The following is an 822,768-nucleotide window of genomic DNA, read 5'->3' as shown; positions in this document are numbered from 1 at the left end:
GCGCGCGGTACGCTCGACGAAGTGATAGCGCTGGTCCGCAACCGGCGCGGCTAAACCGCCTGAATATAGGCGCGCATTGCCTCGGCTTCGGATTCGATGCGCTCGATGCGGTACTTCACCAGATCGCCGATCGAGATGAAGCCGACGCATTGGCCGCGATCGATTACCGGCAAGTGACGGACGCGGCGCCTGGTCATCAGCGCCAGTGCGCCGAGCACCGATTCGTCGGGCGTGACGGTGATCGCCGGCGCCGTCATCACGTCGCGCACCTTGCGGTCAAGCGCCGCGGCGCCTTCCCGCTCGAGGCTGTAGATCACGTCGCGTTCGGAAAAGATTCCGGCCACGCCGTCGCCATCGATAACGGGTACGGCGCCGATGCGCCGGCTGGCAAGCAGCGCGACGGCTTCCGCCACGATGCTGTCCCCCGCGATCGACACCACGGCATGTCCTTTTCCCCCCAGGATTGCGGCGATGGTCATCGCAAGTCTCCGCTTTCGGGTTCAGGCGATTGTTTCTCCCATGATTCGCGTCCAATTGCAAAATCATGAGCACGCCGCGGGAAGATCTCGATGACCCGAAATATGCCGACTTCGCCTGGGGACGCTATCGGCGCATCCTCAAATGGATGGCGCTGGTGTCGCTGCTAACCGCGGGCATCGCCGAGCTGGCGCTCTACTGGTCGCTGGGATCGCTCAACTTCGTCACCATCAGCGCGACGTTCCTCGGCGTATTCCTGACGATGATGCTCGCCGCCGCGCTGATGGGGCTGATGTTCCTGAGCTCGGGCAGCGGGCACGACGCGCGAGTCCAAGACCGGCTGAAGGGCGAAATCGACATCGATTAGTTTGCGATCCGGGCGAGGCGATAGCGTAGCGTTGCCACACCATTGGCAGGCACCTTGACGGCCCAGAGCGGCCGGCCATTCTTGCGGCCGAGCCGGACCGATGGCTTTTCGAGCCGGTAGTGGGTGTCGTCGAAGGCGAGCTGGCCTTCGAAGCGAATCGGCCAGGGATGCGCGTTCGAAATCGTCAGCGAATGACTGCCGTCTCCGGACACGATGGCGCTTTGCGAAAGCCCCTCGGCCTCGCCCAGGATGACATCGACATCCTCGCCCACCGCCTTGTCGCCGGTGCTGCCTTCCCCCGACAATCCCAATGTCTCGCCCAGGGGTTCGAACACCGCGACCTTGCCGGCAGGAAGCGGCACGCCAAGGCCGTCCTCCTTCTTGTTGCGGAAGCGCAGGCCCCGTTCGATGGCGAACGAACTGGGGTCGCTGGCATCAATCCAGCTCGAATAGACGATCGCCGTCTTCACGTCCGGCTTGAGGTACATCGCGACTTGCTTCTGCGCATTCGATGCGACGGTCGTCGGGATCGGCATGCGATAGAGCTTGAGGTCGCCGAGATCCTCGCCGACCACAGTGACCGGTGCCGCCGCCGCCCGCTTGAGCGATGCGCGCATACCAGTGACGACGATGTCCGCTGATTCGTACATCGCCGCAGGCGCCGGCGGCGGCGCCAGATTAGAGAAATCCTGGGGTAATGGGCGGAAGAAGCATTTCAGCACCAGCGACTGGTTCGGAGTGAACTGATAGCGGCGCTGGTCTTCGCGGTTCACCTTGCCCGCCACGACTGCCATGTCGGCATCGGCGAAGCTGGTAGGATCGCTGTTGGCAAGCGTCACCCAGGCGGTCAGGTCGGCGCGGTTGCCGCCTTGGTGCAGATTGACGACATAGTTGGACTGCCAGTCGAAACCCCAGGCGAGGTAGGACAGGTTGATCGTCACCGTCGCCGCGGCGGGCGAATCGGTCTCGATCGACAGCGTCGGACGCGGCGCCAGGCCGGCAGGCACGCCTTCATAGACAGGCTGTTCAAGCAGGGGGCCGCAATTGATCGCTTCGAAACCGCCCTGCGTCTGGAGGATCGCGGCGCCGTCTTCGCCCGAACGGATCACCGCGCGTTCTTCGCGGACGACACCGGTGTTGCGATCGGTACGGCGCAGAACCACCGGCCGGCCCCAAGAGCGCGCGAACAGGCTGCGTGGCGAAAGCAGGTCGGCGTCGAGATTCTTCTCGCGCACGCCGGCGGGAAGGCCGGTAACGATTGCACTTTCGGGAAGCAGCCCGCCCGCAACTCCCTCGAAGCGGATCACAGCGCGGCCTGCAGGAATCGTCACCGTTCGCCGCTCGGTGACCAGCGCATAGCCTTGGAGCCAGCCGAGATTCATCGCTGAATCCGGGCCGCGATCCTCGGCTCGATAGATGGTGACTGCAACGCCTTCGGGCGCGACCGAAGTCACCATCGGTTGCGCGGCGACGGGTGCGGCCGCGAGCAGGATCAACCAGGCGAGGCTCCGCCAGCGCATCCTACGGGTCAGTAGCGCGTGTCGAAATCGACGGTGAGATTGGTCTCGCCATTGGCGGGGACGCTCACCAGCCACACGCGCTCGTCCTGCGAGCGCTGGGTGCCCTTGATACTCTCGTTGGGAACGCGGCTGTCGTGCCACCACCAATGATCGAGCCCGCCCTGCACCACTTCGACCATCACCGGCGTGGGCCGCGCATTGGTGACGCGGTAGCGCATGGTCGTCCGCCAATACGTGACGGCGCGATCGACCGTGACTTCGCTGGTCTGGCCGTTGCGATCGGTGATCCGATACCGCTCGCTGCGTGCCCATTCGTTGCTGTCGATCTGCGCCCGCTTCTCGACCGTGGGCTGGATTTTCACGTCGAAGGCCTCGCCGGTCTTGAGCGCGAGATCGGAACCCATCGGCGTGTGCGGGATGTTGTTTTCGCCGATGAACTGCGGCTGCCCGCGCGCATCGCGCATATAGACGCGCACCGTGCCGGCGGGCAGCGCATCGCCTAGGCCGCCGGCGCGCGACGAGGAGAAGCGCAGCACCGTATCGACACTCGCCGCCTCGTTGAGGCTGCTCAGCCAATCGTTGCGGAAATAATAGGCCTTGGCCGCGGGGGCGCCACTGACGTCGAGGAAGCTGACCTGCTTCTGCTGGGCGTTGGCGAGCGTGGTCCGTCCGGCAATCGGATAGACATAATAGTCGCCGAGCCGCTCGCGATTGGCGCTTTCGGTGCCGGGCCGATTGCCCGAGGGATTGCGCGGCTGGAATCGCGGGCTGCTGTTCACCTGCCCGCCCGGGGCGCCGGCGACGAGCAGGGTGCGGGCATTGGGGAAGCTCGTTCCGCTGGTGTTGTTGAGCGTGATCCAGCCCTGGACGTCGATCTTGCCCGCCGCTTCGTCGAACAAGGTGACGTAATCCGCCTTCCAGCCGAACCCGTTCGAAAGATAGCTGAGCGTCGCCGGCCGCGCGCCGCCGCGCGTCGCGTCAAGCGTCACCGACAGAGTCGGCCGTGCGCGCAGATTGGGGGGAAGTTTGGCGAAGACGACGCGGGCGTTCATTCCGCTGAGCACTTCGATACGGTCGCCAACGCGGACGATCGTACCGCCGTTGTTGGCGAGGACCTGCGCGGTCTCGCGCGTTTCCGCACCGGTGGCCGGATTGGTGCGGACGAGCGACACGCTCTGCCCGACTGCCTTGTCCATCAGCTTTTGCGGCGAGAGCAGATCATAGTCGAAATTCTGCTCGACGATCCCTGCATCCTCGGCAGAGAGCGTGACGGTCTCGGGCCGGATCCGCGCCGAGACGTCGGCGAATTCCTGGCGGTTGCGCCCGGTGGACAGAGTCAGCGTCCGCTTGTCCTGCACCAGCGCCAGGTCGTTATTGTAGATCGTCACCGAGACGTCGCCCTGGGCATTGGGCTCGTCGGGTGCGGTCTGGGCGTGCGCGGCGAGCGGCAATGCCGCCACGATAAGAGCCGTCAAACGCAAAGCATCCTCCCCCGGACCGTTCCGAAGGAGGATGCTAGCAGTTCGGTTGCGAAGGGCTAGCCCTCCGTGATCAATCGGCGATTACGCAGCCGGTGGAACCTCGGCGTCGTCGCTCTTCACGCGGCGGCGGCGGGGCTTCTTTGGTGCTTCCTCGGCATCGTTGGCGGCAGTCGCCTCGGTGCCGAACGCCGGCGGCAGGATTGCGGCGTCGATGCCCTGCGGCGCATCGGCTTCGGCGCTTTCCTCGCGCCGGGGACGGCCGCGGCCACGCGCCGGACGCGGCGCACGCTCTTCGATCGCTTCGCGCTGTTCGTTGAACAGTTCGGGAGCAGGCGCTTCCGGCGTTTCGGCCTGGTGTCCGTTGGCATAGCCATTGGCGCCGTTCGCATTGGGACGGCGATCGCGGCGACCCTCACGGGCTTCGCGCGGCTCGCGATCCTGGCGCGGTTCGCGCTCGGGGCGCGCTTCACGATCCGGGCGAGCTTCGCGATCCTGACGCGGCTCACGGTCCGGACGGGCTTCGCGATCCTGGCGGGGCTCGCGATCGTCGCGGTCGCGACGGGCTTCCTGGCGAGGCTCGCGGTCCTGGCGCGGTTCCCGCTCGTAGCGCGGCTCGCGCTGCTGGGGACGATCGTCGCGCTGGTCGCGCTGGTCGTCGCTGCGATTACCCTCGGCCTCGAATTCGAAATCCTCGTCGTCGCCGTCGATATCGTTGCTCGGGCGCGGCTGCGGACGCTGGTTCGGGTTCGCCTCCTCGAAGCGCGAGCGGGTCTCGCTCAGCACCCGGAAATAGTGGTCCGCGAACTGGAGATAATATTCGGCGTTGACCCGATCGCCCTGCATCTGCGCATCGCGAGCAAGGTTCTTGTACTTTTCGAGAAGCTGAGCCGCATTGCCGCGGGCGCGATTGTCGATGCGGTTGCCATTGCCCTGGTTGGGGCTGCCGCCCTGACGCTGTTGCTGACCGCCACGACCGCGACGGCGGCCGTTGTTAGCCTGACGATTGTTCATCAAGGTCTGTATGTCCTGTCTACTAAAGCCGTCCGTCGATCCATCGGGGTCCCGGATGCACGTTACACTTGCGGACAGCGCCGATACGGCGCTTCCGCCCGCCATGGCCGCCGGACTGCAGCGGCACACATGACCATGGAGTAGGCCTTAGCCCTATGTTTCAACAACTTGGTTGAAAGTGCCTCGCCCCGGCGCTGTCTTAGCCCGTGGTGCACTAATCTCCAAGAGGAAATATGGGACGCAGGGGTGCCGGTTTCAAGTAAGTAGTATCACGCGGGGACGGCCGCCGAGATCGCTGTGGACGGCGGGCAAAAGGCCGTGCTGGAGCGCCAGCGCGGACACCGCCTTGGCCTGCGTCCAGCCGATCTCGAGGACCGCGGCGCCGCCGGGCGCAAGCAGATCGGTGAGCGCCGGGAGGATACGGCGATAGTCGTCGAGGCCGTCGGGCCCGGCGAACAGCGCCGAGGCAGGTTCGTGCTCGCGCACCTCGGCCGGAAGCTGCTCATGCGTGCCGATATAGGGCGGGTTGGCGAGGATCAGGTCGAACGGCTCGGCGAGTCCGTCGGTCCAGTCGCCGAGGCGGAACTCGGCGCGGTGGGCCATGCCCAGACGCTCGGCATTGGCGCGGGCATAGCCGAGCGCCGCTTCCGAAGCGTCGATGCCAAGCCCGGTCGCCTGCGGCCATTGGTCGAGCGCGGCGAGCAGCAAGGTGCCGGGGCCGGTGCCGAGATCGAGAATTCGCGCGGGGGCGCGTTCGTCGAAATGCTCGATCGCGGCTTCGATCAGCGTCTCGCTGTCGGGGCGCGGGATCAGCGCGCCAGGGCCGACCTGCAGCTCGATCGTCCAGAAGGCGCGGGTGCCGGTGATATAGGCGATCGGCTCGTGGGCCAGGCGGCGGTTCAGGAAGAGCCCGAAGGCTTCGGGGGTGGGATCGTCCAGGTGTTTGAGGAGCAAGTCCTGGCACGAGATGCCGAGCGCGTGGGCCATGAGGAGCTCGGCGTCGAGCCGGGAGGTGTCGGTGACGGGCGCGAGGAGCTGCGTCGCCTCGACGAGCGCCTGCCGTATCAAAGCCCCTCCCCTTCAGGGGAAGGGTTGGGGTGGGGCAGTGCCCCAAGCGGCAGTCTGGGTGAGACGGACAGGCCCCACCCCCAACCCCTCTCCTGAAGGGAAGGGGCTTTATGAGTCCTACCCATCCAGCTGCGCCAGACGATCCGCCTCGTCCTGCGCGATCAGCGCGCCGACCAGTTCGCCCATCTCGCCTTCGAGGATCTCGGGCAGGCGGTGTAGCGTCAGGTTGATGCGGTGATCGGTCACCCGGCCCTGCGGGAAATTGTATGTGCGGATGCGCTCGGAGCGGTCGCCCGAGCCGACCATCGATTTGCGCGCGCCGGCGCGCTCGGCGTGGAGGCGTTCGCGCTCCTGCTCGTACAGGCGGGTGCGGAGCACCTTCATCGCCTTGGCCTTGTTCTTGTGCTGCGACTTCTCGTCCTGCTGGATCACCACGAGGCCCGTGGGGATGTGGACGATGCGCACCGCCGAATCGGTGGTGTTGACCGACTGGCCGCCGGGGCCCGACGAGCGATAGATGTCGATGCGAAGATCCTTGTCGTCGATCTTGATGTCGACTTCCTCGGCCTCGGGCAGCACCGCGACGGTGGCGGCGGAGGTATGGATGCGGCCCTGCGTCTCGGTGGCGGGGACGCGCTGGACGCGGTGGACGCCACTCTCGAACTTCAGCTTGGCGAACACGCCCTTGCCTTCGAGCGAGGCGATCGCTTCCTTGAACCCGCCCGAATCCGACGCGGAGGAGGAGATCAGCTCGACCTTCCACCCCTGCCCCTCGGCATATTTCTGGTACATGCGGAACAGGTCGCCGGCGAATAGCGCGGCCTCGTCGCCGCCGGTGCCGGCGCGGATCTCGAGCATCGCGGCGCGCTCGTCGGCGGCGTCGCGCGGGAGCAGCGCAAGCGCGAGCTTGCGGTCGGCGGCTTCGAGCGCCTCGCCGTTTGCGTGGAGTTCCTCGGACGCCATCTGCCGGATCTCGTCATCGGCATCCTGAGTCATATGCTGGAGCGACTGTGCCTCCGCGCGCAGCCGGCGCACTTCGCCCGCGGCCTGCGCGACGGGCTCGAGCTCGGCATATTCCTTCGAGACCTGGACGAAGCGGTCGCCCTGCAAGTCGCCGGTCGCCATAAGCGCCTGCAACTCGTCGCGCCGCGCCTCGATCGCGGCAATGCGGTCGGCGGGGATCGAGGTCACAGCGTATCGACAATCTTACCTGAGGGAAGCGCCCAGAAAACGGCCCCGGCCGGCTTCTGCGGCATGCGCTCGTTCAGTGGCAGCGGCGCCTCGCCGTCCTCCAGGTAGTGGTCTTCGAATACGAATTCCCAAAGCGTCTGCGCAGTCAGGTGCGCGAGCAGCTTTGCCTGATCTCCACTATAAAGTGCCTTGAGAGTCACTTGTTCGGTCGCGAGCTCGTCATCACCGATGATAACGGCATATCTGGCCCCGGCTTCAGATGCCTTAGCCATGCGTTTCTTCATGTTGCCGCGGAACGCCATGTCGGTCGAAATGCCCTTTCGCCGCAGTTCGGCAAGGATACGCTGGGCCGCAACGGCAGCGTTCTCGCCCATCGGGATTACGACTGCATCCACCGGACGGCTCTCCGGCTCCTCAATCAGCATCGCCAGACGCTCGACGCCCGCCGCCCAGCCCACGCCCGGCGTCTCGGGCCCGCCAAGCGAACCGATCAGTCCGTCATAGCGGCCACCCGCGAGGACGGTGCCCTGCGCGCCGAGGCGGTCGGTGACGAATTCGAACGCGGTGTGACGGTAGTAATCGAGGCCACGGACGAGGCGGCTGTTACGGGTCCACTGAACGCCCGCCGCATCAAGGCCATCGGTGACCGCCTTGAAGAAGGCCGCAGCTTCCTCGGTCAGATAGGCGTCGATGTCGGGCGCGCTGTCGGCGATCGGGCGGTCGCGCGGGTCCTTCGAATCGAGGATGCGCATCGGGTTCTTTTCGAGGCGGACCTGGCTGTCCTCCGACAACGCGTCGCGGTGCGCTTCGAAATGCGCGACCAAAGCAGTGCGCCACGCGTCGCGCGTCTCGGCGTCGCCCAAAGTGTTGAGCTGGAGCGTCACGCCTTCGGCTATGCCGAGCTCGTGGAGCAGCTGGTCGGCGAGGACGAGCAGTTCGACATCCGCCGCGGGCTCGGCCGCGCCGATGATCTCGGCATCGATCTGGTGGAACTGGCGGAAGCGGCCCTTTTGCGGGCGCTCGTAGCGGAACACCGGGCCCGCAGTGGCAAGCTTGAGCGGCGCATACTGCTGCCAGCCCTCGGTGATATATGCCCGCGCTATGCCGGCAGTGAACTCCGGCCGCAGCGTGATCGAATCGCCGCCGCGGTCCTCGAAGGTGTACATCTCCTTCGAGACGACGTCGCTGGTCTCGCCCATCGAGCGTGCGAACACGCCGGTGGCCTCGAAAATCGGGATCTCGAGCCGCTGGAAGCAATATAGGCGGCGCACCCGATCGAACGTGTCGAGCACCTGCGCGAAACGCCGCTGCTCGTCGCCGAAGATGTCCTGGGTGCCCCGGATGCGCTTTGGGGTTTCGATACGTGCCATTTGGCGCGGTTTCTAAGGCGTTCACGAAATTTGCGCCACTCCCTTTAAACGCGTCGCCGCGATCCCATATTCCGATGCAAGTTCAACAACATGGAAGGAGGTGATCGAATGTCTCATTGTCCCACGCCGTCTGCGGCGCGCACTCAGGCTTCGGTTCGCTCCATCGGGGCTGCCGCCTGAGGCATTGAAACATGGTCGCTCGCCGCAGCGGCCGGCAATGGAAAAAGGCCGTCCCGAAAGGGGCGGCCTTTCGTGCATCCGGACCCTATCGTGTATCTGGCATGTGTCTGACACATCCTGATACATTTCTTCCCTAGTCGCCGCGCAACCAGCTGCCCTATGGGCGGGTTTCGGAACTGAACTGCGCTGCACAACAGGCGCTACGAGCGGGTCTGCGATTTGAATCTGAAGCTTTCGAACATCTCCGGATCGGCCACGGCACTCGCGGCCGCCCTTCTTCTCGCCTCCTGTGGCAGCGGCAACAACAGCGCCCAGAAGAAAGGCGTGGCGGGCCCGGCGCAAGTCGGCTTCGTCGTGGTGCAGCCGACCAGCGTGCCGGTGACCGTCGAGCTTTCGGGCCGCGTCACGGCGTTTCAGATGTCCGAGGTTCGCCCCCAGGTCGCTGGCATCGTCAAGCGCCGCTTCTTCACCGAAGGCTCGATCGTCCGCGCCGGGCAGACGCTCTACCAGATCGATCCCAGCCTCTATCAGGCACAGGCATCCGAGGCGCAGGCCAATCTGGAGAGCGCGCGCGCTACCGCCGAGGCCGCGCGGATTCGCGCCGACCGCTATCGCCCGCTTGCCAAGATGGAAGCGGTGAGCCAGCAGGACTATACCGACGCCGCGGCGCAGGCGCGTCAGGCGACTGCCGCCGTGGCACAGAACAATGCGCAGCTGCGCACCGCGCAGATCAATTTGCGCTTCACCCGCGTCCCCGCCCCGATCACCGGCCGGATCGGGCGCTCACTGGTCACCGAAGGCGCGCTGGTCACCACCAACCAGGCCGACCCGCTGGCAGTGATCCAGCGACTCGACCCGATCTTCGTCGATATCCAGCAATCGAGCGCCGAGATGCTCGCGCTGCGCAAGTCGCTGGCACAAGGCGGGCTCGCGCCGGCCAGCGCGACGGTGCGGCTCAAGCTGGAGGACGGCAGCGATTACGGCCAGACCGGGACGGTCGAATTCTCCGAAGTGATGGTCAATGCGAACACGGGAACGGTGACGTTGCGCGCGCGCTTCCCCAATGCCCAGGGCATCTTGCTGCCCGGCATGTTCGCCCGCGCTTCGTTCGCGCAGGCGATCGATACCCGGGCGTTCCTGGTGCCCCAGGCCGGGCTGTCGCGCGATCCGCGCGGCAACGCCACGGTCTATGTCGTCGGGCCGGGCAACCGCGCCGTGGCGCGGACCGTGATCGCGGAGCGGACGATCGGCGCGAACTGGGTGGTGACCCAGGGGCTTGCCGCGGGCGACAAGGTGATCGTCCAGGGCACCGCCAATCTGCGTCCCGACGCCGAGATCCGTCCGGTTCCCGTCACGACCCCGCAGCGCATCGAAGCGCCCAAGGCGGGCGCGAGTGCCGCCGCCAAGAAGAGCGGCTGACCGCGCATGTCACGGATTTTCATCGATCGCCCGATCTTCGCCTGGGTGATCGCGATCATCGTCATGCTGATGGGCGTCGGCGCGATCATGTCGCTGCCTATCGCGCAATATCCCGACGTCGCGCCGCCGCAAGTCAATGTCCGCGCCTCCTATCCCGGCGCTTCGGCCGAGACGGTGCAGAATTCGGTCACCCAGGTGATCGAGCAGCAGCTGACCGGGATCGACGGACTGATCTATTTCAGCTCGTCCTCCACCTCGCGCGGACAGGTCAATATCTCGGCGACGTTCGAGAAGGGCACCGATCCGGACATCGCGCAGGTCCAAGTCCAGAACCAGGTCCAGCAGGCGCTGTCCCGCCTGCCCCAGCAGGTCCAGCAGCAGGGTTTGCGCGTCACCAAGTCCAACCCCGACTTCCTGATGATCGTCGGCGTCTATGACGAGACCGACAAGCGCACCAACCAGGACGTGTCGGACTGGATGGCCTCCAACATGCAGGACCAGCTCGCGCGGATTCCCGGCGTGGGCGAAACCAATGTGTTCGGCGCGCCCTATGCGATGCGGATCTGGCTGAACCCCGATCGGCTGGCCAGCTATGCGCTGATGCCCAGCGACGTGATCACTGCCATCACCAACCAGAATACCGAAGTGGCGGCCGGGGAGATCGGCGGCCAACCCCAGCCGAGCACGCAGATGCTCAATGCCACCGTCACTGCCCAGTCGCGGCTGCAGACCCCGGCACAGTTCGAGCAAATCATCCTCAAGACCGAGACCAGCGGCGCCAATGTGCTGCTCAAGGACGTCGCACGCGTCGAGCTCGGCGCCGAGAGCTACAACGCGGTCAGCCGCGTCAACGGCCATCCGGGCGCAGGCATCGCGATCAGCCTGGCCCCCGCCGCCGACGCGCTCGAGACCGCCGAGCTGGTCAAGGCCAAGGTCGAGGAGATCGCACGCGGTTTCCCGGCGGGCTTCAAATTCGCCTATGCCAACGACACGACGGCCTTCATCAAGCTTTCGATCGAGGAAGTGGTGAAGACGCTGGTCGAGGCGATCATCCTCGTCGTGATCGTGATGTTCATCTTCCTCCAGAACTGGCGGGCGACGCTGATCCCGTTCATCGCGGTGCCGGTGGTGCTGCTCGGCACCTTCGCAGTGTTCTATGCGCTCGGCTTCTCGATCAACACGCTGACGCTGTTCGGGCTGGTGCTCGCGATCGGCATGCTCGTCGACGACGCGATCGTCGTAGTCGAGAATGTCGAGCGGCTGATGGAGGAGGACCCCGACCTCTCGCCGCGCGACGCGACGATCCAGTCGATGGAGCAGATCCAGTTCGCGCTGGTCGGCATCGGGCTGGTGCTTTCCGCGGTGTTCCTGCCCATGGCGTTCTTCGGCGGATCGACCGGCGTGATCTACCGCCAATTCTCAGTGACGATCGTGTCGGCGATGGTACTGTCGGTGCTGGTGGCGCTGATCCTCACGCCTGCGCTCACTGCGACCCTGCTCAAGAAGAAGAGCGAGCATGGCAATGGCTTTATCGAGCGGCGCTTCCCCAGGGTCGGCAATTTCTTCGCCCGCGCCCGTGACGGCTTCAACCGCAATTTCGACCGCGGCGTCGAGCGCTATGTGCGCACCGTCGGCACCGTGGTCGACCGCAAATGGCTGTTCCTGCTGCTCTATGCCGCGGTGTGCCTGTTGCTGGTGCTGATGTTCACGCGCCTGCCCACCGGCTTCCTGCCGACCGAGGACCAGGGCGCGGCATCGGTGCAATTTCGCCTGCCCGCCGGCGCGACGCAGAGCCGCACGCAGGAAGTGCAGCAGGCCGTCGAGCGCTATTTCATGGGCCAGGAAGGCGCGAACACCGCAACGATGTTCACTGTCACCGGTGGCGGCGGCGGTGGTGGCGCGAGCGGCCAGAATACCGGACAGGGCTTCATCAACCTCGCCGACTGGTCGAAGCGCAAGGGCACCGAGAACGGCGCTGAGGCGATCGTCCAGCGCGCGTCGGGGGCGTTCCGCAACTTCCGCGATGCCCAGGTCTTCGCGCTGGTGCCGCCGTCGATCCGTGGTCTCGGCCAGTCGAGCGGCTTCACCGTGCAGCTGCAGAATTCCAGCGGCATGTCGCGCGAGCAATTCCTCGCCGCGCGCGACAGGCTGCTCGCCGCCGCGAACAGCGATCCCGCGCTCGCCCAGGTGCGCCTGTCCGACCTGCCCGACGTGGCGACGCTCAAGGTCGATATCGACCAGCAGAAACTCGCCGCGCTCGGCATCGGCCAGGGCGACGTCAATTCGACGCTGTCCACGGCCTGGGGCGGGCGTTACGTCAACGACTTCATCGATCGCGGACGCGTGAAGCGCGTCTATGTTCAGGGCGACGCGCAATATCGCGCCTCGCCCGGCAATATCGACGAATGGTTCGTCCGCACCCGCAGCGGCGAGATGGCACCCTTCTCTTCGTTCGCGCAGACCAGCTGGGCCACCGCGCCGACGACGATGTCGCGCTTCCAGGGCATTCCTTCGTTCGAGATCCAGGGCCAGGCCGCGCCGGGGCAGAGCTCGGGCGATGCGATGCGCCGGATCGAGGAGCTCGCCTCGCAGATCCCGGGCACCAGCGTCGCATGGTCGGGGCTGTCGTTCCAGGAGCGGCTGTCGTCGGGGCAGGCGCCTTATCTGTACGCTGTGTCGCTGCTCGTCGTGTTCCTGTGCCTTGCGGCCTTGTACGAGAGCTGGTCGATCCCGGTGGCCGTGCTGCTGGTGATCCCGCTGGGGCTTGTCGGCGCGGTGTTTGCCGTGACGCTGCGCGGGTTGCAGAACGACGTCTATCTCCAGATCGGCCTGCTCACGACGATGGGCCTAGCCGCCAAGAACGCCATCCTGATGATCGAGTTCGCCGAGCGTGCCGAGAAGGAAGGCAAGCGCGTGATCGACGCGGCGCTGGAAGCGGCCCGCATCAGACTGCGTCCGATCCTGATGACCAGCCTCGCCTTCATTTTCGGCGTGCTGCCGCTCGCGATCTCGACCGGCGCCGGGGCAAACAGCCGCATCGCGATCGGCACCGCGGTGATCGGCGGGATGCTGACCGCGACGATCCTGGCGATCTTCTACATCCCGTTGTTCTTCGTCCTTGTCCGCCGCGGCGTGCGCGACGGGCTCAAGGCATTGCGCGAACGCGGCAAGAAGCCGGAGGCGGCGGCATGAAGCGCGCGGTTCTGTTTCTCGCGGCGACTGCCCTCGCCAGCTGCTCAATGGAGCCCAAATACGTCCAGCCGGCGGCGCCGGTGCCGCCAAGCTGGCCGGTCGGCGACGCCTATCTGGCGAGCAGCGAGGCGACATTGCCCGCGGTGACCTATCGCGACATCTTCCGCGATCCGCGGCTGCAGGCGCTGGTCGCCCGGGCGCTGACCGAGAATCGCGACCTGCGCCTCGCCGCGGCGAACATCCGCGCCGCGCGCGAGCAATATCGCATCCAGCGCGCCGACCGCTTTCCCGAAGTCACTGCCGGCGCGGGCGCGACCGTGCTGGGCGGCGAGCGCAGCAGCGGCAGCACCGCGAGCGGCGCTTCGGGCGCGCGCACCAGTTTCACTGCCGACGTGGGAATCACCGGCTTCGAGCTCGACTTGTTCGGACGCGTCGCTTCGCTCACCCGCGCCGAGCAGAACCGTTATTTCGCTACCGAAGCGGGCGCACGCGCGACTTATCTGACGCTGGTCGGCGACATCGCGGACGCGTGGCTGCGCTATGCCGCCGACGCCAGCCTACTCAAGATTGCGCAGGATACTGCGGGCAATGCCGAGAACAGCGTACGGCTGACCCGCGCGCGGCTCGAGGGCGGGATCGCGCCGCGCACCGACCTGCGTCAGGCCGAGCAGGTACTCGAAGCCGCACGCGCCGACCTTGCCGAGCAGCGCACCGCGCTGGCGCAGGACATCAACGCGATGCAATTGCTTGTCGGCGCGCCGATCGGCTCGAACCTGCTCCCCACGTCGCTGGACGAGGCGGCGCCGATGATCGCCGAGCTGCCCGCCGGGATCGATTCGAGCGTGCTGTTGCGCCGCCCCGACGTGGTGCAGGCCGAATACACGCTCCGCGCCGCCAACGCCCAGATCGGCGCCGCCCGCGCTGCGCTGTTCCCCCGCATTTCGCTGACCGGGCTGCTCGGGCTCGCCAGCAATGCGCTGACCGGACTGTTCAGCGGCGGCGGGTTCACCTGGTCGGCGGGGGCGGATGCGAGCTATTCGATCTTCAACGCCGGCGCGGGCCGCGCCAATGTGCGGCTGAGCGAGGCGCAGCAGGAAGCCGCAGTCGCCACCTATGAGCGTGCGATCCAATCGGCATTCCGCGAAGTCGCCGATGCGCTGGCGCGGCGCGGCACGATTACCGAGCAGTTGCGCGCGACGCAGGCACAGGCCGATGCCGCGGCAGACACGTTTCAGCTTGCCGAGGCACGCTATCGCGGCGGGATCGACACGTTCCTGTCGAGCCTCGACGCGCAGCGCTCGCTCTATTCGGCGCGGCGTACTTTGGTGAACACACGGCTGGTGCAGGCGAGCAATCTGGTGACCCTTTATCGCACGCTTGGCGGCGATTCGCTGCTGCGAGCGACGCCGCAAGGCCCCGAGGCGACTACTCCTCAGCCCTGACCGTCGGCAGGCTCAGATGGACGGCGCGACGGCCAGGTCCTGGGCACGCCGCAGCGCACCAGATAATCGGCATAGGGCGGCAGGCGCTGCGGCAATTGCGACAGGCCGACACGCATCTCGGCCATGCCGGCAATTGCCGCCGCGGCGGGCACGGCCGCGGCGAGGGAGTCGATGGCGACCGGCAGCACGCCCAACCCGAGCAGCGCCGCAAGCCAGATCTCCTCGAGCAGGCTGTCCTCGTCGTGATGGATCAGCCGGCCGCGGCGCTCGAACTGCTGGAGTGTGGCGGCAAGGCTTTCGGGGGCGGTGATCACCACGCCCGCGCGGAGGTAATGGAGCGCCTGGAAATCGCGCATCCGGATCGTCTCTTCGCGCGCACGCCGATTATATTCGGCGATCTCGACAGGGTGGCAGTCGCGCCCCGGCAGCAACTCGATCGCGCGGGCGATGCCGCTTTGCGCGAGGTGCAGGTTGGGCCAGTGCAACGGATCGAGCGCGACCGCGGCGTCGCCGACTGCCAGGACGTTGCCGACCCAGGGTTGGCTGCGCCGCCCCGGACGGATCGCGATTGCGGGCGCTCCGCTATCGGGCGCGCCGGCTGAGGAATGGATACGGCCCAGCAGGGTCTTGCCCGGCAGCGGGGTGACGAACTGCCAGCCATTCGCGGCGCCGCCGATAATCGTGTCGTTGGGATCCGCGGCGCTGGGCGGGGATTCGCCGAGCTGCACGCGATCGAACGGCAGCGCGTCGCGCCAGTCCTCGAACCCGTCGGCGACGGCAGCGGCCAACGCAGCAGATGGCCCTGAGGCATCGAGATAGAGATCGGCCTCGACCCGCCGGCCATCGGTGAGAAGCAATGCCGCCACGCCGCCCTCCGCGCGCCGCTCGATGCCGCCGAATGCACCCGCAACCCGAGCGACGCGCAGCTGATCGGCCAGTGCCGCAAGCACCGCACGATAGCGCGCCGGATCGAGCCGCAGCGCATAGTCGAACGTTGCCAGCGGCGTGCCGGGTTGGGGATGGGCGAATCTGCCCGCCTCGGCGAGTACGCCGGCGGCGGCATAGCAGTGCCAGGCTTCCGCCCGACCCTCGCGGCGTGCGCGTGCCCAGAGCTGATGAAAGGCGATGGGCCCGGCGGCCGCGCCGTGATCGCCATGGACATGATACCAGGTCGCGGCGCCCGCCGGCCAGTTCTCGAAGCGCAGACCGAGCCGCGGCACGGCGGCGCCCGCGCGGATCAGCGCCGGTTCGTCGAGGCCGATACTGGCGTGGAAGCGGTGGATCGTGCTGGTGCTGCCGGGCAACAGGTCGGCGAGCGCAGCGGAATCGGGCGGTGTCTCGATAACCGTGACTGCGATTCCGGGCAACGCGCGCGCGAATGCCGCCGCGGCGGACAGGCCGGTGATGCCGCCGCCCAGTATCGCGACGCTGCGGATCGCGCGATCGCTCACGCCGACAGCCCGAGCGCAGCGCGGTGGCCCGGAAGCGTCGCCACTTCACGGGCGATCTGCCCGCGCAGCCGATCGAGCGCCTGCCCCAGTTCGCCTGGATTGGCGGCATCGACGCGCTGGTCCCACGCTTGCGGGATGATCCCCTGCCCGATCATCACCGCGATCCAGCTCGGCTCGAAGAACAGCCCGCGGCTATAGCGCTGGATGCGCCCGGCACGGCGGAACAGTTCGATCTTCTCGGCAAGGCTGTCCGGAATCGGCATGTGGCGAACATAGCGCCAGAACTCCGAATCATCGCGCGTGCTGGCGTGATAATGGAGGATCAGGAAGTCGCGGATTCGGTCATATTCATAATCGATCTGCGTGTTGAACGCGTCGCGATCGGCATCCTCGATCGGCCCGATCGGGAACAGGTCTAGCAGCTGGGTGATCGCCGCCTGCGCCAGATAGATGCTGGTCGATTCGAGCGGTTCGAGAAAGCCCGAGGCAAGCCCGATCGCGACGACATTGTGCGACCAGCTGCGCTTGCGGCGACCGGCGCGGAACCGCAGCATGCGCGGCTCGGCGAGCGGCTCGCCATCGACTGCAGCGAGGATCGCATCCGAGGCGGCATCGTCGGAGAGATGCGCGCTCGAATAGACATAGCCGTTGCCGACGCGGTGCTGGAGGGGGATCCGCCAGCGCCAGCCAGCGGCCATCGCCGTGGCGCGGGTGACTGGCTCGATTTCGCCCCGCGGCGAGGCGCAGGGCAGCGCCGTCGCGCGATCGCATGGCAGCCAATGCGACCAGTCTTCCCATTCCTCGCCGAGCGCGTCGCCGAGCAACAGGCTGCGAAAGCCCGAGCAATCGACGAACAAATCGCCTTCCACCCGTGCGCCGCTTTCCAGCACCACCGCGGCGACGTCGCCGCTTTCGCCATCGCGATCTACCGTGACGATCCGGCCTTCGGTGCGCGTCACGCCGCGCTTTTCGGCAAAGCCGCGCAGGAACGGTCCGAACTTCGTCGCATCGAATTGATAGGCATAGCCATAGGTCGAGAGCAGCGTGGTCGGGTCCGCGGCGGGCACTGCGAAGCGCTGCTGCACCGCCATCACATTGGCAACCGAATATTCGGCGATCTCGCCGCCCCGCCCCTGCGCATGCATCCGCAGCCACCAGTGCAGGAAAGGCACGCCGTTCAGCGGCTGGCCGAACACGCCGAAGGGGTGGAGATAGACGTCACCCGGCTTGCCGAAATCGCGGAACTCGATGCCGAGCTTGTAGGTGGCGTGCGTGGCCGCCATGAACTCGGCCTCGTCGAGCCCGAGCGTCTGGATGAAAGCGCGCAGATGCGGCAGCGTCGCCTCGCCCACCCCGACGATGCCGATCTCGGCGGATTCGATCAGCTCGACACTGGCCGCGTGCGGCAGCAGCTTGGCGATCGCCGACGCGACCATCCAGCCTGCGGTGCCCCCACCGACGACGACGACATTTTTGCGTGGTTGAGTCACCTCGCCCCCTCTCCGGGCGCGGGTGTAGGCGATTATCGGGTCAGCTTGCCAGTGCAGAGACGAACGCGCGTGCCCGTTCGCCGACTTCGGCCGCGATGAGACCCACCCTGTACAGCGCCGATCCCAGCCCGAAGCCGTCGGCGCCGGCTTCGCGCCACGGCGTCATGGTGTCGGGCGCGACACCGCCTACGGGCAGCAGGCGCAGGTCCTTGGGAAGCACCGCGCGCATCGCCTTGAGTATCTCCGGGCTCGATCCCTCGGCCGGGAAAAGCTTGAGCGCCGTGGCACCGGCCTCGAGCGCGGCAAAGGCCTCGGTTGGCGTGACGACGCCGGGGAGCGAGACCAGGCCGGCTTGGGCGCTGGCCGCGATCACGCGGATGTTGGCGTTGGGCGAGATGATCATCGTGCCGCCGGCCCCGGCGACTTGCCGGACCTGGTCTTCGGTGAGCACGGTGCCCGCGCCGATCACCGCCCTGCCCTCGAAGCGGCGGGCCAGCCGGGCGATGCTGTCGAGAGGCTCGGGCGAGTTCAGCGGCACTTCGATCAGCGTGAAGCCAGCGTCGACCAGCGCGTCGCCGATCCCCTCGACTTCGTCGGGCTTCACCCCGCGCAGGATGGCGATAAGCGGGCAGCGCGCAAAGGCGGCATCGAAGGCGGCGATATGGCTCATTGTCTCACAATCTCGTTGATGCCAGCGACGAACGCAGCATGGCTGTCGATCAGGTGCGCGGCGCGGCCATGGGCCTCGATCGCCGCGGAATAAAGCCCGCCGAGCACCGGATCGGCGAGGATATGGACGGTGTCGTGCCCCGAAGTCGCAAGGCGTGCGGCGACATCGGTGCCGATGAGCAGTCCGCTGGCATAAGACGCGGCATCTGCGTCGGCGCGCGCCCCAAGCATCTTCGCGGCGCGGATGCCGAACAGCGACGCGGCGAGATCCTGGCGCTTGCCGTCCTCGACGCCTTCGAGGAACGCGGCGCCGAGCGTCACCTCGCCCGCAAGCTGCGTGGCGAGCAGTCCGTGCTTGCGCAGCAGTGCAAACAGCTCACCGGTCATCGCCGTGACGAAGTCGGCGACCTTGCCGCCCTCCATCTCCACCCATTTGCAATGGGTGCCGGGCTGGGCGAGCAGCGCGTCCCTTGGCACCAGCCCCGCCGCGACGGCGCCGAGCAGTTGGACTTCCTCGCCGCGCATCACGTCGGGACGCCCACCGACCAACGTCGAGATGCCGGGCACGATAGCCGTGCGGTCGTCGATCCACAACAGGCCTGCCGCGAGTTCGGCGACCCCGGCGGGCGCGGCGACATAGGGCGCCGGCCGCCAGCCAATGTTCGAGCCGACCATGCCCGCTAGCAGCATCGGCAACTCGCCGAAGCGGCCGCGGATCGCAACTGCCTCCGCGTCGAAGTCCTCGACCGAAGTCACACCCCGATCGTCGCGCTCGGTCTGCACGACCGCGCCGCCGTCGATCAGGAACACGCGCCGGTTGGTCGTGCCCCAATCGACGGCGAGGAAGCGGCTGCCGAAACTCACCACCAGGTCGCGTACAATGCGATGAGGATGAGGATCACGCCGACGCCGGCGATGTTGAACGCCCCCGTGGTGCGGAAGGTCACGCCTTCCATCGTCACTCGGTTGGCATCGCCGCGGCCACGCACCAGCAGCGAGACGGCCATTGCGAGGAACAGGCTCACCACGAACACGAACATCATGCGGTTCATGAACGGGAAGAGATAGGCGTTCAGCGCGTCCGGCAGGAAGTCCGACGGGATTCCGATCTTGAGGATGTAGGAGAGCAGCACCGACGTGAGCGCGGCGACGATCGCACCGGCTTCGGTCGCGGGCTTCCAGAACAGGCCAAGCAGGAAGATCACCGTGATGCCAGGCGTGAAGAAGCCCGAGAATTCCTGGATGAACTGGAAGGCCTGGTCCGACTGGCCAATCAGCGGCTTGGCGGCGATGATCGCGATCACCACCGCAATCGCGGCAACGATGCGGCCGACGAGGACTAGATGCTTCTCCTGCCCCTCGACTACGGCGACGCCGTCCTCGCCGCGGGTCTTCATGCCGCGAGCCTTGGCGTATAGATCGAGCGTGAAGATGGTGGCGATCGAATTGATCTTCGAAGCCGTCGAGGCGATGATTGCCGCGATCAATGCCGCGAAGACGAGGCCGAGCAGGCCCGGGGGCAACAGCCGCATCATTGTCGGATAGGCTTCATCGGGCTTGGCGAGATCTGGCGCCAGCACCACCGCGGCGATGCCCGGCAGCACGATGATCACCGGCATGATCAGCTTTAGGAACGCGGCGAACACCACGCCCTTCTGCGCTTCGCCCAGGTTCTTGGCGGCAAGCGCGCGCTGGATGATGTACTGGTTGAAGCCCCAATAGGACAGGTTGGCGATCCACATGCCGCCGACCAGCACCGCGATGCCGGGCAGATCCTTGTAGAAGGGATTGTCCTGCTCGAGGATCATGTCGAAGTGGCTCGGCGCGCGCTCGGTGAGCACGTTGAAGCCGGCGAGCACGCCTGCACCGCCGCCGATCTGGTCGAGCGTGAGGTACGAAACCACAAGGCCGCCGAGCACGAGCAGCGTCACTTGGACGATGTCGGTGAGCGCCACTGCCTTGAGCCCGCCATAGAGCTGATAAAGCAAGGCGAAGCCGCCGAGGCCGATGAGCGCCGCGGTCTGATCGACGCCCGCCACCTTGTTGACTGCGATCGAACCCAGCCAGATGATCGAAGTAAGGTTCACGAATACATAAAGCGCGAGCCAGAACACCGCCATCAGCACCGGGAGCACACGGCCGAACCGCTGCTCGAGGAACTGCGGCATCGTGTAAATCTCGTTCTTCAGGAAGATCGGCAGGAAGTATTTGCCGACGATCAGCAGCGTCAGCGCCGCCATCCATTCATAGGAAGCGATCGCGAGGCCGATCGCATAGCCCGAACCGGCCATGCCGACGATTTGTTCTGCAGAAATATTTGCGGCGATCAGCGACGCGCCGATCGCCCACCAGGGCAGCGACTTGGATGCGAGGAAATAATCCGACGTATCCTTGGCATGGCCCGCCTTTTCCCGGCTAACCCATTGGGCAAGGCCGAAAATTCCGATCGCATAGGCGATCACGACGAACAGATCGATGTTCGAGAGACTCGTCATTGCTTCCTCCCTGCCCCGGGCGCCGGCGGCTGATGCCGCGCTCTTGTGCCCGCCTGTGACGCCGGATCCGGCGTGGTTGGTTCATTTATCGTATTTATTGGACTTGTCCAGCGCCACCACTCCGCTAACGTGGATCAAACAATGGCGTGGAGAGGGTCCTGACATCGTTGTCGGGGCGGATCAAGAGGCGACGGGGGATGGCAAACTATCCGGCTCTAGGAACGGAGGACGCGCGGCCGCAGCTGGGGCGCAACCTCACCTATGGCATGCTCGACAGCCTAGGGCGCGCGATCGTCACCGGGCGCTACGAGCGCGAGGCTTTCCCGACCGAAGCGGAGCTCGCCAAACAGCATGGCGTCAGCCGATCGGTGACGCGCGAAGCGGTTAAGATGCTCACGGCCAAAGGGTTGCTCAGCGCCCGTCCGCGCCAGGGCACCGTGGTCCAGCCGGCGACCAACTGGAACTTGTTCGACACCGACGTGCTGCGCTGGCTGCTCGAGCGGCAATTCTCGGTCGAACTGCTCCGCCAGTTCAACCAGCTGCGCGTTGCGATCGAGCCGGAGGCGGCGGCGCTGGCCGCACGCGTCGGCACGCCCGAGGACCTGGCGCGCATCTCCAGCGGCCTCGAACGGATGGAAGCCGCCGAACAGGGCCTCGAGGACACGCTCGAAGCCGATATCGCCTTCCACGTCGCGATCCTGCGCGCGTCGGGCAATCCCTTCTATGCCCAGTTCCGCGATGTAGTGAGCACTGCGCTGCAGACCTCGATCCGCTTCACCAACCGCCTCAAGGGCCGCACCGCCAACGTCGCCGACCATGCCGCCGTGCGCGACGCGATCGCGGCACACGATGCCGATGCCGCACGGACTGCGATGCGCGCATTGATCGGCGATGTGCTCGAACTGATCGACGATGTCGAAGCGAGCGAGGCGAAGGGCTGAGGCTGCGGTTTCCCGATCGAACATGCCGCGTTAGACGCCGGCGGTGGGGGCCAGCATGACCGATTTCGAATTCATCTTTGCACTGTTCGGACTGTTGCTGGGCCTGTCGCTCGCCGAAGTGCTGGGCGGGGTTGCGCGCGCGATCGAGGCGCGATTGCAGCCGGCCTCGGCGATCCGCATCGGCTGGCTGACACCGCTGATGGCGGCGTTCGTGATGCTCGATCTACTGTCGTTCTGGCAGGCTGCGTGGATCGTGCGCGACGTCATCGGCGTGTCGGGCCGATCGCTGATGGCGGTAACCGGGTTTGCCAGCGCCTATTACATCGCGGCGCGGCTCGCCTTCCCGCGCGAGATCGGCGACCATGCCGACCTCGACACGCATTTCTTCCAGGTTCGCCGCATCGTCATTGGCATCCTGTTCGTGCTGCTGCTGTGTCAGTTCGCCTGGTATGCGAGCATTCCGGCGCTCGCGGGGCATCTCGTCCAGCCGCTGCCCCTGACGCTGACCGCGATCCTCGTGATGCTGATGACAGGCGCGATAGTCGCACACGGCGAAACCTGGTGCCGGCTGGTGATGCTCGCGCTCGTCGGGCGCTATGTCGTCGTCTACCTTCTCTGATCCGTCCGCGCGTTAGCAATGTGCCCGACGCGCCAGGCCCGAGACGCCATTCGGCGCCGCTAGCTAAGCAACAGAAATAGCGCGGAAATAATCCGGAAACAGTGCCGGCACCGCTGCGTCTAGGGGATTATATCTAGGTTAACCCCCTCGGCACCCCTCGTCTCCTCCTATGATGGCATTGATGATCGGCGTGGCGAACCCGCGGAAGCGAGGGGCGTGTTCGCGGGCGCTCGCCTCGGCGGGGGCCGCGCCGGAGCTATAGGTACGGAGCCAATGATGTCTTTGCAGAACATCCCAATTTCGCGGAAACTTGCCGGCGCTTTCGGTGCGCTAATCGTGATCTTTGCCGGTGTCGGCACGCTGATCTTCCTCAACCTGACCGCGATGGCCTCGGCCGGGGACGACAAGGAACGGTCGCTGCGCGCGCTCGAGCAGACCCAGACGATGCTCACTCAGGTGCTCGAGCAGCAGAACGCCGCACGCGCCTTCGCGATCCTCGGCAAGGACGAATTCGCCAAGACCTATGACGAGAGCGGCGAGAAGTTCTTCGCGACGGTCAAGACCTTCAAGGAATTCTCGACGCTGGAGGAGCAGCATAAGCGCGCCGACCAGCTCGTCGTCAATGTCCAGGAACTCCGCGGCAAGCTTGACAACATCATCAAGCTGGCGCGCAACCCCGCGACCCGCGCCCAGGCGGGCGAACTCTCGGGCGTGAAGATGCTCGGTGAGATCCGTCCGCTGATCAAGGAAATCAGCAAGTTCCAGGAAGAGCGCGTCGAAGCGCGGATCATCGCCGAGGACGAGGCCGTCGCGTCGTCGAAATGGGCGATCTGGATCGGCGGCGCCTTTGCAGTCGGTCTTTCGATCCTGCTCGGCTGGCTGCTCTCGCGCGGCATCGCGGCACCCGTTGCCCAGATGACCGGCGTGATGAACACCCTCGCCAGCGGCAACAACACCGTCGAAGTGCCCGGCACCGATCGCGGCGACGAGATCGGCGCGATGGCCAAGGCCGTGCTCGTGTTCCGCGAAGCCGCGGTCGAGAAGGCGAAGACCGACGCCGCCAAGAAGATCTCGGATGCCGAGCAGCAGCGCGTTGTCACGACGCTCGAAGTGAATTTGAGCAAGCTGGCGCAGGGCGACCTGACCAGCGAGATCAACGACGCCTTCTCGCCGGAATATGAATCGGTGAAGGTTAACTTCAACGCCGCCGTGCACGAGCTCCGCACCCTGATCGGCACCGTGATGGAAAGCGCGCTGACCATCCGCACCGGTTCGGGCGAAATCGCCCAGGCATCGGAAGACCTCGCCCGCCGCACCGAAGCCAATGCAGCCAGCCTGGAGGAAACTTCGGCAGCGGTGACGCAGATGGACGGCCGCCTCAAGGCGACGGCGGCTTCGGCCGGCCGCACCGTCGAGCGCGCCGATGGCGCCATCGCCACGGTCTCCGGTGGTCGTGCGATCGCCGACGACGCCGTGCAGGCCATGAGCCGCGTCGCCGACGGCGCCAAGGGCATCGACAGCGTCATCGAGGGCCTCGACAAGATCGCGTTCCAGACCCGGGTTCTCGCGATGAACGCCGCGGTCGAAGCCGGTCGCGCGGGTGAAGCCGGCCGCGGTTTCGCGGTCGTCGCCGACCTCGTCTCGGCGCTCGCCATGCGCTCGGAAGAGGAAGCGGCCCGCGCCCGCGACCAGCTGACAGCCACCCAGACCGACATCGTCTCGGCCGTGGAAATGGTCCAGAAGGTCGACAGCGCGCTTGCCGACATCTCGGGCGACGTGGGCGAAGTCCATGCGCTGCTCGGCCAGATGGCCAGCGACAACCAGGCCCAGTCGACTGCGATCACCGAAATCTCGGTGGCGATCGGCACGATGGACCAGTCGACCCAGCAGAACGCCGCGATGGTCGAGCAGACCTCGGCTGCCGCACGCAACCTCAGCGGCGAAGTCGCCGCGCTGAGCGAGCAGGCGTCGAAGTTCAACGTCGGCACCGGCGGCCGTCCGGTCACGCGCACGAGCGCCCCGGCCAAGACCGCAAAGGCACCAGCCAAGAGCAATGGCTATGTCTCGCCGGTCAAGGCGCTGCCGGTCGCCGCAATGGCGAGCGGCGGGGACGACTGGGCTTCGTTCTAAGCTTCTCGTCCGGACGAAACAGGGGCGCCGCGGCATCACCGCGGCGCCCCTTTTCTTCGTCTAAGATCCCCCGCTTCGCGAGGGAGGATGTTGGGCTCACTTCATCTTGATCGTCTCGATTACGCCGTCGGGGCGGTACTCGATCGGCTGGATCGCGACGCGGCGGCTGCCCTGATAGGGGCCGTTGCCCACCTGCCCTTCCCAGCGGTGATAGGCGATGTACCAATTGCCGTCGGCGGGATCCTGGAAGAAGCTGTGGTGCCCCGGCCCGCGATAGCGCTTGTCGCCGACGAGCAGCGGGCCGCCATAGCGCCACGGGCCGGTCGGCGAGAGCGCGACGGCGTAGTGGACCTGATAGCTCGCATCGTCCCACTTCCCCGCCGAGTAGGACAGGTAATAGATGCCCTTGCGAAAGTGCATGAACGCGCCCTCGGTGAAGTTGGGGGGGGTATCAACTTTAACTTCCTGATCGAGGCTGACCATGTCCGGCTTGAGCTTCCACACCCGGAGCGTCGCGCCGGCGCTGCCGCCGGCATAGAGGTATGGGGTCTTCGTCTTGGGATCGACGAACACCGCCGGGTCGATCGCCTCGAAGCCGTTGCCGCCGGTGACCAGCGGCTTGCCGCTGTCGGTGCAGGGGCCGGCCGGGCCCTTGCAGGTGGCGACGCCGATGCGGCTGGGCGTCGGGTTCTGCGGGCCGACCGAGTAATAGAAATACCAGCCGCCATTGGCCTGGATCATGTCCGGCGCCCAGAGGAAGTGCCTGGGCGCGCGGTCGTCATCGGCCCAGGCGATGTCCTTCAGGCGGATGAGGGTCTCGCTTTTGCTCCATTTGAGCTTGTCGGGCGAGGACCAGGCCGACAGCCCGTCGCCACCCGTCGGGTAGATCCAGTAGCGGCCGTCGGCGGCTTCGATATCGGGGTCGGCGCCGGCAAGGACCGACTTGACCTCCTGCGCGGACGCTGCCGGCGGGAGACCCGCCAGCAGCGCCGCGATCAATGCCGCCCTCTTCACTTGCCCGAAGCGGGCACCACGCCCTTCGGTGCGGCAGCCAGCCGCTTGATCAGATCGACTTCGGCCTGGCGATAGGGCTTGCCGTCGAAATAGAGGATGTCGTGGAACCAGATCGTCGGCTCCTCGAACGTATAGGGCTTCTTCCAGCTGTCCCACGGGAAACGGGTCTGCATCTTCCCGTCGACAAAGCCCCAGTTATACATCGCGATGTTGAGCTTCTTGGCGATCGGCAGCGTGTTGTCGAAGGTCGAGCCGTTGCCGCGCGCCATATACTCGGTGCACCAGACCGGGCGGCCATAGCTCAGCATCTGCTTCGCACGCTTTTCGAAGGTCTCTGCCCAGCTGTAGTCGTGGAAGCTCAGGATATCCGACTCGCGGATCTGGATCTTCTCGACTGCATCGACTCGGTTCAAATCGTCCCAATGATCGCCGATCCACACGCCCGAAGTGAGCGGCTGGACCGGGTTGGCGGCGCGGGCTGCGTCGAAGAAGCGCGGCAGCAGCAGCGCGACATATTTGTTCTTGTCCGGAGTCGGCTTGTAGTTGCCGCCGCCGCCATTGTTGGGCTCATTCCAGATATCCCAGCCGACGATGCGATCGTCCTTGGCGAAGGTCGCCACGACGTCCTTCACATAGGCTTCGAGCTTGCCATATTGCGACGCGTCCTTGAGGCGATCCGCGCCCGGCGACTGCACCGAACCCGAATTGTGCACGCCCGGAATCGGCGGGTGCTGCGGGCCCGCGACCGGGTTGGGATCCCAGCAGCTGTCGAAGAAGATCCACAGCGTCTTGATGTTATGCTTGGCCGCGATCGTCATGAACTCGTCCATGCGGCGCTTGAGCCCGGGGGCGTCGGTTTCCCAGAGCAGGTGATGCAGGTTCACCCGCATCACGTTCATGCCCATCGCCGAAGCCCAGCCGAGCTCCAGGTCGATGCGCTTGGGATCCCAGGTCTCGGCCTGGAACATCTCGAGCTGATTGATCGCCGTGGCCGGCGTGTAGTTGGCGCCGACCTGCCAGGGCTGGTTGGCGTGCCAGCTATTGGCCTGCGCCTTGGTCCACTGGTCACGCGCGTTTGCGGGAGCGGCGCTTGCCACGAGGGCGAGCGCGGTTGCCGAGAGAAGGAACGTACGACGGATCATCTGGTCTCTCCCTGCGATCAGCGCTTGGCGGCGGTTGCGCCGCTGCTCAGCTTGTAGGTCATGACATTGCGATAGGTCTGGCCGGGCTCGAGCCGCGCCTCGGGGAAGCCCTTCTGGTTGACTGCGTCCGGGAAGATCTGCGGCTCCATCACGATCGCGTCGCCCTGGCGATAGAAGCGCTTGGACTTGCCCGCGAACTTGCCGTCCATGAAGTTGCCCGAATAGAATTGCAGGCCCGGCTGGTTCGACCAGATCTCGAAGCTGCGGCCCGATTTCGGATCGCTCACGCGCGCCATCAGCTGGGTGCGGTTGATCACCTTGCGGCCGATCACCCAATTATGATCGTAGCCGCGGCCATAGACGATCTGCTGATCGCGGGTATCGCGGACGCGGTCGCCGATCGCGCGCGGCGTGCGGAAGTCGAACACCGTGCCGGCGACGGGGCGGAACTGGCCGGTCGGGATCAGCGTCTCGTTGACCGGAGTGATCGACTGCGCCGGGATCGTGACGACATGGTCCATCGCGCTGCCCGAGCCTTCGCCGCCCAGGTTCCAATAGGCGTGGTTCGAGATGTTGACGATCGTCGCCTTGTCGGTGGTCGCCTTGTACTCGATCGTCAGGTTGTTGGCTTCGTCGAGCGAATAGGTCGCATCGACGGTCAGCGTGCCGGGATAGCCCTGATCGCCATCGGGGCTGACATAGCGCAGCGTCACCGAGGCAGTCGGCCCGTTCTTCACCGACACGACGTTCCACAGCACCTTGTCGAAGCCGGCCGTGCCGCCATGCAGCGAATTGACGCCGTCGTTGAGCGGCGTCTGGTAGCTGCGGCCGTCGAGCGTGAAGCGGCCGCCATCGATGCGATTGGCGAAGCGGCCCACGGTCGAGCCGATGAAGTTGGGGTATTTGAGATAGCCGTCCATGTCGTCATGGCCGAGCGCGATATCGGCCTTCTTGCCGGCACGATCGGGCAGGACGAGCGACTGGATCGACGCGCCATAGGCGATGATGTTCGCCGAGACGCCGCGATTGTTGGCGAGCAGCACCGATTCGACCGAGCGGCCGTCGGCAAGTTTGCCGAAGGTGCCGCGCTTGGCGGTGGCGGCATCGGCAGCGGGGGCGGCGATCGCCATGGCGGCGATCACTCCCAGGGCTGTCATCGTCTTCATTGTTCTCTCCTCCCAAGGCTTGTTATTATAAATCGATCAGTGGCTGTCGCGCGGAAGCCCCCGTGTCTGGGCAATGCGCTGATATTTGACGGCGACCTCAAGCACCGCACCGGTATCGAACTGGCCGACGAGGTTGCGGTGGATTTCCTGCCAGGGCGTCTGCGCCTCGGGCACGTAATCGATCGCCAGCGCTTCGCGGCGGCGCGCAATCTCCGCCGGATCGACCAGCATGTCGGCAGTGCGGTTCTTCAGGTCGATGCGGATGCGGTCGCCGGTCTGGACCAGTGCGAGCCCGCCGCCGACTGCGGCTTCGGGCGCCGCGTTGAGGATCGAAGGCGACCCGCTGGTGCCCGACTGGCGGCCATCGCCCAGGCACGGCAGCGCGTGGACCCCCGCCTGGATCAGCGCCGTGGGCGGACGCATGTTCACCACCTCAGCGCCGCCGGGATAGCCGACCGGCCCCGCGCCGCGCATGATCAGGATCGAATTGGTATCGATGCCGACCGAGGGATCGTCGATGCGGTGATGATAATCCTCGGGCCCGTCGAACACGACGGCGACGCCTTCGAACGCCTCGGGATCGTCGGGATTGCTGAGGTAGCGGCCGCGGAACTCGTCCGAGATCACGCTGAGCTTCATCACGGCGTTGTCGAACAGATTGCCCGACAGCACGCTGAGGCCCGCGGCGGACTTCATCGGCGCGTCGAGCGGGAAGATCACCTTGGTATCCTCGCACTCGGCAGTGGCGACATTGTCCGCCACGCTCTTGCCGTTGACGGTGAGCGCGCTGCCGTCGATCAGCCCGGCGCGGAGCAACTGGCCCATCACCACCGGCACGCCGCCGGCGCGGTAGAAATCCTCGCCGAGATATTCGCCCGCCGGCTGGAGATTGACGATCAGCGGAATGTCCGCGCCATGCTCTTCCCAATCGGACAGGCTCAGCTCGACACCGATATGGCGGGCGATCGCGTTCAAGTGGATCGGTGCATTGGTCGATCCGCCGATCGCCGAATTGACGCGGATCGCATTCATGAAGGCAGTTCGGGTCAGCACGTCGCTGGGCTTGCGATCGGCATGGACCATCTCGACGATCTGGAGACCGGTGCGATAGGCATTTTCCTGCCGGTCGCGATACGGCGCCGGAATCGCCGCCGAGCCGGGCAGCGACATGCCGAGTGCCTCGCACAGCGAGTTCATCGTCGTAGCGGTGCCCATCGTGTTGCAGAAGCCGGTCGACGGCGCCGAGGACGCGACGAGCTTGATGAAGCCCTGATAGTCGATCTCGCCGGCGGCAAGCATCTCGCGTGCCTTCCACACGATCGTGCCCGATCCGGTGCGCTCGCCCTTGAACCAGCCATTGAGCATCGGGCCGACCGACAGCGCGATCGACGGGATGTTCACCGTCGCGGCGGCCATCAGGCAGGCCGGCGTGGTCTTGTCGCAGCCGATGGTGAACACGACGCCATCCATCGGATAGCCGTGCACCGCCTCGACCAGGCTGAGATATTGCAGGTTGCGATCGAGCCCCGCGGTCGGGCGCTTGCCGGTTTCCTGTATCGGGTGCGTGCCGAATTCGAGCGCGATGCCGCCGGCGTCGCGAATCCCCTCGCGAACGCGCTTGGCGAGCTCGAGGTGGTGGCGATTGCACGGGGAAAGATCGCTGCCGGTCTGGGCGATGCCGATGATCGGCCGACCCGACTGGATCTCTTCCAGGCTGATTCCGAAATTGAGATAACGCTCGACATAGAGCGCAGTCATGTCGGGATTGGCGGGGTTGTCGAACCAGGCGCGCGACCTGAGGGGCGGCCGTCCGCCGTTCGAACCATTTTCCGCGTCGCTCATTCACCTCTCCGGTGGGTAATTGGCTTATATGCCGCCGCCGTTTGCGGACGCCGACATCGTCGTGCGGGGCTTGATACCGGCAGTGCGTGGCAATAGGAAGAGCATATATATCTTATAAAAGGAAGCGTGAGGATGGCGGAGAGCGGAACCCGGGCGATTCGGCTGGGACTGGTGGGGATCGGCAAGATCGCGCGCGACCAGCACCTGCCCGCCCTGGCGGCGGACGATCGCTTCGACCTGGTGGCAACTGCCAGCCGTCACGCCACCGTGGACGACGTTAAGGGCTATCATGACATCGGCACGATGATCGATGGTGGCCACAAGCTCGACGCAGTCTCGCTCTGCACGCCACCCGACGGCCGCTACGAACAGGCCGTGATCGCGATCGATGCCGGGCTCCACGTGATGCTCGAAAAGCCGCCGGCCACCACGCTCACCGAGATCGCGGCGCTGGCCGATCGCGCAAAGGCCAAGGGCGTCGTCCTGTACACCACCTGGCATTCGCGCGAAGCCGCCGGCGTCGAGCCCGCCAAGGCCTGGCTGCAGGGCAAGCGCATCGAGGCAGTGCGAATCACCTGGAAGGAAGACATCCGCCGCTGGCATCCCGGGCAGGAATGGATTCTGGCCGCGGGCGGTTTTGGCGTGTTCGATCCCGGCATCAACGCCCTGTCGATCGCGACCAAGCTGCTGCCCGAGCCGATGCTGCTCGACAAGGCATGGATGGAAGTACCCGAAGGCCGCGCGTCGCCGCTCGCTGCAGAACTTGAGATGCGCAGCGGCAATGCCCGCGTCGATGTAGTGTTCGACTTCCTCCAGACCGGTCCGCAGACCTGGGACATCGAGATCGACACCGATGCCGGCACGCTGCGCCTCGGCATGGGCGGCAGCATCCTGCAGTTGCCCGGCGAAGCGGAGCAGAAGGCGCCCGACCGCGAATATCCGCGGCTCTATGCGCGCTTCGCCGAGCTGGTCGCGGCCGGCGAAAGCGATGTCGACATCCGCCCGCTGCAGATCGTCGCCGACGCCTTCATGCTCGCCGAGCGACGCGTGACGGCGCCCTTCGCCTTCTAACTGCGCAACGGGCCGGTCCCACAAGATCGGGCCGGCCCGCATTGCCCCTCACACTGCGAGATGCGGCCCCGCCTTCTCCCATAGTATGTCCGAACTGTGTCTTTGGCATCACGCTCCCGCGGTTTTCGCGCGCGCCGTCTTATTGATATGATTAATCACTTGTCAGTTTCTGGAAGCGGTTGCATAGCCCCGGCTTGAAGAGAGAGGCTCGTCAAGAGCCCTCGCAAATTCGCCAAGGGGAGGTTCGCGATGCGCCTGAAGTCCGTGATTCTAGCTTCGACTTCGTTTCTCATTCTGGCGGGAGCCGCTCCCGCCTTTGCCCAGACCGATTCCACGCCTACCGCACAGGATCCCGCCGCAGTCGCAGCCGATGTGACCGAGCAGGAAGCGACGAGCGAGGACGCAATCGTCGTCACCGGCCTTCGCCGCAGCCTCGAATCCGCCCAGCGGATCAAGCGCGAGTCCGATGGTATCGTCGACGCGATCGTCGCCGAGGATATCGGCAAGCTGCCCGACACCTTCGCCTCCTCGGCGCTCGCGCGCGTCTCGGGCGTCCAGGTCAATCGCGGCGGCGGCGAATCGGCCGGCGTCACGGTCCGTGGCCTGCCCGACATCAGCACCACCTATAACGGCCGCGAAATCTTCACCGCCGAAGGCCGCTTCGTCCAGATCCAGGATTTCCCGGCGGGCACCGTCGCGGCGCTCGAAGTCTACAAGTCCGGCACTGCAAACCTGATCGAAGGCGGCATCGGCGGCCAGGTCAATGTGCGCGGGCGCAAGCCGTTCGACTTTGACGGCTTCGAACTGTCGGGCTCGCTCAACGGCGTGAACTGGGAGCAGTCGGGCAAGCTGTCGTGGAACGGCAATTTGCTGGTCAGCGACCGCTGGGAAACCGGCATCGGCGAGATGGGCCTGCTGGTGAACGGCTCCTATGTCGGCATCAACTTCCTCGATTCGACGCGCGAGCAATCGCTGGTGATCGGCACCACCAACCCCGGCAATGCGCCCGGCACCACCGGCGGCGTCCGCTTCCCCGACGCGCAGGGCATGTTCCTGGGCTATGGCGACCGCTTCCGTCCGTCGGCCAACGCCGCCTTCCAGTGGAAGCCGTCGCCCGAGCTCGAAATCTATGTCGATGGCCTGTTCCAGGGCTATCGCGGCAAGGATACCAATCGCTGGCTGTTCGTGCCGATCTTCGGCGGCCTGACGCTGACCAATCTGACCACCCGCGCCGATGATCCGACGATCGCCCAGAGCGCCACCGTCACCGGCGCCGCGGCGCCCGACGGCTATTGGGGCGCGGCCAAGGGCAAGACCGACACCTACCAGTTCGGCGGCGGCGCCATCTGGAAGCGCGGCGGCCTGCAGGTCTCGGGCGACATTGCCTATACCGACAGCAAATACACGTTCGACCTCGTCAACATCGACTATGCGTTCGCCAGCTCGCCGGTGCGCAACGTCTCGTTCGACGCAGCGGAGGACGGCGGCGCATCGTTCGATTTCGTCAACTTCGACGCGACCAACGCGGCCAATTTCCTCAGCCGCGGCCTCTACCAGCAATATCTGGAGGTCACCGGCAAGGACACGCAGGCGCGGGCCGACGTTTCCTACGACTTCGACGGCGGCTTCCTCCGCCGCGTTCAGGTCGGTGCGCGCTACAATGAGCGCGAGGCCGGCCGCGACTTCGGCGATTCCTACGTCAACAATCTCGGCGCGCAGATTCCGATCACCCAACTGCCGGTGAGCTTCTCGACCGGGCTTCCCGGCTTCAAGAACAGCCACGCCCAGCCCGTCCGCACCTACACCTTCATCCCGCAGGAAAGCATCCGCGAGAACCTGCCGGCGCTGCGGCAGTTCTTCGGCCAGCCCGCCGGCCTGCCGGCCTACAACCCGACCGAGAACTTCGGCGGGACCGAAAAGGCACTCGCGCTCTACGCGCAGGCCAAATACGGCTTCGACGTCGGCAACGTCACGATCGACGGCCTGGTCGGCTTCCGCGCGGTCCGCACAAAGACCGAACTCAGCGGCTTCGTACGCCAGCCCGACGGCAGCTTCGTGCCGACCACGGAAGAGAATGACTATTGGGACTACCTTCCCAATGTCAGCGCGCGCGTGGCCGTGAGCCCCGAAGTGCAGCTTCGCCTCGCCTACACCGAAACGCGCACCCGCCCCGGCTTCTTCTCGCTTCGTCCGGCGCTGTCGATCGGCCAGGCCCAGAACAACCAGAGCCCGATCACGCTTATCGACGGCACCACGACGACCAACTATCGCGGCGCCAGCGGCGGCAACCCCGACCTGGCACCGCTGACCTCGCAGAATTACGACGCCAGCCTGGAATGGTATTTCTCGCGCAGTGGCTCGCTGACCGCAGCGATCTTCCGGCGCGATGCGAAGGGCTTCATCTTCAACGACCTGCGCAACGTACCCGACCCGGTCTATAATGCGCTGTCGATCAATCAGCCGCTGAATTCGGGCAACACCCGCTTCCAGGGTGCGGAAGTCTCGTTCACCACCTTCCTCGACATCGACGGCCTGCCCGAATGGGCCAAGGGCTTCGGCGTCCAGGCGAACGGCACCTATATCGACTCGAAGGGCGATCTCTCGCCGCGCTTCAACACGCTGCTCGACAACGAGCGGGTGCCGTTCAACGGCGTGTCGAAGTGGACGTACAATCTGGTGGCGCTGTACGAGAAGCCGTTCTTCTCGGCGCGTCTCGCCTATAACTACCGCTCGAGCTTCGTCGTGAACTACACCGAAGAGGCGCTGGACGTCGGCCCGAGCTTCGTGACGCCCGGCCAGAACGATCCGCGCATCCGCGGGATCACCGAGCGCGGCCGTGGGCAGCTCGACTTCTCGACCACGGTCACGCCGATCCCGAACGTCACCCTGGCGTTCGATGTCGTCAACCTGCTCGGCAATCCGCTCCAGCGCTATCGGCAGTTCAACGACGCAGGCGACATCTTCGAACGCCAGACCATCTATCTCGAGCGCACCTACTCGCTCGGCGTGCGCTTCCGCTTCTGACGGTAGCCACGAGGCAGATTGGAGGCCGGTGGACGCAAGTCCGCCGGCCTTCTTCTTTTCCGGCGCGGCTTTGCTATTACCTCTCCCAAAAGAGGGGATCCGAATGGCGCTGCGCACTGCATTGCTTTTGCTGGCCGCAACCGGAGGCGTGCTCCAGGTCGGCACTGCCGTCGCCCAGACTTCAGTCGAGGCGAGCCCGCGCGCAGCGATCGACGCGGCGACGAAGCTGGCGCGCTGGCAGCTCGCGCGGATGCACGACACCAGCCTGATCTCGCGCGCCGGCGGCGAGACGCGCAACCCCCGCGCCTGGGAACAGGCCGCATTCTGGGTCGGCATGACCGTGCTCGCCGACCACGGCGCACCGGCGGACATCGGCAAGGAGATCCACGCCAGGGGCCGCGCCAATCAGTGGCAACCCGGCCGCCTGCCCTTCTTCGCCGACGATCACGCGATCACCCAGAGCTATCTATGGGCGGCGAAGCACGGCGCGGGCGCGGCGCCGCTGCAATCGGTGCGCCGCGTCTTCGACAATGTCGTGAACAATGCCCCGCGCGTCACGCTCGCCTTCGTCGTCCCCGAAAAGGGGGGCTATGGCGCCACCGAATGCCTGGTGCGCTGGTGCTGGTGCGACGCACTGTTCATGGCGCCCCCGGCAATGCTCGAGCTCGCCAACCAGACCGGCGACCGGCGCTACCGCGACTATGCGCTGCGTGAGATCTGGGCGACGACCAACTTCCTCTACGACCCCGCCGAACGCCTGTTCTACCGCGACAGCCGCTTCTTCGATCGCCGCGACGCCAAAGGGCGCAAGATGTTCTGGAGCCGCGGCAATGGCTGGGTCGTCGCCGGGCTCGCGCTGATGATCCCCAAGCTGCCCAAGGGCGATCCCGAGCGGCGGAAGCTGGAAGCATTGTTCGTCGAGATGGCGGGCAAGGTGAAGGCAACCCAGAAGCCTGATGGCTATTGGGCGCCTTCGCTGCTGGCCCCGGAGGAGTCGCCGCCGGAATCGAGTGGTACGGGCTTCTTCACCTATGGCCTGGCCTGGGGTGTGAAGGCGGGGCTGTTGCCGCGCGCCGAGTACGAGCCCACGGTGCGCAAGGGCTGGTCGGCACTGGCCCGTTCGATCCAGCCCGACGGGCGGCTCGGCTATGTCCAGCAGGTCAGCGACCGGCCCGAGCAGGTGCTCGCCACCGACACGCAATATTATGGCGTCGGCGCCTTCCTGCTCGCGGCGAGCGCCGTCGCGGACCTGAAGCTCGACTGATGCTGCGGCTGCTGGCGCCGCTCGCGCTGATCTGGGCGGCGCCGGCAGCGGCGCAGAAGATCGAGGCAATCGACCGGGTCTGGGCCGGGCACGACGTGGCGTTCGCGCTGGTGGCGACCAGGAGCCATATCCATGTCGGCTATTACGATGCCGCGCGGCAGCTCAGCGTCGCAAGCCGTGCGCGCGGGTCTTCGTGGTGGACCTATACGCGGCTGCCCAGCTGGGTCGGCTGGGACAGCCATAACCGCATCGCGATGGCAGTGGATGCTGAGGGCCAGCTGCATGTCGCCGCGAACATGCACAACGACCCATTGGTCTATTTCCGTACGCGCCTGCCGGGCGACGTGCGCACGCTGGCGCGCGTCCAGATGATGGTCGATGCCGCCGCCGAGCGTAGCATGACCTATCCCGAGTTTCTCAAGGACGCGGGCGGGCGGCTGATCTTCAAATATCGCGACGGTGGCAGCGGGCGGGGCCGCGAGATCTACAATGTCGCGGACGGCGAAGGCTGGAAGCGGCTGATCGACGCCCCGCTGGTCGAAGGCGAAGGCAAGCGCAGTGCCTATTTCGTCGGGCCGGTGCTCGGCCCTGACGGCTGGTTTCACTTGAGCTGGGTGTGGCGCGATACGCCCGACGCGGCGACCAATCACGACCTTTCCTATGCGCGCAGTCCCGACCTGGTGCATTGGCAACGCGCGGACGACACGCCCCTGCCCTTGCCGATCCGGCTGGATGCCGCCGACATCGTCGATCCGGTGCCCGTGCGCGGCGGCATGATCAACAACAACACGCCGCTTGGGTTCGACGCGCTGGGGCGGCCGGTCATCGCGTTCCACAAGTTCGATGCGGCGGGGAATACGCAGGTCTTCGTCGCCCGGCGCCAGGAACGGCGCTGGCGCGTCACGCAGGCAAGCGACTGGAAGGGGTTCCGCTGGGCGTTCGGCGGGATGGGCTCGCTCGACTTCCGGCTGCGCGTCGCGGCGCCGATCGTGGCGGGCTCGACGCTGATCGTACCGGTGATCCGCGACGGCAAGGCGATCGACCTGTTGCTGGATGGCGAGACGCTGGCGCGGATCGGCGAACGGCCGCGGGTGACGCTTGCCGATCGGCTGGCGGCGCGGATCGGGGTGCCTGCGGGGATGCAACTCAATACGGTAGAGGACGCGTCAGGCGCGGCGATCGCCTGGGCGACCTTGCCCGCCAATCGAGACCTGCCGCGCGAGGATGTGCCGGAGCCCCAGGTGTTGCGGCTGGTATTGCCGAACTAGCCTATCCCGTTCGTGCTGAGCGAAAGGAGGTGGGTCGGCACCTATTCCATCAGAGTCAGCAATCCACCTTCCGCTCGGTCGGCGTGTGGGGCTGGACGCAGGGATGCGTCGGATAGGCTTCGAGATCGAGCTCGGTCGCCTGACGCACCACTTCGACCCGATCGCCCGCGTCCTTCATCTCGTAAAGCTTGCCCAGCGCCAGCGTGAACGGGCGGTGGAGCACCATCATCAGCCGTCCGTCGAATGCGCGAAACAACATGCCATGGCCGCTGTCGCGCCGGACCAGCGGGTCGAGCTGCTCCCACGGGCCTTCGAGGCGTCCCGACGTCGAACGCGCGATCGACTGGACATAGCCGCGCTCGCCATAGCTCGACCACAGCATCGTCAGCGTGCCGTTTGCGGTGCGGTAGAATTCGGGGCCGTCGGTTACCCAGACGGTATCGCCATCGGGCTGGCGCTGGCCCTTGGCCCAGGGCGCTTCGTTGGCGCGAAACAGCACGCGCGGCTTGCCCGCAGCGGAGAGATCGTCGTTGAGCGGGATCGCCTCGATCGTACCGATCGTCGTCTGCAGCCACTCATGCGCATAGACGAGCCAGGGCTTGCCCTGCGCGTCGATATGCAGCGTGCCGTCGAGCGTCATCAGCGCCTTGTCGACGATCGGCTCGCCGTTCCGCACCACGCGGTACGGCCCGTCGACCTTGTCCGCCACCGCGAGGATCGTACCGCGACGATAGGGCTTGCGCTTGCCCTCCGCAGGCAGCGTTGCGGCTTCGTCGTGGAAGGTGGTGAAGAGATACCATCTCCCCTTCCACTGGTGCACTTCGGGCGCCCAGGCGCCGCCTTTGGCCCAGGTTCCTTCGGGCAGCGCGAAGACGACGCGCGGGCGGCTCCAGTGCTTCAGGTCCTTGCTGGTATAGACCATCGTGCCGAGCCGGCGGTCGCCGGTCATCGCGGTCTCGTTGCGCGTGAACAGATAATAGGTCTTCGATGCCTTGTCGGCGACGATGAACGGATCGTGGAGCTGCATCTGCGGAAGCAGCAGCGGCGCCGGATCGGCCTTGGGCTGCGCAGCCACCGGCGTCGCGAAAAGCACGGCAAGCGCCGCGAACAGGGCCTTGATCCGCATCATCCGCGCTCCGCCGCGATCGCCTCGAGCGACTTGCCTTCGTTGCGCGGTGCCCAGACCAGCCCGACCAGTCCGCTCACCACCAGGAAGCCGGTAAGGATCCAGGCGAGCGTGGTGTAGTCATAGGAAGCGAGCCACGGCACGAAGAAGCTCCAGATGCCCAGCCCGATGCGCACGATCGCGAAGGTGAGTCCCTGCGCCGTAGAACGGATTGCCGTCGGGAAGAGTTCGGCCGACCACAATTGGAAGAAGCTCTGCGCGCCGAAGCCGCCGGCGACCCCCATGATCACGACATGGAGGATGTAGATTTCCAGCGTGAAGCCAAAGATCGCGAGCAGCGCCATGCCGATCACATGCATGCCTGCCGAAATGCCGAACAGCAGCCGCTGGTTTACCCTGTCCGACAGCGTCATGAAGATCGCCAGGATCGAGACCATGCCGATCAGGAAATAGCTCGCCGGGACGATCGTCGCGACCCATTCGGGAAGATTGTGCTCCTTGACCAGATACGGCGTGAAGAAGCCGTTGAAGCCCGCCCACAGGTTCCAGAAGCCGTACATCGAAGCGAGAAACACGATCGCGCCAAGGTAGCGCGGGCTGAACAGCTCGCGCCAATTCTGCTTGGGCACACCGCCGCTCGAAACCTGGCTTTCCTCCCAACGCTGCGACTCGCGCATCCGCGAGCGCAGGAAGGTCAGTCCGAGCGCCAGCACCGCCAGATGCGCGAAGATCCAGCGCACCCCGGTGATGCCCCAGGGCTGGAGGAAATAGGCCGCGACCAGCACTGCGACCGGCCCGAGATACCAGAGCAACTGCGCCACCCCCGAATGCGCCCCGCGCTTGTCGTCGGGCGCCTGCTCGGCGATCAGCGACCAGGAGGCGGGGATGTCGGCACCCACGGCGAGCCCGACCAGTACGAAGCCCAGCACGATCATCCACGGCGCCGAGGCGAAGACCAGGAAGAGCATGCCGAACGCGTAGAACAGCATGTCGTACTGGTAGATCTTCTTGCGCCCGAACTTGTCGCACAGGATGCCGCCGATCAGCGCGCCGACGCCCGCCGAGATCGCGTTGGCGCTGAACGCGCCGATCAGCCCGATAAAGCTGTCCGACAGGCCGTAGATCTCCCGCCACAGCGCCAGCGCCACCGATCCCGCAACGATCGAGCCCGCATCGATATAATTGGCGAGACCCGCGAGGATGGTGTCGCGCCACTTATGATCCTGGGTGTCGCTCAACTTCTGTCCCCCTAGACGTCCAGCCCGAGCCGGTAGATGCGATTGGCGTTGCGTGCCCATAGGCCACGACGCTCGGTTTGCGTGAAATCGGCGGTGATCTCCGCATAGGCATCGAGATGCTGCGCGAAGCTGCCGAAAAGCTTGTCGGTTGGAAAGTCGCTGGCGAACATCGCACGATCGGCGCCGAACAGCTCGATCGCTTCGAGGATATATCCGCGCGCCTGATCCAGGCTCCACGGGCGGTGGGTGAAGCCCATGCCCGAGAGCTTGGTCGCGACATTGGGGAGCGCAGCCAGCGCGGCCATGCCGGCACGCCACTGCTCCCATTCGCCGGGGACGGCCATGCCCGCATGATTGATAATGATTTGCGTTTCGGGGTGCCGGGCGATCAGCCTGGCGAGCCCGGCGAACTGCCCGGGATAGGCCTGGAGATCGAAGCTCAGGCCGTATTTGCCGAGCAGTCCGAAACCCCTCGCCCAGGCATCGTCCAGCGTGACGTCGCGCGGCGAATAGGTGCGGCGCGGATCGGCGTGCCAGTTGACGATATGGCGGATACCGCGGACGTTCGGGTGCGCAGCATGCGCTTCCAGCAGCGCCTCGGCATCGGGATCGTCGAGCGGGGCGAAGGCGATGATCGCATTGGGCATGCCGCGACTGTCTGCCATGCCCTGGAGCCATTGGGTCTCGGCGAGCGCCGCGGCGCCGTCCGCGCCGGCATCGACATGGACGATCCCGCGGACATCCCAGCCCTCGGCATCTGCGAGGTAATCGTCGAGCAGATAGGTTCTAGCGATCGGCTCGACGCTGCCGTTCGGACCGTCATCGGCGAAGGGGGGCGTCAGCCATGGATAGGCGATGCGATCGAGATCCCAGAGATGCACATGGGCATCGATAAAGGGCAGATCGCGCGCCACTTTCCTCTTCTCCTATCAAGCCCCTCCCCTTCAGTGGAGGGGTCGGGGGTGGGGCGTGGCCGTCTCACCTAGACCGGTGTGCCCATTGATAGGCCCACCCCAACCCCTCCCCTGAAGGGGAGGGGCTTAGTTTCATCAGTACGTCGTGCGCCCGCCCGAGGTGTCGAAGGTCGACGCCGTGGTGAAGCTGCATTCCTCGCTCGCCATGAACAGGATCATCGCGGCGCTTTCCTCGGCCTCGCCCAGCCGGCCCATCGGGATCTTCGAGCGCATGTAATCGACCTGGCTCGGCGGAAGCTGTTCGAGGATCGGGCTCTCGAACGTCGCCGGGGTCAGCGCATTGGCGATGATGCCCTTGCCCGCCAGTTCCTTGCCGAGCGACTTGGTGAGCCCGATCACACCCGCCTTCGACGCCGAATAGGCAGAGGCGTTGGGGTTGCCTTCCTTGCCCGCCACCGACGCGACGTTGACGATCCGGCCATAGCCGTTCGCCAGCATGTGCGGGATCACTTCACGGCAGCAATAGAACAGCCCGTTGAGGTTGATGTCGATCACGCGCTGCCAGCTGTCGATCGGGAATTCGTGGACGGGCACGGTCGCGCCGGTGATCCCGGCCGAATTGACCAGCACGTCGATCCGCCCGAGCGCGGCGGCACTGTCCTTCGCGGCCTGCGCGACTGCCGCCGGATCGGAGACGTCGAGCGCGACGATGTGCTTCGCACCGATCTCGTCCGCCACGGTAGCCAGCGCCTCGGCGTTCAGATCCCACAAAGCGACCTGGCCGCCCTCGGCGATGAAGCGGCGCGCCACTGCGATGCCAAGGCCCCCGGTGCCACCGGTAATGACCGCGGTGCGGCCCTCATAACGTCCGGCGTAGACGCTCACCCGAGCACCTCGTCACCAAGGTGGCGCCATTCGACGACGGCCTGCTGTTGCTCGCCGAGCTTGGCGATGCCCAGCCGCATCGTGTCGCCCGCCTTGAGGAAGATCGACTCGGGCTTCTTGCCCTCGCCCACTCCCGGCGGAGTGCCGGTGATCAGCAGATCGCCCGGATAGAGCGTCATATACTGGCTGACATAGGCAATGATCTGCTGGACAGTGAAGATCATCGTCCGGGTGTTGCCGGTCTGCATCCGGTCACCGTTGACATCGAGGAACATGTCGAGGTCCTGCGGGTCGCCGACTTCGTCGGGCGTGACCAGCCACGGGCCGACCGGGCAGAAGGTGTCGTGGCCCTTGCCCTTGCTCCACTGGCTGCCGCGCTGCTTCTGGTTGAAGCGCTCGGAAACGTCGTTGGCGACGGTGTAGCCGGCGACGTACGAAAGCGCATCGGCCTCTTCGACGTAACGCGCGGTCTTGCCGATCACCACGCCGAGTTCGACTTCCCAGTCGCTGTGCGTCGAGTCCTTCGGGATCATGACTTCGTCGTTCGGGCCGGTCAGGCTCGACAGCGCCTTCATGAACATTACCGGCTCGGTCGGGATCGGCAGGTTCGATTCGATCGCGTGATCCTCATAATTGAGGCCGATCGCGACGATCTTGCCGATGCCCTTGATCGGCACGCCGTAGCGCGGCGTACCCTCGACCGCCGGCAGGCTCGCGGCATCGATGTTGGCGAGCCCGGCGATCGCATCGACCGTGAGGTCGGCGAGCGTGCCCGAGAGATCGCGGAGCGTTCCGTCATTGTCGACAAGGCCGGGCTTTTCCTGTCCCCGGAGTCCGTAGCGGCAGAGTTTCATGTGGCGGCTTCTCTTGCTTTAGTGCGTGTAGGGGCGGTGCATCGGCAGGTCGCGATTGAGTTCGACCCCGAAGCCGGGCTTGTCGAGCGCGCTCACGTGCAGGCGCCCGTTCTGGGGCACCGGCTCGCCGATCAATTGCGGGTGGAACATCGGCACGACCTCGGTCGGCCCGGGATGCATCATCAGGAACTCGGCGAACGGGCTGTTATGCCGGGTGATGACGAAGTGATAGCTGTACACGCTCGAGCCGTGCGGGATCATCATCACGCCCTTGCTGTCGGCATAGTTGGCGATCTTGATCAGCTCGGTGACGCCGCCGCACCAGCCCACATCGGGCTGGATGATGTCGCAGCATTCCATGTCCATCAGCATGCGGAAGCCCCAGCGGGTCGCCTCATGCTCGCCGGTGGTCACCAGCAGCCCCTTGGGGGCGTTCTTCTTGAGCGCGGCATAGGCCCAGTAATCGTCGGGGCTGAGCGCCTCCTCGATCCATTTGAGCCCGCACTCGTCATAGGCGCGATGCGCAAGCCGCGTGGCGTAATCAAGGTCGAGGCTCATCCAGCAATCGAGCATCAGCCAGAAATCGTCGCCGACCTTCGAACGCATGTCAGCCAATTCGGCGATGTTCTTGTGCAGGCCCTCAAGTCCCTCTGCAGGCCCATGATGCAGCGGCAGCTTGCCGCCGATGAAGCCGAGTTCCTTGGCGACATCCGGCCGGGCACCGGTGGCGTAGAATTGCAGTTCGTCGCGCACTGCGCCGCCCAGCATCTGGTACACCGGCTCGCCGCGCAGCTTGCCGAGCAGGTCCCACAGCGCGAGATCGACGCCCGAAATGGCGTTCACCACCAGCCCCTTGCGGCCGTAATATTGGGTCGAGAAATACATCTGATCCCAGATCTTCTCGACTTCGCGCGGGTCGCGGCCTTCCAGGAAGCGCGCCAGGTGCTTTTCGACGATGAACGCGGCGGGCTCGCCGCCGGTGGTCACGGCGAAGCCGATCGTGCCGTCCTCTGCCTCGATCTCGACGATCAGCGTGCCGAGCACGTTGATGCCGAAGCTCTGCCGCGACTGGCGATATTCGGGATAGCGCGCCATCGGCGTGGCGATGTGATTGTCGATCCAGTGGCCTTCGCCCTGATCGTGATAATCGGCACCGCCGCCGCGGACGGTGAAGGCACGGACGTACTTGATCTTCGAAAGGCCGGCTGCCGCCACGTCGTCTGACCCCTTTTGCGGCACCCGTACCACATCTGGGCACAGAGCCTGAGCATGTGAAAAATCGCGAGCAACGCATACCATCATGTGATACGTCGCACCGCGATGCCTGACTGAATGGGTGTGGCGATAGCCGAAATGCTTCGCCGCCTCGCACCCCTCCTGATGCTTTACTTTCTCACTTTATGGGATAGGATGTTACGAGATGAGACGCGACACGTCAAACGCTGAATCGGAACCCGCCGAGAAGAAGGCGGGCCCCAAGGTACAGGGCAGCCAGACGCTGATCCGCGGGCTCGACATGCTCGACAAGGTGATCGACGGCCCGATCAAGCTCGCCGAGCTTTCGGCGCGGATGAGCCTGACGCGCTCGACCACGCACCGCCTCGCCAACGCTCTGATCGACCGCGGCTTCCTCACCTATCTGCCGCGCGACGGCTATCAGCTCGGCCCCAAGCTGATCCAGCTGGGCTTCCTCGCCCAGAGCCAGGCCGACATCGTCCAGATCGCGCGCCCGCGCATGGAGGAACTCGCCGCCGCGTCCGAGGACACCGTGCATCTCGGCCGGATGGACGGCGACCTCGCCCTCTATCTCGACAAGATCCCCGGCCGCCGCCGCGTCGAGATCTCGAGCCGGATCGGCGACCGCCAGCCGCTCACCTCGACCGGGCTGGGCAAGGCACTGCTCGTCGACGGCAGCGAAGCCGAATGGACACGATTGTTCGACGCCGATCAGGCGCATGGCGCGCCGCGCGCCAACCGCGAGACGTGGTTCGATCGGATGCGCGGCTATGCCGATGCCGGCCACGCCTATGACCTCGAAGAGAATGAGGACCAGATCCGCTGCGTCGCCGCCCCGGTGCGCGACGTCTCCGGCAAGATCGTCGCGGCGATCAGCGTGTCGAGCGCCGCGCAATATATGGACGACGAGCGGATGGAGACGCTGAGCGCCGAAGTCCGCGAAACCGCGCAGAAGATCAGCACCGATCTGGGCTGGAGCCCGGACGTGCGCCCCCCGCGCCGCGCGCGCAGATAGTTTAGTACCTTTAGGAGAGACCAGGTGAAGTTGTTGCAGGGCAAGACCGTGCTCGTCACGGGCGCATCGACGGGCATCGGCCGCGCCGCCGCAGTGGGCGCGGCCAAGGCCGGCGCCGACGTCGTCATCAACTATCACAGCCGCGACGACGAGGCTGCCGCCTGCGTCGCGGAGATCGAGGCCGCCGGCCAGCGCGGGCTCGCAGTCAAGGGCGACGTCGCCGCCGCCGAGACTGCGACCGAATTCGTGGCGAAGGCCGTCGAGGCGTTCGGCAAGGTCGACGTGATGGTCTCCAATGCCGGCATCTGCCCGTTCCACTCCTTCCTCGACATGCCGGTCGAGACCGTCCAGCGCACCGTGCAGGTCAATCTGCTCGGCGGCTATTTCATGTGCCAGGCCGCAGCCAACCAGATGGTCAAGCAGGGGCACGGCGGCGCGCTGGTCGCAGTCTCCTCGATCTCGGCGCTCGTCGGTGGCGAATATCAGACGCACTATACGCCGACCAAGGCGGGCCTCCATTCGCTGATGCAGTCGACGGCGATTGCGCTCGGCAAGCACAAGATCCGCTGCAATTCGGTGCTGCCTGGCACGATTCTGACCGAGATCAACAAGGACGATCTCGCCGACCAGGAGAAGCGCAAGTACATGGAAGCCCGCATCCCGCTCGGCCGCCTTGGCCAGGCCGAGGATCTCGCCGGCCCGATCGTGTTCCTCGCCTCGGACATGGCTGCCTATGTCACCGGCGCGGCGCTGCTGGTCGACGGTGGCGCCTTCGTGAACCTGCAATGAGGGCGCTGCTCGGCGCCGTTGCCGGCCTGCTCGCGCTGGCGGCGCCGGCTTCGGCCGATCCGCGCATCCTGATCGCGAGCGATTCGACTGCGGCAAACTATGGCGCCGAGAAGTATCCGCAGCTCGGCTGGGGGATGATGCTCAAATGCGGGCTCGCGCCCGATGTCGAGGTGGTCAACCGCGCAGTCGGCGGACGCAGCACGCGCACCTTCATTTCCGAGGGGAAGTGGGACGCGCTGATCGCCGAGTCCAGGCCCGGCGACACCGTGCTCATCCAGTTCGGCCATAACGACGCGAGCGTGTCGCGCCCCGAGCGCTATGCCCCCGCCGCGACGCTCTACCGCGACAATCTGATCCGGATGATCTGGGAGGCGCGCGGCCGCGGGCTGGTGCCGGTGCTGGTCACGCCCCCGGCCCGCCGCTCGTTCGACGGCGCGCGCGCCAAGGCGGATTTCGCCGCCTATTCGCAGGTGATGCGCGAACTGGTGGTGACCACCAACACGCCGCTGATCGATCTCGAGGCACGCTCGCTCGACTTGGTCAGCCGCGCCGGCGAGGCAGGTTCGAAGCAGTATTTCCTGCACTATACGCCCGCGGACAAGCTCGCCGCCTTCCCCCAAGGCATCGCCGACGACACGCATTTCAGCGAGCTCGGCGCACGCGAGATGGCAAATCTGGTCGCGCAAGAGATCAAGGGACTGAAGATCCCGATTGCAGAGAAAGTCCTTACTGACCGCCCGGACCTGACCCGCATCAAACCGCTGGGTTCCGCCGCCTGTCACTGAGGGCAAGTGCCAAGCTGACACCTTACGACGTCCGGCTCGTCGTCCGTGAATTGACACCGGTAGCAATTAGGGGTGGTATCGCCCGCGACGACCTGCGTCCGGAGTGTGACAGAAACCCCACATTGATCGGACAAATGCAAAACAGGGGATTGGCGAGACGTTTTCGTTACGTCATATATATTGGGAAATAAGAACAAGAAATGAGATCGACCAGTGCACCAAGCGCGGCGGTCAAAGACAGGACCTGAGGAGGGGATGAGCATGAAGATACAATCGACTTCGCGTGCCCGGAGTGTCGGGATTTCGAGCACGGCACTGGCTATGGCGCTGGCATGGACACCGGTAGCAATGGCGCAGGAAGCGCCCGCCGCGGACCCCAGCGCGCAGGAGACGCCCGAGAGCACCGAAGGCGACATCGTCGTCCAGGGCTTCCGCGCCTCGCTCGCCACCGCACTCAACCAGAAGCGCGAAGAGACTGCCGCGATCGACTCGATCGTCGCCGAAGACATCGGCAAGTTCCCCGATTCCAATCTCGCCGAATCGATGCAGCGCGTCCCCGGCGTGGCATTGTCGCGCGGTGACGGCGGCGAAGGCCGCAACATCTCGGTCCGCGGCCTCGGCGCCGGCTTCACCCGCGTGCGCATAAACGGCATGGAAGGCACGTCGCAGACCGGATCGTCGGACATTTACGGCGCCGGCAACTCGGGCCGAAGCTTCGACTTCAATGCCTTCCCCACCGAAATCTTTTCGTCGCTCGCGGTGCGCAAGACGCCTTCGGCCGATGTCGAGGAAGGATCGCTCGGCGCCACCGTCGACCTCAAGGCGCCGCATCCGCTCGATTACGACAAGGACTTCGTGCTGAGCGCCACTGCCCGCGGCGTCTACAACGAGGTCAGCAAGAAGCTCGATCCCCGCGCCTCGGCCATCATCTCGAAGCAGTTCGCCGACGGCACGTTCGGCGTGCTGCTCTCCGGCGCCTATCAGAAGCGTCACCTGCGCGAAGCCGGCTATTCGGCAGTCGACATCCTGTCCTCGACCCTGGGCGGCAACCAGCTCGGCACCGGCGCCGCTGCGCAGCCCTTTTGCACCCCGATCGGCTACACCCCGGTCAGCCCCTCGCCCGTGACCTATGCCGGCCGTGGTGCATCCGCGACGATGTGCAGCACCGGCAATCCGCGCACCGGCACGATCGCTGCGTACAACACGATCATGGCGCTGCGCAGTAACTTCAGCCCCGCCGCGGCCGCCACGCCGGGCAGCGGCGCGTTCTTCCCGCGCATCCCGCGCTATGTGAATTCGGAGCAGGATACCGAACGCTTTGGCGGCACCGCGACCATCCAGTGGAAGCCGACCGAGAACACCGACATCTCGATCGACGGCCTCTATTCGCGCCTCAACGTCGAGCGCCGCGACAATTACATTGCGCTGCTGTCGTTCGCCCGCAACATCAACAACAATGGCCAGCCGATGGTGTCGGTGCGCGACGTCGAATTCGATCAGAACGGCTCGCTGGTCTATGGCCTGTTCGACGGCGTCGACATCCGCTCGGAAGGCCTGGTCGATACCTTCGTCTCGACCTTCAAGCAGGCCAATTTCAACTTCCGTCACCGCTTCTCCGACAGCTTCGAAATCTCCGGCCTGGCCGGCATCTCGAATTCGCTATGGGACGGCAAGGAGCGCCTGCAGACCTTCATCGACGCGATCGATGCCGATGGCGTGACCATCGACTTCCGCGATGGCGGTTACAATCCGACGATCGGCTTCGGCATCGACGTCGCGAACCCCGCCAACTTCGCCTATGCGCCCAGCCCCGATGGCGGCGTGACGTTCCTCGGCGGCTTCAGCACGCAGGGCAAGCCGTCGCGCAACGAGACCAAGAACAAGACCTTCGAACTCAACACCAAATGGGACGTGACGCCGGGCTTCACGGTCAAGGTTGGCGGCCAGTTCCGCGAGAGCGACTACAGCGCGCGCGGCGCTACGCAATATACCGGCCAGAACGTGACCCGCGCGCTGCCGGCCGGCACCAGCCTGACCAGCATCACGCGCCAGATCACCGGCGTCGACGACATCTTCGGCACCGGCGCCCCAGCGAGCTGGGTCGCGATCGATCCGGACAAATGGCGTCAGACGTTCAACTTCCCGAACGGCTTCGACTTCTGCATCGACGCCTCGTGCGGCGTCGGCACGTCGCGGATCCGCGAGCGGATCAAGAGCGGCTATCTGATGGTAAACTTCGACACCTCGGAAACCTTGCCCTTCACGCTGCGCGGCGACGCGGGCGTGCGCTACGTCAAGACGGACATGCGCGCCGTCGGCTTCCTGACCCGTGCGCTGGCCAGCAGCCCGACTGGCGTCACCGCCACGGCCAACGTCGTCGATCGGGACTATGAGGACTTCCTGCCGTCGGTGAACGTGGTCGGTGAGATCACCCCCGACCTGCTGGTCCGTGCGTCGATGGCACGCGTCATCTCCCGGCCCGAGCTGGGCGTGATGATCCCGGGTTCGCCCTCGATCACCGCGACGACGCGCAATGCCAGCACCAACAACCCGTTCCTGAACCCGATCCGCGCCAATACGCTCGATCTGGCGCTGGAATGGTATTTCAAGCCCGGCTCGCTGCTTTCGGTCGCCTATTTCTACAAGGACATCGAAACCTACATCCAGAATGCGACCGAGAATATTCCGTTCAACCAGCTGGGCCTGCCCGATGCGTTGCTGGCCGGCACCAACACGATTCCGACCGACATTTTCACGGTGCGCCGTCCGCTGAACACTCCCGGCGGCCCGCTCAAGGGCTTCGAAGTCAATGCCCAGGTGCAGTTCGACTTCCTGCCGGGCTTCCTCTCGCACTTCGGCGCACTGGGTAGCTACACGCGGGTGACCTCGAAGATCGACTACATCACCGGCACCGGCACGATCTTCACCTCGGACCTGATCGACTTGTCGAAGAACTCGGCAAGCGGCACGCTCTATTACGAGGATGATCGTTTCAGCATCCGTGGCACGGCCAGCTATCGCGACCGCTACACCCGCGCGATCATCGCGGCGAACGGCAGCGACATCCGTGCGAACCAGCCGAACACCTTCGTCGATGCCTCGGCCTCGTACAAGCTGACGGACAACTTCAAGCTGATCCTCGAAGCCCAGAACATTACCGACGCACGTAACACGCTGTATATCGACAGCGTGCGTCAGGACACGCTGTTCCAGACGCGTATCGGCCGCACCTTCACCTTCGGCCTCAACGCACAGTTCTGAAGCCTTGCCTCCCTGTGGGCCGCCCTCGCGGCGGCCCGCTTCTTCGGGAATGGGCTGAGCGGGCCGCGATCCTCGGATTGCGGCCCGTTTTCGCGTCCGGGGTACGCTACGACACAATCCCGAAATGTAAATCATCGTGCCATTTGTTGGGACGATATTGACTCCCGCTCGCGCCCGGCGCAGCTTCGCCGCAAAATAATCGGGGAGAGGTTCATGCTGACGGCACTCATCATCGCATCGGCGATTCCGGCGCAGGCGGCACCGATCGTCGCGGGGCGGCAAGTCGAGCGGCTCGATCGTGCCCTTGTCGCGGTGCCCGCGGCCGGCGGTGGCAACCATGTCTCGTGGCGGCTGCTCGCGACCGACGCGAAGCGCGCACGCTTCACGCTGTATCGCGACGGCAAGGCGATTGCGCGGATCGGCGGCAGGCAGGCGACGAGCTATCTCGACCGCGCCGGTACGGCGACGTCGCGCTACGCCCTCGCCGCGCGTGGCGCCGGGACGACGGCCTGGGCGAGCGGCTATCTGCCCATCCCGCTCGACAAGCCCGCCGACGGTCGCACCTCCGATGGCGAAACCTACAGCTACACCGCGAACGACGCCTCGGTCGGCGATCTCGACGGCGACGGTCGCTATGAGCTGATCGTCAAATGGTATCCCTCGATCGCCAAGGACAATGCGTTCTCAGGCTATACTGGCGCGACGCTGATCGACGCCTACACGCTCGAAGGCAAGAAGCTGTGGCGGATCAATCTCGGCCCCAACATCCGCTCGGGCGCGCATTATACGCAGTTCATGGTCTATGACCTCGATGGCGACGGCAAGGCCGAGATCGCGATGAAGACCGCTGACGGCAGCGTCGACGGCACCAACCGGATGATCGGTGATCCGCACGGCAGCTGGACCAGCCGCGAGGGCGAAGTGGACATAGACGACCGCACCGGCGCCAAGGTGCTACCCGACGGGAAGAAGGTCTCCGAACTCAAGGGCCGAGTCCTCATGGGCCCCGAATATCTGACCGTGTTCGATGGCGCGACCGGCCGCGCACTCGCCAGCGCGCCCTATGCTCCGGCGCGAGACCCGAGCGGCGACAATCCGAGCTACGAGCAGATGAAGGCGACCTGGGGCGACGGCTATGGCAATCGCTCCGAACGCTATCTCGCCGGCGTCGCCTATCTCGACGGGCGAAGGCCCAGCCTGGTCTTCGGCCGCGGCTATTATGCCCGCTCGACGGTCGCCGCCTGGGATTATCGGGGCGGCAAGCTCAGCATGCGCTGGCTGTTCGACAGCGCGGCGCCGGGCAACGAGAAGTTCGGTGGCCAGGGCAACCATCAGCTCTCGGTTGCCGATGTCGATGGCGATGGCCGCGACGAAGTATTCTACGGATCGATGGTGATCGACGACAATGGCAAGGGTTTGTGGTCGTCCGGCCTGGGCCATGGCGACGCGATGCACTTGTCCGATCTCGACCCCACGCATCGCGGGCTCGAGAAGTTCGGGGTGCACGAGAATATGCGGATGAGCGGCAATCGCGGCGCCGCGATGCTCGACGCGCGCACCGGCGCGATCCTGTGGTCGACCCCGGCCGACAAGGATACCGGGCGCGGCATCGCAATCGACATCGATCCGCGCCATCCCGGCGCCGAGGCCTGGGCAAGCAATTCGCGCGAGCTCTATGACGTGAAGGGCAACGTCATCCCCGGCGGACATCCGCGCGCGGCGAACTTCGCGATCTGGTGGGACGGCGATCGGCTGCGCGAGCTGCTCGACGGCAAGAAGATCACCAAATGGGACTGGACCACCGGCACCGAGAAACTGCTGCTCGATCCGCCGGGCGTAGTCTCGAACAATGGCACCAAGGCGAACCCGGCGCTCTCCGCCGACATTCTCGGCGACTGGCGCGAGGAGCTGGTGGTCCCGAGCGCCGACGGCACCGAGCTGCGCATCTACACGACGCCCATCCCCACCGGCGAACGCATCGTGACGCTGATGCACGATCCGGTCTATCGTCTCGGCGTGGCATGGCAGAACACCGCATACAACCAGCCCCCGCACACCTCGTACTTCCTCGGAGCGAAGTGAGGCGATGCTGCTGGCTGCGATGCTGATGGCGACGGCGGGACCGGTGCTGCGCTTCGATCTCGAGCCACCCAAGCGCGCCACCGGGCGCGTCGCGGTGGCGGCGGACAAACCGTACGAGCAAGGCGGCTTCGGCTATGAACCCGAGCGCCACGGCAAGGAATTCCTGTTCTCCGCCGCGGTTCCCGAGGGCAATTACAAGGTGACCGTCGGGCTCGGCGGGCGCGTGACGGTCAAGGCCGAATCGCGCCGGCTGATGCTGCGCGACATCACCACCAGGCCCGGCCAGTACGTCACCGCAAGCTTCATCGTGAACGTCCGCAATGCCCAGCTCGCCCCGCCGCCGGCCAATGCGCCGGGCGGCAGCCAAGTGAAGCTCAAGAGCCGCGAGGCGGGCAGCTATACCTGGGACGACAAGTTGACGCTCGAGTTCCTCGGCGATCCGCGGGTGGCCTCGATCGACATCGAGCCGGTCGAAGTGCCGACGGTGTTCCTCGCCGGCGATTCGACCGTGACCGACCAGCGCTCGGAGCCCGCGGCAAGCTGGGGGCAGATGCTGCCGGCTTTGTTCGGCCCCGACGTGGCGATCGCCAACCATGCGGAATCGGGCGAAACGCTCAAGTCGTTCGTCACCGAGCTTCGCTTCGACAAATTGCTCTCGCAGGTGAAGCCGGGCGACTGGCTGCTGATCCAGTTCGGGCATAACGACCAGAAGGCGAACTGGCCGCAGACCTATGCCGATCCGACGGTCACCTACCCCGCCTGGCTGCGCACCTATATCGCCGAGGCGCGGCGTCGCGGCGCGCATCCGGTGCTGGTGACCTCGCCCGAGCGCCGCAACTATGACGGCGGCAAGGTCAAGCGGACGCTCGCCGAATATGGCGAAGCCATGCGCAAGGTTGCGCGCGAGGACAAGGTGCCGCTGCTCGATCTGCAGGAGCGCACGGTCGCCTTGTACGAGGCGCTGGGCGAGGACGCGGCCTCGAAGCTGTTCAACGACGGCGGCAAGGACCGGACGCACCACAACAATCCCGGCGCATGGTTCCTCGCCCGCGCCGTGGCAGCGGACATCGCGGCGCAGGTGCCGGAGCTGGCGAAGCATCTGAAGCCCGCGGCGCGCAGCTTCGATGCGGCGAGCCCCGACCTTACCGAAGGCGCCATCGCCGCCAGCCTCGCCGAGAGCAACGTCCGGCCCGCCGGCAACTGATGCGCACCGGCGCGACCTTCGACGTTCGCGATTTCGGCGCGAAGGGCGACGGTGTCGCGCTCGACAGCCCTGCGATCAACGCCGCGATCCTCGCCGCCGAGGCTGCGGGCGGCGGCATGGTGATCCTGCCGCCCGGCGACTATCTCAGTTTCTCGCTACGACTGAAGAGCCGCGTCACGCTGGTGATCGATAAAGGCGCGACGCTGATCGCCGCCGAGAAGGGCCTGCTCGGCGCCTATGATCCGCCCGAGCCGCGCGGTCCGCAGTTGTACCAGGATTTCGGCCACAGCCATTGGCACAACAGCCTGATCTGGGCCGAGCATGCCGAGGATATCGCGATCATCGGCAAGGGCCGGATCCTCGGGCTCGGTCTCACCCGCAACGGCCCGGGCACGCCATGGAGCAAGCAGGCGGGCGAGCGACCGCTGTCGATGGCGGCCATGCCCGCCGCCGATATCGGCAAGCTCGAACGCTCGCGCGAAGCGATGCAGGGCCTGGGCAACAAGGCGATCGCGCTGGCACATTGCAAGCGCGTCCGGCTCGACGGCTTCAGCATCTTCAAGGGCGGGCATTTCGCGCTGCTCGCCAGCGAAGTCGACGGGCTCGACATCACCGACCTGAGCATCGACACCAACCGCGACGGGCTCGACCTCGATTGCGTACGCAACGCGCGGGTCGAGCGCTGCCGCGTCAACACGCCCAACGACGACGCGATCGTGCTCAAGACGTCGCTCGGCCTCGGCAAACGCTCCAACTGCGAGGACATCGCGATCCGCGACTGCACCGTCAGCGGCTTCGATCTCGGCACCATGCTCGACGGCACCCGCCAGCGCACGCAGGAGCTCTCCCCCGACCGCGACCGCGTCACTGGACGTATCAAGATCGGCACCGAGAGTAACGGCGACTTCCGCCGCATCCGCATCGCCAATTGCCGCTTCGAGCGCAGCCGCGGGCTCGCGCTCGAGACCGTCGACGGCGGAGCGATCGAGGGCGTGCTCGCCGAGAACATCACGATGGACGATGTCACCACCGCGCCGCTCTTTCTCCGCCTCGGCGCGCGGCTGCGCGGGCCCGAGGGCACCCGGCCCGGGGCGATGCGCAATGTCGAGATACGCGGACTAACCGCCACCGGCATCGACCCGCGCTTCGCCGCGATCCTCGCCGGCCTGCCCGAGCACCCGATCGAGTGCGTCCAGCTGCGCGACATCGACCTCGCCTTCCGCGGCGGGCTGTCCGAGCCGGTCGCAACTCCACCCGAACTCGCCGATGCCTATCCCGAACCGAGCATGTTCGGATCAACGCCGGCCTGGGGCTTCTGGGCGCGGCACGTGATCGGGCTCGACGTGCAGAAGCTGCGGCTGCGACGCGAACGGGACGATCGTCGCCCACCGGTGCTGCTCGACGACGCTGCCGCGCGCGCCGCGGATGCGCAATATTGGCCCGAGTCCGTTTGACGCCGCGCCGCGGTTCGACTATCCAAATGTTGTATTACAATCCCACATAATGGGTTCCAGGAGAGGGCATGACCAGCACCCACGCATTCAGGATGCAGCTGAAGCCCGGCGTCGTCGACGAATACAAGGCGCGCCACGACGCGATCTGGCCCGAGCTAGCCGAGCTGCTCCATGACAGTGGCGTCCGTGACTATTCGATCTTCCTCGACGAGGAGACGCTGTCGCTGTTCGCGGTGCTCAAGCTTACCGAAGACAACACGCGTGAGGCGCTTCCGGGACATCCGGTAATGCAGAAATGGTGGGATCACATGGCGCCGCTGATGGAAGTCGAACCCGGCAACAAGCCGAAGGAATGGGCCCTCAAGCCGGTGTTCCACCTCGCATGATCCGCGCAGCCCTCCTCGCCGCTTCGGCGCTGATCGCCGTTCCCGCCGCTGCGCAGGAAGCCCGCCAGACCGCCAACTTCAACGCACCGGTCAAGAGCTTCGGCCGGGTCTCCTACGACGCGCGCTCGCTGATGATCGACGGCAAGCGCCTCGTCGTCTGGTCGAGCGAGATGCACGCCTTCCGCCTGCCCTCGCCCGATCTGTGGCGTGACATACTCCAGAAAATGAAGGCGAGCGGGTTCAACACCGTCGCGCTGTATTTCGACTGGGGCTTCCACAGTCCGAAAAAGGGCGTCTACGATTTCAGCGGCATTCGCGACATCGACCGCCTGCTGACGATGGCCGAGGAAGAAGGCCTGTGGGTGATGACCCGCGCCGGCCCATACGTAAACGCCGAGCTGACCCGTGGCGGCTTCCCCGGCTGGCTGGTCAACCAGCGCGGCCGCGCCCGCACCGACGATCCCGAATATCTTGCCGCCTCGGACGAATGGCTGACCAGGATCAACGCGATCATCGTCAAGCATCAGATCAACGGCGACGGCAAGGGCAATCGCGGCAACGTGATCCTGCACCAGATCGAGAACGAGCTGGCGCTGACCACCCCGGCACAGCGCCGCTACATGGATCATTTGTTCGCCAAGGCGCTGGCGGACGGTATCAACGTGCCGATTTTCCACAACGACCAGGGGCGCAACGGCTATTGGGTGCCGGAGGATAGCAAGGTCGAGAAGACCGTCCCCGGTCCCAACCATATGTACGCGTTCGACGGCTATCCCGGCGGCACCTGCACGGTGAACGGCCAGCCCACCCGCGGGTCAGCAGCGCCCGACTGGGGTTATTACGGCCCCGGCGGCGCCAGGGGCGGTGCCTCGGCATCGCCCAACACGCCGGGCTTCCTTGCCGAGTTCGGCGGCGGCTGGTTCGACTATTGGGGATCGAACGGCGGATACGAGTGCAATGCGGTCCAGCGCGGCAAGCGCTTCCAGCGGGTGTTCTACGGCACCAACCTCGCCAACGGTATCCAGATCCAGAGCTTCTATATGGGCTTTGGCGGCACGAGCTGGGGCTGGCTGCCGGCACCGGTGGTGTTCACCAGCTATGATTACGGCTCGGCGCTGTCCGAGACGCGCGAGGTGCGCCCCAAGGCCGAGGAGTTGAAGCAGCTCGGCGGACTGATCGCCGCGGTGCCCGATCTTGCCGGCATGATCCCGGCGGGCAGACCCGAAATCTCGTCGGACCGCATCCAAGTCTATCACAACAAGTCGCCCGAGACCGACGCGCGCTTCCTGCTCGTCACGCACAAGCCCTCGAACGGCCAGACCAGCGACCGCTTCACCGTCACTGCCGACCTGCCCGACGGCCACTATACGCTGCCGCTCGAGCTCGACGGCTTCGACGCCAAGTGGCTGGTCGCCGGTGTGAACCTGGGTGGCCAGCGCCTCGTCTATTCGACGTCCGAGCTGCAAACGATCCTGAAGCAGGATAATCGCGACGTCGCACTGATCTACGGCCGCACCGGCGAGGCCGGCGAGACCGTGCTGCGCTACGCCAGCGAGCCCAAGGTCACCGTGCTCGAAGGCGGCGCGACTTCGACCTTCGACACCAAGGGCGACCTCAAGCTGCGCTACGCGCATCGCGGGCTTACCCGCGTGCGGATCAGCGGTGGCGGCCGCCCCGATTTGCTGCTGCTGATCGGCGACGAGGCTGAAGGGGCAAAGTTCTGGCGCACCGGTGACGTGCTCGTCCGCGGCCCTGCGCTGGTACGCAGCGCCAAGACCGCCAAGGGCGTGCTCGCCCTCACCGGCGACACAAGCGAAGCCACTCCGCTCGAGATCTGGGCACCGGCAGACGCTCGCAGCGCGACGTGGAACGGCCTCAAGGTTGCGACGACGCGCACCCATTCGGGCAGCGTCACCGCCACCGCACCCTTGGCGGCACCGGTCGGCTTCCCCCTCCCCGTGCTCACCGACTGGCGCGTCGCGGGCGGCTCGCCCGAGGCCGATCCCGATTTCAACGACCGCGACTGGGCCAGGATCGACAACCGCGCCTATGCCAGCATCACTGCGCGCGCCGATGGCCAGCCTAACATGCTGATGGACGCCTATGGCTTCCACGAAGGCGATATCTGGTATCGTGGGCGCTTTTCCGGCTCGGCCGATGCGCAGCGGCTCAAGCTGCACTACGGCGCCGGCGGCTCGGGGATGGTCCAGGTGTTCCTCGACGGCAAGCTGATTGGGCAGGACGAGATTCCCGCCGGGCTGCCGCGCCCTATTACTACGGGCGCGCCAAGCTTCACGCTGCCCGACACGGCGCGCGCGCCCGGCGAGCATGTGCTGTCGGTGATGGTGCGCAACAACGGGCATAATTGGGACTTGGACGCCGACGACTTCCACAAGGAAGCGCGCGGGCTGGTCTCGGCATCGATCGAGCCCGTCGCGGGCCCGAGCTTCGCGATCCCGATCGCGTGGAAGATCAACGGCCGTAGCGAGGATCTGTTCGATCCGGTGCGCGGCGTGCCCAACAATGGCGGGCTCGATGGCGAGCGGCGCGGCTGGACTCTGCCGGGGTTCAACGATCGCGGCTGGAAGATGGCTTCGCTTCCCGCCGCGCAGGCGAGCGAAGGCACGAGCTGGTATCGCACCGGCTTCGACCTCGCCGTGCCCAAGGGCCAGGATGCGACGATCGGGCTCGCCTTCGGCGACACGACCACGCCGCGCTCGAAGGTGGCCTATCGCGTGCTGATCTTCGTCAATGGCTGGAACATGGGGCAGTTCATCGCGCATGTCGGCCCGCAGCGCGTGTTCCCGATCCCCGAGGGCGTGCTCAACCATCGCGGCCGCAACAGCATCGCACTCGCGGTGACCAGCGACGGCGCGCCGGGCAATGCGCTCGAGGCGGTCAAGCTGGTGACGCTGCGCAATGTGAAGGGCGGCATTCCCGTGCGGATGGTCGCCGCCCCCGCAACGCCGGCAGAGCTCAAGTGAAGGCAACGCGCCGCCAGGCAATCGCAGGCGGTGCGGCGCTTGCGCTCGCGCCGCTCCCCGCGCGAGCGGCGAAGGGCGCGCGGCCCTGGCCCTATCTGATCGGCGCAGACATCTCCTGGGTGCCCGAGGACGAGTTCGCCGGCGCGACCTATTATCTCGACGGGGTGAAGAAGGACCCGCTCGCGATCTTCCGCGAGGCCGGGTTCAACGCGCTCAAGCTGCGGCTGTTCGTCGATCCGGCCAAGGGCTATTCGAAGGGCAAGCCGGGCGGCCCGTGGTGCAGCCTCGAACAGATCACCGACTTTTCGCTGCGGATCAAACGCGCCGGGTTCCACCTTTCGACGACGCTGCACTATTCGGACACCTGGGCCGATCCGCAGCACCAGAACAAGCCCGCCGCCTGGGCCGACCTGCCCTTCGCAAAGCTGGTCGACACCGTCCACCGCTACACCGCCGATACCTGGGCCGCGCTCAAAAAGGCCGGCGCCGCACCCGACCTCGCGATCCTTGGCAACGAGACGACCTTCGGGATGCTGTGGCCCGAGGGCCGCGTGCCGCTGACCATCCCGACCGGCAACCCGCAGACCGACGACGTCCATATGAAGGTGACCGGCGCGGGCGGGTATGATCGGTTCGCGGCGCTGCTCAAGGCCGGCGTGTCGGCGACGCGCGCGACCCTGCCCGGCGTTCCGCTGGCGATCCACAACCATCTCGGCCGGCACTGGCCGATCGTCCGCCACTGGACCGACAGTCTGATCGAGCGCGGCGTGGATTTCGATGCTTTGGGCTTCTCCTGCTACCAGCAGCAGGCCGAGGGCGATTGGGAACGTACCTTCGCCGAATTCGCCAGGCGCTATCCCGACAAGGGCTTCTTCGCGATCGAATATTCGTCGCGGAAACGCTATCTCAACGATCTCGTCCACGCGCGCGCCAATGGCTGGGGCAGCTATATCTGGGAGCCGACCCGGCACCAGGAAGCGATCTTCCTGAAAGGTGGCGTCAGCGCCGGCGAGGGACCCAAGCCCAATCTACTCTCGCAGGGCATCAACAGCGCCGAAGCGCCGGGTGCCGCGCCCGCGCCGCCAGCGCCGCGCAAGCCCCGCGATCACGGCGGCCGCTACGACGCCGATCCGACTTTCATTCGCCTCTACCAAAAGATGGCGAAGGACTATGGAGTCACCCAGTGACTCGCACCTCTACCCATACCAGGAGACTCTAATTGGCCGCCCTCACGCACGACGTTCCGCGCAGCGAGATCACGTCGAAAATCGATCTGCTCATGGACAATCTCGTCAACATCAAGGACGAGACCGGCGAATTCCTCCTCCATCTGGAAGACGGTCGCATCATCGACACCAAGGGCTGGGCCGGCTGGGAATGGACCCACGGCGTCGGCCTGTTCGGCATGTGGCGCTATTACGAGCAGACCGGCGACGACAAGGCGTTGGCGATCATCAAGCAGTGGTTCGAGGATCGCTTCGAGGAAGGCACGCCGACCAAGAACATCAATACCGTCGCACCGTTCATCACGCTCGCTTACCTGTACGAGCAGGAGCCCGACCCGCGCTACATCCCGTATCTCGACACCTGGTGCGAATGGCTGATGGCCAAGGACGGCCTGCCCAAGACCGAGGAAGGCGGCTTCCAGCACATCGTCTATAACGACGAGAATCCCGGCGAGATGTGGGACGACACACTGATGATGTCGGTGCTGCCGCTCGCCAAGATCGGCTTGCTGCTGGGTCGCCCGCAATACGTGGAAGAGGCCAAGCGCCAGTTCCTCGTCCACATCAAGTATCTCTTCGACAAGAAGACGGGCCTGTGGTTCCACGGCTGGGACTTCAACGGCCGGCACAATTTCGCCGAGGCGCTCTGGGCGCGCGGCAATTGCTGGGTGACGATCGCGATCCCAGAGATCATCGAGATCCTCGATCTGCCCGAAGGCGACGCGTTCCGCACCTTCCTGATCGATACGCTCGCCGCGCAGGTGAAGACGCTCGCCGAGACGCAGGATCCCGAGACCGGGCTGTGGCACACGCTGATCGTCGATCCGACCAGCTATCTCGAGGCCTCGGCCACCGCGGGCTTCGCGTACGGCATCCTCAAGGGCGTGCGGAAGGGCTATCTGCCGCGCGAATACGAGCAGGTCGGGATCAAGGCAGTGAAGGGCGTGCTCGCCAATATCGACGCGACCGGCGAGCTCCAGCAGGTCAGCTTCGGCACGGCGATGGGCGACACCCAGCAATTCTACAAGGACATCCGCCTGACCTCGATGCCCTATGGCCAGAGCCTCGCGATCTGCGCGCTCGGCGAGTTCCTGCGGACCTATATCTGATGTTCCGCCGCGACGTGCTGGCAGCGGGGGCGATGCTCCCGCTGCTTGCCGCCGCGCCTGCCCCGGCGCAGGGCGTACGGCGCAAGGCAGTGCGCGTCGCGGCGCCGTTCGACATGCCGGCGATCGAAATTCCCGATTTCGGCGCCGTGCGCGGCTTTCCGATCACCGAATATGGCGCGAAGCCCGACGACCAGCGGGCGAACCGGCGCGCCGTCGCCGATGCGATCGCCGCGGCCTATGCCGCGGGCGGCGGGCGGGTCGTGATCCCCGCGGGGATCTGGGCGTCGGGGCCGATCCACCTGCGCAGCAATATCGAGCTGCATCTGGAGAAAGGCGCTACGCTCGCCTTCTCGCCCGATCCTGGCGACTACCTCCCCGCGGTGCCGACGAGCTGGGAGGGCATCGAGTGCCTGAACTATTCGCCGCTGATCTACGCCTATGATTGCGAGAATGTCGCGATCACCGGCCAGGGCATCTTGCTCGCCCGGCTCGACACCTGGGCAATCTGGTATGCGCGGCCCAAGCCGCACATGGATGCGCTGGTCGAACTCTACCAGATGGCGCGCAAGGGCGTGCCCGTCGCCAGACGTGACATGACCCGAGCCGAGGCTAATCTCCGCCCGCACTTCATCCAGTTCAATCGCTGCCGGCATGTGCTGATCGAAGGCGTGCAGATTCAGAACAGCCCGTTCTGGACGATCCATCCCCATCTGTGCCGCGACGTCGTCATCCGCGGCGTGCGCATCGAAGCGCATGGCCACAACAACGATGGCGTCGATCCGGAGATGAGCCAGAACGTGCTGATCGAGGATTGCGTGTTCGACCAGGGCGACGACGCGATCTCGGTCAAGTCAGGCCGCGACCATGACGGCTGGCGGCTGCACACGCCTGCGCGCAACATCGTGATGCGCAACTGCCGTGTAAAGAACGGCCACCAGCTGATGGCGATCGGCAGCGAGCTATCGGGCGGGATAGAGAATGTCTTCGTCGACAATTGCCATTTCGACCATCAGGGCTCGAACGCGAAGAGCACGATCCAGAACATATTGTTCGTCAAGACCAACGAGCGGCGCGGCGGATTCGTGCGCAACATCCATCTGTCCAACGTCAGCGCGACCGAAGTCGCGGGCGGGGTGCTGAGCGTCGACACCGACGTGCTCTACCAATGGCGCACGCTGACTCCGACCTATGACCGCCGGCTCACCCCGATCGAAGGCATCCATGTCAGCGACGTGCGCGTCGAGCGCGCGAAGTTTGTCAGCGAGATCAAGGGGCAGGCCGAGCTGCCGGTACGCGACGTCACCCTCCGCCGGGTCCGCGTAGCGCAGGCCAGCGGCACGCCGGTGCACAGCGAGCACGCCATCGGCGTACGGGTCGAGGAATAGATGCCGGCTGCCACGCCCACAAATCCTTCCCCGCCAGGGGGCGGTAGCATGCGCAGCATGACGGAGGGGGCGGAAGCACGTCGGTCGATCATCAGCTGCATCGCCATCCTCCCCCTCCGACGCATTCGGCGCCACCCCCTCGCAGGGCAGGATAAGGGGATTGCATCATTCCTGCTGGCGCTCACCCTCCTTCTTGCCACCCCCACGCACGCCCAGCTCGCCGACTGGATCGACACGCGGCCTGACGCGCCCGGCCTGAACCTCGCCGGCGCTACTGTGATCACCGCAGCCAGCGACGCCGATGTCGTCACGCTTGCCGCCGACCACCTCCGCCGCGACCTGGCCACCGTCACCGGCAAGACCGCGGGCGGCGATCCGATCTGGGCCGGCACGATCGGCAGGAACCCCGCGATCGACGGCCTCATCGCCACCGGCAAGCTCGACGCCAAGCGCCTCGCCGGCGCATGGGAAAGCTTCGTCATCGCCACTGTCGAGCGCCCTGCCCCCGGCGTGCGCCGCGCGCTGGTCATCGCGGGCAGCGACCGCCGCGGCACTGCGTACGGCATCTACGAACTCTCGCGCGCGATCGGCGTATCGCCCTGGCATTGGTGGGCCGACGTCACGCCGCTCCGCCAGGCCAGGCTCAGCGTGCGTCCGGGCACGCGCCGCTTCGGACCGCCTTCGGTCAAATATCGCGGCATCTTCATCAACGACGAGGATTGGGGCCTCACGCCCTGGTCGGCGACTGTCTTCGAGCCCGGCACACGCGGTATGGGGGCCAAGACCTATGCCAAGGTGTTCGAACTGCTGTTGCGGCTCAAGGCCAACACCTTGTGGCCCGCGATGCACAAGATCAGCCCGGCCTTCAACGCCAACCCCGAGAATGCCAAGCTCGCCGACCGCTACGGCATCGTGATGGGCTCGTCGCATGCCGAACCGATGCTGCGCAACAATGTTGGCGAATGGACCGCCGATGCGCACGACTATGATTACGGCAAGAACCCCGACGGCGTCCGCGCCTATTGGGACGAGCGCACTCGCACCAACGGGAAGTACGACAGCATCTGGACGCTTGGCATGCGCGGCATCCACGACAGCGGGATGCAGGGCGCCGACGACATGGCGACGCGCCGGAAATTCCTGGAGAGCATCATTGCCGACCAGCGCGCGATGCTCGCCCGGCATGTTTCCCGCCAAGTCGAGCGCGTGCCGCAGGTGTTCACGCCGTACAAGGAAGTGCTCGACGTCTATCGCGCAGGGCTGGAGATTCCCGACGACGTGACGCTGATGTGGCCCGACGACAATTTCGGCTATATCCGCCGCTTCCCGACGCCCGCGGAACGCAAGCGTCCCGGCGGATCGGGCATCTACTACCACCTTTCCTATCTCGGTGCGCCGCTCTCGTATTTGTGGCTATCGACCACGCCCACGGCGCTGATCGCCGAGGAAATGGGGCGCGCCTGGGACCTCGGCGCGCGCGCAATGTGGATCGTCAATGTCGGCGATATCAAGCCGGCCGAGCGGGAGACCGATTACTTCCTGTCGCTCGCCTGGGACGCGCCGGGCACCCGCGCGCTCGGCGTCGAGGCCTGGACGCGGCGCTGGGTCGCCGAGAATATCGACGCTGCGCAGGCCAACGAGATCGCCGCCGTCCTCGCCGAGCATCACCGGCTCAATTTCATCCGCCGGCCCGAACATCTGCAATGGCATCTGCCCGGGCAGAAGGCGCGGATGAGCCCCTATTCGGTCGCCGAGGCCGATGCCCGGCTGGTGGCTTTCGATCGCAACGTCGCCAGCGTCCGCAGGATTGCCGGGCAGATCCCCGAAGCCCGCCGTGACGCCTTTTTCGAGTTGCTCGGCTATCCGGTCGAAGCCGCTGCCGAAGCCAATCGCCGCTTTTTTGCCGCCGAGGCGCATGACCGGCTCCGCGACGCCGACTTGCCCCGCGCCCTCGCCCGCGGCACGGAAGCACGCGCGGCGGATGCGCGAATCGCCGGGCTGACCGGCACCTATGACGCACTCGCCGCCGGCAAATGGCGGGGCTTCATCGCCGTCGAACCCGCGGACGGCCAGTGGAAGAGCTATCGCCTCACGCCGCCGGTGCTGCCCGCGCCGTCGTCCGCCGGACCGCCGCCGGCGGTGCTCGCCGAGCCTGCGGCATCACGCGACATCACTCTCGATCTCCGCAGGTTCACCGGAAGCTGGCGTTCGGTCGCCGGGTTGGGCCGCAACGGGCCGGTCCTCGGATCACGCACCGACCGCGCAGTCGCAGGCACGGCCGCGCTCTCCCTTCCGACCGGCCGCTGGCGCGCGATCGTCGATCTGATCCCGACCTATGCCGATGGCGACGGCGCGCCGCTGCAGCTGGTGCTGCGCATCGACGGCAAGGTGTATCCGCTCAACATCACGCGCGAAACAGGCAATCCCGCCTGGGCGCAGGCAGTGCTGGACAACCGCATCTCGGTGGAACTGCCCGAAGCGGTCACCGCGGGCACGCATCGGATCGAGTTGGGCGCGGAAACCGGCGGCATCCTGGTCGAAGCGATTCGCTTCGTGCCCTACTGAGCGCCCGCCGCTAGCGGCGTGGGTCCTTGTCGGCATCGCGCAGATCGCGGTCCATCGCGACACCATCGAACGGCACGACGATGACCTTGCTGCCATGGCCGTTGCTGCCGGTCTGCGATTCCTTGGGCGTATCGACCACCGCGAAGGTCAGCGCGCGGACATGGCCGTTTTCGATCAGCACCCCGGGACGTTCGAGCTTGTTCCAGTGGTTCACCACGCCATTGGTGTAGCGGATGAAATCGGCGCCGGGTTCATAGGCCAGGCCCTGAACGCGCCACCCGGTCACGCCGTCGCGCGAAATCAGGTGATAGGCGCGGCGCTCGCGCCAATGGTTGACCAGAACATGATACCAGCCCCCGCTGAACCAGATCACCGGATCCTCATAGGCGCGCATGTCGCGCTGCGGCAGCCCCGGCAGCCCGCGATAGATGCTGTCGCCCATCACCTTGTAGGGGCCGAGGATGTCATTGGTACTGACGAGGATCTGGCCCGAGCGCTGGATGATGGCGAACCCGCCGCCCGGCCGCGCGATCAGGCTGACGTTGGATGCCTTCCAGGGCTTGGCCGGCGCAGTATTGGGCAGATCGCCAGGAGTCTTGACCGACGTGAACGCGCTCTGGTCGACGATGATGCTGCCGAGCTTGCGCCAAGGTCCGTCGATCGAAGACGAGACGAACACGTCGCCGCTACGGGTCTCGCTGGTCACCACGGCGTAGCGACCGTCAGGCAGGCGCAGCGCCGTGATGTTGTGCCCCTTGCCCGCTTCGTCGCCGGGCCAGGTCAGGCCCATGTCGCGATAGGGACCGAAAGGCGATTCGCTGATCGCCCAGACCGCTTCGGAGAGGCCCCACGCCTTGTGACCGAGTGCCTGATTCCAGCGGCTCGCGAACATGCGGTACTTGCCGTCCGGTCCTTTGAGGACCTGCCCGTCCCAATAGTTCCACCGGGCCATCGTGGCGTCTTCGAGCCCATTGCGAATATCGCGCGGCCCGACTTCGGCCGCGCCCCAAGCGATGCGCGACAGCTCCTTGGCCGGTGCTGGCCTGAAATAGGCGATGAAGGGCTTGGGCCCGAGCACCGGCACGGCCTCCGCCTCAACCGCTTGCGAGCGCGCGCCCGGCGGCGGTGTTACGACTGCCGCCAGGACCGCCACCGCAGCCCCGGCAAGCAGGCGCAGCGTCATCGCGTCACCATTGTCGCGATCCCTGCCTTGAGCCCCGGTGCGGTCGCGCGGATTCGCACGGTCCCCGGCCCGGTTCCCCGCAGCATCGCCAGCGCGTGCCCGCCGAACACCGGCCGCTCGGCTGCCGCGAACGGCGTATGCTCGGTCGGCGAGCCATTGTCATAGGCGACGAGCTTGCCCGGCCCCTCGACCGCGATGCGCACGCGGTTCGCCGCGCTCGGCACGACTACCCCCTTGGCATCGACCACTTCGACTCGGACGAACCCGACGCTGTCGAAGTCGCTGCCCATCGTCGGGGCCTCGGCGATCAGCCGGATCGCGGCAGGCGCGCCGGCGGTGCGCAGTTCGTCGGTCGCGACGGTCTTGCCCGCGGCATCGCGCGCCACCGCGCGGAGCGTGCCGGGCGCGAAGCCGACGTCCCAGCGGCGCGCGCTGTCGTCGGCGGGGCGCGGCTTGCTGCCCAGCGACCGTCCGTTGAGGAAGAGTTCGACGCTGGCGGCGTTGCTGTAGACCTCGACCGCTTCCGGGTGCGGCGCGCGATTCTCCGGCGACCAGTCGATCAGCGCGCCGGGGCCGCGGGGTTGCGGCATCGCCACGCCGACCATCGTCGGCAGCTCGCTGGTGTCGATCACCTCGGTGACGCGCCGCGCGATCTTGACCACCGGCTTCTCGGCCCACCAGCCCGCGCGCTCCCAGCCGATCGGCTTTACGAAATCGCTGCGGTCAGTGAGGCCCGACGGGTTGCCGATCACCGGCCAGCCGGCGCGATCGGCCTCGCCGAGATAATCGACCCCGGTCCACAGGAACATGCCGGCATAGGCCGGATTATCGCGCACCACGAGCCAGCTGCCGCGGTTCTTGCTGTTCTCCGTGCCGATGATTTTCCGAGACGGCTTGTCGGCATGCGCCTTGGCCAGCTCGTTCTCGCGATAATTCTGGCCGACCACGTCGAGCATGTCGGCGAGGCCGTTCTCATAATCCTTGGTCGTGTTCGGGCGGAACAGCGCCATCGTCACCGGGCGCGTCGGATCCTCGGCGTGGAAGATCTTCATCTGCCGCTCGACGATCGACTTGGCGACCAGCGGATAGGGCGTGTCGTGGATTTCGTTGCCGATCGACCAGATCACGACGCTGGGATGATTGCGGTCGCGCTTGACGAAATCGCGCGCGTCGAGCGACGACCAGTCGGTGAAGAACAGGTGATAGTCGTTGGGGTTCTTGGCGACCGTCCACATGTCGAACGCCTCGTTCATCACGATCAGCCCGAGCCGATCGCACAGATCGAGGAATTCGGGCGAGAAGGGATGATGCGCAGTGCGGACCGCGTTGACGCCGAGCGCCATCAGCCCGCGCAGCCGCCGCTCGTACATCGCCAGCGGCACCGCCATGCCGAACGCGCCGCCATCGGCGTGGATCGCGACGCCCTTCAGCTTGAAGTTGCGGCCGTTGAGCCAGAAGCCGGTCGCGGCCTCGAAGCGCGCGTCGCGGATGCCGAAGCGCTCGGTCTGCCGATCCAGCACCTTACCGTCCGCGCCGGTGAGCGTGACTTGGGCAGTGTAGAGCGCCGGGTCGGTCGTGTCCCACAGCCGCGGATTGGCGACGCGGAGCTTGGCCTCGAGCGCGTCGGTCCAATTGGCGTCGAGCCCGCCGCGCCTGCTTTCGCCCTGCGCTACGACTCGCCCGCCGGGATCGCGGATCGCGACCGAAAGCGTGGCGTTGACTGCCTTGTCGCCCATGTTGCGGATGCTGGCGTTGACGGTCACGTCCGCGCCTTCGCGGGTTACCTTGGCGGGGCGCACCGCGATGCCCGACTGGTCGAAATGCACGTCGCCGCTGATTGCGAGGCGCGCGTGGCGATAGATGCCGCCGCCGGCATACCAGCGCGAGGCCGGCTGGGCCGAGGTGTCGGCGCGGACCGCGAGGACATTGTCGCCCTCCACCTTGAGGAACGGCGTCAGCTCGTAGCGGACGCTCGAATAGCCATTGGGACGGTGGCCGACATGATGGCCGTTGATCCACACCCCGGCGCGATCCATCACCCCGTCAAGCTCGACGAACACCCGTCGGCCGCGGGCGCTTTCGGGCAACGCGAAATGTTTCCGATACCAGGCCACGCCGGTGGGCAGCCAGCCGCCCGATCCGGTCGCGCGCGCCTTTTCGTCGAACGGGCCGGCGATCGACCAGTCGTGCGGGACATCGACCCGCTTCCAGCCGCTGTCGTCGAATGCGGGCGCCATGGCGTCGACCTTGTCGCCGACCGACAGCCGCCAGTCCTGGTCGATCGACAAGCGCTCGGTCGGCTGGGCAAAGGCAGGCGCGGCAAGGCAGAGCGCCAGCGCCAGGCCGGCGCGAAGGGTGCCCTTCACTTCACCGGCGCCTTGGCGAGCTCGACGGCGTAGATGTGGTTCGCGCCTTCGAAGTTGGCGCGGAACACGATCCATTTGCCGTCGGGGGTGAAGGTCATGTTGGGCTCGAGCCGGTAGTCGTGCTTGCGCATATCGACCAATTTCTCGGAGTCTAGCGTGCCGGGAGCGATGAGGTTCTCGGCACCCGGCGCGTGGATGCCGGCGACGTCCGGGATCGCCTTGGGCGTGAACAGGTACAGATACTTCCCGTCGGGCGCGTGCGCGACCATCTCGCTGTCGCCGCCGTCGCCGGAGAACAGCTTATGGTCGGGCGACTGGTTGAAATGCACCGACCATTCGTTGCGCTCGACATTGTACCAGCGGCGCTTGCCGGTCTCGAGGTCGTAGCCCGCCAGCCAGAACACTTCGCCGCGCGGGGTCTGGAGATCATACCAGATCGTCTTGCCGTCGGGCGAGAAGAACTCATGGCCCGCGATTTCCATGTTCATCGTGCGATTGTGGATCGGCTTCTTGCCGGTGCCGTCGGCGCGGATCGTCCAGATCCGGTCGACCTTGTGCCACGGCCCTTCGTGGCAATACATGATCTGCTGCGGGTCGGTCGGCGAGAACTGGATATGGTTGAGCCAGTCGGTCGAGGCGGTGACGACCTTCCGCGCCCCGGTCTTCACGTCGATCGTGAAGATCTCCATCGGCACCTTGGCCTCGAGCCGGTCGTTGAGCCGGACCTCCTTGGCATCGGCATAGGTCATCGGGCGGCCATCCGGCCAGTTGGCGGCATATTGCGCCTGGCCGAACTTGTTGTTGTCGCCGGGCTTGGCGCCGGGTTGGAGCGGCTTGTCGGTCTCCGCCCATTGGCCGAGCAGCAAGGTCTCGTCGGCGTTGATCGAGCCGATGAACCCCTCCTTGATCTCGGCGATCTTCCGGGTCTTGCCCGAGTCGATATCGGCGGCGTGGATCGTCCAGGGTTTCCCCTCGCCCGCGCGGGTCTGATAATATGCCGTGCGGGTCTTGCGGCCGGTGAACAGCAGGATCAGCCCCTTCCCTTTGACCAAAGGCGTGACTTCCCAGCTCTTGAGGTCGATCACCGATATCCCGCCGGGGACGGAGATCACCATCTTGTCGCCCTGGGGCGTGTAGCTGTTCTGGTGGAAATAGAGGCTGGCGCTGTCGGCCTCGCGGCTGATCCGGATGACCTTGTGCCCGGTCAGCGTGTCGACCCATTGCGCCGCAGGGTCGGCCATCGCGGCCGGCGCCAGCAGCAGCGCGCCCAGCGCAAATGCCTGGCTAATCGTGCGTCCCAGCCGCATCCTCTTCTCTCCCGCCGACTTGATGTCGTTCCACATATCATGATAGCGGTTCAGAATATGGAGTAAAGAACGGGTGTCGGCACGGTGTCGAATTCCCGGCGGCTGTACCCCAGAGAGGAAACCCCGCATGGCGAGCAGCGCCTCCGCGCCCACCGCATCCGCGCACCGTCAGCCGCGCTGGTACAATTATTGGGGCTGGGGCTCCGGCGACATGCTCGGCGCAGGCGCACAGGCGGTCATCACCGGCTGGCTGCTCTACTTCTTCACCACCTTCTGCAATCTGTCTGCCGCCGAAGCCGGGCTGATCCTGGGCCTGCCGCGGCTGCTGGAGGCGATCACCTGCCCGCTGATCGGCTACGTGTCGGACAATCTGCGCCACACCTGGATCGGCCGGCGCATCGGGCGGCGGAAAATCTTCCTCATCGCCACGATCCCGCTGCTGCCCAGCTTCGCGCTGATCTTCATCGCCGGGCACAGCTTCACCTACTACCTGCTGACCTTCATCTTCTTCGAGTTCGTCTACACGATGTTCCTCATCCCGTGGGAGACGCTCGCCGCGGAGATGACCAACGACTATCGCAAGAAGGCGAAGTTCGCCGGCGCGCGGATGATCGTCGCGCAGAGCTCCGCGATCCTCGCTTCCTATCTGCCGACGCTGATCATCGGCAGCCTCGGCGGCAAGGATTCGCCCAGCACCTTCCTGATCATGGCCGCGATCTTCGGCGCGATCTTCAGCCTGGTCGTCACCCTGGTAGTGATCTTCACCTGGGAGCGCCCCTATACCGACGCCGAGAAGCAGGTGCAGTCGGCCCCGCTCGACCTCAAGACTGCGCTGCTGATCCCGGTCGTGATGTTCCGCGACCTGTTCTCGACGCTGCGCATCCGCGCGTTCCGCCAGCATCTGTCGATCTATCTCGGCGGCTATATCTCGCAGGACATCTTCAACACCGCCTTCCCGATCTTCGTCGTCACGGTGATGATGGGCGCGACGCTGATCATCTCGCAGCTGCTGACGATCATGTATGTGGCGCAGCTCATCTCGGTGATGATCGCGATCAACATCGTCATCCGCACCGGGCCGGTGATCGCCTATCGCATCGCGATCAGCTTCTTCGGCACCGGGCTGCTGCTGTTCCTGGCTTTCTATTACCTGCGGCCTGCCGGCTTCGTCGCGGACCTGGGCGCGCTCGACGGAAACATGCTCTCGGCGCTCAACCCGGCCTCGGCGACGTTCAGTCCGGTGCTGATCTTCTGGCTGTTCGTGCCGATCCTGCTCGCCGGGCTCGGGCGCGGCACGCTCAACTTCGTGCCCTGGTCGATCTACAACTACCTGCCCGACGTCGACGAGGCAGTCACGGGCCAGCGCCGCGAGGGCATCTTCGCCGGAGTCATGACGCTGGTGCGCAAGCTCGCGCAATCCGCCGCAATCATCTGCACCGGCTTCATCATCGACCTTGGCGGCTATGTCTCGCCCAAGGCCGGACCCGGCGAAGCCATGCAGCAGACCCCGGAGGCGATCGCCACGATCACCTGGCTGCTCATCCTCGGGCCGATCCTGGTCATGCTCGCCGGCCTGCTCGCCTCGTGGCGCTTCCGGCTCAATGCGCGGACGCATGGCGTGCTGATGGCCGAGATCGACCATCTTCGCGCCGGGGGCACCGAGCCCACCTCGCCGGAAGCACGTGCGGTCGTCGAGGATCTGTCCGGCTGGAAATATGCGCAGCTCTGGGGGAGGAACACCCTCGCCGCGGTGCGCCGCTGATGCTGTTCGCTGCGCTGGCGCTGCTCGCCCCCGACCCCGTCGCTTCGGTCCCGCTGTTCCGCGATCCGGTACATGACGGCGCCGCCGATGCCTCGACCGTCCATGACGCCAGGACGGGCGAATGGGTGATGTTCTACACCAATCGCCGCGCCGACCTGAAGCTCGCCGACCCCAAGGACGTCAGCTGGGTGCACGGCACCACGATCGGCGTGGCTCGATCGAAGGACGGCGCGAAGTGGCGCTATTCGGGCACCGCGGCGATTCCAGCGAGCTGCACCGGCGCAACCTTGTGGGCGCCCGAAGTCCAGCGCTTCGGTGATACCTGGCACATGTGGATCACCGTCGTGCCCGGCGTGTTCCAGGACTGGAACGCACCGCGCTTCCTCGTCCACCTCACCAGCGGCGACCTCAAAAGCTGGAAGTGCGGCGAGCGCGTCGACCTCGGCTCGGACCGCGTGATCGACGCGAGCGTGCTGGCACTGCCGCAGGGCGGCTACCGCATGTGGTTCAATGACGAGCGCGCGAACAAAGCGATCAAGTACGCCGACAGCGCCGATCTCAAGACCTGGACTGTGCGCGGCGCTGTCACCGACACCCCCGGCGAAGGCCCCAAGGCGTTTCGCTGGCGCGGGCGCTGGTGGCTGGTCAGCGACGCGTGGAAGGGGCTGTTGGTACAGCATTCGCCCGACGGCGAGCAGTGGACCGCGCAGCCCGGCTATCTCGGTGGCGAGCCGGGCACCCGCCCGACCGACCGCGCCAAGGTCCAGCATCCCGACGTCATCGTTTCCGGCGACCGCGCTTATCTGGTCTACTTCGTCCACCAGTCGGGCGAACCCGAAGCCGCCAAGGATCCCGATTGGAGCCGACGCACCGTGCTCCAGATCGCTGAGCTTGAGGAAAAGAACGGGGTGATTTCGATCGATCGCACCAAGCCGGTGACGATGCGGCTGGGCAAATAAGGGGAAGAAGCATGGATCGGCGCGCGTTTCTGGCAACCACGGCGCTGGCGTCCGCGCTTCCCGCGCTCCCCGCCCGCGCCAAGGCGGTGGACAGCTATAACGGCAATGACCTGCCGATGCCCGCGCCGCGCGACGGCCTCGATCCGCGCCCGACCCCGGAGGAACCCGGCCGCCTGCTGCTCGACCAGGGCTGGCGCTTCCATCTCGGCGACGTGCCGATGCCCGAGATCAAGGGCCATCAGGCGAGCTACGAGAATGCCAAGGCCGGTGCCTCGCACGGCGCCGCGGGACTAACCTTCGACGACAGCGACTGGCGCGAAGTTACCCTGCCGCACGATTGGGCGATCGAGGCGCCGGTCGATCGCGGCGCCAACATCGCCCAGGGCTATCGCCGCCGCGGCGTGGGCTGGTATCGCCGCACGATCCGGCTCGATCCGGCGCTTAAGGGCAAGTTCCTAGAGATCGACTTCGGCGCGATCGCCACGCACGCGACGATCTGGATCAACGGCACGATCGTCGACCGCAACTGGAGCGGGTATAACGGCATCCATGTCGACCTGACCCCCTATGCGCGCTTCGGCGACGAATTGAACACGATCGCGATCCGCGTCGATGCCGAGCCGATGGAAGGCTGGTGGTACGAAGGCGCCGGCATCTATCGCCATATCTGGCTGGCGGTGCGCGAGCCGGTGCATATCGTCACCGACGGCGTGCATTGCGACCCGCGGCGCACCGCAGACGGCAGCTGGAGCGTCCCGGTCGAAGTCACGCTCGGCAATGTCGCCACCGCCGACCGGGCGGTCACCGTTCGCGCGCGACTGTTGCGCGCAAACGGTCAGGAGATCGCAGTCGGATCGGACGAAGTATCGGTGCGCCCGTTGGTCGCCGCAACGGCGAACATCGCGCTGCCGGTGGCGGACCCTGAGCTATGGTCACCCGACAGCCCGACGCTCTATCCGCTGCTGGTGACCGTGCATGCGGGCGACAAGCAGGTCGACGAGCGCCGCATCAATATCGGGTTCCGCACCTTCGCCTTCGACAGCAAGACCGGCTTCCACCTCAACGGCCAGCCGCTCAAGATCAAGGGCACCTGCAACCACCAGGACCATGCGGGCGTGGGCACCGCGATTCCCGACGCATTGTGGGACTGGCGCATTCGCCGGCTGAAGGCGCTCGGATCGAACGCGATCCGCATGTCGCACAATGCCCCGCCAACCGAGTTGCTCGACGCCTGCGACCGCCACGGCCTGCTGGTGATGAACGAGAACCGCCAGTTCAATCCGAGCCCCGACTATATGGAGCAGCTCGAATGGCTGGTCCGCCGCGACCGCAACCGGCCCTCGGTGTTCATGTGGTCGGTGTTCAACGAGGAGCCGATGCAGGGCAGCTCGCAGGGCTATGAGATGGTCCGGCGCATGGCCGCGGTGGTCAAGGCGCTCGACGACAGCCGCCCGGTGACCGCGGCGATGAACGACGGGATGTTCACGCCGCTCAACGTCAGCCACGCAGTCGACGTGGTCGGGTTCAACTACCAGATCCCGCAATACGACAAATATCACGCCGCGTTCCCGGACAAGCCGCTGACCAGCTCGGAGGACACCAGCGCCTTTGCGACCCGTGGCGAATGGGCGAGCGACAAGGCCCGCAACGTCATGACCAGCTATGACGACGAAGGCGCGCCCTGGGGCGCCACCCACAGCGCCGCCTGGAAGGCGATCGCCGAGCGCCCGTTCCTCGCCGGCGGGTTCGTCTGGACCGGTTTCGACTATCATGGCGAGCCGACGCCGTTCGAATGGCCGTCCACGTCGAGCTTCTTCGGGATCATGGACATTTGCGGCTTTCCCAAGCTCGCCTTCCTCCAGCACCGCGCACAATGGATCGACGACGAACCCGTGCTCGCGCTCCAGCCGCATTGGAGCTGGCCGGGCAAGGAAGGGCAGCCGATCCGCGTGGTGGCGCTGACCAATGCCGAGCGCGTCGTACTGCGCCTGAACGGCAAGCCAGTCGGCGAGGCGACGGTGGATCGGCTCAAGCAGCCCGAATTCCAGGTCCCCTATGCGCCTGGCAAGCTCGAGGCGATCGGCTATCGTGGCGGACGCGAAGTCTCGCATGCGGTGATCGAGACCGTCGGCGCGCCGGTCGCGCTGCGCCTGACTCCCGATCGTCGGGTGATGGCGGGCGACGGCGAGGACGCCCAGCCGGTTACGGTGGACGCTATCGATTCGCGCGGGCGGCACGTACCGCTGGTGAACCTGCCTGCGAGTTTCACGATAGAGGGCGGTGAAATCATCGGTCTCGGCAACGGCAACCCCAACGACCATGACCCGGAAAAGGGCAACACCAGGAAACTGTTCAACGGCCTCGCCCAGGTGATCGTCCGCGCCGATGCCGGGCGGGGCAGGCTCACGCTTCGCGCCACCGCGGCCGGGCTCAAGCCCGCGACGCTGACGATCGACCGGATTGCCGCCAAGCCGCGCGCGCAGGTCGCCAGTACCCGGCCCGAGATGCTGCTGAGCTTCTGGGCCCGCGCCCCGTTCACCACCACCCGGCCCGATCCCCTAGCCAAGATCGGCACCGACGACCGCTACGCCACTGCACGTGGCCGCTCGGGCAGGCTCGAAGGACCTTCGCAGGACGGCCGCTGGAACGGCTATCAGATGGACTTCACCCCGCCGGCTCGGGTCCGCCAGCGCGGCGGCGTGCTGACCTTTACCGAGCTGGCCGGCACCGCCGAGATCTGGATCGATGGCAGCAAGATCGCCGAAAAGCGCGATCCCGCCCCCGCGCGGCTCGATGTCACGCTGCCCGCCGGCCAGGGCGAACGCAATCTGGTGGTGCTGGTCGAGACCGAGCCCGGCAAGGCCTCCGGCTTCGGCAAGATGGTTGTTGTGCGCGAGACGGTTGACCGATAGCCGCGGGTTGTGGCAGTCGCGCAGCCGGCTCGCGGGTATAGTACAATGGTAGTACAGCAGCCTTCCAAGCTGAATACACGGGTTCGATTCCCGTTACCCGCTCCAAGCCCCTCCGGCCGCCGAACCCATGATTCCTTGTGGCGCTACGCCCTAAAGGGATACGCGCGGGGTTCGATTCCCGTTACCCGCTCCAGCCCTTCTCAGACCGTCAAACCCATGATTCCTTGTGGCACCACGCCCTGAGGGGCTACGCGCGGGGTTCGATTCCGTTACCCGCGCCGAGCAGCCAAGCGAATGACCACCGACACCAACCCGCTCGCACTATATGTGCATTGGCCGTTCTGCGTGTCCAAATGTCCCTATTGCGACTTCAACAGCCATATCCGTGAGAGCGTAGACCAGGACGCCTGGCGCAGCGCGATGCTCGCCGATCTCGCACAGGAGGCGGCGCAGCTGCCGGGGCGCAAGCTCGGCTCGATCTTCTTCGGCGGCGGCACGCCCTCGCTGATGCCGCCCGAGACGGTCGCGGCAGTGATCGCCGCGGCGGAGCGGCATTGGGGCTTCGAACCGGGCATCGAGATCACGCTGGAGGCTAATCCCTCCTCGGTCGAAGCCGCGCGGTTCGCCGATCTTGCCGCGGCGGGGGTGAACCGGGTCTCCTTGGGGTTGCAGGCGCTGGACGACGAGGCGCTGCGCTTCCTCGGCCGCGCGCACGGCGTCAGCGAAGGCCTCGCCGCGCTGGAGACCGCGCAATCGGTGTTCGAACGGGTGAGCTTCGACCTGATCTATGCCCGCCCGGAGCAGGATCTCGCCGCGTGGGAAGCCGAGTTGAACCGCGCGATCGGCTTCGGGACCGAGCATCTCTCGCTCTACCAGCTCACCATCGAACCCGGCACGCGCTTCGCGACTCTGTTCGAGAAGGGCCAGCTCGCCGCCTATGATCCCGACGCCGCCGCCGACCTGTTCGAGGCGACCCGCACCATCACCGCGGCGTCCGGCCTGCCCGCCTATGAAATCTCCAACCACGCCCGGCCGGGCTCGGAGAGCCGGCACAACCTGATCTATTGGCGCTATGGCGACTATGCCGGCATCGGCCCGGGCGCCCATGGCCGGCGTGGCGGCTACGCGACGATGCGGCACAAGAAGCCCGAGAACTGGCTCGGCGCGGTGGCACGCAACGGCCATGGCACGCAGATCGAGGATGCGCTGACACCGCAGGAGCGCGCGGTCGAGGCGCTGGTGATGGGGCTGCGGCTGCCCGAGGGCGTCGATGTCGCGCGCGTCGCCGCGCTGGCCGGCGGCGAAGCGCCGCTCGACCAGCATGCGCTGGCGCGGATGCAGGAGCAGGGACTGGTAACCCTGGCGAGCGACCGGCTGTCCGTCACCGAAGCGGGCATGCCGGTGCTGGAGGCGATCCTGCGCGAACTGGTGATCGCCTGATCCCGTCCCTCACCCCGGCTTCCGCCGGGGTGAGGAATAGCCGTCAATTGCCGTTAAAATTCGGCGGCGCAGGCGAAACCGTGGCGGTGGTCCCCCCGCGAATTTCCTGCACCTCCAGCGCGCGCTCAGCTACGCCGTCACGGCCCAGGCGGAACGCGCCGTCGAGACCGGCAAAGCCTTCGCGCTCGGTCAACCGCGCCGCGGGGAATTCGTCGCCCGGCCGCCAATCGCGCGCGATCCGCACCGTCAGCAGCACCGCGTCATAGCCCAGCGTCGACATTCGATACGGCGCCGCGCCGAAGCGCGCCCGGTATTTGCTGGCATATTGGCGATAGTAATTGTCCGGCACACTGGCGAACCACGCGCCGCCGAGCGCCGCCTTGCCGCCGATCGCCGAATCGGTGTTCCACAATTCGGTGCCGAGCAGCCTCGCGGTCTTGCCGGTGGCCGAGCGGCGGATCAGCGGCGCCGCGGTCACCGCGCCATCGGTGCTGCCCGCGATCAGGATCGCCTGGAACGGCGAGCGGCTGATCTTGGCGACCGCGCTCGCCATCGAGCCCGGCCGGCCGTCATAGGTCTCGAGCGCGAGGACCCGGCCGCCGGCGTCCTCCACCGTGCGCAGCAGCGCCGTCGATGCGCGCTCGCCGTAGAGACCGGTCGGGATCAGCCCGGCAAAGTCCTTGATCCCCGAACGCGTGGCATAATTGACCACACGCTCGATCGACTGCGCGGGCACGTAGCCGAGGATATAGGTGCCGTTGCCGGCGACGCTGGCATCGTTGGAGAAGCTGAGCACCGGCACGCGCGCGCGCCGGGCGATTGGCGCCACGTCGCGCGCCTCTTCGGCGAGCAGCGGGCCGAGGATCAGCCGGTTGCCGTCGGCGATCGCCTGTTGCGCGGCCGCCGCCGCACCGCCGGCCGCACCGGTATCATAGGTGGTGATCCGCATCGCATCGCTGCGGGTATCGAGCACCGCAAGCTGCGTCGCGTTCTGGAGCGAGCGGCCTACCCCGGCATTGGGACCGCTGAGCGGCACGAGCAGCGCGATGCGATGACGCTCGACGTCCTGGGGCAGTCCCGGCTGGATCGGGCGCGGCGCCACGGGCACCGGCCGGGTGACCGGCGCGGGGCGCTCGGCCTCCGGAACGATTCGCGGCCCGCTGGCGCAGGCGGCGAGGAACAATGCCGCGCCGACGGCGGCGGCGCGCAGCATGTTCCAAAGGCCCGGTTGCACAGTTGCTCTGGCGTCTGCCATGACTCTCCCCGATGGATGATCTCGTTCTTGCCCCCGGCCTCTACATCGTCGCGACGCCGATCGGCAATCTCGGCGACCTCAGTCCGCGTGCGGCTCAAATACTGATGAAGGCCGATGTGGTTGCGGTCGAAGACTCGCGTGTGACAGCCGGACTGTTTCGCCACCTCGGCACCAAGGGCAGGATGCTGCCCTATCACGATCACAATGCCGATGCGGTGCGCCCCGGGCTGATCGCGCGGATGGCGAGCGAGGCAGTGGCGCTGGTTTCCGACGCGGGCACGCCGCTGATCTCCGATCCCGGCTTCAAGCTGGTGCGCGACGCGCGCGCCGCCGGCCACATCGTCACGACGATCCCGGGCCCGTGCGCCGCGATCGCCGCGCTCACGCTGGCGGGATTGCCGACCGACCGCTTCCTGTTCCTCGGCTTCCTGCCGTCCAAGCAGCAGGCGCGGGCCGAGGCGATTGCGGAGATCGCCGCGATTCGCGCGACTTTGGTGCTCTACGAATCGGGGCCTCGGCTCTCCGGCTGCCTCGCCGCATTGGCCGAAGAGCTCGGCGACCGCGAAGCGGCAGTCGCGCGCGAGATCACCAAGCGGTTCGAGGAATGCGTGACGGGGACGCTGAGCGAACTGGCGGCGCGCTATGCCGATGCGCCCCCCAAAGGTGAGATGGTCGTGGTGGTCGCGCCGCCGGGCGAAGCGGCGCCTGCAAGCGAAGCGGATGCCGATGCGGCGCTGGCCGAAGCGCTTACTCGATTGCCCCCCGCAAAGGCGGCGGGCGAAGTCGCCAAGAAGCTCGGGCTGGACCGCAAGGCCCTGTATGCCCGTGCCATGGCACTCAAGGCTTAGGCGAACTCTTGCAGACGCGCGGGATTGGAATCGAGCAGGAAGCTCTCATCCGATCCGGTCAGTTCCGAAAGACGGCGGACATAGGTTTCGGCAAGCAATCGCCTTCGCGCTTTCGCGTTCGCAGTAATCGCGTGCCGTGCAGCCACGATCTCCTGGATGGCGCGACGCCGATAATAGCTTTCGTTGGATTCCATAACCTTCGGCACCCCCCGGTGACGACTTGCGACCCGGCTTCTAGTGAGTCGGAATGGTGAAGATTAATCAAAGTTATCAACAGGCGCCAACCCCTGGCAGGGTTTCATGAAGATGAAGCGGCCTCACCACGCGACAAACGCCCGAAAAGCCGCGGAAAATCGCGGCCGAGAAGGCGAGCGCCGCGCCGCCTGGTGGCTGTGGCTGCGCGGCTGGCGAATCCTTGACCGGCGCGTGCGCACCCCCGCCGGCGAAGTCGACATCGTCGTGCGCAAGGGCAATCTGGTCGCGTTCGTCGAAGTGAAGACCCGCGCCACCAATGCCGAACTCGACTTCGCGATCGACGAACGCCGCCTGCGCCGGGTGGCCGCCGCGGCGGAATATCTGATGCCGCGCTATGCCGGTCCCGGCGACGATATCCGTGTCGACGTGATCCTCATTGCCCCCCGCACCCTACCTCGCCATATCGAGAACGCCTGGATGGGGTGACTTAGTCGAATAGGTCACCTATAGCGGGCGAAGGAGGCCGAATGTCGCTTGTTGTTGCCGTGCAGATGGACCCGCTCGATGCGATCAACATCGCCGGCGATTCGACGTTCGCGCTTATGCTTTCCGCCCAGCAGCGCGGGCATCGGCTGTTCCACTATGCGGCCGAGGATCTGAACTATTCGGACGGCCGCGTCTGGGCCAGGGCGCATCCGGTCAGCGTCCAGCGTGTCGCGGGCGATCATTTCCGCTTCGACGATCCGGTCAGCCTCGATCTGGGCGAGGAAACCGATGTCGTGCTGATGCGGCAGGATCCGCCGTTCGATCTCGGCTATATCACCGCGACGCACCTGCTCGAGCGGATCGCCGACCGGACGTTGGTGGTCAACGACCCCGCCAGCGTCCGCAACGCGCCCGAGAAGGTGTTCGTGCTCGATTATGCGCAGTTCATGCCGCCTACTTTGGTCACCCGCAGCCTCGACGAGGCGCGCGCATTCCTGGCCAGGCATGGCGAGATCGTCGTCAAACCGCTCCACGGCAATGGCGGCAAGGCGATCTTCAAGGTGGGCAGCGACGGCGCCAACCTCTCGGCGCTGATCGAAGTGTTCAACACCGCCTATCGCGAGCCGCACATGGTGCAGGCATTCCTCCCTTCGGTCGCGGCGGGCGACAAGCGCATCGTGCTGGTCGATGGCGAGGTCGCCGGCGCGATCAATCGCATCCCGGGCGAAGGCGAGATTCGATCGAACCTCGCAGTCGGCGGCTCGGCGGCGAAGACCGAGCTGACCGAACGCGAGCAGGAAATCTGCGCCGTGCTCGGGCCCGAACTCAAGAAGCGCGGACTGCTGTTCGTCGGCATCGACGTGATCGGGGGCGAATGGCTGACCGAGATCAACGTCACTTCCCCCACTGGCATCGTCGCAATCGACAAGTTCAACGGCAGCGATACCGGCGCGCTGATCTGGCAGGCGATCGAGCGCCGCGTCGCCGAGCGCGCGGCCTGATCCGATGATCGACTGGCTCGACTGGGGGTATTTCGGCATTTTCCTGCTGATGGTGCTGGAGAATGTCATTCCTCCGGTCCCGTCCGAAGTGATCATGAGCGTCGGCGGCATCGCCGCGGGCCAGGGCAAGATGGATTTCGTCGCGCTCGTCGCCGTCGGCACGCTCGGCTGCACGGTCGGCAACCTGTTCTGGTGGGAGATCGGCCGGCGCTATGGCTATGAGCGGCTCAAGCCCGCAGTCGAGCGCTGGGGCCGCTGGCTGACGATGGATTGGGAGGATGTCGAGAAGCTGCGGCGCTTCTTCGATCGGTGGGGCGGCGCGACGGTGTTCGTGTTCCGCTTCATGCCGCTCGGGCGCACCGTGATCTCGATCCCCGCGGGGCTGCTGCACATGCCGTTCTGGCGCTTCGTCGCCTACACCACTGCGGGAAGTCTGGTGTGGAACACGCTTCTCGTCGGCATCGGCTATTGGCTGGGTGCCAGCTTCGAGACGGTCGATCACTGGATCGCGCCGATGGTCACCGGAGTCGTGGTGCTGGCGCTCGCGGTCTATTTGTGGCGCGTTCTGACCTGGAAGCCGCGCGCGCAGCGCTAGGCGAGCGCGCGAAGCCGATCGAGTTCGATCGCGATCCGGCCTGCCATCGCCTCGATCAGCGGCAGCGAGTCCGCCAGCGAAATGTGGCGCTCGGTCGGATCGATCGCGCAGAGCGTGCCGAAGAAGCTGCCATCGGCCAGCAGGATCGGCACCGAGATATAGCTCTCGAACCCGTACATCGCCGGTGTGTGGTGCGTGCGCCATTCGGCATGCGCGCCGACATGGTCGATATAGACCGATCGTGCGCTCTGGCGGATTTCGTCGCAGATCGTCGTCTTGATCTGAAGTTCGTCGCCTGGCTTCATCCCGAATTCGATGCGATCGAGCACCTGGCAGGCGATCCAGCGCTCGCTGGTCACGCGCGCGACCGCCGCGAAGCCCATGCCGGTGAGCGCGCAGACTTCCTCCAGCATCTTCTCGACGTCGGGAATGTGCTGCACGGCCGCAATATCGGTATCGTAGCTGTAAGTCATTGAACCCCCACGCGCTCTTTTATCGCGACGCGGGGCCTGTGTCACGCCCGCGGGTGGGCGTTGCGATACACGTCCAGCAAGTGCGCGGCATCGACCGCGGTGTAGATCTGAGTCGAGCTGAGGCTGGCATGGCCGAGCAATTCCTGCAGCGCGCGCAGATCGGCGCCGCGGCCGAGCAGATGGGTGGCAAAGCTGTGCCGCAGCGCGTGCGGCGTGGTTCGTTCGGACAGGCCCAGCGTCGTACGTGCCGAGCGCACTGCCTTGCGGATCGCCCCCGGCGGCAGCGGCCCGCCTTTGGCTCCGCGAAACAAGGGCACGTCGCGCGCCACGCCATAGGGGCAGATCTTTGCATAGGCTTCGATCGCCTCGCGCACTTCGGGAAGCAGCGGGACCAGCCGCGTCTTGGCACGCTTGCCGGTGACGCTCATCGTCGCGCCGAGCGGCAGCACCGCGCCGGTCAGGCCGACAGCCTCGCCGATGCGCAGCCCCGCGCCATAGAGTAGCAGCAGTACCGCCCAGTCGCGCGCGCCGATCCACGGCTCGCTCGCTTCTTCCGACACGGTTTCGGCCAGCGCCACGGCTTCGTGCGGCGCGATCGGCCGCGGCACGCCGCGCTTGACCCGCGGCCCGCGCAGCCGCGGCATTTCGGCAGCGTCGCCCACCGTGAATTTTAGGAAGCCGCGCACTGCAGAAAGCTCGCGCGCGGCCGAAGCGTTCGACAGCCCGTCATTGCGGCGATGCGCCAGAAAGGCGCGGAGATCGGCGGCAGTGATGCCTGCCAGCGCTTCGCGGGTAACTTCGCCGCCCCAATGCGACCGGAGGAACGCGACCAGCCGGACCGCGGTCGCCTCATAGGCACGCACGGTGTGCGCCGAACGCCGCCGGTCGCGGGCGAGGTGCCGGCCGTAAAGGAGCGGGAGTGCGGGTTCGGTCACCGGGACACAATGCCCCCTGGACTCCCCTCCCTGCAAGGGAGGGGTTGGGGGTGGGTGCGAGCGCAGCGAGCCCAGCGATACGCCTCGACAAAAGAAAAGGCTGGGCATCGAGCCCGACCTTTTCCAAACCCACCCTTGATCCCCTCCCGTTCAGGGAGGGGAACAGATCACCCGATCTTCTGCCCGGTCTTCGCCCAGTCGGCGAGGAAGCCTTCGATGCCCTTGTCGGTCAGCGGGTGCTTGACCAGCTGGCGGATCACCGAGGGCGGTGCCGTCATCACGTCGGCGCCGATGCGCGCGGCTTCGAGCACATGGATCGGATGACGCACGCTGGCGACGAGGATCTCGGTCGAGAAATCGTAATTGTCGTAGATCAGGCGGATGTCGCTGATCAGCGCCATGCCGTCGAAGCCGTTATCATCGTGGCGGCCGACGAACGGCGAGACGAAGGTCGCACCGGCCTTGGCGGCGAGCAGCGCCTGGTTCGCCGAGAAGCACAGGGTGACGTTGACCATCGTGCCGTCGTCGGTCAGCGCCTTGCAGGTCTTGAGGCCGTCGATCGTCAGCGGCACCTTGACCGCGATGTTGTCGGCAATCTTCCGGACGATCTCGGCCTCGCGCATCATGCCTTCGTAATCGAGCGCGACGACTTCGGCCGACACCGGCTTGCCGGGGACGATCTCGCAGATCTCGGCGACGACTTCGAGGAAGTCGCGGCCCGCCTTGTGAATCAGCGACGGATTGGTGGTGACGCCGTCGAGCAGCCCAGTATCGGCGAGGTCGCGGATGTCGGCGGTGTCGGCGGTGTCGGCGAAGAATTTCATGGCTGTCCCCAGGCGAATCAGTAGCGCACCAGCATCAGCCGTGCGCGCGTCGCCTTAAGCTTGTTGACCGTGACGCGATAGGTCCCCGGGCGCAGCTTGTACCGGACGATCTTCCGGATTGTCGTGCATTCGGGCCCATGCCCGTGCGCCACCGATTCGAGTGCCTTGCCGCGTGCCGGCGCGAGATCGATCCAGCCCGGCTCGCTGAGCGCGATGCCATAGGTGCCCGCCTTGCGGATGCGCACGGTCGTGGAGAGCGCGCCATCGCGCCCGGCATGGAGCGTGACCGCGCCACCGGTATCGAGTGCCCCTGCCGTACGCGTCCATCCGGCCAGCGGCGCAGGAAGGCGCACGTCGTAAGTTCGGCATTGTGGAACGGCTATCGTGAGTGCGAGCGCAGTCAGCAGCATGGCACTTCCCCCTTTTTACACCGGACGACCGGCAAAATGAGTTTAGGCAGGCCCGAGCTGCGTAGCAACCGCCGGCCCGGACAAGACGATTTCGTGACAATATTGCTATACTATTGCTACAGGCGGCGCCGTACCGGACCGGCTTTTCTTCCGAGGATATCGAACGTGCCGCGCCTTCCCCTTCTTGCTGCGATCCTGCTGCTCGCGCCGTGTGCCGCGCACGCGCAGGTCGAGGATGCGCAGCTCTGGCTTCAGACCAACGCCAACGTGGCGATCTCCGACGATACGCGAGTCACGCTGGAAGGCATTGCGCGCTTCAGCGATCGCCAGGACGGCCTCTTCCATACCGAGATCGGCGGGATCGTCAGCCACAAGCTGTCGAAGCATGTCGAGATCGGCCTGGGCTATCGCCATGTCGCCGGCCATGGCGGCAACACTGCCGACGACGAGAATCGCCTGCGCCAGCATATCGTGCTGTCCTATGGCCGCTTTACGTCGCGCTTCCGCATCGACGAGCGCTTCCATCCCGACGGCAACGAGGTCGGCATCCGCCTGCGCCCGCTCCTCCGCTACAACCAGCCGGTCGGCAAGGATATGTCGCTGTTCGTCAGCCATGAGAGCTTCTTCATGGCGAACACTACCAATTGGGGTCAGCGCGCGGGCTATGACCGGATGCGCAACATCGTCGGCGTGACCCTGCCGATCGCCAAGGGCGTGTCGAGCGATGTCGGCTATCTCAACCAGTATCGCTTCCCGCGGAACGGCAGCCGCGCGCAGATGGATCACGCGCTGTCGGTACAGCTCTCGCTGAACCTCTAGCTGTTCCCGGGCGAAGGCCGGGGAACACTACACGCAAAATGCTCGCCCAAGGCCAGCCAGGCTTTTCAGGCGAGTCCGAAGCAACGATATGAGCGGCATGTCGCGCGCTCGCATCCTCGTCCTCCATCCGGCACTCGGCCCGCTCGACTATCGCGTGCCGCAGGGCATGACGGTCGAACCCGGGTCGATCGTCGTCGTGCCGATCGGCCCGCGCCAGTTCGCCGGCGTGGTCTGGGAGCCCGAACGGCTGCCGACCGAGGAGATCGGCGACAATCGCCTGCGCAACATCCTCGCAGTCGCCGATACGCCACCGATTCCCGAGCCGGTACGCCGCCTCGTCGAATGGACCGCGGACTATTATCTAAGCCCGCCCTCGGCGGTGCTGGCGATGGCGGTGCGCACTTCGGCGGCGTTCGAGGCGGCGCCGACGATCACCGAATATCGCGCGACCGGCGTCGTTCCCGACCGGCTCACCCCGCAGCGCGCGCAGGCGCTCGGGCGGATCGGCGAGCGGCAGGGACTGGTGCGCGAACTCGCGACGATCGCCGATGTCTCGGAAGGCGTGATCCGGGGGTTGTGCAAGGTCGGCGCGATCGAAGGCGTGACGGTCGATACCGACAGTCCCTATCCGCTGCCCGACCCCAATTTCGCGCCGCCCGATCTCAGTACCGAGCAGGCCGATGTGGCGAGCATCCTGCGACAGTCGGTAACCGCGGAAAGCTTCCAGCCCTTCCTGCTCGACGGGGTCACTGGGTCGGGCAAGACCGAAGTCTATTTCGAGGCGGTCGCCGCGGCGCTCGCGTCAGGCAAGCAGACGCTCGTGCTGCTCCCCGAGATCGCGCTCACCGAACCCTTCCTTACCCGCTTCGCCCAGCGCTTCGGCTGCGAGCCGGTGGCATGGCATTCGGGGCTGCGCACCTCACAGCGCCGCCGAGCATGGCGGGCGATCTCGCGCGGCGAGGCCAAGGTCGTCGTCGGCGCGCGCTCGGCACTGTTCCTGCCTTATCCCCAGCTCGGGCTGATCGTCGTCGACGAAGCGCACGAGACCAGCTTCAAGCAGGAAGAGGGCGTCCATTATCACGCCCGTGACGTCGCGGTGATGCGCGGGCGCTTCGAGGAATGCACCGTAGTCCTCGCCTCCGCCACGCCGGCGATCGAGACACGCCACCAGGTCGAGCTCGGCCGCTACGAGGAGCTCAAGCTGCCCGGCCGTTACGGCCTTGCCGAGCTCCCCGACATCGAGGCGATCGACCTGATCAAGGAGCCGCCCGACCGCGGCCGCTGGCTGAGCCCGCGACTGATCCTGGCGATCGACGCGGCGCTGGAGCGCGGCGAACAGTCGCTGCTGTTCCTCAACCGCCGCGGCTATGCGCCGCTGACGTTGTGCCGGCACTGCGGCCACCGCTTCCAATGCCCGAATTGCACCGCGTGGATGGTCGAGCACCGGCTGATCCGCCGCCTCACCTGCCATCATTGCGGGCACACCGTTCCGACGCCCGAGATCTGCCCGGAGTGCGAGGAAGCCGACAGCCTCGTCGCCTGCGGCCCCGGGGTCGAGCGGATCGCCGATGAAGTGTCCGTGCTCTGGCCCGACGCGCGCACGGCGATCGTCACGTCCGACACCCTGTGGTCGCCCGCCAAGGCGGCAGAGTTCGTCCACCGGATGGAGCATAAGGAGATCGACATCGTCGTCGGCACCCAGCTGGTCACCAAGGGCTATCATTTTCCCAACCTCACTGTGGTCGGCGTCGTCGATGCCGATCTCGGGCTCGACGGCGGCGACCTTCGCGCGTCCGAGCGCACCTTCCAGCAGATCATGCAGGTCTCGGGGCGCGCCGGTCGCGGCGAGAAGCCAGGCAATGTCTTCATCCAGACCCATTCGCCCGACGCGCGGGTGATGCAGGCGCTCGTCTCGGGCGACAGCGCCGCCTTCTACGCCGCCGAGACCGAGGCGCGGCGCGACGCCGGTGCCCCGCCTTACGGCCGCTACGCCGCGATCATCGTGTCGAGCGAGGACAAGGCGGCCGCCGAGGAAACCGCGCGGATGATCGGCCGCACCGCGCCGCGCCGTGACGAAATGCACGTCTATGGCCCGGCCCCCGCGCCGCTGGCGATGCTGCGCGGCCGCCACCGATTCCGCCTGCTCGTCCATGCCCGCCGCGCCTTCGACGTGCAGGACATGATCCGCGACTGGCTGGGCGCGCTCGAATGGAGCGGCAAGGTGCGCGTCGCAGTCGACGTCGATCCCTATAGTTTCGTCTAGTCCCGTCGATTCGACCCTGTTCGCGGCACCCGCGGCGAATTAGCTTCGTGGCGACGCGGGGGGTGCCGATGATTCGCAGATTGGTGTTGCCGTTGCTTCTGCTCGTCCCGGGCGTTGCGCAGGCCGACTGGTACGAGGCGAGCAGCCGGCACTTCGTCGTCTATTCGGACCAGCGGCCCGAGCGGCTGGAGCAATTCGCGACCGAGCTCGAACGGTTCGATCACGCAGTGCGGCGCTATGGCCGGTGGAAGGACGAACCGATCGCCGCGCCGAACCGCGTCACTGTCTATGTCGTCGATGACCGCGACGCCGTGGTCGATCTGATCGGCGACAAGTTCGTAGGCGGGTTCTACAAGCCGCGCGCCGGCGGTTCGATGGCGGTGGTGCCGCGCCGCATCGGCTCGGGCGCGAAGGCGGATCTCGACGCGCAGAGCATCCTCTTCCACGAATATGCCCATCATTTGATGTGGAGCATCGCGCCGCACGCCGTGCATCCGTCCTGGTTCATCGAAGGCTTTGCCGAAGTGTTCGCGACCGCCGACTTCGAGAAGGACGGCGCGGTGCGGATCGGCGCGCCGCCGCAATATCGCGCGCGCACGCTGATGTCGGGAAACAACCTGCCGATCGACAAGATGCTGATCGCCGACACGCTCAAGCTCGACCGCGAGCAGCGCAGCGCGCTCTATGGCCGCGGATGGCTGCTCACGCATTATACGATGATCGCGAACCAGCGGCGCGGCCAGCTCACCGACTATCTGACGGCGATGAATCAGGGCAAGAAGTCGCTCGAGGCCGCGCAGGTGTTCGGCGACCTGCGCGCGTTCGACGCCGAGCTTGAACGCTACAAGCGCGGCAAGCTCATCGGCTATCGGATCGCCGCAGCGGAAGCCGGCCAGATCAAGGTCACCCTGCGCAAGCTCACGCCGGGCGAAGCGGCGACGATGGATGTCCGCATCCGCTCCAAGAACGGCGTGAACGCCAGGACCGCGCCGGGCGTCTATGAGGATGCGCGCAAGGCGGCGGCACCGTTCCCCAGTGATCCCGGCGCGCAGATCGTCCTTGCCGAAGCCGCCTATGACGCGCGCGACCTGCCCGGGGCCGAAGCCGCTGCGGACCGCGCGATCGCTGCCGATCCCAGGGCCGTCGATGCCTGGCTCTACAAAGCGATGGTGAAGCTGCAACTCGCCCGCAAGGCGGGGGACAAGAGCAAGGAGACGCAGGCGGCGATCCGCAGGATCATCGCGCAGGGCAACCGGCTCGAACCCGACGACCCCAAGCTGCTGATCCTGTACTTCCGCAGCTTCGTCGATCTGGGCGCTGCGCCGAGCGAAAATGCCAAGCAGGGCCTTGCCCGCGCGTTCGAGCTCGCGCCCCAGGATCTCGCCCTTCGCTTCAACGCAGCGCAAATGTACCTGCGCGACGGCAACAAGACGGAAGCACGCGCGATGCTCGCGCCGCTCGCCTACAGCCCGCATGGCCACGGCTATGCCCGGCGCGCGACCGCGCTGATCGCGATGATCGACAAGGGCGATGCCAAACAGGCGATCGAAGCGATCGACAGCCCGCCCGCCGGCGACGCCGACAACGGAGACGAGGACGCACCCGCCGCCAAGGGAGCGCCGATGTGAAATCCCGCGCCGCGCCTGCTTGAACCGCCGGCGCTTTTGCCCGAAAGCTCGGTGCGAATAAGGGATTTGGGTGGCTAATGGTCCGGCGCTTGCTGATGATGGTCGTGCTGGCACTGGCGGGGATCGCGCCTGCGCGCGCCGACGACATCTCCGCCTCCGGCCGCGGCGTCGTGCGGATCGTCACCATCGCAGTGGTGGACGATGAAGTCGTCGGCTTCGGCCATGGCAGCGGCTTCGCGGTTGCGCCGAACCGGATCGTTACCAACGCACATGTCGTCGAGCTTGCCGATCGCTATCCGGGCAATGTCGTCATCGGCATCGTGCCGTCGGAAGGGGACAAGTCGTTCCAGGGCAAGCTCGTCGCGATCGACCAGCAGCGCGATCTTGCGCTGATCGAATTCAGCGGCGTCCGGCTTGCGCCGCTTACGCTGTTCACCGGCCTGCCGAGCGATGGCGAAAGCCTGATCGCGCTCGGCTATCCGGGCAATGTCGATCTCGCCACGGCGCGGTCGGCGGCGGACTTCATCCGGCCGCAGTCGCCGGTCCGCTCGCAGGGTGGGTTCGCCGGCGATCGCACGCTCCAGGGCACCAACGTGCTGCTCCACACCGCCAGCATCGCGCGCGGCAATTCCGGCGGGCCGCTGCTCGATCGCTGCGGACGCGTGCTCGGCGTCAATTCGGCGATCACCCGCGGCGACGAAGGCGATTCGACCTTCGCATTCGCCATTGCGGGGAGCGAGCTTGCCGCCTTCCTTCAGGGCGCAAAGCAGCCCTTCGCCTCGGTCGGCGTGCCGTGCACCAGCGTCGAGGAGCAGATGGCGCAGGAGCGCAACGCCGACGAGAAGGCGCGGCTCGATGCCGATGCGCGCGCGCGCACCGACGCAGCGAAGAACGCGACCGAGCGCGAGGATGCGATTGCCCAGGCGCGCTCGCGCAACGTGGTCGCGCGCGAGAATTACATGGCGGGCGCCGCGGTGCTCCTCGTCCTCGGTGCGCTCGCGCTCGGCGGGGCCGGCATGCTGTTCTCGCGTGACCGGCGGCGCGAGGCGATCTGGCTGGCGGCAGGCGGCGGCGTGCTGATGCTGGGCGCGGTCGCGCTGTTCCTCAGCCGGCCCGATTTCGACGAATCCAAGATCCTGTCGGTGCCCAAGGCGAGTGCGGGTCCGGCCGTTCCGGGCCAGTCGGCGACCGGGCGGATGGTGTGCACACTCGTCCCCGAACGCAGCCGGGTGACCGTCACCGCCATCGACAAGGTCGATCTCGATATCGGTGCCGACGGCTGCATCAACGGCCGTACCCAATATGCCGAATCAGGTGCCCGCTGGCAGCGCATCCTGGTCCCCGAACAGGAACAGTCGGTCTCGGTGCTCGACTATGATCCGGCGAGCCGCACCTACACCAACACGCGCTATCTGCTCTCCTCCGCGCAGATGACCAAGGCGCGCGCGCTGCGTTCGGGCGTGCCGCTCAAGACCTGCTCGGCTGATCAGGCGGCGCGCGCCAGCCTCGCCACGCAGCAACAGGCGCTGCGCGCCGCCCTGCCGCCGGTGTACAACGAGAAGCTGGTCTATAGCTGCAGTCCCGCTGCCTCGGGACCGCCGGCAGCCGCGCCGCAATAGCTCAGCCGCGATCCACGCACGCCGCGAAGCAGCCGCGCCGGGCATAATGGATGTGCAGGAAGGCGACGGCCGGATCGCCGAACATCGTGCCGATCATCGGTTCCAGCGCGGATCCCTCCACGACATCGGCATTTGTCATCATCGCGTAACGATCGAACGCTCTGACCGACAATAGTCGAGTCGCGAGTTGCTCCGGTATCTCGTCAATATAGAGCGCTGGCGTCTCGGCACCTTCGCGCACGAAAATCGCGTGACGCGCGCGATACGGGCCCGGATCGGGCAGATGCTCGTGATTGAGCAACAGCAGCGTCTCGCCCGGCGCGGCGTCCTCCAGCGTCACCCGGCACGGAAAGCCGGAATCGTCGTCCGCGGTCATCCGCACGACCTGCTCGGCGGCGAGCGCCTGTTCCGACAGGCCATAGAATTGCCGGAACGGCGCGGGATCGATCCCGGCGATGACATAGCTCATTCGCTCACCCCTTCCCGCTTGCGCAGCACCCGCTTGCGGTCGATGCCATAGGCGTAGCCGCCCATGCTGCCGTCGGCGCGCTGGGCACGATGGCACGGGATCAGCACCGCGACATGGTTCGCGCCGCACGCCGTCCCCGCCGCACGCACGGCGCGCGGATTGCCGGCTTGGGTGGCGAGTTGGGCATAGCTGCGCGTCTCGCCAGGCGGGACTGCGCGCAACGCCTGCCACACCGCTTCCTGGAAAGCCGTGCCCTGCACATCGAGCGGCAGGTCCAGATCGCGCCCCGGGGTCTCGACTTCGCGCACGACCTGCGCGGCAAGCTCTGCCAGCGCCGCGCCGCCCTGCGCAATCTCCGCCGCGGGGAAGCGCCGGGCGAGGTGGAGGGCATCCTCGTCGAAGGCGACCCGGCACAGCCCCTTGTCGGTCGCCGCGATCAGCAACGGCCCCAGGCTGGTCTCCGCAACCGTCCAGCGGATCGTCACGCCCGCGCCGCCGCGCTTCCACGCGCTGGGCGTCATGCCGAGCCGGGCATTGGCGGTTTCGTAGAAGCGGCTGGGCGCGGCATAGCCCGCCTCGTAGATCGCGTCGGTCACGCGCTCCTCCTGCGTCAGTGCGGCGGCGGCGCGGCGGGCGCGGAGACCGCGGGCATAGGTTGCGGGAGTCACGCCGGTCGCGCGCTTGAACAGCCGCTGGAAATGATGCGGCGCATAGCCGACATGCGCGGCGAGTTGCTCGAGTCCGATCGGCTCCTCGGCGGCCTCGATCAACGCGGCGGCCTGCGCCACTGCGATCCGGTCGCGCCCCACTTCATCGGGCTTGCAGCGCAGGCACGCCCGGAACCCCGCGGCGCGCGCCGCATCGGCATCGGCATAGAACCGCACATTCTCGCGCTTGGGGCGCCGCGCCGGGCAGGTCGGCTTGCAATATATCCGCGTGGTGGTCACCGCGACGATGAAACGCCCGTCATAAGCGCGGTCGCGCGCGTCGAAGGCGGCCCAGGCGATATCGTCGCTGATGGTCTGCGGATTGCTCATGCAACCGATATAGCCGCACACGATCTGCGCCACATCCCGCGGCTTGCGCTCAAAGCGAAACCGCGCCACCGTTAGCGCTAACAGCGCCGGATACGGGCGCAGAGGAGGGGCGCATGGGCTTCTGGCAACGTACCCGCGCGCTGCGCTGGTGGATCATCGCGATCGTGATGCTGGGCACGATCATCAATTATCTCGTCCGCCAGACATTGGGCGTGGTCGTCGCGACCCCCGAATTCCAGGCCGACGTGCCGATGACCAAGGAGCAGTACAGCTGGGTCACCGGGGTGTTCCAGGCGTTCATCATGCTCCAGCCAGTGGTCGGCTACATCCTCGATCGCATCGGGCTGCGCACCGGCATGGCGGTGTTCGCCACTGCCTGGGGGCTGCTCACCTTCGCGCATGGCTGGGTGACGAGCTGGCAGGGGCTGGCGGTGCTGCGCGGCGCATTGGGCTTTGCCGAGGGCACGTCGCACACCGCCGGGCTCAAGGTCGTTTCCGAATGGTTTCCAGCGCGCGAGCGCGGGCTTGCCGGCGGCATCTATAATCTCGGCGCCTCGGCCGGCATCGCGCTGGCCGGCCCGATCGTCGCGATCGCCATCGTCTGGTGGAACTGGCGCGCCGCCTTCTACGTCGCCGGCGCGCTGGCCCTGCTGTGGGTCGTGTTGTGGCTGCGCTATTATCGCACGCCCGAGGCGCATCGCACCGTCTCTGCCGAGGAACTCGCGCTGATCCGCTCGGGGCAGGAAGCGCATGTCCAGGCGACCGGGGCCAAGCCCGCCGTGCTGTCGCTGCTTGGCCGGCGCAATTTCTGGGGCATCGCCCTTCCCCGCTTCCTCGCCGATCCGACCTGGGCCACCCTCACTTTCTGGCTGCCGCTCTACCTTAGCGAAGTCCGCGGCTTCGATTTGCGCGAACTGGCGATCGCGGTGGTGCTGCCTTTCGTCGCCGCCGATATCGGCTGCCTGTTCGGGCCGGCGCTGGTGCTCTGGCTCGAACGCCGTGGCATCGCGCTGATCGATGCGCGCCGCTGGACCTTCACGCTCGGCGCGTTGATGATGACCAGCATGATCTTCGTCGGCGGAGTCACCAGCCCGTATATGGCAGTGGCGTTGCTCAGCATCGGCGCCTTCGCGCACCAGACGCTGTCGGTCACCTGCATCACCATGGCGAGCGATCTGTTCCCCAAGAACGAAGTTGGCACCGTGGCGGGGATGGCGGGGACGATGGCCAATCTGGGCGTGCTGATCTTCACGCTGCTGATCGGCGCGCTGGTCGTGCGGATCGGCTATGACCCGTTCTTCATTGCGCTGGGCATTTTCGACCTGATCGCCGCGGCCTTGCTGTGGACGCTGGTGCGCAAGCCCGGCGAGGATCCGGGACGCGACAGCGGCTGGATCCCGATTCTGTTGGGCGCGATCCTCTCCGCCGGGCTCACCTTGTTCTATGCGAGCGGGGTAGCGCCGGTGCCGTGCGCCGCCTTCACCAGCTTCAGCGCCTGCGACGTGCCGATCGCGATGCGCGGGATCTGGGGCTTCGGGCTGGCGCTCGCGCTGCTCGGCATCGTCATCGAAATCCGCGCCCGGAGGAACCGGCCCCAATGATTCGCAATCCGATTCTTCCCGGCTTCAATCCCGATCCGTCGATCTGCCGCGTCGGCGACGATTACTATATCGCCACTTCGACCTTCGAATGGTTTCCCGGCGTCCAGATCCACCATTCGCGCGACCTGGCGAACTGGCGGCTGGTCGGCCGCCCGCTCGTCCGTGCCGCCCAACTCGACATGCGCGGCGATCCCGACAGCTGTGGCGTCTGGGCGCCCGACATCAGCCATGACGGAGAGCGCTTCTGGCTGATCTACACCGATGTGAAGCGCTATGGCCGCACCACCATCGGCGGCGCATCGGGCGCGAGCCTGCGCGACTTCCACAACTACCTCGTCACTTGCGACACGATCGATGGCGACTGGTCCGATCCCATCCATCTCAATTCCAGCGGGTTCGATCCGGGACTGTTCCACGACGAGGATGGCCGCAAATATCTGGTAAACCAGCTCTGGGACCACCGCCCCGGCCACAACCGCTTCGCCGGGATCGTCCTCCAGGAATATTCGCATGACGAACGTCGGCTGATCGGCGAGCGAACCAACATCTTCCCCGGCACGGCGCTCGGCCTCACCGAGGCGCCGCATCTCTACAAGCGCGGCGACTGGTACTATCTGATCGTCGCGGAGGGCGGCACCGGCTGGAACCACGCCGTGACGATGGCGCGGTCTCGCGACCTTCGCGGCCCATACGAGCTGCATCCCGACACCTACATCCTCAGCAGCCGCACCCGCCCCGATGCACCGCTCCAGCGCGCCGGCCATGCCGATCTGGTCGAGACCGCCGACGGCCGCACCTACATGGCCTATCTCTGCGGCCGTCCGCTCGCCAATCGCGGGCGCTGCGTGCTGGGCCGCGAGACTGCACTCCAGCCGATGGTCTGGGGCGACGACGATTGGCTCTATACGCAGGATCGCACCGGCATGCCGGTGATCGAGGCGCCTGGGCTCGCCATGCCTGCCTCACCGGCCCGCGAAACCGAAGCGCGTTACGATTTCGACGGCCCTGAACTCCCGCTCGACCTGCAATGGCTGCGCACGCCCGCGCCCGACCAAATCTACACCCTGACTGCCCGCCCCGGCCATCTCCGGCTCCATGGCCGCGAGACGATCGGCAGCCTGTTCACCCAGGCGCTGGTCGCGCGCCGCCAGCAGGATTTCTGCTATTCCGCATCCTGCGCGATGGAGTTTGCGCCCGAGCATTTCCAACAGGCCGCGGGGCTCGTCGCTTATTATAATGGCAGCAAGTTCCATTACCTCCATGTCAGCCATGACGACGAAGTCGGGCGGCACATCCGGGTTATGTCCGCGCTGCCCGACGCACCCCAGGCCGACGCCTTCACCGCGCCGATCGCGATCCCAGAGGGGCGGATCGAATTGCGCATCGAAGTCGATTTCGAACGCCTGCGCTTTGCCTTCCGGATCGGCGATGGCGGCTGGACCTGGCTGGCCGAGCAGTTCGACGCGAGCATCCTGTCCGACGAGGCGACCCAGCCGGGCCAGCCCAACTTCACCGGCGCGTTCGTGGGGATGGCGTGTCAGGACATGGCGGGCACGGGCCGCGCGGCGGACTTCGACTGGTTCGACTATCGCGAGCGGGCATATCGCGAAAACCCGGCGCAGGATTAGATCGGGCGCGGCCGAGCGATGGCCGTTTACCCGCCGGCGGAGGGCGTCAGGCTGCGGCCAGACAAACCGCTTGAAATGCAGGATTTCGCCTGCTGATCGCGCTCGGGCACTTGGCCCTAGCTATTTGACAGCGTCGATCCCGGCAGGAACCCAAACTCGCGTTGGGCGGAACCTTGCGATTTCCGCATCGCCGCGCCGCCGCTGAAACATCGCGACAGTGTGACCCTGGTGTGACCTCAGGTCCCCAAAAATGCGTGCCTTCAAGCCCCACCCCTTCAGGGGAGGGGGTTGGGGTGGGGCCTATCCGTCTCACCGAGACTGAAGCTTGAGGCACTGCCCCACAACGCACACCCACGCTCGCCTACTCGTCGAGAAACTGCCGGATCGCGTCGACGAGCTTCTGCTTGCGGAGATGGCGTGGCGGCGGTGCGGGCGGTGGCGGCGCCTTGGCAGCCGCGGGCCGCGCCTGGGGCAGGCGCTTGCGGAGTTCGGCTTCGAGGTTGGCGAGAACGCTCGCATGCCCTTCGAACGCGCGCGCCATCTTGGATTGGGGCAGCGGCACGAGGAACTCGCAGCCGTGCCGGCGCCCTTCGCTCCACACCACTTGCGCCTCGCGCGAGCCCGCGCCCGACAGGCCGATCGCAATCAGCGTGCCCGCGGGAAACGCCTCGTCCGAGACGAACAGGAAGCCGGTGCGCGAGAAATTGTCGACCAGCACTTCGAACGGATGGCCATCGGCGCCGCGCAGGGTACTTTCACGCGCGACATGGAAGCGCACCGCGCCCCGCGGATCGACTTCTCCCAGAACTTCCAGACGCGCGACGAGCACAGCCCAATTCCTCGGCAAAAATGGGAGCGTCCGGGCTACGCCCCGATTGGTTAAGCAATCCTTTCGATTTGCAGTGAAGCGCGCGGCAACCAGAACAGTATTGGCGCCACATTGACTTAGGGCAGCTTTGCTACCATATAGCGCCGCAGCGAGGCATCATGCAGCGTGATCGGACGAAGGCCCTGATGGGCGTCGCCCCGGCTCTGCCTCGGTTATACCACGGCTTCCCTAGTCACGCGGGTCGTCAATTTTTTGACCCCGCCTCCGTGCGCCCATTTTCCGTGCGCGCCCGCTGGCCGTATTCGTAAGGTCCATAATGCAATTCAAAGAACTCGGTCTCTCGCAGACCGTTCTCACCGCGCTCGCCACCAAGGGTTACACCGAGGCGACGCCGATCCAGGCACAGTCGATCCCGTCGCTGCTCGAAGGTCGCGACCTGCTCGGCATTGCCCAGACCGGCACCGGCAAGACCGCGGCTTTCATGCTTCCCTCGATCGACCGGCTGATCGCTTCAGGCAAGCGCGCCCAGCCGCGCGGTTGCCGCATGCTCGTCCTCGCGCCGACGCGTGAACTCGCCAGCCAGATCGCCGACAATGCCCGCCATTATGCCAAGGGCACGCCGCTCAGCGTCGCCACGATCTTCGGCGGCACGTCGATTCACAAGAACAAGACCGATCTCGCCCGCGGCGTCGATATCGTCGTCGCCACCCCGGGCCGTCTCGTCGACCTGATGGATCAGCACTATGCGATCCTGCTCGGCATCGAGATCCTCGTGCTCGACGAAGCCGACCAGATGATGGATCTGGGCTTCATCCACGCATTGAAGCGGATCGTCCGTGATCTTCCGACCAAGCGCCAAACCCTGTTCTTCTCGGCGACGATGCCCAAGACGATCCGCGAGCTCGCCGGCCAGTTCATCAAGAACCCCGTCGAAGTGAAGGTCACGCCCGAGGCGACCACCGCCGAGCGCGTCGAGCAGCAGGTCACTTTCGTCGCGCAGGCCGAGAAGCAGGCGCTGCTGACGCTGGCGCTGCGCGATCCGAGCATCGATCGTGCGCTGGTGTTCACCCGCACCAAGCACGGCGCCGACCGCGTCGTCCGCCTGCTCGGCGGCAACGGCGTCGCGTCGAATGCGATTCACGGCAACAAGAGCCAGCCGCAGCGCGAGCGCGCGCTGGGCGAGTTCCGCAGCGGCAAGGTCAAGATCCTCGTCGCAACCGACATCGCTGCACGCGGCATCGATGTCTCGGGCGTCAGCCATGTGTTCAACTTCGAGCTGCCGAACGTGCCGGACCAGTATGTCCACCGCATCGGCCGCACCGCGCGCGCCGGCGCGACGGGTCTCGCCATCAGCTATTGCGCCGATGACGAGCGTCCGTACCTCAAGGACATCGAGAAGCTGACGCGCCAGAAGCTGACGATCGTGCCTTTGCCGGCCGACTTCATCAACGAATCGAACAAGATCAAGTCGACGCGCTCGCCGATGCCGGTGGGCCGCGACGAGCAGAACGGCCGCAATGGCCGCGCGATGCAGCAGGGCGGCCGCTCCGGTGGCGGCCAGCGTCCCGGCCAGGGCCAGGGCCAGGGCCAGCGCCGCGAGGGTCAGCCCTTCGGCGATCGCCGTCCGGCGCAAGCCGGTGGCGAGCGTTCAGGCGAGCAGCGCCGCAACGACGCCCCCCGCGGCGATCGGCCCGCCGGCGACGCCCCCCGCAACTATGCGCGTCCCAAGGGCAAGTTCCACGCCCGTCCGGCGCGCCCGGCCAATGCCGGCGGCGGTCGCGGGCGGTAAGCCTAGCTGAAGCGAATATGGAAGGGCGGCGACACCATCGAGTGTCACCGCCCTTTCTCGTTGGGGGTCCGTAATCGGGCTGAGCTTGTCGAAGCCGGGCTCTCCGCGAGCCCAACGCCCGCGGATAGCCGCCCTTCGACAGGCTCAGGGCGAAAGGGTCGGCCTTACCCGCGCCGGCGCTTCGCCCGCTCCGCTGCATCCTCGCGGCCAGCGATCAGCCGCGTCGCACGTTCAGCGCCCTCGCGGCCTTCGTTCGCGCCGGCCTGCGCTGCGTCCTGATAGAAGCTGATGGCCCGCTCATAGGCGCCGCGTTGCTCGGAACAGAGGCCGAGGTTGAACAGCAGCGACGGATGCTCGGCCGCCTCTCCTTGCATCGCGCTCCAGCCGGCGCACGCGCCCATGGCGTCGCGCTTGGTCAGCTTGACGAGCGCCTTGAAACGGTTCGCCAGATCCTTAGGGAGCCCCTTGGTGCTCTCGCGCACACGTATCTTATAAGTATCCATATGCGGGACGAGGTCGCCGCGCAGCGATCCGGCGATGTCGCGGATCGCGGTCTCGATCACGTCCTCCGCCGTGCGGCCCGCATTACCGCCGGGGCACCAGGTAACTTCCTCGCGGAACGGCTTGGGCTCGGAGTAAACAATGCGGCCGTCGCTATTGCGGACGATGCGGATGTCGGCCTTCACGTCGATGATTCGCCGCTTGCAGCTGATCTCGCGCGATTCCTCCTCGATGCACTTGCCCTTGTCGTTCTTGGAGACGCACTTCTTCTCCTTCTTTTTGAAGGTAGTTTCGTCGACGCCGGAGGATACGTTTCCCGAGATCGAGCCCTCGGCGGTTTCGCGCCCGGTGCGCCCCGCGAGCAATTCGAACTGGCTGCCAGTGAGCGCCCGCTCGATCGCGATCTGCAGCGCCGCGCCGTCGCTCCCACCAAAGCGCTCGACCGCGACCGATTCGAGAAAACTCGCCTCGCGATTGTTCGCCGGGAACTCGCCGGTGATCTCCAGCACTTCGCCCTGGGCGACTCCCGCCCAGGCCAGCGCCGAAGCCGCGAGCAGCAGCCTTTTCCTGTTCATATTCCCCCCATTGCCGATAGACCCTGCCGCATAGAGCACCGCTGCTTACGTGCTTGTCCAGAGGAGTCGGGTTGCATCCCCGTGACACCGATGCTAACCGCGCCGCGACCCATCGGGGCGCCCTCCCGGCGTGCCCCTTTTTTGCATGGGGCCAATTCCTAACCCTCCAAGAGGAACAGTCACGCGTGGAGAATTCCGGCGGTATCCAGGCCAGTCTAAGCGGACGCTATGCAACCGCCCTGTTCGAGCTTGCGCGTGATTCGAAGGCTCTGCCCCAAGTCGAGGCGAGCCTCGCCACGGTGCGGCAGGCGCTCGACGAGTCGGCTGATTTCAAGGCGCTGACCAACAGCCCGCTGATCGCCCGCGGCCCCGCCGCCAAGGCGATCGCAGCGACGGCCGGCGTGCTCAAGCTCGACTCGACCACCACCAATTTCCTCGGCGTGGTCGCGCAGAACCGGCGCCTGAGCCAGCTCCCCGCGATCATCCGCGCTTTCGGCCAGCTGGCCGCCGCGCATCGCGGCGAAGCAACCGCCGAAGTGACTTCGGCGCACCCGCTCGACGCCGAACAGGTCGACGCGCTCAAGGCGCAGCTGCGCACCCGGCTCGGCCGCGACGTCAATGTCGACCTTTCGGTCGATCCCTCGCTCCTTGGCGGGCTGGTCGTGAAGATCGGCAGCCAGATGATCGATTCGTCGATCAAGACCCGACTGAACTCCCTCGCGCAGGCGATGAAAGGCTGAACATGGATATCCGCGCCGCAGAAATCTCGAAGGTCATCAAGGACCAGATCGCCAGCTTCGGCACCGACGCGCAGGTCTCCGAGACCGGCCAGGTGCTCAGCGTCGGTGACGGCATCGCGCGCATCCACGGGCTGGACAATGTCCAGGCCGGCGAGATGGTCGAGTTCGCCAACGGCATCCAGGGCATGGCGCTCAACCTCGAGGCCGACAATGTCGGCGTCGTGATCTTCGGCTCGGACGCCGAGATCAAGGAAGGCGACATCGTCAAGCGCACCGGTACGATCGTCGACGTGCCGATCGGCAAGGGCCTGCTCGGCCGCGTCGTCGATGGCCTCGGCAATCCGATCGACGGCAAGGGCCCGATCGTCGCCGACCAGCGCAGCCGCGTCGAAGTCAAGGCACCGGGCATCATCCCGCGTCAGTCGGTCAGCGAGCCGATGCAGACCGGGCTCAAGGCGATCGACGCACTCGTTCCCGTCGGCCGCGGCCAGCGCGAGCTGATCATCGGCGATCGCCAGACCGGCAAGTCGGCCGTCGCGATCGACGCCTTCATCAACCAGAAGGGCGTCAACGCCGGCGACGACGAGAGCAAGAAGCTGTACTGCGTCTATGTCGCGGTCGGCCAGAAGCGCTCGACCGTCGCGCAGCTGGTCAAGACGCTCGAAGAGAATGGCGCGATGGAATATTCGATCGTCGTCGCCGCGACCGCTTCGGAGCCCGCCCCGCTGCAGTTCCTCGCGCCCTATACCGGCACCGCGATGGGCGAATATTTCCGCGACAACGGCATGCACGCGCTGATCGTGTTCGACGATCTTTCGAAGCAGGCCGTTGCGTACCGCCAGATGTCGCTGCTGCTGCGCCGCCCGCCGGGCCGCGAAGCCTATCCCGGCGACGTGTTCTATCTTCATAGCCGCCTGCTCGAGCGTGCGGCGAAGATGTCGGACGCCAATGGCGGCGGCTCGCTGACCGCGCTGCCGATCATCGAGACGCAGGCGGGCGACGTTTCGGCGTACATCCCGACCAACGTGATCTCGATCACCGACGGCCAGATCTTCCTCGAGACCGACCTGTTCTTCGCGGGCATCCGCCCGGCGATCAACGTCGGCCTGTCGGTGAGCCGCGTCGGCTCGGCCGCACAGACCAAGGCGATGAAGAAGGTGTCGGGCTCGATCAAGCTCGAGCTCGCCCAATATCGCGAAATGGCGGCGTTCGCGCAGTTCGGCTCGGACCTCGACGCCTCTACCCAGAAGCTGCTCAACCGCGGCGCACGCCTGACCGAGCTGCTCAAGCAGCCGCAGTTCTCGCCGCTGCCGTTCGAAGAGCAGACCGTGTCGATCTTCGCGGGCACGCAGGGCTTCCTCGACGGCATCGCCGCGCAGGACGTGGTCCGCTATGAGGCGGCGATGCTCTCCGAGCTGCGCTCGAAGCACGCCGGCATCCTCACCGCGATCCGCGACAGCAAGGATCTCAAGGACGACGTCCGCGACCAGCTCAAGACCGCGCTGACCGAGTTCGGCAAGACCTTCGCCTGATGCAGCGCGCGCTTCGCCTTCTGGCCGGTGCCGGTCTGGCGGCGCTGCTTCCCCTGGAAGCGGCGGCCCAGGACGCGACTGGCCTGAACGGGACTTGGACGGTCGATCTGACCGCCAAGCCCGGCGACGCGCCCTATACCAAGCCGATGGTCCTGACGCTGGCGACGGATGGTTCGGTCACCGGATCCTTCTACGACAGCAAGATCGAAGCGGGCCGCTGGAAGACGGCGCGAGGGCGCACCTGCGTCAGCTTTCGCACCACCGACGGCACCGGCCCCTATCACACGGCCGCATGTCTCGCCGGCGACCATGTCGAAGGTCAGACCTGGGCGGAACACCGCAAGTTCCTGTTCAACTGGAACGCGGCTCGAGCGAATTGATGGATAGAAATGGCTAGTCTCAAGGCACTCAAGGTCCGGATCAACTCGGTCAAGTCGACCCAGAAGATCACCAAGGCGATGAAAATGGTCGCCGCTGCCAAGCTGCGCCGCGCGCAGGAGGCGGCGGAAGCTGGGCGTCCCTATGCCCAGCGCCTCGAGAGCGTGGTCGCCAGCCTCGCCTCGAAGGTGACGGTGAGCGAATCGTCGCCCAAGCTCCTCGCCGGCACCGGCAAGGACCAGGTCCATCTGTTCGTCGTCGCGACGTCGGACAAGGGCCTGGCCGGCGCATTCAACACCAACATCGCCCGCTTGGCCCGCCGTCGCGCGCAGGAGCTGATCGCGCAGGGTAAGACGGTCAAGTTCTACACCATCGGCCGCAAGGGCCGCGCGGTGCTCAACCGGCTGTTCCCGAAGGACTTCATCCATTCGATCGAGCCGGGCGACCTGGGCAAGCTCAAGTTTGCCGATACCCGCGGCTATGCCGACGATCTTATCGCGCGCTACGAAGCGGGTGAGTTCGATGTCGCGCATCTCTTCTATTCCAACTTCAAGTCGGTGTTGACGCAGGAGCCGACCGAGCAGCAGATCATCCCGGTCGCGCCGTCCTCGGTTCCCGAGGGTACCGTGCCCAGCACCGCCGCCCCTGCCGCCGTGATCTACGAGCCCGACGAGGAAGCGATCCTCGCCGATCTGCTCCCGCGCAACGTCGCGATCCAGCTCTATCGCGCGATGCGCGAGAACGCTGCGTCCGAGCAGGGCAGCAAGATGACGGCGATGGACAATGCGACGCGCAACGCCGGCGACCTGATCAAGCGGCTTTCGATCCAGTACAACCGCGCCCGCCAGGCCGCGATCACCACCGAGCTGGTCGAGATCATCTCGGGCGCCGAAGCCCTGTAATGCGCAACGGCGCAGTCCTCCTTTTCGCTGCGCTGGCGCTCGCCGGCTGTGGCGGCGCGCCTTCGCAGGATGGCGTAGCGCTGCAGAAGCAGGAGCAGGCGCGCGCGGCGGACCTCGCCAAGGTCAATGGCTGGCAGCGTGCCTTCCAGCCTGATGTGGCAGTGAGCGCCGCAAACCAGTTCGGCTTCCACGCGCCGGTCTATGGCCCGACGAAGCAGGGCTTCGCCAGCATCGGCACTCCGGTGATGGTTTCGGACAGCGCGGCGAAGCAGCCCAACGCAGTCGGTTTCGCAGCCACCGGCAAGGCGGCCGACCGCATCGACGCGTTCACGTTCGATCTGGCGCTCACCGACGCGAACAGCGCCGGGCTGGCGCGCACGCGCTTCGCCGATATCGTCCGCGACTTCCTGTTCCAGTCGAAGATCGACGCCAAGCCGATCCACGACAAGATCGCCAAGGGCGAGGCCGGCAAGGGCCAGCTCGACGGGATCGACTACGCAATCGAGAAGGCGGCCGACCGCCTCACCGTGACTTTCCACCGCACCGGGGCTAGTGCCCCCGCCAACAGCTAGACCGCCAAGGAAACGACAATGGCCACCGCCGCTGAAATCACCCGTCCGGGTACTACGAACAATGTCGGCCGCATCTCGCAGGTCATCGGCGCCGTCGTCGACGTGTCGTTCGATGGCGGCGTGCTGCCGGCGATCCTTTCGGCACTCGAGACCGACAATAACGGCCAGCGCCTCGTCCTCGAGGTCGCCCAGCATCTCGGCGAGAACACCGTCCGTACCATCGCGATGGACGCGACCGAGGGCCTGACCCGCGGCCAGCAGGTCACCGACACCGGTTCGCAGATCCGCGTCCCCGTCGGCCCCAAGACGCTCGGCCGCATCCTCAACGTCATCGGCGAGCCGATCGACGAGCGTGGCCCGGTTAATGCCGAGATCACGTCGCCGATCCACGCCGAGGCTCCCCTCTTCGTCGACCAGTCGACCGAGAGCAGCATCCTCGTCACCGGCATCAAGGTCATCGACTTGCTCGCGCCCTATGCCAAGGGCGGCAAGATTGGCCTGTTCGGCGGCGCCGGCGTGGGCAAGACCGTGCTCATCCAGGAGCTGATCAACAACATCGCCAAGGGCCATGGCGGCACTTCGGTGTTCGCGGGCGTCGGCGAACGTACCCGCGAGGGCAACGATCTCTATCACGAGTTCCTCGACGCCGGCGTCATCGCCAAGGACGCCGACGGCAACGCCATTTCCGAAGGCTCGAAGGTCGCGCTCGTTTACGGCCAGATGAACGAGCCGCCGGGCGCCCGTGCCCGCGTCGCGCTCTCGGGCCTGACGATCGCCGAATATTTCCGCGACGTCGAAGGCCAGGACGTGCTGTTCTTCGTCGACAACATCTTCCGCTTCACCCAGGCGGGCGCCGAAGTGTCGGCACTGCTCGGCCGTATTCCTTCGGCCGTGGGCTATCAGCCGACCCTGTCGACCGACATGGGCGCGCTGCAGGAGCGCATCACCTCGACCAACAAGGGCTCGATCACCTCGGTGCAGGCCGTGTACGTTCCCGCCGACGATCTTACCGATCCGGCACCGGCAACCTCGTTCGCCCATCTGGACGCAACCACGGTTCTCAACCGCGCGATCTCGGAGCTGGGCATTTACCCGGCCGTCGATCCGCTCGATTCGACCAGCCGCGTGCTCGAGCCGCGCGTCGTCGGCCAGGAGCATTACGAGACCGCCCGCGCCGTCCAGGCGATCCTGCAGAAGTACAAGTCGCTGCAGGACATCATCGCGATCCTCGGCATGGACGAGCTTTCGGAAGAAGATAAGCTGACCGTGTCGCGCGCGCGCAAGATCCAGCGCTTCCTCAGCCAGCCGTTCCACGTCGCCGAAGTGTTCACCGGCATCCCGGGTGCGTTCGTGCAGATTGAGGACACCATCAAGTCGTTCAAGGCAGTGGTGAACGGCGAGTACGACCACCTGCCCGAGAGCGCCTTCTACATGGTCGGTGGCATCGACGACGCCATTGCCAAGGCCCAGAAGCTGGCCGCTGAGGCGTGAGCTTCATCGGCGTGATACTGGTGTTGGCCCAGGTTGCGGCAGCTTCTGCTCCCCAACCTGCCGCACCTGTGTCGGCGCCGATCGATTCCGCGATCAAGCTGTGTGAGGATAGTTCGCGCTCTTCGAAGTTCATGATGCCGGCTGGACCACAGCTCTACATGAACATTTATCGCGAAGCCGGAGACATCAAGCCGTTCGAGCAGGTCCCCGCTCTTGTAACGCGCTTTGCGGGATCACAGCCGGCAGGGCGCGGCAGCTTGCCCAGCAGCTATGTATCGTTCCCGCTTGCTGACGGTGGCGCCCTTTGGGCAGTGATCTACCAAACGCAAGGTTGCGATCTGATGGCGACCGGGCTTGGCGATCCTGTGCCGGTCGTGAACAAGATCGAGCAAGTGCTTGCGGAGAAGAGCTACACGGTGCTGCGCTCGGTCGACGCGTCGGCACAGCGCCCGCTTGCGCAGAAGCTGCTCCTCAAGCGCGATCCGCAGCCTGACAGCCCGGCTTATGGAACGCGGGTCAAGATCGAAGCTCTGGCATCTTCAGCGGCAGATCGTGACGGCGTTCAGCTATCGGTGAGCTTCCTGTCTGGCGACATCCAAGTTCCGCAGGCAACCGCGACCACTCCCAAAACTCCCAAGCCATAGGCGATCCATGCTGCACTTCGAACTCGTCACTCCCGAAAAGCTCGTCCGCTCCGAGGACGTGCATATGGTCGTCGTCCCCGGCACCGAGGGTGATTTCGGCGTGCTCGAAGGCCATGCGCCGCTGATGTCGACGATCCGCGACGGCAATCTCGAAATCTACAAGACCGGCGCCATGGCGCCCGAGACGATCCGCATCGAAGGCGGTTTCGCCGAGGTCAACGAGCGCGGCCTGACCGTGCTCGCCGAAAAGGCCGAGTAACTATTCCAGCGTGCGGTGGAAGGTCCACCGCACTGCCTTGCTGCCGTCGAGCATCGAGATCTCCGCCAGCAACTTCTCGCCTTCGCGCCGATAACGTACGCGCTGCGGATAATCGTGGCTGCGCTCCTCGAAGGTCACCGATCGCGCCGCGGGATCGAACGTCGCCATGCGGAAATCGCCGGGCGCCTGGTTCGCCGGCTCGGCATGGAAGACCATTCCCAATTCATCGACCGTGATCGTCATGGTCTCGTTGGTCCGGACGGTGCCGCCGGTCCGGCTGATGTTCTTGCCGTGCATCACGCCCTTGTCCATCGGCGCCCAGCTGTCGCAGATGACGGTTCCGTTCTTCGGCTCGGTGCACCAATGCCCGGCCAGCCAGCCTAGATCGGGCTGCCGCGCGTCGAGCGTCAGGGAAGCGAGCAGCAGCAGCATGGCAGGGCATCCTCCGGCGAAGCGCCGAGCGTCCCACAGCGGCGGCGGCGATGCAATCCGCGCGCGCCGCCGCGTGCCCGGATTGGTTAGGCAATTCTAAAGCCTTGCTCGCTAAGCCTGCCCAATCGCGGGGATTATGGGTTAACCGATGAGCGCTTTCGGACGACGCAACGGAATGGGTGGCGGCACAGCGGGCGGACGGCCTGCGTTCGGCGTCGCACGCCCGATGCAGGGCCCCGGGCCCGCGCCGCGGCCTTCGGATCCGATGCCGATGGGCGGCGAGCAGTTTCCGCCGCTGAACAGCGTTCCCCTCCCGGGTGCAGCCACGCCCGATCCGATGGAGGAGCGCGATCCGTCCGCGGGCAGCCTTGCCAACAGCGACGCGATGCAGCGGCTTGCCGATCGCCAGGCATCGTCCGGCGATGCCGGCAATTCGCGCGTCGAGGGCTTCGAGGCCTCGATCCACCGCATCAAGGAACAGGTGCTTCCGCGCCTGCTCGAACGAGTCGATCCCGAGGCCGCGGCGACGTTGTCCAAGGACGAGCTCGCCGAGGAATTCCGCCCGATCATCGGCGAAGTGCTCGCCGAGCTGAAGCTCACGCTCAACCGCCGCGAACAGTTCGCCCTCGAAAAGGTGCTCGTCGACGAGCTGCTCGGTCTCGGGCCGCTCGAGGAATTGCTCTCCGATCCGGCCATCTCGGATATCATGGTCAACGGCCCCGAGCAGACCTACATCGAGCGCAAGGGCAAACTCGAGCTCGCCAACATCCAGTTCCGCGACGAGGAGCATCTGTTCCAGATCGCCCAGCGCATCTGCAACTCGGTCGGCCGCCGCGTCGATCAGACCACGCCGCTTGCCGACGCCCGCCTCAAGGACGGTAGCCGCGTCAACGTGATCGTGCCGCCGCTCTCCTTGCGCGGCACCGCGATCTCGATTCGTAAATTCTCGGCCAAGCCGATCACGCTCGACATGATGGCGAACGGCGGATCGATGTCGCAGAAAATGGCGACGATGCTCAAGATCGCCGGGGCCAGCCGCTTCAACGTGGTCATCTCCGGCGGCACCGGCTCGGGCAAGACGACGATGCTCAACGCCCTGTCGAAGATGATCGACCCGGGCGAGCGCGTGCTCACCATCGAGGACGCCGCCGAGCTTCGTCTGCAGCAGCCGCACTGGCTGCCGCTCGAAACGCGTCCGCCCAACCTCGAGGGTCAGGGCGAGATCACCATCCGCGATCTGGTCAAGAACGCGCTGCGTATGCGCCCCGATCGCATCATCCTCGGCGAAATTCGTGGATCCGAGTGCTTCGACATGCTCTCGGCGATGAACACCGGTCACGATGGCTCGATGTGCACCCTTCACTCCAACTCTCCGCGCGAGGCGCTCGCCCGTATGGAGAACATGGTGATGATGTCGGACATCAAGGTGCCCAAGGAAGCGATCTCGCGCCAGATCGCCGACTCGGTGGATCTGATCATCCAGGTCAAGCGCCTCCGCGACGGTTCGCGCCGCGTGACCAACGTCACCGAAGTGATCGGCATGGAAGGCCCCGTCATCGTGACGCAGGAGCTGTTCAAGTTCGAGTATCTGGACGAGAGCGCCGACGGCAAGATCATCGGCGAATACCGTTCGATGGGCCTGCGCCCCTATACGCTCGACAAGGCGAAGCAATATGGCTTCGATCAGGCGATGCTCGAGGCTTGTCTCTAAGACCGATGTCCCCATGGGCGTTTCGGCACTAAGGCTGGCTCATGCTCGCTTTGCTCGCTCCGGTCGTCGCGCTCGCCCAGCTCCAGCCGAGCACCACGCTCGCCCCGGACACCGAGGCGCGCTGGATCGAATTCCAGCTCACCCCGTACAATCAACTGCGCTTTCCAATCACGCTCGACGGCCATGCCGCATGGGCGATCCTCGACACCGGGCTCAGCGACACGATCGTCACCAGCAGCTTCGCGCGGACCGCGGGGCTGAAGCCGGCACACCGCCAGCGCGCGGTCGCAATCGGCGGCGGCGTCGAAGTCGCCTGGGCCAATGCCGCGTCAATCGCGTTCGGCGGCCTGACGCGTAGTTCGGGCCGCGTCGGCATCGCCGATCCGGCGGGGGGCATCCGTTTCGGCGCCGACATGCTGGTCGGCGCGGACATATTGTCCTGCTGCGCGCTCGACATCGACTATGACGCGCGCCGCTTCCGTATCCTGCCGAGCGGTCGCATGCCCTTCCTCGGCGACACCGCTCCGCTCCGCCGCAGGAGCCCGAACGGCGTCTACCAGTCCGAAGTCACCGTGGCGGGCAAGTTGCTCCGTCCGGTCATCGTGGATACCGGCGACGGCGGGTCGCTGACGCTCAGCCATACCGCCTGGGCATCGACCGGCTATCGCGGCGCGCGGATCACGACGACGCTCGGCTGGGGCATGGGCGGCCCGGTGGTCACCGACACGCTGGTCGTCCCCTCGCTCGCGATCGCCGACATGGCGCCGCGCGAAGCCGAACTGCGTATCGAGGGAGACGGCGGCTTCTCTGCCTCGGTCGGCGCGGCGGGCCGGCTCGGCTCGGGCCTGCTGCAGCGTTATCGCGTGCTGCTCGATCCCCGCGCCGGCCGGATGATCCTCCAGCCCGGAAATACCATCGCGGCGCGCGTCCCGCGCTCGACGAGCGGCCTGCTGGTCGAAGTCTCCGGCACGGCCCTGCGCGTCGTCCATGTCATGCGCGGCTCGCCGGCGGCAGGCGGCGGCTGGAAGCCCGGCGACCAGATCTGCGCCGCCGACGGCATCGCCGTGGCGGACGATATCCGGGACGGGACTTTGGAATGGACGATCGGCACGCCCGGACGCACGGTGAATATCGGCCTGTGCGACGGCACCAGCCGCAGCCTGACGCTGGCGGACTTCTACTGAAGCTCCGACCCGTTTGCGCTGCGCTTGGCGAAGCATCCGCGCAGTAAACGCCCTTCGACAGGCTCGGGGCGAACGAAGTGCAAGGCTAGCTGGTCGAGGCGAGGGCTGTCGCATCAGGGCGTGTGCGAACGCAAAGGTCACACCAGGGTCACACTGTCGCGCATGTTTTAGCGGCGGCGTAGCCATGCGGAAAATCTCAAGGTTCAACCCAATGCGAGTTTGCGTTCGGTCCGGGATCGACGCCGTCAAAGAGCTAAGGACGAAGTGCCCCGAGCATCGACGCAGCATCGAATCCAATCGACTACAGACCCTAACGCACGTTGATCGCCACGCTCGCCAGGGCCAGCGCGGCGAGCATCGCCAGCATCTGGAGCAGCGTCCATGGCATGAAGCCTACGCGGTCCATGTCGCGGCGCCGCTTGCGCCGGTGCTCGCCGAAACCGCTGACCACCGCAATCGCGACGGCAACCGCGGCCCCGCCCCAATATTGTTGTTGCATGGTTCCAAAAAACTCCCACATGGCCTGTGCCCATCTAGGCAAGGATTCGTCATGCGCCAGACCCTGACCGTGTTCGCTCTTCTCACGACGGCGGTCGCTGTCGCCAGCGTCGCGGCGGGAGAGCCCAAGACCCAGCGAAACACGATCAAGGACGCGGTGGCCGCGACGACTCGCGCACCTGCCAACGTCGTGCGCGACAAATATCGCCATCCGCTCGAGACGCTGAGCTTCTTCGGCGTAAAGCCGGGCCATACCGTGGTCGAGATCTGGCCCGGCGGCGGCTGGTACACCGAGATCCTTGCGCCGCTGACCGCCGGCAAGGGCACGCTCTATGCCGCCGCGCCTTGGCCGAACGGCCTGAAGGGCGTGCAGGGCCTTCAGGCCAAGGACGCCGCCACCTATGGCAAGGTGAAGCTTGCCGCTTTCCCGTGGAGCGAAGGCCAGCCCAAGGTCGCGGACGGCACCGCCGACGTCGTCCTCACCTTCCGCAACGTCCATAACTGGCGGATGGGCAACAAGCAGGAGGGCGATTATTCGCCCAAGGCATTCGCGCAGATGTTCGCGATGCTCAAGCCCGGTGGCGTGCTCGGCATCGAGGACCATCGCCTCCCCGAAAGCGCCAGCGCCGAGCGCGAGAAGAACAGTGGCTATATCAAGGTCTCGACCGTGCGCCGCCTGGCCGAACAGGCCGGCTTCAAGTTCGTCGCCGCATCCGAAGCCAATGCCAACCCGAAGGACACCACCGAGTGGACCGACGGCGTCTGGACGCTGCCGCCGACCTATGCCCTGAAGGACGTGGATCGGGCCAAGTATGCAGCGATCGGTGAGAGCGACCGAATGACGCTAAAGTTCAGGAAGCCCTGATTTTTTTCGTTTCGGTTACGGAATAGTCCACGCTCCGTTAACCCTTCGCCGATACCAGTTGGGTCCGTGCCACGCAGGATCCGCTCCTTGTTGTCCGTCCTTCGCGACGAGGTCGACACTTTCGCCAGCACGAGCGAGGAAATTGCCGCGCGCACCAGCCTCCTCGCGCTCAACGCCGCGATCGAGGCCGCCCGTTCGGGCGAGGCCGGCCGCGGCTTCTCGGTGGTCGCGCAAGAAGTGAAGGCGCTCGCCCAGCAGGCACGCCACGCCAGTCTGGAATTCCGCTCCGAAGTCCGCGAGCGCCTCGCAATGGGCGCCGGGATCGCCGACGAAATGGTCGGCGAGATTGAGGGCACCCGGCTGGTCGAGCTTGCGCAGGCGCTGATCCAGAACGTCACACGCCACCTTTACGGCCGCAGCGTCGACCTCCGGGTAATGGCGTCCGATGCCGAAGTAATTGCCGCAACGCTTGATCCGACCCCCGAGAAGATCGCGGCCGCGCAGGCGCGGCTCGCGGTGTTCACGCGCACCTCGCCTTATTATCTCAATGCCTTCGTCGCCGATCGCGACGGCCGCATCATCATCTGCTCGGACCCCAATGCGCGCGTCCGCCAAACCAATGTCGCCAACGCATCGCAATATCTGAAGGCGATGGGCAGCAGCCATCCCGATCAATGGTACACCGACGCAGTCTGGCAGAACCCGTGGTCGGATCACCGCGCGGTGCTCGTCTTCGTCACCGGCATCCGCGAACGCGGCGCCGAGGGCCGGCCCGCGGGCGTCTTCTATGTCGAGTTCGACTGGGAAGAGCGCATTCCGGCAATCATCTCCGACCGTTCGCTGTTCGGCGAGAAGGAATGGGGCCGCACCCGCATTTCGATCGTCGACGAGGCCGCGCGCATCGTCGCCGATTCCTCGGGCACTCGCTTCGGCGAGACCATCCCGCTGCCGGCAAAGGCCGTGCGCGGCGCCGAGGCGCGTGCCGACACCACGATCGCCTTCGCCACCGCGGGCAGCTATCACGGCTTCGACGGATTGGGCCTGCGCTGCGTCATCGAGCAGAAGATGATCAGCATCGAAGAGATCCAGGCCTCGCTGGGTGGACTGGGAACGCGCAAGCTCGCCTGACTCCCCTCCCTGAAGGAGGGGTTCGAGGAGCCCGACGAGCGAATCGACACAAAGAAAAGGCCGGGCATCGAGCCCGACCTCTTCTTACCCATCCCTGCATTGGAGGTAGGGGGATCTAGCCCGGCCTACTTCGCCAGTTTCTCGATCTTGTCCTGCAGCCGGGCCAGTTCGGCCTTGAGCGCGGAAACATCGTCGCCGCCCTCGGCAGGCTTCGCCGCCGTCGGGGCTGCCGCCCCGGGGACGCCCGCCGCACCCGGCTTGAACGCTTCGGCCGCTGCTTCGAACATCGCCATGTTGCGCTTGGCGATCTCGGCGAAGGGTGAATTGGCGAATGCGCCCTCGACCGCCGACTTGAACTGTTCCTGGTTGCGTCGGAAGCTGTCCATCGACGCTTCCAGATAGCCCGGCACCATCGCCTGCATCGAATCGCCGTACAGCGAGATCAGCTGGCGCAGGAAATTGACCGGCAGCATCGACGTGCCGCGCGATTCCTCTTCCATGATGATCTGGGTGAGGACGTTGTGCGTGATGTCCTCGTCGGTCTTGGCATCGACCACCTTGAAGTCCCGCCCCTCGCGCGTCATCGCTGCGAGATGGTCGAGCGTGATATAGGACGAGGTTTCGGTGTTGTAGAGTCGGCGGTTCGCGTATTTCTTGATGATAACCGGACCCGAGCCCGCAGCAGCTTTCTTCATGGACACCCCCGCGCGTGAATGACGCACACCTAACATCCTTTGCCGCATCGCAACAAGGGCCTCGGCCACTACCCTTGTTTCTGGCGCTGCTGCGCAGCGAAACTGCAGCATCGCCCGAACGACGCGCCGCAGCACTTGCCGGGCTGCGCGCCTATCAGGATGCGCCCCGCCCCGCGCCGCAGCCGCCGATGCCGGCGATTGCCCGGGCCGGCCGCGCGACGCTGCGCGACTATGGCGGAGACGGCGCGCCGGTGGTGTTCGTGCCGTCGCTGATCAATCCGCCGGTGGTGCTCGACCTCGACGCGGAGAATTCGCTGCTCCGCTGGCTTTCTCGGCGGGGCGTGCGGCCGCTGCTCGTCGACTGGGGAACCCCGACGCCCGACGATCGCGCGCAGGACGTCACCACGCATGTCGAGCAGCTGCTCCTGCCGCTGCTCGCCGCGCTCGATCGCCCGCCAATACTGGTCGGCTATTGCCTGGGCGGCACGATGGCGATCGCTGCGGCCGTCGCAGCCAAGGCTGCAGGGCTGGTCACCATCGCCGCGCCCTGGCGTTTCGCCGGCTATGGCGATGCGCTGGATCCGATCTCGGCGCTGTGGGACGAGGCGCATGCCACTTGCGAGCAGCTCGGCCTGGTGCCGATGGAAGTGCTGCAATCGGGCTTCTGGCAGCTCGATCCCAAACGCACGGTCGCCAAGTTCGAGCGCTTCGCGCGGCTCGAGCTCGCCAGCGCCGAGGCGCGCGCCTTCGTCACGCTCGAGGACTGGGCGAATGGCGGCGCGCCGCTCCCGTTTGCCGCGGGCCGCGAATTGTTCGACGACTTCTTCGTCGCCGACCTGCCCGGGAACGGCCGCTGGCGGATCGCGGGTGCGCCCGTCGATGCGGAAGCGCTCGGCATCCCGGCTCTGTCCTTCGTGTCGACCACCGATCGCATCGTCCCCGCCGCCAGCGCCGCGCGCCTCGGCGACGTGCGCGAGCTGGCAATGGGCCATGTCGGGATGATCGTCGGCGGACGCGCCCGCGCCGCGCTGTGGCAGCCGCTTGCGGACTGGCTAACCGCCCTCCCCGCCCCTAGATAACCCGCAAACATCAAGACACCCGCAGGAGCATCCCGACCATGACCGACATCGTCATCACTGCCGCCAAGCGCACGCCCGTGGGCAGCTTCCTCGGCGCCTTCGCCGCGACCCCGGCGCATGAGCTGGGCCGTATCGCGATCGAGGCTGCGCTGGAACAGGCCGGCGTGAAGGGCGAGGAGGTTAGCGAAGTGATCCTCGGCCAGGTGCTCACTGCGGCGCAGGGCCAGAACCCGGCACGCCAGGCATCGATGGCGGCAGGCGTACCCAAGGAAGTCCCCGCCTGGGGCGTCCAGCAAGTCTGCGGCTCGGGGCTTCGTGCGGTTGCCCTAGCCTATCAGGCGATCAAGACCGGTGACGCGACGATCGTCGTCGCGGGCGGGCAGGAATCGATGTCGATGTCCACCCACGCCCAGTCGCTGCGCCCTGGCACCAAGATGGGCGATCTCAGCCTGGTCGACACGATGATCAAGGACGGGCTGACCGACGTGTTCAACGGCTATCACATGGGCATCACTGCCGAGAACCTCGCCGAGCAATATCAGGTCACGCGCGGCGAGCAGGACGCGTTCGCGGTCGCCAGCCAGAACAAGGCGGAAGCCGCGCGCGCGGGGGGCAAGTTCAAGGACGAGATCGCGCCGGTGACGATCAAGGGCCGTAAGGGCGACACGGTCGTCGCCGACGACGAATATATCCGCGCCGGCGCGACAATCGACGGCGTCTCGGGCCTGCGCCCGGCGTTCAAGAAGGACGGCACGGTTACCGCCGCCAACGCATCGGGCCTCAACGACGGCGCCGCAGCGCTGGTGATGATGAGCCGCGAGGAAGCCGAGAAGCGCGGCGCCCCGATCCTGGCGACGATCCGGAGCTGGGCAAGCGCCGGCGTCGATCCCTCGATCATGGGCATCGGCCCGGTCCCGGCATCGAAGAAGGCATTGGAGAAGGCCGGCTGGACGATCGCCGATCTCGACCTGATCGAAGCCAATGAGGCGTTCGCCGCACAGGCGCTGTCGGTCGGCAAGGAGCTGGGCTGGGACGCAGACAAGGTCAACGTCAATGGCGGCGCGATCGCGATCGGCCACCCGATCGGCGCCTCGGGCGCCCGCGTTCTCACTACGCTTATCTATGAGATGCAGAAGCGCGACGCCAAGAAAGGCCTTGCCACGCTATGCATCGGCGGCGGCATGGGAATCGCGATGTGCATCGAGCGATAATTCATTCCGCGTTAAGCTTGGCGTGTATTGCGCGCCTGATACAGTAGTTAAATATTACTCAGACGGCGGGTTTTCGGAAATTTCCGGTAACTCGCCGTCGCATTTTTGCAACACTGCCGACATGAAATCGTGCACTGCAATATTATGTAACTTGCCCCGCATGGCGTCAGGCGGTGAGTAGCGAGCCATCGGGCATTTCGCCTGAAGGGGCTCTATACCATGAAGCTATCGCAACTGCTGGGAGCGTCAGCCCTCGCCAGCGCCACTTTCCTCATTCCGCAGGTCGCCTTCGCGCAGGCCAGCCAGCCCGCAGAGGCGGGGCAGGTCGACAATACCGCGACCGCCGAAGAGGAAACCACGATCGTCGTCACCGGTTCGCGCATCCGTCGCCCGAACGATGACTCGCCCGTTCCCGTCACCACGGTGACCGCAGAAGAAATCTTCGAGACCGGCCGCGTCTCAGTGGGCGACGTGCTCAACGACCTGCCGCAGCTCCGCACCTCGATGGGCTCGCAGAACTCGACCTCGGGTCTCGGTACCCGCGGCGTCAACTTCCTCGATCTTCGCGGCCTGGGCCGTGCGCGCACCCTCGCGCTGATCAACGGCCGTCGCCAGACCTCGGCCGACATCATCAACAACGGCAACGCGATCGACATCAACACGCTGCCGACCGACCTGATCGAGCGCGTCGACATCGTGACCGGCGGTAACTCGTCGATCTACGGTTCGGACGCGATCGCGGGCGTCGTGAACTTCATCCTGAAGGACAGCTACGACGGCGTTCAGATCCGCGCGCAGAGCGGCATCAGCACCTATGGCGACGCCGGCAACCAGTATGTCTCGCTCGTCGCGGGCAAGAACTTCGCCGAAGGCCGCGGCAACATCGCGATCAACGCCGAATTCGCCCACCAGGACGATTACTATGCGTCGGGCCGTCCGAACCTGCGCCAGAACGATGCCTTCGTCATTGTCGATACCGACACCGGCGCGTCGTTCGACAGCGTTCCCGATCGCCTCTATTATCGCGACATCCGCAGCGCGACGATCGGCCTCGGCGGCCAGGTCGGCATCCGTTATGCCAACACCCCGACCGCACCGTGCGGCGTCGACGCAGTCGGCTCGTCCTACACCTGCGGCTTCCTGTTCCAGCCGGGCGGCACTCTCACGCCCCAGCAGGGCCTGCGCATCGGCCTGGGCCCGAACGGCAACTATGTCGGCGGCAACGGCACCAGCAGCCGCGAAGGCAAGCTGACCGCGCTGTCGCCCGACCTGAAGCGCTATGTCTTCAACGCGCTCGGCCACTTCGAAGTCTCGCCGGCTTTCCAGCCGTACTTCGAAGCCAAGTACGTCCGCACCGAGGCTTTCGGCACGCAGAGCGGCCCGTTCTTCTCGCAGGGCCAGACGCTGGGTGACGGCGTAGCCATCGCCGGCTTCAACGATCGCTCCTACGCCTCGGCCACCGGCGGCGCAGCGGGTGGCGTGGTCAACCGCGAAGGCATCCGCCTCGACAACCCGTTCCTGTCGGCCGCAGCACGCGCGACGATCACGGGTCAGCTCACCGCGGCGATCAACTCGGGCGTCAACCCGAACACCGGCACCGCCTACGGCACCACCGCGGCAGGCCTCGCCAACCAGGCGACCTCGCTCGCGCAGATCGCTGCCGGCACCTATCGCTTCTCGCTGCGTCGCAACTGGGTCGATCTCGGCACCCGCGACGAACAGATGAAGCGTGAGCTGTATCGTGGCGTGCTCGGCATCAAGGGCGATCTCGGCTCGGACTGGAGCTACGACGTCTCGGCGAACTACAGCGAGCACAAAGAGTCGAGCGTGATCACCGGCAACGTCAACACCCAGCGCTACCTGCTGGCACTTGACACGACGACCAACGGCGCTGGCCAGATCGTCTGCCGTTCGCAGGTCACTCCGGCCTATGCCGGCGACGACGTTGCAGGCAACGCCGCACAGCTTGCTGCCGACGTCGCAGCCTGCGTTCCGCTCAACCCGTTCGGTCAGGGCTCGGTCAGCCAGGCAGCGCTCAACTACCTGGTCACCCCGACCACGGCAGTCGGCAAGTCGACCCAGTTCGTTGCCAGCGGCTTCGTGTCGGGCAACCTGCCGATCACCCTTCCGGGCGGCGCCATCGGCGTTTCGGTCGGCGCCGAGTATCGCAAGGAGACGCTCTCCTACGATCTCGACGATCTGACCCAGGCCGGTTACGCCTTCTACAACGCGATCCCGAGCTTCACGTCGCCGGCGTTCGAAGTGAAGGAAGTGTTCGGCGAAATCTCGCTGCCGCTGATCAAGGACGTCACGCTCCTCCAGGAACTGACGATCAACGGTTCGGGCCGTATCGCCGACTATCAGGGCGGCGCGGGCACTGTGTACGCGTTCAGCGGCGGCGCCACGTGGCGTCCCGTCCGCGACCTGCTGCTGCGTGGGTCGTACTCGAAGTCGGTGCGCGCACCGTATCTGGGCGATCTCTATTCGGTTCCCGGGCAGAACTTCACGCCCGCTCCGTCGGATCCCTGCTCGACGCGCAACATCAACACGGGTTCGGCAACGCGCGAAGCCAATTGCGCAGCTGCAGGCCGTCCCGCCGGCTATGACTATGTCTACACGGCATCGCTCGAGATCCTCAGCGGCGGCAACCCGAACCTGAAGTCGGAAACCTCCAAGTCGATCACCCTCGGCGGCGTGTTCCAGCCGAGCTTCGTGCCCGGTCTGGCGATCTCGGTCGACTATTACGACATCACCGTGGACGACGTGATCACGTCGCCTGCAGTGCAGTCGGCCCTCAACGCCTGCTACGACGCGCCGGATCTGAACAACCAGTTCTGCGCATTGTTCGAGCGTGCGGGTGCCGCTGGCGGCCCCCGTGGCGAGCAGCCCTTCCGCATTCTGGAAGGTTCGTATCAGGACTCGCCGCAGAACTACGCACAGTTCAAGGCGCGCGGTATCGATACGCAGATCGGCTACAATCGTGACTTCGGTTGGGGCAAGCTGAGCATGAAGGGCGTGTGGACTCACGTCATTCAGCGCGACAACTTCACCGATCCGGCACGTCCGACCTTCAAGAACGTCCTGGCTCAGGAGCTTGGCGATCCGGAGGACAACTTCAACATCGGCACCGATCTGCAGCTCGGACCGCTCACGCTGGGCCACACCTTCCGCTATATCGGTCGGATGTATCTCAACACCTTCGAGGACTATAACAGCGTGAACGGCCAGCCGGCCCAGAACGTCGATTATGCTACTCTTCCGATGTACCCGTCGACCACGTATCACGACGTGCGCTTCGACCTGGAAGTGAACGACTCGTTCAACTTCTACGGCGGCGTGACCAATGTCGGCGACACCAAGCCGCAATACGGTCTCACCGGCATCGGCGCGGGTTCGGGCATCTATGACAACCGTGGCCGCTTCTTCTACGCGGGCGTCACCGCGAAGTTCTGATAGCGACACGACCAACTAAGAAAGGGCCGGGGTTCATTCCCCGGCCCTTTTTCTTTGCGCGCGATCCGGGCTAGACCGGCATCATGGTGCACAATCCCGTCGAACAAGCCCTCGCGCTCGCCGCGCGCGGCCAGGCCGCACAGGCGCTCGCCTGCCTGATCGAAGGCGGCGATGCCGGCGACGTCCATGCGTTGATGCAGCATGCCGTGTGGCGCCTCACCGGCGCCGTGGTCCCGCGCGACCTCGACGCCGCCCGCGTCCTGCTCCGCCGCGCAGTCGCGATCGGGCATGTCGACGGCGCGCTGATGGAGATTGCACTCGCCGCAAACGGCAATGGCAACGCCCGCACGCCCGATTGGCAGACCGCCCGCGCGCTGCTCGACATCGCCGCGGCAGGCGATCCGATCGCCGAGGCCCAACGCGCGCTGCTCCAGCGCATGCAGCTGACCGCCGACGGCGCGCCCCCGGCGCTGCCGCAACCGCAGGTGCTGAACGAAGCGCCGCGCATCGTACGCTATCCCGCTTTGTTCACGCCTGACGAGTGCGCGCATGTCGCCACGGTTGCCGCGGAATTGCTCGAGCCGGCCTCGGTGCTGGATCCGCGCACCGGCCGTGCGATGCCCCATCCGATCCGCACGTCCGACGACGGTGCGATCGGCCCGACGCGGGAAGACTTGGTGGTGCGCGCGCTCAACCTAAGGATCGCCGCGGCCAGCGGCACGCGCGTCGAGCAGGGCGAGCCACTGACGGTGTTGCGCTATGCGCCGGGCCAGCAATATCGCCGCCATCTCGACACCATCGCCGGCGCTGCGAACCAGCGAATCCGGACCGTGCTGATCTATCTCAACCAGGGATTCGGCGGTGGTGAGACGGTCTTCCCCGAGTTCGGCCTGACGATCCGGCCCCAGGGCGGAGACGCGATACTCTTCGACACCCTGCTGCCGGACGGAACGCCCGACACCAGGGCGCTCCACGCGGGCCAGCCGGTGACGGCCGGAGTCAAATGGCTGGCGACGCGGTGGATTCGCGCGCGCGACGTCGATCCGTGGACGCTTCGCGCCGACTAGAACCAGCGCCGATCGAACCGCGCGCCGAGCCCGGTCAGTAATTCATATTGCGACAATCCGCTAAGCGCCGCCGTCTCCGGCAGCGCATAATCGAGCGACACCCAATCGCCTTCGCCCAGATCTGGCGCGGCATCGACGCAAATCGCGGTCAGGTCCATCGACACCCGCCCAATCACCGGCAATTTCACGCCGCCGGATCGCGCGCGGCCCTTGCCTGAGAAGCAGCGGAGATAGCCGTCGGCATAGCCCAGGTTGAGCACCGCCACTTGCGTATCCTCCGCCGCGGTAAAGGTGGCGTTGTAGCCGACGATCTCGCCCGCGCGCACGCCCCGCCGCTGGAGGATCTGCGCCTCTGGCGTCACCACCTGGCGGATGCCGTCATGCGCGGCACGCTGGCGGCCGCCATAGAGCGCAATTCCTGGGCGGGTCAGATCGAAGGCATAGTCCGCGCCGAGGGCGATGCCTGCCGAATTTGCGAGACTCATCCGCTTTGCCGAGGTTTTTCCGGCGAGCGCAGCGAACGCGGTGCGTTGGCGGTCATTGAGCGGCACATCCTCGTCCGCGCAGGCGAGATGGCTCATCAGCGTTTCGATCTCGAGCCCGTCGAGCAGCCCTGCCGAAATATCCTCAGGCGACACGCCTAGCCGGTTCATGCCAGTATCGACCATCACGTCGCATACGCCGCCGCCGCTCGCTTGCCAGCGCCGCACCTGTTCGGGAGTGTCGAGCACCGGCCGCGAATTCGCAGGCCGGTCGGCCATGTCCTCCGGCCGGACGCCGTGGAGCACCGACACCGATACGCCGAGATCGGCGAGCGCCCGCGCCTCGCTCCAATGCGCGACGAAGAAGTCGCGGCACCCCGCCTCGGCCAGCCGGCGCACCACTTCGCGCGCGCCCAGCCCATAGCCGTCGGCCTTGACCGCAGCGCCGCATGCCGCGCCGTGGCTCAAGCTTCGCAGCAGCCGCCAGTTATCGACCAGTGCGGCGCCATCGAGCTTCAGTCTCAGGGGAGAATGCGTCATCCCGACGCGGTTAGCGTCTGGCCTTGCGCAGCGCCACTGTCTCCTGCAGCCCCCAGGCAGTCACGGCCAGCGCCATCGCCACCACGGCAAAGGTGTACCATAGCCCGGCATAGGGATCGCCGGTCCGCGCGACGATATACTGGCTGATCAGCGGCAGGAATCCGCCGAAATAGCCCGTGCCGATATGATAGGGGATCGACATCGAGCTGTAGCGGATGCGCGACGGGAACATCTCCGAGAGCAGCGCCGCCACCGGGCCATAGGTCGCGCCCGACAATGCCATCAGCCCGAGGATCGCGACCACGATGATGGCGATGTTGCCAGCGGGAGGCACACTTGGCGCGAGATCATATCCCGCCGTCGCCAGCGCCGCGTCTAGCCCCGCCGGGCGCGTATCGGCGACCGGCAGGCCCCCGACCGATACCGTGACCGCGGGCGCCTTGACCGTCGTATAGGCGACGCCTTTTTTCGAGAAATGGTCGAGCAGCTTGCCGCATTCGTCGGCCTGGTTGGCCGAGAACGGATCATAGCCGCATTGCGGACCCGACACGACCACCGGGGCGTGGCGCGCCGCCTCCGCAAGCCCGGGATTGGCCGCGCTGCCGATCACCCAGAATAGCGGGAAAAGCAGCACGAGGGTCAGTGCATAGCCGGCGACGATCGGGATCTTCCGCCCGATCCGGTCGGACAGATGGCCGAAGAACAGGAAGAAGCCCATGCCGATGATCGCCGAGCCGCCCGTGATCAGTTGCGCCGCAGTCGGGTCCAGCCGCATCGGGCCGGCGAGGAACGACAACACCGAGAACATCGACGTGTACCAGATCACCGTCAGCCCCGCCGAGATGCCGAACAAGGCAACGAACAGCCTTTTGCCGTTGCCGGGATAGGTAAAGCTCTCGACGAACGGGTTGGCCGCAGTCTCGCCCGCTTCCTTCATCGCCTTGAACACCGGGCTCTCGGAAAGCTTCAGCCGCATCCACAGCGAGATGGCGAGCAACAGGATCGAGAACAGGAACGGCACCCGCCAGCCCCAGCTGTCCCACACGTCCGCCAGCGCGAATTTGGAGATCAGCACCACCGCCAAGCTGAGAATGAACCCGCCGACCACGCTCGCCTGGATGAAGCTGGTGTGGAAGCCCGAGCGTCCGGCGGGCGAATGTTCGGCAACATAGATCGCCGCGCCGCCATATTCGCCGCCCAGCGCCAGCCCCTGCGCGATGCGCAGCAGGATGATCACCACCGGCGCGGCCATGCCGATTGCGGCATAGCTCGGCACCAGCCCTACGCCCGCGGTCGCCACGCCCATCAGCGTGATCGTGACGAGGAACGTGTATTTGCGCCCGAGCTTGTCCCCGAGATAGCCGAACAGCACTGCGCCGAGTGGCCGGAACCCGAACCCCACGGCGAACCCCGCCCAGGCGAGCAGGGTCTGGAGCACTTCATTGCCCGCCGGGAAGAAAGTCCGTCCGATGATCCCCGAAGCGGCGAGCGTCCCGTAGATGAAGAAGTCGTACCATTCAAACACGGTGCCCAGCGACGATGCGCTGATCACCAGCCGCATCTCCTTGGCGCTCGGTTCGGCGGGCGCGTCCTGCGCTACGCTGGCCATGTTCGTCCTCTCCCCTGACTCCACAGCGGTGTAGCGCGCCTGCGCTTCGCGGCAAGCGCCGCGCCGAGGCGTCTAGCTGCCGGAGGCCAGTTTGCGCAGCTTGGCGCGGATCACGCGACCCGCCACGCCCGCGGCAATGCCGCGCAACAAGGGTCCCGACAGCCGCCGCGCCACGGGCAACCCCACTGCGGCCGCCATCGTCCAGAGGCTCGTCCAGGGTGGGATCGCCACCGCCCAGGCGGTCCAGCCGCCGATCGTGAGATAGTCGACACCGCGCATCGGCAGGTCGCTCGCAGCGGTCAGCTGCCGGCCGCCATTCCGCCCGAGAAGCTGCGTCCCCTGCGCCAGCAGCGTGCTCGCAGCCTCGGCATCCCCCGCCGCCGTGCCGAACCCCGGCGGGATCGACAACACCACATCCCCATTGGGCTGCAGCAGCATGCGCAGCCACACGATGCTGCCGTCGCCGCGCCGCACCTCCTGGTCGATCGCCAACCCGCCCTTGGTCCAGAATTCGGCCAGCTCACCCAGCGCGGCCCATTCGTCGCGTATCGCCCGCACGTCGAAGAGATAGGCGGTGCGCGCCGTCAACGCCTGCCATTCGGCTGCGGCGATGGCGGTCCAGCCCATGCCGCCTAGCGCCCCAGCAGCGCGCCGCTGGCCTTTCCGGCAAGCTTGCCCATCGCGTCGATCATCCAGCTCCAATATTTGAACGAGAGCTCCACGGCGCCGCCGTGCATGCCGTGCAGCGTCGCCTTGTCGGGGCCGTCCACGCCGATCTGGAAGCGATTGACCACGTCGCCGTCGATCTGGATCACCGTCTGCATCAGGATGATCTCGGTGCCGATGTCCCAGCCCTTGCGGATCGCGACCAGCGCGTCGGGCGAGAAGATGCTCTCGGTGCAGCCGCGGTGGATCGTCTCCTGCTTGCTGTCGCGAACGATCTCCTTGAACTGGTCCGAATTGCGCCGGATGCGGTGGAAGATCGAGCGGTCCTCCACCCGGAAGCGCTTGCGCGCCTGCCGCGCGTCGTAGAGCTCGTCGGGAGTCAGTTCTGCCCGCAGCGACGAATATCGCTCGGACTGCGCGTCGGCGAGCGAGTCCACGCGCAGCTGCATCTCGGCCATCCATGTCGCGATCTCGCGCAGATGGTCGAAGATCAGGACGGAGACCTCGTCGGGCGAATCCTTGAGAAATTCGCCGTCATGGCCCGCCGGCCTGGGCTCGCGCTTGGTATCGGCGATCGGCCGGTCGGGCGCTCCGGCAGGCTGGGGAAACGGCTCGCGCCCCCAGTCGAAGTCCTTCGAAATCTTGTTCGCCCAGCCTGGCAGCGGCCGACCGGTCTGGCCGAAATCGAACGATTTGCGGCACAGAAAATCCCAATAGCCCTGCGCCACTTCGATCAGCGCATGCGGCGCGCTGGGCATCTTCTGCCCGGACATCCCATTCTTCTCGATCGTGTTGATCTCGAGCGACAGCAGACCCTTGGCGAGTTCTGCGAAGTCCGCCACCGCCTCAATCCGTCAGCGATTTGGCGAGGTCGGCGACCGCCTTCAAATTGTCGGCGACGATCTGGCGGCTGAGCTTCACTTGCTCGGCGTGGATTTCCATCACCTTGGGATTGTCGATCGCCGCGGTGGAGAAGAAGTTCTGGACGTCCCCCTGCTCCAGCCGGATGGTGGTGGTCGCGCCTTCGGCAGTCGCGCCGGTTTCGGGCTGAAGAACCCAGTTGCCGTCGGCGTCCTGCGCAATGGTCATCGCGGTGACGACGGTCTGAATCCGCAACGTCAGCAGCTCGTTCAGCGCCTTGCCGACCGAAGCGAGCGCAGTGTTTACATTGGTCTGAATTCCGCTGGCCATATCATCCTCCCCCCAAGGACTTGCCGGCTGCGAAGCGCACGATACGACTCGCTGCACGGTGAAGATCGAATACTTCACCGTCGCGAAGGAATTGTCGAGCCGGTGTCGGATCCGGCGGGACCGGCGCCTAGTCGGCGATTGCTTCCAGCGCTTCGCTGGCTTCCATCCACGCCGCCTCGGCGGTGTCGATCTTGTCGCTCAGCTCGGCACGGCGCTTCATCAGCTCGGTCATGGTCAGCCGGGTCAGTGCCGCGTCCGCCGCCGACGGATCGAACATCGCCAGCTCCACCGCCGCGCGCTGCCCGGTCAGCTTTGCCAGCTCGGCCTCGGCGGCCTTGGCGACCTTGCGCAGCTCGGTGCCCTTCTCGCGCGCTTCGGCGGCGAGGCGGCGCGCTTCCTTCTTGTCGGCCTTGGAGAGCTTGGGGCCCTGCCCCTCCTTGCTCAGCACGAACGCGATATAATCGTCTAGCGACCCGTCGAATTCCTTCGCGGTGCCCTGATCGACCAGCACCAGCCGGTCGGCGGTCATCTCGAGCATGTGGCGATCGTGGCTGACCAGCACCACGGTGCCAGTATAATTGTTGAGCGCCTGGATCAGCGCCTCGCGCGCATCGACGTCGAGATGGTTGGTCGGCTCGTCGAGGATCAGCATGTGCGGCGCATCGCGGGTGATCAGCGCCAGCGCCAGCCGCGCGCGCTCGCCGCCCGAAAGCTTGCCGACTTCGGTGGTGGCCTTCTGTCCCGAAAAGCCGAACCGCCCGAGCTGGCCGCGCACGGCGCCCTGCGTCGCGCCCTTCATCAGGCTGGTCATGTGCTGGAGCGGCGTCTCCTCGCGGTCGAGTTCCTCGACCTGATACTGAGTGAAATAGCCCACCCGCATCTTGCCGCTGGCGTTCATCGCGCCTTCCATCGGCGTCAGCTGCGCCGCGAGCAGCCGCGCCAGCGTGGTCTTGCCGTTGCCGTTGCGGCCGAGCAGCGCGACGCGATCGTCCGGATCGATGCGCAGGTTGAGCCGCTTGAGGATCGGCGTCTCGCCATAGCCGACCGTCGCCAGATCGAGCGTGATCAGCGGCGGGCGCAGCTCGTCGGGATTGGGGAAGTCGAAAGTCAGCGTCGGATCGTCGAGCAGCTCCGCGATCGGCTGCATCTTGGCCAGTGCCTTTTGCCGGCTCTGCGCCTGCTTGGCAGTGGAAGCGCGCGCGGAATTCTTGGCGATATATTCCTGCAGATGCTCGCGCTGGGCCTGCTGCTTGGCGCGTGCCGAAGCGATCTGCGCCTGGCGCTCCGCGCGCTGGCGCTCGAACGCGTCATAGCCGCCCGGATAGAGCGTCAGCTTGCCGCGATCGAGATGCAGGATGTGATCGACGACATTGTTGAGGAAGTCGCGCTCGTGGCTGACCAGCAGGATCGTTGCCGGATAGCTCTTCAGGAAGTCCTCGAGCCACAGCACCGCTTCGAGATCCAAATGGTTCGAAGGCTCGTCGAGCAGCAGCATGTCGGGCTGCGAGAACAGCAGCGCGGCGAGCGCCACGCGCATCTTCCACCCGCCCGAGAAGCTGTCGAGCGGCTGGTGCTGCATCTCTTCGTCGAAGCCTAGCCCGACAAGGATCTGCGCGGCGCGGCTCGGCGCGGTGTATGCGTCGATCGCCATCAGCCGCTCATAGACTTCGCCCAACCGGTCCGGATCCTGGCTGGTCTCGCTCTCGGCGAGCAGCGTCGCGCGCTCGACATCGGCTTCGAGCACCGTCTCGAACGGCGTCGCATCGCCGTGAGGCGCTTCCTGCGCGATATAGCCGAGCTTGGCGCCGCGCGGCATCTCGACATTGCCGGTATCGGGCTCGAGCTGGCTGGCGATCACCTTGACCAGCGTCGACTTGCCCGCACCGTTGCGGCCGATCAGCCCGATGCGGCCCTTGGGCGGCAGCTTGGCCGTGGCGGCGTCGATGATCGTGCGCCCGCCGAGGCGCACCGTGATGTCGGTCAGGTTGAGCATGATGCGTGCGCCCGTAGCACTCGCAGCTCCTATCCCCAACCCCCGGCCAACCCCTTATTCCGCAACGCAACAATTCATCCGGCGATTCGGCCGAAATGCTGTAGCATCGCGACGCGGCCGCTCGCCGCGGGAGACCGCTCCAATGCGCATGCTGATGCCCTTGCTCGCCCTGCTCACCCTGACGCTTCCGGCCAAAGCCCAGGTCCCGGCCTATCCCGCAACATTCCAGACGCAGGAGATCGCGGTCAACGGCACCACGCTCCACGTCCGCAGCGGCGGCAAGGGCCCCGCGGTGCTGCTGCTCCACGGCTATGGCGAGACCGGCGACATGTGGGCGCCGCTCGCCGCCGCGCTGATGCACGATCACCGTGTCATCATCCCCGATCTCCGCGGCATGGGGCTCTCCGTCGTCGCCCCGGGCGGCTATGACAAGAAGAACCAGGCGGCCGACATGATCGCGCTGCTCGATATGCTCAAGGTGACGCAGGCCGACGTCGTCGCGCACGATATCGGCAACATGGTCGCCTATGCGCTCACCGTGCAGAACCAGAAGCGCGTGACCAGGCTGGTGCTGATTGACGCGCCCGTACCGGGCATCGGCCCGTGGGAGGAGATCCTCAAGAACCCGCTGCTCTGGCATTTCCGCTTCGGCGGCCCGGACATGGAGCGCCTCGTCGCGGGGCGCGAGCGCATCTATCTCGATCGCTTCTGGAACGAGTTCTCCGCCGATCCGAAGCATTTCGACGAAGCCTCGCGCGCCCATTATGCTGCGCTCTATGCCCGCCCCGGCAACATGCATGCCGGCTTCGCCCAGTTCGCCGCGTTCGATCAGGACGCCACCGACAATCGCGGCTTCCTCGCCGCGCAGGGCAAGCTGACGATGCCCGTCCTCGCGTTGGGCGGCGAGAAGAGCTTCGCCGGGACGATGGCAGTGGTGATGCGCGCCGCCGCGACCAACGTCACCGAAGGCGTCGTTCCCGCGTCCGGCCACTGGATCATGGAGGAAAATCCCGACGCCACCGTGAAGCTCGTCACCGATTTCCTGGCCGCCAAGTAATGCGCACGCTGCTCGCGCTCGCCGGCCTGCTTGCCGTCGCGCCTGCGCCAAGCGAGATTCGCCTCACCCCCGCCGAGGTCGCCGCTTTGCCCCAGATCGGCGCGGTCGCCGGCACTTCGGGCCTCGCGGGAGTCGAAACCCGCGTGCTCAGCGGCGATCCGACCAAGCCGGGCCTGTTCGCGATCGAGATCAAGGTCCCGCCCAACACCCGCATCGCCGCGCACAGCCATAAGGACGAACGCACCGCGACGGTCATCTCGGGCATGTGGCATTTCGGCTATGGCCCGAAGGCCGACGACAGCCTGCGCAAGCCCCTGCCCCCCGGCAGCTTCTACACCGAGCCCGCCGGCGTCGCGCATTTCGCGCGCACCGGCGCCGAAGGCGCGCATGTCTACATTACCGGTTACGGCCCGACTGACACCGTTTATGCCGAGCCGGCGGGGATTACGAATTAGCGAACGCATCGTACGCCAAAGGTCCTTGGCACCCCGTTTCGTCACCCCGGCCTTGCCGGGGTCCACCATGCCGCACGGGAAACGCGCTCGCCTCCTGCCCTTCCCCAGCCTCCGGTTGCCCCCGGCACAAGGCCGGGGCGACGCTTGGGGACGATGCCACTACCTAATGGTGCCTCGATCCCGGCAGCAACTGGACGACGGGCGAGTATGCGACGAGATCTAGGGCGCGCGCCGTCGCTGCGCGGGGCAGCGGTGGCGCCCCTTTCAATGTAGGATTTGATGTGGGACGCTTATGCTGGCTCTTTGAAACCGGTAAATAGCGCAGCACGAACGTCGCAATTTCGTTACACGATCGCGCAACGAAATTGCCGAATCACCGTGAAAGGTGTGAAATTAGGCGCCGCAAATCCTACACGCCTCGAGTCGTGCTCCTGCGAAAGCACGATCTCAATCCAGATTCGGCCGCAGATACCGGGTCGCCAAATCGAGCGGGATGCCCCGCCGCGTCGCATATTCCTCAAGCTGGTCCTGACCGATCCGCGCTACGCCGAAATATTCGGCCTGGGGGTGGCCGAAGTAGAAGCCCGAGACCGCCGCGGTGGGAAGCATCGCGAAACTCTCGGTCAGGCTGATGCCCGTCCGCTTGTGCGCGTCGAGCATCTTGAAGAGGATCGGCTTGAGGCTGTGCTCGGGACACGCGGGATAGCCCGGCGCCGGGCGGATGCCGCGATACTGCTCCTTGATCAGCGCCTCGTTGGTCAACTGCTCACCCTCGGCATAGCCCCAGAGCGAAGTTCGCACGAACAGGTGCAGCCGCTCGGCAAATGCCTCGGCAAAACGGTCGGCGAGCGCCTTGAGCAATATGTCCGAATAATCGTCGATTGCGTTCTTGAAGCGCGCCAGATGCGGCTCGATGCCGTGGATGCCCACTGCGAAGCCGCCGATCCAGTCGCCGTCATGATCGATGAAGTCGGCAAGGCACATGTTCGCCCTGCCCTCGCGCTTGGCGATCTGCTGGCGCAGCATCGGCAACGTGTAGTGCACTTCGTCCTCGACATGGACGATGATGTCGTCGCCCTGCCGCCGGCACGGCCATAGCCCCGCCACGCCGCGCGCAGTCAGCCACTTCTCGGCGATGATCTTGTCGAGCATCGCCTGCGCATCGGCGAACAGCGACGTCGCGCTCTCGCCGACCACCTTGTCCTCTAGGATCGCGGGATAATTGCCCGCCAGCTCCCAGGCGCGGAAGAACGGCGTCCAGTCGATATACTTCCGCAGATCCTCGAGGTCCCAGTCGAGGAACTCGTGGACGCCCGGCATCCGCGGCTTGCCCGGCTTAAGCTTCATGTCCGCTTCGAAGGCGTTGTCTCGCGCCTTGTCGATCGGCACCAACTCGCTCTGCCCCCGGCCAGCGCGCGCGACGCGCACCGCCTCATATTCGGCGGCGATCTTGGCGACATAATCGTCGCGGATCGTCTCGGAGACCAGAGTTGTGGCGACTCCCACCGCGCGCGACGCGTCGAGCACATGCACCACGGGACCCTTATACGCCGGCTCTATGCGCAGCGCAGTATGCACGCGGCTCGTCGTCGCGCCGCCGATCAGCAGCGGCATGGTCATCCCGGTGCGCTGCATTTCCTCGGCAACGGTGACCATCTCGTCGAGGCTTGGGGTGATCAGCCCGCTCAGCCCGATCATGTCGGCGTCGTTCTCGTTCGCCGCTTCGAGAATCCTGGTCCACGGCACCATCACGCCCAGATCGACCACTTCGAAGCCGTTACACTGCAGGACGACGCCGACGATGTTCTTGCCGATATCGTGGACGTCACCCTTGACCGTGGCCATGATGATCTTGCCCTTGCCCTTGGCGCCGGGCTCCTTGGCGGCCTCGATATAGGGCAGCAGGTGCGCCACGGCCTTCTTCATCACGCGTGCCGACTTGACCACCTGCGGCAGGAACATCTTGCCCGATCCGAACAGGTCGCCGACCACGTTCATCCCGTCCATCAACGGGCCTTCGATCACTTCGATCGGCCGAGCGAACGCCAGGCGGCATTCCTCGGTATCCTCGACGACGAACGCATCGATGCCCTTGACCAGCGCATGCTCCAGCCGCTTGGAGACTTCCCAGCCGCGCCACTCGGCCGCCTGCTTCTCGGCGACCGCATCGGTGCCGCGATATTTCTCGGCGAGGGCGACCAGCCGGTCGCCGGCTTCGGGATCCTTGTTGAGGACGACGTCCTCGACTGCGGTGCGCAGCTCGGGGTCGATCTGGTCGTAGACGTCGAGCTGGCCGGCGTTGACGATCGCCATGTCCATGCCCGCGGGAATGGCATAATAGAGGAACACGGAGTGCATTGCTTTACGCACGACTTCGTTGCCGCGGAAGCTGAACGACAGGTTCGATAGCCCGCCCGAGATATGGCAGTGCGGGCAGCGCGCCTTGATCTCGCGGCACGCCTCGATGAAATCGACGCCGTAGTTATTATGCTCCTCGATCCCCGTCGCCACGGCGAACACATTGGGATCGAAGATGATGTCCTCGGGCGGGAAACCGATCCCGACGAGCAGGTCATAGGCACGCGAGCAGATCTCGACCTTGCGCTCCTTGGTATCGGCCTGGCCGACCTCGTCGAACGCCATCACCACCACTGCGGCGCCATAGGCCATGCACTTGCGCGCATGTTCGAGGAATTGGTCGACGCCTTCCTTCATGCTGATCGAATTGACGATCGGCTTGCCCGAGACGCATTTCAGCCCCGCCTCGATCACGTCCCATTTCGAGCTGTCGACCATCACCGGGATTCGCGCGATGTCGGGCTCGGCCTGGATCAGTTTGAGGAAGGTGGTCATCGCCTCGTGCGCGTCGAGCAGACCCTCGTCCATGTTGACGTCGAGCACCTGCGCGCCGGCCTCGACCTGCTGCAGCGCCACTTCCACCGCGGCGGCATAGTCCCCCGCCATGACCAGCTTCTTGAAGCGGGCCGAGCCGGTAACGTTGGTGCGCTCGCCGATATTGACGAAGCTGGTGGAGGAGGCGGTGGTGTTCACAAGCAATCCGTTCGTTTCGAACTTGGTCTAAAAAATCCCCGTTCGTTTCGAGCGAAGTCGAGAAACGGCGATCGTGTATTGACCCAGGTTTCTCGACTTCGCTCGAAACGAACGGTCGTGATATTCTCGCGTCAGGCCGCCATCGTGAACGGCTCGAGTCCTGCCAGCCGCGTCCGCACTTCGGGCACCGGAATCGGCCGCGACGGCAGATCCTTCACGGCGTCCGCGATCGCCTTGATATGCGCAGGCGTCGAGCCGCAGCACCCGCCGAGCACATTGACCTGCCCTGCATCGGCCCATTCCTTGACGAGCCCGGCGGTCGTCGCCGGTGCCTCGTCATACGCGCCGAGCTCGTTGGGCAGACCGGCGTTCGGATAGACCATGATCAGCGTGTCGCACAGCGCAGACAGCGTCTTCACATGCGGCCGCAGCTGCTCCGCGCCGAACGAGCAATTAAGCCCGATCGTCAGCGGCTTGGCGTGGCGCACCGCGTGCCAGAACGCCTCGACAGTGTGCCCCGAGAGGTTGCGTCCCGAAAGATCGGTCAGCGTCATCGACATCATGATCGGCAAGTCGCGGCCGAGATCGTTGGCCGCCTCAATCGCCGCCATGATCCCGGCCTTGGCGTTCAAGGTATCGAACACCGTCTCGATCAGGATGAAGTCCACTCCGCCCTCGACCAGCGCGTCGATCTGCTCCCGATACACATCCTTGAGATGGTCGAAGTCGATTTCGCGATAGCCCGGGTCGTTGACGTCGGGCGACAGCGACAGCGTCTTGTTCGTCGGCCCGAGCGCGCCGGCGACGAAGCGCGGACGGCCGTCCCTGGCCTCGAACTCGTCAGCGATAGTCCGCGCCAGCTTGGCGCTCTCGACATTGATCTCGCGAACCAGATGCTCGGCGCCGTAATCGGCTTGGCTGATCCGGTTGGCCGAGAAGGTGTTGGTCTCCGCGATATCCGCCCCCGCCTCGAAATAGGCGCGGTGGATCGAGGCAGGCACCTCGGGCATCGTCAGCGCGAGGATGTCGTTATTACCCTTCTGGTCGTGGCTCAGGCCCAGATTGCCGGCATAGGCCGCCTCGTCGAGCTTCCAGTTCTGGATCTCGGTGCCGAAGGCGCCGTCGGTGATCAGGATGCGCTTGGCGGCTTCGGCCATCAGTTTCTCGCGTGGTGTCATCATAACTTCCCTTCGTCACCCCGGCCTCGTGCCGGGGTCCACGGTGCGGGAGCGCGACAGCGGCGCGGCTCCTGCTTCAACTTCACCACCGTCGCCAGGCGGCCCGGTGGACCCCGGCACAAGGCCGGAGTGACGTTCTGTGCGTCACGCCGCGACCAGCTCCGCGCCCACCTTCGGCCGCAGCCCGAGCAGATGGCAGATCGCGTAGCTCAGCTCGGCGCGGTTGAGCGTGTAGAAGTGGAACTGCCGCACATCGCCGGCATAGAGTTTCCGGCACAGCTCGGCGGCGAGCGTTGCCGCCACCAGCTGCCGCGCCGCGGGATGGTCGTCCAATCCCTCAAACAATTTGCCCATCCACACCGGCACGTCGGTGCCGCACATCGCCGACATCCGCTGGACGCTGGCGAAGTTCATCACCGGCATGATCCCCGGCACGATCTCGGCGGTGATCCCGGCCTTGGCGGCATCGTCGCGGAAGCGGAAGAACGTCTCGGGCTCGAAGAAGAACTGCGTGATCGCGCGAGTCGCACCGGCATCGATCTTGGCCTTGAGATTGTCGATATCCGCGGTCGCGTCGGCTGAATCCGGGTGGCACTCCGGATAGGCGGCGACGGAGATTTCGAACGGATGAAGCCGAGTCAGCCCCGCGACCAGCGCCGCGGCATTTTCATAGCCGCCGGGATGCGAGACGAACTTCTCGCCCGCGCGCGGCGGATCGCCGCGAAGTGCCACGATATGCCGCACGCCCGCCGCCCAATATTCCTCGGCGACCTGGTCGATCTCCTCACGGGTCGCCTCGACGCAAGTGAGATGCGCCGCCGCCGGAATCGCCGTCTCGCGCGCGATCCGCGCCACGGTGTTGTGCGTCCGCTCGCGCGTCGTCCCGCCCGCGCCATAGGTCACGCTGACGAAGCGCGGTCCCAGCGGCGACAGCGTCTGGATCGACTCCCAGAGCGTCTCTTCCATCTTCTCGCTCTTGGGCGGGAAGAATTCGAAGCTCACTTCGATGTCGCCCGCCACGTCGGCAAACAGCGGCGCTGCCAGCGGATCCACGATGCTCATGCCGCCTTCACTTCCTTCGATATCGTGCCGGTCTTGCGACCCAGCCATAATTTTACGGTCAGTTCGCCACCCTTGAGTGTCTCGACCTGCGCCGGGGCGAGCCCGGCATTGGCGAACCAGCCGAGGATCTGCTCGTCCGAGAAGCCCAGCCGGGTATGCGCGTCGCGCGAGCGCAGTTCCTCGCGGTCGTGCGGCGCGAAATCGACGATAAGCAGCCGCCCACCATCGCTCAGCACCCGTGCGGCCTCGCCGATCGCCGCGCCCGGCTGCTGCGCGAAGTGGAGCACATGATGCAATATAGCCGCATCCGCCCCGCCATCTGCCAACGGCAGCGCATAAAGATCGGCCTGGCGCAGCTCGGCATTGGCCAGCCCGCGCTCGGACAATTTGGCGCGCGCCAGCCGCAGCATCTCGGACGAACGATCGATCCCCAGCGCCTGCCCCGCAAGCGGCGCGAATAATTCGAGCATCCGCCCGGTGCCCGTACCGATATCGATCAGCGACCCCAGTTTTGCGTCACCCAGCGCACGCGCCATCGCCGCTTCGACTTCGCTTTCGGCGACGTGGAGCGAGCGGATCGCGTCCCATTCGCGTGCATTCGCCTCGAACCAGTCCGCCGCGGCGCTCGCCCGGTCGGCGCGCACCGCCGCCAGCCGCGCCTCGTCAGCGACGGTCCAGTGATCGGCCTCGCTCCAGCTGTCCAGCGCATCGAGGATCGGGCGGACCTTGGCGTGGGCGCCCAGCGCGACGAATACCCAGCTTCCTTCCTTGCGGCGCTCGACCAGCCCGGCATCGCACAGGATCTTGACGTGCCGGCTGACCCGCGGCTGGCTCTGCCCGAGCACTTGCGCGAGCTCGCCCACCGAAAGCTCCATCGTGCGCAGCAGCGCGACGATGCGCAGCCGCGTGGAGTCTGCGAGGGCGCGGAAGATGGCGAGAGCCTGGACCATGTCTTATAGATATAAAGATATCTTTATATCAGGTCAACGAAGATGCGCGGTTGCGCGCTCCCTCGCCGCTGGCTAGCCCTGCCGGGGTCTAAACAAGAGGTTCGACCGATGCGCAAGACTCTCCTCCTCGCTCCCATCGCGCTGCTCGCGCTATCCGCGTGCGGCGGCGCCAAGAACGAGGCTGCCGAAGCAAACGAGACGATCACCGGCGACAGCAACACGATGGGCGAGGCCGTCAGCGATGTGAACGCCGCCAATGTCGCCACCGAAGATGCCTTCGCCGAAGCCGAGAACAGCTATGCGGGCAGCAACGTCGCAGATGCCGGCAACGAGATCGAAGAGTGAGGGAGGGCCTGCCGCTGCTGCTGATCGCATTGGCGCTCGCCGGCTGCGGCGGGCCCGACGACACAAGCCCGTCGCGCGACGAGGCACGCCAGCTCGACGAGGCTGCCGCCGCCACCGACATCAATGCCACCCTTGCCGATAACGGAACCCAGCCATGACTACGCTCCGCGAACTCGGCGCTTCCGGCCTCATGACGCCGCCGCTGGTGCTGGGTGGCAATGTCTTCGGCTGGACCGCGGACAAGACGGCGAGCTTCCGCATCCTCGATCGCTTCGTCGATGCCGGCGGCACGATGATCGACACCGCCGACGTCTATTCGGCGTGGATCCCCGGCCATACAGGCGGCGAATCCGAAGCGATCATTGGCGAATGGCTGCGCAGCTCTGGCAATCGCGACAAGGTGCTCATCGCCACCAAGGTCGGCATGCTTGACGGCGAAGGCGGGTCGAAGCTTGCCCCGGCCCGCATCGCCGCCGCAGCCGAAGCGTCGCTCCAGCGGCTCGGCATCGACACGATCGACTTGTATTTCGCCCATCAGGACGATGAGGACGTGCCGCAGGCCGAGGTGCTCGCCGCGTTCGACAGCCTGATCAAGGCGGGCAAGGTCCGCACGCTCGGCGCCTCGAACTTTCACGCCATCCGGCTCAAGTCCGCGCTCGACCTCGCCACCCGCGAGGGCCTGCCGCACTATCGTGTGCTCCAGCCCGAATATAATCTCGTCAGCCGCCACAAGTTCGAAGGCGAGCTCGAGGATCTGTGCGTCACGCACAATATCGGCGTGGTGCCCTATTACGGCCTCGCCTCGGGCTTCCTCACCGGTAAATATCGCAGCGAAGCCGACCTCGGCAAAAGCGTCCGCGGCGGCCGGATGGGCGAGTTGCTGGCCGGCAAGGGCGCCGCGGTGCTCGAAGCGATGGACGATGTCGCGGCGGAGACCGGCGCGAGCCTCGCCCAGATCGCGCTCGCCTGGCTTGCCGCGCAGGACGGCGTCGTCGTACCGATCGCCAGCGCCACTTCGATCGAGCAGCTCGACGAACTCGTCGGTGCGTGGAACGTCGCGCTCAGCAAGGACCAACTCGACCGTCTAACCGCCGCGGGCGTCTAGCTGCCCGAAACGATCCGCGGCCTATAGTGCCGCATCTCGGCGATCTCGGGAATGAACGCCCGGATCGCAGCGAGGAACGGCGGGAAATGCGGGCCGCGGCGAAAGCCCTGCATATGCGCCGCCCCACTTGTCCATTCGATGCGCAGGATCAGGCTGTTCGGTTCGTCGTCGCATTGCGTTAGATCATAGGCTAGGCATTCGGGCGCCATGTCCAGATGAACACGCGCCTGCTCATAGGCAGCGATCAGCGCAGCCGGTTCGTGCTCCACAAGAACATAGCGGATATATTCGATCGTCATTACCGTCCCCCGACGACATCGGTGGATGTCGCACGTCGCCGAATTGCGGGCAGCGCGCGGCATATTCAACGCACCAGTTGGTGCGTGCGGAGGGCGGATGAAGCGATTAAAGGCCAGCTATGGCTGCCCGGTCGAGCTGGCGCTCGATTTCGTTGGCGGCAAATGGAAGACGGTGATCCTTGCCCGGCTCAAGGAGGAGCCGCATCGCTACGCCGACCTGCGGACACGCATCGACGGGATCTCGGACAAGGTGCTCACTGAACGCCTTAGGGATCTCGAACGTCTCGAACTCGTCGAAAAGCGAAGCGCGCCCGACGCATCCACCGTTTATCACCTGACCGATCTTGGAGAGAGCCTGCGGCCGGTGCTGGACGCGCTCTATCGCTGGGGTCATGGCGTCGCGGAAGCGCTACCCGCCACAATCCGGCAGGCCTGACGCCGAAGGAACACTGCGCGCGCTGCCGCATTCTCCCCGGCATGCCCCGCACGCGCCCTCTCGCATGACCATCAACCGCTGGCCCACCCGCTTGTGGCTCGTCCGCCACGGGCAGAGCGCCGGCAATGTCGCGCGCGACCTTGCCCATGCCTCGGGCGAGCACCGCATCGCGATCGACATCCGCGACGTCGACGTGCCGCTGTCCGAGCTGGGCGAGCGCCAGGCCGAAGCGCTTGGCCGCTGGTTCGGCCGCGGCGAGGGCAATGGCCGGCCCGAAGTCATCCTTACCAGCCCCTATGTCCGTGCCCGCGAGACCGCGCGCATCTTTCGCGACGCGGGCGGCGCCGATCCCGACGAGAATGTCTGCGCCGACGAGCGGCTGCGCGAAAAGGAATTCGGGATCCTTGACGGGCTTACCAGTGCGGGCATTCAGGCAGTGCTTCCGGAACAGGCCGAGTTTCGCCGCCTGCTCGGCAAATTCTATCATCGACCGCCCGGCGGCGAGAGCTGGTGCGACGTGATTTTCCGCCTGCGATCGCTGATGGACACCGTCTCGCTCCACTATGCCGGCCGCGACGTGATGATCGTCGCGCACCAAGTCGTCGTGCTGTGCCTGCGCTACATCATCGAGAACCTGTCCGAGGCCGAAATCCTGGCGATCGACAAGAGCGGCGATGTCGCCAATTGTTCGATCACCGAATATGCGCACGACCCCGGCGCCGGGAAGGACGGCGGGCTCGTCCTCGTCCGCTACAACGTCACTGCGCCGGTCGACGAGGATCCCGCCGCCGAGACCACTTCCGCGCCCGACGCGATGGTCGCGGCACGCGGATGACACCGCTCGACGCTACGTGGCTCGCCGAGCATCCGCTTCCCGAGCCGGCCGCCGATACCGACAAGAACACGCGTGGGCATGTGCTCGTCGCGGGTGGATCGCAGACCGTGCCCGGCGCGATCCGCCTGACCGGCGAGGCCGCGTTGCGAGCGGGCGCGGGCAAGCTCCAGCTCGCCACAGTCGAGCGCGTCGTTCTGCATCTCGGCGTGCTGATGCCCGAGGCGGCGATCTTCCCGCTCCCGGCAAATGCCGCGGGGGAACTCGACAACGATGCTGGTGAAGCGCTTTGCCGCTATCTCGGCCCCTGCGACACGCTCGTGCTGGGCCCTGGCATGGGCCCCGATGCCGCCGCGGAGGCGATCCTCCGGACGGTGGTTGCCGAGCCCCGCGCGTCGCTGTCGCTGGTGCTCGACGCCGCGATGATCGGCGCCGCGACCGACCTCGCCGCCGAGATCCACGCGCATGACGGCCGCATCGTCCTCACCCCGCATCCCGGCGAGATGATCCGGCTGATGGGATGCGACGCAGCGCGGATCGACTCCGATCCCGCCGGCCTCGCCCAGGAAGCCGCGCGGCGCTTCAATGCCACCGTCCTGCTCAAGGGGCCCGAGACCTGGATCGCCTGTCCGCGCGAAGGATTGCTACGCTATCCCGGCGGCGGCCCCGGCCTCGCCACCGGCGGTTCGGGAGACGTTCTCGCCGGGGTCATCGGCGGGCTGATGGCGCGCGGTGCAGCACCCCGCCTGGCCGCGGCCTGGGGGGTCTGGCTCCATGGCGAAGCGGGCCGCCGGCTCGCCGAGCGAGTCGGCCCACTCGGATTCCTGGCGCGCGAGCTGCCGGGCGAGATCCCCCGGCTGCTCGCGACTATCCGCTAGAAGCAGTTGGCCGCTAGAAGTAGCCGGCCGCTAGAAGTGGCTGGCCGCTAGAGGTAGCTGGTCACAGCGGGCGCGTTCCACCACGCATTGTTGCGGCCGTCGCTGTAGTGGACCGGCGCCGCAGCGAGTTCCGCGTCGGTGGCGTCGTCGAGCGATCCCAGCTGGATCGAGACGAAAGCGCCGCCGATCTCGGGGACGTCGCCCTGGCTGAACGGCGCGCAGCCGCAATTGCTGCAGAAGCGATGGCTCCCCTGCTTCGTCCCGAACGCATAATCGCTCAGCATTTCCCCGCCGCTCAGGAGGCGGAACGCATCTGGCTTCACCTGCGCCCCCCAGTTGCGCCGCTTGGTGCAGATCGAGCAATTGCACTTGCCGGTGCTCGCGGCGAGATCGATCTCAGCCTCGAAGCGGACCGCGCCGCAATGGCAGCTGCCATGATAGGTCTTCTTCATCTGATTCCTCCTTGGTTGCAGGAATCGACTTACTGCCATGCCGCTGCCAGCATGGTGTCAGCAGCATGGCAGTAGAAGACGTGGAATGCGCAAGGCCGACCGACTTTTCCAAATTGTCCAGATCCTGCGCCGCACGTCGCGGCCGGTGACCGCCGACGCAATCGCAAGCGAATTGGAGACCTCGAAGCGTTCGGTGTATCGCGATATCGCCGCGTTAATGGCGCAACGCGTGCCAATCCGCGGCGAAGCGGGCATGGGATATGTCCTCGATGGCGGGTTCGACCTGCCGCCGCTGATGCTCACGGCCGACGAGATCGACGCGGTCGCGCTCGGCGCACAATGGGTCGCCGGGCATGGCGATCCCGCGCTCGCCCGCGCCGCACGCGACGTGCTCGCCAAGGTCGCGGCGGTGCTCCCAGAGGAGATGCGCGGCTTCCTGGAAGACCCGTCGGCGCGTACGCCGCCCGCCTGGGATTCGGCCGAAGACAAGGTCGATGCCGCGCAGTTGCGCCATGCCATCCGCGCCGCCCGCAAGCTTGCCCTCCGCTATGTCGATCCCACCGGCGCGCAGACCGAGCGGATCGTCTGGCCGCTGGTGATCGGCTATCTCGAAGCGGTGCGCGTACTCATCGGCTGGTGCGAACTGCGTAAGGGTTTCCGCACCTTCCGGCTCGATCGCATCGAGCACGTCGTGTTTCTGGACGAACCGATCCCTTCGGATCCCGGCCGCTTGCGCCGGAAATGGCGCGCGACGCTCGGCGTGCCCAAGCCGCTCTGAACCACCGGCCGCGCGATTCGGCACAGCTTCCGGCAATGGCTGGCCAGGACATTGATACCGGTATCATAATTGTCATATCATTGATTTTGCTCATTTAAATTAACCACCCTAGCGGTTGCGATCAGAGCATGTTGCCGCTACCATCATGCTACCGGTGTCTATCACGATTCCGGTAGAGACGGCCGCAAAGGCCGCGCGAAGAGGAGAGGCAGACGCCTCCGGGCCCACGCAGCGACGAAATATCGTCCGCGTGCTCCAGGGTATTGCGGCTACGCCGCCCTCCTCCTCGCTGACATGACGGCACGCCGCAGGGACAGCGGCAACGGGAGGGGAATGATGATCAAGAAGACTGCAACCGCGACGATCCTGCGCAACGGCGCGTCCTTTGCGGCGCTCGCACTGGCAGCGACGTGGAGCTGCGCCGCCGTGGCCCAGGGCGCGGAACCCGCGGAAGAGGCCCAGCCCGCCGCCGTGCAGGACGAAGGCGATGGCGTGCAGGAGGGCGAGATCGTCGTCACCGGCTACCGCGCGGCACTGCGCAGCGCGATCCGCGAGAAGCGCGACGCCGCCGTTCAGATCGACGCGATCAATGCCGAGGACATTGCCGACTTCCCTGATACCAATCTGGCCGAATCGCTCCAGCGCCTGCCCGGCGTGTCGATCGACCGCGACAATGGCGAAGGCCGTACGATCACCGTCCGCGGCCTGGGCGGCGACTTCAACCGCACGCGCCTCAACGGCCTCGAAGCGCTGTCTACCGCGGGCGCCAACGATGCGGGCACCAGCCCAAATCGCAGCCGCGCGTTCGACTACAACACCTTCGCGTCCGAGCTGTTCAGCTCGTTGAAGGTGCAGAAGACGCCGTCCGCCGAAACCGACGAGGGCTCACTCGGCGCGACGATCGACCTGCAGACTGGCCGCCCCTTCGACTATGCTGGACCAACCCTCGCCGTCTCGGCCGAGGGCAGCTACCAGCAGAACAGCAAGAAGTGGAATCCGCGCTTCGCCGGGCTCGCCTCGACGCGGTTCTTCGACGGCACGATGGGCCTGCTGGTCTCGGGCGCGTACAGCAAGACCAAGAACGAGCTCGACCAGTATCGCCGCGCGCCGGGCCAGTCGGACTATCTCTATCGCAACTCGGACTTCCTCGGCGCCGAGAACCCCCAGCGCGCCGGCTTCGCCGCGCCGATCGGCACCAGCTTCGGCGCAGTGGTGACCAACCCCGAAGCGATCGCCGCACTCACCGGATCGGATGCAGCCGCCTATGCCAAGCTCTATCCGGGCGCGCCGTTCAATACGCCGGGCCGCCTCGACGATTCGCTGGTCCGCATCCCCGCGCTCGCCGCAGTCGAGCAGCAGGATGTCCAGAACGAGCGCATCGGCGTCACCGCGTCCTATCAGTGGCAGATCAGCGACCGTACGCTGCTGAGCCTGGACGGCGCCTATTCGCGCTTCTGGAACCAGAGCACCTACAACCAGGTCTCCTCAGTGGGCCTCAACCGCAACAACACCAACGCCGCATACAACACCGCGACCAACTCGATCACGCCAGTCGCCGCGCGTGCGCTGTACCCCGGCCTGTGCGTGCCGAACGCGGGCACTGATCTGGTGCCGGCGCAGGATTGCGGCCAGCAACTCTATGGCTCGACCCCAGCCTTCGCGACGGCGTTCAACGCCAGCGGCGTGCGCGGCCCGTCGATCCTCGGCGCCGCGGCGGTGTCGCCTACCGGCACGACGCCGGCCAACGCCAACATCTTCAGCGTCAATCCGTTCAACCTCGATCCGTACGACTATTACAACAATCCCAATTCGGTTGGGTACATCCCGAGCACCAACCGCCTCGCGTTCCGCGGCGCGCTGATCGGCCGCCCCGCGGTCGAAGTGCTCGACGCCAACGTCACCAACGGGCTCGCCGACTATCTGGTGATGCGCAACGTCGATTTCCGCTCGGCCGCCGACCAATCGACCTACACCACCAAGTTCAAGCAGGGCTCGATCGACCTGCAGCATCAGTTCTCGGACGTGTTCAAGGCGCAGATCATCGCCGGCGCATCCGAATCGACCAACTACACCCAAGGCCTGCTGGTCGAGTTCAACCGCATGGATTCGCAAGGGTCGTTCATTTACGACGAGCGCGAAGGCGGCGCGATGCCCAAGATCGATTTCGGCTTCGACGCGGCCAATCCGGCGAACTGGGAAGTCGTGAAGGGCTTCTCGGGCATTCGCCACTACCAGCGCTTCGTCAAGAACACCTACAAGCAGGCCAAGATCGATTTCGACTGGCAGGCGAACGAGGAGTTCAACCTCGGTTTCGGCGCGAACATTCGCAAATACGCCTTCGAAACCTCGTTCTACGAGCGCAACAACGACCTGCTCAATCCGACGTTGCGCGAAGCCGGCGCCACCACAGCCAGCGTCAGCCGCACGATCAATTTCGGTCAGGGGCTGAACGTCCCCGACGGCACGATGACCAGCTTCATCGTGCCGAGCATCCAGGCATTCGACAATCTGTTCGACTTCACCTGCGAGTGCGTCAACAAATGGGGCGACTGGCGCCTCACCAACAAGCGCAACGGCGGCCGCGAGAATTTCGGCGTCGAGGAAACCGATACCGGCTTCTACTTCCAGGCCGACTGGAACAGCCAGTTGTTCGGGCGTCCGTTCCGCGGCAACGCCGGCACGCGCATCGCGATCACCGACGTGACCTCGAACGGCGCCACCACCGCCGGCCGGCCGATCGTCGGCACCAACAAATACACCGATTACCTGCCGTCGGTGAACGTAGTCTACGAGCCGGTCGAGAACCTGCTCGTCCGCCTTTCGGCGTCGAAGGTGATGGCGCGTCCGCTGCTCGGCAATCTCTCGCCGACGCTTACCGCAATTTCGATCCCCTCGGCCGCCGGCGCGCAATCGGGTGGCACGCTGACGATCGGCAATCCCAAGCTAAAGCCGTTCCGCTCGACCAATTTCGACGCCAGCATCGAATGGTATTTCGCGCCGGGCGGCCTGCTGTCGGTCGCGGCGTTCCAGAAGGATATTTCGAGCTTCCCGCAGACGATCTTCTTCACTGCGCCGCTCAGCAACTTCGCCGACGCGGAGACGATCGCGGCGATCGTCGCACAGTTCGCCGCGGGATCGCCCCAGGCCGAATACATCCTCGCCAATCGCGACTTCCAGGCGCGCCAGTTCGCCGACGCGCCGGGCGGCTGGCTGCGCGGCATCGAAGCCAGCTTCCAGATGGACTTCACCTTTCTGCCGGGATTCCTCAAGAATTTCGGCGCGCAGCTGAACTACACGCACATCGATTCTGAGCTGAACTACATCCTCGATCCGGGCTCGGCGACGGCGCCGCGGACCACCGGCAAGGGGCCGTTCCTCGGGGTATCGCCAGACGCCGTCAACGCCACGCTCTATTATGAGAGCAAGGCATTCCGCGCACGCGTATCGGTGGCGCAGCGCAAGGGCTACAGCACTTCCTATCCGATCGCGGCGGGATCGTGCAGCCCGGGCATCATCCCGAACCCGACGCCGCTCACTCCGGGTCAGGTCAATGCGAACAACGTCCCCGGCGGCTATTGCACCGGTCCGCTGATCAACGACTTCGTCTACAGCCGCTCGACGACCAACGTCGACGCCTCGATGAGCTTCAACTTCACCAGCTGGGCCTCGCTCACGCTGGAGGGGCTGAACCTCACCAACCAGACCAGCGACCGTTATGCCTATGAAGGGCAGAACGCCGTGACCCAATATGCCAGCTCGGGACGTATCTTCCGCGCCGGCGTCCGCTTCCGCTTCTGACGCGGAGGCGCGCGATCCATCCACCTGTCCCTTCCGCCGGCCTGGGCGACTCTCGACTCGATCGACGGTCGCTCCTCGCCGGCGGGTTTGTGCTCGGGGGACTGACGCTCGGCGGGACCGGCTGGGCACAGGAGTCGCCTTATGGCCCTGCCCCGCTTTCGGGCGGGCAGCTCGACCCCAGGGGTGACGATAGCGGCCGGATCGTCCCCGCCCCGCCCAAAGGCTATTGGCCGTATTCGGGTGTGAGTGGCCCGGGCCGCAAGCCCGATGCGGCGAGCGCGCGCGGCGGCTGGCTCTCGGGGCTGCCCGATGTGCGCTATCAGGGGCCGGGCACGCCGCGCTATCCGATCGCGCCGTGGGGCGACGCTGCCAGCGGCAGCGCCGTGAAGGCCGGGCTGCTACCCCCGATCCGCCCCCTTCACGACGTCCATATCCGCGACACGATCGTCTGCCTGGGCGGCGACGGCAATTACTACATGACCGGTTCGACCGGCGACAATATCTGGGCAGTCAATGACGGCGTCGAGCTGTGGCGCTCGAAGGACCTGACGGACTGGAGCTATCTCGGGCTGGTGTGGAGCATCGAGCGCGACGGCGTGTGGGAACGCAACTGGCGGATGCGCAAGGGCGTGCCGTTCCGCGCGCTGTGGGCGCCCGAGATCCACTATCTGCGCGGCACCTACTGGATCGTCCACTCGATGAGCCGCGCCGGCGTCGGGATCCTCAGGAGTACCAGCGGCAAGCCTGAGGGCCCCTATGTCCACGCCTTCTCGCCCGACAGGCCCTTGCGCGGCGGGATCGACGCGACGCTGTTCGGCGACGATGACGGCTCGGTGTGGTTCACACTCGGCTCGGCCGACGAGATCGTCCGGCTGAACGACGACATGACCGGTTTCGCCGGCCCCTGGCAGAAGATGGTCGCGCCCGAAGCCGACTATGATTTCGACCCCGCGCACCACCGCAAGGAATGTGCTGCCAAGGGCTACAGGCATTTCGGCTATGAGGGCGCGACGATGTTCAAGCGCAACGGCGTCTATTATCTCGGCGTCGTCGACCGCTATGAGGACCGCTATTCCTTCGCCATGTGGATGTCAGACAAGCCGACCGGTCCGTGGCGCAACCGCCATGAGGGCCCACCGTGCTGCGGCGGCGGGAATTTCCTGCGCGATCATCTGGGCCGCTGGTGGGTCACTTTCTTCGGCAATGACGAAGCGAGCCCGTGGCGCGAGAAGCCCGGGCTGGTCCGCATCGACTTCGCCCCCGACGGCCGCGTGATCGTGCACCGCGACCAGCCCTTCGCAACAACCTGAAAGAGGACGAGATGGACATCAGCAGGCGGGAAGCGTTCGCGGCGGCGCTGGCGGGAAGCGCAGCGGCACTGGTCCGCCCCGACGAAGCCGTCGCCAAAGCCGCGCCCGACTGGAAACGCGGTTTCGACAACCAGCGGGTCGCCGATCTCGGCAACGGCCAGTTCCTCAATCCGCTGATCTCCGGCGACCGCGCCGATCCCGCCGTCCTCAAGGACGGCGCGGACTATTACATGACTTTTTCGAGCTTTGATTCCTATCCGGGGCTGACGATCTGGCACTCGCGCGACCTGATCAACTGGCAGCCGCGCAAGGCCGCGCTCAGCAAGAATATCGGCTCGGTCTGGGCGGTCAGCCTCGAGAAGCACAATGGCCGCTACTTTCTCTACATCCCTGTCAAGGCGAAGCCCAACTCGATCTTCGTGATCTGGGCCCATCATATCGACGGGCCGTGGAGCGACCCGATCGACTTGAAGCTCCCCAACCATATCGATCCCTGCCACGCGGTCGGCGAGGACGGGTCGCGCTGGCTGTTCCTCTCGGGCGGCGACCGCATCCGCCTTTCCGCCGACGGCCTGTCGACGGTGGGCGAGGTCGAGCATGTCTATGATCCATGGCGCTACCCCGCTGACTGGGAAGTCGAAAGCTTCTCGCCCGAAGGCCCCAAGATCCACCGCCATGGCGACTGGTTCTACATGATCACCGCCGTGGGCGGCACCGCGGGCCCACCCACCGGCCATATGGTCATCGCCGCGCGCTCCCGTTCGATCCACGGCCCGTGGGAGCAACATCCGCGCAACCCGCTGGTCCGCACGGTGAGCGCCGCGGAGAAATGGTGGTCGCGCGGCCATGCCTCGCTGGTCGAGGCGCCCGACGGCAGCTGGTGGTCGGTCTATCACGGCTTCGAAAACGGATATTGGACGCTCGGGCGGCAGACGCTGCTCGATCCGATCGAGTGGACCAGGGACGGCTGGTTCCGGATGAAGGGCGGCGACCTGTCGCAGCCTATCCGCAAACCCAAGGGCGGCACCGCCCTGCCGCATGGCCAGCCGCTGTCGGACGATTTCAGCAAGCCGCTGCTGCTTGGCAGCAAGTGGAATATCTTCAAGCCCACGCCCGACGAAAACCGCCGCCAGCGCATCGAAGACAGCGCGCTGGTGCTCAAGGCCTCGGGCACCGCGCCCAGCGATTCGTCGCCGCTCCTGCTGATCGCCGGCGACCAGGCCTATCAGTTCGAATGCGATATCGAGATCGCGCCGGGCGGCAATGCCGGGTTGCTGCTCTTCTATGACGAAAAGCTCTATTGCGGCCTCGGCTTCGACGAGAAGCGCTTCATCACGCATCAATATGGCATCGCGCGCGGCAGGCCGGCCAATCCCCATGGCCGCCACCTGCGGATGCGGCTGGTCAACAACCGCCACATCGTGTCCTTCCACATCTCGACCGACAAGGGCGCGACCTGGTCGCGCTTCGATCGGGGCATGGAAGTGTCAGGCTACCACCATAATGTCCGCGGCGGTTTCCTGATGCTGCGCCCCGGCCTCTATTCGGCCGGCGAAGGCGAGACCCGCTTCCGCAACTTCCGCTTCCGGGCGCTGTGATGCGCGCCCTCCTCCCCGCGCTGCTGATCGCCGCGCCGGCGATGGCGCAGGAAGCCCCGCGCCCGATCGCCGCTTCCAAGATCGTCCTCGTCGGCGATTCGACCACCGCGGTCATCGGCGGCTGGGGCCCGAGCTTCTGCGCCTATCACGTCACCTCCTTTGCCGCCTGCGTGAACCTCGCGCGGGGCGGGCGCAGTTCGGGCAGCTATCGAACCGAAGGGTCGTGGGACCTCGCGCTCGCCGAGATGCGCGCGCAGGGCTATAAGAAGATTTGGGTGCTCATCCAGTTCGGCCACAACGACCAGCCCGGCAAGCCCGGCCGCTCGACCGACCTCGCCACCGAATTCCCCGCCAACCTTGCCCGCTATGTCGATGAGACGCGCTCCGCCGGGGCGACACCGGTGCTGCTGACGCCGCTTACCCGCCGCAGCTTCAAGGACGGCAAGCTCCAGAACGACCTCGAACCCTGGGCCGCCGCGATCCGCAAAGTCGCCGCGGAGAAGCAAGTGCCGCTGCTTGATCTCAATGCCGACAGTGCCGCCGCGGTGCAGGCAATGGGCGAGGCCGCCGCCGATCGCTTCGCCCAGCTTCCGCCCGGGTCGGCGCCGATCGGCCCGGCACCCGCAAGCGCGACCGAAGTCGAGGTCAAGCCGATGGCCACGCCGAAGCTTTCATTCGATCGCACCCATCTCGGCGTCGAAGGGGCCAACTACTTTGCCGCGATGGTCACCCGCGAACTGGCCGAAGCGATTCCGGAAATGCGTCCGCTGCTGGTGCGCTGACAGCGCGAAACGACTGGAATTGTCCCCCACCCATACCCATATCGGCGCTACGGGCGCGCGAAGCCGCCGTCCGCCTTCCCTTTTCGCGCGCAGCAGAGTAAAGGCACCGCCACTTTTGCTGGCGTTCACCTGAGAGGCATATTTTTGGCCAAAGAAGAACTTCTGGAAATGCGCGGTCAGGTCGTTGAGCTTTTGCCCAACGCCATGTTCCGCGTTCGGCTTGAGAATGATCACGAGATCCTCGGCCACACCGCCGGCAAGATGCGCAAGAATCGCATCCGTGTGCTGGTCGGCGACGAAGTCCTCGTCGAACTCACGCCCTACGACCTGACCAAGGGCCGTATTACCTACCGCTTCAAGTGAGCGTCGGGCCGATGCGGCTCGTTCTCGCTTCCACTTCACCGCGCCGCCGCGACTTGCTCGCGCGGATCGGAGTCGTGCCCGACCGAATCGTCGGTCCCGATATTGATGAAGAACCGCGCCCCGGCGAGTTGCCACGCCCGTACGCGCTGCGGCTGGCCGAGGAAAAGGCGCGCGCGGTGGCCCGTGCCGAGGACGAGATCGTCCTGGCCGGCGACACCACCATCGGCGTCGGCCGCCGCATCCTCAACAAGCCCGAGGACGATGCCGATCATCGCCGCATGCTCGGGCTGCTCTCAGGCCGCCGCCACCATTGCTTGTCCGCGGTCTGCGTGATCGGGCTCGACGGCAAGGCGCGGACGCGTGTCACAGACACGATCGTCACCTTCAAGCGGCTGAGCGACGCCGAGATCGACTGGTACATCGCCAGCGGCGAAGGACGCGGCAAGGCCGGCGGCTATGCCATCCAGGGCCGGGCAGAGGCATTCGTGCGCTTCCTGTCGGGTAGCCATTCGGGCGTCGTCGGGCTGCCGGTATTCGATGCGCGCGCGCTGCTTGAGGGCGCAGGCTATCCGTTGCTTCAGCCGAACGAAGAACGCCCGCTTGGCTGAGTGGCTCTATGAGGCAGGGATCGGCGAGAACCGCGCCGCCCTGGTCTCGCGCGGCACCATCTGGAAAGCGCGCATCGAACTCGAAGCCATGGGCGCGCGCCACGGCGCAGTGCTCAACGCGCGGCTGGTCGACAAGAGCACCGGCAAGGTCGCGTATGACGGCGGCGAGGCGCTGTGCGATCCGTTGCCGCCGGGAATCACCCAGGGCGCCACGCTGCGGGTCAGGATCGTCCGCGAGGCGATTCCCGAGCCCGGCCGCGCAAAGCTGCCCAAGGCAGTGCCTGCGGGCGCCGACGCAGTGCCCGACGCCGGTCCGGACCTGCTTGCCCGGATCACCGCGAGCGGCGTGCCGGTGCGGATGCTGCGCGCGCATGAAAGCGACCTGCTCGAAGAAGCGGGCTGGTCCGAAGTTCTCGAAGAAGCGGTGCATGGCGATATCGGCTTTCCCGGCGGGATGCTGCGGCTGTCGCCGACGCCGGCAATGAACCTGTTCGACGTCGATGGCGCCGGCCCGCTCGAACCGCTTGCCGTCGCGGCGGCGCACGCGGTGGCGCGCGCAATCGAGCGGCACGGCATCGCCGGATCGATCGGCATCGACTTTCCGACGCTGGCGAACAGGGCCGCGCGCCAGGCAGTGGCCGAGGCGATCGACGCGGCGCTTCCCCAGCCATTCGAGCGGACCAGCGTAAACGGCTTCGGCTTCCTCCAGATCGTGCGGCGGCGCACGCGGGCGTCGCTGCCCGAACTGCTCCGCGCCGATCCGGTGGGCGCACAGGCGCGCGCCGAGCTTCGCCGCATCGAACGGCTTCCCCCGCCGCCACCGGCTACCCATATGGTGGACAGGCGAATCGCCAACCGGCTGGCACAGCGGCCCGACTGGACCGCCGAACTGGCGCGGCGAATCGGCGGCGCGACGGCGTTCGTCGGCCCCAAGGAGTAGACATTGGCCAAGCGAGACGGCTGCCCGATCTGCGGCAAACCGACCACCGAAGAGTTCAAGCCCTTCTGCAGCCGCGGCTGCAAGGACCGCGACCTGCTGCAATGGCTGGGCGAGGGCTATCGCGTTCCCGGCGAGCCTGTCGATCCGGGACAACAAAGCGGGCTAGACAGCGCGCGGGACCCCGACTAAGAGGCCCGCTCCCGGCCACGCCGGGTATGCCCGGGTAGCTCAGTTGGTAGAGCATGCGACTGAAAATCGCAGTGTCGGCGGTTCGACCCCGTCCCCGGGCACCACTTCCCAATTCTTGAAATTTGACCCGTCCCCCAAGCCTATTTCACCGGCCGCTTGTCGAGCTTGCGCGCCAGGGTGCGCCGATGCATCCCGAGCCTGCGTGCGGTCTCGGAGATGTTGAAGCCGGTGGCGGCGAGCGTCTCGTTGATCATTTCCCACTCGTGCGTCTTGATCGAGGTGGGGCGGGCAGTGACCGGCGTGTCGGGATCGCCGTCATTCTTGCCGAATGCGGCCTCGATGTCGTCGGTGTTCGACGGCTTGACCAGATAGTGCGCGGCGCCGAGCTTGATCGCTTCCACAGCGGTGCCGATGCTCGCATAGCCGGTGAGCACGACGATCAGCGTGCTGGGATCATGCGCGTGGATGCGGGCGACGCAGGGCAGGCCCGATGCGGTGCCGAGCTTGAGATCGACCACGGCGCGATCGGGAGTCTCGGCCGCGAGCAGCACCTCGAGCTCGGCGGGGGATGCGGCGACGCGCACCCGGTATCCGCGCCGCTCGAACGAACGCTGGAGCGTGCGTGCGAAGGTCTCGTCGTCCTCGACGAGGATCAGGCTGGGGCCGTCCATCTCAGCGTCTCTCCTCGGGCAGGGCCAGCGGCAGCACGATGCGCACCTCCGCGCCCGCCATCGCGCGGTTTCGCGCCTCTAGCCGGCCGCCGAGGCGCCGCGCGACGTTGGTCGCGAGGAACAGCCCTACGCCGTGCCCGGCACCCTTGGTAGACTGGTACAGCTTGCCGACCTTAGCCAGGGCGTCGGGGCTGAAGCCCTCCCCCCAGTCGCTCACGGCAATGGCGAGCATGCCGGCCTCGATCCGCGCGGCCAGCCGCACGCCCACTGGAGAGGCCTCGGCGGCATTGTCGAGCAGGTTCCACACCGCCTGGCGCAGCGCGTCGTCGATTGCGATGACAGCCTCGCCGGCGCCGCCGGGGGCATAGTCCAGCGGGACGTGCGGGTGCGTCGCCTGCCACGCTTCGGCGACGGCATCCATGAAAGGCCCCGCCGCGCGGCTCTCCATCGCCTCGCCGCGCGGCTGGCCGGCGGAGTGGAGGATGTCGGAGACGATCGCCTTGCAGCGCTGGACCTCGGACTGCATTTCCTGAACTTCGGCGGCAAGCTCGGGGTTCGCAGCGATGTCCGGCATGCGCCGCCAATCGGCGAGGATCACCGACAGCGTGCCGAGCGGGGTGCCCAGCTCGTGCGCCGCGCCCGATGCGAAAAGGCCCATGCGGACGATGCCGTCCTCTTCGGCGGCATGCTGGCGCAGATCTGCGAGATGCGCGTCACGCGAGCGCAAGTTGCGCGTGATCCGGGTGATGAACAGTACGAGCAGCCCGGCGACCATGAAGAAAGCGATCCAGTGGCCGATCGCGAACAGATCGGTGCTGTCGTCGGCCAGCCGGTGCGGCAGCGCCAGCGGCACATGGCGGATGCTGAGCAATGCGTAGCTGCCGGCCGTCGCGCCGACGAGGATCGCGGCACGGGCCGGCGGCAACAGGATCGCGCCGAGGACGACCTGCAGCAGGTAGAGCGAAATGAACGGGTTGGTCGCACCGCCGCTGAAATAGAGCTGGAGAGTGAGCGCGCCCATGTCGAGCAGCAGCGCGAGCATCACTTCGGCACGGCGCACCCGGTGCCGCGGCAGCGCGAGCGTGGCGAGCAAATTGGCCGCGGCGAGGGCCAGCGCGACGGTGAGCATCTCCAGCACGGGCAACCGCACGCCCAGCCCGAAATGGACGAACAGGATCGCCAGCGTCTGCCCGGCGACGGCGATCCAGCGCAACTGGATGAGCTGGCGCATATTGTCCGCGGCCGCGGTCTCGGCCGAGGGGCCGTAGAAGGCGCCGGCGCGGCGGCGTGTTAGCGCGAGCAGCGGGGCGTCCATCACTCGGCCTCGCGCATGCGCAGCAGGAGGACCGCCCCGCCCAGGCACAAGGCTGCGAGCCCGAACCAGGTGAGCGCATAGACCAGATGGCTGTTGCGGAAGGCGACCACGGTAAGGCCGCCTATCGGATAGCCGCCGGGATTGGGCGCGGCGTCGACATCGATGAAATAGGGCGCGACGGGGCCGATTCCGCGGGCGCGGGCGATCGCCGCCACGTCGCGCGAATACCAGCGGCCCTGCGCGGGATCGTTCGCGCGCAGCAACTGGCCGCCCGGCTCGCTGACGCGCAGCAGCCCGGTGACGGTCACCGGGCCCTTGGGCTGTGCCCGGCTTGCCGGATCGCGGCGCTCGGAAGGCACGAAGCCGCGATTGACCAGCACGATGCCCTGCGCTGTGCGTAGCGGCGTCAGTACCCAGAAACCGGCGCCGCGCTCGGTCAGCGCCTGGACCAGCGTCTCGCGGTCGGGGAGGAACTTCCCGGTCGCGACTACCCGGCGATATTCATGGGCGTGCGGGTCTGCTTCGAGCCCCGCCAGCGATACCGGAGCGGCATGGACCCGCCCCTCGACGCGCGCGATCAGGTCGAGCTTCCAGGCGCGCCGCTCGACTTGCCAGACGCCCAGCGCCGCGAATCCCGCCGCGGCGAGCAGCGCCAGCGCGACGAACAGCGCGCGCTTGACGCGGCGGCTCAGGACCCGGCACCCATCTCCGCCGTCATCGGCATCATGTTGGTGTTGAGATGGTACATGATCCACAGCGACCCCGCGATTACGATCAGGACGACAACCGCGGTGAAGGCGTAAGCCATCAGCGTCCAGCCGCCTTCCGACTGCGTGTTGACATGGAGGAAGCAGACGGTGTGGACGATGATCTGCACCACGGCGAACGCGACGATCAGGATCGCAGTGGTCTGCGCATCCTGCAGCACCCCGGTCATCACCAGCCAGAACGGCACCGCGGTGAGCACGACCGAGAGCAGGAACCCGATCAGATAGCCGCGCCGCGAGAGGTGGCCGTGCGCCTGGGCGTGGCCATGGGCGTCGGGGGTTTGGGTGGCGTCGTTCATCGCAGGACCCCGAGCAGGTAGACGAAGGTGAAGACGCCGATCCAGACGACGTCGAGGAAGTGCCAGAACATGCTCAGGCACATCAGCCGGCGCTGGTTTTCCGGATGCAGCCCGCGCTGCGACAGCTGGACCAGCATGACGCCGAGCCAGAGAATGCCGAAGGTGACGTGCAGCCCGTGCGTCGCGACCAGGGTGAAGAAGGCCGAGAGAAACGCGCTGGTCTGCGGCGTCGCGCCTTCGTGGATCAGCTCGGTGAACTCGAACAGCTCGATCCCGACAAAGCCGATGCCGAGCAGCCCGGTCAGCGCCAGCCAGAGCTGGGTGCCGCGCAGATTGCCTTCCTGCATCGCGATCATCGCGAAGCCATAGGTGATCGAGGAGACCAGCAGCAGGCCGGTGTTCACCGCGACCAGCGGCAGCTCGAATATCTCACGCGGGCTCGGGCCGCCGGCATAGCTGGTGCTCAGCACGCCATAGGTGGCGAACAAGGTCGCGAAGATGAGCGCGTCGCTCATCAGGTAGATCCAGAAGCCGAGCATCGTGCTGCCGCCGGCTTCGTGGTGATGCGTGTCATCGACGTCGTAGAAAGACACGTCGGTCACGCGGGCATCGGTCGCTGCGTTCGCGGCCATGGTCAAGCTCCCGTCGCGAGCAGCTTGGTGCGCGCGTCCTCGCTCTGCGCCACTTCATCCGCCGGGATGAAATAGTCGCGGTTGTAGTTGAAAGTGTGAACGATGCTGACCACGAACAGCCCCAGCGTGGCGGCGATCGCCAGCCACCACATGTACCAGATCATCGCGAAGCCCAGCGCCGCAGCGAGCACCGACAGGATCACGCCGGTGCCGGTGTTGCGCGGCATGTGGATCGCCTTGAAGCCGGTCGTCGGCCGTACCGCGCCGCGGTCCTTCATGTCGTACCATGCGTCGAGATCGTGGACCTGCGGCGTGAACGCGAAATTATACTGCGGCGGTGGTGACGAGGTCGCCCATTCGAGCGTGCGGCCGTTCCAGGGATCGCCGGTGGTATCGCGCAGCTTCTCGCGATTCTTGATGCTCACTCCGATCTGGATGACGAAGGCGAGGATGCCGATCGCGATGATCCCCACGCCGATCGCGGCGATGATGAACAGCGGCTGCGTCGTGGGGTCCTCGATATGCTGGAGGCGGCGGGTGACGCCCATCAGCCCGGCGACGTACATCGGCGTCCAGGCGACCCAATAGCCGATCACCCAGCCCCAGAAGTGGATCCTGCCCCAGAAGGGATCGAGCCGGAAGCCGAACGCCTTGGGGAACCAATATTCGATCGCCGCGAACAGCCCGAACACCACGCCGCCGATGATGACGTTGTGGAAGTGCGCCACCAGGAACAGCGAATTGTGGAGCACGAAGTCGGCGGGCGGCACTGCGAGCAGCACGCCGGTCATGCCGCCGACCGTGAAGGTCAGCATGAAGGCGATGACCCACTGCATCGGCAGCTCGAAGCGGATCTGGCCGCGATACATCGTGAACAGCCAGTTGAAGATCTTCGCGCCGGTGGGGATCGAGATGACCATCGTGGCGATGCCAAAGAAGCTGTTCACCGATGCGCCCGAGCCCATGGTGAAGAAGTGGTGGAGCCACACCAGCCACGACAGGATGGTGATGACCACGGTGGCGTAGACCATCGACGAATAGCCGAACAGGCGCTTGCCGGTGAAGGTCGAAGTGATCTCGGAATAGATGCCGAACGCCGGCAGGACGAGGACATACACCTCCGGGTGCCCCCAGATCCACACCAGGTTCCAGTACATCATCGGGTTGCCGCCGAGATCGTTGGTGAAGAAGTTGGTGCCGATATAGCGATCGAGCATCAGCATCGCGAACGCCGCGGTGAGCACCGGGAAGATCGCGACGACCAGGATGTTGCTGCAGAACGCGGTCCACACGAAGATCGGCATCTTCATCATCGTCATGCCGGGCGCGCGCATCTTGATCACCGTCGCGATCATGTTGATGCCCGACAAAGTCGTGCCGATGCCGGCTATCTGCAGCGCCCATAGATAATAATCGGGACCGGTGCCCGGGCTGTTCTGCAGATTGGCGACCGGCACGTAATTGAGCCAGCCGGCAGTGGAGAACTCGCCGACGAACAGCGAGATCATCACCAGCACCGCGCCCGCCGCGGTCAGCCAGAAGCTGAGATTGTTGAGGAAGGGAAACGCCACGTCGCGCGCACCGATCTGGAGCGGCATCACATAGTTGACGATGCCGACGACCAGCGGGATCGCCACGAAGAAGATCATGATCGTCCCGTGCGCGGAGAAGACCTGGTCATAGTGATGCGGCGGAAGATACCCTTCGCTGCCGCCGAAGGCGATCGCTTGCTGGAGGCGCATCATCACCGCGTCGGCGAAGCCGCGCAGCAGCATGATGACGCCCAGGATCACGTACATGATCCCGATCTTCTTGTGATCGATGCTGGTGAACCACTCGGTCCACAGCCAGCCCCACAGCTTGAACTTGGTCACTACCGCGACGACGCCGAGCCCACCCAGGATGACGACGGCGAAGGTGACGAGCAGGATCGGCTCGTGGATCGGGAAGGATTCGAAGGTTAGGCGGCCGAAGATCGCCCGGCTGAGACTTTCGTCGAACATGATGGCTCCGGCCGTTCAGGCTGCGCCGGCGCGGGCGAGGCCCGGCGTGGCAGGGATAAGGTTCAGCGACGTGTTCCGGTTGGCAGGCGCTTCCTTCTCTTCGGGCGAGGTGCGATTGGGGCCGTTCCCCTTTTCCTCGCCTTCCTTGAAGATCGCGCCTTCCGGCTTTTGCCCATGCGGGGGCGGGTTGTTGCGGCCCGAAGGCATGCCGGCGCCGGCGCGCGGATCGTGCGGATGCGTGCCGCCCGCCTTGCGGTCATGGCGCATCACGTCGCTCATGCACGGCGTACCGGGGCGAACGCAACGGTTATAGACGCGGTCGAACAGCTGCGCCTCGACGCCCGAGAAATACATCGCCGGCACCTTGTCGGTCGGCTTTTCGAGCTCGAGGAAGCGCGTGGCGTCGAGCGCCGGGCCGCTGGCCTTCACGCGCGCGACCCATCCGTCGAACCCGCCCTGATCGACGCCGTACAGCTTGAAGCGCATGTTCGAGAAACCCGCGCCGCTATAGTTGGCGGACATGCCCTCGAACGTGCCGGGGCGATTGAGCACCGCGTGCAGCGTGCTGCGCATGCCGGGCATGGTGTAGATCATGCCGGCCAGCGTCGGCGCGTAAAAGGTGTTCATCATGTTGGTAGAAGTGAGTTCGAAGCGCACCGGGCGATCGACCGGGAGCGCGAGCTCGTTGACCGTCGCGACGCCCTGTTCGGGATAGATGAACAGCCACTTCCAGTCGAGCGAGACGACCTGGACGACGAGCGGCTTGATCTTGGGATCGACCGGCTTGTTCGCCGACACGCGATTGATCGGGCGGAACGGGTCGAGCAGATGCGTGCTCCACCAGGTGAGCGCGCCCAGGCAGATGATGATCAGCAGCGGCGCCGACCAGATGACCAGTTCGAGCCCCGTCGAGTGATCGAAGTTCGGGTCGTAGGTCGCGTCCTTGTTGCCCTTGCGATAATGCCAGGCGAACACGACGATCAGCGCCATCACGGGCACGATGATGAGCAGCATCAGCGCCGTGGAGATATAGATGATGTCGCGCTGCTGGACCGCGATGTCGCCGGCCGGATCGAGCACGGCACCGCTGCACGCGGACAGCAATGCCGCCAGGGGCAGCATCGTCAGGAAGCGGCGTACGTTGGGCACAAGTTTGTCTTCGCGCATGGACCTCCGCCTATCCCGGCGCCTACCCGCACCGACATTGGACATTTTGTCCTATCCCCGCCGTGCGCTTTTCTGGTGCAACGCACGTTCAAACGCAATAACATCAAATCAGGCCGCCGGAGCGAAAAGAATGAGTGCACCGATTGCCGCGTCGACCTCGACGCCGCTCGAACGCGATGCTCGACTCGTGAATGCCCGCGATCACAAGATCGCGCCGGGCGAAATCGCGATCGGCGTCATCGTCGGGCGGACGAGCGAATTCTTCGACTTCTTCGTCTACGCCATCGCATCGGTGCTGGTGTTCCCGTCGCTGATCTTCCCCTTCGTCGACCCGCTGACCGGCACGCTCTATTCGTTCGCGCTGTTCTCGCTGGCGTTCATCGCCCGCCCGCTCGGCTCGGCGATCTTCATGTGGATCGATCGGCATCACGGACGCGGCGTGAAGCTCACCATCGCGCTGTTCCTGCTCGGCGGATCGACGATGGCGATGGCCTTCCTGCCCGGCTACGACCAGATCGGCATCGCCGCCGCGTGGATGCTCGCGGCGCTGCGCATCGGCCAGGGCATCGCCCTGGGCGGCGCCTGGGACGGGCTGCCGTCGCTGCTCTCGCTCAACGCGCCCAAGGACCAGCGCGGCTGGTACGCGATGATCCCGCAGCTGGGTGCGCCGCTCGGCCTGATCGTCGCCGCCGGACTGTTCGCCTTCTTCCTCTCGACGCTGTCGACCGAGGATTTCCTGTCCTGGGGCTGGCGCTATCCGTTCTTCGTCGCCTTCGCGATCAACGTCGTGGCGCTGTTCGCGCGGCTGCGCCTCGTCGCGACGCCCGAGTTCGAGCATCTGTTCGAAAGCCGCGAGCTCCAGCCGGCGCCGTTCTGGGAGACCGTGCGGCTGGAGGGCCGGACGATCGTGCTCGGCTCGTTCGCGCCGCTCGCCAGCTTCGCGCTGTTCCACCTGGTCACCGTCTTCCCGCTGTCGTGGGTCACGCTGTACAGCGGCGAGCCGGCGGAGCGGTTCCTAATCATCGAGATCATCGGCGCCGTCGTCTGCGTGCTGGCGATGATCGCTTCGGGCGTGATCGCGGACCGAGTCGGCCGACGCGCGGTCCTCGGCGTCTCGGCGGTGCTGATCGCCGCCTATAGCGGGTTCGCGCCGCAGCTGCTGGGTGCCGGCGGCTTTGGCGAGACCGTGTACATGATGGCCGGCTTCGTCCTGCTCGGCCTGGCGTTCGGCCAGTCCTCGGGCGCCGTCAACGCCAGCTTCTCGAGCCAGCGCCGATATACCGGCGCGGCGACCACCGCCAATCTCTCCTGGCTGATCGGCGCCGGCTTCGCCCCCCTTGTCGCGCTGGCGCTGGCGAGCAGCTTCGGGCTGTGGTCGGTCGGTGCCTATCTGCTATCGGGTGCGATCTGCACGCTGGCGGCGCTCGGCATCAACAAGGAATGGGCACGCCGCAACGAGGAATCGAGCGACGCCGTCGCCGCTGCCGCCGCCCAGGGCTGAAGCCCCCCGACAAACGAAAAGGGGACCGCGCCTTGGTTGGCGCGGTCCCCTTTTCTTTATCACGCTCTCCCGCCGGGAGAGGGAGGATCATGCGGTTTCGAACGTCGTCGTCTCGGGCTTGGGCAGGCCTGACGCCTTATACTCGGCGGTCAGCTCTTCCTTGCGCGCGCGGAGCTGGTCGCCCAGCGCGTCCATGTCGAGCCCGGCCTTGCGCGCCTGCGAGAACATGCCCTCCATGCGCATCTCCTCTTCCTCGACATGGTGCTCGATCTGCTCGGACAGCACCTTGACCTTGGCGTCGTAATATTCGTCGTCGGGGCTGCCCGCCTCGATCTCGGCAATCAGCACCTTGGCGCTGTCATGCTCGACATAGGCTTCCTTGAGCAGGTCCTCTTCGATCTTCCCCTCGCAGGCTGGATAGAAGATCTCTTCCTCGATCTTGGCATGGACGGTCAGTTCCAGGCAGATCTGCGTCGCGAGCTTGCGCTTGGTAGCGGCGTTGCGCGCCGCTTCGAACTTCTCGAACAAGTCCTCGACCACGCGGTGATCGGCCTTGAGCAATGCGACGGCGTCTTGCTTGGTATCGGTAGCCATGCGGTGTCTCCCTCTTCACGAGGTTCAACCGTGCGCGGTGCTGTTCGTTCCGCGTGCCCGCACGATGGCGCTCACGATTATTCCACCGAGAATCAGTGCCATACCCGCATAGTGATGCGCGTGAAGCTGCTCGCCCAGCGTGAGCGCGGCGAGCAGCGCGCCGAACAGCGGCATCAGCGTGATCGCCTGCCCCGCGCTTGCCGGGCCGAGCGTCGCGACGGCGGCGTTGAACAGCGCATAGGCGACCACCGACGGCAGCAGCGCGACGTAGAGGATCGCGGCGAACACGCCCGGCGACCAGGTCATCGCTGTGATCTCCCGCCATTCGGTCGCGGCGAGCGGCAGCATCGCAATCACGCCGATGGTGAAAGTGACTGCGAGGAAGCTCTGGGCATGGAGCTTGGGACGCAGCCGCAGCAGCGAGGTGTAGAACGCCCAAGCGACCACCGCCGTGAGGATCAGCGCATCGCCGCGATTGAATGCGATTTCGGAGAGCGCGCCGAGCCGCCCCTGGAAAACGATCACCACCACGCCGAGCGTCGAGAGCGCGACGCCGAACACCGCGCCGATCCCCGCCCGGATGCGGAAGATCGCGAAGTCGACGAGCAGCACCAGCGCGGGGATCGCGGCCTGGAGCAGCATGCCGTTGCTCGCCGTGGTGTAGCGCAGCCCCGAATAGAGGAAGGCGTTGAACGCGGCGACGCCGAGCAGGCCGAGCAGCAGGATCATCGGCCAGTTGCGGGCGATGACCGGGCGGTCCTCGGCAAGATAACGCGCGGCGAAGGGCAGGATCACCAGCAGCGCCCCGCTCCAGCGCAGCAGCGCAAGCAGGAAGGGTGGGATATCATCGCGCACCGCACGGCCGACGATCGAATTGCCCGCCCAGAGCAGCATCACCAGCGCGAGCATGCAATAAGCGGCGGTCTGGGGGCGCAGGCGGATCATGATCCGCCCTCTACGGGCCGCGGGTTCGAATGGCGAGCCGCCTCGCGCGGTGATAGAGCCGCGCTTCGCCAGAGGGGGCCCCAGTGCAGATTGCAGTCCTGACGTTCGACGGGTTCAACGAGCTGGATTCGTTCGTTGCCGCCGCGATCCTCAATCGGATGAAGGCCAGGGGCTGGGCCGCGCACATCACCTCGCCATCCGAGCAGGTGACCTCGATGAACGGCGTGACCGTCCACCGCCAGCGCCCGATCGAATTCGCGCGCGAGGCCGATGCAGTGATCATCGGCAGCGGCATCCGTACCCGCGAGATCACAGCCGATGGCGCGCTGCTCGCCCGCATCGCGCTCGATCCGTCGCGCCAGCTGATCGGCGCACAATGCTCCGGAACGCTGTTGCTCGCCAAGCTCGGGCTGGTCGGCGACCTGCCCGCCTGCACCGACCTGACGACCAAGCCCTGGGTGATCGAGGCGGGGGTGACAGTGCTCGACACCCCCTTCGTGGCGCACGGCAATGTCGCGACGGCGGGCGGATGCCTCGCGTCGCAATATCTGGCGGCATGGGTTCTCGCGCGGCTGGCCGGGATCGACGCGGCCGAAGCGGCGATGCGCTATGTCGCGCCGGTCGGCGAGAAGGACGCCTATGTCGCCCGCGCGCTTGCGGCGGTGACGCCGTTCCTGCCCGACGCGACGCCCTTGGCGGCCTGAGCTCAGCGCTCCGGCAGGATCGCGCCGACATGCGCCTCGCCGCGCGCCGCGGCGAGCGCCGCTTGGCGATGGCGCTCGGCATAGCGTTCACGCTGTTCGTCGTTCCGCTCGGCGTGGCAGGCCGGGCAGGCACTTCCCTCGACGAACAGCGGCGAGCGCTGGTCCTCCTCGCTCACCGGCCGGCGGCAGGCGCGGCACAGGCCATGGCTGCCCTGCTCCAGCCCGTGGCCGACCGAGACGCGCTCGTCGAACACGAAGCATTCGCCTTCCCACCGGCTGTCGGTGGGCGCGACCTGCTCCAGATAAGCGAGGATGCCGCCCTTGAGGTGATAGACCGAGTCGAGCCCCTCGGCCTTGAGCAGCGCCGTCGCCTTTTCGCAACGGATGCCGCCGGTGCAGAACATCGCGATCCGGGGCTTCGCCCCCTCGCCTTCCCATTCGTGGCGATGCGCGCGCACCCATTCGGGAAACTCGCGGAAACTCTGCGTCCTGGGATCAATCGCGCCGGAAAAGCTGCCGATCGCGACTTCATAGTCGTTGCGCGTGTCGATCAGGATCGTGCCCGGCGCATCGATCAACGCGTTCCAGTCCTGTGGCGCGACATATTCGCCGGCGTCGGTTGGATCGATACCGGGCTCGCCCATCGTCACGATCTCGCGCTTGATGCGCACCTTCATGCGGTGAAACGGCATCGTCGCCGCGCGCGATTCCTTGACGTCCAGGTCGCCGCAGCCCGGCAGGCCGCGGATATGCGTGAGCACGGCCCCGATCGCCGCGTCGGTCCCGGCGATCGTTCCGTTGATCCCCTCGGGCGCGAGCAGCAGCGTGCCCTTCACGCCCTGCGCGCAGCACAATTGCGCAAGCGGCGCCCTTATCGCTTCGCAATCGTCGAAACGGGTGAATTGATAGAGCGCGGCGACGCGGAAAGTGGCAGATTCGGACACCGCGCGCTCCTAGCAGAGCGGCGGCGCCGCGTCATGCCGCCATGCGCAGCTGGTCCTTCGAGAGCAGCGCGAGCAGCGAGATCCGGTTGAAGAACCACATCTTCTCGATGCGCAGGCCGCTATATTTCTGGATCGTGTTGGTGAAGGTGTAGGGCGTGTACCAGACATTGTGATCGGGGTGGACGACCTCGACGAAGGTCTCGCTGTCGCCGAGATAGTCGAAATGCCGCGCACGGCACTGGAACGCGTCGGGCACCGAGATCAGGAATGCGCCGGCATCGATGTTCTCCAGTTCGGCGAGGAAGTCCGAGACATTGGCGACATGCTCCATCACTTCGGGGACGAGCACCAGGTCATAGCTTTCGGTGACGTCGCTCAGGCTGGAGAACAGCCGCCCCTTCACATGCGGCGCGAGCTGGTCGAGCGCCTCGGTATGCGGATCGACGCCGTCGAGCTGCGCGCAGACCGGCTCGAGCGCGAGGTGGAGCGAGGTGTTGATATCGGTGATCGGCCAGTCCGCGCAGCCGATATGGAGCACGCGCTTGCCCTCGCAGAAATTGCGCAGCACCGAGCCGCGGCCCAGCCCGACGAGTTCGCTGCTGACCTGCACGCGCTGGACGAAATAGGGCGCATTGCCCGCTTCGACCGGCGAGACGCCGGGGACCGCTTCCACCGGCGGCGGCGCAACGATGCGCGGCTTGGGCGGCGTCAGTTCGGCCGGCTCGCTAACGTCCAGCGTGTGGATCTCGTCATAGGCGCGCCGAGTCGAGCCCCAGAGCTGGTCGGCATAGACCGGATCGCTGCCGTCATATTCCAGGCCGGTGAAGTGCCGCGGGATGAAATAATGGCTCGGATAGACGCGCAGCTTCGAATAGCCGTATTTCCGATAGCTGTCGGTCAGCCGCTGCGGGCCGACGGTCTTCCACGCCTTGGCATGGGTGACGCTGGGCTCGGCATGGATGTCGTGGATGATCTGCTCGACCAGCGGATTGCCGGCCTCGCAGCCGAAATAGCCCGCGGCGATCAGCCCGGGCCGGGCGATTTCGTTTTCCCAGCAGGCGAACGCCTCGCAATCGAGCAGATGATCGTCGAGCGGGCGCAGCGCGATGCTGTCTGCGTCGACGACCACGCCGCCCTTGGCATGGAGGATCTCCCAGCGCATCATGTCGGCGACGCCGTTGAGCTCGCGCTCGTACATCGCGGTCATGTGATCGCGGTTGAACCAGTCCTGGCTCGCGAAATCGTCATTGCCCCATAGCAGGAATTCCCAGTCGGGATTGAGTGCGCGCCACGTATCCATGCAGTTGGTCGGGCATTTGCTTTCGTCGCCAACCCAGATGAAGTGCATCAGCTTCGGGATCATGCTCGGTTCCTTACGGTGCTGTCACGAAGCTAGGGCGGTTTGGTTAACAGTTTGTTTGCCTTGTTCGCCGATGTTCCGGCAGCGTCACCAACAGCCCGGAACCGATCGATGCGCCGCACTTTGCCGCCCAAGCCCGTCATCGCCGCGGTGCTGATCGTCCGCGACGAGGCACGCTGCATCCTGCGCTGCCTCGAAAGCCTCCGCCCGCACGTCGACCGCATGCTGGTGCTCGATACCGGCTCGACCGACGGCACGCCGATGCTCGCGGGCGGCTGCGGCGCCGAGGTCCATCATCTGCCCTGGCCGGACGATTTCTCGATCGCGCGCAACCACGCGCTCGATCTCGCCGACGCAGACTGGAACCTGATGCTCGACGCCGACGAGTGGATCGTCTCGGGCGGCGAACAATTGCGCCGCTGGTGCCGCCAGCCGCGGCTCGGCAAGATCTGCGTCCATAGCGACATGGACGGCGCCGCGACGCCCGACGCCGAGCGCCGCAACTGGCTGACCCGGCTGCTGCCGCGCGGCGTCCGCTTCGAAGGCCGCGTCCACGAACAGGCGATATCGCCGCTGCCGCGCGCGCGCATCGAGCTCCATGTCGGGCATGACGGCTATCTGCCCGATCAGCTGGACCGCAAGCGCGGCCGCAACACCCCGCTGCTGCTCCGCGATCTCGCCGAGCGGCCGGGCGATCCGTACATCCTCTACCAGCTCGGCAAGGATGCCGAAATGCGCGGCGATCTGGCCGCGGCATGCACGCACCACGCGGCGGCGCTTCGCGACACGCCCGCCGGCGCCAATTGGCGGCATTCGCTGGTGGTCCATCAGCTCCATTGCCTGAGCAAGCACGGCGACACCGATGCCGCGCTGGCGCTCGCCGACGCGGAGATGGCGAACTATCCGGATTCGCCGGACCTGTTCTTCGTGCTCGGCAATCTGCTGCTCGATCGCGCCCTGACCGATCCGGCGCAGGCGATCGACCAATGGCTGCCGCTCGCGATCGGATCGTGGGAGCGGTGCCTGGAGATCGGCGAGCGGCCCGATCTCGAAGGCAGCATGCAAGGCTGCGGCAGCCACCTCGCCCGCCACAATCTCGACGCCGCACGCACCCAGCTACGCCTGCTCGACATGCAACAGGAACTGGCGCGGCTGGTGGCTTGATTCACTGGGCTGCTGCTTTCGCAGGAGCACGAGACAAAGAAAACCCCGCCCGGATCGCTCCGAACGGGGTTCAATTCACACAGTCACGCGCAGGCTCACCCCACGCCGTGTCCCGCCAGCGCCGCCAGCAGCAGCAAGGCGACGATGTTGGTGATCTTGATCATCGGATTGACCGCCGGTCCGGCAGTGTCCTTGTACGGATCGCCGACGGTGTCGCCGGTCACCGCGGCCTTGTGGGCCTCGGATCCCTTGCCGCCGTAATTGCCGTCCTCGATATACTTCTTGGCATTGTCCCAGGCGCCGCCGCCCGACGTCATCGAGATCGCGACGAACAGGCCCGAGACGATCACGCCGAGCAGCATCGCGCCGAGCGCCGCAAAGCCCTCATGCTGGCCCGCCACTGCCGTGATGATGAAATACACGGCGATCGGGCTGAGCACCGGCAGCAGCGACGGGATGATCATTTCCTTGATCGCCGCCCGCGTGACGATATCCACGGTACGGGCATAGTTGGGACGGCTGGTCCCCTCCATGATGCCCGGATTGTCGCGGAACTGCGCCCGCACGTCCTCGACCACCGATCCCGCTGCGCGGCCCACGGCGGTCATGCCGAACGCACCGAACAGATAGGGCAGCAACGCGCCGAGCAGCAGCCCGACGATGACGTACGGATTGCTCAGCGAGAAATCGACGTCGACGTTGGGGAAGAACTCGTGAAGGTCGGTGGTGTACGCCCCGAACAATACGAGCGCCGCGAGCGCAGCCGAGCCGATGGCATAGCCCTTGGTCACGGCCTTGGTGGTGTTTCCCACCGCGTCGAGCGCGTCGGTCTTGTGCCGCACTTCGTCCTCGAGCCCCGCCATCTCGGCGATGCCGCCGGCATTGTCGGTCACCGGCCCATAAGCGTCGAGCGCGACGACCATTCCGGCCAGCGCGAGCAGCGACGTCGCCGCGAACGCCACGCCGATCACTCCGGCGATCTGGTACGACGCGATCACTGCGACCACGATCACCAGCGTCGGCAGCGCCGTCGATTCGAGGCTGATCGCCAGCCCCTGGATCACGTTGGTGCCGTGGCCGGTCACCGATGCCTTGGCGATCGACTTGACCGGGCGATACTGGGTGCCGGTGTAATATTCGGTGATCCACACCAGCAGGCCGGTCACCGCCAGGCCGATCATCATGCAGATGACCAGATCCCAGCCGGTGAAGCTCGGACCGTCGGCAAGGCCGGTATTGACCTGGTCGGCAGTGCCGGTCGACGCTTCGAGGAACGCCGCGGGATCGGGCATGCCGCCGATCACCGTGTCGAGACCGCCCAGCGTGTAATGCGTCACGCCGATGATCGCCGGGATCGACAGGATCACGGTGACCCAGAAACCCTTGTAGAGCGCGCCCATGATCGACTGGCTCTTGCCCAGCCGGACGAAATAGGTGCCGATGATCGACGTGATGATGCACACCCCGCCGACGATCAGTGGCAGCGTCATCAGCGCCAGCAGCTGTTCGGGCACCAGCCCGCGCATCAGCAGCGCGATCGTCACCATGGTGATGCCGATCGTGACGACATAGGTCTCGAACAGATCGGCGGCCATGCCCGCGCAGTCGCCGACATTATCGCCGACATTGTCCGCGATGACGGCAGGGTTGCGGGGATCGTCCTCGGGAATTCCGGCTTCGACCTTCCCCACCAGATCGGCGCCGACGTCAGCCGCCTTGGTGAAGATGCCGCCGCCCAGACGCGCGAAGATCGAAATCAGCGAAGCGCCGAAGGCGAGACCCGTCAGCGTCTCGATCACTGCGCGCGAATTGGGCGCGAGATCGGCGACGTCGACCAGATAGGCGAAGATCCCCGCGATCGAGAGCAGTCCCAGCCCCGCCACCAGCATGCCGGTGATCGCGCCGGAACGGAACGCCAGCGTCAGCCCGGCCTGGAGCGAATGCCGCGCAGCCTCTGCCGTGCGGACATTGGCGCGCACCGAGATGTTCATCCCGATGAACCCGGCAAGCCCCGAAAGCACCGCGCCGATGACGAAGCCCAGGGTCGGCAGCGCCCCGAGCGTGAAGAACATCACGACGGCGACGATCACGCCGACGATCGCGATGGTGAGATATTGCCGGCCGAGATAGGCCTTCGCCCCTTCCTGGATGGCGGCGGCGATGTCCTGCATCTTCTCGTTGCCGGGCGAGGCGCGGAGCACCTGCTGGCTCGTCAGAAAGCCATAGGCCACCGCCAGCAAACCGCAGGCGATGGCGAGATAAACAATCGTCATCAGGCGAAGTCCTTCCCCTAGAACTGGATCCCGCGCCGGTCTTGTGCCGGTCATTGCGGAAGCGGGAAGGTATCGGGCGGTCTTGGCGGGCGCAACCCGCCTCAGCGGTGCTCGTAGCCGAGGCGTTCGGGGGGCGATTTTCCGTCGAGAAGAAGCGAATGCTCGGCCTTCTGCACCATCGTGCCGATCCGCGTCGCCGGCACCGGGAGCGCCGCGTGCTCGGGCGCCGAGAATAGCAGCTCGTAATCGTCGCCCCAGCGCGCCGCCGCCAGCCGGTCGGTCACGCCCTGCGCAAACGGTATCGCGTCGAACTCTATCGCCGCCGTGCACCCGCTGGCCTCGGCCATGCGGCGCGCGTCGAGCAGCAGCCCGTCGGACACGTCCATCATCGCATGGACATGGCCGCCCAGCACCAGCCCTTCGGCAAGCCGCGGCCGTGGCCGCAGATAGGCAGCGCCGTCGCCCGCCTCGAACCCGAGCAGCGCCGCGCCGATCGTCCCGGTGACGTAGAGCGCATCCCCTGCCTGCGCCCCGGTCCGCGCCGGCACCGGGCGCGTGGTCGCACGCCCGATCGCGGTGCAGCCGAAGGTGGCGGGGCCGCTATGCGAAATGGTGTCGCCGCCGAGCAGAGGGACGTCGTAGGTTTCGAGGACTTCGCGGAGCCCTTCGACGAAACGCTCGGCGCCCTCGACCAGCGTCGCGCCTATCAGCACCCCGATCGGTTCGGCGGCCTTGGCAGCAAGATCGGAAAGGTTCACCGCGACGAGCTTCCACGCGATATCGGCGGGATCGGTCCCGGCGCGATAGTGCACGCCTTCCGCGATCGCATCGTGCGTGAACACCAGCACCTCGCCGCCGATCTCGATCACCGCCGCATCATCGCGGAGATCCTGCGCACCGCGATGCAACGGCAGCCCACGCAAGGCAGCGATGAAAGCGGCCTCGTCCATCTAGATCCTCCCGGGAACGGGGAGGATCGAATTCAACCCCGGACTTCCTTCGCCACTGCGTCGAGGATGCCGTTGACGAACCCCTTCTCGCGCCGGTCGTAGAACGCGTCGGTCACGTCGAGATACTCGCTGATCACCGCGCCCACCGGCACATCGTTGCGCGCCAGCAGCTCGTACGTCCCGGCGCGCAAAATCTGCCGCATCGGCTTGTCCAACCGGTCGAGGGACCAGTCGGCGGCCAGCTTCGCCGCGATCAGCCGATCGACTTCCTCGCGCCGCGCATCGACGCCCTTCACGATATCGTCGAAGAAAGTGACGTCGGCGTCGGCATATTCGACATCCTCGATCGTCGCGCCGAGCCGGTGCTGGTGGAATTCGGTGAGCAACACGGTGAGCTTGGTGCCCTCCATCTCCTGCTGGTAAAGCGCCTGCACGGCGGCAAGCCGCGCGGCGGCGCGGGCCTTGGATCGGGTCTTGGCTTTGGGACTGGGCATAATTCTCTTCACTACACCGTTCATGCTGCGCTTGTCGAAGCGCGCGAAAGGCGAACGGGTTCAGGGTTTCAAACGGATCGCGACCGATTTCGCGTGCGCGGGCAAGCCTTCTGCATTGGCGAGCGCAACTGCGGCGGGTCCGATAGCAGCCAGCCCGGCTTCGTCCAAGGCCAGGAAGCTCGTCCGCTTCATGAAATCGAGCACCGACAGTCCCGATGCGAAGCGCGCCCGCCGCCCGGTCGGCAGCACATGGTTCGGCCCGGCGACATAATCGCCCACCGCCTCGGGCGTGTGCCGGCCGAGGAACACCGATCCGGCATGGCGGACGATATCGAACAGCGCTTCGGCGTCGTCGCAGGCGAGCTCGAGATGCTCGGGCGCCAGCCGGTCGCACAGCGGGATCGCCTCGACCAGGCTCGGCACGAGGATGATCGCGCCGTTCGCGTCCCAGCTCGCCCGCGCGGTCGCCGCCGTCGAAAGCGTCTCGATCTGCGCGTCTACGGCTTCGGCCACGCGATCGGCGAAAACCGCATCGTCGGTGAACAGGATCGACTGGCTGGTCGGGTCATGCTCGGCCTGGCTGAGCAGGTCGGCGGCGATCCATTCGGGATCGTTCCTGCCGTCGGCAACAACCACGATTTCGCTTGGCCCCGCGACCATGTCGATCCCGACCACGCCGTAGAGCTGGCGCTTGGCCTCGGCCACCCAGGCGTTGCCCGGGCCAGTGACGACATCGACCGGGGCGATCTTTTCGGTGCCATAGGCGAGCGCGGCCACCGCCTGGGCCCCGCCGACACGCCACAATTCGTCCACCCCGGCGATATGCGCCGCGGCCAGCACCAGCGGATTGACCTCGCCGTTCGGTGTCGGCGTCACCATCACCAGCCGCCGCACGCCCGCCGCCTTGGCCGGAATCGCGTTCATCAGCACCGAGCTGGGATACGCCGCGCGCCCGCCGGGGACATAGACCCCGGCAGAATCCACGGCCCGCCAGCGCGCGCCGAGCCGGACGCCGGCGCTGTCGATCCCGTCGCTGTCCTCCGGCTTCTGCCTGGCGTGATAGACGGCGATCCGTTCGGCGGCGAGTTCGAGCGCGCCGCGCAGTTCGGGAGTCAGCCCCTCCCATGCCGCAAGGCACTCGGCGCGGTCGATCTTCCAGCCGCTCTGGTCGAGATCATGCTTGTCGAACAGCCGGGTCAGGTCCTTGAGCGCGGCATCGCCTTCGTCGCGCACCCGCTTGATGATGTGCGTGACGTTGCGCGCCACATCCTCGTCCGCCTCGCGCCGCGCGTTGACCAGCGTGGTGAACTTCGCGGGGAAGTCGGAAGTAGAGGCGTCGAGCCGGATCACGCCACAGCCTTCCGAAACCCGTCGACCAGCGGCACCACTTCGGTCGCACGCATCTTGAACGCGGCGCGATTGACGACGAGGCGGCTGGTGACCTGCGCGATCACCTCGACTTCGACCAGCCCGTTCTCCTTGAGCGTCTTGCCCGAGGAGACGAGATCGACGATCCGCGGCGCCAGCCCCAGCACCGGCGCCAGCTCCATCGCGCCGTTCAGCTTGACGCACTCCGCCTGCACCCCGCGCGCCTCGAAATGGGCGCGCGTGATGTGCGGATATTTGGTCGCGATACGGACATGGCTCCAGCCGCGCGGATCGTCCTTCGCGGCCAGATCGGCAGGCTCCGCCACCGAAATCCGGCAATGACCGATGCCGAGGTCCACCGGCGCGTAGAGTTCCGAATAATCGAACTCCGCCAGCACGTCCGATCCGACGATCCCGAGCTGCGCCGCGCCATGCGCGACGAAGGTCGCCACGTCGAACGCTCGAACCCGGATCAGGTCGATCGCGAGGCTGTTGGTCTTGAAGCGCAGCGCCCGGCTGTTCGGATCCGAAAAGGCGGGTTCCGGCACGATGCCGACTGCCGCGAGCAGCGGCAGCGCCTCGTCGAGGATCCGGCCCTTTGGCACGGCAAGGATGAGCGGTTCTTGCATGAGTGGCCGGGGCTTTACTTGGGGGGTGCCCCGGGCGCAACACGCGCGGCATGGCCGACGAACAGACCAACCGCGCCGCGTTCCGCAAGCAGGAGCAGTATTGCATCACGATGGATGCGCCGATCACCGCGCGCATCTGCGCCGGGCTTGCCGAAAGCCTCGATCGCGAGACGCGCACCGGCGCCCGTGCGCTGGACTGGCCGGGCGATCCGACTGCCGACGCGCTGCCGCTGCGCACCGTGGGCGGGCTCCATGCGCTGGACCTGTCGGGCAAGGATACCGAACTCTCGCGACTGTTCGCCGGCGCAGTCACTGACCCCGCTGAGGTCATCCACATCCTCCGCGCCAGCTTCGCCGCGCACGACGATGCGCTCTGCCCGTGGCTCGACGGTCCGCCGCAAACCAACGAACCGGGCCGATCGGCGGGGCTGATGGTCGGGATGATCGAGATCGTCCGCCGCTTCGGCCAGCCGATCGAGCTGCTCGAGATCGGATCGAGCGCCGGGCTCAATTTGCTGATGGACCGCTATCGCTTCGATCTCGGCGGCACGCTGGCCGGCCCCGCCGATTCGCCGGTCACGATCCGTCCCGAGTGGCGCGGCAGCCCACCGCCGGCATTGCCGGTCGGCTTCGCGTCCACCCGCGGCGTCGATGTGCAGCCGATCGACGCCACCGATCCCGCCGCGGCGGAGCGGCTGCGCGCCTATGTCTGGGCCGACAATCCCGAACGGCTCGGCCGCCTCACCGCCGGGATCGAGATGCAGCGCGCCGCGCCGGTGCAACTGGAAGATGGCGACGCCGCGGACTGGCTCGACGCCCGCCTCGCCGAGCCGCAGGCCGACGGCGTCACGCGCGTGCTGATGCATTCGGTGGTCTGGCAATATCTCGGCGCCGAGCGCCAGGCCCGGATCACCGCGGCGATGGAAGCGGCGGGCGCGAAGGCGACGCGCGCGCGGCCGCTCGGCTGGGTCCGCTTCGAGCCCGATCGCGGACTGAACCCGCGCCAGGAAATCTGGGTGCGCAGCTGGCCCGGCGGCGGCGACTTCGTGAAGCTGGCCCATTCACAGGCACACGGCGCATGGGTGGAGATGTTCTGATGCACACGACCATCTATCGCGACACGCTGATCACGCCGGCGCCCGATTGCCCGGTGTCCCAAGGCACGATCCCCGAAAAGCCCGGCACGATCGCCACGGTCCAGCATGCCCTGCTCGCCAAGCCTTACGCGATGACCAGCGACGACCTGCTCCACGAAACGCACCGCGCCCGCGGCGGCGACAAGAACCGCGAGGAATTCTTCGCCAAGCCGCAGGCGTGCCTGCGCGCCTCACCTTTGGTCAAGCAGTTCGGCTGGAGTGTGCATCACAATAGCGAAGGCCGCATCGCGCTGCTCGATCCGCAGGGTGCGGACTATCGCCGGCTGCTCGACGATCCGGCGGTCAAGAAGACCGCGGGCATGCGCAGCAAGCGCTAGGCGTTCTGGCTGGCGAGCCAGTCGCGCATTGCCGCGGTAACCGCCTCGGGCCTTTCCCAGGGCACGAAATGCCCGCCATCCTCGATGCGAACGATGCTCAGGTCGGGCACGAACGCCTCCAGCTCCAGCTGCGCCGGCAGCAGCGCCTTGTCCTGCATGCCCCAGATCACCAGCGTCGGCTGGGTCACCGGCGGGAACGGCGCGTCGAGCCAGACCGGGCGTGGGGTATCGTCGTCGGGAACGATGATCGCCGAGGCGCGATACCAGTTGAGCATCGCCGTCATCGCGCCGGGCTGGCCCCATTCGTCCATATACGCGGCCTTGTCCTTGCCCGCGATCCCGCCGACCACATGCTGCGCGAAGGTCGAGGCAAAGAAGCGCTCCAGCCCCGCCCCGACCAGTCCCTGGTCGATCCCGGTGTCGCGAAAGCGCGAGATATACTGGCTCGCCTTGCGCTGCGCCGGATCGTCGAACAGCGAGCGCTGAAAGACATAGGGATGCGGCGCATTGACGATGATCAGCCGCGCGATCCGCTGCGGGTTCTGCAGCGCCGCCATCCACGCGATCGCCCCGCCCCAGTCATGCCCGGCCAGCGTAAAGCGATCTATCCCGAGATGATCGGCCAGCGCGAGCAGGTCGCCGACGGGCTTGTCGGGCGTGTAGTTCGCCACCCCCTCGGGCTTGGACGACCGCGCGAAGCCGCGCTGGTCCGCCGCGACGACATAATAGTCCTTCGCCAGCTCGGGGATCTGATGTCGCCACGTCCGGTGCGATTCGGGAAAGCCATGGAGCAGGAAGATCGGCGGATTGGCCGGATCGCCCGCGATGGCTACGTCGAGTTCGACCCCGGTGGGCAGGGATATGCGCTGGAGTTCTGTCACGTTCCCCTCCCGCTCGCGGGAGGGGTTAGGGGGAGGGGTTACTCCCATCCGCCGCGCGGCCCAAACTTCATGCCCTCCCCCGACCCCTCCCGCAAGCGGGAGGGGAGCGCTTACGGATAGCTCACCGTCTTCGGCACCGCCGGAATCGGGATCCACTCCTTGTCGTCCCCCGGCACCTTGGGGAAGTTCCCCGCCGTCCAGTCTTGCTTGGCCTGGTTGATCCGGTCGCGGCTCGACGAGACGAAGTTCCACCAGACATGGCGCGGCGTCTTGAACGCCTCCCCGCCGCACAACATCACCTGCGCGCCGCGCTCCGAGCGCAAGGTCGCGGCGACGCCCGGACGCAGGACATAGAGCGTCATCGGCAGCAGCGGCAGCCCGTCCAGGCTCGCCTCGCCCATCGACACATAGAGCGCTCGCTCGTCCGCGCTCGGGTCGATCGGGATCGACCCGCCCGGCGTAAGCGCGATGTCGGCATAGATGGTCTGGGCATAGGTCGTGGTCGGCGCGGTCGCCCCCCAGAGATCGCCCATCACCACCCGCGCAGTCGCGCCCTTGCCTTCGATCACCGGCAAGTCGGCCGCCGTGACATGCTCGAAGGCGGGATCGATCTCCTCGTCGCGCTCGGGCAGCGCCAGCCAGGTCTGGATCCCCGACAGCTCGGGCCCGATCGTGCGCTCGGCCGAGGGCGAGCGCTCCGAATGGACGATGCCGTGCCCCGCCGTCATCAGATTGACTGCGCCGGGCTCGATCGTCGCGAAGGTGCCGAGGGAATCGCGGTGATCGAGCGACCCCGCATAGAGGTAGGTCACCGTGGCGAGGTTGATGTGCGGGTGCGGGCGCACGTCGATCCCGGTGCCGACTTCGAGCCGCGCTGGCCCCATCTGGTCGAAGAAGATGAATGGCCCCACCATCGTCCGCGGCCGCGACGGCAAGGTCCGGTGCACCTTGAACCCGCCCAGATCGTGAGTGACGGGATCGATCGTCATCGTAATCAGGTCTTCGCGCATGCTGTCCCTCCGGCTGAGGGCGAAACATAGCCGGGCACGGCGTTGCCGGACAGCCATCGATCAGAAAGGCACGGTTTCCGATCAGTCGGCATCGAGCTCGGGATAGTGGCGGAAGATGCCCTGGGTATTGAAGCCGATCCGCCGGTCGCTCGCGCAATAATCGTGGATACCGGGAAGCTGGGCGACGCGGTCGCGGATCGCGATCAGCCTGGGATAGTCGCCTTCGATCGCCTTCATCCGCTTGGGAAACATGTAGTGCAGCCCCTCGATCAGCTGGAAGATCGAGGTGTCGCCATAGCTCCAGCGATCCCCCGCCAGCCAGTCGCCCGCGACCGAACGCTCGAACCAGCTCAGGAACTTGGGCATCCGCTCGTCGCGAAATTCCTTGGCGAACCGCGCCGCCTCGGCCTGCTGGTCCTCGTAATAAAGCCCGATGCCTACCGGGTGATGCACCTGGTGCACTTCGGCGATGAAATCGGCGATCGTAAGCTGGACCTCGTGGAGCCAGCGCCGCGTCGCCTCGTCCGCCGGCGCGATGCCGTGGCGGTCGCCAAGATAGAGCAGGATGTTGGCGACCTGCGCGATCACTTGGCTGCCAGTATCGAGATAGGGCGGCGCGAACGGCGGGCGGTCGGTTCGCGCCTTCATGTCGGCGATCAGCGCCTCGCTGCCGCGCTCACGCGCGACGTCGACATAGGCGATGTCGCCCGCCTCCATCGCCAGCCTGACGAACTCGCCCCGCCCCTGGATTTCGGCCCAGTACCAGAGCTTGTACGTCGTCATGCCTGTTCTCCCGGTGCGCGTGCTTTGATCGCCAGCGCGTGGATGCGGCCGGTGAGCAGATCGGCAAGCGCGTTATTGACCAATCGCTGTCGCTGAACGCGCGAGGCGCCGACAAAGGCCTCGCTCTCGATCACTACGGTCCAATGCGATTCGCCGGTGCCGTCGTCGCCGAGATGGCCGCTGTGGTGGTGGCTGTCGTTGATCACGTCGAGCTGCGTCGGGGCGAGCGCGGCGATGAGACGGGCGGCGATGATGTCGGCGAGTCCGCCGCTGGAAGGGTCGGTCATCGCGCCTATATAGGCCGTTTGCTCAAGGGAGGTAGCGTGGCTGACGCACAGCCGAAAAAGGATCGACCCAATGCCCGTTTCCACGGTCGCGTGGAGGCGCCGGGACGGCTGTGCGCCGAGCCGGGCTGTTCGGAGGCAGGCGAATTCCGTGCGCCGCCGCTCCAGGGAACCGGGCGCCCGGGCGACGGACCGCCGCCGTTCCGCTGGCTGTGTCTCGATCACGTCCGCGCGTTCAATTCGGGGTATAATTTCTTCAAGGGGATGAGCCCCGACGAGATCCACGATGCGCAGAGCCCGCTGGCCGGCTGGGAGCGCGAAACGCGCGCGTTCAACACCACCGGCGGCGCCGACCGGCCGCCGCGCTGGGCCGATTTCTCCGATCCGCTCGACGCGATCAGCGCACGCTTCCGGGACAAGATGAAGGACCGGGCTGAACGCAAGGACGGCAAGCCGCTATCGGGCAAGGACCGCGAGGCGATGCGCACGCTCGCGTTGGAGATCGATACCGACCGTACCGGGCTGCGGCAGCGCTATTCGGAGCTGGTGCGGCGGTATCACCCCGACCGCAACGGCGGCGACCGCGGGCACGAGGCCAAGCTGCAGGAAGTCATCGCCGCCTATCAGCACCTCAGGAGTTCGCCCGCCTTTGCCTGACCCTTGCTCCGGCGATGGCCGTTTTCCCGGTAGCTGAGGAGCGTCTGGCCGCGGCCTGCCAACCGCCTGAAAAGTAGGATTTTCCCTGCTGGAAATCGACGTTCGGGCACTTGCCGCTCGCTCTTTGACAGCGTCGATGCCGGCCGGAACACAAACTCGCGTTGGGCTGAACTTTTGACATCTTCCGCATGGCCATCCGTCGCTGGAACAGGCGCGACAGTGTGAGCCTGGCGTGACCCTTGCCTTCGAGTCGCCCTACCTATGTCGGACGGTTGCGACGACATTGTTTCCGGGCTGGTTGACTTCGCGAATCCATCGACGAGATTGGCCGCAGCAATCGGGGGTGGGCGTATGCGTTCTTCGTTCGTGCGGGTTCTGGCGATCGCGGCAAGCTTGCTGGCGGCTCCAGCCTACGCCCAAGTTGCCCACACCAAGGACTGGCCCCAGATTCTGGGCGGCGCCGGCCAGCGTGAGACTGCCGAGGCGCTGGCGCTCGGGCCGCAGCTCGAGCGTGGACGCCCGCCCAAATGGCTCCTTGCCGATCGCCGCAGGCTCGCCCGCGCGCTCGAGACGCTCCAGCCCCAGCGCGCCGGACTGATCGACGCCTATGTCGTCTCGGTCGCGCTCGACAGCGATCCGGTGTTCGGCCGCGAGGCGCGCGAAACCGCCAGGGTGCTGTCGCGCCGCTACGATGCCGCAGGCCGCACGCTCCTGCTCGCCCGCCACGGCGACGCGCCCGCCGGCAGCCTCGAATCGCTGACTCTCGGCCTTGCCCGCGTCGCCGAGCTGATGGACAGGCAGCAGGACGTGCTGGTGCTCTACGCGACCAGCCACGGCGCCCAGATCGGCATCGCCTATCATGACGGCGACGAAGGCTATGGCATCCTGCCGCCCGCGCGCCTCGCCGCGATCCTCGACGAGCTCGGCATCCGCAACCGCCTACTCATCCTCTCGGCCTGTTATTCGGGCGTGTTCGTACCCGCACTGTCGAACGACACCACGGCGCTGTTCACCGCCGCCTCGTCGGACCGGACTTCGTTCGGTTGCCGCGCGGAGAATGACTGGACCTTCTTCGGCGACGCGCTGATTAACCACGCGCTGCGCAAACCCCAGCCGCTGGGCGATGCGCTGATCGAGGCGCGCGAGCTGATCAGCGGCTGGGAAATGTCGAACCGCCTGCCCTCGTCCAATCCGCAAGCGACGGTCGGTGAAGGCGTCGAGGCGTGGCTGGCCCCGCTGGAGGCGCGCATGCCCAGGACCACGACGCCGCGCGTGGGCGCCCCGGCGACCGACGCGCTCAAGCCGTGAGGCGGAACCACGGCTGCGCGCGATTGTTGCGCTGCCGATGAACGAAACCTCCGAGAACCGCGCCGCGCGCTACCCGTTGCTCAGCCAGCCCCACGTCATCCTGCAGGGCACCGTCGATCACGACATGTATGTCCGGTTCCGCGAGCAGCTCGCCGCGGCGCCGGGCGACGGCCCGCTCGTCGTCGCGATCTCCACGCTGGGCGGCGACCCCGAAGTCGCCCGGCTGATGGGCGACGAGCTCCGCCTGCTGCGCGACTATACCGGCCGCGAGACGCTCTTCCTCGGCAAGGTCGCGGTCTATTCGGCGGGCGCCACCTTCATGGCGAGCTTCCCGACCGACAAGCGCTTCCTCACCCGCGGCACCCGGATCATGGTCCACGAACGCATCCTCACCAAGACCGTCGAGCTGGCCGGCCCGCTCAAGAGCGTCGTCGCGGGGCTCAAGGCCAATCTCCACGAGATCGAGGAATCGGTCCGCATCGAGGAGGAAGGCTTCCGCGCCCTCGTCGCCGGATCGGATATCGCGTTCGAGGAAGTGCAGAAGCGCGCGCCTTCGAACTGGTATATCGAGGCCGAGGAGGCGCGCGACCTCGGCCTCGTGCTGGATGTGATCTGACGGACTGTCGGTGCGGCTTACGCCGTCGCGCCGCCATCGATATCGATCGTCGTGCCGGTGATGAACGACGATTCGTCGCTCGCCAGGAACGATGCCAGCGCCGCGACTTCTTCCGCACGGCCATAGCGTCCCAGCGGAATGTTCGGCAGCATGATCTTGGCCATGTCGCCATCGGCCGGGTTCATGTCGGTATCGATCGGCCCGGGCTGGATCACATTGACCAGGATGCCGCGCGGCGCGAGATCGCGCGCCCACCCGCGCGCCAGGCCCTGCACCGCCGCCTTGCTGGCGCCGTAGCTGGCCATCCCGGGTATCATCGACACATCGCCCGACACGCTGCCGACGATCACGACCCGACCGCCATCGGCGAAATGCGGCACCGCCGCCACCGTGCCTGCGGCCACGCCATCGACATTGACCGCGAACACCCGGCGGAAATCCTCATAGCCGCCCTGATCGACAGGGGTGCCACCAAAGACCCCGGCATTGTGGACAAGGATGTCGATCCCGCCCAGCGTCTCGGCCGCCTGGTTCACCGCGGCAGTCACCGCGGCGGCGTCGCCGGCATCGGCCTGTATCGCGAGGCCCTTTACGCCTTCACCTTCGATCGCCTTCACCGTCACGGCAGCGGCGTCGTGATTGCCGGCATAGGTGATGACGACATCGGCGCCATCCTTGGCCAGCCGCTTGGCGATCGCTGCGCCGATCCCGCGCGATCCGCCGGTCACCAGCGCGCGCTTGCCTGCGAGTTTCTTCGACATTTCACAAATCTCCGGTCCCCAGCCGGTCGCTTCGCCGGCTGCCGGGACGGACACTGATCTGGATATCGAAAAAGATAGTTCAAGATTTCCGAACTATGGAAACGAAGAAATATTCCTATATCAGCCCCATGGATCGCTTGGTGCACCCGGACCTCAAGGACGTCAGCCTCGCCGCAGCGCTGCACGCGCTCGCCGATCCGGTGCGGCTCGACATCATCGCCCGGCTCGTCGAATGTCCGTGCCTCAACGCCAGCACCGCCTGCGCGGGCGGCACCCCAAAGAGCACCATCTCCAATCACTTGAACGTGCTCCGCGCCGCAGGCCTGGTCATTACCACGATCGAAGGGCGCGAGCGGATCAATCGCCTGCGCTGCGCCGATTTCGATGCGCGCTTTCCAGGCCTTCTCAAGTCGGTGCTCGCCAACAAAGCCTGAGCTTTGCGGGCCCTACGGGGTTGCGCTGCGAGTGCGAAAGGCATAGCCCGCGCATCAAACACCGTGTCGCTAAGGACTCTCAGGAATGGCCGATTTCCGCCTGCCCAAGAACAGCCGCATCACCAAGGGCAAGGACCACAAGGCCGATGCGTCCGCCACGCGGGTCAAGAAGTTCAAGATCTACCGCTACGATCCGGACTCGGGCGAGAACCCGCGCTACGACAATTTTGAAGTCGATCTCGACGAATGCGGCCCGATGGTCCTCGACGCGCTCATCAAGATCAAGTCCGAGCAGGACAGCTCGCTGACCTTCCGCCGCTCGTGCCGCGAAGGCATTTGCGGGTCGTGCTCGATGAATATGGACGGGCGCAACGGCCTCGCCTGCACTACCGCGATCGAGGACATCAAGGGCGATATCCGGATCACTCCGCTGCCGCACATGGATGTGATCAAGGACCTCGTCCCCGATTTCACCCACTTCTATGCGCAGTACAGCTCGATCAAGCCGTGGCTGCAGACCGTATCGACCACGCCTTCGGGCAAGGAGCGCCTCCAGTCGCCGCAGGATCGCGAGAAGCTCGACGGTCTCTACGAGTGCATCCTGTGCGCGTGCTGCTCGACCAGCTGCCCGAGCTATTGGTGGAACAGCGACAAGTTCTTGGGGCCAGCGATCCTGCTCCAGGCCTATCGCTGGCTCGCCGACAGCCGCGACGAGATGACCGGCGAGCGGCTCGACCAGCTCGAGGATCCGTTCCGCCTGTATCGCTGCCACACGATCATGAACTGCGCGAACGTTTGCCCCAAGGGCCTCAACCCGGCCAAGGCGATTGCCGAGATCAAGAAGATGGAAGCCGAGCGCGCACTTTGAGCGAATTCGTCGAGCAGCATTTCCGCTACGACGACGACCCTGACCTGCCCGGCTGGAAACGCTGGCAGATCCTCGACCAGGGGCGGTTCAACAGCTTCATCGGCGCATTGTCGGTCAAGCTCGACGGCAAGGTCGCGCGGGTGCGGACGACCTTTCGCCACGAACATTCGAACCTGCGCGATCATATCCATGGCGGCGCTCTCGCCGGCTTCATCGACATGGCATTGTTCGCCGCCGGACGCAGCTTCGGCGTGCTCAGCGGCCCGGCTTCCACGCTCGACATGTCGATCCAGTTCATCACCGGTGGCGCCATCGGCGTGCCCACCGAAGCGCATGTCGAATTGCTCCGCGAGACCGGGCGGCTCCTCTTCCTGCGCGGTGTAGTGGTGCAGGACGAGGTGATGGTCGCCAGCTTTCTCGGCACGATCCGGAAGCCCTCGCAAAAGTGAGCAAGGTTCTCGCCCGCTACAACGCGCTGGTCGCTGTCGGCGAACTCCGCGCCGATGCCGAACAGGCCGCCGCAGCCGAACGGCTGGACCGCCTCGCGCAGGAACTCGAAGCCGTCCCCCGGAAAGGCAGCATCCTGTGGCGCGCGCTTGGCCGCGCGCCCGAGCCGCCGCGCGGCGTCTATATGTGGGGCGGTGTCGGCCGCGGCAAATCGATGCTGATGGACCTGCTGTTCGACACCGTCGATATTCGCAGGAAGCGCCGCGTCCACTTTCACGAGTTCATGCTGGAGGTGCACGAGCGCCTCAACGCCGAGCGCCAGAAGGACACCCAGGACCCGGTGGTCGCGGTCGCCAATGCGCTCGCCGAGGACATCCGCCTGCTCGCCTTCGACGAGATGGTGGTCAACAACCCTGCCGACGCGATGATCCTCTCGCGGCTGTTCACCGAGATGATGGGCCACGGCCTCACCGTCGTCGCCACATCGAATCGCGCGCCTAGCGAACTCTACAAGGACGGGCTCAACCGCCAGCTCTTTCTGCCCTTCATCGCGCTGATTGAAGCCAGGATGGACGTCCGCACGCTCAACGGCCCGGTCGATTACCGTCTCGATCGGCTCGGCAGCATGGACACCTGGCTCGTCCCCAACGGTCCCGAAGCCACCGCGCAGCTCTCCGCTGCCTTCTTCCGACTCACCGACTATCCCGTCGAGGATGCCGCGCGCGTCCCGGCATGCGATCTGTCCGTCCAGGGCGGCCGCGAGATCCATGTCCCCAAATGCCTCAAAGGCGTCGCGGTCTTCTCGTTCAAGCGGCTATGCGGCGAGGCGCGCGGCGCCCCCGACTATCTCGCCATCGCCCACCGCTTCCACACCATCATCCTGGTCGGCATCCCGCGCCTCGGCCCCGAAAACCGCAACGAGGCCGCACGCTTCGTCACTTTGGTCGACGCACTCTATGAAAACCGGGTCAAACTGCTCGCCGCGGCGGACGCCAGGCCCGACGATCTCTACATCGCCGGCGACGGTGCCTTCGAGTTCGAACGCACTGCCTCGCGCCTTCACGAAATGGCTTCCGACGAATATCTGGCCGAAGGGCATGGCGAGCACTGACCCGGCCCCTGAGCTTGTCGAAAGGCCGTTCTTCTCTCTAACATCCGCGGAAGAAAAGAACGGCGCTTCGACGGCGGGGAGAGACGGGTACATGATCGCAAGGTTTCTGGCTGCCCTCGCGCTGCTCTTCGCCCCCGCCGCCTTCGCCCAGCCCGTCCTCACCGGCGCCGACATGCGCCCGTCGCAGAGCCTCGACGGCGCCTGGCACTGGTCGGTCGATCCCTATCGGGACGGCAAGGCCGGCTTCCACGGCGGCATGCCCGGCGAGTCCAGCCGGCGCTGGAGCGATGTCGTCCAGGCCGACGCGATGGAGAAGAACCCGCGCGCGCTCTACGAATTCGACATGCAGCGCTCGGCCATAGTGCACTTGCCCGGCAGCTGGATCGGTCACGCCGCCGAGATGCGCTATTACCAAGGCCTCGTCTGGTATCAGCGCACGTTCGAGGCGACCAGGCCCGCCCCCGGCACCCGTACCTTCCTGCGCTTCGCCGCCGCCGACTACACTGCCGACGTCTATCTCAACGGCAAGTCGGTCGGCACCCACAGCGGCGGCTTCACTCCCTTCGCTTTCGACGTGACCGCGCTGCTCCGCGACGGCAGCAACCAGATCACGGTCGGCGTCGATTCCGCCCGCACCGACGACGACGTTCCCCCGCCGGTCACCGATTGGGAGACCTATGGCGGCATCACCCGCTCGGTTACCCTGATCACCGTCCCCGAGACCTTTGTCGATGACGCATGGGTCCGCCTCGGCCGCGACGGCCGCATCCATGCCGATGTCCGCCTTGATGGCCGGCAGGCGCCGAACCGCGCGCTCACTGTCCGCATTCCCGCGCTCGGCCTCGCGCTGTCGGGCATCACCGGGGCCGATGGCCGCTGGACCGGCAGCGCCCCCGCGCCCAGCGCCCTCAAGCGCTGGTCGCCCGAAGCGCCGACGCTCTACGATGTCCGGGTTGAAGCTGGCACCGATGTGCTGCACGACCGTATCGGCTTCCGCACGATCGAAGCCCGCGGCACCAAGATCCTGCTCAACGGCAAGCCGATCTTCCTGCGCGGCATCTCGATGCACGAGGAGGAACTCGGCAGGGACCCGGTCCGCGCGATCACTCCCGCCGCCGCCCGCGCATTGCTTACCGAGATCAGGCAGGGCCTCAACGGCAACTTCGTCCGCCTCGCGCATTACCCGCACAGCGAAGTGATGACGCGCATGGCCGACGAACTCGGGCTGCTCGTGTGGAGCGAGGTCCCGGTGTACTGGCGCGTCAACTGGGACAATCCGCAAACACTTGCCGCGGCCCGCGCGCAGCTCCGCGAGAACATCCTGCGCGATCGCAACCGCGCCTCGATCGCCTTGTGGAGCGTCGCCAACGAAACCCCGGTCGGCGATGCGCGCAACGCATTCCTCCGCACCTTGATCGCCGATGTCCGCGCACTCGACGACAGTCGCCTCGTCACCGCCGCCTTGCTCAGCAAGCGCGAAGGCAAGGTGATGTCGATAGACGACCCGCTCGTCGCCGATCTCGATGTCATGGCAATCAACACCTATAACGGCTGGTATTCGCAGGATCCGCTCGCCGACATCCCCGGCTTCGAATGGCGCTCGCCCGCGGACAAGCCGCTGATCTTCTCCGAATTCGGCGCCGATGCGCAGGCCGGCTATCACGACGCGGCAGCCGACCCGCACAAGTTCAGCGAAGAATTCCAGGCCGAATATTATCGCCGGACGCTGGCAATGGCAGCCAAGGTCCCCTTCCTCGCCGGGCTGAGCCCGTGGCTGCTCAAGGACTTCCGCTCGCCCCGCCGCCAGCACCCGGTCTTCCAGCAGGGCTGGAACCGCAAGGGACTGATCTCGGAAACCGGAACCCGCAAGCAGGCGTTCTATGTGCTCGCGGACGAATATCGTCGCCGCGCAGGGTCTACACGCTGACCCGGGCCGAGCCGTGCCCAGGCTTTATTGCACTTGCGAATGAGTTGCAAAGATATTCCCTTTGCGAAGCGCGTCGCGGGTTGCGGCGCCTCTATTATGGGCCTAAGCCGCCCCCGTTTTCGCAGGCGCGCTGCCGCGTCGGCAGGTGCTTGACCAAGGCAAGGAGATTCCATGGCCCGCAAGAAGATCGCGCTGATCGGCGCCGGTAACATCGGCGGTACGCTCGCGCACCTCGCAGCACTCAAGGGCCTGGGCGACATCGTCCTGTTCGACGTCGTTGAAGGCGTTCCCCAGGGCAAGGCACTCGATCTGTCGCAGTGCGGCCCGGTCGAGGGCTTCGACGCCAAGATCACCGGCACCAACGACTATGCCGATATCGCCGGCGCCGACGTGATCATCGTCACCGCCGGTGTCGCGCGCAAGCCCGGCATGAGCCGTGACGACCTGCTCGGCATCAACCTCAAGGTGATGAAGGCTGTCGGCGAAGGCATCGCCGCCAACGCCCCCGACGCCTTCGTGATCTGCATCACCAACCCGCTCGACGCGATGGTCTGGGCGCTGCGCGAATTCTCGGGCCTGCCGCACCAGAAGGTCGTCGGCATGGCCGGCGTGCTCGACTCGGCACGCTTCAGCCACTTCCTCGCCGAGGAATTCCAGGTCTCGGTCAAGGACGTCACCAGCTTCGTGCTCGGCGGCCATGGCGACACGATGGTCCCGGTGATCGAATATTCGACCGTCAGCGGCATCCCCGTTCCCGACCTGATCGAGATGGGCTTCTCGACCAAGGAGCGCATCGACGCGATCGTCCAGCGCACCCGTTCGGGCGGCGGCGAAATCGTCGGCCTGCTCAAGACCGGCTCGGCCTTCTACGCGCCGGCCACCAGCGGCATCGCGATGGCGGAGAGCTATCTCTACGACCAGAAGCGCGTCCTCCCCGCCGCGGCGCACCTCACCGGCCAGTACGGCATCGACGACCTCTATGTCGGCGTGCCCGTGATCATCGGTGCCGGCGGCGTCGAGAAGATCGTCGAGATCAAGCTCACCGACGAAGCCAAGGCCAACCTCACCGTCTCGGTCGACGCGGTCAAGGAACTGCTCGTCGCCTGCAAGGGCATCGATAGCTCGCTGAACTGAGGCGATGAGCGACGCGTTTCTCTTGCTGCTGGACGATTGGCACGTGAATGCCAAGCCGGTCTGCGGCGACGACAATGCGTCGCAGATCGCCTGGCTCGAGAGCAACGCCACCCCGGAGCTGAACTACTACGCGGTGCTGGAGTGGAATTGGGATCACGGCATCAAGGTGCTCCAATGGCTGCTCGAGCAACCGGAAACTTCCGCGTCAGCCGCAGCATATCAGCTCACGACGTTCGTAGGAGCGGGCGCGGCAGGCGAGCGGGGAGTCGAGGTAGAGATGATGCGGGACGTAGCCGCAAAGTTGCGGACGGGTTTTTATCGCGACGGATGGGGACTCCCGCCGTCCTATGAGATTCCGGCGGCGCAATATCGGGAAGGCGTTCGACGACTTCCAGAATCCGGCCCTTGGGATTTGCCCGGGAGCGCGCTCGGGCCGTTCGCGAGCGGCTATCCGGAGCGCCCGGATGTGATGTTCGATGGTGACGGCAGGATACGCCTGACGATGGAAGCCTGGAAAGCCCGGCATCCGGACAGGTTTCGGTGAAGCGGCGTGATTAAACGTACAGAAATTGATGGGATAGACGGATAATGAGCATCCTCGTCGACAAGAACACCAAGGTCATCACCCAGGGCATGACCGGTGAGACCGGCAGCTTCCACACCAAGGCGGCGCTGGAATACGGCACGCAGATGGTCGGCGGCGTCACGCCCGGCAAGGGCGGCACCGAGCATCTCGGACTCCCTGTCTACAACACTGTCGCCGAGGCCAAGTCGAAGACCGGCGCCGATGCGTCGGTGATCTACGTCCCGCCACCCTTCGCGGCCGATTCGATCCTTGAGGCGATCGACGCCGAGATCCCGCTGATCGTCACGATCACCGAAGGCATCCCGGTGCTCGACATGGTCAAGGTCAAGCGCGCGCTGTCGGGCTCCAAGTCGCGCCTCATCGGCCCGAACTGCCCCGGCGTGCTGACGCCCGGCGAATGCAAGATCGGCATCATGCCCGGCAGCATCTTCTCCAAGGGTTCGGTCGGCGTCGTGTCGCGCTCGGGCACGCTCACCTATGAGGCGGTGTTCCAGACCACCAACGCGGGTCTCGGCCAGACCACTGCGGTCGGCATCGGCGGCGATCCGGTCAACGGCACCAACTTCATCGATGTGCTCGAACTGTTCCTCGCCGACGAGGCGACCAAGTCGATCATCATGATCGGCGAGATCGGCGGCGACGCCGAGGAGCAGGCAGCCCAGTTCCTGATCGACGAGGCCAAGCGCGGCCGCAAGAAGCCGATGGCCGGCTTCATCGCTGGCCGCACCGCGCCTCCGGGCCGCCGCATGGGCCATGCCGGCGCGATCGTGTCGGGCGGCAAGGGCGATGCCGAGAGCAAGATCGCGGCGATGGAAGCCGCCGGCATCCGCGTCGCAGCCAGCCCGTCCGAGCTCGGCTCGACGCTGGTCGAGCGTCTCAAGGGGTAAATTGCACCGCCCACCCGCCTATATTGGTGTGAGCGCTACCACGGAACGGAATTGATCATGGGCTATGAGGGCCTCGACTTCGACGACATCGCCGGCGGCGTAAGCCCCGCCTTCGTCGAGACAATGTACCGCCGCTACAAGGCCGACCCGAACTCGATCGAGCCGGGCTGGCGCCAGTGGTTCGAGGGCCTCGACAACACCGCGCAGGGCCCGAGCTGGGCGAACCCGCGCTGGCCGCTCAGCGAGACCGACGCGCTCACCGCCGGTCTCGATCCGACCCAGATGGAGCCTGCGCCCAAGCCCGCCAAGGGCGGCGCCCCCAAGCCCGCGCCGGCGCCGGCCGCCTCGGAAGCCGACATCGCCAAGGCCGCGGGTGATTCTATCCGCGCGATGCTGCTGATCCGCACCTATCGCGTGCGCGGCCATCTCGCCGCCAATCTCGATCCGCTCGGCCTCGCCCGGCACGAGCTGCCCGCCGATCTGACGCCCGAATATCACGGCTTCACCGGCGCCGATCTCGATCGCCCGATCTATCTCGGCGGCACGATGGGCCTCGAAAAGGCGACCGTGCGCGAGCTCGTCGACATCCTGCGCGCCAATTACTGCGGCAATGTCGGCCTCGAATACATGCACATTGCCGATGTCGAGGAGCGCCGCTTCCTCCAGGACCGGATGGAGGGCAAGGACAAGGAAATCCAGTTCACGCCCGACGGCAAGAAGGCGATCCTCTCCAAGGTGATCGAAGCCGAGGAGTGGGAGAAGTTCCTCGGCCGCAAATATGTCGGCACCAAGCGTTTCGGCCTCGACGGCGGCGAAGCGATGATCCCGGCGCTCGAAGCGGTGATCAAGTATGGCGGCGCCACCGGCATCCGCGAGATCGTCTACGGCATGGCGCATCGCGGCCGCCTCAACGTACTCGCTAATGTGATGGCCAAGCCGTTCCGCGTGATCTTCCACGAATTCGGCGGCGGATCGGCCAATCCCGAGGACGTCGGCGGCTCGGGCGACGTGAAATATCACCTCGGCACCAGCACCGATCGCGAATTCGACGGCATCAGCGTCCATATGTCGCTGGTCGCCAACCCCTCGCACCTCGAAGCGGTCGACCCCGTCGTCCTCGGCAAGTCGCGCGCGCTCCAGACGCTGCGCGGCGATCTCGCCGAGCATGAGCAGGTGCTTCCGGTCCTGATTCATGGCGACGCCGCGATGGCGGGCCAGGGCATCGTCTGGGAGTGTCTCGGCTTCTCGGGCATCCGCGGCTACAACACTGGCGGCTGCATCCACTTCGTCATCAACAACCAGATCGGCTTCACGACGAGCCCGCAATTCGCGCGCTCCTCGCCCTATCCCTCGGACGTCGCCAAGGGCGTCCAGGCGCCGATCCTCCACGTTAACGGCGACGACCCCGAGGCGGTGACCTTCGCCTGCAAGGTTGCGATCGAGTTCCGCCAGAAGTTCAAGCGCGACGTCGTGATCGACATGTGGTGCTATCGCCGCTTCGGCCATAACGAGGGCGACGAGCCTAGCTTCACCCAGCCGCTGATGTACAAGGCGATCCGCCAGCATCCGCCGGTGAGCCAGGTCTATGCCAAGCGCCTCGCTGCCGAGGGCGTGGTCGATCAGGGCTTCGTCGAAGAGAAGATCAACCAGTTCACCACCCTGCTCGAAGGCGAGTTCGAAGCGGGCAAGTCGTATCTGCCCAACAAGGCGGACTGGTTCGCCGGCCGCTGGTCGGGTCTCGGCGCCCCCGCCGACGCCGAGAGCGCACGCCGCAGCGTCGATACCGGCATCGAACGCAAGCTGTTCGACAGTCTCGGCCGTACGCTGACCGAGGTTCCCCAGGGCACCGAGATCCACAAGACGCTGGCCCGCGTGCTCGATGCCAAGCGCGGCATGTTCAAGGCAGGCGAGAATTTCGACTGGGCAACCGGCGAGGCGCTCGCGTTCGGCTCGCTCCTCTCGGAAGGCTTCGGCGTCCGGCTGTCGGGCCAGGATTCGGGCCGCGGCACTTTCAGCCAGCGCCACGCCGTCTGGGTCGATCAGACGGACGAGCACAAATACGTGCCGCTTCAGACGATCCCGCACGGCAATTTCGAAGTGCTCGACAGCCCGCTCTCGGAGTACGGCGTGCTCGGCTTCGAGTACGGCTATGCCTCGGCCGATCCCAAGGCGCTGGTGCTGTGGGAGGCGCAGTTCGGCGACTTCGTCAACGGCGCGCAGATCATGATCGACCAGTTCATCACGTCGGGCGAGGCCAAGTGGCTGCGCGCCAATGGCCTGGTGATGCTGCTGCCGCACGGCTATGAAGGCCAGGGCCCCGAGCACAGTTCGGCTCGCCCCGAGCGCTTCCTCCAGGCGTGCGCGCAGGACAATATCCAGGTCGCCAACGTCACCACGCCGGCAAACTACTTCCACATGCTTCGCCGTCAGATGCACCGGAATTTCCGCAAGCCGCTGATCGTGATGACGCCCAAGTCGCTGCTGCGCCACAAGCTGGCGGTGTCGAAGACCGAGGATTTCCTCGGCGACACGCACTTCATGCGCATCCTGTCCGATCCCTCGGCTCCGGCCGACACGGACGTGAAGCGCCTCGTGCTGTGCACCGGCAAGGTCGCCTATGACCTGATGGAGGCGCGCGACGCCGCGGGCGACAAGAACACTGCGATCGTCCGCATCGAGCAGCTTTATCCGTTCCCGAGCGAACCGCTCACGGCGCGGCTCAAGAAGCTGACGAATGTCGAGGAAGTGATCTGGGCGCAGGAAGAGCCGAAGAACAATGGCTACTGGTTCTTCGTCGAGCCCTTTATCGAGCAGTGCCTGGTCGATGCCGGCGTCAGGCCGCAGCGTCCGCGCTATGCCGGCCGCGCGGCCGCCGCATCGCCCGCGACGGGTCTGATGAAGCGCCACCAGATGGAACAGGCCGCGCTCGTCGCCGACGCGCTCGGCCATAATGTCCGCGAAGAGATTCGCCGGACCCGCAAGTCCTAACGAGGTAGAGAAGATGGCAGACGTTAAGGTCCCGGTCCTCGGCGAGTCGATCACCGAAGCAACCCTCGGCGAGTGGCTCAAGAACCCGGGCGATCCGGTCAAGCTCGACGAGCCGATCGCCAGCCTCGAGACCGACAAGGTCTCGGTCGAAGTCCCCTCGCCCGTCGCGGGCGTGATGGGCGACCAGCTGGTCAAGGTCGGCGACAATGTCGCGGTCGGCGCAGTGATCGCCACTGTGGGCGAAGGCGGCGGCGCTGCTGCCGCGGCACCCGCCTCGGCGCCTGCCGCGCCCGCGCCCGTTGCGACCGGCGAGCAGACCGGCCCGGGCGAACAGCCCCGCGAGCGCAACCCGGACGCAGCCGCTGCGCTGTCGCCATCGGTCCGCCGCGCGGTTCTCGAAACCGGCGTCGATCCCTCGACCGTGCAGGGCACCGGCAAGGACGGCCGCCTGACCAAGGACGACGTCGTCGCCGCCGCCGCGAACAAGCCTGCTGCCGCGCCTGCCGCAACTCCGGCCCCTGCCGCCGCACCCGCGAGCTCGGGCGGCCGCAAGGAAGAGCGCGTCCGCATGACGCGCCTGCGCCAGACCGTCGCCAAGCGCCTCAAGGAAGCGCAGAACACCGCGGCGCTGCTGACGACGTTCAACGATGTCGACATGACCGAAGTCATCGCCGCGCGTACCAAGTACAAGGACCTCTTCGAGAAGAAGCACGGCGTTCGCCTCGGCTTCATGGGCTTCTTCGTGAAGGCTGCCGTCCAGGCGCTGCGCGACATCCCCTCGGTCAACGCATCGATCGAAGGCGACGAGATCGTCTATCACGACTATGCCGATATCTCGGTCGCGGTCTCCGCGCCGCAGGGCCTCGTCGTTCCGGTTATCCGCGACGCGCAGGACCTGTCGGTCGCCGGCATCGAGAAGACGATCGGCGACTTCGGCAAGCGCGCCAAGGACGGTACGCTCAAGATGGAAGACATGAAGGGCGGCACCTTCACCATCTCCAATGGCGGCGTGTTCGGTTCGCTGATGTCGACTCCGATCATCAATCCGCCGCAGTCGGCGGTGCTCGGCCTCCACCGCATCGAGGACCGCCCGGTCATCCGCGACGGCCAGGTCGTCGTCCGCCCGATGATGTATCTGGCGCTGTCTTACGATCACCGCCTGATCGACGGCCGTGAGGCCGTGACCTTCCTCGTCGCGCTCAAGAACGCGATCGAGGATCCGACCCGGCTGCTGATCGACCTGTAAGCTTGGCCCCGCGCACCTGTTCCCCGGCGAAGGCCTGGGGCCAGTTGCACCGGGATTTGTAACGACGCGAGACGCTCACCAAATCCGTCTCGAAACTGGGCCCCGGCCTTCGCCGGGGAACAAGGAAGAGAAGAAAATGGCTGAATACGACTTCGATGTCCTCGTGATCGGCTCCGGCCCCGGCGGTTACGTCGCCGCGATCCGCGCTGCGCAGCTGGGCCTGCGCACCGGCTGCGTCGAGAGCCGCGAGACTTTGGGCGGCACCTGCCTCAATGTCGGCTGCATCCCGTCCAAGGCGCTGCTCAACGCGTCGGAAAAGTTCTATGAGGCCGCTTCGGGGGCGCTCGCCAAGCATGGCGTCAAGCTGGGCAGCGTCGAGCTCGATCTGCCTGCGATGATGGCGGACAAGGCCAAGGCCGTCACCGGGCTCACCGGGGGCATCGAATTCCTGTTCAAGAAGAACAAGATCGAATGGGTGAAGGGCCTCGGCACCTTCGTCGACGCGCACACGGTGCAGGTCGGCGACCGCAAGGTCACCGCCAAGAACATCGTCATCGCCACCGGCTCGTCGGTCACGCCGCTTCCCGGCGTCGAGATCGACCAGAAGGTCGTCGTCGACTCGACCGGCGCGATCGCGCTCGACAAGGTCCCCGAGCACATGGTCGTGATCGGCGGCGGCGTGATCGGGCTCGAGCTCGGCTCGGTGTGGCAGCGCCTCGGCGCGAAGGTCACCGTGGTCGAATTCCTCGACCAGTTGCTTCCGGGCATGGACGGCGAGGTCCGCAAGGAAGCCGCCAAGATCTTCAAGAAGCAGGGCATGGAGATCAAGCTTTCGACCAAGGTCACCGGCGTCGCGGTCAACGGCGGCAAGGCGACCGTGACGGTCGAGCCCGCCGCGGGTGGCGCTGCCGAGACGATCGAGGCCGATGCCGTGCTCGTTTCGATCGGCCGCCGTCCCAACACCGACGGCCTCGGCCTCGACAAGATCGGCCTCGCCACCAATCAGCGCGGCCAGATCGAGACCGACCACAGCTTCCGCACCAAGGTCGACGGCGTCTGGGCGATCGGCGACGTCATCCCCGGCCCGATGCTCGCGCACAAGGCCGAGGACGAAGGCATCGCCGTCGCCGAGAACATCGCCGGCCTCACCGGCATCGTGAACCATGATGTGATCCCTTCGGTGGTCTACACCCACCCCGAAATCGCCGGCGTCGGCCTCACCGAAGAGCAGGCTCGCGAGAAGGGCGAGGTCAAGGTCGGCAAGTTCCCGATGGCGGGCAACAGCCGCGCCAAGGCGATTGACGACACCACCGGCTGGGTGAAGGTCATCGCCGACGCCAAGACCGATCGCGTGCTCGGCGCGTGGATCATCACCGCGCCCGCCGGAACGATGATCGCGCAAGTCGCCCAGGCGATGGAATTCGGCGCGACGTCTGAGGACATAGCCTACACCTGCCACGCCCACCCGACCCATTCGGAGGCGATCAAGGAAGCGGCGATGGGCGTGCTCGGCAAGCCGATCCACATCTGATGCGCCGGGCCGGCGACGCGATTGGCGGAGCTAATCGCGAGCGCACCAGGCCCGGCCGGCCGGCGGCGCGGCTTTGCCGCGTCGTCATCGGCCTGTTTCTTCTCCTGCCGCCGCTATCGGCGGTCGCCCAGGACGCGACCGTCGCCGTCCCGGCCGGCGACCCGGAGATGGCCGCCGCGACCATCAAGGCACGCGCCGGCCTCCCCGTCTTTTTCGGCCATGCCACATCGCCCGGGCCCGACGAGGGCGGGTTCATGATCAAATATGATCTGCTCCCCGGCCCGGCTTCCGAATTCATCTGGGCCGAGATCGTCTCGCACAAGGGTGGCACCAGCGTCGCACGGCTGCTCAACGTCCCCGGCGCGCCCGGCTTTGTCCGCGGGCAGGAAGTCAGCGTCCGTGACGGCGAGGTAGCCGACTGGGCCTATTGGCACGCCGGCGTCCTGATCGGTGGCGCGACGATGCGCGTGCTGATTGCGCGAATGCCCGCGCCTGAGGCCGAGGTGATGCGCGACCGGTTCGGCTGGTAGCAGCCACCGTTCGTCCCCCCTCGCGAATCTTTCCCACTGCCCTGGGCATTTAACCTGCATCAACTTGCAGGAGAGATATCATGTCGAGAGACAACCACCGCGTGATGCCGCACCCCGATGGCTGGCAGGTCAAGCGCGACCACGGCCAACGCGCCAGCCACGTCACCACCACCAAGGCCGAAGCCGGAGGCTACGCCCGGCCGATCAGCCAGCATCAGTACACTGAGCTGACCATCCACGGGCTCGACGGCCGGATGCAACGCTCGGACAGCCATCCCAAGCGCTGAGGATCAGGGGGCTGCCTCTGCCGGTATGGACCGCCCCGCGCCCGTCAGCCGCGCGATCGCCACGGTCAGCGCCGCCGCGATCAGCGCGGCTAGCCATAGCGCGTCCCAGCCCCAGCGCAGCTGGCTCGCCGCGCCCGAGGCCACGCCGGCGAGGAACCCCAGCCACAACGCCAGATACGGCACCCAGCTCCAGCGGTCGCGGTCGCCCATCAGCGCTCCGGCGAGCTTCTGGCCGATCCGCACCAGCGATCCGGTCATATAGGTCAGCCCGATCGTCACTTCGCCGTCGCGGTTGAACACGCCATTCTCGGCGCCCATCGCCGCTGCGAGCAGCACGAGCACCAGCGGGCCGGGCATCACCGTGGCGACGATCGCCGCCAGGGTCAGCAATAGTGTCACTGCACCCATCACCGCCACCTTGTGGCGATGCCCGGCCGCACGCACGAGCACGCTCGACACGATCACCCCGCCGACAAAGCTCAGGATCAGCCCGGCCGCGACCGCTGCCTCGCCGCCGATCCCCTGGCCCAGCCCGACGCCCAGCCGCGTGGTGTTGCCGCTCATGAACGATGCGAAGAACCCGCCCAGGCTGGTGAAGGCGAAGGCATCCACGAAACCCGCCAGCGCCGCCAGGCAGACGGCGACGGCGATCAACGGCGATTCAGTCCGGTGCATCGCGCCCTAATGCCGCAGCACAGCCCCTGCCGCCACCCTGCGTTTGACCTCCTCGCGACAACAGGAGACAAAGCCGCCATGCAAGCCCAGGTCGCCGCGCAGATCGGCCCTATCCTTCCCGTGCTCGACTTGTTCGGCATCGCCGTGTTCGCCGCCACCGGCGCGCTCTCCGCCACCCGCCGCGCCCAGACCTTCGTCACCGCAGCCTTTTTTGCGCTGATCACCGGGGTCGGCGGCGGCACCATCCGCGACCTGCTGATCGGCGCGCCCGTGTTCTGGGTTCATGACGCGCAGGTTGCCGCGATGATCCTCGGCGTCGCGGTGCTGATCTGGCTGACTCCCCAGCGCTGGTGGAGCGACAAGACTTTCGACTGGCTCGATGCGCTCGGCCTAGCCGCCTATGCCGCGTTCGGCGCCGCCAAGGCGCTCGGCTACGGTATCCCGCCGATCCCCGCCGCGCTGATGGGGGTGATGACCGCGTGCGTAGGCGGCATCATCCGCGACGTGCTGGTAGGCGAACCCTCGATCCTGATGCGCCCCGAGCTCTACGTCACTGCCGCCGCGCTCGCCTCGTCAGTCTATGTCGGACTAAGCCTCGCCGGCCTCACCCCACTCGCCGCCGGCCTGATAGCCGCCACGGCAGGCTTTGCGCTCCGGGCTGCGGCGATCGTCTGGAAGCTGCATTTGCCGGCGTATCGGGGACGACGCTGAACATGTGGGAATATGATGACCGGCACTTTCGTAGCGGCGACCTTCATGAGGAACCCGCCATCGCGAGGTTCGTGTCGGGGCTTGTCTCCGGCGGCCCCGGCAGGATCGACATCCACCGCAGCGTGATCTCCCGCTACCCGCTGGAAGCGCTACCGCTGATCGAGTGGAACTTGTCCGAAGACGTGCCGGCGCTCTTCGAGACGTTAAAAAGCGGCGGCGCGACCAACGGCTTTTTTCTCGACTATCCCGATCACGCTGCGACCGGACTATTCCACGCGTGCGACTTGACGCCCGAAGTCGCCGCGCTGGTTCGCGATGAAGATTTGTTCGGGTCGGCGATTGTCTTTGTCGACGACCTGATCCTTTCAGCGGTAGCGGCCTGGTACACCGACATCACGGTGCTCTGCATGCGTCAGCCGCTGTTCGATGCGTATTTGACGGAATACCCGCTCTACCTCGATCTTGAGGGTGATCCCGCCGAGCTGCCGGCCAGTAGCTTTGAAGCGGCGCTGGCAGCCGCGACGAAGCGCCTTGCCGACTGGTCGAGCTTCATGCCACCCGGCGCAGGCGTCAGCCCCGCACCACCCCCACATCGCTGAACCTGCGCGGCTCGACTGGCGGCACTACCGGATCGTTGAGCTGGCATTGCCAGAAGCCGACATCGATCCACTGGCCGTGCTTGAACCCGACCTCGCGGTACACACCGGCGCGGCGATAGCCCACTGCCTCGTGCAGCTTGATCAGCCGGTCGTTAGGCAGGGTGATCGCGCCGATCGCATGGACGAAGCCCTGCGCCCGCAGCGTATCGACCAGCGCAGCATAGAGCAGCCGTCCGGCGCCCTGCCCGCTCGACGCGTCGGTCATGTAGATCGATGTCTCGCAGACATATTTATACGCCGGCCGGTCGCGGAACTTGCTGGCAAAGGCATAACCGATCACGCCGCCATCGGTGGTGTCGCCATTGGTGACTACCATCCAAGGATAGAGCCCGTCGCTCGCCGCCATCCGCGTGCGCATCGCCCGCGCGTCGGGCGGATCGATCTCGAACGAGGCGGTGCCGGTGAGCACGTGCGGCGCATAGATCGCCGCGACCGACGCCGCATCGGCCGGCTCGGCTGCACGGATCCCGATCACAGGCCGATCCTCGCGATCAGCAGGTCGAGCAGGCTCTTGTCCTCGGCGCGCACCATTGCCGGCGCCAGCCCCATGCATTCGAGGCAGCGCGCCTGCACCGATCCGCCCAGTGCCAGCCGCCGCGCATCGCCCAGCGCCTGGCCGAGCAGCGCGCGCCGCTCCAGCGCTATCCGTCCGTAGAGATCGACGCCCGCTGGCTGGTCCGCCCACTCGTCTTCCTCGTCCTCGCCATTGCCCATCACCGACGCGGCGAATGCCATCCACGCGCTCGGCGCCTTTTCCAGATACACCGTATGGACGTTCGCCGGGTCGAGCTTCGCCCGCTTCGCCGCCTCGGCCACTGCATCGTCGATCCCGCCGAAGCGATCGACCAGCTTCAGCTGATGCGCCACGCCGCCGATCCACACCCGGCCCTGGCCGATCTCGTCGACGCGCTGCGGCGTCAGCTTGCGCGACTGGGCGACAAGGTTGATGAAACGGCCATAGCCGGCTTCGATCGCTGCCTGCAGGATCCGGTCGGTCACCGGGTTGATCCCGCCCATGATGTCGGGCTGGCCGCTGAGCGGCGTCGTCTGCACGCCGTCGGTGGTCACGCCGATCTTGGCGAGGCTGTTCTCGAACGACGGCAGCACCCCGAAGATGCCGATCGATCCGGTGATCGTGCTCGGCTCGGCGAAGATCGTATCGCCCGCAGTTGCCACCCAATAGCCGCCGCTCGCCGCGAGGCTGCCCATCGAGACCACCACCGGCAGCCCCTGCGCCTTGGCCTGGAGCACTGCCTGGCGGATCTGCTCGGACGCCATCGCCGAGCCCCCCGGCGAGTCGATCCGCACCACCAGCGCCTTCAGTTTCTTCTCGGCCAGGCCCTTGAGCAGCAGCGCACTCACCGTGTCGCCCGCGGCGGTCCCCGGCCCGGCCTTGCCGTCGACGATCTCGCCCGCGACGGAGATCACGCCGATTGCGTCGCCGCCGGTCGGCGCCGGGTTGGCGGCGATCCAGTCGCCGAGCTCGATCGCCTTGAAGTTGCCCGCCGGCTTGCCGCCCGGCGCCCCGACGATCTCCGCCACGCGCTTGCCGAACGCCAGCCGGTCGCCGACCTTGTCGACCAGCCCGTACGCGAGGTTCGACGCCGCGATGTCGCCCTTCGCGCCGATCACGACTTCGTCGGGCTTGGCCAGATACTCGGCGATCCGCGCCTTTGGCCGCGCCTTGGCCACGCCTTCGCGCCACTGGCTGAAGATCGCGCCGTACAGCGCCTCGTTTGCGGCGCGCGCCTCGGGCGACATGTCGGTGCGGATATATGGCTCGACCGCCGACTTGAACTTGCCGACCTTGTAGACGTGCGCATTGACGCCGAGCTTGTCCATCAGCCCTTTGTAATAGAGCTGGGTGCCGCCCGGCCCCGCGATCAGCGTGCCGCCCAGCGGATTGATCCAGATCTCGCTGGCATTGGCCGCCAGCGCATAGCCGTCATCGGTATAGCCGGTGGCGTAGGCGAGGACCTTCTTGCCGCTGCCCCGCACCTTGCCGACGGCCTCGGCGACTTCCGTGACCGCGGCGGGATAGCCGCCCATGAACCGGTCGAGATCGAGCACTACCGCCTTGACCCGGTCGTCGGTCCGCGCCGTCTCCAGCGCGCGCAGCACGTCGCGCAGGCGATGCTGCTTGGTCGCGGCGCCGCTGCCGAAGCTGGCGAACGGATCGCTCTCCTCGGGCTGCTCGACCAGCGCCCCGTCCAGCGCCACGACCAACGCGCCATCATGTACCGCCGCCTTGTTGGGCTTGTACGAAAGCGCCGCAAACAGCCCCGCGAAAAACAGCAGCATCAGGACGAGGACAAGGAAGTCCTTGATCCCGACCAAAATTTTCCACGCGCCCCGAACCAGTCTCACCAGTGCCGCTCCCTCGATTGCCCTTCCCTGCTACCGGATGGCGCAAGGCGAGTAAACGGCCTGTGTGTTATTCACGCAATACAGATGGCAGATCAGCGCGCCACCAGCCTGGTATAGAGATGCCAGGTCGCATAGCCGAGTACCGGCAGTACCACCGCCAGCCCGACGAAGAACGGGATCGAGCCGAGTACCAGCAGCACGCCGACGGTGACGCCCCAGCGCAGCATCACGCCCTTGTTCGCCGCGACCGCCAGTCGCGAAATGTGGATCGCGGTGCGCGCATCGACGTCCTTGTCGACCAGCATCGGCATCGCCACCACGCTCACCGTCAGCACCGTGGCGGAAAAGAGCACGCCCGCCAGATTGCCGAGAACGATCAATGCCCAGCCCTCCCGCGTAGTGAACAGCTGCGTCGCAAAGGCGGCCACGCTGTCCGGCGGCGTCCCGATCAGCGCGCCATACAGCCCCGCCGCGACGCCCAGCCAGGCGAGGAAGATCACCAGCAACAGCCCGGCAACGCCGGTCAGCGCATCGAACGAAGGGCGCCGCACCACATCGAAGAAATGCGACCAGTCCGACGGCAGCCCCTGCTCGCGCCGGCGCGCCAGCTCATAGAAGCCGCTCGCCGCCACCGGGCCGAGCAATCCGATTCCCGCCGCGACCGGGAAGAACAGCGGAATGAGCGACCCCTGCAACGCCATCACCGCGGCGAGGATACCCACTGCAGGATAGATGATCCCGACGAACAGCAAGTCGCCGCGATGTTCGAGAAAATCGGCCCAGCCCTGGCGAAGGGCCTCGCGCAGGTCGGCCGAGTCGATAGTGCGAACTTCATATGTCTCCGCCGGGCGCTCAACAGCTTCGATACGAGCGACAGTCATGACGCGCTCCTCCGATGCCCCCCGGCACGCACCGATACTACGCCTGTTCGGGACGGTAAGCGAATCGATTACAGCCGCCCGCCCCATGGCGGGCTATCCGAGGGGCGCACGTCACGGAGGCCCGTCATGGTCGATCCCGCCCGCTCTCCCGGCGCCGACAATCCGATCGGCCCGCCCTCGCCCCAGCTCGCCACCCAGGCGCAGCTCGCGATCAGCGCCAACCGGCTGCCCGGCGGCGGCGTCGATGTGCAGGGCCTAGCTGCCAGCGTCGAACGCGTCCGGCAGGACACGCCGCAAACCGCCGGCTGGGTCGAGGCCGAGATCGACCGCAGCCTCACTCCGGTCGAACGCGGCGAGCTGGCCCGTGCGCTCGAAGGGGACACCAGTGCAGGTGCCACCCCGCCGACGCCGGCCAATGATGCCGCCCCCGATCCGGTCCAGCTCGGGCTAGATCTCACCCAGCTCGCGCTCGACATAACCGGCATCATCGAGCCGACGCCGATCTCCGACGGCAGCAACACGGTCATTTCCGCGGGGCGTGCGATCGGCTCGCTCTTTTCGGGCAATTGGGGCGATGCGGGCGGGCATGCGCTCAACGGCGTGCTCTCCGCCGCCGGCATCATTCCCTATCTCGGCGACGCGGCCAAGGCGGGCAAGGTCGGCAAATGGGCCCAGACCGTCAGCGACTCCGTCGCCGCAGTCGTCGCCAATCCGGCGTTGCGCGGCGCGCTCGAACCGGCGCTACGCCAGGTCAAGAACGCCGTCGACGCCATCCCGCAGGGCGCGATCGATGCGCTTCCCGGCAGCGCCCGCGACGCGATCAACCGCATGAAGAGCCAGCTCGACGAGTTCTTCGGCGCGGGCACCAGGCAGGCCGACGAAGGCATTTATACCGGCACCGTCCGCGGCCAGAGCGTCGAGTTGCGCGGCATCGACTCGGTCCCGGTCAATTATGTGAAGCGCGACCGAGTCGAATATGCCGCGCTCCGCAACAGCTTCGATTCGAGCGTGCGTGGCAATTTCCTCCGCGATCTCGCCGGCGATCCGGCCAAGGTCGATGCGCTGCGCCGCGCCGGGCTCGATCAGGCCGCGATCGATCGCATCGCCACGGGCCGCGTGCCCCAGGGCTGGCAGGTCCATCACAAGCTGCCGCTAGACGATGGCGGCACCAACAGCTTCGACAATCTCGTGCTGATCAGGAACGATCCGCATCATATCGCGCTCACCAACGCCCAGCGCACGCTGGTCGGCGATCTGGGCGTAGGGCAGAGCCGACAGGTGGACTTCCCGATCGCCCGCGGCTTCGTCTATCCTCCCGCACCATGATCGATTGCGCGGGACACTGAAGCCGATGGCCGGAGAAAATGGCATGGACGCAGTGATAGTGGCGGCGCGCGACGCGCAGGTAGCAGTCGGCGAGACAGTGCAGCCGGGTGCCGATGATGGCCGCCTCGCGGTGCTGCGCGGCGCGCTCCAGCGCAAATTCGGCGCGACGCTGCCCGACGACTATGCCGCCCTGCTGCGCCGCTCGGACGGCGTCGATTTCGACGGCCTCGTCCTGTACGGCAGCGCGCAGAGCGAGGCGTCTCCCGGCCCGGGCGGCTTCTGGCAGGGTCTGATCGCAGCGAACAAATTGTGGCGCCAGGGCCCCGGCCACGAAGCATATCTGGTGCTCGGCGAGACCGATATCGATCTGTTCACGGTATCGCTCGACGGCACCAACCCGGTGCTCCGCGACAAGGTTTCGAGCGACGTCAACGAGACCTTCCCCAGCGTCGGCGCCGCGATCGAACGGCTGCTCTCGACCCGCGCCTGACTCCACTCGTTCCTCCTGCAAAGGCAGGAGTCGACGGCCGAGGACATTGCCTGCGACTGCTTTCGTAGGAGCACCGCACCGTTGGACGGACGGACGAAAGATTCCGGCGCAAGCCCGTTGACGAACGCCATCGGCCTACGCATATCCCCAGAGCGTTAGCACTCACGCTGTTTGAGTGCTAAACCCGTTCAACCCAAGTAGAGGATCGCAGCGCAATGAGCTTTCGTCCGTTGCATGACCGCGTGCTCGTCCGTCGTGTCGAAGCCGAACAGAAGACCGCCGGCGGGATCATCATCCCTGACACCGCCCAGGAAAAGCCGCAGGAAGGCGAAGTCGTCTCCGTCGGTTCGGGCACCCGCGCCGATGACGGCAAGGTGACTCCGCTCGACGTCAAGGCCGGCGACCGCATCCTGTTCGGCAAATGGTCGGGCACCGAAGTCAAGGTCAATGGTGAGGATCTCCTCATCATGAAGGAATCCGACATCCTCGGCATTCTCGGCTGAAGCCCGCCGGGTCCCATGCGGGACTCGCGCGATGGCATTAGTCAACTTCGTCAACTTCACCATATTCTGAAAGGGTAGCCAACATGGCAGCCAAGGACGTAAAATTCGGCCGCGACGCGCGTGAGCGCATCCTCCGCGGCGTCGATATCCTCGCCGATGCAGTCAAGGTCACGCTGGGGCCGAAGGGCCGCAACGTCGTGATCGACAAGTCGTTCGGCGCACCGCGCATCACCAAGGACGGCGTTACCGTCGCCAAGGAAATCGAACTCAAGGATAAGTTCGAGAACATGGGCGCGCAGATGGTCCGCGAAGTCGCTTCGAAGACCAACGACATCGCCGGTGACGGCACCACCACCGCCACCGTGCTCGCCCAGGCGATCGTCCGCGAGGGCATGAAGTCGGTCGCCGCCGGCATGAACCCGATGGATCTCAAGCGCGGCATCGATCTCGCCGTGATCAAGGTCGTCGAGGACGTGAAGTCGCGCTCGAAGCCGGTTGCCGGCACTGCCGAGATCGCACAGGTCGGCATCATCTCGGCCAATGGCGACACCGTCGTCGGCGAGAAGATCGCCGAGGCGATGGAGAAGGTCGGCAAGGAAGGCGTAATCACCGTCGAGGAAGCCAAGGGTCTCGATTTCGAGCTCGACGTTGTCGAGGGCATGCAGTTCGACCGCGGCTATCTCTCGCCGTACTTCATCACCAACCCCGAGAAGATGACCGTCGAGCTTCAGGATCCCTACATCCTGATCCACGAGAAGAAGCTGTCGAACCTGCAGGCGATGCTCCCGATCCTGGAAGCCGTCGTCCAGTCGGGCCGTCCGCTGCTCATCATCGCCGAGGACATCGAGGGCGAGGCTCTGGCCACGCTCGTCGTCAACAAGCTGCGCGGCGGCCTCAAGGTTGCAGCGGTCAAGGCGCCGGGCTTCGGCGATCGCCGCAAGGCGATGCTCGAGGACATCGCCGTCCTCACCAAGGGCGAAGTCATCTCGGAAGACCTCGGCATCAAGCTCGAGACCGTTACCCTCGGCATGCTCGGCACCGCCAAGCGCGTCACGATCGACAAGGACAACACCACCGTCATCGACGGCGCGGGTGAAGCCGATTCGATCAAGGGCCGCACCGACGCGATCCGCCAGCAGATCGAGAACACCACCAGCGATTACGACCGTGAGAAGCTCCAGGAGCGTCTCGCCAAGCTCGCCGGCGGCGTTGCCGTGATCAAGGTCGGCGGTGCTTCGGAAGTCGAAGTCAAGGAGCGCAAGGACCGCGTCGACGACGCGCTGCACGCAACCCGCGCAGCCGTCGAAGAGGGCATCGTTCCTGGTGGCGGCACCGCGCTTCTCTACGCGACCAAGGCTCTCGACGGCCTCAAGGGCGCGAACGAGGACCAGACCCGCGGCGTCGATATCGTCCGCAAGTCGCTGACCGCGCTGGTTCGCCAGATCGCAGCGAATGCCGGCCATGACGGCGCGGTCGTTTCGGGCAAGTTGCTCGACCAGACCGACACGTCGTACGGCTTCAACGCCTCGACCGACGTGTACGAGAACCTGGTCGCGGCCGGCGTGATCGACCCGACCAAGGTCGTCCGCACCGCGCTCCAGAACGCAGCCTCGGTCGCCGGCCTGCTCATCACCACCGAAGCGGCGGTGAGCGAGCTTCCGGAAGACAAGCCGGCAATGCCCATGGGCGGCGGCGGCATGGGCGGCATGGGCGGCATGGACTTCTGATCGCGAACGGCCTGGACCAGCGCCGCTGGTCCAGGACTCGTTCCGATCCGGACGGCAGGTCGCCAGCGAAGCTTGCGAGCCCGTCCGACGTCCAGCACGGGCTTTGTCCGTGCACGGCCAGATCGAACTATGCGAAGGGCCGGGGAAACCCGGCCCTTCTGCTTTGCGAGACGATCGACATCGCGAAGTGTGTTGGCCCCTTAAGCCGACAAAGCGCTTCCCTTGCCGCCAAAAGCGCGACAGATTGTCGGTTTCCAACTTCGCGTCGAGCCTACCGGCGCCGCTTCGGGGAAGCCTTGAATGACCGAACTGACTCGCCGCGATGCGCTGGCCGCAGGCGCGTTCGCGACTCTCGCCACATCGTTGCCGGCATGGGCGCAGAGCGCTGCCCAGACTGCCGGGGGCGCCGCGTGGGACCTGACCGAAATCTATCCCGACGATGCCGCCTGGGACGCCGCCCGCAAAAGCGCGCTCGCCGCGCTCCCCGGAATCGCCAAATATAAGGGCCGGCTAAGCGAGAGCGCGCAGGTGCTCGCAGAAGCGCTCGCGCTGCAGTCCGATATCGGCAAGACGATCGGCCGGGTCTACACCTATGTCAGCCTGAAGGGCGACGAGGACGTCCGCATCGCCGCCTATCAGGAGAAGCAGGCGCAGGCGATCGACCTGTACACCGCGTTCGGCGAAGCCACGGCGTGGTTCGCGCCCGAGATTCTCGCCGTCGGCAAGCCCAGGATCGACGGCTTTATCGCCGCCAATCCGGCGCTCAGGACGCGCTTCGATTTCTACCTCGCCAACATTGTCCGCCAAGCCGAGCACACGCTGTCGCCCGAAGGCGAGGCGCTCCTCGCCAGCGCAGGCTCGCCGCTCCAGGCGCCCGGCGAGATTGCGGGCCAGCTGCGCTCGTCGGATATTCCGTGGCCGACGATCAAGCTTTCGGACGGCAAGGAAGTCCGTCTCGACAGCCAAGGCTACACGCTCAACCGCGACGCCCCCAACCGCGCCGACCGCAAGGCGGTATTCGATGCCTTCTGGACCGCACACGGCAAGTTCCAGAACTCGTTCGGCGCGACCTACAACGCCAAGGTCAAGGGCGACATCTTCAACGCCAAGGCGCGGAAATACCCGACCTCGCTCGCCGCCGCGCTGTCCGGCAACAACGTCCCCGAGGCGGTGTACCGCACGCTGGTCGCCGAGACGAACAAGGGCCTGCCCCAGCTCCACCGCTATTTCGAGCTGCGCCGGCGTATGCTCAAGCTGCCCGACATCGCCTATTACGACATCTATCCGCCGCTGGTGTCGCTCGATCGGCCCTTCAACCTCGATCAGATGCGCACGCTGACGCTCGAGGCAGTCAAGCCGCTAGGCACAGATTATCAGGCGCGCATCGCCAAGGCGACTGCGGCCAAGTGGATGGATCCATGGCCGCGCCCCGGCAAGCGTCCCGGCGCGTACATGAACCCCGGCGCGTACGAAGTGCATCCCTATCTGCTGCTCAACCTCAGCGAGAAGTACGATGGGCTGAGCACCTATGCGCATGAATGGGGTCACGCGCTCCACTCGCTGCTCGCCAACGCCGCGCAGCCCTTCGAAAAGGCAGACTATCCGATCTTCCTCGCCGAGATTGCATCGACGCTCAACGAACAGCTGCTCGTCGCGCACATGCTCAAGAACGCCAAGGGCAAGGAGGAAAAGCTCTTCTATCTTGGCCAGCAGATGGAGAACTTCCGCGGCACCTTCTTCCGCCAGACGATGTTCGCAGAGTTCGAGCTGAAGGCACATGATCTCGCCAAGGCTGGCGAAGGCCTGTCGGGCCGCAAGTTCACCGAAGTCTATTTCGACTTGCTGAAGCGCTACCACGGCCCCGCAATGGGCTTCGACCCCGCCTACGCCAACGAGTGGGCGTTCATCCCGCATTTCTACAACAGCTTCTATGTCTACCAATACGCCACGTGCATCGCCGCCGCGACCTACTTCGCGCAGGCGATCCTGAAGGGCGGCGTCAGGGAGCGGGACAATTACCTGTCGGTTCTCAAGGCCGGTGGCTCGGACTATCCGGTCGATATCCTCAAGCGCGCCGCGCTCGATATGGCCTCGCCCGCGCCGTACCAGGCGCTGGTCGCGAGCTTCAAGGACACGCTCGACCAGGCCGAGGCGCTGCTCGGCTGATCAACCCTTCTTCATCGCCTCGATGATCTTCTTGACGTCCTGGCTGCGCCCGCGCGGGAGCACCAGGATGTCGTCGCCCGCCGCGACGACGATCAGGTCGTGCACCCCCACCAGCGCGATGCGCTTGCCCGGCTCGCTGCGCACCAGGCAGTTTTCCGCGTCGATCGCAACCACGTCGCCCCGGCACACATTGCCGTGGATGTCGCATTCGCTGATCGCGTGGAGCGCATCCCAGCTGCCGACGTCGCTCCAGCCCATCGCGACCGGAACGACCGCCACCCGCGGCGCCTTCTCCATTACCGTATAGTCGATCGAGTCAGCGGGCGATGCGGCGAATTCCTCGGCATCGGGGAAGATCCGCAAGCCCTCGCGCCGCGCCTTCTCCATGGACAGCTGCGCCGCCACCAGCATCTCCGGCGCGTAGACGCTCAGCGCCCCCAGATACATGTCGGCGCGGAACAGGAAGATGCCGCCGTTCCAGGCATGGTCGCCCGAAGCGAGCATCGCCTCCGCCTTGTCGCGCGGCGGCTTCTCCACGAATTTCTCGACGCGATGCACGCCCTCGGCCAGCTTCTCGCCCACCTTGATCCAGCCATAGCCGGTCTCGGGTGCGTCGGGCGTGATGCCAAATGTCGCAAGCCACCCTTCCTGCACCAGCGGCAGCGCGGCCTGGATCGCGACGTGGAAGGCATCGACATCGGCGATGACATGGTCGGACGGCATCACCAGGATCGGGTCGCTGCCGCCCCCCGCCGCGATCGCCGCCAATGCAATCGCAGGCGCAGTATTGCGCCCCATCGGCTCGAGGATCAGCGCCTGCACGTGCGATTCCACATCGGCGAGTTGCTGCTCGACCTGATCGGCGTGGAATGCATTGGCGACGACGATCGGCTTGGCGAAGCGCGCCCCGGCGGTGCGCCGTGCAGTCAGCTGCAGCATCGTCTCCTCGGCGGTCAGCGCCAGCAGCTGCTTGGGCTGTTCGGGGCGCGACAACGGCCAAAGCCGGGTCCCCGATCCTCCCGAGAGGATGACGGGAATAATCGGCTTTGCGTCCGGCATGTTGGATGGCTCCCTGAATAGGTTGCAGATATAGGTATTTGCCCCGCGAGGTTAAACGGTGTGACGCCGAAACGGTTTCCGGCATGCGCGGGTTTATTGCCCAGGCAAACCGGATGTCGGATTTGTTTACACTTAACCGATAATGCTGGGTCACCATGATCCGCCTGTTCAAGCATTACGTGCCGAATGCCGTGCTGCTGCTCGGCCTGCTGGACATCGTCCTGCTGGTGGCAGCAGGCGAGCTCGGCTGGCTCCTGCGCGCGCACCAGGTCGGCATGGGCCCGACTCCGATGGCGGACCGCATTCCCCAGCTGCTCAGCTATGCCGCCTTCATCGAAGTCGCGATGATCGCCGTGGGCGTCTATGGCGCCGACGCTCTGCAGTCGTTGCGCTATGCCATGGCCCGGCTGATCGTCGCGGTCTCGCTCGGCGTGATCGGGCTGAGCGTCCTCTATTTCCTGATCCCCGAGATCAGCTTCTGGCGCTCCAATCTGCTCTACGCGATGGGCGTCTCGGTCGCGCTGCTGATCTTCCTGCGCATCCTGCTCGGCAAGGCACTGGGCAGCCAGGCGTTCAAGCGGCGCATCGTCGTGCTTGGCGCGGGCCCTCGCGCGGCACGCCTCAAGACGCTTTCCAAGGCGCCCGGGGCCGGGTTCGCAGTGGTCGGCTATGTCTCGATGAACGAAGCCAATCGCGTGATCCCCGAAGCGATCGCGCGCGACGCCATCTACAATCTCGCCGACCATGTCGTGCTGCTTAACGCCAGCGAAGTCGTGCTCGCGCTCGAGGAACGCCGCAACGCGCTGCCGCTCAAGGACCTGCTGCGCGTCAAGACCACCGGCGTCCATGTCAACGAAATCTCCACCTTCCTCGAGCGCGAGACAGGCCGCGTCGATCTCGACAGCGTCAATCCGAGCTGGCTGATCTTCTCCGACGGCTTCTCGTCGGGACGCATGATCTCAAGCGCCTTCAAGCGCGTGTTCGATATTGCGGCGAGCCTGATATTGCTCGTCCTGACGCTGCCGCTCGTGCTGGCCACTGCGGCGGCGATCAAGCTGGAAAGCAAGGGCCCGGCCTTTTATCGCCAGCGTCGCGTCGGCCTCTATGGCGTCGGGTTCGACGTCATCAAGCTGCGCTCGATGCGCCTTGACGCCGAAGTCGGCGGCAAGGCGGTCTGGGCCGAGCTCGATGATCCGCGGATCACGCGCATCGGCCGGATCATCCGCAAGCTGCGCATCGACGAGCTGCCGCAATGCTGGAGCGTCCTGAAGGGCGAAATGAGCTTCGTCGGCCCGCGCCCCGAGCGCCCGCAATTCGTCGAGGATCTCGAACAGAAGCTGCCTTATTATGCCGAACGCCACATGGTGAAACCTGGCATCACCGGCTGGGCGCAGATCAACTACCCCTATGGCGCATCGATCGAGGATTCGCGCCAGAAGCTCGAATACGACTTGTTCTACGCCAAGAACTACTCGCCGTTCCTCGACTTGCTGATCCTGCTCCAGACGATCCGTGTCGTGCTGTTCCCCGAAGGCGCGCGTTGATGACGCAAACGCTGGTCCTGTGGAGCCACGCGCTTGCCGCGTTGCTGTTCGGCGGCCTCACCTTCTGGACGATACGGGCTACTGCAATCGGCCTGCCGCGCCGGCCGCTGGCGCTGGCGCTGGGCCTGACCGCGCTCTGGGCATTGGCAGTCGCGGGGATCGGCGGCGGCGAGATGGTGACGCGGGTGTTCGAGACGCTGCGCAACCTCGCCTGGCTGGGGTTCATGGTCACGCTGCACCGGCGCGACGCCAATGATCGCCCGCCGCTCGCGCTGGGCACGGTCTATGGCGTAGTCGCGCTCGTCAGCCTCGCCGCGCTGGTCCTTCACATCACCGCGAGCGTTGGCGCTCCCGACGCCGCCGAGCCGATCGAGAGCGCAGTGCTGCTGCTCCGCATGCTCGCCGCAGTTGCCGCATTGGTGCTGATGCAGGCACTCCATTCGGCGCTCAATCCCGCCGCGGGAGGCGGCCTGCGCTGGATCGTGACGGCGCTGGCGGGGCTGTGGATCGCCGAGTTCGCGCTGTATTGCACCGAATATCTCGGCGCCCAGCCGCATTTGCCCTCGATTGCAGCGCGCGGCGTGGCGATGATCGCGGTCGCGCTCGCCATGGTGACCGCACTCCAGCGCAAGGGCGAACTCAACGTCCAGGTCTCGCGAGCAGTGGCCTACCAGTCGTTGTCGTTGGTCGCGATCGGCGCCTATTTCGCGTTGCTCGCGCTCGCCACCAGCGCGATCGCCACGATCGGCGGCGACAATGCGCGCGTATTCCAGACCGCGTTCGTCCTCGGATCGACCGCGGCGATCCTCACGCTCGTCTCGAACGGATGGCTGCGCGCCTGGGCCAAGGTCAAGCTGGCCAAGCATTTCTTCCGCCACCGCTATGATTATCGTGCCGAGTGGATGCGGTTCACCGAAACGCTGGGCGCGCCCGACGGCGCCACGCCGCTCGACGAACGCATCGTCAAGGCAATAGCCGACCTGACCGAATCGCCCGCGGGCCTGTTGCTGGTGCCCGACGGCGCCGGTCTCGAAGCCGGCGCCAGTTGGAACTGGGACCGTAGCCGGCTGCCGATCGCCAGCGAATCCCTGCTTGCCGAGCATCTTGCCGCCACTGGCCGGATCATCGAGCTGGATGGCGTGCGGAAAGATTCCGGCTGCGCCGATGCCGCGCCGGTGCCCCGATGGATGCTCGACACCGCCGATGCCTGGGTGCTCGTGCCGTTGCCGCATATGGGCAGTCTCGCCGGTGCGATCCTGCTCGCCCGCCCGTTGCTGGACCGCGCGCTCGACTGGGAGGATTTCGACCTGCTCAAGGTCGCCGGCCGCCAAGTCGCGAGCTATCTTGCTGAGGCGCGCGCACAGGAAGCGCTCGCCGAAGCCCAGCGCTTCGACGAGTTCAACCGTCGCTTCGCGTTCATCCTTCACGACATCAAGAACCTGGTCAGCCAGCTGACGCTCACCGCGCGCAATGCCGAGCGCCATGCCGACAAGCCAGAGTTTCGTGCCGATATGATCGCCACGCTCCAGGATTCGGCTGAGCGGATGAACGCGTTGCTCGCGCGCCTGTCGCAGCATCATCGCGGGCGCAGCGAGGCGCCCCAGGCACTCGAGGTCCGGCATGTCATCCAGCGTGTGACCACCGCCCGAACGCGCCAGCATGCGATCAGCATAACCGGTGCGTCCAATGCGATCGCGCACGCCGATCCGGCCGGGCTAGAACAGTTGCTCGGCCATCTCGTCCAGAACGCGATCGATGCCAGCGCAACCGATGCGCCGATCGCGATCGCGATCGGCGCCGACGGGCTTCAGGTGACGATTGACGTAGTCGATCAGGGCTGCGGCATGTCGCCGGCGTTCGTTCGCGAGAAACTGTTCAAGCCCTTCGTCTCGTCCAAGCCGGGCGGCTTCGGCATCGGCGCGTTCGAAGCACGCGAGCTCGCCGCGGCGATGGACGGGCGTATCGAATTAACCTCGCGCGAGGGTCAGGGCACGCGCTTCCGCGTGATTCTCAAGGCCGCGCACGCCGCCGACTTGCGCCGGGAGCGCGCCGCATGACCGATATGAAGAAGCTGCTGATCGTCGAAGACGATGCCGGGCTGCAGCGCCAGTTGCGCTGGGCCTATGAGGGGTATGAGATCCATACCGCGGCCAATCGCGACGAGGCGATCGCCGTCATCCGCGCCGAGGAGCCGCAGGTCGTTACGCTCGATCTCGGCCTGCCGCCCGATCCCGACGGCACGACCGAAGGCTTCGCGACGCTGGAGACGATCCTCCAGCTCCGCCCCGACACCAAGGTGATCGTCGCCTCGGGCCACGGCGCGCACGAATCGATGCTCAGGGCGATCGCGCTTGGCGCATGGGATTTCTACCAGAAGCCAATCGACATCGACGCGCTGGGTCTGATCGTCGCGCGCGCATTCCACGTCCATGCGCTCGAAGCCGAGAACCGTCGCCTCGCCGACCGCGCCGAAGCGGGCGCGGTGCTTGGCGGGATGATCACCGGCGCGCCTGAAATGCTCAAGGTTACCCGCACGATCGAGCGGGTCGCCGGTGCCGACGTATCGGTGATGCTGCTGGGCGCAAGCGGCACGGGCAAGGAACTGCTCGCCCGCGGCGTTCATGAATCGAGCCCGCGCAAGAAGGGCGCGTTCGTCGCAATCAATTGCGCGGCGATCCCCGAGACGCTGCTCGAAAGCGAGTTGTTCGGACACGAAAAGGGCGCGTTCACCGGTGCGGTCAAGACCACCGAGGGCAAGATCGAGCTCGCCCAGGGCGGCACGCTGTTCCTCGACGAAATCGGCGACGTCCCGCTACCCCTCCAGGTCAAATTGCTCCGCTTTCTCCAGGAGCGCATGATCGAGCGGATCGGCAGCCGCAAGCCGATCGCCGTGGACACCCGCGTGGTCTGCGCGACGCATCAGGATCTCGACGCGATGGTCGCCGAAGGGCGTTTCCGCGAGGACCTCTATTACCGTCTCGCCGAGATCGTGATCCGCATCCCTTCGCTCGCAGAACGTCCGGGCGACGCGGGGCTGCTCGCGCGCCATTTCCTCACCAAATACGCTGCGACGATGCAGACCGGGGCGAAGAGCTTCGCTCCCGATGCGCTCGCCGCAATCGACGCATGGAGCTGGCCGGGCAATGTCCGCGAGCTGGAGAACCGCGTGAAGCGCGCTGCGATCATGGCCGAAGGCAAGATGGTCACTGCCGCTGATCTCGACCTTGCGGACAAGGCCGATCCCATTCCGATCAATCTCAAGGCCGCACGCGAATTGGCCGATCGCAAGGCGATCCGCCACGCGCTCGCCCGCGCCGAGGGCAATATCTCGGGCACCGCCCGGTTGCTCGGGATCAGCCGCCCCACCCTCTATGATCTGATGAAGGCCTATGACCTCCAGCCGTAAGCGCTCCCGCACCGTCCGGCGCAAGCCAGGGCTCCGTCGCCTGATCGTGATCGGCGCCGCGATCGGCGCGTTCGCGCTGGTGCTTGCGGCATGGTTCACGCTCGCGCCGGCCCGGCTCGATCCCGCCGCTGCACAGCAGGGGGTCGAGCGTAGCGGCAAGCTGCTCGACGCGGGCAACGCCAGTGCCGCAAGCGAACAGGCGCTTGCCGCGGTTCGCGCCGATCCCGGCAATGCCCAGGCGCACCTGACACTATCGCGAGCTATGCTCGCGCTCGACGACGGCGTCGGGGCGGAAGCCGAGCTGAAGCGTGCTGTCGATGCCGGTTACAAGACGAAGCAGGTCGCCCACCTGCGCGCCCATGCGCTACTGCTCCAGGGCCAGGAAGAAAAGGCGATCGCCGAGGCCGGCAAGGCCGATCCGCAATCGCGAGTCTATGCCTCTCGCGTCCGCGCCCGCGCGCTGGCGGCGCTCGGCAAGCTGCCCGATGCCTTTGCGGCGATCGACCAGGCCGTACGCGCCGCGCCGCGCGACGCCGCGGCGTGGACCGATCTCGCCCGGCTGAAGCTCACCGCCGGCGACGTGCGCGGCGCGATCCAGGCTTCCGAACAGGCGGTCAAGCTCGACGCCGGCAACACCGATGCGCTGGTGCTGCGCGGCGAGATGGTCCGCAGCCAGTTCGGGCTGATCGCCGCGCTTCCCTGGTTCGAGGCAGCGCTCAAGCGCGATCCGAACGATCATGAGGCGCTGATCGAATATGCCGCGACGCTGGGCGATGCCGGCCGCACGCGCGACTCGCTGGCGGCGACGCGGCGTGCACTGGCTGCGCGGCCCGGGAGCGCCCAGGCATTGTATCTGCAGGCGGTGATCGCCGCGCGTGCCGGCAACGGCGATCTGGCGCGCGGACTGATCGAGCGCGCGGGCGGCGGCATCCGCTCGGTCCCCGCAGGGCTGCTGCTCGGCGGCGCGCTCGACATCGAAGCGGCCGACTACGAACAGGCAATGGAGAAACTGAAGCCGCTCGTCGCCAATCAGCCGATGAACATCACGGCCCGGCGGCTGCTCGCAGTCGCATTGCTGCGCACCGATAGCGCGCGCAACGCGATCGACCTGTTGCGTCCGGTGATCGCGCGCAGCGATGCGGATAGCTATTCGCTGACGCTGGCCGCACGCGGCTTCGAGCGGATCGGCGATCGCACCGCCGCGGCGCAGCTGCTCGATCGCGCCGCCTGGCCGACGCGCGGCGATGCCGGCGTTTTCGCCGCCGACGACAGCACCGGCGTTCTCGCGGCCGACGCGGCGCAGCGTCCCGGCGACCCCACTGCGCTGATCCCGCTGATCCGCGCGCTGATCGGTCAGGGCGACAAGGCGGGGGCGCTCGCAAAGGCGCAGGACGTCGCCACGCGCAATCCCGGCGTGCCTGCGGCGCACTTGCTCGTCGGCGACACGCTGATGCTGATGAACCGCCCCGCGGACGCCGCAGACGCCTATCGTCGCGCCGCCGCCATGCGTTTCGACGAATCCGCTATGCTGCGACTGGTCGAAGCACTTGAATATGCCAACCACCGCCCCGACGCCGCCAATGTGCTTGCGCTGTTCCTGTCGCAGAACCCGGTGAACGCCACAGCGCTGCGCGTTTCGGGCCGCTGGCAGCTCGCGGCCGGCGACTATGAGGCGGCCATCGATACACTCGAATTGCTGCGCGGGCGCATCGGCGACGGTGACGCCGCGCTCAATGCGGATCTCGCTCTGGCATATTCGGGCGCGGAGGAATTCGAGGCGGCGGAGGATTTTGGCGAGGCTGCCTATGCGCTCGCGCCGGCCAACCCCGTCGTCGCCGACGCCTATGGCTGGGCGCTTTACCGCAATGGCGATGCGCAGGCCGCAGTGGAGTTATTGCAAAAGGCCGTGGTGCTTGCGCCGCGCCATGCCGGGCTGCGCTGGCATTTGGCCCAGGTTTATGCCGATCTGAACCGCAAGCCCGAGGCACGGGCCCAGGCGCAGGCGGCGCTAGCCGATCCTGCCTTTACCGAACGCGCCGCTGCTACAGCGATGGCGGCGCAGTCCTGATCCTATCTGGCTGCTGCAAAGACGGATAGCGGCAGCCGCGTTTCTTCCCCAAAATGAAAGAGGCCGCCGGATCCCATCAGGGACCCGGCGACCTCCGACATGGTCAGCGGTCGGAGCGTTCCAACCCGGGAGACCATGCGGGCCGCTTCGTGAAGGCTGGTGGGCGTTGACTGGAGGAGAATACCTCCCGCACACCCAACGGACGGAGGACTTCCGCCCGCGCCTTCATCTCAGCGGCGCGTCTCCCGAACGAACTGAACCGACCCCATTGCTGAACCATGAGACATCGGATCACCTCCTTTCGCTAGTTGAAGAACGAGCGTGACTTGCGGCCACGAGCGAAACTTGAATCATCGCGAGTCGCAGAACAAGTCTTGTTTTACATAAAAGATGGTGCGATTCTCAAAGGTCTGTGGTTCGCCGCATGCGCGTCGCAAAACCGACTCAGCCGCGGCAATCCTCCACTACGCGCTGAACCTCCGACCAGGCCGGGATCACCAGCGGCGGTGTACCTGCGCTTTCGACGATGAATCGGCCTCGGCTGTAGCCGATCGCATCGAGCAGGGTGTCGGTTGCAGGCAGCGCCGCCTCCTGCGGCCCAGTCGTCGGCAGGGTTCGTGCGGTACTGGTGGTTCGGATCGTCATGTTTCGCCCGCCGAGCGCGCCCGCACGCTCCAGCGAGATGCGCCGCTGCGGGGCATCGCAGCGGATTCGGAAGAGGAAATCCGGACCGGCGCTGCCGAACGTCGCGCTGCTGATTCCTGACCGGGACGGGGTATAGCGCCAGGTGCCGGAAGTGAGCGGCCAGTCGCGCCAGTCGGCGCTGGCCGGGGGTGGGGGTGGCCGGGTCGACGGGGGCGGAGCCACAGGTATCGGCGCGGGCGGCGCAGGGCGCGGCTCGGGCTGGCTGGGAGCGACGCAGCCGGCGAGCAACAAAGCGCCCACGGACACGCTGGCGAACACGGAGGAACGGCGCATGGGCGCCTTATGGGCGAAGTCCCCCGCCGTCTCAACCGCGGATCGCCGCATCAGGCGACCGACCGGTGGCGCGCCAGGATGCGCTCCACATGGGTGTAGAGCACCTGCTCCTCGCGCTCGATGCGCTGCGCCAGCCCGGCGAGCAGCGCCTCGGTCTCGGTGCGGAAGCGCACCCAGTCGCGGTTGATCCGCCCGACCGGCCAGGCCGCGATATAATTGGCGAAGGCTGGCCCGATCAGCCCGTGGTCCTGGCGATAGCGCCAGGCGATGTTGGTGGCGATCGCATCGCCCGACGACAACAGTCGATCATAGATCAGCCAATCCTCGCGCTGGCAATGATCGAGCAGCGACTGCGCCAATTGCCAGCGCAGCGCAGCAACCGCCGCAGCATCGGGCACCGGCGCCGAGACGATCGCAAGGAGAGATGCGGCCTGAGCCTCCAAGGCTCGATGTTCTGCGCAAAACTCCGGAATCACGTCGACTGTCTCCCCCTGATGTGGAGCGAGCCAAGAGCACAGCATTCACAGACGGATAAGTCCGTATAGTTCCCGGCCCGCAATGGTTATCGGGGCATGTCCATTCGTTATGCTTCCGTAATCCTGCCCGTTATCATCGCGACCGCGATCCGCCGAACCGGGTCTTGGTCTGCTTGCCGTACCGCGTCTTGCGCGTGCCGGCCTTGCCTTCGTTGCTACGTCCCATGATCGGCGCCTTGTGCTCGCTCGGCGGCAGCCCCAGCTCCTCGGCCTCGAGCCCGCGGATCTCGTCGCGCAGCCGGCCGGCTTCCTCGAATTCGAGATTGGCCGCGGCATCGCGCATCTTCTTTTCGAGCTCCTCGATATAGCCGCGCAGATTGTGGCCGACCATGTGCGGGCGATCGCCATCGATCTCGACCGTCACGCCGTCCTTGTTCGAGACGTGTGCGATGATGTCGCCGATGTTGCGCTTGATCGTCTCTGGCGTGATGCCGTGCTCGATATTGTACGCGTGCTGCTTCTCGCGGCGGCGGCCGGTCTCAGCGAGCGCGCGCTCCATGCTGCCGGTGATCCGGTCGGCATAGAGGATCACCCGCCCATCGACATTGCGCGCGGCGCGGCCGATGGTCTGGATCAGCGAGGTCTCCGAGCGCAGGAAGCCTTCCTTGTCGGCGTCGAGGATCGCGACCAGCCCGCACTCGGGGATGTCGAGCCCCTCGCGCAGCAGGTTGATGCCGATCAGCACGTCGTACACGCCCATGCGGAGATCGCGGATCAGCTCGATGCGTTCCAGCGTCTCGGTGTCCGAATGCATGTAGCGGACCTTGATGCCCGCTTCGTGCATGTACTCGGTCAGATCCTCGGCCATCCGCTTGGTGAGCGTCGTCACCAGGGTGCGATAGCCCAGCTCGGTGGTCTTGCGACACTCGACGATCAGATCCTGGACCTGCTCCTCGACCGGCTTGATCTCGACCGGCGGGTCGATCAGCCCGGTGGGCCGGATGACCTGCTCGACGAACACGCCGCCGGATTGCTCCATCTCCCACCCGCCCGGCGTCGCCGAGACATAGGTGGTCTGCGGGCGCATCGCGTCCCATTCGTTGAAGCGTAGCGGACGATTGTCGATCGCCGAGGGCAGACGGAAGCCATATTCGGCGAGCGTGATCTTCCGGCGATGGTCGCCGCGCGACATGCCGTTGATCTGGCCGATCGTCTGATGGCTCTCATCGACGAACAGCAGCGCGTTCTCGGGCAGATATTCGAACAAGGTGGGCGGCGGCTCGCCGGGCATGCGCCCCGTGAGGAAGCGGCTGTAATTCTCGATGCCCGCGCACGACCCCGTCGCGGCGATCATCTCCAGATCGAAATTGGTGCGCTGTTCGAGCCGCTGGTGTTCGAGCAGCTTGCCCTCGGCCTCCAGTTCTTTGAGCCGCTCGGCGAGCTCGTGCTTGATCGCCTCCATCGCCTGCTTGAGCGTCGGCCCCGGCGTGACGTGGTGCGAATTGGCATAGACGCGGACATAATCGAGGTTCGCGACCTTGCTGCCGGTCAGCGGATCGAACTCGGTGATCTCCTCGATATCGTCGCCGAAGAAGGAGATGCGCCAGGCGGTGTCCTCATAGTGCGACGGGAAGATTTCGAGGCTGTCGCCGCGCACCCGGAAATTGCCGCGCGCGAAGGCCTGGTCGTTGCGCCTGTACTGGAGCGCGACGAGTTTGCGGATGATTTCGCGCTGATCGACGACCTGGCCCTTTTTGAGGTCGAAGATCATCGCGCTGTAGGTCTCGACCGAGCCGATGCCGTAGAGGCACGACACCGAGGCGACGATGATGACGTCATCGCGCTCGAGCAGCGACCGGGTGGCGGAATGCCGCATCCGGTCGATCGCCTCGTTCACCGAGCTTTCTTTCTCGATATACGTGTCCGAGCGGGCGACATACGCCTCGGGCTGGTAGTAATCGTAGTAGCTGACGAAATATTCGACTGCGTTGTCGGGGAAGAAGCTCTTGAACTCGCCATAGAGCTGCGCGGCGAGGATCTTGTTGGGGGCGAGGATCAGCGCGGGGCGCTGAAGCTCCTCGATCACCTTGGCCATCGTATAGGTCTTGCCCGATCCGGTGACCCCGAGCAGCACCTGGTCGCGCTCGCCATTGCGCGCCTGCTCGACCAGTTCGGGGATCGCGAAGCGCTGGTCGCCCGAGGGCTGATACTCGCTGACCAGCTTGAACGCCCTGCCGCCCTCGCTCTTCTCAGGGCGGTTCGGGCGATGCGGGACGAAGCTCTGCCCGGTATCGGGCTCGTCGAGAGTCGTGCGAATCTGAATGACCATGACGGGGATATGGGGCCTTTATCGGGGGGTGCAATCAGGCGGGCGGTTGACGGTCAAGTTGACGAAGTTGACGGAAAACAGGTTTTCGCCGGAAGCGGCGGGTTCGCGCTGGGAACGCGCCTGCGACGCGACACCTATGCGGCAGCGGCGCGCCTGGCACGCGACGGACACGCGACACCTGCACGACAGGTTCGCGCCTGCCACGCGCCGAAGACGCGCCAGCTTCGCGACACTGGCGCGACCGGAACGCGACACTGAGGCGACGCAGCGGAGCGAAAGGGGATTTTGGCGCTTGCCCATCAACAGAACAAAAGCAGATCAAATCCTATTTTACCAGAGCTCCCGGGAGCATCCGCAACATCGGGAAGTAGCGGATAACTGCCATTGAAGTCGTAAACCCGGAAACCACCCAAAGTAATTTACTCATGAGCAAGGGCGCTCAGGGTAACAGGATGAACCCCAGTTCGCAGCGAAAATTGCCACATGGATGACACCGGCCTGATCAGGTTGACTCGCGCGGAATGGGCGCTGGGACTTTGCGGCTCCGGAGGGATAGAATGATCTATGGTATTAATGGCGGCCCGGATAAGCCGGAGATCGGTGTCAACGTCTCGATCGATGTGATCGAACCGGCCGGTTTTCACTTCCGCAATATCCGATTCGCCGACTTTGCGGAGACTATGGCGCCTGCCATCGGCCCGGTCGGCGAAGCCTATGCCAGTGGCTTTCGTGTTGACGCGGACGGGCTACCGAAGGTCGTTCGGATCGCCGATGCCCGGCACCTGGTCGACTTCGATACCGATGGCGCATTGAAATATGCCAGCGCACGCGCACGGGATCTGATCGAACGCTTCGAGCCCGGCATTCATCAGTTCGAACCCGTCGATTTCGTGGACAGGAAGGGTGCGAAAGTCGCCGACATGTTCGTCGTGTTCGTATGCCGTCGCCTGGATACGGTGGATCGCGAGCATACCAACATGCTGTTGTCGCCTTCCTTTTGGCGACCCGCAAGGGATGTGGCGCGGCGCAAGCCCGGGTTGGTGCCGCCGGGATATGATCTCGACCAGCCTTCGCGGCGCGTCATCAGTGAGCGTCAGGTCGGAGGCGCGCATCTATGGCGTGACAGGCATATCACTGACATACTCTTCATGTCCGGTGAATTGGTGGATGCCTTCGACGCGGAGGGACTGACGGGGTTGGCCAGGGTCAAGCAGGAGAGCGTGGCGTGAGCGGCGAACGGGCCGCCGTGATGCGCAGCCTTCCGCCGACTTCGTCGGCTCCCTCCCGCATCAAGTAAAGAGCGCCCCGCGCTGTTCAGGCCATGCCGGGGGAATGACCGACCTGACCCGCCCAAAAGGGGAGAGGGAAAGGGATGCCCGCTACGGTCGCGCTCCTGCTCCTTCCGGTCTGTAATCCCGTCCGGATTGCCATCCGCCGTCAATTCGGCTTTTGAGACCGGCAGAACCGAAGGGAATCTCGACATGCGCGCCACCATCGTCCTCGCAGCCACTGCCCTTGCGCTGGCGGGGTGCCAGTCCGCTGCGGAGAAGCATGCGGCGGAGACCGGCGAGATCGACGTCACCAATGCCAAGACCGACGAGGTCACCGGGCTGATCAAGGCGGCATCGGCCAAGACCGCGGTCCAGCCGGGGCTGTGGAAGGCGACGCTGACCATCGACGCAGTCGATGTCGGGCCGGGCGCAGACAATGCGCGGCAGCTGGAGATCGCCAAGGGGCTGGAGCGCGACGCAACCGAGTGCCGCACCGCCGAGCAATTGAAGCCCTTCGACATCGACAGACTGGAGAAGGCGGCGGGCGAATGCACCTTCATCCGCTATGTCGCCAAGGGCGGGAAGGTCGATGCGCGAATCCAGTGCAGCAAGCCCAACGCGCCGGTGACGACGATCGAGATCGCCGGCACCACCGGCGCGACCGGGTTCGACGTGACTACGCAGAACACGACCGGGGTGGCCGGGCGGCCGGGCTATTCGCTGGTCAAGATGCGCTCGACGGGGAGCCGGGTCGGCGAGTGCCCGGTCCAGGCGAAGGGATAAATCTCTGACGCCCCCTCCCCTGCAGGGAGCGGAGTTTCGCGGGGCTCAGCCGTCGCGCTGGCGGCGATAGGCGATGCGCCACATTGCCGCAGCGATCCCTGCGGCGAGCGCTGCGAGGATCGCGCTCGATGCCAGCGCGCTGAGCCAGCGGAACAGCCAGGTGCGGCTGTCGATCGCGGGCATGTCGAACAGTCCGAAGCCATAGGTCTGCGCACCGACGAAGATCATCATCGCAGTGAGCGCGCCGACGCCCGCGGCATGCCAGGCGCGGCGCAGGCCGGCGATGTGGAGCACCAGCCAGATCGGTCCGCCGACTGCAGTGATCGCGATGCCGGAGAACACGCTGCCGATCAGCCAGCCGGCCATCAGGCCGAGCGGATCGCGCTGGCCGCCGAGCAGCAGCAGCCCGAGCACGATGCCGCCGGCGAGCGCGCTGCCTGCGCCGAGCGCCAGTCCCGCGCGGTCGATCGTCGTGTCGTAGCGGCGCGGCAGGCGCATCGCGCGTCGATGGATCCGTTCCAATGCCCCTCTCCCCCGTGGCAGGGTACCCCGGTGGAGACCGCGCCTCAAGCCGGTCACCGGAAGGCGTCGAACCGGCCGCGGGCCGCGCACGCATCGACGCGGGCCATATCGGGCCGCGGCGGCAGCGCGCCGAGCGCGGGCACCTCGACCGAACCGCCGATCGCAAGCGGCGCGAAGTGCGCGGGATCGCTGCGCGCACAGGCCTGCATCGCGGCGAGCATCCGCGGCGGCGTATCATAGGCTTCGCGCGACAGGCGGAAGGTGCCCCAATGGATCGGCAGCGCGAAGGGGCGGCCAAGCCCCTCCCACACCTGGAGCGCATCGCGCGGGCCGATATGGCTGCCGCTCGCCATCTGGCCGTCCTCGAAGCGGAACGCGCCGATCGGGATGGCGGCGAAGCGGATCGGGCCCAACCCCGCGGCCTCGGCGGGCCATTTGCCGTCGCCCAGGCCGGTATCGCCGGCGAAGAAGACATTGCCGCCGGGAAGCTGGACGACGAAGCTCGACCACAGCGCGCGGTTGCGATCGGTGAACCAGCGGCTGTCCCAATGGTGGTTGCGGGTGACGGCGACGTTGATGCCGGGGCGGATCGCCAGCCGCCCGCCCCAATCAAGCGCGCGTGCGGGCACGCCGGCCTGGCCGATGACGCTGTCGTTGCCCAGGCTGGTGACGATCACCGGCTTGTCGCGCTGCCAGAGCCGGCGGAGCGTGGCGAGGTCCATATGGTCGTAGTGATTGTGGCTGACCAGGACGAGGTCGATCCTGGGCAGGCCCTCGAACCGGACGCCCGGTTCGGCGACGCGGCCTGGGCCGAAGCCGAACGGGCCGGCGCGGTCGCTCCACACCGGATCGGTGAGGATGTTGAGGCCGCTGGTCTGGATCAGGACGGTAGCGTGGCCGATCCAGGTGACGCGCATCGCCGTGCCTTCCACGCGCGCGGGGGGATTGGTGGGGGTGACCGCGACGCGCTCGGGCCAGGGCGGCTGAGTCGAGTCGCCGAAGATGCGGCGGAAGAGGAAGCCGGCGCGGCTGCCCTTCATGACGAGGCGATCGTCGTCGCCGTCGGGATTGAAGAAATATGCGCCGTCGAAATGCGCGCTCACCGGCCCGCGGTAATAGATGCGGTCGAGGAAATGCGGGGCGATGGTGGCCGCGAGGGCGAGGAGGACGATGGTCCATAACAGCCCGGCTAGGGCGAGCTTGAGCAGGCGCATGCCGCCTATCTCGCGACTGCGGCAAGCGCGTTCAAGCTTGATCGTTGCCCGCGCGCTTTCTAACCCGCTCGGATGACCGCGCCGCTGCCCCAGACTCCGGAAGATGCCGCCGCCGAGCTCGAAACGCTCGCAGGCCAGATTGCGCACCACAACAGCCGCTATCACGCCGAGGACGCGCCCGAGATCAGCGACGCCGATTTCGACGCGCTGATGCGGCGCAACACCGCGATCGAGGCGGCGTTTCCCGATCTGGTGCGCGGTGACTCGCCGTCGAAGAGCGTCGGCGCGGTGTCGAGCGGAAGGCTCGCCAAGGCCGCGCATGCGCAGCGGATGTTCAGCCTCGACAATGGCTTTTCGGACGAGGATGTCGCCGATTTCCTCGGGCGGGTGCGGCGGTTCCTCGCACTGCCCGAAAGCGAGCCGGTGACGCTGACCGCCGAACCCAAGATCGACGGGCTGTCGTGCTCGTTGCGCTATGTCGAGGGCAGGCTGGTGCAGGCGCTGACGCGCGGCGACGGGCTGGTCGGCGAGGACGTCACCGCCAATGTGCGCACGATCGGCGATATCCCGCAGGCGATCGCCGGGGCGCCCGCGGTGTTCGAGGTGCGCGGCGAAGTCTATATGGCGAAGGACGACTTCGCCGCACTCAACGCGCGGCTGCTCGCCGAGGCAGAGGGGACGGGCAAGGACGCGCGCCAGTTCGCCAACCCGCGCAACGCCGCGGCAGGATCGCTGCGCCAGAAGGACGCCGCGGTCACCGCGTCGCGGCCGCTGCGCTTTCTCGCCTGGGGCTGGGGCGAAGCGACTGCGCTGCCCGGCGAGACCCAGGTCGAAGTGATCCGAGCGATCGAGGCGATGGGATTTCCGGTCTCGGAGCTGTTCGTCGGGCCAGCCGATCTCGACGCGGCATTGGCGCAGTACAAGAAGATCGAGGCGCAGCGCGCCGACCTTGGGTTCGACATCGACGGCGTGGTCTACAAGATCGACCGGCTCGACTGGCAGGCGCGGCTGGGCTTTGTCGGGCGGGCGCCGCGCTGGGGGCTGGCGCATAAATTCCCTGCCGAGCGCGCGCAGACCACGCTGGAGCGGATCGACATCCAGGTCGGCCGCACCGGCAAGCTGACGCCCGTCGCGCGGCTCGAGCCGGTGACGGTGGGCGGAGTCGTCGTCACCAATGCGACGCTGCACAATGCCGACGAGATCGCGCGGCTCGGCGTCCGCCCCGGCGACCGGGTGATCCTCCAGCGTGCCGGCGACGTGATCCCGCAGATCGTCGAGAACCTGACGCGCGACGAAGTGCGCGATGCCTATGCCTTTCCCACCCGATGCCCGATCTGCGATTCCGAAGCGGTGGCCGAGGAAGGCGAAGTCGATGTCCGCTGCACGGGCGGGCTGATCTGCCCGGCGCAGCGGCTGGAGCGATTGAAGCATTTCGTCAGCCGCGGCGCGCTCGACATCGAGGGGCTGGGCGAGAAGACGCTCGCCGAGCTGCTCGACCTTGGCTGGATCGCCGAGCCCGCGGACATCTTCCGCCTGGCGACGTACCGCGAGGAACTCGTCGGGCGCGAGGGCTGGCAGGAAAAGTCGGTCGACGCGCTGCTCGCCGCGATCAAAGCCAAGCGCGCGCCCGACGCCGCGCGGCTGCTGTTCGGGCTCGGCATCCGCCACACCGGCGCGATCACCGCGCGCGACCTGCTCAAGCGCTATACGACGCTCGGCGCTGTCCAGGCACTCGCGGATCAGATCATCGCGCTGCGCGACGCCACGCCCGCGGTGATCGGCGAAAGCGAGACCAAGCACCGCGCAAGGCTCGACAAGGCAATCGCCGAGCATATCGGCGTCGAGAATGTCGGCGGCGCAGTCGGCCACGCGCTGGCCGACTTTTTCCACGAGCCGCACAATCGCGATGCCTGGAACGACTTGCTCGCCGAGGTTTCGCCCCCCCCTTACATCGTCGAGACACGGGCTTCGGAAGTCACCGGCATGACGCTGGTGTTCACCGGCAGCCTGGAGACGCTGAGTCGCGACGAGGCCAAGGCGCAGGCCGAATCGCTGGGCGCTCGAGTCGCCGGATCGGTGTCTGCGAAGACCGATATGGTAATCGCCGGGCCGGGCGCCGGGTCGAAGCTCAAAAAGGCAGCTGAGCTGGGTATCCGTGTGATTTCAGAGGAAGAATGGTGCACTCTGGTCGCTGCGGTTAAGTGACTTTTTTGCAACGCAGCAAATGAATCAAACGTTACCAACAGCTTGGTATGCCCACGAAGATTGACTGTCATCGCTTCGACATAAATGAATTCCATGGGCGGCCCGGACGGTGAACCGCACCGCGTGACTCAGTGCATCCGAGCACACCGAAAGGGACATTCTTTAAATGCGCACCAAGCTTTTTGCGGGCGTGGCTTTTGCCGCGCTGATGATTCCAGCCAGCGCCTTCGCGCAGTCGTCGGGCACGATCGACGCCGAAGAAGGCACCGAGATCGTCGTCACCGGCAGCCGCGTCAACAACGGCGTTGACGGCATCCTGGTTCCCGACACGTCGAAGGCCAAGGGCGTGCTGACGCAGGAATTCATCCAGCGCCAGGCACCCGGTCAGTCGGTCAACGACGTGATCAACCAGCTTCCCGGCGTCAGCTTCCAGAACAACGATCCGTTCGGCTCGTCGGGCGGCACGCTCACGATCCGTGGCTTCGATTCGAGCCGCATCAGCCAGACCTTCGACGGCGTTCCGCTGAACGACTCGGGCAACTATGCGATCTATTCGAACCAGCAGCTCGATCCCGAGCTGATCGAGCAGGTCAACGTCAACCTCGGCACGACCGACATCGACAGCCCGACCGCAGGCGCGACCGGATCGACCGTCAACTATCGTACGCGTCTTCCCGGCCAGGACTTCGGCGTGAAGCTCTCGGGCTCGGTCGGCGACTTCGACTTCTTCCGCATCTTCGGCATGGTCGATACCGGCGAGTTCACGTCGTTCGGCACGCGCGCCTTCTTCGCCGCGAGCACCGCGCGCAACCGTTCGCCGTTCAATGCGGACGCGAAGGTCGAGAAGCAGCAGTATAACGGCCGCCTGTATCAGCCGATCGGCTCGAACGGCGACTTCATCTCGATCGCCGGCCACTACAACGAGAACCGCAACAACTTCCAGGGTTCGGTGCCGCTGCGTACCGACACCGCGGCAGTGACCGGCGGCCGCGTTGTCGGCCCGGCAAGCACCAACCGCTTCCCGATCACCACCGACGAGCGCGAATACACCGTGGCGTCGTGCACGATCACCAACACCCAGCGTCCGGGCGTGGTCGATGCGGCCAACACCTGCGGCTCGATCTTCGACGAGCGCTTCAACCCGTCGAACACCGGCAACATCCGCGTCGGTTCGCGCTTCACGCTTGCCGATGGCCTGACGCTCTATGTCGATCCGAGCTACCAGTATGTGAAGGCGAATGGCGGCGGCACCACTGTCGGCCAGGAAGCGCGTCGCGACGTGTTCCCGGGCGGCGGCACCGCCAACTGCAACACCACCGCGAACAGCGCGACGGTGAGCTGCCAGACCGGTTACATCGGCGGCGTCCCGTATTTCGGCCGTGACCTCAACGGCGACGGCGATCTGCTCGACACCGTTCGCCTGGTCACGCCAAGCCAGACCCAGACGCACCGTCTCGGCCTGATCGCTTCGCTGCGCTACGAGATCAGCCCGACCCAGACCGTCCGCCTGGCCTATACCTATGACCGTGCGCGTCATCGCCAGACCGGCGAGACCGGCTTCCTGCAGTTCAACGGCAAGCCGTTCGACGTCTTCCCGGTCAACGACGGGATCGTCGACGCCAATGGCCGCGTGCTCCAGAAGCGCGACCGTCTGTCGTTCGCGATCCTGCACAAGGTCGCGGCCGAGTATAACGGCGACTTCTTCGACGACACGGTGCACATCACCGCGGGTCTCGGCCTGCCGTTCCTCAAGCGCAACCTGACCAACTATTGCGCCACGTCGAGCGCAGCCGGTTTCGTCGAGTGCTTCACCGACGACAGCGCGGCGCAGGCGGCATATCTTGCGGGCGCACCCGCCCAGACCGTTCCGGGCGTGGGCACCTTCGCGATCCAGGGCCCGCAGCAGCGCGTCCTGAACTACAAGAAGGCGCTTCCGAGCATCGGCTATGTCGCCGACATCAGCAGCAACTTCTCGCTGTTCGGCAACTATTCGAAGAGCATCCAGGTCCCCGGCACGGACAACCTCTACAACTCGTTCTACTTCCCGGTGACGGCGGAGCAGGCGAACCCGAAGCCGGAGACCACCGACAACTTCGATACCGGCATCCGCTATCGTTCGTCGCAGGTGCAGGCGCAGGTCGTTGCCTGGTACACCGACTATAACAACCGTCTCGCACAGGCCTATGACGTGGAGCTCGAGCGTTCGATCTACCGCAACCTGGGCAAGGTGAAGAAGTTCGGTTTCGACGGCTCGATCGCCTTCCAGCCGATCCGCGAGTTCAGCGTCTATGCCTTCGGTTCGTACCTCGACTCGGAGATCCAGAACGACGTGGTTGTCGGCCGCACCACCGCAGCCGGTCCGCTGGGCCCGATCGGTTCGCCGATCTACGCCCCGACCGCCGGCAAGCGTGAAGCGGGTTCGCCCGTCTACACCTTCGGCGGTGGCGCACAGGGGTCGCTCGGTCCGGTCGATCTCGGCGTCAACGTCAAGCGCACCGGCCCGCGCTATGTCTACGACACCAACCAGCCGGTGCAGGCGATCGTCGCCGGCACGACCTATGAAGTCTATGGCGCCAAGACCCCGGCCTACACGCTGGTCGATCTCAACGCGCGGGTCGGCCTCGAATGGGCTGGCCTGAACAAGAACACCTTCTTCCAGCTCAACGTCCTCAACGTGTTCGACGAGCTGTTCGTGGGTGGCTTCTCGGGCAACCTCAACCAGGGTCCGACCTTCAGCCCGACCGGCGCGATCACGAACTACGGCACTGCGCCGAACTCGCAGATCGGCTATCCGCGCACCTTCATCGGTTCGCTGGTGGTGGGCTTCTAAAGTCCTACGTCGAATACTCGAACGAAGCCGCCGCCCCGGGAAACCGGGGCGGCGGTTTTCGTTTGTGCGGAGGAGATTGGCGAGGATTGCTCGGCCCGTGCTGTACCCCGGCGAAGGCCGGGCCAGATGCGATGCGCTCCGAGGGGAGAAACCCGACTCCGCGGGTTCGTCGGACCTTCGCCCCGGCCTTCGCCGGGGTACAAACTGCGTCAAACAGGCCGCACGCCGACTTGGCAGTTCAGTTCGGGATGGCGGAGACTTCGAGGATCTCGATCGCTTCGGCGCGGCCATTGAAATCGATGCGCTCGCCTTCTTCGGTGCCAAGCAGCGCATTTGCGAGCGGCGCCGAGAAGGCGAGCCGATCGGCATGCGGGTCGGCTTCGTCGTTGCCGACAACGTCGATCACCCGCTCCTTGCCGGCCAGCCGGATGCGGACGCGCGAGCCGATGCCGACCACGCCTTCTTCCGGCGGCGGCGCGATCTCGGCGGTGGTGCGGCGCGTGTTCCAGTAGCGCAGCTCGCGCCGGAGCACTTCGCGCGGCTCGTCTTCGGCCTCGGCGGCGATTGCCGCTTCGAGCTCGACGACCTTCGCTTCGGTCAGCGCAAGGCCGCGCGCGGTGACGAGGTTCGGTCCCGCGGGCAGCGGGATCTCGAACTTGGGTTCCTTATGTTCCTCGTCACTCTCGCGACGGAAGGCGACGCTCATCTTTGGGGCAGATCCTCAAGCGTGGATGATACCTTCCAAAGATCGATGGCGCCTTCGGTTGCATGAGTGTCGATTTCGGCGAGTTCTTCGGCGCTGAAATCGAGGTTGTTCACTGCGTCGAGCGAATCGTCGAGCTGCTGCACCGTGCGCGCGCCGACCAGCGCCGAAGTGACGCGCGGATCGCGCAGCACCCAGGCGATCGCCATCTGGGCGAGCGTCTGGCCGCGCTTCGCCGCAATGTCGTTGAGCGCGCGGATGCGGGCGAGATTCTCGTCCGACAGCAATTGCTGGCTGAGCGAACCGCTCCTGGCGGCGCGGGCATCCTCGGGAACGCCCTTGAGGTACTTCGACGTCAGCATGCCCTGGGCGAGCGGCGAAAAGGCGATGCAGCCGGTGCCAAGATCGCCGAGCGTGTCGAGCAATTCGCCTTCGACCCAGCGATTGAGCATCGAATAGCTCGGCTGGTGGATGAGCAGCGGCACCTTGTAGTCGGCGAGGATCGCCGCGGCCTGGCGAGTCAGCTCAGGCGAATAGCTCGATATGCCGACGTATAATGCCTTGCCCTGCTGGTGGATGTGGGCGAGCGCGCCCATCGTCTCTTCGAGCGGTGTCCTGGGATCGACGCGGTGCGAATAAAAGATGTCGACATAATCGAGCCCCATCCGCTTGAGGCTCTGGTCGCACGAGGCGATGAGATATTTCCGGCTGCCGCCGACGTCGCCATACGGCCCGGGCCACATGTCCCAGCCCGCCTTGGTCGAGACGATCAGCTCGTCGCGGTGTGCGGCGAAATCGGCCGCCATGACGCGGCCGAAATTCTCCTCGGCCGAGCCATAGGGCGGGCCGTAATTGTTGGCGAGATCGAAATGGGTGACGCCGCGGTCGAACGCGCGGCGCAGCATCGCCCGGCCGGTCTCGAACACATCGGTGCCGCCGAAATTCTGCCAGAGGCCGAGGCTGATCGCGGGCAGGTCGAGCCCCGAGCGGCCGGTGCGGCGATAGGGCATGCGGCCGTCATAGCGAGCGGGATCGGCGGTCCAGGGCTGCGGATAGGGCATCGTCACTCTCCGATAGGTTCGAAGAGCGCCCTATGCCCCGCGGGTCAGACGGTAAAGCTCTCGCCGCAGCCGCAGCTGCCCTTGGCATTCGGGTTCTGGAAGGTGAAGCCGGCAGTGAAATCGTCCTCGACCCAGTCCATCGTCGAGCCGACGAGGTAGAGCACCGAGGCGCCATCGACGAAGAACGTCCCGCCGGGAGTCTCGATGCGCTCGTCGAAGGGGGCAGCCTCGCTGACGTAATCGACCGAATAGGCCAGCCCCGAACAGCCGCGGCGCGGGGTGGAGAGCTTGACGCCGACCGTGCCTTCGGGCGCCTTGGCCATCAGCGCGGCGATGCGGGCATGCGCGCGCTCGGTAAGGTTGAGCGCGGCGGGGCGTTCGCGGACGCTGGCCATCACAACATCCCCAGTTCGAGCTTGGCGTCGTCGGTCATCTTCTGCGGGTCCCAGGGCGGATCCCAGACGAGATTGACTTCGGCATGGCCGATCCCGGGCACCGAACCGACGCGCAGTTCGACTTCGCCAGGCATCGATTCGGCCACCGGGCAGTGCGGGGTGGTGAGCGTCATCTGGACCGAGGCATGGCCGTCGGCGGTGATGTCGACGCCGTAGATCAGCCCGAGATCGTAGATGTTCACCGGGATCTCGGGATCGTAGATCTCCTTGAGCGCAGTGATCACCGATTCGTAGAGTTCGCCGCCCGGCTCGCCGGCCGGGTGCGGCTCGGGCTTCTGCTGGAGGAAGCCGGTCAGATAGTCGCGCTTGCGCTCGAAGGTTTCGGTCACACCCCCGGCCGGTCCCTCGGCCGGCGCATCAAATGCCTCGACGCGCGCCTTGGGCGGCGCCTCGACGGCATCGACTTGCTCGACTGCGATTTTGCGTTCCTCGTTCACCCGAAAATCCTCGTCACGCGTTCGATACCCTTGACCAGCGCGGCGATGTCGTCCGCGCCATTATACACTCCGAAGCTCGCCCGCGCCGTCGCCGGCACGCCCAGCGCGTCCATCAGCGGCTGGGCGCAATGGTGGCCGGCGCGGATCGCGACATTGCCTTCGTCCAAGATGGTGGCGACATCGTGCGGATGCACCCCCTCGACGGCGAAGCTGACGATTCCGGCGCTGTCGTCCGGGCCGAACAGGCGGACGCTGTTGATCTGCGACAGGGCATCGCGCGCCTGGGTGACCAACGCGGTCTCGTGGGCGTGGATACGCTCGAGCCCGATGCCTTCGACATAGTCCACCGCCGCATGCAGCCCGAGCACGCCGACGATGTGCGGGGTCCCCGCCTCGAAGCGGCCGGGGGGCGGGGCGTAGGTGGTCCTGGCAAAGGTGACGCGGTCGATCATCGATCCGCCGCCCTGATAGGGGGGCATCGCGTCGAGCAGCTCGTACCGCCCCCAGAGCACGCCGATCCCGGTGGGGCCGTAGAGCTTGTGGCCCGAGAACACGTAGAAGTCGCAGCCGATCTCGGCGACGTCGACCGGCAGCCGCGGTACGGCCTGGCAGCCGTCGAGCAGGATCTTGGCGCCGACCGAATGGGCAATCTCGGTGGCGCGCCTGGCGTCGAGCACCGAGCCGAGCACGTTGGAGACATGCGCGAGCGCGACAAGCTTGTGCGCGGGGGTGATCATTGCGGCCATCGCGTCGAGATCGATGCGATGGTCGGGCGTCAGCGGGATCACGTCGATCTCGGCGCCGACGCGCTCGGCGACCATCTGCCAGGGCACGATGTTCGAATGATGCTCGAGCGTCGAAAGCAGGATGCGGTCACCGGCCTTGAGCTGGGTGCCGGCCCAGCATTGGGCGACGAGGTTGATCCCCTCGGTAGCGCCGCGGACGAAAATGGTCTCGTTCGGCTGGGCGCCGATGAACCTGGCCACCCGCTCGCGCGCGGCCTCGAACGCCAAGGTCATGTCGGCCGAGCGCTGGTAGACACCGCGATGGACGGTGGCATAGGTCTCGCCATAGCCGCGGGCGATCGCGTCGAGCACCGGCTTGGGCTTTTGCGAGGTCGCCGCGGTGTCGAGATACGCCCAGCCTGCCGGGATCGCCGGGAAATCGGCGAGCAGGTCGAGCGGGCGGGTGTCGGTGGTTACGCTCACAGCGCAGCCTCCAGCCATTTCTCGGCATCGGCCTCGAACGCCGCGCGAACTGCTTCCTCACCGATCCGCGCCATAGATTCGGCGACGAAGGCGTGGGTGAGTAGTGCCTTGGCGCGGGGTTCGGGGACGCCGCGGCTCTGGAGGTAGAACAGCGCGCGCTTGTCGAGTTCGCCGACTGTCGCGCCGTGCGCGCATTTTACGTCGTCGGCGAAGATTTCGAGCTCGGGCTTCAAATTCACCGTCGCGCCGCGTTCGAGCAGCAGCCCGCGCAGCGACTGCTCGCCATCGGTCTGCTGGGCGGCGCGGGCGACTTCGACACGCGCCGCAAGGCTCACCGTCGAGCGGTTGGCCGCCACCGCGCGCCACAATTGCCGCGAACTGCCTTCGACTGCCTCGTGACGCACCGTGACTGCGGATTCCTGCTTCTGCGTGCCCGAGGTCAGCAAGGCGCCGCCCATTTCGGCAAACGCGCCCTTGCCGGTGAGGGTCAGTGCGCCGTCGATGCGGCTGCCCATCCCGCCGGCGCCCAGGAAGATCGAGACCAGGCTCGCGGCCTCGCCGATCGTTGCCTCGTCGCGGATCGAGACGAAGCCATCGGCCTGGAGCAAGCGCACCGAGCGCATCAGCCGCGCACCGCGGGCGAGCGCAATCTGAGTGATGCGGTTGGCCCAGCCCGAGCCCGCATAGGTCTCCACCACCGATGCGACTGCGTCCTCGGCCATCGTGATCCGCGCGGGGACATGGCTTTCGCCGCCCGAGCCGAGATGAACGATCTGGATGCCGGTAACCGCGGCCTGTGCGTCGAGCGACAGCACCCAGCCCTCCCCTTCGGCCATGCCGCCCAGCGGGTGTGCGGTCTCGGGCGCGAACCGCGCGACCTCGACCGGGCCGGGACGGCTATGCGCGGGCTCGAATACGCCGTCGACGAAGAGCAGGCGCGGGCCTTCGATGTCGAGGAAGAGCTCGGCGGGCTTGATCCCGGCGTCGCGCGGTTCGGCAGCAGCCGCGGCGCGCAGCGCCTGCATGTCCGCCCAGCGCCACTCCTCAAGGCGCGGTGTGGGGAGGTCGAGGACAGTCACGGGCGCGCCCTCTTTGCGTCTTCTGCGCGAAGCATGCTCACGCCGCCACCCCATAGCCTTCGCGCTCGAGCTGCTGCGCGAGTTCGGCGCCGCCGGTGCGGGTGATGCGGCCGGCTTCGAGGACATGGACGAAGTCCGGCTTCACATAGTCGAGCAGCCGCTGGTAATGGGTGATCAGGATCACGGCCTTGTCGGGCGCGCGCATGATCCGGTTGATCCCGTCGCCGACGGCCTTGAGCGCATCGATGTCGAGGCCGCTGTCGGTCTCGTCGAGGATCGCCAGCTTGGGGCCGATGATGCCCATCTGGACCATCTCGTTGCGCTTCTTCTCGCCGCCCGAAAAGCCGACATTGACCGGGCGCTTGAGCATTTCCTGGTCCATGCCCAGCGCGTCGGCCTGAGCGCGCGCGAGCTTGAGGAATTCGCCGCCCGAAAGCGGTGCCTCGCCGCGCGCGCGGCGCTGGCTGTTGAGCGCCTCGCGGAGGAACTGGACGTTGGAGATGCCGGGGATCTCGACGGGATATTGAAAGCCGAGGAACAGCCCCGCCGCGGCGCGCTCGTGCGCGCTCATCTCGAGCAAGTCAGCGCCGTCCAGAGTCGCGCTGCCGCCGGTCGGCTCATAGCCGGGGCGCCCGCCCAGCACATAGCCGAGCGTCGACTTGCCGGCGCCATTGGGCCCCATGATCGCGTGGATCTCGCCTGCGTTCACGGCGAGGCTGAGCCCCTTGAGGATTTCCTTGCCGTCGATTTCGGCACGGAGGTCGGTGATGTTGAGCATTATTCCTGTTCTTTCTGGGCAATCTGGGCACGCGCATAAGCGACCAATTGCGGACGGACGCATGCGCGGATCGGCTCGACACCGCGCAGTCCGGTCCGCGCGCACGCGACCGTCGTCTCGCAAGCGGTGCGATCGAAATCGGCATCGCCGCTGCTTTTCGAGACCGAACACGCACGGACGCGGCGCTTCCAGTCATATTTCAAGCGGACCTTCATGCCGGTCATCCGCGCCTGCACGACGATTTCCTCCGCGGGCGAGTCCGCCGCAGCCGGCGCATCCTGTGCGAGCGGTGCCGACAGCATCGCGGCGGCGAGCAGCAGACTCACAGCGGGACCGTCAGCAGCGTGATCCGTGTCAGCGGCTCGGGCGCATTGTACGCATCGACGCGGCCGCCCTCGGGGAGCTCCCAGATGATCTTGTACTGCTTGGGCTGGACAATCGCGGCCGATACATCGCCTTCGACCGAGTCCAGGATCGCCTGCATCCGGCCCCACCAGCGCTTGTTGACCGGACGATCGCCGACCGTGATCCGACCCTGGGTGAAATCACCCTCGACGAAGGCGCGGCAGCCCTTGACGGCGTCCGCCACCTTGGCGGCGCGCGCCGCTTCCTCGGCCGGCGCGACGCCGACCTGGCGGACGATGCAGCGGGCATGGCGCGTGGCGATACCGATCTGCGGGACACTGTCGACGGCGACGCCGCCGCCGGCCTGGGCTGCGGCAAGCGCGAGCAACGTTGCGAACATCATCTCAATACTCCCAGGGGCGCGAACGCTGGCCCCGAATGGTCCTTGCCAGCACGATGCTTGCCCGATGCTGACTGTGGCGCGCGGCGATCATTCGCCGAGCTCCTTCGCCGGACCGACGCGGATCACCGGACCGTCCGAAGGCGGCCTGGGCAAGGGCGGCAGCTTGACGCGCTGGCGCTCGGTCTCGCGGCTCGGCTCCGAAATCCCCAGCGGGCCGGCCTGTCCCTCGGCAAGCGACGGCTTGGGATCGCGCAGATTGGGCAGGATGAAGGTCTGCGGCACCGCGCCCGCCGCGGGACGCAGCCCGCCCGGCGTCGGTGCCAGCGCCATTTCGAGCGGGCCGAGCTCGCGGCAATCGGTCACTTCGTCGGCGGTCTTGGCATAGCAGATCGGCGTCGCCTGGCAGGCATTGGTGTCGCGCCGCTGGCTGCCGCTGGAGACCATGATCCGGCAATTGTGCAGCTTGCCGTCCGCCCCTTTGTCGAACAGCATCGTGGTGTTCCCGAAGGTTGCGCGCACGACGATTTCCTCCTCCTGCCCCTCGGCGGCGGGCGGCGCGGCAGGCACGTCCTGGAGAGCGAGTGTCAGCAGCAGGAAGGGAACAATCACGCGATTTTCCGCCGGATGAAGAACACCGCAACGCCCATCGCTACCATCATCACGCCAATCGCCGAGATCAGTAAATTGCCGGTGCTCAGTGACACCCATAGCCCGGCACCGCCGAGCGCAACACAAACGACTCCCGCGGTTTTTTCCTGCGTCCAGCCGCCCGGGTCCGCCAGCCGCAAATCCGGCTGCGGAACGGCTGCAGGTGTTGCAGCCGCCTGCAGCCGAAACTGCTCGGCATCCTCGATCAGCGCTGCCGCCCAAGCATTGTCGCCATGCGATTCGGTCTGAGTCTCGTAACCATAGCCACCGAAATCCTGGACGAGCGCCGCCATCACAAGGAACGCGGCTCGCCACTCGCGCGGTTCGGAACCCAGGCCTACGCCGAAATGCCAGTCGCCATCGCGCGCGCGAAAAGCAGCGCCCATGCCGGCAAGCACGTCATTGGTTTCATCTCGGGCAAAGGCGGCGGCGCCAACTTTCGCGGCGCTGGCCCCGACCAACGTCAGCGAACGTCCGTCGAGCCGAAGTTCGAGTCCACGCGAGCCGACGGCGAACGGCGCATCGGGCGCACCGCCGACCAGCGCGACGGGATAGCCGCGCGCGTCCAGGCTCGCCTGCATCGCGGCGTTGCTCGGCCAGCGCTCGTGCGGGACAACGACCGTGTAGCCGGTGCTCATCCCACCGAGCCTTCCAGGCTGATTCCCAGTAGCTTCTGCGCCTCGACCGCGAATTCCATCGGCAGCTGCTTAAGAACTTCACGCGCGAAGCCGTTGACGATCAGCGCCACCGCGGCTTCCTGGTCAAGCCCGCGTTGCATCGCGTAGAACATCTGGTCTTCGCTGATCTTCGACGTTGTCGCCTCATGCTCGATCTGCGCGGTCGGGTTTTTCACTTCGATGTACGGCACGGTGTGGGCGCCGCACTGGTCGCCGAGCAACAGGCTGTCGCACTGGGTGAAGTTGCGGACATTCTCGGCGCCGGGCTGGACGAGCACCTTGCCGCGATAGGTGTTGTCGCTGCGGCCCGCGCTGATGCCCTTCGACACGATCGTCGAGCGGGTGTTCTTGCCAAGATGGAGCATCTTGGTGCCGGTATCGGCCTGCTGGCGGCCGTTGGTCACGGCGACCGAATAGAATTCGCCGACCGAGCCGTCACCCTGCAGGATGCAGCTTGGGTATTTCCAGGTGATCGCGCTGCCGGTCTCGACCTGGGTCCAGCTTACCTTCGAGTTCTTGCCGGCGCACAAGGCACGCTTGGTGACGAAGTTGAAGATGCCGCCCAGGCCGTTTTCGTCGCCCGGATACCAGTTCTGCACGGTCGAATATTTGATCTCGGCATCGTCGAGCGCGACCAGTTCGACCACGGCGGCGTGGAGCTGGTTCTCGTCGCGCATCGGCGCGGTGCAGCCTTCGAGATAGGAGACGTACGACCCCTTGTCGGCGACGATCAGCGTGCGTTCGAACTGGCCTGTATTCTCCGCGTTGATGCGGAAATAGGTGCTCAGCTCCATCGGGCAGCGCACGCCCTCGGGCACATAGACGAAGGTGCCGTCGGAAAAGACCGCGGCATTCAGCGCCGAGAAGAAATTGTCGCGCACCGGCACGACCTTGCCGAGCCACTTGCGGATCAGCTCGGGATATTCGCGGATCGCCTCGCTGATCGAGCGGAAGATGACGCCTGCCTCTTCGAGCTCCTTGCGGAAGGTCGTGGCGACGGAGACGCTGTCGAACACTGCGTCGACCGCGATCTTGCGCGCACCCTCGACGCCGGCGAGAACCTTCTGCTCCTCGATCGGGATGCCGAGCTTCTCGTAGACGCGCAGGATCTCGGGATCGAGCTCATCGAGGCTGCCGATCGTCTTCTTCTGCTTGGGCTCGGCGTAGTAGAAGGCGTCCTGGTAATCGATGTGCGGGATCTGCAGCTTCGCCCAGTCGGGGAGCGTCATTTCCTGCCACGAGCGGAACGCCTTGAGCCGCCAGTCGAGCATCCATTCGGGCTCGTTCTTCTTGGCGCTGATGTAGCGAACCGTGTCTTCGCTCAGCCCCTTGGGCGCGAACTCCTGCTCGACATCCGAAGCGAAGCCCCATTCATATTTCTTGTTCGCGGCGGCGAGCGCCTCGGCATTCTTCGTGGCCATGTTACACCTGTTCCCCGGCAAGCGCCGGGACCCGATCGACGGATACGGGAGACTGGACCTCGGCGGCGGGCGCCGGGGACGCGGAAAGCTGGGAGAGCGTGATGCCCGCGAGCGCGCCCTTTACGGCGCCGTTGACGGCATTCCAATGCGGTTTGACGCGGCAGCTATCCTGGACGCAGCAATCATGCTTGCCGCTGTCTACACAGGATGTCAGCGCGATCGGCCCCTCGATCGCCTCGACGATGTCGGCGACGCTGATCGTCGCGGGCGGACGGGCGAGGCGGAAGCCGCCGCCGGTGCCGCGCGCGCTTTCGATCAGCCCGGCGGCAGAGAGTTTGCTCACCAGTTTCTGCACCGTCGGCAGCGGCAGCCCGGTCTCGCCGGCGAGCAACGTCGCGTTGAGCCGGCACGACGCGCCGCAATGGCGCGCGGCGGCCGCCATCATCACTACGGCATAATCGGCAAGGCTCGAAAGACGCATCAACTTCCAATCGGAACGAATCTATCCGATTGCAGATGGTACTAAGCGGCGCGAAGGTCAACCGGCTCGGGGAAGACTTCGGGCAGGAAGTGCAGCCCCTCGTTGCGCAGCGTCAGCGCGAGCGTCGGATCGTCGTTGCCGCGAATGTTCGTCGGCGTGTAGCCGGTGAAGTGCTTGATCTCGTTGATCATGTGCGACTGGTCGGAGAACGGCCCGAGCACGTCGGAGAGCGGCGCGCCCTGGAAGATCTGCATCGCGGCGCGGATCGCCCGGAACTTGCGCTTGAGCTTGGTCGGCGGGCCGCCGAAATATTCGAGGCACAGCCGCTGGACCTGGCGCTCGCCAAGGCCGCTGGTCGTCTCGATCGTGGCATAGAGCGCGTCGATCGTCGGATCCTCGCTCGCCGCCCATTCGCGCACGGCGCTGAGGAACGGGAAATGCGGCTCGGGAACCGGCTTCACTTCCTCCTGCCGCATGATCAGCTGCGGCGCGATCGCCGAGATCATGTCGTCGAGCTCGGTCATGTCGCGAAGCTGCTCCAGCAAACGCGGCGCGCGTTCGCAGAACAGTTTCTCGCCGTCGATGATGTGGTCGGTCACCTTGTGCGCCGGGATGCCGATCAGCGCCTTCCAGCCGATCGCGCGGAGCACCACGCCGAAGCACAGCACGGGGCCGCGCATCCTGTAGCTGGCGGCGGCGGTGCCGGGGCCCGCCACCATGATCGGCTTGAGCGGTTCGACATGGCCGTCGGGGAAGGTCATCTCGCCTTCGCCGCGGATCAGGAAGCGGATATGCCCCAGGTCGATCCGCTCGGCGCGCTCGATCTCGCCCTCGCCTTCCCAGCGGAACAGGTAATAGGATTCGACATGCGGGAGCAGCCGCCCCTTGGCGGGCATCAGCTCGACCGTCGGCGCAAGTGCGCGCGCCGTTTCTATGGCCGTATTTCTTATGGTTGCGCCCCGCATCTGCGACTCGAGCCCCCGATCCCCGAATCCGTGTCCCGGATGTGTCTATATCGATTGAGGCGCCGATATAAAAGTGGCCCGGCCGGTTACCCGGCCGGGCCAGTGGAAAGGGTTCCCCCCGTTGAAGCGGAAACCCCTCGGGTCGCAAAGCCTGACTAGCCCACCCGTAGGACTACGTATTGGACGGATTCGACATTCCGATAATTTTGACGTCCGTGCGCCCGGATGCGAAGGCGTTTTCCATGACTTACCCGCTCCGGCCCGCCCTTTTCGCGCTCGATGCAGAGACCGCCCACCGCGCTACGATCGCCGCGCTGCGGATGTGGGGCGGGATCGGCGCGCCGTTTTCGGGACGCTCCGAATCGGACGCATCCTCGGCGGTGCGCGTGGCGGGAATCGACTTCCCCAATGCAGTCGGACTCGCCGCGGGGCTCGACAAGAACGCCGAGGCCATTGCCGGGCTGTTCGGTCTGGGCTTCGGCGCCGTCGAAGTCGGTACGCTCACCCTGCGCCCGCAGCCGGGCAATCCCAAGCCACGGCTGTTCCGGCTGGCCGAGGACGAGGCCGTGATCAACCGGATGGGGTTCAACAATCACGGGCTCGACGCGGCACTGGCGCGGATCGCGGCGATGCCGCGGCGCGCCGGCGTGCTCGGTATCAACGTCGGCGCCAACAAGGATTCGACCGATCGCGTCGGTGATTATGCGCACAGCGTGCGCAAGGCGGCGCCGCATGGCGACTATATCACGATCAACGTCAGCTCGCCCAATACGCCCGGGCTGCGCGATCTCCAGTCGCGGCCGGCCTTGGACGAACTCCTCGCCGCGTGCCACGCGGCGCGGGGCGACACGCCCTTGTTCCTCAAGATCGCCCCCGACCTCGATCGCGCCGGGATCGACGGCGCGGTGCGCGCGGCGATCGACAACCGAATCGATGCGCTGATCGTCTCCAACACCACGATCTCACGGCCCGCACTGCATTCGAAGCATGCAGGCGAGGCCGGCGGGCTCTCGGGTGCGCCTTTGCGCGACTTGGCGCTGGCAAAATTAATCGAGGCGCGCGAGGCGAGCGGCGGCGCACTGCCGCTGATCTCGGCAGGCGGGATCGACGGCCCGGACGAGGCGAAACGGCGGCTGGAGGCGGGCGCAGTGCTCGTCCAGGTGTATAGTGCGCTGGTCTATCGCGGCCCCGGCCTCGCCCGTGCGATCGTGCGCGGGCTGGCGACGCGCTGATGTAGCGTCTTTGCCGACACGGCAAAGCGGGCTACGGCTGGGGCCATGAAAAAAACGGTCGCGTTGCTGATTGCCCTGTTCCTGCCCTTCGCCGCATCGGCGCAGGGAATCGTCAGCGCTGCTGACCCGAGAGCCGCCGCAGCGGGCGTCGAGATACTGAACAAGGGCGGCACCGCGACCGACGCGGCGATCGCGACGATGCTGGCATTGAACGTCGTCGAGCCGCAGAGCGCCGGGATCGGCGGCGGCGCCTTCTTCGTGGTCCATGACGCCAAGACCAGACGGACGATCACCGTCGACGGCCGCGAGGCTGCGCCGATGGCGGCCGACGGGCATTGGTTCTATGCCGACGGCAAGCCGCTGGGCATCCGCGATGCGATCCCCGGCGGACGCAGCGTCGGCGTGCCGGGCACGCTGCGCGCGATGGCGCTGGCGCATGACAAGAACGGCAAGCTGCCCTGGGCGGACCTGTTCGGCCCCGCGATCCGGCTGGCGCGCGACGGCTTCCCGGTCTCGCCACGCTTAGCCAATGCGCTGCGCGCCTATTCAAGCCATGTCTCGCCGGCGACACGCGCGCTCTATGCCGGCGCGGACGGCAAGCCGTTGGCAGCCGGCGCGACCGCGCGCAATCCCGCGCAGGCCGATCTGCTCGAGCGAGTTGCCAAGCTCGGCCCCGACAGCTTCTATGTCGGTCCGCAGGCGCAAAAGCTGGTCGACACGGTCAACAACGCCGCGCGCAATCCTTCGAAGATGACGGTCGGCGATCTCGCGGCGTATGAGGCCAAGCAGCGGCCCGTGCTGTGCGGCACCTATCGCCGCTATAAAATCTGCTCGATGGCGCCGCCGTCGTCGGGCGGCATCGCGGTGCTGATGACCCTCAAGCAGCTTGAACGCTTCGACATGGCGAAGCTCGGCAAGGAGTCGCCGGTCGCGTGGCACCTGTTCGCCGAATCGACGCGCCTCGCCTTTGCCGATCGCAATCTCTATCTCGGCGATCCCGATTTCGTGAAGGTGCCGCTCAAGGGGCTGCTCGACTCGCGCTATCTTGCCAGCCGTTCGGCGCTGATCAACCCCAAGACCAGCATCGCCAACATCGTCGCGGGCACGCCGCGCGGCGCGCCGCCGCGCACGCGGGTCACGCCCAACGAAGTCTCCGGCACCACATCGCTGTCGGTCGCCGACGGTGCCGGCAACGTCGCGCAGGTGACGACGACGATCGAGGGCGGCTGGGGATCGGGGCTGTCGGTGGACGGCACGATGCTTAACAACGAACTCACCGATTTCGACATCGTCCCAGAGAGTGACGGCTATTTCGTCGCCAACCGGATCGAGGGCGGCAAGCGCCCGCGCAGCTCGATGGCGCCGACGATCGTCTATGGCCCCGATGGCAAGGTCCGCCTGGCAATCGGCGCCGCGGGCGGGCCTACGATCATCGCGCAGGTCGCCAAGGCGATCATCGGCGTGGTCGACTGGAAGCTGAGCTCGCAGGAGTCGATTGCACTCGGGCTGTTGTTCGCGCCGGGGCAAGTCGCCACCGCCGAACGCGATACCCAGCTCGACGCGATGATCCCGGCGCTGAAGGCATTGGGCGAGCAGGTCCGCTCGGCACCGCTAGGGCTCAAGGCCAATGCCGTCGAATGGGTCGGCGGCCGCTGGACCGGCGGCGCGGATCCGCGAAGCGAAGGCGTCGTTATGTATCAGGACGGCGTGGTCGCGCCGATCAAGCGCGTCGTGCCGCGGCCGGACCGGCCATCGGAATAAGCGGGACGCCGCCAAAGCGGTGCCCGAGGGGGAGAGAGATGCGTAAGCTCGAACGGTTCGACAACCTAGTCCAGATGTTCTTCACGCGGGCACGCGAGAAGGGCGACAAGCCGTTTCTCTGGCACAAGGCCGAGGGCAAGTGGCAGCCGACCAGCTGGGCGGAGGCAGCGCGACAGGTCGCCAGCCTGGCCACGGCACTGCAGGCACTGGGCCTTCGGAACGGCGACCGGGTGATGCTGGTTTCGGAGAACCGGCCGGAATTCTGCATCACCGATCTGGCGATCATGGCCGCAGGCTGCGTGACCGTGCCGACCTACACCACCAACACCGAGCGCGATCACCTGCACATCATCGAGAATTCGGGCGCCTGTGCGATCGTCGTCTCGAACACCAAGCTCGCCAAGACGCTGCTGCCCGCCGCCATCCGATCGTCCTCGGCGCGGATGGTAATCGGCATCGACGATGTCCGCGTCGGCCAGTCGGGCTCGATGGACTTCCACGACTGGAAGGATCTGGTCGCAAACCATCCCGCCGATCCCGAGGTGGTCGCCGCGCGCGCATCGTTCAAGCGCGAGGAACTGGCGTGCATCATCTACACCAGCGGCACCGGCGGCTCCCCGCGCGGCGTGATGCAGCATCACGGCGCGATCCTCCACAACGTCAATGGCTGCTGCACGATCATTTCGGAGGATTTCGGCTGGGAGGACGAGGTGTTCCTCTCCTTCCTGCCGCTATCCCATGCCTATGAGCATACCGGCGGACAGCATTTCCCGATCGGGCTCGGCGCGGAAATCTATTATTCCGAAGGGCTGGAAAAGCTCGCCTCCAACATCGAGGAGGTCCGCCCGACGATCATGGTGGTGGTGCCGCGGTTGTTCGAAGTGCTGCGAACCCGCATCTCCAAACAGATCGAGAAGCAGGGCCGGCTCGCCAGCTATCTGCTCGACCGCGCGGTCTCGATCGGCGGCAAGCGTGCCGCGGGCGGCGTGCCGCTCCACGACCAGCCGATGAGCCTGATCCTCAAGGCGACGCTGCTGCCCAAGATCTCGAAGCGCTTCGGCGGGCGGATCAAGGCGATGGTATCAGGCGGCGCGCCGCTCAATCCCGAAGTCGGCATCTTTTTCGAATCGATCGGCCTCACCTTCCTGCAGGGCTATGGCCAGACCGAGGCTGCGCCGGTGATCTCGTGCAATCGCCCCAGCGCGGGCCTGCGCCACGACACCGTCGGCCCCCCGTTGCCCGATGTCGAAGTCCGCATCGCCGAGGATGGCGAGATCCTGGTGCGCGGCGAGCTGGTCATGCACGGCTATTGGCGCAACGAGGAGGAGACCAATCGCGTCCTAAAGGACGGCTGGCTCCACACCGGCGATATCGGCGTCATCGACGATCGCGGCCGCATCAAGATCACCGACCGCAAGAAGGACATCATCGTCAACGACAAGGGCGACAATGTCGCGCCGCAAAAGGTGGAAGGGATGCTCACCCTGCAGCCCGAGATCGTCCAGGCGATGATCGCGGGCGACAAGAAACCGTACATGACCGCAGTGATCGTCCCCGATCCCGAATGGGTGCAGGAATGGTGCGCGCGCACCGCGACCAAGTGCAATTTCAGAGATCTTTCGCACGATCCCGATTTCAAGGCGGCGCTCGGCGCAGCGGTCGAGCGCGTGAACAGGGACCTGTCGGTGATCGAGCGGGTGCGCAAGTTCACCCTCGCCGACGGGCCATTCACGATCGAGAATGAGCAGCTGACGCCCAGCCTGAAGATCCGCCGCCATGTGCTGCGGCAAGTCTATGGCGAAAGGCTGGACGCGCTGTATTGAGCCGTTCCCCTCCCTGATCGGGGAGGGGGAGCCGCTTACTTGGCGCCTGCCTTGGGCACCACGATCATCGTCCAGTCCTTGTCCGGCCGCAGATATTTTGCGGCCAGCGCCTGGAGCTCTGCCGGCGTCGTCGTCGCGATGTCGCGCGCCAGCGTATCGACTGCCGCGATCCGCAGCGGATCGTAGCTGCCGCCCTCGACCAGTCGCATCCAGAACATGTTGCCGCTGGACTGGCGGATCAGCTGCTGCTTGATCGGCGTCAGCGAACGGTTGAGCTCGTCGCTGTCGATCGGCTTGGCGGTCAGGTCCGCGGCGATGTCGCGGGCCAGCTTGAAGAAGAAGTCGGTCTTGTCCGGCGCGATCATGCCGAGCGCAATCAGCTTGCCGCCCCCGGTGAGGCCGAGCGGCCATTGGCTGGCGACGTTGGGCGAATAGCTCATCCCCGCCTGGCTGCGCAGCTGATCGATCAGCCGGTCGCGGAACACTGCGGCGAGCACGTCGAGCTTGCGGCTTTCCGAGATGCCTTCGCTGCCCGCGCCGGTCGGCCAGGCGATCACTGCGGCTGCCTGGTCGGGCTTGCCGGTGTGGGTGCGCACGACGGGCTTGGCGACGTGCGCCGGGAAGGTGATCGCAGGCGCCGGCGCCGTGCTGGCGGTGCGCGGCTTGAGTGCGCCGAACGTCTCGCCAACTGCCTTGATCGTGGCGTCCGAATCCATATCGCCGAACACTTCGACTTCGATCGGGCCGCTGGCGAGCAGCGGCTCCCACAGCTTGCGGAACGTCGCCGGCGTGGTCGCCTGGATCGTCGCGCGGGCGGGAATGCCCCAGCGCGCATCGCCCGAGTGGAGCAGGTTCTCGAGATCGCGGCCGAGCACTGCGTCGGGCGACGAGGTCAGCCCGGCATAGCCCGAGAGCACGCCGGTCTTGGCGCGCAATATCGGATTGGGATCCCAGGCGGGCGCCGAGAGCTTGGCCGCGAACAGCCGCAGCTGATCGGTCAGGTCTTCCTTGTTGGTCTGGCCACCGAAGCGGAACGCGTCGGCGGCGACATCGAAGTCGAAGCCCATCTGGCGCTTGCCGACCAGCGCATCGAGCTCCTCCTGTCCGAACTTGCCGACGCCGCTGGCGACCAGCGCCATTTCGCCGGCCCAGGCCGCGCTAGGCCGGTTGGGAAGTGCGTTGAGCCCGCGGCCGAACCGGACATTGACATAGACTTTGCCGACTTCGGACGAATCCTGGCGCATCAGCAGGTTGACGCCGTTGGCGAACACCACTTTCTCGATGTCGAGCCCCGGCACGATCTCGGCGCGGCTGGTCACCGTGCCGGGTGTGCCGAGCGCGGGCAGCTGATCGAACGAGACGTCGCCCAGCGCCTTGCGCGTCGCGCCGCTGCCGGCGATTTCGGTCTTCAGCGCCGCGGTCACCTTGGCGACGAGCTTGGCGTCGGGGGTGTGGGTGTTGACCAGCGCACGCACCGCGGTGCCTTCGAACACGCGCTTCGACGCCGCCTGCACGGTTTCCGGCGTGAACATCTTCGCGGCCACCGCCGACTTGAAGATATCGTAAGAAGCCTCGGGCGTGGTCACCGTCTCGTTGATATCGACGGCTTCGACCAGGTCGTCGGCGAGCTTCATCCCCGATTCGACCGGCGCGGTGGCGATCCGCTGCTTCATCGACGATTCGATCTCGGCAACTTCGCGGTCGATCTCGGCTTGGGTCGGCGCGCTGGCCTGGGCATCGGCGATCACACCACGCACGTCGCGCAGTGCAGTCTGCCAGTCGGCGCCGACCGGCATCACGTTGACCGTGGTGACGTTGGCCGAGCGCGCGACGTCGCTGAGGTCCGCCCCCGCGCCGACGAAGCTGCCGCCCGAGCGCGCACGCGATTCGAGCCGCCGGTTGATGATGCGGATCGCGATCAGGTCGATCATCCGCTTCTGGTTGAAGATCACCGTGTCAGTGAAAACCGTCCAGGGCCGCACGATCGCCATCATCGCCAGCGGCGGCACCGCGGGCTCGACGACGCTGGCGGCGACCGGATGGTTTTCGGCCGGCTTGCCGAAATCGGGGCTCTGCGGCGTCGGGCCGGTCGCCGTCCAGGTCGAGAAATGCTTCTGCACCATCGATTCGAGCACAGCAGTGTCGAGATCGCCGATGACGATCACCACTGCCTTGTCGGGACGGTACCAGCGCGCGTGGAAGGCATTGACCGATTCGGGCGTCGCCGCGGTCAGCGCCGCGGTGGTGCCGATCGGCTTGCGATTGGCGACCGGCTGGCCGGCGAACATCAGTCCGAGCATCGCGTCCTGGAGCCGCTCCTGCCCGCCCGGCTGCTCGCGCGCCTCGGCCAGCACCACGGGCCGCTCGGCATCGAGCGAGGCCTGGGTGATCGCCGGCGCGGACATCATGCCGGTGAGGATCTTGAAGCTCTCGTCCAGCCCCGCGCTCGTCGCGTTGGGCAAGTCGAGCTTGTAGACGGTCTGGGTGAAGGTGGTGCTCGCGTTCGAATCCGAGCCGAAGGTCACGCCCAGCCGCTGCCAGATCCGCTTCGATTCACCATCTGGCACGAAGGTCGAGCCGCGGAACGAGAGATGCTCGAGGAGATGGGCGAAGCCGCGTTCGCTCTCCTGCTCGTTGAGCGAGCCCGCATCGATTCGCACGCGCACCGAGACCTGGCCCGGCGGCACGCCGTTCTTGCGCACCGCATAGCGCACCCCGTTGGGGAGCCGCCCGAACTTCCATTCTTCGTCATGGACGAGGTCGCTGCCCTTATAGAGCCAGGGATCCTCGGCGGTCTGGACCGGCCGCGGCGCAGTCTGCGCGTACACCGGCAGGGCCGGTGCGAGCATGACGAGGGCGAAGGAAGCGAGGAGCGGAGACCGCAGGAAACGATGCATGAGTCCCAATCTAATGGCGAAGTCCCGCGCTTGCCACCGCCTACCTTTCGCGCAGGTGTACGGAAATTCTATCCGGCGGCGATGCGAGGCCCGAAATCGAGCTCTGCCTGCGCGACGGGCGCGAAGCTGCGGCGGTGATGCGGCGTCGGGCCGAGCGCGCGGAGCGCCTCCTGATGGACCCTGGCGCCATAGCCCTTGTTGCTCGCCCAGCCATAGCCGGGGTGGAGCGCGTCGAGCTCCGCCATCATGCAGTCACGGCGATGCTTGGCGACGATCGAGGCTGCGGCGATCGACAGGCACAGCGCGTCGCCGCCGACTACGGCGTGACTCTGATGATCCCAATCGGGGCAGCGATTGCCGTCGACCAGCACGAAGGCAGGCACGAAGCCAAGTGCATCGACCGCACGCGTCATCGCCAGCATCGTCGCCCAGAAGATGTTGAGGCTATCGATCTCTTCGACACTCGCGATGCCGACCCCGACCTTGGCGCATTTGAGCAATTCTTCGCACAGCCGCTCGCGCTTGGCGGCGGTCAGCACCTTCGAATCGTCGATGCCCTCGGGGATGCATTTGGGATCGAGCACCACTGCAGCGGCGACCACCGGCCCGGCGAGTGGGCCCCTGCCCGCTTCGTCCACGCCGGCGACATGGCCCTTGTGCAGCCGCTTGTATTTCCGCTCGAATTTGAGGTCAGGCCCAGACTTAAGCATCGTCGAGGCGCCATGGCGGAAAGCGGCGCATCTCGCCAGCCTGATAGAGACGAATCGCATTGCCCGCGGGATCGCGCAGCCGCGCCTCGCGCCAGCCCCAGGGCTCGTCCTTGGGCTCGCCTTCGAACTTGATCCCCTGTTGCTGGAGATAGGCGACGGTCACGTCGAGGTCGCCGCATTCGAAATAGGCGACCGGCGCAGTATAGGCTTCGTCGGTGGCGATCGAGAAGGTCGCGCCGCCTTCGGTCTCGAACCGGGCATAGCGCGGGGCGGCACGGACCACCTGTCGCAGCCCGAGCAGGCGATAAAAGCGCTCGCTCGCCGCGAGATCGCGCGCCGGCACCGTCACCTGGTTCAGCATCGGCTCGAAGAAGCTCATGTTGAGATCGAGCCGCACCGCCTGTTGCCCCATCGGGCCATGGCCGCGGCCCAGGTCCGGCGCCTCGCGCATCGCGATCCGCACGAAGCGACGCGCGCGCGTCACCGCCTCGGGCAGGTCCCACTCCTGTGCCAGCCCGCAGGCGATCGCCGAGGAGAGCGTGCAGCCGGTGCCGTGGGTCGCTTGCGTCTCGATCCTCGGATCGCTCCATTCGATCTCGGGAGGATCGTCGGGATTGGCCGAATGGAGCCGGTCGGTGACCTGCGACTCGGTTCCGTGGCCGCCCTTGACCAGCACGGCGCAGCCATGTGCCTTTAGCAGCGCGGCGGGGCTGCCGCCGAGCGCGTCGAGTTCCGGGAGGTTGGGGGTGACGACGGTCGCGCGGTCCATCAGCCGCTCGAATGCCGCGATCGTCGCATCGTCGGCGAGCGTCGCGCCGCTGGTCGCGACCATGACCGGATCGAACACCACCGGCACGCGTGGCAACTCTGCGAGCTTCTCGGCCACTGCCAGCGCAGTGCGCGCCGATCCGATCATGCCGATCTTGACGGCATCGACGCCGATATCGCGCACTACTGCGTCGATCTGGGCGATGACCATGTCGGTCGGCACCGGGTGGACGCCAGCGACGCCCAGCGTGTTCTGCGCGGTGATCGCGGTGATCGCAGTCGTCGCGTGGCCGCCGAGCATGGTGACGGTCTTGATATCGGCCTGGATACCCGCGCCGCCGCCCGAGTCCGAACCGGCAATGATCAGGATACGCGGCGTCACAGGTCTATCCCTTGAACTTGCGCTCCGCCGAGGCGGGATTGCGCTCCAGCGCCTTACCAGTTCGCGTCGGCCGGTCCATCAATTCTCCGCCGCAGTTCGGGCAATTCTCGTCGAGCGCATCGGCGCATTCGGCGCAGAAAGTGCACTCGAACGAGCAGATGAACGCGCCGGGATCGTCGGCGGGCAGATCGGTGCCGCAGCGTTCGCAGTCGGGCCGCATTTCGAGCATCAGTTTGCCTTCCGTTCACCCTGAGCCTGTCGAAGGGCACCGGGCCGCGAACTAACGCCGTGCTTCGACAGGCTCAGCACGAACGGTTTCCGGTCACGCCGCCGCCGCGCGCACTGCATCGCAAACCCGATCGACCACGCTCTCGACCTGGCCGCGATCGTCGCCTTCGGCCATCACGCGGATCACCGGTTCGGTGCCCGAGGCGCGGATCACCAGGCGGCCATTGCCGTGGAGCTCGGCCTCGGCGGCAGCGATGGCATCCTTGACCTGCGCTTCCTCGAGCGGTTTGCCGCCCTTGAAGCGGACATTCTTGAGAATCTGCGGCAGTGGATCGAAGCGGTGGAGCACTTCGCTGGCCGGCGCGCCCGAGCGGACCAGTTCGGCGAGTACCTGCAGCGCGGCGACCAGCCCGTCGCCGGTAGTGGCATAATCGGAAAGGATGATATGGCCCGATTGCTCGCCGCCGACATTGTAGCCCGACGAGCGCATCTTCTCGAGTACGTAGCGGTCGCCGACCGACGTGCGGACCATGCCCAGCCCCTGCGCGGCAAGGTGCCGTTCGAGGCCGAGATTGGACATCACGGTGGTGACCAGCCCACCGCCGGCAAGCCGGCCCTGGCGTGCCCAGCCGCCGGCGATCAGCGCCATCAGCTGGTCGCCGTCGATCACCCGGCCGGTCTCGTCGACGACGATCAGCCGGTCGGCGTCGCCGTCCAGCGCGATGCCGATATGCGCGCCGGAGCCGACCACCGTCTCGCACAGCGTGTCCGGCGCCGTCGATCCGACGCCGTCGTTGATGTTCTTGCCATTGGGCGTGACGCCGATCGCGACGACTTCGGCGCCGAGTTCCCATAGCGCGGAGGGCGCGACCTGGTACGCTGCGCCATTGGCACAATCGATCACCACCTTGAGCCCGTCGAGCGTCAGGTCACCGGGGAAAGTCGATTTGGCGGCGTGGGTGTAGCGCCCGCGGGCATCCTCGACGCGGCGGGCGCGGCCGATATTCGCCGATGCGGCCAGCGGCACCTCGCCGTCGATCAACGCCTCGATCGCCAGCTCGTCCTCGTCGGAGAGCTTGTAGCCGTCGGGCCCGAACAGCTTGATGCCGTTATCCGCATAGGGATTGTGGCTCGCCGAGATCATCACGCCCATGTCGGCGCGCATCGACTGAGTGAGCATCGCCACCGCAGGCGTAGGCATCGGCCCGACCAGCACGACGTCCATGCCGACCGAGGTGAACCCCGCGACCATCGCATTTTCGAGCATATAGCCCGAAAGCCGCGTGTCCTTGCCGATCACGACGCGGTGCTTGTGATCGCCGCGCACGAAATGCGCGCCGGCGGCCATACCGACCTTCATCGCCATTGCCGCGGTCATCGGATGCTCGTTGGTTGCCCCGCGAATTCCGTCTGTGCCGAAATATTTTCTTGCCATGCCCTGCCTGTTCGCGCCCTTGTGGCGGTTCGTGCCTGCAGAGATAGCGGCGAAAACTACAAAGGGCGAGCATGTCGCAACCTACCCGTATCCTTCTTGCCCTCATTGCCGGGTTGATCGTCGGCGCGCTGTTCGCAGCCTATGCGCCGCAGACCGGATTGGCTGTCGCCGACTGGGCACAGCCGGTGGGCCACGCATGGCTCAACGGCTTGCAGATGACGATCGTGCCGCTGGTCGTCGCGCTGCTGATCACCGGAGTCACCGCCACGGCCGAGGCGGCACGCGCCGGGCGGCTCGCCGCAAGAGCGATCGCATTCTACGTGGTCGTCCTGTTCCTGTCGGCAGCAGCGGCCGCGGTGCTGACTCCGCTCTTCCTCGAGATCTGGCCGCTGCCGCAGGAATCGGCGGCAAGCCTGCGCGCGGCGCTGGTGGGCGCCGAGAAGATCGGGCCCGTGCCGCCGCTGGGCGAATTCTTCGCGGCGATCATCCCCGCCAATATCATCAAGGCCGCGGCCGAGAACGCCTTCCTGTCGCTCATCATCTTCTCGCTGGTCTTCGCCTTCGCGATCACCCGCGTCGGCGAGGAGCAGCGCAAACTGCTCGTCGGCTTCTTCGCGGCGGTGCGCGACGTGATGCTGGTCGTGATCGACTGGGTGCTCTGGGTCGGCCCGATCGGCGTGTTCGCGCTGGCGCTGGTGGTCGGCGCCAAGGCGGGGACCGGCGCATTCGGCGCACTGATCCATTATATCCTCATCGTCGCAGGCGTCGGCTTCGTCGTCGCGCTCTTCGCCTATCCGGTGGCGGTGTTCGGCGGCCGCGTGCGCTTTGCCCGCTATGTCCGCGCCGCACTGCCCAGCCAGGCCGTGGCGATCAGCACCCAGTCCTCCCTGGCCACCCTGCCGGTGATGATCGAAGGCGCGAGCGACCTCGAAGTGCCGGTCGCCGTTTCGGGCGTGACGCTGCCGCTGGCGGTCGCGATCTTCCGGGCGACGGGTCCGGCGATGAACTTCGCCGTCGCGATCTATGTCGCAACCTGGTTCGACGTGCCGCTCACCCCCGCGACGCTGGCGGTCGGCACGATCGTCGCCGCGCTCACCTCGCTGGGCTCGGTAAGCCTGCCCGGCACAGTCAGCTATGTCAGCGCGATCGCACCGGTGGCCGCAACGATCGGCGCGCCGGTAGCACCCCTGGGCCTGCTCGTGGCGGTCGAGACCCTGCCCGACATCATGCGCACCGTCGGCAACGTCACCTGGGATCTCGCCGCCACGACCTGGCTATCGCGCCGCGCCGACAAGGTGCCGCTGGACGAAGCCGACGCCATACTCAGGCACGACCACTAGGTCGCAGCACCCTCGCGCCGGGAACCGGCTATTTCAGCAGCACCAGTTCCTCGGCCATGCTGGGATGCAGCGCGACGGTGTCGTCGAACGCCTCCTTGGTGAGGCCGGCCTTCACTGCCACTGCGGCTGCCTGGAGGATTTCCGGCGCGTCCGGGCCGATCATGTGGATGCCGACCACCCGGCCGGTCATCCCGTCGCACACCATCTTGTAAAGCGCGCGCTCGTTGCGGTTGGCGAGGACGTTCTTCATCGCGCGGAAATCGGAGGTGTAGACCTTGACCGAGCCGAGCTTGTTGCGCGCTTCGCCCTCGGTCATCCCCACGCTGGCGATCGGCGGATGGCTGAACACGGCGCTGGGCACGCAGCTGTAATCGACCGTGCGGGGATTGTTGCCGAACACCGTGTCGGCGAACGCCTGCCCCTCGCGGATCGCGATCGGCGTGAGCTGGATGCGGTTGGTCACGTCGCCGACCGCGTAGATGCTGTCGACGTTCGAGCGATTCTGCGCATCGACCTTGACGGCACCCTTCGAGTCGAGCTCGACGCCGACATCCTCCAGCCCCAGGCCGGTCGAATTGGGCACGCGGCCAGTGGCGAACAGGACAACATCGACTTCCATCGGCTCCTGCCCCGTGAGGAAGACCTTGAGGCAGCCATTCTCCAGCTTCTCGATCTTCTCGAACTCGGCATGGAAGCGGAAGTCGATGCCCTTGGTCAGCGAGATCTGGAGCAGCCGGTCGCGGACCGAATGGTCGTACCCGCGCAGGATCACGTCGGTACGGTTGACCACCGTCACATGGCTGCCGAATTCGTTGAAGATCCCGGCGAACTCATTGGCGATATAGCCGCCGCCGGCGATCAGGATGCGCTTGGGCAGCGAATCGAGGTGGAACACTTCGTTCGAGGTGATGCCGTGCTCGCTGCCCGGGAATTCGGGGACATGCGGGTGCGCGCCGGTGGCGATCAGGATATATTTGGAGGTGATCTTCCGGCCGCTCGCCAGCGTCACTTCGTGCGGGCCGGTGACCGTCGCCCGCTCGAGGATGATCTCGGCGCCGGCATTCTCCAGCCCCTGCGTGTACATGCCGTTCAACCGATCGACATCGCCCAGCACGTTGTCGCGCAACGTCGCCCAGTCGAAATCGCATTCGGGCACCTGCCAGCCGAAGCGCTTGGCATCCTTGAGGTCCTCGGCGAAATGCGCGCCGTAGACGAGCAGCTTCTTGGGCACGCAGCCGCGGATCACGCAGGTGCCGCCGACGCGATATTCCTCCGCCACCGCGACCTTGGCACCATAGGCCGACGAGACCCGCGAGGCGCGCACGCCGCCCGACCCCGCGCCGATGACGAAGAGGTCGTAATCATAGTCCGCCATGCAAATGCTCCCGCTTCGTCGCGCCGGAGCCGCAGATAGGCGCAGGCGAGGCCAATGCCAACGGAGCGGCTGCGCGCGCTGCGGGTTGTCTGTGGGTAAGGAGAGCCTTCATGCACATCATCCTCGGCGGCACCGGCCATGTCGGTTCGGCAGTCGCGAGCACGCTGCTCGCCGCGGGCGAGCCGGTCACGATCATCAGCCACGATCCCGTAAAGGGCGCGGCGTGGAAGGCGAAAGGCGCGAAGATCGCAATGGCCGATGTCCATGACGTCGATGCGCTGCGCTTCGTATTCCAGAGCGGGCGCCGCGCCTTTCTGCTCAATCCGCCCGCGGCGCCGCGCACCGACACCGATGCGGAGGAAAGAAGCACGATCGCCACGATCCTTGCCGCGCTCGATGGCTCGGGACTGGAGAAGCTGGTCGTCGAATCGACCTATGGCGCGCAGCCCGGCGAACGCTGCGGCGACCTGACCACCTTATGGGAGCTGGAGCGCGGCGTCGCCGCCCAGCCAATCCCGCATGCGATCAATCGCGGCGCCTATTATTACACCAACTGGGCCGCGAACCTGGAAGAAGCGCGCGACGAGGGCGTGTTGCGGACGATGTTCGACGCCGATTTCGCGCTGCCGATGGTCGCGCCCGAGGATCTCGGCGCGCACGCCGCCGCGCTGATGACCGACGACCGCACCGGCATCTTCTTCGTCGAAGGCCCGCGGCACTACACCCCGCAGGACGTGGCCAATGCCTTCGCCGCGGCGCTGGGCCGCACGGTGCGCGTGGAAACCACGCCGCGCGACCAATGGACGCCCGCGTTCAAGGCGATCGGCTTTTCGAGCCCCGCCGCCGAAAGCTATGCGCGGATGACTGCAGCGACCGTGGATGACCTGGCCACGCCCGACGCGCCGGTGCGCGGACGGGTGCGGCTGGAAGACTATATCGCCGGGCTGGTCGAGCAGGCGGCACAAACCGCCTGACCGCCGCGCCTCAGCGAAAGGCGCGGGCGATCAGATCGGTGGTCGACGGATCGAAATCGCTTGCGCCGCCCGCTGCCGCCTTCGCCATTTCCTTGCCGAGCTCGACGCCGAACTGGTCGAACGGATTGATCCCGAGCAGCACCGCATTCACGAAGGTGCGCTGCTCGTAGAATGCCAGCAGCGCGCCCAGGGTGCGCGGGTCGAGCGTGTCGAGCAGCAGGGTCGAGGATGGCCGGTCGCCGGGATAGGCACGCGCCAGATCGTCATGCGCCTTGCCCGCCATCAGCGCGGCGCCTTGCGCGAACATGTTGAGCAGCAGCTGGTTGTGATGCGCATCGGCCTGGCCGTCGCCCGGCTCGATCACGCCGACGAACTCGACCGGGAGCAGCCGCGTGCCCTGGTGGAGCAGCTGGAACACCGCATGCTGCGCGTCGGTGCCGACGCCGCCCCAGGTGATCGGCGCGGTCGGCCAGTCTACGGGCTCGCCCTCGGCAGTGACGCGCTTGCCGTTCGATTCCATTTCGAGTTGCTGGAGATAGCTCGGCAGCAGCCGCAGCCGCTCGTCATAGGCGAAGGTCGCCCGCGTCTCGCAGCCGCGCGCCTGGGTGTAATAGAGGTCGGCAAATGCCGCGAGCGCCGGTGCGTTCTGCGCGAGCGGCGTCAGGCGGAAATGCCGGTCCATTTCGGCCGCGCCTTCCAGCATCTCCTCGAACGCTTCCCAGCCGAGCGCCAGTGCCGCCGGGAAGCCGATCGACGACCACAGCGAATACCGCCCGCCGACGCTTTCGGCAAAGGGCAGCACGCGGGTTTCGTCGACGCCCCATTCGATTGCCTTTTCGGGCGCGGCGGTGAGCGCGATCACGCGGCCATAAGCGTCGGCGACGCCGTTTCCTTCGAGCCATCCGAGCGCGCTGTCGGCGTTGAGCAATGTCTCTGTGGTGGTGAAGGTCTTCGACGCGACGGCGATCAGCGTCGTCTGGGGATCGAAGCGGTCCAGCGCTTCGTCCAGCGCCGCGCCATCGACGTTCGAGACCACGGCAACGTCATAGCGATCCGCATCGCGGCCCAACGCGTCGATCAGCAGGTCCGGCCCCAGCGCCGATCCGCCGATGCCGATATGGAGGACATGCCGCACCGGCCCCAGTGCCTCGGCCTCGATAGCGTCGATCAGCGCGCGCATCCGTGCGTGATAGCCGCGCGCCCGCGCCACGCTCTCGGGCGAACCCTCGCCGCGTTCGGCGGTGTGTTCGACGGCGCGGCCCTCGGTGACGTTGATCGCCTGGCCCGCGAACAGCGCATCGCGCTTGGCGGCGAGCCCCATCGACTCGGCCAGCGCCGTGAACGCCTGCACTGCCTCGGCAGTCAGATGCGTCTTCGACCAGTCGAAATGAATCCCCGCGACATCGGCCGAAAGCGCCGCGACCCGGCCCGGATCGGCATCGAAGAGCTGCTGGAGCGGGGCGGACTTCAATGCACGGATCGTCGACCAGTCGGGCAATGCCATGTTCATCTCCTTGAGCGCAGGCTGCCCCTATCCTCCCGCACTCTGCGCTTCCAGCGCTATTCAGCCGCTTGACCTACCCGCCCAGCCCAAGCAGAGCACAGTCCATGGAAAAAGCGCCCTCCGCCGAGCCCGAAAAGCCCGCAGCCGATGCTCCCAAGCCCTATTCGGTGGGCACCGCGGCAGCGGAAAAGCCCAAGTCCGAATGGCGCGACCTGGGATCGTTCCTGCTCAAGCTCGCGCTGATCGTCTTCATCGTTCGCAGCTTCGTGTTCTCGCCCTTCTCGATCCCCAGCGAGTCGATGCTGCCGCGGCTGCTGATCGGCGACTATCTGTTCATCACCAAGTGGAACTACGGCTATTCGAAGCATTCGCTGCCGTGGAGCCTGCCGCTGATCCCGGGCCGCATCTTCGGCGGCACGCCCGAGCGCGGCGACGTGGTGGTGTTCAAGGCGCCGCCGGGCAACGATACCGACTGGATCAAGCGCGTCATCGGCCTGCCGGGCGATACCGTGCAAATGGTCAACGGCCAGCTGATCCTCAACGGCAAGGCCGTGCCCAAGGATCGCATCGCCCAGTTCGTGCTGCCGATCTCGCCCAATTTCCAGCGCTGCCAGCCGCAGTTCCAGAATGTCGATGCCGACGGCAATGCAGTGTGCAGCATCCCCCGCTTCCGCGAGACGCTGCCCAACGGCAAAACCTATGAAGTGCTCGACCAGGGCACGCTGCCCAAGGACAATACCGGCATCTACAATGTGCCCGCCGGCCATGTCTTCCTGATGGGCGACAATCGCGACAATTCGACCGACAGCCGCTTCAGCCACGCCGATGGGGGCATCGAGTTCGTGCCGCTGGAGAATCTGGAGGGCAAGGCCGTGGTGAGCTTCTGGTCGACCGACGGCAGCGCCAGCTGGATCCTCCCCTGGACCTGGTTCACCGCCGCGCGCTGGAACCGTCTTGGAGAAGGCTTCTGACCGCCGCGGCGCTGGGGGGATGGATCGCTGAGACCTTTGGCCGCAAGCCCGTCAACCTTGCCGCCTATCAGCGCGCGCTGACGCATGGCAGCCAGGCCGCGGCCAATTACGAGCGGCTCGAATTCCTTGGCGATCGCATCCTAGGCCTGGTCGTCGCCGAATGGCTGTTCGAACGATTCGAGGACGAGCCCGAAGGCGCGCTGTCGCGGCGTCTCAATGCGCTGGTGACCGGCCCGGTCTGCGCCGAAGTCGCGCGCGAAGTGGGCGTCGTGCCGTATCTCCGCCTCGGCAAGCAGGCCCGTGAGGACGGCGCGGCCGACAGCGACAATGTGCTGGGCGATGTGATCGAGGCGCTGATCGGCGCCGTGTATCTCGAATTCGGGCTCGAGCCGGCGCGCGCCTTCATCCGCAAGGCCTGGGGCTCGCGGATCGACCTGCAGGGCCAGGCGCCCAAGCATCCCAAGTCCGCGCTCCAGGAATGGGCAGCCGCGAACAATCGCCGCCCGCCGGAATATGAGATCGTCGACCGCTCGGGGCCGAATCACTCGCCGCGCTTCAAGGTGAAGGTGAGCATCGGCAAGCTTCCTGACGCCACCGGCGAGGGGACGAGCAAGCAGGAGGCAGAGACCGCGGCGGCGGCGGCGCTGCTGGAGAAGCTGGGCTCGAAATAGCGTTCGTGTGGCGCTCTTCGACAAGCCCAGGGCGAACGGATGTTTGACCGGGGGCACCCCTCCCCGTTCGCGCTGAGCTTGTCGAAGCGCCCCACTTGGGTCTAGCCGCGTGCCTATGACCGATTCCCCCACCCAGCATTGCGGCGTTATTGCCGTCGTCGGCGCCCCCAATGCGGGCAAGTCCACCCTCGTCAACCAGCTCGTCGGCCAGAAGGTCGCGATCGTCAGCCCCAAGGCGCAGACCACCCGCGCCCGGCTGATGGGCATCGCAATCGAGGGCGACACGCAGCTTATCCTCGTCGATACGCCGGGCATCTTCACGCCTGAGCGCCGGCTCGATCGTGCGATGGTCGCCGCGGCATGGGAAGGCACCGACGGCGCCGACCTGATCGCGCTGGTGGTCGACGGCAAGGGCGGGACCGGTTCCAAGGTCCAGCAGGTCATCGAGAGCCTGAAGGGCCGGCCCGAACGGAAGATCCTGATCCTCAACAAGGTCGATATCGCCGACAAGCCCCGCCTGCTCGGGCACGCGGCCAAGCTCAACGAGTTGCTGCCGTTCGACGAGACCTATTTCGTCAGCGCGCAGACCGGCGACGGCGTCCCCGAGCTCAAGGCTGCGCTCGCCAGGGCAATGCCGGCCAGCGACTGGCATTTCCCCGAGGACCAGGTGTCCGACGCGACCGAGCGGATGATCGCCGCCGAAGTGACGCGCGAGCAGCTCTATCTCCAGCTCCACGCCGAGCTGCCCTATGCCAGCGCGGTCGAGACCGAGAAATATTCGGAGCGACCCGACGGATCGGTCGAGATCCACCAGCAGATCCTCGTCGCGCGCGAGACCCAGCGCGCGATCGTGCTCGGCAAGGGGGGCACGCGGATCAAGGAGATCGGCGCCCGCGCCCGCGCCGAACTATCGCGGATCACCGGCGTGCCGGTGCATCTGTACCTGCACGTCAAGGTCAACCCGAAATGGGAAGAGGACCGCTCGCTCTACCGCGAGATCGGGCTCGACTGGGTGGACTAGAAATCCCTCTCCCACAGGGTGAGGACATAGATGCGCCTATCCCGCGAGTAAAAGTTCCTCGACCCACGCGGGCACCAAAACCCCCGCCGGCCCCATCCGGCTCTCGCCGAACCACAGGCTGCCTTCGGACGGATCGAGGTTGAGCTCGAGCGTCGCCGCGCCGTGGTGGCGCGCGGTCTGGACGAAACCCGCGGCGGGATAGACCGCGCCCGACGTGCCGATCGAGACGAACAGATCGGCTGCGGCAAGCGCCGCCTCGATCCGCTCCATCTGGTACGGCATTTCGCCGAAGAACACGATGTCGGGGCGCAGCGCGGGCGTACCGCAATTGGGGCATTCGGTCTCGGGCGGCAGCAAATCTTCCCAGCCGGTGCGCACCCCGCACGCCGCGCACAGCGCCGACTTGAGCTCGCCATGCATGTGGAGCAGCCGCTGCGATCCGGCGCGCTCGTGCAGATCGTCGACATTCTGGGTGACCAGCAAGAGCTCGCCCGGCCATTCCGCGTCGAGCCGCGCCAGCGCGCGGTGCGCGGCATTGGGCGCGACGCCGGCGAGCTGGGCACGCCGCGCGTCGTAGAAGCGATGGACCAGCTCGGGATCGTGCGCCAGCGCCTGCGGCGTGCAGACATCCTCGACGCGGTGCCCCTCCCACAATCCGCCCGGGCCGCGGAAGGTCGCGACGCCGCTTTCTGCGGACACGCCGGCGCCGGTGAGGATCACGATGTTGCGAATGTCGGTCATGCGTCGCTTGTACCGTCCGCCACGCCTTTGCCGCAAACCCGCTGTTGTATGGCTGCGTCCTTCCGGAGTGCCTGCCGATGGTGGTCCTCGCATTGCTGCTCGCCGGCGCCCCGCTGCAGGACCGCGCCGCATTCCCGGGCGGCGAGGACGACGGCACGCGGACGACGGCCACCGATACGCGCTGCGATACCGCCACCGAGGACATCGTCGTGTGCGGCATCGCCGATCCCGATCGCTTCCGGCTCAAGAAGATCGCACCACGCTATGTCGAGCCGCCGGTGCGCGCGACGACGCAGCTGGGGCCGGGCGAACTCTCGGTCGAGGCCGAGCAGCGCAGCCTCCCCGGCGCGGAATCGCCCGCCGCGATGGTCCGCTTTCGCATGCCGCTGGGACGCAAGAACAAGAAATAGCCCTGTCGCGCTGCCCCCCGATTGTGCCACAGCATCGGCCATGACCAGCATCGGAATCTTCGGAAGCATGGGCCGCATGGGGCAGGCGATCGCCGCGCTCGCCCCGAGCCTCGGCGCGCAACTGGCGGGCGGTTCGGATGTTGGCGACAATCCCGCCGACCTTGCCCGCAAGGCCGATGTGCTGGTCGATTTCTCGGCACCCGCTGCGCTGGAGGCACATCTCGGCGCCGCCCGCGCCGCGTGGACGCCGATCGTGATCGGCACCACCGGCATCGGCGCGCACCATCACGAACTGATCGACGCCGCCGCTACCGAGATCCCGGTGCTCCAGACCGGCAATACCTCGATGGGCATCGGCCTGCTCGCACGGCTGGTGCGCGAGGCGGCGGCGCGGCTGGGCCCCGATTGGGATATCGAGATCGTCGAGATGCACCATCGCAACAAGGCCGATGCCCCGTCGGGCACTGCGCTGATGCTCGGCAACGCTGCCGCGCACGGCATCGGCACGACGCTCGCCGAAGCCGGCGTGAGCGACCGCGCCGGGCTCACCGGCCCGCGCGCGGGCGGCACGATCGGCATGGCGAGCCTGCGCGGCGGATCGGTGGTCGGCGATCACAGCGTGGTCTTCGCCACTGCGGGCGAGCGGATCGAGCTCACCCACCGCGCCGACGACCGCGCGATCTTCGCGCGCGGCGCGGTCCAGGCGGCGCTGTGGCTCAAGACCCAGCAGCCCGGCCGATACACGATGGACCAGGTGCTCGGCATTTGAACAAGGCGGAGATCGTCGAGTTCTTCGCGCGGCTTGCGGCGGACAATCCGCACCCCGAGACCGAGCTCGAATACAGCAATCCGTTCACGTTGCTCGTCGCCGTCGTACTCTCCGCGCAGATGACCGATGCCGGGGTCAACAAGGCGACGCGGAAACTGTTCGCGCAAGCCGACACGCCGGAAAAGATGCTCGCGCTCGGCGAGGACACGCTGCGCGAACATCTGCGCACGATCAACTTCTACAACACGAAGGCGAAGAACGTCCTCGCGCTGAGCCGCGCGCTGATCGAGCAGCATGGCGGCGAGGTGCCCGACGACCGCGACGCGCTGGAAGCGCTGCCCGGCGTCGGCCGCAAGACGGCGAACGTCGTGCTCAACAGCGCATTCGGGCACGAGACCTTCGCCGTCGACACGCATATCTTTCGCGTCGGCAACCGCACCGGGCTGGCGCGCGGCAAGACGCCGCTGGAAGTCGAACTCAAGCTGGAAAAGCGCGTGCCCCAGCCCTTTCGTCTCCACGCGCACCATTGGCTGATCCTCCACGGCCGCTACACCTGCAAGGCGCGCACGCCCGAATGCTGGCGCTGCGTCGTCGCCGATCTCTGCGCCTACAAACCCAAGACCCCGGCCCCGTCTGAACGAAAGTCTGCCGCGCGCTGACGCGAAATCGGCTGGCGCGCCCCGTTTTGCTTTGCTAGGCGCGGCTTTCCAGGCACCCGTAGCTCAGCTGGATAGAGCGCTGCCCTCCGAAGGCAGAGGCCACAGGTTCGAATCCTGTCGGGTGCGCCAGCTTTTCAATGACTTAGGCGATGCCGCCAAGCGGCATGATTCCCATTCTCACCAGAATCTCACTACAGCGTCCCATCGTGAGAGCGATGGGGGCTAGGAGCGAATCCGCCGCTGTCCCTGCGATTCTCACCTCCGTCCGAACGGCGCGTGTCGCGGGCAGCATCGAAACACCGACTCGAAGGGCCGCCATGCGAACCATCGACAAGCTCATGGCGAGCAGCGTGTCGGGCCCTCTATGGGGCGAAGATCTGAGAGGGGCTCGGCATCGGGGTCGGCCAACGACTCAACTCACCAAGGCAGTTCCTCGATGAACAGGATCATCTCCTGAAAGCCGCCGGGTTCGAAACGCACGCCGTCTTCGCTTTCGCTGAGGGGAAAGCGCGCCGCCGCCTCGATGACAGCCTCGGCGTCAGACTGGCGCTCCGGATCATGGAGCGCCGTCCATTTGGCTAGCGCCACAATCCGTGCATGCAGCGCCGCGGAACCATAATCTTCTGCGAAAGCTTCTTCCGCTGCGAGGGCCTGGAGCGCCAATGCCTGCGCCGGCGCCTTATTGCGCAGATGGGCTGGCAATGACGAAAGCCGCTCGAGAGCAGTCTGGAGTTGCGCCGCGCTGACCTTCACGCCGTTGAGGCGCTCCATGGCGCTTGCGATCGGTGTGGCGTCCGCAATCTGCGGTTGAAACGGAATCATGCCCTGTCCTTCAGAATGCCAGCTCTGCTTGCCGGAGCTCGGGCTGCCGGGGCGCGATCTCCTCGATCGCGAAGCTGCGCGGCGGCAGGGCCCTGAGCAGTTCGTCTTGCGGTACGGTGAGATCGAGCCACGCCATATTCTGGCGACGCAGCAGCACGGCACCCTGCCGCTCCTGGTAGAAGAAAACGTCCGGATTGGCTTCGATAGTGACGATCGCAAAGCTGGTCAGCCGATCGCCGGTCGGCGGCTGCCAGACGCCTGCGAGGTAGAAGAAGTTGCCGTCCTCGAGCGTGACGCGGAACCGCCGGTCGCCGTTCTTGACGTGGAACTCGCTCGCCGGGACCAGGCAACGCTGGGTTCTGAACTGCTTGCCCTCCGAGCGGAGGAACTTGAAGGGCTTGGCGCCATCTTCGCCAAGCTGCATCCCCCACGCCGCCTCGATCATCTCGATCTCTTGCGCATCGTCCGGGTTTCGCCGGATGATGGCGCGACGGCTGCCAAGAGGCGCTTCCGACTCGAAGGGACTCGCTTTCATGGTGAGAACATAATGCGAACGAGCGCGCGGCGCAAATCGGAGGATGTCGATGTGCAATGACTACCGGCTCGAGGTCGATATCGCCTCGATCATGGAGGATTTCGACGACCTCAAGATCAAGATCGACTTGCCGGAGGGCACGCCGAATGTCGCGGCACGTGAGGATATCAAGATCACCGACGTGGCACCCATCGTGCGCAGCGGTGCGATCGGCGGCGAGCTCGTCAACCGGCGATGGAGCTGGCCGGCGCCGGGCGGCAAGCCGGTCTACAATTTCCGCTCCGAGGGACGGCAGTTCGATTCGAACCGCTGCCTGATACTCGCCGACGGCTTCTACGAATTCACCAAACCCGAGGACCCCAAGCAGAAGCGGCAGGACAAATGGCTGTTCACTCTCGCCGGCCATCGCTGGTTCTGCATCGCCGGCATCTGGCGCGATAGCCCGGTCGGCGAGGCCTTCACCATGCTCACGATCGAGCCTGGAGAGGATGTGGCGCCCTATCACTCTCGGCAGATCGTTCCGCTTCCGCGTGATCGCTGGGCGGCATGGCTCGACACGCAAGTTCCCGCCGATGACGTGCTGGTTGCGTTACCCAAGGGAAGCCTAGACGTGGTGCGCGTCTTTCCGCCGGCGCCCGCGCAGGCGGCGCTCCTCTGACCATGACGGTGGGTTCGTCGCTTGAGCGCTTCGTTGAGGCCCAGGAGCCGATCTACGCGACCGCTCTGGCTGAGATTCGACGCGGCGCCAAGCGGTCGCACTGGATGTGGTTCATTTTCCCGCAGCTCGCGGGGCTCGGTCGCAGCGAAACGGCGCGGTTCTTCGGCATCCGCTCGCTGGAAGAGGCGATCGCCTATCTGGATCACCCTCTGCTTGGCCGCCGCTACCTCGAATGCGTCGGGGCGCTTCAGGATCTCAATGTCAGCGATGCCGTTGCGGTCTTCGGATCCGTAGATGCGATGAAGTTGCGCTCTTCGCTGACCTTGTTCGAGGCGGCGAGACCGAGCCCATTGCTGGCCGCCGCGCTCGATCGCTGGTTCACGGGGCAGCGTGACAGCGACACCCTGAGAATGTTGGAGGGCTGAGTCCGTTGTTATCGCGCCTGTTTTTAGGCGGGTTGCGGACACGCGGCTTCGGGGTGCCGAATCAAGTAAGGCGGACCCTCGCGTTGCCCGGGTGCGAAGGCGATATGACCCACAAGCCGTCAATGGCGGTTGCAGTTAGTCAAACCTGAAGCCGAACAATCCGCCTCCCTCGCCATCGTCCGACAGGCGCGTGGACAGCACATGCGCAGGCTTATCGAAGGCCGCGGGCAACGGCAGTCGGTCGAAGATGTCCGAGTTCATGGTGACAAGATACTGCCCGCCGATCCGGTCAGCCGTGTCCTTGCCTAGCTGAAGTGCCTTTGAAACCTGACGCTCGTCGACGCCGTCGAAGAGGTGGCTGTCATGGATCAGGAAGCGCGGACCCCGCCGGGCTTCCGCGGTGAGCGACAGCAGAGCAAGGTCTAGACAGAAGATTTCGATCTGCGAGATGCCCCCGCCCCGATCTCCTTGGATCGAGATCTCGAATTCGGGTCCACCGTCATTCGCGGCAACGACGAATCCTCCAGTCCGGTCGCTGTAGAGCTGGTCGATCGCCCCGCCAATGAACAGGATCGCCTTGTCCAGCTGCGCTTGCCGCGCCTGATGGTCGTCCTGCAGACGTCGCTTCAGGTTGATGCGGTCGCCCTCTAACTCAGTCTTCTCGCCTTCGAGGATCTCGGCTGCGTTGAAGCGTTCGCGCAGCGCCGCCGCCTCGACTGCCAGGCTCGCGAGCCGTTCCTGGAGTGCCGTGAAGTCCTCCAACGCGCCGCTGCCTTCGAGAAAGCGGAGGATTTCGCTACGCTCGCCGTCAAGCGCCGCCGAGCGCGCTTCAGCCTCGGAAAGTTCCGTCTTCGTAACGTTGATCTGCTCCTCGAGGCGCTTCCGTCGGTTCGCCACCACAGACTCGTGAAATGCTCGGACCTCCTCGAAGCGCCGCACCGCGACGGTCGGCAGTTCGATCCCGATCGCCTTGTAGAGCCGATTGACATCCGTCGTCGCGGGCGGCTGCTCTTCCCTGTAGTTGGTCTCAAGGTGGTCTAGCGTCTGCTTCAGGATCACCGAGTTACGCTCGATCGCGAGCATCTCGCCGCGGATCGCGGAGGCTCGATCCGACATCTCGCGGTAGCTGTCGACGACGCGGAACGCCGCCAAATCCCCTCGCAGCTTCTCGACGTTAGCTTCCGCCAGGACGACCCTTGGACGCAGCTCCGCGACGGTGCCGATGATGTCCCCGACTACACCGCCCTCGGCCGCCTTCTTGAGCTCCACCAGCTGACGCTCGCGCTGCCGCACCTTCTCGATCTCGAATGGTATGGTCCAGTCGAGACCAAGCAGGTATGAGAGATTTACCTGGCTATCCCATGTGGCCTGCTTCTCGGCATGCTTGTCCGGGCGCATGAAGCCGCCGCGGCGGCGAACGAAGTAGGCGATCATCGACCGGAAGCTGGGCGTGTAGGATTGCTCGAATGCCGTTCCCTTGGTGGGGAATGGCAATGCGAAGAGTCGGTTGCCGAGAAACTCCTTCCACACCTCGTTCGAGACGAAATGGCGACCGGTCTTCTTGTCCAGCTTGGGTGTCAGCCCGAAAGCCGTCGTCTTCTCCTCGTCGACTAATATCTTCGACGGCTCGTCGCCTGAACGTCCGACCCTGATCTCGTCGCCGTCGAATTTGAAGGTCCCGTAGAACGCGTAGGCCTTGAGGGAGTCGTGGCAGGCGACAGCGCTTGCCGCCTTGCCCCCGAGCAGGAAGTTTATGACGTCCACAAGGCTCGATTTGCCGGCGCTGTTTCGCGTCTGCTTTTCACCTGAAGAGGGGGACTTGTCGGCTAGCAGGACGTTTAGGCCAGGCTTCAGCCGGACTGGCTTGAAACTCGGCAGATCGCTCTCGATCGAGATGATCACCGCCGGCCCTCCGTCCGCATGACGAGCCCTTGGGACAGCTCCACCGCGAAAATCGAGTTGAGGAAGGTCAGCGCCAAGATGAACCAGTCGTAGGGCAGCGGAGCACCTCGCCCGGTCGCTCGTCGGGCAGCCAGGACCCGCTCCCAGATCTCTGAGACGGCGCGCGGCTCTTCGAGCTGGGCGAGAATCTCGCCGCCGATCGCTGCGAGGGAACGGCTCTCTGATATGTGCTTCGAGGGAAGGATCATGGCCCCACCTTGTCGGTGTGATCCTCGAAGATTTCGCAAGCGTCAAACAGATATGCCAGCAGTGCCTGCGCGGCGACCTGCCTCACCGTGGACACCGAACCCATGCCGGTCGTCTGCTCGTAGAGGGCGTCCATGATCTGTCCAGGTGTGAGCGCTTCCTGCTTCAGCGCCATATACCGGCTGGAAAACGCCTGGGCGATCCTGGCGCCCAGTTCGACATCGGAATTTTGTTCGAAATATTCTTGGACGAATGGGCCGTTGCTCGACGCCATCGTGAGTAGCTGGACCCAGTGGCCTGGAAGCTGATTAAAGGTCAGCTTATCCGACGGTACCGGCTTGATCGGGCCGTTCAGGACGGTCCCCGCCGATATCGACGCCATCAACGAATCGGTCAAACGCCTGACCTCCTCGAGCTTCAGGTTCTGACTATCCTCGGCCGTCGCAGCCGGTCCGAGGAGGTTGAAAAGGTCGGTCTCTTTCAGTTCGTCGACGATCGTCCAGAGGCTTGCCGGCCCAAAGACGCCGACCGCGTGAGCACCGGCCTGCTTCAGTTCCTCGATTTTCTGGACCGCCTCGATCGGTAGCCCGCTGACAAGGTTATGAGCGAAGTGCCACTCCTTCATGATCGTCCCGAGATGACCGCCGGCGAGCTGATAGTCATCGCCAATCTTCTTCGCGATGGTCGCAGCTTTGGGAGCCGCATCCTCCAGCTTCCCGTAGCACTGGAAAACCAAGCCACCGGTGCTCCCGTAGCCGTCGCAACCTTTGTCCCCAAGCGAGCCAAAGGGCCTTACCCTGATGAAGTCGCTTCCGTAGCGGGCTTCCATGATAGTGGAGAAAAAGTCCTGGAACGCGACACCGTAGGCGTTTCGGACCCGCAGGTCGAACGTCACTCGATACTGCCATCGCTGGATTGGCTGCATTGCCATTATCGCGAGTTCGTCCCCCTGCTCCGCGTCCTCCGGAGCTCTCCGTCCGCGCTGACGGCCGTCTGCATCTCGTAACGCAGCTCAATCTCCCGGTATAGTCACGACATCCAGCCTGCACCGGTGCGTTGCTGGCAGGCCTGGCCTCCGTTCAGCCCTCTTCCTCGATTCGACGCCTTGACGAGATGCCCGCCAGAGCGGAACATAATAGGAACGAGCGAGTCGTTATTCCCTTATGCAAACCGAAGCCGCCATTGCCGAGACCGATCGCGCACGCCTGCTTGCCGAGCTGAAGGCACGCATTGCCGCGCCCGAGACGAGCGATGCGCGATTGCTGCCGTTCGGGATCGATGCACTCGATTCGAGGCTTGCCCATGGCGGGATTGACGGCGGCGGGCTGCACGAGATCGCGGCCGCCTCGCCGACGCTTGGTGACGATGCGGCGGCGACATTGTTCGTCGCGGGCATCGCGGCCCGCTTCGCCGACCGGCCGGTGGCGACGATCGGCTGGGCGCTGACCCGGTTCGATCTCTATGCGCCCGGGCTCGAACAGGCGGGCATTTCCCCGGCGAAGTTGCTCTATCTGGAGGCGCGGGACGAGGTCATGGCGCTCGCGCTTGCCGAAGACTGCCTGCGTCTGGGCAGCTTCGCCGCAGTCGTCGCCGAAGTGAAAGCAGCCGATCAGACCGCGACGCGCCGCCTCCAGCTTGCCGCTGCCGATGGCCATACCCCGATGCTGCTGCTGCGCCGCTGGGCGCGCGCCGCACGGGACCCGCTCGAGAAACCCTCCGCCGCCTGCACGCGGTGGCGGATTGGCTGCGCGCCTTCGGCGGCGCTTTCGCATGCAGGCGTCGGCCGTGGCTGCTGGTCGGTCGATCTCGTCCGCCAGCGCGGCGGCAATCCCTTCTCTCTCATCCTCGAGGCATGCGATGACACGGGTCGCCTCGCTCTACCTGCCGCAGCTCGCGATCGAGCGGCTGCGCCGGTCGCAGCGACCAGTCGCGCCGCCTGAGCGCGCCTGGTCCCCGGCACCTTTGCTGCCACCGGTCGATGATGATCCAGGCGCCTGCTCGGCCCCGCGCGGCGGGGGCTGGCGTCCCGGTGCGCGCTGGGCGCAGGACGGCGCAGCGCGAGAGACCGACGTCCAAGCGCAAATCGCGCGTCTGCCGGCGCATCAGCGCCCGCCCATGCGCGAGCTGGGCCGGCGGTCGGAGCCGGCCGATCCGCCGTTTCGCGCGATGCGCCCGGACGAGGGTGGCCCGGCCGGTGCCGCCCTTGCTCCGGTTCGAACGCCGCTTTGGGGACGTCCGACCGTGCTGATCGAGCGGGTCGGGCAGCGCGAGGTCGTGACCGCGGCCTGCCCGGTCGCACTGGCGCTGGGGCTGGTGCCCGGCATGGCCGCCGCACACGCACGGGCGTTGGTCGGCGATCTCGACGTGGAGGAGGCCGATGCCGCGGCCGACCGTGCCTGGCTCGACCGCCTCGCGCTGCATGCCGTCACGCACTGGACGCCAACTGCCAGCGTGTCGGGATCGGACGGCATCTGGCTGGACATGACCGGCGCCAGCCATCTCTTCGGTGGCGAGGTGTGCTTTTGCCGCCATGTGCTGCGCTTCCTCGCGCGCCTCGGCTTTTCGGGCGCGATCGCCATCGCCGGCACGCCCGGGGCGGCGCATGCGCTGGCGCGCTATGGCGGCGAGCCGATCACAATCCTGCCGCCTTCGGCCGAGGCTTCGACGCTGGCCAGCCTGCCGATCGCCGCGCTGCGTCTCCGGCCCGATGCGCTCGTCGCCGCGGCGCGCTTCGGGCTCGAACGTGTCGGCGACCTCTACCCGATGCCGCGCGGGCCCCTGGCGCGCCGCCTTGGCCTCACCTCCGTCGAACGGCTCGATCAGGCGCTCGGCCGCGCCGCCGAGCCGATCGTAGCGGTCGTCCCGTTCGAGGCGCCGGAAGTCTCACGCCGGCTGCTCGAGCCGATCGGAACCGCCGAGGCGATCGAGCAGGTGATCGCCGATCTGGTCGACGATCTGGTGCGCGTCCTCCAGCAGCGCGGTCTCGGCGTGCGCAGCGTCGTGCTGACCGCTGTCCGTGTCGACGGCGCCGACCAGCGGATCGCGATCGGCGCATCGCGCGCCACACGCGACGCAAAGCATCTCGTGCGCATGTTCGGCCTGAAGCTCGAGCGCATCGATCCGGGGCTCGGCATCGAGGCGATGCATCTCACCGTCCCCCACAGCGAGCCCCTTGGCGCACGGTATGGCGACATGCTTTTGCCGGAAAGCAGCGATGCGCCGGACCTTGCCCCGGCGATCGACCAGCTTGCCGGGCGTGCCGGGGAGCAGGCGGTGTTCCGTCTGACTCTCGAGCAGAGCGATGTGCCCGAGCGCGCCATACGGCGCGCGGACCCGCTCGCGGTCGTCGAGGGCTGGCCGGCCTGGAAGCGGCCGGTGCGCCTGCTCCGGCGTCCCGAGATGCTCAGCCATGTCGTCGCCTTGCTGCCCGACCATCCGCCGCGGCGTTTCACCTGGCGGGGCAAGCCCTATGCGGTCGTTGCCGGCGACGGTCCCGAGCGCATTCATGGCGAATGGTGGCGGACAGACCGCGAGCTCTGGGCGGTACGCGACTATTTCCGCGTCGAGGTCGAGGGCGGGCAGCGTTTCTGGGTGTTCCGCCGCGGCGACGGCGTCGTGCCCGAGACCGGCGACCTCAGCTGGTATCTGCACGGGTTCTTCGGCTGATGACGAGCTATGTCGAGCTGCAGGTGACCAGCCATTTCTCGTTCCTGCGGGGCGCCTCCTCGCCCGAGGAACTGTTCGCCGCGGCGCAATTGCAGGGCCACCGGGCCCTCGGCCTGTGCGACCGGGGCAGCGTCGCCGGCGTGGTGCGCGGGTGGGACGGGCAGAAGACCACCGGCGTGCGGATGATCCCCGGCGCGCGCGTCGATCTGACCGACGGGCGCGCGCTGTTGCTTTATCCGACCGACCGCCAGGCCTGGTCCCGGCTCACCCGCATGCTGTCGCGTGGCAAGGCGCGCGGCGGCAAGGGCTTCTGCATCCTCGATTGGCAGGACGTCGCGCATCATGCCGAGGGGCTGGTCGCGATACTCCTGCCGGACCTCGCCGACGCCGTCACCCGCAGCCATCTGCTCGAACTGGCGGACCTGTTCGGCACGCGCGCCTATTGCGCGCTGTCGCTGCGTCGCCGGCCCGACGATCTGGAGCGCCTGCACGCGATCGATGCGCTCGCTCGCGAGACGCGGGTGCGTGCGGTCGCGACCGGCGACATCCTCTATCACACCCCGGAGGCGCGCCCGCTGCAGGACGTGGTGACTGCGATCCGCGAGCACAGCACGGTCGACGCACTGGGGTTCCGGCGCGAGCGCTTCATGGATCGGCATCTCAAGTCGCCCACCGAGATGGAGCGCCGCTTCGCTTCCTTTCCCGATGCGATTGCAGCCAGCGCCGATATCGCCGCGGCATGCACCTTCGATCTCGGCGAGATCCGCTATCAATATCCCTACGAGCAGGTGATGGCAGGCAAGTCCGCGCAGGAGGCGCTGAGCATCCTGACGCAGGAGGCGGCAGAGGCGAAGTTTCCCGAGGGCATTCCCCGACCCTATGCCGAGCAGATCGCGCATGAGCTCAAACTGATCGGCGAGCTCGGCTATGCGCCTTATTTCCTGACCGTCCGCTCGATCGTCGACGAAAGCCGCCGTCGCGGCATCCTCTGCCAGGGACGCGGGAGTGCGGCCAACAGCTGCGTGTGCTTCCTGCTCGGCATCACCTCGATCGATCCGATCCAGCATGAATTGCTGTTCGAGCGCTTCGTCTCGGGCGAGCGCAAGGAACCGCCCGATATCGACGTCGATTTCGAGCATGAGCGCCGCGAGGAGATCATCCAGTGGATCTATGAGACCTATGGCCGCCATCGCTCGGCGCTGACCGCGGTGGTGACCCGCTATCGCACCCGCGGCGCGGTCGCCGAGGTCGGCAAGGCACTGGGGCTGCCGCGTGATTTGACCAAGATGCTGACCGGCCTGGTCTGGGGCTGGTCGATGGACGGGATCAGCGACGAGCAGATCGAAAGCCTAAACCTCAATGCCGAGGATCATCGCCTCAAGCTGACCTTGCGGCTGGCGCGGCAATTGATCGGCACGCCGCGCCACTTGTCGCAGCATCCCGGCGGCTTCGTGCTGACCCAGGATCGGCTGGACGATCTCGTGCCAATCGAGCCGGCGCGGATGGAGGACCGCCAGATCATCGAATGGGACAAGGACGATATCGACGCGCTCCGCTTCATGAAGGTCGATGTCCTGGGTCTCGGCATGCTCGGCTGTATGAACCGCGCCTTCAACCTGCTCGAGCAGCACAAGGGCGTGAAGGTCGGCATGGCCGACCTTCAGGACGACGATCCCGACGTCTATGCGATGATCCAGAAGGCCGACACGCTCGGCGTCTTCCAGATCGAGAGCCGCGCGCAGATGTCGATGCTGCCGCGGATGAAGCCCACCCGCTTCTACGATCTGGTGATCGAAGTCGCGATCGTCCGGCCCGGGCCGATCCAGGGCGACATGGTCCATCCCTATCTTCGCCGCCGCGAGGGTAAGGAGAAGCCCGAATATCCCCGGCCCGAACTGCGCGCCGTGCTCGAGAAGACCTTGGGCGTGCCGCTGTTCCAGGAGCAGGCGATGAAGGTCGCGATTGTCGGCGCGGGCTTCACGCCCGCCGAAGCCGATCAGCTGCGCCGCGCCATGGCCACCTTCAAGCTGACCGGCGGCGTCAGCCATTTCTACGACAAGCTGGTCGGTGGCATGATCGCGCGCGGCTATCCCAAGGATTTCGCCGAACGCACCTTCAAGCAGATCGAGGGGTTCGGCTCCTACGGCTTTCCCGAGAGCCACGCCGCTTCCTTCGCCAAGATCGCCTATGCTTCGTGCTGGATGAAGCACCATCATCCCGATGTCTTCTGCACGGCATTGCTCAACGCCCAGCCCATGGGCTTCTACGCGCCCGCCCAGATCGTCCGCGACGCTCAGCTGCACGGCGTCGAGGTGCGGCCGGTCTCGATCAACCACAGCCATTGGGACTGCACGCTCGAGCCGGCGAAGCTGGGCGGCCGCCACCTCGCGGTGCGGCTCGGCTTTCGCCAGGTCCGCGGGCTCGCCAATGTCCATGGCGCCGCGATCGCCGTGGCGCGTGGGCAAGCACCTTACGAGAGCGTCGAAGAGGTCTGGCGCCGCGCCGGCGTCCCCCGCGCCGCGATCGAGCGGCTGGCCGAGGCCGACGCCTTTCACTGCATCGCCGAGGACCGCCGCCAGGGCCTATGGAAGGTCAAGGGACTGGGCGAGGCGCCGCTGCCGCTGTTCGCCGCCGCCGATGCCCGCGAGGGCGGCTTCTCGCCCGAGGGACTCGAACCGCGCGTCACCTTGCAGCCGCTCACCGACGGGCGCGAGGTCGTCGAGGATTATCGCGCGCTGCAGCTCTCGCTGCGTGCGCACCCGCTGCAGTTCCTGCGCGCGCAGCTCGCCGCCGAGAAAGTGGTGCGCTGCGCGGACCTCGCATCGATCCGAGACGGGCGCCATGTCGAGGTCGCCGGGGTGATCCTTGTCCGCCAGCGTCCCGGCTCGGCGCGCGGCGTACTGTTCATTACCATCGAGGACGAGACCGGCGTCGCCAACGGCATCCTCTGGCCCGACCGCTTCGAGAAGCAGCGCCGCGCGGTGATGTCGGCCTCGATGGTCAGCTTGCGCGGGCGGCTCCAGAAGGAGGGCCAGGTCATCCATGTCATCGTCGATCGCGTGGTGCCGCGCGACGAGATGCTGCGCTCGATCGGACGGATGGATATGCCCGTCCCATTCGGTCGTGGCGATGGCGCGAGCCATCCGGGCAGCCCCGACCGCGGCGATCCCGGCTGGAAGCCGCGCGACCTGTACTCGCCGCCGTTGCCGAACGGGGTTGATCCCGAGGATTTGATCAAGGTGCGCAGCCACGATTTTCACTGATCGAAGGTGGAACTGAAAGTAGGTCATTCTCGTGATCTTGACATATCACGTAAAGTAGTATATATACGTGACTTATAGCATTTACGTGAAAGATAGCCACCATGGAATTCAGATCGCCAACGATAGCCGCCCAGCAGAATGCAAAGGCGATGACCTATCTGACGAAGGACCTGCGGGACCGGCAGGCCGGACGGCGCCAGGTCGACAGCCTGGTAGAGGAACTGGGCAACGCCGTGGATTTCTATCCCGACTGGCATCCGATCCTGACGGCCCCTCCCCGGAACGGGACCGAGCACGTCGCCAGCCTGTCGCAGCTGAAAACCTATGCGGAACTCGACCACACACAGGAGTTCGTCAGGGGCTTCGTGACCTGCCCCTATTCCGACGAGGGAGCGGACCGACTGGTCGAAGCCGTACGGCAGATACCCGGGCTCCACGCCTATCGCCTGCAGGAGCCGCTGTACGCGGACAGTGCCTACCCAGTTGTGGTCGTCGCCATGAATGTCGAGCTCGAGGCCGACGGCACGATCCGCAGCCGGGACGCTCTGGCCTGGTTCGCGCAGCAGACCGCAAGCGAAGCCAGCAGCGCACAGGTAGCCGAGACATGGTGGAATATCCGCTCCAACATCTTGGGCGGTCCGCACGGCTCACGCTCGTCGCTGTTCGTAAACCAGCACACGGGCGCTCACATGCGCAAGATCCTGGAGGCCATGAACGAGAGCGGCATGTTCGGCCCAATCAAGGAATCCTCGTTGGAGATGCTGTCCAAGAAGAAGCGCGACGCGATCAGTGAAACGCTGATCCGCACCGCGGTCGAGAATTGGGACAGGAAGACCGACGCATTCACCTTCGAGATGCGCGGGGAGACCTGCAAGGCATTCCTGCGCGACACCTGGAACGACAATCACGAAATCTCCGTGCGCATCGAAATCGGCAACTTCGACCTCAATGTGTCCGGCTTCTATTATCCCGAGGGCCACAAGATCACGCACACCGAGCCTCGCGGAAAGCGCGCGCTCGCGGAGAAGTTCCTATAGGCGCATGGGCAATCGCCGGGGCGTCGCTGACGACCCGTCGCCAAATGTGAGCGAGCGCTTACCCCTGCTTCTCCACGCGATTTATGGATTGGCGGCCGCACGCTGTAGATAGGCTTCCACAGCGGTCGCGCTGTTGCCGACCGCGTCCACCGCTTCCTGCAGCCGATCGCGGCTTACCCCGAACTTGTTCGTCCAATAGCGCACCTCATAGTCCTCGCCCATGGCGATGCGGGAAGCATCCTGCGGCGCGCGCAGAGTCGTATCGTCGCTCATATCTTATCTCCTTGCGGAATGAATCGACGAGATTCGCGAGGGTTCCCATGAACGTTGTTGGGGAGGGGAACGCCTTCCCCTGAGGGCAAGCCCAGGTCTCGCCCTACCCCTTCTGCGGGGCCGCGCCCCGCAACGCCCCGCCTTGAGAGGGAGAGGTTGGCCGTGTTGGCCGTGACGGGTGAGGACCGAGAGAGAGGCTCCCGGCGCCCGTCGCGGAGAAATCCAATGGCTACCGTCATCGATCACCTCCCCGGCGCGGGCACGCGCGCTGCATCCGGCGCCTACAAGGTCGACATCTCGCGAGGGTCTCGTATCGGCCGCGTCTCGTCCGAATGGTTTTCGCGCCCCGACGACGAGCGCTTCCTCTCGCTGACCGAGCTTCACGCCGCGGTCGAGGCGCGGGCACGGCGCGCCACCACCAGAACAGTCGAAACCCGCGAGGTCCGGGTGGAGGCGAGCCGCGACGATGCCGAGCGCCTCGCACTCCTGCTCCCGGGCCGCGACGCGCCGATTGCGCCGACCCATTGGTCGTTCGGCCAGCTTTGCGGCCTGGTCGGCGCCCCATCCGGCTATCTCCGCCAGCTCCCCGCGCCGCTCTCCGGCATCAACCTTCAGCACGGCTTGCTCACCCATCGCGGCGAGCTCATCAAGACGCTCGAGACCGAGGACGGCCGCACCGAGCTGCGCGCAGTCACCGGCCCCGATTATGGCCGGATCTGGGATCACGAACTCGTCGCGGCGGTGATGCGGATCGCGGGCAACGGCACCGGCGACACGCGCTGGAAGGTGCCGGGCATGCTCGACTGGTCGACCATGACCCACAATCCGTTCGTCGAAGTGACGAAGGACACGACCACGCTCTACGCGAGCGACCGCGACGTCTTCCTCTTCCTCGTCGACGATGCGCACCCGATCGAGGCAGGCCGGCTGCCGAACGGCGACCCCGACCTCTATTTCCGCGGCTTCTATTGCTGGAACAGCGAGGTCGGCTCGAAGACGCTCGGCATGGCGAGCTTTTATCTCCGCGCGGTCTGCATGAACCGCAACATCTGGGGCGCCGAAGGCTTCGAGGAGATCAGCATCCGCCACTCCAAGTTCGCCGCCAATCGCTTCGCGCATGAGGCGGCGCCCGCGCTCGAGAATTTCGCCAATTCCTCGCCCACGCCCTTTCTGTCGGGCATCCTGGCTGCCCGGCAGCGCGTCGTCGCCCGCAGCGAAGAGGACCGGCAGGACTTCCTGCGCAAGCGCGGCTTCTCAAAGGCCGAGACCGGCCGGATCATCGCCACCGTGCTCGACGAGGAAGGGCATCCGCCCGCGTCCATCTTCGATTTCGTCCAGGGCATCACCGCGCTGGCGCGCGACAAGCCGCACCAGGACGCGCGGGTCGAGCTGGAGGGCAAGGCCGCGAAGCTCCTCGCGATGGCGGGCTAGCCCCTCCGACCGGCTGGTCCGGGTCCGGCGTCGTCCTCTCCCATCAAAGGGAGAGGGCGGCGCCGGCGCCATGACGGGTTGAGGGTCGAGAGAGAGGCTCCCGGCCGCCCGTCATGGAGAAGACCCATGACCAAGCCGACCAAGATCGCGCTGAGTGCCTCGCGCGACATTCCCTTCAATCAGCTGGTGCTCAGCCAGTCCAATGTCCGGCGTGTGAAGGCCGGCGTCTCGATCGACGCGCTCGCCGCCGACATCGCCCGGCGCGGGCTGCTCCAGAGCCTGACCGTGCGCGCGCAGCGCGACGAGTCCGGGGCCGAGACCGGCAAGTTCGAGGTCCCGGCGGGCGGCCGCCGCTTCCGCGCCCTCCAGCAGCTCGTCAAGGCGAAGCGCCTGTCGCGCACCGCGCCCGTGCCGTGCATCGTGCGCGACGATGACGAAATCTCGGCCGAGGAGGATTCGCTCGCCGAGAACACCCACCGCGAGGCCCTGCATCCGCTCGACCAGTTCCGCGCGATGCAGCAGCTCGCGGGCCTGGGCAGTGATGTCGAAACGATCGCCGCGACCTTCATGACCACGCCCGCGGTGGTCAGGCAGCGCCTCCGCCTCGCCTCGGTCTCACCCCGGCTGCACGACATCTATGCCGAAGACGGCATGACGCTCGAGCAGCTCATGGCCTTCTCGGTGTCCGAGGATCATGCGCGCCAGGAGCAGGTCTGGGAGCTGCTCCAGTCGAGCCACAACAAGCAGCCATGGATGATCCGGCACAAGCTCACCGAGGAAGCGGTGCGTGCATCGGACAAGCGTGCCCGCTTCATCGGGCTCGACGCCTATCAGGCCGCCGGCGGCTATGTGTTGCGCGATCTGTTCGAGGCCGATGACGGCGGCTGGCTGCAGGATGTCGCGATGCTCGACGCCCTTGTCGACGCGAAGCTCAAAGCGGAAGCCGACCGCATCGCCGGCGAGGGCTGGAAGTGGATCGCGACCGCGGTCGAGTTCCCGTACGACGCCGATGCGGGCATGCGCATCCTCGAAGGCGAGCAGCCTCCGCTCACCGACGAGCAGGAATCGCGGCTCGAGGCGCTTCGCCGCGAGGCGGAGGCGCTCGAAGGCGAATGGTCGGGCAAGCCCGACATTCCCGACGAGATCGACGCACGCGTGACCGCGATCGACGAGGAGATCGCGGCGATAGTGGAGCGGCCGCTCGCCTACGACCCGGACGAAGTGGCCCGGGCCGGCGTGTTCATCAGCATCGACCGGCTGGGCGGGATCGATGTGGACCGCGGCTATGTCCGTCCGGAGGACGAGCCCGGCCTCGAGATCGTCGACGACGAAGTGCCCGACCCCGATGCCTTGCAGGAGCGCCCCGACGCCGATGAGGATTCGATGGGCTCTGGCGAAGCAATCGCTGCCCCGGATGCTGGCGACGAGGAGGAGGAGCAGGAGGACCCGGGCAAGCCACTGCCCGACCGGCTGGTGACCGAGCTCACAACCTGGCGCACGCTCGCGCTGCGCAACGCCGTCGCGCTCAGCCCTGCCGTCGCGTTCGCTGCCGTCCTTCACGCGCTCGTGCTCGACGCCTTCTACCGCTATGCCGGCGCCGAGAGCTGCGTCGAGATTTCGGTGCGCGGCGGCAGTCTCGGCAACCATGCGCCGGGCTTGGGCGACAGTCCGTCGGCGCAGGCCATCGAGCAGCGAAGCCAGGCGTGGGCAGATCGTCTGCCCGACGATCCCGACCAGCTCTGGGAGACGCTCGCCGGTTTCTCCGCAGATGAGCAGGCCGCCTTGTTCGCGCATTGCGCCGCGTCCGGCATCAATGCCGTCTGGGAGCCCGCCAACCGTTACAGCGATGGCCGGGTATCGGGACGGGCGGTGGCGGGCCGCCTCGCCCATTCGCACGTCCTTGCCCGCGCCGCCGGCCTCGATCCGGTGGCAGCAGGCTGGAGCGCGACGGTCGACAATTATCTTGGCCGGGTGACCAAGGCGCGGATCCTGTCCGCCGTCGAGGAAGCGAAGGGCGCCGAGGTCTCAGCACGTATCGCCGGGCTGAAGAAGCCCGACATGGCGCGCGAGGCCGAATCTCTGCTCGACGGCAGCGGCTGGCTCGCGGAGCCGCTGCGCACGCCGGCGCCGGTCGAACCTGACACGCCACCCGCCGCCCCGGTCGCGAACGACGATCCGGCTCCGCTCGGAACCGATCGGGCGGAAGCCGACGCCGACGCCGAATCCTTCGCCATCGCTGCCGAATAAGGCGCTGCCTCCCTGGGGCCCGTCGACGAGGCGGGCCTCTTTTTCTGTTTCGGAGACGAGCGATGTCCGCAGCCTCGGACCTGTCGCGCAGGCTCGCGCGCAATGCCGAAGCCCTGTGCCGCCGCTACCTTCCCGCCGGCCGGCCCGAGGGCCGCTACTGGATTGTCGGGGACGCGTTCGGTTCGGCCGGACGCAGCCTCTATGTGCGCCTTAAAGGTCCCGATCACGGCCGCGGTGCCGCGGGCAAATGGACCGACGCCGCGACCGGCGCGCATGGCGATCTGCTCGATTTGCTCGCGCTCCACTACGGCCACCGCCGTCTGGCTGACACCCTCGACGAGGCGCGGCGCTTCCTCGCATTGCCGAGGTCGGAAGCACCCGAGATCTTCGACGCGGAGGCTGCGCCAGCCGGTTCGCCGGCAGCTGCCCGGCGGCTGTTCGCCATATCGCGCCCGATCGGGGCCACTCTCGCGGAGCGCTATCTCGTCTCCCGGGGCATCACCGGCATGCGCGCCGCACGATGGCTGCGCTTCCATGCCGCCTGCTGGTATCGCCCCGATCGCGACGATGTCGCGCCCACGCCTACGGCCATGCCTGCGTTGATCGCTGCCGTCACCGATCTGGACGGCAGCATCATGGGCGTCCACCGCACGTGGCTCGACGGCAGCGGTTGCGGCAAGGCGCCGGTCGCGGTTCCCCGCCGCGCCATGGGCGAATTGCTCGGGCACGGCGTCCGCTTCGGCGGCGCGGCACCGGTCATGGTTGCGGGCGAAGGCATCGAGAGCGTTTTGTCGCTGCGCATGTCGATGCCGCGCATGCCGATGATCGCCGCGCTCTCGGCCGCGCATCTGGCGGCGATCCGCTTCCCCGAGCCGCTGCGCCGGCTCTATGTCGCGCGGGAGGATGACGGGGCGGGGCGCGCCGCCTTCGTCCAACTCGCGGCGCGCGGCGCATCCGCTGGCATCGAGGTCGTCCCACTCAACTCTGAGCTCGACGACTTCAATGCCGACCTCTGCGCATTCGGAGTGGCGACGCTCGCCGAACGGCTGCGACCCCAGCTTCAGCCCGAGGAGAAGGGCGCGGCGATCTAGACGACGATCCTGAGCTTATCGCGCTGAATAGAACATTGCCCGAACAAAGACGAATCTGGTAGCGGCTGCCATTCCCGACGAGAGAACACATGTCTCTGATTAGCTCCCTCCTCCTGATCCTGGTGGCAGGACCCGCGCCCCAACCCGCCAGCGACGGCGCGCCACTGCGGAATTGTCGCGTTGTCGATGGCGATACGCTGCGGTGCGGACACGAACGCATCCGTCTGCTTGGGATCGACGCGCCCGAGATGCCGGGCCACTGCCAGAAGGGCCGCCGCTGCGCGCCGGGCGATCCGTTTGCGAGTCGGGCCAGTCTCGCCAGGGCAATGGCAGGGCGGCTGACGATCGAGCGTATCGGGTCTGATCGCTATGGAAGGACGTTGGGGCTGGTCCGTGGACCCGTCGGCGATCTGTCGTGCTGGCAGCTTCGCACCCGACAGGCGCGATATCGCGCCGACTGGGACGACGGCAGCACCTTGGCACGAAGGTGCCGCGAGGCTCGGTAGCGGAGTCGCGGGTTCGGTCCGAGGCGTAGCCGCGGCTGAAAGCAGGTCGGGCCCGGTTCCTGGGATCGCGTCATCCGGGCATGTCTCCGGCCGGTGTCCCAGCTCCCGGAGTCCGCGCCTGGCCTTCCAGAGGGCGACGGATCGGCATGCCGCACGGGCGCGCAACGGCTGCACCCGGCTATTTTCCGCCGCGGGCCCAGGCCCGCTTTGCATCGCGAGCCAAAATAGCCGGGCTTCGCCGTCCTTCGCTGCGCTTCGGCCTCGTCGGCTGCGCCGCCGAACGCTTCGCTGGTGCCCGCCCGCGGCGGCATGCCGCCTCGTGTCGCCGTGAAGGCCGCGAGGGCGCGGCCGAGAGCGGAGACGCAACATGACCTTGGATCACACCGACGACGGCACGGCCGGGCAATCGCCGCTGGCCGACATGCTCCAGGAGCTTGAACTCTACGGACGCAGGCCCTTCGACGACGATCTCGACCCGCGGCCCTTGCCCGAAGGACGCCTGGTCGAGGCCGCGGCCGCCGACAGCTTCGATGCGATGGTGGCGTGCCTCGCCGACACCAGGCTCGAGCCCGACATGGAAGACCTGCTCTGGGGCTTCACCAATGTATTCCACCGCGCCGGCGAACGGGTCGAACGCGAGCTCGACGCCAACGAACAGGCCCAACGTCGCCTCCAGCGCGAGCAGGACGGCTCCGAGGTCAAGTCAGTCGAGCTCGAGACGCTCATCGCCGAAGGGCGCACCATGATCGAGCGCCGTGACGCGATGGAAGCCTTTCGCGACGCCTTCGCCGAGCAGTTCCGGCACTATTACCGCAAGGCCTGGCTGCCGCGCTCGGGCTCGATGCTCAATCGCCGCGCGATGACCGCCGCGGTGATCGAGAGCCGCGAATTCGTGAACGGCCGTCGCTGGACCGACAGCCAGTTGCTGCTGCCCCCCGGCGAGCGGATCTACGTAAGCGGCGGTGCCGATTACAACGATCACCGCGAAATCTGGCGGGTCCTCGACGAAGTCCATTCCCGCAATCCGCGGATGGTGCTGCTGCACGGCGCCTCGCGCATCGGCGCCGAGCGGATCGCCGCGCTCTGGGCGGCGCAGCGCAATGTCCCCCAGGTCCCTTTCGCTCCCGACTTCACGAGGCACAGCCGCGCAGCCGCACCGTTCAAGCGCAACGACAAGGTGCTCGCGACCATGCCGCGGGGCATCATCATTTTCCCGGGCGGGGGCATCCAGGACAATCTGTTCGACAAGGCCCGTGCGGCGGGGATCGCTGTTATCGATCGGAGACGGCGATGATCGCCTCTTCCGACCCGCCGGTGACCGGCCGGGACCGCTTATGGTCCCGCGCCGCCGGACCGCAACGCGGCATGCTGCCGCGTCCTCCACTGCATTCCGGCCTTCCGGTGCGGTCCGCCTCTGTGCGCGGGCCCGGCACGGTCCTGCCGCCCGCTCCCGGCCGGCACGACACGGAGATCGATCATGACGTCCGAATTGATCCGCCTGCGCCGCGCGCTCGACTGTATGCCCGAAGCGGACCGCCGTGTGTTTGAGCTCGCCCGGTTCGACGACCTCGATTACCGGGACATCGCAAGTCGGCTCGGGCTGACGGTCCAGCAGGTCGAGGCGCACCTGGCGCGCGCGATCCGGCATTTGGCCGATTATGATTCGGCGCGTTGAGCATGACCGCGCGCCCCGCTAGGCTTTGACCATGCGTGTCGATCTCGACCATCTTCCGGAAGCCCAACAGAGCGAATTGGCGCGCGTGCGCCAGACGCTGATGGACGAGTTCACCAACGCGATCTCAACCTCGACGCAGCCGTGGAAGAAAAACGGCAAGATCCTCAAGATCATCCTGTTCGGCAGCTATGCGCGCGACGATTGGGTCGACGAGCCTGAGAATGGATACCAGTCCGATTTCGACCTGCTGGTGGTCGTCAGCCACGAGGACCTGACCGACGTTGCCGGCTATTGGTATATCGCCGAGGACAAGATCCAGCGCGATCCGGCTGTGCTGCCTTTCCCCGGCGGAGACCCCATTCCGTTCGACGGCTTCATCGGCGGCGGCAATGGCGGCTATCCCAAGTGGCGCGGCTACGGCGTGGTGACCGCTCGCAAGGACGGCTTCAGCGCGACCTGGTCGACGCAGTGGATCGGCAAGGCCACCGACTTCAATGCGGCCCCCGGCGATATCGGCTACAGCACGCCGAATGTGTTCTATCACAATGCGCAGCTCGCCTTCGAGATCAACGAGCGCACGCGCTTCCAGCTCGGCGTCGACAATCTCTTCGACCGCAAGGCGCCGTACATCCAGAGCTTCACCGATGCGAACACCGACACCATGACCTACGACCTGCTCGGGCGCCGGTTCTATGTCGGTTTCCGTACCGGCTTCTGAGGCGAACGGGACAATGCCAGGCAAGATCCGCTGGCCGCTCGTCGCACGGCGCACGCACAAATGGCTGGCGCTGCTCGTGGGGGTCCAGGTCGTGCTGTGGACGCTCACCGGCTTCTACATGGTGGTCGTCCATATCGACACGATCCATGGCGACCACCTCGTTCGCGCCCCTGCGGCGCAGCCCTTCGATCTGACCCAAATCGTCCCGCCGGCGCGGATCTTGGCGGCGGCGCCGGAGAGTTCGGAGCTGCGGCTCCAGCGCTATTTCGACCGGCCCGTCTGGCGCGCGCAGACGCCTGCGGGGCTAACATTGTTCGACGCGCGGACGGGCGCGCGGCTCGCGCCGCCGACCGAGCGGGACATCCGCCTGCTCGCCCGGCGGATCTATACCGGAACCGGAGACATCGTGTCGGTGCGTCTGCTGACGCAGGCGCCGCAGGAGATGCAGTCGCGCAAGCCGCCTTTTTGGCAGGTCGAGTTCGAAGGCTGGAACCGCCCGACGCTCTATCTGTCGCCGGCAACCGGCGAGCTGATCTCGCGGCGCCACAATCTCTGGCGCATTTTCGACTTCGCTTGGATGCTCCACATCATGGACTATGACGCGCGCACCGACGTCAACAATCCGCTCCTTCGGGTCGCAACCTGGAGCGCCTTCGCCATGGCGCTGAGCGGCGCCTGGCTGCTGGTCTGGGCCTTTCCCCGGCGCAAGAAGAAAAAGAAGGCAGCGGCATGAAGCGCATCCGCCTCTCGCCGCTGCTTTTCCGCCGCATCCACAAATGGGTCGGGCTGATCCTCGGACTGCAATTCCTTCTCTGGGCCTTGAGCGGCTCTGTAATGGCGCTGCTCGACATGGACGCGGTTGGCGGCCACGACATGCCCGCCGCGCATGCGCATGCCCTGCCGGCTGAGACAGCGTTGGTCGATCCGTCGCGGCTTGCCGGCGTCGGCTCGGTCACGGGCCTCACGCTGCGCGATCTCGCCGGCCGCCCCGTCTATGAGTTGCGGACGGCCAGAGGCGTCCAGCTCGTCGATGCGGCCGACGGACGCCGCATCGCGATCGATGCCGAGACCGCCAAGGCGACCGCTGCAATGGCCAGTGACGCGCCGGTCCGGGACGTGGTGCGGCTCGACAAACCCAATCTCGAGGCGCGCGAGCATGCCGGGCCGATGTGGCGCGTGAACTTTGCCGACGAGGCCAACAGCAGCGCCTATGTCTCCGCCGAGACCGGTCGCTTCCTCGTCATGCGCGGCGATACCTGGCGGACTTGGGACTTCTTCTGGATGATCCACAACATGGATTATGTGACGCGGACCAGCTTCAATCATCCGCTAATCATCTTCGTCGCCTTCGGCGTGCTGTGGCTCTCGGGAACCGGCTTCTATCTCCTGTTCAAGAGCTTTCGCGCCGCCGATTTCCGCTGGCTGCGCAGGCGCCGGCGCATGCCGGGCGCCTCGCTCTAGCAGTCAGGCATTCGGCACCGCGAAGCTGGCCGAGAGCTCGAAGCGGCTCGCCGGATGGGTGAGCCAGGCATGCGAGACGAGCCGGCCGCGGCTCCAGGTCTGCCGGGTCATCACGAGGACGGGCTCGCCGTCTGCCAGTCCCAGCAGGCCACGGGTCCGATCGTCGGGTATCGCTGCGCGGACGCGATGCTCGACGCGCTCGATCGGTGCGATCCGCGTGAGATATTCGTTGGGCGTGGTGCGGGTGAAATCCATGTCCCCATAGTCCGGCGCTGCCGAGGCCAGCACGATGCGCTCTTCGAGCTGGATCGGGAATTCGTCCTCATGATGGACGATGATCGAATGGAAGAGGCGCGTGCCGGCCGCCACGCGCATCAGCGCCGCGGTATCGGCGCCCGCCTTCACTGCTTCGTTCTGGACGACCCTTGCCCGATAGGCGTGACCGCGCGCGCGGACCTCGTCGGCGATGTTGCGGATCTCGATCATGTGACCGATCGGCTTCGGCTCGGCGACGAACGACCCGCTCCCGGCGCGCCGCACCAGCACGCCGGCGCTCTGCAGCTCGCGAAGCGCGCGGTTCGCCGTCATCCGCGACACGCCGAACCGCGAGACCAGTTCCGCTTCCGAGGGCACCCGCTCGCCGGGCCGCAGCGCTCCTGCCTTTATCGCATCACGGATGAACAGCTTGATCGCCGCATACAGCGGGGCATCGCCCACGCGGTTTGCCAAGCGATGGCCCCCAGCGTCTGTGCTGGCGGTCTCCCCGGCCTTGCTCGCCTTCGATTCCGTGCGTTTGGCCGCAGTCGCTGTCATCAGCTGTCTATACAGGCTCTGCTTCGTCCACGCCACGCTTTCGCGAGGCAAACAGGAGCGAAATGCCGTTCACGGCGGCTTGCTCGGGTACGCCGAACCCGACGCGCCAAAGACCGCCACGATTGCCATGGCGCGCCGTCGCGTCGGGCGGATCGCGCAACGCCGTCGCGCTGCGCGACCGCATCATTGCCTGGAGATCGCCGTGATCTCACCGGAGCCACCCTCGAGCTTGAGATCGAAAGCGACCTTGTCGCCGACCTTCACGCTGTCGGTCAGGCCTGGTGCGGCCTTGAACCCCATCGTCATCGCCGGCCAGTTCGCCTCGGGAATCGGCCCGTGGTCGAGCGTGATCGTGCCCGCGGCCTTGTCGATCGCCGTGACCGTGCCGGTCCCCTTGGCCGTCATTGCGCCTGGTACCACCATGTTGCTCATGTCGCCCGACATGTTCCCCATGGCGGCGGCCTCCGACGGCGCCGCGCTGTTCGCCGGGGCAATGGTGTTGGACTCGGGCTGGCCGCAGGCGGCCAGCAGGCCGGCGAGGACGAGCGCGCTCGCCACGTAGAGAGGGTTCATCATGGTCTCCTTCATGGTTGATCGGGTTGGGGTTGGGGTTCGCGCCGCGCGCGCCGCCGTCGCATCAGCAGGTACGCGGCGGGGATCACGAACATCGACAGCAAAGGTGCCGTCAGCATGCCGCCGATCATCGGTGCGGCGATCCGGCGCATCACTTCCGAGCCGGCACCCGAGCCAATCAGGATTGGGAGCAGCCCCGCGACGATCACCGCCACCGTCATCGCCTTGGGCCGGACCCGCAGCAGCGCGCCTTCGCGCACAGCTTGCCCGACCTGGGCGGCATCGGGATCGGCGCCGCGTTCCTCGAGCGCATGCTTCAAATAGATCAGCATCACCACGCCGAACTCGGCCGTCACGCCGGCGAGCGCGATGAACCCCACGACCGTCGCGACCGACTGATGGTATCCGAGCAGATAGAGGATCCAGAAGCCGCCGGTGAGCGCGAACGGCAGCGTCCCCATGATCAGCGCCGCCTCGGAGATCCGCCGGAAGATCAGGTACAGCAGCAGGAAGATGATCGCGAGCGTCGCCGGGACCACCAGCATCAGCCGGTCCATGGCGCGTGCAAGATATTCGAACTGCCCCGAATAGGCGATCGACACGCCGGGTGAGAGCCTGACCTGCCGCGCCACCGCCGCACGCAAGTCGGACACGACCGAGGCGAGATCGCGCTCGCGCACATCGACATAGACCCAGCTCGACGGCCGCGCGTTCTCGGTCTTGAGCATTGGTGGACCGTCGGTCACGGCGATGCGCGCCACGGTGCCGAGCGTGATCTGCTGGCCCGAAGGGGTGAGCACGGGGAGCGCACGCAGCTTTTCCGGGCTGTCGCGCAGCTCGCGCGGGTAGCGCACGTTGATCGGGTAGCGCGCCAGCCCCTCGACGGTCTGGCCGACATTCTCGCCGCCGATCGCGCCCGAGACGATCGCCTGCACGTCGGCGATGTTGAGGCCGTAGCGGGCCGCCGCCGCGCGGTCGATGTCGACGTCGATGTAGCGCCCGCCGGTGAGCCGCTCGGCCAGCGCCGAGCTGACGCCCGGGACGGTCTTGGCCACCCCTTCCACGGCGCGCGCGATGCGGTCGAGCTCGGCGAGATCGCTGCCCGAGACCTTCACCCCGATCGGGCTCTTGATGCCGGTCGCGAGCATGTCGATGCGGTTGCGGATCGGCGGCACCCAGATGTTGGCAAGACCGGGAACCTTCACCGCGCGGTCGAGCGCGTCGACGAGGCGGTCGGGGGTCATGCCCGGCCGCCATTGGTCGCGGGGCTTGAAGCGGATCGTCGTCTCGAACATCTCGAGCGGCGCCGGATCGGTCGCGGTCTCGGCGCGCCCGGCCTTGCCGAACACGCTCTGCACCTCGGGCACCGACTTGATCATCCGGTCGGTCTGCTGGAGCAGCTCGGAGGCCTTGGCCGCCGACAGGCCCGGCAGCGCCGAAGGCATGTAGAGCAGGTCGCCTTCGTTCATCGCCGGCAGGAACTCGCCGCCGAGACGCGACGCGGGCCAGGCGGTGGTCGCGAAGACGAGTGCCGCGATGACGAGCGTTGCCTTGGGTCGTTTGAGCACCCAGTCGATCGCCGGCCGATAGACCGCGGTGAGCGCGCGGTTGATCGGATTGGCCCGCTCGGACGGGATACGCCCGCGGATCAGCCAGCCCATCAGCACCGGGACCAGAGTCACCGACAGGATCGCGGCAGCCGCCATCGTATAGGTCTTGGTGAAAGCGAGTGGCGCGAACAGCCGGCCTTCCTGTGCCTGCAGGGTGAACACCGGCACGAACGACAAGGTGATGATCAGCAGGCTGAAGAACAGCGCCGGGCCGACCTCGACCGCAGCCTGGGTGATCACCCGCCAGCGCTCCGCGCCGTCGAGCCGAGCGCCCGGATGCGCATGCTCCCAGCGCTCGATAGCCTTGTGCGCGTTCTCGATCATCACGATCGCCGCATCGACCATCGCGCCGACTGCGATCGCGATGCCGCCCAGCGACATGATGTTGGCGTTGACCCCCTGGAACCGCATCACGACGAAGGCGGCGAGCACCCCGAGCGGCAAGGTCACAATCGCTACCAGCGCCGAGCGGAGGTGCCAGAGGAACAGCGCGCAGACGATCGCGACGACGACGAACTCCTCGGCGAGCTTGTGGGTGAGGTTCTCGATCGCCGCATCGATCAGCTGCGAGCGATCATAGGTGGGTACGATCGCGACGCCCGACGGCAGGCTCTTCTTGAGCTCCTCAAGCTTGCTCCGCACCGCCTCGATCGTCTGCCGCGCATCCGCGCCCGAGCGCAGGATGACCACGCCGCCTGCGACCTCGCCGTCGCCGTCGAGCTCGGCGATGCCGCGCCGCATCTCCGGCCCAACCTGGATGGTGGCGATGTCGCCCAGCGTCACCGGCACGCCGCCCGCCGCCGTCCGCAGCGGAATCGCGCGGAAATCATCGAGCGATTTGAGGTAACCCGAGGCGCGGACCATATATTCGGCCTCGGCCAGTTCGACGACCGCGCCGCCGGCTTCCTGGTTCGCTTGCCGGATCGCCTCGACCGCCTGGGCATGGGTGACGCCGTAGCCGGCGAGCTTCACCGGATCGAGCACCACCTGATACTGTTTGACCATCCCGCCGATGCTCGCGACCTCGGCGACGCCGGGCAGGCTCTTCAATTCGTAGCGCAGGAACCAGTCCTGTAAGGACCGGAGCTGCGACAGGTCATGGCCGCCGGTGCGGTCGACCAGCGCATATTCATAGACCCAGCCGACGCCCGTGGCATCGGGGCCGATCGCGCTGCGCGCCGTCTCGGGCAGGCGCCCCTGCACCTGGTTGAGATATTCGAGCACGCGGCTGCGCGCCCAATAGAGGTCGGTGCCGTCCTCGAAGATCACATAGACGAAGCTGTCGCCGAAGAAGCTGTAGCCACGCACGGTCTTCGCGCCGGGCACCGACAGCATCGTCGTCGCCAGCGGATAGGTCACCTGGTTCTCGACGATCTGCGGTGCCTGCCCGGGATAGCTGGTGCGGATGATCACCTGCGTGTCGGAGAGATCGGGGAGCGCATCGACCGGCGTTGCGCGCACCGCCCAGAAACCGGCGGCGACCAGCGCGAGCGTCCCCAGCACGACGAACAGCTTGTTCGCCACCGACCAATGGATCAACCGCGCGATCATCGGACGCCTTCCCGCGTCATCCGTAGAAGCGTCGGCCCCTCCGGGGGCTGATCGAAGCCGAATCGCACCCGGTCGCCCGCTTTGAATCCGCGCGCGAGCGCCGGGCTGCCGAGCCGGAAGGTCATCGTCATCGCCGGCCATTTGAGCGCCGGCACCGCACCATGATCGAGCGTCACGCCCTTCGCGTCGATCCTCTCGATCCGCCCGACTGCTTCGTAGAGTGCCGGCGATGCGACCGTTGCAGTCGTCGCGCCCGCGATTGGCCGCGCCTCCACGCCCGACAGGCTCGCCTCGGAATCGAGCAGGAACTGGCCCGAGGCCACCACCTTCTCGCCCTCGGCAAGTCCGGCAAGGATCTCTGTCTGTCCACCGGCGTCGCTTCCCGTTTGCACCTCGGCAGGCTGATAGCGGCCTTGGGACAATGCCAGCATCACCAGATTGCGCTTGCCCGTCCGGATCACCGCTTCGGACGGCACGAGGAGCGCGGACCGGCTGGCGCCGCCGAAATCCACGCTTGCGAACATGCCGGGCCGTAGGCGACCGCCGCGATTGGCAAGCTCGATCCGCACGGTGAGCGTGCGGCTCTCCGCCTGGACGTCGGGCAGGATCATGGCGACGCGGCCGGCGAAGCGTTCGCCGGGCCAGGCGGCGAGCATCGCCGTCGCAGCCTGGCCGGGCCGGAGCCGTCCCGCCATGGCCTCGGGCACCGCGGCGTTAAGCCAGACCGTGCCGAGCCCATTCACTTCGGCGAGCGTCTGCCCGGCGGTGACGGTCATGCCCTGCCGCACGCCCAGCGTCTTGATCATGCCGCCGGTGGGCGTGGAAACGGTGATCACATTGTGCGGCCGCCCGCTGCGCTCGACGGCAGCGATCGTGCCCGCGGGCATGCCGAGCAGCGCCAGCCGCTGGCGCGCCGCGCGTGTCAACGCCGCATCCCTGGTGCGGCGGACCGCGAGATACTCGGCCTGCGCCCCGGCCCATTCGGGGACGAGCAGGTCGGCGAGCGGTGCGCCGGCGCCTACAACGTCGCCCGGCGCCCGGGCATAGACGCGCTGGACGAAGCCCGCAGCGCGGGCCTGGACGATCGCCACGTCGCGCTGGTTGAAGTCGATCGTGCCGGTGGCGCTGAGCCCGCTCGACAGCAAACCGCGCTGCGCGGTCGCGACGCGGACCCCGAGATTCTGCACGCGCGCCGGATCGATCTTCACGCCGGCCTCGCCCGCGGCCCCGTCTGCGTATTTGGGGATGAGCTGCATGTCCATGAACGGCGATTTGCCGGGTTTGTCGAAATGCTGGCTCGGAACCATCGGGTCGTACCAGTAGAGTATCTTGCGGCCATTTTCGGCCGCCTGCTGCGGTGCTTGATCCCGATCGAGCCGGGCGATGCCATAGCCGATACCGCCCGCTGCGAGCGCGATCGCCGCCGCCGCGAGCCCCAGCCGGGCGCGGTGCGAAAGGTCGAACGTCATTGGTCACCCCCATAGGTCAGCACCAGCCGGGCCGCGTCGCGCGCCACGACGGCTTCGCGGTCGAGCGCCTGAAGCGCGGCATCGGTGAACATCGCCTGCGCCGCGATCACTTCGGTCAGCATTGCGCGGCCTGACGAATAGCTCGCGATCTCGAGGTCGACGCGCCGGCGGGCGAGCGGCAGCAAGGTGTCGCGCGCGCGGATCCACTGGTCGTGGTGCATCACATGATCGGCGAGGCTCCCATCCAGGTCCGCGAGCAAGGCGCGGCGGACATCCTCGCGTTGCGCTAGCGCCGCGCCTTCGGCGGCCACCGACGCGGCGATCATCGGACCCTGCCGGCGCCTGGTGAACAACGGCAGGCTGACCGTGGCCCCGACCGAGACCATGTCGCCATAGCCGTTCCCGCGCTTCTGATAGGCGAGGTCGAAGCCCCAGTCCGGCCGTTTGTCGGCGCGCGCTACCGTCACGTCGGCTTCGGCCGCCCGCACCCGCGCGATCGCGGCGGCGAGGTCGGGATGCCGCTCGATCGCCGCACGAAGCTGGTCCGGGTCGATCGCGAATTCCGGAACCGCCCCCTCGATCGTCGGCCTGGGATCGCCGGTCCAGCGCGCGAGGGTTGCGCGAGCTTGGGCGACCTCGGCGGCGACTTCGCTGCGTCGGTCTTCGAGCACGGCGATCGCCTGGCGGATATCGAGCGTCTGGGCGGGCCGGGCGGTCCCCGAGGCGACGCCCGAGGTCGCCGGCGTGACATATTCGGCGAGGTCGGCGAGCGATTTGTCGATCGCCGCGAGCCGGCGTTCGGCATAGGCAAGGTCGATCCAGGCAATCGCGGTCGTCACACGGGCCTTGCGCACTTCTGCGATCCGGTCGGCCTCGGCGACACCGATGTCCGCCTCCGCGCGCCCCGAGCGCGCCCGGCGCTTGGCGAGATTGGGCACCTCCTGACTGATGCCGACACGCGCCATCGTCATGTCGTCGCCGCCGAAGCTGAAGGCGGGCGGCCCGGAGATCGGGAAGTTGTCGAGCCCGACGCCGAGTTTGGGATCGGGCAGTTGTCCGGCCGACACGGCCGTCGAGCGGCGCGCCTCGACCTCCAGCGACCTTGCGCGCAGCGATGGCGCCTCAGCGGTCGCGCGGCGAAGCGCTTCGCCGAAGGTCAGCGGATCGGCAAGGGCCGCCGTGGGAAGCACCGCGAGCAGCGGCGCCAGGATGAACAATCGCATTGATTCGCTCCCGATGGGATGACGACGGGTCGGCGGATTTGCGGTCGGATCGGCACATGGGCGGCCCACGCGGCAATCCGGTGCCAGCCGGCCCGGGCTGGCCGGCCTAGGCTGCAGACGGGTGCTGGCCGCCGCCGCTATGCTGTGGCGAACCTGCTGCGAGCGCCGGCAATGGCAACGCGAAGGCAGCGCCGGGCGCGGCGGCGGGAATATGGATCTTCATGGCTGAATCCTTGACTGAATCATCGAGATGGCCGCGCAGGGACACGCACGCCTTGCGTGCGCACCGGTCGCGGCCGCGACAGATCAGCCGAGGATGGTCGGCGGGTGTTGTTCGGGTGGAAGCTCGTTGCCGGTCAGGGTCGGCGTGACCGTCCAATAGACGAGAGCCGGCGCCTGCTGCACAGCTGCCCCTGCGCCGCTCTGGGGGACCGCGAGGAGCGGGACGATGCAGCCCATGGCGGCGATGCAGTCCAGCGTCATGCCCTTGCACGGTGCCTGGGCCGGCTGCGGCTGCTGCTTCTCCATCATTGCCATGCAGTCGGCGTCCATCCCGGACGCCGCGACCGGCACGGGTGCCATCCGCGGTCCGGCGGCATAGGCACCCTCCAGCCCGAACAGCCCGATCAGGGCCCCGAGGAGAATTAGGAGGTGGAACGCGCGCAGCATGGTGGTGACAGCCTAGTGGATTGGGTCGCTTGCAGCAATCGTTACGCTAGTGACGGGCAAAAACGCGTCGGCCGGCAGGGCCGAAGGCGATTACCTCGAACGCCTGCGCGCGCTGGCCGGGAACTTCCATTCCCGGCGAGCCGAGCGGCATGCCGGCGACCGCAAGACCCGACACTCCTTTGGGGCGCTGCGCCAGCGCGCGCTTCATGTCGGCTATAGGGACATGTCCTTCGAACGCCATGCCGTCGATGATCGCGGTGTGGCAGGAGGCGAGATCGCCGGGCATGCCGAACCTCTTGTGGAGCGCCGCGCGCTTGGTGTCGTCGATCATCCGGACCTGCCGTCCGAACTGGGCGCGCACCTGCTGCGCCCATTTCTCGCAGCAGCCGCAGCCGGGATCGCGATAAACTGCGATCTGCTGGGCCGTCAGCGCGGTTGCGGGGAGACCGAGCGCCAGAGCAGCCAGGACAATCTTGATCCGTCTCATATCCATCCTTCGGTTTCGCCGCTTCGCCACACGCCGGCGGAGTTGCGCTCTAATCTTCACGCACGCTTGCGAAGTTTGCGCCGGACCGCGTCACATGCGCGCGAGGATCGCCCTCATCTGGTCGATCTCCTGCGCCTGCGATCGGATGATCCCGTCACACAGTGCCTTGATCTCCGGGTCGCGGATCGAGGCCTCGCGGCACATCAGGATCGCCCCCGAATGGTGCGGGATCATCGAGCGCAGAAAGGCGGTGTCGCCGATCGTCGTCTGCGTCCGGATCAACGCGAACGAGCCAAGAAACACCACGACCGCGCCGACCAGCAGCGCATTGTTGGCCGCGCGCGACGGGAACATGTGGCGCATCGCCAGGATCATCAGCACCACCATCGGCGCGACCATCATCAGCGTCATGTAGAGCATGTTGAGGTTGTTGTAGAAGCTGGACAGGCCGTCGATCATCACGAACATCACCAGATACATGATGATGCCGCTGACCACGGTCTGCAGCGCGAGGCTGGCATAGGCGTTCTTCATCATAGCGCGTCTCTCCCGGGCCGTGCTGCCGGACCAACGCCCGGCGCTTCAAATTTCCCCCTGCGTGCCGTGATCCGTCGCCCTCTCCCTGCCTGCGCCGTATCGGGGCGGCGTCAGAACCAGATGCGCACGCCCGCGACCAAGCTCGTCGTGGTAGGATCCTCGCCGTCGGCGCGCGCGAAATCGGCCGTGCGGCCGGTCTTCGCCTCCCAGGAGACGCCGACATAGGGCGCGAACCGGCGCGAGATGTCGTAGCGCAGCCTGAGTCCCAGTTCGGCATCGGTCAGGCCGGCGCCGATCCGGTTCTCGGGCACGTCCTGCGCCGCGAGGTTGAGCTCGACGCGCGGCTGCAGGATCAGCCGCTGCGTGATGCGCTGGTCGTAATAGCCCTCGAGGCGGCCGAGCAGATCGCCCTTGGTCGAGAGGAACAGCGCGCCTTCGACCTCGAACATGTAGGGCGCGAGCCCCTCGAAGCCGACCGTCGCATAGGTGCGGTCGGGTCCTCGCCCGAAATCCTGGCGGACACCGGCCTGCAGGTTGAAATAGGGACCAACCGCGTGGCTGTAGAGCGCCTGCACCTCAGCGCTTTCGAGCGGCTCGCCGAACGAACCTTCGCCCTCCGACTTGAGCCAAAGGCGGTTGATGTCGCCGCCGACAAAGGCCTCGCCGTCCCAGTGATAGCCGTCACGGCCCTGCCGGGCGCGATATTCGGCCAGGTTGAACATGACCTGATAGAAGGTCTGGCCACCCTGCTCGCGCATCATGCGCTCCCGCGCGCGCGCCATCTCGTCCTTTGGGAACTGCCGGTCGGCAAAATGGTCCATCGGCGGCGGCGGTGCGGGCGCGTCGCCGGCGGGCAGCGCCGTTCCGGTCATTGCCATGCCGCCATGCTCGGCCTGCGGAGCCGCGCCATGCTGGCTGTGGTCCTGCATGTCCATGCCGGGCATCGGCTCGGCCGGCTTGGCCTGATCCGACGCTGGCGGCATCTGGCTCATGTCGTGCGCCGAATGATCCATGCCCTCCATGCTGCCGCTTTGCGGCGTCACCGGCCGCGGCGCAGGCTTGGGCGCGGGCCTGGCGTCAGGCTTCGCCGCCCGCTTCTTGGGCGCGGGCTTTTTCGCGGGCTTCTTCGCCGGAGCGGGCATCTGCATCCCAGGCATGTTCATGCCCTGGTGCTGCGAATGGTCCTGCGCGAGCGCCGGCTGGGCAGAAGCGAGCGCCGTCGACGCCGCGAGCGCGATGAGGAGCCGGTTCATGCCGCATCTCCCTTCGGCCGCACGCTCACGACGCGCATCATGCCCGCTTCCATGTGGTACAGCAGGTGGCAGTGGAACGCCCAGTCGCCGACCGCGTCGGCGGTGAAGTCCCACGTCACCTTGCCGCCGGGCTGGACGAGCACTGTGTGCTTGCGCGGACCATGGTCGCCATGACCGGTCACCAGCTCGAAGAAATGGCCGTGGATATGGATCGGATGGCTCATCATCGTGTCGTTGATGAGGTTCACCCGCACCCGTTCGCCCTCGATAAAGGGGATCGGCTCGTGATGGTCCGACATCTTCTCGCCGTCGAACGACCACATGAAGCGTTCCATGTTGCCGGTGAGGTGGATGTCGATGCTGCGCGACGGCGCGCGCACGTCGGGGTTGCGGTCGAGCGCCATCAGGTCCTTGTAGACCAGCACCTTGTGCCCGGCATCCTCGAGGCCCTGGCCGGGCTCGCCGGTGCGGTCCATCGGCATCGGCGAGATCGTCTGCACGCCGGGGCCCTTCCTGACCTGCGGGGCATTGGAAAAGTCGCGCATCCTCATCGAGCCCATGTCCATCGCGCCATGGTCCATGCCCGGCATCGATCCGTGATCCATGCCCGGCATCGCGCCATGGTCCATCCCGGGCATTGCGCCATGATCCATTCCCGGCATCGCGCCATGATCCATGCCACCCATTGCGGCAGCACCGCCCGTGGCGAGCGTCGCCGACGCATTCTGCTCGGCGCTGGGGTCGACGCCGCGGGCCGGGCCCGACATGTCCATGCCCTCCATCCCGGGCATGCTCGACATGTCCATGCCCATGTCCTTCATCGTCGCGAGCGGGCGCTTGCGCAGCGGCGGCACTTCGCCGGCCATGCCCGGCCGGGGCGCCAGCGTCGCGCGCGCCATTCCCGAGCGGTCGACTGCCTCGGCGGCGATCGTATAGGCCTTGTCCTCGGCCGGCGTGACGATCGCGTCATAGGTCTCGGCGACGCCGATCTGGAATTCCTCCACTTCGACCGGATGGACGTTCTGGCCGTCGGCCTGGACAATCGAGAGCCGGAGCCCGGGGACGCGCACGTTGAAATTGGTCATCGCCGAGGCGTTGATCACGCGCAGCCGCACGCGCTCGCCGGGCTTGAACAGGCCCGTCCAGTTGTCGCGCGGGCCATGCCCGTTGACGACATAGGTGTAGGCGGCGCCGGTGGCGTCGGACACGTCGGTCGGGTCCATCCGCATGGCGCCCCAGTCAATCCGGTCCTTGAGCTTCTGGTCCTTGCCCGAAAGCAGGCCGGCAAGCGTCTGGCGCTGGAAGTTGAAATGTCCCGGATCGACCTTCATCCGGCGGAAGATCTCCTGCGGCGAGAGTTCGCTGTGGTCGGCGAGCACGAGCACATGCTCGCGGTCGTACTGGACCGGATCGGGCCCGGCGGGATCGATCACGATCGGACCGTAATGGCCAAGCTGCTCCTGGAGCCCCGAATGGCTGTGATACCAATAGGTGCCGTTCTGCCGGAGCGGGAATTCGTAGAGGAAACTCGAACGCGGCTTGATGCCGGGAAAGGACACGCCCGGAACGCCGTCGAACTGCGGTGGCACGAGCAGGCCGTGCCAATGGATCGAACTGTCCTCGTCCAGATCGTTGACGACGTTGAGCCGCACCGTCTGGCCTTCGCGCAGGCGCAGCAGCGGCGCGGGTACGGTGCCGTTGATGCCGATGGCCTTGGACTTGCGGCCGTCCAGGGCCAACGTCATCCGCGCGATCTTGAGCGTGATGTCGTTGCCCGAGAGCGTCGGCAACGGCCGGACGATGCCGGGCGAGACGGTCTGGGCCCAGGCCGGCAGCCAGCTGACGGCGGCGAACCCGCCCGCGGTTAGGGTCGCACCGCGCAGCAACTGTCGGCGGTTGATCTTTTTTGTCATTGTTATCCCCGTGACGGGCCTGAGCCTTTGATTGCAGGTACGCATGGGCGCGGCGATGCCCTCACCGCGGAACCGTTTTTCTGCCGCAGCTCAGATAGGGTTTGCCATTATGTCAGGGTCAAGAGGCGTCAGGATTGCCGCAATTGCTCGCTGAGCCTCGCCCGGGCCCGTCGCACGCGCGTCTCGACCGCCTTCTCGGTGATGCCGAGGATCGCCGCGGTTTCCGACTGGCTCAGATCCTGGACCGTGCGCAACACGAGCGGCTCGCGCAGCTGCGCGGGAAGCGCGGCGATCGCGCGCCCGACGCGCTGCACTTCGGCGCGATCCGCGGCTTCGGCATCCGGCAGCGCCCGGTCCTCGGGAACCTGCGCACTGCTCGCGTCGAGCGGCAGTGCAAAGGCGAACAGGCGGCGCACCGCGCGGCGCCGTCGCCAGTCCCGGCATTTGTTGAGCGCGATGGTCGCCAGCCAGCGCCGCATCGGGCGCAGCCCGTCATAGCGGCCGAGCGCGCGATGCGCCGCGACGAACGTCTCCTGGACAAGATCGAGCGCTTCTTCGGGATCGCCGATATTGCCCGCGACGATACGGTAGATCGCGTCGCGGTGCCGACGCATGATCTCGGCAAAAGCGGTGTCCCGCCCGCTTTGGCTCAGGGTCGCGAGTTCGCCGTCGCTCAGTGCGGACAGGTCGAGGCTCACCGCGCGTCGGCGGTCAGCGCCTTCACCACTGCCCGGTCGAATTTGGCCGCCTGGTCGGGGCGCAGAATCTGCCGCATCGCGAAGATGTGCCCGAGCGTCGCCTTTTGAAGCTCGCCCATGGCGACATGCGACGCATCGACCGCCGCCGTGACCTTCGGCCCGTTGCCGTGCTCGGCCTGGATCGCATCGGCAAGCCGCGCATTGGCGGCGCGCAGTTCGAACTCGAGCGCTCGGCGGCGTACCGCGAATTGCTGCTCGATCGCCTCGATACGCGCCTCCTGGCCCGCGTCGAGCTTGAGCTGATGGTGCAGGACTTCATGCAATTCGGTCGATTGCGTCCGCGCCGGGATCAGCATGCGGCCGGCAAGGACGCCCGCGATACCCGCGAGGAAGGCGATGACGGCGAGGCCGACCGTCCAGCGCCAGGGTCTCATCAACCGGATGCCAGCAGTGTCGACGGAGCCAGGGGGCTCGACGGGCCGAACGGCGACAGGGTGTTCGGCGCAGCCACCGCCGTGACCGGGCTGCCGGCGGCCACGCCAAGGCCAAGGGCTGCCACCACCGCGATCGCGCCAATCCGCAGCCGGTTGGTCGCCTGCGCGGCGAACGCCGCTTCCTCGCGCACCCGCGCGAACACTCTGTCCTCGATCTCCGCGAGGCCGGGAGGCACCGGCGCGGCCGAAAGCCTGCCCAGCACCTCATCCAGTTCCATGTTCATGTCATCGCTCCGCTCGCCCCTCTTCTGCCTATACGCAGATGGACCGGCAATCCCTCGCGCATAGCTTCTCTCTGGCATCTCCTCGTCCGGGCGCTAGTTGATGAGGGTTGCGCGTCGCCAATGCGTATTGTCCATAAGACCGGCATCTCGCCGGCGTCCTGGAGTGAACCTCGAATGCGCTTTGCCCCTGTTTTCGCCCTTGCGGCGCTCGTCGCGCCGCTTCCGGCCCTTGCCCATCCCAAGCTCGTCTCGGCGACGCCGGCGCCCAATTCGGCGACTGCGCCGACCGCGCGCGTACAGCTCGTCTTCTCCGAGCGGCTGGTCGCGCAGTTCTCCGGCGCTGATGTCGTGATGACCGAGATGCCGGGCATGAAGATGCACGGACCGATGAAGATGCCCGTCAAGGCGAGCGTTGCCGGGGACGGCAAGACGCTGGTGCTGACGCTGGCGAAGCCGCTTCCCAAGGGCAGCTACCGCGTCGACTGGCATGTCGTGTCGGCCGATACCCACCGCGTGCAGGGCAATTACAGCTTCAAAGTCCAGTAAGGATGGACGTAATCGCGGTCGCCCTCCGGTTCGGACTCTATCTCGACCTGATGGTGCTGTTCGGCGTCGCCGCGTTCGGCCTTTACGGCCTGCGCGGCGACGAACGCCGGTCGGGCGCCGCGATTGCCTTCCGTCCGCTGCTTGGCGGCACGGCATTGCTTGGCCTGCTGCTGTCGGCGGCGGGACTGGCCGCGCTGGCCGCCGCGATGGCCGGCGTGCCGCTGATCGCGGTCGATTCCGCCTCGATCACCATGATTGTCAGCGGGACCGCGGTCGGAACCGCCTGGATCATGCGCATGGCAGCTTGTGCCTTTGTGCTCGCTTCGGTCCTGCTTGCCAGCACCCGTCCGATCGCCATGTTGTCGGGCGCCGGGCTCGGCGGCGCGGTCGCGCTTGCCAGCCTCGCATGGGGCGGTCACGCTGCAATGCGCGAGGGTGCTGCCGGTGCCGCCCATCTCGGCTCGGACATTCTTCATCTGCTTGCCGCCGGAATCTGGGTCGGTGCGCTGGTCGCGCTCCTCCTGCTCGTCTTCCGGCGAAGCGACCGAATGACCTCCGACGATCTCAGGCTCTCGCATCGCGCGCTGGATGGATTCGCGACCGTCGGAACGATCGTCGTTGCGACGCTGATCGTCACCGGCACCGTCAACCTGTTGCTGGTGGTCGGTTTCGATCAGCTCGGCGGCCTGCCAGGATCGCTCTATGGCCAGCTCCTGCTTCTCAAGCTCGCGGCGTTCGCCGTGATGCTCGGTCTCGCCGCATCGCACCGCTTCCGGCTCGTACCGGCCTTCGAGCGGGCGCTCGCGGCCGAGGACCACCGGGCCGCGCTTGCCGTGCTGCGGACAAGCCTGGTCGTCGAAACCCTCTGCGCGGCGCTGATCCTCGCGCTGGTGGCGTGGCTCGGCACGCTCGAGCCGATGCCGGCCTGAGGCAGGGCGGTACGATCGGACGGCGAGCGGGCGAGGGCACCGCGCTCGCGCCGCGTAGTTAATGAGAGATGCCGCAGGAGAACTGCGCTATGCCAACCCATTCACGCCGCCAGGATCGGTCCCCGCATCCATACGCCGGTTACGGAAGGGAATTGGATGGGCCCTCGCCTCATCCGGATTTTCCTGCTTGACCCTGACATGATGTCAAACCCTATCTGATACTGCGTTGGAGGAATCGACGCATGAATCACGACCACGCACACCATGGCCACGGCAAGAGCTGCTGCTCGAGTCAAGGCGATCCGGCGCCCGACGCTGCGGCACAGGTCAAGGATCCGGTCTGCGGCATGACCGTCGATCCGGCGAAGACGCAGCATCATGCCTGGCATGACGGCGAAGCGTTCCATTTCTGCAGCGCCGGTTGCCGGACGAAGTTCCTGGCGGACCCCGAACACTATCTGGGCGATGCACCGCGTGCCCTACCCGAGGCGACGCCGGGTGCGATGTGGACCTGTCCGATGCATCCGCAAATTCGCCAGGAAGGCCCCGGCACCTGTCCGATCTGCGGCATGGCGCTCGAGCCCGAGGAGCCGACGCTCGACGATCGGCCCAACCCCGAACTGGTCGACTTCACCCGCCGGCTGTGGGTGTCGGCGATCCTCACCGTGCCGCTGCTCGCCGTGTCGATGGGCGCGGAGATGCTCGGGCTCCAGCTGGTGCGCCCCGCCGCCTCGCCCTGGGTGCAGCTCGCGCTCACGGCGCCGATCGTGCTGTGGGGCGGCCTGCCCTTTTTCGAGCGCGGCTGGGCGTCGCTCAAGTCGCGCCACTACAATATGTTCACGCTGATCGCGATCGGGGTCGGCGCGGCGTTCCTCTACAGTCTGGTTGCGACGCTCGCGCCGCAGCTGTTCCCGCCGAGCTTCCGCCAGCACGGCATGATGATCCCGGTCTACTACGAAGCCGCAGGCGTGGTGGTCACGCTCGTGCTGCTCGGTCAGGTCCTCGAGCTCAGGGCGCGGGCCGCCACGGGTCGTGCGATCCGCGCGCTGATGGACCTCGCGCCGAAGCTTGCGCGCCGGATCGGTGCGGACGGCAGCGAAGCCGAAGTGACGCTTGCCGACGTGGTCGCCGGCGATCGACTGCGCGTTCGGCCGGGCGAGGCGGTACCGGTCGACGGGATCGTGCTCGAGGGCCGCTCGTCGGTCGATGAGTCGATGCTGACCGGCGAGCCCGCGCCCGTGCTCAAGGAAGCAGGCGCGCAGCTGACCGGCGGCACCGTCAACGGCACCGGCAGCCTGGTGATGGAAGCGCGCGCAGTCGGATCGGACACCGTGCTCGCGCGCATCGTGAGGATGGTCGCCGAAGCGCAGCGCAGCCGCGCGCCGATTCAGGCCGTCGCCGACCGCATCTCGGGCTGGTTCGTGCCGCTCGTCGTGTTGATCGCGGTCGCGGCCTTCGTCGTGTGGATCCTGGTCGGTCCCGAGCCCGCCTTCGGGCATGCGCTGCTCAACGCCATTGCGGTGCTGATCATCGCCTGTCCCTGTGCGCTCGGCCTCGCCACGCCGATGTCGATCATGGTCGGTACCGGACGCGGCGCGCATGCCGGTGTGCTGATCAAGAATGCCGAGGCGCTCCAGGCGCTGGAAAAGGTCGACACTTTGGTGATCGACAAGACCGGGACGCTCACCGAGGGCCGGCCCAAACTGGTGGCGATCGAGCCGGTTGCCGGTCTGACAGAAGACGAGCTGCTCGCCGCAGCGGCTGCCGTCGAAAGCCGCTCGGAGCACCCGCTCGCCCATGCGATCGTCCAGGCCGCCGAGGAGCGCGGGCTCAAGCTCGATGACGTCGACGGTTTCGACTCGCAGACCGGGCTTGGGATCAGCGGCCGTGTCGGCGGACGAACGATCGTCGTGGGCAACGCGGCGCAGATGCGTCGGGTCGGCGCAGATCCGGCGCCGCTCGAAGCCGCCGCCGAACGGCATCGCGGCGCGGGAGCAGGCGTGATGCTGGTCGCGATCGACGGCAAGGTGGCGGGGCTGCTCGCCGTCGCCGACCCGATCAAGGAGTCCGCCCGCGACGCGATCGCGGCGCTCCACGCCGAGGGGCTGCGCATCGTCATGCTGACCGGCGACAGCCGCGGCACGGCCGAGGCGATCGCCCGCACGATCGGCGGCATCGACGAGGTCCATGCCGATCTTCGCCCCGAGGACAAGGCGCGGATCGTCGGCGAGCTCAAGGCCAAGGGCGCGCGGGTCGCGATGGCGGGCGACGGCATCAACGATGCCCCCGCGCTTGCCGCCGCCGATGTCGGCGTGGCGATGGGAACGGGTACCGACGTCGCGATCGAGAGCGCGGGCATGACGCTGACCAAGGGCGATCTCAACGCGATGGTGCGTGCGCGCCGGCTGGCGAAGGCGACGATGGCGAACATCCGCCAGAATCTGTTCTTCTCGTTCCTGTTCAACGGCATCGGCGTTCCCGTCGCGGCGGGGGTGCTCTATCCGGTCGCGGGCATCCTCATGTCGCCGATGTTCGCCGGCGCGGCGATGGCGCTGTCGAGCTTCACGGTGGTATTGAATGCGCTACGATTGAACGCGGTGAAGTTATGAATATCGGCCAGGCGTCGAAGGCGAGCGGCGTCTCCCAACGCATGATCCGCCATTACGAGAAGCTTGGCCTGATTCCCCCGCCGCCGCGCCGCGACAGCGGCTATCGCGACTATTCAGACGCGGATGTTGGCCGGCTGCGCTTCATTGCACATGCGCGCGATCTCGGATTTCCGATCGAGGAGATCCGCTCGTTGCTCAGCCTTTGGCAGGAAAGGAGCCGTTCGAGCGCTGACGTGAAGGCGCTCGCCACTGCGCGCGCTGAGGAACTCGGCCGCAAAGCGAGGGCACTTGAAGAGATGCGGGCAAGTTTGCTGGATCTCGCGAGACGATGTCACGGCGACGATCGGCCGGATTGTCCGATCATCGAGACGCTGGCGCGCTAGGTGCCAACCTGGTTAGCAGCCACGCGGGTCCGTCCGCAAAGGACGCAGGCGCGGCCCGAGAGCACGCCCAACACCTGCGCCCAGCCCCGTACCCCATCCACGGCCCTTCCCAGGCGTACGCGATGGCCTGCGTTGCGGCAGGTTGTCATGCTCATCTGGCATCGCGGGCCTCGTCGGCGGCATCCCTCAGGATCTCGATCCCACCCTTGATCGCAATCGCGGCCACGGCCGCGCCAACAACGAGATCGGGCCAGTTCTGGCCGGTCCAGAGCACGACCACCCCGGCGACCACGATCCCACCGTTGGAAACGAAGTCGTTGAAGCTGAACGTCGTCGCCGCCCGCAGGTTCACGTCCGGCTCTTCCAGCCGCTTCAGCAGCCAAAGGCAGATCCCGTTCACAACTGCGCCGATCACCGCCATTGCGATCATGTCGGAACCTAGCGGCTCGCTACCGATCAGGTAGCGTCGCCCCGCGTCGAGCAGGACACCTGCCGCGAAGATCAGCAGAAGCGTGCCGGAGACACGCGCCGCAGCGCGCTTCCAGGCGCCCGCACGGGTAAGCGCCACGAGGCTGATGACATAGACCAGCGCATCGGACGCATTATCGAGACCGTTGGCTATCAATGCGCTCGAATCTGCCAGCGCTCCCGTGATTCCAAACCCCGCCGCGAGCGCAACGTTCAGCACCAGAACGATCCACAAGGTGCGGCGCTTGGCCGCCGTGTCGAACGAAAAGGACTTCTCGCTCAAGCCTTCACCTCGCGCTTTCGCTGCGGATCAGCATCTCGCGACCGAAGAACCAAGGGGACATAGTCGGCAGCACGAACGGCGTCGACAGCATCACAGAGATCATCCGCGGTCCGCCGTGTCGGTCGCCCCGGAGTCATCGACCTGACTCTCGCGTTCAGGCTTCAGGGCGTCGCGCAGCGCGCGACCCCAATGCTTGCGCCAGGGACGTAGCGGAGAGGGAACGGCGAGCCCGAGCTGTCCTGCTCGTCCGCGGATTGCATCCTGCCTACGCTCCATCTGGCGCGCGATACTTGCTGGCGGCTCGCGGCGCTCGATCAGCTGCCGAAGAAGTGCATCATCGGCCTCTGACCAAAGACGCCGGTCATTTGGCCGGCTACGCCTGTGGTCCGCGCCTTCCGTCGGCGGCGTGCTCCCTGGGCCCCGCCTGGTCATCTCCGCGGCTTTCTGAAGCCATTGCGGGGTGCCCGCCGGACGGGGGCCGGAGTGCGCGACTTCTTGCCCTCGACATGACTCCGAAGGTCATCATCTGCTTCGCACATCCGGGAATGCGCCGCGTTTCTGGCCGCGCGGCTCATCAGCAGCGCAAACGCCCCCCGAAATTCCACCCAGTGCCGCAATCGGGTGCCCGTCGGAAGGCGCGAAAGCTCCCAGGATTCGATGTGCTGGAAGACGTGCCGGTATCCCATTTGCCATTCCAGCGCGGTATCGCGCTCCAGGCGCGTGATCACCGCGGGAGAGTGCCGAACCCTCCGGCTGCGGAGGATGGCGGTAAATTCGTAATCCACCTCGGCGCCGAGCGTCGCCTCGCCGGAAAGCCGGATGAAAGGATGCCAGCCACAGTAGCCTGGAAAGTCGCTCAAAACGCGCCAGACCTGAGCCGGCGGCGCGGCGATCGCTGTCTCGTTCTCGATGATTCTCATGCCCCGCGATCCTTGTACGCGAGCAGGCGCAGCGCATTGAACACGACCACGAGAGTGGAGCCTTCGTGGGCCGCGACCGCTGGACCGATGCCAAGGCCGAGAATCGTGGCGGGCACCAGGACCGCCACGACCCCGAGACTGACGAAGACGTTCTGACGAATGATCCTGCGCGTGCTGCGGCTGAGCCCGACCGCGAACGGCAGATGCGCCAGATCGTCGGCCATCAGCGCAACGTCGGCGGTCTCGAGCGCAACGTCGGATCCGGCAGCGCCCATCGCAATTCCGACGGTGGCGTTCGCCATTGCGGGGGCGTCGTTGACACCGTCCCCGACCATCGCAACTTTGCCCTCGCCGCGGAGCCTCTTGATCGCATCGACCTTGTCTTCGGGCATCAGGTCGCCGATCGCCTCGTCAATCCCGACCTCGCTCGCGATCGCCTCGGCAACTTTCTGATTGTCGCCGGAGATCATGATCATCCGCGTGATGCCGAGCTCGCGAAGGCGGGCGAGCGTCGCCTTCGCCGCCTCGCGCGGCGTGTCCATGAGCCCGATCGCGCCAAGATCCTTGTCGCCGCGGCGGACGACCATGGTCGTTCGGCCTCCCTCGCGAAGCTTCGCGATCGCGTCCGCCATTTCGGGGGACAAGGGGGCGACACCGTCGCTGCCGAACATCTCTGCCTTGCCGATCGTGATCTGGTCGCCGTCGATGCGCGCGGTCACACCGCGCCCGGTAAGGCTGCCGAGATCGGTCGCGGTCGGAATCGGACGTTCGCCGAGGCGCTCCGCGCCGTCGCGCGCAATGGCGCGCGCGAGCGGATGGTTGCTGAGCTTTTCGACCGCGACGGCGATGGCGACAAGCTCTTCCTCCTCGACGCCTTCCGCCGGAATCACGTCGGTGATCTGCGGCCGGCCTTCGGTCAGCGTCCCGGTCTTGTCGAAGGCGATGGCGTTCAACGAGCCGAGATTCTCCAGCGGTCCGCCTCCCTTGACCAGCACGCCGCCGCGCGCGGCGCGCGCAACGCCCGAGAGGACGGCGCTCGGCGTGGCGATGGCGAGCGCGCAGGGGCTCGCGGCGACGAGCACCGCCATCGCGCGGTAGAAGCTGTCGCGGAACGGCTCGTCCACGATGACCCATGCGAACAGCAACGCGACGGTCAGCGCGAGCACCGAGGGCACGAAGATTCGCTCGAAGCGGTCGGTGAAGCGCTGGGTGGGCGATCGTTGCGTCTCGGCCTCGCTCACCATCTTGACCACTTTTGCCAGCGCGCTGTCGGTGGACTTCCTGGTGACCTCGATCTCGATCAGTCCGCTGCCGTTGATCGTGCCCGCAAAAACCCGATTGGCGGCCTCGACCGTATCCGGCGCGGCACTGGCTGCCGGGTGATCCATCACCGGCCTTTTGTCGACCGGCATGCTCTCGCCCGTGACCGGCGCCTGGTTGACGCTGCTCGTGCCCTTGATGAGGAATCCGTCGGCAGCGATCCGCTCGTCGGGCTTGACGATGACGGTGTCGCCGATCTGCAGCTCCTCGACCGGAATCTCCGATTGCTCGTCTCCGCGACGGACCAGGGCGGTATCCGGCGCGAGTTCGGCAAGCGCCTCGATTGCGCGCTTGGCACGTCCCATCGCATAATGTTCGAGGGCATGGCCCAGGCTGAACAGGAAAAGGAGCAGCGCGCCTTCCGCCCAGGCCCCCAGCGCGGCCGCGCCCGCCGCGGCGACGAGCATCAGCGTGTCGATCTCGAACCGTTTGAGTCTCAGATTGTCGATGGCCTCGCGCATCGTGAAATAGCCGCCGAATCCGTACGCGCCGACAAAAAGTGCGATCGGCAGCCATGCCGGCGCAGGTACCAGTTTCTCAATCGCAAATCCGATGCCGAGCAGGGCGCCGCACAGCAGCGCGAAGATCAGCTCGCTGTTCGCGCCGAAAATGCCGCCATGAGCGTGCCCATGTCCGCCTTCCGCGTCGCCATGTTCGTGATCCCCGTCATGATCGTGCGCCTCGCCCGGCGTGTGCGCGTCGCCGGTCGCGGGTTCCGCCGTGCCTCGATCGAGGCCGGCGGCGCGCGGCTTGGGGCCGCGCTTCGGGCGCTCATGGATGCCTATCTGGCCGAGGAAGCTGCGCAGGGCTTCCTCCGACAAAGCGGACCGGTCGAACTCGATCCGAACCGTACCTGCGGCGCTGGCTTCGGCTTCCTGCACGCCTTTCACGCGGAGCAATTGCTCCGCGACGCTGCGGGCGCGGCGCTGGTGGCCGATCCCGTCGACATTCAATGCAAGATGTCCGTAGCTTTCGGTCAACCTGGCACCGGCACCGATGACGATATCGTTGATCCGGGCGAGCGACAGCGTGTCGGGATCGTAATGCACGCAAAGCTGTGCAGGCGCGTTCGGTTCGGTGCCCTTGACGACATGGACCTGCTCTATGCCCGGCCTGCCGGCGAGTTCGCCCTTCAGCCGATCGACACAGGCATCGGCTGCGTCGGGGATCTCGGGGAGGATGACGGGGATGTCCAGGCAGAGCTTGGCGCTCATGATCTCGATCCTTCCGGCTGGGAATTGCATTGGCGAGGCGACCGTCTCATCCCAGCATCTCTTCGATGAGCAGCAGGGTGAGGAAGCCGATGAAGAACATCGCGCTGATCAAAGGGCTGTCCGGCCTGGCATGTGCCTCGACCAGCAGTTCTTCGGTGACGAGATAGAGCAGCGCCATCAGGCCGAAGCTGAGGAAGCCGGCGATGACCACCGGCGGAAACTGGGCGACTGGTACCGCCAGCAGCGCACCGGCGGGCAGCAGCAATGCCACCGCGGTGGTGGTCGCCACGACGCGCAGTCGCGAGCGGCTCGTTGCACTGAGCTCGGTCGCCAGCGACAGCCCCAGGAACAGCACTTCGAGCGTGAGCGCGATGGTAAGCAGCAAGCCCGCTCTCGCGCCCGCAACGAAGGCGAGCCCCAGAACCAGCCCATCGATGAGGATATCGAGCCCGATCGCGCCGAGCAGTGCGATCTTGCCTTCAAACCTTTTCTCGATCTCCTTGAGTGCGAGCATCGTCGCCACGCCGAGGCCGCCGCCGATGAGCGTGGCCGCAGGCGACGCCTGATGCATGACCTGTGGGAGGATCTCGGTCGCCGCGGCGGCGAACACAACGCCCGCCGCGAGATGCTGCATTGCGCTGATCATCGCTTCGCTCGGTCGCCGCAATACTGCGGCAAGCGAGCCGAGAAACACTGCGGCGACCGGCACCAGCGTATAGCCGAACGCTAGCATTCGCGCTCTCCCGCCGACGGCCCCGCCATTCGAGTCACGCCGGATCTGCTCGCATGAACGCGCCGCCGAGCACTTCGACGGCTTCCAGTGTGATCAGGCCGAGACCGGGTATGTCGTCGAGGGTCTGCGCAAAGCGGCGCAGCGCGCCTTCCTCGTCGATGATCTCGATGACGACCGAGCGATCACTTTCGAGCACGTGCCGACGATGCTGATGCGCGGAGCGGCCAAAGCCGATCAGCGCCTCGAGGATCGTCGCCCCCGCCAGCCGCGCGTCGCGCGCGCGGCTGGCGACCACTTCGAGGACCTTGCGATCCCCGAAATAGGCGGCCTCATCGGTGTAGATGCGAAGCAGCCTTGTGTTCTGCATGATCAATCTCCCGTTTCTCTGGCAACTTGCAGGTCGCCTTGCGCCGCGACGCGGCGTTCACGCCGGGCCGACCAGCGTTCGCCGAGGCCGAGCACGACCTTGGAGATTGCAGGCAGGACGAGCAGCGTGAGGATCGTCGCAGCGATCAGGCCGCCGATCACGACGGTAGCCAGCGGTTTCTGCACTTCGGCGCCGGTGCCATGTGCGAGCGCCATCGGCACGAAGCCGATGGCGGGGACGAACCCGGTCATCACGACCGCGCGCATCTTCTCTTTGGTGCCCTCGATGATCGCGTTGCTCAACTCCATCCCGGCGTCGAGCCGCTCGCGGATTGCCGTCATCACGACGAGACCGTTGAGCACCGCGACACCAGCGAGGCAGATGAACCCGACGGCCGCCGACACCGAAAAAGCGATCCCGGTGAGGGCGAGCGTGAACACGCCGCCGGCAAGGCCCAGAGGTACGGCGAGAAAGACCGCGGTCGCCCGCGCAAAACCGCCCAATGCCATGTAGAGCAGCCCGAAGATCACCGCGAAGCACAAGGGCACGACGATCGCGAGCCGCTGCGACGCCGCCTGCAGGTTCTGGAACTGCCCGCCCCATTCGAGATAGGAGCCGGCGGGCAGTGCCACCTTGTCGACCGCCGCCTGCGCCTCGGTCACGAAGGATCCGACGTCGCGACCGCGCACATTGGCCTGGATCACGACGCGGCGCTTGCCATTCTCGCGGCTGATCTGGTTCAGCCCTTCGCTGAACCGGAACTGTGCCACCTGGGACAGCGGTACCGATTCCCGCGTGCCGTTTGCTTCGTTCGGCAGCAGCACCGGCAGGCTGGCGAGCGCGTCAAGGCTCTCGCGGGTCGTATCCGGCACCCGGACGGTGATCTCGAAGCGCCTGTCGCCCTCGAACACCAGGCCTGCCTCGCGGCCGCCCATCGCGGCGGCGACCGTGTCGGCGACCTCCTCGACGGTGAGCCCGAACCGGGCGATGGCCGCGCGGTCGAAGTTGACCTCCAGCGTCGGGGAGCCGCTGGTCTGCTCGGCTTTCACGTCCGCCGCACCCGGTACCCCCTGGATCGCTGCGACGATACGGTTCGCCGCGGCCCCCATCTTGTCGAGATCGTCGCCGTAAAGCTTGATCGCGACGTCCCCGCGCACACCGGCGATCAGTTCGTTGAAGCGCAGCTGGATCGGCTGGCTGACTTCATAGACCTGTCCCAACCGTGCGCCCGTCACCTTCTCGATACGCTTGAGAACGTCCTCCTTCGTCTCGACTCCGGCCGGCCATTCTTCCTGCGGCTTGAGAATGACGAATCCGTCCGAGATGTTCGGCGGCATCGGGTCAGTCGCAACTTCGGCGGTACCGGTTTTGGAGAACATCAGTTCGACTTCGGGCAGGCTGGTGACGGCCTGCTCGACGCCGCGCTGCATCATCAGCGACTGCTCGAGCGCCACGGAGGGTACACGGGTCGACGCGACCGCCAGATTTTTCTCGTCAAGCTGGGGGATGAATTCCTGCCCCAAAAGGCCGAACACAAAGGCCGAGGCCGCAAAGAAGGCGAAGCCCGCGCCGATGAACGGCCAGGGCGTTGCCACGGCGCGTTCGAGGAGCGGCGTATAGCGCGCCTTCGACTTGGCGATCAGCCAGACCTCCTTCTCCGCGACCTTGCCGCGGATCAGCAGCGCGATCAGTGCCGGGACGAGAGTGAGCGAGAGAATGAACGCGGCGACCAGCGCCAGCATGATCGTGATCGCCATCGGCGAGAACGTCTTGCCTTCGACACCGGTGAACATGAGCAAGGGCGCAAAGGCGAGCAGGATGATCGCCTGTCCGAACACGGTCGGCTTGATCATCTCCTGGCTCGCCCGCATCGTGACCTCGAGGCGTTCCCGGAGCGTCAGCAGACGACTTTCATGCTCCTGGCGGTGCGCCAACCTCGCAAGGCAGTTTTCGATAATGATCACTGCACCATCGACGATCAGCCCGAAATCGAGCGCGCCAAGGCTCATCAGGTTTCCAGGAACGCCGAACGCGTTCATCCCCATCGCCATCATCAGGAACGAGAACGGGATCACGAGCACAGCGATCAGCGCGGCGCGCCAGTTGCCGAGCAGCAGGAACAGCGCTGCCGCGACCAGCAATGCGCCTTCGGCAAGGTTGCGCTGGACCGTGCTGACGGTCGCGTTGACCAGCTTCGAACGGTCGAGCACCGGGGTAACCATGATTCCTGGCGGCAGCGACTTCGCAGTCGTGTCGAGGCGGTCGCGGACCGCCCCGGCGACGGTGCGACTGTTCTCCCCGATGAGCATCAGTGCGGTACCAATGACCGCCTCGTGACCGTTCATGCTCGCAGCGCCGGTGCGAAGCTCGCCGCCGACACGCACAGTGGCGACATCCTTCACCGCGACCGGAACGCCGCCGCGAGTCGCGACGATCGCGTCCGTGATTTCATCGAGGTCCCGGATACGGGCGTCTGCACGCACGAGGAACGCCTCGCCGCCACGGTTGAAGTAGTTGGCGCCGACCGCGAGGTTAGCTGACTCGAGTGCCTTGGCCAGTTCGGAAAAGGAGATGCCGAACTTCGAGAGCTTCACCGGATCGGGTTCCACGACATATTGCTTGGCATAGCCGCCGATCGAATCGATGCCGGCGACGCCCTGAACGGTGCGGAGCTGCGGGCGGATGATCCAGTCCTGCACCGTGCGCAGATAGGCAGCGCGCGAGATCTCGTCGGTCAGCCGGTCGCCCTCAGGCGTGAGGAAGCTGCCGTCGCGCTGCCAGCCGGGCTGACCATCCTTGATCGGCGCGCCCTTGCCGCCGGGATTGGTGAAATCGACCGAGTACATCAGCACTTCGCCAAGTCCGGTGGTGACCGGCCCGATCTGTGGCTGGACGTCGTCCGGAAGCGTGTCCCGGGCCTGGGTCAGCCGCTCGCTGACCTGCTGCCGTGCGAAATAGAGGTCCGTCCGGTCGGTGAAGATCGCGGTGACCTGGCTGAAGCCGTTGCGCGACAGCGATCTGGTTGTCTCGAGTCCGGGAATACCGGCGAGTGCAGTTTCGATGGGGAAGGTGACGCGTTTCTCGATCTCGCTTGGCGAAAGACCGCGTTCGACGGTGTTGATCTGGACCTGGCGATTCGTGATGTCGGGCACCGCGTCGATCGGCAACTTGGTGAGCTGCCACAAGCCGACACCGGCTATGGCGAGGAACAGGAAGAGCACCGCCCAGCGTGCGCGGACGGATAGCCCGATTAGACTTGCGATCATGGGTTGGTTCCCGATGGCGCGTCGACCATGTCGGCGGAGCCGACATAGGACACGATGATATTTGCTACGGCTCCGGCATCGGCGATCGGCAGGCGGACGGAATAGCGCCCGGACCGCGAGCCGCGCACCGGGATGCTGCCCCAGTGCGTGTCGGCGACGACTTCGGGGCGGCCATCGGCGAAATGCGCCACAACGTGCAGGTGCCCCGGGATCGGGCCCACCGACAAAGCCGGGCGCCGCACCATTCCGGACACGAGCACAGTGTCACCTTCATCGCTGGCCGTCACCGTCCAGATCTTGAGCTGCTTGCCGGACGCCGACTGAAGCGGGACCGCGAGGCGCGGGCCATTGGCGCATGCCGAAATCGTCATGACCAGCAGACCCGCGGCGGCGATCGCCGCCGCTTTGATCCCGCTCATTCCTCTTCCCCCGCGCCCTTGCCAAGTTCGGCCTTGAGCAGGAACGCCTGCCGCGTGGCGACCGTCTGGCCATTGGACAGACCGGTCAGGACCTCGACACGACCGGCACTGCGCCGACCGAGAGTGACGGAGACCGCACGGAAGCCCTGCGGAGTCCTCACAAAGACGACGTCGCGCCCCTCGAGCGACTGGACCGCCTCCTCCGGCACGACAATCGCCGTCGTGGTTTCGCCGCGGCTCGGCTTAAGCCGGACACGGACTGCGAGGCCGGGCTGCAGCTCGCCCCCGGCCACGTCGAGCACTGCCGTTGCTGCGCGTGTCTCGCCGCTCAGGGTCGGGGTGACGGCCCGCACTCGCGCGTTGACGGTTCTGCCGTTGGCCATTTCGACCACCGCGGTATCGCCCGCGGCAATGCGGCCTGCGTCCATCGAGCCGACCGGCGCCTCGATCTGGATCAGCCGGGGATCGGCAACACGGAACAGCTCGGTCTCGGGTTGCACGAAAGCACCGAGGGTCACGGCAGTCGATGTCACGCGCCCCGAGATCGGACTCGCCACGATGACGCCTCTGCCGTCGCTCGTGACATTGGCGGCACCTGCCGCAGCCTGGGCGCGCCGCGCCTCCGCGTTCGCCGCCGCGGCTTCGGCCTGCGCCTGTTCGAGATCGACGCGTGCCGACACGCGTTGCCTGTAGAGATACTGCTCGCGCGCCAGGCCCTTCTGGGCGAGTACAGCCTTGGCATTGGCCGAGGTGCGCTCGGCTGCGATCTGTGCAGCCTCGCGGCTTTCGACGATCGCCAGCGCCTCGCCGGCGCGGACCGGATCGCCGAGCCTCTTGAAGACGCGCGTGACGGCACCCCCGGCGCGCGCGGTAACCATGGCCTCGCCGCTTGGAGACGCAGTGACGGTCGCCTGCGAGACGATCTCGGCACCGAGACCGCCCGCGCTCACCGCTTCGGTCTGGATGCCGGCCGCCTTGATGGCCTCGCCGGTCATGGTGAGGCTGTCCGGGGCGGCTTCGGGCGCTTCCTCTGCGGCGGCAGGTTCCTGCGCGGTTGGCGCCGGCGTCGTATAACGCGCGACGGTGAAGCCGCCGATGGCGGCGAGCAGAACGGCTCCGCTCACGCCGCCGAGAAGGCGTTTGTCGTTGAAGGTCATCGAATGTCTCCGGCAAAGTCGGGCGCAGGCGCGGTCAGGCGCGCCAGTCGGGCCTCGGCGTCGTGAAACTGGAAAAGCGCGTCGATCGCCTGCGATCGCGTCTCGGCGAGCGTGCGTTCGGCCTCGAGCAGAATGATCTGGTCAAACTTGCCCTGGCCGTAGCCGATCCGCGCTATCCGCGCGGCCTCGGCTGCAGCCTCCAGTGCCGGCCCCGAAGCACGTACCGTGGCGGCCGCATTGTCGCGTTCGGCGCGCGCGCTGGCGATCGCCTGCTCGGCATCGAGACGGGCAAGCCTGAGGCGAGCATCGAACTGGCTGCGTTCGGCGCGCGCCTGGGCAATCGAAGCGCGGCCGTTGTTGAAGAAGGGCAGCGGGACCGATACGCCCAGCACCGCCGCGACGTCGTTCGTCGCCTCCAGCCGCCGCGTGCCGGCGGTGACCGTCAGGTCAGGCACGCGCTGACTCTGCGCCAGCCGGACGTTTGCGGTGGCGATCGACAGATCGGCCGCCGCGGCCGCATAAGCCAACGTGCCCTCGGCGCGAGGAGGAACTTCCGGCCCGGGCTTGCCCGCCTGGTCGAACCAGCGCTGATCGAGCGGTCCGACGACCGGGCTTCCCGTCAGCCGGCCGAGATTGGCGCGGGCGACTTCAGCTGCGCGTTGATCGCGCTCAACGTCGGTCTTCGCATTGATCTGCTGAACCGCGGCGCGCTGTTCATCGATCGGGGAAGTAGCGCCGACCATGACGCGGTCGTTCGCAACACGCAGAGCTTCGTCGGTAATGCGCAGCTGTTCCTGCGCCACCGTCAATCGCCGCTCGGCAGCGACGGCTTCGTTATAAGCCTGGGTGACCCGTAGCCTCACATCGGCGAGCGCGATCTCGGCTTCGAGACGTGCGCGGGTCGTCCGCGCGTTGGCGACGCCGATGCGTGCGCCTCGCTTCCCCCCGAGCTCGATCGGCATCGAGAAGCCGATGGTCGTCTCGGCACTGTCGAGCCCACGATAGGGTCCGGTGCCCGCGACATTCTCGGCTTCGATAGAAACCGAGGGATTGGGACGAAGGCCGGCAACGGTTCGGCCGGCCTCCGCTCCCTGGATGCCGAAGCCGGCAGCCTCGGTCGAAGGGGACGCTGCGCCGGCTTGCGACAGCGCTTCATCAAGCGTGGTTACGTCGACAGACTCGACGGGTGGCGACGTTTGCGCCTGCGCGATACCTGCGCAGGACGCCGCGGCGAGAAGCGCCGCGATGAAACGAGACATATTGGGGATTCTCCCTGACATTCGCGAGAGCTCCGCGCGTCATGGACGCACGGAGAGACGGCGATGTCAGGCGATCGGCGGCCTCAGGTCGCGGTGAGACGCGAACGCCGCCGGAGGCACGCCCGGCCCGATGCCGCTTTGAAGCGAGGTGCGCACGAAAGCGACGTCGATCCAGTCGGAGACCGGGATACCCAATTCGTGCGAGTGGCTCACATTGTGATGGTGCGGCGCGGCCTTGTCGCTGTCGCCGCGGACTTCATCGGCGTCACCGGGGGCATGGCCATACGCGTCGGCGGCAACCGCAACGCAACCGGTTGCTTCGGAGGCATAAGCGGCCGATGCCTGGAAGCCCGACCACAGAGTCAGGACCAGCATCAGACTTGCGATCAAGGCGATCAGCTTGCGCATCCGGCCGGCCCCTATCTCAAAACGCTACCATTTGGTAGACCTATTCGACGCAAGATTGATCCTGCGGCGAAAAAATATTAGTCGGATCAAGTTAAAAGAAGCGGACCAGCTTCACGTTATTTCATCACAAAGGTGTCGGACCCAGTAATTTTACGTAACTGATCGCGTTTTGCTGAAGGTTTGAGCTCACTACTTGCCTGCCGCAAGATTTGTATCCCACCGGTCAAAGCCAACGCCGCCATAATCGCGGCTACCGCAAGATCAGGCCATTGGGTGCCCGTGCCGAAGACGCCGGCCGCCGCGGCCAGCACCGCAAGGTTGCCGATCGCGTCGTTGCGCGAGCAAATCCACACCGAACGCATGTTCGCATCACCCGACCTGTAGCGATAGAGCATCGCGGCAACTGCACCGTTCGCAATCAGGGCCAGGAGGCCCACGATACCCATCGTCTCGGCGCGTGGCACGCCGTCCCCGAAGGCGGCGGCAATCGTAGTAACGACCACAAAGGCACCGAACGCAAGGATCGTAGCACCCTTGACCAATGCGGCGCGCGATCTCCAGCGGAGCGCCATTCCCGCGACGCCAAGACTGATCGCATAATTCGCCGTGTCCCCAAGGAAGTCGAGCGCGTCGGCCTGCAGAGCCCGCGAGCCCGACGCGATGCCGGCGACGATTTCCGCCACGAACATGGCGGCGTTGATTGCGAGCGCAATCCAAAGGACGGTGCGCCAGGCTTTATCTGTTTTCGCGTCCTTGGTTTCGGGGACGCAGCTGCTGCAAACCATGCCGTTCACCTCGCCGGGGATAACACGACGACTTTTATGCACTCTGAAGCCGCTTCAGGGTCAAGCGCTCAATGATCTTCTCAGGATGCGAAGCTGGCGGCGGGACGACCGAACCAACTTTACGCGCCTCGATGTACCCGGAAGAAACTAACGGGATCGCGCGTCTGCGAACTCAGTAGCGAGGTCGCTCGACAGCCGTGGCATGGCCGGCGCGCAAGTTTAGCCCCGCAGGGCCGGCCGAATCGCTCCCGTCGCCAGGGAGGCTCGGCTATGTCCGCTTTCTGATCAAGGCTAGCAAGGTGAAGGCGATGCCGGCCCCCGCGGTAATCGCCATTATGCCGAGAATTCCGTCCAGCTGTTTGATTGCGAGAGGCGTCAGCATATGCAGGCACACTGCCGCCAACGACAGAGGCGCAAGGGCCGCTACGGTGCCAAGGACGATCAGGCCGGCCGAGTCTTTTCGCCGTTGGTTTTTCGCCTCCCGGCTATCGGCACGCCTTGGTCGAACGCTCCTCATGACGATTGCATACACCTATGATCATGATCCGGTATCACGATTGCCCGACCTTACCGGTGACAGTGGAGCTGAGCTTGCACAAACGCAACGGCTGCACCCGCAATGGATGAGTCGTGGCGCAGTTGAAACCAGGCGCGACGCAGGCGCCCGCCGTTGCGGATCATTTTCACTCGTGGCTTCGATGTCCTCGCTATATTCAGCCTGCAACAACTTCAGGGTTAAGGCCAGCAAATGCAGATCGGCGAACTCGCACGATCGACCGCGACGAAGGTCGAGACAATTCGCTTCTATGAGAAGATCGGTTTGCTGCCGGTCCCGGCGCGGACCGAGAGCAATTATCGCGACTATGGACCCGCGCATCTGGCCCGCCTTTCCTTTGTCCGGCGGGCACGCGACCTCGGCTTCACGCTCGATCAGGTCCGTGCCCTTCTTGCCCTCTCCGACGAGCGGGACAGCTCGTGCGGCGCGGTGGACGCGGTTGCGCGCAAGCATCTCGCGGAGATCGACCGGAAGATTGCGGACCTGCGCGCGCTGCGGCGCGAGCTCGACGATCTGATCGGCCAATGCTCGCAAGGGTCCATCTCGACATGCCGGATCATCGAGGCGCTCGGGCCGGTCGAGGCCGCTTGACCCTCTAGTAACTACAGGTCCTAGAATGATCCGCGACTCGCTGCGGAGGTGACAAATGAGCGACTGCGGATGTGAGACGGACACCGCGCGGGCGAGTACCGATCCCGCCTACCGGCGCGCGCTATGGATCGTGATCATTCTCAACCTCGGTTTCGGTGTGGTCGAGCTGGTCGGCGGATTCATCGCGAACTCGCAGGCGCTGAAGGCCGACTCGCTCGATTTCATCGGTGATGGGTCGATCACGCTTTTCGGCCTCATCGCGCTCGGCTGGACTGCCGTCGTTCGCAGCCGCATCGCGCTCGTCCAGGGATTATTCCTCGCGTCCCTCGGTTTTGGCGTGATCGGATATGCCGCGTGGCGCGCAGTCGTCGCGCTGCCGCCCGAAGCCGAGCTGATGGGCGGCATCGGCATTGCCGCGCTGGCGGTCAACGTCGCCGCGGCGCTGGTCCTCGCACGGTTCCGGGATCAGGGCGACGCGGCCTCCCGCGCGATCTGGCTGTTCTCGCGCAACGACGCCCTCGCCAATATCGCAGTCATCGTCGCCGCCCTCCTCGTCGGCTGGACGAGGCAGGCCTGGCCCGATCTTGTCGTCGCCGGCGTCATCGCGCTGCTGTTCCTGCATTCGGCCTGGGACATCATCCGTGACGCGCGCCGCGAGCTTGCGGAACACAGGAGGACGCCCGCTTGAACGAACGCGCCTACACGCCGCCCCTCGGAACCGGCGACACCGCCGACTATGATCGGGCGATCCGTCGCTGGACCCGCGAGATGCGCTGGCGCCGCGCCATGATCGGCCTGCTCGCACCGCGACCCGGCGAAACCATCGTCGACGTCGGCTGCGGCACCGGGAGCTTCGCGGTAATGCTCAAGACCGCCCGTCCCGAGGTGAAACTCATCGGCATCGACCCCGATGCGGAAGCGCTGGCGATCGCGCGGGCCAAGGCTGATGCCGCCGGTCTCGACATCGGCTGGGAACGCGGCTTCGCACGCGACATCGACGTCCGCTCCGCCGACGCGTTGGTCTCGAGCCTGATGTTCCATCAGATGCCGCTGCCCGAGAAAGAGGCAGGGCTTGCCGCAATGTTTGCCTCTCTCAGACCGGGCGGGCGGCTTGTGATTGCCGACTATGGCCGGCAGGCAGGCCTCATGCGCCTGCTGTTCCGGCTGACCATCCAGCGGCTCGATGGCGTGACAGACACCCAGCCCAATGCGGACGGCGTTTTGCCCGCGCTCGTCGAAAAGGCCGGATTCGCCAATGTCAGAGAGTCCGGGCACATTCACACCGTGACCGGTACGATATCGCTGATCGCAGCGGATCGGCCCGGCTAACAGGGAGATGGCGTCTTGGACCTCTTGGCGGAGCAGCGGCAGATAAGGAAGCAGGCGGTCCTGGCCCTTCTGCTCTGTGCAGCGGTCTCCGCGGCGAGCGTCTTCTTTCTGCCCGAATGGGTTGCTTTCCCAAGTGAAACCGACGCGCGGCTCGCTCTCGCGATCCAGACCAGCCTCGTCCACTTTGGCGCTGTTCTGCTCGCGGTCCGCCTCGTCGCGAGCGGACGCTACCGCTCGGAGGCAGACATTGACGGAGCCGCCACGGGGCCTCCGAGTCCGGCGCTCGCGATGAAGGTCGCATTCCTCCAGAACACGCTCGAGCAAGCCTTCCTGGGCGTCGGCGCGCATCTGCTGCTCGCCTCGGTTGCCGGTGGCCGCTGGCTGGGCCTTCTCGTCGCCTCCGCCTTGCTGTTTGCGATCGGCCGGCTCAGTTTCTATCGCCGCTATCCCGAAGGCGCCGGCGCGCGCGCTTTCGGCATGGCCACGACCACGCTCGCCTCGCTTGCCTGCTATCTTGCCGCTGCCATCTTCCTTTTGCGCCGGCTATTCGGCGGGTGACGCCGACGCGCCCGCCGGGGAGGTCCGGCGGCTGTTGAGCCAGAAGCCGCCGGCCAGGACGACAATCGCCGCAATCTGTGCCAGCACGCTCTGGATTGTCGGGAACAGCCCCAAAATCTCGACCCGCGGAACGCTGGCGAGCGGCCGCACGCCGAGAATGCCGGCTTCCTGCAACCCCGCGATGCCCTTGCCGGCAAGAACGACCGCCAGGATCGCGATCAGGATCGAGCTCCACGAGAAGAATTGGGTGATCGGCAGTCGCGCGCTGTAGCGCAGCATCGCCGAGGCGATGAGTGCGAGCAGCGCCGCTGCTGCGCCGGCGCCGGCGAGCATCGCTGCGCCGTTCCCCTCCGCCCACAGCGCGGCATAGAACAGAATCGTCTCGAATACTTCGCGATAGACGACGACAAAGGAGAGCAGGAACAGGAGCCATCCCGATCGCCGCGACAGCGCGGCGGTGACCTTTGCCTTGACGTACCGCTGCCAGGCTTCCGCGTTGCTCTTGCCGTGCATCCAGATGCCGACAGTGAGCAGGATGACGGCCGCAAACAGCGAGCCGAACCCCTCGGTGAGCTCGCGCGACGCACCGCTCACGCTGATGAAATAAGTGGCGACGAACCAGGTCGCGATCCCGGCTGCGAGCGCCGCGATCCAGCCCCCATGAACGAATCCGAGCACCTCGGGGCGCTCGGTCTTTTTGAGAAAGGCGATCATCGCGACGACGATCAGCAGCGCCTCGAGGCCCTCCCTCAGCAGCACGCCGAACGCGCCGAGAAAGCTCGATGCACTGCTTGCCCGCTCAGGCGCCAGCGCCGCTTCGGCCTCGGTGAACAGGCTTGCCAGCGACCGGTTGGCGGCCTTGACCTCGTCAGCCGGGCGGCCTTCACCAATCGCGGCGCGAAGCTCGCCCATGGCGCGCTCGATCCGTGCCATCAGCGGCGCATCGCGGGCGGCCAGCACCGGCTCGACCGGCTCGAATCCGTCGAGATAGGCGGAAAGCGCGAGGTTGGCCGCCGCCTTGCGGTCGCCGGCGCGATAGGCGGCGAGGCTTTGTTCGAGCCGCTCGCGGGTCAACGCAAGCGAGCTCCCAGCTCGCGCCGTGACGGCGTCGGGATTGCGCCGCAGATAAGCAGTGAGCGCCGTCGCCTTGTCACTGCCGATGTCGGCGGCCAATGCGGCAGGGGTGACGCCGACCAGCGCTGCGAGATTGGGGAATTTGGCCCGGATCGCCGCATCCTTGTGCCACAGCCGTTCGCCCTCGCGGGCCGCGGCCTCTGGATAGGCGAGCTGGCCCGCATGAAGGGCCAATGCCCAGCGGTCAGATTCGGGAAGTGCTGCAAAGCTCTGCATCGCCGTCCCGTCCAGGCCCTGGCTGATCACCTGATACAGGCCGAACAGGCTGCGTTGGTCTGCGCGGGACTTGTCGGTGAAGGCGATCGGGGGCGGATCGAGCCTGGCCGCATTCGGACCGTGGCCGTCCCCTGTCGCGCCATGACAGGCGGCACAGTTCTGCGCGTAGAGCGTCGCCGCGCGCGCGAGGTCCGGCGGTGCCGTCGGCGCGAGCGGCACCGGGTAAGCGGCGAGCAGCGCCGATGCGAGCGTCCGGGACTGTTCGGCCACAGCCTCCGGCAACGCTTTCGCGGCGATCGCGCTGCGCAGCGCTTTCGTGCGACGCAGCAGGTCTGCCTTGGCGGCCGTTGACGCGAGGGCCTGGACCCGCGCCTCGACCTGGCCGGCGAACTCCGTCATCTCGGCATATTCGGCGTCGCTGACGATCTTGCCGCCCGACACCGCCCCTGGATAATCGACCGCAATATAGTCGAGCAGGCGCCAGGTCGTCTGCACTTCGGCATCGTTTGCCCAGGATTTTGCCGGCAGAGCCAGCAAGAGCATGGCAAGCCAAAGCGCGAACCAACCCACAATCGACGGTCGAAGAGGTGCGCAGAGGGAGGCAGCGGATTGGCGAACGTGCATCGACGACTCACTTGTTGAGAATGATTCGCGGTTTGCACCCTCTACCCGCTAGAGGGTCAAGCGTGTTTTGTTGAAGCGGGCTGCAACCCCGAAGCTCCTGATCGAAGACGACGTGGCCGTCCGAGGCTCACTCGGCGGGCGAAGTCGCTTCCTGGTCGACCCGCCGGCCCGGCGTTTCGGGACGGATCGCAATCAGGGAGTGATCCGTGTCGCCGGTAATTGGCCGGTTCGCGGCCTTGCGCTCGGAATAGCGGTCCACCAGTTGCGCGCTATGCGGGCGCAGGAGAACCGTGAAGCGAACCAGCTCCTCCATCACGTCGACGATGCGGTCATAATAGCTGGACGGCTTCATGCGCCCTGCCTCGTCGAATTCCTTGTACGCCATCGCCACCGACGACTGGTTCGGGATCGTGAACATCCGCATCCAGCGGCCAAGCAGTCGCAGCGTGTTGACTGCGTTGAACGACTGCGAACCGCCGGAAACCTGCATCACCGCGAGCGTGCGCCCCTGTGTCGGGCGCATACCCTTCATCTCGAGCGGAAGATGATCGATCTGCGCCTTCATGATGCCGGTGATCTGGCCATGCCGCTCGGGACTACACCACACCTGACCTTCCGACCACAAGGCGTGCTCGCGCAGTTCATGGACGGCGGGATGATCGTCGCCCGCAACCTGGTCCGGAAGCGGCAGGTCGCTCGGATCGAAGATCCGGGTCTCGGCGCCGAAGAGCTGGAGCAGCCGCGCCGCCTCCTCGACGGCGAGCCGCGAGAAGGAGCGCTGCCGGAGCGATCCGTACAGCAAAAGGATTCGGGGGCGCGGCCGATCGTCGCCGAGACCGAGGGCCGGGCGCGGGATCACGAACGCGGGATCTAGTGCGGGGAGATGCCCTGGATCGACGAGATTGCGGATACGGCTCATGCGGCTCTCGGTGCGAAAAGGATGATGCTGGCGCCGAGGAGGCAGATCGCCGCCCCGCCCAGATCCCAACGGTCGGGGCGTAGCCCCTCGACGGCCCAAAGCCAGCCCAGCGAAGCGCAGATATAGACGCCCCCATAGGCGGCATAGGCTCGGCCGGCCGCATCGCTGTCCACCAATGTCAGCAGCCAGGCGAACAGAGCAAGCGACATCAAGCCGGGCACCAGCCAGAGCGGGGAGTGCCCGAGCCGAAGCCACGCCCAGAATGCGAAGCAGCCGGCGATCTCGGCGAGCGCTGCGCCGATATAGACCAGCGCCGTCATGCCGCTTCATACCATGGACGAGTGCGCTTCACGATCGCGACCACCGACAACATCACCGGCACCTCGACGAGCACGCCGACGACGGTGGCAAGCGCGGCACCGGACTTCAGCCCGAACAGCGAGATCGCGGCCGCCACGGCAAGCTCGAAGAAGTTGGACGCGCCGATCAGTGCCGAGGGCGCCGCGACGCACCACGCCACGCCGAATTTCCGGCTCAACCAATAGGCCAGCCCGGCATTGAAATAGACCTGGATGAGGATCGGCACGGCGATCAGCGCAATCACCAGCGGGTGCGCGATGATCGCCCCGCCCTGGAACCCGAACAGCAACACCAGGGTCGTCAGAAGCGCGATCAGCGAGACAGGCCCAAGCCGGCCGAGCGCCCGATCGAGTCCGGGCTGTCCCGCCGCCGACAGGACGGCGCGGCGGATGATCTGGGCGACGATAACGGGCACCACGATGTACAGTGCGACAGAGATCAGGAGCGTGTCCCAGGGCACGGTGATCGACGCGACGCCGAGCAGCAGCGCGACCAGAGGCGCAAAGGCGAACACCATGATGATGTCGTTCAAAGCGACCTGGCTCAGCGTATAGGTCGGATCGCCGTCGCACAGGTTGGACCAGACGAACACCATGGCGGTGCACGGCGCGGCGGCGAGCAGGATCAGGCCGGCGATATACGCGCTGATCTCGGTTTCCGGCAGGAATGGCCGGAACAGGAAACCGAGGAAGAAGGTGCCCAGCAGCGCCATCGAGAAGGGTTTGACCGCCCAATTGATGAACAGCGTGACGCCGACTCCCTTCCAGTGCCGCCGGACCGACCCAAGCGCAGTCAGGTCGATCTTGAGCAGCATCGGGATGATCATCAGCCAGATCAGCACCGCAACGACCAGATTGACCTTCGCCACCTCCGCCGCGGCGATCGTCGCGAAAAGACCGGGCACGGCGTAGCCGAGCGCGATCCCGACGACGATGCAAAGCGCGACCCAGAGGCTGAGATAGCGCTCGAAAGTGGCCATCGGGGCCTTCGCGGCGGTGCTCATTGTACTGCCGGACTGGTGGAAGAGCCGTCCCCCAGAGCGATCTGCATATAGACGCTGTCCAGCCAGCGGCCCGCCTTCCAGCCCATCGCGGGAAGCCGTCCCGCATGCGCGAAGCCCAGCGCCGCATGGAGCGCGATCGAGGCCGGCTCGGCGCCCCCGATCACGGCGGCCATCTGCCGGAAGCCCTGTTCCGTCGCTGCCGTCAGCAGGGACGCCAGAAGCGCGCGGCCGATCCCCCGCCGCGCATGGTCGACCGAGACATAGATGCTGTCTTCGCACGACCAGGCATAGGCTGGCCGGTCCCTAAACTGGGTCGCGTAGCAATAGCCGAGAACCGTCTCCCCCTCGCAGGCGACGAGGAACGGCCAGCCCTTCGCCGTGATATGCTCGATCTTCTCTCGTGTGGCCGCGGCCGACGGCGGCACCGTCTCATAGGTCGCGGTGCCGTACAGCACATGATGGGCGTAGATGTCGGCGATCGCGGTTGCGTCTTCAGGCGCGACGGGACGGATCGAGATGCTCATTGCGGCGATGATTCCACCACCTGCCCGTCCTCCTTGATGAAAGTCGCGCGCTGTGGCGCGTCGAGCAACTCCAGCACCGCCTCGGACGGTCGGCACAGCTTCACGCCCAGCGGCGAGACGACGATAGGCCGATTGATCAGGATCGGGTGGTCCATCATCGCATCGATGAGCTGGTCGTCGCTCAGCGACGGATCTCCAAGGCCGAGCTCGGCGAAGGGCGTGCCCTTCTCGCGCAACAACGCGCGCGGCGTCAGCCCCATACGCTCGATCAGCCACACGAGCATCGGACGTGATGGCGGGGTCTTAAGATACTCGACGACATGCGGCTCGATCCCGGCATTGCGGATCATCGCCAGCGCGTTGCGGGAAGTGCCGCAATCGGGATTGTGATAGATGATCACATCGACTGTCATTTCGGTCCTCAGCAGCAGGCGGTGAGTTCGGCGACCAGCGGCTCGCAAAGTTCCGCGCGGCCCTGGCAGCAATCCTTGGCGAGGAAGGTCATCAGCTCGCCTAGTGCCTCGATGCGGGCGCGCTGGATGAAATGGCGGCCCTTTTTGTCCGACTGGACCAGACGAGCCTTGGCGAGCACGGCAAGATGCGTCGAGAAGGTGCTCTGCGACAGCTCCAGCGTCTCGGCGAGCGCGCCTGTGGAAAGGCCTTCCGGCTCGTGCCGGACGAGCAGACGGAAGGTCGACAGGCGCGTCGGGTGCGCGAGGGCGGCGAGCATCTCGGTGGCGCTGTCCTGATCCATGCATCGGAAATAGCCGATGGAAAACGCGCGCGCAAGATGCATCGCATTTTGCCGATGTGTCGCGATCGGGCATCCCCGACGGCGAGGCTTGGGCGCGATGGAATCGAACCATATTGGCGTGAACCCATGGGTGGATGCTTGCCATGAAAGGTCTTGGCGGCTTAACCTTTGCCCGTGCCGTGAACATTCGGCACCGAGGCGTGAGAACCTCGTAGGGTGCCCTCTTCACTGGCCGACCGCCGGGTGGCCGACGCGCATGTCCAGGCTTCGCAGCTAAAGGCGTCGGCGCATGTAAACCCTACGTGTTCTCAACACCCGGCTTCGTGCCGGAGCCGTCTCGATCAGGAGACGGATCATGGCAGGCGCGGCAAAGGCGACGGGTAACGCCCGGTGCGAACGATGAAAGGGCCGGCGGCGTGCCCGTTCACCGCGCTCGGCGCCTCCGGGCCGGATTCGGTCGACATCGATCAGCTGTATCGCGACGAACGCTCGTCGCTGGTGCGCTTCTTTGCGCGCAACCGTTCGGCCGCGCACGAGGCCGAGGACCTCGTGCAAGAGGCCTTTCTACGCATCGTCCCCACCGAAGGGGGCGCTACGATCGCCCGGCCGGCGAGCTATCTTCGCCAGATCGGCCGCAATCTGCTCAGGGACCGGGCACGGTCCGCCGAACAGCGGTACATGGCGCCCGACGCCGGCGTGGAACATGCCATTTCGGACATTGATGAGCTTGGCCGGCTGGAGGCCCGCGATAGTCTGCGGCGCCTCGAAGCGGCCATGCTTCGCCTGAAACCCCGGTCGAGGGACATCTTTCTCGCCCATCGTCTTGATGGCATGACCTATCTCGAGATCGCGGAGCAGACCGGGCTGAGCATGAAACGCGTCGAGAAGATCATGTCCAAGACGATCGGGCAGCTGACGCGCCTGATGGAGCAGGATGCCTGATGCCGGACGGCGACGGCACCCGCGAGGAAGCCACGCGCTGGTGGGGCCGCATGCATGGTCCGCATGCCGAAGAATCGCGCGCCGAATTCGAGCGGTGGCGCAACGCCGACCAGCGAAACGCCGCCGAATATGCCGCGCTCGAGCGCACCTGGGCACTGGCGGAAGGGCTCGGCGCAACCGCGGTCGGGCGTGCGCGCGGACTGAAGGCGCAGCCGCGGTCGCGCGCCTGGGTCACCGCGCCGCGTCTTGCCCTTGCCGCCGCCGCGATGGTCATCCTCGCTCTCTTCGTAACGCTCCAGCCGGGGCGCAATCCGAGCCTCTCGTTCGTCGCCGAGGCGCATGCGACCGCGGTCGGCGAGATCCGCACCGTGAAATTGCCCGATGGCTCTTCGGTGACGCTCGACACCGATACGCGCGTCGAGGTCGATTTCGACGACAAGGTTCGCAAGGTAAGGCTGGAACGCGGGCGCGCGCGCTTCGAGGCCCGGTCCGATCCGGTTCGCCCCTTTCTGGTCGAGGCCGGGGGCAAGGTCGTCTCCACGCACGACGCGGGCTTCGACGTCGAGGCGGCACCGGCCGGCCTCGGTATCGTGTCCCTGCACGGCGGGTTGGAGGTGCGGCGGCAGGCGGGCGCGCCGGTGGAGTTGCGGCTCCAGCCCGGACAGTCGGTGCACTTCGCCGCAAACGGTGACCCGCGCTCCCAGGTGGAGCCTGCCGGGAAGGGCAGCGAGCAGTGGGTGTCGGGGATGCTGGTGTTCCACGGCGCGCCCTTGTCGGCAGTGCTTGAAGAAACCAATCGCTACAGCCGGCCCGGCATCGCGCTTGGCGATCCGTCACTCGGCGCGATCAAGGTCACCGGCGCTTTCCGTCCCCTGCCGGCCGACGAACTCGCGGCGAGCCTCGCAGCTGCGCTGAAGCTTCGGGTTGCGCGTGACCCGAGCGGCAAGCTGATCCTCGCGCGACCCTAGCCGCAAATTTATTTTGCACCGGGTGGGGGGGTAAGTCCGCTCCATCTCGTCCTGCCCTGATGTCCGCGCCGAATACGCGGGTCCGGGAGGGACATGATGCGAAAGAAAATTGGGGTCGTACTTCTTTGCAGCGCGGCGATGCTTGCCACGCCGGCCGCGCAAGCGCAGCAGGACGGCACGCGCGACTATGACATCGTCGCGCAGGATCTTGGCACTGCGATAACCCAGGTCGCGCTCAGGTCCGGCACGCAGATCATTGTCGCCGACGATCTTGTCCGCGGTCGCCGGGCGCCTGCGCTCCGGGGCCACTATTCCGTTGACGCGGCGCTTGCTGCCTTGCTGGGCGGGACCGGCCTTCGCGCCGTCATGGTCGGCAGCACGCTGGTTATCCGGCGCTCCGACGCGCCGGACCAGGATGCGGAGGGCGGCGACATCATTGTCACGGGCACCCGCATTCGCGGCCGTGGTCCGGTCGGATCGGCAGTGATCACGATCGATCGAAAGGCCATCGATCAAAGCGGCTACGCTACGGTCCAGCAACTGGTTCAGTCGATCCCGCAGAATTTCGGTGGCGGTCCAAACGAGGCGGCACCGGGCGGTACGCTCAGTCAATCGGCGAGCCTCAACACCGCGCGCGGCTCGGGCGTAAATTTGCGGGGTCTCGGCACCGGTTCCACCCTCGTGCTGCTCAATGGCGACCGGCCTGCGCTCGGTGGCGTGACCGGGGTGTTCGCCGATGTCTCGATGATCCCGCTGGCCGCAATCGCGCGCATCGAGGTCGTCCCCGACGGCGCCTCTGCCATCTACGGCTCCGACGCAGTGGCAGGGGTCGTGAACGTCATCCCGCGTCTCGACTTCACCGGAGCGGAAACGGGTTTCCGGATCGGAACCGCTGACGGGGATTATCAGGAATATGGCGCCAGCCAATTGCTCGGCACCCGCTGGGCCGGCGGACGGGCGATGATCGCCTACGGGGGTAGTGGCGGGGCGGCTAGTGGATGAAGATGTCCGAGAAGCAGATGCTGCCGTCGAACAACGCCATCACCGCGAGGTGCGCGCGTTTCTGCACACCGTATCGCTCACGGGCGTGCTTGAGATGTTGGATGACGGTCTCATGGCTGACGCCGAGGATGCGCGAGATCTCCCAGTCGGTCTTGCCGCGGGCGGCCCAGAGCACGCAATCACGCTGGCGATCGGTCATCGGCATCGTCGGCTGCGGTGAACGGCGCGGCTGGGCGATGCGTCTGGCGGCTTCGAAGGCGAGGCCGCCTACTAATTGTGCGACCAGCCGGTGCTCCTGAGGAAGTCGTGCGTCGTCGGCGACCGCGAAGGAGCAGGAGCCGTTATACTCGCCGGGCACATGAGCAGGAACGGTGAAGCCGTCGCCGATCCCGAAGCGTCGAGCCTGGCGCAAGACTTCCTGGTCGCCGTGCGTGAGCTGGATCATCTGGGGCACACTGGACCAGGTGAAGCCCATATTGGCGACATGACTTGCCCGATGGATCGGATCGAAACGGCCAAGTGCCCTTTCGTCGAACCATTCTTCCCAGCTGCCCGGATAATTGTGGAGGCGAATCCCGACGTCGGGAGCGATTGCGAAGTCCACGTGATGCGTCAGGGCGAAATACCGGAAGCCCATGGCTTCGCTGCTTTCGGAAAGCGCATCGAAGAGATCGGGTAAAGCAGCAGCACTTTGCACTATTGTTTCAAATGCTTCCGCAAGCATCAGCCTTGCCATGGCAACCGCCATCGTTAGCAAGGGTGGCCCTACACACCACATGCCCGGTTCGACTAAAACCACGCGTCCGCACAACTTCTCAAGGCGGCGGCTTTGTGAAGCTTTGTCTTTGCTTCAACAAATTGAACTGGATGTCAATATCCGCTATTGATGGCAGTATCGGTCCTCGCTCTATGCGCTGCATTCCTCCCCGCACTTGCTTTGTCCGAAATTTGTAGGCATTTTTCGGACATGGCTGATCTACCTTCCCTACCCGCCCAGATCAGGGACCGTATCGCGGCTGCCGCGCGCGGCGCAGTCTGGACGCCGGCCGACTTTCTGGATCTTGGCTCCCGCGACGCAGTCGACAAGGCATTGCAGCGTCTCGTCACGGACGACCAGCTCCGCCGGATCGATCGCGGTCTTTATGACAAGCCGACCCATAACGCCCTGACGAAAAAGCCCAACCCCGCCGACCCCCGCCAGGTGATCGACGCCGTCGCCCGGCGCGACCAGATCCGCGTGCTTGTTGACGGCATGACAGCCGCAAACGACCTCGGCCTTACAAACGCTGTGCCCTCCAGAATCGTCGTTCACACCGATGCGAGGCTGAAGGCGATCGAGCTCGGCAAGATGACAATCACTTTCAAGCCGACCGCGGCAAGCAAGCTATATTGGGCTGGCCGGCCGGCGATGCGTCTCGTCCAGGCGCTCCACTGGCTCCGCGACACGCTCGGCGATGCCGATGACCGCGCCAACCTGCGCGCACGTATCGACGCGATGCTGCGCACAGGGCAGGATGCCGCCCTCCTACGCGCGGACCTCGCCGATGGCATCGCGACTTTGCCTGCCTGGATGCAGGACCTGCTGCGCCCGATGCTTGCCGAGGATCCGGCATGAACCCGAACTACGACATCATCCTCGCCTCTGACGACGAAACCCGGGCAGGCCTGTTCACCACGACCGCACAGCGTCTCGGCACGACGCCCCAGAATGTCGAGAAGGATTTCTGGGTCTGCTGGACGCTCGACGCCCTCTTCAACGGGCTGCCGCCGGGCCCGCGCCTGCTGTTCAAGGGCGGCACCTCGCTCTCCAAGGGCTTCGGCTTGATACGCCGATTTTCCGAGGACATAGACGTGACGGTCTTCCGCAACGATCTCGGGGAAGGCTACTCGGTCGAGCAACTGGAGGCGATGTCCGGCAAGAAGCGTCAGGCAGCGCTCGACGCGATACGGGCCGCTTGCGAGGCGCACATCAACGGGCCGTTGCTCGAGCAGATATCGCAGATCGCCGCGGCCGCTTTGGAGCGAAACGGGATCGAAGGTGGGCGGCTCCGCATCGAGCCCGACGCCGAAGACAGCCAGACCCTGCTGGTCTACTATCCGACCGCCACCGGGGGCGACGCGTACATCGACAAGCGCGTGCGGATCGAGTCCGGCGCGAAATCGGCACTCGACCCCAATTCGGTACGCACCATTGCTCCCTATGTCGCCGAGGACGTGCCGGACACGGACCTCGACGTCGCCAACGTCACCATCGTCGACGCGGATCGCACCTTCTGGGACAAGGTCGTGATCCTCCACGGCCTCAGGCACTGGTTCGAAAGCAAGGGCGTCCTCAAGGGCGGCGGCCACCGCATCTCGCGACACTATTACGATCTGCATCAGTTGATGCTGTCGGATACCGGCAGGCAGGCGCTCGCCAATCCCGCTCTTGGTGCCGACTGCGTTGCCCATGCGCGGATGTTCTTCAACCGTCCTGCATTCGATCTGGCGTCCGCCAAGCCTCCGACCTTCGCACTGGTGCCGGAGAGAGACATGTACGACGACCTGCGCCGCGATTATGCCGCGATGTCGGGTATGATCTTCGGGGCCGCGCCCCGCTTTGAGGATGTCATCGAGACGATCGCCAAGCTGCAATCCCGCGTAAACGCCACGTAACGACGAACCGCACGATTACGGGCGCAGCGGCTCTGGAGCTCCGATCGTCACCAGGACCAGGTCGACGAAGTCGTCCGCATGATCCGAAGTCTCATGCTCCCGCAAAATGCGGAAGCCATCGCCATCCCGCTGGCGAAGCCTGCCGACGACGGATTGAAAGGATTCCAGGTCACTTTCTTTCGCACTCGCGGGGCTGAACGAGGCGCCGCCCTCGGTTCGCTGGACTATGAAGTTGCCACCGCTCTCGAGCAGTTCATCAATGTAGGACATCGTCCCTCCTTGCCGACAAGGTCGCGGTGGGTCCAGCGTCCGCGCCACCCAGTTCAATCAGCGCCGCTGGCTCACATTGAGCGAGACGTCGAACTCTCCAGGATCCGCGTCCGCTGCCTCGCTGGGCGTCATCGCAGCTGAGGCGTCGAATACCAGTTGCTTGTCGCGTCCGCACGCAACCGGCCAGACAGCGACAATCGCGGTTCGGATCCGAGCATTTGAATTTTCGAAGACGTTTTGGAAGTAGCTGGTGGCGGCATCCTCGGCCGACGCGCACGCCCGAACGATCGACGGGTTCGAGCCCGTGTTCTCATCAAGCATGTCGGCAAAATAGTCCTCGTGCGTGCCCACGAGTCCCGAGTTCCTCTTGCCCATCTGCTTGCCCCCATAGTTCCATCGAACCCTCCGAGGGGCTCAACATGGACAAGATGCAACCGACGCAAGCCAGCCGCAACAGGGCGCGGCCGGATCGCCCCTGCTTATGCCGCCATCGCCTGTGCGGGCTGGTTGAAGTTGCTCGCTTCTTCCGGCTTCTTCACAGGTGCGCACATCATCTCGAACACGGCGTTCGCAACCCTGTCCGCGGCGGCAATGAGCACCGCATCCAGCTGATGAATGTAGCGGCCCGTGATCGAGCTGGAGCTGTGACCGAGCATCGAGCCGATCGTCGGCTCGGAGTATCCCAGATCCGCTGCGACCGACGCGAAGCTGTGTCGCAGCGTGTGAAGGGTGACGTCGGTGAAGCCAGCCCGCTTCGCCAGACGAAGCCATCCATTCGGCAGTCCGCCGAAGACCTCGCCGGCGCGCGCGGGCACCAGTACCGTCTCGCAACCCTCGACCCTGGCGATCTGGCGAAGCCTCTCGAGCAGGCGCGCCCCCGCGGGCCGAACCGATTCGCCTTCCTTGCTATCGTCGAGACGAAGCTCACAGCCCGCAACATCGACCTCCGACCATTTGAGGTTGATGACTTCGCCGCGGCGGCAGCCGCTGAGGACGGTGATCCAGACCGCGTCGAGCAACTGCTGGCACTCGCCCTCGGCCTGCGCCTGGCGCAGCGTCGCACCGAGGATCGCGAACTCCTCTGGCGAAAGCCGCCGCTTCTTCTTCTTTCCGGCAGGCTTTTTCACACCCAGCGCGGGACTGCGCTCAATGATCCCCTCGTCGAACGCGTAGGTCAGAATGCCGCCCAGGAGCCCGGTCGTCCTGGTCGCAGTACCATTGCCGCCGCGCACGATCGACTTGCCGCGATGCTTGGCGGTCCGCTTGGTCTTCGCGGTCTTGCCGGCCGCGACATCTTTGAGGAACCGCTTGATATCCGCCGCCTTGAGATCGATCACGCGCTTCGTCCCCAGCAAGGGAACGATGTGCGCATTGATCCGTCCGGTGTCCGTGTAGATCGTGCTCGCCTTCTTGGGTCTGCCGCCTTTACCCAGGATCAGCCCCTTCTCCATCGCCGCGACATACTGTTTGCAAAGCTCGCTCACCGTCATCGACTTGCGGCGCGTGGCGCGCTCGCCGGCGGGATCCCCGCCGCGCACCGCTTCACCCAAGATCCCGATTGCGAGCTTGCGGGCTTCCTCGGTCGTAATCTTACCGTGGCGGCCGATCGTCATCCGGCGGCGGACATCTTCGCTGGTGCGGTAATCGACGACATACGTGCGTGTGCCACTCGGCAGCACGCAGACGCCAAAACCCTTGAGATCGCCACACCAGATGATGAACTGCTTCTCGCCCGGCTGCGCCGCATCGACGACGGTCTTGGTCAGTTTGGCCATCACGCATCCTCCGCGCTCGTGCCAGCCGATCAGGTGAACGAGGTGCCGGAAAGCCGGTGCGGCGCCAAATTCACCGCTGGTTACCCTCCCGGGATTCTCACCACATTCTCACCAGAAAATCGGAAATGCTGGCGTTGACCATCGTAATACATCGTAAGAAGCGGATCAAATAGTTCCGAGTTTGTAGTGCCTTATCGTAGAATTGGACACCATAGCGTAAGATCGGAAATAGATCTCGCACGCGCTCCGAAGGCAGAGGCCACAGGTTCGAATCCTGTCGGGTGCGCCATATTTCCAATATTTAGCGCAATTCCGGATTTCGTACTGCAGAAGTACGGAAAACACAGTCGGAAGCTAAAGCCGCTGCTCCCGAGCGGGATTGCACGAACAACCGCTAACGCCCCACTGGCGGACATTGGCTGAGTCAAGCATGATCGCAGGATGGAGAACCCGCTTCGCCGGCTGATGATGTTGCCCGTTCCCGCGATCATGGTCGTGGTGACATTGGCTCTGTTCGTCCCGGCTTGCGTGTATTTCGAGTGGAGCCTCCGGGAATGGCAGATCGGCGGATCACCCGCAGCCCTGCTGACCGAGCGGTTCTTCTGGAGCATATGGCTCGTCCGTGGCGTCGGAGCCGTCCTTCTTGCGATCCTGCTCCTGTACTGGCGACACCCCGGCGCCATTGCGGTAACTGTCACTGCCTCCTGGCTGGCGGGGCCACCGCTAACCTTCCTGTTGAAGGGTATCGCGTTTCTGGCGGCCAGCGCGGGGCAGTCTTCATGGTCTGGAGGCTTGTTCGATTGGATCGTGCCAGCCGCGCTGCTTCCAAGCATCATCACCGCCGCTTTGCTCATTCCGTGGAGTGTCCGAGCCGCCTTCGCGATTTCCTAAACGATCGCTTGGCACGCTTCAGCCTTTTCATAGGCGCGACGGCAGCGCGAAGCCTTAGGCCCCGGCGGTGATGCCGGCGCGCAGCAGCCTGATGGCCTTTTTCGGAACTCGGTGAGCGACGAAACCGCGTCGGGATATGCCCTACGGCCATCGTCGCATCACTGGGAGCAAGCGCGCAAAGTCCTTGCACGTTGGGAATCGCCCGCATATTCGGGATGATATACCGTAACACGATTCGAGGGGGCTATTTTTGTACCAAGCGTCAAAGCGGGTGGGCCTGTTGCTGGGCCTGCCTCTGATCGTCATGCCTGCCGCGGCGCAGACGTCCGTCGACGAGCCTTCGCGCCGTTCGGACATCGTCGTCACGGGCGTTCGCGAAGATGACAGCTATGCGCCGGAAAAGGCTACGGTCGGGGGGAAGAGCCCGGCCGCGCTGATCGAGATCCCGCAGTCCATCAGCGTGGTCACGCGCCAGCAGATCGAGGACCGTAACCTTTTCACCATCGGCGAAGCGCTCCAGCAAGTCACCGGCGTCACCGTGATGCCGTTCGACGGCACCAACCCCGATTACCGCGCGCGCGGCTTCGTGCTCGATTATGCCTATGACGGGGTGCCTTCGACCTTCTCGTCGGGCGTACCCGAGTTCGATCTGGTGATCTACGAGCGGCTCGAGGTCCAACGCGGCCCGACTGGCCTATTCCGCGGTTCGGGATCGCCGGGCGGCACGATCAACCTGATCCGCAAGCGCGGGCAGGACGAGTTCGCAGCCTCGACCGCGTTCTCGGCGGGGTCGTGGAACAATGTTCGCGGCGAATTCGACATTGGCGGGCCGGTGGACGCCGCCGGGCGGCTGCGGCTGCGCGCGGTCGGTGCGCTGCACGACCGCGATTTCTTTCAGGCCAAGTCGCACACCCGCAAGCTCACGGCCTATACCGCGCTCGACTTCGATGTGACCCCGACGACGACGATCGGCGCGTCGCTCAGCTATCAGGATACCAAGGCAGATACGCCGATGAACGGCCAGCCGGCCTATGGTCTGCGCGCGAACGGCACCCGGCATCCGCTGACCGACCAGTTCCTGAACTTGCCGCGCGATTTCCAGCATTTGCCCAGCAGCAATCTGTTCACCGAGACCACGACCGAATATGCTGGCGAAGTGAAGCAGCAGATCGGCGACTGGTCGCTGGTCGTGCGCGCGCTGCACCGCGACATCCCGCGCGCCTGGGAAGATGCGTTCATCCGGCCGGGCACCGGCGTCGATCCCGATACGCTTACCGCCGACTATGTGAACCGCCGCAGCAAAGGCGTGAACGGCAAGACCGCGGTCGATGCCTATGCCACCGGCCCCTTCACGCTGTTCGGACGCGAGCACGAACTGGCGGTCGGTTATAGCTGGGACAAGCGGACCACCTCGTTCCTCTCGCGCAGCCAGACATCGGTGGGCCGCTATTCGATCCTAAACCCCGATGCGATTCCGCTTGCGCCGGCGGTCTACACCTCGGGCAGCGAGACCGACCTGCAGCAGAGCGGCTTCCACGCCCAGCTCCGGCTGCGGCCCTTTGACGGGCTGACCATCGTCGCGGGCGGACGGATCAGCGACTATACCAACAAGACGCGGGGCATCGCGCCCTCGCCGGTCACCGATTTCGTCGAGGGCGCCCGCGCGCGCGGGCAAGTCACCCCGAGCATCGGCGCGGTGCTGCATTTGGCCGAGAACGTCACGCTCTACGGCAGCTATTCGGATATCTTCAATCCGCAGACCGCGTTGCGCGCCGACGGCACCGTCCTCGATCCGCGCCTGGGCAATCAATACGAAGCCGGCCTCAAGGGCCGCTTCCTCGGCGGCGCGCTCAACGCCAGCGCCGCGGCGTTCCGCAGCAAGGACAAGAACCGCGCGCTCCAGGATACCGCCAATCCCGGCTTCTTCGTCCAGGCGGGCGTGGTCGAGATCGAAGGGTTCGAGGTCGAAGTGACCGGCAGGCCGATCGCGGGGCTGGACCTCGTTGCGAGCTACACCAATGTGAAGACCGAATATGCGGTCGGCACCGCGGCGCAGACCGGGGCGGTTTTCGACCTCAACACACCACGGCATCAGTATAAATTCTATGCCCGCTATGAGCCGGCGGTTCTGGGCGGCGCATTCGCCTCGGTCAGCGTCAACGGGCAGAGCGGGGTCGTTGCCGGCGGCGTGGCTGGCGTCCGCGAGCAGGCACCGTTCGCAATTGCCGGTGCGCAGCTCGGCTGGCGCTTCAGTCCGAATGTCCGGGCGTTCGTCAGCGCGAACAACGTGTTCGACAAGGTCTATTATCAGCGCGTCGGATCGATCAACACGTACAACTTCTACGGCGAACCGCGCAGCTTCCTGCTGACCTTGCGGGCGAACTATTGATGGCCGGGCTCCTGCCTGTCATCGCAGGCCAGCAATGGCGGCTGCTCGTGCGCGACCGCCGGCTGGCGGTGCTGGCTGCGGCTTTGCTGCTCGCGCTCTGCGCCGCGGCGATCGCTGCCGCCGCGCTCCATAGCGTGCACGAGGGCGAACGCCGCCTCGCCCAGGCCGAGGAAGCCCGGGTTTGGAGCGCACAGGGCCCGGCCAATCCGCACAGCGCGGCGCATTTCGGCCGTTACCTGTTCAAGCCGGTATCGCCGCTCGCGACGATCGATCCGGGGCTGCTGCCCCAGCTCGGCACCTCGCTCAAGCTCGAGGCGCACGCCAACAATCCGGCGCGCAACCGAGCGATCGACGGCGGCACCGCGCTCGATCGCTTCGGCGGGCTGAGCCCGGCGACGATGCTCCAGGTGCTGGCGCCGTTGCTCGTCATCCTCTCCGGCTTCGCCGCCTTTTCGGGCGAGCGGGCGCGCGGGCTGCTGCGCCAGGAACTCGCCGCCGGCGTCGCGCCCACCGCGCTGATGGCGGGGCGGCTGGCCGGGCTGGGCGGGACCGTCGCGCTATTGCTTCTGGTAACGAGCGTTGCCGGGGCGGGATCGCTCTGGTTTGCTGGCGGCGGGGGCTCGGACTTCGTCGTGCTGCTGTGGATGATGCTCGGCTATGGCCTCTATCTCTTCGCCTTCGCCGGGCTGACGCTCGCCACGTCGGCGGCCTTCGGCTCGGCACGGACGGCGCTGGTCGTGCTGCTTGCCTTCTGGGCAATGGCGACTCTGTTCGTGCCGCGGATCGCGCCCTCGGCTGCCGAGGCCCTCGCGCCGACGCTGTCGGGCCCCGCCTTCGAAGCGGCGGTGACCAAGGCAGTGCTCGAAGGGCCCAGCGGGCACGATCCGCGCGACGCCCGGCTCGAACGGCTGCGCCAGGATACGATGAAGCGTTATGGCGTGACGCGGATCGAGGATCTGCCGGTCGACTTCAACGGCGTCTCGCTGTTCCACGGCGAGGCGCTGTCGACCGACATCTATCGCCGCGAATTCGCCGTGCTCTATGATGGCTACGACCGCCAGGCGGCGATCCAGCGCGGCTTTGCACTGCTCTCACCCTTCCAGGCGATCCGGCCCTGGTCCGCGGCGCTGGCACAGAGCGACCAGCACGCGCATCGCCGCTTCCTCGAACAGGCCGACGGCTTCCGCTACGGGCTGGTCCAGACACTTAACCGCGCGATCATTCATCGCCCCAAGGACGGCAGCGAAGGTCCTTATCTCGCCGACGCCGCCGCAATCACGCGTGACGCGAAGTTTGCACCCGTCGCGCCGACGACGAGGGACGCGCTTACCCGCCACTGGATAGATTTGGCGATACTTGCACTCTGGGCGGGCCTTGCAACCCTGCTGGCCTTCGCGGCCGCACGCCGCTTGGGGAGGGCAAGCGCATGACCATCGCGCAACTCGAATGGGTCCGTGCCTGGCGCGACCCGGTGCTGCGCATCGCGCTGATCCTGTTCGCACTGCTCGCCGGCTATGCCGCCTTCACCGGCGCGCGCTGGGCCGAGGCGCGCGAGACCGCGGTGCGCCAGGCCGTCGCCGAGGCCGACGAGACGATGGCGCAGCGGCGCGAGACGTTCGCCAAGATGGTGGCCAAAGGGGAGCAACCCAATTTCGGGCTGATCTATGCGACCGCGCTGCCGTTCCGCGCCGGGCTGCCCAATGCGCCGCTCGCCGCGGTCTCTGCGGGGCAGGCCGAGGGCTATCCGGCTGCGGCCAGCATCGCGCCGTTCCTCGATCCTTACACCATCTTCGAAGCGCATATGGCCGGGCTCGAAAGTCCGTCGGTGCTTGCCGCCGGCCGCTTCGACCTCGCCTTCGTGATCGTCGTGCTGCTACCCTTGCTGCTGATCGCCGCGACATACGACTTCTGGTCGCGCGACGTAGAGAATGGCAGCGCGCGGTTCCAGCTTGCCCAGCCGGTGGCGCCGGCACGGCTGATCCTCACGCGTGCGATCGTCCGTGGCGGCTCATTGCTCGCCGGATCTGTGCTGGTCGCCGTGGGTGCCCTGCTGTTCGCAGGCGCGCGCGACGCCGGCGACCTGCTGCGCTTTGCCGCGGTGGTGCTTGCCTATGGCGGGTTCTGGATCGCGCTGACCAGCCTGATCAACCTGTTCGTCCGCGCCTCGACCACCGCGGCGCTGGCGAGCGGGACCGCCTGGCTCGCGATCGTGGTGCTGCTCCCCGGCGCGATTGCCGCAGCGGCGGACCTGTCGGCGCCGGCGCCCTCGGACATGGCGTACACCAACGCGATCCGCGCCGCCGGGCTCGAAGTCCGCGCCGCCAATGCCGCCGCCGCGCGCGCCGCCGCGACGGGGGAGCCGCGCAACCTCTACCCCGCGTCGCTCTGGCACAGCCGCGGCGAGATCGCGCAGCGTGACGCGCGGCTCGGCCCGATCCACCGCGCGCAGGCCGGGCAGTGGGAAGCGCATCGCGCGCTGGCCGAGGGCATTCGCTTCCTCTCGCCCGCCGTGATCGCGCAGGACGCGCTCGATCGCGTCGCCGGCACCGACGCCAGCCGCGCGCTCGCCTTCCAGGACCAGGCCCGCGCCTTTGCCGGCAAGGCACGGCGGCTCGCCTTCGACTGGATGGACCAGGGCCGGCTGATGACGCTCCCGGATTACGATGCCGGGCTGCCGCGCTTCGCCTTTATCGAGCCGTCGTCAGCGGCGCCGCTGGCAGCGAACCTCGCCGCGCTGCTCCTGTTCACTGCCCTGTTGCTCACGCTCGCCGCGCTTCGCCTGCGCCGCGGCGCCGCCAAGCTGCTCTGAGGAAATATCATGCTGGAAGCCGTCGCACTGACCAAGGATTTCGGAACCCACCGCGCGCTCGACGCGCTCGACCTTCGCGTCGCCCCCGGCGAGATCGTCTGCCTGCTCGGCGCCAATGGCGCGGGCAAGACGACGACGATCAACCTGTTCCTCGGCTTCCTCGAACCGAGTTCGGGGGAGGCGCGCGTCGACGGCGTCGATGTTCGCAGCGATCCCACCGGCACCAAGCGCAAAATGCTTTACGTGCCTGAACAGATCGCGCTGTTCGGCGAACTGAGCGGGCTCGAGAACCTCGCTTATTTCGCCGCGCTGTCGGGCATCGAGGACCGCTCGCCAATCTATCTGCGCCAATGCCTTGCCCAGGCCGGGCTGGCCGAGACGGCGATGGACCGTCGCGCTTCGGGCTATTCGAAGGGGATGCGGCAGAAGGTCGGGATCGCGCTCGCGATCGCCAAGCAGGCACGCGCGCTGCTGCTCGACGAGCCGACCTCGGGGCTCGATCCGCAGGCCTCGGCCGAGTTCCACGCGCTCGTCGTCCGCCAGCGCGACGCCGGCGCGGCGGTGCTGATGGTCACGCATGATCTGTTCCGCGCACGCGAAGTCGGCACGCGGATCGGGCTGATGCGCGAAGGCCGATTGCGGCGGATGATCGACGCGGCCGATATCACCGCAGTCGAGCTTGAAAGCCTGTATCTCGAAGAAATGGGGCGAAGTTTCTGAATGACGGGCACTTCGCTGTGATTGGTGCGGGGCCGGTCGCGGGCGAGGGCCGGCGCTTCATGGTCGCTGCTCGCACGGTTCCGCAATTCGGCCGCTCGTCGAGGACGGCTGATCGTTCCCGGCCCTGATAAAGCTATAGTGATCGAGGCTGGCTGGTATGACGCTCGGCCATGTAGCGGCCGGGTGACGTTCCCAGCGCCTTGCGGAACATCGTTACGAAACTCGGCACGCTTTCATATCCCAGATCGCCCGCGACTTGCTGGATCGACGCCCCGCCGGCGAGCCATTTCACCGCGAGCATGATGCCGAGTTGCTGCCGCCAACGGCCGAAGCTCATCCCTGTCTCGCGGCGGATCACGCGCGCCAGCGTCCGTTCGCTTAGGCCGGCACGCTTCGCCCAAAGATCGATCGTGCCGCGATCGGCGGGCATGGCCATCATCTCCTCGACGATCCGCCGGAGCCGGACGTCGCTCGGCATCGGCAGATGCAGGTGCTCGATCTCAGCCGCGCCAAGCTCATCGAGCAGCACCGCGATCAGGCGCGAGTTCACACCATTCTCCTCATAGAGAAGTGGCAAATGCGCGGCGCGGGTGAGGAGCTCGCGCAACAGCGGCGTCACCGAAACGGCGCAGCATCGCGTCGGCAGGCCGGCGCTGAACGCCGGATCGACGAACGCGCCATAGCCTTCCAGCGTACCGCTCACCTTGATCGCGTGCAGGGCGCTTCCCGGAATCCAGACTGCGCTGCGGGGCGGGACGATCCACAAGCCGCCCTCTACCTCGCAGCTCAGGGCACCGCGTTGCACCAGCACGATCTGACCCTTGCGATGACGGTGGAGATCGATTTCGAGACCGCCGAAATCCTCGGCGATGAAGCCGTAGCTCACCACCGGACGCGGCACATCGTCGGGCTCGACCCAATCCTCGTCACCGCTCAGTTCGGTGAGGATCGGCACGGCCTGCCTTTCGCGTGATTGGCCGAAGCGGATAACATTCTGTCCAGCCTTCGCAATGACGCCATTTACGAATGCCCGTATCGGTTCGCAGGAGATCAGTCGAGCCGGAAAGGGCGAGCATAATGAACACATTGGAAACGGAGATCGTCGCGGGACTGCTCGATACGTTGCATCGCGCCGCACACGAGGCCGATAACGCGCATTTCGAGCAGGTGATGACCGAAATCGAGGCGTCCGGCGCGGGCGCCCAGCAATGGGCTGCGAAGCTGCTTGCGGACGAGAAGACGGGACTTCGCCCGGTCTATCAGGGCTATGCCGATCACTTCCTCTCGGTTTCGCCCGAATATGGACAGTTCCTCTATGCGATGGCGCGCGCGAGCAAGGCGGCGCGGATCGTCGAGTTCGGCACTTCGATGGGGATCTCCACGATCTACCTGGCCGCGGCGTTGCGCGACAATGGCGGAGGCACGCTGATCGGCAGCGAACTCGAACCAGGCAAAGTTGCGCGAGCGCGCGGGCATCTCGAAGCCGCCGGCCTCGCAGATCTCGTCGAGGTCCGCGAAGGCGATGCGCGCGAGACGCTCGCCGATGTCGGCGGCGCAGTCGATCTCCTGCTCATCGACGGCGCCTTCTCGCTCTATCTGCCGGTGCTGAAGCTGATAGGGCCCCATCTCCGTCCCGGCGCGATCGTGCTCGGCGAGAACGCCTTCGATCCCGAATACCAGGCCTATGTCCGCGATCCCGCAAACGGATACTTCTCACAAGCGCTCGCGATCGACGAGGGGCGCGGCAATGAATTCACGGTGCGGATCCGGTGATGCTGTCGATCGAAACCCCTGAGCCAAACGTCGTCAAGGCGCCTGGCCGCCTGAATCAGGCGTTGATCCGCCTGTTGATGAAGCGTGCGACAGTGACCGCAAATGAGACGCTGGCCGAGGGCTTCCGGCTGATCACCTTGGAAGGCGCGGCGCTTAAGGACGTAGTCTGGACGCCGGGTCAGAAAATCCAGGTCGCGATGGGTTCGGCCTTCCTCGCGCGGACCTACACCCCGATTGCATGGAACGCGGTTACGGGGCGCGCCTGCATCCTGGGCTATTCCCATGGCACGGGGCCGGGCAGCGCCTGGTTGCGGGACGCGGTTCCCGACACCCGATGCGACATTTTCGGTCCGCGGGCATCGCTCGACACCAGCCGCGTCGACGGACCGCTGGCAATCTTCGGGGACGAGACGTCGATCGGTCTCGCCCATGCGCTCGTGCACAGCGATCGCACGGCCCCGGTCGTCGGCAGCTTCGAGGTCGGCAATGTCGATGCCTGCCGCACCGTCATGTCGAAGCTCGCGCTCGATGGATTCTCGCTGATCGCGCGAGAGGCAGGCGATGCGCATCTTGTGGAAATCGAAGCAAGGCTGGCTCCGCTTGCGGCATCTGGAAGTGCATTCGTCCTGTCCGGCAAGGCCGGAACCATCCAGCGCGTGCGCCAGACGCTGAAGCAGCTGGGAGTCCCATCGAACAGGATCCTGAGCAAAGCTTATTGGGCACCGGGCAAGACCGGCCTCGACTAACCCTGCCCCGAACACGCTCGAAGAAACCGGTTCGGATGTCCTTAGATCGAACCGCAAATCGCTACCGCTCAGTTATCCGAAGGGGTCGCCTGCACGGTACGATACAATCGGTCGGGGCGAACATGCTCAGCGCGCAGTCCCTGCCGCGAAAGCTGGTCCGGCCAAGGCAGGTCAAACATCAGTGCCTCGACGGCAAGCGCCATCGCCGGTGATGTCTGGAGGCCGTAGCCGCCCTGGCCTGCAAGCCAGAAGAATCCCGGCGCGTCGGGTGCGAAGCCGGCGACGGGCACCTTGTCCGCTACGAAGCTGCGCAGTCCCGCCCAGCGGGTGCTGATCCGCGAGACCTGGAGCGTCGTCGCCTCCTCGACGCGCCATGCCGCAAGTGCGATGTCGTAATCATCGGGCTGAACATCACAGGGGTCGTGCGGGGTGACGTCCATCGGCGAGGCGAGGAGAAGGCCGGCGTCGGGTAACATGTAGAATCCGTCCTCGCTGACTGTCTTGAGAAATGGCCATCCGGACACGTCCAGGCCCGCCGGCGGCGCGAAACCGATGATTGTGCGGCGTAATGGCTGCAATCCGAGCCGCCGCACGCCCGCCATGCCGGCAAGTTCATCGGCCCAGGCGCCCGCGGCGTTGACGACGATGCGCGCGGAATAGCCCTGTTCGGGCGTATCGACCTCCCAGCGATCGCCCGCCCGGGCAACGGCGCTTACCGGGGCGTCGAACACGATCGTGCCGCCGGCCTTGCGGAATGCGCGGGCATTGGCCTGCAACAGCGCATCGGCATCGAGCTTGCGCCCGCCGGTATCAAGCAATCCGGCAACGATGCCGCCCTCGCCGGTCTTGAGCGCCGGAACGATCTCCAGCATCCGCTGCGGGCCCACGCGCGTGACGGTGCCGATGAAGCGGTCCATCTCGACACGCAGCGCCTCGAGCTCGGAAAGCGATGCCTGGTCGGCGATGAAAAGCGCGGGCTTTTCGGTCCATAGCGGGCCATCGGCATAGTCGGCCGGCGGATCGGCGAAGAAATCGCTGCTCGCCGCGGTCAGCCCGCGAACGCAGTCATTGCCGATGCCGAAATGGTAGAAGGTCGCGCTGCGTCCGGACGAATGATAGCCAAGCGCGGATTCCTGCTCGAGGACGACGGTCTCCGCGTGGCGCGCGATGCGCGCCGCCGCCGAAATGCCCGCGATGCCGCCGCCAATCACGAGCACATCGACACGTTTACGCATTGCGAGAAACCTCTCCAGTCATGCCGTTCGCGGCACCTTCTCCGTCCGCACTCTAAGACGCGGGCGGGCGCATGAAGCGAACCGCATCGCAACCGGCGGCATCGCGATCTTTGACAATGTCACCAGGGTTGGGGACAGCGTCGGAGCGCTCCCTCTTGCCCGTGCGGACCCATGATGGACCTGAAGCATCTCGAGGACTTTGTCAGCCTGTGCGATACGCGCAGCTTCTCGCGCTCGGCGATCGCGCGCAACGTCACCCAATCTGCATTCAGCCGCCGCATCCAGGCGCTGGAACTGTGGCTGGGAACCTCGCTGATCGATCGCAGCACTTTCCCGACTTCGCTCACCCATGAGGGGCGGCTGTTCCGCGAGACCGCCGAGGAAGTGCTCAACATGCTCCAGGACGCGCGCGCCGACATGCAGGCGCGGCGGCAGCTCTCGCGCCGGACGATAAGCTTTGCCGCGCTCCACACCCTGGCGTTGAGCGTGTTTCCGGAATGGCTCAAGGACATCGAGCGGTCGCTGGGCCCGCTCAAGACAGACGTGCTCGCCGACAATTCGCACAATTGCATCGAATCGCTGGTCGAGGGGAAGAGCGATTTCCTGCTCACTTTCCATCACGACGCAGTCCCGCTGTCGATCGACCCCGAGCGTTTCCCGTTCATCGTGCTGGGCGAGGACCGGCTGCTCGCCGCGTCGCGTTGCGAGGACGGCAAGCCGCTGTTCGCGCTGGACGGCGAGACGTCGCTGCTCGCCTATGGCCCGAATTCGTTCCTCGGCCGATTGAGCGCCTATGCGGCGCGCGTCTCGAACGTCCAGCTGACCACCAGCCACGTCAACGACAATGCCGTTGCCGAAATTCTGAAGGCGATGGTGCTCGCAGGGCATGGTGTCGCCTGGCTGCCCGAGAGCCTGATCCGGCGCGACCTGGCGAGCGGGCATCTCTGCGATCTCGGCGCGGACGTGCGAATGCAGATCCGCATGTACCGCTCCGCCGATCGCACCCGCCAGTCGGTCAACCAGGTCTGGGAGGCCGCGAACACGCTGCCCGCGATGCGCCTGTCCTGACTCCGCGTTATTTCGCGGCTGCGCCGAGCCGGATCACGCCGACGCCGTTTTCGATTCGGATCGTCGTTCCCAGCGGCGCGGACAATGCCCGCAGCCGCTCGAGGATCCTGGCGCCATGCGCGTGCGCGGCCATGCGCGGCACGCCGCGATCGGCGCCCTTGACCTCAACCCCCAGGTCGATCGGATAGAGCCTGATCTCCGCCAGCGCCCCGCCCGAATAGCGCGAGAGCGCGATCACCGATTCATACAATACCGGATCGCCGAACGTGCGCGCGTTGCGGGCCTGCAACAGCTCGGGCACCGTCGCGCTGTCAGGCCGGACACCGAACTGGTCGAACATGTCGGCAGGCACTGCGTCGAGCGAGTTGTTCATCATCGCGAAGTTGCCGAGCGAATAGAAGATCGGCTTGCCCTTGTAGATTTCGATCCCGCGCAGCTGGTGGGGCCCGTGACCCATATAGGCGTCGGCGCCGGCATCGATCGCCTTGCGCGCCAGCTCGATCGCGAAATCGGCGGGCTCCTGGAAGCCGTTGCCCGGTTCGTGATTGTGGACCGAATAGATCACGAAATTGCCGTTCTGCTTCGCCTGGCGAATCGCGCGCATATTCTCGGCAAGGTCGCCGTCGTTCATCCGGTAGCGATAATCGAGATACTTTCCGCCCGTGTCCCCTGCTGCGAAGCGATTGCCGAACAGCGTCACTGCCTCGCCAGCGCGGCCATCGGTGCGCAGCGGAGACTTGGCGGCGATCGCGCCCAGCACTTCGAGCTGGTCGGCGGTCACCAATGCCGTGCGCACGGTGCGGATGCTGTTGACCCCGGGGCGTCCCGCGACCTCGCCCACGGCATCGCTCGCCCGCGACATCGGGGTGAAGGTGGAAGTCGCGGAGACCAGCGCGACGCGCCCCTTCGCCACATCGATATATCGCGGCGCGCGCGCGGCGGTCATGTTCACGCCGGTGCCCGACCAGACCAGCTTCGCGTCGGTCAGGCGGCGGCCGGTTTCCGCCATTCCCTCCACGCCCCAGTCGGTCGAATGATTATTGGCATGGCTGACGATGTCGAAGCCGAGGGCGGCGACGTCGTCGGGAACCCGCGGATCGGCGAGCATCCATGTGCCGCCAGATTCGGCTTGCGCAACGGCCCTGGTCGTCGCGAGATCGAGCACCGTGGTCTCGAAATTGCCGAAGGTCACGTCGGCGCTGCGCAGCAGGCGCACCATGTCCGGGCTGCGCGCCTCCAGTGTCGCCAGCATCGGACGCAGGTAGATCAGGTCCCCCGCGGCGGCGAGCGTGAACTCGCCCGCGATCGGCGTCGTCGGCACCGGCGTGGTAGTCAGCGCTTCCTGTGCATGGCTGGCGGCCTGCGGGAGCGCAGCGGCGATCGCGGCACCGAGCAGCAACGTCGCGCGGCGGGCGAGACGGGCACTCACTTGGCGCCTGCCGCGGCGAGCAAAATGCCGAGACCGACCGACATGCCCTGCACGCTTGCCCCCTTCTCGACGTCGATCCATTCGTCGAGCGAATGCGCGCGGCCACCCTTGCCCCCCGATCCGATCGTGATTGCCGGGATGCCCATGCTCATCGGCAGGTTGGAATCGGTCGACGAATAGGATGCAGCCGGCGTCATGCCCTTTGCCTGGATCACGCTGGTGGCGATCCGGACGATATCAGCTGCGGCGGGCGTGCTGCCGGCAGGACGATCACCGATCAGCTTGAGGTCGGCGGAGACCTTGCCCTCGCGGGTATCGCGGGCGGCGTTCTCGCCATCGGTGCTGGCGGCGACGATTTGCTTGAAGCGGCTCTCGACCTTGGCGAGTTCGGCCGGGCTCTCCGATCGCATGTCGAATTCCATGAACACCGCATCGGGTATCGAATTGACCGAAGTGCCGCCGCCGGTGACGCTGGCGGCATAGGTGGTCTTGGGCAGTTTCGGCACGGCGAGCGTGTAGAGATCGACCACCGTCCGGCTCATCGCGGCCATCGGATTGACCAGCCCGAACGCGCCGTAGCTGTGTCCGCCCGGGCCCTTATAAGTGACGCGATAGCGCTTCGATCCGACGCCGCCGGTGACGATGCGCTGGGCGTCGGTGCCGTCCATCGACACGAATGCCTTGATGCGATCCTTGTACTTGCCGCGGGTGAACAGATACCGGACGCCGCGCAGGTCGCCGGGTCCTTCCTCGCCGACATTGCCCACGAACAGGATGTCGGTGCCGGTCTTGACGGCATTGGCCTTCATCGCGCGCGCATAAGCGAGGATCACCGCGAGGCTGCGCGTATCGTCGCCGATACCGGGCGCGTGGAGACGATCGCCCTCGCGCCGGACCTTCACTTCGGTCCCCTCGGGAAACACGGTATCGAGATGGGCCGCGAGCACGATGACCGGACCGCCCGCCGGCCCCGTTCCGCGATAGAGACCCATCGCGTTGCCTTCTTCGTCGATCTCGACATCGCCGAGCCCCGCCTTTGCCAGCATCTCGCGATACGCGGCGGCACGCTTGGCCTCCTTGAAAGGCGGCGCCGGGATCTCGGTCAGCGTGACGATATCCTCGACGATCCGGCCATGTTCGCGATCGAGCTGCGCGACCGCGGCGCGATAGGATGCGCTCGCCAGCACCGCCTTGGCGAGCTGGTCGCTGCGGGCGTCGGCCGCCGGCCCGGCTCCAAGCGCAAGCATCGTGGCGAGGAAGGAGAGGGAAGCCATGGAACAGATCCTTTCGCGCGGAAGACGGCGGCACTAGAGAGGACGCATCCGAACCCGTGAAGCGAACTGCCGGATTTATTTCGCACGCGGGGTTCGCAATCGGCGCGCTCGCGCATCTTGCTGGGATCAACGCATGCAAAGGCGTCAGCATATGGAGAGAGGAACGGTTGCGCATCGCCATCGCGCGCGCCTGAACAACGGCGTTGCTGCCGCATGACGAGTCCAGGGATCGATCCCGAGACGTTCGCGCGGCTCGTCGCGCGGATCACGGCGGACACGCCGCTGTCGAATGCCGAATTCGAGGCACTGCGCAACGACCCGGCAAGCTATGCATGCGCCGCCGAGCTCGACGCCATCTGGCACCTGGCCGGCGGCCTGGACTCCGCACCGCAATCCCCGGAGAATTCGTCATCGACCAGGAACGGCCGCAGCCGAAGTTGAAGGTGCGCCATCGCGGCGACCATGTGCTTCTGCACCATCCGCGTCGTTATCGAGAGCTGCGCGGCGACATCGGGCGCGCTCTTCTCGCAATGGCGGCGAAGATGAAACACCTCCGCGCAACGGGGGGATAGTTCATCGAGCGCGGCCTGATAGGCGCGCTGAAGGTCATCGAGGCGGCGGCCATGTTCCTGGCACGGCGCAACCGACAGGCTTTCCTCCCGGACAGCCTCTATATCTATCGAGTTCATCAACGGAGAGCGCCGCCTGCTGCGGTCTATCATCAGGTTCATCGCAATGCCGTAGAGATATCCGATAGACGACTTTATCTCCAGCCCGGGCCCGCGCGAATGATATTTCAGGAATGTTTCTTGAACGATATCGTCGACATCGCTCTTGTTGCTCGATCTGGCGGCCACGAACAATCTCAGCCGGCCGCTGAACTCGTCATAAAACTGCCGATTTTCCCCCATAAGGAGGATGCTGCCCCCTGCGACACAGGCCGTCCAATGCCGATGTCGAACGGGTCATTCCGAATCTGCATAACCTCTGCTGGGGCCTGATTGCGCAACACGCACGCGCTGCGCCGCCGAAAAATGGCGGAACATTCGCAACGATTTCAGAGACCTGGATTCAGCGCAGGCGCGCGAACCGGACGTTGCGCGCGCGCTCGACACTGACCGTCAGCGCAGTCACCTGCCCCGACTCCCCGCGCACGAAGCGAACCGTGACGCCCTCTGCCCTGAAGCCGTCGCGGTACACCGGCGTCAGCACCTGGCTCGCTTCTGGCCGGCCGCGGATGCGCCAGACGAGTCCGTCGGTTCCCACCGCGATGTCATAGGTCGCATCGATTTCGTCGCTGGCATATCGGCCGGCATAGTCGTCGAGCTTCACCGATCCGATCGCGACCGGCGCAGTGCGCAGGAACACTGCGATATTCCCGTCGCGCCCGGTGACCTCGATCCGGTCCTTCGACACGATCCGGCTTTCGTTCGCCTGATAGCGCGCAAGGTCGAGCGGGGTGCCGGAAGCCTGATCGACGAACAGCCCGTCGAACGTCTTTGCCGGCCGCTCGGCCGCCGGCGCCTTGGGCAGGAACAGCGCGGCGACCTTTCGGCCCATGCCGGTATCGGCATCCGCGGCATTGCACAGCAGCGCCACCGACAGCCGGCTCGCCGGATAGCGGCCCAGCCACGCGCGATAGCCCGCGGTCGAGCCTGCGTGCGCGATCTCCTCGACTCCCTGGAACCGGTAATTGAACAGCCCGCGGCCATATGTGAGCTTGCGGCCATCGCGCAGCGTGCTCCGCTCCGACAGTTTCGTCGTCACGAAGCCGCCTAGCTTGCCGCTGTCCAGTGCGCGATTCCAGATCAGCAGGTCGCCCACCGTAGTAAGCAGCCCGCCATTGCCATAGGCGTTCTCGAACGGCATTTCCTGCTGGTAGCGCTCACCCGTCCGCTCATAGGCCTGCGCGCGGCCGGGAACGATCCGCCGATAATCGTCCCGCCACTGGCTGTGCGCCATGCCCAGCGGGGCGAAGAAAACCTCCTGGCTATACTGCGCAAGCGTCTTTCCGCTGACCCGCAGGACGATCTCGGTCATTAGGTTGTAGCCGCTGTTGGTATAGCTCGATTCGGCCCCGGGCGCGTAGTTGAGCGCCTTTTGCCGGGCGATGATGGCGAGCACGTCGGCCTGGCTGTGCACGCGCGTCGTCCGCGGCCAGCCCGCCAGCGCCACCACCCCGCCCCAGTCGCGCAACCCGCTGGTGTGGTTGAGCAGCATGTCGACCGTGATCGTCGCGCCGTAATCGGGCAGTTCCGGGATGATCGTGCGGACGTCGGTCTCGAGCGTCAGCTTGCCGGCATCGACCAGCGTCAGGATCGCGGCGGCAGTGAATTGCTTCGAAACCGATCCCGCCTCGAACACCGTGTCGGCCGAGTTGCGGATGCCATGCTCCAGATCGGCCATGCCATATGCGCGGGTCAGCACCGGCTGCCCCGGCCGATCGACTGCCACCGCGCAACCCGGAGTCTGGTTGCCGAACTTCGAGAAGATCGAGTCGATATCGGGCGTCGATACCGGCTGGGCGAAGGACGGCGTGGCAAGCGCCAACAGCAGCAGCGCGCCGTATTTCCGATATGACAGGCCGCGGCGGCGTGAGCGCATGTACATTCCCTCCGGTCTCGTGCCCGTCCGGCACGAGCGCGGGAACCTGCCCGCGATCGCGCCGGAGCGACAGCGTTTCGTCAGAAGCTGATCTTCGCGGCCATCGAGAAATAGCGGCCGATCTGGTCATAGTGGATCTGGCCGGTCGTGGTGAGCGGCGGATCGATGTCGAACAGATTGTTGACGTTGGCGGAGAGCGTCAGATTGGCGATCCGCACGCGCGCGCCGAGATCGATATAGGTCCGCGCCGAGATCGCGTTGTTCTCGATATCGAGCAGGTGGTTCCAGGTGCCCCCGCCGACATAGCGCGCGCGGGCGTCCACGCTCAACACCTCGTCCTGGTAGGTCAGGCTCGCCGTGGCGCGCCACTTTGGCGTGCCGAACGGCACCGCTTCGCCGACATCGCCGACATATTCGATCTTCGACACGCCATCGTCGGTGGTCAGACTGGGCACATAGGTGGCCAGTCCGCGGAAGCGCAGCGAGCCGGGCACCGACGCCGACAGGCTAGACAGCGGCAGCAGATAGGACGCTTCGAAATCGATGCCGTGAGTCTTGTACTCGGCCAGGTTGACGAAGGTCGCGAACACCGTGGTGATCACGCCGTTCGCGCGCACGATCTGGCCGCACAAGGCGGTGTTGCCGTTTGCGCAACGCGTGACGATGTCCTGCCCGCTGAGCGTCGCGATCGCGCCCTTGATGCGGATGTCGAAATAATCGACCGACAGGTTCAGCCCGGGAATGAACGGCGGCGAATAGGATCCGCCGATCGTCGTCGTCTCGCCGATCTCGGGATCGAGCGCGGGGTTGCCGCCGCCATAGGTCACGATCTGATACGTGGTCTGGGTGGTCGGATCGGCGATGTTCGACTGGGTGGTCGAACGCGTGTTGAACAGCTCGCTCAGGCTGCCCGAGCGGATGTCGCGCGATCGCGATGCGCGCAACAGCAGGTTGCCATAGATCCGATCGGTGAGGCCCAGCTTCCAGGATCCGACGCTGCCGGTATTGCTGTAATGGCTGTAGCGGCCGGCGGCGCTGAATTCGAGCTTGCTGAAATCCTGGTCGAGCAGCGGCACTGCGATTTCGCCAAAGCCTTCCTTGACGTTGAACGCGCCCTCGATCGACGAGAAGTTGAAGGTGGTGAACGCCTGTGCCGCCGAGAGCGGGTCGAGCCCCCTCGACCCGATCGATTCCCAGCGGGCCTCGGCGCCGACGGCGATCGATACCGGCCCGGCCCATAGCGAGAAGGGGTCGCCGCGCAGGCTGACCGCTGCGGTATCGAGCTTGGTGGTGTTGCGGACATGCGCCGCCGACGAGAAGGCGTAGGCGACCGCCGCCGGATCGGCATTGCCTTCGCCGAACAGGTTGAGCGGGCGGCATGCCGTCGTCGGATCGGTCAGCGCGACGCGGCAGATCGGCGCGCCGCCGGCCGGCGACGCAACCACGTCGATCGCGCGGTTGAAATTGGCAGTCAGCTTCTGGTTGAGATAGCCGCGATCGTCGGACAGCTGGCCATGGCCGTAATAGGCGCTGTACCGCCACTTCCCGTCGGCGAAGGATCCGTCGACGCCGACCGCCACGTCGACTGTCTCGCGGGTATAGCCGAAGGTGCGATAGCCATAATCCTCGAACACGCGGCCCATCCGGAAGCTGGTCTGCCCGGCCAGGAGCAGCCGATTGCGGATCGCCGTGGGCAGGAACGGATTGTCGCGCGATACGGTGATGTTGTCGCGGTTGCTCTCGGCATAGAAGGGATATTCGGCGGACATCCGCGAATAGCTGCCGTCCACCCAGAATTTCGCGTCGCCGACGGTGAAGCTGGCACGGGCATAACCATTGAGCCGCTCGTGCGGCGCCGACAGCGCAGTCTCGTCGCGAAGGCTGGTGCCTTCGCCGCCGACCATCACCTGGGTGCCGCGCGGGCTGCCATATTGGAATGGCCGCAGCGTGCCGTCCTGGTTGAAGGTCTGCCCGGCAAGGACGCCGGTGGTGATCAGGCCGCCGACGCTGGCGTTCGAATAGTTCACGTCGCGCGCGATTACGAAGGCATGCGCCGAGCCGGCCGGGTTGGTATAGAGCGTGGTGCTGCCCAGATTGGGCCGCGTGTCGCGATCGAGCACGCCTTCGTCGTTGAAATATTGCGCGCCGATCATGAAGTGGCCGGCGCCGCCCGCGAAGCTCGTTCCGAACGCGCCGTCGAAACCATAGCGATACGCGTCGCCGCGCGACGAGATGCCGGTCTGCGCGCCGATCGTCAGGCCAGCGAGCTTGTCGTCGAGCAGGATGTTGACCACGCCGCCGACCGCGCCCGAACCCCATGCCGCCGATGCGCCGCCGGTGACGACTTCGACGCGGCTGATCAGCCCCTGCGGCACGGTGTTCAGATCGCCTGCGCCGGTGAAGCGCCGCCCGTTGAGCAAGGTCAGCGTGCGCGAGGTGCCGAGGCCGCGCAGATCGGCCGGCGACGATCCCGATGCAGTGCCCGAGAAATTGGTGACCGGCGTGGTCGATGCGCGGAACTGCGGCAAGTCGTTGAGCACCTGCGCGATGCTGGGCCGATCGCCGCGAAGCAGATCGTCGCCGCCGATGACCGTGGTCGGCGTCGGCGCATCGAAGCCGGCGCGATCGATACGCGATCCGGTGATGACGATGTCCGGCTCGCCCTCGCCCGACTCCGCCTGGTCTTCGACCGCCGGAAGCGTGGCTTCCTCCACCGCCGCTTCGGCGGACACCTGGGCATTCGCTGCTGTCGAGGCGAAGGCGACGGCACCGGCGGCCGTGGTGAGCATCAGGAGACGCCGTAGATCCCAGGTTTTCATGTCTTCCCCTTTTTCTGGGGCTTCGTTCGGAAGCCGACCCGCTGGGGAGTAGACGTCGGCATTCGAGGTTTCCGAATGTGGCGGGGCCTCTTTTTTAGGGACGATGCATTCGCCACGGTTTGGCGGGGCAAAGCTAAGGCGCTTCAACCGGGATTGCGCCGCGAGAAGATAGCAGCGCGCGACGCGGGAGAATCCTCGCGAGACCACCGCTGAATGCTACGGGTTGCTTTTTGCGCGTCGCCTGACGACGGCCGATGCATCGGACCGACGACTTGCCTAGCGGCGCGGTTGTATCGCCTTCTGCCGTCTGAGTTCTTGGACCCGAGCGGGTGCGGCGCTCAATCGGAACGAAAGATCACACCATGACCCATTGCACGCCTCCGATCATGCTTGCCGCGCGTCCAGGCGCCGGCCCAGTCCGAGAATGCGGGCGTCGCCATGGTCGAAGCGCGTTGGCGGCTTTCGCCCAACCCGAGCCTCGGCGTCGCCTATGACGGCGTATTGGGCAAGCGGCGGCGATCACCGGGGGCTTCCGGTTCGTCTTCTGACGATTGCTCCCCGGCGGCCGGGTTCGTTCCTGAATCTGGCCGCCCGGCGGCGCATTGCCGCCCGGGAAATAGCTATTTCTGCCGGTTCAGCAGTGCAACGATCTGGCCCAACCGCGGCGTCAGCGTCGCGCTGAGCATCAGGTCGCCGCCGTTACGCTCGGCTTCAGGTCCGAAGTCGCGCAACAGATGGCTTCGCACGACCTCTGACACGGCGCCCTGGTCCTCCGGGAATTCCGGACGTGCCATCAGATCGGTGACATGCGCGTCGTCGGCAATCCGGTCTCCGGACAAGTCGCCGATCCGCTCGAAGATGATCGAATAGGCAGTGGGAACGCGCAAGGAGCTGCTCGCCGCGATCAACAGCCCGTCCAGCAGCATGATCCGCGGCATCGGCACGACATTGAGGATCAGGAACGACGGTACATGCCGCACGCTGTCGCTGCCGATGGCGAAGACCTGCCCCTCGACCGGGAACATCGATCCGCCATAGCGGATATTGTCCGCCCCGAGCTCGAACCGCAGCATACCGCCGTTCTCGCGCCGGATCATGCCGTGCTGCTGGCAGAAGCGGCCCGGCTCGAATACCGAGGCATGGGTGGTACGCCAGAACCCCTCATAGGCTTCGATCTGCGAATCCACCGAATTGCGCACCACGTCGAGCAGCTGGCTCGACAGGCTGAGGCTGATCGATTCCGCCGGCGACGGCGCGATATCCACGCCGAACAGGCTGGCGAAATCGGGCATGTCGCGTTCCCAGTCGAGCAGCGTCAGCCCGGGACGCTTGTTCGCCAGGAAATGCGTGAGCCGCTCGAGATTATGGGGCGATGGCCGGACGCTTCCCGAAGCCCAGCGGCCAACCAGCGACTTGTCGACCCCAAGCTCGGACGCCAGCCGCCCCCGGCTCATCGACAGGGCTTTCAGACCAAGATTTAAACGTTCCGCGAAATGGTCCGACATTACTCTTGGTCCCTTCCTGCGGGCCCGCGCGGTCCCCACCGCCGGCGCATTACGCTGGGCCTTGCGCTTCATGGCTCTCGCGAGCCCGCAGGCAAAGCGATAGCGGCACACGTCACGGTAGATGTATCCTGACGTGCAAAATCCGTATCGAATGCTGCCGATCATGGCCGGTTGGACGTCAGCGCAGCGTGCGGATCCAGTCCCACATCGTCTGGCCCGACAGATCGTCCTTGCCCAGTGGCAGTCGCCGGGCGGCCAGCGCGCGCGTTTCCTGCGGCGTCATGCCGAAGCGGTGGCGAAAGGCGCGCGCGAAATTGGTGCGCCAGGCGAAGCCGCAGCTTTCGGCGATCTCGGCGATCGGCTTGCCGCGCTGCGCGGGATCGCGAAGCAGGGCATGGGCCAGCTGCAGCCGGTGTTCGCGCAGGCTGGAAGCGAACCCGCCATGCGATTCCATCAGATAATAGAGCTTGCGCCGCGAGATGCCGAATCGCGCGGCGACCTGATCGGCGGTCAGGTCCGGGCTGGCCGCTGCATCGTTGAGGAAACGGCGGATCTGCACGGTCAGGATCGGATTGATATCGCCAGCTTCTTCCGATGGCCGTTCCGAATTGAGCACTGCCGCGGCGAGCGCCAATGTCGGCCCCGCGACCGCTTCCGCCTCGGCGCTGCTCATCGTGCGGGCCGACTGAAACAGGCCGATCATGTGGTTGCGCAACAGCGCGGCCAGCGGAGAACTTCCCGCAATACGGCGTAGATTCTGTTCGTCAGGCGCATCGAGCAACGGCGCGAGCAGGCGGCGCGGCATGGTGAGGTTCAGGCTGTTGATCGCGCTTGTCGCGGTGGCCTGGCGTTGGGCAAGATCGGCGATCAGCAGATCGCCGGGCCCCGCCTCGCTCCCGGCGGGCCCATCGCGTTCGCCGTGCCGGCCAGACAGGCAGAATTGCAGCGTGATGTGATCGAGGCCGTCGCGTCCGATCCGCGCGCGGGACCGATCGAACGTCTGCGGGGTGCTGCGATAGGCGGTGAGCACAATCTGGCCGAAGTGAAACGCCTCGGCACGGAAATGGAACCTCGCGCTTTCGCTGCCCCGCGTTCGCACTTCGTAAAGCGTGCCTACACTCTCCTGCCACAGCGTCATGGCCTCGTCCGCGCGCATCTGTGCGGTGTCGAGAAGGCTATGCGGGATCTGCGCCACAGGTCTGCGATTTTGACTGTGCACTCTGCGACTCCACCGCACGGGCGTCCAACCGGCGCGTGTCTCAATACTCGAAGGTCGGCCTCCCGGGCAAATGCGTCGGCCTTGGGAGTATCGAGACGGTCGGCTTTGCAGAATTAGGCGGAATCTCCCTGTTCCTGGTCTCCTGCACGCATCGGCTGGAGCAAATTCTCGTCAGAAGCCGATCTTGATCCGCAGCGAGGCGCGGCCTTCGCGGGTGCGGTCGGCGAAGGCCGATTCCGCCGCGACGCCAAGCGATACGTTGTCGCTAACCTTGGCATCGATGCCCGCGCCCAGCGTGCCGACCCAGCGCGACATGCGCGCCCCCTCGACCGTGAACGCTCCCAGTCCCGTCGGCGCGCCCGCGAAGCGCATGCCGGCGAGCGAAGCGAGATCGCCGTCATTGTAGCGGACGCCGACGCTGACGAAGGGCATCGCGCTGCCCGAACCGGTCTGGATCACCTGGCCGAGGCGGAGCTCTCCGGTCGCAGTGAACAGGTCGCGGTCTGCCGCGGCGACATCGAGCCCGACACCGCCCGAAGCGCGCTCGGCAAACGCGTCGCGCGTGTCGTGGGTCTTGGTGGCGCTCGCGATCACAGCAGCGCGGGTGCCGCCGCCCAGATCGGCGCGGTAGCCGATGCTGGCGCCGATCGAATAGCCGTCGCTGTCGGCGTCGCCCTGCGCCGTGCCGGTGCTGGTGCCGATCGCGATCGCGCGCAGCGTATCGAAGTCACCCTTGTACCAGGTGCCCGCGATGCTCGCGAAGGCCGAGCCGTCGTCATAACTTAGATAGCCGCCGGCCTGGTACAGCGTGCCGTCCATGCGCGAGAGGCGGGCATCGACTCCGGCATCGAGTTGCGCCGCGCCGCCGGCCACGCCGATCGCCAGATTGCCGAGCTGGAGCTCGCCACCCATCGCGACGCCCGCGACCGTCGTCTCCAGCGTCGCCTGGCCGATATTGCCCTTGAGCCGCTGATAGCCGCCATAGGCCTGGGTCCAGACTGCACCGCCATTGCCGTCGGCATTGGCCGAATCCTGCGCCGCGGCGAGCAGATTGGCACGCATCGGATCGGTCGCGGCGGTGCGCGTGCCGGCCAGCGTGCTCTGCGCATAGGACGTGCCGGTCAGCCCGTCGGTGCCCGAGCCGATGCGCTGACGCAGCAGGTCGGTGAACAGATTGTTGGCCATGATCGTCGAAGTCGACAAATCGGCCAGCGCCTCGCCGCTGAGCGTATCGAAGCTGCGCGCACGATCCGCGAGCGACAGCGAACCCAGCGAATTGAGCGTCGCCGACCATTCGTCCGAAGCCTCGCCGGCGCCGCCGGTCAGCGCATTGGCGACACTCTGCTGATTGGGCGTGCCGCCGGGAAGATCGGCGAAATCGACGCCCTTCTGGAGCTGAAGCACTACGGCGTTCGGCACCAGATCATAGCGAAGGCGCCACTTTAGGTTCGGGTCGGTGACGACATCGGCGAAATTCAAGCCATTGGCGAAGGTGCCGGTGAGGGTGCCCGACTGGATCAGCACATATTGCTGACTGAACAGATAGTCGCTGGTGCCGCCGATCGAAGCGATCTGCACGGTCCCGCCGCTGAGCGCCGTCGCGCCGCTCACCCGGATCGTGTCCGACGCGAAGCCGGTGCTGCGCCCGCCGACGTCGAACGCCAGCGTTCCGCCGCTTACCGTGAGGCTGCCGGCCGAGAACGACCCGAAGGTCTGCGCTGCGCCGGTGAGGCCGCCCGGCGAAAGCGTGCCCGAGCTGACCGTGAGATTGCCCGCGAGACTGCCCTGGCCGATCAGCGTGCCGCCCTGGATGCGCAGGCTGCCCATGCTGCTGCCGGCAAAGGCGAGCGAGCCAGCGGTGAGATCGATCCGCCCGGTGTGGGCGAAATCGCCGATAAGCGTCATCCGGCCGCTGCCGAGCTTCTCGATCGATCCGCCGCCGGTGATCGCGCCGCCAAAGCCGAAGTCGCTGTTCGCGCCGCCAACGGTGAGGCGCCCTGCGCCGAGCGCCAGCGTGCCGCCGCCATTCGCGCCATTGAGCAGCGCGCCGATCGTCTCGCTGTACCCGACAAGGCTGAAGGTTGCGCCGGTATCGAGGCCGACGATGGCGCTGTCGGAAAGCCGCTGGTCGGCGCCGAGCAGCAATACGCCCTCCTCGATCGATACGAGGCTCGCGCCGGACTGCCCGTTCAGCGTCGAAGTGCCACCCAGCTGGACCAGCGTGCCGGTGCCGAGATTGGCACCCACGGTAGCGCCGGTCAGCTGATACTGGCCCGCGGTGAGCGTTCCCGCACCCGCAAGCGTACCGCGGAACGCGGCGACGCCGACGGTCTCTTCGAACCCGCCGAGATCGAGCGTTGCGCCGGCATCCACCCGCAGCGTCGCCGTATCGGCAAGCCGCTGACTCGCGCCAAGTTGCAGCACACCGCCCTGCACCTGGACCTGGTCCGCTGCAGCGCTGCCGTTCAGCAGCGACGTGCCGCCAAGCTGGAGCAGCGTACCACCGCCAAGGTTCGCGCTTACGGTCGCGCCGGTGAGTTCATACTGGCCCGCCGTCAGCGTGCCGGTGCCCGCGAGCGTGCCACGGAGCGCGGCGACGCCGACGGTCTCTTGGGACCCGCCAAGATCGAGCGTTGCGCCGGCACCCACCAGCAACGTCGCCGTATCGGCAAGTCGCTGGCTCGCGCCGAGTTGCAGCACACCGCCCTGCACCTGGACCTGGCTCGCCGCCGCGCTGCCGTTCAGCAGCGAGGTGCCGCCAAGCTGCAGCAGCGTACCGCCGCCCAGGTTGGCGTTCACGGTCGCGCCGGTAAGTTCATATTGGCCGGCGCTCAGCGTGCCGGTGCCAGCGAGCGTACCGCGCAGCCCGACTGTGCCGACAGTATCCTCATATCCCGCCAGGTCGAGCGTCGCGCCCGATGCGACCAGTACGGTCGCGGTATCGGCCAGGCGGTTCGACGCGCCCAGCACCAGCGTGCCCGCCTGGACCTGCACATCGGCCGCCGCAGCGGCTCCGTTCAGCGTCGAGGTGCCGCTCAGCTGGTACAGGGCGCCGCCACCGAGATTGGCGTTGACCATCGCGCTGCGCAGGACCTGCGTCGCCGCGGTCAGCGTGCCGGTGCCGTTGAGCGTGCCCGTGAGGTCGAGGCTCGCGACGATCTCGCTGTTGCCCTGCAGGTCGATCACCGAGGCCGCATTGGTTGCGACCAGCGCGCTCGCGTCGGCGAGAACGTTCGACGCGCCCAGCACCAGCGTGCCGTCGGCGATCAGGGTGGTGCCGGTATAGTTGTTGGTGCCCAACAGAGTGACACTCGCGCCGTTATGGATGCGCAGGCCGCCGGTGCCCGACAGCACGCCGGCGAAGTTCGAAGTGCCGCCGACCAGGTCGAGCGTGGTCGCCCCCAGCGCGACATTGCCGGTGCCGCTCAGCGCACCGACCGTCTCGTTGGCGAGAAACTGGAGCGACGCCCCGCTGGCCAGCGAGACCGTAGAGGTCGCGCCGATCGTGCCATTGCCGCTCGACACGATCGTCCCCGAATTGATCTCAAGCACCCCGCCCGTGCCGTTGATGCCCGTCAGCGTCCAGACGCCGGTGCCGTTCATCACTCGGGTTTCGAAGGCGAAGACAGTATTCATGTCGAGCGTGCCGTTGCCAGCCCCCTCGATGACGAGCCTGTCAGTGCCCGCGCCGCCGTGCAGGATCGTGCCTGCGCCGAGCGACAGGCCGGAGACCAGCGTCAGCGTGTCGTTGCCGCCGCCCAGCCCCATCGTGCCGGAATAGGCGCCTGCGATCCGCACGATGCTGGCGTCGGTGCCGACGATCTGTACGCCGCCAATTGCGGTCGATCCCGCCTGGAGATCGATATTCGCCGCACCGAAGCTGAGCAGCGCCCCCGCCCCACCACCGAGCGTACCGCCGGCCCGATTGACGAAGCTAAGCGCACCTGTGCTGTTGATGCCGAAACCGGCCTGCGCGTCGGTGCCGCCCTGGATCGTGCCCGTATTGGCAATGCTGCCGCCCGCGGACAGCCCGATCGCATAGCCGGCGCCCGTGCTGAGGATCGTGCCGCCATTGGTGATATCGGCAAAACCGTGGGCATCGAGCGCGTTCTCGCCCTGGAGCGTAGCGCCCGAAGCATTGGCAAGCGTCAGTGCGCCGTTGGAGACGATGCCGCGCGTGCCGTCGATCACGCCGCCGCTCAGGTTGTTGATCGACCCGCCCGCCATTTCGATTGCGGCGAGGCTGGTGGGGGTCGTGTAGGTGCCGCCGGTGAGCGTGCCGCCGATAATGCGGCCGGAATTGTCGATCGTGGCGGTATTTGTGCTGCGAATGCCGCTGGTCGTCCCGGCGATGTCGCCGGCGTTGACCAGCACGAGCGGGCCCGCCGACGCGCTGACGCCGTAGGACGCGCCGCCGACCGTTGCGCCGGCATTGTTGATGAAGGTCAGCGCGCCGCTGCCGGTATTGGCGACGACGCCGTTGATGATGCTATTGTTGATGATCGAGGCCGCGGCAGGCCCGGAATTGACCACTGCGTTCTGCACAATGCCCGAATTCACGAACGCACCGCCATTGGCGAGCGTCAGCGCAATGCCGTTGGCACCCGAAAGCGTGCCGCCGTTCACCACGGTCGAGCCGTCGAGCACGCGGACGCCGTTCGCGGCGGCGGTGGTGCCGGCGAAGGTCAGCGTCTGCCCCGCGGCCAGTCCGGACACGGTAACCGTGCCGATCCCGGCGATGTCCTGCGCCACGCTGCCAGATGCCGGCTGGACATAGGCGAGCGTGCCGTTGGCGAGGATGCTGGCGCCCGAGATCGACGCAGTAGTTCCCTGGAGCGTCGCGCCGCCGTTGATCGTGGTCGTGCCGGCCCAGCTATTCGCGGCATTGGTCAGCACGATCGTGCCGGTGCCTGCGATTACCAGTTCCTGCGCCGGATCGACGCCCGCGGCGTTGCCCTGGCTGATTGTGCCGGTGAGCGTGGCGACCACGCCGGCCTCGGCCCGAAGCGTAGCGGGATCCGCGGTCGAGGGAGTCTGGACTTCTAGGCTGATATTGTTGGCGTAGGTGCCGGTCGCACCGAACACCGCAGTCGGATCGATCAGGTGGATCGTGCCGGTGCCGAACGCGCCTTCGGTCGCAGCACGGATCGTGCCGCCATCGACATAGATGTCGCCGGTCAGGCCCGTCGTGCCGTCGAAGGTGATCGTCCCCGCGGGCGTGCCGTTGCCGGCATAGATGGTGGCGTCTGGAGCCGCGCTGGCGCCGGTCAGCGTCAGGTCGCCCGAGAGCAGGCCGAACGCGTCGAAATTGATGAAATGGTCGAGCCCGATCGCGCCGGCATTGCCTGCGCCGAAATCGGCGAACAGCGTATCGGTGCCCAGCCCGCCATCGATGATACCGGTGATCGTGCCGCCGTAATTGACGAACACATCGTCACCCGCGCCGAGACTGGCCGAGCCGATCGATCCGGTGGCGGTGAGGGTGATCGCGTTCACGCCGGTGCTGGCCGAGGAGTCATAGGTCCCGTCGAGCGTGCCGGCGATGGTGACGTTGCGCGCGCCGCTTCCGGTCGCGCGGACCAGCCCCGTGACGGTCGAACCCGCCTGCAGATCGACATCGATACGGCCGCCGCCGCCCAGCGCCATCGCGCCGGTCCCGCCGGTGATACTGCCGCCGGCAAGGTTGGTGATCGTCGCGTTGCCGCCGTTCACGAAAACGCCGAAGCCCTGGTTGGCGTCATTGCCGCCGGCGATGCTGCCGCTGTTGGTCAGCGTGCCGCCCTGAACGGCGAAGGCGACGCCGGCCATCGCACCCGCGGCGATGTCGCCCGAATTGACGAGGGTCAGTCCGCCGCCGCCCGCCTGCACGCCATATTGGCCGGCATTGATCGTGCCGCTGTTGGTGACGCTATGGCTGGCCGAGGTGGTGGTGACGATGCCGCTGCCGGCGTTGATCGTGCCGGCATTGACGATGGTGCCCGCCGCCCCGGTCATCAAGATGCCCCAGGCGCCGTCGGTCCCGGTGGCGTTGAGCACGCCGCCGGCCTGGTTGGTGACGGTGCCGCCATTGACCAGCGTGACTGCATTGTCATGCGTGGCGGTGATCGTGCCCGCATTGGTCAGGGTCGAGCCGCTGCCGAGCGTCACGCCGCGGCTCCCGGTGATCGTGCCGCCCGCCAGATTCTCGACGCTGCTGTTGGTCGCGCCGCTGACCGCTGCGACGAAGCTGCCCGATGCGGTGATGCCGGTGATCGTGCCGCTGTTGACGATGCGGGCGTCTGCACCCGTCAGCTGGATCGCGCCCGCCGCAGTGCTCGTCATGCTGCCGGCGTTGTTGAGCGTCAGCCCGGTGCCGCTGCCGCTGACCACCGAAGCGTTGGTGCTCGTCACGCTGCTTCCCGCGACGACATCGATCCGCGCGCCGCCACCGCTAAACGCAATCGAGCTGCCGCTGGTCGACCAGCTCGCAGCCTGTCCCGCAGTGCCGATGGTGAGCCCGCTGGAGGCCCCCAGCGTCCACCCGCTCTGGCCACTCTGCGTGCCGGTGAGCGTCAGGTTGCCCGATTGGGCGCTATGGCTTTCGAAGCCGACAAGTTTGGCCAGGCTCAGGCTAGCGCTGTTGCCCAGGCCCAGATCGCTGGTGAAGCCGTCGGTTCCGGCGCCGCCGTCGATCAGGCCGACGCTGCCGCCACGATAGACCAGCGTGTCGTTGCCGGCCCCGAGATCGATACGGCCATTGGTGATCGACCCCGCCTCGAGCGTGACCGAATCCGCGCCGTCGCTGAGCGCGATTGCAATGTTGCCGCTGATCGTGCCCGACGAGACCAGCGTGATGCTGGCGCTGTTCAGCCCCAGAATGCCGTATCCGACGCCGGAGATCGTGCCGCGGTTGACGATGTTCATCGCCGCAGAACCGGTCGAGATACCGATACCCAGCGTGCTGCTGATCGTGCCGCCGGTATAGTTGTTGATGGTGAGCAGGCCAGTGCCGCCCTGCTGGGCAATGGCGTCGAATCTGTTGGAGCTGATCACGCCGTAATTGTTGACGACCAGCGCGCCCGCGCCGCCCGCGAGATGCACGATAGCGCTGTCGCGCCCGTTGATCGTGGCGGTGTTATTGCCCGCGGAGCCGTTGGTGATCGTGGTCGTGCCGGTCGGTCCGGAGATACCGATCGCGGCAGCAACGCCGAAGTCGGCGCCGGTCCCGACACTGGTGATCGACCCAAGGTTGGTGATCTTCGAGCCTGGAGCGGAGACGCGAACGCCCAGATACTGGCCGCCCTGGATTGCGCCGGTGGCGGCGACATTGAGCGTCGTCGCGGCCGGACCGTTGAGGTTGATCGCGCTGGCATCGCCGCCCGAACGGGTGCCGCCGAAGCTCCAGCTGCCCGCCGTAACCGTGAGCGCGCCGCCGGTGACGTTGCCGCCATAGCTGCCCGAAGCATTGGCAAGCGTCAGCACGCTGCCGCCGGCGATCGTGGTGGTGCCGGTGCCGGTTAGCGAGCCGATTATCTCGGAACTCAGTACCGAGAAATTGGTGCCCGATGCGACATCCACCCGGCCGGTATCGGCGATCGCCGCACCGTTCTGCACCGCGAGCGTGCCGCTGAGGATCGCCGTGATGCCGGTATAGTCGTTGACGCCGCCGAGCGTCAGCGTGCCGGTGCCGGTCTTGGTCAGCCCGCCGCCGAGATGCACGCCGCCGGTGAAGGCATAGTTCGTTCGTATGGTGCTGGTATGGTCCTGCACATATGCCGACGTGTCGCCCTGGTTGTTATAGCCGGGGGTGCCGGTATCGGTACGCGCATTGGCGGCCAATTGAACATAGGGTGCAGGCTGCCCCTGATAGGTGGCGCCATAGACATTGTACCAGGCGAGGTCATCGATCGCCGCAATGCTCGAACCTGCGGTAGACAGGCGATAGTCGCTGGCATTGCCGCCGAACAGCAATGCCGCGGCTTCCTGTCCGGTATAGGTGGGTGGATTGGTCGCCCAGGCCGGACCGTCCGATACGGTCCAGCTGCCAATATATACGGCCGGTGTGCTGTCGGTGATCTTGCCCGAGAAGGTAGTCGAGGTGTTGTCGCCGCCCACGGTAAGCGTGCTCGCCTCGATCTGCGTCGTGCCGGCGCCCGACAAGCTGCCCACCGCTTCCGATGCGGCAAGCTGCAGCGTCGTGCCGCTGGCGACCGATACCGCGCTGGTATCGCCGATCGCGGCGCCGCCGCTCGCCCTGAGCGTCCCCGCGGTAATGCTGGTCGCCCCGCTATAGCTGTTGGTGCCGCTCAACGTGACCTGCGCGCCAGAGCCGGCATCGACCTGCACCGAGCCGGTGCCCGAAATCCCGGCTGCGAAACCGCCATCGACCGCCTGGGTAAAGACCAGGTTGCCGGAATTGGCGACGCTTCCACCCGAAATGGTGCTCGTCGTGCCGCGCAACGTGGCGGACGACCCGATGATCGTCGCCCCGCTCCAGCTGTTGGTGGCATTGGTCAGCGTATAGTCGGCGCCACCGAAGCTTATGCTCTGTGCGGATGCGCCGGCGCTGCGGCCGATGCTGCCGGAAAGCGTGATCGCGCCACCCGTGCTGACCAGGCTGGCGCGGTCGGTGGATAGCGCGCTTTGAAGGTTGATCGCATTCGTATGGGTTCCGCCGCTGCCAAACTGGACGAAGGAGTTGTCCATGTAGATCGTGCCAGATCCGAAGGCCCCGCTCCCCGATCCGATCAGCCGCGCGCGGCTGTTTAGATAGATGTCGCCGGTCAGCCCGCTTGCGTTCAGGAGCTGGAGAATGCTCTCGTCATTCGCCTCCCCGGTGACGTTCATCGTTATTGCCCCGGTGGCATAGCGCAGCGACAGTGAACCGCTGGTCACGTTGTAGCGCTCGAAGCCGCTCACCTGGCTGCCGACCACCAGGATTGCGTTATTTCCGGTTCCCAAAGCCGTGTTGAATATGTCGGTGCCGGCGCCGCCATCGATGTTCATAGCGAGGGTGCCGCCGCCCCAGGTGAAGCTGTCGTTCCCGCTGCCCAGGCTCGCAACACCCGCAAGCGTGCCCGTGCGCGTAACGGTGACGTCGTCGGTCGAATTACCGGCGGATAGGTATCCACCGTTAAGGAAGCCGGCGATCCGGATCGTCCGCCCGCCGTCGCCCGCGCTTCGGATATTGCCGCTGGTGCTCGATCCCTCTGCGAGATCGACCGTGGCTGCGTTCGCGCCGTCCAGGTCGATCGCCACGCCTCCGCTGATTGCGTAATTATTGGTGATGCTGCCGCCGTTGGACAGGCGGATCGCCGTTCCGGGGGAATCGACGAAACCATTGTTGACGATCGTGCTGCGGCCGCTGTCGTCGATCCCGACGCCGCCGGCATAGATCTCGCCTGCGCCGTGAATGGTGATATTGTGGCTCGCGCCGCTCGTCACCACGCCGGTCCCGGCTTGAATTTCGGCATCGATGCCGATCGATCGGGTCGCGGCCAAGTTACCGTTGACCGTCGAGGACACGCCGCTGGCGAAGAAGCTGTTCGCGCCGATGTTCCCGGATACGCTGATCGCCAGCGCGCCCCCGCTGGAAACGTCGATTCCGACCCCCGAGCCGATGCTCCGGGCGTCGATCGCGCCGCGGCTGGTAACCGTTGCCGCGCCGCTTCCCCAATCCGCACGGATGCCAGTATCTGCGGTTATCGCGGCCACGTTGTCGATCACGAGCGCACCCGAACCACCAGCAGAGGAGGCGGAGATGCCGTAGTCGATTGCCGAGAGCGAGCCTCCGGCAATCGCGATGTCCACTGTGGGGCCCGAAGCGTGAATCGCGGCTGCATGCCCCGAAAAGACCGGCGACTTGAGCGCGATCTTCACGCCGGTGCCACCCGAGGCACCGATGCCATAGCCGCCAGTGTTCATATCCGTCACCGAGCGCAGCCCGCCGACGCCGCTGCCATAATCGATCAGTTCGGCACGCCCCGCCGCAGAGAGGACGATGCCATAGGCTCCCGACGCCTCCAACGTGGAGGCGGAATCATTCTCCGAAATATGGAAGATGGCGTCGTGCGCATTCGAAATGAGCTGGATCGCGGCGGAATAGGCGGTGCCGGAAAGCCGATTGATGCCGGTCGTGCGAAGGACCGCGTCGCCGCTGGGCGCAACCTGCCGATAGGCGTCGTTCGACAATGAGCCCGTGTTGGAGATCGTCACGCCATTCATGGTCACGGGATCGGAAGTCTGAACAAAGAGGCCTTGGCCCGTCCCGGTCCTGTCGAGGACCCCGTCGAGATTCGATACGGTCACGGTGCCGCCGCCGACCGCATAGTCCTGCGCCCATGCCGGCGCGGCAAGCGCAACGGCCAGGACAGCGGAGGAGCCGAGCAGGGCGCGTCGGGCTGAAATTCCGCGCCGTCCAGCGTCATCGACACGCACAAGGCCACACGCCGACGCACGCGCGCCGTTGCCACGATCGATCATAACGCTCTTACCCCCACCGGTCAGCCCGCCGAAAACTCAACAACGGGCGCTAAACGGATGTAAAATTGCGATACTTAACATCTTCCTTAACGTCGAGCGGAGAGCCCCGTGAAACAGCGCAAATTCGATGGTTGCGCGCGCACTGCTGCGGGATAATTACCCGACCGGGGTCCGCTCCACCTGCACGCTCGTGCCGAGGCGGAATGCGCCGAGAGCCGCGTCCCATCCCTGCGCCTTGGCGGAATCGTCGGCATTGGCGAGGCGAATGGAGAAGCGCGGATCGTCGCGAAGGCGCGAACCCGGATCGGGCAGCGCCAGCAGCAGATCGTAGGTGCCGGCCGGCACGTCGCGCGGCGCCGCCGCTGCCAGCCGCACGCGATGATCGGCCCCGGGGAGCCAGTCGCGCGGGTCCACGGCTTCGACGGGGAGGCGCTGCACGGTGCCCGTCGCACGGTCGCGCAGCAGGATCTCGACGCGGCGGGGGTTGTATGGCTTGGCCCAGCCGTCGTTGCGGATCGTCACCGTCACTGTGAGCGCTTCGCCGGCCACGATGCGCCCGGAATGCGCCGCGTCGATCAGCCGCAGGCGATAACCCATCCGCGCCGCGACTTCCTCCGAACAGCCGCTGGTGCGCCAGGCATCGTGGAACATCCGGCGATAATAGTCCGCGTTGAGATAGGTGAGGTTGTAGCGTGCGCCTTCGCCCAGGATGTCGGCGCAGCGCGTCCGCGGCGTCGCGCCCTTGTCGTCCGCCGGATTGCAGGTCTCGCCGCCGAACGGCGCGGCATCGCCGAGCCGGTCCATATCCGCCTGCTCCGCCGCGCGGGCTTTGGGATCGTCGCTATAGGTGCCGACATCGGTGCCGCTCGCCAGGAAGCAATCATTGTGGAAGCCGATGCGGGCGGCATTCTGCGTCGCCGTCCACGCCTGGATATAGGGCGGATAGCGGAACTGGACGAAGCGGTCCGACGGCGCGGCGGCGAGCAGCGCGTCCTTGATCGTCGTGCGCGCGGCGGGTTCGGTCAGCCCGTTCGACGAAGTATGCCATTCGCCCCAAGCGCCGACGAAACCGGCCTGCAGATAGGCGATGACGTCGTCATTGGCGCGGAGCACCGGCTTGAGCTGCGACAGATGCTCGAGCACCACCGGCAGCGCCGCGTCCTTGGCGTCGCGATATTGCGTCTCGCCGCGCGGATAATTGTAGACCGCCCGGACGATCAGCTTGACCCCCGCCCGCCGCGCCGCGGCGAACCCGGCATCGAGCTTGTCGAGATAGGTGCGCGGCAGCGTGCCGGTGCGATAGGGCTCGAGGTTGATCCGCGCGTAGATCAGCCGGTAGCCGTCGCGATAGGCGGCTTCGAGGAACGCCGGGTCGATCCGTTCGAGATCGCCCTGCCCCGCCCGGTAAAAACCGCGCTCGGGGTTCGGCAACGCCGCGGTGGCCTCGGTAAAGGTCACCGAAATTTCCGGCTCTGCGCACGCTGGTACCCCCGCGGTCAGGAAGAGGCTCGCGCAGGCGCATAGCCCGTTGCGGAAGAAGTTCATGACGCAGTCCTCGCTTTCGCCGGCGCGCGCGGCGCGCCGGCGGTGATCCATCGGGAATGGCCGCGCTATCGCAGCGCCGCGTCGGCCCAGGTGGTGACCAGCGGCAAGTCGCTGCGCAGGTCGTCCGCCGCCGTCACGATCTCGATCAGCTTCTTGCCGCGGATGTCGGCCGTCAGCGGCCGGGCAGCATCGCCAAAGCCCATCGGCGCGGTTTCGGCGAGCAGCGTGCCGTCGCCATAGACGAGGAAGCGGACCTTATCCCTGGTGTTGCGTGTCGAATCATCGACACCGACCAGCGCGTCGAAGCGCTTGTGCCCGCCGGTATTGCGCACTTCGAGCCGCGACCGGGCAAGCACGCCGATCCCGGTATCGAAGCGGCGCCCGGCGATCTGCAATGCCTGGTCATACGGCGTCGAATCCGCCTGCGCGCCGCCCCAGCCGGCGTAGATCGGCCGCTCGCCGGTATCGCGCGTGCCGCTCCATTGCCCCATCATGCGATGGACCACCGGGTCCGCCTCGGGTGCGACGATGCCGTCGGCGGCGACGTTGATGTCGCCGGGGATCTCGGAGAGATAGACGCCGTCGGCCAGGCGGCGTTCGCCGTTTGCCTCGAAGATCAGCGTCTGGCGCGGCGCGAGCGTGAAGCGCGTCTCGCCCTTGAACGGCACGAGCGTCGACTTGTCCCACAGGTTGCGCAGCCGGATCGGCGCAGCGTCCGAGAATTTGAGGTGCGCCGCGGTCAGATCGACTTGCGCCTGCCCCTGCCCGCGGTTGAACAGCGCGACGGCCTTGCGCCCGCCGCTCAGCGTCTTGACGATGATCTGCACGTCGTCGCTGGCATAGGCGATCACGCCCTGATGCCCGCCGCGATCCTGGTTGACTGCGACGATGTCGGCATTGCTCCAGATGTCCATCAGGCTCTGCGGCGCATTGCGCAGGTCATAGCCGATCAGCAGCGGCGCATTGATGATCGCCCACAACGCGAAATGCGATTGCGCCTCGGTCAGATGGCGCTCGTCGAAATCGCCATGGCCGATGAACAGCATGTCGGGATCGTTCCACGCGCCGGGCCTGGCATAGAGCGCTCGCGTCGAGGCGCTGTCGAAATTGTGGAGCATCCGCGTCCAGTTGGGCGTGATGTCGCCGCTGGTGCGCCACAGATGGCCGACCTGCTTGCCCCAGCTGCGCACATCGGCACTGCCCCAGGCACAGAGCGAGAAAATATAGTCGCCGTCGGGATTATGCCGCTCCAGCGCATGCGCCACCGTCTCGTAGAGCGCGCGCACCGCAGGCACGTCGGTGCGGTTGATCGATGCCTGGTCGATCAGCGGGGTCACGGGCGTATAGGCATGTTGCTTCACGATCGCGCTGCCGGGTGCGTAGACGTTGATCCCGCACGCATCGACCTTGATATAATCGAAGCCCCATTCGCGGAAATAGAGCGCGATATCCTGATCGACATGGCCGAACAGCCCGACTTCGCGCTCGGCAGTGGTGCCTTCGGGCAGATTGGGCGAGTGGAGGTCATAGGCCTGCGAACAGGCGTTGCGCCCGACATCGGTGTAGATGCCCGCCTTGAGCCCCATGCCGTGCAGCCGATCGACGAACGGGCGAAAGCTGGTGTTGCCGCCCTTGCCCACCGCCGAGGGGAAGATCCTGGTGCGGATCTGCATCCGCCCGTCGCTGGTGCGGCGCTTGAGCCACCAGCCATCGTCGACATTGACGTAGACATAGCCGAGCTTTGCCAGCCCGCTATCGACCAGCTTCTGCGCCGCGCCGATCACCTTGGCCTCGTCCACTTCGGTGCGGAACGCGTTCCACGAGCTCCAGCCCATCGGCGGAGTCCGCCCCTGCTTGCGTTCTGGCAGGCTCCAGCGGCCACTCGGCGCGAGCGGATCGGCAACGGTCTGGCCCACCGCCGGCGACGCAGCGGCAAGCGACACTATGAGGGCAAAGGAAGAGGCGAAACGGGTGCGCTTGAACATGGAATAGCCTGCTTGAGAATAGGAGTTCGTACGCCGGGTCATGCCGCGGCCTTGCCCATGCATTGATCGATATATTCGCCGTGCTCGGGCAGCGTCGCCAGCCGCGCGGCCACTGCACTGCGCATCCGCGCGAGCTGGGTTTCCAGCGCTTCGGGGGGCGCGGCATTGGCCACCGGATGGAAGCGCCTGGGCGTCATCCCCTGCCCGATCAGCACCGACGCCCAGCTGCCTTCCTTGAACAGGTCGTGCGGCTGCTCGATGAACAAGCCTTCTTCTTCGAACAAGGCGAGCCGTTCGGCGAGGGTGTCGGGGATCGTCATGTTCCGGCAGTGCTTCCAGAACGGGGTGTCGTCGCGCTCGGTGATTTTATAGTGTGCGATGATAAAATCGCGCACGCGCGCCCATTCCGTCGCCATCATCGCATTGAATCGATCCGCCGCGACCCGGTTCACGCGATCGCCGCGGGGGAACAGCGCGATCAGCTTGGCGAGCGCCGACTGGACCATGTAGATCGACGTGCTTTCCAGCGGCTCGAGGAACCCGCCGGCAAGCCCGAGCGCCACGACATTATGGTCCCAGGTCTTGCGCCGCCGCCCGGTGACGAAGCGCAGCATCCGCGGTTCGATCGTCGCGGGCGTATCGAGCCGCGACAGCAGCGTCGCGGTCGCCTCGTCCTCCGACACAAAGGCATCGCAAAACACATAGCCGTTGCCGGTGCGGTGCTGGAGCGGGATGCGCCATTGCCAGCCGGCGTCGAGCGCCGTCGAGCGCGTGAAGGGCGAGAGCTGCGCCAGCCGGCCGCTCTGCACCGCCACCGCGCGGTTGCACGGCAGCCATTCGCTCCAGTCGTCATAGCCCGCGCCCAGCGTCTGTTCGATCAGCAGCCCGCGAAAGCCCGAGCAATCGAGGAAGAAGTCGCCGGCGACCTCGCTCCCGTCGCGCAGCGCGAGTGCGGTGACGTCGCCGCTCTCGCCGTCGCGCCGCACGTCCTGCACCATGCCCTCGACCCGCACGACGCCCAGCCGCTCGGAATAGCGCCGCAGCATCGCCGCATAGAGCGCGGCATCGAAATGATAGGCGAAGTGAAGCTGATGCTCGCCGGGCTGGCGGAGCTGGGTCATCCCGAACCGTCCGGCCATCGCCGCCCGGCTTTCGAGATTATAGTCGAGATAGTCGCTGTCGCCGCCCTGCGCGCGGTGGCGCAGCCAGTGCTGCAGGAAGCCGACGCCGTTCAGGTCGGTGCCCACCGGGCCGAAGGGATGCAGATAGCGATCGCCGCGCCTGCGCCAGTCGACGAACTCGATGCCCAGCTTGAAAGTCGCCTCGCAATTGCGCAGCACGTCGATCGCGCTGATGCCGAGGATCTGGTGGAAGGTCTCGATCAGCGGGATCGTCGCCTCGCCGACGCCGACCGTGCCGATCTCTTCCGATTCGACCACGGTGATCGAACGCTCGCCGGTGCCCAGCGTGCGGGCGAGGCAGGCGGCCGCCATCCATCCCGCCGTGCCGCCGCCCAAGATCACGATGCGCCGCATGACTCCTCCTCTCGAAAGGCGCCGGGCGCCGATGTCTTCCAACATCGGCGCCCGGCTATCCAAGCGTCAGAACTTGGCGCGGACACCGAACTGGAAGCGGCGGTCATACTCGAACTGGCCGCCGGGCAGGAACTTCACTTCGCGATCGGGATCGACGTCGGTGGGCCCACTGACCTGCGACTTCATCTTGATCCGGGTCCGGAGCAGGTTGGAGCCCTGGAAGTTGAACTCCAGGCTCGGCGTCACCGCGATGCGCAGCGACGCGTCGAGGAACCCTTCCGCCTGGTTCCACACCGGGAACCCCAGGCAGCAATCGTTGATCGAATTCACATATTCGGAACGCCAGTTATAGGCGAGGCGGGCGCCGATCGGGCCCTTCTCGTACAGCAGCATGGCATTGAACGAGTGATCCGACAGATTTTCCAGTCGATCGACCTGGATCATGCCGGACAGCGCCGAGCGGGCAACCGCGCTGCCGCCCGTGGTGTCGACCACCAGCTGTGCGTTCTTGACGCCGTCGTTCTTGATATAGGTGTAGTTCGCCTGGACGCCGAAGCCGCTGAGCAGACCGGGCAGGAAATCGAAGTAGCGCTGGAAGGCGGCTTCGAAACCATAGATCGATGCGCCATCGCCGCTCGTCGGCCCGGTGACGATGACGTCCCGGGTTACGCCACCGTTGGTCACCGGGACCGAGAAGGTGCCGTTCTGGATATAGTCGCGGAATCGTTTGTAGAAACCGGCGACACTGAACGAACCGATGTCACCGTCATATTTCTCGATCGAGATGTCGAACTGATCCGCCTGGATCGGGCGCAGGCGCGGATTGCCGGTCTGCGCAGTATAGGCATAGCGATAGGCGATCGGATTGCCGCCCGCATCGAGGACGATGTTCGGATTGCCGACGCGGATCTCCGACTGCGGCAGGCCGCCACGGCGGATCTGGGTGAAGTTCTTCAGCAGGCCTATATCGGGCTTGGAGATCGCCCGCGATGCCGCGAAGCGCACGAACAGATCGTCGCCAAGGCCGAGGCGCAGGTTGAGGCTGGGCAGCCAGTACTCGTTGTTGTTCTCCACCGTCGAGGCGAGACTGCCGCCGGTCGAGAATGCCTGGTCCTGAGTGGAGCCCGCCGCAAGGCAACCCGGCGAAATCGCATACTGCCCCGGCCCGAGCTGACCGATCTGTTCCGGGGTCAGCGGTACGCAGAGCGTCTCCGCGGGCGTGAACGCATCGGCGTAGATCAGCGAACCCTCGCTGCGCGTGCTCAGATTGACGTAGCGGACGCCGATATTGCCGGTGACGCTGATGCCGCCCAGCGTCGTGTCATTGCCGCCGAACTTGGCCATGACATATCCCGACTTGGTCTTTTCCTGCACGTTCAGGAGTTCACCCGGCGTGAAGCAGCTGCCCGCGATCTCTTCGGGACGGTGGCAGATCGGGTTCCACTGCGAAGAGGCGACGCCGCCCTCGTTGGTCTGCCCGCCGATGCTGAAGCGGTTATAGGTTTCGTTCGGATTGGCGAGAATGTCCGAGCGGATGAACAACAGGTTCGGGTTGGTGATCACGCCGCCGCCGAAGATCTGCTGGCCGTAGGGACGAACTTCCCAATAGGGCGAACCATAGCCCTCGAAGAGGATCGGATTGCCGTCGCCATCCCGTCCGATGGTGTTGCGGCCGCTGTTCGCGAACACCGAGCCCGCCGGGTTGGTCTGCCAGTCGGAAGTGATGCTCTGCCAGTTGTAGACCGACCACTGATGCTCCTGCTGCCGGTTGGCATAGCGGCCGCCGAAGCGGATCTCGGAAAGCCATGGCGATTCGAAGCTGTAGCCGCCATCCAGACGGAATGCGTCCATCTGGCCGGTGCTGTCGGTGATATGGTCCATCGCCGACGCAGGCGTGTAGTTGTTCGGATTGGTCAGCCAGTCCGCGCCGGTGGTGTTGTAGCCCGACGGCGACAGCAACGAGACCTGCGGAGTCGCGCCGCGCAGATCCAGGCCGATGTCCGCCCAAGTCCGCATGTTGAAGGTGATGTCGTAATTATAGTTGGTCGCCTTCACCCGCTGATAGTCGAAGTTGAACATCAGCCGGTCGGTGGCCTGCCAGACCAGGTTGAACGCGGCGTCGGTGATGACGCGGTCCTCGTTCGAGTAGCGAGTGGCAATGTCCAGTGCCGAGCCGGCACGGCAAGGCCGGCCGCCGGTGGTGACGTCGGTGTTCAGGCACGGCTGATACAAGGGCAGTCCGTTGGGCAGCACGCCGAGGTAATCGGTCGATCCCGGGACATATTCCCCGGTTGCCCAGTCGGCGATGCCGCCAAAGCCCCAGCCACCGCGCGAATTGGTGATGGTGCCGGTCTGGAACAGCCCGTCCTCGCGGAAGGTGAAGGGCGTCCCGTTCGGCGCCGTCGGCCCCGCCGCGCGCGGCGGCTGGATCAGGGTGGGGTCGGTCCACACGGTCGAGTGATTGGTGTTGGCCGGATCGACCCACGTCCAATAGCTGAGCAGCTGATGCTCGACCCAGGTCGTCTTGTAGCTCGAGCGGTTATACTGGGCGGTAGCGACCAGACTGCCGTCGTTGCTCTTCCACTGGCCGGCGACTGCGATGCCGAAGCGCTTGCGGTCATAATCGGTCTCGGAGAAGCCGATTCCCGAGGGGATGTAGACCATCCGGTCTTCATAGGTGCCGGGCGCGAAGGGCATGATGCGCGGAGTGGTGATGCCCTGCGACCGAGTCACCACCTGCGAATAGGCCGCGTTGGCCAGCAGGCCGAACTCGCCGATGCCGGTGGACCATCGGTCGGAAAACAGGCCGGAGATGTCGGGCGTCGCGCGCTGGCTGATGTCGCCATAGTTCTGCGTCGCGCTGAGCGTCATCACGCGGCCCGGCTGGTCGAACGGCTTGCGCGTCCGCAGATCGACCGTGCCGGCGATGCCGCCCTCGATCATCTCGGCGGTCTGGTTCTTGTACGTATCGACGCCCGCCATCAGCTCGGGCGAGATGTCGCTCCAGCTGAGGCCATAGCCCGACGTCGCCGAAAAGCTGTCGCGGCCGTTGAACTCGGAGCGGACCTGCTGGAGACCGCGGATGACGACGCCCGAGGGTTCCGCGGAATAGTGCATCACGTCGTCCTTGGCGGCCGATCGGATGACGGTGACGCCGGGGACGCGCTGGAGCGCTTCGGCGACGGACTTGTCGGGGAAGGCGCCGATATCGGTCGCGGTGATCGAATCGACCACCGTATCCGAATCGCGCTTGAGCCGGGCGGCGGTGGCGAGTGCCTGGCGCTGGCCGGTGACGACGATATCGCCGGCCTCGGTTTCCTGGGCTGCAGTTTCGGTGTCGGTATCGGTGGCGTCCTGCGCGAGCGCGGGCGCCGCGCTGCACATCAGCCAAAGCGCCGTGCCGGTGATCAACGCACTACGGTAGCGAACAATACCCATGGCCGAAGCCCCCCTTTGCCAGTCTCAGTGTTTCCCTGAGCTTTCGTTACGTTGCGGCTGACTATGCACGATTCGTTGGATACCGCAATATACGCATTATCATATAAATCGTTTTTTTCGGTCTAAACAAACAAAACGAAATGTATGGGCCGCCCGTCGCGCACGAATGGGTACGTCACGCTTCCTTTTCGGTAGCGAAGGCCAGCAGCATCGCGGCGACCAGCGCCATCACCAGCGCGACGGTCTTGAGCGGGCCGGGAACCACCCCGGCCGCAACCAGCGAAATCAGCGCGGTCGCAAGCGGCGCGCCGGCATTGGTGAGCGGCGCGACGACGATCGCCTTGCCGTATCGAAAGGCGAAGACCAGCGTCAGGGCGCCGACGGCGTTGAGAAGCTGGATCGCACCGGCCAGCCAGGGGCCGTCCCACCCCCAGTTCACCGGCTGCGACCAGTCGGTCATCATCCACGCCACCGGCGCGAGCAACAGCCCGGTGAGCGTCATGTAGACGAAGATGCTTTCGCCCGACATGCGATCATTGGCGAACTTCATCACGAACGCCTGCAGTCCCCAGGCGAGCATCACCAGCAAGGCGAGCAGGAACCAGGTCCCGCCGCCCGCCAGCCCCTGCGGCGAGAAATCGAACAAAGGCAGCGCGACCAGCGCCAGCACGATGCCCGCCCAGCCGATCAGGCTGGTGCGTTCGCGCAGGACCGTCAGCGACAGCGCGACGGTCACCACCGGCGACAGCGAGATGATCGGGAAGATAAGCCAGGCCGGCCCGGTCTTGACGGCGTGGAACAGCAGCAGCTGCCCGCCGGCGCCGAGCAGGCCGATCGCCAGGCCCAGGATCGGCGCCATGCCGCGGGTATCGAGCTTCCACCCGCTGCGCGCCAGCACGACGAGCATCGGCAGCAGCATCGTCAGCGACCAGACGACGTAGATCAGCGTCTCTGGGAAACCACGCTCGATCGAAACCCCCGTCGCCGCGCCCCAGATGCCCCACAAGACGGTGGTGGCCAGCGCGAAGCCCAGCCATTTGCGAGTCGACGCCGGCGCGGTGGTCATGCGCTTCTTCCCTTGAGCGGGCGGGCTTCGAGAAACAGGAATTGCGTGAAGCCCGCGGCCAGCCGCGGCGCGGCGGCGCTGACCACGCCCAGGTCGCGCCCGGCGAACAGGTCGCGGACGCGGTAGCGCCCCTTGCCCAGCCCGCGCAGCTCGACTTCGCCGGCATGTTCGGCCGCGAAGAAGCCGTAATAGAGCGCGCCGTCCTTGGCGACGACATGCGCCTCGGGCCGGTCGAAGCCGATATCGTACAGCTCGCCGCGGTACGTGCCCTTGGGCAGCATGTGCGCCTGATAGAGATCGAGCCATTTGCGCCAGACGGTCTCGCGCTCGGGCGTCAGCAGGAAGCTGTCCTTGGGCTTGGGATCGACCGGCCAGGTAAACTTGCTGAACGGGATCGCGCCGATCGCCACCGTCGAGGCGAAGTCGACGCCGCCGTCGCTCAGCTCGACATGGTCGCCCGAATAAGCGGTTCGGGTGCCGCCGGCCAGCGCGCGGATCGCCTTGCCCTTGAGCCGGATCTGCCACGACGACAGCGGATCGGAGGCGACCGACTGGTTCTGCCCGATCATGTTGTGATAGGAATAGGACGTGCCGCACGGGCAGAGCTCGATCACCGCGTCGGGATCGATCGCCGTCGCCGCGTCGAACAGCGCCTTCCAATACTCCTGCAGCTTCTCGATCGATTCCTCGGGCCGCGCATGGTTGTGCGCCTTGTTGTGGCAGGGCGCGACGCCATTGAGGTGATGGCCGTCGATCTTGAGCCCGGCAAAGCCCCATTCGCCGAAGATCTTGCGCACCAGCGCGACCGATTTCTCGACGGTCTTGGGATAGGCGGGGCAGAGATAGAAGGAATTCCACCAGGTGACGTCCTGCGCCTGGCCGTCGGCGTCGAGCAGCAGCATGTCGGTATCGTAGCGCAGCAGGTCGGTGCCCGGATCGACTGCGAGCGGCGCGATCCACAGCTTGGGCTTGAGCCCCGCGGCGCGGATGCGCTGAACCATCGCCTTCATGTCGGCGTCGCCGCCGGGGAATTTGGCGGGATCGAGATACCAGTCGCCTTCGGAGGTCTGCCAGCCATCATCGATCACTGCCCAGCGGAAGCCGAGCTCGCGGACCTTGGGCAGGGTGCCGACCACCTGGTCGGGCGTGAAGCCGCGCTCATAGCCCCAGGCACACCAGTTGGTCTCGAAGCATTCGTCGTTGGCCGGCGCCGGCGCGAGCCCGCGCTCGGCCATCACCCGGCCATAGGCGCTGAGCGGCTGGAAACAGTCGCCGCGATGCGCGGCAAGGAAGGTCTCGGGCGTCTCGAGCATGTCGCCGGGCGCGAGCACCCGGGCATCGCTGCCTTCGATGGCGACGCGTGTCCCGCCCGGAACCGCGGTGACCGGAAGCGCGAGCTGCAGCGGCACGGTCTCGACATGCCCCACCGCCAGTCCCCCCGTGCGGGTCCACACGTCGGCGCAGGGCGTGCCGCCGCCATAATCGGTGGCGTTCATCCCCATGAAGTTGCGCTGGTCGAAGCCTGGCTTGACCGGCTGGATCCAGTCGCGCCGGTCCGAATGCGACGAGCCGGCAAAGGTCCATGCGCCGTCCGCATCCGCCGCGACGATATGCGCGCTGCTCGACCAGCCGCCGATCTTGAGCGGCTGGGTGCCGGTGTTGCGGTAGCGCACCTTGACGAGCGCAAAGCCCGGGTGGCGATCGTGCAGCCGGACGCTGACGATTTTCTCGACGCCCTCCGCCGCGATGCCAGTCAGGCGCAGTTCGCGGCCGCGGCCATGCGGGCCGGCGATCGCGGTCGTGGCCGTGTCGGTGCAGATAAACCGCGCGATCGTGGTGCCGTCGGCCAGATGCAGCGTCTCGCTCGGCGAAAAGGCACTGAGTGGCCTGGGCGCGGTGCCGCCCAGCAGGGTGACCCGGCTGTTGCAGCCATCGTCGAATTCGATGCGGATCTGCTTGTCTTCCAGCGTTGACCGCGGCGTCGAAGCCGCCAGCAACGGCCGGCTCCAGGCCAGCGCCGGGGCAAGGCTCGCCGCGCCCGCCATCCATCGCAGCATCGTGCGCCGGCTGTGTCCCCTGCCCCCAACCGGCTGCTGCATCATCGAATCTCCTGAACCACGGTCCGCGCCGCTTCCTGATTGTTCCGCGCATCGGCAAGCCGCCGGGCATAGATCGCCGCGCCGAGGCCGGGATCGTGCAGCGGCGTCTGCAGCCGATAGTCGGGACAGGCCCGCGCCAGGCCATCGCGGAACATCGCGAGGAAGAATGCGCCCGACGAGAATACCCCGCCCGAATAGGAAATCGCCACCGTCTCTCCGGCACCGAAGCCGAGCCGCAGCCGGATCGCCTCGGCGATCGCGACCAGCTCGTCCGCGGCCTGCGCGAACAGCGCCAGCACGGCTGCATCGCCCTGCGCCGCCGCTTCGCTGGCAAGCGTAGACAGCGCCGCGATGCGATCGCGCGTCGCCCGCTCGTCCGACAAAACATGCCCGCACAGATCGAGATCGTCGCCGAGCCCGAAATGCGCGCGCAGCAACCCATGCAGCGGCCCGCGCGGCATCCGCCCGTCGCTCATCCGCGTGAACAGGTTGAGCATCCGCCGCGCGACCCAATGCGCCGACCCCTCGTCGCTGAACAGCTCGCCCCAGCCCCCTGCGCGCGCCGCGACGCCGCGGCGCTCGCCATAACCGATCGAGCCGGTGCCCGCGGTGATGCTGATCCCGTCCGCGCCGCCCAGCGATCCGGCCCAGCCGCAGATCATGTCGTTGCCGCACTGGTAGCGGTCATGCCCCAGGATCGCTCCCGGCAGCGCGTCGAGCGCTGGAGTGATCCGCGAATCCTCGCCATGCGACGGCAGCCCGAAAAAGGCGTGCGCGACGTCGTCGCGGTTCGCCCCCGCCGCCGCCAGCACTGCAGCGACGCCGTCGTCCAGCCGCGCCGCCAGCGCATCGAGCCCGATCTGGAGATAATAGCCCGACGGGGCGACATGCCGGGCGACCTCCGCGCCGCGCCGGTCCATCAGCACGAAGCAGGTCTTGGTCCCGCCGCCGTCTACGCCGAGGAACAGGGCGCCATCATGCGATGGCATGAATGCGAACGCCCTGGACCACGCGATTGACGATGCCGGCAGGATTGGGATTGTCCGGGGTCTTGCCCAGCGCCAGCGCCTGCCAGAGCCCGATCATCTGCGCCACGACGATATAGGGGAAGAGCAGCGCGAGGTCGCTCGCCAGCTCGAGGCCGTCGATGACGACCTGGTCGGCCGCCGGACGCCCCTCGATCGGCCGGGTGGTGACTGCCAATACGCGCTGCGCGGTGCCTTCACGCGAAAGCTCGTCGAGCAAGTCGAGCGCATAGGCGCGGGCATGCGGATCATTGGGCACGAACAGCACGACGAGCGTCCGGCCGTTGAGAAAGGTCTTGGGCCCGTGCCGGAAGCCAAGCGGCGTATCGTGGATCGCCGCCGTGGCGCCGTCGGTCATCTCCAGCAGCTTGAGTGCGCCTTCGCGGGCGATGCCGGTAAAGCCGCCACAGCCGAGATACACTGCGCGCTCGAACTTCGCCTTGCCGAGATCGGCCGCGAGCGGCGCATATTTGCCGACCGTCCGCGCAACGGCGTCCGCGATCAATGCCACCGGTGCGTGCGCGGCGCCGCCCAGCGCCGCCAGCGCCGCATAGAGCATCGCGGTGAAGCTGGAGGTCATCGCGAAGCTGCGGTCATGCGTCGCATCGGGAAGCACGATCGCGAAGGCCCGCTCCGAGCGTCCGGCATAGCGCGCCAGCATCCCATCGGCATTGCAGGTGATGACCAGGTGATGGACGTCGTCGATCAGCTGGTCGGCCAGGTCGATCGCCGCCACGCTTTCCGGGCTGTTGCCCGATCTGCCGAACGACACCATCAGCGTCGGCTGGTCGGCGCGCAGGCAGATGCGCGGGCCGGCGACGATGTCGGTCGTCGCCACGGCTTCGATGCAGCGATCGGTGATCAGCGACAGCAACGGCGCCAGGCTCTCGCCGATGAACGCCGACGTGCCCGCACCCGACAGGATGATCCGAAGGTCCGGATTGGCCAGCAGCGGCGCGAGAAAGCCGTTCCGCGCCTCCGTATCCCCGGCAAGGCCCGCTGCCGTCTGGCGCAGCGTCTCGGGCTGCTGGACGATCTCCGCCGAAGTCCATTTGGCGCCGCGCGCCGCTGCCTCTTCGAGTGTGAGGCCCAGATACGTCGTCATACGCGCGTCTCCGCGTTGCAAGCATTGTGATAATCGTCGAGCACCGCCGCGACATGCTCCATCACCAGCGCCTCGGGCGCCAGCGCTGCGCCACGATCGCGCAGGCGAAGGAAGGCGAGCGGCAGGTGCTGGCTGACCAGCGGCGCCGGCGGCGGATTTTCGGCGAGCACCGCGATCAGACGCGCGACCGCCGTCTGCACCGCGGCATCGGGCCAGTAATAGCGGATACGATCGCTCAGGCTGTATTGCAGCGTCAGCTCCAGCGCGCGGCCCTGCTCGTGATAGTAACTCTTCCAGTAGCGCGGCTCGCCTTGCATGACCGCGAGCATGGTGGCCCGCACGCCATCCGCATAGCCCTGGATCCATTCCGCGGCGAGCGCATCGAGCGACCACAGCGCCTCGCGAAGCGCGAAGGTGACGCCGGGGCCGACCTTCAGGATCGCGAAGTGATCGCGCACCAGCGCCTGCAGCGCGCCGGCCGGCTGATAGTCGGTGGAATGCGCCTCGAACACGATATGGTCTTCGGACAGCGGCACTGCGCTCAGCGCCGTCGCCGCCGCGGGATCATAGACGATCACCTTGTCGTGATCGAACTCGACGCCCGGCTGCACGACCAGCGCGATGACGCGCGGCCAGGCCTCGGCCAGACCTTCGGCCTCGAAGATCGCGCGATGCGCGGCGAGCGTGTTGCGCGCCGCATCGGGTGCGGTGACTTCCAGCGTCTCGAGTTCTTCCTGCGCGCCGCCGGGAACCGGAACCTCGGTGCCGATCACATAGACCGGCGGGGCGACTCCCGCGTCGCGTGCGGCCCGCTCCGCGACGGCGCACAGCCGCGCGGCGCGGCGGGCGACGACGTCCTCGGGCAGCGGCACCGGATCGTCCGCGCACGACATCGAGCAGTCGAGATGGATCTTGCCGAAGCCCGCCGCCACATAGTCGGCGATCATCGTCTCGGCGAGCGCCATCGCCTCCTCGGCCGGACGATCCTGCCACGCATTCGGGCCGAGATGGTCGCCGCCCAGCTGGACGCGATCCTCGCTCAATCCCGCCTTGGCCGCGAGACCCAGCGCAAAGGCGCGGAAGTCCGCCGGAGTCATGCCGGTATAGCCGCCGAACTGGTTCACCTGATTCGACGTCGCCTCCACCAGCGTCACCGCCGAACCGCGCGCCTTGGCGTGGCGGAAGGTCGCTTCCAGCACCAGCGGGTGCGCGGAGCAGATCGACGGAAGGCCGACGGGCTCGCCCTGTCGATGGCGCGAAACGATGTCGAGGATGGGATGCATGCCGGCGAATGGTCCTGCGAACGGGTCGATGGTGCAGAGCTATCGAGCTACAAAACGAAACGCAAGAAAACAAAACATAGAGCGGGGAATTTTATGCTGGGAAAGGCGCCGCCTCCAGCCGGCAGATACTCAGCAACATGCTGATATCGCGACCATTATCGTACGGTTACTGGTCTACGGAGATCCACGACACGCCTTCGTCACATACGCCCCGTCAAGCCGTTTACTTTCATTTCGTTTCTTGTCAGACTAGCGCTTCGTACGTGAGGGGTGCCAAATGAAGCGTGTGTTTGCCGGAGCCGTCGCATCTGTCCTGCTGGCCGGCTGCGCCAGCACCGTTCCAACGGAGCGCGCCGCTGCCCCCGCGGCGAGCGAAGCAAGCTACGGCATGGCCGACTATGCCACCGTCCCCAAGTTCGACGCGCACGTCCACGCCAACGTCGCGAAGGGCGGGCTGCTCGACGCCGCCCGCCAGGCCAATTTCGAGATGCTGTCGATCAACGTCGACTATCCCGCCTTCCCGCCGGTGGCCGACCAGTTCCGCGTCGCCAAGCAATTGCGGCAGGACGATCCCGTGCGCTTCCATTTCGCCGGCACCTTCTCGATGCAGGGCTGGGGCACGCCGGCCTGGGCGCCGGCGATGACCGCCGATATCGATCGCGCCAAGGCCGCAGGCGCCGTCGCGATCAAGATCTGGAAGAATGTCGGCATGGTCGAGCGCGACGCCGCGGGCAAGCTGGTCGGCATCGACGATCCCGCCCTCGATCCGCTCGCCCGCCATCTCGAAGCGCGCGGCCTGCCGCTGATCATCCATCATGGCGAGCCGCACAATTGCTGGCTGCCGCTCGACCAGATGACCACCGACAACGACCGCGACTATTTCCGCGCGCATCCCGAATATCATATGTACCTGCATCCGGAGATGCCGTCCTACCAGTCGCTGATGGCGGCGCGCGACCGCTTCGTCGCGCGGCACCCCGGGCTCAAGACCGACGGCGCCCATCTGGCGAGCCTGGAATGGAGCATCGACGCGATGGCGGCCTATCTCGACGCGCATCCCGCCGCGGTGATCGATACCGCGGCGCGGATGTCGCAGCTCCAGGTCCAGTCGCTCGCCGATCGCGAAAAGGTCCGCGGCTTCTTCATCCGCTATGCCGATCGCATCCTCTACGCGACCGACCTGACCGAGAACCCCGACATCTCCGCCGCGGACATGCGCACGCAGGCCGATGCCGTGTGGAAGTCGGACTGGCGCTATCTCGCCACCGACGAGATCCAGCCGATCGCCGCGATCAAGCGCGACGTGCGCGGGCTGGCGCTGCCAAAGTCGGTGATCCAGCGCCTTTATTGGGCCAATGCCCGGCGGTTCTTCGCGCTGCGCTGAGCCGCGCGGCCGGGACCTAGAAGTCGGACGGCACCACTTCGACGCGAACTCCGGCCTGCCGGATCTTTTCGACCAGCGCGGCCGGCGCGCTCTCGTCGGTGATCAGCATCGACAATTCGGTCGCGTTGATGATCCGGTGCATGCACGTCCGGCCGAATTTCGATCCGTCGGTGACCGCGATCACTTCGCGCGCGCGTTTGACCATCCGGCGGTTGAGCATCGCCTCGGGCTCGTAATGGGTGGTGATCCCGTTCTCGAGATCGATGCCGTCCACGCCCAGGAACAACTTGTCGACCAGCAGCTCGTCCATCGCCGCTTCGGTCTGCGCGCCATAGAACGCCATGTTCTTGCGGCGCAGCGCCCCGCCCAGCATGACGATCTGGATCTGCTGCTTCTGCGCGACTTCGGTGAGCACCCCGGCATCGTTGGTGACGACGGTGATCTCGTCGTCGTCGCGCAGGTGGCGCGCCAGAAAGGCGGTGGTGGTGCCCGAATCGAGGACGATCGACTCGCCGGGCTTGACCAGGCTCGCGGCGAAGCGGCCGATCCTGTCCTTCTCCGCGGCGTGCAGCGTGCGCTTGGTCTCCACCGCGGGCTCGGTCACCGGCCCGCCGACGATCTGCGCCAGGATCGCGCCGCCATAGCAGCGCGTGGCGACGCCGCGGTCCTCCAGATATTGCAGGTCCTTGCGGATGGTCTGGCTCGACACCTTGAACTGCCCGGAAAGCGGCAGCACCTGCACGCTGCCCTGATCGTGCAGCATCGCCGTGATCCGCTGGCGTCGATCGCTGGTGTCGCGGGTGACGGTAACGCCGTCGACCATGTCCTGAGTTCCCCGTGGAGTATCGTGCGCCTAGCTGGCAGTACTTGAAGTCGCAACAAAACAACGCGTGTGCAACGGAAACAAAAACGCACTCAGCCCGGCAGTGCCAGGCGCATGAGGTGACAGTCCGGGCCGTAGGTGGAGCCGGCATCGCTCGCGACATAGGCGAAGCCCCGGCTCGACCAGAAACGATCGGCGCCGCCCACTGCCATCAGCGTGACGTCGCCAAGGCCGAGCGCGCGGGCCTGCTCGACGACGAGTGCCAGCGCCGCGCCGCCAGCGCCTGTCCCGCGCGCAGAATCGAGCAGCGCGATGTCATGGAGATAATAGGTGTCGGCATCGGCCGGGATCGCGCCGATCACCGCCCCGAGCGCGGGCGGCGGGTCGCGATGCCAGGGATGGCTGATCAGATAGCCGGTGACGGCGCCGTCCTGCACAAGCACCCGGCACCCGGCCGGATGGAGATCCAGCCGCTCGGCATAGATTGCTGCGGGCTCGGTATAGCGCCCGTGCACTGCGTCGGAGATCTCCGATACCGCGGCGAGGTCACCCGCATGCATCGGTCGCCATGTCGCGGGTGCTACCACGCCGCTAGTTCTTCAGCCGGTATCCGGTGCGGAAGATCGCGACGATCAGCCCGAGGCAGAGCAGCAGGAACAGCCCGGTGACGCCGAGGCTCCACCACACGCCGACATCGCCCTCCCCGAAGAAACTCCAGCGGAAGCCGCTGACGAGGTATACCACCGGGTTGAACAGGCTCACCGTGCGCCACGGCTCGGGCAGCATGTCGATCGAATAGAACGCGCCGCCGAGGAAGGTCAGCGGGGTGACCAGCAGCGCCGGCACGACGTTCAGTTGCTCGAAGCCCTTCGCCCAGATGCCGATGATGAAGCCGAACATGCTGAAGGTGACCGAGGTCAGCACGAGGAACGCCAGCATCGCCGCGGGGTGATCGATCCGCAGCGGCACGAAGAACGCCGATGTGACCAGGATGATCAGTCCGATCACGATCGACTTGGTCGCCGCCGCACCGACGAACCCGATCACCATCTCGACCGCCGAGATCGGCGCGGAGAGAAGCTCGAACACCGTGCCAGTGAACTTCGGGAAATAGATCCCGATCGATGCATTGGCGATGCTCTGGGTGAGCAGCGACAGCATGATCAGCCCGGGGACGAGGAAGCTGCCGTAATTGACGTTGCCGATCGCGTCGATCCGGCTGCCGATCGCGCCGCCGAACACGATGAAATAGAGCGACGTGGTGATCACCGGCGTCGCCACGCTCTGCCACAGCGTGCGCAAGGTGCGCGCCATCTCGAACTTGTAGATCGCCCAGATGCCGCGGAAATTGATGCCGGTCATGCCGCGGCTCCCTCGTTCGACGCTTCCTTGTGCTCGACCAGGTCGACGAAGATGTCCTCGAGGCTCGACTTGGAGGTATCGAGATCCTTGAAGGCGATGCCGAGGTCCGAAAGCTTGCGCAGCAGCGACGGGATGCCGGTGCGTTCGGCCTGCGCGTCGAACACATAGCGCAACCGGTGCCCCTCATCCTCGAGGGTAAGGTGCCATTCGTCGAGCTCGGCGGGGATCGCCGTCATCGGATCGACCAGCGCGATGTCCATCTCGCGCTTGCCGAGCTTCTTCATCAGTGCGGCCTTTTCCTCGACCAGCAGCAGCTGCCCCTTGTTGATCACGCCCACGCGGTCGGCCATTTCCTCGGCCTCCTCGATATAATGCGTGGTCAGGATGATCGTCGTGCCGCGCTCGCGCAGCTTGCCGATCATCTTCCACATGTCGCGGCGCAGCGACACGTCGACCCCCGCGGTGGGCTCGTCGAGGAACAGGATGTCGGGCTCGTGGCTGAGCGCCTTGGCGATCATCACCCGGCGCTTCATCCCGCCCGAGAGTTCCATGATCTTGGCGTCGCGCTTGTCCCACAGCGACAGGTCCTTGAGCACCTGATCGAGATGCGCCTGGTCGGGCTTCTTGCCGAACAGCCCGCGCGAGAAGCGCAGGGTCGAGCCGACGGTGGAGAACATGTCGACTGCGATCTCCTGCGGCACCAGCCCGATCCGCGAGCGCGCCTCGCGCGGGTGGCGGATCGCGTCATGGCCGTCGACCAGGATCGTCCCCGAACTGGGCGTGACGATCCCGCAGATGATGCTGATCAGCGTGGTCTTGCCCGCGCCATTGGGGCCGAGAAGCGCGAAGATCTCGCCGCGGCGGATCTCCAGATCGACATGGTCGAGCGCCTTATGGCCCGAGCCATAGGTCTTGCTGACCTGGGAAACCGACAGAATGGATTGCATGGGGGACCCCGGACCGGAACGGATCCGTTACGTAGGGTTGCCCCCCGCAGGCGGCAACCCGCGCACGATTATTTCGCTGCCCGCGCCTCGGCCACGGCCGCTGCCAGCCCGGCATAATCGCGCGCGCCCGAGAGCAGCTTGCCGCCGATTACCCATGCCGGCGTGCCGGTCATCGCCAGCGCCTCGCCCAGCTTGTGGTTGGACAGCAGCTCCGCCTCGACTGGCTTGGACTGGCTCGCCTTGGTTGCCAGCGCCTTGTCGAGACCGGCCTTTTCGGCGGCCGCCGCGATATTCTGCGCATTGGGCTGGCCCGCGGCATAGAGCGCGTCGTGGAAGGCGCGGAACTTGCCCTGTTCCGCCGCGGCCAGCGCCAGCCGCGCCGCGACGGCGCTTTCGGGGCCGAGCACCGGGAATTCGCGATAGACCACGCGGACGCCCGGATCCTTGGCGATCAATTCCTCGATGCCCGGCAGGCTCGCGCGGCAATAGCCGCAGGCATAATCCATGAACGCCACCACGGTGACGTCGCCATTGGGATTGCCCGCCCATGCACTCGCATAAGGCTTTTGCAGCTGGGCGAGATGCTGCGGCACCGCCTTTTGCGCACCCTGCTGGGCCTGCTGGTAGCGCGCATCCTCGCGCGCACGCAGGCGGTCCATCGCCTCGGGCAGCACTTCGGGATGTTCCAGCAGATAGCCGCGGATCGCGGGCCCGGCGATACCGGGCATCCAGCTCAGCACCAGCGCGAACAGCCCGGCGCCGAGCAGCGCCGACAACAGCATCGCGCCGGCAAGCGCCAGCGGACTGCGCAACACGCGTTCGGTCACCGGCGCTTCCGCTTCTGTTCTTCCATCGCAGTCTGCGACACCATTGCGATGTCCTGCGCGCGGACCCAGTCGGTCGATCCCTGCGGCAGGTTCGCCATCGCCGACCGCGCGCTGACCAGCGCGGTGCGGATATCGCCCATCAGATGCGCGCGCTCGGCCGTGGCGAGCGCCGTGCGCGGCTCGTCGCCCTTGCGCTCATAGACGGTGCCGAGCTGCATCCAGGCGAACGGGTTCTCCTTGTCGCGCGAGACCGCGGTGCGCAGCACCTGTTCGGCTTCGGCAAGGTTCGCCTTGTCTTCGGTGGCGAGCAGCGCATGGCCGAAGGTCGCGGCGATCAGCGGCTGGTTGTTCGATCGCCGCGTGGCTTCGCGCAGCGGCGCGATCGCTTCGGCCGGCCTGCCCGATTCGAGCAGGATCTGCCCTTCGAGCTCGAGGAAATAGGGATCGTCGGGCGCAGTCTTGACCAATGCCGAGGTCTCGGCCGCCGCCTGCTCGGGATAGCCCGATTTGTGATAGGCATAGGCCCGCGCATAATGCGCCGGCGCCGACTGGTCGCTCGCCGGATAGAGCCGCATCGTCTTTTCGGGCTCGCTGACATAGCCGCGCAGCTTGGCCTGCACCCGCTTGAAGCGCAGCTCGATCTTCGGATCGGACGGCTTGCCCCATGCCGGCGCCGCCTGCAGATCGGCCTTGAGCGTCTGGACGCGATCGGCGGACATCGGATGGGTCTGCGCGAACGGATCGACTTCGGGGTTGGTCGAATAAAAGCCGTAGCGGTGCATCTGTGCGGTCAGCTTGTCGAAGAAGCTGAGCATGCCCTTGCCCGAGATCCCGGCGCCATTGATGAAGCGCACCCCCGCGGCATCGGCCGAGGATTCCTGGATGCGGCTGAAGGCGAGATATTTTCCGAGCGCCGCGCGCTGGCCCATCATCAGGATGCCGGTGCCCGCCTCGCCCGCGCCCGCCGCCATCGCCGCGGCGCCCAGCAACAGGCTGAGGATCGAAATGTTGGTATAGCCGCCGTCGTTCTGGAACACCGCGTGCCCGCCGACGATATGGCCGATCTCGTGCGCGATCACGCCCTGGACTTCGTTGGCGCTGTCGGCGGCGTCGAGCAGCCCCGAATGGATGTAGACGATCTGCCCGCCCGCGACGAAGGCGTTGATCGACTGGTCGTTGACCAGCACCACGCGGACATTGGTGGGCGACAGCCCGGCCGCGATGATGATCTCGCGCGACATGTCGGCGAGCAGCGCTTCGGTCTCGGCGTCGCGCAGGATCGATTGCGCCATTGCCGGGCGCGCGGCGAACAGGCTCAGGCAAAGGAAGGCCAATATGGCCGCAGAACGCTTCATGCGCGGCATCATCGGGGCAAACTCCTCTGGCGGCAACGCTGTTGGGTATGCGCGATGAACATGTCGTGAAGCCGCCTCGGGAGCGTGCGGACGCAGGGCCCGCACGCTCCCTTTGGCATCAGGCGCCGAAGGTCCGCTGCCACCAGCCGCGGCGGGGCGAACCCGATTCGTCCGTACCATCGCCGTCCGATTCGCCGGACGCCAGGTCCTGCGCGACCGAATCGGCTTCGGCAGGTGCCTCGACCGAGGTGTCGGCGGGTGCCGGTGCCGCCTGCGCGGCAGCCTTGCGGCGCGTCCGCTTGGGCTTTTCGGCCGCGGCTTCGACGGCTTCAGCGATGACGGCCTCGGGCGCCGGCACCACCGCCGCTTCGACCGGCACGGCTTCGGCATCGGCCTTCTTCTTGCGGCTGCGCTTCGGCTTCTCGGCAGGCGCCTCGGCCACCGGCACGGCCTCGACCGTGTCGGCTTCGGCGGTCACGTCAGCCGGAGCATCGGCATCGGCCTTCTTGCGGCGCGAACGCTTGGGCTTGGCAGGTGCCTCGACCGGCTCGGGCGCGGCATCGGCCTCGCCGAGCGCTGCGACATCGCCGATCGGCTCCGCCGCATCGTCGGTTGCGCCGGCTGCCTCGGCCGTGCCTTCGTCCTGGCCGGAACCGCGACGACCGCCACGACGACCGCGCCGGCGGCGCTTGCGGCCGCCCTCGCCTTCGTCGCCGCCATCGGTGTCGGCACGCTCGGCGGTCTCGGCCTCTGCGCCGGTCTCGACGGGCGCATCGCCCTCGTCCTCGCGCTCGCCTTCGCCGGCTTCGTTTTCGCCGTTCTCACCGTTCTCGCCTTCGCCATTCTCGTGCTCGCGGCCGCGACGGCCACGACCACGACGGCGGCGACGGCGCTTGCCGCGGCCTTCGCCCTCGCCTTCGTCGCGCTCGCGCGCTTCGCGGGGCTGGCGGGCGCGGGGCGCTTCGGCCTCGGCTTCTTCCTGCTCGACTTCTTCCTCGTCGATCTCCTCGACATAGTCGTCATCGTCTTCGGGCTCTTCGATCAGCCGCTCGATCTTCGGCGCGTGCGCAGGCGGCGGGCCGCCGGCCTCGACCGACATGCGCGCACCCTCGACATCGCCGTCGGACACGACTTCGACCAGGACGCCATAGCGGTCCTCGATCTCGGCCAGTTCGGCGCGCTTGCGGTTGAGCAGATAGAATGCCGCTTCCTGGCTGGCGCGCAGCGTGATCTGCGAACCGCGGCCGCGGGCGGCCTCGTCCTCGATCAGGCGCAGTGCCGACAGGCCGGCCGACGACGCGGTGCGGACAAGGCCGGTGCCTTCGCAATGCGGGCACTGGCGAGTCGATGCTTCGAGAACGCCGGTGCGCAGGCGCTGGCGGCTCATCTCCATCAGGCCGAATGCCGAGATGCGGCCGACCTGGATGCGGGCGCGATCGTTCTTGAGCGCCTCCTTCATCGCCTTCTCGACCTTACGGACGTTCGATCCGTGATCCATGTCGATGAAGTCGATGACGACGAGGCCGGCCATGTCGCGCAGGCGCAGCTGGCGGGCGATCTCGTGCGCGGCCTCAAGGTTGGTCGCGGTCGCGGTCTGCTCGATATTGTGCTCGCGCGTCGAGCGGCCCGAGTTGATGTCGATCGAGACGAGCGCCTCGGTCGGGTTGATCACCAGATAGCCGCCGCTCTTGAGCTGGACGACCGGATTGTACATCGCCGAAAGCTGGTCCTCGACGCCGGCGCGCTGGAACAGCGGCACGGCATCGGCATATTGCTTCACCTTCTTGGCGTGGCTCGGCATCAGGAGCTTCATGAAGTCCTTGGCCTGGCGGTATCCGTCCTCGCCTTCGACGATCACTTCGTCGATGTCGCGATTATAGATGTCGCGGATCGCGCGCTTGAGCAGATCGCTGTCGCCATAGACGAGCGCCGGCGCCGACGATTGCAGCGTCGTCTCGCGGATCCCGTCCCACAGCCGGGCAAGATAGTCGAAGTCGCGCTTGATCTCGGTCTTGGTGCGCTGGAGCCCCGCGGTGCGGACGATGCAGCCCATCGACGGCGGCAGCTTGAGGTCCGACATGATCGTCTTGAGGCGCTTGCGATCGGCAGCCGAGCTGATCTTGCGCGAGATGCCGCCGCCATGCGCGGTGTTGGGCATCAGCACGCAGTAACGGCCGGCGAGCGACAGATAGGTGGTCAGCGCCGCGCCCTTGTTGCCGCGCTCTTCCTTGACGACCTGGACCAGCAGCACCTGGCGGCGGCGGATCACGTCCTGGATCTTGTAGCGGCGGCGCAGGTTCATGCGGCGCTGGCGCAGTGCCTCGGCCTCGTCTTCCTTGCCGCCACGTCCGCGGCGGCGGCCACGGCCGCGACCGCGCCCGTTTTCGCCTTCGCCGCCTTCTTCGCCCTCGGCGGTCTCGCCGTCGGACTCTTCCTCATGCTCGTCGTCGTCGTGCGGACGCTCGAGAACCTCTACGCCGTCCTCGCCTTCGAGATGATCGTCGTCGTCGCCGTCATCCTGCGCGCGCAGTGCGGCTTCCTCGGCGGCGTGCTCGGCCTCTTCGCGGAGCAGGGCTTCGCGATCTTCCTTGGGGATCTGGTAATAATCGGGATGGATTTCGCTGAAAGCGAGGAAGCCGTGGCGGTTGCCGCCGTAATCGACGAACGCCGCCTGCAGCGACGGTTCGACGCGAGTAACCTTGGCTAGATAGATATTGCCCTTGAGCTGCTTTCGCTCGGCAGACTCGAAGTCAAACTCCTCGATCCGGTTCCCTTTGACGACGGCAACCCGGGTTTCCTCCCGGTGCCGCGCGTCGATCAGCATACGCATGGTCATTTATTATTCTCCGGGCGCGCCGGCCTGGACCCCTGAAGGCTATGTTCCCGAAGGGATGAGGCGCGAGCGCGCGATACAAGATGCGGCCTTGGCCGGCGGAGCCGGCTGTGGTCTCGCAGGTTTCGAAAACTGCTGCTGCTCGCAAAACACGCCCGGACGCGTGGTCCGGAAGCTCCGCCATCGTCACGCGGCCGGCCGAAAGGGCCTGGCGGGTGGGACGATGGGGAAATTGCCTCATGCGAGCGTCAACCTGAACTGTCGCGGCAGATGTGGCCGCGAATATCGCCCGATCAAGGATCGGAGCACACGCTTGCTAGCACCCCCTGTGCCATGCGGCAACCACGCCACCGCGCAATAAACGCGCCTTCGCACCGGCAGATAATTGCCGGCAATCCGGCAAATTTATGCCGATTAACCAAGCTGTTTCACCTCGTCTTGGTCCGGCCTTCCTAAAAAGCATCCGTCAGGGAAGACGTGTCTCAGAGTTAGGTATCATGGATTTGGGCTGGACCCCTCAAGGCCCGGCGCGCCATATCGCGCGGGTGTTATTCCTGCTTGCCCTTCTCTCCGGCTGGTTGACCGGGGTGCCGAGTTGGGCGGGCGCCGTTCAGGACGTGCGCGTGCACGGCGATCGCATCGTCGTGACATTCGACGCGCCCGTCACGCAGGCGAGCGCCTTCCTCTTATCGGGCCCGCAGCGCATCGCGCTCGACATCGCCGGTGCCGAGCCCGGCCGCGCGGCCATTGCCGGTGGGGCAGTTTCCAAGATCCGCCAGGGCGCGCAGGGCGATGGCGCGCGCGTGGTCTTCGATCTCGCCCGCCCGGCAATCGTGTCGGAGGGCAAGTTCGGCAAGGATGGCCGCACGCTCACGCTCCAGCTCCGCACCGTCGACGACGAGCGTTTCGCCCGCGCCGCGGCCGAGCGCCGGATGAGCTTCCTGCCGCCCTTCACCTATCTCCAGCCCGCGCGCCGGCATCCGTACAGCGTGTCGATGGCGCTGCCCAAGCGCGTGTCGAGCGCCCGGCTGCCGCGCGTCTATGGCGATCCCAGCCGGCCGCTGGTGGTCATCGATGCCGGCCATGGCGGGCATGATCCCGGCGCGATCTCTTCGGACGGCGAGCTCCGCGAGAAGGAAGTCACCCTCGCGGTCGCCACTGCGATCAAGGATGCGCTGCTCGCCTCGGGCCGGGTCCGCGTCGCGCTCACCCGCGAGGACGATCGCTTCCTGATTCTCCAGGAGCGCTACGGCCTCGCGCGGCGATTGAAGGCCGATCTGTTCATTTCGGTCCATTGCGACAGCGCCGGAAACCCCGACGCCACCGGCGCCACCGTCTACACGCTTTCCGAAGTCGCTTCGGACAAGGAGGCCGCGCGCCTCGCCGCGCGCGAGAACAAGGCCGACATCCTCGCCGGAGTCGATCTCGGCGTCGCCAGTCCCGACATCTCGTCGATCCTGATCGATCTCACCCAGCGCGAGACGATGAACATGTCCGCCAATTTCGCCCGGCTGCTCGGCCGCGAGGCGCAGCCGCTCATCCCGATCAAGGCCAATTACCACCGCATGGCCTCGCTGATGGTGCTCAAGGCGCCCGACATGCCCTCGGTGCTGTTCGAGACCGGCTATATCTCGAACCTGAGCGACGCGGCGTTCCTCGCGTCGAGCGACGGGCAGCGCAAAGTGGCGCAAAGCGTTCGCAAGGCGGTGGAAATCCACTTCGCCACGCGCCTCGCAGCGCGCTGATCTCGTTTCCCTCATGCGCTCATTATAGAGGCGAAACGGACGAGTTGATTTCGCGGGCGTTTTGATCGGGTTTCATCGCCCAAGAAAGTTGCTACACCGCACCCCGCATGGCGGACGGCAGCATTTCCAGCGAAAAAGTGACCATCAAACGCGGGGCCGGGGGAGTCCGCGGCTGGTATGGCCGCGTCCACCGGCGCTGGTGGTTCCGGATCCTCGCCTGGCTAGCCTTGCTCGCCGGGCTGTTCTGGTTCCTGATCTGGCTGCTGATCGCGCGCAACCTGCCTTCGGTCGATACGCTGCGCGCCTATGAGCCGCCGCTGCCGACCAATGTCCGCTCGGCCGACGGCACCCCGATCCACAGCTATGCCCGCGAGCGCCGCGTCCAGCTGAGCTACGCCGAATATCCCAAGCAATTGGTCGAGGCGTTCCTCTCGGCCGAGGACAAGACCTTCTTCAGCCATCACGGCATCGACATCCCCGGTCTGGCACGCGCCGCGATCCAGGGAATCATGAGCGGATCGACCCCGCGCGGCACCTCGACGATCACCCAGCAGGTCGCCAAGAACCTGCTGATCGGCAACGAAGTCAGCTATCTGCGCAAGGGCAAGGAAGCGATCCTCGCCTACAAGATCGAGAATTCGCTCTCCAAGGAGCAGATCCTCGAACTCTACCTCAATTCGATCGAGCTCGGCCGCAATGCCGGCGGCGTCGAGGCGGCGAGCCAGGCCTATTTCGGCAAGGAGCTCGACCAGCTCACGCTGCCGCAAATGGCGTACCTCGCGATCCTGCCCAAGGGCCCGGCCAATTATTCGCCCGAACGCTATGAGGAACGCGCGCTGGAGCGGCGCAACTGGGTGCTCGGCCAAATGCATGAGAACGGCTTCATCAGCCTGGCCGATCGCGATGCCGCGCGCGCCGCGCCACTCGGCACCGTGCCGCGCCAGACGCCGAAATATGAGCGTGTCGGCGGCTATTTCGTCGAGGACGTCCGCCGCCAGCTGATCGACAAGTTCGGCGAGAAGGCCGAGGACGGCCCGCACAGCGTCTATGGCGGCGGGCTGTGGGTGCGCACGTCGCTCGACCCCCGGCTCCAGGAATATGCCCAGAAGGCATTGCGCGACGGCCTGCTCCGCTATGATCGCGGTCGCGGCTGGTCGGGTCCGATCAACCATATCGATGTCGACAATGGCTGGCTCCAGCCCTTCCTCAACACCAATATCGGCGTCGATTACGAGGATTGGCGCGCCGCAGTGGCGATCGATCGCACCGCCGGCGGCTGGGAAATCGGCTTCGACAACGGCCAGACCGGCACGCTGCCGCGCAGCCTCGCGACGATGCCCGTCCGCGGCAAGGGCGGCGAGGCGTTCGCGGCGATCAAGGCGGGCGACATCCTCGCCGTCGCCCCCGAAGGCAGTGCCTGGGCGCTCCGCTCGGTCCCCAAGGTTTCGGGCGGCATGGTGGTCGAGGATCCGCGCACCGGCCGTGTCCTGGCGATGCAGGGCGGCTTCGATTCGCGGCTCCACCCGTTCAACAACGCCACGCAGGCGCAGCGCCAGCCGGGCTCGACGATCAAGCCCCTGGTCTATGCCGCGGCGATGGAAGCCGGGCTCACTCCGGCGACGATCGTCAACGATGCGCCGTTCTGCGTCTGGCAGGGTGCGGGCCTCGGCAACAAATGCTTCCGGAATTTCGGCAACCAGCGCGGCGCGGGCCCCAAGACCCTGCGCTGGGGCGTCGAGCAGTCGCGCAATCTGATGACCGTCCAGGTCGCCAATCAGATCGGCATGGAAAAGGTCGTCGACCTGATCCAGCGCGTCGGCGTCTCCAAGCAGAAATTCCCCAATTATCTCAGCTATGCGCTGGGCGCGGGCGAGACCACCGTGCTGCGCATGGTCAATGCCTATTCGATCCTGGTGAACCATGGCCGCGCGCTCAATCCGACGCTGATCGACTTCGTCCAGAACCGCCGCGGCGAAGTGATCTTCCCCGAAAACTGGCGCGCCTGCGATCGCTGCAACGCCCGCGACTATGACGGCGGTGCGATGCCGCGCCCGATCACCCGCGCCCGCCAGGTGGTCGAGCCGATGAGCGCATATCAGATCGTCCACATCACCGAAGGCGTGATCCAGCGCGGCACCGCGACGATCCTGCGCGATCTCGGCCGCCCGATCATGGGCAAGACCGGCACCACTTCGGGCCCGACCGACGTGTGGTTCGTCGGCGGCACCCCGCAGATGATCGGCGGCCTCTATCTGGGCTATGACAACCCGACCAATCTCGGCGGCTATGCCCAGGGCGGCTCGATCGCCGCGCCGATCTTCAAGCAGTTCGCCGTCCCTGCGTTCAAGGACATGGAAGTCCTGCCATTCACCGCGCCTGCCGGCATCCGCATGGCGCGAATCGATCGCGGCAGCGGCCGCCGCGTGACCGGTGGCTGGCCGACCAGCGATCCACTCGCCTCGATCATCTGGGAAGCGTTCAAGCCCGAAGTCGAGCCGCAGCGCCGCCGCCGCGGGCAAGAGGAAGAGGCCGAGAAGAAGGCAGTCGAACGGAAGGCGGCACCGAAGACCCAGGCGCCCGGAGACAGCGATTTCTTGCAACGCGAGGGCGGAATCTACTAGCGCGCCCGCTTCGTTCCTATCTTGCACTTACACGGCCCGTTCACCGGCCGGCTGAATTTACGTTGGAGAATATCATGCGCGCCGAAGCGCAGGCTCATGTCGACAAGATCAAGGCGGCGCTGGCATTGCTGCGCCGTTTCCTCGATTGGGACCGCGCGCTGCGCCGGCTCGACGAACTCAACGCGCGCGTCGAGGATCCCACCCTGTGGAACGACGCTAAGGCCGCGCAGGACGTGATGCGCGAACGCCGCCGCCTCGACGAGGCGATCGGCGCCACCCGCGCGATCGAGACCGAACTCAACGACACCGCCGAGCTGATCGAGATGGCCGAGGCCGAAGGCGACGAGGAAATGGCCAGCGAAGGCACCGCCGCGCTCGCCGCGCTCGCCAGCCGCGCCGAAGTCGACAAGGTGAAAGCCCTGCTTTCGGGCGAGGCCGATCCCAACGACACCTATATCGAGATCAACTCGGGTGCCGGCGGCACCGAGAGCCAGGACTGGGCCGGCATGCTCCAGCGCATGTATACGCGCTGGGCCGAGCGCCATGGCCTCAAGGTCGAGCTGATCGACTATCACGCCGGCGAGCAGGCCGGGATCAAGTCGGCGACGTTGCTGGTCAAGGGCGAGAACGCCTATGGTTACGCCAAGACCGAAAGCGGCGTCCACCGTCTCGTCCGCATCTCGCCCTACGACAGCGCCGCGCGGCGCCACACCTCGTTCTCGAGCGTGTGGGTCTATCCGGTGATCGATGACGACATCAACGTCGAGTATAACGAGAGCGACCTGCGCATCGACACCTACCGCGCATCGGGCGCGGGTGGCCAGCACATCAACACCACCGATTCGGCGGTGCGCATCACGCATATTCCAACCGGGATCGTGGTGCAGTGCCAGAACCAGCGTTCGCAGCACAAGAACAAGGCCGAGGCCTATAACCAGCTCCGCGCCCGCCTCTACGAGCGCGAGCTGGCGATCCGCGAGCAGGCGGCGAACGCAGAGAACGCCACCAAGACCGATATCGGCTGGGGCCACCAGATCCGTTCCTATGTCCTCCAGCCGTACCAGCTGGTGAAGGACCTGCGCACCGGCACCACTTCGACTGCGCCGGCCGACGTGCTCGACGGGGACCTCGACGCGTTCATGGCGGCTGCGCTATCGCAGCGCGTGACCGGCGAGACGGTCGAAGTGGAGGATGTCGATTGAGGTCAGCCCTGGCTCTGGGGTCCGCACTGCTGCTGCTCGTCGGGTGCGACGGCGGCGCGCGCGGTTTGAAGGAGCCAAAGGCGCAGACCCATACCGGCTTCCCCGCCGCGGACCGCCCGGTGGCGACGATCGTCTCGGCGCGCTGGTCGACCGAAGAGGCTCGGGACCGGCTCAACGAAGGCGGCAAGGTGATGGGCCTTGCAGGCATCGAAAAGGGCATGACCGTCGCCGATATCGGCGCGGGCGAGGGCTATTACACGATACGCCTGGCGCAGCGCGTCGGCGAAGACGGCCGCGTCGTTGCCGAGGACATCGTCCCCGAGACGATCGAGGCGCTGGGCAAGCGCGTGCTGCAGGAGCGGCTCGACAATGTCAGCGTCCGGCTCGGCCTGCCCGCCGATCCGCGCCTCCCCGAGGCGAGCTTCCACCGCGTGCTCATGGTCCACATGTATCACGAGATCGAGAGCCCCTACGAGTTCCTGTGGCGGTTGCGCCCGTCGCTGACTCCGGACGGCCAGGTGATCGTCGTCGATGCCGATCGGCCCACCGAGCATCACGGCACCCCGCCCGATCTGCTCAAATGCGAATTTGCCGCGGTGGGCTATGCGCTCGTGTCGATGCGGCCGATGCCGTCGGCCGGGGGCTATATCGCAATGTTCAAGGCCAGCGGCGCCCGCCCCGAGCCCGGTGCGCTCAAGGCCTGCAAGAGCGGCGCACGCGCCACGCCTGCGGCGGTCCAGCAGGGCCAGGGCTCAGAGTAGCCCGAGATTGCGGAAGCTGGTGATCCCCTGGGTCGCCACGATCAGGTGGTCGACCAGCCGCATTTCCAGCGTCGCCAGCGCCCGTGCCAGCAGCCGCGTCGCCTCGCGATCGGCGACACTGGGTGTCGGGTCGCCGCTGGGATGATTATGCGCCATCACCACCGCCACTGCGCCGAACGCCAGCGCATCGGCGGCGATCTCGCGGATCGGCAGCACCAGCCGGTCGATCGAGCCCGAGCGGGCATGGCGCATCCCGAGCACGCGCTGCTCGGCATCGAGATACACGAACACCATCACTTCGGTGGCCTCGTCGGCAAGGCACGCGAACAGCGCGCCTGCCGCATTGGCGTCCGCGATCCTGCGCGGCGCTTCGAGAGCTTCGAGGGCCATCGCCGATAGCTGCCAGCCACGCCGTGGCCGCCGAAGCGCAGACCGCTCCGCTTTGGCGAAATCAATCCTCCCTCGCTGCGCGGGGGAGGTAAAATTTGAGCGCGTCGACACTTCTATTCCCCTCCCTGAAAGGGAGGGGTCAGGGGTGGGTTCAGAAGGGGTCGGGGCCCAATGCCCGGCCGCTTCTGTTCTGCGAGATGGGTAATGAGTCATTTGAGCGCGCAAGCGCGCGCACCCACCCTACCCCTCCCTGCAAGCAGGGAAAGGAGTTTAAGATAGCGCTTCAGTTTACCCCGTTGCCGCACACCCGTCCCTGCCGCTAGGCTCTCCCGATGCGTCAATATCTCGACCTGATGGAACGCGCGCTGACTCACGGCGCGGAGACGATGGATCGCACGGGCACGGGCACCCGCTCGGTGTTCGGCCACCAGATGCGGTTCGATCTCGCTACTGGCTTCCCGCTGCTCACCACCAAGAAGCTCCATATCCGATCGATCGTCATCGAGCTGCTGTGGTTCCTGCGCGGCGACACCAATGTCCGCTGGCTGCAGGACCGCAAGGTGAGCATCTGGAACGAATGGGCCGACGAGGCCGGCGATCTCGGACCGGTCTACGGCAAGCAGTGGCGCCGCTGGGAAACCGCCGACGGCAAGGAGATCGACCAGATCGCCGAGCTGCTCGACCAGATCCGCAACAATCCCGGCTCGCGCCGCCAGATCGTCTCGGCGTGGAATCCCGGCGAGCTCCACGCGATGGCGCTGGCGCCGTGCCACTGCCTGTTCCAGACCTATGTCGCGAACGGCAAATTGAGCCTCCAGCTCTACCAGCGCTCGGCCGACATCTTCCTCGGCGTGCCGTTCAACATCGCGAGCTATGCGTTGCTCACCCATCTGCTCGCGCAGCAGGCGGGGCTCGAGGTCGGCGAGTTCATCTGGACCGGCGGCGACTGCCATCTCTATTCGAACCATCTCGATCAGGCGCGCGAGCAACTGGCCCGCGAACCCGGCCCGCTTCCCCGGCTCGAGATCCTGCGCAAGGCGCCGTCGATCGACAGCTATGAGTATGAGGATTTCGTGATCCACGACTATCAAGCCCAGGCGCACATCAAGGCACCGGTGGCGGTCTGATGCGCAAGACGATCCTGATCGGGCTGCTCGCCCTCGCCGGCTGCGGCGACAAGGACACGATGCCGACGGTCCAGACTGTCGAGGTGGTGAAGACCTTTCCCCATGATTCGCAGGCCTTCACCCAGGGGCTCTACATCGACGGCGGCACGCTGTTCGAAAGCACCGGCGAGGAAGGCACGTCGGGCATCCGCAAGGTCAATCTCGACACCGGCGAAGTCACTGCGCAGGCGCCGCTGTCGCCGCCCTATTTCGGAGAGGGCATCATCGGCTGGAAGGACCGGATCTACCAGCTGACCTGGAAGGACCAGAAGGGCTTCATCTATAATAAGGCCGATCTGAGCCCGAAGGGCGAGTTTGCCTATACCGGCGAAGGCTGGGGCCTCACCCATAACGGCAAGTCGGTGATCATGAGCGACGGCACTGCCACGCTTCGCTTCCTCGATCCCGAGACGATGGCGCAGCAATCGACGATCGCCGTCACTGCCAATGGCTGCCCGGTCACCCAGCTCAACGAACTCGAATGGGTCGATGGCGAGGTCTGGGCCAACATCTGGCAGACCGACCTGATCGCGCGGATCGATCCGGGCAGCGGCAAGGTGAAGGGATTCGTCGACGTCGCCGCGCTCGGCCCGCCCAGCCCCAGCGTCGACGAAGTGCCCAACGGCATCGCCTATGACGCCGCCGCCAAGCGCATCTTCGTGACCGGAAAGATGTGGCCGCAGCTCTACGAAGTGAAATTGAGCGACGGCCCGCCCAATGGCGTGGCTCAGGACCAGGCCGCACGGCTGATGCAATGCCAGCCGGGCGGATGATAACCTTCCACCTCGCCCGCGCCGACAACGGGGTGATCGGCAAGGACGGCAAGCTCCCCTGGCACCTGCCCGCCGACCTCAAGCGCTTCAAGGCGCAGACCATGGGCAAGCCGATGGTGATGGGGCGCAAGACCTTCGAGAGCTTCTCCAGCCCGCTCCCCGGCCGCCGCCACATCGTGCTGACCCGCGACACGAACTGGTCGGCCGAAGGCGCTGAAGTCGCCCACACGCCCGAAGCTGCACTCGCGCTGGCCGGCGAGGAGGCCGCAGTGATCGGCGGCGCCGAGGTGTTCGCATTGTACCTAGACCGCGCCGACGCCATCGAGCTGACCGAAGTCCATATCGATGCCGAAGGCGACGCCACCGTCCCCGCCTTCACCGGCTGGCGCGAAACCGCGCGCGAGGACCATCCGGGCGACGCCGGCCGCCCCGCCTACAGCTTCGTCACGCTGGAGCGCGCGCCATGAAGAAATGGCTGTGGGCCCTCGCCGCGGTGCTGCTCCTCGCCGGCATCGGCTTCTTCGGCATCGCCCCGCCGATCGTCGAGGCAGGGATGAACAAGGTCGTCCCCGGCCCGCTCCCCACGATCACCGCGCAGACCCGCGCGCTCCACGCCTCGCTCCAGATCGCCGACATGCACGGCGACACCCTGCTCTGGCGCCGCAGCCTGCTCGACCGCGCCGAACGCGGCCAGGTCGATTTGCCGCGGCTGATCGAAGGCAATGTCGCGCTGCAGATCTTCTCGTCGGTGACCAAGACCCCCAAGGGACAGAATTACGATTCGAACGGCGCCGACACCGACGCGCTGACGCTGCTCACCGTCGCACAGCTTCAGCCGCCGCGGACCTGGACGTCGCTGCTCGAACGCTCGCTGTGGCACGCGCGCAAGCTCGATCGCGCCGCGGCGGGATCCGACGGCAAGCTCCGCGTGATCCACACCCCTGCCGAGCTCGACGCGCTGCTCGCCGATCGCGCCGCGGGCCGCAAGATCGTCGGCGGCATGCTCTCGGTCGAGGGCCTGCAGGACATCGAGGGCAAGCTCGCCAATCTCGACACGCTCCATTCCGCAGGCTTCCGCATGGCCGGGCTCGCGCATTTCTTCGACAACGACGTCGCCGGATCGATGCACGGCGTGAACAAGGGCGGCCTCACCCCGCTCGGGCGCCAGGTGGTCGCGCGGATGGAGAAGCTCGGCATGATCGTCGACATCGCCCATTCGAGCCACCAGACGGTCGCCGAAGTGCTGGCGATGGCCAGGCGCCCGGTGGTCTCCAGCCATGGCGGCGTCCAGGCGACCTGCAAGGTCAACCGTAACCTGACCGACGCCGAAATCCGCGGCGTGGCGAAGACCGGCGGCGTCATCGGCATCGGCTATTGGGACGCCGCGCTCTGCTCGACTGCGCCCGAGGCCATCGCCCGCGCGATCGCGCATGTCCGCGACCTGGTCGGGATCGACCATGTCGGGCTCGGCTCGGACTTCGACGGCGCCGTGACGACCAGCTTCGATACGGCGCAGCTGGCGGCGGTGACGCAGGCGCTGGTCGATCGCGGCTTCACCCCCGGCGATATCCGCAAGGTGATGGGCGGCAATGTCCTGCGCGTGCTCCGCGCGGGGATCGTGCCCGACTAGCTCCTTCTCCCCTTGTGGGAGAAGGAAGGGGCCGCTCGCGAAGCGAGGGGGAAGGATGAGGGGGACGGAGTCTCTCCCCCTCACCCTTCCGCCGATTTCATCGGCTCCAGTGCTGAGGTAAACAGCGCCCCGCGCTGTTTAGGCCATGCCGGGGGCATGGCCGGCCTCAGCACTCTCTCCCACAAGGGGAGAGGGCTTTCAGTCGGGCTTTCCCCCCCCTATAGCCCCCGCCATGGAGCGACTGGACAACGGCTCGCCGCTTCCGGCGCATCTTCGCGGCGGGATCGTCGCGCTCGGCAATTTCGATGGGTTTCACCTCGGCCACCAGGCAGTGGTCGGCGGCGCAGTCGAACGTGCGCGCGCGCAGGGCCGTCCGGCAATCGTCGCCACCTTCGATCCGCATCCCAAGCGCTATTTCCAGCCCCAGACCGAGCATTTCCGCCTCACCACGCTCGACCAGCGCGCACGCCTGCTCGCCGCCGCGGGCGTCGACGCGATGCTCGTCTTCACCTTCGACGCCGCACTGGCGGGGCTCAGCGCGCGCGGCTTCGCCCAAGCCCAGCTCGGCGCGATCCTCGGCGCGGGCGGGGTGGTCACCGGCAACGACTTCACTTTCGGCAAGGGCCGCGAAGGCGATGTGACGATGCTCGCCGCGCTGGGCGAAGAACTCGGCTATTCCGCGCAAGTCGTCGCCCCGGTGACGCTCGACGGCGAGACCGTCTCCTCCAGCCGCATCCGTCGCTATCTGCGCGACGGCGATCCGCGCGGCGCAGCCAAGCTGCTGACGCGCCCCTTCGCGATCGCCGGCGCGGTCCAGCACGGCGCCAAGCTCGGCCGCACGCTCGGCTATCCCACCGCCAACATGGACCTCGCCAATTATCTGCGCCCTGCCTACGGCATCTACGCCGTGCGCGGCCGGCTGGCCGACGGGCGCGTGCTGGACGGCGTCGCCAATCTCGGCATCCGCCCGAGCTTCGATCCGCCGATCGAACTGCTCGAAAGCTATTTCTTCGAATTCGAGGGCGACCTCTACGATCAGGTGATCGAAGTCGCGCTGATCGACTATCTCCGCCCCGAGGCGAAGTTCGATTCACTCGACGCGCTCAAGGTCCAGATGGACGCCGATGCCGCAAAGGCGCGCGCGGTGCTCGCGCTCTAGACTCCCCTCCTCTTGGGGAGGGGCGTGCGTCGTAGATGCGCCCCTTTCAATGTAGGATTTCGTCTGGTCTATTCTGAGCGATGAAATCGAGCCCTCGCCCGGACTGTCAAACTGTCGCTTCGCCGTCGCGTCGGCGCCCGAATGTGTCGCTTGCGTGGCGCTTCACCGTCGCGCGGGCGTCGCCGCACGGTCGCGCATATGTCGCGCCGGTGTCGCGTGCCCGTCGGCAAGGTGTCGCGTCGCCGTCCTGTGCCGACCGCGCCAGGAGGGGCCCCGCCGCAACAACCCGTTTTTCCGTCAACTTCGTCAACTGCGTGCCACCGGCGCGGCACCACGCGAGCAAAGCTGCTTCCCCGATCGCCTCACACCAGCTAATCCCCGCCGCCAAATGACCGACACCACCGAATCCCCGCGCGACTGGCGCGACACCGTCTTCCTGCCGAAGACCGATTTCCCGATGAAGGCCGGCCTCGCCGCCAAGGAGCCGGCGATCCTCGAACGCTGGGCGAAGATCGGGCTCTACCAGAAGCTGCGCGAGGCCCGCGCCGGCCGCGAGACCTTCCTGCTCCATGACGGCCCGCCTTATGCGAATGGCGACATTCACATGGGCCACGCGATGAACAAGATCCTCAAGGACATCGTCGTGCGAAGCCAGACCTTGCTCGGCAAGGACGCGCCCTATGTTCCCGGCTGGGACTGCCACGGCCTGCCGATCGAGTGGAAGGTCGAGGAGGCCTATCGCGCCAAGAAGCTCAACAAGGACGAAGTCGACCCCGTCGCCTTCCGCGCCGAATGCCGCGCCTATGCCGAGAAATGGGTGGCCGTGCAGCGCGGCCAGTTCGAGCGGCTCGGGGTGATGGGCGACTGGGGCACGCCGTACCTGACGATGAACTATCAGAGCGAGGCGATCATCGCCGGCGAATTGCTCAAGTTCGCCGAGAGCGGCCAGCTCTATCGCGGCGCCAAGCCGGTGATGTGGTCCCCGGTCGAGAAGACCGCGCTGGCCGAGGCCGAGGTCGAATATGAGGACGTCGTGTCGACGCAGATCGACGTGGCGTTCGAGATCGTCGAGGCGCCGAACGCGCCCGAGCTGGTCGGCGCGCATGCGGTGATCTGGACGACCACGCCGTGGACGATCCCGGTGAACCAGGCGCTCGCCTATGGGCCTGAGGTTGAGTACGTCGCAGTGCGCGGGCGGCAGTATATGCGCAAGCCGGGTGTCGGTTTGGTCACCTCTCCTGACCAATTAGATACCGTCTGGCAGGGTGTGGTGCTGATCGCGGGCCAACTGCTCGACGAGTTTCGTGCCCGGTCGAGCTTCCAGCTCGATAGCGTGTCGGACTTTGTCTGGCGCGGCAAAGGCTCAGACCTAGCCGGCGCCGTCGCACGCCACCCGATGCACCATCTCGGCGGCTTCTTCGCCAGGCCGCGCCCGTTCCTGCCCGGCGACTTCGTCACCACCGATGCCGGCACCGGCCTCGTCCATATGGCGCCCGATCATGGCGAGGACGACTTCCTGCTGTGCAAGGCGCACGGCATCGATCCGGTGTTCGCAGTCGACGGCGCGGGGATGTACCGCGCCGACTGGCTGTGGCTCGGCGGCCAGGGTTCGGTGATCAACAAGAAGTTCGTCGCGAGCGACGGCCCGATCTGCACCGACCTGCGCGAAGCCGGCGCGCTGCTCGCCGCGTCGGACGATTTCGCGCACAGCTATCCGCACAGCTGGCGGAGCAAGGCCAAGATCATCTTCCGGGCGACCCCGCAATGGTTCATCCCGATGGATACGCCAACTCCTTCTCCCCTTGTGGGAGAAGGAAGGGGCCCGCTCGCGTCAGCGAGTGGGAAGGATGAGGGGGACATGAGTCTCACTCCCCCTCACCCTTCCGCGGCTTCGCCGCTCCCTCCCTCTCCCACAAGGGGAGAGGGAGATAATGCCGCCACCCTCCGCGGCATCGCGCTCGATGCCATCGAGACCACCCGCTGGGTGCCCGAGCGCTCGATCAACCGCATCCGCTCGATGGTCGAAGGCCGCCCGGACTGGGTGATCAGCCGCCAGCGCGCGTGGGGCGTGCCGATCGCGCTCTACGTCAACCGCGCGACCGGCGACTATCTCCGCGACCCCGAGGTCAACGCGCGCATCCTGCAGGCCTTCACCAATGGCGGCGCCGATGCGTGGTTCCAGGCCGATCATCAGACGCTGCTCGGCGAGCGCTACACCCTCGCCGATTACGAGGTGATCACCGACATTCTCGACGTGTGGTTCGACTCCGGCTCGACCCACGCCTTCGTGGTCGAGGCGCGCTATGGCGAAGGCGTTCGCGCCGACCTCTATCTCGAAGGCTCGGACCAGCATCGCGGCTGGTTCCAGTCATCGTTGCTCGAATCGTGCGGCACCCGCGGTCGTGCGCCTTATGGCGCCGTCCTCACCCACGGCTTCGCGCTCGCCGCCGATGGCACCAAGATGTCCAAAGCCAAGGGCAACGGCGTCGATCCACTCAAGGTCATCACCGAGAGCGGCGCGGACATCCTCCGTTTGTGGGTCGCGCAGACCGATTATTTCGAGGACGTCCGCATCGGCAAGGAAGTGCTCGCCGGCACCGGCGACACCTATCGCAAGCTGCGCAACACCTTCCGCTATCTGCTCGGCGCGCTCGAAGGCTTCGAAGAGTCCGAAAGGCTCCCCGTCGCCGAGATGCCCGAGCTCGAACGCTATATCCTCGCCAGGCTCGCCGAGCTCGATGCCGAGCTCAAGGCGGCCGCGAACGATTTCGAGTTCAACCGCTACAGCCGCGCGCTCACCGATTTCGCCAATGAAGACCTCTCGGCCTTCTTCTTCGATATTCGCAAGGACTCGCTGTATTGCGATGCCGCCACGGATCCGAAGCGCCGCGCCTACCGCACCGTGCTCGACACGCTGTTCCATGCGCTGGTCCGCTATGCCGCGCCGATCCTCAGCTTCACCGCCGAGGAAGTGTGGCAGGCGCGCTTCCCGAGCGAGGACGGTTCGGTCCACCTGCTCGACTGGCCGGTGCTGCCCGAAGGCGCGGCGACGACTGCCGACTGGTCGGCGATCCGGGCGCTGCGCGTGCAAGTGACCGAGGCGATCGAGCCCTATCGCCGCGAAAAGGCAATCCGCTCCAGCCTCGAGGCCGAAGTGACTGCGCGGGACTTGCCGGCGTCGGGCGACGATCTTGCCGAGCTGTTCATCGTATCGAAAGTCACGCCCGGCGACAGCGTCACGGTTACGCCCACGCAGCGCCATAAATGCGGCCGATGCTGGCGGCATCTTCCCGAAGTTGCGCATGACGGTTTGCTGTGCGACCGCTGCGCCAAGGTGGTTGATTGATGAAGATTCGCTGGATCGGGCTGCTCGTCGCGGCCTTTGTGTTCCTGATCGACCAGGGCACCAAATATTACGTCACCGGGCCGCTGGGGCTCAACGTGCAGGACGCGTCGCTGACCGTGCTGCCGATCTTCGACCTGCGCTTCGTCAAGAATGTCGGCGTGTCGCTGGGGCTGCTTCCGGCGACGGGCACGACGATGCGCTGGCTGCTGGTCGCGCTGACCGGGGCGATCGCCGCGGGCGTCTTGTGGTGGATGCTGCGCGAGCAGAAGAAGCCCGATGTCGCCGCGCTCGGCCTCGTGCTCGGCGGCGCGCTCGGGAATATCCTCGATCGGACGCGTCTCGGCTATGTCGTCGATTTCGCCGATCTGCATTTCGGGACCTGGCGCCCGTTTTTGGTCTTCAATGTCGCCGATGCGGCGATTACCGTCGGCGTGCTGATCCTGTTGATCCGCGCCCTGTTCGTGCGCGATAAGCAAGTCGAGGCCCCGGCCAACGGACCGGCCCCTGTGGAGAATGAAGTCAATGCGTAAGTTGATCACCGTCGCTGCGGGCATCGCGCTCGCCGGCTCGCTCTCCGCCTGCGGCAAGAACGGCTATGACCGCGCGCGTCCCGATGAATTCGCCGTCGCGCGCGCCGCGCCGCTGGTGATTCCGCCCGATTTCGCGCTGGTGCCGCCGCGTCCGGGCGCCCCCCGCCCGCAGGACACCACGCCGTCGAACCAGGCGCTCGACGCGCTGTTCGGCGGGTCGCAGGCTCGCAGCGCGTCGGAGAACGCGACGCTCGACGCCGCCGGCCGTACCGCCGCGGAGCCGGGTGCGCGCAGCACTGCCGGCAGCCCGACGACCAACGTCGTCGACAAGGGCTCGACCACGCGCGACATCATCGCCGCCCCCGAAGGCGACGGCCAGACCGCGCGGGCCACGACGCCGCAATAAGCACGCATGAAAAGGCCGGCCTGCTCGGGCGAGCAGGCCGGCCTTTGCTGTCGGACGATCAGAAGCTGAGCGTCAGATAGAAGAGCACCTTCGGATCGGCGCCGATCGCATCGGCATAGCCCGCGTCGTTGGTGATGTCGGTGTCGACATATTGGACGCCGAGCTTGACGAACTGCTGGGCGATTTCGGCGCCGAGCGACCAGTCGGTGTATTTGGCGTCGGGCGCGAGGATGCCGAGCTGTCCGTCGGTGTGGCCGATATGGCCGAGCACGCTCACCGGGGTGTTGGGGATGCCGACGGTAAGGTCGCCGCGGAGATACAGGCTGTCCTGGTCGGCCAGGCCCGATTGGCCGCTCCAGGCATAGTTGGCGCCGACCTTCGCGGTCACCGGCCCCATCGTGTACATCACCGAGGCGTACGGCTCGAAGAAATCGGTAGCCAGGCCCTTCGCGCCGCCCGGATAATAGTAATAGAGCATGCCGCCGTCGAACCCGATGCCGCTGTCGAGCGTCTTGGTATAGCCGGCATAGAGATCGATTTCGGCATCGCCATAGCCGGGCAGCGAAACCGTGTCGTCGAGCGTCGACGCCCAGGTGCCGACATAGAAGCCCGACTCATGGTTGATGTTGACGGTGCCCTGGAGCGCGACCTTCTTGTCGGTCTGGGTGAGGCCGCGGAAGCGGTAGTCCGTCGTCCCCGTCACCGCACCGGTGACCGTGATCGCCGGCGCCGGCTCGGCTTCGTCCTGCGCAAGGGCAGGTGTGGCCGCCGCAAGCATGAGCCCGGCGAGAGTGATCTTCGAAAACTGCATGGAAATCCCTTTCTGATTCTCAAAGGGTCCCCACCTGCTGCCGATCGTCGCCTGCGTCTCCAGCTCGAAAAGCCATGCGCGTGCTTGCGATCAGCGCGAGATCACTGCCGGATCGCGCTGCGCCGCACAACATTATTTGCCGCTTTGTTGCTCGATCGTGAGGAACTGTTGCTGAGCCGCAACAGAGCGGTCAGCTGCGGATCGCTACCACCGCATCGACTTCGACCACTGCGCCGAGCGGCAGCACGGGCACGCCCACGGCGCTGCGGGCATGCAGCCCGGCGTCGCCGAACAGCGCCTGCATCAGCTCAGAGGCGCCGTTGGCGACCTTGGGCTGGTCGGTGAAGCCGGCAGCGGAATTGACGAACACGCCGAGCTTGACGATGCGCTCGACTCGGCTCAGATCGCCGCCGAGCGCCTTCTTGATCTGCGCGACCAGCATCAGCCCGCAGCGCTGTGCGGCTTCCTGGCCGAATTCCAGCTCGCGATCCTCGCCGAGCCGGCCGGTCATCAGCGCGCCGTCCTTGAACGGCAGCTGCCCCGAGACATGGAGCAGGCCGCCTGCCTCGACGGCAGGGACATAGGCCGCGACCGGAGCCGCTGCTTCGGGGAGGGACAGGCCGAGCTCGGCCAGCTTCGCGTCGATTGCTTGGGTCATGCGCCGTGCTCAACCATTCGCGGCATCGGCGGTCAAGCCCGCGGCAAAGCGCGCCTCGATCCAGCCTAGCGCCTCGCTCCAATCGTCGATCCGCGCATTTGCGTGCGGCGCGGGCGGGACGCTGGGCGCCAGGCTGGGCTCGGCGATCATGTGCAGACGATGGACATGCGGGGCGTGCTTCGCGACCGATTCGTGGTGGACCGCGAGATCATCTACGAACACGGCGACCGGCGCGCCCATCTCTGCGACCAGCTTCGCCACCGGCGGTCCCTTGGGACCCTGATTGCATTCGACTCGGTGGGCGATGCCGTGCGTGGCGAGCTGGGCGATGCGATGGTCGCGGCAATGATCGCCCAGATTGGTCAGCACGATGATCTCGGCATGCTCGGCAAGCGCCGCCAAAGCCTCGCGGGCATGCGGGACCAGCGTCTGGCGGTCCATCTGCTCGGGAAAGAAGCCGTCGAGCAGCGCCCACATCTGCTCGCGCTCGACCAAGGCTTGATCCGCGCGGCGCCGCATCGACGTGGCGAAATCGCCGCCGTTGGGAAGGAAATCAATGTCGTGCGCCTCGTCCAGCCAGCTGCCGAAATGGCGGACCATGTGAAGCAGGACTTCGTCGCAATCGGTGATCAACAGAGGTTTCATGCGCGCTCCAGCTTGCTTCGTGCGGCGACGAGATCGGTCGGCGCAACGCCCAGCGCGTCGGCGCAGGCAACCAGATCCGGCTCGTACGACTCGAGGAAACCCAGCGTCGCGGCGAGCAATGCAGGCTCGCCGGCGCGCTCGCGAAGCTCGCCTGGATCGAGGCCGGTAAGGTCCAGCAATCGCGAGGCGCGTGCCGGATCGCCGAGCGTCCAGACCAAAGCTTGGAGCGCAATCGCCTCTGCGTTTGTTTCCGCCATCGGCATCGCCTAAACCGTCTCCAACTTGAACGAGGTCAGCGCGTGGCAAAAAGGGTTCTCGTTGTCGAGGACAACGAACTCAATCTGAAGCTCTTCTGCGATCTGCTGCGCGCGCACGATTTTGCCGCGGAGCCGGTGGTCGACGGGCGCGAGGCCGTGGCCAAGGCGCATGAGTTCGCACCCGACCTGATCGTGATGGACATCCAGATGCCGCACGTCACCGGCTTCGATTTGATCCGCGAGATGAAGCTCGACGCGGGACTCCGCGCGATTCCGATCATGGCAGTCACCGCCTATGCCGGCCGCGAGGACGAGGACCGCATCCGCGCGGCGGGCGCCAACGCCTATGTTTCCAAGCCGATCTCGCTGGTGCGCTTCATGGAAGAAGTCCGCGCGCTGATTCCGCCCGACTCGGAGCCCGAGCCCGAACCCGAAATTGCCGACGAGCCCCAGCCCGCCGAGGTCCCGCCTTCGGAAGAGACGCCTGAAACCTGAGCCTCAGAAGGCTCCGGGCACTTCGCGCTGGGCGGTACTCGGCCGCGCCGGCGTGAGCAGTTCGCGCGGGGCAGCGTTACGTAGTGCCAGCGTGGACTGTCCGCCCGCCGAGATCGCGGTGCAGCTGCGCCCCGCGAGGAAATCGAGCGCCGCCCTGGTCGAAGCTTCGCGCGCATCGCCCAGCGGATAGGCGATGTCGTCGCCCGCGCGGCAGCTCGCCTCGACGGTGCCGGCGAGGCCGCTGAAATAATTGCCTTGGCGCGCGGCATTCTGAGTCGCGAAGGCGATCACCCGCAGGCGATCGTCGCACGCTGCCCGGTCGATCGCGATCTGCCCGACCGGCTTGCCATAGGTGTTGGTGCCGATCAGCGCCGCATTGGCATGGAGATACGGAATGAAGGCGTTGACGACGAGCTCGCTCGCCGAGGCAGTGCCGCCGGTGCCGATAAAGGCCAGGCGAGTCGGCGCGATCGATTCGGTCTTGGGCTGGAAGAAGCGGGTGTCGTTCTGCGCCGATTTCTCGGGCCGGAAGCTGGTGTAGCTGAACACATCGCTGGTCGCGCGATTGGCGCCCATCAGGTCGCCCATAAGCTCGGCGATCGAGACGAGCCCGCCGCCATTGTAGCGCAGGTCGACGATCACTTCGGTAACGCCCGCCGCCTTGAACTGCGCGAAGGCCGCACGCAGCGCCGGATCGGCAGTCGAGATGAAGGTGCGCAGGTTGAGATAACCGACCTTGCGCCCGCCATCGTCGAGAATCTTGGCGCCGTAACGCGACGATACCGGCGTCAGCACATAATCGGCCTTGGCGACGGTGACCTCGCGGGTGCCCGCGGCATCGCTCACCCGCAGCACGCGCGTCGTGCCGGCAGTGGTGGGCCCGAGCGCTTCGGTCACGCCCGCGGCGCCCTGGCTCGCCATGATCGCGCTGACGGTGCGGAGATCGGCGGCGCCGGTGCCGATCGCGACGATCTCGGTGCCTCGATCGATTCCTGCGTTCAGCGCCGGCGTGCCCTCGAATGCCTCGGCGACGAACACGCGGTTGGCCGCCGAATCATAAGAGAGACGGAAGCCGAAGCCCGCGCTGGAGCCGGAGGCATAATAGGCATTCTCCTCGGCAATCGAGGTGACATAAGTGAAATAACGGTCGCGCCCCTGCGCCCGTGCGGTGGCGGTGAGCGCGTCGACATAATCGCCGACATTGGCATAGGGCGCGGGGCTGAGGCTGGCGGGCAGCGTCTCGGGGAACAGATACCATTCGTTCAGCTGCGCCGCCGCCCAATCCTGCCGCGCGCGCAGCGAGCAGGTGGCGGTCGTCGGGCTCGGCGTGGGCGTCGCCCCGGTCACCGGCGGCGTCATGATCGAGCCGGCACTGCCGCCGCCTCCGCCGCCGCACGCCGAAAGGATCATCGCCAGGCTCAGCACGGCAGAAACGGGCACCCGCATCGTCAAATCTTTCCTAGATTGCGCAGATACTTAGCAGAGTTTTCGTGCCGTGCCAGCCCGGGGATTAACGGCGGGTGACCACAGTCACAGATCGGGCAGCGCCCAATCGATCGGCTTCTGGCCGTGGCTGGCCAGAAATTCGTTCGCCTTCGAGAAATGCCGGCTGCCGAAGAACCCCGAATGCGCGGAAAGCGGCGAGGGATGCGGCGCCTTGAGCACCAGATGCCGGCCGCCCTTGTCGATCGAATCGACGAACGCCGCCTTTTTCTGCGCGTGGCTACCCCAGAGCAGAAACACCACCGGCTCGGGCTTGGCATTGACCAGCCGGATCACGGCGTCGGTGAACCGCTCCCAGCCGCGCCCCTGATGCGACGCGGCCATGCTCATCTGCACGGTTAGCACGGCGTTGAGCAGCAGCACGCCCTGTTCCGCCCAATGTTCGAGAAAGCCGTGCCGCGCGCGCGGGATGCCGAGATCGGCCTCCATCTCCTTGTAGATATTCACCAAGCTCGGCGGCGTCCGGACGCCGGGCTTGACCGAGAAGCACAGCCCGTGCGCCTGCCCCTCGCCATGATAGGGGTCCTGGCCGAGGATGACGACGCGTACCTGTTCGAGCGGCGTCAGGTCGAGCGCGCGGAACCACTCGCCACCCGCGGGGAAGATGCGCTTGCCCGCAGCCTTCTCGGCGACGAGGAACGCCTTGAGCGTCTCCATATACGGGTCGGCGAACTCGCCCTTCAGCGGTTCGCGCCAGCTTGGATGTAGTTTGACCTCGCCCATCGCCTTCGTGTCGGAAAGCCGGGCCATGCTGTCAACAATGCGCGCGGCAATCGGCGCGAAGCGGGCAGCGTTCGCATGCGGGCGCGTCGAAACGGCAGAGCGTCTGGCCGAGCTTCTTGGTGGCGATGTGGAAGTCGAGAAAGTCACGGCCCTGCCATTCGGGCATCGCCGCGGTCACCGCTTCGCTGGCCGCACGAGCCTCGGCGTGCCGGTGCACGAAGCCCAGCCGCTGGAGCACGCGCAGGACATGGCTGTCGACGATCAATACCGGGCGATCGAGCGTGCTGCCGTTGAGCGTCGCGGCGGCGACCTTGCGACCGACTCCGGGTAGCCGCTCGAGCCAGGCGAGCGCCTCGCCGACCGGCGGCACGCCGAGGAAGGACAAGTCGAAGCTCCTGCGCTCCGCCGCGATCCGGCCAAGCGAGTCGACGACATAGCCGGCTTTGTCCTCGGCATGGGTGACTGCGCCGATGCAGCGCAACACTTCGTCGCGGCCCGCCGCCAGCACCCGCCCGGGCGTCCCGAACGCGCCGACCAGGCAGTCATAGGCCGCGAGCGAGACGGCATCCCGCGTCCGTCCACTGATCATCGACTTGATCAACGCCCCGATCGGCGAACGGCGCGGCAACGGGCCGGCCACCGCACCCACCGGGGCCAGCAACGCATGCCAGTGGGCGAGATCGTCGTGTCCATTGAACCCGAAACCCGTTTGCATGAGAAGCAATTTAGAACATACGAAGAACATTCGCAATGGCGCAGCCGACGGATCATGCTGCGCGCAGGGACGTTTACCGACCAGGGAGAGATGAGATGCCGTTCACCGGAAGCTGCCATTGCGGCGCGATCGCCTATACGGTGGATGAGGATCCGCCCGCCACGGCGCTGGCGTGCAATTGCTCGATCTGCCGGCGCAAGGCCTCGCTCCACCATTTTACCACGCCCGACAAATTCACGCTGAACGGCACGCGCGACGACGTCGCCACGTACAAGTTCAACAAGCATGTGATCGGGCATCACTTCTGCAAGACGTGCGGCGCGGCGCCGTTTGCCGAGGGCGTCGGCCCCGACGGCAAGCCGATGGTCGAAATCAACCTGCGCTGCGCCGATGGCATCGACCTCGATACGCTCGAGGTCACGCATTATGACGGGGCGAGCAGCTGAGCCCCGACGACATCGAGCCCATGGAGGCCAGGCTCGTCGAGGTGCTCCCCGACGACGATGGCTGGCAGTTCGAGCCCAAATGGGACGGGTTTCGCTGTCTGGTGTTCAAGCAGGGCGAGGATGTCGCGCTGATCTCCAAATCGGGCAAGCCACTGGCGCGCTACTTCCCCGAAGTGGCGGCGGCAATCGCTGCGCTGCCCGTCGAGCGCATCGTGCTCGACGGCGAATTGCTGATCCCGGTCGGCACCAGCCTGTCGTTCGGCGCGCTGCAGATGCGGCTGCATCCCGCCGAGAGCCGCATCCGCAAGCTCTCCGCCGAGACTCCGGCGCGGCTGATGCTGTTCGATTGCCTGTGGTCGGAGCAAGGCGCGCTCGACGGCCGCTCGCTGGCAGAACGCCGCGCGGCGCTGGAGGCATTTCATGCGCGACATCGCTCGGCCACGCTGCGCCTGTCGCCATTGACCCAAGACCGTATGGTCGCCCAGCGCTGGCTCGACGCCTCGGGCGGTGCGCTCGACGGCGTGATCGCCAAGCGCCGCGACGACGTCTACCGGGCAGGCGAGCGGGCGATGCTCAAGGTCAAGCGGCTGCGCACCGCCGACTGCGTGGTCGGCGGCTTTCGCTATGCGGCCAAAAAGCGCGAAGTCGGCTCGCTGCTCCTCGGGCTCTACGACGATGCCGGGCTGCTCCATCATGTCGGCTTCACGTCGGCGATCGCCGCCGCCGATCGACCCGTACTGACCGGGCAACTGGAAGCGCTGGTCGAAGCGCCCGGCTTCACTGGCGATGCGCCGGGCGGACCGAGCCGCTGGTCGACCGAGCGCTCCGCCGAATGGCAACCGCTTCGCCCCGAACTCGTCGCCGAGGTGCGCTACGACCATGTCACCAACCGCCGCTTTCGTCACGGCACCGGCTTCCTGCGCTGGCGTCCCGACAAGGCACCACGTCAATGCACGATGGAGCAACTGGGCGAGGAGGCCCGGCCGGAGATCGTCGAGGCAGCCTTGGCGGAGGCAGGGCCGGCGCGATAAGGGCGCGGCATGCACGTGAATCACGACCCTTCCGCCCTGCCCGCCGATACGATCGGCTTCGACCAGTTCCTCGCCGTCGACATCCGCGTCGGCACGATCGTCGAGGCGCTGCCGTTTCCCGAGGCGCGCAAGCCCGCCTACAAGCTGCTGATCGATTTCGGGCCGGTGATCGGCCGCAAGCGGTCCTCGGCGCAGATCACCGAGCATTACCGCCTCGACGAGCTGCCCGGGATGCAGGTGGCGGCGGTGGTCAACTTCCCCCCACGGCAGATCGGGCCGGTGATGTCCGAAGTGCTGACGCTCGGTTTTCCCGATGCCGAGGGCAAGGTCGTTCTCTTCCGGCCGACCACCGCGGTGCCGAATGGCGGCAGGCTCTTTTAAATCCAGGTTAGCGCCAACCGTTTTGCCGTTGACGGCGGCCGCGCACCGCATAGTCTCTCCTTCAAATATAAGGAGGGGGAATCATGAACTTGCGGATCGCAATCGCGCTGGGGGCGGCGCTGCCTGCGCTGTTCGCCGTGCCGGGTATCGCACAGGACGCGCAATCGAGCGAGGACGCGCTCGCCGAGAAGGTGGTCACCAACCCCAATCCCGCGAGCTTCCAGGCCTATGGCGTTACGCCCCCGCCCAAGGTGGTGAGCGACAAGAACGTCCAGGGCGGCAAGGCGCTGCGCGTCCCGGTGACCGGCGGCGGCGATCCGTGGAGCGTCGGCGTCAACGTGCCGCTGATCAAGCCGGTCAAGACGGGCGACAAGCTGGTCGTCGTCTTCTACGCCCGGCTTAGCAAAGGCGACGCGCCCGCCGCGAAGATCAACGCCCAGCTCCAGCTTTCGAGCGCGCCTTACACCGCGCTGTTCGGCAAGCCGTTCGACGTCACCCCCGAATGGAAGCTCCTCCAATTCTCGGGCAAGGTCGACAAGGACTATGGCGTCGGCGCGATCGGCGCCGCGCTCCATCTCAACACCGGCAGGCAGGTGATCGATATTGGCCCCGTCGCAGTGCTCGACATGGGGCAATAGCGGTCAGGCGCGGCGTGCAGTGACCAGATAGTCGAGGCTGGTATCGTCGCTGAGCACGAAGCCGCGCGCCGGGGAGAAGCCCAGGCCGCGCAGGTCGCCGACTTGTAGCCCTGCCGCTTCGAGCAGTGCCGTGAGTTCGTCGGGGGTGAGGAATTGCTGCCAGTCGTGCGTGCCCCTGGGGATCGCGCCACTGCCCTCGCCCAGGGTGATCATTGCGAGGCGTGACAGTGCAGTGCGGTTGGGCGTGGAGAGGATCATCAGCCCGCCGGGCGCCAGCGCCTCGGCCAGCCCGGCGACGAAGGCGGCGGGGTTCGAGACATGCTCGATCACTTCCATCGACGTGACGAGATCGAAGGTGCGGCCGGGCAAGTCCTCGATCCCGCCGGCAACATAGTTGATGTCGAGGCCGACCGCGGCGGCGTGGGCGCGCGCGGCGCCGATATTCTCGGGCGCGGCATCGAGACCGGTGACCTTGGCCCCCATTCGGGCGAGCGGCTCGGCGAGCAGCCCGGCGCCGCAGCCGACGTCGAGCGCGGTCTTGCCCGCCAGCGGCGCGAACGACATGCCGTCGCCGTCGAAATGCGCATCCACGACGTCGCGGACATAGGCCAGCCGCGCCGGGTTCAACCGGTGGAGCATCGCCGACGAACCCTTGGGATTCCACCAGTCGGCGGCGAGCCTGCCGAAATGCTCAGCTTCACTCGGGTCAATAGTTGCTTTGGTTGCGTTCGCCATGGCCGCCTCCTATCAGGCCGCCTCATCCTTCCCAAGGCCCGGAAAACAAGCACCCGACATGGCACGCATCGTGATGAAGTTCGGCGGCACCTCGATGGCCGGCATCGAGCGGATCCGCAGTGTGGCCGCGCGCATCAAACGCGAATGGGATGCAGGCAATCAGATCGCGGTGGTCGTCTCGGCGATGGCCGGCGACACCGACCGGCTGGTCAATTTCTGCCGCGAGGCGAGCTCGCTCTACGATCCGCGCGAATATGACGTGGTCGTCTCCAGCGGCGAGCAGGTCACCAGCGGGCTGCTCGCCGTCGCGCTCCAGGCGATCGGCGTGCCGGCGCGCTCGTGGCTCGGTTCGCAGGTGGCAATCCACACCGATGCCGCACACGCCAAGGCGCGCATCCAGTCGATCGATTTCGCCGGTCTCGAAGAAGGCTGGTCGCGCGGCGAAGTCGCGGTGATCCCGGGCTTCCAGGGCGTGACCGACGACGGAAGCAACAGGATCACCACGCTGGGCCGCGGCGGCTCCGACACCTCGGCAGTGGCAGTAGCGGCCGCAGTGAAGGCCGATCGTTGCGACATCTACACCGATGTCGACGGGGTCTACACCACCGACCCGCGCATCGTGCCGCGCGCCCGCAAGCTCAAGAAAGTCACCTACGAAGAGATGCTGGAGCTCGCCAGCGTCGGAGCCAAGGTGCTCCAGACGCGATCGGTGGGGCTGGCGATGAAGGAACAGGTCCGCGTCCAGGTGCTGTCGTCGTTCACCGGCGACACCGCGCCGATGGCGGACACATTGCCCGGAACGATGATCGTGGGCGAAGAGGAGATTCAGGACGTGGAAAGCCAGCTCATCACGGGCATCGCGCACGACAAGAACGAAGCCAAGATCACGCTGGTCGCGGTGCCCGACAAGCCCGGCGCGGTCGCCTCGATCTTCACGCCGCTGGCCGAAGCCAACATCAACGTCGACATGATCATTCAGAACATCGCGCACCAGAGCGCGGGTTCGGCGAGTGCGACCGACGTGACCTTCACCGTGCCCGCGGCGGACCTCGCCCGCTCGATCGAGACGCTCAACCAGTCCAAAAGCGAGATCGGCTTTGCCGAACTGCTACAGGACACCCGCGTTGCCAAGATCTCGGTGGTCGGCGTCGGCATGCGCAGCCATGCCGGCGTCGCCGCGACGATGTTCAACACGCTCGGCGCGCGCGGGATCAACATCCAGGCGATCACCACCAGCGAGATCAAGGTCTCGGTGCTGATCAACGAGGACGAGACCGAGCTGGCGGTGCGCGTGCTGCACACTGCGTACGGGCTCGACGCGGAAGACGAAGCCGCCTGAGCTGACATTTTTCCGCCGCATGCCCAAGGCATCGATCGCGGTGCCTTGCCCGTAACCGAATCCCCCGCATCGCGCCCGAGCGCTTCCGAACGGCTGCGCGCGTCGCTGGGAGAGCGAGGCGTGGCGTTCGTCCTGGCGCTCGTCGTAGAGCTGGGGCTGGCACTGCTGCTGTGGTTCATGGCGCCAGCGCTGGTCGATAAGAAGCCGCCACCGACTACGACGGTATTCGGCGTCGATACTGTTCCGGGCGAGACCGAACAGCCGCAGCGCACCGAGCAGAAAAAGGCGGCGGCAAAGAGCGACGGCAGGGAAAAGGCGCGCGAAGTCCAACCCAAGCCGATCGAGACTCCACCCGAACCGCCCGCCGCGCCGGTTCCCGAGACGTTCATCCGCATGACCCGGCGTGACTATGCCGCAGCCGATATCAAGGGAATGAAGCCCGGCCCGCCGTCCGCAGCGGACGCGGGCGAAGGCGAGGCGACAGGTGGAAGCCGCACCGGCGATACCGCAATCGTGGGCAAGGCACCCAATGGCGAACCGCTCTATGCAGCCGAATGGTATCGCCGGCCGCCGACCGACGCCGAACTACGGCCCTATATTTCTAGCCGTGCGCTCAATCGGCCCGGCTGGGGCTATATCGCCTGCCGGGTCATCTCCAATCACCAGGTGGAAGATTGCCAGGAGCTCGGCGAAGCGCCGCGGGGCTCGGGCTATGCCGGGTCGGTGCGGCAGGCGGCCTTCCAGTTCCGCGTGCGCGCGCCGCGCGTCGGCGGCAAGGAGATGATCGGCACCTGGGTCGGGATCCGGATCACCTACACCATCACCGAGCGTCGCGCCCCCGGCGCCGGGAACCCCGGCAACGAATGAACTGCGTTCCGGCTTGCCCGGATACCGCCTGCGAGGCTAGTCGCTGACAATGAACACGAACAGCAGCATCGGCGCCGAGCGCCTGGCCCGCCGCATGGCGCGCGGACGCGAATTTCTGGGCAGCGATGTCGCGATCATGTGCGGCGCGATGTCGTGGGTGAGCGAGCGCAATCTCGTCGCAGCGATGTCCAATGCCGGCGGCTTCGGGCTGATCGCGTGCGGCGCGATGAACCCCGAGCAACTCGACGCGGAGATCGCCGGGACCAGGGCGCTCACCGACAAGCCCTTCGGCGTCAATCTGATCACGATGCACCCGATGCTGCTCGACCTGATCGCCGTCTGCAAGAAGCACGATGTCACGCATGTCGTGCTCGCGGGCGGACTGCCGCCGGCGGGCAGCCTGGAGGCGATCAAGGAATTCGGCGCCAAGCTGATCTGCTTCGCGCCGGCGCTCAGCCTCGCCAAGAAGCTGATCCGCAGCGGCGTCGATGCGCTGGTGGTCGAGGGGATGGAAGCGGGCGGGCATATCGGCCCGGTCTCGACCAGCGTGCTGGCGCAGGAGATCCTTCCCGAAGTCAGCGAGCAGGTCCCCGTATTCGTCGCCGGCGGGATCGGCCGCGGCGAGGCGATCGCCGGCTATCTCGACCAGGGCGCGGCGGGCGTCCAGCTCGGCACGCGCTTCGTCTGCGCGACCGAAAGCATCGCGCATGCGAACTTCAAGAAGGCATTCATCCGCGCTTCGGCCCGCGACGCCACTGCCAGCGTCCAGATCGACCCTCGCTTGCCCGTGATCCCCGTCCGCGCGCTCAAGAATGCGGCGGGCGAGCTGTTCACCGCCAAGCAGCGCGAAGTCGCCCAGCTGCTCGACGAGGGCAAGGTCGAGATGATGGAAGCCCAGCTCCAGATCGAGCATTATTGGGCCGGTGCGCTGCGCCGCGCAGTGATTGACGGCGATGTCGAGCATGGCAGCGTGATGGCCGGCCAGTCGGTCGGCATGGTCAAGAAGGAAGAGCCGGTCGCCGAGATCATCGCGACGCTGATGGCCGAAGCGGCGCATGCACTGGAAAAGCGCGCAGGTTAGGGCGTAAAATTGCGGCCCTACGCCGCTGCCGCGGCGCGATTGCCACGAGCGAGCTTCCACAGCTCGCCCAGCGCCTGCACCGCCATGATCACCATCATTGTGATCAGGGTCATGCGGACCGCGAGGTTCAGGCTTTCGTTCAGCCCGGCGACGTCGCCAGTCGCGCCGGTGGGGACGACGGTTACCCAGGTGCCGACCGTATAGAGCCCTGCGGCGATCGCAATCGTCACCACCGACGCGGCGATCGAGAGCAGCGCCTGGATGCGCCACAATCGCGGCAGCAACCATTTCACCAGGCTGACCGCGAGCTGGGCCGAGGCGAGCAGCAGGATCGGCAGGTAATATTGGTCCCAGATCGCCGCGGGCTCGATGCGGAATTCGCTGGTCGCCGCGATTCTGGGGAAAACGATCGCGCCGGTCCACCACAGCAGGAAGGCGATGCTGATGCCGACTTCGAACGCGGCCTCCCACTGCCCCTTGCGCCGGGCGAGCGGCGCCGGGAGATGCTCGGGCACCCATTGATAGAGCTGGTCGACTTGGCCCCCGAACCGTTCGAATAGCGCGAAGCCGAGCGTCACCACCGCAAGCGCGCCGAAGAAGAAGCCCCACAGATCACCGAAGATGCCGAGGAACATCTGGACGAGGTTGCGGTCGCCCAGCAGCGCGGAGATCACCCCGATCGCGACCAGCAGGATCGCGCCGATCGTCAGCACCACGCGCAGCGCGAACAGGTAGAAAGGAAAGATGTCGGGCCCGATCAGATATTGGTGCGGGCGATAGCGGGCGGCGATCACCAGCGGATGGCCGAATTCCCTGAGCAGTGCATAGAGCTCGTCGCGGCGCAGCGGACGGCCGAGCCGCTCTTCGCGGATCTCCTGCCGCGTCGCCAGATCGTCGTGCAGTTCGGCAAGGATGTCGTCGGCCTTTTCGGCGGGCAGATGCTGCCGGACGGCCGCGAGATAACGTTCGATGAGGTCCATCACTTGTCCTTTCCGGTGAGTCGCAGGATCGATTCCGAGATAGCGTTCCATTCGCCGAGCAGCTGGGCGAGCACTTCGACGCCAGCGGGAGAGAGTTGGTAGAAACGCTTGTTGCGCTTGGCCTCCTCGCGCCATTCGCTGGTCAGCAGCCCCTGCGCCTCGAGCCGGCGGAGCAGCGGATACAGCGCGCCTTCGTCGATCGGCAGCCCGGCATCCTCCAGGCTGGTGCGCAGCGTGTAGCCATAGCGCTCCTCGCGCAGCGCCCCGAGCACCGCCAGCACCAGCGAACCGCGCCGAAGCTCGACGCGCAGTTTTTCGAACATGTCGTCTTCTATCGGCACTGCAGTGTCTCACATGGTATGTGTCACACACTGTATGACGTATAGTATGTATAAATGCAATGCCCGGAATCGTTCACTTCAACCCTTTGGTAAGCACCTGAATTTGCAGCACTCTCTATAATGAGAGGCCGGTGCGCGTGACTCTCCACGTCGATCGGCGGGGTGGTTTCCATGCAGCTTCTCGCACGAGTCCTTTTGTCCCTTGCCGGCCTGACGGCGATCGCGGCGCCGGCCGCGGCGCAGCGCTGGGACGCGCCACCGGCACCGCCTGCGGGCGCCGCGCCGAACCAGGCGATCCCGGCGCACGACGCCGAGGGCGAATATCTGACCCCCAACCGCAAGCTGAGCCGCGACGAGACCAGCTGGCACGTCCGCGCCGCGCTCAACGTCGCGGCGCTCGGCTGCCGCGACGCCGCCGAGACGCAGACCGTCGCCGCCTATAATCGCCTGCTCGGCCGGCAGCGCGACACGCTCGCCGCCGCGGATGCAGGCGTGAAGGACCAGTATCGCGCGCGCCACGGCGCGGCCTGGGAAAGCGAGCATGATCGCCAGATGACGCGCGTGTACAATTTCTTCGCCCAGCCGCCCGCGCATGACGGCTTCTGCTCGGCCGCGCGCGAAGTGCTCGCCCGCGCCGAGACCGTCGAGACCCAGCAATTCGCCGATTTCGCCAGCGAGGCGCTGCCCCGGCTCGAGGCTCCGTTCACGGCCTTTTACCGCGAGTACGAGGCGTATCGCGTGGCGCATGCCGCCTGGCGGCAGGGCGGTCGCGCGCCGGTCGAGATGGCGTCGAATCCCGCTCCGGCGGGGCTGCGCACGCTCGTTCCCTAAGGGCCCGATCCGGTTCCAAGCGGCAATGGCGTGCGCCGACGCAATCTGTTAGCGCGAGGGCATGGCCCTCACCGCCGCTGCCTCCGCCCGCGAAATCCTGACGCGCCTTCACGACGTGATGGCGAAACGGCTGCCTGCGCAGTCGAAGCTCAATGCCGTCGTCGAAGTGATCGGCACCGTCCTCGATAGCGAGGTCTGCTCGATCTACCTGCTGCGCGAAGGCGTGCTCGAACTGTTCGCCACGCGCGGGCTGGCGCAGGAAGCGGTGCACGTCACCAAGCTGGCGCTCGGCGAGGGGCTGGTCGGCACGATCGCCGCCAATGTCGAGACGCTCAATCTCGACGAGGCGGCGAGCCACCCGGACTTCGCCTATCGCCCCGAGACCGGCGAGGACCGCTTCCACAGCTTTGCCGGGGTGCCGATCATCCGCCGCGAGCGCTCGGTGGGCGTGCTCGCGGTCCAGCATGCCGATCCGCGCCGCTATGCCGATGTCGAGATCGAAGCGCTGCAGACGGTGGCGATGGTGCTCTCCGAACTGATCGCCAATGCCGATCTGGTCGATCAGACCGGCGGCGCGACGACGCGCCCGCAATCGACCGCCGCATCGCGCGCGGCCGGGTTCAAGCTGGTCGACGGGATGGCCGCGGGCGTCGCGGTGTTCCACCAGCCGCGCATCACCATCGAACACACCGTCGCCGAGGATGTCGAAGTCGAGCGCCACCGCGTCTATGCCGCGTTCGACAAGATGCGCGACCAGATCGAGCGCATGGCCAGCCAGGCCGAATTCGGCGGCGGCGGCGAACATGACGAGGTCCTCGCGACCTACAAGATGTTCGCGTATGACGAAGGCTGGAGCCGGCGGATCAACGAAGCGATCGACTCCGGCCTCACTGCCGAGGCGGCGATCGAGCGCGTCCAGCAGCGTACGCGGATGCGGATGCGCGAGATCGACGACGCGCTGTTGCGCGACCGGATGCACGATCTGGAGGATCTCTCCAACCGGCTGCTGCGCATCGTCTCGGGCCAGCTCGGCACCGCGGCGCAGATGGGCCTGCGGCAGGATTCGATCCTCATCGCGCGCAATCTCGGCCCGGCCGAACTGCTCGAATATGACCGCCGGCGCCTCAAGGGCGTGGTGCTCGAGGAAGGTTCGCTCACTGCGCATGTTACCATCGTCGCGCGCGCGATGGGCGTGCCCGTGCTCGGCCGCGTCCGCGACGTGCGCCGGCTGATCGCCGAGGGCGACATGCTGCTGCTCGACACTGCCGAGGAGAGCCTGTTCATCCGGCCGACCAGCGCGATGCAGGAGGCGTTCGAAGCCAAGCTGGTGCTCAGCCAGAAGCGCCGCGCCGCCTTTGCCCAGTTGCGCGGCGAAGTGCCGATCACGGCCGATGGACACCGCATCACCGTGATGGTCAATGCCGGGCTGCGCGACGATCTCGCCGCGCTCGACCTGACCGGGGCCGACGGGATCGGGCTGTTCCGCACCGAATTCCAGTTCCTCGTCTCGGCGACCTTGCCCCAGCGCGAGGCCCAGCGGCGGCTGTACAAGGACGTGCTCGAAGCCGCCGGCGAGCGCCCGGTGACCTTCCGCACGGTCGATATCGGCGGTGACAAGGCGCTGCCCTATCTCAACCATGACGAGGACGGCGAGGAAGAGAATCCGGCGATGGGCTGGCGCGCGCTTCGCCTCGCGCTCGATCGCGATGGCCTGATGAAGGCGCAGGCGCGCGCGCTGATCGAGGCGGGCGCGGGCAAGACGCTCAACATCATGTTCCCGATGGTCTCCGAGCCCTGGGAATTCGACCAGGCACGCGAGCTGTTCGAGGCGCAGCGTGGCTGGCTGGCCGCGCGGGGCAAGAAGATGCCCACCGAGATCCGCTATGGCGCGATGCTCGAAGTGCCGGCGCTCGCCGAAGTGCTCGATATCCTGCTGCCCAAGATCGATTTCCTCTCGATCGGCACCAACGACCTCACCCAGTTCCTGTTCGCCGCCGATCGCGCGCATCCCAAGCTGGCGCTGCGCTATGACTGGCTGAGCCCGTCGATCCTGCGCTTCCTCAAGCGTGTCACCGACGCGTGCCATGCCGCGAACGTGCCGGTGGCGGTATGCGGCGAGATGGGTGGACGGCCTTTGGAGGCGATGGCGCTGATCGGGCTCGGCATCGACCGGCTTTCGATCACGCCGGCGGCAGTGGGGCCGATCAAGGCGATGGTCCGCTCGCTCGATCGCGCGACCTTGATCGAGGTTATGACCACGCTGCTTGCCGAGCCGCGCGGATCGTTGCGCGATTCGCTGGTCGCATGGGCGGCCGAAACTTCGGTCGAACTGGCCTGATCTTTCGGCGGATTTGCCGGCGGCGGCGTTGACAGGGGCGGCGCCCTGAGGGACACCCGCCCGAAAGGCGGGAGCAATCAGGGCCGCAACCCTTCCGCCGGAGGTCTTGAATGGAAGGCGAAAACGCCGACAACCCGACGCTGTTTCCCGCTACCGTGGGCGAGAAGCTGCGTGCGGCGCGCGAGGCGCAGAAGCTCGAACTGAGCGAGATCGCCAGCCGTACCCGCATCCCGCAGCGTCATCTCGAAGCGATCGAACAGTCCAACTTCGCCGGCCTGCCCTCGATCACCTATTCGATGGGGTTCGCCAAATCCTATGCGCGCGCCGTCGGCGTCGACGAAGTCGCGATCGGCCGCGAGCTGCGCCTCGAGATCGGCGACCGGCCCGAGCGCCCGGCGCCGCCGCCCGCCTATGATTTCGACGAACGTTCGCGCGTACCGTCCAGCGGCATCGCCTGGACGGGCGCGGTCGTCGCGCTGCTCGTGCTGATCGGCGTCGGGCTGTGGTACGGCACCGACTGGTTCCGCGGCGGCGCGCCTTCCGAGAGCGCAGTCGCGACCGAGAATGCGGCGGCCGCCGAGTCCAACACGATCGCAGTGCCGACCGCCGCGCCGGTCGCGGGCGGGCAGGTCACGCTGGTCGCAGTCGATACGGTCTGGCTGCGCGTCACCGATGCCAGCGGCAAGCGGCTGTTCGAGAAGGAAATGGCCGCCGGCGAGCGCTATGACGTTCCCGCCGACGCCGATCGCCCGCGCGTCCGCACCGGGCGTCCCGATCGCCTGCAGGTGCTGCTCAACGGCTCGACCGTCGCGCCGCTCGGCACCGGCGTGGAAACCGTCGAAGCCGAAGTGAGCGCCGCGGCGCTGCAGGCGCGCGGCCAGCCCGGCGCGGCATCGCCGCCCGCCGGCCGGCCGAGCCCGCAACCCGCCGCGTCGTCACCGCCGCCTGCCGCACCCGGCGACGCCCCGGCTGGCAACACCACCGCGATACCTTAAGGCTGGCGACAGCCGTGCGGCGTCCGCTATACCGGCGCGATGTTCCTTTTCCCGAAATCCTGCACCGGGGGGTGTGACGAATGCGTACTCTGATGGCCGCCGCGGCTCTGTCCGCCCTTATCGCCGGAACCGGCGTCGCCCATGCCCAGTCCAGCGCGGTCGAGGGCCGCGTCGACCGGCTCGAGCGCGAAATGCGCGCCGTGCAGCGCAAGGTCTTCCCCGGCGGCGCCGGCCAGACGATCGAGCCGCAGATCGTGCCCGAGACCAACACCAACATTCCCGGCACGCCTTCCGGCAGCGCGATCGCCGATGTCACGCAGCGCGTCGCCGCGCTGGAAAACCAGGTCACGTCGATGACCGGTCAGGTCGAGCAGGATCAGTATCGCCTCCGCCAGCTCGAAGACGCGTTCAACGCCTATAAGCGCTCGACTGACGCGCGCCTCAAGGCACTCGAGGAAGGCGCATCGAGCGTCGGCGGCAGCACTCCGGTGATAGCCCCCGTCGATCTCGGCGAGACACGCCCGACCCGGCCGACTCGCCCGCCCGTCGAGGAAGTGGTCGCCCCCAAGCCGACCGGCACGCGCGCACAACAGGTGGCCGCCGTTGCCAAGCCGAGCAGCGGTGACCCGGCCGAGGACGGCTACACCTATGGCTACCGCCTGTGGCAGGCCAAGCTCTATCCCGAAGCGCGCCGCGAGCTGGAAGGCGTCGTCACCAAATATCCGACGCATCGCCGCGCCAGCTTCTCGCAAAATCTGCTCGGTCGCGCCTATCTCGACGCAGGGGCGCCGAGCCTCGCCGCGGTCGCCTTCTACGAGAATTACAAGAAGAACCCGAACGGCGAGCGCGCGCCGGACAGCCTCTATTACCTCGCCCAGGCGCTCACCAAGCTGAAGAAGCCCGCGGGCGAAGTCTGCAAGGTCTATACCGAGCTCGACCAGCTCTATGGCGCGCGGCTTTCGGCGGAGATGAAGGCCGGCGTTGCCGAGGGACGTGTCGCGCAAAAGTGCAAATGAGCTGACGCCGCCGGCGGAGCAGATCGCGCGCTTCCGGCGCGATTTCGAGGCGGTCGCCGGACGCGCGCCCGATGCCGGACATAAGTTTGGAGTGGCGGTATCCGGCGGGGCGGACAGCCTCGCCCTGCTGTTGCTCGCCGCCGCAACCTTTCCCGGGCTGGTGATCGCCGCCACGGTCGATCACGGATTGCGCCCCGAAGCGGCAGGCGAAGCACGGCGAGTCGGCCAAATCTGCGCCGAACTCGGGGTTCCGCACGCTATCCTCACTGGCGCGATCCCCGCGGGCAATCTCCAGGAAGGTGCGCGCACCCTGCGCTATGCCCTGCTGGCCGAATGGGCGGGCGATGCATGGGTAGCGACCGCGCACCAGCGCGACGACGTCGCCGAGACCTTCCTCATGCGCGCGCGCCGCGGTGCCGGCGTGGGCGGGCTGGCGGCAATGCGGGCGGCGCGGCCCTTGGGAAGCGCGACGCTGATCCGTCCGCTGCTGGGCTGGTCGCGCGCCGAACTCGAAGCGATCGTTACCGCCGCCGGCGTCGTCCCGGTGCAGGACCCTTCGAATCGCGACCCACGCTTCGATCGCGCCCGCATCCGCAGGCTGCTCGCCGAATCGCCCGAGCTGCCCGCCGATCGGCTGGCGTTCGCCGCGGCAAATCTGCGCCATGCCGAGGACGCGCTGGTCTGGGCGGCGGAGCGCGAGTGGCAGGCGCGCAGCCGAATCACGGCGGAGGTCGTGCATCTAGATCCGGCGGGCCTGCCCTATGAACTGCTACGACGACTGGTGGAGCGGTCGGTCAAGCAACGGTGCTTCTTCGCCTCCGAGCCCCCTCCCCTACGCGGCGAAAGCCTCGACCATCTCCTCGCCACGCTGCTTTCGGGCGGCACCGGTACGATTGCGGGGGTGAAAGCCTCCGCGAAACATGCTGAATGGCGTTTCAGCCAGGCTCCGGCGCGCCGATCACACTGATCGACCCAAAGAGCCTTGTTGTTCCATTGCCATTAACCTGGGCATGCCTATCTAGGATGGGCGAAAGGTATCGAGCTCGATGAACGATAACAACAAGCCGCAGGGTCCCGAAAATGGCGGCGGCGGCAATCCCTGGATGAAGAGCCTCCTGATCTGGGTGGGCATCCTTGCCGCGCTGGCGCTGTTCGTGACGATGTTCGATCGCCCGAGCGGCCAGGCCGCGGGCGACGCGATGTCCTACTCGGCATTCCTCGACAAGGTTCAGGCCGGCGAAGTCAAATCGGTCAACATCGCCGCGGGCTCGGCAGGCACGAGCACCGTCTCGGGCACGCTTTCCAGCGATGCGCGCTTCCGCACCAATGCGCCCAACGATCCCCAGCTGATCTCGACGCTGCGCGAGAAGGGCGTCGCGATCAACGCGCGTCCCGAGGAGCAGCCGTCGGTCTGGTTCTACATTCTCTATCAGTCGCTCCCCTTCCTGCTCTTCCTCGGCATCGCCTTCTTCGTGCTGCGCCAGATGCAGAAGAATTCGGGCAGCGGCGCGATGGGCTTCGGCAAGAGCCGCGCCAAGCTGCTGACGCAGAAGGAAGGCAAGGTCACCTTCGACGACGTCGCCGGCATCGACGAAGCGCGCGAAGAGCTGCAGGAGATCGTCGAGTTCCTCCGCGATCCCACCAAGTTCGCCCGCCTGGGCGGCAAGATCCCCAAGGGCGCGCTGCTCGTCGGCTCGCCCGGCACCGGCAAGACGCTGCTCGCCCGCGCGATCGCGGGTGAGGCTGGCGTGCCGTTCTTCACCATCTCGGGTTCGGACTTCGTCGAGATGTTCGTCGGCGTGGGCGCGAGCCGCGTGCGCGACATGTTCGAACAGGCCAAGAAGTCGGCGCCGTGCATCGTCTTCATCGACGAAATCGATGCCGTCGGCCGTTCGCGCGGCGCGGGCCTGGGCAACCAGAATGACGAGCGCGAGCAGACGCTCAACCAGCTGCTCGTCGAGATGGACGGCTTCGAGGCCAATGAAGGCATCATCATCATCGCGGCGACCAATCGCCCCGACGTGCTCGATCCCGCGCTGCTGCGTCCGGGCCGCTTCGATCGCCAGGTCGTGGTGCCGCGTCCGGACATCGAAGGCCGCGTGAAGATTCTTTCGGTCCATATGAAGAAGGTGCCGCTGGCACCCGACGTCGATCCCCGCGTCATCGCGCGCGGCACGCCGGGCTTCTCGGGCGCCGATCTGGCGAACCTCGTCAACGAAGCAGCCCTGCTCGCGGCGCGCCGCGGCAAGCGCCTCGTCGCGATGAGCGAGTTCGAGGACGCCAAGGACAAGGTCATGATGGGCGCCGAGCGCAAGTCGATGCTGATGACCGAGGACGAGAAGCGGATGACCGCCTATCACGAGGCCGGTCACGCCATCGTCGCGATGCACGAGCCCGCATCGGACCCGATCCACAAGGCGACGATCATCCCGCGCGGCCGCGCGCTGGGCATGGTGATGCGCCTGCCCGAGCGCGACCAGAACTCGATGCACCGCGATCAGATGTATGCGCATCTCTCGATCGCGATGGGCGGCCGTGTCGCCGAGGAGCTGATCTTCGGGTACGATCGCGTATCCTCGGGTGCCTCGTCGGACATCCAGTCCGCTACGCGTCTGGCGCGCTCGATGGTGACCAAATGGGGCATGTCCGAAGCGGTCGGCCCGCTCGAATATGCCGAGGATGAGCAGAGCTATCTGGGGTATGGCGGCAGCCGTGCGGCGCCGATGTCGAACGAGACGGCGCAGCTGATCGACGGCGAGATCAAGAAGCTGGTCGAAGGCGGGCTCAACCGCGCCAAGCAGGTGCTGACCGATCATATCGATCAGCTCCACAACCTGGCGCAGGCGCTGCTAGAGTTCGAGACGCTGACCGGCGAGGAGATCAAGCGGCTGATCGCAGGCGAGAATCTCGACCGCGAGGATCCCGGTGCCAAGGCGAGCCCGGTCGCCGCGGCGGGCACGTCGATCCCCAAGATCCGCAAGCCCAAGGGTCCGTTTGGAAATCCCACCCCGCAAGGTGCGTAAGTTCAGTTGACGTTAAACGCGTCGCGTCTAGCCCTCCCCCGAGCAATCGCGGGAGGGTTTTTCGTATGCGGCGACTAATGACTGTGCTGACGGCCCTGGCGCTCGTTGCGCCGAGCGCGGCGCAGGCGATGAGCGTCGCGCAGTTCCTCGCCAAGGCCAAGGCGCTGCAGGCGCAGGGCGCGCTGGCGGTGCTGTCGCCCGATGCCGAGCTGCTCAAGCGCGAAGTCGCCGCGATCCGCGCGGCCTATACCGCCGATCTGCGCGCGGCGCGCGCCGCAGGCAAGCCCCCCCACAGCTGCCCGCCCGAAACCGGCAAGCCCAGGCTCAGCCCGCGCCAGATGCTCGCCGAGCTCGAGAAGATCCCGCCGGCCAAGCGCGGCATGAGCATGAAGGCGGCGGTCTACGCCTATATGAAGCGCACCTATCCTTGCCGGTAGCAATGTAGGATTTGGTCTGCTTGTGTTCGGGAATGACGCAGCGATCGAACCCCAGCTTTGCTCGCGAAACTGACTATCGCCCTCGCGCGCGACGGATAAGTCAATTTCGTCAACTTCGGCTGTCCGCCGGAGCTTCCCGACACGCCGGATTTCAGCCGGTCATCCCCATCGCCAGCAGGATGAGCAGGAACATCGTCACCACGACCGAGATGAAGTGGGTCAGCACGAACGCGCGCAGCACCGCCGACCACCAGCGCAGCCGATAGGCCTGCTTGAGCTGGCGGGTGATATGGACGAACGGGATCAGCAGCGCCGCCGCGGTCAGCCAGCCTGCCGAGACGCCCAGCGCCGCCGCCACCGTGATCGCGATGAACAACAGCGACATGAACGCGATCGAATAGGTGATGAAAATCGCGTGGTCGTAGAGCTTGTATTCGCGCTTCCAGAAGAACAGCAGCCATACGAAGGGCAACGACAGCGGGATCAGCAGCCACGAGAATTTGTAGACGCTCGACTGGAGCTTGTAGAGCATCAGCGACGGATTCTTCTTCCACTTCTCGATGCCGTGATCGAGCAGCGGCCAGCCGCTGATCCGTGTGGCGGCGCGGAAGCCTTCGTCCTCCGCCGCCTTGGTGTCGTGCTCGAAGGTCGGGATCTGTTTGAGCGTCCCCTCGATCTCCGACAGCCGCGACTGCAATCGGGCATGGTCGGCGTCGCCGGCCGGATGCTTGCGAAGCTTTTGGAGCGTGTCGTCGCGGCGCTCGATCAGTTCCTTGCGCGCCGCCTCGATCTGCGCCTGGGGCCCGCCCGAGCGCAGGTCGGTGGGCGGCGACAGCCCTGCCCAGGAAAAGACCGCGAACATTGCGAAGATCGAGAACAGGAAGATCGCCATCGGCGAAACGAAGCGCGCGCGCTCGCCCGCGATGTAGCGCCGCGTGAGGTCCCCCGGCCGCCAGGCGAGCAGCGGCAAGGTGCGCCAGAACTTGCCTTCGAAATGGAACACGCCGTGGACGATCTCGTGCCCGATCGCATGGAGCGAGCGGTGGACGTGCCCTGCCTGCCCGCATTGATGGCAATGCGAGCCGATCAGCGCTGTCCCGCAATTGAGGCACATCGCCTCGTGGCCGTGGCCCTCGCCCGCCCGCGGCTCGACCGCGCGGCCAAGCAATCCCCCGGTGACGAGCTCGCCGGCTGCTTCGAATTCCCCCATGCGCCGACGATCTATCAGCTTGCTGCGCGGCGTGCTAGCGGGTGCAGCATGGCCGACGCCGAAACCTTCGCATTGATCGCAGATATGGCCGCGCGCGCCCGCGTCGCCGCTCGCCGCCTCGCCGGGATGACCAGCGCCGACAAAAGCCGCGCACTGCTCTTCGCCGCGCAGGCGATTCGCGATGCGAGCGACGCGATTGTCGCCGCCAATGCGCAGGACATGGCCGCCGCAGAAGCTTCGGGGATGTCGGGCGCGCTGCTCGACCGGCTTCGGCTCGATGCGGGCCGCGTGGAAGCCACTGCCGCCGGCGTGGAAGCCGTCGCCCGGCTCGAGGATCCGGTGGGTAAGGTGATCGAGCGCGTTGACCGTCCCAACGGGCTGGTGCTCACCCGCGTCCGGATCCCGATCGGCGTGATTGGCATCATCTACGAGAGCCGCCCCAACGTCACCGCTGATGCCGGCGCGCTCTGTGCGATGTCGGGCAATGCCGCGATCCTGCGTGGTGGCTCCGAAGCGATACGCAGCAACCGCGCGATCCATGCCGCGCTGGCGAACGGGCTGGAGGCGGGCGGCATGCCCGCCGACGCGATCCAGCTCGTTCCCGTCACCGATCGTGCCGCGGTCGGCGCGATGCTCACCGCCGAGGGCGCGATCGACATGATCGTTCCGCGGGGCGGCAAGAGCCTCGTCGCCCGCGTCCAGGCCGAGGCGCGCGTACCCGTGCTCGCGCATCTCGACGGGCTCAACCACACCTATATCGATCGCGCCGCCGATCCGGCGATGGCACGCGATTTGGCACTGAACGCCAAGATGCGCCGTACCGGCATCTGCGGCGCCACCGAAACCTTACTGATCAACCGCAGTTTCGCCGATCCCGCGCCGGTGCTCGCGGCGCTCGCCGAGGCCGGCTGCGAGCTGCGCGGCGACGCCGAAGTCCGCGCGATCGACTCGCGCGTCGCGCAAGCCGCCGCCGAGGATTGGGACACCGAATATCTCGACGCGATTCTCTCGGTAAAGCTGGTCGATGGCGTGGACGAGGCGATGGCGCACATCGCCGCACACGGATCGCGCCACACCGATGCGATCGTAACCGAAGACGCCGCGACGGCCGAACGCTTCCTGGCGGAAGTCGACAGCGCGATCGTGATGTGGAACGCCTCGACTCAGTTCGCCGATGGTGGCGAGTTCGGCCTCGGCGCCGAGATCGGTATCTCCACCGGCCGCCTCCACGCCCGCGGCCCTGTCGCGCTCGAAGGGCTGACGACGTATAAATGGGTAGTCCGCGGAACCGGCCAGGCGCGGCCTTGATTGCCTTGCAACGGATGTATACATTCGTTGCATGACCAAATCTGCAGTCATAACGGCGCGTCTCGATACTGACGCCTTGGCGAAACTGGACCAGCTTTCGACGATGCTCGATCGATCGCGTGCGTGGATCGTCGCCAAGGCAGTGCAGCGTTATGTCGATGAGGAGTTGGAGTTTCGCGCTTTTGTCCAGCAGGGCGTGGATGCGGCGGATCGCGGTGAGCTGATCAGCCAGGAGGATATGGAAGCCTGGTTCGAAGCGCGGCACAGGCAAGCCGCTTCGGAATGAATCGCGCACGGTGGACGCCAGCAGCGCAGGACGACTTTTCGGCGCTGGATAACGAATTTTCCCAGCTGAGACCCGACTATGCATATCGTGTTGGGCGTGCGGCGCTCGCCGCGGCGCGCTTTCTGACAGAGAACCCCGGCGCTGGGCCCGTCCTCGACGGCGCAGTCCGAAAGTGGCGCGTGCATCAGACGGACTATGTCCTGCTGTATCGGATCACCAAAACAGGGGTCGACATCGTCAGGCTCATCCACGCCACCCGCAATTGGCGGCCGCGCGGGCGATGAAACGCATCGGTCTCCTCGGCGGTTCGTTTAATCCGGCGCATCGCGGGCACCGGAAGCTCTCCCTCCATGCGATCCGCGCGCTGGGACTCGACGAAGTATGGTGGCTGGTTTCGCCGGGCAACCCGCTCAAGCCCGACAAGGGCATGGCGTCTTACGCCGCCCGGCTCGCTTCCGCCCGAAAGATGGCCCGTCACGCACCGATTCGGGTTAGCGACATCGAGGCGCGGCTACGCACCCGTTACACTGCCGACACGCTCGCCAGGCTTCCCCGTCTCTACCCCAAACACCGCTTCATTTGGCTGATGGGCGCGGACAATCTTGCGCAGTTCGACCAGTGGCACGCGTGGCGGACGATCGCCCGGCAGGTTCCGATTGCGGTGATTGCCCGTCCGGGCTATGATGCCCGGGCTCACGCAAGTCCTGCGATGAGTTGGCTGCGGCGCGCTGTGCGGCCCGCAGGCCAGGCGAAGAAATGGACGTGTTGGAGATTGCCGGCCCTCGTGCTGCTGCGCTTTCGCCCCGATCCGACTTCGGCGACTCGCATCCGCGCCGCCGACCCTGCCTGGCACCGGCGCTATTCGAGCGCGCGTCCGATATCCGTATCGGTGCCGCCGGGGCCGTCTCCACCATCGCGCACAGACTTGTTGCAACCCTGAGGAACTGACTTGGTAACTTCCCCCAATGTGCTGCGCGGACCCGGCGCCGATGGCGTCGAGGCACTGCACGCACTCGTGATGGCTTCGCTCGACGACGATCAGGCGGTGGAAACCGTCTCGATCCCGCTCGCCGGCAAGAGCAGCATCGCCGATTACATGGTCGTGGCCTCGGGCCGCTCGACTCGCCAGGTCGCCTCGATGGCGACCAAGCTCGCCGAGAAGATCAAGGCCGAGTTCGGCCGGTCGCCCCGCATCGAGGGTCTGCCCACTGCCGATTGGGTGCTGATCGATGCCGGCGACGTCATCGTCCACCTGTTCCGGCCCGAAGTGCGCACCTTCTACAATCTCGAGCGCATGTGGTCGTTCGGGGAAAATGCGGGCCAGGCCTGAGCGGCTGAGGGCAGCCCATGCTGCTCCATATCGTGGCGCGCGGGCGCATCGGCCGCGGGCCCGAGGCGGAGCTGGTCGAACGCTATCTGAAGCGCGTCGCGTGGCCGACGCGAATCACCGAGCTTCCCGATGCCGGCGGCAAGCTTCCCGAGCGTAGCGGCGCCACGCGTCTCGTCATGCTCGACGAGACGGGGGAGAATTTGCCCTCGCGCGTGCTGGCCGAGCGGCTCGGCAAATGGCGCGACGACGGCATTCGCGAAACGCGATTCCTGATCGGCGCCGCGGACGGCTTCGACGACGCTCAGCGCGCCGAGGCCGACTTGCTGATTTCCTTCGGCCGCGCGACCTGGCCGCATCTGATGGCGCGCGCGATGCTCGCCGAGCAATTGTGGCGCGCCACCTCGATCCTTGCCAACCATCCCTATCACCGCGAGGGCTGAGCCATGGGACCCGTGCGGAGCATCATCACTGCTGCCACGCTGCTGGCGATGCTCGCCGCGGGCGGGATGGCCGGCGCGCAGGAGATGCGCGAGCAGCAGGCCCGGCTAAAATCCGCCACCGCCGCCTCCAACGCCGCCGAAGCCCGTGCCCGTGCGCTGGAGGCGGCCGCGACCAACGAGCGCGACCGTGCGGCACAGGCCCGCGCGCAGGAGGCCGCCGCCGCCGAACGGATCAAAATGGCTGAAGCCGATATTCTCGCTGCCGAGGCGCGGATCGCCATCGTCGATCGACTCCTCGCGGCACAGCGCACCGAAGTCGCCGAGCGGCAGGGCCCGATCGTCCGGCTGATCGCGGCGCTGCAATCGATGGCGCGTCGCCCGCCGGTGCTCGGGCTCGTCCAGCCCGGCTCGACCGAGGACATGGTCCATGTCCGCGCCGTGCTCGGCACCACGCTGCCGATCGTCGAGCGGCGCACCAACGCCGTCCGCGCCGAACTGGCCCGCGTGCAGCAACTGCGCGCCAATGCCGGCAGCGCCGTGGCCAGCCTGCGCGAGAGCCGTGCCCGGCTGGAGAGCGAGCGCATCGCGCTGGTCCAGCTGGAGGCGACGCACCGCGCACGCTCGCAGGCGCTAGGCCGCAGCGCGCTGGTTGAATCGGACCGCGCGCTCGCGCTCGGCGAACGCGCCCGCGACATCGTCGACCAGATGCAGTCGCAAGGCGAAGCCAGCCAGGTCCAGCGCGAGTTGCTCGCCTTGCCCGGCCCGCTGCCGCGCCCGGACACCGAATCGCCCGCCGCACCTGCGCACTTGCCCGCCTACCGCCTGCCGGTCGCCGGCCAGATCGTCACCGGGCTCGGCGAGCTTTCCGCCACCGGCGTCCGCGCGCGCGGGCTCACCCTGGCGACGGGCATCAATGCGCGCGTCGTCGCGCCTGCCGCGGGGCGCATCGTCTATGCAGGGCCATTCCGCGGCTATGGCGGCGTCGTCATCGTCGATCATGGCGAGGGCTGGACCTCGCTCGTTGCCGGGCTGGGCGGGCTGGCGGTGCGCGTCGGCGATCCGGTGGCGCAGGGCCAGGTCATCGGCCGCGCCTGGGCCGGCGGCGAGCCGCGAGTCACGATCGAGCTGCGCCGCCGGGGCCAGCCGATGGACCTCGCACAAATGCTCAACTGACAGGCCGTGTAAAAGCCGTTATCCTGCATTAAATCAGTATGCTTGCTCCCGTCGAAAGTCGCATGATGCTTCGTCCGCTTCTCCAGGTCACCGCCGCCGTCAGCGCGCTCGCGCTCGTCCCTGTCGCCTCCGGCGCGATGGCGGGTGTCGATACGAACAGCTATCGCGAGCTGGACACCTTCATGGAAGTCTACAACCAGGTGAAGGCGAACTATGTCGACAAGGTCGACGACAAGACGCTGATGAAGGGCGCGATCCAGGGCATGCTCGCCGCGCTCGATCCGCATTCCAGCTTCGCCGACGGGCTCGACTTCGACAACCTCAAGATCCAGACCGAGGGCAATTACGGCGGCCTGGGTCTCACCGTGACGCAGGAAAACGGCGCAGTGAAGGTGATCGCGCCGACCGAGGATACGCCTGCGGCCCGCGCCGGCATCAAGTCGGGCGACTTCATCACCCATATCGACGGCAAGTTCATCGTCGGCGGCAGCCTGGACGAGGCGATCGAGCAGATGCGCGGCCAGCCGGGCACCAAGATCAACCTGACGATCGTCCGCCCCGGCGCGGACAAGCCGCTGCAGATCGGCATGGTGCGCGAGATCATCGTGCAGAAGCCGGTGAAGTGGGAAGTCAAGGACGGCGTCGGCTATATCAACATCAACACCTTCACTGCGCAGACCGGCGCCGACACGATCAAGGCGATCCAGGGGATCGACAAGCAGCTGGGCCACAAGCCGCTCGGCTATGTCGTCGATCTTCGCGAAAACGGCGGCGGGCTGCTGAGCGAGGCGATCGCAGTCTCCGACGTGTTCCTCGGCCATGGCGAGATCGTCTCGCAGCGCGGCCGCGAGAAGGGCGATATCGAGCGCTATTATGCCGAATCGATGGTGCCGGGCGATCTCGCCCGTGGCCTGCCGGTGATCGTGCTGGTCGATTCGGGTACGGCTTCGGCTTCGGAGATCGTTGCAGGGGCGATCCAGGATCATCATCGCGGGCTGGTGATGGGCGTGCGCAGCTTCGGCAAGGGTTCGGTCCAGACGATCCTGCCGATGGGCGCGCGCGCGGCATTGCGCCTCACCACTGCGCGCTATTTCACCCCCTCGGGCCATTCGGTGCAGGAAGGCGGGATCAAGCCCGACCTGCTCGTCCCGCAGATCTCCGATCCCGATTACAAGGACCGCACGGTGATCCGCGAGGCGGACCTGCGCAAGCATCTGATCAACGCCGAGAAGGTCGACGACGCGACGCTCGAGGACGATGCGCGCACCGATCCGCGCTTCGCCGCGACGCCCGAGGAGCTCAAGAAGAAGGGCATCGAGGACTTCCAGCTCCATTATGCGCTGCAGACCATCGTCCGGTCGGGCGGCAAGCCCCAGGTCGCGACCAAGGGTCGCTGATCGATGCGCAGCGACGGGCTCCGCACCGCGCGTTGGATCGCGCTCCTGCTCCCCGCGGCGCTGCTCGCCGGGGCATGGGGCTCGCAGCTGTTCGGGCTGGTGCCGTGCGAGATGTGCCATTGGCAGCGCTGGCCGCATTATGCCGCGATTCCGATAGCCTTGCTCGCCTTCGCGCCGGTGTCGCGGCCGGTGAAGATGCTGTTCGTGCTGTTCGCCGCGATCCTCATCGCGGTCAGCGGGACGATCGGGGTGTTCCACGCCGGCGTCGAATATCATTGGTGGCAGGGGATTACGGCCTGCACCGCGCCCGTCGGTCATGGCGATGCGATGGACTTGCTCACCCAGGCACTTCGCCGCCCGATCGTGCGTTGTGACGTACCGCAATGGACGCTCTTCGGAATCAGCCTCGCGGGCTTCAACGCGATCCTCTCGCTGGGCGGGGCAGTGGCGATCTTCGCGCTGGCGCCGCGCAAGGCCCGTCGATGAGCTGGAAGCCCGGCGACCGCCGCGAGGGCATGCACGCGATGATCCGCGTCGATCAGGCCGGTGAATATGGCGCGACGCGCATCTATGCCGGCCAGCTCGCGGTGATGGGGGATCGCACCCCCGCGGCGCGGACGATCAACGGCATGGCCAACCAGGAAGAGCGCCACCGCGCCTTTTTCGACGGCATGATCGCGCGCCGCGGCGTCCGCCCGACCGCGCTCCAGCCCTTCTGGGACGTCGCCGGCTTTGCGCTGGGCGCCGCCACCGCCGCGATCGGCCCGGCAGCGGCAATGGCGTGCACCGCTGCGGTCGAGACCGAGATCGACTTGCATTACCAGCGCCAGCTCGCCGAGCTGGGCGAGAGCGACACCGAACTCAGCCACGCCGTCGCCGAGTTTCGCGAGGAGGAACTCGAGCATCGCGACACTGCGCTGGCACATGGCGCGGAGAGCGCCGTCGGCTATCCGCTACTGTCCGGATTGATCCGGCTGGGCTGCCGTGCCGCCATTGCGATCTCGAAACGGATATGACAGGCCGGGTCGAGCGTTGAGACGCCAGGACTATCGCGAGGAGAAGGCAAGATGCTCAAGCGGATCGTGATCGTGGCGGGACTCGCCGCCGCCCCCTTGCTGATGCCAGTCGCGGCGCAGGCGCAGAATGCCGCGCAGAACGGCGTGCTGCTCATTTATGGCAACGACAAATGCCCGACCAACGACAATGGCGAGGAAATCGTCGTCTGCCAGCGGCTCGACGAAGCCGAACGCTTCCGGATCCCGCAGACGCTGCGTGACCAGACCGGCCGCCCGCAGGCGACCGAGAGCTGGGCTGTCCGTTCCGAGGACGCGCTCGACGCGGGCCGGATGGGCACCGGCAGTTGCTCGACGGTCGGCGCCAGCGGCTCGACCGGCTGCTTCGTCCGCAACGCCACCCGCGCCCGCGCCGAATCCAACGCCCGCCGCGACGAACAGACCGACCTGCCGCTGCCCTGAACCCTCCCTTTTCCCCTCCCTGCAAGGGAGGGGTTAGGGGTGGTTCAGTGCCGGAGCAGGGCTGGATGCCCTGACCGGCGCTTCGATGCTTGGCGGCGAGTCTTTTGAGCGCGCAGACGCGCACCACCCCCGCCCCTCCCTTTCAGATAGGGAAGTTTATAGCGAAGCGGCCTTACGCTGCACCAGCCATTCCGGCGGCCTGCGCAGCACGCATTCCCCGATGATCCACAGCATTGTCGCGGCGCGCACGCCCGCGGCGAGTGCGATATGCGTAGGGGTCGCCGCCGGCCACCCGCCTTCCATGCCGGCGAACCACCAGAATTCGGCGAAGAACGCGGCGATGTCGCCCAACACGAACAGCGCCACCGGCCATAGCCGCGGCGCAGTCATCAGCAGCAGCGGATAGAGCCACAGGTCGAATTGCGGCGAATAGACCTTGTTGGTGAGCATGAACCAGGCAAGCACCGGGGTGAGCAGCACCCACAGGTGCGTTCGGTGCCGGCGCCAGCCGAACCCGACGATCAGCGCAAAGCCGAGGACGAAGGCGATCGCGGCATAGCGGTTGCGCTCGTCGATCCAGGTAAACCACCAGCCCATGTTCGCCAGCACGTCCCAAGTCGCACCGGCAGTCCCCTGCCGCTCCTGCGAAAAACGGTAGAATTCGCTCCAATTCTCCGATGCGAACAGCGCCACCGGCAGATTTACCAGCGCCCATGCCCCGATCGCGGCCGCCGACAGGGCAATCGCGCGCAGCAGTCGCTCGCGCCACGGCCGGGCGTCGCCGAACAGCGCACTCAGTCCGATCAGGGGCAGCGCGAGCACCGGGAACAGCTTGGCCGCCGTGCCGAGCCCCGCCGCGGCGGCGGCGGGCACCAGCCTGCCCTCCCGCGCCAGCAGCATCGCGCCCACCGCCAGCGCCGTCGCGCCAAGATCCCAATTATGCCCGAGATACAGCACCAAGGGCGGCGCCAGCGCCCAGCCCCACAGCCGCCGCTCGTCCATGCCCGCGTGCAGGAACAGCTTGAGGATCAGCGCGGCGAGCAGCGCATTGGCGATCACCACCACGCCCAGGAAATGAAAGTCGCGCGCGCGATGCCCGAACAACAGCCGCGTCACCCCGCCTTCGGCCCAGATCTGCGCGCCCGTCAGCACCGGATATTCCATCCGCGTCTGGAAGTACGGCACCTTGCCGTCGGCCACTTCGCGTCCATGCCAGAAAGGCATCACATCATTGTAGCAGCCGGTGGTATATTGCTCGGCATTGGTCCAGCCGCCGGGCACGCAATGGCCCTTGAACAGCCAGCCCGCACTGCAGGTGGCGGCCAGCGCCAGCCAGAGCGCGGCGATGCGCCAGTTCACGTCCCGCGGAAAAGCCCAGCCCATGCCGCGCTGCTTATCGCGCGCGGGCGACCGGGTCCACATGCCGCTGGACTCAGCCATTACAAGAACATAGTATGAACACATGGCACAATTGGACCTGCGCGCGAAGCTGGCGATCCTTGCAGATGCAGCGAAGTACGATGCGTCCTGCGCCTCGTCCGGTTCGGTCAAGCGCAACTCGACCGGCGGCAAGGGAATGGGATCCACCGATGGCGGCATGGGCATCTGCCACGCCTATGCCCCCGACGGCCGCTGCATCAGCCTGCTCAAGATCCTGCTGACCAACAGCTGCATCTTCGACTGCCATTATTGCATCAACCGCAAGAGCTCGAACGTCCGGCGCGCGCGCTTCACGCCCGAGGAAGTCGTCGATCTCACGCTGAGCTTCTACAAGCGCAACTATATCGAGGGGCTGTTCCTCTCCTCGGGGATCATCGCCTCGTCCAACTATACGATGGAGCAGATCGTCCGAGTTGCGCAGCTGCTGCGCGAGGAGCATAATTTCCGCGGCTATATCCACCTCAAGACGATTCCCGATGCCGATCCCGAGCTGGTCCACCAGGCCGGACTCTATGCCGATCGAGTCTCGATCAATGTCGAGCTGCCCACCGTCGCCGGACTGACGCGGCTGGCGCCCGAGAAATCAGCGACTCGTATCGAAGGGGCGATGCGCGACGTTCGTGGTGCGATCGACGATACCGTCGATGCCAGCAAGCGCTTCAAGTCCGCGCCGAAGTTCGCGCCCGCAGGTCAATCGACTCAGATGATCGTCGGTGCCGATGCCGCAACTGATGGCGACATCATCACGCGGGCCGCCGGGCTCTACGACCGCTTCGCGCTGCGCCGCGTCTATTATTCGGCGTTCAGTCCGATCCCCGATGCCAGCGCGGTGCTGCCGCTCCAGCGCCCGCCGCTGATGCGCGAGCACCGGCTCTACCAGTCGGACTGGCTGATGCGTTTCTACGACTACCAACCAAAGGAAGTTGCCGACGCCGCCGACGCCGCCACCGGCATGCTTCCGCTCGACATCGATCCCAAGCTCGCCTGGGCGCTCAAGTTCCGCGATCGCTTCCCGGTCGATGTCAATCGGGCCCCGCGTGAGGCGCTGCTGCGCGTGCCGGGGCTCGGGGTGAAGGCAGTCGACGCGATCCTCGCCACGCGGCGCTGGCGCCGGCTGCGGCTCGCCGATGTCGCGCGGCTGACGGCCTCGATCAAGAAAGTCCGCCCGTTCCTTGTCGCCGAGGATTGGCGCCCGGTGACGCTGGCCGATCGCGCCGATCTGCGCCCATTCGTCGCGCCGAAGCGCGAGCAGCTCGAACTGTTCGCGGCATGAGAATGATTCGCGGGTGAAACCGCGCCCTGCCGCCGCCGTTGGGGCGAGCAAGGAGACATTCCATGGCCGACGCTCGCATCTTCGAAGACCTCAAGGCCGATCACGACCGGCAGCGCGTGCTGCTCAAGCAGGTCGGCGAGGACAAGGGCGCCGGCGAACCGCGCCGCGGCGCGTTCGAGACGCTGCGCCTCGAGCTCCAGGCGCATGCCGCCGCCGAGGAGGAATCGCTCTACGCCAAGATGCTCGCCGATCCCGAGCTCCGCGAGGATGCCCGCCATTCGGTGTCCGAGCACAAGGAAGTCGATGACTTCCTCGGCGAATTGCTGGAGCTCGAATTCGGCTCGCCCGAATGGGACGAGAAGTTCGAAGAGATGCGCCACCGCTACGAGCATCATATCGACGAGGAAGAGGAAGACATGTTCCCCGCCGCTTCCAAGCGCCTGTCGGATGCCGAGGAGGAAAAGCTCGGCGAAGTGTTCGAGGAGCGCAAGCCCAAGGAACTGGAGCGCGCCGAGGCGCATCCGCCGGGCGACGAGCGCGAATAGGCTCAGTCGGCCGGATCGACTGGTACGAACAGGCTGCGCTTGCCGACGCCGAGCGCCACATTGGTGGTGAAGCGGCGGACATTGGGATTGTCCACCATCAGCCGGCTCATCAGCGTATCGTACGCACCGACATCGGGCGCGACGACGACGAGGATGAAGTCGGCCGTGCCCGTCACGTAATAGACCTGCTGGATCCATTCCTCGGCCGCCAGCCATTGGCGCAGGCGCGCGATCATCTCGGGCCGTTCGCGTTCGATCTCGAGCGCGGCGAGGAAGAAATTGGGCTTTCCGGCCTTCCGCGGATCGACCACCGCGATGGTGGCAAGGATCACGCCGTCGTCGCGCAGCCGCTTGAGCCGCCGGAGCACCGCGGACGGCGACAGCCCGACTTCCTCGGCCAGCGAATCCGCGGTGCGGCTCGCGTCGTGCTGGACGAGCGTGAGCAGCCTGCGGTCGAACGCGTCTAGATCGGATTTGGCCATCGCCGTCACTCTAGCGCGGATATGCGCCGGAATCCGGCATTTCGATGCGCCATTGCGCCGAAATCCTGCGGGATGGCGCCGCTATCTCTTCGGCCGACACCCGAGGAGACCTGCATGATCGACCATATCGAAATCGGCACTGCGCACATGGCCGCGTGTTTGCGCTTCTATTCCAGGGCGCTCGCGCCGCTCGGCTATGTCCAGAAGGTCGATGGCGTCGCGAAAGGCTTTGGAAACGACGCCGCACTCGATCTTTTCCTGGTCGAAGGCGAGCCGTCAAATCTACACCTCGCCTTCACCGCCCCCGACCGCGCGACGGTCGATCGGATCTTCGCCGCGGCCCGCGGCGCGCGCCTGACGCTCGATCGCCCGCCCGGACTCGCCCCGCATATTCACCCCGATTATTATGCCGGTTATCTGCGCGACCCCGACGGGCGGCTGATCGAATTTGTCTGCCACAAGCCCGAGACGCGCTAACCAACATCGCGCCGGCGCGTTACGTCCCGGCATCGCGGCAGGCGCCGGGACGATGGAAGGAGATTGCGTGCGCGTCGTTGCCCTGACGGACGAGGATGATTTCGAAGGCTGGCGCGATGCGGCGCGGTCGCTCGCCCAGGCGGGGGTGCTGGCGTCGGAGGTCGTTTGGCAGGTCGGCGATGCACCCGCCGACCTGTTCGGCGACGAGGCGATCACTCCACCCGTCGCGCCCCGCACGCTCAAGGTGCCACGCGCCTTTCTCGATCTCGCCCAGTCGGTCGTTCTCCATGCCGACCCCGAGCGCTTCGCCCTGCTCTACGCGCTGCTGGCAAGCGATTCGCGGCGTACCGACGATCAGGCCGATCCGCTGGTCCGCCGGCTGGAGGGAATGGCTCGGGAGGTGCGGCGTGACATCCACAAGATGCGGGCCTTCGTCCGGTTCCGCGAGGTGGAGGACGACGTCGGCGCGCGCTATGTCGCGTGGTTTGAGCCCGAACATCACATCGTTCGCGCCAATGCGCGCTTCTTCGTCGAGCGTTTCGCCAACATGCGCTGGTCGATCCTGACCCCCGAACGCTCGCTGCATTGGGACGGCGAGACGCTCGCCGAGGGACCGGGGGCGAGCAAGGCGGACGCGCCGGGGGCCGATCCGGTCGAGGATGTCTGGAAGACCTATTACGCCTCGACCTTCAATCCCGCGCGGCTGAAGACCGGCATGATGCTCAAGGAGATGCCGCGCAAATATTGGAAAAACATGCCCGAAACCGCGTTGGTCAGGGAGCTGGTCGCGACGGCGCGCCAGCGGGAGACGGCGATGGTAGCAAAGGCGCGGACCGAGATCGGCGGCAATATCGAAGGCGCCTGGGAAGCGCTGCGCGACGAAGCGGCGGGATGCACGCGCTGCCACCTCTACAAGCACGCGACGCAGACCGTGTTCGGCGAAGGCCCGGTCGATGCGCGGATGATGTTCGTCGGCGAGCAGCCGGGCGACCAGGAGGACCTGGCCGGGCGACCGTTCGTCGGACCCGCCGGGCAGATGTTCGACAGAGCGATCGGTGAGGCGGGAATCGACCGCGACACCGTCTACGTCACCAACGCGGTCAAGCATTTCAAGTTTGAGCCGCGCGGCAAGCGCCGCATCCATTCCAAGCCCGATGGCGGCGAGATCCAGGCGTGCCGCTGGTGGTACGAACAGGAACGGCTGCTGGTGAAGCCCCAGATGACCGTGGCGCTGGGCGCTACCGCGGCGCGCCAGATGCTCGGCAAGGTGGTGACGATCAGCGGCACCCGGGGCCGCGCGATCGAGCTGGCCGAGGGCGGACGCGGCTGGGTGACGATCCACCCGAGCTTCCTGCTGCGCATGCCCGACAAGAGCCGCGTCGAGGACGAGTTTGCGGCGTTCGTCGAGGATCTGAAGGGCGCGGCCAAGGCGCTGGGATAGTCCTCGCGAATTGTCCCCCGTTCGAGCTACGCCCGTCGGAACCCGCGGCTAGAGCTTGTCCGGGTCCGGACCCAGTCGCCCGCCGGCATCGTCGAGTGCATCGATCGCCGCGATGTCCGTTGCTTCCAGCTGCACCCCGCCCGCGGCGAGGTTGGACGCCAGCCGCTCGCGCGCGGACGCCTTGGGGATCACTGCGAGGCCGTGGTGCAGATGCCAGGCGAGGATTGCTTGCGCAGGCGAACAGCCGCGGGCCTCGGCGATGGCAACGATCGCCGGATGGGTGAGCATCGTCCCCTGCCCGAGCGGTGCCCAGCTTTGGGTGAGGATGCCGTGTTCGGCATGGAACGCGCGCAAATCGCGCTGCTGGAAGCCCGGATGGAGCTCGACCTGGTTCACTGCAGGGACAATTCCGGTCGCGTCGATGATCGCACGCAAGTGGTCCGCGCCGAAGTTCGACACGCCGATCGACTTGGCGCGTCCCTCTTCGCGCAGCCGGACCAGCGCTTTCCACGTCTCGACATATTTGTCGCCGAGCGATGGCATCGGCCAATGGATCAGATAGAGATCGACGCTGTCCCGCCCGAGCTTGCCGAGGCTGATGTCGAATTCGCGCAGCGCCGACTCATAGCCCAGGTTTTCGCGCCACAGCTTGGTGGTGACGAAGATATCGTCGCGCCCGCCAAGCCCGTCGGCGACACCGGTCTCGTTGCCGTAGAATGCCGCGGTATCGACCAGCGCATAGCCGATCTCCAGCGCCTCGCGCGTGATCCGGGCGGCATCGTCATTGGGAACCAGATAGGTGCCGAAGCCGATCGCGGGGATCGCGTGACCATCGTTCATCGCTAGCGTGGCAGTCGCGGGCATCGGCTACTCCTGTTGGACGCGCCACGCCTAGCCGCCCGGACCGCGCTCCGCCAGCCGCTCGGCGATCGCGCGCACCTTGTCTGCCCGGCCCGGCGCGAATTTCTCGACCATCGCCCGGTATCGCGCGAGCGTGGCGGGATCGGCGCGCTCGGGCGAGCCGCTGTCGAACGGCGGCGCGGGATCATATTCGAGGCTCAGCTGGACGAATCGGGCATGGTCCTCGCCGCGGATCGCTGCCGTAAGCGCCAGCGCGAAATCGATTCCCGCAGTGACGCCGCCGCCGGTAACGCGATTGCGATCGAACACCACGCGCTCGGCCACCGGTTCAGCACCGAACCAGGCAAGCTGCTCTCGCGATGCCCAGTGGCACGCCGCACGGTAGCCGGTAAGCAGGCCGGCTGCGGCGAGGACCAACGAGCCGGTACACACGCTGGTCGCCCATGTCGCGGTGCCGGCGACTTGGCGGACCCAGGTGAGCGTCTCGTCATCCTCCATCGCCGCGACGGTGCCGAAGCCGCCGGGAACGCAGAGAATGTCGGTGCGGGGCACATCTGCGAAGGTTGCAGTGGGCAACAGCGCAAATTGCGCATCGGTCGGCACCGGATCGCGCGTCTTCGCGACCAGATCGAGCTTCACGTTGCCGAGGCGCGACAGCACCTGCGCAGGCCCGGTGAGGTCGAGCTGGGTGACATCGGGAAAGAGCAGGAAGGCGATATGGAGCGGCGCGGCGTCGGGCATGGTTCCTCCAAGATGCGAGGGGTGCCCAGGCGATGCGGCAGTTCAGCCCTGCGCTTCCCGATGGTACTCCATCCTGTCGCCAGTCACGCGGGTGCGGCGAGGATAGGCCTCACCCGCGCGGCAGGCAAGCTCAGACCCCCAGCGCCTGCCGCGTCTTCGCGCCGACAATACCGTCCGCAGTGAGGCCATGCTGTTGCTGGAACGCGATCACCGCCGCCTTGGTGTTCGGACCGAAATCGCCGTCGGCGGTAAGGCCGAGCTTTTCCTGCAGCCGTTCGACATCCTCGCCGTCGTCGCCCATCTTGAGCGTGCGCTCGATGACGTCCGCCCGCGCCGACGACATCGCGTGCAGCGTATACGCCGCCGCCATCTTGGTGTCGTAGCGGTTCTTGAGATAGGCCGGGCCATTATAGCCGCGGGCGAACCCTGCCCAGTCGCGGCGGCGCAGCTCGTCGTCGAGCCGGTTGAGCTTCACGAAGCGGACGAACGCGTCGAGGTGATCGTCCTCCGAATTGCACATGCCGCGGCAGAAATCCTCGACATCGGGCTTGCCCAGCGCTTCGTGGTGATAGCCCATGATCTGGAACGCGCCCCAGCTCGCCGATTGGAGCGCGGCCCTGCGGTCCAGCGCGATCGCCCGCGCGAGCCGATCGAATTCGGCGGCGCCGCCCTTGTAGCCGCCCGGCTTGGTCGACGAGATGTCGGGGTTCGACTGGTCGAACCTGCCGCCGGTGCGCTTGCTGAACACATGGCGCTCGAACAGGATCTTGGGGCGGGTATCGGACAGGAAGCCGCCGCGGCTCTCGACATCGATCACCGCCTTCACGGCGGCGACGTCGCAGCCGATCTCGTCGGCCGCCTTCTGGATGGCATCCTGGCTGAAACGCGTGGCAGGTCCGGTGAATTCGGTCATCGCTCAATCCTCGTGGAAGCAAGACAGCTACTGCCCGGCAGTTTCCGGAAGGATGCGATTCCCTGCAGGAATTCTACGCTCGCCCCGCCCGCATGGCAATCAAAACGGACGGCAGCGAAACGTTATTCGGCGATGAGCCCGGCAAAGGGCGGCAGCACGTCGAGCGTGGCGCCGTTGACGGCCTGGACGACGCGACGATCGCGGAAGTCCGCCGGCAGCGGCACCGCCTGTTCGCCCAGGTTGAATGCGCAAAACAGCGCCTGCCCCGCCTTGCGCTCGAAGACCAGCAGCGCATCGCCGGCCTCGCGGATCGCGATCGTGCCGGTGATCAGAGCCGGATGGGCGTGGCGGAGTGCAATCAATTGCCGCGTGAGGTTGAGCAGCGACTGCGGGTCGGCCTCCTGCCGATCGACCGCGAGCGCGGCGTGGTCGCCGCCGACCGGGAGCCAGGGCCTGCCGCTGGTGAAGCCGAGCGCAGGCGCGGCGGCCCGCCACGGCAGCGGCGTGCGCACCCCGTCGCGGCTCAAGGTCAGCGGCCAGTTGGCGATCGCCTCAGGGTCCTGGAGGTCGGCGAAGCCGATCTCGACCTGGGTCAGCCCCAGTTCCTCGCCCTGAAACAGGATCGCATTGCCACGCAGCGACAGCAGCAGCAGCATCTTCACCCGGGCGAAAGCGGCTCGGTGTGCCTCGCCCACCCATCGCGACAGCGCGCGCGGCGCATCGTGGTTCTCGAACGCCCAGCTTGGCCAGCCCATGCCCGGCTCGGCTGGCCAGCCGGCAGCCGCATCGCGCACCAAAGCGGGGGTCAGCCGGTCGGCATAGAGGAAGGCGAAGCTGTACGCGGAATTGAGCCGTGCCTCGCCCGCAGTGAAGGCGTGCATCTCGCCCTCGGGGTTCGGGCCGCCCACTTCGGCGACGGTGAAGCGGCCGCCATAGCTGTCGGTGAGTTTGCGGATCCGCTCGAGGAAGGCCGGGATGTCGGCGTGGCTTTGATTGTAGAGATGCTGCTGGAAATCGAAGCTGCGCGTGCGGGGCTTGCCGGTGTCGGGCGCGGGCGGGTTATCGCGCAGTTCCGGATCGTGCATCGAGAAGTTAAGCGCATCGAGCCGAAAGCCATCGACGCCGCGATCGAGCCAGAATTTGGCCGTCGCCAGCGTCGCGTCCTGGACTTGCGGGTTGTGGAAATTGAGGTCGGGCTGCTCGCGCAGGAAATTGTGCAGATAATATTGGCCGCGGCGTGCGTCCCACGTCCAGGCCGGGCCGCCGAACACCGACTGCCAGTTGGTCGGCGGCGAACCGTCCGCCTTGGGATCGGCCCAGACATACCAATCGGCCTTGGGATTGGTCCGCGACGCGCGGCTCTCCTTGAACCAGAGATGCTGGTCCGAGCTGTGCGAATAGACCTGGTCGATCAGCACCTTGAGCCCGAGCGCATGCGCGCGGGCGACCAAGGCGTCGAAATCGGCGAGCGTGCCGAAGATCGGATCGACGTCGCAGAAATCGGCGATGTCGTAGCCGAAATCGCGCATCGGCGACGTGAAGAACGGCGACAGCCAGATCGCATCGACACCGAGCGACGCGACATGATCGAGATGCGCGGTGATCCCGGCAAGGTCGCCGACCCCGTCGCCGTTCGAATCGGCGAAGCTGCGCGGATAGATCTGGTAGATCACCGCGCCGCGCCACCAGTCGTGCGTGTCGGTATCGAGCTTGTGGGCGAGCAGTTCGTTCATTTCGGCTTTCCGGCGGCGCAGACGGCATAGCCGAACGCGGGTATCGTGAGAGTGAGGCTGCCGGGCGCGGCAGGCGTGGTGGGGCAGACGCCGGCGAGCGCTTCGAACGCCGCCGATCCGGGATCGACTTCGACGTTGCCCGACCAGGGCGTGGCGCTTGAATTAAAGGCGATCAGGATTTCGCCGCCCGTGACCGGGTCGAAGCGCGAGACCGCGAACAGCCCGGACTTGTCACTCGCGAAGCGCAGGATCTGTCGGCCGCGCGTGAGCGCGGGATGGGCGCGGCGGAGCTTCGAAAGCGTGGCGATTTCGCGGAACAGCGGGTGATCGGCGTTAAAATTGGCGACGGCGTTGGTGCGATCGGTGCCGAGCAACTGGTTGTCGTTGTAGACTGCGGTCTTGCTGGCGAACATGTCCTCGCGCGCATTCTGGTCGTCGCCGTCGCCGACGAAGCCCTGCTCGTCGCCCGAATAGATCGTCGGCACGCCGCGCAGCAGGAGCAGCATCGCATGCGCCAGCCGGGTGCGCGCGAGCAGTTCGGACGGGCTCGCCCCAGGCAGCGCCTTGCGGATGAAGTACGCAGCGCGGCCCTGATCGTGGTTGCCGATGAAGGTCGGCAGCCTGCGCGCGGTCGCCTCGCCGCCTTCGTAGAGCGGATCGGCGGCGAACACCGCGGCGAGCTTGTCGGTCCCGGCCTCGCCCGCGCTCACCGCGTTGACCGCGCGCGCGAAGGCGAAGTCGAGCACCGTCGGCAGCTTGTCGATGCGGGTGTGGCGGGCGAGCGCGGCCGGGTCCGGATCGGCGACTTCGCCGAAAATGTGGAAATTGGGGATGCCCTTGGCCTTGGCGCGGGCTTCCATCGCCGGGACGAAGGCGGTCCAAAATTCGGGGTTCACATGCCGCGCGGTATCGATGCGGAAGCCGTCGATGCCGAAGCGATCGATCCAGCTGCCGAAGATCTCGATCATCCCTTCGATCACCCGCGGATGCTCGGTCGCGACATCGTCGAGCCCGACGAAATCGCCCATCGTCGAGCTCTCGCCGGCGAAGGTCGAGTTGCCGCGATTGTGATAATAGATCGGATCGTTGAGCCAGGCGGGGACCTTCACGTCCTTTTCCGCCGCGGGCACGAACGGCGTGTAGGCGTAATCAGGCCGCGTCAGCTTGGCGAAATTCTCGGGCGTCTGGACCCCGTCGCCGGCGAAGCCGTCGTTGATCGCCTCACCGGCGACGCCGCCTTTGCGGCCGTACGGATAGTCGGCGCGGCTGCGGTACGCACAGTCGCCGCATTCGCGATACTGGATCACGTCGGCGGTGTGATTGACGATGATGTCCATATAGACCTTGATCCCGCGGGCATGCGCCGCATCGACCAGGGCCTTGAAGTCCGCATTGCTGCCGAGATGCGGATCGACGCGCGTGAAATCGGTCACCCAATAGCCGTGATAGCCCGCGGACTCCTGGCCCTTGGGACCCTGCACCGGCTTGTTCCTGAAGATCGGCCCGACCCAGATCGCCGTCGCGCCGAGCGCCTCGACATAGTCGAGCCGCTTGAGCAGGCCCTTCAAGTCGCCGCCGTGATAGAAGCCCTTGTGCGTGGGGTCGAAGCCGGTGACCAGCCGATCGCCCTTGAGCCCGCCGCGATCATTGGCGGTGTCGCCATTCTCGAACCGGTCGGGCAGCAGGAAATAGAGGATCTCGTCCTCGGGCAGGCGATCGCGATAGCTTTGCGCGGCAGCGGGGGCTGCGGCGAGCAGGGCGAGTAGGAAGGCGGCGAGCTTCATGCGGCAATATCCTCGCGCGCGGCGCAGTGCTGGCGGATGAAGGCGGCGTGGTCGGGCATCTGCGCGACTTCGCGCGCGGTGAGCTTGGCGAGCAGATCGAGATATTCGGCGATCTGGCCAGACGCGGGCTGGTCGGCGAGCGGATGATACCCCTCCGCCGCGATCCCTTGCCCCGCAAGCACCTGCAGCCAGGCGACTTCGCTGAACAGATCGGCATCCTCGCGGACGATCTGTCCGCAAGCGCGCCACAGCTCGATCTTGTGCGCCAGCCCCTCGGGCAGCGGCGTCTCGCGGCGCGCGTGCCAGAACGGCTCGTCGCGATCGTTGGCCCAATAATGGAGGATCAGGAAGTCGCGGATGCGATCGAGTTCGAGGTTGGTCTGGCGGTCATATTCGGCGCGTTGCGCATCGCTGATCCGGCGCCCCGGGAGCAGCTTGAGGATACGCTCGATCGCCGACTGGATCAGGTGGATGCTGGTCGATTCGAGCGGTTCGAGAAAGCCGCTCGCCAGTCCCACGGCGATGACGTTCGCCTGCCAGAAGGCTTTGCGCTTGCCCGCGGTGAAGCGTAGCGCGCGCGGCTCGGCGAGCGCGGGTTCGTCGAGATTGGCGAGGAGGCGCGACGCCGCTTCGTCGTCGGATAGGTGCGCACTCGAATAGACGATGCCGTTGCCGGTGCGGTGCTGGAGCGGGATGCGCCATTGCCAGCCGGCGCTGTGCGCAGTGGCGCGGGTGTACGGCGTGAAGTCGCGTGCGCGGGCGCTCGGCACCGCGAGCGCACGATCGCAGGGCAGCCAGTGCGACCAGTCCTCGAACTCGACGCCGAGCGTTTCGGCGATCAGCAGCCCGCGAAACCCGGTGCAATCGATAAACAGATCGCCTTCGATGCTGCGATCGCCGTCGAGACGAAGCGCCGTGACGTCGCCGCTCTCGCCGCCACGCAGCACCTCGACGATCTTGCCTTCGTGCCGGGTGACGCCCCGCGCCTCGGCATAATTCCGCAGGAAGCGCGCATAGAGGCCGGCGTCGAAGTGAAACGCGTAGGGCATTTCGGGCAGCATCTGCGCGGTTCGCGCCGGGCCGCGCTGCATCCGGTTGGAGAGTGCCGCCGCGTTGTTGAGCGAATAGGCGGCCAGCGGCTCGGCCACGCCTTCAGCTAGTCCGCGCAGCCAGCTGTGCTGGAACGCGACGCCGCCATTGTCACGGCCGACGTCGCCGAACGCGTGCATGTAGCGCCCGCCCTTCGTCCAGCCGACGAATTCGATGCCCAGTTTGAAGCTCGCCTGGGTGGCGGCGATGAACGCATTCTCGTCGATCCCCAGCCCGGCGTTGAACAGCCGGATCTGGGGGATCGTCGCCTCGCCCACTCCGACCGTGCCGATCGCCTCGGACTCGACCAGCACGATGCTGAAGCCGGGACCGAGGAAGCGGACCAGCGCCGCGGCGGTCATCCACCCCGCGGTGCCGCCGCCGGCAACGACGATGCGATAGGGTTGCTCGAACGCCACGCTACTTTCCTCCGAAAGCCGCGGCCCGGCCTTCGCCCTGCGAAGACCGGGCCACGCACATGCCTCAGAACTTGTAGGTGAGGCCGAGATAGTAATCGCGGCCATAGCGCTGATACTCGCGCGCCAGCCGCTGGTCGCCCGCCTCGCTGGTCACGAACGGCGCGTCGGTGAGGTTCTTCGCCTGGGCGAGGATCGACAGGCCGGTGAGCGGGCCGCTCTGGAACTCATACCCGATCTGGGCATCGAGCACGCCCTCCGCCTTGCCCGTGCGGTACTCCGGATTGGCCGAGAGACCCGCCAGTTCGGCAAGGAATTCGTCACGCCAGCGATAGGTGGCGCGCGCCTGGAAGCCGCTCTTCTCGAAATAGGCGGTGCCCGAGCCGATCCACTTCGACTGTCCGGGCAGCGTCACCGGCGCGTTGTTGGCATAGACGATCTTGCTGTCGACATAAGAGCCGCTGGCGAAGATGCCGAAGCCGTCGAGCGCGCTGCTGAACACGCCGAACGGCAGCGATGCAGTCGCCTCGACGCCAAGGATCTCGCCGCGGCCGGTGTTCGCCGGCTGCCGGACCAGGCCGAACTGCGCGTTCTGCGCCACCACGATCGCGCGCTGCGCCGGCGGCAGCACCGAGAGCAATGCCGAGAAATCATAGAGCACGCTGTCGTTGGGATCGACGAAGTCGGTGAGGTGCTTGAAGAAGCCGGTCAGCGCGACATAGCCGCCCCCGCCGAAATACTTCTCGAACGACACGTCGATGTTGGTCGACTGATAGGGCTTCAGCGCGAAATTGCCGCCGGTCGAGCTGAACGGGCTGTTCTGCGGCTGGCTGCCGGTCCCGATCTTCGAGAAATCGATGCTGACTGCCTGGGTGATACGCTCCTGATCGAGGCGCGGACGGATCATCGTCTGCGCGGCACCGAGCTTGATGAAGAAGCCGTCCTCCAGCTCGACGCTGAACGTCGCCGAGGGCAGGAAGTTGGTGTAGCTCGTCTCGTCCTCGACCGGCGAGGTGGTGACGACACCGGCCTGGAGTGCGGCGATCGCGCCCGACGATCCCTGCTTGGTGTGGATCACCTGCAGGCCGAGCGAGCCCTTCAATGCCTTGCCGCCGACGGTGCCGTCGATTGCCAGCTTGGCATAGCCGGTCAGCACCTTCTCGGTGATCGTGTTGTCGCGGACCAGCGAGTCCGGACGATTGTCGAACACCTGGTTGAGCAGGCCATAGACCTTCATTGGGTCATAGGTCAGCATCGCGGGAACGCCGAGATAGTCGAGCGAGACCTGCTCATCGAGCAGCACGTCGCTGGGCACCGCGAAGCTGGTCGGCGTGCCGCTGGCGACGGTGCAGCCGGTGCCGCCGCCCGGCGGACAGAGGAAGTACGACTTGTAGCGGCTCTGCTTCTCGCGGCGGCTGTAATTCCCGCCGATTTCCCAGCGGTTGAAGATGCTGCCGCCGATTTCACCGTTGAAGCTGGCGCGCAGCGACTTGAGATCGTCGGTGAAGTCCGGGCGGTTGAGGAAGCCCGCCTGCACCACGGTCTGGGTGCCGTTGAAGCCCCAGCCGCGCGGATCGGTCAGGCTGATGATGCCGGTATTGGTGTAATCGAGCGTCGGCACGATGTCGTAGGTGCCGTCGTCATTGTGCGAGATGCGGATCGTGTCCTTGGCGCCCGACGAGTTGTAGCCGGTGCCCGAATAGGTCTCGAGCAGGAAATCGGTGCGCGTCGCGCGGCTCCAGCTGGCATCGACCACGAAGTTGATCGTGTCGCTGAGGCGCAGCTCGTTGTTCCAGCCGAGCGACAGGTTCTTGGCGGTGCGCTTGTTATAGTCGTTGCGCTGGACCGCGACGACATTGGTCAGCGTCGCTTCGGTGACCAGCCCGTCCTCGACGGTATAACCCGGCTGGATGATCGCGTTCGAACCCCAGGTCGGTGCGATCGGGAATTCGATGCCGCGCAGCCGCTGCGTCTCCTCGAAGTTCGAATAGAGCGCGTCGAAGGTCGAGTGGAAATTCTCGCTTGGCGCCCATTCGACGGTCGCGACGCCGCCATAGCGCTTGAGCACGTTCGACTGGACGTAGGGCTTGGCGCCGCCGAGGAACAGATTTCCGCCCGCACCGGGCTCGGGCGGGAAGCCCCAGGCGGCGTAGCGCTCGATCTGGGTGGGCGTACTCTGTGCGGACAGGCCGATCGCAATGCCGAGCGTGTCGTTGGCGAATTTGTCGACAAAGGTCGCCGACGCGCGATAGCCGTAGCGCGAGCCATCGGGATTGAGCTTGTCCTGCTCGTTCATCTGGCCGCGGGCCGAGACGACGAAGGCGCGCTTCGAATCGAGTGGGCGCAGCATGCGCAGATCGACGGTGCCGGCGATGCCCGCGGCGACCAGCGAGGCGTCCGCCGACTTGTAGACATTGACCGTCTTGAAGAATTCCGACGGATATTGATCATACTCGACGCCGCGATTGTCGCCGACGGTGACCTGCTCGCGGCCATTGAGCAGCGTGGTCGAGAAGTCCGGGCCGAGGCCGCGGATCGACAGGCGCTGGTCGCGGCCTTCGAGGCGCTGCGCGGTCACGCCGGGCAGACGGGCCAGCGAATCCGCGATCGATACGTCGGGCAGCTTGCCGATATCCTCCGACGAGATCGAATCGACGATCATCGCCTGGTCGCGCTTGATCGCCGCCGACGAGGCGAGCGAGGCGCGGATGCCGGTGACGACGATGTCGCCTGCCTGGGCCTCTTCCTCCTGGGTCGCATCGGCCGGCGCATCCTGCGCCAGTGCCGGCGCCGCGAATGCCGCAAGTGCCAGCGCTGCCGCAAGTGCCTGGCCGCTTACCCCAAGAGCCATGCGAGTGGCCGATGCGCCACGCGAGTATCTGATCAAAGTCCGTCTCCCCTAAACGCGCTCGCTTCCGGCTCTTCCGGCCGGTCGTTTCGTATTGCGCAACATGTTGCGGGCCATGGACTGCCCGCCGTCGATCCGCACTTCTTCCGAAACAGGGGTGCTCGACCAGCGAACCACATACGTATTCAATGCCGATCCCTGCCCCGCGTGGCCCGTTTACCGCACCCGCGCCGTTGACGCGGCGGGCGATCTGGGCTGTCTGCATATTATGCGGAGCGGCGACTACAGCCGTACGCGGGGAAGGAGCCGCCGGGCATGCAACGCAAGCCGACCTCATTCGACATCGCGCAACTCGCAGGGGTTTCGCAGCCCACCGTATCGCGCGCGCTGCGCGGCGAGCTGGGAGTCAATCCGGCGACGCGGCTGCGGATCGAATCGATCGCCAAGCAGCTCAACTACCGCGTCGACAAGGCGGCATCGAACCTGCGCACGCGGCATTCGCAGACGCTGGCACTGCTGTTCTTCGAGGATCCGACCGCCGACGATTCGCTGATCAATCCGTTCTTCCATTCGATGCTCGGCTCGATCATCCGCGCCTGCGCCGAGCATGACCATGACCTGCTGATCAGCTTCCAGCAGCTCTCCAGCGACTGGCACAATGACTATGAGGATTCGCGCAAGGCCGACGGGATCATCCTGCTCGGCTATGGCGATTACGAGCTGTATCGCTCGCGGCTGCAGGCGCTGGAGGATGCGGGGACGCATTTCGTGCGCTGGGGCTCGGTCCAGTCCGAAGCCTCGGGGCTGACCGTGGGCTGCGACAATCATGGCGGGGGCAAGGAGGCGACGCGCCACTTGCTCGAACTGGGGCGGCGCAACATCGCGTTTCTGGGCAGTGCTTCCAGCCATTATCCCGAGTTCCACGATCGCTATCGCGGTCATGTCGCCGCGCTCAAGAAGGGCGGGGTGATCCCGCGTCCGGGGCTGCAGTTCGACGCGATCACCACCGAGGAATCGGGTGCTGCCGCCGCCAATGCACTGCTCGCCAGCGGCGAGAAGTTCGACGCGATCCTCGCGGCGAGCGACCTGATCGCGATCGGCGCGATGCGCACGCTGCAGGCTGCCGGCAAGTCGATCCCCGACGATGTCGCGGTGGTCGGCTTCGACGACATCCCTGCCGCGAGCAGCGCCGCGCCGCCGCTCACCACGGTGATGCAGGATCCGCGGCTCGCCGGGCGCAAGTTGGTCGAGACGCTGATCGGCCGCATCCGCGAGCAGCCGGTGGGATCGGCGCTGCTGCCGACCAAGCTGATCGTGCGGCGGTCGTGCGGGTCGGCAGGCTAGGCCGACCCTTGCTGTTCACTCCGTTTTGTCACCCCGCCCTTGTGCCGGGGTCCACCACGCCTGGCGAGACGCCGGAGCCGAGGGTCAATTTGCGAGGCGCCCGATGACCGAGAAACCGCGCCAGTCCTTTGCCGGCCTGTGGAACATCTCGTTCGGCTTCTTCGGCATCCAGATCGGATTCGCGCTGCAGAACGCGAATATGAGCCGGATCTTCCAGACCTTCGGCGCCAATATCGACGACTTGCCGTGGCTGTGGGTTGCCGCCCCGCTCACCGGGCTGCTCGTCCAGCCGGTGATCGGGCATCTGAGCGACCGCACCTGGCTCGGCCGGCTGGGCCGCCGCCGGCCCTATTTCTTCGCCGGCGCACTGCTCGCGGCGCTGTCGCTGTTCGCGATGCCGCTGGCGCCGGCGCTGTTGTTCGCCGCAGTGATGCTGTGGGTGCTCGACGCCTCGATCAACGTCTCGATGGAGCCGTTCCGCGCCTTTGTCGGCGACATGCTGCGCAAGGACCAGCACGCCGCGGGCTATGCGCTGCAGACGGCGTTCATCGGCGCGGGCGCGGTGGTCGGCTCGATCTTCCCCTGGGCGCTCGAGCATTTCGGCGTGTCCAACACGGTGGTCGACGGCCGCATCCCCGACACGGTGCGCTACGCCTTCTGGTTCGGCGGTGCCGCGCTGTTCCTCTCGGTGCTGTGGACGGTCGTCACCACTCGCGAATACGCGCCCGACGCCATGGCGGCATTCGACGCACCCGCCGAAACGCAAGACCCCGCGCGCCCGCTCGCGACGCGCAGCTATGCCGCCAGCGCCGCGTGGCTCGCCGCCGGCGCTCTGGTCGTCTGGGCGGTCGGCCAGTTCGGGCTCGAAAAGGAAGTCTATCTGCTCGGCGCGCTGCTGCTCGGCTATGGCCTGGCCAGCGCCGTCGCGATCGCGCTGGCCAGCGCCGGATCCGCGACCAACATGCTGAGCAGCATCGTCGGCGATTTCTCCGGCATGCCGCTGCTGATGAAGCGGCTTGCGGTCGCACAGTTCTTCAGCTGGTCTGCCTTGTTCATCATGTGGATCAACACTACGCCGATCGTGACCCAGGTCTTCTATGGCGCCGCCAACGCCACCGACGCGCGCTATCAGCAAGGCGCGAGCTGGGTCGACGTGCTGTTCGCCACCTATAACGGCGTCGCCGCGATTGCGGCGCTGACGCTGCTCCCCTTCCTGGCCGCGCGCATCGGCCAGGCCCGCACTCATATCGTCGGGCTACTGTGCGGCGCGGCGGGCTATGCCAGCTTCTTCCTGATGCCCGACCGGCACTGGCTGCTGCTCAGCGAAGTGGGCATCGGCATCGCCTGGGCGTCGATCCTCGCAATGCCCTATGCGATCCTCGCCTCCAGCCTGCCGCAGAAGAAGCTCGGCATCTATATGGGGTTGTTCAACGTCTTCGTGGTGATGCCGCAATTGCTGGTCGCCACGGCGATGGGATCGATCATGAAGCGCTTCTTCCCCGGCGAGCCGATCTGGACGATGGCGTTCGCGGCCGGAACGCTGGTGCTCGCCGCGCTGGCGATGACGCGCGTCGATCGGCTGACGCGCAATTTGCGCTAGGACAATTCGTCCACTGTTGCGCGGCCTGGGCACTACCCAAATGACAGGCTGCGGTTGATCCGTCTCGCCGCACCCCCATTTCGCAAGGCGAAGAGGACATCGCATGTCTACCGATCACAGCAAGGCCTGGAGCGAATTCCGCCGGATGATGGTGTGGATCGCATTTGCCGGCGTATTGATGGTGATCGGCGCGCTCTGGTATCTCTCGATCCACGACGCGCTTTATCCTTCGGCGATCGTCGCGACGATCGGCGGCGTCTTCCTCTCGACCTTGCTCGGCTGCGGATTGTTCGCCGCGGCGTTTTTCAGCGACAAGAGCGGGCATGACGACGATGTCAGCAACGCCGCGCATCACGAGCCGCGCGACGGCGACTGACTTGCCGGCGCGAAACCTTTCGTTTCCCGGTGTTGGCTTGATCCGCACCCGCACAAGCGCCACATGCCAGCCATGCTGATCGAGACCGAAGCCACGCCCAACCCGGCCACGCTCAAATTCCTTCCCGGACGCACGGTGATGGACGCGGGCACCCGCGACTTCGCCAGCCCGGAGGATGCCGAGGCATCGCCGCTGGCCAGCGCGCTGTTCTCCTTCGGCGACGTGACCGGGGTGTTCTTCGGCCGCGACTTCATTTCTGTCACTGCGGGCCCGGGCGTCGAATGGCGCGATCTCAAGCCCGACGTGCTGGCGATCCTGCTCGATCATTTCTCGGCCAACATGCCGCTGTTCAATGCCGGCACCGCCGCGGGCATCTCGGTCCCGCCCGAATCGGCCGATTTCGGCGACCATCCCGAAGATGCCGAGATCGTCGCGCAGATCCGCGAACTGATCGAGACGCGCATTCGCCCCGCGGTCGCCAATGACGGCGGCGACATCGTCTATCGCGGCTTCGACGCGGGCAAGGTCTATCTCCAGATGCAGGGCGCCTGCGCCGGCTGCCCGTCTTCGAGCGCGACGCTCAAGAACGGGATCGAGCAATTGCTCAAATACTATGTTCCCGAAGTCACCGAAGTCCGCGCCATCTAGTCGCGCGTTCCCGCTGAAAGGATATTGAATATGGGCCGTCCCCTCGATGATGCGGGGCTGGATACGATCTTTCGTACCGCGCGCAGCTATAACGGTTTCGACGACACGCCGGTGACCGACGCCGACATCCGCCGCATCTACGATCTGGTGAAGATGGGCCCGACCTCCGCCAACCAGCAGGCGGCGCGCTTCGTCTGGGTGACCAGCCAGGAAGGCAAGGACAAGCTCGCCGAGCTGTCGAGCGGCACCAATGGCGACAAGATCCGCAAGGCGCCGGTCACCGTTATCATCGCGATGGACCTCGCGTTCAACGAACAGCTGCCCTGGCTCTTCCCGCACGCGCCGACCGCCAAGGACTGGTTCGCCGACGACACCGCGCGCTACACCCACGCCTTCCGCAATTCGTCGCTGCAGGGCGCCTATTTCCTCATCGCGGCACGCGCGCTCGGCTTCGATACCGGTCCCATGTCGGGATTCGACAACGCCAAGGTTGACGCAGCGTTCTTCAGCGACCAGCCCAATCTGAAATCCAACTTCATCTCAACGCTGGGCCATGGCGACCCCTCCACCATCTTCGAACGGCTTCCCCGTCCCGAATTCGATCAGTTCAACCGCGTCGTCTGACGCATTGGCGACGCTCGTCATCGAGACTGCGACTGCCGCCTGTTCGGTAGCATTGCTGCAGGACGGCGAAGTCATCGCCAGCGGACACGAAGTGGTCGGACGCGGCCATGCCGAGCGCCTGGTGCCGATGATCGGCGCGCTGCCCGGGCAGGGCCGCGCGCCGCGCATCCTCGTCGATGTCGGTCCCGGCAGCTTCACCGGCGTGCGTGTCGGGCTCGCCGCGGCGCTGGGCCTGGCGATCGGCTGGAAAGCGGAAGTAACGGGCTATTCGTCGCTCTCGCTGGTCGCCGCGGCCGGCTTCGCGGCGCATCCGGAATGGCCCGCACTTGCCGTGATTCTCGAAGGCGGGCACGGTGAGGTCTTCATGCAATCGTTCACGGCATCGCCGCTCGCGCCCGACGGCCCCTTGCAGTCGCTGCTTCCCGCCGCAGCACTGGCGGCGCTCGGCGGCCGGCCCGCGATCGGCAACGGCGTCCGCCATCTGTCCGCGCTGGCACCCGACGCCCTGCTGATCGAGTCGCTGCCCGACGCCAGCGACGCCCGCCTGCTTCCCGCCGCGCTGGCTGCGCTTCCCGCGCGCCCGATCTATGGCCGCGCACCCGACGCGAAGACGCTGGCCGAGCGCGGGCTGGCATGAGCGGCACGCTCAATCTGACCGAGCTGCGCGAAGGCGGCTCGCAGGACCTGATCGAAGTCAGCCGCATCATGGCAGATGCGTTCGATCCGCGCTTCGGCGAGGCGTGGACCAGCGCGCAGTGCCTTGGCATGCTCTCGCTCCCCGGCGTGTGGCTGGTGATCGCCAGCCTCGATGGCGGCGATGCAGGCTTCGCGCTCGCACGCACGACCGCCGAGGAAGCCGAGCTCCTGCTGCTCGCGACTCGCCCTGCCGCGCGACGGCGCGGAGTCGCCGGGGCACTATTGCGTGCAGTGATCGCCGAAGCCCGGACGCGTGGAGTCGAGCAACTTCATCTGGAGGTACGCTCGGGAAACGATGCCGTCCGGCTATACCGTCGCGAAGGTTTCGAGAAGGTCGGCGAGCGAAAGAACTATTACAGAGGCAAGATGGGACAAGCGTTTGACGCCCACACCTATGCGCGCGAGCTTCGCTGATTTTTTCCGTAACTGAAGGTTAACGACTTGCCTTTGGTTTGGGATGGTCCGATAGGGTCGCCGTAGGCGACACCTATAGTCGCCATTAAATCGGGTCGAAGGAAATAAGATGGACGGTTCAGCTGAGATTCAGGAAACACTAATCACGCTTACTGCGGATATTGTTGCAGCACATGTGAGCAACAATAGCGTTGCTGTTTCCGATCTTCCGGTGCTTATTCAGAACGTACATGGCGCATTGACTGGCCTTGGCAATGCCGCCGCAGAGCCGGAAGTGAAGCAGGAGCCTGCGGTTTCGATCCGTTCTTCGGTGAAGCCGGACTTCATTGTCTGCCTCGAAGACGGCAAGAAGCTCAAGATGCTTAAGCGTCACTTGATGACGCACTATCAGATGACTCCGGAACAGTATCGCGCGAAGTGGAACCTTCCTGCTGACTATCCGATGGTCGCTCCCAACTATGCCGAGCAGCGCCGCACGCTCGCAAAGAAGATCGGTCTGGGCACCAAGCGCCGCAAGCGCTGAATATTCGCCCTCGCGAACGCGATCTTGCGCCGGCCGGAGCACACGCTTCGGCCGGCGTTTTGCTGCCCTCTTCCCCCTCGCGCGCAATGCCGTTACATCGGCGCCATGCCGCGCAAAATTGATCTCGAACAACTCTGCCACGATAAGGGGCTGCGCATCACCGAGCAGCGCAAGGTGATCGCCCGCGTCCTTTCCGATGCCGAGGATCATCCCGACGTCGAAAAAGTCTATGAACGCGCCTCCGCGATCGATCCCGGCATCTCGATCGCCACGGTCTATCGCACCGTGCGGCTGTTCGAAGAGGCCGGCATCCTCGACCGCCACGATTTCGGCGACGGCCGCGCGCGCTACGAGCCCGCGCCCGAAGCGCATCACGACCATCTGATCGACGTCGAATCGGGCAAGGTGATCGAATTCGTCGATCCCGAGCTTGAGCTGCTCCAGAAGCAGATCGCCGAGCGGCTGGGTTTCCGCCTCGTCGATCATCGGATGGAACTCTACGGCGTCGCGCTCGACCGCAAGGCGTAAGCCCACCGACCGTTCGCACGGAGCTTGTCGAAGTGCGCCTTGCCACAAGGGACGAACGCCGTGGATAGCCGCCCTTCGACAAGCTTAGGGCGAACCGATACCGGCGGCGATCGCCGCGCCGAAGCTGCGGACGGCATTCCGACCAGGCTGACTTTCGCCGAGCAGGTGCGGATGTGGGGCCGCGTCGCATTGCTGCTGCTCGCAGTGCTCAGTCATGTTCCGATGCACTATCTGTGGCGGCTGCTGCGGCTGTCCTCGCCCTGGCCGCGCTGGTTCCTTGGCCGCGCCGCCTGGATCGCCGGGGCGCGAGTCGTCCGGGTCGGCGTGCCGCTACGCCGCGACGTCTTCTACGTCTCTAACCATTTGAGCTGGATCGACATCCTCGCGCTGGGCGGGGCGAGCGGCACTGCGTTCGTCGCCAAGGCCGAGATCGGCGCCGCGCCGGTGATCGGATGGCTCGCCGGGCTCAATCGTACCGTCTACGTCAAGCGCGAGAACCGGCTGGGCGTCGCCGAGCAGATCAACCAGCTGCGCGACGCATTGGCAGAGAATTGGGCGATCACCGTCTTCCCCGAAGGCACCACCACCGACGGCAAGTCGCTGCTCCCGTTCAAGACGCCGATGCTGCGCGTGCTCGAGCCGCCGCCCCCCGGCGTGATGGTCCAGCCGGTGCTGCTCGATTATGGCGACGCGAGCGAGGAGATCGGCTGGATCGGCCAGGAGCGCGGTCTCAACAATGCCAGGCGCATCCTGGCGCGCAAGGGCGGTTTCGCCCTCAAGGTCCATTTCCTCGAGCCGTTCTTCCCCGCCGACTTCCCCGGCCGCAAGGCGATTGCCGCCGAGAGCCGCCGCCGCATCGAGGACGCGCTGGTGGGGGCGCTAGGCCTTCCGCTGCGCCCGTTCCGGTTTGCCGAGGAGGCGATCGGGTACAAGCCATCGCCGCAACCCTAGTCGCCACCCCGGGGTGACGGATTGTGCCATGCAAGCTATAGCCGCCCCCAAATGAAACCGATCCCGAAAACCTTCCACGTCAAGTCGTTCGGCTGCCAGATGAACGTCTATGACGGCGAGCGCATGGGCGAGCTGATGGCCGCGCAGGGCATGACGCCGATCGACGACGCCGGTGCCGCCGACCTCGTCGTGCTCAACACCTGCCACATTCGCGAAAAGGCTACCGACAAGGTCTATTCGGACATTGGCCGCCTGCGGAAACACGGCAAGGACCCGATGATCGCGGTCGCCGGCTGCGTCGCGCAGGCCGAGGGCGATGTGATCATCGCGCGCGCCAAGGTCGATGTCGTCGTCGGCCCGCAGGCCTATCACAATCTGCCCGCCTTGGTCGCGCAGGCCGCCGCGGGCACCGCCGCGCTCGACACCGACATGCCGACCACCGCCAAGTTCGGCGCGTTGCCCGCGCGGCGGAAGGTCAGCCCCTCGGCGTTCCTCACCGTGCAGGAAGGCTGCGACAAATTCTGCACCTATTGCGTGGTGCCCTATACCCGCGGCGCCGAGATCAGCCGGCCGTTCGACGCGATCGTCGACGAGGCGAAGGCGCTGGTCGATGCCGGCGCGCGCGAGATCACGCTGCTCGGCCAGAACGTGAATGCGTGGGACGATGCCGGGGGCCGCGGCTTGCACGGGCTGATCCGCGCGCTCGACCGGATCTCGGGGCTGCACCGCATCCGCTACACCACCAGCCATCCCAACGACATGCGCGAAGGCCTGATTCGCGCGCATTCCGAGGTCGAGAAGCTGATGCCGTACCTACACCTCCCCGTACAAGCCGGCAGCGACCGCATCCTCAAGGCGATGAACCGGTCGCACACCCGCGACTCCTACCTCAAGCTGCTCGATCGCGTCCGCGCCGCACGGCCCGACATCGCGCTGTCGGGCGACTTCATCGTCGGCTTCCCCGGCGAGACCGAAGAAGACTTCGCCGAGACGCTGAGCCTGATCGATCAGGTCGGCTATGCCGCGAGCTTCAGCTTCAAATACAGCCCCCGCCCCGGCACCCCCGCCGCCGAGATGACCGATGGCTTCGTGCCTGAGGAAGTAATGGTCGAGCGGCTCGCGCGGCTCCAGGCATCGATCGCCCGCGACCAAGCCGCGTTCAACGCCGCGACTTTCGGCAAGCGCTGCACCGTGCTGATCGACCGCAAGGGCAAGCTGCCGGGCCAGATGCTCGGCAAGTCGCCCTGGCTGCAGTCGGTCCATCTGATGACGGATGCGAAGATCGGCGATCTGATCGAAGTGGACATCGTGCGCGCCGATCCCAATTCGCTGGCGGGCGTCGAGCTACGGCGGGCGGCGGCCTAGTCCCGGTCCCCGTCGTGGATCGTCGACGCGATCATGATCGTTCCCGAATAATCCGGAGCGGCCCTCTGCCGTTCGGCCTCGGCGCGCACCCGGCCCTTTCGCCCTTCGCGCGATAAGGCGGCCCGCTTCGCGTGCGCGACGACTTCGCCGAGCGGCATGTCGGGCGACTTCGTCCAGCCGCCGACGCGCTCCACGTCATGCGCCAGCGAGCTGACGATGACTTCGGCGGCGCGTTCGTCAACGCGCTCGACGACCTTGAGCGCGTGCACTGCCTTGCGGCGCGATTTGCGGTTTTCGCCGGCCTTTCGCGCCGGGATCGCCTTGCGCGACGCCTTGTCGCTCTCGCCATAGGCGTTCCGCCGGTCCTTGGCCAAACTCAGCGCCTTCTTGTCCTGCGGCGTTCGCGTGATGGGGGGACGGCCCTTCATGTGACTTTCATCGCACAGTCGGCGATTTCCGGGAAGCGGCGAAGATTAAACGCTGTCCTTGCGAGGCGCGCTCTGCCAGTCTCGCAGTTGCACATGCACCACGGAACAACCTGCTTCGCTTCCGGTTTCGCCTCTTCAGGCGACTTGTGCGTCTCGCTTCACATCCCTGTCACGCGCGCATGGTCGAACCCGTGCTTTCTCCCGCCCGAAAGGACCGCATGAGCCGCAAGCCTGTCCAAGCCCAGTCCGGGGAACGCTCGCGCACCGAGGTCAATTTCGACAAGCCCCAGCTCCTGCCGCAGCTTTTCGGCGAGTATGACAGCAACATCCTCGCGCTCGAGGAGCGGCTGGGCGTGTACATTCACGCCCGCGGCCAGCGCGTCGTCATCGAAGGCTCGGCCGAGGCGGTTGCGCATGCCCGCGAAGTGCTCCAGGAGCTGCACAGCCGGGTGATCCGCGGCGAGGACATCGACACCGGGCTGATCGAGGCTGTGATCGCGATGTCGAGCGAGCCGCCGCTCACCGGCATCCTGCGCTCCGACATCCCCGAGGGCACCGGCGGCGGCGCGCCGCCGATCATGATCCGCACGCGCAAGAAGACGATCGTGCCGCGCTCGGTCGCGCAGACGCATTACATGCGCGAGCTGATGTCGAACGACATGATCTTCGCCCTGGGGCCCGCGGGCACCGGCAAGACCTATCTCGCCGTCGCGCAGGCCGTCGCGCAGCTGATCACCGGCAGCGTACAACGGCTGATCCTGTCTCGCCCCGCGGTCGAGGCGGGCGAGCGGCTGGGCTTCCTGCCCGGCGACATGAAGGAGAAGGTCGATCCCTATCTCCGCCCGATCTACGACGCGCTGTATGATTGTCTTCCCGCCGAACAGGTCGAGCGGAGGATCGCCAGCGGCGAGATCGAGATCGCGCCAATCGCGTTCATGCGCGGCCGTACGCTCGCCGACGCCTTCGTGATCCTCGACGAAGCGCAGAACACCACGCCCGCGCAGATGAAGATGTTCCTCACCCGCTTCGGCGCGAACAGCCGGATGGTGATCTGCGGCGACCCCAACCAGGTCGACTTGCCCGGCGGCCCCGCCGCCTCGGGCCTCAACGACGCCGTGCGCCGGCTCGAAGGCGTCGAAGGCATCTCGTTTTCGTGGTTCACCGCGGCCGACGTCGTCCGCCACCCGATCGTCGGCCGCATCGTCCAGGCCTATGAGGGCCCCAATGCTTGACGTCGCCGCGCTCCGCGAGGAGCCCTGGCCGGAAGGCGAATGGGAAGCCCTCGCCGCGCGCGCGGCAGAGGCCGCCGTAGCGCAATCGCCGTTCGGCGAATGGCTCGGCTGGCCGACGACGATCGAGATCGCCGTGCGGCTGGCGAGCGACGACGAAGTCCAGACTCTCAACCGCCAATATCGTCAGAAGGACAAGCCGACCAACGTTCTGTCCTTTCCGATGGTGCAGCCCGACCTGCTCGAATCGGTGACGCAGAACAGCGACGACGGCGAAGTCCTGCTGGGCGACATCATCCTCGCCCACGGCGTCTGCGCGGCAGAAGCCGAGGAGCGCGGCATCTCCGTGGAGGATCATGCCAGCCACCTGATTGTCCACGGCGTGCTCCATCTGCTAGGCTATGACCATATGGGAGACGCCGAAGCCGAGGCGATGGAGGAAATGGAGCGCGCCGCGCTCGCCAATCTCGGCCTTCACGATCCGTATCCCGTACGCGAGGACTGAACACACACCATGCCCGAGGGCCCCAGTAGTAGCGGTCAGAACACCGCAACCCCCGAGACCCCCAACGAAAGCGGCGGCATATGGCGGGGAATCCGCACCTTGCTGTTCGGCGACGATCAGGAAGAGACGCTGCGCGACCGCATCGAAGAGGCGATCGACGAGCATGAGGACGAAGGCGGCAAGTCGCCCGCCGGCGACCTCGCCCCGATCGAGCGCCAGATGCTCAAGAACCTGCTCCATTTCGGCGAGCGCGATGCCGGCGATGTCGGCGTGCCGCGCGCGGACATCATCGCCGTCGAGGAGACCACCAGCTTCGACGGCCTCGTCCAGCTCTTCGCCGAGGCAGGGCACAGCCGCCTGCCGGTCTATCGCGACGAGCTCGATACGATCATCGGCATGGTCCATATCAAGGACGTGTTCGCAATCCTCGCCACCGGCGCGCCGCAGCCCGAGACGATTGCCGGGCTGATGCGCCAGCCGGTCTATGTCCCGCAATCGATGGGCGTGCTCGACCTGCTTGCCCAGATGCGCGCGAACCGCACCCATCTCGCCATCGTCGTCGATGAATATTCGGGGACCGAAGGCCTGATCACGATCGAGGATCTGATCGAGGAAATCGTCGGCGAGATCGAGGACGAGCATGACGAGGCGCCCACTGCGCTGCTGGTGCCGATCGATGGCGGCGGCTGGGATGCCGATGCACGCGCCGAGCTCGAGGATGTCGCCGAGACCGTCGACGCGCGGCTGGGCGAAGTCGAAGAGGATATCGACACGCTGGGCGGCCTTGCCTTCGTGCTGGCGGGACACGTCCCCGAACCCGGCGAATGCCTGGCGCACCCCAGCGGCTGGACGCTCGAAGTGACCGCGGCCGATTCGCGCAAGGTCACCCGGCTGCGCCTGCATCCGCCCAAGAAGCTCGCCGAGCCCGAGGAATAATCATGCGCAACCGTGTTCTGATCGTGCTCGCCGTGCTGATCGTGCTGGCGATCGGCGCCTGGATCTGGGTCACCCGGCCCGACACTGCCCGCGTCAGCGAGCAGGCCGTCACCGGCCGCGCCCCGCAGCTGACTCCGACGCGCTCCGAAAGCGTGCCTACCGTGGGCATCGCCAAGCCGGTGGGCTGGGCCGGTGGCGCCAAGCCGACGCCCGCTGCCGGGCTTCAGGTCGCCGCCTTTGCCGACAAGCTCGAGCATCCGCGCTGGCTGTATCGCCTGCCCAATGGCGACGTACTGGTGGCGGAGACCAATTCGCCCCCGCGCGAAGGCGGCGGGATCACCGGCTGGGTGATGGGATTGCTGATGGGCCGCGCCGGCGCCACGGTGCCCTCGCCCAACCGCATCACGCTGCTGCGCGACACCAATAACGACGGCGTCGCCGATCAGCGCTCGGCGCTGCTCACCGGCCTCAATTCGCCTACCGGAATGGCGCTGGTCGGCAATTGGCTCTACATCGCCAATACCGACGCGCTGGTCCGCTTTCCGTTCACCCCGGGCGAGACCAAGATCACCGCCAAACCCGAAAAGATCGTCGCGCTGCCCGGCGGCGGTAATCACTGGGCGCGCAACGTCGTCGCCGCGCCCGACGGCAAGACGCTCTATGTCAGCGTCGGCTCCGCATCGAACATCGCCGAGAACGGGCTGGAAGCCGAAGGCACGCTCTATGCCGGCGGCCCGCGCGCCAATGCTGCCCGCACCGGCCGCGCGCTGATCCTCCAGGTATTCCCTGACGCAAAGTTCGCGCGCGTCTTCGCCTGGGGCCTGCGCAATCCCAATGGCATGGCGTTCGAGCCCAAGACCGGCGCGCTGTGGACCGTGGTCAACGAGCGCGACATGCTCGGATCGGACATGCCGCCCGATTACCTGACCCAGGTCGATTTCGGCGCCTTTTACGGCTGGCCGTGGAATTACTGGGGCGGCTATGTCGACAAGCGCGTCACGCCCGAGCGGCCCGATCTGCGCGAATATAGCAAGCGTCCCGATTTCGCGCTCGGCGCGCATGTTGCGCCGCTGGGCCTGACCTTCGCCGGCGATGCCAAGCTGGGCGGCAATTGGGCGAACGGCGCGTTCGTCGGCCTGCACGGATCGTGGAACCGTGAGCCCAAGTCGGGCTACAAGGTCGTCTACGTCCCGTTCGGCGACAACGGCTTCCCGGCCAAGGGCGCCAAGCCCGTCGACGCGCTCACCGGCTTCCTGTCGCCCGACGGCAAGACAACCCGCGGTCGCCCGGTCGGCGTGATCACCGATGCCGGCGGCGCGCTGCTGGTGGCGGATGATGTCGGCAACGTGATCTGGCGGGTCAGCGCAAAATAATCTGCTCCCCGGCCTTTGCCGGGGAACCGTTATCGCAGCAGCATCGTGCCCTTCTCGGCCAGTTTCGCGCGGATCTTCGACGCGAACAGCGCGAGCATCGGCGGCAGATCGACTTCGGCGTGGACGCGATTGTCGAACACCTGCAGCCGGCTCGCCACCTGCTGGCCCATCGCGCTGACGGTGAAGTGGAGCGTATCGCCTTCCCAGCGCTGCTCGACCGTGCCCCCGCCGGGCACGATCTCCGCGATCTTGCCCACGCCTCCAGCGATCCGCGCGCGGGCAGCGTCGCGGCCCAGCTTGTGCGGGATATCGACGATTACGGGGTCAGCCATCAGCGTGCGAACAGATTTGCATCATTACCAAACGCCTTGAACTCGAGAGCGTTTCCGCTGGGATCGCGAAAGAACATCGTCGCCTGCTCGCCGACCTGGCCCTTGAACCGGACATGCGGCGCGATTCCGAACTGGATGCCCGCCGCTTCGACACGCGCGGCCAGCGCTTCCCAGTCCGGTATCGTCAACACCACGCCGAAATGCGGGACGGGGACGTCATGGCCATCCACTTCATTCGAGACCGCGACCGGCTTCGCGGCAGGATCGAGATGCGCGACGATCTGGTGACCGAACAAGTCGAAATCGATCCAATGCCCGGACGAGCGCCCCTCGGCGCAGCCAAGCACGCCGCCATAGAAGCCGCGCGCGGCTTCGAGGTCGTGAACCGGGAAGGCGAAGTGGAAGGGACGTAGGGCCATGTTTGCGGTTTAGCGCGCCTTCCGTGACCCGTCACCCCGGCCTCGTGCCTGGGTCCACCGTGCGGGTGGGGGAGAGCTGGAACCGCTTGCCCTTCCGGTGCGGCATTGGCCCCCGGCACGGGGCCGGGGGCGACGAGAGGGGCCTGCCCCCTCCCCCTCATGCAACGGATCGGCTAAGCACGCCCGCGATGTTCTCCCGCCCCCTGCTCACGGCGCTGGTCGCCGGCCTCGTCTCCGCCACCGGCTTCGCGCCACTCAATCTGTGGCCGGTCACGCTGATCGCCTTCGCGACCCTGCTGTGGCTGAGCTGGTCCGCGCCGACGCGCAAGGCGGTGCTGCTGCGCGGCTGGGTGTTCGGCGTCGGGCATTTCACCGTCGGCAATAACTGGATCCAGCACGCCTTCGACTATCAGGACAAGATGCCCCCGGCGCTCGGCTATTTCGCGGTGGTGCTGCTGGCCTTGTACCTCGCCGTCTATCCGGCATTCGCAATGGGTCTCGCCTGGCGGCTCAGCCGCGCGTTCAGGCGGCGCACCAAGAGCACTGCACCCGATCTCGCCTTCGTGCTTGCCGCCGCCGCCTCGTGGATCCTCACCGAATATCTGCGCGGCGTGTTGTTCACCGGCTATCCGTGGAACCCGCTCGGCGTGATCTGGCTGCCGACGCCGGTGGCGCAGCTCGCTGCATGGACCGGCACCTATGCGCTTTCGGGGATCGCAGTGCTCGTCGCCGGGCTGCTGCTGCTCGCGGCACGGCGCGACTATCGCCCGCTGCTGATCGGCGCGCCGCTGCTGCTGGCGCTGGCATTGCTGCGGGGCGGCTTCGCGCCGGGGCCCGCCGTGCCCGATCCCGCCGCGCCGCGCGTACGCGTGGTCCAGCCCAATATCGGGCAGGAGGGCGTCGGCGACCCGGATTATCCCGAACGCGTGCTGGCCAAGATGCTCGAATGGAGCGGCCGCCCGGGCGCCGCGCCTCGGCTGCTCGTCTGGCCCGAAGGCACGGTCAATTACTATGTCGAAGACGGCTATGCCGACACGCGCTTCTATCGCAGCGGCGATCCCCGCTGGGTGCGCGCGCGGATCGCCGCCAAGCTCGGGCCGCGGGATGTCGCGCTGATCGGCGGGACCTCGCTATTCTTCGGCGCCGATGGCCGGGTGAACGGCGCGGGCAATTCGGTGTGGTCGCTCGATTCGCGCGCCGCACTTGGCCAGCGCTACGACAAGGCGCATCTGGTGCCCTATGGCGAATATCTGCCGATGCGCACGCTGCTCGCCCCGCTCGGCCTCGCCCGGCTGGTGATGGGCGAAGTCGATTTCATTCCCGGCCCCGGCCCCCGTGCGATCGAAACCCCCGGCTTCGGCAAGGCGGGAATTCAGATCTGCTACGAGATCGTCTTCTCGGGCCAGGTAGTCGATCGCGCCAACCGCCCGAACTTCCTGTTCAATCCTTCGAACGACGCCTGGTTCGGCAAATGGGGGCCGCCCCAGCATCTCGCGCAGGCGCGGTTGCGCGCAATCGAGGAAGGGCTGCCGATCCTGCGCTCGACTCCCACCGGCATCTCGGCGGTGATCGACGCACACGGCCGCGTGCTCGAATCGATCCCGCATGGGCAGGAAGGCGCGATCGAACTGGTCCTGCCGCGCCCGCTGCCGCCGACCTTGTTCGCGCAAGCGGGAAACTGGTTAGCCTTTCTTGTCGCCGGTGCCCTGTATTTGTTCGCGATTGCCTTACGGCGCCGTGGCCGCTAGGAGCGACATATAAGGAAAGCTTTATATGGGCATGGCAACGGCCCGGCGATCCTTCCCACGACCCTGAGGAAAATCATGCGTTCCAATTATCTCTTCACGTCCGAATCGGTTTCGGAAGGCCATCCGGACAAGGTCGCCGACCAGATTTCCGACGCCATCGTCGATCTGTTCCTGTCGAAGGACCCCGAGGCGCGCATCGCGTGCGAGACGCTCACCACCACCCAGCTCGTGGTCCTCGCCGGTGAAATCCGCGGCAAGGGAATCATGGACGAAGCCGGCAATTGGGCGCCGGGCGTCAAGGACGAAGTCGAGAAGACCGTCCGCGATACCGTCAAGCGCATCGGCTATGAGCAGGAAGGCTTCCACTGGGAGAGCTTCCGCTTCGAGAACAATTTGCATCCGCAGTCGGCGCACATCGCGCAGGGCGTGGACGCCGGCGGCAACAAGGACGAAGGCGCGGGCGACCAGGGCATCATGTTCGGCTATGCCGCCAACGACACGCCCGACCTGATGCCGGCGACGCTCTATTACAGCCACAAGATCCTCGAGCAGATGGCAGCCGACCGCCATTCCGGCGCCGCGCCGTTCCTCGAGCCCGACGCCAAGAGCCAGGTCACGCTGCGCTACGAGGGCAGCAAGCCCGTCGCCGCCACCGCGATCGTCGTCTCGACCCAGCACGGCAAGGGCTATGACGAAGGCGACAAGGAAGCCGAGCTCCACGCCTATGTGAAGAAAGTCGTCGCGAGCATCCTGCCCGCCGAGCTGCTTTCGGACGCCACCGAATATCACATCAACCCGACCGGCAGCTTCGAGATCGGCGGGCCTGACGGCGACGCCGGGCTCACGGGCCGCAAGATCATCGTCGACACGTACGGCGGCGCAGCCCCGCACGGCGGCGGCGCATTCTCGGGCAAGGATCCGACCAAGGTCGATCGTTCGGCGGCGTACATCACCCGCTATCTGGCGAAGAACATCGTTGCAGCCGGCCTTGCCCAGCGCGTGACGATCCAGCTCGCCTATGCGATCGGCGTGTCCAAGCCGCTGTCGCTGTACGTGGACACCCACGGCACCGGCACCGTCGGCGACGACAAGATCGAGGAAGCGATCATGGGTATCGCGAAGCTGGGCGGCCTCACCCCGCGCGGCATCCGCACCCATCTCGGCCTCAACAAGCCGATCTATCAGAAGACCGCCGCCTACGGGCATTTCGGCCGCAAGGCCGAGGGCGACTTCTTCCCCTGGGAGAAGACCGACCTCGTCGAGGATCTCAAGGCTGCATTGGCCTGATCCCGAACAAACCGACAAAGCACGGGCCGGGGGAGCAATCCTCCGGCCCTTTGCGTTGTAGGTCGTCCAATCAAGAAGCTGGGCAGCCGAAGACGACAGGCGTATCGGTTTCTTGATCTTGACGTCGGACAGTACCGAGCTAGGCGAGGGAATCTACGGAGTTCGCGTTAACCGTCGGGTAACCGCATCTGTTCACTAGCTATGGTGCAAAGGAGCGGGAACGTTGGAGTCGCAAGAAGTGACATCGGAATTGGAACGCAAGCCCGTGTCCGACTCAGGCCTCACCGTCGCCTTCCAGCCGATTGCCGATCTCTCGGCCAGCCGCGTCTACGCCTATGAGGCGATCGTGCAGGGCCGCAACGGCGAGAGCGCCGGCGAAATCTACGCGACGCTCGAAGAGGAGGCCAAGGCCAAGTTCGACCAGCGTTGCGCCGCGGGCGCGATCCGCTGGGCGATGGCCGCCGGGCTGGGCAGCAGCGGCGCACGCCTGCTCATCCCCACGCAGGCCAAGTCGATCGGCGCGCCTGCCGAGTATCTCGATCCGATCCTGCGCGTCGCACGCCAGACCGGGCTTATCCCCGAACGGCTGATCTTCGGACTGGAAGGCTATCAGCAGCTGCCGGGCCGCGATCTCGCTGAAATCATCGACGTTCATCGCAAGGCCGGTCCGCTGACTGCGTTCGTCGGAATCGGTCCGGATCAGGCGGGGCTCGCACTTTGCGGCCGCTACCTTCCCGATCTGGTGAAGCTCGAATCCGAACTCGTCAGCGCGATCGCCAGCAGCTGGTCGCGCCGTCTCGTCCTCGAAGACCTCACCCCGCGGATCCGCCAGCTCGGCCTCAAGGTCATCGCGACCGGAGTCGACAGCGAACCCGTGCTCCAGAAGCTGCGCGGCTTCGGGATCACGCTGGTCCAGGGCGAAGAGATCGCCAGCCCGGCGACCCGCGCGCTTCCCACACCAACGCTGCGTCGCGCCGACGCGGCCTGAAAGCCGTCAGGCGCGCAGCCGCCGGGCTGCGGCATTGACCAGCGCTTCCGATACCGCCCCGATTGCCGCACCCGCGACAACATCGCTGGCGAAATGCCTGCCGCGTGGAAGCTGAATCAGCCCCACCACGATAGCCGCCAGCCCTGCGAGCGGAGCCACTCCCGGATACTCCCGCGTCACCGCCCGGCTCACCGCGACTGCCCCGGCGGTATGACCCGAGGGAAAGCTGTTCCACGGCCCTTCATCCTTGCTGCCCTCGCGATCGCCGTGCAGCGAATAGCGGCCGTCCTTGTGCATCTTGCGCGGCCGCGTCCGATTGACGTGATGCTTGATCGCCGCCTTGATGCCCGTCGCCACCATCTCGCTTGCCAGCATGCGCAGCCCGGCGCGCAGCAGCAGCGGGCGGCGCAGCACCATGCCGGCGCCGATCGTCGCCAGCGACGCACCGATCAAGGGCGGCTGGTCCGCCGCCTCGCTGGCGAAACCCAGGCCCCGCACCACGCGATTCTCGCGATACCGCATGAGCTCCGTCGACACCACCGCGTCGATTCGCTCGGCCTTGCTGGCCTGGCGTGCGGCCCTGGGCGCCTTGAGCTTTTTCCTTGTCATGCCGCAACAACCCGCGAGCGCGCGTGGGGTTCGATAAACGACTCCCGGCGGTACGCAGCGGAACCCCGGAGAATCCCTATCGGTGGGAATCCAACGCGGCGACGCACGGAATGGGCAGCGACGGCATTAACCAATATTTCATCGCTCGAACGAGGAGATCGCATGACCCACACCGCGCCCGCCACTCTGTCGACCGCCACCCTGAACCGCACAGATTCGCGGCTCGATCTGACCATCGGCTTCCACCCGATGGTCGCCAAGGGCGCCGATCGGCCCTTCGCGTGGCAGGCAGTGGCAACCGGCGCGGACGGGCGCAGCTTCGCGGCGATCTCGGCCTCGCTGCTCCCCGAGCAGCGCCCCGCGCTCGAAGCGCGCCGCATCACGCTCGCGCTGGAGCGCGCCGCCGCGCTCGGCCTCGGCCGTGACGAAGCCCTGATCGCGATACCGCTGGGCGCCGCCGCCGGTCTGGCCGAGCCTCTCCTCTCCCATCTGTTCCGCGCTGCGCTCGCCAGCGGTATCGCCACCGATCGCCTGGTCGTCGAGATCAACGCCGACGAGCGCGGCGACGTCGATCACGCCATGGCGCTGGCCGAGGCCTGCACCCGCCGCGGTCTTTCGCTGACGCTCGACGCGTTCGCCGCCGGGCCGGTCGCGCTCAAGCTCCTCGCCCGCTTCACGCCCCGCTTCGTCAAGCTCGATGCGTCGCTGGTCCGCGGCATCGACGCCAGCGCCTCGCGTCGGCTGATGGCCGAGGGCGTGATGCGCCTAGCCCGCAACATGGGCGTCACCGTGATCGCCCGTGGCGTCGAGCGCCGCGGCGAGCATGACGTGCTCCACGCGATGGGCGTGCGCCACTACCAGATCGAGACCGCTGCGATTCCGCAGCCCGACCTGCCCCGCCGCGAGGCGCGCAGCACCCTCACGCAGCCGACGCACCGCCGTCTCGCGCATCACAACCGCAGCGCCTTTCCGCTGCGCGCCGCCCGTCCGGCCGACGCGCCGCTCGCCATGCAGGTTGCGTAGCGCGACGGCGACGCTAACAGGCGCCATGCCTGATCCGATATCCATTCGCCGCCTCTATGGCCGCGCCAAGGGCCATAAGCTGCGTCAGGGCCAGGCGGCCCTTGTCGAGGAAATGCTGCCCGAGCTCAGCGTAGCCGAGAACGGCCCGCTCGATTCGCGCGCGCTGTTCGGCGACGATCGCCCGCTCGAATTCGAGATAGGCTTCGGCGGCGGCGAGCATCTCGCCGGCCAGGCCGCGATGCGCCCCGATCACGGCTTTATCGGCTGCGAGCCGTTCCTCAACGGCGTCGTCGGCGCGCTAAACCACATCCGCGACGAGAAGCTTGCCAATATCCGCCTCCACATGGGCGACGCGCTCGATGTGCTAGAGCGGCTCCCGGACGCCAGTCTCAGCCGGGTCTACCTCCTCCATCCCGATCCGTGGCGGAAAGCGCGCCACGCCAAGCGCCGCATGGTCAATGACGGCCCGCTGGACATGATCGCAGCGAAGCTCAAGCCCGGCGCCGAGTTCCGGCTGGGCACCGACGACCCGACCTATTGCCGCTGGTCGATGATGGTGATGAACCAGCGCCGCGACTTCGCGTGGCAGGCAAACAGCGCCGCCGACTTCCTCACCCGTCCCGCCGACTGGCCCGAGACGCGCTACGAGCGCAAGGCGCGCCGCCAGGGCCATGAAGTGTGGTACTTCCGATACCTGCGGGTTTGAGCGATTTTCATATTTCACGATATTGTTGGTGTTCAGCTATTTACCTATGCCACGACCGCCGATCCTGTCTGGCGTACAAGCGTGCCGCTCAATAGCTTGGCAATAGCCGAACTTGACCGCGTCGCCGACCGAACCAATGGCTGAGGCGTGGGCTGGTGTTCGGACATCTGCCGGCGCGGCTTTCACGGCGCACGCCAAAGGAAAGCGCATGATCGACAAGCTGATTGCGGACGAGGATGGGGTCCCCGTCCATCATGGCGCCTCCAACATTGTGGCGGACTCTCGCAACGGGCTTCCAGCGCATCGGAATCCGTTTTGAAGTGACCGAGGCAGTCTTGAACCATGGCAGCGAAGGAGCAACGCCTATGACGATTTTGCCGGGAAGCTGAACCGCAAGGTGGTTGCACGCCTATCTCATCGACGCGCAATATAATTGACCCAGGCGACGTCTGCGCCAACCGGCAATAACGGCGGAGTTTAGGGCGCAACGCATGGCGTTTTGGTGTGTTAGAGCTTGCCCTGCGCGAGCAACTCGCGGGTGCGCTTCAGCGTGGACAGGAGGGCAGCCTTGTAACCCTTGTCGCTATCGAACTGCGCCTGCTCGGCCTGTTCTTCGGGGCCGCCGGGCTGCTTGTCGCGGAGTCCGAGATAGCAGTAGAATTTGAGCTGTAGCTCGCCTGCTTCGTCCTCGAGCAGCTCGTTGATGATCGCGCCTTCGCGCGGGCCGGTGGCCTGGAAAAAGGTGACCTTGCGCTGCGGTTCCAGCACGATGATCTCGCGCAGATCGGCACCTGCGATCGTGGCGTCGCGAACGAAGTGCGTAGCGCTCTCCTCCGTTACGTCGCAGCGGGTGCACAGGCCTGGAGGAAGGAACAGTCGGGCGTCGCGGGCCTTGCGCTCGAGGCCTTTCCAGACCTGCTCTCGGGTGAGTCTGGTTTCACCTTGCGGGTTCACCGCGACGGTTGCGGTCGAATAGATCATGTCGGTAGTCCTTGTTTGAATGATTGAAATGGATGGCTGTCAGCCGGCGATTTGCGCGACATGGTCGCGATAGGTGCGCAGGGGGCGGCCCAGCAGCTTGGTCAACCGGTCGATGTCGCCGATATCGGGCAACATGCCATCGCTTAGGAAGCGCTCGGCCATCAGGCGCATGTCGAACGCCATCCAGCTCGGCATGAACGTCCTCAGGTTCGTCTCGAAGCCGGCGGTATCACTCCCGGGATAGGTGATCGTGCGGCCCAGCACCTCCGTCCAGATCGCGGCGGCATCCGCGCCGGTCAGCGTATCGGGACCGACCAAGTTGATGCGGTCGATAGGCAGCGGCGTTGCCGACCGCTCGCGGCGGATCAGCTCGAGCGCGGCGATCTCGCCGACGTCGCGGGCGTCGATCATCGCGAGACCCTTGTCGCCGAGCGGCATGGGGTAGACGCCGTAGCCGATGACCACGTCCTTGATACCGATCTCGTTGTCCATGAAATAGGCCGGACGTAGGATCGTGGCGTTCATGCCCAGCTGCTCGATCATCCGCTCGACGCCGAACTTGCCCGCGAAATGCGGCACGTTCACGTAGATGTCGCTATGGATCACCGACAGGTAGACGATCCGCTCGATCCCGGCCTCGCGAGCGACGTTGAGCGCGATCAGCGCCTGGGTATATTCGTCCGAGACGACGCCGTTCAACAGGAACAGGGTGGAGACGCCCGACATGGCGCTTCGCAGCGAGTCCACATCGAGCAGGTCGCCCTGGACGACTTTCACGTCGGCCGCAAAGCTCGCCTTGGCAGGATCGCGGACCAGTGCGCGCACATCGGCGCCCCGCGTCACAAGCTGTTCGACAACGTTGCGCCCGACATTGCCGGTCGCGCCGGTTACGAGAATGGTCATTGGGGTCACTCCTTGAGTTTAGGCCGTTTGGCTGTCCCCAAATTATCGATCCACATTCGCGCCACCAGCCGCTATATTTGGACAGACAGTCTCACCGGTGGAACACATGGACCTTCTTGCGCTTGCCGATTTCAATCTGGTCGCCCGTCATGGTGGATTCGGAAAAGCGTCCCGGGCGGCCGGTCGCCCTAAAGCGACGCTGTCCCGGCGCGTCGCGGAGCTGGAGGCTAGCCTGGGCCTGCGGCTGTTCGAGCGCGGAGCGCGGGCGCTAAAGCTGACTGAAGAAGGGCGGGCCTTGTTCGAGCGGACCGGGCTGCTGCTCACCGAACTTGATGAAACTGCCGCGGCAATTGCCTCGGGCGGACAAACTCCGAGAGGCCGACTGCGGATCAGTGCGCCGTTGCTCTTTTCGCAAATCGCGATGGGGAAGCTCGCGGCGAGTTTTGCGCTGAAATACCCCGAGGTTCGGCTCGAAGTCACCACCGAGGACCGCCCCGTCGACATGATCGAGGAAGCCTATGACCTTGTAATCCGCGTCAACCCGGAGCCGGATGAAAGCCTCGTAGGACGGGTGTTCCTTCATGATCGGCTGGTTGTCGTGGCGAGCCCCGCACTGCCGTTCCCTAAAGACGGAGTCGCAGCCCCGGTCGTGGTGCGGGGACCCGCAGGTCCGAGCAATGCCTGGGAGATGACGACTTCGGCGGGAAAGGCGCGAATTATGGTCCGTCCGGTCCTGCGCCTGTCTTCGCTCGTCATGGTCCGCGACGCGGTTCGAACAGGAGCTTTAGCGGCACGTCTGCCTGTGTCCCTGGTCAGCCACGACCTCGCCGCGGGGACAATGGTGCATTGGGGCGACGTGGAAGGATCCGATATCGCGCTCTGGACGCTATATCCGACGCGGCGGCTGCTTAGCGCTCGAGTTTCGGCGTTCCTGGATCATCTGAAGGCGGCCTTCCCACGAGGAACGCCTGATGAACTCGCAGCCTATGTGAAGGGATGATGCTGGCCCCAATAGATGTCGGCAACCTTGACGGCCGGCGCCGGTGGTCCGCGTAGCGATGGTTGGTTCCCGATTGCATGAACGGAACACTGAGCTATGGAACACATAGGGAACGTCGTTTTCCAGACTCCGACTTAGGTGCAGAAGATGACCAACTCCTTGGAACCCGATGCACCGAGCGGCCTGTCTTTCGGACGCTGGCTCCTGACCCAGCGCGACCGCGGAGATTGGATCGACGGCATCGCCGATGCAGCGCGTGCTGACCGTACGTTCCCCACGGACGGCGATCCCGAGGCAGTGCGAGCACATCTCCGCAAGCAGCAAGCTGACGGCGACGCTTTTCAGGCGATAGACGATGCCGAAAGCGACTGGCAGAACGCCTGAAGGAGTTGCCGCTAGTCCTGCTTGGCAGCGGGTAGACGCTGCGCCAGGACAGCGATGCCTTCGCCGACGAAAGAGGCCGAGGACGCGCCGTCGATCTGCACTGCCCGTTCGGGCGTAAGCTTGGCGCCGGTCCTGTGCTCAGGGTCGAGTTCGAGCCAAGCCCGCACTGCGCCCTCGAGGCTGGTGACCTCGGCAAGATCGCCATCGCCACGCGGCACGTCCTCGAGCGCAGCGCTCATGCGCCAGTCGATCTCGGGAGTCTTGGCGTCCTCGCCCCAGGTAGCTTCGGCCATGGCTCTTCAATCCTTCTAGGCTCCCGAGCGGATCGCTTCAGCGCCGCCGGCATGTGATCCGTCTGATGCACAAGCCGGGAGAGAGTATATTGTTCATCGCCTAAAGAGCGGGGCCGATCGCTGCTCGAAGCGTTTGAGGCTCAAGCGGCGAAAATCGCCCCCGGAGAACAAGATGCGGACCGTCACGATCGCGGGCGATGAAAGCGTGCCACGCCTCGGCCAGGGGACATGGAACATGGGCGAGCAGGCGGGGCGGCGGCACGACGAAATCGCCGCCCTACGCACTGGCATCGACTTGGGAATGACGCTGGTGGACACGGCCGAGATGTACGGTGACGGCGCGACGGAGGAGCTGGTCGGCGAGGCGATCGACGGCATCCGCGACGATGTCTTCCTTGTCAGCAAGGCCTATCCGCAGAATGCTTCGCGCACGCGCTTGCAGGCGGCCTGCGAGGCAAGCCTTCGCCGTCTTCGCACCGACCGCCTCGACCTATATCTTCTCCACTGGCGTGGGCGCGTTCCGCTGGCGGAGACGATAGAGGCCATGCAGTCTCTGAAGAACGCGGGCAAGATACGCCATTGGGGCGTCAGCAACCTCGACACCGACGACATGGCGGAACTGATCGATGCCGGCGGCGCGTCCTGCGTAACGGATCAGGTTCTCTATAACCTCACGCGACGTGGGCCCGAATTGGAATTGCTGCCCTGGCTCGCCGACCATGGGATGTCGACGATGGCCTATAGTCCGGTCGAACAGGGACGATTGATAGAGAATCCCAAGCTGGCGCGCGTCGCGGCTGAGCTTGGTTCGACGCCGTCGCAGGTGGCGCTGGCATGGGTCATGCGGCAGCCCGGCATGATCGCCATTCCTAAGGCTGGCACGGTCGCCCATGTTCTGGAAAATCATGGAGCGACCGATATACAGCTGACAGATGACGCGTTGGCGGCGCTGGATGCGTTCTTTCCAAGACCGCCGGGCCGCGTGCCCCTGGAAATGCTCTAGCCCGCACCAAGATATCGTTCGATCAGTCGATCTGAACGGAAGGTATGATCCGCCGCCATTCGGCCCGTTGGTTCAGGCGAGTTCGAGCTCGAGGGCCGCGAACTCAGATTTCGGCCTAACCGGCAGCTCATCGTAAACGATGAGGTGCTGGCTGCGGCCGCCGTGCATGCCGGAGCGGGCCTGGTCTATATGCTGGCGGATGACGTCGCCGCGGAGATCGCCGATGGCCGCCTGATCCAGGGTGCTCGACGCATGGTGCCCACCTTTTCCGGGCTGCCATCTCTACTACCCGAGCCGACGCGTAACGCCGGCGCTGCGGGTGTTGATCGATTTCCTTCGCTGGAAAGCGGCGACCGGGATTGATTGCCTGCGCGGCCCCTCGAGCGGGACCGCGCTGGCCGCTCACGCGCCCATCGACCGGCTGCGGGCGCCGAGCCTGTCAGGCCTTCACGAACCGATAGGCGAAGCGGTCGGTCGCGCCCTTGATGGCGGGGTCGAACACCTTGATCGTATGCGCATCGTCGGGGTCTGCGAGCAGGGTGCTTTCCGCATCCAGCGCGAATCCGGCCGCCTCGACCTCCTCACGCACGGACGCAGGGTCGATCCGATGCAGCACCGGAGTATCGCTCGTGCCGGTGCCGGCGGCGGCGGCGTGATCGACGATGACGTAGTAGCCACCGGGCCTGAGCAGCGCATAGACGACGCGATTGAACTCCGCCGCCGTCGCGCCCTTGGCCTGGATCAACGCGGTGTGAAGATCGTGGTAGAACAGGTGCACCCATACGACATCCGCAGACTGTGTGACCTCTGGCATCGCCACCATGTCCGCAGAGACGGCTTTGACGTTCGCTCGGCCAGGTTCGTTCGCCAGCGCCTGGATGAGGCCGACCGGATCGTTCTTGAAGTGGGCGACTTCGGCCGGCACGAAGCTATAGACCCGTCCTTCGGGCCCCACGACGTCGGAGAACAGACGCGTCCAATCGCCCTCGCCGGGGTAGACGTCGATAACGGTGGCGCCAACCTCGACGCGCGCGAACGCGGTCAGCTCGGAAAGCGTGGATTGGTCGTACATCGGGATATCCTCTTGCGGTTTGCCATCAGTCGAACTTGACCAGGTCCTTGAAGATCAGCTGACCCCAGCTGTTTCCGTGCGCCTGGACAAGTAGCCCGCCTTCGGACAGCCCACCAAGTCTGATCGGTGCAAAGCCGAGATTCTCCGCAAGCGTGCCGACTTCCGCTGCCGCAGCGTCGTCGTCGCTCGCCAGGAACACCACACGCCTGCCGCCATGTATCGCCGGGTCCTGATCGAGGACGGCCGCGACCAGATGGTTGAAGCCCTTGACCACCCTGGCGCCTGCGAATGCCTTCGCGACGACCTTGGCGGAAGGCAATCCGCTGAGTTCTTCATCGGGCACGCCATAGGCGTTGGTCACATCGACGATGATCTTCCCCTGCCAGCTGGGCAGCGCCTTGGCGACAGCCGGGTGCTGCTGGAACCTGACAGCCAGGAAGAGGACGTCAGCCTTGGCGGCTTCGGCGAGCGTTGCGGGTTCGACCCCAGGTCCGATTGCGGCCGCAGTGGATGCAAAGCTCTCCGGGTCGCGCGTGGTGGCGACTGATACCTCGATGCCGCTTCGGGCAAATGCCCGGGCGAGCGTCTGGCCGATGTCGCCGAAGCCGATGATTGCGTAGGTCATGATACTCTCCAATCGTGTGTGATGCAGGGGGTCAGACTTGTGCCATGCATCCCGGATTGGGCCAGCGAGGGGGAGGTACGCGTCACCGGCGTTCCCTTCCGGGTTACGGACGCCGGAGCGGAGATCGCCGCTGTACGGCAAGGGCTCGGGATTACGACACTGCCGTGCTTCGTGGGAGATGCCGACCCTCTGCTCGTGCGGGTGCCGGGCACCGAGCTGCATTTGTACGGCACGCTCTGGATTCTCACCCAGGGGGAGACACGCAAGACAAAGCGCGTGCGGCTCTTCACGGAGTTCATATCTCGCAAGCTCGTCGCCTATGCGCCGCTCCTGTCGGGGCTTGCCTTATCGGGCCACTGACGCCCCGGCCGGGGATGACGACGCCTCATTCATCCCAAATGCAGCCGGCAAATATCGCCGACGTCTCCATCGGCGACGCGGGGCCAAGGCGATGCCCTTGCTCTTAATTTGCCCCCCAGAGAGATGGCGCCTCTCATTACAGTTATGGCTTCAGCCACTAGGTCTGGCACTCCGCTATTTGCGAGTCTGACCGGCGTACCAGTCGGCATAGGGCGTGTTGCGAACCATTTTGCGGTTGAGATCCGGCGCGCCATCATCCCACCAAGCCGGTCCGCGTTCGCCGAGCGCCTGTTTGGCGGCATCGACCTGCGCACGCGCCGCCGTCTCGTCCGAAGCGTCCCCTGCGCGTAACGCCGCGCCGACGGCTCGGCGCGCGGCCATGAGGTCGGTAACAAGGCCCGCGCGCACGCCCTCGTCCAACGCCGGGTTCGCCATCCGCCACAATCGCTCGCGCACCACGAAATACCGGCCGTCGGGCGTGACCGGGTATTTCACAGGTCGAGCTCGACCCACACCGGCGCATGGTCGCTGGTCTTTTCCCAGCCACGCACATGCGAATCGACTTCCGCCGCCCTGAGCCGCTTCGCGGCAGGCGCATTGAGCAGCAGATGGTCGATGCGCAGCCCGGCGTTGCGGGCGTAAGCATTCCGGAAATAGTCCCAGAAGGTATAGATCGTCTCGTCGGGATGCAGCGTGCGCAGCGCGTCGATCCAGCCCTGCCCGAGCATCCGGAAATAGGCAGCGCGCACTTCCGGCGCGAACAGCGCGTCGTCCAGCCAGCGTTCGGGTTTATAGACATCGCGATCGGTGGGCATCACATTGTAATCGCCCGCGATCACCACCGGCGCATCCATCGCGATCAGCGTCGCGGCATGATCGATCAGCCGATCGAACCAGCGCAGCTTATAGTCGAATTTCGGTCCGGGCCTGGGATTGCCGTTGGGCAAATAGAGTCCGCCGACCAGCACACCGTTCACCGCCGCCTCGATATAGCGGCTATGGCTGTCGTCGGGATCGCCGGGCAGCCCGCGCCGCGTTTCGACGGGATCGCAGCCACGCGCCAGGATCGCAACGCCGTTCCAGCTCTTCTGCCCGTGCCAGATCGCGCCATAGCCCGCGTCGCGGATCGCGCTTTCCGGGAATTTTTCGTCCGGCGCCTTGAGTTCCTGGAGGCACACCACGTCGGGCGCGCTTTCGGCGAGCCAGCGCAGCAGCACCGGCAGCCGGCCGTTGACGCCGTTCACATTGTAGGTCGCAATCCGCACGCGGCATCCTCCTCGCCCGACAAGGTCCGCGGAGCGCAAAGGGTTCCCATTCCTCCCGGTTGACCCGCGCACGACCCGCGCCTAGGGGGCGGCAGCGTGGGTCCGTAGCTCAGTTGGTAGAGCAAGCGACTTTTAATCGAGAGGTCATGGGTTCGAATCCCATCGGACCCACCACCTCCCCCTTGCGACACACCGCCCTGGATTGCCCCCGGGCGCACGAGCGTGCTTCTGCACCCGCCATCTCGTCCGCCCGGCTGACGATGCCGGCGCGGCGCGGCTGTCCGGTTAATCCGGCAGAAGCGACCGCCTCGACACTCGCAAACTTCGCGCATCCCTTACGGAGAAACCCCTAGCCCGCAGGGCCCCCGCGCCGAACCGTCTATAATTTCTGGATGAAGGTCCGGAGATCAAAGTGATGGCGTTTCTCGCGCGCATGAATATCGGCAAGCGCATCCTGACGATCGGGGCGGCCTCGCTGCTCGGGCTGCTGCTCGTGCTCGGCCTGTCGATCGCCCGGCTGAATACGTCGCTCAACCAGAGCTTCAACGATCGCACCAAGCAGACGCTCGAAGTCGCCTACAGCCAGTTCGAGCGCTTCCAGGCCGAGGAACAGGCCGGTCGCATGACCCGCGAGCAGGCCCAGGCCGCCGCCAAGGACGCGATCCGCTCGATGCGTTTCGGCAAGGACGATTACTTCTTCATCCTCGACAACGACCACAACATGGTCATGCACCCGGTCAAGAAGGACAAGGAAGGCAAGAACGTCGCCGACAGCACCGATGCCGACGGAAAGCATCACTATCGCGAGATGATCGAGCGTGTGAAGGCCGACGGCGCCGGCTTCGTTTCGTACAATTACGAGATGCCCGACGGTAAGGGCTCGAAGCCCAAGATCTCCTATGTCCGCGGCTTCAAGCCCTGGGGCTGGGTGATCGCCACCGGCGTGTTCAATTCCGAGATCCAGGCCGCGGTGAACGACGCGGCGCTCAAGCTCGGCACCGTCGTCCTGTTCGTGCTGCTCGGGCTCGCCGCGCTGATCGTCATGATCAGCCGCTCGATCACTGCGCCGCTCGGCCAGATCACCGTGCGGATGCGCAGCCTCGCCGATGGCGACACGCGTGCCGACATCCCCGGCGCCGATCGCCGCGACGAGATCGGCAACATGGCCGGCGCGCTCCAGATCTTCCGCGACAACGCGATCGCCAAGGATACCGCCGAAAAGGCCAAGGCGCAGTCCGACGCCGACCAGAACGCAATCGTGTCGCTGCTGACCGACGGGCTGCAGGCGCTGTCCGAAGGCGACCTGACCGGCACGATCACCGACAATGTCCCCCCGGCCTACGCAACGCTGAGCGGCAATTTCAACACTGCGCTGGGCAATCTGCGCGAGCTGATCGCCGCGCTGGCCAACGCATCGCAGAGCATCGAAAGCGGATCGAGCGAGATCGCCGCCGCCTCGGACGACCTTGCCCGCCGCACCGAAAGCAATGCCGCCAGCCTCGAGCAGACTTCGGCCGCGCTGTCGCAGATGAATGCGCGGCTCAAGTCGGGCGCCGAAATGGCCGACCGCACCGTCGATCGCGCCCAGCAGGCGATCGGCATCGTCGGCACCGGCCGGGCCACCGCCGGCGAAGCGACCTCGGCGATGGACCGGGTCTATGGCAGCGCCCAAGGCATCGACGACGTCATCGAGGGTCTCGACAAGATCGCCTTCCAGACGCGCGTCCTCGCGATGAACGCTGCCGTCGAAGCCGGCCGCGCCGGCGAGGCGGGCCGCGGCTTCGCCGTCGTCGCCGACCTGGTCTCTGCGCTCGCGATGCGCGCCGAGGAAGAGGCCAAGCGTGCCCGCGAGCAGCTTTCGACCACCCAGACCGAGATCCGTACCGCAGTCAGCGCCGTGCAGAAGGTCGATGCGGCGCTCGCCGAGATCACCGGAAGCGTCGAGCAGGTCCACCAGTTCGTCGAGACCATGGCCAACGACAATCGTGCCCAGTCGGCGACGATCGGCGAGATCGCCACCGCGGTGAACGTCATGGACCAGTCGACTCAGCAGAATGCGGCGATGGTCGAGCAGACTTCCGCCGCGGCGCGCAACCTCGCCGGCGAAGTCACTGCGCTCACCCGCGAATCGGCCCGCTTCAACGTCGGCGCACCGACCGCCGCGCGCCCGCGCGCCGCGGCCAGCGCGTCGCCGCAGCGGCAGGTGCCGAGCAGGCCCGCAGCCGCGAGCCATCGCGCCGAACCCGAATGGGCCAGCTTCTAAGCCAGCCCCAACCTTTCCGCCGCGCACCGACAGGGACGGAGCGCTCCACTCCCCAACCGACAGGACCGCACGCCGCTCGCGGCGCCGGCCCCCTGCCATCCTCAATCTGGAATATATCGATGCCCCGTCCCACCACTCGCCTTGCCATCGGCGTCTCGCTGCTGGCGCTGACCGCCGTTCCCGCCGCCGCCCAGACGTTCACGCCGATCTCGACCGGCGTCGCCCCGCGCGGCGACGAGATCGTCGTCGTCGCCGCCTATAACGGCCCCAACAACGACGTGCGCGTGACCAAGCAGGATGTGCCGGTGCAGCCCGGCACTCCGCCGAGCGAGGCGAGCCAGGAGCGCGCCCCCGCCAACCCCGCCACGCGCACCTACCCGCGTCAGGCCGACGGGCACGGCGTCAAGCTGGGCGGCTATAATCTGTCGCGCTGGGCCGAGGACTGGCGCCAGATGCGCAACCCCAAGAAGCGCGACGATTTCCTCGATCGGCTGAAGTATCTCCCGATCGATAGCAAGGGCGACATCTACCTGACCCTGTCGGGCGAAGTCCGCATCCGCGCCGATTATTATTCGAATCCCGGCATGGTCGATTCGGAATATCGCGTGGAGGACAAGCTGCGCCTCGTCGGCGGCGCCGACCTGCATGTCGGTCCGCTGCGCTTCTATGGCGAGCTCGCGCACGGTGGCCTCGCCGGCCATAATTACGGCGTGCCCACCGCGAAATTCCGCGACGACCTGTTCGCGCAGCAGTTCTTCGGCGAAATCGGCGGCACGATCGGCCCGGTGACGCTCGGCGCGCGCTATGGCCGCCAGGAATTCACCGACGGCTCGTCGACTCTGGTCCAGCAGAAGGACAACAACTCGATCCGCACCGTCGAGCAGGGCCTGCGCGGCTGGGCACAGCTCAGCGACCTGCGCGTCGACTTGTTCGATTTCGAGCACGTCAAGCTCGGCATCGAGGGTCTCAGCGACGATATCGCCGATCCCCAGACGCGCTTCTCGGGTGTGACCGCGGGCGTGGTGCTGCGCGACGACAAGACCCACAAGTTGTTCCTCGATCCGTTCGTCTGGCGCGAGCGCAACGACAAGCAGCGCTGGGGCAGCGTTACCGCGCGCGAAGTCCGCCACTATTACGGCGCGCGCTTCTGGGGCAGCTATGACGACCTGACGCTCGACTGGACGGTCGCCCACCAGTCCGGCGACTTTGCCGGCCGTGCGGTCAGCGCGTGGAGCGCGGCCTTCGCGCAGACCTATGTCGTCGGCAAGAAGGGCTGGATGCCCAAGGTCGGCGTCCACTTCGATTACGGCAGCGGCGGCGGCAGCTTCGGCACCGGCACCATCCATGCCGCCCGCGCAGTCACCGCCGGCAGCGTCGCCTATAGCTATCAGGGCGCGCTGATGACCACCAACCTGTTCCAGGCATCGCCCAACTTCACTGTCTCGCCCGCCAAGACGATCGACGTGACGGTCGAGTATCAGAGCAGCTGGCGCCCGAGCGAGACCGATGCAGTCTATCGCGGGGCCGGCACTGCCTATGCGGGCACCCAGCGCATCGACGGCAATCATATCGGCGACGCCGTGCACCTTCAGGCGAGCTGGAAGATCACCCCGCGCCTGTCGCTGACCGGGCGCTGGGAATATTTCGCCGCGGGCCAGCTCCTCGACGAAGCAGGCTTCACCGATTCGCACTATTTCGGCAGCTGGCTCAACTTCCGCTTCTGATTCGGCCTATCCTCCCTCGCGCAAGCGGGGGAGGTGGCATGCGAAGCATGACGGAGGGGCGTAGCCGCAAGCGATGCGCTCGCGGCGGGGGGCGGATCGTCCCCCCGGACGCCCCTCGGAACATGCAGGCATATCCCCTCCTCATACTTACGAGCCCACCCTCGAGCGGGGGGAGGATTTGCCCCTTCTACAATCAAGCAACAAACATCTTGATACCTTATATCATCTCCGTTACCGCGGCGCAGCACATCCTTCAGTTCGGGATTTTTCATGCTGCGTACCCTGTTGCTCGCCACCGCCGCCTTCATCGCCCTGCCGGCCCATGCCGAAGAAAAGCCGGCGCCCGACGCTGCCGCCAACGCCCCGGCCGATGCGCCCGTGGCCGATAGCCAGGATAGCGATCACGACCAGCCCAACCAGGAAATCGTCGTCACCGGCACGCGCGCCCGCGCCACCGCCGATGTGCTCGGCGGCACCGCGATCCTCGCAGCCGAGGAACTGACGCGCGAGATGCGCCCGACGATCGGCGAGACGCTGGCGTCGCAGCCCGGCGTTTCGGCGACGTCGTTCGGCCCCAATGCGTCGCGGCCGGTGCTGCGCGGCTTCACCGGCGATCGCGCACGGCTGCTGATCGACGGCATCGGCAGCATCGACGTGTCGAACACTTCGGCCGATCACGCCGCGATCATCAACCCGCTCACTGCCGACCGCATCGAAGTGCTGCGCGGTCCCTCGGCGCTGCTGTTCAGCCCCTCCTCGATCGGTGGCGTGGTCAACGTCATCGACAGCCGCATCCCGCGCCGCCTGCCCGAGAGCCCGCTCCATGCCGACGGCATCGCGACCTATGGCAGCGCGTCGGACGAACGCTCGGTCGCGGGCACGCTCGACGTGCCGGTGGCGGGCAAGCTCGTCGTCCACGCCGATGGCAGCTATACCAAGACCGGCGACCTGCGCGGCGGCGGCTATGTCCTGACCCCCGCGCTGCGCGCCCAGGCCGCCGCGAGTGTCGATCCCGACATCCAGGAGCTCGCCGACCTCAAGGGTGAGATCCCCAACACCGCGGCACGCACCTGGGACATCGCCGGTGGCGCGGCGATCGTCGACGATCGCGGCAGCCTCGGCTTTTCGGTCTCGCGCTACGACAGCCTCTACGGCGTGCCGATCCGCTATTCGCTCGATCCCTCGGTCGAGGCCGAGGCCGTCCGCCTTCACGCCAAGCAGACCCGGCTAGACGTGCGCGGCGACATCCTCACGGAAAGCGCCGGCATCCACCAGATCCGCCTTCGCCTCGCCGCCGCCGACTATCGCCACAGCGAGATCGAGGACACCGGCGAAGTCGGGACGACTTTCTACAGCCAGGGCCTCGAAGGCCGGCTCGAACTGGTCCAGGAAACGCACGGCGAATGGGAGGGCGTCACCGGCGGCCAGTTCTCGACGCGCAACACCCGCATCGTCGGCGAAGAGAAGTTCCTGCCGCGCACCGAGAGCAACCAATATGGCCTGTTCACCCTCCAGTCGCTCGATTTCGGCGCGCTGAAGGCCGAAGCGGCGCTGCGCTACGAGCATAGCGCTCTGCGCGCGCAGGCCGATGCCGATATCGGCAACCCGCTGCTCGACCGCAGCTTCGACAGCCTTTCGGCATCGCTCGGCGCCAGCTACGCGCTCGCCGATCACCTCCGCCTCGGCATCAATGTCTCGCGCAGCGAACGCGCGCCGACGCAGGAAGAGCTGTTCGCCAACGGCCCGCATGCAGGCACCCAGGCCTATGAGATCGGCAATCCCGATTTCTCCACCGAGAAAGCCTGGGGGGTCGAAGGCACGCTCAAGGGCTCGGGCGATGGCTGGAGCCTGTCGGCTGCGGCCTATTACAACTGGTTCACCGACTATATCTACGATGCGCCCACCGGCGCGGTCGAGGACGATCTGCCGGTCTTCCAGTACAACCAGGCCGATGCCCGCTATTACGGCTTCGAGGTCCAGGGTTCGGTGCGTCTTGCCCAGCTCGGCGGCTTCGCAATCAACGCCGATGCGCTCGCCGACTATGTCCATGCCGAGCTGGTCGATCAGGGCCCGGTCCCGCGCATCCCGCCGCTCCGCCTGTTGGGCGGGCTCGAGGCGCAGTCCGATGCCATCACCGGCCGCGTCGAAGTCGAGCACAGCTTCGCGCAGGACCGCATCACCACCTTCGAAACCCCGACCGAGGATTTCACCCTGGTCAACGCCTCGATCTCGTGGAAGCCGCTCGGCGCGGGCTCGGGCACCAGCCTGACGCTCTCGGCGAACAACCTCTTCGATGTCGAGGCACGCCGCCATGCCAGCGTGCTCAAGGACTATGCCCCGCTCGCCGGCCGCGACCTGCGCGCGACGCTGCGGGTGCAACTCTAACGACGATGCGGCATTAGGGGACGGATGGAGACTCCGTCCCCCGATCCCGTCGTATCGCTCGGCGAAGAGAATCGCGCTTCGCGCCGCATCCCTTGGCCGATTGTCGTCTTGGCGGCGGTGGCAGTGCTCCTCGGCCTGCTCTGGTTCGGCCACGAGATCATGGAAGGCGACGCCGCCGAGCTCGATCGCGCGATCATCCTCGCGCTGCGCGTTCCCGGTCACCCCGAACTGCCGATCGGCCCGCACTGGCTGCCCTCGGCGGTCCGCGACATAACCGCGCTCGGCAGCTCGACGGTGCTGACCCTCGTCGTCATTGTCACAGCGACCTTCCTCGCGCTGCGCCGCCGCTTCCGCCAGGCGCTGCTCGTGATCGGCGCGACGGCGCTCGGCGGAGTCGCAGTGACGGTGATCAAGGTGCTGATCGCCCGCGCCCGCCCCGACATCGTCCAGCAACTGATGGACGAAGCCTCGCACAGCTTTCCCAGCGGCCACGCCGCCAACAGCGCGATCGTCTATCTTACGCTGGCGACCTTGCTGTTCCCGGTGGTCCGCGGCTGGCGGATGCGCGGCTTCGTGCTGGCCGTGGCAATGCTGCTGGTCGGGCTGATCGGTGTGAGCCGCATCTATCTAGGCGTCCACTGGCCCAGCGACGTCCTCGCCGGCTGGGCCTTCGGCAGCTGCTGGGCGCTGCTGTGGTGGGGGCTGGAGCTGCGGTTGTTCCGATCAAACCCTACCTCGCGCTAGCGGGGAAGTACAAAAAGTGTCGCTTGCTTCGACGTCACCCCGGCCTTGTGCCGGGGTCCACCGGGAGGCTTGAGGAAGGGCAAGAGGTTCATGGGGAATGAGCCGTCCCGCTGCGATACCCGCCTGCGCATCGCGCAGCGCTTCCCCTTCCTCCTCGGCCATGCCGGGGGGCGGAAGCAGCAGATGGCACGGCTCGATGTTCACCTGGCCGATATAGCAGGCGTCGCGCCCGGCCTCAGCCCTGGCGCTCGGCTAGCGACCGCTCCCAGGCCAGCGCATCCTTGACGATGCCTTCGAGATCGTCGTGCTTGGGCCGCCACGGCAGCGTGCTGAGGATCTTGCTGTTGTCCGCCACCAGCGCGTCGGGATCGCCCGCACGGCGGCCCTCCAGCTTGCGCTCGATCGTCCGGTTGGTCACCCGGTCGACTGCGTCGAGCACCTGGAGCACCGAAAAGCCGCGGCCATAGCCCGCGTTCATCGTGTGGCTCTCCTGCGGTCGCGCGATCAGCAGGTCGAGCGCGTCGACATGCGCCGCGGCGAGATCGGTGACGTGGATATAGTCGCGCACCCCGGTGCCGTCCTCGGTCGCGAAATCGGTGCCGAACACCGACACCGCCGATCGCTTGCCCGTCGCCGCCTCCGCCGCGATCTTGATCAGGTGCGTCGCGCCCGCGGTCGATTGCCCGCTGCGGCCCTGCGGATCGGCGCCGGCGACGTTGAAGTAACGCAAGGCGGCGTAATTGATCGGATGCGCCGCGGCGACATCGCGCAGCATGAACTCGGTCATCAGCTTGGACATGCCGTACGGGTTGATCGGCACCTTGGGGCTGTCCTCCGACACCGGCACCTTCTCCGGGATGCCATAAGTCGCCGCGGTCGACGAGAAGATGAAATGCTTCACCCCCGATGCCACCGCGCTCTCGATCAGCGAGCGGCTGGCGACGGTGTTGTTGCGGTAATATTTTAGCGGATCGGAAACCGACTCCGGCACCACTACCGATCCGGCGAAGTGCATCACGGCGACCACGCCTTCGTCGCGCATCGTCGCGCGGATCGTGGCCTCGTCCTCGATATTGGCGACCACCAGCTTGGCGCGCTTGTCGACCGCCCAGTCGAACCCGGTGACGAGATTGTCGACCACCACGACCTTCCATCCCGCATCGAGCAGCGCCAGCACCGCATGGCTGCCGATATAGCCCGCACCGCCCGTCACCAGCACCGTACCGTCGCGCATGCCCGTCTCCCTTTGTCGCGCCTCGCCTAGAGGGCCGATTGCACTGCGCCAACCCCCACCTATCTTGGGGCACGACAAGGAGAATGAAATGACAGTCGAAACCGCGACGCTCGCCGGCGGATGCTTCTGGTGCACCGAGGCGGTGTTCAACGACGTGATCGGAGTCAGCAAGGTAGAGAGCGGCTATATCGGCGGCAGCGTGCCCAACCCGACCTACAAGCAGGTATGCGGTGGCGACACCGGCCATGCCGAGGCGATCCGCGTGACCTACGACACCGATCAGATCAGCACCGGCGACCTGCTCGACATCTTCCTCGCCACGCACGACCCGACCCAGTTCAACCGCCAGGGCAACGATGTCGGCACGCAATACCGCTCGGCGATCTTCCCGCATTCGGAGGAGCAAAAGGCCGAGGCCGAAGCCGCGATCGCGCGCGCATCGGCGGACTGGCCGGCACCGATCGTCACCACGATCGAGCCGCTGTCGGACTGGTATCCCGCCGAGGACTATCACCAGGAATATTGGCAGGGCGAAGGCCAGCGGAACCCGTATTGCCTCGCAGTGATCCCGCCCAAGCTGCGCAAGCTGCGCAAGAGCTTCGCCGCCAAGCTCAAGGAAGGCGCCGCGGCTTAAGCGGCTGCCCTTGCATAACCCGTCACCCCGGCCTTGTGCCGGGGTCCACTGCGCGGCTAGGCGAGACCCTAGAGCCTCTAGCTGCTCGTTTGCGGATCGGTGGACCCCGGCACTTCGGCCGGGGTGACGCTCTGTTTCGCAGTCTACTCCGCTATCGCGGAAACGCCGCCCGCTTCAGCCGATCGTTGATCGCCACCCCGATCCCGGTATCCGGCACCGGCGCCACGGCGATCGCCACACCGTCCGACCCATCCGCCCGGTGCAGCGCATCGAACAGATTCGCCGCCGCCTCGACCAGGTCGCCGCGGATCGACAGCGTGTCGTCCCCCGGTACCGCGCCGAAGCCGATCAGCCATTCGCCGTCCTGCCGGATCGTCGCGTTCAGGCGCAGCGGCTTGCCCGGCGCATAATGGCTGTCGAGTTGGCCGGGCGCAGTGATCCCTTCGGAGCGTTGCGGCACCGAACCGCGCGCCTCGCCGGGAAACAGATCGGCCTGCGACAGCGGCCCCGGCCGCAAAATCTCGCGTCCCCGCACGATCGTCGATTCGATCCCCGCGCTGGTCGGCCCGTCGTCGATCACCAGCGGGATCCGCCCCGCCAGGCTCGCCGCGACATGCGCCGCCCGCGTCGGCGAGATCGATCCGCTGGCGTTGGCGGAGGGGGCGGCCAGCGGCACCCCGCTCGCATCGAGCAGCGCCTGCATCGCACGGTGATCGGGCACCCGGATCGCGATCGTCTCCAGCCCCGCGGTCACCAGCGCAGCGATCCCCGCCTCGCGCCGCACCGGCAGCACCAGCGTCAATGGCCCCGGCCAGAAACGCTGCGCCAGCATCCGCGCGGCGTCGTCGAACACTGCGATGATCTCCGCCGCCTCCAGATCGGGGACATGCACGATCAGCGGATTGAAGCTGGGTCGCCCCTTTGCTTCGTAGATCCCCGCCACCGCCTGCGAATCGAGCGCGTTCGCGGCGAGTCCGTACACCGTCTCGGTGGGCACCGCGACGCATCCCCCGGCGCGAATCAGCATCGCGGCTTCGGCGATAGCCGCGGTGCCGTAGGGTAAGATGCGGGGATTTGTCGGGCTCACTTCCCGGGCGCTATAGCGCAGGAAACAAGACGACAAGAGAGGCATCATGTTCACCCCCGCCACCGCCGAGCAGCGTTTCGTGCTGGAGCATATCGTCCGCCTCGCCGAGATCAGCCCCGAGGCCGGCGAAATGATGGACCCGGTGCTCGAAGGCGCAGGAGAATTCGCCGCCGGCGAATGGGCGCCGCTCGAACGCCTCGGCGACACCGAGGGGCCGAAGTGGAGCGAGAACGGCGTGACGATGCCCGCTGGGTACGCCGATGCCTACAAGGCCTATGTCGAGGGAGGCTGGGGCACGATCGGCTCGCCTGAGGCTTTCGGCGGACAGGGCCTGCCGGTCAGCCTGTCGATCGCCGTGCTCGAGACGCTCGGCACCGCCAATATGGGTTTTGCGCTCGCGCCGATCCTTACCGTCGGCGCAATCGAGGCGCTGGCGCACCACGGCACCCCCGAGCAACAGGCATTCTATCTGCCGAAGCTCGCGACCGGCGAATGGACCGGGACGATGAACCTCACCGAGCCGCAGGCGGGCAGCGATGTCGGCGCGCTCAAGTCCAAGGCCGAGCCGGTCGGCGACGGCACGTACCGGATCAAGGGCACCAAGATCTTCATCAGCTTCGGCGACCACGACATGGCCGACAACATCGTCCACCTCGTCCTCGCGCGCACCCCCGATGCGCCCGCGGGCACCAAGGGGCTGTCGCTGTTCCTCGTCCCCAAGGTCCGGACCGACGGGACGTTCAACGACGTCCGCGTCGTGTCGATCGAGCACAAGATGGGGCTCCACGCCTCGCCGACCTGCGTGCTGAGCTTCGGCGATCATGACGATTGCATCGGCGAGCTGATCGGCGGCGAGATGGGCGGCATCCGCGCGATGTTCACGATGATGAACAACGCGCGCCTGAACGTCGGCCTGCAGGGCGTCCAGGTCGCCGAGCGCGCCACCCAGCGCGCGGTGGCCTATGCCCGCGATCGTATCCAGGGCGTCCGCGCCGACGCACCTGCCGCGATCGTCGAGCATCCCGACGTGCGCCGCATGCTGCTGCGCATGAAGGCGCAGACCCAGGCGGCGCGCGCGCTGGTCTATTATGCGTTCGGCCAGCTCGACCGCGGCCATGCCGGCGATGCCGCCGCCAAGGCCCGGGTCGAATTGCTCACGCCGCTCGCCAAGGCGCACGGCACCGATCTCGGCAACGAAGTCGCGTCGCTGGGCGTCCAGGTCCATGGCGGCATGGGCTATATCGAGGAGACCGGCGCCGCCCAGCATTTCCGCGACGCCCGCATCACTCCGATCTACGAAGGCACCAACGGCATCCAGGCCGCCGATCTGGTCGGCCGCAAACTCAGCATGGACAATGGCGGCACGCTGCTCGGCCTGCTCGCGCAGATGCGCGACGAGGCCGAGGACGGCGAACTGCTCCGCCTGATCGACGCCTGCGAGGAAGTCGCCCGCAACCTGCTGTCGTCCGACACCGATGACCGTCTCGCCGCGAGCTATCCCTTCCTGACGATGCTCTCGGTCGCGGTGTGCGGCTGGCTGATGGAAGAAAGCGGCCGCATCGCCGCGCGCTCGGAGGGCGATCCGGTGTTCCTCAAGATGAAGGCCGCCACCGCCCGCTTCTATGTCGAGCAGATCGTCCCCGAGGCGATGGGGCTCAAGGCGGCCGCGATGGCCAAGGCCGACGTTCTCTACTCGATCGACGCAGAGGCCTTCGCGGCCTGACAACCTCCACCGTCACCCCGGACTTGTTCCGGGGTCCACTGCGCGGCTTGGCGATCCCCTCGCGGCTCTAGTCTGTCGTGTGAGGTCCGGTGGACCCCGGCCCTTCGGCCGGGGTGACGGGGGGCTGCTTGTGCCCGCTGCGCCGCCACGCCCCGCGCAGCATCCTTCCGGCAAGCGCCGGCAGCCCCGGCCGAACGAACAGCCAGTCGCGGATCGCCGGGCCGCGTTCGGCGCCGATGACCTGCTTGTAGCCGCTGTCGCCCGCGCCCCAGTCGACGGTCGCGATGCCGTCCTCGATCCCGCGGACCAAGTTGCGGTAATAAAGCAGCTTCCCCGGCGAATGCTTGCCGAACGCCGGATCATAGCTGTTGGCGATCGCGTATTTCAGCGCGCCGGCATTGAGATCGAACGAGAACGCCGCCGGCGCGCCATCGACGCGCAGCACCGCCGCCCACAGCATCTCGGCGACCACCGGGTCCGCCGACGCCGCACGCCAGAAGCCGCCATGTCCTTCCGCGGTGAACTTGGCGTCCGAACCGTCGGTTCGCGCCGCGATCCAGCTCTTGCGCTCGACCTCCGCCAGCGCATCGAACGCAGCGTCGTCCCAATCCGCGCCCGAGACGAAATTCCAGTCGAGTTCGCCATGCCCGCCGAGATGCTTCTCGTGGAACCGGTTCTTCCGCAGCGTCGAATTGCGCGGCCAGATGCCTTCGGCCTGGAGCGCGGCGATATCGAGCAGGAAGCTGTCGGCGACGAAGCGGTCGAGCACCGCCCAGCCCTTGGCGGCCGCGGCGGCCTTGAGCAGCTCCAGCCCCGGATCGCCATCATAGACCGGCCCAAGCCGCAGCGCATTCGCCTCGCACGCCAGCCGCGCCAGCAATGTCTCGCCGACTTCGACTCCGGCATCCTCGCGCACCGGAAAGCTGCGGAACGGCCAATAGCATCCCGGCACGCTTGCCAGCCCGAGCAAGCCCGGCCCGGTCCGCACCATCGGCAGCGCGACAACTGCCTCGCCCTCGCGGGTGACGGTCAAGGTCCGCGCCGCGCCGCCATAGGCCTGCAGCGCCGCGGCAAACCAGCCATAGCGCAGGAAGCGGTGGGTTGGCGCCGCGCGCGCAGCCACGGCATCGATGCTCGCGGCCAGCCCGTCGACGCAATCGGCGGCGAGCATCGGCGGCAGGCGGGTGAACGCATCGAGCGGCATCGGCTTGGTCATCCCCCGCATCGTACCCCGCGATCGGTTACCAAGCGGTGAGCCCGATCATAACGGCTTCACGCGCGCGCAGGAGCCGGTAATAACAGTCGCGATGATGGCAGGACCCTATCTCTCCACCGTGGCCGACACGATCCAGAGCGCGATCGCACCGGTCTTCCTGCTCGCGGGTATCGGCGCGATCCTCAACGTGATGGTCGGGCGCCTCGCGCGCATCGTCGATCGCGCGCGCAATCTGGAGGAGATCCACCCGCGCTCGACCGGGCCCGAGCATGACCGCCATGTCTGGGAACTCCGCCTGATCGACCGTCGCATCTCGGTGATCAACCAGGCGATCTTCCTGTGCGTGTCCAGCGCGCTCGCCACCTGCTTCGTCGTCGCGCTGATGTTCGTCTCGCGGTTGTTCGGCCTGCATGTCGGCGCGATCGTCGCGGTGGCCTTCGTCGTCTCGATGCTGCTGCTGATGGCCGGGCTGATCTATTTCCTGATCGAAGTCCGCATGTCGCTCGGTGCGATCCACGTCCGCGAGGAATTGCTCGAGCTCGACAGCAAGTGAGCCCCGCCGCCGAGAAGCGCCTGCTCCAGGGCGTGATGGCGGTGACCTTGCTGCTGCCGCTCACCGCCGCGATCGCCGGCGTCACCGGCGGCCCGCGCTTCCTCGGCCATCCGCCGGTCATCCCCACCGATCTCGACAGCCATTTCCGCTACATATCGGGGCTGTTCCTCGGCATGCTGCTGCTGTTCGCGTCGTGCATCCCCGCGGTCGAACGCAAGGGACCGCGGCTGCGCCTGCTCGCCGCGATGGTGATCCTCGGCGGGCTGTTCCGTCTGCTCTCCCTGTTCCTTGTCGGCGTGCCGTCGCTAGGCCACCGCATCGGGCTCGGCATCGAGTTGATCGAAGTCCCGCTGATCCTGTTGTGGCAGATGCGCGTGGCGCGACGGCTGGGAAAGTCCGACTAACGCCCAATCTTCCGTTCGTTTCGAGCGAAGTCGAGAAACGGGTTCCAACGCGTGGGGCGGTTTCTCGACTTCGCTCGAAACGAACGGGAGGGCATTGCTCTTTATCGCGGCCGCTGCGACCCCAGATCCACCGCCACCGTCGGAAGATAACGCGGCGCGACCCGCGCCTTGGTCGCCTGCTCATACGCATAGCCCGCGTGGAGCAGCAGGCCGTCCGAATACGCCGTGCCGATGAACGACAGCCCCGCCGGCAGCCCATCGACCAGCCCCATCGGCACGGTCAGATGCGGATAGCCCGACACCGCCGGCAACTGGCTCGCCGATGGCCCGGTGAACTGGTCGCCATGCGCCGGATCGCTCAGCCACGGCGTGCCATAGGTCGGCGTCACCAATAGCTGGACATTGCCCGCCTTGAGCATCGCATCGATCCCCTCGACCCCCGCCAGCCGCAGCGACTTCGCCCGCGCACCGAGATACTCCGGGTCCCCGGTCCCGCGCGTCTTCTCGGCCTTGAGGAAACTCTCCTGCCCGAAGAACGGCATCTCGGCCGCCTTGTTCGCCTCGTTGAACGCAATCACGTCGGCCAGCGTCCGCACCTTGGCCGAGGTCGTCGCGAGATAGGCGGCCAGATCGTCCTTGAGCTCGGTGTAGAGCACTTCGCCCTCGGCATCGCCCAGCCCCTTGAGCTCGGGCATCTTCACTTCGACCAGCACCGCCCCCGCCGCGCGCAGCTCATCCAGCGCCCTGTCGAACCGCGCGGCGAGATCGCCGTCCATCTCGGGCTTCCAATATCCGACGCGCATCCCCTTGAGCGCATCCGCCGACAGTCCGGCGGCAAAATCCTTGCGATAACGATCGGCCTCAGCGGTAGCCGCATCCCTGGGATCGCTGCCCACGATCGCCGAGAACAGGATCGCCGCATCCTTAACGCTCCGCGCCATCGGTCCCGGCGTGTCCTGGCTATGGCTGATCGGCACGACATGCGTCCGGCTGACCAGCCCCAGCGTAGGCTTCAACCCGACCAGCCCGTTCATCGCGGCAGGGCACACCACCGATCCGTCGGTCTCGGTTCCCACGGCCACCGCCGCGAGGCTCGCCGCCACCGCCGCGCCCGAGCCGCTCGACGATCCGCACGCCGAACGATCGAGCGCATAGGGGTTGCGCACCAGCCCGCCGACCGCGCTCCACCCGCTCATCGAATTGTTCGATCGGATGTTCGCCCATTCGCTGAGATTGGTCTTGCCGAGGATCACCGCGCCCTGTGCCCGCAGCAGCGCCACCATCGGCGCGTCACGCCGCGTCCAGTTGTCGGCGAGCGCAAGGCTGCCGGCCGTGGTCGGCAGCTCCCTGGTGTCGATATTGTCCTTGATCAGCACCGGAATGCCGTCGAGCGGCCCCTTGAGCTTGCCGGCCTTGCGCCGCGCATCGCTGGCCCGCGCCTGCTCGATCGCATTGGGCGAGATCGCGATCACCGAACGCAAATTCGGGCCGGCTTGATCGAGTATCTTGATCCGCTCGATATAGAGTTCGGTGATCTGCGCGCTGCTCAGCTGGCCCGACGCCATCATCGCCTGCTGCGCGTCGATGGACTTCTCCTGGAACGCGGCGACAGTCGAAGGAAGCTCGCGGATCACGATGTCCTGCGCCGCCGCGGGCGCACCCGCGATCAATGCCAGTGCCAGCAACCCCGTCCGCATGCGCCGTCCCCCGAAACCGGCGCCCAGCCTAGAGCGCCTCATCCCCGGCGGAAAGTCCCGTGAAACCCCACCGGCAACGCGACATCGGCGCGCCACGTCGCCACCGGCCCCGCCTCGATTCGCCGCGCGTCGAGCATATGCAGCTCGGTCGCCTTCGCATCGAGGTTGACGGTCGTTCCAATCAGCCAGCCATCGCCCTCGTCCGCGCCGCGCGGCACGAACAGGAATTCCTCGACCAGTTGCCGCGCGCCGAAATCATAGCTGCGCGCGCTGCCCTTCGCCCAGTCGAACAGCCCCACCCCGCGCGCCAGCGGCCGCTCGGCATTGTACAGTCCGGCAAAGGCCGTGAACCGCCGCGACAGCCCCGAACGGCGCCGGTCGTTCTGGGGGAACTCGGCCTTGATCCCGGTTCGCGCCAGCTCGCCGCGCCCATCGGCGTGCAGCGCCACCATCGCCAGCACCGGCGGCGGGGAGACGCGCGCATGCCCGACGAGCAAGTCCGCCGCTTCCGTCATCGCGAACGCGGGGTTCTCCGATACGCAGCCGTCGAAACGGATCGTGCCGTCGCTTTCTTCCCAGGCGTCGCCGAGATGAAAGAAACTGAACGCCGGCAGCTCGAAGATCCGGCTGCGGGTCAGATCGTCCTTGTCGACCACCATCACCTGCGTTCCCGTCTCGGGCCGCCAGTCGAACATCGCCGAATAGGGCATAGCGTGCCGCACCTGCACCCAGGGCTGGAGCACGATGACGAGGTGCCGCGCGGTGGTGGTGAAATCATGGATATAGCTCGCGCGCGGCAGCTTGAGCGGGCTCGCCGCGATCAGGCTGCCGTCGGCGCGCAGCTTCCACACCATCGCCCGCGCGCCGGAGAGCCCCAGATTCCACACCGTCCCGTCGGGCTCGACCCGCGGATGCGCAAGGAACGGCATCTGCGCCAAATCGGGGCGCAATACCCTGGGCCCGATCGTCGCGAGGCTGTCGGGATCGAGCGCATAGGCCGACCCGCTTTCCCACAATGCCCAGAGCTGGTCGCCCGCCATCATCACGCTGGTATTCGCGGCATTGGCCGAGTCCGGGCCGGTGACCACCGCCCCTGCCCGCTGCGGCGTGCCGAAGCCGGGCAGGATGATCGCGTCGGCCTTGGTCTCCTGCCGGCGCTTGTCGGTATCGACGAACCGCGCCGCCAGCCGCGCCTCGCCGTCGTCGATTGCGAAGCGGCGGACCAGCCCGTCGCCGTCGAACCAATGCGTCGCGTTGCTCCCGGCGCGGCGGAACTTGGCCGGGCCGTTGCGATAGAGCACGCCCTTGAAGTCCGCCGGCGCGCGGCCATGGACCCGGCGCATCGACCGCGGCGCCATGTCGGTCTCGACATCGGCGACGCCCAGCGTCCAGTCGGCCGGCAGCATCGCCGCGAACAGCTTCTCGGGCGGGAGCAGCATCGAAGCCGCGCCCAGGGCTCCGGCACCCAGCAACTGGCGGCGATTGAAATCCATGTTCCCCGGCCTCAGCGCAGCGTGATCGTCTGGACCGCGTCGCCCGCAGTCACGGCGAACGCCGCATCGGCCCACGCCGCGGGACCGCCCAGGCCGACTGCGTCGCGCGAAAAGCCGAACGGCTCGAGCGGAATGCCGAACGGGTTCATCCCCATCTTGCCGTCGCCATCCACGTCGTGGAACGCCTTCACGCCGTAGCGCCCCGGCGCCAGCCCTTCGACCTTCGCCGCCACTTCGGCGCCCGACGCATCGGCGATCGCCACCCGCACCGGCTTGCCCCCTGCCCAGCCGGCTTCGTCATAGATCGCGATCAGCACCTTGCCCTGATGCGCCTTCACGCCCGTGAATGTGAGCGTGACGCCCGGCTGGCCCGGTCCGGCCATCGCCGGCAGCGGTGCGGCGAGCGCCAACAGGGCGGCGGCGAGAAGCGGCTTGATCATGCGAAATCCCTTTGCAATCGACTGGCGCAAGATGGTCCGGCTAAGAGGCCTGCGTCATTCGTATTTGCGTGCGCGGGGGGTGTGGATGCGTGAGTTGCAGGGAAATGCCATTCGCGCTTCGCGAACGGCGCGCCCCCGGCAAAGCTATCGCCGCGGCGTGCTGGTCCCCACCATCGCCGCCTTCGTGATGACGCTGACCGGCGCGTTCGGCACCGATTCGATTTCGCTGCTGCCGCGGCTGGGCTATTGGCTGGTGGTGATGGGAGCCGGTGCGCTGATCGGCATCCTCGTCACCGCCGGTATCCGCGCGTGGGGCGTATTGTCCGATCGCCCATGGTTCGAAGCCGCCGCAGTGAGCCTGTGCATCGCGCTGCCGCTGACGCTCGTCGTGCTGGTTGGGACTGCGCTCTTCTTCGACCGTACCACCGCGAGCGCGGGCTATATCCTCACGTTGTTCGGGATGGTGCTCGCCGTCACCAGCGTGATCACGGCGATCAACTACACCACCGCGCGCGCGGCGGTTCCCGCCCCCGAACCGGTCGCCCCCGCCGAACCCGCCCGCCCCCGCCTCGCCGAGCGCCTCCCCCGCCATCTGCGCGACGCCGCGATCCATGCGATCGAGGCCGAGGACCATTATCTCCGCGTCCATACCGACCTGGGCTCGGACCTCATCCTGATGCGGATGAGCGACGCCATCCCCGAGCTCGTCCCGCTGGAAGGCGCCCGCACCCACCGCAGCTGGTGGGTCGCCCGCGCCGCGATCCAGTCGATCGACCGCAAGGACGGCCGCGCCGAGCTGACGCTCCCGCGCGGCGTCATCGCCCCGGTCAGCCGCTCGGCCCTGCCCGACCTGCGCGATGCCGGGTGGTTCGAGGGGTTTTGAGGGACGGAAAGGCGAAGGTGGAGTTGCGTTCAGCGATAGCGTGGTCGTCTTGCACGCCCCTCCCTGGAAGGGAGGGGTTGGGGGTGGGTGCCGCCGAGGCACTCGGCGGCGGTGGACAGGATGTGTTGGGCCGCTCCATCGGGATTCGCTAGCACGTCCGAATTCCACAATCGGATTACGCGCCAGCCTTGGGACTGAAGATACGCCGTGCGCCGGGCGTCGGCATCGACGGCATCTATATGCTGGCTGCCGTCAAGTTCGATGGCGAGCTTTGCCTTTCTACAGACCAGGTCGATGATGAAAGGCGCTTCGACGTACTGTCGGGTGCAGGGCGGGCGGTAGCGGGAAACACGCTGCCAGATCGCAATCTCGGCCGGCGTCGGATTGTTGCGCAGTTCGCGTGCGCGAGCGGTCAGGCGCGGATCGACTCGGCGCAGCATGCGGAGAGGTTAGAGTGGCTTCGCTCCGCTCGCCAACCCACCCCTGACCCCTCCCTTGCAGGGAGGGGAACGAGGGTTCGCTAACGGATCGCCAGCAACCCGACTCCAGTCCCCTACCGCACCCGCTCCACGTCGGCCTCGACCGACATCCCCGGCCGCAGCCGCGCCGCTGCTTCCTGCCCCGGATCGATCCGGATCCGCACTGCAATCCGCTGCGGCACCTTGACGAAATTGCCGCTGGCATTGTCGGAGCGGATCACGGCGAACTCCGATCCCGCCGCCGGCGCAAGCTGCTCGACGCGCCCGGTCAGCCGCTCGCCGCCCAGCGCATCGACGCGGAAGCGCGCCGCTGCGCCCGGCCGGATCTTCGCCGTCTGCGCTTCCTTGAAATTGGCGATCACCCAGAGCTGGTGCGGCACCAGCGACATCAATTGCGTGCCCGCGGTGACATATTGCCCCTGCCGCACCCCGATCTCGCCGAGCTCGCCCGCCACCGGCGCGCGGATCACCGTGTTGGCCAGGTCGATCTCGGCCAGCCGCAACGCCGCCTGCGCCGATTCGACACTCGCCTCCAGTCCGCCGCGCCCCACATCGACGCTGCGAATATCCTCCTGCGCGATCGTCCGCGCCGCTTCGGCCTGGCGCAAATCGGCTTGCGCCTGGCGCAGCGCGGCGCGGCTCGAATCGCGCTCGCGATTGGCGACGAAGCCCTGCCGCGCCAGCTCCTCGATCCGGGCATTGTCGGCCTGCGCGCGCGTCAATTGCGCCCGCGCCGCCTCGACCCCGGCTTGCTGCGAGCCGAGGCTCGCCGCGCGCGACGCCGCCTGTTGCGGCGTATTCGCCAGCGACGACCGCGCATTGGCGACATTGGCGCGCGCCTGCTCGACGCGCTGGCGATAGATCCGGTCGTCGATCCGCGCGAGCACGTCGCCGGGCTTCACCGTCGCGAAATCCTGTACCGGCACCGCGGTGACATAGCCGCTCACTTGCGGGCTGACGATCGTCACCTGCCCGCGCACGAATGCATTCTCGGTCGATTCGGTGGATCCGGCGAACGGCCCGATCCGCCACGCCATCAGGATCGCGACCACGCCGGCGATCACCAGCACGCCGATGACGAGCAGCGACAGCGTGCCCGGCCGCGGCGGAGTCCAGCGCCGCGCCTCGGGTGCCGGCTGCGGATCCGCGCCCGCATTGGTCGGCGCCGGCGCTTGTTCGACGGGCTCGGCCTCCAGCGGCGGGGGATTGCTGTCAGCCATGCTTCGCTCCTGCTTGCGCGGCCGCGGCGCGCGCCAGATTCTCGCGGCGGATGCGCGTGATGTGGATCGACGCCCAGATGATCGTTCCCAGCGCGATCGCCGCGATCAGCAGGAACACGTCATTATAGGCGAGGATGTTCGCCTCGCGGCTCGCCTGTTGCGCTAGGATCGCCGCACCCTCGGCCTGCCGCAGCGCCGGATCGCCGAGCACCCGGCCATAGGCCGCGGCATTCTGCTGGACGCGCTGCGCCACCAGCGGATCGGCGAGCGTCAGCCCCGCAGTGATCTCGCCGCTATGCACCCGCTCGCGCAGGACCTGGAAGCTGCCGAGCATCGCCGAACCGAACAGTCCGCCCAGATTCTGGGTGATCCCGAACAGCGCCGAAAAGCTGACGAAATGCGTCGGCCCCTGCTGCAATGCGCGTGTGAGCCCGACCAGCATCGCCGGCCCGATGAACAGCGCCCCGGCAAAGCCGAGCAGCGCCTGGCTGACATACATGTCGTGCGGCCGGGTGAGGTTGGTCGAGCTTGAATCGAGCCACGCCCCCAGGGCGATCAGCGCCAGCGCGATCAGGATCGGCCGCCCCAGAAAGGTCGGGTCGATCGTCCATGCGCTGACGATCCCGCCCGCTGCCGTTGCAAGCAGCACGACGAAATACAGCCCGCGCATCTGGTCCGGCCCCATCCCCAGCGTCGTCAGCAGCCCGGTCGCGCCGATGGTCTGCTCGGACAGCACGATCCGCACGAGGATCGCCACCAATGCGAAGCGAAGGATGTCGCCGCTCCCCAGCCAGCGCGTGTTGAGCAGCGGATTGGTGCGGTAATGCTCGATGATCACGGCGATCGGGATCAGCACCGCCGCCGCGATCAGCGCCGGCGCGATCCACGGCGCCTCGAACCACCACAGGGTCCGCCCCATGCCCAGCACTGCGCAGAGCAAGGCCATGCCGCCGGCGAACAGCGGGAAGCTGACGAAATCGAGCGGCTCGAACACCTTGGTCCGTTCGACCGGGGGCAGCGCCAGCAGCCGCACTCCGGCAAGGCACAGCAATGCCAGCCCCAGCTCGAACAGATACATGCTCTGCCAGCGATCGGCTTCGAACGCTTCGCTGGGGAACAGCCGCGCCAGCGGCACTGCGAGCTGCGGCAGCGAGATCGCCGCGACCAGCCCCTTGAGCCGGTGCTCCGCGGGCACCGACTGGATGAAATAGAGCAGCCCGACCGTGCTCAGCGCCGCCGCGGCGATCCCGCTGAACGCGCGCACCGCGATCGCCGACCAGAAACTGTGGACGAACAGATGCGCGCCGGTGGTGATCAGGAAGCCGATCAGGAATATCTGAGCAAACAGCCGAATGCCGAATTGCTGGCGGAACTTGATCAGCAGCATGTTGGCGCAGACATTGGTCATCACATAGACCGTCGGCAGCCACTGGATCTCGGCCGAATACAGCCCGAGCGAACCCTGCAGGCTGGCCAGGTTCGCCGTGACGATGGCGTTGCCCAGCGCACCCGCCATAACCACCAGCGCGCCGACTGCGGCATAGGCGACGCGCCGCGCCGGCGGATGCCACGGTGTCGGCGGCGATCCGGGCATCGGCGATCGCTCGTGCGGCGCGGGTTGCCACTCGCCCTCGGATGCGCCGTTCGTTGCCATGGCGATATAAAGCCGGAACGGGTGGAACGATCCCGCATCCCGTGCGGCACTGGGAACGATTCCATTCCTCCCTCGCGCAGCGAGGGAGGTGGCGCAGAAGGCGACGGAGGGGGCGCTTCCTCAAGCGACGTCCGCGCAGAGATGCCGCTCCGTCACGCTTCGACCGCTGCGCGAGGCAGGCCTCAGTCAGGGCGCATGGCGGAGCCCGACCACTACCCATTGTGTCCACCGATTCCTCCCCCGGAATATTTTTGCAGTTCGCGCTGTGTTCTCTTGCCTTTCGGGGACCCGAGGATGGACCATGCGTCGCGGCACCAACGCGCCTTTCGGCGATCCGCGAGCCGAGTCATTTTAGCGACGAACCGTTGGGTTAACCGATGATTTAACCCCTTGTGCCGGGACTCGGTTTGGCACAATCTGTAGTGGTTGCACTGAGGGGCAAGCTCAAGCACTGGTAGAACCCGTGCCGCATCACCATATGCGGAAGGGTCGCTGCTGTGCCGGCTTTCGGCGCGATGGACACTTTTTGTTCTCGCGCAAAGCTGCACCGGTGGTATCACCGGTATCCTGCCCCCGAGTCGAATACGGTCCCTCGCGAAGGGGCGCGTGCAGGGTCAAAAAGGGGTCGGATGCCATGGAATTCAGGGACACGGAAAACAGCGTGAACGATACCGTCGCCGAAGCCACGATTGCCGCCGAGACCAAGGCTGCCGCGCCCAAGTCCGGCAAGGACCAGGGCTCGCACAGCATTGCGCCCCAGCTCTACGCGCTCGAAGTCGATCACTCGCGCGACGCGCTGCTCACCGAATTCGGCAAGGAGACGCTGAAGGACCGCTATCTCCTCCCCGGCGAGAATTATCAGGACCTCTTCGTCCGCGTCGCCTCGGCCTATGCCGATGATGCCGCGCACGCCCAGCGCATCTACGACTACATCTCGAAGCTGTGGTTCATGCCCGCCACGCCGGTCCTGTCCAACGGCGGCACCGGGCGCGGCCTGCCGATCAGCTGCTTCCTCAATTCGGTGCCCGACAGCCTGGGCGGCATCGTCGACACTTGGAACGAGAATGTCTGGCTCGCCTCGCGCGGCGGCGGCATCGGCACCTATTGGGGCAATGTCCGCGGCATCGGCGAGCCGGTCGGCCTCAACGGCAAGACCAGCGGGATCATCCCCTTCGTGCGCGTGATGGATTCGCTCACCCTCGCGATCTCGCAGGGTTCGCTCCGCCGCGGTTCCGCTGCCTGCTATCTCGACATCTCGCATCCCGAGATCGAGGAGTTCCTCGAAATCCGCAAGCCGTCGGGCGACTTCAACCGCAAGGCACTCAACCTCCACCACGGCGTGCTCATCCCCGACGCGTTCATGGAAGCCGTACGTGACGGCGGCGAGTGGATCCTGCGCTCGCCCAAGGACCAGTCCGAGCGCGGCAAGGTCGATGCCCGCGCGCTGTTCCAGAAGCTGGTCGAGACCCGCCTCGCCACCGGCGAGCCGTACATCGTGTTCGCCGATCACGTGAACTCGAACATGCCCAAGCATCACCGCGATCTGGGCCTCAAGGTCTCGACCTCGAACCTGTGCAGCGAGATCACCTTGCCCACCGGCAAGGACCATCTCGGCAACGAGCGCACCGCGGTCTGCTGCCTGTCCTCGCTCAACCTCGAGACCTGGGACCAGTGGAAGGACGAGAAGGGCCTGGTCGAGGACGTCATGCGCTTCCTCGACAACGTCCTGACCGACTATATCGAGCGCGCCGAGCCCGGCATGGAAAAGGCCGCCTATTCGGCCAGCCGCGAGCGCAGCGTCGGCTTGGGGGTCATGGGCTTCCACTCCTTCCTCCAGGCCCGCGGCCTCGCCTTCGAAGGCGCGATGGCCAAGAGCTGGAACCTGCGCATGTTCAAGCAGATCAAGCGCCAGGTCGACGAAGCCTCGATGCAGCTCGCGGTCGAGCGCGGACCGTGCCCCGACGCCGCCGACATGGGCGTGATGGAGCGCTTCAGCTGCAAGATGGCGATCGCGCCGACCGCGTCGATCTCGATCATCTGCGGCGGCACCAGCGCGTGCATCGAGCCGATCCCGGCCAACATCTACACCCACAAGACGCTGTCGGGCAGCTTCTCGGTCAAGAACCCGTATCTGGAGAAGCTGCTCAACGAGAAGAGCAAGAATTCGGACGGCGTGTGGAATTCGATCCTCGAGCATGGCGGCTCGGTCATGCACCTCGATTTCCTGAGCCAGGAAGAGAAGGATTGCTACAAGACCAGCTTCGAGATCGACCAGCGCTGGCTGCTCGAGCTCGCCGGCGACCGCGCGCCCTATATCGACCAGGCGCAGTCGCTGAACCTGTTCATCCCGGCCGACGTCGAGAAATGGGACCTGCTGATGCTCCACTTCCGCGCCTGGGAGCTCGGCATCAAGTCGCTCTATTATCTCCGCTCGAAGAGCGTCCAGCGCGCGGGCTTCGCGGGCGGCGTCGAAGCCGACAACACGATCGACGCGCCCAAGTTCGAAGTCGAGAGCCGGGATTACGACGAATGCCTGGCGTGCCAGTGAGGTGGCGGAGCTAGAGCGCCCTCTGCACTCCCTCTCCCCTTGTGAGAGAGGGAAGGGGCCCGCTGCCGAAGGCAGTGGGAAGGGTGAGGGGGAGTCACGCCGTCCGATAAGGGGCAATGCGGAAGGCCTGACCAGGCGCCAGCTGCTTCCCGCCGCTACCGTTGCTCGCTCGCGCAAGCTGCGCCGCGAATCCGGCCCGGTCGAGAAGGCATTATGGGCAGAACTCCGCCGCGCATTGCCAGAGGCCAAGTTTCGCCAGCAGGTGCCGTTCGGCCCGTACCATTCTGACTTCTGCTCGCACGCGGCCAAGTTGATCGTTGAAGTCGACGACGCGACGCACGCCGAGCGCCAGGATCACGACGCCGCGCGCACCGCGTTCCTCAATGCCGAAGGCTATCGCGTGATCCGCGTCTGGAACAACGATGTGATGGGAAACATGGAAGGCGTTCTCGCCGGGATCGCCAGGAACCTGCCGCCCGAATTGCGGGGCAGCTTCGCGTGATACGTCCCCCTCACCCTTCCCACGCCTATGGCGCGGGCCCCTTCCCTCTCCCACAAGGGGAGAGGGAAAAGGTCGTTCCCAAATCCCTCTCCCCTTGTGGGAGAGGGAGGGAGGCGCGTAGCGCCGGAAGGGTGAGGGGGACGCGCGCTAGGGCTTTACCCCTCGCTCTCTTCCTCCTCAAACGTCACCGCGACGTCCGCGTTCGCCGACAGCCGCACCTGGTCACCCTCGACATCGGCCACCAGGCCGAGCGAGATGAAGTGATGGTGCCCGGCGTGCGAACCCTCGGCACCCTCGATCTGCGCGCCGCTGTCCTTCTTGGTCAGCTTGATCCGGTTGCCCTCGACATGGTCGACGGTCCCGACATGGACGCCGTCGGCGCCGATGACTTCCATATGTTCCTTGATTGCACTTGCGTCGGCCATGATGCTTCTCCTCTTGAAGGTTCGCGCGTCCAACGCGCATCGCGGACAAACGATGCAGCCTCGCGGCCGACATGTCACTCATACCAAGGGAGGGGTGCATGAAGCATCTCCGCACCACCGCGGCACTCGCCGCCTTCATTCTGCTCTCCGCCTGCGCCACGCAAGTGAGCAGCGGCGTCGCCCCCGGCGCGCCCGGCTTCCTGCTGGGCCTGTGGCACGGCTTCATCTTCCCGGTGGCGTGGTGCCTGTCGCTGATCATGCCCGACGTCGCGGTCTATGCCGTGCCCAACAATGGCGGCTGGTATGATTTCGGCTATTTCCTCGGCATCGTCGTGTTCGGCGTCGGCGCCAATCGCGGCAAGAAGGTCGTCTATCGCGACCGCGTGATCCGCGAGAAGCGCACCACGGTGATCGACCACCAGTGACGCGCAGCCTCGCCTTGATGGCCGGACTGGCCGGCGCCACCGGCGCGCTCGGGCTGACGACGCTGCTGCGTCCGTCGCTCGCGCGCCAGGCGCTGCGCCTGCCCGACGCACAGGCGACCGGCTACGCGCTGCGCATCGCGGGCATGATGCTCTTCGCGCTCGGCCTGTTCCTCGGCGGCTTCGCAGTCGTCGCGACGATGGCGGGGGCGGCATGATGGAGCGCGTGCTTTTTTATGCGGCCACTGCGCTGATCTTTTCGGGGATCTACGCTTTGATAGCTTCACGGCTGGGCCCAACTTTCGATCAATGGCTGCGCGCGCGTCATGCACGCCGCCTCGCGGCACGGCTCGCTCGCGGCAGCGACCGCTATTTCGAGGAGCTGCGCGAACTCGAGAGCAGAACGCCCGTGCCGTATGTCGCCCATGGCTTCGCATGGCACTTCGTTCGAACGTTTGCCGTGATGTTTCTCGTGGCCAGCCTGCCCGAGCTTTTCAAAATCCTGTTTCCATTTTCTCCGGAGTAATCCCATGTCCCTTCTCGAAGCCCGCAAGACCTACAAGCCGTTCGAGTACCCTTGGGCGTTCGAATTTTGGAAGCGCCAGCAGCAGCTCCACTGGCTGCCCGAGGAAGTGCCGCTCGGCGAGGATTGCCGCGACTGGGCGCAGAAGCTCTCGGATCACGAGCGCAACCTGCTCACCCAGATCTTCCGCTTCTTTACCCAGGCCGACGTGGAAGTGCAGGATTGCTACCACGAGAAATACGGCCGCGTGTTCAAGCCGACCGAGATCAAGATGATGCTCGCCGCCTTCTCCAACATGGAGACGGTGCACATCGCCGCCTATTCGCACCTGCTCGACACCATCGGCATGCCCGAAAGCGAATACGGCATGTTCCTCGAATATAGCGAGATGAAGGACAAGCACGACTATCTCGGCAAGTTCGGCGTCGACAGCGACGAGGACATCGCCAAGACGCTCGCGATGTTCGGCGGCTTCACCGAGGGGCTCCAGCTCTTCGCCAGCTTCGCGATGCTGATGAACTTCCCGCGCTTCAACAAGATGAAGGGCATGGGTCAGATCGTCACCTGGTCGATCCGCGACGAGACGCTGCACTGCGAAGGCATCATCAAGCTGTTCCACACCTTCGCCAAGGAGCGCGACTGCCTGACCAAGTCGGTCAAGTCCGACATCATGGACATGTGCCAGACCACGGTGCGGCTCGAGGACGCGTTCATCGACCTGGCGTTCGAGCAGGGCCCGGTGACCGGCATGACGCCCAAGGAGATCAAGAAGTATATCCGCTACATCGCCGACTGGCGGCTGGGCCAGCTCGGCCTCAAGCCGATCTACATGATCGACGAACACCCCCTCCCCTGGCTCGCCCCGATGCTCAACGGCGTCGAGCACGCCAATTTCTTCGAACAGCGCGCGACCGAATATTCCAAGGGCGCGACGCGCGGCCAGTGGAACGAAGTGTGGGATTCGTTCGACAAGCGGCAAAAGGCGAAGGTGCTGCCGGTGGCGAACGAGGATGCTGGCGAGGCTAGCGGGGATATGTTCGCTAAGGCAGGGATTGCGGCGGAGTGAACCGACTGACTGGACACTGATTTACGTCTGTATATGTTGTCCCCTCAATAGGAGGGGGCAATGTTTCCATACACGCAGAATGTCGGAACCCTGATCGCGGTCATCAAGGCAATTGGTTCACACGGAGTTCCGGACAAGTTCACCACGAAGGAGCTTCCCGTCTGGGGCTATAAGAGCAGTAATGACCGTTCCGTCGTGGGAGTTCTAAAGCATATTGGTTTTATAGACGCGTCCGGTGTCCCTCAGCAGCTTTGGAAAGATGCTCGAACAAATCCTCAGGCGGCGACAGCACGTGGTACAAAAGCTGGCTATGCAGAACTTTTTAAGACGTTTCCTGATGCCAATAGAAAAGACGCCGAAGCATTAATGAATTTCTTTAAGGCAAAAACTACTGTCGGCGATGCCGTCGTCAAGCAAATGGTTTCTACTTTCCGAAGTCTTTCTCAATATGGCGATTTCGAAGAGATCGACAGCCAGACTCCGACCCAGCCTGAAAATCAGGATCGGCAGGAATTTCGTAGCAACGGATCGCCCGTAGTATCTCACACAATGAGTGGGGCGAACGGCATGACGATTAACCTCAACGTCGAACTGGTCGTCCCCACAGACGCCACAGGCGAAGTTTATGAAAAATTCTTTTCCGCAATGAGAAAGCATCTCATCGATGCCTCAAAATGAAATTCAGGAATGGGCTGTACGTATATCTCGATTTGAAGTTGAATCTCATAGAATATTCGGCGGCCTTGAATCGTCTATAAGCAGGAAAGTGACTCTTGACGAAAGTTATGTAACTCTAACCGGCCTAACTCTTCGTCAAGATGAAATTTTCCGACAAGGCCTGCGTTGCGTCGAAAACGGCCTTTTCCGTGCCGCGCACGTGATGGCTTGGGCAGGAATGGTTGATTGCCTACAGACTCTCATTGCGAGCGATGGGTTCACAAAACTCAAAGCTGTGCGATCGAAATGGACCCTAAATTCGGTCGAACAGATGTCAGAATTCTACACTGAATATGCTCTCATCGAAGCTATGGGAGCCATGAATATATTTACTAAAGCGGAAGCCAAGGCACTCTTTGGGATGCTCTCGAAAAGAAATGAATGCGCCCATCCCGGAGATTATTTCCCCTCTTTCAACGAAACTTTGGGATACATCTCCGAGATATTTTCGAGACTTAGAGCGATAACAACCCGATATCCAAGCTTTCAACTTTGAAACGGCCCCCTGTTAGCCGGCAACAGGGTCGACCGCCTCGCCGAGCAAGACCGCAGCGGCTTCGGCACCACCCCACCGCGAAGTCATTTCACGCTGGGTCCTGCCGCTCGATCAGGTTACGCCTCCAGTCGCGCCGCCCGCGCCCAGCACTCCACCAGCCGCATCCCTTCCGCCGCACCGTGGACCCCGGAACAAGTCCGGGGTGACGACGAGAAGAAGGCAACCGCCCGCCCGAACCCAAACCGTCACCCCGGCCTTGTGCCGGGGTCCACTGCGCCGCCACGCGAGACCACCAGCGGCTCCAACCCCAGCCCCACCGCAAGGTCATTCCACGCCGGGTTCTGCCGCTCAATCAGGTTACGCCTCCAGTCGCGGGGATAGCGCTTGATCTGCTTCTCGCGCAGGAACACCGCCTCCATCGTGTCGCCGACTTCGTAATAGACCAGCCGCTTGATGCCGTACTTCTTGGTATGCCCGTCGAACGTGCCGGCACGGTGCTGCTGGACGCGCCCGACCAGGTTCGAGGTCGCGCCGGTATAGAGCCGACCGTTATAGCCGCTGGCGAGAATGTAGACGCAGGGGATGCGCTCGATCATCGGCTGCGCAGCCTGCCGCCCGGTGGACCCCGGCACAAGGCCAGGGTGACGAAGCAGCCCCGCGGCTACCAATGTAGGACTTCGCCTGATACGCCCGAGGCGACTCGCTCCGGGTCCGCTCTTTGAGACCGTGCAATCGATCGCCCGCCAGCGCCAACTAGGTGTCGCGTAGGTGTCGCGTAGGTGTCGACTAGGTGCCGCGCAGGTGTCGCGCAGGTGTCGCGCAGATGTCGCGTCACAGGCGCGAAGCCGCGCGCCGAGTCAACCCCGCCGCCAAGCCACCCCTTCAAAACCAACGACTTACCGAGTCAACCCGCCGTCAAAACCGGCTTTTGCGTCAACTTCGTCAACTTCACCGGAAATTGTCGGCGTAGGCCTGCAGCTTGAGCTTCTTCGCCGGCGCGGGGACGACATGATAGGCATAGCCCTCCCGCTCGGCATGCGCAGTCGCCGCCTCCAGCGTCGGGAAGGCGAGGCGCACCTGGTTGGTGGTCTCGCTGCCGCCGTTCCAGCCGGTCAGCGGATCGGCCTGCTGCGCGGTGAGCGCTTCCAGCTCGAGCAGCCACTGGTCGGTGCGGGCGCGGCCCGACTGCATCGCGTTCTTCGGGCGCTGATAGATACGGGCGGTTCTCACCTGGGCCTCCAATGAATTCCAACCGCTCTAACGCGGCGAAGCGTTTCTTGCATCAGCCTTTTTGGTGCGCAGCGTTGCAGACGCACTCGCCGGGTCGTCGGGCCAGGGATGCCGCGGGTAGCGCCCGCGCATTTCCTTGGCGACCGCGGCCCAGCTCCCCGTCCAGAAACCTGGCAAGTCGCGCGTCGTCTGGATCGGGCGGCCCGCGGGCGAAGTCAGGCTCAGCACCAGCGGGGTGCCGTCACCGAGCAGGGGATGGACGCCCAGCCCGAACAGCGCCTGGACCCGCACCTCGACGCTCGGCCCGCCCTCTGCGGCATAGTCGATCGCATGGCTCGATCCGGCGGGCGTCTCCAGCCGCGCCGGTGCCAGCCGGTCGAGCGCCTTCTGCCCCTCCCAGCCGAGCAGATTCTGCAGCGCCTGGGTCAGCCCCTCGCCCGCCACCGCATCGAGCCGCCTTTTGCCGGCAAGCAGCCCAGGCAACCATTCGTCGAGGCTGCCCAGCAGCGACGCATCGGTGAGCAGGTCGTGCCCGGCATAGGCTGCGCGCTGGCGCAGCGCCTGCGCCGCCTCGGGCCAGGGCAGCAGGCCGAGCCCGTGCGTGCGCACCCCTTCCAGCAATGCCGCCTCGATCTCGGCCGGGCTCGCCGCCGAATCGCTCCCGCTCGACAGCCGGATCGCCCCCAGCCGCCGCTCGCGCAGCGCCTCGACCCGCCCGGTGGCGGAATCGAACCGCACGCTGCGCCGCGTCTCGATCCGGTCGGCGAACAGCGCCTCGACGGCCTCGGCATCGATCGCCGCCGCCGACAGGATCCGCGCCCCCGCCGCCATCCCCTGCGTCTCGGCCACCGCCAGCCACTCGGCCCGGGCGAGCGGCGATGTGCCGTCGAGCCGGAACCCCCGCCCGCCCGCCGACGCCCAGGTCTCGCCGGATGCATCCCGCCGCCTGGCGATCCGGTCGGGAAACGCCAGCGCGATGCAGGTAGCGATCTCTGCTCCCCTTCCGCTTGCGGGAGGGGTCGGGGGAAGGGCTGGAGAACGACACGTCGGCGCCAGTTTGCTCCACCGCTCGGCCAGCCGCCGGCCATTCTCCGCCCGTTGCCCGCGCTCGCCCCGCCAGCGCCGCAGTCGCAGCTCGAGATCGGCATCCCCGCCGCCCAGCCCGCGCTCGCCGAGCAGCACCGCGACTTCCGCCGCGGTCCGCGCCAGTCCCATCTCCCCGGCGCGCACCAGCATATGCCCCAGCCGCGGCGGCAGCGGCATCCGGGCAATCGCCTTGCCATGCGCCGTCGGCCGCGCGTCCTGGTCGAGCGCCTCCAGCCCGGTCAGCCGGCGCCGTGCCTCGCTGACCGCAGCCTCGGGCGGCGGATCGAGCCAATGGAGTTCGCGCGGATCCCCCACGCCCCAAAGCGCGCAATCGAGCATCAGCGCCGAAAGGTCCGCCTCCAATATCTCGGGCGGATCGAAGCGCGGCAGCCCCGCGGTCGCCGCTTCCTCCCACAGCCGATACGCCACCCCCGGCCCCTGCCGCGCCGCCCGCCCGGCACGCTGGGTCACCGAAGCCTGGCTCGCCCGCTCGGTCACCAGCCGGGTCATCCCCGCCGCCCGATCGTAGCGCGGCCGCCGCGCCAGCCCCGAATCGACGACGACGCGGATCCCGTCGAGGGTCAGCGAGGTCTCGGCGATCGACGTCGCCAACACCAGCTTGCGCCGCCCCTCGGCGTCCGGCGCGATCGCCGCACGCTGGGCACCGGGATCGAGGCTGCCGTGCAGCTTGTGCAGCACCACCCCGCCTACATCGCTAAGTCGCTCGGCAGTCCGCTCGATCTCGGCGACGCCAGGCAGGAAGGCGAGCACCCCGCCCTCGGCTTCGCGCAGCGCCGTGCGGATCGCCGCCGTCATCGAATCCTCGATCCGCGCCTCGGCCGCCCGGCCGAGATGGCGCAGTTCGAGCGGCCAGCTCCGCCCCTCGCTCTCGATCACCGGAGCGTCCCCCATCAGCCCCGAAAAGCGCACTCCGTCGAGCGTCGCCGACATCGCCACCAGCCGCAGGTCCGGGCGCAGCGCTGCCTGCGCGTCGAGCGCGAGCGCCAGTCCGAAATCGCTGTCGAGGCTGCGCTCATGGACTTCGTCGAACAGCACCGCCGAAACCCCCGCCAGCTCGGGATCGCCCTGGATGCGATTGACGAAGATCCCCTCGGTGACGACGGTCACCCGCGTCGCACCCGAACGCTTGCTGTCCATCCGCGTGGCGTAGCCGAAGGTCCGGCCGACCGGTTCGCCGGCCAGCGCCGCCATCCGCTCCGCCGCCGCCCGCGCGGCCAGCCGCCGCGGCGACAGCAGCAGGATTTCGCCGCTGCACCACGGCTCGCTCAGCAGCGCCGGCGCCACCGCGGTGGTCTTGCCCGCCCCCGGCGGTGCGACCAGCACGGCGTTGCTCGCGTCGCGCAATGCGGCGAGCAACTGGGGCAATACGGCGTGGATCGGCAAAGTCTGGCTCATCGCGCGCAACCAATTCCCCAAACCAGGGTTTGGCGCAATCGAAGCCTAAGGAGCATGAGACATGGCACGCACGCTGGCACAGTTCACCATCACCCCCGACGCACAAGGCGATTACACGCTGCATCTCGAGGATGAGGACGGCGAGACGATCGAATTCACTGCCGGCTACGAGCAGCTCGACCTGATCGTCGAAGCGATCGAAGAGCAGCTCGACACCGACGAAGAGGATGCCCTCGGCGTCGATACCGACGAGGACGAAGCCGAACCGGAAGAGTGAGCACGAGAGCCGGCGCCGCCGAGGCGCCGGCCCGCGACGCTGCTAGAGCCCCAGCGCGGCGCGCACCCGCGCCCAGTCGACCAGCTTGAAGTTCTGCGCGCCGCCTTCGTTGACGTCGTCCTGCACGACGACCAGTCCCTCGCCATAGGGCCCGATCGGCCCGGTCCAGGCATCGAGCCCGTCGGTGCCCGACACGGCATCGACACCGCCCGCCGCGGCGACGCGGAAGCGGCCGACATAGCGCTCGGCTCCCGCCGCGCCGCTGACGTCCCACACTGCAAAAGCGCTGTCGCCCTGGCTCGACACCAGCAGCAGCGTGCGCCCGCCGTCGCGGATCAACGTGGTGCCTTCGACATCGGCGACCAGCCGCCCGTCGCCCACCCCGGCAACCAGCGTTCGCGTGCCCGCCGCGGCGCGAAGCGGATAGCGCCACACGCCCTTCATCTCCTCGCCGATATACAGCGTCGCGCTCGCGTCATCGACCGTGCACCCCTCGGACTGCGAGCCCACTGCATAGCGCCGCCGCTCGGTTCCGGTGATCCCGGAAGCCGTCTCGGCGAGCGTGTATTCGCGGACCTGCCCGTCCTTGGCGATCAGCACAGCGATCAGCGCACCGTCGATCCGCCCCATGCAGAAGCCATAGGGCTCGACGACGTCCGACTTGACGAACCCTGCGGGCCTCAGCTGTCCCTCGCCGGCGAAGCGATACAGCGCCACGCCCATCCGCCCGCGATCCGAAGCACCGGCCACGAAGCCCGGTCCCGCGCTGCGCAGGTCGACATTGTTGAGCAGCCCCTCGGGCAGGAACTGGAGCGACTGCCCGTCTAGCCCGAACACATACAGCCCGGCTTTCTTGTCGGTGCCCAGGATGATGCCGTCCTGCGCCTTGCCGCCAAAGGCGAAGCCGCCCACGCGCGTCCAGATCGCGGGATCGTCGGCGGCGTCGGCCATCTGGGTGGCGACCGCGACGGTCTCGGCGGATGCGGGCACGCTAACCGTGGGCGCCGACGCGACGGTCTGGGGTGGCGTTCCGGCGGCGCAGCCGGCCAAAAGAAATGCCGCCGTAACGAAACTGTAGCCGTGCCTTCCCCGCATTTTCACATCCGTCCTGTTGAGCGCCCCGGGAACGGGGGGCCGCAATGCCCCCTTTGTAGGGGGAAAGTGACATGATTGTTTCGCACCTGATGCGCGGATCCGCGCTGGCCGCGCTCGCGACGTTGCTCGCAGCCGCGCCGGCCCGGGCGCAGGACAGCGGCCAGCCGGTGAGTGAAGCGCCCGCCGAGGCCGAGCAGCGCGCGAACGAAATCATCGTCACCGGCGAGATCTTCTTCCGCAATCGCACTGCGGACACCAATCCGGTGCTCTCCTACGATCTCGAATATTTCCAGAAGTTCGAACCGGTATCGGTCGGCGAGATGCTCAAGCGAGTCCCCGGCGCGACGTTCACGTCGGACGTGCTGGAATATGACCAGGTCCAGTTCCGCGGCCTGCCCGGCGGCTTCACCAACGTGCTGATCAACGGCCGGCGCGCGCCCGGCGGCGCCGCCGACGGCAGCTTCTTCGTCGATCGCATTCCCGCCGAACTGGTCGAGCGGATCGAGATCGTTCGCGCGCCGCGTCCCGATCAGCCGAGCGACGGCATCGCCGGCACGCTCAATGTCGTCACCAAGGAATCGGCCGCATTCCAGGGCGGCTTCCTCAAGGCCGGCGCACTGCTCAACACCCGTGACGGCGTGATCCGCCCCACCGGCGCGCTCGCTTATGCCGGCAAGATCAGCGAAGCGACCGACTATTGGGTCGCGCTCAACTATCAGAAGCGCCGCAATCCCAAGGAAAAGGTCTCGTACCGCTTCGGCGGTGAGCCGACCACAGACGACAGGCGCTTCCCCGGCAACCCCGCCGACAGCAACTACGTCACCGATCCCGAGTTCGACAATTTCGAGGCGCAGCGCGACACGCGCGACGGCACCGATTTCTCGGGCAGTGCCGAGATCAGCCATTCGTTCGGCGAGGGCGGCCGCATCCGCCTCAACGGCTTCTTCGTCGATACCAAGCGTGACGAGGACGAAACCTCGCTCACGTACGACGGCGCCGATCTCGATTTCGACGAAGTCGAAATCCAGGCGGAGCGGATCAGCCAGCAGACCTATGCCGTGACCGGCGACGCGCGCATTCCGCTGGGCGGGTTCGAGCTCGGCCTCGCCGGCGGCTGGAACAAGTTCCGCGACAAGACCGACACCACCGTGTTCGTCGGCGATAATGGCGACGATCTCACCGATGTCGAACTCGACGAAGAAGACGCGATTCGGATTACCGACCAGGAGTTCAGCGCCACGGTTTTCGGCGCGTTCGGCGCGGAAGAGGGCGTCAAGCTCAAGATCGGCTCGGATTTCCTGTTCAAGACGCGCAACGGCCTCAACGACGGCACGTTCTCGAGCAACGTCTTCCGGATCAAGGAAGACCGCTATTCGCCCTATGTCCGGCTGAGCTACGATGCAGGCCCGCTCAGCATCGATGGCGGTGCCCGCTACGAGATCACCCGCCGCAACATCACCGCGGCGTCGATCCCCGGCACGGTCTCCTATGACGACGACCTGCTCAATCCCTCGCTCAGCCTGCGCTACGCCACCGCCGGCGGCCAGTTCCGCGCCTCGGTAGCGCGGACAATCCGCCGCCCGGATTATGATTTGCTCTCGCCGTTCGTCGATGAGGAAACGCCTGGCGACGACGATATCACGACGGGCAACCCGAGCCTGCGCAACCAGCGCGCCTGGGGCGTCGATGTCGGCTATGAGCACCGCGTCGGCAGCAACGGCATCGCCGGAGTCAATTTCTTCTACCGCGACATCAGCGATCTGATCGAACTGGTCTCGCAGGGCGCGAACCCCGACAATGCGGACGGCCGCGCGTTCGTCCCCCAGAATATCGGCGACGGCAAGGCGTGGGGCGTCGAGTTCGACTTGTCGGCACCGCTCACGCTGTTCGGAATGCCCGACACCGGCATCTTCGCCAACTACACCTATCTCGACAGCGAGACGACCGACCCGTTCACCGGAGAGAAGCGCCGCTTCAACAACCAGCCGCGCCACGTCTATAATTTCGGCGTGATCCAGAATTTGCGCAGCGCCGGCGTCAGCTTCGGCGCGACGATCTCGGGTCGCAGCGCCGCGACCGAATCGAACTTCGACGAGACCGTCCGCTTGCGTTACGATCCGGATCTCGAGGCATTCGTCGAAAAGCGCTTCGGCCAGAATTTCGTCGTCCGCCTCTCCGCGCAGAACCTGCTCGATCGCGTGAAGTACGAGGACTTCCGTAAGTACGACGGGGATTCGCTCGAGGAGATCCTCGAAAACCGCGCCGCCGGGGACCTCGACGAATATGAGATCGAGCGCGAGCATTCGGGCCCGCTGGTCCAGCTGACGCTCCGCGCCGCGTTTTGATCTAATCGATCGCCCCTCCCTGCGAGGGGGGGGCGGGGGGGGTGCGAGCGCCAGCGAGCCCAACGAGCCGTCCGGAACAAAGAAAAGGCCGCGCATCGAGCCCGACCTTTTCTCACCCCTAACCCCTCCCTTGCAGGGAGGGGGAGTTGAATGTCGAACCGCCTTAAAGCCTAGTACGCCCGAGCGACCGCGAACTCGACGGCCTCGACCATCGCGTCCTTCGCCGCGCCCGGCGCGAACCCGCCCAGCGCATCGATCGCACGCTGGCCGTAATGCCGGGCGCGCGCCAGCGTGTCGTCCACCGAGCGGCTGGCGCGAACCAGGCCGATCGCCTCGGCGAAGTCCTCGTCGGAGATCCGGCGACCGCCGATCGCATCCTTCCAGAACGCGCGCGCCGCCTCGTCGCCGCGGGCGTAGGCGAGGATCACCGGCAGCGTCATCTTGCCCTCGCGGAAATCGTCGCCGGCGTCCTTGCCCATCGTCGATGCGTCCGAGATGTAATCGATCGCATCGTCGACCAGCTGGAAGGCGATGCCGAGATTACGGCCATAGGCGTCGAGCGCCGCCTCCTCGGCTTCGCTCCGCTCGGCCACCACTGCCGCGATCCGACATGCCGCAGCAAACAGCGCCGCGGTCTTGGCGCCGATGATGTCGAGATAGCGCTCTTCGGAAATGTCGAGCCGGCGCACCGCGGTGAGCTGGTTTACTTCGCCCTCGGCGATCACCGCGCTGGCGTTGCTCAGGATCTTGAGCACCTTGAGGCTACCGTCCTCGACCATCAGCTCGAAGCTGCGGCTGAACAGGAAGTCGCCGACCAGCACGCTCGCCGGATTGCCCCAGATGATGTTCGCAGTGCGGCGCCCGCGGCGCAGGTCGGACGAATCGACCACGTCGTCGTGGAGCAGGGTCGCGGTGTGGATGAACTCGACCGCTGCGGCGAGCCGGTGGTGCCGCGCGCCCGAATAGCCGAGCAACTGTGCGCTCGCGAGCGTCAGCATCGGCCGCATCCGCTTGCCGCCGCCCGCGATCAGGTGACCGGCGAGTTCTGGAATCAGCGGGATGTTCGATTGCATGCGGTCGAGGATGACCGCGTTCACCAGGTTCAGGTCGTTCGCCACCAACTGCAGCATCGGTTCCAGCGAAGGCTCGGGGCGCGAGCCCAGGCGATGGATGGTGGCGCTCATGGCCGGGGCTCTGACGCGTGACGGCGGCAAAGGCAAGGCTTGCGTAGCGTCGCGTCGCGCGCAAAAGGGGCACATGCCCGACGAGACGCTCAATCGCTATCGCCAGAGCATCGACAATATCGATGCCGCGCTGATCCACATGCTCGCCGAGCGTTTCAAGGTGACTCAGGCGGTCGGCGCCTACAAGGCTACCCACAGCCTGCCCCCCGCCGACCCGACCCGCGAGGAGGCCCAGATCGCCCGGCTGCGCGCGCTCGCCAAGGACGCCGATCTCGATCCCGAATTCTCGGAGAAGTTCCTGCGCTTCATCATCGACGAAGTGATCCGCCACCACGAGCGGCTGCGCGACGCCGTATGACGCGCATCGCGATTGCCGCGGCGCTGGTGCTGCTGGCCGGCTGCGACGTCACGCCGGAGAAACCCGCCAAGCCCGCACCGACCGCCGCCGCGACACCAGCGAAGGCGATGGCCCCGCCGCTGTCGCCCGCCGCACGGCTGGCGCAGGCAGTGCGCGCAGTGCCGGCCGCGAAGGATAGCCGTTACGCCTTCGACGGCGACGACAAGCTGATCGACACGCCCTTTGGCCCGGTGCTGCTGCGCCACGGCCATGTCGAGGATGCGGGCCATGCCGAAGCCGGCGTCATCGCGGCCTATTATCTGCGCGCAGACGGCGACGGCTTCGCGCTGGCCAGGGCCTATCCCGAAGCGGTGACCAGCGGCAGCTTCGGCGATCTCGGCAAATGGTCGGTCTCCGCCGACTTCTCGGCGCTGCCCGTGCTGGTGGTCGAAGGCGGCGGCACCTGGCAGGGTTGCACCGTCGCGCTGACCGACCTGGTCGAGCTGCGTCCCACCGGACCTGCCGGCCTAGCGAGCATCACGACGACCTTCGATGATAGCGGAATGGTGGAGAACGGCGCCCAGTCGCTCACCGGGAGCCTCACCGACATCGTCCGCGATCGCAGCTTCACCGTGCGCTACCAGGGAACCCGATCGTTCGCCGAACGATACGTTCGTCGTGGCGACCGCTTCCAGATCGAGGGAGGCGAGAGCCAGGTTCCCGGCTGCTGACCAAGGGGGGCAGATGCCCGACGACTATCTGATCTTCCGCCCCGACGATGTCGATCTGTCGCGCTCGCCGCTGCGGACGTCGATCGCCGAGCCGACCTATGTGCTCGGCGCGTTCAACCCCGGCTTCACCCGGCTGCCGAACGGCAATCTGCTGCTGATGGTCCGCGTCGCCGAGGCGCTCCAGGATCCCGTCCACGGCGACAGCGCCCGCGCGATCCGCTGGGCGGCGGACGGCTATCATCTCGATCGCCATCCCTTGCACGGCATCCACATGGACGATCCGCGCCAGTTCGCGCTCAAGGACCGTAACCCGAGGCTGCTCGGACTGACGTCGCTGTCGTGGCTGCTCCCGGTCGAGCTAGACGCCGAAGGGCGCATCATCCTCACGATCCACTACGACAAGGCGATCGCCCCCACCGCGAGTTTCCTCGAATATGGCGTCGAAGATGCGCGCATCAGCAAGGTCGATGACACATATTGGATGACGGTCTGCGGCGTTTCGGCCGAGCGCCACTGCACCGCGATGTACCGCTCGGCCAACGGCCTCGACTACGAACTGCTCGGCGTCGTCCTCGATCACCAGAACAAGGACATGCTGCTGTTCGAAGGCAAGGTCGGCGGCAAGTTCATCGCGCTCACCCGACCGCTCGGCGAAGTCTATTTCGCCTATCCCGAGGATAGCGAATGGCTCGGCGGCCCCTCGATCAACATGGCGCAATCGCCCGATGGGCTTCACTGGAAGCCGCTCGACACCCCCGGCATCCGCGCGCGCAAAGGCACGACGAGCACCCAGCGGATCGGCGGCGGCAGCCAGCCGGTGCTGACGCCGGAGGGCTGGATGATGATCTATCACGGCGTCGAGAAGCAGGACGCTGTCGGCGTCTACCGCAGCTTCTGGGCGCTGCTCGACAAGGACGATCCGTCGAAGATTCTCCGCGTCGAGGACGAAGTACCACTGCTCGAAGCCAACCCCACGCTCACCGCAGACATCGCCCACCAGATGTATCTGCCGACCCCCGTCGTGTTCACCACCGGCGTGGCTGACGCCGGCGACCATTACATCGTGGCAAGTGGCGAAGCCGACCTGGCCTGCCGGATCACGCAGATCCCGAAGGAGCGCTTCCGGTGATCGACGGGACCGCAAAATCCCCCTTCCGCTTGCGGGAGGGGTTAGGGGAGCGGCTGGATACCGGAAGCCGCTGCCTGCCTGCGGATAATCCCTCCCCCGACCCCTCCCGCAAGCGGAAGGGGAGCGCAGACGGAGAGACCTGGACATGACCCAACCTCTCTGGTGGCAACATGGCACGATCTACCAGGTCTACCCCCGCTCGTTTCAGGACTCGAATAACGACGGCATCGGCGACCTCCGTGGCATCGAATCGCGCCTCGACGACCTCGTTGCGCTCGGCGTGGACGCGATCTGGATCTCGCCGATCTACCCCTCGCCGATGGCCGATTTCGGCTACGACGTCGCCGACTATACCGGCATCGACCCGCGCTTCGGCACACTCGAAGACTTCGACTCGCTGTTGAAGGCCGCGCACGATCGCGGGCTCAAGCTGCTCCTCGATTTCGTTCCCAACCACTCGTCGGACCAGCATCCTTGGTTCCTCGAAAGCCGTTCCTCGCGCGACAATCCAAAGCGCGACTGGTATATCTGGCGAGACGCCGCCCCGGACGGCGGCCCGCCCAACAACTGGATCAGCGATTTCGGCGGTCCGGCGTGGGAATGGGACGAAACCACCGGCCAATATTACTACCACGCCTTCCTCAAGGAGCAGCCCGACCTCAACTGGCGCAATCCCGAGCTGCGCGCGGCGATGCTCGACGTGCTGCATTTCTGGTTCGCGCGCGGCGTCGATGGCTTCCGGATCGACGTGCTGTGGCACATGGTCAAGCACGCCGACTTCCCGGACAATCCGGAGAACCCCGCCTATGCGCCGGCAATGGGCGAGATGCACCGCGTGCTCCAGCTCCATTCGACCGACCAGCCCGAAGTCCATGGCATCGCCGCCAACATGCGCCGCATCGCCGATAGCTATCCCGAGCGCGTGCTGATCGGCGAGATCTACCTGCCGATCGAGCGCCTCATGGCATATTACGGCGAAGGCAAACCGGGCGTGCACCTGCCCTTCAACTTCCAGCTGATCGACGCGCCTTGGGAAGCACGCAGCCTCGCCGGCCTGATCGCCGATTACGAAGCCGCGCTCCCCGCCGGCGGCTGGCCGAACTGGGTGCTGGGCAACCATGATCGCCCGCGCGCCGCCACCCGCTTTGGCCCCGCACAGGCGCGCGTCGCTGCAATGCTGCTGCTCACCCTGCGCGGCACCCCGACGATCTATTATGGCGACGAGATCGGCATGCAGGACGTCGTGATCCCCGCCCCTCTCGTCCAGGATCCCCGCGAGCTGCGCGAGCCCGGCTTGGGCCTCGGTCGCGATCCGGTGCGCACGCCGATGGCATGGGACGACAACCCCAATGCCGGCTTCTCCGCCGCGACGCCCTGGCTCCCGCTCCATGACGACTGGCAGGCGCATAATGTGGCGGCCCAGCGCGACGATCCCCGCTCGATGTGGCGGCTATACCACGACCTGCTCGCGCTCCGCCGATCGCACGCCGCCTTGTCGATGGGAAGCTGGCTGCCGATCGATTGTGCGGGGACTCTGCTCGCTTATGAACGCAGCCATCATGGCCAGCGGCTCCTCGTCGTCCTCAACCTCGGCGACACGCCGCAGAGCTTTGCGATACCCGAATGGGCCGAGGGTTTGTCGGTTCTGCTCACCACCGGGACCGGCGACGATCCCGCGATACTGGGCCCGAACGAAGGCTATATTCTCGGATGAAGATCGCAATGCTGGCGCCGATCGCGTGGCGCACGCCGCCGCGCCATTATGGCCCGTGGGAACTGGTAACTAGCCTGCTGACCGAGGCCTTGGTCGCCCGCGGGATCGACGTGACGCTGTTCGCCACGCAGGATTCGGAGACCGCCGGCACGCTCGCCGGCGTGGTGCCGCGCGGCTATGAGGAAGACCCCGCGATCGACGCGAAGGTCTGGGAATACGCCCACCAATCGCATTTGTTCGCCCGTGCGAGCGAGTTCGACCTGATCCACAACCAGGCGGATTTCCCCGCCCATGCCTATGCTCCGCTGATCGACACGCCGATGGTCACCACGATCCACGGCTTTTCGTCGGACCGCATCCTGCCGATGTACAAGCCGTTCGAGAACCGCGTGCACTTCGTCGCGATCAGCGAGGTAGATCGCCACCCGTCGCTCAACTACGCTGCGACGATCCACCACGGCATCCGCCTCGATGAATTCCCGTTCGACGCCGAGGGCAGCGACGACCTGCTCTTCTTCGGCCGCATGCATCCCGACAAGGGCGCGGCAGAGGCGATCCATGTCGCGCTCGCCACCGGCCGCCGGCTCGACCTCTACGGCATCGTCCAGGACCAGGGCTATTTCGATCGCGAAGTCATGCCGCATGTCGATGGCGAGCGGATCCGCTATCTTGGTCCCGTCGGCGGCGAGCAGCGCCTGCGCGCGCTCGGCAAGGCCCGGGCGCTGCTCCATCTGATCAACTTCGACGAGCCGTTCGGGCTCTCGGTGATCGAGGCGATGGCGTGCGGCACCCCGGTCATCGCGATCGACCGCGGCTCCATGCCCGAGCTGATCACGCCCGAAACCGGCATCCTCGTCCGCTCCACGGACGAAGCGATCACTGCGCTTACCCAGATCGAAGCGATCGACCGCGCCGCCTGCCGCGCCCGGGTGAAGGCGCATTTCTCGGTCGAGGCGATGGCCGACGCCTATATCGCGCTCTACGAACGCATCCTCGCCCAGCCACCCGCTTGAAATATAGGATTTCGCCTGCTGTGCTATCGGCGCATTTCTGCATGAAACGCTCTTTGAACGCGTCAAAATCGTCCAACAAGCCAGCGCAACAATCTGGGCGATTATATACATGAAAGCGCCATGAAACCGCTATACCGGCATGCGACAGGCTGGCGTTTGAGATCGAGATTACCCCGAAGATGGTTTCCGCCGGCGAGCTTGCGCTTGCTTGGTGCGGGGAGTCGAGCCCGGAGCGGGAAGTGGTTTTGGCGGTTTATAGCGCCATGGCCTTTGCGCAGCGCTTTCCCACTCGGCCTGATTCGGATGCTGCTATCTTTCGCGATAGGGTCCGGTTAAACACCACCAGCCGTGACCAGACCACCATGGTGTCCCAGTTCAAATCATCCAGAAGCGGAACCGTTATCTGTGTGGTGCGGACCTTCCGATCAAGCTGGCGAGCTTGATCAGTAACGATGCCCTCGTCCCAGGCGCGGAAGTATATGCCGTGATGTAGTATGCGGTCGCGTTCAGAATTGATGGCACCAGCCTTCTGCATCGTCTCCTCAAGGAAGGCCGGCACCGCCTCACCTCTGGCCTCGTACGTGCGACGGATATTCGAGATCGCTTGCGAAACTCGGACACCGGAAAAAATCGCCTTGCCGACCGCAGGTGGGGTGCGAGTTACCCGACGTAGCGTTTGCTGCATCGCGTCTTCGAGGTAGGCGTAGTAGAAGACGAATCGACCAAGCGCCTGCCAGTAGCCGCGCAACATGTCTTCATCATGAGGATCGAACGTGGACAGAAGCACCCCCACCGAAGATGACGTACTCCGCAGGATGCTGAGTACCCCGCCAAAGCCGCACGAACCGCTACCAGAGTCAACGGGAGAGCGGCGGCGGGGACGACCGCGGAAACCAGACGAGGGTGACGCAGCCCCGCGCTAGCTTACAGTGGGAGATTGTGCGGCAGGTCTGATATCCACAAACGCCTAAGTGAGAAGCGCTAAAGCCTTCTCGTAATAGTCGTCCAGTGCGATCTCGATCACCAATCGAGGAAGCCCAAGCTCTTGAGCTATCTCTTCTTTCAAAACACCTTTCTTGTTCACGGATGTGACAATATGGGTGCGCAAGGTTTGGGGGCACAGAGCCAAAATTGCCATCCACTTGGCCTTATGCTCCACTTCGATTGAGCCGTTCGCCATTTCCAGTGGAGTATTTTGGAGATCCTTGAGGAACTGAATGAATTTTTCTCGCGTATTGATCCATGTTTCCATTGGGTCAAACACGTGCATCAGTTCTTTGATCAGTGCGTATAGCAAGTGCGGAGGATTGCTCTCCAAAGACGCACAGAACGAAACTTCAGCATAATATACTGGTTCATCGTGGAGGCTTTCACGCTCATCGAATAGGGTAAAGCGCGCCTCTTCGATGGGCGGTTGATAAACCACCCGCCAGACATCTAACTGTTCGATGAGGGATTTGTCCTGCGTGATATGTTCTCGCAGGAACTCAAAAGTAACCGGCTTCGGAACACTCTTCGAAGCGACGGCATCCTCTGCAATTTTGTATAGTTCTTTGAAGTTCATGCGAGTGCCCCAATTATGGGGCACTCGCTAACTTACGATGCGATAGACGTCAAATATTCGTCCACATTCGTAATCCGGCGCGCTTGCTCACCGCGAATCTGAGCTTCGGACAAAACGATTTGCTCTGCCAATCGCTCGGCAGAGACATTGTCTTGGCCGCCGCACAGAAAACGCACGTTAACCACGCTGCGTCCGGCGTCGCCGAACAACAGATCAGCGGCGCGTTCGATGGCGTTATTCACTAAAACACCTTCCTGCCTGCCCATGGGGCATTGCGGCCGACCCTGCGATTCCTGAGCGTCTCGTCGGCATAAGCCGCTCAGAACGAGCTAGCCCTCTGCTAGCCCTGATTGCTTTAGGAGGGTGTGTCCCTCCTGAATTTCGCCCCTGGCAGCCGCGCCGCGATCTCCGTTGAAGAAAGCGTCTGCTAGCCGTAGCGGCCCTCCCGGACCCGGGTATTACACAATTCACCGTCTACTTCTCAGAAGCGGGTTAACATTTCTTACTGGGTGAACCGCCGTTGACGACGATGTCAACCCCGGCGTCCGCGCCTTCTACCACTTGCAAACCGGTTCTCCAAACGATATCCAGTGTGGATATCGTTTGACACACCCGTTGAATTTTGCGTTTTGCGAATATCGTGATTGATCAACGCGATTCAAGAGCCCGTGTTCCGGTTTGATTCGGCGTCGGATTGATCATTTGATCGATGCTGTGGGCGGCACTTTATCGCTGCCAGTACCCCGCCCACTTGCGCGACACCTAATCCTCGCGCCTCCTCGGAATTCTGCGCCTGCGACCAAGCGCGGGCAGCTTAGGCTGCGAAGCTAGGCCGCCGATAGAACAGGCGACGGCCAGCGATGCCTTTGAGGGCCAGATCGGCGCGGGCGGCATCGTCAACGCCATTTGCGGCGCGGTTCGAATAACGGAAATCGAACTCGGCAAGGTAGCGGTTCAGGTGCTGCTTGCCGCAGTGCTGGTACACACCGATCATCCCGCGCTTGAAGATCGAAAAGAAGCCTTCGATCGTGTTCGTATGGGTCGTGGCGTCGTCCTTGTTGACGTACTCACCCTTGCCGTGGGTGACGACCTTGTGACCGGCATGCATCTTGGACAGGCCGCGATACAGGTTCGCTTCGTCGGTCATCAGGACGGCTTCGTGCGCCACGTTGTGACGGACGATCATGCCGATTTCCTCCTTGCGGAAGTTCTCGAAGCGGAGCGAGCGAGCGCGACCCGTCTCGCGGTCAACGAGGGTCAAAACCTTCATCTTGTGCGAGGCGCCACCGGCCTTCTGTTCCTTCGTGCGGTCGCGGCCGATGTACGTCTCGTCAATCTCGACAATGCCGCCACCGCCGCCGAACTTGTCGCCGCCCTCTTCGCGCATTGCCTCACGGATGCGGTGGAACATGAACCATGCGGTCTTGTAGGTGACGCCGAGCATGCGGTGCAGCTGGTGGACGCTCATGCCCTTCTTGCTGGACACAAGCAGGTAGTTGGCGAGCAGCCACTTGTTGAGCGGGACCTTGCTGCCTTCGAACACCGTGCCGACCGTCACAGAGTACTGCTTGCGGCAATCGCGGCACTGGACAACGCCAGCGCGGATCGCGCCATCAGGGTGCGCCTTGGTCGGACGGCCACGCTGCGCAGGAAGCCGTGCCGCATTGAACGAACCACAGTGCGGGCAGAACGGACCTTCCGGCCAGCGCAGAGCTTCAAGATGCTCGCGGGCTGCGGTCTCGTCGGTGAAGCGGGGTGCAGTAAGGTTCGTCATGCGGATTATATGCCCGCATCACGGCTGATTTGTCACGTATATAATCGCCACAATCTGTCGCCTTCAAGCAATTTAATTCCATATCCACCGTGTAAATCGTAAAACTGGCGGCGCGAAATCCTATTCTGCCGCCAGCAGACTTTCCGCTCCGCCGAGATCCACCGAGACCAGACGACTCACCCCGCGCTCGACCATCGTAACGCCGAACAGCCGGTGCATCCGGCTCATCGTCGCGGCATTGTGGGTAACGATCAGATAGCGCGTCGCGGTCTCGCGGGTCATCGCCTCGAGCAAGTCGCAGAAGCGCTCGATATTGGCATCGTCGAGCGGCGCATCGACTTCGTCGAGCACGCAGATCGGCGCCGGATTGGTCAGGAACAGCGCAAAGATCAGAGCCACCGCGGTCAGCGCCTGTTCGCCGCCCGAAAGCAGGGTCAGCGACTGAAGCCGCTTCCCCGGCGGCTGCGCCATGATCTCGAGCCCGGCCTCGAGCGGATCGTCCGAATCGACCAGTTCCAGATGCGCCTGTCCGCCGTTGAACAACGTCGAGAACAGCCGCCGGAAATGCACATCGACTGCCTCGAACGCCGCTAGCAGCCGCTGCCGTCCCTCGCGGTTGAGCGTCCCGATCGAGCCGCGCAGCCGGTTGACTGCCTGCGCCAGCTCGTCGCGCTCGGCGGCGTTGCTGGTGAACGCCGCTTCCAGCTCGGCGAGTTCGGTCTCGGCGACAAGATTGACCGGCCCAATCCGCTCGCGATCGACATTGAGCTTTTCATGGGCGGCGGATTCCTCCTGTGGGCTGCGCACCGTCTCCGCCTCGAACCCGGCTTTCTGCGGCAGCAGCGGTGGGGGACATTCGAAGCGCTCGCCCGACAACCGCCCCATCTCGATCCGGCGCATCTCCTGGTTCTCGACGCGCGCCACGGCGCCGGCGCGCGCCTCGCGCGCCTCGGCCAGCCCTTCATTGGCGGCGCGCACCTCGCCTTCGGTCGCGCGCAGCGCAGTCTCGGCCTCGCGTTCGGCGGCCTGTGCCGCTGCGGATTGCGCGCGCGCCGCTTCGGTCGCCGCCTCGGCCTCGGTCACCGCGGCATCGAGCTCGGCGGGGCGGTCGGCGATGCGCTCGCTTTCCTCGGCCAACGCCACGGCACGCTTGTCCATTTCCGCCGAGCGCCGCGCCGCTTCGCCCGCACGCGACTTCCAGCTGCGGCTTTCGGCAGTGGCCGCGGCAAGCCGCTCGCGCGCCTGGGCGATCTCGCGTTCCAGCGTGCCGCGTTCGCTGCGGGCATTGGCGGCCGCCGCACGGCGAACCTCGGCTTCGGACGACAGCGTAGCCACACGAGCACGCGTCGCCGAACCATCGGGCAGCGCCGCCTTGAGCGCTTCGGCGCGGGCCAGTTCGTCGGCGGCCTCGTCCTGTTCGGCGGCAACGCGTGTGCGGCGCGCTTCCAGGTCCGCGCGCTGCGATTCGATCCGTTCGAGCTGCGCAGTGGCACGGTCCTCGGCACGCCCGGCTTCGCGCCCCGCATTCTCCGCATGATCTAGCACGCGACGGCAATCGGCCGCGGCACGGCGCGCCTCGGCAATCGTCTCGTCGATCCGCGCCAGCTCGGTGTCGGCCGCATCCACTGCGCGCACCGCGGCGGGCCGCGCCTTCTCCAGCGCCGCCATCCGGTTGACCCGTTCCAGCCGCTCCGCCGCCGCTGCCCCGCCCGACTTGGCGACATAGCCGTCCCAGCGCCGCAGCACCCCGGCGACCGTGACCAGCCGCTGCCCGACCGCGAGCGGGTGCCCCGCATCGCTCTCCGCCACCAGCACTTGCGCCAGCCGACGGGCCAGCGCCGCCGGCGCCTCGACATGCTGCGCCAGTGGTGTGGTATCGGCCGGCGCGCCGGGATCGCCGGGCTGCGCTCCGGCACCCGCCCAATAGCGCTCGGCACTCGCGTCGAGCCCCGCTTCAAGATCGTCGCCCAACGCCGCGGCAAGCGCGCGCTCATAACCTGCATCGACCTTGAGCCGATCGAGCAGCCGATCCTTGCCCGAGGGCCTCGTCGCCTTGGCAAGCACGGCGGACTCGCTGTCGATCTGCGCCAGTTCGGCATGCGCAGCCGCCCGCGTCGATTGCGCCCGATCCCGCGAGTCGATTGCGCTGCGTTCGCTGGCGTCGGCGCGAGTCAGGCCCGAACGCGCGGTCTCCGCCTGGCGCACCGACTGCGCTCGCGCTTCGGCGGCGCGCAATTTCTCGGCCTGTAACGGCTGGACGTCTCCCAAAGCGCGGATCTCCGCATCGATCCGCGCCTGGTCGCGCCCTGCCCGCTCGGCTCGGGTCCGCGCGGCGATCAATGCCGCCTCGGCGACTCGCGCGTCCGCAGCCTCGCTCGCCTGCGCCGCCAGCGCCTGGGCCAGCGCCACCTCGGCATCGCGCGCCGCCCGCTCGGCCTCGGCCAATGCGCCATCCAGTGTCGGCATCCGCGCTCCGGCATCGTCAATGCGGGTATCGAGCGCCTTTGCTTCGTCGCCAAGCCGCGCCAGCGCTTCGCCGGCATCATGCGCCAGCGCGCCCTCGCGGCTCCGGTCGTCGGCCAGCCGCGCCTCGGCATCGCGCAACTCCACAATGCGGCGCTCAACGGTGGCGCGTTCGCTGCGCAGCGTCGCCAGCCGGTGCATCGCTTCCGTCGCGCGGTCTCGCACCATAAGTGCATCGGCGCGCAACCCGGCAAGCGTCTCTGCCGCAGCCTGCTGGCGGGCCGCGGTGGCGTCATGTGCCTGTGCCCGCTCGGCGACCAGCGTCTCGGCGGCCGCCGCTTCCTTCTTGGCGGTATCGGCGGCGGCGGCCGCGTCGCGCCAACGCGCATAGATCATCCGCGCCTCGGCGATGCGGATGCGATCGGAGAGTTCGCGATAGCGCTCGGCCTGCCGCGCCTGACGCTTGAGTGCCGCGGCGCGCGTCTCCTGGTCGCCGATCAGTTCGTCGAGACGCGTGAGATTGGCCTCGGTTGCGCGCAGCTTCTGCTCGGCATCTCGCCGCCGGACGTGCAGCCCGGCGATCCCCGCCGCCTCTTCCAGCATCGCCCGACGCTCGCCGGGCTTGGCCGAGATGATCGCACCGATCCGTCCCTGGCTCACCAGCGCGGGCGAATGCGCGCCCGTCGCCGAATCGGCAAACACCAGCGCGACGTCCTTCGCCCGCACGTCGCGTCCGTTGATCCGATAGGCCGAGCCTGCACCGCGCTCGATCCGGCGGACGACTTCGAGTTCGTCGTCGTCCCCCACTTGCTCGGCGAGGATCGAGACTTCAGCGAAATCACGCGCGGGCCGCGTCGCGGTGCCGGCGAAGATCACGTCTTCCATGCCCGCGCCGCGCATCGACTTGGCGCTGTTCTCGCCCATAGCCCAGCGCAGCGCTTCGAGCAGGTTGGACTTGCCGCACCCATTGGGACCGACGATCCCGGTCAGGCCGGGTTCGATGCGCAGATCGGCCGGATCGACGAAGCTCTTGAAGCCCGTCAGTCGCAGCCGTTTGATCTGCATCGCCCCGGCCCCCCGCTTAGGCCGCTAGCGCGCGCCCGCCGCCTTCAGCGCGGTCTCGACTTGCGACCAGAGCGCTGCGTCGATCTTGTCGCCGTTGATGAAGAAGCTCGGCGTCCCGGTCACGCCCTTGTTGTTCGATCCGTCGGCCAGGCTGTCGGCGACTTCCTTGATCGCGGCCTGATCGGCGAGGCACTGGCGCGCCTTTGCCTCGGGGATGCCGCGCTGCTTGGCGAACTCGACCATCCCGGCTGCGTCGGCCATCGCCGCAGCCGCCTGGGGCGGGGCCATTGTCTGGAGCTGCTGCTGGAAGCCCTCGGGCAGCTTTTCCATCTTCTCGAAGAAGCTCGGCTGGTTCGCGAAGATCTGGTCGAGCATCGGGAAGAACGCCTCGGTGCCGGCGCACCGGTTGAGCAGCGCGAGCGCGAGATCGGGCGCGCCATGGAGCGGGAAATCGCGGAACTCGTAGCTGACCTTGCCCGTCGAAATATAGTTTGCGCGCAGCGGCTCGGCCGCCTCGACGCCGAAGCGGCCGCAGGTCGGGCAGGTGCGCGAACCATATTCGACCAGCTTGATCGGCGCGCTTGGATTGCCCTGGAGATAGCCGCCCTCGGGCGTCTTGACGACGACATCGGCCCATTGCTTGCCCGCGGGCGGCGGCGTCTGTGCAACGGGCGCGCTCGAAACGGGTGCCGAGCTATTGCCTTCACCGCCGCCACAGGCTGCGAGCGCGAGAAGCGGGAGAAGGGCGATGGAAAAACGCATGGTCGTAGTCTCCGGGAAGAGTGGATCAGCTGTCCGCGGCACGAAGCTCGGGCTGGAGCTGATCCCAGGTATAGGCGCGCACGCGGCGGCCGTTGACGAAGAAGCTGGGCGTGCCCTGGATGCCGGCCTTGACCCCGCCGGCATAGGTATCTGCGATGCCCTTGATCAGCGCAGGATTGGCAAGGCAGCGGCGCGCCTGGGCTTCGGGCAGGCCGCGTGCCTTCATGAACGGGATCATGCCCAGCGCTTCGGCGAAGCGGGTCGCCGACTGGGCCGGGGGAAGCTGCTGCCAGCCCTCGACCACCTTGGGCTGCGTCTCGATCAGCCTGTGCAGCGGGCCATCGAAGACCTGCTGGCTGGCGAACATCTGGTCGAGAATGGGAAAGAAGCGCGGCGTCGGCACGCATTGATTGAGCAGCGCCAGCGCAAGATCGGGGGCGCCGTGAATCAGGAAGTCGCGAAATTCGTAGCTGAGTTTGCCGCTGGCGATCCATTCGCGGCGCATCGGCTCGACGCCATCGGCAGCGAACCTGCCGCAGGTCGGGCAGGTGCGCGAACCATATTCGACCAGCTTGATCGGCGCATTGGGATTGCCCTGGCGAAAGCCGCCCTCGGGAGTCTTGACGACGACGGCGACCCAGTTGGCGGCAGGACGCGCCTGTTGCGCCGTGACGGGAGCGGCACCGACGAGCAGCAGCAATGCGGCGGCGAAGAAACGCAGCGCCATCAGTCGATCTTCCCCAGCTTGAGGCCTTCGGCAGCGGCCACGCCGGCGGCGAGCGATTCGAGAACCGCCTTCAATTCGGGGTCGGCGATGCCGCGCAGGCTATCGCCCATCGCTTCCGACAGCGGCGCTAGGCTGGGCGGCGGCGCATTCTTCACCGCGCGCTTGATCTCGCCCTGGCGGATCGCGAGCCGCGCAACCGCGGAATAGCCGAAGAAGCGATTGACCCTGTCGATGATCTCCGGCGCGATGTGCTGCATCATCGGCGCATGGGCACCGGCGACGATCAGGCTGAGCACGCCTTCGGCGCGCTTGCCCTGCGCGAAGCGAATCGATTCGGGGGCCGAGACGCGGGCATAGCGCTCACCGACGATCTCGCTCCAGCGGCTGACGATCGCGTGCTGGACGAAGCCGAACTTGCGGAATGCCGCGCGGCCGACATCGGGCAGCAGCTCGGAAACCGGGCGCGCGCGGTTCGATCGCTGCGGCTCCATCCTGGGCTGGCGCGTCGTGGCGCGCTTCGGCTTGTCGGGGGTCTTCGTCATTGCCCCCTCCCATGCCATAGGCGGGGCGTGCCCGACAACGTCCCTCGCGCAATCGCCGCGCCCCTGCTCCACTGGTACGATGCCCATGCCCGCGATTTGCCCTGGCGCGCGCGGCCCGGAGCGAACGCGCCCGATCCATACCGGGTGTGGCTGAGCGAAGTGATGCTCCAGCAGACCCAGGTCGCCACGGTCATCCCCTATTTCGAAAAGTTCACGGCGCGCTGGCCGAGCTTCGAGGCGCTGGCGGCGTCCGAGGATGCCGATCTGATGGCCGCCTGGGCGGGGCTCGGCTATTATGCCCGGGCGCGCAACCTGCTCGCCTGCGCCCGCGAAGTCGCCGCGCGCGGCCGCCTTCCCGAGACCGAAGCCGAGCTTCTCGGGCTTTCCGGCGTGGGCGGCTATACCGCCGCGGCGATTGCGGCGATCGCATTCGGCCAGCGCGCCGTGGTGGTCGATGCCAATGTCGAACGCGTGGTGACGCGGCTGTTCGCGGTGAGCGAGCCCCTGCCCGGCGCCCGGCCCAGGATCCGCACGCTCACCGATTCGATCACCCCCGATGCGCGCACCGGCGATTTCGCACAGGCGATGATGGATTTGGGCTCGGGCATCTGCACCGCCCGCGCGCCCCGCTGCCTGCTCTGCCCGTTGCGCCCCGAGTGCGACGGCTTCGCCACCGGCGCGCCCGAGACCTTCCCGGTCAAGGCCGCCAAGCTTCCCAAGCCGCAACGCCATGGCACGATGTTCTGGATCGAGCGCGATGGGCAGGTATTGCTCGTCCGCCGCCCGGCCAAGGGTTTGCTCGGCGGCATGCGCGCGCTGCCCACCGGGCCGTGGACCGACACGCCGCCGGGCCTCGCCGACGCACCGATCGCGGCGGATTGGCGGATGCTCGACGCGCAAGTCCGTCACGGCTTCACCCATTTCGACCTCGACGTGGCGCTTGCGGCTGCAACAATCGCGGAGCACACAGACGTGGCCGACGGCGAATGGTGGCCGATCGCCGATATCGAAGCGGCGGGATTGCCCACGGTTTTCGCCAAGGCGGCAAGGATGTTCGGGAGGATGCATGCGTAGCTGGCGGTTATTTGGATCGGTTGCACTGCTGGCGCTGGCCAGCCCCGCCTGGCCGCAAGCCAGCGTCCCGCTTCCTTCGGCGAGCACGCGCGCACAGGCCGCGACCACCGAACTGGCCCGGCGCGTCGTCGCCGAAGCCAAGGTGCCCGGCGTCGTCATCGTCACCGGCATCGGCAACGCGCTGCCGCAGACCGTCGCTCAGGGCCGCATCGCCGACGAGGCCACTGCCCCGGCGGCGTCTGCCGACAGCCTGTGGCGCGTCTATTCGATGACCAAGCCGATCACCGGCATCGCCGCGATGATCCTGGTCGAGGAGGGCAAGCTCAAGCTCGACCAGCCGATCAGCGACTTCATCCCGGCATTCAAGGACATGAAGGTGCTGGTCGATCCTGCCAAGGATCTGACCAGCCGACCCGCCGCGCGCGCCATCACCGTGCGCAACCTGCTCACCCACACTGCGGGCCTCGGCTACACCATTGTCACCAAGGGGCCTTTGCTCGACGAATATACCCGCCTCGGCATCAACCCGGCGCAGGTCAATGCGCTGATGGAGCCCGGCATGCGCGCCGCACGCCCTGCCAGCCTGGAAGAATTCGCCAATCGCGTCGCGGGCCTGCCGCTGATCGCCGATCCGGGGGCCAAATGGAGCTATTCGATCGGGCTCGACGTGCTCGGCCGGGTTATCGAAGTTGCCGGCGGCATGCCGTTCGACCAGTTCGTCAACACCCGCATCTTCGCGCCGCTCCGCATGCAGGCGAGCTGGTGGACAGTGCCGCAGGACAAGGCGCGCCTCCTCGCCACCAATTACATGGCGCCCAAGCTCGCCGCCGATCCGGGCGCGACCTCGGTCTGGCTCCAGCCGCCCAGCTTTCCCTATGGCGGCGCTGGATTGGTCATGTCGGCGCGCGACTATGACCGGTTCCTCCATATGCTGGCCAATGGCGGCGAACTCGACGGCGCCCGCATCCTAAAGCCCGAAACGGTGAAGCTGGCGATGTCCGACCTGCTGCCGCCCAGCGTAGATCGCAGCACGCTGGCGCACATGACCGCAGACAGCGGCGCACCGATGGGCTTCGGCGCAGGCGGCTCTGTCTACCTCGCCGACAAGGCCGGCGGCCCGAGCAAGGGCACGTTCGGCTGGGCCGGGGCGGCAGGATCGATCGGCTGGGTCGATCCGGTACGCAAGCTGCGCGCGACGGTGATGATCAACTCGTTCGCTGAACAGGGATTCAAGCGCGAGGCATCGCAGGCGATCTACGCCGATCTCGCGCGGTGAGAGCGCCTGGCTTTACCGGCGGCACGCTCGATCGTGCCGACCGCGTCCGCCACGAACCCGAATTGCTGGCAGCGGCCGAAGCTGATCCGCGCGCGCGGCTGCTGGTGATGCACGGGCTCGATCCCGAGCTCGACGCAGCCGATCGCCTCGTCTGGACATCGCTCGACGCGGCGCCGGGCGAGCGGCTGTTCCTCGGCTTCGATCAGGGCGTTCCCCTGTTCGCCGCCGCACCGCCGCATGGCCGGCCCTTTCCCGGCGCGCGCTCGCCGGCCCTGTTCGCGATGCTCGATCGCTTCCATGCCCAGGATGCCGCGCTCTATGCCGCCGCGCGCAGCCTGGTCGATTGGCATGGTCGCCACGGCTATTGCGCGGTCTGCGCCACGCCGACCCTCACCTTCCGCGCCGGCTGGGGACGCGCGTGCCCCAATTGCCGCGCCGAGCACTTCCCGCGAGTCGATCCGGTGGTGATCATGCTCGCCGAGCTGGGCGACAAGGTCCTGCTCGGCCGCCAGCCGCCCTGGCCGGCGGGACGCTATTCCGCGCTCGCCGGGTTCCTCGAAGTCGGCGAATCGATCGAGGAGGCGGTGCGCCGCGAAACGCTGGAGGAAGCCGGCGTACGCGTCGGTGCAGTGCGCTATGTCGCCAGCCAGCCCTGGCCGTTTCCTTCGTCGCTGATGATCGCCTGCATTGGCGAAGCCGAGGACGAAGCGATCACGATCGACGTGCACGAACTGGAGGACGCCCGCTGGTTCACTCGCGACGAGGTTAGGCTCGCACTGGCGCGCGATCCCGCCGCCCCGTTCGGCGCCGCCCCGCCCTATGCGATCGCACACACGCTGCTGACGGCCTGGGTCGAAGGGGCCTAGGGCCGCACGCGCGCCTGCGGATAGGTGCCGAGCACCCGCATCCATTTCGAGTGGAACTTCAATTCCTCCAGCGCTCGGTCGATCGCCGGGTCGCCGGGGCCGCCGACGATATCGGCATAGAATTCGGTCGCCGCGAAGCTGCCGCCGCGCTGATAGCTTTCGAGCTTGGTCATGTTCACGCCGTTGGTGGCGAAGCCGCCGAGTGCTTTGTAGAGGGCGGCAGAGACATTCCTCACTTCGAAGATGAAGGTCGTCATCACCGGACCTTCCACCGGCAAGGCCAGAATGTCCCGCGCAAGGACGACGAAGCGCGTCATGTTGTGCTCGGCATCGGCGAGGTCTGTCTCGAGCAGTTCGAGCCCGTAGAGTTCGGCGGCGCCCGGCGGGGCGAGCGCGGCGATCGCGGTATCCGCCATCTCGGCGACCACTGCCGCCGCACCTGCCGTGTCGGGATAGGCGACCGGCGTGATCCCGCGCGCCTTGAGCCAGTGGCGGCACTGGCCGAGCGCCTGGGGATGGCTCATCGCCTGGCGCACCTGATCGAGCGATCCCGTACCCATCAGCCCGTAGCGGATCGGCAGGAAATGCTCGCCGGTGATCGCCAACCCCGATTCGGGCAGCAGGAAATGGATGTCGGCGACGCGGCCGTGGAGCGAATTCTCGATCGGGATCATCGCGCGGTCGGCGCGGCCTTCCTTAACCGCATCGATCGCATCCTCGAACGAGAAGCACGGCAAGGCGAGCCCCTCAGGAAAGGCTTCGCGCACCGCGATGTGCGAATTGGCACCCGGCGCGCCCTGGAACGCAACGGTGCGCCCCGGCTCGGCCGAGGCCCTTGCGATCATGTCCGCGACGATCGGCCGCGCAGGCGCTGCGAAATTCTCCATGGCACGCGCGCTAGCGGGGCGCGTTTCTCGCGGCAACCCCGGCTTGCGATAGCAAAAACCGCAGCCTAAAGGGCAAACGACTTTCCTTTAGGGGCGTGTGATGGACGATCGGTTCAATACGATTGCGGGCTGGGCATTGGCGGGCGGCATTGCCGCACTCGGCCTTTCGATCGTGAGCGGAATCGTGTTCCACTCCGAACGCCCTGAAAAGATGGGCTATGCAATCGAAGGCGTCGAGGACGCCGGCGAAGGCGGCGCCGTCGCCGTCGCGCCGATCGCAGTGCGTCTCGCCGCTGCCGATGTCGCCAAGGGCGCCGACGTGTTCAAGCAGTGCACTGCCTGCCACACGATCAACCAGGGCGGCGCATCGGGCATCGGCCCGAACCTCTATGCCTCGGTCGGCAAGGCGCATGGCCATGTCCCGGGCTTCGCCTATTCGGACGCGCTCAAGGGCGTTCCGGGCACCTGGACCTTCGACGCGCTGGATGCTTGGCTGACCAGCCCGCGTAAGTACGCGCCGGGCACCAAGATGACCTTCGCGGGCATCGCGAACCCGCAGGACCGCGCGAACGTGATCGCCTATCTCAATTCGCAGGGTTCGAACCTGCCCTTCCCGGCGGCGCCTGCCGCAGGCGAAGAGCCGGCAGCGGACAACGCCGCCGCCGAAGCGAACGTCGCCGATCCGGCCAATATCTCGAACGAGGCCACGCCGGCGGAAGGCACTCCGGCCAAGGACCCGCAGGCAGCGATCCAGGCCGAAAAGAAGGGCCACTAAGGCTTTTCTCCGGACAGAAAAAAGGCCGCCTTTCGGGGCGGCCTTTTTTTTTGGGGACGGCTGGGCTCAGCCCCTGGCCTGCTTGTCGCGCCAGAAGTCCTGGACGATCTGCCAGCCTTCCTCCGCGGTCTCGACGAAGTGGAAAAGGCTGAGGTCGCGCGGGCCGATCACGCCTTCCTCGCACAGCGCCTCGAAATTGACGACGCGCTGCCAGAATTCCTTGCCGTAGAACAGCACCGGGATCGGATCGATCTTGCCGGTCTGGATCAGCGTCAGCAGCTCGAAGCTCTCGTCGAACGTGCCGAACCCGCCCGGGAACACCGCGACCGCGCGCGCATGGAGCAGGAAGTGCATCTTGCGCAGCGCGAAATAGTGGAACTGCATCGACAGCGACGGCGTCACATAGGGATTGGGCGCCTGCTCATGCGGCAACACGATGTTGAGCGCGACCGTGTCGGCGCCGACATCGCGCGCGCCGCGGTTCGCCGCTTCCATGATCGACGGACCGCCGCCCGAGCACACCACGAAATGACGCTTGCCCGCTTCGTCGAGCGGGAAATTGCTGACGGTCTGCGCCAGCTCGCGCGCGACATCGTAATAATGCGACTTGGCGATCAGCCGCTCGGCGATCTTCTTCTGCTCGGGCGTGTCGGCGAGTTCGAGCAGCGCCCGCGCCTTTTCGGGCTCCGGGATGCGCGCCGAGCCATAGACGACGAAGGTCGAGGCGATATTGGCTTCGTCGAGGATCAGCTGTGGCTTGAGCAGCTCGAGCTGGAAGCGGACCGGCCGGAGATCCTCGCGCAGCAGGAAATCCATGTCCTGGAAGGCGAGGCGGTAGGCCGGATGCTCGGTCTGGGGCGTGCCGCTGTTGGTGTTGGCGTTTTCGGCTTCTTCCTGCGCGGGGCGGAAGACGCGGCTCGGGACGCGTGTATCGTTGCTCATTTGGTTCGGCTTAGGCCGATCGCGCGGGCTTGCCTAGGGTCCGGCGCCTAGGCGCAGAACGGCCCGCGGCCCATGTCGAGGTGCAAGTGGTTATAGTGCGCAGCATTATAGTCCGGCCCCAGCGTGGTCCGGAACCGCTTGCACGCCGATTTGTGGATCGTCCGGAAGAATTCGCGCACCGCCGGATCCTCCGACTTCCAGCCGGTCTCGACGCGGATCCTGCGCCCGTCGGCAAGCACGAACCCGCCGATATCGACGGCGTTGCCCAGGCCATGCTGGGAGATGCGGTTGCCCGAGGTGGGACTGCCGATGATCGCCCGGCACGAATAGGTGCCGAAGCTTTCGACCCGGACCACTTCGCTGCCGAGCATCTGCTTCGCCGCCGGCGCGACTGCGAAGCGCACCCATGCGATGAACGTCCGTGCCAGCGGACAGCGCATCGACTTGAGGTTGGTCACCGGCACGCCGATGTCGAGCAATTGCACGGCGCCGGTGACGACGCAGCCGCCGCCGAAGTCGCGATCGGGCAGCGGCGAGAAGCGCACCGATTCGCGTGACAAGTCGCTGAAGCATTGCTGCGTCTCGCGCGGCGTCGGATCGGTGACCGTCACCGGACCGGTGCGGCGCTCGCGAATCGGCGCAGGGCGGTCGTTGCGGTCGCCGCCGACACAGCTGGCGAGGAGCAGCACGATGGACAGGGCAGCCAAACGCATCGTCGCTCCATAACATGGCCGGACGGTACAGTCCGCTCTACCCAACGCACGACAGCCCCGGTTTGACTCCCCGACTGTTACCGCTACCATAGCCCGGCAGCCGCGAAAGCCGGCACCAAGGAGAGGCCCATGACCAAGCTGCTCGCCCTGTTCGCCGGCGTGCTTGCCCTGCTCGCCTCGCCGGCACGGGCCCAGGATCCTCCCGCGACGCCGCAGCGCATCGCACTCTGGGCAGACGGCGCGCCGGGCTTCGAATCGCGCAAGGCCATCCCCGAACATGCCGAATCCTATTGGCTCAAGCCGGTCAACGACCCCAGCATCACCTATTTCCCTGCCCGTCCCGGCCGCGAGACCGGCGCCGCGGTGCTGCTGATGCCGGGCGGCGCGCACGAATTCCTCGTCATCAACAGCGAGGGCAATGACGCCGCGCGTTGGTTCAACGAGCGCGGCATCGCGGCATTCGTGCTGCGCTACCGGCTCTTCCGCGGCAAGGATTCACCCTACAAGTTCGAAAATGCCCGCCAGGATGCCGAACGCGCGATCCGCACGATCCGCAGCCGTGCCGGCGACTGGAAGCTCGATCCGCACAGGATCGGCGTGGTCGGTTTCTCTGCCGGCGGCGAACTGGCGCGCGTGACGCTGCTCAGCCCGCCGGTCGCCGCTCCCGGCAAGGGCGATGCGATCGACCGGCTCTCGGCCCGCCCCGATTTCGGCGTGCTCGTGTTCCCCGGCCCGCTGCATGCCGAGGAGAAGATCACGCGGGACTCGCCGCCGCTGCTGATGGTCGCCACCAATGACGATCAGTGCTGCTCGCAACCGATCATCGACTTGCTCAATGCCTATCGCGCCGCGGGGGCCTCATCGGAGCTGCACATGTATGCGGCCGGCGGGCACGCGTTCAACATGGGCGAGACCACGCCGCTGGTGAGCCTGCGCAACTGGCCGGCGCGGATCACCGACTGGATGACGGATCGGGGGCTGCTTGCCAGTTGGCCGGCGGCTGGAGCGTCGGCGCAAGGCTCCGCGCCCCCGCGATGAACGGCTCGACGAGCGCCGCGCGAAGCCCGTGCGGATCACGCTCGCCGTCCTCGACTCCGAAGCGCAGCCGCTCGCGTTCGGGCCGCGGCATGTAGAAGGTGCCGAACAGCCGGTCGAACAGCGCCAGCGTGCTGCCCATATTGGTGTTGAAATGGCGCGGGTCGGCCGAATGATGGATCTGGTGATGCGCCGGACCGAGCAGCACCCGGCCCCAGAACGGCCCGAAGCTAAGCCACAAATGCGAGTGCTGGAGATGCGTCACTGCGACTGCTGCGACCATCACCAGCAGGTTGCCGCCGCCCAGCGTCAGCGGCGCCGCGCTCCCCAGCACCTGCTCGAGCAGCGCCCCGGTGACGCCCAGCACGATTGCGACGATGTTGTAGAAACCGATCGTCTCGACCGGATGGACGCGGCCGTTGGTGAACAGCGACAGGCTCTCCGCCTGGTGGTGGACCTTGTGGAAATGCCAGAACAGCGGCACCCGGTGCATCAGCCAGTGATCGAACCAATATGCGAACTCATAGGCGAGGAAGAGGATCGGCGTGACGATCGCCGCGCTGGCCCATCCGGGGAGCCACGGCGCCGGCGGCGTGCCGATCCACGCGCCGATCAGCCGCCGGACCTGATCGGCGGAGAAGATCGCCCATCCGATCAGCAGGCCGGCAAAGAGCAATCCGAGCACGAAATAGGCGATGTCCGCGCGGCCCGAAGCCGTGCCCAGCAATCGACGGGGAAGCAGCACGCGCCGCAGCACCGCGAATCGCAGCGGCCTGCGGCGTCCGCGCGGCACCGCCAGGATGACGAAAAGCGCCAGCGAGCAGGCGAGCGCGGCGATCGAAAAGGTCGATCCGAGCGAGAGAAAGGTGCCGCCAAACTGCGTCCACATGCTCGCCGCCACGCGCTCCATTCCGTTCTGTAGCGCGCCGGTCATTGTCCGGCTTTAGCCCCGCGGGCTTTGCGCAATGGTTAAGCCGCCCCCGCGATCCTCCCCGGGTTGACTTCGTGCACTTCGCCGCTAGGGCCGTCGGCGGGCCACGCGGTCCCAACGCCGCGCGAGCTCTCTGCAAGGAGAGAGTACATGAGTGATTCTGCCGTACCCGACGCCACAACTGCGTCCACTGCCAAGCCCGCTACCAAGCCGGCGCGCCCCTATTTCTCCTCCGGTCCCTGCGCCAAGCCTCCGGGCTGGGATGCGTCGAAGCTCGCCAGCGAATCGCTCGGCCGCTCGCATCGCTCGAAGATCGGCAAGACCCGCCTGCAATACGCGATCGACCTGATGCGCGAGCTGCTCAACCTGCCCGACACGCATCGCATCGGCATTGTTCCGGGCTCCGACACGGGCGCCTTCGAGATGGCGATGTGGACGATGCTCGGCGCCAAGCCGGTGACGACGCTGGCATGGGAGAGCTTCGGTGAGGGTTGGGTCACCGATGCGGTCAAGCAATTGAAGCTCGATCCGACGGTGCTCCGCGCCGATTACGGCCAGCTTCCCGATCTGACCCAGGTCGACTGGTCGAACGACGTGCTGTTCACCTGGAACGGGACAACTTCGGGCGTGCGCGTGCCGCACGGCGACTGGATCCCCGACGATCGCGAAGGTCTGAGCTTCGCGGACGCAACCTCGGCCGTGTTCGCCTACGACCTGCCGTGGGACAAGATCGATGTCGCGACCTTCTCGTGGCAGAAGGTGCTGGGCGGCGAAGGCGGCCATGGCGTGCTGATCCTCGGGCCCCGCGCAGTCGAGCGGCTCGAGAATTACACGCCCGCATGGCCGCTTCCCAAGGTCTTCCGCCTCGTCTCCAAGGGCAAGCTCGCGGAGGGCGTGTTCAAGGGCGAGACGATCAACACCCCGTCGATGCTCGCCGTCGAGGATGCGATCTTCGCGCTCGAATGGGGCAAGTCGGTCGGCGGCGCCGAGGGGCTGATCGCGCGCAGCGACGCGAATGCCGCCGCGCTGCAGAAGATCGTGGCCGAGCGCGACTGGCTCGGCAATCTGGCGCAGGACGAAGCGAACCGCTCGACTACCAGCGTGTGCCTGACGGTCGAGGGCGCCGATGAGGCGTTCATCAAGACGTTCGCCTCGCTGCTCGACAAGGAAGGCGCGGCGTACGACGTCGCCGGCTATCGCGACGCCCCCGCCGGGCTGCGAATCTGGTGCGGCGCCACCGTCGAGACCGCCGATATCGAAGCGCTCGGGCCGTGGCTCGACTGGGCCTACGCCGAAGCCAAGGCGGCTTAATCCTCGCGTGCTCCGGCGAAGGCCCGGAGCGCCGGCCATCGGCCATTCCCTTTCCAGCGCTCCGGCCGTCACCGGAGCACCAGGTTTTCAGGATAGAATCATGCCAAAAGTCCTCATCAGCGACAAAATGGACCCCAAGGCCGCCGAGATCTTCCGCGCACGCGGAGTCGAAGTGGACGAGATTACCGGCAAGACGCCGGAGGAGCTCAAGGCGATCATCGGCCAGTATGACGGCCTCGCCATCCGCAGCTCGACGCGCGTGACCAGGGAAATCCTCGAAGCCGCGACCAACCTCAAGGTCGTCGGGCGCGCCGGCATCGGGGTCGACAATGTCGATATTCCGTCGGCCTCGGCCAAGGGCGTGGTGGTCATGAACACCCCGTTCGGCAATTCGATCACCACCGCCGAGCACGCGATTGCGCTGATGTTCGCGCTCGCCCGCGACCTGCCGGAGGCCGACAAGTCGACCCAGGCCGGCAAGTGGGAGAAGAACCGCTTCATGGGCGTCGAAGTCACCGGCAAGACGCTGGGGCTGATCGGCGCGGGCAATATCGGCTCGATCGTCGCCGATCGTGCGCTGGGCCTCAAGATGAAGGTGATCGCCTATGATCCCTTCCTCACGCCTGAGCGCGCGCTGGAGATGGGCGTCGAGAAGATGAGCCTCGACGATCTGCTGCTGCGCGCCGACTTCATCACGCTGCACACGCCGCTGACCGACCAGACGCGCAACATCCTCTCGGCCGAGAATCTCGCCAAGACCAAGAAGGGCGTGCGGATCATCAATTGCGCGCGCGGCGGGCTGATCGACGAGGCGGCGCTCAAGGCCGGTCTCGAGAGCGGCCATATCGGTGGCGCGGCGCTCGACGTGTTTGTGCAGGAGCCGGCGAAGGAATCGCCGCTGTTTGGCACGCCCAACTTCATCTCGACGCCGCATCTCGGCGCCTCGACCAACGAAGCGCAGGTCAACGTCGCGATCCAGGTCGCCGAGCAGATGGCCGACTTCCTCGTCTCGGGCGGCGTCACCAACGCGCTCAACGTGCCGTCGCTCTCGGCTGAGGAAGCCCCGCGCCTCAAGCCGTACATGGCGCTCGCCGAGAAGCTCGGCAGCCTGATCGGCCAGCTCGCGCATGGCGAGATCGCCCGCGTCTCGATCCACAGCGAGGGCGCCGCGGCCGAACTCAACCAGAAGCCGATCGTCAGCGCCGTGCTGGCCGGCTTCCTGCGCGTCCATTCGGACACGGTGAACATGGTCAACGCGCCCTATCTCGCCAAGGAGCGCGGCATGGAAATCCGCGAAGTCCGCAACGAGAAGGAAGGCGATTACCACACGCTGCTGCGCGTCTCGCTCAAGACCGACGCGGGCGAGCGTTCGGTCGCCGGCACGTTGTTCTCGAACGCCCAGCCGCGCCTCGTCGAACTGTTCGGGATCAAGGTCGAAGCCGATCTGATCGGCAACATGCTCTATGTCGTCAACGAGGATGCGCCCGGCTTCATCGGCCGGCTCGGCACCACTTTGGGCGAGGCCGGGGTAAACATCGGCACCTTCCATCTCGGCCGCCGCGACACCGGCGGCGAGGCAGTGCTGCTGCTCTCGGTCGATGACGAAGTCACCCCCGAGCTCATCGCCACGGTCCGCGCGCTTCCCGGCGTGAAGACGGCGATGGCGCTGAAGTTCTGACTGCGCTAGCGGCGGGTCGATGAGCGGACTGCTTCCCGAGGGATTTCACGATCGTCTTCCGCCCGCCGCCGATGCGGCGACCGGGCTGGAGGCGCGCGTGCTCGGGGTGGCGCGGCTCTATGGCTATGAGCAGGTCGATCCGCCGCTCGCCGAATTCGCCGATGAGCTCGCCTCGCGGCTCAAGGCCGGCGGGGTGCGCGATGCCGTGCGCTTCGTCGATCCGGTTTCGCAGCGCACGCTGGCGATCCGCCCCGATCTGACTGCGCAAGTAGGCCGCATCGCCGCGACCCGGATGGGGCATCACCCGCGTCCGGTGCGGCTTTCCTATGCCGGTGCGGTGGTCAAGCTTAGCGCCTCCGAGCTCAACCCCCAGCGCGCGATGCGCCAGATCGGCGCCGAGCTGATCGGGCTCGATACCGTCGCTGCGGCGATCGAAGTCGTTCGCGTCGCGATCGAAGCGCTCCAGGCCGCGGGGGTCACCGGGCTCGCGATCGACTTCACGCTTCCCGACCTCACCGACACGCTCGCCGCCGATCTGGATCCCGGCACGCTGGCGCTGCTGCGCGACCGGCTGGATGCCAAGGATGCCGGCGGCGTCGCCGCGATCGATTCGCGCTGGTTGCCGCTGATCGAGGCAGCGGGGCCGTTCGACGGCGCAATGACGCGGCTGCGCGCGATCGATGCGGGCAACGCGCTGGCGAGCCGGCTCGACGGCCTCGCGCAAATCGCAGCGAGCGTCGACGGCCAGGCCGCGCTGACGCTCGACCCCACCGAGCGCCACGGCTTCGAATATCAGAGCTGGCTGGGCTTCTCGATCTTCGCGGCGGGCGTCCGCGGCGAGATCGGCCGCGGCGGCACCTACACCATCCTCCACGGCGACGGCCGCGAGGAACCCGCAGTCGGCTTCTCGCTGTTCGCCGATCCGATCCTCGACGCCGGGCTTAGCGTCGGCGAGCGCCGCCGGCTGTTCCTGCCCTTCGGAACGCCCGCGGATGCGGGCGCCAGGCTGCGCGCAGAGGGCTGGGTCACGGTCGCGGCGCTGGAAGCCAACGATACGCCCGAGGCGCAATTGTGCACGCATGTGCTGGGTGCGGACGGGCCGGAAGCCCTCTGACACCCGTTCGTTTCGAGCGAAGTCGAGAAACGCTAGCGCTCGCTGAATTCCGTTTCTCGACCACGCTCGAAACGAACGGAGAGTTAGCGGTTTCGGTCAAGGCCCGAGCAGCGCTTCGATATCGCCTTGCGCAAATGCCCCGTACGCCCCGCGCACCGCGTCGCCGAACCGTGCATCGCCAGCCAGCTGCTCCCCGAACACCGGCGCCACGGCCAGCATCGCCGCCACCGGATCGCCGCTCGTCGCCGCTGCCGCGAGCGTGTCGGCCAGCGGATCGGTGATCGCCTCACCGGCCTCGGCCTTGCGGCGCAGGAACGCGATCCACGCCGCCACCGGCACCGCCAGCCGATCGACGCTACGCCCGGCGGCGAGCGCCGCGCGCGTCGTATCGAGCAGCCGATATGGCAGCTTCTGCGAGCCATCCCAGGCGATCTGCGCCAGCAAATGCCGGATCTCGGGATTGCGGAAGCGGTTCAGCACCGCATCGGCATAGGCTGCGACATCGAGCCCATCGACTGCGCCGAGCGACGCCGAAATGTCCTGATGCACCAGCCGGGTGACGAAGCCTTCGAGCGCGGCATCGGACATCGCCTCGAACACCGTCTCATGCCCGCGCGCGAGCCCGATATAAGCAAGGCTCGAATGTGCGCCGTTGAGGATGCGCAGCTTGGCCTGCTCATAGCCGCGGACGTCGCTGGTCAGCGTCACCCCGGCCGCGGCGAGGTCGGGCCCGTCGGCCATGTCGAAGCGCTGGAGCACCCATTGGGTGAAGCTTTCGCGCTGCACCGCTGCCAGATCCTCGACGCCGAGTGCGCCTTGCACCTTGGCAAGGAACGCCGCGTCGCTCGCCGGCGTGATCGAATCGACCATCGAATCGGGGAATGCCACCTCCGCTGCGATCCAGTCGGCCAGCCCGGCATCCTGCGCACGCGCCAGCGCGACGCACGCGGCGCGGAGCTTGGCGCCGTTGCCGGTCATGTTGTCGCAGCACAGCATGGCGAACGGCGGCAGTCCCGCGGCGCGACGGTCGTCCAGCCCGGCGACGATCCAGCCGATCACGCTCGCCGGCTCGGCAGGGCGCTTCAGGTCATGGACGATGTCGGGATGCGCGAAATCGAGGGTGCCGTCGCCGGCCAGGCAATAGCCCTTCTCGGTCACTGTACTCGTCGCGATCCGCACTTCGGGCGAGGCAAGCAGCTTGCGCAGCCGCGCGCCTTCGCCAGGGCCGATCGCGTCCGAATGCGCGGCGATCACGCGCATCGACGGCTCCCGATCGATCACCGCCAGCGTGTAGAGCCCGTCCTGCGCCTTGAGCGCGTCGGTGGTGGTGCCGCTGCGCAGCGAGACCGCGGCGATCCCCCAGCGCGGATCGCTATCGAGCAGCCGGTCGACATACGCCGCCTGGTGCGCGCGGTGGAAGGCGCCGGGGCCGAAATGGACGATGCCGGTGCGGATGCCCTCGGGCGCATGGCCCGGCCGGAGGATGGCATCGGGAAGCGTAGCGAGCGAAGCGCGGGACAGACGATTCATGCACGCAGTCCAAGCAGCGCAGCGCCGCCCAAGTCAACCGCCGCTAGTAATAGCTGGTCGAGCTGGTGCTGCCGGTGCCGAACTTGGGCCGCGTCTTCGGCACGCCTTCGGGCATGCGGAACCGGACCTGGCGGTTGGGAAAGTCGATATCGACGCTGCGAAAGCTGCGCAGCGCATCCATGCCGAGCAGCAGCGCCGGCCGCTTGGTCAGCCCGAAGCGCGCGAACGGCGCAACATCGGCAAACGCCACCGGCATCGATGCGAACATCACCCCGCCGATCTTGATGTTGGGCATCGTGGTATAATCGGCCATCGTCTTGTCGCCGGTCACGCTGGTGAGCTCGATCGGCTGGGTCTTGCGATGGCGGCCGAGGCGCTTGCGCAGCGCGCTGTTGCCCATGCTCACCTGGCTGCCGGTATCGAGCACCACCTGGATGCGGGTGGTGCCATAGTACGCATCGGTGACGATGAGCTGGCCGAACAGGCTCTTCGCAGTGACGACGATCTCGTCGTCCGCCCGCGCCTTCCACTTGCTGCGCTTCTGGCTGGCGCGCACTTCCATCGTGCCATGATCGAAGTCGATTGAGACCTGGTGATCGCGCAACGTGTCGATCCCGAGCAGCCCGATCGCGCCGAGATTGCGCGCCTCGAGCTTGGGAGCGACGACGCTGTGCTGCACGCCGATCGACTTGATGATCAGATCGGGGACGAGGACGGTATCGACCTGGCTGCGCCCCGTCATCGACAACAAGGTGACCGGCGTACCGGCGCTCAGCCGCAGCGAATTGGCGAGCTCGCGTGACACCACGGTACGTTCGGCGCCGGTGTCGATGATGAAGTTGTACGGCCCCTGCGCATTGACCGCGACCGGCACAGTCAGCCTCTTGTCGGTCTCGCCGAGCATCAGCAGCGTCGTTTCCATCACCGATTCGCGGCTGATCAGCTCGGGATCCTGCGCCGGCGCGGCGGGCGTGACAGGCGTGCCGCCGGAAAGTCCGATCGGCAGGGTCAGAAGCAGGAGCGGATAAACGACTCCGGACATGTCAGGACGGTATACCTGCACATATTGCGCAGCAATCGAATTCAATCGAGCCGCATAGCCTCCGCCGCGATACCCTCGGCCTCGATCAGCAGCGCGTCTTCCGCGCTACCCTGCGGCGTCCGCTCGCGGCCGATCATGATCAGCACCGGCACCGCCATCGGGCTCACCCGCGCCAGATCGACATGCAGCATCGTTTCCGCGGCAGTATCGAGCAGATGCGCGAGCCGCCCGACATCGGTCATCCGCGCGCGCGCATCGGCCCAGGCCGCCTTGAGCAGCAGATGGTCGGGCTCGTATTTGCGCAGGACGTCGTAGATCAGGTCGGTCGAGAAAGTGACTTGCCGCCCGCTCTTCTTCTTGCCCGGATGCTGGCGCTCGACCAGCCCGCCGATGATCGCGACTTCGCGGAAGGCACGCTTGAGCAGCGCCGATTGCTGCACCCAGTCGACGAACTCATGCTCCAGGATATCGGGCGAGAACAACGCCGCCGGATCGGTGATCTTCTCCAGCCCGTACACCGCCAGCGCATAGTCGTTGGCGACGAAGCCCAAGGGCTTGAGCCCCATCGCCTCCATCCGCCGCGTGATCAGCATGCCGAGCGACTGGTGCGCGTTCCAGCCTTCGAAGCTGTACGCGACCATGTGGTGCTTGCCTTCGTGCGGGAAAGTCTCGACCAGCAATTGCGCGGGCGCCGGAATCGCCGAGCGGCGATCCTGCACTTCCAGCCATTCGCGCACATCGTCGGGAAAACGCTGCCACTGGCTGCGATCATGAAGGAACACGCGCACGCGATTGGCGAGCGTCGACGTGATCGCCAGCCGCGCGCCCATATAGGAGACATAGCGCGCCTGCTTGCTGCTCGCCCGGACGATCAGGTCGGTCAGCTCGACACGCTCGACTTCGAGGCTGAGCCCGGCGAAGAAGAAGGTGTCGCCCGGCGACAGCGTCGATCCGAACCCTTCCTCGACCTTGCCGAGCCGGCGGCCGTTCTTGAAGCGCACGTCGAGCATCGGCGCCTCGACGATGATCCCGGCATTGAGCCGGTGCTGGGCGATGAACGCCGGTTTGGTCACCCGCCACAGCCCGTCCTGCCCCTTGGTCAGCCGCTTGAACTTGTCATAGGCGCGCAGCGAATAGCCGCCATCGGCGATGAAGTTCAGGACGCGATCGAACACCTCCTGCTCCAGCGCCGAATAGGGCAATGCTGCACGCACTTCCTGCAGCATATCCGCGGCATCGAACGGCGCCGCGCAGGCGCAGGCCATGATATGCTGCGCCAGCACATCAAGCGCGCCGGGGCGGAACACGTCGGGATCGAGCTCGCCCTGCTCGACCGCGTCGAGCGCGGCGCGCGCTTCCAGATATTCGAAGCGATTGCCCGGCACGAGCACTGCCTCGCTCGATTCGTCGAGCCGGTGGTTGGCGCGCCCAATCCGCTGGAGCAGCCGCGACGACCCCTTGGGCGCCCCCATCTGGATGACGCAATCGACATCGCCCCAATCGACCCCGAGATCGAGGCTGGCGGTGGCGACCAGCGCGCGCAACTTGCCGTCGGCCATCGCCTGCTCGGCCTTGCGCCGCGCTTCGAGGCTGAGGCTGCCATGATGCACGCCGATCGGCAGCTTGAGCTCGTTGACCTTCCACAGGCTCTGGAAGACCAGCTCGGCCAGTCCGCGGGTGTTGCAGAAAACGATCGTCGTGCGGTGTGTCTCGATCTCGGCCATCACCTGCGGGATCGCATAGACCCCCGAATGCCCCGCCCAGGGCACGCGGCCCTCGGGCAGCAGGATCGCGATATCCGGATCGGCGCCGGCCTCGCCCTTCACCAGCGTGACCCTGTCGATATCGCCGTCGGGGGCCAGCCAGGCGCGATAGCCGTCGGGATCGGCCACCGTCGCCGACAGCGCGACGCGGCGCATCCCGGGCGCGAGCCGCTGCAGCCGCGCCATCGCCAGCGCCAGCAGGTCGCCCCGCTTGCCGGTTGCAAAGGCGTGGACCTCGTCGATGATCACGGTCTTGAGCCCGGCGAACATCGTCAGACTGTCCTCGTAGGACAGCAACAGGCTCAGCGATTCGGGGGTGGTGAGCAGGATCTCGGGCGGCCGCGCGCGCTGGCGGACTTTCCGCTCGTGCGGCGTATCGCCGGTGCGCGTCTCGACGCGGATCGAGACGCCCATCTCCTCGATCGGCGTGAGCAGATTGCGCTGCACATCGACCGCGAGCGCCTTCAAGGGCGAGATGTAGAGCGTGTGCAGCCCCTGCGAGGGCGCCTCGATCAGGTCGGCGAGCGTCGGCAGGAAGCCGGCGAGCGTCTTGCCCGCGCCCGTCGCGGCGACGAGCAGCGCATGTTCGCCCGCCCGCGCCGCCGCGAGCATGTCGAGCTGGTGCCGCCGCGGGCGCCATCCGCGCGCAGCGAACCAGTCGGTCAGTATCGGGGGAAGCGCGGCATCGGGCACTCGCCAGCGTTCGCGCGGCTATCGGATCAGCGCAAGTCCTTCAGGCGACGCCGCCCTTGTCGCGCGCCTTGTCGTCAAGGTCCTGCTGGTCGTACATCCGCCGGGTTGCGTCCTCGGTCGCCTGGATTTCGCGGCGCGATCCCTTGTTGTGGAACATCGCCCAGGCGATCGCGAACCCGAGCAGGATCGGTGCGACGATCACCAGGATGCCCTGAAGGCTGGACATGTCCATGATATACCTCGTTTCGCTGTACACCGGACCAACGAAGCCGCGCGCCTATTCGATCCACTGGGAACCCTGCGCCCGGCCAACCATATAGCCAGCATGGCAATCGGCAGCTGGATCACTCCTGAACCCACGGGCATCTACATTCCCGCCGCCGATGCATGGGTGGACCCGTCGCAGCCGGTGGCGCGCGCGCTGATCACCCATGGCCATGCCGATCACGCGCGGGGCGGGCATGGCGAGGTCTGGGCGACGCCCGAGACGCTGGCGATCATGGCATGCCGCTATGGCCTGCAGAACGGCAATCCGGTGGCCTATGGCGAGTCGCTGCGCATGGGCGATGTCGATATCGGCTTCGTCCCCGCCGGCCATGTCCTGGGCTCGGCGCAGATCGTGCTCGACCATGCCGGCGAGCGCATCGTCGTGTCGGGCGACTATAAGCGCCGCGAGGACCCGACCTGCGCGCGCTTCCAGCCGATGCCGTGCGACATCTTCATCACCGAGGCGACGTTCGGGCTGCCAGTGTTCCGCCACCCCGAGACGCATGACGAGCTCGACAAGCTGCTCGCCGCACTGCGCGCCAACCCCACACGTTGCGTGCTGGTCGGCGCCTATGCGCTCGGCAAGGCGCAGCGGGTGATCAAGGAACTGCGGGTGATGGGGTTCGACGATCCGATCTACATCCACGGCGCGCTCCAGCGGCTGTGCGATCTCTATGTCGAGCAGGGCGTCGATCTGGGCGAGCTGCGTCCTGCCACCGGCGTGCCCAAGGCCGAGCTGCAGGGGCGGATCATCCTCTCCCCGCCCGGCGCGCTGAACGATCGCTGGTCGCGGCGGCTGCCCGATCCGATCACCGCGATGGCATCAGGCTGGATGCGCGTCCGCCAGCGCGCGCGCCAGCGCAATGTCGAGCTGCCGCTGATCCTGTCCGACCATGCCGATTGGGATGAGCTGACCACCACGATCCGCGAAATCGCCCCGCGCGAGGTGTGGGTGACGCATGGCCGCGAAGATGCGCTGGTTCATTGGTGCCGGCTCCACCAGATCAAGGCGCGCGCGCTCGAACTTGCCGGCTTCGAAGACGAAGACGACTGAGCATTTGCCTATAGATATTGTTAGCGATACCATTCCCGAAAAAGGGGAGAGGTTGGATGCGTATACTCAAAGTTTCGGCAGTGGCTGCCGCGCTGACATTGGCCGGCGTGGCGCATGCTCAGACCGGGGCGCCGCCGCCGCCCGCCCAGGCACCGCAACCTTCAGCGCCGGAGTTCCGCGGTCCGGACGATCGCGTCACCGACTTCAACCGGCTCAACAACGAAGTCTCCAAGCCGGTGCCCGGCCCGACTCGCTCGAGTCGCCCGGTCTCGGTGAGCCCGGAGGACGTCACGCAGGGCCGCGACGTGCGCGATTCGAAAGGCGTCGTGATCGGCACGATCGAACGCGTGGGGATGGCGTTCGCCGTGATCGCCAGCCCGGCCGGCAAGATCGAAGTGGAATTCGCCTCGCTCGCCAAGAACAACAAGGGGCTGATGATCAACATGACCAAGGCCAAGTTCGACGCGATCCTGGCCGGCAACGCCAAGCCGAAGAACTAGATCGCGTAAGGCCGGTCAGCCCGCGGCGCGCAGCTGGCCGGCCACGGCGCCGTGGAACAGCCAGGCTTCGGCCTCGGCGACGCTGTCGAAACAATGCGTGCTCGAACCGCGGCCGCTGAGCGCGCGCTGCAGCTGGCTGCGCGCCAGCGTGCGGCCGATCACGAAGGCCAGCCGCCGTGAACGATATTCGGGTGCGCCGAGCATCTGCTGGAATCCCGCGACGCTCTCCTGCGGCTGAATCTTCATGCCGCGCAGGTCGTTGATCGTGAGATGCTCGTTGCGGGCGCAGGTAAGCCGGGCATGCGCCGCTTCCCGCGCCTTGTAGAAATCCTGGATATCCTGTGGCGTGAACAGGCCACCCATGGTGATCCGAACGAGATCGCGCTCGGGCTCGGCTTCGATGGAGAAAGTCGCGCTCATGTTTCCATTATAGGTACAAATACGTTTCGGAAATCTGAGTCGGTCATTTCGTCGCGCTAACGATCCACCGTCCCGCAACTTAGCCGACGCCTTCCAGTGCTTTTTGGCGCCGCCGCTGGACCGAACTGCCGATCCCCAACGCCTCGCGATACTTGGCGACCGTCCGCCGGGCGATGTCGAAGCCCTTGGCGTTGAGCAATTCGACCAAAGTGTCATCCGACAGGATCTTCTTGGGATCCTCGGCCTGGATCAGCCCGCGGATCGCGCTCTTCACGGCTTCGGCCGACACCGCATCACCACCCTCGGACGACTGGATCGCGCTGGTGAAGAAATACTTCAACTCGAACAGCCCGCGCGCGCAGCTGAGATACTTGTTGGAGGTGACGCGGCTCACCGTCGATTCGTGCATCTCGATCACGTCGGCGACCTGGCGCAGCGTCATCGGCTTGAGATGCGCAACGCCCTTCAGGAAGAACGCTTCCTGCTGCTTCACGATCTCGCTCGCCACCTTGATGATCGTGCGCTGGCGCTGGTCGAGCGCCTTGACCAGCCAATTGGCGCTGGCGAGCATGTCGGACATCCAGGCCTTGCTCGCCTTGTCCTGCTTGCCCGCCGAAATCTCGGCATAATAGGCGCGGTTGACCAGCAGGCGCGGCAGCGTCGCGGCGTTGATCTCCACCGCCCAGCCGATGCCGCGGCGCGCGACGAAGATGTCGGGCACCACCGTCATGGTCGGCTCGCCGCCATAGCGGCAGCCCGGCTTCGGATCGTAATTGCGCAGCTCGCGGATCATGTCCGCCAGATCCTCGTCGTCGACGTTGCACAGCCGCTTCAGCCGGGCGAGGTCGCCGCGCGCGACGAGCTCAAGATTGTCGATCAGCCGCGCCATGCACGGATCGTAGCGGTCGGCTTCGCGGGCCTGCAGCGCGAGGCATTCGGCAAGGTTGCGCGCGCCGACGCCGGTGGGATCGAAGGTCTGGATCACCCCCAGCACGGCCTCGACCTGCGCAAGCGGCACATTGAGCCGGCTGGCCACGTCGAGCAGCGACGCAGTGAGATATCCCGCCTCGTCGATCTGGTCGATCAGATGCGCGGCGACGAACAGGTCGGTGCCACCAACGCTCGTACCCGCCTGCGCCATCAGATGATCGGCAAGGCTGAGTTCGGACGAACTGAAATTGTCGAAGTCGGGCCCGTCCTCGGAGCCCCCCCCGCCCGTCCCGGCCATGCCGAGGCTGCCGTCGAGCCCGCCACCCGCCGAATCGGCGGCGCTGTCATGGTGGAAGGTCTCCGCGGCGAAATCGACGTCGAGCGCGGCCTCGCCCGCCGCTTCGCCGCCGCCGGCGATCAGTTCGCTCGCGTCGGCGGGGCCGTCGCGTGCAGGCTCGAACTCGGGTTCGGGGCCAGCCGCTGCGGGCTCGGGCGCCTCGTCACTGCCGCCTTGCGAATCGAGCAGCGGATTCTTCTCGATCTCCTCGGCGATGAAGGTCTCGATCTCGAGGTTCGACAGCGCCAGCAGCTTGATCGCCTGCTGGAGCTGCGGCGTCATCACCAGCGATTGCGACTGGCGGAGATCGAGGCGCGGCGCGAGGGACATGGCCGTCGCCCCTAGTTCCGTTCGCCCTGAGCTTGTCGAAGGGCCGTTTTTCCTTGGGCAAAGAAGAACGGTGCTTCGACAAGCTCAGTACGAACGGGGGAGGTTACAGCCACCATGGTGCCTAGAGCTCGAAGCTCTCGCCCAGGTACAGCCGGCGGACATTCTCGTCGCGGACGAGATCGTCGGGCGAGCCGGCGAACAGCACGCGGCCGTCATAGATGATGTAGCCGCGATCGACGATGTCGAGCGTCTCGCGGACATTGTGGTCGGTGATCAGCACGCCGATGCCGCGCGTCTTGAGCTGGACGATCAGGTCGCGAATGTCCGAGATCGAGATCGGATCGATGCCCGCGAACGGCTCGTCGAGCAGCATGATCGTCGGGTCCGCCGCCAGCGCGCGGGCGATCTCGGCGCGGCGCCGCTCGCCGCCCGACAGCGCCATCGCCGGCGAGCTGCGCAGCCGGGTCAGGCCGAATTCGTCGAGCAGCTGGTCCAGCCGCGCCTGGCGCGCCGCCTTGTTGGGCTCGGCCAGTTCGAGCACCGCGAGGATGTTGTTCTCGACGGTCATGCCGCGGAAGATCGAGGTTTCCTGCGGCAGGTAGCCCAGGCCCAGGATCGCGCGGCGGTACATCGGCAGCCGGGTAATGTCCTCGCCGTCCAGCATGATGCGGCCCGAATCGGGTTTCACCAGTCCCATCACCGAATAGAAGCACGTCGTCTTGCCCGCGCCGTTGGGGCCGAGCAGGCCGATCACTTCGCCGCGGCCCACCGAGACCGAGACGTCGGTCAGCACTACGCGCTTGTCATAGGATTTGGCGATCGAGACGACCGCCAGCCCCTTGTCGGGGAGCGGCGCCGGATCGGCGACCGGTTGCTCGATCATGGCGACGTCGTTCATTCGGACTTCCTGCGCGGACTATATCGCACCGCATATAGGCGGTTGGCAGGATTCCTGCAGGAGATTGCCGGCGATGAAAAGCGAAACTGCGGCAGTGCGTTGAAAAACGCAGGCCTATTGCGTGTTGCGCTTGGGGACCGAGAAGCGCCCGGTGACGCGTCCGCCCGAGCTCTGCACGCCCGGCTGGCCCGGCGTTGCGCCGGCGCCGCTGCGCACGCCCGAACCGTCGATCGTCGCGCGGCCGGTGTCGAGGTCGATCGACAGGCGCCCGCCCGATACGGTGTTGCCCGCCTGGCGCAGCGTCACCGCGCCGACCATCGTGATCACCCGGCGGTTGAGATCATAGACTGCATATTGCGAACGCGCGCTCTGGTTCGGCCGGTTGACCGTGACGCCGCCGGCCGCATCGAGCCGCGAGACCTGCGGCGATCCTTCGCTGACCTGCCCGGTATAGGTGACGGTGACCCGCGCCGCGGCGAGCGTCATCTCGGCCTGTTTGATCTGGACGTTGCCGCTCAGGATCGCGCGGTTGGCGCGGTCCTGCAGCTCGATCCGCTCGGACGCCACGTCGATCGGCGCATCGGTATTGTGGCGCGTCTGCGCCATCGCGGGCACAGCCAGCGTCAGCATCAGCCCGAAGCTGCCCAGGGCGAAGCGTAGCATCATCATCACCTATTTGCCCGCCGCGGCTGGATCCGCAAGCGCGCATTCCCTTCGAGTGAGACGGTGCGCTTCTCCAGGTCGGCAGTCAGCTTGTTGGCACTGAACACCCCGCTCGGGGTGTTGCCGCTGACTGCGCCGCCGCTCTCGAGCCGCCGCGTCTTGAGGTCCACCGTCGCGTCGTGCGTGTTGAGCACATAGCCGTCGGTGGTCTGGAACTTGAGCGGCCCGTCGACTGCGACGCGCTCGGTCGTCATGTTGTAATGGCCGCTGTCCGCCTTGATCGAAGCCGGGCCGTCGTCGAGCCGGATTTCGGCGGCGAGGTCGTTGAGCCGCACGATCGGCTCGGCCGAACTGCGCTGCAGCGCCGAACCGGCATGGAGGTGGAACGGCCGCCCCTTTGCGTCGGACCCGCGATATTCGGCGCTGTCGATGCGCAGCCGCTCGGGCGAGATGTCGACCTTGTTCTTGTCGAGCACGAAGCTGGCATCGCCGCCCATCAGCAGCGGCGCCACCACCAGGAACGCGCCGAGCACGCCGATCCCCATCGGCAGCACGATCAGTCCGGTGCGCACCAGCCGGTCATGGCTGCTGCCGGGATGCGCCCAGCCGCGCTTCTGCGCGTGAAGGCGCGCGGCAACATCAGACATGAAGAACCATGTCCGGCAGATAGTGCGGAAGCGGCGTGGCGCTAGATATGCGCAAAGATATCCACCTCGGCCCAGCCGGCGAGATCCAGCTCCGCCCGCCAGGGAAGGAAGTCGAAACTGGCCTGTGCGAGCGGCATGCGTCCTTCACGCTCGAGACGCTTGTCTAGTTCCACTTTCATCGCATGCAGGAAGCGAACGTCGGACGCGGCATAGTCCTTCTGCGCGTCCGAAAGATCGGGGCCGCCCCAGTCCGACGATTGCTGCTGCTTCGAGATTTCCTGTCCGACCAGCTCGCGGACCAGGTCCTTGAGGCCGTGGCGGTCGGTATAGGTGCGCACCAGCCGCGAGGCGATCTTGGTGCAATATACCGGCGCCGCGGTGACGCCGAGATAGAAGCGAATCGCCGCAAGGTCGAAGCGCGCGAAATGATAGAGCTTGAGCCGCTCGGGATCGGCGAGCACCGCGCGCAGATTGGGCGCGTCATAGGTGGAGCGCGGCCCGAAGCGGACGAGATGCTCGTCGCCGCTGCCGTCGGAAAGCTGGACGACGCACAGCCGGTCGCGCGGAGTGATCAGCCCCATCGTCTCGGTGTCTACGGCGATCGACGCGCCCGGAGCGAACACGCCCTCGGGCAGGTCTTCTTCATGAAAATGCACGGTCATGCCGCGCGCATAGGCGCGTTGCGCATTTACCTCAATGGGTGGTGGGCGGCGCTGTATCGGCTGCGGCCTCCGCGGCGGCGTGCTTGCGCGCCTTGCTCCGCCGCGACCAGATGTTGAGCAGCTCCACCCCCGCCGAGAACGCCATGGCGGTATAGATATAGCCCTTGGGGATATGCGCGCCGAAGCCCTCGGCGATCAGCACCATGCCGATCATCAGCAGGAAGCCGAGCGCCAGCATCACCACCGTCGGGTTGCCGTTGATGAAATTGGCGAGCGGCGTCGCCGCGAACAGCATCACCATCACCGCGAAGATCACGGCGACATACATGATCTCGACATGCTCGGTCATGCCGACCGCGGTGAGGATCGAATCGATCGAGAAGACGATGTCGAGCAGCAGGATCTGGACGATCGCCGCGGTGAAGCTGATCGACAGCACCTTCTTCTTGTCGAGCAGATCGTCGGTGTCGTGCGCATTGGCATCGACCGAATGGTGGATCTCGGTCGTCGCCTTCCACATCAGGAAGATGCCGCCGGCGATCAGGATCAGGTCGCGCCACGAGAATTGCGTCTCGAACGCGGGCTCGCCATGCGCGCCCAGCGGGCCGGTAATGCCCAGGTCGATCACCGGGGCGACCAGTCCGACGATCCATGCAATCATCGTCAGCAGCGCCAGCCGCATCACCAGCGCCAGGCTGATGCCGATCGTGCGCGCCTTCTTGCGCTGTTCCTCGGGCAGCTTGTTCGACAGAATCGAAATGAAGATCAGGTTGTCGATGCCAAGCACGACCTCCATCACGATCAGCGTTACGAGTGCGGCCCAGGCGGCCGGGCTGGCGAGCAGTTCGGCAATAGATTCCATGGCTGGCACCTGTGCCTTGCGGCGAACTGTGGCGCAAGCGCCGCGATCTCCATGAATCTGCCGTAATCAAGTCGATTTTCGTTCGCGCGCTGTATGATTTTGGGCTATGGCCGATTCCGTGGCGCTGTTTTTTGTGCCCGAACACCTGCGTTTTTCGTCCGGCGCTTGGGTTTCGATTGCAGTTGGGCGAACCGGGAAGACGAACAGGGCATGAGTTTTGATCGAGGGCGCCGTGGGGATCGCGGCGGGCGCGGCAGAGACAAGCGCGACGGTTTTGGTGACGAAGGCGGCAGCAGCAGCAGCTTTGGCGGTGGTGATCGCGGCGGCTTCGGCGGTGGCGGCTTCGGCGGCGGCGGCGGTTTCGGCGGCGGCGGCGGTGGTGGCTATAGCGGCGGCGGTGGCGGTGGCTATCGCGGCGGTGGCGGCGGCTTCGGCGGCGGTGGCGGCGGCGGCGGTGGTTTCCGCGGCGGCGGCGGCGGTGGCGGCGGCATGCCCCCCCAGGTTGTCGGCGAAGCGACTGGCGTCGTAAAATTCTTCAACGCGCAGAAGGGCTTCGGCTTCGTCGTTCGCGATGACGGCGGAGAAGACGTGTTCGTGCACATCTCGGCAGTCGAGCAGGCCGGCCTGACCGGTCTCGCGGAAGGCCAGCCGATGGGCTTCACGCTCGTCGATCGTGGCGGCCGCATCTCGGCGACCGATCTCAAGATCGACGGCGAGCCGATGGCAGTGACCGATTCGGGCCCGCCTCGCGATCGTGACGCGCCACGTGGCGGCGCCGGCGGTGCCGGTGGCCCGCAGCGCCAGCTGACCGGTGAGAAGGCGACCGGAACGGTCAAGTTCTTCAACGCGATGAAGGGCTTCGGCTTCATTCAGCGCGACGATGGACAGCCCGATGCGTTCGTTCACATCAGCGCCGTCGAGCGCGCCGGCATGCCGACGCTCAACGAAGGCGACCGGCTCGAATTCGAGCTGGAGGTCGATCGTCGCGGCAAGTACGCGGCAGTGAACCTCACGCCCGGCAGCTGATCCCAGCGACCGAACTACGAAGGGGCCGGGCGGAAACGTCCGGCCCTTTTCGTCGTGTACGTCCCTCTCCCGTTAGAGCGCGGGATGACGTACTCTGATCCGTTCGTTTCGAGCGAAGTCGAGAAACCGCAGCAGGCGGATCGCCCCCGTTTCTCGACTTCGCTCGAAACGAACGGGAGGACTGTGCAATTCACGCGCAAGTCGTCGGGATTTAACGCGAGGGAGGATTGGGGAAGCCCTCCCCCGTGGCATGGCCGCCTTACTCCAGCACCCGCCCGATTCGCACCAGCGCGCCGCTGGGATCGCTCACTGCGAATTCATATGTCCCCCACGGCTTTCGCTCCGGCGCCCCAGGCGCGAGGATCAGTTCGCGCACCCGATCGGCGACCGCATTGACATCCTCGACATAGAGGTACAGCCCGAACGGATTGTCCTCGATGTTACGCGGCCAGCCCGGCATCCGATTGAGATGCAGGTGCCAGCCGCGCCCGTCGGCAAGGATGCGGTAGTGGCCATGGTCGCTGACGACTTCGAACCCGAGCCGCGCATAGAAGCGCTCGCTGACATCGAGATCGTCGCTCGGCAGGATCGCCACCACGCGGTGTGATTCGCTCATTCAATCCTCCTGAAATCGAGGCTCCACCCTGAACCGGCCCGCGCCGCCGCGCGAGCGCCAAACCGCCGCGAATCGCCGCTTCCGGACGAACCCCGGCAAATGTCCGCCGCGCCCGCGCAATCGATGCGCTAGAGGCAGGGCAAGATGGACCAGGACGAGAGCGATCCGCGCGTGAAGCGCACCCGAGCGGCGATCATCCAGGCCTTCACTGCGCTGGTCCTCACCCGCCGCTACGATTCGATCCGCACCGCCGACCTCATCGCCGCTGCCGGCGTCGGCCGATCGACCTTCTACGAGCATTTCCGCAGCAAGGAGGCGGTGCTGCTCGCTGCGCTTGATCCGGTGCTGCGCACCCTCGCCAACGCCGCGCTGGGCCGGGCGAGCAAGGTCCAGGTCCGCGCGATGCTCGAACATGTCTGGGAGCAGCGCGGCTTCGCGCGGCCGCTCTTCGAAGGTCGGGCCGGCGCCGGTCTCGAGCGCCGGCTCGCCGCGCTGGTCCTGGAGCGCCGCGAGGCCGATTCGGGCCCGGCAAGGATGGCGGCAATGGCAGCGGCTGCGGCCCAATTGACCATGGTCCGGCTCTGGATCGCCGGCGCGGTGCCCTGTCCTCCCGCCGACCTGGCGCCGCGCATGCTCGCCTGCGCGCACCTGCTCGCAGAGGTCTGCTGAAGCCCGTCAACCCTGCTCGATATCGAGCGGCAGCGCAGTGCTGAACTTCCGCCGCCGCTTGACGAAGCTGGTCTCGTAGCGCCGCACCACCGGATCGGACGCCAGCATCGTGTCGGCAAAGGCATTGAATGCGTCCATGTCCTTCACCGTCACCAGCAGCATCAGGTCGAACGTCCCCGAAACCTCGAGGAACAGCTGGACCTGCGGGCTGGCGGTCAGGCGGCGCAGCAGCGCCTCGACCGCGGCGAGCGCGTGCCGGTCCATTTGCACCTGCACCACCGCCGACAGAAACGGCCCGACGTCTTCGGACAGTACCGAAACATCCGCCGCGATCACGCCGCTCTCGCGCAGCCGCCGTATTCGCCGCGCGATCGCCGAGGCGGAGAGCGGCAGTCGCCCGGCAAGCTGGTCCGCCGTCAGCAGCGCATTGGCCTGGAGCAAGTCGAGGATGCGCAGGTCCATCGTGTCGCGCGTCGCGCCCATAATGCGCAGAAACTCCCCGTATCATGCCAGAATTGTGCACATCCGCACCCAACATTGCCTCCCCAACGCCGCCCGCGCCAGCGCAGACTTGGGGCCGGGGCGTAACCGCGCGCAATGGGAGGTTTGGAATGCGTAGTATGATTCTGGCCGGGGCGATCGCCGCCGCGGCCCCGCTGGCCTTTGGCTCACCGGCCGCAACCGCCCAGGCGGCCTCGACCTTCGATTCGCGCGCGGCGGTCGAGGGCGTCCGCACGGCGCTGCGCGAGAATTATGTCGTCAAGGAGCGCCGCGCCGCGCTCGACGCCACGCTGGCCAAGGGACTGGCCGGCGGCCGCTATGCCGTTACCGACCCGCAGGAATTCGCTGCCCGCATCACCGCCGATCTCGAGGCAGTCGCCCACGACAAGCACCTCAACCTGCGCCACAACCCCGAGCTCGCCCGGCAGATCGGCACCGGCGGCCAGCGCGACGATGCCACCGAATCGGCCTATTGGCGCGACATTGCGCGCCGCCAGAACGAAGGCGTGCGCGAGCTGCGCGTGCTCGACGGCAATGTCCGCCTGATGCGCTATGACGGCTTCTTCTGGAACGGCGACACCAGCAAGGCCGCGATCGACGCGGGCATGGCGTTCCTGCGCGGCGGCGACGCGATCATCATCGATCTGCGCACGAATGGCGGCGGCAGCCCCGACGCCGTGCGCCGCATCGCCAGCTATTTCGTCCCCGCCGGCGCCAAGCTGGTGACCTTCCACATGCGCGACGAGGCGCCGACGGTGTCGCACGCCGAGGCATCGGTCCCCGGCGGGCAGATCACCGGCATCCCCGTCTATGTCCTCACCAGCGGCGGCACTGCGTCCGCAGCCGAGGAGTTCAGCGCGCACGGCGCCGGCTTCGGCTTCGCGACGCTGGTCGGCGAGACCACGGCGGGCGCGGCCTATCGCAACGATTTCTTCGCGGTCCCCGGCGGCTTCGTGCTCAGCGCCTCGGTCGGCCGCCCCGAGCTTCCCTCGGGCGGCGACTGGGAAGGCAAGGGCGTCGCACCCAAGCTCGCGGTAGCACCGGAACTCGCGCTCGACCGCGCGCTCCAGGATGCGCTGGCCAGGCTCGCGCCCAAGGCCAGCGGCGCCGCGCGCACCGAACTCGAATGGGCGGCAGCCCGCTACGCCGCCCGCGCCGCCCAGGCCAGGCCCGGGCTCCCGGCAAGCGCCTATGCCGGCCGCTATGGCGAGCGCACCGTCACGATCGACGCCGCCGGCCTCGTCTACCAGCGCGACGGCGGGCTCAAGACCGCGCTGATCCCGCTGGGCGGCGACCTGTTCGCACTCGAACAAGACCCCCGCGCACGCCTGCGCTTCGTCACCGCGGGCGGCACCGTCACCGGCTTCGTCCTCGAACGCGCCGACGGCAGCAAGGTCGAGGCGAGCAAAGCGTAGCGCGCCGCGCGGCAGAAAGACTCCCCTCCCTGCAAAGGGAGGGGCTGGGGGTGGGTTTAGCGATGGGCGAGGCTCGATGCCTCGACCATCGCTGCGATGCTGCGCGATAAAGTCTTTTTAGCGCGCAGACGCGCGCACCCACCCCCTGCCCCTCCCTGCAGGGAGGGGAGTACGCTCCCCTACGTCGCCAGCTTCCGTAGCCCCGCGATCGTATCCGCCTCGCTGGCCGGCTTGTCGTTCCGGATCCGGCTGATCCGCGGGAAACGCATCGCCAGCCCGGACTTATGGCGCTTCGACTCGTGCACCGAATCGAACGCCACTTCGAGCACCAGCGACTTCTCGACCTCGCGCACCGGACCGAAGCGCTTCAAGGTGTTGTTGCGCACGAAATGGTCGAGCCACTTCAGCTCCTCGTCGGTGAACCCGAAATAGGCCTTGCCGACCGGGAGCAGCTCGCCACTCTCGGTCCACGCGCCGAAGGTGAAGTCCGAATAGAAGGACGAGCGCTTGCCGCTGCCGCGCTGGGCATACATCAGCACGCAATCGGCGTTGAGCGGATCGCGCTTCCACTTGTACCAAAGCCCCGCGCGCCGCCCGTTCACATAGGGCGAATCGCGCCGCTTGAGCATCACCCCTTCGATCGCGGCATCGCGCGCGCCGGCGCGGATTTCCTCCAGCGCCGCGAAGTCCGCCGCCTCGATCACCACCGAGACGTCGAACCGCTCGCCATCGAGCCGCGCCGCAAACGCCTCCAGCCGGACCCGCCGTTCGGACCAGGGCAGCGCCCGCAGATCCTCCAACCCGTCGAACAATATGTCGTACAGCCGCACGAACGCGGGATATTCGGCCAGCGTCTTGGCCGGCACGACCTTGCGCCCGAGCCGCTGCTGGAGCGCATTGAAACTCCCCGCGCCGCCTTCCCCGCCCTGCGCCGTCCCCTTCACCAGCAATTCGCCGTCGAGCACCCCAGGCGTGACGAACGCCTTCGCCACTTCGGGAAAGCTGTGGGTGATGTCGTCGCCCGCGCGGCTGTACAGCCGGGTCTCGCCCGCGACATGGACCAATTGCACGCGGATGCCGTCCCATTTCCACTCGGCGGCATAGTCGTCCAGGCTGACCTGCGCCTCCTCCAGCGGATGCGCGAGCATGAACGGGCGGAAGACCGGCACATTCTCCGGAGTCGGCTGGCTCCCCCGCCCCTCTGCCCAGTCGAACAGCGGCGCATAGGGCGGCACCAGCCCGTGCCACACTTCCTCCACGGCATCGACATCGAGCCCGAACGCCTGCGCCAGCGCGGTCTTGGCGAGCCGCGCCGAAACCCCGACGCGCAACGCTCCCATCGCCAGCTTGAGCAGCGCGAACCGCTCGTCCGCCTCCAGCCGATCGAGCATCGACGCCAGCATCGCGGGCGCATCGGATTTCGAGATCGTGGCGAGGATCCGCACCACTTCGGACAGCGTCAGCGGCTCGGCGGGCACCGAGGCCCCCACGGGCTCGGGCCACAGCAACGCAATCGTCTCGGCCGAATCGCCGACGAAGTCGCGGCTGAGCCCATAGAGCACCGGATCGACGCGCGATTCGATCAGCGCACGCACCAGCGCCGGCTTGACCGCAGGCAAGTCGAGGCTCCCGGTCAGCGCCGCCATCGCCCAGCCGCGATCGGGATCGGGGGTGCCCGCCAGATAGTCGCCGATCAGCCGCAGCTTGGCGTTGCGCGAACGGGTGTAGATCAGGGCATCGAGCAGATCGGCGAAAGCGCGCATCACCGCGCAACGCACAGCGCCGCCGATGCGCTCCCGTCACGAGCGACGCGACGGTTTTCGCCCGGACCTTTCGGCCCGGGCGATAGGCAGTTCAGAGAAAGAGGTCGCTCTGCAGGATCGACGAGCCGCCGATGCCGATGACGAAATCGGCCAGGCCGTCGCCATCCGAATCGCCCGCGAGGAAGCGTGCGCCGAGGATGGAATAGCTGAGCAGCTCGCCGGCCGTGTGGCTGAACGTGCCGCGGCCGATGAACGTGAACGCCTGGTCGCCCTCCGCAAAGGTGTTCGCGTCGATCTCCGACAAGTCGATCTTGTCGGTGCCCGAGCGGAAATCGAGGATCGTGTCGATGCCGCTATCGGCGAAGAAGCGAAACTCGTCCGCGCCCGCGCCGCCCCACAACAGGTCGTTGCCGCCCAGGCCGTTGAGCACGTCGTCGCCGCCATTGCCCTTGAGCAGATTGGCGACGTCATTGCCGACCAGATAGTCGCGCGCCGCGCCGCCGATCGCATTCTCGATCACGGTATTATACGCGATCGAGATATTGCGATGCAGGGTGGCGGTCACCCCGGCCACGCCGGTATCGCCTTCGACGCGGCCTGCGCCGTTCGACGTGAGGTAGCTGGTCCAGCTATTGTAGAAGTCCGGATTCCATTCGGTGGTCGGCGATCCCTCGGGCTTGAGCGCATTATATGCCGCCATCGCGGCGGCGGCCTCGTCAAGCGAGAGATAGCCGCTCGACGCCGAGCTGAACGCGCCCGGCCGCAGATCGAGGAACACCCCGGTGCTGGCGGTCGAGAAGTCGAACGTGTCGATCCCGCCCGCATCGTACACCGACAGATACGGAAACGGATTATGCTCGAGATCGTAGACGGCGTTGCCGGCGGTCGAATTGGCGAAATAGACCGTGCTGCCCGCACGCGTCGTCGGATCGGCGCCGTACTTCGCCTGGACCGTCAGGATGTCGTGCAGCAGCGGCGTTTGCGGGTTGGTCGGGACGAGCAGCGAGGGATCGAACGCCTGGCTGCCCGTTTCCCAGTTCAGGAAGTACGACATGATCGTATATTCCTGCGAGTCCTGCGCATATTCCGCGTCGCTGCCATAGCGGATCGGATCCGCCACGCCGTCGCCATCCTCGTCCGCGCCGAAATTATAGTCGCCCGGATGGCTGAGCCCGAGCGAGTGGCCGATCTCGTGGACCATCGTGCTCTGGCCATATCCGCCATAGCTGACCCACTCGTTGGTCCAGTTGACGTCCGGATCGGCAATCCAGATGCTGCTCTGCGGCGTGCTCGGATCGCCGTCCTCGGTGGGGTAATATGCCCAGGCCTGCGCCGGGCCGGTGGTCGTGTTGCCCAGCACGATATCCGCGCTGCTGCCGTTCTTCTCGACGAAGCGCGCCGCGATCAGATCGTCCCACAGCTTCATCGAATCGCGCGTGGTGGCCTTCTGGGTCTCGCTCAGCGGCGAGAAGCCCGCATATTCGCCGCCGGTGTTGCCCGAGGTGCCGTCCAGGAAACCGTAGCTTATCGTCTGGCCCTGGATCTTCGCGCCCATGTCGAGCTGGTCGATGACCTGCGCCTGGTTGAACACCGGCTTGCCGGCCCAGCTGTCGAGGTCTTCGAGCAGATAGGGCGTGTTCGCCGGTGCCTGCGTGCCCGCGACATCGTCGTCCAGCCGGAAATGCGCCAGTGATTTGAGTTCCTGGATGAATTTCAGACGCGCCATTATGCCTCCTGACCTTCAGCGGTGCGTGATGCCGTCCGCCCCAATCCATCAGACGATGCTGCACTGCAAAACAGACACATCAGTGAAACAAAAATGTCCGGAACGCCGCGCGGACGACAGAAAGAACCTCCCGCACCGCGCGCCGTGTTAGTCCGACACTTGCGTCGCCGTTGCGGAGGCGCCCCCGGATCGACAGGGAGGAAGGATGATCAGGCGCAATCCGCTATGGGTGATCTTCGCGGGCGGGTTCGTCGCCGTGTTGGCGCTCGCAGGCTACGGCTTCGCGGAGGCACGTCGCGATCCTGTCGTGCGCGAGGCTGCGATCGTCCTGCCGGATTGGCCGGCAGGCGCGCCCCCGATCCGGCTGGTGCTGCTGAGCGACATGCATATCGGCACCGCGGCGATGGGGCCCGACCGGCTTGCGCGCATCGTCGAACAGATCAATGCGTTAAGCCCGGACATCGTGCTGATCGCCGGCGATTTCATCTTCGGCCATGCTCCGGGCAGCGCCGCGCGGCTCGGTGAACCGATGGTCGCGCCCTTGTCGCGGTTGCGCGCGCGGCTTGGCGTCGTCGCGGCGCTGGGCAATCACGACCATTGGACCGGGGCGGATACGGTGCGGGCGCTGCTCCGCCGTGCCGGCGTGACCGTCGTCGACAACAGCGCCATCGCGCGCGGCCCGCTCGCGCTCGGCGTCGCCGGCGACGATTTCACCGGGCGCGCCGATCTGGCCGCGACGATCAAGGCGGTGCGCCGCCTTCCCGGCGCGCGCCTGATCCTTACGCACTCGCCCGATATCGCGCCGGCGCTCCCGTCCGACATCGCGCTCTTGCTCGCCGGCCACACCCATTGCGGTCAGGTCGTGCTGCCGCTGTTGGGGCCGATCTCCGAGGTATCGCGCTATGGCGCGCGATATCGCTGCGGGGTTCGACGCGAGGGCGGCCGCACGGTGGTGGTCACCGCCGGGCTGGGGACCAGCGGCGGCCCGTTCCGCCTCGGCGCGCCGCCCGATATCTGGCTGCTGACGCTCGGCGCAGCCTAGCCGCGCCCGCGCGCGCCGCGGGGCGCTGCAATGGCGCTGCCATGAAGTTGCGGGTAAGCTCGCGCCGCCGGCAGCAAAGCCGGTATTGGCAAGAGGGTTCCGATCACATGAAGTTCATCGTTCCGGTCGCGGCCGCGCTCATGATTCTTGCGCCGGGGGCGTTCGCCCAGACTGCGCCCGCGCCCGCTGCCCCCGCCGCCGCACCGGCTGCGCCAGCCGCGAAGTTCAATCTCGACACGCCGATCGAAGTCATCGTCGCCGATCCGCAGGCCAAGGCCGTGCTCGACGCCGATATCCCCGGGACGACGACGCATGCCTCCTACGGCATGTTCAAGAGCATGAGCCTGCGCGCAGTCCAGCCCTTCTCGCAAGGCAAGCTGACCGACGAGATGCTCAAGAAGGTCGAGACCGACCTCGCCGCGATCAAGTGAAATGAAAAGGGCCGGGGGAACGCCCCGGCCCTTTGATGGTCAGCCCTTGCGGCTGGCTTCGAACAGGAACCAGGCGCGCTCCTCGGCCTGGTCGGTCCATTCGTCGACAATGCCCGACGTCGCGTTGTCGCCGGCGCTCTCGGCGGCTTCCTTTACGGCGCGGAAGCTCTCGACCAGCTTCAGATTGTCGTCGCGCAACTCGGCGAGCATGTCGCCGGGCGAGACGAAATCGGCGTCATTGTCCTTGATCGTCTGGCGGCGCGCAATGTCGCCGATCGAACGGATCGTGGTGTTGCCGGTCTTGCGCACGCGCTCGGCGATCGCGTCGGTCACGCCGTAGATCTGCGCCGCCTGGTCGTCGAGCAGCAGGTGATAGTCGCGGAAATGCGGGCCCGAGACGTGCCAGTGGAAATTCTTGGTCTTGAAATACAGCGTGAAGCTATCGGCCAGCGCGCTGTTCAGCGCCTCGGCGACGCTCTTGGTGTCGTTGCGATTGAGGTCGGTGGGGGTCGCCAGCGCGGCCTTGGTGTCTGCCATTCTCTGCCTCCGGAAAAACGATACGTGAGCCCAACGAAGCCGATATAGGGTGAGCTTCGCGCCTCGCCATGGGGTATTTTCGATGCCAGCGATCGGATCGCCCGATCAGCCGGTCAGGCGCAGCGCACCGAGCCCGATGATGGTTCCCGCGATCAGCAGGATCGCCGACGCCGCGTAGCGGAACCAGCGCAGCGGCAGCCGCGCCCACCCCGCCTCGCCGAGCAGCGCCGCGGCCACTGCCACCACCAGCGCGCCCAGCGTCGCGCCGGCCGCGGCGAACCACGGCATGCCCGACGTCGCCAGCGCGAAGGTGACGAACTGGGTCTGCTCGCCCAGCGCGAGCACGAATATGCCCGCCATCGGGGTCAGGAACGGCCCCAGCCGCCAGCGCTCGAGCCGGCTGGGCAGCGCCGGACGCCCTATCCCGGTCACCCCGCCCGCCAGCAATGCGATCGCCAGCAGCAGCGATTGCGCCTCCGGAGTCAGCATCGGCGCCACCAGCGCCCCGCCAAGTGCCGCGAACCCGCTACCGAGCGCATGCGCGATGCCCGCGGCGAGCGCTACCAGCAGCGGCCGGCGAAACCGGTCGGCCAGGACCGCCGTCAGCAGCGCCGGCCGATCGCCGATCTGTGCCAGCAGCGCGAGCAGAAAGGCGGGGACGAGCACTTCCATCCGACCTTATCGGCACATCGCGCCGGCTTCGGCAACGCCCGCGGAGACGGCTGGCGAAGCTGCGCGGCGGACGCTAGGCATGGCCGCGCCGCAGTCTCGCGGCGGTTCGGGGGGAGAGTGCGATGCTGCGGTGGTCTGTCGGGGCATTGGCGCTCGCCGCGCTCGTGCCTGCAGCGGGGGCCGGCGCCCAGACCGCACCGCCCGTCGCCGCAGCGCCGGAGCCCGCGCGGCTGGTCGCGGCACAGGCGCTGATCGAGAAGTTCATGCCCGGCGATCGCCGCGATGCGATGATCGAGCAGATGCTCCGGCCGATGCTCGAAAACATGCGCGGGGCGATGTTCGACGACGCGATGTTCGGCGACATCAAGTCCGATCCCAAGCTGTCGGCAGCGGTCGACGGCTTCGTCAAGGCCGAGTTCGAACGGGCTATCGTCCTCATGAAGGCGACGATGCCCGCGATGATGGATGCGATGGCGCGCGCCTATGCGCGGCGCTTCACGCTCGACCAGCTCCAGTCGCTCAACGCCTTTTTCGATACCCCGGCGGGCCGCGCCTATGCCGAGCAGGCGCCGTCGCTGATGGGCGATCCCGACGTGCTCGCCGCGCAGCGCATGATGATGACCCAGGCGATGGCGGGGATGGACCAGCGTGTCGATGCCTTCGCCGCCAAGGTCGTTGCCGAAACCGGGAAGGAAGACTGACCGGCCGCAACGCCGCTTCTTGACTTTTGCGCGGGACTCGCGCATCCGCCGCGGCCTGATAGCGGTGCGCCCTGCGTGCCGCTCTTTTCTTTTCGAACGATTCAAGGGTTTCGGGTCATGGCTAAGCCGACCACTGTCAAGATCAAGCTCGTCAGCACGGCGGACACGGGTTTCTTCTACGTCACGAAGAAGAATCCGCGCACGCAGACCGAGAAGTTCTCCTTCCGCAAATATGATCCCGTCGTGCGCAAGCATGTCGAGTTCAAGGAAGCCAAGATCAAGTAAGGTCTGCAGGGCCGCCCCGGCCCTGCATCCGGAACCCCGCGCGGTTTCGGCGATTGGTGCGCGAGGCCTGCCAGGCAGGTCCGCGAAACCATAAGGGGATGCCCATGAAGATTCTGCTCAAGGCGACTGCGGTTGCCGGCCTGTTCGCGCTCGGCGCCTGCGGCCAGAATGCCGACGATCGGGCCGCCGACAATATCGAGGCCATGGCCGAGAACCAGTCGGACATGCTCGAGAATCAGGCCGATGCGGCCGCCGCCGCCGGCAACGACCAGCTCCACGATTCGCTCGAAGCCCAGGCCGACAATGTCGAGGACCGCGGCGAGGCGATGGCCGACAAGGCCGATGACGACGACGATGCCCGCGTCGAGCAACAGGCCGCCAACCATATGTAATCCGCCGGCAAGGCACGAAAGGGCGTCCGCCGTCAGGCTGGCGCCCTTTTTCGTTTCCCCTCCCGCCCCCATCGGCCTAAGACCGCGTGCATCCCCGGGGGACCGCTGACACGGCGGTTGAGAGGGAAGCGCGAGCTTCCGACCCGCTGAACCTGATCCGGCTGACACCGGCGTAGGGAGGGAGCGGTGCCCACCCGGAAACCGTCCTCTCCCCAAATGGAGAAGACGAATGGCCGACATCCCCGCCCGCACCGAAATCGGCGTCACCACCGGCCCCATTCGCGGTTCGAAGAAGATCCATGTCGGCCCGCTCGGCGTGAAGATGCGCGAGATCCATCTCGATCCCAGCTCGCTCGAGCTGCCCGTCCGCGTCTACGACACCTCGGGCCCGTACACCGACCCGCAAGCCCGCATCGACATCAAGGCCGGCCTCCCCGCGCTCCGCCGCGACTGGATCCTCGGCCGCGGCGATGTCGAGCAAGTCGCCGCCCGCGAAGTCCGCCCCGAGGATAACGGCCAGCTCGGTCCCGACCGCAGCGGCGGCGTCGAGCCCTTCCCCAACGTCATCAAGCGCCCGCTACGTGCCAAGCCCGGCGCAAATGTCAGCCAGATGCACTATGCCCGTCGCGGCATCATCACCCCCGAGATGGAGTATGTCGCCACCCGCGAGAATCTCGGCCGCGAGCGCCTCGCCGAGTACATTCGCGACGGCGAGAGCTTCGGCGCGTCGATCCCCGACTACGTCACCCCCGAATTCGTTCGCGACGAAATCGCCCGCGGCCGCGCGATCATCCCCAACAACATCAACCACCCCGAATCCGAGCCGATGGCGATCGGCCGCAACTTCCTGGTCAAGATCAACGCAAACATCGGCAACAGCGCCGTCGCCAGCAACGTCGCCGCCGAAGTCGACAAGATGGTCTGGTCGATCCGCTGGGGCGCGGACACGGTCATGGACCTCTCGACCGGCCGCAACATCCACGACACCCGCGAATGGATTCTCCGGAACTCCCCCGTCCCGATCGGCACCGTCCCGATCTACCAGGCGCTCGAAAAGGTCGGCGGCGTCGCCGAGGACCTCACCTGGGAGATCTTCCGCGACACGCTCATCGAGCAGGCCGAGCAGGGCGTCGACTATTTCACCATCCACGCCGGCGTGCGCCTCGGCTACATCCCGATGGCCGCCAGGCGCGTCACCGGCATCGTCAGCCGCGGCGGCAGCATCATGGCGAAATGGTGCCTCGCGCACCACAAGGAGAGCTTCCTCTACGAGCGCTTCGACGAGATCACCGAGATCATGAAGGCGTACGACATCGCCTACAGCCTCGGCGACGGCCTGCGCCCCGGCAGCATCGCCGACGCAAACGACGAAGCCCAGTTCAGCGAGCTCTACACGCTCGGCGAGCTCACCCACCGCGCGTGGAAGCACGACGTCCAGTTGATGATCGAAGGCCCCGGCCATGTGCCGATGCACAAGATCAAGGAGAACATGACCAAGCAGCTCGAAGTCTGCGGCGAGGCGCCCTTCTACACGCTCGGGCCGCTCACCACCGATATCGCTCCCGGCTACGACCATATCACCAGCGGCATCGGCGCCGCGATGATCGGCTGGTACGGCACCGCGATGCTCTGCTACGTCACCCCCAAGGAGCATCTCGGCCTCCCCGACCGCGACGACGTCAAGGTCGGCGTGGTGACCTACAAGCTCGCCGCGCACGCCGCCGATCTCGCCAAGGGGCACCCCGCCGCGCAGGTCCGCGACAATGCCCTGTCAAAGGCCCGCTTCGAATTCCGCTGGCGCGACCAGTTCAACCTGTCGCTCGATCCCGACACCGCCGAGGAATATCACGACCAGACCCTGCCCGCCGAGGGCGCCAAGACCGCGCATTTCTGCTCGATGTGCGGGCCGAAATTCTGCTCGATGCAGATCAGCCAGGAAGTCCGCGCCTTCGCCACCAAGCAGAACCAGGGCGTCGAAGGCTTCCTCGCCACCGGCCCCACCGGCGCGGAGACGGCCGCCGCCAGCAAGGCCGCAGCGCTCAAGGGCATGGAAGAGATGAGCAAGGTGTTCAAGGAGACGGGGAGCGAGCTGTATATGGGCGCTGGTGGGCGGGAGCACGACTAGGACCCATTAATTCCTCCCCGAGCTCGCCTCGGGGAGGGGGACCATTCGCTGCAAGGGAAGGAGCGCGCATGGTCGTGCAGAATCACCTCCGGAATGGACGAGCTTGCCCCCAAAACCGATACAAACCTGATAGCCTGCGCAGCAAGGCAACCGGGAGATGACGCAATGACACGGGCATGGCGGCTGTTGGTCGGAGCGTCGCTGCTGCCCGGCGCGCTCGTCGTCGCCCCCGGCACGCTGGCGCAAAGAGTCATCTTGTTGGGCGCGCCGCCGATGCCCTTCAAATTCTCCCAGATACGATCCCGGGAGCATGCCGACAGGCTGCTAGCCTTCGGATCGCTGGTAAAGATCTATCTTTTCCCCACCAACCTGGGCGGGGACGACGATCCGCGCAACATCGTCTACGTCACGCCCGACGCCGCCGAAGCGCACGCCGCGATCGTCGGCAGGCTCCGCCGCTTCGTGCAGGGGCATGAAGAAAACGAGCTGGAAATCCGGCCCGAATATAAGGGCGGCAGCATCGTCCCCACCCGCATCCACTTCATCGCCAGTCACCGCAGCGGCGGAGAGCGGTTCGAGGAAGAGGTGAGGGTCTGGCAATGCGATGCACCGAGACCGCGCACTGTTGCGACGCACGTCAACAATGCGGAGCGCTGTTGACCCGAAGGGGCGGGGAGAGGGCAGTGGCAGATCGAGGCGAAAGGGCAGGTTGGCACCGCCGGACCGGGGTGTTGCTGTGCACGGCAATGGCGCTGCCGCTTCCTCTGTTGCCGGCGACCGCCGCGCGCGCTCGTCAGCAGACCGTCCCGGCATTTGCCGCGCCCGATTTCTCCACCATAACCACCCGGGCAGAAGCGGCCAGGCTGGCGCGCAAACACGTGCTGGTGCGGATCCAGTTCTTCCCCACCGAACTGGGCGGCCCGAAGAGCAAGGTCAATACCGGCTATGTCACGCTTGAAGCCGCCGCGTCGCACGCGCGGCTGGTCGAAATGCTGGCCGCCTATGCCGAACGCGGCCGCATCGACCGGCTCGAGATCGTGCCCGAATATAAGGGCGCCAGCGTCATCCCGAACCGCATCCGGATGACCGCCACGCACAGCCGCACCGGCGAGCGCCACGAGCGCTCGATCGAGATATGGGACTGCGGCTTCTGCCCCCCGCTCGACCCCTTGCCCGATCCCGACGGGGTGCGCGATGTAACGGCGTGATAACCGCGCCGAGGAATATCACGACCAGACCCTCCCCGCCGAAGGCGCCAAGACCGCGCATTTCTGCCCGATGTGCGGCCCCAAATCTGCGCGATGCAGATCAGCCAGGAAGTCCGCGCCTTCGCCACCAAGCAGAACCAGGGCGTGGAGGCCTTCATCGCCACCGGCCCGACCGGGGCGGAGACGGCAGCGGCGAGCAAGGCCGCGGCGCTCAAGGGGATGGAAGAGATAAGCCGGGTGTTCAAGGAGACCGGCGGCGAGTTGTATATGGGGGCTGGGGCCGGAGCACGATTGAGGGCTTGGGTTGCCCTATTGTCGAGCGAGGCGCACTCGCAAGCAATCACCCCGTGCCGTCTGAGGGGAAAAAGATAGAAATTGGACTATCGACCGAATCGGGGTTTTCTAATGCTCGACGCACTTGCGTCGCAATTTCAGCGCGATAAGCATCAAGTTTTGGGGTAAGTGTATAAATACTAGTGGTATCGATCGTTATGGTGCGGACTTGGTTCACGTCAAACGGTATCGTGTCCAACGAGCGCATTATTTGGACGACGGGCTTTTTAAGCATATGGCGTACCGCTAGTTCGTAAAATACATTTGGATTATGGTATGATAGGTCTGCGATAACTAATCGAGCTTTCATGAGATACTCGATTACCTGCTTCGTAATTACACCTGGACGATCGATTTTATCTGCTCTGACCACTGTAAGTTTGAGCGATTCCAAGGCCGGCTCAACAATCGACCCGAGGAAAAGATCTGAGTGCTGCCGTTGCTCGGCCCCCTCATGGCCGATTGGCGTGATGTAAAACGCCATGCTCTCAAAGTGGGCCTGATCAGACGTCATCAATTCCGTACGGGCGGGAAGCTCTGTGGCGTGACCGGACAGACTGCCACTTGTTGGCAACTCCTCTAGAAGATGATCAACAGTTATAATCCGATCAGCGCCAGACAACGTTTGCAGAAGGCCAGTAAAGCGAAGGTTGACTACAAAGGTATCTACCGCTTCCTCGGCGGCGTCCGAAGATACGCCAAGCTCCTTAGCGGCATCAACCATGGCAGCCTTGGCGGGTAACTTTAAAGACTTAAAGCGTTCGTAAAGGCCTTTGAAGGGCTCGACGCCCATGATAGCTAATTCGATCCTAGCACGTGCGCGCTCACGGGACTGAATTTGATCGTCCGCTGCCTTTTTTCCGTCAGGCGTGAGTTCAAGCAGCTCAGCCTGATAGCTACCTTTGATCAGTCCATATTTTCCGGCGTTAGTGATTAACTGCCGGCTACCACCGCTTTCCGACGATTTTCCCATGTGATTAAAAAGAGAAACTCTGCGGACCGGCTGCCCCGCGCCAAATTCCAGCAATTGCTTTGCGAATTCAAGAGGTTCTTCAAAATCAGAAGCAGGAAAATTTCTCACAGTCCGGGTGCGCTTTGCTTTCGCTGCGATACTGGCGGAAGCTGCAGCTTCTGGTCGCTTAGCAGTTGTCTGCACCGACTTTGCTGCCTTAGGTTTCGCAGGAGTGGCCGGGCCATTCGTATCGCTCATCAACTCGCCCCTATTAGATCATAACGTGAACGTTACTTTGCATTGATCGTTAACGCAATGCGGAACGGGTTCGATAAGGATGTCACCGCAGTTACGGCAGCAGTACCTTTACGGCTGCAAAATTCCCCAAACCTCAACCACCTGCAACGCCTCCAACACTCACGGAAACTGAATCAGCTTGGAATTCCGGGACACAATACCTACTTCAGACTTCTTACTGCCCTCAAAGCCACTGCTCGACATCCATCGCCTTGTGCAGGATGCGCACAATACGGATCGTCTCGCCATCGACGGTGTAGAAAAGCCGGTGCTGCTGGCAGCCAAGCGATCGAACGCCGGCAAGCTCTGGCCGCACTGCGCCGATTTCGGGGAAATCCAGCACCCGACGAAATGCCTGTTCCACTGCATCCAGATACGCGATCGCGCGGGGGACGCCGAACTGTGCGACGCTATAGTCGCGAATATCGTCGAGATCGGCCTGAGCCTCGCGGCTCAGCTCAAGCCGCATCCGCGCTCCGCGCCGCCGCGCGCAAACCGTCGCGCATTTCGTCCAGAAGCTCGAACGGATCGCGCTCGCTCACGCCCGACGCCAACCCGTTGTCGATCGCGGCTCGCAGCGCCCGCAGCTTCTCCGCATGTTCCTGATCCCGCCGCACCAGATCACGCACATAGTCGCTGGTGCTGCTGTAGCGCCCCTCGGCGACGCGCTGTTCCGCCCAGCCCTTGAGCTTGTCGGGGATCGAGATGTTCATCTGCGCCATGCCGGCTTTATACGATTTTACGCTAAATTTGCCAAGCTGCCGAGATTGCCGACTAGCCTTGTCGCTCTCGGCAGTGATATGCCCAACGAAGGGCGACTTGCGCCTGCTGCCCTGAAGGCGCCCACCCACTTTCAATGTAGGATTTGATCTGCTCCATCCTTGTCGATGGAAAACCAGCATCCCCGCAATCCGTCCGCGCGCGATGCCGCGCCCGCATTTTCGCCCCAGCCGAGGTCCGCGCGTCCGCCCCGCGGGCAATGGACGCCCGCCCGGCAGCGCATCTTCCTCGCCGCGTTGCTTGAAACCGGCAGCGTCGCGCAGGCGGCGCGCGCCGCGGGCATGTCGCAGTCGAGCGCACACGGCCTGCGCCAGCGCCTCGCCGGCACGCCGTTCGATCGCGGCTGGGATCAGGCGCTCGCGGTATATGCCCGGCGGATGGCCGATCCGTTTGCGTCGGATGCGCCGCCGGCGCGGCAGGCCGTCGCCAGCGGGGCGCGTCGGTGACGCGTCGCCGTCGCCGCGCAGTCGCGATTCGTCGCGCCAGTGTCGCGGCAGTGTCGTTTAGTGTCGCGTCGGCGTCGTTTAGTGTCGCGTCGGTGTCGCCTCACGGTCCGTTCACCGCTCGCCCCCGAGGGGGCAGCGCGTCAAATCACGCGAATCCGTCAAGTTCGTCAATCTGTCGCACCGCTGCCGGCCCGGTCGGCGGGCCTCAGCCCTTGAGGTTCACCATCGCGACGGGCTTGTCCTTGGTCGATGCGTTGGCGGCGATCGTCTTGACCTTCTCCGCCTTGGGCTTGCGGACTTCCTTGTTCGATTTCTTCTGGCTCTTGGCCATCGCCTGTCCTTCGGGAGCGAAAGGCCCCGCGCCACCCCTTAGGCCCGTCGGCACTGCATCCGCGCATCAATTCGTGCGCGGGCGTTGGCCGGGCTCAGCGCTTCCGCACGAACTCCGCGCGCAGCACCAGGCCCTTGATGCCTTCATATTTGCAGTCGATTTCCTGCGCGTCGCCGGTCAGCCGGATCGACTTGATCAGCGTGCCGCGCTTGAGCGTCTGCCCCGCGCCCTTGACGGTCAGGTCCTTGATCAGCGTCACCTGGTCGCCGTCGGCAAGGAGATTGCCCACCGAATCGCGCACTTCGATCTGGTCGCCGCCCGCGCCGTCCCTGGCCTTCGCCTCGGCTGCGCTGATCCATTCGCCGCTGGCTTCGTCATAGACGAAGCTGTCCTCTTCTTCTGCCATGGGGCCGCCTTAGCCGTGCGCGGGCACTCAGAGCAAATAGCGCATCCGGATCTGCTGGGCCTCGCCGCCGGGTCCCACTGCGAAGCGCGCGGCGGCGAAGCGCGGCGGGCCGAAGCCGATCCCCGGGTTGCGCGAAAAGCCGAAACCTTCCTTGGGAATGCCCAGCATCGTGTCGAGCTTGGCGTTGGCATTGGCATCGTGGATCACGGCGACGGCATAGTCGCCGGGTGGCAGGTCTTCGAAGCGGATGCGCGGCACCGCGGCGGACCATGTCCGCCGCATGCCGCCGGCGCCGCTCTTGCAGTCCGGGAACGCGCCGGCATCGGCGGTCAGGCAGAGCTGGATCATGCCCTTGGCCGAGCGCAGCCCGGTGATCTCGATATCAAGGCTGGCGTGGGGTGGCGTCGCCCCCGGCAGCGCCACCAGGCACAGCGCGGCCGCCGCGATGCGCGAAATCGCCGAGACCGTGGTCGGTGCCGCAAAGCCGGTCCCAGAAGCGAAAGTAGAGACCATAATTGCATCCATAGAGCTGGTGGTGGCGCTGATGATGGCTCGCGGTGATCAGCCATCCGCCCAGGGGCCCACTGTGGACGAACCGGGGGAAGATCTCCCAGCCCATGTGGTTGGTCACTCCCATAACGGTCATGATCGCCAGCACCAGCCCCAGCGCGCCGATATGGATCGGGATCAGGAAGACGAGCAGCGGGATGACGACGGCGCCGGTCAGCGCCTCCACGGGATGGAAGCTCATCGCCGCCCAGGCCGTGGGCGGGCGGCTGGCATGATGGACGGCATGGGCGATGCGGAACCAGCGCGGCCGATGCATCAGCCGGTGCGTCCAGTAGAACCAGGCATCGTGCGCTATCAGGAACAGCAGCACCGACACCGGCAGATACCAGAGCGGCCAGGCGTCGACATCGGCATAGATCCGCGTCCAGCCATGGTTCTGCCAGCCCCAGGCAACCACGCCGGCGGGCACGCCATAGATCGCCGCCGAGGCGAGGCTCCAGCCGATCTCCTTGCGGATCTGCTTGTCGAGCCCGGTATAGAGCGCCGGATGCCGCAGCCGCGTCGCAAAGGCGAACGCGCCCGAGGTGACGAGGTAGCGGACGCCGACGATCAGCGTCATCGCAATTGCGGAAAGGAAAGGGGCAAGGGCCATGTGCTGCGCTCTACACTAGCCGCCTTGCCATGTCCTGACGGCATCGATCGGCCAGACCAGCATCAGCACGTTGAGCGTCAGATTGTCGCGGATCAGCGCCAGCGTCCCCAGTTCGAACAGCAGCGCCAGGGCGATCGTCGCCCAGGCCGGCAGCCGCGAGGCGAGCACGAAGCCCAGCGCCATCCAGCCGATATCGGCGAGCGAATTGACGATGCTGTCGCCCGAATAGCCGAGCGCGATCGTCGCCTCGCGATAGCGGTTGATGATGATCGGCGAGTTTTCGAGGATTTCCCAGAATCCCTCGACTGCAACGGCAAAGGGCAGCGCCCAGCGCCGCGTCCGTCCGCGGAGAGCGAAATGCGCAGCGGCGTAGAACAGGAAGCCGTGGATGATGTGGCTGAACGTATACCAGTCGGACAGGTGCTGGCTGTTCTCGCTCGAATGGACATCGCCGTGCCACAGCTTGATCGTGCCGCATTGGCAGATCGGCGGCCGGTCCATCGCCAACAGAATGACGGCCACGGCCAGCCCGACGAGAATCGCCGCGACTACCGCGCCGCGCGAAATTCGCAGCGGCGGACGCAGCGCGCTCAGGATTCGGCTCCGGCGATCAGCGCGATGCAGTCCTGGGCGACCTGTTCCAGCTCGGCGCGCGACGCCCCACCCCGCGCGCGAACGCTGAGCGAATGGAGCACCGAGGCGACGAGCCGGCCCTGTGCCTGCGGCGCAGTGCTGCCCGCCGCGGCGAGCAATTCGGCGATGCGTCCGTCCTCGATCGCAAGGAACGCCGCAACCTTCTCGCGAACCGCCGGGTCGGACGCGGCCTGGGTCGCCGCGGTGTTGAGGACAAGGCACCCCTCGGGCCCATCGCTGCCCGTCAGATACAGTTCGATCCCGCCGAGCAGGATGCGCTCGAGCAGTTCGCGCAGCGGCAACTTCGCCTCGCCAAGCCGCAGCAATTGCCGCTCGATGCGCGCGGAGAGCCGCTCGATCGCGGCAAGGTACATCGCGCGCTTGTCGCCGAACGCAGCGGCAAGGCTGGGTCGGGCAAGCCCGGTCGCCGCGGCGAGGTCGTCGAGCGATGTGCCGGCATATCCGTGTGTCCGGAAACGCTCGGTGGCGCGACCCATCGCTTCGTCGGGATCGAAGCTGCGCGGGCGCCCGCGGACCTTGGTCGTCATTTCTGTGCGATCTCGCAATTAATCCTTGACCTCTCAATTTCTATGCGAGATCGTACATTAATCAAGGGAGGTTGGTAATGAAGCTCTATTTTCGCCCGTTCGCCTGCTCGCTCGCTGCGCGGATCGCGCTCGAAGAGGCGGAACTCGATGCCGAATTCGTGCTGGTGCCCGCTGACGGACATCTGCCCGACGGACGCCATTTCGGCGAGATCAGCCCGATGGGCTATGTCCCGGCACTCGAGACCGGCGCAGGCTTCACGCTCACCGAGGGACCGGCGATCCTCACCTATATCGCCGAATTGGCGCCCGAGGGGTCGCTTAGCTTTACCGGCTTTTCGAACGCGCATTACCGGATGCTCGCCTGGCTCAACTTCACCGGCACCGAATTGCACAAGGGCGTGTTCACGCCGCTGCTCGGCAAGACCGCGGGTCCGGAGGAGCGCGCGGCTGCGCTGGCGCGTGCCGCCAAGCCGTTCGGGGTGCTGTCGCGGCAATTGGAAAGCCGCGATTTCCTCGACGATCGCTTCACCGTCGCCGACGCCTATCTTCTGAGCGTGCTCAACTGGTGCGAGCATGCCGGCGTGGCGATCGCCGACTGGCCGGTGCTGCTCGCCTACCGCACCCGTCTGCGTATCCGCCCTTCCGTGGCCAAGGCGATGGCTGACGAATGGCCCCTGCTCAAGGCCGCCTGACACGCGCTCCGGGAGTGCGACCATCGCTCCACTCCCGCCACACCTGCCCTCTTCGGTGCGAGCCGGGGAGGGTTTTTGTTGGAACGCCGCAGACCCTTGGGCTAGGCCGGGCCGATGTCGGCCACGATCAGCTGCGATCTCGCCATCGTCGGCGGCGGCCTTGCCGGAGGGCTGATTGCGCGCGCGGTGCGCGCCAGGCATCCCGAAGCCGATGTGCGGCTGATCGAAGGCGGCGCGCATATCGGCGGCAACCACCTCTGGTCGTTCTTCGCCAGCGACGTGGCGCCCGCCGATCGCTGGCTGGTATCGCCGCTGATCAGCCATGGCTGGACGCGCTACGACGTTGCCTTTCCCGGCCATGCGCGGACGCTGAAGTCACCCTATTATTCGATCGAATCCGCTAATTTCGAACGCGTGGTGCTGAACGAGCTGCCGACAAACGCAGCCATGGTCGGCCGTGAAGTTCAGGCGGTGAGTGGCACCGCGGTGGTCCTCGCCGATGGCGACCGTATCGAAGCGAAAGGTGTGATCGATTGCCGCGGCGCTGGCGACCTTTCGACGCTGGACCTCGGCTGGCAGAAATTCCTCGGCCGCGAACTCCTGCTGCAACGACCGCATGGCGTCGAACGGCCAGTGGTGATGGATGCCACAGTCGAGCAGATCGACGGCTATCGCTTCGTCTATTGCCTGCCCTTCTCGGCCGACCGGATATTCGTCGAGGACACCTATTACAGCGATACCTCTTACATCGACCCAGCGGCGCTGGGCGGCCGGATCGACACCTATGTCGCCAGACGCGGCTGGGAATTGAAGGACGTCGTACGCGAGGAAGCCGGCGCCCTCCCGGTTGCGATCGGCGGCGACTTCGAAGCCTATTGGCGATCGGGTGGGCACAACGTCGCCAAGGCGGGCGTGCGCGCCGGGCTCTTCCATCCGCTGACCAGCTATTCGCTGCCCGATGCAGTGCGCACCGCGACGCTTGTCGCGAGTGCCGGCACTTTCGACGGGCAGGCGTTGCACGACCTGCTCCACGGCTATTCGCGACGGCTATGGCGTAGCCGCCGTTTCTACCGGATGCTCGCGGCGATGCTGTTTCGCGCCGCCGAGCCCGAGGAACGCTATCGGGTCCTCGAACGCTTCTACCGGCTGGACGAGGAACTGATCGGCCGCTTTTATGCGGCCAAATCGAATCTGGGCGACAAGATCCGGGTGATGACGGGCAAGCCGCCGGTGCCGATCGGCCGGGCGGTGCGCGCGATAACGGGGGTCCAATGAAGAAAGCGGTTGTCATCGGCGCAGGATTTGGCGGGCTCGCGCTCGCGATCCGGCTGCAATCGGCGGGAGTCGATACCACCATAATTGAGGCGCGCGACAAGCCGGGCGGGCGCGCTTATTATTGGGAGCGCGACGGCTTCACCTTCGATGCCGGCCCCACGGTGATCACGGCTCCCGATGCGCTCGCGGAATTGTGGCGCCTCTCCGGGCACGACATCTCGGAAGACGTGAAACTTGTGCCGGTATCGCCCTTCTACCGCCTGTCCTGGCCCGACGGCACAGCCTTCGATTATTCGAACGACGATGCGCAGCTGGGCGCCGAGATCGCCCGGCTCAATCCCGAGGACGTCGCGGGCTATCGCCGCTTCCTCAAATATTCGGCGGGGGTGTACCGCGAAGGCTATGAGAAGCTCGGTCATGTCGCGTTCCTCGATTTCGGCTCGATGGTCCGCGCCGCGCCGGCGCTGATGAAATACCAGGCGTGGCGCTCCGTCTATTCAATGGTGTCGCACTTCGTAAAGAACGAGAAGCTGCGTCAGGCACTGAGCTTCCACACGCTGCTGGTCGGCGGCAATCCGATGACCACGAGCGCGATCTACGCGCTGATCCACAAGCTCGAGCGCGACGGCGGCGTCTGGTATGCCGAGGGTGGCACCAACCGCCTCGTCGCGGGCATGGTCCGCCATTTCGAGCGGCTGGGCGGCGTGATCCGGCTCGGCGATGCCGTCGCCAAGATTCACACCCTCGGCGATCGGGTGACCGGGCTGCGCACCGAGAGCGGTTTCGAGCTAGAGGCCGATGCGATCGCCAGCAATGCCGACATCGTCCACAGCTATCGCCACTTACTGAGCGAGTCCCGTAGCGCCCAGCGCACCGCGGCGAGCCTCGAGAACAAGCGCTATTCGCCCTCGCTGTTCCTCGTCCATTTCGGGGTGCGCGGCAGCTTCCCCGAAATCCCGCACCATTCGATCCTGTTCGGCCCGCGCTATCAGGGGCTGCTCGCGGACATTTACGATCACGGCGTGGTGAGCGAGGATTTCTCGCTGTATCTCCACCATCCCAGCGCAAGCGATCCCTCGGTGGCGCCCGATGGCCAGTCGACCTTCTATGCGCTTGCGCCGGTGCCGCATCTCGGCAAATTCCCGGCCGACTGGAGCGAAATCGGCCCCGTGCTCGAAGAGCGCATCCTTGCTGAAATATCGCGCCGGCTGATTCCCGACCTCAAGGACCGTATCGTGACCAAATTCTCCTATGCGCCGCCCGATTTCGCACACGACCTCAAGGCGCATCTCGGCTCGGGCTTCAGCCTCGAGCCAATCCTCACCCAGAGCGCGTATTTCCGCGCGCACAATCGCGACGATTCGATCTCGAACCTCTATTTCGTCGGCGCGGGCACGCATCCTGGCGCGGGCATCCCCGGCGTGGTCGGCAGCGCCAAGGCGACTGCGGCGCTGATGCTGGGCGACGGCCGGTGAAGCGCCTGGCAGTCTATTGCGGCTCGGCCACTCCCGCCGACCCGGTCTATATCGAAGCCGCACGCATCGTCGGGCGCAGCTTGGCCGAGCGCGGCATCGGGCTGGTCTATGGCGGCGGGCGCCTCGGGTTAATGGGCGCGGTGGCCGATTCGGCGCTCGAAGCCGGCGGCGAAGTGATCGGCGTGATCCCGACCGCGCTGGTCAACGCCGAGGTCGCGCATCGCGGGCTGACCGAACTCCACGTCGTCGATACGATGCACGAGCGCAAGGCGCGCTTCACCGAACTGGCCGACGGCTTCGTCAATCTGCCCGGCGGCACGGGCACAATGGACGAATTGTGGGAGGCGCTGAGCTGGGCGCAGCTCGGCTATCATGCCGATCCGATCGGTCTGCTCAATATCGCGGGCTATTACGACAAGCTGATCGAATTCTGGGAGCATATGGGGACGGTCGGATTTCTGCGGCCGCAGCACCAGGGGCTGCTGCTGATCGACGATCATCTCGACGGGCTGCTTGACCAGATGGCGGCGTTCATACCGACGATCCCGATCATCAAGATGAAGCGCGAAGACCTCTGAGCGGCGGCCTGCCTACGCGCGACGCGATCGTCGCAACTGCGGGTGAGTCGATCGCCCGCGGATCGAAGAGCTTCGCTGCGGCGAGCCGGCTCTTCGATCGGCGAACCCGCGAGCGCGCTTGGCTGCTCTATGCCTGGTGCCGCGCATGCGACGATATCGCCGACGGGCAGGATCATGGCCAGGCCAAGCATGTCGTCACCGACGCCGAGGCCGAGGAACGGCTGGAAGCGATCCGCGTGCGCACTGCAGCGGCACTGGAAGGGCGTTGGGTCGGCGATCCCGCCTTCGACGCGCTGCGCATCGTCGTCGAGGAAACCGGAATGCCGCACCGGCTGGTGTGGGACGTGGTCGAGGGCTTCGCGCTCGACGCGGCAGGCTGGCGGCCACGCAGCGAGGCCGACTTGTTCAAATACAGCTATCATGTCGCCGGCGCAGTCGGCTGCATGATGGCGGTGGTGATGGGGGTTTCGCCCCATGACCAACAAGTGCTCGACCGCGCCTGTGACCTGGGCCTTGCCTTCCAGCTCGCCAACATTGCCCGCGATATCGAGGCCGACGACCGGATCGGGCGGTGCTACCTGCCCGAGGAATGGCTGGTTGAAATGGACATCCCGCCGGGAGAGCATGTGAAGCCGCACTTTCGCCAGCGGCTGACCGTGCTCGCGCGACGGTTGGCGAAATGCGCTGCATGTTACGAGGACAGCGCGCGCGGCGGCACCCTGGCGCTGTCGTTTCGCTCGGCCTGGGCAGTGCTAGCGGCGGCCGGAATCTATGGGGCCATCGCGCGCAAGGTCTCGTCGATCGGCGACCATGCCTGGGATCACCGGGTAACGATCGGCCGCATCGAGAAACTCGGGTGGATCGCACGCGCCTGGTGGCAGGCGCTTCGGCGCAAGCAGCTATATTCGGGGACCGAGCGCCCGGCATTCCTCTGGCAAAGGCCACGCTAGCGCAGGCCCTCACGCAGCGCCGGGTTACGCGCTCTTTCCCGGAGCACTATAGTTGATTGCAGGAAGACGGCCTAGCTGCCGGCCCGCTCGGTTCGCGTCCGGCGGGCATCGACCATTTGCGGCGTCATGCGCTGGCATGCGGCGCTGATCACCGGATAATCAATGTCGGTGTTGCGCTGGAGCGCACCGGGCATTTCCTGCTGGCACGCCTGGATCGAGGTGTATCGGGCGGGCTCGATACGGGCCTGCTGGCACTGCATCGAATCGTCCCCGCAACCCATGATCGCCAGCACATAGAGGACCTGATCCATCGTCCTTCCCTTCGCGGATAAAACGAAGCGAGGCCGCGCACGTTCCGGCAAAACGTTGCATCGCGGCGCCCGGCGCACCAAATCGGGACTTGATGCCTCCCATGAATTCTGAATCCGCGCCCGAGCGGCCGCTGCTCGCGACGATGCGGCGCTTCCTGCCCTATCTGTGGCCGAAGGATTCGCCCGGGCTGCGCGCACGTATCGTGATCGCACTGGTCCTGGTGGTGATCTCCAAGCTGATCCAGGTCTATGGAGCGCCCTTCGCGCTGCAGGGTGCGATCGACCGGATGGCGAGCGGATCGCGCGACGCGGTGTGGCTGGTGACCGCGCTGGTGGTGGGATATGCCGCCGCTCGGCTGGGCGGCGTACTGTTCGACAATCTGCGCAACGCCGTGTTCGAAAAGGTCGGGCAGGACGCCACGCGCCGGCTGGCGTCGGACGTGTTCGCGCATCTCCACCGGCTGAGCCTGCGCTTCCATCTGGAACGGCGCACCGGCGCGATCACCAAGGTGGTCGAGCGCGGCACCAAGAGCATCGATACGATGCTGTATTTCCTGCTGTTCAACATCGCCCCGACCATCCTCGAACTCGGGCTGGTGATCGGCATTTTCTGGACGCGGTTCGGTCATTGGCTGGTGGCCGGCACGGTGACAATGGTGGTTGTTTATATCGCCTTCACCCGTTGGGTGACGGACTGGCGATCGAAGCTGCGCGAGCAGATGAACGACCTCGATACCGGCGCAGTGGCACACGCAGTCGATTCGCTGCTCAACTTCGAAACGGTGAAGTACTTCAACGCCGAAGCGCGCGAGGCCGCGCGCTACGACAAGGCGATGACGTCGTACATGAAGGCGGCGGTCACTTCCGAGAACTCGCTCGCCTGGCTCAACATTGGCCAAGCGCTGATCACCAACGCGATGCTCGGCGCCGGCATGGCGCTGATCGTCTGGGGCTGGAGCACGGGCCGGTTCACCGCGGGCGACGTCGTGCTCGTCTCTACGCTGCTCAGCCAGCTATTCCGCCCGCTGGACATGCTCGGCTGGGTCTATCGCACGATCCGCCAGGGCGTGATCGACATGGGCAGCATGTTCGACCTGATCGATACGCAGGAGGAGATCGCAGATTCGCCCGGGGCGACACCGCTTGACGTCGCGCGTGGGCACGTCCGCTTCGAGAACGTCGAATTCAGCTATGATCCCGACCGGCAGATTCTGAAGGGCATCGACCTCGACATTCCCGCGGGTGCAACCGTGGCCGTGGTCGGCCCCTCCGGCGCGGGCAAGTCCACGCTGGCGCGGCTGATGTACCGTTTCTACGACGTCACCGATGGTCGGATCACGATCGACGGGCAGGACATTCGCGCCGTGACTCAGGCGAGCCTTCGCGCGGCGATCGGCATCGTCCCGCAGGACACGGTACTGTTCAACGACACGATCGGCTACAACATCGCCTATGGCCGCGAGGGCGCCGACTCCGACGAAGTTGCAGCGGCTGCGCGCGGTGCCGCGATCGCCGGGTTCATCCAGTCGCTTCCCGACGGCTTCGACACGCGCGTCGGGGAGCGCGGGCTCAAGCTTTCGGGTGGCGAGAAGCAGCGCGTCGCGATCGCGCGGACGCTGGTCAAGAACCCGCCGATCCTGATCCTCGACGAAGCGACCAGCGCACTCGACAGCCGCACTGAGGCCGATATTCAGGCGACGCTGGAAGCGATCGAGCGCGGTCGCACCACGATCGTGATCGCCCATCGCCTGTCGACCGTGGTCCATGCCGACCGCATCGTCGTGCTGGAAGCAGGCCGCGTCGCCGAGCAGGGCACGCATGCCGAGTTGCTCCGGCACGATGGCCTGTATGCCGAGATGTGGGCGCGCCAGGCGCAGGAACGCGAAGCCGGCGAAGAACTCGCGGCGGAGTGAGGCGCCGCCTTCGCTTATCCTCCTTGGAATGGAGGCGTTAGATTAGACCAGCAGATCCTGCCATTCGGCATGCCTGGCGATATAGGCCGCGACGAACTGGCATTGCGGACGGATCTTGAGCCCCCGGCCGCGCACATCGGCGAGCGCCGCCGCGATCAGCCGGCTGCCTACGCCCATTCCCTGCAGCGCCGAGGGCACGATCGTGTGGGTGAAGGTGATCACCTCGCCGTCGATGGCATATTCGGCAAAGGCGAGATGGCCCTGCTCGACCAGTTCGTAGCGGCTGCGTTCTTCGTTGTTGCGTACGTCGGACATGCCTAGGTTCTAGCCATGCGACGCACGAGAGGGAAGCGATGCTGATACCATTGGGGCTGGCCGGGATCTTCGCATTGGGGCTCGCGGGCTGGTCGGCCTATGTCGGGCGCAAGGCCGAGGAACTGGTGCCCGCCGAGGGCAAGTTCGCCGAAGTCGCCGGTGCGCGGCTCCATTATGTCGACATGAATCCCGAGGCCGAGGGCCCCGCGATCGTGATGGTCCACGGGCTGATGGGCCAGCTCCGCAACTTCTCGCATTCGCTTGCCGGCCGGCTCGCCGCCGATCACCGCGTCGTGCTGGTCGATCGGCCCGGCTGGGGACATTCGTCGATCGATGGGCCCCGGCCGGGTATCGCCGCGCAGGCCGGGATGATCGCCGCGCTGATCGAGCAGCTCGACCTCGAAAAGCCTTTGCTGGTCGGACATTCGATGGGCGGCGCGGTGAGCCTCGCGCTCGGCATTGGTCGCCCCGAGCTGGTTCGCGGGCTCGCGCTGATCGCACCGCTCGCACAGGTCGTCGATAGGGTCCCGGCCGTGTTCAAAGGGCTGCTCGCACCGCTCGCCCTGCGTCCGCTGCTCGCGTGGACCGTGGTGGTGCCTATGGGGCTGCGCACCGGCGCCGCAACCGCCGCGGCGATCTTCGCGCCCGATCCGGTGCCTGCCGATTTCGCGCTTGCCGGCGGTGGTGCGCTCGCGATGCGCCCCAAAAGCTATATGGCGGGATCGTTCGAGGTCCACACCGCGCCGGGCGAAATGGCGGCGCTGACCGCGCGCTATGCCGAGATGCGCGTGCCGGTGGCGATTCTCTACGGCCGCGGCGACGCGGTGCTCGATCCGCGGCTGAATGGCGAGCGGACCGCCGCCGAGATCCCCGGCGCGACAGTAGCGTTGATCGACGGCGGCCATATGCTTCCCGTGACGCACCCTGTGGAGACGGAAGCGTGGCTCCGGCAGGTGCTTCAGGCGACCGGCGGCGCGTTTACCGATACCGTCTGACCGCCAGGCAGCTTCACCGATCCGCCCGCGCCCGCCTGTTTCTGGACGAATGACCCGATGAACGCGCCGAGCGTCAGCTTGGCCATGTCCATGAAGGTGGGATAAGCGATTGCGAGGACCGAGAAAAACAATGTCAGCCCAATCGTCGCAAGCGGCAGCCCGGTCAGCCCCAATTTGGTGAATGCACCGGTGAAGCCGCTGAGGCTGGTGAGCCGGATATATTGGGTGACCGCCTCTTCCTGACCCAACTTCACTTGCTCGCTGATCGCCTGCCATTCCTCGCTGTTGATCACCCGGCCCGGCTGCTGGCCGCGCGACAGCCCTACCGATCGCAGCAGCTGGATGCCCAGCACTGCGCCGATCAGGCCGATCGAACTGAGGATGAGCTCGGGCGTGAAATCGGCCAGCGTGGTCGCGCGCTCGCTGGCCTTGGTATCGTCGAGGACGAGCAGATAACAGACGAAGCCGAACAGCGCGACGGCGCCATAGATCAACCCGATCCCCGCTATCGCCAGCGAACTACGCCCCAAATTGAAACCGCGCGGCTCGTCTGAATCGTCGAAGTTGTTTTCCATGCCACGTCCCCCCCGTTGTCACGCGAGACTATCACGGTCGCACGATTTTAGAAGCGGGACTTAACCCAATTCGGCGGGTTGCGTGGTCCAGCCCAGCCGCGGGATGGTGATCGAGCGCTTGCCGGCCAAGTCGACGCGGGTGACGAACAGCTCCTTGCTCTCGATATAGGTCAGCAAGCGGCGCACCCGGCCGAGCGAGCTGGTGCCATAGGTTGCGGCGAGTTCAGTGTCGCTGGGACAGGGCAGACCCTCGCGCGCGGCGCGGGCGACGAGCAGGAACGGCCCGAGCATGTCGTCAGGCAGCGCGCGCGCCGCCTCGAGCGCCTGTGCCCATTCAGCATCGGGATCACCATGGATGCCCGCACGCGCCGCCGAGAGGCGGCGGACAAAGCTCGAAAGATCGAGCGGCGGTCGCGCGAGTCCGACCATCCGGCAACGGACAAGGAAGTCCTGATAGAGCACCGACGGCGACCGAAAGGTCGATTCGCTGTCTTCGACGATGTCGCGCAGCACCTCGGCAATACGCCCGGCAGCCTCTTCGGCATCGATGTCGGGCACGTCCTCGGCCGGAGCGGGCGTCGAACGTGCAAGCGCCTCGATCAGCCGTTCGGAAGGCATCTGGGTCGGCACCGGTGTGGGTGCTGGCGGCGTCCAGTTGGGCTCGGCGGGGGCGAGCAGCAGATCCTTGATGTCTTCCGTAGGCGCCTGGGGCAGCGGCGTCAGCTTGGGGCTCGAGCTACGTGCACTGGTCTCGACTGCGCCGATCTGGATCGACACCGGGCGGCGCGCCACTGCCGGCCCAAGCGCGAGGAAATGGCCGCGCTGCAAGTCGCGGATCGCCTCGGCCTGGCGGCGCTCCATGCCGAGGAGATCGGCGGCACGCGCCATGTCGATATCGAGAAAGGTGCGTCCCATCAGGAAGTTCGAGGCTTCGGCGGCGACGTTCTTGGCAAGCTTCGCGAGCCGCTGGGTGGCAATCACCCCAGCGAGCCCGCGCTTGCGGCCGCGGCACATCAGGTTGGTCATTGCGCTCAGCGACGCGCGGCGGACGTCCTCAGCGACTTCGCCGCCGCCCGCAGGCGCGAACAGCTGCGCTTCGTCGACCACGACCAGCGCGGGATACCAATGGTCACGCGGCGCGTCGAACAGCCCGTTGAGGAAGGCCGCGGCGCATTTCATCTGACCCTCGGCCTCGAGCCCTTCGAGGCTAAGCACTACCGAGGCGCGATGCTCGCGGATGCGCGCGGCAAATCGGGCGACGTCGCGCTCGCTGTGCTCGGTCGCCTCGATCGCGATATGACCATAGCGGTCGCCCAGCGTGACGAAATCGCCCTCGGGATCGATCACCACCTGCTGGACCTGACCCGCCGATTGTTCGAGCAGCCGGCGCAGCAGGTGCGACTTTCCCGAACCCGAATTGCCCTGGACGAGCAGACGCGTGGCCAGGAGCTCCTCGAGATCCATCGACACAGGCGCGCCGCCCGTATCCTTGCCCATTTCCACGCGAACCGTCATTCGCCGTCCGCTTTGACCGATCAGAGCCGCAGTTCAAAGTACCGAGTGCCGCAGCCCATCGAAACCCTGTGGATGGAACGCCCCGACCCTGCTCTGCCTCTCGACACCACCCCTTCGCGGGCCCTAACGAAGCCCGGTGAAAGCGCCCCTGGACATCCTCCGTAAAACCTTCGGCTTCCCCGGCTTTCGGGGGGTGCAGCCTCAGGTGATCGATCGGGTGATGGCCGGCGCCAACACTTTGGCGGTGATGCCGACCGGCGCGGGCAAATCGCTATGCTATCAGGTGCCAAGCCTGGCGCTCGACGGGACGTGCGTAGTCGTCTCGCCGCTGATCGCTTTGATGCACGACCAGCTGCGCGCCGCCGAAGCCGTGGGCATCCGTGCGGCGACGCTGACCTCGGTCGACGAGAATCGCGAGGAGACGATCGCGCGCTTCCGCGCCGGCGAGCTCGATCTTCTCTATGTTGCGCCGGAACGCGCTTCGGGCGAGGGCTTTCGCAACCTGCTGACCCAGACCAGGCTCAGTCTCTTCGCGATCGACGAGGCGCATTGCGTCTCCGAATGGGGGCATGATTTCCGCCCCGACTACCGGCTGCTGCGGCCGTTGCTCGATCGCTTCGCAGAGGTGCCGCGGCTGGCGCTCACCGCGACCGCCGATGCGCATACTCGCGCCGATATCTGCGAGCAGCTGGGCATTCCGATCGACGGGATGATCGTCGCGGGGTTCGATCGGCCCAATATACGCTACACGATCACCGCGCGCGACAATTCGACGCGCCAGATCATCGACCTGATCGCCGAGCAGCCGGGCCCCGGAATCGTCTACGCACAGACTCGCGCTGGCGTGGAGAAGCTGGCCGACAAACTCGCCGAGACCGGACGTAGCGTGCTGCCCTATCATGCCGGGCTCGATCCCGCGGTGCGCCGCCGCAACCAGGCCGCGTTCGTCGCCAGCGAGGACATGGTCGTGGTCGCGACGGTGGCGTTCGGCATGGGAATCGACAAGCCCGACGTCCGCTTCGTCGCACATGCCGGCCTGCCCAAGTCGATCGAAGCCTATTATCAGGAGACCGGCCGCGCCGGCCGCGACGGCGACCCCGCAGTCGCACACCTCTTTTGGGGTGCCGAGGATTTTGCGCGGGCGCGCCAGCGGATCGGCGAAGTCGATGCCGGGCGGCAGGCAGGCGAACGCACGCGGTTGTCAGCGCTGGGCGCGCTGGTCGAGACTGGTGGCTGCCGCCGGCGCATCCTGCTCCGCCATTTCGGCGAAGACGCGTCGGAGAGCTGCGGCAATTGCGACAATTGCCTCAATCCGCCCGCGGCAGTCGATGTTACCGTAACCGCGCAGAAATTCCTGTCGGCGGTGTTCCGCACCGGCATGATGTTCGGCACCGGCTATATCGAGTCGATCCTGCTCGGCCAGTCGAGCGAGCGCAGCATGACGAACGGGCACGAGCAGCTCTCGGTGTTCGGGATCGTTGATGGCGACGAGGCGGCGCTGCTGAAGCCCGTGGCCCGCGCGCTGCTGCTGCGCGACGCACTGCGGGCCAATGCCCATGGCGGGCTCGAGTTCGGTCCGGGCGCGCGGCCGCTCCTCAAGGGCGAGACCGATCTCAAGCTCGTGCTTCCGCCCAAGCGCGAGCGGCGAACCAAGCGCGGACGCACCGCGGCCGGCGGCGACGCCAATCCGATCGGCAACCCGCTGTTCGAGGCGCTTCGCGCCAAGCGCCGCGAGATCGCGATGGAAGCGGGACTGCCGCCCTATGTGATCTTCCACGATTCGGTGCTGCGCGACATGGCGTTGGCGCGGCCCGGGACGTTGGGCGAACTGGGTCAACTCTCGGGCGTTGGCGCGCGCAAGCTCGAGGCTTATGGTGACACGTTCCTGCAGGTAATTCGCGAGGCGGCATGATCCGGAAGATCGACGAGCAGATATCGGTGGCGCCGCAGATCGCGCCCGAGGAGGTGGCGGACATCGCTGCGGCGGGGTTCAGGGGAATCGTCAACAATCGCCCCGAAGGCGAGGAGCTCGGCCAGCCGACGGGCGACGCGGTGCGCGCCGCGGCCGAGGCGGCAGGATTGTCCTATGCGGAGATCCCGGTCACGCATGCCGGCTTCTCGGCGACGCAGGTCGAAGCGATGGCTAAGGCGATCGAGGACGCCGGCGGGCCGGTTCTGGCCTATTGCCGCTCGGGAACGCGCTCGTGCAATCTCTGGGCACTCGCCGAGGCCAGCCGCGGTGGGGATCCGGACGCGCTGACGGCCAAGGCGGCGGGTGCGGGGTATGACATTTCGGGACTCCGTCCTCTTCTCGACGCGCTTTCCGGCCGCGCATGAACTGGATGCAGCTCGGCGGCTCGCTGGCCGCCGTTCTCGTGCTGGCGTGGGTCTCGTGGCTGCTCAAGTTGGGCGAGAGCCGGATCGCCGACGCCAATACCGCCAAGCAGATGGCCGAGGATGCGCTCAGCGGGTTCGTCGCGCGCGCCGCGCTGGTCGGCAGCAATGGCGCGGCGGCTCTGGTGCTGGGCAATGACGGCATCGCGGTAGTGAAGCGCCACGGCGCCAAAGTGTCGGTCCGGCGGCTGGCGCGGCCTTTGTGGAAGCGCGCCTCGCCCGAGGGTGTCACGATCGAGACCGGCGAGCGGATGTTCGGCGCGGTCATGCTGTTCGGCGTGTTGCCAGAAGATGTCGACAGGCTGGAAGCGCAACTGACATTGATGTAAGTCCGTTCGCATGAAGCTCGCCGATCCCGTGACGCTGGCAATTCCCGCCTTTGTGCTGCTGGTGCTGGCGGAGATGGTGGTCGCGCGGATCAAGGACCGCACCCGCTACGAGCCGCGCGACACGCTGACCTCGCTATTGCTGGGAACCGGCAGCACGATCGCCGGGGTCCTGTCGGGCGGACTGGTCTTCGCGCTGGCGACATGGCTCTGGCAGTTCCGCGCCTTCGACATCGGCTATGCCTGGTATTGGTTCGCCATCGCCTTCGTGGTCGATGATTTCGCTTATTATCTGTTCCACCGCTCGGCGCACCGCGTCCGCTGGTTCTGGGCGAGCCACGTCATCCATCATTCGAGCCAGCATTATAATCTCTCGACGGCGCTGCGGCAGACATGGACCGGCTTCTTCAGTCTGGGCTTCCTGTTCCGCCTGCCCTTGTTCCTGATCGGCTTCCCCCCGGCGATGGTGTTCTTCGTGGCCGGCCTCAACCTGATCTACCAGTTCTGGATCCACACCGAAGTGATCGGGCGGATGCCGCGCTGGTTCGAAGCGGTGATGAACACGCCGTCGCACCACCGCGTCCACCACGCGACCAACCCCCGCTACCTCGACAGCAATTATGCCGGGGTATTCATCGTGTGGGACCGCCTGCTCGGTACCTTCGAGCCCGAACGCGACGACGACCGGCCGCGCTACGGCATCGTCAAGGACCTGGGCAGCTTCAATGTCCTGTGGGCCGCGACGCACGAATGGGTGGGGATCGCCAAGGACGTCTGGCACGCGCCAAGCTGGCGTGCGCGGCTCAACTACCTGATCCGGCCGCCGGGATGGAGCCATGACGGCAGCCGGGACACGTCGGAAACGATAAAGGCGCGCTGGGAAACAGCCCGCCAGGAGCGGGGGGATTCGTGGAAGAAGCCGATATCGTCGTCATCGGATGCGGATCGGGCGGGAGCGCCGTCGCAGGCCGCCTGAGTGAGGGCGGAAAATACACCGTCGCGGTGATCGAGGCGGGCGGGCGCAACACCAGCCTCAAGACGATCATGCCCGGCATGATGCCGTTCCAGACCGACAAGACCAACTGGCGCTTCGAGACCGTGCCGCAGCCGGGACTGAACGGGCGCCGCGGCTACCAGCCGCGCGGCAAAGGCATGGGCGGATCGAGCGCGATCAACGCGATGCTCTACAATCGCGGCAACGCGCGCGATTATGACGAGTGGCGCGACCTGGGCTGCACCGGCTGGGGCTGGGGCGACATGCTGCCCTGGTTCCGCCGCAGCGAGCATAATGTCCGAGGCGCCGACGCCTTTCACGGCGACGATGGCCCGCTCTGGGTCAGCGACCAAGACCATGCGCATCCGGGCTCGCGCGCCTTCATCGAAGCGGCGTCGCGGCTTCAGATCCCGGTCAACCCCGACTTCAACGGCGCCCGGCAGGACGGCGTCGGGCTCTATCAGGTGACCCAGAAGAACGGCGAGCGCTGGACTGCGTCGCGCGCCTATCTGGAGGCGAAGCATCGCGACACTCTTCACATCGTCTGCGACGCGCTGGTCGAGCGCATCCTGTTTCACGAGGGCCGTGCGTCGGGCGTCGCCTATCGCAAGCACGGGCAGGCGCACGAGATCCGGGCGCGGCGCGCAGTGGTGCTCGCTGCCGGGGCGTTCCAGACACCGCAGCTGCTGATGCTGTCAGGGATCGGCCCGGCTGCGCATCTCGCCGAGATGGGGCTGGCGGTGCGTATCGACCGCCCGGCAGTCGGCGCCGACCTCCAGGACCATATCGACTATACTGCGGCGTTCGAGACCGACGGCAGCCTGTTCCTCGGCCGATCGGCGCTGGGCACGCTAAAATCGGTCGGTGCATTGCTCCAATGGCTGTTCACCCGTGGCGGCGGAATGACCTCGCCCTATGCCGAGGCGGGCGCGTTTCTGCGTACCGAACTCGCCGGCGAGCGGCCCGACGTCCAGCTCCACTTCCTGATCGCGATCGTCGAGGATCACGGCCGCGCCAGGGTGAAGGGGCATGGCTATAGCTGCCACGCCTGCGTGCTGCGCCCGGAAAGCCGCGGCACCGTCCGGCTCCAGTCGCCCGACGCCGCGGCGCCGCCGCTGATCGATCCGAATTTCCTGAGCGACCCGCGCGATATGGCAGTGCTCAAGACCGGCGTACGCGCGATGTACCGCATTCTCGATACGCCGCCGCTCGCCGACTATAAGGGCCGCGACCGTTATCCGATCGACCTGACCGACGATGCCGCGCTCGACGCGCTGATCCGCGCGCGGGCGGACACGATCTACCACCCGGTCGGCACGGCGCGGATGGGATCGGACGCGGAGGCCGTGGTCGACCCGCGGCTCAAGGTGCGGGGCGTCGACAGGCTGTACGTCGCCGACGCATCGGTGATGCCGCGCCTGATCGGCGGCAATACCAATGCGCCGAGCATCGTGATCGGCGAACGCTGCGCGGCGTTCATTTCCCAGGATCTAGGCTAGGGCCGAACCATCCTAGCGCCGGACCCCGGCCTTAAGCCGGGGTCCGGCTGCCCCTGGCTGGTCGAGGCGAGGGCTGTCAGCGGGGCGCATAGCAAAAGCAAAGGCCATACCAGAGACACACTGTCGCGCATGTTCCGGCGGCAGTGTGACCCTGCGGAAAATGTCAAAGAGCAAGGGGCAAGGCCCCGAGCATCGGCCTCAGCAGGCAAAATCCTACCTTTCAAGCGGTTTGTCAGGCAGCAGCAGACACCGCTCGGCCACCGGGAAACGGCCATCGCCCAGCCGCACCCAGATCGAATTCTAACGCGTCTCGATCAGGACCAGCAGGTAGCGATAGGCCCATTCGGTGCTCTTGTAGCGCCGTTCGGCATAGCGGAAGAACGAGGCGAGCGTCAGCGCCGCCGCGAGTGCGGCCACCACTGGGCCCGTGGCGAGCAGCAGCGCCGCGACCGGAATCACCACGACGAGCGACCGGAAGAACTTCGAGTCCGCCTCATAGCGCTCGACATCCGAAAGCGCCGCCGGGGCACGTAGCCGCAGCACCGATTTGGCCCAGGCGAAGCTGTTCATCGGCACGTCCTTCTCCGTGGTGTCGAAGAAGCGCTCGCGCGCTGCCGTGGCCCGCGCATAGCAATGATCGCCGCCGCCGCGGAACCGCTTCCACAGCTTGAGGCGGTCATAGACCTGCCCGTCGAGCAGCGAGGCGACCAAGAATATGAAATGGCCCGCGGCATAGGAAGTGAGCGCGAACGCCACCCAATCCGCGCCGGCCGGCGCCAGCAGCGCGCGCAGCGGCTCCTGAAACTCGGGATGGAATCGCCCGACCAGCGCGGCGGTGAGCAGCGCGCCCGGCAGCAGGATCGAGAAGAACTCGATCACCCCGATATGGAAGTCGTTCGGCTTCGGCATGGCACCCCCCGGTCAGCCCCGATGCCGTCATACGCCGCGCACGGCCCGCACGCAAAAAAAGAGGGCCGGCGGTTCGAAAACCACCGGCCCAGTCGTCCGCAGGAGGAACGTCGTTTGGGCGCCGCGCTGGCAGGAGCGTGCGCGGCGCCCGATCTCGTCAGTAGTTGTAGGCGCGCTCGCCATGCTCGTTGATGTCGAGCCCTTCGAGCTCGACTTCTACGCTGGGACGCAACCCGATCGTGTGCTTGATCGCGAGGAACAGGATAGCGGTGACCCCGCCCGACAACACCAGCGTCACACCGACCGCCTTGGCCTGGGTGAGTAGCTGCGCACCCATGTCATAGGTGCCGGCGACCGCCGGGATGACGTTGAAGTCCATGAAGCCCTGGCCGCCCAGCGCCGGATCGGCGACGATCGCGGTGCCGATCGCGCCGACGATGCCACCGACACAGTGGACGCCGAACACGTCGAGCGTGTCGTCATACTTCAGCTTGTTCTTCACCGTGGTGACGAAGAAGAAGCACACCGCCGATGCCACCGCGCCGAGCACGATCGCCGTCATCGGATGCGCGAAGCCTGCGGCCGGGGTGATCGCCACTAGGCCGGCGACAACGCCCGAGGCTGCGCCGAGGAGCGACGGCTTCTTGTGGATGACCTGCTCGATGATCGCCCAGACAGCGCCTGCAGCGGCGGTCGCCGTCATCGTGTTGACGAAGGCGAGCGCGGCGAACTTGTTGGCTTCGAGGTTGGAGCCCGCGTTGAAGCCGAACCAGCCCACCCACAGAAGGGCCGCGCCGATCATCGTCATGGTCAGCGAGTGGGGCGGCATGGGATCGGTCTTGTAGCCCGTGCGCTTGCCGATCACGAGGCAGCCGACGAGGCCGGCGATGCCCGCATTGATGTGGACGACGGTGCCGCCGGCGAAGTCTAGTGCGCCGAGACCCCAGAGATAGCCGTGATCGTCAGGCAGGCCGGGCTGGAAGTCCGGGCCGGGCCAGTACCAGACCATGTGCGCCATCGGGAAGTAGACCAAGGTCAGCCATGCGACGACGAAAAGGATCAGCGGCGTGAACTTGATGCGTTCGGCGAACGCACCAACGATCAGCGCCGGGGTGATCATCGCGAAGGTCATCTGGAAGACGACGAATACAGTCTCGGGCAGATAGACGCCGTTCGAGAAGGTCGCCGCGAAGGTGTTCGCATCGACGCCCTGGAGGAAGACCTTGGAGAAGCCGCCGACGAAGCTGTTCAGCGAACCGCCGTTGGTAAAGGCCATCGAATAGCCCCAGGCGCACCAGACGAGGCCGGCGACGCAGACGATCGTCAGCACCTGCATCAGGATCGACAGCATGTTCTTGGTGCGGACGAGGCCGCCATAGAAAAGCGCGAGGCCGGGAACCGACATCATCAGCACGAATGCCGCCGAGACGAGCATCCAGGCGACATCGCCCTTGCTCACCATCGAATCGTCGGGAACGACCGTCGCCACTGCAGGCGCGGCGTCCTGTGCCCAAGCGGGCAGCGCCGCGAACAGGGCAAGCCCTGCCCCCGCGGCCAGTTTGGTTGCTAGCTTCATCTGATCCCCCTTCATCACAGCGCCGTCTCGTCGGTCTCGCCGGTGCGGATGCGCACCGCCTGGCCGAGATCGAGGACGAAAATCTTGCCGTCGCCGATAGCGCCGGTGCTGGCCGCGGCCTGGATCGCCTCGACGGCGCGATCGACGATGTCGGCCCCGCACGCGATCTCAAGCTTGATCTTGGGCACCATGTTGGTGCTGTACTCGGCCCCCCGATAAATCTCGGTCTGGCCCTTTTGCCGACCGAAGCCCTTGACCTCGGTGACGGTCATGCCCGCAATGCCCACTTGCGTGAGCGCCTCGCGCACTTCGTCCAGCTTGAACGGTTTTATGATGGCGATGATGAGCTTCATGTCGCCCCCTCTTGGCGGTTAACCCGAGGGCAGCTCAGCAAGGGGCGTGCCAGCCGGAATTTTACGTGATTCCGCGCCCGGAGCGGGCAGTCAAATGTCACCGAACTGTAAATTTTTGTGCAGATGCGAAAGCCTGCACAAAAATGAGGCAGTGTCCGCGCGTCAGACGAGCCATTTGTGGCGGGCCAGTGCCGCGCGACTATCGGCATCGAGCGGGCCGGCGAGCATTGCGCGCAGATTGGCCTCGAGATGCTCGCGCCGGCACATTCCCACGGCAACCGTAGAGACCGCGGGGTGCGACAGGCAGAAGCGCAGCGCCAGATCGGTCACCGAACGTTCGGGCGACCCGGTCGTGTCCGCCAGATTGTGGACGCGCGCAACGGTCTCGCGCCGATGAGCGTCGAAGAAATAGCCGCGGCGCCAGTCGCGATCCGAAAAGACCGCTTCGCCGAACCCGGGCGCGATTGCGCCGTAATAGAGCGGCGCGCGGACGACCATGGCGACGTCGTGCGCCTGGCAATGCGGGAACAGCGCCGCGCCGGCTGGATCAAAGACATTATGCATCAGCTGCACCGCGTCGATCATGCCGCTGGCGACGGCTTCGGGCGCGGCTTCGATGTCGTGGTCGAACAGCGATATGCCGAAGCCGGCGATCTTTCCCTCGGCGCGCAGGCGCCGGAGCGTGTCCAGCCAATCGCCCTCGTGCAGCCATTCGGGGCACCAGGCGTGGAGCTGCACCAGCGCCAGCCGCTCGACGCCGAGCGCTGTGCGCAATCGCTCGACCTCGGCGCGGAGATGCGCGCCGGGATAGGCGTGCTGGGCGGGCACATGCGGCGACGGCAAATCGAAGGGCACCAGCGACGTCGGTCGGGCGATGACGTGGATGCCGGCCTTGTCCGGGGCCTGCCCGAGGGATGCGCCGAGCAAGCGGACGCCGTCTGCGTCGCCGGCATCGATCGTTACTGCATTGATTCCGCGATCGAATGCGAGCGCCAGCGTGGCGCGGGCTTCTTCGGGATCGTCGCCAGCGCCGCACACCGCGACGGCGAGCTCGGAGACCTGGAGTCCGGTTCGTCCCAGCGAGCGGTAGCGCATCATAGCGGATCCGCCGCGGCGGTGACTACGACCTGCAGGCCCGGGGCATGACGATTGGCCCAGGAGGAGCGGTGGTAGGTGCCGGGCTGGGCCGGCGTCTGGACCCGGTGGATGCTCGCTGCTCCGGGTGTAACTTCCCAATCGCGGTCGGGGTCGATCAGGAAGGGGAACTGGCCGGAAATCATGGCCTGGAGCTGGGCGGGGCGATGCGCCCAGAGCGTCTCGACATCGGCGGCGGTACGGAGGATTTGGGTGTCGAGGCGGCAGAGCAGGGCATGTTCGCGGTGGTGGAACATCCGGAACATGTCGACGTCGATGTTGTCACGCGGCGTGACGCGCATTCCACTTGGCCGCCCCAGAGGCCACACCAAGCGGAACGCCTGCGCCTCGTGGACGCGGTCGACGTGCCACACCAGGTCTCCGGGCGCGAAATAGGTGCGCAACGATACTGACGCCCGCGCATCCACCAACCCGCCTGCCAGCGTGGCGAGCGCCGCGATGTCCTCGGCGAAGCGCGCGCGTTCCGCAACGAAGGCGCCAGGGCCGAGCAGCTGATCGGAAACCATCGCCAGCGCGGCTTCGGGTTCCAGCCGGTTGAAGTGGAGCTTGAAGCCGCGCCGCGCGAGCAATGCGCGCACGAAATCGCGATAGGGCAGTTCGTCGAGGGCGGGACGCGCCAGCTCGACGGTGCCGAGATCGGACGCGTCGAGCTGAACCCGCACCGCGCGCGCGCCCTGATCGAGCGACGCGCGCGGCAGGCCGGACATCAGTTGCCGAACTGGATGCGCACACCGCCAAGTATGCGGCGGCCGCCATAGTTCATCCGCATCACCCGCGGCGTACCGTCGCCGAAGGGCACGTAATCGCCGGTCGAGACGGTCTGTACCTGACGGGTCATGTTGCGGCCCTCGGCATAGACCTGGAAGCTGCGGGTGATGTTGTACGAGATCTTGGCGTCGATGAAGGTCGAGCCGTCGTTGAACCGCGGCACGCCCGGATTATAGCCCGGCGCGACGAGGCGGACATTGGTCCACTGTTCACCCGGATAGTTGATGTCGTTGGTGTTGCCCCCGCACGGCGTGATGCACGAGAAGCGCGCGCTGCGCTTCTGATAGGCCACGCGCAGGTTGAGCTTGCCATCGTCATACCAGAGCGAGGCGTTGGCGTAATATTTGGACTCGTCGGGCGGCAGCATCACGTCGCCGGTCAGCGGATCCTGCTGGCCCGAGGTGACTGCCGAGGTAAGGATCGACAGATTGGCGTCGGCGCCGGTGTATTTCAGGAACCAGGGCAGGAAGGTGAATGCGGTCTTGGCCGAGAATTCCCAGATGTCGCGCTTGTAGCCCGGACCGTTGGCATAGGTCGGCACCTGGAATTCGAGCTCGGACAAGGGCGTGCCGGTAATCGGGTTGGTCTGGGTGCTGTCCGCGAACGGACGCTCGAGCACGGTCACGAAAATCGGGTTGCCGACCTTGACGTCGAGCTTGCCATAGGTCGCCGAGAACATCGTGTCGGCGTTGGGATACCATTCGAGGCTGGCATTGTAGTTCCACGCCTTGAACGGCGAGAGCGCCGGATTGCCGACACGCCCGGTGCAGCCATAATCATCGTCGCTGGGCGTGAGATCGACGCGCTCGTCGATGATGCAGGTGCCGCCGGGGATCAGATTGTTGATGTTCGGCGCCGCCACCGTCTTGCCGCCGTACAGCCGCAGGACGAGCTTCTCGTTGAAGCCCCAGAAGTTGAGGTTGACGCTGGGCAGCCAATCATTGGTGCTGCTCTTGAAATTGGTGTTCTGGGCATAGGTATAGGTGATGATGCCGCCGGCGTTGTTGGGATCGGCCGGGTTGAACGTCGCGCTGGTGCGGATCGTCGAGATCGTCTGGAGACCCGACGATTCGACCGTCCGGAACACGCCGCGAAGACCGACATTGCCGTTGAACAGCATGCCGAGCGGCAGGCGCTGCTCGAAATCGAACATCGCGTAGACGTTCTTGGTCGTCTCGTTCGCGCGCGTGATCGGCTGATCATAGGTCTGGCCGTCGCTGCCCACGCACTGCTTCATGCAATCGAAGTTCATGAAGTCAGACGCGCCGAGCGCGGCGAACAGCTGGTCGGTGCGGATGCCCTGCCAGGCGGGCGGCAGATTGCCGCGATTCGGCACGTCGCCGAAATAGTTCGAATCGCTGGCTTCGAGCGTCTTGGTGAACAGATCGATCAGTTCCTGCCGCGTCAGCGTATCGACACCCGAACGGATATTCGCCGGATTGGTGCTGGGCACGAAGCCATAATTGCACGAGAGCCCGCCCGGGGCAGACGACCCCGCCGTCGGCTCGCAGGCGCGCAGCGTGCCGCGGACCTGGGCGATCGGCACGATCACCGCCGGAACATAGCCGGCCTGGCCGAACACGCCCCGTTGCGGGCTGGCAGTGTAGCCGCCGGCGCCCCAGCGCTTGATGTCGTTGTCGCGGAACATCCCGCCCATTTTGAAGCGGGTGATGAACGGCAGCATGTCGTTGGTGTCGTAGGTAAGATCGAGCTTGGCGATCTTCTCGGTCGATTCGCCGATGCGCGGCGAATATTGGACCGCGAAGGTCGGTGTGGTCAGCGGCATCTGCGACACGAGATATTGCGGCGTGGCAGGTCCCGTGGCGCTCGCGGCGACCGCATTCTGGCCGATGCAGGTCGCCGGATTGCTGCCGCCCGCGACGCAGGCCGCCGGGTTCACCTGCGCGAAGTTCGCAGGGTTGGTTTCGTCATAGGTAGCAGGCAAGCCGATGTCCCACAGCCCGTTGGGCTGGAGCGTCAGTTCGGCATTGCCATAGGCATAGTTGCGCGAGGTGCGCATGTCGCCGCGCCGGGTCTCAGCGGTGGTCAGGCCCGCCATCGCTTCGACCAGCAGCCGATCGCCGCGATATTCGCCGCCGACCTGGGCATATTTGGTCTTGGTATCGATGCGGTTCTCGATCTGGTCGATGTTCACCGAATTGTTGGTCAGCGTCATCTTGGTGACGTTGTGCGCGTCATCGACGACGACGCTGCCCGGGATCACGTTGAGGACGTTGCCCAGCACCGCATTGCTGCTGACATTGTTGATCCCGTAACTGGGATCGAACAGATAATAGCCCGCCGGCGCATTGGGAGAGACGGTGCGCGTGCGCGGATTGGTCGCCGCAGTCGAGATATCGAACGTGCCGTTGATGTTCTGGTTGAACAGGCTGACCGGATTGCGGCTGCGATTCTGATCGTGGACCTTGCGATTGGCGATCGTGCCCTTGGCAAAGATCGTCAGATTGTCGGTCACGCGATAATCGAGGCGGCCGTCGAACGAATAGCGCTCGTCGGTCTGGGTGTTCATGAAGTTGCGGATCAGCGACGGCGTATAGTCGTTCCACTGATTGAGGCAGGTCTGCTGCTCGAGGATGCGCTGGTTGCGGGTCGCGGTGCTGGCGGCGGGCGCGAGATGCGGGAACAGCGTGAGACACTGCGCCTTGCTGGTGGCGCCCGCGGACAGCGTGATCAGCTCGCGCGGCGTCAGCGTGGTGCCGTCCGGCGCGGTGCTGTTGGCGAAGGCGACGTCGGCGGCGTCGGTGCCCACCGTCGCCGGATTGAAGGTGAAGGTCTTCTCCGCCGACTGATCGAAATCGAACAGGCGCGCATAGCCGCGGTTGTTGCTGGTGGTGGTCTCGAAGCCGTGACCGTTATTCTGAAGCTTGGAATAATTGCCGCTGACGATCACGCCGAGCCGGTCGCCGAACAGCTTGGTGGCGGCGACGCCGTTGAAATCGGGCGTCCAGTCGCGGCCGATCGAGTTCTGCCCGGCGCCGGCGCGGAGCGAGAAATAGGGCTTCTTGAAATCGAGGCCGGTGCGCGTCTTGATCGAGATGCTGCCGCCCAGCGAGCCTTCGGTCTGGTCGGCAGTCGATCCCTTGACCACGTCGACGCTCTTGACCAGCTCGGCGGGCAATTCGCGCAGATCCGCGCCGCGGCTGCTGCCGCCGTCAATCGCTAGAGAATTGGTCGCCTGGACGCCGATGCCGTCGAGTTCGACGCGCGTGAGATCGGGGCCGTTGCCGCGCACGGCCACGCCTTCGCCTTCGCCGAATTCGTTGCGGCTGAGCGCGACGCCCGGGATGCGCGAAATGGCTTCGTTGACGTTGCGATCGGGGAAGGAACCGATGTCGTCGGCGACGATCGAGTCGGTCGCGGTGCGCGCATTCTTCTTGCGGCCGATCGCCGATTGCTGGCTGGCGCGCGAGCCGACGACGATGATCGCCTCGGACTGGGCCTCGCTGTCTTCGCCGACTTCGGGGGCGGCGGTCTGTTCGCCGGCTTCCGGCGTCGTCTGCGCCATCGCCTGGCCTCCGCAGGCAAGCGCCAGGCCCAGAGCTGCCCAGGAGGCAGTTGCTGCCATCCGGACGCGCGACGTCGATCGAATATTCATGGTTTCCCCTCTCCCACCGTGTTGTGCACGCACTCATCCGGCGCGGGGTCAGGCGTCCGCCTGTTATTCCCGAACCGAACACTTCGTGAGCTCCGGGATATACGCCCCGATAATCTCACAATATGAAACACGAATTCAGCTTGTAGAATTATCAGCTTTTTCGGTTGGTGCAACCGATTTGTCATACCAAGGGTGCGCCGGTGCGGATCTGGAGCGCATTGCGGCTATCCCTGTCATCCCAGACTCGCGTGATCGCGGCTCACTTGGTGGTAAGGCCAATCACTGCGATGTCGGTTAAGTGGCTTGACCATAAAAGCCCATATGCCATAACTTCGTATCACATGATGAAATGATCCGGCCGGCGCCGGACGTGGGAGAGTGAAGATGCGAGGACATTCGATCCGGCTTGCCGCCGCGCTGCTCCTCGCCGGGACGGCGGGCCCGGTGTTCGCGCACGACGCGTCCACTGCAGTCGCCTCGCCGCGCGCCACCTATAATCTCAATCCCGGCTGGCGCGTCGCGACCGGCGAGCAGCCCGGCGCCGAGCGCGCGAACTTCGACGATCGCAGCTGGGGCAATGCCACGCTGCCGCACGCGTTCAACGAGAAGCAGGCGTTCGCGCGCGACATCAAGCAGCTGTCGACGGGCATCACCTGGTATCGCAAGCGCATCACCCTGCCCGCGCGGCAGGACGGCGGGCGCGCCTATCTGGAATTCGAAGGCGTGCGCCAGGCGGCCGAAGTCTGGGTCAACGGCAAGGCGGTGGCGCTCTCCGAGAACGGGGTTAGCGCGTTCGGCGCGGACATCACCGCGGCGCTGCGGCCCGGCGAAAATGTCATCGCAGTGCGCGTCGACAATGACTGGAAGTACAAGGAGCGCGCGACCGGCAGCGGCTTCCAGTGGAACAACGACAATTTCAACGTCAATTATGGCGGGATCACGCGCAACGTCCGGCTGCATCTGACCGGGCCGGTCCACCAGACGCTGCCGCTCTACGGGTCGCTGGGCACCACCGGGCAATATGTCTGGGCCGACGGATTCGACCTGACGCGGCGCAGCGCGACGGTCCATGCCGAGACACAGGTGCGCAATTCGGGCAGCACGCCGCGGGCGATCGGCTATCGCGCAGAGGTTCGCGACCGCGCGGGCAAGATCGTCGCGCGGCTGGACGGCGGCAGCGTGACGCTGGCCCCGGGCGAGACGCGGACGCTGGGCGCGGCGGGCAAGGTTGCCGGGCTCCAATTCTGGAGCTGGGGCTATGGCTATCTCTATACGGTGACGACCAGCCTGACCGAGAGCGGCAGGACGATCGACAGCGTCGATACGCGCACCGGCTTCCGCCAGACGCAGCTCGGGGAGGGCATGGTGCGGCTCAACGGGCGCGTGATCCAGATGCACGGCTATGCCCAGCGCACCTCGAACGAATGGCCCGCGGTGGGGGTGTCGATCCCGGCCTGGCTCAGCGACTTCTCCAACGCGCTGATGGTCGAGAGCGGCGGCAATCTGGTGCGCTGGATGCACATCGCGCCTTCGAAGCAGGATGTGGAATCCGCCGATCGCGTCGGGCTGATCCAGGCGATGCCGGCGGGCGATGCCGAGAGCGACGTCACCGGACGGCGCTGGGACCAGCGCAAGGAGGCGATGCAGGACGCGATCGTTTATAACCGCAACAATCCGTCGATCCTGTTCTACGAAGGCGGCAACGAGAATATCAGCGAGGCGCACATGGCCGAGCTGAAGGCGATCCGCGACCGCTTCGATCCGCATGGCGGCCGGGCGATCGGTTCGCGCGAGATGCTCGACAGCAAGATCGCCGAATATGGCGGCGAGATGCTCTATGTGAACAAGAGCGCGAAGCATCCGATGTGGGCGATGGAATATTCGCGCGACGAGGCGGCACGACTCTATCAGGACGCGCTGACCCCGCCGTTCCACCCGGATTCGCCCGACTATAACCGCAACCAAGACAGCCACGCGATCGAGGACGTCAAGCGCTGGTGGGACTTTTATCGGGTGCGGCCGGGCACCGGCAAGCGGGTGAGTTCGGGCGGGGTGAACATCATCTGGTCGGACTCGAACACGCATTATCGCGGGGACAATAATTACCGGCGCTCGGGCGAAGTCGATGCGATGCGGCTGCCGAAAGAGGGGTTCTTCGCGCACAAGGTGATGTGGAGCGACTGGGTCGACAGCGTCACTCCGGCGACGCACGTGATCGGGCATTGGAACTATGCGCCGGGGACGCGCAAGGACGTGACCGTGGTGTCGAACGGGACGCAGGTCGAGCTGTTCCGCAACGGGCGTTCGCTGGGCAGAGGCACGCGAAGCAGCGGGTTCCTGTTCGGGTGGAAGGATGTCGCCTGGGCGCCGGGGATGCTGCGCGCGGTGGCGACGCATGCCGATGGGCGGCGGTCCGAGCATGTCGTCGAGACGGCGGGTGCACCGGTGGCGCTGCGGCTGACTCCGCATGTCTCGCCGCGCGGTTTCGTGATGGACGGAGCCGATGTCGCGCTGATCGATGTCGAGGTGGTCGATGCCAAGGGGCGACGCGTGCCGATTGCGAACGACAAGGTAGCGTTCACGCTCGACGGGCCGGCGCAATGGCGCGGCGGGATCGCGCAGGGCGATTCGTCGGGCAAGCCGCGTTCGGAGGTTGCGGCGGGGCCGGCCGAGCCGACCAAGCCCGCCGGCGCCGACCAGACGACGCACTATGCCGGCACCGCGCGGGGCGAGGACAATTATGTCCTGTCGCAGACGCTACCGGTCGAGGGCGGCGTCAACCGGGTGCTGCTGCGTGCGGGGACACAGCGCGGGACGGTGCGCGTCACGGCGACTGCGCCGGGGCTCAGGCGCGCGGTGCTGACGATCCCGACGGTCGCGGCGCGGCCGGCGGCGGGCGGATTGTCACCGGACTTCGCCGAAAACCATCTGCCGGGATTGCTGACGCGCGGGCCGACACCCACGGGCCCCTCGTTCACGCCGACGCGTACGACCTGGACGCCCGCGTCGATCGTCGCCGGGTCCAACGCTGCCGAGGCCGGGCAGAGCATCGACGACAACGAACTGACGCGCTGGACCAGCGACGGCAGGCCGGACGCGGCGTGGATCGAATATCGCTTCGACGCGCCGGTGACGCTGAGCGAGATCGACTTGAAGCTCGTCGGCTGGCGGTCGCGCAGCTACAAGTTGCGGATCACGCTGGACGGAAAGACGATCTGGGAGGGCGAGACCGAACGCCAGCTCGGCTATGCGCATCTTGCCTTCGCCGCCGCCCGCGGCAGCGTGCTGCGGATCGTCCAGACCGGGCCGGTCGCGGACCGCGATGCATTCGGCAAGGTCATCGAGCTAGATACTTCGCGCAAGGCGGGCGACACCGGTGCCGACGCAGTGCCGCCGGGCTGGCGGCTGGGTATCGTCGAGGCCGATTTCCACGGCCCGGTGCGCTAGGGTTGGATCAGCGCCCGCGCCGCGCCGACATCCTCGTCGTCGACCATCACGCGGACCGGGATCAGTAGCCAGCTGCCGTCGGCGATGCTGCTTCCGGCATCGAACACGAAGCTCATAATGCCTTCGCTCTCGAGCCGGCCCTGGACGATATGCGCTTCCTGCCGATCGAAGCGCCCGAGTTCCACCAATGCCATGCGCTGCTCCCGTTCACGCGCAATGTGGCCCCGCGACCGCACAGCCGCCAGTGCTTTGTCGTTGCGCCGGCCGTGCCGCTCGGTCACTCTCCGCGCGACAAACGGGGGATGCAATGGGGTGGCGCGCGACACTTTCGCTGGCGATCGGGCTGTGGCTGCTGCCCGCCCCCGCATCGGCGCAGAGCAACCCCACGCTGTCGGAGGCCGAGCGCGGCATCCGGACCGGCGACGCCGAGGATGACGCAAGGCATCTGCGGATCGACGAGATGCTGGTCCGCGCGCACGTCACCGGGCGCACCGCCGACGTCACGCTGGAGCTGCTGATCGCGGCCGACCCCGACGAGCACGAGGATTTCGAAGCCAGGCTCGCGCTGGCGTTGCCGGCCGATGCAGTGGTCACCGGCTATGCACTGAGCGTCGGCGACGCGATGATCCCCGGCAAGCTGCTCGAACAGCCCAAGGCGCGTAACCTGTACGAGGACGAAGTCCGCGCCGGGATCGATCCGGGGCTGGCCGAAGTTTCCGCGGGCAACCGCTTCACGACGCGCATCTACCCGATCACCCGCACGCAGCCGCGCCGCTTCCGCATGACCTTCGCCGTGCCGTTCGATCCTGTGCGCGGGATCGTCGTGCCGCTGTCGCGCGACGCTGCGATCGGCAAAATCCGCGTCGAAGTCACCATCGACGGCTACGCCGCGGCGCCGAACGTGCGGTTCGCCGGCGAAGCGGTATCGCTTTCCAGCGAGGGCAGGCAGTGGCGCGGCAGCGCGGGCGGCGACCGCAAGCTGCTCGCGGGCGGACTGGAGATCGCCGGCGGGACGCTCGCCGAGCCGCTGCTGGTCACCCGCCATGCCGGCGGCGAGCGCTTCTTCGCGATCGCCGATACCGCTGCGGCAGCCTCGGCCGCCTCGGCGCCGGGACGGCTCCGCATCTATTGGGACCGTTCGCTCTCGCACGGTCGCGACCGGCGCGACCTGGAGACCGACGTGCTCGCGCGCCTTGCCGAGACCATCGCGCCGAGCGCGATCGACCTGGTCACCTTTGCGAGCGACCGCCCGCACGTGACGACCCACGCCGATGCCGCGGCGCTGCGCAAGGCACTCGACGGCGTGGTCTATCGCGGCGCGACTTCGTTCGCGGGGCTCGACGGACTCGCGCTTGCCCCCGCCAGCCGCTGCGTGCTGGTGTCCGACGGGCAAGTGACGATCGACCGCGGCACCGCCTTCGCCCCCGATTGCCCGCTGGTGCTGCTGACCGCATCGAGCGAGGCCGACGGAGCGCGGCTGGGCCGCATCGCGCAGGGCGTATCGGGACGGCTGGTGCGCGTGAGCGAAGGCAAGGTCGCGGAGGCCGCCGCGACGCTGGCCCAACCCGGATCCGGCGTGACCGCGGTGCGCGACGCATCGGGAAAGCGCATCGCGTTCCGCGCGCTCGCGGCGGGTGCGGGCCAGTGGCAGATCGTCGGGCCGATGCCCGATCGGGGCGGGCTGCGCGTCCGGCTGAGCGACGGCAGCGAACGCAATTATGCGGCGACCGACGCAGTGGTTTCCGGCGATGCGCCGGGCGCGCTATGGGCGGCGCAACAGGTGCAGATCCTCGCCGACGATCCGGCGCGGCATGACGAGATGGTCGAATTCGCGCGGCACTATCAGGTCGCCGGGCCGGCGATGTCGCTGCTCGTGCTCGAACGACCCGACCAGTATCTGCGCGCGGGGATCGCGCCGCCGCCGGGCTTCGATGCTGAATGGATGAGGCAATATCGCGAGTCGAAGCAGGATGCCGACGAACAGGCTCTTGGCGATCGGCGCGAACGCTTCGACCATGTGCTCAAGGAATGGGCCGAGCGCAAAGCCTGGTGGATGCGGCGATTCGTCGCTCCGCCGCGTCCCAAGCCTGGCCCGCGTCCGGTGCCAATGCCGGCAGAGCCCATGCCGGTGTACGAGCCGGCACCGCCGATGCCCTCGCCCATGCCGGCGCCAAGCGTTTCGTCCGACAGGGCCGCCGGAGTGACTGCCGTAAGCGAGGAAGACCTGTCGGACGGCGCGGACAGCGTCGTCGTGACCGGCGCCCGCGCGCGGGATGTGCCGGTGGCGCGGGCGGAACGCGCAACCACTGCGACTGACGTGAAGGTCGATCTCGCCGACCTGATCGCCAAGCGCCCCTACACCGTTGCGCTCGATGCCGCTGCGCCCGGGGCCCGACTGGCCGTGCTCGCCGTGCAGGAGCGCGCGCATGGGTCGGTGCCGAGCTTCTATTTCGACGTTGCCGAGTGGTTCCGCAGCAAGGGCGACAGCGCGACTGCGGAGGCGCTGTTGCTCTCCGCGCTCGAACTGCCCCAGTCCGATGACGAGACAAGGCAGATCGTCGCTTTCCGGCTCGAGCGCGACAAGGCGCACGACCGCGCGATCGAGCTTGCCGAGCAGATCGCCGCGGCCAATGCCGAGTTCCGCCCGCAGCCGGCGCGCGACCTGGCGCTCGCATTGGCGGCGCGCGGACGCAGCCGCGGCGCGGCGGGACGCGCCGATCTGGAACGCGCGTTCGCTTTGCTCACCGACGCCGCGCTCAATCCGGCGTCCGACGATTTCGACGGATTCGAAGTGATCGCGCTGATGGATGCCAATGCGCTGATCCCCGATATCGAGGCGGCAGGCGGAAGCTGGACGCTCGACCCGCGGCTGGTGGCGTTGCTCGACACCGATGTGCGGATCGTCATCGAATGGGTCGCCGACGACGCCGATATCGACCTGTGGGTCAACGAGCCGAGTGGCGAGCGCGTCTATTATGGCGACAAGCTGAGCAGCCTGGGCGGGCAGATCTCGAACGACATGACCAACGGCTACGGGCCCGAGGAATATGCCATTCGCCGCGCGCCCGCGGGAAGCTATGACGTGCGCATCAACGGATATGACGCCGACCGGATCAACCCCAATGGCGCGGGCCATGTCCTGATCCGGCTTACGCGCAATTTCGGGCGCCGCAGCGAAGACGAAGTGCTGGTCGATGTCGACCTTGCCTTCCAGCAGGGCCGCGACCGCGACGAGGAATCCCGGACCAAGCCGATCGCGACGTTGCGCGTGACCCGATAGCGGGGCGGATCAGCCGGCAAGTTCGGCGATGGTCACCATGCGGACGAGCTCCGACAGGCTCTTCGCGTGCATCTTGGTCATCACGTTGGCGCGATAGACCTCGACCGTGCGCGCGCTGATCTCGAGGTCGAAGGCGATCACCTTGTTGGCGTGCCCGGCGACCAGCCCCTGCATCACTTCGCGCTCCCGGTGCGACAGCGTCGCCAGCCGCGCCAGGGTGCGGTCGCGCTCGACATGGGCTTCGTCGCGGCCGGCCTGCGCAGCAAAGGCGGCGCGGATCGCGGCGAGGATGGTGTCGTCGTCGAATGGCTTTTCGATGAAATCGGCAACGCCGGCGCGCATCGCCTGAATCGCCAGCGGCACATCGGCATGGCCGGTGATGACGATCACCGGCACGCTCGCGCCGCGCCGCTTGAGTTCGGTAACGAGCTCAACACCATTCATGCCCGGCATCCGCACGTCGGTGATCACACAGGCATGGTCGAGCGGCAGCCGGGCTTCCAGGAACGCGTCGGCCGAGGCGAAGCTGCGCACCCGCAGCCCGGCGACATCGATCAGGAATTCGAGCGAATGCCGAGCCCCTTCATCGTCGTCGATCACGAAGACGACCGGCTCATTCGACATCGCCAAGCTCCTCCTTGTCCACTTGCTCCAGCGTGAAGCGGAACACCGCGCCGCCGCCGGGATTTTCCTCGACCCAGATGCGCCCGCCTTGCGCCTCGATGATCGTCCGCGAAATCGACAGTCCCACGCCCATACCCGTCCGCTTGGTAGTGACGAAAGGCTGAAACAGTTGCCCGGCGACATCGGGGCTGATGCCGGGGCCGGTATCGGACACGCTGACTCGCGCCAGCGCGCGATCGGAATCGATGGCGATGGCGAGCTCGCGCCGCGGCGAATCGGACGCAGTCATCGAATCGACGGCGTTGCGGACCAAGTTGAGCACGACCTGCTGGATCTGCACGCGGTCCGCCAGCACCAGATCGATCGCGGGATCGAAGCTGTAGCGGACCCGGATGCCGTGTTCCTTGGCGCCGATCAGGGCCAGCGCAGTCGCCTCTTCGACCAGTTTGGGCAGGCTCTCGATCGTGCGTTCGGCCTCGCCCCGCGCGACGAAATCGCGCAGCCGGCGGATGATGTCGCCGGCGCGCAGCGCTTCGCTCGAGGCGCGCTCGACGGCCTCGGCTACGCGATCGAGCGGGATCTCTTCGCGCGCGAGCAGCATCCGGCTGCCCTTCAGATAATTGGCGATCGCCGAGAGGGGCTGGTTGATCTCGTGCGCGAGCGACGAGGCCATCTCGCCCAGCGCAGTCAGGCGCGAGACATGGACGAGCTCGGTCTGCAGCTCCTGCAGCCGCGTCTCGGTCTGCTGGCGCTCGGTCAGGTCGCGGACGAATCCGGTGAAGAAGCGCGCACCGTCCATCCGCATCTCGCCGACCGCGAGCTCCATCGGAAAGGTCGAGCCGTCGGCACGCTCGCCGACGACGACGCGGCCCTTGCCGATGATCCGGCGCTCGCCGGTCTGGTAGTAGCGCGCCAGATAGCCGTCATGCGCTTCGCGATAGGGCGAGGGCATCAGCATGCTGACGTTGGACCCGGCGACCTGCGCGGCTGTCCAGCCGAACAGCCGCTCGGCAGTGGGGCTGAAATCGCGGATCAGCCCGGCTTCGTCGATCACCACCATCGCGTCCGGCACGGTCTCCAGGATCGAGCGGAGATGTGCCTCGCGCCGTGCGAGATCGGCATTCGCCGCCTCGGTCTCGCGGCGTGCGCGCTGGAACCATTCCCCGCCGACAGCGACTGCCGCACCTACCAGCAGGAAGGTGCCTGCGGCGATCCAGCTGCCCGCACCGACCGGACCGGCCAGCCGATCGATTAGCAGCCCCGCTCCGGCGCCGAGCGCCGTCGCCAGCAATCCAGGGCCGAGCCCGGCAAAGGCCGCCGCGGCGACCACCGCGGGGACGAGGAAGATGAAGGTCGCGCTCTGGCCGAGCACATCGCTCAGCGCGTAGCGGACCAGCGCGCCGGCGACGATTCCCATGCCGGCAAGCGCGCAGCCGCCCGCCGGGCCGAGGCGCGGCAGCTGCATCGTTCGGGCAAAGGGATCGCGCACGTTCATCGCCTACCTTGTCCTCGGGCGCGTCCGCCCCGCGACCTCCGGGATTCCCCGTAGGGTGCGCAGCGTAGGGTGATCATCCAGATTTCGCGAAAATCATGGCCGGAATAGTGGACGCCCAGCGGCGACGAGATCGGATCGCGCCAACCACCGGAGAAGTTCCATGACTGCCCCGTTCATCGACCTGAGCGTCCACCATCGGCCCAAGGGCGCGTCGGACCGCGTCGCGTTCGGTTTCACCAAGGTCCTGCGCTGGTGCGCCGATACGTTCTTCGCCGAGCGCTACGGCCATCGCGCCGTTGTCCTCGAGACCGTCGCCGCGGTGCCCGGCATGGTCGGCGCGACGATCAACCACCTCGCCTGCCTGCGCCGCATGTGCGACGACAAGGGCTGGATCAAGACGCTCATGGACGAAGCCGAGAATGAGCGGATGCACCTGATGACGTTCATCGAAATCTCGAAGCCGACCTGGTTCGAGCGCGCGGTGATCATCGGGGTGCAATGGGTGTTCTACCTGTTCTTCTTCGCGCTCTATCTGGTCAGTTCGAAAACCGCGCACCGCGTCGTCGGCTATTTCGAGGAAGAGGCGGTGATCAGCTACACCCATTATCTCGCCGAGATCGACGAGGGCCGTTCGGAGAACGTGCCGGCGCCCGAGATCGCCAAGCGCTACTGGAACCTGCCCGAGGGATCGACGCTGCGCGACGTGGTGCTCGTGGTCCGCGCCGACGAGGCGCATCATCGCGACGTCAACCACGGCTATGCCAACGAACTGGCCGGGCTGCCGATGGGCGACGTCGCCCCCTGCCCGGTGCATGTGCCGCTCGAGCCGACCTGGAAGCAGGCGGCCTGACCATCGCCCGCGGCCGGCGGCAACCCCGCCGGCTGCGCAGTCTCGGAGGGATGCGATGCCCGGCACTCGGCTGATCCTGTTGTTCGAGCCCGATCCCGCGCTGGTCGCCGCGCTCGCCTTTTCGCTGGGTCTCGAAGGGTTTCGAGTCGAGATCGGCGATGCGGCGATGGCGCGGGTACCCGGCGACGCGTGTCTGGTGATCGCCCAGCGCCAGCCGCGGTCCGACGGGCTCGGCTTGCTTCGCGACCTGCGCGATCGCGGGGCGCGGGGTCCGGCGATAGTTCTCGCGACCCACCCCGGCCGCCTGTTCCGCGAGCGCGTGGCTGCGGCCGGTGCCGCGCTTGTCGAGAAACCGCTGATCGGCGACGCGCTTGCCGGGGCGCTGCGTGCCGCGATCGAACAGGATATGCTGACATGACCACGCCGCGCCTTACCGAAGACGATCTGACCCGCGTCGTCGACACCTTCTACGACCGTGTCCGCGTCGACGCGCTGCTCGGGCCGATCTTCAACGGTGCGATTGACGACTGGCCCGCGCATCTCGCCAAGCTCCAGGCCTTCTGGTCGTCGGTCATGCTGACCAGCGGGCGCTACAAGGGGCAGCCGATGCCTGCGCATGTCCGCCACGAAGCATTGATCACCCCGGCGACGTTCGAGCGCTGGCTGGCATTGTGGCGCGCGACCACCGAGGAGTTGCTGCCGCCCGAGGCCGCCGCCGCGCTGCAGGAAAAGGCGGCGCGCATTGCCGAAAGCCTGTCGCTCGGCATCGAATTCTACCGGGACCGTGCGCGCGCCACGCAGGCCCCGGCAGGATAGTCCGGAAAGAGAAGCGGCGCCGGGTTTCCCCGACGCCGCATTCCCTGGTTCAGAAGCGGAACCGCGCATCGACGACGGCGCGGTCGTCGCGATACAGCGCGCGGCCGAGCCGGCTCTCGACTCCGGCACCGAACTCGACCGGTCCGTTGACGAGGCGGAAGCCGCCGCGGACTTCGCCGTACGCCGCATCGCCGTTCATCAGCGGCAGCAGCATCGCCGCATCGGGCGCCGCGGCGAAGCGGACGAGCATCGATCCGCGATCCCCGGCAAGCGTGCGGACATAGTCCGCAGTCAGCTGCGGCACGAACGTCCAGCTGCCCATCTTCGCCTGACCGGCGAACTGCACGCCGGCACGACCGTCGAAGGTCGAGGCACTCATCCGGTCGATCTGCAGCGCCAGCTCGCCGCCGCCTTCCCGGAACGGAGTATAGGCGAAGGACGAATAGCCGAACGACACCCGCGGGGTGAGCGTCAGCGTCTGCGCGACGGGCAGGTTGACGCCCGCCTCGGCACGCGCGGCATAGCGGCTGATGTCCGCGCTGCCGGCGAGCCGGTATGCCAGATCGCCCGTGCTTGCCTGACGGCGCAGCCCGGTGCGGGTCTGTTCGGCCATGCCAAGCCCGGCGAGATAGGCGCCGCCGCCGAGACGGTGCGAACCGTAGACCGAGATCTGCGACACGCGGGTATCCGCCTCATCACCCGCACCCGGACGGCTGGTGCCCTCCGAGAAGCCGACCGCGGTGCCGAACGTGGTATAGTCCGCAACCTCCATTTCGAGGCCCATGCCGACATACCAGCTCTGCTGGCCGTTGGTCTGGCCACGCACGCCATAGCTGGCGCTGCCATTGGTGAAGCCGCCCGAGATGAACCCCGAGAGCTTCTCCGGCAGGTTGCCGATGCTCGTCATGCCCGGCAGCAGCGAGCGTACCGTGCTCGAACGCGCAGCCGTCACGCCGCCGTCGATGCTGGTGAGCCCGCCCAGCGCGTCGGGCGTGCCGACGATGTTGATCGTGCCCGCGTTCCGGCCGGTGCCGAGCATCGACAGGCGATCGGTCACGGCATTGAGCATCACGCTCGACTGACGCTGGTTGAGCGCCCGTGACTCGCTCATGATCGCCGGATTGAGCCCGCGCAGCGTCGAAGCCATCTGCTCGGGCGCCATCAGATCGACTGCGCCATAGAGGTTGTAGAGGTTGGTGTAGTTCTTGCCGCGCAGCGAATCGAGGGCGCTGGCGAACACGCTCGCAATCCCGCTGCTCTTGCCGACATAGCGCGCCATCGATCCGGCCTGGAGCTTCACGCTCACCGAATTGGCGGCGTAGGTCACCTGCGGCTGGAGGACGCCGAGGCTGGAGCTCGTCACGTTCGCGAACGTGCCATTGACTCCGCCGGTGGCGGTGAGGAACACGAAGCTCTGCCCGTCACGCGGCGCCGTCGACATCAGCCCGCGGGTGAACGCCACGGTGCCGCCGAGCGCGGCGATGCCGGGGTTGAGCGCGTCGCCCTGGACGATCAGCCGATCCCATTGCGACTGGCCGAGATCGATCGCGAGCGTCGCCCCCGAAGACAGGATCAGATCGCCCTTCACCGTGAACGTGCCGGCGACCACGCCGCCGGGGCTGACCGTTGCCGCGCCGACGGTGAGATAGGTCGGATCGATCGTGCCCGTCCCGGTGAGCGTGCCGCTGGCGATCAGCGCCTCGCGCGTGCGGAGCAGGCCGTCGATGTTGCTCCAGCCGGACCATTGGGTGAAGTCGGTGAGGACATTGAGTTGGCCGGTGTTGCGCACATCGAGCAGATGCGAACCGCCGACCGACAGCTTGTCGATCGTGACGTTGCTGCCCAGGCTGGTGGCCCCGGGGGCGGCGAGGTTCACGTCATAATAGCGCGCTTTCACGCCCGTGGTGGGATTGGCGACGACGTTGTTGGGAACGAAATTGGTCGTGCCCGGGCCGCCGGGGATGTAGATCGCGGTGCCGTTGCCGGTGGGGACCGGCGTCGCCTCGGGATCGTCGGCAAGATCGGTGCAATCCGAAAGGAAGCAGACCGAGCCGAACTTGACTGTGCTGCCGCTAACGCCGAGCGCCGGCGTATCGGGCAGGCCGTTGACCAGCTGGCCGTTGACGGTGATGCCGTAGTTCGGATCCATGTCCTGCACCCAGTGCGACGCATCGTCCCAATCGGCATAGCCGGGCTTAGCGCTGGCATAGACATAGCTGTTGTTGGCTACGATCGCGTCCCAGAACAGGAACAGCGGCTGATAGAAGCTGTGCGTGCCGTAGGTCGAGAATTTCTGATTGGCGAAGAAGCGCGACCCGCCCGACAGCACGGCTACGACCACCGACTTGTTGAACGCCTGATCAGCGATCAGCGGACCGCCCGAATCACCGCCCGCAGTGATGCCTTCGCGGGGCAGCGCCGGACCGTCGAACACGTCGAAATCATAGCGGCCGGCCGCGGAGTTATATGCCGCCTCACCCGCCGGGCTGTCGAAGTCGGTCATGTACAGGCTCTGCGGATTGGACGCAGGCGCCGGTCCGAACAGCCAGTCGTCGCGATCGTCGAGCGAGCCGAGCACCGAGATCATGTTCTCGGCGACGCGGCGGCGGAAATCGATCCCCGCCTCACCGGTGGTGCCGACGCCGCGATTGCCATAGCCGGTGATGACGGCATGGGTTTCTTCGGTCAGCGGCGAGAACAGCATCGTCCAGGTCGGGATGCCGGTAGCCGGCGCGTCGAGCGTAGCGAGTGCGACATCGCCTTCGAGGAAGCTGTTGGCGCTGGGCGTGGTCGAGCGCGGATCGTACCAGACCTGCTCGACATTATAGAGCGCGTTGGCGGCGTTCGACGACCGGTTCGGGTCGCCCAGCCAGCTGATAAGGGCGGGACGATTGTCCATCTTGAAACCGACGCTCATCGCCGTGCCGCCCGTGGCCGAGCCATAGCTGGCGGCCGGCGCGTCGTTCACGCAGTGCGCCGCGAAGATCACGGTGCGCGGATTGATCAGCGTGCCGGTGCAGACGCCGACCGAGCCGCCCCCGGCATCGGTGATCACCTGCCCCACGCCGGTGATGTCGACCGGATCTAGCACGCCCGTGGGCGGCAGGGCATTGGGATTGAGATCGTTGCGAATGACGATACCGGGCGTGTTCTCGACGCCGGTCGGCCGATCCTGCGCATATGCATTGCTTGCCAGCGCCAGTGCGCCGAGCGCGGCGGTCCCTTGCAGCACGTGCCGAAGCGCCGTGCGAGCCGGTGTCGAAGCCATCGTCATTAACTCCCCTGTTCGGGAGCGACTGCCCTCTGCGCGAGCCACCGTCGCCCCCGGATCGGGACCGACGAACCCAACGGGATCGACAGTCCCGGCGACTCGCAACCCTCACGTTAACAGCGATTTTTTACCTTGAAAGAGGTTTTGTAACTTTATTTCGTCGGGAGTGTTTCGTTCCGGCATCGCGCAAGTTCACGCGGCTATTTGCAGTCTGCTTGCGGAACTGGGGCAACGCGCGACGTTACTTGCGCAGGGGTAGCGCACGCCATTCGCCGCGCCAGTCTTTAAGTGGGCGGCGAATGCCGCTAAGGAGCGGGCCGGCCGTTCCCCTGCCCGCCCGCAACGGCGATCGGGAGCGTCGGCTAAACGCATGTCACGGATCGGGCGGACACGTCACGGCCCAGTCGCCAGGTCAGCCAGGGAGCCGATGGCCACCGCACAGCCCATATCCCAGTCGGACAAGCCCAAGCGCGTGCGCCGACGCCCGCCGCGGCCGCGATCGCTGCGGCTGCACGGCACCGTGGCGCGCGAACTGGGCATTCGCATCGTTTCCGGCGTGCTCAAGCCCGGCGAGATCCTGGAAGGCGAAATCGCCGCGAGCAGCCAGTTCAACGTATCGCGCACCGCCTATCGCGAGGCGATCCGCATCCTGGCGGCCAAAGGGCTGGTCAATTCGCGGCCGAAGATCGGCACCCAAGTCTCGCCGCGCAAAGAATGGCATCTGCTCGATCCCGACGTGCTCGGCTGGATCTTCGCCGGCGAGCCCGATGCCGGGCTGATCGCCAACCTGTTCGAGCTGCGCCGGATCGTCGAGCCCGATGCCGCGCGCCTCGCCGCGACGCGCCGCACTTCCGAACAGCTGGCGCGGATGCGGGCCGGGCTGGACGGCGTCGCGCAGCACGGCTTCGCCACCGAGATCGGCCGGCGCTGCGACGAGGAATTCCACTCGGCGCTGCTCGAGGCTTCGGCCAATGATTTCATCGTCTCGCTGACCAGCGGCGTCGCTGCGGCGATCGCGATCACCACGGCGTTCAAGCAGCATCGTCTGCCCGCGCCGCACGACGCGCTCCCAGTTCACCTCGCGGTGTTCGAGGCGATCGAGGCAGGCGATGCCCAGGGCGCGCATGACGCGATGGCGCGGCTGGTGGAGCGCGGCCTGACCGACACGATGGAGGCGCGCGATCCGGCCGTCGGCCGCACGCCCATCGCAGTTTGCTGCTGAGTTCGGGTTGAACCGGAGCGCCGCGATGCTTAAATCGATCCGTATACATTGTTACCGCTAACTTCATTTAATCTGAAATCGGGAGAGTTTGCATGGCGCTGACCGGGGAATTGTTTGTCGCATCGAAGCGCGTGGCGCGAGATGGTCCCGGCTTCAAGGCAGTCGCCGCCGCGACTGGCGCCGAGATCGAGCCGAGCTTCAGCGTCGCCACGTCCGAGGACGTCGAGGCCGCCGCTGCCGCTGCCGAAGCCGCCTTCCCGATCTATTCGAATCTGCCACGCGAAGACCGCGCCAAGTTCCTCGAAGCCATCGCCGAGGAAATCGAAGCGCTGGGCGACGAGCTGGTCGAGCGCGCGATGCAGGAAAGCGGCCTGCCCCAGGCGCGCCTGATCGGCGAGCGCGGGCGCACTGCGGGCCAGCTGCGGCTGTTCGCCAAGGAGCTGCGGCTCGGCGACTATCTGCGCGTCCGCATCGACCACGCGATCCCCGATCGCGCGCCGGTGCCCAAGCCTGACCTGCGGCTGCGCCACGTGCCGCTCGGCCCGGTGACGGTGTTCGGCGCGAGCAACTTCCCGCTCGCTTTCTCGGTGGCGGGCGGCGACACCGCCGCGGCGCTGGCCGCGGGCTGCCCGGTGATCGTCAAGGGTCACTCGGCACATCCCGGCACCTCCGAGCTCGTCTCGGGCGCGATCACTCGCGCGGCACAGAAGACCGGCATGCCCGAGGGCGTGTTCTCGCTGATCAACGGCGCGGGCAATTCGGTCGGCTCGGCGCTGGTCACCGATCCGCGGATCAAGGCAGTGGGCTTCACTGGCTCGCGCGGCGGCGGCACGGCGCTGATGAAGCTCGCGCAGAGCCGCCCGGTGCCGATCCCGGTCTATGCCGAGATGAGCAGCATCAACCCCGTCTTCCTGCTGCCGGAAGCACTTGCCGCGCGCGCCGAAGCGCTGGGCAAGGGTTTCGTGGCGTCGCTAACGATGGGTGCGGGCCAGTTCTGCACCAATCCGGGCCTCGTGCTCGCGCTCGAGGGGCCGGACCTCGACCGGTTCGTTACCGCGGCATCGGATGCGATGTGCGGTGCGCCGTCGCAGGTGATGCTGACCCCCGGCATCCACAAAGCTTATGAGAGCGGCGTCGCGCGCTGGGCTTCGGCACCCGCGCTCAAGCTGGTCGCCGAGGGACAGGAACCCACCGGACCGACTTCAGGTCGCGGCGCGCTGTTCACGATGACCGGCGCCGATTTCATCGCCGATCCCAGCCATGCCGAGGAAGTGTTCGGGGCGGCATCGCTGCTCGTGCGCTGTGCCGATATCGACGAGCTGCGCAAGGTAGTGACGCTGCTCGAAGGCCAGCTGACGGCAACGCTGCATCTGGAGGACGGCGACACCGAAGTCGCGCAGCAGCTGCTGCCGCTGCTCGAGCGGCTTGCCGGGCGCATCCTCGCCAATGGCTGGCCGACGGGCGTCGAAGTCACCGACGCGCAGGTCCATGGCGGGCCGTTCCCGTCGACGTCGGACGGCCGCAGCACGTCGGTCGGCACGCTGGCGATCGATCGCTTCCTGCGCCCGGTGGCATATCAGGACCTTCCGGCGGCACTGCTTCCGGCCGAGCTGCGCGAGGATTCGAGCGTGCCGCGCCGCGTCGACGGCAAGCCGACGTTCTGAGGCGTTGTATCCTCCCTCGCGCAAGCGGGGGAGGTAACGCCGAAGGGGACGGACGGTATCTCCGCGACGGAAATCGCTTGCGGCCCAGCCCCTCCGCCACGCTGCGCGTGCCCCCCGGTTCCCGGGAGAGGGTTTTGAGAAGTGTTCCGCGGCGCGCCCGGTAGGTCGGGCCCCGGCTATTCTCCTAGCCGAACGCTTGCGCAACATCCTTCGCAGTGCGGAAGCGAAAGGCCATGTCGTGGCGATACTCGTGACCCGGATCGAGCCGGGCCGAGGGGAAGGCCGGCTTGTTGGGGCTGTCCGGGAATTTCTGCGGTTCGAGGCAGAGGCCGCCGCGCGCGGGATAAATGCTCCCGCCGGTGCCGGGTGTGCCGCCGCCCAGATAATTGCCGGTGTAGAATTGCACCCCCGGCTCGGTCGACTGCAGGTCCATCACGCGGCCCGATGCGGGATCGAACAAGGTTGCGATGCGGCGGATCGTACCGGCGGCACCGACCAGCACGAAATTATGATCATAGCCGCGGCCTTGGGCGAGCTGGGTGTCGGCGGCGGCGATGTCGCGGCCGATCGGCTTGGGGATGCGGAAATCGAACGGCGTGCCCTCGACCGAAGCAAGTTCGCCGGTGGGGATCAGCGCGGCGTCGGTGGGGGTGGTCTGGCCGGCGGGGATCCGCAGGACGTGATCGAGAACCGTCGTGCCGCTCGCCTCGCCCGCAAGGTTGAAATAGGCGTGGTGGGTTAGGTTGGCGACGGTTGCCCGGTCGGTGGTCGCGCGGAACCCGACCGACAGCCCGCCCTCTTCGATCGCGTAGCGCACCCGGACATCGAGATTGCCGGGAAAGCCGTTGTCGAGATGTGGGCTGTGCAGCGCGAAGGTCACCGAATGCGCGTCGCGCGCGGCGACTTTCCAGTCCTCGCGATCGAAGCCGCTCGGGCCGCCGTGCAGCGTGTTGGCGCCGTCGTTCGCCGGCAGCCGGTACTCTGTGCCGTCGAGCGTAAAGCGCGCGCTGCCGATGCGGTTGGCGTAGCGGCCCGCGACTACGCCGTAGAAGCGCGGGTGCGCGCGATAGTCGGCGAGGTCGCGATAGCCGAGCACGATGTTGGCGGCCTTGCCGTCGCGATCGGGAACTTCGAGGCGGCGCAGGGTCGCGCCGAGCGTGAGCAGCTCGGCCCGGATCCCGTCGCGGGCGATCTCGATGGTCTCGATCGTCGCCGCTTGGCTCACGGCTTGGCGCCCGGACAGATCGAGGCGTTGGGATCGGAGACGATGCGGACATCGGCGATGCTCAGCCCGAACGGTCCCGAGGCCTGGACGACGAAGGGCGCAGTGACCTTGCCGAGATCGACGCCGTTCGCCTGATAGCATTTGAGGAAGACCTTGGCGGTGCGCCAGGTCCCCGTCGCGCCGGTGAACAGCGTCGTGGCGTCGATCGCTCCCTTGTTGGCGCCGCCTTCCATCGACAGCTGGACCTTGCCGGCGGGCGCACGGTCGACGCGGTAGCTGATCTGGAGCGACAGATCGCCGTTCGCTTCGCGCGTCAGATCGAGATCGCCGCCGCCGCCGATGCGCAGCGTCGCCGGGCCGGCCGGCCAGACGAGCTGCTGCGCGCCTTCCTGCGTCTGCGGGCCGTCGACGGTCTTCCGGGTGATCCTGCTGTCGGTGGCGAACGAGAAGGGCGCCGGAGTCACGCCCTTGGCGAAGAAGGTGCTGGTGTTGCCGAGCGACGGATCGATCCCCGCCTCCTCGCTGAGCGCGGGCACCGTGCCGCCCCTTACATAGGTCAGGCCGTGGCCGAGCGGGAAAAGCGGGTCATAGCCCGGCTTGCCCTTGTTGAGCACGAACTGGCCCGCGGTCTTGGGCCAGCTGAACGACAGGCGGCCCTTGAAGTCCTTGCGCGGCTTGCCCGCGGCATCGCCGACCAGCACATCGGCGACGCCGCCCCCTTCGCTGCCCGGCAGCCACGCCGCGACGAACGCGTCCGAGGCATTGAGTTCGGGGTTGGTCCAGAGCGGGCGCCCCGAGAGGAACACCGACACCACCGGCACGCCGGCGTTCTTGAGCTTCTTGAGCAGCCCCAGCGCCTGCTTGTCACCGGGCTGGAATTCGAGCGTGCGGATGTCGCCGCGCATCTCGGCATAGGGCTGTTCGCCGAACACGACGATCGCCACGTCGGGCTGCGACGTGAAATTGCCTTCGGGCGAGAGCGTCGCAGTGCCGCCCGCGGCCTCGACTGCCTGCTTCACTCCCGCGAAGATCGTCTCGCCATTGGGGAACAGCTCGTTGCCGTTGCCATCGCCCTGCCAGCTCAAGGTCCAGCCGCCGGTCTGCATGCCCATCGAGTCCGCGCCGGGGCCGGCGACGAGCACCTTCGCACCCGCCTTGACCGGGAGCACGCCGTTGTTCTTGAGCAGCACCAGCGACTTGGCAACGGCCTCCCGCGCGATCGCGCGATGCTCGGGAGCGCCGAGCACGCCGGCCTTGCCCTCGATCGGGCGAGCGGGATCGAACAGGCCGAGCTTGGCCTTGACGCGCAGGATCCGGCGCACCGCGTCGTCGAGCCGCGCCATCGGGATCGTGCCGTCCTTGACGTGCTTGAGAGTGGACTCGAACAGACCCTTCCAGCTGTCCGGCGCCATCGCCATGTCGAGCCCGGCGTTGAAGGTCGCGGCGCAATCGGTGGGCGTGCAGCCCGGAATCTGGCCATGGCCGTTCCAGTCGCCGACGACGAAGCCCTGAAAGCCCATCTTGCCCTTGAGCACATCGGTGAGCAGCGACTTGTTGCCGTGCATCTTGACGCCGTTCCAGCTGTTGTACGACGCCATCACGGTAAGCGTGCCGGCATCGATCGCGACCGGATAGCCCGCGCCGTGGATCGCGATCAGCTCGTCCTCGCCGATGCGCGTATCGCCTTGGTCGATGCCGTTGAAGGTGCCGCCGTCGCCGAGGAAGTGCTTGGCCGATGCGGCGACCTTGCCCTTCTGGATGCGGCCGGTCGCGCTCGGCTCGCCCTGCAGCCCGCGGACCATCTCGCCGGCGAAGCTGCGGACGATGCCCGGATCTTCCGAATAGCCTTCATAGCTGCGGCCCCAGCGATCGTCCTGCGGTACTGCCAGCGTCGGGCCGAACGCCCAATCCGGGCCGGTGGCGGCGGTCTCGACTGCAGTGACTTCGCCGATGCGGCGGATCAGACCGGGATCGTTAGCGGCGCCGAGGCCGATATTGTGCGGGAAGATCACCGCGCCGATGACGTTGTTATTGCCGTGGACCGCATCAACGCCGAAGATCAGCGGGATCGAAATATGGCCCGGACGCGGCTCCATCGCGACAGCGCGGAAGGCGCGCGCAGTGGCAACCCAATCGGCCTGGGGCGAGCGGTCATTGCCCGAAAGCGGCGGCGAATTGCCCCCGGCCAGGATCGAGCCGAGCGGATATTTCCGAAGATCCTCGGGCTTCACGCTGCCGATATCGCCCTGGATGAGCTGGCCGACCTTCTGCTCGATCGACATCTTCGCCATGAGATCTGTTACGCGCTTCTCGGTCGCCGCATCGACCAGTCCCACGCTGGCGGCTTTCGGCCATTTGGCCGGGTCGGCGACGTTTGGACCGCCCGACAGCGCTGTCGGCGCTTGCTGCGCCAAGGCCGGCATAGTCCACAATATCGTGCTCGCGAGCAGCAGCTTGGTCCCCAGGCGCATCACATCTCCTCCGTTCTTGTTTGTGTTAGCGATAACGCAAGTTCAGCGTCCGAGTCCACGCTCCAGCCATCGCGCGGCATCGTCAGGGCTTTTCTTGTCGGCATCGCGATCGACCAGATAATTGGCTTCGCGCATTTTCTCGACTGGAATCGCACCGACCAGCGGGCGGAGCGCCGCCTGGAATCGGGTGTCGCCGGCACGCTTCGGGGCGAGCAGGAGGATCGCGTCATAGCCGGGGATCGCGCCCTTGGGATCGGTGAGGATGGCAAGGTGATCGGCGGCGATGCGCCCGTCGGAAGAGAAAGCCGGGATGACATCGGCCTCGCCACTGCTCAGCGCGCGGTACATGAAAGTCGGCTGGTATGGCCGCGCCGATTTGAAGCGCAGGCCATAGGCCCGCCGCACCGCCGCCCATTCGGGGCGTTCGAGGAATTCGATATCGGTGGCGAAGTCGAGTTCGCCGGCGCGGGGGGCGAGATCGCTCAGGCTGGTTATGCCGCGCCGCCGGGCGTCGTCGCCGCGCATCGCAAAGGCATAGGCATTCTCGAAGCCGAGCGACCCGAGCAGCGTCACGCCGTGCTTGGTCTTGGCCCAAGCAGCGACGCCGGCGACGATCGCGGCGCGGGGGGGCACGTCGCTGCGCTGCATCTGGTTGGTCCACAGCGTGCCCGAATATTCGACATAGACATCGATATCGTCCGCCGCGAGCGCACCGAATGCCACGGCCGAGCCCAGCCCTTCGCGATAACGGACCGTGTAGCCGGCATCCTCGAGCCGGTGCCCGATCAGCCGGGCGAGGATATATTGCTCGGAAAAGCCCTTGGCGCCGATGGTGACGGTGCCGCGCGCCGCGGGCCAGGCCGGTGCCAGCGCGAATGCCGCCGCGACGAGCAGCGCGCCCAGGCTACCCCATACCAGCCCGCGTCGCCGCCGGGCGATGCCGTATTCGGCGAGTCCGAGCAGCGCATCGACCGCGAGCGCAAGCCCCGCCGCCGCGGCGCATCCGGCGAGTACCAGCGTCCAGTTCTGCGTCTGGAGCCCGGCGAAGATCAGGTCGCCGAGGCTCGGCTGGCCGACGGTGGTGGAGAGCGTTGCCGCGCCGATCGTCCAGACCGCGGCGGTGCGGATGCCCGCCATCAGCACCGGGGCGACCAGCGGCGCCTCGACCAGCCACAGCTTCTGGCTGCGCGTCATGCCGATACCGTCGGCGGCCTCGATCACCGCGGGATCGAGCGTGGCGAGCCCGGTAACGGCGTTGCGCAGGATCGGCAGCAGTGCATAGAGCGACAGCGCGAGCAGCGAAGGCAGGAAGCCCAGCGCCGGGATGCCGCCGCCGACCAGCGCCGAGAGCCACAACAGGATCGGATAGAAGAGCGCGAGCAGCGCGAGGCTGGGGATCGTCTGGACGAGGCTGGCGAAACCGAGCGCGACGCGGGCGACGGTCTTGTTGCGCGACGAGAGGATGGCGAGCGGGAGCGCGATGACGATTCCGAGGAGCAGCGCGGCGAAGGCGAGCAGGAGGTGCTGGGCAAGCAGCTCGGGGACGCGCGCGAAGGCGGATGTCATAATTCCTCCCCCAGCTTGCTGGGGGAGGACGACCGCCGCGAAGCGGTGGTGGAGGTGCCCCTCACTTCGCCAGCTCCGCCAGCCGATGCGCCTGGTCGCGGGGGACTGCCACCAGCGCATCGGCCGCCGCGCCTGCCCTGCCCGCAAGCAAATCCCGCGGCGTCGCGTCGGCAACGATCCGCCCGGCCTCCATCACCAGCACGCGATCGGCGAGCAGCAGCGCTTCGGCCATGTCGTGGGTCACCAGAATCGTGGTCAGCCCCATGCGATCGTGCAGCGCGCGGATCGCCTTGCCGAGACCGTGGCGCGTCACCGGATCCAGCGCGCCGAACGGCTCGTCCATCAGCAAGAGACCGGGATTACAGGCAAGTGCGCGGGCAACGCCGACGCGCTGGCGCTGGCCGCCCGACAGCGCATCGGGCATCCGCGCCGCCATCTTCGGCATGAGCTCAACGAGTTCGAGCAGTTCAGCGACGCGCGCCGAGGTGTCGCGTTCTCCCGCCAGCCGCAGCCCGATCGCGACATTCTCGCCGACGGTCATGTGCGGGAACAGGCCGATATTCTGGAAGACATAGCCGATCCGACGACGCAGCAGATGCGGCGGCTCGGCAGTCACCGCCTCGCCGCCGATCCGCACTTCGCCGCTGGCCGGCTCGATCAGGCGATTTACCGTCTTGAGCAATGTCGACTTGCCCGAGCCCGATGCGCCGACCAGCGCGACGAAGCTGCCGCCGGCAATCTCCAGCGACACGCCATCGACGGCCTTCACACCGCCCGCATAGGCCTTACTGACATTTTTGAAGGTAACACTGCGCGATTGCTCTGGCATCGTCGGCGGTTGTGCGGGATGAAGTCGCAAACGTCAAAAGGCGACAGGGGGAGCGGATGGCGAACGAGAAGGCGATCTTCATCACCGGCGGGGCGTCGGGGATCGGTCAGGCAGTCGCAAAGCTGTTCGCAGCACGCGGCTGGCGCGTCGGGCTCGCCGACGTCAACCGCGCCGGGCTCGAGGCGACTGCGGCGATGCTGCCGCCGGGCATGGCGACGACGCATGTCATGGACGTGCGCGACCGCGACCAGTGGCGCGAGGCGCTCAGCGCCTTCGCGGCGACCACCGGCGGGCGAATCGATGTCGTGTTCAACAATGCCGGCATCGCGATCGGTGGACCGCTCGCCCAGGCCAGCGACGACGACATCGACCGGATTGTCGGGATCAACCTGGTCGGCGTGATCAACGGCGCGCGCGCGGCGCATCCCTTCCTCAAGGCGACGCCGGGATCGAGCCTGGTCAACACCGCGTCGGCCGCGGCGATCTATGGATCGAGCGGGCTGGCGCTCTATGCCGCGGTCAAGTTCGGGGTGCGCGGGCTTTCCGAGGCGCTCGACGCCGAATGGGCGGGCGACGAGATCAAGGTGCGCGTGGTGATGCCGAGCTTCATCGACACGCCCCTGCTCGATTCGAACGTGTCGGGGACGAACTACACCGCACGCGATTCGGTGCGTGCGGCGGGGCTCGAATTCACGCCGCTGGACGAAGTCGCCGAGGCGATCTGGAACGGGATCGCGCGCGACAGGGTCCATGTCATCATCGGCAAGACCGCACGGCGGCTCGCCTTCGCTTCGCGCTGGATGCCGGGCGCGCTACGCAAGCAGATGCGCCGCGGCGGAATGCGCTAGAGCAGCGCGTCGATCGCCTGCGCCATCGCGATGTCGCGCTGGGAGAGGCCACCGGCGTCGTGGGTGGTGAGCAATATATCGACGCGGTTCCACACGTTCGACCATTCGGGATGATGGTCGGACTTGTCGGCGAGCAGCGCGACGCGGGTCATGAAGCCGAATGCCTCGTTGAAATCCTTGAAGGTCAGGCGGCGGGTGATCGCGTCGCGGGCCTCGTCATACGCCCAGTCGGGAATCGCGGCGAGCGATTCGCGCCGATGTCCTTCGGTCAATCGCGCCACCATGATCGCCTCCTTGCCCAGCCTTCGCCCCACGGCCTATGGGTTCGGGGATGAGCGGGCAAGCACCTTCCCACGCGCCCGATGCGGCGGCGATCGAGGCACTGGCCCGCGACGCGCTGGCGCGCATCCCCGAGCCGTTCGCGACGCATCTGGGCGACGTCGTGCTCCTCGTCGAGGAATTCGCCGACGACGAGACGCTGGACGGCCTGGGGATCGAGGATCCGTTCGCGCTGACCGGGCTGTATCACGGCCGACCGATCGGCGAGAAATCGGCATTCGATTCCGGGGGTCTGCCCGATCGCATCCACCTCTATCGCCGCGCGATCCTCGATGAGTGGTGCGACACCGGCGTGTCGCTGCAGGCGCTGGTCAGCCATATCGTCGTCCATGAAGTCGGGCATCATTTCGGACTGTCCGACGCCGACATGCACGCGCTGGAAGACGCCGCCGGGTGAATGCCGGCCTGACCTTTGCGGAGGTCGCATGCGTCCGCGGCGGGCGGCGGCTGTTCGAGGGGATAAGCTTCGCGCTGGCACCGGGCGAGGCGGCGCTGGTCAGCGGGCCCAACGGCACCGGCAAATCGAGCCTGATCCGAATCGCGGCGGGGCTGCTGCCGCCTGCATCGGGCCGCGTCGAGGGCGAAGGCGCGCGGGCGCTGCTCGCCGAGACTGCGGCGCTCGATCCGGAACTGAGCGTCGCCGCGGCGCTGGGCTTCTGGGCCCGGATCGACGGACGGGCAGGCGCCGTCGTGGATGCGCTGGCGGCGGTCGGATTGCGCGAACTGGCAGCGGTGCCGGTTCGGCTGCTGTCGACCGGACAAAGGCGGCGCGCGGCGCTGGCACGCGTGGTGGCGAGCGGCGCGCCGGTGTGGCTGCTCGACGAGCCGGCCAATGGGCTGGACGTCGAGTCGGTGCGAGTGCTGGAGGCGCTGATCGCCGGGCACCGCGCGGCCGGCGGGATAGCATTGGTGGCGACGCATCTGCCGATCGCGCTGCCGGATGCGCTTGAGATCGCGTTGTGAGCCCCTTCATCGCCATCGTTTGGCGCGAGCTGCGGCGCGCGTGGAGCACCGGCGGGCTGCTGATGCCGATCGCCTTCTTCCTGCTCGTCGCGATCCTCTTCCCCTTTGCGATCGGCCCTGACGGCAAGTTGCTCGCACGCGTCGGCGGCGGGGTCATCTGGGCGGCGGCACTGCTCGCGGCGTTGCTCCCGGTCGAGCGGCTGGTGACGCCGGATGCCGAAAGCGGGGTGCTCGACCAGTTCGCCACACGCGGCATATCCGACGAAGCCGTCGCAGCCGCCAAGATGCTCGGCCATTGGCTCGGCTTCGCGCCGGCCTTGCTCGCCGCGACGGTGATCGCGGCGGCGCTGCTGCATCTGCCGGGCACTGCGCTGCTGCCGATGCTCGCCGGGTTGGCGATCGGCACGCCCGGCCTAGCCGCGCTCGGTGTCGCCACTGCCGCCCTGGTTGCAGGATTGCGCGGCGCAGGGGCGCTGGCGGGCCTGGTGATGCTGCCCTTCGCCGTGCCGCTGCTGATCTTCGGCGCAGGCGCCACGGGCGATCAGCCGGGCGCTTTCAAGCTGCTCGCCGCGGTGAGCCTGTTGCTGGTGGCCGGCTGCCCGTTCGTAGCGGGCGCCGCGATCCGGATGGGGCGGACCTAAAACCGCGAAGCTGCGAAGACACGAAGAAGCGAAAGGAGACTGTGCGTCGCGCTAGCGGCTCCAGCGCGCGAAGATCGCGGTTGGCAGTTCGAGCCCGCGGGCTTCTTCGCGGACCGTGAGCTCCCCCGCCTCCACCTTGCCGCCCAAGTCGCCGAACGACTGGCGGACCAGCTCGCCGATCGCCAGCGCCGACATGCGCACGGCGTAGACGGTCAGGAACAGGAAGCGCGAATCGGCGTCGAGCAGTTTGCGCGTGTCGGCGATCAGGCCGGGCAGGCCTTCCTCTAGCTTCCAGACTTCGCCGTTCGGCCCCCTGCCCCATTTGGGCGGATCGAGGATGATCCCGTCATAGCGGCGGCCACGCCGCACTTCGCGCGCGACGAACTTGCCGGCATCGTCGATCATCCAGCGGATGGGCTTGTCTTCCATCCCCGACAGCGCGGCATTGGCCTTGCCCTCGGCGACCGACTTCTTCGAGGCATCGACATGCGTCATCCGCGCGCCCTTCGCCGCCAGCGCCAGCGTGCCGACGCCAGTATAGCCGAACAGGTTCATGCACTCGGCTTCGGGCTTGTCGGCGATTTGCCCGCGCATCCAGTGCCAGACGGGCGCCATGTCGGGGAAGAAGCCGAGATGGCGGAACGGCGTGGCCTGCGCGGTGAAGCGGACTTCCTCCCAGGCGAGCGGCCAGCCTTCTGCCGGAGTTTGCTTGTGGAAATGCCAGCGGCCGCCGCCCTCGTCATCGGGGGCGGGGAGGAATTCGCCGTGCGCGTCCCAGTTTTCTGACGCCGGCGCCCACATCGCCTGGGGCTCGGGGCGGATGAAGCGGTATTTGCCATAGCGCTCCAGCTTGCGGCCATGGCCGGAGTCGATCAGCCCGTAATCGGCCCAGGGCTCGCCGGTGAGAGTGATGAGGTCCATGGGCCTCCCTTATCCAGCCTTGCGCTCCGGCGAAAGCGCGAGCCCTCAGGCCTTTGGCGTGGCGCGCTCGGCGATATAGGCGGTCACCGCTTCGAACGTCGCGGGAAGCACGTCGTAGCGTTCCTGACGCTCGTGGAGATCGCCGACGCGCGCGGGAACTGGCGGACGCAGGCCGGTGGCGCGCTCGACGGCTTCGGCGAACTTGGCGGGGTGCGCGGTGGCCAGCGTGACCACGGGCACCTCCGCCGGAAGATCAGCGCGGCGGGCAGCGGCGAGACCGATCGCGCTGTGCGGGTCGAGCACCTGCCCGGCCTCGACATGCGCCCAGCGCATCGCCTCGTTCATCGCATCGGCGTCAATCCGGTCGCTGGCGAACAGCGACGCCGCGCCTTCACGCTGGGCATTAGTGAGCCGCATCGCGCGCTCTGCCTCGAACCCGCGCATCTGATCGGCGACTGGCGCGCCGGCGAGATCGGAGAGCAGCCGCTCGAAGTTCGAGCTGACCTGGATGTCCATTGATGGCGCGGCGGTGGGCGTGACGGTGCCGGTCGAATAATCGCCGCTCGAAAGCGCGCGATGGAGAATGTCGTTGACGTTGGTCGCGACGATCAGTCTGGCGATCGGCAGCCCCATCCTCGCCGCGACATAGCCCGCGAACACGTCGCCGAAATTCCCAGTGGGCACTGCGAACGCGACCGGCTTGTCGGGCGCGCCGAGACGGACCGCGGCGTAGAAATAATAGACCACCTGCGCCATCAGCCGCGCCCAGTTGATCGAATTGACCGCAGTCACCTGGAAGCGGCCGGCGAAGTCGGCGTCGTTGAACATCGCCTTCACCAGCGCCTGGGCATCGTCGAAGCTGCCTTCGATCGCGATGTTATGGACGTTGGGCGCCAGCACCGTCGTCATCTGGCGGCGCTGGACCTCGGAGACGCGGCCCTTGGGGTGGAGCATGAAGATGTCGATCCCCGCACGTCCGGCGACGGCGTCGATCGCGGCGCTGCCGGTATCGCCCGAAGTGGCGCCGACGATGGTCAGGTGATCGCCAGTCCCCGCGAGGAACTTCTCGAACAGCAGGCCGAGCAACTGGAGCGCGACGTCCTTGAACGCGAGCGTGGGGCCGTGAAACAGCTCAAGCAGCCAATGCTGGTGGTCGAGTTGGACCAGCGGCGTCACCGCGGCGTGGCTGAACCGGCCATAGCCCTGGGTGCAGAGGTCGCGCAGTTCGTCCTCGCTGAGATCCGGCCCCACGAACGGCAGCATCACCCGGACGGCGGTCTCGACATAGGAAAGTCCGGCGAGATCGGCGATCTGCTCACGGGTCAGGCTCGGCCAGGATTCGGGAACGTAGAGCCCGCCATCACTGGCAAGGCCAGCAAGCGTGACGTCGCGAAAGCCGAGCAGGGGCGCGGCGCCTCGGGTGCTTTGGTAGCGCATGCGGGCGGGGTTAGCTGCAGGACTCGGCAGCGGCAAGCCAAGCAAAACTCCCCTCCCTGAAAGGGATGGGTTGGGAGTGGGTAGCTATGGGGCTCGATGCCTCGCCCGCCGCCTACCCTGCTGGTGAAGGAGGCTCGCTGCGCTCGCCACCCACCACCGGCCCCTCCCTTTCAGGGAGGGGGGCAGAGGGCTTCCCCAGCCGGCGCAGCGCGAGGACGTAGATCACCGCAGCCACCAGCGCGAACAGGAACCATTGCACGCCATACGCGAGATGATTGTTGGGCACCGAGGACAGATCGGGCGTGCCGTTGGGCGCGAGGCCGGCAGCAGGCGTGTCCGCCACCAGCAGCAGCCGCTTCGGGGTGCGGTCGAACAGCGAGGACAACATCGAACGGCTGTCGGGCGCGTGGCTGATCATGCCGCGCACCGCCCCGCCCTTCCATACCGGCTTGGCCAGCGGATCGCGCGTAGTGCCAAGCTGGACCATCATTCCGGGGCCCTCGGCGCCGCCCGTGCGGCACTCGACGATGAAGCGAAAACCCGCGCTGCCCGCGCCGGTGAGCATGCTCGACACAGGCTCGACGCACATGCCATGGGTGCGGCGGAACAGCAGCGAATCATCGGGCAGTCGCGGAAAGGCAATCTCGGGCTTGGTCGGATTCGCCGCGAGCTGGGCGAGTGCGGCTTCCTTTTGCGGCTTGCGGATCACCAGCTGCCAGACGCCAAGGCCGATCATCGCCGCCACCGCCAGCGCGACGATCATCGTGGGAAGGATGGGAATACGCCTGGTCATTGGTCGGGAGCGATCCGGGCTTCGCTGGCCTTGTTGCGATATTCGAGCGCGAGCAGCCAGCCTTTGCCGACGCGTAGCGCCCCGACGGTGAGCAGCGTGGTGAACGGAATCCACAGCAGCGCGTGGATGAGCAGCCCGGGCTCGAAGGTGAACTCCACCCACAATGCCAGCGCCGTGACCAGTGCGCCGATACCAAGCGTCAGGAAGACGACCGGGCCATCCCCAACATTGAACTTGTCGTAATCGAGCCCGCAATCAGGGCAGTGAGCGGCAAAGGCGACGAAGCTCCTGAACAAGGTCCGCGCGCCGCAGCGCGGGCAGCAGCCATACAGCCCGGAATGAATAGGGGGAGGCAGCCCTGGGCCGCCTCCCCCCGAAAGCTTGGGTTGTTCAGGCACGCTCAGTGCACCGGCGCGCCCCAGCCGCCCCAGACGTAGATCGAGGCGAAGAGGAACAGCCAGACCACGTCGACGAAGTGCCAGTACCAGGCAGCGGCTTCGAAGCCGAAATGCTGCCGCGGCGTGAAGTGGCCCTTGTAGACGCGCACCAAGTTGACGATCAGGAAGATCGTGCCGACCAGCACATGGAAGCCGTGGAAGCCTGTCGCCATGAAGAAAGCGCCGCCATAGCTGCTGCCATGCTCGCTCGCCGCTTTGAATGGGAACGGCGATTCGGCATATTCATAGGCCTGGATGCAGCTGAAGATCAGGCCGAGGATGATCGTCAGCCACAGCCCCTTCTTGACGCCGTCATTCTCGCCGACGCCGATCAGGCCCCACAGGCCCTTGAGCGCGCCGCCGCGCTGGCCATGGAGCAACGCGTGGTGCGCCCAGGTCACGGTGCAGCCCGAGCAGAGCAGGATCAGTGTGTTGAGCAGGGGGAACTGCCATGCGTTGACGACATGCATGCCCGCGGGCGGCCAGGTGCCGCCGACTGCCTCGACGCTCGAGGGGAACAGCGCGAAATCGAACCACGCCCAGAACCAGCCGACGAAGAACATCACTTCCGAAGCAATGAACAGGATCATGCCGTAGCGCAGGTGAAGCTGGACGATCGGCGTATGATCGCCGGCATGCGCTTCGCGGATCACGTCCGACCACCAGCCGAAGAAGGTGATCAGGATGCCCGCGACGCCGGCGAAGAACACCAGGTTCGCGCTGGGCATGCTGTGCATCCACATGATGCCGCCCGAGGCGAGCACCAGCGCCGCCATCGAGCCGAACAGCGGCCAGATACTCGGCGGAAGGATGTGGAATTGATGATTCTTGGCACCTGCCATCGGCTCGCCCCTGTTTCTGGTTTGCAGCGTCTCTAGCTTGCAGTCTTGCCGGAATCCACAGGGTAAAATGTGTAAGAGAGCGTGATCTCCTCGATGTCCCGGGCGTCGGGATCCTGGAGGATCGCCGGATCGACGTAGAACAGCACCGGCATGCGCACCGTCTCGCCCGCCGCCAGGGTCTGCTGGGTGAAGCAAAAACACTGGATCTTGGTGAAATACTTGCCTGCCACGGCCGGCGTGACGTTGAACGTCGCCGAGCCGGTGATGGGTTTGTCCGACAGGTTGGTGGCGGTGTAGAACGCCATGTCGCGGCCGCCGATGTCGATCGTGTCGGCGCGGCGCTCCGGCGTGAACTTCCAGGGCAGCTTGGCCGCGACATTGCTGTCAAAGGCGACGGTGATCTTCTGCCCCGTGGCGCCCGGCGCGCGCTCGCCACGCTGGGTGGTCCCGTTGAGCCCGGTCACTTCGCAGAACATCCGATAGAGCGGCACGCTGGCGAAGCCGACGCCGGTCATCGTGCACACACCTAGGCCGGCGAGCAGCGCAGTGCGGGCATTGCGGTTCATCCGCCGTGCCCGATCTGCATCTTCACGATCGAGATCGCGAAGACGAGGATGACGAACGCGCCGAGCAGCAGCGCCATCACGCGCGCCCGCGCGCGCTGGCGAGCGCGGATCACTTCGGTTTGGTCGACGTCGTTCATGCAAACCACCTATCGGCGACCAACGCGCCGAACATCAGGAACAGATAGAGGATCGAATATTTGAACAGCCGCTTTTCGGGCACCATCGTGTCGTCGGGCACCGACGTGCGGAAGGTGACATGGACCACCAGCGCGGCGAAGATGCCGGTCAGCAGCACCGCCGACCAGCCATAGAGCGCGCCGGTGAGCCCAAGCGGCCAGGGTGCGACCGCGGCGGCGGCCATGGGGAAGGTGTAGAGTCCGATCTGGGTGCGCGTGTTGCGTTCGCCCGCCACGACCGGCAGCATCGGCACTCCGGCATTGGCGTAATCGGTCTTCACGAACAGCGCGAGTGCCCAGAAATGCGGCGGCGTCCACAGGAAGATCAGCGCGAACAGCAACGCCGGCAGCAGCGCGACATCCCCCGTCGCCGCCGCCCAGCCGATCAGCGGCGGGAAGGCACCCGCGGCGCCGCCGATGACGATGTTCTGCGGCGTGCGGCGCTTGAGCCAGATCGTGTAGATGAAGACGTAGAACAGGATCGACACCGCGAGGATCAGCGTCGCCGCCAGGTTGATCGCGAAATACATCAATGCGAGGCTGAAACAGGCGAGTCCCACGCCGAAATGCAGCGCCGACTGGCGGTCCATCCGCCCGGCAGGCAGCGGCCGCCCTTGCGTGCGGCGCATCTTCGAATCGAGATCGGCTTCATACCATTGGTTGAGCGCGCCCGCCGCGCCCGCACCGAGCGCAATGCACAGGATCGCGGTGAAGCCGAGAATCGGATGAATCGGCACCGGCGCGGCGAGCATCCCGCACAGCCCGGTGAACACGACGAGCGTCATCACCCGCGGCTTGGTCAGCGCGAGAAAATCCCGCCATTCGGCAGGAAGGAGTACGGTGGCGGCGGAAGTGCTCATGGCTTGGCAGCGCTATAGGCCGGGCGCACCCGGGGGGAAAGGGGCCGCATTGTCTCATGCCCGGCGCGGCGCTAGCCTTTGCCCCGGGGCGGCGACGGGGGCATTGTGAGGCGCATACTTCCCTATGGCGCAGTGCTGGCGGCCGGGACGCTGGCGCTGCAATGGCTCGACTATCGCCGCATCGCGCGGACGTATTTCGAGGACATCTACATCTTCCTGATCGCGGCGGGGTTCCTCGTCCTGGGCATCGTGCTCGGCATGCGCGCGCTGGCGCGGCCCGGCGCGGCGCCGTTCGACGGCAATCCGAAGGCGCAGGCGGCGCTGGGCATCAGCGCGCGCGAACTGGCGGTGCTCCACGAACTGGCCGCGGGACGATCGAACAGGGAAATCGCCGATCGGCTCCACGTCTCGCCCAACACCGTGAAGACGCATGTCGCGCGGCTGTTCGAGAAGCTCGACGCCCGGCGGCGCACCGATGCAATCGCCCGCGCCCGCGAGCTCGGGATCGTGCCGTGATGCGCATTTCGCGCAAATCACCCTTTCGGGCGATTGCTCCGCGGCGCCCGCCGCGCCCCAACGGTGCCGCAACCTTTGCGGGAGAAATTTCATGCTTCGCACCATCCTGACCTACGGCGTCATTGCCGGCGTGATCGTCGGCATCCCGACCTTCGGCATCTTCACGGTCCTTGCCGAGAATGCGCCGAGCGGCTGGCTCGGCATGGCGATCGGCTATCTGACCATGCTGGTGGCGCTGAGCATGGTGTTCCTCGCGATCAAGCGGCGGCGCGACGACGATCTGGGCGGCGTGATCCGCTTCTGGCCCGCTTTCGGCATGGGCCTGGCGATCAGCGTGGTCGCCGGAATCTTCTATGTCGCCGCATGGGAAGCGGCGCTGGCAATGACGAGCACCGACTTTATCGGCGCCTATACCGAGTCGCTGGTCGCCGAGAAGCGCGCGCAGGGCGTCGCCGCCGCCGAGATCGCGAAATTCGCCGCCGAGATGGAGGCGCTTCGTTTGCAATATGCCAACCCGCTGTTCCGCCTGCCGATGACCTTCAACGAGATCTTCCCGGTGGGGCTGCTGGTCTCGCTGGTCTCGGCGGGACTGCTGCGCAATCCGCGCTTCCTGCCCGCGCGCGCTACGCCCGGCCTGGGCTGAGAACCGGACCGAGAGTCTTCGTCATCCCGGCTTGAGCCGGGGTGACGAAGGCTCAGCCGAGCCGCTTGCGGTTGGCCTTCACCTTGCGGCGATAATGTTTGAGGACCTTCTGCGTACCGGTCAGCGGGTTGTCGCCCAGCCGGCCGGTGACCAGCGCGGTCTGGAGCTCGAAGGCGGCCTGCATCTTCTCGGACAGCATCAGCTGCGCCTCTTCGGCCGCGCCGACGCCACCGCCGGCCATCTTGGCGACGCGCAATCCGATCACCGACGAGGCTTCGAGGCCCAGCGCCCAGGCATCGATGCCCGCGCTGGCCCAGTCGCCATATGGCCATTTGTACATCTACGCCCCTTCACGCGCGCCGGGCAGGATCCGGCGCAGACTTTCAACGCGCCATAGTCGCGGACGGGCGCGCAATCGCCAAACGAAAACGCCCCGGAGTCTCCCCCGGGGCGCTTGCGCCAGCCTTTCGGCCGATGGCTTAGTGGTGCGAACCGCCGTCGATCACCGGCAGCGTTTCGAACTGGTGGAACGGCGGCGGGCTGGACAGCGTCCATTCCAGCGTGGTCGCGCCTTCGCCCCACGGATTGTCGCCGGCCTTCTTGCCCGCGATCAGCGACCAGATCACGTTGATGAAGAAGATCGCCACGCCGACGATCATGATCATATAGCCCCAGGTCGCGACCTGGTTCCAATGCGCATAGGCGTCGGGATAGTCCGGGTAGCGGCGCGGCATGCCCTGCAGACCGAGGAAATGCATCGGGAAGAACAGCACGTTCACGCCGATGAAGAAGATCCAGAAGTGCAGCTGGCCGAGCAACTCGCTGTACATCTTCCCGAACATTTTCGGGAACCAGTAATAGAAGCCGGCGAACAGGCCAAACACCGCACCGAGCGACAGCACATAGTGGAAGTGCGCGACGACATAATAGGTGTCGTGCATGTAATCGTCGACGCCGCCGTTGGCGAGCACGACGCCGGTCACGCCGCCGACGGTGAACATGAAGATGAAACCGAGCGACCAGACCATCGGGGTCTTGAAGCTCAAGGAACCGCCCCACATCGTCGCGATCCACGAGAAGATCTTCACGCCGGTGGGCACTGCGATCACCATCGTCGCCGCGGTGAAGTACATCTTCACGGTGACCGACAGGCCGGTGGTGAACATGTGGTGCGCCCAGACGACGAAGCCGACCAGGCCGATCGCGACCATGGCGTATGCCATGCCGAGATAGCCGAACACCGGCTTGCGGCTGAAGGTGGCGACGATCTGGCTGACGATGCCGAAGCCCGGCAGGATCATGATGTAGACTTCGGGGTGGCCGAAGAACCAGAACAAATGCTGGTAGAGGATCGGATCGCCGCCATAAGCGGGATCGTAGAACGCCGTGCCGAAGTTACGGTCGGTCAGCAGCATCGTGATGGCGGCGGCGAGCACCGGCAGTGCGAGCAGCAGCAGGAACGCGGTGATCAGCACCGACCATACGAACAGCGGCATCTTGTGCAGGGTCATGCCCGGCGCGCGCATGTTGAAGATGGTGGTGATGAAGTTGATCGCGCCGAGGATCGAGCTGGCGCCGGCGATGTGGAGCGACAGGATCGCCATATCGACCGACGGCCCGGGCTCGCCATAGGTGGAGAGCGGCGCGTACACCGTCCAGCCCGTGCCGGCGCCGTTGCCCACGAAGGGCGAGGCGAGCAGCAGGGTGAACGCCGGGATCAGCAGCCAGAACGAGATGTTGTTCATCCGCGGGAACGCCATGTCGGGCGCGCCGATCATGATCGGGACGAACCAGTTGCCGAAGCCGCCGATCATCGCCGGCATGACCATGAAGAACACCATGATCAGGCCGTGCGCGGTGATCAGCACGTTCCAGAAGTGGAGCGCCTCATCGAACGTCGCCGAACCGTGGAGATATTCCAGCCAGGTCGGCAGATACTGGATGCCCGGGTGCATCAGCTCGACGCGCATCAGCCCCGAGATGCCGCCGCCGATGATGCCGGCGACGATCGCGAAGATCAGATAGAGCGTGCCGATGTCCTTGTGATTGGTGGACATGAACCAGCGCTGGAAGAACCCAGGCTTGTGATCGGCATCATGATGATGGTCGTGCGCATGGGTGTCATGCGCGTGGAGAGCGGTGTCGGTCATGGTCTCAGTGGCCCGTCTGTCCGAGGCCCGCCGGATTCTGCGTCGCGGGCTTGTTGGTAACCGTGGCAGCTTCGGTCGCGTTGATGACCGGGCCGGCCTGCGCGGCATTGTCCGGCTCGGCGGAAGCATCGTTGCCCGCGGCGGTGGCCGATTGCGGCGCAGCGCCTTCGCTGGGCATCTTGCCGCCCTTCGACGCGACCCACTGCGCGAACACTTCGGGGCTCACGGCCTCGACCGCGATCGGCATATAGGCGTGGCGCGCGCCGCACAGCTCGGAGCACTGGCCGAAATAGAGGCCCGGCTTCTCGATGATGAAGCTGGTCTCGTTGAGGCGGCCGGGAACGGCGTCGATCTTGATCCAGAAGGCGGGGACCGCCCAGCTGTGGATCACGTCCTGCGCCGTGGCGACGAGGCGGATCGGCACGCCGACCGGCAGCACGACGCGGGTGTCGGCAGCGAGCAGGCGGGGACCGTCGGCATCGGTGCGATAGCGCTGGCCGGCGGCGACCTCGGTCTGCTCCTTGAGCATGTTGGCGGTCAGCTTGATATCGCCGTGATCGGGATATTCATACGACCAGAACCACTGGTTGCCGATCGCCTTCAGAGTGACGGCGTTTTCGGGCGCGGGCTTGAACTGCGCGGCGAGCAGCCGGATCGAAGGCACGGCGATCGCGATCAGGATCAGCACCGGCGCAAGCGTCCAGACGATCTCGATCGCAGTGTTGTGGCTGGTCCGCGACGGCACCGGATTGGCGGCGCGGCGATAGCGGATGACCACGTAGATCATCAGCGCCAGCACGAACAGCGAGATGATCACGATCAGCGGCAGCAGCACCCAATTGTGGAACCAGTGCGCATCGCGGCCGTTCGGCGTGACCTGCTCCTGCAGGCCGAACAGCCGGTCCTGCGGCTGGCCGATGCCCGGCGCGACGCGAGTCAGCGGCAGGCCGGCGGCGTCGAGCGTGGGATCGGCGACGGCGGGAGTCGCCGAAGCAGCGGGTGCCGGCGTCGCGGCGGCGTCCGGCGCGGGCGCTGCAACGGGCGCGGGGGCAACAGCCTCCGGCGCCGGAGCGGCGGGCGCCGCGCTATTCTGGGCGAAGGCAGGCGCGCCCAGCGCCAGCCCTGCAGCCAGGACAATCGAAGTCAAACCAGGCATGCGCATCGTCTGTATTCACCCTGTTCGTGGCTGCGCCGTCGGCAAATATGGAAAAGGAACCGAGTCAGCGGCCTATACGCGACGGATGCCCATTCTCAACCCTTTTTGCATGGCCGTTGCGGTGACGGGGTGCCCCCCGTAAGAGTTGCGCCGCCGGAAGCAGCAAGGAGCGCATGCGTTGACCCAAGACGAGATTCTGGCGGAGTTCCGCGCCGCGGATGCGCTGCTCGAGGGTCATTTCATCCTGTCCTCGGGGCTGCGCAGCCCGCGCTATCTCCAGTGCGCGCGGGTGCTGATGGACCCAGCGCGCGGCGCGCGGCTGGCCGAGGCACTGGCGGCGCAGATCCCCGCCGATCTCCGCACACAGATCAGCGCCGTGGTGTCGCCGGCGATGGGCGGCGTCATCGCCGGACACGAGATGGCGCGCGCGCTGGGTGTCGAGGCGATGTTCGTCGAGCGCCCGACCGGCAGTTTCGAGCTTCGCCGCGGCTTCCGGCTCACGCCCGGCCAGAAAGTGCTGATGATGGAGGACGTCGTCACCACTGGCCTTTCCTCGCGCGAGGCGATCAAGGCGATCGAGGAAGCCGGCGGGCAAGTGATCGCGATGGCGTCGCTGGTCGATCGCTCGGGCGGAAGCGCCGCGTTCGACGTGCCGTTCTTCCCGCTGATCCGGCTCGACGTGCCGACCTACCAGCCCGATGCGCTGCCGCCCGAGCTGGCGGCGATCCCGGCGATCAAGCCCGGGAGCCGTGCGGAAGCATGACCGGCAAGCTCCGCCTGGGCGTCAATATCGACCATGTCGCGACCGTGCGGAACGCGCGCGGATCGGGCTATCCCGATCCGGTGCGCGCGGCACTGCTCGCCGTCGAGGCGGGGGCCGACGGGATCACTGCGCATCTGCGCGAGGATCGCCGCCACATCACCGACGACGACATCGCCCGACTGGTCGCCGAGCTTAGCGTGCCGCTCAACCTGGAGATGGCGGCGACCGACGAAATGCTCAGCATCGCGCTCAGGCACCGTCCGCACGCGGTGTGCATCGTTCCCGAGAAACGCGAGGAGCGTACCACCGAGGGAGGGCTCGACGCGGCGGGCCAGCATAATCATCTCGCGCCGATGGTCGCCAGGCTGCTCGACGCCGGCTGCCGCGTGTCGCTGTTCATCGAGCCCGACGAGCGGCAGATCGACGCGGCATTGCGCCTGCGCGCGCCGGTGGTCGAGCTGCATACGGGCCGCTATTGCGAGCTGGCCGAAGACGCGCGCGCCGACGAGCTGCGCCGCATCGCCGACGCCGCGGCGCTCGCCGCCAAGGCGGGACTCGAACCGCATGCCGGTCATGGGCTGACCTTCGACAACGTCGTGCCGATCGCCGCGATCCCGCAGGTCGCCGAACTCAATATCGGCCATTTCCTGATCGGCGAGGCGATCTTCGACGGGCTGGCGCCGGTGGTCCAGCGGATGCGAGCGCTGATGGACGAGGCGCGGTGATGACTACCGCCCGCCTCGTTTCCAGGAAGGTCGCGGAAGCAGTCTATTTCCTGTCGGTGTTAGGGTCGGTCATCGTCTCGCTGCTTTTCGTGATGTTGATGATTGGCGGCCTTTCGATCGGCGGAAAACTCGCGACTGCCTTTGGGCCATTCACTCTCTATGTGGCCGTTCCGCTCGGCTACGCCTTTGTAGCGCAAAAGCTCGCCTATCGCGCTTTCGAACGTGAGAGGTTGCGTCACGGGTCGGCCCTGTTGATCTCGCCGTCGCTTGGACTAGCGGCGCAGCTGGCGGTCCCCTTTTATCTTGCGGGCACGGCTTCATGATCCTCGGTCTCGGCTCCGACCTCTGTAATATCGAGCGGATCCAGAATTCGCTCGACCGCTTCGGCACCCGCTTCGAGCAGCGCGCCTTTACCGAAACCGAGATCGCCAAGGCCGATCGCCGGCCGCACAATCGCGCCGCCACGCTCGCCAAGCGCTTCGCCGCCAAGGAAGCTTATTCCAAGGCTGTCGGAACCGGGTTCAAGCAGGGGGTGTTCCTCAAGGATATCGGTGTCGTCAACGCGCCTTCGGGGGCGCCGACGCTGGCGCTGACCGGGGGGGCGAAGGCGAGGCTTGACGCACTCACCCCCGACGGCCACGTCGCGAAGGTGCATCTCACGCTGACCGATGATCATCCCTGGGCCTTCGCCATGGTGATGATCGAGGCGATCGCGGTCGGGAAGGACGATTGATGGCCATGGCCGCGGATGAGTTGGCGTTGACGCACGAACAGGGCTTCGAAGAACCGGTAACCGAAAAGCGGCGCGGCACCGACTGGTGGGCCGAGCTGCGCGGAATCGTGTGGCTGGTACTCGCGGTGCTCGGCTTCCACAGCCTGATCGCCAAGCCATTCTATATTCCGTCCGAATCGATGATGCCGGGGCTGCTGGTCGGCGACCGGCTGGTCGTCACCAAATATCCCTATGGCTACAGCTTCGTCACCCCGACCTTCCACTTGCTGTCGTTCATTCCCGGCCGGCTGTTCGGCAGCCTGCCGCAGCGCGGCGACGTGGTGATCGTGACTCCGCCGGGGACCAAGACCGATTACATCAAGCGCGTCATCGGCCTGCCGGGCGACCGGATCGCGGTACGCGACGGCGTGGTCTGGCTGAACGGCAAGCCAGTTCCGCGCCGCGCCGCGGGCACCCGCGACATCCCCGTCGACGCCAATACCCGCTGCGACGCCGATCACTATCCCGGGCTGCTGGTCAGCGGCGCGGGCGGGCAGCATTTCTGCCGCCTGCCGATCCTGCGCGAGACCCTGCCCAACGGCCGCTCGTACGACACGGTCGACAAGGGCTGGAGCCCGGGCGACAATTATCCCGAGATCCATGTACCGCAGGGCCGGGTGTTCCTGATGGGCGACAACCGCGACAACAGCGCCGACAGCCGCTTCACCATCGCGCAGAACGGGCTCGGCGGGCCGGTGCCCTGGGAGAATATCGGCGGCCGCGCCGAATTCATCACCTTCTCGCTGGACGGCAGCGCCAATTGGAACCCGCTGACCTGGCCCGCCTCGTTCCGCTCGGGCCGCGCCGGCACTTCGCTCCATCCGACACAGGACAGTAAATGACCGCCGATTCCCCCGCGAGCGAAGGCGTCCAGGTCGTCCACGAGCCCGGCCCCAACGAATTGCGCGACCCGATCGTGCGCGCCGAGCTCAAGCGCGCTTCGGTCTGGTTCGGGCTGGCGATCGGCACCGCGCTGGTCGTGCTGCTTATCCAGCCGCTGCTGATCATCTTCGGCGCGCTGGTCTTCGCGTCGATGCTGGACGGCGGCGTGCGTCTGCTCGGCCGAGTGCTGCCGATCCCGCGCGGCTTCCGGCTGCTGATCGTCGTGGTCGCGGTGATCGGGTTCATCGGCAGCGTCTTCTACCTCACCGGCGTCCAGATCGCGCTCCAGGCCGAACAGCTTCGCGCGACGCTGGAAGTCCAGGGCAACCGAGTCGTCGAATGGATTTCCAGCCTGGGCCTGATGCCCGGCCGCGCCGACCTGACCGGCATGGCGCAGCAGGCGCTGGGCTCGATCGGCCGGCTGACGTCGGCCGTCGGCACCGTGCTGGGCGCAGGTGCCAGCCTGCTCATGGTGATGTCGATCGGGCTGTTCGTCGCGATCGAGCCGCGCATTTACGAGCGCGGGCTGCAATGGATGGTTCCGGTCGAGGCGCGCGACGATTTCGCCGTGACGATCGCGCGGATGGCGCGGATGCTGCGCGTGCTGCTCGCCGGGCGGCTGCTCGGCATGTTGTTCGAAGGCGTGCTGACCTGGATCCTGCTGTCGATCGCCGGGGTGCCGATGGCGCTGCTGCTCGGCATCATCACCGGCATCCTGGCCTTCATCCCCAACATCGGCGCGTTCATCAGCGGCGTGCTGATGATTTCGGTCGGGTTCAGTGCCGGCGTCGACCAGGGTCTGTGGGCGATCGCGATCTATTTCGGCGTGCAGACCTTCGACGGCTATGTGCTGATCCCGATCGTCGCCAAGCGCACGGTCGACTTGCCGCCGGCGCTGACGCTGTCGGCGCAGATCCTCGCCAGCACCTTGTTCGGGATCATGGGACTGGCGCTCGCCGATCCGATCGTCGCGATGATCAAGGTCGCGCTGGAGAGCGAGGCCGAGCGCTCGGCTCGGGCCCGCGACAATGCGCCGCGCGGCTTCCACTGGCGGGTGCGCCACCGCGACACCGTGCCGGGCACTGCGACGATCGCGGAACCGCCGGGGCAGCCCCCCGTTACCTGAGCCATTCCGGGAGGCGAAACATGCTGCTTCACGATTATTTCCGCTCGTCCGCGGCATATCGCGTCCGCATCGCGCTCAACCTCAAGGGCCTGGCATATGCGCGCCACGACGTGATGCTGCTCGAGAACCAGCAGCGCAGCCCCGAGCATCTCGCGCGCAATCCGCAGGGGTTCGTGCCCGCGCTCGAAGTGGACGGCAAGGTGCTGACCCAGAGCCTCGCGATCATCGACTGGCTCGATGCGCGGCATCCCGAGCCGCGGCTGATCCCGGAGGACCCCGACGCGCGCGCCGCCGCGCTGGCGCAGGCGCTGGTGATCGGTGCCGACGTCCATCCGCTCAACAACCTTCGCGTGATGCGGCGATTGAAGGCGATGGGCATCGAGGATACCGCACGCGACGACTGGACCCGCGACTGGATCGCCGAGGGCTTCGCCGCGCTGGAAGCGATGGCCGGCGACGCGCGCTTCCTTGGCGGCGATGCCCCGGGAATCGCCGACGTGTTCCTCGTGCCGCAGATGTTCAATGCGCGGCGCTTCGCCACGCCGCTTGACGCCTATCCCAAACTGGTGCGTGCCGACGCCGCCGCACAGGAGATCGAGGCATTCGCAGCGGCGCATCCGGACCGCGTGGCGCCAAAATGACTCGTATTGATGTCACCCCGGTCGAAGTGCCGGGGTCCACCAAGCGGCCGGGCGGGACCCTGACAAATCTGGGAGATTCCTCGCGGCGCAGTGGACCCCGGCACTTCGGCGGGGGTGACGGGCTATGGATGGCGGCAGCGGCACTTCTTCTCCCTCTCCCCGCACTCGCCCAGACGGACCCCGACGAAATCGTCGTCACCGGGCGCGGGCTCGATGCGCCGCCGGGCGAAGCGGCCTATGCCGTGGTCACGATCGAGCGCGAACGCCTCATCGCCACTGCAAGCAACCGGCTGGAGGACGCGCTGCGCGACGCCGCGGGAGTCGCGCAGTTCCGCCGCTCCGACTCGCGCTCGGCACACCCGACCAGCCAGGGCGTTACCCTGCGGGGGCTCGGCGGCAATGCGTCGAGCCGCGCGCTGGTGGTGCTCGACGGCGTGCCGCAGACCGATCCGTTCGGCGGCTGGGTGGCGTTCCCCGCCTATCTGCCCGAACGGCTCGCGGCGATCCGCATCACCCGGGGCGGCGGCAGCGGCTATGCCGGCCCCGGCGCACTCGCGGGCACGATCGACCTGATCAGCGGATCTCCTGCGGACCTCGGCGCGCTCCAGCTGCGCGCAGCCTATGGCAGCCGCGACAGCGTCGACGCGACTGCACTCGGTTCAGCGACACTCGGCAGCGGCTTCGTCACGATCGCCGGGCAATATGCGCGCGGCGACGGCTTCGTGCCGGTGGTCGAGGGGCAGCGCGGCCCGGCCGACCGCGCAGCACCCTATGAGCAGGCCAGCCTCGCGCTGCGCAGCGTCGTCGACATCGGCGGCGGCGCCGAGCTCCAGGCCAATGTCTCGGGCTTCACCGACCGGCGCGACCGCGGCGTCGATTTCACGCGCGTCGCCAGCGACGGCGCCGATGCGAGCATCCGGCTGGTCAAGCGCGGCGGCTGGGGCTGGTCGGCGCTGGCCTATCTGCAGACGCGCCAGTTCGCGAGCGGCTTCGCCAGCGTCAACGACACGCGCACCGCCGCGACGGCGACGCTCGACCAGTACAGCGTGCCCGCCACCGGCGTGGGCGGACGCATCGAGGTCCAGCCCCCGATCGGCGGCGGCGTGACGCTGCGGCTGGGCAGCGACGTGCGCCACGTCTCGGGCCGCACCCAGGAGCGCTACACCTATGTCGCAGGCGCCCCGACGCGCCGGCGCGTGGCAGGCGGCGAAAGCCTAACCCTGGGCGGGTTCGCCGACGCCAGCTACGAAGCCGGCCCGCTGACGCTAAACCTGGGCGGTCGCCTCGATCGCTGGACGATCACCAACGGATTGCTGGTCGAGACGCCGCTCGCAGGCGGCGCAGCGCTGACCGATCTCGGCTTTGCCGACCGCAGCGGCACCGAGGCGACGGGGCGTGTCGGCGCCGCGCTAAAGATGGGCACCGTGACCTTCCGCGCGGCGGCATATCGCGGATGGCGGCTGCCGACCCTCAACGAACTCTATCGCCCATTCCGCGTCGGCGCCGATGCGACCGCCGCCAACGCCGCGCTCGATCCCGAGCGGCTGACCGGCGCGGAGATCGGGCTCGACTGGCGCCCGACCCCGACACTGACGCTGCGCGCGACCGGCTATTGGAACCGGCTCGACGATGCGATCGCCAATGTGACGATCGCCAAAGGCCCCGGCACCTTCCCCGGCGTCGGCTTCGTCTCGGCCGCCGGTGCATATCGCCAGCGCCAGAACCTCGACGCCGTCGAAGCGCGCGGCGTCGAGCTCGACGCGCGGCTGGGCACCGGCCCGCTCAGCTTCTCGGCATCCTATGCCCTTGCCGATTCGCGGGTGCGCGCTTCGGGCGCCGCCGCAACGCTCGACGATCTCCGTCCGGCGCAGACCGCGCAGCACCAGGCATCGGCGACGCTGGCCTGGATGCGACGCGATCTCGGCGGCGCACTCACCGCCCGCTATGCCTCGCCACAGTTCGAAGACGACCAGAACAGCCGCGAACTCGCCGATGCGCTGACCTTCGACGCCGTCGCCGCGCTGCCGCTGACCGGCAGCCTGACCGCCGAGCTGCGCGCCGAGAATCTCGCCGATGCGCGAATCGAGGCGGGGATCAGCGGCCCCGGAGTGATCGAGCGCGCGACGCCGCGGACCCTGTGGTTCGGGCTGCGCTACCGGATGCGCTGAACCTCGGCGCGAGCATCCACCAATCCGTCGAACAGCGCGAGGTAGTCCGCAATCGGATCGCCGCCCGCCAGCACAGGCGCAGGGCGCGCGCGCCCCGGCGTCAGCCAATAGTCCAATGCCGCAACCAGCCCGACGGCGTCTTCGCGCGCGATCACGCTGCCCAGTTCGGCCCCGTCGACGATTTCGCGCACCGCCACGCTCGATTCGGTCGACACCACCGGCGTCCCCACCGACAGTGCCTCGCGCAGCACCCCGGGTACGCCTTCATAATCCGAAGTCAGAACCGCCACCGCCGCGCCCTGCAGCGCGGGAAGCGGATCGCCGGCATGCCCCGGCATCGAAACGCGATCACCCAAGCCGAGCGACGCGACTTGCGCTTCCAGCGTCGCGCGCTGCCCGCCTTCGCCGAGGATCAGCAGGCGGACGTCGCCATCGGCGATCTTTGGCAACGCGGCGATCAGCCGGTCCCAGCGCTTCTGCGGTTCGAGCCGCCCGACGCCGACGATGTACCGTCCCGCGGGCAGTTCGACCGGCACGGCGTCGGCACGCGCGGTGGCAGGCGGGTTGGCGATCACGCTCACCCGCTCGGGCGGCATGCGCATCTCCGTCACTGCCTCCGCCGCCATCGCCGGCGTCATCGCGACGACATGGTCGAGGAAGCGCCGGTGGAGCCGTAGCCAGCGCCGGTACGCCCAGGCGGCGGCGGCGCCCTGTTCGGGCCGGACGAGCGCATTCGAAACCTTGGCGACGATCGGCGGACAGGCGCGGCCGAGGTCGAGCCGAGCAAGCGCGGCGACGGCGCTATAGTGGTTGCCGGGGCAGAAGATCAGGTCCGGCTTGGTCGCGCGGACATGCGCGCCGAGCCGGAACAGCGCCGAATAGCGGGCGTCCTCGAGCTGGATCAGTTCGATGCCCGCGGGGATCTCGTCAGCCAGCGGCCCTTCGTCGCTGCCGAGCACCAGCGTGACCCGGCGCCCCTCGCGCAGCCACCCTTGCGCCATGCGCAGCATCGCGCGTTCGACCCCGCCGCCGCGCATCGTCTGGGCGCAGGTGAGGATGTGTCGGGCGGTGGCGGCGGGGGTGCGGTGCGACATATGTCTTGTAGATTGCCACGCTTACGCCCAAATCGCCCCAGCAATAAACCGCATTCTGCTGTCAGTTGGCCATCTCCGCACGGGCGCGCACATTCGGGGGGCGATGCAAGACGCGGAAACAAAGCGAAATTTGTTTTGACGTGTCTGCAGCGGAAATGACCCAGTGAACGAACCAGCAGTGGAGGCTTCGGTGAACACCAGCGCTGTCGAAGCTCCGTTGGCGAGCACGCCGGACCTTGCGGGCCTGGAGCCCGTCGAAAAGATCAGGCGGCGCTGGCCGATGCTGCTCGGCGGCGCGCTGACGCTGCTGATGATCGGCGCGCTGGCGCACGAGCTGTTCGATTCGGGGCTGGCCGGGCTGTCGCGCCGGCTTCCGACGCACCCGCTCTTCTATATCGCGTTGCTGCTCTATTATCTGGGGCCGCCGACCTTCGACTATGTGATCTTCAAGCGGCTGTGGAACATCCCGATCGCCGGCATGGCCGCGCTCCACAAGAAGCGCATCTCGAACGAAGTGCTGATCGGCTATTCGGGCGAGGCCTATTTCTACGCCTGGGCACGCCAGCGCACCCAGATGGTCGCGGCGCCGTTTGGCGCAGTGAAGGACGTGACGATCCTGTCGGCGATCGCGGGCAACGCGGTCACGCTGGCGATGATCCTGCTCGCCGCACCGTTCGGCATGGGCCTGCTCACCGGCACCCAGCAATATTGGGTGTGGGGATCGATCGCGATCATCATCGGCACCTCGCTCCCCTTCATGATCTTTTCGCGCCGCGTATTCTCGCTGCCGCGCAGCATGCTGTGGTGGATCTTCGGCGTGCATTGCACCCGCATCCTCACCGGTTCGCTGCTCATCGCCGTCGCGTGGCATTTCGCGCTCCCCGAAGTCTCGATCGGCTTCTGGCTGCTGATGGCCGCCGGCCGGCTGCTCGTCTGGCGCCTGCCGCTCGTCCCCAACAAGGAAGTCGCTTTCGCGACGATCGCCGGCGTGGTGATCGGCCAGGGCGAGGCGCTTCCCGAACTGATGGCGCTGATCGCGGCGCTGACGCTCCTGGCCCATGTCGCGCTGATCGCGGGCTTCAGCGCGCACGCACTGATCACGAGGAACAAGCAATGATTCGCCCTGCCCTTCTCTCCCTCGCCTTGGCCGCGGTGGCGCTGCCCGGCGCCGCACGCGCGCAGGACCCGCTCGACGGCTCCTGCGCTGCGGGATCGGGACCCAAGCTGTACGTCAACGTAACGGGCCTCAAGGATCGCAGCGGCCGCCTCAAGCTCGAGCTCTATCCGGGCAACGAGGAGGATTTCCTCAAGGACGACCGCACGATCAAGGCCGAGGGCAAGCAGATGCGCCGCGTATGGGCACCCACGCCGGCCGCAGGTGCCGTCAGCCTGTGCATCCGCGCGCCGAGCGCGGGGCAATGGGCGCTGCTGTTTACGCATGACCGCGACGGCAAGAACAAGTTCAACTTCTGGCAGGACGGCGCCGGCTTCCCGAGCAATGCGCGGCTCGGCCGCAGCCGGCCCAAGGTCCGCCAGGCGCTGGTCAACGTGCCCGCCAGCGGCGGCCAGATCACCGTGCGTGCCCAGTATCTGAAGGGCCTAGGCGGCTTCGCCCCGCTCGACTGAGGAGACGGCCATGCGGATCGTCGACGTCAACGAATTCTACTCGCCCACCGGCGGCGGGGTGCGCACCTATATCGATCGCAAGATCGGGATCATGGCCGATATGGGTCATGAGCTGACCGTGATCGCCCCCGCACTGGAAGACGGCGTCGAGGATCGCCCGGGCGGCGGCCGCATCCTGTGGGTCAAGTCGCCGGCACTGGTGCTCGACCGCAACTACTGCATCTTCGTCAAGGACGAGCCGGTGTGGAAGCTGCTCGACCAGCTTCAGCCCGACATCGTCGAATGCAGCTCGCCCTGGCTGCCGGCCTGGACCGTCGCCAACTGGAAGGGGCCGTCGCTCAAGGTGTTCTTCGCGCATGGCGACCAGATGGGTGCCTATCCGCAGCGCTGGCTCGACAATATCGCCACGCCGATCCAGGTCGAGCGCGCCTTCGCCTGGTACACGCGCTACATGAACCGCTTTCTCGGCCATTACGACGCGTTCGTCACCAACGGCCCGGCGCTCGCCAAGCGCTTTCGCCGGCGGGGGATGACCGTCGATGCGTCGATGCCGCTGGGGATCGAGCGCAGCTGGTTCTCACCCGATCTGCGCGACGAGAAATTGCGCATCGCGCTGCTCGAGCAATGCGGCCTGCCGCCCGAGGGGCATCTGCTGCTCGGGCTTGGCCGGCACCACAAGGAAAAGCGCTGGCCGCTGGTGATCGACGCCGTCGAGTCCGCCGCGACCGACATTCCGGTCGGCCTTATCCTGATCGGGGACGGCCCCGAGCGGCGTCACCTGGAGCAGCGCATCGCCGGCAGCCCGCATATCCGCATCTTCCGCCCGGTCTATGACCGCGTCCGCCTCTCCCGCATCATGGCGAGTTGCGACGCGCTGATCCACGGATCGGATGCAGAGCCGTTCGGGCTGGTCGCCTCCGAGGCGCTGGCTTCCGGCCTGCCGCTGATCGGGCCAGACGAAGGCGGGTTCGCCGAGATCGCCGATCCGCTGTTTGCCGAGACCTATGCCGCGCGCGACGCGCTGTCGGCCGCCGCAGCGGTACGCCGGATGTTCGCACGCGAGCCCGCGATCCTGCGCGCCGCCGCGCGCGTCGCCGCCGGCAAGGTGCGCAGCGACCGCGACCACACGGTCGAGCTCATGGCCTATTATGAGGGGCTGCTGGCCGCCAAACGCGGTGCCGGCGGGACCCCCGCGGTGCTGCCCGGCGCGGCGTAGACGTCGAGCATCAGCTTGCCGAGCGGATAGCGGCCGCGCAGCGTGTAGCGGCGGTCGCGCAGCTTGGTGAGGACGAGCGCACGCGATTGGGCACGCTCGCCCGAAAAGGCCGGCGCCATCACCACGACTTCCGGCTTGCGCGCGAAGATCCGCGCGATCTCGGCAAGCTGGTCGACGCCGATCGCGCCATTCTCGCGCTCGCGCGACAAATGGCTGGGGAACACCCAGTCGGACAGCGTGCACCGCCCGCTATGCCCATACAGGCTGACATTGCCCGAATAGACATAGAGGCAGCCGCGGCCATGCCCGATCGCCTCGACCAGCGTCTCGAGCTGCGCGGCGTCGCCGCGATGCCACTTCGCGCTCCACACGGTATATTCGCCGCCGACCCCGGCCGCGAGCAGCAGGATCGGCGTGACGACCTTCCGCCCGATCGCATTGCTGCCGAGGAACCCCGCGCAGCACACGCAGGCCGGCAGCATCACCGGCAGCGCATAATGATTGAACCAGGTGCCGAACAGGATGAGCCCGACCACCGCGGCGATCAGCCAGCCGAACATCAGCGCGCGCACCGGACGCTCGCTTTCGTCGCTGACCGGCACATGGCGCGACAGCCCGCTGACGACGAGTAGCGGCCCGAGGATCAGCGCGACCTTGAGGAAGGCGCCGAGCAACACCAGCGCAGGATCGCTCTGGCGATCGAAGATCGAGCCGAAATTGGCGTAGAACCACGCCTCGCCTTGGCCGATCGCGGCGTAATAGCCCCAGGCGATGATCGTCGGCAGCATCGCCGTCGCGACCAGGCTCAGCCCGAACCGCGCAATGCGGTCCGGCCCATGGCCGAGGCGATGTTCGCGCCACAACAGCCAGAGCCCAAGGAACATGCCCTCGAACAGCACCGAATATTTGACCTGCAGCGCCAGCCCGATCAGCGCCATCGCGGCGACTGCCTTGCCGCGGCGGAGCGGATCGGAATCGGCCGAGGCGGCGCACGGCAAGGCGAGCAGCATCGCAAGGCCGGTGAGGAGATTGTAGAAGACCGGCGCCTGGCCGCTCTGTCCGTCGCCATAGCCGAGCATGAAGATGTAGAGCAGCGCTGCGACCAGCCCGCCCCGGCCCCAGCCGGCATGGTCGGCGAGCCGCAGGATGAGGCAGGCAGTGAGCACCACGCTGGCCAGCGCCATCGCCTGATAGACCCACAGCCCGGCCACCGGGCCGAACGCCGCGCCGGGGAGGTAGATCAGGAACAGCCCGATCGGCTTGCGATCCCAGATGTCGACGAACGGCAGGGCGCCGTCGAGCATGCGCTGCGCCGTGTAGAAATAGAATTCCTCATCGACATGGACGACCGGGTTGCCGAACGCGACGGCGCGCACGACGATCGCGGCGAAGAGCAGGATCGCCCAGTTCGGGACCGTATCGAGCAGTGCAGCAAGCGGCGGCAGGCGCGGCGCACGTACCGCCGCGACGGGGCTCTCGCCTGGCATCAGCGCGGCATGACCCGGTGCTCGGCGGCCGGACTCCGGGACAAGTGCATCGATAATAGCCTTGGTTGCGACCGCGTTGACCGTTGCTTAGCGGACCGCCCCACCCCTGTCACGAACCCGCCCGCCCGTCGGTTCCGGGCTTGTCCCGAACCGGCAACCGCTGGGCGCTGCCCTAATCCAGCGACTTGCTCGCCTGTTCGAACATGTCCTTGCTCAGCCCCGGCGTCGCGACGATGCGTTCGAGCTCGGCGCGCATCTTGGCGGCACGGCCTTCGTCGAAGCGCTTCCAGCGGCCGAGCGGCGGCAGCAGCTTGGCCGCGGTCTGCGGATTGAGCTTGTCGAGCGCGATCAGCTGGTCGGTGACGAAGCGGTAGCCGCGGCCCGACACGTCGTGGAACGCGCGCTGGTTGACGCTGAATGCACCGATCAGCGAACGTGCACGATTGGGGTTCGACAGCGTGAAGTCAGGATGCGCGGCCAGCCGCTCGACGACCTGCAGCGCGTCCTCGCGCGCCGACAGCGCCTGGGTCTGGAACCATTTGTCGAGCACCAGGCCATTGCCCTGATAGCGCTTGTAAAACGCCTCCAGCGCTTCTTCGCGCAACGGCGAGGCGCCGTTGACCAGCGTGGTCAGCGCGCCCTGACGGTCGGTCATGTTGTCCGCACCGCTGAACTGGTCGAACGCCAGCTTCTCGGCATCGGCCGCGCCGCTTGCCGCGATATAGCCGAGCGCCACTGTCTTCAGCCGCCGCGCGCCCTTGGCCGCGGGCGAATATTCAAAGCGATTGGCGAGGCTGCCTTCATAGGCGGCGCGCCATTCGGTCGCGAGCGCCTTGCCGAGATCCTGGCGGAGCGCCTCACGCGCGCGAAAGATCGCCTCGGGCTCGACCACCGGCATCTGGTCGCCGATGAAGCTGTCCGACGGGAGCAGCACTGCCTCCGCCACGAAGGCGCGGTCGAGCGCCGGGTCGGTGAGCGTATTGCGCACTGCCTCGATCACCGCAGTATGGTCGGTGCCGCCATTGGCGACCGACGCGACCAGCGTATCGAGCATCAGCTGCTGCATCGCCTCGTAGCGCGCGAACGGATCGTCATCATGCGCCGAGAGGAAGGCGAGGTCCTTGGCCGTCCGGTTGGTATCGACCACGATCGGCGCGGAGAAGCCGCGATTGACCGACAGCACCGGCTGCTCGGACAAATTCTCGAACACGATCTCGTGCGTCTCGTCCTTGAGCAATACCAGTTGCTCGTCGCACATCGGCCGCCCGGTGATCGCGCCGAACAGCTTGACCTTGAGCGGGATGACCATCGGTTCCTTGACCGGCTGGCCCGGAGTCGGCGGGACGTGCTGGCGCAGCGTGAGGCGGGCGCGGCCGCCCTCCTGCGCAAGCGTCGCCGAGACGCGCGGCGTGCCGGCCTGGCTGTACCAGCGGCGGAACTGGGTCAGATCGACGCCGCCGCCCTGCTCCATCGACTGGACGAAATCCTCGCACGTCGCGGCAGTGCCGTCGAACCGGTCGAAATACAGATCGGTCGCGGCGCGGAACTTCTCGGGGCCGAGGATCGTCGCCATCATCCGGATGACTTCGGCGCCCTTGTTGTAGATCGTCGCCGTGTAGAAGTTGCTGATCTCGATATATTCGTCGGGGCGCACCGGATGCGCGAGCGGGCCGGCATCCTCGGGGAATTGCGACGCGCGCAAGCCTCGGACATCCTCGATCCGCTTGACCGCGGCGCTGCCCTGATCGGCCGAGAAGCTCTGGTCGCGGAAGACCGTGAAGCCTTCCTTGAGCGAGAGCTGGAACCAGTCACGGCAGGTGATGCGATTGCCCGACCAGTTATGGAAATATTCGTGCGCGACCACCGCGGCGATCGCGTCATAGTCATAGTCGGTCGCGGTATCGGGGTCGGCTAGGATGTAGCGACTGTTGAAGACGTTCAGCCCCTTGTTCTCCATGGCGCCGAAATTGAAATCCTCCACCGCGACGATGTTGAACACGTCGAGGTCGTACTCTCGGCCATAGACCTTCTCGTCCCACGCCATGCTCAGCTTGAGCGCGTGGAGCGCATGATCGGTCTTGGCGAGATCGGGGCTGCGCACCCAGATGCCCAGCTGCACTTCGCGCCCCGACATTGTCGTGAAGCTGCCGCGATTGGCGACGAGATCGCCCGCGACGATCGCGAACAGATAGCTCGGCTTGGGGAAGGGATCGTGCCACTCGGCCCAGTGCTTGCCGCCTTCCAGATCGCCCGACGCGATCGGATCGCCATTGGCGAGCAGCACCGGGAAGCGCGCCTTGTCGGCAGTCAGCTTGACCTTGTAGCGGCTGAGCACGTCGGGCCGGTCGGGGAAGAAGGTGATGCGGCGAAAGCCCTCGGCCTCGCACTGGGTGCACAGGATCCCACCCGAGGCATAGAGCCCCATCAGCTGGGTGTTGCGCTCGGGCGCGATCTCGACTTCGGTCTCGATCTTGTGCGCGGCGCCGGTGAGCGGGACCACAAGGCCGCCGCTTTCCATCGTCCAATCCTCGGCGACGACGCCGTCGACCCGGACGACCAGCGCAGTCAGCCCCTCGCCGGCCAGCCGCAGCGGCTCGGCATGGCTGCCGTTGCGCTCGACCCACAGGGTCGTGCGGACGCGCGTCGCGGCGGGATCGAGATCGAAGTCGAGTGCGATCTCGGGAACGCGCCAATCGGGCTCGCGATAATTCTCGCGGCGCGTCACTACGGGCGCCTGGGTTGCGGTCTGAGCGTCTGCCATCATGATCGCGATATAGGACCAAGCCCCCTCGCCGCCACTAGAAACTGTCCGCTTGCCTAACGGTTTCGCGCTGCTACCGGTACGGTATTCCAGACTTTTGAGGACTCTACATGCTTCGATTGACTGCGCCGTTCGGCTTGATCGCGCTGATCGCCGCCCCGGCGCTCGCGCAGGACGCCGCGGCGCCTACGCCTGCCCAGACCAACGCCATCGTCAACGCCGAGCTGCCCGCCGACCAGGCAGCACTCAAGAGCCACATACTGTTCCTCGCTTCGGATCAGATGCGCGGGCGCGAGGCGGGAAGCGCCGAATATGACATCGCCGCGCAATATGTCGCATCGCAATTCTACGCAGCCGGCCTGCGCCCCGCGGGCGACGACGGCGGGTATCTCCAGAAGGTGCCGCTGCTCAGCTACAAGCCCGCCGACAAGGGCAGCATGGCCATCGCCGGCAAGGGGCCGTCGGCCGCCCTCGTGTTCGGCGAGGACTATGTGCCTGCGGGCAACCCGAGCAAGCTCGACTATACCGTGACCGCGCCGGTGGTGTTCGTCGGCCAGGGCATCGTCGGGCTCGGCCGCGACGACTATAAGGGCGTCGACGTGAAGGGCAGGATCGTCGCCTTCTTCGCCGGCGCGCCTTCCAGCTTCCCGGCCGAGGAGCGCGCCCATTTCGGCAGCGCCGCGACCAAGGCCGAGATCGCGCTGAAGCGCGGCGCCGTCGGCTATGTCACGCTCGAATCGCCGATCGCCGGCCGGGGCAATTATGCGTTCAAGACGATCGCTGCCACCTGGGATCGGCCCCGTGTCACCTGGGCGCGCGCCGACGGCAGCGGCTACATCCCGACTCCGGCGAGCCCCAGCCTCGGCACGATCAGCCAGGCCGGCGCGGCCAAACTGTTTGCCGGCGCGCGGACGCCCTGGGCCAAAATCCTCGAAGCCGCGAAGAAGGACGGCGCGACCTTCAAGGCGATGCCGCTTCCCGCGACGCTCACCGTCGCGCTCAAGACCGCGGCGAGCCCGATCACCAGCTACAATGTCGCCGGCATGCTGCCGGGCAGCGATCCGGCGCTGTCGAAGGAAGTGGTGGTGCTCACCGCACATCTCGATCACGTCGGTGTCGGCAAGCCCAATGCCCGGGGCGACACGATCTATAACGGCGCGATGGACAATGCCGTCGGCATCGCCTCGCTGATCGAGGAGGCCAAGCGCTTCAAGACCTCGGCCAAGCCGCCACGGCGATCGATCATGTTCCTTGCAGTCACTGCCGAGGAGAAGGGTCTGGTCGGTTCCGACTATTTCGCCCAGAACCCGACGGTGCCCAAGGCGGACATCGTCGCCAACGTCAATCTCGACATGCCGATCATCAACTACAAGTTCGAGGACGTGACTCCGTTCGGTGCGGCGCATTCGACTTTGGGCGAGACGGTGGCGCGCGCTGCTGCCCAACTCGGCGTAGGCGTGGGCGGCGATCCGCGGCCCGACGAGGCGTTCTTCGTGCGATCGGACCATTATCGCTTCGTCCAGCAGGGCATTCCCTCGGTCTTCCTGTGGCCGGGCGAGAAGGGCCCCGGCAAGGCGGCGACCGATGCGTTCCTGAGCACCCATTATCACCAGCCTTCGGACGATCTCGTCCAGCTGCCGGCGATCGACTGGGAATCGGGCGCGCGCTTCGTCGACGTCAATTATCGCATCGCCCGCGAGATCGCTGACGCGGACCAGAAGCCGATGTGGAAGAAGGGCGACTTCTTCGGCACGCTGTTCGGCGGACCGATGCAGAAGTGACTTCAACGCCCCTCCCCGCAAAGGGAGGGGCTACTGTTCCCTGCCCTCCCCGCTCCGGGAGGGGAATGAAGGCAAGATGATGCGTACCTCCCTGCTCCTTCTCCCCCTCCTCTTCGCCACGCCGGCCCTCGCGCAGGAACTCCCCCCGGCCGAGGCCGCGCTCAAGGCGCATGTCGCCTTTCTCGCTTCGGACGCGATGCGGGGGCGCGATACGGGCTCGAACGAACTCGCCGTCGCCGAGCAATATGTCGCCGCGCAGATGCTCGCCGCCGGGCTCAAGCCCGGCGCAGCGAACGGCGCATGGCTCCAGCCGGTGCCGCTGGTGTCGTTCAAGGGCGCCGATCACGGCACGCTGACGCTCACCCGCGGTGCGACCACGACCACGCTCGAATGGGGCAAGGACTTCGTCGCCCGATCGAACGCGCGCGAGGCGACGCTCGTGCTGTCGGCGCCGGTGGTGTTTGCCGGCTATGGCGTGATCGACCGCGCCACCGGCCATGACGACTACAAGGGCCTCGACGTGAAGGGGAAGATCGTCGCGGTGCTGCGCGATGCCCCGCAATCGCTGCAGAGCGAAGTCCGCGCGCATCTGAGCCAGCCCGAGGAACAGGCCCGCACCGCCGCCGAACGCGGCGCAGTCGGCGTGATCCTGATCGAGGGCAACACCCGCCACGCCGTCTTCCCGTTCGAGGCGAGCATCGGCTATTGGAACAGCTCGAGCATGACTTGGGCCGATCCCGATGGCCGGGCGCATGCGCAGGGGCCGAGCGCCCCCGCCTTTGCCTATGTCGGCATGGTCGGCGCCGAAAAGCTGTTCGCCGGCTCGAAGATCAAATGGCCCGATGTCCTCGCCGCCGACAAGGCAGGCAGGAAACTCCCGACCGGCGCGCTCGGCGTGGTCGCCCAGGGCACCGCCAACACCGAGATCAAGACGCTCACCGCCAACAATGTCGTCGGTCTGCTCGAAGGATCGGACCCGGCGCTGAAGGGCGAATATGTCGTGATCTCCGCCCATCTCGATCACGTCGGCGTCGGCAAGCCCGATGCGAAGGGCGACACGATCTACAATGGCGCGATGGACAATGCCGTCGGCACTGCCGCGATGCTCGAAGTGGCGAAGGCATTCACTGCCACCGGCAAGCGCCCGCGCCGCTCGATCCTGTTCGTCGCGGTCACTGCGGAGGAAAAGGGCCTGGTCGGTTCGGATTATTTCGCTGCCAACCCGACCGTGCCCAAGGGCAGCATCGTCGCCGACGTCAATCTCGACATGCCGGTGCTCACCTACAAGTTCGAGGATCTGGTCGCCTATGGCGCCGATCGCACCAGCATCGGGCCGACGGTGGCGGCGGTCGCCGGCGCCGAGGGGCTGAAGCTGACGCCCGATCCGGCGCCCGAACAGGCCAGCTTCGTGCGCTCCGACCATTACAGCTTCGTCCGCGCCGGCATTCCCGCGGTGTCGCTCGAGCCCGGCCCGGGTGGCCCGGGCAAGGCGGCGATCGAGGAATTCGGCGAGAAGCATTATCACCAGCCGTCGGACGAGGTGAGCCTCATCGATTTCAGCCAGGGCGTCCGCTTCGTGAAGCTCAACTATGCGATCGCCCGCGCGCTCGCCGGTGCCGACCAGCGTCCGCTGTGGAACAAGGGCGATTTCTTCGGGACGCTGTACGGCGGCCCGGGCGCGAAATGAGCCTGCCGCGCAGCCCCTTCACCTTGCCCTCCTCCCTAGGGAGGAAAATTTTCCTCGCCGCATTGCTCTTCGCGTTCCCGGCCTCCGCCCAGCAACTTCCCCCCGAACAGGCGGCGCTGAAGGCGCATGTCCAGTTCCTCGCGTCGGACTCGTTGCGCGGGCGCGAGGCGGGGACGCGCGACTATGACATCGCCGCCGAGTATGTCGCCGCGCAGATGGAAGGAATAGGGCTCAAGCCCGGCGGCGAGCAGGGCTGGCTCCAGCCGGTCGGCCTCGTCACCTATCGCCCGGCCAAAAAGGCGAAATGGACGCTTACCCGCGGCGGCACTGCGATCCCGCTCCAGTTCGGCATCGACTTCGTCAACCAGGGCATCCCGACCACGCCGGACTTCACTGCCGAGGGGCAAGTCGTCTTCGCCGGCTATGGCCTGGTCTATCCCGAGGGCAAGCGCGACGATTATCGCGGGCTCGACGTGCGCGGCAAGATCGTCGCGCTCTATGCCGGCGTGCCCGCCGGGCTGCCCGACGACGTCGCCGCGCATCTGGGGGACGATGACCAGAAGGCGCGGCTCGCCCAGGCCCGCGGCGCCAAGGCCGTGATCATCCTCGAATCGATCGAGCGCCGCGCCGAATTCCCGATCGAGGCGATGGCGCCCTATTACAACTACGAGCGCACCAGCTGGGTCGCCCCCGACGGCAAGGCGCATAGCGTCGCCCCCGGCGCACCGGTGGTCGGCTATGTCGGGCAGGCGGGCGCCGAGAAGCTGTTCGCCGGCTCGCGGATCAAGTGGCGCGACGTGCTCGGCGCCGAACGCCGCGGCACCCGGCTGCCCACCGGCCCGCTGGTCGGCACGCTCAAGCTGGCGGCGAGCACCCGCGTCGCCACGAAGCGCAGCAGCAACGTCGTCGGAATCCTCGAAGGCTCGGACGCTGCGCTCAGGAGCGAATATCTCGTGGTCTCGGCGCATCTCGACCATGTCGGCGTCGGTGAGCCGGAAAAGGGCGACAGGATCTACAACGGCGCGATGGACAATGCCGCGGGCATCGCGACGATGCTCGAAGTCGCCCGCACCTTCCAGGCATCGGGCCAGCGCCCGCGCCGGTCGATCCTGTTCGTCGCGCTCACCGCCGAGGAGAAGGGGCTGGTCGGCTCCAGCTATTTCGCCGCGCAGCCCGGCCTGCCCACGGGCAGCAGCCTGGTCGCCGACATCAATCTCGACATGCCGATCCTCACTTTCGCGATGCAGGACATCGTGGTGCTGGGCGGCGAGCGATCGAGCCTCGGCGCGACCTATGCCGCGGCGGCGGCGACGGAGGGACTGAAAGTCGTCCCCGACCCCGCGCCCGAGGAGATGTTCTTCATCCGATCGGACCATTACAGCTTCGTCCAGGCGGGCATCCCCGCCGTGTCGATCGATACCGGCCCCGGCGGACCCGGCGCGGCGGCGCAGCAGGACTTCCTCGCCAATCACTATCACAAGCCCTCGGACGACATGGCGCTACCGATCGACTGGGCGACGGCAGTGAAATTCACCCGAGTCAATTATGCCGCGGCGCGCGCCGTCGCTGATGCCGACGCGCGGCCGCGCTGGAACAAGGGCGATTTCTTCGGCGTCCAGTTCGGCGGCCATGGCGCGCGCTGAACCGGTCCTCCCTCCACGCGGGGAGGGTAGTCGCAAATGCGCCTGCTGATCTTCGGCCAGGGCTATACCGGCAGCGCACTCGCGCGGCATCTCGCCCCGGGCGGCTGGCGGATCGCGTCCGTTACGCGCGACGGACGCGGCGACAGCATCGCCGTTGCCGATACAGATCGCGTCGCGTTCGAGATCAGCCACGCCACGCATATCGTCTCGACGGTGGCGCCCGGCGAAAGCGATCCGATCCTCGCCGCCTTCGGCCCGCAACTCGCCGAAGCGCGCGGCTGGCTAGGCTATCTCTCCTCGACCGGAGTCTATGGCGACACAAACGGTGCCTGGGTCGATGAGACTGCGCCTACCGGCACCGGCCGCCGCACCGCGCGGGCCGAGGCCGATGCAGCGTGGCTGGCGCTCGGGGCACGCGTGTTCCGCCTTCCCGGCATCTACGGCCCCGGCCGCTCGCCGCTGGAGCGCGCCGCGCGGGGCGAGGCGGCGCGGATCCATGTCCCCGGCCAGGTCTTCAGCCGCATCCATCTCGACGACATCATCGCGGGGCTAGCCGCGGGGTTCGACGCGCCGCGCGGCGCCTACAACCTCTCCGACGACCTGCCGGCGCCGCAAAGCGACGTGATCGCCTATGCGTGCCAGCTGCTCGGCATCGCGCTGCCGCCGCTCGTCCCGCTCGGCCAGGCCGATCTCAGCCCGCAGGCGCGTGGCTTCTATTCGGAGAATCGCCGCGTCGCGAACGGCAAGGCGAAGCGCGTGCTCGGCTGGCGGCCGCGCTTCGCGGACTATCGATTGGGCCTGCGCGCCTTGAGCGCCAGCACCAGCCCCGCCAGCACCAGCACCGCGCCGGCTGCGGCAAGCGCCGACCAGCGATAGCCTTCGTAGATCGTCGAAAGCAGCATCGCGATCACCGGAATGAGCACGCTGGTATAGGCCGCCTTGGCCGGGCCGATCGTGCGGATCAGCTGGAAATAGATCGTGAAGGCAAGCGCCGAGCCGAGCACGCCAAGATAGAGCGTCCCCGCGATATAGCTCCAGCGCATCTCGATCACCGGCGGTCCCACCGTCGCCCAGGCGAAGACGGCATCGATCGCCGCGCCGGTCAGCATCGCCCAGCCGAGCGTTGCCGCCATCGGATAGGCCTTGGCAGTCTTCATCGCCTGCATGACATTGGCGACCGAGGCGGAGAGCACCCCCAGCAGCGCGATGCCGATGCCGAGCAACGCCGCCTGCGGTCCGGCATCGCTCAGTCGCGCCTCATGGACGAACAACAGCGCCACTCCGGCCATCGCCACCGCCGATCCGATCAGCAGCTGGCGCCCCATCAGCTGGCCGAGGAAGATCCGCGCGAGGATCGCATTGGGCACCAGCAACAGCGCATAGACGATCGCCACCACACCCGAAGTGATGTGCTGCTCGGCGCGGTAGACGAAGTTGAAATTGAGCACGAACTGCGCGAACCCCAGCGCCACCGCGAACGCCCACCCCCGCGCATCGAGCCGCAGCGAATCGCCGCGCAACAATCCCCAGGCGAGGATCACCACCCCCGCCACGATGAAGCGATAGCTCACCGACCAGCTGGGCGGCACTACCGAGAGCTGGTCGCGGATCACGATCCAGGTCGATCCCCAGATCAACGTGACGACGAGAAACGGCAGGATCACGTCGAGCCGCGCCGAGCGTGGCGAGACCTTCTCTACCGGCGGCTCGGCGATCGGCGCCCGGAAGGAGACGAAGCGCCTCACAGCGCGGCGATCGCGTCCGCCAGCGGCCGGATCGCCTCTTCGCGCTGGTCCCACGAGGTCACCAGCCGCACTTCACCCGGCGCCCAATCGTAGAAGTCGAAACCGAGCGCACGCAGCGACGCAGCTTCGTCGGGATTCGCCTTGAGGAACACTTCATTGGCCTCGACCGGATGGACCAGCCGATCGCCCGCCGCTTCGGCAAGCAATCGCGCGCCGGCATTGGCGGCGCGGGCATTGGCGAGCCACAGATCGCCCTCCAGCATCGCGAGCAGCTGCACGGCGAGATACCGCCCCTTGGACAGCAGCAGCCCGGCGCGCTTGCGGCGATACAGCGTCGCGTCGGCGAGCTCGGGTTTGAAGAAGATCAGTGCCTCGGCGCTCATCCCGCCATTCTTGACGAAGCCGAAGCTCAGCACATCCACGCCGGCGCGCCAGGTGACGTCGCCGGGCGCGCAGCCGAGGTGCGCGACGGCATTTGCAAAGCGCGCGCCGTCCATATGCAGACCCAGCCCGCGCGCCTTGGCGACGGCCGAAATCGCCGCGACCTGGTCAGGCGTATAGACCAGCCCATATTCGGTCGCGTTGGTGATCGAGACGGCGTGCGGCTGGACCTGATGGACGTCGTTGCGGATCGGCGCGAGCGCCGCGGCCAGCGTTTCCGGAGTCAGCTTGGCGCCCGGCCCGTCGGCGAGCAGCAGCTTGGCGCCGTGCGTATAGAATTCGGGCGCGCCGCATTCGTCGTTCTGGATATGCGCGTCGCGATGGCAGACCACGCTGCCGTGCGGCGGGCAGAGCGCAGCGAGCGCCAGCGCATTGGCCGACGTGCCCGAAGGCACCCACAGCGCGCGGACCTGCGTGCCGAACAAATTGGAAAAGGCGCCGTCCAGCTGCTGCGACCAGCGATCGCCGTCATAGGCAGTGTCGAGGGTGTTGGCGCGAACCAGCGCGTCGAGCACCTGCGGGCAGACCGGGGCGGCATTGTCGGAAAAGAAGCGCATGGCCCGCAATCGCGGCCCACGCCTTTCAGGTCAATTCCCCTCCTCGCCGCGACGGCCGCTGCCGCGCGGCGGCGGGCGCTGTTCGTCCTCCACTGGAAATTCCTCCTCGTCGGGCGGGAACGGCCGGTCGCGCGGGCCGAGTACGTCGGTCTCGATCCCCGATCCTTCGACGAATGCGCCGACGCTGTTGAGCACGTCGTCGAGCGTCGTCTCGTTCTCATATTCCTCTTCCACCGGCGGCGGCGGGGGCAGCGAGACGCCGAGCGCGCGGACCATGAAGTCGCGCCACACCCGTGCCGGGATGCCGCCGCCCGACAGGCCCGGGATCGGCGAATTATCGTCGTTGCCGATCCATACCGCGGCGACCAGATCGCCGGCATAGCCGATGAACCACGCGTCGCGCGCGTCCTGCGTCGTCCCGGTCTTGCCGAAGGCGGGGATCGACAGCGCCGCGCTGCGCCCGGTGCCCGAAGTCACCACTGTGCCGAGCATCGAGCGCAGATCCTCGAGCTGCCCGCCGGGCATGCGCGTCGCCGAGCCCAGCCGCGCGGCGAGCCAGTCATCGGCGCTCTCGGCATCGTCGAGCCCGCGCGGGCGCACCGGATAGCTGCCATTGGCCACCGCAGCATAAGCGGCAGTCAGTTCGAGCAGCGACACGCTCGACGTACCGAGCGCGATCGACGCCTCATTGGCGATCGGCGTCGAGATGCCCAGGTCGCGCGCCGCACGAATCACCCGGCCGACGCCAATCTCGTTGGTCAGCCGCGCCGCGACGACGTTGCTCGACTTGGCGAATGCCTGGCGCAGCGTGATCTTGCCGGCATAGCGGCGGTCGCTGTTCGTCGGCGACCAGTCGCCGATCGTCACCGGCGAATCGTCGACCAGCGTGTCGGGCGTCATCCCCGAGCGCAACGCCGCGAGATAGACGAACAGCTTGAAGGTCGATCCCGGCTGGCGTCGCGCCTGGGTGGCGCGGTTGAACGGGCTCTCGCGATAATTCTTGCCGCCGACCATCGCGACGACGCGCCCGTCGGGCCGCATCGCCACCAGTGCGATCTGCGTTTTCCGCAACCCCGCGCCGCGCACCGCGCGTTCGGCATGCTGCTGGAGGTTCATCTCGAGCGTGGTCTTGACCGTCTGCTCGGTCGCGACGCCGCCGGCGCGGTCGCGCGCCTCGGGCAGCACCCAATCGGCAAAATAGGTGCCGCTCGGCAGTTCCTTGTCCTTGCTCACCTTGAGCACCGCCGGGCGCACGCGCGCCGCCTCGGCCTCGGTGAGCGCGCCGCTGGCGACCATCGCGCCGATCACCAGCTTCTGGCGATCGCGCGCGCCCTTGAGATTGCCCGTCGGCGCGAGCCGGCTCGGCGCCTTGACCAGCCCCGCGAGCAGCGACGCCTGGCTCAGCGTCAACCGCTCGGGTTCGACGCTGAAATAGTGGTTCGCCGCGGCGCGCAGACCATAGACATTGTCGCCGAAATAGACGTTCGACAGGTAGCGCGAGAGAATCTCTTCCTTGGTCAGCCACGCCTCGAGCCAGAAGGCGATCATCACTTCGCGCATCTTCCGGGTCATCGTCCGGTCGGAGGTCAGGAACGCATTCTTGGCGAGCTGCTGGGTGATCGTGCTGCCGCCCTGCGAGCCGCCGTCGCTGGTCGCATTGTGGAAAAACGCACGCGCGATCCCGCGCGGATCGACGCCCATATGTCCGAAGAAGCGCCGGTCCTCGATCGCGACAAACGCCTCGGCGACATGGTCGGGGAGCTTGGAGACATCGACTGGCGCGGCGATATCGGCCCCCCGCCGCGCGATCGGCTTGCCCTCGGCGGAGAGCAAGGTGATCGACGGCGGCGCCGGCGGCTGAAGCGACTTGGAAAGCGGCGCGGTCAGCGCGAGCCACGCCACCGCCAGCACGAACAACAGGATGAACCCGGCAACGCCCCAGCTCACCCAGCGCCAGCGAAAGCGGAAGCGCTTGCGGACCGCCGGAAGACTGGCATCGCCCGCGTCAGGCCCAGGACCTTCTCCCGACGGCGGTGGTGGCGGCGGCGGCGGCGGTGCCGGCGGCGCCGGACGCCATACCGGGTCGGGCGCGAATCTGGGCTGCGTTGGTTCGGGCTTCGGCAGCTCGGGCGTCACTGCCAGCGGCGGCGGCGGATCGGCGCGCGTCGGACGCCACGCCCGCACCTCGGGCGCGTCCCCCGTTTCCGTCGGGCGCCGAAGCGGAAAGCGCATGTCGCTCGAGCCGGGGTCACGGGCCATCAGCGCCTCTTATCCGCCCCGGCGCGAAGGGGAAAGCAATACGCCACGGTGTGTTATTATTGTAAGGCAGTCCGTGGCGCAACCTTAGCGGGTGCAGCGCAGCAGGTCCGGCGCCTTGCTGTTCGGGCCGTCGGCATAGCCGGCTTCGATCAGGCGTTTGCCGTCTGCCGAAATGCGCAGCGTATCGGTGACCGGCTCTTCGCCGTCATAAGTAGACAATATGCCTTCGTAGCGGACGCTGTCCTTGCCCAGCACGGTCACGCGCTTGATCGCGATGCTCTCCTCGTAATGGCCGATCGCGCGCGCAGTGATCGTCATGCCCTCGGTATTGTCGCCGCCGCGCAGTCCGCAATCGGTGAGCCGGACCGCCCATTCGCCCTGGAAGCGCGTAGGCATGGTGCCGTCGGCGGCAGCAGCGGTGCCGGCCATGCCGAGCAGGACGAGAACGGAAAACAGGATACGCATGAACACTCCTCGGACAATCGCGCCGCCCGTATAAGCGCGGCGCCGCGATTGCCTAGCCGTCAGGCTTCGAGCTCGACATCCCAATAGAGCCAGTCGCGCCAGGTCTGGTGGAGATAATTGGGCGGAAAGCGCCGGCCATGTTCCTGGAGATGCCAGCTGGTCGGGCGGATCGGCTCGATATGGAGCGGCATCGCCGCCTGTTTCGGGGTTCGCCCGCCTTTTTTGAGGTTGCACGGCGCGCAGGCGGTGGCGACATTTTCCCAGGTAGTGCGTCCGCCTTGCGCGCGGGGAATGACATGGTCGAAGGTAAGGTCGCGCTGGGTCCCGCAATATTGGCAGGAAAACTTGTCGCGAAGGAACAGGTTGAAGCGCGTGAAGGCAGGGAATTGGGACGGTCTAACATATTGCTTGAGCGCGATGACCGAAGGAAGCTTCAGCCTCGCGCTGGGACTTCGCACTTCGCGTTCGTAGAAGGAGACAACGTCCACCCGATCGAGGAACAGCGCCTTGATCGCAGTCTGCCACGGCCACACGCTGAGTGGATAATAACTGAGCGGCGTGTAATCGGCGTTGAGCACAAGCGCGGGGCAACTGTCCGGATGACGGATCAGATCGGGATGGTACATGCGTTCCCTCACCCGTTTTTGCTCGCCACAGTCCCTGGCGGGGAATGGTGACGGGCACATGACAGCATATGCCGCGACTCGCGGTCAAGGGCCGGCTTGATGGTTATCCACACGCGATTCGCGCCGAGCCCGACGGGGCGCCTCCATCTGGGTCACGCCTTCTCAGCAATCCAGGCGCATGATTTTGCGCGCGCGCTGGGCGGCCGCTTCAGCCTGCGCATCGAGGATATCGACGGCACCCGCAGCCGCCCCGAACATGTCGAGGCGATCCTGCGCGATCTCGAATGGCTCGGGCTGGGTTGGGACGGCGAAGTCACCTTCCAGTCTCAGCGGCTGGACCTGTACGAAGCCGCGCTCGACCAACTGCGCGGCATGGGGCTGCTCTACCCCTGTTTCTGCACCCGCGCCGATATTGCCGCGATCCTGTCAGCACCGCATGGGCCGGAGGGAGCGCTATATCCAGGGACCTGCCGCGGGCTTGCAGCGCCGGACCTCGCCCGCCCGCACAGCTGGCGGCTGGATATGGAGAAGGCGCTGGCAAATCTCCCTCTCCCATCGGGAGCGGGAAGGGGTCCGCCGCCGTCAGGCGGTGGGAAGGGTGAGGGCAGCGCGACACCCCCACCTGCCCTCACCCTTCCGCCGACCGCGTCGACTCCCTCCCTCTCCCATTGGGAAAGGGAATTGACGTGGCACGATACCCTCGCAGGCTGGATCCGCGCCGATCCCCGCTCCCACGGCGACGTCATCCTCGCCCGCAAGGATGCCCCTGCCTCCTACCACCTCGCCGTCACCATCGACGACGCCGGGCAGGGCATCACCCATGTTGTCCGCGGGCTAGACTTGTTCGGGGCAACGCATGTCCACCGCCTGCTCCAGGCGCTGCTCGGCCTGCCCACGCCCGAATATCGCCATCACGCGCTGCTCACCGGCCCTGACGGCCAGCGCCTCGCCAAGCGCCACGGGGCGCCGACGCTCGAGGCGATGCGCGTAGCCGGCGAGGACGGGCGGGCGCTTGCCGATCGTTTGCGCGCAGGGCGGCTTCCAGTTGGCTTCGCGCCGGCAAAGGCGTAGGAGAGGCCATGACCTTTTTCCTCGCCGCCCTGCTAATCGCCGCGATGCTCGCGGTCGTCTTCGTGCTCATCAAGGGCCTGGTCAACATGGCCCAGACCACTACGCAGGACCTGGAGGGCGAAGGCCCCAGTGACCGCGCGCTGCGCTCAAACAAGCTGATGCAGCAGCGCATCCTGCTCCAGGGCGTGGCGATCGCGATCATCGCGCTGTTGCTGTTGCTGGTGTCGGCGAAGGGCTGACCGCCCGCTCAGCCGCTCAGGATCGCCAGGCACCAGATCAACGCGATCAGCAGCAGTCCGATCAGGACCGCGAGTTCGAGATCAAGCAGCGGCGGGCGGCGCATCGGGCCCGCCCATGGCGCTCACAGGAATCCGAGATGCGTCACCAGCGACTGGTGCAGCGTGCCCTTGAACTTGAGCCCCACCACGCCCTCGCGCGACCAGGCGACTCGTGCCGGCATCGGCGCCAGATGCGCTATCGCCACCCATACTTCGTCGCCTTCGTGCAGGCCCCAGGTGAAGATCTTGCAGCCCTCGACCGAGACATCGGCAACTTCGCCCTTGATCCGCCGCACTTCGCCGCTCGCGCGGATGGTCGCAGTCAACGCCGTGGAGGTCCGCGGACTGGCGCGCCGGTCGGCTTCGGCCAGCCGGCCGATAAGGGCATCGTTCTTGTTCTGGTCGGTCAGGTTCATGACAGGGACTCCCCTGCCTGAACTATAGACGCCCAGGGTTTACGCGGAGTCGAGGGACACGCTTAGCCGTTCGATAACCGCGTTGGCCTGCGCCGGTGGCCAATCGCGCCGGCCGAGGGTAGGACGCGGCGATGGTCAAGCTCAACAAGATCTACACGCGCACCGGCGACGACGGCACCACCGGGCTGGTCGACGGATCGCGCGTGTCCAAGGCCGATCCGCGCATGGCGGCGATCGGCGATGTCGATGAAGCCAACAGTGCAATCGGCGTCGCCCGCGCGGCCCTTGGTCCCGGCAGCTTCAGCGAGATGCTGGCGCGCATCCAGAACGACTTGTTCGATCTCGGTGCCGATCTCGCCACCCCAATAGAAGTCGAAGGCGCACTGCGCATCTTGCCCGGTCAGGTCGGTTGGCTGGAGGAACGGATCGACCATCTCAATACCACGCTCGATCCCCTGACCAGCTTCATCCTGCCTGCCGGCGCGTCCGCCGCCGCGTCGCTCCACCTGGCGCGCGCGATCACGCGCCGTGCCGAGCGGACCGCAGTCGGTGCCGCGGCGCAAATCGCATTGCGCGCGGATGCACTGGCCTATCTCAATCGTCTGTCCGACCTGCTCTTCGTTGCGGCGCGCGCAGTGAACCAATCGGCGGGCGGAGACGTTTTGTGGGTTCCGGGGGCTTCGCGCTGATCGCCGTCGATCATAGTTGACGCTAGTCTCCGCTGCGGGTAGAAGAACATAATGCGAACAGAAACTGGTCCGGCCCCAGCTTCCTGTCCGCTCGCGGCGCGCTTCGGGCGCGTTCGGGCTCTCAGCGTCGCGATCGTGGCCACTTTGTCCGATGCCGATGCGACGATCCAGTCGATGGACGATGCTTCGCCTGCCAAATGGCATCTTGCGCACACGACATGGTTCTTCGAGACTTTCGTGCTGCGCGATCACGTTCCCGGCTATCGGCTGTTCGACGAACGCTGGCCGTTCCTGTTCAACAGCTATTACGAGGCCGAAGGCGCCCGTCATGCTCGCGCGCGCCGCGGCATGCTGTCGCAGCCGTCGCTGCTCAAGATCCTCGCCTGGCGCGAGTCGGTCGACATGGCGTTGACGGCAGCGCTCCCCGGCCTGCCCGCAGAGGTGCAGGAACTGGTTGCGCTGGGCTGCCATCACGAGGAGCAGCATCAGGAACTACTGCTTACCGACATTCTCCACCATTTCTCGATAAACCCGCTGGAACCAGCCATTTGGCCGGGCTCTCCCAAGGTCCCGGTCGCCATGCCCGGCCCGATCGACTGGATCGAAGGGCGCGCGGGCGTCGTCGAGATCGGCCATGATATCTTGTCAGGCGCGTCAACCGGATTTGCCTTCGATTGCGAAAGCCCGCGGCATAGCGAACTGCTCCACCCGCATGCGCTCGCCGACCGTACCGTCACCAATGGCGAATGGGCCGCGTTCGTAGCCGATGGCGGCTATCGCGAGCCGCGGCACTGGCTCGCCGACGGTTGGGCGTGGGTGCAGGCCGAAGGCGTCACGGCGCCGCTCTATTGGGAGCAGCGCGACGGCATCTGGACTCGTTTCGGGCTGGACGGCCGCCGCCCGATCGACCCCGCCGCACCGGTCACCCATGTCAGCCTGTTCGAAGCCGACGCCTATGCCAGCTGGGCCGGCGCGCGGCTGCCCACCGAATTTGAATGGGAAGCTGCGGCGAGCAGCCACGATCCGAACGGCGGCAACCAGCTTGACGCCGCCGGCGCGGTCGAACCGCGCCCTTCCACCGGCGGGCCGGCATTCTTCGGCGACGTCTGGGAATGGACCGGCAGCGCCTATCGCCCCTATCCGGGCTTCCGCACTGCGGAGGGCGCAGTCGGCGAATATAACGGCAAGTTCATGAGCGGGCAGTTCGTGTTGCGCGGCGGCAGCTGCGCCACGCCGCGCGGGCATGTCCGCGCGAGCTACCGCAATTTCTTCTATCCGCACCAGCGCTGGCAGTTCACCGGCGTACGCCTGGCCAAGGACCTGTAACCATGCTCAAGCCCGAGGCCGAAGACGGCCAGTCCGGCCTCGCCGATCCTAATTTCCGCGCCGATGTGCTGAACGGCTTCGCCGCCAGCCCGCGCGCGATACCCGCCCGCTGGTTCTACGACCGCCGCGGCTCGGAACTGTTCGAGGCGATCACCGACCTGCCCGAATATTACCCGACCCGCACCGAGACCGCGCTGCTGATGCAGGTCGGCCCGCAGCTCGGCGCGCTCGCCGCACGCAACGCCGCAGTGGTCGAGTTCGGATCGGGCTCGTCGGCCAAGACGCCGATCCTCCTGCGCGCGATCCACCCCGCGGCCTATGTGCCGATCGACATTTCGGGCGAATTCCTGCGGCATTCCGCGCGCGAATTGTCGGCGGGGTTTCCGGGACTCCCGGTGCTTCCGGTCGAGGCCGATTTCCTGCGGCCGGTGCCGCTGCCGGCGGAAGTCGCGGACCTGCCCAAGCTCGGCTTCTTCCCCGGATCGACGATCGGCAATATGAATGCCTATCACGCAGTCAACCTGCTGCGCGCGATGCGCGACTGGCTCGGCGAGGGCGCGCGGCTGCTGATCGGGATGGACCGAGTCAAGTCGCCCGACATCCTGGTCCCCGCCTATGACGACGCGCAGGGCGTGACCGCGGCGTTCAATCTCAACCTGCTCGAACGCATCAACCGTGAGCTGGCCGGCACGATTCCGGTCGATGCGTTCCGCCACCGCGCGATCTGGAATCCGGATGCCGCGCGGATCGAGATGCATCTGGAAGTGCAGCGCGACGTGACCTTCACCGTCGAGGGCCGCCCCTTCGCGATGCGCGCGAACGAGACGATCCACACCGAGAACAGCCACAAATACGGCCCCAATGGCAGCCGGATGCTGCTGCGCGCCGGCGGCTGGACGCCGATCCAGGAATGGACCGATCCGCAGGACTGGTTCGCGCTGGTGCTCTGCGAAGCCCAGCCGCTTCGGATGGCGCCCTGATCGGCCTAGAAGCTGCTCGCCGACGTCGTGGGATCTGGGCCCCAACCTGCACTCAGTGAACGAAAAACTCAGCGATAGACCGGCTCCGCCTTCCAGGTGCGCAGCCAGTTGGTCGAGCCGCGGCACTCGTCCATCGATCGCAGTTCGATCAGGTGGAATGCCTTGCCGTCCCAGACGAAGCTCGCGCTCTCGCCGCAATCGCCGATCCCGCGGCCCTTGGCATGGGTACTCAGCACGCTGGTCTTGGCGTCCCACCAGGCATTGGTGAGCATCGGCGCCTCGCCGCTGCCGTCGCCCGAATAGTCGATGTCCGCGACTACAGCCTTGCCGCCGCGCACCAAGAACGGCACGCTGTTGATGTTGTAGGCGCCGCTACCGCACGGCAGCAGCGCCAGCGTCGCCCCGCCGCCCAGTGCAAAGGCCTGAAGCTCGTTGGGGTCGGTCTCGCTGGTCTCCTCGCAGCCAGCGGCCTTCTTCATCTGCGCCCGCAGCGCAGCGCTGATCGGCGCAGGCTTGCCGCCGCCCCGGAGCGCAGCGACTCGCGGCGTCGCGGGCCCGGCGGGCACGCCGGCTGCGGGTCTGGTTCCCTTGGCGACAGCGGCCGTAACCGTCCCGGCACGGCCTTGTCCTGCGTCGATGAACCGCAGCGCCGCCGACGATCCCTTCAGCGAGATGCTGGCATTAGCGAGCGTGAGCGTGGACCCGTCGATCATCGCCGCGACGATGCGTGCCGCGTCGGCCCCCTGGAAGCGGACCACCCCCGCCTTGGGAACGCCGCGCGCCACGGTTTTGCCGTCGATGGCGAGCGCGAGGCTGCCGGCCGCCTTGCCTGAATCGACCACGACTTCGAAACCGCCCTGCGGCCCGGGCGCACGGCTGATCGACGCCGAAATCAGCTCTTCTTCGGATTGCTCGACAAGCAGCGACGTCATCTCGCAGATTTTGAGATTGTCGCAGGCCACCGCCCAATCGCCATAGATCTGTGAGGTGCCGGTTGCGGGATCGGCGGCGAGGAAGAGCGCGAGCATCAGCATGTCCAGTGTCTAGCCGAGCCCCGCGCGGGGCGGTAGGGGACGGCAAAGCGAAATTGGAGACGGACGATGCAGACGGTGGGCGTGATCGGCGCGGGACAGATGGGCGCGGGCATCGCGCAGGTTTCGGCGCAGGCGGGGTACGCCGTGCTGCTCTCCGACGTCGATCAGGCGCGCGCCGAGGCAGGCAAGGCCGGTATCGGCAAGCAGCTCGCCCGCGCCGTCGAGAAGGAGAAGATCAGCGCCGCCGACGCCGAGGCGGCGCTTGGACGGATCACCCCGGTGAGCGACTTGGCCGCGATGGCGCCGTGCGACCTCGTCATCGAGGCTGCGACCGAGCGCGAGGCAATCAAGCGCCAGATCTTCGAGACCGTCGGCAAGGCATTGGGCGCGGACGCGATCCTTGCCAGCAATACCTCGTCGATTCCGATTACCCGGCTTGCCCAGGCGGCGCCCGATCCTGCGCGCTTCATGGGCGTCCACTTCTTCAACCCGGTGCCGGTGATGGGGCTGGTCGAGCTGATCCGCGGCCTCGCCACTGCCGACGCCACCGTCGCCGCGGTCGAGAAATTCGGTCAGTCGCTCGGCAAGCGCATCGTCCACGCCAACGACGCGCCCGGCTTCATCGTCAATCGCGTGCTGATGCCGATGCTCAACGAGGCGTGCTTCGCGCTCGGCGAAGGCGTCGCGACGATCCCCGACATCGACGCCGCCTGCACGCTCGGGCTCAACCATCCGATGGGCCCGTTCACGCTCGCCGATTTCATCGGGCTCGATACCTGCCTCGAAATCACCCGCGTGCTGTTCGAAGGCACCGGCGACCCCAAGTTCCGCCCTGCCCCGCTGCTGGTGAAATATGTCGAGGCCGGCTGGTACGGGCGTAAAACCAAGCGCGGTTTCTACGATTACTCCGGCGCCGAGCCCGTGCCGACGCGCTAGCGCGGGTCCTGTACCAGACCGGTCCGCTTCATCTCCGCCAGCCATCGGGACTCGACCCATTGGAGCGGCGCCGGCAGTTCGTTGAACGCAATCACGCCCGTCGCGCCTTTGATGGTCGGCAGCGGAGGGATCATGCCCGGGCAGGGCTGATCGGAATAGAAGCCGTGCGCGGGATAGGCATCGATCACCTGCCCGCGTTTCAGCGTGCCCTTGTAGACCTTGAGGATCTTGAAGCGCACCTTGTTGTCGTTGCGCGTCACCACCCCGGACACGATGTTGCTGAAAGTCGTGGCGATCACCCGCGCCTTCTCGGCCTCGCTGGGCGGCGTAGGCTCTGGCATGCCTGGCGGCGGCGGCAGACAGAATGCCGCGAGCAGGACGAACACGCTCACGGCAGGAGCAGCCCCGCCAGCGCCGCCGACATCAGGTTCGCCAGGCTGCCCGCGATCAGCGCGCGGACACCGAGCTTGGCGATCATCGGGCGCTGGTTCGGCGCGAGGCTGCCGGTCGCGGCCATCTGGATCGCAATCGAGCTGAAATTGGCGAAGCCGCACAGCGCGAACGTGATGATCGCCACGGTGCGCGGGGCGAGATCCTTCATCTGGCCGAGATCGATGAACGCGACGAATTCGTTGAGCACCAGCTTGGTGCCGAACAGCCCGCCGGCGGCGACGGCCTCGTGCCACGAGATGCCGAGCAGATACATCACCGGCGCAAACACCGATCCGATGATTCTCTGGAAGCTCAGATCGGCGAACCAGGCCTGGGCCCAGGGCGCGTTGCCGCTGGCATAGACCACCCAATTGCCCGCGCCGGCAAGCAGCCCGTTGGCGAGCGCGACGAGCGCGACGAAGGCCAGCACCATCGCGCCGACCGCGACGGCGATCTTGACGCCGGTCGAGGCGCCGGTCGCCGCGGCCATGATCAGGTTGGCCGCGCGCTCTTCCTCGATATCATGCTCGGCGACCTTGATCGCCTCGTCCTCGAGATCGTCGCCGAGCGGCAGCTGGCCGTTCGCAGGCACAAGATCGTCGGGCATCATGATCTTGGCCATCAGCAGCCCGCCCGGCGCCGCCATGAACGATGCGGCGAGCAGATAGGGCAGCGCCTGCGGCCCGAGCAGGCTGGCATAGGCGGCGAGGATCGTCCCGGCGACGCCGGCCATGCCGACAGTCATCACCGCGAACAGCTGCGACGGCGTCAGCCGCGCCAGATAGGGCCGGATCACCAAAGGCGATTCGCTCTGACCGACGAAGATGTTCGCCGCGGCGCACAGCGATTCGACCTTGGTAGTGCCGACCACCTTCTCGATCGCGCCGCCGATCCAGCGGACGACGAACTGCATCACGCCGAGATGGTAGAGGATCGACACCAGCGCGGCGAAGAAGATGATCACGGGCAGCGCGGCGATCGCGAAGCTCTGTCCGCCCAACTCGGGCCGGGCCAGCGGACCGAACAGGAAGCTCGTGCCCGCCGCGGCATAACCGAGCAGCGCCGACACGCCGTTCGAAAGCGTATGCAGTGCCGCCTGTCCCCAGCTGGTGCGCAGCACGAGGATGGCGATGCCCGCCTGCAGCGCGAAGGCCGAGCCGACCACGCGCAGGCTGATCCCGCGGCGGTTGCTCGAAAGCAGCCAGGCGATCGCGAGGATCGCGACGATGCCGAAGATACCGATGGGAAACTGAGTCATTCGCCGGTCTGCGCCCCCGAGGCCGGCCCAGGATCCGGCCGGCAAAAGCGGGACCATACACACTGCGCGCCGTCAGGCCAGAGGGGCCGCAACCGCATCTTTCGCAACGGCTTCTTTCCCGCTAGCGTCCGGCAATGGAAATCCGCCCGAACATCACGCGCTCGCTCTTCTTCCTGTCGATCTTCTATGGCGGCATGGTCTGCATCGCCGGGGTGCTCGGCAACAAGCAGGTGTCGCTCGGGCCCATCTCGCAGATCGGCACTTGGGTCGGGGTCGGCCCACTCGCCGTCGAAGCCGGGATATTCGCCTTCCTGCTGCTCGTCGCAGTGTCGAGCGCAGTCGCCGAGCTCAACGGTCCCGATACCGCGCGTCGGCTGGTGCTGTGGGGCTTTATACCGCTGATTACGTCGGTGCTGCTGTCGTTGCTGGTGCTGGCGCTGCCCGCCTCGCCGAGCATGGAGCCCGACCGTCTCCATGCCTTCGAGCTGATGATGTCGGGCACGCCGCGCATCTGGCTCGGCGGCATCATCGCCTATGGCATCTCGCAGATCCTCAACGTCACGATCTTCAGCGCATTGAAGAGCGGCGGCGGCAAGATGCTGTGGCTGCGCGCGGCAGTCGCCAGCATGCTCAGCCAGATCGCCGACACGCTGATCTTCATCTCGGTCGCTTTCTACGGCGTGTTCCCGATCCGCGAGCTGCTTGTCGGCCAGATGCTCACCAAGGTCGTGCTCAGCCTCGTGCTGGTCCCGCCGCTGATCTATTTCTTCGTCGGGCTCGGTCGCTTCCTCGATCGCCGGCGGTCGCTCTGAGGCGTCGCTTCCACCGTTGGGTTGAGGCTCTGGAGTCGTTTCCAAACCGCTTGGGCTGACGCGCGCTTTGTCCTAAGGGCGCGCGATGACCGACCACGCACCTGATCCCGCGATGCTCGCCAAGGCCGAGACCCTCACCGAGGCGTTGCCCTATCTGCAGCGTTATGCCGGCGCGACCTTCGTCGTGAAATATGGCGGCCACGCAATGGGCGATCCCGAGCTGGCGCGCGACTTCGCCGAAGACATGGTGCTGCTGCAGGCAGTCGGCATCAATCCGATCGTCGTCCATGGCGGCGGGCCGCAGATCGGCGCGATGCTCAAACGCCTGGGCGTCGAATCGCAATTCGTCGGCGGCCTGCGCGTCACCGATGCCGAGACTGCGCGGATCGCCGAGATGGTCCTCGCCGGATCGATCAACAAGGAAATCGTCGGCTGGATCGGACAGGCCGGCGGCAAGGCGGTCGGCATTTCGGGCAAGGATGCCGGCCTGGTCACCGCGCGCAAGGTGGAAGGCCGCGACGCCAATCCGCTGAGCGGGATCGAGCGTCATGTCGATCTCGGCTTTGTCGGCGAACCGGTGTCGGTCGATGCGTCGATCCTGCGCTCGCTCGCCGCACAGGGCTTCATCCCGGTAGTCGCGCCGATCGCGCTCGGCGCCGACGGTCACACTTACAACATCAACGCCGACACCATGGCGGGCGCGATCGCCGGCGCGTGCGGCGCCAAGCGCTTCTTCCTGCTCACCGACGTGGCGGGCGTGCTCGACAAGACCGGCGAGCTGATGACCGACCTCGATCCCGCAGGCATCGCCGCGCTCAAGGCCGACGGCACGATTTCGGGTGGCATGATTCCCAAGGTCGAGACCTGCGTCGCTGCAGTGGAAGCCGGGGTCGATGCCGCAGTGATTCTCGACGGGCGCGTGCCCCACGCGATGCTGCTCGAGATCTTCACCCGGCGCGGCGCGGGCACGCTGGTCCACGCCTGATCGACGCGCTATCTAGGCACCATATCCTCTTTCGGAGCACCGGGCTTGATCCTGATCCTCGACATCCTTCGAATCATCCTGACCGTCGTCTGGTGGATCATCATCGTCCAGGCCATCCTGTCCTGGCTGCTGGCGTTCAACGTGATCAATACGCACAATGAGTATGTCGGCGCGATCTGGCGCGCGCTGCAGAAGATGACCGATCCGATCTATCGCCCGATCCGGCGCGTGCTGCCCGATTTCGGCGGACTCGACCTCTCGCCGATGGTGGTGCTGGTGATCCTGCTGATTCTCCAGCAGGCCGTGTTGCCGGCGCTCTATCGCATCGCGCTGGGCGGGCAGCTCTGAGCCGTACGGGCGCGGCGTGGACGCTGCGCCCTGACGGGATCGAGATTGCCGTGCGCGTGACGCCGCGTGCCTCACGCGATGGCTTCGCCGCGGGCACCGACGAACATTTCGCCGCGCGGCTGGCTGCGCCGCCGGTGGAAGGCGCAGCGAACGCGGCTCTGGTGCCGCTGGTGGCCAAGGCATTCGACGTTCCCAAGCGCGCCGTGACGCTGATTGCAGGCGATACTGCGCGGCTCAAGCGATTGGCCGTCGCCGGCGATCCGGACGCGCTGGCGAAGATCGCCGCCAGTCTCTATGGACGCGTGCCATGAGCGCAGCACTGATCGATGGCAAGGCATTCGCGGCGGGCCTCCGGGCCCGGATCGCCGAACACGTTCCCGCATTCCGCGAGGCGGCGGGGCGCGCGCCCGGGCTCGCGGTCGTGCTGGTCGGCGAGGATCCCGCCTCGGCAGTCTATGTCCGCTCGAAGGGCAAACAGACCCGCGAGGCGGGGATGGAAAGCTTCGAGCACAAGCTGCCCGCCGATGCCGATCAGGCGACGCTGGTCGCGCTGGTCGACGAGCTCAATGCTAACCCGGCAGTGGATGGCATCCTCGTCCAGCTGCCCCTGCCACGGCATCTGAACGAGCAGGAAGTGCTGCTGCGGATCAGCCCGGACAAGGATGTCGACGGCTTCCACCCGGTCAATGCCGGCCGCCTCGCCACCGGCCTGCCCGGCTTCGTGCCGTGCACCCCGCTCGGCTGCCTGATGCTGCTCGAGGACCGGCTGGGCGACCTTTCCGGGCTCGACGCAGTCGTGATCGGCCGCTCGAACATCGTCGGCAAGCCGATGGCTGCGCTGCTGACCGCGAAGAGCTGTACGGTGACGATCGCGCATTCGCGGACAAAGAACCTGCCGCATTATCTGCGCCACGCCGACATCGTCGTCGCCGCCGTGGGCATCCCGCACTTCGTCAAGGGCGAGTGGCTAAAGCCCGGCGCGACCGTGATCGATGTCGGCATCAATCGCACCGAGACCGGCCTGACCGGCGACGTCGATTTCGACAGTGCGGCGAACGTTGCGGGAGCGATCACCCCGGTCCCCGGCGGAGTCGGCCCGATGACGATCGCGGTCCTGCTCCGCAACACGCTGGTGGCGGCGCACCGCCGCGCGGGAGTCGCACTCGACGAAAAGGCGATCTGATGCTGGCGCTGCTGCTGCTCGCCACGGACCCCGAGACGACCGCAGTCGATGCCGAAGAGGCATTCCGCCGCGCCGCGCAGGCTGAGGGGCAGTGGACCGCCTTCCGCAAGTTCGCCACCGACGACGCAATCCTGTTCCTGCCGCAGCCGGAAAAGGTCCAGAAGGCGCTTCCGGACAAGAACCCGCCGGTCGCGGTGCAATGGTGGCCCGCGCAGAGCTATGTCTCGTGCGACGGCACCACCGCGATCAACACCGGCCCCTGGATCCTGCCGAAGAGCGCCGGCTATTTCACCACCGTGTGGCGCAAGCAGCCGCAAGGCGCGTGGAAATGGGAGCTCGACCATGGCGACACGCTCGCCAAGCCACGCGCCGTGCCGGCCAAGGCCGAGACGGTAAAGGCATCCTGCGCGCCGATCAGCGAGCCGACCGCGACCCCGATGGCGCCGTTGGGCGACAAGGCCGGCGACGGCCAGTCGCCCGACGGCACGCTGCTCTGGCACTGGGAAGTCAGTGCTGCCGGAGCACGCAGCTTCGATGCATGGATCTGGGACGGCAGGACATTCGTTTCGGCGGTCTCGAACAAGGTGGCGGCACCCAGATGATCGAACTCTTCGTATCCGCCTTCGTCACCTTCTTCGTGGTGATCGATCCGCCGGGCTGCGCGCCGATCTTTGCCGGGCTCACTACCGGTGCCAGCGCAGTCCATCGCCGCGCGATGGCGATGCGCGCGGTGCTCGTCGCCTCGGCGATCCTGTTCGGCTTCGCACTGTTCGGCGAGGCACTGCTCAAGGCGCTCGGCATCAGCCTCAATGCCTTCCGCATCGCCGGGGGGATCATGCTGTTCCTGATCGCGCTCGAAATGGTGTTCGAGAAGCGCACCGAGCGCCGCGAGGACCGCGCCGAGAAGATCCGCGCCGACGAGATCGCCGATATCTCGATCTTCCCAATGGCGATGCCGATGATCGCCGGACCGGGATCGATCGCATCGGTGATGCTGCTGATGTCGCAGAACAACGGGATCGAGCGTTCGGCGGTGGTGCTCGCGGCGATGGCGTCGATCCTTGCGCTGACCTTGCTCGCGCTGCTCATCGCCGGCCCGATCATGCGCGTCGTCGGCGCCAAGATCGAGGCAGTAGTCTCGCGGCTGCTCGGCGTCCTTCTCGCCGCGCTAGCCGCGCAGTTCGTGATCGACGGGCTGCGGGCCAGCTTCAGCGCCGGGGCGGCGCTTTCGGGGCACTGACCGGAACGTCGGGCAGGTCGTAGCGGATCCGCCACAGCTTGAACGGCGACTTCTCCGGCAGCGGCACCGACTCGAGCCAATTGGGAACCCGGCCGCGATAAAGCTGGCCGAAAAACCCGTTCTGGCTGCGCGAGCGATAGACCGTGGTCTCCGACATGTCGGGGCAGATCAGCAGATACTGCGCCTTGTGCCGCGCCGCGATCGGCCGGAAGCCACTCGCCGGGCCGGTGAACGCGTGGTGGACGTCGAGGATCGCCGCGCCATTGCGGTGATAGGGGCCGGCGATCCCGTCATGATGCGTCACCACGATCAGCCGCGGGCCCATGTCGACATGGGTGAACATCACGGCCTTGGGGATCGCGTTGAGCGGCCGCAGCGAGGTCACGCGCGCACAGGCGGCATTGGCCTTGCCGACGCGGTCGGTCCCCGCCTTGGCCTTGCCCTTCTCGGCGGGAAGCCAGGGCAGGACCAGCCCTGCGAACAGCCCCGAGACGATCAGGAACGCCAGCGCCGAACCGAACACCCGCAGCAGCATCGACGAGCGCCGCAGGAACCACGGCACGACGATCCAGGCGAGCGCCGTTGCACCGGGGACGCTGAGCATCTGCGCCGCGGGCCCAGCGCGGATCTGCCACAGCAACATCGCCGCGGCGAACGCCGTGAACAGCGCGATCGCCGCCCAGGCCACCGCCGCCTCGCTGCGCCGCGCCCGCCAGGTGGCGACCAAGGCGCCGAGGATGCCGATCACCGGCAGCGCGGCGATCGGGAAGCCGGTCTTGAAGGCGTGCTTGTAGATCGGCCGCGCCTCGCGGACATTGTTGAGCCAGGTCCGCGCCAGTTCGTCCGAGACCCCCTCGGGCCGGCCGAGGCATTGCGGGAAGAGGAGGACGAAGCCGGCAACGATCGCCCCGCCCGCCACCGCAGCGAGCGCCAACCGGATCCAGCGATTTCCGGCATTCACCAGCGACAACGCGAACAGCAGCGCCCCCGCCGCGACCATCACGCTCAACCATACCGGCGTCAGCGCATCGCAGCGCAGCGCCTGGTTGGCGTTCGACGCGAACAATGCGAAGCCGAGCGCCGTGCCGCCGGCCAGGCTCAGCCCATAGACTTGCATCCGCCGCGCATCGCCGCGGTCCCACACCCAGCGCAGCGCGATGATCGCCCCCGCCATCGCGCAATAGGGCAGCAGCTCGAGCCCGATGCTCAGCGACAGCGCGCTCGACAGCCCGACCGTGGCGCCGCCGCGCGCGCGCTCGCGGTCGGCGAGGCCCGCGACGGTGAGCGCCAGGCAGGCGAGCTGCCAGCCATGATGATCGATGCGCAGCGGCGCATACATCAGCATTGTCGACGTGCACCCCATCAGGATGATCAGCGCGAGCAGCCAGGCCTGGGGCGCGACCAGCCGGCGCGCGGTGAGGCACAGCCCGGTCATCGTCACGGCCAGCGGGAGCAGCGGCGCGAGCCCGCACGCCCATTTCTCCGCCTGCGCCGTGCCGAGGAACGGCTTCAAGAGCAGGATCAGCCCGGCGATCGGCAAGTCGACGATGCGCGACCAATGGATGTCGAACCCGCCCAGCGCCGGATCGAGGCGATATTGGCGCAGATCATACCAGCCCTGCCCGGCGAGCAGCGCGCGGACCTGCATCAGCCGCATATTGTCGTCGGTGTCGCCCAGGGTGAGCCAATAGATGTTGCCCTGGCGCTGCCAGACGTACCAGGCGACCACGCCCAGCCAGAAGACCAGCATCCCCGCCAGCCAGCGCCGGTCCAGTTCGCGTTCGATGCGCAAATCGCTCAGCTTCAAAATCGCTTCCCCTTGGCTCGACAGCCCTCTAGTGCGCTGCGCGGCTGCGGCAATCCCATCCGTTCGCCCTGAGCTTGTCCAAGCCTGTCCTGAGCGCCTGCCTTGGCAGGCAGTCGAAGGGGGCTGTCTTTCTTCTCTAGGAAGTACACGGCTTCGACAAGCGCAGCCCGAACGGATATTGCGTGGAACAAAGGCAGAGAGTGGCAGCTATCCTTGATCGACTGGATTCCCTGATGGCCGGCGGCGTGCTCGGCCAGCTGATCCGGTTCGGCATCGCCGGGGGGATCTCCACGGTGATCTATTCGGCGGTGTATTTGCCGCTCGCTTATTTCGTGCTGCCCAAGAACCTCGCGGTGGCCGCGGTGCCGCCGGCGTTCCTCGTCGCGGTGACCTGCGGTTTCTTCCTCCACAGCTTCTGGAGCTTCAAGGGGCACGGCACGCGCGACCAGAGCGGGCGCCAGCACTTGAAATTCCTCGTCGTGCAGGGCTTCGGCCTCCTCCTCAACGCGGCCTTCACCTGGGTCATCACCGGGCCGCTCCACGGACCGCAATGGCTCCCTTTGGTGCCGATCGTGCTGATAACGCCGTTCGCGACTTTCGCGCTCAACCGGCAATGGGTATTCGGATAGAATGGACCGCATCGTTTATGAGCGCATGGCCGCGCACGACACCACGCATTGGTGGTATCGCGCCCGCCGCGACATCCTCGCCGATTACCTGACGCGCTGGGGCGATTTGCCCCAGGGCGCGCGCATTCTCGAGATCGGCTGCGGCACCGGGCACAACCTCCCGATGCTCGCCCAGTTCGGCGAGATCGACGCGATCGAGATCGACGAGACCGCAGGCGCCAAGGCCAGCGAACGGCTCGGCAAGCCCGTCGGCACCTCGCCGCTTCCCGATCTGGTCGGCATTGAGCCCGGTAGCTACGACCTCGTCGCGGTGCTCGACGTGATCGAGCATGTCGAGGACGATGTCGCGGCATTGCAGGCCATCGCCACCGCGCTCAAGCCCGGCGGCCGCATCCTGATCACGGTCCCCGCGCACCAATGGATGTGGAGCGCGCACGACGTGGTCAACCACCACAAGCGGCGCTATTCGAAGGCCGGGTTCGAGGCACTGCTCGACAAGGCCGGGCTGCAAGGCGCCAAGCTCGGCTATTTCAATTCGCTGCTGTTCCCGGTCGCAGTCGCGGCGCGCTTCGCCGGCAAGCTGATGGGCAAGGACGACAGCGACGATTCGCCCCCGCCCAAGCCGCTCAACACCTTGTTCGAAGGGATTTTCCGGCTCGAGCGCCACATGGTCGGCCGCGTGCCGCTGCCGCCGGGGCTGTCGCTGATCACGCTGGCTTCGAAGAAGTAACGGGGTCCCCCTCCCCCCCGTCCGGCTCCGGGCAACCCACCGTGAGGTTACGCAGCACTCTCCAAGGTAGCTATTCGGCCGCCTCGCTCCGCGTAACCTGCGGCGAGACGCTGACTTCGCCCGAATCCTCGAAGCGATAGCCCAGCGACGCATGGCCGCGCACCGGCCCGGCGACGTCGGCGACGAGGTACAATGGCCGCCGCTTCGACTCGACGTACAGCCGCCCGAGATATTCGCCGATCATCCCCAGCACGAACATCTGCACCGCGCCGATCACCACCACGACGAGCATCGTCGAGGTCCAGCCCTGGATCGCATTGCCCATCAGCCACGCGACGATGATGTAGAGGATGAGCAGCACCGAGGCGCCGGTGAGCAGCAGCCCGACATGGCTGGCGAAACGCAACGGCGCAGTCGAGAAGCCAGTGATCGCGTCCAATGCGAAGCGGATCATCTTGCCGAGCGGATATTTGCTCTCGCCCGCCAGCCGCTCGTGCCGGTCATAGGGGAAGGGCACTTGCTTGAACCCGACCCAGGCGACCATCCCGCGGATGAAGCGCGCCTGTTCGGGGAGCGACAGGAACGCGTCGAGCGCGCGCCGCGTCATCAGTCGGAAGTCGCCGGTGTCGAGCGGGATCGGCGTGTCGGTGATCCGGTCGAGCATGCGATAGAAAAAGGCGGCAGTGATCTTCTTGAAGATCGTCTCGCCGTCACGCTTGCGCCGCACGGCATAGACGACGTCGGCGCCCTGGCTCTTCATCGCCGCGCGCATGTCGGTCATCAGCTCGGGCGGATCCTGCAAATCGGCGTCGATAATCAGGATCTCCTCGCCCGCGCACAGATCGAGCCCGGCAGTTAGCGCGAGCTGGTGGCCGTGGTTACGCGAGAGGTTGATCGCGACGAGGCGCGGATCGGCTTCGCACAGCCGCTGCATCACTTTCCAGCTCTGGTCGCGCGAGCCGTCGTTGATCAGCACGATCTCGTAGTCGTTGCCCACGCTCGCCTGCGCCGCGGCCGACACGCGGCCGTGCAGCGCCTCGAGGCACGCCTCTTCATTGTAGCAGGGGATGACGACGGAAAGCTTGGGCCTCTTCATGACCGGCCGCTGTAGCGGCGTGTGGCTTCGCCGTCACATGAAATTGCGCGTGGCCCCGATGCGCGCTCCCGACTTCGTTACGGCATTGACCCGCATGAATGATGATCCTAACCGACGCTAATGCGAGTCAGTCTCGTTAGCGAAAGGTTTATTTCAATGAAGCGGTGGGTAGCAACGGGGATCAGCGTACTGGCATGCGCGGCGGCGACGCCGGCAATGGCGCAGGACGTCACGCAAGGCGCGCCGACGCAGGGCGAGGAAGTGGTCGATCCGCGGCCGATCACCGTCACTGCGACGCGCCAGCCGCTCGCCACCGTCGATGCGCCCGCCACCGTCACCGTGATCGACGAGCGCCGCATCGCCGACGAACTGGCGACCGACATCAAGGATCTCGTCCGCTTCGAGCCGGGCGTCACTGTCCCGCGCGCGCCGACGCGCTTCGGCGCCGCGCTGGGCGTCACCGGCCGCGCAGGCAATGAAGGCTTCGTCATCCGCGGGATCGGCGGCAATCGCGTGCTGATGCAGGTCGACGGCGTCCGCGTTCCCGACGGCTTCACTTTCGGCGCGCAGGCGGCCGGGCGCGGCGACTATGTCGATGTCGGGCTGATCAAGTCGGTCGAGATCCTGCGCGGCGCCGCCTCGGCGCTGTACGGCAGCGACGGGCTGGCCGGCGCGGTGAGCTTCGTCACCAGCAACCCGGCGGATTTCCTGGCGGGCGACAAGTCGGTCGGCGGGCTCGCGCGCTCGGCCTACAGTTCGGCGGACAATGAATTTTCGCAGACCGCGATCCTCGCCGGGCGCAGCGGCGACTGGTCGGCGATGCTCGCTTATACCCGCCGCGACTTCAGCGAGCTCGACAACAAGGGCGATGTCGGCGGCCTCGGCGCCGCGCGCACCGAGCCCAATCCGCAGGACGGCCGCTCCAACGCAGTGCTCGGCCGCATCGTCTATGACGGTCCCGGCGGCAACCGCTTCCGCCTGACCGGCGAATATCTCGACACTCATTTGTTCACCGAGGTGCTCACCGGGCGCAGCGCGACGGTCGAGCTGCTCGAAGCGCGCGACACCGGCAAGCGCGGCCGCATCGCCGGCGACTGGACCTGGACCGGCGAAGGCGCGTTCGACTACGCCCGGATCAGCGCCTTCTGGCAGGATGCCGACGACCGCCAGTTCACCGACGAGGACCGCACCCCCGCCGCCGATCGCGAACGGCTCAACACCTTCGAGAACACCGTCTACGGCGCCTCGGTCGAGCTGCGTTCGGGCTTCGCCACCGGCGGGCTCGCGCACCGCGTGGTAATCGGCGGCGATATCAGCAAGACTCGCCAGCGCGGCCTGCGCGACGGCGTGCTGCCGCCCGCGGGCGAGGTCTTCCCGACCCGCGCCTTCCCCGAAACCGACTATACGCTGGCCGGCGTGTACATCGCCGACGAGATCGCGCTCGGCCCGCTGACGCTGTACCCTGCGCTGCGCTTCGATGCATACGACCTGTCGCCGCAGGACGATCCGCTGCTGCCGAGCTTCGCCGGCGCGGCGCAGAGCGATTCGCGCGTCTCGCCCAAGCTCGGCGCGGTGCTCCAGGCGGGCAGCGGCATCCGGCTGTTCGCCAATTATGCCCAGGGCTTCAAGGCGCCCGAGCCGGGCCAGGTGAACCAGTTCTTCTCGAACATCGCCTTTGGCTACACCTCGCGCCCCAACCCCGATCTCGGGCCCGAGACGAGCGAGAGCATCGAGGCCGGGCTGCGCTATGAAAAGGGCGGCATCCGCGTCGACCTGACCGCATTCCACGCCGATTATGAGGACTTCATCTCGCAGGAAGTGGTCAGCGGCGGCTTCACCCCGGCAAACCCGGCGATCTACCAGTTCGTCAATCTAGATCGCGCCAAAGTGAAGGGCGCAGAGGCACGGTTCGAAGCCAATGTCGGCGGCTTCACCGGGCGGGTGGCGCTTTCCTATGCCGAAGGCGATGTGATCCATCCCGATGGCGCGCGTTCGCCGCTTTCGACGGTGGATCCGTTAAAGCTGGTCGTGGGCGCCGGCTATCGCGACGCCGACGGGCGCTTCGGCGGCCAGCTGATCGCCACCCACAGCGCGCAAAAGGCCGTGGATGCGACCACGGGCATCTGCACCGGCGTCTGCTATCGGCCCGGTGCCTTCACCATCCTCGACGCCACGGCTTTCTTCCGGCTGACCCAGGGCCTGACCTTGCGCGCCGGGGTATTCAATCTGTTCGACCGCAAATATGCCTGGTGGAACGACGTGCGTGGCCTCGCCGACACCTCGACGGTCAAGGATGCCTATACCCAGCCGGGCCGCAACGGCAGCGTCTCGATCAGCTACCGGTTCTGAGGAGGAATCGCATCATGAAGAGCCTTCGCTTCGCCGCCGCACTCGCGCTGCTCGCGCCGATCCCGGTCCTCGCCCAGCCTACGCCGGCAGTCGCGCCTGCATCCAGGTTCGATGCCGACCGCGCCGACATCCTAGGCATGGCGGGCAATTACAAGGTCCGCTTCGACATGCAGGAAGCGACGTCGTGGCGCGCCGATTACACGCCGATCCCGGCTAAGGTATCGGGCGGACACGAAGTCGTCCGCGTGATCGAGGACACGGGCCGCCTCATCCGCCTCCAGCATCTGCTCGTCGTCGATGCCGGCGGCACGCCGATGGTGATCAAGCATTGGCGGCAGGATTGGGAATATGAGCCCGCGCGCGTCCTCACTTATGCCGGTCCCGATGCGTGGACCTGGACTGCGCTCTCGCCCGAAGCGCGCAAGGGCGTGTGGTCGCAGACCGTCTACCAAGTCGACGACAGCCCGCGCTACGGCGGCTGGGGCAAGTGGGAAACATTCGGCGGCGTGCGCCGCTGGCAATCGGGCGAGAGCTGGCGCCCGCTCGCCCGCCGCGACGCGATCCGCGGCCCGGTCTATGACCGCTATCTCGGGATAAACCGGCACGCCCGCGGCCCCGCGGGTTGGATCCACTGGCAGGACAATCTCAAGATGGGCGAGGTCAGCGGCACGCTCGCCCCGATCGTCCAGGAATATGTCCTCAACAGCTACACGAGGGACGACGCCTTCAACGTCAAGGCAGCCGAGGACTATTGGGCGGCGACCAAGGGCTATTGGGTCGCGATCCGCGCCGAATGGGACCGCATCGCTGCGGCCAAGGGCGGCATCCGCATCACCGAGGAAGCCGATCACGGCACCGTGATCAGCGGCCGCGTCCTCGAGATCGCCGACGAGCTTCAGGCCGGCAAGATCAAGGAAGCCGACGCGATCCGCATCGCCAAGGCGCTGATGGACCAGGCGACCAAGGCGGCGGGGGGCTAGCGCCTATCCGAGTGGCGCGCTGCCGAAACGCTTCCATAGCTTCGGATAGCGCGCCGCGAGGACGGCATTTTCCTCCGTCCACGGCTTGCCGGTCGGCTGGGACGGTTGCGCCACGTCGCTCGGCATTTGCGCGGGATCGCGTCCGGTGCGCGTCGCCCAGAGTTCAATCGCGACGTAGCCGAGGCCTTCGAACTCGGCGGGTTCGGTAGTCCCCGCAGCGATGGCTGTGGCAAGGCTATCCGGGTCGGCAAGCGCGCTTTCATAGACGCGGCGTCCGCGCGCGATCAGCCAGCTGCGGAAATAGTCGAAACCGTCATCCGACGCGCCGCCATGAATGACATAGGCCGCGCCCCACAGGTCCCAGCTATAGGCCGCGGTACGCTTTGCATCATAGGCCGCCTGCCATGCGATCAGATCCGTCACTGGCAACACCGCGAGGCTGCGACGCAGATTGGCCTTCTGCTGCGCCTGATCCCGGGCAGACGAACGCTCGATGATGCTCCAGAAGCGCTGGTCGTTCATCGGCGCGGCCTTTTGCGCCGTCACCGGGCTGGCGGGTGCAAGGGAAGGGGGCACTGCGAGTAGGAGCAAAGCGGCGGCGAGCATCAGATACGCTCGGCCGAATTCACGGCATCCGCCGCCCGCAGCGCCGCGAGCAGCCGCATCAGATGCGTGGCGTTGCGGACTTCCAGGTCGATCGTGTTGGTGTGAAACGTGGTGTCGCGATTATCCATGCGCAGGCCGAGGATATTGGCTTTTTGCTGGCCGATCAGCGTCGCCACCGCGCCCAGCGCGCCGGGCTCGTTCTTGAGCGTGACGGCGATCCGCGCAGTGCCGCCCTCGGCCTTGTCGCCCCAGGTCAAGTCCACCCAATCGTCCTCGTCGGTATCGGCCAGGCTGGCGCAATCGATGCGATGGACTTCGATCGGTTCGCCGGGGCGGCGGACGCCGACGATGCGGTCGCCCGGCACCGGCCGGCAATCCTCGGCGAAATCGAAGGCGACGCCGGGCGTCAGTCCCTTGATGTCGATCGCCCGCGCCTGGCTGGGCATTTCGTGCTCGGCGCCGTCCGTCGAGCCGGGCATCACCGCTTCCATCACCTGGATGTCGGTCAGCTTGCGGCGCGCGATCGCCTCCATCAGCACGTCCTCGTCCGCGAGCTTGAGGCGGGCGAGTGCGTCCTTGAGCGCACCGTCGCCCGGCGGGGTGGGTAGGCGCGCGACGATCTCGTCGTAGAGCTTGCGCCCCAGCGCCACGGTTTCGTCGCGCTCCTTGTGCCGGATATGGCGGCGGATCGCTGCGCGTGCCTTGCCGGTGATCGCGAAGTTGAGCCAATTGGCCTGCGGCTCCTGCGCCTTGGACCGCAGGATCGAGACCTGATCGCCCTGCGCTATCTCGGTGCGCAGCGGCACCACCTTGCCATTGACCTTGGCGCCCACCGCCTGGTCGCCCAGATCGGTGTGGACGGCATAGGCGAAGTCGATCGGTGTCGATCCCTTGGGCAGCTGGATCAGTTCGCCCTTGGGGGTGAAAGCGAAGATCCGGTCCTGGTACATCGCCATCCGGGTATGTTCGAGCAGCTCCTCGGGGCTTTCGGCATGCTCGAGGATCTCGATCAGGTCGCGAATCCAGCTGACCTGGGTGTCGGGCCGCACCGAATCCTGCTTGTACGCCCAGTGCGCGGCGAGCCCGAACTCGGCGCGGGCGTGCATGTCGCGCGTGCGAATCTGGATTTCCACCCGGGTATCGCCGGCATGCATGATCGTGGTGTGAAGCGAGCGATAGCCGTTGCGCTTGGGCGTCGAGATATAATCCTTGAACCGCCCCGGCACCATCGGCCAGCGGCGATGGATCACCCCCAATGCGCGATAGCATTCCTCTTCGGTCTCGACGATCGCGCGGAACGCCATGATGTCCGAGAGCTGCTCGAGCGACACATGGCGCTCGGACATTTTCTTCCAGATCGAATAGGGATGTTTCTCGCGTCCTGAAATCTCGGCATCGACTCCGCCACGCCCGAGCAGCAGCTTCAATCCCGACGCGATCTTGGCGATGCGGTCCTCGCCCTCGACCGAGAGATTGTCGAGCCGCTTGGTGATGCTCTCATAGGCCTCAGGCTCGAGCTCGCGGAAGGCGAGCGTCTGCATCTCCTTCATGAACTCGTACATGCCGATCCGCTCGGCGAGCGGGGCATAGATCTCCATCGTCTCACGGGCGATGCGCTTGCGCTTGTCCGGGTTCTTGATGAAGTGGAGCGTGCGCATGTTGTGCAGCCGGTCGGCCAGCTTGACCAGCAACACGCGGATGTCGTCCGACATCGCCAGCAGGAATTTGCGTAAATTCTCCGCCGCGCGCTCGCTCTCGGTCTGCGCCTCGATCTTGGAGAGCTTGGTCACCCCGTCGACCATTCGCGCTACATTGTCGCCGAACAGCCGCCGGATCTCCTCGGGCGTGGCGACGGTATCCTCGATCGTATCGTGGAGGATCGCCGTGGCGATCGTCTCATCATCGAGGTGGAGGTCGGTAAGGATGCCGGCCACTTCGATCGGATGACTGAAATAGGGGTCGCCACTCGCGCGCTTCTGGCTGCCATGGGCGTTGACCGAGAACACATAGGCGCGGTTGAGCAGCGCCTCGTCGGCTTCGGGGTCGTAGGAAAGGACCCGGTCTACAAGTTCATATTGACGCAGCACGGAACTAGATGGCGTCCCGTGCTGCGGCATTGCAACGAAATTGTGGTTTTAGCGTGCCTTGGTGTTGCACTTGGCAAGCGCGTCGGCGTCGAACTCGGCGCCATTGGCGCGGAATGCCGAGAGCTGGCCGACTTCGCGTGCGACCAGTTCGCAGACGATGTTGTCGCGGGCATTGGCCTTGGACGCGACGCAGACGCCCTCGCCGCACTTCCAGATCGTCGAGCGGGTGACTAGGCTGGTCTTGTCGGTCGAAGTCGCCGGCGTCGCAGCATAATAGCCGCGCGCGGTCTGCGCGAAGCCGGTCGCGGGGGTGAGCGCCAGCGTAGCCGCGGCGGCTGCCGCGACGGCGAAGAAACGGGTCATGTCTTCCTCCTGGGGAGCGTGTCCTTGTGCAACTAGGTTGCCAAACGATACCTAATTGACACAGAGGTAAGTTGCAACCAGAAACTATTGCTGCGTTGCAATGCGTTATCCCGTTCCTAGCGACGGTGATTTGGGTTAGGATATTTCGCTATGGGTGGTGCGATCAGAGAATCCCTGCGTGCGCTTGCGAAAGAATGCAGCCTGCCGGCCGCGCTGGAGGCGATGGGCGAGCGCTGGGCGTTCCTGATCCTGCGCGGTTCGTTCAACGGGCTCCATCATTTCGAGGAGTTCCAGTCCGAACTCGGCATTGCCCGCAACATCCTGGCCAACCGGCTCGCCCGGCTGGTCGACAAGGGCATTCTCGAACGGCAACCCTGCCCCGAAGACCGCCGAAAGATCGAATATCGCCTCACCGACAAGGGCTATGCGCTGCTGCCGACGATGATCGCGCTGCGCCAGTGGGGCGAACGCTGGGAGACCTGCGTCCCCGCCTTTCCGGTGCTGGTCGATACCCGCGACCACAAGCCGATCGCGCAGGTCACCGTCCAGTCTCATGACGGCCGCACGCTGCAAAAGGGCGACCTGGTCTGGGCATTGCCCGAAGACGTCGCCGACGACGCGCCTGAGGCACGGGCCGCCGAATAGGGACTTTCCGTTTATCTGAGGTTCAGGAACCGTGGCCTTTGTGCCACAGTTTTATACCCCGGCGATTTTACTTCGGTTGCGCTGCAACAAAAGACTCGCTCGTCGCTTCTGCCCTGACCGATGCCGCTTGTGCCCAGCGTATCCGGGTTGCGGCATCGGGAGTATTTCACAGCGTCCACGAGGTTATCTCCCCACATGCGTATCCTACTCGCCACCGCGGCCTTCGCCGCGGCGCTCCCGACTGTCGCCTTCGCGCAGGACACCGCCACCGACGCCAATATCGAAGCCGCGCGCGCGCCGGACGGCTCGCCGGGCTTCGGCATCGAACCCTATTTCGGCATCATGGGCGGCTATGAGCAGTTCGACGACAATGCCTATAACCGCACTGCGGGCATCCCGGCTGCTCCGGGCGGCCGCGATTTCGACGGCGGGATCGTCCAGGGCGTCGTCGGCGTCAACGTGCCGCTCGGGCCGGTGTTCGTAGGCGTAGAAGGCAATGCCACCAAGGGTGTCAAGGGCGCGATCGATTGGGAATATGGCGTCGCGGGCCGCGCCGGCTTCCGCATCGGCGACAGTGGCCTCATCTACGGCAAGGCCGGCTATCAGTGGGTCAATTTCGACGCGCTGGGCGACGACAGCCGCGATTTCCATGACATCACCGCCGGTCTCGGCATCGAAGTCGGCCCCAAGGACATCGGCTTGGGCGGCGTCACTAGCCGCTCGGGCATCCGGTTCCGGCTCGAGGTCAATAGCTTCGGCGACTTCAACAGCTTCCAGCCGGTTGCGGGCATCATCGCCCACTTCTGAGGCACGCAGGCGCGGTCGGCGAACACGACCGCGCCATGCTGCAGCGCAAGATTTTCGCGGGCATTTACGCTTCGTTAACGTCTTGCGTTTATCTTTCGATAACGGTTTTCGACAATTCGGAACGTTGATCGGAGGATCGCCAATGTATCGGCGCATCGCCACGCTTGCCTTGTGTTCACTCCTTGCCGCGTGCGCGGCCAAGGCGCCGTCGCGCGTGGTGCTGGTGAGCACCGTCGCCGTCGAAGAACCGGCGGCATGGCGCACGTCGATCACGCCCGACGACGCGGCTCGGCTCGACAATCTGGCTGCGGACTGGAACCGGCTCCACGCCAGGCTCTCGCCGCGTGTCCGCAGTGCACAGGGCAAGCTGGTCGATCCCGATGCCGGGCTCGACATGCCCGCGGTCTCCCCCGGCTCCTATCGGTGCCGCGTGCTCCGCCTGCGCACCCCGGCGCGCGGTCCCGCCACGGTTCGCGCCTCGACCAGCGACTTCTGCTTCGTGTCGAGCACGGCCGACGGCATCGCCTTCGTCAAGCAGACCGGCAGCGACCCCACCGCGGGCTATTTCCATCCCGATGGCGACCATTATGTCTTCCTCGGCGCGCGCCAGCGCCGCGCTGGCGACAATTCGATCGGCTATGGCAACGAGCCTGCGCGCGACATGATCGGCGTGGTCGAGCGTGTCGGCGGCTTCCGCTGGCGGCTGGCCGTCGCGGGGACCGCCCCCGGCCAGCTCGACATCTACGAACTCACCCCCGTCCCGTCCGAACAGCAGCCGGGCTAGCCGGCAAACGCCTCCGTTTCGGAGCCACTTTCGTCCGAAGCGGACCCGAACCGTGCCACCATGTCCGTATGGCAGAAGGCGACGCTCCTCGGGTAGAATATGCGTGCGAACGCTGCGGCAGCGTAGCCGTGACGCGCGACGCTTGGGCAGAATGGAACCTGGAAAGCCAGGCCTGGGTGCTCAGCGAAATATTCGACTTCGCCTTCTGCCATACCTGCGCCCGCGAGAGCCGGCTGGCCACGCGAGCGCCGCGCTAGGCCGACTTCCCGCAGGACAAGCGGGTGGCGATTATTCCGCCACCCCCAGCTGCCACAGCACGAACGCCATCTCGTCGGCGGCTTCCTTCAGGCTTTCCCAGCGGCCCGACTTGCCGCCATGCCCGGCGCCCATATTGGTCTTGAGCACCAGGACATTGTCGTCGGTCTTGGTCGCGCGCAGCTTGGCGGCCCATTTGGCGGGCTCCCAATAGGTCACGCGCGGATCGTTGAGCCCGCCCGAGATGAACAAGGGCGGATAGGCCTGCGCGGTGACATTGTCGTACGGCGAGTAGGATCGGATCGTTTCGAACGCCTTGGGATCCTCGATCGGATTGCCCCATTCGGGCCATTCGCCCGGAGTGAGCGGCAGTTCGGCGTCGAGCATCGTGCTGAGCACATCGACAAATGGCACGTCGGCGACCACCGCCCCCCACAGTTCAGGGTTTGAATTGACCACCGCGCCCATCAGCTCGCCGCCTGCCGAACGCCCGGCGATCGCGATGCCGCCCTCATGCGTGAAGCCCTCCGCGATCAGCCCCTTCGCCACGTCGACGAAATCGTTGAAGGTGTTGGTCCGCTTCTCCAGCTTGCCGTCGTGATACCATTGCTGGCCGAGATCGTCGCCGCCGCGGATATGCGCGATCGCGAACGCCATGCCGCGGTCGAGGAACGACATCCGGCTGGTCGAGAAGCCCGGCGGGATCGCATAGCCATAGGCACCATAGGCATACAGATAGAGCTTGCCGCTGCCGTCGCGCGGAAAGTCCTTGGGATAGACAATTGAAACCGGCACCTGTGTGCCGTCGCGCGCGGCGATCTTCAGCCGTTCGGTGCGATATTTCGACGCATCATAGCCGCTCGGGATTTCCTGCATCTTTAGCGTCTCGAGTCCGCCGGTGGCGACGTCATACTCCTGCACCGTCCCCGGGGTGACCATCGATTCGTAGCTCAGCCGCAGCCGATCTACGTCATATTCGGGATTGTCGGCCAGGCCCGCGACATAGCTCGCCTCCGGAAACGCCAGCCGCACCGGGGCGATGGCGGGGTCGTAGCGATGCAGTTCGACTTGATCGAGCCCGTCCTCGCGCCCTTCGACGATGAAGAAGCGCTCGAAACAGGCCACGCCGGTCATGTAGAAATGCTGCGACGGCGCGATCCGCTCGGCCCATTCGCCGGGATTGGCGATGCCCGCAGTGACCAGCCGGAATTGCGGATCGGTGTCGTTTGTGTGGATGAACAGCGTGTCGCCATGCACGTCCACATCATATTCGCGGCCGGTCTTGCGCGGGCTGACCAGGATCGGTTCGGCAAGCGGATCATTGGCCGGATAGAGCCGGATCTCGCTGGTCTCGTGATCGCTGGTGGTAAGCAGGATCCATTTGCGATCGCTGCTCAGCTCGGCGCCCACCGAGAAGCCCAGTTCCTCCTCGAAATAGACCACGACGTCCTCGGCGGGCTGGGTGCCCAGCCGGTGAAGCTTGATCGTCCGCGTCCGCCAATTCTCGTCGGTCACGCCATAGAGGATGGCGTCGCCGCTGGCAGTGAACACGATATTACCGATCGTGCCTTCGATCGAGACGCTGCCCCATTTGCCCGCGGCGCCTTCGATCTTTTCGCCGATCGCCGCGCCGCCATCCAGGTCCTTGAAGCGGATCGTGTAGCGCTCGGACCCGTCATCGTCCGTGGAATAGGCCATCAGCGCGCCGTCCTCGCTGATCGCGATCGCGCCGACGCGGAAATATTCCTTGCCCGCCGCCAGTGCCGGCTCGTCGAGGATCAGCTCGTCCGCGCCGCCGGCAACGGGCTTGCGCCACCAGCGCGGATATTCGCCGCCGGTCTCGTAATCGGTCCAGTAAAGCCAGTCGCCGTCCTTTTGCGGAACAGTCGATTCGTCTTCCTTGATCCGTCCGCGCATCTCCTGGAACAGCCTCTCGCTGAGCGGCTTCAGCGGCGCGATCACCGTCTCGAAATACGCGTTCTCTTCCTCGAGATAGGCGAGCACGTCCTTGTCGGTGACCTCCGGATAGCCCGGGTCGCGCAGCCATGCCCAGGGATCGTCAATGCTGACGCCATGGGCAGAGAAGCTGTGCGGACGGGTGGCGGCGACGGGCGGCTTGGGAAGGTCGGTCATGCCCCGCCCCTTACCGCAGCTTGGCGCCGTGTCGAAGCCCCGAGCGGCTCAGCTGAGCGGAAGCACCTGCTGGCCGCCGCGATTTGCGCGGACGATGCGGTTCCGCCCGTTTTCCTTGGCTTCGTACAGCGCTTCGTCGGCGCATCCGATCGCCTCCTCGAGCCCTTCGCCCCCGAAGCGGCAGATGCCGGCCGAAAAGGTCACTGCCTGTCCGTCGAGGACCGCCAGCGGGGTGGCGATCAGGCGCTGGCTGACGCGAGTCAGCACGCGCGCCGCCTCTTCCTCGGTCGCGCCGCGGAAGAGCACTGCGAATTCCTCGCCACCCCAGCGCGCGACCAGATCGCCACGGCGCAACTCGGAGGAGAGCCGCGCCGCGAAATCGCGCAGCACGCGATCGCCTTCGTCATGCCCGAACCGGTCGTTGACCGACTTGAACTGATCCAGATCTAGCAAGGCGATCGTCCCGCGCCGCTCGGCAGGCAGGAAATCGGCGATGTCGGCAAGGAAGCCGCGCCGGTTGCGCACGCCGGTGAGCATATCCTCCTTCGCCGCGAGATCGAGCTCGCGCATCCGCGCATCGGCGGCGCTCGCAGCGCGATTTACGCTGCCCAGCAGGTTGCCGATCACGTCCTCATTGTCTGCTGGAAGCGGCGCAACGGTGCCGCCCTGCTCGAGCGTCGCCAGCGCATCGCGCGCGACATGGATCGGGGCGAGCAGCGCGCCGATCCCGAACAGCGCGATTCCCATCCCCACCACCGTCGCGAGCAGCAGCAGCAGGAATTCGGCCAGCGCCAGCCGCCCGGTCGCTGCGCCCCAGCCGACATAGGCGAGCAACGGAACATGCGTGGCGACGAAGCAAATCGCGAACAGCCGCAGCCGGAAGCTGCGCGGAAACACGAACGAACTGGCGAGATAGAAGCGCATCGACCCTCATCATGCTTCGTGGCGACCGTCGATCTGTGCCGGTGTGCCCTGAACATATTCGAAACAGCAACGCTTAACGCGGCAGAGGGTGCCGTCAGGTCGATCGGCCGCGCGCAGTCACTGGCCAGGCCTCCACCACATTGTCACCGTCGAGCAGCTGATAGCGATCGTACAAATTGACTGTCGGATCGCAATGCGGCGGCATCAGCGTCACCCGCGCGCCGAGTCCGGGCAAATCGTCGCCGAACAGCGCGCCATGTTCGTCGCCGGTAAAGGCATAGCGGCTGCCCGCCGGCGCGCCGCCGAGCACGACCGGCGCGCCGGCGTCGGTCGCGAACGCCTTTAACCCCGCATCGATCGTCACCATCCCCGGGGTGTTCGCGCTCACCACCGTCGCGTCGACGAACAGCGCCGGCTCGAAGCGCGGCCCGGCGAGTTCACAATCGAGATATTCACGGTCGAGGAAAATGTACGATCCGACCTGCAGCTCGGTGAATACCCCCAGCGACGCGTCGATCGCGAAGGTGCCGGTGCCCGCGCCAGTGACGATCGGTACGTAGAAGCCGGCCGCGCGCAATGCGTCCAGCACCGCGCGGAGATAATCGGTGCGCTCGACGATCGCGGCGCGGCGCTCGGCGAGGCTCTGGATGTGCTGGTGCGAGCCGCAATAGAATTGTACCCCGCCCAGCTTGAGCGTGCCCGTTGCCGCGATGACCTGGGCGAGTTCGACCGCCGCCGCGGCGGAGGTCACGCCGGTGCGATGGCTACCCGGGTCGACATCGATGAACACGGTGAGGCCGTCTATGCCCGCCCCCAGTGCGCGGGCGTTGTCGGGATGATCCACCACCGTCGACAGCGCGATCCGCCGGTTCAGGCCCGCCAGCCGGTGGATCGCGCCCGGGGCTACTACCGACGAAGTAAGGTGGATGTCGCCGACGCCGCCTTCGGCCAGTGCCTCGGCCTCGGCCAGCTTGGCGCAGCATATCCCCACCGCACCCGCCGCGATCTGCCGCCGCGCGATCTCGGCGGACTTGTGCGTCTTGGCGTGCGGACGCAATTCGACACCCTGCGCTTCGGCAAAGGCAGCCATCGCTGCGATGTTGCGCATCAGCGCGGCGCGATCGAGCAGCAGCGCTGGCGTGGGCACCGCGTGGCGAGGCAGGGGAAAAGCGTCCATACGCCCTCGATAGCGCGACTTGGCGCTTTCAAAGTAGGAATTCATCTGCGATTTCGGAACGGATGTCCGTCCGTGCCCCCCGCACCCGCATAAAGCTGGCAGCGAGCGTCCTTTTCTCGCGCGATGGTATTAGTCAACTTCGTCAACTTCGTGGCCCGGATCGGGCAAGGATTTTCTGATATGTCGAGCTACGCCGACCGCCTTTCCGCCCTCCGCGAGCAGCTCAAGCGCGACCGGCTCGACGGCTTCGTCGTGCCGCTGACCGACGAGCATATGTCCGAATATGTCGGCGCCTATGCCCAGCGCCTCGCCTGGCTGACCGGGTTCCAGGGCAGCGCCGGCAGCGCAGTGGTGCTCTCCAGCGAAGCCGCGATCTTCACCGACGGCCGCTACACGCTTCAGGTCCGCCAGCAGGTCTCGGCCGATCAATGGGAATATGTCTCGGTTCCGGCGACCAGCATGGCCGGATGGCTGGGCGAGCATGCCCCGGACGGCGGGCGGATCGGCTATGATCCGTGGCTGCACACCCGCGCCTGGGTCGAGGAAGCGCGCAAGGCGCTTGCCGAAAAGGGCGCGGAGCTCGTCGCGGTCGATACCAATCCGGTCGATTCCGTATGGCCCGACCGCCCCACGCCTTCGGACGCGACGCTCGCAGTGCAGGAAGATGCTGCTGCCGGGCGGACCTCCGCGGCCAAGCGCGCCGAGATCGCCGAGTGGCTTTCCGCGCGGAAGGCCGACGCGGTCGTCCTCTCCGCGCTCGATTCGATCGCCTGGGCATTCAATATCCGCGGACAGGACGTCAGCCACACCCCGGTCGCGCTCGCCTATGCCATCGTCAATGCCGACGGCACTGCCGACCTGTTCGTTGCGCCGGAGAAGATCACCGACGCCGTCCGCCAGCATCTCGGCAATGCGATTCGGCTGCACGATCGCGCCACCTTCGCGCCCACGCTCCAGGGCTTTGCCGGCAAGCGCGTCGCCGCCGATCCCGAGCGCGCCGTCGCCGCGATCTTCGATTCGCTCGATGCCGGCGGCGCAAAGATCCTCGGCCTGCGCGATCCCGTCGTCCTCGCCAAGGCGCTCAAGAACCCCGCCGAAATCGCCGGGCAGAAAGCCGCGCAGGCGCGCGACGGCGCGGCTTTGGTCCGCTTCCTCAAATGGTTCGAAGAGACGGCGCCTGCAGGTGTGCTTACCGAGATGTCGGCAGGCGCCAAGCTCCAGGCATTCCGCGAGGAAACCGGCGTGCTCAAGGATCTGAGCTTCGACACCATCTCCGCCACCGGCGCCAATGGCGCGATCCCGCATTACAAGGTCACCGACGAATCGAGCCGGCCGATCGAACTCGGCCAGCTCTATCTCGTCGATTCGGGCGGGCAATATGCCGACGGCACTACCGACGTGACGCGCGTGATGCCGGTCGGCGAACCCACTCCCGAGATGCGGGACCGCTTCACCCGCGTGCTCAAGGGCCATATCGGCATCGCCACTGCAATCTTCCCTGACGGGACCACCGGCGCCCAGCTCGACAGCTTTGCCCGCGCGCCGCTCTGGGAAGTCGGGCTCGACTACGGCCATGGCACCGGTCACGGCGTCGGCGCCTATCTCTCGGTGCATGAAGGGCCGCAGCGCATCGCCCAGCCCTTCTATCCCGGCGGCCAGAGTCTCGAGCCGCTGCGCGCGGGCATGTTCCTGTCGAACGAGCCGGGCTACTACAAGGCCGGCGAATACGGCATCCGCATCGAGAATCTGGTGCTGGTGACCGACGCTGCGATTGCGGGCGCCGAGCAGGCGATGCTCAATTTCGAGACGCTCACCTTCGCGCCGATCGAGCGCGCGCTGATCGACGCGTCGCTGTTAACCTCAAAGGAACTTCAATGGCTTAATGCATATCACGCGCGGGTGCTCGAAGTGGTCGGCCCGCAATTGGGTGGGGAAGAACGGCAATGGTTGGAAGCGAAGGTCGCGCCAATCGGATGATGTGGTTCCTGGCGGGCGCCGTCACCATGGCGGTGTACCTGATGGGGCCTCATGTCATTATCGACAGGGGCTATGATTTGGGAACGTCCGCCGCAACCTGGGTGCAGTCGCGCTGAGACCCGGCGTCGGCATGCTGTTCGCGTGCCTGCGCCTTACGTTTCCGCAGATTCGTCCGTAGCGCCTCGGCGAGTCGCGCCTTCTTCTCCGCATCGTTCATGCCGACAGTCGATAAACCGGTCTGCTTCGGGTTGACAATCGGTCGGCCCCAAGCACATAGGCCCCTCCCGCCCGGTCCCGGACCGGCGAGTGCTGCCGTAGCTCAGTGGTAGAGCGCATCCTTGGTAAGGCTGAGGTCGTGAGTTCAATCCTCACCGGCAGCACCATTTTTCCGGAGACCAGAAGCCGATACGGGCTTCCCGGCGCAATCGCCGCGGTCTCGGCGCTTTCAGGAAGCGCAAACATTATTAAGTAAGCCTAGAAATAGCGTGCCTGTAGCTGCAACCTTATGCTAGAAATTACCTCCTCACGTTGAGAGGGGACTCAGCCATGCGAAGGACGTATCTGCGCGCCATGTTGGTGTGCGCTTCGGCTCTTGGAGCCAGCATCTTCATTGCAGAGCCTGCACAGGCGCAGGCGACGCGAACTTGGGTTTCGGGCGTCGGCGACGATGCCAATCCTTGCAGCCGCACTGCTCCGTGCAAGACTTTCGCCGGCGCGATCTCCAAGACTGCGGCAGGCGGCGAGATCAATTGCCTCGATCCGGGCGGCTTTGGTGGAGTCACCATTGTCAAGGCAATGACGATCTCCTGCCTCTACACCGAAGGCGGCGTGCTTGTCGGCGGCACCAGCGGCATTACCATCAATGCCGGGGCTACCGACGTGGTCTATCTACGCGGCCTGGATATTTTCGGAGTCAGCTCTCCGGTGCACGGAGTGCGCTTCCTCGCAGGCGGCGCACTGCATATCGAAGAATCGACCATTCGCCGCTTCAATAGCGCAAATAGCCAAGGCGTGCTGTTCGCGCCGAGCGGCGCCGCCGCTCTCTACATCTCGAACACCACGATCAGCGACAACGGCAATGCGGGGACGGGCGGCGGCGTGCTGATCCAGCCGACCGGCGCAGGCGGAAGCGCGCGCGTAACACTGAGCAATGTCCGTGCGAACAACAACGCCGGAGCAGGCGTACGCGTCGAGACCAGCAACAACACCTCGCTGGCCGGAAGCGTCGTCACGATCACCGACAGCGAGATGATCGGCAACGTGCAAGGTTTGCTGGTCAACACGCCGGCATCGACGACCACCGCCACCGTGACGGTGACGAACAGCGCGATCAATTTCAATACCAGCCGCGGCATTCTGGCCGGCGGTGCGACGGCCCTGGTTCGGGTCGGCAACACCACGATTACCGGCAATGCCGCCGGGCTCCAGTCTGGTACCGGCGCGGTGATCAATTCCTATGGCGACAATCGCCTCGATGGAAACACTCCGGACGGTGCATTCACGCTACCGCTCCTTCCAAAGAAATAATCGTATCGCATGGGGGTGGTCTGGCCGGACCATCCCCATTGCAATTTATCGGCCAACACTCCGAGGCGACTAAGCCCTGCTAAGGGCGCTACCGGGCGAATATCTCCCGCCCGTGACCAACCCGGCACCCGGCAATCCTCGCTTTGCGAGCTTCGGACGCGGCGCGGTCGATTTCGCTGGCGGCGACGGCTACCCTTGCAACGCCACGCCCTTTCGCGGATCAGGCCGACAAACCAGTCGGAGTCCGCCCATGAAGACCAGAGCCGCCGTCGCATTCGAGGCGAAAAAACCGCTCGAGATCGTCGAACTCGATCTCGAAGGGCCCAAGGACGGTGAAGTGCTGGTCGAGATCATGGCGACCGGCATCTGCCATACCGACGCCTATACGCTCGACGGGCTCGATTCGGAGGGCATCTTCCCGTCGGTCCTTGGGCATGAAGGCGCGGGCGTAGTCCGCGAAGTCGGCCCGGGCGTGACCAGTGTGAAGCCCGGTGACCATGTCATCCCGCTTTACACCCCCGAATGCCGCCAGTGTAAGTCGTGCCTCAGCGGCAAGACCAACCTGTGCACCGCGATCCGCGCGACTCAGGGCAAGGGGCTGATGCCCGACGGCACCACCCGGTTCAGCCACAGGGGCCAGCCGATTTTCCATTATATGGGCTGCTCGACCTTCTCGAACTTCACCGTGCTGCCCGAGATCGCAGTGGCCAAGATCCGCGAGGACGCACCGTTCAAGACGAGCTGCTATATCGGCTGCGGCGTCACTACCGGGGTCGGCGCGGTGGTCAACACCGCCAAGGTCCAGGTCGGCGAGAACATCGTCGTGTTCGGGCTCGGCGGCATCGGCCTCAACGTGCTGCAGGGCGCGAGGATGGCCGGCGCCGACAAGATTATCGGTGTCGACATCAACCCCGACCGCGAGGAATGGGGCCGCAAATTCGGCATGACCAACTTCATCAACGCGCGCGGCAAATCGCGCGAACAAGTGATTGCGGAGATCCTGGCACTCACCGATGGCGGCGCGGACTACACCTTCGACTGCACCGGCAACACCGAAGTGATGCGCACAGCGCTGGAGGCATGCCATCGCGGCTGGGGCACCAGCATCATCATCGGCGTCGCCGAGGCGGGCAAGGAGATCAGCACGCGGCCGTTCCAGCTCGTCACCGGCCGCAACTGGCGAGGCACCGCGTTCGGCGGCGCCAAGGGGCGCACCGATGTGCCCACGATCGTCGATTGGTACATGAACGGCAAAATCGAGATCGACCCGATGATCACCCATGTCCTCAGTCTCGAGGAGATCAACAACGGCTTCGATCTGATGCATGCCGGCAAGAGCATTCGCAGCGTCGTGGTCTATTGATGACCGCTTCCTGGCTGCTGACACTCGACTGCGCTGACCGCCCCGGCATCGTGGCGGCGGTCAGCGGTTTTCTGGCGGAGCGCGGCGGGTTTATCCTCGACAGCCAGCAGTATGCCGATCTCGATGCAGAGCGCTTCTTCATGCGCGTTGAGTTCAAGGGAGTGGAAACACCGCTCGGCACCGATGCGCTGCGGGAAGCCTTCACGCCGGTGGCGGATCGCCTAATGCTCAACTGGGAATTGTCCGACACCGCCGATCGGCCGCGCGTGCTGATCGCAGTATCGCAGGGGTCGCATTGCCTAAACGACTTGCTGCACCGCTGGCAGACGCGCTCGCTGGGCGTCGAGATCGTCGGCGTCGTGTCGAACCACGAGGCGTTGCGGGCGCTTACTGAATGGCATGGGCTGCCGTTCACGCTGCTCCCCTCAGGAAAGGAAGCGCAGGAAACGGCGATGCTCGATCGATTCGACACGCTCGGTGCCGATTATCTGATCCTGGCGCGCTACATGCAAATCCTATCGCCGGCGCTCGCGGACCGGCTGGCGGGGCGCTGCATCAACATCCATCACAGCTTCCTGCCCAGCTTCAAGGGCGCGCGGCCCTACCACCGGGCGCATGAGCGCGGCGTCAAGCTGATCGGCGCGACCGCCCATTTCGTTACCAGCGATCTCGACGAAGGGCCGATCATCGAACAGGCAGTCGAGCGCATCGATCACCGCGCCTCAGTGGACGACATGATCCGCATTGGCCGCGACATCGAGGCGCAAGTCCTAGCGCGCGCAGTCCAGTGGGTCGGCGCGCGGCGGGTGTTTCTCAATGGCATCCGCACGATCGTTTTCCGGTAAAGGACGCGCATGGAAACGCTTTCGACCAACAAGTCGCATGGCGGCGTGCAGGGCGTGTATCGCCATGCCTCGCATACGACGGGCACCGACATGACTTTCTCGGTCTATGTGCCACCGCACGCCGAGGGCGCCAAGCTGCCGGTGCTCTGGTATCTCTCCGGACTGACCTGCACCCACGCCAACGTCACCGACAAGGGCGCGTATCGCCGCGCCTGTGCGGAGCAGGGCGTGATCTTCGTCGCGCCGGACACGTCGCCGCGCGGCGATGGCGTTCCAAATGACGAGGCCTATGATTTCGGCCAGGGCGCGGGCTTTTATGTCGATGCGACCGAGGCGCCATGGGCGCCACATTTCCACATGCGGTCCTATGTCGAGCAGGAACTGCCCGGGCTGATCGCTGCCGAATTTCCCGTCGACATGGGTCGGCAGGGCATCACCGGCCATTCGATGGGCGGGCATGGCGCGCTGACCGTGGCGTTGCGCAATCCGGATCGCTTCCGCAGCGTCTCGGCGTTCGCGCCAGTCGTCGCGCCGAGCGTCGTGCCGTGGGGCGAGAAGGCGCTAGGCGGCTATCTTGGTGCGGACCGCGACGGCTGGCGACCTTATGACGCCTGCGCGCTGATCCTCGGTGGCGCGCGCGTGCCCGAGCTGCTGGTCGATGTCGGCGATGCCGACCAGTTCCTTCACGATCAGCTTCGGCCCGAGTTGTTGCGCGCTGCCTGCGACGCGGCAGGCATTCCGCTGACGCTGCGGCTCCAGCCGGGCTATGACCACAGCTATTATTTCATCTCGACCTTCATGGCCGACCATATTGCCTGGCATGGGGCGCGGTTGGGGGGATGATCCGGTATGGCGTCCTGATCGTCGGGGCGGGGCATGCCGGCGCGCAGGCGGCGATCGCGCTTCGCCAGCACAAATTCGCGGGATCCGTCGCGCTGCTCGGCGACGAAGCCGAGCTTCCCTATGAGCGGCCGCCGCTTTCCAAGGAATATCTCGCCGGCGACAAGCCGTTCGAGCGGCTGCTGATCCGCAACGCCGCCTTCTGGGACGAGCGCCAGGTGACGCTGTTGCCTGGCCGCACCGCGATCCGCGTCGATCCGACGCGGCGCGAACTCGTCACCGCCGATGGCGAGACGATCGGCTATGGCAGCCTGATCTGGGCCGCGGGTGGCAAGCCGCGCCGGCTGGCCTGCGCCGGCGGCGACCTGGCCGGCGTGCATAGCGTCCGCACCCGCGCCGATGTCGACCGGATGATCGCCGAACTGCCCGACGTGCGCCGCGTCGCGGTGATCGGCGGCGGCTATATCGGGCTGGAGGCGGCGGCAGTGCTCGCGAAGCTCGGCCGAAGCGTCACCGTGCTGGAGGCACAGGACCGCGTGCTGGCGCGTGTCGCCGGCGAACCGCTGTCGCGCTTCTTCGAGGACGAGCATCGGACCCACGGCGTCGACCTGCGGATGGGCGTGACCGTCGACGCCATCGTCGGCGACGATCGCGTCACCGGAGTGCGACTGGCGGACGGCGAAGTCGTGCCGGCGGAAATGGCGATCGTCGGGATCGGCATCGATCCGGCGGTGACGCCGCTGCTCGATGCCGGCGCGGCAGGCGGCAACGGCGTGCTCGTCGACGCGCAGTGCCGTACTTCGCTGGCAGACGTGTTCGCAGTCGGCGACTGCGCGCTCCACGCCAATCGCTTTGCCGGGGCTCGCTGCATCCGGCTCGAATCGGTCCAGAACGCCAACGACCAGGCGACGGTGGCGGCGAAGACCATCCTCGGGATCGAGGCGGCATATGACGCCGTCCCCTGGTTCTGGTCGAACCAGTATGACCTCAAGCTCCAGACCGTCGGCATCTCCGCCGGTCACGACGCCACGGTGCTGCGCGGCGATCCGGCGAACCGCAGCTTCTCGGTGATCTATTTGCGCGCCGGGCGCGTGATCGCGCTCGACTGCGTCAACGCGACCAAGGACTATGTCCAGGGCCGCAAGCTGGTGCTCGAAGCTGCGGAAATCGACTCGGCGCGCCTTGCCGACGCTACTGTACCGCTCAAGGATCTCACCTGAACCGGGATCCGTTCATGCCGATATCTGCTTTGGGAGTGCGAACGAACATGCTCACCTGCCTGCGACGCGGCCTTGCCGCGCTGGCGCTGTTAGCCGCCCCCGCGGTCCACGCGCAGACCAAGGATGCCGATCCGGCGCTGTGGGTGGTGCAGGATGCCGACACGACGATCTATCTGTTCGGCACGGTGCATGTACTCAAACCGGGACTCAGCTGGTTCGACGAGGCGGTATGGGCGGCATACAACCAGAGCGATCAGGTCATGCTCGAGATGATCGAACCCGATCCGGCGACGATGGCGGGCGCGGTGATGAAGTTCGCAGTCAATCCCGACGGCCCGGCGCTGACCGAGAAACTGCCCGCCGACAAGCGCGCGGCCTATGCCGCGGTGCTGGCCGACCTTGGCATACCGGCAGTTGCCCTGGACCGGTTCGACCCCTGGTTCGCCGCAGTCACGCTGAGCGTCGCCGGCCTGCCCAAGCTCGGCTATAATTCGGAAAGCGGCGCCGAGCGCACGATATCCGCCGCGGCGAAGGCCGCCGGCAAGACGCTGGAGGGACTGGAGACCGCCGAAGAGCAGCTCGGCTTTTTCGACGGGTTGCCCGAGCCGCTTCAGATGAAGTTCCTCGTCTCGACGATCGACGACTATCCCAAGATGGGCAGCGAGCTCGACAAGATGGTGGCGAGGTGGGCCGCGGGCGACCCCGATGCGCTGGCAGCGACGCTCAACGAAAGCATGCGCGAGACCCCGGAGATCGGCAAACGCCTGCTTTCCGATCGCAATGCCCGCTGGGCCGAATGGATCGACCGGCGCATGCAGACGCCGGGCAATGTGTTTATCGCAGTCGGCGCAGGGCACCTTGCGGGCAATGACAGCGTTCAGGCGTGGCTGGCGAAGCGCAAGCTCATCGCCAAGCGCATCCGCTACTGATCGCTTCCGGAGAATATCGCATGTCCAAAGGTCCGCGCCCCCTTCTCGGGCTCTTTGCCGGCGTCGCAGCGGGGCTGGTGGCCTCGGCGGCGATGGCGGCCTTTCAGGCGCAGGCGCAAAAGCTGCTGCCGGACAGTGACGAGGATCCGGCAACGGTGAAGGCGGCCGACGCGGCGAGCGAAGTAGTGACCGGCGATCCGGTGCCCGAGCCCTATCGCGAGCCGGCGGGGCAGGCAGTCCATTATATCGCGGGCGCGGTGATCGGCGGCATCTATGGCGTGCTCACCGAGTACAAGGCCGAGGCGAGCGCCGGCTTCGGCAGCGCCTATGGTGTCGCCACTGCGGCGTTGCTCGACGAAGCGGCCGTGCCCGCGCTGGGGCTGTCGCCCGCGCCGGACGAGACGCCGCTTGCCACGCATGCCTATGGGGCGGCGTCGCATCTCGTCTATGGCTGGGTACTCGAAGGTGTCCGGGCGCTGATCGCGGGACGACGCTGACCTCTCCTCGGCCGAAAGCCGGGCCCGGCCTCGACGAACCGGCGCCCTCGATAATCTCGGATCGCGTAGCAACTGGCCCCGGCCTTCGCCGGGGAACAGATTGACACTCTAAAGCAGCAGATCCTGGTTCGCCGAATTGCGCCCGACTGCGCCGCCGCCGGTGCGCCGCATATATTCCTGCTCGGCGGTGTGACGCACATCGATGTCGCGATCGCCCAGGAAGACGGCGAGCGATTCGTCTTCGATCTCGCTCCATTCCTTGCCGCGATCAGGGCCGTAGCGGACACGCGGCAACAGCCCGGGCTCCTTCGACCAGGCGATCAATTGCTCGACGCTGGCTTCGTTGAGCATGTCGCGCAGGTGGAATGCCGTGACATAGGCGTCGGGGAAGGCGCGGTGCGCGGGCAGGCCGCGTTCATGCTCCATCCCCGCAGGCTTGCGCCAATAGCGCAGCATCTGGTTCGAAAAGCCCGGCGAGCTCGGCCATAGCCGCATCGCGCACTTCCAGGTGCAGATCCAGTCCGCGCCGCGCGTGAGCGAGGCGGTGCAGAATTGCTGCTCGAAATCGGCGCGGTGCGCGGCCAGCGCGACTCGCCGCGGCCAAGGATCGAGCACCGGACGCGCGACATCGTGCCAATAGGGCGCGTCGGCAACGTCCTCGTCGCGGATATGATGGATTGCCATCGTCAGCGGCGGGATCTGGCGTCCCGGATTGACCATCCGATTGCCGCCCTCGCCCATGATGTCCCAGCGGCCGTCGGGCTGGAGCGCGACGTCCTGCCAGCCGATCTCGCACACGCCATGGGTGGGCGGCGCCTGGCCGGTGGTCTCGAGATCGATGACGCGGATGATGGAAGGGGCGGGTGAGGCCATGGCGGCTAGGTGGGGCGTGACGTCACAAAATGCCAGCCGAAACTTGCGCTTGTTTCAACCCGACGACATCGACGACGCCCGATCCCGCCGGCCGGCGCTCTCCTGCTCGCGGCGCGCCCGATGCTGCTGCAGCAGCCCGTCGGCACGCTCGGCCAGCTCCTTGGTCGCCTGAATGCTTTCGCGGAGCGCAGCCTGCGAGTCTTCGATTTCGGAAATGTCGTTGATACGCTTGTCAGTCACGGTCCAGTCCCACTCGGGCGAATGAACCCTTGATGCAGATCAAGGTTCCAGTCGCCCGAGCGGTTCGACGTGGTTAATGCCCGGCCTGCGGGCCACGCTCCAGCCCGCTTGCGGCGAGCTGCGCGTCGATCATCGCCATCAACCGGTCCAGCCCCTCCTGGCTCTTCGCCTCGGCGCGGGCGACGAGCACATCCTGGGTGTTCGAGGCACGCAGCAGCCACCAGCCATCGGCCGTATTGACGCGTGCGCCGTCGGTGCGGTTGACGTCGGCACCTTCGGCTTCGAGGCGCTCCAGCACTTCGTCGATCACCGCGAACTTGCGCGTGTCCGACACCTGGAAGCGCATTTCCGGCGTGTTGATCATCGCGGGCATCTCATCCTTGAGCTGGGTGAGCGACTTGCCGATGACGTGCACCGCCTGGATCAGCCGAACCGCGGCGTATTGCGCGTCGTCGAAGCCGTAATAATTGTGCGCGAAGAAGATGTGGCCGCTCATCTCGCCGGCGAGCGGCGCATCGGTTTCCTTCATCTTGGTCTTGATCAGGCTGTGACCGGTCTTCCACATTAGCGGCGTACCGCCCAGTTCGGCGATGCGATCGTACAGCGCCTGGCTGGCCTTGACGTCGGCAATGATCGTCGCGCCGGGAAGCTCGCGCAGCACGGGTTCGGCCAAAATGGACAGAAGCTGGTCGCCCCAGACCACGCGGCCCTGCCCGTCGATCGCGCCCAGCCGATCGCCGTCACCATCGAAGGCAAGTCCGAAATCGAGGTTCTTCTCGGCGACAAGCCGCTTCAGGTCGGCGAGGTTCTTCTCTTCGGTAGGATCGGGATGATGGTTGGGGAAATTGCCATCCACTTCGGTGAAGATCGTATGATGCTCACCCGGCAGCAGCTTGACCAGCTTCTCGACCACCGGACCGGCGGCGCCGTTGCCCGTATCCCATCCGACGCGATAGGCGCCGCCGGCATAGCCTGCCATCAGCCGCCCGACATAATCATCGAGGATGTCGTAGTCGGTAACGGTGCCTTCGTCGCCGGGCTCGACCGATTCCCAATCGCCCTCCGCGGCCAGCTTGCCGAGCGTCTGGATATCCTCGCCGAAGAACGGACGATGCTGGAACACCATCTTGAAGCCGTTGTAATTGCCGGGATTATGGCTGCCGGTTATCTGGATGCCGCCATCCACTTCCAGCGTGGCCTCGGCATAATATAGCATCGGCGTGGGGCCGAGCCCGACGCGCACGACGTCGCAGCCCGACGCCGTGAGCCCCTCGACCAGCGCCGCTTCGAGTTCGAGCGACGAGACGCGGCCGTCGCGACCGACGGCGACGCGGTGTCCGCCCGCGCGGCGAAGCAGGGTTGCGAAGCCGCGCCCGATCGCGCGCGCGTCATCAGGGCCGAGCGCCTCCCCCACGATTCCGCGAATGTCGTACTCGCGCAGCGAAGTGGGGTCGAAACGGTGCGTCATGGTGCCTCCCGGGAAGATGTTGCCGGCCTAAATCTCGAGCGCGGCGAAAGTTCAATTGCGCCTGCGTAACAAGTCCAATTCGGCGGCCTGTGGCGGCTATGCGCTACGGCGAAGCAACGTATCGCGCGCGGCATTGATCCGCCGGGTCAATTCTTCCGATCCGCCCTTGTCGGGATGTACTGCGCTGACCAGCCGGCGATGCGCGCTGCGGATCATTTCCTCGTCGGCGTCGGCGCCGACTCCGAGGATGGCGCGCGCCTCGTCCTGCGGCATGCGGGGGCCGCTCGGCTTGGGCCGCGGCTTGAAGAACAGATAGTAGATCGCGCCGATGATCAGCGCGGCGAGGATCGCCTTGGTCATCAGGCGAACAGCGGCATGGTGACTTCGGGAAGCGCCAGCCCCGCCATCATCTCGCGCAGCTCCTGGCGCGCGGCAACATGGCTGAGGCCCATCTCGCCGAATTCGCGGCTGTCGAGCATGGTCAGCCCCTGCGGGAACAGCTCGCGATAGATCACGCGCTCCGACAGGCCGGAGATCACGCGGAAACCGACGCGCTTGGAGAGCTGGTCGATCGCTTCGGACACGCGGCGCATGTTGCGCGCCTCGATATGCTGCATGCGGTTGCGCAGGACGACCCAGTCGATCGTCTCGCCATCGGCCTTGGCGCGGCGCTTGCGCGACTCCCAGATCAGCTCCGAATAGAAGCTCGGGCGGGTGACCTTGTAGGTATCGGGATCGACATGGCCGATCAGGTCGAAATCGACGAAGCTGTCGTTCATCGGCGTGACCAGCGTATCGGCATTGGTGACCGCTATGCGGGCGAACTTGTCGTCGCGGCCGGGCGTATCGATCACCAGGAAATCGGCATCGGCGCCGAGCCGTTCGAGCGTCTCGCCGAAAAAGTCCATGCTCTCGCCGTCATGCGTCTCATAGACGGGCGTGGGCAGGTCGCGGCTGGTGCGCTTGACCGTTGCGAGGCGGTTGTCGAGGTAGCGCCCCATGGTGCGCTGGCGATGATCGAGATCGAAGCACGCCACCCGCGCGCCCTTCGCGGCGAGCGCGATCGCCGCATGGACCGCAGTGGTCGACTTGCCGGTGCCGCCCTTCTCATTGGCAAAAACGAGCACGTGCAAGCGCTTAGCTCCGTCGGTCAAGCCTATAACTTCCTTTGTTGATCCCGCAGCCCGTGCCCCATAGAAGGCCGCGCTTCTGTTGTATCGAAAGTGTCCAAGCGTGCAAACCGTCCGTCAGCTTGATGCCCTTCGCGCCGGCGTAACCGCCTGGCGCGCGGCGGGCGAGCGCGTCGCGCTGGTGCCGACGATGGGGGCGCTTCATGACGGGCATATGGCGCTGGTCGAAGCCGCCAAGCGGGCGGCCGAGCACGTCGTGGTGTCGATTTTCGTCAATCCCAGGCAATTCGGGCCGAACGAGGATCTCGCCAAATATCCGCGCAAGGAACTGGCCGATTCGCGGATGCTGTCGAATGCGGGGGTCGACTTGCTGTGGCTGCCCTCGGTCGAGATCATGTATCCCGACGGCTTCGCGACCAATGTGTCGGTCAGCGGCGTCAGCGACGTGCTGGACGGCGCGCACCGGCCGGGCCATTTCGACGGCGTGGCGACGGTGGTGGCCAAGCTGTTCAATCAGGTCGAGCCCGATATCGCGCTGTTCGGCGAGAAGGACTGGCAGCAACTCGCAGTGATCCGCCAGCTGGTCGTGGACCTGGACCTGGACATCGAGATCGTCGGGGTGCCGACCCAGCGCGAAGACGACGGCCTCGCCCTCTCCTCGCGCAACGCCTATCTGATCCCCGAGGAGCGCGCCCAGGCCGTGGCGCTGCCGCGCGCGCTGGGGCTGGCCGAGCGCGCGATCGCCAAGGGCGTCGAACCCGAGGCGGCGCTGGCGCAGGCACGCGAGATGCTCACCGCGGCGGGGTTCGAGATCGACTATGTCGCGCTTGCCGACGCCGCGACCTTGGGCGATCCGGTGCCGGGCCGGCCGATGCGGCTGCTCGCCGCGGCGCGGATCGGCGGCACCCGGCTGATCGACAATATCCCGGTGGCTACGAACGAATACGGTTAACCCTGTTAACCTTTTGTTTCACGCTTACCTGCCAATCCTTGCAGCAGTAGGGACCAGCAAGTGGATGAGCGGCAATGGGTAACAGTCTCAAGAGCGCACGTTTCCTGGTAGAGAGCCGGCTTCGCGACGCCACGCGCGGCGACGCCAAGGCCTGTTTCGACCTGGGCATCGTCTATTCGAGCGGCGCCGAGGGGATCGACGTCGATCTCGTCGAAGCGCACAAATGGTTCAACATCGCCGCCGTCTCGGGCAGCGAGCGCGCGCAGGAATGCCGCGCCGAAATCGCCGAGGACATGACCGCACGCGAAATCATCGAAGCGCAAAAGGCCGCACGCGCATGGCTGCGCGGGCTGGAGATGCGCGCAGCCTGATCGGTCTCAGCGCCGCCGGAACGCCCGGACCGCGATAATCGCGGTCGGAATACCGACGACGGCGCCGATGAAGAGGGTGTAGAATAGAAAGAAGACCATCGCGGCAATAGCCATGCCCGCGCCGTCGCTGGGCGGGGCTCCCGACGCGCCGATGAGCGCGATTGCGGTGACGATGACGAATAACACGATGGCGAGCGCGGGAAAGCTCAGCGCCGCACCCCAGATCTGCGCGCCCGCCGAGCGATTCGGCCGCCGCCTGACGAGCAGCCACGCGGCCAGGATCGTGACCAGGATCGCCGCGACGACCGACGCGATCAGGAATATCATGCCTTAGCTGCTGGCCGGTGCCGAAAGGACTGGCGACGCGTCACTCGGCCTTCTTCGCCGCGGCCTTCTTGGGTGCCGCCTTCTTGGCCGGCGCCTTTTTGGCAGCCGCCTTCTTCGGAGCAGCCTTTTTCTTGCCCTTGCCCTTTGCGGGACCGGCGGCGGCGCGGGCGTCGATCAGCTGGGCGGCTTCCTCGAGGGTGAGCTGGTCCTTGTCGATCGACTTGGGCAAGGTCGCATTGGTCTCGCCATCGGTGACATAGGCGCCGTAGCGGCCCTCCATCAGCTTGATCTCGGCCTCGGTACGTGGATGCTTGCCGAGAACCTTTAGCGGCTCGCGCGCGGCGCCGCGTGCCGGACGTCCACCGCCCGCAGCTGCCTCGGCGAGCTTGACCACCGCGGCGTTCATGCCGGTCTCGAACACCTCCGCGGTCGACTGGAGCCGCGCGTATTTGCCGTCATGCGCCAGATAGGGTCCGTAGCGGCCGATCGAGGCGGTAATCGGATTGCCGCTCTCCGGATGGGTGCCGACCGTCCGGGGCAGCTTGAGCAGCTTCAATGCCCATTCGAGATCGAGATCGATATCCTTGGGGATCGAGGCGCGCGCAGCTTCCTTGCCGTCGCCGAGCTGGATGTACGGCCCGAAGCGGCCCGACTTGCGCTCGACGTTGAGCCCCGATTCCGGATCGACGCCGAGAACCTCGGGACCCGTGTCCTCGCCCTCGCCGCCCGGCTGACCGAACCGGCGGGTGAACTTGCACTCGGGATAGTTGGAGCACGCGACGAACGCGCCGAACTTGCCCCCGCGCAGCGCGAGCTTGCCCTCGCCGCAATTGGGGCAGAGCCGCGGATCGCTGCCATCGGCCTTGGCGGGGAAAAGATAGGGTTCGAGGAACAGATCGAGCGCAGCGGTGACCTCGCTAGGCTTCTGCTCCATCACTTCGGTAGTGCGCGGCTTGAAGTCCTTCCAGAACTCGGCGAGCACTGCCTGCCATTCGGCGCGGCCGCCCGAAACGTCGTCGAGCTCTTCCTCGAGCTCGGCGGTGAAGTCGTAGCCGACATATTTCTGGAAGAAGCGTTCGAGGAACGCCGTCACCAGCCGCCCGCTCTCCTCGGCGAAGAAGCGGTTCTTCTCGACGCGCACATAGGCGCGGTCCTTCAAGGTCTGGATGATCGAGGCATAGGTCGACGGGCGGCCGATGCCGAGCTCTTCGAGACGCTTGACCAGCGAGGCTTCGGAGAAGCGCGGCGGCGGCTGGGTGAAGTGCTGCTCGGCGTGAACCGCCTTCTTGGCGGGTGCATCGCCCGCGGACATGCGCGGCAGGCGGCGCGAATCCTCGTCGCCTTCATCGTCGCGGCCTTCCTCGTACAGCGCGAGATAGCCGGGGAAGAGCACGACCTGGCCAGTGGCGCGCAGGCCGTGCTGGCCGCTGCCGTCCTCTAGATCGATGGTGGTGCGTTCCATGCGCGCCGACGCCATCTGGCTGGCGAGCGCGCGCTTCCAGATCAGGTCGTAGAGGCGGCCGTGATCGCCAGAACCCGCCTTGTCCTTCGAGAAGTCGGTCGGGCGGATCGCCTCATGGGCTTCCTGCGCGTTCTTGGCCTTGGTCTGGTACTGGCGCGGCTTGTCCGGGACATAGCCGCCGTCATAGCGCGTCGCGATCGCCCTGCGGGCTTCCTGGATCGCGTCGCCATCCATCTGGACGCCGTCGGTACGCATATAGGTGATCGCGCCGTCCTCGTAGAGGCCCTGCGCGATACGCATCGTGTGGCTCGCCGAGAAGCCGAGCTTGCGCGCAGCCTCCTGCTGGAGCGTCGAAGTGGTGAAGGGCGGCGGCGGATTGCGCATCGCCGGCTTGGTCTCGACCGAGGCGACCGAGAAGCGGCCTTCCTCCACTGCCCGCTTGGCGGCTTCGGCGCTCTTGCCGTCGCCGATCGTCAGGCGATCGATCTTGTCGCCCTTATACTTGACCAGCCGCGCGACGAACGGCGTGCCGTCCTGCTCCATGTCGGCGGTGACCGACCAATATTCCTGCGGCGTGAAGCCTTCGATCTCGCGCTCTCGATCGACGATGATGCGCAGCGCGACCGACTGGACGCGTCCCGCCGACTTGGCACCGGGCAGCTTGCGCCACAGCACCGGGGAGAGCGTGAAGCCGACGAGATAGTCGAGCGCGCGGCGGGCGCGATAGGCATCGATCAAGTCGGTATCGAGCTCGCGCGGCGCCTTCATCGCGGCGAGGATCGCCGGCTTGGTGATCGCATTGAAGGTGACGCGCTCGACTTCCTTGGGGAGCACCTTCTTGTTGCGGAGCACTTCCTGGACATGCCAGCTGATCGCCTCGCCTTCGCGATCGGGATCGGTCGCGAGGATCAGGCGGTCGGCCTTCTTGGCGAGATCGGAGATTTCCTTGAGCTGCCGAGACTTGTCGGCATAGGTCTCCCACTCCATCGCGAAGCCCTCATCGGGGTTCACCGATCCGTCGCGCGCGGGCAAGTCGCGGACATGGCCGTAGGACGCCAGGACGCGATAGTCCGAGCCGAGATATTTTTCGATGGTCTTCGCCTTGGCGGGCGATTCGACGATGACGAGCTGCATGGGGGTAAGCGATCCTCACGTGTACGCGTGTAAGGTGGGGACGGGTTTGCCGGGCCGTCAAGCGGGCGCGGAACGATCGTCGTCCGAACCAGCCAGAAGCGCATGGACCGCGACGGCGAAATACCAGGAGCCGATCGACGAGGCGAAGAAGAGCGCATTGGCGGCAAGCGCCAGGGCGAGGGGCGCCGGGCCGTACGGGGGATAGAGATACAGGATCGCAAACAAGCCCGCGACATAAGGCAGATTGATCAGCACCAGTGCCGCGGTGATCGATGTGGCCGCCGGCCGGGTGCGCCGCCAGCTGCGCGACATGGCCTCGCTCATGCTGGCGCCTTCCCCAATGACGAGCGGAGTCGCGACGACCCACCGCGCATAGAGATACAGGCCCGGCAGGATCAGCAGGAACAGTCCGATCATGATCGCAAGTCCGGTAACGATACCGAGACCGATATAAGACGCCACCCGCCCCGGCATGGCCCAGGCCCGATGCAGTTCCTCGCCCCGCAGCAAGGCACCGGTGATCGCAAAGTGAGCGAAGATCTCCGGTATCGTGATGACGAACTGGATCCGGGGATCGCCGTCGCCAAACACATCGACGGCGGTGCCGAGGGCGACGAGCGCGGTGAACCACAGCAGCCCCGGAAGCGGATGCGCCCGGACGAGCGCGGCTATTCGACGGAACAAGGCGTTGGTGTGAAAAGTCATGCAGGCCCCATCGCTACGCGGACGGAATGAGGCGCGGCAGATGTCGCCGTCAAGCGGGCTCGTTACGGAACCGTGCGGACTGCCGGGCGTATCCAGCGCGCGCAGCTTGGAGGCCGCATTGACCAGCGAGGAGAACCTGCCGCCCCCTGCCCGCCGCCATCGGCGCATCTGGATCGTCCTGGCGATACTCGTGGCGCTGATTGCCGCGGGCGCCATCGCCCTCCTGATCTTCGCACGTGACACGACGGTGGAGCCGCCGCCGCGCGTTACCGATCCGATCGAGACGCCGCGCCATGTCTCGGCGATCGCCGTGCCGCTCGACGTCAACACATCGGTGTTGTCGCAGGCGCTGGAGCGGGCGATCCCGCGCACGCTCTGGTCGATCGACCAGCATCTCGACGAATGCGTGCCGCCGACGCGGGTGCGGCTGTTCAAGAAGAAGCTGAAGGTCACGCCGTCGCTGGGCTGCACCGTCACGGGAACGGTGACGCGCGCGCCGATCCGGCTGCGCGGCCAGGGCGAGGACATCATTGCCGATATGCCGATCCACGCCACGATCGCCGCGCGCGACGTGGGCGGGATACTGAAGGGCGAGACCGCGACCGGATCGGCGATGGTCCATGCGCGGGTTCGCCTGACGCTGAACGAGGACTGGCGCGCGACCGCGAAGGTCCAGCTTCATTATGACTGGACCGAGCCGCCGGGCATCGACTTGCTGGGCAAAAGGATCACCTTCACCGACAAGGCCGACGAGAAGCTCCAGCCGATCGTCCGCGAGCTGGAGCGCACGCTGCCGCGCGAGATCGAGAAGCTCAACATCCGCGCCAAGGTCGCCGACGCATGGCGGCAGAGCTTCACCTCGCTGTCGCTGAACGAGGAGAATCCGCCGGTGTGGATGCGGATCACGCCGCAGAAGCTCAGCTATGGCGGGTACAGCCTCTCCGGCGGCAAGCTGCGGCTCAAACTGGGGATGGCGGCGCTGACCGAGACCTTTGTCGGCCCGCGTCCGCAGGATCCCGCACCGATTCCATTGCCGCCGCTGACGCGCGCGGCGGGCGGAGAGCAATTGCGCTTCTTCGTGCCGGTGATCGCCGATTATGCCCAATTGGAGCCGGTGATCCTCAAGGCACTGACCAAGCGATCGCAGCGGCCCTTCGTGCTGCCGGGGATCGGGCCGGTGGCGGCGCGGTTCGAGAAGGTGGTCGGCTATGGCACGGCCGGCGGACGCATCGCAGTTGGGCTGACGCTGGCGGCCCGGCCCGAAGGCAGCAGCGAGGAGACCCGCGGGATCGTCTGGATCACCGCCAAGCCGGTCAACGCGCCCAATTCGCAACGCGTGTCGTTCGAGGGACTGGCCGTGAACGGCAACACCGATGGCGTCGGCGGCGACATCCTGGTCCAGCTCGTCCGCAACCCGGCGGTCGCCAGCGTCGTCGCGCAATCGCTCACCCAGAATTTCGAGCGCGATTTCCAGAAGCTGCTCGGCAAGGTGGAGCGCGCGATCGTCGAGAAGCGGACGGGCGATTTCGTGATCCGCGCCGATATCGGGCAGGTCCGCACCGGCGTGCTGCAGGCCGGAGGACAGGGGCTGTATCTGCCGGTCTGGGCCGACGGATCGGCCCGGGTCGAATATCGCCCGCATTAAGTGGTGAGGCTGACCTTGCCGCCGGCGTGACGCTCCAGCCGGCCGGCCAGTTCGAGTTCGAGCAGCACGGTCTGGACGATCGCGGGGCTGAACCCGGCCTGGCGGACGAGTTCGTCCACGGCGACCGGCACCGGGCCGAGCAACCCGGTCACCCGCCGGCGCTCGGCATCGCCGGCGTCTTCGGGCGGCGGGCCTTCGAAGCGGCTCGTCGGCGATCGTACGGCGCGGGCGTCGATCGGGCGGATCGCCTCGAGGATGTCGTCGACCGACTGGACCAGGGTCGCGCCCTCGCGGATCAGCAGATTGCAGCCCTGCGCGCGCGGATCGAGCGGCGAGCCGGGGACTGCCATGACCTCGCGCCCGGCTTCGGCGGCGATGCGCGCGGTAATCAGCGAGCCCGAACGCGGTGCGGCCTCGACCACCACCGTGCCCAGCGCGAGCCCGGCGATGACGCGGTTGCGCGAGGGGAAGAAGCGCGCGAGCGGCTCGGTGCCCGGCGGTTGCTCGGCGACGAGCAGGCCCTCCTGCGCGACGCGCTCCTGGAGCTCGGCATTCTCCGGCGGGAAGGCGATGTCGATCCCGCTGGCGATCACGCCGACGGTGCCGCCGGCCAGCGATCCGACATGCGATGCGGTATCGACGCCGCGGGCGAGGCCGGAAACCACCGTCACGCCCTGGTCGGCCAGCCCGAGCGCCAGCTGGCGGGCGAAGCGGCACGCGGCGGCGGAGGCGTTGCGCGCGCCGACCATAGCGATGCAGGTGCGCCGGGCGAGCGCGACGTTGCCGCGGACAATCAGCGCAGGCGGGGCGCTATCCAGTTCGGCGAGTAGCGGCGGATAGTCGGAATCGCCGAGGAACAGGTAGCGCGCGCCGATCTTCTCGACTCGGGCGATCTCGCGGCGGACCGCGCCGGCATCGGCGATCGCGGGTGCGCGGCCACCACCGCGTGCCGCGAGCATCGGCAATGCGTCGAGCGCCGCGGAGGCGGAGCCGAAGCGCGCGATCAGCTGGCGCCAGGTGATCGGGCCTATGTTCGCCGAGCGAAGCAGCCGCAACGGTGCCTCGCGCGGGTCGCTCATGCGCGGGCCGGCGCCGGCGCGTCAGTCACGCGTCTTGCCGACGCGCGGCTCGGTGCCGCTCAGCAGCCGGTCGATATTCTCGCGATGCTTCCACAGCACGATCAGCGCGAGCGCGAGCAGCGGCAGGACCAAGTCGATGCGGCCCCAGAATGCGGCGCTGACCGGCGCGCTGATCGCCGCGGTGATCCCGGCGAGCGACGAGATGCGCAGCCCGGCGAGCAGTCCTAGCCACACCGCCGCATAGACCAGCCCCGACGGCCAGTGCAGCGCGACGACGATGCCCATCAGCGTCGCGACGCCCTTGCCGCCGCGAAAGCGCAGCCAGAGCGGATAGCAATGGCCGAGAAAGGCGCCGACGCCCGCGAGCACCGCGGTTCCGGGGAACAGCCAGCCGGCGAGCAGCACTGCGGCGGCGCCCTTGGCGAGATCGAGCAGCAGGGTCGCGGCCGCCAGCCCCTTGCGCCCGGTGCGCAGGACGTTGGTCGCGCCGATATTGCCCGAGCCGATCTGGCGCAGGTCACCGGCGCCCGCCATCTGCGTGAGCAGTACGCCGAACGGGATCGACCCCAGCAGATAGCCGAGCAGGATCGCAGCGGCAGCAGGCATCCAGACGATTTCGGTTGGCAAAATAACCCCCTGTCCCCGCCAGCATAATCCATGTCGGGCGGGGTGCAACCGCCGCCTGCCGCGCAGTTGACGCCGCACCGGCCGCGCGCCATGCGCCCGCCATGGCCGATCGCCGCCCGATCCTGTTCTTCGATTCCGGCGTCGGCGGGCTTTCGGTGCTCGCGCCGGCCGCGGCGCTGCTGCCACAGGCGCCGCTGGTCTATGTCGCCGATTCGGCGGGCTTCCCATACGGGACGCGCAGCGAAGCCGAGATCGCCGCGCGGGTGCCCGCGCTGCTCGGCCGGCTCGCCGAGCGCTATGATCCGCGGCTGATCGTCATCGCGTGCAACACCGCCTCGACGATCGCGCTGCAGCATGTCCGCGCGGCGCTGGACATTCCGATCGTCGGCACCGTTCCCGCGATCAAGCCCGCCGCCGAAGCCAGCCGGACCCGCGTCATCGGCGTGCTCGGCACTGCCGCGACGGTGCGCCAGCCCTATGTCGACGATCTCGCCGCACGTTTCGCCGCGGATTGCGTGGTGCTGCGCCACGGTTCGGCCGAGCTGGTCGAGATGGCCGAGGCTGCGCTGGGCGGGGACCGGCCCTCGGTGGAAGAAATTCGCGCGGCGCTGGCGGGGCTGACGGGGCAGGACCGCGGCGAAGACATCGACGTGATCGTCAATGCCTGCACCCATTTCCCGCTGCTCGCCGACGAACTCGTCGCGGCTACCGGCGGCAGAATCCACTTCGTCGATGGCGGACCGGGGATCGCGCGGCGCATCGCGCATCTGACACAAGGGCAGCAATGGCCGGACCAGCCGCTTCCCGGCCGGGCGGTGTTCACCGCGACAAGTGCGCGCACCGAAAGACTGGCGCCCGCGCTGGCGCGATTCGGATTGCGCGAAATAGAATCGCTCTAGGCGGCCGCGCCCGACGAGCCCGAACCCGAGCTTCGCACCAAGGTCGAATAGCGTTCCGCCATTTCGAGATGGATGCGCTTCGCAATCAAATCGTCGGCGCGCGCGGCATGACCGCGCTCCTGCCGCTCGCGCTGGCGATAATAATCGAGATCTCGCCCACCCTGACTGTCGCTCATCTTGCCGCTCCGTAGAACAAGCGGGAGCACCCTGGCTCTCAGTCGCGCGCCTGCTTGATAGCCGAGTCGCCCGCGATGGTTTCATTCTTACCACATCTATCGCATGTCCAAGCTGATCCGGATCAGCTTGGACAAAATGTCCCAGCGCACTTTCGATCGCCCGGCTGTACCAAATGCGCTCCGCGCAGGGCCGCGCCGAGAGTACCCCGATCGGGTGGGTGGCAATTCGTGACTTTTGGAGATAGTGGGACTCGCATGCGCATCGAGGAAAGCCCTTCGCCCGCAGTCGATTATTCGCGGGTCTTCAATCAGGCGATCGACCGGCTTCACGCCGAAGGTCGATATCGCGTGTTCATCGACATCCTGCGCAACAAGGGCGCCTACCCCAACGCACGCTGCTTCGCCGGGCATAACGGGCCCAAGCCGATCACCGTGTGGTGCTCCAACGATTACCTCGCCATGGGGCAGCATCCCAAGGTGATCGCGGCGATGGAGGAAGCGCTCCACGACGTCGGCGCGGGCTCGGGCGGGACGCGCAACATCGGCGGCAACACGCATTATCATATCGAGCTAGAGCATGAGCTGGCCGACCTGCACGGCAAGCAGGGCGCGCTGATCTTCACCTCGGGCTATGTCTCGAACGAAGCGACGCTGGCGACGCTGGGCAAGATCCTGCCCGGCTGCATCATCTATTCGGACGAATTGAACCACGCTTCGATGATCGCGGGCATCCGCAATTCGGGCTGCGAGAAGCGCGTGTTCCGCCATAACGACCTGGCGCATCTCGAAGAGCTGCTCGCCGCCGACGAGTCGAGCGCGCCCAAGCTGATCGCATTCGAGAGCGTCTATTCGATGGACGCCGACATCGCACCGATCGCCGAGATCTGCGACCTGGCGGACAAGTACAACGCGCTGACCTATCTCGACGAAGTCCATGCCGTGGGCATGTACGGCGCGCGCGGCGGCGGGATCTCGGAGCGCGATGCCGTTGCCGAGCGGCTGACGATCATCGAAGGCACGCTGGGCAAGGCGTTCGGGGTGATGGGCGGCTATATCGCCGCCGACCAGATGATCATCGACGTGATTCGCAGCTATGCGCCGGGCTTCATCTTCACCACGTCGCTGTCCCCCGTGCTGGTCGCCGGCGCGCTGGCGAGCGTCAAGCATCTCAAGGCATCGAGCGTCGAGCGCGAAGGCCAGCAGGCGGCCGCGGCGCAGCTCAAGGCGCTGATGGCCGAGGCCGGGCTGCCGGTGCTGCCATCGACCACGCATATCGTGCCGCTGATGGTCGGCGATCCGGTCAAGGCCAAGAAGATCAGCGACGTGCTGCTCGCCGAATACGGCGTCTACGTCCAGCCGATCAATTACCCCACGGTGCCGCGCGGCACCGAGCGGCTGCGCTTCACCCCCGGGCCAGCGCACGACGAGGGCATGATGCGCGAACTGGTAGGCGCACTGGTCGAGATCTGGGGCCGGCTGGAGCTGCGGCGCGCGGCCTGACGGCGTGGGCGGGTCCTGACGCCCGCGACATCCCAACGTGGCGTCAGGCTATATTCGATACCCCTTCCTTGCAGGGACGAGAGTCTTTGGGCGGACGCCCCGGAGGCGGCTAGTCCTGGCCGAGCACTGCGCTCCACGCATAGCCGCGGTAGAGCGGAGTGAATTCGAGACTCATCCCATGCGCTTCGGCCACGCGCCGGAGCACCGCAGGCAGTTCGCGGCGGGGGTAGACGTGGAAATCGTTGAGCGACTTGAAGTGCAGCCGCTTCAGCGCGCCCGGCAACCGCTCATATTGGCCGAAGTCGACGATGTGGAGACTGCCGCCCGGCGCGAGGCTCGTCGCGCTCCGCTCGATCGCTTCCTGCCACGGTGGGATCATCGACAGCGTGTAGCTCATGAAGATCCGGTCGACCTTCTCCAGGCCGAACAGCCGCGCCGTATCGAAATTGCCGGCATCCCCCTGCGCCAGCGCGATCCGATCGGACAGCCCGGTGCGCGCAACCGACCTCCGCGCGGTCTCCAGCATCGCCTCGCTGATGTCGAAGCCGTGGAAGCGCGCATCTGGCCAGGCCTTTGCCGCGACGATCAGGTTGCGCGCGGTGCCGCAGCCGACTTCGACCACGGTTCCGCCCGGCGGCGGCGCGAGGTTGCGGATCAGCTGGTCGCGGCCGAGGAGGTAGAACTTACGCGTGAGGTCGTAGAAGTGGCGGTGGAGCGAATAGACATCGTCCATCAGCGCCTGCTGCCCGGCGGCGATCGTGCTCATGCGTGCGGCCTCAGCGTCCAGAGGTGAGTGGCGCCATAGACCGACGAGCGGTCGCGCCGCGTCCAGTCGTCGCGCCTTGCCGCATCGGCATAGTCCCATTGGTCGAGGATCGCCGCGGGCACATGGCCGGCGACGACGTCGGGCGCGGCGGCGGTGCGATAGAGTATGCGCGCGCCGGGCCTGGCCGTGCGGGTGATCTCGCTCCAGATCCGGGTGAGCTGCGCGTCGGTCATCCAATCCTGCGCGTCGAGCAGGATATAGCGGTCGAGCGACTGCGCCGGCATGCTCTCCAGATAATCGGCATAGTTGGTGTGGCGGATCTCGACGCGGTCGGCGCGGTCGCGGATCCCGGCATAATTGCCCGCCTGGAGATAGGGCGGCAGCGGCGCATCGTCATGCTTGCCATAACCGCGGCCGAACGCCTGCCAGGCGTAGAAATTGTCCTTGATGTCGAAGTCGCAGGCGAGCTTGCGCAGCCGGCTCTTGAGCGCGCCGGTAATGCCCTGTGCATCATCGACCTTGAGCAGATCATATTGCGCGGGCGGGATACCGAAGCCGAACAGGGCGGCGGGCTGATCGACCAGCCAGCGCAGGAATTTCTTTTCGAAGAACGGCGCGAGCCGCGTCTCGAAGATCGCGCGCTGCTCCTCGATCGACTGCGCCTTTAGGATCTCGCGCGGATCGATGCGATAGAGCCAGCCGAGGAAATGGACGAAGCCGATCAGCTTGCCGAGCAGCCCCTGGCGATAGAAGCCGGTCGCGAAGCCAGAGATGCGGCGGCGGCCGTTCCACTCGCGTCCTTCCCAATAAGCGCGGGTCGTTGCGTCGAGATGCGGGCGCAGGTGGCGCTCGTACAGCGCGATATTCTCGGCACGATCGGCATGTGCGAAAAAGCTGCGCAGGCTGGCATGATCGGGCAGATGCAGCGCCGCAGCCTGTTTGAGCTTGTTGAGCGCGACATGCGCGGGGTTGAGATCGACTGCGGTGATCGCCCTGGGATTCGCAGTCAGATAGGAGAAGACGTTGCAGCCGCCCGAGGCGATCGTGACGACATGGCAGTCGGGCGTGATCGCCAGTGCCTCCATGTCGATGACCGGGTCTTCCCATATCTGGGCGTAGACGAGACCCCGGAAGGCGAAGGTGAAGGCGCGTTCGAGCAGGCCTTCCTTGCTGAGATGCTCGTGGCGATGCACCGCACCGCGAACCGCGCCGTTCTTCGGCGCCCTTGCAAGAGTTCCCATGGCCGGACTCCAGATGCGCACCGCCCGAGCCGCCGGGCGGCGTCGCGCCCTGCTAGCCCGGGCGTGTGACGCCTTCCTGTCAGTCAGGTCACGGTTTCGTGACGCCGCCGGCTTCGGGCCAGTCGGTGTCGCCGGCGCGCGTGAGCGTCATTTCGAAGAAACGCTGGGGCGGCTTGCCGTCGGCGACATAATCGCCGGTCTCGATCCATTTGTCGGCCGAGAGCGTGGCCGAATAACGAATCTTGGCGGGGCCGGCGGGAATGTCCCAGCTCCAGCCGGTGTCGGTGACCTTGAGCTCGAAGCGCCCGCTGCGCCCCTGAGCATGGCTGTTCATCCAGTAGGTCTTGGCCGCGGGATCATAGGAGATCGTGGCGAAGGCATGGAAGCCGACCTTGCCGTCTTCCAGGAAGCCCTTGCCCTCGACCAGGGTGAGCGTGCCGTCGAGGAACGGGCCGACGCGCTCGGTCTGGGTGAGGCTGACTTCGCCGTGCTGGCCGCGGCTAACGCCGGTGCCGCGCCATAGACCGCGCATCGGCGCGATCCTGGCCATCGCCGCCTGCTGCGCCGCGACGGCCGCGGTATCGGCACCCTGGGCGTGCGCCGCCACCGGAAGCGCCAGTGCGAATGCGCAGGCCAGAATCATCGTCTTCATTGAAGTCCCCGTTGCTCTGCCGGGTGCGCGATGGCAGCCTTTCCGCCATGCCTGCAGCCCCGACCACTCGCCAGAACCGCCGGGATGCCGCGTCGGACAAGCTGCGTTTCGCGAACCGCGTTCCCGGCTTCGCGAAACGCGTATGGCGCGATCCGCCGCCGGGATTTCCCCTGCTGTGGATCGCCTGCCTCGGCGCGGCGGGGCTGATGGTGGTGACCGGCGGGTTTGGAACCGGGCGCTTTGCGATCGGCCCGCGCATCGCCTTCTGGCTACTGTTGATGGGCTGGAATGCACTCAAGTGGCAGCTCTGGTTCGCCTGGCGGGTGCGCAAACCCGGCGACTGGCCGCGCGCGTCGCTGATCGGCACGCTATTGCTCAATCTTTCGCTGCCGGTCGAAATTGCGCTGTGCGGCGTCGCGGTCGGCGCGCCGTTCATGCTCGACCCGTTCGAGACCTGGGGAAACGCGCTGGCGATCTCGGGCGTGATCATCGCCGTCGCCTCGATGGTCGCGTGGGTGGTGCTCAATCGGTCGAAGCCCGAGGTCCCGCCGATTCCCGACAGCGGTCTGCTCGGCCGTGCCCGGGTGACGCCCGAAGCGCTCGCCGCAGTCGAGGCCGAGGACCATTATTGCCGGGTTCGCAGCCGCGACGGACAAAGCGCACTGATTCATTATCGCTTCGGCGACGCGCTGATCGAACTGGCCGGCCTGGACGGTGCGCAGGTGCATCGCGGCGCCTGGGTGGCGGGGGACGCCGTGGAGGGTGCGGAACGCGACGGGCGGCGGTGGCTGTTACGGCTGGTCGATGGCGCCGCGGTGCCGGTCAGCGCGACCTATGCGCCCGAAGCGCGGCGGCGCGGGTGGCTGCGCCGCCGCTGAGCCCAGTCAATCGCGGCAATAGCCTTCGCCCTGTTTGACGGTGAGGCAGTCCTTCTTGCCGGCGAGGTATTTCAGGCCGGTCGCATCGCCATTGGTGGCACGCAGCACCTGCTGGCCGTCGGGGCGGCGGAAGGCGATGCCGGCATCGGTGCCGGTGCCTTCGAAGCTGCCCTTGTCGTCGAGCGTATATTGCATGTCGAGCTTGTAGCGGCCGGGATCGTCGGTCTTGGCGATGGTCAGGATCGTGCCCTCGACACCGGTCCACTTGCCGACCCAGGCATCGCGATCGGTGGGCGCGGCGATGTTGGTCACCGTCTCGCCGAGCGAGGTGGCGCCTTCCTCGACGGCATTGGCGACTGCCGATCCCGTGGATTCGACGGCGTTGCCGGTCTCCTGGGCGGCCTGATCGGCGGTGTTGCAGGCGGCAAGGCCGAGGACGAGCGGGGCGAGGCCCAAGGCAAGGGGTGCGAGGCGCATGGCATTCTCTCCTGGATACGCGTCCGCCCGCGCGGGAAGGCACGGGCGGCTACTAGGGTCGGGACGGGATCAGCGCGTCGCGTTGTCGATCGCGTTGCCCACGCCTTCGGCGCGCTGGCCGACATCATCGGCGAAATTGTCGAGCTCGCGGCCGGCATCGTCGGTGGCGTTGGCGATCGTGTCGCCGGCGTCATTGGCCGCGTTCTCGAGCGAAGCACCGGTGCGGTCGAGCGTGGCGCTCAGATTGTCCTCCGCGCTTTCGGAGCAGGCGGCGAGGCCGAGCGCGAGCGCGGGAAGGAGGGCGAATATCGTCTTACGCATGTCGGTCTCCGAATAGTCGGTCTAGCCAGCGCGGTCCTCGGAGGGTACGGGAGCGCGCATGTCGCACCGCATCGCCATCGCTTCGGACCACGCCGCCTTCGCCATGAAGTCCGAACTCGCCGAATGGTTGCGTAACGAAGGCCATGATGTGCTCGATCTGGGCACCAACGGGCCCGAAAGCGTCGACTATCCCGATTACGGCTTCCGCCTGGGCCACGCGATCGAATCCGGCGACGCCGCGTTCGGCGTGGCGATCTGCGGATCGGGGATCGGCATCTCGATCGCCGTCAACCGCATCGCCGCCGCGCGCTGCGCGCTGGTTTCCGAGCCGCTTTCCGCCAGCCTTGCCCGCCAGCACAACGACGCCAACGTAGTCGCGCTCGGCGCGCGGCTGATCGGCATCGAAATGGCCAAGGCATGTGTCACCGCTTTCCTAGAGACCGAGTTCCTCGGCGATCGGCACCAGCGCCGGGTCGAGAAGCTCAGCAACCCGCAAGGAGCCTGAGATGAGCACCAACCCGCAAAATGCAGGGCTCCAGCCCGACGGCTTCTTCACCAGCGCGCTCGCCGACGCCGATCCGGCAGTATTCGCCGGCGTGCGCCATGAGCTGGAGCGCGAGCAGCACCAGATCGAGCTGATCGCCAGCGAGAACATCGTCTCCAAGGCAGTGCTCGAAGCGCAGGGCAGCGTGTTCACCAACAAATACGCCGAGGGCTACCCCGGCAAGCGCTATTACCAGGGCTGCCACCCCTCGGACGAAGTCGAGCAGCTGGCGATCGATCGCGCCAAGCAGCTGTTCGGATGCGACTTCGCCAACGTCCAGCCGCATTCGGGCGCGCAGGCGAACGGCGCAGTGATGCTCGCGCTGACCAAGCCGGGCGACACGATCATGGGCCTCAGCCTCGATTCGGGCGGGCATCTGACCCACGGCGCGCGCGCGGCGATGAGCGGTAAGTGGTTCAACGCGATCCAGTACGGCGTCGATCCGACCACGCATCTGATCGACTTCGACGAAGTGCTGGCGAAGGCCAAGGAGCACCAGCCCAAGCTGATCATCGCGGGCGGATCGGCCTATCCGCGGATCATCGACTTCGCCAAGTTCCGCGCGATCGCCGATGAAGTCGGCGCGATCTTCATGGTCGACATGGCGCATTTCGCCGGTCTCGTCGCCGGCGGCGTCCACCCGACCCCGTTCGGCCACGCGCATGTCGTGACCACGACCACGCACAAGACGCTGCGCGGCCCGCGCGGCGGCGCGGTGTTCACCAATGACGAGGCGATCGCCAAGAAGATCAACAGCGCGGTGTTCCCTGGCCTGCAGGGTGGCCCGCTTATGCACGTCATCGCCGCCAAGGCCGTCGCGTTCGGCGAGGCGCTGCGCCCCGACTTCAAGTCGTACGCCGCCGCGATCGTGGAGAATGCCAAGGTGCTCGCCGCGACGCTCAACGAGCGCGGCGCCAACCTGGTCTCGGGCGGCACCGACACGCACCTTGCACTGGTCGACCTCACCCCGCTGGGCGTGACCGGCAAGGATGCCGACGAGGCGCTCGAGCGCGCCGCGATCACCTGCAACAAGAACGGCATCCCCAACGATCCGCTGCCGCCGGTCAAGACCAGCGGCATCCGCGTCGGCTCGCCCGCAGGCACCACCCGCGGCTTCGGCCCGGCCGAGTTCCGCGAGATCGGCAACATGGTCGCCGACGTGCTCGAGGGCCTGCGCAAGAATGGCGAGCAGGGCGACGCGCAGATCGAAGCCAATGTCCGCGAACGCGTCCGCGCGCTGTGCGAACGCTTCCCCATCTATCCGGAGCTGTAATTGCGCTGCCCGTTCTGCGGAAATGAAGACAGCCAGGTGAAGGACAGCCGCCCCACCGAAGACGGGGCGGCGATCCGGAGGCGGCGGCAGTGCGAGGCCTGCGCCGCGCGTTTCACCACGTTCGAGCGCATTCAGCTGCGCGACCTGACGGTGGTCAAGAACCAGGATCGCCGCGAGCCGTTCGAGCGCGACAAGCTGATTCGATCAGTAACGCTCGCCGCGCGCAAGCGGCCGGTGACGTCTGCGCAGATCGAGCGGCTGGTATCGGGCATCCAGCGCCAGCTGGAGACGCTGGGTGACAGCGAGATCCCGTCGCAGCGGATCGGCGAGATGGTGATGGACGGGCTCAAGGGCCTCGATTCGGTGGCCTATATCCGCTTCGCCAGCGTCTATAAGGACTTCCGCGAGGCAAAGGACTTCGAGGAATTCGCCGGCAACGTCACCGAGGCGGGCAAGGGGTGAATCCCGTCGTCGTCCTGGTGCGCCCGCAATTGGGCGAGAATATCGGCAAGGCTGCGCGGGCAATGCTCAATTTCGGGCTGACCGAGATGCGGCTGGTCGCCCCGCGCGACGGCTGGCCCAATCCATCGGCCGGCCCGGCGGCGAGCGGTGCCGATGTCGTGCTGGAAAAGGCGCAGGTCTTCGGCAGCGTGGCGGAGGCGGTGGCGGATTGCGGCCAGGTCTATGCGACGACGGTGCGCAAGCGCGGGGTTACCAAGCCCGTCGTGACGCCCGAAGCAGCAGCGCGCGAAATCCGTTCGGCGGCCGAGCGCTCGGCGATCCTGTTCGGCCCGGAACGGTCCGGGCTGGAGACCGACGACGTGGCGCTTGCCCGCACGATCATTACCGTTCCGATCAACCCGGAATTCGGCTCCCTCAACCTTGCCCAGGCGGTGATCCTGGTCGCCTATGAATGGTCGAAAGGCGCGAATCTCGCCAGCCCGCCTGCCACAGAGCTCGATCCGCCCGCACCGCAGGAAGAGCTGGAAGGCATGATCGGGCAGCTGGAGGCGATGCTGGACGGGTCGGGCTATTATTTCCCGCCCGATCGCGTTCCCACCACGCGACGCACCCTGCGCACGTTGCTGACCAAGCCCGGGTGGACCTCCCCCGAAGTGCGCACGATGCGCGGTGTGCTCTCCGCGCTGAACGGCCGGAAGCGGCATCGCGGCGACTGACCACGCAGCGATATTGTTTCGTAACCAGAAATCGGCATAACAAGCGCATTCGAACAATGGAGATGTCGATGCGTTTGTTGCCTCTTTTCGCGTTGGTGGCTTTCGCCTCTCCGTCGGCTGCGCTTGCGCAGGACGCTGCATCCGAAGCCGAAGCGCCCGCGGCGAAATCGGAGAAGCCGGTCTGCAAGACCACTTCGACGACGGGATCGCGGCTGCGCAAGACGCGCTATTGCATGACCCAGTGGGAAGCGAAGGTCGATGCCGAGAAATCGCGGCGCGACGTCGATCAGATGCGCCGTCTCAATACTGCGCCGCCCGCGGGCACGCCGTTCTGACACGCCGACGGCTGGATCAGCGCCGGTCGAACGCCTCGAGCTCGTACGCAATCGAGGCTTCGACCAGCTGATCCCATAGCGCGCCGATCGGCGCTTCGGGGAGCGCTACTGCGCGCGCATGTGCCTGCGCATTGGCGATGACCTGCGCCTTTCGTCCTTCGTCCCGCACCTGCCCACGTTCGGGCTTGATGCGGGCTGCCGCGTCCATATAGCCGAAGCGGCGTGCGAGCAGCGCGACCAGCGCCTGGTCGACTGCGTCCACGCCGGCGCGGACTTCGGCCATCGTCGTGCAGGCTTCGGGATCGATCGTGTCTTGCATGGAGGTGCTCTTGGCGAGTGCCCGCGCGCCTGTCCAGCTTGACTCGGACGCACCCGGCGGCTAACCGCGCGCCTTCGCAATGGCCCCGCACCCCGGTGAAGCGGCGGCCCTGCCCTCGGCGACGAGCAAGCAGGCGGTACCGGGAACAACGTTGTTAGCGATTGCAAAGGATTACCATGTCGAAGCGTTCTAACGCAAAGCACAAGCTCGACCGCCGGATGGGCGAAAACATCTGGGGTCGCCCGAAGAGCCCGGTCAACAAGCGTGAGTACGGCCCCGGCCAGCACGGCCAGCGCCGCAAGGGCAAGGTCTCAGACTTCGGCATCCAGCTGCGCGCCAAGCAGAAGCTCAAGGGCTATTACGGCGACATCACCGAGAAGCAGTTCAAGCGCTCGTACGAGGACGCTTCGAAGATGAAGGGCGATACCGGTCAGAACCTGATCGGCCTGCTCGAGATGCGCCTCGACATGATCGTCTATCGCGCCAAGTTCGCGCCGACGATCTTCGCCGCGCGCCAGATCGTCAACCACGGCCATGTCCGCGTCGACGGCGAGAAGTGCAACATCGGTTCGCGCCGTATCAAGCCCGGCCAGATCGTATCGCTCTCGTCCAAGGCGCAGGAAATGGCGCTGGTGATGGAAGCGCAGAGCCTGTCCGAGCGCGACATCCCCGATTATGTCGTCCCCGAGGGCGCATCGAAGATCACCTTCACGCGCGTTCCGACGCTCGACGAAGTGCCCTATCCGGTCCGCATGGAACCGAACCTCGTCGTCGAGTTCTACTCGCGCTGAGTTTCGGCATCAGTCGATGAGAAACAAGGGCGGTCGCTTGCGGCCGCCCTTTTCTTATTGGGCAGCGCGCACGCCATGACGGGCTATGCGGGGCTTGCGAGCGAGAGGGTGCGCTGTCACACTCCAGGCCTGCGTATCTCTCTGCGGAACCCCCCATGCACCTTGCCAAGCTCGATACCCTGTTCGTCCGCGGCATCGCCGCATGACGCTCAGCCTTGCGGACTTTCAGACCGGCACGGTGTACGATGTCGCCGCCGGCGATGCGGCGTATCCGCTTGCGCTCGACAAGGTGCAGGCGCTGTCGGATTCGGGGCGCGAGGGCGGTTCGTTCCGGCTGGAATTCGTCGGCCCGGGCGAACCGATCCTGCCACAGGCAATCTATCGCTTCAGCGACGGCGGGGATGCCGGGCATGACATCTTCATCGTGCCCGTCGGCCGCGACGCGAACGGCGTCCGCTACGAAGCGGTGTTCTACTAGGCGGCCGCCCGCCATTCCCACAGGTCATAGGCGCCGCGATCGTCGTCGAGGATCGTGAAGCCCAGCCGGGCATAGAGCGTGCGTGCCGGATTATTCTTCTCGACATGGATGGTGACGCTGTTGCCGGCGGGCGCCGCTGCCGCGAGCACATCGCGTAGCAGCGCGGCGCCGATGCCGTGACGGCGCGCGTCGGGCATCAGCGAGATGTCCACGATCCGGACTTCGGCGGGCATTTCGTAGAGATAGAGCCGGCCGATCGCCAACCCGGCGCGCTCGACGATCATCGCATGCATCCCGCGATAATGCTGCTGGTAGTGCGCGTGCTGCGCGGCATGCTGCTGGGCGAGGAAGGACTGCTTGACCGTGTCGGGCCACGGCACCGGGGCCAGTTCCTCCAGGCGCGTCGAAGCATAGAGCGCGGCGGTGAACGGCAAGTCCGCGTCCGACATCGGGCGCAGCACCACGCCAAGCGCCGCCGCTTCTTGCAGGTGCAATGCCATGGTCAGGCTAGCCGCGCGGCGGGAACACGCCTTGCAGTGCGATGCTGAAATAGAAGGTGAGATACGGCATCATGTTGTTGTGCGGCTGGCCGCCGCCGGCCGGTGCGAGTGCCCCGATCGCCAGCGTGGCGGCGGTCAGCGTGCTCGAATAGATATTCAGGCTCGACCGGGTCAGGGCGTTGCCTGTCGGTATGTTGGTCTCGGCGACATCGCTGGCAGCGCCCTGCAAGGCGTGCGTATGCGCCGGAATTTCGGATTCGAGCAGAGTCACCGTTTCCGAACCGCCGATCTGGCCGAGGTCGTACAACCCCAGCCCGGGCCCCTGCCCCGGATGGAACGGCACCGAGCCCTGCAAGTCGGGAAGCGCGAAATTGCTCTTGCCGTTGCCGCCATAGGTAGTGCCCAGCAGCGAGAACAGCGCGGTATTCTGCGACAGCGGCAGCAATTGGCCATTGCACCACGCCCAACCCCTGGGCGCGAAATTGAATGGAAAGACCCGGATTTCGGCGACGAACGGATCGGCCACGGGCGGCTCCTCAGGTTGGGCTCGGGAAAATCCCGAACAGCGAGATGATGAAGTCGACGCAGAGATAGGGCTGCATGTTCTCGTGCGGCTGGCTACCGCCGATCGAAGACAGCGCAGTGGCGCTCAACGGATCGGTCGGCTGGGAATTGATGAAGGCATCGACCTGAGTCGACTTGCCGATCACCAGATTCGTCGGCGTCGGCGAACTCGCCGTGTTGGTCGATGCGAGCATCGGATGCGTGTGCGCGGGAAGCTGCTGCGTGGTCAGCGTGACCTGCTCGGTGCCACCGGTCTGGGCGAGGATGAAGCCGCTGCCCTGATGAACCGGAACCCGGCCGCGCAGATCGGGCAGCGCAAAGGTATCCTGCCCATCTCCGCCATAGGTGGTGCCGATCAGCTGGAACAGCGTCTCGTTCTCCGAGATCGGAATGAGCTGGCCTTCGCAGAACATCCAGCCGGCAGGCGGGAAATTGCCCGCGAACATCCGGATCTCACCGACATAGGGTTGCGCCATCGGCTGGGTTCCTCAGTTTGGCGAGGGGAAGATGCCCTGAAGCGCGATGCTCCAGGACAGCGTCAGATAGGGCTGCATATTGTTATGCGCCTGACTGCCGCCGACGGTGCTGACTGCAGCTGGAGCCATGGCGGTAAGCGCCGCCGCTCCGGTATAGAAATCGTTCGGGGCCGTGGCCGCGAGATACATGTTGGCCGCCGGGATATTGGCGTTGGCCGCCGACGAGGTCCCCTGCAGTACATGGGTATGCGTCGGCATCTCGGTGATCGAGAGAGTGTGCGCCTGCTCGCCGCCGCGCTCGCCCAGCGCATGGCTGTTGCCGACATGCATCGGCACGCGGCCGCGCAGATCGGGAAGCGCGAAGTTGACGCGTCCATCGCCGCCAAAGGTCGTCCCCAACAGCGAGAACAACGCCTGGTTCTGATTGATCGGCAGAAGCTGTCCATTGCACAGCGCCCAGCCTTTCGGCGCGAAGACAAAGGAAAAAAGCCTCAGCTCCGACAAAAACGGCTCAGCCATGCCTGAATCCCCCCCGTAGAGCTTCAACTTACTGCCGAAACGAAGTTGAGCAAGTATTATTCGTAGGCATCGCTGTGCTGCATTGCGAAATGCACGCCAAGTCAATGTTCTTGCCGGGAAAGATGGCTTGAAGCGAAGGCGATGAAGGCCGGCCAATTGTCGCGGTTGTCATGTCCGGCCCGATGCTGGCGGAACCCGACCTGACCTCCTGTAACGGGTGTCAGCACTTCGGGGAATTCGGTGGCGGTGAGACCCTTGCGGCCGAGCAACGCCCATGCCGGCGAAGCGGCCGCAGCGGCGAGGAAGCTGCCCCTGGGATCAACCCAGCCGTCGCCGGTTTCGACGGTCCCGGCGCCGATGAAGATCGGCCGCGGCGCCGCGAGCGCGATCAGCATGTGCGCGTCGATCGGCAGGTCCTGTTCAGTCAGCGGGCCGGCGTACCGAAGGAAGTTTCCGGCGAACCAGTGATATTCGCCGCTCGCCGCGAGATTGCCGATCCGCTCGCCGAAATTGCGCCGGTAGAGCGCCGCGCCGCCGGCGCCCGACGAGCCGATGAAGCCGATCGCAAAGCGCTGGTCATAGGCCATGGCGACGAGCGCGGCCTTGCCGTAGCGCGAAAGCCCCTCGATCCCGATCCGCTTCGAATCAATCGCCCGGTCACGCGCAAGAACGTCATAGGCGCGGCTGGCGCCCCACGCCCAGGCGCGCAGCACGCCCCAGTCCTCCGGCGCGCGCGGGCGACCCCGCAGCGATATGCCGATCACCCCGTCGCCCAGCGCACCGCCATTGTCCGCCTGCACCGAATTGGCGACGACCACGGCATAGCCGAAGCCGCGCTTGAGCAACTGCTCGGCAAAAGGCGGCCCGGGATCAGGCGCGCGCGGGGGACCGGGGAAGCGAAAGCCCTCGGGGAAGCCGAAGGAAAGGATCAGCGGGACGCGGCGCGCGCCGGCCGGCAGCGTGTAGCGCAGCGCGATCTCCGCCCTGGCGCCGGGTGCAGCGCGGTTGTCGGCGACGCCGGTCAGCCAGCGCTTGACCACCTTGACGCCGCCCTCCTCGGCGCGCGCCTCGCGATCTACACGCCAGCGGATTGCAGGCGCCGTCGCGGGGACCCGGCCATAGACTTCGCGGTCGAACAGCGCGACGATCTCGGGCCGGCGTTGACGCCACCATGTCCGCGCATCGGGGACGGGCCGCCCGTCGGCGAGGCGCAGCAGTGGAGGCAACCGGGGGACTCCCGCTTTGGCTTCGTCGTAATTGGCTGCGTTCGCCGCCTTGGGATCGAAGCCGTTTGCGCCCGGACGCGTATCAGCGATCCCCAGCCGGTCGAGCATCGCCCGCCGGTCCGCTTCCGCTGCGCGATAGTCCTGCTGCGCACTCAGCGGCGCCGCGAGCGTCGCCAGTACCAGGATCCCGGTTCTCCAGCGCATCCCTCTCTCCTGTTATCGCTATCATTGGTGCACCCGCATCCGCGCGACTGCAATGCTTGCTCGCGCCGGGTGCCGCTGCCACACTCGCCCGCATCGATCTTTCGCAGGAGTTTCCATGCGCCTCCTACTCACCACTGCCCTTCTGCTTGCGAGCACCGCCGCTGCGGCGCAGACCGCGCCGCAGCTCTCGCTCGACACGCTCAAGCAAGTCACCGAGCGGCTGTCGTCCGACGAATTCGAAGGGCGCGCGCCGACTACCGCGGGCGAAGAGAAAACCATGGCCTATCTGGTCGAGCGTTTTCAGAAGGCGGGGCTCAAGCCTGGCAACAAGGGCAGCTGGTTCCAGGACGTACCGCTGGTCGAGATCACCTCGCAGAACGTGTCGCCGCTCGTCTTCAGCGGCGGCAAGACCCCGGTCAGCCTGGAATATCGCAAGGATCTCGTGATCGCGACCTATCAGGTGACGCCCAAGACCGCCGTCAAGGACAGCGACGTCGTGTTCGTCGGCTATGGCATCAACGCGCCCGAGCGCGGCTGGAACGACTATGCCGGCCTCGACGTGAAGGGGAAGACCGTCGTCATCCTGGTCAACGATCCCGACTGGCAGACGCCCGAACTCACGGGCGAGTTCGGCGGGCGGGCGATGACCTATTATGGCCGCTGGACCTATAAATACGAGGAAGCCGCGCGGCAGGGCGCCGCCGCGGCGATCATCATCCACGACACCGAGCCCGCCGCCTATGGCTGGGGTGTGGTGCAATCCTCCTGGACCGGGCCGCAGCTGGAGCAGGACACACCGGGCGACCATATGGACCAGTCCAAGGCGATCGGCTGGATCCAGCAGGACGCCGCCAAGGCGCTCTTCGCCAGCGCCGGCAAGGATTACACCGCGCTGGTCGAGGCAGCGAAGCACAAGGGCTTCAAGCCAGTGCCGCTGGGCGTGAAGGCGAGCGTATCGTTCGACAATGCGATTCGCCGCCAGGCTTCCAAGAACGTCGTCGGCATCCTGCCCGGCAGCGCCAAGCCCGACGAAGTCGTGCTCTATTCGGCGCATTGGGACCATCTCGGCCGCTGCGACGCAGTAAACGGTGACGACATCTGCAACGGCGCGCTCGACAATGCGTCGGGCACCGCTGCGCTCGTTGCGCTTGCCGAGGCGCATGTGAAGGCCGGGCCGGCGAAGCGCAGCCTCGTCTTCCTGGCGGTCACCGCCGAGGAATCAGGGCTGCTCGGCTCCAAATTCTATGCCGAGAACCCGGTGTATCCGCTCGCCAAGACCGTCGGCGGGGTCAACATGGACGGCGTGAACAATGTCGGCCGCGCCAAGGATTTCGTGCTGGTCGGCGTCGGCAAGTCCGAGCTCGAGGATCTGGTGAAGCCGTTCGTGGCGGCGCAGGGCCGGGTGATCGTCCCCGAGCCTACGCCCGAGCGGGGCTATTATTACCGTTCGGACCATTTCAGCTTCGCCCGGCTCGGCGTGCCGATGCTGTATGGCGAAAGCGGCGAGGATCTGCGCGCCGGCGGCAAGGCAGCAGGCAAGAAGGCGTCCGACGACTATACCACCAACCGCTATCACAAGCCGCAGGATCATTATGATCCGAGCTGGAACTGGGACGGCGCGATCGAGGACCTGTCGATCTTCTATGGGCTGGGGCGCCAGCTGGCCGAGGGGACGAACTGGCCGAACTGGTATCCGACCGCCGAATTCCGCGCGATCCGAGACAAGAGCCGCGCGGGACAGTAAGAGCCCGCGCATGACTCTGCCTCCCCTGCCCGAATGGGCGCAACACGACGCCGTCTGGATCGGGTTTCCGAGCCACCCCGAATTGTGGCTCGAGGATCTCGAGCCCGCGCGCGAGGAAGTCACTGCCTTCGCCACCGCGGTCCATGCCGGCGGGCGCGGCGAACAGGTGATCCTGGTCGCCGCCGACGACGAAGCGGCGGCGGCAGCGACTCGCTACGCGGGCAATGCCGCGCGCGTCGTGGTCGAGCCGTTCGGTGACATCTGGCTGCGCGATACCGGCCCGATCCTCGACGGCGCCGGCCGGGCGCATGACTTCCGCTTCAATGGCTGGGGCGGCAAATACGACCTTCCGGGCGATTCCGATGTCGGGCTCCGGCTGGCCAAGCGCGAGCAGCTTTCCGTCGCGAGCCATGGCTGGATCCTTGAAGGCGGCGCAGTGGATGGCGACGGCACCGGGCTGTGCGTTACCACCGAGCAATGCGTGCTCAACCCCAATCGCAATCCGAACCTGGGCAAGGCCGATGTCGAGGCGCTGCTCGCGGCGGACCTCGGCTATAACCGCGTGCTGTGGCTCGGCGACGGGCTGCTCAACGACCATACCGACGGCCATGTCGACAATCTTGCGCGCTTCGTGGCCGAGAATCGGCTGCTGATCCCCGCGGCGACGGACAATGATCCCAACTGGCGCGTCTACCAGGATGCCGCCCGGCGCGCCGAGGCATTTGGCGTCGAGGTGGTCCGCTTCCCCTCGCCCGGCCGGGTGCTCAGCCCCGAGGAAGAGATCATCCCGGCGAGCTACATGAACTTCTATATCGGCAACGCGACGATCGTCGTCCCGCTCTACGGCCAGGCGAACGACTCGGCTGCGATCGACGCGCTGGCGGCACTTTTCCCCGGCCGCACGGTTGTCGGCCAGCGCGCCGACCATATCTTGACCGGCGGCGGCAGCTTTCACTGCATCAGCCAGCAGCTTCCCCGGCTCTGAGGAATCCATGACCGAGATCACCGTCGCGGCGCTCCAGCTCGCCTTCACCAACGATATCGACGCCAACATCAAGGCGGTGTCCGAGCTCGTCCGCGAGGCAGCAGGCAAGGGCGCACAGGTCGTGCTGCCGCCCGAATTATTCGAGGGCGAATATTTCTGCCGCGTCGAGGACGAGGGGCTGTTCTCGAACGCCAGGCCGGTCAACGAGCACAAGGCGGTGCTGGCGATGCAGCATCTCGCCGCGGATCTGGGCATCCACATCCCGACCAGCTTCTTCGAGGCCGACGGGCCGCATCACTATAACAGTCTGGCGATGATCGGCCCCGACGGGCGGGTCGAGGGCGTCTATCGCAAGAGCCACATCCCCGATGGCCCCGGCTATGAAGAGAAATTCTATTTCCGGCCGGGCAATACCGGGTTCAAGGTGTGGAACGGCCCCGGCGCGAAGATCGGCGTGGGCGTGTGCTGGGACCAATGGTATCCCGAGACCGCGCGCGCGATGATGCTGATGGGCGCCGAAGTGCTGTTCTACCCGACTGCGATCGGATCCGAACCGCACGACACCAGCCTCGACACCGCCCGGCTGTGGCGTCGCGCGATGGTGGGGCATGCGGTGTCGAACGTCGTCCCGGTGATCGCCGCCAACCGCGTCGGCGTCGAGCACGGCCAGACCTTTTACGGCACGAGCTTCATAACCGACGAACGCGGCGACATCCTTGCCGAGCTGGATCGCGAGGAAACCGGGGTGATCGTCGCCAAGCTCGACCTGGACCGGGTCAAGCGCCACCGCGCAGCGTTCGGCTTCTTTCGCGACCGGCGGCCCGAGCTCTACGGGCGGTTGGTGCAGGACATCTGAGCCGGCCTAACTTCGCAATTTCCCGCAGTTTTATCCCAGAAGCTGCGCGAGCAGGAAATCTTGTTGCGCTAGTGCTGACGGGTATCCGGACGGTTCAAGAGCCGGGGAAGTGCAGCACGGTATTTCCTGCATTGAAAGGCCGTCCCCGGATGGTAGGCGGCGGGCGTGATCACTGCTGTTTACGCGATCGCGCTGGGCTCCAATCGCCCCGGACGCCATGGCCGCCCCGAGGCCGAGATCGCCGCGGCGCTCGCGGCGCTGGGCGGCGTGGTCGCTGTCTCGCCGGTGCTGCGCACCCCGCCGCTCGGGCCCTCCAAGCGGCGCTTCGCCAATGCCGTCGCACTGATCGAAAGCCATGAGACGCCGCCGGCGCTGCTGGCGCGACTGAAGGCGATAGAGCGCGACTTCGGGCGGCGCCGCGGTCGGCGATGGGATGCGCGGGTGATCGACCTCGACATCGTGCTGTGGTCCGAGGGCGCTTGGGGCGAGCGAGAGCTTACCGTGCCGCATGCCGCGTTTCGGGCACGGGATTTCGTACTGCGGCCGTTGCTGGCGGTAGCGGCGGCGTGGCGCGATCCGGTGAGCGGCCTGAGCGTGCGACAGCTCGCTTGGCGGCTGGCGCGGCGCGCCCGTCGCTTTACGCCACGACCCTAGCCGGTCAGGAGGACCGGATGCACGACAGCAACTCGACCTTGACCTTCACTGCCGAGCTGTGGCGCTGGACGCCGCAGCCGCCGGCCAAGGCGAGCTGGCATTTCGTGACTGTCACCGGCGCCGTGGCGGACGCGTTGCGGGCGCGGGCATTCGAGCTGCGGGCGATGGGCGGTGCCCGCGGGTTCGGCTCGGTGCGGGTCGAGGCCTGCATCCAGGGCGTGCGCTTCGCCTCGTCGGTCTTCCCGCACAGCGAAAGCGGCGGCTATGTGCTGCCGGTCAAGGCTGAGGTCCGGCGCGCCGCCCGAATTGCCGCGGGCGATCTGGTGGAGGTCGAGATCCGCGCCTGAACGGCGTCAGGCGCGTTCGAGCAGCGTGTCCGCGAGCAGGAGGAGCAGCTTGACGTCGATCGCCACGCCCTCGGCACGCTTTCGTGCGACGAACGTGGGGATGTCGGCACGGGCGACGCGGTGGACGATGATGTCCTCGCCATCGACGCCGCCGCCTTCGCTCACCTTGGTGAGCCCGGTTGCGCGGACCAGCGTGAAGCCCTCGCTGACCATGCCCGGCGAGGAGTGGAAATAGCCGAGTTCCTCGACCGCGGCGCAATCATAGCCGGTCTCTTCGATCAGCTCGCGCCGCGCGGCATCGAGCGGCGTATCGCCGTCCTGCGTGTCGCCAATCAGCCCGGCGGGAAGCTCGAGGCAGCGCTGGCCGAGCGGCACGCGATATTGATCGACGAGCAGGACATGATCCTCGTCATCGATCGCGACGATCACCGCGGCCTGGATCCCGCCGGCGCGCGCGACGAACTCCCATTTGCCCTGCCGCTTGGCCGTGATCCATTTGCCCTGCCAGACGGTCTCGACGGGCTCTTCTTCGATGCTCATAGTTCGATCAGGCGATCCGGAAGTTCGTTGATGTCGTCCTGGCTGCGCGGGAAATGCTCGGCCAGCACGTTGCCGATCTGCGCGACTGCCTGTGCCATGCCTTCGCCGGGCCGTCCCTGCTTCACTTGCGCGATCAGCACCGCCATCGCCTCGCCCCAGACATCGGCCGAGACCTTCGAATGGATCGCTTCGTCGGCGATGATCTCCGCGCGGTGCTCGGCGAGGCTGAGATAGAGAAGGACGCCGGTGGAGGCGCGAGTGCGCTTCTCGGCGGCAGTGCGGAACAGGGCGAGCGCGCGGGCATGGGTGCGCCGCGTCTTGGTCCCGCCGGGGGTCAGCGCCAACCGCAGTGCATCGAGCGCGAGCAGCACGCGCGCGACGAGGAAGGTCACTGCCATCAGCACCAGCGCGAAGGTGAGATACCAGCGCGGCGGCGTATCCGACCAGGCGTCGATCAGCGCCGCATGGAGCCATTCGACCGGTGCCGGTATCCAGGCGAGCAGCGCCAGCACGAAAAGCATCGCGAGCACCGTCCAGTGCAGCGCGACATCATGATAGGCGTCCGAACGCCCCGCGACGACGGTGACGATCTCGCCATCGGTCGCCCGCTCGGCTTGCGAGACTGCGGCAGTTACGCGCGCGTGATCGGCTTCGCTCAGATGCATCACCAGCTCCCCGAGGCGCCACCGCCCCCGAACGATCCACCGCCGCCCGAGAAGCCGCCGCCCCCGCCGCCTCCCCAGCCACCGCCGCCGCCCCATCCGGACGAACCGCCACCGTGCCCCGCGTTGCGACCGATCTCGTTGGCGATGCTCCACAGGATGATCGGCAATGCGCCGCCATCGCCGCCGCCGCGATAGCGCCGGTCGCCCCAGGGGCCGCGCCGGCGCTTTCGGCTACCGAAGCCGCGCGCGAACATCGGCAGGATCACGAAGACGAGGATGATCCCCCAGAAAATCAGGCCCCAAGGAACGCCACCACCGCCGGAGCGCTGCCGCTGCCGGGGTGCCGCACTCGCCTTGTCCGCCTGCGCCTTGGCGCGCGCTTCCGCGGCTTCGAGCGGGAGCTTCATCTGCTCGCCGATCGCCTGCGCCCCGGCTACGATCCCGCCGGGCATGTCGTTGGCGCGGAAGCGCGGCAGGATCGTATCCTGGATGATGCTGCTCGACATTGCGTCGGTCATGATCGGCTCGAGCCCGTAGCCGACTTCGATCCGCACCTTCCGCTCGTTGGGTGCGACGATCAGCAGGATGCCGTTATTGGCGTCCTTCTGCCCGATCCCCCAGGCGCGCCCTAGCCGGTAGCCGTAATCGGCGATGTCATAGCCCTGCAGATCGGGGATCGTCGCGACGACGAACTGGCGCGTGCTCGCCTTGTTGATGTCCTCGGCGAGCGCGCTGATCTCGGCCTTTTGCGCGGCGCTCAGCAGGTTGGCGGCATCGACCACCGGCTCGCGGTCGCGCTTGGGAAAGGTCTGCGCCTGCGCCGCGAGCGGCACGAGCAGCAGCAAAGCGAGCAGAAACCGTAAGAAACGCATCACAGGATCTCGCGATTGTTGGCCGCGCGGTCGGTGGGGGTGCCATCGACCGCGCCGGCATGGGCAAGCTCCAGGATCAGCTGCCGTTCCCGAAATCGACCGTCGGCGCCTTGTCCGCGCCGGCCTGGGCCTGGAACGGCGTCATCGGCTTCGAACCGTAGAAGATCTTCGCGCCGACCGCGTCGGGGAAGGTGCGGATGCGGGTGTTATATTCCTGCACCGCGGCGTTGTAGTCGCGGATCGAGATCGCGATGCGGTTCTCGGTGCCTTCGAGCTGATCCATCAGCGTCTTGAAATTGGCCTGACTCTGGAGCTGCGGATAGGCTTCCTGGAGGCGCTGGAGCGAGAGCGACAGGCCGTTCTGCGCCTGGTTGAACGCCGAGACCTTGGACGGATCGGTCAAGTCGTCGCCGCTCAGCTGGATCTGCGTCGCGCGGGCGCGCGCGCTGGTCACGTCGTTCAGGATCTTGCCCTCGGACGCGGCGGCACCCTTCACCGTGTTGACCAGGTTAGGCACCAGATCGGCGCGGCGCTGGTAGTTGGTCTGGACGTCGGCCCAGCGCGCCTTGGCGGTCTCTTCGGATGTGGGGACGCTGTTGATCCCGCAGGCGGAGAGCAGGGCGGCGCCGGCGAGCGCGAGAACGGCACGAAACTTCATCACGTGGTTGATCCTCCGGATCTATCGAAGAGTGTCTTATACGGTGGCAACACTGGAGCCCGATAGCGAAATCGGACATGGTTATCCGGGAAACGGGTTTGAAGAGGAGCAAGGGCCCCATGTTGAAGGAATTCCGTACCTTCATCGCGCGCGGAAACGTGCTGGATCTCGCGGTGGGCGTGATCATCGGCGCATCGTTCGGCACGATCACCAAATCGCTCACCGACGACATCATCATGCCGGTGATCGGCTGGCTGTTCGGCGGGTTCGATTTTTCGAGCTATTTCATCCGGCTGGCGCCGATCCCGGCAACCTATACCGGATCGCCCGATAACTATGCTGCGCTCAAGGCCGCAGGCGTGCCGCTGCTCGGCTATGGAGAGTTCGTGACGGTGGTGATCAACTTCGTGATCCTCGCCTTCATCGTCTTCCTGCTGGTTCGCAGCGTGAACAAGATCATCGCAACCGCCGAACGCGAAAAGGCCGAAGGCGAGGCGCCTCCTGCCGCCGATCCGGCCGATGTCGTGCTGCTGCGCGAGATCCGCGACGAGCTGAAGCGCAAGAACGCCGGGGCCTAAGCCGCCGCCAGTTCCTCCGCGACGGCATCGGCGAGGCTGGTGCCGTCGAGGATGCGCGCAGTCTCGTCGCGCACGCGCGCCATGGCATGGCGGATCGCGCAGCTCGCTTCGTCCTTGCAATCATTACACGGACGATAGGCAGTGCGGCTGACGCAGGGGACCAGCGCGAGCGGCCCTTCGATTACCCGGATGATCTCGCCCAGGGAAATCAGATGCGGCGCGCGGGCGAGGCGATAGCCGCCCATCTTGCCGCGCGTCGACACCAGGAATTCGGCCTCGCGCAGATCGGCGAGGATGAGTTCGAGGAACTTCCTCGGCACATTGGCCTCGGCAGCAATGCGGTTCATCGGCACGGGTCCGATGGCGGACTGCTGCTGGGTGAGGAAAAGCATCGCGCGAAGCGCGTAGCGGGACCGCTGCGTCAACATGATGCACCCTCCATGCCAAGTGATTGGATCGGTGGAAAGGCCCTACCCCTTCCAACCTGACCTTTTCATTAAGCGATTGAGGTCCTATATGGGTTCTGCCGGGTTCGCCCGGCTATGGGGATAAACGACGGCGTGCAATAGGCGCAGCGGACCCGGGGGCAGTACCCGGCGGCTCCACCATAACCGGTGGTGTATCTGGACACCGTTTCTGACGGGGCCGAACCAGGATCGACGTGTGTTGAAAAGCGCCGACTATCTCTCAGCGTGGGCCACTGTGACGGTCTGAAACACAAGTGCCAACGATAACGAAGCACTCGCTATTGCGGCGTAACCCCACGGCCTAACGGCCTAAGGTTATTCTAAAATGCGCGGTTGGACCGCACCGGGCAACAGAAGCGGATTCCAGCGGTACGGGGAGCACCGGGCAACAGAAGCTCCCCACTTTCCCGTTTCAGCCGGCCTTGCAGCCCTCACCTTCGCGCTGGCTGACGTGGAACAGCAGCTCGTTTTCCAGGCGCACCCGATCGCGCAGCCGCGGCAGCATCGCGCGCGTGGCGGCGACGAATTCGGCGCGGTCCGCGGCGATGGCCTCGGCGCTCCACAGCGTCAGATAGGCGCCCCAATCGGTCTTGAGCTGCTCGAAGGCGGAGCGCATGCGCTCCGCGCTTCCCGCCGCAGTCCCCGAACTCGCCTGCATCGCCAGCGTATAGATCATCGCATCTTCTATCGACAGATGGTCGGCTACGGTTGCGACCAGATGGTCCAGCGTAAGCGCGAGCTCCGCGGCATCGGCATCGCGGTTGATCAGCGCCGCCAGGCGCGCGGACAGTGACTCGATCGCGGCGTGGTCGCGCAGCAGATCGGCGGCATTCGGTTTCGACATCTTGCCCCCCTCCCCGCGCATAGCGTCACGCGGGCGTTGCGCCTGCTCCGTACAATTGCAGTGGCTTTGCAGGGAAATCGGCGTCGTCAGGTGCGGAAGGGGACGTTGCAAACATCGACGCGCACGTCATAGCCCTTGCGCTCGAGATACTGCTTCACGCTCTTCCGCGTGAGTTCGATGTCCGGTCCGGGACCGATCTTGACCGCCTTGATCGGCAGACGCCCGTCCGCCCCGCCGATTTCGAAATAGGGCAGGATGACGTTGCGACGCGCGCGGAACTTCACGTCCTTGTGCATGGTCTCGTGCTGGACGACGAGCCGCCATTCGAGCTCGCCCTTGAACCCGATATGCTTGAAGCGCGGAATGAGCCCGCTCAGCAGGCGATAGACTGCGCCCTCGGGCGCATCGTCCGAAAACTTGTCCAGACGCGTCTTGAGCTCGGCATTGATTCGGCTCTTGGCAGTCACGACTCCATATTCGACCGGAGCGAGATAGCGCTCCTCCGTCCCGGCGAGTTCCTCCAGCCCCGAACGGCTGAACTGGATCGCCACGCCTTGTTCGCCGCCGCCATAGCCGCGCCACTGGCTCAGCAAGTCCGCTTTCTCGCAAAAGCAGGCGGCATAAGTGTCGGGCATCCGCCCCGATTCGATCTGGGCGACCACCGTCTCGATCGGCCCGGCCCAGCCGCTCAGCCTGGAATTGCCGACGATCCGGTCGAGCACCTTGCGCGCACAGCTTACACCGTGGAGCAGTTCCTCGCGATCGTTGAGATAGGCGACGTTCGAGGCGCGGATCACGCCTTCATCGACGATGCCGATCAGCCCGGGCAGGTCGGTATAGTGGCTGAGCCAGCCGGGAAGCTTCGAAGCGGAGGGCGTCTCGGTCATTCGCCAACCTTATTCCGGGAGCCCAAACGGAAAAAGGGGCCCGCGTCGCCGCGAGCCCCTTTCATCCTCTCCGAACTTTCGCCGGATGTGCTTGTGCATCTCTGGTCAGGCGTTCCACCCGACCGGAGAATGCTTAGTCCTTGTCGCCGGTCAGGAACGCGGGAAGGCCGATATCGTCACCGCCCTTGTCCTCGCCGCCTTCGCGCGGGGTGCGCGGGCCGCGGTCACCCCGGCCTTCGCCGCGCGGACCACGATCGCCGCCGCCTTCGCGACGCGGGCCACGGTCGCCGCCACGGCCACCGCCGCCGCCGCGCTGACGATCGCCACGGTCACCGCCACGGCCTTCGCCGCGCGGACCACGATCGCCGCCTTCGCGGGGCTCACGCGCCGGACGCGTATCTTCCAGCTCGGCGCCGGTCTCCTGATCGACGACGCGCATCGACAGGCGAACCTTGCCGCGCGGATCGATCTCGAGGACCTTGACCTTGACTTCCTGGCCTTCGCTCAGAACGTCCGAGACCTTCTCGACGCGCTCGTTGCGGATCTCCGAGACGTGGACGAGACCGTCCTTGCCGCCCATGAAGTTCACGAACGCGCCGAAATCGACAAGATTGACGACCTTACCGGCATAGACCTTGCCGACCTCGGCCTCTTCGACGAGGCCCTTGATCCACTTGATCGCGGCTTCGATCTGCGACGTGTCCGACGACGAGACCTTGATCACGCCTTCGTCGTCGATGTCGACCTTGGCGCCGGTGGTGGCGACGATCTCGCGAATCACCTTGCCGCCGGTGCCGATGACTTCACGGATCTTCGACTTGTCGATCGTGAAGGTCTCGATGCGCGGTGCGTGCGCCGAGAGTTCCTCACGGGTGTGATCGAGCGCCTTGGCCATTTCGGCCAGGATGTGGATGCGGCCGTCCTTGGCCTGGTCCAGCGCGACCTTCATGATCTCTTCAGTGATGCCGGCGATCTTGATGTCCATCTGCATCGTGGTGATGCCTTCGGACGTGCCCGCAACCTTGAAGTCCATGTCGCCAAGGTGATCCTCGTCGCCGAGGATGTCGCTGAGAACCGCGAATTCCTTGCCCTCGAGGATGAGGCCCATCGCGATGCCCGAAACCGGACGCTTGATCGGCACGCCGGCGTCCATGAGCGCAAGCGAACCACCGCAGACCGACGCCATCGACGACGAGCCGTTCGACTCGGTGATGTCCGAGGTCAGGCGGATCGTGTAGGGGAATTCTTCCTTGGTGGGCAGCACGCCGTGCAGCGCGCGCCACGCCAGCTTGCCATGGCCGACTTCACGACGGCCCGGCGCGCCGAAGCGGCCGACTTCGCCGACCGAATAGGGCGGGAAGTTATAGTGCAGCATGAAGTGCTGGTAGCTGAGGCCACCGAGACCATCGATCATCTGCTCGCTGTCACGCGTTCCGAGCGTGCAGGTCGCGATCGTCTGGGTCTCGCCGCGAGTGAACAGCGCCGAGCCGTGCGCGCGCGGCAGGAAGTGGACTTCCGCGACGATCGGACGGACCGTCTTGGTGTCGCGACCGTCGATGCGGCGGCCTTCCTTGAGGATCGCGGTGCGGACGATGTCCGCCTCGAGCTTCTTCACCAGCTTGAGGCTGGCGAGATAGGCCTGGGGATCGCTTTCCTTGAGGTCGGCCATGCCGTCACGCGCCTTGGTGCGCGCCTCGTTGATCGCGGTCTGGCGGGCCTGCTTGTCGGTCAGCTTGTAGGCCGCCTCGAGGTCCTTGCCGATCAGCTTCTTGAGCTTGGCCTTAACCTCGACCTTGTCGTCCTGGACCTTGAGTTCCCAGGGCTCCTTGGCAGCCTGCTCGGCCAGCTTGATGATCGCGTCGATCACCTTCTGGCTCTCGCGATGCGCGAACATCACGGCGCCAAGCATGACGTCTTCCGAAAGCTCCTTGGCTTCGGATTCGACCATCATCACCGCGTCCTGCGTCGCCGCGACGACGAGGTCGAGGAGACCGGAATCGACCTGCTCGTCGGTCGGGTTGAGGATATAGTCGCTGCCGTCATAGCCGACGCGCGCCGCGCCGATCGGGCCCATGAAGGGCACGCCCGACAGCGTCATCGCGGCCGAAGCGGCGACCATCGCGAGGATGTCCGGCTCGTTCTCGCCGTCATACGACAGGACCTGCGCGATGCAGTTGATCTCGTTGTAGAAGCCCTCGGGGAAGAGCGGGCGGAGCGGACGATCGATGAGGCGGGAGATCAACGTCTCCTTCTCGGTCGCGCCGCGCTCGCGCTTGAAGAAGCCGCCCGGGATACGACCCGCGGCAGAGAACTTCTCCTGATAGTGGACGGTCAGCGGAAAGAAGTCCTGGCCTTCCTTCACATGCTTGGCCGCGGTCACTGCGCACAGCACCACGGTCTCGCCGAGCGTCGCGATCACCGCGCCGTCGGCCTGGCGGGCAACCTTGCCCGTTTCGAGAGTCAGCGTCTTGCCGCCCCACTCGATCGATACAGTCTTCTTGTCGAACATTGGATTTCCTTCACTCCCGCTGCCAGATGCGGCGGGGGCCTATGTCCGGGCTATCCGGCCCGGGTCGGTTCGGGATGGTCTTCACCCCTGCCAGAGCCGCGGGCCGGATCGCCTGCGGCTCGAATGTCAAAAGGGCGCCGCAAGGGCGCCCTTTCTCGTTACTTGCGAAGCCCGAGCTTCGCGATGATGCCGGTGTAGCGGGCCTCGTCCTTCTTCTTCAGATAGTCGAGGAGGCTACGGCGCTTGTTGACCATCAGCAGCAGACCGCGGCGCGAGTGATTGTCCTTCGCGTGGGTCTTGAAGTGCTCGGTCAGGTTGGTGATGCGCTCGGTGAGGATCGCAACCTGGACTTCGGGGCTGCCGGTGTCGCCGCTCTCGCGGCCATGTTCCTTGACGAGCGCGTCCTTGCGCTCCTGCGTGATCGACATGTGTTTTCCTACGACATCGTTTTACAAGTTGAAGCCGCGGACGACCCGGACGAGTCCGGACTGAGCCTCCACCAGCGCGACGGGCGTATCGCCCGCACATGCGAAGTATTGGCCATCATCGGCGGCAATCCCGGCCAGAACCTGCCCCTGTCGGAGCAGCCCTGCCTGGTCGGGGGTGAGGGATAGAGCCGGGATGTCGTCCAGCCCCGCCCTCAGCGGCAGGAGTAGGTGTTCAAGCGTGCGCGCCTTAGCGTGTTCCCCCAGTTTGTCCAGCGATATCGCGGATTCGAGGCCGAACGGACCGGCCCTGGTGCGGCGAAGCATCGTGACATGACCGACGGTGCCGAGCGCCAGCGCGATGTCCCGCGCGAGCGAGCGGATATACGTGCCTTTGGACACATGCGCGGTGAGGGTGATCTCGTCGATCGGCTCCAGTCCGTCACCCCGGACTTGTTCCCGGGGCCATTCCTCCAAACGGGAAGCCGCAGATTGTGGCGCCGTGGACCCCGGAACAAGTCCGGGGTGACGGATACTGAGCGAATGGATCGTCACGCTGCGGGGGGCGAGGATCACTTCCTCGCCGGCGCGGGCAAGGTCATAGGCGCGTTCGCCATCGACCTTGAGCGCCGAATAGGCCGGCGGGACCTGTTCGATCGGCCCGGTGAAGCGCGGCAGCACCGCCCGCACCTGATCGATCGTCGGCCGGACATCCGAGGTCGCGATTTCCCGCCCCTCGAGATCCAGCGTGTCGGTCTGCACCCCGAAGCCAATCGTGAAATCGTAGATCTTGTCGCTGTCGAGCATCCGCCCGGCGAGCTTGGTGGCCTCGCCGATCGCGATGGGCAGCACGCCGGTCGCCAGCGGATCGAGCGTACCGCCATGGCCGACCTTGGGCATATCCCTCTTCTTTGGGCCATAGCCGCCTTCGCGTAGCGCGCGCTTGACGGCGCTGACGCCCTGGGTCGAGCCGAGCCCGAGCGGCTTGTCGAGGATGATCCAGCCGTGCACCGGTCAGCCCGCCGCACCGGTACGCTGCATGAAATGGCGCCGGCACAGCGCGACATAGCGCTCGTTGCCGCCGATCTCCTTCTGCGCGCCTTCGCGGATGGCGTTGCCGCCATCGTCGACACGCAGGTTCATCGTCGCCTTGCGCCCGCAGTCGCACACCGACTTGATCTCGACGAGCGAGTCGGCAAGCGCAAGCAGCTCGGCCGAGCCCGGGAACAGCCGCCCCTGGAAATCGGTGCGCAGCCCATAGCACAGCACCGGAATGCCGATCTCGTCGGCAAGATGCGCGAGCTGGCGGACCTGCGCCGCCGACAGGAACTGCGCCTCGTCGACCAGCACGCAGGCGAGCGTCGCAGCGAAATGCGCATCCTCGGCGATCGTGCGCAGATCGGTATCGGGCTCGAAAGGCACCGCGCTTGCCTGAAGCCCGAGCCGCGAATCGATCATCCCCTTGCCGCCGCGATCATGCACGCCGGCGGTGAACAACAAAGTGCGCATGCCGCGCTCGCGATAATTGAAATCGGCCTGGAGCAAGGTGGTCGATTTCCCCGCATTCATCGAGGCGTAGTAGAAATAGAGCTTGGCCATGGCCGCCCTCCTTAGGGGCGCGCGTCGGGGAAGTCAGTCCTCCGATTCGCCCAGATCCTGCGCCACCTTGGGCGCGCGGAGCAGCCGATCGATATGCGTGCCCTCATCGAAGCTCTCGTCAGCAAGGAATTTGAGCTTGGCAGCGTATTTCATCTTCACCCGCGCGGCGACTTCACGCTGGAGATAGGCTGTGTTGGTGCGCAGCGCCTTGAGCACCGCTTCCTCGTCCTTGCCGAGCAGCGGCTTCACGAACACCGTGGCGTGGCGCAGGTCCGGCGACATGCGGACTTCGGTGACCGAGACCATGTGGCTGGCCAGCGTCTCGTCATGGACGTCGCCGCGCTGGAGAATCTCGCTCAGCACGTGGCGCACCTGTTCGCCCACGCGGAGCAGGCGGACGGAACGGTCTTCGGTCTGGGTGTGCTTCATGTTCAGTCCCGTCGCGCCATAGCGGCATCCATGACGCGGCCCGTAAAGGTGCCGCGGGCGACCAATATGCCGCCTTCGTCGTATAATTCGGCCTCGGTCACTGCAATCGTCTTGCCGAGGCTGACTACCCTGCCCTTGCCAATGAACCGCCCCGGCCGGGCGGGCTTGAGGCAGACGACATGGAAGTCGATCGTGGGCGCATAGACCGCACCCTGGGTAGCGGAATAGAGCGCCGGCCCCTGCGTATCGTCTAGCATCGCGGCGAGGAAGCGGCCCTGCACCGTGCCCGCAGGATTGAGGAAGCGATCATCGGCGACGAAGCCGATCTCGATCGACTGCGCCGCCACGTCCACCGCCCGGACTTCCCAGCCGAGCAGCCGTGCCGATGAGGGGACGGGGAAGTCGTCGAAGATCGATGGCATCCCGTCCTCCGCCGTGAACGCCCTCTCCCCTAGTGGGAGAGAGAGGGAGCCGATGAAATCGGCGGAAGGGTGCGGGGGAGCGGGCCCTAACCCCTTCACCCTTACCACTCGCTACGCGAGCGGGCCCTTTCCCTCTCCCACACGGGGAGAGGGAGATTTTACAGCGTGCGTTCGCGCATCTCGACTTCGAAGGTTTCGAGATAGTCGCCTGCCTTGATGTCGGTGAAGTTCTGCGTGAACGTGACACCGCATTCGAGGCCTGCGCGCACTTCGGCAACGTCGTCCTTGAAGCGCCGCAGCGACGCGATCTCGCCCTGGTAGATGATGACATCGTCCCGGGTGATGCGCGCCTTGAGCGCCTTGCGGATGACGCCTTCGGTGACGAGGAGACCCGCCGCCTTGCCGTGCTTGCCCGCGCTGAACACTTCCTTGATCTCGGCGCGGCCGACGATCGTCTCGAACGCCTCCGGCCCGAGCTGGCCTGCCATGCCGGCGCGAATCTCGTCGGTCAGTTCATAGATCACGTCGTAATATTTAAACGCGACCTTCTGCCGATCGGCGATCTCGCGCGCCTTGGCGTTCGGACGGACGTTGAAGCCGATGATCGGCGCGCCGCTGGCACCCGCGAGCGTCACGTCGCTCTCGGTGATGCCGCCCACACCTGCGTGCAGCACGCGGGCGCGAATGTCGTCGGTCGAGATCTTGTTGATCGCAGCGACGATGGCTTCGACGGTGCCCTGGGTATCCGCCTTGACGACCAGCGGATACTCCATCGCCTGCTTGTCCTTGAGCGCCGAGAACATGCTCTCGAGGCTGGCCGGGGCATTGGTGGTCCGCTTGTTCTGGATGACGCCGGCGCGATATTCCGCGACTTCGCGAGCGCGCGCCTCGTTTTCGACGACCTGGAGCGGATCGCCCGCCATCGGCACGCCAGAGAGACCGAGGATCTCGACCGGCATCGCCGGACCGGCTTCCTTGATCTGGCGACCCTTATCGTCGACCAGCGCACGGATCTTGCCGCTCTCGGCGCCGACGACGAACACATCGCCGACCTTGAGCGTGCCGCGATTGACGAGGATCGTCGCGACCGGGCCGCGGCCCTTGTCGAGCTTCGCCTCGATCACGGTGCCTTCCGCCTCGCGATTCGGGTTGGCGCGCAGTTCGAGCAGTTCGGCCTGGAGCTGGATCTTCTCGATCAGCTGGTCGAGCCCGGTCTTCTTGAGCGCCGAGACTTCGACGTCCTGGACTTCGCCGCCCATTTCCTCGACCATCACTTCATGCTCGAGCAGACGCTCGCGCACGCGCTGCGGATTGGCGCTGTCGAGATCGACCTTGTTGATCGCCACAATCATCGGCACGCCGGCCGCCTTGGTGTGATTGATCGCCTCGATCGTCTGCGGCATCAGCCCGTCGTTCGCGGCCACCACCAGCACGACGATGTCGGTGACGTTGGCGCCGCGAGCACGCATCTCCGAAAAGGCCTCGTGGCCCGGCGTGTCGAGGAAAGTGATCTTCGACTTGTCCTTCAGCGTGACCTGGTAGGCGCCGATATGCTGGGTGATGCCGCCGGCCTCGCCCTTGACCACATCGGTGCCGCGCAACGCGTCGAGCAACGAGGTCTTGCCGTGATCGACATGGCCCATGATCGTCACCACCGGCGGACGCGTCTCGAGCGTATCCTCGGCATCCTCGACGGTATCGGTCGCCAGATCGATATCTGCATCCGAGACGCGCACGATGTTATGGCCGAACTCGGTGACCAGCAGCTCGGCAGTGTCCTGATCGATCGTCTGCGTCATCGTGACGGGCGAGCCCATCTTGAACAGCGTCTTGACCAGGTCGGCGCCCTTCTCGGCCATCCGATTGGCGAGTTCCTGGACGGTGATCGCCTCCGGCACCACGACGTCGCGGACCTGCTTGGCCTGCGGCTCGCGCGCGCCGCCATAGGAACGGCGATGCTCCTTCTCACGCGCACGCTTGAGCGCGGCGAGCGAGCGGGCGCGGGCGCCGTCATTGTCGCCGAGCGCACGGTTGACCGTGAGCTTGCCCGACTGGCGGCGATCGTCGGCCTTGCGGTCGCGCTGCTGCGGACGCGCCGGCTCGGCCGGACGCCGCGGCGCGAGGCCGGGTGCGCCCGACGGCGCAGTACGCGGCGCAGCCGCCCCTGCAGCGGCAGGCGCGGATGCGGCCGCGGGGGCGCGCTCCTGCGGCTGCGGCTCGGGCTTGGGCTGCGGCTTGGGAATCTCGGGACGCTGCACCGGCGTGAACAGGCGCGGCGCAGGGCGGCTCGGATCGAGCTGGATGCCGACCGGCTTGGGCGGCGGCGCGGGCGGTGCGGCCGGCGCAGGCACAGGTGCCGCCGGAGCAGCAGCCACGGCCTCGGGCGCCTTTTCAGGCGTTGCGACCGGCTCGGGCGCAGGCGTCGGCGCGGCTTCGACCTTGGGCGCAGCAGCGGCTTCGGCCTCGGCACGGGCGCGCTCCTCGACACGGCGGACTTCGGCCTCGGCAGCCTCGGCACGCGCGCGCTCCTCGCGGCGGCGGGCTTCCTCGAGCGCCTGCATGCGCTGGTCTTCGGCCTCGCGCAGCATGCGGGCCTGGCGCTCCTGTGCGCTCTCGTTCGAGACGGGCGGACGCGGTGCGGGCGCAACCGGGGCCGGCGGCTGCGGCACGGGTGCCGCGGCGACAGGCTCGGGCGCAGCGGCCTGCGCGGCCTCTTCCTGCGGAGTCCCTTGCGGGCCAAGGACGCGGCGGCGCTTGACTTCGACCACCACGGTGTTCGAGCGGCCATGGCTGAAGCTCTGCTTCACCTTGCCCGTCTCGACCGTGCGCTTCAGCCCCAGCGGCGCGCGCATGCCCAGTTTCGGCTTTTCGTTCTCAGTATCGCTCATGCGCGTGCTCAAAGTCCTTCAGTCGAGTTCGTCATATTCTGCGACCCGTCCGGCGGGAACGCCGATGCGCCTTGCGAGCCTGTTTCGCAAGGGCGGGGAGCGGGGTCGGGTCCGATAAAGTGCAGCCAACGATCGAGCGCTTCGCTCACCCGCTTGGCCGCTTTGGCGTCGGTAAGGCCGGCATGTACCACATTTTCGCGGCCAAGGGCCAAGGACAATATGGTGCGCGGCAGGGGCAATGTTAACCCCCGCCGGCCGCTGCCTTCCATATCCGATCCGACTCGCCATGCCTGGGCCAGCTTGCCGGCACCGTCTTCGCCGGCATCGGAGGCGTGGAGCAGCAGATGCAGCTTGCCCGAGCGGGCGGCCTTGTCGAGCCGCTCGCCGCCGATCGTAACGTGTCCGGCCTTGGATTCGAGGCCGAGCCGATCGAGCAGATTGCGCTGAAGCTGCGCTTCGATTCGCGCGCCGAGATCGTCGGGAATGCGCAGATCCTGCGTCTTGAACGCGCGCGACAATGCGCCGCGCAGCTTGCCCTTGGCCTGCGCCGCCTCGAGCTCGACGCGCGCGACGCCGATCCACGCGCCGCGGCCGGGGGCCTTGGCGCGGATATCGGGAAGCACATCGCCATCGGGCGAGAGCGCGAGTCGGATCAGCCCCTCGCGCGGGGATTCCTCGCGCGACAGGATGCAGGTGCGCAGCGGCTCGCTCGCTTCCCTTGCAGGAAGCGAGGAGTCGGCCTTGGCGGTTACGCCAGCGGTATCATTGCTCGGATTCCGCAACAGCGTCCTCCGTGCCGGATGCCGGCTCTTCGTCGGTGAACCAGTGCGCGCGGGCAGCCATGATGATCTCGTTGCCCTGATCGTCGCTGAGGCCGTACTCGGCGAGAATCCCGCCCTTGTCCTCGGCGCGCTCGGACGTCTTGGCGTTTTCGGCGCGGCGGCGCGGCTCCTGGCGCTTCTTCTGGACCAGCTCGTCGGTCGCCAGATCGGCGAGGTCGTCGAGCGTCTTGATGTTCGCCTTACCGAGCGTGACCAGCATCGCTTCGGTCATGTACGGCATCGTCGCCAGATCGTCCTCGACGCCGAGTTCGCGGCGCAGCTGGCGGTTGGCTTCCTCGCGGCGGTCGAGCGCTTCCTGCGCGCGGCTTTGCAGCTCCTGGCCAAGCTCCTCGTCGAAACCTTCGATCCCGGCGATCTCGACGAGCTCGACATAGGCGACCTCCTCGAGCGACCCGAAGCCCTCGGCGACGAGCAGCTGGGCCAGCGTCTCGTCGACGTCGAGCTCGTTCTGGAACAGCTCGGAATTCTGGACGAACTCCTTCTGGCGCTTCTCGCTGGCATCCTGCTCGGTGAGGATGTCGATTGCCTTGCCGGTCAGCTGCGACGCCAGGCGGACGTTCTGGCCGCGGCGGCCGATCGCGAGGCTGAGCTGGTCGTCGGGAACGACGACTTCGATGCGGTCATCCTCTTCGTCGATCACCACGCGGCTGACATTGGCCGGCTGGAGCGCATTGACCACGAAGGTCGCGGTGTCGGGCGACCAGGGAATGATGTCGATCTTCTCGCCCTGCATTTCCTGCACGACTGCCTGGACGCGGCTTCCCTTCATGCCGACGCAGGCGCCGACCGGGTCAATGCTGGAGTCATGCGAGATGACGCCGATCTTGGCGCGCGAACCCGGGTCGCGGGCAGCGGCCTTGATCTCGATGATGCCGTCGTAGATTTCGGGGACTTCCTGCGCGAACAGCTTCTTCATGAAGTCGGGATGCGCGCGGCTCAGGAAGATCTGCGGCCCGCGGTTTTCGCGGCGGACGTTGAGGATGATCGACCGGACGCGGTCGCCGACGCGGACGACTTCGCGCGGGATCTGAGCGTCGCGGCGGATCACGCCCTCGGCGCGGCCGAGATCGACGACGACATGGCCGAACTCGACGCGCTTGACCACGCCGGTGATGATCTCACCCATGCGGTCCTTGAATTCCTCGTGCTGGCGTTCCCGTTCGGCGTCGCGGACTTTCTGGAAGATGATTTGCTTGCTGGCTTGCGCCTGGATGCGGCCGAACTCGATCGGAGGCAGCGGATCGACGATGAAGTCGCCGATGCTCGCGTCCTTCTGGAGCTTCTGCGCACCCTTCAGATCGACCTGCTTGAAATAATCATCGACCGCCTCGACCACTTCGACGACGCGCCACAGGCGAAGATCGCCGGTGGTGGGATCAAGCTTGGCGCGGATGTCGTTCTCGCTGCCATAGCGGTTCTTGGCGGCGCGCTGGATCGCGTCCTCCATCGCCTCGATGACGATGGCGCGGTCGATCAGCTTTTCCTTGGCGACCGAATCGGCGATCGCGATCAGCTCTGCGCGATTGGCAGTAACGGCAGTGGCCATCGTGCTTACCCTTCTACTTCGATGATATCTTCGGCGCCCTCGGTCGAGAGCGGCGCGGTGGCGGCAATCAGTGCGTCGGTCATCAGCAGCTTGGCGTCCGCGATCTGCGCGAACGGCACCGTGACCTGCTTATATTTGTGAACATCGATGCTGACCTGCTCGCCTTCCGCGCCGAGCAGGATGCCGGTGAACTGCTTGCGGCCATCCTCGGTCGGACCGACGAGATTGAGCCGGGCCTCATGACCCTTCCAATCCTCGAAATCCTGGAAACGCGTGAGCGGGCGATCGATGCCGGGCGAGCTGACTTCGAGCCGGTAGGCATATTCGATCGGATCGCGGCCCGCGGCTTCGAGTTCGTCGAGCCGGTCCGAGATGCGGCGCGACAAGTCGGCGCAGTCGTCGATGCTCAGCTGGCGCGTGTCGGGACGCTCGGCCATCACCTGCAGCGTCGGATCCGACTGGCCGCCGAACATCTTGACGCGCACCAATGCGAGCCCGAGCGCCTTGGCTTCGGGTTCGATCAGACTGGTCAATGCGGCGATGTCCGCCATTTGGTCTCCGGCAATCAGGTAAGCAGGTTCGGCGCCGGAGCCCTGCGGGCCCCGACCTCGGCATGTGTCACGATGTCGAGAAAGCATGTGCGATATACGCGCTCGCTATCGCGCAGGCAAGTGGGGCTAGCCGGGATTGTGCACGGCGAGGAACTTGCCGACCCGAGCGAGGAAGTCGGCGTTGTCGCGCTGACCTTCCAAACTATGCCCCTGGCCCCGGTACGCGACATAGTCATGCACGCGGCCGCGCCGGCGCAGTGCCTCGTGGAGCCGCAGCGACTGGTCCGCCGGCACGGTCTCGTCCGACATGCCATGCGCGATCAGGATGGGAATAGTCAGCGCATCGACTCGCGCAATCGGCGAAAGTGCGTCGAGCGAAGGCGCGCGGCCCTGGATGCGATGCTTCCATGCACGATAGTCGCGCTCGTCAAAGGTCTTGCGGTCATAGGCGAGCTGGGCGGCGACATCGGAGATGCCGGCAAAGCTGATCGCGCAACGATAGCGCGGCGACGGGTGAGTCGCGGCCCACATCGCCGCATAGCCGCCATAGGATGCGCCCATGATGCACACCCGGCCGGGATCGGCGACGCCTTGCGCCGCGAGCCAATCGACGCCGTCGTCGACATCATCCTGCATGCCCCTGCCCCATTCGCCATCCCCCTTGGCGACGAAATCGCGGCCAAAGCCGGTCGAGCCGCGATAATTGGGCTGGAGCACGGCATAGCCGCGATCGGCGAGATACTGGACCCAGGGGTCATAGCCCCAGCTGTCGCGCGCAAACGGGCCGCCATGCGGCATGACGATCAGCGGCAGGCCCTTCGCCGCGCGCCCGGCAGGCAAAGTCAGATAGCCGGAGATTTCGAGTCCGTCGCGGGCACGATAGCGCACCGCCTGCATCTCGGGGCCGCGCGCGCCGGCCAGCGCAGGGCTAACTGCGCCGACCAGGGTCACGCGCCCAGCGTCGTAGAGATAATAGGCGCCGGGGTCGGTCGATGATTCGCTGAACACCAGCGAGCGTGCGCGATCGCTGCTCGACGACAGCAGGCGATTGGCACGGCCGGGCAGCGCCACGTCGATCTGCGCCTGGCGGCGAGCCATTGCCGGATCGAGCCAGCGTATCGCGGGGCGATCGGCGGAATATTCGACGCCGAGCAGCCGCCCGTCCGAATCGGCCTGGAAGCCGTCGAGATCGACCTGCGGGTCCTGATAAAGCAACGCGCCACGCCGCCCGCGCGCGAAATCATAGGCATAGAGCCCGACGCGCCCGGCAGGGGTCTGGGCGAGCGCATAGCCGCGATCGGCGCCGCGGACGGGGACAAAGCGTTCGGTGCCCGCATCGATATCGCCGGCGCCGCGCGCCGATCGACTGAAGCTGTCATGCTCGCCCTTGCGATAGAGCAGCCACGACCGCTTTCCCTCCATCGCCAGCCCGGCGCGAATCACACCCGCCGAATCGGCATACCAGTCCCAGACATGATCCTGCGGCGCGACGGCGAGCTGAAGCGCGCCATTGGTCAGGTCGAGACGGTATACGCCGGGCGTGGGCCTGCCGGCGACGTCCGACTTGAGCAGAAGGAAGCTGCCGTCGGCGGCGATGTGGAGCACTTCGTCGCTCGCTTCTGCCGGACGCCGCGCGCCAAGCTGCATGAAGACGCCCGTGTCGATATCGATGGTGGCGAATCGCGCGCTGGGCGAATCGCCTTCGCGCAACAGGCTGACCAGCAGTCGGCGCGGAGTCAGCCAGCGATGCCATTCGAGGCGCTCTGCGTCCGGCAGGCCGACCGGACGGAGCACAGGAGCGTCGCCGGAAACGTCGAACACCGCGAGCCGCGGCCGGCCATCGATCAGCGCGCGCGCCGCGACCCGGCGCCCGTCGGGCGACAGCATGGCGTCCTCGATCGCCGGCTGGGCGAAATAGGCCGCAGCCTCGATCGGCGCGGACTCGGCCGCCGCCGCCGCCGGAATTGCCTGAACGACCGCGAACGCCAGCAAGGCGCCGCGCAAATACCGCCACGTCATGGACTCGCCCCCAAGTCTCGAACGCAACAACCATGCTGGATGGAATAAAATTGCGCAATATGGGGAAAACCCGCAAGTTTTTGATACACTTTCGTAATGATGCAGCGTGTTTCGATAGCCCGGCTCGACAGCGGACCGCATTTGCCGGATGCGCGTTCAGACGCGACAGCCAAGGGGTGAACGATGCGCAAGTTTCGGGTGATTTTTCCGGCAGCGGCGCTGCTGGCAGCGTGCAATCCGCAGTCCGGCGCGGTGGCGCAGGACAATGGCAGCACGCCCGCTGCTGCCGGACTGCCGTTCCGCGTCACGCCAGTCGCCGATTTCGATGCGCCCTGGGCAATGACCTTCCTGCCCGATGGATCGATGCTGGTGACCGAAAAGGCGGGAACGCTGCTCCATGTCTCCGCCGACGGGAAAACCAGGACGCCGGTGAGCGGCACGCTGCCGGTATCGAGCGCAGGACAGGGCGGGCTGATGGACGTCGTCCTCCACCCGAAATTCGCCCAGAATCGCCTGGTCTATTTCAGTTTCTCGGAAGCCAATGCCGCGGGACTGAAGGGTGTGGCGCTTGCACGCGGAAAGCTCGCTGCGGATGCCAGCGCACTCCAGAATGTCGAAGTGATCTTCCGCGCTTCGCCCTATGTCGAGGGCAACGGCCATTTCTCGGGCCGAATCGCCTTCGCCGCCGACGGGAAATTGTTTTTCACCAATGGCGAGCGGCAGAAATTCGATCCGGCGCAGGATCCCAAGGCGACGCTGGGCAAGGTGCTGCGCCTGAACGACGACGGCACCCCGGCGGCGGGGAATCCGCTCGCTGCGAAGGGCTTCCATCCGGCGGTGTGGTCGTACGGCCACCGCAACCTGCTGGGTATCGCGTTCGACGCGAAGGGCAATCTCTGGGAGCAGGAAATGGGCCCCAAGGGCGGCGACGAAGTAAACCTCGTCCTGCCGGGCAAGAATTACGGCTATCCCAAGGTTTCGAACGGCAGCCATTATGACGGGCGCGACATCCCCGATCATGCCCCCGGCGACGGTTTCGAGGCGCCCAAGGTCTGGTGGAACCCGGTGATCAGCCCGGGCGGACTGATCGTCTATTCGGGCAAGCTGTTCCCGCAATGGACAGGGGATTTGTTCATCGGCGGGCTTTCGAGCCAGGCATTGGTGCGCGTCGACGTGAACGGCACCGATGCCAAGAAGGGCGACCAATGGCCGATGGGCGCGCGCATCCGCGACGTCGAGCAGGGGCCCGACGGCGCAATCTGGCTGCTCGAAGACGGGGACGATGGCTCCCAAGGGCGTTTGCTGCGTTTGACTCCCGCCGGCTGACTCATTGGCCGGCGGGAGGAGCAGGTAATGCGGTGTACCCTCTTGCTGGCAGGCGCTGCGCTGGCGGTGCTTTCGGGATGTGGCGGCAATAGTGGCGGCGGCGGATCGGTGGTGACGCCGACTCCGACACCCTCGGCAAGCGCGTCGCCCACGCCTACGCCGTCACCCAGCGCGTCGCCGACGCCGACACCGATCAGTTCGGTCACATCGACAGCGGTGGCGACCTTCACCTCACCATGGGCGATGGTATTCCTGCCCGACGGTCGCGCGATGGTCACCGAAAAGGGCGGCACGCTACGGATCGTCACCCAGGCCGGGCTCAAGTCTGCGGCGCTGGGCGGAGTCCCCGCAGTCGCCGCAGCCGGCCAGGGCGGGTTGCTCGACGTGGCGCTGCATCCCGATTTCGCGACCAACAAGCTGGTCTATCTGAGCTACGCCGAATCGGGCGCCGGCGGCGCCGGGCTCGCGGTGGCGCGCGGGACGCTGGTCGAAGACGGCGCGGGCCCGCGGCTGACCGGAGTATCGGTGCTCTGGCAGCAGAGTCCCAAGGTTGGCGGCTCCGGGCATTTCGGCGGACGCATGGCGTTCGGGCCGACGGGGCATCTGTTCGTCACCGCGGGCGAGCGGCAACAGGGCTCGCCCGCGCAGGATCTGACCAGGACGCTCGGCAAGATTGTCCGGCTCAACGCCGACGGCACCATTCCCGGCGACAATCCCTTCATCGGCACCGCCGGCGCGCGGACCGAGATCTGGTCGTACGGCCATCGCAACCCCTATGGCCTGTTCTTCGACTCCGCCGGGCGGCTGTGGGAGAACGAGATGGGGCCAGAGGGCGGCGACGAGTTCAACCTGATCGCCCGCGGCGGCAACTATGGCTGGCCCAATGCGTCGAACGGCCAGGATTATGGCGGCGGCAACATCCCCGACCACGCGCCCGGCGACGGCTATGTCGCGCCGCTGGCATGGTGGACGCCGGTGATCGCGCCCGGCGGGATGATCCTCTATTCGGGGTCGCTATTCGGCGCGTGGCAGGGCGATGCAATCATCGCCGGGCTGGTTAGCCAGGGGCTGGTGCGGGTGCGCTTCACGGCGACGAGCGCAGCCGAGGTGCAGCGAATCGCGCTCGGCCAGCGCATCCGCGAAGTCGAGCAAGGGCCCGATGGCGCGATCTGGGTGCTCGAGGATTCGACCACGGGCAGGCTGCTCCGGCTGACGCCGGGCTGAGCCTGCCTAGCGCACGATCAGATAGTTCATCCGCGCCGCAGCAATCGGGCGTTCGGGTTCGTCCTGCCACACCACCGCCTCGACATTGGCGACACGGGTGCCGAGCCGCGTGACGGTGCCGCGGGCCCGGGTCGGCTTGTCGCGGCCGCCGCGCATATAGTCGACGGTCAGGTTGATCGGCTTGATCCGGCCACCGCCCTCGGCATCGAGCGCCTGCTTCAGCGCACCGATCGCCGCGACTTCGAGCAGCCCGCCGATCGCGCCGCCATGCAGGAAACCCGGGCGCCCGACCACATCGATTGCAAAGGGCATGACGAAGGTCGGCGCGGTCTCGCCCGGCTCGATGCTGAGCCCGAGCAGTTCGGCATAGGGGATCATCGATAGCCCTCGACTGCCATGAAGGTGCCGGCGACATGCGCGAGCGGATCGCCGGGGTCGCCGTCATGCGCCTGGCCGCGGACGAACGCGATCGAGCGCGTGATGCGATAGCATTCGGCGCGGCCGATCACGGTGTGGCCGGGACGTGCAGGACGCAGATAGTCGATGCGCAGGTCGAGCGTCGCGTGCGCCTTGAACGCATCGAGCTTGAGCCACACCGCAACGCTGGCCGCCATGTCCATCAGCGCAAGGATCGGGCCCGAGGCGATGACTCCCGAGGACACGTCGCCGACCAGCGCGGCGTCATAGGGCAGCGCGAGCTCGGCCCAGTCGTCGCCGCTGTCGTGATAGACGATCCCCAGCCGGCCGCCGTGCCCGCCGAAGCGGCCACCGAACAGCTTGCGGGGATCGAAGGCCCGCGCCGGGGGCGTCTCGCTGTCGGTCATGGCGATGCCCCTAGCGCGCCGGACCGACCCGCGCAAACCGGGGCGGAGTCGCGACATTACAAGGATGTAACGTGCTCTGCGGCGGCGCCGCGCGCTAGCACCGGCCTCGGGCATTCGCAGGGGGGCGGCACATGAAACTGGTGCAGATCGATCAGTCGGAGATCGTCGAACTGGATACGCAGGTGGCAGTGCACGGCGCCGTGCGGGCAGCGGAGATCGCGAGCGGCGACGACCTGTTCGAGCTGCTCGTCGGCATCGCGGTGCTGATCTACGAACTCGCGCCGCGCTGAGCGCCATGCCCGCTACGATTCTGGCGACGCGGGAGGCGCTGATCGCGGCCGGTGCGCGAAGCCGGGCGACGATGCTGGAATGGCGCGAGGGCAGCGCGTACCGGGCAGCCGGCGCGGCCTTTGCCGATTGCGGCGACTCGCCCGAACATGCCGCGGACTGCGCCGAGCGGCTGCTGGCGGATCCCGACTGGGCCGGAGCATTGCTCGCGCCGCTGGTGCGGGCATTGGCAGCCGACCCGCTGTTCGAGCCTGCGCTCAAATTCCACCGCGATGCGTTGCGCGTCGGAGCGGTGCTGTTCGATTGCCCCACCGCCTCGATCGCGGCGAGCGTCACCGGCGCCGCGGCGATGGCGACGCTGCCGCCGCCTGCAACGATCGTATTCACCGGCAGGCTCGCCGTCACGCGCACGATCCGGGCAGGCGGTGCCTCGCTGCGCCGCTGGATCGCCGCGCCGATGCACGCGCAGTTCGGCTCTACCGGCGCCGGCCGCTGCACGCCGGACGACGTCCGTCCGCTCCACGACGACGCGGTGCATCGCACCGACGGCCGAACCCAGGCCCAACTGATCGTCGACGCGGCGGACGATGTCGTGACTCTGGTCGCGACGATCCGCAGCGGCGCCGCGCCGCTGATGCGCGAATACGACATCGCAACGGGCGTGCTGCTGCGCGTCGCGGATGCGGACGACCGGCCATCGCGGAAGGGGATGTTGCTACACTTCCTCCGCGTCGCCGGCCGCGCCGATGCGCAGGACCGCTTCGAAGCCGAGACCCGAACGGACGACTTCCACCTGCGCTGGACGGCGATGCGCGAATGGCTGGCACTCGATGCGGCGCGGGCGATGCCGCGGCTCGCCGAAATGGCCGCCGCAGATCCGAGCGACGAGGTCCGCCGCGCCGCGGTGCGAATGCTGCCGGTGGTCCAAGGCCGGCTGGCGGATGCGCGATGCCCCGCCTGATCGCACCCGGCGATAGCGCGCCGATCGGCCTCGACGACTTGGTCGAGGCGCTCGACACCACTGCATTCGACGCGCGCGACGAGGATAGTTTCGCGGCGCTGGGACCGCTGCTCGCCCGGCTGGGGCACAATCCCGACTTCCTCGCCGAACTGGCGATCGACGAGCTCAAGGGCCGCTGCGAAGGCCAGCGTCGCGGCAATGGCTATGGCGCGCAGGTCTTCCTGCTGCGCCCGCCCAACGGCCGCTATGTTCTGCGCGCCAATTTCTGGCCGGCGGCAGGCGATCCGGTGGTGCGCGCCAGCGGGCCGGCAGCGTTCTATTACGGACTGCCGCACGACCATAATTTCCCGTTCCTGACCTATGGCTATCTGGGACCGGGATATTGGAGCGACTATTTCGACTATGACGTCGACGCGCTTGTCGGCGTGCCCGGCGAGGATGCCAAGCTGCGCTTCGTCGAACGTTCGCGGCTCGAGCCGGGCAGGCTGATGCTCTATCGCATGCGCCGCGACATCCATGTCCAGCTGCCCCCGGACGCGTTTTCGGTGTCGCTCAACATCCTCGGCGCCGATCCGGCCCAGCCCTGGCTCGACCAATATCGCTTCGACATCGGCCGCGGCGTGATCGCCGAGGGACTGACCTGCACCGGGGCGGAGGCGCTACTTGCCGTGGCGGCGCACATCGCCGACGGACAGGATCTCGCGGCCGAGTTCGCCCGCCAACACCCGTGCGACCGAATGCGCGTGACTGCGATCGATGCGCTCGCCTCGGCACAGCCCGAACAGGCGATAGCGATCCTCGAACGGGCGGCGTCCGCCCCGAGCCGCTATGTCTCGGGCCACGCACGGCTGCGGCTGGCGATGCGCGGGGCGGCACGAGTTGCTCCGTAACGGAGATGTTTTGATCCGGATCGGACAAATGGGCGCTAGACTGTTGCGGTGGCCGGACTCGTCGCATGCGCGCTCCACATCCCGAGACTGAGAGAGGCCGCCGGCGCGCGGGGGCTCGATATCGTCCCCGTCGCCGCCGCCGCGCTGGCGCATAGCGGCGCGCAGATCGCGATCATCGGACTGGAGGGACGAGATCCGGCCGCCTGCGTGGCGATGGTTCGCGCGCAGGGCTGGCGCGGGGCACTGATGCTCGCGCTATCCGACGGCGGTGGCCTGAGCGTCGCCCGCGCACTCGATGCCGGCGCCGATGATGCCGTGACGCTTCCCGCCTGCGCCGGCGAAATCGCCGCGCGGCTAGCGGCGCGGCTCCGCGGTCGGGCGCCCGCAGTCGAGGTTGGGGGATTGCGGATCGATCCTGTCGAACGGCGCGTCGAGCGCGAGGGCCGGGCCGTCGCGCTGCTGCCGCGCGAATATGCGCTGCTGCTGCACCTCGCCCGCGCGGCGGGCCGCTGCGTCGGGCGCGCGGAACTGCTCGAGGCAGTGTGGGGGCTGCGGTTCGATCCGGGCACCAATGTCGTCGAGGTTCATGTCTCGCGGCTGCGCGCCAAGCTCGACCGCGGCTTCGCGGCGCCGATGCTGGTGACCGAACGCGGCCGCGGCTATCGGCTCAGCGAACGGGCTGACCCGTGACCGCGCTTTGCGCTAGCGTGCCGGCAACAGGAGAGGAACCGGAATGACCGAACAGCGCGTCACCATCGCATTCGAAGACCATGTCGCCAATGTCCGGCTGGCGCGACCGGACAAGCTCAATGCGCTCGATCCGGCGATGTTCACCGCGCTGATTGGCGCGATCGCGCAGCTGGGGGCGATGCCCGGACTGCGCGCTGTAGTGCTGTCGGGAGTGGGGCGCGGCTTTTGCGCGGGGCTCGACATGGCAAGCATGGCGAGCGGCGGATCGGGCATCGACCTTGCCGCACGGACGCACGGGCTCGCCAATGATTTTCAGCAGGTGGCGTGGGGCTGGCGGACGCTCAAGGTGCCGGTGATCGCGGCAGTGCATGGCGTCACCTTCGGCGGCGGGCTGCAAATCGCCAGCGGCGCCGATGTGCGGATCGCGGCGCCCGACACGCGGCTTTCGGCGATGGAAATGAAATGGGGAATCGTCCCCGACATGGCCGGCTTCGCACTGTGGCGCGGCAATGTCCGCGACGATGTGCTGCGCGAGCTGGTTTACACCGCGCGCGAGTTCGACGCGGAGGAAGCGCAGGCACTCGGCTTCGTCACCCGCATCGCTGCCGATCCGCATGCCCAGGCGATTGCGCTGGCCAAGGCGATTGCAGGGCGCAACCCCGACGCGGTGCGCGCTGCAAAGCGGCTCGCGAATCAGGAGAGCGATTCCGCCGGCATCCTGATCGCCGAAAGCGTCGAACAGGCGGCGCTGCTCCGCTCGCCCAACCAGATCGAGGCAGTGATGGCCAACATGCAGAAGCGCGCGCCTGCCTTTACCGACTGAGTCTTGCAATCGGGGCACGTTCCACTAGAGGGTTTGCCATACCCGAAACTCGAAACGTGAGTCCCGAGATGCGAGAGGCTGTCATCGTTTCCACTGCACGAAGCGGCGTAGGCAAGGCCGGGCGCGGCTATTTCAACGATACCGAAGCGCCGGTCCTCGCCGCGCATGTCATGAACGCGGCAGTCGAGCGCGCAGGGATCGATCCCGCCCGGATCGATGACGTATTCTACGGCATGGGCAATCAATGGGGCACGCAGGGCGGCAACATGGCGCGGCTCGCGCTATTCGCCGCGGGCATCCCGCACAGCGTTCCCGCCTTCAGCCTCGACCGCAAATGCGGTTCGGGACTGACGGCGATCGCACTCGCCGCGCGATCGATCATGACCGACGAAATCGACGTCGCACTGGCTGGCGGCATGGAATCGATCAGCCTGACGATGAAGAACGCGCCTCGGGTAGTGAACCGCTCGGTAATCGATCCGGTGCCCGCCGCGTACATCCCGATGATCGAGACCGCCGAGATCGTCGCAGAGCGCCACGGGATCAGCCGCGCCGCGCAGGACGCATTCGCCGCAGCAAGCCAGCAACGTGCCGCCGCAGGGCTCGCGAACGGCGCCTTTGCCGAGGAGATCGTGCCGATCACGGTCCACAGGGTGATCTTCGACAGGGAAGGCAACCGCACCGGCAGCGAGACCGTGACGGTAACCCAGGACGAGGGCATCCGGCCGGGCACTACCGAAGAGGCGCTCGCCGGACTCAAGACGGTGTGGAAGGACGGCGACTTCGTACAGCAGGGCCGGCACGTTACCGCCGGCAATGCCAGCCAGCTCTCCGACGGCGCCGCCGCGCAGATCCTGATGGCCCGCCAGACCGCGCAGGCCGAGGGCAAGGAGATCCTCGGCATCTATCGCGGCTTCCAGGTCGCCGGGTGCGAGCCCGACGAAATGGGGATCGGGCCGGTATTCGCCGTGCCCAAGCTGCTCGCGCGCGCCGGCCTCACGGTCGCCGATATCGGGCTGTGGGAAATCAACGAGGCGTTCGCCAGCCAATGCCTCTATTGCCGCGACACGCTCGGCATCGATCCCGACAGGCTCAACGTCAATGGCGGCGCGATCGCCATCGGCCATCCATTCGGCATGACCGGATCGCGGCTCGTCGGCCATGCACTCATCGAGGGACGGAAGCGCGGCGTGCGCTATGTCGTCGTCTCGATGTGCACTGCCGGCGGCATGGGCGCCGCCGGTCTGTTCGAAATTCCATAGGGTCCGGACACAGTTGGATCGATCGGGTGCAGCTTGGCGGCGGCCGTTCCCGGAGGCCGAGGGGCCTGGCTGCGGCCTGACAACAGCTTGAAATGTAGGATTTCGCCTGCTGAAATCGACGCTGGGGCACTTGGCCCTCGCTCTTTGACAGTGTCGATCCCAGCCGGAACGCAGATTCGCGCTGGGGTGACCGTTGCGATTTTCCGTATCGTCCCGCCGCCGCTGGAACATGCGCGACAGTGTGACCCTGGTGTGACCTTTGCTGTCGCAATGCCCGCTGGGACAGCCCTCGCCCGCCCAGCCAGGGCTTCCGATCTGGCCCGGACCCTAGCCCAAAGCTGCAACCGCCCGCGCTTCCGCCTCGGCATGAAGCGTCCAGAAATTGGCGACACGCTCGCCGGCCAGCCGCTTTTCGAGCACGGCGAGATGCGCGCCCCAGCCGCCGCCGAAATTCTTCGCATCCGGCGCGCCGCGCAGCCCGGCATGGGTGAGCGTGAGCGTCGTCCGCACCGCGCCGGCCTCGGCCAGCTCGATCGTCACTTCGCCGGCGTCGCCGTCGTTCCAGGTGAAGGCGAGCAAATGCGGCGGCTCGATCCGGGTGATCGTCTCCGACCATGCCTTGCCCTGATTGCCGGCATAGCGCTCGGGGTTGGGGACATCGTCGTCGGAGAGATCTTCATGCGCAAAGGTGAAGCCGAGCTTGCCGCCTTCGCGCGCCTCGGTCGGCCCGCCCATGAACCAGCGCGCGCGCAGTTCGGGATCGATCAGATATTGCCATACCGTCTCGACCGGCGCGGCCAGTTCGCGCTCGAAGCGCAGCGTCTCTGCAGTGATCGTGTCGGCCATGTCAGTTCTCCAATTTCCGGGCGAGGCTTTCGAGGACGTCATTCAGACCTTGCGGGCCTGGGCCTCGTATCCCGCGCATTGCGGTCGATTTAATGGGTGAGCGTGCGTGCGAAGATCATTTCAGGTTGATCTGCCACGCCACGCCGAACTTGTCGGAGACCCAGCCGAAGCGGCGGCTCCAGCCATAATTGTCGAGCGGCATCAGGATCTGCCCGCCTTCGCCCAGCGCGGCGAACAGCAGTTCGCAGTCCGATTCGTCCTCGCACTCCAGAAAGAACGACCAGGACGCCGTGAAATCGAAATCGTGGGTGATGAAGCTGTCATGCGCCATCACCGGCTGCCCGGCGATCACGGCATGTGCGCGGAGCACCGTGCCTTCGGGGCCCGGGCCATCGGGGCCGAATCGATCGAGGGAGACGATGCGGCTGTCGGGGACGGTCGCGACATAGAAGTCCAGCGCGGCCCGCGCCTTACCGCCCTGGAACATGAGGAAAGGCGTCATGCTGGTCATTTCTGGTCCTCCTCGATGAGCGACGCGAGCCGATCGAGGCGCACGTTCCAGAATTGCTCCCATTGCCGCAGCCATTTGTCGGCTTCGGCCAGCGGCCCGGCATTGAGGCGGCAGAGCTGGTTTCGTCCGACCTTGCGGCGCGCGACGAGACCCGCGCCTTCGAGCACTTTCACGTGCTTGGCAGCGCCGGCGAAGCTCATCGAAAAGGGCTCGGCGAGCTCGCCAATCGATCTTTCGCCGAACGCGAGCGTGGCGAGCATGCCGCGCCGCGTGGGATCGGCCAGCGCATGGAAGGTGGTGTCGAGTCGTTGTTCAACCATATGGTTGAATTAGCACAGGCCGCGCCATTTAGTCAACCATATGGTTGAATATCATTCGGGTAATACTGCTGGTGCCGGAGCGCGTACGGCGCGGATCGCGTCGAACGCGTAGAGTGCGCAGCCCGTCCAGATCAGCCCGAAGGTGACGATATGGGCGGTTTGCATCGGCTCGCCGAAGATCAGCACGGCCTCGGCAAATTGGAGCGTGGGCGCGATATATTGGAGCAGCCCTAGCGTTGCGAGCGGCAGCCGGCGTGCGGCGGCGGCGAATAGCAGCAGTGGTGCGGCGGTGACCACCCCCGCGAGGACGAGCAGCCAGTCGAGATGTGGCGATGTGCCGAACGCATTGGTGCCTGCCTGGCTGGCGTGAAGCAGCAGCGCGATGCTGAACGGCGCGAGTAGCAGCGTCTCTACCGTGAGTCCGCCGAGCGCATCGATCGGCGCGATCTTGCGCAGCAGCCCATAAATTCCGAAACTTGTCGCGAGCAGCAGCGAAATCCACAACGCGCCACCGCCGCTCGCCGCGAGCACCACGACGCCCAACGCCGCGATCCCGATCGCCACGCCCTGGAGCCGCCGCAGCCGCTCGCCGAGAAACGCGAAGCCGAGCGCGACATTGACCAGCGGATTGATGAAATAGCCGAGGCTGGCTTCGAGGACATGCGCGTTCTGCACCGCCCAGATATAGACGATCCAGTTGATCGCGATCATCAGCGCGCTGCCGACGAGCAGCAACAAGGTACGCCCCCTTGCCGCGGCGATGATCCCGCGTGCGCGGCGCAGGACGAGGATGAGGATCGCGAGCAGGAGCAGCGACCAGAGCACGCGGTGCGCGAGCACCTGGAGCGCCGGCACGCCCTTCAGCAGATGGATGTAGAGCGGCAGCACGCCCCAGAGCGTGTAGGAGCCGACGCCGAACGCGAGACCCGCGGCACCGGGTTGGGACGAGGTACGCATGCGCCTCCCTTCGTCCGGTTGGGCGCGATCGGCAAGCCGCACCTGCTTTGTCCGCGCAAAGCCGCGCTACGCTGCCCTCTTGCCTGCCGCCCGAACTCGGCTACTTCCTACGTCCAAGGGGAGAATTCATGGACGATATCGAAGAAGCGGGTCGGCAGACCCCGTACGACCATCCGGTGATCGCGACGCTCGCTGGGGCGGCGATATTGGTGCTCGGCGCACTGCTGGCGCCACGCTTCGTGCCGCAGCAGCCGCTGGGAACGCTGATCGGCGCCGGTCTCGGCCTGGCGCTGCTGCTCTGGGCGATCGGCTTCGTAGCGACGACACGCTATTCGACCTTGCCGTGGAAGCTGGGCTCGCTCGCGCTGCTGCTGGTTGCGGGCGCCGTTGCAGCGACGATCGCGCATGGCCAGTATGAGACGCTGTCGCGCGCCGATGCGAGCAGCTTCGCCGAAGTCGAGTTCGGCCCCGGCAGCAACGTGAAGCTTCCCGCCGGCGCCCCCGCGCGCGGGCCGCTGTCGAAGCGGTTCGCCGAGGGTGTGGCGGCCGACGCGCAGGCACAGCGCGATTTCGGCACGGCGTTCGGCCGGCTCGGCGTCGCCAACCTGACCAGCCCCTATCTGCTCGAACAGGATCCCAAGGCGCTGTCGCAATGCGACGCAGTCAAGGCGATGGCGACGTTGGCACAGTCGCAGGCGGCGGCGCGCGTACAGCGCAACGAGGCAATGGCCGACGCGCTCGCCAAGGCCAATTTGCCGGCAAAGGCGAAGGAAGGGATCGGCCTGATGGCGGGACCGCCGGCCGGGACCGGCGATCCGCGGCTCGACAACCAATTGGCTATGGTTGCCGCGACCTCAGACCTCTGCGCGCTGCTGGCAAAGCGGGGCTGGTTCAACAATGGCGGCTATTTCGGCTTCCGCAACGGTGCCGACGAGACTCGCTTCCGGGCATTGTCGAAGGCCCGCATGGAACTGACCGGACAAGTCGAGGCGATCGAGCGCGCATCGCAGGAGCGGATGGCGCGCGGCCGAGATATGGTCCGCGACGTGCTGAGCAAGTCGATCTTCGCGGGCAGCTAGGGCGGTCGCACCGGGCTGGCTGCCTCCTCACCGACAACAGTGATCCAGGGCCGGACGCGCCAATGCGTGACCAGCCCTTCGGTCACATAGGGATCTGATTCGGCGAAGACGCGCGCAGCATCTGCATCGGTGAACAGCAACAGCGCCGTTTCGACCGGATCGCCGACGGCGCCGCCGAGCAGCAACGCACCCCGCTCTACTGCTTCCCAGGCAAGCGCCAGATGCGCGTCACGCAGCGCCACCCGGCGCTCTAGATAGTCGGACGCCAGTTCGTAGCGGAGCAGGAAGTGCGCCACCTCAGTCGGCGAACAGAAGCACCGGGGTCTCGAGCAATTTCCGCACTGCCTGGACGAAGCTCGCCGCATCCCAGCCATCGACGACGCGGTGATCGCAGCTGATCGAGAGGTTCATCAGCTTGGCGCGGACGATCTCGTCGCCCTGGAAGATCGGCCGTTCGACGATCTTGTTGGGGCCGATGATTGCAACCTCGGGACGGTTGATTACCGGCGTGGTGGCGATGCCGCCGAGCGGGCCGAGCGACGTGATCGTAAGCGTCGATCCGCTCAGTTCCTCGCTCTTGGCCTTGCCGGTGCGCGCGGCCTCGGCGAGGCGGCCGATCTCGGACGCGAGCTGCCAGACGTTGCGATCCTGCGCGTCGCGGATCACCGGGACCATCAGCCCGGCATCGGTCTGCGCGGCCATGCCGAGATGGACGCGGCCGTGGCGCGTGACCACGCCGGCCTCGTCGTCGTAGCGCGCATTGATCATCGGGAAATCGGGGATCGTCCGGCAGATCGCGACGATCAGGAACGGCAGCATCGTCAGCTTGGGACGCTGGCCGCGATTGGCGTTCAAGTCGCCGCGCATCGCTTCGAGCGCCGTGACGTCGATCTCGTCGACATAGGTGAAGTGCGGGATCGTGCGCTTCGACGCGGCCATGTTCTCGGCGATGCGGCGGCGCATGCCGATGACCTTGATGGGCTCGTCTTCGCGCGCGCGGCTGGCATGTGGGGCGTGATAGCCCTGGCCATGGCCGTAGCGGAGATAGGCGTCGAGATCGGCGTGGCGCAGGCGGTCGCCCTCGGCTTTCACGGAGGCGAGATCGATGCCGAGGTCCCTGGCGCGCGCCCGGACCGCCGGGGAGGCGAGGACGTGCTTTTCTACTCCCCTCCCTTCCAGGGAGAGGCCGGGGGTGGGTTGGCTAGCGACGGGGCTCGATGCCCCGGCGTCGGCCTTTGGCGCAGGCGTGGTAGGCTCGCTTGCGCTCGCACCCACCCCCGGCCCCTCCCTTGCAGGGAGGGGAGTTTCAGCTACTTCCTCGACCCCAGGATTTTCGGCTTCGAGCTGATCCTCTTCCGGTTCCTGCGGCGCATTGGCGTCACCGTCGGTCTCGACCACCATCAGCGCCGATCCGATCGCGACCTGGTCGCCGACTTCGCCAGCCAGCTCGACCACTACGCCCGACACCGGCGATTCCATCTCGACGGTGGCCTTGTCGGTCATCATGTCGGCGACCTGCTGGTCTTCCTCGACGCGCTCGCCGACCTTGACGTGCCAGGCGACGATCTCGGCTTCGGCGATGCCCTCGCCGATGTCCGGCAGGCGGAAAGTGAAGCGGGCCATGCGGATCAGTCCTTCAGGAGTTTCTTGAGCGCGGTGCCGATGCGCACCGGGCCGGGGAAATAGGCCCATTCCAGGCTGTGGGGGTACGGCGTGTCGAAGCCGGTGGCGCGCTCGATCGGGGCTTCGAGATGATAGAAGCAGCGCTCCTGGACGAGCGCGGAAAGCTCGGCACCAAAGCCGCCAGTGCGGGTAGCTTCGTGGACGATCAGGCAGCGGCCGGTCTTCTTGACCGATGTCTCGATCGCTTCGATGTCGAGAGGGACGAGGGTGCGCAGGTCGATGATCTCGGCGTCGATACCCATTTCCTCGATCGTATTGGCGACGACATGGACCATCGTGCCATAGCATAGGATTGTCACTGCCTCGCCGGCACGAACCGTCGCGGCCTTGCCGAGTTCGACGCGGTAATGGCCCGCGGGCACGTCGGCGCCCGGATGATCGGCCCAGGTCTTGGCCGGACGATCATAATGGCCATGGAACGGGCCGTTGTAGATGCGCTTGGGCTCGAGGAAGAGTACGGGGTCGTTGTCCTCGATCGCGGCGATCAGCAGCCCCTTGGCGTCGTACGGCGTCGACGGGATTACCGTCTTGATACCCGAGACATGGGTGAAGATGCCCTCGGGCGACTGGCTATGCGTCTGGCCGCCGAAGATGCCGCCGCCATAGGGCGAGCGCACCGTGATCGGCGCGGTGAAATCCGCCGCCGAGCGATAGCGCAGCCGCGCAGCTTCGGAGACGAGCTGGTCGAGCGCGGGATAGATATAATCGGCGAATTGAATCTCGGGAACCGGGCGCAGGCCATAGGCTCCCATGCCGATCGCGACGCCGATGATGCCGATCTCGGTGATCGGCGTGTCGAAGACGCGGGTCTTGCCATATTTCGCCTGGAGCCCGGCCGTGGCGCGGAACACGCCGCCGAAATAGCCGACATCCTCGCCCATTACGACCACGTCGGAGTCGCGCTCCATCATCACGTCCATGGCGCTGTTGATCGCCTGGATCATGTTCATATGCGCCATGGCTCAGCCCTCCCGCACGATAAAGCGGTCGCCGGGGGCGGCCGAGGTCTCTACCAGTCGCGCCTTGGCCGCGGCATCGCCGGGGAGATAGGCCGAGAGGAAGCGCCGCGCCGCAAGCTGGCCACGGGTAAAGCCGCCAGTGCCGGCCTCGCCGATCAGACCGTGGCCGCCGTCCTTGATCACAAGAGCATATTTGTCGCCGGCCGGGCTCAGCTCGATTGGCTGAAGGTGATCCGCCGGGTTGGTGACGAAGCCGGGCACGCGGTCTTCGGTGCCGGTGATCAGCATCGCCGGGACAGCGAGCGACTGATAGGCGCCAAGCCGCACCAGCCCGGGTATCGCGCCGGGCGAGGAGAAGCCGAGCACCGCAGTGACGCTCGGGTCGCGCATCGGCATCAGATTGGCATAGGCGCCGCCCATGCCTAGGCCAATCAGCGTGCCGAAGCTGTGGCCCATCGCCGCGACGGGAATGCCTGGGAAGCTCTTGGCGGCATGCGCGCTGGTCGCCTTCATGTCGGCGACGCGCTCGAAGAATCCGGTTTGCGCGTTGAACTTCTCGCGATCGGGATGGCGCATCGAATCGACATGGAGCGGCGCGAGTACGGCATAGCCGTCCGCGACCATCGTTCCGATGATCGCCTCATAGCGTTCGGGCCACGAGCCGTGCCCCGTGGAGAACAGCAGCAGCCCGCGCGGAGTGCTGGCCGGACGCCAAATGCTGAGCTTGGTGGTGCGTGCACCGACGGTCAGGTCGATCGTCTCGGGGCCGGCAGCGGCAGCGTGCAGGCTCGGCGGGAGCAGCGCGATCCCGCCGAGCGCCGCGGCGCCCTTGAGCAGCGTGCGGCGATTGAGGATCCAGTTCACAGTCCGGCGGCCTTTTGTTCGTCGAGCATCTGCTGCTGCTGTTCCTTGAGGTGCCAGGGAATGTCCTCGAACACGCCTTCGAACATCGAATCGAACGGCTGGTGCATGCCGTGGCCGAGAATGCCGTTCTTCTCGGCTTCCTTTTGCGCGCGCTTCACTTGCTCGGCGAGTTCGAGGTCCTGCGCGGCGTGGCGTTCCTCGTCCCATTCGCCGAGAGCGATGAGGTGCTCCTTGAGGCGGCGGACCGGATCGCCGAACGGCCAGGCATTGGGCTCGCCGGCCGAGCGATACGCAGTCGGATCATCCGAAGTCGAATGGCCCTCGGCGCGATACGTGAAATGCTCGATCAACGTCGGGCCCTGGTTGGTCCGCGCGCGCTCGGCCGCCCATTGGGTGGCAGCATAGACTGCGAGCGCATCATTGCCGTCGACACGCAGGCCAGCGAGGCCATAGCCAATCGCACGCGCGGCGAAGGTCGTCGCCTCCGCCCCGGCGAAGCCCGAGAAGCTCGAGATCGCCCATTGGTTGTTGACCACGTTCATGATCACCGGGGCCTTGTAGACCGTCGCGAAGGTCATCGCGGAGTGGAAGTCGCCCTCGGCTGTCGAGCCCTCGCCGCACCAGGTCGCCGCGATGCGGCTGTCGCCCTTGGCGGCGCTCGCCATCGCCCAGCCGACTGCCTGCGGATATTGGGTGGTGAGGTTGCCCGAGATCGAGAAGAAGCCGAAATCCTTGGCCGAATACATGATCGGCAGCTGGCGGCCCTGCAGCGGATCGCCCTTGTTCGAGTAGATCTGGTTCATCATCGTGACCAGCGGATAGCCGCGCGTGATCAGGATGCCCTGCTGGCGATAGCTGGGGAAACACATGTCGTCCGAAGCGAGCGCCATCGTCGCAGCGACCGACACGGCCTCTTCGCCGGTCGACTTCATGTAGAAGCTGGTCTTGCCCTGGCGCTGGGCGCGGAACATGCGCTCGTCGAACGCGCGGACCATCGCCATCGAGCGCAGCATCTTGCGCAGCGCATCGGGATCGAGCCTCGGGTTCCACGGGCCGACTGCCTGGCCAGAGTCGTCGAGCACGCGGATGAGCGTGTAAGCGAGCTCGTGGAAGCTGTCAGCGGGGGCGGCGGTGTCGGGACGGCGGGCCGATCCCGCGGACGGGACATCGACATCGCTGAAGTCGGCTTCGTCGCCGGGACGGAACTTCGGTTCCGGCACGTGCAGCGAAAGCGGCGGCAAATTGGCGCGCGGAGCGTCCATGATCTCTCCGAATTGCGGACCGTATCGCTTCTATGAACGCACGGGCCCGGTTTCCGGACGCTTGTTATAAAATTTCAAAAGCCTTGTCGAGTAGGTCAGCAAGCCTGACCTTAAATTCGATCCCGCTCAGTGGCGGAAATGCCGCATCCCAGTAAACACCATCGCGAGCCCGGCCTCGTCGGCAGCGGCGATGACTTCGTCGTCGCGGATTGATCCACCCGGCTGTATCACGGCGGTAGCCCCGGCCTCGACTGCGGCGAGAAGGCCGTCGGCGAAGGGGAAGAACGCGTCCGAGGCGACTGCCGAGCCGATCGTGCGCGGCTCCGCCCAGCCGGCCTTGTCGGCAGCGTCCTTGGCCTTCCACGCGGCGATGCGCGCCGACTCGAGGCGATTCATCTGACCCGCCCCTACACCGGCGGTGCTACCGCCCTTGGCATAGACGATCGCGTTCGACTTGACGTGCTTGGCGACGGTCCAGGCGAAGCGGCAATCGGCGAGTTCCTGCGCGGTCGGCGCGCGCTTCGTCACCACCTTCAAGTCCGCATCGGTGACGATGCCGTTGTCGCGCGACTGGATCAGAAAACCGCCCGCGATCGATTTCATCGCCCGCCCGCGCCGTGCGGGATCAGGCAGGTCGCCGGTGAGCAACAAGCGAAGGTTCTTTTTCCGCGCGAACACCGCGCGCGCCGCTTCGTCGGCATCGGGCGCGGCGACGACTTCGGTGAAGATCCCCGAGATCGCCTCGGCGGTCGGGCCATCGAGCGGACGATTGACGGCGATGATCCCGCCGAACGCGGAGACGGTGTCACAGGCGAACGCCGCTTCATACGCCTCGACCAGCGTGTTCCCGGTGGCGACGCCACAGGGATTGGCGTGCTTGACGATCACCACCGTCGGCGGGCCGTCGCGGAATTCGCTGACCAGTTCGAGCGCGGCATCGGCGTCGTTATAGTTATTGTACGACAGCTCCTTGCCCTGGATCTGCCGCGCCTGCGCGACGCCGTTCACGCCGCCGGCGGACTGGGTGTAGAGTGCGGCGATCTGGTGCGGGTTCTCACCATAACGAAGTTCGGCCTGCTTGATCATCGGCACTGCGACGCTTTCGGGGAAGCGCTCGCCCTGGTCGACATGGGCGAACCAGCCGGCGATCGCCGAATCATAGGCGGCGGTGGCGGCATAGGCTTTGGCGGCGAACTTCTTGCGCTGCTCGAACGTGGTGCTGCCGCCGTAGACCAGCGGATAGTCGGCAGGATCGGTGAGGATCGCGACCGAATCGTGATTCTTCGCGGCCGAGCGGACCATCGAGGGGCCGCCGATGTCGATATTCTCGATGACCTCGTCGCGCCCCGCGCCGCGCGCGACGGTCTGGGCGAAGGGATAGAGGTTCACCACCACCAGATCGATCGCGCCGATGTCATGTTCGTCCATCGAGGCGACATGCTCGGCATTGCCGCGCACCGCGAGCAGCCCGCCATGGACCTTGGGGTGAAGCGTCTTGACGCGGCCGTCCATCATCTCGGGGAAACCGGTGAGATCGGAGATATCGCGCACCTCCAGCCCCGCATCACGCAGTGCCTTGGCAGTGCCGCCGGTCGAGACCAGCTCGACGCCGTGCGCAGCGAGCGCCTGGCCGAGTTCGACGATGCCGCTCTTGTCGGAGACCGAAAGGAGCGCGCGCTTGATGGTGACCTGATCCATGGCCCGTCCTCCTAAGGATCGAGCCCCGCCCCGCAACCCCTAATTGCCGCTACTTGGCGCGGTGGAACAGCCAGCTGACATTGGTGCCGCCCGCCGGGCTCGCGCCGGTGACGACAAGTTGCTGGCTGGTGAGCGGGCGGCCGCGCCCGTCGATCCAGATACTGTCCTCTACCGCGAGGCTGCCGCCCTTGCAGCGGAACTGCCAGAGATGACCCGAGGCTGTGCGCAGGATCGCCGCCAACCCGTCGGCAGTGGGCGTGACCTGGACCTGCGGATGGAGATGGAACCGCGCAGTGAACACCGTAGGCGCCTTGTGCTTGCGCCGATCGGCGGGGAGCAGCATGTCCTCGCCGCGCACGTCGCGCCCGTCGGGCGACATCGCCAGCACGCGGCGGTGGAGATAACCGAGCCGGCGGACATAGCCATCATGGCTCGCCTCGATCCGGCTGGCGGTGTCGGTCTCATGCCGCACCAGCTCGACTTCGACGACGCCGCGGCCAAGCGTGCCGTCGGCGTGGATCGCCGTCGAATTGGAATTGCTGAGCACCAAGGTCGAATGCGCGGCGGTGGTGCGCAGCCCCTCGGCGAGCGCCGGGGGAACCTGGGCGTTGGCCGCACGCGCGCCGCCGCAATTGACGACCAGGCGATCGGCACCGTCGGAGAGCTCGAACGCAAGCGTAGAGGCGCAGCCGCCCTCGACCAGCCGCGCGAGCGGCGGCGGCGCGACGTCCATGATCAGCACGCTCGTTCCAGCCGACAGGCGCTGATAGCCCCATTCGCGCGCCTGTTTGAGCGGGCGGGTGCGCACGCCTGTGGCTTCGACCAGCTGCTCGATGACGTCCCCGGGGATGGGGCCGGAGCCCTGCCAGCTCGAAAGCCCCTTGTCGCCATGGCACAGCCCTAGCAGCGCCGTGACCATGCGGCCGCGCGTCTCTTCGATGAACCCAGGCGCGGTGAGGCGGCGCGCGGCATAGGCTTCGCCGAGCACGGTGAGCAGCTGGATCGATTCGAGCTGCGCGGCGGGCGAGCGCGTGACGCTGCCGCCATCCTCGAACACCGATTGATCGAGCGCGCGGCGAAGACCATTCTCGCCATAGGCCCGGCGCGGATCGCCGCCGGGCATCGACAACCCTGCGACCAGCACGCCCGACCATGCAGCGATCAGTCCCGCGCCCGGCTGGACGCGATCTGCGCCACGATCGAGGTGCCGCGCGCCGCGGGCCAGCGCGTGGAGCACGCTGGAACGATAGACGAGGTCGGTCGAGGACAGGATCAGCGGCGCGTGCGCGGTCCAGAACAGGATGCGGCGGCCCCAGATGTCGGCGCGCCACGCGGGATCGGACACTTTCTCGCCATGCGCCGCCAGCCAGCGCCGCATGATCGCTTCGGCGATCGGCACGCCGCGTGCGCGGGTAGCGACGCTGGAGAGATCGCGCAGCCAGGCGAAGCTCTGGAGATAGTCGCCGAAAGCAGGCGTCCAGTCTGGCCGGGCGAAATCGAGCTTTTCGATCGGCCGATCCTCGCCGCGAAAGCGGACCACACCTTCGAGCAGGGCGTTGCCGCGATGAGCGTCGCCGAAAAAGGGATCGTCGGGAACTGCGATCAGCTTGAGCGGGTGCCGCCCGCGCAGCCGCATGGCGTGGAGCGGCGTGCCCCAGGTGAGGCGATTGAAACGCTCGGAAATCCGCTCGGCTAGGCTCAGGCCGCGATCGCCGCCGGTGCGGATGAGCCGTTTGCCTTCCTCGACTCCGTCGGCACCGGACTCGGGCGGCGCGTCCTTCATCCGCCTCGTAGCGCAGCGATGTTGGCGGCGTAGCGATCGGGCCCACCGGTGAAGGTGGCGGTGCCCGCGACCAGCGCATCGGCGCCCGCGGCGATCACTCGCGGCGCAGTGTCGCGATCAACTCCGCCATCGACTTCGAGATCGATCGCGCGGCCCGACGCCGTAATCCGCTGGCGAAGCTCGGTGATCTTGGGGAGCTGGCTCTCGATGAACTTCTGCCCGCCGAAACCGGGATTGACGCTCATCACCAGGATCAGATCGAGCATGTCCATCACATGATCGACAACGTTCACCGGCGTCGCCGGGTTCAGCACCACGCCGGCGCGCTTGCCCAGCGCCTTGATCGTCTGGAGCGTGCGATGAAGGTGCGGGCCCGATTCAGGATGCACCGAAATGGTGTCGGCGCCCGCATCGGCGAAGGCGGCGAGCATCGGATCGACCGGCGCGATCATCAGATGGACGTCGAACGGCTTGGCAGTATGCGGCCGCAGCGCCTTGATCACTGCCGGCCCGATCGTGATGTTCGGCACGAAATGGCCGTCCATGACATCGACATGGATCCAGTCGGCGCCCGCCGCGTCGATCGCGCGGATTTCCTCGCCCAGGCGGGCAAAGTCGGCGGAGAGGATCGAGGGGGCGATGCGGACGGCGGACATATTCGTTGCTCTAGCATGGCATGAGTCGCGCGCAACCGGGGTTCACGCCCGTGGAGGTCTCGATCAGGAACGCCGCAGCCGCGCGATGAAGAAGCCGTCGAGGCCGCCCGCTTCGATGAGCGCGCCCGGCAGGAGACGCAGCGTGCCGTCCTCGCGCGGGGTGATGCCCTGCGGGAGTTCGTCGGGCGTAATCGGCACGATCTCGAACCCTGAATGGCTTCCGAGGAAGCGATCGAGCTGTGCTTCGCCTTCCTGCGGTTCGAGCGAGCAGGTCGAGAAGACGAGCGTACCGCCCGGCGTCACCCATTGCGCGGCGCGGGCGAGCAGGCGCGTCTGGAGCGCTGCCATCTCGGCGATCAGCGAGGGACGAACGCGGTGGAGCACATCGGGATGGCGGCGGAAGATGCCGGTGGCGCTGCACGGCGCGTCGAGCAGCACCGCGTCAGCGAGCTCGGATGGCTGCCATTCGAGGAGATCGGCGGCGACAACCTTCGCCTCCAGGCCGGTGCGTTCGAGGTTCTCATGAAGTCGCGCCAGACGACTTTCCGAGACATCGACGGCGGTCACTTGCCAGCCCGCGGCGGCGAGCTGGAGCGTCTTGCCGCCGGGCGCGGCGCAGAGGTCGAGCGCAGTGCCGCTGCCGTTGCCGATCAGCCGTGCGGGGATCGACGCAGCGAGGTCCTGCACCCACCAGTCGCCCTCGGCATAGCCTTCGAGCGTAGGGACGGCCGCCTTCTCGTCGAGGCGGAGATGGCCGGGGAGCAGGATCGTGCCGGCAAGATCCGGCGCGCGGGCGGAGTCGCGTAGCGTCAGGTCGAGCGGCGGCGGCACGGCGATCGCGCGCTCGGCATCCTCGATCATCTGGTCGCCCCAGGCGGCGTGCCAGCGTAGCGCGACCGGATCGGGCAGCGTCGGCGGCTCGGGAAGCGTCGCGCCCTGGCGGACCAACGTGCCGAAAACGCCATGGACGAGTTTACGAGGGCCGCCATCGACCAGCGGCAGCACGGTAGAGATCGCGGCGTGACCCGGCGTGCCGAGAACGAGCGCCTGGACCAGCCCGATGCGCAGCGCGAAACGCGCCTTGGCGTCGTCGGGAAGCGGGCGCTGAGTCGCCGAATCGATCAGCGCATCGAGATCGGGAAGGCGGCGCAGCGTCTCGGCGGCGATAGCGTGAGCAAGGCCGCGATCATTGGGCGCAAGCCCGGAGGCCGCCGAATCGAGTGCCTGTTCGAGCGCGAGGCCGCGGCGCAGTACGGCATCGAGCAGTTTCAGTGCGGCGCGGCGCGCGGGGACGCCGGGGCCATCGGGCTCTTGACCGCTAGGGCGGCGGGGACGATTGGGAGTTTTGTTCATTGGAGCCAGTGCCATGGGCCAGCGCCCGAGCCATGTGAAGCCCCCGAAATACCTTACGGAGAGCCCGCCGGTCCCCAAACCCGCGCCGGCTGTCCCGGCAAAGGACCCGCTCGACCCGACGCGCTACGGCGACTGGGAGCGCAAGGGCGTCGCGATCGACTTCTAGGCGGCGAGCATCGCCCGCAGCTTGCCGACCGTATTCCAATTGCGCGCCGTGGCGAGTGCAGGGAATTTGAGCTTCGCCAACGCACGATCGAGCTTCGATTCGCCGATATTCTCGGGATAGTCGATGAACAGTTCGCGGCCTTCGGCGTGAAGTTGCTCGGGGCCGGTGTGGATTTCCGCCACCTTGTCGATCAACCCCGTCGGGAAGGGGTCGCGGTGGAATACCACCAGCAAATGGCTCGGATGATCGGCGGCGGCGTCGGGATAGGGATTGGCGGCGATCGCTGCGTCGATCTCGTTCAGGTCGCGGAGGATCACTTCGGTCTTGCAGCCATGGCCGGCGAGGGCGGACTCCAGCTTCGCCACGATCTCGGCGGCGGTGTCCGGCGCGTCGAACACGATGTTGCCCGAGGCGAGCAGCGTCTTCGTGTTGATGTAGCCGAGCGCTTCGACCAGCACCCGCAGCTCGGCCATCGGCAGCTTGCGGTTGCCGCCGACATTGACGCCCTTGAGCAGGGCCGCCCAGCGCTTCACGCTTTTTCCTCACGCAACGGGCGGCTGAGCAGCGCCTCGATGACGTCGCGCACCGCCGCGCCTTCGAGCAACGCGTTGACAGCCTCGGTCACCGGCATGTCGACGCCTGCGTCGACTGCAGCCTCGCGCAGCACCGGCGCGGTATGCGCGCCTTCGGCGACGGTCTTGCGATCGGCCATCAGCTCGGCGGCGCCGCGGCCCTGGCCAAGTCCGACACCGAGCGAGAAGTTGCGCGAGTTGGTCGAGGAGCAAGTGAGGACGAGATCGCCCAGACCCGAAAGCCCGGTGAGCGTCTCCGCCTGGCCGCCGCGGGCGAGACCGAATCGCGTCATCTCGGCGAAACCGCGGGCGATCAGCGCGGCGCGGGCGTTGAGCCCGAGACCGGCCCCCTCGACCACGCCGCACGCGATGGCGAGGACGTTCTTCACCGCGCCGCCGATCTCCGCGCCGATCACATCGGCCGAGCCATAGGTGCGAAAGGCTGGGCCGGCGAGGCGTTCGGAGAGCCGGTTGCGCAGCACCTCGTTTTCGCAGGCTAGCGTCACCGCAGTGGGTTTGCCAGCGGCGACTTCGTGCGCGAAGGTAGGCCCGGAGAGCACTGCGATCGGCGCATCGGGCGCGGCCTGATGCGCGACTTCGCCGACGAGCAGCCGGGTGCCCGCCTCGATTCCCTTGGCGCACAGCACCAGCGGGGTGCCGCCGACCGGCGCGGCGGCGAGCACGGCGCGGACATGCTGCGCCGGCGCGACTATGAGCAGCGCGTCGTGACTGGCGAGATCAGCGAGGTTTCCAGTGGCGCGGATCGATTCGGAAAGCGGCACGCCGGCGAGGAACTGGCGATTCTCATGGGATCCGTTGACGCTTTCGACCACATCGGGTTCGCGCGCCCACAGGGTGACGGGCTGCCCGTCCCGCGCTGCGACCTGCGCGAGTGCCGTGCCCCAGGCGCCGCCGCCTATCACTCCGATCCTCATGCCTTCACTCCTGCACCGCGCACCTTCTCCGCTCCCGGATCGAGCGGCCAGCGGGGTCGCGCCGGGAAATCGAGCGGATCGGTGAGCCCGGCGGCGAAGCGCTCGGCACCGGCCCAGCCGATCATCGCGGCATTGTCGGTGCACAGCCACAAGGGCGGCGCCACGAAGCGCAGGCCATGTTCGGCGGCTAGTCCCGAAAGCGCGACGCGGACGCTACCATTGGCGGCAACGCCGCCGGCAACGACCAACGCCGTCACATCGACCGATTGCAGCGCACGGCGCGTGCGATCCAGCAAGCAGTCGACCACCGCCTGCTGGAACGAGGCGGCAATGTCTTCGGCGTCGTACAGGCCGACGACGCGGGCGACGGCGCTCTTGAGGCCGGCGAAGGAGAAATGCGGCTCGGGCGAGCCGAGCAGCGGGCGCGGCAGCGGGACGGCACGCGGATTTCCTTGCGCCGCCGCCTTCTCGACCGCGGGACCGCCGGGAAAGCCGAGGCCGAGCAGCTTGGCAGTCTTGTCGAACGCTTCGCCCGCGGCATCGTCGATCGTGGTGGCGAGGCGGCGATAGGCGCCGACGCCCTCGACCAGCAGCAATTGGCAATGTCCGCCCGAAACAAGCAGCAGCAGATAGGGGAAAGCGAGGTCTGGGTCGGTCAGCCGCGGCGACAGGCCATGCCCCTCGAGATGGTTGACTGCAACGAGGGGCTTGTTGCTTGCCAGCGCGAGCGCCTTGGCGGTGACCAGGCCGACCATCACACCGCCGATCAGCCCGGGGCCGGCGGTTGCGGCGATGGCGTCCACATCCGCCAGCGTCACCCCCGCCTCGGCCAGCGCCGCCTCGACCAGCGGACTCATCACTTCGACATGCGCGCGCGCTGCGATTTCGGGGACGACGCCGCCATAGGGTCGATGCGCCGCCTCCTGGCCCGCCAGCTTGTGCGCGAGGATTTGACGATCGCTCGTCACCAGCGCGGCGGCGGTTTCGTCGCAGCTCGATTCAAGGCCAAGGATCAGCGCCATTGCATCCATCTAATTGCTGGGGGCATTAGCACAACCCATGCTCCAGTTCCGCCTTGGCACCCGCGGCTCGCCGCTCGCCCTCACCCAAGCCCATATGGTGCGCGATGCGCTGCTCGCCGCGCATGCCCTGCCGGCCGACGCCATCGAGATCGTTCCGATCCGCACTACCGGCGACCGGGTCCAGGACCGCGCGCTCGCCGAGATTGGCGGCAAGGCGCTATGGACCAAGGAGCTCGATCGCGCACTGATCGACGGCGCGATCGACGGCGCAGTCCATTCGATGAAGGACGTCGAGACCGTCCGCCCGCCCGAAATTACGATCGCCGCCATCCTTCCCCGTGCCGACGTGCGCGACCGGCTCATCGGCGCCGAATCGATCGAAGCGCTGCGTCACGGCGCAGTCATCGGCACCAGCTCGCCGCGACGGGCGGCGCAGATCCGCAAGCTTCGGCCGGATGTGGAGATCATCGTGTTTCGGGGAAATGTCGAAACGCGGCTGGCCAAGCTGGCGGCGGGCGAGGTCGATGCGACGTTGCTGGCCGCCGCGGGGCTCGAGCGACTCGGGCGTCATGACGTCGGCGTGGCGATCCCGATCAACGTGATGCTCCCTGCGCCGGCGCAGGGCGCAGTGGGGATCGAGTGCCGCGGGACCGACTCGCATGCCCGGGCGATGCTGGCGAAGATCGACGATCCGCAGACGCATGCTTGCGTCCTCGCCGAGCGTGCGCTGCTCGCCGCGCTCAAGGCCGATTGCCATTCGCCGGTCGGCGCGCTGGCGACGATCGAGGGCGCGATCATGACACTGCGCGCCGAGCTCCTTTCCGAAGACGGCAGCGTCCATGTCTACGCCCAGGAGGCCGGCGCGCCGACCGACCAGGTATTGCCGATCGCCGTGGCGCGCGACTTGCTGATCGGAGCGCCCGAAGAAATCCGCCGGCTGTTCGGCGGATGACTCGCCAAATCGCGGTGCTGCGACCCGAGCCGGGCAACCGCGTGACTGCGGCGGCGATCGAGGCACGGGGACGCACCGCGATTCGAATGCCGCTGTTCGAGGTTCGACCGGTGGCGTGGGGCGTTCCCGCTGCCGAAGCCTTCGATGCGCTGATCCTGACCAGCGCCAACGCCGTGCGCCATGGCGGCGCCGGTCTTTCGGCGCTGCATCGACTGCCGGTCCATGCCGTCGGCAAGGCGACTGCCGATTCGGCGCAGCGCGCGGGCTTCGACGTCGTCTTTGTGGGCGAGGAGGACGCGGCAGCGCTAACTGCGAACGCCCAGGCGGCGGGGATAGAGCGGGCGCTGCATCTCGCCGGGCGCGAACGGACGATCGAGCCGGGCGGGGTCATCGCGCAAGTGATCACCGTCTATGCGAGCGAGACGCTTGCGCCACGGGACGTGTCTCAACTCGACGGCTGCATAGCCCTGGTGCAGTCCGCCCGCGGAGGCGTGCGGCTAGGGGAGGTCGTCGATGCGGCGGCGATTTCGCGCAGCGGAATGGCGATCGTCGCGCTGAGCCAACGCGCGGCAGCGGCCGTCGGAGGCGGTTGGGAGCAGGTCGTGGTGCCCGAATCGATCTCCAGCGAGGCGCTGATCGACGCCGCAATCGCGCTGGCCGATTGACCGCGCGGGCAGGGCAGCGAATAAGGGGGCATGAGCGACGAGCCCCTCGCGCCGGAGCCGGCCCGCGGCCCCGAGACGCGGACACCCTATCTTATTGGCGGACTTGCCTTTGTCGGCGGCATCGCCGTGACGGCGGCCGCATTCCAACTTGCTGGCGGAATCGGATCGCCGCGCAATGCGCCCGTGCCCCCGCCGATCGAGGCCACGCAACCGGCGAACCCCGTGGCATCGCTGCCGCCCGGCACCGACATGGCGACTTTAGGCGCGCGCGAGCAGGAGCTTGCCGGCAAGCTCGACCAGCTCGAGCTGCGGCTGCGCGATATCGACGGCAGCGCCCGCAACGCGTCTTCCTACGCTACTCGCGCCGAGCGGCTGATGATCGCGGCAGGCGTCCGCCGCGCGATCGAACGCGGCCAGCCGCTGGGCCAGTTGGAAGGCCAGCTGCGCCGGCGCTTCGGCGAAGCGCGCGGCGAAGCAGTGGGAATGATCCTACGCGCCTCGGCCGAACCGGTGACGCTGGGCGATTTGCGGCTCGCGCTTGAGACGATCGCGCCGCGGCTCGCCAGTGGCGCCGATGACAGCATGTGGATGGGCGTTCGGCGGCTGCTGAGCGACCTAGTCGTGCTGCGCCAGGCCGAATCGCCGAGCCCGCGCACGTCAGATCGGCTGCGCCGCGCCCGGCTCGCGCTCGACCATGGCGATGTCGAGACAGCACTCGCCGAGGTGGTGCACATGCCCGGCATGGTCAGCGCCGAGAGCTGGATCGTCGCGGCGCGCCGCTATATCGCCGCGCGGCAGGGATTGCTCGAAATCGAACGGGCCGCGTTGGAAGCGCCGCCCGCCACGCCGCCGGTTGCGGCACCCCCGCGCCCGGCCGCCACCTGAGGGAAGTGACATGGCAGAGATGGGCCGGTTCGACTGGCAGGATCCGTTCGCGCTCGACGCGCAACTGACCGACGAAGAGCGCATGGTGCAGGGCGCCGCGCGCGATTATGCGCAGGGCGAATTGCTCCCGCGCGTCACCAGCGCGTTCCTCGACGAGCGATTCGATCGCGAGATCATGTCGGAGATGGGCGCGCTTGGGCTGCTCGGTCCGACGATTCCCGAAAGCTATGGCGGCGCCGGGCTCGGCTATGTCGCCTATGGGCTGGTCGCCCGCGAAGTGGAGCGCGTCGATTCGGGTTATCGTTCGGCGATGAGCGTGCAATCCAGCCTCGTGATGCACCCGATCTATGCGTACGGCACCGAGGCGCAGAAGCGGAAATACCTGCCCAAACTGGCAACCGGCGAATGGGTCGGCTGCTTCGGGCTGACCGAGCCCGATGCCGGCTCCGATCCCGGCGGGATGCGCACTCGCGCCGAGAAGGTGGACGGCGGCTATCGGCTGACCGGCACCAAGATGTGGATCACCAATTCGCCGATCGCCGATGTTATGGTCGTCTGGGCCAAGTCCGACGCGCATGGCGGCGGGATCAAGGGCTTCGTCCTCGAACGCGGCATGAAGGGGCTGTCGACGCCCAAGATCGACGGCAAACTCAGCCTGCGCGCCTCGGTTACCGGCGAAATCGTCATGGACGGCGTTGAAGTGAGCGAGGACGCGCTGCTGCCCGAGGTCCAGGGGCTGCGGGGGCCCTTCGGCTGCCTCAACCGCGCGCGCTACGGCATCGCCTGGGGCACGATGGGTGCTGCCGAGGCATGCATGCACGCCGCGCGGCAGTACACGCTCGATCGCGCCCAGTTCGGCAGGCCGCTTGCCGCGACTCAGCTGGTCCAGCTCAAGCTCGCGAATATGGAGACCGAGATCGCGCTAGGGCTACAGGCGGCGCTGCGCTGCGGCCGGATGTTCGACGACGGCACATTGAGCCCAGAGGCGATCAGCATCATCAAGCGCAACAATTGTGGCAAGGCCCTCGATATCGCGCGCATCGCCCGCGATATGCACGGCGGCAACGGCATCTCGGCCGAATTCCACGTGATGCGCCACGCAATCAACCTCGAGACGGTCAACACCTATGAGGGCACACACGACGTGCACGGGCTGATCCTCGGGCGCGCGATCACCGGGATCGCGGCGTTCTGATATCGACATCATTCTGATGCCTCCGTTTGTTTCGAGCGAAGTCGAGAAACGGAAACGGTGACAAAGGCTTCTCGACTGCGCTCAAAGCGAACGGAGGAAATGTGATCGAGCTGGATCGCCAACCGACACTGACGGGTGACCGCGTGATCCTGCGTCCCAGCACGGCGGAGGATTGGGATGCGCTCTACGCCGTCGCGTCCGATCCGCTGATCTGGGAAGTTCATCCCGCGCATGATCGCTGGCAGGAAAGTGTATTCCGCGCCTATTTCGACGCCGGGATCGCCAGCGGCGGCGCGCTGACCATCCTCGCCCGCGCGACTGGCGAAGTCATCGGATCGTCGCGCTTCGACAATTGGAAGCCGGAGGCCTACGAGATCGAGATCGGCTGGACCTATCTCAAGCGCGACTATTGGGGTGGTGATACCAATCGCGAGATCAAGCGGCTGATGCTCGACTACATCCACCGCTTCGTCGGCACCGTGGTGTTCACTGTCGGTGAGAACAATGTCCGCTCCCGCAAGGCAATGGAGAAGAATGGCGGCGTGCTGCGCGCGGGACCGCCCGAGCTGCGGCTGATGGCAGGCGAAATGAAGCCGCATGTGATCTACGAGATTCGCAGGCCGTGAAGCCCCTCGAAGGGCTTCGAGTCATCGAGCTGGCACGGATCCTTGCCGGGCCGTGGTGTGGCCAGTTGCTCGCCGATCTGGGGGCGGAGGTGATCAAGGTCGAGCGTCCCGGCTCGGGCGACGATACCCGGCATTGGGGGCCGCCCTTCCTGCACGGCGCGGACGGCGAGACGCTCGACGCAGCCTATTTCCACGCGACCAACCGCGGCAAGGAGAGCCGCGCGATCGACATCGCTACGCCCGAGGGGCAGGCCGAGGTCCGCGCGCTGATCGCCGGCGCCGATGTCGTGATCGAGAATTACAAGGTCGGCGGGCTGGTCAAATACGGGCTCGATCCCGTCAGCCTGCGCGCGGCCGATCCGCGGCTCGTGGTCTGCTCGATCACCGGCTTCGGGCAGGACGGCCCCTATGCCCATCGCGCCGGATACGATTTCATCATCCAGGGCATGGGCGGCGCGATGTCGCTGACCGGCGAGCCCGACGGTCCCCCGCAAAAGGCCGGGGTCGCCTATGCCGACATATTCACCGGAGTCTATTCGGCAGTGGCGATCCTCGCTGCGTTGCGACGTCGTGACGTCACTGGCGAAGGCGCGCATATCGACATGGCACTGCTCGACACCCAGGTGGGAGTGCTCGCCAACCAGGCGCTCAACTGGATGGCCAACCCCACCAAGGTGCCCCACCGGATGGGTAACGGCCATTCCAACCTCGTGCCGTACCAGGCCTTCGAGACGCGCGACGGCGCGCTGATCGTCGCGGTGGGCAATGATTCGCAGTTCCGGAAGCTGTGCGACGTACTCGGCCTCGATCTGGCCGATGATCCGCAATTCGCGACCAATCCGGCACGGGTGACCCACCGCGCACTGCTGATACCGGCGATCGAGGCGGCGGTCCGGGTTCGGGCAAAGGCCGATCTCTACGAAGCGCTCGAAGCGGTAGGCGTGCCGGCGGGACCGATCAACGCTGTCGATGAAGTGTTCGCCGATGTCCAGGTGACGGCGCGCGGCATGCAGATCGGGCGCGATGGTGTGCCCGGGCTGGCGAGCCCGATCGTCATCGACGGCGAACGGATGGTATCCGACAAGCCGAGCCCGAAGCGGCCGTAACTGGCCTCCCTCCCAAGGAGGGGTCAAGCTAGCCGGCGAATCAGTTCCTGCGCTGCGGCGGGGGCGCGGACCTTGCCGCCGTGGATGAAGAAGACGAACGTCTCGCGCGGTTGCTTGGGCGGGGTCTTGGTCTCGACATAGGGCAGACCGTCGGGCCGACCACCGGCCGCCCACACCTCCGCCGCTTGCGTCCAGCGCGGGAAATCGGCCTCCGGGTAGCAAAGCGGGTTGTCGTCCTCACCTGCCTCCAGCCGGGCATAGATGAAGTCGCCTGTAATATCGGCGATTGCCGGATATTGCGGCGAATCGGCATAGACGATCGCGACGTCAGCCTCCCGGCACATCGCCACGAATTCGGGGACATGAAAGCTGTCGTGGCGAACCTGGATCGCGTGACGGAGCTTCACCCCAGCCTCCTCGCGCGGGAGTAGTGCCAGGAAGGCGCGGAAATCCTCCGCGTCGAATTTCTTGGTCGCCATGAACTGCCAAAAGAGCGGGCCGAGCTTGTCGCCGAGCTCGACCAACCCCTGCGACACGAAGCGCTGGACCGATTCGCCCGCCTCGGCGAGAATTTTGCGATTGGTGCAGAAGCGCGAGCCCTTGACCGTGAAGACGAAGCCTTCGGGCACGGTCTTCGCCCAGCCTTCGAACGTCGCGGGCTTGAAGCTCGAATAATAGGTGCCGTTGATCTCGATCGCGCTGAGCTGCTGCGAGGCGTATTCGAGCTCCTTCTTCTGGACGAGCCCTTCGGGGTAGAAGGTCCCGCGCCATGGCTCGAAGGTCCAGCCGCCGATGCCGATTCTTATGGGTGCGCTTGCCATGATTTCGACTCTAGCCGAGAAACCGCACCCGGTCAGTCCCGGAAGCTGCGTTCGAATTCAGCTGATGCGTTTCCACGTCTGCGACTTGCAGATCACGCCGAACAATACGCAGCCCTTGCCGACCATCGTGTTCGAATCGGTGAAGCTGAGCGTGCCCGAGAAGGTTTTGCGGATATCGGGCACGAATACCTTGCCGTGCCATTTGCTGGCCCCGGAGGGCTCGAGATCGCGGAACAGGCGGGTGCCTATCAGATTCGGCGTGCCGCCGCGGCGGGCATCGGCCTGGGCCTTGTCGCTGGCCCAAGTCACCGTGCCGCACAGCTTGCCATCGCATTTGTCGATGCGGACATGGACGCTGTTGCTCGGATTGCGCCATTCGGTCGCGATCGGCGTCGGCGGCTCGTCGGCGAAGGCGGGGGTGGCGAGGGGCAGCGCGACAAGGGCGACCGCCAGCATTTTGGAAACGATAGAGTGCATCACGCGTGCTCTATCAAACAATCGGGATGGCCGCACGCTGAACGGAGTGGAACTCGGAAATCGCCTGGCCTCGGCGCCGGCGGTGCTTCTCGCTGATGTGATCTAGCGCCGCTGGATCACGGCGAGAAGCTGGAGCGGGCGAAGGGATTCGAACCCTCGACCCCGACCTTGGCAAGGTCGTGCTCTACCCCTGAGCTACGCCCGCTCTGGCGTTCTGCCCCTTCGCGACTTGGCGCTGGGGGCGGGTGAGGCGCGGCCACTAGCAGCGGGATTCGGACAGCGCAACCCCCAACGACCGATTCTGGAAAAGGCTTGGCGCGGGAAGCATGAACGCCCACATAGCGGCGCAACCCGACATTACGCTCAGGAGCACCCCGTTGGCCACGCTTGGACTGTCCCCCGCCGAGAAGGAAGCCGTCGAGGCCTTCCGCCGCGACGTCGTCGAGCCGTCGATGACCAGCCTCGTCGTCATCGACTTCTGGGCCGAATGGTGCGGCCCGTGCAAGGCGCTGACTCCGGTGCTGGAGAAAGTAACCGCCGACTATGCGGCGAAGGGCGTGACGCTCGCCAAGGTCGATGTCGACGCGAATCAGTTTATCGCGGCCCAGTTCCAGGTCCGCTCGATCCCGACCGTCTATGCGATGTTCCAGGGCCAGCTCGTTGCCGATCTGACCACCGCCCGCACCGAAACCCAGCTGCGCACGATGCTCGACCAGATATTGCGCCAATTGCCCGTCCAGAGCGAGGAAGCCTCCGCCGAGGCTGAGCTGGAGCCACTGATCGCGATGGGCGAGCAGGTGCTGGCCGAAGGCGACCACGAACGCGCGCTCTCGGTGTTCGAGCAAATCGCCGAGGTGGCGCCCGAGCATCCGCAGATCGCCGCGGGCCGCGCACGCGCGCTGCTCGCGCTGGGACGGACCGACGATGCCGAAGCCGTGCTGGCTGCATTTCCCGAGGATGCAGCCAAGGGCCCCGAGATCGAGCAGGCGCGCGCCGCGCTCGCGCTGGCGAAGGAAGTGGTGCCGGTCGAGGATCTGTCCGGGCTGGAAGCCAAGGCCGCTACCGGCGACATGGATGCGCGCTACGAACTCGCCGGCGGCCAGATGACCAGCGATCGCGAAGCGGCTGCCGCGACCTTGCTCGCGATGATCGCCGAAGACCGCGACTGGAACGAAGGCGCCGCCCGCGCGCGCCTGCTCAAGCTGTTCGAAGCCGTCGGTCTCGAAGATCCCTGGGTCTCGGCGCAGCGGCGCAAGCTCTCGGCGATCCTGTTCGGATGACCGTGACGCGGCTTTCGGTGTTTCCGCTCGCCGGGGCGCTGCTGTTCCCGCGGATGCACCTGCCGCTCCACATCTTCGAGCCCCGTTACCGCGCGCTGATCTCGGACGCGCTAGCCCGCGATCGGCGAATCGGCATGATCCAGCCGCGCGACGCGGGCGATCCCCCGGCGCTGTTCGACATCGGCTGTGTCGGCCGCATCGCCGAAGTCGAGGCACTGCCCGACGGCCGCTATGATATCGTGCTCGAAGGGCTGGCCCGCTTCACGGTACTCCGCGAACTCGACGTCACGACCCCGTTCCGCCAAGTCGAAGCCGAGCTGGAGGCTGCCGGCGAAGGCGAAGTGCTCGCGATCGCCGAGCGCGCCTCGCTCGAAATGGAATCGCGCCGCTTCGCCGACGGGCTCGGCTATGCCGTCGACTGGGAAGCGGTAACCCGGCTCGACGACGAATCGCTGGTCAACGGCATCGCCCAGATCGCGCCGTTCGACACCGCATCGAAACAGGCATTGATCGAAGCCGACGGGCTTTCCGCCCGCGCCGACCTGATCGTCCAGCTGATGCAATTCTTCGGCCGCCACGGCGAAGAAGGCGGAGTGACCCTGCAGTGATCGACCCGTGGCTGCTCGAAAAGCTGGTGTGCCCGGTTACGCGTACGTCGCTGCGCCATGACGAGGCGCGGCTGGAGCTGGTGTCCGACGAGGCCGGCCTCGCCTACCCTATTCGCGACGGCGTGCCCGTGATGCTCGTCGAGGCGGCGCGGATGCTGCCTTAGACGCTCAGCCCTTGCAGCAGCTTGGGCACGTCACCGCTTTCGCCGCGCGCCTCGGCCATGAACCAGTCTTTGAGCGGCGGCAGCTTGTCGACTGCCGACAAGCCAAAGCGGCGGACCGCGGCGGCGGTCTTGCCGGGAATGCCGAACAGGCGAGTCAGCCCGTCCGTAGCGGCAGCGACCATAAAAGTGTCGAGCCCGCGCCAGCGCTGGTAGCGCGCGAGCAGCTGCGGATCGCCGAGGTCCATGCCGAGCCTTTTGCCCTCGACTAGCACCTCGACCAGCGTCGCGACGTCGCGGAAGCCGACATTGACGCCCTGCCCCGCGATCGGGTGGATGCCGTGCGCGGCGTCGCCGACCAAAGCGAGCCGGTTCGAAGTGATCCACGCGGCGTGGTGAAAGCCCAGCGGATGGCTGAACCGGCCCGAAAGCGGCCCGAGCGTGCCGAGAAAGCCGCCCATGCGCTTCTCCGCCTCGGCGAGATAGGCGCGGTCAGAGATCTTGTTCATCCCCGCCGCATCGCGGGCATTGACCGTCCAGACGATCGCCGATCGATGGCCATTGGCATCGTCGAGCAGCGGCAGGATCGCGAACGGCCCCTCCGGATAGAAGATTTCGAAGGCGATATTCTCGTGGGAGCGCTCGTGCCCGAAGGTCGCGACCATTGCGGCATGGTCATAACTCCACCGCGCGGTCTTAAGCCCGGCAGCATCGCGCGTCGGCGAATTGCGGCCCTCGGCAGCGATCAGCAGCGGTGCACGGACCACTGCACCCGAATCGAGCGTCGCGGTAACGCCGAACTCACCGCGCTCGACCGAAACGGCGCGCGTCTGCATCCGCAGATCGACGCCCGGCGCCGCCTGCGCAGCCTCGAATAGGGCAGTCCGGAGAATGCGATTCTCGAACATATGGCCGAGCGCGCCACCGTCGGCATCGGGCGTGAAATCTAGCTTACCGGGGGCGAGGCCGTCGCTGACTCGGATGCCTTCGATCGGGCACCCCTTGCCGGCGAGCCGCGGCGCGACGCCGATCGCGTCGAACATCCGCATCGGCGCGCTGGCGATCGCCGAGGCGCGGCCATCATACCCGGCGGCGAGGATCGTCGCGGGATCGGCGGGGTCGATGACGATTGCGGTGAGGCCATGCGCGTCGAGCGCGGTCGCCAGCGCACTGCCGACCAGTCCGCCGCCGAGGATGAGTACGTCTGCGCTATCCATGTGTGTGGCACTAACCACAAGGCCGTCAGAGAGGAAGCGCGAAGACACGATCCACAGGTCACGGTGGAAGTACAAAAACAGGTCCATCTTGACGTCAGAGTCCGCGTAGGCGATGATTCCGCCGCACCCCCTGACATTTTGGAGAACGGGCCATGGCGTCCCGGGCACAACCGTCGCTGGTACGCGACACGATGAAGGCGGGCGTCCGCCGTAGCGGCGCGCTGATCGGCGGGACGCTGCTGTTCCTGGCGACCGTCGGGATCATCCTGGCGCTGCTCACTTATAATTCTCAGGACCCGTCGATGAACACCGCCTCGGGCGGGCCGGCGCGCAATCTGCTGGGGCTGCCGGGCGCTTGGATCGCGGATCTGCTGCTCGCCACGTTGGGTTTGCCTGTGGCGCTGATCGCCCCCGCCGGGCTGATCCTCACCAACCGGCTGTGGCTCGATCGGCCGCTGGGCGATTGGAAGCGGATGCTCCGCGGCGTCGCGATCGGCGTGGTGCTGATGGCGACTGCGCTTGCATTCTTTTCCAGCGATTCGGTGCTGTGGCTGGTCGGCGGCTGGGGTGGCGTGGTCGGCCTGTCGATCGCCGCGCTGTTCGGATGGATGATCGGCTTTATCGGCGATCCGACGATAATCTTCTGGATGGGACGCGCGCTTGGCCTGATCTTCGCGCTTGTCGGGCTGTGGATCTGGTGGCGCAGCCTCGATTTCACGTTGCCCGAGCGCTCCGGCATCGGTCTCAGCATGCCGCGGCTGTTCGGCCCCGCCAGGACGCCGCTGCTGCGCGGCCCCGATCCGCAGGAGGTGCGCGAGACCCGCGAGCTTCGCGAAGTCCGCGAGCCGCGCAAGCTGGTGGTGCCCGACAATCGCCCCGGCCCGGTGATCGCCGAGCCGAGCATCGCGCCTTCGCCTGCCAAGCCCAAGCCGCCGGTGCAGAGCAGCCTCGACTTCAAGGACACCTACAAGCTGCCGCCGCTCGACCTGCTCAAGGCCGCGCCGCCCAACCAGAATCCCGGAATCGACAAGCTCGCGCTTGAACGCAATGCGCGGCTGCTCGAGAGCGTCCTCGACGACTTCCACGTCAAGGGCCAGATCGTCGAAGTGAAGCCGGGCCCGGTGGTCACGATGTACGAGCTCGAGCCCGCCGCCGGGATCAAGGCGAGCCGCGTCATCCAGCTTGCCGACGATATCGCCCGCAACATGAGCGCGATCTCCGCTCGCGTCGCCACCATCCCCGGACGCAGCGTGATCGGCATCGAGCTCCCCAATGCCAAGCGCGAATCGGTCAATCTCCACGAGCTGATCGGCAGCGAGGCGTTCGAAGCGCAGGGCGCGACCCTGCCGCTGGTGCTCGGCAAGAACATCGCCGGCGATCCGGTGATCGGCGATCTCGCGCCGATGCCGCATCTCCTCGTCGCCGGCACCACCGGCTCGGGCAAGTCGGTGGGCCTCAACGCGATGATCCTGTCGCTGCTCTACCGGCTTACCCCGGACCAGTGCCGGATGATCATGATCGATCCCAAGATGCTCGAGCTGAGCATCTACAAGGACATCCCGCATCTGCTCGCCGATGTGGTCACCGATCCGCCCAAGGCAGTCCGCGCGCTCAAATGGGCGGTGGAGCAGATGGAGGACCGCTATCGGATGATGGCTAGCGTCAACGTCCGAAGCCTCGCCAGCTTCAACGACAAGGTGCGCCAGGCCAAGGCCAAGGGACAGAAGCTCGGCCGCAAGGTCCAGGTGGGCTATGATCCCGATACCGGCCGGCCGATCTACGAGGAAGAGACGCTCGACTTGCAGCCGCTGCCGCAGATCGTGGTGATCGTCGACGAGCTTGCCGATCTGATGATGACCGCGGGCAAGGAAGTCGAGTTCCTGATCCAGCGGCTGGCGCAAAAGGCGCGCGCCGCTGGCATCCATCTGATCATGGCGACGCAGCGTCCGTCGGTCGATGTCATCACCGGCGTGATCAAGGCCAATCTGCCGACGCGAATCAGCTTCCACGTCACCTCGAAGATCGATTCGCGCACGATCCTCGGCGAGCAGGGCGCCGAGCAGCTGCTCGGCAAGGGCGACATGCTTTACATGCCCGGCGGCAAGCAGATCGTCCGCGTCCATGGGCCGTTCGTCAGCGACGACGAGGTCCAGGCGGTCGCCGATTTCTGGCGCGCGCAGGGAGCCCCGGACTACATCACCGCGGTCACCGAAGAGCCCGAGGACGGCGGCTTCGCGCTGGAGGGAAGCCCGGACGGCGACGATTCGCCCGAGGACCAGCTCTATCGCCGCGCCACCCAGCTGGTCGCCGAGAGCCAGAAGGCATCGACGTCATGGCTGCAGCGCCAGCTCCGCGTCGGCTACAACAGCGCGGCGCGGCTGGTCGAGCGGATGGAAAAGGACGGGCTGGTCTCGCGCCCCGACCATGTCGGCCGCCGCGAGGTACTGATGGACACGGACGGCCGCCCGCTGTGAGGATCGTTTCGGAGGGATGAGGGTTCAGGGGGCATTCAAGCCGCCCCCGCTACGGCCTCGCCCAAAGCTTTCGGAGAAGATAGACGTGTTTGCACGGTCCCTAGCCCTCACCCTGTTCGCCGCGCCGATGCTGGTCTCGGCGGCGCCCGTCGCGGACGAGCTGGCGCAGGTTCAGCAGCATCTGGCCGGCGTCACCAGCATGACCGCCGCATTCAGCCAGACCGACCGCAACAATCGCGTGCTGACCGGCACGATGACGCTCAAGCGCCCCGGCAAGATACGCTTCCAATATCAGAAGGGTGTGCCGCAGTTGATCGTAGCGGACGGAAACAGCCTCTATTTCATCGATTATCAGGTGCGCCAGGTCGATCGCTGGCCGATCGGCAATTCCCCGCTGGCGGTTCTGCTCAACCCCAAGCGCGACATCGCCAAGTTCGCCAAGCTGAACTCGACCGGCGATCCCCGCGTCGTCTCGATCGAAGTCCATGATCCGGCGCATCCCGAATATGGCCGGATCACGATGATTTTCCAGAAGAACGCTGCCGGGCCCGCGGGGCTGGTGCTGCAGGGCTGGGTCGCGCTGGATTCGCAGAACAATCGTACGACGATCCGTCTATCCGGCCAGCAGATCAACGGCAGCGTGTCCGACGGAGTGTTCCGCTGGAACGACCCGCGGAGGCAAGGCCCGCGGAATCGCTGAGTTTTCTGACGATCGTTCATGTTGCCGACAGGTTGCAGCCCCTAGAAACGGTCTTGCGGATGTGGGGCGGTACTCGGGATTTTCCCCCTGTTGCTCGGGATCGAACCACTTCCCGCCTGCGTGACGAACGCTAGGTCGGCCCTCGCTCCATTGCCCCCGGAGCGGGGGCCTTTCCTTTTGGCGCGAGCGCCGTTGTCAGCCCGCCGATGCCGCAACGCCGGTAGCTAGCCAGCGCAGCGCGTGGCCTGCGGGCCCGCGTACGCCCTTGCTCGGATCGTAAGGCCGATCCTGCTGAACCCGCGGATGCGCGACGAGCCGCTCGAATACCGCCTTGCCGCGCACGAGTAGCGTGCGCTCGGGTATCGGCGTCGCGCCGTTCTTGTAGATCGCGACGAGCGTCAGATGCGCGGCGCTCGCGTGTTGCCAGATCGTGTTGAGGCGGATGCCGCCCAAGTCCGGGGCAGAGCCCAGCCGATCCAGACAATCGACGATCGCGCCCAGCGCAGCGGGATCGACGCGCTTGCGCGCGATGACCGCCGCGGCATGCAACGCAGCGGGGCTGCAGCCCGGCCAGGCCTTCGGCGAGGTCCTCCCCCGAGAGGTGCACCGCACGAACCTTGATACCCTGCGGGGTCGCCACGGGTCCGGTCGCACCGAGCTTCTCGATCAGCGCGCGGACTCCGGAATGCGATTTCATCAGCTGCTGCCTGGTGTCCTTCAGCTCCTCCTTCAACGTGGCGAGCTCTAGCTCGAAATCGCCGAGCTTTACCCGCGAGATATGGCGCAGGATGTCGGGCTGGCAGATGACATACACCGTCAGGACGAGTGGGATCAGCATCCACAGATGATCGAGGATCATCTTGGTCCACTGGAAGACCGAGTCGTTCTCCATGCATAGGCCCCCTGCCCGCATTGCAGTCTGGCGCGCACCAGCCCCGGTGACAATGTCAGGTTGGCGACGGACCACTCCACCCGGCTACTGGAACCGCGCCCGAAACGCGCTACATGCCGGGCGATGAAGATCGCCTCCTGGAACATCAATTCCGTCCGCTTCCGCATCGAGATCGTCGAGCAGTTCCTCCGCGAGGAATCGCCTGACATCCTCTGCCTGCAGGAAACCAAGGTGATCGACGGCGACTTCCCTGAATCGCCCTTCCACGCGCTCGGCTATGATCACGTTATCAAGCACGGCCAGCGGATGCACCACGGTGTGGCGATCATCAGTCGCGTGCCGGTGGTGGAGGACGACCGTTTCGACTGGCAGGCCAACCAGGAAGCGCGGCACGTCGGCGTGCGGCTGCCCAACGGGGTGCGGCTCGAGAATGTCTATGTCCCCGCTGGCGGCGATGTGCCGAACCGCGAGGTGAACCCCAAATTCGGCCAGAAACTCGATTTCATCGAGCGGATGACGCGCTGGTCGGAAACGCTGACCGTCCCCTCGATCCTCACCGGCGACTTCAACATCGCGCCGCTCGAATCGGACGTGTGGAGCCACAAGCAGTTGCTCGACGTCGTCAGCCACACGCCGATCGAAGTGGCAGCGCTGGGCCGGCTGCAGGCTGCGCACGACTGGGTCGATCTGGGCCGCCACTTCATCCCCGCACCCGAGCGCTGCTTCACCTGGTGGAGCTACCGCGCCAAGGACTGGGCAGCATCGGACCGCGGGCGGCGGCTCGACCATATGTGGGCCAGCCGCGACGTCGCCGACAAGGCGACCGGCCACAAAGTGTACGAGCCGTGCCGAAGCTGGCTCAAGCCTTCCGACCACGTTCCAATCCTCACCGAGTTCGACTTTTGAGCGATCCGCGCGCCGTTGCCCGCGCAGTCGATGCGCTGCGGCGGGGATGGCCGGTGGCGATCCGCGGCCACGACGGCACCCTCCGGCTGCTCGCGATCGAGACCGCCGATGCGGAGCGGCTCGCGGCGTTCGACCCCGACGCCACGGCGCCGGTGCTGCTCTCGGCCGGCCGCGCAACGACGCTCAAGCTGGCCAATCAGCGCGCAGCGGCAGCGCCCGACGGACCGGTGCTAGTCGATCGCGTGCCGTGGCTCGACTTCGATACCGCCACCGCGCTCGCTGACCCGCAGCTCGACTTGGCGACGCCGCTCAAGGGACCGTTCCGCGCGATCGAAATCGCGCAGAGCGATGCCGCGAGCGCAGCGCTGCGGTTGGCGCGCGTCGCCGGGCTGCTCCCGGCATTCTTCGCAGCGCCCGGCGAGGCTGCCGACTCGATCACCCCCGCCGACATCGATGCGCATGAGGATGCCGACCGGTTGCGCATCGTCGGTCGAGCGCGCCTGCCAGTCGAAGGCGCGGAAGACAGCGAGATCGTCGCCTTCCGCACCGATGAGATGCCCGGCGAGCATGTCGCGCTGCTGATCGGCCAGCCCGACGGCAATCCGCCGCTGGTCCGACTCCACAGCGAATGCCTGACCGGCGACGTGCTCGGCAGCCTGAAATGCGATTGCGGGCCACAACTCCGCGCCGCGATCGCCGAGATCGAGGCGAGCGGCTGGGGGATCCTGCTCTATCTGCGCCAGGAAGGCCGCGGCATCGGGCTTATCAACAAGCTGCGCGCCTATGCACTCCAGGACCAAGGCTTCGACACCGTCGATGCCAATACCCGGCTCGGCTTCGCCATCGACGCGCGCAACTTCGCCGTGGCTGGACGGATGCTGGCGCTGCTCGGCCAGCGCAAGGTGCAACTGCTCACCAACAATCCCGACAAGGTCGCCGCGCTCGAAACCTCCGGAATCACCGTCATCGAACGCGTGGCGCACAAGCTGCCGCCCAATCCGCACAACGAACGCTACCTTGCCACCAAGCGCGACCGCACCGGGCACCAGCTCTGATGCGCTATTTCCTCGACACCGAATTCAACGGCTTTTGCGGCCCGCTGATATCGCTGGCGCTGGTGCCCGAGGAAGCCGACGCGGCGCCCTTCTACGCGGCGCTGGAATGCGCGCGGCCGACCGAGTGGGTGACGGCGCATGTGCTGCCCGTGCTCGGCACCGATCCGATATCGCGTGACGAACTGGGCCGCAGTCTGGCGCGCTATCTCGGCGACGACCCCGATCCGCTGCTGGTCGCCGACTGGCCCGAGGATATCGCGCACGCATCGATGGCGCTGATCGCGGCACCCGGACGCCGGCACAATATCGACCGTATCCGCTTCGAGCTGTGCGACGCATTCGGCTTCGACTCGAACCTGCTCAGCGCCGTGCCGCACAATGCGTATCACGACGCGGTTGCACTCCGCGCCCACCTGCTCGCGCGCGAGAATCGCTAGGCGATCAGGCGGGCGACGTCGTCGAAATCGGCCGCGATCGCCTGGACGTCCAGTGCGCGCAGGCGATCGGCGTGGCCGGGCGCGCAATGGGTGCCCGCGCACAGGCCGATGACATAGGCCCCCGACGCGACTGCCCCTCGTACGCCGACCGGCGAATCCTCGAGAATCACGGTGCGTCGGATATCGACACCGAGCGCTCGTGCGGCATGGAGATAGATGTCCGGCGCCGGCTTGCCGCGCGGGACATGTTCGCGGCCGCTGAAGATCCGGTCGCCGAATGCATCGCGCACCCCGAGATGGTCGAGGTGCCGGGTGATCCACTCGGTGCTGCTCGACGAGGCGATCGCGCGTGGCAATGCCGCCGGCAAGGTTTCGATGAAGCGGATCGCGCCGGCAACGGCGGGAAGCCCCTCCTCCAGCGCGCGATGGTCTTCCACGGCGCGCGCGGCGTGGAAATCGTCGGGGATCGTCCGGCCGATCCATTTCTCGATCGCGCCGAGGAAGCCCGCGCCGGACAGCCCCATGAAGTTCGCCACCGAATCCTCGGGGCTCGTCGGATGGCCGATGCTGGTCAGATACTCGGCGATCTGGCGATTGCCGGCATATTCGCTTTCGAGCAGCACCCCGTCAAAATCGAAGATGATCGCGTCGTACTTCATATTTCGCGTGTTCCGAACAGGGCAGTGCCAACGCGGACACATGTCGCGCCGATGTTGACAGCGGTTTCATAGTCGCTGGACATTCCCATACTGAGCCCGGAACAGTCGGAATCGCGCGCGAGCTTGGCAAGCAGCGCGAAATAGGGCGCCGGTTCCACATCCGCAGGGGGAATGCACATCAGCCCCGCCAGCGGCAGATCGGCGGCGCGCACCCCGGCAAGCAGCGCCGGGAGATCCGCGACCAGGCACCCGCCCTTTTGCGGTTCGTCGCCGATATTGACCTGGATGAAGCAGGCCGGGCGCCTGCCGGTCCTGTCCATCGCCTTGCCCAGCGCATCGACCAGCGACGGCCGATCGACCGAATGGATCGCGTCGAACAGCGCCACCGCTTCCTCGGCCTTGTTCGACTGGAGCTGGCCGATGAGGTGGAGCGCGATGCCCGAAGTCGTCTCGCGCAACTCGGGCCACTTTGCGGCGGCCTCCTGGACGCGGTTCTCGCCGAACACGCGCTGGCCCGCGTCGATCAGCGGACGGATCGACGCAGCATCGTGTGTCTTGGAGACTGCGATCAGCTCGATCGAATCGGGTTCGCGGCCGGCGAGGCTGGCGGCGCGGGTAATCTTCTCGCGAACGTCGGCGAGCCGGGTTGAGGCGTCGTCTAGGGGCATGCGCCGCGCTATAGGCGGGCAAATGCGACCCCGCCACCCTCTGCCGCACCTCTGGCTGATGACCGACGAACGGATGGGCGATTCGCTGTGGCACGCGCTCGCGCGGCTGCCGCGGGGCAGCGGCGTGGTGTTCCGGCACTACGGGCTCGCGACCGCCGAGCGGCGCGTATTGTTCGCGAAGGTTACGAAAGTGGCGCGGCGGCGGGGGCTGATAGTGATTCGCGCCGGTGCCGAGCCGCTGGGACGCGGCGAGCATGGCGTGCATGGCCGGCGCGGCGGCGGTCTGCGGACCTTCGCTGCGCATTCGCGGCGCGAGGCGGTGGCGGCGCAGCGTGCGGGGGCAGACCTGGTGTTCGTATCGCCGGTGTTCGCGACGCGATCGCATCCCGCCGCCCGAGTGCTGGGGCGCGTGCGGCTGGGGTTGCTGATTCGCGGGTTGCAGGTGCCAGTGATTGCACTGGGCGGGATGGATGCGCGGCGTGCGGCGGGGTTATGGCCGATCGGCATCCATGGCTGGGCTGGTATCGATGCCTGGAGCACCCAATCCTAGCGCTCCAGCGAAAGTTATGAAGGTCGTCGCTTGTGGCTCCGGGCTCCTGCTTTCGCAGGGCCGCTGAAGACCTCAGAAGCGGAAGGCGGTGCCCACATAGACCGCCTGGCTGTCGCGCCGGTTGTCGGTCACCTTGGGCAGGCGATCCTGCTCGCTCTTGTAGCGCAGGCCCGCCGTCACATCGAGGTTGCGAGTCAGCGAGTAGCTGCCGCCGACGTCGATCGAATAGCTCGGCTTGTCACCAATGAGCACCGGGGTGTCCGCCAGCGGACGCTCGGCGGCAGCGAGGACGCGGCCGGTAACGCGGTTGCCGGCATAGCTGACGCCGACATTGGCGCGCTCGGTGCTGCCCGGCTGGGTGGCGAGCTCGACGCGAGTCACGTCGCCGGCGACGGCGAAGCGCTTCCAGCCGACCGAGACGCCGAGATTATAGGCAATCGGCGCCAGGCTGACCGGCGCTGCCGAAGCAAGCGCATCGCGTCCGGCGACCGCACCGTTGCGAGTCGAGCGCGCGCGGACCGCAACCGTCACGGCACGGCTGGCGCCACGGCGCGATTCGGATGGCGTGAAGCGGAAGCCGCTTTCGGGCAGGCCGCTGCGCGCGAGGATCGCGGCAAGCTTGGGATCGGCGGCTGCCGGGGTGAAAGTGCCCATACCGGCGCGCAGCGCCATGGCGGGGCGCTTGGCAAAGGCACGTTCGGCACGGTTGCCTTCCTGCGCCTGAAGCGCCGGCGCGACGAAAGCACCGGCGGCGCAGATCGCCCCCAGTCCCATCACCGTCGTCCACCGTGCCAAACGCATTTTCATCCCCTTTTATATGGAGGTGCGTACCATGATTGGGAAGCAAGGTTCCACCGCCGGCTCAAATTTCGTGCCAGTGTTGCCCGATGCCCACAGATTCGGCAGCGAATCGACTTGATAGCCGATGATTCGCTCCGGATTCGTCCGCGTGCTGCCGCCTTGCTCCCGCCACACGAGCCCCTATAGATGCTTTCGCTTTATCCTTTCGCCTTTAGGAATGTGTCGATGAACCGCCTGTTGCGCACCGCGATCCTGGGGTCGCTTGCTCTTTCGATCACCGCGTGCGGCGGCGGCAAGCGCCCCGAAGCGGACCTTGCTGCGTCCAAGGTGACGACGATCGGCGTGAATTCCTATCTGTGGCGCGCCAGCCTCGACACGCTGAGCTTCATGCCGCTGCTCCAGACCGATTCGAACGGCGGCGTCATCGTCACCGACTGGTACGTGAACCCCAACACGCCGACCGAGCGGATGAAGGTCACGGTGACAGTGCTCGACCAGGACCTGCGCGCCGATGCGCTCCGCGTCGCCGCGCTGCGCGAAGTCAACCGCACCGGCCAGTGGGTCGCCGCCCCGGTGCAGGCCGCGACGGTGCAGAAGCTTGAGGACATCATCCTCACCCGCGCCCGCGACCTTCGCCGCGCTGCCATCGCGAACTGATCCCCTATACCTCTCCCGATGGGAGAGGTAGCGCAGCTTGGCGGCTCCGCCGCCTAGCGTAGCTAGTTGAGGGTTTCATTCTATCGTGAGGGCGATCCCCTCACTGAGCTCCGACTAAGGCCGCTTCGCGAAGGCCTAAGTCTGCGCAACCCTCTCCCGACGGGAGCGGGATTGGAAGCTATGGCTTGATCGCGCCTCCCCCGCTGCCTAGTGCCCAAAGCTGCAGAAATTGAAGGAATTCCGGTGTCCCGGTTCAACGCGCTGAAGTCCGATTCGCATTGGCAGAAGGTGTGGGACGAGCGCCGTACCTTTGCCGCGCGCGACGACAGCCCCAAGCCCAAGAGCTTCGTCCTCGAGATGTTCCCCTATCCTTCGGGGCGCATCCATATGGGCCATGTCCGCAACTACACGATGGGCGACGTGCTCGCGCGCTTTCGCCGGATGAAGGGCATGGAAGTGCTCCATCCGATGGGCTGGGATGCGTTCGGCATGCCTGCCGAGAATGCGGCGATGGAAAAGAAGGTCCATCCGGGCAACTGGACCCGCCAGAACATCGCAACGATGAAGGCGCAGTTGAAGCGCTTGGGCTTTGCGCTCGACTGGACGCGCGAACTGGCGACCTGCGAGCCGGACTATTACGGCCACGAGCAGGCGATCTTCCTCGATTTCTTCGAGAATGGACTGGTTTACCGCAAGGAATCGGCAGTCAATTGGGATCCGGTCGATATGACCGTGCTCGCCAACGAGCAGGTGATCGACGGACGCGGCTGGCGCTCGGGCGCGTTGGTCGAGCGCAAGAAGCTCAGCCAGTGGTTCCTGAAGATCACCCAGTTCGCCGACGAGCTGCTCAGCGGTGTCCAAGCGCTCGAGCATTGGCCCGACAAGGTCAAGCTGATGCAGGAGAACTGGATCGGCAAGAGCGAGGGGCTGCAGTTCACGTTCGCGCTGTCGGATGGTGGCGAAGTCGAAGTGTTCACCACGCGCCCCGATACGATCTTCGGGTCGAGCTTTGTCGCGATCGCGGCGGACCATCCGATCGCGCAGGCGCTCGCGGCCGGCAACCCGGAAGTGCAGGCGTTCATCGAGCGCTGCAAGCAGGGCGGCACGACCGCGGCCGAACTCGAAACACAGGAGAAGCTGGGTCTCGACACCGGGCTGCGTGCGACGCATCCCTTTGATTCAGATTGGGAATTGCCGGTCTACATCGCCAATTTCGTGCTGATGGATTATGGCACCGGTGCGGTGTTCGGCGTGCCGGCGCACGATCAGCGCGACTTCGACTTCGCGACCAAATACGCGCTCCCGATCCGCCGCGTAGTCTCCGAAGGCGACAAGACCGCACCCGAATTCCACGATGACGAGGCCTATGGCGGTCCCGGCACGCTGGTGAACTCGCACTTCCTCGACGGGATGGATATCGCCGACGCCAAGCGCGCCGTAATCCAGCGCGCCGAAGCCGGTGGCTGGGGCACCGGTAAGACCGTGTGGCGCCTGCGCGACTGGGGCGTCAGCCGCCAGCGTTATTGGGGCACCCCGATCCCGATTATCCATTGCGAAAGCTGCGGTCCGGTGGGCGTGCCGCACGAGCAGCTTCCGGTGGTGCTGCCCGAGGATGTGTCGTTCGACATTCCGGGCAATCCGCTCGACCGGCACCCGACCTGGAAGCATGTCGATTGCCCGAAGTGCGGCGCCCCGGCACGGCGCGAGACCGACACGCTCGACACGTTCTTCGATTCGTCGTGGTATTTCATACGCTTCGCGAGCCAGCCCGCCGACAGGCCGTTCGACAAGGCGGTGGCCGAGCAATGGCTGCCGGTCGGCCAGTATATCGGCGGAGTCGAGCATGCGATCCTGCATTTGCTCTACGCACGCTTCTTTACCCGGGCGCTCCAGCACATTGGCAAGCTCGACGTCGCCGAGCCGTTCGCGGGGCTGTTCACCCAGGGGATGGTGACCCACGAGACGTACAAGTCGCTTGATGGGCGCTGGCTCTCGCCCGAGGAAATTCGCAAGGACAGCGCCGGCGCGGTCGAGATCGCATCGGGCGATGTCGCCGAAGTCGGCCGCATCGAGAAGATGTCCAAGTCGAAGAAGAACACCGTCGATCCAGAGCCGATCGTCGACCAATATGGTGCCGACGCAGTGCGCTGGTTCATGCTGTCGGATTCGCCGCCCGAGCGCGATCTCGAGTGGAGCGAGAACGGCATCGAGGGCGCATGGCGCTTCGTCCAGCGGCTGTGGCGGCTGTTCGACGGGCTCGAGGATGCGACTGGCGAGGACAAGGATCTCGACCGCCGCCTGCACCGCACGATCGCAGGCGTCGCGGGCGATATCGAGGCGCTGACCTTCAACAAGGCCGTCGCGCGGCTCTACGAGCTGGTCAACGCTGTCGAAAAAGCCGCACCCTCGGCCTCGCGCACCAACGCCATTCGCACGATGATCCGGATCGTTGCCCCCATGGTGCCGCATATCGCCGAAGAAGCCTGGGCGGCGATGGGCCAGGACGGGCTGATTGCCGACGCGGCGTGGCCCGAAGTCGATCCCGCATTGCTTATCGACGACGAAGTCACGATCGCAGTGCAGGTCAATGGCAAGCTGCGCGATACGCTGGTATTGCCCAAGGGTGCGCCGAAGGATCAGGTCGAAGCCGCGGCACTTGCCGCCGACAAGATCGTTCGTGCGCTCGAAGGCAAAGCCCCGAGGAAGGTGATCGTCGTGCCCGACCGTCTGGTGAATATCGTCGCATGAGGACCGTGGCGCTCCTATGCGTGGCGGCGCTGGCGCTGTCGGGCTGCGGTCTGCGGCCGCTCTATGGCGGCGGCGCGGGTGGATCGGTGCAGACCCTGCTCGCGTCGGTGCAGGTGGCGCCGATCGAGGGGCAGTCGGGCTGGCTGGTATCGAACGCCCTGCGCGACCGGCTGAGCATCGGCGAGGACGTTGCGGCGCGCTATCGGCTCGAAGTCCAGCTCGACGATTCGATCGCCGGGCTCGGCGTGCGTAGCGACGACAGCGTCGCGCGCGAACGCCGGACGTTGCGTGCGCGCTACCAGCTGGTCGATCTCGCCAGTGGCGCAGTGGTGCTCGATGCGACGGCCGGCTCCGATGCCGGCATCGACGTGGTCGGTTCCGAATATGCCACGATCGCCGCCGAAAAGAGCGCGCTCGAGCGGCTTTCGGGTATCGTCGCCGACCAGATCATCGCGCGGGTAGCGCGCTTCGCCCAATCAGGATCGAATGTCCCTGCGAGCGCGGCTGCGCCCGCCCCTGCCGGCGCGCGATGAAGGCCAGTGCGGGGCAGATTCGCGCCGCCGTCGACAAGCCTAACCCCGCGACGCGGCTGTATCTGTTCCACGGCCCCGACGAGGCAGGCGCTGCCGAACTCGCCGAGCGGTTGGCGCGCGCGCTGGGACCGGAAGCCGAACGCGTCGACATCGACATGAAGGGTCTGCGCGAGCAGCCCGGCCGGCTCGCCGATGAAGCCGCGTCGCTCTCGCTGTTCGGCGGGGTGCGCTATATCCGCGTGACCGGCATCGAGGAAGGCGCGGCCGAGGCGCTCGCGCTGCTGCTGGGCGCCGAGCGTGCCGGCAATCCAGTGATCGCGATCGGTCCGGGGCTCAAGACGAGCGGAAAGCTGGTCAAGATGGCGATCTCCGCGCCTGCTGCGCTGACTTTCGCCTGCTATGTGCCCGAGGGCATTGATGCGGCCCGGCTGGCGACGACGGTGGCGCGCGAGCACGGCCTGCGCCTTACCGGCGACGTGCCCCAGCGGCTGGCGGCGGCGACGAGCGGAGATCGGGCGATCCTGGCTCGTGAAATTGAGAAGCTGGCGCTCTTTCTCGATGCCGCGCCCGATCGTCCGCGCGATGCCGACGGTGCCGCGCTCGACGCGATTGGCGCGGACCTGGGGGACACGGAGCTGTTCCACACGATCGAAGCGGTCCTCGACGGGCGTGTAGCGGAGATCGGCAGCGAGCTCGCGAGGCTCGGCGACGGCATGGCCGTGCCGCTGATGCGCCAGCTCTCGCGCAGGCTTCTCACCTTGGCCGAACTCCGAAGCGACATGGACAAGGGCGCCAGCGTCGAGGACGTGCTCGAGAAGCATCGCGTCTTCTTTCGCGAAAAGGCTTCGACGGCTCGCGCGTTGCGGCGCTGGAATGCCGGCCAGATCGCGCGGGCGATCGATCGCGTCCGCCAGACCGAACGTGCGCTGATGCACTCGGGAAGCGTCGGCGAAGTGCTCGCTGAAGCCGAATGCAGCGCCATCGCCCGCGCGGCGGCGCGAGCGCGCGGCTAGATCCGTTCGCCGGTCAGGCGCTGGCAGACCATGTCGAGCTGATCGAGCGTCGAATAGGCCAGCGTCAGCGTGCCGCCCTTCGCCCCGTGCGCGATCTTGACGTTGAGCCCCAGCACGTCGCCGAGCTGGCGTTCGAGCGCCTGGATATCCGCGTCGCGAATCGCGGCCCCTTCCCCACCCTTGCGCTTCGACGCAGGCTTGGCATCGCGTGCGAGCTTCTCGGTCTCGCGAACCGACAGGCCCCTCTCCGCAACGGTGCGCGCCAGCCGCTCGGCGTCGGGCGCGCCAATGAGCGCGCGCGCATGGCCCATCTCGATCGCGCCCTCGACCACCATCTGGCGGATCGGCTGGGGAAGATCTAACAATCGCAACAAGTTAGCAACATGACTGCGCGACTTGTGGACCAGCCGGGCAAGTGCTTCCTGGGTATGGCCGAACTCGCCGATCAACCGCGAATAGGCCTCGGCCTCTTCGATCGCGTTAAGATCCTCGCGCTGAATATTCTCGACGAGCGCGATTTCCATCGTCTCTGCATCGGTAAGCTCGCGGACGATCACCGGGACTTCGTGGAGCCGCGCACGCTGCGCCGCGCGCCAGCGGCGCTCGCCGGCGACGATCTGGTAGCTGTGGCCGTGCGGGCGAACGACGATCGGCTGAATCAGTCCGCGCGCCGATATCGACTCGGCCAGGTCGTCGAGCGCGGCCTCGTCGAAATGACGGCGCGGTTGCCCCGGATGCGGCGCCATCGCGCTGACCGGCAGCGTGCGCAACCCCGGAGTGCTGCTGGTCTCTGAGCCACCGGAGATCGGGGCCTCCGGCACCGTATCGCCGAGCAGCGCGCTAAGGCCACGACCAAGACCGTGTTTGCGTGGGGCAGGTTCGGTCATGCTGCTTTCCTGAGCTTGGGCAGGCGTTCGATCACTTCGCGCGCAAGCGCAATATAGGCTTCGGACCCGGCACAGCGATAATCGTAGATCAGCGCGGGCATGCCGTGGCTCGGCGCCTCGGACAGCCGGACGTTGCGCGGGATCACCGTATCGAACACCACGCGGCCAAGCACTGCACGAACATCGTCGGCGACTTGGTCGGTCAGGCGATTGCGGCGATCGTACATAGTTAGTGCCACGCCAAGAATCGATAGCCCCGGATTGAACCGGCTGCGAATGCGGTCGATCGTACTCAGCAGCTGGCTAAGCCCTTCAAGCGCGAAAAACTCGCACTGGAGCGGCACGAGCAACGCGTGCGCGGCGACCATCGCGTTTATGGTCAGCAGCCCAAGTGACGGCGGGCAATCGATTAGGACCACATCCCAGCGTTGCGCGGCATGTCGGCTGAGTGCGGCATCCAGACGATGCGTGCGTGCCTCAAACTCGATCAGTTCAATCTCGGCGCCGGACAGGTCCTGAGTAGCCGGGACGATGTCGAGCCGTGGCACTTTGGTAGAAATTGCAACGTGATCGAGATCGAGTTCGCTGACGAGTAGATCATAGCTCGATTTGGCGCGATCGGCGCGCCCTATACCGAGACCGGTCGATGCATTGCCTTGTGGATCGAGATCGATCAACAACACCCGCTTGCCGGTCGCTGCAAGTGCGGTGCCGACATTGATTGCGGTGGTGGTCTTCCCCACTCCGCCCTTCTGGTTGGCGATCGCTATACAGATCATCTGGGCCGCACTCCCCGGGCTACCACGATACCTGAATCCGGTTGCGTGATGCTTGGTTCCACGTGGAACACACCTTGCCATTTCGCTTGCGCGGCTTCTACCTCTGATTGCGCATTCCGCCCCTTTGGGAGCACCCAAAGTGTGGACGAATCCGCGCAATGCGCGGCGGACGTCAGGAGCCGGTCCAACTCCGCCACTGCCCGGGCCGAAACTATTGCTGCCCGATTTTTTGGGCGATAGGTTTCCACCCGGCTGGCCTCGACAGTGACACGCGGCAGTTTCAGGCCATTGATCACATTTCTCAGAAATTCGACGCGCCGCGCGCGCGGTTCGACAAGCACCACCGGTCTGTCCAGTAAGATTGCTGCAACCAGGCCGGGTAGCCCCGCCCCGCTTCCCACATCCAGCCACGTTCCACGCGGAGCATCCGCCACCAACGACAGCAGTTGGGCCGAATCGACGAAATGACGCGCCCACAACGTCGCTAGAGTTGAGGAAGCGATCAGGTTCTGGTTTGCTGCCTCAGCCCGAAGAAGCTCGGCGTAGCGGGTGAGCAGCGTTTCACGTGAAACGCCAAAGCGATCCCGGATCCAGATTCGTGCCTCGTCTTCGGTCATGCGGCAGATTTTCGCGTATGAAGCAGGATGGCGGACAGCGCCGCGGGCGTGATACCCCGAATGCGCGATGCAGCGCCGAGTGTTTCAGGGCGAGCAGTATCAAGTTTCTCTACCATCTCGTTGGAGAGCCCGGGGATGGCCGTGAAATCGAGATCGACGTTCAGGCGAACACTGTCGTTGGCGCGAAGCTGATCGACGTCCGCCTGTTGCCGCTCGAGATAGGGTGCGTACCGGGCGTCTTGGATAAACTCGGCGAGAAGCTGCTGATCGGCTTCTACTTGCTCGACTACATGATGCCCCTCCACGCCTGGGAAGCGGAGCCACTCTTTTGCCGACCGCCGTGCCCCATCAAGTCCCACTGGCGCCCCGCGAGAATGGAGGGTGGACGCTGTCAGGGAAACAGCAAACCGCCGCTCCAAGGCCTCGCGACCAGCGTCGCGCCCCACATAGCGGGCGCGCCGTGTGGCGCCGAGCAAGCCGAGGCGAGCCGCCGCCGCACCCAGCCGCGTCTCCGCATTGTCAGCACGGAGCCGCAAGCGGAACTCAGCACGGGCAGTGAGCATTCGGTAGGGCTCGGTTACACCCTGAAGAACGAGATCATCGACCATGACACCCAGATAGGACGTCGCCCGGTTGAGCGTTAGCGGCTCCAGGTCGCATGCCTGCGCAGCGGCATTGATCCCAGCGACTAGCCCCTGCCCTGCAGCTTCCTCATAGCCGGTCGTTCCATTGATCTGTCCCGCGCAATACAGGCCGGGGACCCTGGGTAGACCGAGCGTCGCGTTTAATGCCCGGGGATCGAGATAGTCATACTCGACCGCATAGCCCGGAGTGACAATTCGAGCCCGCTCAAGCCCCGGAATCGAGGCAACCATTGCTTCCTGAATATCTACCGGGAGCGATGTAGACATGCCGTTCGGGTAGATCAGAGGCGTGTCGAGCCCCTCGGGCTCCAGGAAAATCTGATGGCCATCGCGGTCACCGAAGCGGTGAATCTTGTCTTCGATCGACGGACAGTAGCGCGGACCCTGCGCGTCGATCGCGCCGGTGAACAGGGGGGAGCGCACGAGACCACTGCGTATCGCGTCATGCGTCGCCTCGTTCGTTCGAGTTACGCCGCAGTGAAGCTGCGGCAATACGCGACCCGGGGTGACCGGCGACATCGTCCAAGGATCTTCATCAGAGGGCTGCTCGGCGACCCGCGTCCAGTCGACCGTCCGGCCATCTAGCCGTGGCGGCGTACCGGTCTTGAGCCGCGCCATTGGCAGGTCGAGTGCGCGGAGTTGTTCGGCGAGCCGCGTAGCCGCTGCCTCACCCACGCGCCCGCCCGACTCACGCTCCTCGCCTCGGAAGATCCGGCCGCCGAGGAAGGTGCCGGTGGCCAGTACAACGGCGCGTGCGGTAATCAGCGTACCGTCAGCGAGCCGGACGCCCGCGATCTTGCCGGCGTCCAGCTCCAGCGAATTTGCCTCGCCTTGCACTAGCGTCAGATTGTCTTGGGTGGCCAGCATTGCCTGGATCGCCATGGCATAGCGCACGCGATCGGCTTGGACCCGCGGCCCTTGTACTGCTGTGCCCTTGCTCCGGTTTAGCATGCGATAATGGATGCCGGCTGCATCGGCGGCGCGGGCGATCAGACCATCGAATGCATCGACTTCGCGGACAAGGTGGCCCTTGCCGAGACCGCCGATTGCCGGGTTGCAAGACATCGCGCCGAGCTTAGTCAAGTCGAAGCTAAGAAGCGCGGTGCGAGCGCCGCGGCGCGCCGACGCAGCCGCAGCCTCGGTGCCGGCATGGCCCCCGCCAATGACGATGACATCAAAGTGCATAGCGGCTCGCTAGAGAATCACACGCCCCACGTCAAAAGCGTTCCACGTGAAACATTTCATTTGCCGATGCAGAAACGGGCAAAAAGAGTGTTAAGCATCGCCTCCACCCCGGCTCTCCCGGTGATAGCGTCAAAAGCACGACGTGCGCTGCGAAGCTCTTCGGCAAGCAACAGCATATCATGTTGCGTTGCAGCACGATCCAGTGATTTCCAGGCCGCCTCCGCCAAATTGCGCTGCCGGCGATTGAACGCAAGCAAATCGGGCGGCGGGAGCAGCGCTCTGCCGAGTGCCTCCAGCCTCGTCCAGAGCAGGTCGACGCCAGCCCCGGTCGTCGCCGACACCGCCATCCCTTCGCCTGCCTCCCGGCCCGGCAGGTCCGCCCGCGCACGGACCCACAGTGCCGAAGGATGCGTCGGCGGCGTGTCGTCCAACCACAGCACGATGTCCGCCTCTGCCAGTGCGGCCCGTGTCCGACCGATGCCGATCGCTTCGATCGGGTCAGCGGTTGCCTCGGCCAGACCGGCGGTATCGATCAGCAGCCAGGCGATGCCACCGCGTACCACCGGCGCTTCGATCCGGTCGCGCGTCGTACCGGCAATTGGCGAGACGATCGCTGCGTCACGCTCGACCATCGCATTGAGCAAAGTCGATTTCCCTGCGTTGGGAGGGCCGGCGAGCACGACGCGCAATCCATCCCGCAGCCGCTCCACCGGCGGCCGCGCAGTGATGTGCGCGATCTCCCCTGCCAGCGCCGCCGCGGCAGCATGCAGTGCGGCAAGTGTTTCGGCACCACCCGCGACATCGTCCTCGTCGCTGTGATCGAGTTGCGCCTCGACATGCGCGGCAAGCCCGAGAAGACGGTGCGACCACTCCTCCACCTGACGACGGACTGCGCCCTCGGCCGAGCGTACCGCGACACGCCGCTGCGCCTCGGTCTCGGCCATCAGCAGGTCACCAAGCCCCTCGGCCTCGCTGAGATCCATTCGGCCATGAAGCAACGCGCGGCGGGTGAACTCGCCCGGCTCCGCAGCGCGCAAGCCGTCTATATCGCCCAGCACCGCCTCGACCGCACGCACCACCGCGCGGCCGCCATGAAGATGTAGCTCGACCAGATCCTCGCCGCTCGCGCTGTTCGGTCCCGGAAAGGTCAGGACCAGCGCCCGATCCAGCAATTCGCCGCTCGCCGGATCGAGTAGCGCGCGCAAACCGGCGCGGCGCGGTTCCGGCAGCGTGCCCGCCAGCAATTCGGCGGCATCGAAGGCGTGCGGACCGCTCAGCCGCAGCACGGCGATGGCGGCTGGCGGCGCGCCGCTCGATACCGCGAAGATCGTATCCATCTCAGCCGCTTTTGTTGCCGGTCTCGAACATCGTGCGCCAGAAGCTCATAGCGCCCTCGCCCATCGGGCCCCAGTTACGAACCATATCGGCGAAGCCTTCCGGCGTACCTTGCTTGTCGACGGCTTCCACCATCATCTGCACATAGCGATCGTGCACCGGCGAGAGGTCGGGGAGCCCCATGAACCGGCGCGCCTCTTCGGGCGTGCACTCGACTTCGACATTGATCTTCACGGCCATCTCCGTTGCGCGGGCCGCGGAGCGGCTGCTAGGTCTTGGGACATGTATGCGCGCGACCATGCCCTGATCGCAACGCCCATCGGAGCGATCCGAGTCGAGGGCGACGATGTCGCGCTGACGGGTATCCGCATCGGGGGCGAGGGTGCCCGATCCAGCGGCGGTAGCATGGCAGTGCGCGAAGCGGCCAAGCAGCTCGAGCAATGGTTCGCCAGGGAGCGTGAGAGTTTCGATCTTCCGCTTACCCCTGCCGGCACACCGCGTGGCGACGTACTTCGCGCCGGTTTGATCGCTGTCGGCTATGGCGCGACGCTGAGCTATGGCGCGCTGGCCAGGGCGCTGGGATCGAGCCCGCGCGCAATCGGCCAGCTCTGCGCACGTAATCCCTTCCCGATCGTCGTGCCCTGCCACCGCGTGCTCGGCAGCGGCGGCGCGCTTGGCGCTTATTCGGCAAGCGACGGACCCAAGACCAAATCGTGGCTGCTCGAGCATGAGCGGCGGCATCCGGAAGGAACTTTGTTATGACGATCCAGATCGACGCGAGCGACGGCAGCGGCAGCTTCGACGCCTATATTGCCGAGCCCGCGGACATGCCGCGCGGCGCAATCGTCGTGATCCAGGAGATTTTCGGGGTGAACCCTGGGATCCGCCAGAAGTGCGACGATTGGGCAGCCGCCGGCTATCTCGCGCTGGCGCCGGATCTTTTCTGGCGGCTCGAGCCCGGCATCGAGCTGGACCCGGACATTCCCGAGCAGATGCAGGAGGCCTTCGGCTGGATGAACAAGTTCGACCAGCAATTGGGTGTCGCCGATATCAAGGCGGCGATCAAAGCGGCGCGCGCGAAGCTAGGCGGCGGAAAGGTCGGCGTGGTCGGCTATTGCCTGGGCGGCCGCCTCGCCTTCATGGCCGCGACGCGGACCGATTCGGACGCGAGCGTCGGCTATTATGGCGTCGGCATCGATAATCTGCTTGGCGAGAAGCATGCGATCGCCAACCCGGTGCTGCTCCATGTCGCCGGCGCCGATCATTTCGTCACGCCGGACATCCAGGCGAAGATGCATGAGGGTCTCGATGATCATCCCAAGGTGACGATCTACGACTATCCCGGGGAGGATCACGGCTTCGCGGCCGAGATGGGCAAACGCCGCTCGGAGGCGGCGGCGCAGCTCGCAGACGAGCGCACGGCGGCGTTCTTTGCCGAGCATATCCGCTGAACCGTCACCCCGGCGAAAGCCGGGGTCTCAGGCGACAAGCGTTCAGCTCTCGGCCTTCGCGGGGTGACCACTAGACGAAGAAGCTGATAATCCCCGGGGTCTCGTGGCTGCCGACCCAGCCTTCGTAGATCATCTTGCCGGCGACGAAGACGATCACGGCAAGGCCGATATAGGCAATCCAGCGATAGCGATCGATCAGCTTGGCGATGAAGTTGGCGGCGAGGCCCATTAGCGCGACCGACAGCAGCAGTCCGACGACCAGGATGCCGGGATGCTCGCGCGCCGCGCCGGCGACGGCGAGGACATTGTCGAGGCTCATCGACACGTCGGCGACAGCGACTGCCCAGGCGGCGCCGGCAAAGCTCCGGGCCGATTTGACGCCCGAACGCTCGTCGCCGTGAATCTCTTCCGAGCCCGGGCTGTGACTGCCCTCGCGGATTTCGCGCCAGAATTTCCAGCTGACCCACAACAACAGCAATCCGCCGGCAAAGATCAGCCCGACGATCCCCATCAGCCAGCTGACGATGAGCGCGAAGAAGATCCGCAGCACCAACGCTGCGCCGATGCCGATCAGGATGACCTTCTTGCGCTGGTCGGCGGGGAGCCCCGCGGCGAGCGCGCCGACGACGATCGCATTGTCGCCGGCCAGCACCAGGTCGATCATCAGCACCGATCCGAATGCGGCGAGCGCCGCCGGTTCGGTAATGTTCGAGAAATCGGCGACGATATGGTGCCAGATCTCCAGCGGAGACCCCATGCCGCTTACGGCAGGCGTAACGGCAGACAGCAGCGCTAACAGGCTCAAACGATCGACTCCCCGAAATATTCGACCAGCGGCATCGGTTCATAGAAGCCGTGGAGCAGCTTGCGCCAGTCCTGATAGCGGTCCGACATACGAAAGCCGTCCCGATGCGCGGCGATATCGGTCCAGACGACGCGAAGTAGGTAGCGGTCCGCATGTTCGGCGGCAGGGCGGACCTCGATCGAGACGAAGCCCGACGATGCGGCGATCAGCGGCCGAGCCTGGCGCATTGCCGCTTCGAAGGCAGTGCCTTCGCCTGCGCGGACTTGGAGAAGGGCGTGTTCGACGATCACGCTTGTGGCTTCCCCCTCGGCTAGTATGGCAAGCCCTATACCGTCAGTAGAAACGACGCTCTGCCGACCGAGCCGAAGCAAGTCCTGAATTAGCGAGGCTAATCCAGGCTGCTGGCGGTTACTGATTCATCGAGTCGAAGAAGTCCTCGTTAGTCTTCGAGTCCTTCATCTTGTCGAGCAGGAACTCCATCGCATCGATCGTACCCATCTGCATGAGGATACGGCGCAACACCCACATCTTGGACAGCTTGTTCTTGTCGACGAGCAGCTCTTCCTTGCGCGTACCCGACTTGCCGACGTCGAGCGCCGGGAAGATGCGCTTGTCGGCCACCTTGCGATCGAGGACGATTTCCGAGTTACCGGTACCCTTGAATTCTTCGAAGATGACTTCGTCCATGCGGCTGCCCGTGTCGATCAGCGCCGTGGCGATGATCGAGAGCGAACCGCCCTCCTCGATGTTGCGCGCGGCGCCGAAGAAGCGCTTCGGACGCTGCAGTGCGTTGGCGTCGACGCCGCCGGTTAGCACCTTGCCGGAGCTCGGGACGACGGTGTTGTAGGCGCGGCCCAAACGCGTGATCGAGTCGAGCAGGATCACCACGTCCTTCTTGTGCTCGACCAGGCGCTTGGCCTTTTCGATCACCATTTCAGAGACCTGGACGTGACGCTGCGCCGGCTCGTCGAAGGTCGAGGAGATCACCTCGCCCTTCACGCTGCGCTGCATGTCGGTGACTTCCTCGGGACGCTCGTCGATGAGCAGCACGATCAGGAACACCTCGGGGTGGTTCTCAGTGATCGCGCGGGCGATGTTCTGGAGCAGAACCGTCTTACCCACCCGCGGCGGCGCGACGATCAGCGCGCGCTGGCCCTTGCCCTGCGGCGCGACGATGTCGATCACCCGCGCCGACTTGTCCTTGATCGTCGGATCGAGCGTGTCGAGCGTCAGCTTGCTCTCAGGGTAAAGCGGCGTGAGGTTGTCGAAATTGACGCGATGGCGGACAGCATCGGGATCGTCGAAATTGACCGAGACCAGCCGGGTCAGCGCGAAATAACGCTCGCCGTCCTTGGGGCCGCGGATCTCGCCTTCGACGGTGTCGCCGGTGCGCAGGCCGAATTTGCGGACCTGGTTGGGGCTGACATAAATATCGTCGGGGCCGGCGAGGTAGTTGGCTTGCGGGCTGCGCAGGAAACCGAACCCGTCGGGGAGCACTTCGATCGTGCCCTCGCCCATGATCTGCTCGCCATTCTCGGCCTGGGCCTTGAGGATCGCGAACAGCAGGTCCTGCTTGCGGAGCGTCGAAGCGCTTTCGACACCCAGCTCCTCGGCCATGCTGACCAATTCGGCGGGCGGGGTCTTCTTGAGTTCCTTGAGATGCATGGGGAGTCCGGGTGCTGGAAAGCTATGGGGAGAGCGTCGGATCGGCGAATGCGCACGAGTGGCGATGCTAAAGGAAGGAACCGCCGCCCGAGGAGCGACCGGTCTCCTGAGAATTAGGTGCGGGACTCCCGCAAGTCAACGGGCATCGCACCGATTCGCGCGCATCAAAATTGCGGGAAGTTCAGCGCTGCTGCAAATTTAGAACGGCTTGACCACTGCGAGGATGACGATGAGCACGGCGGCAAGAGCGGGGATCTCATTCAGCATGCGCAAGCGGCGCGGTGCGATATTGCCCTGCCCCTTGGCCAGCTTCTTCGAATAGCCGACCGCCCAGCCATGATAGCCGCTCAACGCGAGCACGAGGAGCAGCTTGGCATGGAGCCAGCCAAGACCAGGTTGGCCATCGAACAACCCGACATTGGCGGCGAGGGCGATGCCGAGCAGCCAGACCAAGATCATCGAGGGACTGAGGATCATCCGGCGAAGCGTCCCCTCGCGCTTTTCCCACGCCACTGCCTCAGGCGTGCCGAGCGCTTCCTGGTGATGGACGAGATAGCGTGGCAGCAGAAAAAGCCCCGCCATCCAGAAGATTACGAAGATGATATGGAACGCCTTGACCCACAAATAGGCGTTGCCGAGCCACCCGGTCACGCCTTGCCTCCCCGCACCCGCGCCAGCAATTGCTCGACATGCGCGATCGGTGTGTCGGGCAGGATGCCGTGGCCAAGATTGAATACATGCGGGCGCTCGGCGAAAGCGGAAAGGATGCGGTCGATAGCCGTGTCGAGCGTCGCGCCACCCGCAATCAGCGCGAGCGGATCGAGATTGCCCTGCACCGACATGTTCTCAGGCAACGATGCGTGTGCCCATACCGGGTCGACTGTCTCGTCAACGCCGATTGCATCGACGCCGGTCTCGCGGGCATAGGCAGGGAGCTTCCCGCCGGCACCTTTGGGAAAGCCGATCACCGGGATACCCGGTGCGCGTTCATGCAGCGCGGCGACGATCCGCGCGGTCGGCGCGATCACCCATTGCTCGAACTGCGCGGGAGAAAGGCTGCCCGACCAGCTGTCGAACAGCTGCACCGCCTCGACCCCGGCCGCGATCTGGCCGAGCAGATAGTCGATCGTGCATTCGGCGATACGATCGACCATCGCCTGCATCAGTGCGGTGTCGCGATACGCGAGCCGGCGCGCCTCGGCCTGTTCGCGGCTGCCCTGCCCGGCGATCATATAAGTCGCGACGGTCCAGGGACTGCCTGCAAAGCCCAGGAAGCTGGTCTGAGGGGGCAATTGCGCTGCGACACGCCGCACGGTGCCATAGACGGGTTCGAGCTTCTCAGGCGCCGCCTGGAGCCCTTCCAGCACGTCACGGGCCTGGACGGTAGGGGCCAGGCGCGGACCTTCGCCGGTTTCGAACCACAGGTCCTGCCCCAGCGCCATCGGCACGATCAATATGTCTGAAAATAGAATCGCGCCATCCATGTCGAATCGGCGGATCGGCTGGAGGGTGATTTCCGCCGCGGCATCGCTGTCCATCGCCAGTGCAAGGAAGCCGCCCTTTTCCTCCCGCAACGCGCGATATTCGGGGAGATAGCGTCCCGCCTGGCGCATCAGCCAGATCGGCGGAATCGACTGACGCTCGCCCTTGAGAGTCGCGAGCAGGGGCTTGGAACTGGCAGGTTGCATCTGGCCGTCTCTGCACCGTCCCCACAGCCAGTTCCAGTCCGTTCGTCCTGAGCCTGTCGAAGGGAGTCGTGCCGCGAACCTAGTGCTTGAGGGCTGTGCTTCGACGAGTGCAGCACGAACGGATCCGTGTGTCGGGCACCCCGATTCAGCGAACCCAATATCTATAAAAAAGAGAATCTATAGGTTGTTGGAGTCAGTAGGGGCGTGGATGCCGGGAACTGTGGAATCGCCCTCATCTTGCCCACAGATTGACTCTGCCGGCTCCACCAGACCCCTTCGATTCGGAAGCAATCTCCCCGCTTTCCACAGCCTGTGGATCGGAACCCGAGCTTGGGGACGGGGTTGTGGAAAGATCGCGAGCCGAGTCCCCGGTTTCGCGCGCTTGGCCGTTGCGCGTGGTTGCGCTAGCGGGTGTTGGGCATGTTCTCCACAGATTCACGCACTGCGTCCTGATGCGCCTCCATCTTCACCTTCTGTCGGACTCAACCGGCGAGACTTTGGAGAATATCGCCAAGGCTGCACTGGCGCAGTTCGACGATGTCGAGACGCTGCGCCATTTCTGGCCGATGGTGCGCAGCGAGGCGCATCTCGAGCGGATTCTCGAGGAAATCGCCCAGAATCCGGGACTCGTGATCTTCACCCTGGTCAACAACGACGTCCGCCGCACGCTGGAAAGCCGCTGCCGCGCGATGGGACTGCCCGCGATCGCGCCGCTCGATGCAGTGAGCAATGCCCTCTCCAACCTGCTCGGCCAGGAGGCCAAGGCGCGGCCGGGGCGGCAGCACACCCTGGACGCCGCCTATTTCGCGCGCGTCGATGCGATCCAGTTCACCATGGCGCATGACGACGGGATCGGCGCCGAGGACTGGGAGGAATGCGATATCGTCCTCGCCGGCGTGTCGCGATCGTCCAAGACGCCGACATCGATCTACCTCGCCAATCGCGGCTACAAGACCGCCAACATCCCGGTGGTGGTCGAATCGCCGCCGCCGCCCGAATTGTTCACGCTGCGCCATCCGCTGGTCGTCGGCCTGACCACCAGCGCCGACCGGCTGGTGGCGATCCGCCGCAACCGGCTGCTGTCGCTCAACCAGGCGACGGAGACGAGCTATGTCGACCAGGATTCGGTCCAGCGCGAGATCGCCTTTGCCCGCCGCATGTTCGCCGACAATGGCTGGCCGGTGATCGACGTCACCCGGCGCTCGATCGAGGAGACCGCGGCGGCGATCATCCAGCTGTGCAACGAGCGGGCCTTGAAGGCGCGCGACGCATGACTCCGTCGGGTCCCCCAGGGGCAGGCCTGATCCTCGCTTCGCAAAGCGCGTCGCGCCGGGCGATGCTCGACGCCGCGGGCGTGCCGTACGAAGCGGTCGCCGCGCAAGTGGACGAGGCTTCGGCCAAGGACTCGCTGATCGCCGGGGGCATTTCCGCCCGCGACTTGTCCGATGCGCTCGCCGAACTGAAGGCGCTCAAGGTATCGCGGCTTGCGCCCGGCTCGTTGGTCCTCGGCTGCGATTCGGTAGTGGCGCTCGACGACGGGACGCTGCTCGACAAGCCGGTGAGCCGCGAGAACGCCGCCGAGCATCTCCGGATGATGTCGGGCCGGCACCATGATCTCTACAGCGCGGCGGTGATCGCCGAGGGCGGGCGCGGGATCTGGCGGCATGTCGATCGCGCGCGGATGCATGTGCGGTCGCTGTCGGAGGACTTCATCCAATCCTATCTCGACGCCGAATGGCCCGCGATCGGCGGCTGCGTCGGCTGCTATCGGATGGAGGGGCCCGGCGTGCAGCTGTTCAGCCGCACCGAAGGCAGCCATTTCACGATTCTCGGTATGCCGATTTTACCGCTGCTCGACTATCTGCGCGTTCGCGGAGTTTTGACGTCATGACGCTCCCTCGACGAGGCTCGGGACAGGCTTATGCCGAAGTGATCGGCGATCCGATCGCGCATTCCAAGTCGCCGTTGATCCACGGCTTCTGGCTGAATGCGCTCGGCATCGACGCCGAATATCGCGCGACGCATGTCACGCCCGACGGGCTCGGCGCCTATTTCGAGGCGAAGCGAGAGGATCCCGACTGGCGCGGGACGAACATTACCCTCCCGCACAAACAGGCGGCGCTCGATCATGTCGAGGATCGCGGCGACGTTCGCGGCTCGATCGGCGCGATCAACACGGTGGTCCGCGCCGAGGACGGCGTGCTGATCGGAACCAATACCGATGCCGGCGGCTTCTACGCACCGATCGCCGGGCTCGATCTCGAAGGGCGCCACGCCGCGGTGATCGGCGCGGGGGGCGGCGCGCGCGCGATCCTGTTCGCCCTGTCGCGGGTCGGGATCGGCCGGGTGACGATCCTCAACCGCAACGTGCTCAAGGCGGCGGCGCTGCTGTCGAGCTTCGGGATCAAGGGCGACGCCGTTCCGCTGCGCAGCCCGCTTCCTCCGGTGGATCTGCTGGTCAATGCCAGTGCGCTCGGCATGGTCGGCCAGCCGCCGCTCGAACTCGATCTGGCGCCGCTTCCCGAAGACGCAGTGGTCTATGACATCGTCTATGCGCCGCTGGAGACGCCCCTGCTGGCCCAGGCACGCGCCCGCGAGCTCGACACGGTCGATGGCCTCGACATGCTGATCGGGCAGGCCGCGCTCGCCTTCGAGCTGTTTTTCGGTGCCGAGCCGCCGCGCGACCGCGACGAGGAAGTCAGGGACTTGCTGACCAAATGATCACGGTCGGCCTCACCGGGTCGATCGGCATGGGCAAGTCGACCGTGGCGCAGATGTTCGTCGATGAAGGCGTGCCGGTGTTCGACGCCGACGAGACTGTCCACGCGTTGCAGGGGCCCGGCCGCGCGCTGGTCCAAGCGATCGAGGCTGCCTTCCCCGGCACGACCGGCGCCGAGGGGGTGAATCGAGCGGCGTTGCGCGAAGTCGTGTTCGGCGACGAGGCGGCGTTTTGCCGGCTCGAGGCAATGGTCCACCCGGCGGTGGCGGCCGAGCGCGATGCGTTTCTCGCGGCCAATGCCGACGCGCCGGTGGTGGTGCTCGACGTGCCGTTGCTGTTCGAGGCGGGCGGCTGGGCCGGCGTCGACAAGATCGTCGTCGTCTCGGCACCGCCCGAAGTGCAGCGCGACCGTGTTCTGGGCCGCCCGGGCATGACTGCCGAGCGGTTCGAGGCGATCCTCGTCCGCCAGCTTCCCGACGCCGAGAAGCGCCGCCGTGCCGACTTCGTGATTTGTACCGACGCGCCGATCGAAGAAACCCGTGAAAAGGTACGCGCGGTCCTCACTTGCCTCACGACGCCGGCGGGAGGATAAGGCGGCATGCGCGAAATCGTGTTCGATACGGAAACTACGGGGCTCAGCTTCGCGGGCGGAGACCGGCTGGTCGAGATCGGGTGCATCGAGCTGGTCAACCGCGTGCCGACCGGCAAGCACCTGCATCGGTACGTCAATCCGCAGCGCGACATGCCGGCCGAGGCCGAGCGCGTCCACGGCCTCAGCGCGCGCTTCCTGTCGGACAAGCCGCTGTTCCACGACGTGGTCGAGGACATCATCGAGTTTCTCGGCGACTGTCCGCTGGTCGCGCACAATGCCGGATTCGACTTCGCCTTTCTGAACGGAGAGCTGGGGCGGTGCGGGCGGCCGGTGATCTGTACGACCCGGATGGTCGATACGCTGGCGATTGCGCGCGTGAAGCATCCCGGCGCCAAGCACACGCTCGACGCCCTGTGCTCACGCTATGGCATCGATCTCAGCGCGCGCACGCTCCACGGGGCGCTGCTCGATGCGCAGCTGCTGGCGCAGGTCTATGTCGAGCTGACCGGCGGCCGCCAGATCACGCTGGGCCTCGCCGTCGATGCGCCGGTGATGCGCGAGACGCCGGCCGAGGCCTCGACTCGGGTCCATGTGCGGCCCGCGCGGCATTTTGCGGCATCGGCTGTGGAACTTGAGCGCCACGCAGCCTTTGTCCAAGGGTTGGAGGAGCCGCTCTGGGCCCTGACCGCATCCGGCTGATCGGATACGGGCGAGGCCCGCGACGGAGCGACCTCATTTTGAAGCGGAGGTGAAAGTCATGGATATCCGAGTCTCAGGCCATCAGGTCGAAACCGGCGAAGCGCTCAAGACGCTGGTCACCGAACGACTCCAGGGTATCGCCGACAAATATTTCTCGCGGTCGATTTCGGCACACACCACCTTCGGCAAGGGACCGCACGACAACGGCTTCACCTGCGACATCGTCATGCACGTCATGCAGGGGCTGGTGCTCAAATCTTCGAACACCGGCATGGAAGCCAATGGCGCGTTCGACGGCGCCGCCAATCGCATCGACAAGCAGCTGCGCCGCTACACCAGCCGATTGAAGGATCGCCAGGCAGGCGCGGTGATCGCGCTCGCCGAGAACGGCGCGTACGACGCCGGCTACACGCTGTTCCAGGAGACCACGCAGGAAGAAGAGCCTGCCGACGCACCCCTGATCATCGCCGAGACGCGCGTCGACGTGCCCGAGGCGACGGTTTCGGACGCAGTGATGATGCTCGATCTTCGGCATACCAATGCGCTGCTGTTCCGCAATACCGCGACCGGCACGCACAACATGGTCTATCGCCGCGGCGACGGGACGATCGGCTGGGTCGAGCCCAACCGGACCTAGTCGCGCGCGGAAGATTTTGACCGAGTATCGGCCGGTCGTCCGTCGCTTTCGCGGCGGCCGGCCGGCGGCTTGAGCCCGACCGCACATCGGCCTAGGGGAGGGCCGCCGCGGGGGCGGACTGCATTTGGACGACCAATGACCGAACTCAGCGATTTGCTGACGCCCGAGGCGGTGCTCGCCGGCATGGCGGCGGCAAACAAGAAGACCCTGTTCCAGCAACTCGGCGCCGCGGCGGCGAATGCCTATGAAGTCGACGCCAGGCAGGTGACCGACGGCCTGACCCTGCGCGAGAAGCTGGGATCGACCGGCTTCGGCTCGGGAATCGCGATCCCGCACGCCAAGCTCGAAGGATTGCGCCACGTCGTCGGCGTCTTCGTCCGGCTCAACCAGCCGGTCGATTTCGCGGCGATCGACGATCTGCCCGTCGACTTGATATTCATGCTGCTCTCGCCGGTGGGTGCGGGCGCGGAGCATCTCAAGGCGCTGGCCTGCGTCTCGCGCAAGCTGCGCGACCGCAATTTCGCCGCCAAGCTGCGCGGTGCGGGTTCGCCCGACGCCTTGTTCGCGCTGCTGGCCGGCGTGGAGACGCGTGACGCCGCCTGAGCCGCGCCCCGAGCCTCGCGGCGCCGAGGCACATTTCCGCGCGCTGGAGTCGCTCTACGCCGCCGCGCCGATCAACCGGCTGTTCGAATCGGTGCTCGAGATCGCCGAGGGCGGTGTCGCGCGCATCCGCTTCGACATCGACTCGCGGTTCTTCCACGCCGCCGGCGCGGTGCATGGGACGAGCTATTTCAAGATGCTCGACGATGCCGCCTTCTATGCCGCGAACAGCCTGGTCACCGATCGTTTCCTGCTGACCACGGCATTCAACCTGCTGTTCACCAAGCCGCTGGGCGAAGGCCCGGTGATCGCCGAGGGCCGCTGGGTCAGCGGCCAGCGCCGGGTGTTCGTGGCCGAGGCGCGGCTGATAGACGCCAGCGGCGAGGAAGCGGCGCGCGGCACAGGTACGTTCATGCGTTCGCGGATCCCGCTCGCCTCGCTGCCCGGCTATCGGCCGGAATGACGGCGCGGCTGACGAGCGCGGTGCTGGTGAGCGCGCTGGTGCGGCGCGTGAACCAGGCCGGCGGATCGGCGATGGTGCTTGCGAAAGGCGACGCTACCGCCGGCGCAATCCTGGTCCTGACGTATCAAAAGGGCACGAATCCGCGCTTCTTCGAACGCGGGCTCGGGCCGCAGGGCGTACCGGCGCTGATCGCGTCGGGACCTCAAGATATTGGGGATGCGGCGGCCGTCAGCGCCTATTGGCAGCGTCGCCGCGGGTTCGACTCGGATCTGTGGGTGGTCGAACTGGATATCGCGGAAGCCGAACGCTTCGCCGCTGAAACGTTCGACCTTTATTGACTTTGTGCACGCGCGAAGGGCAAGGGCGGCAATCGTTCAATAGCGTTGTGCCGGCCGAGGTGTGAGATCGGGCGGTTACGCAGTCGGGGGCACGCCCGGCAGTCCCACATGTATTCGGGGCTGGCCGCGCACCACCGCACAGTATCGAAGTTTGATGAAGTTCATGCCACGCGCCGCGACTTTCGCGGCTGTGACTTTCTGCGCTGGCGCACTAGCGAATGCAGCCACGCTCGACGCCGACCTGGCGAGCCAAGCGGCCCAGGTTCAGGCAGTCAACACTCAGGAACATCATGTTGTTCCCGCGCCGACGATCGTGGCGCAGCCGGTCCTGAAGCAGGACGGCGAGATCGTACAGCCGCTGCCCCAGGCAGCGCTCCAGGAAGATCAGGATTTTGCCACGCTCTCCGCCGCGGTTGCCGCGCACGAGGGTGGCGGCGATGCCAGTGCCGAGCTCAATTGCCTTGCGGTCGGCGTCTATTACGAAGCGAAGAGCGAGCCGCTCGCCGGCCAGCTCGCGGTTGCCGACGTGATCATCAACCGTACCGAATCGGGCCGCTTTCCCAAGTCGATCTGCTCGGTAATCACCCAGCGCGGCCAGTTCTCGTTCGTCCGCGGCGGCAAGCTGCCGACCCCGCCGGCCAATGCCCAGTGGCGCAAGGCGCTCGCCGTGGCCAAGGTCGCGCAGAAGGATTTGTGGGACAGCCCCGCCGACGACGCGCTCTATTTCCACGCCCGCTATGTGAAGCCGAGCTGGAACCGCCCGCGCGTCGCCACGGTCGGCAATCACGTTTTCTATCGCTGATCGCCCGATCGGGCTTTTCGGCGTTCGTGAAATGTTCTAAACAGCCGGGGATGACCTCCCCGGCTGTTTTGCTATCCGACGCACCGCTCGTGGCGAGCGACGTCGCCCGCGGCGTGACGCGGATGTTCTTGCGCCACGACATCGCGACGATCGCCGAAGTGCCGCTCGACGGCGGCCGGCGGGCCGACCTGATGGCGCTCGACGCGCGCGGCAATATCGTCATCGTCGAGATCAAGGTGTCGCGCGCCGATCTGCTCGGCGACGCCAAATGGAGCGACTATCTCGCGCATTGCGACCGCTTCTTCTGGGCGGTGCCCGCGGGGTTCGACTTGCGGCCGTTCGAGCAGGAGGGGTTCCTGCCTGCGCGCGCCGGGCTGATCGTCGCCGACCGCTATGATGCCGCGGTGGTGCGCGAGGCGGCGACGGTGCCGCTCGCGAGCGCGACGCGCAGGAAGTGCACTTTGGCATTCGCGCGCCGGGCTGCGCGCCGGGTGACGCACCTGCTCGATCCCGACGCCGAGCAGGTCTTCTGATCGCCTAGTTCGAAGGGCCGACGCCGCCCGACTTCGCGCCGGCCTTGGGCGCTTCGGCGAGCAGCTTGGCGATGTTGGGCCAGCGGGTGCCTTCGCGGGCATAGTCGCGCGCGGACTTGCCGCTGCCGAAATCGGCGCGGTCGGGGTCGGCCTTGGCGTCGAGCAACTGGCGGACCAGTTCGGCATTGTGCATCTGCACCGCGCGGATCAGCGGCGTGACCCCGGCATTGTTGGCGAGGTTCACATTGGCGCGGTACTTGACCAGGATCCCGACGCCCTCGATCCAGTTCTGGTCGATCGCCAGGAGCAGCGCGGTGTTGCCGCGATTGTCCTGCAGATTGGGATTGACGTCGTCGGCCTGGAGCAGCGCGCGCAGGTACAGCGCGTCGGAGCGCCTGGCGACGATATGCAGCGCGCCCTCGCCGGTGCCCTTGTCTTTGGTGTTGACGATTCGAAGCGAGCGATCGAGCAGGAATTTGTTGACCTTGGTGCCGTCGGTATCGCGCACTGCCTTGAGGAATTCATAGCCGTCCGAAAATTGCTGCGCGGCAGCGGGGAAGGCCGTGAGCGCCAATGCGGCGGCAGCGGCTACGCGGAACACACGAAAACCCATGATGCGGTCAAACCTTCTTGCTGAACCCCGTTCTTGCAAGCGATCGCCTAACAGATCATGGCTGAGCGCGCCATGTACAGGTTGTTCCCCGCGCTCGCGCTGACCCTCGCCCTCCCGCTCGCCGCGTGCGGTGGCGGCACCCGCAGCGAGCCGCCGCTCGCCGGCGCCCGCATCGGCGGGCCGTTCACGCTCACCAACCAGGACGGCCAGACGGTGCGCGACACCGATTTCGCCGGCAAATACCGCATCGTCTATTTCGGCTACACCTATTGCCCCGATGTCTGCCCGACCGACATGGCCAAGATCGGCCAGGCGATGAAGCAGCTCGACAAGGAAGCGCCGCGCGCGGCCGCCAAGGTCGTGCCGATCTTCATCACCGTCGATCCCGAGCGCGATACCCCGGCGGCGATCAAGCAATTCGTCGCCAACTTCCACCCGCGCGTAGTGGGCCTCACCGGCAGCCCGGCGGCGATCGCCGCCGTCGCAAAGAGCTATGCGGTCTATTTCAAGAAGCAGCCGCCCGGGCCCGGCGGTGGCTATATGGTCGATCATCTTGCCGTCGCGTTCCTGATGGGGCCGAACGGCGAGCCGATCGCGTCGCTGCCGATCGACAAGGACGGGCCGGCGATCGCGGAACAAGTGAAGCATTGGGTGCAATGAGCAGCGGCCGCTTCTGGGAAGATACCCCGCTCGCCAAGCTGGATCGCGCGCAATGGGAAGCGCTGTGCGACGGCTGCGGCAAATGCTGCGTGCACAAGCTCGAGGACGAGGAGACCGGCGAGTTGCACGCGACCAACGTCGCCTGCAGGCTGCTCGATCGCCGCATGGGCCGATGCAGCGACTATCGCCACCGCCACGCCTATGTCAGCGAATGCGTGCGGCTGAACGCCAGCAATGTCGTGGGAATCGAATGGCTGCCCTCGACCTGCGCCTATCGGCTGCGCGCCGAGGACAAGCAGCTCCCCGACTGGCATTATCTGGTGAGCGGCGATCCGGAATCGGTGCATGCCGCCGGCCAATCGACGCGCGGCTGGACAATCTCCGAGGATGATGCCGGCGATTTCGAGCACCACCTCGTGGACCGGGAGCTTTGAGCGGGGGGATCGAAGTCGTCCGCCACGCGCGGGCGCGATGCATGCGACTCGCCGTCGATCCGCGCGACGGCCGCGTCCGGCTGACGCTTCCGCCACGCGCCTCGCTCAAGAAGGGGCTGGCCTGGGCCGAGGAGCAACATGCCTGGATCGCCACGCAGCAGGCGCGGCTTCCCGAGACGCTGCCGCTGATACCCGGCGCGCGCTTCCCCTTTGCCGGGCGCGAGATCGAAATCGAGTCGGTGCCCACCAAGCCGCGGACGCCCAAGCTCGACCAGGACAGGCTGATCTGTGGCGGGCCGCGAGAAGGGCTGGAGCGCCGCGTCGAACGCTGGCTGCGCGGCGAGGCGCTGCGCGTGCTCAGCGCCGAGACTGCCGAATATGCCGAACGTGCCGGGGTGAGCGTCAGCCGCGTCTCTATCGGCGACCCGCGCGGGCGCTGGGGCAGCTGCGCCTCGTCGGGCGCGATCCGCTATAGCTGGCGGCTGATCCTGGCGCCCGACTATGTCCGCCGCGCCACCGTCGCGCACGAAGTCGCGCATCGGATCCACATGAATCATTCGCCGGCGTTCCACCGGCTGGTCGAGACGCTCTACGAAGCCGATCCGACGCCGGCCCGACACTGGCTGCGGCGCAATGGCTCGGCGCTGCACTGGGTCGGTCGCGGGGACGCGGCGGCTTAGCCTCTCTGAATTCCTTACTCGCGAGGGGGACCAGCGAGCTGGTGGAGAGAGCCGGCCTGGCCGCGAGCAGTGTCGTTTGTGGCAAGGGCCCCTCCGGCGCCTTCGGCCCCCCCCTCCCCCGCTTCGCGAGGAAGGAGTTTTCCGGGTTAGAAGCCTTCGTTATTGTCGCGTGGTGCGCGCTCTTGCGGTGCCGTCTGGCGAGGCTGTTGCGGCGGTAGCCGGGGAACGTCGCGCGGGGTTGGCGCCCGGCCGGTCTCGGGCTGCTGCGGCGGCGGGCGATTGCCGGTCATCCGGTCGATCCAGTCCTGGTCGAGCTTCTCTTCGGCGGGCACCTGGTCTTCGGTCCCGTCGCTGCGCGGCTGCTGGCTCTCGGGCAGCGGATTGCCGTCGGCATCGACGAACATGCCGTTGTCGGGCGCGGTGTAATAGGCGTTGTCCTCGGGCTCGAGCTGCCATTCGGGCAAGGTGACCTGCGTCTCGAACTGTTCGACCGGCCGGTTGGCGACCGCCTTGCCCATGAACGCGGCGAAGGCCTTGGCCGGGGCGGTGCCGCCCTGCAGCCCGGGAACGACCTTGGCGTCGTCGCGGCCCATCCATACGCCGGTGGTCAGCCCGCTGGAGAAACCGACGAACCAGCCATCCTTGTTCGAGCTGGTCGTGCCGGTCTTGCCGGCCACGGGACGGCCGATCTGCGCGGCGCGACCGGTACCGGTGGCGACGGCGGTCTGCAGCAGGTCGGTCATCTGCGCGGCGACATAGGGCGCGACCAGGACGTGGCTGCTATCGACTTCGTGCTGGTAGATGACGTTGCCGTTCGCAGTCACCCGGGTGATGCCATACGGCGTGACTGCGACGCCCTTCTGCCCCACCGAGGCGAAGGCGCGGGTCATGTCGATCAGCCGCACGTTCGACGTACCGAGCACCATCGCCGGCTGGGTGTTGATCGGCGTGGTGATGCCGAAGCGGCGCGCCATGTTCGCGACAGTGCCGAAGCCCGCTTCCTGGCCGAGCTTCGCCGCGATCGTGTTGATCGAATAGGTGAAGGCGGTGCGGATGGTGATCTGGCCCGAATTGCGCCCCGAATTGTTGCGCGGAGTCCAGCCGTTGATCGTTACCGGCTCGTCGACGACCATGTCATCGACCTTATGCCCGGCCTCGAGCGCGGCGAGGTAGACGAACAGCTTGAACGCCGATCCCGGCTGGCGCGTCGCCTGGGTGGCGCGGTTGTAGATCGACGCGACATAATCCTTGCCGCCAACCATCGCGCGCACTGCGCCGTCGCGGTCGAGGCTGACCAGCGCACCCTGGGCATTGCCCGGCGCATTCTTGCGGATCGCCTCATCCGCGGCGCGCTGCATGCCCAGGTCGAGCGTGGTCCACACTTCCAGCGGCGCCTCGGTCTCGTCGATCAGCGTCTCAAGCTGCGGCAATGCCCAGTCGGTGAAGTAGCGCACGCTGTTCTGGCGCGGTTCGGGGGCGAGCTTGACCGTGCGCGGATCGGTCGCCGCGGCAGTGGCGCGGCTGATCTTGCCGGTTTCGGCCATCACGTCGAGCACGACGCTGGCGCGGCTGACGGCGGCCTCGGCATCGGCGGTGGGCGAGTAATGCGACGGCGCCTTGACCAGCCCGGCGATGACTGCCGATTCCGCAAGGCTCAGATTGCTCGCCGGATGGCCGAAGAATTTCCTCGAGGCCGCGTCGATGCCATAGGCGCCGCCGCCGAAATAGACCTTGTTGAGATAGAGCTCGAGGATCTGCTCCTTCGAGAATTTGCGCTCGATCGCCAGCGCGAGCACCGCTTCGCGCATCTTCCGCCCGAAATCATATTTGTTCGACAGGAAGATCGTTCGCGCCACCTGCTGGGTGATCGTCGATGCGCCCTGCAGGCGGCGGCCGGTGCCGCGATTGGCGATGCCGGTGCGCACCGCGCGCGCCAGACCCCAGGGATCGACGCCCCAATGGCTTTCGAAGCGGCGATCCTCGACTGCGATGATCGCGTCCTTCATCACCTGCGGAATCTGGTCGTATTTGATCCACTCGCCATAGCTCGGCCCGAGCGACACCAGCACGGTGCCGTCAGCGGCATGGACGCGGACCATCTGCCCGTTGGGCGACGATTTGAGCTCGTCATAGCTGGGGAGCGACGTACGCGTCGAATAGACGGCGATCGCCAGCGCGATCACGGCGAGCAGGCCGACGGCGGCGCCGCTGATCAGCGTCCACAATCCGATCTTCTTCCAGGCGGAGCCGGAGCGCCACCAGGATTTGCGGGGGGAGGTTTTCGGTTTCTTGGAAGCCATCGGAGCGGTGGTTAAGCCCTAAAGCGGCGGCTCACAAGAATCAGGCGCCGGACGGTGCGGCGCTAGCGCCATTTGCGTTGCCGCTGCGTGAACGGAATTCGAGGCTGACCGAGTTCATGCAATAGCGCAGGCCCGTCGGCGGCGGGCCATCGGGGAAGACATGGCCGAGATGCCCGTCGCACCGTGCGCAGCGCACTTCGACTCGCCGCATGCCATGGGTGATATCGGCATGCTCGACGACATTCCCGGCCGCCACCGGCTGGGTGAAGCTCGGCCAGCCCGAGCCAGAATCATATTTGTCGACGCTGTCGAACAATTCGAGCTGGCACGCGGCGCAGCGATAGAGGCCGTCGGCCTTGTTGTCGTTGTACCGCCCCGAAAAGGGGCGTTCGGTGCCGGCTTCGCGCAAGACATGGAATTGTTCGGGAGAGAGGCGCTTACGCCATTCGGACTCGGACAGGTTGAGCTGTTCCATGGACTTAGATGTGTGCCCGGCCCGCGCGCGCGTCAATCCGAGTCGATGCTGCCCCGGATCGATCCGCCGCGCGCCTTGAGCTGGCGCTTGAGCATCTCGGCCGCCGGCGCCCAGAGAAAGCCAAAGCTGACCGTGCCGTGCTTGCTCTCCACTGCGTGGTGCAGCCGATGCGCCTGGACGATGCGCTTCATGTAGCGCGAGCGGGCGACGTAGCGGTGCGGGAGGCGCTTGTGGACGATGACGTCATGAAAGCCGAAATAGATCGCGCCATAGGCGGCGATTCCCGCGCCGATCCAGGCAAAGCCCGGCCACCAGCCGAGCTGCACGCCGCCGAGCAGCAGCACGAACGAAGGCACCGCGAAGATCACCGCATAGAGATCGTTGAGTTCGAATGCGCCGGTGCGCGGCCGATGATGGCTTTCATGCAGGAACCAGCCGGGGCCATGCATCACCCAGCGATGCGCGGCATAGGCGAACGCCTCCATCCCGGCGACGGTAGCGACGAACAACAGGATGCCGAGCCAGGGGTTCATCCAGCTAACATAGGATGCGCGAGCGCCTGCGTCAGCCGGTTAGAAGGCGAAGTTGGTGCCGCCGCATGCGGCGGGAGTCAGGCGATACGACGCGAAGGGCTTTTCGCTGCCGTCGGACTTGCGCTCGACGATCGTCCAGCGCCAGCCCTTCCCGTCCGGAGCGAAGCGGTTGGCATAGACCGTATCGGGGTAGCGATAATCGACCAGGATCGCGCCGTCCTGCACGTCGCCCGTGCCCGCGCTGCTCTGTCCGGGGCCGAAGCTGTCCATCCACCAGCTGCTCAGCTTGATCTTGTCATGGTCGCCGAGGACGATCGCGGCATCATAGGGATCGGCGGGGTCCAGGCCGTGCATCTCGAGCAGGAGATAGCGGCCGCCGAGGCGCCAGGCACCGCGCACCCGAGTCGCGACGGGCTTGCCCATCACGTCGCCCGGCGCATCCCAGCAGCCGGCGAGTCGATCGAGCGCAGCATGGGCGGGATCGGCCGGAGCGGAGAGCAGGGCGAGCGCGGTTGCTAGGATCATTCGCGGCCGATAGCGGGGCACGATGCGCAACACCATGTATCTTGCTCCCCTCGCCGCGCTGCTGCTCGCCGGGTGCGCCGTCCCCGAAGCGCGACTGCGCGCGGGACTGATCCGCTCGGGCCTGCCCAAGCCGCTTTCCGCCTGCATGGCGCAGCGGATGGTCGACCGGCTGTCGCTCAAGCAGCTGATGCGGATTGCCGACCTGCCCTATGCCGGGGGCGCGGAGTCGGTCGATCAGTTCCTCCACCGCGTCCGTGCGCTGGGCGACGCGCAGATCCTTGGCGTCACGTCGAGCTCGGCTGCGCTCTGCGCGACGGGCTTTGCCGGCTAGATGATTTCAGTGCTTCCGCCTTGCGACGGGATCGCGAGGGTCATCGATCCGTTGAAGGTAGCGGCCCCTGGCAAGGGCCGGGTGACTAGTGCCAAGTCGATACGTACCGCATACACGAAAACATATTGAGATTGCGACGCGATCTCAATTGCGTGGAAAAGATTTGGACTCGCGGGCGTGGCGTGCTTAAGGCGTCCGCAAACTCGATCCCGCCAGCCAGATGAGGGCGCGCCCATGAATATCCACGAATATCAGGCCAAGGAATTGCTCGCCAAGTTCGGCGTGCCCGTCCCGGCCGGCTTTGCCGCACTCAGCGTCGAGGAAGCCGTCGAGGCTTCGAAGAAGCTCCCCGGGCCACTCTACGTCGTGAAGGCGCAGATCCATGCCGGCGGCCGCGGCAAGGGCAAGTTCAAGGAACTCGGGCCCGACGCCAAGGGCGGCGTCCGCCTCGCCAAGACCGAGGACGAGGTCCGCGCCGCGGCGACCGACATGCTCGGCAACACGCTGGTGACGATCCAGACCGGCGAGCATGGCAAGCAGGTCAACCGCCTCTACGTCACCGACGGCGTCGACATCGCCAAGGAATTCTACCTCGCGCTGCTGGTCAATCGCGCCACCGGCCGCATCTCGATGGTCGCCTCGACGGAGGGCGGCATGGACATCGAGACCGTCGCGCACGACACGCCCGAGAAGATCCACAGCATCGATATCGATCCGGCGACCGGGTTCATGGCGCATCACGGCCGCGCCGTCGCCGCGGCGCTCGGGCTGACCGGCGACCTCGCCAAGCAGGCCGCCAACACCGCCTCGAAGCTGTACGACGCGTTCCTCGGCACCGATGCCGAGCAGATCGAGATCAACCCACTCGCCGTCACCGACGACGGCAAGCTGATGGTGCTCGACGCCAAGGTCGCCTTCGACGGCAACGCGATGTTCCGCCACAAGGATCTCGCCGAGCTGCGCGACGAGACCGAAGAGGATCCGATGGAGCTCGAGGCGTCGAAGTACGACCTGGCCTATATCAAGCTCGACGGCGACATCGGCTGCATGGTCAATGGCGCCGGCCTCGCCATGGCGACTATGGACATCATCAAGCTCAACGGCATGTTCCCGGCCAACTTCCTCGACGTCGGCGGCGGCGCCAACAAGGAGAAGGTGACTGCGGCGTTCAAGATCATCCTGAGCGATCCCGCGGTGAAGGGCATTCTCGTCAACATCTTCGGCGGGATCATGCGCTGCGACATCATCGCCGAGGGCATCGTCGCCGCGGCGAAGGAAGTGAATCTCCAGGTTCCGCTGGTCGTCCGCCTCGAAGGCACCAATGTCGCCGAGGGCAAGGCGATCCTCGCCAATTCGGGCCTCGCCATCGTTCCGGCGAACGACCTGGGCGACGCGGCGAAGAAGATCGTCGCGGAGGTCCAGAAGGCGGCATGACCGACGCGCCTGGCACGGTGGAAGGGGGATGTCGCTGCGCGCGCGTCCGCTTCCGCCTGTCCGGCGCGCCGAGCTTCACCAGCGCCTGCCATTGCCGCGGCTGCCAGCGCATGAGCGCAAGCGCCTATTCGGTGAGCGGCGCCTGGCCTGCCGAGGCATTCGACGTGGTCGCCGGCGAACCGGTGATCGGCGGTCTCCACGGCGCCACGCGGCATTATTTCTGCGGCCATTGCATGAGCTGGATGTTCACCCGACCCGAAGGGTTCGATGCGTTCGTCAACGTGCGTACTACCCTGCTCGACGTGCCGCCGGCCGATCCGCCGTTCTTCGAGACGTTCACCGCCGAAGCGCTGCCCTGGGCCAGGACGGGCGCCACGCACAGCTTCGCAGCCTATCCGCCTTCCGAATCGTTCCAGCCGTTGATCGAGGAATTCGCCCGTTCGCGCGCAGGTTGACGTTCGCGTAAACGTAAGTCAGTGAGATCTTTAACCAGGCCCTTTCCTCCCCGGAAACAGGAGCCAAGGGAGAGAAGCAGATGAAGGTGTTGGTGCCGGTCAAGCGGGTGCTTGACTACAACGTGAAGCCCCGCGTGAAGGCGGACGGGACGGGGGTCGATCTGGCCAACGTCAAGATGAGCATGAACCCGTTCGACGAGATCGCGATCGAGGAAGCCGTGCGCCTGAAGGAAAAGGGCGCCGCCACCGAAGTCGTGGTCGTCACGATCGGCGTGCCCAAGGCCGAGACCGACGTGCTGCTCACTGCGCGCGCGATGGGCGCCGACCGCGCCATCCTGATCGCCACCGAAGACGAAGTCGAGCCGCTGGCCGTCGCCAAGCTGCTCGCCAAGGTTGCCGAAGAGGAGCAGCCCGGGCTGGTCATCCTCGGCAAGCAGGCGATCGATGACGATTCGAACCAGACCGGCCAGATGCTCGCCGCGCTGCTCGGCTGGAGCCAGGGCACCTTCGCTTCGAAGGTCGAGCTCGGCGGCAACGGCGTCAAGGTCACCCGCGAAGTCGATGGCGGTCTCGAGACCGTCGATCTCAAGCTTCCCGCGATCGTCACCACCGATCTGCGCCTCAACGAGCCGCGCTACGCCACGCTGCCCAACATCATGAAGGCCAAGACCAAGCCGGTCGCGAAGAAGACGATCGCCGACTATGGCGTCGATGTTTCGCCGCGCCTCAAGACGCTCAAGGTCGTCGAGCCCGGCAAGCGCCAGGCCGGCATCAAGGTGGGCTCGGTCGACGAGCTGGTCGAGAAGCTCAAGGGTCTGGGAGTCGCCAAGTGAAGACGTTGGTCTGGGTCGAACACGACAACAAGAGCGTCAAGGACGCGACGCTCGCCGCCGTCACCGCTGCCTCGCAGCTTGGTGAAGTCCATCTCCTCGTCGCCGGTTCGGGGGCCGCCGCGGTGGCCGACGAAGCCGCCAGGATCGCCGGCGTGGGCAAGGTTCACCTCGCCGACGACGCGGCATACGAACATGCGCTCGCCGAGAATGTCGCGCCGCTGATCGTCTCGCTGATGGAGACGCATGACGCCGTCGTCTTCCCGGCGACGACCACCGGCAAGAACATCGCGCCGCGCGTCGCCGCGCTGCTCGACGTGATGCAGATCTCGGACATCCTGTCGGTCGAGGGTGCCGATACCTTCACCCGCCCGATCTATGCCGGCAACGCGATCGCCACCGTCCAGACCAGCGACAAGAAGCTGGTGATCACCGTGCGCGGCACGGCCTTCGAAAAGGCGGCGACCAGCGGCGGTTCGGGCACGGTCGAGGCAGTGAGCGGTGCGGGCGACAAGGGCCTCTCGACCTTCGCCGGCGCCGAGATCGCCGAATCGACGCGACCCGAGCTGACCGCCGCCAAGGTGATCGTCTCGGGCGGTCGCGCGCTCGGCTCGTCGGAGCAGTTCCACGCGCTGATCGATCCGCTCGCCGACAAGCTCGGCGCCGCGGTGGGTGCGAGCCGCGCCGCCGTGGACGCCGGCTATGCGCCCAACGACTATCAGGTCGGCCAGACCGGCAAGATCGTCGCCCCCGAAGTCTATGTCGCGGTCGGCATCTCGGGCGCGATCCAGCACCTTGCCGGCATGAAGGATTCGAAGACGATCATCGCGATCAACAAGGACGAGGACGCCCCGATCTTCCAGGTCGCGGACATCGGCCTGGTCGGCGACCTGTTCAAGATCGTTCCGGAGCTCACCGAGAAGCTCTGAGCCTGACTTGATTTTGCGAAGAAAAGGGGCGGCGCACCTGCCAGTGCGGCCGCCCCATTTCTGTCTGCGTTCGATGCAGTCCTGGCTCGGCACCTGATTTGCGCTATGCTCCGGCGCCAGAGGGGAAAAGGATGCACAGGAACTTGCTGGCCGCCTGCGGGCTGGTGATGATGACGGGTGGACCCAGCCGGGCGCAGACCGAATCTCCCGCCCAGACGGGGGTGTTCGACTGCCGGGCAGGGGCCGGGCATCACAAGAATCAGCTTGTCGGCGAGGCGGCGCCTAATGCCAGTGTCGCGGGCAGCGTCTCGATCTCCAGAATGTCGATGCATCCCAAATATCTGACGCTTGGTGCCGCCGTTTTCCACGCCAAAGACGGGAGCTGGCAGGCGCGGTTGGAGATTATCGGCGCTGCACGGTTCCGGCGGAACCTGCTCGCAGCCCGGCTGCGCATCATCCGCAACGGCAAGGACGAGTTTCTTTCGCTCGGTGACCTCGGACTCGATACGACGGTGCCGTTTCAGCTGACGATCGCCGACGGCAAGGCAAGCGCGGTGCTGGGCAAGAAGAAGGCCGAGGCTGCCGTTCCGATCGCGCCATCGACTGCGCGCGTCGCATGCTCGACAGGCGACGTGCTGTTCAGCGGGCTGCGCTTCACCAGCTGAGGCGCTGTACCCTGGGATTGCACGCACTGCATTCGTATGTGCAGCCCGCACCGGTTGACGCTGCACTGCAGCATGGCCACTTGAGGGCGATGCATGCCCCAGCTCCTCGCGTAACACCCGTCGCACTCGTCCATTTCGCGCTGGCGATGGGCGGGTTCGCGATCGGCACCACCGAATTCGCGACGATGAGCCTGATCCCCGACATGGCGCGCGGGCTCGGTGTCGATGAGCCGACTGCGGGGCATGTCATCAGCGTCTATGCGCTCGGCGTAGTCGTCGGCGCGCCGTTGCTCGCGGTGTTGGGCGCCAGGATGGCGCGGCGGACGATGCTGATCCTGCTGATGGCCAGCTTCGCGCTGTTCAACGGGCTGAGCGCGCTCGCGCCGACCTATGGCTGGATGCTGGTGTTCCGCTTCCTCAGCGGGCTGCCGCACGGCGCCTATTTCGGCATCGCCGCGCTCGTCGCTGCCTCGCTGGTGCCCGACAACAAGCGCTCGCAGGCGGTCGGCCGCGTGCTGCTCGGACTGACCATCGCCACGGTGATCGGCGTGCCGCTCGCCAATTGGATGGGGCAGGCGATCGGCTGGCGCTGGGGCTTCGCCGTCGTCGCGGTGCTCGCCTTGCTCACCGTGTCGCTGGTCTGGTGGCTCGCCCCGCGGGACAGGCCGGCGCACGACGCTAGCCCGCTGCGCGAACTCGGCGCGCTCGCCAACGGCCAGGTCTGGCTGACGCTCGGGATCAGCGCGATCGGCTTTGGAGGCTTGTTCTGCGTCTACACCTATGTCGCCTCGACTCTGCTCGAAGTGACTCGCGTCTCGGCATCGTCGATCCCGGTCGCGCTCGCGGTGTTCGGCGCGGGGATGACTGCGGGCAATATCATCGTCCCCAAATTCGCCGATCGCGCGCTGATGCCGTCCGCGGCGGTGCTGCTGCTGTTCAGCGCAGCGGCGCTTGCCGTCTATCCGCTGGCCGCCGGGCAGTTCTGGACCTTGTGCCTCTCGGTGTTCGCGATCGGCTTCTCCGGCGCGCTCGGCGCGATCCTCCAGACCCGGCTGATGGACGTCGCCGGAGAGGCACAGGGGCTCGCCGCCTCGCTCAACCATTCGGCGTTCAACACTGCCAATGCGCTCGGTCCCTGGCTCGGCGGGATGGCGATCGCGGCGGGCTGGGGCTGGACCTCGACCGGCTATGTCGGCGCCGGCCTGGCGCTGGGCGGCTTTGCGATCTGGTGCGTCGCGATGCTGGTCGAGCGCCGCGCGCTCAGGCCCGCCGCCTTGCGAGCAGCCTGACCGCCAGCACCCGCCGCCGCGGCGCGAGTCGCAGCACCAGATAGCCCGCGACTGCCGAGAGCAACGATCCCGCGAGCACGCCGATCTTCACTTCGTCGGCGAGCAATGCGTTGCCGGGAAAAGCGAGCCCGCCGATGAACAGGCTCATCGTGAAGCCGATCCCGGCGAGCAGCGACACGCCATAGACTTGCGGCCAGCTCGCCCA

795 protein-coding genes, 6 tRNA genes, 1 other RNA gene, 2 pseudogenes and 2 riboswitches (2 of these 806 cut by a window edge) are annotated in these 822,768 nt (G+C 66.5%); of the genes and pseudogenes, 416 read left to right on the top strand and 388 right to left on the bottom strand.

What is annotated here, in order from left to right:
- On the top strand, positions 1-54 hold the final stretch of the coding sequence (locus BXU08_RS17995) for a lipopolysaccharide biosynthesis protein (RefSeq protein ID WP_253190429.1). The gene continues 1,425 nt to the left of window position 1, outside the view; only the last 54 of its 1,479 coding nucleotides appear in the window; the start codon falls outside the window, past its left edge; its stop codon occupies positions 52-54.
- Here the strand turns inward: BXU08_RS17995 and BXU08_RS17990 are convergent.
- Positions 51-479 carry a CBS domain-containing protein gene (locus BXU08_RS17990; RefSeq protein WP_077511366.1) on the bottom strand — a complete coding sequence of 143 codons (429 nt, stop codon included), beginning with the start codon at positions 477-479 and terminating at the stop codon, positions 51-53. The two genes, BXU08_RS17995 and BXU08_RS17990, sit on opposite strands and share 4 nt — an antisense overlap.
- A gap of 65 nt (positions 480-544) precedes the next feature.
- Here BXU08_RS17990 and BXU08_RS17985 point away from each other — a divergent pair, with 65 nt between their 5' ends.
- Positions 545-844, top strand: coding sequence for a hypothetical protein (locus BXU08_RS17985; protein ID WP_077511364.1), 300 nt, complete (start codon positions 545-547; stop codon positions 842-844).
- Here the strand turns inward: BXU08_RS17985 and BXU08_RS17980 are convergent.
- The 6 genes from BXU08_RS17980 to hisS all read right to left on the bottom strand — a co-directional run bounded on the left by BXU08_RS17980 (position 841) and on the right by hisS (position 8,485).
- The gene (locus BXU08_RS17980) at positions 841-2,364 is read right to left on the bottom strand and encodes a DUF4139 domain-containing protein (RefSeq protein WP_253190428.1); all 1,524 of its coding nucleotides are present in this window, start codon (positions 2,362-2,364) and stop codon (positions 841-843) included. The two genes, BXU08_RS17985 and BXU08_RS17980, sit on opposite strands and share 4 nt — an antisense overlap.
- 8 nt (positions 2,365-2,372) lie before the next feature.
- Positions 2,373-3,845, bottom strand: a complete 1,473-nt coding sequence (locus BXU08_RS17975; protein ID WP_077511360.1) for a DUF4139 domain-containing protein — start codon at positions 3,843-3,845, stop codon at positions 2,373-2,375.
- Positions 3,846-3,926: 81 nt separating this feature from the next.
- On the bottom strand, positions 3,927-4,856 hold the full coding sequence (locus BXU08_RS17970; RefSeq protein WP_171982620.1) for a DUF4167 domain-containing protein: 930 nt from the start codon (positions 4,854-4,856) through the stop codon (positions 3,927-3,929).
- Positions 4,857-5,111: 255 nt separating this feature from the next.
- Positions 5,112-5,924, bottom strand: coding sequence for a peptide chain release factor N(5)-glutamine methyltransferase (prmC, locus tag BXU08_RS17965; protein WP_171982568.1), 813 nt, complete (start codon positions 5,922-5,924; stop codon positions 5,112-5,114).
- 117 nt (positions 5,925-6,041) lie between these two features.
- Positions 6,042-7,115 carry a peptide chain release factor 1 gene (gene prfA / locus BXU08_RS17960; RefSeq protein ID WP_077511356.1) on the bottom strand — a complete coding sequence of 358 codons (1,074 nt, stop codon included), beginning with the start codon at positions 7,113-7,115 and terminating at the stop codon, positions 6,042-6,044.
- The gene (hisS, locus tag BXU08_RS17955; protein ID WP_077511354.1) at positions 7,112-8,485 is read right to left on the bottom strand and encodes a histidine--tRNA ligase; all 1,374 of its coding nucleotides are present in this window, start codon (positions 8,483-8,485) and stop codon (positions 7,112-7,114) included. Before hisS ends, prfA begins: the two co-directional genes overlap by 4 nt.
- A 399-nt stretch (positions 8,486-8,884) precedes the next feature.
- On the opposite strand from hisS, the gene BXU08_RS17950 reads away from it, so the two are divergent.
- Genes BXU08_RS17950 through BXU08_RS17940 form a run of 3 tightly spaced genes read left to right on the top strand, consistent with a single transcriptional unit; the run spans position 8,885 to position 14,718 of the window.
- Positions 8,885-10,084, top strand: a complete 1,200-nt coding sequence (locus tag BXU08_RS17950) for an efflux RND transporter periplasmic adaptor subunit (RefSeq protein ID WP_077511352.1) — start codon at positions 8,885-8,887, stop codon at positions 10,082-10,084.
- 6 nt (positions 10,085-10,090) lie between these two features.
- Positions 10,091-13,276: an efflux RND transporter permease subunit gene (locus BXU08_RS17945; protein WP_077511350.1), complete on the top strand. Its 3,186-nt coding sequence runs from the start codon at positions 10,091-10,093 to the stop codon at positions 13,274-13,276.
- Positions 13,273-14,718 carry an efflux transporter outer membrane subunit gene (locus BXU08_RS17940; RefSeq protein ID WP_077511349.1) on the top strand — a complete coding sequence of 482 codons (1,446 nt, stop codon included), beginning with the start codon at positions 13,273-13,275 and terminating at the stop codon, positions 14,716-14,718. Before BXU08_RS17945 ends, BXU08_RS17940 begins: the two co-directional genes overlap by 4 nt.
- Here BXU08_RS17940 and BXU08_RS17935 read toward each other — a convergent pair.
- The 5 genes from BXU08_RS17935 to BXU08_RS17915 are packed head-to-tail and all read right to left on the bottom strand — an operon-like array spanning position 14,709 to position 20,823.
- Positions 14,709-16,169: a tryptophan 7-halogenase gene (locus tag BXU08_RS17935; RefSeq protein WP_077511347.1), complete on the bottom strand. Its 1,461-nt coding sequence runs from the start codon at positions 16,167-16,169 to the stop codon at positions 14,709-14,711. The genes BXU08_RS17940 and BXU08_RS17935 overlap by 10 nt on opposite strands.
- Positions 16,166-17,659 (bottom strand): tryptophan halogenase family protein, encoded by a 1,494-nt coding sequence (locus BXU08_RS17930; protein ID WP_290439632.1) that lies wholly within the window; start codon positions 17,657-17,659, stop codon positions 16,166-16,168. The genes BXU08_RS17935 and BXU08_RS17930 overlap by 4 nt, the downstream gene beginning before the upstream one ends.
- 40 nt (positions 17,660-17,699) lie before the next feature.
- Complete coding sequence (locus BXU08_RS17925; RefSeq protein ID WP_077511343.1) at positions 17,700-18,329, bottom strand: 2-dehydro-3-deoxy-6-phosphogalactonate aldolase; 630 nt, start codon at positions 18,327-18,329, stop codon at positions 17,700-17,702.
- Entirely contained in the window at positions 18,326-19,198 is an 873-nt protein-coding gene (locus BXU08_RS17920; protein ID WP_077511341.1) for a 2-dehydro-3-deoxygalactonokinase, read from the bottom strand. Before BXU08_RS17920 ends, BXU08_RS17925 begins: the two co-directional genes overlap by 4 nt.
- Positions 19,189-20,823 (bottom strand): sodium/solute symporter, encoded by a 1,635-nt coding sequence (locus tag BXU08_RS17915; RefSeq protein WP_077511339.1) that lies wholly within the window; start codon positions 20,821-20,823, stop codon positions 19,189-19,191. Before BXU08_RS17915 ends, BXU08_RS17920 begins: the two co-directional genes overlap by 10 nt.
- Before the next feature lie 197 nt (positions 20,824-21,020).
- Between BXU08_RS17915 and BXU08_RS17910 the strand changes: the two genes are divergently transcribed.
- The 3 genes from BXU08_RS17910 to BXU08_RS17900 all read left to right on the top strand — a co-directional run bounded on the left by BXU08_RS17910 (position 21,021) and on the right by BXU08_RS17900 (position 24,513).
- Complete coding sequence (locus BXU08_RS17910; RefSeq protein ID WP_077511337.1) at positions 21,021-21,764, top strand: FadR/GntR family transcriptional regulator; 744 nt, start codon at positions 21,021-21,023, stop codon at positions 21,762-21,764.
- Positions 21,765-21,819: 55 nt separating this feature from the next.
- A complete protein-coding gene (locus BXU08_RS17905) occupies positions 21,820-22,383 on the top strand; it encodes a hypothetical protein (protein ID WP_077511335.1) in 564 nt (187 codons plus the stop codon).
- Positions 22,384-22,656: 273 nt separating this feature from the next.
- A complete protein-coding gene (locus BXU08_RS17900; protein WP_077511333.1) occupies positions 22,657-24,513 on the top strand; it encodes a methyl-accepting chemotaxis protein in 1,857 nt (618 codons plus the stop codon).
- A 96-nt stretch (positions 24,514-24,609) separates the two neighbouring features.
- On the opposite strand, the gene BXU08_RS17895 is transcribed toward BXU08_RS17900, so the two are convergent.
- Genes BXU08_RS17895 through BXU08_RS17880 form a run of 4 tightly spaced genes read right to left on the bottom strand, consistent with a single transcriptional unit; the run spans position 24,610 to position 29,677 of the window.
- Positions 24,610-25,512, bottom strand: a complete 903-nt coding sequence (locus BXU08_RS17895) for a family 43 glycosylhydrolase (RefSeq protein ID WP_253190427.1) — start codon at positions 25,510-25,512, stop codon at positions 24,610-24,612.
- 11 nt (positions 25,513-25,523) lie between these two features.
- Positions 25,524-26,669: a cellulase family glycosylhydrolase gene (locus BXU08_RS17890; RefSeq protein ID WP_077511329.1), complete on the bottom strand. Its 1,146-nt coding sequence runs from the start codon at positions 26,667-26,669 to the stop codon at positions 25,524-25,526.
- Positions 26,670-26,686: 17 nt separating this feature from the next.
- Positions 26,687-27,835 carry an aldose epimerase family protein gene (locus BXU08_RS17885; protein ID WP_077511327.1) on the bottom strand — a complete coding sequence of 383 codons (1,149 nt, stop codon included), beginning with the start codon at positions 27,833-27,835 and terminating at the stop codon, positions 26,687-26,689.
- 36 nt (positions 27,836-27,871) lie between these two features.
- The gene (locus BXU08_RS17880; RefSeq protein ID WP_077511325.1) at positions 27,872-29,677 is read right to left on the bottom strand and encodes an IlvD/Edd family dehydratase; all 1,806 of its coding nucleotides are present in this window, start codon (positions 29,675-29,677) and stop codon (positions 27,872-27,874) included.
- Positions 29,678-29,809: 132 nt separating this feature from the next.
- Here BXU08_RS17880 and BXU08_RS17875 point away from each other — a divergent pair, with 132 nt between their 5' ends.
- The 4 genes from BXU08_RS17875 to BXU08_RS17860 all read left to right on the top strand — a co-directional run bounded on the left by BXU08_RS17875 (position 29,810) and on the right by BXU08_RS17860 (position 36,304).
- Positions 29,810-30,748, top strand: coding sequence for a Gfo/Idh/MocA family protein (locus BXU08_RS17875; protein ID WP_077511323.1), 939 nt, complete (start codon positions 29,810-29,812; stop codon positions 30,746-30,748).
- A 249-nt stretch (positions 30,749-30,997) separates the two neighbouring features.
- Positions 30,998-33,772 carry a TonB-dependent receptor gene (locus BXU08_RS17870; protein WP_077511321.1) on the top strand — a complete coding sequence of 925 codons (2,775 nt, stop codon included), beginning with the start codon at positions 30,998-31,000 and terminating at the stop codon, positions 33,770-33,772.
- Positions 33,773-33,875: 103 nt separating this feature from the next.
- Positions 33,876-35,036, top strand: coding sequence for a glycoside hydrolase family 105 protein (locus BXU08_RS17865; RefSeq protein ID WP_077511319.1), 1,161 nt, complete (start codon positions 33,876-33,878; stop codon positions 35,034-35,036).
- Positions 35,036-36,304, top strand: coding sequence for a BNR repeat-containing protein (locus BXU08_RS17860; RefSeq protein ID WP_077511317.1), 1,269 nt, complete (start codon positions 35,036-35,038; stop codon positions 36,302-36,304). The genes BXU08_RS17865 and BXU08_RS17860 overlap by 1 nt, the downstream gene beginning before the upstream one ends.
- A gap of 55 nt (positions 36,305-36,359) precedes the next feature.
- Here the strand turns inward: BXU08_RS17860 and BXU08_RS17855 are convergent, their stop codons facing one another.
- From BXU08_RS17855 to rhmD, 6 genes are all read right to left on the bottom strand, one after another.
- Positions 36,360-37,433: a glycoside hydrolase family 43 protein gene (locus BXU08_RS17855; protein WP_253190426.1), complete on the bottom strand. Its 1,074-nt coding sequence runs from the start codon at positions 37,431-37,433 to the stop codon at positions 36,360-36,362.
- Positions 37,430-38,668 carry an MFS transporter gene (locus BXU08_RS17850; RefSeq protein WP_253190425.1) on the bottom strand — a complete coding sequence of 413 codons (1,239 nt, stop codon included), beginning with the start codon at positions 38,666-38,668 and terminating at the stop codon, positions 37,430-37,432. The genes BXU08_RS17855 and BXU08_RS17850 overlap by 4 nt, the downstream gene beginning before the upstream one ends.
- Positions 38,669-38,679: 11 nt before the next feature.
- Positions 38,680-39,582: an amidohydrolase gene (locus tag BXU08_RS17845; protein WP_077511313.1), complete on the bottom strand. Its 903-nt coding sequence runs from the start codon at positions 39,580-39,582 to the stop codon at positions 38,680-38,682.
- Between the two features lie 135 nt (positions 39,583-39,717).
- The gene (locus BXU08_RS17840; RefSeq protein WP_077511311.1) at positions 39,718-40,467 is read right to left on the bottom strand and encodes an SDR family NAD(P)-dependent oxidoreductase; all 750 of its coding nucleotides are present in this window, start codon (positions 40,465-40,467) and stop codon (positions 39,718-39,720) included.
- Complete coding sequence (locus BXU08_RS17835) at positions 40,464-41,321, bottom strand: fumarylacetoacetate hydrolase family protein (protein WP_077511309.1); 858 nt, start codon at positions 41,319-41,321, stop codon at positions 40,464-40,466. Before BXU08_RS17835 ends, BXU08_RS17840 begins: the two co-directional genes overlap by 4 nt.
- An 18-nt stretch (positions 41,322-41,339) precedes the next feature.
- Complete coding sequence (rhmD, locus tag BXU08_RS17830) at positions 41,340-42,536, bottom strand: L-rhamnonate dehydratase (protein WP_171982567.1); 1,197 nt, start codon at positions 42,534-42,536, stop codon at positions 41,340-41,342.
- A gap of 205 nt (positions 42,537-42,741) precedes the next feature.
- On the opposite strand from rhmD, the gene BXU08_RS17825 reads away from it, so the two are divergent.
- The 13 genes from BXU08_RS17825 (at position 42,742) to BXU08_RS17765 (ending at position 62,802) form a co-directional block, all read left to right on the top strand.
- Positions 42,742-43,572, top strand: a complete 831-nt coding sequence (locus BXU08_RS17825) for an IclR family transcriptional regulator (RefSeq protein ID WP_077511305.1) — start codon at positions 42,742-42,744, stop codon at positions 43,570-43,572.
- A 24-nt stretch (positions 43,573-43,596) separates the two neighbouring features.
- Complete coding sequence (locus BXU08_RS17820; protein WP_077511303.1) at positions 43,597-44,361, top strand: SDR family NAD(P)-dependent oxidoreductase; 765 nt, start codon at positions 43,597-43,599, stop codon at positions 44,359-44,361.
- Positions 44,358-45,146, top strand: a complete 789-nt coding sequence (locus BXU08_RS17815) for a rhamnogalacturonan acetylesterase (RefSeq protein ID WP_077511301.1) — start codon at positions 44,358-44,360, stop codon at positions 45,144-45,146. Before BXU08_RS17820 ends, BXU08_RS17815 begins: the two co-directional genes overlap by 4 nt.
- A 261-nt stretch (positions 45,147-45,407) precedes the next feature.
- On the top strand, positions 45,408-48,407 hold the full coding sequence (locus tag BXU08_RS17810) for a TonB-dependent receptor (protein WP_253190424.1): 3,000 nt from the start codon (positions 45,408-45,410) through the stop codon (positions 48,405-48,407).
- Between the two features lie 213 nt (positions 48,408-48,620).
- Positions 48,621-50,489 carry a rhamnogalacturonan lyase gene (locus BXU08_RS17805; protein ID WP_171982566.1) on the top strand — a complete coding sequence of 623 codons (1,869 nt, stop codon included), beginning with the start codon at positions 48,621-48,623 and terminating at the stop codon, positions 50,487-50,489.
- A gap of 4 nt (positions 50,490-50,493) precedes the next feature.
- On the top strand, positions 50,494-51,693 hold the full coding sequence (locus BXU08_RS17800; protein ID WP_077511297.1) for a rhamnogalacturonan acetylesterase: 1,200 nt from the start codon (positions 50,494-50,496) through the stop codon (positions 51,691-51,693).
- Positions 51,693-53,147 carry a glycoside hydrolase family 28 protein gene (locus BXU08_RS17795; protein ID WP_150125569.1) on the top strand — a complete coding sequence of 485 codons (1,455 nt, stop codon included), beginning with the start codon at positions 51,693-51,695 and terminating at the stop codon, positions 53,145-53,147. Before BXU08_RS17800 ends, BXU08_RS17795 begins: the two co-directional genes overlap by 1 nt.
- Positions 53,148-53,215: 68 nt before the next feature.
- Positions 53,216-53,533, top strand: a complete 318-nt coding sequence (locus BXU08_RS17790; RefSeq protein ID WP_077511295.1) for an L-rhamnose mutarotase — start codon at positions 53,216-53,218, stop codon at positions 53,531-53,533.
- Positions 53,530-56,517, top strand: a complete 2,988-nt coding sequence (locus BXU08_RS17785) for a beta-galactosidase (protein WP_171982565.1) — start codon at positions 53,530-53,532, stop codon at positions 56,515-56,517. The genes BXU08_RS17790 and BXU08_RS17785 overlap by 4 nt, the downstream gene beginning before the upstream one ends.
- Entirely contained in the window at positions 56,514-57,704 is a 1,191-nt protein-coding gene (locus BXU08_RS17780) for a glycosyl hydrolase 53 family protein (RefSeq protein WP_077511293.1), read from the top strand. Before BXU08_RS17785 ends, BXU08_RS17780 begins: the two co-directional genes overlap by 4 nt.
- A 32-nt stretch (positions 57,705-57,736) precedes the next feature.
- Entirely contained in the window at positions 57,737-58,852 is a 1,116-nt protein-coding gene (locus BXU08_RS17775; protein WP_077511291.1) for a glycoside hydrolase family 105 protein, read from the top strand.
- A complete protein-coding gene (locus tag BXU08_RS17770) occupies positions 58,852-60,237 on the top strand; it encodes a glycoside hydrolase family 28 protein (protein WP_077511289.1) in 1,386 nt (461 codons plus the stop codon). The genes BXU08_RS17775 and BXU08_RS17770 overlap by 1 nt, the downstream gene beginning before the upstream one ends.
- Positions 60,238-60,285: 48 nt before the next feature.
- A complete protein-coding gene (locus BXU08_RS17765) occupies positions 60,286-62,802 on the top strand; it encodes a glycosyl hydrolase 115 family protein (RefSeq protein WP_253190423.1) in 2,517 nt (838 codons plus the stop codon).
- Between the two features lie 10 nt (positions 62,803-62,812).
- Here the strand turns inward: BXU08_RS17765 and BXU08_RS17760 are convergent, their stop codons facing one another.
- The 3 genes from BXU08_RS17760 to BXU08_RS17750 are packed head-to-tail and all read right to left on the bottom strand — an operon-like array spanning position 62,813 to position 67,658.
- The gene (locus BXU08_RS17760; RefSeq protein WP_077511287.1) at positions 62,813-63,985 is read right to left on the bottom strand and encodes a glycoside hydrolase family protein; all 1,173 of its coding nucleotides are present in this window, start codon (positions 63,983-63,985) and stop codon (positions 62,813-62,815) included.
- Positions 63,982-66,351: a glycoside hydrolase family 2 TIM barrel-domain containing protein gene (locus BXU08_RS17755; RefSeq protein WP_253190422.1), complete on the bottom strand. Its 2,370-nt coding sequence runs from the start codon at positions 66,349-66,351 to the stop codon at positions 63,982-63,984. Before BXU08_RS17755 ends, BXU08_RS17760 begins: the two co-directional genes overlap by 4 nt.
- Positions 66,348-67,658: an oligogalacturonate lyase family protein gene (locus tag BXU08_RS17750; RefSeq protein WP_077512578.1), complete on the bottom strand. Its 1,311-nt coding sequence runs from the start codon at positions 67,656-67,658 to the stop codon at positions 66,348-66,350. Before BXU08_RS17750 ends, BXU08_RS17755 begins: the two co-directional genes overlap by 4 nt.
- A gap of 127 nt (positions 67,659-67,785) precedes the next feature.
- On the opposite strand from BXU08_RS17750, the gene BXU08_RS17745 reads away from it, so the two are divergent.
- From BXU08_RS17745 to hemW, 5 genes are all read left to right on the top strand, one after another.
- Entirely contained in the window at positions 67,786-69,420 is a 1,635-nt protein-coding gene (locus tag BXU08_RS17745) for an MFS transporter (RefSeq protein ID WP_077511283.1), read from the top strand.
- Positions 69,420-70,379, top strand: a complete 960-nt coding sequence (locus BXU08_RS17740; protein WP_253190421.1) for a glycoside hydrolase family 43 — start codon at positions 69,420-69,422, stop codon at positions 70,377-70,379. The genes BXU08_RS17745 and BXU08_RS17740 overlap by 1 nt, the downstream gene beginning before the upstream one ends.
- An 11-nt stretch (positions 70,380-70,390) precedes the next feature.
- A complete protein-coding gene (galA, locus tag BXU08_RS17735) occupies positions 70,391-73,291 on the top strand; it encodes a beta-galactosidase GalA (protein ID WP_077511281.1) in 2,901 nt (966 codons plus the stop codon).
- A 31-nt stretch (positions 73,292-73,322) separates the two neighbouring features.
- A tRNA-Gly gene (locus tag BXU08_RS17730) sits at positions 73,323-73,396 on the top strand.
- Between the two features lie 189 nt (positions 73,397-73,585).
- On the top strand, positions 73,586-74,731 hold the full coding sequence (gene hemW / locus BXU08_RS17725) for a radical SAM family heme chaperone HemW (RefSeq protein WP_077511279.1): 1,146 nt from the start codon (positions 73,586-73,588) through the stop codon (positions 74,729-74,731).
- 43 nt (positions 74,732-74,774) lie between these two features.
- Here the strand turns inward: hemW and BXU08_RS17720 are convergent, their stop codons facing one another.
- The gene (locus tag BXU08_RS17720) at positions 74,775-75,986 is read right to left on the bottom strand and encodes a penicillin-binding protein activator (RefSeq protein ID WP_077511277.1); all 1,212 of its coding nucleotides are present in this window, start codon (positions 75,984-75,986) and stop codon (positions 74,775-74,777) included.
- An 11-nt stretch (positions 75,987-75,997) separates the two neighbouring features.
- On the opposite strand from BXU08_RS17720, the gene rsmI reads away from it, so the two are divergent.
- Positions 75,998-76,834 (top strand): 16S rRNA (cytidine(1402)-2'-O)-methyltransferase, encoded by an 837-nt coding sequence (gene rsmI, locus BXU08_RS17715; protein WP_077511275.1) that lies wholly within the window; start codon positions 75,998-76,000, stop codon positions 76,832-76,834.
- On the opposite strand, the gene BXU08_RS17710 is transcribed toward rsmI, so the two are convergent.
- The gene (locus tag BXU08_RS17710) at positions 76,831-77,028 is read right to left on the bottom strand and encodes a hypothetical protein (protein WP_077511273.1); all 198 of its coding nucleotides are present in this window, start codon (positions 77,026-77,028) and stop codon (positions 76,831-76,833) included. The genes rsmI and BXU08_RS17710 overlap by 4 nt on opposite strands.
- Before the next feature lie 106 nt (positions 77,029-77,134).
- Here BXU08_RS17710 and BXU08_RS17705 point away from each other — a divergent pair, with 106 nt between their 5' ends.
- From BXU08_RS17705 to BXU08_RS17695, 3 genes are read left to right on the top strand one after another with little or no spacing between them, the layout of a single operon-like run.
- Positions 77,135-77,515, top strand: coding sequence for a YraN family protein (locus BXU08_RS17705; protein ID WP_253190420.1), 381 nt, complete (start codon positions 77,135-77,137; stop codon positions 77,513-77,515).
- A gap of 41 nt (positions 77,516-77,556) precedes the next feature.
- Positions 77,557-78,516 carry a glutathione synthase gene (gene gshB / locus BXU08_RS17700; protein WP_077511271.1) on the top strand — a complete coding sequence of 320 codons (960 nt, stop codon included), beginning with the start codon at positions 77,557-77,559 and terminating at the stop codon, positions 78,514-78,516.
- Between the two features lie 4 nt (positions 78,517-78,520).
- Positions 78,521-79,111 (top strand): DedA family protein, encoded by a 591-nt coding sequence (locus BXU08_RS17695; RefSeq protein WP_077511269.1) that lies wholly within the window; start codon positions 78,521-78,523, stop codon positions 79,109-79,111.
- Here the strand turns inward: BXU08_RS17695 and BXU08_RS17690 are convergent.
- The 4 genes from BXU08_RS17690 to BXU08_RS17675 form a co-directional block, all read right to left on the bottom strand.
- Positions 79,108-79,584: a GAF domain-containing protein gene (locus BXU08_RS17690; protein WP_077511267.1), complete on the bottom strand. Its 477-nt coding sequence runs from the start codon at positions 79,582-79,584 to the stop codon at positions 79,108-79,110. The genes BXU08_RS17695 and BXU08_RS17690 overlap by 4 nt on opposite strands.
- A gap of 41 nt (positions 79,585-79,625) precedes the next feature.
- A complete protein-coding gene (locus BXU08_RS17685) occupies positions 79,626-80,519 on the bottom strand; it encodes a tyrosine recombinase XerC (protein WP_253190419.1) in 894 nt (297 codons plus the stop codon).
- Positions 80,520-80,686: 167 nt separating this feature from the next.
- Positions 80,687-81,343, bottom strand: coding sequence for a fructose-6-phosphate aldolase (gene fsa, locus BXU08_RS17680; protein ID WP_077511263.1), 657 nt, complete (start codon positions 81,341-81,343; stop codon positions 80,687-80,689).
- 17 nt (positions 81,344-81,360) lie between these two features.
- Positions 81,361-81,753, bottom strand: coding sequence for a hypothetical protein (locus tag BXU08_RS17675; RefSeq protein WP_077511261.1), 393 nt, complete (start codon positions 81,751-81,753; stop codon positions 81,361-81,363).
- Between the two features lie 165 nt (positions 81,754-81,918).
- Between BXU08_RS17675 and BXU08_RS17670 the strand changes: the two genes are divergently transcribed.
- The 4 genes from BXU08_RS17670 to BXU08_RS17655 all read left to right on the top strand — a co-directional run bounded on the left by BXU08_RS17670 (position 81,919) and on the right by BXU08_RS17655 (position 88,082).
- Positions 81,919-82,572, top strand: coding sequence for a DUF2490 domain-containing protein (locus tag BXU08_RS17670; RefSeq protein WP_253190418.1), 654 nt, complete (start codon positions 81,919-81,921; stop codon positions 82,570-82,572).
- Between the two features lie 97 nt (positions 82,573-82,669).
- Positions 82,670-84,835 carry a primosomal protein N' gene (locus tag BXU08_RS17665; RefSeq protein WP_077512572.1) on the top strand — a complete coding sequence of 722 codons (2,166 nt, stop codon included), beginning with the start codon at positions 82,670-82,672 and terminating at the stop codon, positions 84,833-84,835.
- Positions 84,836-84,903: 68 nt separating this feature from the next.
- Positions 84,904-86,463, top strand: a complete 1,560-nt coding sequence (locus tag BXU08_RS17660) for a lipopolysaccharide assembly protein LapB (protein ID WP_171982564.1) — start codon at positions 84,904-84,906, stop codon at positions 86,461-86,463.
- 77 nt (positions 86,464-86,540) lie between these two features.
- On the top strand, positions 86,541-88,082 hold the full coding sequence (locus tag BXU08_RS17655) for a S1C family serine protease (RefSeq protein WP_077511255.1): 1,542 nt from the start codon (positions 86,541-86,543) through the stop codon (positions 88,080-88,082).
- Position 88,083: 1 nt separating this feature from the next.
- Here BXU08_RS17655 and BXU08_RS17650 read toward each other — a convergent pair whose 3' ends face one another.
- Both BXU08_RS17650 and ada read right to left on the bottom strand, forming a co-directional pair.
- A complete protein-coding gene (locus BXU08_RS17650) occupies positions 88,084-88,551 on the bottom strand; it encodes a DUF1203 domain-containing protein (protein WP_077511253.1) in 468 nt (155 codons plus the stop codon).
- Positions 88,548-89,588, bottom strand: a complete 1,041-nt coding sequence (gene ada, locus BXU08_RS17645; RefSeq protein WP_077512570.1) for a bifunctional DNA-binding transcriptional regulator/O6-methylguanine-DNA methyltransferase Ada — start codon at positions 89,586-89,588, stop codon at positions 88,548-88,550. Before ada ends, BXU08_RS17650 begins: the two co-directional genes overlap by 4 nt.
- Positions 89,589-89,701: 113 nt before the next feature.
- Here ada and BXU08_RS17640 point away from each other — a divergent pair, with 113 nt between their 5' ends.
- On the top strand, positions 89,702-91,189 hold the full coding sequence (locus BXU08_RS17640; protein WP_077511251.1) for an MFS transporter: 1,488 nt from the start codon (positions 89,702-89,704) through the stop codon (positions 91,187-91,189).
- On the top strand, positions 91,186-92,817 hold the full coding sequence (locus tag BXU08_RS17635) for a glycoside hydrolase family 43 protein (protein ID WP_077511249.1): 1,632 nt from the start codon (positions 91,186-91,188) through the stop codon (positions 92,815-92,817). Before BXU08_RS17640 ends, BXU08_RS17635 begins: the two co-directional genes overlap by 4 nt.
- Positions 92,818-93,178: 361 nt before the next feature.
- On the opposite strand, the gene BXU08_RS17630 is transcribed toward BXU08_RS17635, so the two are convergent.
- A complete protein-coding gene (locus tag BXU08_RS17630; RefSeq protein ID WP_171982563.1) occupies positions 93,179-93,646 on the bottom strand; it encodes a PilZ domain-containing protein in 468 nt (155 codons plus the stop codon).
- 316 nt (positions 93,647-93,962) lie between these two features.
- Here BXU08_RS17630 and BXU08_RS17625 point away from each other — a divergent pair, with 316 nt between their 5' ends.
- Complete coding sequence (locus BXU08_RS17625) at positions 93,963-95,435, top strand: DEAD/DEAH box helicase (protein WP_077511245.1); 1,473 nt, start codon at positions 93,963-93,965, stop codon at positions 95,433-95,435.
- A 164-nt stretch (positions 95,436-95,599) separates the two neighbouring features.
- Here BXU08_RS17625 and BXU08_RS17620 read toward each other — a convergent pair whose 3' ends face one another.
- On the bottom strand, positions 95,600-96,511 hold the full coding sequence (locus BXU08_RS17620) for a hypothetical protein (protein WP_077511243.1): 912 nt from the start codon (positions 96,509-96,511) through the stop codon (positions 95,600-95,602).
- Positions 96,512-96,696: 185 nt separating this feature from the next.
- Between BXU08_RS17620 and BXU08_RS17615 the strand changes: the two genes are divergently transcribed.
- The 8 genes from BXU08_RS17615 to BXU08_RS17580 are packed head-to-tail and all read left to right on the top strand — an operon-like array spanning position 96,697 to position 103,029.
- On the top strand, positions 96,697-97,251 hold the full coding sequence (locus BXU08_RS17615) for a F0F1 ATP synthase subunit delta (protein ID WP_077511241.1): 555 nt from the start codon (positions 96,697-96,699) through the stop codon (positions 97,249-97,251).
- A gap of 2 nt (positions 97,252-97,253) precedes the next feature.
- A complete protein-coding gene (gene atpA / locus BXU08_RS17610) occupies positions 97,254-98,783 on the top strand; it encodes a F0F1 ATP synthase subunit alpha (protein ID WP_077511239.1) in 1,530 nt (509 codons plus the stop codon).
- Positions 98,783-99,163, top strand: a complete 381-nt coding sequence (locus BXU08_RS17605) for a hypothetical protein (RefSeq protein WP_077511238.1) — start codon at positions 98,783-98,785, stop codon at positions 99,161-99,163. Before atpA ends, BXU08_RS17605 begins: the two co-directional genes overlap by 1 nt.
- A 9-nt stretch (positions 99,164-99,172) precedes the next feature.
- A complete protein-coding gene (locus BXU08_RS17600) occupies positions 99,173-100,063 on the top strand; it encodes a F0F1 ATP synthase subunit gamma (protein WP_077511237.1) in 891 nt (296 codons plus the stop codon).
- Positions 100,063-100,635 carry a hypothetical protein gene (locus tag BXU08_RS17595; protein WP_077511236.1) on the top strand — a complete coding sequence of 191 codons (573 nt, stop codon included), beginning with the start codon at positions 100,063-100,065 and terminating at the stop codon, positions 100,633-100,635. Before BXU08_RS17600 ends, BXU08_RS17595 begins: the two co-directional genes overlap by 1 nt.
- A gap of 18 nt (positions 100,636-100,653) precedes the next feature.
- A complete protein-coding gene (gene atpD, locus BXU08_RS17590; protein ID WP_077511235.1) occupies positions 100,654-102,126 on the top strand; it encodes a F0F1 ATP synthase subunit beta in 1,473 nt (490 codons plus the stop codon).
- Positions 102,123-102,770, top strand: coding sequence for a hypothetical protein (locus BXU08_RS17585; protein ID WP_150125566.1), 648 nt, complete (start codon positions 102,123-102,125; stop codon positions 102,768-102,770). Before atpD ends, BXU08_RS17585 begins: the two co-directional genes overlap by 4 nt.
- A 7-nt stretch (positions 102,771-102,777) precedes the next feature.
- The gene (locus BXU08_RS17580; RefSeq protein WP_077511233.1) at positions 102,778-103,029 is read left to right on the top strand and encodes an ATP synthase F1 subunit epsilon; all 252 of its coding nucleotides are present in this window, start codon (positions 102,778-102,780) and stop codon (positions 103,027-103,029) included.
- Here BXU08_RS17580 and BXU08_RS17575 read toward each other — a convergent pair whose 3' ends face one another.
- Positions 103,030-103,461, bottom strand: coding sequence for a DUF6265 family protein (locus BXU08_RS17575; RefSeq protein WP_077511232.1), 432 nt, complete (start codon positions 103,459-103,461; stop codon positions 103,030-103,032). It abuts the gene before it with no gap.
- 148 nt (positions 103,462-103,609) lie between these two features.
- Here BXU08_RS17575 and BXU08_RS17570 point away from each other — a divergent pair, with 148 nt between their 5' ends.
- Entirely contained in the window at positions 103,610-105,172 is a 1,563-nt protein-coding gene (locus BXU08_RS17570) for a CpaF family protein (protein ID WP_171982562.1), read from the top strand.
- Between the two features lie 41 nt (positions 105,173-105,213).
- The gene (locus tag BXU08_RS17565) at positions 105,214-106,356 is read left to right on the top strand and encodes an aspartyl protease family protein (RefSeq protein ID WP_077511230.1); all 1,143 of its coding nucleotides are present in this window, start codon (positions 105,214-105,216) and stop codon (positions 106,354-106,356) included.
- A 310-nt stretch (positions 106,357-106,666) separates the two neighbouring features.
- Here BXU08_RS17565 and BXU08_RS17560 read toward each other — a convergent pair whose 3' ends face one another.
- Complete coding sequence (locus tag BXU08_RS17560; protein WP_077512568.1) at positions 106,667-106,855, bottom strand: hypothetical protein; 189 nt, start codon at positions 106,853-106,855, stop codon at positions 106,667-106,669.
- 51 nt (positions 106,856-106,906) lie between these two features.
- Here BXU08_RS17560 and BXU08_RS17555 point away from each other — a divergent pair, with 51 nt between their 5' ends.
- Together BXU08_RS17555 and BXU08_RS17550 are read left to right on the top strand one after the other, a co-directional pair.
- A complete protein-coding gene (locus tag BXU08_RS17555; protein ID WP_077511229.1) occupies positions 106,907-107,719 on the top strand; it encodes a class I SAM-dependent methyltransferase in 813 nt (270 codons plus the stop codon).
- A gap of 87 nt (positions 107,720-107,806) precedes the next feature.
- Positions 107,807-108,847 carry a methyl-accepting chemotaxis protein gene (locus BXU08_RS17550; protein WP_290439631.1) on the top strand — a complete coding sequence of 347 codons (1,041 nt, stop codon included), beginning with the start codon at positions 107,807-107,809 and terminating at the stop codon, positions 108,845-108,847.
- Positions 108,848-108,972: 125 nt separating this feature from the next.
- Here the strand turns inward: BXU08_RS17550 and phaR are convergent, their stop codons facing one another.
- A complete protein-coding gene (gene phaR / locus BXU08_RS17545; RefSeq protein WP_077511227.1) occupies positions 108,973-109,542 on the bottom strand; it encodes a polyhydroxyalkanoate synthesis repressor PhaR in 570 nt (189 codons plus the stop codon).
- Between the two features lie 74 nt (positions 109,543-109,616).
- Here phaR and BXU08_RS17540 point away from each other — a divergent pair, with 74 nt between their 5' ends.
- The 4 genes from BXU08_RS17540 (at position 109,617) to BXU08_RS17525 (ending at position 116,352) form a co-directional block, all read left to right on the top strand.
- On the top strand, positions 109,617-110,621 hold the full coding sequence (locus BXU08_RS17540; protein WP_077511226.1) for an alpha/beta fold hydrolase: 1,005 nt from the start codon (positions 109,617-109,619) through the stop codon (positions 110,619-110,621).
- A 38-nt stretch (positions 110,622-110,659) separates the two neighbouring features.
- Complete coding sequence (locus BXU08_RS17535; RefSeq protein ID WP_077511225.1) at positions 110,660-111,832, top strand: acetyl-CoA C-acetyltransferase; 1,173 nt, start codon at positions 110,660-110,662, stop codon at positions 111,830-111,832.
- Positions 111,833-112,051: 219 nt separating this feature from the next.
- Positions 112,052-115,285: a TonB-dependent receptor domain-containing protein gene (locus BXU08_RS17530; protein ID WP_077511224.1), complete on the top strand. Its 3,234-nt coding sequence runs from the start codon at positions 112,052-112,054 to the stop codon at positions 115,283-115,285.
- An 83-nt stretch (positions 115,286-115,368) separates the two neighbouring features.
- Positions 115,369-116,352, top strand: a complete 984-nt coding sequence (locus tag BXU08_RS17525; protein WP_077511223.1) for a 2OG-Fe(II) oxygenase — start codon at positions 115,369-115,371, stop codon at positions 116,350-116,352.
- Here the strand turns inward: BXU08_RS17525 and alr are convergent.
- The 6 genes from alr to BXU08_RS17495 form a co-directional block, all read right to left on the bottom strand.
- Positions 116,349-117,374, bottom strand: coding sequence for an alanine racemase (gene alr / locus BXU08_RS17520; protein ID WP_077511222.1), 1,026 nt, complete (start codon positions 117,372-117,374; stop codon positions 116,349-116,351). The genes BXU08_RS17525 and alr overlap by 4 nt on opposite strands.
- 10 nt (positions 117,375-117,384) lie before the next feature.
- Positions 117,385-118,983, bottom strand: coding sequence for an MFS transporter (locus tag BXU08_RS17515; protein WP_253190417.1), 1,599 nt, complete (start codon positions 118,981-118,983; stop codon positions 117,385-117,387).
- Positions 118,984-119,055: 72 nt separating this feature from the next.
- Positions 119,056-119,610 carry a hypothetical protein gene (locus tag BXU08_RS17510; RefSeq protein ID WP_077511221.1) on the bottom strand — a complete coding sequence of 185 codons (555 nt, stop codon included), beginning with the start codon at positions 119,608-119,610 and terminating at the stop codon, positions 119,056-119,058.
- A 5-nt stretch (positions 119,611-119,615) separates the two neighbouring features.
- Positions 119,616-120,491, bottom strand: coding sequence for a hypothetical protein (locus tag BXU08_RS17505; RefSeq protein WP_077511220.1), 876 nt, complete (start codon positions 120,489-120,491; stop codon positions 119,616-119,618).
- Positions 120,492-120,495: 4 nt separating this feature from the next.
- Positions 120,496-120,840, bottom strand: a complete 345-nt coding sequence (locus tag BXU08_RS17500) for a hypothetical protein (RefSeq protein WP_077511219.1) — start codon at positions 120,838-120,840, stop codon at positions 120,496-120,498.
- A gap of 127 nt (positions 120,841-120,967) precedes the next feature.
- Positions 120,968-122,833: an ABC-F family ATP-binding cassette domain-containing protein gene (locus BXU08_RS17495; RefSeq protein ID WP_077511218.1), complete on the bottom strand. Its 1,866-nt coding sequence runs from the start codon at positions 122,831-122,833 to the stop codon at positions 120,968-120,970.
- A 142-nt stretch (positions 122,834-122,975) separates the two neighbouring features.
- Between BXU08_RS17495 and BXU08_RS17490 the strand changes: the two genes are divergently transcribed.
- Together BXU08_RS17490 and BXU08_RS17485 are read left to right on the top strand one after the other, a co-directional pair.
- A complete protein-coding gene (locus BXU08_RS17490; RefSeq protein WP_150125565.1) occupies positions 122,976-123,890 on the top strand; it encodes an alpha/beta fold hydrolase in 915 nt (304 codons plus the stop codon).
- Positions 123,890-124,345 (top strand): cupin domain-containing protein, encoded by a 456-nt coding sequence (locus tag BXU08_RS17485; protein ID WP_077511217.1) that lies wholly within the window; start codon positions 123,890-123,892, stop codon positions 124,343-124,345. The genes BXU08_RS17490 and BXU08_RS17485 overlap by 1 nt, the downstream gene beginning before the upstream one ends.
- Positions 124,346-124,792: 447 nt before the next feature.
- Here BXU08_RS17485 and metH read toward each other — a convergent pair whose 3' ends face one another.
- The 4 genes from metH to BXU08_RS17465 form a co-directional block, all read right to left on the bottom strand.
- On the bottom strand, positions 124,793-127,396 hold the full coding sequence (gene metH / locus BXU08_RS17480) for a methionine synthase (protein ID WP_077511216.1): 2,604 nt from the start codon (positions 127,394-127,396) through the stop codon (positions 124,793-124,795).
- A gap of 131 nt (positions 127,397-127,527) precedes the next feature.
- A complete protein-coding gene (locus BXU08_RS17475; RefSeq protein ID WP_077512562.1) occupies positions 127,528-128,574 on the bottom strand; it encodes a homocysteine S-methyltransferase family protein in 1,047 nt (348 codons plus the stop codon).
- Between the two features lie 144 nt (positions 128,575-128,718).
- On the bottom strand, positions 128,719-129,636 hold the full coding sequence (metF, locus tag BXU08_RS17470) for a methylenetetrahydrofolate reductase [NAD(P)H] (protein ID WP_077511215.1): 918 nt from the start codon (positions 129,634-129,636) through the stop codon (positions 128,719-128,721).
- On the bottom strand, positions 129,633-130,586 hold the full coding sequence (locus tag BXU08_RS17465; RefSeq protein WP_077511214.1) for a metalloregulator ArsR/SmtB family transcription factor: 954 nt from the start codon (positions 130,584-130,586) through the stop codon (positions 129,633-129,635). Before BXU08_RS17465 ends, metF begins: the two co-directional genes overlap by 4 nt.
- A gap of 108 nt (positions 130,587-130,694) precedes the next feature.
- On the opposite strand from BXU08_RS17465, the gene BXU08_RS17460 reads away from it, so the two are divergent.
- Genes BXU08_RS17460 through BXU08_RS17455 form a run of 3 tightly spaced genes read left to right on the top strand, consistent with a single transcriptional unit; the run spans position 130,695 to position 132,036 of the window.
- Positions 130,695-130,931, top strand: coding sequence for a hypothetical protein (locus BXU08_RS17460; RefSeq protein ID WP_077511213.1), 237 nt, complete (start codon positions 130,695-130,697; stop codon positions 130,929-130,931).
- A complete protein-coding gene (locus BXU08_RS20100; protein ID WP_171982561.1) occupies positions 130,928-131,089 on the top strand; it encodes a hypothetical protein in 162 nt (53 codons plus the stop codon). Before BXU08_RS17460 ends, BXU08_RS20100 begins: the two co-directional genes overlap by 4 nt.
- The gene (locus BXU08_RS17455; RefSeq protein ID WP_077511212.1) at positions 131,086-132,036 is read left to right on the top strand and encodes an aldo/keto reductase; all 951 of its coding nucleotides are present in this window, start codon (positions 131,086-131,088) and stop codon (positions 132,034-132,036) included. The genes BXU08_RS20100 and BXU08_RS17455 overlap by 4 nt, the downstream gene beginning before the upstream one ends.
- On the opposite strand, the gene BXU08_RS17450 is transcribed toward BXU08_RS17455, so the two are convergent.
- Positions 132,033-132,335: a putative quinol monooxygenase gene (locus BXU08_RS17450; protein WP_077511211.1), complete on the bottom strand. Its 303-nt coding sequence runs from the start codon at positions 132,333-132,335 to the stop codon at positions 132,033-132,035. The two genes, BXU08_RS17455 and BXU08_RS17450, sit on opposite strands and share 4 nt — an antisense overlap.
- A 25-nt stretch (positions 132,336-132,360) precedes the next feature.
- On the opposite strand from BXU08_RS17450, the gene BXU08_RS17445 reads away from it, so the two are divergent.
- The 3 genes from BXU08_RS17445 (at position 132,361) to BXU08_RS17435 (ending at position 134,481) form a co-directional block, all read left to right on the top strand.
- Complete coding sequence (locus tag BXU08_RS17445; RefSeq protein ID WP_216352882.1) at positions 132,361-132,771, top strand: helix-turn-helix domain-containing protein; 411 nt, start codon at positions 132,361-132,363, stop codon at positions 132,769-132,771.
- A gap of 64 nt (positions 132,772-132,835) precedes the next feature.
- Complete coding sequence (locus BXU08_RS17440; RefSeq protein ID WP_077511209.1) at positions 132,836-133,606, top strand: histidine phosphatase family protein; 771 nt, start codon at positions 132,836-132,838, stop codon at positions 133,604-133,606.
- Positions 133,603-134,481, top strand: coding sequence for an NAD(P)H-hydrate dehydratase (locus tag BXU08_RS17435; RefSeq protein ID WP_077511208.1), 879 nt, complete (start codon positions 133,603-133,605; stop codon positions 134,479-134,481). The genes BXU08_RS17440 and BXU08_RS17435 overlap by 4 nt, the downstream gene beginning before the upstream one ends.
- A 47-nt stretch (positions 134,482-134,528) precedes the next feature.
- Here the strand turns inward: BXU08_RS17435 and BXU08_RS17430 are convergent, their stop codons facing one another.
- The gene (locus tag BXU08_RS17430) at positions 134,529-134,933 is read right to left on the bottom strand and encodes a GFA family protein (protein WP_077511207.1); all 405 of its coding nucleotides are present in this window, start codon (positions 134,931-134,933) and stop codon (positions 134,529-134,531) included.
- A gap of 85 nt (positions 134,934-135,018) precedes the next feature.
- Here BXU08_RS17430 and BXU08_RS17425 point away from each other — a divergent pair, with 85 nt between their 5' ends.
- From BXU08_RS17425 to BXU08_RS17380, 10 genes are all read left to right on the top strand, one after another.
- Positions 135,019-135,711 (top strand): YafY family protein, encoded by a 693-nt coding sequence (locus BXU08_RS17425; RefSeq protein WP_077511206.1) that lies wholly within the window; start codon positions 135,019-135,021, stop codon positions 135,709-135,711.
- Positions 135,712-136,044: 333 nt separating this feature from the next.
- Positions 136,045-139,509, top strand: a complete 3,465-nt coding sequence (locus tag BXU08_RS17420; protein WP_253190416.1) for a TonB-dependent receptor domain-containing protein — start codon at positions 136,045-136,047, stop codon at positions 139,507-139,509.
- A gap of 89 nt (positions 139,510-139,598) precedes the next feature.
- Positions 139,599-140,819, top strand: coding sequence for a family 43 glycosylhydrolase (locus BXU08_RS17415; protein ID WP_253190415.1), 1,221 nt, complete (start codon positions 139,599-139,601; stop codon positions 140,817-140,819).
- A gap of 11 nt (positions 140,820-140,830) precedes the next feature.
- On the top strand, positions 140,831-142,417 hold the full coding sequence (locus BXU08_RS17410; protein ID WP_077511205.1) for a family 43 glycosylhydrolase: 1,587 nt from the start codon (positions 140,831-140,833) through the stop codon (positions 142,415-142,417).
- Positions 142,417-143,199: a rhamnogalacturonan acetylesterase gene (locus BXU08_RS17405; protein ID WP_077511204.1), complete on the top strand. Its 783-nt coding sequence runs from the start codon at positions 142,417-142,419 to the stop codon at positions 143,197-143,199. Before BXU08_RS17410 ends, BXU08_RS17405 begins: the two co-directional genes overlap by 1 nt.
- 144 nt (positions 143,200-143,343) lie before the next feature.
- Positions 143,344-143,562 carry a translation initiation factor IF-1 gene (gene infA, locus BXU08_RS17400; protein WP_003049127.1) on the top strand — a complete coding sequence of 73 codons (219 nt, stop codon included), beginning with the start codon at positions 143,344-143,346 and terminating at the stop codon, positions 143,560-143,562.
- 11 nt (positions 143,563-143,573) lie between these two features.
- Positions 143,574-144,170, top strand: coding sequence for a nucleoside triphosphate pyrophosphatase (locus BXU08_RS17395; protein ID WP_077512556.1), 597 nt, complete (start codon positions 143,574-143,576; stop codon positions 144,168-144,170).
- The gene (locus BXU08_RS17390) at positions 144,163-145,110 is read left to right on the top strand and encodes a ribonuclease (protein ID WP_077511203.1); all 948 of its coding nucleotides are present in this window, start codon (positions 144,163-144,165) and stop codon (positions 145,108-145,110) included. The genes BXU08_RS17395 and BXU08_RS17390 overlap by 8 nt, the downstream gene beginning before the upstream one ends.
- A 3-nt stretch (positions 145,111-145,113) precedes the next feature.
- On the top strand, positions 145,114-145,299 hold the full coding sequence (locus BXU08_RS17385) for a DNA gyrase inhibitor YacG (protein WP_077511202.1): 186 nt from the start codon (positions 145,114-145,116) through the stop codon (positions 145,297-145,299).
- Between the two features lie 28 nt (positions 145,300-145,327).
- A tRNA-Phe gene (locus BXU08_RS17380) sits at positions 145,328-145,403 on the top strand.
- Positions 145,404-145,439: 36 nt separating this feature from the next.
- Here BXU08_RS17380 and BXU08_RS17375 read toward each other — a convergent pair.
- Genes BXU08_RS17375 through cyoA form a run of 7 tightly spaced genes read right to left on the bottom strand, consistent with a single transcriptional unit; the run spans position 145,440 to position 152,153 of the window.
- The gene (locus BXU08_RS17375; RefSeq protein WP_077511201.1) at positions 145,440-145,970 is read right to left on the bottom strand and encodes a response regulator transcription factor; all 531 of its coding nucleotides are present in this window, start codon (positions 145,968-145,970) and stop codon (positions 145,440-145,442) included.
- A 1-nt stretch (position 145,971) separates the two neighbouring features.
- Positions 145,972-147,285 carry an ATP-binding protein gene (locus BXU08_RS17370; protein ID WP_077511200.1) on the bottom strand — a complete coding sequence of 438 codons (1,314 nt, stop codon included), beginning with the start codon at positions 147,283-147,285 and terminating at the stop codon, positions 145,972-145,974.
- Entirely contained in the window at positions 147,285-147,977 is a 693-nt protein-coding gene (locus BXU08_RS17365; protein ID WP_077512554.1) for an SURF1 family protein, read from the bottom strand. The genes BXU08_RS17370 and BXU08_RS17365 overlap by 1 nt, the downstream gene beginning before the upstream one ends.
- A complete protein-coding gene (gene cyoD, locus BXU08_RS17360; protein WP_077511199.1) occupies positions 147,974-148,351 on the bottom strand; it encodes a cytochrome o ubiquinol oxidase subunit IV in 378 nt (125 codons plus the stop codon). The genes BXU08_RS17365 and cyoD overlap by 4 nt, the downstream gene beginning before the upstream one ends.
- A complete protein-coding gene (gene cyoC / locus BXU08_RS17355; protein WP_077511198.1) occupies positions 148,348-148,983 on the bottom strand; it encodes a cytochrome o ubiquinol oxidase subunit III in 636 nt (211 codons plus the stop codon). Before cyoC ends, cyoD begins: the two co-directional genes overlap by 4 nt.
- 2 nt (positions 148,984-148,985) lie before the next feature.
- Entirely contained in the window at positions 148,986-150,986 is a 2,001-nt protein-coding gene (gene cyoB / locus BXU08_RS17350) for a cytochrome o ubiquinol oxidase subunit I (protein WP_077511197.1), read from the bottom strand.
- A gap of 15 nt (positions 150,987-151,001) precedes the next feature.
- Positions 151,002-152,153 (bottom strand): ubiquinol oxidase subunit II, encoded by a 1,152-nt coding sequence (cyoA, locus tag BXU08_RS17345; protein ID WP_077511196.1) that lies wholly within the window; start codon positions 152,151-152,153, stop codon positions 151,002-151,004.
- A 130-nt stretch (positions 152,154-152,283) separates the two neighbouring features.
- Here cyoA and BXU08_RS17340 point away from each other — a divergent pair, with 130 nt between their 5' ends.
- On the top strand, positions 152,284-153,654 hold the full coding sequence (locus BXU08_RS17340; RefSeq protein WP_077511195.1) for an MFS transporter: 1,371 nt from the start codon (positions 152,284-152,286) through the stop codon (positions 153,652-153,654).
- Positions 153,655-153,741: 87 nt separating this feature from the next.
- Here BXU08_RS17340 and BXU08_RS17335 read toward each other — a convergent pair whose 3' ends face one another.
- Together BXU08_RS17335 and BXU08_RS17330 are read right to left on the bottom strand one after the other, a co-directional pair.
- A complete protein-coding gene (locus BXU08_RS17335; RefSeq protein ID WP_077511194.1) occupies positions 153,742-154,248 on the bottom strand; it encodes a hemerythrin domain-containing protein in 507 nt (168 codons plus the stop codon).
- Between the two features lie 24 nt (positions 154,249-154,272).
- Positions 154,273-155,193: a DMT family transporter gene (locus BXU08_RS17330; protein WP_077511193.1), complete on the bottom strand. Its 921-nt coding sequence runs from the start codon at positions 155,191-155,193 to the stop codon at positions 154,273-154,275.
- A gap of 83 nt (positions 155,194-155,276) precedes the next feature.
- On the opposite strand from BXU08_RS17330, the gene BXU08_RS17325 reads away from it, so the two are divergent.
- Entirely contained in the window at positions 155,277-155,897 is a 621-nt protein-coding gene (locus BXU08_RS17325; protein ID WP_077511192.1) for a DJ-1/PfpI family protein, read from the top strand.
- Between the two features lie 2 nt (positions 155,898-155,899).
- Here BXU08_RS17325 and BXU08_RS17320 read toward each other — a convergent pair whose 3' ends face one another.
- Entirely contained in the window at positions 155,900-156,841 is a 942-nt protein-coding gene (locus BXU08_RS17320; RefSeq protein ID WP_077511191.1) for a rhodanese-related sulfurtransferase, read from the bottom strand.
- A gap of 31 nt (positions 156,842-156,872) precedes the next feature.
- The gene (locus BXU08_RS17315; RefSeq protein WP_077511190.1) at positions 156,873-158,204 is read right to left on the bottom strand and encodes a glycosyltransferase; all 1,332 of its coding nucleotides are present in this window, start codon (positions 158,202-158,204) and stop codon (positions 156,873-156,875) included.
- 108 nt (positions 158,205-158,312) lie between these two features.
- Between BXU08_RS17315 and BXU08_RS17310 the strand changes: the two genes are divergently transcribed.
- Positions 158,313-159,365 (top strand): glycosyltransferase family 2 protein, encoded by a 1,053-nt coding sequence (locus tag BXU08_RS17310; protein WP_253190414.1) that lies wholly within the window; start codon positions 158,313-158,315, stop codon positions 159,363-159,365.
- Between the two features lie 95 nt (positions 159,366-159,460).
- Here BXU08_RS17310 and BXU08_RS17305 read toward each other — a convergent pair whose 3' ends face one another.
- The 5 genes from BXU08_RS17305 to hisG form a co-directional block, all read right to left on the bottom strand.
- Positions 159,461-161,638, bottom strand: a complete 2,178-nt coding sequence (locus BXU08_RS17305; protein WP_077511189.1) for a sodium-translocating pyrophosphatase — start codon at positions 161,636-161,638, stop codon at positions 159,461-159,463.
- 101 nt (positions 161,639-161,739) lie between these two features.
- Positions 161,740-162,588: a thiamine-phosphate kinase gene (gene thiL, locus BXU08_RS17300; RefSeq protein WP_077511188.1), complete on the bottom strand. Its 849-nt coding sequence runs from the start codon at positions 162,586-162,588 to the stop codon at positions 161,740-161,742.
- 32 nt (positions 162,589-162,620) lie between these two features.
- Entirely contained in the window at positions 162,621-163,082 is a 462-nt protein-coding gene (gene nusB, locus BXU08_RS17295; RefSeq protein ID WP_077511187.1) for a transcription antitermination factor NusB, read from the bottom strand.
- A 60-nt stretch (positions 163,083-163,142) separates the two neighbouring features.
- On the bottom strand, positions 163,143-164,432 hold the full coding sequence (hisD, locus tag BXU08_RS17290) for a histidinol dehydrogenase (protein ID WP_077511186.1): 1,290 nt from the start codon (positions 164,430-164,432) through the stop codon (positions 163,143-163,145).
- Positions 164,429-165,079, bottom strand: coding sequence for an ATP phosphoribosyltransferase (gene hisG, locus BXU08_RS17285; protein ID WP_077511185.1), 651 nt, complete (start codon positions 165,077-165,079; stop codon positions 164,429-164,431). The genes hisD and hisG overlap by 4 nt, the downstream gene beginning before the upstream one ends.
- Before the next feature lie 50 nt (positions 165,080-165,129).
- Between hisG and BXU08_RS17280 the strand changes: the two genes are divergently transcribed.
- Both BXU08_RS17280 and BXU08_RS17275 read left to right on the top strand, forming a co-directional pair.
- Entirely contained in the window at positions 165,130-166,176 is a 1,047-nt protein-coding gene (locus BXU08_RS17280) for a DUF2332 domain-containing protein (protein WP_077511184.1), read from the top strand.
- Positions 166,176-166,553 (top strand): DUF6157 family protein, encoded by a 378-nt coding sequence (locus tag BXU08_RS17275; protein WP_216352881.1) that lies wholly within the window; start codon positions 166,176-166,178, stop codon positions 166,551-166,553. The genes BXU08_RS17280 and BXU08_RS17275 overlap by 1 nt, the downstream gene beginning before the upstream one ends.
- Here BXU08_RS17275 and BXU08_RS17270 read toward each other — a convergent pair.
- The 4 genes from BXU08_RS17270 to BXU08_RS17255 all read right to left on the bottom strand — a co-directional run bounded on the left by BXU08_RS17270 (position 166,550) and on the right by BXU08_RS17255 (position 169,514).
- Positions 166,550-167,434 (bottom strand): alpha/beta fold hydrolase, encoded by an 885-nt coding sequence (locus BXU08_RS17270; protein ID WP_077511182.1) that lies wholly within the window; start codon positions 167,432-167,434, stop codon positions 166,550-166,552. The genes BXU08_RS17275 and BXU08_RS17270 overlap by 4 nt on opposite strands.
- Positions 167,435-167,544: 110 nt before the next feature.
- Positions 167,545-168,444: a pirin family protein gene (locus tag BXU08_RS17265; protein ID WP_077511181.1), complete on the bottom strand. Its 900-nt coding sequence runs from the start codon at positions 168,442-168,444 to the stop codon at positions 167,545-167,547.
- Positions 168,445-168,525: 81 nt separating this feature from the next.
- Positions 168,526-169,227, bottom strand: coding sequence for a glutathione S-transferase (locus tag BXU08_RS17260; RefSeq protein ID WP_077511180.1), 702 nt, complete (start codon positions 169,225-169,227; stop codon positions 168,526-168,528).
- A complete protein-coding gene (locus BXU08_RS17255) occupies positions 169,224-169,514 on the bottom strand; it encodes a BolA family transcriptional regulator (RefSeq protein WP_077511179.1) in 291 nt (96 codons plus the stop codon). The genes BXU08_RS17260 and BXU08_RS17255 overlap by 4 nt, the downstream gene beginning before the upstream one ends.
- Before the next feature lie 36 nt (positions 169,515-169,550).
- On the opposite strand from BXU08_RS17255, the gene BXU08_RS17250 reads away from it, so the two are divergent.
- The 3 genes from BXU08_RS17250 (at position 169,551) to BXU08_RS17240 (ending at position 172,092) form a co-directional block, all read left to right on the top strand.
- Positions 169,551-170,168 carry a J domain-containing protein gene (locus BXU08_RS17250; protein WP_077511178.1) on the top strand — a complete coding sequence of 206 codons (618 nt, stop codon included), beginning with the start codon at positions 169,551-169,553 and terminating at the stop codon, positions 170,166-170,168.
- Positions 170,169-170,519: 351 nt separating this feature from the next.
- Positions 170,520-171,476 (top strand): C13 family peptidase, encoded by a 957-nt coding sequence (locus BXU08_RS17245; RefSeq protein ID WP_077511177.1) that lies wholly within the window; start codon positions 170,520-170,522, stop codon positions 171,474-171,476.
- 37 nt (positions 171,477-171,513) lie between these two features.
- Positions 171,514-172,092 (top strand): ATP-dependent Clp protease proteolytic subunit, encoded by a 579-nt coding sequence (locus BXU08_RS17240; protein ID WP_077511176.1) that lies wholly within the window; start codon positions 171,514-171,516, stop codon positions 172,090-172,092.
- A 17-nt stretch (positions 172,093-172,109) separates the two neighbouring features.
- Here the strand turns inward: BXU08_RS17240 and BXU08_RS17235 are convergent, their stop codons facing one another.
- Positions 172,110-172,853, bottom strand: a complete 744-nt coding sequence (locus BXU08_RS17235) for an SDR family NAD(P)-dependent oxidoreductase (protein ID WP_077511175.1) — start codon at positions 172,851-172,853, stop codon at positions 172,110-172,112.
- A 95-nt stretch (positions 172,854-172,948) separates the two neighbouring features.
- Between BXU08_RS17235 and BXU08_RS17230 the strand changes: the two genes are divergently transcribed.
- The 13 genes from BXU08_RS17230 (at position 172,949) to BXU08_RS17170 (ending at position 186,829) form a co-directional block, all read left to right on the top strand.
- Positions 172,949-173,287 carry a helix-turn-helix transcriptional regulator gene (locus BXU08_RS17230; RefSeq protein WP_253190413.1) on the top strand — a complete coding sequence of 113 codons (339 nt, stop codon included), beginning with the start codon at positions 172,949-172,951 and terminating at the stop codon, positions 173,285-173,287.
- Between the two features lie 85 nt (positions 173,288-173,372).
- Positions 173,373-174,155, top strand: a complete 783-nt coding sequence (locus BXU08_RS17225) for a succinate dehydrogenase iron-sulfur subunit (protein ID WP_077511174.1) — start codon at positions 173,373-173,375, stop codon at positions 174,153-174,155.
- Complete coding sequence (locus tag BXU08_RS17220) at positions 174,152-174,604, top strand: PaaI family thioesterase (RefSeq protein ID WP_077511173.1); 453 nt, start codon at positions 174,152-174,154, stop codon at positions 174,602-174,604. Before BXU08_RS17225 ends, BXU08_RS17220 begins: the two co-directional genes overlap by 4 nt.
- Positions 174,601-175,713 carry a cell division protein ZapE gene (zapE, locus tag BXU08_RS17215; RefSeq protein WP_077511172.1) on the top strand — a complete coding sequence of 371 codons (1,113 nt, stop codon included), beginning with the start codon at positions 174,601-174,603 and terminating at the stop codon, positions 175,711-175,713. The genes BXU08_RS17220 and zapE overlap by 4 nt, the downstream gene beginning before the upstream one ends.
- A 91-nt stretch (positions 175,714-175,804) precedes the next feature.
- Positions 175,805-177,640: a glycoside hydrolase family 2 protein gene (locus BXU08_RS17210; RefSeq protein WP_077511171.1), complete on the top strand. Its 1,836-nt coding sequence runs from the start codon at positions 175,805-175,807 to the stop codon at positions 177,638-177,640.
- A gap of 171 nt (positions 177,641-177,811) precedes the next feature.
- Complete coding sequence (gene mdh / locus BXU08_RS17205; protein WP_077511170.1) at positions 177,812-178,774, top strand: malate dehydrogenase; 963 nt, start codon at positions 177,812-177,814, stop codon at positions 178,772-178,774.
- A 4-nt stretch (positions 178,775-178,778) separates the two neighbouring features.
- Positions 178,779-179,318 (top strand): hypothetical protein, encoded by a 540-nt coding sequence (locus BXU08_RS17200; protein ID WP_077511169.1) that lies wholly within the window; start codon positions 178,779-178,781, stop codon positions 179,316-179,318.
- A gap of 44 nt (positions 179,319-179,362) precedes the next feature.
- Positions 179,363-180,247, top strand: a complete 885-nt coding sequence (sucD, locus tag BXU08_RS17195) for a succinate--CoA ligase subunit alpha (protein WP_077511168.1) — start codon at positions 179,363-179,365, stop codon at positions 180,245-180,247.
- 57 nt (positions 180,248-180,304) lie between these two features.
- Complete coding sequence (locus BXU08_RS17190; RefSeq protein WP_077511167.1) at positions 180,305-183,235, top strand: 2-oxoglutarate dehydrogenase E1 component; 2,931 nt, start codon at positions 180,305-180,307, stop codon at positions 183,233-183,235.
- A 13-nt stretch (positions 183,236-183,248) separates the two neighbouring features.
- Positions 183,249-184,481 carry a 2-oxoglutarate dehydrogenase complex dihydrolipoyllysine-residue succinyltransferase gene (odhB, locus tag BXU08_RS17185; RefSeq protein WP_077511166.1) on the top strand — a complete coding sequence of 411 codons (1,233 nt, stop codon included), beginning with the start codon at positions 183,249-183,251 and terminating at the stop codon, positions 184,479-184,481.
- Between the two features lie 136 nt (positions 184,482-184,617).
- On the top strand, positions 184,618-186,012 hold the full coding sequence (lpdA, locus tag BXU08_RS17180; protein WP_077511165.1) for a dihydrolipoyl dehydrogenase: 1,395 nt from the start codon (positions 184,618-184,620) through the stop codon (positions 186,010-186,012).
- Positions 186,012-186,542 carry a DUF2314 domain-containing protein gene (locus tag BXU08_RS17175; RefSeq protein WP_077511164.1) on the top strand — a complete coding sequence of 177 codons (531 nt, stop codon included), beginning with the start codon at positions 186,012-186,014 and terminating at the stop codon, positions 186,540-186,542. Before lpdA ends, BXU08_RS17175 begins: the two co-directional genes overlap by 1 nt.
- An 80-nt stretch (positions 186,543-186,622) precedes the next feature.
- Positions 186,623-186,829, top strand: a complete 207-nt coding sequence (locus tag BXU08_RS17170; protein WP_077511163.1) for a DUF2188 domain-containing protein — start codon at positions 186,623-186,625, stop codon at positions 186,827-186,829.
- 3 nt (positions 186,830-186,832) lie between these two features.
- Here BXU08_RS17170 and BXU08_RS17165 read toward each other — a convergent pair whose 3' ends face one another.
- Positions 186,833-187,504 (bottom strand): YoaK family protein, encoded by a 672-nt coding sequence (locus BXU08_RS17165; RefSeq protein WP_077511162.1) that lies wholly within the window; start codon positions 187,502-187,504, stop codon positions 186,833-186,835.
- Positions 187,505-187,582: 78 nt separating this feature from the next.
- On the opposite strand from BXU08_RS17165, the gene BXU08_RS17160 reads away from it, so the two are divergent.
- Entirely contained in the window at positions 187,583-188,215 is a 633-nt protein-coding gene (locus BXU08_RS17160; RefSeq protein ID WP_077511161.1) for a trimeric intracellular cation channel family protein, read from the top strand.
- A 2-nt stretch (positions 188,216-188,217) separates the two neighbouring features.
- Complete coding sequence (locus tag BXU08_RS17155; RefSeq protein ID WP_077511160.1) at positions 188,218-188,814, top strand: hypothetical protein; 597 nt, start codon at positions 188,218-188,220, stop codon at positions 188,812-188,814.
- Here the strand turns inward: BXU08_RS17155 and BXU08_RS17150 are convergent.
- The 3 genes from BXU08_RS17150 to BXU08_RS17140 form a co-directional block, all read right to left on the bottom strand.
- Complete coding sequence (locus BXU08_RS17150; RefSeq protein WP_077511159.1) at positions 188,786-189,349, bottom strand: GNAT family N-acetyltransferase; 564 nt, start codon at positions 189,347-189,349, stop codon at positions 188,786-188,788. The two genes, BXU08_RS17155 and BXU08_RS17150, sit on opposite strands and share 29 nt — an antisense overlap.
- Positions 189,346-191,241 (bottom strand): signal peptide peptidase SppA, encoded by a 1,896-nt coding sequence (gene sppA, locus BXU08_RS17145; RefSeq protein WP_077511158.1) that lies wholly within the window; start codon positions 191,239-191,241, stop codon positions 189,346-189,348. The genes BXU08_RS17150 and sppA overlap by 4 nt, the downstream gene beginning before the upstream one ends.
- 92 nt (positions 191,242-191,333) lie before the next feature.
- Complete coding sequence (locus BXU08_RS17140; RefSeq protein WP_077511157.1) at positions 191,334-192,122, bottom strand: DUF2189 domain-containing protein; 789 nt, start codon at positions 192,120-192,122, stop codon at positions 191,334-191,336.
- 126 nt (positions 192,123-192,248) lie between these two features.
- On the opposite strand from BXU08_RS17140, the gene BXU08_RS17135 reads away from it, so the two are divergent.
- The 5 genes from BXU08_RS17135 to pepF all read left to right on the top strand — a co-directional run bounded on the left by BXU08_RS17135 (position 192,249) and on the right by pepF (position 198,334).
- A complete protein-coding gene (locus BXU08_RS17135) occupies positions 192,249-193,448 on the top strand; it encodes an HNH endonuclease (RefSeq protein WP_077511156.1) in 1,200 nt (399 codons plus the stop codon).
- Positions 193,449-193,491: 43 nt separating this feature from the next.
- Positions 193,492-193,938, top strand: a complete 447-nt coding sequence (locus BXU08_RS17130; RefSeq protein WP_077511155.1) for a YrhA family protein — start codon at positions 193,492-193,494, stop codon at positions 193,936-193,938.
- A 215-nt stretch (positions 193,939-194,153) separates the two neighbouring features.
- On the top strand, positions 194,154-194,441 hold the full coding sequence (groES, locus tag BXU08_RS17125; RefSeq protein ID WP_077511154.1) for a co-chaperone GroES: 288 nt from the start codon (positions 194,154-194,156) through the stop codon (positions 194,439-194,441).
- Positions 194,442-194,524: 83 nt separating this feature from the next.
- Positions 194,525-196,168, top strand: a complete 1,644-nt coding sequence (groL, locus tag BXU08_RS17120; RefSeq protein ID WP_077511153.1) for a chaperonin GroEL — start codon at positions 194,525-194,527, stop codon at positions 196,166-196,168.
- A gap of 300 nt (positions 196,169-196,468) precedes the next feature.
- Positions 196,469-198,334: an oligoendopeptidase F gene (pepF, locus tag BXU08_RS17115; protein ID WP_077511152.1), complete on the top strand. Its 1,866-nt coding sequence runs from the start codon at positions 196,469-196,471 to the stop codon at positions 198,332-198,334.
- Here the strand turns inward: pepF and BXU08_RS17110 are convergent, their stop codons facing one another.
- A complete protein-coding gene (locus tag BXU08_RS17110) occupies positions 198,335-199,393 on the bottom strand; it encodes a mannose-1-phosphate guanylyltransferase/mannose-6-phosphate isomerase (protein WP_077511151.1) in 1,059 nt (352 codons plus the stop codon).
- 155 nt (positions 199,394-199,548) lie between these two features.
- On the opposite strand from BXU08_RS17110, the gene BXU08_RS17105 reads away from it, so the two are divergent.
- The 4 genes from BXU08_RS17105 to BXU08_RS17090 are packed head-to-tail and all read left to right on the top strand — an operon-like array spanning position 199,549 to position 206,411.
- Positions 199,549-200,937, top strand: coding sequence for a TIGR03013 family XrtA/PEP-CTERM system glycosyltransferase (locus tag BXU08_RS17105; protein ID WP_077511150.1), 1,389 nt, complete (start codon positions 199,549-199,551; stop codon positions 200,935-200,937).
- Entirely contained in the window at positions 200,937-202,994 is a 2,058-nt protein-coding gene (gene prsK / locus BXU08_RS17100) for an XrtA/PEP-CTERM system histidine kinase PrsK (protein ID WP_077511149.1), read from the top strand. The genes BXU08_RS17105 and prsK overlap by 1 nt, the downstream gene beginning before the upstream one ends.
- Positions 202,991-204,343 (top strand): PEP-CTERM-box response regulator transcription factor, encoded by a 1,353-nt coding sequence (gene prsR, locus BXU08_RS17095; protein WP_077511148.1) that lies wholly within the window; start codon positions 202,991-202,993, stop codon positions 204,341-204,343. The genes prsK and prsR overlap by 4 nt, the downstream gene beginning before the upstream one ends.
- Entirely contained in the window at positions 204,327-206,411 is a 2,085-nt protein-coding gene (locus BXU08_RS17090; protein WP_077511147.1) for a tetratricopeptide repeat protein, read from the top strand. Before prsR ends, BXU08_RS17090 begins: the two co-directional genes overlap by 17 nt.
- A 444-nt stretch (positions 206,412-206,855) precedes the next feature.
- Here the strand turns inward: BXU08_RS17090 and BXU08_RS20400 are convergent, their stop codons facing one another.
- From BXU08_RS20400 to uvrB, 3 genes are all read right to left on the bottom strand, one after another.
- Entirely contained in the window at positions 206,856-207,056 is a 201-nt protein-coding gene (locus BXU08_RS20400; protein ID WP_253190412.1) for a hypothetical protein, read from the bottom strand.
- Between the two features lie 383 nt (positions 207,057-207,439).
- Positions 207,440-207,910: a hemerythrin domain-containing protein gene (locus BXU08_RS17080; RefSeq protein WP_077511145.1), complete on the bottom strand. Its 471-nt coding sequence runs from the start codon at positions 207,908-207,910 to the stop codon at positions 207,440-207,442.
- 88 nt (positions 207,911-207,998) lie between these two features.
- A complete protein-coding gene (gene uvrB, locus BXU08_RS17075) occupies positions 207,999-210,194 on the bottom strand; it encodes an excinuclease ABC subunit UvrB (protein WP_077511144.1) in 2,196 nt (731 codons plus the stop codon).
- A gap of 557 nt (positions 210,195-210,751) precedes the next feature.
- Between uvrB and BXU08_RS17070 the strand changes: the two genes are divergently transcribed.
- Both BXU08_RS17070 and BXU08_RS17065 read left to right on the top strand, forming a co-directional pair.
- On the top strand, positions 210,752-211,423 hold the full coding sequence (locus BXU08_RS17070; protein WP_077511143.1) for an imm11 family protein: 672 nt from the start codon (positions 210,752-210,754) through the stop codon (positions 211,421-211,423).
- Between the two features lie 252 nt (positions 211,424-211,675).
- Complete coding sequence (locus BXU08_RS17065) at positions 211,676-212,248, top strand: DUF3617 family protein (protein ID WP_077511142.1); 573 nt, start codon at positions 211,676-211,678, stop codon at positions 212,246-212,248.
- A 45-nt stretch (positions 212,249-212,293) separates the two neighbouring features.
- On the opposite strand, the gene BXU08_RS17060 is transcribed toward BXU08_RS17065, so the two are convergent.
- Together BXU08_RS17060 and BXU08_RS17055 are read right to left on the bottom strand one after the other, a co-directional pair.
- Positions 212,294-212,770, bottom strand: a complete 477-nt coding sequence (locus BXU08_RS17060; RefSeq protein WP_253190411.1) for a hypothetical protein — start codon at positions 212,768-212,770, stop codon at positions 212,294-212,296.
- A gap of 53 nt (positions 212,771-212,823) precedes the next feature.
- Complete coding sequence (locus BXU08_RS17055; protein ID WP_077511140.1) at positions 212,824-213,984, bottom strand: MBL fold metallo-hydrolase; 1,161 nt, start codon at positions 213,982-213,984, stop codon at positions 212,824-212,826.
- Between the two features lie 72 nt (positions 213,985-214,056).
- Between BXU08_RS17055 and ligA the strand changes: the two genes are divergently transcribed.
- Both ligA and BXU08_RS17045 read left to right on the top strand, forming a co-directional pair.
- Positions 214,057-216,189, top strand: a complete 2,133-nt coding sequence (ligA, locus tag BXU08_RS17050; RefSeq protein WP_077511139.1) for an NAD-dependent DNA ligase LigA — start codon at positions 214,057-214,059, stop codon at positions 216,187-216,189.
- 166 nt (positions 216,190-216,355) lie between these two features.
- The gene (locus BXU08_RS17045) at positions 216,356-219,019 is read left to right on the top strand and encodes a TonB-dependent receptor (protein ID WP_077511138.1); all 2,664 of its coding nucleotides are present in this window, start codon (positions 216,356-216,358) and stop codon (positions 219,017-219,019) included.
- A 238-nt stretch (positions 219,020-219,257) separates the two neighbouring features.
- Here BXU08_RS17045 and BXU08_RS17040 read toward each other — a convergent pair whose 3' ends face one another.
- The 14 genes from BXU08_RS17040 to BXU08_RS16975 form a co-directional block, all read right to left on the bottom strand.
- Complete coding sequence (locus tag BXU08_RS17040) at positions 219,258-219,725, bottom strand: GreA/GreB family elongation factor (protein WP_077511137.1); 468 nt, start codon at positions 219,723-219,725, stop codon at positions 219,258-219,260.
- Positions 219,722-220,783, bottom strand: a complete 1,062-nt coding sequence (gene mgrA, locus BXU08_RS17035; protein WP_077511136.1) for an L-glyceraldehyde 3-phosphate reductase — start codon at positions 220,781-220,783, stop codon at positions 219,722-219,724. The genes BXU08_RS17040 and mgrA overlap by 4 nt, the downstream gene beginning before the upstream one ends.
- Positions 220,784-220,827: 44 nt before the next feature.
- Positions 220,828-221,178 carry an iron-sulfur cluster assembly accessory protein gene (locus BXU08_RS17030; RefSeq protein WP_077511135.1) on the bottom strand — a complete coding sequence of 117 codons (351 nt, stop codon included), beginning with the start codon at positions 221,176-221,178 and terminating at the stop codon, positions 220,828-220,830.
- Positions 221,178-221,675 carry an SUF system Fe-S cluster assembly protein gene (locus BXU08_RS17025; RefSeq protein WP_077511134.1) on the bottom strand — a complete coding sequence of 166 codons (498 nt, stop codon included), beginning with the start codon at positions 221,673-221,675 and terminating at the stop codon, positions 221,178-221,180. Before BXU08_RS17025 ends, BXU08_RS17030 begins: the two co-directional genes overlap by 1 nt.
- The gene (locus tag BXU08_RS17020; RefSeq protein ID WP_171982559.1) at positions 221,672-222,901 is read right to left on the bottom strand and encodes a cysteine desulfurase; all 1,230 of its coding nucleotides are present in this window, start codon (positions 222,899-222,901) and stop codon (positions 221,672-221,674) included. The genes BXU08_RS17025 and BXU08_RS17020 overlap by 4 nt, the downstream gene beginning before the upstream one ends.
- Positions 222,880-223,962, bottom strand: coding sequence for a SufD family Fe-S cluster assembly protein (locus BXU08_RS17015; RefSeq protein ID WP_171982558.1), 1,083 nt, complete (start codon positions 223,960-223,962; stop codon positions 222,880-222,882). Before BXU08_RS17015 ends, BXU08_RS17020 begins: the two co-directional genes overlap by 22 nt.
- A gap of 37 nt (positions 223,963-223,999) precedes the next feature.
- Positions 224,000-224,740 (bottom strand): Fe-S cluster assembly ATPase SufC, encoded by a 741-nt coding sequence (sufC, locus tag BXU08_RS17010; RefSeq protein ID WP_077511131.1) that lies wholly within the window; start codon positions 224,738-224,740, stop codon positions 224,000-224,002.
- Positions 224,740-225,066 (bottom strand): hypothetical protein, encoded by a 327-nt coding sequence (locus BXU08_RS17005; protein WP_077511130.1) that lies wholly within the window; start codon positions 225,064-225,066, stop codon positions 224,740-224,742. The genes sufC and BXU08_RS17005 overlap by 1 nt, the downstream gene beginning before the upstream one ends.
- Positions 225,063-225,488, bottom strand: a complete 426-nt coding sequence (locus BXU08_RS17000) for a hypothetical protein (protein ID WP_077511129.1) — start codon at positions 225,486-225,488, stop codon at positions 225,063-225,065. The genes BXU08_RS17005 and BXU08_RS17000 overlap by 4 nt, the downstream gene beginning before the upstream one ends.
- A gap of 87 nt (positions 225,489-225,575) precedes the next feature.
- Complete coding sequence (locus BXU08_RS16995; protein WP_077511128.1) at positions 225,576-226,097, bottom strand: hypothetical protein; 522 nt, start codon at positions 226,095-226,097, stop codon at positions 225,576-225,578.
- The gene (locus tag BXU08_RS16990; RefSeq protein WP_077511127.1) at positions 226,094-226,774 is read right to left on the bottom strand and encodes a hypothetical protein; all 681 of its coding nucleotides are present in this window, start codon (positions 226,772-226,774) and stop codon (positions 226,094-226,096) included. The genes BXU08_RS16995 and BXU08_RS16990 overlap by 4 nt, the downstream gene beginning before the upstream one ends.
- A complete protein-coding gene (sufB, locus tag BXU08_RS16985) occupies positions 226,771-228,234 on the bottom strand; it encodes a Fe-S cluster assembly protein SufB (RefSeq protein WP_077511126.1) in 1,464 nt (487 codons plus the stop codon). The genes BXU08_RS16990 and sufB overlap by 4 nt, the downstream gene beginning before the upstream one ends.
- Before the next feature lies 1 nt (position 228,235).
- The gene (locus tag BXU08_RS16980) at positions 228,236-228,715 is read right to left on the bottom strand and encodes an SUF system Fe-S cluster assembly regulator (RefSeq protein WP_077511125.1); all 480 of its coding nucleotides are present in this window, start codon (positions 228,713-228,715) and stop codon (positions 228,236-228,238) included.
- 41 nt (positions 228,716-228,756) lie between these two features.
- Entirely contained in the window at positions 228,757-229,611 is an 855-nt protein-coding gene (locus tag BXU08_RS16975; protein WP_150125563.1) for a helix-turn-helix domain-containing protein, read from the bottom strand.
- Positions 229,612-229,922: 311 nt separating this feature from the next.
- Here BXU08_RS16975 and BXU08_RS16970 point away from each other — a divergent pair, with 311 nt between their 5' ends.
- The 3 genes from BXU08_RS16970 to BXU08_RS16960 are packed head-to-tail and all read left to right on the top strand — an operon-like array spanning position 229,923 to position 234,496.
- Positions 229,923-230,912 carry a quinone-dependent dihydroorotate dehydrogenase gene (locus BXU08_RS16970; protein WP_077511123.1) on the top strand — a complete coding sequence of 330 codons (990 nt, stop codon included), beginning with the start codon at positions 229,923-229,925 and terminating at the stop codon, positions 230,910-230,912.
- Positions 230,913-230,957: 45 nt separating this feature from the next.
- On the top strand, positions 230,958-232,673 hold the full coding sequence (gene ggt, locus BXU08_RS16965) for a gamma-glutamyltransferase (protein ID WP_077511122.1): 1,716 nt from the start codon (positions 230,958-230,960) through the stop codon (positions 232,671-232,673).
- A 38-nt stretch (positions 232,674-232,711) separates the two neighbouring features.
- Positions 232,712-234,496 carry a long-chain fatty acid--CoA ligase gene (locus BXU08_RS16960; RefSeq protein WP_077511121.1) on the top strand — a complete coding sequence of 595 codons (1,785 nt, stop codon included), beginning with the start codon at positions 232,712-232,714 and terminating at the stop codon, positions 234,494-234,496.
- Positions 234,497-234,531: 35 nt separating this feature from the next.
- On the opposite strand, the gene BXU08_RS16955 is transcribed toward BXU08_RS16960, so the two are convergent.
- The 5 genes from BXU08_RS16955 to glmM form a co-directional block, all read right to left on the bottom strand.
- Positions 234,532-237,345 (bottom strand): pitrilysin family protein, encoded by a 2,814-nt coding sequence (locus tag BXU08_RS16955; protein ID WP_253190410.1) that lies wholly within the window; start codon positions 237,343-237,345, stop codon positions 234,532-234,534.
- 116 nt (positions 237,346-237,461) lie between these two features.
- A complete protein-coding gene (locus BXU08_RS16950; protein WP_077511119.1) occupies positions 237,462-238,103 on the bottom strand; it encodes a ribonuclease HII in 642 nt (213 codons plus the stop codon).
- Positions 238,096-239,253: a bifunctional hydroxymethylpyrimidine kinase/phosphomethylpyrimidine kinase gene (gene thiD / locus BXU08_RS16945; protein WP_077511118.1), complete on the bottom strand. Its 1,158-nt coding sequence runs from the start codon at positions 239,251-239,253 to the stop codon at positions 238,096-238,098. Before thiD ends, BXU08_RS16950 begins: the two co-directional genes overlap by 8 nt.
- 4 nt (positions 239,254-239,257) lie before the next feature.
- Complete coding sequence (locus BXU08_RS16940) at positions 239,258-239,482, bottom strand: DUF1272 domain-containing protein (RefSeq protein ID WP_077511117.1); 225 nt, start codon at positions 239,480-239,482, stop codon at positions 239,258-239,260.
- A gap of 93 nt (positions 239,483-239,575) precedes the next feature.
- Positions 239,576-240,916, bottom strand: coding sequence for a phosphoglucosamine mutase (gene glmM / locus BXU08_RS16935; protein WP_077511116.1), 1,341 nt, complete (start codon positions 240,914-240,916; stop codon positions 239,576-239,578).
- A gap of 71 nt (positions 240,917-240,987) precedes the next feature.
- On the opposite strand from glmM, the gene BXU08_RS16930 reads away from it, so the two are divergent.
- Entirely contained in the window at positions 240,988-242,256 is a 1,269-nt protein-coding gene (locus BXU08_RS16930) for a dicarboxylate/amino acid:cation symporter (protein WP_077511115.1), read from the top strand.
- Between the two features lie 28 nt (positions 242,257-242,284).
- Here BXU08_RS16930 and gorA read toward each other — a convergent pair whose 3' ends face one another.
- Positions 242,285-243,631: a glutathione-disulfide reductase gene (gorA, locus tag BXU08_RS16925; protein WP_077511114.1), complete on the bottom strand. Its 1,347-nt coding sequence runs from the start codon at positions 243,629-243,631 to the stop codon at positions 242,285-242,287.
- Between the two features lie 110 nt (positions 243,632-243,741).
- Here gorA and BXU08_RS16920 point away from each other — a divergent pair, with 110 nt between their 5' ends.
- Positions 243,742-244,605 (top strand): NmrA family NAD(P)-binding protein, encoded by an 864-nt coding sequence (locus tag BXU08_RS16920; RefSeq protein ID WP_077511113.1) that lies wholly within the window; start codon positions 243,742-243,744, stop codon positions 244,603-244,605.
- Positions 244,606-244,615: 10 nt separating this feature from the next.
- Here BXU08_RS16920 and pgi read toward each other — a convergent pair whose 3' ends face one another.
- On the bottom strand, positions 244,616-246,109 hold the full coding sequence (pgi, locus tag BXU08_RS16915; RefSeq protein ID WP_077512549.1) for a glucose-6-phosphate isomerase: 1,494 nt from the start codon (positions 246,107-246,109) through the stop codon (positions 244,616-244,618).
- A 104-nt stretch (positions 246,110-246,213) separates the two neighbouring features.
- Between pgi and lepB (BXU08_RS16910) the strand changes: the two genes are divergently transcribed.
- The 3 genes from lepB (BXU08_RS16910) (at position 246,214) to era (ending at position 248,772) form a co-directional block, all read left to right on the top strand.
- Positions 246,214-247,080 (top strand): signal peptidase I, encoded by an 867-nt coding sequence (gene lepB, locus BXU08_RS16910; RefSeq protein ID WP_077511112.1) that lies wholly within the window; start codon positions 246,214-246,216, stop codon positions 247,078-247,080.
- A gap of 11 nt (positions 247,081-247,091) precedes the next feature.
- Positions 247,092-247,751: a ribonuclease III gene (rnc, locus tag BXU08_RS16905; RefSeq protein ID WP_077511111.1), complete on the top strand. Its 660-nt coding sequence runs from the start codon at positions 247,092-247,094 to the stop codon at positions 247,749-247,751.
- A 115-nt stretch (positions 247,752-247,866) separates the two neighbouring features.
- The gene (gene era, locus BXU08_RS16900; RefSeq protein WP_077511110.1) at positions 247,867-248,772 is read left to right on the top strand and encodes a GTPase Era; all 906 of its coding nucleotides are present in this window, start codon (positions 247,867-247,869) and stop codon (positions 248,770-248,772) included.
- A 36-nt stretch (positions 248,773-248,808) separates the two neighbouring features.
- On the opposite strand, the gene BXU08_RS16895 is transcribed toward era, so the two are convergent.
- Entirely contained in the window at positions 248,809-249,513 is a 705-nt protein-coding gene (locus BXU08_RS16895; protein WP_077511109.1) for an NAD-dependent deacylase, read from the bottom strand.
- Positions 249,514-249,590: 77 nt separating this feature from the next.
- Here BXU08_RS16895 and BXU08_RS16890 point away from each other — a divergent pair, with 77 nt between their 5' ends.
- The 4 genes from BXU08_RS16890 to BXU08_RS16875 all read left to right on the top strand — a co-directional run bounded on the left by BXU08_RS16890 (position 249,591) and on the right by BXU08_RS16875 (position 251,480).
- Complete coding sequence (locus BXU08_RS16890; protein ID WP_077511108.1) at positions 249,591-249,923, top strand: hypothetical protein; 333 nt, start codon at positions 249,591-249,593, stop codon at positions 249,921-249,923.
- 40 nt (positions 249,924-249,963) lie between these two features.
- Positions 249,964-250,692 (top strand): 4-hydroxy-tetrahydrodipicolinate reductase, encoded by a 729-nt coding sequence (gene dapB / locus BXU08_RS16885; RefSeq protein ID WP_077511107.1) that lies wholly within the window; start codon positions 249,964-249,966, stop codon positions 250,690-250,692.
- Positions 250,689-251,351 carry an endonuclease III gene (gene nth, locus BXU08_RS16880; protein WP_077511106.1) on the top strand — a complete coding sequence of 221 codons (663 nt, stop codon included), beginning with the start codon at positions 250,689-250,691 and terminating at the stop codon, positions 251,349-251,351. Before dapB ends, nth (BXU08_RS16880) begins: the two co-directional genes overlap by 4 nt.
- 52 nt (positions 251,352-251,403) lie before the next feature.
- Positions 251,404-251,480, top strand: a tRNA-Arg gene (locus tag BXU08_RS16875).
- Positions 251,481-251,768: 288 nt separating this feature from the next.
- Here BXU08_RS16875 and BXU08_RS16865 read toward each other — a convergent pair.
- Entirely contained in the window at positions 251,769-252,173 is a 405-nt protein-coding gene (locus tag BXU08_RS16865) for a hypothetical protein (RefSeq protein ID WP_150125562.1), read from the bottom strand.
- 10 nt (positions 252,174-252,183) lie between these two features.
- Entirely contained in the window at positions 252,184-252,765 is a 582-nt protein-coding gene (locus BXU08_RS16860; protein ID WP_253190409.1) for an SOS response-associated peptidase family protein, read from the bottom strand.
- Here BXU08_RS16860 and BXU08_RS16855 point away from each other — a divergent pair.
- The gene (locus BXU08_RS16855; RefSeq protein ID WP_077512547.1) at positions 252,758-253,366 is read left to right on the top strand and encodes an SOS response-associated peptidase family protein; all 609 of its coding nucleotides are present in this window, start codon (positions 252,758-252,760) and stop codon (positions 253,364-253,366) included. The two genes, BXU08_RS16860 and BXU08_RS16855, sit on opposite strands and share 8 nt — an antisense overlap.
- 2 nt (positions 253,367-253,368) lie before the next feature.
- A complete protein-coding gene (locus BXU08_RS16850) occupies positions 253,369-253,791 on the top strand; it encodes a DUF1810 domain-containing protein (protein ID WP_077511102.1) in 423 nt (140 codons plus the stop codon).
- 135 nt (positions 253,792-253,926) lie between these two features.
- Here BXU08_RS16850 and BXU08_RS16845 read toward each other — a convergent pair whose 3' ends face one another.
- Genes BXU08_RS16845 through BXU08_RS16835 form a run of 3 tightly spaced genes read right to left on the bottom strand, consistent with a single transcriptional unit; the run spans position 253,927 to position 256,834 of the window.
- Complete coding sequence (locus tag BXU08_RS16845; protein ID WP_077511101.1) at positions 253,927-255,693, bottom strand: ABC-three component system protein; 1,767 nt, start codon at positions 255,691-255,693, stop codon at positions 253,927-253,929.
- Positions 255,690-255,941: an ABC-three component system middle component 6 gene (locus BXU08_RS16840; RefSeq protein WP_077511100.1), complete on the bottom strand. Its 252-nt coding sequence runs from the start codon at positions 255,939-255,941 to the stop codon at positions 255,690-255,692. Before BXU08_RS16840 ends, BXU08_RS16845 begins: the two co-directional genes overlap by 4 nt.
- Entirely contained in the window at positions 255,938-256,834 is an 897-nt protein-coding gene (locus BXU08_RS16835; RefSeq protein ID WP_150125561.1) for an ABC-three component system protein, read from the bottom strand. Before BXU08_RS16835 ends, BXU08_RS16840 begins: the two co-directional genes overlap by 4 nt.
- Before the next feature lie 268 nt (positions 256,835-257,102).
- On the opposite strand from BXU08_RS16835, the gene BXU08_RS16830 reads away from it, so the two are divergent.
- From BXU08_RS16830 to BXU08_RS16815, 4 genes are all read left to right on the top strand, one after another.
- The gene (locus BXU08_RS16830) at positions 257,103-257,879 is read left to right on the top strand and encodes an ImuA family protein (RefSeq protein ID WP_171982557.1); all 777 of its coding nucleotides are present in this window, start codon (positions 257,103-257,105) and stop codon (positions 257,877-257,879) included.
- On the top strand, positions 257,797-259,605 hold the full coding sequence (locus BXU08_RS16825) for a DNA polymerase Y family protein (RefSeq protein WP_077511098.1): 1,809 nt from the start codon (positions 257,797-257,799) through the stop codon (positions 259,603-259,605). Before BXU08_RS16830 ends, BXU08_RS16825 begins: the two co-directional genes overlap by 83 nt.
- Positions 259,605-262,868, top strand: coding sequence for an error-prone DNA polymerase (locus BXU08_RS16820; protein ID WP_077511097.1), 3,264 nt, complete (start codon positions 259,605-259,607; stop codon positions 262,866-262,868). The genes BXU08_RS16825 and BXU08_RS16820 overlap by 1 nt, the downstream gene beginning before the upstream one ends.
- Before the next feature lie 101 nt (positions 262,869-262,969).
- Complete coding sequence (locus BXU08_RS16815) at positions 262,970-263,905, top strand: hypothetical protein (protein ID WP_077511096.1); 936 nt, start codon at positions 262,970-262,972, stop codon at positions 263,903-263,905.
- 81 nt (positions 263,906-263,986) lie between these two features.
- Here the strand turns inward: BXU08_RS16815 and BXU08_RS16810 are convergent, their stop codons facing one another.
- Complete coding sequence (locus tag BXU08_RS16810) at positions 263,987-264,178, bottom strand: DUF3606 domain-containing protein (RefSeq protein ID WP_077511095.1); 192 nt, start codon at positions 264,176-264,178, stop codon at positions 263,987-263,989.
- 225 nt (positions 264,179-264,403) lie between these two features.
- Between BXU08_RS16810 and BXU08_RS16805 the strand changes: the two genes are divergently transcribed.
- From BXU08_RS16805 to BXU08_RS16765, 9 genes are all read left to right on the top strand, one after another.
- Positions 264,404-265,609, top strand: coding sequence for a DUF932 domain-containing protein (locus tag BXU08_RS16805; RefSeq protein WP_077511094.1), 1,206 nt, complete (start codon positions 264,404-264,406; stop codon positions 265,607-265,609).
- Positions 265,610-265,735: 126 nt separating this feature from the next.
- Positions 265,736-267,856, top strand: coding sequence for a ParB/RepB/Spo0J family partition protein (locus BXU08_RS16800; protein WP_077511093.1), 2,121 nt, complete (start codon positions 265,736-265,738; stop codon positions 267,854-267,856).
- A 62-nt stretch (positions 267,857-267,918) separates the two neighbouring features.
- Positions 267,919-268,947, top strand: a complete 1,029-nt coding sequence (locus tag BXU08_RS16795) for a toprim domain-containing protein (RefSeq protein WP_077511092.1) — start codon at positions 267,919-267,921, stop codon at positions 268,945-268,947.
- Between the two features lie 89 nt (positions 268,948-269,036).
- Positions 269,037-269,453, top strand: a complete 417-nt coding sequence (locus tag BXU08_RS20395; RefSeq protein ID WP_366926568.1) for a thermonuclease family protein — start codon at positions 269,037-269,039, stop codon at positions 269,451-269,453.
- Positions 269,454-269,820: 367 nt separating this feature from the next.
- Positions 269,821-270,747 (top strand): DUF2493 domain-containing protein, encoded by a 927-nt coding sequence (locus BXU08_RS16785; protein WP_077511091.1) that lies wholly within the window; start codon positions 269,821-269,823, stop codon positions 270,745-270,747.
- 183 nt (positions 270,748-270,930) lie between these two features.
- A complete protein-coding gene (locus BXU08_RS16780; protein WP_077511090.1) occupies positions 270,931-271,128 on the top strand; it encodes a sigma-70 family RNA polymerase sigma factor in 198 nt (65 codons plus the stop codon).
- 31 nt (positions 271,129-271,159) lie between these two features.
- A complete protein-coding gene (locus BXU08_RS20390; RefSeq protein ID WP_150125559.1) occupies positions 271,160-271,846 on the top strand; it encodes a nucleotidyltransferase domain-containing protein in 687 nt (228 codons plus the stop codon).
- Positions 271,847-271,859: 13 nt separating this feature from the next.
- Complete coding sequence (locus BXU08_RS16770; protein ID WP_077511089.1) at positions 271,860-272,579, top strand: PepSY domain-containing protein; 720 nt, start codon at positions 271,860-271,862, stop codon at positions 272,577-272,579.
- Positions 272,576-273,307, top strand: a complete 732-nt coding sequence (locus BXU08_RS16765; protein WP_077511088.1) for a PepSY domain-containing protein — start codon at positions 272,576-272,578, stop codon at positions 273,305-273,307. Before BXU08_RS16770 ends, BXU08_RS16765 begins: the two co-directional genes overlap by 4 nt.
- Before the next feature lie 3 nt (positions 273,308-273,310).
- Here the strand turns inward: BXU08_RS16765 and hutC are convergent, their stop codons facing one another.
- The 13 genes from hutC to BXU08_RS16695 form a co-directional block, all read right to left on the bottom strand.
- The gene (gene hutC, locus BXU08_RS16760; RefSeq protein ID WP_253190408.1) at positions 273,311-274,036 is read right to left on the bottom strand and encodes a histidine utilization repressor; all 726 of its coding nucleotides are present in this window, start codon (positions 274,034-274,036) and stop codon (positions 273,311-273,313) included.
- 267 nt (positions 274,037-274,303) lie between these two features.
- A complete protein-coding gene (locus BXU08_RS16750) occupies positions 274,304-274,693 on the bottom strand; it encodes a copper-binding protein (protein ID WP_171982555.1) in 390 nt (129 codons plus the stop codon).
- Positions 274,694-274,704: 11 nt separating this feature from the next.
- Positions 274,705-277,854, bottom strand: coding sequence for an efflux RND transporter permease subunit (locus BXU08_RS16745; RefSeq protein WP_077511084.1), 3,150 nt, complete (start codon positions 277,852-277,854; stop codon positions 274,705-274,707).
- Positions 277,851-279,323, bottom strand: a complete 1,473-nt coding sequence (locus BXU08_RS16740) for an efflux RND transporter periplasmic adaptor subunit (protein ID WP_077511083.1) — start codon at positions 279,321-279,323, stop codon at positions 277,851-277,853. The genes BXU08_RS16745 and BXU08_RS16740 overlap by 4 nt, the downstream gene beginning before the upstream one ends.
- Positions 279,320-280,546: a TolC family protein gene (locus tag BXU08_RS16735; protein ID WP_077511082.1), complete on the bottom strand. Its 1,227-nt coding sequence runs from the start codon at positions 280,544-280,546 to the stop codon at positions 279,320-279,322. Before BXU08_RS16735 ends, BXU08_RS16740 begins: the two co-directional genes overlap by 4 nt.
- A gap of 306 nt (positions 280,547-280,852) precedes the next feature.
- Positions 280,853-281,215: a hypothetical protein gene (locus BXU08_RS16730; RefSeq protein WP_077511081.1), complete on the bottom strand. Its 363-nt coding sequence runs from the start codon at positions 281,213-281,215 to the stop codon at positions 280,853-280,855.
- Positions 281,216-281,261: 46 nt separating this feature from the next.
- On the bottom strand, positions 281,262-281,702 hold the full coding sequence (locus BXU08_RS16725) for a DUF411 domain-containing protein (protein WP_077512541.1): 441 nt from the start codon (positions 281,700-281,702) through the stop codon (positions 281,262-281,264).
- Positions 281,703-281,792: 90 nt separating this feature from the next.
- Positions 281,793-282,239, bottom strand: coding sequence for a DUF305 domain-containing protein (locus BXU08_RS16720; RefSeq protein WP_171982554.1), 447 nt, complete (start codon positions 282,237-282,239; stop codon positions 281,793-281,795).
- 110 nt (positions 282,240-282,349) lie between these two features.
- A complete protein-coding gene (locus tag BXU08_RS16715) occupies positions 282,350-283,492 on the bottom strand; it encodes a copper resistance protein B (protein ID WP_077511080.1) in 1,143 nt (380 codons plus the stop codon).
- On the bottom strand, positions 283,489-285,405 hold the full coding sequence (locus BXU08_RS16710) for a copper resistance system multicopper oxidase (protein ID WP_077511079.1): 1,917 nt from the start codon (positions 285,403-285,405) through the stop codon (positions 283,489-283,491). Before BXU08_RS16710 ends, BXU08_RS16715 begins: the two co-directional genes overlap by 4 nt.
- 128 nt (positions 285,406-285,533) lie before the next feature.
- Entirely contained in the window at positions 285,534-286,103 is a 570-nt protein-coding gene (locus tag BXU08_RS16705) for an RNA polymerase sigma factor (RefSeq protein ID WP_077511078.1), read from the bottom strand.
- A complete protein-coding gene (locus BXU08_RS16700) occupies positions 286,100-286,537 on the bottom strand; it encodes a periplasmic heavy metal sensor (RefSeq protein ID WP_077511077.1) in 438 nt (145 codons plus the stop codon). Before BXU08_RS16700 ends, BXU08_RS16705 begins: the two co-directional genes overlap by 4 nt.
- Positions 286,537-286,821: a hypothetical protein gene (locus BXU08_RS16695; protein ID WP_253190407.1), complete on the bottom strand. Its 285-nt coding sequence runs from the start codon at positions 286,819-286,821 to the stop codon at positions 286,537-286,539. The genes BXU08_RS16700 and BXU08_RS16695 overlap by 1 nt, the downstream gene beginning before the upstream one ends.
- Before the next feature lie 174 nt (positions 286,822-286,995).
- Between BXU08_RS16695 and copC the strand changes: the two genes are divergently transcribed.
- From copC to cueR, 4 genes are all read left to right on the top strand, one after another.
- The gene (gene copC, locus BXU08_RS16690; RefSeq protein WP_077511076.1) at positions 286,996-287,367 is read left to right on the top strand and encodes a copper homeostasis periplasmic binding protein CopC; all 372 of its coding nucleotides are present in this window, start codon (positions 286,996-286,998) and stop codon (positions 287,365-287,367) included.
- 2 nt (positions 287,368-287,369) lie between these two features.
- Positions 287,370-288,296, top strand: a complete 927-nt coding sequence (gene copD, locus BXU08_RS16685) for a copper homeostasis membrane protein CopD (protein ID WP_150125558.1) — start codon at positions 287,370-287,372, stop codon at positions 288,294-288,296.
- A 242-nt stretch (positions 288,297-288,538) separates the two neighbouring features.
- Positions 288,539-290,905, top strand: coding sequence for a heavy metal translocating P-type ATPase (locus BXU08_RS16680; RefSeq protein WP_077511075.1), 2,367 nt, complete (start codon positions 288,539-288,541; stop codon positions 290,903-290,905).
- Entirely contained in the window at positions 290,902-291,288 is a 387-nt protein-coding gene (gene cueR / locus BXU08_RS16675) for a Cu(I)-responsive transcriptional regulator (RefSeq protein ID WP_077511074.1), read from the top strand. The genes BXU08_RS16680 and cueR overlap by 4 nt, the downstream gene beginning before the upstream one ends.
- A gap of 151 nt (positions 291,289-291,439) precedes the next feature.
- Here the strand turns inward: cueR and BXU08_RS16670 are convergent, their stop codons facing one another.
- From BXU08_RS16670 to BXU08_RS16620, 11 genes are all read right to left on the bottom strand, one after another.
- Positions 291,440-292,039, bottom strand: a complete 600-nt coding sequence (locus BXU08_RS16670) for a cation transporter (RefSeq protein WP_077511073.1) — start codon at positions 292,037-292,039, stop codon at positions 291,440-291,442.
- A 428-nt stretch (positions 292,040-292,467) separates the two neighbouring features.
- On the bottom strand, positions 292,468-292,959 hold the full coding sequence (locus BXU08_RS16665) for an SRPBCC domain-containing protein (protein ID WP_077511072.1): 492 nt from the start codon (positions 292,957-292,959) through the stop codon (positions 292,468-292,470).
- Positions 292,956-295,493, bottom strand: coding sequence for a heavy metal translocating P-type ATPase (locus BXU08_RS16660; RefSeq protein ID WP_077512533.1), 2,538 nt, complete (start codon positions 295,491-295,493; stop codon positions 292,956-292,958). The genes BXU08_RS16665 and BXU08_RS16660 overlap by 4 nt, the downstream gene beginning before the upstream one ends.
- Positions 295,494-295,539: 46 nt before the next feature.
- A complete protein-coding gene (locus tag BXU08_RS16655; RefSeq protein ID WP_077511071.1) occupies positions 295,540-296,226 on the bottom strand; it encodes a ZIP family metal transporter in 687 nt (228 codons plus the stop codon).
- Positions 296,227-296,260: 34 nt separating this feature from the next.
- Entirely contained in the window at positions 296,261-296,593 is a 333-nt protein-coding gene (locus tag BXU08_RS16650; protein ID WP_150125557.1) for a DUF190 domain-containing protein, read from the bottom strand.
- A gap of 2 nt (positions 296,594-296,595) precedes the next feature.
- Positions 296,596-299,859 (bottom strand): efflux RND transporter permease subunit, encoded by a 3,264-nt coding sequence (locus BXU08_RS16645; protein WP_150125556.1) that lies wholly within the window; start codon positions 299,857-299,859, stop codon positions 296,596-296,598.
- Entirely contained in the window at positions 299,856-300,278 is a 423-nt protein-coding gene (locus tag BXU08_RS16640; protein WP_077511070.1) for a hypothetical protein, read from the bottom strand. Before BXU08_RS16640 ends, BXU08_RS16645 begins: the two co-directional genes overlap by 4 nt.
- Positions 300,275-301,435 (bottom strand): efflux RND transporter periplasmic adaptor subunit, encoded by a 1,161-nt coding sequence (locus tag BXU08_RS16635; RefSeq protein ID WP_077511069.1) that lies wholly within the window; start codon positions 301,433-301,435, stop codon positions 300,275-300,277. The genes BXU08_RS16640 and BXU08_RS16635 overlap by 4 nt, the downstream gene beginning before the upstream one ends.
- The gene (locus tag BXU08_RS16630; RefSeq protein ID WP_077511068.1) at positions 301,432-302,694 is read right to left on the bottom strand and encodes a TolC family protein; all 1,263 of its coding nucleotides are present in this window, start codon (positions 302,692-302,694) and stop codon (positions 301,432-301,434) included. Before BXU08_RS16630 ends, BXU08_RS16635 begins: the two co-directional genes overlap by 4 nt.
- A 66-nt stretch (positions 302,695-302,760) precedes the next feature.
- Positions 302,761-303,102: a hypothetical protein gene (locus BXU08_RS16625; RefSeq protein ID WP_077511067.1), complete on the bottom strand. Its 342-nt coding sequence runs from the start codon at positions 303,100-303,102 to the stop codon at positions 302,761-302,763.
- 116 nt (positions 303,103-303,218) lie between these two features.
- Positions 303,219-303,887: a cation transporter gene (locus BXU08_RS16620; protein ID WP_077511066.1), complete on the bottom strand. Its 669-nt coding sequence runs from the start codon at positions 303,885-303,887 to the stop codon at positions 303,219-303,221.
- Between the two features lie 748 nt (positions 303,888-304,635).
- On the opposite strand from BXU08_RS16620, the gene BXU08_RS16615 reads away from it, so the two are divergent.
- From BXU08_RS16615 to BXU08_RS16600, 4 genes are read left to right on the top strand one after another with little or no spacing between them, the layout of a single operon-like run.
- Complete coding sequence (locus BXU08_RS16615) at positions 304,636-305,034, top strand: helix-turn-helix domain-containing protein (protein ID WP_077511065.1); 399 nt, start codon at positions 304,636-304,638, stop codon at positions 305,032-305,034.
- A gap of 55 nt (positions 305,035-305,089) precedes the next feature.
- On the top strand, positions 305,090-305,722 hold the full coding sequence (locus BXU08_RS16610; protein WP_077511064.1) for a cation transporter: 633 nt from the start codon (positions 305,090-305,092) through the stop codon (positions 305,720-305,722).
- Positions 305,719-306,363, top strand: coding sequence for a class I SAM-dependent methyltransferase (locus BXU08_RS16605; RefSeq protein WP_253190406.1), 645 nt, complete (start codon positions 305,719-305,721; stop codon positions 306,361-306,363). Before BXU08_RS16610 ends, BXU08_RS16605 begins: the two co-directional genes overlap by 4 nt.
- 15 nt (positions 306,364-306,378) lie before the next feature.
- The gene (locus BXU08_RS16600; protein WP_077511063.1) at positions 306,379-306,921 is read left to right on the top strand and encodes a hypothetical protein; all 543 of its coding nucleotides are present in this window, start codon (positions 306,379-306,381) and stop codon (positions 306,919-306,921) included.
- Here BXU08_RS16600 and BXU08_RS16595 read toward each other — a convergent pair.
- The 7 genes from BXU08_RS16595 to BXU08_RS16565 form a co-directional block, all read right to left on the bottom strand.
- Positions 306,907-308,814: a cytochrome c/FTR1 family iron permease gene (locus BXU08_RS16595; protein WP_253190405.1), complete on the bottom strand. Its 1,908-nt coding sequence runs from the start codon at positions 308,812-308,814 to the stop codon at positions 306,907-306,909. The genes BXU08_RS16600 and BXU08_RS16595 overlap by 15 nt on opposite strands.
- A gap of 208 nt (positions 308,815-309,022) precedes the next feature.
- Complete coding sequence (gene arsH, locus BXU08_RS16590; protein ID WP_077511061.1) at positions 309,023-309,814, bottom strand: arsenical resistance protein ArsH; 792 nt, start codon at positions 309,812-309,814, stop codon at positions 309,023-309,025.
- Positions 309,811-310,134, bottom strand: a complete 324-nt coding sequence (locus BXU08_RS16585; RefSeq protein ID WP_077511060.1) for a YnfA family protein — start codon at positions 310,132-310,134, stop codon at positions 309,811-309,813. Before BXU08_RS16585 ends, arsH begins: the two co-directional genes overlap by 4 nt.
- Positions 310,131-311,153: an ACR3 family arsenite efflux transporter gene (gene arsB / locus BXU08_RS16580; protein ID WP_253190404.1), complete on the bottom strand. Its 1,023-nt coding sequence runs from the start codon at positions 311,151-311,153 to the stop codon at positions 310,131-310,133. Before arsB ends, BXU08_RS16585 begins: the two co-directional genes overlap by 4 nt.
- 20 nt (positions 311,154-311,173) lie before the next feature.
- A complete protein-coding gene (locus tag BXU08_RS16575) occupies positions 311,174-311,701 on the bottom strand; it encodes a GNAT family N-acetyltransferase (RefSeq protein ID WP_077511058.1) in 528 nt (175 codons plus the stop codon).
- On the bottom strand, positions 311,698-312,114 hold the full coding sequence (gene arsC, locus BXU08_RS16570) for an arsenate reductase (glutaredoxin) (RefSeq protein ID WP_077511057.1): 417 nt from the start codon (positions 312,112-312,114) through the stop codon (positions 311,698-311,700). Before arsC ends, BXU08_RS16575 begins: the two co-directional genes overlap by 4 nt.
- 8 nt (positions 312,115-312,122) lie before the next feature.
- Entirely contained in the window at positions 312,123-312,455 is a 333-nt protein-coding gene (locus tag BXU08_RS16565; protein WP_077512525.1) for a helix-turn-helix transcriptional regulator, read from the bottom strand.
- A 399-nt stretch (positions 312,456-312,854) separates the two neighbouring features.
- On the opposite strand from BXU08_RS16565, the gene BXU08_RS16560 reads away from it, so the two are divergent.
- The 3 genes from BXU08_RS16560 to BXU08_RS16550 all read left to right on the top strand — a co-directional run bounded on the left by BXU08_RS16560 (position 312,855) and on the right by BXU08_RS16550 (position 315,367).
- Positions 312,855-313,397 carry an RNA polymerase sigma factor gene (locus BXU08_RS16560; RefSeq protein ID WP_077511056.1) on the top strand — a complete coding sequence of 181 codons (543 nt, stop codon included), beginning with the start codon at positions 312,855-312,857 and terminating at the stop codon, positions 313,395-313,397.
- On the top strand, positions 313,397-314,365 hold the full coding sequence (locus BXU08_RS16555; RefSeq protein ID WP_077511055.1) for a FecR domain-containing protein: 969 nt from the start codon (positions 313,397-313,399) through the stop codon (positions 314,363-314,365). Before BXU08_RS16560 ends, BXU08_RS16555 begins: the two co-directional genes overlap by 1 nt.
- A 138-nt stretch (positions 314,366-314,503) precedes the next feature.
- Positions 314,504-315,367: a TonB-dependent receptor plug domain-containing protein gene (locus BXU08_RS16550; protein WP_171982553.1), complete on the top strand. Its 864-nt coding sequence runs from the start codon at positions 314,504-314,506 to the stop codon at positions 315,365-315,367.
- Here BXU08_RS16550 and BXU08_RS16545 read toward each other — a convergent pair.
- Positions 315,357-316,103, bottom strand: coding sequence for a LuxR family transcriptional regulator (locus BXU08_RS16545; protein WP_253190403.1), 747 nt, complete (start codon positions 316,101-316,103; stop codon positions 315,357-315,359). The genes BXU08_RS16550 and BXU08_RS16545 overlap by 11 nt on opposite strands.
- A 150-nt stretch (positions 316,104-316,253) precedes the next feature.
- Between BXU08_RS16545 and BXU08_RS16540 the strand changes: the two genes are divergently transcribed.
- Complete coding sequence (locus BXU08_RS16540; RefSeq protein ID WP_216352880.1) at positions 316,254-316,982, top strand: DUF6088 family protein; 729 nt, start codon at positions 316,254-316,256, stop codon at positions 316,980-316,982.
- The gene (locus tag BXU08_RS16535; RefSeq protein ID WP_077511051.1) at positions 316,979-318,022 is read left to right on the top strand and encodes a nucleotidyl transferase AbiEii/AbiGii toxin family protein; all 1,044 of its coding nucleotides are present in this window, start codon (positions 316,979-316,981) and stop codon (positions 318,020-318,022) included. Before BXU08_RS16540 ends, BXU08_RS16535 begins: the two co-directional genes overlap by 4 nt.
- Positions 318,023-318,037: 15 nt before the next feature.
- On the opposite strand, the gene BXU08_RS16530 is transcribed toward BXU08_RS16535, so the two are convergent.
- The 3 genes from BXU08_RS16530 to BXU08_RS16520 all read right to left on the bottom strand — a co-directional run bounded on the left by BXU08_RS16530 (position 318,038) and on the right by BXU08_RS16520 (position 320,067).
- Positions 318,038-318,292 (bottom strand): hypothetical protein, encoded by a 255-nt coding sequence (locus BXU08_RS16530; RefSeq protein ID WP_077511050.1) that lies wholly within the window; start codon positions 318,290-318,292, stop codon positions 318,038-318,040.
- A 57-nt stretch (positions 318,293-318,349) separates the two neighbouring features.
- Positions 318,350-318,667, bottom strand: coding sequence for a hypothetical protein (locus BXU08_RS16525; protein WP_077511049.1), 318 nt, complete (start codon positions 318,665-318,667; stop codon positions 318,350-318,352).
- 104 nt (positions 318,668-318,771) lie between these two features.
- Positions 318,772-320,067, bottom strand: a complete 1,296-nt coding sequence (locus tag BXU08_RS16520) for a site-specific integrase (protein ID WP_077511048.1) — start codon at positions 320,065-320,067, stop codon at positions 318,772-318,774.
- A gap of 441 nt (positions 320,068-320,508) precedes the next feature.
- Here BXU08_RS16520 and BXU08_RS16515 point away from each other — a divergent pair, with 441 nt between their 5' ends.
- The 5 genes from BXU08_RS16515 (at position 320,509) to BXU08_RS16495 (ending at position 326,876) form a co-directional block, all read left to right on the top strand.
- Positions 320,509-320,958 carry a hypothetical protein gene (locus tag BXU08_RS16515; RefSeq protein WP_077511047.1) on the top strand — a complete coding sequence of 150 codons (450 nt, stop codon included), beginning with the start codon at positions 320,509-320,511 and terminating at the stop codon, positions 320,956-320,958.
- Positions 320,959-321,238: 280 nt separating this feature from the next.
- Positions 321,239-323,347, top strand: a complete 2,109-nt coding sequence (locus tag BXU08_RS16510) for a TonB-dependent siderophore receptor (RefSeq protein ID WP_150125555.1) — start codon at positions 321,239-321,241, stop codon at positions 323,345-323,347.
- A complete protein-coding gene (locus BXU08_RS16505) occupies positions 323,347-324,777 on the top strand; it encodes a DUF3526 domain-containing protein (RefSeq protein ID WP_077511045.1) in 1,431 nt (476 codons plus the stop codon). The genes BXU08_RS16510 and BXU08_RS16505 overlap by 1 nt, the downstream gene beginning before the upstream one ends.
- The gene (locus tag BXU08_RS16500) at positions 324,774-326,156 is read left to right on the top strand and encodes an ABC transporter permease subunit (protein WP_077511044.1); all 1,383 of its coding nucleotides are present in this window, start codon (positions 324,774-324,776) and stop codon (positions 326,154-326,156) included. The genes BXU08_RS16505 and BXU08_RS16500 overlap by 4 nt, the downstream gene beginning before the upstream one ends.
- Before the next feature lie 9 nt (positions 326,157-326,165).
- A complete protein-coding gene (locus tag BXU08_RS16495) occupies positions 326,166-326,876 on the top strand; it encodes an ABC transporter ATP-binding protein (RefSeq protein WP_077511043.1) in 711 nt (236 codons plus the stop codon).
- A 133-nt stretch (positions 326,877-327,009) separates the two neighbouring features.
- Here the strand turns inward: BXU08_RS16495 and BXU08_RS16490 are convergent, their stop codons facing one another.
- The gene (locus BXU08_RS16490) at positions 327,010-327,831 is read right to left on the bottom strand and encodes a helix-turn-helix domain-containing protein (protein ID WP_077511042.1); all 822 of its coding nucleotides are present in this window, start codon (positions 327,829-327,831) and stop codon (positions 327,010-327,012) included.
- A gap of 122 nt (positions 327,832-327,953) precedes the next feature.
- Here BXU08_RS16490 and BXU08_RS16485 point away from each other — a divergent pair, with 122 nt between their 5' ends.
- Positions 327,954-328,649, top strand: coding sequence for an O-methyltransferase (locus tag BXU08_RS16485; RefSeq protein ID WP_077511041.1), 696 nt, complete (start codon positions 327,954-327,956; stop codon positions 328,647-328,649).
- On the top strand, positions 328,649-329,395 hold the full coding sequence (locus BXU08_RS16480; RefSeq protein WP_077511040.1) for a siderophore-interacting protein: 747 nt from the start codon (positions 328,649-328,651) through the stop codon (positions 329,393-329,395). Before BXU08_RS16485 ends, BXU08_RS16480 begins: the two co-directional genes overlap by 1 nt.
- Positions 329,396-329,463: 68 nt before the next feature.
- On the opposite strand, the gene BXU08_RS16475 is transcribed toward BXU08_RS16480, so the two are convergent.
- Entirely contained in the window at positions 329,464-330,630 is a 1,167-nt protein-coding gene (locus tag BXU08_RS16475; RefSeq protein ID WP_077511039.1) for an FAD-binding oxidoreductase, read from the bottom strand.
- 171 nt (positions 330,631-330,801) lie between these two features.
- Between BXU08_RS16475 and BXU08_RS16470 the strand changes: the two genes are divergently transcribed.
- A complete protein-coding gene (locus BXU08_RS16470; RefSeq protein WP_216352879.1) occupies positions 330,802-331,698 on the top strand; it encodes a LysR substrate-binding domain-containing protein in 897 nt (298 codons plus the stop codon).
- A 7-nt stretch (positions 331,699-331,705) separates the two neighbouring features.
- Here BXU08_RS16470 and BXU08_RS16465 read toward each other — a convergent pair whose 3' ends face one another.
- From BXU08_RS16465 to BXU08_RS16385, 17 genes are all read right to left on the bottom strand, one after another.
- Entirely contained in the window at positions 331,706-333,127 is a 1,422-nt protein-coding gene (locus BXU08_RS16465; protein ID WP_253190402.1) for a CapA family protein, read from the bottom strand.
- Entirely contained in the window at positions 333,124-334,401 is a 1,278-nt protein-coding gene (locus BXU08_RS16460) for a M20/M25/M40 family metallo-hydrolase (RefSeq protein WP_077511036.1), read from the bottom strand. Before BXU08_RS16460 ends, BXU08_RS16465 begins: the two co-directional genes overlap by 4 nt.
- 326 nt (positions 334,402-334,727) lie before the next feature.
- Positions 334,728-335,312 carry an RNA polymerase sigma factor gene (locus tag BXU08_RS16455; protein WP_077511035.1) on the bottom strand — a complete coding sequence of 195 codons (585 nt, stop codon included), beginning with the start codon at positions 335,310-335,312 and terminating at the stop codon, positions 334,728-334,730.
- Between the two features lie 160 nt (positions 335,313-335,472).
- Positions 335,473-337,005, bottom strand: coding sequence for a serine hydrolase (locus tag BXU08_RS16450; protein ID WP_171982552.1), 1,533 nt, complete (start codon positions 337,003-337,005; stop codon positions 335,473-335,475).
- 80 nt (positions 337,006-337,085) lie between these two features.
- A complete protein-coding gene (locus BXU08_RS16445) occupies positions 337,086-339,824 on the bottom strand; it encodes a TonB-dependent receptor plug domain-containing protein (protein ID WP_077511033.1) in 2,739 nt (912 codons plus the stop codon).
- 620 nt (positions 339,825-340,444) lie between these two features.
- Positions 340,445-341,278 (bottom strand): helix-turn-helix transcriptional regulator, encoded by an 834-nt coding sequence (locus BXU08_RS16440; RefSeq protein WP_077511032.1) that lies wholly within the window; start codon positions 341,276-341,278, stop codon positions 340,445-340,447.
- A gap of 229 nt (positions 341,279-341,507) precedes the next feature.
- On the bottom strand, positions 341,508-342,467 hold the full coding sequence (locus BXU08_RS16435) for a helix-turn-helix domain-containing protein (RefSeq protein WP_171982551.1): 960 nt from the start codon (positions 342,465-342,467) through the stop codon (positions 341,508-341,510).
- 252 nt (positions 342,468-342,719) lie between these two features.
- Complete coding sequence (locus BXU08_RS16430) at positions 342,720-352,751, bottom strand: autotransporter-associated beta strand repeat-containing protein (RefSeq protein ID WP_253190612.1); 10,032 nt, start codon at positions 352,749-352,751, stop codon at positions 342,720-342,722.
- A 414-nt stretch (positions 352,752-353,165) separates the two neighbouring features.
- Complete coding sequence (locus BXU08_RS16425) at positions 353,166-354,554, bottom strand: DUF4832 domain-containing protein (protein ID WP_077512523.1); 1,389 nt, start codon at positions 354,552-354,554, stop codon at positions 353,166-353,168.
- A 65-nt stretch (positions 354,555-354,619) separates the two neighbouring features.
- Complete coding sequence (locus BXU08_RS16420) at positions 354,620-356,539, bottom strand: NPCBM/NEW2 domain-containing protein (RefSeq protein ID WP_077511029.1); 1,920 nt, start codon at positions 356,537-356,539, stop codon at positions 354,620-354,622.
- A gap of 38 nt (positions 356,540-356,577) precedes the next feature.
- A complete protein-coding gene (locus tag BXU08_RS16415; protein WP_150125553.1) occupies positions 356,578-358,074 on the bottom strand; it encodes a tryptophan halogenase family protein in 1,497 nt (498 codons plus the stop codon).
- A 66-nt stretch (positions 358,075-358,140) separates the two neighbouring features.
- Positions 358,141-361,512 carry a TonB-dependent receptor gene (locus tag BXU08_RS16410; protein WP_077511027.1) on the bottom strand — a complete coding sequence of 1,124 codons (3,372 nt, stop codon included), beginning with the start codon at positions 361,510-361,512 and terminating at the stop codon, positions 358,141-358,143.
- Between the two features lie 175 nt (positions 361,513-361,687).
- Entirely contained in the window at positions 361,688-362,578 is an 891-nt protein-coding gene (locus BXU08_RS16405) for a DMT family transporter (protein WP_077511026.1), read from the bottom strand.
- Positions 362,575-364,680, bottom strand: a complete 2,106-nt coding sequence (locus tag BXU08_RS16400) for a glycoside hydrolase family 36 protein (protein ID WP_077511025.1) — start codon at positions 364,678-364,680, stop codon at positions 362,575-362,577. Before BXU08_RS16400 ends, BXU08_RS16405 begins: the two co-directional genes overlap by 4 nt.
- On the bottom strand, positions 364,677-365,666 hold the full coding sequence (locus tag BXU08_RS16395) for an N-acetylglucosamine kinase (protein ID WP_077511024.1): 990 nt from the start codon (positions 365,664-365,666) through the stop codon (positions 364,677-364,679). Before BXU08_RS16395 ends, BXU08_RS16400 begins: the two co-directional genes overlap by 4 nt.
- The gene (locus BXU08_RS16390; RefSeq protein ID WP_077511023.1) at positions 365,653-366,807 is read right to left on the bottom strand and encodes an SIS domain-containing protein; all 1,155 of its coding nucleotides are present in this window, start codon (positions 366,805-366,807) and stop codon (positions 365,653-365,655) included. The genes BXU08_RS16395 and BXU08_RS16390 overlap by 14 nt, the downstream gene beginning before the upstream one ends.
- A complete protein-coding gene (locus tag BXU08_RS16385) occupies positions 366,804-368,090 on the bottom strand; it encodes a D-tagatose-bisphosphate aldolase, class II, non-catalytic subunit (protein ID WP_077511022.1) in 1,287 nt (428 codons plus the stop codon). Before BXU08_RS16385 ends, BXU08_RS16390 begins: the two co-directional genes overlap by 4 nt.
- Positions 368,091-368,367: 277 nt before the next feature.
- On the opposite strand from BXU08_RS16385, the gene BXU08_RS16380 reads away from it, so the two are divergent.
- A complete protein-coding gene (locus BXU08_RS16380) occupies positions 368,368-369,474 on the top strand; it encodes an amidohydrolase family protein (RefSeq protein WP_077511021.1) in 1,107 nt (368 codons plus the stop codon).
- A 16-nt stretch (positions 369,475-369,490) separates the two neighbouring features.
- On the opposite strand, the gene agaR is transcribed toward BXU08_RS16380, so the two are convergent.
- The 7 genes from agaR to BXU08_RS16345 all read right to left on the bottom strand — a co-directional run bounded on the left by agaR (position 369,491) and on the right by BXU08_RS16345 (position 377,624).
- Positions 369,491-370,297 (bottom strand): transcriptional repressor AgaR, encoded by an 807-nt coding sequence (gene agaR, locus BXU08_RS16375; RefSeq protein WP_077511020.1) that lies wholly within the window; start codon positions 370,295-370,297, stop codon positions 369,491-369,493.
- 92 nt (positions 370,298-370,389) lie between these two features.
- The gene (locus BXU08_RS16370) at positions 370,390-370,857 is read right to left on the bottom strand and encodes a GNAT family N-acetyltransferase (protein WP_077511019.1); all 468 of its coding nucleotides are present in this window, start codon (positions 370,855-370,857) and stop codon (positions 370,390-370,392) included.
- Positions 370,858-370,888: 31 nt separating this feature from the next.
- The gene (locus BXU08_RS16365; RefSeq protein ID WP_077511018.1) at positions 370,889-371,659 is read right to left on the bottom strand and encodes an ABC transporter permease; all 771 of its coding nucleotides are present in this window, start codon (positions 371,657-371,659) and stop codon (positions 370,889-370,891) included.
- Positions 371,656-372,606 (bottom strand): ABC transporter ATP-binding protein, encoded by a 951-nt coding sequence (locus BXU08_RS16360; protein ID WP_077511017.1) that lies wholly within the window; start codon positions 372,604-372,606, stop codon positions 371,656-371,658. Before BXU08_RS16360 ends, BXU08_RS16365 begins: the two co-directional genes overlap by 4 nt.
- A gap of 68 nt (positions 372,607-372,674) precedes the next feature.
- Complete coding sequence (locus tag BXU08_RS16355; RefSeq protein ID WP_253190401.1) at positions 372,675-373,433, bottom strand: DsbA family protein; 759 nt, start codon at positions 373,431-373,433, stop codon at positions 372,675-372,677.
- Complete coding sequence (locus BXU08_RS16350) at positions 373,430-374,788, bottom strand: M48 family metalloprotease (RefSeq protein WP_077512518.1); 1,359 nt, start codon at positions 374,786-374,788, stop codon at positions 373,430-373,432. Before BXU08_RS16350 ends, BXU08_RS16355 begins: the two co-directional genes overlap by 4 nt.
- Positions 374,789-374,906: 118 nt before the next feature.
- Positions 374,907-377,624 carry an Rne/Rng family ribonuclease gene (locus BXU08_RS16345; RefSeq protein ID WP_253190400.1) on the bottom strand — a complete coding sequence of 906 codons (2,718 nt, stop codon included), beginning with the start codon at positions 377,622-377,624 and terminating at the stop codon, positions 374,907-374,909.
- Positions 377,625-378,118: 494 nt separating this feature from the next.
- On the opposite strand from BXU08_RS16345, the gene BXU08_RS16340 reads away from it, so the two are divergent.
- The 4 genes from BXU08_RS16340 to BXU08_RS16325 all read left to right on the top strand — a co-directional run bounded on the left by BXU08_RS16340 (position 378,119) and on the right by BXU08_RS16325 (position 383,950).
- Positions 378,119-379,366, top strand: a complete 1,248-nt coding sequence (locus tag BXU08_RS16340; RefSeq protein ID WP_077511015.1) for an N-acetylmuramoyl-L-alanine amidase — start codon at positions 378,119-378,121, stop codon at positions 379,364-379,366.
- A gap of 107 nt (positions 379,367-379,473) precedes the next feature.
- Complete coding sequence (locus tag BXU08_RS16335; RefSeq protein ID WP_077511014.1) at positions 379,474-381,987, top strand: penicillin-binding protein 1A; 2,514 nt, start codon at positions 379,474-379,476, stop codon at positions 381,985-381,987.
- A 74-nt stretch (positions 381,988-382,061) separates the two neighbouring features.
- Positions 382,062-383,189 carry a peptide chain release factor 2 gene (gene prfB / locus BXU08_RS16330; protein ID WP_077511013.1) on the top strand — a complete coding sequence of 376 codons (1,128 nt, stop codon included), beginning with the start codon at positions 382,062-382,064 and terminating at the stop codon, positions 383,187-383,189.
- The gene (locus BXU08_RS16325; protein WP_171982549.1) at positions 383,186-383,950 is read left to right on the top strand and encodes a class I SAM-dependent methyltransferase; all 765 of its coding nucleotides are present in this window, start codon (positions 383,186-383,188) and stop codon (positions 383,948-383,950) included. The genes prfB and BXU08_RS16325 overlap by 4 nt, the downstream gene beginning before the upstream one ends.
- Here the strand turns inward: BXU08_RS16325 and BXU08_RS16320 are convergent.
- Positions 383,942-384,340, bottom strand: coding sequence for a JAB domain-containing protein (locus BXU08_RS16320; RefSeq protein ID WP_077511011.1), 399 nt, complete (start codon positions 384,338-384,340; stop codon positions 383,942-383,944). The genes BXU08_RS16325 and BXU08_RS16320 overlap by 9 nt on opposite strands.
- A 332-nt stretch (positions 384,341-384,672) precedes the next feature.
- Between BXU08_RS16320 and BXU08_RS16315 the strand changes: the two genes are divergently transcribed.
- From BXU08_RS16315 to BXU08_RS16280, 8 genes are all read left to right on the top strand, one after another.
- On the top strand, positions 384,673-385,467 hold the full coding sequence (locus BXU08_RS16315) for a thymidylate synthase (protein ID WP_077511010.1): 795 nt from the start codon (positions 384,673-384,675) through the stop codon (positions 385,465-385,467).
- A complete protein-coding gene (locus BXU08_RS16310) occupies positions 385,467-386,279 on the top strand; it encodes a glutaminyl-peptide cyclotransferase (protein WP_077511009.1) in 813 nt (270 codons plus the stop codon). Before BXU08_RS16315 ends, BXU08_RS16310 begins: the two co-directional genes overlap by 1 nt.
- A complete protein-coding gene (locus BXU08_RS16305) occupies positions 386,276-386,746 on the top strand; it encodes a dihydrofolate reductase (RefSeq protein WP_077511008.1) in 471 nt (156 codons plus the stop codon). The genes BXU08_RS16310 and BXU08_RS16305 overlap by 4 nt, the downstream gene beginning before the upstream one ends.
- Positions 386,743-387,909, top strand: a complete 1,167-nt coding sequence (locus tag BXU08_RS16300; protein WP_077511007.1) for a dipeptidase — start codon at positions 386,743-386,745, stop codon at positions 387,907-387,909. The genes BXU08_RS16305 and BXU08_RS16300 overlap by 4 nt, the downstream gene beginning before the upstream one ends.
- A 232-nt stretch (positions 387,910-388,141) precedes the next feature.
- Positions 388,142-389,068, top strand: a complete 927-nt coding sequence (locus BXU08_RS16295; protein WP_077511006.1) for a bifunctional riboflavin kinase/FAD synthetase — start codon at positions 388,142-388,144, stop codon at positions 389,066-389,068.
- A 388-nt stretch (positions 389,069-389,456) separates the two neighbouring features.
- Positions 389,457-392,414 (top strand): isoleucine--tRNA ligase, encoded by a 2,958-nt coding sequence (ileS, locus tag BXU08_RS16290; protein WP_077511005.1) that lies wholly within the window; start codon positions 389,457-389,459, stop codon positions 392,412-392,414.
- Positions 392,414-392,944: a signal peptidase II gene (gene lspA / locus BXU08_RS16285; protein WP_077511004.1), complete on the top strand. Its 531-nt coding sequence runs from the start codon at positions 392,414-392,416 to the stop codon at positions 392,942-392,944. Before ileS ends, lspA begins: the two co-directional genes overlap by 1 nt.
- The gene (locus tag BXU08_RS16280; RefSeq protein WP_077511003.1) at positions 392,937-393,350 is read left to right on the top strand and encodes a DUF3035 domain-containing protein; all 414 of its coding nucleotides are present in this window, start codon (positions 392,937-392,939) and stop codon (positions 393,348-393,350) included. The genes lspA and BXU08_RS16280 overlap by 8 nt, the downstream gene beginning before the upstream one ends.
- 58 nt (positions 393,351-393,408) lie before the next feature.
- Here BXU08_RS16280 and BXU08_RS16275 read toward each other — a convergent pair whose 3' ends face one another.
- From BXU08_RS16275 to BXU08_RS16260, 4 genes are all read right to left on the bottom strand, one after another.
- Positions 393,409-394,161, bottom strand: coding sequence for a TorF family putative porin (locus BXU08_RS16275; RefSeq protein ID WP_077511002.1), 753 nt, complete (start codon positions 394,159-394,161; stop codon positions 393,409-393,411).
- A gap of 190 nt (positions 394,162-394,351) precedes the next feature.
- On the bottom strand, positions 394,352-394,819 hold the full coding sequence (locus BXU08_RS16270; RefSeq protein WP_077511001.1) for a RidA family protein: 468 nt from the start codon (positions 394,817-394,819) through the stop codon (positions 394,352-394,354).
- Positions 394,820-394,828: 9 nt separating this feature from the next.
- Positions 394,829-395,464, bottom strand: coding sequence for a hypothetical protein (locus tag BXU08_RS16265; protein WP_077511000.1), 636 nt, complete (start codon positions 395,462-395,464; stop codon positions 394,829-394,831).
- On the bottom strand, positions 395,461-395,727 hold the full coding sequence (locus BXU08_RS16260; RefSeq protein WP_077510999.1) for a DUF3572 domain-containing protein: 267 nt from the start codon (positions 395,725-395,727) through the stop codon (positions 395,461-395,463). The genes BXU08_RS16265 and BXU08_RS16260 overlap by 4 nt, the downstream gene beginning before the upstream one ends.
- Positions 395,728-395,763: 36 nt before the next feature.
- On the opposite strand from BXU08_RS16260, the pseudogene BXU08_RS16255 reads away from it, so the two are divergent.
- Positions 395,764-396,123, top strand: a pseudogene (locus tag BXU08_RS16255) (response regulator); the annotation flags it as partial.
- A gap of 96 nt (positions 396,124-396,219) precedes the next feature.
- Here BXU08_RS16255 and BXU08_RS16250 read toward each other — a convergent pair.
- The 3 genes from BXU08_RS16250 to nth (BXU08_RS16240) form a co-directional block, all read right to left on the bottom strand.
- Positions 396,220-397,662 (bottom strand): S41 family peptidase, encoded by a 1,443-nt coding sequence (locus BXU08_RS16250; RefSeq protein WP_077510997.1) that lies wholly within the window; start codon positions 397,660-397,662, stop codon positions 396,220-396,222.
- An 84-nt stretch (positions 397,663-397,746) separates the two neighbouring features.
- Positions 397,747-398,442, bottom strand: coding sequence for a uracil-DNA glycosylase (gene ung / locus BXU08_RS16245; protein WP_077512516.1), 696 nt, complete (start codon positions 398,440-398,442; stop codon positions 397,747-397,749).
- A gap of 31 nt (positions 398,443-398,473) precedes the next feature.
- Positions 398,474-399,157: an endonuclease III gene (gene nth, locus BXU08_RS16240; protein WP_171982548.1), complete on the bottom strand. Its 684-nt coding sequence runs from the start codon at positions 399,155-399,157 to the stop codon at positions 398,474-398,476.
- A gap of 95 nt (positions 399,158-399,252) precedes the next feature.
- Here nth (BXU08_RS16240) and BXU08_RS16235 point away from each other — a divergent pair, with 95 nt between their 5' ends.
- The 4 genes from BXU08_RS16235 (at position 399,253) to BXU08_RS16220 (ending at position 401,653) form a co-directional block, all read left to right on the top strand.
- Entirely contained in the window at positions 399,253-399,603 is a 351-nt protein-coding gene (locus BXU08_RS16235; RefSeq protein WP_077510995.1) for a GFA family protein, read from the top strand.
- Between the two features lie 20 nt (positions 399,604-399,623).
- Complete coding sequence (locus BXU08_RS16230; protein ID WP_077510994.1) at positions 399,624-400,634, top strand: ATP-dependent DNA ligase; 1,011 nt, start codon at positions 399,624-399,626, stop codon at positions 400,632-400,634.
- 9 nt (positions 400,635-400,643) lie between these two features.
- Positions 400,644-401,015: a tRNA-binding protein gene (locus BXU08_RS16225; protein ID WP_077510993.1), complete on the top strand. Its 372-nt coding sequence runs from the start codon at positions 400,644-400,646 to the stop codon at positions 401,013-401,015.
- 83 nt (positions 401,016-401,098) lie between these two features.
- Positions 401,099-401,653, top strand: a complete 555-nt coding sequence (locus BXU08_RS16220; RefSeq protein ID WP_077510992.1) for a carbohydrate binding domain-containing protein — start codon at positions 401,099-401,101, stop codon at positions 401,651-401,653.
- A 3-nt stretch (positions 401,654-401,656) separates the two neighbouring features.
- Here BXU08_RS16220 and ubiG read toward each other — a convergent pair whose 3' ends face one another.
- A complete protein-coding gene (gene ubiG / locus BXU08_RS16215) occupies positions 401,657-402,388 on the bottom strand; it encodes a bifunctional 2-polyprenyl-6-hydroxyphenol methylase/3-demethylubiquinol 3-O-methyltransferase UbiG (RefSeq protein ID WP_077510991.1) in 732 nt (243 codons plus the stop codon).
- 58 nt (positions 402,389-402,446) lie between these two features.
- On the opposite strand from ubiG, the gene BXU08_RS16210 reads away from it, so the two are divergent.
- From BXU08_RS16210 to BXU08_RS16200, 3 genes are all read left to right on the top strand, one after another.
- Positions 402,447-403,727, top strand: a complete 1,281-nt coding sequence (locus BXU08_RS16210) for an aspartate kinase (RefSeq protein ID WP_077510990.1) — start codon at positions 402,447-402,449, stop codon at positions 403,725-403,727.
- Between the two features lie 120 nt (positions 403,728-403,847).
- On the top strand, positions 403,848-404,594 hold the full coding sequence (locus tag BXU08_RS16205; RefSeq protein WP_253190399.1) for a hypothetical protein: 747 nt from the start codon (positions 403,848-403,850) through the stop codon (positions 404,592-404,594).
- A gap of 49 nt (positions 404,595-404,643) precedes the next feature.
- Positions 404,644-405,675: a nitronate monooxygenase family protein gene (locus BXU08_RS16200; RefSeq protein ID WP_171982547.1), complete on the top strand. Its 1,032-nt coding sequence runs from the start codon at positions 404,644-404,646 to the stop codon at positions 405,673-405,675.
- Positions 405,676-405,692: 17 nt separating this feature from the next.
- Here the strand turns inward: BXU08_RS16200 and BXU08_RS16195 are convergent, their stop codons facing one another.
- Positions 405,693-406,655 (bottom strand): hypothetical protein, encoded by a 963-nt coding sequence (locus BXU08_RS16195; protein WP_077510988.1) that lies wholly within the window; start codon positions 406,653-406,655, stop codon positions 405,693-405,695.
- Positions 406,655-406,978, bottom strand: a complete 324-nt coding sequence (locus BXU08_RS16190) for a PadR family transcriptional regulator (protein ID WP_077510987.1) — start codon at positions 406,976-406,978, stop codon at positions 406,655-406,657. The genes BXU08_RS16195 and BXU08_RS16190 overlap by 1 nt, the downstream gene beginning before the upstream one ends.
- Before the next feature lie 189 nt (positions 406,979-407,167).
- Between BXU08_RS16190 and BXU08_RS16185 the strand changes: the two genes are divergently transcribed.
- The 7 genes from BXU08_RS16185 to BXU08_RS16155 all read left to right on the top strand — a co-directional run bounded on the left by BXU08_RS16185 (position 407,168) and on the right by BXU08_RS16155 (position 415,636).
- On the top strand, positions 407,168-407,827 hold the full coding sequence (locus BXU08_RS16185; RefSeq protein ID WP_077510986.1) for a hypothetical protein: 660 nt from the start codon (positions 407,168-407,170) through the stop codon (positions 407,825-407,827).
- A gap of 61 nt (positions 407,828-407,888) precedes the next feature.
- Positions 407,889-410,165, top strand: a complete 2,277-nt coding sequence (gene ptsP, locus BXU08_RS16180) for a phosphoenolpyruvate--protein phosphotransferase (RefSeq protein ID WP_077510985.1) — start codon at positions 407,889-407,891, stop codon at positions 410,163-410,165.
- Between the two features lie 110 nt (positions 410,166-410,275).
- A complete protein-coding gene (locus BXU08_RS16175) occupies positions 410,276-411,160 on the top strand; it encodes a helix-turn-helix domain-containing protein (RefSeq protein WP_077510984.1) in 885 nt (294 codons plus the stop codon).
- An 80-nt stretch (positions 411,161-411,240) separates the two neighbouring features.
- Positions 411,241-412,176, top strand: coding sequence for a tol-pal system YbgF family protein (locus tag BXU08_RS16170; protein WP_077510983.1), 936 nt, complete (start codon positions 411,241-411,243; stop codon positions 412,174-412,176).
- Positions 412,154-413,143, top strand: coding sequence for a tRNA lysidine(34) synthetase TilS (tilS, locus tag BXU08_RS16165; RefSeq protein WP_253190398.1), 990 nt, complete (start codon positions 412,154-412,156; stop codon positions 413,141-413,143). Before BXU08_RS16170 ends, tilS begins: the two co-directional genes overlap by 23 nt.
- Positions 413,144-413,222: 79 nt before the next feature.
- Positions 413,223-415,199: an ATP-dependent zinc metalloprotease FtsH gene (gene ftsH, locus BXU08_RS16160; RefSeq protein WP_077510981.1), complete on the top strand. Its 1,977-nt coding sequence runs from the start codon at positions 413,223-413,225 to the stop codon at positions 415,197-415,199.
- A 77-nt stretch (positions 415,200-415,276) separates the two neighbouring features.
- Complete coding sequence (locus BXU08_RS16155) at positions 415,277-415,636, top strand: hypothetical protein (protein WP_253190397.1); 360 nt, start codon at positions 415,277-415,279, stop codon at positions 415,634-415,636.
- 151 nt (positions 415,637-415,787) lie between these two features.
- Here the strand turns inward: BXU08_RS16155 and BXU08_RS16150 are convergent, their stop codons facing one another.
- The gene (locus tag BXU08_RS16150; protein WP_077510979.1) at positions 415,788-416,846 is read right to left on the bottom strand and encodes a DUF3667 domain-containing protein; all 1,059 of its coding nucleotides are present in this window, start codon (positions 416,844-416,846) and stop codon (positions 415,788-415,790) included.
- Positions 416,847-416,894: 48 nt separating this feature from the next.
- Between BXU08_RS16150 and BXU08_RS16145 the strand changes: the two genes are divergently transcribed.
- The 11 genes from BXU08_RS16145 to BXU08_RS16095 all read left to right on the top strand — a co-directional run bounded on the left by BXU08_RS16145 (position 416,895) and on the right by BXU08_RS16095 (position 424,255).
- On the top strand, positions 416,895-418,154 hold the full coding sequence (locus tag BXU08_RS16145; protein ID WP_077510978.1) for a glutamate-5-semialdehyde dehydrogenase: 1,260 nt from the start codon (positions 416,895-416,897) through the stop codon (positions 418,152-418,154).
- A 31-nt stretch (positions 418,155-418,185) separates the two neighbouring features.
- Positions 418,186-418,440, top strand: a complete 255-nt coding sequence (locus BXU08_RS16140; protein WP_077510977.1) for a CopG family ribbon-helix-helix protein — start codon at positions 418,186-418,188, stop codon at positions 418,438-418,440.
- Entirely contained in the window at positions 418,437-418,724 is a 288-nt protein-coding gene (locus BXU08_RS20560) for a type II toxin-antitoxin system RelE/ParE family toxin (RefSeq protein WP_077510976.1), read from the top strand. The genes BXU08_RS16140 and BXU08_RS20560 overlap by 4 nt, the downstream gene beginning before the upstream one ends.
- The gene (locus BXU08_RS16130) at positions 418,703-419,380 is read left to right on the top strand and encodes a nicotinate-nucleotide adenylyltransferase (RefSeq protein WP_290439630.1); all 678 of its coding nucleotides are present in this window, start codon (positions 418,703-418,705) and stop codon (positions 419,378-419,380) included. The genes BXU08_RS20560 and BXU08_RS16130 overlap by 22 nt, the downstream gene beginning before the upstream one ends.
- Positions 419,381-419,458: 78 nt before the next feature.
- A complete protein-coding gene (rsfS, locus tag BXU08_RS16125) occupies positions 419,459-419,770 on the top strand; it encodes a ribosome silencing factor (protein WP_077512512.1) in 312 nt (103 codons plus the stop codon).
- Between the two features lie 17 nt (positions 419,771-419,787).
- Positions 419,788-420,210, top strand: a complete 423-nt coding sequence (locus BXU08_RS16120) for a 23S rRNA (pseudouridine(1915)-N(3))-methyltransferase RlmH (RefSeq protein ID WP_077510974.1) — start codon at positions 419,788-419,790, stop codon at positions 420,208-420,210.
- 3 nt (positions 420,211-420,213) lie between these two features.
- Positions 420,214-421,383, top strand: a complete 1,170-nt coding sequence (locus tag BXU08_RS16115; RefSeq protein WP_171982546.1) for a murein hydrolase activator EnvC — start codon at positions 420,214-420,216, stop codon at positions 421,381-421,383.
- A 65-nt stretch (positions 421,384-421,448) separates the two neighbouring features.
- The gene (locus BXU08_RS16110) at positions 421,449-422,780 is read left to right on the top strand and encodes a S41 family peptidase (protein WP_077512508.1); all 1,332 of its coding nucleotides are present in this window, start codon (positions 421,449-421,451) and stop codon (positions 422,778-422,780) included.
- A gap of 3 nt (positions 422,781-422,783) precedes the next feature.
- Positions 422,784-423,266 carry a disulfide bond formation protein B gene (locus BXU08_RS16105; RefSeq protein WP_077510973.1) on the top strand — a complete coding sequence of 161 codons (483 nt, stop codon included), beginning with the start codon at positions 422,784-422,786 and terminating at the stop codon, positions 423,264-423,266.
- Positions 423,263-423,796: a demethoxyubiquinone hydroxylase family protein gene (locus BXU08_RS16100; protein ID WP_077510972.1), complete on the top strand. Its 534-nt coding sequence runs from the start codon at positions 423,263-423,265 to the stop codon at positions 423,794-423,796. The genes BXU08_RS16105 and BXU08_RS16100 overlap by 4 nt, the downstream gene beginning before the upstream one ends.
- Positions 423,797-423,847: 51 nt before the next feature.
- Positions 423,848-424,255: a hypothetical protein gene (locus tag BXU08_RS16095; protein ID WP_077510971.1), complete on the top strand. Its 408-nt coding sequence runs from the start codon at positions 423,848-423,850 to the stop codon at positions 424,253-424,255.
- 156 nt (positions 424,256-424,411) lie between these two features.
- Here the strand turns inward: BXU08_RS16095 and BXU08_RS16090 are convergent, their stop codons facing one another.
- Complete coding sequence (locus BXU08_RS16090) at positions 424,412-425,638, bottom strand: glycosyltransferase 87 family protein (protein ID WP_077512506.1); 1,227 nt, start codon at positions 425,636-425,638, stop codon at positions 424,412-424,414.
- Positions 425,639-425,717: 79 nt separating this feature from the next.
- On the opposite strand from BXU08_RS16090, the gene BXU08_RS16085 reads away from it, so the two are divergent.
- Both BXU08_RS16085 and BXU08_RS16080 read left to right on the top strand, forming a co-directional pair.
- Positions 425,718-426,968, top strand: coding sequence for a putative DNA modification/repair radical SAM protein (locus BXU08_RS16085; protein ID WP_077510970.1), 1,251 nt, complete (start codon positions 425,718-425,720; stop codon positions 426,966-426,968).
- A 62-nt stretch (positions 426,969-427,030) separates the two neighbouring features.
- Positions 427,031-427,513, top strand: a complete 483-nt coding sequence (locus BXU08_RS16080; RefSeq protein ID WP_077510969.1) for a hemerythrin domain-containing protein — start codon at positions 427,031-427,033, stop codon at positions 427,511-427,513.
- A gap of 2 nt (positions 427,514-427,515) precedes the next feature.
- Here the strand turns inward: BXU08_RS16080 and BXU08_RS16075 are convergent, their stop codons facing one another.
- Entirely contained in the window at positions 427,516-427,995 is a 480-nt protein-coding gene (locus BXU08_RS16075; protein ID WP_077510968.1) for an Lrp/AsnC family transcriptional regulator, read from the bottom strand.
- Between the two features lie 114 nt (positions 427,996-428,109).
- Here BXU08_RS16075 and BXU08_RS16070 point away from each other — a divergent pair, with 114 nt between their 5' ends.
- Positions 428,110-428,472 carry a VOC family protein gene (locus BXU08_RS16070; protein ID WP_077510967.1) on the top strand — a complete coding sequence of 121 codons (363 nt, stop codon included), beginning with the start codon at positions 428,110-428,112 and terminating at the stop codon, positions 428,470-428,472.
- A 67-nt stretch (positions 428,473-428,539) separates the two neighbouring features.
- Positions 428,540-429,913 carry a UdgX family uracil-DNA binding protein gene (locus BXU08_RS16065; protein ID WP_077512504.1) on the top strand — a complete coding sequence of 458 codons (1,374 nt, stop codon included), beginning with the start codon at positions 428,540-428,542 and terminating at the stop codon, positions 429,911-429,913.
- Positions 429,914-429,961: 48 nt separating this feature from the next.
- On the opposite strand, the gene BXU08_RS16060 is transcribed toward BXU08_RS16065, so the two are convergent.
- From BXU08_RS16060 to BXU08_RS16030, 7 genes are all read right to left on the bottom strand, one after another.
- A complete protein-coding gene (locus BXU08_RS16060; protein WP_077510966.1) occupies positions 429,962-430,777 on the bottom strand; it encodes an aldo/keto reductase in 816 nt (271 codons plus the stop codon).
- A 27-nt stretch (positions 430,778-430,804) separates the two neighbouring features.
- Entirely contained in the window at positions 430,805-431,515 is a 711-nt protein-coding gene (locus BXU08_RS16055) for a DJ-1/PfpI family protein (RefSeq protein ID WP_077510965.1), read from the bottom strand.
- A gap of 16 nt (positions 431,516-431,531) precedes the next feature.
- A riboswitch (ZMP/ZTP riboswitch) is annotated at positions 431,532-431,612 on the bottom strand.
- Between the two features lie 33 nt (positions 431,613-431,645).
- A complete protein-coding gene (locus tag BXU08_RS16050) occupies positions 431,646-432,428 on the bottom strand; it encodes an N-acetylmuramidase domain-containing protein (protein WP_171982545.1) in 783 nt (260 codons plus the stop codon).
- Positions 432,429-432,550: 122 nt separating this feature from the next.
- Entirely contained in the window at positions 432,551-434,161 is a 1,611-nt protein-coding gene (locus BXU08_RS16045; protein ID WP_077510964.1) for an alpha-glucosidase, read from the bottom strand.
- Positions 434,158-435,945, bottom strand: coding sequence for an alpha-amylase family glycosyl hydrolase (locus BXU08_RS16040; RefSeq protein WP_077510963.1), 1,788 nt, complete (start codon positions 435,943-435,945; stop codon positions 434,158-434,160). Before BXU08_RS16040 ends, BXU08_RS16045 begins: the two co-directional genes overlap by 4 nt.
- On the bottom strand, positions 435,942-437,453 hold the full coding sequence (locus BXU08_RS16035) for a tryptophan halogenase family protein (protein WP_290439629.1): 1,512 nt from the start codon (positions 437,451-437,453) through the stop codon (positions 435,942-435,944). The genes BXU08_RS16040 and BXU08_RS16035 overlap by 4 nt, the downstream gene beginning before the upstream one ends.
- Before the next feature lie 64 nt (positions 437,454-437,517).
- The gene (locus BXU08_RS16030) at positions 437,518-440,301 is read right to left on the bottom strand and encodes a TonB-dependent receptor (RefSeq protein WP_077510961.1); all 2,784 of its coding nucleotides are present in this window, start codon (positions 440,299-440,301) and stop codon (positions 437,518-437,520) included.
- A 312-nt stretch (positions 440,302-440,613) separates the two neighbouring features.
- Here BXU08_RS16030 and BXU08_RS16025 point away from each other — a divergent pair, with 312 nt between their 5' ends.
- From BXU08_RS16025 to miaB, 11 genes are all read left to right on the top strand, one after another.
- Positions 440,614-441,642 (top strand): LacI family DNA-binding transcriptional regulator, encoded by a 1,029-nt coding sequence (locus tag BXU08_RS16025; RefSeq protein WP_077510960.1) that lies wholly within the window; start codon positions 440,614-440,616, stop codon positions 441,640-441,642.
- 103 nt (positions 441,643-441,745) lie between these two features.
- Positions 441,746-443,242 (top strand): MFS transporter, encoded by a 1,497-nt coding sequence (locus BXU08_RS16020; RefSeq protein ID WP_077510959.1) that lies wholly within the window; start codon positions 441,746-441,748, stop codon positions 443,240-443,242.
- Positions 443,243-443,345: 103 nt separating this feature from the next.
- Positions 443,346-443,618 carry a hypothetical protein gene (locus BXU08_RS16015; RefSeq protein WP_253190396.1) on the top strand — a complete coding sequence of 91 codons (273 nt, stop codon included), beginning with the start codon at positions 443,346-443,348 and terminating at the stop codon, positions 443,616-443,618.
- A gap of 72 nt (positions 443,619-443,690) precedes the next feature.
- On the top strand, positions 443,691-444,266 hold the full coding sequence (locus BXU08_RS16010) for a NifU family protein (RefSeq protein ID WP_077510958.1): 576 nt from the start codon (positions 443,691-443,693) through the stop codon (positions 444,264-444,266).
- Positions 444,267-444,296: 30 nt separating this feature from the next.
- Entirely contained in the window at positions 444,297-444,890 is a 594-nt protein-coding gene (locus BXU08_RS16005; RefSeq protein ID WP_077510957.1) for a malonic semialdehyde reductase, read from the top strand.
- 4 nt (positions 444,891-444,894) lie between these two features.
- A complete protein-coding gene (gene tsaB / locus BXU08_RS16000; protein ID WP_077510956.1) occupies positions 444,895-445,527 on the top strand; it encodes a tRNA (adenosine(37)-N6)-threonylcarbamoyltransferase complex dimerization subunit type 1 TsaB in 633 nt (210 codons plus the stop codon).
- Positions 445,524-446,000 (top strand): GNAT family N-acetyltransferase, encoded by a 477-nt coding sequence (locus BXU08_RS15995; RefSeq protein WP_077510955.1) that lies wholly within the window; start codon positions 445,524-445,526, stop codon positions 445,998-446,000. Before tsaB ends, BXU08_RS15995 begins: the two co-directional genes overlap by 4 nt.
- 109 nt (positions 446,001-446,109) lie before the next feature.
- Complete coding sequence (locus BXU08_RS15990; protein WP_077510954.1) at positions 446,110-446,523, top strand: MucR family transcriptional regulator; 414 nt, start codon at positions 446,110-446,112, stop codon at positions 446,521-446,523.
- 105 nt (positions 446,524-446,628) lie between these two features.
- Positions 446,629-447,051: a Fur family transcriptional regulator gene (locus BXU08_RS15985; protein ID WP_077510953.1), complete on the top strand. Its 423-nt coding sequence runs from the start codon at positions 446,629-446,631 to the stop codon at positions 447,049-447,051.
- Positions 447,052-447,222: 171 nt separating this feature from the next.
- Positions 447,223-448,002 carry a 1-acyl-sn-glycerol-3-phosphate acyltransferase gene (locus tag BXU08_RS15980; protein ID WP_150125663.1) on the top strand — a complete coding sequence of 260 codons (780 nt, stop codon included), beginning with the start codon at positions 447,223-447,225 and terminating at the stop codon, positions 448,000-448,002.
- A gap of 51 nt (positions 448,003-448,053) precedes the next feature.
- The gene (gene miaB, locus BXU08_RS15975) at positions 448,054-449,367 is read left to right on the top strand and encodes a tRNA (N6-isopentenyl adenosine(37)-C2)-methylthiotransferase MiaB (RefSeq protein WP_077510952.1); all 1,314 of its coding nucleotides are present in this window, start codon (positions 448,054-448,056) and stop codon (positions 449,365-449,367) included.
- Here the strand turns inward: miaB and BXU08_RS15970 are convergent.
- On the bottom strand, positions 449,364-449,795 hold the full coding sequence (locus tag BXU08_RS15970; RefSeq protein WP_077510951.1) for a hypothetical protein: 432 nt from the start codon (positions 449,793-449,795) through the stop codon (positions 449,364-449,366). The genes miaB and BXU08_RS15970 overlap by 4 nt on opposite strands.
- Positions 449,796-450,013: 218 nt before the next feature.
- On the opposite strand from BXU08_RS15970, the gene BXU08_RS15965 reads away from it, so the two are divergent.
- The 4 genes from BXU08_RS15965 to BXU08_RS15950 are packed head-to-tail and all read left to right on the top strand — an operon-like array spanning position 450,014 to position 453,838.
- The gene (locus BXU08_RS15965) at positions 450,014-451,027 is read left to right on the top strand and encodes a PhoH family protein (protein WP_077510950.1); all 1,014 of its coding nucleotides are present in this window, start codon (positions 450,014-450,016) and stop codon (positions 451,025-451,027) included.
- Positions 451,020-451,529, top strand: coding sequence for an rRNA maturation RNase YbeY (ybeY, locus tag BXU08_RS15960; protein ID WP_077510949.1), 510 nt, complete (start codon positions 451,020-451,022; stop codon positions 451,527-451,529). Before BXU08_RS15965 ends, ybeY begins: the two co-directional genes overlap by 8 nt.
- 9 nt (positions 451,530-451,538) lie before the next feature.
- Positions 451,539-452,465: a hemolysin family protein gene (locus tag BXU08_RS15955; protein WP_077510948.1), complete on the top strand. Its 927-nt coding sequence runs from the start codon at positions 451,539-451,541 to the stop codon at positions 452,463-452,465.
- A 2-nt stretch (positions 452,466-452,467) separates the two neighbouring features.
- Positions 452,468-453,838: a sorbosone dehydrogenase family protein gene (locus BXU08_RS15950; RefSeq protein ID WP_077510947.1), complete on the top strand. Its 1,371-nt coding sequence runs from the start codon at positions 452,468-452,470 to the stop codon at positions 453,836-453,838.
- A 29-nt stretch (positions 453,839-453,867) separates the two neighbouring features.
- Here BXU08_RS15950 and BXU08_RS15945 read toward each other — a convergent pair whose 3' ends face one another.
- Positions 453,868-454,170 carry a polyhydroxyalkanoic acid system family protein gene (locus BXU08_RS15945; RefSeq protein WP_077510946.1) on the bottom strand — a complete coding sequence of 101 codons (303 nt, stop codon included), beginning with the start codon at positions 454,168-454,170 and terminating at the stop codon, positions 453,868-453,870.
- Positions 454,170-454,589, bottom strand: coding sequence for a VOC family protein (locus BXU08_RS15940; RefSeq protein WP_077510945.1), 420 nt, complete (start codon positions 454,587-454,589; stop codon positions 454,170-454,172). The genes BXU08_RS15945 and BXU08_RS15940 overlap by 1 nt, the downstream gene beginning before the upstream one ends.
- A 188-nt stretch (positions 454,590-454,777) precedes the next feature.
- On the opposite strand from BXU08_RS15940, the gene lnt reads away from it, so the two are divergent.
- The 3 genes from lnt to BXU08_RS15925 all read left to right on the top strand — a co-directional run bounded on the left by lnt (position 454,778) and on the right by BXU08_RS15925 (position 458,612).
- Positions 454,778-456,337 carry an apolipoprotein N-acyltransferase gene (gene lnt, locus BXU08_RS15935; RefSeq protein WP_077510944.1) on the top strand — a complete coding sequence of 520 codons (1,560 nt, stop codon included), beginning with the start codon at positions 454,778-454,780 and terminating at the stop codon, positions 456,335-456,337.
- A 75-nt stretch (positions 456,338-456,412) separates the two neighbouring features.
- Entirely contained in the window at positions 456,413-457,624 is a 1,212-nt protein-coding gene (gene metK / locus BXU08_RS15930; protein WP_077510943.1) for a methionine adenosyltransferase, read from the top strand.
- A gap of 265 nt (positions 457,625-457,889) precedes the next feature.
- Positions 457,890-458,612: an EAL domain-containing protein gene (locus tag BXU08_RS15925; RefSeq protein ID WP_171982543.1), complete on the top strand. Its 723-nt coding sequence runs from the start codon at positions 457,890-457,892 to the stop codon at positions 458,610-458,612.
- A 6-nt stretch (positions 458,613-458,618) separates the two neighbouring features.
- On the opposite strand, the gene BXU08_RS15920 is transcribed toward BXU08_RS15925, so the two are convergent.
- Positions 458,619-459,221, bottom strand: a complete 603-nt coding sequence (locus BXU08_RS15920; protein WP_077512499.1) for a phosphatase PAP2 family protein — start codon at positions 459,219-459,221, stop codon at positions 458,619-458,621.
- A gap of 162 nt (positions 459,222-459,383) precedes the next feature.
- Between BXU08_RS15920 and BXU08_RS15915 the strand changes: the two genes are divergently transcribed.
- Together BXU08_RS15915 and BXU08_RS15910 are read left to right on the top strand one after the other, a co-directional pair.
- Complete coding sequence (locus tag BXU08_RS15915; protein WP_171982542.1) at positions 459,384-460,244, top strand: EAL domain-containing protein; 861 nt, start codon at positions 459,384-459,386, stop codon at positions 460,242-460,244.
- 25 nt (positions 460,245-460,269) lie between these two features.
- Entirely contained in the window at positions 460,270-460,950 is a 681-nt protein-coding gene (locus tag BXU08_RS15910) for a tRNA (guanosine(46)-N(7))-methyltransferase TrmB (RefSeq protein WP_077510940.1), read from the top strand.
- 507 nt (positions 460,951-461,457) lie between these two features.
- Here BXU08_RS15910 and BXU08_RS15905 read toward each other — a convergent pair.
- Both BXU08_RS15905 and BXU08_RS15900 read right to left on the bottom strand, forming a co-directional pair.
- A complete protein-coding gene (locus tag BXU08_RS15905) occupies positions 461,458-461,931 on the bottom strand; it encodes an AtaL-like protein (RefSeq protein WP_077510939.1) in 474 nt (157 codons plus the stop codon).
- Positions 461,932-461,970: 39 nt separating this feature from the next.
- Positions 461,971-462,834 (bottom strand): SDR family oxidoreductase, encoded by an 864-nt coding sequence (locus BXU08_RS15900; RefSeq protein ID WP_077510938.1) that lies wholly within the window; start codon positions 462,832-462,834, stop codon positions 461,971-461,973.
- 106 nt (positions 462,835-462,940) lie between these two features.
- Between BXU08_RS15900 and BXU08_RS15895 the strand changes: the two genes are divergently transcribed.
- Together BXU08_RS15895 and BXU08_RS15890 are read left to right on the top strand one after the other, a co-directional pair.
- Positions 462,941-463,834 carry a LysR family transcriptional regulator gene (locus BXU08_RS15895; protein WP_077510937.1) on the top strand — a complete coding sequence of 298 codons (894 nt, stop codon included), beginning with the start codon at positions 462,941-462,943 and terminating at the stop codon, positions 463,832-463,834.
- 147 nt (positions 463,835-463,981) lie between these two features.
- Positions 463,982-464,218, top strand: coding sequence for a YozE family protein (locus tag BXU08_RS15890; RefSeq protein WP_077512497.1), 237 nt, complete (start codon positions 463,982-463,984; stop codon positions 464,216-464,218).
- Positions 464,219-464,229: 11 nt separating this feature from the next.
- Here BXU08_RS15890 and BXU08_RS15885 read toward each other — a convergent pair whose 3' ends face one another.
- Positions 464,230-464,511, bottom strand: coding sequence for a hypothetical protein (locus tag BXU08_RS15885; RefSeq protein ID WP_077510936.1), 282 nt, complete (start codon positions 464,509-464,511; stop codon positions 464,230-464,232).
- 172 nt (positions 464,512-464,683) lie between these two features.
- Between BXU08_RS15885 and BXU08_RS15880 the strand changes: the two genes are divergently transcribed.
- Positions 464,684-465,514, top strand: a complete 831-nt coding sequence (locus tag BXU08_RS15880) for an aldo/keto reductase (RefSeq protein WP_077510935.1) — start codon at positions 464,684-464,686, stop codon at positions 465,512-465,514.
- A gap of 144 nt (positions 465,515-465,658) precedes the next feature.
- Entirely contained in the window at positions 465,659-465,877 is a 219-nt protein-coding gene (locus BXU08_RS20215; RefSeq protein WP_253190395.1) for a hypothetical protein, read from the top strand.
- A 76-nt stretch (positions 465,878-465,953) separates the two neighbouring features.
- Here BXU08_RS20215 and BXU08_RS15870 read toward each other — a convergent pair whose 3' ends face one another.
- Together BXU08_RS15870 and BXU08_RS15865 are read right to left on the bottom strand one after the other, a co-directional pair.
- Positions 465,954-466,586, bottom strand: coding sequence for a class I SAM-dependent methyltransferase (locus BXU08_RS15870; RefSeq protein WP_077510934.1), 633 nt, complete (start codon positions 466,584-466,586; stop codon positions 465,954-465,956).
- 25 nt (positions 466,587-466,611) lie between these two features.
- Complete coding sequence (locus tag BXU08_RS15865; protein ID WP_077510933.1) at positions 466,612-467,211, bottom strand: NADPH-dependent F420 reductase; 600 nt, start codon at positions 467,209-467,211, stop codon at positions 466,612-466,614.
- 21 nt (positions 467,212-467,232) lie between these two features.
- Here BXU08_RS15865 and BXU08_RS15860 point away from each other — a divergent pair, with 21 nt between their 5' ends.
- Positions 467,233-467,571, top strand: coding sequence for a LysR substrate-binding domain-containing protein (locus tag BXU08_RS15860; protein ID WP_253190608.1), 339 nt, complete (start codon positions 467,233-467,235; stop codon positions 467,569-467,571).
- A gap of 174 nt (positions 467,572-467,745) precedes the next feature.
- Here BXU08_RS15860 and BXU08_RS15855 read toward each other — a convergent pair whose 3' ends face one another.
- Both BXU08_RS15855 and xth read right to left on the bottom strand, forming a co-directional pair.
- Positions 467,746-468,066 (bottom strand): hypothetical protein, encoded by a 321-nt coding sequence (locus BXU08_RS15855; protein WP_077510932.1) that lies wholly within the window; start codon positions 468,064-468,066, stop codon positions 467,746-467,748.
- Positions 468,063-468,836, bottom strand: coding sequence for an exodeoxyribonuclease III (xth, locus tag BXU08_RS15850; RefSeq protein WP_077510931.1), 774 nt, complete (start codon positions 468,834-468,836; stop codon positions 468,063-468,065). Before xth ends, BXU08_RS15855 begins: the two co-directional genes overlap by 4 nt.
- Before the next feature lie 98 nt (positions 468,837-468,934).
- On the opposite strand from xth, the gene BXU08_RS15845 reads away from it, so the two are divergent.
- The 5 genes from BXU08_RS15845 to BXU08_RS15825 all read left to right on the top strand — a co-directional run bounded on the left by BXU08_RS15845 (position 468,935) and on the right by BXU08_RS15825 (position 475,952).
- Positions 468,935-469,010 (top strand) — tRNA-Lys (locus BXU08_RS15845).
- Positions 469,011-469,251: 241 nt separating this feature from the next.
- A complete protein-coding gene (locus BXU08_RS15840) occupies positions 469,252-471,099 on the top strand; it encodes a methyl-accepting chemotaxis protein (protein WP_077510930.1) in 1,848 nt (615 codons plus the stop codon).
- A gap of 119 nt (positions 471,100-471,218) precedes the next feature.
- On the top strand, positions 471,219-472,823 hold the full coding sequence (locus BXU08_RS15835; RefSeq protein WP_253190394.1) for an alginate export family protein: 1,605 nt from the start codon (positions 471,219-471,221) through the stop codon (positions 472,821-472,823).
- Positions 472,824-473,093: 270 nt separating this feature from the next.
- Positions 473,094-475,208: a TonB-dependent receptor gene (locus tag BXU08_RS15830; RefSeq protein ID WP_077510929.1), complete on the top strand. Its 2,115-nt coding sequence runs from the start codon at positions 473,094-473,096 to the stop codon at positions 475,206-475,208.
- A 24-nt stretch (positions 475,209-475,232) separates the two neighbouring features.
- Positions 475,233-475,952: a phosphatase PAP2 family protein gene (locus BXU08_RS15825; protein WP_077510928.1), complete on the top strand. Its 720-nt coding sequence runs from the start codon at positions 475,233-475,235 to the stop codon at positions 475,950-475,952.
- Between the two features lie 235 nt (positions 475,953-476,187).
- Here the strand turns inward: BXU08_RS15825 and galE are convergent, their stop codons facing one another.
- Entirely contained in the window at positions 476,188-477,186 is a 999-nt protein-coding gene (gene galE, locus BXU08_RS15820) for a UDP-glucose 4-epimerase GalE (RefSeq protein WP_077510927.1), read from the bottom strand.
- An 88-nt stretch (positions 477,187-477,274) separates the two neighbouring features.
- On the opposite strand from galE, the gene msrA reads away from it, so the two are divergent.
- Positions 477,275-477,820, top strand: a complete 546-nt coding sequence (gene msrA, locus BXU08_RS15815; RefSeq protein ID WP_077512493.1) for a peptide-methionine (S)-S-oxide reductase MsrA — start codon at positions 477,275-477,277, stop codon at positions 477,818-477,820.
- A 151-nt stretch (positions 477,821-477,971) separates the two neighbouring features.
- Here msrA and BXU08_RS15810 read toward each other — a convergent pair whose 3' ends face one another.
- Positions 477,972-478,952 carry an L-threonylcarbamoyladenylate synthase gene (locus tag BXU08_RS15810; RefSeq protein WP_077512491.1) on the bottom strand — a complete coding sequence of 327 codons (981 nt, stop codon included), beginning with the start codon at positions 478,950-478,952 and terminating at the stop codon, positions 477,972-477,974.
- Position 478,953: 1 nt separating this feature from the next.
- On the opposite strand from BXU08_RS15810, the gene BXU08_RS15805 reads away from it, so the two are divergent.
- On the top strand, positions 478,954-480,630 hold the full coding sequence (locus tag BXU08_RS15805; RefSeq protein WP_077510926.1) for an acyl-CoA dehydrogenase: 1,677 nt from the start codon (positions 478,954-478,956) through the stop codon (positions 480,628-480,630).
- A gap of 67 nt (positions 480,631-480,697) precedes the next feature.
- Here the strand turns inward: BXU08_RS15805 and BXU08_RS15800 are convergent, their stop codons facing one another.
- Positions 480,698-481,846: a GNAT family N-acetyltransferase gene (locus BXU08_RS15800; protein WP_077510925.1), complete on the bottom strand. Its 1,149-nt coding sequence runs from the start codon at positions 481,844-481,846 to the stop codon at positions 480,698-480,700.
- A 94-nt stretch (positions 481,847-481,940) separates the two neighbouring features.
- On the opposite strand from BXU08_RS15800, the gene BXU08_RS15795 reads away from it, so the two are divergent.
- Positions 481,941-482,399, top strand: coding sequence for a DUF2721 domain-containing protein (locus BXU08_RS15795; RefSeq protein ID WP_077512489.1), 459 nt, complete (start codon positions 481,941-481,943; stop codon positions 482,397-482,399).
- Entirely contained in the window at positions 482,396-482,803 is a 408-nt protein-coding gene (locus tag BXU08_RS15790; protein WP_077510924.1) for a DUF4345 domain-containing protein, read from the top strand. Before BXU08_RS15795 ends, BXU08_RS15790 begins: the two co-directional genes overlap by 4 nt.
- A gap of 101 nt (positions 482,804-482,904) precedes the next feature.
- Here the strand turns inward: BXU08_RS15790 and BXU08_RS15785 are convergent, their stop codons facing one another.
- From BXU08_RS15785 to BXU08_RS15775, 3 genes are read right to left on the bottom strand one after another with little or no spacing between them, the layout of a single operon-like run.
- The gene (locus BXU08_RS15785) at positions 482,905-484,500 is read right to left on the bottom strand and encodes an amidase (protein ID WP_077510923.1); all 1,596 of its coding nucleotides are present in this window, start codon (positions 484,498-484,500) and stop codon (positions 482,905-482,907) included.
- A 38-nt stretch (positions 484,501-484,538) separates the two neighbouring features.
- On the bottom strand, positions 484,539-485,993 hold the full coding sequence (locus tag BXU08_RS15780; protein WP_077510922.1) for a carotenoid oxygenase family protein: 1,455 nt from the start codon (positions 485,991-485,993) through the stop codon (positions 484,539-484,541).
- A gap of 11 nt (positions 485,994-486,004) precedes the next feature.
- Complete coding sequence (locus tag BXU08_RS15775; protein WP_077510921.1) at positions 486,005-486,433, bottom strand: DUF2141 domain-containing protein; 429 nt, start codon at positions 486,431-486,433, stop codon at positions 486,005-486,007.
- 85 nt (positions 486,434-486,518) lie between these two features.
- On the opposite strand from BXU08_RS15775, the gene BXU08_RS15770 reads away from it, so the two are divergent.
- Complete coding sequence (locus BXU08_RS15770) at positions 486,519-487,316, top strand: LytTR family DNA-binding domain-containing protein (RefSeq protein ID WP_171982541.1); 798 nt, start codon at positions 486,519-486,521, stop codon at positions 487,314-487,316.
- A 29-nt stretch (positions 487,317-487,345) separates the two neighbouring features.
- On the opposite strand, the gene BXU08_RS15765 is transcribed toward BXU08_RS15770, so the two are convergent.
- The 3 genes from BXU08_RS15765 to BXU08_RS15755 form a co-directional block, all read right to left on the bottom strand.
- The gene (locus tag BXU08_RS15765) at positions 487,346-487,756 is read right to left on the bottom strand and encodes a DUF559 domain-containing protein (RefSeq protein WP_366926567.1); all 411 of its coding nucleotides are present in this window, start codon (positions 487,754-487,756) and stop codon (positions 487,346-487,348) included.
- Between the two features lie 113 nt (positions 487,757-487,869).
- Complete coding sequence (locus BXU08_RS15760) at positions 487,870-489,015, bottom strand: HlyD family secretion protein (RefSeq protein WP_077510919.1); 1,146 nt, start codon at positions 489,013-489,015, stop codon at positions 487,870-487,872.
- Positions 489,008-490,609, bottom strand: a complete 1,602-nt coding sequence (locus BXU08_RS15755) for an MFS transporter (protein WP_253190392.1) — start codon at positions 490,607-490,609, stop codon at positions 489,008-489,010. Before BXU08_RS15755 ends, BXU08_RS15760 begins: the two co-directional genes overlap by 8 nt.
- Before the next feature lie 694 nt (positions 490,610-491,303).
- Here BXU08_RS15755 and BXU08_RS15750 point away from each other — a divergent pair.
- Positions 491,304-493,217, top strand: coding sequence for a ribonucleoside-diphosphate reductase subunit alpha (locus BXU08_RS15750; RefSeq protein ID WP_077510917.1), 1,914 nt, complete (start codon positions 491,304-491,306; stop codon positions 493,215-493,217).
- Position 493,218: 1 nt separating this feature from the next.
- Positions 493,219-493,719, top strand: coding sequence for an endonuclease domain-containing protein (locus tag BXU08_RS15745; RefSeq protein ID WP_253190391.1), 501 nt, complete (start codon positions 493,219-493,221; stop codon positions 493,717-493,719).
- A gap of 155 nt (positions 493,720-493,874) precedes the next feature.
- Here the strand turns inward: BXU08_RS15745 and BXU08_RS15740 are convergent, their stop codons facing one another.
- Entirely contained in the window at positions 493,875-494,144 is a 270-nt protein-coding gene (locus tag BXU08_RS15740; protein WP_077510916.1) for a DUF2171 domain-containing protein, read from the bottom strand.
- Between the two features lie 98 nt (positions 494,145-494,242).
- Here BXU08_RS15740 and BXU08_RS15735 point away from each other — a divergent pair, with 98 nt between their 5' ends.
- The 6 genes from BXU08_RS15735 to BXU08_RS19625 all read left to right on the top strand — a co-directional run bounded on the left by BXU08_RS15735 (position 494,243) and on the right by BXU08_RS19625 (position 497,368).
- A complete protein-coding gene (locus BXU08_RS15735; RefSeq protein WP_077510915.1) occupies positions 494,243-494,569 on the top strand; it encodes a hypothetical protein in 327 nt (108 codons plus the stop codon).
- The gene (locus BXU08_RS15730) at positions 494,566-494,784 is read left to right on the top strand and encodes a hypothetical protein (RefSeq protein ID WP_077510914.1); all 219 of its coding nucleotides are present in this window, start codon (positions 494,566-494,568) and stop codon (positions 494,782-494,784) included. Before BXU08_RS15735 ends, BXU08_RS15730 begins: the two co-directional genes overlap by 4 nt.
- Positions 494,781-495,092, top strand: coding sequence for a hypothetical protein (locus tag BXU08_RS15725; RefSeq protein WP_150125552.1), 312 nt, complete (start codon positions 494,781-494,783; stop codon positions 495,090-495,092). The genes BXU08_RS15730 and BXU08_RS15725 overlap by 4 nt, the downstream gene beginning before the upstream one ends.
- A 4-nt stretch (positions 495,093-495,096) precedes the next feature.
- Positions 495,097-496,155 (top strand): ribonucleotide-diphosphate reductase subunit beta, encoded by a 1,059-nt coding sequence (locus tag BXU08_RS15720; RefSeq protein WP_077510912.1) that lies wholly within the window; start codon positions 495,097-495,099, stop codon positions 496,153-496,155.
- Between the two features lie 60 nt (positions 496,156-496,215).
- Positions 496,216-496,833, top strand: coding sequence for a DUF5343 domain-containing protein (locus BXU08_RS19630; RefSeq protein ID WP_150125551.1), 618 nt, complete (start codon positions 496,216-496,218; stop codon positions 496,831-496,833).
- An 88-nt stretch (positions 496,834-496,921) separates the two neighbouring features.
- Positions 496,922-497,368 (top strand): hypothetical protein, encoded by a 447-nt coding sequence (locus BXU08_RS19625; protein WP_150125550.1) that lies wholly within the window; start codon positions 496,922-496,924, stop codon positions 497,366-497,368.
- A 245-nt stretch (positions 497,369-497,613) separates the two neighbouring features.
- Here BXU08_RS19625 and BXU08_RS15715 read toward each other — a convergent pair whose 3' ends face one another.
- From BXU08_RS15715 to hrpB, 3 genes are all read right to left on the bottom strand, one after another.
- Entirely contained in the window at positions 497,614-497,964 is a 351-nt protein-coding gene (locus tag BXU08_RS15715) for a GIY-YIG nuclease family protein (protein WP_077510911.1), read from the bottom strand.
- A gap of 352 nt (positions 497,965-498,316) precedes the next feature.
- Positions 498,317-498,598, bottom strand: a complete 282-nt coding sequence (locus tag BXU08_RS15710) for an ETC complex I subunit (protein WP_077512483.1) — start codon at positions 498,596-498,598, stop codon at positions 498,317-498,319.
- Positions 498,599-498,625: 27 nt separating this feature from the next.
- On the bottom strand, positions 498,626-501,100 hold the full coding sequence (hrpB, locus tag BXU08_RS15705) for an ATP-dependent helicase HrpB (protein ID WP_077510910.1): 2,475 nt from the start codon (positions 501,098-501,100) through the stop codon (positions 498,626-498,628).
- A 61-nt stretch (positions 501,101-501,161) separates the two neighbouring features.
- Between hrpB and BXU08_RS15700 the strand changes: the two genes are divergently transcribed.
- Positions 501,162-501,377 (top strand): hypothetical protein, encoded by a 216-nt coding sequence (locus BXU08_RS15700; RefSeq protein ID WP_077510909.1) that lies wholly within the window; start codon positions 501,162-501,164, stop codon positions 501,375-501,377.
- Between the two features lie 42 nt (positions 501,378-501,419).
- Here BXU08_RS15700 and BXU08_RS15695 read toward each other — a convergent pair whose 3' ends face one another.
- Positions 501,420-502,472, bottom strand: a complete 1,053-nt coding sequence (locus BXU08_RS15695) for a phytase (protein WP_077512481.1) — start codon at positions 502,470-502,472, stop codon at positions 501,420-501,422.
- Between the two features lie 71 nt (positions 502,473-502,543).
- Between BXU08_RS15695 and BXU08_RS15690 the strand changes: the two genes are divergently transcribed.
- The gene (locus tag BXU08_RS15690) at positions 502,544-504,817 is read left to right on the top strand and encodes a TonB-dependent siderophore receptor (RefSeq protein ID WP_077510908.1); all 2,274 of its coding nucleotides are present in this window, start codon (positions 502,544-502,546) and stop codon (positions 504,815-504,817) included.
- Positions 504,818-504,987: 170 nt separating this feature from the next.
- Here the strand turns inward: BXU08_RS15690 and BXU08_RS15685 are convergent, their stop codons facing one another.
- Positions 504,988-506,001, bottom strand: coding sequence for a polyprenyl synthetase family protein (locus BXU08_RS15685; RefSeq protein WP_077510907.1), 1,014 nt, complete (start codon positions 505,999-506,001; stop codon positions 504,988-504,990).
- A 73-nt stretch (positions 506,002-506,074) separates the two neighbouring features.
- Between BXU08_RS15685 and BXU08_RS15680 the strand changes: the two genes are divergently transcribed.
- The 5 genes from BXU08_RS15680 to BXU08_RS15660 all read left to right on the top strand — a co-directional run bounded on the left by BXU08_RS15680 (position 506,075) and on the right by BXU08_RS15660 (position 510,925).
- Positions 506,075-506,359 (top strand): chorismate mutase, encoded by a 285-nt coding sequence (locus tag BXU08_RS15680; protein ID WP_077510906.1) that lies wholly within the window; start codon positions 506,075-506,077, stop codon positions 506,357-506,359.
- Complete coding sequence (locus BXU08_RS15675) at positions 506,356-507,069, top strand: hypothetical protein (RefSeq protein ID WP_077510905.1); 714 nt, start codon at positions 506,356-506,358, stop codon at positions 507,067-507,069. The genes BXU08_RS15680 and BXU08_RS15675 overlap by 4 nt, the downstream gene beginning before the upstream one ends.
- Positions 507,070-507,082: 13 nt before the next feature.
- Positions 507,083-508,198, top strand: coding sequence for a glycosidase (locus BXU08_RS15670; RefSeq protein WP_077510904.1), 1,116 nt, complete (start codon positions 507,083-507,085; stop codon positions 508,196-508,198).
- Positions 508,199-508,343: 145 nt separating this feature from the next.
- Positions 508,344-509,912 carry an alpha-amylase family glycosyl hydrolase gene (locus BXU08_RS15665; RefSeq protein WP_077510903.1) on the top strand — a complete coding sequence of 523 codons (1,569 nt, stop codon included), beginning with the start codon at positions 508,344-508,346 and terminating at the stop codon, positions 509,910-509,912.
- On the top strand, positions 509,909-510,925 hold the full coding sequence (locus BXU08_RS15660) for a glycosyltransferase family 4 protein (RefSeq protein WP_077510902.1): 1,017 nt from the start codon (positions 509,909-509,911) through the stop codon (positions 510,923-510,925). The genes BXU08_RS15665 and BXU08_RS15660 overlap by 4 nt, the downstream gene beginning before the upstream one ends.
- Before the next feature lie 253 nt (positions 510,926-511,178).
- Here the strand turns inward: BXU08_RS15660 and BXU08_RS15655 are convergent, their stop codons facing one another.
- From BXU08_RS15655 to BXU08_RS15620, 8 genes are all read right to left on the bottom strand, one after another.
- Positions 511,179-511,718: a hypothetical protein gene (locus BXU08_RS15655; protein WP_077510901.1), complete on the bottom strand. Its 540-nt coding sequence runs from the start codon at positions 511,716-511,718 to the stop codon at positions 511,179-511,181.
- Positions 511,719-511,892: 174 nt separating this feature from the next.
- Positions 511,893-512,489 carry a hypothetical protein gene (locus BXU08_RS15650; protein ID WP_077510900.1) on the bottom strand — a complete coding sequence of 199 codons (597 nt, stop codon included), beginning with the start codon at positions 512,487-512,489 and terminating at the stop codon, positions 511,893-511,895.
- Positions 512,490-512,521: 32 nt separating this feature from the next.
- Positions 512,522-512,755: a hypothetical protein gene (locus BXU08_RS15645; RefSeq protein ID WP_077510899.1), complete on the bottom strand. Its 234-nt coding sequence runs from the start codon at positions 512,753-512,755 to the stop codon at positions 512,522-512,524.
- Positions 512,756-513,303: 548 nt separating this feature from the next.
- Positions 513,304-514,263, bottom strand: a complete 960-nt coding sequence (locus BXU08_RS15640) for an IS1595 family transposase (RefSeq protein ID WP_077510898.1) — start codon at positions 514,261-514,263, stop codon at positions 513,304-513,306.
- A gap of 120 nt (positions 514,264-514,383) precedes the next feature.
- The gene (gene smc / locus BXU08_RS15635) at positions 514,384-517,791 is read right to left on the bottom strand and encodes a chromosome segregation protein SMC (protein WP_077510897.1); all 3,408 of its coding nucleotides are present in this window, start codon (positions 517,789-517,791) and stop codon (positions 514,384-514,386) included.
- Positions 517,792-517,815: 24 nt separating this feature from the next.
- A complete protein-coding gene (locus tag BXU08_RS15630) occupies positions 517,816-518,553 on the bottom strand; it encodes a thioredoxin domain-containing protein (protein WP_077510896.1) in 738 nt (245 codons plus the stop codon).
- A gap of 25 nt (positions 518,554-518,578) precedes the next feature.
- Positions 518,579-519,280, bottom strand: coding sequence for a thioredoxin domain-containing protein (locus tag BXU08_RS15625; RefSeq protein ID WP_077510895.1), 702 nt, complete (start codon positions 519,278-519,280; stop codon positions 518,579-518,581).
- Complete coding sequence (locus tag BXU08_RS15620; RefSeq protein ID WP_077512479.1) at positions 519,280-519,822, bottom strand: DciA family protein; 543 nt, start codon at positions 519,820-519,822, stop codon at positions 519,280-519,282. Before BXU08_RS15620 ends, BXU08_RS15625 begins: the two co-directional genes overlap by 1 nt.
- A gap of 27 nt (positions 519,823-519,849) precedes the next feature.
- On the opposite strand from BXU08_RS15620, the gene BXU08_RS15615 reads away from it, so the two are divergent.
- The 3 genes from BXU08_RS15615 to nudC are packed head-to-tail and all read left to right on the top strand — an operon-like array spanning position 519,850 to position 523,038.
- A complete protein-coding gene (locus BXU08_RS15615) occupies positions 519,850-520,896 on the top strand; it encodes an A/G-specific adenine glycosylase (RefSeq protein WP_077510894.1) in 1,047 nt (348 codons plus the stop codon).
- Entirely contained in the window at positions 520,889-522,172 is a 1,284-nt protein-coding gene (locus BXU08_RS15610) for a serine hydrolase (RefSeq protein WP_077510893.1), read from the top strand. The genes BXU08_RS15615 and BXU08_RS15610 overlap by 8 nt, the downstream gene beginning before the upstream one ends.
- On the top strand, positions 522,169-523,038 hold the full coding sequence (nudC, locus tag BXU08_RS15605) for an NAD(+) diphosphatase (RefSeq protein ID WP_077510892.1): 870 nt from the start codon (positions 522,169-522,171) through the stop codon (positions 523,036-523,038). Before BXU08_RS15610 ends, nudC begins: the two co-directional genes overlap by 4 nt.
- Here nudC and BXU08_RS15600 read toward each other — a convergent pair.
- Positions 523,035-523,925 carry a prephenate dehydratase gene (locus tag BXU08_RS15600; RefSeq protein WP_077510891.1) on the bottom strand — a complete coding sequence of 297 codons (891 nt, stop codon included), beginning with the start codon at positions 523,923-523,925 and terminating at the stop codon, positions 523,035-523,037. The two genes, nudC and BXU08_RS15600, sit on opposite strands and share 4 nt — an antisense overlap.
- A 100-nt stretch (positions 523,926-524,025) precedes the next feature.
- Here BXU08_RS15600 and BXU08_RS15595 point away from each other — a divergent pair, with 100 nt between their 5' ends.
- Complete coding sequence (locus BXU08_RS15595; protein WP_077510890.1) at positions 524,026-524,700, top strand: cytochrome c family protein; 675 nt, start codon at positions 524,026-524,028, stop codon at positions 524,698-524,700.
- 66 nt (positions 524,701-524,766) lie between these two features.
- Here the strand turns inward: BXU08_RS15595 and BXU08_RS15590 are convergent, their stop codons facing one another.
- Together BXU08_RS15590 and BXU08_RS15585 are read right to left on the bottom strand one after the other, a co-directional pair.
- On the bottom strand, positions 524,767-525,642 hold the full coding sequence (locus tag BXU08_RS15590) for an LOG family protein (RefSeq protein WP_077510889.1): 876 nt from the start codon (positions 525,640-525,642) through the stop codon (positions 524,767-524,769).
- Between the two features lie 47 nt (positions 525,643-525,689).
- The gene (locus BXU08_RS15585; RefSeq protein ID WP_077510888.1) at positions 525,690-526,355 is read right to left on the bottom strand and encodes an extensin family protein; all 666 of its coding nucleotides are present in this window, start codon (positions 526,353-526,355) and stop codon (positions 525,690-525,692) included.
- Positions 526,356-526,484: 129 nt separating this feature from the next.
- On the opposite strand from BXU08_RS15585, the gene BXU08_RS15580 reads away from it, so the two are divergent.
- The gene (locus BXU08_RS15580; protein ID WP_077510887.1) at positions 526,485-527,393 is read left to right on the top strand and encodes an alpha/beta hydrolase; all 909 of its coding nucleotides are present in this window, start codon (positions 526,485-526,487) and stop codon (positions 527,391-527,393) included.
- Here BXU08_RS15580 and BXU08_RS15575 read toward each other — a convergent pair.
- The gene (locus BXU08_RS15575) at positions 527,308-528,324 is read right to left on the bottom strand and encodes a sterol desaturase family protein (protein ID WP_077510886.1); all 1,017 of its coding nucleotides are present in this window, start codon (positions 528,322-528,324) and stop codon (positions 527,308-527,310) included. The genes BXU08_RS15580 and BXU08_RS15575 overlap by 86 nt on opposite strands.
- A gap of 147 nt (positions 528,325-528,471) precedes the next feature.
- On the opposite strand from BXU08_RS15575, the gene BXU08_RS15570 reads away from it, so the two are divergent.
- From BXU08_RS15570 to BXU08_RS15560, 3 genes are all read left to right on the top strand, one after another.
- Positions 528,472-529,632, top strand: a complete 1,161-nt coding sequence (locus BXU08_RS15570) for a phosphoserine transaminase (RefSeq protein ID WP_077510885.1) — start codon at positions 528,472-528,474, stop codon at positions 529,630-529,632.
- 100 nt (positions 529,633-529,732) lie between these two features.
- Positions 529,733-531,310, top strand: a complete 1,578-nt coding sequence (serA, locus tag BXU08_RS15565) for a phosphoglycerate dehydrogenase (protein WP_077510884.1) — start codon at positions 529,733-529,735, stop codon at positions 531,308-531,310.
- Between the two features lie 19 nt (positions 531,311-531,329).
- Positions 531,330-532,424, top strand: coding sequence for an ATP phosphoribosyltransferase regulatory subunit (locus BXU08_RS15560; RefSeq protein ID WP_077510883.1), 1,095 nt, complete (start codon positions 531,330-531,332; stop codon positions 532,422-532,424).
- A gap of 96 nt (positions 532,425-532,520) precedes the next feature.
- On the opposite strand, the gene BXU08_RS15555 is transcribed toward BXU08_RS15560, so the two are convergent.
- The 4 genes from BXU08_RS15555 to BXU08_RS15540 all read right to left on the bottom strand — a co-directional run bounded on the left by BXU08_RS15555 (position 532,521) and on the right by BXU08_RS15540 (position 537,684).
- Positions 532,521-533,954 carry a mannitol dehydrogenase family protein gene (locus BXU08_RS15555; protein WP_077510882.1) on the bottom strand — a complete coding sequence of 478 codons (1,434 nt, stop codon included), beginning with the start codon at positions 533,952-533,954 and terminating at the stop codon, positions 532,521-532,523.
- Between the two features lie 43 nt (positions 533,955-533,997).
- Complete coding sequence (locus tag BXU08_RS15550) at positions 533,998-534,996, bottom strand: retroviral-like aspartic protease family protein (RefSeq protein WP_077510881.1); 999 nt, start codon at positions 534,994-534,996, stop codon at positions 533,998-534,000.
- Between the two features lie 41 nt (positions 534,997-535,037).
- Positions 535,038-537,425, bottom strand: coding sequence for a ligase-associated DNA damage response DEXH box helicase (locus tag BXU08_RS15545; protein ID WP_077512477.1), 2,388 nt, complete (start codon positions 537,423-537,425; stop codon positions 535,038-535,040).
- Positions 537,426-537,492: 67 nt separating this feature from the next.
- Positions 537,493-537,684 carry a hypothetical protein gene (locus BXU08_RS15540; RefSeq protein WP_077510880.1) on the bottom strand — a complete coding sequence of 64 codons (192 nt, stop codon included), beginning with the start codon at positions 537,682-537,684 and terminating at the stop codon, positions 537,493-537,495.
- Positions 537,685-537,777: 93 nt separating this feature from the next.
- Between BXU08_RS15540 and BXU08_RS15535 the strand changes: the two genes are divergently transcribed.
- Together BXU08_RS15535 and BXU08_RS15530 are read left to right on the top strand one after the other, a co-directional pair.
- Positions 537,778-538,773: a ligase-associated DNA damage response exonuclease gene (locus BXU08_RS15535; protein ID WP_077510879.1), complete on the top strand. Its 996-nt coding sequence runs from the start codon at positions 537,778-537,780 to the stop codon at positions 538,771-538,773.
- Between the two features lie 56 nt (positions 538,774-538,829).
- Positions 538,830-539,273, top strand: a complete 444-nt coding sequence (locus tag BXU08_RS15530) for a hypothetical protein (RefSeq protein WP_077510878.1) — start codon at positions 538,830-538,832, stop codon at positions 539,271-539,273.
- Between the two features lie 15 nt (positions 539,274-539,288).
- Here BXU08_RS15530 and BXU08_RS15525 read toward each other — a convergent pair whose 3' ends face one another.
- The 7 genes from BXU08_RS15525 to BXU08_RS15495 all read right to left on the bottom strand — a co-directional run bounded on the left by BXU08_RS15525 (position 539,289) and on the right by BXU08_RS15495 (position 545,022).
- Entirely contained in the window at positions 539,289-539,693 is a 405-nt protein-coding gene (locus BXU08_RS15525) for a hypothetical protein (RefSeq protein WP_077510877.1), read from the bottom strand.
- Between the two features lie 79 nt (positions 539,694-539,772).
- Positions 539,773-541,290 carry an RNA polymerase factor sigma-54 gene (gene rpoN, locus BXU08_RS15520; RefSeq protein WP_077510876.1) on the bottom strand — a complete coding sequence of 506 codons (1,518 nt, stop codon included), beginning with the start codon at positions 541,288-541,290 and terminating at the stop codon, positions 539,773-539,775.
- A gap of 121 nt (positions 541,291-541,411) precedes the next feature.
- Complete coding sequence (gene lptB, locus BXU08_RS15515) at positions 541,412-542,188, bottom strand: LPS export ABC transporter ATP-binding protein (RefSeq protein ID WP_077510875.1); 777 nt, start codon at positions 542,186-542,188, stop codon at positions 541,412-541,414.
- Positions 542,189-542,302: 114 nt separating this feature from the next.
- On the bottom strand, positions 542,303-542,854 hold the full coding sequence (locus tag BXU08_RS15510) for an LptA/OstA family protein (protein WP_376787781.1): 552 nt from the start codon (positions 542,852-542,854) through the stop codon (positions 542,303-542,305).
- A gap of 2 nt (positions 542,855-542,856) precedes the next feature.
- Positions 542,857-543,498 (bottom strand): LPS export ABC transporter periplasmic protein LptC, encoded by a 642-nt coding sequence (gene lptC / locus BXU08_RS15505; protein WP_077510873.1) that lies wholly within the window; start codon positions 543,496-543,498, stop codon positions 542,857-542,859.
- Between the two features lie 41 nt (positions 543,499-543,539).
- Positions 543,540-544,160, bottom strand: a complete 621-nt coding sequence (locus tag BXU08_RS15500) for a ribonuclease D (RefSeq protein ID WP_077510872.1) — start codon at positions 544,158-544,160, stop codon at positions 543,540-543,542.
- 31 nt (positions 544,161-544,191) lie between these two features.
- Positions 544,192-545,022 (bottom strand): TerC family protein, encoded by an 831-nt coding sequence (locus BXU08_RS15495; protein ID WP_077510871.1) that lies wholly within the window; start codon positions 545,020-545,022, stop codon positions 544,192-544,194.
- Between the two features lie 210 nt (positions 545,023-545,232).
- Here BXU08_RS15495 and BXU08_RS20485 point away from each other — a divergent pair, with 210 nt between their 5' ends.
- A complete protein-coding gene (locus BXU08_RS20485; RefSeq protein WP_077510870.1) occupies positions 545,233-546,048 on the top strand; it encodes a cold-shock protein in 816 nt (271 codons plus the stop codon).
- A gap of 259 nt (positions 546,049-546,307) precedes the next feature.
- On the opposite strand, the gene BXU08_RS15485 is transcribed toward BXU08_RS20485, so the two are convergent.
- Complete coding sequence (locus BXU08_RS15485) at positions 546,308-546,664, bottom strand: VOC family protein (protein ID WP_077510869.1); 357 nt, start codon at positions 546,662-546,664, stop codon at positions 546,308-546,310.
- A gap of 144 nt (positions 546,665-546,808) precedes the next feature.
- On the opposite strand from BXU08_RS15485, the gene BXU08_RS15480 reads away from it, so the two are divergent.
- Positions 546,809-547,333, top strand: a complete 525-nt coding sequence (locus tag BXU08_RS15480) for a TetR/AcrR family transcriptional regulator (RefSeq protein WP_077510868.1) — start codon at positions 546,809-546,811, stop codon at positions 547,331-547,333.
- 6 nt (positions 547,334-547,339) lie between these two features.
- Here the strand turns inward: BXU08_RS15480 and BXU08_RS15475 are convergent, their stop codons facing one another.
- Positions 547,340-547,816 carry an Lrp/AsnC family transcriptional regulator gene (locus tag BXU08_RS15475; protein WP_077510867.1) on the bottom strand — a complete coding sequence of 159 codons (477 nt, stop codon included), beginning with the start codon at positions 547,814-547,816 and terminating at the stop codon, positions 547,340-547,342.
- A 128-nt stretch (positions 547,817-547,944) separates the two neighbouring features.
- Between BXU08_RS15475 and BXU08_RS15470 the strand changes: the two genes are divergently transcribed.
- Positions 547,945-549,249: a S41 family peptidase gene (locus BXU08_RS15470; protein WP_171982540.1), complete on the top strand. Its 1,305-nt coding sequence runs from the start codon at positions 547,945-547,947 to the stop codon at positions 549,247-549,249.
- Positions 549,250-549,428: 179 nt separating this feature from the next.
- Here BXU08_RS15470 and BXU08_RS15465 read toward each other — a convergent pair whose 3' ends face one another.
- The gene (locus BXU08_RS15465; RefSeq protein WP_077510865.1) at positions 549,429-551,012 is read right to left on the bottom strand and encodes a cisplatin damage response ATP-dependent DNA ligase; all 1,584 of its coding nucleotides are present in this window, start codon (positions 551,010-551,012) and stop codon (positions 549,429-549,431) included.
- A gap of 91 nt (positions 551,013-551,103) precedes the next feature.
- A complete protein-coding gene (locus tag BXU08_RS15460) occupies positions 551,104-552,738 on the bottom strand; it encodes a M10 family metallopeptidase C-terminal domain-containing protein (RefSeq protein WP_077510864.1) in 1,635 nt (544 codons plus the stop codon).
- Positions 552,739-552,943: 205 nt separating this feature from the next.
- On the opposite strand from BXU08_RS15460, the gene BXU08_RS15455 reads away from it, so the two are divergent.
- Both BXU08_RS15455 and BXU08_RS15450 read left to right on the top strand, forming a co-directional pair.
- On the top strand, positions 552,944-553,780 hold the full coding sequence (locus BXU08_RS15455; RefSeq protein WP_077510863.1) for a metallophosphoesterase: 837 nt from the start codon (positions 552,944-552,946) through the stop codon (positions 553,778-553,780).
- Positions 553,781-553,887: 107 nt separating this feature from the next.
- A complete protein-coding gene (locus BXU08_RS15450; RefSeq protein ID WP_077510862.1) occupies positions 553,888-554,211 on the top strand; it encodes a hypothetical protein in 324 nt (107 codons plus the stop codon).
- 39 nt (positions 554,212-554,250) lie between these two features.
- On the opposite strand, the gene BXU08_RS15445 is transcribed toward BXU08_RS15450, so the two are convergent.
- Both BXU08_RS15445 and BXU08_RS15440 read right to left on the bottom strand, forming a co-directional pair.
- Positions 554,251-554,748: a Dps family protein gene (locus BXU08_RS15445; protein ID WP_077510861.1), complete on the bottom strand. Its 498-nt coding sequence runs from the start codon at positions 554,746-554,748 to the stop codon at positions 554,251-554,253.
- A gap of 105 nt (positions 554,749-554,853) precedes the next feature.
- Positions 554,854-555,420: a TMEM165/GDT1 family protein gene (locus tag BXU08_RS15440; protein ID WP_077510860.1), complete on the bottom strand. Its 567-nt coding sequence runs from the start codon at positions 555,418-555,420 to the stop codon at positions 554,854-554,856.
- A 122-nt stretch (positions 555,421-555,542) separates the two neighbouring features.
- On the opposite strand from BXU08_RS15440, the gene BXU08_RS15435 reads away from it, so the two are divergent.
- The 7 genes and pseudogenes from BXU08_RS15435 to BXU08_RS15405 all read left to right on the top strand — a co-directional run.
- A complete protein-coding gene (locus BXU08_RS15435; RefSeq protein WP_077510859.1) occupies positions 555,543-556,121 on the top strand; it encodes a DUF2059 domain-containing protein in 579 nt (192 codons plus the stop codon).
- Between the two features lie 117 nt (positions 556,122-556,238).
- On the top strand, positions 556,239-556,406 hold the full coding sequence (gene rpmG, locus BXU08_RS15430) for a 50S ribosomal protein L33 (protein ID WP_025560997.1): 168 nt from the start codon (positions 556,239-556,241) through the stop codon (positions 556,404-556,406).
- A 104-nt stretch (positions 556,407-556,510) separates the two neighbouring features.
- Positions 556,511-556,798, top strand: a complete 288-nt coding sequence (locus BXU08_RS15425) for a hypothetical protein (RefSeq protein WP_077510858.1) — start codon at positions 556,511-556,513, stop codon at positions 556,796-556,798.
- Positions 556,799-556,883: 85 nt separating this feature from the next.
- Positions 556,884-556,994: riboswitch (TPP riboswitch) on the top strand.
- A 33-nt stretch (positions 556,995-557,027) separates the two neighbouring features.
- Positions 557,028-558,923 (top strand): phosphomethylpyrimidine synthase ThiC, encoded by a 1,896-nt coding sequence (thiC, locus tag BXU08_RS15420; protein WP_077510857.1) that lies wholly within the window; start codon positions 557,028-557,030, stop codon positions 558,921-558,923.
- A gap of 93 nt (positions 558,924-559,016) precedes the next feature.
- Complete coding sequence (locus tag BXU08_RS20210; protein ID WP_216352878.1) at positions 559,017-559,583, top strand: hypothetical protein; 567 nt, start codon at positions 559,017-559,019, stop codon at positions 559,581-559,583.
- A gap of 23 nt (positions 559,584-559,606) precedes the next feature.
- Complete coding sequence (locus BXU08_RS15410) at positions 559,607-560,131, top strand: hypothetical protein (protein ID WP_216352877.1); 525 nt, start codon at positions 559,607-559,609, stop codon at positions 560,129-560,131.
- 7 nt (positions 560,132-560,138) lie between these two features.
- A pseudogene (locus tag BXU08_RS15405) lies at positions 560,139-560,426 on the top strand (phosphomethylpyrimidine synthase ThiC); the annotation flags it as partial.
- A 45-nt stretch (positions 560,427-560,471) separates the two neighbouring features.
- Here BXU08_RS15405 and BXU08_RS15400 read toward each other — a convergent pair.
- The 3 genes from BXU08_RS15400 to BXU08_RS15390 form a co-directional block, all read right to left on the bottom strand.
- Positions 560,472-561,674: a hypothetical protein gene (locus BXU08_RS15400; RefSeq protein WP_216352876.1), complete on the bottom strand. Its 1,203-nt coding sequence runs from the start codon at positions 561,672-561,674 to the stop codon at positions 560,472-560,474.
- Between the two features lie 223 nt (positions 561,675-561,897).
- Complete coding sequence (locus tag BXU08_RS15395) at positions 561,898-562,182, bottom strand: type II toxin-antitoxin system RelE/ParE family toxin (RefSeq protein ID WP_077510856.1); 285 nt, start codon at positions 562,180-562,182, stop codon at positions 561,898-561,900.
- Positions 562,172-562,435 carry a type II toxin-antitoxin system ParD family antitoxin gene (locus tag BXU08_RS15390; protein ID WP_171982539.1) on the bottom strand — a complete coding sequence of 88 codons (264 nt, stop codon included), beginning with the start codon at positions 562,433-562,435 and terminating at the stop codon, positions 562,172-562,174. Before BXU08_RS15390 ends, BXU08_RS15395 begins: the two co-directional genes overlap by 11 nt.
- A gap of 165 nt (positions 562,436-562,600) precedes the next feature.
- Between BXU08_RS15390 and BXU08_RS15385 the strand changes: the two genes are divergently transcribed.
- A complete protein-coding gene (locus BXU08_RS15385) occupies positions 562,601-562,939 on the top strand; it encodes a hypothetical protein (protein WP_077510855.1) in 339 nt (112 codons plus the stop codon).
- A 205-nt stretch (positions 562,940-563,144) separates the two neighbouring features.
- Here BXU08_RS15385 and BXU08_RS20480 read toward each other — a convergent pair whose 3' ends face one another.
- The 6 genes from BXU08_RS20480 to BXU08_RS15360 form a co-directional block, all read right to left on the bottom strand.
- Positions 563,145-563,270, bottom strand: coding sequence for a hypothetical protein (locus BXU08_RS20480; protein WP_290439628.1), 126 nt, complete (start codon positions 563,268-563,270; stop codon positions 563,145-563,147).
- A 94-nt stretch (positions 563,271-563,364) separates the two neighbouring features.
- Entirely contained in the window at positions 563,365-563,676 is a 312-nt protein-coding gene (locus tag BXU08_RS15380; protein WP_077510854.1) for an alkylphosphonate utilization protein, read from the bottom strand.
- 27 nt (positions 563,677-563,703) lie between these two features.
- A complete protein-coding gene (locus tag BXU08_RS15375) occupies positions 563,704-564,099 on the bottom strand; it encodes a DUF2141 domain-containing protein (RefSeq protein ID WP_253190390.1) in 396 nt (131 codons plus the stop codon).
- Positions 564,059-564,838, bottom strand: a complete 780-nt coding sequence (locus BXU08_RS15370; protein WP_077510853.1) for a sterol desaturase family protein — start codon at positions 564,836-564,838, stop codon at positions 564,059-564,061. Before BXU08_RS15370 ends, BXU08_RS15375 begins: the two co-directional genes overlap by 41 nt.
- Before the next feature lie 15 nt (positions 564,839-564,853).
- The gene (locus BXU08_RS15365) at positions 564,854-565,405 is read right to left on the bottom strand and encodes a DUF2585 domain-containing protein (RefSeq protein ID WP_376787780.1); all 552 of its coding nucleotides are present in this window, start codon (positions 565,403-565,405) and stop codon (positions 564,854-564,856) included.
- Positions 565,406-565,428: 23 nt separating this feature from the next.
- Positions 565,429-566,019 carry a TetR/AcrR family transcriptional regulator gene (locus tag BXU08_RS15360; protein ID WP_077510852.1) on the bottom strand — a complete coding sequence of 197 codons (591 nt, stop codon included), beginning with the start codon at positions 566,017-566,019 and terminating at the stop codon, positions 565,429-565,431.
- Positions 566,020-566,096: 77 nt separating this feature from the next.
- Between BXU08_RS15360 and BXU08_RS15355 the strand changes: the two genes are divergently transcribed.
- From BXU08_RS15355 to BXU08_RS15335, 5 genes are all read left to right on the top strand, one after another.
- The gene (locus tag BXU08_RS15355) at positions 566,097-566,711 is read left to right on the top strand and encodes a glutathione S-transferase N-terminal domain-containing protein (RefSeq protein ID WP_077510851.1); all 615 of its coding nucleotides are present in this window, start codon (positions 566,097-566,099) and stop codon (positions 566,709-566,711) included.
- 114 nt (positions 566,712-566,825) lie between these two features.
- Positions 566,826-567,986: a lycopene beta-cyclase CrtY gene (gene crtY / locus BXU08_RS15350; protein WP_077510850.1), complete on the top strand. Its 1,161-nt coding sequence runs from the start codon at positions 566,826-566,828 to the stop codon at positions 567,984-567,986.
- Positions 567,983-569,461 carry a phytoene desaturase gene (locus BXU08_RS15345; RefSeq protein WP_077510849.1) on the top strand — a complete coding sequence of 493 codons (1,479 nt, stop codon included), beginning with the start codon at positions 567,983-567,985 and terminating at the stop codon, positions 569,459-569,461. The genes crtY and BXU08_RS15345 overlap by 4 nt, the downstream gene beginning before the upstream one ends.
- Complete coding sequence (locus tag BXU08_RS15340) at positions 569,458-570,039, top strand: TIGR00730 family Rossman fold protein (RefSeq protein WP_077510848.1); 582 nt, start codon at positions 569,458-569,460, stop codon at positions 570,037-570,039. The genes BXU08_RS15345 and BXU08_RS15340 overlap by 4 nt, the downstream gene beginning before the upstream one ends.
- Entirely contained in the window at positions 570,036-570,989 is a 954-nt protein-coding gene (locus tag BXU08_RS15335; RefSeq protein ID WP_077510847.1) for a phytoene/squalene synthase family protein, read from the top strand. The genes BXU08_RS15340 and BXU08_RS15335 overlap by 4 nt, the downstream gene beginning before the upstream one ends.
- Before the next feature lie 71 nt (positions 570,990-571,060).
- On the opposite strand, the gene BXU08_RS15330 is transcribed toward BXU08_RS15335, so the two are convergent.
- Positions 571,061-571,300, bottom strand: a complete 240-nt coding sequence (locus tag BXU08_RS15330; protein ID WP_077510846.1) for a hypothetical protein — start codon at positions 571,298-571,300, stop codon at positions 571,061-571,063.
- Positions 571,301-571,392: 92 nt separating this feature from the next.
- Here BXU08_RS15330 and BXU08_RS15325 point away from each other — a divergent pair, with 92 nt between their 5' ends.
- Positions 571,393-573,213, top strand: a complete 1,821-nt coding sequence (locus BXU08_RS15325) for an ABC transporter ATP-binding protein/permease (protein WP_077510845.1) — start codon at positions 571,393-571,395, stop codon at positions 573,211-573,213.
- Positions 573,214-573,255: 42 nt separating this feature from the next.
- Here the strand turns inward: BXU08_RS15325 and BXU08_RS15320 are convergent, their stop codons facing one another.
- Complete coding sequence (locus BXU08_RS15320) at positions 573,256-573,528, bottom strand: GNAT family N-acetyltransferase (RefSeq protein WP_077510844.1); 273 nt, start codon at positions 573,526-573,528, stop codon at positions 573,256-573,258.
- Positions 573,529-573,566: 38 nt separating this feature from the next.
- Here BXU08_RS15320 and BXU08_RS15315 point away from each other — a divergent pair, with 38 nt between their 5' ends.
- Positions 573,567-574,523 (top strand): alpha/beta fold hydrolase, encoded by a 957-nt coding sequence (locus BXU08_RS15315; protein WP_077510843.1) that lies wholly within the window; start codon positions 573,567-573,569, stop codon positions 574,521-574,523.
- On the opposite strand, the gene BXU08_RS15310 is transcribed toward BXU08_RS15315, so the two are convergent.
- Together BXU08_RS15310 and BXU08_RS15305 are read right to left on the bottom strand one after the other, a co-directional pair.
- A complete protein-coding gene (locus tag BXU08_RS15310; protein ID WP_077510842.1) occupies positions 574,487-575,098 on the bottom strand; it encodes a hypothetical protein in 612 nt (203 codons plus the stop codon). The two genes, BXU08_RS15315 and BXU08_RS15310, sit on opposite strands and share 37 nt — an antisense overlap.
- Before the next feature lie 60 nt (positions 575,099-575,158).
- Entirely contained in the window at positions 575,159-576,613 is a 1,455-nt protein-coding gene (locus BXU08_RS15305) for an ATP-binding protein (RefSeq protein WP_077510841.1), read from the bottom strand.
- Between the two features lie 136 nt (positions 576,614-576,749).
- On the opposite strand from BXU08_RS15305, the gene recQ reads away from it, so the two are divergent.
- From recQ to BXU08_RS15280, 5 genes are read left to right on the top strand one after another with little or no spacing between them, the layout of a single operon-like run.
- Positions 576,750-578,525 carry a DNA helicase RecQ gene (gene recQ / locus BXU08_RS15300; RefSeq protein ID WP_077510840.1) on the top strand — a complete coding sequence of 592 codons (1,776 nt, stop codon included), beginning with the start codon at positions 576,750-576,752 and terminating at the stop codon, positions 578,523-578,525.
- On the top strand, positions 578,522-578,950 hold the full coding sequence (locus BXU08_RS15295; RefSeq protein ID WP_077510839.1) for a TIGR01244 family sulfur transferase: 429 nt from the start codon (positions 578,522-578,524) through the stop codon (positions 578,948-578,950). Before recQ ends, BXU08_RS15295 begins: the two co-directional genes overlap by 4 nt.
- Positions 578,947-579,336, top strand: a complete 390-nt coding sequence (locus tag BXU08_RS15290; protein WP_077510838.1) for a hypothetical protein — start codon at positions 578,947-578,949, stop codon at positions 579,334-579,336. Before BXU08_RS15295 ends, BXU08_RS15290 begins: the two co-directional genes overlap by 4 nt.
- Positions 579,337-579,346: 10 nt before the next feature.
- On the top strand, positions 579,347-580,309 hold the full coding sequence (locus BXU08_RS15285; RefSeq protein ID WP_077510837.1) for a sterol desaturase family protein: 963 nt from the start codon (positions 579,347-579,349) through the stop codon (positions 580,307-580,309).
- Entirely contained in the window at positions 580,243-581,826 is a 1,584-nt protein-coding gene (locus BXU08_RS15280; protein ID WP_077510836.1) for a GMC family oxidoreductase, read from the top strand. The genes BXU08_RS15285 and BXU08_RS15280 overlap by 67 nt, the downstream gene beginning before the upstream one ends.
- A 300-nt stretch (positions 581,827-582,126) precedes the next feature.
- On the opposite strand, the gene BXU08_RS15275 is transcribed toward BXU08_RS15280, so the two are convergent.
- The 6 genes from BXU08_RS15275 to BXU08_RS15250 form a co-directional block, all read right to left on the bottom strand.
- Positions 582,127-582,735 (bottom strand): hypothetical protein, encoded by a 609-nt coding sequence (locus tag BXU08_RS15275; RefSeq protein ID WP_077510835.1) that lies wholly within the window; start codon positions 582,733-582,735, stop codon positions 582,127-582,129.
- A 157-nt stretch (positions 582,736-582,892) separates the two neighbouring features.
- Positions 582,893-584,311: an ammonium transporter gene (locus BXU08_RS15270; protein WP_077512468.1), complete on the bottom strand. Its 1,419-nt coding sequence runs from the start codon at positions 584,309-584,311 to the stop codon at positions 582,893-582,895.
- Positions 584,312-584,325: 14 nt separating this feature from the next.
- Entirely contained in the window at positions 584,326-584,664 is a 339-nt protein-coding gene (locus tag BXU08_RS15265) for a P-II family nitrogen regulator (protein WP_077510834.1), read from the bottom strand.
- Positions 584,665-584,826: 162 nt separating this feature from the next.
- Positions 584,827-585,762 carry an aldo/keto reductase gene (locus BXU08_RS15260; protein WP_077510833.1) on the bottom strand — a complete coding sequence of 312 codons (936 nt, stop codon included), beginning with the start codon at positions 585,760-585,762 and terminating at the stop codon, positions 584,827-584,829.
- Complete coding sequence (locus tag BXU08_RS15255) at positions 585,759-586,526, bottom strand: hypothetical protein (protein WP_077510832.1); 768 nt, start codon at positions 586,524-586,526, stop codon at positions 585,759-585,761. Before BXU08_RS15255 ends, BXU08_RS15260 begins: the two co-directional genes overlap by 4 nt.
- Positions 586,526-590,203, bottom strand: coding sequence for a TonB-dependent receptor (locus BXU08_RS15250; protein WP_077510831.1), 3,678 nt, complete (start codon positions 590,201-590,203; stop codon positions 586,526-586,528). Before BXU08_RS15250 ends, BXU08_RS15255 begins: the two co-directional genes overlap by 1 nt.
- Before the next feature lie 384 nt (positions 590,204-590,587).
- On the opposite strand from BXU08_RS15250, the gene BXU08_RS15245 reads away from it, so the two are divergent.
- Positions 590,588-593,650, top strand: a complete 3,063-nt coding sequence (locus tag BXU08_RS15245; protein WP_077510830.1) for a sugar-binding domain-containing protein — start codon at positions 590,588-590,590, stop codon at positions 593,648-593,650.
- Here the strand turns inward: BXU08_RS15245 and BXU08_RS15240 are convergent.
- Complete coding sequence (locus tag BXU08_RS15240) at positions 593,647-593,844, bottom strand: DUF2007 domain-containing protein (protein WP_077512466.1); 198 nt, start codon at positions 593,842-593,844, stop codon at positions 593,647-593,649. The genes BXU08_RS15245 and BXU08_RS15240 overlap by 4 nt on opposite strands.
- 113 nt (positions 593,845-593,957) lie before the next feature.
- Between BXU08_RS15240 and BXU08_RS15235 the strand changes: the two genes are divergently transcribed.
- Positions 593,958-596,930 (top strand): VIT domain-containing protein, encoded by a 2,973-nt coding sequence (locus tag BXU08_RS15235; RefSeq protein ID WP_171982538.1) that lies wholly within the window; start codon positions 593,958-593,960, stop codon positions 596,928-596,930.
- Positions 596,931-596,939: 9 nt separating this feature from the next.
- On the opposite strand, the gene fixJ is transcribed toward BXU08_RS15235, so the two are convergent.
- Both fixJ and BXU08_RS15225 read right to left on the bottom strand, forming a co-directional pair.
- Positions 596,940-597,554, bottom strand: a complete 615-nt coding sequence (gene fixJ / locus BXU08_RS15230) for a response regulator FixJ (RefSeq protein ID WP_077510828.1) — start codon at positions 597,552-597,554, stop codon at positions 596,940-596,942.
- Complete coding sequence (locus tag BXU08_RS15225; protein ID WP_376787763.1) at positions 597,544-599,049, bottom strand: PAS domain S-box protein; 1,506 nt, start codon at positions 599,047-599,049, stop codon at positions 597,544-597,546. Before BXU08_RS15225 ends, fixJ begins: the two co-directional genes overlap by 11 nt.
- 160 nt (positions 599,050-599,209) lie before the next feature.
- On the opposite strand from BXU08_RS15225, the gene BXU08_RS15220 reads away from it, so the two are divergent.
- From BXU08_RS15220 to BXU08_RS15210, 3 genes are read left to right on the top strand one after another with little or no spacing between them, the layout of a single operon-like run.
- Positions 599,210-599,899, top strand: coding sequence for an alternative oxidase (locus tag BXU08_RS15220; RefSeq protein ID WP_077510827.1), 690 nt, complete (start codon positions 599,210-599,212; stop codon positions 599,897-599,899).
- 55 nt (positions 599,900-599,954) lie between these two features.
- Complete coding sequence (locus BXU08_RS15215; protein ID WP_077510826.1) at positions 599,955-600,317, top strand: hypothetical protein; 363 nt, start codon at positions 599,955-599,957, stop codon at positions 600,315-600,317.
- Positions 600,314-600,715, top strand: a complete 402-nt coding sequence (locus tag BXU08_RS15210) for a group III truncated hemoglobin (protein ID WP_077510825.1) — start codon at positions 600,314-600,316, stop codon at positions 600,713-600,715. Before BXU08_RS15215 ends, BXU08_RS15210 begins: the two co-directional genes overlap by 4 nt.
- A 49-nt stretch (positions 600,716-600,764) precedes the next feature.
- On the opposite strand, the gene BXU08_RS15205 is transcribed toward BXU08_RS15210, so the two are convergent.
- A complete protein-coding gene (locus BXU08_RS15205) occupies positions 600,765-603,947 on the bottom strand; it encodes an autotransporter domain-containing protein (protein WP_171982537.1) in 3,183 nt (1,060 codons plus the stop codon).
- A gap of 466 nt (positions 603,948-604,413) precedes the next feature.
- On the opposite strand from BXU08_RS15205, the gene BXU08_RS15200 reads away from it, so the two are divergent.
- The gene (locus tag BXU08_RS15200) at positions 604,414-605,208 is read left to right on the top strand and encodes a FadR/GntR family transcriptional regulator (protein ID WP_077510823.1); all 795 of its coding nucleotides are present in this window, start codon (positions 604,414-604,416) and stop codon (positions 605,206-605,208) included.
- Positions 605,209-605,300: 92 nt separating this feature from the next.
- Positions 605,301-606,872, top strand: coding sequence for an aldehyde dehydrogenase (NADP(+)) (locus BXU08_RS15195; RefSeq protein ID WP_077510822.1), 1,572 nt, complete (start codon positions 605,301-605,303; stop codon positions 606,870-606,872).
- Between the two features lie 184 nt (positions 606,873-607,056).
- Here the strand turns inward: BXU08_RS15195 and BXU08_RS15190 are convergent, their stop codons facing one another.
- The 4 genes from BXU08_RS15190 to BXU08_RS15175 form a co-directional block, all read right to left on the bottom strand.
- Complete coding sequence (locus tag BXU08_RS15190) at positions 607,057-608,097, bottom strand: aldose epimerase family protein (protein ID WP_171982358.1); 1,041 nt, start codon at positions 608,095-608,097, stop codon at positions 607,057-607,059.
- Positions 608,094-610,568, bottom strand: coding sequence for a glycoside hydrolase family 3 protein (locus BXU08_RS15185; protein WP_171982536.1), 2,475 nt, complete (start codon positions 610,566-610,568; stop codon positions 608,094-608,096). The genes BXU08_RS15190 and BXU08_RS15185 overlap by 4 nt, the downstream gene beginning before the upstream one ends.
- 42 nt (positions 610,569-610,610) lie before the next feature.
- Positions 610,611-612,134 carry an ABC transporter permease/substrate-binding protein gene (locus BXU08_RS15180; protein ID WP_077510821.1) on the bottom strand — a complete coding sequence of 508 codons (1,524 nt, stop codon included), beginning with the start codon at positions 612,132-612,134 and terminating at the stop codon, positions 610,611-610,613.
- A gap of 61 nt (positions 612,135-612,195) precedes the next feature.
- Positions 612,196-612,963: an ATP-binding cassette domain-containing protein gene (locus tag BXU08_RS15175; protein WP_077510820.1), complete on the bottom strand. Its 768-nt coding sequence runs from the start codon at positions 612,961-612,963 to the stop codon at positions 612,196-612,198.
- A gap of 56 nt (positions 612,964-613,019) precedes the next feature.
- Here BXU08_RS15175 and BXU08_RS15170 point away from each other — a divergent pair, with 56 nt between their 5' ends.
- A complete protein-coding gene (locus BXU08_RS15170) occupies positions 613,020-613,811 on the top strand; it encodes an SDR family oxidoreductase (protein ID WP_077510819.1) in 792 nt (263 codons plus the stop codon).
- Here the strand turns inward: BXU08_RS15170 and BXU08_RS15165 are convergent.
- On the bottom strand, positions 613,808-614,113 hold the full coding sequence (locus BXU08_RS15165) for a 4a-hydroxytetrahydrobiopterin dehydratase (protein ID WP_290439650.1): 306 nt from the start codon (positions 614,111-614,113) through the stop codon (positions 613,808-613,810). The genes BXU08_RS15170 and BXU08_RS15165 overlap by 4 nt on opposite strands.
- Before the next feature lie 29 nt (positions 614,114-614,142).
- Here BXU08_RS15165 and BXU08_RS15160 point away from each other — a divergent pair, with 29 nt between their 5' ends.
- Genes BXU08_RS15160 through BXU08_RS15150 form a run of 3 tightly spaced genes read left to right on the top strand, consistent with a single transcriptional unit; the run spans position 614,143 to position 615,754 of the window.
- Positions 614,143-614,547, top strand: a complete 405-nt coding sequence (locus BXU08_RS15160; protein ID WP_150125547.1) for a metallopeptidase family protein — start codon at positions 614,143-614,145, stop codon at positions 614,545-614,547.
- The gene (ccmA, locus tag BXU08_RS15155; RefSeq protein WP_077510817.1) at positions 614,544-615,113 is read left to right on the top strand and encodes a heme ABC exporter ATP-binding protein CcmA; all 570 of its coding nucleotides are present in this window, start codon (positions 614,544-614,546) and stop codon (positions 615,111-615,113) included. The genes BXU08_RS15160 and ccmA overlap by 4 nt, the downstream gene beginning before the upstream one ends.
- The gene (locus BXU08_RS15150) at positions 615,110-615,754 is read left to right on the top strand and encodes a heme exporter protein CcmB (RefSeq protein ID WP_077510816.1); all 645 of its coding nucleotides are present in this window, start codon (positions 615,110-615,112) and stop codon (positions 615,752-615,754) included. The genes ccmA and BXU08_RS15150 overlap by 4 nt, the downstream gene beginning before the upstream one ends.
- A 51-nt stretch (positions 615,755-615,805) precedes the next feature.
- Here BXU08_RS15150 and BXU08_RS15145 read toward each other — a convergent pair whose 3' ends face one another.
- From BXU08_RS15145 to BXU08_RS15115, 8 genes are all read right to left on the bottom strand, one after another.
- Positions 615,806-616,675, bottom strand: a complete 870-nt coding sequence (locus BXU08_RS15145; RefSeq protein WP_077510815.1) for a class I SAM-dependent methyltransferase — start codon at positions 616,673-616,675, stop codon at positions 615,806-615,808.
- A gap of 45 nt (positions 616,676-616,720) precedes the next feature.
- Entirely contained in the window at positions 616,721-618,112 is a 1,392-nt protein-coding gene (gene thrC / locus BXU08_RS15140; RefSeq protein WP_077510814.1) for a threonine synthase, read from the bottom strand.
- Positions 618,113-618,224: 112 nt separating this feature from the next.
- A complete protein-coding gene (locus tag BXU08_RS15135; RefSeq protein WP_077510813.1) occupies positions 618,225-618,905 on the bottom strand; it encodes an SURF1 family cytochrome oxidase biogenesis protein in 681 nt (226 codons plus the stop codon).
- The gene (locus BXU08_RS15130; RefSeq protein WP_366926566.1) at positions 618,902-619,201 is read right to left on the bottom strand and encodes a DUF983 domain-containing protein; all 300 of its coding nucleotides are present in this window, start codon (positions 619,199-619,201) and stop codon (positions 618,902-618,904) included. Before BXU08_RS15130 ends, BXU08_RS15135 begins: the two co-directional genes overlap by 4 nt.
- Before the next feature lie 104 nt (positions 619,202-619,305).
- Positions 619,306-620,184 (bottom strand): cytochrome c oxidase subunit 3, encoded by an 879-nt coding sequence (locus BXU08_RS15125; protein ID WP_077510812.1) that lies wholly within the window; start codon positions 620,182-620,184, stop codon positions 619,306-619,308.
- Positions 620,185-620,216: 32 nt separating this feature from the next.
- On the bottom strand, positions 620,217-620,750 hold the full coding sequence (locus BXU08_RS15120) for a cytochrome c oxidase assembly protein (protein WP_077510811.1): 534 nt from the start codon (positions 620,748-620,750) through the stop codon (positions 620,217-620,219).
- On the bottom strand, positions 620,747-620,887 hold the full coding sequence (locus BXU08_RS20090) for a hypothetical protein (protein WP_171982534.1): 141 nt from the start codon (positions 620,885-620,887) through the stop codon (positions 620,747-620,749). Before BXU08_RS20090 ends, BXU08_RS15120 begins: the two co-directional genes overlap by 4 nt.
- Complete coding sequence (locus BXU08_RS15115) at positions 620,884-621,786, bottom strand: heme o synthase (RefSeq protein ID WP_077510810.1); 903 nt, start codon at positions 621,784-621,786, stop codon at positions 620,884-620,886. Before BXU08_RS15115 ends, BXU08_RS20090 begins: the two co-directional genes overlap by 4 nt.
- 105 nt (positions 621,787-621,891) lie before the next feature.
- Between BXU08_RS15115 and BXU08_RS15110 the strand changes: the two genes are divergently transcribed.
- Complete coding sequence (locus tag BXU08_RS15110; RefSeq protein ID WP_253190389.1) at positions 621,892-622,302, top strand: response regulator transcription factor; 411 nt, start codon at positions 621,892-621,894, stop codon at positions 622,300-622,302.
- Positions 622,303-622,393: 91 nt separating this feature from the next.
- A complete protein-coding gene (locus tag BXU08_RS15105; protein ID WP_077510808.1) occupies positions 622,394-622,945 on the top strand; it encodes a DUF4199 domain-containing protein in 552 nt (183 codons plus the stop codon).
- 52 nt (positions 622,946-622,997) lie between these two features.
- Here the strand turns inward: BXU08_RS15105 and BXU08_RS15100 are convergent, their stop codons facing one another.
- The 3 genes from BXU08_RS15100 to coxB form a co-directional block, all read right to left on the bottom strand.
- Entirely contained in the window at positions 622,998-623,285 is a 288-nt protein-coding gene (locus BXU08_RS15100; RefSeq protein WP_077510807.1) for a hypothetical protein, read from the bottom strand.
- 139 nt (positions 623,286-623,424) lie between these two features.
- The gene (ctaD, locus tag BXU08_RS15095) at positions 623,425-625,095 is read right to left on the bottom strand and encodes a cytochrome c oxidase subunit I (RefSeq protein ID WP_077510806.1); all 1,671 of its coding nucleotides are present in this window, start codon (positions 625,093-625,095) and stop codon (positions 623,425-623,427) included.
- Positions 625,096-625,099: 4 nt separating this feature from the next.
- Positions 625,100-626,257 carry a cytochrome c oxidase subunit II gene (gene coxB / locus BXU08_RS15090; protein WP_077510805.1) on the bottom strand — a complete coding sequence of 386 codons (1,158 nt, stop codon included), beginning with the start codon at positions 626,255-626,257 and terminating at the stop codon, positions 625,100-625,102.
- A 172-nt stretch (positions 626,258-626,429) separates the two neighbouring features.
- Here coxB and pyrE point away from each other — a divergent pair, with 172 nt between their 5' ends.
- From pyrE to BXU08_RS15050, 8 genes are all read left to right on the top strand, one after another.
- Positions 626,430-627,014 (top strand): orotate phosphoribosyltransferase, encoded by a 585-nt coding sequence (gene pyrE, locus BXU08_RS15085; protein WP_077510804.1) that lies wholly within the window; start codon positions 626,430-626,432, stop codon positions 627,012-627,014.
- Complete coding sequence (locus BXU08_RS15080) at positions 627,011-627,739, top strand: pyridoxine 5'-phosphate synthase (RefSeq protein ID WP_077510803.1); 729 nt, start codon at positions 627,011-627,013, stop codon at positions 627,737-627,739. Before pyrE ends, BXU08_RS15080 begins: the two co-directional genes overlap by 4 nt.
- Positions 627,739-628,062, top strand: a complete 324-nt coding sequence (locus BXU08_RS15075; RefSeq protein ID WP_077510802.1) for a hypothetical protein — start codon at positions 627,739-627,741, stop codon at positions 628,060-628,062. The genes BXU08_RS15080 and BXU08_RS15075 overlap by 1 nt, the downstream gene beginning before the upstream one ends.
- Positions 628,059-628,472 (top strand): holo-ACP synthase, encoded by a 414-nt coding sequence (gene acpS / locus BXU08_RS15070; RefSeq protein ID WP_077510801.1) that lies wholly within the window; start codon positions 628,059-628,061, stop codon positions 628,470-628,472. The genes BXU08_RS15075 and acpS overlap by 4 nt, the downstream gene beginning before the upstream one ends.
- A gap of 5 nt (positions 628,473-628,477) precedes the next feature.
- Positions 628,478-629,353, top strand: a complete 876-nt coding sequence (lepB, locus tag BXU08_RS15065) for a signal peptidase I (protein WP_150125659.1) — start codon at positions 628,478-628,480, stop codon at positions 629,351-629,353.
- On the top strand, positions 629,350-630,519 hold the full coding sequence (locus BXU08_RS15060) for an AI-2E family transporter (RefSeq protein ID WP_077510799.1): 1,170 nt from the start codon (positions 629,350-629,352) through the stop codon (positions 630,517-630,519). Before lepB (BXU08_RS15065) ends, BXU08_RS15060 begins: the two co-directional genes overlap by 4 nt.
- A gap of 20 nt (positions 630,520-630,539) precedes the next feature.
- On the top strand, positions 630,540-631,160 hold the full coding sequence (maiA, locus tag BXU08_RS15055; protein WP_077510798.1) for a maleylacetoacetate isomerase: 621 nt from the start codon (positions 630,540-630,542) through the stop codon (positions 631,158-631,160).
- Between the two features lie 128 nt (positions 631,161-631,288).
- On the top strand, positions 631,289-633,328 hold the full coding sequence (locus BXU08_RS15050) for a TonB-dependent receptor (protein ID WP_077510797.1): 2,040 nt from the start codon (positions 631,289-631,291) through the stop codon (positions 633,326-633,328).
- Here the strand turns inward: BXU08_RS15050 and BXU08_RS15045 are convergent.
- Entirely contained in the window at positions 633,313-634,422 is a 1,110-nt protein-coding gene (locus BXU08_RS15045) for a glycosyltransferase (RefSeq protein WP_077510796.1), read from the bottom strand. The genes BXU08_RS15050 and BXU08_RS15045 overlap by 16 nt on opposite strands.
- Positions 634,423-634,585: 163 nt before the next feature.
- Between BXU08_RS15045 and BXU08_RS15040 the strand changes: the two genes are divergently transcribed.
- The 3 genes from BXU08_RS15040 to BXU08_RS15030 are packed head-to-tail and all read left to right on the top strand — an operon-like array spanning position 634,586 to position 637,264.
- Entirely contained in the window at positions 634,586-635,539 is a 954-nt protein-coding gene (locus tag BXU08_RS15040; protein ID WP_253190388.1) for a hypothetical protein, read from the top strand.
- Positions 635,536-636,048 (top strand): DUF2141 domain-containing protein, encoded by a 513-nt coding sequence (locus tag BXU08_RS15035; protein WP_077510795.1) that lies wholly within the window; start codon positions 635,536-635,538, stop codon positions 636,046-636,048. The genes BXU08_RS15040 and BXU08_RS15035 overlap by 4 nt, the downstream gene beginning before the upstream one ends.
- Before the next feature lie 10 nt (positions 636,049-636,058).
- The gene (locus BXU08_RS15030; protein ID WP_077510794.1) at positions 636,059-637,264 is read left to right on the top strand and encodes a glycosyltransferase; all 1,206 of its coding nucleotides are present in this window, start codon (positions 636,059-636,061) and stop codon (positions 637,262-637,264) included.
- Here BXU08_RS15030 and BXU08_RS15025 read toward each other — a convergent pair.
- Together BXU08_RS15025 and pepN are read right to left on the bottom strand one after the other, a co-directional pair.
- Positions 637,195-638,751, bottom strand: coding sequence for a glycosyltransferase family 39 protein (locus BXU08_RS15025; RefSeq protein ID WP_077510793.1), 1,557 nt, complete (start codon positions 638,749-638,751; stop codon positions 637,195-637,197). The two genes, BXU08_RS15030 and BXU08_RS15025, sit on opposite strands and share 70 nt — an antisense overlap.
- A 172-nt stretch (positions 638,752-638,923) precedes the next feature.
- Positions 638,924-641,512 carry an aminopeptidase N gene (gene pepN / locus BXU08_RS15020; RefSeq protein WP_077512454.1) on the bottom strand — a complete coding sequence of 863 codons (2,589 nt, stop codon included), beginning with the start codon at positions 641,510-641,512 and terminating at the stop codon, positions 638,924-638,926.
- A 110-nt stretch (positions 641,513-641,622) separates the two neighbouring features.
- On the opposite strand from pepN, the gene BXU08_RS15015 reads away from it, so the two are divergent.
- The 4 genes from BXU08_RS15015 (at position 641,623) to BXU08_RS15000 (ending at position 647,499) form a co-directional block, all read left to right on the top strand.
- A complete protein-coding gene (locus BXU08_RS15015; protein WP_077510792.1) occupies positions 641,623-643,293 on the top strand; it encodes a M28 family metallopeptidase in 1,671 nt (556 codons plus the stop codon).
- 76 nt (positions 643,294-643,369) lie between these two features.
- On the top strand, positions 643,370-644,980 hold the full coding sequence (locus BXU08_RS15010) for a M28 family metallopeptidase (protein WP_150125546.1): 1,611 nt from the start codon (positions 643,370-643,372) through the stop codon (positions 644,978-644,980).
- Positions 644,977-646,623 carry a M20/M25/M40 family metallo-hydrolase gene (locus BXU08_RS15005; RefSeq protein ID WP_077510791.1) on the top strand — a complete coding sequence of 549 codons (1,647 nt, stop codon included), beginning with the start codon at positions 644,977-644,979 and terminating at the stop codon, positions 646,621-646,623. Before BXU08_RS15010 ends, BXU08_RS15005 begins: the two co-directional genes overlap by 4 nt.
- Positions 646,624-646,659: 36 nt before the next feature.
- On the top strand, positions 646,660-647,499 hold the full coding sequence (locus tag BXU08_RS15000; protein ID WP_077510790.1) for an SDR family oxidoreductase: 840 nt from the start codon (positions 646,660-646,662) through the stop codon (positions 647,497-647,499).
- Here BXU08_RS15000 and BXU08_RS14995 read toward each other — a convergent pair.
- The 5 genes from BXU08_RS14995 to BXU08_RS14975 form a co-directional block, all read right to left on the bottom strand.
- A complete protein-coding gene (locus BXU08_RS14995) occupies positions 647,409-648,338 on the bottom strand; it encodes a DMT family transporter (protein ID WP_077512450.1) in 930 nt (309 codons plus the stop codon). The two genes, BXU08_RS15000 and BXU08_RS14995, sit on opposite strands and share 91 nt — an antisense overlap.
- A 26-nt stretch (positions 648,339-648,364) precedes the next feature.
- Complete coding sequence (locus BXU08_RS14990) at positions 648,365-649,366, bottom strand: low specificity L-threonine aldolase (protein ID WP_077510789.1); 1,002 nt, start codon at positions 649,364-649,366, stop codon at positions 648,365-648,367.
- A gap of 30 nt (positions 649,367-649,396) precedes the next feature.
- Positions 649,397-651,625: a transglycosylase domain-containing protein gene (locus BXU08_RS14985; protein WP_253190386.1), complete on the bottom strand. Its 2,229-nt coding sequence runs from the start codon at positions 651,623-651,625 to the stop codon at positions 649,397-649,399.
- An 84-nt stretch (positions 651,626-651,709) separates the two neighbouring features.
- Positions 651,710-652,090 (bottom strand): hypothetical protein, encoded by a 381-nt coding sequence (locus tag BXU08_RS14980; protein WP_077510788.1) that lies wholly within the window; start codon positions 652,088-652,090, stop codon positions 651,710-651,712.
- A 59-nt stretch (positions 652,091-652,149) separates the two neighbouring features.
- Entirely contained in the window at positions 652,150-652,716 is a 567-nt protein-coding gene (locus BXU08_RS14975) for an HNH endonuclease (RefSeq protein WP_077510787.1), read from the bottom strand.
- Positions 652,717-652,815: 99 nt separating this feature from the next.
- On the opposite strand from BXU08_RS14975, the gene BXU08_RS14970 reads away from it, so the two are divergent.
- Both BXU08_RS14970 and BXU08_RS14965 read left to right on the top strand, forming a co-directional pair.
- Positions 652,816-653,787 (top strand): glutamyl-Q tRNA(Asp) synthetase, encoded by a 972-nt coding sequence (locus BXU08_RS14970; protein ID WP_077510786.1) that lies wholly within the window; start codon positions 652,816-652,818, stop codon positions 653,785-653,787.
- Between the two features lie 8 nt (positions 653,788-653,795).
- Positions 653,796-654,026: a twin transmembrane helix small protein gene (locus BXU08_RS14965; RefSeq protein WP_077510785.1), complete on the top strand. Its 231-nt coding sequence runs from the start codon at positions 653,796-653,798 to the stop codon at positions 654,024-654,026.
- A gap of 122 nt (positions 654,027-654,148) precedes the next feature.
- On the opposite strand, the gene BXU08_RS14960 is transcribed toward BXU08_RS14965, so the two are convergent.
- Complete coding sequence (locus tag BXU08_RS14960) at positions 654,149-654,481, bottom strand: PilZ domain-containing protein (protein ID WP_077510784.1); 333 nt, start codon at positions 654,479-654,481, stop codon at positions 654,149-654,151.
- Between the two features lie 131 nt (positions 654,482-654,612).
- On the opposite strand from BXU08_RS14960, the gene BXU08_RS14955 reads away from it, so the two are divergent.
- Genes BXU08_RS14955 through egtD form a run of 3 tightly spaced genes read left to right on the top strand, consistent with a single transcriptional unit; the run spans position 654,613 to position 657,476 of the window.
- Complete coding sequence (locus tag BXU08_RS14955) at positions 654,613-655,170, top strand: cob(I)yrinic acid a,c-diamide adenosyltransferase (protein ID WP_077510783.1); 558 nt, start codon at positions 654,613-654,615, stop codon at positions 655,168-655,170.
- Positions 655,171-655,221: 51 nt separating this feature from the next.
- Complete coding sequence (egtB, locus tag BXU08_RS14950) at positions 655,222-656,496, top strand: ergothioneine biosynthesis protein EgtB (RefSeq protein WP_077510782.1); 1,275 nt, start codon at positions 655,222-655,224, stop codon at positions 656,494-656,496.
- 2 nt (positions 656,497-656,498) lie between these two features.
- Complete coding sequence (egtD, locus tag BXU08_RS14945; RefSeq protein ID WP_077510781.1) at positions 656,499-657,476, top strand: L-histidine N(alpha)-methyltransferase; 978 nt, start codon at positions 656,499-656,501, stop codon at positions 657,474-657,476.
- Positions 657,477-657,544: 68 nt separating this feature from the next.
- On the opposite strand, the gene BXU08_RS14940 is transcribed toward egtD, so the two are convergent.
- Positions 657,545-658,504: a DUF1176 domain-containing protein gene (locus tag BXU08_RS14940; protein WP_171982533.1), complete on the bottom strand. Its 960-nt coding sequence runs from the start codon at positions 658,502-658,504 to the stop codon at positions 657,545-657,547.
- 72 nt (positions 658,505-658,576) lie between these two features.
- On the opposite strand from BXU08_RS14940, the gene BXU08_RS14935 reads away from it, so the two are divergent.
- Positions 658,577-659,446 (top strand): 3-hydroxybutyryl-CoA dehydrogenase, encoded by an 870-nt coding sequence (locus tag BXU08_RS14935; protein WP_077510779.1) that lies wholly within the window; start codon positions 658,577-658,579, stop codon positions 659,444-659,446.
- On the opposite strand, the gene BXU08_RS14930 is transcribed toward BXU08_RS14935, so the two are convergent.
- Together BXU08_RS14930 and BXU08_RS14925 are read right to left on the bottom strand one after the other, a co-directional pair.
- The gene (locus BXU08_RS14930) at positions 659,443-659,838 is read right to left on the bottom strand and encodes a hypothetical protein (RefSeq protein ID WP_150125545.1); all 396 of its coding nucleotides are present in this window, start codon (positions 659,836-659,838) and stop codon (positions 659,443-659,445) included. The two genes, BXU08_RS14935 and BXU08_RS14930, sit on opposite strands and share 4 nt — an antisense overlap.
- A complete protein-coding gene (locus BXU08_RS14925) occupies positions 659,835-661,136 on the bottom strand; it encodes a NupC/NupG family nucleoside CNT transporter (protein WP_077510777.1) in 1,302 nt (433 codons plus the stop codon). Before BXU08_RS14925 ends, BXU08_RS14930 begins: the two co-directional genes overlap by 4 nt.
- A gap of 134 nt (positions 661,137-661,270) precedes the next feature.
- Here BXU08_RS14925 and BXU08_RS14920 point away from each other — a divergent pair, with 134 nt between their 5' ends.
- From BXU08_RS14920 to BXU08_RS14890, 7 genes are all read left to right on the top strand, one after another.
- Positions 661,271-661,948: a queuosine precursor transporter gene (locus tag BXU08_RS14920; RefSeq protein WP_077510776.1), complete on the top strand. Its 678-nt coding sequence runs from the start codon at positions 661,271-661,273 to the stop codon at positions 661,946-661,948.
- A gap of 85 nt (positions 661,949-662,033) precedes the next feature.
- Positions 662,034-662,933, top strand: a complete 900-nt coding sequence (argB, locus tag BXU08_RS14915; RefSeq protein WP_077510775.1) for an acetylglutamate kinase — start codon at positions 662,034-662,036, stop codon at positions 662,931-662,933.
- A gap of 45 nt (positions 662,934-662,978) precedes the next feature.
- Complete coding sequence (locus BXU08_RS14910) at positions 662,979-663,281, top strand: YggT family protein (RefSeq protein WP_077510774.1); 303 nt, start codon at positions 662,979-662,981, stop codon at positions 663,279-663,281.
- On the top strand, positions 663,278-663,592 hold the full coding sequence (locus tag BXU08_RS14905) for a DUF167 domain-containing protein (protein ID WP_290439649.1): 315 nt from the start codon (positions 663,278-663,280) through the stop codon (positions 663,590-663,592). The genes BXU08_RS14910 and BXU08_RS14905 overlap by 4 nt, the downstream gene beginning before the upstream one ends.
- Positions 663,589-664,464, top strand: a complete 876-nt coding sequence (folD, locus tag BXU08_RS14900; protein WP_077510772.1) for a bifunctional methylenetetrahydrofolate dehydrogenase/methenyltetrahydrofolate cyclohydrolase FolD — start codon at positions 663,589-663,591, stop codon at positions 664,462-664,464. The genes BXU08_RS14905 and folD overlap by 4 nt, the downstream gene beginning before the upstream one ends.
- Positions 664,464-665,066 carry a hypothetical protein gene (locus BXU08_RS14895; protein WP_077510771.1) on the top strand — a complete coding sequence of 201 codons (603 nt, stop codon included), beginning with the start codon at positions 664,464-664,466 and terminating at the stop codon, positions 665,064-665,066. Before folD ends, BXU08_RS14895 begins: the two co-directional genes overlap by 1 nt.
- Positions 665,063-665,704 (top strand): MarC family protein, encoded by a 642-nt coding sequence (locus BXU08_RS14890; RefSeq protein ID WP_077510770.1) that lies wholly within the window; start codon positions 665,063-665,065, stop codon positions 665,702-665,704. Before BXU08_RS14895 ends, BXU08_RS14890 begins: the two co-directional genes overlap by 4 nt.
- On the opposite strand, the gene BXU08_RS14885 is transcribed toward BXU08_RS14890, so the two are convergent.
- Positions 665,673-667,454, bottom strand: a complete 1,782-nt coding sequence (locus tag BXU08_RS14885) for an AcrB/AcrD/AcrF family protein (protein ID WP_253190602.1) — start codon at positions 667,452-667,454, stop codon at positions 665,673-665,675. The genes BXU08_RS14890 and BXU08_RS14885 overlap by 32 nt on opposite strands.
- Positions 667,455-667,744: 290 nt before the next feature.
- On the opposite strand from BXU08_RS14885, the gene BXU08_RS14880 reads away from it, so the two are divergent.
- Both BXU08_RS14880 and BXU08_RS14875 read left to right on the top strand, forming a co-directional pair.
- Positions 667,745-668,140 (top strand): GtrA family protein, encoded by a 396-nt coding sequence (locus BXU08_RS14880; protein ID WP_171982532.1) that lies wholly within the window; start codon positions 667,745-667,747, stop codon positions 668,138-668,140.
- A 1-nt stretch (position 668,141) separates the two neighbouring features.
- Entirely contained in the window at positions 668,142-668,870 is a 729-nt protein-coding gene (locus BXU08_RS14875; protein ID WP_077510769.1) for a bifunctional 2-polyprenyl-6-hydroxyphenol methylase/3-demethylubiquinol 3-O-methyltransferase UbiG, read from the top strand.
- A 70-nt stretch (positions 668,871-668,940) separates the two neighbouring features.
- Here the strand turns inward: BXU08_RS14875 and BXU08_RS14870 are convergent, their stop codons facing one another.
- Entirely contained in the window at positions 668,941-669,966 is a 1,026-nt protein-coding gene (locus BXU08_RS14870; RefSeq protein ID WP_077510768.1) for a glycosyltransferase family 2 protein, read from the bottom strand.
- Positions 669,967-670,122: 156 nt separating this feature from the next.
- On the opposite strand from BXU08_RS14870, the gene BXU08_RS14865 reads away from it, so the two are divergent.
- Together BXU08_RS14865 and BXU08_RS14860 are read left to right on the top strand one after the other, a co-directional pair.
- Entirely contained in the window at positions 670,123-672,315 is a 2,193-nt protein-coding gene (locus tag BXU08_RS14865; RefSeq protein WP_077510767.1) for a TonB-dependent hemoglobin/transferrin/lactoferrin family receptor, read from the top strand.
- Between the two features lie 14 nt (positions 672,316-672,329).
- Entirely contained in the window at positions 672,330-673,295 is a 966-nt protein-coding gene (locus tag BXU08_RS14860; protein WP_077510766.1) for a DUF6607 family protein, read from the top strand.
- A gap of 3 nt (positions 673,296-673,298) precedes the next feature.
- On the opposite strand, the gene BXU08_RS14855 is transcribed toward BXU08_RS14860, so the two are convergent.
- The 3 genes from BXU08_RS14855 to BXU08_RS14845 all read right to left on the bottom strand — a co-directional run bounded on the left by BXU08_RS14855 (position 673,299) and on the right by BXU08_RS14845 (position 676,351).
- On the bottom strand, positions 673,299-673,817 hold the full coding sequence (locus BXU08_RS14855) for a DUF4240 domain-containing protein (RefSeq protein ID WP_077512442.1): 519 nt from the start codon (positions 673,815-673,817) through the stop codon (positions 673,299-673,301).
- Positions 673,818-673,900: 83 nt separating this feature from the next.
- Positions 673,901-675,988 carry a bifunctional (p)ppGpp synthetase/guanosine-3',5'-bis(diphosphate) 3'-pyrophosphohydrolase gene (locus BXU08_RS14850; RefSeq protein ID WP_077510765.1) on the bottom strand — a complete coding sequence of 696 codons (2,088 nt, stop codon included), beginning with the start codon at positions 675,986-675,988 and terminating at the stop codon, positions 673,901-673,903.
- A gap of 48 nt (positions 675,989-676,036) precedes the next feature.
- The gene (locus BXU08_RS14845; RefSeq protein WP_077510764.1) at positions 676,037-676,351 is read right to left on the bottom strand and encodes a hypothetical protein; all 315 of its coding nucleotides are present in this window, start codon (positions 676,349-676,351) and stop codon (positions 676,037-676,039) included.
- 150 nt (positions 676,352-676,501) lie between these two features.
- On the opposite strand from BXU08_RS14845, the gene BXU08_RS14840 reads away from it, so the two are divergent.
- From BXU08_RS14840 to BXU08_RS14830, 3 genes are all read left to right on the top strand, one after another.
- Complete coding sequence (locus tag BXU08_RS14840; RefSeq protein ID WP_077510763.1) at positions 676,502-676,996, top strand: helix-turn-helix domain-containing protein; 495 nt, start codon at positions 676,502-676,504, stop codon at positions 676,994-676,996.
- Between the two features lie 195 nt (positions 676,997-677,191).
- Positions 677,192-677,803, top strand: coding sequence for an opacity protein (locus BXU08_RS14835; RefSeq protein ID WP_077510762.1), 612 nt, complete (start codon positions 677,192-677,194; stop codon positions 677,801-677,803).
- 142 nt (positions 677,804-677,945) lie between these two features.
- Complete coding sequence (locus BXU08_RS14830) at positions 677,946-678,587, top strand: DUF4893 domain-containing protein (protein ID WP_077510761.1); 642 nt, start codon at positions 677,946-677,948, stop codon at positions 678,585-678,587.
- Positions 678,588-678,875: 288 nt separating this feature from the next.
- Here BXU08_RS14830 and BXU08_RS14820 read toward each other — a convergent pair whose 3' ends face one another.
- From BXU08_RS14820 to BXU08_RS14810, 3 genes are all read right to left on the bottom strand, one after another.
- A complete protein-coding gene (locus BXU08_RS14820) occupies positions 678,876-680,975 on the bottom strand; it encodes a S9 family peptidase (protein WP_077510759.1) in 2,100 nt (699 codons plus the stop codon).
- A 48-nt stretch (positions 680,976-681,023) separates the two neighbouring features.
- On the bottom strand, positions 681,024-681,899 hold the full coding sequence (locus BXU08_RS14815; protein WP_077510758.1) for a GGDEF domain-containing protein: 876 nt from the start codon (positions 681,897-681,899) through the stop codon (positions 681,024-681,026).
- A 94-nt stretch (positions 681,900-681,993) separates the two neighbouring features.
- Positions 681,994-683,076, bottom strand: a complete 1,083-nt coding sequence (locus tag BXU08_RS14810; protein WP_077510757.1) for a DSD1 family PLP-dependent enzyme — start codon at positions 683,074-683,076, stop codon at positions 681,994-681,996.
- Between the two features lie 180 nt (positions 683,077-683,256).
- Between BXU08_RS14810 and BXU08_RS14805 the strand changes: the two genes are divergently transcribed.
- The 9 genes from BXU08_RS14805 to BXU08_RS14765 all read left to right on the top strand — a co-directional run bounded on the left by BXU08_RS14805 (position 683,257) and on the right by BXU08_RS14765 (position 692,274).
- Complete coding sequence (locus tag BXU08_RS14805; protein WP_077510756.1) at positions 683,257-685,053, top strand: aminopeptidase P family protein; 1,797 nt, start codon at positions 683,257-683,259, stop codon at positions 685,051-685,053.
- Between the two features lie 308 nt (positions 685,054-685,361).
- Positions 685,362-685,436 (top strand) — tRNA-Thr (locus BXU08_RS14800).
- A gap of 163 nt (positions 685,437-685,599) precedes the next feature.
- Positions 685,600-686,580, top strand: coding sequence for a right-handed parallel beta-helix repeat-containing protein (locus BXU08_RS14795; RefSeq protein WP_077510755.1), 981 nt, complete (start codon positions 685,600-685,602; stop codon positions 686,578-686,580).
- A gap of 250 nt (positions 686,581-686,830) precedes the next feature.
- Positions 686,831-687,943, top strand: coding sequence for an S-(hydroxymethyl)glutathione dehydrogenase/class III alcohol dehydrogenase (locus tag BXU08_RS14790; RefSeq protein ID WP_077510754.1), 1,113 nt, complete (start codon positions 686,831-686,833; stop codon positions 687,941-687,943).
- On the top strand, positions 687,943-688,788 hold the full coding sequence (gene purU / locus BXU08_RS14785; protein ID WP_077510753.1) for a formyltetrahydrofolate deformylase: 846 nt from the start codon (positions 687,943-687,945) through the stop codon (positions 688,786-688,788). The genes BXU08_RS14790 and purU overlap by 1 nt, the downstream gene beginning before the upstream one ends.
- A 9-nt stretch (positions 688,789-688,797) precedes the next feature.
- A complete protein-coding gene (gene fghA, locus BXU08_RS14780) occupies positions 688,798-689,631 on the top strand; it encodes an S-formylglutathione hydrolase (protein ID WP_077510752.1) in 834 nt (277 codons plus the stop codon).
- Entirely contained in the window at positions 689,628-690,848 is a 1,221-nt protein-coding gene (locus BXU08_RS14775; protein ID WP_077510751.1) for an NAD(P)/FAD-dependent oxidoreductase, read from the top strand. The genes fghA and BXU08_RS14775 overlap by 4 nt, the downstream gene beginning before the upstream one ends.
- Before the next feature lie 47 nt (positions 690,849-690,895).
- Positions 690,896-691,777, top strand: coding sequence for a TraB/GumN family protein (locus BXU08_RS14770; RefSeq protein ID WP_077510750.1), 882 nt, complete (start codon positions 690,896-690,898; stop codon positions 691,775-691,777).
- Between the two features lie 20 nt (positions 691,778-691,797).
- Positions 691,798-692,274, top strand: a complete 477-nt coding sequence (locus BXU08_RS14765; RefSeq protein WP_077510749.1) for a DUF1440 domain-containing protein — start codon at positions 691,798-691,800, stop codon at positions 692,272-692,274.
- A 108-nt stretch (positions 692,275-692,382) separates the two neighbouring features.
- On the opposite strand, the gene BXU08_RS14760 is transcribed toward BXU08_RS14765, so the two are convergent.
- The 5 genes from BXU08_RS14760 to BXU08_RS14740 all read right to left on the bottom strand — a co-directional run bounded on the left by BXU08_RS14760 (position 692,383) and on the right by BXU08_RS14740 (position 695,988).
- Positions 692,383-693,147, bottom strand: a complete 765-nt coding sequence (locus BXU08_RS14760) for an exonuclease domain-containing protein (RefSeq protein ID WP_077510748.1) — start codon at positions 693,145-693,147, stop codon at positions 692,383-692,385.
- Positions 693,148-693,201: 54 nt separating this feature from the next.
- Positions 693,202-693,387, bottom strand: a complete 186-nt coding sequence (locus tag BXU08_RS14755; protein ID WP_077510747.1) for a hypothetical protein — start codon at positions 693,385-693,387, stop codon at positions 693,202-693,204.
- Between the two features lie 73 nt (positions 693,388-693,460).
- Positions 693,461-694,855, bottom strand: a complete 1,395-nt coding sequence (gene pgmG, locus BXU08_RS14750) for a phosphoglucomutase/phosphomannomutase PgmG (RefSeq protein ID WP_077510746.1) — start codon at positions 694,853-694,855, stop codon at positions 693,461-693,463.
- Between the two features lie 96 nt (positions 694,856-694,951).
- A complete protein-coding gene (locus BXU08_RS14745; RefSeq protein ID WP_077510745.1) occupies positions 694,952-695,215 on the bottom strand; it encodes a J domain-containing protein in 264 nt (87 codons plus the stop codon).
- Positions 695,215-695,988 carry a division plane positioning ATPase MipZ gene (locus tag BXU08_RS14740; protein WP_376787762.1) on the bottom strand — a complete coding sequence of 258 codons (774 nt, stop codon included), beginning with the start codon at positions 695,986-695,988 and terminating at the stop codon, positions 695,215-695,217. Before BXU08_RS14740 ends, BXU08_RS14745 begins: the two co-directional genes overlap by 1 nt.
- A gap of 100 nt (positions 695,989-696,088) precedes the next feature.
- Here BXU08_RS14740 and panC point away from each other — a divergent pair, with 100 nt between their 5' ends.
- Complete coding sequence (panC, locus tag BXU08_RS14735; RefSeq protein ID WP_077510743.1) at positions 696,089-696,937, top strand: pantoate--beta-alanine ligase; 849 nt, start codon at positions 696,089-696,091, stop codon at positions 696,935-696,937.
- A gap of 74 nt (positions 696,938-697,011) precedes the next feature.
- Positions 697,012-697,308 carry a sel1 repeat family protein gene (locus tag BXU08_RS14730; RefSeq protein WP_056610337.1) on the top strand — a complete coding sequence of 99 codons (297 nt, stop codon included), beginning with the start codon at positions 697,012-697,014 and terminating at the stop codon, positions 697,306-697,308.
- Positions 697,309-697,314: 6 nt separating this feature from the next.
- Here the strand turns inward: BXU08_RS14730 and BXU08_RS14725 are convergent, their stop codons facing one another.
- From BXU08_RS14725 to BXU08_RS14715, 3 genes are read right to left on the bottom strand one after another with little or no spacing between them, the layout of a single operon-like run.
- Positions 697,315-697,635: a hypothetical protein gene (locus tag BXU08_RS14725; RefSeq protein WP_077510742.1), complete on the bottom strand. Its 321-nt coding sequence runs from the start codon at positions 697,633-697,635 to the stop codon at positions 697,315-697,317.
- Positions 697,636-697,675: 40 nt separating this feature from the next.
- A complete protein-coding gene (topA, locus tag BXU08_RS14720) occupies positions 697,676-700,231 on the bottom strand; it encodes a type I DNA topoisomerase (protein ID WP_077510741.1) in 2,556 nt (851 codons plus the stop codon).
- Between the two features lie 57 nt (positions 700,232-700,288).
- Complete coding sequence (locus tag BXU08_RS14715; protein ID WP_077512440.1) at positions 700,289-701,152, bottom strand: glycerophosphoryl diester phosphodiesterase membrane domain-containing protein; 864 nt, start codon at positions 701,150-701,152, stop codon at positions 700,289-700,291.
- On the opposite strand from BXU08_RS14715, the gene BXU08_RS14710 reads away from it, so the two are divergent.
- On the top strand, positions 701,127-702,581 hold the full coding sequence (locus BXU08_RS14710; RefSeq protein WP_253190385.1) for a DUF4403 family protein: 1,455 nt from the start codon (positions 701,127-701,129) through the stop codon (positions 702,579-702,581). The two genes, BXU08_RS14715 and BXU08_RS14710, sit on opposite strands and share 26 nt — an antisense overlap.
- On the opposite strand, the gene dprA is transcribed toward BXU08_RS14710, so the two are convergent.
- Positions 702,578-703,660 carry a DNA-processing protein DprA gene (gene dprA / locus BXU08_RS14705; RefSeq protein WP_077510739.1) on the bottom strand — a complete coding sequence of 361 codons (1,083 nt, stop codon included), beginning with the start codon at positions 703,658-703,660 and terminating at the stop codon, positions 702,578-702,580. The genes BXU08_RS14710 and dprA overlap by 4 nt on opposite strands.
- 21 nt (positions 703,661-703,681) lie before the next feature.
- Positions 703,682-704,266: a glycerol-3-phosphate 1-O-acyltransferase PlsY gene (gene plsY / locus BXU08_RS14700; protein WP_077510738.1), complete on the bottom strand. Its 585-nt coding sequence runs from the start codon at positions 704,264-704,266 to the stop codon at positions 703,682-703,684.
- A gap of 122 nt (positions 704,267-704,388) precedes the next feature.
- On the opposite strand from plsY, the gene murI reads away from it, so the two are divergent.
- Entirely contained in the window at positions 704,389-705,186 is a 798-nt protein-coding gene (gene murI, locus BXU08_RS14695) for a glutamate racemase (RefSeq protein ID WP_077510737.1), read from the top strand.
- On the opposite strand, the gene BXU08_RS14690 is transcribed toward murI, so the two are convergent.
- Positions 705,183-705,362, bottom strand: a complete 180-nt coding sequence (locus BXU08_RS14690) for a hypothetical protein (RefSeq protein ID WP_077510736.1) — start codon at positions 705,360-705,362, stop codon at positions 705,183-705,185. The two genes, murI and BXU08_RS14690, sit on opposite strands and share 4 nt — an antisense overlap.
- A gap of 255 nt (positions 705,363-705,617) precedes the next feature.
- Here BXU08_RS14690 and hemA point away from each other — a divergent pair, with 255 nt between their 5' ends.
- Positions 705,618-706,862 (top strand): 5-aminolevulinate synthase, encoded by a 1,245-nt coding sequence (gene hemA / locus BXU08_RS14685; RefSeq protein ID WP_077510735.1) that lies wholly within the window; start codon positions 705,618-705,620, stop codon positions 706,860-706,862.
- A gap of 109 nt (positions 706,863-706,971) precedes the next feature.
- On the opposite strand, the gene BXU08_RS14680 is transcribed toward hemA, so the two are convergent.
- The 3 genes from BXU08_RS14680 to BXU08_RS14670 form a co-directional block, all read right to left on the bottom strand.
- The gene (locus BXU08_RS14680) at positions 706,972-707,628 is read right to left on the bottom strand and encodes a class I SAM-dependent methyltransferase (RefSeq protein ID WP_077510734.1); all 657 of its coding nucleotides are present in this window, start codon (positions 707,626-707,628) and stop codon (positions 706,972-706,974) included.
- Complete coding sequence (locus BXU08_RS14675) at positions 707,625-708,869, bottom strand: DUF3419 family protein (protein ID WP_077510733.1); 1,245 nt, start codon at positions 708,867-708,869, stop codon at positions 707,625-707,627. Before BXU08_RS14675 ends, BXU08_RS14680 begins: the two co-directional genes overlap by 4 nt.
- Before the next feature lie 88 nt (positions 708,870-708,957).
- The gene (locus BXU08_RS14670; protein ID WP_253190384.1) at positions 708,958-709,521 is read right to left on the bottom strand and encodes a DUF1579 domain-containing protein; all 564 of its coding nucleotides are present in this window, start codon (positions 709,519-709,521) and stop codon (positions 708,958-708,960) included.
- Positions 709,522-709,568: 47 nt separating this feature from the next.
- On the opposite strand from BXU08_RS14670, the gene BXU08_RS14665 reads away from it, so the two are divergent.
- A complete protein-coding gene (locus tag BXU08_RS14665; protein ID WP_171982530.1) occupies positions 709,569-710,399 on the top strand; it encodes a LytTR family DNA-binding domain-containing protein in 831 nt (276 codons plus the stop codon).
- A gap of 6 nt (positions 710,400-710,405) precedes the next feature.
- Here the strand turns inward: BXU08_RS14665 and BXU08_RS14660 are convergent, their stop codons facing one another.
- Both BXU08_RS14660 and BXU08_RS14655 read right to left on the bottom strand, forming a co-directional pair.
- Complete coding sequence (locus BXU08_RS14660) at positions 710,406-710,876, bottom strand: hypothetical protein (RefSeq protein WP_150125543.1); 471 nt, start codon at positions 710,874-710,876, stop codon at positions 710,406-710,408.
- Between the two features lie 69 nt (positions 710,877-710,945).
- Positions 710,946-711,197, bottom strand: a complete 252-nt coding sequence (locus BXU08_RS14655; RefSeq protein ID WP_077510730.1) for a hypothetical protein — start codon at positions 711,195-711,197, stop codon at positions 710,946-710,948.
- Positions 711,198-711,255: 58 nt separating this feature from the next.
- Between BXU08_RS14655 and rpiB the strand changes: the two genes are divergently transcribed.
- The 5 genes from rpiB to BXU08_RS14630 all read left to right on the top strand — a co-directional run bounded on the left by rpiB (position 711,256) and on the right by BXU08_RS14630 (position 714,527).
- Positions 711,256-711,702 (top strand): ribose 5-phosphate isomerase B, encoded by a 447-nt coding sequence (rpiB, locus tag BXU08_RS14650; protein WP_077510729.1) that lies wholly within the window; start codon positions 711,256-711,258, stop codon positions 711,700-711,702.
- Between the two features lies 1 nt (position 711,703).
- Entirely contained in the window at positions 711,704-713,014 is a 1,311-nt protein-coding gene (gene glyA, locus BXU08_RS14645; protein WP_077510728.1) for a serine hydroxymethyltransferase, read from the top strand.
- Positions 713,015-713,476 (top strand): transcriptional regulator NrdR, encoded by a 462-nt coding sequence (gene nrdR / locus BXU08_RS14640; RefSeq protein WP_077510727.1) that lies wholly within the window; start codon positions 713,015-713,017, stop codon positions 713,474-713,476.
- Positions 713,473-714,192: an RNA methyltransferase gene (locus BXU08_RS14635; protein WP_150125542.1), complete on the top strand. Its 720-nt coding sequence runs from the start codon at positions 713,473-713,475 to the stop codon at positions 714,190-714,192. The genes nrdR and BXU08_RS14635 overlap by 4 nt, the downstream gene beginning before the upstream one ends.
- Positions 714,193-714,260: 68 nt before the next feature.
- Positions 714,261-714,527: a hypothetical protein gene (locus tag BXU08_RS14630; protein WP_171982529.1), complete on the top strand. Its 267-nt coding sequence runs from the start codon at positions 714,261-714,263 to the stop codon at positions 714,525-714,527.
- A 16-nt stretch (positions 714,528-714,543) separates the two neighbouring features.
- On the opposite strand, the gene BXU08_RS14625 is transcribed toward BXU08_RS14630, so the two are convergent.
- The gene (locus BXU08_RS14625; RefSeq protein WP_077510724.1) at positions 714,544-714,846 is read right to left on the bottom strand and encodes a chorismate mutase; all 303 of its coding nucleotides are present in this window, start codon (positions 714,844-714,846) and stop codon (positions 714,544-714,546) included.
- A gap of 176 nt (positions 714,847-715,022) precedes the next feature.
- Between BXU08_RS14625 and rpsD the strand changes: the two genes are divergently transcribed.
- Both rpsD and BXU08_RS14615 read left to right on the top strand, forming a co-directional pair.
- Positions 715,023-715,637 (top strand): 30S ribosomal protein S4, encoded by a 615-nt coding sequence (gene rpsD, locus BXU08_RS14620; protein ID WP_077510723.1) that lies wholly within the window; start codon positions 715,023-715,025, stop codon positions 715,635-715,637.
- 202 nt (positions 715,638-715,839) lie between these two features.
- The gene (locus BXU08_RS14615) at positions 715,840-716,115 is read left to right on the top strand and encodes a DUF6916 family protein (RefSeq protein WP_077510722.1); all 276 of its coding nucleotides are present in this window, start codon (positions 715,840-715,842) and stop codon (positions 716,113-716,115) included.
- Here the strand turns inward: BXU08_RS14615 and BXU08_RS14610 are convergent.
- The 5 genes from BXU08_RS14610 to BXU08_RS14590 form a co-directional block, all read right to left on the bottom strand.
- The gene (locus BXU08_RS14610; protein ID WP_216352875.1) at positions 716,112-716,615 is read right to left on the bottom strand and encodes a GNAT family N-acetyltransferase; all 504 of its coding nucleotides are present in this window, start codon (positions 716,613-716,615) and stop codon (positions 716,112-716,114) included. The two genes, BXU08_RS14615 and BXU08_RS14610, sit on opposite strands and share 4 nt — an antisense overlap.
- Before the next feature lie 7 nt (positions 716,616-716,622).
- Positions 716,623-717,141: a phage tail protein gene (locus tag BXU08_RS14605; protein WP_077510721.1), complete on the bottom strand. Its 519-nt coding sequence runs from the start codon at positions 717,139-717,141 to the stop codon at positions 716,623-716,625.
- 10 nt (positions 717,142-717,151) lie between these two features.
- Positions 717,152-717,655: a phage tail protein gene (locus BXU08_RS14600; protein ID WP_077510720.1), complete on the bottom strand. Its 504-nt coding sequence runs from the start codon at positions 717,653-717,655 to the stop codon at positions 717,152-717,154.
- Positions 717,656-717,667: 12 nt separating this feature from the next.
- Positions 717,668-718,174, bottom strand: a complete 507-nt coding sequence (locus tag BXU08_RS14595; RefSeq protein WP_077510719.1) for a phage tail protein — start codon at positions 718,172-718,174, stop codon at positions 717,668-717,670.
- A 101-nt stretch (positions 718,175-718,275) separates the two neighbouring features.
- Complete coding sequence (locus tag BXU08_RS14590; RefSeq protein ID WP_077510718.1) at positions 718,276-719,604, bottom strand: S9 family peptidase; 1,329 nt, start codon at positions 719,602-719,604, stop codon at positions 718,276-718,278.
- A gap of 115 nt (positions 719,605-719,719) precedes the next feature.
- Between BXU08_RS14590 and BXU08_RS14585 the strand changes: the two genes are divergently transcribed.
- The 5 genes from BXU08_RS14585 to BXU08_RS14565 all read left to right on the top strand — a co-directional run bounded on the left by BXU08_RS14585 (position 719,720) and on the right by BXU08_RS14565 (position 724,190).
- On the top strand, positions 719,720-721,348 hold the full coding sequence (locus BXU08_RS14585; protein ID WP_077510717.1) for a M28 family metallopeptidase: 1,629 nt from the start codon (positions 719,720-719,722) through the stop codon (positions 721,346-721,348).
- A 10-nt stretch (positions 721,349-721,358) separates the two neighbouring features.
- On the top strand, positions 721,359-722,333 hold the full coding sequence (locus BXU08_RS14580; RefSeq protein WP_077510716.1) for an agmatine deiminase family protein: 975 nt from the start codon (positions 721,359-721,361) through the stop codon (positions 722,331-722,333).
- Between the two features lie 7 nt (positions 722,334-722,340).
- A complete protein-coding gene (aguB, locus tag BXU08_RS14575; RefSeq protein ID WP_077510715.1) occupies positions 722,341-723,189 on the top strand; it encodes an N-carbamoylputrescine amidase in 849 nt (282 codons plus the stop codon).
- 165 nt (positions 723,190-723,354) lie between these two features.
- Positions 723,355-723,843 (top strand): 2-amino-4-hydroxy-6-hydroxymethyldihydropteridine diphosphokinase, encoded by a 489-nt coding sequence (folK, locus tag BXU08_RS14570; RefSeq protein ID WP_077510714.1) that lies wholly within the window; start codon positions 723,355-723,357, stop codon positions 723,841-723,843.
- Between the two features lie 17 nt (positions 723,844-723,860).
- Positions 723,861-724,190, top strand: a complete 330-nt coding sequence (locus tag BXU08_RS14565; RefSeq protein ID WP_077510713.1) for a DUF1905 domain-containing protein — start codon at positions 723,861-723,863, stop codon at positions 724,188-724,190.
- A 6-nt stretch (positions 724,191-724,196) separates the two neighbouring features.
- On the opposite strand, the gene BXU08_RS14560 is transcribed toward BXU08_RS14565, so the two are convergent.
- The 4 genes from BXU08_RS14560 to BXU08_RS14545 all read right to left on the bottom strand — a co-directional run bounded on the left by BXU08_RS14560 (position 724,197) and on the right by BXU08_RS14545 (position 726,925).
- Positions 724,197-724,730 (bottom strand): NUDIX hydrolase, encoded by a 534-nt coding sequence (locus BXU08_RS14560; RefSeq protein ID WP_077510712.1) that lies wholly within the window; start codon positions 724,728-724,730, stop codon positions 724,197-724,199.
- A complete protein-coding gene (locus BXU08_RS14555) occupies positions 724,727-725,395 on the bottom strand; it encodes a TPM domain-containing protein (protein ID WP_077510711.1) in 669 nt (222 codons plus the stop codon). Before BXU08_RS14555 ends, BXU08_RS14560 begins: the two co-directional genes overlap by 4 nt.
- Positions 725,395-726,270 carry a YgcG family protein gene (locus BXU08_RS14550; RefSeq protein ID WP_077510710.1) on the bottom strand — a complete coding sequence of 292 codons (876 nt, stop codon included), beginning with the start codon at positions 726,268-726,270 and terminating at the stop codon, positions 725,395-725,397. Before BXU08_RS14550 ends, BXU08_RS14555 begins: the two co-directional genes overlap by 1 nt.
- Positions 726,271-726,343: 73 nt before the next feature.
- A complete protein-coding gene (locus BXU08_RS14545; protein ID WP_077510709.1) occupies positions 726,344-726,925 on the bottom strand; it encodes a LemA family protein in 582 nt (193 codons plus the stop codon).
- A gap of 119 nt (positions 726,926-727,044) precedes the next feature.
- Here BXU08_RS14545 and mscL point away from each other — a divergent pair, with 119 nt between their 5' ends.
- Positions 727,045-727,503: a large conductance mechanosensitive channel protein MscL gene (mscL, locus tag BXU08_RS14540; protein ID WP_077510708.1), complete on the top strand. Its 459-nt coding sequence runs from the start codon at positions 727,045-727,047 to the stop codon at positions 727,501-727,503.
- Here mscL and BXU08_RS14535 read toward each other — a convergent pair.
- Positions 727,500-727,931, bottom strand: a complete 432-nt coding sequence (locus tag BXU08_RS14535; protein WP_077510707.1) for an Rrf2 family transcriptional regulator — start codon at positions 727,929-727,931, stop codon at positions 727,500-727,502. The genes mscL and BXU08_RS14535 overlap by 4 nt on opposite strands.
- Before the next feature lie 58 nt (positions 727,932-727,989).
- Here BXU08_RS14535 and ssrA point away from each other — a divergent pair.
- Positions 727,990-728,374, top strand: a transfer-messenger RNA (tmRNA) gene (ssrA, locus tag BXU08_RS14530).
- Between the two features lie 8 nt (positions 728,375-728,382).
- Here ssrA and BXU08_RS14525 read toward each other — a convergent pair.
- The 13 genes from BXU08_RS14525 to BXU08_RS14465 form a co-directional block, all read right to left on the bottom strand.
- A complete protein-coding gene (locus BXU08_RS14525) occupies positions 728,383-728,814 on the bottom strand; it encodes a hemerythrin domain-containing protein (protein WP_077512435.1) in 432 nt (143 codons plus the stop codon).
- A gap of 86 nt (positions 728,815-728,900) precedes the next feature.
- Complete coding sequence (locus BXU08_RS14520; RefSeq protein ID WP_077510706.1) at positions 728,901-729,701, bottom strand: DUF2971 domain-containing protein; 801 nt, start codon at positions 729,699-729,701, stop codon at positions 728,901-728,903.
- A 133-nt stretch (positions 729,702-729,834) separates the two neighbouring features.
- Positions 729,835-732,210, bottom strand: coding sequence for a polyribonucleotide nucleotidyltransferase (gene pnp, locus BXU08_RS14515; RefSeq protein ID WP_077510705.1), 2,376 nt, complete (start codon positions 732,208-732,210; stop codon positions 729,835-729,837).
- 158 nt (positions 732,211-732,368) lie between these two features.
- Positions 732,369-732,638 (bottom strand): 30S ribosomal protein S15, encoded by a 270-nt coding sequence (rpsO, locus tag BXU08_RS14510; protein WP_077510704.1) that lies wholly within the window; start codon positions 732,636-732,638, stop codon positions 732,369-732,371.
- Positions 732,639-732,659: 21 nt separating this feature from the next.
- Positions 732,660-733,646: a tRNA pseudouridine(55) synthase TruB gene (truB, locus tag BXU08_RS14505; RefSeq protein WP_077510703.1), complete on the bottom strand. Its 987-nt coding sequence runs from the start codon at positions 733,644-733,646 to the stop codon at positions 732,660-732,662.
- A 3-nt stretch (positions 733,647-733,649) separates the two neighbouring features.
- Positions 733,650-734,234 (bottom strand): thymidine kinase, encoded by a 585-nt coding sequence (locus BXU08_RS14500; protein WP_077510702.1) that lies wholly within the window; start codon positions 734,232-734,234, stop codon positions 733,650-733,652.
- Positions 734,235-734,267: 33 nt separating this feature from the next.
- Positions 734,268-734,663: a 30S ribosome-binding factor RbfA gene (gene rbfA, locus BXU08_RS14495; protein WP_077510701.1), complete on the bottom strand. Its 396-nt coding sequence runs from the start codon at positions 734,661-734,663 to the stop codon at positions 734,268-734,270.
- A 2-nt stretch (positions 734,664-734,665) separates the two neighbouring features.
- Positions 734,666-735,085: a PaaI family thioesterase gene (locus BXU08_RS14490; protein ID WP_077510700.1), complete on the bottom strand. Its 420-nt coding sequence runs from the start codon at positions 735,083-735,085 to the stop codon at positions 734,666-734,668.
- 158 nt (positions 735,086-735,243) lie between these two features.
- A complete protein-coding gene (gene infB, locus BXU08_RS14485) occupies positions 735,244-737,973 on the bottom strand; it encodes a translation initiation factor IF-2 (protein WP_077510699.1) in 2,730 nt (909 codons plus the stop codon).
- Between the two features lie 8 nt (positions 737,974-737,981).
- The gene (locus BXU08_RS14480) at positions 737,982-738,755 is read right to left on the bottom strand and encodes a DUF448 domain-containing protein (RefSeq protein ID WP_077510698.1); all 774 of its coding nucleotides are present in this window, start codon (positions 738,753-738,755) and stop codon (positions 737,982-737,984) included.
- Positions 738,736-740,361 carry a transcription termination factor NusA gene (nusA, locus tag BXU08_RS14475; protein ID WP_077510697.1) on the bottom strand — a complete coding sequence of 542 codons (1,626 nt, stop codon included), beginning with the start codon at positions 740,359-740,361 and terminating at the stop codon, positions 738,736-738,738. Before nusA ends, BXU08_RS14480 begins: the two co-directional genes overlap by 20 nt.
- 5 nt (positions 740,362-740,366) lie before the next feature.
- The gene (rimP, locus tag BXU08_RS14470; RefSeq protein ID WP_077510696.1) at positions 740,367-740,912 is read right to left on the bottom strand and encodes a ribosome maturation protein RimP; all 546 of its coding nucleotides are present in this window, start codon (positions 740,910-740,912) and stop codon (positions 740,367-740,369) included.
- A gap of 126 nt (positions 740,913-741,038) precedes the next feature.
- Positions 741,039-742,931: a S9 family peptidase gene (locus tag BXU08_RS14465; RefSeq protein ID WP_150125539.1), complete on the bottom strand. Its 1,893-nt coding sequence runs from the start codon at positions 742,929-742,931 to the stop codon at positions 741,039-741,041.
- 183 nt (positions 742,932-743,114) lie between these two features.
- On the opposite strand from BXU08_RS14465, the gene BXU08_RS14460 reads away from it, so the two are divergent.
- Positions 743,115-744,257: a PQQ-dependent sugar dehydrogenase gene (locus BXU08_RS14460; protein ID WP_077510694.1), complete on the top strand. Its 1,143-nt coding sequence runs from the start codon at positions 743,115-743,117 to the stop codon at positions 744,255-744,257.
- A gap of 27 nt (positions 744,258-744,284) precedes the next feature.
- The gene (locus BXU08_RS14455; protein WP_077510693.1) at positions 744,285-745,481 is read left to right on the top strand and encodes a PQQ-dependent sugar dehydrogenase; all 1,197 of its coding nucleotides are present in this window, start codon (positions 744,285-744,287) and stop codon (positions 745,479-745,481) included.
- Positions 745,482-745,487: 6 nt separating this feature from the next.
- On the opposite strand, the gene BXU08_RS14450 is transcribed toward BXU08_RS14455, so the two are convergent.
- Entirely contained in the window at positions 745,488-745,859 is a 372-nt protein-coding gene (locus BXU08_RS14450; protein ID WP_077510692.1) for a PaaI family thioesterase, read from the bottom strand.
- Positions 745,856-746,305, bottom strand: a complete 450-nt coding sequence (locus BXU08_RS14445; RefSeq protein WP_077510691.1) for a PaaI family thioesterase — start codon at positions 746,303-746,305, stop codon at positions 745,856-745,858. The genes BXU08_RS14450 and BXU08_RS14445 overlap by 4 nt, the downstream gene beginning before the upstream one ends.
- Positions 746,306-746,436: 131 nt before the next feature.
- On the opposite strand from BXU08_RS14445, the gene BXU08_RS20085 reads away from it, so the two are divergent.
- The 6 genes from BXU08_RS20085 (at position 746,437) to BXU08_RS14420 (ending at position 751,219) form a co-directional block, all read left to right on the top strand.
- Positions 746,437-746,595, top strand: coding sequence for a hypothetical protein (locus BXU08_RS20085; protein WP_171982528.1), 159 nt, complete (start codon positions 746,437-746,439; stop codon positions 746,593-746,595).
- A gap of 5 nt (positions 746,596-746,600) precedes the next feature.
- Positions 746,601-747,554, top strand: coding sequence for a hypothetical protein (locus BXU08_RS14440; RefSeq protein ID WP_077510690.1), 954 nt, complete (start codon positions 746,601-746,603; stop codon positions 747,552-747,554).
- Entirely contained in the window at positions 747,542-748,444 is a 903-nt protein-coding gene (locus BXU08_RS14435; protein WP_077510689.1) for a hypothetical protein, read from the top strand. The genes BXU08_RS14440 and BXU08_RS14435 overlap by 13 nt, the downstream gene beginning before the upstream one ends.
- Positions 748,445-748,492: 48 nt before the next feature.
- Positions 748,493-749,134 (top strand): response regulator transcription factor, encoded by a 642-nt coding sequence (locus tag BXU08_RS14430; protein ID WP_253190383.1) that lies wholly within the window; start codon positions 748,493-748,495, stop codon positions 749,132-749,134.
- A gap of 43 nt (positions 749,135-749,177) precedes the next feature.
- Positions 749,178-749,957, top strand: coding sequence for a crotonase/enoyl-CoA hydratase family protein (locus tag BXU08_RS14425; protein WP_077510688.1), 780 nt, complete (start codon positions 749,178-749,180; stop codon positions 749,955-749,957).
- A gap of 68 nt (positions 749,958-750,025) precedes the next feature.
- Positions 750,026-751,219 (top strand): acetyl-CoA C-acyltransferase, encoded by a 1,194-nt coding sequence (locus BXU08_RS14420; RefSeq protein ID WP_077510687.1) that lies wholly within the window; start codon positions 750,026-750,028, stop codon positions 751,217-751,219.
- Positions 751,220-751,546: 327 nt separating this feature from the next.
- Here BXU08_RS14420 and BXU08_RS14415 read toward each other — a convergent pair whose 3' ends face one another.
- The 4 genes from BXU08_RS14415 to rarD form a co-directional block, all read right to left on the bottom strand.
- Positions 751,547-752,065 (bottom strand): SRPBCC family protein, encoded by a 519-nt coding sequence (locus tag BXU08_RS14415; RefSeq protein ID WP_077510686.1) that lies wholly within the window; start codon positions 752,063-752,065, stop codon positions 751,547-751,549.
- 115 nt (positions 752,066-752,180) lie between these two features.
- Positions 752,181-752,576: a VOC family protein gene (locus BXU08_RS14410; RefSeq protein WP_077510685.1), complete on the bottom strand. Its 396-nt coding sequence runs from the start codon at positions 752,574-752,576 to the stop codon at positions 752,181-752,183.
- Positions 752,573-752,896 (bottom strand): helix-turn-helix transcriptional regulator, encoded by a 324-nt coding sequence (locus tag BXU08_RS14405; RefSeq protein ID WP_077510684.1) that lies wholly within the window; start codon positions 752,894-752,896, stop codon positions 752,573-752,575. The genes BXU08_RS14410 and BXU08_RS14405 overlap by 4 nt, the downstream gene beginning before the upstream one ends.
- A gap of 51 nt (positions 752,897-752,947) precedes the next feature.
- Entirely contained in the window at positions 752,948-753,853 is a 906-nt protein-coding gene (rarD, locus tag BXU08_RS14400; protein ID WP_077510683.1) for an EamA family transporter RarD, read from the bottom strand.
- 128 nt (positions 753,854-753,981) lie between these two features.
- Here rarD and BXU08_RS14395 point away from each other — a divergent pair, with 128 nt between their 5' ends.
- The gene (locus tag BXU08_RS14395) at positions 753,982-754,932 is read left to right on the top strand and encodes a hypothetical protein (protein WP_077510682.1); all 951 of its coding nucleotides are present in this window, start codon (positions 753,982-753,984) and stop codon (positions 754,930-754,932) included.
- Here BXU08_RS14395 and BXU08_RS14390 read toward each other — a convergent pair.
- The 9 genes from BXU08_RS14390 to BXU08_RS14350 all read right to left on the bottom strand — a co-directional run bounded on the left by BXU08_RS14390 (position 754,929) and on the right by BXU08_RS14350 (position 765,190).
- Positions 754,929-755,228, bottom strand: a complete 300-nt coding sequence (locus BXU08_RS14390) for a YciI-like protein (RefSeq protein WP_216352874.1) — start codon at positions 755,226-755,228, stop codon at positions 754,929-754,931. The two genes, BXU08_RS14395 and BXU08_RS14390, sit on opposite strands and share 4 nt — an antisense overlap.
- A 1-nt stretch (position 755,229) precedes the next feature.
- Complete coding sequence (locus BXU08_RS14385; RefSeq protein ID WP_077510680.1) at positions 755,230-756,555, bottom strand: dihydrolipoamide acetyltransferase family protein; 1,326 nt, start codon at positions 756,553-756,555, stop codon at positions 755,230-755,232.
- A gap of 5 nt (positions 756,556-756,560) precedes the next feature.
- Complete coding sequence (locus BXU08_RS14380; protein ID WP_077512432.1) at positions 756,561-757,565, bottom strand: alpha-ketoacid dehydrogenase subunit beta; 1,005 nt, start codon at positions 757,563-757,565, stop codon at positions 756,561-756,563.
- Positions 757,566-757,577: 12 nt separating this feature from the next.
- Positions 757,578-758,438: an alpha/beta hydrolase gene (locus BXU08_RS14375; RefSeq protein ID WP_077510679.1), complete on the bottom strand. Its 861-nt coding sequence runs from the start codon at positions 758,436-758,438 to the stop codon at positions 757,578-757,580.
- Entirely contained in the window at positions 758,435-759,700 is a 1,266-nt protein-coding gene (locus tag BXU08_RS14370; protein WP_077510678.1) for a 3-methyl-2-oxobutanoate dehydrogenase (2-methylpropanoyl-transferring) subunit alpha, read from the bottom strand. The genes BXU08_RS14375 and BXU08_RS14370 overlap by 4 nt, the downstream gene beginning before the upstream one ends.
- A 126-nt stretch (positions 759,701-759,826) precedes the next feature.
- Positions 759,827-761,398, bottom strand: coding sequence for a bifunctional phosphoribosylaminoimidazolecarboxamide formyltransferase/IMP cyclohydrolase (gene purH, locus BXU08_RS14365; protein ID WP_077510677.1), 1,572 nt, complete (start codon positions 761,396-761,398; stop codon positions 759,827-759,829).
- Positions 761,399-761,447: 49 nt separating this feature from the next.
- Positions 761,448-763,181, bottom strand: coding sequence for a heparinase II/III family protein (locus BXU08_RS14360; protein WP_077510676.1), 1,734 nt, complete (start codon positions 763,179-763,181; stop codon positions 761,448-761,450).
- The gene (gene rpe / locus BXU08_RS14355; RefSeq protein WP_077510675.1) at positions 763,178-763,837 is read right to left on the bottom strand and encodes a ribulose-phosphate 3-epimerase; all 660 of its coding nucleotides are present in this window, start codon (positions 763,835-763,837) and stop codon (positions 763,178-763,180) included. The genes BXU08_RS14360 and rpe overlap by 4 nt, the downstream gene beginning before the upstream one ends.
- A 63-nt stretch (positions 763,838-763,900) precedes the next feature.
- Entirely contained in the window at positions 763,901-765,190 is a 1,290-nt protein-coding gene (locus BXU08_RS14350; protein WP_077512430.1) for an RsmB/NOP family class I SAM-dependent RNA methyltransferase, read from the bottom strand.
- 13 nt (positions 765,191-765,203) lie between these two features.
- On the opposite strand from BXU08_RS14350, the gene BXU08_RS14345 reads away from it, so the two are divergent.
- Positions 765,204-765,356, top strand: coding sequence for a DUF1674 domain-containing protein (locus BXU08_RS14345; RefSeq protein WP_077510674.1), 153 nt, complete (start codon positions 765,204-765,206; stop codon positions 765,354-765,356).
- On the opposite strand, the gene BXU08_RS14340 is transcribed toward BXU08_RS14345, so the two are convergent.
- The 3 genes from BXU08_RS14340 to tsaD are packed head-to-tail and all read right to left on the bottom strand — an operon-like array spanning position 765,353 to position 767,885.
- Positions 765,353-765,889, bottom strand: coding sequence for a DUF1697 domain-containing protein (locus BXU08_RS14340; protein WP_077510673.1), 537 nt, complete (start codon positions 765,887-765,889; stop codon positions 765,353-765,355). The genes BXU08_RS14345 and BXU08_RS14340 overlap by 4 nt on opposite strands.
- On the bottom strand, positions 765,886-766,863 hold the full coding sequence (locus BXU08_RS14335) for an NAD(P)H-dependent glycerol-3-phosphate dehydrogenase (RefSeq protein ID WP_077510672.1): 978 nt from the start codon (positions 766,861-766,863) through the stop codon (positions 765,886-765,888). The genes BXU08_RS14340 and BXU08_RS14335 overlap by 4 nt, the downstream gene beginning before the upstream one ends.
- Positions 766,860-767,885 carry a tRNA (adenosine(37)-N6)-threonylcarbamoyltransferase complex transferase subunit TsaD gene (tsaD, locus tag BXU08_RS14330; protein ID WP_077512428.1) on the bottom strand — a complete coding sequence of 342 codons (1,026 nt, stop codon included), beginning with the start codon at positions 767,883-767,885 and terminating at the stop codon, positions 766,860-766,862. The genes BXU08_RS14335 and tsaD overlap by 4 nt, the downstream gene beginning before the upstream one ends.
- Positions 767,886-767,922: 37 nt before the next feature.
- Between tsaD and hemC the strand changes: the two genes are divergently transcribed.
- The 6 genes from hemC (at position 767,923) to BXU08_RS14300 (ending at position 773,314) form a co-directional block, all read left to right on the top strand.
- Positions 767,923-768,837, top strand: a complete 915-nt coding sequence (hemC, locus tag BXU08_RS14325) for a hydroxymethylbilane synthase (RefSeq protein ID WP_077510671.1) — start codon at positions 767,923-767,925, stop codon at positions 768,835-768,837.
- The gene (locus tag BXU08_RS14320) at positions 768,834-769,502 is read left to right on the top strand and encodes a uroporphyrinogen-III synthase (RefSeq protein ID WP_077510670.1); all 669 of its coding nucleotides are present in this window, start codon (positions 768,834-768,836) and stop codon (positions 769,500-769,502) included. The genes hemC and BXU08_RS14320 overlap by 4 nt, the downstream gene beginning before the upstream one ends.
- Positions 769,503-769,532: 30 nt before the next feature.
- Complete coding sequence (locus BXU08_RS14315; RefSeq protein ID WP_077510669.1) at positions 769,533-770,387, top strand: hypothetical protein; 855 nt, start codon at positions 769,533-769,535, stop codon at positions 770,385-770,387.
- Positions 770,388-770,397: 10 nt separating this feature from the next.
- The gene (locus BXU08_RS14310) at positions 770,398-771,582 is read left to right on the top strand and encodes an acyl-CoA dehydrogenase (RefSeq protein WP_077510668.1); all 1,185 of its coding nucleotides are present in this window, start codon (positions 770,398-770,400) and stop codon (positions 771,580-771,582) included.
- A 101-nt stretch (positions 771,583-771,683) separates the two neighbouring features.
- Positions 771,684-772,208 (top strand): GNAT family N-acetyltransferase, encoded by a 525-nt coding sequence (locus tag BXU08_RS14305; protein ID WP_366926564.1) that lies wholly within the window; start codon positions 771,684-771,686, stop codon positions 772,206-772,208.
- Positions 772,205-773,314: a CaiB/BaiF CoA-transferase family protein gene (locus tag BXU08_RS14300; protein WP_077510667.1), complete on the top strand. Its 1,110-nt coding sequence runs from the start codon at positions 772,205-772,207 to the stop codon at positions 773,312-773,314. The genes BXU08_RS14305 and BXU08_RS14300 overlap by 4 nt, the downstream gene beginning before the upstream one ends.
- Before the next feature lie 23 nt (positions 773,315-773,337).
- Here BXU08_RS14300 and BXU08_RS14295 read toward each other — a convergent pair whose 3' ends face one another.
- The 3 genes from BXU08_RS14295 to BXU08_RS14285 form a co-directional block, all read right to left on the bottom strand.
- On the bottom strand, positions 773,338-774,135 hold the full coding sequence (locus BXU08_RS14295) for a DUF72 domain-containing protein (RefSeq protein WP_077510666.1): 798 nt from the start codon (positions 774,133-774,135) through the stop codon (positions 773,338-773,340).
- Positions 774,136-774,192: 57 nt separating this feature from the next.
- A complete protein-coding gene (locus BXU08_RS14290) occupies positions 774,193-774,612 on the bottom strand; it encodes a DUF2147 domain-containing protein (RefSeq protein ID WP_077510665.1) in 420 nt (139 codons plus the stop codon).
- A 130-nt stretch (positions 774,613-774,742) separates the two neighbouring features.
- A tRNA-Gly gene (locus BXU08_RS14285) sits at positions 774,743-774,817 on the bottom strand.
- Positions 774,818-775,004: 187 nt separating this feature from the next.
- Between BXU08_RS14285 and BXU08_RS14280 the strand changes: the two genes are divergently transcribed.
- Genes BXU08_RS14280 through BXU08_RS14270 form a run of 3 tightly spaced genes read left to right on the top strand, consistent with a single transcriptional unit; the run spans position 775,005 to position 776,664 of the window.
- Complete coding sequence (locus BXU08_RS14280; RefSeq protein WP_077512424.1) at positions 775,005-775,892, top strand: tetratricopeptide repeat protein; 888 nt, start codon at positions 775,005-775,007, stop codon at positions 775,890-775,892.
- The gene (locus BXU08_RS14275; protein WP_077510664.1) at positions 775,889-776,500 is read left to right on the top strand and encodes an LON peptidase substrate-binding domain-containing protein; all 612 of its coding nucleotides are present in this window, start codon (positions 775,889-775,891) and stop codon (positions 776,498-776,500) included. The genes BXU08_RS14280 and BXU08_RS14275 overlap by 4 nt, the downstream gene beginning before the upstream one ends.
- The gene (locus BXU08_RS14270) at positions 776,497-776,664 is read left to right on the top strand and encodes a Trm112 family protein (RefSeq protein WP_253190382.1); all 168 of its coding nucleotides are present in this window, start codon (positions 776,497-776,499) and stop codon (positions 776,662-776,664) included. The genes BXU08_RS14275 and BXU08_RS14270 overlap by 4 nt, the downstream gene beginning before the upstream one ends.
- On the opposite strand, the gene BXU08_RS14265 is transcribed toward BXU08_RS14270, so the two are convergent.
- Positions 776,661-777,878 (bottom strand): UbiH/UbiF/VisC/COQ6 family ubiquinone biosynthesis hydroxylase, encoded by a 1,218-nt coding sequence (locus BXU08_RS14265; RefSeq protein WP_077510662.1) that lies wholly within the window; start codon positions 777,876-777,878, stop codon positions 776,661-776,663. The genes BXU08_RS14270 and BXU08_RS14265 overlap by 4 nt on opposite strands.
- Before the next feature lie 152 nt (positions 777,879-778,030).
- Between BXU08_RS14265 and BXU08_RS14260 the strand changes: the two genes are divergently transcribed.
- Positions 778,031-780,352 carry a DNA translocase FtsK 4TM domain-containing protein gene (locus BXU08_RS14260; protein ID WP_077510661.1) on the top strand — a complete coding sequence of 774 codons (2,322 nt, stop codon included), beginning with the start codon at positions 778,031-778,033 and terminating at the stop codon, positions 780,350-780,352.
- A gap of 127 nt (positions 780,353-780,479) precedes the next feature.
- Entirely contained in the window at positions 780,480-781,052 is a 573-nt protein-coding gene (locus BXU08_RS14255; protein WP_150125654.1) for an outer membrane lipoprotein carrier protein LolA, read from the top strand.
- A gap of 195 nt (positions 781,053-781,247) precedes the next feature.
- On the opposite strand, the gene BXU08_RS14250 is transcribed toward BXU08_RS14255, so the two are convergent.
- Positions 781,248-781,601, bottom strand: coding sequence for a hypothetical protein (locus BXU08_RS14250; RefSeq protein WP_077510659.1), 354 nt, complete (start codon positions 781,599-781,601; stop codon positions 781,248-781,250).
- Positions 781,602-782,067: 466 nt separating this feature from the next.
- On the opposite strand from BXU08_RS14250, the gene BXU08_RS14240 reads away from it, so the two are divergent.
- From BXU08_RS14240 to BXU08_RS14230, 3 genes are read left to right on the top strand one after another with little or no spacing between them, the layout of a single operon-like run.
- Complete coding sequence (locus tag BXU08_RS14240) at positions 782,068-782,850, top strand: exodeoxyribonuclease III (protein ID WP_077510657.1); 783 nt, start codon at positions 782,068-782,070, stop codon at positions 782,848-782,850.
- Positions 782,847-783,905, top strand: coding sequence for a GTP cyclohydrolase II (ribA, locus tag BXU08_RS14235; RefSeq protein ID WP_077510656.1), 1,059 nt, complete (start codon positions 782,847-782,849; stop codon positions 783,903-783,905). Before BXU08_RS14240 ends, ribA begins: the two co-directional genes overlap by 4 nt.
- Positions 783,905-784,342 carry a hypothetical protein gene (locus BXU08_RS14230; RefSeq protein WP_077510655.1) on the top strand — a complete coding sequence of 146 codons (438 nt, stop codon included), beginning with the start codon at positions 783,905-783,907 and terminating at the stop codon, positions 784,340-784,342. Before ribA ends, BXU08_RS14230 begins: the two co-directional genes overlap by 1 nt.
- On the opposite strand, the gene BXU08_RS14225 is transcribed toward BXU08_RS14230, so the two are convergent.
- Together BXU08_RS14225 and BXU08_RS14220 are read right to left on the bottom strand one after the other, a co-directional pair.
- The gene (locus BXU08_RS14225) at positions 784,339-785,001 is read right to left on the bottom strand and encodes an HAD family phosphatase (RefSeq protein WP_077510654.1); all 663 of its coding nucleotides are present in this window, start codon (positions 784,999-785,001) and stop codon (positions 784,339-784,341) included. The two genes, BXU08_RS14230 and BXU08_RS14225, sit on opposite strands and share 4 nt — an antisense overlap.
- Positions 784,998-785,669 (bottom strand): YggS family pyridoxal phosphate-dependent enzyme, encoded by a 672-nt coding sequence (locus BXU08_RS14220; protein WP_077510653.1) that lies wholly within the window; start codon positions 785,667-785,669, stop codon positions 784,998-785,000. Before BXU08_RS14220 ends, BXU08_RS14225 begins: the two co-directional genes overlap by 4 nt.
- 22 nt (positions 785,670-785,691) lie before the next feature.
- Here BXU08_RS14220 and BXU08_RS14215 point away from each other — a divergent pair, with 22 nt between their 5' ends.
- The gene (locus tag BXU08_RS14215) at positions 785,692-786,219 is read left to right on the top strand and encodes a thiamine phosphate synthase (protein WP_077510652.1); all 528 of its coding nucleotides are present in this window, start codon (positions 785,692-785,694) and stop codon (positions 786,217-786,219) included.
- Between the two features lie 72 nt (positions 786,220-786,291).
- Here the strand turns inward: BXU08_RS14215 and BXU08_RS14210 are convergent, their stop codons facing one another.
- The gene (locus BXU08_RS14210) at positions 786,292-787,020 is read right to left on the bottom strand and encodes a hypothetical protein (protein ID WP_366926563.1); all 729 of its coding nucleotides are present in this window, start codon (positions 787,018-787,020) and stop codon (positions 786,292-786,294) included.
- 225 nt (positions 787,021-787,245) lie between these two features.
- Between BXU08_RS14210 and BXU08_RS14205 the strand changes: the two genes are divergently transcribed.
- The 4 genes from BXU08_RS14205 (at position 787,246) to holA (ending at position 791,971) form a co-directional block, all read left to right on the top strand.
- On the top strand, positions 787,246-787,677 hold the full coding sequence (locus BXU08_RS14205) for a DUF3576 domain-containing protein (RefSeq protein WP_077512422.1): 432 nt from the start codon (positions 787,246-787,248) through the stop codon (positions 787,675-787,677).
- Between the two features lie 243 nt (positions 787,678-787,920).
- On the top strand, positions 787,921-790,425 hold the full coding sequence (leuS, locus tag BXU08_RS14200; RefSeq protein ID WP_077510650.1) for a leucine--tRNA ligase: 2,505 nt from the start codon (positions 787,921-787,923) through the stop codon (positions 790,423-790,425).
- Positions 790,422-790,958 (top strand): LPS assembly lipoprotein LptE, encoded by a 537-nt coding sequence (gene lptE / locus BXU08_RS14195; protein ID WP_077510649.1) that lies wholly within the window; start codon positions 790,422-790,424, stop codon positions 790,956-790,958. Before leuS ends, lptE begins: the two co-directional genes overlap by 4 nt.
- Positions 790,955-791,971 carry a DNA polymerase III subunit delta gene (holA, locus tag BXU08_RS14190; RefSeq protein ID WP_077510648.1) on the top strand — a complete coding sequence of 339 codons (1,017 nt, stop codon included), beginning with the start codon at positions 790,955-790,957 and terminating at the stop codon, positions 791,969-791,971. Before lptE ends, holA begins: the two co-directional genes overlap by 4 nt.
- Here holA and BXU08_RS14185 read toward each other — a convergent pair.
- The 6 genes from BXU08_RS14185 to BXU08_RS14160 are packed head-to-tail and all read right to left on the bottom strand — an operon-like array spanning position 791,968 to position 797,652.
- Positions 791,968-792,858: a ParB/RepB/Spo0J family partition protein gene (locus tag BXU08_RS14185; RefSeq protein ID WP_077510647.1), complete on the bottom strand. Its 891-nt coding sequence runs from the start codon at positions 792,856-792,858 to the stop codon at positions 791,968-791,970. The two genes, holA and BXU08_RS14185, sit on opposite strands and share 4 nt — an antisense overlap.
- The gene (locus BXU08_RS14180) at positions 792,855-793,637 is read right to left on the bottom strand and encodes a ParA family protein (protein WP_077510646.1); all 783 of its coding nucleotides are present in this window, start codon (positions 793,635-793,637) and stop codon (positions 792,855-792,857) included. The genes BXU08_RS14185 and BXU08_RS14180 overlap by 4 nt, the downstream gene beginning before the upstream one ends.
- Entirely contained in the window at positions 793,634-794,254 is a 621-nt protein-coding gene (rsmG, locus tag BXU08_RS14175) for a 16S rRNA (guanine(527)-N(7))-methyltransferase RsmG (protein WP_077510645.1), read from the bottom strand. The genes BXU08_RS14180 and rsmG overlap by 4 nt, the downstream gene beginning before the upstream one ends.
- On the bottom strand, positions 794,251-796,083 hold the full coding sequence (gene mnmG / locus BXU08_RS14170) for a tRNA uridine-5-carboxymethylaminomethyl(34) synthesis enzyme MnmG (protein ID WP_077510644.1): 1,833 nt from the start codon (positions 796,081-796,083) through the stop codon (positions 794,251-794,253). Before mnmG ends, rsmG begins: the two co-directional genes overlap by 4 nt.
- 56 nt (positions 796,084-796,139) lie before the next feature.
- Positions 796,140-797,420: a tRNA uridine-5-carboxymethylaminomethyl(34) synthesis GTPase MnmE gene (gene mnmE, locus BXU08_RS14165; RefSeq protein ID WP_077510643.1), complete on the bottom strand. Its 1,281-nt coding sequence runs from the start codon at positions 797,418-797,420 to the stop codon at positions 796,140-796,142.
- 1 nt (position 797,421) lies between these two features.
- Positions 797,422-797,652 carry a DUF6489 family protein gene (locus BXU08_RS14160; RefSeq protein WP_077512420.1) on the bottom strand — a complete coding sequence of 77 codons (231 nt, stop codon included), beginning with the start codon at positions 797,650-797,652 and terminating at the stop codon, positions 797,422-797,424.
- Between the two features lie 48 nt (positions 797,653-797,700).
- Here BXU08_RS14160 and BXU08_RS14155 point away from each other — a divergent pair, with 48 nt between their 5' ends.
- Both BXU08_RS14155 and BXU08_RS14150 read left to right on the top strand, forming a co-directional pair.
- Complete coding sequence (locus tag BXU08_RS14155; protein WP_077510642.1) at positions 797,701-798,180, top strand: methylated-DNA--[protein]-cysteine S-methyltransferase; 480 nt, start codon at positions 797,701-797,703, stop codon at positions 798,178-798,180.
- Positions 798,177-798,869 (top strand): dienelactone hydrolase family protein, encoded by a 693-nt coding sequence (locus BXU08_RS14150; protein WP_077510641.1) that lies wholly within the window; start codon positions 798,177-798,179, stop codon positions 798,867-798,869. The genes BXU08_RS14155 and BXU08_RS14150 overlap by 4 nt, the downstream gene beginning before the upstream one ends.
- Positions 798,870-798,939: 70 nt before the next feature.
- On the opposite strand, the gene BXU08_RS14145 is transcribed toward BXU08_RS14150, so the two are convergent.
- The 5 genes from BXU08_RS14145 to hemE form a co-directional block, all read right to left on the bottom strand.
- On the bottom strand, positions 798,940-799,626 hold the full coding sequence (locus tag BXU08_RS14145) for a TerC family protein (RefSeq protein ID WP_171982527.1): 687 nt from the start codon (positions 799,624-799,626) through the stop codon (positions 798,940-798,942).
- 44 nt (positions 799,627-799,670) lie between these two features.
- Complete coding sequence (locus tag BXU08_RS14140) at positions 799,671-799,964, bottom strand: antibiotic biosynthesis monooxygenase (protein WP_077510640.1); 294 nt, start codon at positions 799,962-799,964, stop codon at positions 799,671-799,673.
- Between the two features lie 118 nt (positions 799,965-800,082).
- Positions 800,083-801,339, bottom strand: a complete 1,257-nt coding sequence (gene rho / locus BXU08_RS14135) for a transcription termination factor Rho (protein ID WP_029936932.1) — start codon at positions 801,337-801,339, stop codon at positions 800,083-800,085.
- Between the two features lie 198 nt (positions 801,340-801,537).
- On the bottom strand, positions 801,538-801,990 hold the full coding sequence (locus BXU08_RS14130) for a CopD family protein (RefSeq protein ID WP_077510639.1): 453 nt from the start codon (positions 801,988-801,990) through the stop codon (positions 801,538-801,540).
- Complete coding sequence (gene hemE / locus BXU08_RS14125; protein WP_077510638.1) at positions 801,987-803,027, bottom strand: uroporphyrinogen decarboxylase; 1,041 nt, start codon at positions 803,025-803,027, stop codon at positions 801,987-801,989. Before hemE ends, BXU08_RS14130 begins: the two co-directional genes overlap by 4 nt.
- 452 nt (positions 803,028-803,479) lie before the next feature.
- Between hemE and BXU08_RS14120 the strand changes: the two genes are divergently transcribed.
- The 11 genes from BXU08_RS14120 to BXU08_RS14070 all read left to right on the top strand — a co-directional run bounded on the left by BXU08_RS14120 (position 803,480) and on the right by BXU08_RS14070 (position 810,410).
- Positions 803,480-804,301 carry a pyruvate, water dikinase regulatory protein gene (locus tag BXU08_RS14120; RefSeq protein ID WP_171982526.1) on the top strand — a complete coding sequence of 274 codons (822 nt, stop codon included), beginning with the start codon at positions 803,480-803,482 and terminating at the stop codon, positions 804,299-804,301.
- 62 nt (positions 804,302-804,363) lie between these two features.
- Positions 804,364-804,918: a Maf family protein gene (locus tag BXU08_RS14115; protein WP_253190599.1), complete on the top strand. Its 555-nt coding sequence runs from the start codon at positions 804,364-804,366 to the stop codon at positions 804,916-804,918.
- On the top strand, positions 804,915-805,748 hold the full coding sequence (aroE, locus tag BXU08_RS14110; protein WP_077510636.1) for a shikimate dehydrogenase: 834 nt from the start codon (positions 804,915-804,917) through the stop codon (positions 805,746-805,748). The genes BXU08_RS14115 and aroE overlap by 4 nt, the downstream gene beginning before the upstream one ends.
- Complete coding sequence (gene coaE, locus BXU08_RS14105) at positions 805,745-806,338, top strand: dephospho-CoA kinase (protein ID WP_077510635.1); 594 nt, start codon at positions 805,745-805,747, stop codon at positions 806,336-806,338. The genes aroE and coaE overlap by 4 nt, the downstream gene beginning before the upstream one ends.
- A 6-nt stretch (positions 806,339-806,344) precedes the next feature.
- Entirely contained in the window at positions 806,345-807,037 is a 693-nt protein-coding gene (gene dnaQ / locus BXU08_RS14100) for a DNA polymerase III subunit epsilon (protein ID WP_077510634.1), read from the top strand.
- A 58-nt stretch (positions 807,038-807,095) separates the two neighbouring features.
- Positions 807,096-807,674, top strand: a complete 579-nt coding sequence (gene hpf / locus BXU08_RS14095) for a ribosome hibernation-promoting factor, HPF/YfiA family (protein ID WP_077510633.1) — start codon at positions 807,096-807,098, stop codon at positions 807,672-807,674.
- Between the two features lie 135 nt (positions 807,675-807,809).
- A complete protein-coding gene (locus tag BXU08_RS14090; protein ID WP_077510632.1) occupies positions 807,810-808,277 on the top strand; it encodes a PTS sugar transporter subunit IIA in 468 nt (155 codons plus the stop codon).
- Entirely contained in the window at positions 808,264-808,737 is a 474-nt protein-coding gene (locus BXU08_RS14085; RefSeq protein WP_077510631.1) for a PaaI family thioesterase, read from the top strand. The genes BXU08_RS14090 and BXU08_RS14085 overlap by 14 nt, the downstream gene beginning before the upstream one ends.
- A complete protein-coding gene (locus BXU08_RS14080; RefSeq protein ID WP_077510630.1) occupies positions 808,734-809,075 on the top strand; it encodes a DUF1491 family protein in 342 nt (113 codons plus the stop codon). Before BXU08_RS14085 ends, BXU08_RS14080 begins: the two co-directional genes overlap by 4 nt.
- Positions 809,076-809,229: 154 nt before the next feature.
- A complete protein-coding gene (locus tag BXU08_RS14075) occupies positions 809,230-809,877 on the top strand; it encodes a cell wall hydrolase (RefSeq protein WP_077510629.1) in 648 nt (215 codons plus the stop codon).
- Between the two features lie 50 nt (positions 809,878-809,927).
- Positions 809,928-810,410, top strand: a complete 483-nt coding sequence (locus BXU08_RS14070) for an MmcB family DNA repair protein (protein WP_077510628.1) — start codon at positions 809,928-809,930, stop codon at positions 810,408-810,410.
- Positions 810,411-810,414: 4 nt separating this feature from the next.
- On the opposite strand, the gene BXU08_RS14065 is transcribed toward BXU08_RS14070, so the two are convergent.
- Positions 810,415-811,023, bottom strand: coding sequence for an ankyrin repeat domain-containing protein (locus BXU08_RS14065; RefSeq protein ID WP_077510627.1), 609 nt, complete (start codon positions 811,021-811,023; stop codon positions 810,415-810,417).
- A 72-nt stretch (positions 811,024-811,095) separates the two neighbouring features.
- Here BXU08_RS14065 and BXU08_RS14060 point away from each other — a divergent pair, with 72 nt between their 5' ends.
- Genes BXU08_RS14060 through BXU08_RS14050 form a run of 3 tightly spaced genes read left to right on the top strand, consistent with a single transcriptional unit; the run spans position 811,096 to position 812,797 of the window.
- A complete protein-coding gene (locus tag BXU08_RS14060) occupies positions 811,096-811,683 on the top strand; it encodes an SCO family protein (protein ID WP_077510626.1) in 588 nt (195 codons plus the stop codon).
- Complete coding sequence (locus BXU08_RS14055) at positions 811,680-812,117, top strand: YcgN family cysteine cluster protein (protein WP_171982525.1); 438 nt, start codon at positions 811,680-811,682, stop codon at positions 812,115-812,117. Before BXU08_RS14060 ends, BXU08_RS14055 begins: the two co-directional genes overlap by 4 nt.
- Before the next feature lie 41 nt (positions 812,118-812,158).
- Complete coding sequence (locus BXU08_RS14050; RefSeq protein ID WP_376787761.1) at positions 812,159-812,797, top strand: M48 family metallopeptidase; 639 nt, start codon at positions 812,159-812,161, stop codon at positions 812,795-812,797.
- 146 nt (positions 812,798-812,943) lie between these two features.
- Here BXU08_RS14050 and BXU08_RS14045 read toward each other — a convergent pair whose 3' ends face one another.
- Genes BXU08_RS14045 through BXU08_RS14030 form a run of 4 tightly spaced genes read right to left on the bottom strand, consistent with a single transcriptional unit; the run spans position 812,944 to position 816,630 of the window.
- Positions 812,944-815,097, bottom strand: a complete 2,154-nt coding sequence (locus BXU08_RS14045) for a transglycosylase domain-containing protein (RefSeq protein WP_077510623.1) — start codon at positions 815,095-815,097, stop codon at positions 812,944-812,946.
- 40 nt (positions 815,098-815,137) lie between these two features.
- On the bottom strand, positions 815,138-815,572 hold the full coding sequence (gene msrB, locus BXU08_RS14040; protein ID WP_077510622.1) for a peptide-methionine (R)-S-oxide reductase MsrB: 435 nt from the start codon (positions 815,570-815,572) through the stop codon (positions 815,138-815,140).
- Positions 815,573-815,604: 32 nt separating this feature from the next.
- Positions 815,605-816,105, bottom strand: coding sequence for a sterol desaturase family protein (locus tag BXU08_RS14035; protein WP_077510621.1), 501 nt, complete (start codon positions 816,103-816,105; stop codon positions 815,605-815,607).
- Positions 816,106-816,144: 39 nt separating this feature from the next.
- A complete protein-coding gene (locus BXU08_RS14030; RefSeq protein ID WP_077510620.1) occupies positions 816,145-816,630 on the bottom strand; it encodes a hypothetical protein in 486 nt (161 codons plus the stop codon).
- Between the two features lie 34 nt (positions 816,631-816,664).
- Here BXU08_RS14030 and BXU08_RS14025 point away from each other — a divergent pair, with 34 nt between their 5' ends.
- From BXU08_RS14025 to BXU08_RS13995, 7 genes are all read left to right on the top strand, one after another.
- Positions 816,665-816,961 carry a hypothetical protein gene (locus tag BXU08_RS14025; protein ID WP_253190381.1) on the top strand — a complete coding sequence of 99 codons (297 nt, stop codon included), beginning with the start codon at positions 816,665-816,667 and terminating at the stop codon, positions 816,959-816,961.
- A gap of 234 nt (positions 816,962-817,195) precedes the next feature.
- Complete coding sequence (sucC, locus tag BXU08_RS14020) at positions 817,196-818,395, top strand: ADP-forming succinate--CoA ligase subunit beta (protein ID WP_077510618.1); 1,200 nt, start codon at positions 817,196-817,198, stop codon at positions 818,393-818,395.
- On the top strand, positions 818,392-818,850 hold the full coding sequence (locus BXU08_RS14015; protein ID WP_077510617.1) for a GFA family protein: 459 nt from the start codon (positions 818,392-818,394) through the stop codon (positions 818,848-818,850). The genes sucC and BXU08_RS14015 overlap by 4 nt, the downstream gene beginning before the upstream one ends.
- An 80-nt stretch (positions 818,851-818,930) precedes the next feature.
- Positions 818,931-819,683: an electron transfer flavoprotein subunit beta/FixA family protein gene (locus tag BXU08_RS14010; protein ID WP_077510616.1), complete on the top strand. Its 753-nt coding sequence runs from the start codon at positions 818,931-818,933 to the stop codon at positions 819,681-819,683.
- Positions 819,680-820,609 (top strand): electron transfer flavoprotein subunit alpha/FixB family protein, encoded by a 930-nt coding sequence (locus BXU08_RS14005; RefSeq protein WP_077510615.1) that lies wholly within the window; start codon positions 819,680-819,682, stop codon positions 820,607-820,609. The genes BXU08_RS14010 and BXU08_RS14005 overlap by 4 nt, the downstream gene beginning before the upstream one ends.
- 131 nt (positions 820,610-820,740) lie before the next feature.
- The gene (locus BXU08_RS19615; RefSeq protein ID WP_150125538.1) at positions 820,741-821,274 is read left to right on the top strand and encodes a hypothetical protein; all 534 of its coding nucleotides are present in this window, start codon (positions 820,741-820,743) and stop codon (positions 821,272-821,274) included.
- An 89-nt stretch (positions 821,275-821,363) separates the two neighbouring features.
- Positions 821,364-822,563: an MFS transporter gene (locus BXU08_RS13995; RefSeq protein ID WP_077510613.1), complete on the top strand. Its 1,200-nt coding sequence runs from the start codon at positions 821,364-821,366 to the stop codon at positions 822,561-822,563.
- Here the strand turns inward: BXU08_RS13995 and nhaA are convergent.
- On the bottom strand, positions 822,535-822,768 hold the final stretch of the coding sequence (nhaA, locus tag BXU08_RS13990; RefSeq protein ID WP_077510612.1) for a Na+/H+ antiporter NhaA. It continues 1,005 nt past the right edge of the window; 234 of the gene's 1,239 nt are visible here — the last part of the coding sequence; the start codon falls outside the window, past its right edge; it ends in the stop codon at positions 822,535-822,537. The genes BXU08_RS13995 and nhaA overlap by 29 nt on opposite strands.

The organism is Sphingomonas sp. LM7 (assembly GCF_002002925.1).
GTDB lineage: Bacteria > Pseudomonadota > Alphaproteobacteria > Sphingomonadales > Sphingomonadaceae > Sphingomonas.
The sequence above is the reverse complement of the archived record's forward strand: the minus strand, read 5'-3'. Positions and strand labels throughout refer to the sequence as shown.

Coding starts and splice junctions, on each gene's coding strand:
- BXU08_RS17990 (WP_077511366.1), bottom strand. CDS start 479: ATGACCATCGCCGCAATCCTGGGGGGAAAAGGACATGCCGTGGTGTCG.
- BXU08_RS17985 (WP_077511364.1), top strand. CDS start 545: ATGAGCACGCCGCGGGAAGATCTCGATGACCCGAAATATGCCGACTTC.
- BXU08_RS17980 (WP_253190428.1), bottom strand. CDS start 2,364: ATGCGCTGGCGGAGCCTCGCCTGGTTGATCCTGCTCGCGGCCGCACCC.
- BXU08_RS17970 (WP_171982620.1), bottom strand. CDS start 4,856: ATGAACAATCGTCAGGCTAACAACGGCCGCCGTCGCGGTCGTGGCGGT.
- hisS (WP_077511354.1), bottom strand. CDS start 8,485: ATGGCACGTATCGAAACCCCAAAGCGCATCCGGGGCACCCAGGACATC.
- BXU08_RS17945 (WP_077511350.1), top strand. CDS start 10,091: ATGTCACGGATTTTCATCGATCGCCCGATCTTCGCCTGGGTGATCGCG.
- BXU08_RS17940 (WP_077511349.1), top strand. CDS start 13,273: ATGAAGCGCGCGGTTCTGTTTCTCGCGGCGACTGCCCTCGCCAGCTGC.
- BXU08_RS17925 (WP_077511343.1), bottom strand. CDS start 18,329: ATGAGCCATATCGCCGCCTTCGATGCCGCCTTTGCGCGCTGCCCGCTT.
- BXU08_RS17915 (WP_077511339.1), bottom strand. CDS start 20,823: ATGACGAGTCTCTCGAACATCGATCTGTTCGTCGTGATCGCCTATGCG.
- BXU08_RS17910 (WP_077511337.1), top strand. CDS start 21,021: ATGGCAAACTATCCGGCTCTAGGAACGGAGGACGCGCGGCCGCAGCTG.
- BXU08_RS17905 (WP_077511335.1), top strand. CDS start 21,820: ATGACCGATTTCGAATTCATCTTTGCACTGTTCGGACTGTTGCTGGGC.
- BXU08_RS17900 (WP_077511333.1), top strand. CDS start 22,657: ATGATGTCTTTGCAGAACATCCCAATTTCGCGGAAACTTGCCGGCGCT.
- BXU08_RS17890 (WP_077511329.1), bottom strand. CDS start 26,669: ATGATCCGTCGTACGTTCCTTCTCTCGGCAACCGCGCTCGCCCTCGTG.
- BXU08_RS17885 (WP_077511327.1), bottom strand. CDS start 27,835: ATGAAGACGATGACAGCCCTGGGAGTGATCGCCGCCATGGCGATCGCC.
- BXU08_RS17880 (WP_077511325.1), bottom strand. CDS start 29,677: ATGAGCGACGCGGAAAATGGTTCGAACGGCGGACGGCCGCCCCTCAGG.
- BXU08_RS17875 (WP_077511323.1), top strand. CDS start 29,810: ATGGCGGAGAGCGGAACCCGGGCGATTCGGCTGGGACTGGTGGGGATC.
- BXU08_RS17870 (WP_077511321.1), top strand. CDS start 30,998: ATGCGCCTGAAGTCCGTGATTCTAGCTTCGACTTCGTTTCTCATTCTG.
- BXU08_RS17865 (WP_077511319.1), top strand. CDS start 33,876: ATGGCGCTGCGCACTGCATTGCTTTTGCTGGCCGCAACCGGAGGCGTG.
- BXU08_RS17860 (WP_077511317.1), top strand. CDS start 35,036: ATGCTGCGGCTGCTGGCGCCGCTCGCGCTGATCTGGGCGGCGCCGGCA.
- BXU08_RS17855 (WP_253190426.1), bottom strand. CDS start 37,433: ATGATGCGGATCAAGGCCCTGTTCGCGGCGCTTGCCGTGCTTTTCGCG.
- BXU08_RS17835 (WP_077511309.1), bottom strand. CDS start 41,321: ATGAAACTCTGCCGCTACGGACTCCGGGGACAGGAAAAGCCCGGCCTT.
- BXU08_RS17825 (WP_077511305.1), top strand. CDS start 42,742: ATGAGACGCGACACGTCAAACGCTGAATCGGAACCCGCCGAGAAGAAG.
- BXU08_RS17815 (WP_077511301.1), top strand. CDS start 44,358: ATGAGGGCGCTGCTCGGCGCCGTTGCCGGCCTGCTCGCGCTGGCGGCG.
- BXU08_RS17810 (WP_253190424.1), top strand. CDS start 45,408: ATGAAGATACAATCGACTTCGCGTGCCCGGAGTGTCGGGATTTCGAGC.
- BXU08_RS17805 (WP_171982566.1), top strand. CDS start 48,621: ATGCTGACGGCACTCATCATCGCATCGGCGATTCCGGCGCAGGCGGCA.
- BXU08_RS17800 (WP_077511297.1), top strand. CDS start 50,494: ATGCTGCTGGCTGCGATGCTGATGGCGACGGCGGGACCGGTGCTGCGC.
- BXU08_RS17795 (WP_150125569.1), top strand. CDS start 51,693: ATGCGCACCGGCGCGACCTTCGACGTTCGCGATTTCGGCGCGAAGGGC.
- BXU08_RS17790 (WP_077511295.1), top strand. CDS start 53,216: ATGACCAGCACCCACGCATTCAGGATGCAGCTGAAGCCCGGCGTCGTC.
- BXU08_RS17785 (WP_171982565.1), top strand. CDS start 53,530: ATGATCCGCGCAGCCCTCCTCGCCGCTTCGGCGCTGATCGCCGTTCCC.
- BXU08_RS17770 (WP_077511289.1), top strand. CDS start 58,852: ATGTTCCGCCGCGACGTGCTGGCAGCGGGGGCGATGCTCCCGCTGCTT.
- BXU08_RS17765 (WP_253190423.1), top strand. CDS start 60,286: ATGCGCAGCATGACGGAGGGGGCGGAAGCACGTCGGTCGATCATCAGC.
- BXU08_RS17760 (WP_077511287.1), bottom strand. CDS start 63,985: ATGACGCTGCGCCTGCTTGCCGGGGCTGCGGTGGCGGTCCTGGCGGCA.
- BXU08_RS17750 (WP_077512578.1), bottom strand. CDS start 67,658: ATGCGGCTGGGACGCACGATTAGCCAGGCATTTGCGCTGGGCGCGCTG.
- BXU08_RS17745 (WP_077511283.1), top strand. CDS start 67,786: ATGGCGAGCAGCGCCTCCGCGCCCACCGCATCCGCGCACCGTCAGCCG.
- BXU08_RS17740 (WP_253190421.1), top strand. CDS start 69,420: ATGCTGTTCGCTGCGCTGGCGCTGCTCGCCCCCGACCCCGTCGCTTCG.
- galA (WP_077511281.1), top strand. CDS start 70,391: ATGGATCGGCGCGCGTTTCTGGCAACCACGGCGCTGGCGTCCGCGCTT.
- hemW (WP_077511279.1), top strand. CDS start 73,586: ATGACCACCGACACCAACCCGCTCGCACTATATGTGCATTGGCCGTTC.
- BXU08_RS17720 (WP_077511277.1), bottom strand. CDS start 75,986: ATGGCAGACGCCAGAGCAACTGTGCAACCGGGCCTTTGGAACATGCTG.
- rsmI (WP_077511275.1), top strand. CDS start 75,998: ATGGATGATCTCGTTCTTGCCCCCGGCCTCTACATCGTCGCGACGCCG.
- BXU08_RS17710 (WP_077511273.1), bottom strand. CDS start 77,028: ATGGAATCCAACGAAAGCTATTATCGGCGTCGCGCCATCCAGGAGATC.
- BXU08_RS17705 (WP_253190420.1), top strand. CDS start 77,135: ATGAAGATGAAGCGGCCTCACCACGCGACAAACGCCCGAAAAGCCGCG.
- gshB (WP_077511271.1), top strand. CDS start 77,557: ATGTCGCTTGTTGTTGCCGTGCAGATGGACCCGCTCGATGCGATCAAC.
- BXU08_RS17695 (WP_077511269.1), top strand. CDS start 78,521: ATGATCGACTGGCTCGACTGGGGGTATTTCGGCATTTTCCTGCTGATG.
- BXU08_RS17690 (WP_077511267.1), bottom strand. CDS start 79,584: ATGACTTACAGCTACGATACCGATATTGCGGCCGTGCAGCACATTCCC.
- fsa (WP_077511263.1), bottom strand. CDS start 81,343: ATGAAATTCTTCGCCGACACCGCCGACACCGCCGACATCCGCGACCTC.
- BXU08_RS17675 (WP_077511261.1), bottom strand. CDS start 81,753: ATGCTGCTGACTGCGCTCGCACTCACGATAGCCGTTCCACAATGCCGA.
- BXU08_RS17665 (WP_077512572.1), top strand. CDS start 82,670: ATGTCGCGCGCTCGCATCCTCGTCCTCCATCCGGCACTCGGCCCGCTC.
- BXU08_RS17660 (WP_171982564.1), top strand. CDS start 84,904: ATGATTCGCAGATTGGTGTTGCCGTTGCTTCTGCTCGTCCCGGGCGTT.
- BXU08_RS17655 (WP_077511255.1), top strand. CDS start 86,541: ATGGTCCGGCGCTTGCTGATGATGGTCGTGCTGGCACTGGCGGGGATC.
- BXU08_RS17650 (WP_077511253.1), bottom strand. CDS start 88,551: ATGAGCTATGTCATCGCCGGGATCGATCCCGCGCCGTTCCGGCAATTC.
- ada (WP_077512570.1), bottom strand. CDS start 89,588: ATGAGCAATCCGCAGACCATCAGCGACGATATCGCCTGGGCCGCCTTC.
- BXU08_RS17640 (WP_077511251.1), top strand. CDS start 89,702: ATGGGCTTCTGGCAACGTACCCGCGCGCTGCGCTGGTGGATCATCGCG.
- BXU08_RS17635 (WP_077511249.1), top strand. CDS start 91,186: ATGATTCGCAATCCGATTCTTCCCGGCTTCAATCCCGATCCGTCGATC.
- BXU08_RS17625 (WP_077511245.1), top strand. CDS start 93,963: ATGCAATTCAAAGAACTCGGTCTCTCGCAGACCGTTCTCACCGCGCTC.
- BXU08_RS17620 (WP_077511243.1), bottom strand. CDS start 96,511: ATGAACAGGAAAAGGCTGCTGCTCGCGGCTTCGGCGCTGGCCTGGGCG.
- atpA (WP_077511239.1), top strand. CDS start 97,254: ATGGATATCCGCGCCGCAGAAATCTCGAAGGTCATCAAGGACCAGATC.
- BXU08_RS17605 (WP_077511238.1), top strand. CDS start 98,783: ATGCAGCGCGCGCTTCGCCTTCTGGCCGGTGCCGGTCTGGCGGCGCTG.
- BXU08_RS17600 (WP_077511237.1), top strand. CDS start 99,173: ATGGCTAGTCTCAAGGCACTCAAGGTCCGGATCAACTCGGTCAAGTCG.
- BXU08_RS17595 (WP_077511236.1), top strand. CDS start 100,063: ATGCGCAACGGCGCAGTCCTCCTTTTCGCTGCGCTGGCGCTCGCCGGC.
- atpD (WP_077511235.1), top strand. CDS start 100,654: ATGGCCACCGCCGCTGAAATCACCCGTCCGGGTACTACGAACAATGTC.
- BXU08_RS17580 (WP_077511233.1), top strand. CDS start 102,778: ATGCTGCACTTCGAACTCGTCACTCCCGAAAAGCTCGTCCGCTCCGAG.
- BXU08_RS17575 (WP_077511232.1), bottom strand. CDS start 103,461: ATGCTGCTGCTGCTCGCTTCCCTGACGCTCGACGCGCGGCAGCCCGAT.
- BXU08_RS17570 (WP_171982562.1), top strand. CDS start 103,610: ATGAGCGCTTTCGGACGACGCAACGGAATGGGTGGCGGCACAGCGGGC.
- BXU08_RS17565 (WP_077511230.1), top strand. CDS start 105,214: ATGCTCGCTTTGCTCGCTCCGGTCGTCGCGCTCGCCCAGCTCCAGCCG.
- BXU08_RS17560 (WP_077512568.1), bottom strand. CDS start 106,855: ATGCAACAACAATATTGGGGCGGGGCCGCGGTTGCCGTCGCGATTGCG.
- BXU08_RS17555 (WP_077511229.1), top strand. CDS start 106,907: ATGCGCCAGACCCTGACCGTGTTCGCTCTTCTCACGACGGCGGTCGCT.
- phaR (WP_077511227.1), bottom strand. CDS start 109,542: ATGAAGAAAGCTGCTGCGGGCTCGGGTCCGGTTATCATCAAGAAATAC.
- BXU08_RS17535 (WP_077511225.1), top strand. CDS start 110,660: ATGACCGACATCGTCATCACTGCCGCCAAGCGCACGCCCGTGGGCAGC.
- BXU08_RS17530 (WP_077511224.1), top strand. CDS start 112,052: ATGAAGCTATCGCAACTGCTGGGAGCGTCAGCCCTCGCCAGCGCCACT.
- BXU08_RS17525 (WP_077511223.1), top strand. CDS start 115,369: ATGGTGCACAATCCCGTCGAACAAGCCCTCGCGCTCGCCGCGCGCGGC.
- alr (WP_077511222.1), bottom strand. CDS start 117,374: ATGACGCATTCTCCCCTGAGACTGAAGCTCGATGGCGCCGCACTGGTC.
- BXU08_RS17515 (WP_253190417.1), bottom strand. CDS start 118,983: ATGGCCAGCGTAGCGCAGGACGCGCCCGCCGAACCGAGCGCCAAGGAG.
- BXU08_RS17510 (WP_077511221.1), bottom strand. CDS start 119,610: ATGGGCTGGACCGCCATCGCCGCAGCCGAATGGCAGGCGTTGACGGCG.
- BXU08_RS17500 (WP_077511219.1), bottom strand. CDS start 120,840: ATGGCCAGCGGAATTCAGACCAATGTAAACACTGCGCTCGCTTCGGTC.
- BXU08_RS17495 (WP_077511218.1), bottom strand. CDS start 122,833: ATGCTCAACCTGACCGACATCACGGTGCGCCTCGGCGGGCGCACGATC.
- BXU08_RS17490 (WP_150125565.1), top strand. CDS start 122,976: ATGCGCATGCTGATGCCCTTGCTCGCCCTGCTCACCCTGACGCTTCCG.
- BXU08_RS17485 (WP_077511217.1), top strand. CDS start 123,890: ATGCGCACGCTGCTCGCGCTCGCCGGCCTGCTTGCCGTCGCGCCTGCG.
- BXU08_RS17475 (WP_077512562.1), bottom strand. CDS start 128,574: ATGACACCACGCGAGAAACTGATGGCCGAAGCCGCCAAGCGCATCCTG.
- metF (WP_077511215.1), bottom strand. CDS start 129,636: ATGAGCATCGTGGATCCGCTGGCAGCGCCGCTGTTTGCCGACGTGGCG.
- BXU08_RS17465 (WP_077511214.1), bottom strand. CDS start 130,586: ATGGTCCAGGCTCTCGCCATCTTCCGCGCCCTCGCAGACTCCACGCGG.
- BXU08_RS17460 (WP_077511213.1), top strand. CDS start 130,695: ATGCGCAAGACTCTCCTCCTCGCTCCCATCGCGCTGCTCGCGCTATCC.
- BXU08_RS17455 (WP_077511212.1), top strand. CDS start 131,086: ATGACTACGCTCCGCGAACTCGGCGCTTCCGGCCTCATGACGCCGCCG.
- BXU08_RS17450 (WP_077511211.1), bottom strand. CDS start 132,335: ATGACGATCGAATATATCCGCTATGTTCTTGTGGAGCACGAACCGGCT.
- BXU08_RS17445 (WP_216352882.1), top strand. CDS start 132,361: ATGTCGCACGTCGCCGAATTGCGGGCAGCGCGCGGCATATTCAACGCA.
- BXU08_RS17440 (WP_077511209.1), top strand. CDS start 132,836: ATGACCATCAACCGCTGGCCCACCCGCTTGTGGCTCGTCCGCCACGGG.
- BXU08_RS17435 (WP_077511208.1), top strand. CDS start 133,603: ATGACACCGCTCGACGCTACGTGGCTCGCCGAGCATCCGCTTCCCGAG.
- BXU08_RS17430 (WP_077511207.1), bottom strand. CDS start 134,933: ATGAAGAAGACCTATCATGGCAGCTGCCATTGCGGCGCGGTCCGCTTC.
- BXU08_RS17425 (WP_077511206.1), top strand. CDS start 135,019: ATGCGCAAGGCCGACCGACTTTTCCAAATTGTCCAGATCCTGCGCCGC.
- BXU08_RS17420 (WP_253190416.1), top strand. CDS start 136,045: ATGATGATCAAGAAGACTGCAACCGCGACGATCCTGCGCAACGGCGCG.
- BXU08_RS17410 (WP_077511205.1), top strand. CDS start 140,831: ATGGACATCAGCAGGCGGGAAGCGTTCGCGGCGGCGCTGGCGGGAAGC.
- BXU08_RS17405 (WP_077511204.1), top strand. CDS start 142,417: ATGCGCGCCCTCCTCCCCGCGCTGCTGATCGCCGCGCCGGCGATGGCG.
- BXU08_RS17395 (WP_077512556.1), top strand. CDS start 143,574: ATGCGGCTCGTTCTCGCTTCCACTTCACCGCGCCGCCGCGACTTGCTC.
- BXU08_RS17375 (WP_077511201.1), bottom strand. CDS start 145,970: ATGGACGGCCCCAGCCTGATCCTCGTCGAGGACGACGAGACCTTCGCA.
- BXU08_RS17370 (WP_077511200.1), bottom strand. CDS start 147,285: ATGGACGCCCCGCTGCTCGCGCTAACACGCCGCCGCGCCGGCGCCTTC.
- cyoD (WP_077511199.1), bottom strand. CDS start 148,351: ATGAACGACGCCACCCAAACCCCCGACGCCCATGGCCACGCCCAGGCG.
- cyoC (WP_077511198.1), bottom strand. CDS start 148,983: ATGGCCGCGAACGCAGCGACCGATGCCCGCGTGACCGACGTGTCTTTC.
- cyoB (WP_077511197.1), bottom strand. CDS start 150,986: ATGTTCGACGAAAGTCTCAGCCGGGCGATCTTCGGCCGCCTAACCTTC.
- cyoA (WP_077511196.1), bottom strand. CDS start 152,153: ATGCGCGAAGACAAACTTGTGCCCAACGTACGCCGCTTCCTGACGATG.
- BXU08_RS17340 (WP_077511195.1), top strand. CDS start 152,284: ATGAGTGCACCGATTGCCGCGTCGACCTCGACGCCGCTCGAACGCGAT.
- BXU08_RS17335 (WP_077511194.1), bottom strand. CDS start 154,248: ATGGCTACCGATACCAAGCAAGACGCCGTCGCATTGCTCAAGGCCGAT.
- BXU08_RS17330 (WP_077511193.1), bottom strand. CDS start 155,193: ATGATCCGCCTGCGCCCCCAGACCGCCGCTTATTGCATGCTCGCGCTG.
- BXU08_RS17315 (WP_077511190.1), bottom strand. CDS start 158,204: ATGATCCCGAAGCTGATGCACTTCATCTGGGTTGGCGACGAAAGCAAA.
- BXU08_RS17310 (WP_253190414.1), top strand. CDS start 158,313: ATGCGCCGCACTTTGCCGCCCAAGCCCGTCATCGCCGCGGTGCTGATC.
- BXU08_RS17305 (WP_077511189.1), bottom strand. CDS start 161,638: ATGACGATTGTTTATCTCGCCATCGCCTGCGGTTTGCTGGCGGTGGCC.
- thiL (WP_077511188.1), bottom strand. CDS start 162,588: ATGGACGAGGCCGCTTTCATCGCTGCCTTGCGTGGGCTGCCGTTGCAT.
- nusB (WP_077511187.1), bottom strand. CDS start 163,082: ATGCCCAGTCCCAAAGCCAAGACCCGATCCAAGGCCCGCGCCGCCGCG.
- hisG (WP_077511185.1), bottom strand. CDS start 165,079: ATGCAAGAACCGCTCATCCTTGCCGTGCCAAAGGGCCGGATCCTCGAC.
- BXU08_RS17280 (WP_077511184.1), top strand. CDS start 165,130: ATGGCCGACGAACAGACCAACCGCGCCGCGTTCCGCAAGCAGGAGCAG.
- BXU08_RS17275 (WP_216352881.1), top strand. CDS start 166,176: ATGCACACGACCATCTATCGCGACACGCTGATCACGCCGGCGCCCGAT.
- BXU08_RS17265 (WP_077511181.1), bottom strand. CDS start 168,444: ATGCGCGAAGACCTGATTACGATGACGATCGATCCCGTCACTCACGAT.
- BXU08_RS17260 (WP_077511180.1), bottom strand. CDS start 169,227: ATGACGACGTACAAGCTCTGGTACTGGGCCGAAATCCAGGGGCGGGGC.
- BXU08_RS17255 (WP_077511179.1), bottom strand. CDS start 169,514: ATGACCGACCCTTCCAGCGGCGGACTCGCCGACATCATCGCCGCCCGT.
- BXU08_RS17245 (WP_077511177.1), top strand. CDS start 170,520: ATGCGTTCTTCGTTCGTGCGGGTTCTGGCGATCGCGGCAAGCTTGCTG.
- BXU08_RS17240 (WP_077511176.1), top strand. CDS start 171,514: ATGAACGAAACCTCCGAGAACCGCGCCGCGCGCTACCCGTTGCTCAGC.
- BXU08_RS17235 (WP_077511175.1), bottom strand. CDS start 172,853: ATGTCGAAGAAACTCGCAGGCAAGCGCGCGCTGGTGACCGGCGGATCG.
- BXU08_RS17230 (WP_253190413.1), top strand. CDS start 172,949: ATGGAAACGAAGAAATATTCCTATATCAGCCCCATGGATCGCTTGGTG.
- BXU08_RS17225 (WP_077511174.1), top strand. CDS start 173,373: ATGGCCGATTTCCGCCTGCCCAAGAACAGCCGCATCACCAAGGGCAAG.
- BXU08_RS17210 (WP_077511171.1), top strand. CDS start 175,805: ATGATCGCAAGGTTTCTGGCTGCCCTCGCGCTGCTCTTCGCCCCCGCC.
- mdh (WP_077511170.1), top strand. CDS start 177,812: ATGGCCCGCAAGAAGATCGCGCTGATCGGCGCCGGTAACATCGGCGGT.
- BXU08_RS17200 (WP_077511169.1), top strand. CDS start 178,779: ATGAGCGACGCGTTTCTCTTGCTGCTGGACGATTGGCACGTGAATGCC.
- sucD (WP_077511168.1), top strand. CDS start 179,363: ATGAGCATCCTCGTCGACAAGAACACCAAGGTCATCACCCAGGGCATG.
- BXU08_RS17190 (WP_077511167.1), top strand. CDS start 180,305: ATGGGCTATGAGGGCCTCGACTTCGACGACATCGCCGGCGGCGTAAGC.
- odhB (WP_077511166.1), top strand. CDS start 183,249: ATGGCAGACGTTAAGGTCCCGGTCCTCGGCGAGTCGATCACCGAAGCA.
- lpdA (WP_077511165.1), top strand. CDS start 184,618: ATGGCTGAATACGACTTCGATGTCCTCGTGATCGGCTCCGGCCCCGGC.
- BXU08_RS17175 (WP_077511164.1), top strand. CDS start 186,012: ATGCGCCGGGCCGGCGACGCGATTGGCGGAGCTAATCGCGAGCGCACC.
- BXU08_RS17170 (WP_077511163.1), top strand. CDS start 186,623: ATGTCGAGAGACAACCACCGCGTGATGCCGCACCCCGATGGCTGGCAG.
- BXU08_RS17165 (WP_077511162.1), bottom strand. CDS start 187,504: ATGCACCGGACTGAATCGCCGTTGATCGCCGTCGCCGTCTGCCTGGCG.
- BXU08_RS17160 (WP_077511161.1), top strand. CDS start 187,583: ATGCAAGCCCAGGTCGCCGCGCAGATCGGCCCTATCCTTCCCGTGCTC.
- BXU08_RS17155 (WP_077511160.1), top strand. CDS start 188,218: ATGTGGGAATATGATGACCGGCACTTTCGTAGCGGCGACCTTCATGAG.
- BXU08_RS17140 (WP_077511157.1), bottom strand. CDS start 192,122: ATGACTGTCGCTCGTATCGAAGCTGTTGAGCGCCCGGCGGAGACATAT.
- BXU08_RS17135 (WP_077511156.1), top strand. CDS start 192,249: ATGGTCGATCCCGCCCGCTCTCCCGGCGCCGACAATCCGATCGGCCCG.
- BXU08_RS17130 (WP_077511155.1), top strand. CDS start 193,492: ATGGACGCAGTGATAGTGGCGGCGCGCGACGCGCAGGTAGCAGTCGGC.
- groES (WP_077511154.1), top strand. CDS start 194,154: ATGAGCTTTCGTCCGTTGCATGACCGCGTGCTCGTCCGTCGTGTCGAA.
- groL (WP_077511153.1), top strand. CDS start 194,525: ATGGCAGCCAAGGACGTAAAATTCGGCCGCGACGCGCGTGAGCGCATC.
- pepF (WP_077511152.1), top strand. CDS start 196,469: ATGACCGAACTGACTCGCCGCGATGCGCTGGCCGCAGGCGCGTTCGCG.
- BXU08_RS17110 (WP_077511151.1), bottom strand. CDS start 199,393: ATGCCGGACGCAAAGCCGATTATTCCCGTCATCCTCTCGGGAGGATCG.
- BXU08_RS17105 (WP_077511150.1), top strand. CDS start 199,549: ATGATCCGCCTGTTCAAGCATTACGTGCCGAATGCCGTGCTGCTGCTC.
- prsK (WP_077511149.1), top strand. CDS start 200,937: ATGACGCAAACGCTGGTCCTGTGGAGCCACGCGCTTGCCGCGTTGCTG.
- prsR (WP_077511148.1), top strand. CDS start 202,991: ATGACCGATATGAAGAAGCTGCTGATCGTCGAAGACGATGCCGGGCTG.
- BXU08_RS17090 (WP_077511147.1), top strand. CDS start 204,327: ATGACCTCCAGCCGTAAGCGCTCCCGCACCGTCCGGCGCAAGCCAGGG.
- BXU08_RS20400 (WP_253190412.1), bottom strand. CDS start 207,056: ATGACGATCCGAACCACCAGTACCGCACGAACCCTGCCGACGACTGGG.
- BXU08_RS17080 (WP_077511145.1), bottom strand. CDS start 207,910: ATGCTGTGCTCTTGGCTCGCTCCACATCAGGGGGAGACAGTCGACGTG.
- uvrB (WP_077511144.1), bottom strand. CDS start 210,194: ATGGTCATTCAGATTCGCACGACTCTCGACGAGCCCGATACCGGGCAG.
- BXU08_RS17070 (WP_077511143.1), top strand. CDS start 210,752: ATGATCTATGGTATTAATGGCGGCCCGGATAAGCCGGAGATCGGTGTC.
- BXU08_RS17065 (WP_077511142.1), top strand. CDS start 211,676: ATGCGCGCCACCATCGTCCTCGCAGCCACTGCCCTTGCGCTGGCGGGG.
- BXU08_RS17055 (WP_077511140.1), bottom strand. CDS start 213,984: ATGCGCCTGCTCAAGCTCGCCCTAGCCGGGCTGTTATGGACCATCGTC.
- ligA (WP_077511139.1), top strand. CDS start 214,057: ATGACCGCGCCGCTGCCCCAGACTCCGGAAGATGCCGCCGCCGAGCTC.
- BXU08_RS17045 (WP_077511138.1), top strand. CDS start 216,356: ATGCGCACCAAGCTTTTTGCGGGCGTGGCTTTTGCCGCGCTGATGATT.
- BXU08_RS17040 (WP_077511137.1), bottom strand. CDS start 219,725: ATGAGCGTCGCCTTCCGTCGCGAGAGTGACGAGGAACATAAGGAACCC.
- mgrA (WP_077511136.1), bottom strand. CDS start 220,783: ATGCCCTATCCGCAGCCCTGGACCGCCGATCCCGCTCGCTATGACGGC.
- BXU08_RS17030 (WP_077511135.1), bottom strand. CDS start 221,178: ATGGCCAGCGTCCGCGAACGCCCCGCCGCGCTCAACCTTACCGAGCGC.
- BXU08_RS17020 (WP_171982559.1), bottom strand. CDS start 222,901: ATGGCTGGAGGCTGCGCTGTGAGCGTAACCACCGACACCCGCCCGCTC.
- sufC (WP_077511131.1), bottom strand. CDS start 224,740: ATGCTCAACATCACCGACCTCCGTGCCGAAATCGACGGCAAGGAAATC.
- BXU08_RS17000 (WP_077511129.1), bottom strand. CDS start 225,488: ATGATGTTCGCAACGTTGCTCGCGCTTGCCGCAGCCCAGGCCGGCGGC.
- BXU08_RS16990 (WP_077511127.1), bottom strand. CDS start 226,774: ATGAGCACCGGCTACACGGTCGTTGTCCCGCACGAGCGCTGGCCGAGC.
- sufB (WP_077511126.1), bottom strand. CDS start 228,234: ATGGCCACGAAGAATGCCGAGGCGCTCGCCGCCGCGAACAAGAAATAT.
- BXU08_RS16980 (WP_077511125.1), bottom strand. CDS start 228,715: ATGCGTCTTTCGAGCCTTGCCGATTATGCCGTAGTGATGATGGCGGCC.
- BXU08_RS16975 (WP_150125563.1), bottom strand. CDS start 229,611: ATGCCCGCCAAGGGGCGGCTGCTCCCGCATGTCGAATCCTATTACCTG.
- BXU08_RS16970 (WP_077511123.1), top strand. CDS start 229,923: ATGACTTACCCGCTCCGGCCCGCCCTTTTCGCGCTCGATGCAGAGACC.
- ggt (WP_077511122.1), top strand. CDS start 230,958: ATGAAAAAAACGGTCGCGTTGCTGATTGCCCTGTTCCTGCCCTTCGCC.
- BXU08_RS16960 (WP_077511121.1), top strand. CDS start 232,712: ATGCGTAAGCTCGAACGGTTCGACAACCTAGTCCAGATGTTCTTCACG.
- BXU08_RS16955 (WP_253190410.1), bottom strand. CDS start 237,345: ATGCTCGCACCGGCCCTGCCGGTGTACGCGCAGACTGCGCCGCGGCCG.
- BXU08_RS16950 (WP_077511119.1), bottom strand. CDS start 238,103: ATGCTTAAGTCTGGGCCTGACCTCAAATTCGAGCGGAAATACAAGCGG.
- BXU08_RS16940 (WP_077511117.1), bottom strand. CDS start 239,482: ATGCTCGAAATGCGGCCCGACTGCGAACGCTGCGGCACCGATCTGCCC.
- glmM (WP_077511116.1), bottom strand. CDS start 240,916: ATGGCAAGAAAATATTTCGGCACAGACGGAATTCGCGGGGCAACCAAC.
- BXU08_RS16930 (WP_077511115.1), top strand. CDS start 240,988: ATGTCGCAACCTACCCGTATCCTTCTTGCCCTCATTGCCGGGTTGATC.
- gorA (WP_077511114.1), bottom strand. CDS start 243,631: ATGGCGGACTATGATTACGACCTCTTCGTCATCGGCGCGGGGTCGGGC.
- BXU08_RS16920 (WP_077511113.1), top strand. CDS start 243,742: ATGCACATCATCCTCGGCGGCACCGGCCATGTCGGTTCGGCAGTCGCG.
- pgi (WP_077512549.1), bottom strand. CDS start 246,109: ATGGCATTGCCCGACTGGTCGACGATCCGTGCATTGAAGTCCGCCCCG.
- lepB (WP_077511112.1), top strand. CDS start 246,214: ATGGAAAAAGCGCCCTCCGCCGAGCCCGAAAAGCCCGCAGCCGATGCT.
- era (WP_077511110.1), top strand. CDS start 247,867: ATGACCGATTCCCCCACCCAGCATTGCGGCGTTATTGCCGTCGTCGGC.
- BXU08_RS16895 (WP_077511109.1), bottom strand. CDS start 249,513: ATGACCGACATTCGCAACATCGTGATCCTCACCGGCGCCGGCGTGTCC.
- BXU08_RS16890 (WP_077511108.1), top strand. CDS start 249,591: ATGGTGGTCCTCGCATTGCTGCTCGCCGGCGCCCCGCTGCAGGACCGC.
- dapB (WP_077511107.1), top strand. CDS start 249,964: ATGACCAGCATCGGAATCTTCGGAAGCATGGGCCGCATGGGGCAGGCG.
- BXU08_RS16865 (WP_150125562.1), bottom strand. CDS start 252,173: ATGATTCCGTTTCAACCGCAGATTGCGGACGCCACACCGATCGCAAGC.
- BXU08_RS16855 (WP_077512547.1), top strand. CDS start 252,758: ATGTGCAATGACTACCGGCTCGAGGTCGATATCGCCTCGATCATGGAG.
- BXU08_RS16850 (WP_077511102.1), top strand. CDS start 253,369: ATGACGGTGGGTTCGTCGCTTGAGCGCTTCGTTGAGGCCCAGGAGCCG.
- BXU08_RS16840 (WP_077511100.1), bottom strand. CDS start 255,941: ATGATCCTTCCCTCGAAGCACATATCAGAGAGCCGTTCCCTCGCAGCG.
- BXU08_RS16830 (WP_171982557.1), top strand. CDS start 257,103: ATGCAAACCGAAGCCGCCATTGCCGAGACCGATCGCGCACGCCTGCTT.
- BXU08_RS16825 (WP_077511098.1), top strand. CDS start 257,797: ATGACACGGGTCGCCTCGCTCTACCTGCCGCAGCTCGCGATCGAGCGG.
- BXU08_RS16820 (WP_077511097.1), top strand. CDS start 259,605: ATGACGAGCTATGTCGAGCTGCAGGTGACCAGCCATTTCTCGTTCCTG.
- BXU08_RS16815 (WP_077511096.1), top strand. CDS start 262,970: ATGGAATTCAGATCGCCAACGATAGCCGCCCAGCAGAATGCAAAGGCG.
- BXU08_RS16810 (WP_077511095.1), bottom strand. CDS start 264,178: ATGAGCGACGATACGACTCTGCGCGCGCCGCAGGATGCTTCCCGCATC.
- BXU08_RS16805 (WP_077511094.1), top strand. CDS start 264,404: ATGGCTACCGTCATCGATCACCTCCCCGGCGCGGGCACGCGCGCTGCA.
- BXU08_RS16800 (WP_077511093.1), top strand. CDS start 265,736: ATGACCAAGCCGACCAAGATCGCGCTGAGTGCCTCGCGCGACATTCCC.
- BXU08_RS16795 (WP_077511092.1), top strand. CDS start 267,919: ATGTCCGCAGCCTCGGACCTGTCGCGCAGGCTCGCGCGCAATGCCGAA.
- BXU08_RS20395 (WP_366926568.1), top strand. CDS start 269,037: ATGTCTCTGATTAGCTCCCTCCTCCTGATCCTGGTGGCAGGACCCGCG.
- BXU08_RS16785 (WP_077511091.1), top strand. CDS start 269,821: ATGACCTTGGATCACACCGACGACGGCACGGCCGGGCAATCGCCGCTG.
- BXU08_RS16780 (WP_077511090.1), top strand. CDS start 270,931: ATGACGTCCGAATTGATCCGCCTGCGCCGCGCGCTCGACTGTATGCCC.
- BXU08_RS20390 (WP_150125559.1), top strand. CDS start 271,160: ATGCGTGTCGATCTCGACCATCTTCCGGAAGCCCAACAGAGCGAATTG.
- BXU08_RS16770 (WP_077511089.1), top strand. CDS start 271,860: ATGCCAGGCAAGATCCGCTGGCCGCTCGTCGCACGGCGCACGCACAAA.
- BXU08_RS16765 (WP_077511088.1), top strand. CDS start 272,576: ATGAAGCGCATCCGCCTCTCGCCGCTGCTTTTCCGCCGCATCCACAAA.
- BXU08_RS16750 (WP_171982555.1), bottom strand. CDS start 274,693: ATGAACCCTCTCTACGTGGCGAGCGCGCTCGTCCTCGCCGGCCTGCTG.
- BXU08_RS16745 (WP_077511084.1), bottom strand. CDS start 277,854: ATGATCGCGCGGTTGATCCATTGGTCGGTGGCGAACAAGCTGTTCGTC.
- BXU08_RS16740 (WP_077511083.1), bottom strand. CDS start 279,323: ATGACGTTCGACCTTTCGCACCGCGCCCGGCTGGGGCTCGCGGCGGCG.
- BXU08_RS16735 (WP_077511082.1), bottom strand. CDS start 280,546: ATGCGATTGTTCATCCTGGCGCCGCTGCTCGCGGTGCTTCCCACGGCG.
- BXU08_RS16730 (WP_077511081.1), bottom strand. CDS start 281,215: ATGCTGCGCGCGTTCCACCTCCTAATTCTCCTCGGGGCCCTGATCGGG.
- BXU08_RS16725 (WP_077512541.1), bottom strand. CDS start 281,702: ATGAGACGGATCAAGATTGTCCTGGCTGCTCTGGCGCTCGGTCTCCCC.
- BXU08_RS16720 (WP_171982554.1), bottom strand. CDS start 282,239: ATGATGAAGAACGCCTATGCCAGCCTCGCGCTGCAGACCGTGGTCAGC.
- BXU08_RS16715 (WP_077511080.1), bottom strand. CDS start 283,492: ATGAACCGGCTCCTCATCGCGCTCGCGGCGTCGACGGCGCTCGCTTCT.
- BXU08_RS16710 (WP_077511079.1), bottom strand. CDS start 285,405: ATGACAAAAAAGATCAACCGCCGACAGTTGCTGCGCGGTGCGACCCTA.
- BXU08_RS16700 (WP_077511077.1), bottom strand. CDS start 286,537: ATGAGACCCTGGCGCTGGACGGTCGGCCTCGCCGTCATCGCCTTCCTC.
- BXU08_RS16695 (WP_253190407.1), bottom strand. CDS start 286,821: ATGAACATGGAACTGGATGAGGTGCTGGGCAGGCTTTCGGCCGCGCCG.
- copC (WP_077511076.1), top strand. CDS start 286,996: ATGCGCTTTGCCCCTGTTTTCGCCCTTGCGGCGCTCGTCGCGCCGCTT.
- copD (WP_150125558.1), top strand. CDS start 287,370: ATGGACGTAATCGCGGTCGCCCTCCGGTTCGGACTCTATCTCGACCTG.
- BXU08_RS16680 (WP_077511075.1), top strand. CDS start 288,539: ATGAATCACGACCACGCACACCATGGCCACGGCAAGAGCTGCTGCTCG.
- cueR (WP_077511074.1), top strand. CDS start 290,902: ATGAATATCGGCCAGGCGTCGAAGGCGAGCGGCGTCTCCCAACGCATG.
- BXU08_RS16665 (WP_077511072.1), bottom strand. CDS start 292,959: ATGAGAATCATCGAGAACGAGACAGCGATCGCCGCGCCGCCGGCTCAG.
- BXU08_RS16660 (WP_077512533.1), bottom strand. CDS start 295,493: ATGAGCGCCAAGCTCTGCCTGGACATCCCCGTCATCCTCCCCGAGATC.
- BXU08_RS16655 (WP_077511071.1), bottom strand. CDS start 296,226: ATGCTAGCGTTCGGCTATACGCTGGTGCCGGTCGCCGCAGTGTTTCTC.
- BXU08_RS16650 (WP_150125557.1), bottom strand. CDS start 296,593: ATGCAGAACACAAGGCTGCTTCGCATCTACACCGATGAGGCCGCCTAT.
- BXU08_RS16645 (WP_150125556.1), bottom strand. CDS start 299,859: ATGATCGCAAGTCTAATCGGGCTATCCGTCCGCGCACGCTGGGCGGTG.
- BXU08_RS16640 (WP_077511070.1), bottom strand. CDS start 300,278: ATGAGCGGGATCAAAGCGGCGGCGATCGCCGCCGCGGGTCTGCTGGTC.
- BXU08_RS16635 (WP_077511069.1), bottom strand. CDS start 301,435: ATGACCTTCAACGACAAACGCCTTCTCGGCGGCGTGAGCGGAGCCGTT.
- BXU08_RS16630 (WP_077511068.1), bottom strand. CDS start 302,694: ATGTCTCGTTTCATCGCGGCGCTTCTCGCCGCGGCGTCCTGCGCAGGT.
- BXU08_RS16625 (WP_077511067.1), bottom strand. CDS start 303,102: ATGCGCAAGCTGATCGCCTTGATCGCAAGTCTGATGCTGGTCCTGACT.
- BXU08_RS16620 (WP_077511066.1), bottom strand. CDS start 303,887: ATGGTTTGCAGCAGCTGCGTCCCCGAAACCAAGGACGCGAAAACAGAT.
- BXU08_RS16615 (WP_077511065.1), top strand. CDS start 304,636: ATGCAGATCGGCGAACTCGCACGATCGACCGCGACGAAGGTCGAGACA.
- BXU08_RS16610 (WP_077511064.1), top strand. CDS start 305,090: ATGAGCGACTGCGGATGTGAGACGGACACCGCGCGGGCGAGTACCGAT.
- BXU08_RS16595 (WP_253190405.1), bottom strand. CDS start 308,814: ATGCTCTTGCTGGCTCTGCCGGCAAAATCCTGGGCAAACGATGCCGAA.
- arsH (WP_077511061.1), bottom strand. CDS start 309,814: ATGAGCCGTATCCGCAATCTCGTCGATCCAGGGCATCTCCCCGCACTA.
- BXU08_RS16585 (WP_077511060.1), bottom strand. CDS start 310,134: ATGACGGCGCTGGTCTATATCGGCGCAGCGCTCGCCGAGATCGCCGGC.
- arsB (WP_253190404.1), bottom strand. CDS start 311,153: ATGGCCACTTTCGAGCGCTATCTCAGCCTCTGGGTCGCGCTTTGCATC.
- BXU08_RS16575 (WP_077511058.1), bottom strand. CDS start 311,701: ATGAGCATCTCGATCCGTCCCGTCGCGCCTGAAGACGCAACCGCGATC.
- arsC (WP_077511057.1), bottom strand. CDS start 312,114: ATGACAGTCGATGTGATCATCTATCACAATCCCGATTGCGGCACTTCC.
- BXU08_RS16565 (WP_077512525.1), bottom strand. CDS start 312,455: ATGGATCAGGACAGCGCCACCGAGATGCTCGCCGCCCTCGCGCACCCG.
- BXU08_RS16560 (WP_077511056.1), top strand. CDS start 312,855: ATGAAAGGGCCGGCGGCGTGCCCGTTCACCGCGCTCGGCGCCTCCGGG.
- BXU08_RS16555 (WP_077511055.1), top strand. CDS start 313,397: ATGCCGGACGGCGACGGCACCCGCGAGGAAGCCACGCGCTGGTGGGGC.
- BXU08_RS16550 (WP_171982553.1), top strand. CDS start 314,504: ATGCTTGCCACGCCGGCCGCGCAAGCGCAGCAGGACGGCACGCGCGAC.
- BXU08_RS16545 (WP_253190403.1), bottom strand. CDS start 316,103: ATGGCAAGGCTGATGCTTGCGGAAGCATTTGAAACAATAGTGCAAAGT.
- BXU08_RS16540 (WP_216352880.1), top strand. CDS start 316,254: ATGGCAGTATCGGTCCTCGCTCTATGCGCTGCATTCCTCCCCGCACTT.
- BXU08_RS16535 (WP_077511051.1), top strand. CDS start 316,979: ATGAACCCGAACTACGACATCATCCTCGCCTCTGACGACGAAACCCGG.
- BXU08_RS16530 (WP_077511050.1), bottom strand. CDS start 318,292: ATGTCCTACATTGATGAACTGCTCGAGAGCGGTGGCAACTTCATAGTC.
- BXU08_RS16525 (WP_077511049.1), bottom strand. CDS start 318,667: ATGGGCAAGAGGAACTCGGGACTCGTGGGCACGCACGAGGACTATTTT.
- BXU08_RS16520 (WP_077511048.1), bottom strand. CDS start 320,067: ATGGCCAAACTGACCAAGACCGTCGTCGATGCGGCGCAGCCGGGCGAG.
- BXU08_RS16515 (WP_077511047.1), top strand. CDS start 320,509: ATGGAGAACCCGCTTCGCCGGCTGATGATGTTGCCCGTTCCCGCGATC.
- BXU08_RS16505 (WP_077511045.1), top strand. CDS start 323,347: ATGGCCGGGCTCCTGCCTGTCATCGCAGGCCAGCAATGGCGGCTGCTC.
- BXU08_RS16500 (WP_077511044.1), top strand. CDS start 324,774: ATGACCATCGCGCAACTCGAATGGGTCCGTGCCTGGCGCGACCCGGTG.
- BXU08_RS16495 (WP_077511043.1), top strand. CDS start 326,166: ATGCTGGAAGCCGTCGCACTGACCAAGGATTTCGGAACCCACCGCGCG.
- BXU08_RS16485 (WP_077511041.1), top strand. CDS start 327,954: ATGAACACATTGGAAACGGAGATCGTCGCGGGACTGCTCGATACGTTG.
- BXU08_RS16480 (WP_077511040.1), top strand. CDS start 328,649: ATGCTGTCGATCGAAACCCCTGAGCCAAACGTCGTCAAGGCGCCTGGC.
- BXU08_RS16475 (WP_077511039.1), bottom strand. CDS start 330,630: ATGCGTAAACGTGTCGATGTGCTCGTGATTGGCGGCGGCATCGCGGGC.
- BXU08_RS16470 (WP_216352879.1), top strand. CDS start 330,802: ATGATGGACCTGAAGCATCTCGAGGACTTTGTCAGCCTGTGCGATACG.
- BXU08_RS16460 (WP_077511036.1), bottom strand. CDS start 334,401: ATGGCTTCCCTCTCCTTCCTCGCCACGATGCTTGCGCTTGGAGCCGGG.
- BXU08_RS16455 (WP_077511035.1), bottom strand. CDS start 335,312: ATGGGGGAAAATCGGCAGTTTTATGACGAGTTCAGCGGCCGGCTGAGA.
- BXU08_RS16450 (WP_171982552.1), bottom strand. CDS start 337,005: ATGCGCTCACGCCGCCGCGGCCTGTCATATCGGAAATACGGCGCGCTG.
- BXU08_RS16445 (WP_077511033.1), bottom strand. CDS start 339,824: ATGAAAACCTGGGATCTACGGCGTCTCCTGATGCTCACCACGGCCGCC.
- BXU08_RS16440 (WP_077511032.1), bottom strand. CDS start 341,278: ATGAGCCGGGGGCGGCTGGCGTCCGAGCTTGGGGTCGACAAGTCGCTG.
- BXU08_RS16435 (WP_171982551.1), bottom strand. CDS start 342,467: ATGACGCTGTGGCAGGAGAGTGTAGGCACGCTTTACGAAGTGCGAACG.
- BXU08_RS16430 (WP_253190612.1), bottom strand. CDS start 352,751: ATGAATGGCGTGACGATCTCCAACACGGGCTCATTGTCGAACGACGCC.
- BXU08_RS16425 (WP_077512523.1), bottom strand. CDS start 354,554: ATGAACTTCTTCCGCAACGGGCTATGCGCCTGCGCGAGCCTCTTCCTG.
- BXU08_RS16420 (WP_077511029.1), bottom strand. CDS start 356,539: ATGTTCAAGCGCACCCGTTTCGCCTCTTCCTTTGCCCTCATAGTGTCG.
- BXU08_RS16415 (WP_150125553.1), bottom strand. CDS start 358,074: ATGCGGCGCATCGTGATCTTGGGCGGCGGCACGGCGGGATGGATGGCG.
- BXU08_RS16410 (WP_077511027.1), bottom strand. CDS start 361,512: ATGGGTATTGTTCGCTACCGTAGTGCGTTGATCACCGGCACGGCGCTT.
- BXU08_RS16405 (WP_077511026.1), bottom strand. CDS start 362,578: ATGACCACCGCGCCGGCGTCGACTCGCAAATGGCTGGGCTTCGCGCTG.
- BXU08_RS16400 (WP_077511025.1), bottom strand. CDS start 364,680: ATGATGCAGCAGCCGGTTGGGGGCAGGGGACACAGCCGGCGCACGATG.
- BXU08_RS16395 (WP_077511024.1), bottom strand. CDS start 365,666: ATGCCATCGCATGATGGCGCCCTGTTCCTCGGCGTAGACGGCGGCGGG.
- BXU08_RS16390 (WP_077511023.1), bottom strand. CDS start 366,807: ATGACGACGTATCTGGGCCTCACACTCGAAGAGGCAGCGGCGCGCGGC.
- BXU08_RS16385 (WP_077511022.1), bottom strand. CDS start 368,090: ATGCATCCCATCCTCGACATCGTTTCGCGCCATCGACAGGGCGAGCCC.
- BXU08_RS16380 (WP_077511021.1), top strand. CDS start 368,368: ATGAAGCGTGTGTTTGCCGGAGCCGTCGCATCTGTCCTGCTGGCCGGC.
- agaR (WP_077511020.1), bottom strand. CDS start 370,297: ATGGTCGACGGCGTTACCGTCACCCGCGACACCAGCGATCGACGCCAG.
- BXU08_RS16370 (WP_077511019.1), bottom strand. CDS start 370,857: ATGCATGCGGGTGACCTCGCCGCGGTATCGGAGATCTCCGACGCAGTG.
- BXU08_RS16365 (WP_077511018.1), bottom strand. CDS start 371,659: ATGACCGGCATCAATTTCCGCGGCATCTGGGCGATCTACAAGTTCGAG.
- BXU08_RS16360 (WP_077511017.1), bottom strand. CDS start 372,606: ATGCAATCCATTCTGTCGGTTTCCCAGGTCAGCAAGACCTATGGCTCG.
- BXU08_RS16350 (WP_077512518.1), bottom strand. CDS start 374,788: ATGAAGCGTTCTGCGGCCATATTGGCCTTCCTTTGCCTGAGCCTGTTC.
- BXU08_RS16345 (WP_253190400.1), bottom strand. CDS start 377,624: ATGACCATGCGTATGCTGATCGACGCGCGGCACCGGGAGGAAACCCGG.
- BXU08_RS16340 (WP_077511015.1), top strand. CDS start 378,119: ATGGATTTGGGCTGGACCCCTCAAGGCCCGGCGCGCCATATCGCGCGG.
- BXU08_RS16335 (WP_077511014.1), top strand. CDS start 379,474: ATGGCGGACGGCAGCATTTCCAGCGAAAAAGTGACCATCAAACGCGGG.
- prfB (WP_077511013.1), top strand. CDS start 382,062: ATGCGCGCCGAAGCGCAGGCTCATGTCGACAAGATCAAGGCGGCGCTG.
- BXU08_RS16320 (WP_077511011.1), bottom strand. CDS start 384,340: ATGGCCCTCGAAGCTCTCGAAGCGCCGCGCAGGATCGCGGACGCCAAT.
- BXU08_RS16315 (WP_077511010.1), top strand. CDS start 384,673: ATGCGTCAATATCTCGACCTGATGGAACGCGCGCTGACTCACGGCGCG.
- BXU08_RS16310 (WP_077511009.1), top strand. CDS start 385,467: ATGCGCAAGACGATCCTGATCGGGCTGCTCGCCCTCGCCGGCTGCGGC.
- BXU08_RS16305 (WP_077511008.1), top strand. CDS start 386,276: ATGATAACCTTCCACCTCGCCCGCGCCGACAACGGGGTGATCGGCAAG.
- BXU08_RS16300 (WP_077511007.1), top strand. CDS start 386,743: ATGAAGAAATGGCTGTGGGCCCTCGCCGCGGTGCTGCTCCTCGCCGGC.
- BXU08_RS16295 (WP_077511006.1), top strand. CDS start 388,142: ATGGAGCGACTGGACAACGGCTCGCCGCTTCCGGCGCATCTTCGCGGC.
- ileS (WP_077511005.1), top strand. CDS start 389,457: ATGACCGACACCACCGAATCCCCGCGCGACTGGCGCGACACCGTCTTC.
- lspA (WP_077511004.1), top strand. CDS start 392,414: ATGAAGATTCGCTGGATCGGGCTGCTCGTCGCGGCCTTTGTGTTCCTG.
- BXU08_RS16280 (WP_077511003.1), top strand. CDS start 392,937: ATGCGTAAGTTGATCACCGTCGCTGCGGGCATCGCGCTCGCCGGCTCG.
- BXU08_RS16275 (WP_077511002.1), bottom strand. CDS start 394,161: ATGCAGTTTTCGAAGATCACTCTCGCCGGGCTCATGCTTGCGGCGGCC.
- BXU08_RS16270 (WP_077511001.1), bottom strand. CDS start 394,819: ATGACCCAAGCAATCGACGCGAAGCTGGCCGAGCTCGGCCTGTCCCTC.
- BXU08_RS16265 (WP_077511000.1), bottom strand. CDS start 395,464: ATGAAACCTCTGTTGATCACCGATTGCGACGAAGTCCTGCTTCACATG.
- BXU08_RS16260 (WP_077510999.1), bottom strand. CDS start 395,727: ATGCCGATGGCGGAAACAAACGCAGAGGCGATTGCGCTCCAAGCTTTG.
- BXU08_RS16250 (WP_077510997.1), bottom strand. CDS start 397,662: ATGCGGGTGCCCGTTTCTGCCGTGCTGAGCCTGGCGATGATCCTTTCG.
- ung (WP_077512516.1), bottom strand. CDS start 398,442: ATGGGCGAGGTCAAACTACATCCAAGCTGGCGCGAACCGCTGAAGGGC.
- nth (WP_171982548.1), bottom strand. CDS start 399,157: ATGCAAACGGGTTTCGGGTTCAATGGACACGACGATCTCGCCCACTGG.
- BXU08_RS16235 (WP_077510995.1), top strand. CDS start 399,253: ATGCCGTTCACCGGAAGCTGCCATTGCGGCGCGATCGCCTATACGGTG.
- BXU08_RS16230 (WP_077510994.1), top strand. CDS start 399,624: ATGGAGGCCAGGCTCGTCGAGGTGCTCCCCGACGACGATGGCTGGCAG.
- BXU08_RS16225 (WP_077510993.1), top strand. CDS start 400,644: ATGCACGTGAATCACGACCCTTCCGCCCTGCCCGCCGATACGATCGGC.
- BXU08_RS16220 (WP_077510992.1), top strand. CDS start 401,099: ATGAACTTGCGGATCGCAATCGCGCTGGGGGCGGCGCTGCCTGCGCTG.
- ubiG (WP_077510991.1), bottom strand. CDS start 402,388: ATGGCGAACGCAACCAAAGCAACTATTGACCCGAGTGAAGCTGAGCAT.
- BXU08_RS16210 (WP_077510990.1), top strand. CDS start 402,447: ATGGCACGCATCGTGATGAAGTTCGGCGGCACCTCGATGGCCGGCATC.
- BXU08_RS16200 (WP_171982547.1), top strand. CDS start 404,644: ATGAACACGAACAGCAGCATCGGCGCCGAGCGCCTGGCCCGCCGCATG.
- BXU08_RS16195 (WP_077510988.1), bottom strand. CDS start 406,655: ATGGACCTCATCGAACGTTATCTCGCGGCCGTCCGGCAGCATCTGCCC.
- BXU08_RS16190 (WP_077510987.1), bottom strand. CDS start 406,978: ATGTTCGAAAAACTGCGCGTCGAGCTTCGGCGCGGTTCGCTGGTGCTG.
- BXU08_RS16185 (WP_077510986.1), top strand. CDS start 407,168: ATGCAGCTTCTCGCACGAGTCCTTTTGTCCCTTGCCGGCCTGACGGCG.
- ptsP (WP_077510985.1), top strand. CDS start 407,889: ATGGCCCTCACCGCCGCTGCCTCCGCCCGCGAAATCCTGACGCGCCTT.
- BXU08_RS16175 (WP_077510984.1), top strand. CDS start 410,276: ATGGAAGGCGAAAACGCCGACAACCCGACGCTGTTTCCCGCTACCGTG.
- BXU08_RS16170 (WP_077510983.1), top strand. CDS start 411,241: ATGCGTACTCTGATGGCCGCCGCGGCTCTGTCCGCCCTTATCGCCGGA.
- ftsH (WP_077510981.1), top strand. CDS start 413,223: ATGAACGATAACAACAAGCCGCAGGGTCCCGAAAATGGCGGCGGCGGC.
- BXU08_RS16155 (WP_253190397.1), top strand. CDS start 415,277: ATGACTGTGCTGACGGCCCTGGCGCTCGTTGCGCCGAGCGCGGCGCAG.
- BXU08_RS16150 (WP_077510979.1), bottom strand. CDS start 416,846: ATGGGGGAATTCGAAGCAGCCGGCGAGCTCGTCACCGGGGGATTGCTT.
- BXU08_RS16145 (WP_077510978.1), top strand. CDS start 416,895: ATGGCCGACGCCGAAACCTTCGCATTGATCGCAGATATGGCCGCGCGC.
- BXU08_RS16140 (WP_077510977.1), top strand. CDS start 418,186: ATGACCAAATCTGCAGTCATAACGGCGCGTCTCGATACTGACGCCTTG.
- BXU08_RS20560 (WP_077510976.1), top strand. CDS start 418,437: ATGAATCGCGCACGGTGGACGCCAGCAGCGCAGGACGACTTTTCGGCG.
- rsfS (WP_077512512.1), top strand. CDS start 419,459: ATGGCTTCGCTCGACGACGATCAGGCGGTGGAAACCGTCTCGATCCCG.
- BXU08_RS16120 (WP_077510974.1), top strand. CDS start 419,788: ATGCTGCTCCATATCGTGGCGCGCGGGCGCATCGGCCGCGGGCCCGAG.
- BXU08_RS16115 (WP_171982546.1), top strand. CDS start 420,214: ATGGGACCCGTGCGGAGCATCATCACTGCTGCCACGCTGCTGGCGATG.
- BXU08_RS16110 (WP_077512508.1), top strand. CDS start 421,449: ATGCTTCGTCCGCTTCTCCAGGTCACCGCCGCCGTCAGCGCGCTCGCG.
- BXU08_RS16105 (WP_077510973.1), top strand. CDS start 422,784: ATGCGCAGCGACGGGCTCCGCACCGCGCGTTGGATCGCGCTCCTGCTC.
- BXU08_RS16100 (WP_077510972.1), top strand. CDS start 423,263: ATGAGCTGGAAGCCCGGCGACCGCCGCGAGGGCATGCACGCGATGATC.
- BXU08_RS16095 (WP_077510971.1), top strand. CDS start 423,848: ATGCTCAAGCGGATCGTGATCGTGGCGGGACTCGCCGCCGCCCCCTTG.
- BXU08_RS16090 (WP_077512506.1), bottom strand. CDS start 425,638: ATGGGCTGGGCTTTTCCGCGGGACGTGAACTGGCGCATCGCCGCGCTC.
- BXU08_RS16085 (WP_077510970.1), top strand. CDS start 425,718: ATGGCACAATTGGACCTGCGCGCGAAGCTGGCGATCCTTGCAGATGCA.
- BXU08_RS16080 (WP_077510969.1), top strand. CDS start 427,031: ATGGCCGACGCTCGCATCTTCGAAGACCTCAAGGCCGATCACGACCGG.
- BXU08_RS16075 (WP_077510968.1), bottom strand. CDS start 427,995: ATGGCCAAATCCGATCTAGACGCGTTCGACCGCAGGCTGCTCACGCTC.
- BXU08_RS16070 (WP_077510967.1), top strand. CDS start 428,110: ATGATCGACCATATCGAAATCGGCACTGCGCACATGGCCGCGTGTTTG.
- BXU08_RS16060 (WP_077510966.1), bottom strand. CDS start 430,777: ATGCCCGCGACTGCCACGCTAGCGATGAACGATGGTCACGCGATCCCC.
- BXU08_RS16055 (WP_077510965.1), bottom strand. CDS start 431,515: ATGCCCGACGCCGCGCCGCTCCATATCGCCTTCCTGCTCTTTCCCGAT.
- BXU08_RS16050 (WP_171982545.1), bottom strand. CDS start 432,428: ATGACCGAATTCACCGGACCTGCCACGCGTTTCAGCCAGGATGCCATC.
- BXU08_RS16045 (WP_077510964.1), bottom strand. CDS start 434,161: ATGAACGAACTGCTCGCCCACAAGCTCGATACCGACACGCACGACTGG.
- BXU08_RS16040 (WP_077510963.1), bottom strand. CDS start 435,945: ATGAAGCTCGCCGCCTTCCTACTCGCCCTGCTCGCCGCAGCCCCCGCT.
- BXU08_RS16030 (WP_077510961.1), bottom strand. CDS start 440,301: ATGGCTCTTGGGGTAAGCGGCCAGGCACTTGCGGCAGCGCTGGCACTT.
- BXU08_RS16025 (WP_077510960.1), top strand. CDS start 440,614: ATGCAACGCAAGCCGACCTCATTCGACATCGCGCAACTCGCAGGGGTT.
- BXU08_RS16020 (WP_077510959.1), top strand. CDS start 441,746: ATGACCGAGAAACCGCGCCAGTCCTTTGCCGGCCTGTGGAACATCTCG.
- BXU08_RS16015 (WP_253190396.1), top strand. CDS start 443,346: ATGTCTACCGATCACAGCAAGGCCTGGAGCGAATTCCGCCGGATGATG.
- BXU08_RS16010 (WP_077510958.1), top strand. CDS start 443,691: ATGCTGATCGAGACCGAAGCCACGCCCAACCCGGCCACGCTCAAATTC.
- BXU08_RS16005 (WP_077510957.1), top strand. CDS start 444,297: ATGGGCCGTCCCCTCGATGATGCGGGGCTGGATACGATCTTTCGTACC.
- BXU08_RS15995 (WP_077510955.1), top strand. CDS start 445,524: ATGAGCGGCACGCTCAATCTGACCGAGCTGCGCGAAGGCGGCTCGCAG.
- BXU08_RS15990 (WP_077510954.1), top strand. CDS start 446,110: ATGGACGGTTCAGCTGAGATTCAGGAAACACTAATCACGCTTACTGCG.
- BXU08_RS15985 (WP_077510953.1), top strand. CDS start 446,629: ATGCCGCGCAAAATTGATCTCGAACAACTCTGCCACGATAAGGGGCTG.
- BXU08_RS15980 (WP_150125663.1), top strand. CDS start 447,223: ATGTGGGGCCGCGTCGCATTGCTGCTGCTCGCAGTGCTCAGTCATGTT.
- miaB (WP_077510952.1), top strand. CDS start 448,054: ATGAAACCGATCCCGAAAACCTTCCACGTCAAGTCGTTCGGCTGCCAG.
- BXU08_RS15970 (WP_077510951.1), bottom strand. CDS start 449,795: ATGAAGGGCCGTCCCCCCATCACGCGAACGCCGCAGGACAAGAAGGCG.
- BXU08_RS15965 (WP_077510950.1), top strand. CDS start 450,014: ATGAGCCGCAAGCCTGTCCAAGCCCAGTCCGGGGAACGCTCGCGCACC.
- ybeY (WP_077510949.1), top strand. CDS start 451,020: ATGCTTGACGTCGCCGCGCTCCGCGAGGAGCCCTGGCCGGAAGGCGAA.
- BXU08_RS15955 (WP_077510948.1), top strand. CDS start 451,539: ATGCCCGAGGGCCCCAGTAGTAGCGGTCAGAACACCGCAACCCCCGAG.
- BXU08_RS15950 (WP_077510947.1), top strand. CDS start 452,468: ATGCGCAACCGTGTTCTGATCGTGCTCGCCGTGCTGATCGTGCTGGCG.
- BXU08_RS15945 (WP_077510946.1), bottom strand. CDS start 454,170: ATGGCTGACCCCGTAATCGTCGATATCCCGCACAAGCTGGGCCGCGAC.
- BXU08_RS15940 (WP_077510945.1), bottom strand. CDS start 454,589: ATGGCCCTACGTCCCTTCCACTTCGCCTTCCCGGTTCACGACCTCGAA.
- lnt (WP_077510944.1), top strand. CDS start 454,778: ATGTTCTCCCGCCCCCTGCTCACGGCGCTGGTCGCCGGCCTCGTCTCC.
- metK (WP_077510943.1), top strand. CDS start 456,413: ATGCGTTCCAATTATCTCTTCACGTCCGAATCGGTTTCGGAAGGCCAT.
- BXU08_RS15920 (WP_077512499.1), bottom strand. CDS start 459,221: ATGACAAGGAAAAAGCTCAAGGCGCCCAGGGCCGCACGCCAGGCCAGC.
- BXU08_RS15915 (WP_171982542.1), top strand. CDS start 459,384: ATGACCCACACCGCGCCCGCCACTCTGTCGACCGCCACCCTGAACCGC.
- BXU08_RS15910 (WP_077510940.1), top strand. CDS start 460,270: ATGCCTGATCCGATATCCATTCGCCGCCTCTATGGCCGCGCCAAGGGC.
- BXU08_RS15905 (WP_077510939.1), bottom strand. CDS start 461,931: ATGATCTATTCGACCGCAACCGTCGCGGTGAACCCGCAAGGTGAAACC.
- BXU08_RS15900 (WP_077510938.1), bottom strand. CDS start 462,834: ATGACCATTCTCGTAACCGGCGCGACCGGCAATGTCGGGCGCAACGTT.
- BXU08_RS15895 (WP_077510937.1), top strand. CDS start 462,941: ATGGACCTTCTTGCGCTTGCCGATTTCAATCTGGTCGCCCGTCATGGT.
- BXU08_RS15890 (WP_077512497.1), top strand. CDS start 463,982: ATGACCAACTCCTTGGAACCCGATGCACCGAGCGGCCTGTCTTTCGGA.
- BXU08_RS15885 (WP_077510936.1), bottom strand. CDS start 464,511: ATGGCCGAAGCTACCTGGGGCGAGGACGCCAAGACTCCCGAGATCGAC.
- BXU08_RS15880 (WP_077510935.1), top strand. CDS start 464,684: ATGCGGACCGTCACGATCGCGGGCGATGAAAGCGTGCCACGCCTCGGC.
- BXU08_RS15870 (WP_077510934.1), bottom strand. CDS start 466,586: ATGTACGACCAATCCACGCTTTCCGAGCTGACCGCGTTCGCGCGCGTC.
- BXU08_RS15865 (WP_077510933.1), bottom strand. CDS start 467,211: ATGACCTACGCAATCATCGGCTTCGGCGACATCGGCCAGACGCTCGCC.
- BXU08_RS15860 (WP_253190608.1), top strand. CDS start 467,233: ATGCAGGGGGTCAGACTTGTGCCATGCATCCCGGATTGGGCCAGCGAG.
- BXU08_RS15840 (WP_077510930.1), top strand. CDS start 469,252: ATGGCGTTTCTCGCGCGCATGAATATCGGCAAGCGCATCCTGACGATC.
- BXU08_RS15835 (WP_253190394.1), top strand. CDS start 471,219: ATGCCCCGTCCCACCACTCGCCTTGCCATCGGCGTCTCGCTGCTGGCG.
- BXU08_RS15830 (WP_077510929.1), top strand. CDS start 473,094: ATGCTGCGTACCCTGTTGCTCGCCACCGCCGCCTTCATCGCCCTGCCG.
- BXU08_RS15825 (WP_077510928.1), top strand. CDS start 475,233: ATGGAGACTCCGTCCCCCGATCCCGTCGTATCGCTCGGCGAAGAGAAT.
- galE (WP_077510927.1), bottom strand. CDS start 477,186: ATGCGCGACGGTACGGTGCTGGTGACGGGCGGTGCGGGCTATATCGGC.
- msrA (WP_077512493.1), top strand. CDS start 477,275: ATGACAGTCGAAACCGCGACGCTCGCCGGCGGATGCTTCTGGTGCACC.
- BXU08_RS15810 (WP_077512491.1), bottom strand. CDS start 478,952: ATGCCTCTCTTGTCGTCTTGTTTCCTGCGCTATAGCGCCCGGGAAGTG.
- BXU08_RS15805 (WP_077510926.1), top strand. CDS start 478,954: ATGTTCACCCCCGCCACCGCCGAGCAGCGTTTCGTGCTGGAGCATATC.
- BXU08_RS15800 (WP_077510925.1), bottom strand. CDS start 481,846: ATGACCAAGCCGATGCCGCTCGATGCGTTCACCCGCCTGCCGCCGATG.
- BXU08_RS15795 (WP_077512489.1), top strand. CDS start 481,941: ATGGCAGGACCCTATCTCTCCACCGTGGCCGACACGATCCAGAGCGCG.
- BXU08_RS15785 (WP_077510923.1), bottom strand. CDS start 484,500: ATGCGGACGGGGTTGCTGGCACTGGCATTGATCGCGGGTGCGCCCGCG.
- BXU08_RS15780 (WP_077510922.1), bottom strand. CDS start 485,993: ATGGATTTCAATCGCCGCCAGTTGCTGGGTGCCGGAGCCCTGGGCGCG.
- BXU08_RS15775 (WP_077510921.1), bottom strand. CDS start 486,433: ATGATCAAGCCGCTTCTCGCCGCCGCCCTGTTGGCGCTCGCCGCACCG.
- BXU08_RS15770 (WP_171982541.1), top strand. CDS start 486,519: ATGCGTGAGTTGCAGGGAAATGCCATTCGCGCTTCGCGAACGGCGCGC.
- BXU08_RS15765 (WP_366926567.1), bottom strand. CDS start 487,756: ATGCTGCGCCGAGTCGATCCGCGCCTGACCGCTCGCGCACGCGAACTG.
- BXU08_RS15760 (WP_077510919.1), bottom strand. CDS start 489,015: ATGGCTGACAGCAATCCCCCGCCGCTGGAGGCCGAGCCCGTCGAACAA.
- BXU08_RS15755 (WP_253190392.1), bottom strand. CDS start 490,609: ATGCCCGGATCGCCGCCGACACCGTGGCATCCGCCGGCGCGGCGCGTC.
- BXU08_RS15750 (WP_077510917.1), top strand. CDS start 491,304: ATGGAATTCAGGGACACGGAAAACAGCGTGAACGATACCGTCGCCGAA.
- BXU08_RS15740 (WP_077510916.1), bottom strand. CDS start 494,144: ATGGCCGACGCAAGTGCAATCAAGGAACATATGGAAGTCATCGGCGCC.
- BXU08_RS15735 (WP_077510915.1), top strand. CDS start 494,243: ATGAAGCATCTCCGCACCACCGCGGCACTCGCCGCCTTCATTCTGCTC.
- BXU08_RS15725 (WP_150125552.1), top strand. CDS start 494,781: ATGATGGAGCGCGTGCTTTTTTATGCGGCCACTGCGCTGATCTTTTCG.
- BXU08_RS15720 (WP_077510912.1), top strand. CDS start 495,097: ATGTCCCTTCTCGAAGCCCGCAAGACCTACAAGCCGTTCGAGTACCCT.
- BXU08_RS19630 (WP_150125551.1), top strand. CDS start 496,216: ATGTTTCCATACACGCAGAATGTCGGAACCCTGATCGCGGTCATCAAG.
- BXU08_RS15715 (WP_077510911.1), bottom strand. CDS start 497,964: ATGATCGAGCGCATCCCCTGCGTCTACATTCTCGCCAGCGGCTATAAC.
- hrpB (WP_077510910.1), bottom strand. CDS start 501,100: ATGAGCCAGACTTTGCCGATCCACGCCGTATTGCCCCAGTTGCTCGCC.
- BXU08_RS15700 (WP_077510909.1), top strand. CDS start 501,162: ATGGCACGCACGCTGGCACAGTTCACCATCACCCCCGACGCACAAGGC.
- BXU08_RS15695 (WP_077512481.1), bottom strand. CDS start 502,472: ATGCGGGGAAGGCACGGCTACAGTTTCGTTACGGCGGCATTTCTTTTG.
- BXU08_RS15690 (WP_077510908.1), top strand. CDS start 502,544: ATGATTGTTTCGCACCTGATGCGCGGATCCGCGCTGGCCGCGCTCGCG.
- BXU08_RS15685 (WP_077510907.1), bottom strand. CDS start 506,001: ATGAGCGCCACCATCCATCGCCTGGGCTCGCGCCCCGAGCCTTCGCTG.
- BXU08_RS15680 (WP_077510906.1), top strand. CDS start 506,075: ATGCCCGACGAGACGCTCAATCGCTATCGCCAGAGCATCGACAATATC.
- BXU08_RS15675 (WP_077510905.1), top strand. CDS start 506,356: ATGACGCGCATCGCGATTGCCGCGGCGCTGGTGCTGCTGGCCGGCTGC.
- BXU08_RS15670 (WP_077510904.1), top strand. CDS start 507,083: ATGCCCGACGACTATCTGATCTTCCGCCCCGACGATGTCGATCTGTCG.
- BXU08_RS15665 (WP_077510903.1), top strand. CDS start 508,344: ATGACCCAACCTCTCTGGTGGCAACATGGCACGATCTACCAGGTCTAC.
- BXU08_RS15660 (WP_077510902.1), top strand. CDS start 509,909: ATGAAGATCGCAATGCTGGCGCCGATCGCGTGGCGCACGCCGCCGCGC.
- BXU08_RS15650 (WP_077510900.1), bottom strand. CDS start 512,489: ATGAACTTCAAAGAACTATACAAAATTGCAGAGGATGCCGTCGCTTCG.
- BXU08_RS15645 (WP_077510899.1), bottom strand. CDS start 512,755: ATGGGCAGGCAGGAAGGTGTTTTAGTGAATAACGCCATCGAACGCGCC.
- BXU08_RS15640 (WP_077510898.1), bottom strand. CDS start 514,263: ATGACGAACCTTACTGCACCCCGCTTCACCGACGAGACCGCAGCCCGC.
- smc (WP_077510897.1), bottom strand. CDS start 517,791: ATGCAGATCAAACGGCTGCGACTGACGGGCTTCAAGAGCTTCGTCGAT.
- BXU08_RS15630 (WP_077510896.1), bottom strand. CDS start 518,553: ATGCGTTTTTCCATCGCCCTTCTCCCGCTTCTCGCGCTCGCAGCCTGT.
- BXU08_RS15625 (WP_077510895.1), bottom strand. CDS start 519,280: ATGGCGCTGCGTTTCTTCGCCGCCGCATTGCTGCTGCTCGTCGGTGCC.
- BXU08_RS15620 (WP_077512479.1), bottom strand. CDS start 519,822: ATGACGAAGACCCCCGACAAGCCGAAGCGCGCCACGACGCGCCAGCCC.
- BXU08_RS15610 (WP_077510893.1), top strand. CDS start 520,889: ATGCGTAGCTGGCGGTTATTTGGATCGGTTGCACTGCTGGCGCTGGCC.
- BXU08_RS15600 (WP_077510891.1), bottom strand. CDS start 523,925: ATGGAGAATTTCGCAGCGCCTGCGCGGCCGATCGTCGCGGACATGATC.
- BXU08_RS15595 (WP_077510890.1), top strand. CDS start 524,026: ATGGACGATCGGTTCAATACGATTGCGGGCTGGGCATTGGCGGGCGGC.
- BXU08_RS15590 (WP_077510889.1), bottom strand. CDS start 525,642: ATGAGCAACGATACACGCGTCCCGAGCCGCGTCTTCCGCCCCGCGCAG.
- BXU08_RS15585 (WP_077510888.1), bottom strand. CDS start 526,355: ATGCGTTTGGCTGCCCTGTCCATCGTGCTGCTCCTCGCCAGCTGTGTC.
- BXU08_RS15580 (WP_077510887.1), top strand. CDS start 526,485: ATGACCAAGCTGCTCGCCCTGTTCGCCGGCGTGCTTGCCCTGCTCGCC.
- BXU08_RS15575 (WP_077510886.1), bottom strand. CDS start 528,324: ATGACCGGCGCGCTACAGAACGGAATGGAGCGCGTGGCGGCGAGCATG.
- BXU08_RS15570 (WP_077510885.1), top strand. CDS start 528,472: ATGAGTGATTCTGCCGTACCCGACGCCACAACTGCGTCCACTGCCAAG.
- serA (WP_077510884.1), top strand. CDS start 529,733: ATGCCAAAAGTCCTCATCAGCGACAAAATGGACCCCAAGGCCGCCGAG.
- BXU08_RS15560 (WP_077510883.1), top strand. CDS start 531,330: ATGAGCGGACTGCTTCCCGAGGGATTTCACGATCGTCTTCCGCCCGCC.
- BXU08_RS15555 (WP_077510882.1), bottom strand. CDS start 533,954: ATGAATCGTCTGTCCCGCGCTTCGCTCGCTACGCTTCCCGATGCCATC.
- BXU08_RS15550 (WP_077510881.1), bottom strand. CDS start 534,996: ATGTCCGGAGTCGTTTATCCGCTCCTGCTTCTGACCCTGCCGATCGGA.
- BXU08_RS15540 (WP_077510880.1), bottom strand. CDS start 537,684: ATGGACATGTCCAGCCTTCAGGGCATCCTGGTGATCGTCGCACCGATC.
- BXU08_RS15535 (WP_077510879.1), top strand. CDS start 537,778: ATGGCAATCGGCAGCTGGATCACTCCTGAACCCACGGGCATCTACATT.
- BXU08_RS15530 (WP_077510878.1), top strand. CDS start 538,830: ATGCGTATACTCAAAGTTTCGGCAGTGGCTGCCGCGCTGACATTGGCC.
- BXU08_RS15525 (WP_077510877.1), bottom strand. CDS start 539,693: ATGAGCGCGACTTTCTCCATCGAAGCCGAGCCCGAGCGCGATCTCGTT.
- rpoN (WP_077510876.1), bottom strand. CDS start 541,290: ATGTCCCTCGCGCCGCGCCTCGATCTCCGCCAGTCGCAATCGCTGGTG.
- lptB (WP_077510875.1), bottom strand. CDS start 542,188: ATGAACGACGTCGCCATGATCGAGCAACCGGTCGCCGATCCGGCGCCG.
- BXU08_RS15510 (WP_376787781.1), bottom strand. CDS start 542,854: ATGATGCTACGCTTCGCCCTGGGCAGCTTCGGGCTGATGCTGACGCTG.
- lptC (WP_077510873.1), bottom strand. CDS start 543,498: ATGTCTGATGTTGCCGCGCGCCTTCACGCGCAGAAGCGCGGCTGGGCG.
- BXU08_RS15500 (WP_077510872.1), bottom strand. CDS start 544,160: ATGACCGTGCATTTTCATGAAGAAGACCTGCCCGAGGGCGTGTTCGCT.
- BXU08_RS15495 (WP_077510871.1), bottom strand. CDS start 545,022: ATGGAATCTATTGCCGAACTGCTCGCCAGCCCGGCCGCCTGGGCCGCA.
- BXU08_RS20485 (WP_077510870.1), top strand. CDS start 545,233: ATGAGTTTTGATCGAGGGCGCCGTGGGGATCGCGGCGGGCGCGGCAGA.
- BXU08_RS15485 (WP_077510869.1), bottom strand. CDS start 546,664: ATGAGCGAATCACACCGCGTGGTGGCGATCCTGCCGAGCGACGATCTC.
- BXU08_RS15480 (WP_077510868.1), top strand. CDS start 546,809: ATGGACCAGGACGAGAGCGATCCGCGCGTGAAGCGCACCCGAGCGGCG.
- BXU08_RS15475 (WP_077510867.1), bottom strand. CDS start 547,816: ATGGGCGCGACGCGCGACACGATGGACCTGCGCATCCTCGACTTGCTC.
- BXU08_RS15470 (WP_171982540.1), top strand. CDS start 547,945: ATGCGTAGTATGATTCTGGCCGGGGCGATCGCCGCCGCGGCCCCGCTG.
- BXU08_RS15465 (WP_077510865.1), bottom strand. CDS start 551,012: ATGCGCGCTTTCGCCGATCTGCTCGATGCCCTGATCTACACCCGTTCG.
- BXU08_RS15460 (WP_077510864.1), bottom strand. CDS start 552,738: ATGGCGCGTCTGAAATTCATCCAGGAACTCAAATCACTGGCGCATTTC.
- BXU08_RS15455 (WP_077510863.1), top strand. CDS start 552,944: ATGATCAGGCGCAATCCGCTATGGGTGATCTTCGCGGGCGGGTTCGTC.
- BXU08_RS15450 (WP_077510862.1), top strand. CDS start 553,888: ATGAAGTTCATCGTTCCGGTCGCGGCCGCGCTCATGATTCTTGCGCCG.
- BXU08_RS15445 (WP_077510861.1), bottom strand. CDS start 554,748: ATGGCAGACACCAAGGCCGCGCTGGCGACCCCCACCGACCTCAATCGC.
- BXU08_RS15440 (WP_077510860.1), bottom strand. CDS start 555,420: ATGGAAGTGCTCGTCCCCGCCTTTCTGCTCGCGCTGCTGGCACAGATC.
- BXU08_RS15435 (WP_077510859.1), top strand. CDS start 555,543: ATGCTGCGGTGGTCTGTCGGGGCATTGGCGCTCGCCGCGCTCGTGCCT.
- rpmG (WP_025560997.1), top strand. CDS start 556,239: ATGGCTAAGCCGACCACTGTCAAGATCAAGCTCGTCAGCACGGCGGAC.
- BXU08_RS15425 (WP_077510858.1), top strand. CDS start 556,511: ATGAAGATTCTGCTCAAGGCGACTGCGGTTGCCGGCCTGTTCGCGCTC.
- thiC (WP_077510857.1), top strand. CDS start 557,028: ATGGCCGACATCCCCGCCCGCACCGAAATCGGCGTCACCACCGGCCCC.
- BXU08_RS20210 (WP_216352878.1), top strand. CDS start 559,017: ATGGACGAGCTTGCCCCCAAAACCGATACAAACCTGATAGCCTGCGCA.
- BXU08_RS15400 (WP_216352876.1), bottom strand. CDS start 561,674: ATGAGCGATACGAATGGCCCGGCCACTCCTGCGAAACCTAAGGCAGCA.
- BXU08_RS15395 (WP_077510856.1), bottom strand. CDS start 562,182: ATGCGGCTTGAGCTGAGCCGCGAGGCTCAGGCCGATCTCGACGATATT.
- BXU08_RS15390 (WP_171982539.1), bottom strand. CDS start 562,435: ATGGCGCAGATGAACATCTCGATCCCCGACAAGCTCAAGGGCTGGGCG.
- BXU08_RS15385 (WP_077510855.1), top strand. CDS start 562,601: ATGGAAAACCAGCATCCCCGCAATCCGTCCGCGCGCGATGCCGCGCCC.
- BXU08_RS20480 (WP_290439628.1), bottom strand. CDS start 563,270: ATGGCCAAGAGCCAGAAGAAATCGAACAAGGAAGTCCGCAAGCCCAAG.
- BXU08_RS15380 (WP_077510854.1), bottom strand. CDS start 563,676: ATGGCAGAAGAAGAGGACAGCTTCGTCTATGACGAAGCCAGCGGCGAA.
- BXU08_RS15370 (WP_077510853.1), bottom strand. CDS start 564,838: ATGGCCCTTGCCCCTTTCCTTTCCGCAATTGCGATGACGCTGATCGTC.
- BXU08_RS15360 (WP_077510852.1), bottom strand. CDS start 566,019: ATGACGACCAAGGTCCGCGGGCGCCCGCGCAGCTTCGATCCCGACGAA.
- BXU08_RS15355 (WP_077510851.1), top strand. CDS start 566,097: ATGAAGCTCTATTTTCGCCCGTTCGCCTGCTCGCTCGCTGCGCGGATC.
- crtY (WP_077510850.1), top strand. CDS start 566,826: ATGTCGGCCACGATCAGCTGCGATCTCGCCATCGTCGGCGGCGGCCTT.
- BXU08_RS15345 (WP_077510849.1), top strand. CDS start 567,983: ATGAAGAAAGCGGTTGTCATCGGCGCAGGATTTGGCGGGCTCGCGCTC.
- BXU08_RS15330 (WP_077510846.1), bottom strand. CDS start 571,300: ATGGATCAGGTCCTCTATGTGCTGGCGATCATGGGTTGCGGGGACGAT.
- BXU08_RS15325 (WP_077510845.1), top strand. CDS start 571,393: ATGCCTCCCATGAATTCTGAATCCGCGCCCGAGCGGCCGCTGCTCGCG.
- BXU08_RS15320 (WP_077510844.1), bottom strand. CDS start 573,528: ATGTCCGACGTACGCAACAACGAAGAACGCAGCCGCTACGAACTGGTC.
- BXU08_RS15315 (WP_077510843.1), top strand. CDS start 573,567: ATGCTGATACCATTGGGGCTGGCCGGGATCTTCGCATTGGGGCTCGCG.
- BXU08_RS15310 (WP_077510842.1), bottom strand. CDS start 575,098: ATGGAAAACAACTTCGACGATTCAGACGAGCCGCGCGGTTTCAATTTG.
- BXU08_RS15305 (WP_077510841.1), bottom strand. CDS start 576,613: ATGACGGTTCGCGTGGAAATGGGCAAGGATACGGGCGGCGCGCCTGTG.
- BXU08_RS15295 (WP_077510839.1), top strand. CDS start 578,522: ATGATCCGGAAGATCGACGAGCAGATATCGGTGGCGCCGCAGATCGCG.
- BXU08_RS15290 (WP_077510838.1), top strand. CDS start 578,947: ATGAACTGGATGCAGCTCGGCGGCTCGCTGGCCGCCGTTCTCGTGCTG.
- BXU08_RS15285 (WP_077510837.1), top strand. CDS start 579,347: ATGAAGCTCGCCGATCCCGTGACGCTGGCAATTCCCGCCTTTGTGCTG.
- BXU08_RS15275 (WP_077510835.1), bottom strand. CDS start 582,735: ATGCCGAAGCCGAACGACTTCCATATCGGGGTGATCGAGTTCTTCTCG.
- BXU08_RS15270 (WP_077512468.1), bottom strand. CDS start 584,311: ATGAAGCTAGCAACCAAACTGGCCGCGGGGGCAGGGCTTGCCCTGTTC.
- BXU08_RS15265 (WP_077510834.1), bottom strand. CDS start 584,664: ATGAAGCTCATCATCGCCATCATAAAACCGTTCAAGCTGGACGAAGTG.
- BXU08_RS15260 (WP_077510833.1), bottom strand. CDS start 585,762: ATGATGCGCTACCGCTCGCTGGGACGAACCGGACTCCAGGTCTCCGAG.
- BXU08_RS15255 (WP_077510832.1), bottom strand. CDS start 586,526: ATGTCCGGCCTGCCGCGCGCGTCGCTCGATCAGGGCGCGCGCGCGGTG.
- BXU08_RS15250 (WP_077510831.1), bottom strand. CDS start 590,203: ATGAATATTCGATCGACGTCGCGCGTCCGGATGGCAGCAACTGCCTCC.
- BXU08_RS15245 (WP_077510830.1), top strand. CDS start 590,588: ATGCGAGGACATTCGATCCGGCTTGCCGCCGCGCTGCTCCTCGCCGGG.
- BXU08_RS15240 (WP_077512466.1), bottom strand. CDS start 593,844: ATGGCATTGGTGGAACTCGGGCGCTTCGATCGGCAGGAAGCGCATATC.
- BXU08_RS15235 (WP_171982538.1), top strand. CDS start 593,958: ATGGGGTGGCGCGCGACACTTTCGCTGGCGATCGGGCTGTGGCTGCTG.
- fixJ (WP_077510828.1), bottom strand. CDS start 597,554: ATGTCGAATGAGCCGGTCGTCTTCGTGATCGACGACGATGAAGGGGCT.
- BXU08_RS15225 (WP_376787763.1), bottom strand. CDS start 599,049: ATGAACGTGCGCGATCCCTTTGCCCGAACGATGCAGCTGCCGCGCCTC.
- BXU08_RS15220 (WP_077510827.1), top strand. CDS start 599,210: ATGACTGCCCCGTTCATCGACCTGAGCGTCCACCATCGGCCCAAGGGC.
- BXU08_RS15215 (WP_077510826.1), top strand. CDS start 599,955: ATGCCCGGCACTCGGCTGATCCTGTTGTTCGAGCCCGATCCCGCGCTG.
- BXU08_RS15210 (WP_077510825.1), top strand. CDS start 600,314: ATGACCACGCCGCGCCTTACCGAAGACGATCTGACCCGCGTCGTCGAC.
- BXU08_RS15200 (WP_077510823.1), top strand. CDS start 604,414: ATGGCCACCGCACAGCCCATATCCCAGTCGGACAAGCCCAAGCGCGTG.
- BXU08_RS15195 (WP_077510822.1), top strand. CDS start 605,301: ATGGCGCTGACCGGGGAATTGTTTGTCGCATCGAAGCGCGTGGCGCGA.
- BXU08_RS15185 (WP_171982536.1), bottom strand. CDS start 610,568: ATGCGCCTGGGGACCAAGCTGCTGCTCGCGAGCACGATATTGTGGACT.
- BXU08_RS15180 (WP_077510821.1), bottom strand. CDS start 612,134: ATGACATCCGCCTTCGCGCGCGTCCCCGAGCTGCTTGCCCAGCACCTC.
- BXU08_RS15175 (WP_077510820.1), bottom strand. CDS start 612,963: ATGCCAGAGCAATCGCGCAGTGTTACCTTCAAAAATGTCAGTAAGGCC.
- BXU08_RS15170 (WP_077510819.1), top strand. CDS start 613,020: ATGGCGAACGAGAAGGCGATCTTCATCACCGGCGGGGCGTCGGGGATC.
- BXU08_RS15160 (WP_150125547.1), top strand. CDS start 614,143: ATGAGCGGGCAAGCACCTTCCCACGCGCCCGATGCGGCGGCGATCGAG.
- BXU08_RS15145 (WP_077510815.1), bottom strand. CDS start 616,675: ATGGACCTCATCACTCTCACCGGCGAGCCCTGGGCCGATTACGGGCTG.
- thrC (WP_077510814.1), bottom strand. CDS start 618,112: ATGCGCTACCAAAGCACCCGAGGCGCCGCGCCCCTGCTCGGCTTTCGC.
- BXU08_RS15135 (WP_077510813.1), bottom strand. CDS start 618,905: ATGACCAGGCGTATTCCCATCCTTCCCACGATGATCGTCGCGCTGGCG.
- BXU08_RS15125 (WP_077510812.1), bottom strand. CDS start 620,184: ATGGCAGGTGCCAAGAATCATCAATTCCACATCCTTCCGCCGAGTATC.
- BXU08_RS15120 (WP_077510811.1), bottom strand. CDS start 620,750: ATGAACCGCAATGCCCGCACTGCGCTGCTCGCCGGCCTAGGTGTGTGC.
- BXU08_RS20090 (WP_171982534.1), bottom strand. CDS start 620,887: ATGAACGACGTCGACCAAACCGAAGTGATCCGCGCTCGCCAGCGCGCG.
- BXU08_RS15115 (WP_077510810.1), bottom strand. CDS start 621,786: ATGAGCACTTCCGCCGCCACCGTACTCCTTCCTGCCGAATGGCGGGAT.
- BXU08_RS15105 (WP_077510808.1), top strand. CDS start 622,394: ATGCTTCGCACCATCCTGACCTACGGCGTCATTGCCGGCGTGATCGTC.
- BXU08_RS15100 (WP_077510807.1), bottom strand. CDS start 623,285: ATGTACAAATGGCCATATGGCGACTGGGCCAGCGCGGGCATCGATGCC.
- ctaD (WP_077510806.1), bottom strand. CDS start 625,095: ATGACCGACACCGCTCTCCACGCGCATGACACCCATGCGCACGACCAT.
- coxB (WP_077510805.1), bottom strand. CDS start 626,257: ATGCGCATGCCTGGTTTGACTTCGATTGTCCTGGCTGCAGGGCTGGCG.
- BXU08_RS15080 (WP_077510803.1), top strand. CDS start 627,011: ATGACCGGCAAGCTCCGCCTGGGCGTCAATATCGACCATGTCGCGACC.
- BXU08_RS15075 (WP_077510802.1), top strand. CDS start 627,739: ATGACTACCGCCCGCCTCGTTTCCAGGAAGGTCGCGGAAGCAGTCTAT.
- acpS (WP_077510801.1), top strand. CDS start 628,059: ATGATCCTCGGTCTCGGCTCCGACCTCTGTAATATCGAGCGGATCCAG.
- lepB (WP_150125659.1), top strand. CDS start 628,478: ATGGCCGCGGATGAGTTGGCGTTGACGCACGAACAGGGCTTCGAAGAA.
- BXU08_RS15060 (WP_077510799.1), top strand. CDS start 629,350: ATGACCGCCGATTCCCCCGCGAGCGAAGGCGTCCAGGTCGTCCACGAG.
- maiA (WP_077510798.1), top strand. CDS start 630,540: ATGCTGCTTCACGATTATTTCCGCTCGTCCGCGGCATATCGCGTCCGC.
- BXU08_RS15050 (WP_077510797.1), top strand. CDS start 631,289: ATGGCGGCAGCGGCACTTCTTCTCCCTCTCCCCGCACTCGCCCAGACG.
- BXU08_RS15045 (WP_077510796.1), bottom strand. CDS start 634,422: ATGTCGCACCGCACCCCCGCCGCCACCGCCCGACACATCCTCACCTGC.
- BXU08_RS15035 (WP_077510795.1), top strand. CDS start 635,536: ATGATTCGCCCTGCCCTTCTCTCCCTCGCCTTGGCCGCGGTGGCGCTG.
- BXU08_RS15030 (WP_077510794.1), top strand. CDS start 636,059: ATGCGGATCGTCGACGTCAACGAATTCTACTCGCCCACCGGCGGCGGG.
- BXU08_RS15025 (WP_077510793.1), bottom strand. CDS start 638,751: ATGCCAGGCGAGAGCCCCGTCGCGGCGGTACGTGCGCCGCGCCTGCCG.
- pepN (WP_077512454.1), bottom strand. CDS start 641,512: ATGGCAGACGCTCAGACCGCAACCCAGGCGCCCGTAGTGACGCGCCGC.
- BXU08_RS15015 (WP_077510792.1), top strand. CDS start 641,623: ATGCTTCGATTGACTGCGCCGTTCGGCTTGATCGCGCTGATCGCCGCC.
- BXU08_RS15010 (WP_150125546.1), top strand. CDS start 643,370: ATGATGCGTACCTCCCTGCTCCTTCTCCCCCTCCTCTTCGCCACGCCG.
- BXU08_RS15005 (WP_077510791.1), top strand. CDS start 644,977: ATGAGCCTGCCGCGCAGCCCCTTCACCTTGCCCTCCTCCCTAGGGAGG.
- BXU08_RS15000 (WP_077510790.1), top strand. CDS start 646,660: ATGCGCCTGCTGATCTTCGGCCAGGGCTATACCGGCAGCGCACTCGCG.
- BXU08_RS14990 (WP_077510789.1), bottom strand. CDS start 649,366: ATGCGCTTCTTTTCCGACAATGCCGCCCCGGTCTGCCCGCAGGTGCTC.
- BXU08_RS14985 (WP_253190386.1), bottom strand. CDS start 651,625: ATGGCCCGTGACCCCGGCTCGAGCGACATGCGCTTTCCGCTTCGGCGC.
- BXU08_RS14980 (WP_077510788.1), bottom strand. CDS start 652,090: ATGCGTATCCTGTTTTCCGTTCTCGTCCTGCTCGGCATGGCCGGCACC.
- BXU08_RS14975 (WP_077510787.1), bottom strand. CDS start 652,716: ATGTACCATCCCGATCTGATCCGTCATCCGGACAGTTGCCCCGCGCTT.
- BXU08_RS14970 (WP_077510786.1), top strand. CDS start 652,816: ATGGTTATCCACACGCGATTCGCGCCGAGCCCGACGGGGCGCCTCCAT.
- BXU08_RS14965 (WP_077510785.1), top strand. CDS start 653,796: ATGACCTTTTTCCTCGCCGCCCTGCTAATCGCCGCGATGCTCGCGGTC.
- BXU08_RS14960 (WP_077510784.1), bottom strand. CDS start 654,481: ATGAACCTGACCGACCAGAACAAGAACGATGCCCTTATCGGCCGGCTG.
- BXU08_RS14955 (WP_077510783.1), top strand. CDS start 654,613: ATGGTCAAGCTCAACAAGATCTACACGCGCACCGGCGACGACGGCACC.
- egtB (WP_077510782.1), top strand. CDS start 655,222: ATGCGAACAGAAACTGGTCCGGCCCCAGCTTCCTGTCCGCTCGCGGCG.
- egtD (WP_077510781.1), top strand. CDS start 656,499: ATGCTCAAGCCCGAGGCCGAAGACGGCCAGTCCGGCCTCGCCGATCCT.
- BXU08_RS14940 (WP_171982533.1), bottom strand. CDS start 658,504: ATGCTCGCGCTCTTCCTCGCCGCCGATCCCGCAACCGGCACCTCACAG.
- BXU08_RS14935 (WP_077510779.1), top strand. CDS start 658,577: ATGCAGACGGTGGGCGTGATCGGCGCGGGACAGATGGGCGCGGGCATC.
- BXU08_RS14925 (WP_077510777.1), bottom strand. CDS start 661,136: ATGACTCAGTTTCCCATCGGTATCTTCGGCATCGTCGCGATCCTCGCG.
- BXU08_RS14920 (WP_077510776.1), top strand. CDS start 661,271: ATGGAAATCCGCCCGAACATCACGCGCTCGCTCTTCTTCCTGTCGATC.
- argB (WP_077510775.1), top strand. CDS start 662,034: ATGACCGACCACGCACCTGATCCCGCGATGCTCGCCAAGGCCGAGACC.
- folD (WP_077510772.1), top strand. CDS start 663,589: ATGAGCGCAGCACTGATCGATGGCAAGGCATTCGCGGCGGGCCTCCGG.
- BXU08_RS14895 (WP_077510771.1), top strand. CDS start 664,464: ATGCTGGCGCTGCTGCTGCTCGCCACGGACCCCGAGACGACCGCAGTC.
- BXU08_RS14890 (WP_077510770.1), top strand. CDS start 665,063: ATGATCGAACTCTTCGTATCCGCCTTCGTCACCTTCTTCGTGGTGATC.
- BXU08_RS14885 (WP_253190602.1), bottom strand. CDS start 667,454: ATGCTGGTCTTCTGGCTGGGCGTGGTCGCCTGGTACGTCTGGCAGCGC.
- BXU08_RS14880 (WP_171982532.1), top strand. CDS start 667,745: ATGGCCGGCGGCGTGCTCGGCCAGCTGATCCGGTTCGGCATCGCCGGG.
- BXU08_RS14875 (WP_077510769.1), top strand. CDS start 668,142: ATGGACCGCATCGTTTATGAGCGCATGGCCGCGCACGACACCACGCAT.
- BXU08_RS14870 (WP_077510768.1), bottom strand. CDS start 669,966: ATGAAGAGGCCCAAGCTTTCCGTCGTCATCCCCTGCTACAATGAAGAG.
- BXU08_RS14865 (WP_077510767.1), top strand. CDS start 670,123: ATGAAGCGGTGGGTAGCAACGGGGATCAGCGTACTGGCATGCGCGGCG.
- BXU08_RS14860 (WP_077510766.1), top strand. CDS start 672,330: ATGAAGAGCCTTCGCTTCGCCGCCGCACTCGCGCTGCTCGCGCCGATC.
- BXU08_RS14855 (WP_077512442.1), bottom strand. CDS start 673,817: ATGAACGACCAGCGCTTCTGGAGCATCATCGAGCGTTCGTCTGCCCGG.
- BXU08_RS14845 (WP_077510764.1), bottom strand. CDS start 676,351: ATGACCCGTTTCTTCGCCGTCGCGGCAGCCGCCGCGGCTACGCTGGCG.
- BXU08_RS14840 (WP_077510763.1), top strand. CDS start 676,502: ATGGGTGGTGCGATCAGAGAATCCCTGCGTGCGCTTGCGAAAGAATGC.
- BXU08_RS14835 (WP_077510762.1), top strand. CDS start 677,192: ATGCGTATCCTACTCGCCACCGCGGCCTTCGCCGCGGCGCTCCCGACT.
- BXU08_RS14830 (WP_077510761.1), top strand. CDS start 677,946: ATGTATCGGCGCATCGCCACGCTTGCCTTGTGTTCACTCCTTGCCGCG.
- BXU08_RS14820 (WP_077510759.1), bottom strand. CDS start 680,975: ATGACCGACCTTCCCAAGCCGCCCGTCGCCGCCACCCGTCCGCACAGC.
- BXU08_RS14815 (WP_077510758.1), bottom strand. CDS start 681,899: ATGCGCTTCTATCTCGCCAGTTCGTTCGTGTTTCCGCGCAGCTTCCGG.
- BXU08_RS14810 (WP_077510757.1), bottom strand. CDS start 683,076: ATGGACGCTTTTCCCCTGCCTCGCCACGCGGTGCCCACGCCAGCGCTG.
- BXU08_RS14805 (WP_077510756.1), top strand. CDS start 683,257: ATGTCGAGCTACGCCGACCGCCTTTCCGCCCTCCGCGAGCAGCTCAAG.
- BXU08_RS14795 (WP_077510755.1), top strand. CDS start 685,600: ATGCGAAGGACGTATCTGCGCGCCATGTTGGTGTGCGCTTCGGCTCTT.
- BXU08_RS14790 (WP_077510754.1), top strand. CDS start 686,831: ATGAAGACCAGAGCCGCCGTCGCATTCGAGGCGAAAAAACCGCTCGAG.
- purU (WP_077510753.1), top strand. CDS start 687,943: ATGACCGCTTCCTGGCTGCTGACACTCGACTGCGCTGACCGCCCCGGC.
- fghA (WP_077510752.1), top strand. CDS start 688,798: ATGGAAACGCTTTCGACCAACAAGTCGCATGGCGGCGTGCAGGGCGTG.
- BXU08_RS14775 (WP_077510751.1), top strand. CDS start 689,628: ATGATCCGGTATGGCGTCCTGATCGTCGGGGCGGGGCATGCCGGCGCG.
- BXU08_RS14770 (WP_077510750.1), top strand. CDS start 690,896: ATGCTCACCTGCCTGCGACGCGGCCTTGCCGCGCTGGCGCTGTTAGCC.
- BXU08_RS14765 (WP_077510749.1), top strand. CDS start 691,798: ATGTCCAAAGGTCCGCGCCCCCTTCTCGGGCTCTTTGCCGGCGTCGCA.
- BXU08_RS14760 (WP_077510748.1), bottom strand. CDS start 693,147: ATGGCCTCACCCGCCCCTTCCATCATCCGCGTCATCGATCTCGAGACC.
- pgmG (WP_077510746.1), bottom strand. CDS start 694,855: ATGACGCACCGTTTCGACCCCACTTCGCTGCGCGAGTACGACATTCGC.
- BXU08_RS14745 (WP_077510745.1), bottom strand. CDS start 695,215: ATGACCAAGGCGATCCTCGCCGCGCTGATCATCGGCGCGATCTACTAT.
- BXU08_RS14730 (WP_056610337.1), top strand. CDS start 697,012: ATGGGTAACAGTCTCAAGAGCGCACGTTTCCTGGTAGAGAGCCGGCTT.
- BXU08_RS14725 (WP_077510742.1), bottom strand. CDS start 697,635: ATGATATTCCTGATCGCGTCGGTCGTCGCGGCGATCCTGGTCACGATC.
- topA (WP_077510741.1), bottom strand. CDS start 700,231: ATGCAGCTCGTCATCGTCGAATCGCCCGCCAAGGCGAAGACCATCGAA.
- BXU08_RS14715 (WP_077512440.1), bottom strand. CDS start 701,152: ATGGCGCCCGCGGCAATCAGCGCCACGAGTATCGCCAGGACGATCCAG.
- dprA (WP_077510739.1), bottom strand. CDS start 703,660: ATGAGCGACCCGCGCGAGGCACCGTTGCGGCTGCTTCGCTCGGCGAAC.
- plsY (WP_077510738.1), bottom strand. CDS start 704,266: ATGCCTGCTGCCGCTGCGATCCTGCTCGGCTATCTGCTGGGGTCGATC.
- murI (WP_077510737.1), top strand. CDS start 704,389: ATGGCCGATCGCCGCCCGATCCTGTTCTTCGATTCCGGCGTCGGCGGG.
- BXU08_RS14690 (WP_077510736.1), bottom strand. CDS start 705,362: ATGAGCGACAGTCAGGGTGGGCGAGATCTCGATTATTATCGCCAGCGC.
- hemA (WP_077510735.1), top strand. CDS start 705,618: ATGCGCATCGAGGAAAGCCCTTCGCCCGCAGTCGATTATTCGCGGGTC.
- BXU08_RS14680 (WP_077510734.1), bottom strand. CDS start 707,628: ATGAGCACGATCGCCGCCGGGCAGCAGGCGCTGATGGACGATGTCTAT.
- BXU08_RS14675 (WP_077510733.1), bottom strand. CDS start 708,869: ATGGGAACTCTTGCAAGGGCGCCGAAGAACGGCGCGGTTCGCGGTGCG.
- BXU08_RS14670 (WP_253190384.1), bottom strand. CDS start 709,521: ATGAAGACGATGATTCTGGCCTGCGCATTCGCACTGGCGCTTCCGGTG.
- BXU08_RS14665 (WP_171982530.1), top strand. CDS start 709,569: ATGCCTGCAGCCCCGACCACTCGCCAGAACCGCCGGGATGCCGCGTCG.
- BXU08_RS14660 (WP_150125543.1), bottom strand. CDS start 710,876: ATGCGCCTCGCACCCCTTGCCTTGGGCCTCGCCCCGCTCGTCCTCGGC.
- BXU08_RS14655 (WP_077510730.1), bottom strand. CDS start 711,197: ATGCGTAAGACGATATTCGCCCTCCTTCCCGCGCTCGCGCTCGGCCTC.
- rpiB (WP_077510729.1), top strand. CDS start 711,256: ATGTCGCACCGCATCGCCATCGCTTCGGACCACGCCGCCTTCGCCATG.
- glyA (WP_077510728.1), top strand. CDS start 711,704: ATGAGCACCAACCCGCAAAATGCAGGGCTCCAGCCCGACGGCTTCTTC.
- BXU08_RS14630 (WP_171982529.1), top strand. CDS start 714,261: ATGCGTTTGTTGCCTCTTTTCGCGTTGGTGGCTTTCGCCTCTCCGTCG.
- BXU08_RS14625 (WP_077510724.1), bottom strand. CDS start 714,846: ATGCAAGACACGATCGATCCCGAAGCCTGCACGACGATGGCCGAAGTC.
- rpsD (WP_077510723.1), top strand. CDS start 715,023: ATGTCGAAGCGTTCTAACGCAAAGCACAAGCTCGACCGCCGGATGGGC.
- BXU08_RS14615 (WP_077510722.1), top strand. CDS start 715,840: ATGACGCTCAGCCTTGCGGACTTTCAGACCGGCACGGTGTACGATGTC.
- BXU08_RS14610 (WP_216352875.1), bottom strand. CDS start 716,615: ATGGCATTGCACCTGCAAGAAGCGGCGGCGCTTGGCGTGGTGCTGCGC.
- BXU08_RS14600 (WP_077510720.1), bottom strand. CDS start 717,655: ATGGCGCAACCCTATGTCGGTGAGATCCGGATGTTCGCGGGCAATTTC.
- BXU08_RS14595 (WP_077510719.1), bottom strand. CDS start 718,174: ATGGCTGAGCCGTTTTTGTCGGAGCTGAGGCTTTTTTCCTTTGTCTTC.
- BXU08_RS14590 (WP_077510718.1), bottom strand. CDS start 719,604: ATGCGCTGGAGAACCGGGATCCTGGTACTGGCGACGCTCGCGGCGCCG.
- BXU08_RS14585 (WP_077510717.1), top strand. CDS start 719,720: ATGCGCCTCCTACTCACCACTGCCCTTCTGCTTGCGAGCACCGCCGCT.
- BXU08_RS14580 (WP_077510716.1), top strand. CDS start 721,359: ATGACTCTGCCTCCCCTGCCCGAATGGGCGCAACACGACGCCGTCTGG.
- aguB (WP_077510715.1), top strand. CDS start 722,341: ATGACCGAGATCACCGTCGCGGCGCTCCAGCTCGCCTTCACCAACGAT.
- BXU08_RS14565 (WP_077510713.1), top strand. CDS start 723,861: ATGCACGACAGCAACTCGACCTTGACCTTCACTGCCGAGCTGTGGCGC.
- BXU08_RS14560 (WP_077510712.1), bottom strand. CDS start 724,730: ATGAGCATCGAAGAAGAGCCCGTCGAGACCGTCTGGCAGGGCAAATGG.
- BXU08_RS14555 (WP_077510711.1), bottom strand. CDS start 725,395: ATGCATCTGAGCGAAGCCGATCACGCGCGCGTAACTGCCGCAGTCTCG.
- BXU08_RS14545 (WP_077510709.1), bottom strand. CDS start 726,925: ATGAAGTTTCGTGCCGTTCTCGCGCTCGCCGGCGCCGCCCTGCTCTCC.
- mscL (WP_077510708.1), top strand. CDS start 727,045: ATGTTGAAGGAATTCCGTACCTTCATCGCGCGCGGAAACGTGCTGGAT.
- BXU08_RS14535 (WP_077510707.1), bottom strand. CDS start 727,931: ATGTTGACGCAGCGGTCCCGCTACGCGCTTCGCGCGATGCTTTTCCTC.
- BXU08_RS14525 (WP_077512435.1), bottom strand. CDS start 728,814: ATGTCGAAACCGAATGCCGCCGATCTGCTGCGCGACCACGCCGCGATC.
- BXU08_RS14520 (WP_077510706.1), bottom strand. CDS start 729,701: ATGACCGAGACGCCCTCCGCTTCGAAGCTTCCCGGCTGGCTCAGCCAC.
- pnp (WP_077510705.1), bottom strand. CDS start 732,210: ATGTTCGACAAGAAGACTGTATCGATCGAGTGGGGCGGCAAGACGCTG.
- rpsO (WP_077510704.1), bottom strand. CDS start 732,638: ATGTCGATCACGCAGGAGCGCAAGGACGCGCTCGTCAAGGAACATGGC.
- BXU08_RS14500 (WP_077510702.1), bottom strand. CDS start 734,234: ATGGCCAAGCTCTATTTCTACTACGCCTCGATGAATGCGGGGAAATCG.
- rbfA (WP_077510701.1), bottom strand. CDS start 734,663: ATGAAGCACACCCAGACCGAAGACCGTTCCGTCCGCCTGCTCCGCGTG.
- BXU08_RS14490 (WP_077510700.1), bottom strand. CDS start 735,085: ATGCCATCGATCTTCGACGACTTCCCCGTCCCCTCATCGGCACGGCTG.
- infB (WP_077510699.1), bottom strand. CDS start 737,973: ATGAGCGATACTGAGAACGAAAAGCCGAAACTGGGCATGCGCGCGCCG.
- nusA (WP_077510697.1), bottom strand. CDS start 740,361: ATGGCCACTGCCGTTACTGCCAATCGCGCAGAGCTGATCGCGATCGCC.
- rimP (WP_077510696.1), bottom strand. CDS start 740,912: ATGGCGGACATCGCCGCATTGACCAGTCTGATCGAACCCGAAGCCAAG.
- BXU08_RS14465 (WP_150125539.1), bottom strand. CDS start 742,931: ATGACGTGGCGGTATTTGCGCGGCGCCTTGCTGGCGTTCGCGGTCGTT.
- BXU08_RS14460 (WP_077510694.1), top strand. CDS start 743,115: ATGCGCAAGTTTCGGGTGATTTTTCCGGCAGCGGCGCTGCTGGCAGCG.
- BXU08_RS14455 (WP_077510693.1), top strand. CDS start 744,285: ATGCGGTGTACCCTCTTGCTGGCAGGCGCTGCGCTGGCGGTGCTTTCG.
- BXU08_RS14450 (WP_077510692.1), bottom strand. CDS start 745,859: ATGATCCCCTATGCCGAACTGCTCGGGCTCAGCATCGAGCCGGGCGAG.
- BXU08_RS14445 (WP_077510691.1), bottom strand. CDS start 746,305: ATGACCGACAGCGAGACGCCCCCGGCGCGGGCCTTCGATCCCCGCAAG.
- BXU08_RS20085 (WP_171982528.1), top strand. CDS start 746,437: ATGAAACTGGTGCAGATCGATCAGTCGGAGATCGTCGAACTGGATACG.
- BXU08_RS14440 (WP_077510690.1), top strand. CDS start 746,601: ATGCCCGCTACGATTCTGGCGACGCGGGAGGCGCTGATCGCGGCCGGT.
- BXU08_RS14435 (WP_077510689.1), top strand. CDS start 747,542: ATGCCCCGCCTGATCGCACCCGGCGATAGCGCGCCGATCGGCCTCGAC.
- BXU08_RS14425 (WP_077510688.1), top strand. CDS start 749,178: ATGACCGAACAGCGCGTCACCATCGCATTCGAAGACCATGTCGCCAAT.
- BXU08_RS14420 (WP_077510687.1), top strand. CDS start 750,026: ATGCGAGAGGCTGTCATCGTTTCCACTGCACGAAGCGGCGTAGGCAAG.
- BXU08_RS14415 (WP_077510686.1), bottom strand. CDS start 752,065: ATGGCCGACACGATCACTGCAGAGACGCTGCGCTTCGAGCGCGAACTG.
- BXU08_RS14410 (WP_077510685.1), bottom strand. CDS start 752,576: ATGACCAGCATGACGCCTTTCCTCATGTTCCAGGGCGGTAAGGCGCGG.
- BXU08_RS14405 (WP_077510684.1), bottom strand. CDS start 752,896: ATGGTTGAACAACGACTCGACACCACCTTCCATGCGCTGGCCGATCCC.
- rarD (WP_077510683.1), bottom strand. CDS start 753,853: ATGCGTACCTCGTCCCAACCCGGTGCCGCGGGTCTCGCGTTCGGCGTC.
- BXU08_RS14395 (WP_077510682.1), top strand. CDS start 753,982: ATGGACGATATCGAAGAAGCGGGTCGGCAGACCCCGTACGACCATCCG.
- BXU08_RS14385 (WP_077510680.1), bottom strand. CDS start 756,555: ATGGCCCGCTTCACTTTCCGCCTGCCGGACATCGGCGAGGGCATCGCC.
- BXU08_RS14380 (WP_077512432.1), bottom strand. CDS start 757,565: ATGAACATGATCCAGGCGATCAACAGCGCCATGGACGTGATGATGGAG.
- BXU08_RS14370 (WP_077510678.1), bottom strand. CDS start 759,700: ATGGACGCTCCGCGCGCCAATTTGCCGCCGCTTTCGCTGCACGTGCCG.
- purH (WP_077510677.1), bottom strand. CDS start 761,398: ATGGATCAGGTCACCATCAAGCGCGCGCTCCTTTCGGTCTCCGACAAG.
- BXU08_RS14360 (WP_077510676.1), bottom strand. CDS start 763,181: ATGAAGGACGCGCCGCCCGAGTCCGGTGCCGACGGAGTCGAGGAAGGC.
- rpe (WP_077510675.1), bottom strand. CDS start 763,837: ATGTCCGCCGTCCGCATCGCCCCCTCGATCCTCTCCGCCGACTTTGCC.
- BXU08_RS14350 (WP_077512430.1), bottom strand. CDS start 765,190: ATGAACAAAACTCCCAATCGTCCCCGCCGCCCTAGCGGTCAAGAGCCC.
- BXU08_RS14345 (WP_077510674.1), top strand. CDS start 765,204: ATGGGCCAGCGCCCGAGCCATGTGAAGCCCCCGAAATACCTTACGGAG.
- BXU08_RS14335 (WP_077510672.1), bottom strand. CDS start 766,863: ATGAGGATCGGAGTGATAGGCGGCGGCGCCTGGGGCACGGCACTCGCG.
- tsaD (WP_077512428.1), bottom strand. CDS start 767,885: ATGGCGCTGATCCTTGGCCTTGAATCGAGCTGCGACGAAACCGCCGCC.
- hemC (WP_077510671.1), top strand. CDS start 767,923: ATGCTCCAGTTCCGCCTTGGCACCCGCGGCTCGCCGCTCGCCCTCACC.
- BXU08_RS14320 (WP_077510670.1), top strand. CDS start 768,834: ATGACTCGCCAAATCGCGGTGCTGCGACCCGAGCCGGGCAACCGCGTG.
- BXU08_RS14315 (WP_077510669.1), top strand. CDS start 769,533: ATGAGCGACGAGCCCCTCGCGCCGGAGCCGGCCCGCGGCCCCGAGACG.
- BXU08_RS14310 (WP_077510668.1), top strand. CDS start 770,398: ATGGCAGAGATGGGCCGGTTCGACTGGCAGGATCCGTTCGCGCTCGAC.
- BXU08_RS14295 (WP_077510666.1), bottom strand. CDS start 774,135: ATGGCAAGCGCACCCATAAGAATCGGCATCGGCGGCTGGACCTTCGAG.
- BXU08_RS14290 (WP_077510665.1), bottom strand. CDS start 774,612: ATGCACTCTATCGTTTCCAAAATGCTGGCGGTCGCCCTTGTCGCGCTG.
- BXU08_RS14275 (WP_077510664.1), top strand. CDS start 775,889: ATGACCGTGACGCGGCTTTCGGTGTTTCCGCTCGCCGGGGCGCTGCTG.
- BXU08_RS14265 (WP_077510662.1), bottom strand. CDS start 777,878: ATGGATAGCGCAGACGTACTCATCCTCGGCGGCGGACTGGTCGGCAGT.
- BXU08_RS14260 (WP_077510661.1), top strand. CDS start 778,031: ATGGCGTCCCGGGCACAACCGTCGCTGGTACGCGACACGATGAAGGCG.
- BXU08_RS14255 (WP_150125654.1), top strand. CDS start 780,480: ATGCTGGTCTCGGCGGCGCCCGTCGCGGACGAGCTGGCGCAGGTTCAG.
- BXU08_RS14240 (WP_077510657.1), top strand. CDS start 782,068: ATGAAGATCGCCTCCTGGAACATCAATTCCGTCCGCTTCCGCATCGAG.
- BXU08_RS14230 (WP_077510655.1), top strand. CDS start 783,905: ATGCGCTATTTCCTCGACACCGAATTCAACGGCTTTTGCGGCCCGCTG.
- BXU08_RS14225 (WP_077510654.1), bottom strand. CDS start 785,001: ATGAAGTACGACGCGATCATCTTCGATTTTGACGGGGTGCTGCTCGAA.
- BXU08_RS14220 (WP_077510653.1), bottom strand. CDS start 785,669: ATGCCCCTAGACGACGCCTCAACCCGGCTCGCCGACGTTCGCGAGAAG.
- BXU08_RS14215 (WP_077510652.1), top strand. CDS start 785,692: ATGCGACCCCGCCACCCTCTGCCGCACCTCTGGCTGATGACCGACGAA.
- BXU08_RS14210 (WP_366926563.1), bottom strand. CDS start 787,020: ATGCGTTTGGCACGGTGGACGACGGTGATGGGACTGGGGGCGATCTGC.
- BXU08_RS14205 (WP_077512422.1), top strand. CDS start 787,246: ATGAACCGCCTGTTGCGCACCGCGATCCTGGGGTCGCTTGCTCTTTCG.
- lptE (WP_077510649.1), top strand. CDS start 790,422: ATGAGGACCGTGGCGCTCCTATGCGTGGCGGCGCTGGCGCTGTCGGGC.
- holA (WP_077510648.1), top strand. CDS start 790,955: ATGAAGGCCAGTGCGGGGCAGATTCGCGCCGCCGTCGACAAGCCTAAC.
- BXU08_RS14185 (WP_077510647.1), bottom strand. CDS start 792,858: ATGACCGAACCTGCCCCACGCAAACACGGTCTTGGTCGTGGCCTTAGC.
- BXU08_RS14180 (WP_077510646.1), bottom strand. CDS start 793,637: ATGATCTGTATAGCGATCGCCAACCAGAAGGGCGGAGTGGGGAAGACC.
- rsmG (WP_077510645.1), bottom strand. CDS start 794,254: ATGACCGAAGACGAGGCACGAATCTGGATCCGGGATCGCTTTGGCGTT.
- mnmG (WP_077510644.1), bottom strand. CDS start 796,083: ATGCACTTTGATGTCATCGTCATTGGCGGGGGCCATGCCGGCACCGAG.
- mnmE (WP_077510643.1), bottom strand. CDS start 797,420: ATGGATACGATCTTCGCGGTATCGAGCGGCGCGCCGCCAGCCGCCATC.
- BXU08_RS14155 (WP_077510642.1), top strand. CDS start 797,701: ATGTATGCGCGCGACCATGCCCTGATCGCAACGCCCATCGGAGCGATC.
- BXU08_RS14150 (WP_077510641.1), top strand. CDS start 798,177: ATGACGATCCAGATCGACGCGAGCGACGGCAGCGGCAGCTTCGACGCC.
- BXU08_RS14145 (WP_171982527.1), bottom strand. CDS start 799,626: ATGGGGTCTCCGCTGGAGATCTGGCACCATATCGTCGCCGATTTCTCG.
- rho (WP_029936932.1), bottom strand. CDS start 801,339: ATGCATCTCAAGGAACTCAAGAAGACCCCGCCCGCCGAATTGGTCAGC.
- hemE (WP_077510638.1), bottom strand. CDS start 803,027: ATGCAACCTGCCAGTTCCAAGCCCCTGCTCGCGACTCTCAAGGGCGAG.
- BXU08_RS14120 (WP_171982526.1), top strand. CDS start 803,480: ATGCGCCTCCATCTTCACCTTCTGTCGGACTCAACCGGCGAGACTTTG.
- BXU08_RS14115 (WP_253190599.1), top strand. CDS start 804,364: ATGCTCGACGCCGCGGGCGTGCCGTACGAAGCGGTCGCCGCGCAAGTG.
- aroE (WP_077510636.1), top strand. CDS start 804,915: ATGACGCTCCCTCGACGAGGCTCGGGACAGGCTTATGCCGAAGTGATC.
- coaE (WP_077510635.1), top strand. CDS start 805,745: ATGATCACGGTCGGCCTCACCGGGTCGATCGGCATGGGCAAGTCGACC.
- dnaQ (WP_077510634.1), top strand. CDS start 806,345: ATGCGCGAAATCGTGTTCGATACGGAAACTACGGGGCTCAGCTTCGCG.
- hpf (WP_077510633.1), top strand. CDS start 807,096: ATGGATATCCGAGTCTCAGGCCATCAGGTCGAAACCGGCGAAGCGCTC.
- BXU08_RS14090 (WP_077510632.1), top strand. CDS start 807,810: ATGACCGAACTCAGCGATTTGCTGACGCCCGAGGCGGTGCTCGCCGGC.
- BXU08_RS14080 (WP_077510630.1), top strand. CDS start 808,734: ATGACGGCGCGGCTGACGAGCGCGGTGCTGGTGAGCGCGCTGGTGCGG.
- BXU08_RS14075 (WP_077510629.1), top strand. CDS start 809,230: ATGAAGTTCATGCCACGCGCCGCGACTTTCGCGGCTGTGACTTTCTGC.
- BXU08_RS14070 (WP_077510628.1), top strand. CDS start 809,928: ATGACCTCCCCGGCTGTTTTGCTATCCGACGCACCGCTCGTGGCGAGC.
- BXU08_RS14065 (WP_077510627.1), bottom strand. CDS start 811,023: ATGGGTTTTCGTGTGTTCCGCGTAGCCGCTGCCGCCGCATTGGCGCTC.
- BXU08_RS14060 (WP_077510626.1), top strand. CDS start 811,096: ATGTACAGGTTGTTCCCCGCGCTCGCGCTGACCCTCGCCCTCCCGCTC.
- BXU08_RS14055 (WP_171982525.1), top strand. CDS start 811,680: ATGAGCAGCGGCCGCTTCTGGGAAGATACCCCGCTCGCCAAGCTGGAT.
- BXU08_RS14050 (WP_376787761.1), top strand. CDS start 812,159: ATGCGACTCGCCGTCGATCCGCGCGACGGCCGCGTCCGGCTGACGCTT.
- BXU08_RS14045 (WP_077510623.1), bottom strand. CDS start 815,097: ATGGCTTCCAAGAAACCGAAAACCTCCCCCCGCAAATCCTGGTGGCGC.
- msrB (WP_077510622.1), bottom strand. CDS start 815,572: ATGGAACAGCTCAACCTGTCCGAGTCCGAATGGCGTAAGCGCCTCTCT.
- BXU08_RS14035 (WP_077510621.1), bottom strand. CDS start 816,105: ATGAACCCCTGGCTCGGCATCCTGTTGTTCGTCGCTACCGTCGCCGGG.
- BXU08_RS14030 (WP_077510620.1), bottom strand. CDS start 816,630: ATGATCCTAGCAACCGCGCTCGCCCTGCTCTCCGCTCCGGCCGATCCC.
- BXU08_RS14025 (WP_253190381.1), top strand. CDS start 816,665: ATGTATCTTGCTCCCCTCGCCGCGCTGCTGCTCGCCGGGTGCGCCGTC.
- sucC (WP_077510618.1), top strand. CDS start 817,196: ATGAATATCCACGAATATCAGGCCAAGGAATTGCTCGCCAAGTTCGGC.
- BXU08_RS14015 (WP_077510617.1), top strand. CDS start 818,392: ATGACCGACGCGCCTGGCACGGTGGAAGGGGGATGTCGCTGCGCGCGC.
- BXU08_RS14010 (WP_077510616.1), top strand. CDS start 818,931: ATGAAGGTGTTGGTGCCGGTCAAGCGGGTGCTTGACTACAACGTGAAG.
- BXU08_RS19615 (WP_150125538.1), top strand. CDS start 820,741: ATGCACAGGAACTTGCTGGCCGCCTGCGGGCTGGTGATGATGACGGGT.
- BXU08_RS13995 (WP_077510613.1), top strand. CDS start 821,364: ATGCATGCCCCAGCTCCTCGCGTAACACCCGTCGCACTCGTCCATTTC.